Origin of the sequence: Mesorhizobium sp. NZP2077, assembly GCF_013170805.1 — a bacterium.
GTDB lineage: Bacteria > Pseudomonadota > Alphaproteobacteria > Rhizobiales > Rhizobiaceae > Mesorhizobium.
In genome coordinates this window covers 3,991,417-4,883,153 of record NZ_CP051293.1, presented here as the reverse complement: position 1 = coordinate 4,883,153, position 891,737 = coordinate 3,991,417, and the positions used below count along the sequence as shown (strand labels likewise).

Annotated in this window: 904 protein-coding genes, 13 tRNA genes, 25 pseudogenes and 1 riboswitch (2 of these 943 only partly in view); of the genes and pseudogenes, 461 read left to right on the top strand and 481 right to left on the bottom strand. The window is 62.1% G+C overall.

The features are described 5' to 3' along the window. From HGP13_RS24500 to HGP13_RS24455, 11 genes are all read right to left on the bottom strand, one after another. Nucleotides 1-252: the 5' portion of a hypothetical protein gene (locus HGP13_RS24500; protein ID WP_172229773.1), read on the bottom strand. Its footprint begins 66 nt before the window's first position; 252 of the gene's 318 nt are visible here — the first part of the coding sequence; it begins with the start codon at nucleotides 250-252; the stop codon falls past the left edge of the window. Continuing rightward, nucleotides 242-3,433 (bottom strand): hypothetical protein, encoded by a 3,192-nt coding sequence (locus tag HGP13_RS24495; RefSeq protein ID WP_172229770.1) that lies wholly within the window; start codon nucleotides 3,431-3,433, stop codon nucleotides 242-244. The genes HGP13_RS24500 and HGP13_RS24495 overlap by 11 nt, the downstream gene beginning before the upstream one ends. A gap of 395 nt (nucleotides 3,434-3,828) precedes the next feature. Continuing rightward, nucleotides 3,829-4,191 carry a hypothetical protein gene (locus HGP13_RS24490; protein ID WP_172229767.1) on the bottom strand — a complete coding sequence of 121 codons (363 nt, stop codon included), beginning with the start codon at nucleotides 4,189-4,191 and terminating at the stop codon, nucleotides 3,829-3,831. 144 nt (nucleotides 4,192-4,335) lie between these two features. After that, the gene (locus HGP13_RS24485; RefSeq protein ID WP_172229764.1) at nucleotides 4,336-5,286 is read right to left on the bottom strand and encodes a hypothetical protein; all 951 of its coding nucleotides are present in this window, start codon (nucleotides 5,284-5,286) and stop codon (nucleotides 4,336-4,338) included. A gap of 15 nt (nucleotides 5,287-5,301) precedes the next feature. Next, nucleotides 5,302-6,633, bottom strand: a complete 1,332-nt coding sequence (locus HGP13_RS24480) for a terminase family protein (protein WP_246707109.1) — start codon at nucleotides 6,631-6,633, stop codon at nucleotides 5,302-5,304. After that, entirely contained in the window at nucleotides 6,617-7,240 is a 624-nt protein-coding gene (locus HGP13_RS24475) for a hypothetical protein (RefSeq protein WP_172229762.1), read from the bottom strand. The genes HGP13_RS24480 and HGP13_RS24475 overlap by 17 nt, the downstream gene beginning before the upstream one ends. Before the next feature lie 337 nt (nucleotides 7,241-7,577). Next, the gene (locus HGP13_RS24470) at nucleotides 7,578-7,874 is read right to left on the bottom strand and encodes a DUF6074 family protein (RefSeq protein WP_172229760.1); all 297 of its coding nucleotides are present in this window, start codon (nucleotides 7,872-7,874) and stop codon (nucleotides 7,578-7,580) included. Nucleotides 7,875-8,007: 133 nt separating this feature from the next. After that, nucleotides 8,008-8,370: a hypothetical protein gene (locus HGP13_RS24465; RefSeq protein WP_172229758.1), complete on the bottom strand. Its 363-nt coding sequence runs from the start codon at nucleotides 8,368-8,370 to the stop codon at nucleotides 8,008-8,010. A gap of 101 nt (nucleotides 8,371-8,471) precedes the next feature. Further along, nucleotides 8,472-8,669: a hypothetical protein gene (locus HGP13_RS38045; RefSeq protein ID WP_246707108.1), complete on the bottom strand. Its 198-nt coding sequence runs from the start codon at nucleotides 8,667-8,669 to the stop codon at nucleotides 8,472-8,474. Next, on the bottom strand, nucleotides 8,666-8,863 hold the full coding sequence (locus tag HGP13_RS24460; protein WP_246707107.1) for a DNA-binding protein: 198 nt from the start codon (nucleotides 8,861-8,863) through the stop codon (nucleotides 8,666-8,668). Before HGP13_RS24460 ends, HGP13_RS38045 begins: the two co-directional genes overlap by 4 nt. A gap of 37 nt (nucleotides 8,864-8,900) precedes the next feature. After that, nucleotides 8,901-9,410 (bottom strand): hypothetical protein, encoded by a 510-nt coding sequence (locus tag HGP13_RS24455; protein WP_172229756.1) that lies wholly within the window; start codon nucleotides 9,408-9,410, stop codon nucleotides 8,901-8,903. Nucleotides 9,411-9,566: 156 nt separating this feature from the next. On the opposite strand from HGP13_RS24455, the gene HGP13_RS24450 reads away from it, so the two are divergent. Then, on the top strand, nucleotides 9,567-10,829 hold the full coding sequence (locus HGP13_RS24450; RefSeq protein ID WP_172229754.1) for a site-specific integrase: 1,263 nt from the start codon (nucleotides 9,567-9,569) through the stop codon (nucleotides 10,827-10,829). Between the two features lie 67 nt (nucleotides 10,830-10,896). Here HGP13_RS24450 and HGP13_RS24445 read toward each other — a convergent pair. Both HGP13_RS24445 and HGP13_RS24440 read right to left on the bottom strand, forming a co-directional pair. Continuing rightward, nucleotides 10,897-10,970 (bottom strand) — tRNA-Gln (locus HGP13_RS24445). A 179-nt stretch (nucleotides 10,971-11,149) separates the two neighbouring features. Continuing rightward, nucleotides 11,150-12,082, bottom strand: a complete 933-nt coding sequence (locus HGP13_RS24440) for a lysylphosphatidylglycerol synthase domain-containing protein (protein ID WP_172229752.1) — start codon at nucleotides 12,080-12,082, stop codon at nucleotides 11,150-11,152. 414 nt (nucleotides 12,083-12,496) lie between these two features. Between HGP13_RS24440 and HGP13_RS24435 the strand changes: the two genes are divergently transcribed. Together HGP13_RS24435 and HGP13_RS24430 are read left to right on the top strand one after the other, a co-directional pair. After that, nucleotides 12,497-13,861: a Ppx/GppA phosphatase family protein gene (locus HGP13_RS24435; protein ID WP_172229750.1), complete on the top strand. Its 1,365-nt coding sequence runs from the start codon at nucleotides 12,497-12,499 to the stop codon at nucleotides 13,859-13,861. 28 nt (nucleotides 13,862-13,889) lie between these two features. Beyond that, nucleotides 13,890-14,654, top strand: coding sequence for an RlmE family RNA methyltransferase (locus HGP13_RS24430; RefSeq protein WP_246707106.1), 765 nt, complete (start codon nucleotides 13,890-13,892; stop codon nucleotides 14,652-14,654). 54 nt (nucleotides 14,655-14,708) lie between these two features. On the opposite strand, the gene HGP13_RS24425 is transcribed toward HGP13_RS24430, so the two are convergent. Further along, nucleotides 14,709-16,130, bottom strand: coding sequence for an MFS transporter (locus tag HGP13_RS24425; RefSeq protein ID WP_172229748.1), 1,422 nt, complete (start codon nucleotides 16,128-16,130; stop codon nucleotides 14,709-14,711). A 288-nt stretch (nucleotides 16,131-16,418) separates the two neighbouring features. Here HGP13_RS24425 and guaB point away from each other — a divergent pair, with 288 nt between their 5' ends. The 3 genes from guaB to HGP13_RS24410 are packed head-to-tail and all read left to right on the top strand — an operon-like array spanning nucleotide 16,419 to nucleotide 18,940. After that, the gene (guaB, locus tag HGP13_RS24420; RefSeq protein WP_172229746.1) at nucleotides 16,419-17,921 is read left to right on the top strand and encodes an IMP dehydrogenase; all 1,503 of its coding nucleotides are present in this window, start codon (nucleotides 16,419-16,421) and stop codon (nucleotides 17,919-17,921) included. Next, nucleotides 17,872-18,495, top strand: coding sequence for a hypothetical protein (locus tag HGP13_RS24415; protein WP_246707105.1), 624 nt, complete (start codon nucleotides 17,872-17,874; stop codon nucleotides 18,493-18,495). The genes guaB and HGP13_RS24415 overlap by 50 nt, the downstream gene beginning before the upstream one ends. A gap of 25 nt (nucleotides 18,496-18,520) precedes the next feature. Continuing rightward, nucleotides 18,521-18,940, top strand: a complete 420-nt coding sequence (locus HGP13_RS24410; protein ID WP_172229743.1) for an MAPEG family protein — start codon at nucleotides 18,521-18,523, stop codon at nucleotides 18,938-18,940. A gap of 70 nt (nucleotides 18,941-19,010) precedes the next feature. On the opposite strand, the gene HGP13_RS24405 is transcribed toward HGP13_RS24410, so the two are convergent. From HGP13_RS24405 to HGP13_RS24390, 4 genes are all read right to left on the bottom strand, one after another. Continuing rightward, on the bottom strand, nucleotides 19,011-19,976 hold the full coding sequence (locus tag HGP13_RS24405; RefSeq protein ID WP_246707104.1) for an acyltransferase: 966 nt from the start codon (nucleotides 19,974-19,976) through the stop codon (nucleotides 19,011-19,013). A 14-nt stretch (nucleotides 19,977-19,990) separates the two neighbouring features. Further along, the gene (gene rnd / locus HGP13_RS24400) at nucleotides 19,991-21,142 is read right to left on the bottom strand and encodes a ribonuclease D (protein WP_172229741.1); all 1,152 of its coding nucleotides are present in this window, start codon (nucleotides 21,140-21,142) and stop codon (nucleotides 19,991-19,993) included. Nucleotides 21,143-21,217: 75 nt separating this feature from the next. Continuing rightward, the gene (locus HGP13_RS24395) at nucleotides 21,218-22,462 is read right to left on the bottom strand and encodes an MFS transporter (RefSeq protein ID WP_172229739.1); all 1,245 of its coding nucleotides are present in this window, start codon (nucleotides 22,460-22,462) and stop codon (nucleotides 21,218-21,220) included. A gap of 160 nt (nucleotides 22,463-22,622) precedes the next feature. Beyond that, complete coding sequence (locus tag HGP13_RS24390; protein ID WP_172229737.1) at nucleotides 22,623-23,855, bottom strand: MFS transporter; 1,233 nt, start codon at nucleotides 23,853-23,855, stop codon at nucleotides 22,623-22,625. Nucleotides 23,856-23,968: 113 nt separating this feature from the next. Between HGP13_RS24390 and HGP13_RS24385 the strand changes: the two genes are divergently transcribed. Together HGP13_RS24385 and aspS are read left to right on the top strand one after the other, a co-directional pair. Next, the gene (locus HGP13_RS24385; RefSeq protein ID WP_172229735.1) at nucleotides 23,969-24,727 is read left to right on the top strand and encodes a DeoR/GlpR family DNA-binding transcription regulator; all 759 of its coding nucleotides are present in this window, start codon (nucleotides 23,969-23,971) and stop codon (nucleotides 24,725-24,727) included. A gap of 138 nt (nucleotides 24,728-24,865) precedes the next feature. Further along, nucleotides 24,866-26,656, top strand: a complete 1,791-nt coding sequence (aspS, locus tag HGP13_RS24380) for an aspartate--tRNA ligase (RefSeq protein WP_172234828.1) — start codon at nucleotides 24,866-24,868, stop codon at nucleotides 26,654-26,656. A 118-nt stretch (nucleotides 26,657-26,774) separates the two neighbouring features. Here the strand turns inward: aspS and HGP13_RS24375 are convergent, their stop codons facing one another. Then, complete coding sequence (locus tag HGP13_RS24375) at nucleotides 26,775-27,965, bottom strand: hypothetical protein (RefSeq protein ID WP_172229733.1); 1,191 nt, start codon at nucleotides 27,963-27,965, stop codon at nucleotides 26,775-26,777. A gap of 337 nt (nucleotides 27,966-28,302) precedes the next feature. On the opposite strand from HGP13_RS24375, the gene parC reads away from it, so the two are divergent. Continuing rightward, complete coding sequence (gene parC / locus HGP13_RS24370) at nucleotides 28,303-30,555, top strand: DNA topoisomerase IV subunit A (protein WP_172229731.1); 2,253 nt, start codon at nucleotides 28,303-28,305, stop codon at nucleotides 30,553-30,555. 326 nt (nucleotides 30,556-30,881) lie between these two features. Next, a complete protein-coding gene (locus HGP13_RS24365) occupies nucleotides 30,882-32,096 on the top strand; it encodes an AI-2E family transporter (protein WP_172229729.1) in 1,215 nt (404 codons plus the stop codon). A gap of 162 nt (nucleotides 32,097-32,258) precedes the next feature. Here HGP13_RS24365 and HGP13_RS24360 read toward each other — a convergent pair whose 3' ends face one another. The 3 genes and pseudogenes from HGP13_RS24360 to HGP13_RS24350 form a co-directional block, all read right to left on the bottom strand. Next, nucleotides 32,259-33,155, bottom strand: a complete 897-nt coding sequence (locus tag HGP13_RS24360) for a DMT family transporter (protein ID WP_172229727.1) — start codon at nucleotides 33,153-33,155, stop codon at nucleotides 32,259-32,261. A gap of 128 nt (nucleotides 33,156-33,283) precedes the next feature. After that, complete coding sequence (locus tag HGP13_RS24355) at nucleotides 33,284-34,048, bottom strand: arginyltransferase (RefSeq protein WP_172229725.1); 765 nt, start codon at nucleotides 34,046-34,048, stop codon at nucleotides 33,284-33,286. Nucleotides 34,049-34,187: 139 nt separating this feature from the next. Then, nucleotides 34,188-34,659: pseudogene (locus HGP13_RS24350) on the bottom strand (RDD family protein). 216 nt (nucleotides 34,660-34,875) lie between these two features. Between HGP13_RS24350 and sthA the strand changes: the two are divergent. Continuing rightward, the gene (gene sthA / locus HGP13_RS24345; RefSeq protein ID WP_172229722.1) at nucleotides 34,876-36,264 is read left to right on the top strand and encodes a Si-specific NAD(P)(+) transhydrogenase; all 1,389 of its coding nucleotides are present in this window, start codon (nucleotides 34,876-34,878) and stop codon (nucleotides 36,262-36,264) included. 3 nt (nucleotides 36,265-36,267) lie between these two features. Here the strand turns inward: sthA and HGP13_RS38790 are convergent. Beyond that, a pseudogene (locus tag HGP13_RS38790) lies at nucleotides 36,268-36,465 on the bottom strand (hypothetical protein); the annotation flags it as partial. Nucleotides 36,466-36,623: 158 nt separating this feature from the next. Between HGP13_RS38790 and HGP13_RS24335 the strand changes: the two are divergent. Together HGP13_RS24335 and HGP13_RS24330 are read left to right on the top strand one after the other, a co-directional pair. Then, the gene (locus HGP13_RS24335) at nucleotides 36,624-37,265 is read left to right on the top strand and encodes a DUF47 domain-containing protein (protein ID WP_172229719.1); all 642 of its coding nucleotides are present in this window, start codon (nucleotides 36,624-36,626) and stop codon (nucleotides 37,263-37,265) included. A 3-nt stretch (nucleotides 37,266-37,268) separates the two neighbouring features. Next, nucleotides 37,269-38,273, top strand: coding sequence for an inorganic phosphate transporter (locus HGP13_RS24330; RefSeq protein WP_172229716.1), 1,005 nt, complete (start codon nucleotides 37,269-37,271; stop codon nucleotides 38,271-38,273). 37 nt (nucleotides 38,274-38,310) lie between these two features. Here HGP13_RS24330 and HGP13_RS24325 read toward each other — a convergent pair whose 3' ends face one another. Both HGP13_RS24325 and HGP13_RS24320 read right to left on the bottom strand, forming a co-directional pair. Next, a complete protein-coding gene (locus HGP13_RS24325; protein WP_246707103.1) occupies nucleotides 38,311-38,484 on the bottom strand; it encodes a hypothetical protein in 174 nt (57 codons plus the stop codon). Between the two features lie 237 nt (nucleotides 38,485-38,721). Then, on the bottom strand, nucleotides 38,722-39,390 hold the full coding sequence (locus HGP13_RS24320) for an alpha/beta hydrolase (protein WP_172229711.1): 669 nt from the start codon (nucleotides 39,388-39,390) through the stop codon (nucleotides 38,722-38,724). Nucleotides 39,391-39,591: 201 nt separating this feature from the next. Between HGP13_RS24320 and HGP13_RS24315 the strand changes: the two genes are divergently transcribed. Further along, nucleotides 39,592-40,854: an OpgC family protein gene (locus HGP13_RS24315; RefSeq protein WP_172229708.1), complete on the top strand. Its 1,263-nt coding sequence runs from the start codon at nucleotides 39,592-39,594 to the stop codon at nucleotides 40,852-40,854. Nucleotides 40,855-40,866: 12 nt separating this feature from the next. On the opposite strand, the gene HGP13_RS24310 is transcribed toward HGP13_RS24315, so the two are convergent. Continuing rightward, on the bottom strand, nucleotides 40,867-41,937 hold the full coding sequence (locus tag HGP13_RS24310) for a substrate-binding domain-containing protein (RefSeq protein ID WP_172229705.1): 1,071 nt from the start codon (nucleotides 41,935-41,937) through the stop codon (nucleotides 40,867-40,869). A gap of 362 nt (nucleotides 41,938-42,299) precedes the next feature. On the opposite strand from HGP13_RS24310, the gene HGP13_RS24305 reads away from it, so the two are divergent. Further along, entirely contained in the window at nucleotides 42,300-42,449 is a 150-nt protein-coding gene (locus HGP13_RS24305; protein ID WP_172229703.1) for a hypothetical protein, read from the top strand. Nucleotides 42,450-42,461: 12 nt separating this feature from the next. Here the strand turns inward: HGP13_RS24305 and HGP13_RS24300 are convergent, their stop codons facing one another. Both HGP13_RS24300 and HGP13_RS24295 read right to left on the bottom strand, forming a co-directional pair. Continuing rightward, nucleotides 42,462-42,827: a DUF423 domain-containing protein gene (locus tag HGP13_RS24300; protein WP_172229701.1), complete on the bottom strand. Its 366-nt coding sequence runs from the start codon at nucleotides 42,825-42,827 to the stop codon at nucleotides 42,462-42,464. A 36-nt stretch (nucleotides 42,828-42,863) separates the two neighbouring features. Beyond that, nucleotides 42,864-44,117, bottom strand: coding sequence for a multidrug efflux MFS transporter (locus HGP13_RS24295; RefSeq protein ID WP_172229699.1), 1,254 nt, complete (start codon nucleotides 44,115-44,117; stop codon nucleotides 42,864-42,866). Nucleotides 44,118-44,234: 117 nt separating this feature from the next. On the opposite strand from HGP13_RS24295, the gene HGP13_RS24290 reads away from it, so the two are divergent. Together HGP13_RS24290 and HGP13_RS24285 are read left to right on the top strand one after the other, a co-directional pair. Continuing rightward, nucleotides 44,235-44,900 carry a GntR family transcriptional regulator gene (locus HGP13_RS24290; protein WP_172234827.1) on the top strand — a complete coding sequence of 222 codons (666 nt, stop codon included), beginning with the start codon at nucleotides 44,235-44,237 and terminating at the stop codon, nucleotides 44,898-44,900. A 102-nt stretch (nucleotides 44,901-45,002) separates the two neighbouring features. Then, complete coding sequence (locus HGP13_RS24285) at nucleotides 45,003-45,263, top strand: DUF982 domain-containing protein (RefSeq protein WP_172229697.1); 261 nt, start codon at nucleotides 45,003-45,005, stop codon at nucleotides 45,261-45,263. Nucleotides 45,264-45,317: 54 nt separating this feature from the next. Here the strand turns inward: HGP13_RS24285 and HGP13_RS24280 are convergent, their stop codons facing one another. Next, nucleotides 45,318-45,464, bottom strand: a complete 147-nt coding sequence (locus HGP13_RS24280; protein ID WP_172229695.1) for a hypothetical protein — start codon at nucleotides 45,462-45,464, stop codon at nucleotides 45,318-45,320. A 196-nt stretch (nucleotides 45,465-45,660) separates the two neighbouring features. Between HGP13_RS24280 and HGP13_RS24275 the strand changes: the two genes are divergently transcribed. Further along, complete coding sequence (locus HGP13_RS24275; protein ID WP_172229693.1) at nucleotides 45,661-46,632, top strand: glycosyl transferase family 90; 972 nt, start codon at nucleotides 45,661-45,663, stop codon at nucleotides 46,630-46,632. Between the two features lie 67 nt (nucleotides 46,633-46,699). Here HGP13_RS24275 and HGP13_RS24270 read toward each other — a convergent pair whose 3' ends face one another. Beyond that, nucleotides 46,700-47,743, bottom strand: a complete 1,044-nt coding sequence (locus HGP13_RS24270; RefSeq protein WP_172229691.1) for an aldo/keto reductase — start codon at nucleotides 47,741-47,743, stop codon at nucleotides 46,700-46,702. Between the two features lie 281 nt (nucleotides 47,744-48,024). Between HGP13_RS24270 and ppk2 the strand changes: the two genes are divergently transcribed. Beyond that, complete coding sequence (gene ppk2, locus HGP13_RS24265) at nucleotides 48,025-48,945, top strand: polyphosphate kinase 2 (RefSeq protein WP_172229689.1); 921 nt, start codon at nucleotides 48,025-48,027, stop codon at nucleotides 48,943-48,945. Nucleotides 48,946-49,157: 212 nt separating this feature from the next. On the opposite strand, the gene HGP13_RS24260 is transcribed toward ppk2, so the two are convergent. The 3 genes from HGP13_RS24260 to phaZ form a co-directional block, all read right to left on the bottom strand. Next, a complete protein-coding gene (locus tag HGP13_RS24260; RefSeq protein WP_172229687.1) occupies nucleotides 49,158-49,805 on the bottom strand; it encodes a dihydrofolate reductase family protein in 648 nt (215 codons plus the stop codon). A gap of 184 nt (nucleotides 49,806-49,989) precedes the next feature. Beyond that, entirely contained in the window at nucleotides 49,990-50,532 is a 543-nt protein-coding gene (locus HGP13_RS24255) for a glyoxalase superfamily protein (RefSeq protein WP_172229684.1), read from the bottom strand. 258 nt (nucleotides 50,533-50,790) lie between these two features. Then, nucleotides 50,791-51,999 carry a polyhydroxyalkanoate depolymerase gene (gene phaZ, locus HGP13_RS24250; protein WP_172229681.1) on the bottom strand — a complete coding sequence of 403 codons (1,209 nt, stop codon included), beginning with the start codon at nucleotides 51,997-51,999 and terminating at the stop codon, nucleotides 50,791-50,793. A gap of 194 nt (nucleotides 52,000-52,193) precedes the next feature. On the opposite strand from phaZ, the gene HGP13_RS24245 reads away from it, so the two are divergent. Then, on the top strand, nucleotides 52,194-52,838 hold the full coding sequence (locus tag HGP13_RS24245; protein ID WP_246707465.1) for a glutathione S-transferase: 645 nt from the start codon (nucleotides 52,194-52,196) through the stop codon (nucleotides 52,836-52,838). Nucleotides 52,839-52,888: 50 nt separating this feature from the next. Here HGP13_RS24245 and hemB read toward each other — a convergent pair whose 3' ends face one another. Both hemB and HGP13_RS24235 read right to left on the bottom strand, forming a co-directional pair. After that, nucleotides 52,889-53,920, bottom strand: coding sequence for a porphobilinogen synthase (hemB, locus tag HGP13_RS24240; protein ID WP_172229675.1), 1,032 nt, complete (start codon nucleotides 53,918-53,920; stop codon nucleotides 52,889-52,891). 102 nt (nucleotides 53,921-54,022) lie between these two features. Then, on the bottom strand, nucleotides 54,023-54,859 hold the full coding sequence (locus HGP13_RS24235; protein ID WP_172229672.1) for a DUF2066 domain-containing protein: 837 nt from the start codon (nucleotides 54,857-54,859) through the stop codon (nucleotides 54,023-54,025). Between the two features lie 184 nt (nucleotides 54,860-55,043). Between HGP13_RS24235 and HGP13_RS24230 the strand changes: the two genes are divergently transcribed. From HGP13_RS24230 to HGP13_RS24215, 4 genes are all read left to right on the top strand, one after another. Beyond that, nucleotides 55,044-56,087, top strand: coding sequence for an enoyl-CoA hydratase/isomerase family protein (locus tag HGP13_RS24230; RefSeq protein ID WP_172229669.1), 1,044 nt, complete (start codon nucleotides 55,044-55,046; stop codon nucleotides 56,085-56,087). After that, complete coding sequence (locus HGP13_RS24225; RefSeq protein WP_115139495.1) at nucleotides 56,084-56,506, top strand: DUF6163 family protein; 423 nt, start codon at nucleotides 56,084-56,086, stop codon at nucleotides 56,504-56,506. The genes HGP13_RS24230 and HGP13_RS24225 overlap by 4 nt, the downstream gene beginning before the upstream one ends. A gap of 238 nt (nucleotides 56,507-56,744) precedes the next feature. After that, complete coding sequence (locus HGP13_RS24220; RefSeq protein WP_013896002.1) at nucleotides 56,745-57,260, top strand: winged helix DNA-binding protein; 516 nt, start codon at nucleotides 56,745-56,747, stop codon at nucleotides 57,258-57,260. Between the two features lie 369 nt (nucleotides 57,261-57,629). Further along, the gene (locus HGP13_RS24215) at nucleotides 57,630-58,886 is read left to right on the top strand and encodes a murein L,D-transpeptidase (RefSeq protein WP_172229666.1); all 1,257 of its coding nucleotides are present in this window, start codon (nucleotides 57,630-57,632) and stop codon (nucleotides 58,884-58,886) included. A 61-nt stretch (nucleotides 58,887-58,947) separates the two neighbouring features. On the opposite strand, the gene HGP13_RS38610 is transcribed toward HGP13_RS24215, so the two are convergent. Then, on the bottom strand, nucleotides 58,948-59,673 hold the full coding sequence (locus tag HGP13_RS38610; protein ID WP_172229663.1) for a helix-turn-helix transcriptional regulator: 726 nt from the start codon (nucleotides 59,671-59,673) through the stop codon (nucleotides 58,948-58,950). A 408-nt stretch (nucleotides 59,674-60,081) separates the two neighbouring features. Here HGP13_RS38610 and HGP13_RS24205 point away from each other — a divergent pair, with 408 nt between their 5' ends. The 17 genes from HGP13_RS24205 (at nucleotide 60,082) to HGP13_RS24125 (ending at nucleotide 76,374) form a co-directional block, all read left to right on the top strand. Next, nucleotides 60,082-61,725 (top strand): Na+/H+ antiporter, encoded by a 1,644-nt coding sequence (locus HGP13_RS24205; protein ID WP_172229661.1) that lies wholly within the window; start codon nucleotides 60,082-60,084, stop codon nucleotides 61,723-61,725. 193 nt (nucleotides 61,726-61,918) lie between these two features. Beyond that, the gene (glyA, locus tag HGP13_RS24200; RefSeq protein WP_172229659.1) at nucleotides 61,919-63,232 is read left to right on the top strand and encodes a serine hydroxymethyltransferase; all 1,314 of its coding nucleotides are present in this window, start codon (nucleotides 61,919-61,921) and stop codon (nucleotides 63,230-63,232) included. Between the two features lie 94 nt (nucleotides 63,233-63,326). Further along, a complete protein-coding gene (locus HGP13_RS24195; RefSeq protein ID WP_172234826.1) occupies nucleotides 63,327-63,905 on the top strand; it encodes a hypothetical protein in 579 nt (192 codons plus the stop codon). Nucleotides 63,906-63,937: 32 nt separating this feature from the next. Then, nucleotides 63,938-64,267, top strand: coding sequence for a GlpM family protein (locus HGP13_RS24190; RefSeq protein ID WP_172229657.1), 330 nt, complete (start codon nucleotides 63,938-63,940; stop codon nucleotides 64,265-64,267). Between the two features lie 79 nt (nucleotides 64,268-64,346). After that, complete coding sequence (gene nrdR / locus HGP13_RS24185; protein WP_172229655.1) at nucleotides 64,347-64,829, top strand: transcriptional regulator NrdR; 483 nt, start codon at nucleotides 64,347-64,349, stop codon at nucleotides 64,827-64,829. Between the two features lie 2 nt (nucleotides 64,830-64,831). Next, complete coding sequence (gene ribD / locus HGP13_RS24180) at nucleotides 64,832-65,962, top strand: bifunctional diaminohydroxyphosphoribosylaminopyrimidine deaminase/5-amino-6-(5-phosphoribosylamino)uracil reductase RibD (protein ID WP_172229654.1); 1,131 nt, start codon at nucleotides 64,832-64,834, stop codon at nucleotides 65,960-65,962. A gap of 68 nt (nucleotides 65,963-66,030) precedes the next feature. Continuing rightward, nucleotides 66,031-66,648, top strand: coding sequence for a riboflavin synthase (locus HGP13_RS24175; protein WP_172229653.1), 618 nt, complete (start codon nucleotides 66,031-66,033; stop codon nucleotides 66,646-66,648). 52 nt (nucleotides 66,649-66,700) lie between these two features. Beyond that, nucleotides 66,701-67,000 (top strand): DUF1778 domain-containing protein, encoded by a 300-nt coding sequence (locus HGP13_RS24170; protein ID WP_172229652.1) that lies wholly within the window; start codon nucleotides 66,701-66,703, stop codon nucleotides 66,998-67,000. 2 nt (nucleotides 67,001-67,002) lie between these two features. Next, nucleotides 67,003-67,515, top strand: coding sequence for a GNAT family N-acetyltransferase (locus HGP13_RS24165; protein WP_172229650.1), 513 nt, complete (start codon nucleotides 67,003-67,005; stop codon nucleotides 67,513-67,515). A 256-nt stretch (nucleotides 67,516-67,771) separates the two neighbouring features. Then, nucleotides 67,772-68,266, top strand: a complete 495-nt coding sequence (gene ribH / locus HGP13_RS24160; protein WP_172229648.1) for a 6,7-dimethyl-8-ribityllumazine synthase — start codon at nucleotides 67,772-67,774, stop codon at nucleotides 68,264-68,266. Next, the gene (gene nusB / locus HGP13_RS24155; protein WP_172229646.1) at nucleotides 68,263-68,763 is read left to right on the top strand and encodes a transcription antitermination factor NusB; all 501 of its coding nucleotides are present in this window, start codon (nucleotides 68,263-68,265) and stop codon (nucleotides 68,761-68,763) included. The genes ribH and nusB overlap by 4 nt, the downstream gene beginning before the upstream one ends. Further along, the gene (locus HGP13_RS24150) at nucleotides 68,760-69,977 is read left to right on the top strand and encodes an MFS transporter (protein WP_172229644.1); all 1,218 of its coding nucleotides are present in this window, start codon (nucleotides 68,760-68,762) and stop codon (nucleotides 69,975-69,977) included. Before nusB ends, HGP13_RS24150 begins: the two co-directional genes overlap by 4 nt. Before the next feature lie 181 nt (nucleotides 69,978-70,158). After that, nucleotides 70,159-71,070, top strand: coding sequence for an ABC transporter substrate-binding protein (locus tag HGP13_RS24145; protein WP_172229642.1), 912 nt, complete (start codon nucleotides 70,159-70,161; stop codon nucleotides 71,068-71,070). A gap of 55 nt (nucleotides 71,071-71,125) precedes the next feature. Continuing rightward, on the top strand, nucleotides 71,126-72,289 hold the full coding sequence (locus tag HGP13_RS24140) for an ABC transporter permease (protein ID WP_172229639.1): 1,164 nt from the start codon (nucleotides 71,126-71,128) through the stop codon (nucleotides 72,287-72,289). Continuing rightward, nucleotides 72,286-73,224, top strand: coding sequence for an ABC transporter ATP-binding protein (locus tag HGP13_RS24135; protein ID WP_172229636.1), 939 nt, complete (start codon nucleotides 72,286-72,288; stop codon nucleotides 73,222-73,224). Before HGP13_RS24140 ends, HGP13_RS24135 begins: the two co-directional genes overlap by 4 nt. After that, nucleotides 73,221-73,970, top strand: a complete 750-nt coding sequence (locus HGP13_RS24130) for an ABC transporter permease (protein WP_172229633.1) — start codon at nucleotides 73,221-73,223, stop codon at nucleotides 73,968-73,970. Before HGP13_RS24135 ends, HGP13_RS24130 begins: the two co-directional genes overlap by 4 nt. 262 nt (nucleotides 73,971-74,232) lie before the next feature. Continuing rightward, nucleotides 74,233-76,374 carry a sodium-translocating pyrophosphatase gene (locus HGP13_RS24125; protein ID WP_172229630.1) on the top strand — a complete coding sequence of 714 codons (2,142 nt, stop codon included), beginning with the start codon at nucleotides 74,233-74,235 and terminating at the stop codon, nucleotides 76,372-76,374. 68 nt (nucleotides 76,375-76,442) lie between these two features. Here HGP13_RS24125 and HGP13_RS24120 read toward each other — a convergent pair whose 3' ends face one another. Together HGP13_RS24120 and HGP13_RS24115 are read right to left on the bottom strand one after the other, a co-directional pair. Further along, entirely contained in the window at nucleotides 76,443-77,678 is a 1,236-nt protein-coding gene (locus tag HGP13_RS24120; RefSeq protein WP_172229627.1) for a hypothetical protein, read from the bottom strand. A 196-nt stretch (nucleotides 77,679-77,874) separates the two neighbouring features. Beyond that, nucleotides 77,875-78,390 carry an outer membrane protein assembly factor BamE gene (locus tag HGP13_RS24115; protein ID WP_172229624.1) on the bottom strand — a complete coding sequence of 172 codons (516 nt, stop codon included), beginning with the start codon at nucleotides 78,388-78,390 and terminating at the stop codon, nucleotides 77,875-77,877. Nucleotides 78,391-78,504: 114 nt separating this feature from the next. On the opposite strand from HGP13_RS24115, the gene HGP13_RS24110 reads away from it, so the two are divergent. The 7 genes from HGP13_RS24110 to HGP13_RS24080 all read left to right on the top strand — a co-directional run bounded on the left by HGP13_RS24110 (nucleotide 78,505) and on the right by HGP13_RS24080 (nucleotide 83,348). Beyond that, nucleotides 78,505-79,050, top strand: a complete 546-nt coding sequence (locus HGP13_RS24110; protein ID WP_172229621.1) for a ubiquinol-cytochrome C chaperone family protein — start codon at nucleotides 78,505-78,507, stop codon at nucleotides 79,048-79,050. Then, a complete protein-coding gene (locus HGP13_RS24105; protein ID WP_172229618.1) occupies nucleotides 79,050-79,598 on the top strand; it encodes a DUF177 domain-containing protein in 549 nt (182 codons plus the stop codon). Before HGP13_RS24110 ends, HGP13_RS24105 begins: the two co-directional genes overlap by 1 nt. Nucleotides 79,599-79,712: 114 nt before the next feature. Continuing rightward, a complete protein-coding gene (gene plsX / locus HGP13_RS24100; protein ID WP_172229615.1) occupies nucleotides 79,713-80,780 on the top strand; it encodes a phosphate acyltransferase PlsX in 1,068 nt (355 codons plus the stop codon). A 9-nt stretch (nucleotides 80,781-80,789) separates the two neighbouring features. Next, the gene (locus HGP13_RS24095; protein ID WP_172229612.1) at nucleotides 80,790-81,761 is read left to right on the top strand and encodes a beta-ketoacyl-ACP synthase III; all 972 of its coding nucleotides are present in this window, start codon (nucleotides 80,790-80,792) and stop codon (nucleotides 81,759-81,761) included. A 101-nt stretch (nucleotides 81,762-81,862) separates the two neighbouring features. After that, a complete protein-coding gene (locus HGP13_RS24090; protein WP_010915609.1) occupies nucleotides 81,863-82,186 on the top strand; it encodes an integration host factor subunit alpha in 324 nt (107 codons plus the stop codon). A 213-nt stretch (nucleotides 82,187-82,399) separates the two neighbouring features. Continuing rightward, nucleotides 82,400-82,939: a MerR family transcriptional regulator gene (locus HGP13_RS24085; protein WP_027042329.1), complete on the top strand. Its 540-nt coding sequence runs from the start codon at nucleotides 82,400-82,402 to the stop codon at nucleotides 82,937-82,939. 106 nt (nucleotides 82,940-83,045) lie between these two features. Then, nucleotides 83,046-83,348, top strand: coding sequence for a hypothetical protein (locus tag HGP13_RS24080; protein ID WP_172234825.1), 303 nt, complete (start codon nucleotides 83,046-83,048; stop codon nucleotides 83,346-83,348). Nucleotides 83,349-83,419: 71 nt separating this feature from the next. On the opposite strand, the gene HGP13_RS24075 is transcribed toward HGP13_RS24080, so the two are convergent. After that, nucleotides 83,420-84,301 carry an ATP-grasp fold amidoligase family protein gene (locus HGP13_RS24075; protein ID WP_172229609.1) on the bottom strand — a complete coding sequence of 294 codons (882 nt, stop codon included), beginning with the start codon at nucleotides 84,299-84,301 and terminating at the stop codon, nucleotides 83,420-83,422. A 345-nt stretch (nucleotides 84,302-84,646) separates the two neighbouring features. Further along, nucleotides 84,647-85,261, bottom strand: a complete 615-nt coding sequence (locus HGP13_RS24070) for a hypothetical protein (protein WP_172229606.1) — start codon at nucleotides 85,259-85,261, stop codon at nucleotides 84,647-84,649. Between the two features lie 273 nt (nucleotides 85,262-85,534). On the opposite strand from HGP13_RS24070, the gene HGP13_RS24065 reads away from it, so the two are divergent. Together HGP13_RS24065 and HGP13_RS24060 are read left to right on the top strand one after the other, a co-directional pair. Next, a complete protein-coding gene (locus tag HGP13_RS24065; protein ID WP_172229603.1) occupies nucleotides 85,535-85,819 on the top strand; it encodes a helix-turn-helix transcriptional regulator in 285 nt (94 codons plus the stop codon). Between the two features lie 184 nt (nucleotides 85,820-86,003). Continuing rightward, nucleotides 86,004-86,465, top strand: a complete 462-nt coding sequence (locus HGP13_RS24060) for a YbaK/EbsC family protein (RefSeq protein ID WP_172229600.1) — start codon at nucleotides 86,004-86,006, stop codon at nucleotides 86,463-86,465. Nucleotides 86,466-86,569: 104 nt separating this feature from the next. Here HGP13_RS24060 and HGP13_RS24055 read toward each other — a convergent pair. The 5 genes from HGP13_RS24055 to HGP13_RS24035 form a co-directional block, all read right to left on the bottom strand. Next, nucleotides 86,570-86,646, bottom strand: a tRNA-Pro gene (locus HGP13_RS24055). A gap of 54 nt (nucleotides 86,647-86,700) precedes the next feature. After that, nucleotides 86,701-87,960, bottom strand: coding sequence for an O-antigen ligase family protein (locus HGP13_RS24050; RefSeq protein WP_172229597.1), 1,260 nt, complete (start codon nucleotides 87,958-87,960; stop codon nucleotides 86,701-86,703). Next, a complete protein-coding gene (locus HGP13_RS24045; protein ID WP_172229594.1) occupies nucleotides 87,957-89,492 on the bottom strand; it encodes an undecaprenyl-phosphate glucose phosphotransferase in 1,536 nt (511 codons plus the stop codon). The genes HGP13_RS24050 and HGP13_RS24045 overlap by 4 nt, the downstream gene beginning before the upstream one ends. An 89-nt stretch (nucleotides 89,493-89,581) precedes the next feature. Beyond that, nucleotides 89,582-90,712, bottom strand: a complete 1,131-nt coding sequence (locus HGP13_RS24040; protein WP_172229592.1) for a glycosyltransferase family 4 protein — start codon at nucleotides 90,710-90,712, stop codon at nucleotides 89,582-89,584. A 10-nt stretch (nucleotides 90,713-90,722) separates the two neighbouring features. After that, complete coding sequence (locus HGP13_RS24035; protein ID WP_172229590.1) at nucleotides 90,723-91,286, bottom strand: polysaccharide biosynthesis/export family protein; 564 nt, start codon at nucleotides 91,284-91,286, stop codon at nucleotides 90,723-90,725. A 255-nt stretch (nucleotides 91,287-91,541) separates the two neighbouring features. On the opposite strand from HGP13_RS24035, the gene HGP13_RS24030 reads away from it, so the two are divergent. Beyond that, nucleotides 91,542-93,833 (top strand): Wzz/FepE/Etk N-terminal domain-containing protein, encoded by a 2,292-nt coding sequence (locus HGP13_RS24030; RefSeq protein ID WP_172229588.1) that lies wholly within the window; start codon nucleotides 91,542-91,544, stop codon nucleotides 93,831-93,833. 28 nt (nucleotides 93,834-93,861) lie between these two features. Here HGP13_RS24030 and HGP13_RS24025 read toward each other — a convergent pair whose 3' ends face one another. The 6 genes from HGP13_RS24025 to HGP13_RS24000 form a co-directional block, all read right to left on the bottom strand. Next, nucleotides 93,862-94,698, bottom strand: coding sequence for a GNAT family N-acetyltransferase (locus tag HGP13_RS24025; protein ID WP_172229586.1), 837 nt, complete (start codon nucleotides 94,696-94,698; stop codon nucleotides 93,862-93,864). Nucleotides 94,699-94,703: 5 nt separating this feature from the next. Then, a complete protein-coding gene (locus HGP13_RS24020) occupies nucleotides 94,704-95,450 on the bottom strand; it encodes an aspartate/glutamate racemase family protein (RefSeq protein WP_172234824.1) in 747 nt (248 codons plus the stop codon). Nucleotides 95,451-95,452: 2 nt separating this feature from the next. Continuing rightward, nucleotides 95,453-96,271, bottom strand: coding sequence for an ABC transporter permease (locus tag HGP13_RS24015; RefSeq protein WP_172229584.1), 819 nt, complete (start codon nucleotides 96,269-96,271; stop codon nucleotides 95,453-95,455). Between the two features lies 1 nt (nucleotide 96,272). Further along, nucleotides 96,273-97,184: an ABC transporter permease gene (locus tag HGP13_RS24010; RefSeq protein ID WP_172229582.1), complete on the bottom strand. Its 912-nt coding sequence runs from the start codon at nucleotides 97,182-97,184 to the stop codon at nucleotides 96,273-96,275. Between the two features lie 90 nt (nucleotides 97,185-97,274). Then, the gene (locus HGP13_RS24005) at nucleotides 97,275-98,564 is read right to left on the bottom strand and encodes a PotD/PotF family extracellular solute-binding protein (protein WP_172229580.1); all 1,290 of its coding nucleotides are present in this window, start codon (nucleotides 98,562-98,564) and stop codon (nucleotides 97,275-97,277) included. 34 nt (nucleotides 98,565-98,598) lie between these two features. Then, nucleotides 98,599-99,687, bottom strand: coding sequence for an ABC transporter ATP-binding protein (locus HGP13_RS24000; RefSeq protein WP_172229578.1), 1,089 nt, complete (start codon nucleotides 99,685-99,687; stop codon nucleotides 98,599-98,601). 263 nt (nucleotides 99,688-99,950) lie between these two features. On the opposite strand from HGP13_RS24000, the gene HGP13_RS23995 reads away from it, so the two are divergent. Further along, a complete protein-coding gene (locus HGP13_RS23995) occupies nucleotides 99,951-100,664 on the top strand; it encodes a GntR family transcriptional regulator (RefSeq protein WP_172229575.1) in 714 nt (237 codons plus the stop codon). 3 nt (nucleotides 100,665-100,667) lie between these two features. Here the strand turns inward: HGP13_RS23995 and HGP13_RS23990 are convergent, their stop codons facing one another. Next, complete coding sequence (locus HGP13_RS23990) at nucleotides 100,668-101,897, bottom strand: GNAT family N-acetyltransferase (protein ID WP_172229572.1); 1,230 nt, start codon at nucleotides 101,895-101,897, stop codon at nucleotides 100,668-100,670. Nucleotides 101,898-101,988: 91 nt separating this feature from the next. Between HGP13_RS23990 and HGP13_RS23985 the strand changes: the two genes are divergently transcribed. Beyond that, nucleotides 101,989-103,047: a polysaccharide deacetylase family protein gene (locus HGP13_RS23985; RefSeq protein WP_172229569.1), complete on the top strand. Its 1,059-nt coding sequence runs from the start codon at nucleotides 101,989-101,991 to the stop codon at nucleotides 103,045-103,047. An 18-nt stretch (nucleotides 103,048-103,065) separates the two neighbouring features. On the opposite strand, the gene HGP13_RS23980 is transcribed toward HGP13_RS23985, so the two are convergent. Then, a complete protein-coding gene (locus tag HGP13_RS23980) occupies nucleotides 103,066-103,281 on the bottom strand; it encodes a DUF2842 domain-containing protein (protein WP_027028569.1) in 216 nt (71 codons plus the stop codon). A gap of 152 nt (nucleotides 103,282-103,433) precedes the next feature. Here HGP13_RS23980 and HGP13_RS23975 point away from each other — a divergent pair, with 152 nt between their 5' ends. Continuing rightward, nucleotides 103,434-104,525 (top strand): COX15/CtaA family protein, encoded by a 1,092-nt coding sequence (locus tag HGP13_RS23975; protein ID WP_172229566.1) that lies wholly within the window; start codon nucleotides 103,434-103,436, stop codon nucleotides 104,523-104,525. A gap of 19 nt (nucleotides 104,526-104,544) precedes the next feature. Here the strand turns inward: HGP13_RS23975 and HGP13_RS23970 are convergent, their stop codons facing one another. From HGP13_RS23970 to speB (HGP13_RS23960), 3 genes are all read right to left on the bottom strand, one after another. After that, nucleotides 104,545-104,868 carry a hypothetical protein gene (locus tag HGP13_RS23970; RefSeq protein ID WP_172229564.1) on the bottom strand — a complete coding sequence of 108 codons (324 nt, stop codon included), beginning with the start codon at nucleotides 104,866-104,868 and terminating at the stop codon, nucleotides 104,545-104,547. 202 nt (nucleotides 104,869-105,070) lie between these two features. Continuing rightward, complete coding sequence (gene argC / locus HGP13_RS23965) at nucleotides 105,071-105,997, bottom strand: N-acetyl-gamma-glutamyl-phosphate reductase (RefSeq protein ID WP_172229562.1); 927 nt, start codon at nucleotides 105,995-105,997, stop codon at nucleotides 105,071-105,073. 30 nt (nucleotides 105,998-106,027) lie between these two features. Then, complete coding sequence (speB, locus tag HGP13_RS23960; RefSeq protein WP_172229561.1) at nucleotides 106,028-107,035, bottom strand: agmatinase; 1,008 nt, start codon at nucleotides 107,033-107,035, stop codon at nucleotides 106,028-106,030. 123 nt (nucleotides 107,036-107,158) lie between these two features. Between speB (HGP13_RS23960) and HGP13_RS23955 the strand changes: the two genes are divergently transcribed. The 3 genes from HGP13_RS23955 to HGP13_RS23945 all read left to right on the top strand — a co-directional run bounded on the left by HGP13_RS23955 (nucleotide 107,159) and on the right by HGP13_RS23945 (nucleotide 110,990). After that, a complete protein-coding gene (locus tag HGP13_RS23955; protein ID WP_172229560.1) occupies nucleotides 107,159-108,367 on the top strand; it encodes an acyltransferase in 1,209 nt (402 codons plus the stop codon). A 96-nt stretch (nucleotides 108,368-108,463) separates the two neighbouring features. Next, entirely contained in the window at nucleotides 108,464-109,522 is a 1,059-nt protein-coding gene (locus tag HGP13_RS23950) for a glycerophosphodiester phosphodiesterase family protein (protein WP_172229559.1), read from the top strand. 100 nt (nucleotides 109,523-109,622) lie between these two features. After that, a complete protein-coding gene (locus tag HGP13_RS23945) occupies nucleotides 109,623-110,990 on the top strand; it encodes an MFS transporter (RefSeq protein ID WP_246707101.1) in 1,368 nt (455 codons plus the stop codon). Nucleotides 110,991-111,090: 100 nt separating this feature from the next. Here HGP13_RS23945 and rpsI (HGP13_RS23940) read toward each other — a convergent pair. After that, nucleotides 111,091-111,168: pseudogene (gene rpsI, locus HGP13_RS23940) on the bottom strand (30S ribosomal protein S9); the annotation flags it as partial. 13 nt (nucleotides 111,169-111,181) lie between these two features. On the opposite strand from rpsI (HGP13_RS23940), the pseudogene HGP13_RS23935 reads away from it, so the two are divergent. Further along, nucleotides 111,182-111,475: pseudogene (locus tag HGP13_RS23935) on the top strand (hypothetical protein); the annotation flags it as partial. 13 nt (nucleotides 111,476-111,488) lie between these two features. On the opposite strand, the gene HGP13_RS23930 reads toward HGP13_RS23935, so the two are convergent. From HGP13_RS23930 to HGP13_RS23905, 6 genes and pseudogenes are all read right to left on the bottom strand, one after another. Next, a complete protein-coding gene (locus HGP13_RS23930) occupies nucleotides 111,489-112,277 on the bottom strand; it encodes a class I SAM-dependent methyltransferase (RefSeq protein ID WP_172229558.1) in 789 nt (262 codons plus the stop codon). Between the two features lie 428 nt (nucleotides 112,278-112,705). Beyond that, nucleotides 112,706-113,188, bottom strand: a complete 483-nt coding sequence (gene rpsI, locus HGP13_RS23925) for a 30S ribosomal protein S9 (RefSeq protein ID WP_027042360.1) — start codon at nucleotides 113,186-113,188, stop codon at nucleotides 112,706-112,708. A gap of 1 nt (nucleotide 113,189) precedes the next feature. Next, a complete protein-coding gene (gene rplM, locus HGP13_RS23920; protein WP_010915638.1) occupies nucleotides 113,190-113,654 on the bottom strand; it encodes a 50S ribosomal protein L13 in 465 nt (154 codons plus the stop codon). Between the two features lie 245 nt (nucleotides 113,655-113,899). Beyond that, nucleotides 113,900-114,298 (bottom strand): type II toxin-antitoxin system HicB family antitoxin, encoded by a 399-nt coding sequence (locus HGP13_RS23915; protein WP_172229557.1) that lies wholly within the window; start codon nucleotides 114,296-114,298, stop codon nucleotides 113,900-113,902. Nucleotides 114,299-114,321: 23 nt separating this feature from the next. Continuing rightward, nucleotides 114,322-114,509 (bottom strand): annotated as a pseudogene (locus tag HGP13_RS23910) (type II toxin-antitoxin system HicA family toxin). A gap of 47 nt (nucleotides 114,510-114,556) precedes the next feature. Continuing rightward, entirely contained in the window at nucleotides 114,557-115,006 is a 450-nt protein-coding gene (locus HGP13_RS23905; protein WP_172229556.1) for a PaaI family thioesterase, read from the bottom strand. Between the two features lie 155 nt (nucleotides 115,007-115,161). Between HGP13_RS23905 and HGP13_RS23900 the strand changes: the two genes are divergently transcribed. The 6 genes from HGP13_RS23900 (at nucleotide 115,162) to HGP13_RS23875 (ending at nucleotide 119,500) form a co-directional block, all read left to right on the top strand. Then, nucleotides 115,162-115,983, top strand: coding sequence for an enoyl-CoA hydratase (locus HGP13_RS23900; protein WP_172229555.1), 822 nt, complete (start codon nucleotides 115,162-115,164; stop codon nucleotides 115,981-115,983). A gap of 2 nt (nucleotides 115,984-115,985) precedes the next feature. Further along, on the top strand, nucleotides 115,986-116,408 hold the full coding sequence (locus tag HGP13_RS23895) for a VOC family protein (protein ID WP_172229554.1): 423 nt from the start codon (nucleotides 115,986-115,988) through the stop codon (nucleotides 116,406-116,408). Then, entirely contained in the window at nucleotides 116,408-117,193 is a 786-nt protein-coding gene (locus tag HGP13_RS23890) for an AAA family ATPase (protein WP_172229552.1), read from the top strand. The genes HGP13_RS23895 and HGP13_RS23890 overlap by 1 nt, the downstream gene beginning before the upstream one ends. Continuing rightward, the gene (locus tag HGP13_RS23885; RefSeq protein WP_172229550.1) at nucleotides 117,190-117,711 is read left to right on the top strand and encodes a CoA-binding protein; all 522 of its coding nucleotides are present in this window, start codon (nucleotides 117,190-117,192) and stop codon (nucleotides 117,709-117,711) included. The genes HGP13_RS23890 and HGP13_RS23885 overlap by 4 nt, the downstream gene beginning before the upstream one ends. A 157-nt stretch (nucleotides 117,712-117,868) precedes the next feature. After that, on the top strand, nucleotides 117,869-119,149 hold the full coding sequence (locus tag HGP13_RS23880) for an O-acetylhomoserine aminocarboxypropyltransferase (protein ID WP_172229548.1): 1,281 nt from the start codon (nucleotides 117,869-117,871) through the stop codon (nucleotides 119,147-119,149). A 6-nt stretch (nucleotides 119,150-119,155) separates the two neighbouring features. Further along, the gene (locus HGP13_RS23875; RefSeq protein WP_172229546.1) at nucleotides 119,156-119,500 is read left to right on the top strand and encodes a cupin domain-containing protein; all 345 of its coding nucleotides are present in this window, start codon (nucleotides 119,156-119,158) and stop codon (nucleotides 119,498-119,500) included. Here the strand turns inward: HGP13_RS23875 and HGP13_RS23870 are convergent, their stop codons facing one another. Next, nucleotides 119,501-120,568: a hypothetical protein gene (locus HGP13_RS23870; protein WP_172229544.1), complete on the bottom strand. Its 1,068-nt coding sequence runs from the start codon at nucleotides 120,566-120,568 to the stop codon at nucleotides 119,501-119,503. It lies immediately after the preceding gene. A gap of 25 nt (nucleotides 120,569-120,593) precedes the next feature. Beyond that, nucleotides 120,594-121,844, bottom strand: coding sequence for a cytochrome P450 (locus HGP13_RS23865; RefSeq protein WP_172229542.1), 1,251 nt, complete (start codon nucleotides 121,842-121,844; stop codon nucleotides 120,594-120,596). A 102-nt stretch (nucleotides 121,845-121,946) separates the two neighbouring features. Between HGP13_RS23865 and HGP13_RS23860 the strand changes: the two genes are divergently transcribed. After that, nucleotides 121,947-123,050, top strand: coding sequence for an FAD-dependent oxidoreductase (locus HGP13_RS23860; protein WP_172229540.1), 1,104 nt, complete (start codon nucleotides 121,947-121,949; stop codon nucleotides 123,048-123,050). 18 nt (nucleotides 123,051-123,068) lie between these two features. Here the strand turns inward: HGP13_RS23860 and HGP13_RS23855 are convergent, their stop codons facing one another. Beyond that, nucleotides 123,069-123,659: a hypothetical protein gene (locus tag HGP13_RS23855; RefSeq protein ID WP_172229538.1), complete on the bottom strand. Its 591-nt coding sequence runs from the start codon at nucleotides 123,657-123,659 to the stop codon at nucleotides 123,069-123,071. A 333-nt stretch (nucleotides 123,660-123,992) separates the two neighbouring features. Here HGP13_RS23855 and HGP13_RS23850 point away from each other — a divergent pair, with 333 nt between their 5' ends. The 4 genes from HGP13_RS23850 to HGP13_RS23835 all read left to right on the top strand — a co-directional run bounded on the left by HGP13_RS23850 (nucleotide 123,993) and on the right by HGP13_RS23835 (nucleotide 129,346). Then, the gene (locus HGP13_RS23850) at nucleotides 123,993-124,622 is read left to right on the top strand and encodes an ATP-dependent Clp protease proteolytic subunit (protein ID WP_135900786.1); all 630 of its coding nucleotides are present in this window, start codon (nucleotides 123,993-123,995) and stop codon (nucleotides 124,620-124,622) included. Nucleotides 124,623-124,917: 295 nt separating this feature from the next. Then, nucleotides 124,918-126,192 carry an ATP-dependent Clp protease ATP-binding subunit ClpX gene (clpX, locus tag HGP13_RS23845; RefSeq protein ID WP_023759839.1) on the top strand — a complete coding sequence of 425 codons (1,275 nt, stop codon included), beginning with the start codon at nucleotides 124,918-124,920 and terminating at the stop codon, nucleotides 126,190-126,192. Between the two features lie 273 nt (nucleotides 126,193-126,465). After that, a complete protein-coding gene (gene lon, locus HGP13_RS23840; protein WP_172229536.1) occupies nucleotides 126,466-128,877 on the top strand; it encodes an endopeptidase La in 2,412 nt (803 codons plus the stop codon). Nucleotides 128,878-129,073: 196 nt separating this feature from the next. Then, on the top strand, nucleotides 129,074-129,346 hold the full coding sequence (locus HGP13_RS23835; RefSeq protein WP_023798342.1) for an HU family DNA-binding protein: 273 nt from the start codon (nucleotides 129,074-129,076) through the stop codon (nucleotides 129,344-129,346). Between the two features lie 87 nt (nucleotides 129,347-129,433). On the opposite strand, the gene HGP13_RS23830 is transcribed toward HGP13_RS23835, so the two are convergent. Beyond that, nucleotides 129,434-130,456 carry an aldo/keto reductase gene (locus tag HGP13_RS23830; protein ID WP_172229534.1) on the bottom strand — a complete coding sequence of 341 codons (1,023 nt, stop codon included), beginning with the start codon at nucleotides 130,454-130,456 and terminating at the stop codon, nucleotides 129,434-129,436. A gap of 179 nt (nucleotides 130,457-130,635) precedes the next feature. On the opposite strand from HGP13_RS23830, the gene HGP13_RS23825 reads away from it, so the two are divergent. Continuing rightward, a complete protein-coding gene (locus HGP13_RS23825; RefSeq protein ID WP_172229531.1) occupies nucleotides 130,636-131,202 on the top strand; it encodes an SIS domain-containing protein in 567 nt (188 codons plus the stop codon). A 3-nt stretch (nucleotides 131,203-131,205) separates the two neighbouring features. After that, the gene (locus HGP13_RS23820) at nucleotides 131,206-131,949 is read left to right on the top strand and encodes a creatininase family protein (protein WP_172229529.1); all 744 of its coding nucleotides are present in this window, start codon (nucleotides 131,206-131,208) and stop codon (nucleotides 131,947-131,949) included. On the opposite strand, the gene HGP13_RS23815 is transcribed toward HGP13_RS23820, so the two are convergent. From HGP13_RS23815 to HGP13_RS23800, 4 genes are all read right to left on the bottom strand, one after another. Next, nucleotides 131,946-132,260, bottom strand: a complete 315-nt coding sequence (locus HGP13_RS23815) for a hypothetical protein (RefSeq protein ID WP_172229527.1) — start codon at nucleotides 132,258-132,260, stop codon at nucleotides 131,946-131,948. The genes HGP13_RS23820 and HGP13_RS23815 overlap by 4 nt on opposite strands. Before the next feature lie 2 nt (nucleotides 132,261-132,262). After that, nucleotides 132,263-133,180 carry a carbohydrate ABC transporter permease gene (locus HGP13_RS23810; protein WP_027028598.1) on the bottom strand — a complete coding sequence of 306 codons (918 nt, stop codon included), beginning with the start codon at nucleotides 133,178-133,180 and terminating at the stop codon, nucleotides 132,263-132,265. A gap of 11 nt (nucleotides 133,181-133,191) precedes the next feature. Further along, nucleotides 133,192-134,313 carry a sugar ABC transporter permease gene (locus tag HGP13_RS23805; RefSeq protein ID WP_172229525.1) on the bottom strand — a complete coding sequence of 374 codons (1,122 nt, stop codon included), beginning with the start codon at nucleotides 134,311-134,313 and terminating at the stop codon, nucleotides 133,192-133,194. 99 nt (nucleotides 134,314-134,412) lie between these two features. After that, a complete protein-coding gene (locus tag HGP13_RS23800) occupies nucleotides 134,413-136,080 on the bottom strand; it encodes a sugar ABC transporter substrate-binding protein (RefSeq protein ID WP_027042385.1) in 1,668 nt (555 codons plus the stop codon). 276 nt (nucleotides 136,081-136,356) lie between these two features. Here HGP13_RS23800 and ugpC (HGP13_RS23795) point away from each other — a divergent pair, with 276 nt between their 5' ends. From ugpC (HGP13_RS23795) to rbsK, 3 genes are read left to right on the top strand one after another with little or no spacing between them, the layout of a single operon-like run. After that, nucleotides 136,357-137,415 carry a sn-glycerol-3-phosphate ABC transporter ATP-binding protein UgpC gene (gene ugpC / locus HGP13_RS23795; RefSeq protein WP_172229523.1) on the top strand — a complete coding sequence of 353 codons (1,059 nt, stop codon included), beginning with the start codon at nucleotides 136,357-136,359 and terminating at the stop codon, nucleotides 137,413-137,415. A 57-nt stretch (nucleotides 137,416-137,472) separates the two neighbouring features. Then, complete coding sequence (locus tag HGP13_RS23790) at nucleotides 137,473-137,925, top strand: RbsD/FucU family protein (RefSeq protein WP_172229521.1); 453 nt, start codon at nucleotides 137,473-137,475, stop codon at nucleotides 137,923-137,925. Between the two features lie 4 nt (nucleotides 137,926-137,929). After that, a complete protein-coding gene (gene rbsK / locus HGP13_RS23785; protein ID WP_172229519.1) occupies nucleotides 137,930-138,859 on the top strand; it encodes a ribokinase in 930 nt (309 codons plus the stop codon). A gap of 174 nt (nucleotides 138,860-139,033) precedes the next feature. On the opposite strand, the gene HGP13_RS23780 is transcribed toward rbsK, so the two are convergent. Both HGP13_RS23780 and HGP13_RS23775 read right to left on the bottom strand, forming a co-directional pair. Beyond that, nucleotides 139,034-139,549, bottom strand: a complete 516-nt coding sequence (locus HGP13_RS23780) for a hypothetical protein (RefSeq protein WP_172229517.1) — start codon at nucleotides 139,547-139,549, stop codon at nucleotides 139,034-139,036. Between the two features lie 387 nt (nucleotides 139,550-139,936). Beyond that, nucleotides 139,937-140,013, bottom strand: a tRNA-Asp gene (locus HGP13_RS23775). Nucleotides 140,014-140,230: 217 nt separating this feature from the next. On the opposite strand from HGP13_RS23775, the gene HGP13_RS23770 reads away from it, so the two are divergent. Beyond that, nucleotides 140,231-140,306, top strand: a tRNA-Val gene (locus HGP13_RS23770). A 78-nt stretch (nucleotides 140,307-140,384) separates the two neighbouring features. Next, on the top strand, nucleotides 140,385-141,206 hold the full coding sequence (locus HGP13_RS23765) for a M15 family metallopeptidase (protein ID WP_172229515.1): 822 nt from the start codon (nucleotides 140,385-140,387) through the stop codon (nucleotides 141,204-141,206). Between the two features lie 83 nt (nucleotides 141,207-141,289). On the opposite strand, the gene HGP13_RS23760 is transcribed toward HGP13_RS23765, so the two are convergent. From HGP13_RS23760 to HGP13_RS23735, 6 genes are all read right to left on the bottom strand, one after another. Further along, on the bottom strand, nucleotides 141,290-141,511 hold the full coding sequence (locus tag HGP13_RS23760; protein WP_172229513.1) for a hypothetical protein: 222 nt from the start codon (nucleotides 141,509-141,511) through the stop codon (nucleotides 141,290-141,292). 163 nt (nucleotides 141,512-141,674) lie between these two features. Next, nucleotides 141,675-142,445: an SDR family oxidoreductase gene (locus HGP13_RS23755; protein ID WP_172229511.1), complete on the bottom strand. Its 771-nt coding sequence runs from the start codon at nucleotides 142,443-142,445 to the stop codon at nucleotides 141,675-141,677. Between the two features lie 30 nt (nucleotides 142,446-142,475). Beyond that, nucleotides 142,476-143,471 carry an ABC transporter permease gene (locus HGP13_RS23750; protein WP_172229509.1) on the bottom strand — a complete coding sequence of 332 codons (996 nt, stop codon included), beginning with the start codon at nucleotides 143,469-143,471 and terminating at the stop codon, nucleotides 142,476-142,478. A gap of 118 nt (nucleotides 143,472-143,589) precedes the next feature. Next, entirely contained in the window at nucleotides 143,590-144,630 is a 1,041-nt protein-coding gene (locus HGP13_RS23745) for a sugar ABC transporter substrate-binding protein (RefSeq protein ID WP_172229508.1), read from the bottom strand. Nucleotides 144,631-144,670: 40 nt separating this feature from the next. Then, entirely contained in the window at nucleotides 144,671-145,435 is a 765-nt protein-coding gene (locus HGP13_RS23740) for an ATP-binding cassette domain-containing protein (RefSeq protein ID WP_172229507.1), read from the bottom strand. Continuing rightward, complete coding sequence (locus HGP13_RS23735; protein WP_172229506.1) at nucleotides 145,432-146,598, bottom strand: ROK family transcriptional regulator; 1,167 nt, start codon at nucleotides 146,596-146,598, stop codon at nucleotides 145,432-145,434. The genes HGP13_RS23740 and HGP13_RS23735 overlap by 4 nt, the downstream gene beginning before the upstream one ends. A 219-nt stretch (nucleotides 146,599-146,817) precedes the next feature. Here HGP13_RS23735 and HGP13_RS23730 point away from each other — a divergent pair, with 219 nt between their 5' ends. Further along, nucleotides 146,818-147,996, top strand: coding sequence for a M24 family metallopeptidase (locus tag HGP13_RS23730; RefSeq protein WP_172229505.1), 1,179 nt, complete (start codon nucleotides 146,818-146,820; stop codon nucleotides 147,994-147,996). Further along, nucleotides 147,983-149,221, top strand: a complete 1,239-nt coding sequence (locus tag HGP13_RS23725; protein WP_172229504.1) for a M20 family metallopeptidase — start codon at nucleotides 147,983-147,985, stop codon at nucleotides 149,219-149,221. The genes HGP13_RS23730 and HGP13_RS23725 overlap by 14 nt, the downstream gene beginning before the upstream one ends. Before the next feature lie 61 nt (nucleotides 149,222-149,282). Here HGP13_RS23725 and HGP13_RS23720 read toward each other — a convergent pair whose 3' ends face one another. Then, complete coding sequence (locus tag HGP13_RS23720; RefSeq protein WP_172229503.1) at nucleotides 149,283-150,587, bottom strand: M23 family metallopeptidase; 1,305 nt, start codon at nucleotides 150,585-150,587, stop codon at nucleotides 149,283-149,285. Between the two features lie 307 nt (nucleotides 150,588-150,894). On the opposite strand from HGP13_RS23720, the gene HGP13_RS23715 reads away from it, so the two are divergent. Then, nucleotides 150,895-151,890, top strand: coding sequence for a sterol desaturase family protein (locus HGP13_RS23715; RefSeq protein ID WP_172234822.1), 996 nt, complete (start codon nucleotides 150,895-150,897; stop codon nucleotides 151,888-151,890). Further along, on the top strand, nucleotides 151,887-153,035 hold the full coding sequence (locus HGP13_RS23710) for a GNAT family N-acetyltransferase (RefSeq protein ID WP_172229502.1): 1,149 nt from the start codon (nucleotides 151,887-151,889) through the stop codon (nucleotides 153,033-153,035). The genes HGP13_RS23715 and HGP13_RS23710 overlap by 4 nt, the downstream gene beginning before the upstream one ends. Nucleotides 153,036-153,059: 24 nt before the next feature. Here the strand turns inward: HGP13_RS23710 and HGP13_RS23705 are convergent, their stop codons facing one another. Continuing rightward, complete coding sequence (locus HGP13_RS23705) at nucleotides 153,060-153,527, bottom strand: peroxiredoxin (protein WP_172229501.1); 468 nt, start codon at nucleotides 153,525-153,527, stop codon at nucleotides 153,060-153,062. 96 nt (nucleotides 153,528-153,623) lie between these two features. Here HGP13_RS23705 and HGP13_RS23700 point away from each other — a divergent pair, with 96 nt between their 5' ends. Further along, the gene (locus HGP13_RS23700) at nucleotides 153,624-157,004 is read left to right on the top strand and encodes a DUF3971 domain-containing protein (RefSeq protein ID WP_172229500.1); all 3,381 of its coding nucleotides are present in this window, start codon (nucleotides 153,624-153,626) and stop codon (nucleotides 157,002-157,004) included. Between the two features lie 6 nt (nucleotides 157,005-157,010). On the opposite strand, the gene tyrS is transcribed toward HGP13_RS23700, so the two are convergent. Continuing rightward, the gene (gene tyrS, locus HGP13_RS23695) at nucleotides 157,011-158,264 is read right to left on the bottom strand and encodes a tyrosine--tRNA ligase (protein ID WP_172229498.1); all 1,254 of its coding nucleotides are present in this window, start codon (nucleotides 158,262-158,264) and stop codon (nucleotides 157,011-157,013) included. A 425-nt stretch (nucleotides 158,265-158,689) separates the two neighbouring features. Between tyrS and HGP13_RS23690 the strand changes: the two genes are divergently transcribed. Genes HGP13_RS23690 through HGP13_RS23675 form a run of 4 tightly spaced genes read left to right on the top strand, consistent with a single transcriptional unit; the run spans nucleotide 158,690 to nucleotide 162,298 of the window. Beyond that, entirely contained in the window at nucleotides 158,690-159,424 is a 735-nt protein-coding gene (locus HGP13_RS23690) for a glycosyltransferase family 2 protein (RefSeq protein WP_172229496.1), read from the top strand. Further along, complete coding sequence (locus HGP13_RS23685; protein ID WP_027028626.1) at nucleotides 159,417-159,752, top strand: lipid-A-disaccharide synthase N-terminal domain-containing protein; 336 nt, start codon at nucleotides 159,417-159,419, stop codon at nucleotides 159,750-159,752. Before HGP13_RS23690 ends, HGP13_RS23685 begins: the two co-directional genes overlap by 8 nt. A gap of 35 nt (nucleotides 159,753-159,787) precedes the next feature. Further along, complete coding sequence (locus HGP13_RS23680; RefSeq protein ID WP_172229494.1) at nucleotides 159,788-161,437, top strand: glycosyltransferase family 39 protein; 1,650 nt, start codon at nucleotides 159,788-159,790, stop codon at nucleotides 161,435-161,437. A gap of 45 nt (nucleotides 161,438-161,482) precedes the next feature. Further along, entirely contained in the window at nucleotides 161,483-162,298 is an 816-nt protein-coding gene (locus HGP13_RS23675; RefSeq protein ID WP_172229492.1) for a phosphatase PAP2 family protein, read from the top strand. Nucleotides 162,299-162,309: 11 nt separating this feature from the next. Here HGP13_RS23675 and HGP13_RS23670 read toward each other — a convergent pair whose 3' ends face one another. Further along, the gene (locus tag HGP13_RS23670) at nucleotides 162,310-162,960 is read right to left on the bottom strand and encodes an FMN-binding negative transcriptional regulator (RefSeq protein ID WP_172229490.1); all 651 of its coding nucleotides are present in this window, start codon (nucleotides 162,958-162,960) and stop codon (nucleotides 162,310-162,312) included. A gap of 22 nt (nucleotides 162,961-162,982) precedes the next feature. Beyond that, entirely contained in the window at nucleotides 162,983-163,657 is a 675-nt protein-coding gene (locus tag HGP13_RS23665; RefSeq protein ID WP_013895905.1) for an alpha/beta hydrolase, read from the bottom strand. A gap of 238 nt (nucleotides 163,658-163,895) precedes the next feature. Between HGP13_RS23665 and HGP13_RS23660 the strand changes: the two genes are divergently transcribed. From HGP13_RS23660 to sufA, 8 genes are all read left to right on the top strand, one after another. Continuing rightward, a complete protein-coding gene (locus tag HGP13_RS23660) occupies nucleotides 163,896-165,074 on the top strand; it encodes a cysteine desulfurase family protein (protein ID WP_172234821.1) in 1,179 nt (392 codons plus the stop codon). 184 nt (nucleotides 165,075-165,258) lie between these two features. Next, entirely contained in the window at nucleotides 165,259-166,776 is a 1,518-nt protein-coding gene (gene sufB, locus HGP13_RS23655) for a Fe-S cluster assembly protein SufB (RefSeq protein ID WP_172229489.1), read from the top strand. Nucleotides 166,777-166,781: 5 nt separating this feature from the next. Beyond that, nucleotides 166,782-167,069, top strand: coding sequence for a hypothetical protein (locus tag HGP13_RS23650; RefSeq protein ID WP_172229488.1), 288 nt, complete (start codon nucleotides 166,782-166,784; stop codon nucleotides 167,067-167,069). Beyond that, on the top strand, nucleotides 167,062-167,817 hold the full coding sequence (gene sufC, locus HGP13_RS23645; protein WP_015318168.1) for a Fe-S cluster assembly ATPase SufC: 756 nt from the start codon (nucleotides 167,062-167,064) through the stop codon (nucleotides 167,815-167,817). The genes HGP13_RS23650 and sufC overlap by 8 nt, the downstream gene beginning before the upstream one ends. A 19-nt stretch (nucleotides 167,818-167,836) precedes the next feature. Continuing rightward, the gene (gene sufD, locus HGP13_RS23640) at nucleotides 167,837-169,105 is read left to right on the top strand and encodes a Fe-S cluster assembly protein SufD (RefSeq protein WP_172229487.1); all 1,269 of its coding nucleotides are present in this window, start codon (nucleotides 167,837-167,839) and stop codon (nucleotides 169,103-169,105) included. 4 nt (nucleotides 169,106-169,109) lie between these two features. Further along, nucleotides 169,110-170,354 carry a cysteine desulfurase gene (locus tag HGP13_RS23635; RefSeq protein WP_172234820.1) on the top strand — a complete coding sequence of 415 codons (1,245 nt, stop codon included), beginning with the start codon at nucleotides 169,110-169,112 and terminating at the stop codon, nucleotides 170,352-170,354. Nucleotides 170,355-170,359: 5 nt separating this feature from the next. After that, nucleotides 170,360-170,752 (top strand): SUF system Fe-S cluster assembly protein, encoded by a 393-nt coding sequence (locus tag HGP13_RS23630; RefSeq protein WP_172229486.1) that lies wholly within the window; start codon nucleotides 170,360-170,362, stop codon nucleotides 170,750-170,752. A 184-nt stretch (nucleotides 170,753-170,936) separates the two neighbouring features. After that, on the top strand, nucleotides 170,937-171,317 hold the full coding sequence (sufA, locus tag HGP13_RS23625) for a Fe-S cluster assembly scaffold SufA (RefSeq protein ID WP_013532156.1): 381 nt from the start codon (nucleotides 170,937-170,939) through the stop codon (nucleotides 171,315-171,317). Nucleotides 171,318-171,350: 33 nt separating this feature from the next. On the opposite strand, the gene HGP13_RS23620 is transcribed toward sufA, so the two are convergent. Beyond that, entirely contained in the window at nucleotides 171,351-171,848 is a 498-nt protein-coding gene (locus HGP13_RS23620; RefSeq protein WP_172229485.1) for a GFA family protein, read from the bottom strand. A gap of 88 nt (nucleotides 171,849-171,936) precedes the next feature. Between HGP13_RS23620 and HGP13_RS23615 the strand changes: the two genes are divergently transcribed. Then, the gene (locus HGP13_RS23615; protein WP_172229484.1) at nucleotides 171,937-172,260 is read left to right on the top strand and encodes a TfoX/Sxy family protein; all 324 of its coding nucleotides are present in this window, start codon (nucleotides 171,937-171,939) and stop codon (nucleotides 172,258-172,260) included. 179 nt (nucleotides 172,261-172,439) lie between these two features. Here HGP13_RS23615 and HGP13_RS23610 read toward each other — a convergent pair whose 3' ends face one another. Together HGP13_RS23610 and HGP13_RS23605 are read right to left on the bottom strand one after the other, a co-directional pair. Then, nucleotides 172,440-173,357 carry a pseudouridine-5'-phosphate glycosidase gene (locus tag HGP13_RS23610; protein WP_172229483.1) on the bottom strand — a complete coding sequence of 306 codons (918 nt, stop codon included), beginning with the start codon at nucleotides 173,355-173,357 and terminating at the stop codon, nucleotides 172,440-172,442. A 74-nt stretch (nucleotides 173,358-173,431) separates the two neighbouring features. Next, a complete protein-coding gene (locus HGP13_RS23605; RefSeq protein WP_172229481.1) occupies nucleotides 173,432-174,376 on the bottom strand; it encodes a carbohydrate kinase family protein in 945 nt (314 codons plus the stop codon). A 281-nt stretch (nucleotides 174,377-174,657) separates the two neighbouring features. Here HGP13_RS23605 and recA point away from each other — a divergent pair, with 281 nt between their 5' ends. From recA to HGP13_RS23585, 4 genes and pseudogenes are all read left to right on the top strand, one after another. After that, complete coding sequence (gene recA, locus HGP13_RS23600; RefSeq protein ID WP_013895892.1) at nucleotides 174,658-175,758, top strand: recombinase RecA; 1,101 nt, start codon at nucleotides 174,658-174,660, stop codon at nucleotides 175,756-175,758. Between the two features lie 259 nt (nucleotides 175,759-176,017). Further along, nucleotides 176,018-178,684 (top strand): alanine--tRNA ligase, encoded by a 2,667-nt coding sequence (alaS, locus tag HGP13_RS23595; RefSeq protein ID WP_172229479.1) that lies wholly within the window; start codon nucleotides 176,018-176,020, stop codon nucleotides 178,682-178,684. 10 nt (nucleotides 178,685-178,694) lie between these two features. Beyond that, a complete protein-coding gene (locus tag HGP13_RS23590) occupies nucleotides 178,695-179,990 on the top strand; it encodes an SDR family oxidoreductase (protein WP_172229477.1) in 1,296 nt (431 codons plus the stop codon). Beyond that, nucleotides 179,987-180,457, top strand: a pseudogene (locus HGP13_RS23585) (DUF2269 domain-containing protein); the annotation flags it as partial. The gene HGP13_RS23590 and the pseudogene HGP13_RS23585, both read left to right, overlap by 4 nt. Nucleotides 180,458-180,496: 39 nt before the next feature. Here the strand turns inward: HGP13_RS23585 and HGP13_RS23580 are convergent. From HGP13_RS23580 to HGP13_RS23570, 3 genes are read right to left on the bottom strand one after another with little or no spacing between them, the layout of a single operon-like run. Continuing rightward, on the bottom strand, nucleotides 180,497-181,123 hold the full coding sequence (locus HGP13_RS23580) for a glutathione S-transferase family protein (RefSeq protein ID WP_172229473.1): 627 nt from the start codon (nucleotides 181,121-181,123) through the stop codon (nucleotides 180,497-180,499). After that, nucleotides 181,120-181,869: a hypothetical protein gene (locus HGP13_RS23575; RefSeq protein WP_172229471.1), complete on the bottom strand. Its 750-nt coding sequence runs from the start codon at nucleotides 181,867-181,869 to the stop codon at nucleotides 181,120-181,122. Before HGP13_RS23575 ends, HGP13_RS23580 begins: the two co-directional genes overlap by 4 nt. Nucleotide 181,870: 1 nt before the next feature. Beyond that, nucleotides 181,871-183,082 (bottom strand): NADP-dependent isocitrate dehydrogenase, encoded by a 1,212-nt coding sequence (locus HGP13_RS23570; protein WP_027042427.1) that lies wholly within the window; start codon nucleotides 183,080-183,082, stop codon nucleotides 181,871-181,873. Between the two features lie 215 nt (nucleotides 183,083-183,297). Here HGP13_RS23570 and HGP13_RS23565 point away from each other — a divergent pair, with 215 nt between their 5' ends. Beyond that, nucleotides 183,298-184,218 (top strand): RNA methyltransferase, encoded by a 921-nt coding sequence (locus tag HGP13_RS23565; RefSeq protein ID WP_172229470.1) that lies wholly within the window; start codon nucleotides 183,298-183,300, stop codon nucleotides 184,216-184,218. Further along, a complete protein-coding gene (gene murI / locus HGP13_RS23560; RefSeq protein ID WP_172229468.1) occupies nucleotides 184,211-184,999 on the top strand; it encodes a glutamate racemase in 789 nt (262 codons plus the stop codon). Before HGP13_RS23565 ends, murI begins: the two co-directional genes overlap by 8 nt. Here the strand turns inward: murI and HGP13_RS23555 are convergent. Then, nucleotides 184,996-186,405, bottom strand: coding sequence for an RNB domain-containing ribonuclease (locus HGP13_RS23555; protein ID WP_172229466.1), 1,410 nt, complete (start codon nucleotides 186,403-186,405; stop codon nucleotides 184,996-184,998). The two genes, murI and HGP13_RS23555, sit on opposite strands and share 4 nt — an antisense overlap. A 153-nt stretch (nucleotides 186,406-186,558) precedes the next feature. On the opposite strand from HGP13_RS23555, the gene HGP13_RS23550 reads away from it, so the two are divergent. Continuing rightward, the gene (locus tag HGP13_RS23550) at nucleotides 186,559-186,741 is read left to right on the top strand and encodes a DUF3008 family protein (RefSeq protein ID WP_172229464.1); all 183 of its coding nucleotides are present in this window, start codon (nucleotides 186,559-186,561) and stop codon (nucleotides 186,739-186,741) included. Nucleotides 186,742-186,749: 8 nt separating this feature from the next. On the opposite strand, the gene HGP13_RS23545 is transcribed toward HGP13_RS23550, so the two are convergent. Both HGP13_RS23545 and HGP13_RS23540 read right to left on the bottom strand, forming a co-directional pair. Then, nucleotides 186,750-186,935 carry a hypothetical protein gene (locus HGP13_RS23545; RefSeq protein WP_172229462.1) on the bottom strand — a complete coding sequence of 62 codons (186 nt, stop codon included), beginning with the start codon at nucleotides 186,933-186,935 and terminating at the stop codon, nucleotides 186,750-186,752. 226 nt (nucleotides 186,936-187,161) lie between these two features. After that, nucleotides 187,162-187,359 (bottom strand): hypothetical protein, encoded by a 198-nt coding sequence (locus tag HGP13_RS23540; protein WP_172229460.1) that lies wholly within the window; start codon nucleotides 187,357-187,359, stop codon nucleotides 187,162-187,164. Nucleotides 187,360-187,733: 374 nt separating this feature from the next. On the opposite strand from HGP13_RS23540, the gene rpsD reads away from it, so the two are divergent. From rpsD to HGP13_RS23525, 3 genes are all read left to right on the top strand, one after another. Beyond that, nucleotides 187,734-188,351: a 30S ribosomal protein S4 gene (rpsD, locus tag HGP13_RS23535; RefSeq protein WP_027028657.1), complete on the top strand. Its 618-nt coding sequence runs from the start codon at nucleotides 187,734-187,736 to the stop codon at nucleotides 188,349-188,351. Nucleotides 188,352-188,491: 140 nt separating this feature from the next. Next, nucleotides 188,492-189,373, top strand: coding sequence for a tRNA 2-thiocytidine(32) synthetase TtcA (gene ttcA, locus HGP13_RS23530; protein WP_172229458.1), 882 nt, complete (start codon nucleotides 188,492-188,494; stop codon nucleotides 189,371-189,373). Further along, on the top strand, nucleotides 189,363-190,190 hold the full coding sequence (locus HGP13_RS23525) for an inositol monophosphatase family protein (protein WP_172229456.1): 828 nt from the start codon (nucleotides 189,363-189,365) through the stop codon (nucleotides 190,188-190,190). The genes ttcA and HGP13_RS23525 overlap by 11 nt, the downstream gene beginning before the upstream one ends. A 47-nt stretch (nucleotides 190,191-190,237) precedes the next feature. Here HGP13_RS23525 and HGP13_RS23520 read toward each other — a convergent pair whose 3' ends face one another. The 5 genes from HGP13_RS23520 to purL all read right to left on the bottom strand — a co-directional run bounded on the left by HGP13_RS23520 (nucleotide 190,238) and on the right by purL (nucleotide 195,243). Continuing rightward, the gene (locus tag HGP13_RS23520) at nucleotides 190,238-191,506 is read right to left on the bottom strand and encodes a multidrug effflux MFS transporter (protein WP_281410974.1); all 1,269 of its coding nucleotides are present in this window, start codon (nucleotides 191,504-191,506) and stop codon (nucleotides 190,238-190,240) included. A 144-nt stretch (nucleotides 191,507-191,650) separates the two neighbouring features. Further along, nucleotides 191,651-191,986 (bottom strand): Grx4 family monothiol glutaredoxin, encoded by a 336-nt coding sequence (gene grxD / locus HGP13_RS23515; RefSeq protein WP_095201472.1) that lies wholly within the window; start codon nucleotides 191,984-191,986, stop codon nucleotides 191,651-191,653. 153 nt (nucleotides 191,987-192,139) lie between these two features. Beyond that, complete coding sequence (locus HGP13_RS23510; RefSeq protein WP_010909092.1) at nucleotides 192,140-192,373, bottom strand: BolA family transcriptional regulator; 234 nt, start codon at nucleotides 192,371-192,373, stop codon at nucleotides 192,140-192,142. A 117-nt stretch (nucleotides 192,374-192,490) separates the two neighbouring features. Next, nucleotides 192,491-193,015 carry a hypothetical protein gene (locus HGP13_RS23505; protein ID WP_172229454.1) on the bottom strand — a complete coding sequence of 175 codons (525 nt, stop codon included), beginning with the start codon at nucleotides 193,013-193,015 and terminating at the stop codon, nucleotides 192,491-192,493. Next, nucleotides 193,012-195,243, bottom strand: coding sequence for a phosphoribosylformylglycinamidine synthase subunit PurL (gene purL / locus HGP13_RS23500; protein ID WP_172229452.1), 2,232 nt, complete (start codon nucleotides 195,241-195,243; stop codon nucleotides 193,012-193,014). Before purL ends, HGP13_RS23505 begins: the two co-directional genes overlap by 4 nt. On the opposite strand from purL, the gene HGP13_RS23495 reads away from it, so the two are divergent. After that, nucleotides 195,215-195,664, top strand: coding sequence for a hypothetical protein (locus tag HGP13_RS23495; RefSeq protein ID WP_172219742.1), 450 nt, complete (start codon nucleotides 195,215-195,217; stop codon nucleotides 195,662-195,664). The two genes, purL and HGP13_RS23495, sit on opposite strands and share 29 nt — an antisense overlap. A gap of 16 nt (nucleotides 195,665-195,680) precedes the next feature. Here the strand turns inward: HGP13_RS23495 and HGP13_RS23490 are convergent, their stop codons facing one another. Further along, nucleotides 195,681-197,093, bottom strand: coding sequence for a PLP-dependent aminotransferase family protein (locus HGP13_RS23490; RefSeq protein WP_172229450.1), 1,413 nt, complete (start codon nucleotides 197,091-197,093; stop codon nucleotides 195,681-195,683). 93 nt (nucleotides 197,094-197,186) lie between these two features. On the opposite strand from HGP13_RS23490, the gene HGP13_RS23485 reads away from it, so the two are divergent. Continuing rightward, nucleotides 197,187-197,438: a DUF1127 domain-containing protein gene (locus tag HGP13_RS23485; RefSeq protein ID WP_172229448.1), complete on the top strand. Its 252-nt coding sequence runs from the start codon at nucleotides 197,187-197,189 to the stop codon at nucleotides 197,436-197,438. A gap of 9 nt (nucleotides 197,439-197,447) precedes the next feature. Here the strand turns inward: HGP13_RS23485 and HGP13_RS23480 are convergent, their stop codons facing one another. From HGP13_RS23480 to purC, 7 genes are all read right to left on the bottom strand, one after another. Beyond that, nucleotides 197,448-198,089: a Pr6Pr family membrane protein gene (locus HGP13_RS23480; RefSeq protein WP_172229446.1), complete on the bottom strand. Its 642-nt coding sequence runs from the start codon at nucleotides 198,087-198,089 to the stop codon at nucleotides 197,448-197,450. A 2-nt stretch (nucleotides 198,090-198,091) separates the two neighbouring features. Then, the gene (locus HGP13_RS23475) at nucleotides 198,092-198,499 is read right to left on the bottom strand and encodes a hypothetical protein (protein WP_172229444.1); all 408 of its coding nucleotides are present in this window, start codon (nucleotides 198,497-198,499) and stop codon (nucleotides 198,092-198,094) included. Next, nucleotides 198,496-199,161 carry a glutathione S-transferase family protein gene (locus tag HGP13_RS23470; RefSeq protein ID WP_172229442.1) on the bottom strand — a complete coding sequence of 222 codons (666 nt, stop codon included), beginning with the start codon at nucleotides 199,159-199,161 and terminating at the stop codon, nucleotides 198,496-198,498. Before HGP13_RS23470 ends, HGP13_RS23475 begins: the two co-directional genes overlap by 4 nt. Before the next feature lie 70 nt (nucleotides 199,162-199,231). After that, complete coding sequence (purQ, locus tag HGP13_RS23465) at nucleotides 199,232-199,900, bottom strand: phosphoribosylformylglycinamidine synthase subunit PurQ (RefSeq protein WP_172229440.1); 669 nt, start codon at nucleotides 199,898-199,900, stop codon at nucleotides 199,232-199,234. Beyond that, a complete protein-coding gene (locus HGP13_RS23460; protein WP_172229438.1) occupies nucleotides 199,897-200,151 on the bottom strand; it encodes a hypothetical protein in 255 nt (84 codons plus the stop codon). Before HGP13_RS23460 ends, purQ begins: the two co-directional genes overlap by 4 nt. Before the next feature lie 18 nt (nucleotides 200,152-200,169). Continuing rightward, nucleotides 200,170-200,412: a phosphoribosylformylglycinamidine synthase subunit PurS gene (purS, locus tag HGP13_RS23455; protein WP_013895864.1), complete on the bottom strand. Its 243-nt coding sequence runs from the start codon at nucleotides 200,410-200,412 to the stop codon at nucleotides 200,170-200,172. 44 nt (nucleotides 200,413-200,456) lie between these two features. Beyond that, nucleotides 200,457-201,251 carry a phosphoribosylaminoimidazolesuccinocarboxamide synthase gene (gene purC / locus HGP13_RS23450; RefSeq protein ID WP_027028673.1) on the bottom strand — a complete coding sequence of 265 codons (795 nt, stop codon included), beginning with the start codon at nucleotides 201,249-201,251 and terminating at the stop codon, nucleotides 200,457-200,459. Between the two features lie 275 nt (nucleotides 201,252-201,526). On the opposite strand from purC, the gene HGP13_RS23445 reads away from it, so the two are divergent. Then, nucleotides 201,527-201,847, top strand: coding sequence for a DUF1476 domain-containing protein (locus HGP13_RS23445; protein WP_172229436.1), 321 nt, complete (start codon nucleotides 201,527-201,529; stop codon nucleotides 201,845-201,847). Nucleotides 201,848-202,011: 164 nt separating this feature from the next. Then, a complete protein-coding gene (locus HGP13_RS23440; protein ID WP_172229434.1) occupies nucleotides 202,012-202,785 on the top strand; it encodes an HpcH/HpaI aldolase/citrate lyase family protein in 774 nt (257 codons plus the stop codon). A 55-nt stretch (nucleotides 202,786-202,840) separates the two neighbouring features. On the opposite strand, the gene HGP13_RS23435 is transcribed toward HGP13_RS23440, so the two are convergent. Next, nucleotides 202,841-204,016 carry an acyltransferase gene (locus tag HGP13_RS23435; RefSeq protein ID WP_172229432.1) on the bottom strand — a complete coding sequence of 392 codons (1,176 nt, stop codon included), beginning with the start codon at nucleotides 204,014-204,016 and terminating at the stop codon, nucleotides 202,841-202,843. Between the two features lie 127 nt (nucleotides 204,017-204,143). Continuing rightward, nucleotides 204,144-204,692, bottom strand: a complete 549-nt coding sequence (locus HGP13_RS23430; RefSeq protein ID WP_172229430.1) for an alpha/beta hydrolase — start codon at nucleotides 204,690-204,692, stop codon at nucleotides 204,144-204,146. A gap of 242 nt (nucleotides 204,693-204,934) precedes the next feature. On the opposite strand from HGP13_RS23430, the gene HGP13_RS23425 reads away from it, so the two are divergent. Further along, nucleotides 204,935-205,747 carry a VOC family protein gene (locus tag HGP13_RS23425; protein ID WP_172229428.1) on the top strand — a complete coding sequence of 271 codons (813 nt, stop codon included), beginning with the start codon at nucleotides 204,935-204,937 and terminating at the stop codon, nucleotides 205,745-205,747. Between the two features lie 50 nt (nucleotides 205,748-205,797). Here the strand turns inward: HGP13_RS23425 and purB are convergent, their stop codons facing one another. The 3 genes from purB to HGP13_RS23410 all read right to left on the bottom strand — a co-directional run bounded on the left by purB (nucleotide 205,798) and on the right by HGP13_RS23410 (nucleotide 208,507). Continuing rightward, on the bottom strand, nucleotides 205,798-207,105 hold the full coding sequence (gene purB / locus HGP13_RS23420) for an adenylosuccinate lyase (RefSeq protein ID WP_172229426.1): 1,308 nt from the start codon (nucleotides 207,103-207,105) through the stop codon (nucleotides 205,798-205,800). A 158-nt stretch (nucleotides 207,106-207,263) separates the two neighbouring features. Continuing rightward, nucleotides 207,264-207,677 carry a hypothetical protein gene (locus tag HGP13_RS23415; RefSeq protein WP_246707464.1) on the bottom strand — a complete coding sequence of 138 codons (414 nt, stop codon included), beginning with the start codon at nucleotides 207,675-207,677 and terminating at the stop codon, nucleotides 207,264-207,266. Nucleotides 207,678-207,784: 107 nt separating this feature from the next. After that, complete coding sequence (locus tag HGP13_RS23410; protein WP_172229424.1) at nucleotides 207,785-208,507, bottom strand: DUF2259 domain-containing protein; 723 nt, start codon at nucleotides 208,505-208,507, stop codon at nucleotides 207,785-207,787. 134 nt (nucleotides 208,508-208,641) lie between these two features. Here HGP13_RS23410 and HGP13_RS23405 point away from each other — a divergent pair, with 134 nt between their 5' ends. Further along, entirely contained in the window at nucleotides 208,642-208,896 is a 255-nt protein-coding gene (locus HGP13_RS23405; protein WP_096445325.1) for a DUF2171 domain-containing protein, read from the top strand. Between the two features lie 15 nt (nucleotides 208,897-208,911). Here HGP13_RS23405 and HGP13_RS23400 read toward each other — a convergent pair whose 3' ends face one another. Both HGP13_RS23400 and HGP13_RS23395 read right to left on the bottom strand, forming a co-directional pair. After that, nucleotides 208,912-209,934: a P1 family peptidase gene (locus HGP13_RS23400; protein WP_172229422.1), complete on the bottom strand. Its 1,023-nt coding sequence runs from the start codon at nucleotides 209,932-209,934 to the stop codon at nucleotides 208,912-208,914. Beyond that, on the bottom strand, nucleotides 209,934-211,007 hold the full coding sequence (locus tag HGP13_RS23395; protein WP_172229420.1) for a branched-chain amino acid ABC transporter substrate-binding protein: 1,074 nt from the start codon (nucleotides 211,005-211,007) through the stop codon (nucleotides 209,934-209,936). The genes HGP13_RS23400 and HGP13_RS23395 overlap by 1 nt, the downstream gene beginning before the upstream one ends. Before the next feature lie 179 nt (nucleotides 211,008-211,186). On the opposite strand from HGP13_RS23395, the gene HGP13_RS23390 reads away from it, so the two are divergent. The 7 genes from HGP13_RS23390 to HGP13_RS23360 all read left to right on the top strand — a co-directional run bounded on the left by HGP13_RS23390 (nucleotide 211,187) and on the right by HGP13_RS23360 (nucleotide 217,641). Then, on the top strand, nucleotides 211,187-211,714 hold the full coding sequence (locus HGP13_RS23390) for a flavin reductase (RefSeq protein ID WP_172229418.1): 528 nt from the start codon (nucleotides 211,187-211,189) through the stop codon (nucleotides 211,712-211,714). Further along, nucleotides 211,711-212,640, top strand: coding sequence for a MoxR family ATPase (locus HGP13_RS23385; RefSeq protein WP_172229416.1), 930 nt, complete (start codon nucleotides 211,711-211,713; stop codon nucleotides 212,638-212,640). Before HGP13_RS23390 ends, HGP13_RS23385 begins: the two co-directional genes overlap by 4 nt. 4 nt (nucleotides 212,641-212,644) lie before the next feature. Further along, a complete protein-coding gene (locus tag HGP13_RS23380; protein ID WP_172234817.1) occupies nucleotides 212,645-213,910 on the top strand; it encodes a VWA domain-containing protein in 1,266 nt (421 codons plus the stop codon). Between the two features lie 45 nt (nucleotides 213,911-213,955). After that, nucleotides 213,956-214,294 carry an XdhC family protein gene (locus tag HGP13_RS23375; protein ID WP_172229414.1) on the top strand — a complete coding sequence of 113 codons (339 nt, stop codon included), beginning with the start codon at nucleotides 213,956-213,958 and terminating at the stop codon, nucleotides 214,292-214,294. Between the two features lie 6 nt (nucleotides 214,295-214,300). Further along, on the top strand, nucleotides 214,301-215,038 hold the full coding sequence (locus HGP13_RS23370; protein ID WP_172229412.1) for an XdhC family protein: 738 nt from the start codon (nucleotides 214,301-214,303) through the stop codon (nucleotides 215,036-215,038). A 66-nt stretch (nucleotides 215,039-215,104) separates the two neighbouring features. Further along, nucleotides 215,105-216,715, top strand: coding sequence for a molybdopterin-binding/glycosyltransferase family 2 protein (locus tag HGP13_RS23365; RefSeq protein WP_172229410.1), 1,611 nt, complete (start codon nucleotides 215,105-215,107; stop codon nucleotides 216,713-216,715). Between the two features lie 32 nt (nucleotides 216,716-216,747). Next, nucleotides 216,748-217,641 carry an alpha/beta hydrolase gene (locus HGP13_RS23360; RefSeq protein ID WP_172229408.1) on the top strand — a complete coding sequence of 298 codons (894 nt, stop codon included), beginning with the start codon at nucleotides 216,748-216,750 and terminating at the stop codon, nucleotides 217,639-217,641. 34 nt (nucleotides 217,642-217,675) lie between these two features. Here the strand turns inward: HGP13_RS23360 and HGP13_RS23355 are convergent, their stop codons facing one another. After that, a complete protein-coding gene (locus tag HGP13_RS23355) occupies nucleotides 217,676-218,728 on the bottom strand; it encodes a DUF1176 domain-containing protein (RefSeq protein ID WP_172229406.1) in 1,053 nt (350 codons plus the stop codon). Nucleotides 218,729-218,871: 143 nt separating this feature from the next. Here HGP13_RS23355 and HGP13_RS23350 point away from each other — a divergent pair, with 143 nt between their 5' ends. After that, the gene (locus HGP13_RS23350) at nucleotides 218,872-219,378 is read left to right on the top strand and encodes a DUF1993 family protein (protein ID WP_172229404.1); all 507 of its coding nucleotides are present in this window, start codon (nucleotides 218,872-218,874) and stop codon (nucleotides 219,376-219,378) included. A gap of 52 nt (nucleotides 219,379-219,430) precedes the next feature. Here the strand turns inward: HGP13_RS23350 and HGP13_RS23345 are convergent, their stop codons facing one another. Then, complete coding sequence (locus HGP13_RS23345; protein WP_172229402.1) at nucleotides 219,431-219,595, bottom strand: hypothetical protein; 165 nt, start codon at nucleotides 219,593-219,595, stop codon at nucleotides 219,431-219,433. Between the two features lie 395 nt (nucleotides 219,596-219,990). On the opposite strand from HGP13_RS23345, the gene HGP13_RS23340 reads away from it, so the two are divergent. From HGP13_RS23340 to HGP13_RS23330, 3 genes are all read left to right on the top strand, one after another. Next, on the top strand, nucleotides 219,991-220,452 hold the full coding sequence (locus HGP13_RS23340) for a hypothetical protein (RefSeq protein ID WP_172229400.1): 462 nt from the start codon (nucleotides 219,991-219,993) through the stop codon (nucleotides 220,450-220,452). 117 nt (nucleotides 220,453-220,569) lie between these two features. Further along, complete coding sequence (locus tag HGP13_RS23335; RefSeq protein WP_172229398.1) at nucleotides 220,570-221,637, top strand: aldo/keto reductase; 1,068 nt, start codon at nucleotides 220,570-220,572, stop codon at nucleotides 221,635-221,637. Nucleotides 221,638-221,682: 45 nt separating this feature from the next. Continuing rightward, a complete protein-coding gene (locus HGP13_RS23330; RefSeq protein ID WP_172229396.1) occupies nucleotides 221,683-222,948 on the top strand; it encodes a cysteine desulfurase-like protein in 1,266 nt (421 codons plus the stop codon). A gap of 9 nt (nucleotides 222,949-222,957) precedes the next feature. On the opposite strand, the gene HGP13_RS23325 is transcribed toward HGP13_RS23330, so the two are convergent. Genes HGP13_RS23325 through HGP13_RS23305 form a run of 5 tightly spaced genes read right to left on the bottom strand, consistent with a single transcriptional unit; the run spans nucleotide 222,958 to nucleotide 228,477 of the window. Continuing rightward, entirely contained in the window at nucleotides 222,958-223,986 is a 1,029-nt protein-coding gene (locus HGP13_RS23325; protein WP_172229394.1) for a histone deacetylase family protein, read from the bottom strand. Beyond that, nucleotides 223,983-224,501 (bottom strand): GNAT family N-acetyltransferase, encoded by a 519-nt coding sequence (locus tag HGP13_RS23320; protein ID WP_172229392.1) that lies wholly within the window; start codon nucleotides 224,499-224,501, stop codon nucleotides 223,983-223,985. Before HGP13_RS23320 ends, HGP13_RS23325 begins: the two co-directional genes overlap by 4 nt. A gap of 9 nt (nucleotides 224,502-224,510) precedes the next feature. After that, complete coding sequence (locus HGP13_RS23315) at nucleotides 224,511-225,440, bottom strand: 3-keto-5-aminohexanoate cleavage protein (RefSeq protein ID WP_172229390.1); 930 nt, start codon at nucleotides 225,438-225,440, stop codon at nucleotides 224,511-224,513. Between the two features lie 12 nt (nucleotides 225,441-225,452). Further along, nucleotides 225,453-226,832, bottom strand: coding sequence for an aspartate aminotransferase family protein (locus tag HGP13_RS23310; protein WP_172229388.1), 1,380 nt, complete (start codon nucleotides 226,830-226,832; stop codon nucleotides 225,453-225,455). Nucleotide 226,833: 1 nt separating this feature from the next. Then, a complete protein-coding gene (locus tag HGP13_RS23305; protein ID WP_172229386.1) occupies nucleotides 226,834-228,477 on the bottom strand; it encodes a N,N-dimethylformamidase beta subunit family domain-containing protein in 1,644 nt (547 codons plus the stop codon). A 155-nt stretch (nucleotides 228,478-228,632) separates the two neighbouring features. Between HGP13_RS23305 and HGP13_RS23300 the strand changes: the two genes are divergently transcribed. Continuing rightward, nucleotides 228,633-228,881 carry a ParB N-terminal domain-containing protein gene (locus HGP13_RS23300; RefSeq protein WP_172234816.1) on the top strand — a complete coding sequence of 83 codons (249 nt, stop codon included), beginning with the start codon at nucleotides 228,633-228,635 and terminating at the stop codon, nucleotides 228,879-228,881. A 62-nt stretch (nucleotides 228,882-228,943) separates the two neighbouring features. On the opposite strand, the gene HGP13_RS23295 is transcribed toward HGP13_RS23300, so the two are convergent. Then, a complete protein-coding gene (locus HGP13_RS23295; RefSeq protein ID WP_172229384.1) occupies nucleotides 228,944-229,972 on the bottom strand; it encodes an isopenicillin N synthase family oxygenase in 1,029 nt (342 codons plus the stop codon). A 112-nt stretch (nucleotides 229,973-230,084) separates the two neighbouring features. Between HGP13_RS23295 and HGP13_RS23290 the strand changes: the two genes are divergently transcribed. From HGP13_RS23290 to HGP13_RS23270, 5 genes are all read left to right on the top strand, one after another. Then, nucleotides 230,085-230,483 (top strand): GFA family protein, encoded by a 399-nt coding sequence (locus HGP13_RS23290; RefSeq protein ID WP_172229382.1) that lies wholly within the window; start codon nucleotides 230,085-230,087, stop codon nucleotides 230,481-230,483. A 151-nt stretch (nucleotides 230,484-230,634) separates the two neighbouring features. Beyond that, nucleotides 230,635-230,832: a hypothetical protein gene (locus tag HGP13_RS23285; RefSeq protein WP_172229380.1), complete on the top strand. Its 198-nt coding sequence runs from the start codon at nucleotides 230,635-230,637 to the stop codon at nucleotides 230,830-230,832. Between the two features lie 190 nt (nucleotides 230,833-231,022). Beyond that, nucleotides 231,023-231,895 carry an undecaprenyl-diphosphate phosphatase gene (locus tag HGP13_RS23280; protein WP_172229378.1) on the top strand — a complete coding sequence of 291 codons (873 nt, stop codon included), beginning with the start codon at nucleotides 231,023-231,025 and terminating at the stop codon, nucleotides 231,893-231,895. Between the two features lie 133 nt (nucleotides 231,896-232,028). Beyond that, complete coding sequence (locus HGP13_RS23275) at nucleotides 232,029-232,652, top strand: transglutaminase-like cysteine peptidase (RefSeq protein ID WP_172229376.1); 624 nt, start codon at nucleotides 232,029-232,031, stop codon at nucleotides 232,650-232,652. 119 nt (nucleotides 232,653-232,771) lie between these two features. Further along, on the top strand, nucleotides 232,772-233,563 hold the full coding sequence (locus tag HGP13_RS23270; RefSeq protein ID WP_172229374.1) for a phosphodiester glycosidase family protein: 792 nt from the start codon (nucleotides 232,772-232,774) through the stop codon (nucleotides 233,561-233,563). Here the strand turns inward: HGP13_RS23270 and HGP13_RS23265 are convergent. Together HGP13_RS23265 and HGP13_RS23260 are read right to left on the bottom strand one after the other, a co-directional pair. Further along, complete coding sequence (locus HGP13_RS23265) at nucleotides 233,547-234,182, bottom strand: DedA family protein (protein ID WP_172229372.1); 636 nt, start codon at nucleotides 234,180-234,182, stop codon at nucleotides 233,547-233,549. The two genes, HGP13_RS23270 and HGP13_RS23265, sit on opposite strands and share 17 nt — an antisense overlap. A 25-nt stretch (nucleotides 234,183-234,207) precedes the next feature. After that, nucleotides 234,208-235,125 (bottom strand): DUF1402 family protein, encoded by a 918-nt coding sequence (locus HGP13_RS23260; protein WP_246707463.1) that lies wholly within the window; start codon nucleotides 235,123-235,125, stop codon nucleotides 234,208-234,210. Nucleotides 235,126-235,426: 301 nt separating this feature from the next. Between HGP13_RS23260 and HGP13_RS23255 the strand changes: the two genes are divergently transcribed. Next, nucleotides 235,427-236,515: a GH25 family lysozyme gene (locus tag HGP13_RS23255; protein WP_172229368.1), complete on the top strand. Its 1,089-nt coding sequence runs from the start codon at nucleotides 235,427-235,429 to the stop codon at nucleotides 236,513-236,515. Nucleotides 236,516-236,541: 26 nt separating this feature from the next. On the opposite strand, the gene HGP13_RS23250 is transcribed toward HGP13_RS23255, so the two are convergent. The 3 genes from HGP13_RS23250 to HGP13_RS23240 form a co-directional block, all read right to left on the bottom strand. Beyond that, nucleotides 236,542-236,730: a hypothetical protein gene (locus tag HGP13_RS23250; protein WP_172229366.1), complete on the bottom strand. Its 189-nt coding sequence runs from the start codon at nucleotides 236,728-236,730 to the stop codon at nucleotides 236,542-236,544. Nucleotides 236,731-237,170: 440 nt separating this feature from the next. Beyond that, nucleotides 237,171-237,548 (bottom strand): VOC family protein, encoded by a 378-nt coding sequence (locus HGP13_RS23245; RefSeq protein ID WP_172229364.1) that lies wholly within the window; start codon nucleotides 237,546-237,548, stop codon nucleotides 237,171-237,173. A gap of 31 nt (nucleotides 237,549-237,579) precedes the next feature. Continuing rightward, on the bottom strand, nucleotides 237,580-238,491 hold the full coding sequence (locus tag HGP13_RS23240; RefSeq protein ID WP_172229362.1) for a LysR family transcriptional regulator: 912 nt from the start codon (nucleotides 238,489-238,491) through the stop codon (nucleotides 237,580-237,582). A 104-nt stretch (nucleotides 238,492-238,595) separates the two neighbouring features. On the opposite strand from HGP13_RS23240, the gene HGP13_RS23235 reads away from it, so the two are divergent. From HGP13_RS23235 to HGP13_RS23210, 6 genes are all read left to right on the top strand, one after another. Then, entirely contained in the window at nucleotides 238,596-238,757 is a 162-nt protein-coding gene (locus HGP13_RS23235; RefSeq protein ID WP_172229360.1) for a hypothetical protein, read from the top strand. A 37-nt stretch (nucleotides 238,758-238,794) separates the two neighbouring features. After that, complete coding sequence (locus HGP13_RS23230; protein ID WP_172229358.1) at nucleotides 238,795-239,403, top strand: class I SAM-dependent methyltransferase; 609 nt, start codon at nucleotides 238,795-238,797, stop codon at nucleotides 239,401-239,403. Between the two features lie 187 nt (nucleotides 239,404-239,590). Beyond that, nucleotides 239,591-239,959, top strand: coding sequence for a lysozyme inhibitor LprI family protein (locus tag HGP13_RS23225; RefSeq protein WP_246707099.1), 369 nt, complete (start codon nucleotides 239,591-239,593; stop codon nucleotides 239,957-239,959). A gap of 113 nt (nucleotides 239,960-240,072) precedes the next feature. Next, entirely contained in the window at nucleotides 240,073-241,038 is a 966-nt protein-coding gene (locus HGP13_RS23220; RefSeq protein ID WP_246707098.1) for a DUF3592 domain-containing protein, read from the top strand. 35 nt (nucleotides 241,039-241,073) lie between these two features. Then, nucleotides 241,074-241,595, top strand: a complete 522-nt coding sequence (locus HGP13_RS23215) for a hypothetical protein (RefSeq protein WP_172229354.1) — start codon at nucleotides 241,074-241,076, stop codon at nucleotides 241,593-241,595. Beyond that, complete coding sequence (locus HGP13_RS23210) at nucleotides 241,588-242,199, top strand: hypothetical protein (RefSeq protein WP_172229352.1); 612 nt, start codon at nucleotides 241,588-241,590, stop codon at nucleotides 242,197-242,199. Before HGP13_RS23215 ends, HGP13_RS23210 begins: the two co-directional genes overlap by 8 nt. A 3-nt stretch (nucleotides 242,200-242,202) precedes the next feature. Here the strand turns inward: HGP13_RS23210 and HGP13_RS23205 are convergent, their stop codons facing one another. The 3 genes and pseudogenes from HGP13_RS23205 to HGP13_RS23195 form a co-directional block, all read right to left on the bottom strand. Continuing rightward, nucleotides 242,203-242,724 carry a hypothetical protein gene (locus tag HGP13_RS23205; RefSeq protein ID WP_348647079.1) on the bottom strand — a complete coding sequence of 174 codons (522 nt, stop codon included), beginning with the start codon at nucleotides 242,722-242,724 and terminating at the stop codon, nucleotides 242,203-242,205. A gap of 138 nt (nucleotides 242,725-242,862) precedes the next feature. Then, nucleotides 242,863-244,179, bottom strand: a pseudogene (locus tag HGP13_RS23200) (IS701 family transposase). A gap of 59 nt (nucleotides 244,180-244,238) precedes the next feature. Continuing rightward, nucleotides 244,239-244,808: an AIPR family protein gene (locus tag HGP13_RS23195; protein WP_172229349.1), complete on the bottom strand. Its 570-nt coding sequence runs from the start codon at nucleotides 244,806-244,808 to the stop codon at nucleotides 244,239-244,241. Nucleotides 244,809-245,073: 265 nt separating this feature from the next. On the opposite strand from HGP13_RS23195, the gene HGP13_RS23190 reads away from it, so the two are divergent. Continuing rightward, nucleotides 245,074-246,189, top strand: a complete 1,116-nt coding sequence (locus tag HGP13_RS23190) for an IS110 family transposase (RefSeq protein ID WP_172224936.1) — start codon at nucleotides 245,074-245,076, stop codon at nucleotides 246,187-246,189. Nucleotides 246,190-246,483: 294 nt separating this feature from the next. Here HGP13_RS23190 and HGP13_RS23185 read toward each other — a convergent pair whose 3' ends face one another. From HGP13_RS23185 to HGP13_RS23150, 8 genes are all read right to left on the bottom strand, one after another. Beyond that, the gene (locus tag HGP13_RS23185) at nucleotides 246,484-247,575 is read right to left on the bottom strand and encodes an IS630 family transposase (RefSeq protein WP_172234664.1); all 1,092 of its coding nucleotides are present in this window, start codon (nucleotides 247,573-247,575) and stop codon (nucleotides 246,484-246,486) included. A 60-nt stretch (nucleotides 247,576-247,635) separates the two neighbouring features. Beyond that, nucleotides 247,636-248,022, bottom strand: coding sequence for a hypothetical protein (locus HGP13_RS23180; RefSeq protein ID WP_172229347.1), 387 nt, complete (start codon nucleotides 248,020-248,022; stop codon nucleotides 247,636-247,638). Between the two features lie 10 nt (nucleotides 248,023-248,032). Continuing rightward, a complete protein-coding gene (locus HGP13_RS23175) occupies nucleotides 248,033-251,809 on the bottom strand; it encodes a vitamin B12-dependent ribonucleotide reductase (protein ID WP_172229345.1) in 3,777 nt (1,258 codons plus the stop codon). A gap of 641 nt (nucleotides 251,810-252,450) precedes the next feature. After that, entirely contained in the window at nucleotides 252,451-252,762 is a 312-nt protein-coding gene (locus tag HGP13_RS23170; protein WP_172229343.1) for a PilZ domain-containing protein, read from the bottom strand. Nucleotides 252,763-252,870: 108 nt separating this feature from the next. Beyond that, nucleotides 252,871-253,359: an NUDIX hydrolase gene (locus HGP13_RS23165; protein WP_172229341.1), complete on the bottom strand. Its 489-nt coding sequence runs from the start codon at nucleotides 253,357-253,359 to the stop codon at nucleotides 252,871-252,873. 211 nt (nucleotides 253,360-253,570) lie between these two features. Next, nucleotides 253,571-254,071: a xanthine phosphoribosyltransferase gene (gene gpt / locus HGP13_RS23160; protein ID WP_172229339.1), complete on the bottom strand. Its 501-nt coding sequence runs from the start codon at nucleotides 254,069-254,071 to the stop codon at nucleotides 253,571-253,573. Nucleotides 254,072-254,187: 116 nt separating this feature from the next. Beyond that, nucleotides 254,188-255,021 carry a universal stress protein gene (locus HGP13_RS23155; RefSeq protein ID WP_172229337.1) on the bottom strand — a complete coding sequence of 278 codons (834 nt, stop codon included), beginning with the start codon at nucleotides 255,019-255,021 and terminating at the stop codon, nucleotides 254,188-254,190. 73 nt (nucleotides 255,022-255,094) lie between these two features. Beyond that, the gene (locus HGP13_RS23150) at nucleotides 255,095-255,838 is read right to left on the bottom strand and encodes a competence/damage-inducible protein A (protein ID WP_172229335.1); all 744 of its coding nucleotides are present in this window, start codon (nucleotides 255,836-255,838) and stop codon (nucleotides 255,095-255,097) included. Nucleotides 255,839-255,990: 152 nt separating this feature from the next. Here HGP13_RS23150 and HGP13_RS23145 point away from each other — a divergent pair, with 152 nt between their 5' ends. Further along, nucleotides 255,991-256,995 (top strand): alpha/beta fold hydrolase, encoded by a 1,005-nt coding sequence (locus HGP13_RS23145; RefSeq protein ID WP_172229333.1) that lies wholly within the window; start codon nucleotides 255,991-255,993, stop codon nucleotides 256,993-256,995. A gap of 415 nt (nucleotides 256,996-257,410) precedes the next feature. Here HGP13_RS23145 and HGP13_RS23140 read toward each other — a convergent pair whose 3' ends face one another. From HGP13_RS23140 to HGP13_RS23125, 4 genes are all read right to left on the bottom strand, one after another. Continuing rightward, nucleotides 257,411-257,650 (bottom strand): DUF2188 domain-containing protein, encoded by a 240-nt coding sequence (locus HGP13_RS23140; RefSeq protein WP_172229331.1) that lies wholly within the window; start codon nucleotides 257,648-257,650, stop codon nucleotides 257,411-257,413. 28 nt (nucleotides 257,651-257,678) lie between these two features. Next, nucleotides 257,679-257,957, bottom strand: coding sequence for a DUF982 domain-containing protein (locus HGP13_RS23135; RefSeq protein ID WP_019857850.1), 279 nt, complete (start codon nucleotides 257,955-257,957; stop codon nucleotides 257,679-257,681). Between the two features lie 123 nt (nucleotides 257,958-258,080). Continuing rightward, nucleotides 258,081-258,398, bottom strand: coding sequence for an SH3 domain-containing protein (locus tag HGP13_RS23130; protein ID WP_172229329.1), 318 nt, complete (start codon nucleotides 258,396-258,398; stop codon nucleotides 258,081-258,083). Between the two features lie 131 nt (nucleotides 258,399-258,529). After that, nucleotides 258,530-259,633 (bottom strand): NADH:flavin oxidoreductase/NADH oxidase, encoded by a 1,104-nt coding sequence (locus tag HGP13_RS23125; protein ID WP_172229327.1) that lies wholly within the window; start codon nucleotides 259,631-259,633, stop codon nucleotides 258,530-258,532. 162 nt (nucleotides 259,634-259,795) lie between these two features. Between HGP13_RS23125 and HGP13_RS23120 the strand changes: the two genes are divergently transcribed. Further along, nucleotides 259,796-260,374, top strand: coding sequence for an NUDIX domain-containing protein (locus tag HGP13_RS23120; RefSeq protein WP_172229325.1), 579 nt, complete (start codon nucleotides 259,796-259,798; stop codon nucleotides 260,372-260,374). A gap of 43 nt (nucleotides 260,375-260,417) precedes the next feature. Here HGP13_RS23120 and hutH read toward each other — a convergent pair whose 3' ends face one another. Further along, nucleotides 260,418-261,923 (bottom strand): histidine ammonia-lyase, encoded by a 1,506-nt coding sequence (gene hutH, locus HGP13_RS23115; protein ID WP_172234814.1) that lies wholly within the window; start codon nucleotides 261,921-261,923, stop codon nucleotides 260,418-260,420. A gap of 428 nt (nucleotides 261,924-262,351) precedes the next feature. Here hutH and HGP13_RS23110 point away from each other — a divergent pair, with 428 nt between their 5' ends. From HGP13_RS23110 to HGP13_RS23105, 3 genes and pseudogenes are all read left to right on the top strand, one after another. Continuing rightward, nucleotides 262,352-262,663: a hypothetical protein gene (locus tag HGP13_RS23110; protein ID WP_172229323.1), complete on the top strand. Its 312-nt coding sequence runs from the start codon at nucleotides 262,352-262,354 to the stop codon at nucleotides 262,661-262,663. An 82-nt stretch (nucleotides 262,664-262,745) separates the two neighbouring features. Continuing rightward, nucleotides 262,746-262,877, top strand: a pseudogene (locus tag HGP13_RS38035) (GDP-mannose pyrophosphatase); the annotation flags it as partial. A 1,129-nt stretch (nucleotides 262,878-264,006) separates the two neighbouring features. After that, nucleotides 264,007-264,231 carry a hypothetical protein gene (locus tag HGP13_RS23105; RefSeq protein WP_172229321.1) on the top strand — a complete coding sequence of 75 codons (225 nt, stop codon included), beginning with the start codon at nucleotides 264,007-264,009 and terminating at the stop codon, nucleotides 264,229-264,231. A gap of 49 nt (nucleotides 264,232-264,280) precedes the next feature. On the opposite strand, the gene HGP13_RS23100 is transcribed toward HGP13_RS23105, so the two are convergent. The 4 genes from HGP13_RS23100 to HGP13_RS23085 form a co-directional block, all read right to left on the bottom strand. Further along, entirely contained in the window at nucleotides 264,281-264,502 is a 222-nt protein-coding gene (locus HGP13_RS23100; RefSeq protein ID WP_172229319.1) for a hypothetical protein, read from the bottom strand. 345 nt (nucleotides 264,503-264,847) lie between these two features. After that, nucleotides 264,848-265,249 (bottom strand): ATP-binding protein, encoded by a 402-nt coding sequence (locus HGP13_RS23095; protein WP_172229317.1) that lies wholly within the window; start codon nucleotides 265,247-265,249, stop codon nucleotides 264,848-264,850. A gap of 178 nt (nucleotides 265,250-265,427) precedes the next feature. Then, a tRNA-Leu gene (locus tag HGP13_RS23090) sits at nucleotides 265,428-265,514 on the bottom strand. A 968-nt stretch (nucleotides 265,515-266,482) separates the two neighbouring features. Further along, complete coding sequence (locus HGP13_RS23085; RefSeq protein ID WP_172229315.1) at nucleotides 266,483-267,151, bottom strand: outer membrane protein; 669 nt, start codon at nucleotides 267,149-267,151, stop codon at nucleotides 266,483-266,485. A 193-nt stretch (nucleotides 267,152-267,344) separates the two neighbouring features. Between HGP13_RS23085 and HGP13_RS23080 the strand changes: the two genes are divergently transcribed. The 3 genes from HGP13_RS23080 to HGP13_RS23070 all read left to right on the top strand — a co-directional run bounded on the left by HGP13_RS23080 (nucleotide 267,345) and on the right by HGP13_RS23070 (nucleotide 270,290). Continuing rightward, nucleotides 267,345-267,719 carry a hypothetical protein gene (locus tag HGP13_RS23080; protein WP_172229313.1) on the top strand — a complete coding sequence of 125 codons (375 nt, stop codon included), beginning with the start codon at nucleotides 267,345-267,347 and terminating at the stop codon, nucleotides 267,717-267,719. A gap of 93 nt (nucleotides 267,720-267,812) precedes the next feature. Continuing rightward, entirely contained in the window at nucleotides 267,813-269,630 is a 1,818-nt protein-coding gene (gene ade / locus HGP13_RS23075) for an adenine deaminase (protein WP_172229311.1), read from the top strand. A gap of 54 nt (nucleotides 269,631-269,684) precedes the next feature. Beyond that, nucleotides 269,685-270,290 carry a TetR/AcrR family transcriptional regulator gene (locus tag HGP13_RS23070; RefSeq protein WP_172229309.1) on the top strand — a complete coding sequence of 202 codons (606 nt, stop codon included), beginning with the start codon at nucleotides 269,685-269,687 and terminating at the stop codon, nucleotides 270,288-270,290. 16 nt (nucleotides 270,291-270,306) lie between these two features. On the opposite strand, the gene HGP13_RS23065 is transcribed toward HGP13_RS23070, so the two are convergent. From HGP13_RS23065 to HGP13_RS23045, 5 genes are all read right to left on the bottom strand, one after another. Next, the gene (locus HGP13_RS23065; protein ID WP_172229307.1) at nucleotides 270,307-271,158 is read right to left on the bottom strand and encodes an NAD(P)H-binding protein; all 852 of its coding nucleotides are present in this window, start codon (nucleotides 271,156-271,158) and stop codon (nucleotides 270,307-270,309) included. A 223-nt stretch (nucleotides 271,159-271,381) separates the two neighbouring features. Continuing rightward, the gene (locus HGP13_RS23060) at nucleotides 271,382-272,032 is read right to left on the bottom strand and encodes an SGNH/GDSL hydrolase family protein (protein ID WP_210266320.1); all 651 of its coding nucleotides are present in this window, start codon (nucleotides 272,030-272,032) and stop codon (nucleotides 271,382-271,384) included. 407 nt (nucleotides 272,033-272,439) lie between these two features. Next, nucleotides 272,440-273,603: an alpha/beta hydrolase gene (locus HGP13_RS23055; protein ID WP_172229305.1), complete on the bottom strand. Its 1,164-nt coding sequence runs from the start codon at nucleotides 273,601-273,603 to the stop codon at nucleotides 272,440-272,442. Nucleotides 273,604-273,746: 143 nt separating this feature from the next. Beyond that, the gene (locus HGP13_RS23050; protein ID WP_172229303.1) at nucleotides 273,747-274,853 is read right to left on the bottom strand and encodes an alpha/beta hydrolase; all 1,107 of its coding nucleotides are present in this window, start codon (nucleotides 274,851-274,853) and stop codon (nucleotides 273,747-273,749) included. Nucleotides 274,854-274,921: 68 nt separating this feature from the next. After that, the gene (locus tag HGP13_RS23045; RefSeq protein WP_172229301.1) at nucleotides 274,922-276,325 is read right to left on the bottom strand and encodes an aminopeptidase P family N-terminal domain-containing protein; all 1,404 of its coding nucleotides are present in this window, start codon (nucleotides 276,323-276,325) and stop codon (nucleotides 274,922-274,924) included. A 201-nt stretch (nucleotides 276,326-276,526) separates the two neighbouring features. Between HGP13_RS23045 and ilvA the strand changes: the two genes are divergently transcribed. Continuing rightward, the gene (gene ilvA / locus HGP13_RS23040) at nucleotides 276,527-277,783 is read left to right on the top strand and encodes a threonine ammonia-lyase IlvA (protein WP_172229299.1); all 1,257 of its coding nucleotides are present in this window, start codon (nucleotides 276,527-276,529) and stop codon (nucleotides 277,781-277,783) included. Continuing rightward, entirely contained in the window at nucleotides 277,780-278,334 is a 555-nt protein-coding gene (locus HGP13_RS23035; protein WP_172229297.1) for a DUF1697 domain-containing protein, read from the top strand. Before ilvA ends, HGP13_RS23035 begins: the two co-directional genes overlap by 4 nt. A gap of 1 nt (nucleotide 278,335) precedes the next feature. On the opposite strand, the gene HGP13_RS23030 is transcribed toward HGP13_RS23035, so the two are convergent. Both HGP13_RS23030 and gloA read right to left on the bottom strand, forming a co-directional pair. After that, nucleotides 278,336-278,626, bottom strand: coding sequence for a DUF2218 domain-containing protein (locus tag HGP13_RS23030; protein WP_172229295.1), 291 nt, complete (start codon nucleotides 278,624-278,626; stop codon nucleotides 278,336-278,338). A 157-nt stretch (nucleotides 278,627-278,783) separates the two neighbouring features. Continuing rightward, nucleotides 278,784-279,224 (bottom strand): lactoylglutathione lyase, encoded by a 441-nt coding sequence (gloA, locus tag HGP13_RS23025; RefSeq protein ID WP_172229293.1) that lies wholly within the window; start codon nucleotides 279,222-279,224, stop codon nucleotides 278,784-278,786. A 216-nt stretch (nucleotides 279,225-279,440) separates the two neighbouring features. Here gloA and HGP13_RS23020 point away from each other — a divergent pair, with 216 nt between their 5' ends. The 4 genes from HGP13_RS23020 to HGP13_RS23005 are packed head-to-tail and all read left to right on the top strand — an operon-like array spanning nucleotide 279,441 to nucleotide 281,806. Further along, on the top strand, nucleotides 279,441-280,037 hold the full coding sequence (locus tag HGP13_RS23020; protein WP_172229291.1) for a cold-shock protein: 597 nt from the start codon (nucleotides 279,441-279,443) through the stop codon (nucleotides 280,035-280,037). Nucleotides 280,038-280,061: 24 nt separating this feature from the next. Then, nucleotides 280,062-280,625: a DUF192 domain-containing protein gene (locus HGP13_RS23015; RefSeq protein WP_172229289.1), complete on the top strand. Its 564-nt coding sequence runs from the start codon at nucleotides 280,062-280,064 to the stop codon at nucleotides 280,623-280,625. Nucleotides 280,626-280,645: 20 nt separating this feature from the next. Further along, nucleotides 280,646-281,413, top strand: a complete 768-nt coding sequence (locus tag HGP13_RS23010; RefSeq protein ID WP_172229287.1) for an alpha/beta hydrolase — start codon at nucleotides 280,646-280,648, stop codon at nucleotides 281,411-281,413. Between the two features lie 51 nt (nucleotides 281,414-281,464). Further along, on the top strand, nucleotides 281,465-281,806 hold the full coding sequence (locus tag HGP13_RS23005; protein WP_172229285.1) for a hypothetical protein: 342 nt from the start codon (nucleotides 281,465-281,467) through the stop codon (nucleotides 281,804-281,806). On the opposite strand, the gene speB (HGP13_RS23000) is transcribed toward HGP13_RS23005, so the two are convergent. Both speB (HGP13_RS23000) and HGP13_RS22995 read right to left on the bottom strand, forming a co-directional pair. Next, nucleotides 281,799-282,770, bottom strand: a complete 972-nt coding sequence (gene speB, locus HGP13_RS23000; RefSeq protein ID WP_172229283.1) for an agmatinase — start codon at nucleotides 282,768-282,770, stop codon at nucleotides 281,799-281,801. The two genes, HGP13_RS23005 and speB (HGP13_RS23000), sit on opposite strands and share 8 nt — an antisense overlap. 122 nt (nucleotides 282,771-282,892) lie before the next feature. Continuing rightward, the gene (locus HGP13_RS22995; protein WP_172229281.1) at nucleotides 282,893-283,498 is read right to left on the bottom strand and encodes a hypothetical protein; all 606 of its coding nucleotides are present in this window, start codon (nucleotides 283,496-283,498) and stop codon (nucleotides 282,893-282,895) included. A 146-nt stretch (nucleotides 283,499-283,644) separates the two neighbouring features. Here HGP13_RS22995 and cysE point away from each other — a divergent pair, with 146 nt between their 5' ends. Further along, the gene (cysE, locus tag HGP13_RS22990) at nucleotides 283,645-284,493 is read left to right on the top strand and encodes a serine O-acetyltransferase (protein ID WP_172229279.1); all 849 of its coding nucleotides are present in this window, start codon (nucleotides 283,645-283,647) and stop codon (nucleotides 284,491-284,493) included. Between the two features lie 155 nt (nucleotides 284,494-284,648). Then, nucleotides 284,649-284,852, top strand: a complete 204-nt coding sequence (locus HGP13_RS22985; RefSeq protein ID WP_006200852.1) for a DUF3126 family protein — start codon at nucleotides 284,649-284,651, stop codon at nucleotides 284,850-284,852. A 57-nt stretch (nucleotides 284,853-284,909) separates the two neighbouring features. On the opposite strand, the gene HGP13_RS22980 is transcribed toward HGP13_RS22985, so the two are convergent. Next, entirely contained in the window at nucleotides 284,910-285,641 is a 732-nt protein-coding gene (locus HGP13_RS22980) for a hypothetical protein (protein ID WP_172229276.1), read from the bottom strand. Nucleotides 285,642-285,758: 117 nt separating this feature from the next. Between HGP13_RS22980 and HGP13_RS22975 the strand changes: the two genes are divergently transcribed. Then, nucleotides 285,759-286,094: a hypothetical protein gene (locus HGP13_RS22975; RefSeq protein ID WP_172229274.1), complete on the top strand. Its 336-nt coding sequence runs from the start codon at nucleotides 285,759-285,761 to the stop codon at nucleotides 286,092-286,094. 19 nt (nucleotides 286,095-286,113) lie between these two features. After that, entirely contained in the window at nucleotides 286,114-286,641 is a 528-nt protein-coding gene (locus tag HGP13_RS22970; RefSeq protein WP_172229272.1) for a gamma carbonic anhydrase family protein, read from the top strand. Between the two features lie 38 nt (nucleotides 286,642-286,679). On the opposite strand, the gene HGP13_RS22965 is transcribed toward HGP13_RS22970, so the two are convergent. The 5 genes from HGP13_RS22965 to HGP13_RS22945 all read right to left on the bottom strand — a co-directional run bounded on the left by HGP13_RS22965 (nucleotide 286,680) and on the right by HGP13_RS22945 (nucleotide 290,522). Further along, nucleotides 286,680-287,240, bottom strand: a complete 561-nt coding sequence (locus HGP13_RS22965; protein ID WP_172229270.1) for an ankyrin repeat domain-containing protein — start codon at nucleotides 287,238-287,240, stop codon at nucleotides 286,680-286,682. A gap of 103 nt (nucleotides 287,241-287,343) precedes the next feature. Next, nucleotides 287,344-288,111 (bottom strand): NYN domain-containing protein, encoded by a 768-nt coding sequence (locus HGP13_RS22960; protein WP_172229268.1) that lies wholly within the window; start codon nucleotides 288,109-288,111, stop codon nucleotides 287,344-287,346. A 188-nt stretch (nucleotides 288,112-288,299) separates the two neighbouring features. Beyond that, complete coding sequence (locus tag HGP13_RS22955) at nucleotides 288,300-288,908, bottom strand: transglutaminase-like cysteine peptidase (RefSeq protein WP_172229266.1); 609 nt, start codon at nucleotides 288,906-288,908, stop codon at nucleotides 288,300-288,302. Between the two features lie 244 nt (nucleotides 288,909-289,152). Further along, nucleotides 289,153-289,770: a PilZ domain-containing protein gene (locus HGP13_RS22950; RefSeq protein WP_172229264.1), complete on the bottom strand. Its 618-nt coding sequence runs from the start codon at nucleotides 289,768-289,770 to the stop codon at nucleotides 289,153-289,155. Nucleotides 289,771-289,889: 119 nt separating this feature from the next. Further along, nucleotides 289,890-290,522 (bottom strand): PAS domain-containing protein, encoded by a 633-nt coding sequence (locus HGP13_RS22945; RefSeq protein WP_172229262.1) that lies wholly within the window; start codon nucleotides 290,520-290,522, stop codon nucleotides 289,890-289,892. Nucleotides 290,523-290,927: 405 nt separating this feature from the next. Here HGP13_RS22945 and HGP13_RS22940 point away from each other — a divergent pair, with 405 nt between their 5' ends. Together HGP13_RS22940 and HGP13_RS22935 are read left to right on the top strand one after the other, a co-directional pair. Continuing rightward, nucleotides 290,928-291,686 carry a rhomboid family intramembrane serine protease gene (locus HGP13_RS22940; protein WP_172229260.1) on the top strand — a complete coding sequence of 253 codons (759 nt, stop codon included), beginning with the start codon at nucleotides 290,928-290,930 and terminating at the stop codon, nucleotides 291,684-291,686. A gap of 88 nt (nucleotides 291,687-291,774) precedes the next feature. After that, nucleotides 291,775-292,206, top strand: a complete 432-nt coding sequence (locus HGP13_RS22935; protein WP_027051720.1) for a CBS domain-containing protein — start codon at nucleotides 291,775-291,777, stop codon at nucleotides 292,204-292,206. 46 nt (nucleotides 292,207-292,252) lie between these two features. Here HGP13_RS22935 and HGP13_RS22930 read toward each other — a convergent pair whose 3' ends face one another. Beyond that, entirely contained in the window at nucleotides 292,253-292,510 is a 258-nt protein-coding gene (locus HGP13_RS22930; RefSeq protein ID WP_172229258.1) for a YjhX family toxin, read from the bottom strand. A 281-nt stretch (nucleotides 292,511-292,791) separates the two neighbouring features. Between HGP13_RS22930 and gatB the strand changes: the two genes are divergently transcribed. The 3 genes from gatB to HGP13_RS22915 all read left to right on the top strand — a co-directional run bounded on the left by gatB (nucleotide 292,792) and on the right by HGP13_RS22915 (nucleotide 295,639). After that, nucleotides 292,792-294,291, top strand: a complete 1,500-nt coding sequence (gene gatB / locus HGP13_RS22925; protein ID WP_172229256.1) for an Asp-tRNA(Asn)/Glu-tRNA(Gln) amidotransferase subunit GatB — start codon at nucleotides 292,792-292,794, stop codon at nucleotides 294,289-294,291. A 4-nt stretch (nucleotides 294,292-294,295) separates the two neighbouring features. Next, nucleotides 294,296-294,787, top strand: a complete 492-nt coding sequence (locus tag HGP13_RS22920) for a GNAT family N-acetyltransferase (protein ID WP_172229254.1) — start codon at nucleotides 294,296-294,298, stop codon at nucleotides 294,785-294,787. A gap of 153 nt (nucleotides 294,788-294,940) precedes the next feature. Then, on the top strand, nucleotides 294,941-295,639 hold the full coding sequence (locus HGP13_RS22915) for an AIM24 family protein (protein WP_172229252.1): 699 nt from the start codon (nucleotides 294,941-294,943) through the stop codon (nucleotides 295,637-295,639). 65 nt (nucleotides 295,640-295,704) lie between these two features. On the opposite strand, the gene panC is transcribed toward HGP13_RS22915, so the two are convergent. Continuing rightward, nucleotides 295,705-296,556: a pantoate--beta-alanine ligase gene (gene panC / locus HGP13_RS22910; RefSeq protein ID WP_172229250.1), complete on the bottom strand. Its 852-nt coding sequence runs from the start codon at nucleotides 296,554-296,556 to the stop codon at nucleotides 295,705-295,707. Continuing rightward, the gene (gene panB / locus HGP13_RS22905; RefSeq protein WP_246707462.1) at nucleotides 296,553-297,401 is read right to left on the bottom strand and encodes a 3-methyl-2-oxobutanoate hydroxymethyltransferase; all 849 of its coding nucleotides are present in this window, start codon (nucleotides 297,399-297,401) and stop codon (nucleotides 296,553-296,555) included. Before panB ends, panC begins: the two co-directional genes overlap by 4 nt. Nucleotides 297,402-297,641: 240 nt before the next feature. Between panB and HGP13_RS22900 the strand changes: the two genes are divergently transcribed. From HGP13_RS22900 to HGP13_RS22890, 3 genes are all read left to right on the top strand, one after another. Beyond that, on the top strand, nucleotides 297,642-298,040 hold the full coding sequence (locus HGP13_RS22900) for an NADH:ubiquinone oxidoreductase subunit NDUFA12 (protein ID WP_172229246.1): 399 nt from the start codon (nucleotides 297,642-297,644) through the stop codon (nucleotides 298,038-298,040). A gap of 159 nt (nucleotides 298,041-298,199) precedes the next feature. Further along, nucleotides 298,200-298,796: a DUF2155 domain-containing protein gene (locus HGP13_RS22895; protein ID WP_172229244.1), complete on the top strand. Its 597-nt coding sequence runs from the start codon at nucleotides 298,200-298,202 to the stop codon at nucleotides 298,794-298,796. Between the two features lie 76 nt (nucleotides 298,797-298,872). After that, nucleotides 298,873-299,259: a hypothetical protein gene (locus tag HGP13_RS22890; protein ID WP_172229242.1), complete on the top strand. Its 387-nt coding sequence runs from the start codon at nucleotides 298,873-298,875 to the stop codon at nucleotides 299,257-299,259. A gap of 25 nt (nucleotides 299,260-299,284) precedes the next feature. Here HGP13_RS22890 and HGP13_RS22885 read toward each other — a convergent pair whose 3' ends face one another. From HGP13_RS22885 to HGP13_RS22855, 7 genes are all read right to left on the bottom strand, one after another. Continuing rightward, a complete protein-coding gene (locus HGP13_RS22885) occupies nucleotides 299,285-299,467 on the bottom strand; it encodes an RNA polymerase sigma factor region1.1 domain-containing protein (RefSeq protein ID WP_172229240.1) in 183 nt (60 codons plus the stop codon). 13 nt (nucleotides 299,468-299,480) lie between these two features. Beyond that, nucleotides 299,481-300,098, bottom strand: coding sequence for a leucyl/phenylalanyl-tRNA--protein transferase (aat, locus tag HGP13_RS22880; RefSeq protein WP_172229238.1), 618 nt, complete (start codon nucleotides 300,096-300,098; stop codon nucleotides 299,481-299,483). Between the two features lie 12 nt (nucleotides 300,099-300,110). Further along, nucleotides 300,111-301,454, bottom strand: coding sequence for an acetyl-CoA carboxylase biotin carboxylase subunit (gene accC, locus HGP13_RS22875; RefSeq protein ID WP_172229236.1), 1,344 nt, complete (start codon nucleotides 301,452-301,454; stop codon nucleotides 300,111-300,113). Between the two features lie 10 nt (nucleotides 301,455-301,464). Further along, complete coding sequence (gene accB / locus HGP13_RS22870; protein ID WP_172229234.1) at nucleotides 301,465-301,923, bottom strand: acetyl-CoA carboxylase biotin carboxyl carrier protein; 459 nt, start codon at nucleotides 301,921-301,923, stop codon at nucleotides 301,465-301,467. A gap of 26 nt (nucleotides 301,924-301,949) precedes the next feature. After that, a complete protein-coding gene (gene aroQ / locus HGP13_RS22865; RefSeq protein ID WP_019857903.1) occupies nucleotides 301,950-302,384 on the bottom strand; it encodes a type II 3-dehydroquinate dehydratase in 435 nt (144 codons plus the stop codon). A gap of 145 nt (nucleotides 302,385-302,529) precedes the next feature. Continuing rightward, complete coding sequence (locus tag HGP13_RS22860) at nucleotides 302,530-303,384, bottom strand: DsbA family protein (RefSeq protein WP_172229232.1); 855 nt, start codon at nucleotides 303,382-303,384, stop codon at nucleotides 302,530-302,532. Between the two features lie 64 nt (nucleotides 303,385-303,448). Further along, nucleotides 303,449-304,840, bottom strand: a complete 1,392-nt coding sequence (locus tag HGP13_RS22855; RefSeq protein WP_172229230.1) for a M48 family metallopeptidase — start codon at nucleotides 304,838-304,840, stop codon at nucleotides 303,449-303,451. Between the two features lie 144 nt (nucleotides 304,841-304,984). Here HGP13_RS22855 and HGP13_RS22850 point away from each other — a divergent pair, with 144 nt between their 5' ends. Further along, entirely contained in the window at nucleotides 304,985-306,133 is a 1,149-nt protein-coding gene (locus HGP13_RS22850; RefSeq protein WP_172229228.1) for an aminotransferase class I/II-fold pyridoxal phosphate-dependent enzyme, read from the top strand. A gap of 4 nt (nucleotides 306,134-306,137) precedes the next feature. Continuing rightward, entirely contained in the window at nucleotides 306,138-307,067 is a 930-nt protein-coding gene (locus tag HGP13_RS22845) for a glutaminase (protein ID WP_172229226.1), read from the top strand. Between the two features lie 99 nt (nucleotides 307,068-307,166). Here the strand turns inward: HGP13_RS22845 and HGP13_RS22840 are convergent, their stop codons facing one another. After that, entirely contained in the window at nucleotides 307,167-310,100 is a 2,934-nt protein-coding gene (locus tag HGP13_RS22840) for a ribonuclease E/G (RefSeq protein ID WP_172229224.1), read from the bottom strand. A 652-nt stretch (nucleotides 310,101-310,752) separates the two neighbouring features. Between HGP13_RS22840 and HGP13_RS22835 the strand changes: the two genes are divergently transcribed. From HGP13_RS22835 to HGP13_RS22805, 7 genes are all read left to right on the top strand, one after another. Continuing rightward, nucleotides 310,753-312,015, top strand: a complete 1,263-nt coding sequence (locus tag HGP13_RS22835; RefSeq protein ID WP_172229222.1) for an N-acetylmuramoyl-L-alanine amidase — start codon at nucleotides 310,753-310,755, stop codon at nucleotides 312,013-312,015. Nucleotides 312,016-312,228: 213 nt separating this feature from the next. Then, a complete protein-coding gene (locus HGP13_RS22830) occupies nucleotides 312,229-314,673 on the top strand; it encodes a penicillin-binding protein 1A (RefSeq protein WP_172229219.1) in 2,445 nt (814 codons plus the stop codon). Nucleotides 314,674-314,799: 126 nt separating this feature from the next. After that, nucleotides 314,800-315,931 (top strand): peptide chain release factor 2 gene (gene prfB / locus HGP13_RS22825; protein ID WP_172229217.1). Its coding sequence is split into 2 segments (ribosomal slippage): nucleotides 314,800-314,865 and nucleotides 314,867-315,931, totalling 1,131 coding nucleotides; the frame shifts between segments, so codons are not numbered across the junction. A 303-nt stretch (nucleotides 315,932-316,234) separates the two neighbouring features. Continuing rightward, the gene (locus HGP13_RS22820; protein ID WP_172229215.1) at nucleotides 316,235-316,612 is read left to right on the top strand and encodes a hypothetical protein; all 378 of its coding nucleotides are present in this window, start codon (nucleotides 316,235-316,237) and stop codon (nucleotides 316,610-316,612) included. Between the two features lie 107 nt (nucleotides 316,613-316,719). Further along, the gene (locus HGP13_RS22815; RefSeq protein WP_172234813.1) at nucleotides 316,720-317,088 is read left to right on the top strand and encodes a GFA family protein; all 369 of its coding nucleotides are present in this window, start codon (nucleotides 316,720-316,722) and stop codon (nucleotides 317,086-317,088) included. A gap of 151 nt (nucleotides 317,089-317,239) precedes the next feature. Continuing rightward, a complete protein-coding gene (locus tag HGP13_RS22810; RefSeq protein WP_172229213.1) occupies nucleotides 317,240-317,890 on the top strand; it encodes an OmpA family protein in 651 nt (216 codons plus the stop codon). 241 nt (nucleotides 317,891-318,131) lie between these two features. Further along, the gene (locus tag HGP13_RS22805) at nucleotides 318,132-318,737 is read left to right on the top strand and encodes a hypothetical protein (RefSeq protein WP_172229211.1); all 606 of its coding nucleotides are present in this window, start codon (nucleotides 318,132-318,134) and stop codon (nucleotides 318,735-318,737) included. 73 nt (nucleotides 318,738-318,810) lie between these two features. On the opposite strand, the gene HGP13_RS22800 is transcribed toward HGP13_RS22805, so the two are convergent. Together HGP13_RS22800 and HGP13_RS22795 are read right to left on the bottom strand one after the other, a co-directional pair. Beyond that, nucleotides 318,811-320,403: a DEAD/DEAH box helicase gene (locus tag HGP13_RS22800; protein ID WP_172229209.1), complete on the bottom strand. Its 1,593-nt coding sequence runs from the start codon at nucleotides 320,401-320,403 to the stop codon at nucleotides 318,811-318,813. A 192-nt stretch (nucleotides 320,404-320,595) separates the two neighbouring features. Next, entirely contained in the window at nucleotides 320,596-321,369 is a 774-nt protein-coding gene (locus tag HGP13_RS22795) for an NAD kinase (protein WP_172229207.1), read from the bottom strand. A 755-nt stretch (nucleotides 321,370-322,124) separates the two neighbouring features. Between HGP13_RS22795 and HGP13_RS22790 the strand changes: the two genes are divergently transcribed. Then, a complete protein-coding gene (locus tag HGP13_RS22790; RefSeq protein WP_172229205.1) occupies nucleotides 322,125-323,096 on the top strand; it encodes an NAD-dependent epimerase/dehydratase family protein in 972 nt (323 codons plus the stop codon). Nucleotides 323,097-323,111: 15 nt separating this feature from the next. Here HGP13_RS22790 and glf read toward each other — a convergent pair whose 3' ends face one another. Then, complete coding sequence (gene glf, locus HGP13_RS22785) at nucleotides 323,112-324,296, bottom strand: UDP-galactopyranose mutase (protein ID WP_172229203.1); 1,185 nt, start codon at nucleotides 324,294-324,296, stop codon at nucleotides 323,112-323,114. Nucleotides 324,297-324,630: 334 nt separating this feature from the next. On the opposite strand from glf, the gene HGP13_RS22780 reads away from it, so the two are divergent. Continuing rightward, on the top strand, nucleotides 324,631-325,557 hold the full coding sequence (locus HGP13_RS22780) for a hypothetical protein (RefSeq protein WP_172229201.1): 927 nt from the start codon (nucleotides 324,631-324,633) through the stop codon (nucleotides 325,555-325,557). An 8-nt stretch (nucleotides 325,558-325,565) separates the two neighbouring features. Here the strand turns inward: HGP13_RS22780 and HGP13_RS22775 are convergent, their stop codons facing one another. Genes HGP13_RS22775 through HGP13_RS22755 form a run of 5 tightly spaced genes read right to left on the bottom strand, consistent with a single transcriptional unit; the run spans nucleotide 325,566 to nucleotide 330,118 of the window. Next, nucleotides 325,566-326,327 (bottom strand): MBL fold metallo-hydrolase, encoded by a 762-nt coding sequence (locus HGP13_RS22775; protein WP_172229199.1) that lies wholly within the window; start codon nucleotides 326,325-326,327, stop codon nucleotides 325,566-325,568. A 1-nt stretch (nucleotide 326,328) separates the two neighbouring features. Further along, nucleotides 326,329-327,393: an ABC transporter ATP-binding protein gene (locus tag HGP13_RS22770; protein ID WP_172229197.1), complete on the bottom strand. Its 1,065-nt coding sequence runs from the start codon at nucleotides 327,391-327,393 to the stop codon at nucleotides 326,329-326,331. After that, a complete protein-coding gene (locus tag HGP13_RS22765) occupies nucleotides 327,390-328,172 on the bottom strand; it encodes an ABC transporter permease (protein WP_172229195.1) in 783 nt (260 codons plus the stop codon). The genes HGP13_RS22770 and HGP13_RS22765 overlap by 4 nt, the downstream gene beginning before the upstream one ends. A 1-nt stretch (nucleotide 328,173) precedes the next feature. Then, nucleotides 328,174-329,019: an ABC transporter permease gene (locus HGP13_RS22760; RefSeq protein WP_172229193.1), complete on the bottom strand. Its 846-nt coding sequence runs from the start codon at nucleotides 329,017-329,019 to the stop codon at nucleotides 328,174-328,176. Nucleotides 329,020-329,032: 13 nt separating this feature from the next. After that, nucleotides 329,033-330,118 carry a spermidine/putrescine ABC transporter substrate-binding protein gene (locus HGP13_RS22755; RefSeq protein WP_172229191.1) on the bottom strand — a complete coding sequence of 362 codons (1,086 nt, stop codon included), beginning with the start codon at nucleotides 330,116-330,118 and terminating at the stop codon, nucleotides 329,033-329,035. Nucleotides 330,119-330,209: 91 nt separating this feature from the next. Between HGP13_RS22755 and HGP13_RS22750 the strand changes: the two genes are divergently transcribed. Then, nucleotides 330,210-330,824 carry a TetR/AcrR family transcriptional regulator gene (locus HGP13_RS22750; protein WP_172229189.1) on the top strand — a complete coding sequence of 205 codons (615 nt, stop codon included), beginning with the start codon at nucleotides 330,210-330,212 and terminating at the stop codon, nucleotides 330,822-330,824. Between the two features lie 708 nt (nucleotides 330,825-331,532). Here HGP13_RS22750 and HGP13_RS22745 read toward each other — a convergent pair. Continuing rightward, nucleotides 331,533-331,712: a hypothetical protein gene (locus tag HGP13_RS22745; RefSeq protein ID WP_172229187.1), complete on the bottom strand. Its 180-nt coding sequence runs from the start codon at nucleotides 331,710-331,712 to the stop codon at nucleotides 331,533-331,535. A 215-nt stretch (nucleotides 331,713-331,927) separates the two neighbouring features. Between HGP13_RS22745 and HGP13_RS22740 the strand changes: the two genes are divergently transcribed. Further along, nucleotides 331,928-332,386 (top strand): hypothetical protein, encoded by a 459-nt coding sequence (locus tag HGP13_RS22740; RefSeq protein WP_172229185.1) that lies wholly within the window; start codon nucleotides 331,928-331,930, stop codon nucleotides 332,384-332,386. A 4-nt stretch (nucleotides 332,387-332,390) separates the two neighbouring features. On the opposite strand, the gene HGP13_RS22735 is transcribed toward HGP13_RS22740, so the two are convergent. Continuing rightward, nucleotides 332,391-332,633, bottom strand: a complete 243-nt coding sequence (locus tag HGP13_RS22735) for a hypothetical protein (RefSeq protein ID WP_172229183.1) — start codon at nucleotides 332,631-332,633, stop codon at nucleotides 332,391-332,393. A gap of 16 nt (nucleotides 332,634-332,649) precedes the next feature. Here HGP13_RS22735 and HGP13_RS22730 point away from each other — a divergent pair, with 16 nt between their 5' ends. Further along, nucleotides 332,650-333,936: a CHASE3 domain-containing protein gene (locus HGP13_RS22730; RefSeq protein ID WP_172229181.1), complete on the top strand. Its 1,287-nt coding sequence runs from the start codon at nucleotides 332,650-332,652 to the stop codon at nucleotides 333,934-333,936. A 100-nt stretch (nucleotides 333,937-334,036) separates the two neighbouring features. Continuing rightward, nucleotides 334,037-335,194 (top strand): sugar ABC transporter substrate-binding protein, encoded by a 1,158-nt coding sequence (locus tag HGP13_RS22725; RefSeq protein WP_246707096.1) that lies wholly within the window; start codon nucleotides 334,037-334,039, stop codon nucleotides 335,192-335,194. A gap of 75 nt (nucleotides 335,195-335,269) precedes the next feature. Here the strand turns inward: HGP13_RS22725 and HGP13_RS22720 are convergent. Further along, nucleotides 335,270-335,345 (bottom strand) — tRNA-Thr (locus tag HGP13_RS22720). Nucleotides 335,346-335,502: 157 nt separating this feature from the next. On the opposite strand from HGP13_RS22720, the gene HGP13_RS22715 reads away from it, so the two are divergent. From HGP13_RS22715 to HGP13_RS22705, 3 genes are all read left to right on the top strand, one after another. Then, complete coding sequence (locus tag HGP13_RS22715; protein ID WP_023768610.1) at nucleotides 335,503-335,670, top strand: hypothetical protein; 168 nt, start codon at nucleotides 335,503-335,505, stop codon at nucleotides 335,668-335,670. 193 nt (nucleotides 335,671-335,863) lie between these two features. After that, nucleotides 335,864-336,100 (top strand): hypothetical protein, encoded by a 237-nt coding sequence (locus HGP13_RS22710; protein ID WP_172229179.1) that lies wholly within the window; start codon nucleotides 335,864-335,866, stop codon nucleotides 336,098-336,100. A 220-nt stretch (nucleotides 336,101-336,320) separates the two neighbouring features. Beyond that, nucleotides 336,321-336,629 (top strand): BA14K family protein, encoded by a 309-nt coding sequence (locus HGP13_RS22705; protein WP_172229177.1) that lies wholly within the window; start codon nucleotides 336,321-336,323, stop codon nucleotides 336,627-336,629. Nucleotides 336,630-336,697: 68 nt separating this feature from the next. Here HGP13_RS22705 and HGP13_RS22700 read toward each other — a convergent pair whose 3' ends face one another. Further along, nucleotides 336,698-337,129 carry a hypothetical protein gene (locus HGP13_RS22700; protein WP_172229176.1) on the bottom strand — a complete coding sequence of 144 codons (432 nt, stop codon included), beginning with the start codon at nucleotides 337,127-337,129 and terminating at the stop codon, nucleotides 336,698-336,700. Between the two features lie 122 nt (nucleotides 337,130-337,251). Here HGP13_RS22700 and HGP13_RS22695 point away from each other — a divergent pair, with 122 nt between their 5' ends. After that, nucleotides 337,252-337,611, top strand: coding sequence for a hypothetical protein (locus HGP13_RS22695; protein ID WP_172229175.1), 360 nt, complete (start codon nucleotides 337,252-337,254; stop codon nucleotides 337,609-337,611). Here the strand turns inward: HGP13_RS22695 and bhcR are convergent, their stop codons facing one another. Continuing rightward, complete coding sequence (gene bhcR / locus HGP13_RS22690) at nucleotides 337,612-338,433, bottom strand: HTH-type transcriptional regulator BhcR (RefSeq protein ID WP_172229174.1); 822 nt, start codon at nucleotides 338,431-338,433, stop codon at nucleotides 337,612-337,614. It abuts the gene before it with no gap. Nucleotides 338,434-338,647: 214 nt separating this feature from the next. On the opposite strand from bhcR, the gene gcl reads away from it, so the two are divergent. The 3 genes from gcl to HGP13_RS22675 all read left to right on the top strand — a co-directional run bounded on the left by gcl (nucleotide 338,648) and on the right by HGP13_RS22675 (nucleotide 342,319). Next, a complete protein-coding gene (gcl, locus tag HGP13_RS22685; protein ID WP_172234811.1) occupies nucleotides 338,648-340,429 on the top strand; it encodes a glyoxylate carboligase in 1,782 nt (593 codons plus the stop codon). Between the two features lie 17 nt (nucleotides 340,430-340,446). Beyond that, nucleotides 340,447-341,244, top strand: coding sequence for a 2-oxo-tetronate isomerase (gene otnI / locus HGP13_RS22680; RefSeq protein ID WP_172229173.1), 798 nt, complete (start codon nucleotides 340,447-340,449; stop codon nucleotides 341,242-341,244). Between the two features lie 142 nt (nucleotides 341,245-341,386). After that, a complete protein-coding gene (locus HGP13_RS22675; RefSeq protein WP_281411003.1) occupies nucleotides 341,387-342,319 on the top strand; it encodes a 2-hydroxy-3-oxopropionate reductase in 933 nt (310 codons plus the stop codon). Between the two features lie 120 nt (nucleotides 342,320-342,439). On the opposite strand, the gene HGP13_RS22670 is transcribed toward HGP13_RS22675, so the two are convergent. Further along, nucleotides 342,440-343,288 carry an RNA methyltransferase gene (locus HGP13_RS22670; protein WP_172229171.1) on the bottom strand — a complete coding sequence of 283 codons (849 nt, stop codon included), beginning with the start codon at nucleotides 343,286-343,288 and terminating at the stop codon, nucleotides 342,440-342,442. A 198-nt stretch (nucleotides 343,289-343,486) separates the two neighbouring features. Here HGP13_RS22670 and HGP13_RS22665 point away from each other — a divergent pair. Further along, nucleotides 343,487-343,571: transfer RNA gene (locus HGP13_RS22665), tRNA-Tyr, on the top strand. An 89-nt stretch (nucleotides 343,572-343,660) separates the two neighbouring features. After that, nucleotides 343,661-343,734 (top strand) — tRNA-Gly (locus HGP13_RS22660). Between the two features lie 79 nt (nucleotides 343,735-343,813). Here HGP13_RS22660 and HGP13_RS22655 read toward each other — a convergent pair. Beyond that, entirely contained in the window at nucleotides 343,814-344,272 is a 459-nt protein-coding gene (locus tag HGP13_RS22655; RefSeq protein ID WP_172229170.1) for a YidB family protein, read from the bottom strand. A gap of 129 nt (nucleotides 344,273-344,401) precedes the next feature. Between HGP13_RS22655 and HGP13_RS22650 the strand changes: the two genes are divergently transcribed. Beyond that, nucleotides 344,402-344,659 carry a GlsB/YeaQ/YmgE family stress response membrane protein gene (locus tag HGP13_RS22650; protein ID WP_027028819.1) on the top strand — a complete coding sequence of 86 codons (258 nt, stop codon included), beginning with the start codon at nucleotides 344,402-344,404 and terminating at the stop codon, nucleotides 344,657-344,659. A gap of 143 nt (nucleotides 344,660-344,802) precedes the next feature. Here HGP13_RS22650 and HGP13_RS22645 read toward each other — a convergent pair whose 3' ends face one another. Continuing rightward, complete coding sequence (locus HGP13_RS22645; protein WP_172229168.1) at nucleotides 344,803-345,690, bottom strand: DMT family transporter; 888 nt, start codon at nucleotides 345,688-345,690, stop codon at nucleotides 344,803-344,805. Nucleotides 345,691-345,983: 293 nt separating this feature from the next. On the opposite strand from HGP13_RS22645, the gene tuf (HGP13_RS22640) reads away from it, so the two are divergent. From tuf (HGP13_RS22640) to HGP13_RS22570, 15 genes and pseudogenes are all read left to right on the top strand, one after another. Beyond that, nucleotides 345,984-347,159, top strand: coding sequence for an elongation factor Tu (gene tuf / locus HGP13_RS22640; protein ID WP_172229144.1), 1,176 nt, complete (start codon nucleotides 345,984-345,986; stop codon nucleotides 347,157-347,159). Nucleotides 347,160-347,383: 224 nt separating this feature from the next. After that, complete coding sequence (locus HGP13_RS22635; RefSeq protein WP_246707095.1) at nucleotides 347,384-348,985, top strand: hypothetical protein; 1,602 nt, start codon at nucleotides 347,384-347,386, stop codon at nucleotides 348,983-348,985. Nucleotides 348,986-349,060: 75 nt separating this feature from the next. Beyond that, on the top strand, nucleotides 349,061-349,543 hold the full coding sequence (locus HGP13_RS22630) for a group II truncated hemoglobin (protein ID WP_172229164.1): 483 nt from the start codon (nucleotides 349,061-349,063) through the stop codon (nucleotides 349,541-349,543). A gap of 90 nt (nucleotides 349,544-349,633) precedes the next feature. Continuing rightward, nucleotides 349,634-349,735 (top strand): annotated as a pseudogene (locus HGP13_RS38605) (hypothetical protein); the annotation flags it as partial. 80 nt (nucleotides 349,736-349,815) lie between these two features. Next, a tRNA-Trp gene (locus HGP13_RS22620) sits at nucleotides 349,816-349,891 on the top strand. A gap of 363 nt (nucleotides 349,892-350,254) precedes the next feature. Continuing rightward, nucleotides 350,255-350,458 carry a preprotein translocase subunit SecE gene (gene secE / locus HGP13_RS22615; RefSeq protein ID WP_027044964.1) on the top strand — a complete coding sequence of 68 codons (204 nt, stop codon included), beginning with the start codon at nucleotides 350,255-350,257 and terminating at the stop codon, nucleotides 350,456-350,458. A gap of 29 nt (nucleotides 350,459-350,487) precedes the next feature. Further along, on the top strand, nucleotides 350,488-351,015 hold the full coding sequence (gene nusG, locus HGP13_RS22610; RefSeq protein ID WP_010909261.1) for a transcription termination/antitermination protein NusG: 528 nt from the start codon (nucleotides 350,488-350,490) through the stop codon (nucleotides 351,013-351,015). Between the two features lie 187 nt (nucleotides 351,016-351,202). Further along, nucleotides 351,203-351,631, top strand: coding sequence for a 50S ribosomal protein L11 (rplK, locus tag HGP13_RS22605; RefSeq protein ID WP_013531410.1), 429 nt, complete (start codon nucleotides 351,203-351,205; stop codon nucleotides 351,629-351,631). Between the two features lie 4 nt (nucleotides 351,632-351,635). Beyond that, a complete protein-coding gene (gene rplA / locus HGP13_RS22600; RefSeq protein ID WP_172229162.1) occupies nucleotides 351,636-352,334 on the top strand; it encodes a 50S ribosomal protein L1 in 699 nt (232 codons plus the stop codon). 395 nt (nucleotides 352,335-352,729) lie between these two features. After that, the gene (gene rplJ, locus HGP13_RS22595; protein ID WP_172229160.1) at nucleotides 352,730-353,248 is read left to right on the top strand and encodes a 50S ribosomal protein L10; all 519 of its coding nucleotides are present in this window, start codon (nucleotides 352,730-352,732) and stop codon (nucleotides 353,246-353,248) included. 54 nt (nucleotides 353,249-353,302) lie between these two features. Continuing rightward, the gene (gene rplL, locus HGP13_RS22590) at nucleotides 353,303-353,680 is read left to right on the top strand and encodes a 50S ribosomal protein L7/L12 (RefSeq protein WP_008875658.1); all 378 of its coding nucleotides are present in this window, start codon (nucleotides 353,303-353,305) and stop codon (nucleotides 353,678-353,680) included. 262 nt (nucleotides 353,681-353,942) lie between these two features. After that, a complete protein-coding gene (rpoB, locus tag HGP13_RS22585; protein WP_172229158.1) occupies nucleotides 353,943-358,079 on the top strand; it encodes a DNA-directed RNA polymerase subunit beta in 4,137 nt (1,378 codons plus the stop codon). A 129-nt stretch (nucleotides 358,080-358,208) separates the two neighbouring features. Further along, complete coding sequence (rpoC, locus tag HGP13_RS22580; protein WP_172229156.1) at nucleotides 358,209-362,405, top strand: DNA-directed RNA polymerase subunit beta'; 4,197 nt, start codon at nucleotides 358,209-358,211, stop codon at nucleotides 362,403-362,405. 162 nt (nucleotides 362,406-362,567) lie between these two features. Continuing rightward, entirely contained in the window at nucleotides 362,568-363,233 is a 666-nt protein-coding gene (locus HGP13_RS22575; protein WP_172229154.1) for an O-methyltransferase, read from the top strand. 34 nt (nucleotides 363,234-363,267) lie between these two features. Next, nucleotides 363,268-363,639 (top strand): hypothetical protein, encoded by a 372-nt coding sequence (locus HGP13_RS22570; RefSeq protein ID WP_172229152.1) that lies wholly within the window; start codon nucleotides 363,268-363,270, stop codon nucleotides 363,637-363,639. A 12-nt stretch (nucleotides 363,640-363,651) separates the two neighbouring features. On the opposite strand, the gene HGP13_RS22565 is transcribed toward HGP13_RS22570, so the two are convergent. The 3 genes from HGP13_RS22565 to HGP13_RS22555 form a co-directional block, all read right to left on the bottom strand. Next, nucleotides 363,652-364,575, bottom strand: coding sequence for a Gfo/Idh/MocA family oxidoreductase (locus tag HGP13_RS22565; RefSeq protein ID WP_172234810.1), 924 nt, complete (start codon nucleotides 364,573-364,575; stop codon nucleotides 363,652-363,654). Nucleotides 364,576-364,680: 105 nt separating this feature from the next. Next, on the bottom strand, nucleotides 364,681-365,787 hold the full coding sequence (locus HGP13_RS22560) for a PLP-dependent cysteine synthase family protein (RefSeq protein ID WP_246707094.1): 1,107 nt from the start codon (nucleotides 365,785-365,787) through the stop codon (nucleotides 364,681-364,683). 16 nt (nucleotides 365,788-365,803) lie between these two features. After that, nucleotides 365,804-366,085: a transcriptional regulator gene (locus HGP13_RS22555; protein WP_172229148.1), complete on the bottom strand. Its 282-nt coding sequence runs from the start codon at nucleotides 366,083-366,085 to the stop codon at nucleotides 365,804-365,806. A gap of 502 nt (nucleotides 366,086-366,587) precedes the next feature. Between HGP13_RS22555 and rpsL the strand changes: the two genes are divergently transcribed. The 44 genes and pseudogenes from rpsL (at nucleotide 366,588) to HGP13_RS22335 (ending at nucleotide 400,731) form a co-directional block, all read left to right on the top strand. Then, on the top strand, nucleotides 366,588-366,959 hold the full coding sequence (rpsL, locus tag HGP13_RS22550; RefSeq protein ID WP_006333356.1) for a 30S ribosomal protein S12: 372 nt from the start codon (nucleotides 366,588-366,590) through the stop codon (nucleotides 366,957-366,959). A gap of 57 nt (nucleotides 366,960-367,016) precedes the next feature. Then, complete coding sequence (rpsG, locus tag HGP13_RS22545) at nucleotides 367,017-367,487, top strand: 30S ribosomal protein S7 (RefSeq protein ID WP_008875664.1); 471 nt, start codon at nucleotides 367,017-367,019, stop codon at nucleotides 367,485-367,487. Between the two features lie 29 nt (nucleotides 367,488-367,516). Further along, nucleotides 367,517-369,607, top strand: coding sequence for an elongation factor G (gene fusA / locus HGP13_RS22540; protein WP_172229146.1), 2,091 nt, complete (start codon nucleotides 367,517-367,519; stop codon nucleotides 369,605-369,607). 65 nt (nucleotides 369,608-369,672) lie between these two features. Beyond that, the gene (tuf, locus tag HGP13_RS22535; protein ID WP_172229144.1) at nucleotides 369,673-370,848 is read left to right on the top strand and encodes an elongation factor Tu; all 1,176 of its coding nucleotides are present in this window, start codon (nucleotides 369,673-369,675) and stop codon (nucleotides 370,846-370,848) included. A 69-nt stretch (nucleotides 370,849-370,917) separates the two neighbouring features. Further along, nucleotides 370,918-371,226 (top strand): 30S ribosomal protein S10, encoded by a 309-nt coding sequence (gene rpsJ / locus HGP13_RS22530; protein WP_010909272.1) that lies wholly within the window; start codon nucleotides 370,918-370,920, stop codon nucleotides 371,224-371,226. 61 nt (nucleotides 371,227-371,287) lie between these two features. Next, entirely contained in the window at nucleotides 371,288-372,001 is a 714-nt protein-coding gene (rplC, locus tag HGP13_RS22525) for a 50S ribosomal protein L3 (RefSeq protein WP_112395064.1), read from the top strand. After that, a complete protein-coding gene (rplD, locus tag HGP13_RS22520; RefSeq protein WP_015317984.1) occupies nucleotides 372,001-372,621 on the top strand; it encodes a 50S ribosomal protein L4 in 621 nt (206 codons plus the stop codon). Before rplC ends, rplD begins: the two co-directional genes overlap by 1 nt. Next, the gene (locus tag HGP13_RS22515; protein WP_010909275.1) at nucleotides 372,618-372,911 is read left to right on the top strand and encodes a 50S ribosomal protein L23; all 294 of its coding nucleotides are present in this window, start codon (nucleotides 372,618-372,620) and stop codon (nucleotides 372,909-372,911) included. The genes rplD and HGP13_RS22515 overlap by 4 nt, the downstream gene beginning before the upstream one ends. A gap of 22 nt (nucleotides 372,912-372,933) precedes the next feature. After that, the gene (gene rplB / locus HGP13_RS22510; RefSeq protein ID WP_172229142.1) at nucleotides 372,934-373,767 is read left to right on the top strand and encodes a 50S ribosomal protein L2; all 834 of its coding nucleotides are present in this window, start codon (nucleotides 372,934-372,936) and stop codon (nucleotides 373,765-373,767) included. A gap of 16 nt (nucleotides 373,768-373,783) precedes the next feature. Further along, nucleotides 373,784-374,062: a 30S ribosomal protein S19 gene (gene rpsS / locus HGP13_RS22505; protein ID WP_135904000.1), complete on the top strand. Its 279-nt coding sequence runs from the start codon at nucleotides 373,784-373,786 to the stop codon at nucleotides 374,060-374,062. 2 nt (nucleotides 374,063-374,064) lie between these two features. Continuing rightward, nucleotides 374,065-374,454, top strand: a complete 390-nt coding sequence (rplV, locus tag HGP13_RS22500; RefSeq protein WP_006205462.1) for a 50S ribosomal protein L22 — start codon at nucleotides 374,065-374,067, stop codon at nucleotides 374,452-374,454. Beyond that, nucleotides 374,454-375,179 (top strand): 30S ribosomal protein S3, encoded by a 726-nt coding sequence (gene rpsC / locus HGP13_RS22495; protein ID WP_023672753.1) that lies wholly within the window; start codon nucleotides 374,454-374,456, stop codon nucleotides 375,177-375,179. Before rplV ends, rpsC begins: the two co-directional genes overlap by 1 nt. A gap of 27 nt (nucleotides 375,180-375,206) precedes the next feature. Next, a complete protein-coding gene (gene rplP / locus HGP13_RS22490; RefSeq protein ID WP_013531427.1) occupies nucleotides 375,207-375,620 on the top strand; it encodes a 50S ribosomal protein L16 in 414 nt (137 codons plus the stop codon). Between the two features lie 12 nt (nucleotides 375,621-375,632). Continuing rightward, complete coding sequence (gene rpmC / locus HGP13_RS22485; protein ID WP_006205459.1) at nucleotides 375,633-375,833, top strand: 50S ribosomal protein L29; 201 nt, start codon at nucleotides 375,633-375,635, stop codon at nucleotides 375,831-375,833. Nucleotides 375,834-375,844: 11 nt separating this feature from the next. Continuing rightward, entirely contained in the window at nucleotides 375,845-376,084 is a 240-nt protein-coding gene (gene rpsQ, locus HGP13_RS22480; protein ID WP_010909280.1) for a 30S ribosomal protein S17, read from the top strand. Between the two features lie 72 nt (nucleotides 376,085-376,156). Next, nucleotides 376,157-376,525: a 50S ribosomal protein L14 gene (gene rplN, locus HGP13_RS22475; RefSeq protein ID WP_006205457.1), complete on the top strand. Its 369-nt coding sequence runs from the start codon at nucleotides 376,157-376,159 to the stop codon at nucleotides 376,523-376,525. A gap of 12 nt (nucleotides 376,526-376,537) precedes the next feature. Beyond that, on the top strand, nucleotides 376,538-376,852 hold the full coding sequence (gene rplX, locus HGP13_RS22470) for a 50S ribosomal protein L24 (RefSeq protein ID WP_006205456.1): 315 nt from the start codon (nucleotides 376,538-376,540) through the stop codon (nucleotides 376,850-376,852). Further along, nucleotides 376,845-377,423, top strand: a complete 579-nt coding sequence (gene rplE / locus HGP13_RS22465; RefSeq protein WP_172229140.1) for a 50S ribosomal protein L5 — start codon at nucleotides 376,845-376,847, stop codon at nucleotides 377,421-377,423. Before rplX ends, rplE begins: the two co-directional genes overlap by 8 nt. A gap of 27 nt (nucleotides 377,424-377,450) precedes the next feature. Next, a complete protein-coding gene (gene rpsN, locus HGP13_RS22460; RefSeq protein WP_013895695.1) occupies nucleotides 377,451-377,756 on the top strand; it encodes a 30S ribosomal protein S14 in 306 nt (101 codons plus the stop codon). 12 nt (nucleotides 377,757-377,768) lie between these two features. Continuing rightward, complete coding sequence (rpsH, locus tag HGP13_RS22455) at nucleotides 377,769-378,167, top strand: 30S ribosomal protein S8 (protein WP_006205453.1); 399 nt, start codon at nucleotides 377,769-377,771, stop codon at nucleotides 378,165-378,167. An 89-nt stretch (nucleotides 378,168-378,256) separates the two neighbouring features. After that, on the top strand, nucleotides 378,257-378,790 hold the full coding sequence (rplF, locus tag HGP13_RS22450; RefSeq protein ID WP_027028842.1) for a 50S ribosomal protein L6: 534 nt from the start codon (nucleotides 378,257-378,259) through the stop codon (nucleotides 378,788-378,790). A gap of 137 nt (nucleotides 378,791-378,927) precedes the next feature. Next, the gene (gene rplR, locus HGP13_RS22445) at nucleotides 378,928-379,287 is read left to right on the top strand and encodes a 50S ribosomal protein L18 (protein WP_172229138.1); all 360 of its coding nucleotides are present in this window, start codon (nucleotides 378,928-378,930) and stop codon (nucleotides 379,285-379,287) included. Nucleotides 379,288-379,422: 135 nt separating this feature from the next. Beyond that, nucleotides 379,423-379,986 carry a 30S ribosomal protein S5 gene (rpsE, locus tag HGP13_RS22440; RefSeq protein WP_032933400.1) on the top strand — a complete coding sequence of 188 codons (564 nt, stop codon included), beginning with the start codon at nucleotides 379,423-379,425 and terminating at the stop codon, nucleotides 379,984-379,986. A gap of 24 nt (nucleotides 379,987-380,010) precedes the next feature. Further along, nucleotides 380,011-380,208: a 50S ribosomal protein L30 gene (gene rpmD / locus HGP13_RS22435; RefSeq protein WP_172229136.1), complete on the top strand. Its 198-nt coding sequence runs from the start codon at nucleotides 380,011-380,013 to the stop codon at nucleotides 380,206-380,208. A 22-nt stretch (nucleotides 380,209-380,230) separates the two neighbouring features. Continuing rightward, nucleotides 380,231-380,704: a 50S ribosomal protein L15 gene (gene rplO / locus HGP13_RS22430; RefSeq protein WP_027044981.1), complete on the top strand. Its 474-nt coding sequence runs from the start codon at nucleotides 380,231-380,233 to the stop codon at nucleotides 380,702-380,704. Nucleotides 380,705-380,898: 194 nt separating this feature from the next. Continuing rightward, nucleotides 380,899-382,239 (top strand): preprotein translocase subunit SecY, encoded by a 1,341-nt coding sequence (gene secY / locus HGP13_RS22425; protein WP_015317976.1) that lies wholly within the window; start codon nucleotides 380,899-380,901, stop codon nucleotides 382,237-382,239. After that, nucleotides 382,236-382,832 carry an adenylate kinase gene (locus tag HGP13_RS22420; protein WP_172229134.1) on the top strand — a complete coding sequence of 199 codons (597 nt, stop codon included), beginning with the start codon at nucleotides 382,236-382,238 and terminating at the stop codon, nucleotides 382,830-382,832. Before secY ends, HGP13_RS22420 begins: the two co-directional genes overlap by 4 nt. 218 nt (nucleotides 382,833-383,050) lie before the next feature. Continuing rightward, a complete protein-coding gene (gene rpsM / locus HGP13_RS22415; RefSeq protein WP_006205445.1) occupies nucleotides 383,051-383,419 on the top strand; it encodes a 30S ribosomal protein S13 in 369 nt (122 codons plus the stop codon). Nucleotides 383,420-383,558: 139 nt separating this feature from the next. Continuing rightward, nucleotides 383,559-383,948, top strand: a complete 390-nt coding sequence (rpsK, locus tag HGP13_RS22410; RefSeq protein ID WP_006205444.1) for a 30S ribosomal protein S11 — start codon at nucleotides 383,559-383,561, stop codon at nucleotides 383,946-383,948. A gap of 102 nt (nucleotides 383,949-384,050) precedes the next feature. Continuing rightward, nucleotides 384,051-385,061, top strand: a complete 1,011-nt coding sequence (locus HGP13_RS22405; protein ID WP_006205443.1) for a DNA-directed RNA polymerase subunit alpha — start codon at nucleotides 384,051-384,053, stop codon at nucleotides 385,059-385,061. A 104-nt stretch (nucleotides 385,062-385,165) separates the two neighbouring features. Beyond that, entirely contained in the window at nucleotides 385,166-385,597 is a 432-nt protein-coding gene (rplQ, locus tag HGP13_RS22400) for a 50S ribosomal protein L17 (protein WP_172229132.1), read from the top strand. A 179-nt stretch (nucleotides 385,598-385,776) separates the two neighbouring features. After that, the gene (locus HGP13_RS22395; protein WP_172229130.1) at nucleotides 385,777-387,270 is read left to right on the top strand and encodes a DegQ family serine endoprotease; all 1,494 of its coding nucleotides are present in this window, start codon (nucleotides 385,777-385,779) and stop codon (nucleotides 387,268-387,270) included. A 41-nt stretch (nucleotides 387,271-387,311) separates the two neighbouring features. Then, entirely contained in the window at nucleotides 387,312-388,619 is a 1,308-nt protein-coding gene (locus tag HGP13_RS22390; RefSeq protein WP_172229128.1) for a replication-associated recombination protein A, read from the top strand. 5 nt (nucleotides 388,620-388,624) lie between these two features. Next, a complete protein-coding gene (locus HGP13_RS38025; RefSeq protein WP_246707093.1) occupies nucleotides 388,625-389,302 on the top strand; it encodes a DUF930 domain-containing protein in 678 nt (225 codons plus the stop codon). A 159-nt stretch (nucleotides 389,303-389,461) separates the two neighbouring features. Continuing rightward, nucleotides 389,462-390,292, top strand: a complete 831-nt coding sequence (locus HGP13_RS22380) for an aspartyl/asparaginyl beta-hydroxylase domain-containing protein (RefSeq protein ID WP_172229126.1) — start codon at nucleotides 389,462-389,464, stop codon at nucleotides 390,290-390,292. Between the two features lie 245 nt (nucleotides 390,293-390,537). After that, a complete protein-coding gene (locus HGP13_RS22375; protein ID WP_172229124.1) occupies nucleotides 390,538-392,193 on the top strand; it encodes a hypothetical protein in 1,656 nt (551 codons plus the stop codon). Between the two features lie 170 nt (nucleotides 392,194-392,363). After that, nucleotides 392,364-393,329 (top strand): annotated as a pseudogene (locus HGP13_RS22370) (helix-turn-helix domain-containing protein). Nucleotides 393,330-393,471: 142 nt separating this feature from the next. Next, nucleotides 393,472-394,989 carry an aldehyde dehydrogenase gene (gene adh, locus HGP13_RS22365; RefSeq protein ID WP_172229122.1) on the top strand — a complete coding sequence of 506 codons (1,518 nt, stop codon included), beginning with the start codon at nucleotides 393,472-393,474 and terminating at the stop codon, nucleotides 394,987-394,989. A 103-nt stretch (nucleotides 394,990-395,092) separates the two neighbouring features. Then, a complete protein-coding gene (locus tag HGP13_RS22360) occupies nucleotides 395,093-395,455 on the top strand; it encodes a DUF779 domain-containing protein (RefSeq protein ID WP_172234808.1) in 363 nt (120 codons plus the stop codon). Between the two features lie 41 nt (nucleotides 395,456-395,496). Continuing rightward, the gene (gene crcB / locus HGP13_RS22355; protein ID WP_172229120.1) at nucleotides 395,497-395,871 is read left to right on the top strand and encodes a fluoride efflux transporter CrcB; all 375 of its coding nucleotides are present in this window, start codon (nucleotides 395,497-395,499) and stop codon (nucleotides 395,869-395,871) included. 61 nt (nucleotides 395,872-395,932) lie between these two features. Continuing rightward, entirely contained in the window at nucleotides 395,933-396,913 is a 981-nt protein-coding gene (locus HGP13_RS22350; protein WP_115143208.1) for an RluA family pseudouridine synthase, read from the top strand. A 47-nt stretch (nucleotides 396,914-396,960) separates the two neighbouring features. Next, nucleotides 396,961-397,833, top strand: coding sequence for a DMT family transporter (locus tag HGP13_RS22345; RefSeq protein ID WP_172234807.1), 873 nt, complete (start codon nucleotides 396,961-396,963; stop codon nucleotides 397,831-397,833). 12 nt (nucleotides 397,834-397,845) lie between these two features. Further along, on the top strand, nucleotides 397,846-398,637 hold the full coding sequence (locus tag HGP13_RS22340; RefSeq protein ID WP_172229119.1) for an ATP12 family chaperone protein: 792 nt from the start codon (nucleotides 397,846-397,848) through the stop codon (nucleotides 398,635-398,637). A gap of 210 nt (nucleotides 398,638-398,847) precedes the next feature. Continuing rightward, nucleotides 398,848-400,731, top strand: a complete 1,884-nt coding sequence (locus tag HGP13_RS22335; RefSeq protein WP_172229118.1) for an MFS transporter — start codon at nucleotides 398,848-398,850, stop codon at nucleotides 400,729-400,731. Nucleotides 400,732-400,810: 79 nt separating this feature from the next. On the opposite strand, the gene HGP13_RS22330 is transcribed toward HGP13_RS22335, so the two are convergent. Continuing rightward, entirely contained in the window at nucleotides 400,811-401,002 is a 192-nt protein-coding gene (locus HGP13_RS22330) for a DUF2735 domain-containing protein (RefSeq protein ID WP_172229117.1), read from the bottom strand. Nucleotides 401,003-401,318: 316 nt separating this feature from the next. On the opposite strand from HGP13_RS22330, the gene HGP13_RS22325 reads away from it, so the two are divergent. Next, nucleotides 401,319-402,359 (top strand): glutamine synthetase beta-grasp domain-containing protein, encoded by a 1,041-nt coding sequence (locus tag HGP13_RS22325; protein ID WP_172229116.1) that lies wholly within the window; start codon nucleotides 401,319-401,321, stop codon nucleotides 402,357-402,359. A 115-nt stretch (nucleotides 402,360-402,474) separates the two neighbouring features. Here HGP13_RS22325 and HGP13_RS22320 read toward each other — a convergent pair whose 3' ends face one another. Beyond that, nucleotides 402,475-402,783 carry a hypothetical protein gene (locus tag HGP13_RS22320; RefSeq protein WP_172229115.1) on the bottom strand — a complete coding sequence of 103 codons (309 nt, stop codon included), beginning with the start codon at nucleotides 402,781-402,783 and terminating at the stop codon, nucleotides 402,475-402,477. Nucleotides 402,784-402,932: 149 nt separating this feature from the next. After that, entirely contained in the window at nucleotides 402,933-403,097 is a 165-nt protein-coding gene (locus tag HGP13_RS22315) for a P1 family peptidase (protein WP_210266319.1), read from the bottom strand. Nucleotides 403,098-403,126: 29 nt separating this feature from the next. Here HGP13_RS22315 and HGP13_RS22310 point away from each other — a divergent pair, with 29 nt between their 5' ends. Then, a complete protein-coding gene (locus tag HGP13_RS22310) occupies nucleotides 403,127-403,330 on the top strand; it encodes a hypothetical protein (RefSeq protein ID WP_172229114.1) in 204 nt (67 codons plus the stop codon). A gap of 675 nt (nucleotides 403,331-404,005) precedes the next feature. Here HGP13_RS22310 and glnA read toward each other — a convergent pair. After that, a complete protein-coding gene (glnA, locus tag HGP13_RS22305; protein ID WP_027045003.1) occupies nucleotides 404,006-405,415 on the bottom strand; it encodes a type I glutamate--ammonia ligase in 1,410 nt (469 codons plus the stop codon). A 61-nt stretch (nucleotides 405,416-405,476) separates the two neighbouring features. Beyond that, nucleotides 405,477-405,815, bottom strand: a complete 339-nt coding sequence (locus tag HGP13_RS22300; RefSeq protein WP_006205430.1) for a P-II family nitrogen regulator — start codon at nucleotides 405,813-405,815, stop codon at nucleotides 405,477-405,479. A 356-nt stretch (nucleotides 405,816-406,171) separates the two neighbouring features. On the opposite strand from HGP13_RS22300, the gene HGP13_RS22295 reads away from it, so the two are divergent. After that, a complete protein-coding gene (locus HGP13_RS22295) occupies nucleotides 406,172-407,701 on the top strand; it encodes an NAD(P)H-hydrate dehydratase (protein WP_172229113.1) in 1,530 nt (509 codons plus the stop codon). Nucleotides 407,702-407,736: 35 nt separating this feature from the next. Here HGP13_RS22295 and HGP13_RS22290 read toward each other — a convergent pair whose 3' ends face one another. After that, nucleotides 407,737-409,269 carry an acyl-CoA carboxylase subunit beta gene (locus tag HGP13_RS22290; protein ID WP_172229112.1) on the bottom strand — a complete coding sequence of 511 codons (1,533 nt, stop codon included), beginning with the start codon at nucleotides 409,267-409,269 and terminating at the stop codon, nucleotides 407,737-407,739. A gap of 411 nt (nucleotides 409,270-409,680) precedes the next feature. Between HGP13_RS22290 and HGP13_RS22285 the strand changes: the two genes are divergently transcribed. Then, nucleotides 409,681-411,105 carry a DEAD/DEAH box helicase gene (locus HGP13_RS22285; RefSeq protein WP_172229110.1) on the top strand — a complete coding sequence of 475 codons (1,425 nt, stop codon included), beginning with the start codon at nucleotides 409,681-409,683 and terminating at the stop codon, nucleotides 411,103-411,105. A 108-nt stretch (nucleotides 411,106-411,213) separates the two neighbouring features. Here the strand turns inward: HGP13_RS22285 and HGP13_RS22280 are convergent, their stop codons facing one another. Together HGP13_RS22280 and HGP13_RS22275 are read right to left on the bottom strand one after the other, a co-directional pair. Beyond that, nucleotides 411,214-412,188 (bottom strand): alpha/beta fold hydrolase, encoded by a 975-nt coding sequence (locus HGP13_RS22280; protein ID WP_172229108.1) that lies wholly within the window; start codon nucleotides 412,186-412,188, stop codon nucleotides 411,214-411,216. Between the two features lie 92 nt (nucleotides 412,189-412,280). Then, nucleotides 412,281-413,102, bottom strand: coding sequence for an SDR family oxidoreductase (locus tag HGP13_RS22275; RefSeq protein ID WP_172229106.1), 822 nt, complete (start codon nucleotides 413,100-413,102; stop codon nucleotides 412,281-412,283). A 226-nt stretch (nucleotides 413,103-413,328) separates the two neighbouring features. Between HGP13_RS22275 and HGP13_RS22270 the strand changes: the two genes are divergently transcribed. From HGP13_RS22270 to HGP13_RS22245, 6 genes are all read left to right on the top strand, one after another. Then, on the top strand, nucleotides 413,329-414,363 hold the full coding sequence (locus tag HGP13_RS22270) for a cysteine synthase A (RefSeq protein WP_172229104.1): 1,035 nt from the start codon (nucleotides 413,329-413,331) through the stop codon (nucleotides 414,361-414,363). Further along, the gene (locus HGP13_RS22265) at nucleotides 414,363-415,106 is read left to right on the top strand and encodes an alanyl-tRNA editing protein (RefSeq protein WP_172229102.1); all 744 of its coding nucleotides are present in this window, start codon (nucleotides 414,363-414,365) and stop codon (nucleotides 415,104-415,106) included. The genes HGP13_RS22270 and HGP13_RS22265 overlap by 1 nt, the downstream gene beginning before the upstream one ends. A 40-nt stretch (nucleotides 415,107-415,146) precedes the next feature. Beyond that, nucleotides 415,147-416,013 (top strand): 3-mercaptopyruvate sulfurtransferase, encoded by an 867-nt coding sequence (gene sseA / locus HGP13_RS22260; protein ID WP_172229100.1) that lies wholly within the window; start codon nucleotides 415,147-415,149, stop codon nucleotides 416,011-416,013. A gap of 5 nt (nucleotides 416,014-416,018) precedes the next feature. Further along, complete coding sequence (locus HGP13_RS22255) at nucleotides 416,019-416,582, top strand: GNAT family N-acetyltransferase (protein ID WP_172229098.1); 564 nt, start codon at nucleotides 416,019-416,021, stop codon at nucleotides 416,580-416,582. A 116-nt stretch (nucleotides 416,583-416,698) separates the two neighbouring features. Continuing rightward, entirely contained in the window at nucleotides 416,699-417,256 is a 558-nt protein-coding gene (locus tag HGP13_RS22250; RefSeq protein ID WP_172229096.1) for an OmpA family protein, read from the top strand. Between the two features lie 181 nt (nucleotides 417,257-417,437). Beyond that, nucleotides 417,438-417,905, top strand: a complete 468-nt coding sequence (locus tag HGP13_RS22245) for a DUF1203 domain-containing protein (RefSeq protein WP_172229094.1) — start codon at nucleotides 417,438-417,440, stop codon at nucleotides 417,903-417,905. Nucleotides 417,906-418,140: 235 nt separating this feature from the next. On the opposite strand, the gene HGP13_RS22240 is transcribed toward HGP13_RS22245, so the two are convergent. Continuing rightward, nucleotides 418,141-419,445 carry an outer membrane beta-barrel protein gene (locus HGP13_RS22240; protein ID WP_172229092.1) on the bottom strand — a complete coding sequence of 435 codons (1,305 nt, stop codon included), beginning with the start codon at nucleotides 419,443-419,445 and terminating at the stop codon, nucleotides 418,141-418,143. A 213-nt stretch (nucleotides 419,446-419,658) separates the two neighbouring features. Beyond that, on the bottom strand, nucleotides 419,659-420,774 hold the full coding sequence (gene ald, locus HGP13_RS22235; protein WP_027045017.1) for an alanine dehydrogenase: 1,116 nt from the start codon (nucleotides 420,772-420,774) through the stop codon (nucleotides 419,659-419,661). A 157-nt stretch (nucleotides 420,775-420,931) separates the two neighbouring features. Between ald and HGP13_RS22230 the strand changes: the two genes are divergently transcribed. Further along, nucleotides 420,932-421,405 (top strand): Lrp/AsnC family transcriptional regulator, encoded by a 474-nt coding sequence (locus HGP13_RS22230; RefSeq protein ID WP_013531467.1) that lies wholly within the window; start codon nucleotides 420,932-420,934, stop codon nucleotides 421,403-421,405. On the opposite strand, the gene HGP13_RS22225 is transcribed toward HGP13_RS22230, so the two are convergent. Then, nucleotides 421,402-421,815 carry a hypothetical protein gene (locus tag HGP13_RS22225; protein ID WP_172229090.1) on the bottom strand — a complete coding sequence of 138 codons (414 nt, stop codon included), beginning with the start codon at nucleotides 421,813-421,815 and terminating at the stop codon, nucleotides 421,402-421,404. The genes HGP13_RS22230 and HGP13_RS22225 overlap by 4 nt on opposite strands. Nucleotides 421,816-422,009: 194 nt before the next feature. Continuing rightward, entirely contained in the window at nucleotides 422,010-422,657 is a 648-nt protein-coding gene (locus HGP13_RS22220; RefSeq protein WP_172229088.1) for a 5-formyltetrahydrofolate cyclo-ligase, read from the bottom strand. Nucleotides 422,658-422,822: 165 nt separating this feature from the next. Here HGP13_RS22220 and HGP13_RS22215 point away from each other — a divergent pair, with 165 nt between their 5' ends. Together HGP13_RS22215 and HGP13_RS22210 are read left to right on the top strand one after the other, a co-directional pair. Then, complete coding sequence (locus tag HGP13_RS22215; RefSeq protein ID WP_172229086.1) at nucleotides 422,823-424,088, top strand: NAD(P)/FAD-dependent oxidoreductase; 1,266 nt, start codon at nucleotides 422,823-422,825, stop codon at nucleotides 424,086-424,088. A 148-nt stretch (nucleotides 424,089-424,236) separates the two neighbouring features. After that, entirely contained in the window at nucleotides 424,237-426,216 is a 1,980-nt protein-coding gene (locus HGP13_RS22210) for a bifunctional 2',3'-cyclic-nucleotide 2'-phosphodiesterase/3'-nucleotidase (protein WP_172229084.1), read from the top strand. 161 nt (nucleotides 426,217-426,377) lie between these two features. On the opposite strand, the gene HGP13_RS22205 is transcribed toward HGP13_RS22210, so the two are convergent. Then, complete coding sequence (locus HGP13_RS22205; RefSeq protein ID WP_172229082.1) at nucleotides 426,378-427,634, bottom strand: cyclopropane-fatty-acyl-phospholipid synthase family protein; 1,257 nt, start codon at nucleotides 427,632-427,634, stop codon at nucleotides 426,378-426,380. Between the two features lie 99 nt (nucleotides 427,635-427,733). Then, nucleotides 427,734-427,874, bottom strand: a pseudogene (locus HGP13_RS38785) (DUF1365 family protein); the annotation flags it as partial. Between the two features lie 91 nt (nucleotides 427,875-427,965). Between HGP13_RS38785 and HGP13_RS38600 the strand changes: the two are divergent. The 4 genes from HGP13_RS38600 to kdsA all read left to right on the top strand — a co-directional run bounded on the left by HGP13_RS38600 (nucleotide 427,966) and on the right by kdsA (nucleotide 430,422). Next, nucleotides 427,966-428,100 carry a hypothetical protein gene (locus HGP13_RS38600; protein WP_281410973.1) on the top strand — a complete coding sequence of 45 codons (135 nt, stop codon included), beginning with the start codon at nucleotides 427,966-427,968 and terminating at the stop codon, nucleotides 428,098-428,100. A gap of 168 nt (nucleotides 428,101-428,268) precedes the next feature. Beyond that, on the top strand, nucleotides 428,269-428,559 hold the full coding sequence (locus HGP13_RS22200; RefSeq protein ID WP_172229080.1) for a Dabb family protein: 291 nt from the start codon (nucleotides 428,269-428,271) through the stop codon (nucleotides 428,557-428,559). Between the two features lie 136 nt (nucleotides 428,560-428,695). Further along, nucleotides 428,696-429,580: a VOC family protein gene (locus HGP13_RS22195; protein WP_172229078.1), complete on the top strand. Its 885-nt coding sequence runs from the start codon at nucleotides 428,696-428,698 to the stop codon at nucleotides 429,578-429,580. After that, nucleotides 429,577-430,422 (top strand): 3-deoxy-8-phosphooctulonate synthase, encoded by an 846-nt coding sequence (gene kdsA, locus HGP13_RS22190; protein ID WP_172229076.1) that lies wholly within the window; start codon nucleotides 429,577-429,579, stop codon nucleotides 430,420-430,422. Before HGP13_RS22195 ends, kdsA begins: the two co-directional genes overlap by 4 nt. Nucleotides 430,423-430,454: 32 nt before the next feature. Here the strand turns inward: kdsA and HGP13_RS22185 are convergent, their stop codons facing one another. After that, entirely contained in the window at nucleotides 430,455-431,144 is a 690-nt protein-coding gene (locus HGP13_RS22185) for a hypothetical protein (protein ID WP_172229074.1), read from the bottom strand. A 144-nt stretch (nucleotides 431,145-431,288) separates the two neighbouring features. On the opposite strand from HGP13_RS22185, the gene HGP13_RS22180 reads away from it, so the two are divergent. Together HGP13_RS22180 and HGP13_RS22175 are read left to right on the top strand one after the other, a co-directional pair. Continuing rightward, nucleotides 431,289-431,492 carry a dodecin family protein gene (locus HGP13_RS22180; RefSeq protein ID WP_027045027.1) on the top strand — a complete coding sequence of 68 codons (204 nt, stop codon included), beginning with the start codon at nucleotides 431,289-431,291 and terminating at the stop codon, nucleotides 431,490-431,492. A gap of 83 nt (nucleotides 431,493-431,575) precedes the next feature. Continuing rightward, entirely contained in the window at nucleotides 431,576-431,941 is a 366-nt protein-coding gene (locus tag HGP13_RS22175; RefSeq protein ID WP_172229072.1) for a PRC-barrel domain-containing protein, read from the top strand. 61 nt (nucleotides 431,942-432,002) lie between these two features. Here HGP13_RS22175 and HGP13_RS38595 read toward each other — a convergent pair whose 3' ends face one another. Then, a complete protein-coding gene (locus HGP13_RS38595) occupies nucleotides 432,003-432,128 on the bottom strand; it encodes a hypothetical protein (protein ID WP_281410972.1) in 126 nt (41 codons plus the stop codon). 197 nt (nucleotides 432,129-432,325) lie between these two features. Between HGP13_RS38595 and eno the strand changes: the two genes are divergently transcribed. From eno to HGP13_RS22120, 11 genes are all read left to right on the top strand, one after another. Then, nucleotides 432,326-433,600, top strand: coding sequence for a phosphopyruvate hydratase (eno, locus tag HGP13_RS22170; protein ID WP_172229070.1), 1,275 nt, complete (start codon nucleotides 432,326-432,328; stop codon nucleotides 433,598-433,600). Between the two features lie 157 nt (nucleotides 433,601-433,757). After that, on the top strand, nucleotides 433,758-434,081 hold the full coding sequence (locus HGP13_RS22165) for a septum formation initiator family protein (RefSeq protein WP_172229068.1): 324 nt from the start codon (nucleotides 433,758-433,760) through the stop codon (nucleotides 434,079-434,081). A gap of 192 nt (nucleotides 434,082-434,273) precedes the next feature. Beyond that, on the top strand, nucleotides 434,274-435,311 hold the full coding sequence (gene pdhA, locus HGP13_RS22160) for a pyruvate dehydrogenase (acetyl-transferring) E1 component subunit alpha (RefSeq protein WP_172229066.1): 1,038 nt from the start codon (nucleotides 434,274-434,276) through the stop codon (nucleotides 435,309-435,311). Between the two features lie 14 nt (nucleotides 435,312-435,325). Next, complete coding sequence (locus HGP13_RS22155; protein WP_172229064.1) at nucleotides 435,326-436,723, top strand: pyruvate dehydrogenase complex E1 component subunit beta; 1,398 nt, start codon at nucleotides 435,326-435,328, stop codon at nucleotides 436,721-436,723. Nucleotides 436,724-437,057: 334 nt separating this feature from the next. Next, nucleotides 437,058-438,419 carry a pyruvate dehydrogenase complex dihydrolipoamide acetyltransferase gene (locus HGP13_RS22150; protein WP_172229062.1) on the top strand — a complete coding sequence of 454 codons (1,362 nt, stop codon included), beginning with the start codon at nucleotides 437,058-437,060 and terminating at the stop codon, nucleotides 438,417-438,419. Nucleotides 438,420-438,433: 14 nt separating this feature from the next. Then, a complete protein-coding gene (locus tag HGP13_RS22145) occupies nucleotides 438,434-438,847 on the top strand; it encodes a hypothetical protein (protein WP_172229060.1) in 414 nt (137 codons plus the stop codon). Nucleotides 438,848-438,851: 4 nt separating this feature from the next. Then, the gene (locus HGP13_RS22140) at nucleotides 438,852-439,490 is read left to right on the top strand and encodes an SGNH/GDSL hydrolase family protein (protein WP_172229058.1); all 639 of its coding nucleotides are present in this window, start codon (nucleotides 438,852-438,854) and stop codon (nucleotides 439,488-439,490) included. 15 nt (nucleotides 439,491-439,505) lie between these two features. Beyond that, nucleotides 439,506-440,951 (top strand): dihydrolipoyl dehydrogenase, encoded by a 1,446-nt coding sequence (gene lpdA, locus HGP13_RS22135; RefSeq protein WP_172229056.1) that lies wholly within the window; start codon nucleotides 439,506-439,508, stop codon nucleotides 440,949-440,951. Between the two features lie 99 nt (nucleotides 440,952-441,050). Beyond that, nucleotides 441,051-441,308, top strand: coding sequence for a GlsB/YeaQ/YmgE family stress response membrane protein (locus HGP13_RS22130; protein ID WP_027028909.1), 258 nt, complete (start codon nucleotides 441,051-441,053; stop codon nucleotides 441,306-441,308). A gap of 137 nt (nucleotides 441,309-441,445) precedes the next feature. Continuing rightward, nucleotides 441,446-442,411 carry a lipoyl synthase gene (gene lipA, locus HGP13_RS22125; RefSeq protein WP_172229054.1) on the top strand — a complete coding sequence of 322 codons (966 nt, stop codon included), beginning with the start codon at nucleotides 441,446-441,448 and terminating at the stop codon, nucleotides 442,409-442,411. 7 nt (nucleotides 442,412-442,418) lie between these two features. Beyond that, the gene (locus HGP13_RS22120; RefSeq protein WP_172229052.1) at nucleotides 442,419-442,877 is read left to right on the top strand and encodes a type II toxin-antitoxin system RatA family toxin; all 459 of its coding nucleotides are present in this window, start codon (nucleotides 442,419-442,421) and stop codon (nucleotides 442,875-442,877) included. Here the strand turns inward: HGP13_RS22120 and HGP13_RS22115 are convergent. Together HGP13_RS22115 and HGP13_RS22110 are read right to left on the bottom strand one after the other, a co-directional pair. Next, on the bottom strand, nucleotides 442,874-443,362 hold the full coding sequence (locus HGP13_RS22115; protein WP_172229050.1) for a CinA family protein: 489 nt from the start codon (nucleotides 443,360-443,362) through the stop codon (nucleotides 442,874-442,876). The genes HGP13_RS22120 and HGP13_RS22115 overlap by 4 nt on opposite strands. Continuing rightward, nucleotides 443,359-444,582 carry a bifunctional 2-C-methyl-D-erythritol 4-phosphate cytidylyltransferase/2-C-methyl-D-erythritol 2,4-cyclodiphosphate synthase gene (locus tag HGP13_RS22110; RefSeq protein WP_172229048.1) on the bottom strand — a complete coding sequence of 408 codons (1,224 nt, stop codon included), beginning with the start codon at nucleotides 444,580-444,582 and terminating at the stop codon, nucleotides 443,359-443,361. The genes HGP13_RS22115 and HGP13_RS22110 overlap by 4 nt, the downstream gene beginning before the upstream one ends. Before the next feature lie 231 nt (nucleotides 444,583-444,813). Here HGP13_RS22110 and dusB point away from each other — a divergent pair, with 231 nt between their 5' ends. From dusB to hflX, 8 genes are all read left to right on the top strand, one after another. Continuing rightward, on the top strand, nucleotides 444,814-445,842 hold the full coding sequence (gene dusB, locus HGP13_RS22105) for a tRNA dihydrouridine synthase DusB (protein WP_172229046.1): 1,029 nt from the start codon (nucleotides 444,814-444,816) through the stop codon (nucleotides 445,840-445,842). Then, nucleotides 445,839-446,981 carry a nitrogen regulation protein NR(II) gene (locus HGP13_RS22100; RefSeq protein WP_172229044.1) on the top strand — a complete coding sequence of 381 codons (1,143 nt, stop codon included), beginning with the start codon at nucleotides 445,839-445,841 and terminating at the stop codon, nucleotides 446,979-446,981. The genes dusB and HGP13_RS22100 overlap by 4 nt, the downstream gene beginning before the upstream one ends. Then, nucleotides 446,978-448,438, top strand: coding sequence for a nitrogen regulation protein NR(I) (gene ntrC / locus HGP13_RS22095; protein WP_027045043.1), 1,461 nt, complete (start codon nucleotides 446,978-446,980; stop codon nucleotides 448,436-448,438). Before HGP13_RS22100 ends, ntrC begins: the two co-directional genes overlap by 4 nt. Nucleotides 448,439-448,588: 150 nt before the next feature. Further along, entirely contained in the window at nucleotides 448,589-450,874 is a 2,286-nt protein-coding gene (locus HGP13_RS22090) for a PAS domain-containing sensor histidine kinase (RefSeq protein ID WP_172229042.1), read from the top strand. Beyond that, entirely contained in the window at nucleotides 450,864-452,225 is a 1,362-nt protein-coding gene (locus HGP13_RS22085; RefSeq protein WP_010909346.1) for a sigma-54 dependent transcriptional regulator, read from the top strand. Before HGP13_RS22090 ends, HGP13_RS22085 begins: the two co-directional genes overlap by 11 nt. A 96-nt stretch (nucleotides 452,226-452,321) precedes the next feature. After that, nucleotides 452,322-453,185: a D-amino-acid transaminase gene (locus HGP13_RS22080; RefSeq protein ID WP_172229040.1), complete on the top strand. Its 864-nt coding sequence runs from the start codon at nucleotides 452,322-452,324 to the stop codon at nucleotides 453,183-453,185. Between the two features lie 145 nt (nucleotides 453,186-453,330). Next, on the top strand, nucleotides 453,331-453,576 hold the full coding sequence (hfq, locus tag HGP13_RS22075; RefSeq protein WP_006202172.1) for an RNA chaperone Hfq: 246 nt from the start codon (nucleotides 453,331-453,333) through the stop codon (nucleotides 453,574-453,576). Continuing rightward, on the top strand, nucleotides 453,577-454,968 hold the full coding sequence (hflX, locus tag HGP13_RS22070; RefSeq protein ID WP_172229038.1) for a GTPase HflX: 1,392 nt from the start codon (nucleotides 453,577-453,579) through the stop codon (nucleotides 454,966-454,968). Nucleotides 454,969-454,974: 6 nt separating this feature from the next. Here hflX and mazG read toward each other — a convergent pair whose 3' ends face one another. Then, a complete protein-coding gene (gene mazG / locus HGP13_RS22065; protein ID WP_172229036.1) occupies nucleotides 454,975-455,799 on the bottom strand; it encodes a nucleoside triphosphate pyrophosphohydrolase in 825 nt (274 codons plus the stop codon). Between the two features lie 80 nt (nucleotides 455,800-455,879). Next, nucleotides 455,880-457,064 carry an amino acid aminotransferase gene (locus HGP13_RS22060; RefSeq protein ID WP_172229034.1) on the bottom strand — a complete coding sequence of 395 codons (1,185 nt, stop codon included), beginning with the start codon at nucleotides 457,062-457,064 and terminating at the stop codon, nucleotides 455,880-455,882. Nucleotides 457,065-457,243: 179 nt separating this feature from the next. On the opposite strand from HGP13_RS22060, the gene HGP13_RS22055 reads away from it, so the two are divergent. From HGP13_RS22055 to HGP13_RS22030, 6 genes are all read left to right on the top strand, one after another. Then, nucleotides 457,244-457,837, top strand: coding sequence for a histidine phosphatase family protein (locus HGP13_RS22055; RefSeq protein WP_172229032.1), 594 nt, complete (start codon nucleotides 457,244-457,246; stop codon nucleotides 457,835-457,837). A 120-nt stretch (nucleotides 457,838-457,957) separates the two neighbouring features. After that, entirely contained in the window at nucleotides 457,958-458,479 is a 522-nt protein-coding gene (locus HGP13_RS22050; protein WP_246707092.1) for a sigma-70 family RNA polymerase sigma factor, read from the top strand. After that, a complete protein-coding gene (locus HGP13_RS22045) occupies nucleotides 458,476-459,249 on the top strand; it encodes an anti-sigma factor (RefSeq protein WP_172229028.1) in 774 nt (257 codons plus the stop codon). The genes HGP13_RS22050 and HGP13_RS22045 overlap by 4 nt, the downstream gene beginning before the upstream one ends. Before the next feature lie 23 nt (nucleotides 459,250-459,272). Further along, entirely contained in the window at nucleotides 459,273-459,989 is a 717-nt protein-coding gene (locus HGP13_RS22040; protein WP_172229026.1) for a Bax inhibitor-1/YccA family protein, read from the top strand. Between the two features lie 170 nt (nucleotides 459,990-460,159). Beyond that, nucleotides 460,160-461,044: an aldose 1-epimerase family protein gene (locus tag HGP13_RS22035; RefSeq protein WP_172229024.1), complete on the top strand. Its 885-nt coding sequence runs from the start codon at nucleotides 460,160-460,162 to the stop codon at nucleotides 461,042-461,044. Nucleotides 461,045-461,087: 43 nt separating this feature from the next. Then, a complete protein-coding gene (locus HGP13_RS22030; RefSeq protein WP_172229022.1) occupies nucleotides 461,088-461,867 on the top strand; it encodes a pyrroline-5-carboxylate reductase in 780 nt (259 codons plus the stop codon). A 7-nt stretch (nucleotides 461,868-461,874) separates the two neighbouring features. Here HGP13_RS22030 and HGP13_RS22025 read toward each other — a convergent pair whose 3' ends face one another. Next, complete coding sequence (locus HGP13_RS22025) at nucleotides 461,875-462,780, bottom strand: agmatinase (protein ID WP_172229019.1); 906 nt, start codon at nucleotides 462,778-462,780, stop codon at nucleotides 461,875-461,877. A gap of 339 nt (nucleotides 462,781-463,119) precedes the next feature. On the opposite strand from HGP13_RS22025, the gene HGP13_RS22020 reads away from it, so the two are divergent. Then, nucleotides 463,120-463,779, top strand: a complete 660-nt coding sequence (locus HGP13_RS22020) for a GNAT family N-acetyltransferase (protein ID WP_246707091.1) — start codon at nucleotides 463,120-463,122, stop codon at nucleotides 463,777-463,779. A 10-nt stretch (nucleotides 463,780-463,789) separates the two neighbouring features. Here the strand turns inward: HGP13_RS22020 and HGP13_RS22015 are convergent, their stop codons facing one another. The 4 genes and pseudogenes from HGP13_RS22015 to HGP13_RS38780 form a co-directional block, all read right to left on the bottom strand. Further along, the gene (locus HGP13_RS22015) at nucleotides 463,790-464,611 is read right to left on the bottom strand and encodes an MBL fold metallo-hydrolase (protein ID WP_172229017.1); all 822 of its coding nucleotides are present in this window, start codon (nucleotides 464,609-464,611) and stop codon (nucleotides 463,790-463,792) included. 3 nt (nucleotides 464,612-464,614) lie between these two features. Further along, the gene (locus HGP13_RS22010; RefSeq protein WP_172229015.1) at nucleotides 464,615-465,409 is read right to left on the bottom strand and encodes a TatD family hydrolase; all 795 of its coding nucleotides are present in this window, start codon (nucleotides 465,407-465,409) and stop codon (nucleotides 464,615-464,617) included. Then, on the bottom strand, nucleotides 465,409-466,962 hold the full coding sequence (gene metG, locus HGP13_RS22005) for a methionine--tRNA ligase (protein WP_172229014.1): 1,554 nt from the start codon (nucleotides 466,960-466,962) through the stop codon (nucleotides 465,409-465,411). The genes HGP13_RS22010 and metG overlap by 1 nt, the downstream gene beginning before the upstream one ends. A gap of 84 nt (nucleotides 466,963-467,046) precedes the next feature. Further along, nucleotides 467,047-467,157, bottom strand: a pseudogene (locus HGP13_RS38780) (DNA polymerase III subunit delta'); the annotation flags it as partial. Between the two features lie 64 nt (nucleotides 467,158-467,221). Here HGP13_RS38780 and HGP13_RS22000 point away from each other — a divergent pair. Continuing rightward, a complete protein-coding gene (locus tag HGP13_RS22000; protein WP_172229013.1) occupies nucleotides 467,222-468,322 on the top strand; it encodes an aminotransferase class I/II-fold pyridoxal phosphate-dependent enzyme in 1,101 nt (366 codons plus the stop codon). After that, complete coding sequence (locus HGP13_RS21995) at nucleotides 468,319-469,188, top strand: hypothetical protein (protein WP_172229012.1); 870 nt, start codon at nucleotides 468,319-468,321, stop codon at nucleotides 469,186-469,188. Before HGP13_RS22000 ends, HGP13_RS21995 begins: the two co-directional genes overlap by 4 nt. A 40-nt stretch (nucleotides 469,189-469,228) precedes the next feature. Here the strand turns inward: HGP13_RS21995 and HGP13_RS21990 are convergent, their stop codons facing one another. The 4 genes from HGP13_RS21990 to HGP13_RS21975 form a co-directional block, all read right to left on the bottom strand. Next, nucleotides 469,229-470,278, bottom strand: coding sequence for a DNA polymerase III subunit delta' (locus HGP13_RS21990; RefSeq protein WP_172229011.1), 1,050 nt, complete (start codon nucleotides 470,276-470,278; stop codon nucleotides 469,229-469,231). Then, complete coding sequence (gene tmk / locus HGP13_RS21985) at nucleotides 470,275-470,949, bottom strand: dTMP kinase (RefSeq protein ID WP_172229010.1); 675 nt, start codon at nucleotides 470,947-470,949, stop codon at nucleotides 470,275-470,277. Before tmk ends, HGP13_RS21990 begins: the two co-directional genes overlap by 4 nt. A gap of 86 nt (nucleotides 470,950-471,035) precedes the next feature. Beyond that, nucleotides 471,036-472,202 carry a D-alanyl-D-alanine carboxypeptidase family protein gene (locus tag HGP13_RS21980; protein ID WP_172229009.1) on the bottom strand — a complete coding sequence of 389 codons (1,167 nt, stop codon included), beginning with the start codon at nucleotides 472,200-472,202 and terminating at the stop codon, nucleotides 471,036-471,038. A gap of 83 nt (nucleotides 472,203-472,285) precedes the next feature. Further along, nucleotides 472,286-473,503 carry a septal ring lytic transglycosylase RlpA family protein gene (locus HGP13_RS21975; RefSeq protein ID WP_172229008.1) on the bottom strand — a complete coding sequence of 406 codons (1,218 nt, stop codon included), beginning with the start codon at nucleotides 473,501-473,503 and terminating at the stop codon, nucleotides 472,286-472,288. A 299-nt stretch (nucleotides 473,504-473,802) separates the two neighbouring features. On the opposite strand from HGP13_RS21975, the gene HGP13_RS21970 reads away from it, so the two are divergent. The 3 genes from HGP13_RS21970 (at nucleotide 473,803) to HGP13_RS21960 (ending at nucleotide 474,506) form a co-directional block, all read left to right on the top strand. After that, a complete protein-coding gene (locus tag HGP13_RS21970) occupies nucleotides 473,803-473,961 on the top strand; it encodes a hypothetical protein (RefSeq protein ID WP_172229006.1) in 159 nt (52 codons plus the stop codon). A gap of 51 nt (nucleotides 473,962-474,012) precedes the next feature. Then, nucleotides 474,013-474,156 carry a hypothetical protein gene (locus tag HGP13_RS21965; RefSeq protein WP_172229004.1) on the top strand — a complete coding sequence of 48 codons (144 nt, stop codon included), beginning with the start codon at nucleotides 474,013-474,015 and terminating at the stop codon, nucleotides 474,154-474,156. Nucleotides 474,157-474,416: 260 nt separating this feature from the next. Continuing rightward, nucleotides 474,417-474,506, top strand: a tRNA-Ser gene (locus HGP13_RS21960). Between the two features lie 122 nt (nucleotides 474,507-474,628). Here the strand turns inward: HGP13_RS21960 and HGP13_RS21955 are convergent. The 4 genes from HGP13_RS21955 to HGP13_RS21940 form a co-directional block, all read right to left on the bottom strand. Then, nucleotides 474,629-475,108, bottom strand: coding sequence for a hypothetical protein (locus HGP13_RS21955; protein WP_172229002.1), 480 nt, complete (start codon nucleotides 475,106-475,108; stop codon nucleotides 474,629-474,631). An 85-nt stretch (nucleotides 475,109-475,193) separates the two neighbouring features. Continuing rightward, nucleotides 475,194-475,448, bottom strand: coding sequence for a hypothetical protein (locus tag HGP13_RS21950; protein WP_172229000.1), 255 nt, complete (start codon nucleotides 475,446-475,448; stop codon nucleotides 475,194-475,196). Then, nucleotides 475,445-476,248 (bottom strand): hypothetical protein, encoded by an 804-nt coding sequence (locus tag HGP13_RS21945; protein ID WP_172228997.1) that lies wholly within the window; start codon nucleotides 476,246-476,248, stop codon nucleotides 475,445-475,447. The genes HGP13_RS21950 and HGP13_RS21945 overlap by 4 nt, the downstream gene beginning before the upstream one ends. Next, complete coding sequence (locus HGP13_RS21940; RefSeq protein WP_172228995.1) at nucleotides 476,241-476,399, bottom strand: hypothetical protein; 159 nt, start codon at nucleotides 476,397-476,399, stop codon at nucleotides 476,241-476,243. The genes HGP13_RS21945 and HGP13_RS21940 overlap by 8 nt, the downstream gene beginning before the upstream one ends. 192 nt (nucleotides 476,400-476,591) lie before the next feature. Here HGP13_RS21940 and HGP13_RS21935 point away from each other — a divergent pair, with 192 nt between their 5' ends. Next, nucleotides 476,592-476,801: a helix-turn-helix transcriptional regulator gene (locus tag HGP13_RS21935; protein ID WP_172234806.1), complete on the top strand. Its 210-nt coding sequence runs from the start codon at nucleotides 476,592-476,594 to the stop codon at nucleotides 476,799-476,801. 638 nt (nucleotides 476,802-477,439) lie between these two features. On the opposite strand, the gene HGP13_RS21930 is transcribed toward HGP13_RS21935, so the two are convergent. The 22 genes from HGP13_RS21930 to HGP13_RS21825 all read right to left on the bottom strand — a co-directional run bounded on the left by HGP13_RS21930 (nucleotide 477,440) and on the right by HGP13_RS21825 (nucleotide 491,181). Next, entirely contained in the window at nucleotides 477,440-477,820 is a 381-nt protein-coding gene (locus HGP13_RS21930) for a hypothetical protein (RefSeq protein ID WP_172228993.1), read from the bottom strand. Further along, nucleotides 477,817-478,173: a hypothetical protein gene (locus HGP13_RS21925; RefSeq protein WP_172228991.1), complete on the bottom strand. Its 357-nt coding sequence runs from the start codon at nucleotides 478,171-478,173 to the stop codon at nucleotides 477,817-477,819. The genes HGP13_RS21930 and HGP13_RS21925 overlap by 4 nt, the downstream gene beginning before the upstream one ends. 14 nt (nucleotides 478,174-478,187) lie before the next feature. After that, complete coding sequence (locus HGP13_RS38020; RefSeq protein WP_246707089.1) at nucleotides 478,188-478,568, bottom strand: hypothetical protein; 381 nt, start codon at nucleotides 478,566-478,568, stop codon at nucleotides 478,188-478,190. Nucleotides 478,569-478,712: 144 nt separating this feature from the next. Next, nucleotides 478,713-479,003, bottom strand: coding sequence for a hypothetical protein (locus HGP13_RS21915; RefSeq protein WP_172228989.1), 291 nt, complete (start codon nucleotides 479,001-479,003; stop codon nucleotides 478,713-478,715). Nucleotides 479,004-479,322: 319 nt separating this feature from the next. Continuing rightward, a complete protein-coding gene (locus HGP13_RS21910) occupies nucleotides 479,323-479,685 on the bottom strand; it encodes a hypothetical protein (RefSeq protein WP_172228987.1) in 363 nt (120 codons plus the stop codon). A gap of 63 nt (nucleotides 479,686-479,748) precedes the next feature. Continuing rightward, a complete protein-coding gene (locus HGP13_RS21905; protein WP_246707461.1) occupies nucleotides 479,749-481,392 on the bottom strand; it encodes a hypothetical protein in 1,644 nt (547 codons plus the stop codon). Between the two features lie 212 nt (nucleotides 481,393-481,604). Continuing rightward, on the bottom strand, nucleotides 481,605-481,850 hold the full coding sequence (locus HGP13_RS21900; RefSeq protein ID WP_172228983.1) for a hypothetical protein: 246 nt from the start codon (nucleotides 481,848-481,850) through the stop codon (nucleotides 481,605-481,607). Beyond that, nucleotides 481,843-482,202 carry an HNH endonuclease gene (locus HGP13_RS21895; protein WP_172228981.1) on the bottom strand — a complete coding sequence of 120 codons (360 nt, stop codon included), beginning with the start codon at nucleotides 482,200-482,202 and terminating at the stop codon, nucleotides 481,843-481,845. The genes HGP13_RS21900 and HGP13_RS21895 overlap by 8 nt, the downstream gene beginning before the upstream one ends. Continuing rightward, nucleotides 482,199-483,731, bottom strand: a complete 1,533-nt coding sequence (locus HGP13_RS21890; RefSeq protein ID WP_172228979.1) for a terminase TerL endonuclease subunit — start codon at nucleotides 483,729-483,731, stop codon at nucleotides 482,199-482,201. Before HGP13_RS21890 ends, HGP13_RS21895 begins: the two co-directional genes overlap by 4 nt. Then, nucleotides 483,728-483,964 (bottom strand): hypothetical protein, encoded by a 237-nt coding sequence (locus HGP13_RS21885; protein ID WP_172228978.1) that lies wholly within the window; start codon nucleotides 483,962-483,964, stop codon nucleotides 483,728-483,730. Before HGP13_RS21885 ends, HGP13_RS21890 begins: the two co-directional genes overlap by 4 nt. Then, nucleotides 483,961-484,227, bottom strand: a complete 267-nt coding sequence (locus HGP13_RS38015) for a P27 family phage terminase small subunit (protein ID WP_246707088.1) — start codon at nucleotides 484,225-484,227, stop codon at nucleotides 483,961-483,963. Before HGP13_RS38015 ends, HGP13_RS21885 begins: the two co-directional genes overlap by 4 nt. A gap of 280 nt (nucleotides 484,228-484,507) precedes the next feature. Continuing rightward, the gene (locus HGP13_RS38010; RefSeq protein ID WP_246707087.1) at nucleotides 484,508-485,068 is read right to left on the bottom strand and encodes a hypothetical protein; all 561 of its coding nucleotides are present in this window, start codon (nucleotides 485,066-485,068) and stop codon (nucleotides 484,508-484,510) included. Continuing rightward, nucleotides 485,065-486,006, bottom strand: a complete 942-nt coding sequence (locus HGP13_RS21870) for a hypothetical protein (RefSeq protein WP_172228976.1) — start codon at nucleotides 486,004-486,006, stop codon at nucleotides 485,065-485,067. Before HGP13_RS21870 ends, HGP13_RS38010 begins: the two co-directional genes overlap by 4 nt. Next, a complete protein-coding gene (locus HGP13_RS21865) occupies nucleotides 486,003-486,677 on the bottom strand; it encodes an ATP-dependent Clp protease proteolytic subunit (RefSeq protein ID WP_172228975.1) in 675 nt (224 codons plus the stop codon). The genes HGP13_RS21870 and HGP13_RS21865 overlap by 4 nt, the downstream gene beginning before the upstream one ends. Continuing rightward, the gene (locus HGP13_RS37605; RefSeq protein WP_172287200.1) at nucleotides 486,674-487,216 is read right to left on the bottom strand and encodes a hypothetical protein; all 543 of its coding nucleotides are present in this window, start codon (nucleotides 487,214-487,216) and stop codon (nucleotides 486,674-486,676) included. Before HGP13_RS37605 ends, HGP13_RS21865 begins: the two co-directional genes overlap by 4 nt. A gap of 76 nt (nucleotides 487,217-487,292) precedes the next feature. Next, nucleotides 487,293-487,577, bottom strand: coding sequence for a hypothetical protein (locus HGP13_RS21855; RefSeq protein WP_172228973.1), 285 nt, complete (start codon nucleotides 487,575-487,577; stop codon nucleotides 487,293-487,295). Nucleotide 487,578: 1 nt separating this feature from the next. Then, nucleotides 487,579-488,214 carry a helix-turn-helix domain-containing protein gene (locus HGP13_RS21850; protein ID WP_172228972.1) on the bottom strand — a complete coding sequence of 212 codons (636 nt, stop codon included), beginning with the start codon at nucleotides 488,212-488,214 and terminating at the stop codon, nucleotides 487,579-487,581. Next, nucleotides 488,201-488,935, bottom strand: a complete 735-nt coding sequence (locus HGP13_RS21845; protein ID WP_172228970.1) for a DUF3102 domain-containing protein — start codon at nucleotides 488,933-488,935, stop codon at nucleotides 488,201-488,203. The genes HGP13_RS21850 and HGP13_RS21845 overlap by 14 nt, the downstream gene beginning before the upstream one ends. Continuing rightward, nucleotides 488,913-489,119 carry a hypothetical protein gene (locus HGP13_RS21840; protein ID WP_172228968.1) on the bottom strand — a complete coding sequence of 69 codons (207 nt, stop codon included), beginning with the start codon at nucleotides 489,117-489,119 and terminating at the stop codon, nucleotides 488,913-488,915. The genes HGP13_RS21845 and HGP13_RS21840 overlap by 23 nt, the downstream gene beginning before the upstream one ends. Continuing rightward, nucleotides 489,120-489,320 carry an AlpA family phage regulatory protein gene (locus tag HGP13_RS21835; protein ID WP_172228966.1) on the bottom strand — a complete coding sequence of 67 codons (201 nt, stop codon included), beginning with the start codon at nucleotides 489,318-489,320 and terminating at the stop codon, nucleotides 489,120-489,122. Between the two features lie 105 nt (nucleotides 489,321-489,425). Then, on the bottom strand, nucleotides 489,426-490,025 hold the full coding sequence (locus HGP13_RS21830; RefSeq protein ID WP_172228964.1) for a hypothetical protein: 600 nt from the start codon (nucleotides 490,023-490,025) through the stop codon (nucleotides 489,426-489,428). Beyond that, nucleotides 490,009-491,181: a site-specific integrase gene (locus HGP13_RS21825; protein ID WP_172228962.1), complete on the bottom strand. Its 1,173-nt coding sequence runs from the start codon at nucleotides 491,179-491,181 to the stop codon at nucleotides 490,009-490,011. The genes HGP13_RS21830 and HGP13_RS21825 overlap by 17 nt, the downstream gene beginning before the upstream one ends. Nucleotides 491,182-491,552: 371 nt before the next feature. Here HGP13_RS21825 and HGP13_RS21820 point away from each other — a divergent pair, with 371 nt between their 5' ends. Then, on the top strand, nucleotides 491,553-492,092 hold the full coding sequence (locus HGP13_RS21820; protein WP_172228960.1) for a J domain-containing protein: 540 nt from the start codon (nucleotides 491,553-491,555) through the stop codon (nucleotides 492,090-492,092). Between the two features lie 81 nt (nucleotides 492,093-492,173). On the opposite strand, the gene HGP13_RS21815 is transcribed toward HGP13_RS21820, so the two are convergent. After that, nucleotides 492,174-492,407 (bottom strand): hypothetical protein, encoded by a 234-nt coding sequence (locus HGP13_RS21815; RefSeq protein ID WP_172228958.1) that lies wholly within the window; start codon nucleotides 492,405-492,407, stop codon nucleotides 492,174-492,176. A 346-nt stretch (nucleotides 492,408-492,753) separates the two neighbouring features. On the opposite strand from HGP13_RS21815, the gene HGP13_RS21810 reads away from it, so the two are divergent. After that, nucleotides 492,754-493,554, top strand: a complete 801-nt coding sequence (locus tag HGP13_RS21810) for a sterol desaturase family protein (protein WP_172228956.1) — start codon at nucleotides 492,754-492,756, stop codon at nucleotides 493,552-493,554. Between the two features lie 68 nt (nucleotides 493,555-493,622). Here the strand turns inward: HGP13_RS21810 and HGP13_RS21805 are convergent, their stop codons facing one another. Further along, nucleotides 493,623-494,099, bottom strand: coding sequence for a plastocyanin/azurin family copper-binding protein (locus tag HGP13_RS21805; RefSeq protein WP_172228954.1), 477 nt, complete (start codon nucleotides 494,097-494,099; stop codon nucleotides 493,623-493,625). A gap of 279 nt (nucleotides 494,100-494,378) precedes the next feature. Here HGP13_RS21805 and HGP13_RS21800 point away from each other — a divergent pair, with 279 nt between their 5' ends. From HGP13_RS21800 to rimO, 6 genes are all read left to right on the top strand, one after another. Beyond that, the gene (locus tag HGP13_RS21800) at nucleotides 494,379-494,657 is read left to right on the top strand and encodes a PepSY domain-containing protein (protein ID WP_172228952.1); all 279 of its coding nucleotides are present in this window, start codon (nucleotides 494,379-494,381) and stop codon (nucleotides 494,655-494,657) included. Further along, nucleotides 494,635-495,231 (top strand): cytochrome b/b6 domain-containing protein, encoded by a 597-nt coding sequence (locus HGP13_RS21795; RefSeq protein ID WP_348647077.1) that lies wholly within the window; start codon nucleotides 494,635-494,637, stop codon nucleotides 495,229-495,231. Before HGP13_RS21800 ends, HGP13_RS21795 begins: the two co-directional genes overlap by 23 nt. Nucleotides 495,232-495,349: 118 nt before the next feature. Then, nucleotides 495,350-496,048 carry a DUF2161 domain-containing phosphodiesterase gene (locus HGP13_RS21790; protein WP_172228950.1) on the top strand — a complete coding sequence of 233 codons (699 nt, stop codon included), beginning with the start codon at nucleotides 495,350-495,352 and terminating at the stop codon, nucleotides 496,046-496,048. 56 nt (nucleotides 496,049-496,104) lie between these two features. Further along, nucleotides 496,105-496,512, top strand: coding sequence for a DUF930 domain-containing protein (locus HGP13_RS21785; RefSeq protein WP_172228948.1), 408 nt, complete (start codon nucleotides 496,105-496,107; stop codon nucleotides 496,510-496,512). Nucleotides 496,513-496,703: 191 nt separating this feature from the next. Next, a complete protein-coding gene (locus tag HGP13_RS21780) occupies nucleotides 496,704-497,390 on the top strand; it encodes a TerC family protein (protein WP_172228946.1) in 687 nt (228 codons plus the stop codon). A 165-nt stretch (nucleotides 497,391-497,555) separates the two neighbouring features. After that, nucleotides 497,556-498,869, top strand: a complete 1,314-nt coding sequence (gene rimO, locus HGP13_RS21775) for a 30S ribosomal protein S12 methylthiotransferase RimO (protein WP_172228944.1) — start codon at nucleotides 497,556-497,558, stop codon at nucleotides 498,867-498,869. Nucleotides 498,870-498,939: 70 nt separating this feature from the next. Here the strand turns inward: rimO and HGP13_RS21770 are convergent, their stop codons facing one another. The 8 genes from HGP13_RS21770 to HGP13_RS21735 form a co-directional block, all read right to left on the bottom strand. After that, complete coding sequence (locus HGP13_RS21770) at nucleotides 498,940-500,007, bottom strand: BMP family ABC transporter substrate-binding protein (protein ID WP_172228942.1); 1,068 nt, start codon at nucleotides 500,005-500,007, stop codon at nucleotides 498,940-498,942. Nucleotides 500,008-500,056: 49 nt separating this feature from the next. Then, nucleotides 500,057-500,977: an ABC transporter permease gene (locus tag HGP13_RS21765; protein ID WP_172228940.1), complete on the bottom strand. Its 921-nt coding sequence runs from the start codon at nucleotides 500,975-500,977 to the stop codon at nucleotides 500,057-500,059. Next, nucleotides 500,977-502,107 carry an ABC transporter permease gene (locus HGP13_RS21760; protein ID WP_172228939.1) on the bottom strand — a complete coding sequence of 377 codons (1,131 nt, stop codon included), beginning with the start codon at nucleotides 502,105-502,107 and terminating at the stop codon, nucleotides 500,977-500,979. The genes HGP13_RS21765 and HGP13_RS21760 overlap by 1 nt, the downstream gene beginning before the upstream one ends. Further along, nucleotides 502,104-503,681: an ABC transporter ATP-binding protein gene (locus HGP13_RS21755; RefSeq protein WP_172228938.1), complete on the bottom strand. Its 1,578-nt coding sequence runs from the start codon at nucleotides 503,679-503,681 to the stop codon at nucleotides 502,104-502,106. The genes HGP13_RS21760 and HGP13_RS21755 overlap by 4 nt, the downstream gene beginning before the upstream one ends. Nucleotides 503,682-503,814: 133 nt before the next feature. Next, nucleotides 503,815-504,792: a quinone oxidoreductase gene (locus HGP13_RS21750; RefSeq protein ID WP_172228937.1), complete on the bottom strand. Its 978-nt coding sequence runs from the start codon at nucleotides 504,790-504,792 to the stop codon at nucleotides 503,815-503,817. Between the two features lie 27 nt (nucleotides 504,793-504,819). Next, the gene (gene pcsA, locus HGP13_RS21745; RefSeq protein ID WP_172234803.1) at nucleotides 504,820-505,626 is read right to left on the bottom strand and encodes a phosphatidylcholine synthase; all 807 of its coding nucleotides are present in this window, start codon (nucleotides 505,624-505,626) and stop codon (nucleotides 504,820-504,822) included. Nucleotides 505,627-505,649: 23 nt separating this feature from the next. Further along, nucleotides 505,650-506,264, bottom strand: a complete 615-nt coding sequence (locus HGP13_RS21740; protein ID WP_172228936.1) for a DUF1326 domain-containing protein — start codon at nucleotides 506,262-506,264, stop codon at nucleotides 505,650-505,652. Nucleotides 506,265-506,278: 14 nt separating this feature from the next. Then, the gene (locus HGP13_RS21735; protein WP_172228935.1) at nucleotides 506,279-507,208 is read right to left on the bottom strand and encodes a DUF2182 domain-containing protein; all 930 of its coding nucleotides are present in this window, start codon (nucleotides 507,206-507,208) and stop codon (nucleotides 506,279-506,281) included. 70 nt (nucleotides 507,209-507,278) lie between these two features. Between HGP13_RS21735 and HGP13_RS21730 the strand changes: the two genes are divergently transcribed. After that, on the top strand, nucleotides 507,279-508,493 hold the full coding sequence (locus HGP13_RS21730; protein ID WP_172228934.1) for a UbiH/UbiF family hydroxylase: 1,215 nt from the start codon (nucleotides 507,279-507,281) through the stop codon (nucleotides 508,491-508,493). A gap of 148 nt (nucleotides 508,494-508,641) precedes the next feature. Then, on the top strand, nucleotides 508,642-508,965 hold the full coding sequence (gene hspQ / locus HGP13_RS21725) for a heat shock protein HspQ (RefSeq protein ID WP_027027770.1): 324 nt from the start codon (nucleotides 508,642-508,644) through the stop codon (nucleotides 508,963-508,965). A gap of 112 nt (nucleotides 508,966-509,077) precedes the next feature. On the opposite strand, the gene HGP13_RS21720 is transcribed toward hspQ, so the two are convergent. After that, on the bottom strand, nucleotides 509,078-509,707 hold the full coding sequence (locus tag HGP13_RS21720; protein ID WP_172228933.1) for an invasion associated locus B family protein: 630 nt from the start codon (nucleotides 509,705-509,707) through the stop codon (nucleotides 509,078-509,080). Between the two features lie 232 nt (nucleotides 509,708-509,939). Between HGP13_RS21720 and HGP13_RS21715 the strand changes: the two genes are divergently transcribed. Both HGP13_RS21715 and HGP13_RS21710 read left to right on the top strand, forming a co-directional pair. Next, nucleotides 509,940-511,760 (top strand): extracellular solute-binding protein, encoded by a 1,821-nt coding sequence (locus HGP13_RS21715; protein ID WP_172228932.1) that lies wholly within the window; start codon nucleotides 509,940-509,942, stop codon nucleotides 511,758-511,760. Between the two features lie 16 nt (nucleotides 511,761-511,776). Further along, nucleotides 511,777-512,466, top strand: a complete 690-nt coding sequence (locus tag HGP13_RS21710; protein WP_172228931.1) for a DsbA family protein — start codon at nucleotides 511,777-511,779, stop codon at nucleotides 512,464-512,466. 28 nt (nucleotides 512,467-512,494) lie between these two features. On the opposite strand, the gene HGP13_RS21705 is transcribed toward HGP13_RS21710, so the two are convergent. Continuing rightward, on the bottom strand, nucleotides 512,495-512,929 hold the full coding sequence (locus HGP13_RS21705; protein ID WP_172228930.1) for a hypothetical protein: 435 nt from the start codon (nucleotides 512,927-512,929) through the stop codon (nucleotides 512,495-512,497). 176 nt (nucleotides 512,930-513,105) lie between these two features. On the opposite strand from HGP13_RS21705, the gene HGP13_RS21700 reads away from it, so the two are divergent. The 3 genes and pseudogenes from HGP13_RS21700 to HGP13_RS21690 form a co-directional block, all read left to right on the top strand. Then, complete coding sequence (locus HGP13_RS21700; protein ID WP_172228928.1) at nucleotides 513,106-513,615, top strand: DUF6252 family protein; 510 nt, start codon at nucleotides 513,106-513,108, stop codon at nucleotides 513,613-513,615. 375 nt (nucleotides 513,616-513,990) lie between these two features. Next, nucleotides 513,991-515,883 (top strand): ABC transporter ATP-binding protein/permease, encoded by a 1,893-nt coding sequence (locus HGP13_RS21695; protein WP_172228926.1) that lies wholly within the window; start codon nucleotides 513,991-513,993, stop codon nucleotides 515,881-515,883. Between the two features lie 45 nt (nucleotides 515,884-515,928). After that, nucleotides 515,929-516,136: pseudogene (locus HGP13_RS21690) on the top strand (magnesium transporter); the annotation flags it as partial. A gap of 43 nt (nucleotides 516,137-516,179) precedes the next feature. Here HGP13_RS21690 and HGP13_RS21685 read toward each other — a convergent pair. From HGP13_RS21685 to rpiA, 4 genes are all read right to left on the bottom strand, one after another. After that, on the bottom strand, nucleotides 516,180-517,343 hold the full coding sequence (locus tag HGP13_RS21685; RefSeq protein ID WP_172228924.1) for a serine hydrolase domain-containing protein: 1,164 nt from the start codon (nucleotides 517,341-517,343) through the stop codon (nucleotides 516,180-516,182). A 29-nt stretch (nucleotides 517,344-517,372) separates the two neighbouring features. After that, entirely contained in the window at nucleotides 517,373-518,761 is a 1,389-nt protein-coding gene (gene gor, locus HGP13_RS21680; protein ID WP_172228922.1) for a glutathione-disulfide reductase, read from the bottom strand. Nucleotides 518,762-518,881: 120 nt separating this feature from the next. Continuing rightward, nucleotides 518,882-519,520 carry a DUF2059 domain-containing protein gene (locus tag HGP13_RS21675; RefSeq protein WP_172228920.1) on the bottom strand — a complete coding sequence of 213 codons (639 nt, stop codon included), beginning with the start codon at nucleotides 519,518-519,520 and terminating at the stop codon, nucleotides 518,882-518,884. Continuing rightward, complete coding sequence (gene rpiA, locus HGP13_RS21670; protein WP_172228918.1) at nucleotides 519,507-520,238, bottom strand: ribose-5-phosphate isomerase RpiA; 732 nt, start codon at nucleotides 520,236-520,238, stop codon at nucleotides 519,507-519,509. Before rpiA ends, HGP13_RS21675 begins: the two co-directional genes overlap by 14 nt. A gap of 226 nt (nucleotides 520,239-520,464) precedes the next feature. Here rpiA and HGP13_RS21665 point away from each other — a divergent pair, with 226 nt between their 5' ends. Both HGP13_RS21665 and HGP13_RS21660 read left to right on the top strand, forming a co-directional pair. Next, complete coding sequence (locus HGP13_RS21665; RefSeq protein ID WP_172228916.1) at nucleotides 520,465-521,151, top strand: phosphoglycolate phosphatase; 687 nt, start codon at nucleotides 520,465-520,467, stop codon at nucleotides 521,149-521,151. A gap of 138 nt (nucleotides 521,152-521,289) precedes the next feature. Beyond that, nucleotides 521,290-521,364, top strand: a tRNA-Val gene (locus tag HGP13_RS21660). Between the two features lie 36 nt (nucleotides 521,365-521,400). Here HGP13_RS21660 and HGP13_RS21655 read toward each other — a convergent pair. After that, nucleotides 521,401-521,673 carry a hypothetical protein gene (locus HGP13_RS21655; RefSeq protein WP_172228914.1) on the bottom strand — a complete coding sequence of 91 codons (273 nt, stop codon included), beginning with the start codon at nucleotides 521,671-521,673 and terminating at the stop codon, nucleotides 521,401-521,403. Nucleotides 521,674-521,856: 183 nt separating this feature from the next. Here HGP13_RS21655 and HGP13_RS21650 point away from each other — a divergent pair, with 183 nt between their 5' ends. From HGP13_RS21650 to HGP13_RS21640, 3 genes are all read left to right on the top strand, one after another. Further along, nucleotides 521,857-522,114: a PepSY domain-containing protein gene (locus HGP13_RS21650; protein WP_172228912.1), complete on the top strand. Its 258-nt coding sequence runs from the start codon at nucleotides 521,857-521,859 to the stop codon at nucleotides 522,112-522,114. A gap of 123 nt (nucleotides 522,115-522,237) precedes the next feature. Next, nucleotides 522,238-522,978 (top strand): lysozyme inhibitor LprI family protein, encoded by a 741-nt coding sequence (locus HGP13_RS21645; RefSeq protein WP_246707086.1) that lies wholly within the window; start codon nucleotides 522,238-522,240, stop codon nucleotides 522,976-522,978. Nucleotides 522,979-523,090: 112 nt separating this feature from the next. Further along, nucleotides 523,091-523,573 carry a hypothetical protein gene (locus tag HGP13_RS21640; protein ID WP_172228910.1) on the top strand — a complete coding sequence of 161 codons (483 nt, stop codon included), beginning with the start codon at nucleotides 523,091-523,093 and terminating at the stop codon, nucleotides 523,571-523,573. 53 nt (nucleotides 523,574-523,626) lie between these two features. On the opposite strand, the gene HGP13_RS21635 is transcribed toward HGP13_RS21640, so the two are convergent. Further along, nucleotides 523,627-525,507: a murein L,D-transpeptidase gene (locus tag HGP13_RS21635; RefSeq protein ID WP_172228908.1), complete on the bottom strand. Its 1,881-nt coding sequence runs from the start codon at nucleotides 525,505-525,507 to the stop codon at nucleotides 523,627-523,629. Nucleotides 525,508-525,805: 298 nt separating this feature from the next. Between HGP13_RS21635 and HGP13_RS21630 the strand changes: the two genes are divergently transcribed. Beyond that, nucleotides 525,806-526,201, top strand: coding sequence for a rhodanese-like domain-containing protein (locus HGP13_RS21630; protein WP_172228906.1), 396 nt, complete (start codon nucleotides 525,806-525,808; stop codon nucleotides 526,199-526,201). Between the two features lie 70 nt (nucleotides 526,202-526,271). On the opposite strand, the pseudogene HGP13_RS21625 reads toward HGP13_RS21630, so the two are convergent. Beyond that, nucleotides 526,272-527,182, bottom strand: a pseudogene (locus HGP13_RS21625) (alpha/beta fold hydrolase). Nucleotides 527,183-527,229: 47 nt separating this feature from the next. On the opposite strand from HGP13_RS21625, the gene HGP13_RS21620 reads away from it, so the two are divergent. After that, on the top strand, nucleotides 527,230-527,682 hold the full coding sequence (locus tag HGP13_RS21620; RefSeq protein ID WP_172228902.1) for a MarR family transcriptional regulator: 453 nt from the start codon (nucleotides 527,230-527,232) through the stop codon (nucleotides 527,680-527,682). Between the two features lie 24 nt (nucleotides 527,683-527,706). On the opposite strand, the gene HGP13_RS21615 is transcribed toward HGP13_RS21620, so the two are convergent. Both HGP13_RS21615 and HGP13_RS21610 read right to left on the bottom strand, forming a co-directional pair. After that, entirely contained in the window at nucleotides 527,707-528,318 is a 612-nt protein-coding gene (locus tag HGP13_RS21615; RefSeq protein WP_172228900.1) for a pyridoxamine 5'-phosphate oxidase family protein, read from the bottom strand. Nucleotides 528,319-528,389: 71 nt separating this feature from the next. Then, nucleotides 528,390-528,743: a DUF971 domain-containing protein gene (locus HGP13_RS21610; protein ID WP_172228898.1), complete on the bottom strand. Its 354-nt coding sequence runs from the start codon at nucleotides 528,741-528,743 to the stop codon at nucleotides 528,390-528,392. 196 nt (nucleotides 528,744-528,939) lie between these two features. On the opposite strand from HGP13_RS21610, the gene moaA reads away from it, so the two are divergent. The 13 genes from moaA (at nucleotide 528,940) to HGP13_RS21545 (ending at nucleotide 538,642) form a co-directional block, all read left to right on the top strand. Next, nucleotides 528,940-529,935: a GTP 3',8-cyclase MoaA gene (gene moaA / locus HGP13_RS21605; RefSeq protein WP_172228896.1), complete on the top strand. Its 996-nt coding sequence runs from the start codon at nucleotides 528,940-528,942 to the stop codon at nucleotides 529,933-529,935. A gap of 99 nt (nucleotides 529,936-530,034) precedes the next feature. Then, nucleotides 530,035-530,484, top strand: a complete 450-nt coding sequence (locus HGP13_RS21600; protein ID WP_246707085.1) for a hypothetical protein — start codon at nucleotides 530,035-530,037, stop codon at nucleotides 530,482-530,484. 119 nt (nucleotides 530,485-530,603) lie between these two features. Then, a complete protein-coding gene (locus tag HGP13_RS21595) occupies nucleotides 530,604-530,963 on the top strand; it encodes a hypothetical protein (protein WP_172228892.1) in 360 nt (119 codons plus the stop codon). Nucleotides 530,964-531,145: 182 nt separating this feature from the next. Continuing rightward, nucleotides 531,146-532,066, top strand: a complete 921-nt coding sequence (locus tag HGP13_RS21590; RefSeq protein ID WP_172228890.1) for a DMT family transporter — start codon at nucleotides 531,146-531,148, stop codon at nucleotides 532,064-532,066. A gap of 43 nt (nucleotides 532,067-532,109) precedes the next feature. Further along, the gene (gene mobA / locus HGP13_RS21585) at nucleotides 532,110-532,736 is read left to right on the top strand and encodes a molybdenum cofactor guanylyltransferase MobA (protein WP_172228888.1); all 627 of its coding nucleotides are present in this window, start codon (nucleotides 532,110-532,112) and stop codon (nucleotides 532,734-532,736) included. After that, nucleotides 532,733-533,242, top strand: a complete 510-nt coding sequence (gene mobB, locus HGP13_RS21580) for a molybdopterin-guanine dinucleotide biosynthesis protein B (protein ID WP_172228886.1) — start codon at nucleotides 532,733-532,735, stop codon at nucleotides 533,240-533,242. The genes mobA and mobB overlap by 4 nt, the downstream gene beginning before the upstream one ends. Nucleotides 533,243-533,401: 159 nt before the next feature. Beyond that, the gene (locus HGP13_RS21575; protein ID WP_172228884.1) at nucleotides 533,402-534,187 is read left to right on the top strand and encodes an ABC transporter substrate-binding protein; all 786 of its coding nucleotides are present in this window, start codon (nucleotides 533,402-533,404) and stop codon (nucleotides 534,185-534,187) included. An 81-nt stretch (nucleotides 534,188-534,268) separates the two neighbouring features. Continuing rightward, entirely contained in the window at nucleotides 534,269-534,988 is a 720-nt protein-coding gene (locus tag HGP13_RS21570) for an ABC transporter permease (RefSeq protein WP_096446000.1), read from the top strand. Beyond that, nucleotides 534,985-535,806, top strand: coding sequence for an ABC transporter permease (locus HGP13_RS21565; protein ID WP_172228882.1), 822 nt, complete (start codon nucleotides 534,985-534,987; stop codon nucleotides 535,804-535,806). Before HGP13_RS21570 ends, HGP13_RS21565 begins: the two co-directional genes overlap by 4 nt. 106 nt (nucleotides 535,807-535,912) lie before the next feature. Continuing rightward, nucleotides 535,913-536,782: an NAD(P)-dependent oxidoreductase gene (locus tag HGP13_RS21560; RefSeq protein WP_172228880.1), complete on the top strand. Its 870-nt coding sequence runs from the start codon at nucleotides 535,913-535,915 to the stop codon at nucleotides 536,780-536,782. Nucleotides 536,783-536,788: 6 nt separating this feature from the next. Beyond that, a complete protein-coding gene (locus HGP13_RS21555; protein WP_172228878.1) occupies nucleotides 536,789-537,493 on the top strand; it encodes a DNA alkylation repair protein in 705 nt (234 codons plus the stop codon). After that, entirely contained in the window at nucleotides 537,453-538,028 is a 576-nt protein-coding gene (locus HGP13_RS21550; protein ID WP_172228876.1) for a GNAT family N-acetyltransferase, read from the top strand. Before HGP13_RS21555 ends, HGP13_RS21550 begins: the two co-directional genes overlap by 41 nt. Nucleotides 538,029-538,072: 44 nt before the next feature. Next, nucleotides 538,073-538,642, top strand: a complete 570-nt coding sequence (locus HGP13_RS21545) for a DUF3299 domain-containing protein (RefSeq protein WP_172228874.1) — start codon at nucleotides 538,073-538,075, stop codon at nucleotides 538,640-538,642. A 39-nt stretch (nucleotides 538,643-538,681) separates the two neighbouring features. Here HGP13_RS21545 and HGP13_RS21540 read toward each other — a convergent pair whose 3' ends face one another. From HGP13_RS21540 to HGP13_RS21525, 4 genes are all read right to left on the bottom strand, one after another. Then, nucleotides 538,682-539,173, bottom strand: coding sequence for an Lrp/AsnC family transcriptional regulator (locus HGP13_RS21540; protein ID WP_006205209.1), 492 nt, complete (start codon nucleotides 539,171-539,173; stop codon nucleotides 538,682-538,684). Between the two features lie 108 nt (nucleotides 539,174-539,281). Next, entirely contained in the window at nucleotides 539,282-539,956 is a 675-nt protein-coding gene (locus HGP13_RS21535) for a uracil-DNA glycosylase family protein (RefSeq protein ID WP_172228872.1), read from the bottom strand. After that, complete coding sequence (locus HGP13_RS21530) at nucleotides 539,896-540,507, bottom strand: glutathione S-transferase (RefSeq protein ID WP_172228870.1); 612 nt, start codon at nucleotides 540,505-540,507, stop codon at nucleotides 539,896-539,898. The genes HGP13_RS21535 and HGP13_RS21530 overlap by 61 nt, the downstream gene beginning before the upstream one ends. A 35-nt stretch (nucleotides 540,508-540,542) precedes the next feature. Then, on the bottom strand, nucleotides 540,543-541,163 hold the full coding sequence (locus HGP13_RS21525) for a thermonuclease family protein (RefSeq protein ID WP_172228868.1): 621 nt from the start codon (nucleotides 541,161-541,163) through the stop codon (nucleotides 540,543-540,545). 76 nt (nucleotides 541,164-541,239) lie between these two features. Between HGP13_RS21525 and HGP13_RS21520 the strand changes: the two genes are divergently transcribed. Further along, complete coding sequence (locus HGP13_RS21520; RefSeq protein ID WP_172228866.1) at nucleotides 541,240-542,760, top strand: HAMP domain-containing sensor histidine kinase; 1,521 nt, start codon at nucleotides 541,240-541,242, stop codon at nucleotides 542,758-542,760. Nucleotides 542,761-542,791: 31 nt separating this feature from the next. On the opposite strand, the gene HGP13_RS21515 is transcribed toward HGP13_RS21520, so the two are convergent. Further along, nucleotides 542,792-543,790: a nicotinate-nucleotide--dimethylbenzimidazole phosphoribosyltransferase gene (locus HGP13_RS21515; protein ID WP_172228864.1), complete on the bottom strand. Its 999-nt coding sequence runs from the start codon at nucleotides 543,788-543,790 to the stop codon at nucleotides 542,792-542,794. Between the two features lie 197 nt (nucleotides 543,791-543,987). Between HGP13_RS21515 and HGP13_RS21510 the strand changes: the two genes are divergently transcribed. After that, on the top strand, nucleotides 543,988-544,218 hold the full coding sequence (locus HGP13_RS21510) for a DUF1289 domain-containing protein (RefSeq protein ID WP_172228862.1): 231 nt from the start codon (nucleotides 543,988-543,990) through the stop codon (nucleotides 544,216-544,218). A 106-nt stretch (nucleotides 544,219-544,324) separates the two neighbouring features. Then, nucleotides 544,325-545,032 carry a TIGR02281 family clan AA aspartic protease gene (locus tag HGP13_RS21505; protein WP_172228860.1) on the top strand — a complete coding sequence of 236 codons (708 nt, stop codon included), beginning with the start codon at nucleotides 544,325-544,327 and terminating at the stop codon, nucleotides 545,030-545,032. An 86-nt stretch (nucleotides 545,033-545,118) separates the two neighbouring features. Here the strand turns inward: HGP13_RS21505 and dusA are convergent, their stop codons facing one another. Next, entirely contained in the window at nucleotides 545,119-546,114 is a 996-nt protein-coding gene (gene dusA / locus HGP13_RS21500) for a tRNA dihydrouridine(20/20a) synthase DusA (RefSeq protein ID WP_172228858.1), read from the bottom strand. 116 nt (nucleotides 546,115-546,230) lie between these two features. Here dusA and HGP13_RS21495 point away from each other — a divergent pair, with 116 nt between their 5' ends. Next, a complete protein-coding gene (locus HGP13_RS21495; protein ID WP_172228856.1) occupies nucleotides 546,231-547,292 on the top strand; it encodes a site-specific integrase in 1,062 nt (353 codons plus the stop codon). Nucleotides 547,293-548,387: 1,095 nt separating this feature from the next. On the opposite strand, the gene HGP13_RS21490 is transcribed toward HGP13_RS21495, so the two are convergent. The 3 genes and pseudogenes from HGP13_RS21490 to HGP13_RS21480 form a co-directional block, all read right to left on the bottom strand. Beyond that, complete coding sequence (locus tag HGP13_RS21490; RefSeq protein ID WP_172224936.1) at nucleotides 548,388-549,503, bottom strand: IS110 family transposase; 1,116 nt, start codon at nucleotides 549,501-549,503, stop codon at nucleotides 548,388-548,390. A gap of 856 nt (nucleotides 549,504-550,359) precedes the next feature. Further along, nucleotides 550,360-551,389 (bottom strand): annotated as a pseudogene (locus HGP13_RS21485) (IS110 family transposase); the annotation flags it as partial. A gap of 63 nt (nucleotides 551,390-551,452) precedes the next feature. Continuing rightward, complete coding sequence (locus HGP13_RS21480) at nucleotides 551,453-551,737, bottom strand: hypothetical protein (RefSeq protein WP_210266318.1); 285 nt, start codon at nucleotides 551,735-551,737, stop codon at nucleotides 551,453-551,455. 450 nt (nucleotides 551,738-552,187) lie between these two features. Here HGP13_RS21480 and HGP13_RS21475 point away from each other — a divergent pair, with 450 nt between their 5' ends. Continuing rightward, nucleotides 552,188-552,592 (top strand): J domain-containing protein, encoded by a 405-nt coding sequence (locus tag HGP13_RS21475; RefSeq protein ID WP_246707084.1) that lies wholly within the window; start codon nucleotides 552,188-552,190, stop codon nucleotides 552,590-552,592. A gap of 327 nt (nucleotides 552,593-552,919) precedes the next feature. Here the strand turns inward: HGP13_RS21475 and HGP13_RS21470 are convergent, their stop codons facing one another. Then, nucleotides 552,920-553,096, bottom strand: coding sequence for a hypothetical protein (locus tag HGP13_RS21470; protein WP_172228854.1), 177 nt, complete (start codon nucleotides 553,094-553,096; stop codon nucleotides 552,920-552,922). Between the two features lie 1,719 nt (nucleotides 553,097-554,815). On the opposite strand from HGP13_RS21470, the gene HGP13_RS21465 reads away from it, so the two are divergent. Beyond that, entirely contained in the window at nucleotides 554,816-555,496 is a 681-nt protein-coding gene (locus HGP13_RS21465; protein WP_246707083.1) for an outer membrane protein, read from the top strand. Between the two features lie 763 nt (nucleotides 555,497-556,259). Here HGP13_RS21465 and HGP13_RS21460 read toward each other — a convergent pair. The 8 genes and pseudogenes from HGP13_RS21460 to HGP13_RS21425 form a co-directional block, all read right to left on the bottom strand. After that, a protein-coding gene (locus HGP13_RS21460) for an IS630 family transposase (RefSeq protein WP_172224417.1) occupies nucleotides 556,260-557,329 on the bottom strand; the annotation gives its coding sequence in 2 pieces (ribosomal slippage) (nucleotides 556,260-556,843 and nucleotides 556,843-557,329; 1,071 coding nt in all). A gap of 95 nt (nucleotides 557,330-557,424) precedes the next feature. After that, on the bottom strand, nucleotides 557,425-557,880 hold the full coding sequence (locus HGP13_RS21455) for a CatB-related O-acetyltransferase (RefSeq protein ID WP_281410971.1): 456 nt from the start codon (nucleotides 557,878-557,880) through the stop codon (nucleotides 557,425-557,427). A 291-nt stretch (nucleotides 557,881-558,171) separates the two neighbouring features. Beyond that, entirely contained in the window at nucleotides 558,172-558,324 is a 153-nt protein-coding gene (locus HGP13_RS21450; protein ID WP_172228850.1) for a hypothetical protein, read from the bottom strand. Between the two features lie 158 nt (nucleotides 558,325-558,482). Further along, nucleotides 558,483-558,767, bottom strand: a complete 285-nt coding sequence (locus tag HGP13_RS21445) for a hypothetical protein (protein ID WP_172228848.1) — start codon at nucleotides 558,765-558,767, stop codon at nucleotides 558,483-558,485. A 68-nt stretch (nucleotides 558,768-558,835) separates the two neighbouring features. Next, nucleotides 558,836-559,056 (bottom strand): annotated as a pseudogene (locus HGP13_RS21440) (hypothetical protein). Between the two features lie 97 nt (nucleotides 559,057-559,153). Further along, entirely contained in the window at nucleotides 559,154-559,771 is a 618-nt protein-coding gene (locus HGP13_RS21435) for a hypothetical protein (RefSeq protein ID WP_172228846.1), read from the bottom strand. Between the two features lie 194 nt (nucleotides 559,772-559,965). Then, nucleotides 559,966-560,115: a hypothetical protein gene (locus HGP13_RS21430; protein WP_172228844.1), complete on the bottom strand. Its 150-nt coding sequence runs from the start codon at nucleotides 560,113-560,115 to the stop codon at nucleotides 559,966-559,968. 433 nt (nucleotides 560,116-560,548) lie between these two features. Continuing rightward, complete coding sequence (locus tag HGP13_RS21425) at nucleotides 560,549-560,812, bottom strand: hypothetical protein (RefSeq protein WP_172228842.1); 264 nt, start codon at nucleotides 560,810-560,812, stop codon at nucleotides 560,549-560,551. A gap of 166 nt (nucleotides 560,813-560,978) precedes the next feature. Between HGP13_RS21425 and HGP13_RS21420 the strand changes: the two genes are divergently transcribed. Then, the gene (locus HGP13_RS21420) at nucleotides 560,979-561,308 is read left to right on the top strand and encodes a helix-turn-helix transcriptional regulator (protein ID WP_246707082.1); all 330 of its coding nucleotides are present in this window, start codon (nucleotides 560,979-560,981) and stop codon (nucleotides 561,306-561,308) included. A 615-nt stretch (nucleotides 561,309-561,923) separates the two neighbouring features. On the opposite strand, the gene HGP13_RS21415 is transcribed toward HGP13_RS21420, so the two are convergent. Next, entirely contained in the window at nucleotides 561,924-562,364 is a 441-nt protein-coding gene (locus HGP13_RS21415) for an Lrp/AsnC family transcriptional regulator (protein ID WP_091582685.1), read from the bottom strand. A 137-nt stretch (nucleotides 562,365-562,501) separates the two neighbouring features. Between HGP13_RS21415 and rocF the strand changes: the two genes are divergently transcribed. Beyond that, the gene (rocF, locus tag HGP13_RS21410; RefSeq protein ID WP_172228840.1) at nucleotides 562,502-563,434 is read left to right on the top strand and encodes an arginase; all 933 of its coding nucleotides are present in this window, start codon (nucleotides 562,502-562,504) and stop codon (nucleotides 563,432-563,434) included. A gap of 2 nt (nucleotides 563,435-563,436) precedes the next feature. Next, complete coding sequence (locus HGP13_RS21405) at nucleotides 563,437-564,492, top strand: ornithine cyclodeaminase (RefSeq protein ID WP_172228838.1); 1,056 nt, start codon at nucleotides 563,437-563,439, stop codon at nucleotides 564,490-564,492. A gap of 163 nt (nucleotides 564,493-564,655) precedes the next feature. Here HGP13_RS21405 and HGP13_RS21400 read toward each other — a convergent pair. After that, a pseudogene (locus tag HGP13_RS21400) lies at nucleotides 564,656-566,702 on the bottom strand (flotillin family protein). Between the two features lie 554 nt (nucleotides 566,703-567,256). Here HGP13_RS21400 and HGP13_RS21395 point away from each other — a divergent pair. Continuing rightward, entirely contained in the window at nucleotides 567,257-567,622 is a 366-nt protein-coding gene (locus HGP13_RS21395; protein WP_172228836.1) for a nuclear transport factor 2 family protein, read from the top strand. A 113-nt stretch (nucleotides 567,623-567,735) separates the two neighbouring features. Here the strand turns inward: HGP13_RS21395 and HGP13_RS21390 are convergent, their stop codons facing one another. From HGP13_RS21390 to HGP13_RS21355, 8 genes are all read right to left on the bottom strand, one after another. Further along, entirely contained in the window at nucleotides 567,736-568,038 is a 303-nt protein-coding gene (locus HGP13_RS21390) for a DUF982 domain-containing protein (RefSeq protein WP_172228834.1), read from the bottom strand. Between the two features lie 221 nt (nucleotides 568,039-568,259). Then, nucleotides 568,260-569,246 carry a dipeptide ABC transporter ATP-binding protein gene (locus tag HGP13_RS21385; RefSeq protein WP_172228832.1) on the bottom strand — a complete coding sequence of 329 codons (987 nt, stop codon included), beginning with the start codon at nucleotides 569,244-569,246 and terminating at the stop codon, nucleotides 568,260-568,262. An 8-nt stretch (nucleotides 569,247-569,254) separates the two neighbouring features. Further along, complete coding sequence (locus HGP13_RS21380) at nucleotides 569,255-570,214, bottom strand: ABC transporter ATP-binding protein (RefSeq protein WP_172228831.1); 960 nt, start codon at nucleotides 570,212-570,214, stop codon at nucleotides 569,255-569,257. Further along, nucleotides 570,211-571,182, bottom strand: a complete 972-nt coding sequence (locus HGP13_RS21375) for an ABC transporter permease (protein WP_172228830.1) — start codon at nucleotides 571,180-571,182, stop codon at nucleotides 570,211-570,213. The genes HGP13_RS21380 and HGP13_RS21375 overlap by 4 nt, the downstream gene beginning before the upstream one ends. Then, entirely contained in the window at nucleotides 571,182-572,198 is a 1,017-nt protein-coding gene (locus HGP13_RS21370; RefSeq protein ID WP_172228829.1) for an ABC transporter permease, read from the bottom strand. The genes HGP13_RS21375 and HGP13_RS21370 overlap by 1 nt, the downstream gene beginning before the upstream one ends. 22 nt (nucleotides 572,199-572,220) lie before the next feature. Continuing rightward, nucleotides 572,221-573,882, bottom strand: coding sequence for an ABC transporter substrate-binding protein (locus tag HGP13_RS21365; protein WP_172228828.1), 1,662 nt, complete (start codon nucleotides 573,880-573,882; stop codon nucleotides 572,221-572,223). Nucleotides 573,883-573,899: 17 nt separating this feature from the next. Next, nucleotides 573,900-574,802 carry a proline iminopeptidase-family hydrolase gene (locus HGP13_RS21360; RefSeq protein WP_172228827.1) on the bottom strand — a complete coding sequence of 301 codons (903 nt, stop codon included), beginning with the start codon at nucleotides 574,800-574,802 and terminating at the stop codon, nucleotides 573,900-573,902. Nucleotides 574,803-574,856: 54 nt separating this feature from the next. After that, complete coding sequence (locus HGP13_RS21355) at nucleotides 574,857-576,371, bottom strand: leucyl aminopeptidase (protein WP_172228826.1); 1,515 nt, start codon at nucleotides 576,369-576,371, stop codon at nucleotides 574,857-574,859. A gap of 258 nt (nucleotides 576,372-576,629) precedes the next feature. Here HGP13_RS21355 and HGP13_RS21350 point away from each other — a divergent pair, with 258 nt between their 5' ends. Both HGP13_RS21350 and HGP13_RS21345 read left to right on the top strand, forming a co-directional pair. After that, nucleotides 576,630-577,532 (top strand): LysR substrate-binding domain-containing protein, encoded by a 903-nt coding sequence (locus tag HGP13_RS21350; protein WP_172228825.1) that lies wholly within the window; start codon nucleotides 576,630-576,632, stop codon nucleotides 577,530-577,532. Between the two features lie 191 nt (nucleotides 577,533-577,723). Continuing rightward, nucleotides 577,724-579,181 (top strand): NCS1 family nucleobase:cation symporter-1, encoded by a 1,458-nt coding sequence (locus HGP13_RS21345; protein WP_172228824.1) that lies wholly within the window; start codon nucleotides 577,724-577,726, stop codon nucleotides 579,179-579,181. A 73-nt stretch (nucleotides 579,182-579,254) separates the two neighbouring features. On the opposite strand, the gene HGP13_RS21340 is transcribed toward HGP13_RS21345, so the two are convergent. The 5 genes from HGP13_RS21340 to tpiA form a co-directional block, all read right to left on the bottom strand. Beyond that, the gene (locus HGP13_RS21340; RefSeq protein WP_172228822.1) at nucleotides 579,255-579,794 is read right to left on the bottom strand and encodes a DUF1697 domain-containing protein; all 540 of its coding nucleotides are present in this window, start codon (nucleotides 579,792-579,794) and stop codon (nucleotides 579,255-579,257) included. A 23-nt stretch (nucleotides 579,795-579,817) separates the two neighbouring features. Further along, nucleotides 579,818-581,455 carry a CTP synthase gene (locus tag HGP13_RS21335; protein WP_281410970.1) on the bottom strand — a complete coding sequence of 546 codons (1,638 nt, stop codon included), beginning with the start codon at nucleotides 581,453-581,455 and terminating at the stop codon, nucleotides 579,818-579,820. Between the two features lie 273 nt (nucleotides 581,456-581,728). Then, nucleotides 581,729-582,856, bottom strand: coding sequence for a L,D-transpeptidase (locus HGP13_RS21330; protein WP_172228818.1), 1,128 nt, complete (start codon nucleotides 582,854-582,856; stop codon nucleotides 581,729-581,731). A gap of 212 nt (nucleotides 582,857-583,068) precedes the next feature. Then, nucleotides 583,069-583,545: a preprotein translocase subunit SecG gene (secG, locus tag HGP13_RS21325; RefSeq protein WP_172228816.1), complete on the bottom strand. Its 477-nt coding sequence runs from the start codon at nucleotides 583,543-583,545 to the stop codon at nucleotides 583,069-583,071. Between the two features lie 167 nt (nucleotides 583,546-583,712). After that, on the bottom strand, nucleotides 583,713-584,483 hold the full coding sequence (tpiA, locus tag HGP13_RS21320; RefSeq protein WP_172228814.1) for a triose-phosphate isomerase: 771 nt from the start codon (nucleotides 584,481-584,483) through the stop codon (nucleotides 583,713-583,715). A 143-nt stretch (nucleotides 584,484-584,626) separates the two neighbouring features. On the opposite strand from tpiA, the gene HGP13_RS21315 reads away from it, so the two are divergent. The 5 genes from HGP13_RS21315 to glp are packed head-to-tail and all read left to right on the top strand — an operon-like array spanning nucleotide 584,627 to nucleotide 590,032. Then, complete coding sequence (locus HGP13_RS21315) at nucleotides 584,627-586,519, top strand: SurA N-terminal domain-containing protein (protein ID WP_172228812.1); 1,893 nt, start codon at nucleotides 584,627-584,629, stop codon at nucleotides 586,517-586,519. Continuing rightward, nucleotides 586,516-587,526 (top strand): anthranilate phosphoribosyltransferase, encoded by a 1,011-nt coding sequence (gene trpD / locus HGP13_RS21310; RefSeq protein WP_172228810.1) that lies wholly within the window; start codon nucleotides 586,516-586,518, stop codon nucleotides 587,524-587,526. Before HGP13_RS21315 ends, trpD begins: the two co-directional genes overlap by 4 nt. A 3-nt stretch (nucleotides 587,527-587,529) precedes the next feature. After that, entirely contained in the window at nucleotides 587,530-588,342 is an 813-nt protein-coding gene (gene trpC, locus HGP13_RS21305; protein ID WP_172228808.1) for an indole-3-glycerol phosphate synthase TrpC, read from the top strand. Nucleotides 588,343-588,344: 2 nt separating this feature from the next. After that, nucleotides 588,345-588,827: a cyclic pyranopterin monophosphate synthase MoaC gene (gene moaC, locus HGP13_RS21300; RefSeq protein WP_172228806.1), complete on the top strand. Its 483-nt coding sequence runs from the start codon at nucleotides 588,345-588,347 to the stop codon at nucleotides 588,825-588,827. Next, a complete protein-coding gene (gene glp, locus HGP13_RS21295) occupies nucleotides 588,827-590,032 on the top strand; it encodes a gephyrin-like molybdotransferase Glp (protein ID WP_172228803.1) in 1,206 nt (401 codons plus the stop codon). Before moaC ends, glp begins: the two co-directional genes overlap by 1 nt. A gap of 44 nt (nucleotides 590,033-590,076) precedes the next feature. On the opposite strand, the gene HGP13_RS21290 is transcribed toward glp, so the two are convergent. After that, nucleotides 590,077-590,907, bottom strand: a complete 831-nt coding sequence (locus HGP13_RS21290) for an alpha/beta hydrolase (protein WP_172228801.1) — start codon at nucleotides 590,905-590,907, stop codon at nucleotides 590,077-590,079. Between the two features lie 317 nt (nucleotides 590,908-591,224). Between HGP13_RS21290 and HGP13_RS21285 the strand changes: the two genes are divergently transcribed. The 4 genes from HGP13_RS21285 to lexA all read left to right on the top strand — a co-directional run bounded on the left by HGP13_RS21285 (nucleotide 591,225) and on the right by lexA (nucleotide 596,116). Continuing rightward, nucleotides 591,225-592,850 (top strand): AMP-binding protein, encoded by a 1,626-nt coding sequence (locus tag HGP13_RS21285; RefSeq protein ID WP_172228799.1) that lies wholly within the window; start codon nucleotides 591,225-591,227, stop codon nucleotides 592,848-592,850. Next, nucleotides 592,847-593,683 carry a tryptophan 2,3-dioxygenase gene (gene kynA / locus HGP13_RS21280; protein ID WP_111546544.1) on the top strand — a complete coding sequence of 279 codons (837 nt, stop codon included), beginning with the start codon at nucleotides 592,847-592,849 and terminating at the stop codon, nucleotides 593,681-593,683. Before HGP13_RS21285 ends, kynA begins: the two co-directional genes overlap by 4 nt. 80 nt (nucleotides 593,684-593,763) lie before the next feature. Then, nucleotides 593,764-595,011 carry a kynureninase gene (kynU, locus tag HGP13_RS21275; protein WP_172228797.1) on the top strand — a complete coding sequence of 416 codons (1,248 nt, stop codon included), beginning with the start codon at nucleotides 593,764-593,766 and terminating at the stop codon, nucleotides 595,009-595,011. A gap of 364 nt (nucleotides 595,012-595,375) precedes the next feature. Continuing rightward, on the top strand, nucleotides 595,376-596,116 hold the full coding sequence (gene lexA / locus HGP13_RS21270) for a transcriptional repressor LexA (RefSeq protein WP_172228795.1): 741 nt from the start codon (nucleotides 595,376-595,378) through the stop codon (nucleotides 596,114-596,116). Here lexA and HGP13_RS21265 read toward each other — a convergent pair. After that, nucleotides 596,110-598,563 (bottom strand): ComEC/Rec2 family competence protein, encoded by a 2,454-nt coding sequence (locus HGP13_RS21265; protein WP_172228794.1) that lies wholly within the window; start codon nucleotides 598,561-598,563, stop codon nucleotides 596,110-596,112. The two genes, lexA and HGP13_RS21265, sit on opposite strands and share 7 nt — an antisense overlap. Nucleotides 598,564-598,665: 102 nt before the next feature. On the opposite strand from HGP13_RS21265, the gene gltX (HGP13_RS21260) reads away from it, so the two are divergent. Together gltX (HGP13_RS21260) and gltA are read left to right on the top strand one after the other, a co-directional pair. Next, on the top strand, nucleotides 598,666-600,090 hold the full coding sequence (gene gltX, locus HGP13_RS21260; RefSeq protein WP_172228793.1) for a glutamate--tRNA ligase: 1,425 nt from the start codon (nucleotides 598,666-598,668) through the stop codon (nucleotides 600,088-600,090). 183 nt (nucleotides 600,091-600,273) lie between these two features. Further along, nucleotides 600,274-601,602 (top strand): citrate synthase, encoded by a 1,329-nt coding sequence (gene gltA, locus HGP13_RS21255; RefSeq protein ID WP_095200166.1) that lies wholly within the window; start codon nucleotides 600,274-600,276, stop codon nucleotides 601,600-601,602. A 32-nt stretch (nucleotides 601,603-601,634) separates the two neighbouring features. On the opposite strand, the gene lpxB is transcribed toward gltA, so the two are convergent. The 13 genes and pseudogenes from lpxB to HGP13_RS21190 all read right to left on the bottom strand — a co-directional run. Beyond that, complete coding sequence (gene lpxB, locus HGP13_RS21250; protein ID WP_172228792.1) at nucleotides 601,635-602,807, bottom strand: lipid-A-disaccharide synthase; 1,173 nt, start codon at nucleotides 602,805-602,807, stop codon at nucleotides 601,635-601,637. Continuing rightward, nucleotides 602,800-603,699 (bottom strand): LpxI family protein, encoded by a 900-nt coding sequence (locus HGP13_RS21245; RefSeq protein WP_246707080.1) that lies wholly within the window; start codon nucleotides 603,697-603,699, stop codon nucleotides 602,800-602,802. Before HGP13_RS21245 ends, lpxB begins: the two co-directional genes overlap by 8 nt. Next, nucleotides 603,686-604,519, bottom strand: coding sequence for an acyl-ACP--UDP-N-acetylglucosamine O-acyltransferase (gene lpxA / locus HGP13_RS21240; RefSeq protein WP_172228790.1), 834 nt, complete (start codon nucleotides 604,517-604,519; stop codon nucleotides 603,686-603,688). Before lpxA ends, HGP13_RS21245 begins: the two co-directional genes overlap by 14 nt. Before the next feature lie 13 nt (nucleotides 604,520-604,532). Further along, entirely contained in the window at nucleotides 604,533-605,000 is a 468-nt protein-coding gene (gene fabZ, locus HGP13_RS21235) for a 3-hydroxyacyl-ACP dehydratase FabZ (protein ID WP_027051879.1), read from the bottom strand. Then, a complete protein-coding gene (gene lpxD / locus HGP13_RS21230; RefSeq protein ID WP_172228789.1) occupies nucleotides 604,993-606,048 on the bottom strand; it encodes a UDP-3-O-(3-hydroxymyristoyl)glucosamine N-acyltransferase in 1,056 nt (351 codons plus the stop codon). Before lpxD ends, fabZ begins: the two co-directional genes overlap by 8 nt. A 76-nt stretch (nucleotides 606,049-606,124) precedes the next feature. Further along, nucleotides 606,125-608,491 (bottom strand): outer membrane protein assembly factor BamA, encoded by a 2,367-nt coding sequence (bamA, locus tag HGP13_RS21225; RefSeq protein ID WP_172228788.1) that lies wholly within the window; start codon nucleotides 608,489-608,491, stop codon nucleotides 606,125-606,127. A gap of 217 nt (nucleotides 608,492-608,708) precedes the next feature. Further along, nucleotides 608,709-609,851: an RIP metalloprotease RseP gene (gene rseP / locus HGP13_RS21220; RefSeq protein WP_172228787.1), complete on the bottom strand. Its 1,143-nt coding sequence runs from the start codon at nucleotides 609,849-609,851 to the stop codon at nucleotides 608,709-608,711. 97 nt (nucleotides 609,852-609,948) lie between these two features. Continuing rightward, nucleotides 609,949-610,764, bottom strand: a complete 816-nt coding sequence (locus HGP13_RS21215; RefSeq protein ID WP_172228786.1) for a phosphatidate cytidylyltransferase — start codon at nucleotides 610,762-610,764, stop codon at nucleotides 609,949-609,951. Next, a complete protein-coding gene (locus HGP13_RS21210; RefSeq protein WP_172228784.1) occupies nucleotides 610,761-611,495 on the bottom strand; it encodes an isoprenyl transferase in 735 nt (244 codons plus the stop codon). Before HGP13_RS21210 ends, HGP13_RS21215 begins: the two co-directional genes overlap by 4 nt. Before the next feature lie 32 nt (nucleotides 611,496-611,527). Next, nucleotides 611,528-612,082, bottom strand: a complete 555-nt coding sequence (gene frr / locus HGP13_RS21205) for a ribosome recycling factor (RefSeq protein ID WP_111546531.1) — start codon at nucleotides 612,080-612,082, stop codon at nucleotides 611,528-611,530. Between the two features lie 110 nt (nucleotides 612,083-612,192). Then, entirely contained in the window at nucleotides 612,193-612,915 is a 723-nt protein-coding gene (gene pyrH, locus HGP13_RS21200; protein ID WP_172234798.1) for a UMP kinase, read from the bottom strand. Nucleotides 612,916-613,074: 159 nt separating this feature from the next. Continuing rightward, nucleotides 613,075-614,184, bottom strand: coding sequence for an aldo/keto reductase (locus tag HGP13_RS21195; protein WP_172228783.1), 1,110 nt, complete (start codon nucleotides 614,182-614,184; stop codon nucleotides 613,075-613,077). Nucleotides 614,185-614,236: 52 nt separating this feature from the next. Next, nucleotides 614,237-614,572, bottom strand: a pseudogene (locus tag HGP13_RS21190) (nuclear transport factor 2 family protein); the annotation flags it as partial. Between HGP13_RS21190 and HGP13_RS21185 the strand changes: the two are divergent. Next, nucleotides 614,453-615,292: a LysR substrate-binding domain-containing protein gene (locus HGP13_RS21185; RefSeq protein WP_246707460.1), complete on the top strand. Its 840-nt coding sequence runs from the start codon at nucleotides 614,453-614,455 to the stop codon at nucleotides 615,290-615,292. The pseudogene HGP13_RS21190 and the gene HGP13_RS21185 overlap by 120 nt on opposite strands. 13 nt (nucleotides 615,293-615,305) lie before the next feature. Here HGP13_RS21185 and tsf read toward each other — a convergent pair whose 3' ends face one another. The 5 genes from tsf to HGP13_RS21160 all read right to left on the bottom strand — a co-directional run bounded on the left by tsf (nucleotide 615,306) and on the right by HGP13_RS21160 (nucleotide 619,051). Further along, nucleotides 615,306-616,226, bottom strand: coding sequence for a translation elongation factor Ts (tsf, locus tag HGP13_RS21180; protein ID WP_172228782.1), 921 nt, complete (start codon nucleotides 616,224-616,226; stop codon nucleotides 615,306-615,308). Between the two features lie 110 nt (nucleotides 616,227-616,336). Then, nucleotides 616,337-617,119, bottom strand: coding sequence for a 30S ribosomal protein S2 (rpsB, locus tag HGP13_RS21175; RefSeq protein WP_023777441.1), 783 nt, complete (start codon nucleotides 617,117-617,119; stop codon nucleotides 616,337-616,339). 178 nt (nucleotides 617,120-617,297) lie between these two features. Further along, on the bottom strand, nucleotides 617,298-617,909 hold the full coding sequence (locus HGP13_RS21170; protein WP_172228781.1) for a LysE family translocator: 612 nt from the start codon (nucleotides 617,907-617,909) through the stop codon (nucleotides 617,298-617,300). After that, nucleotides 617,906-618,184 carry a DUF4031 domain-containing protein gene (locus HGP13_RS21165; RefSeq protein ID WP_027044556.1) on the bottom strand — a complete coding sequence of 93 codons (279 nt, stop codon included), beginning with the start codon at nucleotides 618,182-618,184 and terminating at the stop codon, nucleotides 617,906-617,908. The genes HGP13_RS21170 and HGP13_RS21165 overlap by 4 nt, the downstream gene beginning before the upstream one ends. A 36-nt stretch (nucleotides 618,185-618,220) precedes the next feature. Continuing rightward, nucleotides 618,221-619,051 carry a cell envelope integrity EipB family protein gene (locus HGP13_RS21160; protein ID WP_172228780.1) on the bottom strand — a complete coding sequence of 277 codons (831 nt, stop codon included), beginning with the start codon at nucleotides 619,049-619,051 and terminating at the stop codon, nucleotides 618,221-618,223. A 138-nt stretch (nucleotides 619,052-619,189) separates the two neighbouring features. Here HGP13_RS21160 and HGP13_RS21155 point away from each other — a divergent pair, with 138 nt between their 5' ends. The 5 genes from HGP13_RS21155 to HGP13_RS21135 all read left to right on the top strand — a co-directional run bounded on the left by HGP13_RS21155 (nucleotide 619,190) and on the right by HGP13_RS21135 (nucleotide 623,949). Further along, the gene (locus HGP13_RS21155; protein ID WP_172228779.1) at nucleotides 619,190-619,654 is read left to right on the top strand and encodes a RidA family protein; all 465 of its coding nucleotides are present in this window, start codon (nucleotides 619,190-619,192) and stop codon (nucleotides 619,652-619,654) included. 13 nt (nucleotides 619,655-619,667) lie between these two features. Beyond that, the gene (locus HGP13_RS21150) at nucleotides 619,668-620,396 is read left to right on the top strand and encodes a glycerophosphodiester phosphodiesterase (protein ID WP_172228778.1); all 729 of its coding nucleotides are present in this window, start codon (nucleotides 619,668-619,670) and stop codon (nucleotides 620,394-620,396) included. A gap of 55 nt (nucleotides 620,397-620,451) precedes the next feature. Beyond that, nucleotides 620,452-621,666, top strand: a complete 1,215-nt coding sequence (locus tag HGP13_RS21145; protein WP_172228777.1) for a GNAT family N-acetyltransferase — start codon at nucleotides 620,452-620,454, stop codon at nucleotides 621,664-621,666. A gap of 154 nt (nucleotides 621,667-621,820) precedes the next feature. Then, the gene (locus HGP13_RS21140) at nucleotides 621,821-623,440 is read left to right on the top strand and encodes a sulfatase-like hydrolase/transferase (RefSeq protein WP_172228776.1); all 1,620 of its coding nucleotides are present in this window, start codon (nucleotides 621,821-621,823) and stop codon (nucleotides 623,438-623,440) included. Nucleotides 623,441-623,517: 77 nt separating this feature from the next. Then, nucleotides 623,518-623,949 carry an HIT family protein gene (locus HGP13_RS21135; RefSeq protein ID WP_172228775.1) on the top strand — a complete coding sequence of 144 codons (432 nt, stop codon included), beginning with the start codon at nucleotides 623,518-623,520 and terminating at the stop codon, nucleotides 623,947-623,949. Nucleotides 623,950-623,960: 11 nt separating this feature from the next. Here HGP13_RS21135 and HGP13_RS21130 read toward each other — a convergent pair whose 3' ends face one another. From HGP13_RS21130 to HGP13_RS21115, 4 genes are all read right to left on the bottom strand, one after another. Further along, on the bottom strand, nucleotides 623,961-624,581 hold the full coding sequence (locus tag HGP13_RS21130; protein WP_172234797.1) for a chloramphenicol phosphotransferase: 621 nt from the start codon (nucleotides 624,579-624,581) through the stop codon (nucleotides 623,961-623,963). A 63-nt stretch (nucleotides 624,582-624,644) separates the two neighbouring features. Beyond that, nucleotides 624,645-627,116, bottom strand: a complete 2,472-nt coding sequence (gene clpA, locus HGP13_RS21125) for an ATP-dependent Clp protease ATP-binding subunit ClpA (protein WP_172228774.1) — start codon at nucleotides 627,114-627,116, stop codon at nucleotides 624,645-624,647. A gap of 6 nt (nucleotides 627,117-627,122) precedes the next feature. Continuing rightward, on the bottom strand, nucleotides 627,123-627,452 hold the full coding sequence (gene clpS, locus HGP13_RS21120) for an ATP-dependent Clp protease adapter ClpS (RefSeq protein ID WP_027029050.1): 330 nt from the start codon (nucleotides 627,450-627,452) through the stop codon (nucleotides 627,123-627,125). Nucleotides 627,453-627,749: 297 nt separating this feature from the next. Further along, complete coding sequence (locus tag HGP13_RS21115) at nucleotides 627,750-628,079, bottom strand: phasin family protein (RefSeq protein WP_172228772.1); 330 nt, start codon at nucleotides 628,077-628,079, stop codon at nucleotides 627,750-627,752. 286 nt (nucleotides 628,080-628,365) lie between these two features. Here HGP13_RS21115 and HGP13_RS21110 point away from each other — a divergent pair, with 286 nt between their 5' ends. Further along, complete coding sequence (locus HGP13_RS21110) at nucleotides 628,366-629,823, top strand: D-alanyl-D-alanine carboxypeptidase (protein ID WP_172228770.1); 1,458 nt, start codon at nucleotides 628,366-628,368, stop codon at nucleotides 629,821-629,823. Between the two features lie 46 nt (nucleotides 629,824-629,869). Here HGP13_RS21110 and HGP13_RS21105 read toward each other — a convergent pair whose 3' ends face one another. The 3 genes from HGP13_RS21105 to HGP13_RS21095 form a co-directional block, all read right to left on the bottom strand. Beyond that, nucleotides 629,870-630,571, bottom strand: coding sequence for a DnaJ domain-containing protein (locus HGP13_RS21105; RefSeq protein ID WP_172228768.1), 702 nt, complete (start codon nucleotides 630,569-630,571; stop codon nucleotides 629,870-629,872). Nucleotides 630,572-630,847: 276 nt separating this feature from the next. Beyond that, complete coding sequence (locus tag HGP13_RS21100) at nucleotides 630,848-631,285, bottom strand: DUF1489 family protein (protein ID WP_172228766.1); 438 nt, start codon at nucleotides 631,283-631,285, stop codon at nucleotides 630,848-630,850. Between the two features lie 77 nt (nucleotides 631,286-631,362). Continuing rightward, on the bottom strand, nucleotides 631,363-632,766 hold the full coding sequence (locus HGP13_RS21095; protein ID WP_172228764.1) for an L-serine ammonia-lyase: 1,404 nt from the start codon (nucleotides 632,764-632,766) through the stop codon (nucleotides 631,363-631,365). Between the two features lie 173 nt (nucleotides 632,767-632,939). On the opposite strand from HGP13_RS21095, the gene HGP13_RS21090 reads away from it, so the two are divergent. Beyond that, nucleotides 632,940-633,659: a DUF599 domain-containing protein gene (locus HGP13_RS21090; RefSeq protein WP_172228762.1), complete on the top strand. Its 720-nt coding sequence runs from the start codon at nucleotides 632,940-632,942 to the stop codon at nucleotides 633,657-633,659. On the opposite strand, the gene HGP13_RS21085 is transcribed toward HGP13_RS21090, so the two are convergent. From HGP13_RS21085 to HGP13_RS21060, 6 genes are all read right to left on the bottom strand, one after another. Then, nucleotides 633,632-634,429 carry a YdcF family protein gene (locus HGP13_RS21085; protein WP_172228760.1) on the bottom strand — a complete coding sequence of 266 codons (798 nt, stop codon included), beginning with the start codon at nucleotides 634,427-634,429 and terminating at the stop codon, nucleotides 633,632-633,634. The genes HGP13_RS21090 and HGP13_RS21085 overlap by 28 nt on opposite strands. A gap of 28 nt (nucleotides 634,430-634,457) precedes the next feature. After that, nucleotides 634,458-636,023 carry an amidase family protein gene (locus HGP13_RS21080; protein ID WP_172228758.1) on the bottom strand — a complete coding sequence of 522 codons (1,566 nt, stop codon included), beginning with the start codon at nucleotides 636,021-636,023 and terminating at the stop codon, nucleotides 634,458-634,460. Next, a complete protein-coding gene (locus HGP13_RS21075) occupies nucleotides 636,023-636,478 on the bottom strand; it encodes a GNAT family N-acetyltransferase (protein ID WP_172228756.1) in 456 nt (151 codons plus the stop codon). The genes HGP13_RS21080 and HGP13_RS21075 overlap by 1 nt, the downstream gene beginning before the upstream one ends. A 7-nt stretch (nucleotides 636,479-636,485) precedes the next feature. Further along, nucleotides 636,486-636,773: an Asp-tRNA(Asn)/Glu-tRNA(Gln) amidotransferase subunit GatC gene (gene gatC, locus HGP13_RS21070; RefSeq protein WP_027044576.1), complete on the bottom strand. Its 288-nt coding sequence runs from the start codon at nucleotides 636,771-636,773 to the stop codon at nucleotides 636,486-636,488. 159 nt (nucleotides 636,774-636,932) lie between these two features. Next, the gene (locus tag HGP13_RS21065) at nucleotides 636,933-637,349 is read right to left on the bottom strand and encodes a hypothetical protein (RefSeq protein WP_172228755.1); all 417 of its coding nucleotides are present in this window, start codon (nucleotides 637,347-637,349) and stop codon (nucleotides 636,933-636,935) included. A 24-nt stretch (nucleotides 637,350-637,373) separates the two neighbouring features. Beyond that, a complete protein-coding gene (locus HGP13_RS21060; protein WP_172228754.1) occupies nucleotides 637,374-638,081 on the bottom strand; it encodes a metal-dependent hydrolase in 708 nt (235 codons plus the stop codon). A 123-nt stretch (nucleotides 638,082-638,204) separates the two neighbouring features. Between HGP13_RS21060 and ruvX the strand changes: the two genes are divergently transcribed. Further along, on the top strand, nucleotides 638,205-638,711 hold the full coding sequence (ruvX, locus tag HGP13_RS21055) for a Holliday junction resolvase RuvX (protein ID WP_172228753.1): 507 nt from the start codon (nucleotides 638,205-638,207) through the stop codon (nucleotides 638,709-638,711). On the opposite strand, the gene HGP13_RS21050 is transcribed toward ruvX, so the two are convergent. From HGP13_RS21050 to HGP13_RS21040, 3 genes are all read right to left on the bottom strand, one after another. Then, the gene (locus HGP13_RS21050; RefSeq protein ID WP_172228752.1) at nucleotides 638,629-638,970 is read right to left on the bottom strand and encodes a DUF6105 family protein; all 342 of its coding nucleotides are present in this window, start codon (nucleotides 638,968-638,970) and stop codon (nucleotides 638,629-638,631) included. The genes ruvX and HGP13_RS21050 overlap by 83 nt on opposite strands. Beyond that, the gene (locus tag HGP13_RS21045; protein WP_172228751.1) at nucleotides 638,970-639,533 is read right to left on the bottom strand and encodes a hypothetical protein; all 564 of its coding nucleotides are present in this window, start codon (nucleotides 639,531-639,533) and stop codon (nucleotides 638,970-638,972) included. Before HGP13_RS21045 ends, HGP13_RS21050 begins: the two co-directional genes overlap by 1 nt. Before the next feature lie 156 nt (nucleotides 639,534-639,689). Further along, on the bottom strand, nucleotides 639,690-641,318 hold the full coding sequence (locus HGP13_RS21040; RefSeq protein WP_172228750.1) for a DNA alkylation response protein: 1,629 nt from the start codon (nucleotides 641,316-641,318) through the stop codon (nucleotides 639,690-639,692). 177 nt (nucleotides 641,319-641,495) lie between these two features. Here HGP13_RS21040 and HGP13_RS21035 point away from each other — a divergent pair, with 177 nt between their 5' ends. The 4 genes from HGP13_RS21035 to dprA all read left to right on the top strand — a co-directional run bounded on the left by HGP13_RS21035 (nucleotide 641,496) and on the right by dprA (nucleotide 645,537). Continuing rightward, on the top strand, nucleotides 641,496-642,476 hold the full coding sequence (locus HGP13_RS21035; RefSeq protein WP_172228749.1) for an aspartate carbamoyltransferase catalytic subunit: 981 nt from the start codon (nucleotides 641,496-641,498) through the stop codon (nucleotides 642,474-642,476). Continuing rightward, nucleotides 642,473-643,759, top strand: a complete 1,287-nt coding sequence (locus HGP13_RS21030) for a dihydroorotase (protein ID WP_172228748.1) — start codon at nucleotides 642,473-642,475, stop codon at nucleotides 643,757-643,759. The genes HGP13_RS21035 and HGP13_RS21030 overlap by 4 nt, the downstream gene beginning before the upstream one ends. Nucleotides 643,760-643,820: 61 nt before the next feature. Next, nucleotides 643,821-644,408, top strand: a complete 588-nt coding sequence (gene plsY / locus HGP13_RS21025; protein WP_172228747.1) for a glycerol-3-phosphate 1-O-acyltransferase PlsY — start codon at nucleotides 643,821-643,823, stop codon at nucleotides 644,406-644,408. Continuing rightward, a complete protein-coding gene (dprA, locus tag HGP13_RS21020; RefSeq protein ID WP_172228746.1) occupies nucleotides 644,371-645,537 on the top strand; it encodes a DNA-processing protein DprA in 1,167 nt (388 codons plus the stop codon). The genes plsY and dprA overlap by 38 nt, the downstream gene beginning before the upstream one ends. A 270-nt stretch (nucleotides 645,538-645,807) precedes the next feature. Here dprA and otsB read toward each other — a convergent pair whose 3' ends face one another. From otsB to HGP13_RS21000, 4 genes are all read right to left on the bottom strand, one after another. Continuing rightward, entirely contained in the window at nucleotides 645,808-646,590 is a 783-nt protein-coding gene (gene otsB / locus HGP13_RS21015; protein ID WP_172228745.1) for a trehalose-phosphatase, read from the bottom strand. Beyond that, the gene (locus HGP13_RS21010) at nucleotides 646,590-648,359 is read right to left on the bottom strand and encodes a trehalose-6-phosphate synthase (RefSeq protein WP_172228744.1); all 1,770 of its coding nucleotides are present in this window, start codon (nucleotides 648,357-648,359) and stop codon (nucleotides 646,590-646,592) included. The genes otsB and HGP13_RS21010 overlap by 1 nt, the downstream gene beginning before the upstream one ends. 106 nt (nucleotides 648,360-648,465) lie before the next feature. Continuing rightward, nucleotides 648,466-650,628: an amylo-alpha-1,6-glucosidase gene (locus HGP13_RS21005; protein WP_172234796.1), complete on the bottom strand. Its 2,163-nt coding sequence runs from the start codon at nucleotides 650,626-650,628 to the stop codon at nucleotides 648,466-648,468. Nucleotides 650,629-650,670: 42 nt separating this feature from the next. Then, nucleotides 650,671-651,732: a glycosyltransferase family 4 protein gene (locus tag HGP13_RS21000; RefSeq protein ID WP_172228743.1), complete on the bottom strand. Its 1,062-nt coding sequence runs from the start codon at nucleotides 651,730-651,732 to the stop codon at nucleotides 650,671-650,673. Between the two features lie 174 nt (nucleotides 651,733-651,906). Between HGP13_RS21000 and HGP13_RS20995 the strand changes: the two genes are divergently transcribed. Then, a complete protein-coding gene (locus HGP13_RS20995; protein ID WP_246707078.1) occupies nucleotides 651,907-652,422 on the top strand; it encodes a hypothetical protein in 516 nt (171 codons plus the stop codon). Nucleotides 652,423-652,446: 24 nt separating this feature from the next. On the opposite strand, the gene HGP13_RS20990 is transcribed toward HGP13_RS20995, so the two are convergent. Beyond that, a complete protein-coding gene (locus HGP13_RS20990) occupies nucleotides 652,447-653,166 on the bottom strand; it encodes a carbonic anhydrase (RefSeq protein WP_172228742.1) in 720 nt (239 codons plus the stop codon). 604 nt (nucleotides 653,167-653,770) lie between these two features. Here HGP13_RS20990 and HGP13_RS20985 point away from each other — a divergent pair. Further along, the gene (locus HGP13_RS20985) at nucleotides 653,771-654,328 is read left to right on the top strand and encodes a DUF4145 domain-containing protein (RefSeq protein WP_246707077.1); all 558 of its coding nucleotides are present in this window, start codon (nucleotides 653,771-653,773) and stop codon (nucleotides 654,326-654,328) included. Nucleotides 654,329-654,844: 516 nt separating this feature from the next. Here the strand turns inward: HGP13_RS20985 and HGP13_RS20980 are convergent. Then, nucleotides 654,845-656,166, bottom strand: a pseudogene (locus HGP13_RS20980) (IS701 family transposase). 314 nt (nucleotides 656,167-656,480) lie between these two features. On the opposite strand from HGP13_RS20980, the gene HGP13_RS20975 reads away from it, so the two are divergent. Together HGP13_RS20975 and HGP13_RS20970 are read left to right on the top strand one after the other, a co-directional pair. After that, nucleotides 656,481-657,596 carry an IS110 family transposase gene (locus tag HGP13_RS20975; RefSeq protein WP_172224936.1) on the top strand — a complete coding sequence of 372 codons (1,116 nt, stop codon included), beginning with the start codon at nucleotides 656,481-656,483 and terminating at the stop codon, nucleotides 657,594-657,596. A gap of 378 nt (nucleotides 657,597-657,974) precedes the next feature. After that, nucleotides 657,975-659,066 (top strand): IS630 family transposase, encoded by a 1,092-nt coding sequence (locus HGP13_RS20970; RefSeq protein WP_172234793.1) that lies wholly within the window; start codon nucleotides 657,975-657,977, stop codon nucleotides 659,064-659,066. Between the two features lie 294 nt (nucleotides 659,067-659,360). On the opposite strand, the gene HGP13_RS20965 is transcribed toward HGP13_RS20970, so the two are convergent. Then, the gene (locus HGP13_RS20965; RefSeq protein WP_172224936.1) at nucleotides 659,361-660,476 is read right to left on the bottom strand and encodes an IS110 family transposase; all 1,116 of its coding nucleotides are present in this window, start codon (nucleotides 660,474-660,476) and stop codon (nucleotides 659,361-659,363) included. 181 nt (nucleotides 660,477-660,657) lie between these two features. Between HGP13_RS20965 and HGP13_RS20960 the strand changes: the two genes are divergently transcribed. Then, nucleotides 660,658-661,421 (top strand): IS5 family transposase gene (locus tag HGP13_RS20960; protein WP_172220738.1). Its coding sequence is split into 2 segments (ribosomal slippage): nucleotides 660,658-660,997 and nucleotides 660,997-661,421, totalling 765 coding nucleotides; the frame shifts between segments, so codons are not numbered across the junction. Nucleotides 661,422-661,814: 393 nt separating this feature from the next. On the opposite strand, the gene HGP13_RS20955 is transcribed toward HGP13_RS20960, so the two are convergent. From HGP13_RS20955 to HGP13_RS20935, 5 genes are all read right to left on the bottom strand, one after another. Beyond that, complete coding sequence (locus HGP13_RS20955) at nucleotides 661,815-662,099, bottom strand: hypothetical protein (RefSeq protein ID WP_348647072.1); 285 nt, start codon at nucleotides 662,097-662,099, stop codon at nucleotides 661,815-661,817. Beyond that, on the bottom strand, nucleotides 662,051-663,727 hold the full coding sequence (locus tag HGP13_RS20950) for an IS66 family transposase (RefSeq protein WP_172223785.1): 1,677 nt from the start codon (nucleotides 663,725-663,727) through the stop codon (nucleotides 662,051-662,053). The genes HGP13_RS20955 and HGP13_RS20950 overlap by 49 nt, the downstream gene beginning before the upstream one ends. Nucleotides 663,728-663,781: 54 nt before the next feature. After that, nucleotides 663,782-664,147 (bottom strand): IS66 family insertion sequence element accessory protein TnpB, encoded by a 366-nt coding sequence (gene tnpB, locus HGP13_RS20945; RefSeq protein ID WP_172228741.1) that lies wholly within the window; start codon nucleotides 664,145-664,147, stop codon nucleotides 663,782-663,784. Then, entirely contained in the window at nucleotides 664,144-664,497 is a 354-nt protein-coding gene (locus HGP13_RS20940; RefSeq protein ID WP_172223789.1) for a transposase, read from the bottom strand. The genes tnpB and HGP13_RS20940 overlap by 4 nt, the downstream gene beginning before the upstream one ends. Before the next feature lie 777 nt (nucleotides 664,498-665,274). Next, nucleotides 665,275-665,350: transfer RNA gene (locus HGP13_RS20935), tRNA-Lys, on the bottom strand. A 303-nt stretch (nucleotides 665,351-665,653) separates the two neighbouring features. Here HGP13_RS20935 and HGP13_RS20930 point away from each other — a divergent pair. After that, nucleotides 665,654-666,157 carry a BA14K family protein gene (locus tag HGP13_RS20930; RefSeq protein WP_172228740.1) on the top strand — a complete coding sequence of 168 codons (504 nt, stop codon included), beginning with the start codon at nucleotides 665,654-665,656 and terminating at the stop codon, nucleotides 666,155-666,157. Between the two features lie 71 nt (nucleotides 666,158-666,228). Here the strand turns inward: HGP13_RS20930 and glpK are convergent, their stop codons facing one another. The 17 genes from glpK to HGP13_RS20845 form a co-directional block, all read right to left on the bottom strand. Then, complete coding sequence (gene glpK / locus HGP13_RS20925; RefSeq protein WP_172228739.1) at nucleotides 666,229-667,719, bottom strand: glycerol kinase GlpK; 1,491 nt, start codon at nucleotides 667,717-667,719, stop codon at nucleotides 666,229-666,231. Nucleotides 667,720-667,811: 92 nt separating this feature from the next. Beyond that, complete coding sequence (locus tag HGP13_RS20920; protein WP_172228738.1) at nucleotides 667,812-669,536, bottom strand: ABC transporter substrate-binding protein; 1,725 nt, start codon at nucleotides 669,534-669,536, stop codon at nucleotides 667,812-667,814. A 79-nt stretch (nucleotides 669,537-669,615) separates the two neighbouring features. Then, nucleotides 669,616-669,909, bottom strand: coding sequence for a DUF2160 domain-containing protein (locus HGP13_RS20915; protein ID WP_172228737.1), 294 nt, complete (start codon nucleotides 669,907-669,909; stop codon nucleotides 669,616-669,618). Nucleotides 669,910-669,970: 61 nt separating this feature from the next. Next, nucleotides 669,971-670,891 carry a carbohydrate ABC transporter permease gene (locus HGP13_RS20910; RefSeq protein WP_172228736.1) on the bottom strand — a complete coding sequence of 307 codons (921 nt, stop codon included), beginning with the start codon at nucleotides 670,889-670,891 and terminating at the stop codon, nucleotides 669,971-669,973. A gap of 1 nt (nucleotide 670,892) precedes the next feature. Continuing rightward, a complete protein-coding gene (locus tag HGP13_RS20905) occupies nucleotides 670,893-671,759 on the bottom strand; it encodes a sugar ABC transporter permease (protein WP_027044598.1) in 867 nt (288 codons plus the stop codon). After that, nucleotides 671,760-672,827, bottom strand: a complete 1,068-nt coding sequence (locus tag HGP13_RS20900) for an ABC transporter ATP-binding protein (RefSeq protein ID WP_172228735.1) — start codon at nucleotides 672,825-672,827, stop codon at nucleotides 671,760-671,762. 9 nt (nucleotides 672,828-672,836) lie between these two features. Further along, complete coding sequence (locus HGP13_RS20895) at nucleotides 672,837-673,916, bottom strand: ABC transporter ATP-binding protein (RefSeq protein ID WP_172228734.1); 1,080 nt, start codon at nucleotides 673,914-673,916, stop codon at nucleotides 672,837-672,839. Nucleotides 673,917-673,958: 42 nt separating this feature from the next. Next, on the bottom strand, nucleotides 673,959-675,485 hold the full coding sequence (glpD, locus tag HGP13_RS20890) for a glycerol-3-phosphate dehydrogenase (RefSeq protein WP_172228733.1): 1,527 nt from the start codon (nucleotides 675,483-675,485) through the stop codon (nucleotides 673,959-673,961). Between the two features lie 127 nt (nucleotides 675,486-675,612). Continuing rightward, nucleotides 675,613-676,380 carry a DeoR/GlpR family DNA-binding transcription regulator gene (locus HGP13_RS20885; RefSeq protein ID WP_172228732.1) on the bottom strand — a complete coding sequence of 256 codons (768 nt, stop codon included), beginning with the start codon at nucleotides 676,378-676,380 and terminating at the stop codon, nucleotides 675,613-675,615. 126 nt (nucleotides 676,381-676,506) lie between these two features. Next, nucleotides 676,507-676,911 (bottom strand): hypothetical protein, encoded by a 405-nt coding sequence (locus tag HGP13_RS20880; RefSeq protein ID WP_172228730.1) that lies wholly within the window; start codon nucleotides 676,909-676,911, stop codon nucleotides 676,507-676,509. Between the two features lie 51 nt (nucleotides 676,912-676,962). Next, a complete protein-coding gene (locus tag HGP13_RS20875; protein ID WP_172228728.1) occupies nucleotides 676,963-678,378 on the bottom strand; it encodes a pyridoxal-dependent decarboxylase in 1,416 nt (471 codons plus the stop codon). Between the two features lie 54 nt (nucleotides 678,379-678,432). Next, entirely contained in the window at nucleotides 678,433-679,164 is a 732-nt protein-coding gene (locus HGP13_RS20870) for a peptidase (protein ID WP_172228726.1), read from the bottom strand. A 31-nt stretch (nucleotides 679,165-679,195) separates the two neighbouring features. Then, nucleotides 679,196-679,990 carry a transglutaminase family protein gene (locus tag HGP13_RS20865; RefSeq protein WP_172228724.1) on the bottom strand — a complete coding sequence of 265 codons (795 nt, stop codon included), beginning with the start codon at nucleotides 679,988-679,990 and terminating at the stop codon, nucleotides 679,196-679,198. A gap of 85 nt (nucleotides 679,991-680,075) precedes the next feature. Next, complete coding sequence (locus HGP13_RS20860) at nucleotides 680,076-681,017, bottom strand: alpha-E domain-containing protein (protein ID WP_172228722.1); 942 nt, start codon at nucleotides 681,015-681,017, stop codon at nucleotides 680,076-680,078. A 21-nt stretch (nucleotides 681,018-681,038) separates the two neighbouring features. Further along, nucleotides 681,039-682,451 carry a circularly permuted type 2 ATP-grasp protein gene (locus HGP13_RS20855; RefSeq protein ID WP_172228720.1) on the bottom strand — a complete coding sequence of 471 codons (1,413 nt, stop codon included), beginning with the start codon at nucleotides 682,449-682,451 and terminating at the stop codon, nucleotides 681,039-681,041. Between the two features lie 170 nt (nucleotides 682,452-682,621). After that, on the bottom strand, nucleotides 682,622-682,858 hold the full coding sequence (locus HGP13_RS20850; RefSeq protein WP_010909609.1) for an Lrp/AsnC family transcriptional regulator: 237 nt from the start codon (nucleotides 682,856-682,858) through the stop codon (nucleotides 682,622-682,624). Between the two features lie 81 nt (nucleotides 682,859-682,939). After that, nucleotides 682,940-683,563: a DsbA family protein gene (locus HGP13_RS20845; RefSeq protein ID WP_246707076.1), complete on the bottom strand. Its 624-nt coding sequence runs from the start codon at nucleotides 683,561-683,563 to the stop codon at nucleotides 682,940-682,942. Between the two features lie 190 nt (nucleotides 683,564-683,753). Here HGP13_RS20845 and HGP13_RS20840 point away from each other — a divergent pair, with 190 nt between their 5' ends. Next, the gene (locus HGP13_RS20840; protein ID WP_172228718.1) at nucleotides 683,754-684,167 is read left to right on the top strand and encodes a DUF4864 domain-containing protein; all 414 of its coding nucleotides are present in this window, start codon (nucleotides 683,754-683,756) and stop codon (nucleotides 684,165-684,167) included. 4 nt (nucleotides 684,168-684,171) lie between these two features. Here the strand turns inward: HGP13_RS20840 and tgt are convergent, their stop codons facing one another. From tgt to coaD, 7 genes are all read right to left on the bottom strand, one after another. After that, on the bottom strand, nucleotides 684,172-685,302 hold the full coding sequence (gene tgt, locus HGP13_RS20835) for a tRNA guanosine(34) transglycosylase Tgt (protein WP_172228716.1): 1,131 nt from the start codon (nucleotides 685,300-685,302) through the stop codon (nucleotides 684,172-684,174). Next, nucleotides 685,295-685,564, bottom strand: a complete 270-nt coding sequence (locus tag HGP13_RS20830) for a hypothetical protein (RefSeq protein ID WP_172228714.1) — start codon at nucleotides 685,562-685,564, stop codon at nucleotides 685,295-685,297. The genes tgt and HGP13_RS20830 overlap by 8 nt, the downstream gene beginning before the upstream one ends. Beyond that, the gene (gene queA / locus HGP13_RS20825; protein ID WP_172228712.1) at nucleotides 685,554-686,642 is read right to left on the bottom strand and encodes a tRNA preQ1(34) S-adenosylmethionine ribosyltransferase-isomerase QueA; all 1,089 of its coding nucleotides are present in this window, start codon (nucleotides 686,640-686,642) and stop codon (nucleotides 685,554-685,556) included. The genes HGP13_RS20830 and queA overlap by 11 nt, the downstream gene beginning before the upstream one ends. Then, nucleotides 686,642-687,091 carry a DMT family transporter gene (locus HGP13_RS20820; protein ID WP_027044615.1) on the bottom strand — a complete coding sequence of 150 codons (450 nt, stop codon included), beginning with the start codon at nucleotides 687,089-687,091 and terminating at the stop codon, nucleotides 686,642-686,644. Before HGP13_RS20820 ends, queA begins: the two co-directional genes overlap by 1 nt. A gap of 12 nt (nucleotides 687,092-687,103) precedes the next feature. Next, on the bottom strand, nucleotides 687,104-687,616 hold the full coding sequence (locus tag HGP13_RS20815; RefSeq protein WP_027029099.1) for a peptidylprolyl isomerase: 513 nt from the start codon (nucleotides 687,614-687,616) through the stop codon (nucleotides 687,104-687,106). 40 nt (nucleotides 687,617-687,656) lie between these two features. Then, nucleotides 687,657-688,151, bottom strand: coding sequence for a peptidylprolyl isomerase (locus HGP13_RS20810; protein WP_246707459.1), 495 nt, complete (start codon nucleotides 688,149-688,151; stop codon nucleotides 687,657-687,659). 111 nt (nucleotides 688,152-688,262) lie between these two features. Then, nucleotides 688,263-688,763, bottom strand: coding sequence for a pantetheine-phosphate adenylyltransferase (coaD, locus tag HGP13_RS20805; protein WP_172228708.1), 501 nt, complete (start codon nucleotides 688,761-688,763; stop codon nucleotides 688,263-688,265). A 194-nt stretch (nucleotides 688,764-688,957) separates the two neighbouring features. On the opposite strand from coaD, the gene HGP13_RS20800 reads away from it, so the two are divergent. After that, the gene (locus HGP13_RS20800) at nucleotides 688,958-689,110 is read left to right on the top strand and encodes a hypothetical protein (RefSeq protein WP_172228706.1); all 153 of its coding nucleotides are present in this window, start codon (nucleotides 688,958-688,960) and stop codon (nucleotides 689,108-689,110) included. A gap of 69 nt (nucleotides 689,111-689,179) precedes the next feature. Here the strand turns inward: HGP13_RS20800 and gyrA are convergent, their stop codons facing one another. Beyond that, nucleotides 689,180-691,984: a DNA gyrase subunit A gene (gene gyrA / locus HGP13_RS20795; protein WP_172228704.1), complete on the bottom strand. Its 2,805-nt coding sequence runs from the start codon at nucleotides 691,982-691,984 to the stop codon at nucleotides 689,180-689,182. A 211-nt stretch (nucleotides 691,985-692,195) separates the two neighbouring features. Between gyrA and HGP13_RS20790 the strand changes: the two genes are divergently transcribed. After that, nucleotides 692,196-693,896 (top strand): SulP family inorganic anion transporter, encoded by a 1,701-nt coding sequence (locus tag HGP13_RS20790; protein ID WP_172228702.1) that lies wholly within the window; start codon nucleotides 692,196-692,198, stop codon nucleotides 693,894-693,896. Then, a complete protein-coding gene (locus tag HGP13_RS20785; RefSeq protein WP_172228700.1) occupies nucleotides 693,893-694,516 on the top strand; it encodes a ParB-like protein in 624 nt (207 codons plus the stop codon). Before HGP13_RS20790 ends, HGP13_RS20785 begins: the two co-directional genes overlap by 4 nt. Here the strand turns inward: HGP13_RS20785 and HGP13_RS20780 are convergent. Beyond that, nucleotides 694,480-695,150, bottom strand: a pseudogene (locus HGP13_RS20780) (helix-turn-helix domain-containing protein). The gene HGP13_RS20785 and the pseudogene HGP13_RS20780 sit on opposite strands and share 37 nt — an antisense overlap. Nucleotides 695,151-695,235: 85 nt before the next feature. Here HGP13_RS20780 and HGP13_RS20775 point away from each other — a divergent pair. The 3 genes from HGP13_RS20775 (at nucleotide 695,236) to HGP13_RS20765 (ending at nucleotide 696,906) form a co-directional block, all read left to right on the top strand. Further along, entirely contained in the window at nucleotides 695,236-695,763 is a 528-nt protein-coding gene (locus tag HGP13_RS20775) for a hypothetical protein (protein ID WP_172228698.1), read from the top strand. Nucleotides 695,764-695,795: 32 nt separating this feature from the next. Continuing rightward, nucleotides 695,796-696,173 carry a VOC family protein gene (locus HGP13_RS20770; RefSeq protein WP_172228696.1) on the top strand — a complete coding sequence of 126 codons (378 nt, stop codon included), beginning with the start codon at nucleotides 695,796-695,798 and terminating at the stop codon, nucleotides 696,171-696,173. A 103-nt stretch (nucleotides 696,174-696,276) separates the two neighbouring features. Next, nucleotides 696,277-696,906, top strand: coding sequence for a MarC family protein (locus HGP13_RS20765; protein ID WP_023670949.1), 630 nt, complete (start codon nucleotides 696,277-696,279; stop codon nucleotides 696,904-696,906). A gap of 18 nt (nucleotides 696,907-696,924) precedes the next feature. Here HGP13_RS20765 and HGP13_RS20760 read toward each other — a convergent pair whose 3' ends face one another. Together HGP13_RS20760 and HGP13_RS20755 are read right to left on the bottom strand one after the other, a co-directional pair. Continuing rightward, entirely contained in the window at nucleotides 696,925-697,350 is a 426-nt protein-coding gene (locus tag HGP13_RS20760; RefSeq protein WP_172228694.1) for an OsmC family protein, read from the bottom strand. Between the two features lie 131 nt (nucleotides 697,351-697,481). Next, the gene (locus HGP13_RS20755) at nucleotides 697,482-698,003 is read right to left on the bottom strand and encodes a single-stranded DNA-binding protein (RefSeq protein ID WP_172228692.1); all 522 of its coding nucleotides are present in this window, start codon (nucleotides 698,001-698,003) and stop codon (nucleotides 697,482-697,484) included. 227 nt (nucleotides 698,004-698,230) lie between these two features. Here HGP13_RS20755 and HGP13_RS20750 point away from each other — a divergent pair, with 227 nt between their 5' ends. From HGP13_RS20750 to HGP13_RS20710, 9 genes are all read left to right on the top strand, one after another. After that, on the top strand, nucleotides 698,231-698,545 hold the full coding sequence (locus HGP13_RS20750) for a metalloregulator ArsR/SmtB family transcription factor (protein ID WP_172228690.1): 315 nt from the start codon (nucleotides 698,231-698,233) through the stop codon (nucleotides 698,543-698,545). 32 nt (nucleotides 698,546-698,577) lie between these two features. Then, entirely contained in the window at nucleotides 698,578-699,054 is a 477-nt protein-coding gene (locus HGP13_RS20745) for an SRPBCC domain-containing protein (RefSeq protein WP_172228688.1), read from the top strand. A 22-nt stretch (nucleotides 699,055-699,076) separates the two neighbouring features. Beyond that, nucleotides 699,077-699,682 (top strand): ATP-dependent Clp protease proteolytic subunit, encoded by a 606-nt coding sequence (locus HGP13_RS20740; RefSeq protein ID WP_027044626.1) that lies wholly within the window; start codon nucleotides 699,077-699,079, stop codon nucleotides 699,680-699,682. 90 nt (nucleotides 699,683-699,772) lie between these two features. Beyond that, entirely contained in the window at nucleotides 699,773-700,072 is a 300-nt protein-coding gene (locus HGP13_RS20735) for a hypothetical protein (protein WP_172228686.1), read from the top strand. A gap of 697 nt (nucleotides 700,073-700,769) precedes the next feature. Then, nucleotides 700,770-703,691, top strand: coding sequence for an excinuclease ABC subunit UvrA (gene uvrA / locus HGP13_RS20730; protein ID WP_172228684.1), 2,922 nt, complete (start codon nucleotides 700,770-700,772; stop codon nucleotides 703,689-703,691). Nucleotides 703,692-703,726: 35 nt separating this feature from the next. Next, nucleotides 703,727-704,179 (top strand): GNAT family N-acetyltransferase, encoded by a 453-nt coding sequence (locus tag HGP13_RS20725; protein ID WP_172228682.1) that lies wholly within the window; start codon nucleotides 703,727-703,729, stop codon nucleotides 704,177-704,179. Next, on the top strand, nucleotides 704,180-704,794 hold the full coding sequence (locus HGP13_RS20720; protein WP_172228680.1) for a hypothetical protein: 615 nt from the start codon (nucleotides 704,180-704,182) through the stop codon (nucleotides 704,792-704,794). It abuts the gene before it with no gap. Nucleotides 704,795-704,868: 74 nt separating this feature from the next. After that, the gene (locus HGP13_RS20715; protein WP_172228678.1) at nucleotides 704,869-705,675 is read left to right on the top strand and encodes a DUF72 domain-containing protein; all 807 of its coding nucleotides are present in this window, start codon (nucleotides 704,869-704,871) and stop codon (nucleotides 705,673-705,675) included. A 182-nt stretch (nucleotides 705,676-705,857) separates the two neighbouring features. Beyond that, nucleotides 705,858-707,006, top strand: a complete 1,149-nt coding sequence (locus HGP13_RS20710; protein WP_172228676.1) for a GGDEF domain-containing protein — start codon at nucleotides 705,858-705,860, stop codon at nucleotides 707,004-707,006. A 70-nt stretch (nucleotides 707,007-707,076) separates the two neighbouring features. Here HGP13_RS20710 and HGP13_RS20705 read toward each other — a convergent pair whose 3' ends face one another. The 6 genes from HGP13_RS20705 to urtA all read right to left on the bottom strand — a co-directional run bounded on the left by HGP13_RS20705 (nucleotide 707,077) and on the right by urtA (nucleotide 713,277). Next, on the bottom strand, nucleotides 707,077-707,253 hold the full coding sequence (locus HGP13_RS20705) for a hypothetical protein (protein ID WP_013531844.1): 177 nt from the start codon (nucleotides 707,251-707,253) through the stop codon (nucleotides 707,077-707,079). Nucleotides 707,254-707,521: 268 nt separating this feature from the next. Then, entirely contained in the window at nucleotides 707,522-708,217 is a 696-nt protein-coding gene (gene urtE, locus HGP13_RS20700) for an urea ABC transporter ATP-binding subunit UrtE (RefSeq protein WP_013895283.1), read from the bottom strand. A gap of 71 nt (nucleotides 708,218-708,288) precedes the next feature. Next, nucleotides 708,289-709,035 carry an urea ABC transporter ATP-binding protein UrtD gene (urtD, locus tag HGP13_RS20695; protein ID WP_095200084.1) on the bottom strand — a complete coding sequence of 249 codons (747 nt, stop codon included), beginning with the start codon at nucleotides 709,033-709,035 and terminating at the stop codon, nucleotides 708,289-708,291. A 6-nt stretch (nucleotides 709,036-709,041) separates the two neighbouring features. Then, complete coding sequence (urtC, locus tag HGP13_RS20690) at nucleotides 709,042-710,277, bottom strand: urea ABC transporter permease subunit UrtC (protein WP_172228674.1); 1,236 nt, start codon at nucleotides 710,275-710,277, stop codon at nucleotides 709,042-709,044. Beyond that, nucleotides 710,274-711,890: an urea ABC transporter permease subunit UrtB gene (urtB, locus tag HGP13_RS20685; RefSeq protein WP_172228672.1), complete on the bottom strand. Its 1,617-nt coding sequence runs from the start codon at nucleotides 711,888-711,890 to the stop codon at nucleotides 710,274-710,276. Before urtB ends, urtC begins: the two co-directional genes overlap by 4 nt. 106 nt (nucleotides 711,891-711,996) lie before the next feature. Continuing rightward, nucleotides 711,997-713,277 (bottom strand): urea ABC transporter substrate-binding protein, encoded by a 1,281-nt coding sequence (gene urtA, locus HGP13_RS20680; protein ID WP_246707458.1) that lies wholly within the window; start codon nucleotides 713,275-713,277, stop codon nucleotides 711,997-711,999. Nucleotides 713,278-713,622: 345 nt separating this feature from the next. Between urtA and HGP13_RS20675 the strand changes: the two genes are divergently transcribed. Together HGP13_RS20675 and HGP13_RS20670 are read left to right on the top strand one after the other, a co-directional pair. Continuing rightward, nucleotides 713,623-714,030: a hypothetical protein gene (locus tag HGP13_RS20675; RefSeq protein WP_172228668.1), complete on the top strand. Its 408-nt coding sequence runs from the start codon at nucleotides 713,623-713,625 to the stop codon at nucleotides 714,028-714,030. Between the two features lie 131 nt (nucleotides 714,031-714,161). Then, complete coding sequence (locus HGP13_RS20670; RefSeq protein WP_172228666.1) at nucleotides 714,162-716,075, top strand: PhoX family phosphatase; 1,914 nt, start codon at nucleotides 714,162-714,164, stop codon at nucleotides 716,073-716,075. Nucleotides 716,076-716,133: 58 nt separating this feature from the next. Here the strand turns inward: HGP13_RS20670 and HGP13_RS20665 are convergent, their stop codons facing one another. After that, a complete protein-coding gene (locus HGP13_RS20665; protein WP_172228663.1) occupies nucleotides 716,134-716,847 on the bottom strand; it encodes a DeoD-type purine-nucleoside phosphorylase in 714 nt (237 codons plus the stop codon). Nucleotides 716,848-717,039: 192 nt separating this feature from the next. Next, nucleotides 717,040-719,616, bottom strand: coding sequence for a PAS domain-containing sensor histidine kinase (locus HGP13_RS20660; RefSeq protein WP_172228661.1), 2,577 nt, complete (start codon nucleotides 719,614-719,616; stop codon nucleotides 717,040-717,042). 318 nt (nucleotides 719,617-719,934) lie between these two features. On the opposite strand from HGP13_RS20660, the gene HGP13_RS20655 reads away from it, so the two are divergent. Then, a complete protein-coding gene (locus tag HGP13_RS20655) occupies nucleotides 719,935-720,693 on the top strand; it encodes a flagellar biosynthetic protein FliO (protein WP_172228659.1) in 759 nt (252 codons plus the stop codon). A gap of 163 nt (nucleotides 720,694-720,856) precedes the next feature. Here HGP13_RS20655 and dksA read toward each other — a convergent pair whose 3' ends face one another. Beyond that, on the bottom strand, nucleotides 720,857-721,273 hold the full coding sequence (gene dksA, locus HGP13_RS20650) for an RNA polymerase-binding protein DksA (protein WP_006202025.1): 417 nt from the start codon (nucleotides 721,271-721,273) through the stop codon (nucleotides 720,857-720,859). A 276-nt stretch (nucleotides 721,274-721,549) separates the two neighbouring features. On the opposite strand from dksA, the gene HGP13_RS20645 reads away from it, so the two are divergent. From HGP13_RS20645 to HGP13_RS20630, 4 genes are all read left to right on the top strand, one after another. Continuing rightward, a complete protein-coding gene (locus tag HGP13_RS20645; RefSeq protein WP_172228657.1) occupies nucleotides 721,550-722,053 on the top strand; it encodes a histidine phosphatase family protein in 504 nt (167 codons plus the stop codon). An 87-nt stretch (nucleotides 722,054-722,140) separates the two neighbouring features. Next, the gene (locus HGP13_RS20640) at nucleotides 722,141-723,616 is read left to right on the top strand and encodes a YcjX family protein (RefSeq protein ID WP_172228655.1); all 1,476 of its coding nucleotides are present in this window, start codon (nucleotides 722,141-722,143) and stop codon (nucleotides 723,614-723,616) included. Then, nucleotides 723,613-724,698, top strand: coding sequence for a YcjF family protein (locus HGP13_RS20635; protein ID WP_172228653.1), 1,086 nt, complete (start codon nucleotides 723,613-723,615; stop codon nucleotides 724,696-724,698). The genes HGP13_RS20640 and HGP13_RS20635 overlap by 4 nt, the downstream gene beginning before the upstream one ends. Before the next feature lie 123 nt (nucleotides 724,699-724,821). Further along, nucleotides 724,822-725,373 (top strand): hypothetical protein, encoded by a 552-nt coding sequence (locus HGP13_RS20630; RefSeq protein ID WP_172228651.1) that lies wholly within the window; start codon nucleotides 724,822-724,824, stop codon nucleotides 725,371-725,373. 87 nt (nucleotides 725,374-725,460) lie between these two features. On the opposite strand, the gene HGP13_RS20625 is transcribed toward HGP13_RS20630, so the two are convergent. Further along, complete coding sequence (locus HGP13_RS20625; protein WP_172228649.1) at nucleotides 725,461-725,727, bottom strand: hypothetical protein; 267 nt, start codon at nucleotides 725,725-725,727, stop codon at nucleotides 725,461-725,463. Between the two features lie 343 nt (nucleotides 725,728-726,070). On the opposite strand from HGP13_RS20625, the gene HGP13_RS20620 reads away from it, so the two are divergent. Together HGP13_RS20620 and HGP13_RS20615 are read left to right on the top strand one after the other, a co-directional pair. Beyond that, nucleotides 726,071-727,906: a monovalent cation:proton antiporter-2 (CPA2) family protein gene (locus HGP13_RS20620; RefSeq protein ID WP_172228647.1), complete on the top strand. Its 1,836-nt coding sequence runs from the start codon at nucleotides 726,071-726,073 to the stop codon at nucleotides 727,904-727,906. Nucleotides 727,907-727,920: 14 nt separating this feature from the next. Continuing rightward, nucleotides 727,921-728,466, top strand: a complete 546-nt coding sequence (locus HGP13_RS20615; RefSeq protein ID WP_172228645.1) for a DUF924 family protein — start codon at nucleotides 727,921-727,923, stop codon at nucleotides 728,464-728,466. 35 nt (nucleotides 728,467-728,501) lie between these two features. Here the strand turns inward: HGP13_RS20615 and folK are convergent, their stop codons facing one another. From folK to folP, 3 genes are read right to left on the bottom strand one after another with little or no spacing between them, the layout of a single operon-like run. Beyond that, a complete protein-coding gene (folK, locus tag HGP13_RS20610) occupies nucleotides 728,502-729,014 on the bottom strand; it encodes a 2-amino-4-hydroxy-6-hydroxymethyldihydropteridine diphosphokinase (RefSeq protein WP_172228643.1) in 513 nt (170 codons plus the stop codon). Beyond that, nucleotides 728,998-729,357, bottom strand: a complete 360-nt coding sequence (gene folB, locus HGP13_RS20605) for a dihydroneopterin aldolase (protein WP_172228641.1) — start codon at nucleotides 729,355-729,357, stop codon at nucleotides 728,998-729,000. The genes folK and folB overlap by 17 nt, the downstream gene beginning before the upstream one ends. A 3-nt stretch (nucleotides 729,358-729,360) precedes the next feature. Then, nucleotides 729,361-730,212 carry a dihydropteroate synthase gene (gene folP, locus HGP13_RS20600; protein WP_172228639.1) on the bottom strand — a complete coding sequence of 284 codons (852 nt, stop codon included), beginning with the start codon at nucleotides 730,210-730,212 and terminating at the stop codon, nucleotides 729,361-729,363. A gap of 99 nt (nucleotides 730,213-730,311) precedes the next feature. On the opposite strand from folP, the gene HGP13_RS20595 reads away from it, so the two are divergent. Both HGP13_RS20595 and HGP13_RS20590 read left to right on the top strand, forming a co-directional pair. Beyond that, the gene (locus HGP13_RS20595) at nucleotides 730,312-730,935 is read left to right on the top strand and encodes a DUF922 domain-containing Zn-dependent protease (protein ID WP_172228637.1); all 624 of its coding nucleotides are present in this window, start codon (nucleotides 730,312-730,314) and stop codon (nucleotides 730,933-730,935) included. A gap of 231 nt (nucleotides 730,936-731,166) precedes the next feature. Continuing rightward, nucleotides 731,167-732,810, top strand: coding sequence for an MDR family MFS transporter (locus HGP13_RS20590; RefSeq protein ID WP_246707075.1), 1,644 nt, complete (start codon nucleotides 731,167-731,169; stop codon nucleotides 732,808-732,810). On the opposite strand, the gene HGP13_RS20585 is transcribed toward HGP13_RS20590, so the two are convergent. The 3 genes from HGP13_RS20585 to HGP13_RS20575 all read right to left on the bottom strand — a co-directional run bounded on the left by HGP13_RS20585 (nucleotide 732,731) and on the right by HGP13_RS20575 (nucleotide 734,647). After that, on the bottom strand, nucleotides 732,731-733,762 hold the full coding sequence (locus HGP13_RS20585; protein ID WP_172228635.1) for an NAD(P)/FAD-dependent oxidoreductase: 1,032 nt from the start codon (nucleotides 733,760-733,762) through the stop codon (nucleotides 732,731-732,733). The two genes, HGP13_RS20590 and HGP13_RS20585, sit on opposite strands and share 80 nt — an antisense overlap. A gap of 98 nt (nucleotides 733,763-733,860) precedes the next feature. Further along, nucleotides 733,861-734,181, bottom strand: coding sequence for a 2Fe-2S iron-sulfur cluster-binding protein (locus HGP13_RS20580; RefSeq protein WP_027044661.1), 321 nt, complete (start codon nucleotides 734,179-734,181; stop codon nucleotides 733,861-733,863). 97 nt (nucleotides 734,182-734,278) lie between these two features. Further along, nucleotides 734,279-734,647 carry an Hpt domain-containing protein gene (locus HGP13_RS20575; RefSeq protein ID WP_172228633.1) on the bottom strand — a complete coding sequence of 123 codons (369 nt, stop codon included), beginning with the start codon at nucleotides 734,645-734,647 and terminating at the stop codon, nucleotides 734,279-734,281. Nucleotides 734,648-734,918: 271 nt separating this feature from the next. On the opposite strand from HGP13_RS20575, the gene HGP13_RS20570 reads away from it, so the two are divergent. The 3 genes and pseudogenes from HGP13_RS20570 (at nucleotide 734,919) to HGP13_RS20560 (ending at nucleotide 742,520) form a co-directional block, all read left to right on the top strand. Beyond that, nucleotides 734,919-741,614: a kinesin gene (locus HGP13_RS20570; RefSeq protein ID WP_172228631.1), complete on the top strand. Its 6,696-nt coding sequence runs from the start codon at nucleotides 734,919-734,921 to the stop codon at nucleotides 741,612-741,614. 142 nt (nucleotides 741,615-741,756) lie between these two features. Continuing rightward, nucleotides 741,757-742,128, top strand: coding sequence for an Imm1 family immunity protein (locus HGP13_RS38005; RefSeq protein WP_246707074.1), 372 nt, complete (start codon nucleotides 741,757-741,759; stop codon nucleotides 742,126-742,128). 42 nt (nucleotides 742,129-742,170) lie between these two features. Continuing rightward, nucleotides 742,171-742,520: pseudogene (locus HGP13_RS20560) on the top strand (hypothetical protein). Nucleotides 742,521-742,556: 36 nt separating this feature from the next. On the opposite strand, the gene HGP13_RS20555 reads toward HGP13_RS20560, so the two are convergent. The 4 genes from HGP13_RS20555 to HGP13_RS20540 are packed head-to-tail and all read right to left on the bottom strand — an operon-like array spanning nucleotide 742,557 to nucleotide 746,633. Continuing rightward, nucleotides 742,557-743,207 (bottom strand): ABC-type transport auxiliary lipoprotein family protein, encoded by a 651-nt coding sequence (locus tag HGP13_RS20555; RefSeq protein WP_172228629.1) that lies wholly within the window; start codon nucleotides 743,205-743,207, stop codon nucleotides 742,557-742,559. A 37-nt stretch (nucleotides 743,208-743,244) separates the two neighbouring features. Next, nucleotides 743,245-744,618: an MlaD family protein gene (locus HGP13_RS20550; protein ID WP_172228627.1), complete on the bottom strand. Its 1,374-nt coding sequence runs from the start codon at nucleotides 744,616-744,618 to the stop codon at nucleotides 743,245-743,247. A gap of 14 nt (nucleotides 744,619-744,632) precedes the next feature. Beyond that, the gene (locus tag HGP13_RS20545) at nucleotides 744,633-745,442 is read right to left on the bottom strand and encodes an ABC transporter ATP-binding protein (protein WP_172228625.1); all 810 of its coding nucleotides are present in this window, start codon (nucleotides 745,440-745,442) and stop codon (nucleotides 744,633-744,635) included. A gap of 3 nt (nucleotides 745,443-745,445) precedes the next feature. After that, nucleotides 745,446-746,633 (bottom strand): ABC transporter permease, encoded by a 1,188-nt coding sequence (locus HGP13_RS20540; RefSeq protein WP_172234790.1) that lies wholly within the window; start codon nucleotides 746,631-746,633, stop codon nucleotides 745,446-745,448. A gap of 76 nt (nucleotides 746,634-746,709) precedes the next feature. Here HGP13_RS20540 and dgcA point away from each other — a divergent pair, with 76 nt between their 5' ends. After that, entirely contained in the window at nucleotides 746,710-747,693 is a 984-nt protein-coding gene (gene dgcA / locus HGP13_RS20535) for an N-acetyl-D-Glu racemase DgcA (protein WP_172228623.1), read from the top strand. Here the strand turns inward: dgcA and HGP13_RS20530 are convergent. Together HGP13_RS20530 and HGP13_RS20525 are read right to left on the bottom strand one after the other, a co-directional pair. Continuing rightward, nucleotides 747,613-748,878 carry an MFS transporter gene (locus HGP13_RS20530; protein ID WP_172228621.1) on the bottom strand — a complete coding sequence of 422 codons (1,266 nt, stop codon included), beginning with the start codon at nucleotides 748,876-748,878 and terminating at the stop codon, nucleotides 747,613-747,615. The two genes, dgcA and HGP13_RS20530, sit on opposite strands and share 81 nt — an antisense overlap. 124 nt (nucleotides 748,879-749,002) lie before the next feature. Then, entirely contained in the window at nucleotides 749,003-749,818 is an 816-nt protein-coding gene (locus HGP13_RS20525; RefSeq protein WP_246707073.1) for a UDP-2,3-diacylglucosamine diphosphatase, read from the bottom strand. 119 nt (nucleotides 749,819-749,937) lie between these two features. Between HGP13_RS20525 and HGP13_RS20520 the strand changes: the two genes are divergently transcribed. The 3 genes from HGP13_RS20520 to HGP13_RS20510 all read left to right on the top strand — a co-directional run bounded on the left by HGP13_RS20520 (nucleotide 749,938) and on the right by HGP13_RS20510 (nucleotide 754,496). Then, nucleotides 749,938-750,717, top strand: a complete 780-nt coding sequence (locus tag HGP13_RS20520; RefSeq protein ID WP_172228619.1) for an SDR family oxidoreductase — start codon at nucleotides 749,938-749,940, stop codon at nucleotides 750,715-750,717. A 176-nt stretch (nucleotides 750,718-750,893) separates the two neighbouring features. Then, a complete protein-coding gene (locus HGP13_RS20515) occupies nucleotides 750,894-753,236 on the top strand; it encodes an NADP-dependent malic enzyme (RefSeq protein ID WP_172228617.1) in 2,343 nt (780 codons plus the stop codon). 57 nt (nucleotides 753,237-753,293) lie between these two features. Beyond that, nucleotides 753,294-754,496 carry a DUF2865 domain-containing protein gene (locus tag HGP13_RS20510; protein WP_172228615.1) on the top strand — a complete coding sequence of 401 codons (1,203 nt, stop codon included), beginning with the start codon at nucleotides 753,294-753,296 and terminating at the stop codon, nucleotides 754,494-754,496. Here HGP13_RS20510 and gltX (HGP13_RS20505) read toward each other — a convergent pair. The 6 genes from gltX (HGP13_RS20505) to HGP13_RS20480 all read right to left on the bottom strand — a co-directional run bounded on the left by gltX (HGP13_RS20505) (nucleotide 754,414) and on the right by HGP13_RS20480 (nucleotide 762,635). Further along, nucleotides 754,414-755,787 carry a glutamate--tRNA ligase gene (gltX, locus tag HGP13_RS20505; RefSeq protein ID WP_172228613.1) on the bottom strand — a complete coding sequence of 458 codons (1,374 nt, stop codon included), beginning with the start codon at nucleotides 755,785-755,787 and terminating at the stop codon, nucleotides 754,414-754,416. The two genes, HGP13_RS20510 and gltX (HGP13_RS20505), sit on opposite strands and share 83 nt — an antisense overlap. A gap of 148 nt (nucleotides 755,788-755,935) precedes the next feature. Beyond that, nucleotides 755,936-757,120 carry a hypothetical protein gene (locus tag HGP13_RS20500; RefSeq protein ID WP_172228611.1) on the bottom strand — a complete coding sequence of 395 codons (1,185 nt, stop codon included), beginning with the start codon at nucleotides 757,118-757,120 and terminating at the stop codon, nucleotides 755,936-755,938. A 352-nt stretch (nucleotides 757,121-757,472) separates the two neighbouring features. Further along, a complete protein-coding gene (locus HGP13_RS20495; protein ID WP_172228609.1) occupies nucleotides 757,473-759,278 on the bottom strand; it encodes an ABC transporter ATP-binding protein in 1,806 nt (601 codons plus the stop codon). 382 nt (nucleotides 759,279-759,660) lie between these two features. Next, nucleotides 759,661-760,110: an SPFH domain-containing protein gene (locus HGP13_RS20490; RefSeq protein ID WP_172228607.1), complete on the bottom strand. Its 450-nt coding sequence runs from the start codon at nucleotides 760,108-760,110 to the stop codon at nucleotides 759,661-759,663. Between the two features lie 35 nt (nucleotides 760,111-760,145). Continuing rightward, complete coding sequence (locus tag HGP13_RS20485) at nucleotides 760,146-761,822, bottom strand: NAD+ synthase (protein ID WP_172228605.1); 1,677 nt, start codon at nucleotides 761,820-761,822, stop codon at nucleotides 760,146-760,148. A gap of 96 nt (nucleotides 761,823-761,918) precedes the next feature. After that, complete coding sequence (locus HGP13_RS20480; protein WP_172228603.1) at nucleotides 761,919-762,635, bottom strand: DNA-3-methyladenine glycosylase I; 717 nt, start codon at nucleotides 762,633-762,635, stop codon at nucleotides 761,919-761,921. A gap of 89 nt (nucleotides 762,636-762,724) precedes the next feature. Between HGP13_RS20480 and HGP13_RS20475 the strand changes: the two genes are divergently transcribed. After that, complete coding sequence (locus HGP13_RS20475; RefSeq protein ID WP_172228601.1) at nucleotides 762,725-763,288, top strand: DUF1003 domain-containing protein; 564 nt, start codon at nucleotides 762,725-762,727, stop codon at nucleotides 763,286-763,288. Next, nucleotides 763,285-763,872: a DedA family protein gene (locus HGP13_RS20470; protein ID WP_172228599.1), complete on the top strand. Its 588-nt coding sequence runs from the start codon at nucleotides 763,285-763,287 to the stop codon at nucleotides 763,870-763,872. Before HGP13_RS20475 ends, HGP13_RS20470 begins: the two co-directional genes overlap by 4 nt. 3 nt (nucleotides 763,873-763,875) lie before the next feature. Here HGP13_RS20470 and HGP13_RS20465 read toward each other — a convergent pair whose 3' ends face one another. The 3 genes from HGP13_RS20465 to HGP13_RS20455 all read right to left on the bottom strand — a co-directional run bounded on the left by HGP13_RS20465 (nucleotide 763,876) and on the right by HGP13_RS20455 (nucleotide 765,358). Continuing rightward, a complete protein-coding gene (locus HGP13_RS20465) occupies nucleotides 763,876-764,463 on the bottom strand; it encodes a hemerythrin domain-containing protein (RefSeq protein ID WP_172228597.1) in 588 nt (195 codons plus the stop codon). Nucleotides 764,464-764,503: 40 nt separating this feature from the next. Then, nucleotides 764,504-764,863, bottom strand: coding sequence for a diacylglycerol kinase (locus HGP13_RS20460; protein ID WP_172228595.1), 360 nt, complete (start codon nucleotides 764,861-764,863; stop codon nucleotides 764,504-764,506). A 78-nt stretch (nucleotides 764,864-764,941) separates the two neighbouring features. After that, nucleotides 764,942-765,358 carry a GFA family protein gene (locus HGP13_RS20455; protein ID WP_172228593.1) on the bottom strand — a complete coding sequence of 139 codons (417 nt, stop codon included), beginning with the start codon at nucleotides 765,356-765,358 and terminating at the stop codon, nucleotides 764,942-764,944. A gap of 411 nt (nucleotides 765,359-765,769) precedes the next feature. Here HGP13_RS20455 and HGP13_RS20450 point away from each other — a divergent pair, with 411 nt between their 5' ends. Beyond that, on the top strand, nucleotides 765,770-766,840 hold the full coding sequence (locus HGP13_RS20450; RefSeq protein WP_172228591.1) for a diguanylate cyclase: 1,071 nt from the start codon (nucleotides 765,770-765,772) through the stop codon (nucleotides 766,838-766,840). Nucleotides 766,841-766,948: 108 nt separating this feature from the next. Here the strand turns inward: HGP13_RS20450 and HGP13_RS20445 are convergent, their stop codons facing one another. The 3 genes from HGP13_RS20445 to HGP13_RS20435 form a co-directional block, all read right to left on the bottom strand. After that, a complete protein-coding gene (locus HGP13_RS20445; protein ID WP_172228581.1) occupies nucleotides 766,949-768,322 on the bottom strand; it encodes a 3-deoxy-7-phosphoheptulonate synthase class II in 1,374 nt (457 codons plus the stop codon). Between the two features lie 135 nt (nucleotides 768,323-768,457). Then, nucleotides 768,458-771,955 (bottom strand): transcription-repair coupling factor, encoded by a 3,498-nt coding sequence (mfd, locus tag HGP13_RS20440; protein ID WP_172228579.1) that lies wholly within the window; start codon nucleotides 771,953-771,955, stop codon nucleotides 768,458-768,460. 71 nt (nucleotides 771,956-772,026) lie between these two features. Further along, nucleotides 772,027-772,314, bottom strand: a complete 288-nt coding sequence (locus HGP13_RS20435) for a succinate dehydrogenase assembly factor 2 (protein ID WP_172228577.1) — start codon at nucleotides 772,312-772,314, stop codon at nucleotides 772,027-772,029. A 92-nt stretch (nucleotides 772,315-772,406) separates the two neighbouring features. Between HGP13_RS20435 and recG the strand changes: the two genes are divergently transcribed. Further along, the gene (recG, locus tag HGP13_RS20430; protein ID WP_172228575.1) at nucleotides 772,407-774,515 is read left to right on the top strand and encodes an ATP-dependent DNA helicase RecG; all 2,109 of its coding nucleotides are present in this window, start codon (nucleotides 772,407-772,409) and stop codon (nucleotides 774,513-774,515) included. On the opposite strand, the gene HGP13_RS20425 is transcribed toward recG, so the two are convergent. Further along, the gene (locus HGP13_RS20425) at nucleotides 774,467-775,222 is read right to left on the bottom strand and encodes a DUF502 domain-containing protein (protein WP_172228573.1); all 756 of its coding nucleotides are present in this window, start codon (nucleotides 775,220-775,222) and stop codon (nucleotides 774,467-774,469) included. The genes recG and HGP13_RS20425 overlap by 49 nt on opposite strands. A gap of 93 nt (nucleotides 775,223-775,315) precedes the next feature. Then, the gene (gene glmS / locus HGP13_RS20420) at nucleotides 775,316-777,139 is read right to left on the bottom strand and encodes a glutamine--fructose-6-phosphate transaminase (isomerizing) (RefSeq protein WP_172228571.1); all 1,824 of its coding nucleotides are present in this window, start codon (nucleotides 777,137-777,139) and stop codon (nucleotides 775,316-775,318) included. A 209-nt stretch (nucleotides 777,140-777,348) separates the two neighbouring features. On the opposite strand from glmS, the gene HGP13_RS20415 reads away from it, so the two are divergent. Continuing rightward, complete coding sequence (locus HGP13_RS20415) at nucleotides 777,349-777,723, top strand: ADP-ribosylation/crystallin J1 (protein WP_172228569.1); 375 nt, start codon at nucleotides 777,349-777,351, stop codon at nucleotides 777,721-777,723. Nucleotides 777,724-777,726: 3 nt separating this feature from the next. On the opposite strand, the gene glmU is transcribed toward HGP13_RS20415, so the two are convergent. From glmU to HGP13_RS20400, 3 genes are all read right to left on the bottom strand, one after another. Beyond that, nucleotides 777,727-779,103 carry a bifunctional UDP-N-acetylglucosamine diphosphorylase/glucosamine-1-phosphate N-acetyltransferase GlmU gene (gene glmU, locus HGP13_RS20410; protein ID WP_172228567.1) on the bottom strand — a complete coding sequence of 459 codons (1,377 nt, stop codon included), beginning with the start codon at nucleotides 779,101-779,103 and terminating at the stop codon, nucleotides 777,727-777,729. 109 nt (nucleotides 779,104-779,212) lie between these two features. Further along, nucleotides 779,213-780,403, bottom strand: a complete 1,191-nt coding sequence (locus HGP13_RS20405; protein WP_172228565.1) for an MFS transporter — start codon at nucleotides 780,401-780,403, stop codon at nucleotides 779,213-779,215. 200 nt (nucleotides 780,404-780,603) lie between these two features. After that, nucleotides 780,604-781,350 (bottom strand): cytochrome c biogenesis CcdA family protein, encoded by a 747-nt coding sequence (locus HGP13_RS20400; RefSeq protein WP_172228563.1) that lies wholly within the window; start codon nucleotides 781,348-781,350, stop codon nucleotides 780,604-780,606. Nucleotides 781,351-781,528: 178 nt separating this feature from the next. Here HGP13_RS20400 and HGP13_RS20395 point away from each other — a divergent pair, with 178 nt between their 5' ends. The 8 genes from HGP13_RS20395 to rpmG all read left to right on the top strand — a co-directional run bounded on the left by HGP13_RS20395 (nucleotide 781,529) and on the right by rpmG (nucleotide 790,606). Next, the gene (locus tag HGP13_RS20395) at nucleotides 781,529-781,906 is read left to right on the top strand and encodes a hypothetical protein (RefSeq protein ID WP_172228561.1); all 378 of its coding nucleotides are present in this window, start codon (nucleotides 781,529-781,531) and stop codon (nucleotides 781,904-781,906) included. Between the two features lie 369 nt (nucleotides 781,907-782,275). Continuing rightward, nucleotides 782,276-784,897 carry a type I DNA topoisomerase gene (gene topA, locus HGP13_RS20390; RefSeq protein ID WP_172228559.1) on the top strand — a complete coding sequence of 874 codons (2,622 nt, stop codon included), beginning with the start codon at nucleotides 782,276-782,278 and terminating at the stop codon, nucleotides 784,895-784,897. A gap of 6 nt (nucleotides 784,898-784,903) precedes the next feature. Then, a complete protein-coding gene (rnr, locus tag HGP13_RS20385) occupies nucleotides 784,904-787,210 on the top strand; it encodes a ribonuclease R (RefSeq protein ID WP_172228557.1) in 2,307 nt (768 codons plus the stop codon). After that, nucleotides 787,210-787,662, top strand: coding sequence for a DUF983 domain-containing protein (locus tag HGP13_RS20380; RefSeq protein ID WP_172228555.1), 453 nt, complete (start codon nucleotides 787,210-787,212; stop codon nucleotides 787,660-787,662). Before rnr ends, HGP13_RS20380 begins: the two co-directional genes overlap by 1 nt. Nucleotides 787,663-787,735: 73 nt before the next feature. After that, nucleotides 787,736-788,476: an NUDIX hydrolase gene (locus HGP13_RS20375; RefSeq protein WP_172228553.1), complete on the top strand. Its 741-nt coding sequence runs from the start codon at nucleotides 787,736-787,738 to the stop codon at nucleotides 788,474-788,476. A 77-nt stretch (nucleotides 788,477-788,553) separates the two neighbouring features. Beyond that, entirely contained in the window at nucleotides 788,554-789,732 is a 1,179-nt protein-coding gene (locus tag HGP13_RS20370) for an MFS transporter (RefSeq protein ID WP_172228551.1), read from the top strand. A gap of 93 nt (nucleotides 789,733-789,825) precedes the next feature. Beyond that, a complete protein-coding gene (locus HGP13_RS20365) occupies nucleotides 789,826-790,284 on the top strand; it encodes a hypothetical protein (protein WP_172228549.1) in 459 nt (152 codons plus the stop codon). Nucleotides 790,285-790,438: 154 nt separating this feature from the next. Next, nucleotides 790,439-790,606 (top strand): 50S ribosomal protein L33, encoded by a 168-nt coding sequence (gene rpmG / locus HGP13_RS20360; RefSeq protein WP_006201775.1) that lies wholly within the window; start codon nucleotides 790,439-790,441, stop codon nucleotides 790,604-790,606. Between the two features lie 98 nt (nucleotides 790,607-790,704). On the opposite strand, the gene ugpC (HGP13_RS20355) is transcribed toward rpmG, so the two are convergent. The 7 genes from ugpC (HGP13_RS20355) to HGP13_RS20325 form a co-directional block, all read right to left on the bottom strand. Further along, a complete protein-coding gene (ugpC, locus tag HGP13_RS20355; RefSeq protein ID WP_172228547.1) occupies nucleotides 790,705-791,772 on the bottom strand; it encodes a sn-glycerol-3-phosphate ABC transporter ATP-binding protein UgpC in 1,068 nt (355 codons plus the stop codon). 4 nt (nucleotides 791,773-791,776) lie between these two features. Next, a complete protein-coding gene (locus tag HGP13_RS20350) occupies nucleotides 791,777-792,625 on the bottom strand; it encodes a carbohydrate ABC transporter permease (RefSeq protein ID WP_172228545.1) in 849 nt (282 codons plus the stop codon). After that, nucleotides 792,625-793,548 (bottom strand): sugar ABC transporter permease, encoded by a 924-nt coding sequence (locus HGP13_RS20345; RefSeq protein WP_172228543.1) that lies wholly within the window; start codon nucleotides 793,546-793,548, stop codon nucleotides 792,625-792,627. Before HGP13_RS20345 ends, HGP13_RS20350 begins: the two co-directional genes overlap by 1 nt. A 172-nt stretch (nucleotides 793,549-793,720) precedes the next feature. Then, on the bottom strand, nucleotides 793,721-794,998 hold the full coding sequence (locus HGP13_RS20340) for a sugar ABC transporter substrate-binding protein (protein WP_172228541.1): 1,278 nt from the start codon (nucleotides 794,996-794,998) through the stop codon (nucleotides 793,721-793,723). A 29-nt stretch (nucleotides 794,999-795,027) separates the two neighbouring features. Continuing rightward, nucleotides 795,028-796,215 (bottom strand): PLP-dependent transferase, encoded by a 1,188-nt coding sequence (locus HGP13_RS20335; protein WP_172228539.1) that lies wholly within the window; start codon nucleotides 796,213-796,215, stop codon nucleotides 795,028-795,030. Then, nucleotides 796,212-796,946 (bottom strand): FadR/GntR family transcriptional regulator, encoded by a 735-nt coding sequence (locus HGP13_RS20330; protein WP_172228537.1) that lies wholly within the window; start codon nucleotides 796,944-796,946, stop codon nucleotides 796,212-796,214. Before HGP13_RS20330 ends, HGP13_RS20335 begins: the two co-directional genes overlap by 4 nt. Before the next feature lie 138 nt (nucleotides 796,947-797,084). Next, nucleotides 797,085-797,780, bottom strand: a complete 696-nt coding sequence (locus tag HGP13_RS20325) for a DJ-1/PfpI family protein (protein ID WP_172228535.1) — start codon at nucleotides 797,778-797,780, stop codon at nucleotides 797,085-797,087. A gap of 89 nt (nucleotides 797,781-797,869) precedes the next feature. On the opposite strand from HGP13_RS20325, the gene HGP13_RS20320 reads away from it, so the two are divergent. After that, on the top strand, nucleotides 797,870-798,817 hold the full coding sequence (locus tag HGP13_RS20320; RefSeq protein WP_172228533.1) for a GlxA family transcriptional regulator: 948 nt from the start codon (nucleotides 797,870-797,872) through the stop codon (nucleotides 798,815-798,817). A 41-nt stretch (nucleotides 798,818-798,858) separates the two neighbouring features. Here HGP13_RS20320 and HGP13_RS20315 read toward each other — a convergent pair whose 3' ends face one another. From HGP13_RS20315 to HGP13_RS20305, 3 genes are all read right to left on the bottom strand, one after another. After that, nucleotides 798,859-800,355 carry an FAD-dependent monooxygenase gene (locus HGP13_RS20315; RefSeq protein ID WP_172228531.1) on the bottom strand — a complete coding sequence of 499 codons (1,497 nt, stop codon included), beginning with the start codon at nucleotides 800,353-800,355 and terminating at the stop codon, nucleotides 798,859-798,861. Nucleotides 800,356-800,892: 537 nt separating this feature from the next. After that, nucleotides 800,893-802,266 (bottom strand): PleD family two-component system response regulator, encoded by a 1,374-nt coding sequence (locus HGP13_RS20310; protein ID WP_172228529.1) that lies wholly within the window; start codon nucleotides 802,264-802,266, stop codon nucleotides 800,893-800,895. A 33-nt stretch (nucleotides 802,267-802,299) separates the two neighbouring features. Next, nucleotides 802,300-802,671 (bottom strand): response regulator, encoded by a 372-nt coding sequence (locus HGP13_RS20305; RefSeq protein ID WP_006334976.1) that lies wholly within the window; start codon nucleotides 802,669-802,671, stop codon nucleotides 802,300-802,302. A gap of 248 nt (nucleotides 802,672-802,919) precedes the next feature. On the opposite strand from HGP13_RS20305, the gene HGP13_RS20300 reads away from it, so the two are divergent. Together HGP13_RS20300 and HGP13_RS20295 are read left to right on the top strand one after the other, a co-directional pair. Beyond that, complete coding sequence (locus tag HGP13_RS20300; RefSeq protein WP_172228527.1) at nucleotides 802,920-803,219, top strand: DUF3572 domain-containing protein; 300 nt, start codon at nucleotides 802,920-802,922, stop codon at nucleotides 803,217-803,219. Further along, the gene (locus HGP13_RS20295) at nucleotides 803,216-803,869 is read left to right on the top strand and encodes a hypothetical protein (protein ID WP_172228525.1); all 654 of its coding nucleotides are present in this window, start codon (nucleotides 803,216-803,218) and stop codon (nucleotides 803,867-803,869) included. The genes HGP13_RS20300 and HGP13_RS20295 overlap by 4 nt, the downstream gene beginning before the upstream one ends. Nucleotides 803,870-803,878: 9 nt before the next feature. Here the strand turns inward: HGP13_RS20295 and HGP13_RS20290 are convergent, their stop codons facing one another. After that, nucleotides 803,879-805,441, bottom strand: coding sequence for a hypothetical protein (locus HGP13_RS20290; protein WP_210266381.1), 1,563 nt, complete (start codon nucleotides 805,439-805,441; stop codon nucleotides 803,879-803,881). 92 nt (nucleotides 805,442-805,533) lie between these two features. Further along, on the bottom strand, nucleotides 805,534-806,121 hold the full coding sequence (locus HGP13_RS20285) for a GNAT family N-acetyltransferase (protein WP_172228521.1): 588 nt from the start codon (nucleotides 806,119-806,121) through the stop codon (nucleotides 805,534-805,536). Nucleotides 806,122-806,187: 66 nt separating this feature from the next. On the opposite strand from HGP13_RS20285, the gene HGP13_RS20280 reads away from it, so the two are divergent. Next, entirely contained in the window at nucleotides 806,188-807,516 is a 1,329-nt protein-coding gene (locus HGP13_RS20280; protein WP_172228519.1) for a DNA polymerase IV, read from the top strand. 16 nt (nucleotides 807,517-807,532) lie between these two features. On the opposite strand, the gene HGP13_RS20275 is transcribed toward HGP13_RS20280, so the two are convergent. Continuing rightward, complete coding sequence (locus tag HGP13_RS20275) at nucleotides 807,533-808,039, bottom strand: hypothetical protein (RefSeq protein WP_172228517.1); 507 nt, start codon at nucleotides 808,037-808,039, stop codon at nucleotides 807,533-807,535. 184 nt (nucleotides 808,040-808,223) lie between these two features. On the opposite strand from HGP13_RS20275, the gene HGP13_RS20270 reads away from it, so the two are divergent. Then, nucleotides 808,224-809,105: a DMT family transporter gene (locus HGP13_RS20270; protein ID WP_172228515.1), complete on the top strand. Its 882-nt coding sequence runs from the start codon at nucleotides 808,224-808,226 to the stop codon at nucleotides 809,103-809,105. Between the two features lie 14 nt (nucleotides 809,106-809,119). Here HGP13_RS20270 and dnaE read toward each other — a convergent pair whose 3' ends face one another. Both dnaE and HGP13_RS20260 read right to left on the bottom strand, forming a co-directional pair. Then, nucleotides 809,120-812,647 carry a DNA polymerase III subunit alpha gene (dnaE, locus tag HGP13_RS20265; RefSeq protein WP_172228513.1) on the bottom strand — a complete coding sequence of 1,176 codons (3,528 nt, stop codon included), beginning with the start codon at nucleotides 812,645-812,647 and terminating at the stop codon, nucleotides 809,120-809,122. A gap of 287 nt (nucleotides 812,648-812,934) precedes the next feature. Continuing rightward, nucleotides 812,935-814,947, bottom strand: a complete 2,013-nt coding sequence (locus tag HGP13_RS20260; RefSeq protein WP_172228511.1) for an acetyl/propionyl/methylcrotonyl-CoA carboxylase subunit alpha — start codon at nucleotides 814,945-814,947, stop codon at nucleotides 812,935-812,937. A 199-nt stretch (nucleotides 814,948-815,146) separates the two neighbouring features. Here HGP13_RS20260 and HGP13_RS20255 point away from each other — a divergent pair, with 199 nt between their 5' ends. From HGP13_RS20255 to HGP13_RS20225, 7 genes are all read left to right on the top strand, one after another. Then, the gene (locus HGP13_RS20255) at nucleotides 815,147-816,274 is read left to right on the top strand and encodes an S-(hydroxymethyl)glutathione dehydrogenase/class III alcohol dehydrogenase (RefSeq protein ID WP_172228509.1); all 1,128 of its coding nucleotides are present in this window, start codon (nucleotides 815,147-815,149) and stop codon (nucleotides 816,272-816,274) included. Continuing rightward, the gene (locus tag HGP13_RS20250) at nucleotides 816,271-816,522 is read left to right on the top strand and encodes a hypothetical protein (protein WP_172228508.1); all 252 of its coding nucleotides are present in this window, start codon (nucleotides 816,271-816,273) and stop codon (nucleotides 816,520-816,522) included. The genes HGP13_RS20255 and HGP13_RS20250 overlap by 4 nt, the downstream gene beginning before the upstream one ends. A gap of 28 nt (nucleotides 816,523-816,550) precedes the next feature. Beyond that, the gene (gene gfa, locus HGP13_RS20245; protein WP_172228507.1) at nucleotides 816,551-817,120 is read left to right on the top strand and encodes an S-(hydroxymethyl)glutathione synthase; all 570 of its coding nucleotides are present in this window, start codon (nucleotides 816,551-816,553) and stop codon (nucleotides 817,118-817,120) included. Nucleotides 817,121-817,183: 63 nt separating this feature from the next. Then, on the top strand, nucleotides 817,184-817,651 hold the full coding sequence (locus HGP13_RS20240; RefSeq protein ID WP_172228506.1) for a YaiI/YqxD family protein: 468 nt from the start codon (nucleotides 817,184-817,186) through the stop codon (nucleotides 817,649-817,651). A 31-nt stretch (nucleotides 817,652-817,682) separates the two neighbouring features. Continuing rightward, nucleotides 817,683-818,345 carry a DUF1345 domain-containing protein gene (locus tag HGP13_RS20235; protein WP_172228505.1) on the top strand — a complete coding sequence of 221 codons (663 nt, stop codon included), beginning with the start codon at nucleotides 817,683-817,685 and terminating at the stop codon, nucleotides 818,343-818,345. Between the two features lie 97 nt (nucleotides 818,346-818,442). Next, on the top strand, nucleotides 818,443-819,324 hold the full coding sequence (locus HGP13_RS20230) for a cytochrome b/b6 domain-containing protein (RefSeq protein WP_172228504.1): 882 nt from the start codon (nucleotides 818,443-818,445) through the stop codon (nucleotides 819,322-819,324). A 1-nt stretch (nucleotide 819,325) separates the two neighbouring features. Continuing rightward, a complete protein-coding gene (locus tag HGP13_RS20225) occupies nucleotides 819,326-820,117 on the top strand; it encodes a molybdopterin-binding protein (protein ID WP_172228503.1) in 792 nt (263 codons plus the stop codon). A gap of 101 nt (nucleotides 820,118-820,218) precedes the next feature. Here the strand turns inward: HGP13_RS20225 and HGP13_RS20220 are convergent, their stop codons facing one another. After that, the gene (locus HGP13_RS20220) at nucleotides 820,219-820,647 is read right to left on the bottom strand and encodes a hypothetical protein (protein ID WP_172228502.1); all 429 of its coding nucleotides are present in this window, start codon (nucleotides 820,645-820,647) and stop codon (nucleotides 820,219-820,221) included. A 110-nt stretch (nucleotides 820,648-820,757) separates the two neighbouring features. Continuing rightward, the gene (locus HGP13_RS20215; protein WP_172228500.1) at nucleotides 820,758-821,759 is read right to left on the bottom strand and encodes a hypothetical protein; all 1,002 of its coding nucleotides are present in this window, start codon (nucleotides 821,757-821,759) and stop codon (nucleotides 820,758-820,760) included. A 196-nt stretch (nucleotides 821,760-821,955) separates the two neighbouring features. Then, a riboswitch (glycine riboswitch) is annotated at nucleotides 821,956-822,042 on the top strand. A gap of 149 nt (nucleotides 822,043-822,191) precedes the next feature. Here HGP13_RS20215 and gcvT point away from each other — a divergent pair. The 3 genes from gcvT to gcvP are packed head-to-tail and all read left to right on the top strand — an operon-like array spanning nucleotide 822,192 to nucleotide 826,492. Further along, nucleotides 822,192-823,289 (top strand): glycine cleavage system aminomethyltransferase GcvT, encoded by a 1,098-nt coding sequence (gene gcvT / locus HGP13_RS20210; protein WP_172228498.1) that lies wholly within the window; start codon nucleotides 822,192-822,194, stop codon nucleotides 823,287-823,289. A gap of 5 nt (nucleotides 823,290-823,294) precedes the next feature. Beyond that, nucleotides 823,295-823,663: a glycine cleavage system protein GcvH gene (gene gcvH / locus HGP13_RS20205; protein WP_172228497.1), complete on the top strand. Its 369-nt coding sequence runs from the start codon at nucleotides 823,295-823,297 to the stop codon at nucleotides 823,661-823,663. An 18-nt stretch (nucleotides 823,664-823,681) separates the two neighbouring features. After that, entirely contained in the window at nucleotides 823,682-826,492 is a 2,811-nt protein-coding gene (gene gcvP / locus HGP13_RS20200; RefSeq protein ID WP_172228496.1) for an aminomethyl-transferring glycine dehydrogenase, read from the top strand. A gap of 6 nt (nucleotides 826,493-826,498) precedes the next feature. Here the strand turns inward: gcvP and HGP13_RS20195 are convergent, their stop codons facing one another. The 3 genes from HGP13_RS20195 to HGP13_RS20185 all read right to left on the bottom strand — a co-directional run bounded on the left by HGP13_RS20195 (nucleotide 826,499) and on the right by HGP13_RS20185 (nucleotide 829,318). Then, a complete protein-coding gene (locus tag HGP13_RS20195; RefSeq protein WP_172228495.1) occupies nucleotides 826,499-827,674 on the bottom strand; it encodes a GGDEF domain-containing protein in 1,176 nt (391 codons plus the stop codon). Between the two features lie 168 nt (nucleotides 827,675-827,842). Then, nucleotides 827,843-828,316, bottom strand: a complete 474-nt coding sequence (locus tag HGP13_RS20190; protein ID WP_172228494.1) for a hypothetical protein — start codon at nucleotides 828,314-828,316, stop codon at nucleotides 827,843-827,845. 174 nt (nucleotides 828,317-828,490) lie between these two features. After that, the gene (locus HGP13_RS20185; protein WP_172228493.1) at nucleotides 828,491-829,318 is read right to left on the bottom strand and encodes a hypothetical protein; all 828 of its coding nucleotides are present in this window, start codon (nucleotides 829,316-829,318) and stop codon (nucleotides 828,491-828,493) included. Nucleotides 829,319-829,814: 496 nt separating this feature from the next. Here HGP13_RS20185 and HGP13_RS20180 point away from each other — a divergent pair, with 496 nt between their 5' ends. Both HGP13_RS20180 and HGP13_RS20175 read left to right on the top strand, forming a co-directional pair. Then, a complete protein-coding gene (locus HGP13_RS20180) occupies nucleotides 829,815-830,165 on the top strand; it encodes an acyltransferase family protein (protein ID WP_172228492.1) in 351 nt (116 codons plus the stop codon). A gap of 8 nt (nucleotides 830,166-830,173) precedes the next feature. Next, nucleotides 830,174-830,917 carry an acyltransferase gene (locus tag HGP13_RS20175; RefSeq protein WP_172228491.1) on the top strand — a complete coding sequence of 248 codons (744 nt, stop codon included), beginning with the start codon at nucleotides 830,174-830,176 and terminating at the stop codon, nucleotides 830,915-830,917. Between the two features lie 94 nt (nucleotides 830,918-831,011). On the opposite strand, the pseudogene HGP13_RS20170 reads toward HGP13_RS20175, so the two are convergent. The 7 genes and pseudogenes from HGP13_RS20170 to cpaB form a co-directional block, all read right to left on the bottom strand. Continuing rightward, nucleotides 831,012-831,981: pseudogene (locus tag HGP13_RS20170) on the bottom strand (type II secretion system F family protein). 1 nt (nucleotide 831,982) lies between these two features. Then, nucleotides 831,983-832,948 carry a type II secretion system F family protein gene (locus HGP13_RS20165; RefSeq protein WP_172228489.1) on the bottom strand — a complete coding sequence of 322 codons (966 nt, stop codon included), beginning with the start codon at nucleotides 832,946-832,948 and terminating at the stop codon, nucleotides 831,983-831,985. Nucleotides 832,949-832,953: 5 nt separating this feature from the next. Continuing rightward, on the bottom strand, nucleotides 832,954-834,375 hold the full coding sequence (locus tag HGP13_RS20160) for a CpaF family protein (RefSeq protein WP_172228487.1): 1,422 nt from the start codon (nucleotides 834,373-834,375) through the stop codon (nucleotides 832,954-832,956). Continuing rightward, a complete protein-coding gene (locus HGP13_RS20155; RefSeq protein ID WP_172228485.1) occupies nucleotides 834,372-835,586 on the bottom strand; it encodes a response regulator/pilus assembly protein in 1,215 nt (404 codons plus the stop codon). Before HGP13_RS20155 ends, HGP13_RS20160 begins: the two co-directional genes overlap by 4 nt. Nucleotides 835,587-835,622: 36 nt before the next feature. Continuing rightward, nucleotides 835,623-835,892 (bottom strand): hypothetical protein, encoded by a 270-nt coding sequence (locus tag HGP13_RS20150; protein ID WP_172228483.1) that lies wholly within the window; start codon nucleotides 835,890-835,892, stop codon nucleotides 835,623-835,625. A gap of 4 nt (nucleotides 835,893-835,896) precedes the next feature. Further along, nucleotides 835,897-837,342 carry a type II and III secretion system protein family protein gene (locus HGP13_RS20145; protein WP_172228481.1) on the bottom strand — a complete coding sequence of 482 codons (1,446 nt, stop codon included), beginning with the start codon at nucleotides 837,340-837,342 and terminating at the stop codon, nucleotides 835,897-835,899. A gap of 30 nt (nucleotides 837,343-837,372) precedes the next feature. After that, nucleotides 837,373-838,299, bottom strand: a complete 927-nt coding sequence (gene cpaB, locus HGP13_RS20140; RefSeq protein WP_246707072.1) for a Flp pilus assembly protein CpaB — start codon at nucleotides 838,297-838,299, stop codon at nucleotides 837,373-837,375. Between the two features lie 237 nt (nucleotides 838,300-838,536). On the opposite strand from cpaB, the gene parE reads away from it, so the two are divergent. Further along, nucleotides 838,537-840,594: a DNA topoisomerase IV subunit B gene (gene parE, locus HGP13_RS20135; RefSeq protein ID WP_172228479.1), complete on the top strand. Its 2,058-nt coding sequence runs from the start codon at nucleotides 838,537-838,539 to the stop codon at nucleotides 840,592-840,594. A gap of 43 nt (nucleotides 840,595-840,637) precedes the next feature. Continuing rightward, nucleotides 840,638-842,704, top strand: coding sequence for an FUSC family protein (locus tag HGP13_RS20130; RefSeq protein WP_172228477.1), 2,067 nt, complete (start codon nucleotides 840,638-840,640; stop codon nucleotides 842,702-842,704). On the opposite strand, the gene HGP13_RS20125 is transcribed toward HGP13_RS20130, so the two are convergent. After that, a complete protein-coding gene (locus HGP13_RS20125; protein WP_172228475.1) occupies nucleotides 842,701-843,825 on the bottom strand; it encodes a DUF2336 domain-containing protein in 1,125 nt (374 codons plus the stop codon). The two genes, HGP13_RS20130 and HGP13_RS20125, sit on opposite strands and share 4 nt — an antisense overlap. A gap of 153 nt (nucleotides 843,826-843,978) precedes the next feature. Between HGP13_RS20125 and HGP13_RS20120 the strand changes: the two genes are divergently transcribed. Then, nucleotides 843,979-844,431 carry a MaoC family dehydratase gene (locus tag HGP13_RS20120; RefSeq protein ID WP_027045910.1) on the top strand — a complete coding sequence of 151 codons (453 nt, stop codon included), beginning with the start codon at nucleotides 843,979-843,981 and terminating at the stop codon, nucleotides 844,429-844,431. Next, nucleotides 844,431-845,312: a CoA ester lyase gene (locus tag HGP13_RS20115; protein ID WP_172228473.1), complete on the top strand. Its 882-nt coding sequence runs from the start codon at nucleotides 844,431-844,433 to the stop codon at nucleotides 845,310-845,312. The genes HGP13_RS20120 and HGP13_RS20115 overlap by 1 nt, the downstream gene beginning before the upstream one ends. On the opposite strand, the gene HGP13_RS20110 is transcribed toward HGP13_RS20115, so the two are convergent. The 3 genes from HGP13_RS20110 to HGP13_RS20100 form a co-directional block, all read right to left on the bottom strand. Further along, entirely contained in the window at nucleotides 845,309-847,210 is a 1,902-nt protein-coding gene (locus tag HGP13_RS20110) for a hypothetical protein (protein ID WP_172228471.1), read from the bottom strand. The two genes, HGP13_RS20115 and HGP13_RS20110, sit on opposite strands and share 4 nt — an antisense overlap. 217 nt (nucleotides 847,211-847,427) lie before the next feature. Continuing rightward, entirely contained in the window at nucleotides 847,428-848,036 is a 609-nt protein-coding gene (locus tag HGP13_RS20105) for a flavin reductase family protein (RefSeq protein ID WP_172228469.1), read from the bottom strand. Between the two features lies 1 nt (nucleotide 848,037). Further along, entirely contained in the window at nucleotides 848,038-848,622 is a 585-nt protein-coding gene (locus tag HGP13_RS20100; protein ID WP_172228467.1) for a nitroreductase, read from the bottom strand. A gap of 156 nt (nucleotides 848,623-848,778) precedes the next feature. Between HGP13_RS20100 and HGP13_RS20095 the strand changes: the two genes are divergently transcribed. Then, nucleotides 848,779-849,741 carry a hypothetical protein gene (locus HGP13_RS20095; protein WP_172228465.1) on the top strand — a complete coding sequence of 321 codons (963 nt, stop codon included), beginning with the start codon at nucleotides 848,779-848,781 and terminating at the stop codon, nucleotides 849,739-849,741. Nucleotides 849,742-849,762: 21 nt separating this feature from the next. On the opposite strand, the gene HGP13_RS20090 is transcribed toward HGP13_RS20095, so the two are convergent. Beyond that, the gene (locus tag HGP13_RS20090; protein ID WP_172228463.1) at nucleotides 849,763-850,701 is read right to left on the bottom strand and encodes a GNAT family N-acetyltransferase; all 939 of its coding nucleotides are present in this window, start codon (nucleotides 850,699-850,701) and stop codon (nucleotides 849,763-849,765) included. Between the two features lie 82 nt (nucleotides 850,702-850,783). Next, on the bottom strand, nucleotides 850,784-852,760 hold the full coding sequence (thrS, locus tag HGP13_RS20085; RefSeq protein WP_172228461.1) for a threonine--tRNA ligase: 1,977 nt from the start codon (nucleotides 852,758-852,760) through the stop codon (nucleotides 850,784-850,786). A gap of 205 nt (nucleotides 852,761-852,965) precedes the next feature. On the opposite strand from thrS, the gene HGP13_RS20080 reads away from it, so the two are divergent. Next, on the top strand, nucleotides 852,966-853,802 hold the full coding sequence (locus HGP13_RS20080; RefSeq protein WP_172228459.1) for an SAM-dependent methyltransferase: 837 nt from the start codon (nucleotides 852,966-852,968) through the stop codon (nucleotides 853,800-853,802). A gap of 5 nt (nucleotides 853,803-853,807) precedes the next feature. On the opposite strand, the gene blaOXA is transcribed toward HGP13_RS20080, so the two are convergent. The 3 genes from blaOXA to HGP13_RS20065 all read right to left on the bottom strand — a co-directional run bounded on the left by blaOXA (nucleotide 853,808) and on the right by HGP13_RS20065 (nucleotide 855,403). Further along, a complete protein-coding gene (gene blaOXA / locus HGP13_RS20075) occupies nucleotides 853,808-854,635 on the bottom strand; it encodes a class D beta-lactamase (protein ID WP_172228457.1) in 828 nt (275 codons plus the stop codon). A gap of 149 nt (nucleotides 854,636-854,784) precedes the next feature. Continuing rightward, nucleotides 854,785-855,159: a membrane protein insertion efficiency factor YidD gene (gene yidD, locus HGP13_RS20070; RefSeq protein ID WP_172228455.1), complete on the bottom strand. Its 375-nt coding sequence runs from the start codon at nucleotides 855,157-855,159 to the stop codon at nucleotides 854,785-854,787. A 70-nt stretch (nucleotides 855,160-855,229) separates the two neighbouring features. After that, nucleotides 855,230-855,403 carry a hypothetical protein gene (locus HGP13_RS20065; protein WP_172228453.1) on the bottom strand — a complete coding sequence of 58 codons (174 nt, stop codon included), beginning with the start codon at nucleotides 855,401-855,403 and terminating at the stop codon, nucleotides 855,230-855,232. A gap of 92 nt (nucleotides 855,404-855,495) precedes the next feature. On the opposite strand from HGP13_RS20065, the gene HGP13_RS20060 reads away from it, so the two are divergent. Beyond that, nucleotides 855,496-856,413, top strand: a complete 918-nt coding sequence (locus HGP13_RS20060) for a LysR substrate-binding domain-containing protein (RefSeq protein ID WP_172228451.1) — start codon at nucleotides 855,496-855,498, stop codon at nucleotides 856,411-856,413. 24 nt (nucleotides 856,414-856,437) lie between these two features. On the opposite strand, the gene HGP13_RS20055 is transcribed toward HGP13_RS20060, so the two are convergent. Next, the gene (locus tag HGP13_RS20055) at nucleotides 856,438-856,902 is read right to left on the bottom strand and encodes a cell envelope integrity protein TolA (protein ID WP_172228449.1); all 465 of its coding nucleotides are present in this window, start codon (nucleotides 856,900-856,902) and stop codon (nucleotides 856,438-856,440) included. A gap of 23 nt (nucleotides 856,903-856,925) precedes the next feature. Next, the gene (locus HGP13_RS20050; protein WP_172228447.1) at nucleotides 856,926-857,372 is read right to left on the bottom strand and encodes an iron-sulfur cluster assembly scaffold protein; all 447 of its coding nucleotides are present in this window, start codon (nucleotides 857,370-857,372) and stop codon (nucleotides 856,926-856,928) included. A gap of 240 nt (nucleotides 857,373-857,612) precedes the next feature. Between HGP13_RS20050 and folE the strand changes: the two genes are divergently transcribed. The 3 genes from folE to HGP13_RS20035 all read left to right on the top strand — a co-directional run bounded on the left by folE (nucleotide 857,613) and on the right by HGP13_RS20035 (nucleotide 859,805). Continuing rightward, entirely contained in the window at nucleotides 857,613-858,245 is a 633-nt protein-coding gene (folE, locus tag HGP13_RS20045; protein WP_172228445.1) for a GTP cyclohydrolase I FolE, read from the top strand. A 42-nt stretch (nucleotides 858,246-858,287) separates the two neighbouring features. Next, nucleotides 858,288-858,749, top strand: coding sequence for a phosphoribosyl-AMP cyclohydrolase (hisI, locus tag HGP13_RS20040; RefSeq protein ID WP_172228443.1), 462 nt, complete (start codon nucleotides 858,288-858,290; stop codon nucleotides 858,747-858,749). A gap of 84 nt (nucleotides 858,750-858,833) precedes the next feature. Further along, nucleotides 858,834-859,805 carry a patatin family protein gene (locus HGP13_RS20035; RefSeq protein ID WP_172228441.1) on the top strand — a complete coding sequence of 324 codons (972 nt, stop codon included), beginning with the start codon at nucleotides 858,834-858,836 and terminating at the stop codon, nucleotides 859,803-859,805. A gap of 7 nt (nucleotides 859,806-859,812) precedes the next feature. On the opposite strand, the gene recJ is transcribed toward HGP13_RS20035, so the two are convergent. The 8 genes from recJ to HGP13_RS19995 form a co-directional block, all read right to left on the bottom strand. Continuing rightward, entirely contained in the window at nucleotides 859,813-861,594 is a 1,782-nt protein-coding gene (recJ, locus tag HGP13_RS20030; RefSeq protein ID WP_172228439.1) for a single-stranded-DNA-specific exonuclease RecJ, read from the bottom strand. Between the two features lie 154 nt (nucleotides 861,595-861,748). Continuing rightward, a complete protein-coding gene (locus tag HGP13_RS20025; RefSeq protein WP_172228437.1) occupies nucleotides 861,749-861,964 on the bottom strand; it encodes a DUF6434 domain-containing protein in 216 nt (71 codons plus the stop codon). Between the two features lie 73 nt (nucleotides 861,965-862,037). After that, nucleotides 862,038-863,021, bottom strand: coding sequence for a class II fructose-bisphosphatase (glpX, locus tag HGP13_RS20020; RefSeq protein WP_172228435.1), 984 nt, complete (start codon nucleotides 863,019-863,021; stop codon nucleotides 862,038-862,040). 204 nt (nucleotides 863,022-863,225) lie between these two features. Further along, entirely contained in the window at nucleotides 863,226-863,393 is a 168-nt protein-coding gene (locus HGP13_RS20015; protein WP_172228433.1) for a Thivi_2564 family membrane protein, read from the bottom strand. A 64-nt stretch (nucleotides 863,394-863,457) separates the two neighbouring features. Then, the gene (locus HGP13_RS20010) at nucleotides 863,458-863,817 is read right to left on the bottom strand and encodes a hypothetical protein (protein WP_172228431.1); all 360 of its coding nucleotides are present in this window, start codon (nucleotides 863,815-863,817) and stop codon (nucleotides 863,458-863,460) included. 126 nt (nucleotides 863,818-863,943) lie between these two features. Next, on the bottom strand, nucleotides 863,944-865,257 hold the full coding sequence (locus tag HGP13_RS20005) for a homoserine dehydrogenase (protein ID WP_172228429.1): 1,314 nt from the start codon (nucleotides 865,255-865,257) through the stop codon (nucleotides 863,944-863,946). Between the two features lie 37 nt (nucleotides 865,258-865,294). Continuing rightward, nucleotides 865,295-866,512, bottom strand: coding sequence for an LL-diaminopimelate aminotransferase (locus HGP13_RS20000; RefSeq protein WP_172228427.1), 1,218 nt, complete (start codon nucleotides 866,510-866,512; stop codon nucleotides 865,295-865,297). Nucleotides 866,513-866,557: 45 nt separating this feature from the next. Continuing rightward, a complete protein-coding gene (locus HGP13_RS19995) occupies nucleotides 866,558-866,950 on the bottom strand; it encodes a hypothetical protein (RefSeq protein WP_172228425.1) in 393 nt (130 codons plus the stop codon). A gap of 98 nt (nucleotides 866,951-867,048) precedes the next feature. Here HGP13_RS19995 and phaC point away from each other — a divergent pair, with 98 nt between their 5' ends. From phaC to HGP13_RS19975, 4 genes are all read left to right on the top strand, one after another. Continuing rightward, the gene (phaC, locus tag HGP13_RS19990) at nucleotides 867,049-868,884 is read left to right on the top strand and encodes a class I poly(R)-hydroxyalkanoic acid synthase (RefSeq protein WP_172228423.1); all 1,836 of its coding nucleotides are present in this window, start codon (nucleotides 867,049-867,051) and stop codon (nucleotides 868,882-868,884) included. Between the two features lie 216 nt (nucleotides 868,885-869,100). Next, entirely contained in the window at nucleotides 869,101-870,354 is a 1,254-nt protein-coding gene (locus tag HGP13_RS19985; protein ID WP_172228421.1) for a YcbK family protein, read from the top strand. A 310-nt stretch (nucleotides 870,355-870,664) separates the two neighbouring features. Next, nucleotides 870,665-870,739 (top strand) — tRNA-Glu (locus HGP13_RS19980). A gap of 125 nt (nucleotides 870,740-870,864) precedes the next feature. Next, entirely contained in the window at nucleotides 870,865-871,095 is a 231-nt protein-coding gene (locus tag HGP13_RS19975; RefSeq protein WP_172228419.1) for a hypothetical protein, read from the top strand. A 323-nt stretch (nucleotides 871,096-871,418) separates the two neighbouring features. Here the strand turns inward: HGP13_RS19975 and HGP13_RS19970 are convergent, their stop codons facing one another. Genes HGP13_RS19970 through HGP13_RS19960 form a run of 3 tightly spaced genes read right to left on the bottom strand, consistent with a single transcriptional unit; the run spans nucleotide 871,419 to nucleotide 872,498 of the window. Continuing rightward, on the bottom strand, nucleotides 871,419-871,601 hold the full coding sequence (locus HGP13_RS19970) for a hypothetical protein (RefSeq protein ID WP_172228417.1): 183 nt from the start codon (nucleotides 871,599-871,601) through the stop codon (nucleotides 871,419-871,421). Beyond that, nucleotides 871,598-871,852, bottom strand: a complete 255-nt coding sequence (locus tag HGP13_RS19965; protein WP_172228415.1) for a hypothetical protein — start codon at nucleotides 871,850-871,852, stop codon at nucleotides 871,598-871,600. Before HGP13_RS19965 ends, HGP13_RS19970 begins: the two co-directional genes overlap by 4 nt. Nucleotides 871,853-871,862: 10 nt before the next feature. Continuing rightward, nucleotides 871,863-872,498 carry a hypothetical protein gene (locus HGP13_RS19960; protein WP_172228413.1) on the bottom strand — a complete coding sequence of 212 codons (636 nt, stop codon included), beginning with the start codon at nucleotides 872,496-872,498 and terminating at the stop codon, nucleotides 871,863-871,865. A 59-nt stretch (nucleotides 872,499-872,557) separates the two neighbouring features. On the opposite strand from HGP13_RS19960, the gene HGP13_RS19955 reads away from it, so the two are divergent. The 3 genes from HGP13_RS19955 (at nucleotide 872,558) to HGP13_RS19945 (ending at nucleotide 873,769) form a co-directional block, all read left to right on the top strand. Next, nucleotides 872,558-872,809 (top strand): helix-turn-helix transcriptional regulator, encoded by a 252-nt coding sequence (locus HGP13_RS19955; protein WP_348647149.1) that lies wholly within the window; start codon nucleotides 872,558-872,560, stop codon nucleotides 872,807-872,809. Next, nucleotides 872,809-873,333 (top strand): hypothetical protein, encoded by a 525-nt coding sequence (locus tag HGP13_RS19950; protein WP_172228411.1) that lies wholly within the window; start codon nucleotides 872,809-872,811, stop codon nucleotides 873,331-873,333. The genes HGP13_RS19955 and HGP13_RS19950 overlap by 1 nt, the downstream gene beginning before the upstream one ends. Nucleotides 873,334-873,475: 142 nt before the next feature. Continuing rightward, entirely contained in the window at nucleotides 873,476-873,769 is a 294-nt protein-coding gene (locus HGP13_RS19945) for a hypothetical protein (protein ID WP_172228409.1), read from the top strand. Nucleotides 873,770-874,591: 822 nt separating this feature from the next. Here HGP13_RS19945 and HGP13_RS19940 read toward each other — a convergent pair. From HGP13_RS19940 to HGP13_RS19895, 10 genes and pseudogenes are all read right to left on the bottom strand, one after another. Next, the gene (locus HGP13_RS19940) at nucleotides 874,592-874,891 is read right to left on the bottom strand and encodes a hypothetical protein (RefSeq protein ID WP_172228407.1); all 300 of its coding nucleotides are present in this window, start codon (nucleotides 874,889-874,891) and stop codon (nucleotides 874,592-874,594) included. Nucleotides 874,892-874,963: 72 nt separating this feature from the next. Beyond that, nucleotides 874,964-875,827, bottom strand: a complete 864-nt coding sequence (locus tag HGP13_RS19935; protein WP_172228405.1) for an ATP-dependent DNA ligase — start codon at nucleotides 875,825-875,827, stop codon at nucleotides 874,964-874,966. A gap of 1,174 nt (nucleotides 875,828-877,001) precedes the next feature. Beyond that, nucleotides 877,002-877,196 (bottom strand): annotated as a pseudogene (locus HGP13_RS19930) (hypothetical protein); the annotation flags it as partial. A 495-nt stretch (nucleotides 877,197-877,691) separates the two neighbouring features. After that, nucleotides 877,692-878,369 (bottom strand): outer membrane protein, encoded by a 678-nt coding sequence (locus tag HGP13_RS19925; RefSeq protein ID WP_172228403.1) that lies wholly within the window; start codon nucleotides 878,367-878,369, stop codon nucleotides 877,692-877,694. A 44-nt stretch (nucleotides 878,370-878,413) separates the two neighbouring features. Beyond that, the gene (locus tag HGP13_RS19920) at nucleotides 878,414-878,998 is read right to left on the bottom strand and encodes a hypothetical protein (RefSeq protein WP_172228401.1); all 585 of its coding nucleotides are present in this window, start codon (nucleotides 878,996-878,998) and stop codon (nucleotides 878,414-878,416) included. 27 nt (nucleotides 878,999-879,025) lie between these two features. After that, entirely contained in the window at nucleotides 879,026-879,331 is a 306-nt protein-coding gene (locus HGP13_RS19915) for a hypothetical protein (RefSeq protein ID WP_095081959.1), read from the bottom strand. 124 nt (nucleotides 879,332-879,455) lie between these two features. Beyond that, entirely contained in the window at nucleotides 879,456-879,662 is a 207-nt protein-coding gene (locus HGP13_RS19910) for a LamG-like jellyroll fold domain-containing protein (protein ID WP_172228399.1), read from the bottom strand. A gap of 171 nt (nucleotides 879,663-879,833) precedes the next feature. After that, entirely contained in the window at nucleotides 879,834-880,157 is a 324-nt protein-coding gene (locus HGP13_RS19905) for an HK97 family phage prohead protease (RefSeq protein WP_172228397.1), read from the bottom strand. Nucleotides 880,158-881,282: 1,125 nt separating this feature from the next. Further along, complete coding sequence (locus tag HGP13_RS37600) at nucleotides 881,283-881,588, bottom strand: hypothetical protein (RefSeq protein ID WP_210266316.1); 306 nt, start codon at nucleotides 881,586-881,588, stop codon at nucleotides 881,283-881,285. Between the two features lie 566 nt (nucleotides 881,589-882,154). Then, nucleotides 882,155-882,418: a PilZ domain-containing protein gene (locus tag HGP13_RS19895; protein WP_172228395.1), complete on the bottom strand. Its 264-nt coding sequence runs from the start codon at nucleotides 882,416-882,418 to the stop codon at nucleotides 882,155-882,157. Between the two features lie 170 nt (nucleotides 882,419-882,588). Between HGP13_RS19895 and HGP13_RS38590 the strand changes: the two genes are divergently transcribed. Next, a complete protein-coding gene (locus HGP13_RS38590; RefSeq protein WP_281410969.1) occupies nucleotides 882,589-882,720 on the top strand; it encodes a hypothetical protein in 132 nt (43 codons plus the stop codon). A gap of 49 nt (nucleotides 882,721-882,769) precedes the next feature. On the opposite strand, the gene HGP13_RS19890 is transcribed toward HGP13_RS38590, so the two are convergent. Genes HGP13_RS19890 through HGP13_RS19880 form a run of 3 tightly spaced genes read right to left on the bottom strand, consistent with a single transcriptional unit; the run spans nucleotide 882,770 to nucleotide 884,846 of the window. Next, nucleotides 882,770-883,123 carry a TadE/TadG family type IV pilus assembly protein gene (locus HGP13_RS19890; protein WP_246707071.1) on the bottom strand — a complete coding sequence of 118 codons (354 nt, stop codon included), beginning with the start codon at nucleotides 883,121-883,123 and terminating at the stop codon, nucleotides 882,770-882,772. Between the two features lie 46 nt (nucleotides 883,124-883,169). Beyond that, entirely contained in the window at nucleotides 883,170-883,595 is a 426-nt protein-coding gene (locus HGP13_RS19885) for a TadE/TadG family type IV pilus assembly protein (RefSeq protein WP_246707070.1), read from the bottom strand. Nucleotides 883,596-883,616: 21 nt separating this feature from the next. After that, on the bottom strand, nucleotides 883,617-884,846 hold the full coding sequence (locus HGP13_RS19880) for a pilus assembly protein TadG-related protein (protein ID WP_172228389.1): 1,230 nt from the start codon (nucleotides 884,844-884,846) through the stop codon (nucleotides 883,617-883,619). Between the two features lie 631 nt (nucleotides 884,847-885,477). On the opposite strand from HGP13_RS19880, the gene HGP13_RS19875 reads away from it, so the two are divergent. Beyond that, complete coding sequence (locus tag HGP13_RS19875; protein WP_172228387.1) at nucleotides 885,478-885,990, top strand: hypothetical protein; 513 nt, start codon at nucleotides 885,478-885,480, stop codon at nucleotides 885,988-885,990. A gap of 296 nt (nucleotides 885,991-886,286) precedes the next feature. Here the strand turns inward: HGP13_RS19875 and HGP13_RS19865 are convergent, their stop codons facing one another. The 4 genes from HGP13_RS19865 to HGP13_RS19850 form a co-directional block, all read right to left on the bottom strand. Then, on the bottom strand, nucleotides 886,287-886,550 hold the full coding sequence (locus tag HGP13_RS19865) for a DUF6074 family protein (protein ID WP_172228385.1): 264 nt from the start codon (nucleotides 886,548-886,550) through the stop codon (nucleotides 886,287-886,289). A gap of 208 nt (nucleotides 886,551-886,758) precedes the next feature. Then, entirely contained in the window at nucleotides 886,759-887,055 is a 297-nt protein-coding gene (locus tag HGP13_RS19860; RefSeq protein ID WP_172228383.1) for a DUF982 domain-containing protein, read from the bottom strand. A gap of 180 nt (nucleotides 887,056-887,235) precedes the next feature. Further along, on the bottom strand, nucleotides 887,236-887,475 hold the full coding sequence (locus HGP13_RS19855) for a hypothetical protein (protein WP_246707069.1): 240 nt from the start codon (nucleotides 887,473-887,475) through the stop codon (nucleotides 887,236-887,238). 112 nt (nucleotides 887,476-887,587) lie between these two features. Further along, nucleotides 887,588-888,004 carry a hypothetical protein gene (locus HGP13_RS19850; RefSeq protein WP_172228379.1) on the bottom strand — a complete coding sequence of 139 codons (417 nt, stop codon included), beginning with the start codon at nucleotides 888,002-888,004 and terminating at the stop codon, nucleotides 887,588-887,590. Nucleotides 888,005-888,202: 198 nt separating this feature from the next. Here HGP13_RS19850 and map point away from each other — a divergent pair, with 198 nt between their 5' ends. The 5 genes and pseudogenes from map to HGP13_RS19825 all read left to right on the top strand — a co-directional run. Further along, the gene (gene map / locus HGP13_RS19845) at nucleotides 888,203-889,030 is read left to right on the top strand and encodes a type I methionyl aminopeptidase (RefSeq protein ID WP_172228377.1); all 828 of its coding nucleotides are present in this window, start codon (nucleotides 888,203-888,205) and stop codon (nucleotides 889,028-889,030) included. A gap of 56 nt (nucleotides 889,031-889,086) precedes the next feature. Further along, a pseudogene (locus tag HGP13_RS19840) lies at nucleotides 889,087-889,557 on the top strand (UPF0758 domain-containing protein); the annotation flags it as partial. 339 nt (nucleotides 889,558-889,896) lie between these two features. Further along, nucleotides 889,897-890,484 carry a hypothetical protein gene (locus tag HGP13_RS19835; protein WP_172228375.1) on the top strand — a complete coding sequence of 196 codons (588 nt, stop codon included), beginning with the start codon at nucleotides 889,897-889,899 and terminating at the stop codon, nucleotides 890,482-890,484. Nucleotides 890,485-890,710: 226 nt separating this feature from the next. Next, nucleotides 890,711-890,913: pseudogene (locus HGP13_RS19830) on the top strand (JAB domain-containing protein); the annotation flags it as partial. Nucleotides 890,914-891,045: 132 nt separating this feature from the next. Then, nucleotides 891,046-891,737, top strand: the 5' portion of a protein-coding gene (locus HGP13_RS19825; protein WP_172234785.1) for a site-specific integrase. Its footprint extends 550 nt past the window's final position; the window shows 692 of its 1,242 coding nt (coding positions 1-692); its start codon is at nucleotides 891,046-891,048; its stop codon lies beyond the right edge, outside the window.

Genomic DNA, 891,737 nt, shown 5'->3' with positions numbered 1-891,737 from the left:
CGTCGCGCCTGCGAACTGGATGACAAAATCTGACACCCATTCCCGGCACATCGTGAAGCGCTGAATGGTCCCGTCGGGCATATAGAACTGGAAGGCCAGGTATGCGCCGTCGTCTGAAGTCCCCAACCAATATCGCTTGATCAGCGCGTCCGGGAAGCTGCCGAATTGGGCCTTGAACTCCGCGCGGTTCTGCTCGACCAGGTGAGCGAACTCTGGCGGCGCCTTCCACCACTTTTCGGGATTATCGACCATTGACAGACCTCAGGCCATCGCGAACGGCGGCGGCAAGTTGCGTGCGCATGGCGGCTATGCTGTCCTTACTGACATTGGCGCCGCTTTGGATGGTGATCGGGATCGAGATGCTAATCGGGCGTCCGTCTGTGCCGCCGGCCGATCCCGTGCCGGTTGTTCCGGGCCGCACATCCGCGAACTGATCGGGCCGCGCGATGATGACCTTCTCGCCGGGGCTCTTGAAGAACTCGACCTTTTGGGTATCGCTGCTGTCGATACCGCCGGTGGAAAAGCCGATCGACTTGTTTAGTCTGGCGAGAGCGCTGTTGTAGGCAGCCGCATAGCCGGGAGAGTTTGGCGTGAGGCCCGCAAGTTCTGGATATTCCTGCCCACCCGGCAGGGTCTGATACCCGCCACCGGACGATGAACCGCCCCCGGAAGGTGTGCCGACCGATTTCTGGCCGCCATAGACGATGTTGTAAGCGATATCCTGCGGCGTGGCGGCGAGGCCGTTTGAACCATAGCCGATCTGGCCCGCGCCGACGATGCCGGCGGCATGGAAGTTCGCTTCGATCTGGGTCAGAACAGCGGCATATTGCTTCGCAAGCGTGTCCGTCGCGGCGTTGCCGGTGGAAGAGCCCGATGACGAACCAGACGAAAGCCCTGAACTGCTGGCAAGGCTTGTCGTCTTGATCTCGTCAAGCAGTTGGGCCGTCTTGCGCGTGTTCGCCTCGATATTCATCTGAAGCTGCCACATGCGGTCTTGATCGCGCGTGGCTACCTGTCCGGTGAAGCCGGATTGCGCATTGGCTAGGGCTGTTGACTGTGCATTAGGGATCACGGTGCCGGCGCCGGATGGAATGACAAACTCCGGACCATGCTCCCCGACCAGATAAGGCATCCCCGGCACGATTGGGCCGCCCGCGGCACGTGTACCACCAAAGCGGGTGACGTTGACGCCGCTGGTGCCAATGCTGCTGTCATATCCACCCGTGGCAGGAACCTGATAGGACTGCTGGGTCATGTCGGACTGGCCGCCGTAGCGGGTCACGCCAATGCCGCCAGTGCTGCCGACGTCGTAGACGGACTTAGTGCCTGAGCCGACTTGCTGGGTCACAACGGTGATGGTGACGGTTCGGTTCTGGATGGCCTGGATCGCAGCGTTGAGCTGATGCGCGGCGCCTTGATCGGCGACAAGCTGCTGATTTGTCCGCACCAGCGAGTCGACGAATGCGTTGACCTTGTCGACGGGGAAGCCATCACCGATCAGCGTCTGCCTGACCATATCGAGGCCCTGGAAGACCGAATTGACCGTGGCGTTGCCCGTCGCCATCGCATCGAAAAGTTTCTGGACAGTCGTGGTCGCGGTGGCGATCTCGGCGTTTGCGTCCTTGATATTGGCAACGTCGCCGAAGAAAGCGTCGATATTGTCCTTGCCCGCGGCTGTCGCGATTGCCTGCTTGAGGACGTCAACCTGTGTGGTCGTGCTCCGAAACTGCGCCTCGAGTTGCACCATGCCGGCGAGTTGGTTCTGGCGGGCGTCTTGTACGGCTGCGTCGACCTGCTGGAACATACCAAGGGTCGATTGAAGCTGGCCGTTTAGCTGATTTCCGAACTGGCCGGCGAGAGACCTGGTGACGCCGAATCCGCTGCCGCCGCCTGTGTTGATCGTGCCGAACAACTTGGCGATCGTGGCGTCGGCGCTGCCCGCGCTGCTGTTGACATCCTTGAAGCCGGCAGAGATTTCGAAGAGCGTGTGCTGCGCCTTCGCGTTATCCTGGACAATCTTGGTGATGCCGGTGTCCGCCGAGATCGACCGCTCCAGATCGGCGGCCTTTTTCGCAGCGTCCTCCAGCGATCTGGCGAATGAATGGGCCTCGTCGCTCAACTTCGGGTCGAGCTCGAGTCTTCCGATTTCGCTGTAGAGCGCCTGGGCGCTGATCGTGCCGTCGTGAACCCTGCCCGAAAGGGCCTCGAAAGCTTCAGAGCCGGCCTTGCCCGTGAGGCCGAATTCACCGCCGAGAGCATGCAGGTCGATACGCAGCGTGTTCAGATCGGCTGAAAGCGTCTTCCTCGCATCGGCTATCTGATTTTTCAGGTCGGCCGCCGCGATGGACTTCGGAATCTGGTTGGCTTGTTCCTCGTACTGTTTCGCCGCGACTGCCGCCTCGGGGTACGCCTTGGCGATATCGTCGATCAGCTTTTTATTGTTCTCCAGCACGGTGTTGACGTCGAGAACGCTACCCTTGATCCCGCTGAACGCCCTGATCGCGACCTCGGAACCGATGGAGATCGCCAGGAAGCCGAGCACAAACGGATTGAAAATCACGTTGCCCAGTGCACCGAGAGCTTTCATGCCGTTGCCCAAGGTCAGGACGCTGGCGCCGGTGCCGGCTAAGCGCTCATTCATGACGAGCAGCGAGCCGGGGATGCGGCTGAAGTTGCCGCGCAACACTTCGCTGCCCAAGACGGAAAATTCTCGGCTGACGCCGGCGCCAAGGCCGGCGGCTTCCGTCGCAGCAACTTTGGCCTGTGCGCCGACTTCCGATTCCGCAAGGCCCAGATCCCGGAATGCGAGAGCGGAATCCCTGGCCGATTTCGTCGTGGAGTTGATGAGGCCGAAGCTCTCATTGAGCGCCCGATTGAAGTTGGCACCCTCCTGTTGCGCGGAGAATGCCTGTATCTGCGCTTCTGTAAGGCCTCGGAACGCAGTCTGGGCTTCCAAGGCCGCCGCAGTCACAGCCGTTTCTGCCTCAGCCAGGCCGAGCATGCGTGGTGTGATCTTGCTCAAGTTGCCGCCCGTCGCCTCAAGCGCAGCAGCGAACTCCCGCGCCGAGATCGTGCCGGCGGCGAGCCCCGCATTACTGCCAGCGCCAAGGGTGCCCATTTCTGCATTAACGAGCTTCGCTGCGGTTGCGACACCGCCGAGTGCCGCCGTGGTTTCCCTGGTCGATGCCGCGACTTTCGACAGAACCGTACTTGCAGCCGTGCTGGTCGTGGTGAGCTTGGCCAGGAATGCATTCGTCTGCTCGACGCCGGCCGCGATCTTGGCAAGCCCTGCTGATACGCCAGTCCCATTTAACTGCGCGCTGATCCGCGCCTCGAAGGCGATGGCGCGCTGCTCGGCCTTGGCCAGCGCCGCCTCGAAGGCCGCGATGTTGCCCGTGATCTGGATAACGACGCTACCGGCTTCATCGGACATGGTGTTGGGCCTTCAATTGCTAGTGAGAAAGACGTTTATCGTTACTCGGGGTAGGTCGGAGTGGTGCTCGTGATGCTGTCGGGCGTCGGCGGCAGCTTCGTCGGCCATGCGTACGGAACTCCCATTTGCCCGTCATCCATGGGCTCGCCAGGAGGCGGCAACGGCGGGCACATCACATTCGGCTTGACCCGATCCCTCCAGGGAATCGCCTTCCACCAGCCCTTACCCATGGTTCACCTTTTCAAGATTGGAGTGTGGAAGCGGCCGAGCACTTTTCTCTTCACACCGATGCCCGGCCGCTTCTGGGTGGTTGGCTTCCCCGGCGAGAAAAAGCCAAGCCACACGCGCCACCAGGGAAGGAGAAACCAAAAACCCAGCGTCGCGAACCATGTTCTTCAGGCCGCCCGGTGTTCGGCGTAGAGCCGTCGGCCTTCCGGCGTATCCAGGACGGCGGTGTAGGCCTTGGCGTAGGGCTCGCTCGTTTCTGCCACGCGCTTTTTGGCCAAGTTGTCCAACTGCGATTCGGCCGTGCTCATTGCATGACCGCCCTTGGAGATCCTGGCCTCGGATGCCTTGGCGATCTTGGCAAGGAAGGCTTCGGATTGGCTTTCGGTCCGGTACTCGTCGAACAACTTGGGGTTGGCCAACCAGGCGGCAGCGCGCGCCTTTTCGATGGTGGCGTATTCCCCAGCGCCCAGCGAACGCTTGGCGATGTCCTCGACCTTCCGTTCCGCGGCTGTTTTGCCGTCGAAGTCCATGTGACGATCTCCTGTGTCGTTTTTCATGATGACCGATGAGCCGGAATCGATCTTCAAAAGCTCCTGCATGCGGCGTTTCGCGAACGCCTCGTTGAAATCCATAGCTGTCATGTCCCTGATCTCCTTTTCAGCGCTCGTGACCTTCTATGCCGCCGCCTGGGCAGACCCTGTCGGGCGCCCAACGATCTTGACGTCGTGGTCGGCCAATGGCGTGGCGTGGCCACCGCGATCGAACCGGGCGAAATCGCCCAAACCGGCCGCTGCAAGAGCCCGGTTCATCGTCATCGGCGACCCCAACTGGTTCGTCATGCTGGAACTGATGATGCCGGTCTTGCGAAGCTCGGTTGCCAGATCCCGACGCCGATGCAGGGCCGCAGCGGCCGCGGCAAGCGCCGTGTCGGCAATAGCCGATTGTTCGAGAAGCAACGCGGAGATGCGCGCGGCTTCAGACTGCCGATAGGCCCTGTCCTGGCCGGCGAGCACCGCCTCGGCATCCTTCAACCGCTGCTGGGCTTCGGCCAAGGCGCTGTCGAGCGATGCACGTTCGGAATTTTGCGTGCCGATCTCGCCATGCAGTTCATCGAGCCGGCGCCTGGCAGCGTCATCACCGGAATGTGCCTGCAATGCGATCGCGCTTCGCTCAGTGGCAAGGGCTTCCGAGTGCTGGGTGGCAGCCGTCCGTTTCGCCTCGATATCGGTGACGAGCACCTTTGCAGCCTTTACCGCTGCAATCGCCTCAGCGCCGTCCTGCGAGCCTTCAGCGAGCGTTGCGGTGCGCTGGGCCTGCTCACGGTCATTGCGGAGCTTGGTGCGCTTGGTCGACAGTTCCTTCAGCGCTGCGCTGGCGCCTTCGATCTTGCCGGCGAGAGCCTTGCGCTCGGTCTGCAACTCCCACAGCCGGCTGGCGTGTTCTTCGCGGGTTTCGCCTGGCTGTTTCGCCTCGGGCTTCATGTCGAGGGCGAGCTTTTTACCGGCCAGGCCCTCGACCTCGAGGGCGGCTTCAGCATAGGCCGCTTCGACCGTGGCGAACTCGTCAGCCGCGACCTTGGCCCCGTCGCGGGTGCCGATGATGAAAGATCTGAGCTTTGACAGCATGGGGGTTCTCCTTTTTCAGCCGCGGTATTCGAAGTCGCCGTCGTAGAATTGCGGACCTTCGTTCAGGGTGATGATTTCCATTACCGGTCCCGCGAAGCTGAGATTCATGTCGTGGCGCTCCTTCACCATCAGTTCGGTGAAGGCCCAGACCAGCGCGTCCAGCCTGTCAGGCGAGTAGCCAGCGCGCGCCCGGTCGAAGTCGCTGGCAAAGCTGGAAAGCTGGTCTTCAAGGGCCGGGAAGGCGCCGACGTGGGAAATCTTGCCTTGCTCGTACAGCGCGCTGACAGGTTCGGCCCGTACCGCCTTGCCGCGGCTGGCATGAACCAGCTTCACGGGCACGCGCGGATCGACCATGCGAAGCGTTGCTTCGACCATGTCGCCGCCCTGGTTTTTCTCGGCCACGACACGATCAGCGCGGTGCTTTTCGTACAAGTCGACCGCCTTCGTTGCCCATTCCTGGGGTGCATAGCGGCCCGAACCATCGTCGAGCACATAGCCGCGCCCATCCTGGCCCAAGCCGGCCACGATGATGCCGGTTTCGTCCGAACCTTCTTTGTTGCTGATCGCAGGGTCGACGGCGACCACGACGCGCATCAACTGCGGAGCGCTTTCCACGCGGTCGCGATCAAACCAGCTCCGTTGCCACAACGCGCCGGCAACGTCTTCGAGCATTTCCCCGTCAAGTTCCTGCCGGCCAAGTCGCGTGCCGCCGTAGCGGTCTTCTATGGCCTTCAGGAACGTAGGAGCGAGATTGCTGGCGTTGTCCTTGGTCTTTCCTCGGGTGATGACGACATCCTTGCCGGCCCGAGCAATGAGATCCTTCAAAAGCTTGCTCGGCTTCGGCGTCGTAGTCGCGATCGCTCGGGGCCGCGCACCAAGGCGCAAGCCGAATTGCAACTGATCCCAACAAGCTTGCGGATAGCGCCAGGCGCCGATCTCATCACACCAAGCCGCCTCGTGTTGTGGTCCTCTCAGTCGCTCCGGCTCGTCAGCCGAGTAGCAGGTTGCAACGGCACCGTTTGGCCATGTGAGCCTGCGAAGCGCGGGTTGATAGTCGGGCCTGTTCCAACTCGGCGCGGTTGCGATGATGCCGGATTCGCCCTCAACCATGACGTCGCGAACGTCGGCCGCCGTTGGCCCGACAAGAGCGAGGCGCGACACACCGGCGGCGATCTGCTCGTGAGACCACTCAGACCCACAGCGCGTTTTGCCAAAGCCCCTGCCGGCAATGACGAGCCACACCGCCCAATCACCATGAGGCGCGACCTGTTCAGGCCGGGCCTTCATCCGCCAGCTTTCGGCCAGCGATTTGGCAAGCGCGCTGGCGAGGCTAGGCTGCATGGGCATGGTAGCCCTCCGGCGGCAGCGTGAGCGTGTCTGGCGCCGGCATTGGCGTGGAAGCCTCAAGATCCTGCAGCGCAGCCACAACAGCGGCCATCGCCTCAGGATGCGGCTGCAGCGCCTTGATTAGCGCGGCCTGCACCAGAGCGAAGGCCGGTGAAGCCATGAAGTTGATTTGCGTGTTGTGGATGGTGCGAGGACCGAAGCCCTTGAGCTGGCCGGTGATCTCGCCGATCTGGCGCAAGCACAGCAGCGCCTTGCCGGACACAGCAGCCAAGCCGTGGCGATCGTTCGTTGCTGCGGCCAAGCGGACTTGCTGGAGCAATGCGCTGCGGATCAGGGCCAGGTAATCGAGCAACGAGATGCCCTCGGCTGCGGCCCGCTCTGCGGCTTCCTGCAGCGGCACGTCGGCCAGCATCATGGCCTTTTCGTCTTCGCTGACGTGCTCACGGCAATGCCGCCACACCGCATCGCGGCCACCGGAGCCAAGCGCGAACTTCTCAGCGATGCTGTCCAGCGACATGCCGGCCAGGCGAAGCATCTCGATCCGCATCCGCTCGGGATGCTTGCAGATCTGGCAGCGAGACGTTTTCAAGATCGCTTTGGAGCGCATGGGTTCCTGCCTGGTTGAAGCGCGACGCGGTTACAACGAATGCTTGCGAAAAACCGTCTGACTAGGATTGCATACCTATCATGGAATGCTGCGTCGGCGCAACATTCTCGCGACACGTTTCATATTTCGCATATTTATCAATGACTTGATGTATGACTAGCGGATATATAATCCGCGTATCGCAGACATCCTGAAGCGCTCAAGCACTTGCGACGAGAGCGGAAGCACCGTTGCGCGGGCGCTGACAGCCGGCCCCTCGCGCGCGGCGTTAGCGCTGACGGAAGACGCGGGGCCTGAGGCCCCACACCCCCGACCAACTTCGTTGGCCCTGTGAGTGTCAAGCTGCGGTGTCTGGTCCGCCCTGGTAAAGCAGGGAAGGATTGACGGTGCGAGCAACGGCTGCGGAATATCGACGGATTTCCAGATCGACTTTCCGGCATGGAATACCGACGGCGCGAAGCTCGGTCCGCAGCGCCTTGACATGGGCATTCCAGAACTTGCGCCCGGCGATGTAGTCGAGGGTGCCGAGCTGGTGCGCAGTTGCCCTGACCATCATGGCGCGGCGATCGACTGGGAATGCCACGACCTGGCCCGCGTCCTTCGGTGCTTGCTTGAAAAGGTCCAGTTGCGTCATGCGTCACCCGAGCAAGATGTGGCTGTATTAGCGGGACCACTGTGGCCCCACATGCGAGGGGATGCGAGCAAGGTCCACGCGGGACCACAGTGGTCCGGCAGACCATGGCCACCATGCGGGACCACTGTGGTCCTCACGGGTCTGCCTCCCGCATCGTTATTCCTGGCGCAAACGTCTTCGGTAGCGATAGGCGAAGGGTCCGAACTTCGTTGATCCCGCCGCCCGGGATCTTGTGCCGGCGCCGCGTTCCGATGAACAGACCAAGCCCCTCATAGAGGCCGATCTCACGGGAAATGGTCTTGATCGAGCAGCCGCCGCCCATCTTGGCAAATTCCAGATTGGTGCCACTGATGGTGCCCGTCTTCATGTTGAGATACTGGCGGACGAAGGCAAGCAGGCGAAAGCTGACATTCTCGGCGTGCACGATCTGCAGGGCACAATGGTGCCAGTCGGCGAAAGCGTCCTCGCATTCCTTGATGGTCTTTCCCCACGTCATGTGGATCGAGCCAGAAGTGCAGCGCGGGATCTTCTTTCGCTTGCCCGTCCACCGCGGATTTTTCACATCGGCGCCAGGGATGAAGGTCGACGGCTGCATGGTCACGCGGCGCGCGCTCTGATCAGTTGGGCCTCGCGAATGGCCGCGCATACCTCAACTGCTGAGAGCCCGAACATTTCCCGCATTGCTGGCACGAGCGGCGCCGGCCGCTGCCGTGGTGGAGTTGTGGCCAACCATTGCGCGGCCTGGTCGATCGCCGCGGTGTGGGAGTGCTCGGGCGCGGTGAGGGCGGCAGTCATGCTACATCCTCGCCGATGAAGAAAGCGCGCAACTTGCCACGCTCGGCCACCCACTTGGTGCCGACCTTCTTTGCCGGCAGCAGGCCAGCCTCAAGCATGTAGAATGTCTGCCTAGGCTTCTGGTTGATCTCTTTTCCGATGTTCTCGGCACCCCACACGAGGTCGATGCTTTGGGCTTCGTTGTCGTTGATCAAGTACGTTCTCCGTTCTTAAGATAGCAAAAAAGGGAGGCTATTTCTCTATTTTCGAGACGAAAGGGTTCACCAAAAACACCAGCACCGATGTGGGCACGACATCTTGAGCTACAAAACTGCCGCCCTTCGTTATCAGCGCTCCAAGATCTGCGTGGCGGTCCTGGAAATACTCGCTGGTGCCGACGTGATTGACGTCGATCAAGGCTATTTCGAATTCATGGCCAAAGCGCCGAAGCAGCATGTAGACCATGCTTTCATCTTGAATGGCTCTCTCAAGCAATTCCCAGCGCCAGGCTGCGGCACCTTCGTCGCGGATGGAGTCGGCAATTCCGATCAGAAAGCCGATGCTCATCTGGTAGTCGGCAAAGGGCTTCAGAAGACAAGCTATAAGGGCTTCCCGCCGGCTGAACCGCCGATGAGTGCCTGTGCCTGCGCGCTCGGTTTCGTCATCGGCTTTTATGGCGCCAGCCTCTGCCCATAGCTGGATAGTCCGACGCTTTGCGCCGACGATCCTGGTCAGATCAGCCAAGGTGTATTCGAGTTGCAAAACGGCGCTCCAATCAAGTACGCATTACGTACTCTGAATTTACGTTGGCTGTCAATGACGCGCATTAGCTGCCATCAATTGACAAGCGGATTGTTTGCGACATAATGCAACATGGTTCCGTTCATTACGGGCGGCTACGCAAAAGAGGTAAGTGTCATGTCAGTTCGCAAGCGCAAGTGGACAACGGCAAAGGGCGTCGAGAAGGAGGCCTGGGTCGTCGACTATGTGGACGGGCAGGGCACCCGTCGGCTCAAGACCTTCGACAAAAAGAAGGATGCCGACGCATGGGAGGCAAAGACCACGGTCTCGATAGACGAGGGGACACACGTCGCCGATCGCGCTACCGTCAGCGTGAAGGAGGCCGGCGTCTATTGGCTCGAGGATGGTACGGCCGCCGGGCTGGAGCGCACAACGCTCGACCAGCGCCGCCAGCACCTCAACGAGCATATCGAACCTTTTCTGGGCAATCTGCGCTTGTCGAAGCTCAGCATCCCCGTGGTGCGCCAGTTTCAGGATCGACTCCGCACCGAGGCGCACGGCACCAAGAACCAGGTTTGTAGCGCCGACATGATCAAGCGCGTCACCGTCAGCCTCGGCTCGCTTCTGGCCGATTCGCAAGAGCGCGGGCTCGTCGCTCGCAACGTCGTTCATGACATGTCGACACGGCGGAAGCGCAAGAAGAATGGCGACCGCAAGCCTAAGCTGAAGGTCGGCGTCGACATACCGTCACCGGCTGAGATCCGGCTCATTCTGGAGAATAGCAAGGGTTGGCATCGGCCGCTTATTATCACCGCCATCTTCACCGGGCTGCGCTCGTCTGAATTGCGCGGCCTGCGGTGGATCGATGTGGATCTGAAGGCGGGCGAGCTGCATGTGCGCCAGCGCGCCGACAAATACCACGCCAAGAAATATATCGACGAAGGCTATAACCCGATCGGCCTTCCTAAGTCTGAGGCCGGCGAAGATCGGACGATTCCGCTGGCGCCGATGGTCGTCAACACGCTGCGGGAGTGGAAGCTAAAATGCCCGAAGGGCCAGCTTGATCTGGTTTTCCCGAACGGCGAGGGAAACATCGAGTTTCACGCCAACATCGTGACACGGGGCTTGCACCCGCCGCAGATCGAGGCCGGCTTGACGGTTCCCGCGCTCGACGCGAGCGGTAAGCCTAAGCTCGACAAGAAGGGCGAGCCCGTCTTGGCCGCGAAGTACACCGGCCTGCATGCGCTTCGGCATTTCTATGCCAGTTGGCTGATCAATCCCAAGGAGGCCGGCGGGCAGGGGAAGGACATCAAGACGGTGCAGGCCCGCATGGGTCATTCCAGCATCGTGATGACGGCCGATACCTACGGCCATCTGTTCCCGAGCACCAACGATCAGGAGGCCTTGGCAGTGGCCGAAAAGGCATTGCTCGGAGCTTGACGCGACACAAACGCGACATGGAGGCTCGATGGTGGGATTCAGGTATCGCTAAGTGCTTGATTTTGTTTGGCTGGGGAACCTGGATTCGAACCAGGACTAACGGAGTCAGAGTCCGTGGGTCTACCGTTAACCTATTCCCCAGCAGGCGCAGTCATGGACCGCGCGGGCCGAACGGCTGAGCCGCTTGAGCGCTGCCTTGTAGCCGCCAGCGGAAAATAGTCAAGCCTGGTCTGCGGTTCAATCGTTACGTTTTGACGGCCGGTTTCAGACGCCGGGTTTCATATGGCGCGCTGGCACGAGCACAAAGCCCAGTCCGCGCCTCAGCTCTCGGTCCGGCTGAATTGCGAGCGTTCGAAGAACAGCACCACGCCGAGGCCCAGAATCAGCGGGATGATGAGATAAAACAGCCGGAACACCAGCAGCGCGGCCAGCACGCCGACCTGGTCCATGTCGGAAAGCCCGGCGAGGAACACCACCTCGAACACCCCAAGCCCGCCCGGCGCATGCGAGAGCTGGGCGACCGAGAAGGAAACGAGGAAGACGCCGAGCACGACGAAATAGCCGGGATTGTGCACCTCGGGCAGGGCGAAGAAGATGATCGCGGCGGCGGCAAGCAGTTCGATCGGGCCGATCAGCAGCTGCCGGGCGACGATCGGCAGCGCCGGATAATGCAGCTGAAAGCTGGCGATCTTCAGTGGCTTGAGATGCAGCGCGCTGCCGAAGATGTAAGCGCCGATGATGATCAGCATGGCAAGGCCGGCGGCGATCGCCAGCCCGTGATGCGGGGCGCCCGAGAAACGGTCGACGATTTGCGGCTCCAGCACCAGCACCAGACCGCCGGCCAGGAGACTGGACAGCACGAAGGTGATCCAACAGATCGCCACCAGCACGCCGACATCCGGGCCGGTCAGGCCTCTGGTGCCGTAGGCGCGGTAGCGGATGACGGCGCCGGAGAAAACCGAGCCGCCGATATTGTGCGACAGCGCGTAGGTGGTGAAGGAACACAGCGTCACGAACAGCCATGACACACGCTTGCCGATATGCAGCAGCGCGATATGGTCGTAGCCGGCAAGTGCTGCATAGGCGATGACGGAACTCAGCCCCGCCAGCACCCAGCCTCGCGCCGGAATGGCGGCAAGCCCGTCCCAGACATCGTCGATCGAGATGCCGCGCAGTTCGTGCCAAAGCAACAGCAGCGAGAAGATCACCGCGGCGAAGCCGACGACCGGCCAAAAATAGCGTCTCCAGTTCATTGCCTGACTGCCATGCGTTGCGTGTCCGCTTCCTTTTCTCTTGGTGGTGGGAGGCCGGCTCTCCGGATTCCTCCGTTCATTTCAGAAATGCCTCATTGAAGCCGGCTATTCAACCGCGAACACTTGTCGCGCCGGCCGCCGGCAAGGTCCGCCAGCACCGAAAGCGGCGTAAGGGCACCGGCAAGCAGTGAGGGCATCGGCTTCGACCGGACATTCCGACTGCGTTGCGCTACCAACCCAGCCTTGCGGGTACATTACGCAGCGCGCGAAAAGCCGGTTCACGCCCATCCGGCAAAATTCAGCATGCGGCTCTTGGTGATCGGGCACGGCACTGTTACTCTGGCACCAACTTGAAACATGCCAAAGCGCCTGCTGCGTCCTTCATCGGTTCGCGCGGCGCCGGAAGGAACGACAGTGGAAGACCGCGACACCGGCGCAGGCGCGTCGGAGGTGGGCGCGTCCAGCGCTTCCCCAGGGCCATCAGGCTCGGGGACAGCCGGTTGGCAGCAACGCCGTCCGACGGAGCCGCGCTCCGCCGACGGCCAGGCGGCCGACGCGACGCATCACCAGAAGGGCAAGCCCAAGAAGCGGCGCAAGCGAAGGCGCGGGCGCAAGGTTTTTGCGCGCGAAGAAGCTCATCCCCAGGACAATCGATCTCCGGTGCAAGGCAAAGGTGCTGGCCCGGCTTTGGAGCCGAAGCAGCCGGCGGCGCCGGCGATTTCGCCCGCCGCTCATACGCCTCGCCCCGAGCAGGGCGCCCGCCGGCCGCCGGTGCATGAGCTTCCCGTCTTCGCGGCCCTCGATCTCGGCACCAACAATTGCCGGCTGCTGGTCGCCGTTCCAACACGGCATGGCCAGTTCCGCGTCATCGATGCCTTTTCGCGCATCGTCAGGCTGGGCGAGGGGCTCACCGCCAGTGGACGGCTCGGTCAACCGGCGATGGATCGCGCCGTGGAGGCGCTGAAAATCTGCGGCGACAAATTGCGCAGTCGCAAGATCAGGAAAGCCAGGCTGATCGCCACGGAAGCCTGCCGTTCGGCCGAAAACGGCGTCGAATTTCTCGAACGCGTCGAGCGCGAGGCAGGCCTGAAGCTCGAGATCATCGACCGCCAGACCGAAGCGCGGCTGGCGGTTTCCGGCTGCGGCTCGCTGGTCGAGCGTGATACGCAAGGCGTCGTCCTGTTCGATATCGGCGGCGGCTCTTCCGAAATCGCGCTGATCGACCTCACCGGCCGCCGCTCGCCGCGGCTTGCCAACCATATCGTCTCGTGGACGTCGCTGCCGGTCGGCGTCGTCTCCTTGGCCGAGCGCTTTGGCGGCCGCACGGTGACGCGCGAGATCTTCACCGCTATGGTCGATGATGTCGCCGGCAGGCTGGCCACTTTCGATGGCCGCGACCGCCTGAGCCACCTGAAGGCCAGCCCGAATTTTCATCTGCTCGGCACGTCCGGCACGGTGACGACGCTGGCCGGCGTCCACCTCGATCTCGAACGTTACGACCGGCGTCGGGTTGACGGGCTGTGGATGGACCGCGACAGCGTCGACCGCATGGTCGAGAGGCTGGTCGGCTGGGATTTCCAGCAGCGCTGCGCCAACCCTTGCATCGGTGCGGACCGCGCCGATCTGGTGCTGGCCGGCTGTGCTATCCTCGAAGCGATCCGTGCGGTCTGGCCGTCGGAGCGACTGCGTGTCGCCGACCGTGGCCTGCGCGAAGGCATATTGAGCGAGCTGATGGCCGATGACGGCGTCTGGCGCAATGATGGGCGTGGCAGGGCGTAGAGATCATGCTCAAGCAAGAAATCAGGCAATGACCAAGAAACCGGAAAAACCAGGCTCGGCCAGCATTCGCGTGCTGAAGACGCGGATCAAGAAGAAGAGCGGCCTGAAGGAATCGTCGCGCCGCTGGCTGCAGCGCCACATCAACGATCCCTATGTCCAGCGCTCGAAGGCCGACGGCTATCGCTCGCGCGCGGCCTACAAGCTGATCGAGATCGACGACAAGCACCATTTGCTCAAACCCGGCATGAAGGTGATCGATCTGGGAGCCGCCCCCGGCGGTTGGTGTCAGGTCGCGGCCGCGCGCACGAAATCGACGGCGGAAAATCCGCATGTCATCGGCATCGATTATCTCGAAATGGATGCCGTGCCCGGCGCGCCGGTGCTGTTGATGGATTTCCTGGACGCGGATGCGCCGCGCAAACTAGCCGAGGCGCTGGGTGGTGACCCGGATGTCGTGTTGTCCGACATGGCCGCACCAACCACCGGCCACAAGCGGACCGACCATATCCGCACCATGCATCTGTGCGAGGTGGCGGCCGATTTCGCGCTGTCCGTCCTGAAGCCGGGCGGCCATTTCCTCGCCAAGACTTTTCAGGGCGGCGCGGAGAACGAGCTGCTCTCGATGCTCAAGAAGAATTTCCGCTCGGTGCACCACGTCAAGCCGCCGGCATCGAGGGATGAGTCGGTGGAGCTGTATCTGTTGGCCAAAGACTTTAAGGGGCGAGAGTCCGGTTCGCCGCCAGGCGGATCGGAACGTCCAGTGGACGAAGGACTCGAGCGCCCGGAGCGATAGCGAAGGGCCGGGGGATGCCGAAGACTGATCGGCCTACCTAGTGCGACGGCGGCCTCACTCCCCCGGCGATCTCGCCGGTTCCAGTGTCTTGGGCGTGGTCAGCCGGCCATGACCCGACACGGCGTTGCCGGCATCGGGCGCCAGCCGCATGAACGACAGCGATGCCGCCGCTGACACCGCCGCGACGATGAAGAAGGCGATATGGAAATCGCTCAGCGCCAGCGGGCCGCCATGGATCGAGGTCGAGACTTCCAGAATGCCGCCTGCGAGTGCCACACCGAGCGCGATCGAGAGCTGCTGGAACGCCGCGGTGATCGGCGTTGCCTTGCTGGTGTCTTCGGCCGACACCTCGGCATAGGACAGCGCGTTGACGCCGGTGAAGAACATCGAGCGGATGAAGCCACCGACCAGCAATATGGCGAGCATCAGGACGTAAGGCGTTTCGGGGGTGAAAAGGCCGTAGATGGCGATCGATGCGGCGGCGACCAGCGAGCCGCTGATCAGCACGCGGCGGAAGCCGGCAAGGCGAAAAATCAGTGCTGTCACGAACTTCATGCCGATGGCGCCGATCGCCGAGACGAAGGTGATCATGCCGGACTGGAACGGCGTCAGCCCGAAGCCGATCTGGAACATCAGCGGCAGCAGGAACGGCACCGCCCCGATGCCGATGCGAAACAGCGAGCCGCCAAGCACCGAGGAGCGGAACACCTGGTTGCGGAACAGTTCGAGCGCTAGCAGCGGATTTCTGGCGCGGCGGGCGTGCAGCAGGTAGAGCGCGCCCGACAGCAGCCCGACGGCCACGGTGATCAGCCCGGTCGCCGGCGGCAGATAGGGCAGGGAGACCACCGACAGGCCGAACACGACGCCGGATGCCGCGAGCCCGCTCAGCACGAAGCCGATGAAATCGAGCGGCGGCGTCTCCATCGATTCGGTTTCCGGCAGGAAGCGTGTGGCCAGCCAGATGCCGATCAGGCCGATCGGCACGTTGATCAGGAAGATCCAGTGCCAGGTGAAATAGGTGGTGATGAAGCCGCCGATCGGCGGGCCGACGAGCGGTCCGACCAGTGCGGGAACGGTCAGCCACGACATGGCCGCGACCAGTTCGCTCTTGGGCGTGGCGCGCACCAGAACCAGGCGCCCGACCGGTGTCATCATGGCGCCGCCAATGCCTTGCAGGAAGCGTGAAACCACGAAAGCAGGCAGCGAACCTGACAGGGCGCAAGCGATCGAACCAACGATGAAGACCGCGATCGCGGCACGAAAAATGTTCTTGGCGCCAAAACGGTCGGCCATCCAGCCGCTGATCGGAATGAAGATCGCCAGCGAGACGAGATAGGCGGTCAGCGCCAGCTTGAGCGCGATCGGGCTGGTATGGATGTCGATGGCGATCGCCGGCAGCGATGTCGCGATGACGGTCGAATCCATGTTTTCCATGAAAAGGGCGACCGCCAGGATGAGCGGGATGGTGCGGTTCAAGGAACGCGTCCAGACTTGAATGTTGCATTGCCGATTGCATGTCGGCCTTGGAGCGGGCGGTTACCATGCCTTCGGGTGGATGTCGCATTAATTTGCTGTCACTTTTGTGCGACTGGCAACCCTGGGTGGCATCTTTTCGGAAAAGGTCACCTTTCCGGGAGCGTGAAATCATCGGCTTTTCATCCGCGCCGCGACGTGTTACCAGCCAGCGCCAATCCTGAAAGGGAAGAACGAGTCGGCGCTGTCCATCCCGGTCCAGCGCTTTTTCCGCATTCTAAAGGGCTGGCCATGGCAAAAATCATCGAAACGTCCACCGGCGCACTTGCGCTGACCTTCGACGACGTGCTTTTGCAGCCGGGTCATTCCGAAGTCATGCCTGGCGAAACCGATGTCCGCACCCGCATTGCCGGCGACATCGATCTCAACGTTCCGATCCTCTCCGCCGCGATGGACACCGTCACCGAGGCGCGTCTTGCCATCGCCATGGCCCAGGCCGGCGGCATCGGCGTCATCCATCGCAATTTCTCCCCGGCCGAACAGGCCGAGCAGGTGCGGCAGGTCAAGAAATTCGAGTCCGGCATGGTGATCAATCCCGTCACCATCGGCCCGGACGCCACCCTTGCCGACGCGCTGTCGCTGATGCGCACCTATTCGATCTCGGGCATTCCGGTGGTCGAGAATGGCGGTACCGGCGGCCAGAAGATCGGTCGGCTGGTCGGCATCCTGACCAACCGCGACGTGCGCTTTGCCTCCGACCCGGCGCAGAAGGTCTACGAATTGATGACCCGTGAGAACCTGATCACGGTCAAGGAGAATGTCGACCAGGACGAGGCCAAGCGGCTTCTGCACCAGCACCGCATCGAAAAGCTCGTTGTTGTCGATAAGTCGGGCAATTGCGTCGGCCTGATCACGGTCAAGGATATCGAGAAGTCGCAGCTCAACCCGCACGCGACCAAGGACGCGCAGGGCCGCCTGCGCGCGGCTGCCGCCACCAGCGTCGGCGATGACGGCTTCGAGCGCGCCGAGCGTTTGATCGATGCCGGCGTCGACCTTCTGGTCATCGACACCGCGCACGGCCACTCGCAGCGCGTGCTGGACGCGGTCACGCGCGCCAAGAAACTGTCCAATTCGGTTCGCATCCTGGCCGGTAACGTCGCCACCGCAGAGGGTACGCAGGCGCTGATCGACGCCGGCGCCGACGCCGTCAAGGTCGGCATCGGCCCGGGTTCCATCTGCACCACCCGCATCGTCGCCGGCGTCGGCGTGCCGCAGCTCTCAGCCATCATGTCGGCGGTCGAGACGGCGCACAAATCGGGTGTGTCGGTGATTGCCGACGGCGGCATAAAATATTCAGGCGATCTCGCCAAGGCGCTCGCCGCAGGCGCCAGCGCCGCCATGATCGGCTCGCTGCTGGCCGGTACCGACGAGAGCCCGGGTGAGGTCTATCTGCACCAGGGCCGCTCGTTCAAGGCCTATCGTGGTATGGGTTCGGTCGGCGCCATGGCGCGCGGCTCGGCCGATCGCTACTTCCAGGCCGAGGTGCGCGACACGCTGAAACTGGTGCCGGAAGGCATTGAAGGCCAGGTTCCCTACAAAGGACCTGTGTCTGGCGTGCTGCATCAGCTTGCAGGCGGGCTAAAAGCCGCTATGGGTTATGTCGGTGGCCGCGACCTTGCCGATTTCCGTGAACGCGCCACCTTTGTGCGCATATCCAACGCCGGACTTCGTGAAAGCCACGCCCATGACGTCACGATTACCCGCGAAAGCCCGAACTATCCCGGCGGAGCCTGAACAATACGGGCTCGGGCGGAGCCTGACCGCGACGATCCTGCGGCTGTCGCGGCACGTCGGTGCGCTGTGTTTCCTGTCGGCGGCGGTTTTCATCGCCATGACGTTGCTGGAATTCTTCTATTTTCGTCAATTGAGCGGCGGCTTGCCGTCGCTCGATATGCGTTATCTCGGCTTCACGCCAGACGAAGGCATGGCCTGGCTGACGGCGCTCGGCCGGCGCGGCGGCGAGATCATCCTGGTCTGGCACTATCTGACTTTCGATCTCCTGTTCCCGGCGCTGCTGTCGCTGACATTGGTCAGCCTGATCCTGGCCGCCGGCCGGCGCTTGAAGAATTTCCGCGTGCTTCCCGGGCAGATGCAGTCGATCTTTGCGCTGGTGCTGGTGCTGCCCTACACGCTTGCCGACTATGCCCAGAACATCGCGGTGGCACGGCTTCTATCCGATTTCCTGTCGGCCAACCCGGATTCGCTGTCTTTGGCTTCCGCGCTGATCGTCACCAAATTCGCGCTTCTCGCCATCCCGCTGCTCGTCATCGCCGCTTTCTGGCTGATTGGCCAGAGACGTCAGGCTTGATGCCGGACACGGCAGGGGACATGTCATGAACCAGACCACGATCTTCTGGCCTGTTCTGGCGCAAGTTCTGCTGGTCTATATCGTTTACATCGTGATGGGCCGGCGCCGGTTCGTTGCGGTGAAGTCCGGCGAGGCCAAGGTCGGCCAGTTCAAGGCGCGTTCGACCGAGCCCGCATCCAGCGTCACCGTTGCCGCCAATCTCTGCAACCAGTTCGAACTGCCGGTGCTTTTCTACGTGCTGTGCCTGACGCTTCACGTCACCAACGGCGTCAACTATCTGACCCTGGCGCTGATGTGGATTTTCGTCCTGACGCGCTATTTCCATGCGTGGGTCCACCTGACCAGCAACAATCTGCGGCTTCGCAGCCGCTCTTTCTTCGCAGGTGCTGTGGTGCTGGCGCTGGCCTGGATCTGGTTCGCGCTGCATCTGCTTGGCGCGGTCTGAGACAGGCTACGCGGCGGTTGCCGTCCTCGACATCAAGCGTGCCGCACGGATTTCGATCCTACGTCGAAATCTATGCTCGACCGACCATGCGATGAACGCAGCCATGGCGACCACGATGCAGAACGCTATGCCGATCCGGAGATACGGGGAACCGATCCACGTAGCCAGCCATCGTATGAACGCGACACCGACATTCTGATGCAGAAGATACAGCGGATAGCTGATCAAGCCGATATAGCTGACGCTTCGCCAGATCTTGATATCGCGCAGCTGGACCCCGATGACACCAAGAATTGAAAGCGCGATGACCCAGGCACTGAATGCTGAGCCGCCCCACAGCTTGATGAACCAGGCACCCGGCCATCACGACCATCTGTACAGCCCGGGTCGATCGCCTCGCCGCGATGCCCATCAAAAAGAACAGGCTGTAGGGGAAGAAAAAATATGGCGTGGCGATGCCCTTGAAGGGATAGATCAAGGCCTGATGGTCTCTCCACAATCCTGAAAACTGCGCAATTGCGCCCAGAACGGTAAAGCCGGTGAAAACGGCGAGGACGCGATTTGGCCAGAGATAGAAGATGAGGCCGAACACAAAATAGAATTTTGCTTCCTCGAGCAGCGACCAGTAGGCGCCGTCGACAAGCGGCGTCGGAACAAAAAGGGTTACCCAGCTTGCGTTTTTCAGGCCATCGAGCGCTGAAACCTCTCTGCCTGGAAGACCCAAGGCCGCAACCACGACAAGCGTGATTGCGATACAGGCGATGAGCGCCGGCTCTAGCCGCGTAAATCTCTGCAGCCAGAACATCCACACGGTTCCAGCCCGCTCGGCTGTCATCGCGATGCAGTAGCCGCTGATAATAAAAAAGAGGAAGACACCAACCACCCCTTGCCACGGCAACTCCATCTGGTGATCGAACCGGATGTAGTCGGGAGGAAAGCGAGACGTATAGTGGAAGATCAGAACCAGCATCACGGCGATTGCACGCAAGGCGTCAATCGCCTCGTATCGCCGGTTCTCGTCCTGATCCGAACCCATCGGCCAGAAAGCCCCTACAGATCGAACACCGCAATCTTGCGTTTGTCGAACTTGATGCCGATCTCGCCGCGCACCAACTTCAGGGCCGCTTCGCCGAACACGGCGCGCCGCCAGCCCTGCAGCGCCGGCACATCGGCCTCCTCGCCTTCGGCCGCGATACGGTCGATGTCATCGCTGGAGGCCAGCACCTTCGAGGCCACGCCCTGTTTTTCGGCGACGATCCGCAGCAGCACTTTCAATAGCTCCGCCGCCGCGCTTGAACCTTCCGGCGGCTGAAAATTCTTCGGCAGCTTCGGCATCTCCTCCTTGGGCAAGGCAAGTGCGGTATTGACCGCGCCAAGCAGGGCCGTCGCCGTCGACGAGCGCTCCCAGCCTTTTGGCGTGGTGCGCAGCTTGGCAAGGGCCGCCGCATCGCGCGGTGCCTGCTGCGCCACTTCGTAGATCGCATCGTCCTTGAGCACGCGGCCGCGCGGCACGTCGCGTTCCCTGGCCTCGCGTTCACGCCATGCCGCCACGGTCTGGACGATCGCCAGTTCCTGCGGCTTGCGCAGCCGCATCTTCAGCCGCTTCCAGGCGTCTTCGGGGTGCGGATCGTAGGTCTCGCGCGAGGTCAGCACATCCATCTCTTCGTTCAGCCAATGGGCGCGGTTTTCCCGCTCCAGTTCAGCGCTGAGGTGCTGATAGACCTCGATCAGATGGGTGACATCGGCCAGCGCGTAGTCGAGCTGCTTGTCGGAAAGCGGCCGGTGGCGCCAGTCGGTGAAGCGCGACGATTTGTCGAGCCGCGCGCCGGTGATACGTTGCACGAGCTGGTCGTAGGAAACGCTATCGCCAAAGCCGCAGACCATCGCCGCGACCTGCGTATCGAACACCGGGTGCGGAACGAGATCGCCGAGATGGACGATGATTTCGATGTCCTGCCTTGCGGCATGGAAGACCTTGACCACCGCTTCATTGGCCATCAGCCTGAAGAAGGGCTTAAGGTTGATATCCGGCGACAGCGGATCGATCAGTGCCGTCACGCCAGGAGCGGCCATCTGGATCAGGCACAGGATCGGCCAGAAGGTCGTTTCGCGGATGAATTCGGTGTCGACGGTGACGAAATCCGACTTTTCGAAAGCGGCGAGAACGGTCTCGAGTTCTTTCTGGGTGGTGATGACGTGCATCAAATCGCTTTTGGCAGGAGTAAGGTCTTCCTAGATTTCAGCCGGGAAGGCTTTCGTCAAGCTTTGGCGCCTTCTTCATGAGCTTCCCGGGTCATCGGAATCGCCATTCCGTCTGGCCAGCCGCGCAAAAACCGTCGAGGTGCGCAGCAGCGCGATAAAGCGGCCGCGCTTGCCCGCCGGCACGCCCGACCTGGCCCGCATGCGGTAGAGGATGACGGTGATGAAGATCGCATAGACGGCGGCGCTGAACACGAACAGCGCGCTCGGCCCGAAATATTGCATCACTGTCGAGGCGGCGAACGGGCCGCCAATGGCACCGAAGGAGTAGAACAGCATCAGCGCCGCATTGATCAGCACGAACTCGCCCGTGTCGGCGCGGTCGTTGGAATGCGCCGCCGACAGCGAATAGAGCGGCATGGCGAAACAGCCAAAGATGAAGATGATGATGAAGTTGAGCAGCCGATTGCTGCCGGCGATGAACACCAGCGCCAGGGCTGAAAGCATCGCGCAACAGGTCGTTATCAACAGCACTCGGCGCCGGTCCCAGCGATCGGAGAGATAGCCGAGCGGATATTGGATGATGGCGCCGCCGAAGATGCCGACGCTGACGAAGGTCACGACGTCGGCAACCGACATGCCGATCTGCTCGGCATAGACCGGCGATAGCGTGCGAAACGCGCTGTTGGTGACGCCGACGGCGATGCAGCCGAAGCAGCCGAGCGGCGAAATCCGCCAGACGCGCGCCAGGTCGAGCTTGACGTCCTCCGGCGGCGTCGGGTTGGAGCGATCGCCGAGCGAAACCGGCACCAGCGACAGGGTGATCATGATCGACATGATGGCGAAGATGGTGAAGCCGCTGGCGCCGAAGACCGGGATCAGGAACTGGGCTGATGTCACCGAGCCGGTATCGACCATCCGGTAGATCGCCAGCACGCGGGCGCGGTCCTTGTTGGTGACGCCGGAATTCAGCCAGCTCTCGACGATGGTGAACAGCCCGGCGAAACAGAAGCCGCCGGCAAAGCGCACCGCGCACCACATCACCGGATCGGGGACCAGCACCAGGAGCAGAGTGCCGACCGAGGCGATCGCGGCAAGCGCTGAAAACACCCTGATATGGCCGACTGCCTTCATGATGCGGGTGATGGCCAGGCAGCCGAGCAGGAAGCCGGCAAAATAGAAGGTGCCCATCAGGCCGATGTCGGAAGCGGAAAACCCTTCCTGTGCGCCGCGCAGCGCAATCAGCGTGCTCTGCAGCCCATTGCCGCCGAGCAGGATGCCTGCGGCGAGCAGGAGCGGAATCAGCGGGCGAATGGAGGACATGGAGGAAGCAATCGCTTGGTCGACTATCCTTTTTGAACCATCGCCTCGGCCAATGCCAGCAACAATTCCAGGCGTTGCCCCAGGAAGCCGGCGGACCGCCATTTGGAAATCAGGACTGACGCGGCCGATACATCCTCGTCGACTTGATGAGGGACGCCATTCACCCTTCTGTTACCCGCGCCAGTATCTTGTCCCGCGCCGGTTCGAGCGGCTCACCCGCCGGAGCGGCGGGTTTGCCGGCGGCCGGCCGCCGGCCAAGCGATCCTGCCGTCAGCAGGCTCAGCAGGATGAAGGGGATGCCGATGCCAAAGGCCGAGCGGATGCCCCAATGGTCGGAGACGAAGCCGAGCAGCGGCGGGCCGAGCAGGAAGGCGACGAAGGAGATCTGCGACAGCGCCGCGACATTGATCGCCGCCGGTCGGTCGGTTCGCTGGGCGGCGGCCGAGATCGCCAGCGGGAAGAGGGCGCTGGTGCCAATCCCCAGAAGGGCAAAGCCCAGCATGGAGACAAACGGGGCGGGCGAGAAAAACACAATCAGCACGCCGGCCGCCATCATCACCAGCAGCACCCGCGCCACGCCGCTTGGCGAATGGCGGTCGACGAAACTGTCGGCGAAGAAGCGCGTGGTTGCCTGAGAAAAGGCAAACAGCGCCACGGTGAAGCCGGCGACGAAGGGGCCGGATTCGAACACTGTGCGCATATAGATCGCCGACCAGTCGATGCTGGCGCCTTCCATCAGCATGGCCGAGAGCGTGACGGCGACAAGGACGAGGATGGGTAGCGTCGGCCGCGCCAGCACGGGTGCCTTCTCGCTGGTGCCGGCGAAGCGGCTCGGCGCCGGTTGGTAGCCGCCGAGGCACAGCGCCATCGAGATCGTGACGATCGGTACGATCAGCGCCAGATGCAGTTGCGGCGATATGCCGAGATGCGCCAGTGCGGCACCGAAGAGGCCGGCGCCGAAAAAGCCCATGCTCCAGAACGAATGCGCGCGGTTCATGATGCGGCGCTTGACCAGGAATTCGGTCCGGTCGGCCTCGACATTGAGCATGATCTCGACGCTGCCAATCATCAGGCCGACTGGAAAGAGCATCAGGAAAAGCGCCAGGGGCCCCGGTGCGTGCACTGTGATGGCATAAGCAAGCGCCAGCAGCGGGATCAGGGCAAGCAGCGCGCGGCGGAAGCCGATGCGCTCGAGCAGCGGCGTCGCCAGCGTCAACGCCGTCAAGGTGCCGATCGGGGTTCCGATCAGGCTGAGGCCGAGCGTGCCGTCGCCAATGCCCATGGCGTGCTTGATGTCTGGCAGCCGCGGAAAAATGTTGCCCATGGCGAAGGAATAGATCGCGAAGCCGGCATAGACGCGGTGTTGCGGGGCAAGGTTGAGGCCAAAGCTCATCGCGGTGCTTTCAAAGGAACAGAGAGGCTGGCTTGTCCGGCAGCCTGATCAGTCACTCCTTGCATAAACGTGCAAAACATGCAAGAACGTGCAAAGAGAAATAGGATCAGGCAATGCTCACCGATCAACGGCACCAGCTTATCCGTGACCGCCTTGCGGCGGAGGGGAGTGTGCTGGCCGGCGAACTGGCGAGCCGCTTCGGTGTTTCCGAGGACACGGTGCGCCGCGACCTCAGGGAACTGGCGAAAGCCGGGCAATGTCGACGGGTCTATGGTGGCGCGGTTGCGGCCGCACCCTTTGCCGCGGCCCCCATCGGTCTGCGCGGCGGCCATGCGGTCGAGGAGAAGGCGCGGCTGGCAAGCACGGCCGTCGCGTTGCTCTCCAGTGGGCAGAGCCTGTTCATCGACGGCGGCAGCACCAACGCCGCCATTGCCAAGGCCATTCCGCGCGACCTTGAGCTGACCATCGCAACCAATTCGCTCGGTGTTGCCTCGGCGCTGTCCGACCATCCCCTGGTCGAACTGATCGTGCTCGGCGGAAGGTTTGTCCGCGACCTCGGCACCTGCGTCGGCGCCGACACGTTGGCCGCCATTGCGCAGCTTGGCGCCGATCTGTTCTTCCTTGGCTCGTGCGGTCTGGATGCCTCACGCGGTGTGACGGCATTTGATTCGGCCGAGGCCGAAGTCAAGCGGGCCATGGCCAGGAACAGCACCGGTATCGTCATCGCCGTAACCAACGACAAGCTCGCCACCGCGGCACCCTATCGCGTCGCCGGGGCCGAAGCGATCCGCCATCTGGTGGTCGAAAAGACCGCGCCGGCCGCGATCCTTGCCGATTTCGAACGCCAGGGCGCCGAAATCCACTTCGCCTGAACGCTCAGTGGCATGTTGGGCGTTGGGATAGTCCGCTTGCCTTGACAAATCCGGCCTCCCATGCGCTTTTCGCGCAAATTTTGGGCCGGGCTTTGATGCTTCGGCCGCAACCCAGCACCCCGGACTTTAGCAATGACCATGCACCGTTACCGCAGCCATACCTGTGCCCAGTTGAGAAAGAGCGATGTCGGCTCTTCCGTTCGCCTCTCGGGCTGGGTGCATCGCGTGCGCGACCATGGCGGCCTGCTGTTCATTGATCTGCGCGACAATTATGGCCTGACCCAAATCGTTGCCGATCCGGATTCTCCGGCCTTCAAGGTTGCCGAGACCGTGCGCGGCGAGTGGGTCATCCGTGTCGACGGCGAGGTCAAGGCGCGCTTGCCCGAGACCACGAACGCCAATTTGCCGACCGGTGAGATCGAGATATTCGCCCGCGAGATCGAGGTGCTGTCGGCGGCCAAGGAGTTGCCGTTGCCGGTGTTCGGAGAGCCGGACTATCCCGAAGATATCCGGCTGAAATACCGTTTCCTCGACCTGCGCCGAGAGACGCTGCACAAGAACATTATTGCTCGGACAAAAATCATCGCCGAAATGCGAAGGCGCATGGGCGAGGTCGGCTTCACTGAATTCTCGACGCCGATCCTGACGGCTTCGTCGCCGGAAGGCGCGCGCGACTTCCTGGTGCCGTCGCGCATCCATCCCGGCACCTTCTACGCGCTGCCGCAGGCTCCGCAGCAGTACAAGCAGCTGATCATGGTGTCGGGCTTCGACCGCTATTTCCAGATCGCGCCCTGCTTCCGCGACGAAGACCCGCGCGCCGACCGTCTGCCCGGCGAATTCTACCAGCTCGACCTGGAAATGAGCTTCGTCGAGCAGGACGATGTGCTGTCGACCATGGAACCGGTGATGCGGGGCGTGTTCGAGGCCTTCGCCAACGGCAAGCCGGTGACGCAGAAATTCCAGCGCATTCCCTATGATGTCGCCATGCGCAAATACGGTTCCGACAAGCCGGATCTGCGCAACCCGATCGAGATGCAGCCCGTCTCCGATCATTTTCGCGATTCCGGCTTCAAGGTCTTCGCCAACATCCTGGCCAACGACCCGAAGGCCGAGGTGTGGGGCATTCCGGCCAAGACCGGCGGCAGCCGTGCCTTCTGCGACCGCATGAATTCATGGGCGCAAGGTGAGGGCCAGCCGGGACTGGGCTACATCTTCTGGCGCAAGGAGGGCGACAAGCTCGAAGGCGCCGGCCCGCTCGCCAAGAACATCGGCGAAGAGCGCACCGAGGCGATCCGCCAGCAGCTCGGTCTTGCCGATGGCGACGCCGCCTTCTTCGTTGCCGGTGATCCGAAGAAGTTCGTTTCCTTTGCCGGTGCCGCGCGCACCCGCGCTGGCGAGGAATTGAACCTTATCGACCGCGAGCGCTTCGAGCTGTGCTGGATCGTCGACTTCCCGTTCTTCGAATGGAACGAGGAGGAGAAGAAGATCGACTTCGCCCACAACCCGTTCTCGATGCCGCAAGGCGGCATCGATGCGCTGAACGGCGAGGATCTGCTCGGCATCAAGGCGTTCCAGTACGATATGGTCTGCAACGGTTTCGAGATCGCCTCGGGCGGTATCCGCAACCATCTGCCCGAAACCATGGTCAAGGCGTTCGAAACGGTCGGGCTGGACCGCGCCACGGTCGAGGAGCGCTTTGGCGGCCTCTACCGCGCCTTCCAGTATGGCGCGCCGCCGCATGGCGGCATGGCAGCCGGCGTCGACCGCGTTGTCATGCTGCTGGTCGGCGCCAAGAACCTGCGCGAGATCACCATGTTCCCGATGAACCAGCAGGCCTACGACCTGTTGATGAACGCGCCGTCGGAAGCGAGCCCGCAACAGCTTCGCGAACTGGCGCTACGCGTTGCACCGACCAAGAAGGACGCTTGATCGCGAGCTTCGGGCGGTACTTTAAAAACCCGCCAGAGCCGATTCTTTCGGTTCCACAATCCAAAAAAATAGCCCGGCATCGCTGCCGGGCTATTTTCGTATCTTGAGGCCGCTTCGATCAGTCCTCGTTTGCCTTGACGCTGACGCCGAGCGTCTTCGGCAGGTCGAGTGGGTTGGACATGGCGCCTGCCATGATCAACGCGAACGGTACTGCTGCCGGCGGCTCGGCCGAGATTTCGATGCTCTTCGGATCGTCGAGGTATTTGCTGACCGCCGCCGTCACCTGAGCCGTCAGTTCCGGATTGTTGAGCTGCGCCATGCCGAAGGGCACGATCGCCTTGGCCTGGTTGGCGATGTCCTTGGCCGACATGCCTTGCTGCTTGCCGACATAGTCCAGCACCTTGCCGGTCAGCGAATCGTCGTCGAAGCGGATTGAGGCGCTGTTGAAGGAAAGCTGCTGCAACAAGCCGAGCATGGCCATGCCTTGCGCCGAATTGTCGGCGCCTTGCGGCTGCGCGGCCATCTTCTTCTGCATGTCCTGCAGCGACTTGACGAAGTCCATCGTGTAGCCGCCGAGGTCGAAGGTCATGCCGAGCGTGCCGGCGTTCTCGACCGAGATGTCGTATTTCGACAGCTCCATCTTGCCATCCGTCGGCTGCCAGGTGCCGGCTATCTCGAAATTGCCCGCGATGTTCTGGTAGCCGAGCGCGTCGATGACTTCCTTGGACTTGGGATCGTCGACCAGCGTCAGGTCGGCATTGAATTTTTCGGTGGTGCCGGTGAACTCCATCGCCTTGCCATCCGCGGGCGGTGTGATCTTGATGGCAAGCCCGTCCATCGAGAAGGCGGTCTTGTCGGCGACCTTGACCGTCATGTTCGAAAGTTCAGCGGATTTGTAGATCATCAGAGCGCCGAGCGGGCCGGTAGAGCCATCGGCCGGAACCGTCATGTCGTGGATGACGAAGGGGCTGAGATCGAGGGTGACGCCGTCCTTGCTGTGTTCGAAGGCCGAGGTCGAGACGGTGCCGATCTCAAAACCGCCATTGGCCGCGGTGACGTTCTCGAGCTTGACGTCGCCGATGGTGAGGGCTTCCTTTTCCGCCGCCGGCTTGATGGCAACGCCCTGCAGCACCATGCTGGTGTTGTCGCCGGTCACACCGGTCCAGGAGATGTCGACGCCCTGGGCAGCCAGCGCAGCCTTCAGACGGTCGGCAACCGCCGCGTCCTGGGCAAGGGCCGCATTCAGCGGCAATGTGAACAAGAAGGTCGAAAGAGCGAATTTCCGGAGAGTTGAGCGTTTGATTGTCATCGCAAGGTCCCTGAGAGTGTCCTGAAATTGTTTTTCAATTCTTCGCGCCATCACCATTCCGTGACGAACTGGACGGGAAAAAGGCAGGTCCCGGCACAATGGTCAAAAATCGCAGTGAAAGGCAAACCCGATCCGCACACTATTGGAGAATGCAGTGAATTTGGCATGAAGGCCGGGCCGTCGAGCGTTATCGTGTTTCGCAATAGAGGTGGCATGTAACAGATTGATGTTGGCCGGCAAGCTCGGCCTTGCTGTTTCCTGTTGCAGAATAGGCGTAAATCGACTTGTCCTGTGTGCGCCTCTTGCCGCGAATCACCCGCTCGGCTAGTCCCAGCCCATGGTAAAAAGGGTTTTGCCGCCTCAAGATGGCGGTGGCGATCACATCGAACCGGTCGATCTGAAGAAGGCGCTGGAAGAGCGCTATCTTGCCTATGCGCTGTCGACCATCATGCACCGGGCGCTGCCCGACGTTCGCGACGGACTGAAGCCGGTCCACCGCCGCATCATGCATGCCATGCGCCTGCTGCGCCTCAACCCCGACCAGGGCTTCGCCAAGTGCGCCCGTATCGTCGGCGAGGTGATGGGCAAGTTCCACCCGCATGGCGACCAGTCGATCTACGATGCGCTGGTGCGGTTGGCGCAGGATTTCTCGATGCGCTATCCCCTGGTCGACGGGCAGGGCAATTTCGGCAACATCGATGGCGATAACGCCGCCGCCATGCGCTACACCGAAGCGCGCATGACCGACGTGGCAACCGAACTGCTCGCCGGTATCACCGAGGATGCCGTCGACTACCGGCCGACCTACAATGAAGAGGACGAGGAGCCGGTGGTGCTCCCCGGCGCTTTCCCGAACCTGCTTGCCAACGGCTCGTCCGGTATCGCGGTCGGTATGGCGACATCGATCCCGCCGCACAACGCGGCCGAGCTCTGCGACGCGGCACTGCACCTGATCGAACACCGGGACGCGCCCGTGGCCAAGCTGATGGATTTCGTCCAGGGTCCGGATTTTCCGACCGGCGGCATCATCGTCGACAGCCGCGCCTCCATCCTCGAAGCCTACGAGACGGGTCGCGGCGGTTTTCGCGTGCGCTCGAAATGGATCCAGGAGGACCAGGGCAGGGGCACCTGGAGCATTGTAGTCACCGAGATCCCCTATGGCGTGCAGAAGGCGCGGCTGATCGAGAAGATTGCCGAGCTGTTGATCGCGCGCAAACTGCCGCTGCTCGAGGACATCAGGGACGAAAGTGCCGAGGATATCCGCGTCGTGCTGGTGCCGAAGAGCCGTTCTGTCGATCCCGGCATCCTGATGGAATCGCTGTTCAAGCTGACCGAGCTTGAAAGCCGTTTCCCGCTCAACATGAATGTGCTGTCGCGCGGCAAGGTGCCCAACGTTCTGTCACTGAAGGGCGTGCTGCAGGAATGGCTCGACCATCGCCGCGACGTGCTGATCCGCCGCTCGAAGCATCGCCTGGGCGAGATCGAAAGACGGCTGGAGATCCTTGCCGGCTACCTGATCGCCTATCTCAACATCGACGAGGTGATCAAGATCATCCGCGAGGAGGACGAGCCCAAGCAGGTGATGATGGCCCGCTGGTCGCTCACCGACACCCAGGCCGAAGCCATCCTCAACATGCGCCTGCGCGCTCTGCGCAAGCTGGAAGAATTCGAGATCCGCAAGGAATTCGACGGCCTCACCACCGAGAAGAAGCAGATCGAGGCGCTGCTGGCATCCGATGCCAAGCAGTGGGCGACGATCAAGTGGGAAGTCACCAGCATCCGCGACAAGTTCGGCCCCGAGACCGAGCTCGGCAAGCGCCGTACCCAGTTCGCCGATGCGCCCGAGCATGACCTGACCGATATCGCCCACGCCATGATCGAGCGCGAGCCGGTGACAGTCGTGGTTTCGGAAAAAGGCTGGCTGCGGGCGATGAAGGGGCATCTGGCCGATCTCTCGACGCTGACCTTCAAGGAAGGCGACAGCCTGAAGCTCGCCTTCCATGCACAGACCACCGACAAGGTGCTGGTCTTCACCACCGGAGGCAAGTTCTACACCATTGGCGCCGACCGGCTGCCGGGTGGGCGTGGCCATGGCGAGCCGATCCGCATCATCGTCGACATGGACAATGACCAGGACATAGTCACCGCCTTCGTTCACGATCCAAAGCGCAAGCTGCTGTTGGCCTCATATGACGCCAATGGCTTCATCGTGCCGGAGGAGGAAGTGGTCGCCAACACCCGCAAGGGCAAGCAGGTGATGAACGTCAAGGCGCCGGACGAGGCCAAGCGCTGCATCCCGGTCAGTGGCGATCACCTGGCCATCGTCGGCGAGAATCGGAAAATGCTCGTGTTCGCGCTCTCCGAAATCCCGGAGATGGGCCGCGGCAAGGGCGTTCGGCTGCAGAAATACAAGGATGGCGGCCTGCTCGATCTCAAGCCTTTCACCTTGGAGACAGGCCTGTCCTGGCAGGATTCGGCCGACCGCACCTTCACGAGATCGCGCGAGGAACTCGCCGAATGGATCGGCGCCCGGGCATCGGCCGGGCGTATGGTGCCAAAGGGTTTCCCGAGAACGGGGAAGTTTGGATAGCGGCTGATCTCCCCCTCGAGGGGGTGAGAGTCCGGTTTGCCGAAGGCAAATTGAAAGGTCCAGTGGACCTTTCAAAGGACTCGAACGCCCGAGGCCATAGCCGAGGGCAAGGCGTCAACTGAGAGAGCCCTGCCGGGTCCCCGCTGCTTTGCAGCGTCCCGGCGTTCGCCGGCCTTTCATCGTGCCACCGGCACGATGAATTCGGCTTCGGCGAACCGGCTGCTCACCCCCTCGAGGGGGGAGATATCCAACCGTTTGGAGTATCGTCACGATTGCTGCACTATATCAGTGCATAACGGCGAAGGGCGTTTGGGAGACACGGGCGTTTGAAGGAATCCAAAATCCAGAAACCGGAGCGCCACCAGCGCCTGTTCGGCCTGTCGACGCCACTGAGTTCAGCTGTCATTCCGCCGATTTCGGCGGCACGCTGGCTGCTGGTGCTGATCGTCGCCGCCGGCGTCTATTTCTTCCACGGCTTCCTGTTCCCGGTGCTGGCCGCGCTCGTCATCGCTTTCGCCAGCTGGCCGCTTTACCAGCGGCTGTTGGCTGGCGTCGGTGGCAACCGCACCATTGCCGCCACCTTGGCCATCCTGTTCATCCTTGCCTTCCTGGTGATACCGATCGCGCTGGCCGGCACCTACGCCATCAACGAGGTGCGCGAGTGGGTTGGCTGGGCGATCGAGACCAATCGGCATGGGGCCGTGACGCCGCACTGGATCGCCACCATGCCTGTCATAGGCGACTGGCTGAATGAGCAATGGACGACCAATTTTGGGCATCCTGGCGGCATTGGTGAACTGATCCAGTTGATCAGCGGCGCCAACATAGGCAGCATTTATCGCGGCGCCCTGGCCGCCGGCGGCAGTGCCTTTGGGCTGCTCCTGACGCTGCTGTTCATGATGATCGCCCTGTTCTTCGCCTATCGCGACGGCGAGCATTTTGCCGGCCAGGTCGACCGCCTCGGCGAGCGCATCTTGCCGACGAGATGGGAGCGGATTTCGCGTGTCGTGCCGGCGACCATTTCGTCGACGGTGACCGGCATGACCGTAATCGCCATCGGCGAGGGTTTGGTGCTGGGCATCGCCTACTGGCTGGCCGGCGTGCCGTCGCCGGTGACGCTTGGTGCCCTGACCGGCGTCATGGCGCTCATCCCCGGCGGCGCACCCCTGTCCTTCACCCTTGTCTCGATTTACCTCGCGGCCAGCGGCTCGCCCATGACCGGTCTGGCGCTGTTCCTGTGGGGTGCGGTCGAACTGTTCATCGTCGACAAGACACTGCGCCCGAAGCTCGTCGGCGGGCCGATAAAACTGCCGTTCCTGCCGACCTTTTTCGGCCTGATCGGCGGCGTCAAGACCATGGGGTTTCTCGGGCTGTTCATCGGCCCGGTGCTGATGGCGTTGCTGGTCGCCATATGGCGCGAGTGGCTGCGCGAGGTGGAACTGGTCGACGAGACGGCCGCCGGCTCGGCGGTCGAAATTGAAGCTGGTCCGCAGATTGAGATCCTGCCGGAACCCAGTTCGACGAAAAAAGCCAGCGCCTGATTCCGAAACGCAACTTGTGCTAGGCGTGTTGAGATTCAGGTCAGGCCGAGCCGAAAATGGTGGTTTCCGAGAACCGGAGCGGAGCGTACTTTTCGTACGTGAGCACCGGAAGCGCAGGAAGCTGCCATTTGCAGGCCGGCATCACCTGAATATCGATACGCCTTAGACCGGATGATGCACCGCGAGTTCGGGTCGGCGCTTGCGCCCGTCATGCAACTGCCAGAGCGAGTGGGCGACCAGCGTGACGATCAGGATCGCGCCACCGATCAGGCTGTTGCGGGTCGGTGCCTCGGCAAAGATCATCCACACCCAGACCGGCGCCAGCACGGTTTCGAGCAGGTAGAACATCGCCACTTCCGGCCCCGAAATGTATTTCGGCCCCGCGGCAAGGCAGAAGAACGAGATCGGCATGATGACGGCGCCGTTGAAGATGATCCACCAGGGTGCGTTCACGTGGAAGCCTTCGCCTGACACCATGAAGGCGGCCAGGGCCATCGGCAGAAGGACGCCGACCAGCGAGGTGAAACCCATGTCCTTGCCGCTGGCGCGCGAGATGGTGATGGCCACCGCGATAAAGAATGCCGAGCAAAGCGCCATGAGATCGCCGAACAGCTTGCCGGTGCCGACCGAGCCGCCGACGATGACCAGCACGCCGAGGATCATGATCGACATTGCGATGATCGTCACCAACTGCGGCCTTTCCCTCAGGAATAGCCAGGACAGCAGGCCCGCGAATACGGTGTTGAAGGCCAGGATGAACACCAGATCGGCGGTCGAGGTGTGATAGACGGCGGTGACGAAGGTGATCCCGGTCAGCCCATAGCAGATCGCCACGATCAGGCCGGACCAGCCGGGGACGAGTGGTGGGGCGTTTCGGCTCAACGCACGCCAGACCGACCAGATGACCATGCCCGCGACGAAGGTGGTGCCGGTGCGCAGCAGCATGATCGTCCATGCGCCACCGTCGGCCAGGCGGATCAACGGTATGTCGACAGTCAGCGTCAGTCCGCCGAGGGCGGTTATCAAGAGACCCTTCTGGTGATCAAGGTGAGAGGACATGCAGGAACTTTCGCAATGAAATGCAGGCTGGCGGCCGGCCGGTGCAATGGCGCACTTTCTCCAGCCAACCGGCTGAAAGACCAGCATCTCCTGCCTTGAAACAGTTTAAGCGCGGATCGTGGAAAAACTCAGCGTGAAACCGCTTCGTTGGTGTAGCGCTCCCAGCCCTTGGGGCCGAGATGCTCCTGCGGCATGAAGCGCATCTTATAATTCATCTTGCGCGAGCCGTTGACCCAGTAGCCGAGGTAGACATGGGGCAGTCCCATCGCCCTGGCGCGGGCGATGTGGTCGAGGATCATGAACGTGCCGAGCGAACGCTCCTCGAATTCGGGATTGAAGTAGGAATAGACCATCGACAGGCCGTCGGCCATCTTGTCGGTCAGCGCCACCGCGATCAGCTCGCCCTGACCCTTGCCGGTGATGAAGGTGTCGGGTCCACGCCGCCGGTATTCGATCACCTTGGTGTCGACATGGGTATCCTCGACCATCATGGCGTAGTCGAGCACCGTCATGTCGGACATGCCGCCGCGGCGGTGGCGGGCATCGAGATAGCCGCGGAACAGCGAATATTGTTCGGTCGAGGGCTCGGCATTGTGCATGGCGCCGACGAGGTCGGAATTATGCTGCAGCACGCGCTTCATGTTGCGGCTGGCGGTGAATTCCTGGGCGAGGATGCGCACCGAGACACAGGCGCGGCAGGTCTCGCAGGCCGGCCTGTAGGCGATGTTCTGCGAGCGCCTGAAGCCGCCTTGCGTCAACAGGTCGTTCATCTCCGACGCCTTGTCGCCGACCAGATGCGTGAACACCTTGCGCTCGAACTGGCCGTCGAGATAAGGGCACGGCGACGGCGCGGTCAGGAAGAACTGCGGCGACTGGGTCGGATGCTGCGTCATCGAGTTTTGGAAACACTCCTTCGAGTCGCTCTACCTTTGGCGCGGAAAGCGAAAAATTCAACAGGATTGTGAAGGCGCGGGCAAGCGAATGCCTTCACATTTTGCGCCGACGAGGCGGGAGAGCCCCGGGAAAACGCCTTCAACGGCCGCTGCGGCTGACCACCGTGCCGAGCAAAAGGTCGTGCAGCGTGCGCTTGCGGTCGGAGAACAAGGTCACCAGCAGGACCAGCGGCGACAGGATGACGTTGCCGGCCCAGAACAGCACGGTATGGACGACCGCGGTCAATCCGTCGATCGGCCGGCCGTCGAGACGATCGAGGCGGATGCCCATCACCTTCATGCCCGTTGTGGCCTGGTCGGCACTGCCCAGCGTGTTCCAGATGTAGAGGATGGCGACGGCCGGCACGAGGGCGCCGAACAGCATCCAGCCGAGGCCGAGGGTCAAAAGCCCGAGGAAGAACACCAGTATGGCGAAAGGAATGGTGAGCAGCGCGACGATGATATAGTCGAGCACGAAGGCCAGGATGCGCCTTGTGCGCACGCCTTCATAGGCCCTGGGCATCGTCAAGCCGGGTGTTGATGATTTCGCCGTCGAGAACGCGCGCGTTCATGTCATTTCCTCGTAACGAGGCCCGACATAGGGTGCGGGCCGCTCGACACTGAAATGGTGAAGGCCTGTGTCGGAATCAAGGTCGGGGTTTTCCCGGGCGCAAAGGCTCGAGCGACGCAGGACACAATCCGAATCGGTTGAATTTGCCGCGCGGATGGCATTAGCTTGTTGCGGCGCAACAAAGCGCTCCGGGACAGGGGCGAGGGGACGGGGAAATATGGACTACGACATGCTGGTCATCGGCAGCGGCCCGTCCGGCCGCCGCGCCGCGGTGCAGTCGGCCAAGCTCGGTAAATCAGTGCTGGTGGTCGATCGTGGCCGGCGTCTCGGCGGCGTCTCCGTGCACACCGGCACCATCCCCTCGAAAACGCTGCGCGAAACCGTGCTCAATCTCTCGGGCTGGCGCGAGCGCGGCTTTTACGGACGCGGCTACAGGGTCAAGCAGGACATTTCCGTCGGCGACCTTATCGAACGGCTGCACAAGACGCTCGATCATGAGGTCGAGGTGCTGCAGCACCAGTTCATGCGCAACACGGTCAAGAGCGCACGCGCCTCGGTAAAATTTCTCGGCCCCAACAAGGTCAGCCTGACAGCCGACAATGGCGATTACAGCGAGGTCGGATTCGCGAACGCGCTGATCGCGGTCGGAACCAGGCCGCATCGGCCGCGCGACGTGCCCTTCGACAAGACCCGCGTCTTCGACAGCGACGAGATGTTGGAGCTCGACCGCCTGCCGCGCACGCTGACGGTGATCGGTGGCGGCGTCATCGGCGTCGAATATGCCACGATCTTTTCCGCTCTTGACGTGCCGGTGACGCTGGTCGAACCGCGCAACACCATTCTCGATTTCGTCGACCGCGAGATCGTTGACGATTTCATCCACCAGATGCGCGATCGCGGCATGACGATTAGGCTGGGCAGCGCGGTGAAGGAAATCCGGTCCAAGCCTGAGACCGCCGAGGTGGAACTGGCCGACGGCCGCACCATCCGTTCCGAGGTCGTGCTCTACGCCGCCGGCCGCACCGGCAATGTCGGCAGCCTGGGTCTCGACGTGGTCGGCATCGAGGCGGACTCCCGGGGCCGAATCAAGGTCGACCCGCAAACCTTCCAGACCAGCGTGCCCAACATCTACGCGGCCGGCGATGTCATCGGCTTTCCGAGCCTTGCCTCGACCTCGATGGAGCAGGGCAGGGTGGCCGCCTGCCACGCCTTCGGCGTGCCGCTCCCGCCGCCGCCGGAAACTTTCCCCTATGGCATTTATGCCGTGCCGGAGATCTCCACGGTCGGCCAGTCCGAGGAACAGGTGCGTGAGAGCGGAGCCGCCTATGAGGTTGGCGTGGCGCGTTTTCGCGAGACCTCGCGTGGACACATCATGGGCGTCAATACTGGCGTCCTGAAGCTGCTGTTCTCGATCGAGACGCGCCGCCTGCTCGGCGCGCATATCGTCGGCGAGGGCGCCACCGAGCTCATTCACATCGGCCAGGCGGTGATCAATCTCGGCGGCACGGTCGACTTCTTCGTCAACAACACCTTCAACTATCCGACGCTGGCGGAAGCCTACAAGATCGCCGGGCTCGATGCCTGGAACCGGATGGGACGAGGGTAAGCCTCAACTCTCCATCTGGGCGAGCAGCGCCAGCATCACATCGGCTGAAGGCATCGGCAGCACCGCTTCGATCTCCGCCGGTCTCACCCCGGCGATGGCGTCGGCGTCACCCGCCACGGTGCCGAGCGGGCCGCGGAACCCGTGCTTCGACCAGGCGAGCTGCTGCAGCGTCGGGCTGGTCAGCGCCTCCAGCAGCCTGTCGACCGTCGCGGCCCTTCTTGCGCAAGGTCGGGGAAATTGTATTGCGTCTCAAGCCGCGTCGTCCGCATCCACATCTTTCAGCCGGCTTACTGTTTCCAGTGGCTCGCTGGGGCGTTATGTGAATGGATGGGTCGTGGAAGCGCGACGGGAGGTTGGACATGCTGGGCTGGTTCCGCAAGCTGCTGCCGCGCGAAGATCGTTTCTTCGACCTGTTCGAGCGCCATTCCCGCACCGTGGTCGGCGGCGCCGAGGCGCTGGAACAGCTTCTCCACGGCAAGGACATCGAGCGCTGGTGCCAGAAGATCGTCGATCTCGAGGACGAGGCCGATCATATTACCGCCGAAGTCCTGTTAGCGGTGCGGCGTTCCTTCATCACGCCTTTCGATCGCGGCGACATCAAGGACCTGATCCAATCGATGGATGACGCCATCGACATGATGCACAAGACCGTCAAGACGGTAAAACTGTTCGAAAAGAAGGAATTCGACCCGCTCATGCAGGAAATGGGCGGCGTCATCGTCGCCGCCGCCAAGCTGGTTGCCGAGGCGATCCCGCTGCTTGCCAAGGTCGGTACGCACACGGTGCGCCTCAACGCCATTGCCGAAGAGGTCATGCGCGTCGAAAGCCGGGCCGACGATCTGCACGAGCAAGGCCTGAAAGACCTGTTCAGGCGGCACGGCGGCAGCGACCCCATGGCCTATCTGATCGGCAGTGAGATCTATGGCCAGCTGGAGAAGGTGGTCGACCGTTTCGAGGACGTCGCCAATGAGATCAGCGGCATCGTCATCGAGAATGTTTAGGTGATGGAAGCCACCATTGCCTTTCCCGTGCTGATCGGCCTTGTCGCCGTGGCGCTGTTCTTCGATTTTCTCAACGGGTTGCACGATGCGGCGAATTCCATCGCCACCATCGTCTCCACCCGTGTGCTCACGCCACAATATGCAGTGCTGTGGGCGGCCTTCTTCAATTTCATCGCCTTCATGTTCTTCGGCCTGCATGTCGCCGAAACCGTGGGGAAAGGCATCGTCGACGTCAGCATCGTCACACCCGCGGTGATCTTTTCTGCCCTTGTCGGCGCTATTGTTTGGAACATCGTCACCTGGATTGCCGGCATTCCGTCGAGCAGCTCGCACGCGCTGATTGGGGGGCTGGTTGGCGCCGGTGTCGCCAAGGCCGGTTTCGGCGCCATCGTCTGGTCGGGCCTTGGCAAGACGGTTGCCGCGATCGTCGTGTCGCCGGCGACCGGTTTTGTCTTGGCGCTCGTCCTGATCCTGGTGGTTTCTTGGCTGTTCGTGCGCCAGACACCGTTCGCTGTCGACAGCACCTTCCGCGTCCTGCAGTTCTTTTCCGCCTCGCTCTATTCGCTTGGCCATGGCGGCAACGATGCGCAGAAGACCATGGGCATCATCGCAGTGCTGCTCTACTCGCAAGGCATGCTCGGCACGACTTTCTACGTGCCGCTCTGGGTCGTCCTCACCTGCCAGTCGGCGCTGGCGCTCGGCACGCTGTTCGGCGGCTGGCGCATCGTCCACACGATGGGTTCGAAAATCACCAGGCTCAATCCGATGCAAGGCTTCTGCGCCGAAACCGGCGGCGCCATCACGCTGTTCGCTGCCACTTGGCTCGGTGTCCCCGTTTCGACCACCCATACGATTACCGGCGCCATCATCGGCGTCGGTGCCGCCCGCCGTGTCTCGGCCGTACGCTGGGGCATCGCCGGGAACATCGTCATTGCCTGGATCGTCACTTTGCCGGCGACTGCCGCCATTTCGGCCCTCACCTATTTTGTCACGCGCCTGGGCGGCTGACTTCTCGCCAAAAGCCCGTTGTCGCCCAACCCAGCCCTTATCGGGTTTTTGCCAGAGTTCTGCTAGGCAACGGTTTCACGACGCGGGCCTCTTTGAGGGTTCTGAGTGCCTCCTCTTTGGTGAGGCCGAACTTGCGGGCAAAGTAGGCGGCTTCGATCGCCATCTCGCGATCTGCCAAGGATTCGATCCTCTGCTTTGCCTTCTTGCCCACGACAGGAATCATAGCACATTCTGCTAGATAGCTCCAATGAAGCTTGTCGAACGCGATGGCTCGTCAACCTTCATAGGGGCAGCGCGCCAGTGGCTTCTCGGCTTCCTTCTCCTCGATCAAGCGCAACGATGTCCTGCAATCTCCCAACGCTCTTCCGGCGACGTGCCGTAAACCTTGACCATGGCGCAGTCGATCTCGCCGCCGAATGCTTTAAGGCCGTCGCCGCGCGCTGAGCGGTCAATCCGCCTGTGCAATGGCCATTGGGCCTTCAAGCCATTGCCTGACAATCGCAGCGTCCGGATCACCGATTTCATGGCCTGATGGGATGATCCGCGCGTCGGTCTCGGCGTGGTGCCGGTTGAGCAGCATTACCAGCGCCGGCGCGAAGGGGCCGTAGGTTTCGTCGGCGGCGCCGGCGATGATCAGTGCTCGTGTTCCCGCAAGATCCGTCGCCGGCACGTCGTCGAGCACAGGCATTGGCCTGAGCAGTGCCGCCCTGCGGACGATTCCCGGATGGAGCAGCATCAGGCTGGAAACCAGATTGGCGCCGTTCGAATAGCCGAGAAAAGTTGCGCGGGTGTGATCGAGCCCATGGCGCTTGGCGGCTTCGTTGGCGAATACCGCGAAGGCAGCTGTTTCGGCCAGGATGCTCTTCTGTTCGAAGCGCGTCGGGGTGATTCGCTCGAACCAGCGGAAACCGTCTTCCTGGGGGATACGACCACGTGCCGCGACCAGCGTGGCACCAGGCGCGATCCGTCTGGCCAGCGGCACCAGAGTGGTCTCGTCGACACCCGATCCATGCAGCAGGAATAGACATTCACGGCTGTTTCCGCCGGCGTCGTGGATGCGATAGGGAAAGGCCAGATCCATAAGCAGCGGGCCGTTTTCGACGAGGACGCCAGTCATCTCGCATCCTCTTGATTATATGAGGTTCCGCTCAATTTGCCGGCTTCAAAACGCAATATTTTCATGCTCCGCGAAAGTTGATTGAACCAGGCGCATTCCAGCCCGTTTCTGCGCCGATATACTCCGCGTGGGAGGAATCGAAGCGGTGCGCCGGGGGTCGCATTGCTGGACATGAACAACCAGCTTTGAGGCCTTTTGTCGATGACTACCCCTGTTTTGCCGGATCGCAATTTGCGTATCCCGGATCGCGATTTGCGTATCCCCGGACCCGACACGCGTATCTCGGATCGCGATACGCGTATCTCGGATCGCGATACGCGTATCGATGTGCTGCGCGCGCTTGCGCTGCTAACCATTTTCATCGATCACGTGCCGGGCACGGCCTTTGAGGCCTTCACCTATAAGAATTTCGGCTTCTCGGATGCGGCCGAGGCATTCGTACTGATTTCCGGTATCTCGGTCGCGCTCGCCTATGGCACCAAGTTCCGGCCGGGTGGCCGGTTTCTCGCCACCTTGAAGATGTGGCGGCGGGCAGGCATGCTCTACGTCGCCCATATCGTCACGACCATGGTGGTGATCGCCTTGTTCTGCGCCGTGGCGGTGTTCGCCAGGCGTCCGGAACTGCTCAAGTTGATCAACGTCGAACCGCTGATGAAGAACACGCCGGAAGTGCTGGTCGGCATCGTCACGCTCGGCCATCAACTCGGCTACAACAACATCCTGCCGGTCTATGCCGCGCTGCTTTTGATGGCGCCGGCCTTCGTCTTGCTGATCAGCTACCGGCCCGTCGCGGCGCTTGTTGCGTCAGGTGCGCTGTGGCTCGTTGCCGGCATCTGGCAGATCGCCCCGCCCAACTATCCCGAGCCCGGCTTCTGGTTCCTGAACCCTCTGTCCTGGCAGTTCCTGTTCAACATCGGCCTGGCCAGCATGCTGCATGTCAGGCGCGGCGGTACCATTCCGGTCAAACGCTGGCTGGTCGGCGCGGCCGCGGCCTATGTGCTGACGGCGCTGGTCTGGGTGCACAGTCCGCTTTGGGGGCAGATAACCTGGTTCAAGCTGCCGGTGGTGATCGGCGGCTTCGACAAGACCTTCCTGTCGCTGCCGCGTCTGCTGCATATCCTGGCGGTCAGCTACCTCATCATCGCCTTGCCGGCGCTGTCGAACCTGTTCCGCAGCAGCCCGGACCATCCTCTGGCGATCCTAGGCAAGCGCTCGCTGCCGGTCTTCATCGCCGGCACGCTGATCGCTATGGTCGCGCAGGTGATGAAACTGATCAATCCGGGCGGGCTTGCCTATGACAGCCTGCTGCTAGCAGCCGGCATCGCCATGCAATTCGCACTAGCCTTCTATCTCGAATGGCTGTCGACCATCGGCGGCTCGGGGAAGGTTCGCACGACGCAAAAGGATGTCACGCCGGTCCGAGCGTATTTCGGCATCTCCGCCGTGGCCAGAGCCAATCGCTGAGAGGGGCGCGGCTCAGCCGTGCGGCGGAGCCGACGAGGCGCGTACGATCAGGTCTACCGGCAGCAACTGCCGGCTGACCTTGCCGTCGTTTTCCAGGATCGCCTTGACGGCAAGGCGGCCCATCTCGGCTATCGGCTGGGCGATCGTGGTCAGCGGCGGCTCGGATAAGGCGGACTCCGGAACACCGTCGAACCCGACGACGGAAACATCGTTGGGGACGTTGAGTTTGCGCGCGCTCAGCCATTCGAGCGTTACCAAGGCTATTTTGTCCGACATCGCCAGGATGGCCGTGGGCGGCTCCTTCGCCGCGAAGATGGTTTCGAGCCCGGCTTTCGCGGTGACCGCATCGTTGGCGGTCTCGTAGACGGGCACTTTGGATGTGTCGACGCCAATCCGCGAAAGCTCCTGAAGATAGCCGGTGAGGCGGTCGCGCGTTCCCGCGTAAGTCGCGGAGCGAACCTGCTCGGGTGAAACGAGACCTGTCCTGCCGTCGGCAAAAGGCAGTGCCAGAACGGCAAAGCGGCGATGTCCGAGATCGGTGAGATGGCGCGCCGCCAAGCTGGCACCGGCGATGTTGTCGACACCGATCGCCGCGACCGCCCCATCCTCGGAGTCCAGGTCGAGCGCCACGAAGGGCAGTTTGCGCTCACGTGCCAATTCCACCAGGCGCGATCCGCCTTCGACGCAGAATACGATGAAACCGTCGACCAGGGCGCTCTGGATGTTCCAGGCAAGCTGTTCGTTGTTGGCGGCCGAAACCAGGGAGATCCCGGCTCCCGTTGCGTCGCAGGCCTGCGAGATGCTCGCCATCATGACCCGGGCGAAGGGATCGTCGAAGAAATAGGAGAGGGGCTCGGCGGTAGCGACGCCGATGGCGTTGACCTTGCCGGCCCGCAGCAGGCGACCCTTGGGATCCGGCCCGCCATAACCCATCGCCTCGGCCGCCGCCTTGACCCGTTCGCGGACTTCCTCGCGAACGATCTCGGGGCGGCTGAAGACATTGGACGCGGTGCCGTGCGAAACTCCAGCCGCCTTGGCGATGTCGGCCAGCCGGACGGGTCTTGGATTGCCTGGTGACGCCATTGTGCGTGCCTCCTGACATGCATTTAGCACGTTCCGGATTTGCATCTAGCACTTTCGTTGGATCGATTCAAATTTCACTTGACCGGAGATGCTTGAAGGCCCATATTTGAATCGATCCAAGGTGCAGATTTATTCTGCCAGACGGCCCAGGGGAGGTGCGCCATGCATCCCGGCAATTGTCTGTTCGAAGATATCTATCGCAACGACCGGCGTATCGGGTCGGGCGCCAGCAGGCCCAGGCGCCGGGGCAGGAGCGGCCCATGGATTCGCGACCTTCGCTTCCTTGTAGAGCGAAAGCGGAGTTGATCGGCGCTATTTTTTGAATGCCGATTGGATCGATTCAATTCAAAGGAAGAAAGTCCATGCATCCCATCAAGCATCTGTTCGAGGACATCTATCGCAACTACTGGGGCATCGCGCCGGCCGCCGAGCGGCCGAAGGTGCGGCGCCTGACGAAGCCGGCCGCGCGCAATCGCGATCTTTGGGTTCGCACCGAACGTTCCCGGGATTGATCCCATTTGGCTTCAGAGGCGCGGGCGTACCAGGGCAGAGATTGCTATCCCCAGCCAGCCGGCGATGAGCAGGGTGCCTCCGATTGGCGCAGACATCGGAAACAGTCTCGATCCCAGGAAATCGCGGGCGAGAAGATCGCCCGCGAAAAGCAGGAGCCCGGCAAGCAGGACGACGCTCGCAATCCGCAGACAGCGATTCGCGCCAATGAGGCCCACAGCGAGGAAGACCGGCGCGTGCATCAACAGGAACGACGCGGCCGTGCCGGTGAAGGCGCCGCCGCGATGCGCCGCGGTCGCCGACAGCGCCACACCCGCCGCGCCGACCAAGCCGCCGGCAAGCACAAGGATACGGCTGGCAGTTGGTTCCGCGGATTTCATGTCGGCTAGCTCCCTCTTGCCGCGATGTGGAGCCTCTTAAGGCTCACTCGCTTCCAGCGCCATATGCCGTGTGCGCCGCGATTGGACAATCCAGTTGTAGACGGCGCCGCCAGCCATCAGCACCGATGTGGCGAGAAACACAGCCCGCATACCGAAGTGACCGCCGACGAAGCCACCGGTCAATGGTCCCGCAACCTGCCCGACATATTGCGCCGAGATCGCCAGGCCAAGCACATTGCCGCCGACGCCGTCCGGGATGTTGTGGCGGATGACGCTGGTGATGCAAGGCAGCAGTCCGCCGAGCGCCAGGCCCATCAGGAAACGCAGGCCGATCAGTTGCCAGCCATTGGTGACGAAGGCCTGCGGGATGAGCAGCAGGGCCGAGACGGCCGGCGCCCCGACGACGACGTTCCAATGGCCGACACGGTCGGCAAGCTTGCCGAGCCATGACGCCGACAGGATCGTGCCAAGGGCCGCCGCCGACATCACCACGCCGGCGACCATCGTTACCTGGCTCTGATCCTCGATGAGCTGCTGCACATAGACGGTGATGATCGGCTCGATCGACATGGTGGCGAAGGCGAGCAGCATGCCGGTTGTCAGCATGGCCACCACCGGGCGCTTGTCTGGAATCTGTGACCAGCCGCTCTTCGGCTTCACGCTTGACGCTGCCTTGGCCGCCTGTGGGCGCGGAGTCTCCTTGATCAGGAATGTCGTCGCCAGAAAGGCGAGGAAGATCATGCCCCCCGACAACAGGAAGGTGGTGCGGATGCCGATCAGTGGCGGCAGTGCGCCGCCGAGCAGGGGGCCGACCAGCGACCCCGCCGTTATCCCCGCCGACAGGACGCCCAGCGCCCAGCCCGAGTGGTCCTTCGGCGTCTGCATGGCGACCAATATTGTCGAACCCGAGGAATAGCCGCCGGCAAAGCCGATCAGCAGGCGCAGCAGCACCAATTGCCAGACGGTCTCGACCATGCCCGTCAGCGACATGCAGATCGCCATGCCGAAGCTGGCGCGCACCAGCATCACCTTGCGGCCGTAGCGGTCACCCAGCCGTCCCCACAACGGCGCGACCATGGCTGCTGCGAAGAAGGTGGCGCCATAGGCGATGCCCGACCACTGCACGATCGCCGCATGCCCCTGCGCACCAAGCTGTTCGACGTAGAGCGGCAGGAAAGGCAACAGCAGCGTCATGGCGATGAGCGTGCTGAACGAGCCCGCGAAACAGACGGCGAGATTGCGCCGCCAGTGGATGTTGTAGCCGCTTTGTTGCGTGTCTTCCTGTGCCATATCCTGCCTGCCCGACATCAGCGCTTGTTGCGGATACCATTTTGGGATACCAAACCGGTATCCGTCATGAACTCCAACCTAGGCGCTGTCAATGCGGCTTGGGAAAAGGGCAGCGCAATGTCGCAGATGCAGAATGTCGAAAGACAGTTGCGCGAGATGATCCTGGGGCTTGAGATCGGTCCGGGCGAGAAATTGACCGAGCGCTGGATCGAAGCCCGCTTCGGCGCTTCGCGTACGCCGGTCAGGGCAGCGCTGCTGCGGCTGGAGACCGAGGGGCTGGTCGGCAGGGATGGCCGCGGCTGGACGGTGTCGCCGATCAACCTCGCCGAGCTCCAGCAGATCGCGGTCTATCGCGAAGCGGTCGAGGTCGCGGCTTTGCGGCTGACATGCAAGCGCGCCGACGCGAACGCCATCGATGTCATCGAGGCGATGCTCGATTCCTGCGATGAAAACACTGCACGGGAGGAATGGCATCGCGTCGGCATGGATTTTCACATCGAGCTGGCGCGTCTGTCGGGCAACGAATTCCTGTTCAGGGCGGTGCGCGATGCCATGACGCGGCTGTCGCGCGCCCGCTGGCTGGAGGTGCGTGACGAAGCGGCCCTTGGTCGCGCCTGGGCCGAACACCGCGCCATTCTGGCCGCAGCACGTCTTGGCGAGGCCGATGAAGCGGCGCGCCGGCTTTCAGCCCATATCGTAGGCAGCCGCGACCGGCTGGTGACCTCGCTCGCCAACGATCGACGCGGTCTTCGTGCCAGGGGATTTGCCGTTGTGGCCGCTTAGCTGCCTATGCAGGCAGGGCACTCGCTGGGCAAAAGAGGCGGCGTCTGATGCGAACAGCACTTTCGGCCTCGCTTCGCGCATGCCGATGGCGTAAGAGCGGCGATGGAAAACAACCGATTTGAAACACCCGTGACCGTCAAGTCCGTGACGGTGGGAAGCACCCAGCTCTTGCGCACGGCGCGCGAGGCTTCCGACTACCTCCTCAACAGCTGGCCCGGCAAGCGCAGTCCCAAGCATCGCGCAGCGCTGCAGGCGTGCCATGACGCGCTGGCTGGCGACAAGCCCGCCATGAATGCCAGGCGCGCCTTTATCGCCGCGGCGCGTGAAGTGGACGTTTTTGTCAGTGACAAAGCGCCCGCCTGACGCAGGGCGACAATCCGGATTGAGGCAAGGCCCGCATGTGCGGGCCTTTTGCCGTCATTCCGCTGTTTCGGTTTCGACTTCGCCCTCGGGCTTCGAACGTTCGCGCGCGGCAACCTTGGCCGCCAGCTTTTCGGCCTTCTTCGCCGCTTTCTGGCGGTCGCGTTCCTTGCGTTCCTGATCGTAGTTTGGTGCTCGCGCCATATCGGCTCCTTTTCATCGCCTTGCGGCTCTGACCCTGCCTAAGAGCATTAGCCGTCAAACACAACAGCTGAAGCGACAGTACGTGGGCGCAACGTCGGAGATCCGCTGGGGCTTGCCAGACGGGCGCCATAATGATGTAGGAAACGCGGGGCGCCAGCGTGTCGAGAGCTGCTCGTTTGTTTTGATCAAGTGAACCATGGCCACAATTGCGCGGACGTCGGCAAGGGTTTTCTATTATGCGCGAAACTTTTCGCGTGATGTCATTCCGCAATCCTTGTTTCGGCGCAGACTGGCCGCTCGCCTTGAAAAGGCCAGGCTTTGTGATGAGGCCGCGCGCCGGCGGCTGAACTACTACAACAAGCTGCAGGACGGTTTCGCGCCTAGCGCCAATGCCGTGCCCATCAGCAAGCTGCCGTTCACGCCGACCATGTACTATTACGACCTGAAGGAATTCGCCCGCTACTTCGATCCCGGATTGCTTATCGACATCGAATTCGGCGACGTCAGGAATGTCCCGAAGGTGCCGACGATCGTCAAGGATCGGCCGATCCGTGATGACGATGAGAACGCGGTCATCATGAAGCTCGACAAGTTCCGTCACTTCCAGATGCCGGCTGACGCCATCTCTTTCGCCGACAAGCTGCCGGCCGTGGTCTGGCGCGGCGATCTGAACAATCCGATCAGGAAACGGTTTCTGAACGCGGTGCGCGACTTGCCGTTCTGTGATGCCGGCTCGCACAAGCCGAACGCGCCGGCCGAATACGCCAAGCCCTTTCTCAGCATCAGCCAGCACCAGCGCTACCGCTACATCGTCTCGCTTGAGGGCAATGACGTGGCGACCAACCTGAAATGGATATTGAATTCGAAGTCGCTCTGCCTGATGCCGCCGCCGACATATGAGACTTGGTTCGCGGAGCGGCAGCTCAAGGCCAATGTGCACTATGTGCCGCTCGAAGCTGATTTCTCCGACCTCGCCGACCATGTGGCCTATTTCGAACGGAACCCGGCAAAGGCAGAGCGCATCATCGCGGCCGCGAACGCCTATTGCCGGATATTCAACGACGAACAGACCGAACAGGCGATCTCGCTTCTGGTGCTCTACAAATATTTCGTGCTGAGCGGCCAGATCAAACCCGATGCCGAAGTCTGGCGCCACATTATGGGATGAGCAATTCCCGCGTCAAAAGGTGGAGACCGGCGAGCCTGGACCCGCCGGTCTCTCGTCAAATCTGTACCTATACGCCGCTTCGGTCAATCACGAGGTCGGCAGCACCAAAGCGAGCCTTCGCCGTCAATTGCTGGTGCCAATAGGGGTAGAGCAGGGGCGGGCGGCTGACCGCGTCGAGGCGCTGGCGTTCCTCCGGGCTGAGTTCCAGGCTTGCCGCCGCGAGATTATCCTTGAGCTGGACATCGTTGCGGGCGCCGATCACCAGCGAGGAGACGGCGGGGCGGCCGAGCAGCCAGGCAAGCGCCACCTGCGTCGCCGACACGCCGCGAGCCTTGCCGATCTCGACCAGCACATCGACGATCCGCCAGAGCCGGTCCTCGTCGCGGATCGGCGGCTCGGACCAGCCGGCGAGCTGCCGTGCGGTCGGGCTGTCGCGGCGGTATTTGCCGGACAGCAAGCCGCCGGCAAGCGGGCTCCAGACCAGCACGCCCAGCCCCTGGTCGACCGAAATCGGCAGCAGCTCGTATTCGGCCTCGCGTGCTTCCAGCGTGTAGTGGATCTGCTGGGTGACGAAGCGCTGCTCGTGACGGCTGTCGCTGATGGCGAGCCCCTTCATCACTTGCCAGCCGGACCAGTTGGAGCAGCCGATATAGCGCACCTTGCCCTGGCTGACCAAAGTGTCGAGCGCGGCGACCGTTTCCTCGACCGGGGTAAGGCCGTCCCACTGGTGGACGAAATAGATGTCGATGACGTCGGTCTTCAGCCGCTTCAGGCTCTTTTCGCATTCACGGATCAGATGGTGGCGCGACAGGCCTTCGTCGTTCGGCCCGCTGCCGATCCGCATGCGCGCCTTGGAGGCGATCAGCACATCGTTCTTGCGCTTGCCGCCGAGGGCCTCGCCGATGATCTCCTCCGACAGGCCGTTCGAATAGACATTGGCGGTGTCTATGAGGTTGATGCCGGCGTCGATGCACATGTCGATCATCCGCTTGGCTTCGCTAAGATCGCTGTTGCCGACCGCTGCGAACGGGCCTGCGCCGCCGAAGGTCATGGTGCCCAGGGTCAGTGTCGAAACCTTCAGGCCGGAACGGCCGAGAGTACGGTATTCCATGTCAGTCCTCGCGATTGTGTTGAATTGGGGCGCCGCGAAAGGGCAGCCCGGAATGCGACCAGGCATTTGTAGGACAATTCGGCCCGCTTGTCGCCATGCCAAGACGGCGGATCGGTCGTACCTAGCGGGATTGGCAGTGACGGCAATCGCGCTTGGGCTGCAATAAAACCGTCACCGCCGGCCTATATTGAATCGGCTAAGGTGTATTCCATTCCAGGCCTCGGGCCAGCAGTTTGGGGTGCCGGACATGAACCGACAGGCTTGCAAGCGGAGCGACCGATATGACCGAGCTAAGACAGAATTCTCCCGCAAAAGACTGGCTCGAAGCCGAGCTCGCCGACACTCTCGATGAAGATTATGAACTCGAATTGTCGGAGCCGGCGCTGTCGATGGAGATCGCCAAGATCTACAAAAACTCGCATCCGCCTTCGATCGACCGCATGCAGTATTTTCGCGACCTGATCAGCCTGCAGTCCGAATTGATCAAGCTGCAGTCCTGGGTCGCCTACCACAAAAAGAAGCTGGTGGTGATTTTCGAGGGCCGCGATTCCGCCGGCAAGGGCGGCGTCATCAAGCGCATCACCCAGCGCCTTAACCCGCGCATCGCTCGCGTCGTGGCACTTCCGGCGCCGACCGAACGCGAGAAGTCGCAATGGTATTTCCAGCGCTATGTCCCGCATTTGCCGGCTGGCGGCGAGATCGTGCTGTTCGACCGCTCCTGGTACAATCGCTCCGGCGTCGAGCGGGTGATGGGCTTTGCTTCGCACGACCAGGTCGAGGAATTTTTCCACGACGTGCCGGAGTTCGAGCGCATGCTGGTGCGCTCGGGCATCACTGTCGTGAAATACTGGTTCTCGATCACCGATGAGGAACAGCAGATGCGCTTCCTGATGCGCATCCATGACCCGATGAAGCAATGGAAGCTGTCGCCCATGGACCTGCAGTCGCGCGTGCGCTGGGAGCAATACACCAAGGCCAAGGAAGAAACCTTCGCCCGCACCAACATTCCCGAGGCGCCGTGGTTCATCGTCGAGGGCAACGACAAGAAGCGGGCGCGGCTGAACTGCATCGACCATCTGCTCAAGCAGATGCCGTATGAAGAGGTGCCGCACGAGGAGATCACACTGCCGGAGCGTGTTTTCAATCCCGAATACGAGCGCCAGACGCTGCCGCGCGAGCTTTACGTGCCGGAGAAGTATTGAGCACCTTTTCCTTCTCCCCGTTCACGGGGAGAAGGTGCCCGAAGGGTGGATGAGGGGCAGCGCCGACCTTGACAATTGAACGCGGCGGAAGCGATCCGCGGGCCTTGCAATTTGCTATTGGTGGTGCCGTCGGCAGCGCAAATCTTCCAAACGTCAGCGCCGCCCCTCATTGCCCTGCCGGGCATTTCTCCCCGTATACGGGGAGAAAGTGGCTACGTCCGCTTGATCACCACATGCGTGGCGAGCGCCGTCGCCACCTGCTCGCTGCATTGATAGCCAAGCTTCAGCATATCAATCCCGGCGAAAAGGTTCTCGCCCTTGCCAAGCAGCACCGGCGAGATCGCCAGATGCATCTCGTCGATGAGCTTTTCCTGCAAATACTGGCGGATCGTAGCGACGCCGCCGCCAACCCGCACATCCTTGCCACCAGCCGCCGCCTTCGCCTGCTCGAGCGCCGAATGGATGCCGTCGGTCACGAAATAAAAGGTCGTGCCGCCTTCCATCGTGATGGGTGCCCGCTCGTGGTGGGTCAGCACGAAAACCGGCACATGGTAAGGCGGGTTGTTGCCCCACCAGCCTTTCCAGCTGTCGTCAGGCCATTCGCCGCGGATCGGCCCGAACATGTTACGGCCAAGGATCCAGGCGCCGACATTCTCGAAGCTGCGCGCCGCGAACGCCTCGTTGATGTCGGTAGTACCGCCATCTTGTCCGAGCACCATCTCACGGAAGGTGCGGGTGTCGACAAACCACTTGTGCAAGGATTGCCCACCAACGCCGAGCGGATTTTGCAGATCCTGATTGGGGCCGGCGCCATAACCGTCGAGCGATAGGGTGAAAGCGTTGACACGAAGTTTGGACATGGAAGGCCTCCTAACCAATTATGTCTGCAATCGGCTTTCTTGTAGCAAACCGATTGCAATCCGCAAGCGGTGTTCCTCACGATGCAGACACGTCCTGACAACGTCGCCAAGTGACGTTCGGAATGTTTCGTAGCGATGCGCTGGGGTAGCCACTGGTGGTCGCCGAAGCAGACGCAATATCAGGCTACTCGCCGGTGAGTTCCATGAAGCGGATGTGGTTGCTGAACGGGTCGATGACCTCGACCGTCAGCCGCCCATCCTCCTGTTCCAGACCAGGCTTCATGTAGCGGTAGTCCTCGGCAGCAAGCTCTTTGTGAAAGTCGCGGATGCCTTTCATGTACACAACCATGTTGCCGCCCGGTGTCGCGTCGCCGGCATGTTCGGACAAATGCAGAACAAGGTTGCCGCGTGAGACCTGCGTATAAAGCGGGAAGTTGTCGCCGTAGCGGTGCTCCCAGTCCACGGCGAAGCCGAGGTAGCCGAGATAGAGTTCGTGCGCCTTGGCAACATCGAAGATGCGCACGATCGGTGCCGTCCGTTCGAAGACGATTGTCTCCTGCCTGGCGGGCTGCGCTTCGATTTTCGCCGAAAGAATATTCCAGGTCGCCAGTCCGAACTGGCGCGCGACGATCTCCAGCGCCTCGCTGTGGCTGATCGTCAGGTCGCGGGCGGCAAGCGCCTCCCGCATGGCTTTCGCCATGGTCTTGGCATCACGATAGGCAAGCATGTCCGTTTCCTCGGGTCACGGCGAAGTCTTCGTCAGTGCCCGCATTGCCGACGCCTTCGCCCGAGGGTGAAACGGGTCAGGAAGCATCCTCTGGAGGCGTTCGCCAAACCTCTTGGCGAGGTGCGGGCTGCCGGCCGCCTCCGGCCGTGCCGCCATCATAGCCGGGTCACGCTGATCTTGTCAGCGCAAAAAATTGGTGGGATTTGCGGTGTGTGGCACACTCTCGGTCGCAAGGGCCACGCGCCAAGGGGCGAAACGCTATTCCATCGACAGGATGAGATTGCGCACGACCGGATAGATTTCGCGCTCCCAGCGTTTGCCGTTGAAGACGCCATAATGGCCTACATTGGCCTGCAGGTGATGGCGTTTGAGATGCGGACGCAGTGACCGGCACAATTCATGCGCGGCCGACGTCTGTCCCAACGCGCAGATATCGTCGCGCCCGCCTTCGACGGTGAGCAGCGCAGTGTTGCGGATCGCGCCCGGGTCGACCAGGCTGCCACGGAAAGTATACGTCCCGGTGGCGATCTCTACCTTCTGGAACACCCGATCTATGGTTTCGATATAGAATTCCTCGGTGAGGTCGAGCACCGCCAGATACTCGTCGTAGAAGGTTTTGATCTTTTCGGCCTCGACGGTCTCGCCGGCGGCCAGATGGTCGTGCAGTTTGCGGTGTGCTTTCGTGTGCCGGTCGATGTTCATACCCATGAACGCGACAAGCTGGAGAAAGCCCGGATAGACCCGGCGTCCGCCGCCGGCGTGGCGCCAGGGCACACGCGAGATGACTGAATTCTGGAACCAGGACAGCGACTTGCTGACGGCGAATTCGTTGACCTTGGTAGGACTTTCGCGCGGATCGATCGGACCCGCCATGAGCGTCATCGAGCGTGGCGTCGCCGGATGCCCGTCCTCGGACATGATGGCGACGGCGGCAAGCGCCTGGACGCAGGGCTGGCAAACCGCCAGGATGTGCGCGCCCGGGCCGATCGCCTCCAGAAAGCGGATGATGTAGTCGACATAGTCGTCCACGCCGAAACGACCGGCGACAAGCGGCACGTCGCGGGCATTGGCCCAGTCTGTGATATAGACTTCCTGGTCGGCCAGAAGTGTCGTCACCGTGCCGCGCAGCAGGGTAGAGAAATGGCCCGACAAGGGGGCGATCACCATCACCCGCGGCTGGCGCGTATCCATATCCTTGGCGAAGCGCAAAAGCTTGCCGAATGGCAGGTCCAGCGCCGTTTCGACGCTGACGGGCACATCGCGATTGCCGATCCTGACGGATTTGATGTCGAAATCCGGCCGCGCATGGGTGAGCTTGAGACGGGCGATCATCTCCAGCCCGGCGGCCAGGCGCTGTTTCACGCTGTCGCATGAAACCATGCTGCTCATCGCCGAGCGCATCAGATCGGCAAAAAACCGCGACGGGGCGATGAGGTCGTCCTGTAGCTGGTAGGCCTGGTACAGCATCGAATACGTCCCATTCCCAGCGGTCATGTGGCAGTGCAAAAAAATCTAGTGCAAAATTTTGTGCATTGCGAGAGGATTGTTGCCGGCAAAAGGGCTCGGAGGGTCGATGGCATGACGAAGATGACATGAGTAAGCCAGCAACCAAGGTGTCCGGGACTAAGGTGCCTGCGCCTAAAAGGCCCGCGGCCAAGGCCATGTTGACGATCTCGTCGAAGAACTATTCGTCCTGGTCGCTGCGCGGCTGGCTGCTCTGCCGCATGGCCGGGCTGGAGTTCGAGGAAAAGCGCGTCGATATCGATGATGCCGGGCAACGGCAGGAATTGCTTTTGCTGTCGCCATCGGTTCTGGTGCCGCGTCTGACCCATGACGGGGTGACGGTGTGGGACACGCTGGCAATCGCCGAATACCTGGCCGAGACCATGCCGGGAGTAGGGCTCCTGCCGGCCGACCGCGTCGCTCGCGCCCATTGCCGCGCCGTGTCCGGCGAGATGCATTCGGGTTTTCACAATTTGCGCTCGGCGCTGCCGATGAGCCTGAAGGCAAGGCACAAGAGCTTCAAGATCTTTTCCGGCGCGCGCCCGGATGTGGAGCGGATCAAGACGATCTGGTCCGAATGCCTCGAGGCTTACGGCGGTCCCTGGCTGTTCGGCGCGTCGCCGACCGTGGCCGACGCGATGTACGCGCCTGTCTGTACCCGTTTCCGCACCTATGCGGTCGAACTCGAAGCGCCGCTCGCCGCCTATTGCGATACCATCTTCGCCTGGCCGCTGATGCAGGAATGGACGCAAGACGCATTGGCCGAGCCCGAGGACATCATCGAACTGGACGTGGAATTTTAAGGCCAGCCGGGCGTCGCCGAGCGGGGCCTCGCTGTGTAAGGGGCGCGCTGCTACCCTTTCAGCATCTGCGCCACTTCGGGCGCGAAATAGGTCAAGATGCCGTCGCAGCCGGCACGCTTGAAGGCGAGCAGCGATTCCAGCATCGCCTTTTCGCCATCGATCCAGCCATTGGCGCCTGCCGCCTTGATCATCGAATATTCGCCCGACACCTGGTAGGCGAAGGTCGGCATCTGGAATTCGTCCTTCAGCCTGCGGATGATGTCGAGATAGGGCAGGCCGGGCTTGACCATCAGCATGTCGGCGCCCTCGGCGATGTCCTGCTCGGCCTCGCGCACCGCCTCGTCCGAATTGGCGTGGTCGATGTAATAGGTCTTCTTGTCGCCCTTGAGCAGGCCGGCGGTGCCGACCGCCTCGCGATAGGGGCCGTAGAAGGCCGAGGCGAACTTGGTCGCATAGGACATGATCGCCACGTCCTGAAAGCCGTTGGCGTCGAGCGCGTCGCGGATGGCGCCGATGCGGCCGTCCATCATGTCGGACGGCGCGATGATGTCGGCGCCTGCCGCGGCCTGGATGACGGCCGCCGCCGCGACCTGTTCCACCGTTTCGTCGTTGACGATGATGCCGTCGCGCAGGATGCCGTCATGGCCATGGCTGGTGAACGGGTCGAGCGCGGCGTCAGTGATGATGCCGATTTCGGGCACCGCGTCCTTTATGGCGCGGGTGGCGCGGTTGATGATGTTTTCCGGGTCGAGGATGTGCGAGCCGGTCTGGTCGCGTAAGGCCAGTTCGACATTGGGGAAGGTGGCGAGGGCCGGAATGCCGAGCTTGGCCGCGCGTTCGGCCTCCTTGACGGCAAGATCGACCGACAGGCGGAAGACGCCGGGCATGGCGGCGATCGGTTCGCGCACATCCTTGCCCTCGACGACGAAGATCGGCCAGATCAAATCGTCGACCGAAAGCCGGTTCTCCTGCACCAGACGGCGTGACCAGTCGGCCTTGCGCATGCGGCGCAAGCGGCGGCTGCCGGTGATGTCGTCGACGCTGCGCGCGCCGGCTGGCTTGGTCGGGGTGAATCTGTTCATTGCCAAAACTCTCGGCCAAAACTCTCGTTCGGCGGCTTTTACCACGAGCCCTTGCCACTGACCAATGCGACACGATTGTGCCAGGCCGAAGCCGCCGCCTTATCAGGGCTGGCCATTGCCAGAAAGAATCTGTGCCGCGCCCTTGATTGCCACGCGGAACGCCTCGTCGAAGCTGACACCGCGTATTTGCCAGTCATAGGTTTTGCCATCAATCGCAAGCCACCAGTCTACTGTCCAGCCCAAGTCCTTGTCGCGCCACTGGATGTTGCCGAAAAGGAGTGGTCGGCCGCCAAGGGTTCTTGCATCGCCGCCCAGCAGTTCAGGCGAGGTGGCCATGGCCCTTACCTCCTCGAAAATGAAGCCACCCTTGGTGAGCGTAGCCTTGTCTGGAATGACGATCGACATCGCCATAGGCCGGGCAGCCGCCTCCAACGAGTCTCGCATATAGGGGCTTTCGTCCCCATCGCTCGCGAGTACGAATCCGCGCCCCGCGCGTTCCACCGCCAGGAGTATCGACAGCGTCGGTCGAGCGCCAAGCCAGGGCTTGCTGCCGAGCGAAGCCAGCAGCTTGTTGACCGTGGCAGGCTTGTAGAGACAGGTCAGGTCATGCGGCCGGTCGTGCGTGCCTTGCTCGTCATGGATCGGAATGCCCTCCATCCGATCGTGATAGCGGAACGAATCGACGAAGCTGCCGGCCTTGTCGCGCAGTTCAGCCATTTCGGGTCTCTCAAGCAGCCGCCGATCGCCTGAAACCCTGACCAGAACCCGGTCCAGGCAGTCCCTGAAGCCTATCTGGCGGTTCACCTCGCCCTGACCGGTGACGATGGTCTGCGACTGGTAGAGCTCGTCGAGCGTGACGGCGAATGCAGCGTGCGGCCCAAAAAAGGTGGCAATCACAAGCCCGACCGTCAAAAGCGCGGCACGAACAGATCCGGACATGGCCAGCGGTCCCCGAAGCCGTCTGCGCGCGCAATATCGACGCTTCGCCTGCAACGGCGGCGATCTTGTAGCACCGGCCACGGCCGTCCGCCAAGGTCGCGGGAACAGACTGCTGCCATTGACGCACCCATGCGCCGCCTTTAGCACTTCAGTCCCGCAGGCGCGGGGGAGGGATTCTCTGGCGATGGATTTTGGCGGCGGCGACGAGATCCGCTTCGAGCGGCTGGGCCGGGCCGGCGTCATCACACTGACGCGGCCGCAGGCGCTCAATGCCGTCACCCATCGCATGGTCAAGGCGCTGGACAAGGCCCTGCGTGCTTGGGAGCGCGACGACGGTGTGGATGTCGTCCTCGTCAAGGCCGAGGGCAGGGCATTTTCGGCCGGAGGCGACATCCTGCACATCTATGAGGCCGGCCGGGCCGGAAAGCCGCCGGTCGAGTTCTTTGCCGACGAGTACCGGCTGAACGCCCGCATCAACAGCTTCAAGAAGCCCTATGTGGCGCTCATCGACGGCATCGTCATGGGTGGCGGCGTCGGCATTTCCTTTCACGGCTCGCACCGGGTGATGACCGAGAATGCCCAGTTCGCCATGCCGGAGGTCGGCATAGGCTTTTTCCCGGATGTCGGCGCCAGCCATCTGCTGTCGGACCTTGGCGGCTCTTTCGGCATGTATCTGGCCTTGACCGGCAACCGCATCCGCTATGGCGACGCGCTGTGGTCGGGGCTGGCCACCCACGCCATCAAGGCCGAAGACCAGGCAAGCTTTCTTGATCGACTGGCGCTGACCGGCGATCCGGAATCGGTGCTGCCCGGTTTCTTCGTCCGGGCAAAGCGGGAGACCGACAGGCCGACGCTGGAAGCGATATCGCGCCATTTTGCCCAGCCATCGCTGCAGGATGTTGTGGACAGCCTGGACCGTGCATCGGGCACCGACGAATTCGCGGCAAAGACGCTGGCGACGATGCGCATGCGCTCGCCAACCAGCCTTCGCGTCGCCTGGCGGCAGATCAGCGCCGGGCAGACCTTGTCGATGGACGACTGCATGAAGATGGAATTCCGCATCCTCAACCGCATGCTTGCCGGCCACGATTTCTACGAAGGCATCCGTGCCGCCATCATCGACAAGGGATCGAAGCCGCAATGGCGGCCGGCAACGCTCGATGCGGTCGGCGAGGCGGATGTCGCGGCCTACTTCGCCCCGCTCGGCGAACGGGAACTTCCGGCATGAGCGAGGTGACGTCGAGACGCGTCGTGCTTCAACCCTCGACGGTCGAGGTGATCTTCGCCTGGTTCCAGCGTGTCATCGCGGGCTACTGCCTGCTGTTCGGCATCCTCTACTGGATCAAGCTGATCGGCTTCTATCCGGGCTCGCTCTGGCGCTTCGACCTGATGCCCGTACACTGGCAGGTGGCGGCGGTGATGCTCGCCGTGTTTTTCCCTTTCGCCGCGGCCGGGCTGTGGATGCTGGCCTCGTGGGGCCCGGTGATCTGGTTCATCTGCGCGGTCACCGAGACCGTGATGTATGCCGGCTTTCCCGAACTTTTCGGCCATCGGTTGCTGATTGTCGTCTCGCATGCGGCGGTGGCGCTGCTCTACATCGTCTTTCGCGTCGTCATCTGGCTCCAGAAACGCCCTGTCCGGCACTAAGCCGTTGAGGGCATTGGCGACTTGGCAAACGCCCGGATTGAACCCTGCGATAAGTGCCTAAGCCTTTAGGTTAATTATCCTTGCTCGGGTGACCGTTCGTTAAGCCTCTTTCGAAACCTCTTACCGGTAAGCTCTTGTTAGCCCTAGCGTTTAAGTCGAATTTTATGAGTATTCGATAGTGTCGCGATCAAGGTGAAAAACAAAAAATCACCAGGGCGACAAACGAGAGGCAAAGACAATGATCAATTCGCGTCCGGCGGCGAAGACCGCCAACGTATCCGACGATCGCCGCGAGGCTATCCGTTCCCTGTACATGGAATCGCTGCAGCTCGTCGAGCGGCTGCACCGCCGCCTGCTTGACGTCATCAAGGACGAATTCGACCGCAACGGCCGTTCCGACATCAACGCCATCCAGGCGCTGCTGCTGTTCAACATCGGCAATTCCGAGCTGACCGCCGGCGAGCTTCGCTCGCGTGGCTATTATCTCGGCTCGAACGTCTCCTACAATCTGAAGAAGCTGGTCGATCTCGGCTTCATCAACCACCAGCGCTCGCGTATCGACCGCCGTTCGGTCCGCGTCTCGCTGACGCCGAAGGGCAACGAGGTGGCTGATGTCGTCGCCGGTCTCTACGAGCGCCATGTCGGCTCGATCGAGCAGGTCGGCGGCATCAACACCGACGAGTTCAAGCAGATGAACCGCGCCTTGCAGCGGCTCGACCGCTTCTGGAACGACACCATCGCCTACCGGATGTAAGCCATCCCTATTGGATCTGGCCCACGCCATAGAAGCGCGGCCGACATAGCGACCTTCAGTCAGGGCCGGTGCCGAAAAGCACCGGTCTTTTCTTTTCGCCACGCCGGGCGGCCCAAATTGGGCGCAAGGCCACGTTGCCGCCATATTCCAATGGAACCGAGGGTGGCAGTGATGCTGTCGTCAAGACCATGCGTCCACCCGCAACCGTATCGCGCCTCGTGCGTTTCTAGCCAACGTGATACGGGCCATGGTTGGCTAATTGTTAAGATTGCCAATTTTAGAGTGCGGGCGAGATCGCCCGATGACCGACGCAGCAAGTGATCGAACCGCTACCTATGTATCGAACCGCTACCTATGTCTGGAACGTCCATGAGAACCAGCCGCCGTTTTTTCCTTTCCGGAGCCTCCGCGCTCGCCGCCGCCGCCATGGTGGCTGGCCGTGCGAACGCGCAGGATGTGATCGGGGATATCCTGAAATCCTCGGCCCGCGGCAATTGGGATGACCAGTTCGACGCCCGCGCCAGCGAAGGCGGCAAGGTGGCTTCGACGCTACCGATCTTCAGCCCGCAGACCGTTGCGTTCACGGAGCAGGCGGTCGCGCAATATCAGAACATCGTCGGGCAGGGTGGCTGGGTAGACGTTCCCGCGACCAAGAAACTGCAACTCGGCGTCGATGACCCGGATGTGGTGCCGCTGCGCAAGCGCCTGATGATTGCAGGCGACCTGTCGCAGAGCGCCGGCATTTCGACGGCCTTCGATTCCTATGTCGACTCGGCGGTCAAGCGCTTCCAGTTGCGCCATGGTCTGCCCGCTGACGGCTCTATGGGCAAATACACCTACGCCGCGATGAACGTTTCGGCGCAAATCCGGCTCGGCCAGTTGCAGACCAATCTGCAACGGTTGAAGGAGAAGGCCGGCACGCTCGGCAACCGCTATGTGCTGGTCGACATTCCGGCGGCGCAGGTCGAAGCTGTCGAGAATGACCGCGTCGTGCTTCGCCACACGGCTATCGTCGGCAAGATCGATCGCCAGACGCCGATCGTCAATTCCAAGATCAACGAGATCATCGTCAATCCGTACTGGAACGCGCCGGTCTCGATCGTGCGCAAGGACATCATTCCGTTGATGCGGAAGGATCCCAATTATCTCAAGAACAGCCACATCCGCCTGTTCGCGCCGGATGGCAGCGAAGTCGATCCGATGAACGTGGACTGGTCGACCGACGACGCCGCCAAGTACCGGTTCCGCCAGGATCCCGGTTCGGAAAACGCCATGGCGTCGGTCAAGATCAATTTCCCGAGCCCGGACGGCGTCTACATGCACGACACGCCGCAGCAGAGCCTGTTCGGCAAGATGATGCGCTTCGATTCCTCTGGCTGCGTGCGCGTCCAGAACGTGCGCGACCTCGTCACCTGGGTCCTGCGCGACACGCCCGGCTGGGATCGCCAGCATTTCGAGGCGGCGATCAAGACCGGCCAGAACACGCCGATCCAGGTCACCAACCCGGTGCCGGTGCACTTCCTCTATCTCTCGGCCTGGTCGACCGGACCCGGCGTCGTCCAGTTTCGCGACGACGTCTACGCGCTCGATGGCGCCAGCGAGTTGCAGATCACTTCTTCGCTCTAAGCATCTGATGATGCTAACGAAAGGCCGCTCAAAGGGCGGCCTTTTTTGTTTTGTGCGGGCGTTAAATCAGCCGCTGATTGACCAGCCGCGCCACCGCTTGTGCGCGATTGACGGCGCCAAGCTTGCGCCTGGCATTGTCGACATGGAAGCGCACCGTCGCTTCGGCAATGCCCAGAATGACCGAGATTTCCCAATCCGTCTTGCCTTCGGCGACCAACGCCAGGCTGTCGCGTTCGCGCACCGTCAGCCGGACGGCAGCGGCGGGCGGCGGCGTCGTCAGGCTCATCAGCCTTTCCGTCAGCACGAGGCCGGCCATCTGGATGGCAAAGCTCTCGTCTGCCGTGAAGTCACGTTCGTGAAAGCCGAGATGCAGCGAGGCTATGGCGCCGTCGGCGCCATAGGAGGTGGAGCATAGCGCGTCATTGATCCCGGCCTCGCCGAGCGCTTCCCAGTAAACGCCGAACTCAGCGCGGCCGCGCGGGGCAAAGTCGGAGAAGCGGTAGCGCGTGCGGCTTTCGCGGATCGCGCCCAGCAAAGGGTTGCACTCGAAGCAGACATAGTCGAATGCCGGGCTGCCCGGCCAGTCCGCCGGCGCCAGCCGCGTGATGAAGCCGCCGGCCGCCCAATGGCTGGCGGAGGTCAGCGTTGCTGACGGCCTTCGATAGAGGCGGGTCTGCAGATAGGAAGCGCCGAAGGTTTCCATCGCCGCGAAATAACCGGTGCTTGCGCCCTCGGCCGTCTTCGCCGCCAATGCCGGTTCGGCATGTGCCATGATCCGTGACAGCATCGATCGAACCCCCGCTCGTGAGCCGTAACGCAGCGTCGCACGGCCGAGTATGACCCGCAAGGCCGACAACTGGCGACAGCCGTCTGTCAACCCCGCGCTATCGGGAGGTTGATGCTGGACTATGCTCGCGTATCCACAAAAGCATCGGCGCTGGCTTCCGGCATTTCATGCCCGAGTGTTTTGGACATTGGCGCTCTGCATACGCACGTCGACCGCGGGGGCCGGCGTGTGGCCGGCCACCTGGTGCCTCCAGGCAGCCTTGCGCTGACTCCAGGTGCCGGCCTTTTTCCGACATCGGCGTCTTGCCGGCCACTCGGTCTTTTGTCCTCTCGGCCATCGCTTCGCCAGCGCTGTCTGGACCTGGCGCCGATGATTGCGCATGGTCCGGCAAACAGCCGGAATCGAGCCATGCAAACCGCCATCTTCATCCTCGTCGTGCTCGTCTTCGTCGCCGTTTCCGGCGCGCTGGTGCGGCTGGTGCGGGTGCCGCTGCCGGTCCTGCAGATCGCGATAGGCGCCGCGCTCGCCTGGCCGGTGCGCGGCATCCATGTCGAGATCGATCCGGAACTGTTCCTGCTGGTGTTCATTCCGCCACTGCTGTTCAGCGACGCTTTCGGCGCGCCCAAGCGCGAGCTGATGGCATTGCGTGGGCCGATCCTCGACCTTGCCATCGGCCTCGTCTTCTTCACCATCGTCGGCTTCGGCTATGCCTTGCACTGGCTGGTGCCGAGCATTCCGCTGGTGGTTGCCTTCGCGCTAGCGGCAGTGCTGTCGCCGACCGATGCGGTGGCAGTCTCCTCGATCGTCGACAGGAACGTCGTTCCGGCGCGGCTGATGCACATTCTGGAAGGCGAGTCGCTGCTCAACGATGCGTCGGGCCTGGTCATGTTCCGCTTTGCCGTGGCGGCGGCATTGACCGGCAGCTTTTCCTTTGCCGCCGCCTCGCTGAGTTTCCTCTATGCCGTGGCGGTCGGCATCCTGGCCGGCGTGGCGGCCTTGTTCGTCGCCGCCAAGGCGCTGCAACTCTTGAACCGCATTGGTGGCGTGCCGGCCGAGGCGCAGGTACTGATCACCATCCTGCTGCCCTTCGTCGCCTATCTCGGCGCCGAGCATTTCGGGGCCTCGGGCATCCTGGCGGCGGTGACCGCCGGCCTGCTGACCGGGAGCACCGGCATATTCCGCTTTCTCGGCGTCTCGGCGCGCATGCAGACGATCTCGCTGTGGACGACGTTTTCCTTCGTCTTCAACGGCGCGCTGTTCATCGTGCTCGGCCTGCAGCTTCCCGAAATCATCCGCAAGGTGCCGCCGGAACTCACGGGTCACTATCCGATCATCCAACCGGTGCTGACGGTGGTGGCGCTGACGGTCTGCCTGATCGCGCTCCGCTTCGTCTGGATCTGGATTGGCGACGTCACGGCGGGGATAGCGGCGAGGCTCGGCAAGCGCGAGGCCGAGCCGTTCGGCCTGCGTGTGCGGCTCGCCGGATCGGTGGCCGGCGTGCGCGGCGCGATCACGCTGGCCGGCATATTGTCGCTGCCGCTGGTCTTGCAGGACGGCTCGCCATTTCCGGCACGCGACCTGGTCATCTTCCTCGCCGCCGGCGTCATCATCTGCTCCCTGCTGATCGCCAGCCTTGCCTTGCCGGTGATTGCGCGCGGCCTGGTCGAGCCGGGCGAGGATGCAGGTGCTGCCGAGGAGCGCCGGGCGCGTGTCGGCGCTGCCAATGCGGCGATCGTCCGCATCGAGAGCATGGCGGGCAGCAGCGACGACGACGGCGAGGTGCCCGGCGCCAGACTTGTCGCCGCCGAAAACATCGTCGCCGGCTACCGGCGCCGCATCGCCACCTCCGACGAGGCCGATGAAGCCCGAGCCGAGGCGCGCGAGGCCGGGCGGGCGGAGCTCGAAATGCGACTTGCCGGCATCGAGGCCGAACGCACTGCGGTGCGCGCCATGCTTCAGCGCGGCGAGATCAACGATCACACGGCGCGAGCGTTGTTCACAGAGATCACCCTGACGGAGGCCCTTTTGAACGGCAGGCAGACGCGGAAATAGGACCGGCGATGCCCAGGGGCTGTGGATTTGCAGGCTCTGCCGCAAACCGGCCAGCAAATTTCGCGCTGCAAACGTGGCGGGTCGAAAACAACTGTGTTAATGGCGCGGCAATGCATGTCGCCCAAAGCTGTGCAGCGGTTTTGGGGCAACGATATGCATAAGCAAATTGCCCCCGAACCGAGGATTTCAGGCCATGGCAACAGCAGCGGCAGTGTCGAACAAATTCGAATCCTTCTTCGAAACCACGCTGGAAGACGCCGATCCGGAGATTTTCGGCGCCATCCGCAACGAACTCGGTCGCCAGCGCCACGAGATCGAGCTGATCGCTTCGGAGAACATCGTTTCTCGCGCGGTTCTCGAGGCGCAGGGATCGATCATGACCAACAAATATGCCGAGGGCTATCCGGGCAAGCGCTACTATGGCGGCTGCCAGTTCGTCGACGTGGCCGAGGAACTGGCCATCGAGCGGGCGAAGAAGCTGTTCGGCTGCAATTTCGCCAACGTCCAGCCGAATTCCGGCAGCCAGATGAACCAGGCGGTGTTCCTGGCGCTGCTGCAGCCCGGCGACACCTTCATGGGCCTCGACCTCAATTCCGGTGGCCATCTCACCCACGGCTCGCCGGTCAATATGAGCGGCAAGTGGTTCAAGGTCGTCTCCTATGGCGTGCGCAAGGAAGACCATCTGCTCGACATGGACGCGATCGAGAAGACCGCGCATGAGACCAAGCCGAAGCTGATCCTGGCCGGCGGCACCGCCTATTCGCGCATCTGGGACTGGAAGCGCTTTCGCGAGATCGCGGATGCGGTCGGCGCCTATCTGATGGTCGACATGGCCCACATCGCCGGCCTCGTCGCCGGCGGCGTGCATCCGTCGCCGCTGCCGCATGCACACGTGGTGACGACCACCACGCACAAGTCGCTGCGCGGCCCGCGCGGCGGCATGATCCTGTGCAATGACGAGGACATCGCCAAGAAGATGAACTCGGCCGTGTTCCCCGGCCTGCAAGGCGGCCCGCTGATGCATGTCATCGCCGCCAAGGCGGTGGCCTTCGGCGAAGCGCTGAAGCCGAGCTTCAAGGTCTATGCGGAGAGTGTGGCCGCCAACGCCAAGGCGCTGGCTTCGAGCCTCAAGGAGACGGGCCTCGACATCGTCTCCGGCGGCACCGACAACCATCTGATGCTGGTTGACCTGCGGCCGAAGAATGCCACCGGCAAGCGCGCCGAGGCAGCCCTTGGCCGCGCCAACATCACCTGCAACAAGAACGGCATCCCCTTCGATCCGGAAAAGCCCTTCGTCACCTCGGGCGTGCGCCTCGGCACGCCGGCCGGCACCACGCGCGGCTTCGGCCAGGCCGGGTTCCGCGAGATCGGCAAGCTGATCGCCGAAGTGCTGGATGGTCTCAAGGTCGCCAATTCAGACGAGGGCAATGCCGCGGTCGAAGCGGCGGTGAAAGCCAAGGTCGTGGCGCTGACCGATCGTTTTCCGCTCTATCCCTATCTCGGTTGACCATTCTCGATTGACCAGGCGCGAAGCGTCATCTTTTATTCGCCGGCACGGCGTCACCCCTGATCGGGTGACGCATGGAACTGGAGACTTAATGATGCGCAATTTTCGTCCCGCCTCACTCGGTGTCGGCGGCTGGCTGGCCGTTTGCGGGTCTGCCTTGGCGCAGACGCAGCCCGCCCCGGACACGCCTGCCACCAGCACCTTCGGCAAATGGACGACCATCGTCGATGTGCTCGACACCGGCCAGGATGCGAGCAAGACCTGTGCGGCTTCGACGGCGTTCTTCGATGCGAGCGGCAATTCGGGCACGCTGACCTTGTCGATCTCGACTGGCGATGCGCTGCCGCCTGATGCCTATCCGGCCATCATGCTTACCGTTGACAACAAGGAACTGCCGTCGGGCAAGAAGATCGCAGCGACGTTCGGCGATCCAGGCGTCAAGGTTTCGACGACAGTCTATTCCAACGATGCCGTCATCGGCCGCCCGAGCTGGACGGTCGACAATCAGGCCAAGACCAGTCTCGCCCTGCTGCGAGCCATGCGCCAGGTCATCTCGCTCGATGTGACTTTCGGCACGAACGTTGTCGCCAGCATCCCGATGGATGGTTTCACCAAGGCCTACCGCAGCCTCGGAACGTCCTGCGGCTTCCCGACCAAGGACGTCGCGCCGTGACGCTGACGGCCGGATCGGAATAGGGGGCGCGGATGGACATTGTCTGGAAGGGCGTGGTCGGCGGCCTGGTGACGGCGCTGATCGTCTGGGCGTCCAAGCGAGGCAATGTCTTGCCAGGGATACTGCCGCTGGCGCCGACCTTTGCCGTCATTGCCTTGCTCGCCGTGGGTGCCAAGGGAGATCCGAGCGGTTTTCGCGATGCCTGCCTTGCCGGGATGAAGACAATTCCCGCCTATCTTGCCTTCCTCGGCGCCTGCTGGTGGTTCATCGACAAGGTCGACTATCGCCTGGCTGTCGTCGGCGGCATCGCCGTCTGGCTGGTTGCCGCGCTGGCAATCTTCCTCGCGCCTCGCTATCTCTGAAGACACGGAACCGCTTCAATCCCGACCGGAAAGGCTCTAAGCCTTTCGCCCCACCAGATTCGCGAACCCAAGGCTTTTCATGCGCTGTCCCTATTGCCAGTCCGAAGATACGCAGGTGAAGGATTCGCGCCCCGCCGAGGACGGCGCGGCAATCCGCAGGCGGCGTGTCTGCCCCGATTGCGGCGGCCGTTTCACCACCTTCGAGCGCGTCCAGTTACGCGACCTCGTCGTGGTCAAGAAGTCAGGGCGAAAGGTGCCGTTCGACCGCGACAAGCTGCTGCGCTCGGTCGAGATCGCCGTGCGCAAGCGCAATGTCGATCCCGAGCGGATTGATCGCGCGGTGACCGGCATCGTGCGCCAGCTTGAAAGCTCCGGCGAGACCGAAGTGGCCTCCGGCGAGGTCGGCAAGCTGGTCATGGAAGCGCTGAAATCGCTCGACGACGTCGCCTATGTGCGCTTCGCCTCGGTCTACCGCAATTTCCGCGAGGCCAAGGACTTCCATGAGCTGCTGGGCGAACTGAAGGGCGACGAAGACAAGAGCAGTGAAGGGGAAGCGGGCTGAGCATGGCAGTATCGCAGCGTAGCGAGGCCGGACAGGCAGCCCTTGATCGCCGTTTCATGGCCGCGGCGCTGCGGCTGTCGCGCCGCAATGCCGGCAGGACCTCGACCAATCCTTCCGTGGGTACGGTGATCGTGCGCGACAACGGTGCTGGGCCGATGATCGTCGGCACCGGTGTCACCGCCGTCGGCGGCCGGCCGCATGCCGAAACCGAGGCGCTGGCCGAGGCCGGCGAACTCGCGCGGGGCGCCACGGCTTACGTCACTTTGGAACCTTGCGCTCATCACGGCCGCACCCCGCCTTGCGCCAACGCGCTGGTCAATGCCGGCATTGCGCGCGTCGTGGGGGCTGCCAGCGATCCCGATCCGCGCGTCTCTGGCAAGGGCTATGCCATCCTGCGCGCCGCCGGTGTCGAGGTCGTCGAGAAGGTTCTGGCGGGCGAAGCCGCCGAGCAGATGGCTGGTTATCTCATTCGGTCGCTCAGGAAGCGCCCGGAAGTGATTCTGAAGCTTGCGCTTTCCAGTGACGGCAAGATCGGCAGGGAAGGCGTCGGCCAGGTCGCTATTACAGGCGACATCGCCCGCCGCGAAGTCTACCTGATGCGGGCCGAGGCTGACGGCATCCTGATCGGCATCGGCACGGCGCTCGAGGATGATCCGGCGCTAACGGTCCGCTTGCCGGGCCTGGAGAACCGTTCGCCGGCACGCATCGTTCTCGACCGGCAGATCAGGCTGCCTGAGTCCTCGAAACTGGCCTCGGGCGTGGATCGCGTGCCGCTCTACGTCGCCGCTTGCCTGGAGGCCGATCCGCATCGGCGGGCCGCACTCGAACGCGCCGGCGTGCGCTTCATCGGCACCGAAACGCACGAAGGCGGAGTGGCGCTGCCGGAGTTGCTCGAGGATCTGGCGGCGCTCGGCATGGCAAGCGTGCTGGTCGAGGGCGGCGCCAAGGTGGCCAGCGCTTTCCTGGCCGATGGGCTGGTCGATCGTATCGTGCTGTTCCAGGGGCCGGAGGCGATCGGCGATGGCGGCATTGCATCGCCCATCGACGCCGACCATATCCCGGCAGGCTTTCGCAAGCTGCGCGAGATGCGCTTCGGCGAAGACAGCTACGCCGAGTGGGTAAGAGACCTCTAGACCATGATCCCGAAAAGTGGGACCCGGTTTTCGGACAAGGTCATGGTCAAAACGGGAAGATAGCATCGATGTTTACCGGAATTGTCACCGATATCGGCACCGTGGCGGCCGTCAAGCCGCTGAGCGAAGGCGTCGGCTTGCGCATCGACACCGCCTATGACCCCGGGACCATCGCCATTGGCGCCTCGATCTCCTGCGGCGGTGTGTGCCTGACGGTCACGGCTTTGCCCGACCATGGCTCTAACGCGCGCTGGTTCGAGGTCGAGGCCTGGGAAGAGGCCTTGCGGCTGACCACGGCCTCGATCTGGAAATCCGGCAGCAAGGTCAATCTCGAGCGGGCGCTGAAGATCGGCGACGAACTTGGCGGCCACATCGTTTCGGGCCATGTCGACGGCACCGCCGAGATCGTCGAGCGCAAGGACGAGGGCGATGCGGTGCGCTTCACGCTGGACGCGCCGCGCCATCTGGCGAAATTCATCGCGCCGAAAGGCTCCGTGGCGCTCGACGGCACCTCGCTTACCGTCAACAAGGTCGAGGGCACCCGCTTCGACGTGCTGCTGATCCACCACTCGCTGACCGTCACCACCTGGGGCGAGCGCAAGGCCGGCGACCGCGTCAATCTCGAGATCGACACCATGGCCCGCTACGCCGCGCGGCTGGCGGAGGCGGCGAAAGAGGGGCTTTGAGTCACTTGAATTTGCCGGCCATTGGCCGTACATTGCCTTCAGGAGAAAGACGATGACGGCACAAGCTCACCCAAGTCGAAGTCGTATCCGTGGCGAACGCCTGGAGGCCCGCATCACGGCCGATCAGAAGAGCCTTATTGAACATGCAGCCGCCTTGCAGGGTCGGACGGTGACGGATTTTGTGCTGACCAGTGTCCATGAAGCAGCCCGCCGGGCCATCGAGGAGCATCAGCGCCTCGACCTTTCCGTCCGCGATAGTCGCGCCTTCGTGGATGCTTTGATCAATCCGCAACCCGTGAATGATCGTCTGCGCGAGACGGTGCGCCGATACCGTCAAGCCACTGGTACCTGAAGGTGAGCAGTTCGGCCGAGGGTATTCTTCTGGTCGAAGTGCTTGGTGTGCAGCACGACAGGGCATCTTTCGAGAGCGGCGTAGAGGCGCTCGATCGATATCTTAGGGTTCAGGCCGGGCAGGACGCGCGCAAGAACGTAGCGGCACCCTTCATTCTTGTTTTGCCGGACGGAACTGTGGCCGGATATTACACGCTGTCCGCTGCCGCCGTGGCCGTCGGCGATTGGCCTGCCCAAACCGTTCGCAAGCTTCCCCGCTATCCACTCATTCCGGCCACGTTGCTGGGACGCCTCACTGTCGATCGGCGGTATAGGGGGCAGGGCTACGGCCGCTATCTCCTGGCTGACGCTCTGTCCCGTTGCGTCAAGAGCGAGATTGCTTCGTTCGCCGTTGTGGTCGATGCCAAGGATGAAAACGCGCGCGGTTTCTACCAACGCGAGAGTTTCCTGCCATTTCCGGATCAACCGATGAGGCTCTTCCGGCCGATGACCGACATCGCAAAGCTGTTCGAATGAGGAAGTGACTGTGACGGAAAGCACAAGCTCCAAAGAGAAGGAGCGGCTCACACGGGAAGCATTGGCCGATGTAGATGCCGGCCGCCGTATGGTGGATCATGAAGCCATTCTTGCCTGGGCTGAAAGCCTCGGCACAGACTGCCCGATCTCGGCGCCTTCCCCAAAGAGGGGATAGGCCTGACGCGCCTCCAGCAATCTTCCGCTTGCGATCAATCCGGCTTCGGCCTAAGTCACCGGCAACCCCCCGGAGACTTTTATGGCTGGTACATCCCAACACGGCAAAGCCTTCATTCGTCCGAAGGCGAAGGCGCATCTGCTCATTGTCGAAGCGCGCTTCCACGACGACCTTGCCGACGCGCTGCTCGACGGCGCCACAAGCGCGCTCGATGAAGCAGGCGCGACCTACGACGTCGTCACTGTTCCAGGTTCCCTCGAAATTCCCGCAGTGATCACCTTCGCGCTGGACGGCGCGGCCGAAGGCGGCACCAACTACGACGGCTTCGTCGCGCTCGGCACCGTCGTTCGCGGCGACACCTATCATTTCGACATCGTCGCCAATGAATCCAGCCGCGCGCTGATGGACCTGTCCGTGCAGGACTCGGTCTGCATCGGCAACGGCATCCTGACCACCGAGAACGACGCGCAGGCATGGACGCGGGCCAAGCGCTCGGAAGGCGACAAGGGCGGCTTTGCCGCGCGTGCGGCGCTGACCATGATTGCGCTCAAGGAACAATTGGGAGCGCGATCGTGAGCGAGCCCGCTTCGCCCGGACAGCCCCCGGTGCGCCACGCCAACAAGCGCGGCGCCGCCCGTCTGGCCGCCGTGCAGGCGCTTTATCAGATGGATGTCGCCGGCAGCGGCGTCTTCGAGATCACCGCCGAATATGAGGCGTTTCGCCTCGGCAAGGAAGTCGACGGCGCGCTCTACCGCGAGGCGGATGCCCAATGGTTCCGCGCCATCCTGACCGGCGTCGTCGAGAACCAGAAGACCATCGACCCGGTCATCCGCCAGGCTCTGACCGATGATTGGCCGCTGTCTCGGCTCGATTCGACGCTGCGCGCCATCATGCGCGCCGGCGTCTATGAGCTGATGAAACGCGAAGACGTGCCGGTGGCCGTCATCGTCTCTGAATATGTCGACATCGCCAAGGCCTTCTACGAAGAAGACGAACCGAAGCTGGTCAATGCCGTGCTCGACCGCGTGTCACGCCGGGTGCGCGGCGAGGGGCGCGGCAAGGACGCATCGTGACGGCCATCGCCGTCGAGGCGGGCAGGGATGGGCGGCGCACCGCTTTGATCCTCGCCGCCTCGCAGGCGATCATCGGCTCAGCGGCACCCATCGCCATCTCGATGGGCGCGCTGGCTGGGCAATACCTGCTGGGCGCCGACAAATCGCTGGCGACGGCGCCGATCACCGGCTTCAATATCGGCGTGGCGCTTGGCGCGCTGCCGGCCGCGGCCATCATCCGCAGACTAGGCCAGCGCAACGGCTTCATGACTGGAACCGTGGTCACCGCGCTTGGCGGCCTGGTCGCCACACTAGCGCTTTTCCACAGCAGTTTCTGGCTGTTTGCCTTCGCGCTGCTGGTGATCGGCATCGGTGGTGCCTTCGTCCAGCAGTTCCGCTTCGCCGCCGCCGACAATGCGCCGCCGGAGTTCAAGGCGCGCGCCATCTCCTTCGTGCTGGCCGGCGGCATAATCACCGCCATCCTTGGGCCGCAGATCGTCATCTTCACCCGTGAACTGTTCGCGCCGGTAATGTTTGCCGGCTCGTTCGCTTCCATCCTGCCGCTGGCCGCGGTTGGCGCCCTTATCCTGTCGTTTCTGCGCCTGCCGGCGAGGGCCGAGAGCAAGTTCGACATCGCCGAGGGCGATGCCAGACCGCTGTCCGAAATCGTCACCAAGCCGCGCTTCGTCGCCGCGTTGTGTTGTGCCGTCGGCAGCTATGCGCTGATGAGCTTCGTCATGACCGGCGCACCGCTGGCCATGGTCGGCTGCGGCCTGTCGGAGGACGATGCGACGCTGGGCATCTCCTGGCACGTCATGGCGATGTTCGCGCCGAGCTTCTTCACCGGCTCGCTGATCCATCGCTTCGGCGCCGAGCGCATTGTCGCCACCGGCCTGATCCTGCTCATCGGCTGCGCCATTGTCGCTTTGTCGGGTCTGGCGCTTTGGCAATTCTGGACGTCGCTGATCCTGCTCGGCCTTGGTTGGAATTTTGGCTTCATCGGCGCCACCGCCATGGTGGCGGCCAGCTACCGGCCCTCGGAAAAGGGCAAGGTGCAGGGTTTTCACGACTTCGTCCTGTTCGGCTCCGTCGCCTGCGCGTCTCTGCTGTCGGGCATGGTCTACAACGCCTGGGGCTGGCAGATGCTGAACTGGATGATCTTTCCGGTCGCCGTTCTGTGCTTCGTCGCACTCGTCGCGCTCAAGATGACCGCTCTGCGCAAGGCGAGCAACTGATCCTCGAACTGCTGTCGACTTGACATGATGCTGTCAGGATTGCTTCGGTTGAATTTGCAGATCTGAAACAAAATTATTGCGTCTGTACCTATTGTTATGAAACCGTATGCCCCGACTGGCCGTTGAAGCCATGCTCATATGCGGCCACCGCATTCCGGTTCACAGCAAGAGGTTTTCAAGAATGTTTTCAGTCAAGGTTTTCGCCGGCGCGGCATTGGCGCTGGCCATCACGGCGGCTTCCGCCAGTGCTCAGGTGGTTGTCTCCTCGAAGATCGATACCGAGGGTGGCGTGCTCGGCAACATCATCCAGCTCGTTCTCAACGCCAACAACATCAAGACCACTGACCGCATCCAGCTCGGTGGCACGCCGGTGGTGCGCAAGGCGATCACCGCCGGTGAGATCGACATCTATCCCGAATACACCGGCAACGCCGCCTTCTTCTTCGAGAAGGCCGATGACCCCGTGTGGAAGGATGCCGCCAAGGCCTATGAGACGGCCAAGAAGCTCGACTATGACGCCAACAAGATCGTCTGGCTGTCGCCGGCGCCGGCCAACAACACCTGGGCGATCGCGCTGCGCAAGGAAGTGACTGACGCCAACAAGCTCGCCACGCTTTCCGATTTCGGCAAATATGTCGCCGGCGGCGGCCAGGTGGTGCTGGCGGCCTCGGCCGAGTTCGTCAATTCGGCGGCGGCACTGCCGGCCTTCCAGACCACCTATGGCTTCAAGCTGAAGCCCGAGCAGCTGATCACGCTCTCCGGTGGCGACACGGCGGCGACCATCGCCGCTGCGGCCAACCAGACCAGCGGTGCCAACGCCGCCATGGTCTATGGCACCGACGGCGGCATTGCGCCGTCCGGCCTGGTCGTGCTCGAGGACGACAAGGGCGTGCAGCCGGTCTACCAGCCGACGCCGATCATCCGCGAATCCGTGCTCAAGGAACATCCTGAGATCGAGACGCTGCTGAAGCCGGTCTTCGCCAAGCTCGACCTCGTCACGTTGCAGGAACTGAACGGCCGCGTGCAGGTCGGCGGCGAGCCGGTCAAGGGCGTCGCCGAGGACTTTTTGAAGAAGAGCGGCTTTCTGAAGTAGGACGATTCCGGGCCCTGCTCGCGTGGCGCGCCGGAACGACCGACGGGGGGAGCGCGTGAATATCCGCTTCGACAAGCTCGGCGTGGTCATCGCGGTGATCGCGGCCTATGCGGCGTTCCTCGCCCCCTTTGCCACGTTTCGTGCCAACCGCATCGTTCCGGGGCAAGCGCGCTCGATTGTCGAAGCGCTGCCGGCAACCACAGGATGGTTGCTGCTCGCCATCATCGTCGCCGCAGCGCTCATAGCACTGTTCAGGACATCGCTGGTGCTGCGCCTCGCCGCCGGCGTCGTCGCGCTTGCAGCGCTGGCGCTGCTCATCGGCGTCGCCGGCACATTCTTGACGCCGGCCGGCAACACCTTCGCCAGGGTGTCGCCAGCCTCCGGTTTCTGGATCCTCATTTTTGCCTTTACGCTTTTGCTGGCCGATGTGCTGACAAGGCTGAACCTATCGCCCTTGGCGCGGGTTGGCGTGCTTGTCGTCGCTGCTTTGGCGATTGGCCTGCTTTTGATGTCGGGAAGCTGGGACAATCTGTCGATCCTGAAAGAGTATTTCAACCGCGCCGACAGTTTCTGGGCCGAAGGCTCCAAGCATGTGACGCTGGCGCTCGGTTCGCTGGCTGCCGCGGTCATCGTCGGCCTGCCGCTCGGCATCCTGTGCCACCGCGTCGAGAGGCTGCGCGCCGGCATGCTCAACGTACTCAACATCATCCAGACCATTCCCTCGATCGCGCTGTTCGGCCTGCTGATCGCGCCGCTCGGCTGGGTCGCCATCCACGTGCCGGGGGCTGCGGCACTGGGAATTCGAGGCATTGGTACCGCACCTGCCTTCGTCGCCCTGTTCCTCTATTCGCTGCTGCCGGTTGTGGCCAACACCGTGGTCGGCCTTGCCGGCGTGCCGCGTGCCGCCAATGACGCAGCGCGCGGCATGGGCATGACCGACCGTCAGCGCCTGTTCGGTGTCGAGTTTCCGCTGGCCTTCCCGGTGATCCTCACTGGCATCCGCATTGTGCTGGTGCAGAATATCGGTCTCGCCACCATCGCTGCCCTGATCGGTGGCGGCGGCTTCGGCGTGTTCGTGTTCCAGGGCGTCGGCCAGACGGCGATGGATCTGGTGCTGCTCGGCGCCGTGCCGACGGTCGCGCTCGCCTTCGCCGCCGCCATCATCCTCGACGCGGTGATCGAAATGACTGCCACAAAGCGCAGGGTTGAAACGGCATGATCGAGATCGAAGGCATTACCAAGGTTTATGACGCGACAACGGTGGTCGACGACGTATCGATGGTCATCGAGCCGCGCACGGTATGCGTCATTGTCGGCACATCCGGTTCGGGCAAGACGACGCTGCTGCGCATGATCAACCGGCTGGTCGAGCCGACATCAGGTATCATCAAGCTCGACGGTGCCGACAATCGTTCCGTGCCCGGTTATGAATTGCGCCGCAGCATCGGCTACGCCATCCAGGGCCATGGTCTGTTTCCGCATCGCACCGTGGCGCAGAACATCGCCACCGTGCCGGTGCTGCTCGGCTGGGACAAGGACCGCATCAAGGCGCGCGTCGATGAGCTGATGACGCTCTATCAGCTCGACCCCCAGGCTTACGGGCCGCGCTACCCGCACGAATTGTCCGGCGGCCAGCAGCAGCGCGTCGGCGTTGCCCGCGCGCTCGCCGCCGAGCCCAACGTGCTGTTGATGGACGAGCCGTTCGGCGCGCTCGACCCGATCATCCGCACCAAGGCGCAGGAAGACCTGCTGGCGATCCAGAAGCGCTTCGGCACCACCATCATCCTCGTCACCCATGACATGGAAGAGGCCGTGCATATGGGCGACAAGATCGCGGTGATGGATGCCGGCAAGCTCGTGCAAAACGCCAGACCCGCCGAGATCCTGGCGAACCCGGCCAGCAGCTTCGTCGAGACCCTGGTCGGCGCCAGCGAAAGACCATTCCGGCTGTTGTCGCTCGGGCAGGTGCGTGACGCGGTGGAGAATGGAACCGCTGAGGGCGAAGCGATCCCCGGCGATGCCAGCCAGCGCGACGCGTTGGCCGAACTGTTGTGGTCAGGCCGGCCGGCACTGCCGGTAAAAGGCGCCGACGGCGAACCGCTCGGCCGGGTCACGGTCGACGCGCTGGTCAAGCGCGCGGCGAGGCCGGCATGAAAGCCTGGCTGCCGGCGCTGCTGCGGCTTGCCCTTGCCGTGCTGCTCGTCGCCTTCCTCACCAACCCCGGCTGGTTCGAGCCGTTGCTGAAGCCGTTGACAGAAAACAATGCGCCGGTGATCTACAATCAGGGCAGCCTGCTGACCTTGACGCTGTTGCATCTGGGCACAGTGCTGATCGCCACTGTGGCTGCAACCATCGTTGCCGTCGCGCTTGCCATCCTGGTCACGAGGCCCGCTGGTGCGGAATTCTTGCCGCTGTCGCGTAGCCTGGTCAACATTGGCCAGACCTTTCCGCCCGTGGCGGTGCTGGCGCTCGCCGTGCCGGCTGTTGGCTTCGGCGAGAAACCAACGCTGATCGCGCTGTTTCTTTATGGCCTGCTGCCGATCTTCGAGAATACGCTGACCGGGCTGACGACGCTGCCGGCCAATGTGATGGAGGCTGCGCGCGGCGCCGGCATGACCGGCTGGCAAAGGCTTACCAAGGTAGAGTTGCCGCTCAGCGCACCGATCATCCTGGGCGGTATCCGGTTGTCGGTGGTGATCAGCCTGGCCACGGCCACCATCGGCTCGACGGTGGCCGCCAAGACGCTGGGCGAGGTGATCATCGCCGGCCTCTTGTCCAACAATCTCGCCTTCATCCTGCAGGGCGGCCTGATCGTGGCGGCCCTTGCCGTGCTGATCTATGACGGGCTGTCGGCGGTCGAGCGCTATGCGGCGCGGCGCATGGGACGCGAGGCGCAGTAGTGCTTGGGGAATCTGGCAGTCTAGTTGGTATGATCCCCTGCGTCATTTCAATCGATCTAAATCAAGGGCTATGCCGGCAGAGTCGCCGCGGCTTTTGTCTTTTGGGCGAAAGCCGGGCAAAAACCGAACAATATCTTGACGTTCCGAGCCCTGTTTCGCATACACCGATGCGAAGAGGTGGATTCCGTGCGCGGATTCCGGTCTTTGTCTCAACGGCCCAGGGAGGGGTTCTTTTGGGCCAGCAATCGAGGAAAATTCGGCAATGACCATACTTTACGCCGTCATCGCCTGCGGCTTGCTTTCTGTCCTTTACGCCATCTGGGCGACACGTTCGGTTCTCGCGGCCGATCAGGGCAATGCACGCATGCAGGAAATCTCCGCCGCTATCCGTGAAGGCGCGCAGGCTTATCTGGCGCGCCAGTACACCACCATCGCCATCGTCGGTGTGGTCGTTCTCGTGCTCGCCTGGTGGCTGCTTTCCATTACCGCCGCCATCGGCTTCCTGATCGGCGCCGTCCTGTCGGGCGCTGCCGGCTTCATCGGCATGCATGTTTCGGTGCGTGCCAATGTGCGCACCGCGCAGGCGGCCTCCAACAGCCTCGCCGCCGGTCTCGACATCGCCTTCAAGTCGGGCGCCATCACCGGCATGCTGGTTGCCGGCCTGGCACTGCTCGGCGTCTCGATCTACTTCCTCATCCTGACCGGCCCGATGGGCCTGCAGCCCAATGATCGCATCGTCATCGACTCGCTGGTCTCGCTCGGCTTCGGCGCCTCGCTGATCTCGATCTTTGCCCGTCTCGGCGGCGGCATCTTCACCAAGGGTGCCGACGTTGGCGGCGATCTGGTCGGCAAGGTCGAAGCCGGTATCCCGGAAGACGATCCGCGCAACCCGGCCACCATCGCCGACAATGTCGGCGACAATGTCGGCGACTGCGCCGGCATGGCCGCCGACCTGTTCGAAACCTATGCCGTGACGGTCGTCGCCACCATGGTACTCGGCGCCATCTTCTTCGGCGGTACCGCCGTTCTGCAGACTGCGATGCTCTATCCGCTCGCCATCTGCGGCGCCTGCATCCTGACCTCGATCGTCGGCACCTTCTTCGTCAAGCTCGGCTCGAACGGCTCGATCATGGGCGCGCTTTACAAAGGCCTGATCGTGACCGGCCTGCTGTCGATCGTCGGCCTTGCTGTCGCCACCTCCGCTACGGTCGGATGGGGTGAGGTTGGCACCGTTGCCGGCATGATCATCACCGGCAAGAACCTGTTCATCTGCGGCCTGGTCGGCCTCATTGTGACAGGGCTCATCGTGGTGATCACCGAGTACTATACCGGCACCGGCAAGCGTCCGGTGAACTCGATTGCCCAGGCTTCGGTGACCGGCCACGGCACCAACGTCATCCAGGGCCTCGCGGTCTCGCTGGAATCGACGGCGCTGCCGGCCATCGTCATCGTTGGGGGCATCATCTCGACCTACCAGCTCGCAGGTCTGTTCGGCACGGCGATCGCGGTGACGACGATGCTCGGCCTTGCCGGGATGATCGTTGCGCTCGACGCCTTCGGCCCGGTCACCGACAATGCCGGCGGCATTGCCGAAATGGCCGGCCTGCCCAAGGAAGTGCGCCACTCCACCGACGCACTCGACGCGGTCGGCAACACCACCAAGGCCGTGACCAAGGGCTATGCTATCGGCTCGGCCGGTCTCGGCGCGTTGGTGCTGTTCGCGGCCTACTCGAACGACCTGAAGTTCTTTGCCGCCAATGGCGACAAATATCCTTACTTCCAGGGCATGGGCGAGATCTCCTTCGATCTCTCCAACCCCTACGTCGTCGCCGGCCTGATCTTCGGCGGCCTGATCCCGTATCTGTTCGGCGGCATCGCCATGACGGCCGTCGGCCGCGCGGCGGGCGCCATCGTTGAGGAGGTGCGCAAGCAGTTCCGCGAGGATCCGGGCATCATGGCCGGTACCTCCAAGCCGAACTATGCGCGTGCGGTCGACCTTTTGACCAAGGCGGCGATCCGGGAAATGATCATCCCGTCGCTGCTGCCGGTACTGGCGCCGCTCGTCGTCTATTTCGGCGTGCTGTTGATCTCGGGGTCGAAGGCGTCAGCCTTCGCCGCCCTCGGCGCCTCGTTGCTCGGCGTCATCGTCAACGGCCTGTTCGTCGCCATCTCGATGACCTCGGGCGGCGGCGCCTGGGACAACGCGAAAAAGTCGTTCGAGGACGGTTTCGTCGACAAGGATGGCGTCAAGCACCTGAAGGGCTCCGAGGCGCACAAGGCTTCGGTGACCGGCGATACGGTCGGCGATCCCTACAAGGACACCGCCGGTCCGGCGGTCAACCCGGCGATCAAGATCACCAACATCGTGGCGCTCCTGCTGCTGGCCGTGCTCGCGCACGGCTGAGCCTGTCCGGCCTTAAAGCTGCACGTAAGATCAACCCGCGGGAGCAAATCCCGCGGTTTTTGCAGAAGTCACTCTTGCGGAACTTCAGTCCCTAGCAAATTAGGCTCCGGCAGCTGCAGTGCCGTCTGTTCGGTACCGAACATTTCTAAGACAAACCGATTATAGGTTCGCACGCAATTCTTGGCGCCATTGATCAAGGCCAGGGAGGTTGGGTCGCGGGGGGTGCAGGATGACGTCCCAATATCTAGCAGCTTAGCCTTGCGGCTCTCATCAAGCAGCGTGGGTTTCACGCTACCCTTGGGGAGAGCCGTCCGCAGATAGCTAACGACGCCCGTTATATCGATGGGGACATTGCCGATGGCTGCGTGGATGATGTCGATGCGGCTCGCCAGATCGAACTTGGCGGCTTCCGCAAACCGGTCTGTGGTCACTCCGCTGAGCGCGCGCATGAAATCCGTTTGCTCGAAGCGGGCCCCGACAGCGCCGCCTCCAAACGGCAATTGCCCGGATTCCCACCGCGCGATCTCGGGCCCTATCTCGCCGCCCGACACCCGGTAGGCGACAGCGATATTGTCGCCTTTCGGTCCGAAAAAGCGCTCGACGTCGCGCGCGTTCGCTCTACCGTCCCGTGTTAGAGTTGCCTCGCCGAGTAAGAAGTCTTCGCTGTCCGGCACAATACATACGTCGAAAATCCCCCTTTGCTGGATCCAGTAGCCGCTCAGTTGCAAATTCTTGGTTCGGCATTCGGGACCTTGCCCAAGCCTGAAAGCCTTCTTAACCCACAATCCCGGATCGGTCGGTGGCGCGCGTTCACCCCAAGGCGGAGTTACCTTCGGCCGCTGGCCGATAAATGCCACTCTGCCGACGAACCCATCGACAAGCAGTTGAGGGCAATTGGTCCTGTAACAATCCATGCCGAGATAGGCCATGGTCTCGATCTTGCCGATCGGGTGTTCGATCGTCCGTTTGAGGTAGGCTTCGTCCATTTGTGCCGCTGAAATAAGCATCAGGCCGTACCGGGCCGTAAAGAAAATCGCGATTGTCAGCGGATAGAATGCGACCGCGCCAAAAATCTGCGCACTGCCGCGCCGCCTCACTCCAAAGTAGGTCGTAGCCACAACAATCGGCAGGACGATGAAGACGGAAGCGGCGACTATCGGACCTAGGAAGATCACAAAAGTCCACGCGCCGGCTTCGCCGCCGACAGCGCCAAGCGGAATCGCCAGAACTGCAATCAAAATGCAAACGATGGTCAGGCTCTTGACGTAGCCCTTCACGAATTCGGCGAAGCTGCCCTTCGTCATATGTAGCTCTATCCATTGCGCGCGCCTTGTGAACGCGGCCGCGCTGCTCCTGCCGAGCGAGCACTACCGCAGGTTGTTTAAGCGTTGCTTATGGTCGGCCGCAAATTTGAAAACAAAAACCCGCAGGATCGCTCCCGCGGGTCTTTGGTCGCCTGAGATATTGCCGCTTTCCCCGTGGGGAAGCAGGGTCTGATGATCAGGGAGTGCCGCCGCCGGGGATGCCGGGCGCCAGCTTGCTGGCGCCGTTTATGATCTGGCTGAGGAAGTTCTGGTCCTTGCCGCCAGTCGGCGTGGTGCGCGAGATGAAGTCGAAAATCTTACCGTCCTTCAAGCCGTAATTGGCGATCTGGGTGACGCGGCCATCGGCGCCGAAATAGACCGCGAGCACCTTCTGGTCGACGAGCCTGGGCTTGGCGAAGGCGACATAGCGCTTGCGCGTTTGCGAAATGTAATAAAACGCCTCGTTGTCGAAAGTCGCCGTGGTCGACGGCGTGCCAAGAGCCAGAAGCACCTGCTCGCGGCTGGAGCCGACGGGCACCGAATCGACGGCTTGCTGGTCGTAGACATATCCTTGAGTGAGCGTCTCGCTCGGGCTGAGATCGCCGAACATCTTGTTGCTATGACATGCCGAGAGCGCCGATACGATAAGCAGCAGCGAGATCGCGCCGGCGGGCCTGGATGAGAAGGTCGACTTGAAATTCAGCGCGCGCAACAACAATTCTCCATTATATCGCCGCAACTTGCGCTGGGCCGCAAAACCGGTAAACCAGCTTGCTTGCCGATGCAACAAGGCCAATTCAACAAACGGTCCCCGGAGACCATCCCCATGTTCCAGCGCCTTTTTGGTCGCGAACGCCACGCCAACCGCGCCATCACGGACGCGCTTTACGCACAAATCGTGGCGGCGGCGCGGCAGAGTGTATTTTATTCCCACTGGAACGTGCCGGACACGCCGCTCGGCCGTTTCGAGATGGTTTCGCTGCATATGTTCCTGTTCCAGCATCGCTTACGTGGCGAGGGCGGTGTGGCGCAGGAGATCGCCCAGGTGCTGATCGACGAGTTCTTCCTCGACGTCGACCATTCGCTGCGGGAGCTGGGTATTGGTGACGTCGGCGTGCCCAAGCGTATGAAGAAACTGGCGAAGATGTTTTATGGTCGCACCGCCGCCTATGATGATGCGCTTGAAAGAAACGATCGCGACGGGCTGACCGCGGCTCTGGCCCGCAATGTCCGGCCCGATTCCGGCACCTGGCCGCAGGCGCCGCAATTGGCCGACTATGTCTCCGATGCCTGCCGGCAGTTGGCAGCGCAGCCGTCCGAATCAATCGTTTCCGGCAAGGCGGCGTTTCCGCTCGCCAAGGTGGGTGCTTGATGAAACATGCTGATCCGCAGAGCCCGGTTGGCTTTTTCGCGAATGTCGCCCGTCTGCCGCAGAAGGGTCTGCCCGTGGTGATCGAGGCCGACGCCGCCCAGCGCGCGGCGCTCGCCGAGGAACACGGGTTGATATCGGTCGAAGCCTACCGCGCGGAACTCCTTGTGGCCTCCTGGAAACGCAATGGCGTGAAGGTCAGCGGCCGTGTCGAGGCCGATATCACGCAGGCCTGCATCGTCACGCTCGATCCCGTCGCCGCGCATATCGATGAGCCATTCGAGGCGCTGCTGCTGCCCGAGGAGTCCAAGCTTGGACGGCAGGGATGCGACGGCGGCGGCGAGATACTGCTCGACGCGGATGGCCCTGACAGTCCCGAAACATTCTCCGGTGACATCATCGATGTCGGGGCGCTTGCCGAACAGTTCTTCGGACTGGCGATCGACCCCTATCCGCGCAAGTCGGGCGCGTCGCTCGATGCCGGCGGCGAGACCGAAGCGGCGGAGAATGAATTTCAGCAAAAACTGCGATCCTTGCTGGGAAAATCCTGAAAACCTCGCCCGCGATGGAAAAGTCGGTTGTGTGAAAAGCCAAAACCGCTATTTTCGCCGAACCTTCGCGACCACTAAAGCGACCTGCCGCCTAACCCGTGAGATGAATACCGCGTGATCAGGATTTCCATCGATGCCATGGGCGGCGATCACGGACCAGTCGTGGTCATTCCGGCGCTCATGACGGTCGCCACCCGCCGTCCCGACATCCGCTTCGTCATCTATGGGCGTGAGGAAGTCGTGCGTCCCGAACTGGCCAAGTTTCCCAAACTGGCCGAGGTGAGCGAATTCTTCCACTGCGAGATCGCGGTCAGGATGGACGACAAGCCGAGCCAGGCGCTGCGCCATGGCCGCTGGAAGTCGTCGATGTGGAAAGCCGTCGAAGCGGTCAAGTCGGGCGCCGCCGACGCCTGCATCTCGGCCGGCAACACCGGCGCGCTGATGGCGATGTCGAAATTCTGCCTGCGCACCATGGCCACCATCGATCGCCCGGCGATCGCGGCATTGTGGCCGACTTTGCGCGGCGAAAGCGTGGTTCTGGACGTCGGCGCCACCATTGGCGCCGATGCGCACCAGCTCATTGATTTTGCCATTCTCGGCACCGGCATGGCGCGCTCCGTCTTCGGCATCGCCCGGCCCACTGTCGGCCTCCTCAATGTCGGCGTCGAAGAGATCAAGGGCCAGGAAGAGGTCAAGGAAGCGGGACGCATGCTGCGCGAGGCCAATATGGCCTCGATGAACTATCATGGCTTCGTCGAAGGCGACGATATCGGCAAGGGCACGGTCGACGTGGTGGTGACGGAAGGCTTCGCCGGCAACATCGCGCTGAAGACGGCCGAAGGCACCGCGCGCCAGATCGCCGGGTATCTGCGCGCCGCGATGAGCCGCACGCTGATGGCCAAGATCGGCTATGTCTTCGCCAAGGGCGCCTTCGATCGCCTGCGCGAAAAGATGGATGTCGGCCGCTCCAATGGTGGTGTGTTCCTGGGGCTGAACGGCATCGTCGTCAAAAGCCACGGCGGTGCTGATTCGGACGGTTTCGCCGCCGCGATCGAACTCGGCTACGACATGGTGCGCAACAATCTGCTCGACCGCATTGAGGCCGACCTGGACCTGTTTCATGCGCGCAACCCGCATGCCCTGTCATCCCGGAAATCCGACGGTACCGACGCGAAGGAATAGGAAACAACTTTGATCAGATCAGTCGTGCGCGGCACGGGTGCCGCGCTGCCCCGCCGCATTATGAAGAATGCCGATTTCGAAGGCATGGTCGAGACCTCAGACGAGTGGATCGCCCAGCGCACCGGCATCCGCCAGCGTCATATCGCGGCCGACGACGAGACGACGGCTTCGCTGGGCGAGGCCGCGGCCCGGGCCGCCCTTGCCAATGCGGGGCTGACGCCTGACGATATCGACCTGATCGTGCTGGCGACGTCGACCCCCAACAACACATTCCCGGCCACCGCGGTCGAGATCCAGAACCGCCTCGGCATGCATCACGGTTTTGCCTTCGACATGCAGGCAGTGTGCTCGGGCTTCGTCTATGCGGTGACGACAGCCGATCTCTATATCCGCGGCGGCCTGGCCAAACGCGTGCTGGTGATCGGCTCGGAAACATTCTCGCGCATCCTCGACTGGAGCGACCGTTCGACCTGCGTGCTGTTCGGCGACGGCGCCGGTGCGCTGGTCCTGGAAGCAGGCGAGGGGGCCGGCACGATTGCCGATCACGGCGTTCTGGCCGCCAGCCTGCGCTCGGACGGCGCGCACAAGGACAAGCTTTTTGTCGACGGCGGACCATCCACGACAGGAACCGTCGGCCACCTCAGGATGGAAGGCCGCGAAGTCTTCAAGCATGCGGTCGGCATGATCACCGATGTCATCGAGGCGACCTTCTCGGCCGCCGGCATATCAGCCGACGATCTCGACTGGTTCGTGCCGCACCAGGCCAATAAACGAATTATTGACGCTTCGGCCAAGAAGCTCGGGATTGCAGAACAAAAGGTGGTGGTTACGGTCGATTTGCACGGTAACACCTCGGCTGCTTCCGTGCCGCTGGCGCTGTCGGTGGCCGTCGCCGACGGGCGCATCAAGAAGGGCGACCTCGTCCTCCTGGAAGCGATGGGCGGCGGCTTCACCTGGGGCGCCGTTCTGGTTCGCTGGTAAGTGCCGAACGGTCCGGTTTCGGTCCTTGACCTTGCCGGATCAATTACTTAGGCTCAGCCGTTGTTGTGCCGATTTTATGTTTGAACTGATGGGACGGTCGCATGGGGGGAAAGACACTTACGCGTGCCGACCTAGCGGAGGCTGTATACCGAAAGGTCGGTCTGTCGCGCACTGAATCCGCCGAACTCGTCGAAGCGGTGCTGGACGAAATCTGCGAAGCCATCGTGCGTGGCGAGACAGTCAAGCTGTCGTCCTTCGCGACATTCCACGTCCGCTCCAAGAATGAGCGCATCGGGCGCAATCCCAAGACCGGTGAAGAGGTGCCGATCCTGCCGCGCCGGGTGATGACTTTCAAGTCGTCGAACGTGTTGAAGAACCGTATCTTGCGTTCCCACCAGAACAGCAAGGCCAAGGGCGGCAAATAGCCTCCATTGTACGGTTGAAAACCGGCCCCGCCATGACGCCGGGCTTGAATATTGCTTCACAAACCGCTGAAATAAGGCTCGATTCGGCAGCATGGCCGGATTGGTGTTCAGCGTATGATCCATTCGGCACAAACGGAATGACTATCTCCTTCGTTGAGCCTGATCTCGTCTGAAGACCGTTCCGGATCACGCTCCAGCGTGAGGATTTCGCCCATGGACAAGAGCCCTGACGCCTTCCGCACCATCAGCGAGGTCGCTGAAGATCTCGACCTGCCGCAGCATGTGCTGCGCTTCTGGGAAACGCGCTTCAACCAGATCAAGCCGATGAAGCGCGGTGGCGGCCGTCGCTACTACCGGCCGCAGGATGTCGAGCTGATCAAGGGCATCCGCCACATGCTCTACGACCAGGGCTACACCATCAAGGGTGTGCAGAAGCTGCTGCGCGAGAACGGCAATCATTTCCTCGTCGCCATCGGCAATGGCGACATGGCGGCCGTCGAGGCGATCTCGCAGCGAAAGCAGGCCGACCAGGTGCCGCTGACACCGGCAGCGCAGCCGCGCGGTGGCGATGATGAGCTGGTTGGCCAGCCAAGGGTCAAGCCCAGCCGCCGCTTTTTCGGCTTGGGCAAGAGCGACGAGGAAGGTCCCGTTCAGCCGGACGCGTCGAAACTCTCGCGCGACAATCGCGCGCTGCTGCAGGAGGCGCTGTTCGACCTCTTGGAGTGCAAGCGCCTGCTTGACCAGGTGCGCTGACCGCCGCGCGAAGCGCTTTGAAGCATTGAGATCGGAACCCGCCGAGGGGTGAGGCGTTACGTTTCCTTCTGCAAGACTTTCCTGCGGCAAGACAAGGAAACGCATGATGGCATCATTCTCGACCCTTTCGGACATCGACCTCGAAAAGCAGGTCGCGGCCCTCTCGAGGGAACTGGCGACGCTGCGCAAAGCCGTTTCAAAGCGGGGTGGCGCTTACTATGAAGATGGGCGCGATGCCGCCCTCGATACATATTCGGATCTTGCCGGACGTCTGCGCGATGCAATGCCGGCAATCCGCAAGCAGGGCAGGGTGATGGAGAAATCTGCCCGTGACCATCCGGCTGCGGCCGCCGCGGTAGGCCTTGTGGTGCTCGGCCTGGTCGCGAGCCTGCTGTTCAGCAGGCGCTGACTACTAGCCCGGAACGAGTGATTTAGGGAAGAAAATGGCGGCTCGCCTTCGGGCGCGGCCGCCATTCCGATTCATGTCGGCGAGTACTGCTGTCGCTCCCGGCATCTGGCGCGAAGCGCGTCGGCATAGAGCCGCACGGCGCCCTTGTGCCGCCGCCGCAGGAAGGCGGACTGGTCGAGCCGCCAGAGCCGCTCGATTTCGCCGGCGAACGCCGGATTGGTGGTGGTGCCATAGCCGGCGCCGGGATAGACGACGATCTCGCCAGCGTAGAGACTATTGTCGGTGACCAGGAAGTCGACGCGGATGTAGTCGAGGTTGCCGGCAATGGCAGGGGCGATCGATATCGCCTGACGGACATAGTCGAGAAGCCGCGTATTGACGGGCACCGCCTGATCCTCGCGGGGATAGTCCGGATCGCGCCCGGGCAATGGATTGGCGTCCCGGTCTAAAAGCAGCGAACGCCCCGCTTCCTTATCCTCGACCCAGGCATGCGTTACCACACCGCCGCAAACATGCACTTTGATGTCGGTTGCGATCCTTGCGCCGGAAAGCGCCAGCCGCTCTTCCACGAAGACGGTGGGAACGACAGGCCAATAGGCCCATTCGCCATTGCGGCGGCCGTAGCGCTTTCTCAGCCAGTGCCTCGTCCTGGCGACGATGAGGCTGTGATTGGGGGCGCCATTGGCAACGAATATGTTCATCGCGCAGCCGTGGTTTGTCTTGACGATGACGTCGCCGGTCAGCAGGTCGAGAGGAATGTCAGCAGGGTCGCGCCCCGACCAGAGCGTCCTTGGCACGGTGATCCCGGGACAGGTTTCACGGATATGGGCCTTGGCCGCGAGCTTGTCGGTCAGCGTCACGAACAGCGGGTTGCGATCGAGGATCTTTCGCCAGAGCAAAAGCTCATGGTAGCGCACAGGCGCGGCTGGATTGGGCAAATAGCCCAGTTTCATGAAAAAGCGCGCCACAAGGGCAGGATGGCGAAGCGTGAGCCACAATCGCGCAACCGACAGGACAAGGCGGTCTGTCCGGGAAATATCGGTCTTGGCCGTCATCGGGGATATCTGGCCCTGTTCGAAAAAGCCTGGTCCGGCGCAGCGTACCGGTCGGCAGCATCCCCTTGCGTATCGCGATTTGGCTCCGCGTGAAAGAATTCGCTTATCGTCGCGGTATCAGGGGTGGCGCCGAGGATACTGGGCCAGCGGTGTCGTCAGGCGAAATTCGACAGGCTAAGGAAACCGGCTTCCCGACACCATCATTGCGAGAGCCGAAAAGCCGGCTCTTGTCGCCTGTTTTGGCTACATCGGCGGGATCACGCCATTGTTTCCCACCACGACGCGGCTGGAACTCAGCGTCCCGTCACCCTCACGCTGGGCATTAACGAAAACCGTTGCGCCTGGCTTGAGATCGGTCGGCGTCGCCGGGGCGAAGGTCACGACAGGCGTGCTGTCGGATATCGAAATCTTCTTGGTCTGGCCGTTATCGTAGGTCAGCGTCACGGTTCGCCCGTCTATGTCGGTGACGTCGGCCACGGTGCCGTTGGTCATGCGGCTGTTCGGCTGCAGGTCCCACGGACGATCGCCCTCGCCGGTGCCCTTCATGGCTGCGGGAAAGACCACCACTTCCACCGCGCCACTGCCGCCATCCGCCTTCGAGACGGAAGCGATGCCAAGGAAATCGCCTTGTTTAATGTCCCTTTCAGAGGCGCTGGCGACCCCGGAGATCTTCCAGCCGCTATTGAGCTTGATCGCGGAGGTGTCTCCCTGGCGGGTTTTGACGGTCAGCAGCGATGGCTCGAAACTGACCACCGTGCCGCGCACGCGCAGCGCGTCCGCCGCTTGAGCGCCGCTCACAACGGCAATGGAAAGGCTGGAGATCGTGCCGAGCACGGCCATGAATGTCTTGAAGTTCATTGCAGAGATCCTTCTGAGAACGGGCTGGCTGGAACCGGATGGTTTTCATGCCAGCGCATCAGAACAACGAACAGGTGGGCCGAAACCTCCGGGCAAACAGGTGCCGGGGTGTTCAAAAGAACTTGATGGCATGCGTGGACCGCCTCGCGGCCCCCGCTTCACGATAGCGTGACGGCCTTTGGCTCTTGGCAAATCGCTGGCGAGCGGCCATGTTCCTGCTCGTCTCAGGCAACACCCATTTTGATCAAACGCTTTCAGCCACCGGAGTTGCCAATGCCCAACAATGCAAGAAGCCATGCCCTCTACGAACCGTTAGCCAGTGAGATCGGGCACGATTACAGCACCCTCAGAGCAATGCGGGAAAGCCGCGGATACAGCGTCGAAGAGCTTTCCCTTACCTGTGGTCTCTCGGTCGGCGAGATTGAGGATATCGAGAACGGCCGGGCGGCCGATCTGTCGAAGCTGCGTCGTATTGCGTCCGCGCTTGGCATGCCCCAGGACGCTCTCATCGCTCCCGCCGCGCCGACGCCGGCCGCACAAGGCCGACCCCTGGCATAGGCCAGTACCAGGCATGCAAGAGAACCCGCCAAGGCCCGCTTGGCGGGTTTCTTGTTGATGCAGCGGCGTTCCCAAGCAGCCCGGGCTTGCCGATTTACAGATCGCGCGTGTTTATACCTGCGGCATACAAATCTGCGCCAATCGCGCCTGCCCTGCATCGGCTTTGAAACGTGGGTTTTCTGATATGAGCCTGGACTCTGTTCGTGCCTTCTTCGCCGCTCATGCGCCCGATATCGAGGTCATCGTCACGCAAGCAAGTTCGGCGACGGTGACGCTGGCGGCGGAAGCGCATGGCGTCCTGCCGGCGCAGATTGCCAAGACCATCTGCCTGCGCGTCGGCGAGGTCACCATGCTGGTCGTGACCAGCGGCATCGCCAGGCTGGACAATCGCAAGTTCAAGGACCAGTTCGGCGGCAAGCCGCGCATGCTGGACGCAGACGAAGTTGTCGCCGCCACCAGCCATCCGGTCGGCGGTGTCTGCCCCTTCGGCCTGCCATCGCCGCTGCCGGTCTATTGCGACGTCTCGCTGCGCGAATTCGACGAGGTGGTACCGGCTGCTGGAGCCACCAACGCAGCGGTGCGGATTGCACCGCAGCGCATGGCCGATCTTATCAGCGCTGAGTGGGTGGATGTGTGCCAGAGTTAGGGGCCGGTCCGATCTAGAGCTGGAACCAGCACGACAAGGGAAGGAGCGATACGAGGATCGGCCGATCTGGCTGAGGGACTTCGGGGGCAAGTCCTGCTTTAAAATGGTCGGAGTGGCCGGATTCGAACCGACGACCCCTTGACCCCCAGTCAAGTGCGCTACCGGGCTGCGCTACACTCCGGACCGGTCGCGATGTATCGTGATAACCCTGTTCGGGTCAACCGAAATTCGGCGTTTATCGCGCGATCGGCGACACGCCCGGGAATGCCGGCCGCAACAGCCGCTGATGGCGGTATTCCAGCGCGATGGCGCCCCAGATCAGGCCCAGCAGCAGATACATGTGGCGCCAGTGGTCGATGTCGATGAACGTGCCGAGCCCGATGTTGCCGATGAAGGCGACATAGGCGCACAGGAGATAGGGCTGCCATGGCCGGTCGCGCAGCAGGATGCGAAAACCGGCTGTGATGGTCCAGACGACGAGCGTCAGGAACGACACGAAGCCGAGCCAGCCATAATCCATCAGCATTTTCAGCCAGATGTCGTGCGTGTCCTCGCCGAACATCTTGCCGAAGACCAGCGGCCCGATGCCGAATGGACGCTCCATCGCCATCTGGAAGCCGATCGCATAGCGGGCGAAGCGGCCGAGGCGGGCGGTGTCATAGCTCTGTTCGAGGTGCGCGCGGTTGGAGAACATCTCCGACACCCCGGGCAATTGCAGGATGACGATGATGGCGATCGTCAGCAGTGACAGCGCGGCGATGGTCATGATCACCACACGCAGCCGGAACTTGCCGCTGGCGCTCTGCAGGAACAGGCAGCCGGTGAGCAGCACCGCCGAGACGGCGAACATGCCCCAGGCGCCGCGCGAGAAGGAGAAGAAGATGCCCAATGTGATGATCAGCAGCGGCACTGCCAGCAGCGGCATGCGCGAGACCGAACCGGTCAGGATCAGGTAGAGCAGATAGATGCCGGGCAGCACCAGGAACGGTCCGAAGACGTTCGGATCCTGGAAAGCGCCGGCGGCGCGGTCGTATTTGGTGAACATTTCGGCGCCGGGGAAGGCATGGAAATAGCCTGCTATGCCGAGCAGCGACGTCGCCACCGCCGAGACGACATAGGCATTGAAGATCAGCCGGTAGAGGCCTGGCTGCGTGGCTGTCACGGAGGCGAAGAACACCGCGCTGAAAGCGAGAAACAGCGATACGGAGAGATAGAGCGGCGTGAAGGCGAGGTCGGCCATCTGCGTCATCGAAATCATGCCGCCGATGTTCATCGTCACCAGCAGCACCAGCAAAGGCATGGCTGCACGCGAAATCCGCAGGCCGAACAGCGCCCAGATGGCGATCAGCCCGGCCATGTAGATTTCGTAGGGCGCCGGCTCGCTGATGACGAAGCCGGACAGAAGGATGCCGACCACCACCGCGGCGGAAGAAATCAGCGCGATCAGCTTGGCGTTGACCGCGCTCGCCGGCAGCTCATGGGAAATCGCGCTCAATAGGCGTTTTCCGTGTTGAGCAGCCGGATCGGCGTCAGGAACAGGATCCTGAGATCGAACAGCAACGACCAGTTCTCGATGTAGTAGAGGTCGTATTCCGTCCGCATGCGGATCTTCTCGTTGGTGTCCATCTCGCCGCGCCAGCCATTGATCTGTGCCCAGCCGGTGACGCCGGGCTTGACCTTGTGGCGGGCGAAATAGCCGTCGACGACCTCGTTGTAGAGAAGGTTGTGCGACTGCGCGGCGATCGCATGCGGGCGCGGGCCGATCAGCGACAACGAGCCCAGCAGTGAATTGACGAATTGTGGCAGTTCGTCGATCGACGTCTTGCGGATGAAGCGGCCGACGCGGGTGACGCGCGGATCGTTCTTGGTCACCGTCTGCTTGGCGGTCGGATCCGACCGGTCGGTGTACATCGAGCGGAACTTGTAGACCTCGATGATCTCGTTGTTGAAGCCGTGGCGCTTCTGCTTGAACAGCACCGGTCCCTTGCTGTCGAGCTTGATGGCGATCGCGGTCGCCAGCATCACCGGCGAGAAGACGATGATGCCGACCAGCGAGAAAATGATGTCGAAGGCGCGCTTGGCCACCGAATCCCAGTCGTTGATCGGCTTGTCGAAGATGTCGAGCATCGGCACCGAGCCGATGAAGGAATAGGCGCGCGGGCGGAACTGCAGCGCGTTGGAATGCGCCGAAAGCCGGATATCGACCGGCAGCACCCACAGCTTCTTCAACAGCTGCAGCACGCGCGTTTCGGCGGTCAGCGGCAGCGACACGATCAGCATGTCGATGCGGGCGATACGGGCGAACTCGATCAGTTCCGAAATGGTGCCGAGCTTGGGATAGCCGGCGACGATCGGCGGCGAGCGCTTGTCTGAGCGGTCATCGAAGATACCGCAGATGCGGATGTCGTTGTAGGGCTGTTTTTCGACCGAGCGGATCAGGACTTCCGCCGCCTTGCCGCCGCCGACAATGACGGCGCGCCGCTCCATGCGGCCATCGCGTGCCCACCGCCGGATCAGTCTCGACATCACCAGCCTGAGGCCGAAGAGGAGGACGAAACCGACGACGAACCAGGTGCCGAACAAAAGCCGCGAATAGTCTTCCGACATCTTCATGGCGAAGGCCGTCAGCGCCATCAGCGCGAAGGTGCCGGCCCAGACCAGCAGGATGCGGCCAAAATTGGCGATCGGCCGCATCAGGGAAACGACCTGGTAGCAGTCGGTGACATCGAGCAGCACCACGGCGAGGAACGACGAGGCGGCAATGGTCACCGGATATTGCCAGGCGAGATAGTTGAAGAAACCGACAAAGTAGAAATAGACGCAGAGCCCCGAAACGAACAGGATCGCGAACTCGACCATGCGCAGGACGCCGCTGACCATGATCGGCGACATCGTATCGCGCCGGTATTGCGACGCGACCTGCCGGGCAACGTCGTTCATGCCGCCGGGCACATCGCCCTCGGCTGGGCCGTCGAATTTACGCACCGCGTCAGGTGAAAAGCGGCGCGCTGGGTCGATCTCGTTCATGGGGCTTTCCGCAAGCTTCCCCTCGGTCAATAGCAAAAGATAGCTAAGAAACCCTTGAAACAACGCATGGCTTTGGAAAGGCCTGGGCGTTACCCGTCGAGCGCGGCGAAATAGGCCTTCTCGATTTCGGCGGCCATGACGTCGGCGCCGAAGCGCGCCCTGAGGCTGGTGCCGTCGGGCATGAGTTTGCTGTAGGCCGAGAGATCGGCCAGCGCCTCGCTCATCTTGCCGGCGAGTTCGGCCGGATCGGGCCGGATCAGGGCAGGGGAGCCGGAACCGAAAATTTCCGGTATGCCGCCGACAGCGGTTGCGATCATAGGTCTTGCCGCGGCAAGGGTCTCCAGCACGATATAGGGCATGGCTTCGGCGCGGGATGGAACGACCACCAGCGCGGCCAGCGCGAAGGCCTCCCTGGCCGGCATTGGCGGCAGGAAGCGGACATGGCCTTGCAGTCCCAGGCGCTCTACTTGCGCATGGTAGCGCGGCAGGTCGTCGCCGTCGCCGACCATCACCGCGCTCAGTGCCCGGCCGAGCCGGGGAGCGGCGGCTGCCAGGGCATCGATGAAGATGTCGGGCCCCTTCAGGTCCCGCATCATGCCGATATAGAGCAGATCCGCCGCGTCGGATGCGATGATCACCGGTTCGAATTCGGCGGCGCGCAGCCCGTTATAGACCAGAATGTTCGGGATCGGCGGCTCGCCGACCTTCCTGCGATAGGTCCGCCGCTCGTAGTCCGAGACGAACAGCAGGCAATCGGTGAAGCGTGCCATGGAGCGCTCCAGTGCGAAGAACAGCTTCCCCGTGGCTGTCGTTTCGTCATAGTGGAGGGAGCCGCCATGCGGCGAATAAAGGCGGGCTACGCGAGACCTTGATACCCGCAACAATGAGCCGAACAGACGGGCATAGGCGCCACCCTTGGCGCCGTGCCCGTGCAACACGTCCGGCCGCAATTCCTTGATGATCCTGTAGGTGCGCCGGGCCGAGGCGAAATCGCCCGGGCCGACATGGCGCTGCATTGGCGTGCGATGGATGCCGAGCGCCAGCATGTCCTTCATCTGCTCGAACAGGCGCTCCTCGAATTCGCCGCCGGTGGTCGAATCGCAGACGATCCCGACGACATGACCGGCAGCAACCTGTGCTTCCGTCAGGTCGCGCACATGCCGGAAAATTCCTCCGACGGGTGAACGAAAGCAGTGGACGATCCTGAGCTTGTCCGCCACGTGGTGTCTGTCAGAACAGGCGTTCGCGGACGTAGACGGTATCTCCGGGCAGCAGTGGATCGGATGTGACCACGCGGCCGGTCATCACCTTGCCATTGATGTCGCGGGTGATGTCGACGCTTTCCTGGTTGGCGCGCGGCGAGAAGCCGCCGGCAATGGCGATGGCCTTCTGCACGGTCAGGCCGGGCACATAGGAATATTGACCGGCAGCACCCACTTCGCCCATGACGAAGATCGGCCGATAGCGATCGATCTCGACCGAGACGTCGGGGTCGCGCAGATAGCCTTGCCGCAATTTGTCGGCGATCTCCTTTTCCATCTGCTGCGCGGTGTGGCCACGCGCCGGTATGGCGCCGACGAGCGGGAAGGAGAGGTAGCCGGACTGGTCGACACTGTAGGTGTTGGTCAGGCCGTCCTGCTCGAACACGGTGACGCGGATGCGGTCGCCGGCGCCGAGACGATAGGGTTGGTCAAGGACCTCGTGGAAGGCCGCCGGCGTCGGCCGGTAGCTGGAGCAGCCGGCGAGCATCGATACGGCAAGCAGAGCGCGCAACAGGGAAGCAGTGCTTTTCATGATCGGATACGTACCTTCGACTGGCCGCTGCGGCGTCGCAGCAAACATCTGGGATCGGGTCCGTTATCATCCTGTTAGGGTTAATGGCCGGTAAAGGAGCCGGTCGAGAGCGCTCGCGCAGCAGGGGTTTTGGTATTTTTATCGTTTTTCTTGCTGCTCGCCAGTAATCCCTAACAGAGTATTACCGCGATCTTAACGGCTGAGTTACCATAGTTGTTTACGGTGCATCCTGACCCAGTTTCGGAGTAGGGATGCATGTCCGTTCAGTCCGCGGCCGCAGATGTCGACGTTGACCTCAGGCAGCTCTTCGCCAGCCTGGCGAGGAACTGGCTGCGCATAGTGCTCTTCGTCCTGGTGGTGACGGGCCTGGCATTTGCCTTCGCATCATTCGCGACAAAGCATTACAAGGCCCAGACGCAGATCGAAATCGCCCCGCGCGAATCCGTCTACACCCGTCCGGCCGGCAGCAACAATGACGGCGACAAGCCGATCCTCGACGAGCAAGGCGTTGCCACGCAGGTCCAGATCATTTCGTCCAACGAAATCCTGAAGCAGGTGGCGGAGAAACTCGGCCTGTCGCGACTGCCTGAGTTCGACGAAGCGATCAACATGTCGTACCTGAGCCGCGTGCTGGTCCTGCTTGGGCTGAAGAACGACCCGACGGATGTTCCTCTCGACGAGCGTGTCCTGAAGAAGATGCGCGAGAAGCTCAACGTCTTTGGTGTTGAAAAGACCCGCATCATTGCCATTGAGTTCTCTTCAGAGGATCCCAAGTTCGCGGCCTCCATCCCTGATGCCATCGCCGCCGCCTATATTGCCGGGCAGGGCGCGGCCAAGAGCGAATCGAACACCGCCGCCGCGGACTTTCTGGCGCCCGAGATTGCCGACCTGTCGAAGCAGGTCAGGGATGCCGAGGCCAAGGTCGCGGCCTACCGCGGCCAGTCCGACCTGTTGATGGGCGGCAACAATGCGGTTCTTGCCACGCAGCAGCTGGCTGAGCTCTCGACTGAGTTGTCGCGGGTGCGGGCCAATCGCGCCGCGGCTGAAGGCACTGCCGACAGCGTGCGCAAGGCGCTGCAGAATGGCGGCTCGCTCGACTCACTGCCGGAGGTGCTGTCGTCCGACCTGATCCAGCGCTTGCGGGAGCGGCAGGCCGAGTTGCGCGCCAACATCGCCGATCTGTCGACGACCATGCTCGACAATCATCCGCGCGTTCGCGCCGCAAAGTCACAGCTGGCCGATCTCGACGCGCAGATCCGCAGCGAAGCCCAGAAGGTCATGAAGGGCCTGCTGATGCAGGCCGATGCCGCCAAGGCGCGCGAAAGCCAGCTCATCTCCGACGTCAATCAACTGAAGGCAGCTTCGGCGCAGGCCGGCAACGAGCAGGTCGGTCTCGACGCGCTGCAGCGCGATGCCGCCGCCAAGCGCCAGCAGCTCGAACTCTATTTGACCAACTACCGTGAGGCAGCTTCGCGTCAGGACCGCAACTATGTGCCGGTCGACGCGCGTGTCTCCTCGCCGGCTTCCGTTCCCTCAGAGCCGTATTTCCCCAAGGTCGGGCCGATCGTTGGCGCAGCTGCGGCGGCTTCGCTTCTGCTGACCGCGGTATCCACGCTGCTCAAGGAACTCTTCTCGGGCCGCGCCATGCGCCCGGCCACCGGCGCCCGTTTTGCGCCGATCGACGAAGTGGCGATGCCGGCAACTGCCCGCCAGGAGCCGGCCGCTCCCGTGGAGCCATCTGTCCGCGTTGAACCGGCTGTCGCCAGAGAAGTCGTCAATCGTGCCGACGAGGCGCCTTGGCCAGAAGCGGTCACTGAACCGGTCATGGAATCGGAGATGCTGCCGCGGCCTGTCGCCGCCGCCGAAGCTGTGGCCAAGGCTGAGCCTGTCGCGGAAGCCGAATCGGTCGCCGAGCCGGAGCCTGTCGTCGAGGTCCAGCGGCCACGTTCGGTGCTCGGCGAGATCGATATCGAGAAGGCCGCGGAAAAGCTAATCGCCAGCGGCGCTGCGCGCGCCATATTCGTGTCGCCCGAAGGCGACGAGGCAGCCGCATCGGCGATCCTGGTGGCGCGCGAGGTGTCCGACGCCGGCCTGCGCGTCCTGCTGCTCGACCTGACCGCTTCGGGCGCCGCCTCGCGGCCGATGCTGGACAGCGGGCTTTTCCCGGGCATCACCGATCTGCTCGCTTCGCAGGCGCAGTTCAGCGACGTGATCCATGCCGATCTTTATTCCGACTGCCACGTCATTCCCGTCGGCACCGCCGATCCAGTCCGCGCCATGCGCGCCGCCGACCGGCTGCCGATCATCATGCAGTCGCTGACCACCGCCTATGATCTGGTGGTGGTCGAATGCGGGCCGGCCGACGCGCAAGGCATCAGCCGCCTGGGCGGCGATGCCACCGAAGTGTTCTTGTCGATGCTCGAGCCGGACGACGAGGTGACGCAGGCGGCCGTGAAGCTGATCGAGAGCGGCTACCCCGACCTGACGCTGGTGACGCCGCTTGGCCACGAGCCACCGGGCACGCCGGGTCGGCGCTCCGCCGCCTGAAAAGAATCGCTGTTCAGCGGCGCGCGGCCTATCCCAGCTCCAGCGTCGTCACGCCGAATACCCTGTTGGCATCGAGCTCCGGGGGCAGGCCTTTGTACATGCGGGTGGTGCTGAAGGTCGTTGAGAAACCTGCTGCCTCGAGCGCTGCGATAAAATCCACCTGGTTGGCCGGGACATCGACGTTCAGGTCGCCACCTTCGCACGCGCTCGCCAGTTCCCCGAGCAATTCGAGTGCGGTCTGCGCGTCGTCGGCAAAGAGCGGGCCGATCTTGAAGCCGCTGCGGCAGGATCGCGCCACCGCATAGCCAGCCATCCCCTGCGCTGTTGCCGCTGCCAGGGCACGGTGCGGCGGCTGCAGCCATTGCTGCAGGAAAGAATGCCGGGGCGCGGGAAAACAAAGTGCGTCATACCAGGTGATGTCAGGCACCGGCTGCGCACTCACCGTACGAGGCCGCTCTGTATCGAAGGGCAGAGCCACAGGGCGTCCGCTATAACGGATGGTCTCGTAGACCGGCTGGAACCCCTTGCTCCGGTAGTTGGCCTGCTGCTCTTCGACGCCATCCAGGCCGATTGTGCGCCCGGCCAGCCTGTCCATGCCCGCGGTCCACACCGCCTTACCGTAGCCCTTGCCGCGCATGTCCGGACGGCAGATGTAGAGGCCGATGAAACCAAAATCGTGCCCATAGGCCACCGCCGAGATCGCGGCGACCATGTCGTCGCCGACAAAGGCACCGATGAAACCCTCCGGATCAGCTGCCTGGAACATCGCCGCGTCTTCAAGGCCGGGGTTCCAGCCCTCATCAGCCGCCCAGTCGATCAGGTCGGCCAACTCTCCCAGCGACAGCGTGCGGATGATCGGTTTCATGGTGCTTACTCCGCGGCGATAGCTCCGGGCGCGAATGATTTCAGCATACCAAGATAGGGCTTGGCCAGCGGACTGGCATAGGCGCCGCGCTTCGATGTCGACAGCCCGAGCGCAATCAGCGCTTCGGCCTGCTTGATCGCGGCGCCGACACCGTCGATGACAGGCAGTCCGAAATCCGCCTGCAACTGGTGGGCAAGGTCCGCCATGCCGGCGCAGCCAAGCACGATGGCCTCGGCACGATCCTCCTCCACGGCCCGCGCGATCTCGTCGCGCAGCTTGCCGATCGCTCCTGATGCGGGATCCTCGAGTGCCAACACCGGAATGTCGGCGGCCCGCACACGCGCCCGTCCCGACATGCCGTAGCGTTGCACCAGCCCTTCCACAGGCACGCGCGAGCGTTCGGTGGTGGTGACGACGGTGAAGCGCTGGGCGATGAAGGAGGCCATGCTGAGCGCGGCCTCGCAGATGCCGATGACGGGAATGGCGGCCATGGCACGCGCAGCGTCCAGCCCGGTATCGTCGAAGCAGGCGATGATGGCAGCTTGAACGCCGCGGCGTTCGCCGGCGGCGATCTCCATCAAAAGGCCCGGCACCGCCAGCGCTTCGTCATAATAGCCTTCGATCGAGGCTGGCCCCGTGGACGAAGTGACGGCGACGATCTCGGTCGAGACGCCGGCAACGCCGCGCGCGGCCACCGCGATCGTCTCGGTCATGCTCGCCGTCGTGTTTGGGTTCACCACAAGGATCTGCACGATCACGCTCTCGCCCGGCGGCGGCCGACATAGAGGATGGCGCCCAAAGTCGCCAGGATCACCAGGAAGGAAAACACGGTGGTCACCGTGCCCAGCGCGTAGAGCACCGGCGTCGTGACATTGGTGGTCATGCCATAGATCTCGAGCGGCAGCGTGTTGAAGGTTCCCGACGTCATCAGCGTGCGGGCGAACTCGTCATAGGACAGCGTGAAGCCGAACAGGCCGACGCCGATCAGGCTCGGCGTGATCATCGGCAGCACGACATGGGCAAAGGTCTGCCAGGACGAGGCGCCAAGATCGCGCGCGGCTTCCTCATAGGCCGGCGAGAAGCGGTTGAAGACGGCGAACATGATGAGCACGCCGAACGGCAAGGTCCAGGTCAGATGCGCGCCGAAGGCCGACGTATACCAGGCCGGGCGCAAGCCGACCTGCTGGAAGACCACGCCGATGCCCAGTGAAATGATGATCGAGGGCACGACGAGACTGGCGACCGCCAGATAGAACAGCGCGGTCGCGCCGCGAAATTTTTGCCGGAACGCAAGGCCGGCGAGCAGCGAGACCACGACGGTGACCACCATCACCATCAGGCCCAGCACCAGCGAACGCTTGAAGCTGCCGCCGAAATCGCCGACCGCCTGGCGCTCGAACAGATTGGCGAACCAGTGCAGCGACACGCCGTTGAGCGGGAAGGTGAGGCCGCCGGTCTCGCCCTGGAAGGAGAGGATCAGGATCGCCGACAGCGGGCCGTAGAGGAACAGCACGAACAGCGCGAAGAAGGCGGCGAGCACATAGAATTCGAGGGTGCGCTTTTCGTGGCTCACGTCAAAGCTCCCTGCGGATATCGACGATGCGCAGGATGCCGGCGACCATCAGCAGCACCAGCACTAGCAGCACCACGGCGTTGGCGGCGGCGGCAGGGTACTGCAGCAGCGACATCTGGTTCTTCATCATCAGCGCAACGGATGCGCTCTGGCCGCCCGACATCACCTGCACGGAGGAGAAATCGGCCATCACCAGCGTGACGACGAAGATGGTGCCGATCGCCATGCCGGGCTTGGCCAGTGGAATGATGACATTCCAAAGCACCTGCCAGCCGGAGGCACCGGCATCGCGCGCGGCCTCGACCAGCGAGCGGTCGATGCGCATCAGCGTGTTGAAGATCGGCGTCACCATGAACAGCGTGTAGAGATGCACCATGGCCAGCACGACGGCGAATTCGGAATAGAGCAGCCATTCGATCGGCTTTGGCACCAGCCCCAGATGCACCAGCGTCGAGTTGATCAGCCCGTTGCGGCCGAGCACCGGGATCCACGAGATCATGCGGATTATGTTGGAGGTCAGGAACGGCACGGTGCAGACTAGGAACAGCACCATCTGCATGGCCGTCGTGCGGATGTGGAAGGCGAGGAAATAGGCGACCCAGAAGCCGATAAACAAGGTCAGCGCCCAGACCATGGCCGCAAATTTGATGGTGTTGAGATAGGTCTTCCAGGTGACCCACGAACCCAGCACATCGGAATAGTTGGTGGTGAGAAAGTCAGGATACATGGCGGCGAAGTCGTAATCCCAGAAGGACACGACGACGATCATGATGATCGGCAGAAGCAGGAACGCGCCGAGGATCAGCGCCAGCGGTGCCGATTGCAGATAGGGCGTGACGGCACCGAGCGAGAATCGGCGGCGTCGGACTGGTTTCGCGGCGGTGATGGCGGGGCGTTCGAGCGCGACGGTCATCTAGGCTCTCGATTTTGGCGATGCGGCCTGAACCGCGTTACCCCTTCTCCCTGCAAGGGGAGAAGGGGTAGAGGAGGGGCGCTTGTTCCCTTACGCCGCGATGAACTCGTTCCAGCGCTTCACCATGTAGCGGTCCTCGTCCATCACCGAGTTCCAGCAGGCGACCTTGCCCATGCGCTCCTCGAACGAGCCGCCATCGCGCACGGCGCCGGCTTTTTCCATGACGGTGCCGTCCGGCGCCTTGATCTCGCCCTTGGCCGGCTTGCCCTCGATCCAGTAGCCCCACTCGTCCTCGGTCATGAACTTCTTGGCCGAGACCATGTTGGCCGAGTAGTAGCCTTGGCGATTGAGGTAGCCGCCGACCCAGCCCGACGTGTACCAGTTGATGTATTCATAGGCCGCGTCGAGCTCGGCGCCCTTGAGATGGGCGGCCAGGCCAAGACCGCCGCCCCAGGAGCGGTAGCCTTCCTTGAGCGGCTGGAAGCGGCAGGCAATGCCCTTGGAACGCACGGCGGCGACGGCCGGCGACCACATCGACTGGATGACCACTTCGCCCGACGCCATCAGGTTGACGCTATCGTCGAAGGACTTCCAGAAGGCGCGGAACTGGCCGGCCTGCTTGGCCTTGATCAGGAAGTCGATCGTCTTGTCGATCTCGTCCTTGGTCATGTTGCCCTTGTCGGCATATTTGATGTTGCCGGTGGCTTCCATGATCATGGCGGCGTCCATGATGCCGATGGAGGGGATGTTGAGGATCGCGGTCTTGCCCTTGAAGGCCGGGTCCATGATGTCGGCCCAGGTGGTGATGTCGCGGCCGACGAGGTCGGGGCGGATGCCCAGCGTGTCGGCATTGTAGATGGTCGGCACCATGGTGAACCAGTTGGTCGGCGCCTTGGCGAAGGTCTTGGAGTCCTGTGCCTCGACGAAGCCGACGGTGTGCGGCGCTGTGCCCTGGGCAATGACGCTGTCGGGGGTGAGTTTGCCGGTTTTGAACAGCGGCACCAACTCGTCGTAGTATTTCAGCTTGCTGACATCCATCGGCTGCAGCACCCCGGTGGGGAACACCTTCTTGCAGATCCAGTATTCGATATCGGCGATGTCGTAGCTGTCGGGCTGGGTCACGGCGCGCTGGGCGGCGGCGTCGGAATCGGTTGCCGTCATCTCCAGCGTGATGCCGAGGTCGGCCTTGCACTTGTCGGCAATGGCGTTGAGGTTCGACACGCCGGTGCCGAACTGGCGCAGCGTGATGTTGGACTGCGCCCAGATGGTCGGGAAGCCGGTGATGACGCCCGAGCCGGCGGCAAGGCCGACGGCCGCCGCACCCGTCTTGAGCAGCGAGCGGCGCGAAATGCCAGTCTTGGTTTGTACGGTGTCTGTCATGTCTATTCCCCTGTCTTGTTTTGCTTCGTTGGAGTCATGAATGAAGGCGGCCGAGGACGATGGCATCCTCGGCATCCCAGGCGAGCGGTACGGCGTCGCCGATGGCGACGGGTCTGGCGAAGAAGTCGGAATCGTCGACGATGACGGTGAAATCGTCGATGCCGGCGCCGGTGACCGAAAGTTTCACCGTGGCGCCGCGATATTCGATGTTGGCGACGATGCCGGTGAAGCCGAGCCCGGGCGAGGGCGCGTCGCCGATGCGCACATGGTCGGTGCGGATGGCGATGTCGATCGGCGCACCCGCCTCCTGGCCTTGCCCCGAGGCGGCGAGCGAGCCGCCGCCTTTGACGTCGAAGACGACCATGCCGTCGCGCGCGCCGGTGACCCGGCCGGAGATGACATTATGGTCGCCCATGAAGCGCGCGACGAAGGCCGTGGCCGGGCGCTCGAACACGTCGCGCGGCGGTGCCGCCTGTTCGATGCGGCCGTCATTCATCACCACGATCAGGTCCGCCAAGGCCATTGCCTCCTCCTGGCTGTGGGTGACGTGGACGAAGGTGATGCCGAGAGAGGTCTGCAATTTCTTCAGCTCGGCGCGCATGCGGATCTTCAGGAACGGGTCGAGCGCCGACAGCGGCTCGTCGAGCAGCAGCGCCTCGGGATCGGTGATCAGGGCGCGGGCCAGCGCGACGCGCTGCTGCTGGCCGCCGGAAAGCTGCGCGGGCCGGCGCGTCGCATAGGCCTCCATCTGCATCAGTTTCAGCATGTCGAGCGCCTTGGCCCGGCGCTTCTCCTTGTCGACGCCCTTCATCTTCAGGCTGAAGGCGACATTGTCGATAAGGTCGAGATGCGGGAAAAGCGCATAGGACTGGAACATCATCGCGGTGCCGCGCTTGGCCGGCGGCAGGTCGGTGACGACGGTGTTGCCGAGTCGGACGTCACCGGACGAGATGCTTTCGTGGCCGGCGATCATGCGCAGCGTCGAGGTCTTGCCGCAGCCGGAGGGGCCGAGCAGACAGCAATAAGTGCCCGCCGGTATCTTCAGGCTGATATCCTCGACGGCGGTCGTCGTTCCATAGACTTTCGAAACGGACACGATGTCGATCTCGGCGGCTTTGGACATTCAGGCTTCCCGGTTTGGTCGCATTAACCAATGCATCATGCGTGCCAATATCGGGGTGATGGGCCAAGCAGTTGAATTGTCTAAAGAATTAGAATTTCCGGCTGCTGCCTATCCGGAAGGCCGCCTTGAGCATTGCACAAATAATGAGCGATTGTGCGCGATCTGCACAAGAATCGTATGCAATCTTTTTTGGCTTCGTGTTCACTTTGCCTCTCGTGCGGGGAGGACGAGTCGCGTTAGAAGAGGGCGGGAACACCATCGCCATGAATATCGCCGATCAGATCTATTCCGCCGCCGACAGCGCCAATCAGGATCGCGCTCAAGCGATCCGCGACAATCTGCGCGACGCCATCGTCGACCGTCGGCTGGCGCCAGGCACCAAGCTGTCGGAAGGCGAGGTCGGCACGCTGTTTGACGTGTCGCGGACTGTCGCTCGCGCGGCCTTGCGGATGCTGTCCTTCGAAGGCCTGGTGCGCACCGAGCGCAACCGCGGCGCCTTCGTCGCCAACCCGTCGCCCGAGGTGGCCCGCCAGGTCTTCGCCTCGCGCCGGTTGATCGAACCCGGCATTGCCATTGCCGCCTGCGGGCGGGTCACATCAGCCGACATCGTCGCCTTCAAGGCGCAACTCGACGAGGAGGGCCGCTTCATCGCCGAGCGCGGTCCGACCGCGCGGCGTTCCGAAATCAAGGCGTCCGGCGATTTCCATCTGCTGCTCGCCTCCGTCGCCGGCAATGCCATCCTGCAGCGCTTCATGGAGGAGCTGGTTGCGCGCTCCTCGCTTGTCATTGCGCTTTACGGACGGTCCGGCGTGTCAGCCTGCGGGCACAGCGAGCACACGGAAATTGTCGGCGCGCTGGAGAGCAGCGATTGCGAGCGGGCAAGCCGCTTGATGCTGCACCACATCGATCACATCGAGGCCGATCTTGATCTGCGCGTCAGGGCCGGCCCGGCGCTTCGCGAAGCTCTCAATTTCTGACCGCTAGTTTTCGTCCTCGCCGGTTGTGGGTGCAGCCTGTCCGGCTGCCTTGCGGCGCAGCATCTTGGTCAGCTTCCAGATGGTCGGGCTGTTCTTGACGAAGGCCTTCAGCCGCGCGCCCTGTCGAAGCGTCTGCGCCAGGGCGCGGCCCTTCAGCGTCAGCGGCACCAGCACCTCGAAATGCCGGGTTTCGATATCGCACCACTGCCGCTTGTAGGGCTCGTCGCCGACGGAGAAATCATAGACGGCAAAGCCGTTCTCGCAGGCTTCCTGGATGTTGTCGAAGAACAGGAAATCGCCGGGACTGCTGTGCGCGAGATCGTCCTCGGCGATCGCGCCGAACTCACAGATCAGGCGCTTGCCCGAACGGCTCGACCCGGTGACGGCGCGCAGCTTGCCGGCAACCTCCAAGCCGTGCAACACGAAAGAGGGCGTGTCCTCGGCCAGAGCTTGCGCGAACAGCCCCCGGAAAAAGGCGCGTGTCTGATCGTCGCCGAAGACATTGGCAATGCCCATCTTGCGAAAGCGCTGCTCCTTCATCTCGAAGAAGGCGTCGAGCAACCTGTCCACCTCGTCCGGTGTGCGTGCCTCGATGCGCCGATGGCTGCCGACTGCCTCGAATTTCCTCGTCTGCGAACGATGCTTCTTGCGTTTGCGCTTGCCGCTGGCGCGCAGCAGCAGCGCATCGAAGCCACCCGCAAGGTCGACGGCCAGCGAAAGATTGGGACTGGCGAAATGGTCAAGCGATGCGAGCGGATTGGCGATGCCGTCGAGATCGGGCAGCAATCGTTCCAATGCGATGAGATCGATGTCGGGGCGGACTCTGGCGATGGCGGCAAACATCGAGCGGATGGCCGTGATGTCAGGCCTGGCCAGCCATTGCGGGTCGGCCGCTGCGAAATTGCCGTTGGCGTGGCGGCCGCCCATGAAACGGGCAATCCGGAACGGCCCCTGGCTTACGACCTCCAGCGCCAACGCGAAGACCGGCTTGCCTTCGAGAGAGAGCGTTGCGACGAGCAGATCGGGTTTGAGTTGCGCGGCCCAGTTCAGGCTCCATATCGCGCCCTGAGCCGGCGCATAGAGCGCGGAGCTGCAAAACCCTGCATAGGCCTTGAGCCCTTCGGCCGCGGCAACGGAAACCGACAGCTGCGCTGCATCCTTCGGCAGGGCACGCGGCGAAGCCTCGGTGGCCGCGAGCCGATTGCCGTCAAATGACGCCATTGCGTCAACCATACCTCAATCCTTAAGGCGTATTGATCCCGATTTGGGGGAGCGCTCAGGCGTGTTCCGTGCTTGGATCAGCCTAGGCGCAAAAGGTGAATGAATGATCGACGGTGGGGAGGCAATCCGGAAACTGGCGCTCAATTTCGCCCGCTATACCGGCCTCGCACCGCTCGCCAGGCCGTTTGTCGGCGGCATCGGCGCCATCCTGATGCTGCACCGCGTGACGGCGACACCGGAAAAGCCGAACAGCGTCAACCGTCATCTGAACATCGCGCCCAGTTTCCTCGACGCGGTGCTCGCCGACATGAAGGCGGACGGCTATGCCTTCGTGTCGATGGACGAGGCCGTGGAGCGCATCAAGGCAGGCGGCAAGGGCGGCCGCTTCGCCACCATCACCGCCGACGATGCCTATCGTGACAACATGACCGAGGCCCTGCCGGTGCTGGAAAAGCACGGCGCGCCGATCACCATCTATGTCGCGCCCGGCCTGATCGATGGCACCGCCGATCTGTGGTGGGATGTGGCCGAGGACATCGTCAATGCCTCCAATCGCCTGACCCTGGCAACCTCGAACGGTCCAACCGCGATCGATTGCGCGACCCCCGCCAGGAAAAATCAGGCGATAGCCCGGCTGCACGCCTACCTCACAACGGAGGTTCGCGAGGAAGATTTGCGGACCGTACTACGCGATCTGGCCGCCTCAAACGGCGTCGACGCGGACGCCTCGCGGCTGCGGACACTGATGAACTGGGATGAGATCCGCAGTGTTGCCGCTCATCCGCTGGTGACCATCGGCGCCCATACGATCAACCACAGCAATCTGAAGCGGCTTTCCGAGGCCGATGCGCGCCACGAGATCGGCGCTGTAAGGGACATGTTGCGTGCCGAGCTTGGCAGGGAGCCGCGCCATTTCGCCTATCCCTATGGCTATGCCAGCGCTGTCGGCTGCCGCGAAGTCGGCTTTGTCCGTGATGCCGGCTATGCCTCCGCCGTGACGACCCGCCATGGCGTGCTGCGCGCCGAACATGCCGGCTTCCTGCAGGCCTTGCCGCGCATTTCTATCAATGGCCGCTACCAGAACCTCGCCCATATCCGCACCATGCTGTCCGGTGTGACGACGCCGCTCGCCAATGCCGGCAAGATGGTGGTCACCATCTGACGAGTTGCCCGACGGAGCTTAGCGCTTCACCCGCGGCTCCAGCATCAGCCATTTGATGATGCCCATCGCCGGCAGCACCCAGAGCAGGCCGCTGAACAGGAAGAACAGGAATTGCACCAGCGCGCCTGACTCCGACAGCCGCGCCACCGCGAAGATCGATGCGACCAGCGCATAGATGATGACCAGTGCCACCAGCAGGAACATTCCGATCAGCTTTTTCAGGCGAATGGGCATGGCTCGGCCTCGTTGATGGCTATCGCTTAGGCCGAACACAAGACACGTGCAACCCGCGACATCAGGCGCGACGGCGTGCCGCGCTGCACGGTCTTGCCAGCACCGGTGCGATGGTTCACCAATCCGCCACCTCAACCGGACGGGACAAGATCATGGCTGCCATATCAGCCGCCGCGCCATACGTCGCCCGCGACCGCGACCTGCACAACCGCGCACTCGTGCGCGGCTGGCTCTATGTCGTGCTTCTGGTGCTGTTTGCGCTGGTGCTGGTCGGTGGCGCCACGCGGCTTACCGAGTCCGGTCTTTCCATCACCGAATGGCAGCCGATCCATGGCGTCATTCCGCCGCTGAACGATGCCGAGTGGCAAGAGGAATTCCAGCGCTACCAGCAGATCCCGCAATACACCGAGCTCAACAAGGGCATGAGCATCGAGGCGTTCAAGTCGATCTTCTGGTGGGAATGGGCGCACCGTCTGCTGGCGCGCAGCGTCGGCCTGGTTTTCGCCTTGCCGCTGCTGGTCTTCTGGGTAACGCGCCGCATCGAGCGCGGCCTTGGACCAAAGCTGGTCGGCATTCTGCTTCTCGGTGGCCTGCAGGGCGCCATCGGCTGGTGGATGGTGGCCTCCGGCCTGGTCGACCGGGTCTCCGTCAGCCAGTACCGGCTGGCGACGCATTTGACGCTGGCGGCGCTGATCTTCACCGCCACCATGGTCGTCGCCCGTGGGCTGGCGCCGCATTCCGAGCCGGCCGCCGATCGTTCGACACAGCGTATGGCCGGCTTAATCGTGCTACTGGCACTGATCCAGATCTATCTCGGCGGGCTGGTCGCCGGGCTTGATGCCGGTCTGAGCTACAACACCTGGCCGCTGATGGACGGCAAGATCATCCCCGGCGATCTGCTGATCCTCGAGCCGGCATGGCGCAATTTCTTCGAGAGCCCGAAGACGGTGCAGTTCGTCCACCGGCTCGGCGCCTATACGGTCTTCGCAGTCGCGCTCTGGCACATGATCGCCACGCGTCGGCGGCTGCCAGGCTCAACCCATGCCCGCCGCGCGACATTGCTGTTTGTGCTGGTGCTGGTGCAGGCCTCGATCGGCATCGGCACGCTGCTGATGCATGTGCCCCTGCATATGGCGCTCACCCATCAGGGGTTTGCACTGATCGTGCTGGGCTTCGCCGCCGCGCATTGGCGCGGCACTAAGGGCGCTTACCCCCTGCCGCACCAGATCTCGGTCAGGAGCTGATACCGAGCCGGTCGGCTGGTCACATCCAGAATTCGTTGGACTGCGTGGTTTTCTGGCCGTCGAATTCAGCCTGGCGCAATGCAGCGGCGGATGGTGCGGATTGGCCCTGATCGGCTTTGGCTGCCTTGGCGGCGTCGGCGGCCCGGAGTGCATCGAGCCTGGCCTGGGCCACGGCGATATCCTGCTGCAATTGCGCGGCCTGAACCTGATCCTTGATCGCCTTGGCCTGATCCTGCAGGTCCTGGATCTGCTTTTGGAGAGCGGCCTCCTGGTCTGCATTGCTCGAGGAACTGGACGAGGAATACTGGGTTGCCTGGGAGGAGCCCGAGATCGCGCTGACCATGACGAATCCTTGAGTAGGAGCCAGGACATCTCAGTAGTCCAACATGGTTAATAAGTGTTTACCAACACCCTCGCTTGATCAGAAACTCGCCCACACCGCCCGGATAGTCTCGGCGATCGACAGTAGATGCGGCTCGAAAACGTCTCGGCAATCAGTTCGGGCGCGCTGATCTTCCAGCGCGCTGGGAAGGCTGGGGCGTCCATCAGAGCCCGAGCATCAGGTCCATGTTCTGGACGGCGGCGCCGGAGGCACCCTTGCCGAGATTGTCGTAGACTGCCAGCAGCAGCGCTTGCGCGCGTTTGTCGTTGGCAAAGACATAGACCTTCATGCGGTTGGTGCCGTTGTAGATCTCGGGATCGATGTCCGGCATGCGCTCCAGATGCGCATAGGGCGCCACCTCGACCACGCCGCCCTTGATGGCGGCGAAATGGTCGGCAATGGCGGCATGAAGCTCCGCACCCGTCGGCACATGGTCGAGGCTGCCAAGCTGCAGCGGCACCACGGTGATCATCCCTTGCGCGAAATTGCCGACCGCAGGCTGCATGATCGGATCATGCGACAGCTTCGCATAGGCCCGCAGCTCCGGCACATGCTTGTGCTGCAGGGTGAGGCCATAGGGCAGGAACTCCGAGGCGTCCTCGCCCTTGGCGACATAATCCTCGATCATCGGGCGTCCGCCGCCCGAATAGCCCGAAATACCGTTGACGGTGATCGGGAAATCGGCAGGCAACAGCCCGGCGGTGACCAGCGGCCGCAGCGTTGCGATCGGTCCTTGCGGCCAGCAGCCGGGATTGGCGATGCGCTTGGCCGAGGCGATGGTCTTCGCCTGATCCTTGTCCATTTCGGCGAAGCCATAGGCCCAGCCTTCGGCGACGCGATGCGCGGTCGATGCATCGATGACCTTGGTGGTGTCGTTGGCGATCAGCGAAACACTCTCCTTCGCCGCATCGTCCGGCAGGCACAGGATCGCGACATCGGCGGCATTGAGGAATTCGGCGCGCGCCGCCGTTTCCTTGCGGCGCTCGGTGGGAATGGAAATGATCTCCAGGTCGCCACGCTCGGCAAGCAGCGCCCGGATTTGCAGGCCGGTGGTGCCGTGCTCGCCGTCGATGAAGATTTTCGGTTTCATGACCTGATCAAATTCCCTGATATTTCAACACTATATGCCGTGACCGTGATTCATCGCGGCACCATTGTTGTTGCCGTTGTTCATCTCTACCTGCCGTGCCTTTCGCTCCGCCAGCAGGCCGAGATACTGCATGGCCACCATCGAGCCGGCGATCGCCGTTATATCGGCGTGATCATAGGCCGGCGCAACCTCCACGACATCGGCGCCGACAATATCGATCTGGTTGAGCTGCCGCAGCGTCGACAGGATCTTCGCCGACGACGGTCCTCCGGCCACCGGCGTACCGGTTCCCGGTGCATAGGCCGGGTCGAGGCAGTCGATGTCGAAGGTCAGGTACGTCTTCTTGCCGCCGGTGCGGTCGACGATGGCATAAGCGATGTCGGACGCGCGCATCTCCTCGATTTCGTGGCCGTAGAGGATCTTGATGCCGAACGTGTCGGGCGCGTGCGTCCGGATGCCGATCTGGATCGACCGATCGGGATCGATGATGCCTTCCTTGACCGCGCGACCGACGAAGGATCCGTGGTCGATGCGCTTGCCGTCATCTTCCCACGTGTCCTGATGCGCGTCGAACTGCACCAAAGCGAGCGGCCCATGGATGGCGGCATGCGCCTTGAGCAGCGGCCAGGTGACAAAATGATCGCCGCCGAGCGTCAAAAGGAAAGCGCCTGACTTCAGGATCTTGGCCGCTTCGCGCTCGATCGTGCCGGGCGTCTTCTGATGATTGCCCGAATCCAGCAGGCAATCGCCATAGTCGACCACGGCGAGATGTTCGAACAGATCGCGCGAGAACGGGTATTGCGGGTCATTGTCGAGGATCGCCGAGGCGCGGCGTATAGCCTGCGGCCCGAAACGGGCGCCGGGCCGGTTGGTGACGGCGGCGTCGAAAGGAATGCCCCACACCACCGCATCGGCGCCCTTCACGTCCTTGGTGTATTTGCGCCGCATGAACGACAGCGCGCCGGAATAGGTCGGCTCAAGGGCACCGCCCGTTTTGGAGCGGGCGGTGAAGGCATGGTCGATGTTCTTGGTCGCCATTACTGGTCCTCGTTTTCATCGGGGTGCAACAACTACAGAACCGGCACGGAAGATGCCAGTCACAGCTTGGCGAGACGAAATCGCGCCGCCCGGGTGCCACGGCAAGACAGGATTTGTATCATCATGACGCAGGCCGCGTTTCTTAGTCCGTCCGATGCCATGGTGTCGACCCATGCCGGCACGATAGCAGGCGAGCGCTTCCAGGTTCTTGATTCGTGGCGCGGCATCTGCGCCCTGCTGGTGGCGCTGTTCCATTTCCCGACCGCTTCCCCGATTTCGCAGAGCAGATTCGTCGGTTCGTCCTACCTTTTCGTCGACTTCTTCTTCGTCCTTTCCGGCTTTGTCATCGCCAGCAGCTACGGCGACAGGCTGAACCAGCCTGACCAGGTCGCCCGCTTCGCCCTGGTGCGTTTCGGCCGCATCTATCCGCTGCATCTCTTCATGCTCGCCGCCTTTGCGGGTTTCGAACTGCTGCGCCTGATGCTGCCGCAACTGCACGGCACCGGCGCTGCCCCCTTCACCGGCGGTTTCGATCTGAAGAGTCTGCTCGCCAACCTGCTTCTGCTGCAAGGGATGGGTTTCGAGGATCATCTGACCTGGAATGCGCCGAGCTGGAGCATTTCGGCGGAGTTCTTCGCCTATCTCCTGTTCGCGGGCGTGGTCTTCATCGCCGGCGCGCGCGCCTGGGTTTGGTTCGTTGCCGCAGCCGTCACCGCGCCGCTGTTCCTGCTCGGCTTCTCCACGCATCATATGGATGTGTCCTACGATTTCGGCTTCATCCGCTGCCTCTACGGCTTTTCGCTCGGCGCCCTGCTGGCCTGGTTTCAGCATGATTCCATTGCAGGCGCGCGACACCTCCTCGCCAGGAACGGCCCACGGCTGAGCTGGACCCTTGCCGAAATTGTCATGGTGGCGGTGATCGTACTTTTTGTCTCAGTGGCTGGCAGCAATGATTTCGGCATCGCGGCACCCCTTGTGTTTGTGCTGGCGCTGTTTCTCTTCGCTCACGAGGGCGGCTGGATCAGTGCCTTGCTGCGGACGCCGTTCATGCTGACGCTTGGCGCGCTGTCCTATTCGATCTACATGGTCCACAGCTTCGTCCAGGCGCGCCTGATCAACGTTGCCGGGCTCGTCGAGCGCAAGCTCGGCCTCGGCCTTGTCGGCGACATCGTGCTGCGCGGCCAGCCGGTGACCGGCTTCGGCGCCGGCTGGGCCGGGACCGTGGCGATTGTGGTCATGCTCGTCGCCACCATTGCCGCGTCCTGGATCACCTGGCGCCTGGTCGAAATGCCTGCCATGGCGTGGTTCCGCAGGCTTTCCAAGCGCATCTGAAGGGCACTTTTCGCGAAAGCCGCTAGCCGGCTTCGTTCACCTCCCTGTCACGGGCATCGCCTATCCCGGCTTCGATCCGGCAAGGAGCGATTCTCGATGCGGACCGTCTGGCTGAGCCTTCTGTTTTCCACGGCCCTTGCGGCTGTCTCGGGTCAGGCCCTGGCCGGCGAAAGCCACGCCAGGCAGATCCTCGACCGCTTCGAGCATGCCAATCAATGGCGCGACCATGTCATGGTGGCCGCGCACCGGGCCGGCAGCATGCAGGCCGGCAAGACGCTCTATGCGGAAAACTCGCTTGCCGCCGTCGAAGGCTCGATCGCCATGGGCGCCGAGATCGTCGAGGTCGACATCAGGCGCTCGAAGGACAATGAATTCGTCGTCATGCATGACAGCTGGCTCGACCGCACCACGACCTGCAAGGGCGAGGTGGTGAAGTATACGCTGGCTGAACTGAAGGCCTGCAGGCTGGTGGTCGAGGGCACGCACGCCGTCACCGACGAGAGGGTCTCGACGCTGCGCGAGATGTTGCTGGCGACCAGGGACCGGATCCTCATCAATCTCGACAACAAGCTCGAAGTCGGCGACCTCCCGGGCATGATCGCCGTGGCGCGCGATCTCGGCATGGCCGACCAGGTCATCGTCAAGGAGAACCTCTGGAACCAGAACCGGATCACCACGGTCAAATCGGCCATGGCTGCCATCGGCGGCGGCTTCCAGTTCATGCCGATCATCGCCGACGACGCGGTGCATGATGCCGGTTTCGCCGAGACGGTCGACCACCCTTTTGCGCCGCGCGCCATCGAACTGATCAACTGGCGGGCGGGCGCCGAGACGCTGACCGCAACCGGCGGACCGCTGTTCAGCACGCGCATGCGCGCGGCGGCGGTGCGGGGCAACTGGCACATCTGGGCCGACACCTACGCCATCGTCAACAAGCCGGGCGGTTTTCTGGCCGGCGGTCGCGGCGACGAGCTGGCGGTGCAGGCCAGCCTGCCGCGCGAAGCCTGGGGTTTCTGGGTCGATCGTGGCGCCACCATCATCCAGACCGACGAACCGAAGGCGGCCATCGACTGGCTGGCAGCGAACGGCTATCGCGTGCCTTATGCCGAGACGAGCGAACGCGTTGAGCCCGCCGCGACCGCCAGCATCAATTGATTTGCCCGGGATCGGCGTCCCGGCTTAGTTGTCGCAGGCTGGCCTCTCCTGACGGAACGGTGTCAGTGACAAACCGTTAACCATGGGCATGCCCGACACCATGGTTTTCAAGCCCCGCGCCGCCTATGCCGCCACCGTCGCCGCGACCAGTCTTGGTTTCGTGGTGGTGCAACTCGATGTCTCCATCGTCAATGTCGCGCTGAACAGGATCGGCGCGGCGCTGTCGATGGGCATAGGCGGCCTGCAATGGGTCGTCGATGCCTACACGCTGGCCTTCGCCTCGCTGCTGCTCGCCGGCGGCGCGCTCGGCGACAGGATCGGCGCCCGCCGTGTGTTCGTCGGCGGCATGGCATTGTTCAGCATTGCGTCGCTGGTCTGCGGCCTGGCGCAGAGCCCTTGGGTGCTGATTGCGGCGCGCGCCGTGCAAGGCGCGGGCGCGGCCTTGCTGATGCCGTGTTCGCTGGCGCTGCTCAACCGCGCCCATGCGTCCGACAAGCCACGCCGGGCGCGCGCCGTCGGCTTGTGGACGGCGGCGGGCGGCATCGCGCTGTCGGCCGGGCCGGTGCTTGGCGGCTTCATGGTCGCGTCGCTCGGCTGGGCCAGCATTTTTCTGGTCAACCTGCCCATCGGCGCTCTCGCCATCTGGATGGCCTACCGGTTCCTGGAGGAAACGCCTCCCAAAGCCGAGAAGCCGCCGATCGACTGGGCCGGGCAGGGGCTTGTCGTGCTGACGCTGTTTTCGCTGACCGGCGCCTTCATCGAAACCGGATCGTCGGGCTGGATTTCCTTGCCGGTCATTGGCGGATTGATCCTGGCGGTGGTGGCTGGAAGCCTGTTCCTGTTGGTCGAGAGCCGGAGCAAGGCGCCAATGTTTCCGCTAAAGCTGTTTGCCAGCCGCATCCCGGCGGTGACGAGCCTCGTCGGATTGGCGGTCAACCTGACGCTCTACGGCACGATCTTCATGCTCAGCCTCTACTTCCAGAAGGAAGGGCATTTTTCGCCTGAAATGACCGGGCTCGCCTTCCTGCCCTTCATGGCGGCGGTCACGGTGTCGAATGTCGCCGCCGGACGCATCGCAGCAACCTATGGCTCACGCTTGCCGATGGCGATCGGCCTGCTTCTTGGTGCGGTCGGTTTCGGCCTGATGGCGCTGATCCAGGCCGATACGTCCTACCTGTCGCTGCTGTGGCGGCTGCTGTTCCTGCCGATCGGCATCGGTCTCGCCGTGCCCGCCATGACCACGGCGCTGTTGTCGTCCGTGCCGACGGCGATGTCGGGAACAGCCTCGGGCGTGCTCAATACAGTGCGCCAGTCGGGCGGAGCGATCGGCGTCGCGCTGTTCGGCTCCGCTTTGTCGCTGGGCACGATCCAGGGCATGCAGATTGCTTTCCTCGCCTCCGCGCTCGCGGCGGCGTTCGCGGCAGTCTGCGCCTTCCTGTTCATCCGCGACGCCGACCATTCCGCCTGATAGGGATGCGCCATACGAAAAGGCCGCCCGCAGGCGGCCTTTTCGATTGTCGAAAACTCCGGAGCGCTTGGCGCTTCGAGAGCTTGGCCCCAAGCGCTTCTTAGCGCTTCCAGAACTGGAACGAACGGCGGGCTTTCGCCTTGCCGTACTTCTTGCGCTCGACGACGCGGCTGTCGCGGTCAGGAAGCCGCCCCGGGCCGACTGATGCCGATGCATCAACGACGGCGCCCGCGGCCATGGACCGCACGGTCGCGCTCGGCCACACCGAATGCGACGTGGTGCGCGGCATCGGCGCGCCCTCGAACGTCAATCTCTCCAGTGACGGTGCCGGTCGGCGCGTCGCTGTGGTCACCTGGACGACCGGCCCGCGTGCGGGCATCTACACGTTCACGTCCGGCCGCCTGTCCTCGATCGAGGGCACGCCGGAAGCGCCGGTTGCACCGAAGCCGGCCAAGCCGAAGGCGAGGAAGAAAGCGGCGACGTAAGGCGCCGCACGCATTAAGCGGCCTTTCGCCCCTTGATCGCCGTCGACCAGGCGTGAACCGTGATCGCTCCCGTGGCGCTTGCCGGCAGTCTGTCCTTTAGCCGGCGTTTCAGCTCCGCGCTCTCCGCATCCGACAGCTTCCCGACGATTCCGCTCGGGCTGCTCACGACCATGGATAGCCAATAATCGTCGAAGTCAGCGAAGGTGCGTTCGACGACAAGCTCGCGCGTCTCGACATCGCGGATGCCGAGCTCCGCCCAAAGCGCCTTCAGCGCCGCGAAACGCGAGACCTCAGCGCTCGGCGGACGTGCGGCCGGTTTGCCCATCGCGTCCATCTCCTCCCACAAATGCTGCGTAGGGGTGCCGCCGCGCATGACGTCCCAGGTGTAGGACGCGACAATGCCGCCGGGCTTGGTGACGCGGAGCATTTCCGAGGCGCCCTTGCGCGGGTCGGGGACGAAGAACAGCACCAGCGCCATCACCGCGACGTCGAAGCGGTTGGCTTCGTAGGGAAGGGCCATCGCATCGCCAATCGACAGCTCGACCTGCTTTGCCGAGATTTTTTGCCGAGCAGTCGCAATCTGCGCGTCGGAGGGATCGATCGCGCAAACGGACGAAGGGGCGGACTTCGCTAGAATGAGCTCAGTGAACGCGCCGTTGCCGGCACCGACATCAACCCAGGCCCGTCCGGAGTCCGGCGCCAGCCAGTCGAGGAACAAAGCCCCGGCGGATCGGCTCCAGGGAGCCATGAAGCGCTCGTAAGCCGCGCCGTCGGTGAATTTGATCGGTTCGGGTGACGACATCTGAGATCTCCCCTAAGAATTACCTATCCAAATGTCCTTTGGACCGAAAAGGCCGGTCCCTGTTTCGTAGCATGGTGCCGCCGCCGCGCGCGACAGGCCGCAGCAAATTTGCTGAGCCTGACATTTTCCGGATGCGCAACACGGCTTGCATCTATGGAATGCCGCGCCCGGACGGTTACAGTGTTGTCATACGCTATTGGGGAGGGGGCATGAGGCGGCGCGAATTGCCGGGAAGCCGCCGATCGACTGGGCCGGGCAGGCGTTTGTCGTGCCGTTCGCGGCAGTCTGCGCATTCCTGTTCATCCGCGACGCAGATCATTCCGCCGGATAGGGATGCGCCATGTAAAAAGGCCGCCCGGAGGCGGCCTTTTCGATTGTCCGAAACTGCGAAGCGTTTGGCGCTTCGAGAACTTGGCCCCAAGCGCTCTTTAGCGCTTGGAAAACTGGAAGGAACGGCGGGCCTTCGCCTTGCCGTACTTCTTGCGCTCGACGACGCGGCTGTCGCGGGTCAGGAAGCCGCCCTTCTTGAGCACGGCGCGCAGCGCCGGCTCGTAGTAGGTCAGCGCCTTGGAGATGCCGTGACGAACCGCACCGGCCTGGCCGGAAAGGCCGCCGCCGACGACGGTGGCGACGATGTCGTACTGGCCGGCACGGTTGGAGGCGATGATCGGCTGGTTGAGGATCATCTGCAGGACCGGACGCGCGAAATAGGTCGCGAATTCCTTGTCGTTGACGACGATCTTGCCGGAACCCGGCTTCACCCAGACGCGCGCAATGGCGTTCTTGCGCTTGCCGGTGGCATAGGCGCGGCCCGACTTGTCGAGCTTCTGGACGTGGACGGGGGCTGCCGGCTGGGTATTGGTGTTGCCGGTGGCGGCGCCCAGTTCTGCGAGCGAGGAAAGCTCAGCCATCTTATGCGACCTTCTTGTTCTTGGAATTCAGCTTGGCCACGTCGAGGACTTCTGGCTGCTGGGCGACATGCGGATGCTCGGCGCCTGCATAGACACGCAGGTTCTTCATCTGGCGACGGCCGAGCGGACCACGCGGGACCATGCGCTCAACGGCCTTCTCGACGACACGCTCGGGGAAACGGCCCTCGAGCAGCTGGCGCGCGGTGCGCTCCTTGATGCCACCGGGGTGGCCGGTGTGCCAGTAATAGACCTTGTCGGTGAACTTCTTGCCGGTGAACACCACCTTGTCGGCATTGATGACGATGACGTTGTCGCCGTCGTCGACATGCGGGGTGAAGGTCGGCTTGTGCTTGCCGCGAAGATGATTGGCGATGACAGTGGCGAGACGACCAACGACGAGACCTTCGGCGTCGATCAGGATCCACTTCTTCACCACATCCGCAGGCTTCTGCGAAAAGGTTGTCATGTTTTCTGCTCTCGGTTCTGACCTTCAAAGCGAAGGCGTTTCTTGTTGCTTGGATTGGCGATGAGGCGCCAATTACAAAACGGCGGCCGTTGCGGGCCGCTGCTTCGTGAGGGCTTATAGGCGAGGGGAGTGACCGCGTCAAGGCGATTGAAAGGGCTGCCATCAAGAAAAATTCAACAAAAACAGACACTTGTGCAAAAGGTATTATTTTACCACATCGATCTGTGGCCGGCTCCCGGACAATCTCAATGCTTTGCTTCGATTTCCCTGCGAGCAGCGCTCGAAAGGAACGCCGATCGCGTAATACCACGCTCGCGTGCCGCGGCGTCGATCGCCCGCAAAACGCCGCGCTCGAAAGTTACGTTCGCCCTGACCACGGCGCTGTCATTGTCGATGAGCGGCACCGAGACCAGATAGCCGCCTTCGGCAAGCGCGTTGCGTATGTCGGGGAGGGCGACGATCGCTTCGTGGCTGGACGGTTCTGGAACGGGCATGTCCTCCGCCCACAATTGCAAAGCTTCAACTGCGTTGGGTACGATGTCTTCCGCAACGTCCGCAGCCGAAAAGCAGCCCGGAATGTCGGGAAAGCGGATACCGAACGCGCTGTCGGGATCTTTGTCGACCAAGGCGAAATAGTTCTTCATTATGATCTCCAGGACGCGTCAGCCTATCTGATCCAGCCAGCCTGCGTGGCGATCGCGCGAGCAGTACCGGTTGGCAAATCCTTCTCGGGATATGGAACGATCAACACGATCTCGCCCTTGCGAAATTTATGGTGCGAGCCACGCACGGAAATCAGCTCAAACCGTCCTCCTTGAGGCGCTTTACGATCTTGCGGCTGTCACGTTCGACCAAAAATCACCCATGCGCATATAAATACACATTGCCCAGAAGTCCAATCGTTATGGCCGCTTCGGCGGGATCGAATAGGTGCCTGTCGCATGCGCGATCGTGTGCCCGTCCGGGCCGGCGACGATGTCGATGTCGAACACCATCAGGCTCTTTCCCAGCTTCAGGATGCTGCAATGGCCGTCGATCGGGCCGGCCTCGGCCTTGCGGACGAAGTTGATATTGAGGTTGGTGGTGACCGAAAGCGCATCAGGGCCGGCATGGCTGAGCACGCAGACATAGCCGCCAATGTCGGCCAGCGTGAACAGGGCTGGGCCCGACACCGTTCCGCCGGGACGCAGATGCCGCTTATCGGCATTGAGCCGTACGATGCAGCCCCCGGAAAACACGTCGATCGCCTCATAGGCAGCGGAACTCTCGTTGAGTTGCGGAAACACAGTCGCCATCAGGGCATTGACTTGCGCTGCCGTCAGCACCGGCTTGAGGTTGGTCTGCGCGGGCATGTCGGTCTCTCGTTTTGCTCCCGGCCTGTATGAGCGCAGCGGAGTGTTTCTGGCAACACCTTCAATCCTCCTGGCGCAAGCGATGGGTGTTGGATGAAACCCGATCCGATATTAGATAGTCTGCCAGCCCGTGCGGAATCGTGGAGACCTTAGCCATGGCCGAAATCCTTGCCATCAAGCCTGCTGCAGTTGAAGGTCCGGTTGTCGCACAACTGGGCAAGGGCGTGCTGCGCCTGACGATCGCCAATCCACCCGCCAACGCTTTGTCGTTGGCGGTGATGGCGGCTCTGACGGCGGAACTAGAACGCGCCAAGGCCGACAAGGCTGTTCGAGTGATCGTGCTGTCGGCGGCGGGAAAAGTGTTCTGCGCCGGCCATGATCTCAAGGAGATGACCGCGCGGCGTGCCGATGCCGATCGCGGCAAGGCCTTCTTCGAAGAGACTTTTGCCGCTTGCGCCGCGCTGATGCAGGCGATCGTGCGCTATCCATTGCCGGTGATTGCCGAAGTCGACGGCCTGGCGACTGCCGCCGGGCTGCAATTGGTCGCGAGTTGCGACCTGGCGATCGCTTCGCATGAGGCGACCTTCTGTACGCCGGGCGTCAATATCGGCCTGTTCTGCTCGACGCCAATGGTGGCGCTGTCGCGCAACGTCTCGCGCAAGCAGGCGATGGAGATGCTCCTGACCGGCGAGACGATCGATGCGGCAACCGCCAAGGACTTCGGCCTGGTCAACCGTGTCGTGCCGCGCGAATACCTGAATCAGATCGTCACCAAATACGCGCAAACCATTGCTTCCAAATCATCCTTGGTGGTCAAGACCGGCAAGGAAGCATTTTACGCGCAGGCCGAAATGGGGCTGGCGGATGCCTATGCCTATACCGGCCGCATCATGGTCGAGAACATGCTGGCGCGCGATGCGGATGAGGGCATCGGCGCCTTCATCGGCAAGCGCAAGCCGGAATGGACTGACGAGTAATCGTGGAACCGCGCATCTCCATCATCACGATCGCGACGGACGATCTTGACCGTGCTGTGCGCTTCTACGAAGCGATGGGCCTGAAACGCCATGCCGGCATCACCGACGGTGTCGCTTTCTTCCAGATGGGCGGTGCCATTCTTGGCCTGTTTCCGCGCGCCAGCGCCGAGGAGGATGCGGGGCTCGCCTTCGCCAAGGCGCCGTCCGCCGTCTATCTCGCCTACAACACCCGCTCCGACGCCGAAGTCGATGAGGTGCTCGCCATGGCGGAAAAGGCCGGCGGCCGCATCGTCAAGCCGGCCGGTCGCGCCTTCTGGGGCGGCTGGTATGGCTATTTCGCCGACGCCGACGGCCATGTCTGGGAAGTGGCGCACAATCCGGCCTTTCCGATCGCGGAAGACGGCACGATTTCGCTGCCTGGGTGATGGCCTACCGCAAGCAGCTGACACGGCTCAAGGCGCCCTATCTCAAGCGTATCCTGCTCGATCCGGAGCGGGTGTCGGACTGGGAAAAATACCCCTGGAACCTGCCGCCGCTGTTTCGCGGCCGCGAATTCGAACTCGAATTCACCACGCCGATCACCATCATCGTCGGCGAAAACGGCACCGGTAAATCCACGCTTATCGAGGCGATTGGCGCGCTGGCCGGCTATGACGAGGCCGGCGGCGGCAAAGGCTACCGCCCGGTCGACCATTCCATCGCCATCGACAAGAGCGGCGCCGTACTGGCGAACGCGTTTAGGGGCCGCTGGCTGCCAAAAGTCACTGCCGGCTGGTTCTTTCGTGCCGAATCTTTCTATTCCGTTGCCCGCTACCTCGACCAGGCAGCGCTGGAAGATCCCTTCAAGCCACCGCCGCCGGACTTCCTGTCCTGGTCGCATGGCGAGGGGTTTATTCGCTTTTTCGAGGAACGCTGCCGCCGGCAAGGCATCTACATCCTCGACGAGCCCGAGAGCACGCTGTCGCCGTCGCGCCAGATCGAACTGCTGAAGATGCTGCGGCGCATGGACCAGTCGGGCACCGCGCAAGTGATCATGGCGACGCACTCGCCGCTGTTGATGGCTTGTCCCGGCGCGCGGCTGTTCCGGATCAGCCGGTTCGGGCTCGATCCCGCGGACTTTCGTGATACCGACCACTTCCGCATGTTGCGCGATTTCAGCAATGACCCGGATGGTTTTCTCGCCGAGGCGTTGTATGAGGACGAGGCATGAACCACGATAGTTACGACAACACCTACATCGGCGGCATCCTCAATTCGGTGAAGACCATCGCCATGGTCGGTGCGTCCGCCAATGACGTCAGGCCAAGCTATTTCGTATTGAAATATCTTTTGGCCAAGGGCTTTTCCGTGGTTCCGATCAATCCTGGCCAGGCCGGCAAGGAAATCCTCGGCCAGATGACCTATGCCAGCCTCGCCGATGTTCCCGGGCCGATCGATATGGTGGACATTTTTCGCGCCGCGACGGCAGTGCCCGGCGTTGTCGACGAGGTGTTACGGCTCGATCCCTTGCCGAAAGTCATCTGGATGCAGCTTGGCGTGCGCCATGACGACGCGGCCGCGCGTGCCGAGGCAGCCGGCATCAAGGTGGTGATGAACCGCTGCCCAAAGATCGAATATGGCAAACTGTCCGGCGAGATCGGCTGGACCGGTGTCAATTCCGGCGTCCTGTCGTCAAAGAAGCCGCTGATGCGCCAGGGTTTTCAGAGTTTTGGCGTGCGGCAGAAATAGCCAAGACGCAAAGGCGCAAAATTATTCTGCTAAATGCCGCATTATCCTGCGGTGAGAGCGAAGGATTGGCGCCGAAAGGTATTTTCTTCTTTACATTCATGCGCGGCCTTGGCCAAGAATGCCCGGCCAATTCGAGAAGGTTCAAAGGGAGGTTTCAGTGACCCGTTCGCCCGGTTTCAACACGCTCGCCGTCCATGCCGGCGCCAAGCCCGACCCGGCCACCGGCGCGCGCGCCACGCCGATCTATCAGACGACCTCCTTCGTCTTTGACGATGCCGATCACGCCGCCTCGCTGTTCGGGCTGAAGGCGTTCGGCAACATCTACACCCGTATCATGAACCCGACCCAGGCGGTGCTCGAAGAGCGCGTTGCGGCTCTCGAAGGCGGCACGGCTGCCCTTGCAGTCGCATCCGGCCACGCCGCGCAGGTGATCGTGTTCCACAATCTGATGCAGCCGGGCGACAATTTCGTCGCCGCCAACAAGCTCTATGGCGGCTCGATCAACCAGTTCGGCCACGCCTTCAAGAATTATGGCTGGGAGGTGCGCTGGGCTGACACCAACGACATCTCGACCTTCGAGAACCAGATCGATGACAAGACCAAGGCGATCTTCATCGAGAGCCTGGCCAATCCGGGCGGCACCTTTGTCGATATCGAAAAGATCGCCGACATCGCGCGTAAGCACGGATTGCCGCTGATCGTCGACAACACGCTGGCCTCGCCCTATTTGATTCGGCCGATCGAGCACGGCGCCGATATCGTCGTCCATTCGCTGACCAAATTCATCGGCGGTCACGGCAATTCGATCGGTGGTGCCATCGTTGATGGCGGCACCTTCGACTGGTCGAAATCGGGCAAATACCCGATGCTGTCGGAACCGCGCCCCGAATATGGCGGCTTGGTGCTTCACGAAACCTTCGGTAATTTCGCTTTCGCCATTGCCGCGCGCGTGCTCGGCCTGCGCGATCTTGGCCCGGCGATCTCGCCCTTCAACGCCTTCCTCATCCTGACTGGCCTCGAAACCTTGCCGCTGCGCATGCAGCGTCACTGCGACAACGCCGTGACGGTTGCCGCCTGGTTGTCCAACCATCCCAAGGTGTCCTCGGTGAACTATCCTGGCCTGCCAAGCGACAAGAACAATGCGCTGCAGAAGAAGTACTCGCCACTTGGCGCCGGCGCCGTGTTCACCTTCGCCCTCAAGGGCGGCTATGACGCCGGCGTCAAGTTCGTCGAGGCACTGGAACTGTTCTCGCATCTGGCCAATGTCGGTGACACCAAATCGCTGGTCATTCACCCCGCCTCGACCACGCATCGCCAGCTGTCCGACGAGCAGAAGGTCAAGGCTGGTGCAGGACCGGACACCGTGCGGCTTTCCATCGGCATCGAGGATGTCAACGACATCGTCGCAGACCTCGAACAGGCGCTCGCCAAGGTGTGATTGCTGATGACCGCGTTTCTTGCAGTCGATACCAAAGCCGTCGAACCGGAATCTGGCGCGCCGGCGCCGGATCGCCTGATCACGGGCGATCCGAAATTCCGCACCTGGAATGTCGAGGAGCGGGACGGCGGCCTTTATGCCGGCATCTGGGAATCGACTCCCGGCAAGTGGCGCATCGTCTACGACGAATGGGAGTTCTGCCATATCCTGTCCGGCGTTTCGGTGATCGCGGAGGACGGTGGGCAAGCGCGCACCGTCAAGTCCGGCGACAGTTTCGTGCTGAGGCCGGGCTTCAAGGGCAGCTGGGAAGTGCTTGAAACGACTCGCAAGGAGTATGTAATCAAGCTGTGATCACTTCGCCGGAAACTGGCTGAGGCACGCTTCCGACGCCTTGTCGTGGAAGGCCAGGACGTCGGCGTCCTGCGCCTCCACATCCACATCGGATATCTCATCGCGATAGTATCGCGTCAACAGGTCCAGTCCTTCCTGGGTGACACCTTGGGACGGCATTTCCCGGGCGAGACAGCCGCAAAGGCTGAGAGCGCGGTCCGGCGAGCCGACCTTGTGGTTGGTCAGGATGAAATCCTGGGTCGGGCAGGCGGCGATGAAGCCGTCGAAATCGAGCCTCTGCTGCGGCTGGTCGCCATGGTTGAAGTAAGCCGGTTGCCACTGGCTCTTGCCGCTGACGACGTCGCAACCGGTTGCGACATCGCTTGCCTGCGCCGTCGTGGCCTGCCAGGCCTTTTCCTTGCCGCCGCCGGAATACTCAAAATTTTCGCCCAGAGAGGCGGCATATTGGTCAAGCTCGGCTTGCGCGAAGCCGAGCGCCTGAAGCCGGTTGAGCTGGCATTGGCATTCGCCGGCAATCCGTTCGGCCTCGCCGGCTTCGGGCTGTTCGCTGGACTTGCTTTTTTGGCAGGCCGCGATGAAGACAGCTCCGTCGAGCGACGTGGCGGGGAAGGTCGATACATCCGCGTAGTGGTCGCCCGTCCAGCCGAACAGCCTTTGGTCGAGTTGCAGGTCGAAAAAGCCATTGCGCTTGAAAGCACCAAGCGCGACCTTGTCTGGAGGCGTCAGCCTCGCACCCGGAATGTCACCGAGAACCTCACGGTAGCTTTCGCCCTCCAGCACGAACAGGAAAAGCCCGCATTTCATGCCGTCGCAGGCGGGATCCGCGACGAAGGCGTAGATTTCCGACAGGCCGTCGAGGTTGAAGTCGGCCTCATACGCCCAAAACCTGTCCGCCGGCACAGCCGCGCCGGTCTGGCGTTCGAGCAGGCGGGCAGCCATGGCCCTGGCGACGGCATCGCTGTTTTCCCGCGGGATGTTTTCGGGCTGTTGCTGGGCACGCGCCGCCCCAAGGCAGGCGCATAAAAGTGCCAACGCGAACGCCGTCGCCGGTCTCGAAAACAGTTTCATCGCGTAGCCCCGGGCCCGCGGTCGTTCAGAAGCCGACGGCGAGCGTTTCCAGCCCATGGAAGTGGTAAGTGTCGCGGAAGCGGGGCTGTTCGGCAAGATGCAGTTGCGGGTGCCGTTCGAACAAAGTCTTCAGAGACACCTGCAGTTCGAGCCGCGCAAGCGGCGCGCCGATGCAGAAATGGATGCCGGCACCGAAGGACACGTTCTTCTGGTCGATCCGATCCGGCCGGAAGGCCTGCGGTTCGGCAAAGGCGCGCGGATCATGATTGGCCATGCCGAGCAAAAGCCCGATCGTCTGGCCCGGCTGCACGACGGTGCCGGGCGCAATTTCGATCTCCTGGTAGGCGTAGCGGGTGAACATGTGCAGCGGCGCGTCGAAGCGCAGGCATTCCTCGACCGTTGCCGCGGTCGCTTCCGCCGAGGTGAAGAAGCGTCGCGGATCGCCGTCTTGCGCCAGGATCGAGCGCACCGCGTTGCCGGTCTGGTGTACGGTCGCTTCATGGCCGGCATTGAGCAGCAGGATGGCCGAGGACACCATCTCATCCTCGGACAGTTTCTGGCCGTCCTCCTGCGCCGAAATCAGCAGCGACAGCAGGTCGTCGCCGGGGTTGTTGCGGCGCTCGGTGACGTAGCCACGCAGGAAATCGGCAAATTCGCTCGCGGCGCGATTGGCCGTCTCTTCGGTTTCACGCGTGCGGCCATGGATGTACATGGCGACCATCTGATGTGACCAGTCGAGCAGTTGCGGCCCCATCTCGACCGGCACGCCAAGCATTTCGGCGATGATGGTGATCGGCAAGGGCGCCGCGAAGGCGGGCAAAAGGTCGACGGGGCCGGTCGGATCAAAGCGGTCGATCAACTCGTTGGCGAGCACTTCGACACGCGGCCGCAGTCGTTCGACCTGGCGCGAGACGAAGGCACGGTTGACCAGTGTCCTCAGCCGCGTGTGCACCGGTGGTTCCAGCTCGAGCATGGAATTGGCTTCGATGCCGTCGAACGCCTTGAGATGGCTTCGGTCCCGACCGATGCCGCGACTGTCGGGAATGCCGGCCGGGTTCTGGCGGCCGAAGCGGCGGTCGCGCAGCAGCCGGTTGACATCGTCGAAGCCGCCAAAGCACCAGAAGCCGAATTCCTCCCAGTAAAACGCGTTCGAGATGCCATGCAGGAACGCATAAGCCTTGTACGGGTTGAGGAAGAATGCAGGCTCGTGCGGGTCGAGCCGCAGCTGGCGGGTGGCTGGATCAAAGGCGATGTAAGGGAGTGTCAATTTGGTCATGCCAGACCCATAGCGCGGCTTGCCAGCCCGTTTCCAGACCGTATGTTGGCGCGCGGTACCCACGAGTTGAGCAACGGGTGCGGCTGCGGAAGGTCTAAGCGGATGAATGTGATCGTTGTCGGCGCGGGTATTGCCGGTCTCTCCACGGCATGGTCGCTGGTCAAGGCGGGCCACAAAGTCTCGATCGTCGAACAGGGGCCGATTCCCAATCCGCTGGCGGCGTCGGGCGACCACCATCGCGTCATCCGCCGCGCCTATCGCGCCGGAAGCGGGTATGGCCGGCTGATCACCGAGGCCTATCAGGCCTGGGACGAGATGTGGGCCGATCTCGGCGAAAGCCACCTCGATGCGCGCGGGTTCGTCTGCATTTCGCGTGAGCCGGGCGACGAGGCAGCAGAGTACCGCGTGGGTCTGGAAGAGGGGAATTTCCCTTTTGAATTGCTGGAACCGGACGCAGCCGTGAAGCGCTGGCCGTTTTTGCAAGCCGGGTCGTTCCGCTATGCCTATTTTTCGACCGAAGGCGGCGCGCTGCATTGCCGCAAGATCGCCTCCGGCCTCGCAAAGTGGCTGCGCGCCAAAGGCGCTAACGTCTACGAGCACAGTAAGGTGACGGAGGTCGATGCCGAGGCCGGCCATATTGTGCTCGACAGTGGTGAAACCATGCAGGCCGATCGCATCGTCATCGCTGCCGGCGCCTGGGTGCTGAAACTGTTTCCGGAACTGGACGGTGAGCTGAAGACCTATCGGACCGCGCTTGCCTATGTCGAACCGCCGGCCGACTTGAAGGCGGCCTGGGAGGCGGCACCCGTCGTCCTCGATGTCGGCGGTGCTGTCGACGGCTACGTGATCCCGCCCTCCGGCGGCGCCGGCATGAAATTCGGGTCAGGTTTGCACAGGGTACCGACCAGCGACGCCGATTGGAACCGCGACCCGGTATCGGGCGAGGGCGAGGCGATCCGCAACCTGTTTTCGCCGCCGATCGCCCGCATCGAGGAGTATGAGGTGACCGAAGTGGTCACCTGCGCCTACACCTTCACCGCCGACGAGAAATTCATGGCGCACGAGAAGGGCAAGTGCCTGATCGTCTCGGCCTGCTCCGGCCACGGCTACAAATTCGGCGCTGCGGTCGGCAGGCGCGTTGCTGCGGCCGTCGGTGATGGCGATGTCGCTGGCCTGAAGCGATGGTTGCGGGCAGAGGTGGCCTGAGCGTCCGCCGAACCTGGATTAATCCTGGCAATGCCTGGGAATATGCACGCGCCGCCAGCCTGACGAGCCTTCCCTGACCACCACGCGCCGCGCGACGGTCTGGTAGGAGGCAGGGACATCGATAATACGCCTTTGTTCCGGCTGTATCAGCACTTCCTCGGCAATCCGGTCGTATTGCGCCGGAATGACGACACGTCTCGTCCGCGCCGGCTGGATCACCACCGTCTCGGCGACGCGTTCATAACGGGCCTTGTGCCAAGTCTTGCACAGCACCCGGCGGCCATGGATGACGCGCCACTCCCAGGAGTAGCCGCCGTCGTCGACTTGAACCGTGTGGTAGACGGTGCGGGTGATGGCGGGCACGACCTCGTAGCTCACCTGTGCCGGAACGGTCATCACCACGCGTTCGCGCGTGCCGTAGATGGGTGGGGTGTAGTCGACCTGCTGGCCGGGTGGGCTGACCATCACATCCTCATAGACCGTGTCGTAAACGGCCGGCGTTCGGACCGGTTCGTAGCATTCCACGGCGCGTCCGCCGGCCGCCGACTGTGAAATCGTGCCGAGCATGGTCAGCCCGGCAATGGCGAAGGATGCGCTTCTCCTGAACATGACACTCCCCCTGTTTGAACTGCAGGCACAAGTTCAACGTTGAATTGTAGGGGAAGCGGCCCCGGAGAAAAGCGGTTTCGGCGCATTTCGTTAAGTGACGCGGTTAAGAAACTGCTACGCTGCGGATCGGTACCTGCTGCCGCAGACCGGCGCAGGCGTCCGGCGACGTGAATCCTTGGCCGTAAAGCTTGATTCGACTTACCCAGATGGCTAGGACGGGTCGGCCTTGCACAAGGATGAGCCGGCATCCTATCTACGGAACAACGATCCAGTCCCGATTCTGCCCGATCTGCCGGCGGCGCCGGAATCCCACCGCGAGATAAGAGATATCTGATGAAGAACCCCGTCGAAACCTACATGAACCTCGTTCCGATGGTGGTCGAACAGACCAATCGCGGCGAGCGGGCCTACGACATTTTCTCGCGCCTCCTCAAGGAGCGCATCATTTTCATCACCGGTCCGGTCGAGGACGGCATGGCGACGCTGGTCTGCGCGCAGCTTTTGTTCCTCGAAGCCGAGAATCCGAAGAAGGAAATCAACCTCTACATCAATTCGCCGGGTGGCGTCGTCACCTCGGGCATGGCGATCTACGACACCATGCAGTTCATCAAGCCGGCCGTGTCGACGCTCTGCATCGGCCAGGCGGCCTCGATGGGCTCGCTGCTGCTGACCGCCGGCCATAAGGACATGCGCTTCGCCACGCCGAACGCCCGCATCATGGTCCACCAGCCGTCGGGCGGCTTCCAGGGCCAGGCCTCCGACATCGAGCGCCACGCCATGGATATCGTCAAGCTGAAGCGCCGTCTCAACGAGGTCTATGTCAAGCACACCGGCAAGACCTACGAGGAGATTGAACGCACGCTCGACCGCGACCATTTCATGACCGCCGACGAAGCCAAGGATTTCGGCCTCATCGACAAGGTCATTTCGTCGCGCGAGCCGGCGGAAGGCGCTGTGGCATAAGGGCTGGGTGGCAGTTGGATGGCACCATCACGCGCTTTTGGCGCGTCTTGCGGCATTTCGGCCACAATTGGCTGTTCCCTCGACGGTCGAGATTGCCTACGTTAAGGCTATGTTGATTTTCGACGGCTTAGCTTTGTGTAGGGTTGCTGCGAATCATTGCCACGTTTTCTGATTTGTGTTTCGTACGGAATACGTTGCGGGAGCCGGGACACTGGCGGCGGCGGATTCCCGCGATAGATAGAATATGCGCCCTTTCAGCCAGACCATCGGCGGGCGGCGATGAAAGGACAGGAAAATGAGCAAGGTCGGCAACAACAGCGGTGACTCGAAGAACACGCTTTATTGCTCGTTTTGCGGCAAAAGCCAGCATGAGGTGCGCAAGCTGATCGCCGGTCCGACGGTCTTCATCTGCGACGAATGCGTCGAACTCTGCATGGACATCATCCGCGAGGAGAACAAGACCTCGATGGTGAAGTCGCGCGAGGGCGTGCCGACACCGCAGGAGATCCTCAAGGTTCTCGACGACTATGTCATCGGCCAGCCCTACGCCAAGCGCGTGCTGTCGGTGGCGGTCCACAACCACTACAAGCGCCTGGCGCATGCCGGCAAGAACAACGATGTCGAGTTGGCCAAGTCCAACATCCTTTTGATCGGCCCGACCGGTTGCGGCAAGACGCTGCTTGCGCAGACGCTGGCCCGCATCATCGACGTGCCCTTCACCATGGCTGACGCAACGACGCTGACCGAAGCCGGCTATGTCGGCGAGGACGTCGAGAACATCATCCTGAAGCTGCTGCAGTCGGCCGACTACAATGTCGAACGCGCCCAGCGCGGCATCGTCTACATCGACGAGATCGACAAGATTTCGCGCAAGTCCGACAATCCCTCGATCACCCGCGACGTGTCGGGCGAGGGCGTGCAGCAGGCACTGCTGAAGATCATGGAAGGCACCGTCGCCTCCGTTCCGCCGCAGGGCGGCAGGAAACATCCGCAGCAGGAATTCCTGCAGGTCGACACCGCCAACATCCTGTTCATCTGCGGCGGCGCTTTCGCTGGGCTGGACAAGATCATCTCGGATCGCGGTAGAAAGACCTCGATCGGCTTCGGCGCCATCGTCGCTTCGCCGGAGGATCGTCGCACTGGCGATGTTTTCCGCCTGGTCGAGCCCGAGGATCTGCTGAAATTCGGCCTCATCCCCGAGTTCGTCGGCCGTCTGCCGGTGCTGGCGACGCTTGAGGACCTCGACGAGCCGGCGCTAATCCAGATCCTGACCGAGCCGAAGAACGCGCTGGTCAAGCAGTATCAGCGGCTGTTCGAGATGGAGAATGTCGACCTGACCTTCCACGAGAATGCGCTGTCGGCGATCGCCAAGCGCGCCATCGAACGCAAGACCGGGGCCCGCGGCCTGCGTTCGATCATGGAAGCGATCCTGCTCGACACCATGTTCGAACTGCCCGCGCTCGAAGGCGTGCGCGAAGTGGTGATTTCGGAGGAAGTGGTGACCGGCAGTGCCCGGCCGCTCTACATCTACTCCGAACAGAAGGAAAAGAAGGGCAATGTCAGCGCCTGACATGGCAACTGACCCCATATTTTTGTGGAACGGCGCCGTTGCGGCGCCGTTTTGCTGTGAGGGGCACCCGACCTCGTCGATGGAGTGGATTTGCAGGCGATGTTAACTCTTGATCTTTGCCCCGCGTGCATCCACCTAACACTGGAAGGCCGAGGTGCCGAATTCTGTGCTGTAAAACTCCCGTCACAAACGGTGGTAGGCGGAACGATCCCCGGTCGTTAATATAAGATTCGCGGTTGGCCTGATGGTGGCCGCGACATGAAAGGTTGGACAATGGCCAAAATATCCAAGGCTCCCAGCGACGGCGTCTTCGCAGTCCTCCCACTGCGCGACATCGTGGTGTTTCCGCACATGATCGTTCCGCTCTTTGTCGGGCGCGAAAAGTCGATCAAGGCGCTGGAAGAGGTGATGGGTCAGGAGAAGCAGATCCTGCTTGCCACCCAGATGAATGCCGCCGATGACGATCCCGAGCCCGATGCCATCTTCGACATCGGCACGCTCGCCAATGTGCTGCAATTGCTGAAGCTGCCCGACGGCACCGTCAAGGTTCTGGTCGAGGGCGCTTCGCGTGCGAAAATCGTCTCCTTCACCGACCGTCCCGACTTCCACGAAGCCCGCGCCACGGCGTTGGTCGAGCCGGAAGAGGAAGAGGTCGAGGTCGAGGCGTTGGCCCGCTCGGTCGTCACCGACTTCGAGAACTACGTCAAGCTGAACAAGAAGATCTCGCCCGAAGTGGTGGGCGCTGCCAGCCAGATCGACGACTATTCCAAGCTCGCCGATACGGTTGCCTCGCATCTCGCCATCAAGATTCCTGAAAAGCAGGAAATGCTGGCCACGCTCTCGGTCAAGGAGCGGCTGGAAAAGGCGATGGGCTTCATGGAAGCCGAAATCTCCGTCCTGCAGGTGGAGAAGCGCATCCGCTCGCGCGTCAAGCGCCAGATGGAGAAGACGCAGCGCGAATACTACCTCAACGAGCAGATGAAGGCGATCCAGAAGGAGCTCGGCGAAGGCGAGGACGGCCGCGACGAGGCAGCCGAGATCGAGGCGCGCATCAAGAAGACCAAGCTCTCCAAGGAGGCCCGCGAAAAGGCGGAAGCCGAGTTGAAGAAGCTCAGGACGATGTCGCCGATGTCGGCGGAATCGACCGTCGTGCGCAATTATCTCGACTGGCTGCTGTCGATCCCGTGGGGCAAGAACTCCAAGGTCAAGCAGGACCTGGCCTATGCCCAGAACGTGCTCGATACCGATCACTTCGGCCTCGACAAGGTCAAGGACCGCATCGTCGAGTACCTGGCCGTGCAGAGCCGTCAGAAGAAGCTGAAGGGGCCGATCCTGTGCCTCGTCGGCCCTCCCGGCGTCGGCAAGACCTCGCTCGGCAAGTCGATCGCCAAGGCGACCGGTCGCGAATTCATCCGCATGGCGCTGGGCGGCGTGCGTGACGAAGCCGAGATCCGTGGTCATCGGCGCACCTATATCGGCTCGATGCCCGGCAAGGTCATCCAGTCGATGAAAAAGGCGAAGAAGTCCAATCCGCTCTTCCTGCTCGACGAGATCGACAAGATGGGCCAGGACTTCCGCGGCGATCCGTCGTCGGCGCTGCTCGAGGTGCTCGATCCCGAGCAGAACTCGACGTTCATGGACCATTACCTCGAGGTCGAATACGACCTGTCGAGCGTGATGTTCGTGACGACGGCGAACACGCTGAACATCCCTGCGCCCTTGATGGACCGCATGGAGATCATCCGTATCGCCGGCTACACCGAGGACGAGAAGATCGAAATCGCCAAGCGGCACCTGATGCCGAAGGTGATCCGCGATCACGCGCTGCAGCCGAAGGAATTCTCCGTCGGCGAGGATGCGATCCGCGCCATCATCCAGACCTACACCCGTGAAGCGGGCGTCCGGAGTCTGGAGCGCGAGCTGATGAAGCTTGGGCGCAAGGCGGTGACCGAGATCCTGAAGACGAAGAAGAAGACGGTGAGCATCACGGCGGCGAACCTCGCCGATTACCTCGGTGTCCAGCGCTTCCGCTTCGGCCAGGTCGAGGCCGACGATCAGGTCGGTGTCGTCACCGGACTTGCCTGGACGGAAGTCGGCGGCGAGTTGCTGACGGTCGAAGGCGTCATGATGCCCGGCAAGGGTCGCATGACGGTGACCGGCAATCTGCGCGACGTGATGAAGGAATCGATTTCGGCGGCGGCCTCCTATGTCCGTTCGCGCGCCATCGATTTCGGCATCGAACCGCCGCTGTTCGACAAGCGCGACATCCACGTCCACTTGCCGGAAGGCGCCACGCCGAAGGACGGCCCGTCCGCGGGTGCTGCCATGGCGACAGCCATCGTGTCGGTGCTGACGGGTATTCCAGTCCGCGCCGATGTGGCGATGACCGGTGAGATAACGCTTCGCGGCCGCATCTTGCCGATCGGCGGCCTCAAGGAAAAGCTGCTCGCCGCTCTGCGCGGCGGCATCAAGAAGGTGCTGATCCCGGAAGACAATGCCAAGGATCTGGCGGAGATTCCGGACAATGTGAAGAATGGCATGGAGATCATTCCGGTCGCACGCGTCGGCGAGGTGTTGCGGCACGCGCTGGTGCGTATGCCGGAGCCGATCGAATGGGTCGAACCGGTCAATCCACCGGCCGCGACCGACAGCGTTGACGACGCTGGAAAGTCACTTGCGCATTAGTTTTTTCTAAGGTTGCACTGCACAAACAGAAAGCCGGGCCTCGCGCCCGGCTTTTTCATGTGAAAAACCCCGGATTTCCGGGCTTTTTCCGGTTTTTTCCTGCCTTTTCGACTTGGTTGCGGGAACGCTTCTTTCTAAAGTCCGTTTCCTGCCGGATGAGTCGTTAGTTCCGGTGTTCTCATGGAAGGGAATTTTTATGAACAAGAACGAACTGGTGTCCGCTGTCGCCGACGCCGCGAGCATTTCGAAGGGTGACGCGCAGTCGGCGGTCGATGCGGTATTTTCCGTGATCACCGGCGAACTGAAGAAGGGCGGCGATGTCCGGCTTGTCGGCTTTGGCAATTTCACCGTGTCAAAGCGTGCGGCCTCGACCGGTCGCAACCCGCAGACCGGGGCCGAAGTGCAGATCCCGGCACGCACCGTGCCGAAGTTTTCGGCCGGCAAGGGCCTCAAGGACGCAGTCAACTAAGCGCGTTTTTCTTTTTCAGAGACAGAAAAGCCGGGCTCGCCCGGCTTTTCATTTATTGGCTCGACGCCGACGCGAATGGTAGCCGCGCTATGCGGTCGGCGCATCCGCGCGCATCAAGCCTTCCTTCTTGAGATCGGCCCAAAGGGCTGCCGGCAGTTTCGCGTCGAGCAGCGCCCGGTTGCTTTCGACCTCCGCCGGTCGTTGGCCGCCAGGGATCACCGATACCACCGAAGGATGCTGCAGCGGGAACTGCAACGCAGCCTCGATCAGGCGCACGCTGTGGCGGGTGCAGACCGCCTCGATGCGTGCCACGCGGTCCAGCACGTCCTGCGGCGCCTCGGAATAGTTGTAGTAGGCACCGGGCTTCGGTCCCGTCGCCAGGATGCCGGAATTGTAGGGGCCGCCCAGCACGATGCCGATGCCGCGCTTCTGGCAGAGCGGCAGGAACGATGTCAGTGCCTCCTGTTCGAGCAGCGTGTAGCGCCCGGCAAGCAGGAACAGGTCGAAATCGCCGCGCTCGGCCAGCGTCTGGGCAACCTGCCATTCGTTGATGCCGCCGCCGAACGCCTTGATGACGCCCTGGTCGCGCAGCGACAGCAACCCGTAATAGCCCGAGCGCATGAATTCCTCGATGCGCTGGTCTGACGCCTGCTTGCTGCCGTGGGTGAAGATGTCGACATCGTGCACGAACAGGATGTCGATCCGGTCGACTCCGAGTCGCTCGAGCGAGGCTTCGAAGGAACGCATCAGGCCGTCATAGCTGTAGTCGTAGACTTCCCTACGCGACGGCGTGTCGAAGAACTTGCCGATGCCCGTGCGCTGCTCCGGCGGGCAGGCGCGCATCAGGCGGCCGACCTTGCTCGACAGCACATAGTCGTCGCGCTTCTTGCCGCGCAGGAACGGGTTGAGGCGTGTTTCCGACAGGCCGAGCCCATAGAGCGGCGCGGTGTCGTAGTAGCGGCAGCCGGTCGTCCAGGCGGCATCGAGCGTGGCATTGGCATCCGCGTCCGAAACGGCGCGGTAGAGATTGCCGAGCGGCGCCGTGCCGAAGCCGAGTTCCGTAAAGGTGATGCCGCCATTGCCGATGCGGTCGAAATGCCGTGTCTTCATGTCCTGCAGGTTTCCCGGGGTTAATCTGTCTGAGCTGATTTGTCTGACATGACACTATCATGCCTGTGATCAAGCAAAAGCGCCGCGCAGTGTTGGACACGCATTTTCGCGGTTGCTAGCATGAACGAAATCAAGCCGTTCGTGGAAAATCCCAGGACGATTTCGAGGATGTTTTTGCCGTGAGCGACCGAAGCGAAAATCTGTTCAAGACCGCGCTCAGCGAACTCGGCGCCGTGCTGGCGCGGGTGGATGAGGACCGCATCGACGCCGCCTGCAAGCTGCTGGCCGATGCCGGGCAGATCGTCGTCTATGGCTGCGGCCGCGAGGCCTTGCAGGTCAAGGGTTTCGCCATGCGGCTCTATCATCTCGGCCTGCCGGTCTCGGTGGTCGGCGACATGGCCACGCCGCCGCTGGGCCCAGGCGACGTCTTCCTGGCCAGTTCCGGACCGGGAGAAACTTCGACGGTGCTCACCTTGATGCGCATCGCGCGCGAAGCCGGCGCGACCAATCTGTTACTGACCGCTCAGGCCGAAGGTAGTGCGGCAAAACTGGCCGATTTCACGCTGCTCATCCCGGCGCAGACCATGGCCAATGACCAGGGGCCGCAAAAGACTTCGGTGCTGCCGATGGGCTCGGTGTTCGAAGGCGCGCTGTTCCTGCTGTTCGAGGTGATGGTGTTGAAGGTCAAATCGCTGACCGGTGCCTCGCCCGAAGCCATGCGCGCCCGCCACACCAACATGGAATAGACCATGCGCTATGAGCTGATGCTGCCGCACCAGATCCGCAAGGCGATCACCGAGAACTGGCCGGTCGCCCTGCCGCTCGGCGTGCTCGAATACCATGGCGAGCACATGGCCGTCGGCATGGACACGCTGGCCGTCATCAAGACGCTGGAACTGTTCGAGAAGGAGAGGGACGTCGTCATCCTGCCATCCTTCCACTACGGTGCGGCGAGCTACGCGGTGGCGGCGCCTGAAGGCACAGGCTCGGTGCAGGTCGGCGGCAATCAGTTGGCGCCGTTCGGCGAGGAGCTGTTCTACAGCCTGTTGCGCGTCGGCTTCCGCAACATCCACGCCATCATCCATCACCAGACGGAAAACTTCGCCGCCGGCATGCCGACCGACCTCGCCTTCAAGACCGCCGGCAGGCAGGCGATCTTCCGTTTCCTCGAGAAGCAGCGCGGCGAGGGCTGGTGGGGCTCTGAGACGATGGCCAACTATTATGCCGGACATGCCGCGGGGGAAAATTTCTTCAACTGGGTGCAGGTGCATCCGCTGATGCCCGCCGCCATGAACGGCAAGTATCCGTTCGACCATGCCGGCATCGGCGAGACGTCGCTGATGCTGGCGCTATGTCCGGAGGCCGTCGATGCCGCCCGCTTCGCCGACAACACAGGCTGGTACACGGCTGATGCCAAGGATGCCTCGGCGGAACTCGGTAAAAAGGGCGTCGCCATGATCCTGGACCACCTGCGCGCTATCCTGAAGGCTTAAGCCCGGTTTTTCTGCCGCTCCGCCCGGTACTCGGCGATCGATTTGTCCGGATCGCTTTTGGTGACCACGGCCCAGAGGAAGGTGCCGGCGCCGCCAAAGGCCAGGGTGACGTAGATCGCTATGCCGAGTGCAAAAAACCGTGTGTACAAGCCGATCAGCAGCATGATCACCCCGCCAAACAGCATGGCCACGACGAAACCGGCAACGACGGCGCGCCCCTGCCAGGCGATGGGCATGACGCCCTTGCCGTAGCGGTCGCGTCCGACATAACCGACCCGGATATTGCGTGCGAACCAATATGGGCCGGCCATGACTACTTCACGGCTCCCGCGGTCATGCCCATGATGAGATAGCGTTCCAGCGCGATGCCAATAACGGCCAGCGGCGCGATCGCGGCCGTGGCAAGCGCTGCCATCGACCACCAGTTGATGCCTTGTGAGCCGGTCTGGCTCGCTACCATGACGGGAATGGTCTTGGCGTCGGTCGAGGTCAGAAGCGCGGCGAAGAAATACTCGTTCCAGCACAGCACCATCGCGAGGATGAAGGCCGCGACCATGCCCGGCAGCGCGATCGGCATCACGATGCGGAAAAACGCGCCCCAGATCGACAGCCCATCGACGAGGGCTGCTTCCTCAAGCTCTACGGGGATCGAGTTGAACTGGTCGCGCATGATCCAGATGACGATCGGCAGCACCATCAGCGTATAGAGCAGGATCAGCCCGATGCGCGTGTCGAGCAGTCCAACCTCCCGGTAAAGCACCAGGAAGGGCAATGCCAGCACCACGGGCGGCAGGATCAACTGCGACAGGAAGAAGAACGAGATATCCTCGTTCTTGAACCAGGCGAAGTGATAGCGGTAGCGCGTGAGGCCGTAGGCGGCGAGGCTGCCGATGACGATGGCGAGGCTCGACGCCCCAACCGAGGTGATGACCGAATTCATGAAGCGCTTGAAGAACTCGTCACGCACCGTGGAGGTCTGGAAGATCGAGTCCGGCGAGAGGCCGAGCGAACGCCAGCCCTTCCAATCCGGCTGGAAGTCGATGAAGGGGATGAGATGGCCCTGCGTGACGTCGACCGCCGACTTGAACGAGGTCGTTATCGTCCAGTAGATCGGGAACAGGCAGATGAAGGCCCAGAAGACAAGCGCGCCGTAGATGAAGATACGGCTGGTGATGAAGCTCGCCGGCGAGCGGATTTCGGAGACGGTGTATTCGGTGGTTTGAACGCTCATGATCCCACCGCTCAGTTGACGTTGCGCACGAAGCGGTTGGCGAATTTCAAGAGCCAGGTCACGAACACGACGATGATGACCAGATAGGCCATCGCCAGCATGGTGCCGTAACCGACATTCGAGCGGTCGCGATATTCGCGGTAGATGAAACTGGAGACGGAATCGGTGGCGCCGCCAGGCCCGCCTGATGTCACCGTGATGATGATGTCGGCCAGCTTCAGCTTGAAGATGATGCGCAGGATGACCGCCGTCACCGACACCGGCAGCATCAGCGGGAAGGTGACCTGCCAGAAGGTTTGCCACGCATTGGCGCCGTCGACCCGTGCCGCTTCGAGGATCTCGCGTGACATCGCCTGCAGGCCGGCGAGCAGCATGATCATCATGAACGGGATGAAGGTCCAGGCATCCAGCACCATGATCGAGATGCGGGCGATGATCGGATCCGAGAAGAACGCCGGGTTTTCCCAGCCGAGATGGCGCGCCAGTGTGGCTGCCGGTCCGAAGCGATATTCCATCAGCGACTTGCCGACCATCCACGACACCGCCACGGGCGACAGCATCAGCGGCATCAGGAAGACGACGCGGAAGAACTTTCGCGCCCGGATCTGCGCGTTGAGCAGCAGCGCCAGGCCGAAGGCGATGACATACTCGACCAGCACGGCGAGCACGTAGAGAACCATGTTGAACAGCGCATTGCGATAGTAGGGATCGGCCAGCATCTGCCAGAAATTGTCGAGCCCGTTGAACCTGCGGCCGCTGAAGGAGGAAAGGTTCCAGTCGGTCAGCGCGATGTAGAAACCGAACAGCGTCGGGAAGATCACCATGGCGATCGTGAAGAGCAGCGCCGGCAGCAGGAACAGCGCGCGCTGGCCGTCCTCGCCACGCGTCAGCACCTGGCCGATGCCGATCGCCACGCCCCACAGCACATAGGCATAGACGACGGGACGCCAGGTCTCGAAGCCGATCGTGTCGACTTCGCTCTTGCAAAGGATCTGAACAAGGATCGTTGCCAGCAGGCCGAGCGTTGCAGCCGCCATCAGCGCCCAGCCGAGGCGTTTGCGGCCTGGCGGGATGAGGTCGGATGGGACGGCGTTTGCCGGCCAATCATTGGTGGGCAAAGTCTGGTCAGCCACGCGTCTCGTCCGTTTTGCAAAAGGCACTTCGCGACCGGCCACGCCGGTCAGGACGGGGTGCGGCGGCTCTCGTCGCCGGACCCCAGGTTCACGCTACGATCAGGCCAGGCCGAGCGAGGCCTTGTAGAGCTTGACTTGTTTTTCGCGGCCGATCTGGTCGGTGAGCTTTTCCCAGGCGGCGGCGATGGCATCGGCGCCTTCCTGTGCCTTCATCTTGCCGGCGAAGGTGTTGGCCAGAATATCCTCGGCGGCGGAATAGTACTGGAAGATGCCGGGGATGCGTGGCTCGATCGCCGCGTTCGGATGGTTGTAGGAATCGCCTTCCGACTTGAGGTAGGAAGTGATGAAGGCCTCGTCGTAGCCGGCCGCCACCCATTCCGGAATATCGAAGTGGGAGTTGCGGTAGGGCTGGAAGCCGGACGGATACATCGCCGTCCAGATCGACAGGTCCTTGCCGCCGAGATGGGCGGCGGCGGACCATGCCGCCTTCTTCTTCTTCTCGTCGGCGTCGACGCGGGCCATGACATAGACGCCCCAGCCGAGATAGGCGCAGTTCGGCGAATAGTTCGGCCCGCTGGCGAGCTTCTCCCAGGCGCCTGTCTTGGAATTGTAGACATCGTCCGAACCCGGCAGGATCGAGAAGCCGGTGACGTCGCCGATGACCGAGGAATCGTTGGTCTTGACGTTGGAGCCGATGTCGCCCCACCAGGGGATCATCGAACCGGTGCCAGCCAGGAACTGCTGGAAGCCGGTGGTGTTCGGATCGGCGTTGATCTGGTCAGCCGGTTCGGAGGGCAGCGCGTCGATCACGTCCTGGATGGCGCGCACCCAGGCCGGATTGTTGATGCGCGGCTTCATCGTATCGGCGTCGAACAGCCAGGCTTTGTCGTCGGGGTGCTTGGCGTAGGCCGTGGCGCGGCTGCCGAGGAAGTAGAAGCCGAACCCGCCCCAGGGCTTGGGCGCGTCAAGATAGCCATAGACGTCCTGGCCCTTGAATTTCTTGCCCTTGAGGAACTTGGTGACGGCCTGCACCTGCTGCCAGGTCTTCGGCACGCCCCATTCGCCGGCCCCGCCACCGTCCTTCCACTGCTTGGCAAGGTCGGCATCGGCAAACACGTCGGTGCGGTAGTTGAAATTGTGTGTGTCGCCATCGATGGTCACACGATACTGCTTGCCGTCCCAGGTACCGACCGGCGGCTTCAGATAATTGACCAGGTCGTCGAAATCGATCTGCTTCTTGACCCAGTCGGGCATCTCTGACGTCAGGCCCTTGCCGCAGACATCGCCTTCGAACGGCGCGCCCATCTCGATGATGTCGAAGTCGACGGTGCCGGTGGCGATCGACTGTTGCAGGCGGGCGTTGTAGTCGGCCTGCGCCAGGTCGATCCAACTGATCTTGGCGCCGGTATAGGCTTCCCACGGCTTCAGGAAGCCGCGGAACAGCACGTTGTGCAGGTTCTGGTTGTTGAGACCCATGAAGGTCAGCTCAACGCCGGCGAATTCGCCTTCCTTGACGTTGGCCTTGGTTGCCTCAAGGCAAAGCTCACCGACCTTCTGGAAGTCGGCGTCGGTTGGCTGACCCTTGCCGACACCGGGGATCTGCAGGATTTTCGTGCGCAGCTCGCTGGCGGCGGAGGCCGGACGCGTGAACGCGCCAAGCCCGGCGCCGGATGCGGCGGCGATGGCGGCCATGCTGGCCGCACCCTTCAATATGTCGCGCCGGGTGGCTCCCGCGCCGACCATTTTCTCGTAAAGACCGACTCTCATCTACCATTCCTCCCAGAACAAAGCCGTGAATTGATATGCCAATATTTCGGACGCCGAGACGTTGGCGGTTCTCCTCGATAAAACGGGGACGTGGGACCCCACCCTGCGTCGCCTGGAGTTCCGCTTTCCGGGTGAAAGGTCCGGCGTTCGGATTGGCAACTATCACTATTCGCACAACGGGATGCCGTGTCAACGAGAATGGATTTTTATCTATAAGAGACCGACTTGCCCTTGCCGTTGGCGTTGGCTAGCTTCACCGCAACGAGAGGGAGGACGATGGCTCAAGTCGCAATCAGCAAGGTGGCCAAGGCGTTTGGAACCGTCAAGGTTCTACATGAGGTCAGCGTCGACATCGCCGACGGACAGTTCGTGGTGCTGGTTGGCCCCTCGGGTTGCGGCAAGTCCACGCTGCTCAGAATGGTGGCCGGGCTGGAGACCGTTTCCGGCGGCACGATCGCCATCGGCGACCGCGTCGTCAATCATCTGCCGCCGGCCAAGCGCGACATCGCCATGGTATTCCAGAACTACGCGCTCTACCCGCACAAGACGGTGGAGCAGAACATGGCCTTTGCCCTCAAGCTGCGCAAAACCGATCCGGCCGAGGTCGCCGAGCGGGTCAAGCGCGCCGCCGACATCCTCGACCTCAATCCCTATCTGAAGCGCTATCCCCGGCAACTCTCCGGCGGCCAGCGCCAGCGCGTGGCGATGGGGCGCGCCATCGTGCGCAATCCACAGGTGTTCCTGTTCGACGAGCCACTCAGCAATCTCGACGCCAAGCTGCGCGTGCAGATGCGCACTGAGATCAAGGAACTGCACCAGCGCCTGAAGACCACCACGATCTACGTCACCCACGACCAGATCGAGGCGATGACCATGGCCGACAAGATCGTCGTCATGCGCGACGGCCGCATCGAGCAGGTCGGCGCGCCTTTGGAACTGTTCGACCGGCCAGCCAATTTGTTCGTCGCCGGCTTCATCGGTTCGCCTTCGATGAACCTGCTCAAGGGGGTCATGCGCAAGGGCGACAGGTTGGGCGTCGAGATTGCTGGCACGCTGTTCCCGATTGCCCCGAACAGCGCCGCGCAGGACGGGCAGGCCGTCGTCTATGGCGTGCGCCCGGAACATCTGGAGATCTATCCCGATGGTGTGGCGGCGAAGATTTCGGTGGTCGAGCCGACCGGCTCGGAAACGCTGGTGTTCCTGCGCTTCGGCGAGGGCGAGATGGTGGCACTGTTCCGTGAACGCCACGACTTCAAGCCCGGCGACACGCTGACCCTGAAGCCGAGGCTCGACCAGATCCATCTTTTCGACGCCGAGACCGGCAAGCGTCTCTAATCTCGGCGTCTCTGATCTCAACGTCTCTGATCTCAAACGGACTTCACGAGGACTATCATGCTCAAAGGCATAAATCCGCTGCTCAATGCCGACGTGCTGCAGGCATTGCGGGCGATGGGCCATGGCGATGACCTGATCATCGCCGACACCAATTTCCCGTCGGATTCGGTGGCGAAGCGGACCGTGCACGGCAAGCTGCTGCGCATCGACGCGTCGGCGGCGCAAGTGGTGAAGGCGGTGCTATCGCTTTATCCGCTGGATACGTTCGTCGACGATTCCGCGGCGCGCATGGAAATCGTCGGCAAGCCGGACGAGATTCCGCCGGTGCAGAAGGAAGTGCAAAAGGAGATCGACAAGGCCGAAGGCAAGGCCTGGCCGATGATTTCCGTCGAGCGCTACGCCTTCTACGAGCGCGCCAAGCAGGCCTATTGCGTCATCCAGACCGGTGAACGCCGCTTCTATGGCTGCTTCGCCTTCCGCAAGGGCGTCGTGCCGCCGGATGCGGAGTAGCAGCATGGCCACCAGCAAGCCTGTCATCGTATTGGGCGTCTTTGTCGCCGACACCGCCTATCGCGCCGATCGCCAACCGCGCATGGGCGAGACGATCCTCGGCAATTCGTTCAAGCTGGGTCCGGGCGGCAAAGGGTCGAACCAGGCCGTTGCCGCCGGCAAGCTCGGCGCCGACACCACCTTCCTGACCCGGCTTGGCGTCGATGCCTTCGCCGACATGGCCAAGCGGACCTGGCAGGATGCCGGTGTGAAGAGCGCCGTCATCGACACGCCTGACAGCTATACGGGTGCGGCCTACATCTTCGTCGAGGAGGGCAGCGGCAACAACGCCATCATCGTCAGTCCCGGTGCGGCCATGCTGATCTCGCCGGCCGATATCGAGGCCAACGCCGATCTGATCCGTGGCGCCGGCGTTTTTGTCACGCAGCTCGAACAGCCGATCGATGCCGCGATGCGGGCGCTGGAGATCGCGCGCGGAGCAGGGGTGACCACCATCCTCAACCCCGCTCCCGCGGCAAAGCTTCCCGACCGCATCTACACGCTCTGCGACTATCTCACGCCGAACGAGACCGAGGCCGAGGAATTGACCGGGATGAAAGTCTCCTCGGTCGATGACGCTCGCGCCGCCGCCGGCAAGCTGCTCGAAAAGGGCGTCGGCACGGTCATCGTCACGCTCGGCGACAAGGGCGCGTTGCTGCACACGAAGGACCGCTCCGAGCATATCCCCGCCATCAGCGCCGGGCCGGTCGTCGAGACCACCGGTGCGGGGGATGCTTTCAATGGCGGCTTCGCCGCAGCGCTGTCGCGCGGCGTGGAGCCGCTGCAGGCTGTACGCTTCGCCTGCGCCGTTGCCGGCATTTCGGTGACGCGCCCCGGCACGGCACCGTCGATGCCGACATTGCAGGAAGTCGAAGCACTGCTGGCGAAGGGCTGAGATAATTGAGGCTCGCGGGCCAACCGAGCCATCAGTCTGCTCCGGCCCTACTGCATCTCGCCCAAAATTGACCTCGGTTTGGCAGAACGGCATGCATCAAAACAAGGACCCAAAGCGCGTCGCATGAATCCGCTTCAACGCGACGCGCTTTTAGATGTCCCGCAGGCGATGGCCTTACTGCTTGATGTAGCAGCGTTTTTGTTGACCAGGCGCGGGATCGCCGAATGTATCGTTGTCGCATTGGACGCCATTGCGGAACACGTCCTGGGTGAACTGGCCGCGCGCCCCGTACCTCACCACCTTGCGGCCATCGAAGTCGCAGTATTCGCCTTCGTCGGCACAGGCCGCCCACCTCTCGCGGCGCGGCTCGTCGTAATTGTCATCCGACTGGTCCCGGTCGCGCAGGACGATGAAACACGACTTTGGCTTGTTCGGTGCGGGGTCGCCAAAAACGCGATTTGTGCAGGGTACGGCGTTTCGCTCGAAATAGCGCGAGGTTGTGCGGCCCCGGGCGCCGTAGACCACCTCGGCGGGAAACCGCAGCCGACAGATGCCGCCCTCACGCGCGCACAGTTGCAGCCGTTCGGCCGACGCGGTCGCCGGGAAAAGGGCGGTGGCCACCGTCGTTACGGCACCCAGGTAAACGAGCGTGAATATCGTGCGTAAAGGAATGTTTGGTGCGATTGACACTATAAGTCCTCCATACCGTTTCGGCAGCATACTGGTGCAGCTCCGCTACCTGCGAAATGAATCGAGCGCTTTGTGGGCAAATCCGCAAGCGCAATTCGCAAGATCAAACGCGGCTCAACCCAGGCTGAGTCGGTTCAGGATTTGCCTTTCAGCCTATTGGAGCGGCATCCCGTTTGCCACACCGCCACGCATGCATGACGGTTTTTTTGAAGGCGGCCGTGAGGACAGTCGGCCCCTTGCGATTGGCACGGAATGATCACCGTCTGCCAGGATACCAAGCCGCCGATAAGGCGCAAAAGCACCTCGACACTTCATTTCTGAAAGGGGACTTTGACAATTCATGTCGACATTTCCCTTGTGCCAAGGGCTTGAAACCCTTGAGAGAAATGGCGCGAGTGACGGGGCTCGAACCCGCGACCTCCGGCGTGACAGGCCGGCACTCTAACCAACTGAGCTACACCCGCGCATTGACGAGCACGTGTCAGCCGTGTTCGTCGTTGGGGCGCTGGATAAGGGGTTCGCCACCGGGTGTCAAGCGTACCAAACCATCATAACAGCAAACTGGAGAAGGTTTTTTGACAGCCGGCGTTTTGTTGACAAATCCGGCCCGCGAACACGGCGTCGCCTGTTCATTTGGCCTTGCGAAGCCGGTCTCGACCGCTTAAAGGTCCGCGCCGGAGCGGGCGATTAGCTCAGTTGGTAGAGCGCTTCGTTTACACCGAAGATGTCGGCGGTTCGAGCCCGTCATCGCCCACCATTCATTCACATGATCAGGCTATCGCCGCGTCAATGACGAGGCGTACTGTTGCCGTTGGCCCTTGCAGGAGACAGGACAATGGTTAGCAGCCCGGGACGCATGCTGCTGTTGGTGACGATCATGCTGGCGATCTCTGGCCAGGGGCGCTTGGCGCACGCGGCAGGTGCCGGCGACGGTGTAGACCAGCCGGTGGCCAAGGCGGCCCTGCTCAAGTCTTATCCCGGCCTTTTCACAATCTCCGGCAATATCCTGACCTGGACCGACGGCACCACGATGGTGTGGGACGACGGCAAGACGCGCGACGCCGACGCGCTGCTGGAGAGCCCCGACATCGAAGACATGTTTCGCTACGCTTATCCGACGGCAGCCGAGGGCGCGCTGGTCCCGGCGGAGGATTTCGATCCGGGCCGTATCCGCAACGAGGCCTTCTTCGAGAAGCTCTACGGGAAAAGCGCCGCAGAGGTGGGCAGGCACATCGCCAACGTTAAATGGCTGCCGAAACTCGGCAAGAAAACCGTGCAGGTCACTAGGGTTTTCGGCATCAACGACCGGCTGGGCAAGGTCTCTGACGCCCTGGAGGCGATGCCGCCGGATTTGAGCCGCTACGGACTGAAGCCTGGAGGCGGTTTTGTCTGGCGGCCGATCGCCGGCACAGACCGGTTGAGTGTCCACTCTTTCGGGGCAGCCTTCGACATCAATGTCGGCTGCTCCGACTATTGGTACAACAACAGAAACAAAGCCAACCCCAAGGCACACATTCCCTTCAAGAATCGCATTCCGCTCTCGATCGTCGAACTGTTCGAGAAAAACGGCTTCATCTGGGGCGGCCGCTGGTATCACTGTGACACCATGCATTTCGAATACCGGCCTGAATTGCTGTTGTACAAAAATTCCGGCTGATCAAGGCGTCGGCGGCAGTCAGCCGTGAGGCGCGTTTGGTCGGTCAAAAAATGCCGAAATTCGCCGATGCCGCCAAATGAGCGTCAATGGCAAAGGTCGAGACAGGGTCCGGCCGGCGGTCCAGCCGCATCACAAACCCTAAGCAGATCGGCATGGATGTTTTTGGTGTTCAACAGCTCAGCTGCTTCCGGGTAACCCTCGGCCAGCAACGCGGCAACAATCCCGGCTGGAGAGTTGTGGACGCCACCTTCCGCCAAAGCATGAGCCCGCTGGTAGATATGGCTTGTTCTGATGTCGTCGACCATTCGGAAACCCCTCGGTTGACTAGCACTGATAGACAACCCTTGAGGTGCGGATGCGTTCCATGCAACTTATGAGGGAATACTTGCCAACTGGTGCGCCGAGCGACGGCTTGTCCTTATTGCCTCTGGTCAGGAGGCGGCCGATCCAATGCCGTCGATGTAAAGATCACGGCGGTATCATCCGGAAATCCTTGCCCTCGGGCAGCAATTGCCCGCCGTCGACGACAATGGTCGTGCCGGTGATGTAGCTGGCATCGTCCGAGGCGAGGAACAGGAAGGCATTGGCGACGTCGCGTGGGCTGCCGAGCCGGCCGAGCGGGATGGAATCCTCCATGTTCTTGATATAGGCGGCGCCACGATGCTGCTGGATCGCTTCGGTCAGGATGTTGCCGGGCTCGACACCGTTGACGGTGATGCCGTAACCGGAGAATTCGAGAGCCGCCGAACGGATGAAGCCGTTGATGCCTGCCTTGGTCGCCGCGTAATGGCCGTGGCCGGGACTGGTGACATGCGGGCCGGTGATGGAGGAGGTGAACAGCATGCGTCCGTAGCGTTGCGCCTTCATCGGCACCAGTGCGGCGCGGGTAGCATTGAAGGTGCCGCGCAGATTGACGGCCATGACGCGGTCCCAATCATCGACGCTGGTGTTCTCGATCAACTGCCAGGGATAGATGCCGGCATTCTGCACGATGATGTCGAGCCGGCCGTGATGCTTCAGCGCCAATGCCACCGCGGCCTCGGCGTCGCGCATTTGCGAGATATCGGTGCGGATGAAAGCGGCGCCAAGTTCGTAGGCGGTCGCTTGCCCGGCCTCGACCTCGGTGTCGGCGAGCACCAGCCTTGCGCCTTCTTCGGCGAAGCGCAGTGCAATGCCCTTGCCGATGCCGCGCGCGCTGCCGATGATCAGCGCCACCTTGTCGTCCAGTCGTCCGGTCATGCCCGCCTTCCTGTCATGCGAGTCGTCCTGTCATGCGAGTCTTTGGCGAATGGTTTGCTTGAAGGCGTCGAGCAGCACGGCGGCCAGCACCAGCAGGCCATGGATGACCTGGGTGAAGTTGGCCGGCAGCCCCATCAGATTGATTGCCGTGTTGATGGCCGAGAGCAGCAGCACACCGGCATAGACGCCGGGCAGCGTACCGACGCCGCCCTTCAGGCTGACGCCGCCGATGACGACCGCGGCAAAGGCGTTGAACAGCAGGCCGACGCCGAGATTGGCGGTGGCGCCGGAGGTGCGGATCGCCAGCAGCCAGCCGGCGAGGCCTGCGATGGCGCCGGCCAGCACGAAGGCAATGATGAGGTTGCGGTTCACCCGGATGCCGGCACGGAAGGTCGCCGTCTCGTTGCCGCCGATCATCACGAGGTGGCGGCCAAACGGCGTCTTGGCCATGATCAGCGAGAAGACGATGAAACAGGCGATGGCGATCCAGGCAGTGAGCGGCAGGCCGATCAGCCGCTGTATGCCGAACCAGCGGATGGCAGGTGCCAGATCCTGCGCCGATCGGCCGCCCGAAATCACCAGCACCAGGCCGCGCACCCAGATGTAGGAGGCCAGCGTGATGATGAAGGCGCTCATCTTGACCTTGACCACCAGGTAGCCGTTGAAGGCGCCGATCAGGCCGCCCACGGCCAGCGCCAGCAGCAGCGACACCGGCACCATCAGCCATTCCGGATGCAACTGGACACCCATGCCGATGCCCGACGAGCAGAACAGGATGCCGACCGCCATGGCGCTGAGCGCCGCAACCGATTCGACCGACAGGTCCATGTGGCCGGCGATGATGACCAGCGCCAGGCCGATCGACATTACGCCGAGCACGCTCGAGGCCTCGATGATGTTGGCGAAGATGCCGAGCTGGAAATAGTTCGGGACGAAGATGGAGAAGACCACCAGCACGAACAGCAGCATGAACCAGACGAGGTTGTCGAGGACGAACTCCAGGGCATGGCGGGTGCGAGGGTTCATGGGCTGATCCGGCTGGCGCATATCCGAAATCATCTTTTGATTTTCGAAGTCATGCGCGGATTGGAATTGGAGGATCGGCTCCGGGCCGAGAGGGCCCGGAGCGTCTCAGGCGACGTGCCTATTCGACCGACGTGACGGTGTCCGTCGGCGGCTTCTGGTTGCCCCAGAAGGCCGGGTTGTCGACGTTTTCCTTGGTGATGGCAGCACCTGGGATCTTGATGTTCGGGCCCCAGGCTTCCTTGGTCACGGTCGATTTCAAACCAAGCACGTCATATTCGCCAGGCTTGATTTCCTGCTTCTTGACGACCTTGTCCATGAACATGGCGACGGCCGCGGCCTGCGCATAGAGCGGCTGTTCGACTTCGACGTTGAGCCAGCCCTTGCGGATCAGGTCGAGGCCGACCGGAGCGCCGTTCGAGCTCATCAGCATGACGTCGCCCGGCTTCTTGCCGGCAGCCTCGAGCGAGGCGACGGCGGCGACCGAGAGGTGAGCGGCATGGCTGAAGATCAGGTCGATGTCGGGGTTGGCCAGCATCTGGTCGGCAACGATGGTGCCGGCGTTGCTGGCTTCCCACTGCATGGCCGGAAGCGAGATGATCTTGACGTCCGGAAACGCCTTCATCTTCTCCTCAAAACCCTTCTGGATGTCGAGCGTGTAGGGATCGCCGGGATCGCCGAGCACTTGCAGCACCTTGCCCTTCACCGAGCCGTTCTTGGCCTTCAGCAGCTTTTCGGCCTGGTCGGCGGCGACATAGCCGATCTCGACCGTTCCGGCGACCGAAGTGAAATCGGAAGGAGTCGCGGTGATCTGGCGGTCGAATTCGACCACTGGAATGCCGGCGGCACGCGCCGCTTCGATCGACGGTTTCAGCGCGTTGAAGTCGACGGCAGCGAGGATGATAGCTGCCGGTTTGAGGGCGATGACGTCGTTCATCTGCGATTGCTGGGCGTCGGTCTTGTTGTCGGCGTTCAGCGTCTTCATTTCATAGCCGGTCTGCTTCAGGAACAGCTCCAGCGCGCTTACCGAGCCGGTCTGGAACTCGTCGAGCAGTGTCGGCACCAAATAATAGACGATACCCTTGGACTGCGCGAATGCCGGCGTGAGCGTGGCAAAGGCCAGTGCCAGGATACCGAAGACAGCAAGAAGTATTCGCTTCATGTCGTTGGCTCCCTGTTAAGCCGGACCCCTCTTTTGTCCCTCAGCCCGCCGGTCCGGCACCGGCAAGCGTCTCCCCGGTGATCATGTTGATCACCGCATCGGGACTTGTTTTGTTGCGTGCGACATCGCCCGCCACGACGCCTTGGCGGATCACCACGATCCGGTCGGCGACCTGAAAAGCCTGCTGCATGATGTGGGTGATGATGACGACGCCGATGCCCTGGCTCGCTACCTGGCGGATCATGTCGAGACCGCGCCGCGTCTGCTCGACGCCAAGGGCGGCGAACGGCTCGTCGAGCAGCACCAGCTTACCGCCCCAATGCACGAAACGGTTGAGCTCGATGGCCTGCCGCTGGCCGCCCGAGAGGTGCTCGACATTGGTGCGCAGCGACGGAATGCGGGTGCCGGCGCTGGCCAGCGCCTTTTCGACGACGGCCTCCATAGCGCGCTCGTCGAGCACTGGAACGCCAAGCACCTTCCTGGTGATCTCGCGGCCCATGAAGAAATTCGCCACCACGTCGACATTGGTGCACAGCGACAGGTCCTGGTAGACGGTTTCGATGCCCGCCGCCTTGGCCTCGGCAGGCGATCTCGCCAGAAACTCCTTGCCTTCGAACAGCATGCGGCCCGAGGTCGGCTCCAGTCCGCCCGATATGATCTTGACCAGCGTCGATTTGCCGGCGCCGTTGTCGCCGAGCAACGCCACCACCTCCCCTTTGCCGATCGAAAAGCTGATCCCCTTCAGCGCTTCGATGGCGCCATAGTTCTTGGTGACGTTGTCGAGCACCAGCAGCGGTTCGCTCATGCCGCAATCTCCTTGGCTGTCAGAAGATCGCGGCCGCGTTCGCGTTCGGCGGCGAACATCTGGCCGAAGCGCGGTGACAGCACTCCGGAAACCGCAAGCGCGGCGGCGCCGCGCAGCACGGAATGCTGCCCGCCGCGCGCGACCATGACCCGCGGCGTCACCCGGTCCTTGCGCGCCGAGACGGAGTTGTGCAGGCCGTCAGTCGACGCGGCCAGCCTTTCGAGCAGATCGGTGGACGCCAGCCCGCCGAGGATGATCGTTTCGGGGTCGAACAGGTTTTCGATGATGGCGATGGCATTGTGAAAGATCGGCGCGACTTCCGCGACCCAATCGGCCTCTGTGCCATTCCAGCGCCGGAGCGCCTCGAGCGAAAGGTATCGTTCGAGACAGCCGCTGTTGCCGCACGGACAAGGCTGACCGCCGGGAACGACAGGGATATGCCCGACCTCGCCGGCATTTCCCCATGCGCCGCGAAACACGCTGCCGTCATGAACCATGACGCCACCAAGGCCCACGCCGAAATAGAGGTAGTAGTATTCGGAAAACTGCACTCCGAGGCCGTAGAGACGCTCGCCCATGGCCGCAGCCGCCATGTCGTTTTCGAAGAAGGCCGGCAGTCCGGTTGAGGCGGCCAGCCGCTCGCGCAGCGCCACATCCTTCCAGCCGGTCATGGTGGTCGGGCCGACAAAACTCATGGATTCGACACCGAATGGTCCGGGCAGGGCGAGGCCAACCCCGAGAACCCGCCCGCCGGCCCGCAATCCGGTCAATTCAATCACCATTCCGCCGATCAGGTCGAAGGCATGGTCTGGTGTCGCGTTCGGCGCCTCGCGGTAAGTGCTCTCGATCACATCGCCGCTCAGATTGATCAGGGCGGCATTGATGCCGAGCGGAGTGATGTGGATGCCGACGGCATAACCGCCCTCGGGATTGATGCGCAGCGTCGCTGGTGGCAGGCCGCGCCCCTTGGGCTCTTCACGCACGGAGAGGATGTAGCCCTGCTCCTCCAACTCGCGGACGATCGTCGATACGGTCTGGACAGTGAGGCCGACGCGGCTGGCGATCTCGCCGCGGGCGATCGGTCCGTGCAGGCGGATGGACTCAAGCACGATGCGCCGGTTGTACGGCCGCCCGAATTCCTGATTGGTGCCCCGTAACGCCATACCTTGCGCCCCCAGTTGACATCAGGTTCGCATCAAAGATTTATTCAGTCAAATGGAATTCAAAAATAAAACGAAAGCCGCGTCCCGATCCCGGGAGAGCCGCAAGTCGCATCCGACCTAGGCCCTGTTCACGTGTCGAGCTTGGCTGATTGCCGCCATGGCGAAACCGCTTCAATGGTGAGCGAGCCTCGCAACCGTTGACCACAGCATGGAGTGGAGATGATCGAACTGCCGTTTGCCCGCGACGAATACCAGCAGCGGCTTCGAAAAATCCGCGCCGAGATGGCGAAGCGCGGTCTCGAGCTCCTTATCGTCAACGACGTTGCCAACCAGCATTACACCACCGGCTATGATGGTTGGTCGTTCTACACACCGCAGGTGGTGTTGGTGCCCATAGAGGAGATCGAGCCGGTCTGGATCGGGCGCGCTATGGATGCGGCTGGCGGTCTGCTGACGGCTTGGATGGAGCCAGAAAACGTGGTTGGCTTTCCGGAGGATCATGTTCAGCGGGCCGATCGTCACCCCATGGACTGGATCGCCAGCTGGATCGTCGCCAAGGGCTGGGGTACCAGACATATCGGCATCGAGCTCGAAGCCTATTATTTCTCGCCGAAAGCGCATGCCCGGCTTGTCGCCGGACTTCCCAATGCGAAATGGCACGATGCCGATCTCCTGGTGAACTGGATCCGTGCGGTCAAATCCGCGCCCGAGATCGCCTATTTGCGCAAGGCGTCGACCTTGGCCGAGGCCGCTGTTACGCGGGCCTTCGAGGTGATCGCGCCCGGTGTGCGCGAATGCGATGCCATCGCCACCATCCAGGCGGCGCAGATCGCCGGCAGCCCGGACTTCGCCGGTGACATCACGGCTCTTCCTCCGACGATCCTCGGCGGTGAGAATGCCTCGGCCCCGCACATCATGTGGAGCGACCGTCGGTTCGGAGACGACGAGACGATTGCGCTGGAACTCGCCGGCGTCTGCCGCCGCTATGCCGCCGGACTGGCAAGAACGATGCAGCTCGGCAAGACGCCGACGCGTGTCGCGGACACGGCAAAGGCAGTGATCGAGGGCATGGACGCGGTGCTCGATGCGGTGAGGCCGGGAACGACTGCCGAAGCGGTCGAGGGCGCATGGCGCAAGGTCATTCAGCGCTACGGACTGAAGAAAGAATCGCGCATCGGCTATTCCATCGGCGTCGCCTATCCGCCGGATTGGGGCGAACACACGATCAGCCTGCGGCCCGGCGACAAGACGGCGCTTCAGTCAGGCAATGTCGTTCATTCCATCCTCGGCATGTGGATGGACGGCTGGGGCATCGAGATCAGCGAGACCATTCTGGTGACCGAAACCGGCCATGAGACGCTGACCAAGTTCCCGCGAGAGATCCATGTCAAATCTTGAGGCTTCGGCCATGGCAGCTGGCGCTAAAGGTACCGGTGCAGTCGATATCGACGCCGGCATCCTCGACCGGATGATCGAGATCCGCCGCCATTTGCACCGCAATCCGGAACTGTCGAACCGCGAAGCCAACACGCAGAATTATCTCAGGCAGATGCTGACCGGCGAGGGGATATCGGACATTCGCGACGTCGCGGGTTTTGGCCTGGCCGTCGATATTGTCGGCACCGGCAAGCCGTCGAACCGAAAGATTGCCATTCGGGCCGACATCGATGCCTTGCCGATCGAGGAAGAGTCCGGTGTCGACTATGCGTCGACCAATCCCGGCGTGATGCATGCGTGCGGTCACGACGCCCACGCATCGATGGGCTTCGCGGTCGCCGCGCATCTCCATCGATCAAGGGCCGATTTTGGCGGAACCGTTCGCCTCATCTTCCAGCCGGCCGAGGAGGATTCGCCATCGGGCGGCAAACGTGTGGTGGAAGAGGGGCTGCTCGACGATATCGACGCCGCGATCTGCCTTCACGTCGATCCCTATACGCCATCCGGCAAGATCGCGGTCCGTTCGGGCCCCTACACGCTGGCGTGCGATACGTTCGATGCAATCGTCATCGGCGAAGCCGCGCACGCGGCAAAACCCTATGAGGGTGTCGATGCGATTGCCGTGGCCTGCTCCATGGTCGGCGAACTGCAGAAGATCGTCTCGCGCGAGATCGACCCTTACGACCCCTTGGTCATTTCAGTCACCGGCATCAATGGTGGCAACGCCTACAATGTCATCGCCGGCAAGGTCGCCTTGAAAGGCACCATCCGCAGCGGCAGCGACGCGACCCGCGAGCGGGCCTGGCGCCGCGTTCGCGAAATCCTGGAAGGCATGGCGGCAAGCCACGGCGCCCGTGTGGATATCGCCATCCACAAGGGTGAACCGGGGGTCGTCAACGACGGCGAGATGGCCGAGCTCATTGCCGCCAGCGGCAGGGCCTGTATCGGCGCCGACAATGTTCTCAACACGCCCGGATGGACGATCGCGGACGACTTTGGCTACTTCAGCGAGAAGCGTCCGTCGGTCTATTTTCGGCTCGGAATCCGCAACGAGGCGGTCGGATCGGTCTTTCCGCTCCACCATCCCAGGTTTCGTGTCGATGAGGCGGCCTTGAAAGTCGGTGCGGCCACGCTGGTTGCTGCGGCGACCAGATTTCTATCGGCGCAACCGGAAAATACCGACTGACGGGCGCAGGACGATCAACGCCGGAAACTGTCCGGCGGTCAACCGTCAGTGCCTGCGCGCCTCAGAGATACTGGGCGACCTTCTTGCCGACGGTGAGGAAGCGCAGGGGGTCGATCGCTTCGCCATTGTGGCGCACCTCATAATGCAGATGCGGGCCGGTCGAGCGGCCGCTGCTGCCGGTCTTGCCGATGACGGCGCCCGCACCCAGCTTCTCGCCCACGGTCACGTCGATCTCACTCAAATGTCCGTAGCGGGTTGCAAAACCATTGCCGTGGTCAACCTCCACCATGCGGCCATAGCCGCCATTCCAGCCAGCCTTGGTGACAACGCCGGGCGCCGTGACCTTTGCGTCCATGCCGATAGGCGCCCTGAAGTCCATGCCCGAATGCAGTGCCGCGGTGCCGAGGATGGGATCGGTGCGCACACCGAACGGGCTGGTGACGGAGTGGCCGGGAGCCGGGTTGGCGAGCGGCAACTGGCGGGCTTCTTTCTTGAGATGGTCAAGCGTATCCAGCGCCTCGTCCAGTTCCTTGACCTTGCTGTCGAACATCATCGAGCTGTCGAGCGGGATCAGCGGGCCGCCGACATCGCTTTCGTTCTTGCCGAAATCGCTGTCGACCGGCAGGCCCGCGGCCTGGAGCGCCTGGGTGATAGCGTCGGCGCTCTTATAGGCATTGTCCGCCAACGTGCTGATGCGGGTGAGCTGTTCGTTCTCGATGGATTTCAGCGACTGGTTGATCGACACGAACAGCCTGTCGGCGCGATCGGCAGCGGAATCGCTGGGCAGCGGATCGGTGCGCGTTGACCATAGGGAAAATGGCCTGGTATCGGCGGCGCCAAGGTCGGCGCTCAGGCTGGCGACCGCGTAGTTCTGCGCCGGCTGGCTGATGCTGCCGGTCACCTCGGCGTGCTTGTTCGGCTTGGCAGCCGCTGCCGGATCTTCGGTGGGAGTCGTTCCGACGTCATTCTCGGCGCGCTCGAGCAACGGGCCGAGACGGCCGTGACGCTGGCTGAGTTGTGTCTGGCGTTCAAGCAGTTCGCTGACCTTGGTTTCCATCAATTGCTGGTCGAGCAGCTGGCGGCTGGTGATGCGGTCTACCTGGGCACGAAGTGCCGAAATGCGGTCTTCGTAGGCCTGCTGCATCCGCGCCTGCCGCGCGGTGGTGGCGCCGATCAGGTCGTCGCGCAAAACGAGATAGGACGTGGCCATGAGGTAACCGATGGCAATGGCGGCGAGTGCTGAACCGATGAATGCCGCGAGCCATGGCCGGATCGTGAAATGCCTGATCTCGTTACCGCGGGCGATGATGACGGTGTGGGGCTCCTTGCGCCTGCCGAAGACTGCGGACTGACCGGTTGCGTTCACGGGACCAAGCTTTCGTTTACGACACCACGACTGCTTGATTACACATTATTAGGGTTAACAAAGGCTTGCCGGATCGATTGCGCGGCACCGAATGCACGTGGCGCGGGCAAGAGGTTGCATGAAAACGGCCATCGGCGGCATCGATCGTGCCGCCACGTCATTGGCGATGGGCACCAAGTTGCTGCCCGCAGAACGTCCTGTCGCTCGCGGCTCAAGGTCTAGGGTTCCTTAACTGTCTTCAATTGCTTTTAATTGACGGTTTTCGATTAAAAGCGTGCCTGGGGTGGGATTCATCATGGCAGCAGGAATGCTGAGCGATCTGGTTGGCAAGGTCCTCGACAAGCTGTCGGGCACCAGTCTTCTGGCGACCGGGCTCTTGCTGCTGACTGCCTTTGTCAGCGCGCTCGTGGCCTATTGGCGCACGGTCGAAGAGAAGAGCTGGAAGGAATTTTTCGAGTTCGTCATTCCGCACGAGGTCATCACGCATCCCTCGGCGAAGGCCGACCTGATGTTCTGGGTGACGAAGAAGGCGCTGATGCCCTTCCTCATGCTGCCCGCCGGAATTGTCTTCGTGTCGGCGGTGGGCTACGGCACCAATTGGCTGTTTTCGACACTGTTCCAGTTCCAGCCGCCGCTGATCGAGGGACCGGCAGGGCCGCTGACGGTGCTGATCTTCACCATCACCATGCTGCTGGCCTACGACATTTCCTATTATCTCTATCACGTTGCCCAGCATCGCTATCCCGTGCTTTGGGAATTGCACAAGGTGCATCACTCGGCCGAGGTGATGGTCGGGATCACCAAGGACCGGGTCCATCCGCTCGACGAACTGATGAATCGAGCCTGGGACGGCGTCATCGTCGGCTTCTGCTTCGGCGTCTGGTCGCTGATTTCGCTGAACCTCGTCGAACTGACCGTCTTTGGCGTCAACGTCTACGTCATGCGCAACATCCTGATGATGGATTTCGTCAGGCACACGCATTTCAAGATCTCGTTCGGCCTGCTCAACAATTTGATCCTGTGTCCTCATTGGCACCAGCTGCATCACAGCACCGATCCACGCCACTACGACAAGAATTTCGGCCTGCTGTTCTCGTTCTGGGACCGGCTCTTTGGAACATTGTGTGTGCCGAAGCCCGGAGAGGACTTCAAGTTCGGGTTGGTCGACCGCGACGTGCGCGACTACCAGTCGCTGGCCGGCCTCTATGTCATGCCGCTGAAGCGGATGTGGGGGCACATTGCCAAGCGCATACGGCCTGGAAAGCCAAGGGTCTCGCGATCATCGGAAGGGACACGGCCATGAACGCTCCCTTCGTGCTCGCCATCCCACGCACACGCACCTTCGAAGTCGTGACATCGGCGGCCCGCCTGGCCGAGATCGCACCAGCATGGTGCACGCTCTGGCAGCGAGCCGGCGGGCTTGTCTTCCAGCACCCCGCCTGGACCGCGGCCTGGTGGCTCACCACCCCGCATCAGCAGCGGCGAACGCTCAGGATCGGGCTTGCCTGGAATGGCGACAGGCTCGAGGGCGTGATCGCGCTCGCTACCTTCAAGCGCTCCGGCATCCGCATACTCGAATGGGCGGCGAAGGATCACAGCGACTATGGCGATGCGCTGGTTGCCCCCGACAGCGATCCGCTGGCGATCTCCCGCCTCTGGCAGTACATTTTTGATCAGGGCGGCTTCGACCTCATCTATCTCAACCGTCTGCTGCCGGATGCCGGTGTTCATGCCCTTCTGGACCCGGCCTCGCGCCATGGCACGGCGCTTCGGCCCAACCACCGCACTGAAATCAGCTACCGTGTCGCGGGTCCCTGGCAAAGCGGGGCGGAGTGGTTCGAGACGCTGTCCAAGAAGGCACGGCAGAACTACCGTCGTGGCCGCAAGTTCATGGAGGAAGGCGGCACATTGCGTTTCCGCTTGCTCGATGCGGACGAGCCGCGCGAGCCGGTGCTCGCACGGGTCGCGGCGCTAAAGCGCATCTGGCTCGTCAGGCATGGCCGCGTTTCGGACCTGTTCGACAAGGACTCGCCGGTTCTCGCCGCGCTTATTTCGGTGCTGGCAGAACTCGGGCTGTTGCGCATCTTCGTGCTGGAACTTGACGACACGATCGTCGCGGTCTCGATCAATTTCGAGCAGCACGGCACGATGATGGCTTTCATCACCACCTATGATCCCGAATACGAGCGCGCCTCGCCGGGTATGGTGCTGATGATGGACTATATCCAGTGGTCGCTCGACCGTGGCCTGGCCAAAGTCGATTTTCTCTGCGGCGGCGAGGATTTCAAGCGGCGCTTCGCCACACAATCCGTCACGCTGTCGTCGATGATCGGCGCGCGTGGCCTGCGCGGTCATCTTGCCGCGCTGGCCGATCGGGTGAGCCATGTTGCGAAGTCCTGGCGAGCGCGGCGGCCACCGAAGCCGAAGGCAGAAGCACCCGACGAGTAGGACGGTTCGTGTGGGTCTTCGCGCTTAAAGCGCGCGAACGGCCTCCAGGACCTCTTCCGCATGGCCCTTGACCCGGACCTTGCGCCAAATCCTGGCGATCCGCCCGTCACGGCCGATCAGGAATGTCGCCCGCTCGACGCCCATGTATTTGCGGCCATACATCGATTTCTCGACCCACAGATGGTAGGCCTCGATCACCTTGCGCTCCTCGTCGGCGGCGAGGTCGATGGTGAGGCTGTATTTCGATTTGAACTTGTCGTGCTTCTTGACGTTGTCGGGTGACAGACCGATCACGACGGCGCCGGCCTTCTCGAATTCGGGTTTCAGCTGTGAAAAGCTGATTGCCTCTTGCGTACAGCTCGTCGTGTCGTCCTGCGGATAGAAGTAGAGGACGACGGGTTTGCCGGACGAGGACGAAAGGCTTAGAGACCCACCCCCATCCCGGGGCAGGTCGAACTGCGGTGCGAGATCGCCCACGTCGAGGTCAGCCATATCGATGCCCTTGTTTGAGGTTACGCGCGAAGCCACACCGATATAGTGTCGACCGGGGATTCGTCCACGAGCGAATTTTGTACAACGGAAGATTGCGTGGATCAGGAGCAACCGCAGCACGAGAAGATCCGGTTCAGGCGTGACGAGATCACCGACCTGGGGACGTTGCCGTCCGCGTGCCGCGTTCCACCGCTCGGTCAGGCGTCGATCGGCCGCGGCTTTCGCATGCTTTCGCGCGTGTTTGCCGGCATGGTCGCGTTCATCCTGCTGGCCGCGGTCGTTGTCTATCTGGTCGGGGCATCCGGGATCGGCTCCGAGCGGCTTCGGGCCGAAGCCGAAACCGCAATCGAGAAACTCGCCGGCGTCGACGTCCATGTCGCGGTCGGGCCGGCGCGGATAACGCTCGACAGTTCGAGCTTCGTCGCGCTCCAGGTGAGTGATGTCAGCCTGAAGACATCTGATGACAAGCCGATGGCCGATGCCGGCCGCGTGCGCTTCGGCATGCGCCTGATACCGCTGCTTTGGGGAGAGGTGCGGCTGACCAGTGCCAGGATCTCGGATGCCCATATCGTTGTGGCGGCGATGCCCGCTGGCGGCGACTGGACGGCGCAATTGCGCAATGAGGACGGCCTCGTCGATCCGGAGAAACTGTCCGACGCGGTGTTCGGCAACATTCATCGCGCGCTGGACGCCGTGCGAGAAGATTCGCTGCGCCGGATCGAACTCAGCAATGTCGAATTCGTGCTGCCCGACACCGGGGCGATCAAACGGCTCAAGATCGCCGACGCTACCGTCGCACAGTCGGGGCCAGGCGGCATGGCGTTTTCCTCCGAGGCGGATGTCGATGGCAGAAAGGTCAGCGTTGCCGCCTCCGCCACCCGCGATATCGCGGCGCACCGCGTCACGGCGCTGAATGCAAGCATCGATCTGGCGGCTGCCGATAGCTCCACGACCGACGCCGGGAAGCTGGGGGCCGTCGCGCTGAAACTGACAGGATCGGAAGGAGCCGGCGCCACGGCATCACGGCTGACGGCCGCCCTGTCGTCGACAGGTTCCGTGCTCGATCTTGGTCCTCGCGGGCTGCTCCCGGCCGACGTCGATGTCGATGCCACGCTTATCGATGGCAGCAACAAGATCCAGGTGGACAAGCTGTTGCTGAAAACCGGCAGGTCTTCTTTCAATTTCGGCGGCTCGATAGGGCCAAAGCCCGCGACCGGGGCGGCAGGCGAAGAACCCTCCTATCGTTACGACCTGACCAGCGACGATTCGACCCTGGCGCCATCGGAATCGCCCGAGCCCGCGCTGACCTTCCTCGCGCGCATCGCCGGTGTCTATCAAATCAAGAGCCACAAATTGGTGGTCGAGCAGATCGCGGTTCGGTCCGACGCTCCCGGCGAGGTGCTCGGCACTGCGGCCGTCACGTTCGTTGACGGCAAGGCTCCTGGGATCAATCTGGCGCTCAACGTCCATGACATGCCGGTCTCGTACGTCAAGCAGCTGTGGCCGTGGTTTTCGGCGCGCAATGCGCGACTCTGGGTGCTGAACAACCTGTTCGGCGGCCGCGTCGTCGATGGCAATCTTCAGTTCCAGGTCGTGTCCGATCGCCTCGGCAACGGCGTGCCGCTTGCGGCCGACGAGGTGTTCGGCCGCTTCCAGATCGAAGGGGCGCGTTTTGACACTGCCGGCCGCATTCCGCCGATACGCGACGCGGTCGGCGTCGTCGCCTTCCACGGCAATGACGTCGATGTTTCGCTCTCCTCGGGCACCGTCTTCATGCCCAGCGGCCGTACCGTGGCGGCCAGCAACGGCACGCTGGCGGTCAAGGCGGCGAACCGCCCGCCGGTCATCGGCGCACTCGACATCGACGTCGAGGGGGAGGCGCCGGCTGTTGCGGAACTCGCCTCCTACGAACCGATCAATGCCATGCGCCATGTCGGCTTCCTGCCGGAGGATCTGTCCGGCAACGTTACCGGTCATGTCCGGGCTGACATTCCGTTGCAGTCCGGCGTCGACACCTCGAAACTCGACTGGCTGGTGTCGCTCGACTACACCGGCCTTTCGCTGGCCAAGCCGTTCGATGGCCAGACCGTGACCGATGCCGACGGCTCGATCACGGTTGATCCCGAAAAGGCATTGATTTCCGCCAAGGCATCGCTGAACGGCATTCCTGCCGAACTCGATCTTGTCGAGCCGCTGGCGGATGATGGGCCGCCGCGCAGCCGCAAGGTGGCGCTGGTGCTCGACGACAAGATCCGTGCCGCCGCCATGCCCGGCCTGACGCCGCTGCTGGGCGGAACGGTGAAGGTCGCGATCGACAAGAGCGGCAGCGGCAATCAGAACGTCTCGGCCGACCTGACCAATGCCAGGCTGGACATTCCCTGGGCTGGTTGGAGCAAGGGGGCAGGGGTTCCGGCCAACGTCACCTTCGTCATGACCAAGGCCGGCGACACCACGACGCTGTCCGATTTCAACCTCGACGGAAAGACATTCTCCATCGAGGGCGGCATCGTGCTGGTCAACGGCGCCCTGTCGTCGGCCAAGTTCAGCAAGGTCACGTTGAACCGGGGTGACGATGTCGCGATTTCGGTGAAGCGGTCGGGCAAGGGCTATGCGGTCGACATCAATGGCAACGCGCTCGACGCCCGTTCGCTCATCAAGCAGTTCACATCCGATGTGGACACCGCAACCAAGACGACCGGAACAGACAATATTTCCGTCAGCGCCGATGTCGAACAGCTCACCGGCTTCCACGACGAGCAACTGTCCAACCTGAAGCTCGATTACAGCGCTGCCGGTTCCAGGGTGAACGGACTGAAGGTTAGCGCCACGGCAAGTTCGGGCGCGGCCATCACCATCAGCAACACCACCGGCGGTGGCCAGCGCTCACTTAACGTGCAGTCCGCGGACGCCGGCGCCATATTGAGGTTCCTGAACGTCTACGAGCACATGGAAGGCGGCGCGATCACGCTAGCCTTGTCAGGAACCAGCGACGGGCCGATGAAGGGTAAGGTCGACACCAGCAATTTCTTCATCGTCAACGAACCGAAACTCGCCTCCATCGTCTCGACCACGCCGGCCGGCGACAACCGCAGCCTCAACCAGGCGGTCAAGGGCAATCTCGATACGTCGCGGGTGAAGTTCGAGCGCGGCTATGCGGAGATCGAGAAAGGCAGCGGCTACCTGAAGCTGACCAATGGCGTGCTGCGCGGTCCGCGCATCGGCACGACGTTCCAGGGCATCCTCTATGACCAGAACAACAATATGGACATGACCGGCACTTTCATGCCGGTCTATGGCCTCAACCGCATCTTCGGCGAACTGCCCATCGTCGGCGCGTTGCTCGGCAATGGCCGCGACCGCGGCCTGATCGGCGTCACCTACCGGCTCAGGGGCAATGCCAACAAGCCGGTGCTCGACGTCAACCCGCTCTCGGTGATCGCACCGGGCATATTCAGGTCGATCTTCGAGTACCGGTGAATGGCCTCACGCCGGCCGCACCAGGACGTGCTTTTTCTTGCCCAATGAAAGCTTCACCACGTTTTCCGGACTCAAATCCTGAAGCGTGACCATGCGGCGGTCGTCGCTGACCGACTGGTCGTTGATGCGCACCGCACCACCCTGGATGTGCCGCCGCGCCTCGCCGTTGGACGATGCCAGCCCGGCCGTGACCAGCAGCGACAGGATGCCGACGCCGGCCTCCAGCGCGGCCTTGTCGGCCTCGACGGTCGGCAATGTCTCGGCCAGCGCGCCTTCCTCGAAGGTCTTTCGCGCGGTTTCCTCGGCCTGGTTTGCCGCGTCTCGACCGTGGACGATCGCCGTCGTCTCCGTGGCCAGGATCTTCTTGGCCTCGTTGATCTCGGAGCCGCCGAGTGCGGCCAGCCGCGCGATCTCATCGAGGGGCAGGCGGGTGAATATCTTCAGGAAGCGCTCGACATCTGCGTCCTCGGTGTTGCGCCAGTACTGCCAGAAATCATAGGGCGAGAAGAGGTCGCCGTTGAGCCAGACCGCACCCTTTGCCGACTTGCCCATCTTGGCGCCGGAGGATGTCGTGAGCAACGGTGTGGTCAGGGCGTAAAGCTGCGGCGTGCCCATGCGATGGCCGAGATCGACGCCGTTGATGATGTTGCCCCACTGGTCCGACCCGCCCATCTGCAGGCGGCAGTTCTGGCGCCGGGCAAGTTCGACGAAATCGTAGCCCTGCAGGATCATGTAGTTGAATTCGAGGAACGACAGCGACTGCTCGCGGTCGAGCCGCAATTTGACACTGTCGAAGGTCAGCATGCGATTGACCGAAAAATGCCGGCCGACGTCGCGCAGGAACTCGACATAGTTGAGCTTCATCAACCAGTCGGCATTGTTGACCATGATGGCGTCGTTCGGGCCGTCGCCGAACCGCAGGATGCGGCCGAAGATGCGCTTGATGCCTTCGATGTTGGTGGCGATCGCTTCCGGCGTCAAAAGGCTGCGCTGGTCGTCGCGGAAGGACGGATCGCCGATCATCGACGTGCCGCCGCCCATCAGCGCGATCGGCCGGTGTCCGGTCTCCTGCAGCCAGTAGAGCATGGTCGCGGAGATCAAATTACCGATATGCAGGCTGGTGGCGGTGGCGTCATAGCCGACATAGGCGGTGACCGTTTCCTTGGCGAAAAGCTGGTCGAGGCCGGTCTCATCCGAAATCTGGTGGATGAAGCCGCGCTCGCTCATCGTGCGCAGGAAATCGGATTTGAAGCCAGGCATATTTTGTTTCCCGAAAACGTCCGGCCGGTCTGATGCGGCCTATATGAAGGCGCGCGTTTAGCATCCAAGCGCGATCAGCAAAAGTGGAATCCGGTTTTGCGGCGAATCGCGCTTCAATCAGCAACTCGCGATCAGCAAAAGTGGAATCCGGTTTTGCGGCGGATCGCGCTTCAATCAGCAACTCGCGATCAGCAAAAGTGGAATCCGGTTTTGCGATGGATTGCCATGCGCCAAGGGTCACAAGATATCAGGGTGATCACCCGTTGTTGAAACGATGCGACGAGCCGTCCCGCACCAATGCTTGCTTCATCGTTTCGGCTGGCGTAATGAGGCGCCGCGCCAAAGGTTCTTGCAGCCCACGACCTCGAGCGGCACCGCACGGCATCCATTTAATGCCCCATCCGACGACAGAGCCCCGACGCGACATGCCGGACGCATTGATATCCATCGTCATTCCTTGCAGGAACGAGGCGGCAAACCTGCCGCTGCTGATCGACGAGATCGAGGCGGCGATGGCCGGGCGCGACTTCGAACTGATCATCGTCAATGACGGCTCGACCGATGAGACCGCTGCGGTGCTGGCCGAGCAGACAGCACTTCGTCCGTTCCCGGTGCGGGAATTGCGGCACCAGAAGTCAGCCGGCCAAAGCCTCTCCGTGCGTTCGGGCGCATGGGCTGCGCGCGGCGGCATCGTCGCCACGATCGACGGTGATGGCCAGAACGATCCGCAATACATTCCGGTCCTGGTCGATGCCTTGCGGCAGGCCGGGCCCGATTTCGGCGCCGCCCAGGGGCAGCGCCTCAAGCGCCGCGACAGCAAGGTCAAGCAGCTCGCTTCGCGCTTTGCCAACTGGCTGAGAAACGCCATCCTGCATGACGAGACGCGCGATACCGGCTGCGGCCTGAAGGCCGTCCACACCGATATCCTGCGCAAATTGCCGTTCTTCGACGGCACGCATCGTTTCGTCCCGGCCCTGGTCATTCAGGAAGGATATCGCGTCGTGCATTGCGACGTCGTCGACCGCTCGCGCCGCCACGGCAAGTCGAATTACGGCATCTTCGACCGCGGCCTGCAGGGCGCGCTCGATCTCTGCGGTGTCTGGTGGCTGCGCCGCAGGCGCCGCAGAATGCCAAAAGTAGAGGAAATCAAGCGTGGTTAACGTGCTTCAGGAATTGGGAACCTGGCTTCACCAGGTTTTTGTCAAGCAATTCGACGCGTGGATCCTGCTGGGGTTCATCGCCCAATTCTTCTTCACCATGCGTTTCGTCGTGCAGTGGCTGGCATCTGAAAAGGCCAAGCGCAGCGTCGTGCCCGTCGCCTTCTGGTTCTTTTCCCTGTTCGGCGGCGGCCTGCTGCTGATCTATGCCATCGTGCGTCAGGATCCGGTGTTCATCGCCGGCCAGGCCATGGGCATGTTCATCTATGTCAGAAATCTCTGGCTGATCGCCAATGAGCGCAAGGCGGCGGCGATGACCAAGGTCGATTGAGCGGCCCGTCAAGAAATGATCAGAGAGGTTCAAAAATGGCGTTGAACAGGAACTACATCCTTCTCTTCCTGTTCAGCCTGGTGATGACGCTTTCGGGGTTGGCATCCTTGCCGCCGATCGACCGCGACGAGTCGCGCTTCGTCCAGGCCACCAAGCAGATGGCGGAAAGCGGCGACTATGTCGATATCCGCTTTCAGGACGCCTCGCGCTACCAGAAGCCGGTCGGTATCTACTGGCTGCAATCCGCCGCCGTGACCCTGAGCGGCAAGGGCGCCGAAGCACCCATCTGGGTCTACCGCACGATTTCGGCGCTCGGCATCGCCATCGCGGTGCTGGCGATCGCCTGGACGGGGACCAATCTTTTCGGCGCCAATGCCGGCATCGCCGCCGGCCTGGTGATGGCCGCCATCTTCGCCACGGCCTTCGAGGGCCGCGACGCCAAGACCGATGCGATGCTGCTGGCCTGCTGCGTGGCGGCGCAAGGCGCGCTGGCGCAGATCTATCTGGCATCGCGCCGCAACAAGGCGGTCGCCGGCCATCTCTGGTGGATTTTCTGGATCGCGCAAGGGGCGGCCATCCTGATCAAGGGGCCGATCGCGCCGCTTTTGTCAGCGCTGACCATCGCGGCGCTGTTCGCCTTCGAGCGCGATGGGCGCTGGCTGTCGAAGCTCAGAGTCGGACGTGGCCTCCTGCTTGTCGTGGTGATCGCGCTGCCCTGGCTTGCCGCTATCACCTGGAAAAGCCATGGCGCTTTCCTGCAGCAAGCCGTCGGCAAGGACATGCTCGGCAAGGTCGCGTCGGGCGAGGAATCGCACGGCCTGCCGCCCGGCTTCTACATGCTGACCTATTCGCTGTTCATGTGGCCGTTCGGGCTGATCGCGGTCGGCGCTGGCCTGCAGGCCCTCAACCGCCTGCGCGACGATGTCAGGCTGCGCTTCTGCCTCGCCTGGTACATCCCGTTCTGGCTGGTGTTCGAACTGATCCCGACCAAGCTGCCGCATTATGTCCTGCCGGCCTATCCCGGTATGGCGCTGCTGATCGGCTGGCTGCTGACGTTGCAGACGGAGGATGCCAATGCACCGCTCAAGCGCTGGCAAACCTGGTTGTGGTGGTCGACTGCCTTCGGTCTGGCCGTGGTCAGCCTCGGCCTCGCGGCGGTCTGTATCGGGGCGCCGATCTACATCACACACACCTTCTCCTGGTGGAGCATTCCGGCGGCTGCCGCCGCGCTCGGCACCGGCTATTTCGCTTTTTCCCGGCACTTGCAGGTGCCGCTGCCCCGCATCGGCGCCACCGCTGCCTGTGCCGGCATCACCTATGCCTTGCTGTTTGGCGTCATCGCCCCGTCGCTGAAGCCGATCTGGCTGAGCCCGGCGATCAAGCAGGCAGTGCTTGCCAACAAGCCTTGCGACACGACGGTGCTGGCCTCGGCGCGGTATCAGGAACCGAGCCTGGTATTCCTGGTCGGCACCAAGACGGTTCTGACCGATGTCGGCGGCGTGGCGGAACATCTGCTTGCCGATCCAGTTTGCGCGTTGGGGCTGGCGCCGATCGAGGATGAACAGAAAATGAATGGCATGCTGTCGGTGCGCGGCAAGTCGGCGAACCGTGTCGCCGAGATCGACGGCCTCAACTATTCGTCGGGAGACAAACTGTCGCTCGGCCTCTATCGTGTAGCCCCATGACGGCTCGCCGATGCACATGACGGCAACAATGGGGTCGAATTCCCAATGCTCGTGAAACCGCGCCCTTCCGTTTTCGCCACGCTGCTTGCGGTTGGGCGCCGTTCCTTCGACAATTTTCGCGAGACGTTGCAGATCGTACGGCGGCGCTTTGCCGTTCGTCCGGCGCGTTACCCCAACATCGCATGGCCGGTTTGGGGGCTGGTCTGGGTGTTGTTGACGGCGGCGGCGTTCGTCCGCCTGGATACGCCGGCAGGCGTGCTGCATGGCCAATGGTCGGGGGCCAGATTCGCTGAATTCCTGACCCAGTTCGCTCTCGGTGGCTGGTACCTGATCCCATCAGCGCTTTGGCTCGTCGTGGCCAATCTGACCGATTGGCGAAGCCTTTCACGGCGATCGCTGATGCTGGTCTACAACTGGACTTGCCTGGCTTTTCTGGTGCTGAGCGCCGTCGGCCTGTCAGGCTTGCTGGTCAATGTCCTGAAATATGCGATCGGCCGGGCCCGCCCGCTCTACTTCCAGGATTTTGGCGTGCTCGCCCTGCATCCCTTCGCCTTTGACGCGCGCTTCGCCGGTTTTCCCTCAGGCCATGCCACGACGATGGGGGCGATCTTCGGCGTTCTCCTGCTTTTGTTCCCGAGGCGTTGGTATATCGCCTTGGTGATCACCGCCTATTTCGCCTCGACCAGGGTTTTCGTCGGCGCGCACTATCCGAGCGACACCGTCGCCGGCTTCGGCCTCGGCTGCGCCTTCGCGCTCGCCTGCGGACAGGTCTTTGCCCGGCTCGGCTTCATCTTCCGTCCGACGCCGTCAGGCTTGCCGGTCCGCAAGGCATCGTTCCGGCTGATTGCTCCGGAAAGATAGGTCGAGCCTGATTAATTGCTGTCCAGGCCACCATAGGACCGCACCAGGCGGACCATGTCGGATGAATTGGCAGTCTCGCTTTCAAGACCTTGCGCGACGCCAACGCGATCGGCGACGGGACGGTTCTGGCTGACCTTCCACTTGCCGTGGATCTCGCTGATTTCAATCTCCAGTCCGATGATGCCCTTGATCTGTGACTGGATGAAGGGTGGCGGCGCGTCGGTCACCGCCCAGGGGGCCTCGCGGGGGCCCTCCTGCGATAGGGTCAGGTCGGCGATCTGCTGCGCCAGCCAATCCTGGTCGTCGATCACTTTTGCCGTGCCGCGCACCTGCACGATGGCATAGTTCCAGGTCGGCACCACTTTGCCGGTCTCACGCTTGGTCTCGTACCAGGAGGGCGTCACATAGGCGTCGGCGCCCTGGAAGACGACAAGCACGGGCGATGACGGGTTTTCCGCAATAAGCTTCCATTGCGGGTTGGCCTTGGCCATGTGCGCGCGCAGCCTGCCGTTCGGCGACGCCTGGGCGTCGAGCAGGAACGGGATGGCGTTGGCTTCCGGCCCGTCGGGGCCGTTCGAGATCAGCATGCCGAGCGGATGCGACCGGATCAGTCCGTGCAGGACATCCGGCCGCGTTTCCTGGAAATGGGGAGGCTCGTACATCGGCGCTGGCGCCTTTCCCTGCTTATCTCAACCGCTTCGGCCGCGGATCGGACAATTCGCCCGCCAGCCGGCGATCGAGATAGTCGGAGCACTCCTCGATCAGCAGATCGGCGTCGTTGGCGAAAAAGTGGTTGGCGCCGGGCAAGGTCTTCTGCGTGATGGTGATGCCCTTCTGCGTGTGCAGCTTGTCGACCAGGCCTTGCACATCCTTCGGCGGCGCCACCTTGTCGGCATCGCCATGGATGATCAGGCCTGATGACGGGCAGGGCGCCAGGAACGAGAAATCATAGGTGTTGGGCTGCGGCGCGATCGAGATGAAGCCTTCGATCTCGGGCCGGCGCATCAAAAGCTGCATGCCGATCCACGAGCCAAAGGAGTAACCGGCGACCCAGCAGCTCTTGGAATCCGGATGCAGCGACTGCACCCAGTCGAGGGCGGCCGCCGCATCCGACAATTCGCCGGTGCCGTGGTCGAATTCGCCCTGGCTGCGGCCGATGCCGCGGAAATTGAAGCGCAGCGTGGTGAAATCGCGCTTCTGGAACATATAGAAGAGGTCGTAGACGATCTTGTTGTTCATCGTGCCGCCGAATTGCGGATGCGGATGCAACACGATGGCAATCGGCGCGCTCTTTTCCTTGGAAGGCTGGTACCGTCCCTCCAGGCGACCGGCCGGACCGGTGAAAATGACCTCAGGCATGAAATACTCCACTTACTATACGAATGCGCGGCGCCCGGAACGTGTCGTCCTCTGGCCTTGACGCAGGGCGAGCGTCTTCTTAGAAGCTAGTTTAGAACTATTCAAAACTGAGTGGCCTGACGTCGAGCCCGGCCACCCGCGCCGCAAGCCGCGTAAATAGGACGGCTCGCCTTGGAATTTCAAGGAAATAACGCCATACGACAACCGAATGGCGTCTGACGGGATCAACTGGACGAAAATGGCCGCAAAACGCGCCTATCTCGACTATAATGCCAGTGCGCCGCTGCTCCCAGCGGCACGCGAGGCTATGGTCGCGGCGCTTGATGTGGCCGCCAACCCGTCGTCGGTCCATGCCGAAGGCCGCGCCGCGCGGCGCCTGATCGAGACGGCAAGGCGCGAGGTTGCGGCGCTGGTGAATGCCAGGCCCGATCATGTCGTGTTCACCTCCGGTGCGACCGAGGCTGCGTCGACGCTGCTTTCACCCGACTGGCAGATGGGGCGCGGCGGTGTGCGCATGAGCCGGCTTTACGTCTGCGCGGCCGATCATCCCTGCCTGCTGAATGGCGGACGCTTTCCGGCAGCGCAGGTGACGCGCATCGGTGTCGATGCCAATGGCATTGCCGACCTTGCTGCTCTGGCGGCGGCGCTTGCCGGTCACGACAAGGCCGATGGCCTGCCGCTGGTGGCGATCCATGCCGCCAACAACGAGACCGGCGTCATCCAGCCGATCGATCGGATCGCCGAGATCGTCAAGGCCGCGGGCGGCATTCTTGTCGTCGACGCGGTTCAGGCCGGGGGCCGCATTTCGATCGATATGTCAGCGGGTTACGCCGACTATTTGATTCTGTCTTCGCACAAGATCGGTGGCCCCAAGGGTGTCGGCGCCATCGTCGCCGCGCCCGACCTGATGATGCCGAAGCCTCTGATCAATGGCGGCGGCCAGGAAAAGGGCCATCGCGGTGGCACGGAAAATCTCGCCGCCATTGCCGGTTTCGGCGCCGCCGCACGCGAGGCGCTGGCGGAACTGCCGGCGATCGATGCGGTGCGCGAGCGCCGCGACGCGATCGAGGCCATCGTGAAAATGCTGGTGCCGGAGGCGGAAATCTTTGGAACCGGCGCGCCAAGGCTTGCCAACACGACATTCTTCGCTATTGCGGGCGTCAAAGCCGAAACCGCGCAGATTGCCTTTGATCTAGCCGGCGTGGCGCTTTCGGCCGGCTCCGCCTGTTCGTCTGGCAAGGTCGGACCGAGCCATGTGCTGAAGGCCATGGGCTACGGCGACAGTCTCGGCGCCTTGCGCGTGTCGATCGGTTCGGCGACGGGTGCCGAGGACATCGAGTTGTTCCGCACGGCGCTGGCGGGCATTGCCGCACGGCAAGCCGCCAGGGAAAAGGCGGGTAGAGAAGAAGCCGCGTAGCGGTTGACGATTTTGGGCCTTTCGGCCTGGTAGAGCCGTGCGTTTCATGCTGGCCGGTGAATTTCCGGTCGAGATGCACTATATGGAACTTACGCTGCCGCGAGCGCCGCAAAGGCATTTATTTCGGTGGTGCCATAGTTTGAAAACTGTCGGGCCTTGACCCCGGCGTGGATGGAGAACGCATATGCCTGCTGTGCAGGACACGATCGATCGGGTCCGAAAGATCGACGTCGACCAATACAAATACGGCTTCCAGACCGAAATCGCTGTCGACAAGGCCCCGAAGGGCCTGAGCGAAGACATCATCCGTTTCATTTCGGCCAAGAAGGACGAACCGTCCTGGATGCTGGAATGGCGCCTGGAAGCCTATCGGCGCTGGCTGACGCTGGAAGAGCCGACCTGGGCGCGCGTTCATTATCCGAAGATCGATTTCCAGGATATCTACTTCTACGCGGCGCCCAAGAGCACGCCCGGCCCGTCGTCGCTCAGCGACGTGGATCCCGAACTCTTGAAGGTCTACGAGAAGCTCGGCATTCCGCTGCGGGAACAGGAAATCCTCGCCGGCGTGCAGAAGACGGATGCCTCCGATCTCGAAGAGCCCAGTGACAACGTCTACAAGTCGGGCCGTGTCGCCGTCGATGCGGTGTTCGATTCCGTCTCCGTCGTCACCACCTTCAAGAAGGAGCTGGCGCAGGCGGGCGTCATCTTCTGCTCGATCTCGGAAGCCATCCGCGAGCATCCGGAGCTGGTGAAAAAGTATCTCGGCTCCGTGGTGCCGACCTCCGACAATTACTACGCGACGCTGAATTCGGCCGTCTTCACCGACGGCTCCTTCGTCTTCGTGCCCAAGGGCGTCCGCTGCCCGATGGAGTTGTCGACTTATTTCCGCATGAACGAGAAGAACACCGGCCAGTTCGAGCGTACGCTGATCATCGCCGAGGAGGGGGCTTACGTTTCCTATCTCGAAGGATGCACGGCGCCGCAGCGCGACGAGAACCAGCTGCATGCGGCGGTCGTGGAACTGGTGGCGCTCGACGATGCCGAGATCAAATATTCGACGGTGCAGAACTGGTACCCCGGCGACGCCGAGGGCAAGGGCGGCATCTACAATTTCGTCACCAAGCGCGGCGACTGCCGTGGCGACCGTTCGAAGATCTCGTGGACGCAGGTCGAAACCGGCTCGGCCATCACCTGGAAGTACCCGAGCTGCATCCTGCGCGGTGACGATTCCCAGGGCGAGTTCTATTCGATCGCCGTATCGAACGGTTATCAGCAGGTCGACAGCGGCACCAAGATGATCCATCTCGGCAAGAACACGTCGAGCCGCATCATCTCCAAGGGCATCGCCGCCGGCTTTTCGCAGAACACCTATCGCGGCCAGGTCTCGGCGCACCGCAAGGCGACCAACGCCCGCAACTTCACCAACTGTGACTCGCTTTTGATCGGCGACCAGTGCGGCGCGCACACGGTGCCTTACATGGAAGCCAAGAATTCGACGGCGCAGTTCGAGCATGAAGCGACAACGTCCAAGATTTCCGAGGACCAGAAATTCTACGTCATGCAGCGCGGCATTCCCGAAGAGGAAGCGATCGCGCTGATCGTCAACGGCTTCGTCAAGGATGTCATCCAGCAGCTACCGATGGAGTTTGCCGTCGAGGCGCAGAAGCTGATTGGCATCTCGCTGGAAGGCTCGGTGGGCTAGTGACCATGGCGACGCAGCGGCCGAAGGAGGACATCTGGTTTGCTGTCCGCTGGCGGTGGCTGTGGGCTGTACGCCGTGAGGGCAACATAGCCATGGCGAAATACGCCGGCGCGACTGTCGTCTCGGCGTTCGCCGGCGTCCTCTTGGCAGCCTTCGTCAACCTCTACGTCGGCATTGCCGTCTTCGCCATCGGCTTCGGCTTGTCCTTCTGGTGGTTCAAGGCGCTGCAGCGCAGCCACACCGACTATTCGATCACTTACGACGACTATTTCAGAGAAAAGAACAATGCTTGAGATCAAGAACCTGCACGCCCGCATCGTCGATGACGGCACCGAAATCATCCGCGGCCTGAACCTGACGGTGAAAGCCGGCGAGGTCGCCGCGATCATGGGCCCGAACGGCTCGGGCAAATCGACGCTGTCCTACATCCTCGCCGGCCGTGAGGACTATGAGGTGACCGAGGGCGACATCCTATACAACGGCCAGTCGATCCTCGAAATGGATCCGGCCGAGCGCGCTACGTCGGGCATCTTCCTCGCCTTCCAGTATCCGATGGAGATACCGGGCGTCGCGACCATGGAATTCCTGAAGGTGGCGATGAACGAGCAGCGCAAGGCGCGCGGCGAGGAGCCGTTGAAAATCCCGGAATTCCTGAAGCGGGTGAAAGAAGCCGCAGCCTCGCTCAGCATGGACATGGCGATGCTGAAGCGGCCGCTCAATGTCGGTTTCTCCGGCGGCGAGAAGAAGCGCGCCGAGATCCTGCAGATGAAGCTCCTGGAGCCGAAGCTGTGCGTGCTCGATGAGACCGATTCCGGCCTCGACATCGATGCGCTGAAGATCGTCTCCGACGGCGTCAACGCTTTGCGCGCGCCCGACCGGGCGTTCCTGGTCATCACCCACTACCAGCGCCTGCTCGAACACATCGTGCCCGATAGCGTGCACGTGCTCTACAAGGGCCAGGTCATCAAGTCCGGCGACAAATCGCTGGCGCTCGACCTCGAAGCCAACGGCTATGCCGGCGTGATCGGCGAAGCCGCGTGAGATGCCAGAGGCGAAGCTGATGAATATGCACACACAACCGCAGCGGACACCGGCCGAAACGGCGCTGATCGACGCGTTCGGCGACCGGCTGTCGCTGCTGCCGGGTGACGGCGCGGTGATGCTGAAGCGCGACGACGCCATCGAGGCGATCAAGCACGGCCTGCCGACGCGGCGCATCGAATCCTGGCACTATACGGACCTGCGCCGGCTGTTGAACACGGTGCCGGACTTCGACCCGGCCGCGGCGGCAAAAGCGGTTGCGCCGATTGTCGAAGGCTCCGCGGTGTTGGCGATCCTCAACGGCAAGTCCGACGCGAAGACGCCTGATATCGAAGGCGTTACCGTCCAGCGCCTGTCGGAAAAGCTGATTGATGGCAGCATCGCGCCAGGCCTCGATCCCTATGGCAGCGACGATGCCATCGGTGCGCTGAACACTGCCTTCGTTGCCGACGGCTATTTTGTCGACATCGCCGATGGCGCTGAACTCGAAAAGCCGATCGAACTGCAGAATTTGCAGGCCGGCGGCCAGACCCATGTGCGCCTGCCGGTGCGCGTCGGCGCGGGCGCCAAGGCGGTCATCGTCGAGCGTCAGGCAGGAGATGGCGCCGCTCTGGTCAGTTCCGTCAGCCAGCTCGTGCTCGGCGAGGGTGCCGAGGTGACGTGGCTGATCGTCCAGGAGCAGCCGGAGACGGCGACGCATCTGGCGCAGTTCAAGGCCCATATCGGCAAGAACGCGAAGCTGACGCTGTTCGTCATGAACGCCGGCGGCAGGCTGGTGCGCCAGGAGATCATGATCAGGACGACAGGCGAGGGCGCCGATTTCAAGCTGCGCGGCATCAACCTGCTAGCCGGCGACACCCACACCGACGTGACCATGGTGCTCGACCACGCCGTGCCGCATACGACGTCGACGGAGGTCATCCGCAATGTGGTGACGGGCAAGGCGCGCGGCGTCTTCCAGGGCCGGATCAACGTCCATCAGTACGCCCAGAAGACCAACGCCAAGATGGCCTGCAACACGCTGCTTTTGTCGGACGATGGCGAGTTCTCGACCAAGCCGGAGCTTGAAATCTTCGCCGATGACGTCATCTGCGGCCATGGCGCGACGGTCACCGAGATCGACCACGGCCATCTGTTCTACCTGATGGCGCGCGGCGTCGACGAGAAGAGCGCCCGCGGCCTCCTGGTCAAGGCGTTCGTTGCCGAGGTGATCGAGGAACTGGACGACGAAGTCATAGTCGAGGCGCTGGAAGCGAAGCTCGGCGACTGGTTTGTGACGCACGGGTGAAATGATGAACGCTCCAGGCAAGATTGGAGATTTCTACGACGTCGAGGCGATCCGTCGCGACTTCCCGATCCTGTCGCGCGAAGTCTACGGCAAGCCACTGGTCTATCTCGACAATGGCGCCTCGGCACAGAAGCCGCAGGTGGTGCTCGACACCATCCAGCACGCCTACAGCCAGGAATACGCCAACGTTCATCGTGGGCTGCATTTCCTGTCCAATGCCGCGACCGATGCCTATGAAAAGGCACGTGAGACGGTGCGCCGCTTCCTCAATGCGCCGAGCACCGACAACATCGTCTTCACCTCGAACACGACGGCGGCGATCAATACGGTTGCCTATGGCTATGGCATGCCCAATATCGGCGAGGGCGATGAGATCGTGCTGTCGATCATGGAGCACCACTCCAACATCGTGCCCTGGCATTTCATTCGCGAGCGCCAGGGCGCCAAGCTGGTCTGGGTGCCGGTCGACGATCTCGGCGTCTTCCACATTGAGGAATTCGAGAAGCGACTGACCGACCGCACCAAGCTCGTTGCCATCACCCAGATGTCGAATGCCCTGGGCACGGTGACGCCGATCAAGGAAATCGTGCGCATCGCCCATTCGCGCGGCATTCCTGTGCTCGTCGACGGCAGCCAGAGCGCCGTGCACATGCCGATCGACGTGCAGGATCTCGACTGCGACTTCTTTGTCTTCACCGGCCACAAGGTCTACGGCCCGTCGGGCATCGGCGTGCTCTACGGCAAGAAGGACATTCTCGCCGGCATGCGGCCCTTCATGGGCGGTGGCGAGATGATCGAGGAGGTGACGGAAGATATCGTCACCTACAACGAGCCGCCGCATCGCTTCGAGGCTGGCACGCCGCCGATCGTCCAGGCGATCGGGCTGGGTGCTGCCCTCGACTACATGGAAAAGATCGGCCGCGAGCGCATCGCCGCGCATGAGGAAGATCTCAAGACTTACGCGCATGAGCGGCTGCGCGCCATCAATTCGCTACGCATCTTCGGTGACGCGCCGGGCAAGGGCGCCATCATCTCCTTCGAACTGCAAGGCATTCATGCTCATGACGTGTCGATGGTGATAGACAGGCAGGGCGTTGCCGTGCGCGCGGGCACCCATTGTGCCCAGCCGCTGTTGAAACGCTTTGGCGTAACTTCCACATGCAGGGCATCGTTTGGCATGTATAATACCAGGGCCGAAGTCGACGCTTTGGCCGAGGCGCTTGAGAAAGCGCGCAAATTCTTCGGGTGACGATCATGGATGACGCTAGCCACACCACCGAGACCTTGCCGGAAACGGCTATCAATCCGCTGGTTTCCGCTTCGGCCATTCCCGCCGACGAACTGGCACGGCTGACCGACGACATCGTCTCGGCGCTGAAGACGGTCTATGACCCGGAAATCCCGGCCGACATCTACGAACTCGGCCTCATCTACAAGATCGACATCGAGGACAACCGCTCGGTCAAGATCGACATGACGCTGACAGCCCCTGGCTGCCCGGTGGCCGGCGAAATGCCCGGCTGGGTGGAGAATGCAGTTGGTGCCGTCGAAGGCGTCTCCGGCGTCGAGGTCAACATGACCTTCGACCCGCCCTGGTCCGCAGACCGCATGTCGGAAGAGGCGCAGGTCGCGGTGGGCTGGTACTAGTGCATGTCGCCCAAAGGTGACCTCGGTTTTGGGACAACGACATGCATAAAGCAAAAGCCTAAAGCGGGTCACGCTTTAGGCAGGCAGAGGCTGGCGCACTTGCGCCAGGGGTAAAACTTCACCATTTTAGGTGAGGAATCATTCGGCAGGCCTTGAACCTGCATGGAATGGAGAAGGAAAGAGAATGGGACGCTTCGCCGTCATCACGATGACCGAAAAGGCCGCCGACCGGGTGCGCGAGATCGTGGCTACCCGCGACAACGCGCATGGCATCCGCCTCGGCATCAAGAAGGGCGGCTGCGCCGGCATGGAATATACGGTCGATCTGGTGACCGAGCCCAACACCAAGGACGATCATATCGAGCGCGACGGCGCCCATGTCTATGTCGCGCCCGAGGCCGCGCTTTTCCTGTTCGGTACCGAGATGGATTTCGAGCAGACGACGCTGCGCACCGGCTTCACCTTCCACAACCCGAACCAGAGTTCCGCCTGTGGCTGCGGCGAATCCGTCGAACTGAAGCCGGCCGATCTCAAGGCGCTGGCAGAGGCACGCGCCTCGGCCTGATCTTCATTCGCCCCGTAAACGGGGCGAAGAACGCTACTCCACCCACATGCCCATCCGCTTGTGCCAGTCTGCGATCGATTCTTCCGGATAGACATCGAACACCTTGTCGCCCTTGCCGATAGCGGGCTCGACCCAGTTCGCCTTGTATTTCAGCATCAGATGCACCTTTTCAGGTGGTTTCGGCAGGTCGCTGTCCATCGCCGAGGCGAAGGGATGCACCAACTCCGGCCAGGTCGGGTCGTAGAGCCAGAGCGCCGATCCGCATTTGCGGCAGAAATTGCGATCGCCGGTCGAGACTTTGCAATGGGGATGCTCGTCGTCCTCGATCTCGGCGCGGTAGACGCCAAGGCTTCTCTTGCCAGTGACGTTCAGCGTCTCGTAGACGGCGCCGAGATTGATGGCGAAGCCGCCGCCGCCCTGTTGTTTGCGGCAGATCGAGCAGTAGCACAGCATGAACGGCACCGGCGTGTGGCTTTCCACCTCGAAACGCACTGCGTTGCAGCGGCAGGATCCCGTGAACAGAAGCGGCATGACAAAACTCCGACGGATTGGTCTCAACCTGTCAGCATGATGTTGGTTGCGCGATGACAATGTCAAATGCCGGTGACATGGTCGCGGCATGGACAATGAGCGCATCGCCGAACTGTTCGCCGGGCTAGGCCCGGTCAGCATCCGCAGGCTGTTCGGCGGCAAGGGCATCTATTTCGACGGCGTCATCGTCGCCATCGTGCTGCGCGGCGAATTGCTGCTAAAGGCCGACGAGCGAAGCGCGCCCGATTTCGACGCCGCCGGCTGCAAGCAATGGACCTATACCAGTACGCGGCATGGCAAGCTGGTCGCCATGCCCTATTGGAGCATTCCTGATAGCGCTTTTGACGATTCCGACGAGATGACGGTCTGGGCACGCCGCGCCTATGAGGCGGGGCGAAGGGCTGGGAAGTAGATTACCGTAAGCGCGAGGCCGCCCCCTCATCCAGCCGCTTCGCGGCCACCTTCTACCCGTGGGGGAGAAGAGGCTGGCATCGACGCCGGCTCCCTCCTCTCCTCTCGGGGAGAGGTCGGATTGCCCCGAATTGCTCTTTGCAATTCGGTTTTGGCAATCCGGGTGAGGGGGCTTTGCCCCTACAACGCCTTGGCGATCTCCGCCGCGAGCCGCGCATTGTTCTCGACCAGCGCGATGTTGGTCTTCAGGCTCCGGCCGCCGGTGAGTTCCAGTATCTTTCCCAGCAGGAACGGCGTCACCGCCTTGCCGGTCACGTTGAGGGCCTCGGCGGCCTTTTGCGCCGCCTCGATATAACCGGCCATCTCTTCTGCCGGGATTTCGTGGTTCTCGGGCACCGGGTTGGCGATCAGCATGCCGCCACCCAGGCCTAGCGCAGCCCGAGTCCGGAAGAAATGCGCGATCTCTTCCGGCGTGTGCAAGGTCAGCGGCGCGCGGAACGGCGACTGCCGCGACCAGAAGGCCGGCATCGTCTCGCAGCCATGGCCAATCACCGGCACGCCGCGGGTCTCCAGCACTTCGAGCGTCTTTTCGATATCAAGGATGGCCTTGGCGCCGGCCGAGACGACGATGACCGGTGTGCGCGCCAGTTCGTCGAGGTCGGCCGAGATATCAAAACTCTTTTCCGCGCCCTTGTGAACGCCGCCAATGCCACCGGTGGCGAACACCTTTATCCCGACCATGTGCGCCGCAATCATCGTGGCGGCGACTGTCGTGCCGCCGGTGCGGCCTTGCGCGACGGCAAAGCCGAGATCGGCGCGCGACAGCTTCATGGCGTCACCGGTCATGGCCAGCGATTCGCGCTCGCCGTCGGACAGGCCGATCTTAATGCGGCCGCCAACCACCGCGATCGTCGCCGGTACGGCGCCGCCGTCGCTGATGATCTTCTCGACATCGGCCGCCATCGCGCCATTGTCGGGGTAGGGCATGCCATGGGTGATGATGGTGCTTTCCAGCGCCACCACCGGCCGGCCAGCCGCCAGGGCCTGCGCCACCGGTGCGTGGATATCGATGAAGGGGCGGGCGGTCTCTGGGCTCATCTCAATCTCCAACCGGAGTGCGGCGCATCCGTCTGGATACGCAGCTTCACTCAGGCACTATGAATTTGCCGGTCTCATGCCACTTCCTGCGCCTCCGGCACAAGGGCCAGCGCTTCAGCGAAGCTTGCGGCGGTGAAATCGGGAACGGCGTCGGCGCTTTCGATCGCCAGCGTCGCTGCCGCGACGCCGTCGCGCAAGGCCTGGCGCAAAGGGATGCCGCGCAGCAAGGCCGCCATCGTTGCACCCGCCAGTGCGTCGCCGGCACCAGTGACATCGGCAACTCTTCTCGGCGGCGGCGGCAGGATCGAGAAGGCGCCTGCTTCGTCGAAACCCAGCACCGGTGCGCTGCCTGCCGTCACGATGCCGCTGGTCAGGCCGCTGCATCGCAATCCGTCGATGAGATCTCGCTCGGCGGCATCCGCATGGACGCCGGCCAGCGCCATGGCTTCTCGCCGGTTCATGAACAGCTGAGCCAACGCGCCGAGCACCGGTATCAGCCGGATTACCTTGGCCGGCGAAATGGCAATGGCGAATACGGGTTTGCCGGCGGCTAGCGAAACCAGCCGCTCCAGTGCCGCCGAAGGCAGATTGGCATCACACAGTATGGCATCGGCGGCAGCGATCGCCTCGCGGACCTTGGAGCGCCTCATCTGCTTGGGGAACGCCAGATCGTATAGCGCCATATCGGCAAAGCCGACGATCAGTTCACCCTCGCGGTCGATCAACGCGGTATAGCTCGGCGTCGTGCGGTCGAGGAACACCGCCGACAGATCAGCGATGCCTGCTTCCGCTATGGCGCGTGAAACCGTATCGCCCGCCGCATCGCCGCCCCGCATCGAAAGCAGTGAAGCGGAGGCGCCGCGCCGCACCGTGCTGCGCAGCGCGTTGAAGACGCCGCCGCCGACATCCTCGCGCATCGTGCCGGGATTGGACGCAGCCGGCACGTAAGCGCCGGACACCTGGCCACGCCGGTCGATATGGGCGCCGCCCACGGCCAGTATTTTCTTGGATTTCACCATGCCGGCGATATGACCTTTGTTATTCCAGTCGCACAAGCGCTAGGCTGTGCGACGGAGCTTCGCATGCAAGGCAGCGATTCGGCAGATCGAAACAAGGAAGCCGTCTGGCCTAATGCGCGGTGTATTGCTGTTCGACCTCTTGGTACGAAAAAAGAACAAATCCGGATATCATTTGTTTTTCAGATATTTGTTCCCTCTTGCCAAACGAGAACAAAAAAGGTACAAAATGGCAGGGATTACGGATTGTCCGGCCTTCATTGACGACCAAGGGGTGATGTATCATGGCTCAGAATTCTTTGCGGCTTGTAGAGGATAAGGCAGTGGACAAATCAAAGGCTCTGGATGCGGCGCTGTCGCAAATCGAGCGGGCTTTCGGCAAGGGCTCGATCATGCGGCTCGGCGCCAACGAGCAGGTCGTCGAGATCGAAACGGTGCCGACCGGCTCGCTCGGCCTCGACATCGCGCTTGGCGTCGGTGGCCTGCCGCGCGGCCGCATCATCGAAATCTACGGGCCGGAAAGCTCGGGCAAGACGACGCTGGCGCTGCACACCGTGGCCGAAGCCCAGAAGAAGGGCGGCATCTGCGCCTTCGTCGACGCCGAACATGCGCTCGATCCGGTCTATGCCCGCAAGCTTGGCGTCGACCTTGAAAACCTGCTGATCTCGCAGCCCGACACTGGCGAGCAGGCGCTGGAAATCTGCGACACGCTGGTGCGTTCCGGCGCCATCGACGTTCTGGTGGTCGATTCGGTGGCGGCGCTGACGCCGCGTGCCGAAATCGAAGGCGAGATGGGCGATTCGCTGCCGGGCCTGCAGGCCCGCTTGATGAGCCAGGCGCTGCGCAAGCTGACCGCCTCGATCTCGCGTTCCAACACCATGGTCATCTTCATCAACCAGATCCGCATGAAGATCGGCGTCATGTTCGGCTCGCCCGAAACCACCACCGGCGGCAATGCGCTGAAATTCTACGCGTCGGTTCGCCTCGACATCCGCCGCATCGGCTCGGTCAAGGACCGTGACGAGGTCGTCGGCAACCAGACCCGCGTCAAGGTGGTCAAGAACAAGTTGGCGCCGCCCTTCAAGGTGGTCGAGTTCGACATCATGTATGGCGAGGGCGTGTCCAAGACCGGCGAACTGGTCGATCTCGGCGTCAAGGCCGGCGTGGTCGAGAAGTCGGGCGCCTGGTTCTCCTACAATTCGCAGCGTCTTGGCCAGGGCCGCGAAAATGCAAAACTGTTCCTGCGCGACAATCCCGATACCGCACGCGAGATCGAACTGGCGCTCAGGCAGAATGCCGGGCTGATCGCCGAAAAGTTCCTCGAGAATGGTGGCTCTGAGGGCAATGGCGACGACGGTTTTGAGGACGAAGCCGGCGCGATGTAGGGCCATTGCCGGAGTTCGGCCATAATCCCTGTCTATGATCTGAGGCTTAAGTAACTGAGTTCTGTAGTATTGCGTTCAAAACCGCCGGCCTTCGCGCCGGCGGTTTTCGTTTTTGGGGGACGGCAAGCTCCTCAGTTGGCCCAATTCCGTGTTTCTGGACAGGCTGGGGCGTGCCCGCTAAAAGGCCAAATCTATTTCTGCAAAGCAGAGACCAGTTTCCGCCGGCCGCGCCGGCGGTTTTCGCGAAAAGGCAGCAGTCATGAGTGGCGTGAACGAGATCCGGTCGACCTTTCTCGACTATTTCCGCAAGGAGGGCCACGAGGTCGTGGCCTCGAGCCCGCTCGTGCCGCGCAACGATCCGACATTGATGTTCACCAATGCCGGCATGGTGCAGTTCAAGAACGTCTTCACCGGTTTGGAGAAGCGGTCCTATTCGCGTGCCACCACCGCCCAGAAGAGTGTCCGCGCCGGCGGCAAGCACAACGACCTCGACAATGTCGGTTACACCGCACGCCATCTGACCTTTTTCGAGATGCTCGGCAATTTCTCCTTTGGCGACTATTTCAAGGAGCGTGCCATCGAGCTTGCCTGGAACCTGATCACCAAGGAGTTCGGGCTGAACAAGGACAAGCTGCTGGTCACCGTCTACCATACGGACGACGAGGCGGCCGGCTTCTGGAAGAAGATCGCCGGCTTCTCGGACGATCGCATCATCCGCATCCCGACCTCGGACAATTTCTGGGCGATGGGCGACACCGGTCCTTGCGGGCCGTGCTCGGAAATCTTCATCGATCGTGGCGAGCACATCTGGGGTGGTCCTCCCGGCAGTCCCGAGGAAGACGGCGATCGCTTCCTCGAATTCTGGAACCTGGTGTTCATGCAATATGAACAGGTGACGAAGGAGGAGCGCGTCGACCTGCCGCGTCCGTCCATCGACACCGGCATGGGCCTGGAGCGCATGGCCTCCATCCTGCAAGGCGTGGAAAGCGTTTTCGAGACCGACCTGTTCCGGCATTTGATAGATGCGGCGTCCTCCGCGCTCGGGCGTGCTCCCGATGCGGAAACGGTGGCATCCTACCGCGTCATTGCCGATCATTTGCGCTCTTCCTCCTTCCTGGTTGCCGACGGCGTGCTGCCGTCGAACGAAGGCCGCGGCTATGTGCTGCGCCGCATCATGCGCCGCGCCATGCGCCACGCGCAGTTGCTCGGTGCGAACGAGCCGCTGATGTGGAAGCTGGTGCCGGCGCTGGTGCGCGAGATGGGCCAGGCCTATCCCGAACTGCTGCGCGGCGAACAGTTGATCACAGAGACGCTGAAGCTCGAGGAGACACGCTTCCGCAAGACGCTGGTGCGCGGCCTCGGCCTGCTCTCGGAGGCGACGGAGACGCTGCATGCCGGCGACATGCTGGACGGGGAGACGGCCTTCAAGCTCTACGACACCTACGGTTTCCCGCTCGACCTGACGCAAGACGCGCTGCGCCAGCGCAGCATCTCGGTCGATCTTGCCGGCTTCACCAATGCGATGGAGCAGCAGAAGGCCGAGGCTCGCAAGCACTGGGCGGGGTCAGGCGAGGCCGCCACCGAGACTGTCTGGTTCTCCGTGCGTGAAAAGGCCGGCGCCACCGAATTCCTTGGCTACGAGACTGAAGCTGCGGAAGGCCTCATCCAGGCGCTGGTCAAGGACGGCAAGACCGTCGACAGTGCCGGCAAGGGCGACGCCGTAGCCGTGGTCGTCAACCAGACGCCGTTCTATGGCGAGTCCGGCGGCCAGATGGGCGACACCGGTGTGATCTCTGGCGAAGGGTTTTCGATCGAGGTCTCCGACACGCAGAAGAAAGCCGATGGGCTGTTCGTGCATCTGGGCAAGGTGGCGAGCGGCACCGTCAAGACGGGCGCTGCCGTCGAGCTCAAGGTCAACCATGCGCGCCGCACCAGGCTGCGCGCCAACCACTCCGCGACGCATCTGATCCACGAGGCGCTGCGCGAAGTGCTGGGCACCCATGTCGCGCAGAAGGGCTCGCTGGTCGCACCGGAGCGGCTGCGCTTCGACATCTCGCACAACAAGCCGATCTCGGCCGAGGAGCTCGAAGAGGTCGAGCGCATGGCCAACGAGATCGTCGTGCAGAACAGCCCGGTGACCACGCGCCTGATGTCGGTCGACGATGCCATCGCCGAGGGCGCCATGGCGCTGTTCGGCGAGAAATATGGCGACGAGGTGCGCGTCGTGTCGATGGGCACCGGCTTGCATGGTGCCAAGGCCAATGGACCCTATTCGGTCGAGCTTTGCGGTGGCACCCATGTCAGGGCGACCGGCGATATCGGTCTGGTCCGCGTTGTCTCCGACAGCGCGGTCGCCGCCGGCGTGCGCCGCATCGAGGCGCTGACCGGCGAAGCCGCGCGCAAGCATCTCGACGAGCAGGACAGGCGCCTGAAGGCAGCGGCAGCCGTGCTGAAGATTTCGCCGGCCGACGTGCCGGCGCGTGTCGAGGCTTTGCTCGACGAACGCAAGAAGCTTGAGAAGGAACTGACGGAAGCCCGCAAGAAGCTGGCGCTGGGCGGCGGTGCCGCGGCCGGTGCGCCCTCTGAGAACGAGACGGTCGCGGGTGTCGGCTTCCTCGGCAAGGCGGTCTCAGGCGTCTCGCCGAAGGATCTGAAGCCGCTGGCCGACGCCGGCAAGACCTCGCTGGGGTCCGGTGTCGTCGTCTTCGTCGGCGCTGGCGAGGACAACAAGGCGAGCGTCGTCGTCGCCGTCACCGACGATCTGTTAAGCCGCTTCAGCGCCGTCGATCTGGTGCGCGTGGCCTCCGCAGCACTCGGCGGGCAGGGCGGTGGCGGCCGGCCCGATATGGCGCAGGCCGGCGGACCGGATGCGTCGAAGGCCAACGATGCGATTGCGGCGGTCAAGGCGGCACTCGAAGCCGCCTGAAAGCCACGACATGAATGTTCTTGTCCTCGGTGGCTATGGTTTGATCGGGGACGCCATCGTCGGACGTTTGCTTCGCGACGGTCATCATGTGGCCGGTCTCGGTCGCGATGTCAGGGATGCGCAGCGACGCCGGCCGGCGGTTCGCTGGATTGCGGCAGACATGTCGAAACTGCTCGCCGCTGAAGACTGGCTGCCGGTGGTTGCGGGCATGGACGCGGTCGTCAATGCGGCAGGCGCGCTGCAGGACGGCCCGCGTGACAGCCTCGACGCCATTCATCGCGGCTCGGTGGCAGCGCTGGTCGCGGCCTGCGAGCAGGCCGGTGTGCACCGCTTTGTGCAGATTTCGGCGATCGGCGCCGATCTCAGCTCACCAAATCCCTTCTTCAGCACCAAGGCGCAAGGCGACAAGGTCGTGACCAGCTCGTCGCTGGGGTGGACGATTCTGCGACCGGGCCTGGTGATCGCGCCGGCCGCTTATGGCGGGACCGCACTTTTGCGCGCCCTTGCGGCCTTTCCCGTTTTTGTCCCCGCCGTCATGGCGCGGCAGCCGATCCAGACGGTGGCGGTAACGGACGTTGCCGAGGCGGTCTTGCGCGCGGTTGCCGGATCTCTGCCGCCGCGCCTTGCGATCGATCTCGTTGAAACCGAGGCCCGACCGCTCGCTGATGTTCTCTCAGCCTTTCGGGCATGGCTTGGCCTGCCGCAGGCCCGGATCGTGCCGATGCCGGCCATTGTCGGCCGGCTTGCCGCCGTCATGGCCGACGGCCTTGGCCTGCTTGGCTGGCGATCGCCTTTGCGCAGCGCAGCCCTTGCCGCGCTGGCGCGTGGCGTGACCGGCAATGCCGGACCCTGGAACGATGTAAGCGGCCACCCGCTTCAGCCTCTGGAAGAGACGCTGGCCGCCATGCCCGCCCATGTCCAGGAGCGATGGTTCTCCCGCCTCTGGCTGCTGAAGCCGGTCGTGTTTGGCGTGCTCTCGCTGTTCTGGCTGATTTCCGGCATCGTCGGCCTGGCTCGACAGGATGCGGCAGCCGACATTCTGGTCTCTCATGGCCTGTCGCCCGCCCACGCGCTCGGACTGGTTCTTGCTGGAAGCATTGCGGACATCGTTGTCGGAGCCGCTGTTCTGGTGCGGCCCCACGTGCGCCTCGCGCTGACGGGAATGATTGCCATCACCTTGGCCTATCTCGGCGCGGCTACCGCGCTTGCGCCCGATCTGTGGGTCGATCCCCTGGGGGCAATGGTCAAGGCGGTACCCGCGCTTTGCCTTGTCCTGGTGGCCCTGGCGATTTTGGACGAGCGATGAGCATCTGGGCCGACACTTTGCGCTGGCTGCATATCGTCGGCGCCACGGTTCTGTTGGGCACTGGCGCCGGCATCGCCTTCTTCATGCTCATGGCGCAACGCACTGGCCGCGCTGATATCGTCGCTCATGTCGCGGGAACGGTCGTCATCGCCGACACCATTTTTACGGCGACCGCCGTCATCGTGCAGCCGATCACCGGCCTGCTGCTGGCGCGGGCCATAGGCTGGCCGCTGTCCGAAGGCTGGATCGTGCTGTCCCTGCTGCTCTATGTCGTGACCGGCCTGTTCTGGCTGCCGGTGGTCTGGATTCAGATTCGCATCCGCGGCCTGGTGCGGCAGGCGGCCATCGAAAACGCGCCGCTGCCTCCTGAGGAAAAGCGTCTGTTTCGCATCTGGTTTGTGTGCGGCCTTCCGGCTTTCGCCGCCGTCCTTGCCATTCTCTGGCTGATGGTCACCAGGCCGGAGATAGGGTTTTTGCCCTTCGCCTTGGCTCGTCTGCGGGGCTGCTCAATCTGCCTTTTCGGTCTTGGCAAAGCTCGGACGGGCCGCGATGCGGCCCCACCAGGCGTGGATCTCGGCAAATTGGGCCAGGCGCTTCTTGCCCTCAGCGACTTTTAGGAAATAGCCGATGATCGGTGCCGCATGCAGGTCGGCCAGCGTCAGTTGATCGCCGAGCAGCCACGGACCGGGAACCTTGAGCGAGGTTAGCACCCGCAGCACCGTTTCGGCCTGGCTCAGGCCGCCGGCGATCAGGGCCTCATCCGGCTCGGCCTTTTCAAGCCGCTCGACGGCAACGTCCCAGACCATGGCGCGGTAGCCATAGGCGTCGAGCATGCCTGTCATCTGGCCCATCCTGGCTCGGCCGCGCGCATCGGCGGGCTGCAACGCCGGGCCGTGGAAGGCTTCGTCGATATAGCGGGCAATCGCGTTCGTCTCGAAGAGCCGGAACCCGTCATGCTCGAAGGCCGGAATGCGGCCGAACGGGTGATGCTCCAGATACCAGGCCGGAATGCCTTCGGCGGCGAAGATATCGAGCGGCACGAGTTCGTACTCAACGCCTTTTTCCTCCAGAGCCAGCCGCGCGATGCGCACGTAAACGCTGTAGTCTGCGCCGTAGAGAGTTGGCCTGTTCAAGTTGTTTCCTCGCCGAGCTGAAGCCAAATACGCAAGTTCCCGACCGATTCGAAGCCGGCTGTACGCGCCGCCCGCAAAGCAGCACCGCGCTCATATCCCACGAGCGGAAGACCGTTGGCGTAGGCAAGGGCGGCATTCGCTGCATCTTGATAGACGGGTTCTGCGTCGTCACCTTTTGCAAAGACATTCGATAGGCCCATCGCCTCCGACGAGCGGTTCACGATGCAGCCGGCGTCAAAGCCAGCGGTGGTGGCACGCCCTAGCAATGCAACGTTTGGGTTATCGAGTATCGCCGGCGGGAACACCCGTCGGTCGGTTGGGTTGTCTGACGCCCATGCATCTTCCCAGGCATGGAGCGCGTCGGGATCACAGATGCGCCGCCATCCGGCAGGCCAGCCGCCGCCGGTCCTTCCGATCGCGCTGTCCGGATCGGTCCATATCCAGCTTGCGTCGAAAAGGACCTTGAACCCCATGTCGGCCAGGTCGAGACGACAAAATCCGTCCTTGACCGCAAAGGGACCGCGAAGCAACGAACTCAAGTGCTTGACTGCTTCGAGCTGAAGCTCGATCGCATCAGGATCCAGCGTTGTCATATTTGAATAGTATGGTGGAGCCGGCGTATCGCTCCACCACAGGAACAAGTTTCGGTGTTCCCTCAACCCATGAGCCCGAAACACCGCTTGGTAGAGATCGGCGTTGTTTGCCGCGCAGATGCGGACCTTGTCTGCCAAGGTCCGCACTTTCATGTCAGGCCATCGCCTTTTGCAAATTCTCGTCGATCTTGTCGAGGAAGCCGGTGGTCGACAGCCAGGGCTGGTCAGGACCGATCAAGAGCGACAGGTCCTTGGTCATGAAGCCGGATTCAACCGTCTGGATGCAGACCTTCTCCAGCGTGTCGGCAAACCGCTTCAATTCGGCATTGTCGTCGAGCTTGGCGCGGTGGGCGAGGCCGCGCGTCCAGGCGAAGATCGAGGCGATCGAATTGGTCGAGGTTTCCTCGCCCTTCTGGTGCTGGCGATAGTGGCGGGTGACGGTGCCGTGGGCTGCTTCCGCCTCGACGGTCTTGCCGTCCGGCGTCATCAGCACCGAAGTCATCAGGCCGAGCGAGCCAAAACCTTGCGCCACCGTGTCGGACTGCACGTCGCCGTCATAGTTCTTGCAGGCCCAGACATAGCCACCCGACCATTTCAGGGCGGAGGCCACCATGTCGTCGATCAGGCGATGCTCGTACCACAGCTTCTTCGCCTTGAACTCGGCCTCGAATTCAGCCTCGTAGACTTCCTGGAAAATGTCCTTGAAGCGGCCGTCATAGGCCTTGAGGATGGTGTTCTTGGTCGACAGATAGACCGGATAGTTGCGCAGCAGGCCGTAATTCAGCGAGGCGCGGGCGAATTCGCGGATCGACTCGTCGAGATTGTACATGGCCATGGCGACACCGGCGCCGGGTGCATCGTACACATCATGCTCGATGACCTGGCCGTCCTCGCCAACGAACTTGATCGTCAGCTTGCCCTTGCCCGGAAAGCGGAAATCGGTGGCGCGGTACTGGTCGCCGAAGGCGTGACGGCCGACGATGATCGGCTTGGTCCAGCCGGGCACCAGGCGTGGCACGTTCTTCATGATGATCGGCTCGCGGAAGATGGTGCCCCCAAGGATGTTGCGGATCGTGCCATTCGGCGACTTCCACATCTTCTTCAGCTTGAATTCTTCGACGCGCTGCTCGTCGGGGGTGATGGTCGCGCATTTGACGCCGACGCCGTATTTCTTGATGGCGTTGGCCGAATCGATCGTCACCTGGTCGTTGGTGGCGTCGCGGTGCTCGATGCCGAGGTCGTAATATTCGAGCTTCAGGTCGAGATAAGGGTGGATCAGCTTGTCCTTGATGAACTGCCAGATGATGCGGGTCATCTCGTCGCCGTCGAGTTCGACGACCGGGTTCGCCACCTTGATCTTCGCCATGAAAGAATGCCTCGTTGCTGGGATATGGGACGGCCTTGCCCGCGTGGGGTTCGGCCAGGGGATGCCGCCCGTATATCAAAGCGCTTTTGGCCGCGCAAACGGCGATCGGTCACGAATGTGGGGCCATGGCCGCCATCATTTGCCAAAGCTTCATTTTCGCGGCTGAATATGGCAGGGAACGCTGAAATGCCGCAAACAGCAGTTCATTGACAATCATGCCCGTCACCAAAGACCCCGATAGCAATGCACCCGCCGGTCCGGCGATCATCCTCGTCGAGCCGCAGCTTGGTGAGAACATCGGCATGGTCGCCCGCGCCATGGCCAATTTCGGCCTTTCGGAACTGCGCCTGGTCAACCCGCGCGACGGCTGGCCGAGCGAGAAGGCGCGCGCCGCCGCCAGCCGCGCCGACCATGTCATCGACGCCGTGAAGGTGTTCGACGATCTGGCCTCGGCGCTGGCCGACCTCAATTTCGTTTTCGCCACCACCGCCAGGCAGCGCGACGGCTTCAAATCCGTGCGCGGGCCGGTGGAGGCGGGCAGGGTGCTCCGCGCCCGTCATGGCATGGGGCAGCGCACCGGCATTCTGTTCGGCCGCGAGCGCTTCGGCCTCTACAATGACGAGGTCGGCCTTGCCGACGAGATCGTCACCTTCCCCGTCGACTCGGATTTCTCCTCGCTCAACATCGCCCAGGCTGCCTTGCTGATGTCCTATGAGTGGATGAAATCCGGTCTGGAGGACGAGACCAAGACCAATTTTTCTGGTCCGGAGATGAAGCCGGCCAGCAAGGAAGAGCTGCACGGCTTGTTCGCCTATCTCGAAGGCGCGCTCGAAGCGCGCGGCTATTTCCGGCCGGCGCCGAAGAAGCCGAAAATGGTCGACAATCTGCGCGCCGTGCTGACGCGCGCCGGCTTCGCCGAACCGGAGCTCAAAGTGCTGCGCGGCATTATTTCCTCGCTCGACAGGTTTTCCCCGGCGATGCCGCGTGGCGACGGCTCGCCGGGAGACGATCCAAGACGTTTGCCCGCGGCAGCTGCTCGTGCCCGCAAAGTGGATGCGGCTGGCCAGGTGCTTGACGCCAACGGCGACGATACCGACACGCCGCCGCTCGGTGGCAAGGGAACGGACAATGACTGAGCAGCCGATCCTGATGTTCGATTCCGGCGTCGGCGGGCTGACCGTGTTGCGCGAGGCGCGCGTGCTGATGCCGGACCGGCGCTTCATCTATGTCGCGGACGATGCGGCCTTTCCCTTCGGCGCCTGGGAAGAACCGGCACTGCGGACCCATATATTGGAGCTGTTCGCCAAGCTGCTCGACCGGTTTGAACCAGTCATGTCAGTCATCGCCTGCAACACCGCCTCGACGCTGGTGATCGACGCGCTGCGCGACGCCTTTCCCGGTCATCCCTTTGTCGGCACCGTGCCGGCGGTCAAGCCGGCGGCCGAGCGCACGCGTTCGGGCCTGGTCTCGGTGCTGGCAACGCCAGGCACGGTGAAGCGGCAATACACACGCGACCTGATCAGCAAATGGGCGCAGAAATGCCATGTCCGCCTGGTTGGCAGCGACAGGCTGGCGGGACTTGCCGAAGCCTATATGCGCGAGGGCTTTGTCGACGAGGAAGCCGTGCGTGCCGAGATCGCTCCTTGTTTCGTGGAACATGACGGGATGCGGACCGATATCGTCGTGCTGGCCTGCACGCACTATCCGTTCCTGGTCAACCGCATGCGCAAGACTGCGCCCTGGCCGGTAGACTGGATCGATCCGGCCGAGGCGATAGCCCGGCGCGCGCTTTCGCTCCTGCCGCCCGTCGATGGGCCGCTGCAGCAAGGCGAGCCCGATATCGCGGTCTTCACGTCAGGCAAGGCGGATTTCGCCGTCAGCCGGCTGATGCAGGGGTTTGGACTGGTCGTACGCTAGGCGGTGGCGGAAACGTCTGCCGCTCGAACAGGTTCAAAGACGATGCTGCGCTGATCCGGATCTGCCGAGACCAGCTTCAGCGTCACGCCATCACCCTGCTTCAGTCCAGGGGCCTTCACGGTGGCAACGACAGGCATGTTGGCAAGCTGGACGCGCACGCCGTGGTCGACGACGTCGGTCACAACGGCCTTGAACATCTCACCCTCGCGTCCCCTGAGCATGACCGCCTCGGCAAGGTCGATGGCCGCATGGTTGATCTGCGAAGAGCGGGCATCCGAACGTCCCATCACTTTCGGCAATCTGGTGAACGCGTTAGTGACGGCTTGCGGCACCGGCTGACCGTTGGCGATTGCCAGCGCGCAGCGCACGACATAGCGGTCGGCCAGTCGTCTGAGTGGAGCGGTTGAATGGGCGTAGGTTGCAGCCATCGCCTCATGCCACGGGATAACGCCCTCCTGATAGGGTTGATAGGACGCGCCGGAACTAGCATGGCGGATTTCCAGCATCAGCGCCGCCTGCTGCTTATTGGTCGGATCAAGGGTCCGCTGATAGTCGTGCAAGCTGGTCGAGGCAGGCCAGGACAGCCCGAGAGCCTGCGCCGCATTGCGCAGCCTTTGCACCTTGGAAGCGTCCGGCTCCGACATCACCCGAAACAACCCGGTATGGTGCGCAAACATGGCGTCGGCGATCGCCATGTTGGCAGCCAATGAAAGCGCGGCATTGTCTTGTTCTGATTGCAGCAGCGGTCTGAATGAAAGCTGGAATGTGCCGTCGGCCAGCCTTTCCACCTCTTGCTCGGGCGGGTCGACGCGCGACGCGCCACGACGTTCCTCGTTCATCGCCATGCGCCGCGCCATTTCGGCGAAGCCGGCGGGAACGTCGGAGGCCTTCACGCTGTCATAGGCGAGTTTGGCGCGGCTTTGAATGATTGCCCGCTCCGCGCCGTCCAATTTCACCGCACCGTCCTCAGCGACGCGAACGGTGAAGATAACGGCTGGACGCGGCCCATCCGGCAACAGGCTCGCCGCACCCTCGGCAAGTACCGGCGGGTAGAGCCCGGCCTTGCCGTCCGGCAGGTAAAACGTCTCGCCTCGCGTCCAGGCTTCGAGATCGATCGCGTCGCCGTCCTCGACGAACCAGGCCACGTCGGCAATGGCGTAGTGCAGCAGAAGATCACTGCCGCTCGCCTCGATCGAGAACGCCTGGTCAAGATCGGTGGAGCTTGCCGGATCAAGCGTGACGAAGGGCATGTCGGTTCGATTGGCATGCTGGTTCGGCACACGTTGGGCCGCCGTCTGCGCTGCGGCCATGACCTCAGCGGGAAATCCATCCGGCACGTGGAATTCGGTACGGATTTTCGCCAGGCCGGTGGAGAGAGCTTGTGAGGGGTCTGTCAGAGACTTCATTCTGCTGTCCTACACTGGCGCTCCGGACACGGGAAGGCTGCCAACGAACTCGCCAAAGCCGGCCGCCGGAATGGCAGGAGTCGGATGAGGAACCGGGCCGCTGGAACTGCCGCCGAAGCTCGGCGTTTCCCCTGACAGCAAAGGAGAAACGCCATGCCAGCCACCTCGAAAGCCCAGCAGCAAGCCGCCGGTGCCGCGCTCTCCGCCAAGCGCGGCGAGACGAAAAAGAGCGAACTCAAGGGCGCTTCACGCGAAATGTATGAATCGATGAGCGAGAAGCAACTGGAGGAATTCGCCGAGACCAAGCGCAAGGGCCTGCCGGAGAAGAAAACCTAGGGCGACCATCAATGATGGTGGAAGCAGCGCTTCACCCGCACCGTCACATTGTGGGGGCGGCCGTTGCGCCAGACCCGCCTGGTGACCGTCTCCCAATGGCAGTCCTTTTTCGCGCCGGCCACGGCCGACTCCGGTGAAAAAAGTAAGGTCGGGCCTGCAAGCAGCGCGACCAGAAGCAAGGTTGCGGTCTTCATAGGGCTTCTCCATTGCCTGACGGTAGATTTCTAGCGAATCGCGGCAATCATCCCCAATCACGAAGTCGGGAGCCCCAGCGGAAAGGCCTGCAGAATGAGTCGCGCCAAATTCGGCATCACTCACACTCGCGGCTGACAGCCCATACGAAAGGGCCAGCAATGGATTGCTGGCCCTCCTGGGGTTTTGGCATCTTCCAAGACAAGCTTGTTCCGGCTTGAGCCGGTTTCACCAGCTATGGCAGCGCCGTATCCGCTCGACGATCACCCTGCGGTGGCCATGCCGCCACACCACCCTCTTCTTCACGATGATGCGGCAAACCTGTTTATGGCCATGCCAATGGCGTGCCATGGCCGGTTCCGGCGCCACCGCCATCGAACCTGCAAGCACCGCAGCGCCCGCCAAGGTAAGGAAGAACTTCTTCATGCTAATCGGACTCCTCTAGCTCCAGTCCCTTCCTGGTGCCGTTGGCGCAAAACCTCCCGCCACATCCGGCATCGCTCAACGTCGAGGACGGTATATGGTTGCGCCACGCCGCGCCACTCACAAGCTTGACACCGGTTAAATCTCGGTTTAACCAGCCGCCCAACGCCGGGCAGCGATGTCCGGTGTTTGTTTTGTGAGCGCAAGACCGGTTGCCTTGGTTTCTGGTTTTGTTTGAACTGACGTGTCCCGTGGGTTTTCCGCCGCGTTGCGTGGGAAAACCCTGTCAGGTCTCGAAAACGGAGGCCAGAGGAGGGCGCGTTTCCTTCACCCGGACCATGAGGTGCCGGGTGTGTTGTTTTTGAAAAGGGAATGCGATGAGCAAGCGCGAATCCGCGAAGTACAAGATCGACCGCCGTCTCGGCGAAAATATCTGGGGCCGCCCGAAGTCCCCGGTCAACAAGCGTGAATACGGCCCCGGCCAGCACGGGCAGCGCCGCAAGGGCAAGCTTTCCGACTTCGGCCTGCAGCTGCGCGCCAAGCAGAAGCTGAAGGGTCACTATGGCGACGTTTCGGAAAAGCAGTTCCGCAAGGTCTATGAAGAGGCCGACCGCCGCAAGGGCGACACTTCGGAGAACCTGATCGGCCTGCTCGAGTCGCGTCTCGACGCGGTCGTCTACCGCTCCAAGTTCGTGCCGACCATTTTTGCTGCCCGTCAGTTCGTCAACCACGGCCACGTCAACGTCAACGGCAAGCGCGTCAACATCGGCTCGTACCGCTGCAAGCCGGGCGACGTCATCGAAGTGCGCGAAAAGTCGAAGCAGCTGGTCATCGTCCTGGAATCGGTCGGCCTCGCCGAGCGCGACGTGCCGGACTACATCGAAGCCGATCACAACAAGATGGTCGCGACCTTCTCGCGCATCCCCGGCCTGGCGGACGTTCCGTTCGCCGTGCAGATGGAACCGAACCTGGTCGTCGAATTCTATTCGCGCTAAGCGAACGCTTTTCTGCGATACCGGAAAGGCCGCCCTTCGAGGCGGCCTTTTTGTTTTACGCATCCGCTTTGCGGTTTCGATTCTCCGGCCGATGCGCTAATCCGGGCGGACGTCACATCCGGGGCCGCCGCGCCATTAACATGCTGCCAGACATCGAAACGCTAGAACCGGTCGCCGAGGGTGGTTTCCATCCGCTGTTCGCCGATGTGCCGTCCTCGGTCGAATTCAACAAGCTGCGCAAGCGGCTGCTGCGGCTGACCCGCCAGGCGACCGAGGATTTCTCGATGATCGTGCCCGGCCAACGCTGGCTGGTCGCGCTGTCGGGCGGCAAGGATTCCTACGGCCTGCTCGCCATCCTGCTGGACCTCAAATGGCGCGGGCTGCTGCCGGTCGAATTGCTGGCCTGCAATCTCGATCAGGGGCAGCCGAATTTCCCGAAGCACATCCTGCCCGACTATCTCAACGCCAACGGCATTCCCCACCGCATCGAGTACCAGGACACCTATTCGGTCGTCACCGACAAGCTGCCGCAGGGCAGTACCTATTGCTCGCTCTGCTCGCGGCTCCGGCGTGGCCATCTCTACCGTATCGCGCGCGAGGAGGGGTGCTCGGCCCTGGTTCTCGGCCATCACCGCGAGGACATTCTCGAAACCTTCTTCATGAACCTGTTCCATGGCGGCCGTCTCGCCGCCATGCCGCCAAAGCTGCTCAACGACGAAGGCGATGTCATGGTGCTGCGGCCGCTGAGCTATTGCGCCGAGACCGACCTCGAAAAATTCGCCGCCGCGATGCGGTTCCCGATCATCCCTTGCGACCTCTGCGGCAGCCAGGAAGGCCTCCAGCGCAACGCCATGAAGGCGATGCTGGACGACATCGAAAAGCGTATGCCCGGCCGCAAGGACACCATGATCCACGCTTTGTCCAACACCAGGCCGTCGCATCTGCTCGACAGGAAACTGTTCGATTTCGCCGCTCTCAACGAAACCCTCATACGCAGGCAAGATGCTCCCGATGACATTTGACGACAACGCGATCGACTGGCTGGCCAGCCTGCTGGCCGAGGCGGCAGACACCGAAATCATGCCCCGCTTTCGCCGGTTGGGCGATGGCGACATCAGACAGAAGACCTCCGCCGCCGATCTGGTGACGGAAGCCGATGTCAACGCCGAGCGGCTGATCACCGCCAGGCTGCGCCAGCACTATCCCTCGGCCATGGTTGTCGGCGAGGAAGCCTGTTCCGACGACCCGGCGCTGCTCGATGGTCTGGGCGACGCCGATCTGGCCTTCGTCATCGACCCGGTCGACGGCACCTTCAATTTCGCCTCCGGCGTGCCGCTGTTCGGCGTGATGCTTGGCGTCGTGGTCAAGGGCGAGACGGTCGCCGGCATCATCCACGATCCCGTCGGCAAGGACTGGCTGATCGGCGCCAAGGGCGCCGGCAGCCATATCCGCCATGCCCATGGCACCCTGGAGAAAGTACGGGTTGCCGTGGGCGCGCCGATCTCTGAGATGACCGGCGCGGTTTCCTGGCAATACATGGCCGAACCCGACCGCACGCGGCTGGCCTGCAACCAGACCAAGACGCTGTCGCAGTTCAACTACCGCTGCGTCGCCCACGAATACCGCTTGCTGGCGAGTGGCCATGGCCATTTCGTCGTCTACAACAAGCTGATGCCCTGGGATCATCTGGCCGGCGTGCTGATCCACGCCGAAGCCGGCGGCCACGCCGCGCGCTTCGACGGCACGGCCTATCTGCCGTCGCATGTCGGCGGTGGTCTGTTGGTCGCCCCCGACCGGGAAAGCTGGCAGGAGTTGCGCCGCGAACTGTGGGCTGCGTAGGATCAAATCCTGCGCCGACGTTCAAGCCGCTGGGCTTCAGGCCCAAATTAATGCAGGTCGGTGACATGTCCTGAAACGGGCGGGTTGTGCGGCTGGAACATCTTGCCGCGTTCGGCGATGAGGATCATCAGCAGCGCCGCGACCGAGACGCTGCAGAAGCCGGCGGCAAGCGGCGTCACCGTGCCGTTGAAGGCCTGGCCGATCAGCGTGCCGAGAATGCCGCCGAGAAACGTCTGCATGAAGCCCAGAATGGACGACGCCGTGCCGGCCAGTTGCCCGAGCGGCTCCATGGCCAATGCGTTGAAATTGGCGCCGAGCGCGCCGAAGGGAAGCATGGCGCTGGCGAAGAATGCAACAAACAGCCACAGCGGCATCTTCATTTCCAACGAAACAACCAGCCAGACAAGGCTGATGACCAGAAACAGCAACAATGCGCTCTGCGACAGGCGGCGCATGCCGATACGGCCGACAAGGCGTGAATTCAGAAAATTAGAGAAGGCGAGCACGCCCGCGACCCCGGCGAAGATGACCGGAAACATCTCGCCGACGTTGAATATGTCGACATAGATCTGCTGCGCCGAGGCGATGAAGCCGAACATGGCGGCAAAGACGAAGGTGCTGGCAAAGGCGTAGCAAAGCGCGATGCGGTTGGTGAGCACGATGCGGAAGCCACCGACGACGGAGGAGACCGTCAGGGGCCGGCGATATTCGGGACGCAGCGTTTCAGGCAGGCGCAGCAGTGACCACGCCGACACGATCAACGCGCCGACGGCCATGGTGACGAAGATATAGTGCCAGGTCGCGAACAGCATGATGAACTGGCCGATGCCGGGCGCGATGACCGGTATCGCCATGAACACCATGAAGATCAGCGACATGACTTCGGCCATGCGCCGGCCTTCGAATGTATCGCGCACGATCGAGACCGCGATGACGCGCGTGGCGGCCGCGCCAATGCCTTGCACGGCGCGGCATATCAGCAGCGTCTCAAAGCTTGGCGCGATGGCTGCGGCGGCAGCCGCTGCCACGTAGATGATCAGCCCGGCGACGAGCGGCGAGCGGCGGCCGAAACGGTCCGAGATCGGTCCGAAGAACAGCTGTCCGCCGCCAAAACCCAGAATGTAGGCGGTGATCACATATTGCCGGTGGTTTTCATTCTCGACACCCAGCGAAGCGCCGATCTGCTGCAGCGCCGGCAGCATGATGTCGATGGCCAGCGAATTCAGCGCCATCAGCGCCGCGCAGAGCGCAATGAACTCCCAGCGCGGAATAGGCAGTTTGATTGCCAATTGCGGCGCTGATGATTGCTGGTCCACGGCAAGTCCGATCTCTCAAGCAAAAATGCGCCAGCGGGCCGGCGCATTGGCTCGTCTTGGTCCCGACCTCAGGGACATAAAAATTGCCGAGGTGGGGCAGCCCCGGTGCTAAGTGCAGTCGTTACGACCTGCCCGAAACCGAAATCAGGCAGTGGCTTTGACGCTCACGCCCTTTTCGACGAGGAAGGTCTGCAACTCGCCGGCCTGGAACATCTCGCGGATAATGTCGCAGCCGCCGACGAACTCGCCCTTGACGTAGAGCTGGGGGATCGTCGGCCAGTTGGAATAGTCCTTGATGCCCTGGCGCAGCTCTGCAGAGTCGAGGACATTCACGCCTTTGTAGTCGGCGCCGATATAGTCGAGGATCTGGACGACCTGGCCGGAAAAACCGCACTGCGGGAAACCGGGCGTGCCTTTCATGAAAAGCACGACATCGTTGCCCTTCACTTCATTGTCGATGTAGTCGTTGATACCGCTCATGGAACATCCTTTCACGCCTGTGGGAGTCAGGCTCGAAGCATGTCCTTCAAATAAACCCATAGGTTGCCCGAAACAAGACATTAGCCGTGCCATGGGCGAAATGGCGCAAGAGATGGGCCGGCTTGGGCCAAGCGGGTGTCGGCTGGAACGGCCTCAGTCGGGAACGCTGGTCTGCAGGGCAAGCGCGTGCAGCACGCCGCCCATATTGCCCTTCAGCGCGTCATAGACCATCTGGTGCTGCTGGACGCGGCTTTTTCCGCGAAAGCTCTCGGCAACGACTTCGGCAGCATAGTGGTCGCCGTCGCCGGCGAGGTCGCGGATCGTCACCTTGGCGTCCGGAATGCCGTCCTTGATCAGTTTTTCGATGTCGTGGGCATCCATTGCCATGGCAGAATTCCTGTTTCGGGCGGGCGGCAACGCCCGTGCGATGAGAGTCGGGGTAAACCTAAAGCCTTTCCGGCCGCGATTGAAGCCGTTCCGCGCAGCACCCGGCGCGATTGTCGCCTACGACGCGCTGTGGTGCGGACGGACCGCATCGGCTGCGGGGTCGTCGTCGCGCATCGAGAAGCTACGGCCAAGGCTGAAGACCAGCACGTAAAGCGGGATGTTGACCGCCAGGTTGGCGATCGGCAGATAGCTGGTCATCTGCCAGACGGGTGAGAAGAACGGCTGGCCGTAACCATCGCAGGCCAGCGAAGAGCCGTACTCCCACAGGGCTCCCAGGACAGCCGCGACGGCAAAAAGCTTGATGCAGGTGACGACCCGGCCTGTCCTTGCGGGTTCCGGCAAAAGCCGGCTCCAAAGCACGAGGCAGACGATCGGAACCGCATAGATGAGGTTCTGCAGCACCAGCATGGGCAGCGTGCCAATGGCCGAAGCCAGGAACTGCTCACGCCTTTCCAACAGCGGGCAAACCTCGCTCGAGGTCGTCGACAGCAGGAAGAAGACGAACGGCCCTAGGAACCAGAAGAAGAACAGCGACGGCCAAAAGACGACTGCTAGCAGCGCCCGGACGGCCAGTCTGCTCAACTCGCCTGGTCCATGAAGCGGGGGAACCAGCCTTCATGGGCGGCGGTCAAGTCGCTGACCGGGATGGCCCTGGCGTCGCCGAGCTTCAGCGTGTTGCCACCGGTCGAGCCGATCCACGGCGCGAAGATGCCGAGTTCGCCCTGCTGCTTGCGGATGGCGTCCCATTCGTCGCCATGCGGATCGATCGACAGCGTCAGCAGATAGCGGCCCTGATCCTCGCCGAACCAGACCGGAATCGGATCGGTGCCGACAAGCCCGGGAACGGTCGCGCCGATGCCCGACGCCATCGCCATTTCGGCCAGCGCCACCGCGATGCCGCCATCGGAAACGTCATGCGCTGCGGTGACAATGCCGGACGCGATCAGCGAACGCACATGGTCGCCGACACGCTTCTCATGCGCGAGGTCGACCGGCGGTGACGGACCATCCGTGCGGCCATGGATGTCTCTGAAATAGACGGACTGGCCGAGATGCGTGCCCCAGGAGGCGAGCGCGCCAACCAGCAGGATCATCTGGCCCTCAGCCGCAAATCCGATGCGTACCATCTTCGACCAGTCGGCGATAAGGCCGACGCCGCCAATCGTCGGTGTCGGCAGGATGCCTTGGCCGTTGGTCTCGTTGTAGAGCGAGACATTGCCCGACACTATCGGGAAGCCGAGGGCGCGGCAGGCATCGCCAATGCCTTTCACCGCGCCGACCAGCTGGCCCATGATCTCCGGCCGTTCCGGATTGCCGAAATTGAGGTTGTCGGTGGCGGCCAGCGGCAGCGCACCGGTGGCGGTGAGATTGCGCCAGCATTCGGCCACCGCCTGCTTGCCGCCTTCATAGGGGTCGGCCTCGCAATAGCGCGGCGTCACGTCGGAGGAGAAGGCGAGCGCCTTGGTCGCATGGCCTTCCACCCGCACCACGCCGGCATCGCCGCCGGGAAGCTGCAGCGAATTGCCCTGGATCAGCGTGTCATACTGCTCCCAGACCCAGCGGCGCGACGACAGATCCGGGCCGCCGAGCAGTTTCAGCAGCGCATCGGCAACATCGGCCTGCGGGACGTCATTAGCGGCAAGCGGCGCCGGCTTCTTTGGCTCGATCCAGGGGCGGTCATATTCCGGCGCCTTGTCGCCGAGATCCTTGATCGGCAGATCGGCGACCTGGTCGCCCTGATGCAGCACGCGGAAGCGCAGGTCGTCAGTGGTCTTGCCGACAATGGCGAAGTCGAGGCCCCATTTATGGAAGATCGCCTCGGCTTCCTTTTCCTTCTCGGGGCGCAGCACCATCAGCATGCGCTCCTGGCTTTCCGACAGCATCATCTCGTAGGCGCTCATGCGCTCTTCACGTACCGGCACCTTGTCGAGATCGAGCTCGATGCCGAGGTCGCCCTTGGCGCCCATCTCGACCGCCGAACAGGTGAGGCCGGCCGCGCCCATGTCCTGGATGGCGATGACGGCGCCGGAGGCCATCAGTTCGAGGCAGGCTTCGAGCAGGCATTTTTCGGTGAAGGGATCGCCGACCTGCACGGTCGGTCGCTTTTCGTCGATCTTGTCGTCGAATTCGGCCGACGCCATGGTGGCGCCGCCGACGCCGTCGCGGCCGGTCTTGGCGCCGAGATAGACGACCGGCAGGCCGACGCCCTTGGCTTCCGACAGGAAGATGGCATTGGTCTTGGCGAGGCCCGCGGCAAAGGCGTTGACCAGGATGTTGCCGTTATAGCGGGCGTCGAAATTGACCTCGCCGCCGACCGTCGGCACACCGAAAGAGTTGCCGTAGCCGCCGACGCCGGAAACCACACCGGCGACGAGGTGCCTGGTCTTGGGGTGATCGGGAGCACCGAAGCGCAGCGCGTTCATCGCCGCGATCGGCCGCGCGCCCATGGTGAAGACGTCGCGTAAAATGCCGCCGACGCCGGTCGCCGCACCCTGGTAGGGCTCAATGAAGGAGGGGTGGTTGTGGCTTTCCATCTTGAAGACGACGCAGTCGCCATCGCCGATGTCGACCACGCCGGCATTCTCGCCCGGCCCCTGGATGACCTGTGGCCCGGTGGTGGGTAGCGTACGCAGCCACTTCTTCGAGGATTTGTAGGAACAGTGCTCGTTCCACATTGCCGAGAAGATGCCGAGTTCGGTAAAGCTCGGCTCGCGTCCGACGAGGTCGAGGATGCGCTGATATTCGTCGGGCTTCAGCCCGTGCGCGGCAATGAGTTCTGGGGTGATCGGCACGGAATTGGAAATGGTCATGGGCGGCAATTTATGTCCATGGAGCGGGGATTTTGAGTCCCCTCATATCGCAAGCTTTGCGGCCGATACACCCGTCGACCGCGGAAAAAAGACAGAAAGCAACAAGGTGATGCCGGGGCAGGCCCGCACCGGGGCTTTCCAGTCGCCCGTCAGGCCAGCGGTCATCGGCGAGATCACCTTGAGGAATGAAAAGCCGAAGGGGGAACGCTATGGCATCCAGGCCGTTGGGTCTGCGACCATTAAGGAGATCCGGACCATGGCTAGCAAGCAAGGTAAGAAAGACAATCGCCTCTCGGACAAAGAGGCCATGCATATTGCGGAGACCACCGACGTTTCGCCCGGGCAGGCCAAGGAACTGGCTGAAAAGCACGGCAAGGACAAGGCCAGGAAGGAAGCAGCCAACTTCAAGGCCGAAGGCTGAGCAAGGCCCAACTCTCTCAGGAGAAGCTGTCGTAGCCGGCGCGGCCCTCGTCGAGGAGCCGCCGCAGGACCCCAACACCGTCGGCGATATCCCCGCGCTGCCTTGGCTGCGAGATGCCGAAGCGGATGCCGTGAAAGACCTGTTCGGAGCGGCCGGCCTTGAACTCGTCCTCGTCGTCGATCAGCACGCCGTGTTCCAGGCAGGCATTCTTGAAGGTGCCGGAAAGCCATGGGTCGGGCAAAGTCAGCCAGACAAAGGGCACCTTGTCGTGTGACTTGAACGCAAAGCCAGCCAAGGTCTCGCGCACGATCGCGATGCGGGCGCTGATCTCAGTGATGCTGCGTTCGCGGATATCGCTGGCCTGACCGGAAAGCACCAGGCGGGCATTCACCTCCGCCAGCAGGAACGGCATGCCGCCGGTCATCATCTTGTGGGCGACACGGATACGGTGGCGATAGGCAGGCGGGCAGGAGAGCCAGCCGCCGCGCACGCCGGCCGCGACCGATTTCGACAGGCCGCTGGCGACGATGGTGCGTTCGGGGGCGAATTCGGCGAGCAGCGGTGTCGGGTCGTCGGTGAGGTTGCCGTAGAGGTCGTCCTCAATCAGGACGACATTGTATTCGCGCGCTATCGCGGCGATTGCCTTGCGGCGCGCCGCCGACAGCGTCACCAGCGTCGGATTCTTGGCCGTCGGCATGAGGAAGACCATGCTGGGATGCTTTTGCGCGCAGACGCGCTCGAAATCGGCCGGGTCGAGACCTTCCTCATCCGATGCCACCAGCGCCGTGCGCCGGCCGATCAACCCGGCACTGCGGGAGATCTGCGAATAGGTGAGGTGCTCGAAGGCGACATACTCGCCGGGCGTGGTGAGTGCGGCGATCGCCGCCATCACCGCGGCATGGGTGCCGAGCGTCGGAACGATGCTGTCGGCGGCCGGGCGGAAGGCGTTTCGCGACAGCCAGCGCGCGCCCGCATCATACCAGCGGCCCGGAAAATCGCGCGTATAGCTTGAAATTTCATGGGGATGATCCTGCGCGGTGCGCGACAGTACCTCCGCGACAATCAAGCCCTGACCGACATCGGGCGCTGCCGTGCTGTCGAAACGCAGCTTGTCCTGGGGTGCATCGACGGTACGCGTGCCTTCCACGCCGACGCCGGGTGCCCCCGGTTTCAAGCCGTCGGCGCGCTGGCCAAGCACATAGGTTCCCCGCCCGACCTCGCCGCTCACCAGCCCGCGCTCGCGCAGCAATTGGTAGGCCCGGCCGACCGTGCCGACGGTGGTGCCGATGTCGTAGGCGAGGTCGCGTTGTGGTGGCAGTTTTGTTCCGGCACCGATCACGCCCTGATCGATGCCGGCTTCAACGGAGTCGGCAAGGCGCTGATAGAGCGGCCCGGCGCCGGCGGTCAGATCTGGACGCCAATTTGTCATGGTGACAATTTTCTATATTGCACCAGAATGTGAGTCAATACATATCAATCGCGCACTAAAAAGGGTGCAATTGAGACATCTGGCAGAAAGAAAATGGATACAATCGCTACACTCCATCACTCAAGAACCGCGTTGCCAAGCGAGGCGCTGCGCCCGTCCGGCCAGCGCGGCTTTGTCGGCCGTCTGGTGCGCGTGGTTAAGTCGCTGGCACGATGGATCGACCATTTACTGGAGCGCCGGCGCGGCCGGCTCGCATTGCTGGAGATGACCGACGATCAGCTCAAGGATATCGGCCTCTCGCGCTGCGATGCCCACCGCGAGGGTATCAGACACTTCTGGGAATAGATGCCGATCCTAACGGACCCGCTTTGTCCCGCGATGGCCGATGCCGCGGTCGATAAAAACGGCAACGATGCAGATCACCAGGAACAGCGCGGTGATGGCCAGCGCCGCAATGGCGACACTGGCTACGCCGTTCCTGGCGACATCGAGGAAGGGGTAGGGCACCTCGCCGGCCAACGGCGCCCGCGCCAGCGCATAGGCCAGATAGGCGATTGGGTAGAGCACCCACCAGGATATGTCGCTCCATCGTGTCCTGCCGTCGGCGCCTGCTATCAGCCACCACAGCACGAACAGAACCGGCGTCACGTAGTGCAGCAGCACGTCGCAGAGCAGGAACAGGCCTTGCGGCTGCCAGAGTCGCGCCAGAACCGTGGCATAGACGATGAAGACCAGGGTGATCGAAACCGCAACACCCGCACGCATCCGCGGTCCGGCGAAGGCCGGCAGCCACGCATAGAAGCTGGGTGACAGCAGGGACGTGTAGACCAGCACGGCGCCAATGTTGGTCAGGATGGTGAAGAAGCTGAGCAGGAAGACGATCGAGCCGAGCAGGCTGCGGCCGGCTTCCATCGACGCCGGAATGCTGATGCAGAACTGCAGGAGAAGGCCAGCCAGACCTATGGCCAGACCCGCCACCTGCAGGAAGCGGCCCATGGTCAGGCGGTCGCGGCGCAGGCCGGATTGCCGGCCTGCCAGCGGGCAATATCCGAGCCGATGCGCGCGCCGAGGGGGTCGTTCATCAGGGGCCCGAAGGCGTCGACGCGGCTTGAATTGCCTTGCGCCTGCACGACCAGCAACGGTTTGCCGCCATAATGCTTGGCCGGCACCAGCAGGAAGCGCGGCGTGCCGCTGAACGAGTTCAACTCATTGGCCATCTGATATTGCTTGAAAGCCGGGTCCTTGCTGGCGATCCAGCATTTATGCGCCGCGATTGCCACCTGTTCCATGGCCAGCAGCGACGCGCTCTTGCCCGAGGGGACAGGCGTGCTTTTCGGAGTCGATTGGCACGACGCCAGGGCAAAGCCTGCCGCGGCGACGAGAACGATCGTCTTGCTCTTGATCAAGCGGCACCCATCTCGAGTTCGGACAGAAAGATTTTCAGGCCGTCTGTCATCTCGCCCCACACCCGCGACAGTGCCGGATGCTGCGATGCGATCTGCTCATAGGCGTCGAACTTGGGATAGGCGTCGAGCAGGTCGTGGCGGCCCGTCATGGCGCGGAAGTTGTTGAAAATGAACCGCGTCGGCGTCAGCCACGCATCGGCGAAACTGATGTCGTCGCCGAGCGCGAAGGGCCCCTGCGCCATGCGCGACTCGATCGCCGCCAGCCCGTGGTGCAGGCGCGTGAATTGGGCGTCGATCTCGGCATTGTTTCGCTTCTGGACGAAATGAAGCTCGAAAAGCTTCATCGTCGGCGTCAGCACGTCGAGATCGGTGATGCGGGCGAACATGCGCACCAGGGCGCGGTCCTTGGAATCGGGCGGCAGCAGCGCTGGCTCCGGAAACCGCTCCTCGAGATATTCGGCGATGACAACCGATTCGACGATGGTTTCGCCCGAGCCGGTGATCAGCACAGGGATCCGGTTCATCGGCGAAATGGCGCGAAACTCTTCCGGGATCGGAAACCCCGGCGGCGGCGCGATGATCTTGAGCGGCACGTCCTTGATATAGGCTAGCGCCCGAACGATCGACGAGTAGGGCGACAACGGCCGCGAATAGAGTTTCATGACCGTCTCTCTCCCCAGAGCAATGGACGTGATGTCCTTGTAAATTTTACTGCATTTGCGGCTGAAATCGTCAAGCGGCGATGCCGAGCGCGCCTTCGAAGAGGGCGCGACCGTCGCTGCCGCCATGGGCGGCTTCGATCAGGTTTTCAGGATGCGGCATTAGGCCAAGCACATTGCCTTGTGCGTTGATAATGCCGGCAATGTCGTTGATCGAGCCATTGGGGTTGGTCCCCTCGGCATAACGGAACACCACTTGGCCTTCGCCTTCGAGGCGGGCAAGCGTTTCGGCGTCGGCGAAGTAATTGCCGTCATGGTGCGCCACCGGCGAGCGGATGATCTGACCCGGCTGATAGCGGCGGGTGAACATGGTGTTGGCGTTGGTGATCTCGAGCTTGATCTGCCGGCAGACGAATTTCAGCGAGGTGTTGCGCATCAAGGCGCCAGGCAACAGCCCGGCCTCGACCAGGATCTGAAACCCGTTGCAGACGCCGATGATGGTCACGCCCTTGGCCGCCTTTTCAGCGACGGCCCGCATCACCGGCATGCGCGCGGCGATCGCGCCGCAGCGCAGATAGTCGCCGAAGGAGAAGCCACCCGGAATGGCGATCAGGTCGACATCCGGAATTTCGGTGTCGGTCTGCCAGACGGTGACCGGCGGTTTTCCCGAAATCTTGGTCAGCGCCGCGATCATGTCGCGGTCACGGTTGAGGCCAGGCAGGAGGACGACGGCTGATTTCATTTTGGTTCGTAAGGCCTCTGAGCTTCGGCTAGTTGACGCAGGTCGAGACGTCTGTCTATGCGTCCAAGGCACTCGTCCTGTCTGGCGAGGATGCCATAAACGTTGTGGATATCGCTTTGCATACCCACCATGTGACCCCGCATCACATTCAATTCCCGTTTCGTCTCGGAGACATCCTGACGAAGCTCACCGATTTCGTGATGCACGCGCTTCAGAAGCTCGGACATCAACTCATTCGTGACTTCCGACATAGTGCCTCCGACACAACCTCAGGTAAGTGTCACACTATAATTCTCAATCACCGTGTTCGCCAGCAGCTTGTCGCACATTGCTTTCAGATCGGCCTCAGCCTTGGCCTTGTCGCTTTCGGCCAGTTCGACGTCGAACACCTTGCCTTGCCGCACCGCGCCGACGCCATCAAAACCCAGGCCGGACAGCGCGTGTTCGATCGCCTTGCCTTGCGGGTCGAGGACGCCGTTCTTGAGGGTGACGGTAATGCGGGCCTTGATCACGCTGGACATGCTCCTGTTCTAAAGTATCTGATAGCAAGCCGCTATCAGTGCGGCTTGCCTTTGACGCCATCGGTCGAGGCGACAAGCACCGGACCGGTCGGGCGGGGCGGCTCATTCTCATTCATGATGCCGAGGCGGCGGGCGACTTCCTGGTAGGCTTCGACAAGGCCGCCCATGTCGCGGCGGAAACGGTCCTTGTCGAGCTTGTCCTGTGTCGCCACGTCCCACAAGCGGCACGAATCCGGTGAAATCTCGTCGGCGACGACAATGCGCATCATGTCGCCCTCGAACAGGCGGCCGCACTCGATCTTGAAGTCGACGAGCTGGATGCCGACGCCCATGAACAGGCCGGAGAGGAAGTCGTTGACGCGGATGGCCAGCGCCATGACGTCGTCGATCTCCTGCGGGCTTGCCCAGCCGAAGGCGGTGATATGCTCTTCCGACACCATCGGATCATCGAGCGCATCGGCCTTGTAATAGAATTCGATGATCGAGCGCGGCAGAACGGTGCCTTCCTCGATGCCGAGACGCTTGGACAGCGAACCGGCGGCGACGTTGCGCACCACCACTTCGAGCGGAATGATCTCGACTTCCTTGATCAGCTGCTCGCGCATGTTGAGCCGGCGGATGAAATGGGTCGGGATGCCCATGCGGTTCAAATGGTTGAAGATGTACTCGGAAATGCGGTTGTTGAGCACACCCTTGCCGTCGATGACCTCGTGCTTCTTCTTGTTGAACGCGGTTGCGTCGTCCTTGAAGAACTGGATCAGCGTACCCGGTTCCGGTCCCTCATAGAGGATCTTGGCCTTGCCTTCATAAATGCGGCGGCGATTTTTCATCTGATTTTTTCTCTGGATTTGCGGGCAGGCGGCAAGCGACCAGTTCCTGTCCGTCCGCCTAAATTAGTGCGGCGACGGCGGGGTTCAATGCCGGGTCTATCCCAATCACATCGTTTGCTCAATCGGCAAATCCTTCCAATCAACCGCTTTCGGGACTGAAATGCCGCAGCGCAGCATATGACGAAGCGTATTGACCGGCCCGCGACCTTTTGGTTTGTGCTTCGACAACACACATATCACTTGCCAACGAATCGGATTTGACCCGGAGGGACGCCATGAGCAGCATGAAAGACCGCGAAGAAGGCTTCGAGCGCAAATTTGCATTCGACGAGGAGCTTCGGTTCAAGGCCTCGGCGCGCCGCAACAAGGCGCTTGGCCTGTGGGCCGCCGAAAAGCTCGGAAAGTCGGGCGCTGACGCTGATGCCTACGCCAAGGAAGTCGTCGTTGCCGACATCGAGGAAGCCGGCGATCACGACGTGTTCCGCAAGATCCGCAAGGATTTCGATGCCGCCGGCGTCGAGCAGTCGGACCATCAGATCCGCCGCACCATGGACGAACTGATGGCGCAGGCGATCGAGCAGATCAAGAACACCTGATCCGAGCCGGAGCAGGTTCCGCAAAAGTGTCCCACGGTTTTGCGACAGAACCTGCGACAAAACAATGACTGGACCAATCGACCGCCCGGCCAAGCCGGGCGGTTTTTCTTTGCCTTTGCCGCAGTTTCCGGCTGAACTGGGGACGTTAACGAGGAAGAGATTAGATGTCCCTGAAGTCCCGCCTTGCTGCCGATGAAACGCTGATCACCGCCTGGTCGGGTGTGCCGGACGCACTGACCGTCGAGATCCTCGCCAAACAAGACTTCGATGCCATCACGCTCGACATGCAGCATGGCGGCCATCACGAAGACAGTGTGCTACGCGGTCTCGTGCCGGTGCTTGCCGCAAACAAGCCGGCGCTGGTGCGCATCCCGGTTGGCCGCTTCGACATGGCAAGCCGGGCGCTCGATTTCGGCGCCGAGGCAGTCATCGCGCCGATGGTGAATTCAGTGGCCGATGCAAAGCTGTTCGCTGCGGCGATGAAGTATCCACCGCTCGGCGAGCGTTCGTGGGGTCCGACCTACGCCTTTCCGCGCCATGGCAAGGGCGACTATGCCGAATGGCTGCGCGACACCAATCAGCGCACTATGGCCTTTGCCATGGTCGAGACGCGGGCCGCCCTCGACGCGCTCGACGGCATTCTCGACACACCGGGCATTGACGGAATTTTCTTGGGCCCATCGGATTTCTCGATCGCCTGGAGCAATGGTACGATCGTCAACTCGACGCTGGAAAGCATGATGGAGACGATAGCATCGGTCGCCGAGCGCACCCGCAAGGCGGGAAAACATGCCGCGATCTATGTCGTCGAACCAGCAATTGCCGGCCGTGTTGTGTCGATGGGCTACCGCCTGCTCGCCACCGGGTCCGAGCACGCGCTGATTTCGCTGGGGGCAAAAACGCTGCTGAAAGGCATCAAGGATTCGATTGAAGCCTGACCCGCCTCGTCACGGTCGGCAGGGATATCAGCCGATTGGCCGGGATCAGACGGGATCAAATATGAGCAGCATCGCGCGCCGTGGCCATCACGCTGCGGTGGCGGAACCTGCTAAACAGGCCAGCGATTAGAGCAACCCACCGGTTGTTGAATGCCATCAGCGGCAGCGCTGCCACGATCGAACCCAGCATAGCCGCGGTTGCACCCAGTGCAACCGAACCGCTGGTCAGAAGTACCCATGATCCAAGCGAGCCGATAACAGGAATATGCACCAGATAGAGTGGAAAAGATAAGTCGCCAAGGAAACGCGCCGCCTTGCCAGTCAACCATGATGGCGGCCTTTCCAGAGTGAGCACGGCATAGACGAGCATGAGACTGCCCAGCGTAGCGACATAGGCCTGTCGCCTGTAGTCGGAGAGCCCGTCGATCTCCAGGACGGCCAAGGGACGGTAAATACCAACGCCATTCCCCGCATAGCCCAGGATCACGAGCGAGACCGCTATTATGGCGATCCCTGACCACATGTTCGGACGAAATTTCCTGCCGAGCAGGAGATAGAGCGAGAGGCCGACTGGAAAGGCGACAAAAATGAAGTTCACCAGCAATGCTATGAAAACGCCGGTGAGCAGAACGAACCAGGAAAGCAGCGGTATGCGATCCTGGAAGGCGAAAATGGCCGGCGCAAGGGCAAACACCATGAGGCTGCCCCAGAATTCGAACCACATGGTCCATAGGCTGCCATCGTAATAATAGTCGCCAAAGATAAATGTCCGCCACGCGCCTTGATTGAAGGCATCCAAAAAGCTGGCTGTATCGGGTGACAACATCTTTGAAGCGGAGGCGAAATCCGTGAGCCAAGGCGACCCCGACAACGCGCCTGCGTCACGAAAAAAATACAGATCGAGCTTGAAGAGAAGGCAAGAGAAAACGACCGTGACGAGTACAGGGCCGGCCAGTCGCGGCAGCCGTTTGAGTGCCCCGACCAGCAGATCCCGCGGCTCACGGCTCTTATAATAGCGCTTCACCAGCACGAAGGATGAAAGCACGAAGAACAGAAACACGGCTGATTTGCCATTCAGCACGACGAAGAGGAGGCTCGTCTGCAAGGAATCGGCAGGGCCGTTTGCAAAAATGCCGCTCTGCGACGGGGCAAAGGCAAGCGTCACATGCCAGAACATCACAACTATTGAAGCGACGCCCCGCACGAATTCCAGTGAATCATCCTTGTTCAAGTCTATGCCTTTGCCTCACGACAGCATTGGCTTGCGCGACACATTGCTTGCTGCAAAGTCGGGCTGCTGGCCAGTGCTCCCGCAGCTATAGCCGCAAAACACTGCTTTCTGGTGAATGCTTGATTGGCTAGAGGTCGGTCAGGAACTTGGCGAAGGTCATGGACCCTTCAGGCCAGGGGCCGAAGCCTGAATCCTGGTTGAGATGGCCGGTCTCGCCGGCATCGATGAACAGCGATCCCCAGGCGCCGGCGATGTCCTCCGCGACATCGAAAGCGCAGAACGGGTCGTTGCGGCTGGCGGTTACGATCGACGGAAAAGGCAAGGGCTCGCGCGGATAGGGGCCGAAGGTCATCAGGTGCTTCGGCTTGAGCTTGGGGTTGGCGACATCGGGCGGTGCCACGAGGAAGGCTCCGGCGACCGGCTTCACGAATTGCGGAATGGCCTGCACGGCCGCCGCGACGCCGAGCGAGTGGGCGACGATGACCACCGGCCTCTCAGCCTCATTGACCGCTCTGGCCACGCTCGCCGTCCAGTCCTCGCGCACCGGCTTCGACCATTCCGCCTGCTCGACGCGCCGCGCAGTTGACAGTTTCGACTGCCAGCGGGTCTGCCAATGCTCAGGTCCGGAATTGGTGTAGCCCGGAACGATCAGGATATCTGCGTCTTTGACTTTCATGGCGCTGAGATAGCGAGCCCGATTGCCTCATGCAACCGTTGAAGGGCACGCTCCTGCTCGCAATGGTGAACACCATGTTCGCTTTTCGCTGTCTTGTGTGAACGATCGCAATAGACGATCTGTCGTCAGGAGAGAAACAGCCGTGGGGCCGGATTTTGGCGCTGACACGACGTACAATGATTGGCGGCGCCGGGCTCCTGGCTTTGGGAGCTTCATCAAGCGTTGCCGCAACGGAGACAATGATGAGCGAACTGCCATTTGCCGCCACCACGCCGGTGAGCGTTGCCCGCGTCGGCCTGAAGGCGCGCGATGTCGAAAGCCTGGCTGCCTATTACCGCAAGGTCGTTGGCCTGCAGGAGTTGAGCCGTGCCGATGGCGCGATCACGCTCGGCGCCGGCAGCCGTCCGCTGCTGGTCGTCGAGGCTGATCCTTCGGCCAAGCCAGACGATCCGCGCAGCGCCGGCCTGTTCCATACGGCTTTCCTGCTGCCTAGCCGCGCCGACCTCGGCCGCTGGATCAACCACGCCATATCAGACAAGATCACTATCGACGGTGCTTCGGACCATCTGGTGAGTGAGGCGCTGTACCTGACCGACCCTGAAGGCAATGGCATCGAGATCTATGCCGACCGCCGTCCGCAGGACTGGAAATGGAACGGCGACAAGATCGCCATGGCGACCGAGCGGCTGAATATTCCGTCCATTGTCGCCGAAGTGCCGGCTGGCGATGCCGGCTGGCAAGGCGCGCCGGAGAACAGCATCGTTGGCCACGTTCATCTGCGCGTCGGCAGGCCTGAAGAGGCCGAGACTTGGTGGAACAAGGAATTCGGCTTCGATACGGTGGCCAGATATGGCGGCCAGGCGGTGTTCCTGTCGTCCGGCGGCTACCATCACCACATCGGCGCCAATGCCTGGCAGAGCGCCAGTGCCGGCCGCCGCGACCCGAGCCGGTCGGGTCTGGCCTGGGTCGAGATGCGTTCGGACAATGTGGCCAGCGAAACCACGCGGGAAGACCCTTGGGGCACGATGATCAGGACTGTACCCGGCAAGGCGTGATCGGCTTTTGACGCGAGCTTCTTTCTCCCCGTAAACGGGGAGAAAGAAGCTCAGGCTTCCCCAAACACCCGCCTGAAAATCGTATCGACATGCTTGGTGTGATAACCCAGGTCGAATTTCTCGCGGATCTCGGCTTCCGGCAATGCCGCGGTCACTTCCTTGTCGGCCAGAAGTTCCTCAAGAAAATCAGCGCCTTGCTCCCACACCCTCATGGCGTTGCGCTGCACCAGCCGGTAGGAGTCCTCGCGTGACAGGCCGGCCTGCGTCAGCGCCAGCATAACGCGCTGCGAATGCACCAGGCCGCGGAACTTGTTCATGTTCTTCAGCATGTTCTCGGGATAGACGACCAGCTTGTCGATGACGCCGGTCAGCCGTGACAGCGCGAAATCAAGCGTCACGGTGGCGTCCGGGCCGATCATCCGCTCGACCGAGGAGTGCGAGATGTCGCGCTCGTGCCAGAGCGCCACGTCCTCCATCGCCGGCAGCGCCATGGAGCGCACCATGCGGGCAAGGCCGGTGAGGTTTTCCGTCAGCACCGGATTGCGCTTGTGCGGCATTGCAGACGAGCCTTTCTGGCCCGGCGAAAAATACTCTTCCGCTTCCAGCACCTCGGTGCGCTGCAAATGCCGGATCTCGGTCGCCAGCCGCTCCATCGACGAGGCGATGACGCCAAGCGTGGCAAAGAACATGGCATGGCGGTCGCGCGGGATGACCTGCGTCGACACCGGTTCCGGCTTCAGCCCGAGCTTTGCCGCGACATGCTCCTCGACATAGGGGTCGATGTTGGCGAAGGTGCCGACGGCCCCTGAAATCGCACAGGTGGCGATGTCTTCCCGCGCGTGCACCAGTCGCTCGCGGCAGCGCGTGAACTCGGCATAGGCCTGAGCCAGCTTGATGCCGAAGGTCGTCGGCTCGGCATGGATGCCGTGGCTGCGGCCGATGGTGACGGTATCCTTGTGCTCGAAGGCGCGGCGCTTGAGCGCGGCAAGCAGGCCGTCAATGTCGGCGAGCAGGATGTCGCTGGCGCGGGTGAGCTGGACGGCAAAGCAGGTGTCCAGAACATCCGAAGAGGTCATGCCCTGGTGGATGAAGCGCGCATCGGGTCCGACGAATTCGGCGAGATGGGTGAGGAAGGCGATCACGTCATGCTTGGTGACGCGCTCGATCTCGTCGATCTTCTCGACATCGAATTTCGCAGCATTGCCCTTTTCCCAGATGGTTTTCGCAGCCGCTTTCGGGATGACCCCGAGCTCGGCCAGCGCGTCGCAGGCATGGGCCTCGATTTCGAACCAGATGCGAAACCGGGTTTCGGGCGACCAGATGGCGACCATTTCCGGCCGGGAATAGCGAGGGATCATCGGTCAGTCCTGATGTATCTAGAGCAATTCCAGGAAAAGTGCGCAGCGGTTTTCCGTCCGGAATTGCGAAAAACAAGGAGTTAGAGCGGGTCGGCGGTTCTACCAAACGCTGAACCGCTCTGGGTTAGCCCGCGTCCTAACAGAGGCGGACAAAATGCTCAACGCCGCTGCCGTGCAAACCAGAGGCTGGCGGCAAACAAGGCGACGAAACCAAGCGGAAAATAGAGCCTGATGCCCAGCACCACGAACTGGTACAGCGCCACCGCCATCGTGAAGACAAGCTGAACTCCCCAGGTGAGGGTGAAGACGGGCGCATGCCATTCGGCATAGTAGGATCGGTATTGCAAGGCATAGAGCCCTGCCGTCAGCCCGATCGTCGCAGCGGCAAGGCACACCATTGCTGCCGCGAAGGCGACCTCCCGACCCCTTCCGAGCGAGACCAGCCGTGCCGCGAACAGGCCCACCGGAAAGGCCAGGGCGCCGCCGCCCGCAAACAGCAGCGATACCGTGCGGATTTTATCCGGCGTCACCCAACTATCCAGCAACAGGTTGACGAGCGCACTGGCGCCCATGGTGACGGCCCATAGCAAGGCGCCGAGAAGTGCCGTGCGCGGCGTCGGTATCGCGTTGTAGACGCGGCGAAGGGCACGATTGGCCCTTGCAGGTTGAGCAATAGGTGTCACAGGCGGCCGGTCACGGCGATCCAGCGGAAGTCCGGCCCCTCGAAACCGTATTGGCGCACGGCGATCAGCACCGCATAGGCGCTGAGGCTGTCCATGGAGAATGTCTGCACCGCACCGATGCGGTAGCCGTTTGGGCAGCCGCGGCTCTTGGGGATCGCCTTGTCTTCGTGCAGCAATTTGGTGGTGCCGCCATCCTGCGCCTCGATGCGCAGCAGCCGAAAGCCACTGATCTCGCCCTGGCTGTCGCAGCCTTCGGTGTGGTTCATGCCGAGTTCGTCGAGCCGGAATTCGAGCGGCTGGTCGACCGGAGAAAAGATCGGCCGTGGATTGACCACTATCCGGTGCGGATCGGCCGAAAGCTCGGTCACCGGGTTGAAACCGGCGGTGATGCCGCGGTTGGCGCTCAACTCGGCCTGGCTGACAATGGCCTCGCCCTTCTGCCGGGCCTGAAGGCGCGCTGCGTCCAGTTTGCCGTTTTCGTCGTCGAGCCGGACCCGGATCGGCGTGCCCTTGAGAAAGCTGTCATTGCTCGTGTCGATGTAGTAGCGGTTGGCATAGGGAAAGCCCGACCCGTCCTGGACGCCATACTCCTCGAAGGCGAAAACGCCACCGTCCTTGGTGAAGCCAAGGATCTCAAGCTCGGCGACATCGCCGGCATGGGCGATCGACGCGGCAAATTGCGCGGCCAGGGAAACGGCAAACAACAAAAGCATTCGCATCGGTTCTTCCTCCGGCAAGCCGCGATCGTTTCAATCCCTAGCACGGCCGAATCAAAACGTCGTGCGGGTCAAAAGCCGATGCATCCAATCGGGCCGTCATTTGTTATTGTCGGCAATCCCAATGGAGAACCACCATGACCGACACCAGCAAAATTCGTGAGCATATGGAAGTCGTCGGCGCCGATGGCGTGCATGTCGGCACTGTCGACAAGGTCGACGGCCAGCGCATCAAGCTGACCAAGGCCGACAGCGGCGAGGGCGCTCACAAGGGCCATCACCACTACATTCCTCTGGCACTGGTTGCCGAGGTCGATGGCAAGAAGGTGTGGCTGTCGGCGAATTCCGATGTCGCGGTGACGTTCGAGGAAGAAAAGTCCGATCCTGTCTGATAGGGCGATCCGCTCCTAGCGGCGCGATGACCAGACAGGAAACAGGTCGTTGTCGGCTGGCGTCGCGGCAAACACGCCGCGGCTGATGGCGCGCGCCATGGTGGCGCCGGCCGCGGCGTAAAGGTCGATTGCCGCATCGGCTTCGAGCCGGATGCCGCTCCTGCCGGTCGCCAATGCAAACACCAGATCACCGTCGGCCGGCGTGTGCGTCGGCCAGATGGCGCGCACGAAGCCGTCATGCGCCGACATCGCCAGGCGTTTTGCCGCGGCCTTGGTGAGCACTGCGTCCGTGGCAATAATGGCGATGGTGGTGTTGCCGCCGGTTTCCATCTGCCGGCCTGCTTGCTTGTTGCGGTATTTCAGTAGGATGTTCTTGGCATCGTCCGGCATCGGCGAGGGATAGCCGAGCCCGCCGAATTCATCGCCGATTTCGAACGGTGCCGCCCAGAAATGGCGTGTGCGGCTGACGGTCACCGAGCCGGTCGGATTGACGGCGGCCAGTGCACCGATGGTAACGCCACTGTCGAGCGGCGTTGAGGCCGACCCCAGGCCGCCCTTCAATCCTGCGGTCAGCGCACCGGTGCCGGCGCCAGCCGTGCCAATCTGGAAATCGGTGGCGGCGGATTGCGCTGCCTCATAGCCGAGGTCGCGGTAGGGAGGATATCGGCCCCAATCCTTGTCACCGCCATTGCGTAGGTCGAACAGGATCGCAGCCGGCACGATCGGCACGCGAAACCCGCCGACCTCCAGGCCGATGCCGCGCTCGCGCAGCGCCGCCTGCACGCCGGACGCAGCATCAAGGCCGAAAGCCGAACCGCCCGACAGCACCACGGCATGGATCGCCTCGACCGAATTGTGCGGTTCGAGCAGGTCCGTCTCGCGCGTTCCCGGCGCGCCGCCGAGGATCTGGACACCGGCCACCGCCGGTTCGTCGCACAGCACGGTCGTCACGCCCGACTTCAGCCTGGCGTCGAAAGCATTGCCGACGCGCAGACCGGCAACGTCGGTGATCAGGTTGCGCGGACCGGTGCGGAACATCAGTTGCTTTCCAGGGGCACGAAGCGCGTGCCGTCGAAGCGGAAGACGCGGTAGGGGCTCTGGCTGAGGTCACCTTTCGCATCGAAACGGACAGGCCCGATGGCGGTGGTGAAATCCTGCCCGGTCAGCGCCTCGGTCAGTGGCTTGCCCGAACTCTCGGACAAAGCCAACGCCGCCTTGGCGATCTCGACCGCCGCATAGGCAGGCAGCGTGTAGCCGTCCGGCACGATTTTCTGCGCGGAGAAGCTTTCCAGCACTTTTCGATCTGCGACATCAGCCCATTCGGGCGGCGCGATCAGCAGCGTGCCCGTTGCATAGGGCACGTCGCCGGGTGGTGTGCGCAGATTTTCGGCGCCGGCAAAGGTGATGCCGGCCTGGAGCTGCGCGGCATCGCGGCCCATGATGGCGATGTCGTCGCCGTCGCCGCCGGCAAAGACATGCGTGGCGCCGGCCTTTTTCAGCCGGCCGACCAAGCCGATCTGGTTGTCGAGCTGCGGTCGGAACGTGTCGACGAAGACAGGTTTCAGCGCTGCTTGCTCTGCCGCCGCGCGAAACGTCTCGGCCATTTCGCGGCCATAGATGGTGCCGTCGTCGATGATGGCGAACAGCTCGTTCTGCCACAGCCGGGTGAGGGCGGAGGCAACGGCGTTGCGCTCGTCGTCGCCGCGCGGCCCGAGGCGATAGACCGGCCAGCCGGTCTTGGCGCGGCGGTCCGTCAGGCTTTCGGTTCGCACGCCGACCGTGATGACCGGTATGTTGGCGTCCTTGAGGATCGGCATCGCCGCCTCGATGGCGTCGGTGCATAGAAAGCCCACCACGACATTGACTTTGGCCGCGGCGAAATCCCTGGCCGCCGCGGCACCACCCTCGGCGGTGCAGGCGTCATCCACGGTCTTGAGTTCGATGCCATCCGCTTGCGCCGCCACACTGGCGCCGGCCTCGACCTGCTTGCCGAGAATTGCCGATGGTCCGGACAAGGGCGCGGCGACGCCGACAAGCAGCGCCTGCGCGTTCGCGCTGTTGGCCACGAACAGCCAGACCAGCGCCGCTATTGTTCTCGTCCCAGGTCGCATTCGAGCGATGGATTCCTCCGAGCCGGCTTTACGCTTTGGCACTATTTGCTGCCAAGACCTAAAGGCTGCCCGGCCTTGGTGCAACACGCGAATTTGGGGATATGGGCCAAGCACTTCGCTTGTGGCGTGTCATGTGTGGCCATATATGTCAGGAAGATGCTGGCCATGGAAAATCTCCGGTGCTGAAGAAGAACGATATTGGACCGCAGTCCTATCGCGACGCGATGAGCCATTTTGCCGGCCACGTCCATGTGGTCACCACCGACGGGCTCGCGGGAAAGCGCGGCACGACGGTGATTGCCGCCTGTTCGGTATCGGACACGCCGCCGACCATTCTGGTCTGTCTCAACCGTGAAAATGCCAAGAATGAGCTGTTCGTGCAAAACGGCCGGTTTGCCCTGAACACGCTGGCCTCGCACCAGGAACCGCTGTCGATCGGCTTTTCCGGCATCACCGGCCTGTCGCTTGAAGAGCGTTTCGCGCTCGGCGAATGGGACGTGATCTCCACCGGCGCGCCGACGCTGAAGGGCGCGCTCGCGGTGTTCGACTGCGAACTGATCGACACCAAGGACCTGGCCACCCATCGTGTGCTTTTTGGCAAGGTGACAGGCTTGCGCATGGGCGATAATTTGCGGCCGCTGATCTACCACGCTCGCGGCTACCATGTCCTGGACAGCGGAGCGGCGGCGTTCACGGAGAAAGAATGACCGAGCTGAAACCGCGCCCCGTGCCGCGGACGATCGACGAGACGCTCGATCTTCTGACCGGCGCGGACTATGTGGCGGACCGGTCGCTGGCGACCGTGCTTTTCCTGTCGCTGCGCATGAACCGGCCTTTGTTTCTCGAGGGCGAAGCCGGCGTCGGCAAGACAGAGATCGCCAAGGTGTTGGCAGGGGCGCTTGGTCGGCGGCTGATCCGCCTGCAGTGCTATGAGGGGCTCGACGTCTCCTCGGCGGTCTACGAGTGGAACTACGCCGCGCAGATGATCGAGATCCGCATGGAGGAGGCGGCCGGCAAGGTCGACCGCTCCGCCATGGAGCGCAACGTCTTCTCCGAGAAGTATCTGATCCGCCGCCCGGTGCTCGATGCGCTGACCGGCAAGACGGGGGCCGCCCCTGTCTTCCTGATCGACGAGCTCGACCGCACCGACGAAGCCTTCGAAGCCTTCCTGCTGGAAATCCTGTCCGACTACCAGGTGACGGTGCCCGAACTCGGCACCATCAAGGCCGAAGAGCCGCCGATCGTCATCATCACCACCAACCGCACCCGCGAGATCCACGATGCGCTGAAGCGGCGCTGTCTCTACCACTGGGTCGATTATCCCAATGCCGAGCGCGAATTGGAGATCGTGCGCCGCAAGGTGCCGCAAGCCAACCAGCGGCTTTCGGCGGAGGTGGTTTCCTTCATCCAGAAGCTGCGCCAGATCGAGCTGTTCAAGGTGCCGGGCGTTGCCGAGACCATCGACTGGGCCGGCGCGCTGACCGAGCTCGACAAGGTGGCGCTCGATCCCGAAACCGTGTCCGATACGATCGGCGTGCTGTTGAAATACCAGGACGATATTGCCCGCATCGGCGCGGGCGAGGGCCGGCGCATCCTCGACGAGGTCAAGGCCGAGCTTGCGGCGGCGCAGTAGCGTGATGAAGGCGCCGGGTGCTTACCCCAAAGAGGCCGACCCCAGAGAGGCGACGCCGGACGGGCGCATCGCCGACAACATCGTTTATTTCGCCCGCACCTTGCGCAAGGCCGGCATGCGGGTCGGGCCGGCCTCGGTCAAGGATGCCATCGAGGCGGTGCTGGCCGCCGGCATCGGCTCGCGTGACGATTTCTACTGGACGCTGCACGCGGTGCTGGTGTCCAGGCATGAGGATCACCCGACCTTCGACGAAGCCTTCCGGCTGTTCTGGAAATCGCGCGAACTGATCGAGAAGATGCTGGCGATGTTTTCGCCGGTGGCGCCTGACGCCAGGGAGAAACAGAAGCCGCGCGCGGCCGAAAACCGCGTCAGCCAGGCGATGTTCGAAGGCCATCAGAAGAACCAGCCACCCCAGGAAGTCCCTGAGATCGAGGTCGATGCCCGCTTCACCTTCTCCGGCAACGAAGTACTGCGGGCTAAGGATTTTGCCCAGATGAATGCCGCCGAGATGGCCGATGCCAAGAAGGCCATCGCCGAGCTGCGATTGCCTTTCGACATGGTGCTGACCAGGCGCTTCAAGGCCGATGCGCATGGCCGCCGCATCGATCCGCGCGCCATGATGCGCTCGGCCGCGCGCACAGGTGGCGAACTGATCCTGCCGAAATTCCGCTCGCCCCGCGAAGTCCATCCGCCGCTGGTGGTGCTGGCCGACATTTCCGGCTCAATGAGCCAGTACACGCGCATTTTCCTGCATTTCCTGCATGCGCTGACGGAAAAGCGCCGCCGCGTGCACACCTTCGTCTTGGGCACCAGGCTGACCAACCTGACCCGGCAAATGCGCCACCGCGATCCCGATGCGGCCCTTGCCGACTGTTCGGCGGCGGTCAAGGACTGGTCGGGCGGCACGCGCATCGGCGACACGCTGGCCGAGTTCAACCTGGTATGGTCACGCCGCGTGCTCGGGCAGGGTGCGGTCGTGCTTCTGATCACCGACGGCCTGGAGCGCGACGATGTCGCCGGCCTGTCCGAGGAAATGGATCGGCTGCACAAATCCTGCCGGCGACTGATCTGGCTGAACCCGTTGCTGCGCTTCGACGGTTTTCAGGCGCGCGCCCGCGGCGTCAAGGCGATGCTGCCGCATGTCGATGAGTTCCGCTCGGTCCACAATCTCGACGCGCTCGCCGACCTCTGCGCCTCGCTCGACAAGAAGTCAGCGCAATCTGTCGATCCGCGGCGATGGATGGATGCTGGCGCGAAGCACGCCGCATAGCCATATGTTTATTCACCGGAAAAACAGACTCTGAGAGAAGCGATCATGGACGACAGCATCTATCTCGATGAGGCCCGCGACCCGCTGATTATCGCGGAAGGCTGGATGAAGGACGGCAAGGATGTCGCCATTGCCACTGTGGTCGAGACGTGGGGTTCGGCGCCGAGGCCGGTCGGCAGCCATCTGGTCATTGACGCCGAAGGCAATTTCCACGGTTCGGTCTCGGGCGGCTGCGTCGAGGGTGCGGTGGTAAGCGAGGCGGCCGACGTCATCGGCTCCGGCAAGGCCAGGATGCTGGAGTTCGGCGTCGCCGATGAGACCGCTTGGCAGGTCGGCCTGTCTTGCGGCGGCCGCATCAAGGTGTATGTCGAGCGGTTGGGCTGATCTCAGATGGATCCATATGCCTTAAAGACTTTGAATGCCGAACGACGTGCCCGCCGCGCGGCAATACTCGTCACCGATCTCGGTGATGGCCGCGACCGCATTGTTCGCGAGGGCGACCAGGTCGCCGGCGATCTTGGAGCCGCGATCGCTAAGGCATTTCGGTCGGGCAATTCCGGCTCCGTCGAAGCGGAAGGGCGGACCTTCTTTCTCAACGCGCATCTGCCGCAGCCACGCCTCGTGGTGATCGGCGCCGTCCATATCAGCCAGGCGCTGGCGCCGATGGCGAAAATCGCCGGCTACCCCCTCGAAATCATCGATCCGCGCACTGCCTTTGCGACACCGGATCGCTTTCCCGATGTAGCCCTGCATGCCGAGTGGCCGGAAGATGTTCTGACGCGCCAGCCGCTCGACAGCTACACCGCGCTTGCCGCCGTCACCCATGACCCCAAGATCGATGATTTCGCGCTGAAGGCAGCGCTCGACGCCAACTGCTTCTATGTCGGGGCGCTTGGCAGCCGCAAGACGCATGCAAAACGCGTCGAGCGCCTGCTGGCTTTGGGCGCCACCGCCGACCAGATCGCCCGCATCCACGCGCCGATCGGGCTCGACATCGGTGCCGCCAGCCCCGCCGAGATCGCCGTCGCCATTCTCGCGCAGACCATCTACGCCTTCCGATCGCGCGGCCTCGATGCCTCCGCATCGGCCCAAAGATCGGAATCGATTTTGGAGAAGCACGATGCGTAGATTCAAAACAGCAGAGCGTCCTTTGCGCGTCCAACTGGACGCGCGGCGCTTTGCGGGCGCGGTGGCGTGAAATTCGGTCCGATCCCGATTGAAGCGGCTGAAGGCGCGGTGCTGGCGCACGCCACCACCGCTGGCGAAAGGCGCTTTCGCAAAGCGCACAGGCTGAGCGCCGAAGACGTCTCCATACTCAAGCGGGCTGGCGTCTCGCAGGTTGTTGCGGCCGTGCTGGCCTCGGACGATCTCGGCGAGGACGCGGCGGCGCAACGAATTGCCGAGAGCATGACTTTCAGCGGCATCGAGGCGAGGCCCGCCGCCACCGGCCGCGTCAATCTCCACGCCAAGGCATCAGGTATCTTCACGGTCGACGCCGCTGTCATCGACGCCATCAACGCCGTCGACCCCGCCATCACCATTGCCACGCTGGCGCAGCATGCGCCGGTCGAGAAGGGTCAGATGGTGGCGACGGTGAAGATCATCCCGTTTGCGGTCGCCTCAACGTTGGTCGATACTGTGACGAAAATCTGCGCCGGCGGCGAGATATTTGCCGTCAACGCCTATCGACCGGTGCGTGTCGGTGTCATCCAGACGGTTCTGCCAGGCATCAAGCCCAGTGTGCTCGACAAGACGCTACGCGTCACCGAAGCAAGGCTGGCGCGTTCGGGCGGCCGGTTGACGGCGGAACGCCGCACGCCGCATGAGATCGCGCCCGTGGCGGAGGCCGCCGCCTCGCTGACGCGCGATAACGACATGGTGGTGATTTTTGGCGCTTCCGCGATGAGCGATTTCGCCGATGTCGTTCCGGCGGCGATCGAAATGGCGGGCGGGACTGTCATCCGTGCCGGCATGCCGGTCGATCCCGGCAATCTGCTGGTGCTCGGCACGCTTGCCGGCAAGCGCGTCATCGGCGCGCCGGGCTGCGCCCGCAGCCCCAAGGAAAACGGCTTCGACTGGGTGCTTGACCGCCTTATTGCGGGCCTCGACGTCACCGCGAAGGACATCGCCGGCATGGGGGTCGGCGGACTGCTGATGGAAATCCCGACACGGCCGCAGCCGCGCGAACCGCAGCCGGCCAAGAGCCGGCTCAAGGTCGCCATCGTGCTTCTGGCGGCTGGCCGGTCAAGCCGCATGGGCGGACCGAACAAGCTCATGGCGTTGTTCGACGGCAAGCCGCTGGTGCGCCGCACCGCCGAGCGCGCGCTCGGATCGAAGGCTTCGGGCACGATCGTCGTCACCGGTCATCAGCGCGAACGGGTGCACGCAGCTTTGTCGGGCCTCGACGTCACCTTCGCAGACAATCCGGATTTCGCCGATGGCCTGTCCACGTCGCTGAAGGCCGGTATTGCCTATCTGCCCGAAGACACGGCCGGCGTGTTGATTGTTCTGGGAGACATGCCTGGTGTTGTGTCGGACGATCTTGACCGGCTGATCGGTGCCTTCCGCAAGGCTGGAGGCAATTCGGTGGTCCGCGCTTCGCATGCGGGAAAACGCGGCAACCCGGTGCTCCTGCCACGCTCGCTGTTTGCGGCCATCGCTCATCTCGAAGGCGATACCGGCGCGCGCCACCTCGTCGAGGCCGAAGGGCTCGACGTCATCGATGTCGAGATCGGCGAGGGCGCGTCTGTCGATGTCGACACCCGCGAGGCGCTCGAAGGCGCCGGCGGCGTGCTGCAGGATTGACAAACCCGGGCCGAATTACGCAAGCCTGCGGTATGGCTTTTCGTTTCCTTTCTCCTCTCCACAGCTTTCTGATCGCAACATTTGTTCTTGGCGTTGCCGCCCACGCCGATGCGCTCGAACTGAAACCCTTCAAGGACGATCTCTTCGCCTATCCGGCAACTATCTCGTCCGACACCAACGGCGCCTATACGGTCATCGACTATCGCGAAATGCGCGACATCAACCAGCGCGACGAAGTGCCGGAAAAGCGCGTGCATGCGCAGTATACCGACACCAGCGTGCGCAAGGTGCAGCAGGATCTGATGCTGAAGACCGACGCTGGCGATGTCAGGCACGTCGCCGTCGGCAAGACGGAAGGTGCCGCCGTCATTGTGCTCTACCTGCACGGGCAGGGCGGCAGCCGCAAGCAGGGCGCCGACGACTTCACTTTCGGTGGCAATTTCAACCGCCTCAAGAACCTAATGGCCGACAATGGCGGGCTTTATCTCTCGCCGGACTTCCCCGATTTCGGCGACAAGGGCGCCGCACAGGTCGCGGCCTTGATCGATCACTACGCTGAACAGTCGCCCGGCGCGAAGATATTCGCCGCCTGCGGCTCGATGGGCGGTTCGCTGTGCTGGAAGCTCGCCGCCCGCAAGGACACTGGCGGCCGCATCAATGGGCTGCTGCTGCTCGGCTCACTTTGGGACGACAGCTTTTTGGCCAGCCCGGCCTTCAAACGGCGCGTGCCAGTGTTCTTCGGCCAGGGCAGCCATGACGTGGTCTTTCCCGTGGCGAACCAGGAAGCCTTCTTTCGCTCGATCCTCACCAAAACGAAGACATATCCGACCCGCTTCGTCCGCTTTGAGACCGGTACGCATGGCACGCCGATCCGCATGGTCGACTGGCGAGGCACGCTCAACTGGATGCTGTCGAAGGCGCCTTGATACAAAAGGACAAAGGCTTGAAGCGCATCGCGCTTCAGGGTGCGGTGTTGTAGTCGACAATCGTCTTCGGATTTTCTTCGCCATCATAGGACGCGTCGACGTCATACTGAACCAGCGAAAAATCACCGTTACGGAACAAATATGTGCCGGAGTCGGAGGCATCGCCGACGCCGCGCCATTTGTTGAAAGTGGTGATCGTATGGGCGTCCGCGTCATAGTCGGAGTTGGTGGCCCATCCCGTGGTGTGGAAGCCGATCACCGTCACGCTCAACAGCTTGCCGTCACTGTCGTTGTTTTCGTAGCGGATATCGGTCTCCGGTTCGGCGAACTGCAATTGCCGCACTTCCGACAATTCGTCGGCCATGTAGTAGACTGAACTTTCATTGTAGGCGGCGGCCGCACAGGAAAAATGAAACAGCCGCGTTTCCTTGTCCGGATCGCCGGGCTGCGCATTCTTGTCCTTGTCCTTGATCGAAAAGACCTCCGGCTCAGTGGCCAGAAGCTCCTTGTCGCACTGGTCGCCATAGGTCGCCAGGAAGGCCTTCTTGGCCTGCTCGAGTGTCGTATCCTTCTTTGGCGGCGGCGGACCATCGCCGCAGCTTGGCGGCACAGCCTTCTCGAAATCGACTGTTGAAGGTTTCAGCGCGCCTTTTTCGATGTGGATCGGATCGAAGGGCGGCGCTGCCTGCGCCTGGGCGTTCACCTGGCGCAGCGTATAGCAGCCGGCAAAGACTTTTTCACCGCCACTCTTGTCGGTGGCGCGAATGGCAACAGGGACGTTGTAGAAGATGCTGCCGGCGGCACCATCGTCTGAAATAGCACCGGTCGCGACCTCGACCTTGTCGGTACCGTCATACCCCTTAACGAAACTTTCGAAATCTTTGGCCGGCTTCGCATCACCATAATAACCCCAGGCCCGGGCGAATTCGTGCCGGTTGATGGCGCTGTAGAGCGAGCGGATGACCGCTTCGGCGCTCGACCGGTCGTCGACATAGGGCGCTTCGGGCGCATCGTCGGCGGCCAGCGCCGCTTGGCCGGATATGGCAAGGGAGAAAAGGGCAGTCGCTGCGAGAAGGACGCGTCTCATCGGGAATCTCCGCTCGATGACGGAAATTCTACCACAGCGATTGCGGCGGCGTGGTGACGCGGAGCCTACGGCGCTTGAAGAATCGTGCGGGGAGGCGCTACGTCCCCCTGCGCCGGCGTTCAGGCCGGACAGGGAGATTTGACGTGACCATATCGATGTATGAGGCATCCGTACCCGTGTTTTCAGCCAGGCTGAAAGCACTTTCCAGTGTGCTGGCGGCTGCCGAACAGAATGCGCTTGACCGCAAGATCGACCCGCAGGTGTTTTTGACGGCGCGGCTTGCACCCGACATGTTCGCTTTGGCCAGGCAGGTGCAGATCGCAACCGACCATGCCAAGGGCGCGCCCTCGCGGCTCGCCGGCCGAGAGGTGCCGAAATACGAGGACAATGAGGCAAGTTTTGCCGATCTTGAGGCGCGGATCGCCAAGACGCTCGCGCTACTGGCGACTTTTTCACCGGCAGATATCGACGGTTCCGACGACAAGGTGATCGAGTTGAAGCTTGGTGGCCGCGAAACTACGTTGGGCGGCATGCACTATCTGCTGCATGTGGCCATGCCCAATTTCTACTTCCACCTCACCACCGCCTACGACATCCTTCGCCACAATGGCGTGCCGTTGGGCAAGGCGACATTCCTGGGATCGCGTTGAGAAATCAGACTTTGAGATGTCCCGGATCGGTCCGGGACATCTCGCCAGCTGCTTAGCGAATGGACATCTCGCGGGCGATGCGCGGGAAATCGGCGGGCTTGATGCCGATATCGGCGCGGTCGGAATTGCTCATCGAATGAAGCAGCGCGAGCGCAGTTCGATATCTCAGATGCTCCTGCGGCCGCGGCCTGGCGAACATTTCAGTGAAGAAACCCATGATTCAGGCTCCTGGTTGGTCCTCCACGCCAGCCAATATAGGTGAATCGTGACAATTGTGCAGTGCAGCATTTGCATGCCTGCTATGTCCGGATGATTTTCATAGATTTTTTGCGGCCCAGTGAAACTTCTGCGCTGTACGGACCGTAGGCTTCAACGCTAGCACATGGCTAGTTTTTCCTCGCCACTCCTGGCGAATTTCCGGACTGCACGAAAGTGCGGTCCGGCTTTTTGTTGGAGAGGCATCGATGCTCGGACGGTAATCCTCGCAACGGCTAAATTCCTTAAGATCGGTGGCATGTATTTTTAACGAGCCGGTTCTATGCTCTGTAGCCTGGATAGTCGGGCAAGGGGGAGGCTGACATCGCTACCGGCGCCAAGCGCGATTTCGCGTCGTTGCTCGACGACCTCTTCGTTGCCTCCGACAAGGGCGACGGCATCGAGGGCGACGAGGCCGGCGCGCGTCCGTCCATTCCGTTTGACTATCTCTCGGTCGCCGACGAACTTCATTCCGGCCGCATCAAGGTATCCGCTGCCGAGTATCGCGAGGCAGGTACCGATCTAGCGAGCGAATTCGCCGCCTTGCTCGACCACGCCAAGCTGGCCCTGGCGGGCGAAGTGCCAAGGCCCGAGGAGAAACTTCCACCGATCGATCCTGTCTCGATCGCAGCCGAACTCGGCCTCAATCAGTCCAAGCAGATTGCCGACTTCAGTCGCATGCGCCGCAGCTTTGCTTTCACCAACCATCCCGATCGGGTCGCCCCGCATCTGCGCCAGCGCGCCGTGATCCGCATGCAGGTCGCCAACATGCTGATCGACGAGGCCAAGCGCCGCGCCGTGGCCGGCCCGCGCCGCTAGCTAAACGCGCTGGCTCACGCAAAAGTCGGCATGGTGAGGCTTGGAGAGCGCCTCCGCTTTCCTTATAGATGCGGCTTCCTCCCTGCGTAGCCGCGCACGCTTTCCCTCCGGAGTTCCATGCACAAACGCCGTCTCGGTCGGACCGATCTTCTTGTCACCCAGATCTGCCTTGGTTCGATGACCTGGGGCCAGCAGAACACCGAGGCCGAAGGCCACGCGCAGATGGACCTGGCTTTTTCGCGCGGCGTCAATTTCATCGACACCGCAGAACTCTACCCGATCCCGCCCAAGGCGGAGACACAGGGGCGGACGGAAAAGATCATCGGCAACTGGATGAAAGCCAAGGGCAACCGCGACAAGGTGATCCTTGCCTCCAAGGTCGTCGGCCGCACCGCCAACACCTGGTTTCGCGGCGACAGGCCGTCGCAACTGGTGCGCGCCGATGTTTTTGACGCCGTCGACAAATCGCTGGCCAAGCTCGGAACCGACTATCTCGACCTCTACCAGATCCACTGGCCGGAACGGGATATCCCCTGGGGCGCCAGCCCCGCGCGGATTGGCGCTGTGGCGCGCCGAGCCGATGCCGACGGCGCGCCGGCCAACGAAACGCCGATCGCCGAGACGCTTGGCGCCTTCGATGAGCTGGTGAAGGCAGGAAAGATCCGCCATTTCGGCCTGTCGAACGAGAGTTCCTGGGGTGTCATGCGGTTCCTTGCCGAGGCCGACAAGGGCGTCGGCCCGCGCGTCGCCTCGATCCAGAACGCCTACAATCTCGTCAACCGTACCTTCGAGGTGAACCTCGCCGAGGTCTGCGAGCGTGAACAGGTGTCGTTGCTGCCTTATTCGCCGCTGGCGCAAGGTTATCTGACCGGCAAATACGACCATGGCGCGCGCCCGCAGGGCTCGCGCTCGCAGCTGTTCAACCGCGGTCAGCGTTATGAGACGCCGAATGCCGCGGAGGCACAGCTCGAATACAACGAACTGGCGCGCTCGTTCGGCATGGAGCCGGCCCTGTTTGCCAACGCCTATGTTTCGAGCCGGCCCTTCGTCACCTCCAACATCGTCGGCGCGACGACCATTCCGCAGCTCGAAATGGCGTTGTCCTCGGTGGATGTCGTCTGGACCGAAGAGATGCAGAAGGCGGTGGACGCGATCCATCAGCGGGTCGGCAATCCCTGCCCCTGATCGGCGGGGATGGAATTATCAGGGAGTAACAGAGGGGTGGAGACGATGGTGGACTTTTCGATCGAGGCCGTGCGCGGAAAATTTCCGGCGCTTTCCCTGACCGACAAGGGCCGCCGCCGCATCTATCTCGACAATCCCGCCGGCACGCAGGTGCCGCAGGCGGTCGCCGACGCGGTGTCGCGCTGCCTGCTCACAACCAATGCCAATCTCGGCGGCTATTTCGAAACGACGATCGCCGCCCAGTCCGTCGTCGATGAGGCGCATCAGGCAATGGCCGATTTCCTTGGCGCGGCGAGCCCTGAGGAAATCATCATCGGCGCCAATATGACGACGCTGACCTACCACATGTCGCGCACGCTCGGCCGCACGCTGAAGCCTGGCGACGAGATCATCCTCACCCGCATGGACCACGAGGGCAATGTCTCGCCCTGGCTGCAACTCGCCGAGGATCTTGGTCTCGTCGTGCGCTGGCTGTCATTCGACGAAAAGAGCTGGCAGGTCGAGGAAGCGGCGCTCGCCGGTTTGCTGTGCGACAAGACACGGCTGGTCGCGTTGAACTATGCCTCGAACCTGACCGGTTCGATCAATCGCGTGAAGGCTTTGACTGCCATCGCAAAAAAGGTCGGCGCGCTGGTCTATGTCGACGCCGTCCAGTTCGCACCGCATGGCCTCATCGACGTGCAAGACCTCGGCTGCGATTTCCTGATCTGCTCGGCCTACAAATTCTTCGGCCCGCATATGGGCGTATTGTGGGGACGGCTGGATGTCATCGATGGCCTGAAACCCTACAAATGTCGCTGTTCGTCCAATGGTCTGCCTGAGCGGTTCGAGCTTGGCACGCCGCAGATCGAGCTGATGGCCGGCCTCACGGCGGCGGTCGACTATTTCGCCGAACTGGGCGCGGCGGGCGAGGGTGATTCAAGAAGGCAGAAGATCGCCAAGGCATTCGAAGTCGCCATCGCCTATGAAAATCCGTTGGCGCAAAGGCTGATCGACGGCCTGTCCGACATTTCAGGCCTGACCATCCATGGCATCACCGATCCGAAACGGCTTGGCGATCGCGTGCCGACGGTCTCGTTCACCGTCGATGGCATCGTTCCGGAGACGATCGTGCGGCAGATGAACGTCGAAAACATCTTCCTGTGGTCCGGCCACAACTACGCCTGGGAGATCGTCCACCAACTTGGCATTCCGGCCGAACAGGGCGTCGTGCGCATCGGTATCGCGCACTACAACACGGCGGCCGAGATCGACGAGACGCTGGAGAGCGTACACCGGGTCATTGCCCTGCTCAGGCAGCAGCGCTCCTAGGCGGGATCCTTACCGCGCCTTGCCGCCGAATCCGGTGAGGAAGGCGGTGAGGTTGTCGCCGAGTTCGTCACAGAGATAGCCGCCTTCCTGGACGATAACCGTCGGCAGGCCAAGCCGGGCAATCGCCTCGCCGATACGCGAGAAGCCTGGCGTGGTCACGGAAAGTCCGCCGAATGGATCGCCCTCGAAGGCGTCGAGGCCGAGCGCGACGACCAGCGCGTCCGGCGAGAAGGACCGGATACGCTGGAACGCCCCCTCGAGTGCTTCCAGAAACGCCGAGTCGGCAGATTTGCGTGCCAGCGGCAGGTTGAAGTTGTAACCAAGGCCCGGGCCCTCGCCACGCTCGTCGGCGTGACCCCAGAAAAATGGGTAAAAGCGCACCGGATCGGCATGCAGCGAGACGGTGAGCACATCGGGCCGCGCATAGAAAATGCCTTGCGTGCCATTGCCGTGGTGCAGGTCGACATCGAGGATCGCCACCCGCGCCGCCTGCTTGCGCAGCACCTGCGCTGCAACCGCCGAGTTGTTGATGAAGCAGAAGCCGCCGGCGACATCGGCAAAGGCGTGGTGGCCCGGCGGGCGGCACAGCGCATAGGCGGCCGGCGCGCCAGTCATCACCGTTTCGGCTGCTTCGACCGCGCTCCACGCGCTCCACAGGGCGCTCTGCCAGGTTTCGCCCGAGATCGGGCAGGCGGTGTCGGCCATATGGTAACCAGCCTGACCAACCGCCGAGGCCGGATAGGAGCCGTGGCGCGCGATCGGATGGATGTTGGGGATGACCTCGGCAGACGCGCCATCGATCCGCTGCCAGCGTTCGAAAATATGTTCGAGGAAGTCGAGATATTCGGGCGTATGCACCGCCGAAACCGGACCGAGGCCGTGATTGCGTGGCCGCTCGATCGTGCAGCCCGCAGATGATGCGCCGGCTAACAATCTTTCGACGCGCTCGGGTTCTTCCGGATTCGGCTGCGGTGCACCACTGGAAAGAAAGGCCTTGGGGTCATGGCGCTTCTGCTCCTGCGCATAAAAGGCTTTCATTCCTGCTCCCCATTCCCCAGCCCATCGGCGAAGGCAAAGAAAGCCTCGCCGATGATCTTCTGCGTCTGCTCGTAACTCGACCAAGCGATCCCAAGCCTCTCGTAAAAGGCCTTGGCGCCCTCATTGTCGGTGTCAACCGACAGCCTGAGATAGACGCCACCTTCCTTGCTGCATTCCGCAGCGACGCGCCGCAGCAGCCGCTCACCGATCTTGCGGCCACGGAACCGGTCCTCGACATAGAGGTCCTGCACATAGACCCCGGGCCGCCCCATCCAGGTCGAGAAGATCGGGAAATGCAGGCAAAGGCCGGCGAATTCGCCGGCCACCTCGGCGATCAGGGTGGAGAACGCCGGCTTTTCGCCAAAGCCATAGGTTCTGAGATCATCTGCCGTCGAGATGATTTCCTCGGGCGCACCGATATGGGTGCCGAGTTTCAGGATCGCCGCGTGGATAGTTTCGACGTCTTCGATCCCGCCGGGGCGGAGAAGGACGTCACTGGGTGCTGGATCGGTCACAGTCTTGCCTCAAAACGCCACCCGATCGCCGCCTTTCAGCGCCAGCATCTCACGCGCCTCGGCGGGCGTGGCAACCTCCAGCGACAGGCCATCGAGAATGCCACGGATGCGGCGCACCTGGTCGGCATTGGATTTCGCCAGTTGGCGGCCGTCATAGAGGCTGTCTTCCAGGCCGACACGGACATTGCCGCCCATCGCCGCGGCAATCGAGATCAGCGGCATCTGCTGGCGGCCGGCGGCCAGCACCGAGAACTGGTAGCTGTCGCCAAACAGCTTGTCGGCGATGCGCTTCATATGGATGAGATTGTCCGGATCGGCGCCGATGCCGCCCAGGATGCCGAGCACGAACTGGATGAACAGCGGCCCCGATACCAGCCCCCGGTCGCGGAAATGCGCCAGCGAATAGAGATGGCCGACATCGTAGCATTCGAATTCGAAGCGCGTACCGCAGCCCTTGCCTAGCCTTTCCAGCACGCCCTCCATGTCGGCAAAGGTGTTCTTGAAGATGGTGTCGCGGGTGGCTTCGAGCAGCTTCGGCTCCCACTCGTGTTGCCATTCGCGGGGCTTATCGAGCATCGGGAACAGCGCGAAATTCATCGAGCCCATGTTGAGCGAGCACATTTCGGGCTCGGCCCGCAAGGGCGCCGCCAGCCGCTGGTCCAGTGTCATCAGCGACGAACCGCCGGTGGTGATGTTAATCACCGCATCGGTCGCCTGCTTGATGCGCGGCAGGAACTGCATGTACACCTCCGGATCGGCGGTCGGCCGGCCGTCTTTGGGGTCCCGTGCGTGCAGATGCAGGATCGATGCGCCGGCTTCGGCGGCGGCGATCGCCTCAGTGGCGATCTGGTCCGGCGTCACCGGCAGATAGGGCGACATTGACGGCGTGTGCACCGAGCCGGTGACGGCACAGGTGATGATGACTTTTCTCGGCGCCACTTTTTTTGCCCCTCAGCCTTCGACCGGCAGGTCGAGTTCATCGGCCAGAACCTCCAGCGAGTCGCCGATGATGGAGATGATCTCGCCGACCTGTTCGCTGGTGACGATCATCGGCGGCGCGACCATGAAATTGTCGCCGTCGACGCCACCCTTGACCCTGCGGCCATAGATGATCAGCCCGCGCTCATAGGCAAGGTCGAGCAGCCGCTGCGTGGCTTTCTTGCTCTGGTCGATCGGCCGCAGCGTCTCGGGATCGGCAACCATCTCGGCACCGGTGAGCAGGCCCTTGCCGCGCACGTCGGCGATGAAGGGAAAGCGCTTCGCCAACCCCTTCAGTCCGTCCATCAGCACATCGCCCATGGCGGCGGCATTGGCGATCAGGTCGAGCCGGTCCATTTCGCCGAGCACGGCAAGGCCGGCGGCGCAGGCAAGCGGATTGCCGGCATAGGTGTGGCCATGCTGGAAGCCGCCGGAAGCGAGCAGCGGCTGCACCAGCCGCATTGGGGCGGCGAGTGCGCCAAGCGGCGCATAGCCCGAGCCCAGCCCTTTCGACAGCGCGACGATGTCGGGCTTGCAGTTCCAGTGATCGCCGCCAAGGAATTTGCCGGTGCGGCCGGCGCCGCTCATCACTTCGTCATGAATGAGCAGGATGCCGTAGCGGTCACATATCTCGCGGATGCGCGCATAATAGCTGTCCGGCGCCACCAGGGCGGCGGTGGCAGCACCTCCGATCGGCTCCATGATGAAGGCGACGACGCTCTCCGGCCCTTCAGCGAGGATCTTCTCCTCCAGCATGTCGGCGTAGCGAACGCCGCGTTGCTCCATCGAAAGATTGTCGCGGTCGCGCCAGGCGGCCGGCGCCGGCACCGTCGGCATCACCCGCATCATCGGCGTGAAAGTTTCGGCCAGCGCGTCGTCGCCGGTGATCGACAGCGAACCCAGCGTGCCACCATGATAGGAGGGAAAACGGGTGATCACCTTCCAGCGGCTGGCTTGGCCGGTAGCAACGGCCCATTGCCGTGCCAGCTTGATGCAGGATTCCGTCGCTTCCGAACCGCCCGAGACGAAGAAGATGCGGTCCATGCCTTCCGGCAGCTTGCCGGCCAGTTCGCGCGCCAGCTCTTCCGCAGGCTCGTTTTCGAAATGCAGGCGGTAGGCGAAGGTCGCGCGGTCCATCTGTCGCTTCATGGCGTCGAGCACATTGCGGTTGGAATGGCCGATATTGGCGACCATCGGCCCGCTCGATCCATCGATGAAGCGGCGGCCGTCCTGCGTCCACATATAGATGCCTTCGGCGCGGTCGATCAGCGGCCGGCGCAGGCTCGACAGGTAGAACAGATGCGATTCTCGCCGGGTCTCGATGTCTTGAGCGGCGGTCTGGGTTTTCGACATGTCAGGATTTTCCAAGGTAGCGATCAAGGACATTCTGGGTGACGCGTTCGACCATCGGGTCTTGTCTTAGCAGGCCGGCCACCCATTCGCAGCTTCCGGCATGGAACACCTCGCCCTTGCCGCGCGGGAAATTGACGATCATGCCATTGCCGCGTTTGACTTTTTCGAGATTGGCGTCGCTCGCCTCGCCGAACAGCGTTTCGGCAGTGAAGCGGCCATCCTCGTCGGTGAGGAACTGATCCTCGATCGGGATGTCGGCGCTTTCCTCCACCTGGCTGGCCATGCCCACGGCCAGAACCTGCAAGCCATCCGGCGCGCCGCTGTCTGATGTGGGGTAGGGCAGGCCGCCGCGGATCTCGAAGTCGAGCCCATCGACCTCATAGCCATAGACATGGCTGTCGGCGCCGAGCAGGTCGCCATAATAGATGCCGGTGCCGGCGAAGGCCCAGTGCTCCGGCCGGTAGACCGGAAAACCACGCACACCGCGCGGCGCGCAACCGCCCCAGCCGGCATAGACACCGCGCGTCGCGTTGAGCCCGAAGGTCGCCGAACCCGGCCGGCCGATTTCCGGTGCCTCCCAGGAATTGGTGGCGCGGGTGACGTCGCCGCCTTGGAGATAGGCAGGATCCTCGGCGCGGGCACGATATTTGTAGCAGACCTGACTGCGGCCTTCGTCTTCCAGCCGCGTCTGCCACATGAAATTGCCGGCAAAGCGCGCCGCATGGCCGCCCCGGGTCACATAGTTGTCGACCGCGTCGCGCATTTCCCAGGTCCAGTATTCATCATGGCCGACGAAGGCGGCGCAGTCATAGCCGTCGAGAATGTCGGGTGAGAAATGCAGGTCGTGCTGGCTCGCCAGGTCGACGGCGTAGCCGGCCCGTTCGGCGAAGCGGAAGAAGTGGCTGTCGTAGCTCGCCCAACCGGACGAGGCGTATTTCTTCGAATGGCCGGTTGCCAGCGCCCACTCCATATGGGGATAGCGCGGTATCGTCTTCGGCGGCACGGCGACTTCCAGCGGCACGCGCGGTGCGTCGTTCGGCAGTACGACGAAGCCACGGCACCATGGGCGCTGTGTCGACACGATGGGCGAGTACTGGTTGCGATCCGGCCCGGTAATGCCCTGATAGTGGTTGGAGCCGCCCCAGGTGTTGTAGGCAAGCCACGTCCCCGTCGCCGCCACCTGCAGCACGCGGCCAGGCTTCCTGCCGGACTGGGGGCTGACGATGAACAGATGGTGGCTGTGGATCGGCCTGCCGTCATGGCCGGCGGCAGTCAGCGTTACCCGATAGGCACCGGACGGCCAGTCGTTCTCGACACGGAATTCGAAGGCGGCTTCCCAGCCGCAACCCTCGGCGGAACATTGGTCTGAAGTGTCCTGCCAGGACGCCGCTATGCCCGATTTCTCGAACACTTTCGTCTCGGTGGCGCCGTCACGAACGATCGCCATGTTGAATGCTGGAGCCGTCGAACTGACATACAGCGCCACCGTCTCCCCGGCGCGGTAGGAAAAGCGGTCGCTGTAGCACCAGATCTCGCCGCGCTCGCCATCCATTCCCGGCCATTCATAGTAATGGCCGCGCACCGCGTGGCGGCGCTGCTCTGGCGTCAGTCCGAAATCGGGGAACTCGGTCGGCAGATGGTTCATGGACACCGGAAAAGGTCGAGGCGCGCCATTTCGGCGATCTGGAGGCCGAGCGTCAAATGGAAACGATCAGGCCAGCATTCGTTAGCCGCGCCCTTGGCCGCCTTCAGCAAACGGACTATCTCAGGGAAGGCGGCGTTTCCGCCATGGGGATAGGCATGCTCAGGGTCCAGAAGGTCAAGCTCGACGATATCTACGTTCCGACGGCGCGCAAGAAGACATTGCACCCCGAGACCGTGCGGAGCCTCGCCGAGGACATTCTGGAAAATGGCATGAAGACGCCGATCCAGGTCCGCCACGACGGCAAGCGCCACATACTGGTCGAGGGTCTGCATCGACTCGAGGCAGCAAAATGGCTCGGCGAGACCGAGATCGACGCCTATCTGGTGCAAGCCAAGCGCCACTGACGCAAGCCTTCGCGGCATTCCCCAACTCGCTGCCGTCTGCCGCGAGATGGCGGGCGTGTTGTTCAGGAAGCCCTGGCGCGACGGGGCTGCCTGAGATGCCTGATGCCGCTCATCTCGACGAAATTCGTCGCCGATTCCCAGAGGTAGTCGCCATAGAGAAACGGCTCGAAGGGCTCTGTGCCGCTTAGTGGCAAGGGCGCGATCTCGGCGTCGACACGCGGCTCGTAGAAAAACGGGATCGAAAACCGTGCCGTCTTCGGTGCAATCACCCGGTGCCGCGTCGCGCGGGCACGTCCGCCGGTCCAGCGTTCCAGCAACTGGCCGAAATTGACCGCCAGCGTGCCGTTGGCGGGCGGCACGTCGATCCATTCGCCGGCAAGGTTTTTTGCCTGCAAGCCTTCGACCCCGTCCAGTGCCAGCAATGTGACAAAACCGGAATCGGCATGCTCGCGGCCGATGATGGTGCGTATCTCGCCCTTGTGGACCACCGAGAAGTCAGGCCCGCTGATGTCGATGCGCGCATTGGCGTCGCGCAGGGGATAGCGGATCAGGCGCAGCGTCGAGATGCCATGCTCGAAATAGGAGTCGAAGATCGTTTCCGGCAGGCCAAGCCCGCGAGCGATCGACCGCATCAGCGCGTTGCCGACTGTCTCCATGGCGCGGTAGTAATCCGCCGCTGCCGCGCGCCAGCCGGGTAGGGTATCTTCGGCCGGCAAGGGGGTCGGCTCGCACAGCGGGTCGTCGGGTGCCGAAATGCGCGCCGTGTCAGCGAGATCCGGGCCGATGTCGATGCCTTCCTTGTAGGAAACGGCTGTCGGCTGCAGCGGGAACCAGCCGCGATAGACGTTTTTGTTGCTGCGGTCGAAATTCCAGCGCAGCAATTTCTGCTTCTCAGGTTGGGGAAGGGCGAAGATGCGCAGCAACTGCGCTCTGCCGTCCGGCGTCAGCCAGGCGTCGCCGGGAAAATCGCGGACCGCCATGAAGCCGATCCCCGAGGCGGCTGCCATGATGCTGACGTCAGCGCGGTCGCGGGCGGACGAGGGCGGCCTGAACAGATCAGCGATGCTGATGGTTTCAATGTCTCGCGTCATGGCTTCCTGCCGCATCACGGTAATCGATGATGTTGTATCAAAGCTTTTCAATTGACCCAATCCGTCCCGCCATTACCTTGGGCGCACATTCTCCTCGTCATGGATCACGGTGATGGCCAAACATCAGGGCGGGTGCCTGTGCGGAGCGGTGCGCTATAGCACCGACGCGGCGCCCATTAATGAACGCATCTGCCATTGCCGGCTTTGCCAGAAGGCAATCGGCGCTGCCTTCAACGCACGCGTGCTGTTTCGCATTGATGATGTGACCATCGAGGGGCCGCTGGCGAGCGTGAACACCTCGCCCGATCTCAAGCGCGGATTTTGCCCGAGCTGCGGCACGACGATGTTTTCGCGCCGCGATTCCGCTGGCGTCATAGGCATCACCACCGGCTCGCTTGACGATCCCTCGAGCTTCAAGCCGCAGATGCACATTTTCACCGCTTCGAAACAGCCCTGGGTGGTGCTCGATGACGGCTTGCCGCAACATGAAGGCGCTCCGCCGCCGGGCTAGGTCTTTCCCTCCTCCCACAAGGGGAGGAAGGAAGTGAAACCAGACCAAAAATTAATGCAAATCGTCACGCAATAGCCGGCAAAACGTCATTGGCGGGCCATCATTGTCTTCCTATCTATGCTGCGCGGGCCGGCATTCGAGGAGACGACGGATGAACGACAGCATCAGCACCCTGGACGAGCTTTTGAGCGATCCGATGGTCCTGCTTGTCATGGAGCGCGATCGCGTGCGCCCGGAACAGGTACGCATGCTGCTCGAACGGGCTCGCCGCCCTTCGGCCGAGGAGCCTCTAGTTCCGCCTGCGCATGTGATCGCCAGGACCTGCCAGAAACTCTGGCTGTGCCCATAACCGCTTTGCGGTTTTCCCCCCATGAGAGCTTAGGCCGGCCCGTTGGGCCGGTTTTGAACTGTGCGCATTCAGCGCGGCCACACCAGATTACAAATTCGTAAATTGATTATCCATTCGATGACGGTATGGCTTGCCCCGGACCGGCCGGTCCCTTCAGCGCAAGTTCGATCTCTCACACACGGAACCCGACATGGCTGACATCTGCACCCAGGGCGTAGACACCGGCTTTGTCGGCCTGGGATATGCCAAGGTCGCGTTTCTCGGCCTGGTGCAAGGCATCACCGAATTGCTGCCGATTTCCTCGACCGCCCATATGCGCATCGTGCCGGCGGTGCTCGGCTGGCAGGATCCGGGGTCTGCCTTCTCCGCCGCCATGCAGCTTGCTGCCCTTGCCGCCGTCATCAGTTATTTTTGGGGCGATGTCAGGGATCTTCTGTTCGGTTCGCTCGACGCTCTGACGCGGCGCGATTTCGCCGACCGGCATTTCCAGCTGGCGTCCTGGATCGTGCTGGCGACGATCCCGATCGTCATTGCCGGCGTCGCGCTGTCGGGCGTGCTCAACGCCTGCAATTCGCCGCTGCGCAGCCTGAGCGTGATCGGCTGGTCCTGTATCGCAATGGCGATCCTGCTGGCGCTCGCCGAGATTTTCGCCCGCCACAAGCGCACCATCGGCGAAGCGTCGCTGGCCGATGCGCTGCTTGTCGGCGTCGCCCAGATCGGCGCGCTGATCCCTGGCGTGTCGCGCTCGGGCTCGACTTTAACGGCCGCGCTGGGGCTCGGTTTCAAGCGGGCTGAGGCGGCGCGCTTCTCGTTCCTGCTGGGGCTGCCCGCGATCGCGCTGGCCGGTCTGAAGGAGCTGTGGGAACTGCACAAGGTTCATCTCGACGCCCATGGCTGGTCGGTTCTTGCCACCGGGCTGGTCGTCGCCTCGATCTCCGCCTTCTTCGCCATCTGGGGTCTGATGCGCGTGCTGGAACGTTTCTCGGCCTGGCCCTTCGTCATCTATCGCGGCCTGCTCGGCATCGTCCTGCTGCTCTGCGTGGCGATAGGATGGCTGGCTTGACCGGCCAGTGTTGCGCGCCGGCACCACTTGGATGCATGAGTCGATCCCTCGGAGATGTGATCAGCCGCGTTCATTGACTTCGGAAGATAACAGCCCTTAACATTCTGTTAACAAAACAGATGGGTGGGGCCGGATGGCATCCTCGATGGGTTGGCGCCGCAAGGCGAAGGGGCTGGGGCTGGCGTTTGCGCTGTCCGCTTGCTGTGCGGCGGGTTCAGCCTATGCCGCGCCCGTGTCCATGGTTGTCGGCGGCTCGACCTCCCAGCCGATCGGCCACTATGATTTTTGCAAGATCCATGTCGCCGAATGCGCGATCCGTTCGTCCAACAGCGAAGCGGAACACATGACCAGCAAGCTGCTGCACGATATCTCGGCCGTAAATCTCTCGGTCAACACGCGCGTCAAGCCGATGAGCGACATGGACAATTACGGCAAGGACGAGTGGTGGGCCTATCCGGACAACGGTTTTGGTGACTGTGAGGACTACGCTCTGGAAAAGCGGCGTGAGCTCAACAGCCTGGGCATCGCCGTTGCCAATCTGCTGATGACGGTGGTCCGCAAACCTGATGGCGAAGGTCATGCCGTGCTGACGGTGCGCACCGACAAGGGCGACTTCATCCTCGACAATCTGACCGACAAGGTCCGCCTCTGGAACCAGACCAGCTATCGCTACCTGAAACGGCAGGCGAGCGACAACACCGGGCACTGGGTTTCCATCCTTGGTGGCGACGAGCAGCTGGTCAGCTCAGTCAGATAGTCTCGTCGCCTGGCCGCGCCTGCCACATATCCTGATCCATGCTCCCGAACCGGCCTTCATAGCGCCGGTCGACGGTGCTATCCACGGCCGCTCGTTGGAACTGGCAATCGGATAGATGCATGGATTTTCTGACATTTCTCAACGCGGCGCCCTTGCTGCTGACGCTGGTCAAGGCTGCGCTGCCGCAGGCTGTCGCCACCACCATGGCATTCGGCCAATGGGTCGCATCGGTGCCGCCGTGCCGAGACTTCGCGTTCGAGGCGACAAACTATCTGGTCTGCGAGGTCGATCCGAAACTCTATTCGATCGAGCTGTTCTGGAAGGATCCTGCCGGCAAGCCTTTTCAGTCGCTGCACAATCTCGACAACGCCCAGCGCGCCGCCGGCCGCATCATGCTGTTTGCCATCAATGCCGGCATGTATCATCCCGACCTCAGGCCGGTCGGCCTCTATGTCGAGCGTGGTCAGGAAATGGCCGGTGTGAAGACGGGATCGGGAAGCGGCAATTTTTCGCTGCAGCCGAACGGCATCTTCTACATCAGCCAAGGCAAGGCGGCGGTTCGCACGACCAGGGACTTTGTCAGGAAGCGGCCATCTACCGACTATGCCACGCAATCTGGTCCGATGCTGGTGATCGATGGCCAGCTTCATCCGAAATTCCAGTCCGACGGCACGTCGCGCAAGTCCCGCGACGGGGTCGGGGTGCGCAAGGACGGTGTCGCGGTCTTTGCCATTTCGAACGGCACGGTGAATTTCCATGCATTCGCCCGCCTGTTCCGCGATGCGCTTGGCTGCGACAATGCGCTGTTTCTCGATGGCACGATATCGAGCCTGTTCGCGCCCGCGATCGGCCGCAATGACGACTACTGGAATCTGGGACCGATGATTGGGGTGTTCAGGAAGAGGGGTTAGGCTCGCGCTTGCCCCGAAGCTTGAGCGCGATCACCGCTATGATGATCAAGGCGACCACGGCGATCGCCGCTAGACCGAACAGGCTGGTCACATCGAGCTCGGGGAGGCTGCCGGCGCCCTTGGCCACCAGCCATCCCGGCGACAGCACGACCGGAGCCCAGATGATCGCCGACAGGATGTTGGCGATCTGGAAGCGGCGCCGGTGCATGCCCATCATGCCCGCGACCAGCGGCACGGTGGCGCGGACGGGGCCGAAGAAGCGGCCGACGAAGACCGCTGCGAAGCCATAGCGGTGAAAGAACAGCCGCGCTCGGGCGACCTCGCGGCGGTAACGGTTGAGCGGCCATTTATGGACGACACCGCGCCCCAGCCATTTGCCGAGGAAGTAGGAGATGGTGTCGCCGAGCGCCGCCCCGATCATCGCGGCCAGAAGAACGGGCAGAGGCTGCACGATGCCGGCCCCCACCAGGCCGCCGACGATAATGAGCACCGTGGTGCCGGGCAAGAGGATGCCGACCAGCACGAGCGACTCGCCAAAGGCAAGCAGCCCGACGACGAGGCCGGCCCACGCCTGATGGTTCTCGATGAAACAAACGCTCTGGTCGATGAACGACTGCACGCAGGCTCCCTGTTAAAAGCGTTGCTCAGCTGCCGCTGTCGAGCAGGCTCCTGAGTTCGTCGAGCTTGTCGTTGACGAGCCAGCCGTAATAATTTTCGACCGGCAGTTTGCGGCCCTTGCCGCCGGCGATGGCCGCGCGCAGGTCTGCCGCCCGCTGCCTGGGCTGACCGACATTGTAGAGCGTCGCCGTGATGCCCGGATTGCCTGAGATGTCGAAGCCCTTTTCCTTGTAGGCGTCGATGGCGTCGCGCACGATCGCGGCGATGTAGACGATGCTGCGGTCCGGATCCATGACATCGCGATAGATCGCCTGCGCATGATCCGGCGTGAGCTTGTCGTAGCCGCTCACCTTGTTGACCAAGTCGGTCACCTCGAGCGCGGTCAGCGGGCTGATCTGGCCGAGGCCGAATGTCTGGCCGGCGAAGAAGGGCTGGAAGAATGCCTGCTGGAAGGTCTGGGCATCGTAGGTGACGCCGTCGACCGTCTTGCCGCGGAAATGCTCGACCCACACCCTGTCGCGGCAACTCCACAGGGCAGCACTGTCCTTTGCCTCGGCGCAGGCCGCGAATTCCGGCCGCTGGACAAAGGTCTGCACCGGCACGCCCTTGTAGCGGAAGGCAAAGTCGAGGCCGGAATAGGACAGCGCCTTCACATAGTAGGTCTGGACCGAGCCGACGGCGGTCACATTGTAGGTATGTTCGCCGACCAGTGCGCCGACGATGTGGATGGGGTCGATATCGTAGGCGGCCGCCACCTGCTTGATATGCGACACCAGTTTCTTCTCGCGCTTCAGCAGCGCGATGATCTTCTCGTATTTTTCTGCGTAGGTGGTCTTGAAGGCGCGGGTTCGCGTCGCCGATGCATCCGGGATCGTCGGTTGCGTCTCGGAGCGATTGCCGGGAGGAACGACGACCAGTCCGCCGGCATGCGCTGTCCCGGCCATGAGCGCGCCGCCGCAGGCGAGGGCCGCGAGCAGGGGGACCAGGAGAAGCCGCTGCAACGCAATCATCAGGCGCCTTTTGGGAATCGTGAGAAATGCCGGCGGCAATCGCCGCCCCCTCGTCTCAACAGCCACATCATGGCGCTGTCAAGGCTTGGCCGGCCGTCGCCGGCGAATGTCTGAAACGGGTCACAGTCATGGTAAAAAACTGATTCAAACTTTATTGGTAATTTCTCGTTCATAACTGGCCTGGTTGTCCGTCGGCTGTCGCCTTCGGTCTGTTGTGTTTTGAGTACAGGTCCAGATGCGGTTACCAGGCGTCGTCAGTTTCGTGATCTCAGCGCTATGCCTTGCCGGCTGTTCGTCGACATCGGGCATGGACGCGCTAGACATGCAGAAGCCGTCGAACGAGACCACCAGCTCGGTGGTGCGGCCGAGCGCGCCGATCGCATCCGTCCCTGTGGCCAAGGCCCGAGCTCGCAAGCTGGCCGAGGCAGCGCCCGTGGACGAACCTGCTCGGCCTTTTGGCCTGGCGGAAGAAGAAACGGCGATGCTTACAACACCTGAGCTGCCCGACAGTCCTGAACTGCCCGACAGTGCCGAGCCGCCGGTCGAGCCGGCTGCGCTGGTGTCGCCGTCGAAGCTATTGAGCCGCAATTCGCCGCCCATGTTTGCCGGATCGATCATGCGCTACGGCTTTCGCGACGCCAAGCCGATCAATTTCGGCCGGTCATCGCCCAGGCATCTCGCCGTGCACGGGGTCGATGTCTCGCGCTGGCAAGGCGACGTCAACTGGGGCAAGCTGCGCGCCCAGGGCGCCAACTTCGCCTACATCAAGGCGACCGACGGCGGCGACCATCTCGACCCGATGTTTATGAAGAACTGGCGCAATGCCGATGCCGCCGGGCTGAAGCGCGGCGCCTATCATTTCTTCTACTGGTGCCGCACCGCCGGCGAGCAGGCCGACTGGTTCATCCGCAACGTGCCGAAGATGGATGGCGCGCTGCCGCCGGTTATCGACGTCGAGTGGAATGGCGACTCCTCGTGCCAGCGGCGCCCGTCACGCGAAAAGGTGCTGGAGAAGATGCAGGTGTTCATGGACAAGCTGGAGCGTCACTATGGCCAGCGTCCGATCATCTACACCTCGCCCGACTTCTATCGCGACAATCTCCAGGGCGCCTTCATGGACTACCCCTTCTGGGTGCGCGCGGTGGCAAGGCATCCGTCAAAGGTCTACCCCGACCGCAAATGGCTGTTCTGGCAGTATTCCGGCTCCGGCCTGTCGCATGGCGTGACCGGCCGCATCGACCTCAACGTCTTCCGCGGCGACGAGCGGCAATGGCGTGCCTGGGCCGGCGGCGGCGGCCGTCAGGTGATGGCGGACGCGGACTAGCCCTTAGCGTGGCTGCCGGCTGATCCTCACTGGAGCTGGCGGCTCCCGCCATTCCGCTCCTCGCTTAGCCGCAACCTCGCCCTCAAGCTCATGATCTCGGCAAGCGCCGCGTCGATCATGGTGAGTAGCGTCAGCGTATCGTGCTGGGTTGGATCGGCCCTGACATAGGCGAGCTGGTTCACGATGTCGTTGTCGTCGTCGGCTTCGTCGCTCATGGCCAGTTTCCGGTTGTTATCTTCCAGACGTTCTCATTCGATCCGATCCGCCGTCAAATTGCATCTGTATCACTTCGTCGTGTGGATGGCCGCCAGACGCCCATCCACCCGGTCCGATCGCCAGACCCTATCTTGCGTGACGGCGACGCGATTCGTCGTATGTGGCAAAGGCAAGAACCGCGGAAAATGACGAGAAACTGAGCAGCACTGCGGTGACAACCATGAGGTCGTAAGTCGACATGTTCGTTCTCCCTGGAAGATAGCCGAGGAGACAGCACTGGCGATGTATCTGCGTTGATCTGGATCAAACTGAGTTGTCTCTGCAAGCGCCCGCCCTGCGATCGCGTGGTTTAGTTGGAAGGCTGTGTTCGCGGGTGAGGAGGCGCATGTTTCCCCTTCGTCATTTACCTCTTCGTGCTGGGTTCCCTGCCTGGCTAGGATCAAGCCGAGGGCTCGTTGATCATCGCCTCGATGTTGTAGCCGTCGGGGTCGAGCACGAAGCAAGCGTAGTAATTCTGCGCATAGTCGGGGCGCGGGCCGGGTGCGCCATTGTCTTTGGCGCCTGCCTCTAGCGCTGCCCGATAGAACGCATCGACCTCCGCCTTACTGCCGACGCGGAACGCCACGTGCAGATGGGTGAGCGGCGGCGTCTCGCCGGTCCGCTGGATCTCGAACAGGCAGCCATTGCCGACATCGAAGGCCCAGAACACCGCTTCCTTGCCGAAGGACAGGCGATATCCAAGGGGCGCGAATGCGCGCTCATAGAAGAGCTTGCTCTTCTCCAGGTCACCCACTTCGATGGTTATGTGATCGATCATTCTGTCCTCCGTTGCGACTGCGCCTGTAAGCCTATGTCTGGCGCGCTTCCTGGTCTCGAATGTCGGCGGTCTGGGCAAGCACCCAATCCCTGAACACCTTGATCTTCGGGACGTTGCGGCGGCTTTCCAGATGCACCAGCCAATAGCCGTCACCATCGGACCCGACGATGTCGAAAGGCTTTATCAGCTGCCCCTTCGCCAACAGCGCGCTGTAGAGGTTTTGCGTGAGGATTGCAGCAGCCTGATCGGTCAGTGCCGCCATCGCGTCATAAGCCTGCCCGCCGAGTGCCGGGCCGGGGATGACACGAGCGGGATCGAAGGGCACGCCGGTCGCTTCGAACCAGATTTTCCACCAGGGATCGTCAGGGCCACATAGCGGCACCTTGTAAAGATCCTCGGGTTGGCGGATGCCGCCGACGCTCTCGGCCAGTTTTGGGCTGAGCATCGGCGTGTAGTCGGCCTTGAACAGATAGTGGGCGATCAGGTCAGGCCATTTGCCGGTGCCGGTCCGGATGCCGATATCCATGCCCTCGCGCCCGAAATCGACCAGCCGGGACGATGTGTCGACCTTCACCGCGAGGTCGGGATGCATCAGCTGGAATGTTCCAAGCCATACGGCCAGCCAGTTCGATGCAAATGTCGCCATGGTCGTCAGTGATAGCACGCCGCTCGCTCCACCCTTGGTGGCGACCCAGGCATCCGCCAGGGCCGAGAACGCGCCCGTTGCGTGCGGCGCCAATTGCTGCCCGGCTTCGGTCAAGGCGATCTGTCTTGTTTTTCTTATGAAAAGCGGCGTCCCGGCGCGTTCCTCCAGCACCTTGATCTGATAGCTGGCCGCCGACTGGGTCATGCCGAGCTCCTCGGCCGCCTTCGTGAAGCTGCCCAGCCTTGCTGCGGCCTCAAAGACGCGGATGGCCCCCAAGGGCGGCAGTTCCCAGCTCATGACGCATCAATCCTCCTGATGCATGCTACGCGACGTTCGATTGGAAGCCAAGGCCGCAACAAGGCATGATCCGGTTATCAACTCGAACCCGAAAGGACACGGCAATGACCCTCTACAACACGCTTCGTCGTCCGATGCTCGACCTCTTCACCGCGCCGTTCAGACCCCGCAGGCGCGGCCTGCTCGACCAGAGTTCGCTGTCGGATCATTTTCTGCGCGACATCGGCGTGCTCGACGGGCACGTACCTCCCGGCAGCCTCCGCTGAAGGCGCTTTGACCCACACGGATGCAAGGGAGGGGGAGATGGATGTGTTGTCGCAGGCTCTGGCCAAGAGCCGTCAAACGATCAGTGCCTATGAAGATTATGCGGAACGCTACGATGCCATCGTGCGGCATGTCCCCAACGAGAGAGAGCAGGCATCGCTGAAGCGCCTTGTGGCGATTGCCGGCACAGAGGGCCGGATTCTGGAAGTCGGGTCGGGAGCGGGCTACGATGCGGATTTTCGCGAGGGCCTGGGCGTCAAGGTTCGCCGCACCGACGCGACAAAGCGGTTTCTCGAGCTGCAGGCCGCGCGCGGCAAGCATGGTGAGCTTCTCGATCTCCTCACCGATGATCTCGGCGGCCCCTATGACGCCGTCCTGGCGCTCGCCGTCCTGATCCATGTGCCGCGCGACCAGACCGACCAGGTGCTTGCCAGGATAGAAGGGTCGCTGCGGCCAGGCGGCGCCTTTCTCGTATCGATGCGCAATGGCGACGGCGAGACATCAGGCGAGTATCATACGGTCTACTGGCGCAGGGACGATTTTGCGGCCCGTCTCGAAGCCGCCGGGCTGGTGCTTCTCAGGGACGATTTCAACCTCGGCCGCAACGACGAAGAATGGAACACCTTCCTGGCTGTAAGGCCGGCGTGATGCGCCGACGCCGACTTGCGCTCGGGCATATTGCCTCTAAATGGCAGGGATGATCTTGTGAGGCGCGGTTTTTACCGGTGCCTTGCGGCCATCTTCGGGGGCAAAAATGCGGAACACGCGGGTAGGGACATCTTTGCTCATCGGCGGGGCGCTGGCCTGTTTGTTGATAACGCTACCTTCGAAGCTGATGGCCTCGGGTCTGAAGGACCCGACGGCCGACACCCTCGACCGCTGCCTGAATGACCCGGCCAATGGCTCAACTGCTGGCCAAACCGAATGCGAGGCGGCGGCAACCGGCGACTATGATCGCCGCATGAATGCCGCCTATGCGACGCTGATGCACGAATTGCCCCGCGAGGCGGCACAGCAGCTACGCCTGTCGCAACGCGCATGGCTGGCCTTCCGCGACGCCGAGGCTAAGGCGCGGGACGCTCTCTATGAAACGAGGCAAGGCACAATGTACGTGCCCATGCAGGCTGCCGACGCGACCAATGTCATCCGGGATCGCGCACTCCTGCTGGAGGGGTATGTTCGCGTCATGGCGATCGATGAGTGACGGGCGGCTATTGATGCTTGGCCCGCCCGCCACCTCCCGACCTTGCGAATAAGCGAGACATTGCCACCGCGGTGCTGTCTAGTGCCGGGTTACTGCACTCCGGGGGGATCAGGGTGGAGCTCAAAATACTGCTTGTCGGCTTTGCCTGCGCTGTCGCCGGCGGGCTGTCGATCGTCACGTTCCTGAAATGGCGGGAGGTGAGGGCAGCCAGCCGCTGGTCGCCGACGCCGGGCAAGATCATCTCCTCGCGCGTCGAGGCGCGTGAGGTCCGAAGCTCTGGAGCCGGCTCGGACAGCACTGATTCCACCGAGATCAGGAATTTTCCGGCGATCACCTACGAGTACAAAGTGGGCGGCAAAACATTTCAAAGCTCGCACTACAGCGTGCAGGAGAACCTTGGCAACTTCGAAGTCGCAGAAACGCTTGCGCGCTTTCCCAGGGGCGCTGCGGTAACCGTGTTCTACAATCCGTCAGATCCCGCCAAAGCCGTGATCGAGCGCACCATGCCGGACGGCGCCTTCAAGTTCATGGTCCAGCTCTCGGCCGGGCTGGTGATCGGCGCGCTGGTTCTGGTGTTTTCCGTCGGCGGCCTGCTCGAGGCGATCCGGCCGCATCTGCCCAAGCCGCAGAATCTCGGTGCCGCGGCTCTGCTGCTGTTCATGGGCCTGATGATCCTGCGTATGGGCTTCGCCCAGAAGTCGCTTGCCGAGCAGGCGGCAAAATGGCCGGTCGCCGCCGGCCGCATTGAGTCTTCAGGTCTGCAGGCGCTGCGGAACTATAGCGGCTATCGACGCTGGCGCACCGTCTTCAAATCCCGCATCGTCTACAGCTATGGGGTCGCCGGTCAGCGCTACAGTTCTGACCGCGTCACCTTCGGCGCCACGGCCACGGCTTCGCTGCCCGGCCTCGTCAGCGGTCAGGCACGAAGCTATGCCGAGGGCAGCAAGGTCGACGTGCACTACGACCCCGCCAACCCCGCCTCGGCCGTGCTCGAATGCCGGGTGCGCGGGCTCTGGCTGCTGTGGATCTGTTCGGCGGGCTTTCTTGGTGGCGCGGCCTGGCTCGTCGGGCTTGTCTGAGTGCAGGTTTTTACGATGTTTTCTGGAGACATCCGATGATCATTCGCAGCCTGGCCTTTGTTGTCCTGGGTTTGCTCTGCTCCTTGCAGGTGGCGATCGCCAAGGAATGTCTGCTGAGCCACGCCACCTACCGTGAGCCGCGCTCGGGTGCGGTGATGCAATTCCGGCCGCTGGACAACGAACCGGCGGCGCTGACGGCGCAGGTGTTTTCGCTGAGCGTGCCCAACACCGACAAAAACCTGCCGGCCGACATCACCTGGACCAATGGCCGGAATTCGTTCCCGCTCGGCACCATCCGCCACACCTGCACCGACGACGACCGCGAAGCGGGCCTGCAAGATGGCAGCGGGCTGTGCAGGATATGGGATGGCCAGGTCTACGCCTTGACCGGCGGCGGCGCCGAGCAGCTGAATTCGCGCGAAGCGACACCAGCGCCGAAAGGGCTGCTCTTGCCCGATTTCGGCGTGGCTTTCACTGAATGGGCCGATTTCGCCAACGCCAATCCGGATCGCTCGGCCTGGGACGCCTTCACCTTGACAGGATGCAGCGATGACTAGCGCCAGGAGATCGATCCTCTGCGCCTTGCTTGCCTCCGCCGCGATATCCGCCGCGGCGCGCGCGGACGAGCCGGCGCCATCGCGCCCGCCGATCGACAAATGCGTCTGGGAAAAACTGGCCGACAAGACGATCGGCCTTGCCGCCTGGACACAGCGCTGCGATTTCGGCTTCCGCCAGATCCATTTCGAATTCGCCGGCAACGCGCTCGCCATCAAATACAGCGATGGCGGCGCGGCCGACCCTCTGGTTGAGGTGTTCGACATCAAGCCGGGCGAAATCGCCGAGGCTGCCGTGCGGCGGCTGTTCCTGGAAAAGACCGACAAGACGGTCATCGCCCGCTGCGTGGTCATGCCTTACACGGAGGGCACCTTGCCCGCCGGCGTCAAGCGTTACACATTCAGCCCCGACGCGGCCTATGCGAAAGAGTTGAAAGCGCTCGCCAATCCCGATGAGGTTCCCGAACCGCCCTGCGGTGACTGGGGCGAAATGCCTGACGGCATCCAGTATTTCGAGGTGCCGGCCGGTGAGGGGCGGAAGGTGTTGTTCGTGCGCATCGGCCAGGATGAGCCGTTGTTTGACGAGCAGACGCTGCGGGTGCAGTAGGCGCTACGCCGATCCTAAGTGTTGGAACAGCTCAATCTGAACAGGGTTGGCCTCATCCGGCTTGGAGCTATTGTCTATGATCTTCAGGATTTCCTCCCGAGATCTAGCCAAACGGAAGAGTCTATAGTTTGCAACTTTTTGATTCCGCTCGACAAAGGTCCTCAGGATGCTGCTTGCTTTCTCAATCAAGCTGATGGCTATTGTCGTCTCTGACAACGGAATGGAGGCTCGGCGCATCAGCTCACCAATGACGAAGAGTAAATGAAAATGGCCTTCGATCAGCCATGATTCCTCAAAGGAATTTCGAGTAACCGATGCCTGCCAGGCCAGGATTTCTTTTCTGCGGCGCTCGATCACGGAATAACATTCGTGTGCCGCGATAATTACCTCGGGCGTTACTGCATGAGGATTGAATGCCTCCTCATACAGATCGCCAAATATATCATTCGAGTTAGTTTTGCTCTTTGTCGGTTCGCCGCAAAGGTACGCCAGGACAAGCTGGCCTGCTCTCGCCGCATCGATCATCCTCATTCCTGGACGAGGTGCGTTCTCTCCACGCTTCCTAACATAGAAATAGTTGTGAGGCCTAAGACACTCGACCAGTTGGCGCTGTATGTTGTCGTTTGCTCTCAAGTCGCGATTTAGCACTACTTTGGCAGATTGTTAGCGGAGAGGGCTCTGCGGCAGTGGGGACAACGGATTGGGGGCGGCTGCGCTAGCGCGGTGAGGATGGCTTGCCTGACGGCGGGTAGGCTCGGTTGGGGCGGCGGGCCAACGATTCTTTTTTCCCCCTCCCGCTTGTTTGAGGCGGCGAGATTGCAGGAAGGCGTAGGCGATCATCGTCATCAGCGCGTGCCGGTGCAGGCCGGTCTATGAGCGCCCTTCGAAGTGGTCGAGGCCAAGTTCCTCCTTGAGCTGCTGATGCGCCTGTTCGCAGACCCAGCGCGCCTTGATGGCGCCTGCGATCTGCTTGAGCGGGGTGTCGGCGGGCAAGTTGGAGAGGTAGTATTTGCGCTCGCCGGTCGAGCGGTGCTCGCCGATCACCCAGACCTCCTCGCCGGGCAGATGCTGAGCGCCCATGTCGCGGATGCGCTGGGGTGGGCCATCTGCAACCCGGACACGGACAGCGGCGAAGCGCGCCGAGAGGCGGCCTTTGGTGCCACGCCGCCAACTGACCGCGCGCCATGGGGCTGTCTCCAGCATCGCCTTCGCGGTCATCGACTTCACATCGGGGATATGCCGCTGGCGCGGACGGCCGCGTCCGGCAACGGGAAAGATCATTGCCACGTCGGCGGGATAGACCTTCTGCTTGAACGGGATGCCGACGGCCCAGGTAAGGCCGCGCTCGGTGAGCGCCTGCCGGAAGGGGGCGCTCAAGCCATATCCGGCATCGGCGAGCACGCAGCCAAAGCGTAGGCCGGCTGCGCGAGCCCGGTCGATCTCGGCCAGCGCGATTTCGGGCTTGGTCCTGTAGGCACGATGGTCCTCGGGCACACCGGCACGGTCGAGCCGGGCGGGATCGGAAGTCCAGCTCTCGGGCAGAAACAGCCGCAGTCCCACCATGACCGGCACTTCGCTAGAGGCCAGCGTCAGCGACACCAGCGTCTGGCAGTTGGCGTTCTTACCAAGCGCCGAGGCATATTGCGGCGCGACGCCGACCGAGTGGCGCCCCTTCTTGGGGAGCGCTGTGTCGTCCACGATCAGCCATGCATCGTTCCCGCCAACTTGTCTGTCGGCCTCCGCAAGTAGCACCTTCTCCAGCGGCCCAGCATCCCACACGCCGCTCGCGATGAAGTGGTGCAGCTGGTCATAGTTGACGCCTGCGTCGCGCGCCGCCATCGGTTGGATGCTCTTGCGATCCCCAAGGCCAATCAGCCCAGCAATATAGGCCGGACACATCCGAGCACGCGTCTTGTGCCTCAACGCCGAGACGAACGGCTCAAGCCACTGCTCCAGATCGACTTGCCAATCCCTGTTCATGGCCGGCCCCTCCAACAGCCGACCTCTCATGAATCACGCAAAACCGCTCTTGGGAATCCTCAAACGCTCCCAGAACCAAAAAAATGCCAAAGTAGTGCTAGGATGCGGCTCTGCGTGTTGCTTGCGAGGGCAACCCGCTCGATAAATGTACTATCGTTTGTTTCGATAATTTTCACATGGACATAGCCATTGTCTAGGTCGGCCATGGTTCCGGTCGAAACCGCATGAATGACAGTCGCGGTTTGGCAGCCATTCACAATCTGAGGGTTTACCATCGTTATAGGGTGTCGGCCATTCGCTACTGAAACTATCTGTTCGCAAACGATTGTAAGACCGGAGTTCAAGAACCAAAAATCGCTCGCCTGCCCGGACAGCAATGTTTCGCGGATTTCCCGATTGACCTCATTATCGAGGCCGAGGAAATATCGAACGTTTTGCCAGATTAATCGCTCATCGAATGTTTCGTTTTCTGCGCTGAGAAACTGAGTCAGTTCCTTCAACGAGACCTTCAGCATGACAGCCCGCTTGTTGGCCTCTTTTACGCTGAACGCGGCATCATCTGACGGAATAATCTTCTTTTTGAACCGAGGCTTAGTGGCCTTTACGACACCATGAGATAGCTCGAACAATCCGTATTCGAACAGCGCAATTTCGTGACGGCTCAGAGCTTCAACTAGTCGGTTGTGAGCATCTTTTTGAAGGGTGGCTTGGTTTGAAAAGAGATGAACCGAAATCCGATAGCTCTCTTCCGCAAAGATATCCCATATTTCCCTAACTTTTGCAGCTAGTCCCTATGATTGCTGGGCCTGAGGGCGGCCCGTCATCCGATATGCAACGGTACGAGGGTTAAGCCGGCTGGCCGGCGCAGAGCCTCATGCATAGGAGACGGGCCATATGGACCATATCAGATTTGTCGGTTTGGATATTCACAAGGAACGGATCTCAGTCGCGGTGGCGGAGAGCGGACGCTCCGGCTCGGTGGAATATCTCGGCGAGATTGCCAATGATGCTGATACCATCAGCAAGCTGTGCGATCGTCTCAGGCGGTCCGGCAAGCCACTGGCGTTTTGTTATGAGGCCGGCCCGTGCGGCTATGGCGTTCATCGCCAACTCACGCGCCTCGGCCATCGGTGCGACGTGGTGGCGCCATCGCTGATTCCGCGGAAGCCTGGCGATCGGGTGAAGACGAACCGTCGCGACGCCACCATGCTCGCCCGCCTTCATCGGGCCGGAGAGTTGACCCCAGTCTGGGTGCCCGACGCCGATCATGAAGCCATGCGCGACCTGATCCGGTTGCGCAGCGTCGTGCGACAGGTGGTGACGCGAGCGCGCCAACATCTTCAAGGATTTCTGCTGCGTCACGGGCGCAAGCATGAGCGCGGGACGGCCTGGCGAAAGGCTTACCGGCGATGGCTTTCGACATTGGCCTTCGACCATCCCGCTCAGCAGATCGCATTTCAGGACTACGTCGATGCTGTCATGGATGCGGAACGGCGCCTGCAGCAGGTCGAGGAACAGATACTCAGCCTGCTCCCGGAATGGAACCAGCGCCCGGTCGTTGACGCCTTGCAGGCGATGCGCGGCATCGCGCTGATTAATGCCGTGGTGCTGGTCGCGGAGGTCGGTGACTTCACACGCTTCTCAAACCCACGCCAGCTCATGGCCTATTTTGGCCTGGTCCCCGGAGAACAATCGAGTGGTGAGACCGTCTGGCGCGGCGGCATCACCAAGACCGGCAACACTCATGCCCGGCGCGCGCTGGTCGAAGGCGCCTGGGCTTACCGGATGAGAGCGCGCATCGGCCGGCACAAGGTCGACCGGATCGAGGCGCTGCCGAAAGTCGTTCGCGATATCGGGTGGAAAGCGCAAGTTCGACTGTGCACCCGATATCGTCGGCTGAGCGCGCGCGGCAAGAATGCGAACGTCGTCAATGTCGCCATCGCACGCGAGATGGTGGGCTTCATCTGGTCGATCGCCTGCACGGTTCAATCCGCGCCAAAGACGGCGTGACCACTATTTGACAGACAGCCAGCAGAGGAGACCACAACACAGGATCAGCCTCGGCGCGATATGCGGCGCTGGAGGCGGGACAATGCCGGGGAGCCCTCGTCTCCACTATGAGCCTCGACGCTCGCCACCTAGACAGAGGCAGCCCCAAACGAAACCAGGTCATGCGGCCCGACCCGCGGATGAGAGATTGTTGACCGACGTTCAAGTCCCGCCTCTTGCACCTCATATCCGCCGTACAAGTGCCTCGACCGCCGATCCGGATCGGCGGGCCGCAGCTTATGTCAAAGGCCATTGTCAGCAATCATGAGAGTGGATTGATTCCAACGCTTGGTGCCCGCGTTTGACGGCTGCAATGATCTCATCGGGGTCTGCTTTCCAGACGAATGGCCGGGGTTCGTGATTGTGCTCAGTCATGAAGCGGTTGATTGCCGCCTGCAGATCGACGACGGAGTGGAAGACACCGTGTTTCAGTCTACGTCGTGTCAGTTTGGCGAAGAAGCCCTCGACAGCGTTGAGCCATGAACATGATGTTGGAACGAAGTGGAAGGTCCATCGCGGATGTCTTGCCAGCCAGGCGCGGACCTTCGGCTGCTTATGGGTCGCGTAGTTGTCGAGAATGACGTGGACTGCCTTATCCTTCGGCAGTTGCGCCTCAATCACGTTGAGGAAACGGATGAACTCCTGATGCCGGTGTCGCTGCATGTTGCGGCCGATCACCGAGCCGTCGAGAACATTGAGGGCAGCAAACAGGGTGGTGGTTCCGTGGCGCTTGTAATCATGGGTCATCGTGCCACCCCGCCCCTTCTTTAACGGAAGTCCTGGCTGGGTGCGGTCCAGCGCCTGGATCTGGCTCTTTTCATCGACGGAAAGAACAATGGCATGGGCCGGCGGCGAGACGTAGAGCCCAACGACATCGTGCAGTTTCTCGGCAAAGGCCTTGTCATTCGACAGTTTGAAGCTGCGCCAGCGGTGCGGTGCAAGACCATGCTCGTGCCATATCTTGACGACCGAAGAGGCCGCGATCCCCACCGCCTTTGCCATCGCGCGAACGGTCCAGTGTGTGGCCTCTTGCTTGGGCGTTTCCAGCGTCAGCGCGATCACCTGATCGACCAGTTCGGGATCGAGTGGCGCAATGCCTGGCGGGCGGCTCTTGTCGCGCAAAAGGCCATCCACGCCTTCGGCCATAAAACGCTCCTGCCATCGCCACACGCAGGTCTTCGATTTGCCGGTAGCCTGCATAATGGTCACGGTTCCCAAGCCGTCATCGCTCATCAGAATGATCTTCGCCCGCCACGCATGCTTCTGCGGCGAACCGTGCTTTGCCACGATGGCTTCGAGCTGGATCCTGTCGGCGGCAGTGACGTCAAATGTAATACCGGTGCGCATGCCCGATCGTCGCACATGCGAAAACAGATGGGAATCCAACATCGGACTCTTTTGTCTCGATCAATCCACTAGAGGGCCGTTGCATGTTTTAAGCATATCCTCGCGATTAAGAACGAGGTCTTCAACAAAAGAGATTATTTTATCAATTTCGTCGCCAGGGAAATTCTTCCGAGAATTTTTATATGAGACAACCGTCTTGCATGATCCGATATTTATTACACGATTGTCGTGGTCGATATAGACAATATCGATGCCGCGATCATCAAAGCCGTCAACGATATACTCATCGACCTCTGGTTGAGGTAACCCAAAGACAGTTTCTAGAGCAAGTCTAGTGAATGCATCGCTGCGCGAGACGCTGGCGCTCTCACGTTCCCGTATGCCGCTTTCAACGACGCCGAAATCTAGGATTGTCGGCGTCGTTGCATTTACGACTTTTGGGCTCAATCAAATCCCCTCAGCTGCACCCGCTCGTGGCGCCGCACGTATCGCACTTCTCGCAGGTCCCGTTCCGCACCATGGTGAAATTCTGGCACTCGGAGCAGGAATTGCCGGTGTAGCCTTGCAGCAGTGACCTGGCGCGGCGGTCGGCGGCGAGTTTCTTCGCTTCGGCCGCTTCATTGGCCGCGGCGTCGGTGAACAGTGCCGCCGTGGTGTCGGAAGCCGCGCCCGCCGCTTCCTCGAAGGCGATGTCTTCGGCCAGTTCCTTGGCGCGGTCCTCATAATCGCGCTTGTAGGCGACTGCTTCGTCGCTGGCGGGCTTCAACGCCAGCACGTTGGAGCCGGAGAAGGCGGTCGGCGCCGAGCGGGCAGGGGGGGTGGAGCCGGCAAAGCCCTTCGGCTCGTTGCCGATTGCCCTCGACACCAGCTTCACCGGCGAACCACGGGTCAGACCCTTGGAGACGGCGTCGGTCTTGCCTTCGCTGATGTTGCGGCCAAGTGCGGTGTTGGAAAAGTCCGACTGGTCGACATGGGCGAGGTCGTTGCGGCCGAGATAGGAGATCGCGAGTTCGCGGAATACGTAGTCGAGGATCGACGTCGCGCTCTTGATGGCGTCATTGCCCTGCACCATGCCCGCCGGCTCGAACTTGGTGAAGGTGAAGGCGTGCACATATTCGTCGAGCGGTACGCCGTATTGCAGGCCGAGCGAGATCGCGATGGCGAAGTTGTTGAGAAGGCCACGCAGTGTGGCACCCTCCTTGTTCATGTCGATGAAGATCTCGCCGAGGCGGCCATCATCATATTCGCCGGTGCGCAGGAAGATGGTGTTGCCACCGATCTTGGCCTTCTGCGTATAACCCTTGCGGCGGCCGGGCAGCTTTTCCTGCTCGCGCGACACGCGTTCGATGATGCGCTCGACGATCCGCTCGGTGATCTGCGCAGCACGCGCCGCAGCTGGGGCCGCGATCAGCTGCTCGACCGCATCGTCCTCATCCTCCTCGCCATCGGCGAGCAGCGAGGAATTCAGCGGCTGCGACAGCTTCGAGCCGTCGCGATAGAGCGCGTTGGCCTTCAGCGCCAGCTTCCACGACAGCATGTAGGCGCCCTTGGCGTCTTCCACCGTCGCATCGTTGGGCATGTTGATGGTCTTGGAGATGGCGCCGGAGATGAAGGGCTGTGCCGCCGCCATCATCTGGATGTGGCTGTTGATCGAAAGCGAACGCTTGCCGATCTTGCCGCAGGGGCTGGCGCAGTCGAACACGGCGAGGTGTTCGGCCTTGAGGAAGGGCGCGCCTTCCAGCGTCATCGCACCGCAGACATGGATGTTGGCGGCTTCGATGTCCTTCCGGGAGAAGCCCAGCGCCGGCAGGATCTCGAACGAGAAGTCGTTGAGCTGCTCGTCGGTGAAGCCGAAGGTCTCCTTCACCCAGTCGGCGCCGAGCGTCCACTGGTTGAAGACGAACTTGATGTCGAAGGCCGACTTCAGCGCGGCATTGAGCGCCGCGATCTTCTCGTCGGTGAAGCCTTTCGCCTTGAGCGAGCCGGGGTTGATTGCCGGCGCCTGGTTGAGATTGCCGTGGCCGACCGCATAGGCCTCGATCTCGGCGAGCTGGCTCTCGGAATAGCCGAGCGTGCGCAGCGCTTCCGGCACGGCGCGGTTGATGATCTTGAAGTAGCCGCCGCCGGCGAGCTTCTTGAACTTCACCAGCGCGAAGTCGGGCTCGATGCCGGTGGTGTCGCAATCCATGACCAGACCGATCGTGCCGGTCGGCGCGATGACGGTCGCCTGCGCATTGCGGTAGCCGTGCTCCTCGCCAAGCTCGATGGCGCGGTCCCAGGCGGCTTTCGCATGCTCGACAAGCGCCTGCTGCTTGAGGTCGGAGGCGACCAGCGGCACCGGGTTGACGGCGAGCTTCTCATAGCCCTGCTTCTCGCCATAGGCGGCACGGCGATGGTTGCGCATGACGCGCAGCATGTTCTGGGCGTTGCGGTCGTAGTCGGCGAAGGCGCCGAGCTCGGCGGCCATCTCGGCCGACGTGGCATAGGCCATGCCGGTCATGATCGCGGTAAGTGCTGCGCAGATGGCACGGCCCTCGTCCGAGTCATACGGTATGCCCGAGGTCATCAGCAGGCCGCCGATGTTGGCGTAGCCGAGGCCGAGCGTGCGGTATTCGTAGGACTGCTTGGCGATCTCCTTCGACGGGAACTGCGCCATCATGACCGAGATTTCGAGCACGATGGTCCACAGCCGCACCGTGTGCTCGTAGGCAGCGATATCGATCGTGCCGTCGGCATTGCGGTAAGGCAGCAGATTGATCGAGGCGAGGTTGCAGGCGGTGTCGTCGAGGAACATGTATTCCGAGCACGGGTTGGAGGCCCGGATCGCACCGGCAGAAGCGCAGGTGTGCCAGTCGTTCATCGTCGTGTTGAAGTGCAGGCCCGGGTCCGCCGATGCCCAGGCGGCGTAGCCGATCTTTTCCCAGAGATCCCGCGCCTTCAGCGTCTTCAGCACCTTGCCGTCCTTGCGGGCGGTCAGGTGCCAGTCGGCGTCCTGCTCGACGGCGCGCAGGAAATTGTCCTTCAGCGACACCGAATTGTTGGAGTTCTGGCCCGAAACCGTCAGGTAGGCGTCCGAATCCCAGTCGGTGTCGTAGGTCTTGAACGACATCGAGGTGTAGCCCTGCTTGGCGAACTGGATGACGCGGTAGATGTAGTTCTCCGGCACCGCGTCCTTCTTGGCCGCCTTGATCTCGCGCTTCAGCGCCGTGTTGATGGCCGGGTCGAAGCAATCGTCGCCATTGCCTTCGCAATTGACGCAGGCTTTCATGATCAGCTCAAGATGCTTCTTGACGATCTTGGAGCCGGTCACCAGCGAGGCGACCTTCTGCTCTTCATTGACCTTCCAGTCGATGAATTCCTCGATATCGGGATGGTCGGCGTCGACGATGACCATTTTCGCGGCGCGGCGCGTCGTGCCGCCCGACTTTATGGCGCCAGCGGCGCGGTCGCCGATCTTGAGGAAGCTCATCAGGCCGGACGAACGGCCGCCGCCGGACAGCTTTTCGCCTTCGCCGCGCAGCAGCGAGAAGTTCGAGCCGGTGCCGGATCCGTATTTGAACAGGCGCGCTTCACGCACCCACAGATCCATGATGCCGCCCTCGTTGACGAGGTCGTCCTGAACGCCCTGGATGAAGCAGGCATGCGGCTGCGGATGCTCGTAGGAGGATTTCGACTTGGTCAGCTTGCCGGTGAAGGGGTCGACATAGAAGTGACCCTGGCTCGGTCCGTCGATACCGTAGGCCCAGTGCAGGCCGGTGTTGAACCATTGCGGCGAATTCGGTGCGACGCGCTGGGTGGCCAGCATATAGGCAAGTTCATCGCGGAAAGCGCGCGCGTCTTCCTCCGACGTCTTGAAGTAGCCGCCCTTCCAGCCCCAGTAGGTCCAGGTGCCAGCCAGCCGGTCGAATACCTGGCGGGCATCGATCTCGGAGCCGTAGCGCTCCCCTTCCGGCAGCTTGGCAAGCTCGGCCTCGTCGGCGACGGAGCGCCACAGGAAGGAGGGGACGTCGTTCTCCTCGACCTTCTTCAGCCGCGCGGGCACACCGGCCTTGCGGAAATATTTCTGCGCCAGGATGTCGGCGGCCACCTGGGAGAACTGCGCCGGCACATCGATGTTGTCGAGACGGAACACCACCGAGCCATCCGGATTCTTGATCTCGGACAGGGCCTTGCGGAATTCGATCTCCGCATAAGCTGATTGGCCTGCCTTGGTGAAGCGACGCTCGATGCGCATTGGTCCGGTCCTTTTGTCTATATATAGCGCTTTTCCCCAGGGATTTCTGCCCCCAATGCGAAACGCGCATGTCCGCCGTCTGCCGGCGTTCGAAAACGGCCGGCTCTCCATTTCGCGATCTCCCCCCAGCACTTGTACCTGGGCTCCTTAGGAAGCCTCTGTCACAACGCGCCGGGGAACTCCGCGGGTCCCTCAAATCTGATTTTTTCGATTCCCTCACTCGAGGGAAATTCACACTATCTAGCGTCGAACCTACCTGCAAACACTAAATATAGTATTAACAGACAATTTATTCCAGTCCGACAATTCTCCCTTTCGTCGCCCCGCCACCCCACAATCCCAACGCTTCCGCCGGCCTCGTAAACAGGCGGAAATGCGGGCAAAAACGCACATAATCCGGGAAAAAGACCGGGCTCAGAACTTTCCGGTCGCACTCTCAACAGGAGCGCACGGCCTATAAAAGGCGACTCGTTTTGCGCCGTCAAGGATTCGTTTGCGTAGCTTTTGTGACCCCAACATCTTGTGTGTCACACATGTGGATAACGGGGATAGAAATGCGCCGCTGCGATTATCGTTTCGGGCGGCGGATTTGCGAGCAGCGGACGATCGGAGGCATCTGCCGGGAGCAATCCGGTCGGATATCAGCCGTAATGCAGCTTCGGCTTGGGCTCGGTGCCGGTGAACTGGACCCCGATCCGATCGTTGCGACGCCAGCGGACCTCGCAGCGATAGGCGACGCCATCGAGCGGTACATAAAGAAGGAAACGATCGGGAACCCGCGACTCCAGCGGAACTTTCAATTCGGCGCCGCCCGCATGCTGATTGCGCAGCGTAACGGCGACTTCCGAGTTTTGAATGCCGGTGATGACGGAACCGCCCTTGAGCACGCGTGGACGGTGCTCGCGCTTAGGGCCGTCGGGGTCTTGCTTAAGTGGGTCTACAAAGTTCGCCATCGGTCAATCGCCAGATTGGCCAATTCTTAGCGAAGAAAAATTAGCAAACCATTCATGCGCTACATCACATGGTTGTGAATCCGCCATAGAGCACGCGAAAGATGCAGCTTAGGAGAATCTGTGCGGGTCGGCGCAGAAATAGGCGATGATCTGGCAAAGGTCGGGTTCATTGACCATGCGCACCGCTTCGCTCGAATTGACCCATTTGCGGGTGCGGGCGCGCTTTTCCTTCCAGCGATCGGCGATCTTGTCGACTTCCAGCGGAAACACCAGCACCTCGCAAGGCACTTCTTCGCCGGAGCCCAGAACCTTGGCATAGAAATAACGGCCGGCTTCGAGATGGGAAATGTTTCCGCGCAACCCGGCTTCCTCGCCGGCCTCGCGCGCCGCCGCCTCGCAGAGTGGCTCCCTGGCCTCTGGCCAGCCTTTCGGCAACACCCAGCGGCCGGTATCACGGCTGGTGATCAGCATGATCTCGACGCCATTCCCGGTGTCGCGCCACGGCAGCGCGGCAACCTGCAGACGGCACGGCGCGGTGCCGAAGAGTCGCCGGACCCTTTCAGCCAGATGGTTGTGCGTCGTTGGCCTCGTCAACATCGGAGAAGCTAGCCCCAGCCTCCAGAATCATTTGCCGCCTCACGAATCTTACGGCTAATTATGACCAATAAAAGTAAAAACTTTGGTCAGGCTGGCTGATTTCCGCCAATCGAGATCGATTTCACAGGATATCTTGCCCCACAGATCCGTCCGCGGAAGCAAATATTGTCGTCGGTGGCGGCTTAACTGGAAAAATGCGGCCTGTTGCGAATCAGCCGGCGTGGTCGTCGGCGATCGGCTTCTGGTAGGTGAATCCCATGTCCCAGGGGAAATAGATCCAGGTGTCCTGGCTGACCTCGGTGACAAAAGTATCAACCAGCGGGCGGCCTTTCGGCTTGGCGTAGACGGTGGCGAAATGCGCCTTGGGCATCATCGCGCGCACGATGCCGGCGGTCTTGCCGGTGTCGGTCAGGTCGTCGATGATCAGCACGCCGGCGCCATCGTCTGCGAGCAGCGCGGGCGTGATTTCCTTCAGCACCTGCAACTGCCCCTGGCTGGTGTAGTCATGATAGGAGGCGACGCAGACCGTCTCGATGATGCGGATGCCAAGCTCGCGCGCAATGATCGCCGCGGGGACCAGTCCACCGCGGGTGATGCAGACGATCGCTCGCCATTGTCCCTTGTTGGCGCCGGAAAGCCGCCAGGAAAGCGCACGGGCGTCACGATGGAACTGGTCCCAGGAGACCGGGAAGGCTTTTTCGGGAAGGGACATTTTTCGCGCACTCCGCAGCACGCGAAGGCCGCGTGCACAAAAACAGGGGAATGCGCGCGGAATTAACTGGAAACCCTTGGACTTGGCAAGGGCGACCGGCTGCGATGGCTGTGGACTTATCGCGACAGGAAGGCCGCCACCTGCGTTGTGCGCAGCACCGTGCGCGTCACCCCGCCGAACAGCAGCTGGCGCAGCCAGGAGTGGCTGTAGGCACCAAGCACCAGGAGATCGGCGCCGGTCTCGGCGACCCGGTTCTGGATCATGTCGTCGACCGAGGTGCCCCCTGATTTCTGCACCGAGACACTGACATTGGCGCCATGGCGCGACAGGGCCGACGCGATTTCGGCACCGGCGGCTTCCGGGCTTTCGTCGAGCGTATCAGGCGGATCGATGACCAATATGTCGGTTTTCTCGGCCTCGATGATGAAGGGCAGGGCGTCGAAGGCGGCGCGCGCGGCTTCCTTGCTGCCGTTCCAGGCGAGCAGCACATGTTTGAATGTGGTGACCAGTGGGCCAGCACTCGGCACCACCAGCACCGGCCGGCCGGCGTCATAGACCAGCGTGTCGACATCGGCGCTCGGATCGCCGCCGGTATCGCGCTGGGCGGCGACAATGAGATCGGCGGCGCGCACGCTCGAAATGCCGGTCAGCGCGCTGTCGCCGGAGAAACTCTCCAGGCTGCGCCATTCGAAGGAAAGGCCGGAATCCTCGATGCGCCGGAGAAAGACGGCCTGCAGCTTGTCGGCGCGCTCCCGGTTCATGTCGGCCGACACCTGCAGGAATTCGGTATCCGGGAAGCCGGTCGCCGACGTGTAGGGCACCGGAAGCGCCTCGGCATGGATGCCGATCAGATGGCTCTCGTAGCGGCTGGCGAGCGGAATGGCGCAGTCGAGCACGCGTTCGGCGTCCTGCTCGTTCTGCAGAATGGCAACGATGGTCTTGAAGCGCATGATGATCCCTCAATCTGGCGAGCTTCGATCTCGCGTGCAGGGAAACGTTGGCGCGCCGCGCTTGGTTCCGGCCTCAACTCGCCTTGGCGGCGAAACCCGCCACCATTGTCTCGACATCGGCGCGCGCGGCCTCGAGCGCCTCCTGGCTGCGGGCGCGAACGACCAGTTCGGTCCAGAACTTGCCGTCGCCATACTTTGGATAGGAACCGATAATCGTGTCCGGATGCGCCTTTTGGATCTCACCCAGTGGCCCGCCGATAAGGCCTTCGCCGAACGGACAGTGCACCGTCGCCGACAGCATTTTCGTGCCGGTCTTCAGCGTCGGCACGACATTGTCGAGCATGGCCTGGAAGATCGAGGGCACGCCGGCCATGACGTGGACGTTGCCGATGCGGAAGCCGGGCGCCACGGACACCGGGTTGTCGATATGGTCGGCGCCACGCGGCATCCGCGCCATGCGCTTGCGCGCCTCGGTGTATTCGATGCCGCGCGCCGCATAGCTTTCGCCCAGCATGGCATAGGCCTTGGCATCGTATTCGCAGGGAACGCCGAACGCCTTGGCGATCGAATCGGCGGTGATGTCGTCATGGGTCGGGCCGATGCCGCCGGTGGTGAACACATAGGTATAACGCGCACGCACGGCATTCACCGCCGCAACGATCTCGTCTTCCTCGTCGGGAACGATGCGCACTTCCTTCAGGTCGATGCCGACAGCCGTCATGATGTCGGCGAGGTGGCCGATGTTCTTGTCCTTGGTGCGGCCGGACAGAATCTCATCGCCGATGACAAGCATGGCGGCTGTAACGATTTCAGGCATGGAGGGCTCCGGCAGGACGGGTCGCCTGAGATAGCGCGGCGCGTGGCTGTCGGCAATGCCGTCCGGGCGGCCAACATGGCACCCGTTTCGATGCCAGGTTGCAGCGCGACCGGATGCGGGTAAGCTCGAACTGGTTCTGGTCCGGGTGAACAATGCTGATATCGATCCTGTCGTGGCTGCTGGCCCTGTCGTTCCTGCTGGCGGTCCTGGGGATCGCCTGTCTGGTGTTGGCGACGCTGTGGATCGCGGCGAAGGCGCAAAGACTGGTGCCGCCGGTCGGAAAATTCGTCGAGATTGACGGCAGCCGCATCCACTATGTCGATGTAGGCGAGGGGCGGCCGATCGTTTTTATCCACGGGCTTGGCGCCCAGCTTCATCATTTCCGGCACACCTTGTTTGGCCAGTTCGCCCCCGGCTACCGGCTGATCGCGCTCGATCGTCCGGGATCGGGCTATTCGACGCGCGCGAACGGCGCCACGGGCCGGTTGCCCGAACAGGCAGCCCTGGTGCGCCGTTTCATCGAAAAATTGAGGCTGGAGAGGCCGCTGGTGGTGGGTCACTCGCTGGGTGGCGCCGTCACGCTGACCCTGGCCGTGGAGCATCCCGAGGTGATTGCGGGGATCGCCTTGCTGGCGCCGTTGACGCATCTGGAACCTGGCATGCGCGAAAAGACCGGCTTGCTCAACATTCCCTCACGCCTTTGGCGACGGGTCATGGCCTACACCGTGGCGATACCGCTGAGCCTGCGCTATGCGCGGCCGACGATGGAATTCATCTTCGCGCCGCAGGCTTTTCCCGTGGACTACATGGTCGACGGCGGTGGCTGGCTCGGGCTGCGGCCAGTCCATTTCCAGGCGACATCAGCCGATGTCGTGGCCATCGAACAGGATCTCGGCCGCATCGAGCAACGCTATGGCGAGATTGCCATGCCGGCCGGCATCCTGTTTGGAACCGCCGACCGCGTCATCGACATCCGCATCCATGGCGAGCCGATGCGTGGCAAGATCAAGGGGCTTGATTTCGAGCCTGTCGACGGCCTCGGCCATATGCCGCAGTTCGTCGAGCCCAAGCGGGTGATCGGTTTCATCGAGCGGGTTGCCGGCCGCGCCTTTCCATCACCCCAGCCTCACGACAATTTCAATGAACCAACCGGCTGACCGCCGGGTTTACCCCCTGTCGCACCTAAGGCGACCAAGACACGGCGTAATGCAATGTACAGGAATTTCTCGCAGCATCGGTTCTGATGATCGGGCTGGCAACGTCGGCGATGGCGCAACCGTAGGACGCATAATTCCAACCATTAAAAATGGTGGCCGTTCGGCAACGAAGAGTCCTCAGGCGTCGACCAGAACACGACTGGAAGCATCAATGGCGACCACTCGGGACTGGATACCCTTGGCAGTTCGGGCGCGGCCGACCCTTGTGCGTCGAACACTGCGGGTCCTGACGCGAATGCTCAGGGAAACGTGAACGACCAGTATTGTGGCAAATAATCGCTCGTAAGGGCTCGCAACTGGCAACGAGACGTCCCTCTCTTCATACGTCCGTGGCGTGCGGCCTTTGGCGATAAAGTCAGTCGGACACTTCGGTCTGCGGCCGGTCACGGCCATCCGCCAGTTCCTCATGCCATTTGCCCTCGGCATCCTCGTACTGGATACCGTCCGTCGCGCCTGCCACCTGCTGCTCGGCCGAAGCGATCTCGGCGGCGCGCAGCGCGTCCTGATGGGTGGGAAATGTCTCCGAGAAGGTCGAACCGACCTTGTAGGCCCAGCCGCCGTCATGCTCGACGATGTTGTAAGTCAGCTTCGCCATCAAAACCTCCGGTTGAAAGTCCGCCTGCTCAATGCAGCCGGTCGTCGGACAGCCTGTCGTCGGGCACCAGCACTTCCGATTCCCTGGCGGCCTCGATCAATGCCCGTCGCGCTTCCGCTGTCGAACGATAACCTTCCAGCACTTTGAGGCAAGTGTCGAGGGCATCACGATGACGCGGGCCGCGATTGAGCGGCCACACCGTCATCAGACACTCCGCCGCTTCCTGGGTACTGCGGATATGGCGATATTTGCCGACATGGCCAAGTTCGACCACGACCGGCGTTTCAAAAGGTTTGTTGTCCATCATGGCCGCAACGCAAAGCAGCCAATTTGGTTGCAAAAGTGGCCGTCAGCCTGCGCCCAAACGTCTCAGAGGCTGTTTTGGGAACGTCTGCTCCGGCGGCCATCTGGAGCTACTTTCAAAACAGCCTCAGTAGCCGCAATCGTTGCGTAGCCAGCGTGCATTGGCCCAGCCGGTCGTGCCGCCGATTTCGACCTGGTACCAGTTGCCGCGCCGGTCGAAGATTTCGGTGTGATCGCCGTTGAACAGCTGGCCGATCATCCGCGATGACGAGTTCGGCCGTGTCCGCACGGCGAGAAAGCCGCTGCCGGTGGCCAGATTGTAGCGGCCAGACAGGCCGTGTACCGTACCTTCGCAATATTGCGCGACGCTCGGCGTCGACGCACCGAGCCAAAACGCCGCGACGACCATAAGCATCGCAGCCGGCAAGACTGCCTTGAACGACATGATTTCCTCCCAAGCCCGGCCGCGCCCGCCGCAGCCTCACCCAACGTAACAGTTTGCGGCGAGAATTGAAGCGGGCTGTTGTAAAGGGCTGGACGGTATCGGGAGGCCCCGGTATCAAGAGGATGGTCCGATCAGCCCGCCGCCTTCATCCAGTGTTCCATCGTCGTCACCGAGCGGGCGAGCTGTGGTGCCGGATGGATCTTTTCGCTGAATGTGGCGGCCGCACGCCAGCCCCAGCGCGGATCGGCGAGGAAGGCGCGCGCCAGCGCCACCATGTCGGCGCGGCCCTCGGCGATAACAGCCTCGGCCTGCTTCGGATCGTCGATCAGGCCGACCGCGCGGGTCGGGATGCCGGCGCCCTTGCGCACGGCTTCCGCCAGGTGAACCTGATAGCCGGGGCCGGTGGGCAGTTTCTGCAACGGCGAATTGCCGCCGCTGGAGCAGCAGAGATAGCCGACGCCCTCCGCCTTCAGGGCCTTCGCCACTTCGATCGCATCCTCGACGTCGAAGCCGCCATCGACCCAGTCCTTCACCGACAGTCGCGCACCGAGCATCAGCTTTGGCACTGCCTTTCTCACCGCCCTGGCGATTTCGACGACAAGACCCATCCGGTTTTCCAGCGAGCCGCCCCAACGGTCCGTGCGCTGGTTGGACAGCGGCGACAGGAACTGGAAGATCAAATAGCCATGTGCTGCGTGCAATTCGATGAAGTCGAAGCCGGCGCGTTCGGCCCGCTTGGCGGCTTCGACGAAGCGCTCGATGAGCTGCAGGATCTCCTCGTCTTCCAGCGCATGCGGCACGTTCCAGCCGGTGTCATAGGCGATGGCCGAGGCCGAAACGGTCTGCCAGGGGTCCTCATTCGGCTGCAATGGTCCGCCGCCCTCCCAGGGCTTGCGGTTCGAGGCCTTGCGGCCGGCGTGCGCCAGCTGCGAGCCGAACTTCGTGCCGGGTGCGGCGACGCGTCGTGCCGCGTCCAGTGTGCGGCGCGCAGCGGCTTCGTTGTCGTCGGAATAAAGCCCGAGGCAACCATGCGTGATGCGCCCGCGCCGCTCGACATCGGTCATCTCCACCGTGACCATGCCGGCGCCGGACATGGCCAAGTTCATCCAGTGGTAAAGATGCCAGTCGCTAGCCGAGCCATCCTCCGCGGAATACTGACACATCGGCGCGACAGCGATGCGATTGTGGAAGGTGAGGCCGTCGAGCGTGATCGGCTGAAAAAGCGATGCGGTCATGAAAAGGGGCTCCGGGGAGGGGAACGCGTTATTTAGGCAATGGAAGTCGTGCATACCACACACGAGAGAGTGAAATGCCCGCTGGACCAATCGCTGCCCCAATTGCGCCAGCGCCGGTTCGAGGCTACGCCTGCGCTCGGCAGCAAATACCCGAGGTGTCCAATGGAAGATCGCATTCGCATCCGCTCGGAAGAGGTTCTTTCCGACGACTGGGCGGTGCTGAAAAAGACCGTCCTCGACTATCGCCGGCGTGACGGCCAGTGGGAGACGCAGATCCGCCAGACCTATGATCGCGGCGATGGCGCGGTGATCCTACCCTACGACCCCAGTCGCTCGACGGTGCTGATGGTGCGCCAGTTCCGCTATCCCGCCTACGTCACCGGCCACCGCGAGCCGCTGATCGAGGCCTGTGCCGGACTGCTCGACGAAAACGATCCGGAGACCGCCATCCGCAAGGAAGCCGAGGAAGAGCTCGGCTACCGACTGAACAAGATTGAGCGGCTGTTTTCGCCTTACATGAGCCCGGGCAGCGTCACCGAGCGGCTATGGTTCTTCGTTGCCCGCTATTCGCCCGCCGACCGCATCTCGGCCGGCGGCGGCGCGCCGGAAGAAGGCGAGGACATCGAGGTTCTGGAAATGCCGCTCGACGAAGCGCTGGCCGGCATCGCCGACGGCCGCATCGTCGATGCCAAGACCATTATCCTGATCCAGCATTTGAAGCTGAATCCGATGAAGGCCTGAGACCGCGAGCCTCAACGAGCAAGCGGCTCACATAATGGGCGGCTCACATAATGGGCTGCGGACAGGCCGGGACGTCCATTTCGCGGATGAAGGTGCGCAAGGCCTCCATGTCCCGGGACAGAGGCCGATCGTCGGAATAGTGGGCGATGTTTTCCCGGACCATTCGGTAGATGGCGTCGGTACCAGGCGCGCGGCCACCGCGCTTGGCCAGGAAGTCATGCGCCTGCGCGGCCGCCATGAGTTCGATTGCCAGGATGTATTCCGCGTTGTCGATCACCGCCAGCAGCTTGTTGGCGGCGACGGTTGGATGCGCGAGAAAATCCTCTTGCAGGCCTGATGTGACGCCGCCGTCGGTCGCCGCCGGGGCGGCCAGACGCCGATTGACGTTGCTGAGCGACGTGGCCGTGTATTGGGCGATCATGAAGCCGGAATTGGCTCCGTCCTCATCGGCAAGGAAGGCCGGCAAATTGTTCACAAGCGGATTGACGAGACGGTCGATCCGACGCTCGCTCATTCCGGCCACCTGCGCCAAGGCGATGGTCAGGCCGTCGGCCGCCTGCCCGAGGGCGGGCGCGACCGCATGCGCCTCTGAAACAACCTGAGGATCGTTCAAGGACCCGAATACGGCGGGATTGTCGGTGACAGCGGCCAATTCGCGGTCGACCAGCTCGGCAGACCGATCCAGCACCTCCCGGGCGGCGCCGTGGACGTGCGGCACGGCGCGAAGACTGAGTGCGTCCTGCGTGCGAGTGCCGTGGGCGAGCGCTATCAGTTCGCTGCCGTGAAGCCAGCCACGCAGCGAACTGCCCACGTCCTGAATGCCGGGTGAGGGCCTCATCGCCAGGATCGCCTCGCCAAAAGCCGGCAATTGCGCGCCGGCGGCTTCAAGCGTCAAAGCCGCCGCGGCGTCGGCCCATGCCAACAAACGTTCCGCCCGCCGCACGGCGATGCTTGTCAGGCCGGTTGCGCACGCGGTGCCGTTGACGAGGCTCAAGCCTTCCTTGGCGCCAAGCTCCAACGGTTCCAGGCCCATTTCAGCCAGGGCCTCGAGCCCGCTCATCGAGCGACCTGCCACGGTTGCGCTGCCTTCACCGATCAAGACCAGGGCGACGTGCGCGTTGTGCGTCAAATATCCGGCCGATCCCCGGGACGGCACGTCGGGAACGCAGTCGCGCTCGATAAAGGTGAGCAAATTACGGACGATCGCAGGGCTCACGCCCGAATGGCCATGCGCGAAATTCGCCACTTGCGCGGCAATGATGGCGCGCACACCGCGCCTCGGCACGAGGTCACCGACGCCGCACGCATGACTGCGAATGATATTGCGCGACAGTTTCTTGTGCAGGGCAGGCGCCACGATTTTGCTGGCCAATGCGCCGACCCCGGTATTGACGCCATAGGCGCGGATGCCCTTGTCGACGATGGCCGCCACGAGCTGGTGCGCAAAAGCGATCCTCGCCCAAGCCGCCTGGCCAAGCGCCAGAGATTCGCCTTCGCTCACGCGCGCAATATCGCGCCAGCTGGCGTTTCCATCTATCATTATTGTCATTGCCCGTTCCGAAATAGCTTTGCGAATGCGCAGGCACTGTTGGCTCGCTTGAAAGGCGGCGCAAGAACCTTGCTTCGGCGCTGTGCCGCCCAACCGCGATGCATATTGGCGATGGAATTGCCGACTGATGCGACTGTAGCGACGTCGTCCGGCAATAAAAGGCATGCCGCCCGCGATCCGGCGCTGGAAATCCAGCGCCTCGTTTGAAGGACAGGATCACTCGGTCCGCGCCGGCCTGGCTAGGCTCCGCCTCAGGCCTTGGCGCCGAGGCCGTTACGATCCCATGGAGGCCACGCTTCCGGAAATCATATATTAGCAATAAACAATATATTAATGGCTATAATGCAGCTTGGCAAAGGGATACCTCCCATCGACGTTCCGACACGCGCCTTGGAGCGCCGGACGTTTGACCAATGCGGAGCAAACGCATGAGTGTCGGAGCCGCTCTCGGACAATTGCTCCGGCTGATTCATCGCCGGGCCATGAAATTGGCGACGTTGCCGGAGGATGAAAGGGATCCTCATTACGATCACATCCGCCTGTCATGCTGCGCGGCCGCCGAGCACATTGGGCAAGAACCTGACCAGGCAGCCATCACGGCGAACGATATGGTTGAGTTTGTTCGCGCGCTGGTCGGGATCATTGAGATAGGCTCTCGGCCAGATCATGAGCGAAGCGCCGATCAGGGGTCGCCGGTACTGCATTCGGGCGGCCAAGAGAGGGGCACCACGCGCATTTAGCAAACAAGGAAGAACGCCCGCTTGGGGCAACGGAAACGACGCGGCTAACGCTGGTGCTGTACGACGTAGCTGCTGGTGATGGCGCCAGTTCCGCTATCCCGCCTACGTCACCGGCCATCGCGAGCCGCTGATCGAGGCCTGTGCCGGACTGCTCGACGAAAACGATCCGGAGACCGTCATTCCCAAGGAAGCCGAGGAAGAGCTCGGCTATCGGGCTGGCCACAGGCGGGCGCCAGGACGCGCGGCAGGCTTCGGTGGCTTAGGAGATTAGCGGAGGGCAAGAACGCGCGCCTCGGGACTTCCTGCGGCCCGACAGTCCCCGTTGGGGTGGGTTTGGTTGACCGTCGGGCCTAACCGGCTCGGGCAAGCCGGCTGGCGTGACCGTAACGTTAGCAAGTCTGCAACAAAACCCTGAGCGGCCGTTTTCCCCCGATTTGTGCCATTTCGGGACGGCGGCACTGGCACTCCTTTTGCGTCTGACAGCGCGCCGGTTGATCCCGGCCCTGATCGCGTACTCTGGTCAGGTTGTAGGCTCGCCGGGCTTGAGGTTGTTGGGGTCTTCGTCCGGCGAGCTTGCCATCCACATGCTTCCTAGATGCGAAAAGCCCCGGCGCTGGGTGAGGCGCCGGGGCCTTTAGTCACATGTACGAGCTACATTCCATGTCCCCATATGATGGTGCGCTAATCTGCTCAACAAACGGTAAGTTCGGCATGCAACTTGAAGCTGATCGGCAGCGAAACCGCGACAGGAAGCCGATCGTCGAATCACCAAACGGGGGACATAGGACGGCGGCCCAGCAGCTTGGTTGCTAGAGGGACTGGCAGCGGAAAGCCGCTGGGCCACGGGCGCGCGTCCGGCTGACTAATGTACGCATTTGCTAATATATTCGGGATTTATCAATATGAACGATGGAAGCAGCAAAAGGTGGAGCATAAGCCGGCCACAACCTAGATCGTCAGCGTCTTCGACAAGCCGCACTGGCGCACCATCCTGACCACCAAGGACCAGGCGGAGGCCCAGGCGCTCGAGCACGATGATCCAGGACGGAGTGAAGGCGCGGATCGAGGAGATCATGCCGAAGGCGAAGAAGCGCTGATGAAAATGGCCGGCGCCAGTTGGGGTGGGCTTTGGGGATGACGCCGGCCAAGCGGACATCAGGTCCGCCGCAAGCAGATGCTAATATACCGAAGGCGATCCCTGGATATGGTGTGATCGCGGAACTCTACATCTCGTTGTTGTCGATGATGCCGGCGCTTCGCCATGGGGGAGCGCCTACAACGGGCAGCGCACAACGAATGTGCGGCTTGCTCAACAGATCGTCCGAACGCTGCTGGTGATCTAAATGACCCGGTCCTACGAGAATCTGGACGACCTTCAAGGCGATCTCAGGAAGTTGTCGACCCTCATCAACGTCATCGAGCAAAAGGTTTTTGAGACCCCCGATATCGACGAAGTAGGCCACCTGCTCTGGATCGCACGAGACCTTGCCGAGCAGATTGTCACAAACTCGGAAGACGTGTGCTCGAGCCAAAACATCGTCAAGCAGAGCCGCCAAAAGGCGAACTGAAAATCCGCACCGTCCGGTATTTGGCCCGCTGCCTCACGGTGGCGGGCCATCACCATTTGATTGGGAAAAGACGGATTTCAATCGCCTGTTCGTTTGAAATCATGTCGCGAGCGCCGATGCGGTAATTAAAGGCAAGGTAGGCCATATTCGGCATGCGATCCCCGACGATCACCGGGCTACCGCTCTCAAAGGCCGCGTGGAATTCAAATTCCGCGATCTGACGCGTCGAGCCTGGATGAATGACGAACTCGGAGTCTCCGTAGGCTGTCACTTTATCAGCCTCGTTGATCAGAGGTTACGAATGGCAATCGGTCAGTGGCCCAGCCGAATTGGATTCCCGTCAAATCGCTAAGAGTAATTGACGGGAAAAAGGCCGTTACGGAGGAAACGTTGTCGAGCCACAGTCGGATTTTGTAGTAGCTGTCCGATCCTGATGACCTGAATTTATGAACGTCTGTTCTCAGCTTGAGATTTGGAACTGTCGTTCGGCGAAAAGCGTCCTCGATGTCGAAGTGCTCCATCGCATAGCTCCCGGAGCCAGAGCGCTTAAAATACTGCTTTAGATCAGCGGCTTCGCTGCGGTGCGGTCGTCGCTCAGAACGAGGCACATCTACAACTACATAGCCGAAGCTCTGATTCTCCTCGGACGCGAATCCGCCCACTCGGATACCGCCATTTTGGGCTGCAAAGGATCGCCTACAGCTGAATTCACAGCACTGAGTGCGGTTTTCCAATTGGGGAGCGGTTCTAGATCACAGGCACAGTCGACCCCATCAACATTCTTGCGGCATTCAACTCCAATGACCAGAACACCGCCGGCAGAGTTGCTGAAGGCCGAGAGAGCCTTGGCCAAGCTGTTTCGGCCATCCTTGGTAAGTTGGCCTTGCGGGGTAAAGGCCGCGCCTTGCTTGGCGACGGCCGGCGCTTTGAAATCAAGCCTCAGGCCCTCTTGCGTTTCGAGCAGAATTGCCTCTCGCAGGAACGCCTCCCTGCCAGAAACGATATCGTCGAATTCCATTATATGGCCCTCGTTCTGCCATCCTCGGCTACCCCCACGGCTACCCGCGTGGAATTTCTTCGGGTAGCCAGCGCCGACTCAATAATGCCAATTGCCTTTTAATTACAATGTGGTGCGGACGACGGGAATCGAACCCGTACGATCAGAGATCGAGGGATTTTAAGTCCCTTTTCGTGACTGGTGCGGGCGGCGGGGCTTGAACCCGCAAGCCATTGAAGGCGAAGGATTTTAAGTCCTTTGCGTTTACCAGTTTCGCCACGCCCGCTTTGTCACATCGTGACGATTTGGCACCGCATTGTCACACGGTTTGTCACACGTTTGAGCCGTTGATTAGCATGAGCCTCGGAGCCGCGCCACCTTCAAGGGCGGGAAGTCCGGACGCAATGGATGTCGGGGTCTCGGATCACCTGCCTCGAGCATGATCCATGCCGTGCCGTATACTTAGGAGGCGTCCTATCAATCGCATTTTCGCAGCAAGCCGCCCGTGGGCCTAGGCTTCCTTATTCGCCCTTTAGGTATTTCCAATGCATCTCTCGGCGTCTCTCGTGTTCTCTGCGATATACACGAAATCCACCTATAATGACCCACGCCAGGGCGCCACCAATCGCGCGAGGTATTCCATGATCAGACGGCAAGTGTCCAACCAGATACCCCACCAGATACGCAACCATCAACCCGACCAAAAACACGCCGAGCGACGCACCAACAAGCTCCAGTATATCAGACAGGATTGGGTGGTTTCGAAACATGGCCAGCCACCTGCCTGCGTTTCCTGCGACTTCGCGATTAATTCTGAGGGTACTAGACCCTAAAGTAAATTATCAACTTGTGCTGCGCCGGCCAAGTCACGTCTGCGTCAATGCTGCCCATGGATACTGCCCGCCGCCGAGGTCCTTTGGGTCTGTCGCCGCTTTTTAAGTCCCTTGCGTCTACCAATTCCGCCACGTCCGCAGGCCAGCCCTTTTCAGATGCCAGACACAGGCCGTCAAGTCGTGTTCTTGAGCTGTCTGAACACGCACCCCAGAGGAGAGGGCGCGGCGATACTGGTGCGATCGCGGAATTATCCGCGCCGCGCGCAGGGGATAGGGTGTTTGCACGGCGGACTTGATCCGCCGAGGCCGGCGTCTACCAGGCCCAACCCATTCCCCCGCCCACTGGGGGCGCCGGCCGCCCCTCTCACCGAAATTGTTGATCACCTGAGGGCCGTCGCTCGCCGATCGCCGTTGGCCGCGCTCAGAACTTGTAGCTGAGATTGACGCCGACGGTGTTCAGCTTCGTATCCTGGTCGCGGCCGACGAAACCGTTGGACCCGTCATAGTGTTCGGAGCCGAAATCGTAATAGCGATATTGGGCGCCGACGACGAACTTGTCGGTCAGCGCATAGTCGACGCCGGCACCCACGGTCCAGCCGACATTCGTGCGTGTCTCGGAGAATGCCGAGCCCGAGGCTTGCGACGTCTCGATACCGGCGAAGGCGACGCCGCCTATGCCATAGACCAGCACACGATCCATCGCATATCCGGCCTTGGCATTGACCGACCCGAACCACTTGATGTCGGTACCGACGACATTTCCGGGCCCGCCAAGTTCCGCCGTGCCGTTGATCGAGGAATAGTTGAGGTCGGCCTCGGCGCCAATCACCGCCTGGTCGAACTGCCATAGGCCGGCGACGTGCCCGCCGACGAAGCCGCCGTCAATGTCGGGCGAGACGGAAAACGGTCCACCGTCGGTTCCCGAAATATCGGACTGGCCCCAGCCATATCCCGCCTGCAGGCCGGCATAATATCCGGTCCAGTCGAAGCCGGGCGCGGTCATCGGAACATCGACTGTCGGGTCGGCTGCGAAAGCCGGCATGGACAGGACGGCAAGAAGACCGGCACTTGCGACCACAAGGCGATACATTCGAACTCCCCGGACAAAGCGTCGGAAAAATCCTTGGAGCCAACGTAGACCGATTTGCCACAAAACGGAATTCCATTTCTGGCTGCGGCCCGTGTGTTGCTCGCCGAGCCGCATCCCTTAAGGCGGCGGAAAGCCGGCATTGCCGGGCGAATGTCACCGTGCAAGATGGTCGTCTTGCAGGGAAAAAATCCTGATGAACAGCCTGGCTCGTCTCATCGCTGGAGTAGCCATCGTGCTGCTCGCCTGCGGCCTCGCCAGGGCCGAGTCATTGATGCTCGCCATTGCCAGGGCCGCGGTCGTATCCGATGCGGCGTCGGTACAGATGGTGCTCAACCTCACGATGACACCGGACAGCGCAAAGGCATTCGCCGACTTCACCACGGCGAATGTCGGCAAGGTGGTCGATCTCAGCGTCGACGGTGCCGTGGTGGCGTCGCCGCGCCTGGTCGAACCCATCCTCGGCGGCGAGGTCATGCTCAACGGCACCTTCGCGGCGGGCGAACTCCAGCGTCTCGCGGACCGGATTTCAGCCGGCGGTGCGAAAGTCACGGTCGAGGTAAAGGCCTAGCAGCCTTTGTGACGATTGGGCAGGCCTATCCGCTGTTTGACGCTGGTCAAAACCAGGCAGGCTTGGCACAGTCGCGCAAACAGGAGTCCCTTCATGGCAAAGAAGCCGGCGGCGCATGCGACGAAGCCAAAACCCTGGACCGAGATGGCGACGCATCTGGTCGACGTCGCCATGGGCCGCAAGCCCGCCGATCTCGTCATCCGCAACGGCCGCTGGGTGAATGTTCACTCGGGCGAGATCATCGCCGGCACCGACATCGCCATTGCCGGCGGCCGCTTCGCCTATTGCGGGCCGAATGCCAGCCACGCCATCGGCCAGGGCACAAAGGTGGTCGATGCCGGCGGGCGCTACCTGGTGCCTGGCCTCTGTGACGCGCACATGCATGTCGAGAGCGGCATGGTGACGGTGACCGAGTTCTGCCGCGCCGTCATTCCGCACGGCACCACCTCGATGTTTATCGATCCGCATGAGATCGCCAATGTGCTCGGCTTGTCGGGTGTGCGGCTGATGCATGACGAGGCGGTCGCGATGCCGATCAACGTGCATGTGCAGATGCCGTCCTGTGTGCCATCGGCCCCTGGCCTGGAACATGCCGGCGCCGAACTGACGGTTGCCGATGTCGCCGAAGCCATGACATGGGAAAACATCATCGGGCTCGGGGAAGTGATGAATTTCCCCGGTGTCGTCGCCAACGACCCGGTGATGTCGGGCGAGATCGCCGCGACAGTGAAGGCGGGCAAGACCGTTGGCGGCCACTATGCCTCGCGCGATCTTGGCCTGCCGTTCCATGGCTATGTCGCCGGCGGACCCGAGGACGATCACGAGGGCACGCGCGCCGAGGATGCTATTGCCCGCGTGCGCCAGGGCATGAAGGCAATGCTGCGACTGGGCTCGGCCTGGTACGACGTTGCCTCGCAGGTCAAGGCGGTGACCGAAGGCGGCATCGATCCGCGCAACTTCATCCTGTGCACCGACGACAGTCATTCCGGCACGCTGGTGCACGAAGGTCACATGGACCGGGTGGTGCGCCACGCCATCCAACAGGGACTGAAGCCGGTGACGGCGATCCAGATGGCGACGATCAACACAGCCCAGCATTTCAGGCTGGAACGCGAGATCGGTTCGATCTCGCCGGGGCGGTTGGCCGACCTGCTGATTGTCTCCGATCTCGCCGCAATGACCATCGATGAGGTCTATGCGCGCGGCGCCAGGCTGGCCAAGGGAGGCAAGCTCGACATCGACATTCCGGCCTATGACTACCCGAAGACGGCGAAGAACACCGTCAAGCTGGGCAAGAAGCTCAAGGCGGCAGATTTCGACATCGCGGCCCCCAAAGGCGCCAACGAGGTGCGGGTGCGGGTCATCGGCGTCATCGAGAACCAGGCGCCGACGCGGGCGTTGGAGGCGGATCTAGCCGTCGAGGACGGGCTGGTCGCCATGGATCGCCGCAACGATGTCTGCCAGATCGCGCTGGTCGAGCGGCACCGGGGCACCGGCGGCGTCACCAACGCCTTCGTCTCCGGCTTCGGCTATATGGGCGATTGCGCCATGGCCTCGAGTGTGGCGCATGACGCCCACCACATCATCTGCGTCGGCACCAACAAGCAGGACATGGCCCTGGCGGTCAACCGGCTGGGCGAAGTCGGCGGCGGCGTCGTGCTGTTTTCCAAGGGCAAGGAACTGGCGTTGGTCGAAATGCCGATCGCCGGCCTGATGTCGGACGAGCGCGCCGAGATCGTCGCCGCCAAGGCCGAAAAACTGACCGAAGCGATGCGCAAGATGGGGTGCTCCCTCAACAACGCCTATATGCAGCACTCCCTGCTGGCGCTGGTGGTCATTCCGGAACTGAGGATTTCCGACGTCGGGCTGATCGACGTGACGACATTCCAGAAGGTCGACCTCTTCGTCTAGGGTATGTCGATATTCAGGTGATGTCGGCCTGCGAACTACATACTGTGAGGCAGCATGACCACGGTCAAAAGAACCTTTAGGCGGCGCGAGCCGACACAGCAACGCTCGCGGCAGACCGTGGACTGCGTGCTCGAGGCGGTCCAACTTGTGGTGAAGCGTCACGGGACCCAGGCCATCACCACGAATCGCATCGCGGAGGCCGCCGGCGTTAGCGTCGGATCGCTCTATCAGTACTTCCCCGACAAGCGCGCAATCTTCACCGCCCTTCATGACCGACACGTCGACGATGTACGGCAGGTTATCGGGCAGACGACGGCTGCCTACGCCTCGGCTCCGCTGCAGGACTTCACAGGCGAACTCGTCCGAGGTCTGGTGAACGTGCACGTGGATGCTGCGGAACTGCACGAGATTGTTTCGTCCGCCGTTCCGGAAGGCGCTGTTGGCTTCAGGAACGCGCTGCATCACACCTTCGGGCGAGTGCTGTCACGCGCAGACGAAAGGCAATACAGCGTCGACGAGACGGAGCGAATGCTTTTTGTCCTTCCGCGCATGGTGGAATCCCTCGTGCACGGAGCGGTCCACCAGGCGCGCGCCCTCTCGCGTGATGTCGTCAGGAGCGAGGCGATCCGTACCGTACAGGTCTATGTGAATTCTTTTTAGGGCACCGCGCGAAACACTATTGAAACGACGCGGCGTTCTCGGCGGCCCACTGAGCGAACGGGATTGGTTCCCGCCCAGTCACTCGTTTTACCCCGTCCGTCACCGTGTCAAGTCGGCCCTCGCGCACCGCGCGCCAGATGTCCACAAGGGCATCGACGTAGGGGCCTTTCCCGGCCCATTCGACGGTGTCGGTGTACGCCTGCCGGTCGGATATTTCCTCGAAGCCGACAGGCTTGCCGATGGCTCTGCCTATCGTGGCCGCCATCTCCCCATAGGACAGCGCCTTGCGGCCAGTGATCACCAGTGCCTGGCCGTCGTGGTCGCGCGTGCTCAGGGCGGCCGTGGCGACGGCAGCGATGTCGTCTGGATGGATGAATGCGATCTTGCCCCCACCCGTAGACGAGCGCAGCACGCCCTCGCGGCGGATGGATTGCGACCAACCGAGCGCGTTGGACATGAATCCGGCCGCCTGAATGAACGTGAACGCCACCCCGCTTCTCCGAATGGCATCCTCGCCGCGTGCATGCCACGGACCGGTGCCTATCCCGGTTCGCACGTCCAGGGTAGAGAGCTTGACGATGTGTCGTACGCCTGCGTGGCGGGCAGCGAAGGAGACCGCGCGATCTCGCTTCTCGAGATCCGATCCATCAGTCAGGAGGAATATACCGTCAACCCCAGCCATCGCAGTATTTAGCGGGGAGCCTGGCTTTTCGAGGTCTCCGGTATGGATATCGACATGGTCGCCGAAAAGGGCCTTGGCCTTCTTCGCGCTGCGCACGAAAACGGACGGGCGCGCTCCGCAATCAACGAGGCGCTGGGTTACCCGAGAGCCGATGTTTCCCGTGGCGCCGATGATGAGATGTTTCACTGGAGCTTGCTCCAGCCACGGATCACCTCGAATGCCATTCGCCTCTGGCCCGCCAGAGTGAAATGCAGACCGTCGTCCATGAGCAGGTCGGAAGCAGGGGGACTTCCCAGCGTTGAGAAGGCGTCGATAACCGGTCCGTCGCCCTCGCGGACGATCTTGGCGACGCGCGCCAGGTCTTCGTTGCGGAACCGAACCCCGAACCTGGCCAGGCCCCGATGGGCCGCTACCTGCGCTTCATTGACCGCAGGCGGCGGCCCCGATGGGCCGCTACCTGCGCTTCATTGACCGCAGGCGGAGTAATCCAGATACAGTTCGCCGTGGTCTCTCCTGAAACGCGCTGCCGCAGTTCGGCAATGTTGCGCGCGGTCTCCTCATGATGAACGAGCGTCTTCGTGGGGTGCGGGCCTTGCGTGCGGGCGTCATTCGTACCGAAGAGGAAGAGTATCCAGTCGGGCCGGGAATTGATGACATTTGCGACCCGCACGAGACCGTGCGTGGTCGTCTCGCCTGCGACTGCGCTGATGGTCAACGAAATCCCGTGGGTGCCGCGACGCCTCGCCAGCATTTCCCTAAGGACTACCGCCCAAGATTGGGGATCGGACGTCAAGCTGTCGCCGAACGCCACTACCTTGTCCCCTTTCCTTAGCGGAAGACGATCCACCATCGATGCCGCGGCTGGGTCGGCAAGCAACGCGTCGGCTGCTTCCGAGGCCTCCTTTTGCATGCGGCAAAGTTCGGTCGCGTAGATCTCAACCGGCAGGCCGAGGAGCCCGGCATGAGCTTCCCTGGCGAGGCTGGCGCCTTTGGGCAGGGCGGCCAAGGTCGCCTCGGGCTGGATGACCTTCAAAAGCCAGCGCACTTGCTCGTCCGACATGGGTTTCACCTCGCAGTTGGGTCCGTTTGCAGAAGGCGAAAAAGTAGTTGCACCCCGGAAACGTCGCTACTCGCGTTGGCTGGTTCATTAAGTGGTTGTAATTGCTTTGAAATTTTGCGCCCTCCCAGAGCCTTCGTCAGATTCAAGGGCCGTCTGGGAAGCACCTTTCACGTTCGGCACCGAGCGTTCGCATTTGGCCGATATCGTTGATTTGGTCGGGTGGTGATCGGCCGTTGGCCGTGTGATTCCATCGTGCTGCAAAGCAAACACTTGCCGAGAGGCTCAATCACCCGGAAAACAGAGCCGTTCAGGATGCTTCAGGGCGATTAAGTACGCTCCGCTGCGGTTCTCGGAATCAGCCATCCCGGCTCGGCCTGGCCCGAATTTCTACATCCCTTGGCCGGCACTCACCCGCCGGTGACGATGGTCAGCACTTTCAACGGCGTGGTGATGACCACCTCGGCGACCGAGCCGACGGCCTTGCCGAGGCCCTGGCCGATATTGTTGAGCTGTGCCGGATCGGGTTCGTCCGAGGCCAGGCCAGCCGGCGTGCGCAGGCGGTTTCCGAGCAACTGCACCAGGATCGGATTGTCGGCGAATTTGGCGTGATTGAGGCCACCGTCGCCGCCCTTGGTCTTGGTCAGGTCGACCACCGAAACGCCGTAGCTGGCAAGGTCGGCGGCATTGCCATAGTCGCCGACACGCGGCTTGTCGCCGGAGATCAGGGAAGACAGTTTGAGCGCCCGGTCGTCACCTGAAAGCAGCACGGCAAACGGCTTGTCCGGCTTGCCGTAGCGGATCATCTGCTTCTTGAACACGTCGACATCGATGTCGGGCGAAGCCAGGATGACATAGCCGAGTTTACCGCCGAGATCGCGGTCGCCGGTGATGGCGAGTTGGCGCAGCGCCTCCATCGTCAACCAGGTTCCCATCGAATGGGCGATGATGTCGATGCTCTTGACCCGCGTCTTGGCGAGCATCCTGAGCGTCGCCTCGAGATCGTCACGCGCCGCGTTGGCACTGTCCTTGTCGTAGATGTAGCCCGTCGTCTTGGCGCTCGACGCCCAGGAAAACAGCACCGGCGTGCCCGGATATTTCGTGTCGTGGGCGATCTGCGTCAGCCGGTAGACACCGTCGTCGAAACCGTTGTTGAAGCCATGCACGAAAACCAGCGCGCGGTCGCCGCGCATGGCGATGTCGGCGCCGACCGCCTTGGCGAATTGCGGCGCGCCTTCGTAATAGGTGACGTCTTTGGCGGTGAAGTCCTTGGCCGGATTGCTGTTGGCGGAACCCTTGGCGCGCTCGATGGCGCCGACCTGATGGCTCGCCGGAACCGTGACATCGACCCGGGCGAAGCTGGTGGTCAGCGAACGATCGCCGTCGAACACCTGCCGCGGGTCCTTCGTCGCCTTCCGGCGGGTGGTGGCGACGAAGATCTCATGCGTGGCCGCGATGGCGGAAGCCGGCACCGCGACTGTCGTCTTGTTGAGCAGATCGTGCGTATTTCCAGCGCAGCCGGCGACCAGCAGCGCGAAAGTAATGGCGACGACACTCTTCACACGCACGGTCACGCGACGGCTCCCGTAAAGGGGGACGTCAAAAGCGCGACGTCACCAGTCATTCCGATAGAGCCAGAGACCGGCGCGGTCCAGTTCAAAGTGGCATGGTGCCTCGGCAATGGTGAACAGGCACGGCGAAATCCGCGGCAGCGCATCTACTGCCCGAGTTGGGTTATGCGGTCGGTCACGTCCCGGTCGCTGGCGAAGCCGTCGTCGTCGCGCAGCCGCTGTCCGATCATCTTCACCAGGGTCGGATTGTCGGCGAATTTCGTATGGTTGAAGCTGTCGCTGCCCTTGACCTTGGAAAGATCGACCACGGTCACGCCATAAGTGGCAAGATCGGCGGCATCCTTGTAATCGCCGACGCGTGGCCTCGAACCCGCGATCAGGCCGGACAGCCTCAGTGCGCGGTCGTCGTCGGACAGCAACAGGATGAATGGCTTGTCCGGCTTGCCGTAGCGCCGCATCTGGCTCTTGAACACGTCGACGTCGATGTCGGGCGAGGCCAGCACCACGTCGCCCAGCTTGCCGCCAAGGTCACGGTCGCCGCTGATGGCCATCTGGCGCAGCGTTTCCATGGTCACCCAGGTTCCCATCGAATGCGCCACAATGTCGATGCGCCGCGCGCCGGACTGCTGCAGCATGCGCAAGGTCACTTCGAGCTGGTCGCGGGCGGCGCTGGCACTTTCCTTGTCGTAGACATAGTCGGTGGTCCTGGCGCCCGAGGCCCAGGAAAACAGCACCGGCGTGCCCGGGTAGCCGGAATCGTGAACGATCTGCGTCAAGCGGTAGACGGCGTCGTCGAAGCCGGTATTGTAGCCATGCACGAAGACCATGACGCGGCCGCCACGCGCGGCGATATCGGCATTGAGCGCGCTGGAGAATTTCGGCTGCGTGTCGTAGCCGACGACCTCGGATGCCATGAAATATTTGGCCGGATCATTCGATTTGCCGCGCGAGCGCCGCTCGATCTGGCCGGTTTGGTGGAGCCCGGGAACGGTGACGTTGACGCGCGCGTAGTTCAGCGTGGCCGAACGCTCGCCATCGAAAACCTTGTTGGGATCGTCGGATTTCTTGCGCGTCGTGGCGATGAAGATCGAGTGGTTGCCGGCGATTTCCGTCACCGGCGCGGACATGACTGCGCTGCCAAGCAGTTCCTGGGTTTGCGGGCCGGCGCAGCCGGCAACGAGCAAGGCAAGGACAACCGAAAATATCTTCTTCAAAAGCACGTCTGAAATTCCAACTCCGGCCAAAAGGCCCATCCACCCCCGCGACACCTCCCGGACAGGGAGAGTGCGGCAGAACTAAGTCGTGTCCAGTCGAAATGTGGTCAGCGGCCGACTACAGCCATCGCACTGTTGCGCGAAAGCCAAAATGGCGGAAGAAACGCCGGGATGTTGGAGAAGGGCAGCACCTCGGGCTTGAGGCGGATGCCGAGCACATCGGCCATGAAGGCACGGCGCGCCTCGATACGGCTCCAAGCCTCGGGATGGCGCGCCGCAATCTCCTCGCGCAGTGCCGCGTCGGCGAGCGCGATGCCATCCTCGATATTGGTGGTGAAGTAGTCGCTGCCGGTCGCCGGAATGATGTCGACCTGCAACGCCATGCCGGATCGCAATTTGATGTCGGAGCCGGAAAACACCGGCGAATGCATCCACTCGTCGATATGGACGAGATGGCCGGGATTGAGGGAGACGCCAAAGAACGGGTCACCGATGCGGTCATGCACCGCCTTCCACAAAGCGCCGCCCGTCGTGCCGATGCCGATCGCTTCGTACCAGTCGACGACTGCGGCGAAATAGGGCGCGACCAGCTTTTCGACATAGTCGCGTATGGCAGGAGGCAACTCCGAGGCGCCCTCGGCCAGGAACCCGGCACGAGCATTGAGCGCGCCCTGGATGCCATAGGCCATGGTGACCGGGTCGCCACGGTTGATGACATCGAGGCGAGGGCTGGGCAGGCCATAGGCGGCGCGTTTTCCCGCCGACAGCATCGGGTGACAGCCATGCGGCAGGCCGTTCATGCCCATCAGTCGCGCCGCCTGAAGTTCGGTCATGCCGGGCTCGATACCTCGCAGGACATTGCGCAGCCCTTGCGAGGTGAAGGTCGCGGCAAACTCGAAGCTAGCCAGCTGGTCGGCCTCGTTGATGGCGCGCAGGCCGTCGCTGGGGTTCATCAAAAGATTGGCGGCATTCAAGACGGCGCCCTTGTCGCCGACGAAGGCGCGCAGCGTATCGGCAATAAAGGACGGCAGGTCGAGCGCCATCTCATCGAACCCGGCATCGCCGGTGCCAAAAGGCTTCCAGCCGATGGCGCCGATCCTCTGGCCGGGCTTCAGGCCGCAGCCGGCAAGGATGTCGGAAAGCGCGTCCGAGCGGTCGCGTGGCTGCGCCGGGAGCGAGAAGGTCTGGTAGAGCACGCGCTCGTAAGGCCCATCGCAGATTTCGGCATAGCCCCAGCCCTCATTGCCGACGAGAAGTCTTGGCGGCTTGCTGGGAACGACCACCAGTAAGGTCTCTTCGAAACGAGGATCGTAACCTGAGAGATAGGCGACATTGGCTGCGTGTTCGCGGTCGCCATAGACGGCGAAGGCATCGAAGCCGGCCTTGGCGCCGCGCGCGATTAGCGCCTTGATGCGCGCTTCATGGGTGGTCCGCGCAATCAGCGGCATCACCGTCGGTTCGCCGAATTCCGGCAGCGACATGGATTTCAGGCCGACCGACGCGACAGGCATGAACAAACGCTCCCAAGTACTTGCAAGGATTCTGCGAATGCCCTTTGCGGGAAGGGCATGGAGGCCGGACAATGGCGTTGCGGGGCCGGATATGCAATAGGCAGGATCGGCTGCGCGAGGTCAGGATGCAACAGACAGACACTGTGCGGCCAGGTTGATGACAGGGGTCCGCGCAGACATGCGGCACAAGGTGACTTTCCGATGACCAGTTTTTCCTCCCGCGTCGCCGTCGCCGCCGCGGCGATCCGCCAGATTTTTCCGGTAACGCCGCTGCAGGAAAACGACTATCTGTCGAAAAAGACCGGCGCGCGGGTGCTGCTGAAGCGCGAGGATTTGAGCCCGGTACGCTCCTACAAGATCCGCGGCGCCTTCAACTTCTTCCGCAAGGCGCTTGCTGCCGGCAATCAGGCCGAACTGTTCGTCTGCGCGTCGGCCGGCAACCATGCACAGGGTTTCGCCTTCGTCTGCCGCCATTTCGGCAAGAAGGGCGTGGTGTTCATGCCAGTGACGACGCCGCAGCAGAAGATCGACAAGACCCGGCTGTTCGGCGGCGAGTTCGTCGAGATCAAGCTGGTCGGCGACTTTTTCGACGACTGCTATCGCGCCGCCTTCGAATTCACCGAAAGCTCTGGCGCCCACATGGTGCCGCCCTTCGATCACAAGGACATCATCGAGGGACAGGCGACGGTCGCCTATGAGATCGCGGACCAGATACCGGGCGCACGCATGCCCGACATCATCATGCTGCCGGTCGGTGGTGGCGGGCTCGCCGCCGGCGTGACGCACTATTTCGCCGATCAGGGCCGGGAGGCGCGTTTCGTCTTTTGCGAGCCGGCCGGCGCGCCGAGCCTGCATGCCAGCCTCGCGGCAGGAAAACGGCTCAAGCTCGCCAAGGTCGACAACTTCGTCGATGGTGCTGCGGTCGCCGAGATCGGCCGCGAACCCTTGCGATATCTCAAGGAGTTTGCTGCCGACACGGTGCGGCTGATCCCGGAAAACCGGCTCTGCGCGACCATGATCGAGATGCTCAACGTCGAAGGCGTCGTGCTCGAGCCGGCCGGCGCCTTGGCCATCGACGCATTGAAGGATTTTTTCAGGAAGGAAATACGCGGCAAGACCATTGTCGCCGTGGTTTCAGGTGGCAATTTCGATTTCGAGCGCCTGCCTGATGTCAAGGAACGGGCGCTGCGCTACGAGGGCCTGAAGAAATACTTCATCATCCGCTTCCCGCAGCGGCCGGGCGCGCTGCGCGACTTCCTCGAAATGCTGGGTCCGGACGATGATATTGCGCGCTTTGAATATCTGAAGAAGTCGGCGCGCAATTTCGGCTCGGTTCTGATCGGCATCGAAACCAAGGACCGTCGCAATTTCGACCTGCTGAAGGCAAACTTCGAGGCCGAGGGCGTCCAGTATCAGGACATCACCGACAACGAGACATTGGCGGGTTTCATCATATGAGCGCAAAGGTGTTCATCGCCCTGTTTTCCGGCATCAATGTCGGCGGCAACCGCATCGTCAAGATGGCGGAGTTGCGCTCGTTCTTCGAGGATCTCGGCTTTTCCGATGTCGCCACCTATGTGCAGAGCGGCAATGTCGTATTCCGAGCCAACAAGGGCGACGCGGCCGCGCTGACCAAACAGGTCGAAGCGGCCTTCGAGAAGAAATGGGGTTTTCATTCGCGCATCATGGTGCGCGATCTCTCCTGGTTCGAACGGCTGGTGAGCGAAAATCCCTATCCGGAAGCGGCTGCCGACCACACCAAGCTCCATGCCTATGCGCTGGAGCGTGAGCCGACCGCCGATGAGGTGGCACGGCTGGCCGAAAAGTGCACCGGCCCCGAGCGCTTCGAGGTCAAGGGAGACGTGCTCTACCTCAGCGCGCCGGACGGACTCGGCAAATCAGTGTTTGCCAACCTCATTCCGCGTGTTCTGAAGGTGCCTGGCACCGCGCGCAACTGGCGCTCGGTGCTGGCGCTGCTGGAGATGGCCGGTCAGGCCGGCAAAGACTAGATTACGTCGCCGGCTTCCAGTCGAAGGTCAGTTCCTCGCGGAAGGCAAAACGCTTGATGTGATCGGCGACGACGCTTTCCAGGCGCTCGATCGACCCGGCTTCGTCGGTCGACACCGTGATGTGCAGCGTGCTTGCATCAGCGTCCATGACGGTGCGTCCCAGCGACGTCAGGTCGATGGTGCCATGGGTTGGATCGAACTCGACAGCAAATTTGTGCGCCCAGTGCTTGCACAGCTGCTGCAGATAGCGGCTGGCATGTTCGGTGGCGACATCGGCACGGCTGGTCGGCATAAGCGGATTCTCCAGAAGGGCAGGCGCCCATTGTTCGACGTAGCGCCAGGCTTGCCAACCTGGCGCTACGTCCGGGTAGATAGGTGCCTTCCTGAGAAACGGCAAAGGCGGCCGAGCAAATCCCACCCGGTATCCGGTCCGGTATGAGGTTTGAGGCCTACCAGCTTCCGGTGTTCGCCATCGAAGCCCAGGGTTCGGCCTTGGCTTTCGCCGGGCCTTTCTGCAGAAGCTCGATGGAGATGCCGTCCGGCGACTTGATGAAGGCCATGTTGCCGTCCCGCGGCGGCCGGTTGATGGTGACGCCGTTGTCCATCAGATGCTGGCAGGTGGCGTAGATGTCGTCGACCTCATAGGCGAGGTGGCCGAAATTGCGCCCGCCCTTGTAATCTTCCGGATCCCAGTTGTAGGTGAGTTCGACCAGCGGCGCCTTGTCGTTGATGCCGCTCTGTTCGTCTTCGGAGGCGGCGAGGAAGATCAGCGTGAAGCGGCCCTGCTCGTTTTCGTAGCGGCGGACCTCCTTCAGCCCGAGCTTGTTGCAGTAGAAATCGAGCGAGGCATCGACATCGGCGACGCGGACCATGGTGTGCAGATAGCGCATGTGTTTTCCTCGATTTGTTGGGTTGCGGCGCAACATAGGGTCGGCCCGCTCAAAGGGCAATCTCCCGCTCCCGGCGATGCCGGCAAAGAACAAATCCGGTATTCCCGCAATGAACCGTGAAAAAAGGCAGGGAAGGTCTTGCACACACCGGAAGCCGCGGTGTTAATCTGGTGTCAAGAATCAGTTGCGGTGTTCTTGAAAAAAGGGGGCATTCTTATGGGGGAAAAGGCCTCTTTGACGGGGCGGGCCGGAACCCTTGCCGACGCCTTCACGCGCGACGAAGGCGGCGATGCCGCCGACCTGACCGAAATTGCCGGCGCCATCAAGTGGTTCGATGTGGCCAAGGGCTACGGGTTCATCCTTCCCGACGACGGTGTTTCGGGCGATATCCTCCTCCATGTGACATGCCTTCGGCGGGACGGCTTCCAGACAGCGCTGGAAGGCGCGCGCGTGGTCTGCCTTGTCAAACAGGGCGATCGCGGGCTGCAGGCCTTCCGTGTGCTTTCGATGGATGTCACCACCGCCGTCCATCCCGCGGAAATGCAGGAACAGCGCACCCATGTCGCGGTGACGGCAGAGAGCGGGCTCGAACGCGCTTTGGTCAAGTGGTTCAACCGCACCAAGGGGTTCGGCTTCCTGACCCGCGGCGAGGGCACCGAGGACATTTTCGTCCATATGGAGACCTTGCGCCGCTATGGCATCACCGAGCTCCGGCCGGGGCAGGTTGTGCTTGTCCGTTTCGGGCGCGGTGACAAAGGCCTTATGGCCGCCGAAATTCACCCCGATATGGGCACCTTGCCGGTCTCGCACTAGGGCGATCCCGGCCGAGGATTTTGCATGTCTCACAGGAACTGGCTGACGGCGGGCGTCTTGTGCACCGTTGCTGCTGTCATCTTTGCCGCAGGCGCATTCTTCTATTTCCAGGTACCCAGCGCGGCCGATGGCCGGGCGATGATCCTGCCCGTAGACCCTGCGCCACTGGTCGCGGTGACGAAAAGCGGTGAACGATCCTTCTCGATCGAAGTCGCCGACACCGAAGCCGAGCGTGAGGCCGGCTTGATGTTTCGCGAGGAAATGGCCGGCGATCACGGCATGCTGTTTGTTTTCGAGCAAACACGCGACGTCGACTTCTGGATGAAGAACACGCCGATGCCGCTGGATCTGATCTTCGTCGGCCAGGACGGCAGGATCCGCGCGATCAAGCAAGGTGAGCCGCAATCCGAGGCGGTCATCTCACCTGGTGAGCCGGTCCGCTTCGTGCTCGAGCTGAAGGCCGGCACAGCCGCCCGGGAGGGCATCGCTGACGGCGACCTGTTGCGTCATCCGGCAATCAGCGGAGCATCCGGTCCCGGCATGCCGCCGTCCGACAAGGGCGACTCGCCGAACGTCAATTCCAACTGAGCAAGAAGGGTCACCTTCCGATGCAGTTTTTTTCCCATGACGGGTTCGATCTTGCCTTCCTTGACCGCCAGCCGGCGTCGGGTGGGGGCGATCCGGTGCTCATGATCCACGGCTTTGCCTCGAGCCATTATGTCAACTGGGTGTCGCCCGGCTGGTTCAAGACGCTCAACGATGCCGGCTATCGTGCCATCGCCTTCGACAATCGCGGCCATGGTTCCTCATCGAAGAGCTATGACGAGGCCGATTACACGCCAGCGAAAATGGCATCGGACGCCGCCGCACTGCTCGATCATCTCGGTATCGAACGCGCCCATGTCATGGGCTATTCGATGGGCGCGCGCATTGCGGCGTTCCTGGCCTTGTCCGATCCGGACAAGGTGGCGACGCTGGTCTTTGGCGGCCTCGGCATCGGCATGATCGACGGTGTCGGCGATTGGGATCCGATTGCCGCGGCCCTGCTTGCCGACGATCCGGCCGCCACCACCGATCCACGCGGTCGCTCTTTCCGCGCCTTCGCCGACCAGACCCGCAGCGATCGCCGGGCGCTCGCCGCCTGCATCGCTAAGTCGCGCGAGCTGCTAAGCGAAGACAATATTGCCCGCATTGCCCAGCCGACGCTGGTCGCGGTCGGCACCACGGACGACATTGGCGGCTCGCCGGACGAGCTCGCCGCCTTGATGCCGAACGCCAGGGCTTTCCACATCAAGGGCAGGGACCATATGCTGGCGGTGGGCGACAAGACCTTCAAGCAGCGCGTGCTGGAGTTTTATGCTGAATATCCGCTTTGAGCGGTGAGCCGGGGGGCAACAATGGCACAATGGGGAAGAAGCACGGCGGCCATGCCTGGCGCCGTGACTCGCGGCCAGTTCGGCAAGCGTTCGGTCACACTGGCATTGGCGGCCTTCACGGCGGGAGCGCTTGCCATCGCCATAATGGTGGCGATGCCGAGCGATACATCCCAGTCGGTCCAGAACGTCGCCACCGGGTTCTTCATGGCCGTGTTTCTATTGGCGGGGCCGCTGGCACACGTCACCGGGTTCGTCTTCGGCATCATGGCGCTGGCGCGTTCGAACGACAGTCGCTCACTCGGGCTGCTGGGCATTATCCTCAACGGGTTGTCGGTGGCGGCGGGGCTGGCCATCCTCGCGGCAATGGCGTCGACCATAGGCGCCTTTACCTGACGTTCCGCGCTCTCGCGACTTGAACCGACTTCGCCAGCACGCACAGCAGCTCGAACATCATCGTCGCGCCTGCCAGCGCCGTCATGCCGGCAAGATCGAATGGCGGCGCCACTTCCACGACATCGGCGCCGACAATGTTCAATCCGTCGAGCAGTCGGACCATTTCCTGCGCCTCGCGGGTGGTGAAGCCACCGAGCTCGGGCGTACCTGTTCCCGGCGCCATCGACGGATCGATGCAGTCGATGTCGAAGGTCACGTAGGTCCGTCCCGTTCCGGCGATGGCGCGCGCTTCTTCCATGACGCTGGCAGCACCCCGCCTGACGAACTCTTCCATGTAGATGATGCGAATGCCCTGGGCGACCGCCCAGTCATGCTCGCCGGGCTCGTAGATCGAGCCGCGAATGCCGATCTGCACGACACGCCCGGGGTCGAGCAGGCCCTCTTCGATGGCGCGGCGGAAGGGCGTGCCGTGCGTGTAGGGATTGTCGCCGAAATAGCGGTCATTGGTGTCGGAATGCGCATCGAAGTGGATCATGCCGACTGGACGATCCCTGGCGATGGCGCGCAGCACCGGCAGCGTTGTCAGATGGTCGCCGCCGGCGGACAGTGGAATGGCGCCTGCCGCCACGATATCAGCGATGCCGTCCTCGATGCGCTTCAATCCGTCCATCAGGTTGATCGGATTGACCGAGAGATCGCCGACATCGGCGACATTGGCGATGCTGAACGGTTCGGTCCCCGACACGTGGTGGACGCGCCGCATCAGGCTCGACTGGTTGCGGATCTCGCGCGGGCCGTGCCGCGCGCCGGCGCGGTTGGTCGTGCCGCCGTCCCACGGTATGCCGACCAGCGCGATGTCGAGCCCTTCGGCGCTCGCCACCGCCGGCAGCCGCATGAAGGTCGACAGCCCGGCAAAGCGGGGAACGGCCGAGGCGTCGACCGGTTGGAAGAAATTGCTGCTCATGATGTCGGCACCTCAGAAAAATTCACGTTTGACGATTTCGGCGATACGGCTCGCGCGCCCGTCGAGCAGCCAATGGCCTTTTGGGGCCACATGCAAGCGCGGTGAGGGTTCCCGGCGAAAAGTCACGAGGGCTTTTGTAGGCTCTCCAGCGATCGCGCCATGTTCAGCCTGGCCTGCGGCTCGAAGCGCTGGCGAAATTCCTCGGTGTGGAAGATGTGCGGGCGGGCCAGGAAATCCTTCAGCACGGCACCCCGTCCGGCACGCCACATCGGTTCCTCCACCCAGTCATATTCGCGGCGAACCGCGCGCTCATAGGCGTCGAACGCATCCGGTGCGGCACCCAGGATCGACAGGTCCATGTCAAGGAAGATGCTGGCGTCGCGTGTGGCCGCCGCGTCGTCGAACCGGGGCAGCTGGTGCGTGGCGGTGGCGAGGATCATCGCGCTGATGCGGCTCAGCCGCCCGGTATCGGTACGACCCGCGAGCTTCTTCTCGGCAAGGGCGGCGCTTCTGGCCTCATTGTCCTTGGCCTTGCTGTCGTAGATGGCATCGTGAAACCAGATCGCCGTTTCGACGGCTTCCGGATCGCCGAGCAGGGTTCGATAATCGCCGGCCAGCGCCAGCATCGCCTCGATATGGGTGAGGTTGTGGTAGTGGCGGTCTTCGGCCCGATAGAGCACTGACAACTCGGTTTTCAGAGCCGGGTCGATCAAGGGTTCGTTTTCCATGGCGGCTTGAATTCCTGCGAACCAAATCCATTTGACACAGCACTAAGGAAAATTGAGTTCAATCGTGCTATGATCTGGCTTATATGTGCGGCCAGACAGCAGGCAAGCACAACAGGCAAGCCAGCAGGACGCAGGACGAGACGTCGATGAACAGCATCAGCATTTCCCGCCACAGCGCGTTGCAGCCGGTCGATCCGATCTGGCGTTCGATCCGCGACGAGGCGATGGACGCGGTCAACCGCGATCCGCTTCTCGCCGCGTTCCTCTATTCGACGATTCTGAACCAGGAGAGCCTAGAAGAGGCTGTCATCCACCGGATCGCCGAGCGGCTTGCCCATCAGGATATCGGCTCCGATCTCATCCGTCAGACCTTCAAATCGATGCTGGCTGACGACAAGGACTGGCCGACAACCGTGCGCGTCGACATCCAGGCTTATTACGACCGCGACCCGGCCTGCGACCGCTTCATCATGCCGGTGCTGTATTTCAAGGGCTTTCACGCCATCCAGACCCATCGGCTGGCGCATTGGCTATGGAACCAGGGCCGCAAGGACTTCGCGCTCTATTTGCAGAGCCGCTCGTCCTCGGTCTTCCAGACCGACATCAATCCGGCCGCCCGCATCGGCAAGGGCATCTTCATCGATCACGCCACCGGCCTCGTCGTCGGCGAGACAGCGGTCATCGAGGACGATGTATCGATCCTGCACGGCGTGACGCTGGGCGGCACCGGCAAGGCCGGTGGCGACCGCCACCCCAAGATCCGCCGTGGCGTGCTGATCGGCGCGGGCGCCAAGATTCTCGGCAACATCGAAGTCGGTCATTGCTCAAAGATCGCGGCGGGCTCGGTGGTGTTGTCGCCAGTGCCGCACAACAAGACGGTTGCCGGCGTGCCGGCCCGCGTCGTCGGCGAGACCGGTTGCGACCAGCCTTCCCGCCAGATGGATCAGCTGCTGCCGTCGCAGTCGATGGACCAGGTGGTCAGCTTCGATATCTGATTCTTTCGCGCCGGCGCGCTGACCGGCGTTGCTGCGATTTTGCCCGGCGGCGCTGTCGCTTCCGGTGCAATACGGCCGGCTTGCCTTTACATCGCCATTGTCGACGTGCCAGAAGCGCCCTTCAAACCAGCAAGCCCGATGATCGGAGAAGACTGTTGAAGCCGGACGAAATCAGAAAGCTGGACGCCTATTTCAAGCGCGTCTTCCAGAACCCCAAGCTTGAGGTCAAGGCACGGCCGCGCAAGGAAGATTCGGCCGAGGTCTATGTCGGAGACGAGTTCCTCGGCATCGTCTTCAAGGACGAGGATGACGGCGACTACAATTTCTCGATGGCGATCCTCGACATCGATCTGGCCTGAGCCGCGGCAAGCCGATGGCAGGCCGCGCCGAGCGCGGCCGGCCTCGGCATCTATCAGTCAATGTCCGGGCTTCAGGATTCGCCCGGCTTCTGCAGTCATCGCCGCGTCGAGCGCCTGCCAGTCGCCAAGGAATTCCTTGGGGAAACGGTAGGTGAGGCTGAGATCGTCGCCGACATGGATGTCCCGCTCGCAGGGCGCCAGCGATTGACCGGCACTCGGCCCGCTCAGACAGCGGGCCACGAAAGGGTCCTTGCCCGCGCGCTTGCCGACCACCAGCACTTCGTTCAGATAGCCTGATGTCTCGTTGAAACTGTAGACCGTCGTGCCGCCAGGGCCCGGAATGCCGGGCTGGACGATCAGCGCGCTGTAGATCGGCGCGAACCGGCCGCTCATGTCGCGTGACATCATCTGCTGCTCGAAGGACAGGAAGATGATCTTCCTGTTGGCTTCCGAATGATTGAAATCGTCGCGGGCCGCCTCGCTGTAGCCGTCCATCTCGGGATAGCGCAGATAGAGGTCGAGACGCGAGGCAACGCCGTCGCGCCGTGCCTGGTCGAAACGGATGAAATTGGCCGGCACGGAAATCACATTCTTGCCGATCACTACCTGGCGCACCGTGGTGTCGTCCGTATACCCCGCCATCGCGATCGAATGGCCGAACCATTTCCCGCCAAGGCTGATCGCTGCCGACAGCAGAGCAAGTGCGGCAAAGGCGTAGAACACCCGCCTCATCAGCGAGGAATCGACCACGGTGAATTCAGCGCCGTCGGCGATCGCTGCCTGCTTCATCTCGGTCCTCCATCCCAACCGCCATTCCGGTGTCCCTCGGCGGCACACATCGCGCGGCACGGCTCTTGCAGCCTTGCTGAAACGACTGTGCGATTTCATGGTAAATGGAAGGTTAAGATGGCTCAGATGGAACTCTTCCTGTTCGCTTTTGCCGTCGGGCTGACGGTCTGCGGGCTGACGGGCTCGACGATGGAACTGGTGTCGGGCCGCAAGGTCGCCTTTGCCGAACCCTATGTGTCGCCCGCGCATGTGCTGCGCTCGCTTATGGCTACGGCTGGCGCCGGGCCGTTCATGCTGGTCAACGCTGCCCTCGATGCCCGGCACGAGAAACGTATTTCGACAGTGGCGCTCCTGTCATGCGGCTGCACGGCGATTGCCTGGTCCCTGGCGCTGGGCATCGTCGTCCTCGCCATTGCCTCATGGACGATCCGTCTCCTAGGGTCCGGCATCTGAGACGATTCGGAGACCGACAATGCCGCTTTATGCGATCGACGGAACGGAGCCCAGCTTCGCGGATGCGAACACAAACTGGATCGCACCCGATGCGACGCTGATCGGCAACGTGCAGGTCGGCCGCAATGCCGGTTTCTGGTTCGGCGTCGTCATTCGTGGCGACAACGAACCTGTCGTCATCGGCGCCGACACCAATGTGCAGGAACACACGGTTATGCACACAGATCCCGGCTTTCCGCTGACCATCGGCGAAGGCTGCACGATCGGCCACCGGGCCATACTGCATGGCTGCACTATCGGTGACAACAGCCTGATCGGCATGGGCGCCATCGTGCTGAACGGCGCCAGGATCGGTAAGAATTCGCTGGTTGGCGCCGGCGCGCTGGTGACCGAAGGCAAGGAGTTTCCGGACAATTCGCTGATCGTCGGCTCGCCGGCCAAGGCGATCCGGGTGCTGGACGACGCCGCCGTCGCCAGGCTGCGCGGTTCGGCCGCGCATTACGTCGCCAACGGCAAGCGCTTCAAGGCTGGGCTGACGAAGGTCTGAGGCCAACTTTGGCCAATCCGCGCGGTTTCAGCGCCCACTCATTGTCCGTGAGAGCCACGCCCGGCCATCACATCGCGCAACAATGACGCGCCAATTTCAAAGCCGGCAATGTCGGCTTCCTCGGCGGCTGTTGTATAGTGGTCGATGCGGGTTTTGAGCGCAGGATCAGCGCCCGCCGCCAAAAGCATGCGAATCGCGTCGGCGCTACGAATGGCCACCGAATAGTGAAGCGGCGTGCAGTCGTTCACGCCCCGCATGTTGGGATCGGCGCCAGCCTCGATCAAAAGATGGACGATTTCCAGTCGGTCAGCGCGGTCAGTGGACAGCGCCGCAATGATTGCCGGAAACCCGCCGTGATCCCCGTAGTTCGGATCCGAGCCCGCACCCAGCAAGGTCGAGATGAAGCTGACGGGGCTCCAATAGATCGCATATTCCAGCGGATGTCCGAGGCCGAGTTCAAACGGCATGCGCTCGTCGAACCAGCGGGGCGAACCGCCCAGGGCTTTGCCAAGGCCATCGAAGTCGCCGGCCTTGAAGGCATCGTCGATAGCCTTGAACAGGCGATGGCGCTCGCATCGATCTTCCGGGATTTCCAACATCGCCGTGATACAGGGGACGAAAGCAACGGCCGATAGTGCCTCGATCTGCTGATCGTGGAAAGGGAGGGTTTCGGATGCGCTTGGTGGCTGCGACCCCTGGACGTCAAGCGCCTACTGCTGAGCGGATTTGTTTTTTCCCTTTTTTGCCGGGCGTCGGCTTGATCCGTATCCGCATGGCTCCCCCTTTGGGAGCCTCGATTTCGAATTCGGCTGTGCTCCTCACCAGGTCACTTAGTTTGCTGAAACCATAGGTGCGAGGATCAAAATCGGAGAAGAGGTTCGAGAGCTGCTTTCCGAATGTGCCGAGCAGCACCCAACCATCTTCACTGTCCATTTGGCCGATGACTTTCTTGAGTATGGGCAGCGCGGCACTAGACGATCGAAGCGGCTTCGAGGCGGGCACGGTATCCGGGATGTTCGCCGGGCCACGCAGAAGGTTTTCAGTGTAGATGAACCGGCGGCAAGCCTGCCGAAAGCTCTCCGGGGTCTTCTGCTCTCCAAATCCGAACACATCGACACCCTGTTCGCGTATGCGTGCAGCAAGTCGGGTGAAATCACTGTCGGAAGAAACCAGGCAGAAACCGTCGAAACGGCCGCTATGGAGCAGATCCATCGCGTCGATCACCAGCGTGATATCGGAAGCATTCTTTCCGGTGGTATAGGCGAACTGTTGCTGCGGAATGATTGCGTGCTTCGCCAATATGTCTGCCCAGCCTTTGGACCGAGGGCTGGAGAAGTCGCCATATATCCGGCGTACGCTAGCCTCTCCGATCTTCGCGATCTCCTCGAACAGACCGTCGGCAATCTTGGCGGAGGTGTTGTCGGCGTCGATAAGAACCGCAAGACGTGGTGATCGAGCTTCGGTGGGCATAAGACCTCCTGCGGCTGATATCTTCTGGAGATATGGCGACGCGAGCACACACCATGCCATCGAAATTGGATCAATTTTAGCAGCTGCCGCCAGAAATGGCGGAGCCGGCCCGGGGACGGGGCCGGCTCCTTTGACCCGGTCGTTGGGGACGGGGAGGGTGGGGACTCGACCGGGTTTCTCGTCACGTCCTAGCGGACGCTGGCGACCGCATCGGAACGGCCGTCATTGATCGTTACCCAAACGCCGGAATTCTCCGTCGATTGACGCTTGAGATAGGTGTAGTCGGTGTCCGTCCAGGACAGCACCTTGGTTTCCAGATTGTCGAGAATGAACTCGCCGAGGCTGGTGCGCACGGTCAGCACGGCGTGGCCGTCGCCATTCGGCTGACGCGCAACCGTCATCAAGAGATCGCCCGCCGGCACGCCCGCGTCCATCAGTTCGCGGCGCTTCTCCAGCGCGTAATCCTCGCAGTCGCCATAGCCATTGTCGGGATAGGCCCAGTACTCCTCGACACCATAGTTTTCCATGTCGGTGCGCGGCTTGATACGGATGTTGACCGTATTGTTGATGTTGATGATCGTCGCCCAGAGCTTGCGGCTCAGGTCGACCGGCGCGCCCTTGGGCGTCCTCTCATTGCATTCGCCAGGAATGCGCTGGCAGAATTCATAATGGCCAACAGGCTGCGTGGTACGTCCGCCGGTGTGCATATAGGCCGGTCCCGCGGCATATGCTGATCCCCAAGCGGAAAGCTGCATCGCCATTGCCATCAGCAACAGCTTGCCCCTCGTTCTTTTCATTTTCTAGTCTCCCCGTTCGAAGGAGACATTGCCACGGCTGGATTTATTTGACGCAAAAGCGCGAAGCAGACTTTAAGTAAAACTCCAGTAGAATAAACGTAAAATTTGAATCATTTGAGTATTGAATTGTTTGGATTGCCGGAGTTCGGTGGGCGGGATGCGGACGGGTATCGATCGCTGTTGCCAGAAACAAAAAAACCGGCCACGAAGGGCCGGTTCGATTGGATGTCCTGTCCGGTCTCGCTCAGGCGCGCGGCGTGTTGAATTCGGAATCGAGCGTTTCGGGGCGCTGGATGACGGCGAATTCGATGGCGACGCCATCCTCGAAATGGCGAACGATCTGGCCGCGCATGGTGCCGAGCATGACCTGGACGCCGATCGCCGGCTTGACGTCGATCTCGACCGCCGCACCGGACAGCGACAGGTCGATGATCCGGCACTGGTACTGACGGCCGTCGGTGAGCTGCAGCACGCTGGTCGGATTGCGCGGCGCGACGCGCTCGTGGCGGCGGTCTTCGGGCAGGTCGAGCTCGTGCTTGTTGGCAAGCCAGGTCAACTGCGCCGCAAGCTTGTCCTTCTTGCGGTCGGATGCAATCACCGTCATGGCGAAACCGTCCTGCAAGGTCCGCGTGACGACGCCTTCGATGCGGCCGATATGGTCGATATAGGCGATGACTTTTTCGCCGGGCATGCCGATGCGGTCGGTGCGAAACGCAACGTTGCCGGGCGACATGTCGACAACCTGGCAAGGGTGCTCGGTGCGGTCTTCCAGCATGAATCGCCCGTATATCTTGACCCGGACGCGCTGAAAGTTACGCCTTTCAGCTTGGGACGGCGCGTAGTCGACCGCCGCTGACCTCATGACTGCCTACACCCCGTTTGGCATTCCCGCGCGTCGATGCGAAGGACTTCATCAAAGAAGTACAACAAAGCGGGTTAACAAAGGGGAAAAACGAGCCCGCCAGACCGTGCGATCATCAACTATTCCTCGCGCCCGCCGTCGAAGACGACGAGATGGCGGATGCGGCGCGCCCGGCCAAGCGCGGATATCGTATCGGGCGCCTCGAGTTCGGCTGGAACAAGCGAGGGAACGTCGATCGCCGGACGGTTGTTGATGAGCTCTTTCTCCGGATCGATGACACGGATCGAATCGATCATTGCGTCGGTGATCGGGTCGGCCCCCAGCCAGAACGGCTTTTCAACAGCGCTGACTACGCCGAGACAGCGCGGGTTTTCGATGCCACCGTCAAGCGGCAAGGCAAGCAATTCGAACTTGTTGGAGCGACCGTTGCGGCTGAAGCCCTCGAAGGTGATCAGCACGACGGATTTCTGGTCGAATACGCCGTGGATCAACTTCGAGACGAGCCGTTGATCCTTGTCGCGCCACAGCGAGGGAAAGGAGAACCCCTTGAGTTCGCGGCCATAGCAGGCACAGAGCCTGGTGCCGGCGAGGCGGAACACGGGTTGCCCGCGTGTGTCCTTTTCCAGGATGAACGTATCGGCCAGCAGCGACTTGATATCGGCCGGTTCGACTTCCGAGCGCTTCGGAGCAGGGCGTCCGTCACGCAGGCGATTCCAATAATGGAACAGCGTGATCGATCCGTTTTGTTTCATGGTATGCTGCTCCGCGCATTCTGTCGTCTGATGTCCCATCGGTGAACAGAAGGGCGCCCTCCGATGACTTACATGCGTTGCGGAGCAGGAAGCGTGCCAGCATCGTTAACACTTGTTCACGGGTCGGGGCCGTTAAGGTTAACAACTGGTTTACGTTGCGCCCGAGGGCGCCCCGTGGCACACCAAAACCACTCCAGAAGCGGTCGTTTCGCGACGATCGGCAGCACTTCAGTCAGAGTTTTAGGGGAGCAGGGGGCTCGACCGGCCGTTCAAGGGAAACCTTGGACGGCTTCTTTTTTGATTCGCGCTGGGGCGATTCGCCGTTTGCGGTTCCAATGACCGTGCTCTAGATGCTCGCTGGATCGAACCAGCCCAGATCGAACCAGCATCGAGTTGCCATTGCAGATGAGCGAACCGCAAGATCCTTCCGACGCCGAACAGGTCGAAAACATGCCGCCGCCAGCGCGCGAGCCGGTGTTCAATCTGCCGCCGATCATCCTGGCGGTGATCGGCATTTGCGCGGCCGTCTTCCTGCTGCAGCAATATGTGCTCACCGACGCACAGCAGATGACGCTGCTCTATGACGGAGCCTTCATCCCCGTCCTCTACACCGGACAATACGGCTTCGACTGGCTCCTGTTCACGCGGCCCTTCACCTATGCCTTCATGCATGGCGGTTTTGCCCATATTGCCATCAACATGGTCTGGCTGGCCGCCTTTGGCTCGCCTCTGGCCAATCGCCTCGGTGCATTCTGGTTCGCCTTGTTCTTCGCTTTCACCGGACTGGCTTCCGTCGCGCTCTTCTGGGCCATGCACCCATACGGTGAAGCGCCGCTGGTCGGCGCCTCCGGCGCCATATCGGGTATGATGGGGGCCGCGGCGCGTTTCGGTTTCCGCACCGACCGGTCGGCCGGCAAGGCGGCCTTCGCTGGTCCTGTGCTGCCGATCGCGATTGTCTTGCGTTTGCGCGGCGTCGTGATCTTCCTCGCCGTGTGGATGATCATCAACCTCGCCACCGGCTTGCTCGGCTTTGCCCCTGGAGTAGACGGACAAATCGCCTGGGAGGCCCATATTGGCGGCTTTGTCGCCGGCTTCTTTGGCCTGCGCTGGTTCGACAGGCGATGGCAGCCGCCCGAGTGGGAAACCCCCGACCGCCGCACTTGAAATGCAACCGATCACGGCGCACGATGTTCACTCTCATGTGAAAGCCGGTCAGGGCAGGAACCGGCAGGCAAAAGCAGAGGAGGACGCCATGACGGTTAAGGCAATTCTGGAAAGAAAAGGCCACGACGTGTTGACGCTCGGGCCGAACGAAAAGCTCAGCGAAGCCATCCGCATCTTGGCCGAACACAAGATCGGTGCGCTGGTCATCACAAACGGTGATCGCAAGATCGTCGGCATCCTGTCGGAACGCGACATCGTGCGGGTCGTCGCCAAGGAAGGCGGTGCCGCGCTCGATATAGCCGTGCGTTCGGCAATGACGCCGAAGGTGAAGATCTGCAATGAGAACCACACCGTCAACGAGGTCATGGAGATCATGACCAGGGGCCGGTTCCGCCATCTGCCGGTGGAAAAGGACGGCCTGCTCGATGGCATCGTCTCCATCGGCGACGTGGTCAAGCGACGCATCGAGGATGTCGAACGCGAGGCGGACGAGATCAGGGCCTACATCGCCACCGCCTGAGTGGTGAAGGAACCGCCGGCCGGAGACCCGACCGGCGGACCCATTTCTATCTGTTGTCGAGTTCGGAGCGGACGAGTTCGAGTCCGCGCCTGGTGATGCGGTAGGCACCGCCGCCCGACGACGAAACCGCCTTCTTGCGTTTCAGCTTTCGAAACAGATCGAGATCGACGCCGGGATGATGCCAGCCATCGCGGGTCAGGCATTTGACGGAGGCGATCCGTTTCTTTTGGTTCTTTTCGATTTCAATGCGTCCGCCCTGCGCAAGCAGGTGCAGGATGCGCTGTTCAGTGCGCGAAATATCCATTGGGAGAGTTTCCGGGAAAACAGAAAATACCGCCGCCGCGAAAGCTTCGCGGCACGGGGTTTCAGGTTTTCTGCCCTGCCTCGCTACGAGGTCAGGGCCTTACCGGGACTGAGCGTAAGTGGACATCCACTCTCCATTGGGATCGGCGTCCTATAGGCGAAAGCGGCTGAAAAGGCCAGTCCGTGGCTTTGCGCTTGTCTCTTTTGGCGGTTTGCACTAGCGAGAATGCACACCAGAATATGCATTCGCGCATACTCAGCACTTTCAATATGTAGGCCGTCATGTCCCTCATCGATACCCGCACGCCCGACGCAAAACGCCTGATCCCCGGCGCCACCGGCGACTGGGAAATCATCATCGGGCTCGAAGTGCACGCGCAGGTCATCTCGGAAGCAAAATTGTTCTCCGGCGCCTCGACCGCCTTCGGTGCGGCCCCCAATGCCAATGTCAGCCTGGTCGATGCGGCAATGCCGGGCATGCTGCCGGTCATCAACGAGGAATGCGTCAAGCAGGCGATCCGCACCGGCCTTGGCCTGAAGGCGCAGATCAACCACAAGTCGGTTTTCGACCGGAAGAACTATTTTTATCCCGACCTGCCGCAGGGCTACCAGATTTCGCAGTTCAAGCAGCCAATCGTCGGCGAGGGTACTGTGATTGTGTCGGTCGGCCCCGACCGTCAGGGTGAGTTCGAGGACATCGAGGTCGGCATTGAGCGGCTGCATCTGGAACAGGATGCCGGCAAGTCGATGCACGACCAGCATCCGACCATGTCCTATGTAGACCTCAACCGCTCCGGCGTGGCGCTGATGGAGATCGTCTCCAAGCCTGACTTGCGTTCCGGCGATGAGGCCAAGGCCTATGTCACCAAGCTGCGCACAATCATGCGCTATCTCGGCACTTGCGACGGCAACATGGATGAAGGCTCGCTGCGCGCCGACGTCAACGTCTCGGTACGCCGGCCCGGTGGCGAGTTCGGCACACGCTGCGAGATCAAGAACATGAACTCGATCCGCTTCATCGGCCAGGCGATCGACTATGAGGCGCGCCGTCAGATCGCCATCCTGGAGGACGGCGGCAAGATCGACCAGGAGACGCGGCTGTACGATGCCGTCAAGGGCGAGACGCGCTCCATGCGCTCGAAGGAAGAAGCTCACGACTACCGCTATTTCCCCGATCCCGACCTTCTGCCGCTGGAATTCGACCAGGCCTATGTCGATGCTTTGGCCACAGGACTGCCGGAACTGCCCGATGACAAGAAGGCGCGGCTGATCTCCTCGCTGGGTCTCTCGACCTACGACGCTTCGATCCTGGTGTCGGAAAAGTCGATCGCCGACTATTTCGAGAAGGTGGCCGCCGGCCGCGACGGCAAGCTCGCCGCCAACTGGGTCATCAACGATCTGCTCGGTCAATTGAACAAGGCTGGCAAGGATATTGAAAATGCTCCGATTTCGCCCGATCAGCTCGGCGCGGTCATCGACCTGATCAAGGATGGTACCATCTCCGGCAAGATCGCCAAGGACCTGTTCGAGATCGTCTGGAATGAAGGCGGCGATCCGCGCCAGTTGGTCGAAAGCCGTGGCTTGAAGCAGGTCACCGACACCGGCGCCATCGAAAAGGCGGTCGACGAGGTGATCGCGGCAAATCCAGACAAGGTCGAACAGGCGCGCGCCAAGCCGACCATGGCCGGTTGGTTCGTCGGCCAGGTGATGAAGGCGACCGGCGGCAAGGCCAATCCGCAGGCGGTCAACGACCTCGTCAAGGCCAAGCTCGGCATCGAGTAAGGCCATGTTCGTCCGCACTGCAGGCGAACGTGACCTTGATGCAATTCGAGCAGTACTGGTCGAAACCTGGCATGCGACCTATGACGCCATCTACGGCGCCGCCAAGGTCACCGAGATCACCGACGAATGGCATTCGATCGCCTCGCTGAAGGCGCGGCTGATCAAGCCGAACAGCGACTTCCTCGTCGCCGACGACGGCAAGCGTATTAGCGGCGTGGCTTTCGCCGAAGGCATCGACGGCGGCAAGACGGTTGTCCTGCGGCAGCTTTACGTGCTGCCCAGCCTGCAGGGGCGGGGCATCGGCGGCATGCTCCTCGACGAGATCATCGAAAGTTTTCCAGAGGCCAACGCCATCCGTCTGGAAGTGGAAGCGCGGAACACGCGCGCCATCGCCTTCTACGAAGCCAACGGCTTCGTGCGAACCGGCGCCGCCGGTGAGCACACCGCTGCCCCCGGCGAGCCAACCCTGGTCTATCGCCGGCCGCTTGCCGGCTGATCGCTTCGGCGCACCTGTCTGGATCACCTTCGCGCGAGCGGTGCGGCAAGGGGTCGTTTTCGTTTGACGGCCCAGGGGTCACACACCAAGCTGCTGCAGCTGACCGTGCGGAAGCCGGAATGGGCTGGCGCGCAAGGCGGCGAGGGGGAAACCATGCCAAGCTTGCCGGAACTGATGCCGACACAGGTGTCGGATGAAACCTTTGGTGGCGTCACCTACCACATAGCGGGCGAACTGGTGCCCGTGCTTTCGGTCGATGTGACGCAAATGCCCGTCTATTTCGAACACCACATCCTGTTGTGGAAGAACTCCACCATCACCATCGGCCTGAAATCGCTGAAAGGCGCGCTGAAACGCATGATGGCCGGCATGCAGATCTTCGTCACCGAGGCGTCGGGGGCGGGCATCATCGCCTTCAGCCGCGATGGACCTGGCCACATCGTGCCGATCCATCTCAGTCGCGGCGAGGAGATCCAGGTGCGCGAACACCAGTTTCTCGCCGCCACCGGCAATGTCGACTATACGTTCGAGCGCGTGCGTGGCCTGGCGACGATGCTGTTTGGCCAGAGCGGCTTCTTCATCGACCGTTTTCGCGGCGATAGCGGCGACGGCATCGTCTGGCTGCACGGCTACGGCAATGTGTTCGAGAAAACGCTTGCCGCCGGCGAGACCATCGACATCGAGCCGGGTGGCTGGCTGTTCAAGGATGTCTCGGTCAGGATGGAAACCAAGATCGACCGCCTGTCGAGCGGCTTCTTCGGCGCCAACATGAATTTTATCGTCAACCGCTTCACCGGCCCGGGCCGGGTCGGCATCCAGTCGATGTACCTGCATATGCCGACTGAGGAGTAAGCGCGTGCCGGAAATCTCGGATGGATGACGCGCCAGGGGACAAAGCGTGGCGTAGCCCAAGCCGCTCAGGCGACGGGAACTTCCACATTGTCGATCAGTCGCGTCTTGCCAAGCCAGGCAGCGGCGAGCAGGCGCCCCACGCGGTCGCGGCGCCAAGGCGCCAGCGTCAGGCTTTCGCGAGCCTCGACATAGTCGATTTTCTGGAAGCCGGCGGCGATCAGGGCGCGGCCGGCCTCACCGGTCGCGTCATCTTGGTGTGCGCCTGACGCCAGTGCCGCCGCCGCCTTGTGCAGGATCACGTTGAGCTGACGGGCAACCGCGAGTTCGGCTTCGCCGAGATAGGCGTTGCGAGACGACATGGCGAGGCCATGCGCGTCGCGTATGGTCGGTGCGCCGATGATCTCGACAGGCAGGTCAAGGTCGCGGCATAGCTGCCTGACGACGCAAAGCTGCTGGTAATCCTTCTCGCCAAAGACCGCATAGTCGGGCGTCGCCTGCAGAAAAAGCTTGGCCACCACGGTAGCGACGCCTTCGAAAAAGGTCGGGCGGAAGTCCGATTCGAGCCCGGCGGACGGCCCGCCGACCGAAATCCCCGTGGCAAAGCCGGCGGGATACATCGCGCCAACCGCCGGCGTGAAGGCAAGATCGGCGTTGACCGTCGCCAGCATATCCAGGTCGCGTGCGAGCTGGCGTGGGTACTTGTCGAGATCCTCGCTCGGCGCGAACTGCGTCGGGTTGACGAAGATCGACACCACGCAACGTTCGGCTTTTTCCCTGGCGATCCTGATCAGGGAGAGATGTCCCTCATGCAGAGCGCCCATGGTTGGCACCATGGCGACGCGCAGGCCATCGCGCCGCCAGTCCCGGATATCGGCACGAAGTGCGGCGACGCTATCGACGACCTCAGGCCGACTCATGCCTCATCTCCGCCATTGGTGCCCGAAAAGACTTTTGAGCCTGAAAATACATGGGCGGGGCCGGGGAAAGTCCGGCTTCGCACCTCCGATGCGTAGCGCTCGGCTGCGTGCGCGATCACGCCGCGCAGATCGGCGTATTCCTTGACGAATTTCGGCACGCGGTCGACGGTCAGCCCAACCATGTCGTCGATGACCAGGATCTGGCCATCGCAGTCGCCGCTGGCGCCGATGCCGATGGTCGGGATGGCGATGCGGCGTGTGATGTCGGCAGCGACCGCCTCGATGGTGCCCTCGATGACCACGGAGAACGCGCCGGCTTTTTCAACGGCGAACGCGTCGGCCATCAGCGCCGCGATAGCCTCGTCCGTGCGGCCCTTGATCTTGTAGCCGCCATCCTTCTCCACCGATTGCGGCAGCAGGCCGATATGGCCCATCACCGGAATGCCGGCGGCCACGATCGCCGCGATCTGACCGGCCATGTCGACGCCGCCTTCGAGCTTCACCGCCTGGCAGCCGCTCTCGCCAACGATGCGCCGCGCCGAGGTTACGGCCTGATCAGCCGAATCCTCATAGCTGCCGGCCGGCATGTCGACGACCACACAGGCCCTGGCCGAGCCGCGCATCACGGCTTGCCCATGTGCGATCATCATCTCGAGCGTGGCGCCAAGTGTCGTCTCATGGCCATGCAGCACCATGGCGACGCTGTCTCCGACCAACAGCAGGTCGACATGCGGATCGAGCAGGCGAGCGACCGGATAGGTGTAGGCCGTCAGGCAAACCAACGGGATACCGCTCTTGCGGCGGCGAATCAGCTCGGTGCCGATGCGAATGTCGGTGGTCGGCAATTTTGTGGCCAATCGTCACCTCCTTCGGCCCATGGCTGGATTGGATATCCGCATGGGCGCGCTGAGCTTTAGAAAGAGCCGAAAGGCTTGGCAAGCGTGCATCCTGCCGCCTCTCGGGATCACAGGCTTGTGTCGGGTGCCTGGCGCGCCATTTGCGCGCTCCCTGCGGCAAAACCCTTGCCTTCCCGAAGGCCTGACGCCATAAGCAGGAAGCAGCGCCGCCAGCGCGAGGGTTCTGAGATGAAGACTTTCCTGACGCAGTTTTTCACCTGGTGGAACAGCCAGACGCTGGGAACACGCCTGCACACCTGGCGGTACGGCAAGAGGGTCGGCCAGGACGAGGTCGGCAATGTCTATTACGAAGGCGGTATCGATTCGGAGGGCCGCACGCGGCGCTGGGTCATCTACCGCGACTATTCCGAAGCTTCGGCCATTCCGCCTGGCTGGCACGGCTGGATGCATCACCGTGTCGACGTCGCGCCGCCGAGCGAAGACTACAAGCCGCGGGAATGGCAGAAGTCGCATCAGCCCAATCTGACCGGCACGCCGGCGGCCTATCGCCCGAAAGGTTCGGTGCTGACCAATCAGCATCGCCCGCAGGTCACGGGTGACTATGACGCCTGGACGCCCGGGTCATAACGGCCCCTGGATGTAAGGGCGCCCCGACTTGTCACAGCACGAAGTGCAGGCCGGTCCTTTATCGCCACAATTGGTGTTTAGCTGCTTGCTGATCAGAAAACGGCGACTAGCCTTGGCGATCGACGGAATCACCCGGGCGCGAACCACCGGTACCCCTATATGAGCTTTTTCAACCTGATATCGACGGGCGGTCTGACGCTAGCCGCCAGCCTCGCCATCAGCACCGCCGCCTTTGCCGCTTCGCCCACACCGGCTGCACCCGCACCGGCGGCGTCAGCTGGATCGGATCGCATCACCAACCCGGTTGCCGAGTTCGCCGGCATCGACAAGATCACTGGCCGTATCATCACCTTCGACGTCTATATCGACGAGACGGTGCAGTTCGGTGCTTTGCAGGTGACGCCGCGCGTCTGCTATTCCCGGCCGCAGACAGAGGAGCCGAAGACCGATTCCTTCGTCGAGGTCGACGAGATCACGCTCGACCGCAAGATCCGCCGCATCTTCACCGGCTGGATGTTCGCCGAAAGCCCCGGGCTCAACGCCGTCGAACATGCCGTCTATGACGTCTGGCTGAAGGAATGCAAGCAGAAGTCGGATGTGCCGGCGCCAGACGCGACCAAAGCCGGCGCCACCAAGGCTGATGCTCCGAAGCCCGCCGCGACCAAAGCAGCCGCCGGCAAGCCGAAGCCCGCGGCCAGCCCGGATGTTGACCAGCCCGATCCCACGGTACCGGACGACACCACCGGCACCAACTGATCCCTCTTGGAACCGTCGTGGCCACCATACGTTGGGCCACTGACACCGCGCATCGATGCGCCCGGAGGATATTTCGATGTCAGACAGCAAGCGGATCACGGCGAGCAAGAAAGAGTTGCTCGAACTCGAAAAAGGGTTCTGGACAGGTGATGCGGCCTACTACGCGGCCAATGCCGACACGGAATGCTTGGTGGCCTTTCCGAAGATGGCACAGGCAATGGACAATGCGGACTTGGCCAAGACCGCAACCAAGCCCAACCGCTGGCGCGACCTGAAGATAGACCTCAAGGGGATAATCGAGCCCGGCAGCGACATCATCATGCTGACCTATGAGGCGCATGCGACGCGGGAGAATGGCGAGCCCTATGCGGCGCTGGTCAGCACCGGCTATGTCCATCGCGTCAACGGCTGGAAGATGATGTTCCATTCGCAGACGCCGCTGGAGACTGCAGCGAAGAGCTGATCATCTGGCTGGTCAGACGGATCGCTTACTCGGTGATGGATATACCGTGCTCGGAGAGAGCAGCCATTATGTCTTCGATCTCGGTGGAACTGAATTCCCGCTTGGGAAGCAGTTGGTCGAGCTGACCCATTGTGACGTCTCTGCCCTCTTCGATCAGCGCTTGAACAATTGGCTGCATATCCGCTCGAAGGTGGTTTTCGCTCGACATCGAAGCTCTCCAGTCACGGAAAGAAGACCGCTTCACCCTTCAACGCATCGGCGAGCATTTTCTCGTACTTGCCGCGTGGCACATCGACAGCGCCGAAGCGCTTGAGATGCTCGGTGGTGAACTGCGTATCAAGTAGAGCGAAGCCGCGTGCCTTCAAGCGCTCGACGAGATGCACGAGGCAGGTCTTCGATGCATCCGTCGCCTTGGAAAACATGCTTTCGCCGAAGAACACCCGTCCGAGCGACACGCCATAGAGGCCGCCGACCAACTTGTCCTCATGCCAAGCCTCTACTGAATGGCAATGGCCCATGCGATGTAGTCGCACATAGGCCTCGCGGATCGGCGCGTTGATCCAGGTCGAGCGGCGCTCCTCGCGTTTTTCGGCGCAGCCGTCGATCGTCGCCTCGAAATCGAAGTCGAAACGGATGTCGAACAGGTTTTTGCGGATCACCTTCCTCAAGCTTTTGGGCGTGTGGAAGCCGTCGAGCGGGATGATGCCGCGCGTCTCCGGCCGCACCCAGAACACTTCTGGGTCGCCGGCGCTTTCGGCCATCGGGAAGACGCCCGAGGCGTATGCCTTGAGCAGGAGGTCGGTGGGGATGCGATAGCCGGGCGCGTAGGGGCGGGTCATCGCGTCCCCGGACTACTCTTCCCCGGCCAGGTATTTTTCCAGCCAATGGATGTCATAGTCGCCATTGGCGATGTCGGCATTGCCGACCAGATCGCGAAACAGCGGCAACGTCGTCTTGATCCCGTCGACGACGAATTCATCCAGCGCCCGGCGCAGCCGCATCATGCATTCGACGCGGTTGCGCCCGTGCACGATCAGCTTGCCGATCAGGCTGTCGTAGTAGGGAGGGATCTTGTAGCCGGAATAGACGCCGGAATCGACGCGGATGCCGAGACCGCCTGGCGTGTGGAAATGCGTGATCGTGCCGGGCGAAGGGGTGAAGGTGCGCGGATCCTCGGCATTGATGCGGCATTCGATGGCGTGGCCATTGAACTTGATGTCTTCCTGCTTCACCGAGAGACCGCCGCCGGATGCGACGCGGATCTGCTCATGCACGAGATCGATGCCGGTGATCGCTTCCGTCACCGGATGCTCGACCTGCAGGCGCGTGTTCATCTCGATGAAATAGAACTCGCCATTCTCGTAGAGGAACTCGATCGTGCCGGCGCCGGAATAGCCGAGATCGGCAATGGCCTTGGCGCAGATACCGCCGATGCGGGCGCGTTCCTCGGCGTTGAGCGCCGGTGAGGGCGCCTCTTCCCAGACTTTTTGATGGCGGCGTTGCAGCGAACAGTCGCGCTCGCCGAAATGCACCCCGCGGCCGAAGCCGTCGCCGAACACCTGCACCTCGATGTGGCGCGGCTTTTCCAGGTATTTTTCGATATAGACGGCATCGTCGCCGAACGCCGCGCCGGCTTCCGTGCTCGCTGTCTGCAAGGCAATCTCAAGGTCAGCCTCGGTAAGGGCAACCTTCATGCCGCGCCCGCCACCGCCAGCCGATGCCTTGATGATCACGGGATAGCCGATCTCGGCGGCAATGCGCCTGGCTTCCTTTTGATCGGTGACGGCGCCGTCCGAGCCGGGCACCACCGGGATACCCAGGCGCTTGGCGGTGCGCTTGGCCTCGATCTTGTCGCCCATTATGCGGATATGGTCGCCGGACGGGCCGATGAAGGTGATGTTGTGCGCCGCCAATATGTCGGCGAACTTGGCGTTCTCGGACAGGAAGCCGTAGCCTGGGTGTACGGCGTCGGCGCCGGTGATCTCGCAGGCCGCGACGATCTGATGGATGTTGAGATAGCTGTCGCGCGACGGCGGCGGCCCGATGCAGACGCTTTCGTCGGCAAGACGTACATGCATGGCGTCGGCGTCGGCGGTCGAATGCACCACCACCGTCTGGATGCCGAGTTCCTTGCAGGCGCGCAGCACCCGAAGCGCGATTTCGCCGCGATTGGCGATGAGGATTTTTTGAAACATCCGGCCCGCTCTACTCGATCACGACGAGCGGCATGCCGTATTCGACCGGCGTCGCGTCCTCGAACAGAATCGCCGTCACCGTGCCGGCGCGCGGCGAGGGGATCTGGTTCATCGTCTTCATCGCCTCGATGATCAGCAGCGTCTGGCCTTCCTTGACCTTCTGGCCGACCTCGATGAACGCCTTGGCGTCGGGCGAGGGCGCCAGATAGGCGGTGCCGACCATCGGCGAGGTGACCGCGTTCTTCGACACATCGACAACAGCCGGCGCTGCCGCTGCAGCGGTTTGGGCGGCAGCTGGCGCATAGGTGGGTTGGGGCGCCGCAATCGCGTGGACGGCAGGCGCCTGCCGCGACACGCGCACCTTCAGGTCGCCCAGTTCAACCTCGATCTCGGTCAGGTTGGTGTCGTTCAGTATGCCCGCCAGGTCGCGGATCAGTTGCTGGTCAACACCGGTCTTCTTTATCGACATTTTCGAGCCTTCTGTTTGTTGGCCGGTCATAGGCGTGCGGCCAGCGCCTGCAGCGCCAGCGTGTAGCCGAGCGGCCCAAAGCCACAGATCATGCCGACGGCGACCGGCGCGACCATGGAGACGTGGCGGAATGATTCCCGCGCATGGATGTTGGAAAGGTGAACTTCTGCGACCGGCAGCGGCGCGACCGAACGGATGGCGTCATGGATCGCGATCGAGGTGTGGCTGTAGGCGCCTGGATTGATGACGATGCCGGCGGCCTTGTCGCCGGCTTCCTGGATCCAGTCGACAAGATCGCCCTCATGGTTCGACTGGCGGAAATCGATCTCGAGTCCAAGCGACGCGCCGGCCTGCTTGCAGTCGTCGGCAATCGCGGCAAGCGTCTTGCCGCCATAGATGCCCGGCTCGCGCTTGCCGAGCGCGTTGAGATTGGGACCGTTCAGGACGAAAACAGTTTTCAAAAAAGCCGACCTTTTCCGGCGCCGGTATCAAACCGGCGCGCTGGGCCTCTATACCGGGCATAGCCGTCCGCGAAAAGAGCGCAAGTGCGTTCTTTCACTGTCCACAACAGGCCGAAATGCACCCGTGAAGAAAACCCCCTCCTGGTCAAAGCGCGGCTTTCGCCGCCTCGATCTTGTTCGCCAGCACGTCCTGCCCGAGAGCTCCGAACACGACCTCGTTGCCGACGACGTAGGACGGGGTTCCGGTGATCGACAGCTTGTTGGCAAGATCGTAGGTCTTGGAGAAGGCCTCGGTGATCGACGGATCCTTCATCTTCTCGCGCAAAGTCGCTTCGTCGGCGCCGAGCGAAAGCGCGATCTTGATCGCCATTGCCTCGGTGGCGCGCCCCTGGCCGCCGAGCAAAGCATTGTGGAATTCGCCGTATTTTTCCGGCTTCATCATGTGGAAGGCCATCGAGACGACGCTCGCCTTCTGCGAATCCGGGCCGAGGATCGGGAATTCCTTGAGCACGAAGCGCAGATCCGGATCCGCCTTTGTCAGCGCCCGCATGTCCTCGATGGCGCGTTTGCAGAAGCCGCAATTGTAGTCGTAGAACTCGACGATGGTCACCTTGCCGTTCGGGTTGCCGACGACTCCATCGAAGGTAGAGTTGAAGATCTGGTCCTTGGCGTTCTTGATGACGCCAAGCGCGGCGAGCCGCTGCTCTTCCTTCTGCTTGGCCTCGAGCGCATCCTGCACTTCGAGCAGCACTTCCGGGTTCTTCAAGAGGTAGTCGCGGATGATCCCTTCGACCTCGGTGCGGTCGATCTTGGTATCGGCCGCCTTCGTGTCGGCCCCTGCCGTCTGGACAGGCTGAGCCGTCTGGACAGGCTGAGCCGTCTCGACAGGCTGCGTTGTGCCGGCCTTGGCAATCTGTGGGCTGCCGGCGACGAAACCGAAAGCCAGCATGGCAAGGGCTACAGCGATCCCCGTGGTGCTCAGCAGCAGTGCCTTTTTCATCGTTCTCGTTCCTTTTGCCTGTCTTTCGGTCTGGCTGTGTCGCAGCGCGTGGCCGGTAGGTTCACTAGATCTTGCTTGACGACTTGTAGTTTATGATGTCCTGGGCGCGTATCCAGCGCGGTTCGCCGCGTTTCAGCTCCTGCTGCGCCCGCATGGCGAAGATCTTAGCATCCTTGTAGTTGCCGGAATAGAAATGACCTTCGGCGGTGGCAAGCTCGGCGCCCGGTATGTCACCCAACTCGCCGTAAGCCTGCGCCAGGTAACGATACCCCTCGGAATTTTCCTTGTCGCGCCCAAGACCATTGTTGATCTGTACGACGGCCTTCTTCAGCGAGTCGGGCGTGCCGACCGCCATCAGCGCCTGGCCAAGCGAGACAGGCAGCAAACCGGACCGCACCGGATCGAGGCTGACCGCCTTGGCGTAGGCTTCGGCCGCGTCCTTGGGCTTGTTCGCCTTCATCAAGATGTCGCCGCGCAGCTCCTGGAAATAGGGGTTCTTGGGCTGCGCCTTGATCAGGGCGTTGGTCTTGGCGAGTGCGCCGGCGATGTCGCCGTAAAGGTAGGTCGACTGGGCGTCGCCATACTGCCCGGCGAGGCTGCCTCTCATTTTCTGCATCAGCCGGGCTGCAGCGGCCTGGCCTTCCATGTAGACGGCGATCTTCACCCGCATCATGTCATGGCGCTGCTGCAGCGTCGGCGGGTCGATCTTGTCGACGTTGGAGCTCTGCTGCACCAGCACTTCGAGATTGGCGATGCGCTCTTGCGGCATCGGGTGGCTGATCCGGTAAGGATCGATTTGCGCACCCGACAGAGACAGCGCGGTCTGGAACCGGCGGAACGTCTTCAGCATGCCCATGCCGGACTGGCCGGTGGCGTTGAGATAGGTGATGGCGGAGCGGTCGGCCGTTATCTCTTCGGTGCGCTGGTAGGCGAGGATACTGCGCTGTGCCATCTCGCCACCGCCGGCGGCTACGCCCACGCCGGCGCCGGCGAGGCCGCGGTTGCTGGTGGTCGCACCGGCGACGATGGCGCCGGCACCAAGCAAGGTCGAGATGATCGCCATCGTCTTGGCGCGCTCAAGCTGGTCACGCAGTTTCTGCTGGTGGCCGCCGGCGATATGGCCGGCCTCGTGCGCGATGACGCCGATGATCTCGTTGGGCGTTTCGGCCGTCATCAGCGCGCCGGTGTTGATGAACAGCCGGCGCCCGGTGACGAAAGCGTTGAAGCTGGAATCGTTGACCAGCACGATGTCTATGCCGTCATTCGCGAGCCCCGCCGCCTTGAAGATCGGCCGTGCGTAGTCGCGCACCAGAGCCTCGATCTCGGCATCGCGTACCACAGGCACGTTTTGGGCAAAGGCGGTGGCCGAACTCGTCACCGCAACCGTGATGCCAAGCGAAAGCGTCGTGAAAACACGCGCAATCCGGACAATCGTCGATCTGGGTCGGCTCAACATGATGTCCACTGGTAGACGAGCGGGCGAAAGATGAAAAGTCGGCGCCGGAAACTTCCTCAACTTGTGATCCTCACATCAATCGGGCATTTGTGCGGCGCATGTATTCGAGGGCATGGCGTGCCCAACCGTCGGGATAGGGATAAAATGGTCGTTTCGCTCTCACGTCGCGGCAATGTCGAGCCGTTCCACGCCATGGATGTGCTGGCCGAAGCGAACCGGCTGAAAGCCCAGGGCGTGCCGGTGATTTCCATGGCGGTCGGCCAGCCCTCCGATCCGGCGCCCCCACGGGTTCGCGCCGCCGCGGCCAAGGCCTTGGAGCACGGCCGCATTGGCTACACCGACACGCTGGGTCTGGCCGGTCTGCGCAAGGCGATCGCGGAGCATTACGCGGATCACTATCGGCTTGAAATCGAGCCCGGCCGGATCGCGGTGACCACGGGATCGTCTGCGGCCTTCAATCTCGCTTTCCTGGCGATGTTCGATCCGGGCGACCGCGTCGCCATCGCAGCACCCGGTTACCCTGCCTATCGTAACATCATGGCGGCGCTCGGCATCGATGTTGTCGAGATCGAGCTCGGCGACGCAGCCTATCTGCATAGCGGTCATCTGGAGACAGCGCATCGCGAGAAGCAGCTGAAGGGCGTCCTGTTTGCAAGTCCGGCCAATCCGACCGGCGCGGTCATACCGGCCGACGAGCTTTCGGCGCTGGTCAATACAGCGGAGACGCTGGGCATCGCCGTCATTTCCGACGAGATCTACCACCGGCTGGCCTATGGCGCCCCGGACACCACGGCACTCGCCTTCGGCAACAGCGTGACGGTGATCAACTCGTTCTCGAAATACTACTGCATGACCGGCTGGCGAATCGGCTGGATGGTGTTGCCGGAAGAGCTGGTGCGGCCAGTCGAACGCATTGCCCAGAGCCTCTACATCTCGACGCCGGAACTGTCGCAGATCGCCGCGATCGAGGCTTTTGCCGCGACCGAAGAGCTGGAAGCGGTCAAGGGCCGCTACGCCTGGAATCGCGAACTGCTGATGAAACGTCTGCCGGAACTCGGCTTTCCGCTGGCGGCGCCCATGGACGGCGCATTCTATGCCTTTTGCGATGTCGTCAGGCACACCAATGACAGCATGGCCTTTGCCCGCAAGATGCTGGCCGAGGCGCATGTTGCGGCGACGCCCGGCCGCGACTTCGACACCAAGGCGGGGCATCGCACCATGCGGTTTTCCTATGCCGGCAGCCATGACGACATGGTCGAGGCAATGGCGCGCATCGAACGCTGGTTGAGGTAGCACCATGCCGGAACTCGAGCTGGCGCTGGCCGAAGTCACCGCCGAAATGGCCGAGCGGAGCGATCGCGGCGATGTCGCGACCTATATTCCCCAACTGGGGAAGGTCGATCCAAGGAAATTCGGCATCGCTGCCGTCACCAATGACGGCCGCATGCTGATGGCCGGTGATGCCGATCAGGCGTTCTCGATCCAGAGCATTTCGAAGGTTTTTACGCTGACGCTGGCGCTCGGCAATGTCGGCGACGCGCTGTGGAAACGGGTAGGGCGCGAGCCTTCGGGCAATCCGTTCAACTCGATCGTCCAGCTCGAGCATGAGAACGGCATTCCGCGCAATCCGTTCATCAACGCCGGTGCCATTGTCATTTCCGACATTCTGCTTGCCGGCCACCAGCCGCGCGAGGCGATCGGTGAGATTCTGCGCTTCATCCAGTTCCTCGCCGACGACGAGACCATCATCATCGACCGCGAGGTCGCCGCCTCCGAACGGGCCACCGGCTATCGCAATTTCGCGCTCGCCAACTACATGAAATCCTTCGGCAATCTTCATCATGCGCCGGAACTGGCGCTCGGCGTCTATTTCCACCATTGCGCCATCGCCATGAGTTGCCGGCAGCTGGCGATGGCGGGCCGCTTCCTCGCCAATGGCGGCAAGAATCCAGCGACCGGGCATACCGTGGTGTCGGCCGAACGGGCGCGGCGCATCGGCGCCATGATGCTGACCTGCGGCCACTATGACGGCTCCGGCGATTTCGCCTTCCGTGTCGGCATTCCGGGAAAAAGCGGCGTCGGCGGTGGCATATTGGGCATCGTGCCGGGCGTCGCCTCGCTTGCCGTCTGGTCGCCGGGTCTCAACGCCAACGGCAATTCCAAACTGGGGTCGATCGCGCTGGAGAAGCTGGCCAGGATGATGAACTGGTCGATCTTCGCGCCATAATTTCGCGACCTGTTGCAACGCCAGATATGAAAAATCCCGCACCGTCTTTCGATCGGCGCGGGATTTCTTTCAAAAAATCACTTCAATCAGTTGAAAAGCCTAGAAAAAGCCCTTCCGCTGCCACCAGCCGGCGCGCTTCGGCTTTTCTTCGGTCTTGGCTTCCGGCTCGGTGGCGACGGTCGAGGAAACCACCGGCACGACAGGTGCATCGATGGCCGCCGGCTTGCGTCGTGACGGTCGGGCCTTTGCAGGCTCTTCCGCGACGGCAGCAGCCACTGTTTCCTCGGCAACAGCCACCGGAGCCTCGACCGGCGTTTCCGCGGCCGCTTCGACGACAGACGTTTCGGCGACGGCCTCGGCGGCTGCCTTCTTCGGCTTGGCTGCGCGACGCGGCTTCTTGGGCTTTTCGGTGCTCGGCACCTCTTCGCTCACAGCAGCCACAGGCTCTTCCGCCACGGCAACGGCCACCGGCTCGATCGAGGCAGGCTCGCTTTCGGAAGCATCAGCCTCGGAAGCCTCGGTCGTTTCGCCGGCACTTGCCTCGGTCTCGCCTTCGCCGTCTTCACGGCGATTGCGCTTGCCGCCACGCTTGCCACGCCGGCGCTTCTTGCCCTGGCTGTCATCCGAAGCCTGCGCCGCCTCGTCAGAGGCGCCGGCAGCGATCGGAGCGGCGTCGTCGGCTTCGCCGTCGTCATCGTCAGCCGAGCCGGCGAAATCGCCGGCCGGAGCGGAGACGGATGAGCCGTCCGCCGGGGCGCCATGTTCGCGATCGCGGTCCCTGCCGCCGCGACGTCTGCGACGCTTGCGGCGCTTGCGGTCGCGGCCTTCGCCGTCCTCGCCAACGGCAGGCCGCGGCTGCTGGTTTTGCTGCGGCTGCTGGCGCGGCTGCTCGGCCTGGACCGATACCTCTTCGTCTTCCTCGACGACGACAATCTCGTCCTCGGGCTCGTCCGGCTCGACATAGGCCGGAAAGCTACGCGCCTCGACAAAGCCTTCCGGCTTTTCGGCCAGAGCGCCGCGGAAGATCGCATAGTGCTGCGCGCCAACCGTATCATCGGCCTCGATGGTGATGGTCAGGCCGAAGCGGCTTTCGAGTTCCACCAGTGTGCCGCGCTTGTGGTTGAGCACGTAGAGCGCGGTCGCCGCCGGCGTCCGCACCGTGATGTGGCTGCGCGAATCCTTGAGCAGGAATTCCTCGATCGCCCGCACCACCATCAGCGCGACCGAAGAATCGGAGCGCACATGGCCGGTGCCGCCGCAATGCGGGCAGGGCTTCATGGTCGATTCCAGCACGCTGGCGCGGATGCGCTGACGTGACATCTCCATCAAGCCGAAATGCGAGATGCGGCCGACCTGGATACGGGCACGATCGTTCTTGAGGTGATCCTTCAGCCGCTTCTCGACGGAGCGGTTGTTGCGGTTCTCCTCCATGTCGATGAAGTCGATGACGATCAGGCCGGCCAGATCGCGAAGCCTCAGCTGACGCGCGACTTCCTCGGCCGCTTCCAGATTGGTGTGGAGTGCCGTGTCCTCGATCGAGTGCTCCTTGGTGGAGCGACCCGAATTGACGTCGATGGCGACCAGCGCCTCGGTCTGGTTGATGATGATGTAGCCGCCGCTCTTCAGCGTCACTTGCGGCTGCAGCATGCGGTCGAGCTGTGCCTCGATGCCGTTGCGCACGAAGATCGGCGTCGTGTCGCGGAACGGCTGAACCACTTTGGCGTGGCTCGGCATCAGCATGCGCATGAAGTCCTTGGCCTCGCGGTAGCCCTCTTCGCCGGAGACGAGAATCTCGTCGATATCCTTGTTGTAGAGGTCGCGCACCGAACGCTTGATCAGGCTGCCTTCCTCGTAGACGAGGGCAGGGGCGGTGGACTGGAGCGTGAGATTGCGCACGTTCTCCCAAAGCCGCATCAGATATTCGTAGTCGCGCTTGATCTCGGCCTTGGTGCGGCTCTCGCCGGCGGTGCGCAGGATAACGCCCATGCCTTGCGGCACTTCGAGATCGGCGACCACCTCCTTCAGGCGCTTGCGGTCGACCGCACTGGTGATCTTGCGCGAAATGCCGCCGCCGCGCGCCGTGTTCGGCATCAGCACCGAATAGCGGCCGGCAAGCGACAGATAGGTGGTCAGTGCCGCGCCCTTGTTGCCGCGCTCTTCCTTGACGACCTGAACCAGCAGGATCTGCCGGCGTTTGATCACTTCCTGAATCTTGTACTGGCGGCGCACCGGCTTGCGGCGGTTGCGCACTTCTTCCAGCGCATCCTCGGCGCCGACCGATTCGATCTCGTGGTCATCGGGATGCGAGGACTGTACTTCCTCCAGCATGCCGCGATCATTGTCGCCGGACGTTGCTTCAGTGCCCTGTTCCGTCTGCGAGACGGGTTCGGAAATCACATCGCCTTCGACCGCGGCGGCGATCGATGTCGGGCCGCCCTCGCGGGTTTCGGTTTCGTCCTGTTCGCCGGAACCTTCATCATGGCCGGACGCATCGGCATGCTCTGAATGTTCTGATGTATCGGCTGCGTGTTCGATGATCTCGGATGTGTGGGAGATCTCCTCGACAACGATGTCGCCGTTGTCGCTGCCTTCGCCTGCCTCGCCGGAGCCTTCGCCTGCTTCGCCCGCATCGCGCTTGTGCTCACCGCGGTCGCGGCTCTTGCCGCCACGCCGGCGCCCGCGCCGGCCGCGATCACGGCTCTGGCGATCATCGCCTTCGCCATCCTCGTCCTCTTCGTCTTCGGCCTCCTGCGCTTCGGCGCGCAGCAGGGCCTGACGGTCGGCGACCGGGATCTGGTAGTAGTCGGGGTGTATTTCACTGAAGGCGAGAAAACCGTGACGGTTGCCGCCATATTCGACAAAGGCCGCCTGAAGGGAGGGTTCGACGCGCGTTACGCGGGCGAGGTAGATGTTTCCTTTGAGCTGCTTCTTGTCCTGGGATTCAAAGTCGAATTCTTCGATACGGTTACCGCGTACGACGACAACGCGTGTTTCCTCCGGGTGGGAGGCGTCTATCAGCATTTTGTTGGGCATTATTTCGTTTCCTCCCGGCAGCCGTCAGCCGCAGCTTGCAAGGCAAAGCCCGCTGCTGCGTGTCTGGAGTGTGGGTGCCGGATGTCTGAATGTCCGCCGGACGGGGCCTGCGCGTCATGGCGGTGCCGCCCGCAGCCATACTGGCGCGGTTTGATGCGGACCTTTCCATGATTGCGCTTGAAGCCATCGTCACCAGCAGAACCTTTTGAACCAAAGCCCGGAAACCGGACCAGCTTGTTTGCTCATACAGAGCCGGCACGGGAACAAACCCGGCCGTTTTCCTCACGCAGGTGATTCCCCCGCCACGGGAGCACACCTGCGAAATTCGTCGCAATCACCTGAACCCTTTTCGCTTGAAGCGAAAGGAGCCGCCTTTTCATCTGACCCTGTAGCAGGAAGCTGCGGAGGAGGGCGGTTCCAGGATTGCAGTGATCCACTATCGCTTTTATGATTTGACGGGGTGGAAGGCAACCCCGATTTCCGATGCCGGCAAAAAGCAGTTCCGTAGCGTAAGCCTGGGTTCCAAACCTTGCATGAAAAGGCTTGGTTAACCTTCTCTGGATACCAATCGTTAATCGAGTTCGCGGCCTAACCGGCACTTCGACGAAACGAGAAGGCGCCTGGCGCCAAACCGGGAGCGACTGGAAGACAGATGGGACTGGCAGACTTCACAGACAAGGGATGTCGTGTCGGCAGCCGGATTCTGCGCGCCTTCTGTCTCTTGGTGCTGGTGGCGATTTCGCAGGTGCTTTCCCCTGTTACCAATGCCGCCGACGCGCCACTGGTGGCGAAAGGCTACAAGATGGCGGGCGATGCCACCAAGATGCGCATCGTCATGGATTTCGACCGCGAACCGGACATCAAGTGGTTCCTGTTGCGCGGACCCAATCGTCTGGTCATCGATCTGGCGAATACCAGGCTGGCCATCGACGCCAAGGATTTGAAGCCGCGCGGCCTGGTTAAGGGCGTGCGCCTGGGCGCACTCGGCGAGGGCGTTTCGCGGCTGATCCTGACCGGCAAGGGGCCGTTCGCCGTCGACAAGCTGGATGTGCTCAAGAATGAGGACGGAACCGGCTACCGCATTGCCATCGACATGTCGGCCGCCTCCGAACGGGAGTTCGACGCCGCCCTGGCCAACCAGGCGCTGACCACCGGTTCGACGGTTTCGACCGACAAGGGCGGGCGGGTCGGCACCGGGCCGGTCTCCAATCCGGGCCACCGCTTCACCGTCGTCATCGATCCCGGCCATGGCGGCGTCGACGGCGGCGCCGAGGGTCTGAACGGCACCATCGAGAAGAACGTTACGCTGGCCTTTGCCACGGAGCTGCGCGACAAGCTCGCCGCCATCGGCAAATACGATGTCTTCATGACGCGCGACACCGATGAATATCTGCGTCTGGACGACCGCGTGCGCATTGCCCGCCAGCACGAGGCCGACCTGCTGATTTCGATCCATGCCGACACAATCAGCGTCAAGGGCATCCGCGGCGCCACTGTCTACACAGTTTCCGACAAGGCGTCGGATCCCGAGGCGCAGGCGCTTGCCGACCGCGAAAATCTCTCCGACCAGTTCGCCGGCATGGTCATCAAGGACGATAACAAGGAAGTGACCGACATCCTTATCGACCTGATCCGCCGCGAGACGCACACATTTTCGATGAGTTTCGCCCACACTCTGGTCGGCCAGTTATCGACCAGCGTCGGTCTCATCAACAATCCGCAGCGTTCCGCCGGATTCAAGGTGCTGAAGGCGCCAGACGTGCCATCCGTGCTGGTCGAACTCGGTTATCTCTCGAATGCCAAGGACGAGGCGCAACTGCTCGACGCCGAATGGCGCGGCAAGGCCGCACAGAGCATCACCAACGCCGTCGCGCTGTTCGCTTCCGCCCGGGTCGGACCAGGAACCGGAGGCTGACATGTCTGGCGGCGCCTGCAACCAGGGGCAGCGTTGCCGGATGACAACACCCTGTGCCTTTATTCCAGGCAGCCGGTCACGAAATCAGCCCTTGCCGTATTTTGTCCACATGGTGGCGACATGGGTTTTCGATTACGGATTGGGACCGGCTCGAAAGCTTGCGTGGAAGGCGGCTTCGTTTAGGAAATTCCCGAACCAAGGACTGGAGCGGGTATGATTCGTCTCATTGGCTATTTCTTCGGCATCGGCACGACGCTGGCCCTTCTGGCTGCGGCGGGCGTTGCGCTTTACATCGGCCATGTAGCAAAGGATCTGCCTGACTACGAAGTGCTGGCCAAGTACGAGCCGCCTGTGACCACCCGTATCCATGCCTCGGATGGCTCTCTGATGGCGGAGTATGCGCGCGAACGGCGCCTGTATTTGCCGATCCAGGCCATTCCGGACCGCGTCAAGGCGGCTTTTCTGTCAGCCGAGGACAAGAATTTCTACAGCCATCCCGGTGTTGACATAACGGGCTTGGGCCGGGCGGTGCTCACTTACGTTTCCGGTGGACCGATGCAGGGTGGTTCGACGATCACCCAGCAGGTTGCCAAGAACTTCCTCCTCACCAACGAGCGCTCCCTGGAACGCAAGGTCAAGGAGGCCATCCTTTCGTTCCGCATCGAACAGGCCTATTCCAAGGATCGCATCCTTGAACTCTATCTCAACGAGATTTTCTTTGGCTTCAACGCCTATGGTGTCGCCGGCGCCGCACTGACCTATTTCGACAAATCGGTGAACGAACTGACCGTGGCCGAGGCCGCCTATCTGGCTTCGCTGCCGAAAGGTCCGGCCAACTACAACCCCTTCAAGCATGCCGATCGCGCGATCGAACGGCGCAACTGGGTCATCGGCCAGATGGTCGAGAACGGTTACGTGACCCCCGAAGAGGGTGCGAAGGCGAAGGCCGAGCCGCTTGGTGTCGCCCCACGCCGCACCGGCTCATATCTGTTCGCGGGCGAGTATTTCACCGAAGAGGTTCGTCGCCAGATCATCGCCCGCTATGGCGAGAATGCGCTCTATGAGGGCGGTCTTTCCATTCGCACGACCCTTGATCCAAAGGTTCAGCTTATAGCCCGTAAGGCGATGCAGAACGGTTTGATGAAATACGACACGCTGCGTGGCTATCGCGGACCGGTGACATCGATTGACGTGTCCGGCGACTGGGGCGTCCCGCTGGGCGCCGTCAAGGGGCTGGAAGACGTTCCCGAATGGTCGCTGGCCGTCGTGCTCGACTCCTCGGCCTCCGGCCTCTCGATTGGCCTCCAGCCCGCACGCCAGGCGTCGGGCGACATCGTCAAGGAGCGTGTCGAAGGCACCGTCAGCAAGGACGACATGGGCTTTGCCATGCGCCATCTGGTCGACGGCAAGACGGTCAAGGCCAAGTCGCCGGCCGACGTGCTGAAGCCGGGCGACGTCATCTTCGTGCAGAAGAACGAAGGTTCCGACAATACATACAGCCTGCGTCAGGTTCCCGAGGTGGAAGGTGGCCTGATCGCGATGGATCCGCACACAGGCCGCGTGCTGGCCATGGTCGGCGGCTTCTCCTATTCGCAGTCGGAGTTCAACCGCGCCACCCAGGCCATGCGCCAGCCGGGCTCCTCGTTCAAGCCGATCGTCTATTCGGCCGCGCTCGACAATGGCTATACGCCGGCCTCGGTGATCATGGACGGACCGATCACCATCCAGAGCGGCAACACGACCTGGACGCCGAAGAACTATGACGGCACCGTTGCCGGGCCGGCAACGCTGCGCTCCGGCATCGAGAAGTCGCGCAACCTGATGACGGTGCGGCTTGCCAACGACATGGGCATGAAGCTGGTCGTCGAATATGCCGAGCGCTTCGGCGTCTACGATCATCTGGCGCCGTATCTGCCGATGGCGCTGGGCTCCGGCGAGACCACCGTCATGCGCATGGTTTCGGCCTATTCGATCATGGCCAATGGCGGCAAATCGATCAAACCATCGCTGATCGACCGCATCCAGGATCGCTACGGCAAGACCGTGTTCAAGCAGGATGAGCGTGGCTGCGAAGGCTGCAACGCGCCTGAGTGGAAGAACCAGCCGGAGCCGGAACTGGTCGACACTTCCGAGCAGGTGCTCGATCCGATGACCGCCTACCAGATCACCTCGATGATGGAAGGAGTGGTGCAACGCGGTACCGGCGCCACCATCGGTGAACTCGGACGTCACATCGCCGGCAAGACCGGCACCACCAACGACGAGAAGGACGCCTGGTTCATCGGCTACACGCCGAACCTCGTGGTCGGTCTCTATATGGGCTATGACACGCCGCGCGGCCTTGGCCATGGCGCCACCGGCGGCGGTCTTGCCGCCCCGATCTTCAAGGATTTCATGCGTGTGGCGCTGGACGGCACGCCCAATGTCGACTTCAAGGTCCCAGACGGCATGAACCTGGTCGCCATCAATCGCAAGACCGGCATGCGTGCCGCGTCGGGCGATCCGGGCACCATCATCGAGGCCTTCAAGCCGGGTACTGGTCCCGCCGACAGCTACTGGGTGATCGGCATGGGCGCCGACGGCTCCAACGCGTCGGGCGGCCCACTGTCGCCGCAGGCCAACCAGGCCATCCAGGACGGCGGCGGCGGCCTCTACTGAGCGGTCCAATGCAGACTGCTGGGCTGGCCTCGGGGCCGGCCCATTTCGCTTTACACATGGCAGCGCCGTCCCTATGTATCGCGCCGACCGAAGTGTCACTTCAGCAACAGGACAAAATACCAGGCCATGCGCGCGGAAACGCAGAATATTGTCGACGAGATCAGGCAGGCGATAACCCTGCTGAGGAGGCATCTTTGACTGGGACCAGGCCATAAAGCGGCTTGAATACCTGAATGTCCGTGCCGAGGACGCCAGCCTCTGGAACGAACCGCTGGAAGCGCAGAAGCTGATGCGCGAACGCCAGGGCCTCGAGGAAGGCATTGCGGCGGTCAAAGGCATCACCCAGGCGCTTGAAGACAATATCGGCCTGATCCAGCTCGGCGAGGAAGAGGGCGACGAGGGCGTCATCGCCGAGGCCGAAGCAGCGATCCGCTCGATGCAGGGCGAGGCGAAGGCCCGCCAGGTCGAAACGCTGCTGTCGGGTGAAGCCGACGCGAACGACACCTATCTCGAAATCCACGCCGGCGCAGGCGGCACCGAAAGCCAGGACTGGGCTTCGATGCTGCTGCGCATGTACACGCGCTGGGCCGAGCGCCGCCGCTTCAAGGTCGAGGTGCTAGAGGTGCATGACGGCGAAGAAGCCGGCATCAAGTCCGCCACGCTCATGATCAAAGGGCACAATGCCTATGGCTGGCTGAAGACGGAATCCGGTGTCCACCGCCTGGTGCGCATCTCGCCCTATGACAGCAATGCGCGCCGGCACACCTCCTTCGCCAGCGTCTGGGTCTATCCGGTCATCGACGACACGATCGACATCGATGTTTCCGAATCGGACGTGCGCATCGACACTTATCGTTCGTCGGGTTCGGGCGGCCAGCACGTCAACACCACCGATTCGGCCGTGCGCATCACCCATATCGCTACCGGCATCGCGGTTGCCTGCCAGGCCGAACGGTCACAGCACAAGAACAAGGCCAAGGCCTGGGAGATGCTGCGCTCACGTCTCTACGAGGAAGAGCTGAAGAAGCGTGAGGCCATCGCCAACGCCACCGAAGCCTCAAAGAGCGATATCGGCTGGGGTCACCAGATCCGCTCCTACGTGCTGCAGCCCTACCAGCTGGTGAAGGATCTGCGCACCGGCGTCGAAAGCACCAGCCCGTCGAGCGTGCTCGATGGCGACCTCGACGATTTCATGGAGGCCTCGCTGTCGCAGCGCATCGAGGGCGGCGCCGGTGAGGCCGTGGCGGATCTGGACTAGCGCCGTCCGCCGCCAAACCTGAATTGTGACGGTTCGCACAGAACGAAGTGGCCATCACCGACGTCGACTGCCGTAGTTGTGAGGTCATCCGGTTGTTGCCTTGGGCGGGCGAGGAACTGGGTGCAGGCTGGTCACGCATCTATTTCTTGCGCCGACTCACATTTAGGCTCACCTTTGAGGCAGGAGGAGACAAAAGCATTTATGGCCGGTCGTGGCATATCTGCTGACGATTGGCCGCTGGGAAGACACGTTCCAGGAACGGGCAAGCGAAACGCTTGAACCTCGTTTGAAAGGAACGTTCCCATGTCTGCTGCCAGTTCCAGATCGGCCATCGCCGTTCCATCGGTTGGCCAGCTTGTCATTCCCTTTTGCGCGGCGTGCGTGATCGCGCTGCTGTCGGCGCCGGCCCTGGCGCATGACGCCAAGCCGACCGCGGCCAAGCCGCAAGGCTGGAGTTATCCGTTTGCCTGCTGTGCGAACTACGACTGTCACGAGGTTTCGCAAACATCGATCAGCGAGCGCCCGGAAGGCTATGTCATCAAGGACACCGGGGAGGTGGTGGCGTACAGCGACAGACGGGTCAAGGATTCGCCCGACGGAGAATTCCATTGGTGCGCGCATCAAGCCGGGCTCGATGCCGGCAAGACCATCTGCCTGTTCGTGCCGCCATCGTCCTACTGAATTTGCTGTCGGCAGCTCGGCGTAGAGCCTGCTGACGGGCAGTTGTCACGATCGCTTCTTTATGGTGCCCTGCCGCATGGGCGGCGGACAATGGAGAGGTGATGTTGATGACCATCAAGGCAAGCTGCCACTGCAGGGCGACGACGTTCGAGGTTTCAGAGGCACCGCACACGGTGACGCAGTGCACCTGTTCGTTCTGCTCGAAACGCGGCTCGCTCTGGGCCTATTACATCCCGTCGCAATTCAAGCTCACCAGCCCGCTGGAAAACGTTTCTGTCTATGAGTGGGGCTCGAAAACCGTAAAACACGGTTTTTGCGCCACTTGCGGCTGCGGCACCTTCACGCAAACGCCGGATTGGTCGACAGGCAAGCCGGATTTTGACAATCCCAAGATCAGCGTCAATTCGCGGCTGTTCGATGATTTCGATCTCGACGCAGTGGAAGTGGTGGTGATTGACGGCAAGAATCTCTGGTAGCCGGCCAAGGCGGCTGTCACCTGACTGACCCCGGGAAAAGCCGTGGTGGGCGCTTTTCCCGTTCCGCTTTTCGCCGCAATTCATGGTACAAGTCGAGGCAAGGGCTGATTTGGCGCCGTCGGAAAAGGCGCGACTTGGAGAGGGACCATCTATGAAGAAGACCGTGCTCGTCGTCGTGGCGACGGCTTTGCTCGTGAGCGCTTGCACCACCACCGATCCGTATACGGGCGACCAGAAGATTTCCAACACCGCCGCGGGTGCCGGTCTTGGTGCCCTGGCGGGCGCCAGCCTTGGTCTGCTTGCCGGCGGCAATGACCGCCGCAACGCGCTGATCGGCGCCGGCATCGGTGCGCTGGCCGGCGGCGCCATCGGCGCCACCATGGATCAGAACGAAGCTGAACTGCGCCGGCAGCTCGAGGGCACTGGCGTCAGCGTCACCCGTAGTGGCGACCAGATCATCCTCAATATGCCGTCTGACATCACCTTCAATGTCGATCAGGATGCGGTGAAGCCCGGCTTCTATCCGGTGCTGAACTCGGTTGCTCTGGTGCTGAAGAAGTTCAAGCAGACCACGGTCGACGTGTTCGGCCATACCGATTCGACCGGAGGCGAACAGCACAATTTCGATCTGTCGCAGCGCCGCGCGCTGGCGGTCGCTAACTATCTGTCCGGTCAGGGCGTCGATCAGCGCCGCTTCGCCGTCACCGGCTTCGGCAAGACGCGGCCGATCGCTTCCAATGCGACGGCCGCCGGCCGCGAGCAGAACCGCCGCGTCGAAATCCAGCTTTCACCGCTCACCTGAGGGTATCGATATGAAACGAAGACGGCCCCGCAAGGGGCCGTTTTTATTTGAGAGCGTCGATGCTCTTCAGATACGGCGCGCCAGAGCTTTAGTTGGTTCTCATAAACGACTTTCCCGCAGTCATCGAAAGGGATAGCATCGTCGCTGTTCCGGAGGGGATGAGGCGAGCACAACTGGCCGCGCAATCAGCATTTTCCGCCTCGGTCTTGCACGGCCAGATCAGAAAGTCTGGGAGGAATGCATGATGAGAACAGGCCTTGGGCGCTGCGGCGTCCTCGTTTTGACCGGTGTTGTAGGCGCATGGTTGGGGGTCGCTACGGCTTGGGCCGAGGACGCCAACAAAGCCGACATCGATGCCTTGAAAAAATCGCTCGCCAAATATGAAGACTACACCGCCGCCGTTCGCGACCTCTATCTCTCGACCGTCGGCTGCGTCTACTACAGCGGAGAAAAGATACCGGGCTCGATGGAATACCCGAAAGGCGCCATGGGCATCCATTTCGTCAACGTTCCAAGTGTCGGCCAGAAACTCGACCCGATGAAGCCCAACGTCCTGATCTACGAGCCGACCAAGAAAGGCCTGAAGTTGGTCGGCGTGGAATGGCTGGTGCCTCTGACCCCGGACGTCAAAGCGCCGCCGAAGCTGTTTGGCCAAACCTTCATGGGGCCGATGGAGGGACACTATCCGCTCATTCCGAGGGAGTTCGTCCACTACGATCTTCACGCCTGGCTGTTCAGGGACAATCCGAACGGCATGTTCAGTCCGACGAACCCGAACGTGAAATGCAACAAGGCCGACTTTCCGATGCTGGAGAAACCGACCAAGATGATGCCCGGGCCGATGTAACAGCCGAGCTGAGCCAGACGCTTACTGCGAAGGCAAGCCGGATCGGTGGCTTGCCTTCCAAAGCGGACTGAGATCAGACCTTGGCGACGATGCGCATGAAGGCCGGCATGTCATCGCCGAAGCCAACGGTGGTGTCGTTGTCTTCCTGGTGGCGGTGACGGGCAGGGCGGTTGCTGTCGCGCTGCGGCCTGGTATCGCCCCGTTCCGGTGCGCGCTGTTCGTTGCGATCGGAGGATTTGCGTTCGGTGTTTTCCGAACGGATCGCCTCCTTGCGCGCACGCCGTTCACCAATGTCGGCGACAGCCGTCTCAGCCACATCGGGCTGTTCCTGCTGTGCGACCACGGTCGAGGCGTCTTCCTCTCTGTGTTTGGCGCGACGTTCGCCGCCCTTCTTGCGCTCGCCCCTGTCCTTGCGATCGTCGTCCTTGCGGCCGGCACGGCGCGGCGCGCCTTTGCCACGGCGCGGAGCATCGTCCTCACCGCCTTCGCTGGCCACGACCGTCGACAGGTCACCGTCATGCCACTCGATCTTGTTGCCGATCAGCCGTTCGATGGCGTCGATGTATTTGGTGTCGGACTTGGTCGCGATGGTGAACGACTTGCCGGAGCGCCCGGCGCGGCCGGTGCGGCCGATGCGATGGACATAGTCCTCGGCATGGATCGGCACGTCATAGTTGAAGACGTGGCTGACATCGGGGATGTCGAGGCCGCGCGCGGCGACGTCCGAAGCCACGAGATAACGAAGCTTGCCGTCACGGAAATTGGCCAGCATCTGCATGCGGGCGCGCTGGTCCATGTCGCCGTGCAGGGCGCCGGCATCGAAATCATACTTCAGCAGCGAGCGGAACAGCTCCGACACTTCGACCTTGCGGTTGCAGAAGATGATGGCGTTCTTCAGCTCCGCGTCTTCGGCCTTGATGAGGTTGCGCAACGTTTCGCGCTTGTCCCATGGCTTCGATCCGGATTTCACCAGCCGCTGGATAATGTTGGTTGCGGCGGACGCAGCCTTCGAAACCTCGACGCGTACGGGCGCGTGCAGGAACTTTTCCGTCAGCTTGGTGATTTCCGGCGGCATGGTCGCCGAGAAGAACAGCGTCTGCCGGGTGAACGGGATCATTTCGCAGATGCGCTCGATATCGGGAATGAAGCCCATGTCGAGCATGCGGTCGGCCTCGTCGATGACGAGGATCTCGACGCCGTTAAGCAGAAGCTTGCCGCGTTCGCGGTGGTCGAGCAGACGGCCAGGCGTCGCGATCAGCACGTCGGCGCCACGCTCCAGCTTCTTGTCCTGCTCGTCGAACGACACGCCGCCGATCAAAAGCGCGATGTTGAGCTTGTGGTTCTTGCCGTATCTGATGAAGTTCTCTTCGACCTGTGCGGCGAGTTCGCGCGTCGGCTCCAGGATCAGCGTGCGCGGCATGCGGGCGCGTGCCCGGCCCTTTTCGAGGCGGGTCAGCATCGGCAACACAAAGGAAGCCGTCTTGCCGGTGCCGGTCTGGGCGATGCCCAGAATATCCTTGCCGAGCAAGGCATGCGGGATGGCACCAGCCTGGATCGGCGTCGGCTGCGTGTAGCCGGCATCGGTGACTGCGGAAAGGACCTTCGGCGACAGGCCGAGGTCTGCGAAGGTCAACGCTTCTTGAGCGGTCGTGGTGTCTGAGGACAAGTGTTGTTGTCTTTGGCTGGTTCGGGGAAGCGCAACGGCGTCTGTCGCGGCAAGCGCCACGCGCCTGCAAGATTGGTATTGCGATTAGGCGCAAGTCCGCGATTTGTCAACAGAAACGGGCGGGATTGGCGCGATTGTGAAGTTGTAACCTTAATCGCGATGCTTAATCCGACCGCCTGTCTGTGTGCCGGCTCAGTAGCGGAACTGTTCGGCAAGGATGCGCTCGTTCCAGGAATGATTGGGATCGAACAGCAATGTCGCCGTCGCCGTCGGCGATTCCCGCACCGTCACCGAAGTCACCGCCTTGACCTCGGTGTGATCGGCGGCGGCGTTCACCGGCCGTTTTTCCGGCTCCAGAATGTCGAAGCGCACGGTTGCCTTGTTGGAGAGCAAAGCGCCACGCCAACGGCGTGGGCGAAACGGGCTGACTGGGGTCAGCGCCAGCAGTGGTGCGTCGAGCGGCAGGATCGGGCCGTGTGCGGAGAGGTTGTAGGCGGTGGATCCGGCTGGCGTGGCGATCATGACGCCGTCGCAGCTCAGTTCCTCGAGCCGGATCTGTTCATCGACGCTGATGCGGATCTTGGCTGTCTGATAGGATTGGCGCCACAGCGCAACTTCGTTGATCGCCAGCGCCGAAACGGTTTCGCCTTCCGAGGTGACGGCCAGCATTTCCAGCGGGCGGATGGTTTCGGCGACCGCGGCCGCGATTCGCTCGGTGAGTCCCCCGGAACGATACTCATTCATCAGGAACCCGATGGTGCCACGGTTCATGCCGTAGACCTTCTTTCCCGTTCCCATCGTGTCGCGCAAGGTCTGCAGCAGGAAGCCGTCGCCGCCCAGGGCCACCACGACTGCGGCCTCCGCGATCGAACATTGGCCATAACGCGCCGACAGACTTTCCAGCGCCGCCATGGCGTCTGCTGTGTCGGACGAGACGAAGGCGATGCTGTTGGCGGCTGTGCTCATGGCTCCCCGATCGCGACCGATTGGCGGCGGGTCTGGTCGCGCCAGCGCCGGGGTAGCATGGTGCGGGCGGCTCTGCAAAGAGAGCCGTTGCGCCGGTGGGCAAAGCCATGCCGCGACGGCGTCGCCAGGACCGGCAGGTCGCGCTTCATGACAGGGCGCGAGTGAATGTGATGGTTAAGGCGGGGCTTAAACTCTCGTAAAGGCGGATCGATCATGTTAGCCGGGATGGATGGCGTGGGGGCGCCCGCAGCACCGCAGTATCCTTCGGGATGCCGAAGCACGCTGTGGCACATTTGATTTGTGCGTATCATCCCGGGACTATCCTGATGTCGGGGGCACGCACCAGCCAGACGAGGCCGACATATTGCCGGTAGCACGCCTGATCATCGTCTTTCTCATGCTGGGTAGCTTCGCGCTGGTCTTCGCCGAGCTTGTGCGCCAGTCGGAAGCAATGAGTAACAGACCGCTGCCCACGGCCTCACGCTGTGGCGATGCCACGGGAATGCCTTGCCCGCAAAGGGCACTGTAGGTCGCCAAAATCCGCGCACCCGTCCGCGCCATATATCCCGGTCACGGTTTCATCCTCGGGGGACTGGTCATCGGCTGGCGCAAGACAAGTTTGATCGTTGCAATTGCGGCATCGATGAAAGCACTGTTAGAAGACTTCCGGATCGGGATAGGACCTTGGTCCCATCGTCCCGCGAAACAAGCCATGCGGCGCGTTGACCGGTCGAGTTTTCTGAAGGGGAGTGCGCATGGCGCGCAGTGTGTTGGTTTCTGGGGGCTGCGGCTTCATTGGCTCCCATCTTGTCGATCGCCTGCTGCGGCGCGATGATCTGGAAACGCTTGTCGTCGTCGACAATCTGTGGACCGGATTGCGCGACAACATTGCCCATGTCGCGGATCCGCGTTTCAACCTGCGGATTGCCGATGCCGAAAGCTTCACGGCCACCCGGCATTTCGATGAGATCATCCATCTGGCGTCACCGGCTTCGCCCATATGGTACATGCGCGAGCCGGCGCGCACGATCAGGGCCAACATAGGCGGCGCGCTCAATCTTCTATCGTTGCTCAGGCCCGGCGGCCGCTTCTGTTTCGCCTCGACCTCGGAAGTCTATGGCGATCCCATGGTGTCGCCGCAACCGGAGAGCTACCGGGGATCCGTGGACTGCACCGGGCCAAGGGCTTCCTATGATGAAAGCAAGCGCTGTACCGAGGCGCTGCTGTTCGAAGAGCAACGCGTCAGCGGGCTCGATGTCCGCGTCGTCAGGTTGTTCAACACCTATGGGCCGCGAACGCGCATCGATGATGGCCGCGCTGTTTCGAATTTTGTCAGCCAGGCCCTGACCACGGGAATCCTGACCGTCTATGGCGACGGCTCGCAATCGCGCAGCTGGGGCTACGTCGACGATATCGTCGATGGGTTGGAGCGTTTCTTCTGGCGTGACAGCATCTCGCCCCGCGGCCCCTTGAACATCGGCAACAATCGCGAGGTCTCGGTTCTCGAGACCGCGAAATTCGTCAGTTCGCTTGTGCCGGGCAGCCGCATCGAACACCATGCGCCTGCCCCGCAGGATCCGACGAACCGGTGCCCGGACTTGACCTTGGCAAGACAGGTTCTTCCCGGATGGGAGGCAAAGACCAGCTACCAGGAAGGGATACGGCGCACCTTCGAATGGTTTCGCCGACAGATTTCGACTGACAGCAGATCGGCGGCGTCAGCCTGAGCCTGACCTCGACCGTCATAGCGACCGTGAAACTGAATCGAGCTTGCCGGTGAAGTAGGGTCCAAGCACGGTTTCGAAGGCCTTCAAGGCCGCGCCGATCGCCTGATGCATGTCGAGATACCGGTAGGTGCCCAGCCGTCCGCCCAGATGCAGGTTTTTCTCGGCGGCCGCCCGTTCGAGATAACGACGGTACACCGCCTGGTCCCGGCGCGTGTCGATCGGATAGTAGGGTTCGTCGTTGCGGCCGGCAAAACGGGAATACTCGCGGCCGATGAGTGTCTTGTCGCTCTTGTGCTGGCGTTCCGGATTGAAATGCCGGAACTCGACGACGCGGGTGTAGGGTACGGCCTCGTCGGCATAGTTCATGATCGCCGTGCCCTGATGATCCGGCGTGTCCATGACCTCGAGATCGATATCGATCGTCCGCCAGCCGAGCTCGCCCTCTGAGTAGTCGAAATAGCGGTCGATCGGACCGGTGTAGACGACCGGCAGGTCTTTCGGCAGCAAGGGTTTGATATCGAAGAAGTCGACGCCAAGCCGTGTTTCGATGAGTTCATGCGCGAGCATCTTTTCGAAGATCGCTGTATAGCCATCCACAGGTTGGCCCTGGAAACGATCGTTGAAATAGCCGTCCTCGAATGTATAGCGGACCGGCAGGCGCGCGATGATCTGTGCCGGCAGTTCGAGGGGGTCCGTTTGCCATTGCTTGGCGGTATAGCCCTTGATGAAAGCCTCGTAGAGTGGACGGCCGACGAGGGAAATCGCCTTCTCCTCGAGATTGGCCGGCGGGCCGTCGCCAAGCTCCGCCGCCTGCTCGGCGATCATGCCGCGCGCCTCATTGGGGCTGAACCGCTTGCCGAAGAACTGGCAGATCGTGGCGAGGTTGATTGGCAGCGGATAGACCTTGTCGCGATAGGTCGAAAACGCACGATGGCGATAGGCCGTGAAACCGGTGAAGGCGCGCAGATAATTCCAGACCTCCTCGTTGGATGTATGGAACAGATGCGGCCCGTAGCGATGGATCTCGACGCCGGTGGCGGGATCTCGTTCGGTATAGGCATTCCCGCCAATGTGTTGGCGCCGGTCGATCACCAGCACACGCCGGCCCAGTTGCGTGGCGATGCGCTCGGCGAGCGTCGCGCCATAAAAGCCTGCGCCGACAATCAGAATGTCGGCTTCGCTGAGCAGGTTCTTGTCCATTCGCGGATACAACGCCCTTATGGTTCGAGTATGATCTGAGCCAGGTCGATCGGCTTGGACCATTGCCTGCGCAGCAGATGCCAAAGTCGCCTCGTCAACTTATGCGCTTGGCGATAAGCCCTTCGGTCCAAAGCTGCCACGGCGAGCCCCTACACCAAAGCCGGATGAATGCGAAGGGCCACCAACGGGAGGTGCATTTTGTCTGGCATTGTCAGGCCGATGTCTTGCGCCGTGCTTTGCAACACACCGCGAATCTGGAAACGCTACATGATCGATTGTAGGCTCGCATGGTAGCAGGCTGGCCAAAAAACGCGACCATTGTGGGGGCGAACTCATGAAGCTGATTGTTGTGACCCCGGCAGGCCGCGAGAAGTACCTGCGCCTGCTCAGCCACCATGTTCTGAAAAGTCCCGAGGTGCACGAATGGCATCTGTGGGACAATTGCCGCAACGACGCCGACCGCGCCTATCTCCGGCGATTGGCAGCCAGCGATCCACGCTGCAAGATAAAGACGCTTCCAAACGCCGACGGCACCATCGACGTCATCGGCAGGTTCTTTCGCTTCTGTGACGACGCCGACGCTCTCTATCTGCGTCTCGACGACGACGTGGTTTTTCTGGAGGAGGGCTTCCTCCCCAGATTCAAGGCCCGGGCCATGGCGCAAAAGGGGGCGGCCCTCTGGTATGCACCGCTCATCATCAACAACGCGGTCTGCAACAGCCTAATCAAGGATCTTTCCAGGGTTCTGATCGACGGACCGCTTACCTGCCAGGCGATGTGTCCCTATTCCTGGGCACATGCGAGCTTTCCCGAGGCGCTTCATCCGGTGTTCATCGAGGCTGTGCGAACGAACCGGCTGGGTGATTTCCGCGTGCCTGACCGGGATGTCAGGCTGGGGCGCTTCTCGATCAACGCGATCGGGTTTTTCGGGTCGGATATCCTGGAAATCGGCGAACCTTTCTACCCGCCGGGAAATGACGAGGAAGAATGGCTGTCAGCGACCTTGCCGGCAAAGCTCGATCGGCCGGGCAGGGTTTTCGGCGATCTGGTCGCGGCGCATTTCAGCTTCTTCACACAGGAGCAGCGTCTGCTGCAGACCAGCATCCTTGACGACTACTATGCGCTCGCCGGCCTGCCGGCTCCGCTTTACGAGAAGCCGGTTGTCCGAACGAGATTGAAGGATCGTCTGAGGCCGTGGCGAAAGCCAAGGAATCGGGGGCCAGACTATCGGATTTCGCTTCCCGCAACGATTTCCGGCTGACGTCCAGTTCAGGGGCGCTGGCTCAGGTGGCAGCCGGCCTGGCGTTTCTGCGCAAGATACTCGTCGATCAATTGGCGATAGTGCACCTTGCCGAAGCTCGGGAAATGGCCGCCATGCACGATCGAGACATCGAGTTCGCGCATGGCGAGCAGCGTCTCGACATAGTCTGGGATCTCCGAATGGTAGACGTCGTCGATCAGCGGGCCGTCATAGATGATGTCGCCGGACAGCAAGAGGCCGGTCTTGTCCTCGTAGAGCGCGATGCCGCCGGGCGAATGGCCGGGTGTGTGGATCACCTCGAAGGCGCGGTCGCCGAGATCGACGACGTCGCCATGGTCGAGCAGGCGGTCGGCCGGGGCCGGCAGGATCCGGTAGCGGGACGACTCCCAACCTTGCGGCAATCGATCGAACATATCGTCGGTCGCATAGCGGTCGGCCACCGTCCATTCGTTGCGCGGATCAGCGAGGATTTTTGCTTCGGCGCGGTGCACGCAGCGGTCGGGAAATTCGTGATGGCAGCCGATGTGATCGAAATGCGTATGGCTGGCGACGCAGGTCAGCTTGCGTTCCGTGACCAGCGGCACATGTGTGCGCAAGCTGAAATGGCCGAGACCGCTGTCGAACAGGAGATCCCGGTCGCGCCCACGCACATGCCAGATGTTGCAGCGGAAGAACGGTTTTATCCACGGCTCGTGGATCAGCGTGACACCATCGGCCATGCGGATGGTCTCGTACCAGTCTGGTGCGTCGATGACCGGAAGGCTGCCCATTTCAGTCCGTCAAAACGATGATCTGGTCGGTATCGCACGAAACGGCCACAGTGTCGCCGGGCTGGACGGTGGCTGATGCCGGCAGCTTTGCAATGAACTGCAACGAGGGATCCGCGACTGAAACGGCAAGCACGCGTTTGAAACTGCCCTGGAAGACGACGTCGGTTACTTCCGCCATACCGAGACTTGCGGAGCCGGCAGCCCCGCCAAGGAGGAGATGCTCCGGCCGTATGGCCAGCGCAACAGCCGAGCCCGCAGGCAAGGCGCCGGGCACAAAAACCGCTCCGGCCGGCGTCTCTACCCTGCTCGTCCTGTCCTTGGCTTGCGTGACCTTGCCGGCAAGGATGGTGCTTTCGCCCATGAAGGTGGCCGAAAAACGCGTCGCCGGCCTGGCATAGACGCGCTCGGGCGGTCCTTCATCCTCGATGCGGCCGTCATTCATCACCACGCAGTGGTCGGCCAGCGCCATCGCTTCTTCCTGGTCGTGGGTGACATGGATGAAGGCGGTGCCGACGCGCTTCTGGATCGCCTTCAACTCGTCCTGCATCTGCCGGCGCAGTTTGAGGTCGAGCGCACCGAGCGGCTCGTCGAGCAGAAGCACTGCCGGTTCGATCACCAGCGCCCGCGCCAACGCCACGCGTTGCCGCTGGCCGCCCGAGAGCTGGTGCGGCTTCTTGTCGAAGGCGGTGGCCAGCCCAACCAACGCCAGAGCCTCGCGGGCCTTTGCCGCCCGTGTCGTTCCATCGACGCCCTGCATGCGCAGCCCAAAGCCGACATTGCCGCCGACGCTCATATGCGGAAACAGCGCATAGTCCTGGAACACAGTCGTCGTCGGGCGTTTTGCCGGCGGCACCGCGGTGCAGTCCTCGCCGCGGATGAACACCTTGCCTTCGCTGGGCGTGACGAAGCCGCCCAGTATGGACAGCAGTGTCGTCTTGCCGGAACCCGACGGCCCAAGCAGGATCGTGTAGCTGCCGGGCTCGATCTTGAGCGAGACGTTCTTCAGCACCGCCAGCTGCCCGAAACGGTGTGAGACAGCGCGGATATCGACCAGAGCAGCGGTCATGTCTTTCTCCGGCGCAGCAATGTCAGTTCGAACAGCACGACCAGCACGATGGAGACGGCGAAGACCAGCGAACCGATCGCGTTGGTTTTCGGGTTGAGGCCGGAGCGCAGCAGGTTCCAGATTTCCACCGGCAGCGTCGTGTCGAATCGGGTCAGCAGGAAAGAGATCACAAATTCGTCCCAGGAGAAGGTCATCGACAGGAAGAAGCCGGCGAAGATCGCCGGTGCCATGACCGGCACTGTGATCAAGAGCACCACCTTCCATTCCGGCGCACCCAGATCGCGCGCGGCGCGCTCGATGTTGATCTGGTGGTCGCCCATCTGGCTGTAGATGATGGCAAAGCAGAGCGGCAGGTTGATCACGACGTGGCCGATGCCGGCCGCAAGCAGCGATTTCGGCACGCCGGCCCAGTTGAACAGCACCAGCAGCCCCATGCCGATGATGAGATAGCTGACCGTCAGCGGCAGCGTGATCAAGCCGCGCAGCAGACCGGAGCCCGGCAGCACGAACCGTGCAAAGCCCCAGGCGCAGAGGAAGCCGAGCGTGACGGCGGTGGCTGACGAGATTGACGCCACCAACAGCGAATTGACCAGCGCCGAGGTCAGCCGCGTGTCGGAGAGCACCGCCTCGTACCAGCGCAGCGACGGGCCGGTGAAGGGCGGGATCGGAAACGACGTCGCCTGCAGCGAAAACAGCACCAGCACCACCACCGGCAGGAAGATGAAGCCGTAGACGGCAAGCGCGTAGAGCCAGGAAGCGATGCGGACAATGCTGCGCATCTCAGGCCCGCTCGATCTTCAGCCAGCGGGCGCAGGCGAGGTAGGCGATGGTGACCACCGCCATCAGGATGATCGACAGCGCCGAGGCCAGCGGAAAATCGCCGCGCCGGCCGATCTGCATCATCACCAGCTGCGGCATCAGAAGCTCGTTGTTGCCGCCGAGAATCTGCGGCGTGATGTAGTCGCCGATGCACAGCACGAAGGTCAGGAAGGCGCCGACCATGATGCCGGGCAAGGTCAACGGCAAAACGACATGCAGGAAGGTGCGCACCGGCCCGGCGCCGAGATCGGCGGCGGCTTTTCGATAGCTCGGACTGAGCTGCTTGAGGTTGGCGAAAATGGTCAGCGTCAGCAGCATGACGAAGAAATGCACGAAGCCGGTGACAGTGGCTAGCCGAGTATTGGCGAGCTGCAGCGGTTCGCTGATCAGGCCGGAACCGGTGAGCGCGCGGTTGATGACACCGTTCTGCGCCAGCACCAACAGCCAGGAGTACGAGCGCACGACATAGGACGTCCAGAACGGCAGCACGGCCAGCATCAGCGCCAGCCGCTGCCAGCGTTCCGGCACCTGTTCGGCAAGAATCCAGGCAAAGGGGTAGGCGAGCAGCACGGAGACCATGGTGACGATCGCGGTCACCTGCAACGAGTTCACCATCGCCTGCCAGTAGGAGGGGTTGGTGAAGAACTGGCTGTAGTTGCTAAGCGTGAAGCCGCCACCCTCATGTGCCGTGAGGCTCGAAAACCCCATGGCGATGAAGGGCAGCACGAAGAACAGCACCGTCCAGCCAAGCGCCGGCGTGACCAGCGCCCAGGGCAGGACACGTCCGCTGTTCCCGGTTGAACTCACCAGCGGCTACCGATCATTTCGCCTGCAGCATTTCGGTCCACATGTCCTGCATCTTCTTGTCGAGATCGGCATTCGGCGCCGGATAGGCCTGCGCGCGGGCCAGGAAGCCCGGCTGCTCGTCGAAACGCAGGACCTTCTTCTGGTCGTCGGTCAGTGCGGCCTTGGTGTTGGCGGGCATGCCCCAGTAGCAGGAGGAGGTGGCAAGCCGCGCCTGCCCTTCGGGGCTCATAATGTATTGGATGAACTTCAGCGCCAGATCCTTGTTCTTGGAATCCTTGAACATTGCGAGCGACTGCGACCAAAGCACCGCGCCCTCTTTCGGGATCGAGAAATCCAGCGCCGGGTTCTCTTTGGCCAGCCCCGCCGTCACCCATTCGCCGCCGCCGACCAGTATGTCGACCTCGCCGGTGGCGAGCGCGGTCTGGCTGGCGGTGACTTCGCCGACCAGCTTGGCGTTGGCCTTCATCTTGAGCAGCTCTTCCTTGAGGGCGGGAAGGTCGGCTTCGGTCAGCTCAGCCGTCTTCTTGCCGATGGCGAGCGCTGCCATGCCGATGACCGGCAGGTAATAGTCGTAGATGGCGACCTTGCCCTTGTACTTGTCTGATGTCAGCGACACCAGGGATTGCATGTCGGCCGGATCGACCTTGGTCTTGTTGAAGCCGATCGTGTTGTAGCCGAATTTTTCGGTGATGCCGTAGCGCTTGCCGCCGACCACGGTCGAGCCGTCCATCTTCACCTGCGGGAAGAGGTCGGCCAGCGGCAGCTTGTCTTCCGGCAGTGGCTCGAACAGGCCCTTTTCGACGCCTCGCGGCACGTCGATCGAGTCGATCACCATCACGTCCCAGTCGCCTGGCTGCGACTGATCGACGATCGCCATCCCAGCGCCCGTGCCTTCGAACTCCTTGACATTGACCTTGACGTTGTTGGCCTCCTCGAAAGGCTGCAGCAGCGCCGGGTCGGAATGGTCGCACCAGATCAGCGCGTTGAGATCGGCGGCCTCGGCGAGGCTGCCTGCACCAAGCAGCAGCGCCGTGGCGGCGCACGCCGCGTGCAGATGGCGCTTCAGGACGGAAAGCGAATTCCCGGATTTGACGGACATCGAGTGTTCTCCCTTGCCTTTGTGGCTTCTTGCAAAAAGTTGAACCAATTCTAAAATTGAGTCAATTCTGTTTTTGTGGCAAGAGGCTGATATGAGCGGATTGCGGGCGAGGCAAAAGGCGGACCGGCACAGGCGCATCATCGAGGCGGCGGCAGAGCTTTTTCGCGAGGCCGGCTATGAGGGCGCCAAGATCGAAACCATCGCCGCACAGGCGGAAGTGTCGATCGGCACGATCTACAATTACTATGAGAACAAGGGCGACATCCTCGGCGCCATCGTCTCGCTGGAGGTCAACGAGGTGCTCAACGCTGGGCGCGGCGTCGTCGCCAGACCGCCGGCCAATGTTGGCGATGCGCTGGACACGCTGATCGGCATCTATATCGAGCATTCGCTGCACTATCTCAGCAAGGAGATGTGGCGGCAGGCCATGGCGATCTCGACACAACTGCCCGACAGCCCGTTCGGCCAGGCCTACACCGCGCTCGACCGCTCACTCACCGAACAGATCCGCGCGCTGATCGCCCGGCTGCAGGAGCTTGGCCTGGTGCGGAGGGATATCGACGGCACGGCGCTCGGCGAACTGATCTTCAACAACATGAACATGATGTTCATCGAATTCGTTAAGCGAGACGAGGCGAAGATACCGGAACTGCGCGCGGCAATACGCCGGCAGAACCGGATATTGGTGGCGGCGATCGGGGTTTGAGGGGACTATTTCTTGACTTGATACCGTTTCTGTCCTGGCCGCGTGAAGCATATTCGCGCGAAAGGTGGGCCGTCGTGTCCGCTTCAGCGCTTACTCACATCGTTGTCATACCTTACCACCGCCAACGCGCATGCTAGAGGTTACGTCCATCCCACACGGTATATCTCCTCTGCTCGACGTTCCGGCGACTTGTTGGGCTGCTCGATTGCACCATTGGGGAGAACATAGCCTCCCTTGATATCAAGCCAGGCACTTCCGTTGTCTGGGAACTGCGGCACCAGACCATGCTCTGCGCCATGCCTTGACCGTTGAGGGATACGCAATTTTGGACCGCTTGTCCCCAATGCCGCAATCCAAGTTGGCGAAGTACCATCAACTTGCAACAGGCGTTCGCAGATCCAGATTTTTGACAGCCATGGTTCGAGTGATGCCAAGACAGTGGCTCGGCTTTCGGTTCGAGGTCCCAAGTCGATGTCCTGACGATGTCCCTTATGTGTTTCAACAGACAATGCTCTGCCTCTAATACCAGAGGCAGGAGCCCAAATTTCGATGACTGATTTCAGACAGGCAAGCAACCGTCTATTGTAAGCGTTCCCAACGTCCGGGCTTGCCCAAAACTGAGCACGGTAGCCTGTACGTGAACTGAAAAACCAATCGTACAGTGCCGGGGAAACAGGAAACTGAAACGTAACGCGAGGAGCATTCAAGTCATTTTTTTAAACCGTCGAAGCCGATGCGCACCTCGTTGAAAAGTGCGGCGCTTAGCGTGTTTGCGAGCGCCTCAATCAATGCCTCGGCTTGGCCGCAACCTGCCAACTCAATGGCCCGGTTTGGATCGTCGCGTGCGATCTCCTCAAATCCCCACTCGGCTTCGCTGGGTCTTGTCATGCTTCGCACCTCGAAAACGGACTGCGGTTGATCCATATCTCCTTAACAATGCCAGGATGCCAGAATGCCAAACCTTTGGGCATCCTCACAGTGAGCATATGACTACCAATCGGTGATTGGCGATTTGCCTGTGAGAAACCATTCGAAAGCCGGGCCATAGAGGCACCCAAGTTCAGTGCCTAGCTACGCGCATGGGATAGCGTGCAGGAGGGGCAATGCGCAGCTTTTTCGGGGTTCTCTTGGCATCTGGTGTGTTTTCCGCTCCAGCCTTTGGCGCTGACATTGAAGGGCCCATAAAGCAATTTGGCCTCATGGGAACGTGGTCGCCGGATTGCAGCAGGGAATTTTCTCAACCGAGGTTTGATAGAGTTACTTTTGCGGCACCGTTTGGCGCAGAGGTGAGGGCGACCATCCTGGACAAGCGCGACGGAGTGTTGATTACCACCGTCGACCAAATCACTGAATCGGCACTCGTTGCCAGCGACGAGATTGGGATAGGCCTCCACCCCGTAACGGTCACCCGATCAGATGGCAAAACGGCATCCCAACACGACTACGACAACATGCATCTTGTCTTTCAGAAGGTTGGAGCAAGGATCGAGGTGGTTCGGGTTCGGTTCGAAGGCCTGCCGGAAATCCAACGATCCGCTTTTTTTGAGAGATGCCCGAACTAGGACATTAGGCGGTAAGCGCCGCCGCCCCGTCGTTCTCCACCAGTTCGCGGTGCGGAAAGATGTTCGCGGGTGCCGGCTGATCGACGTCGGGTGTCGGCGCAAAATCAGCGCAGAGCAGCAAGTTTTGCGTGTGCGGCTTATTAGCTCTCACTACATGATGGCGCGGCCACCCAAAATCGGGCAGGAATGCCCGAATGCCAGTTTCCAGCCGCAAAATTGTCCGACTCACGTCCGCGTCCCTGCTCATCGGATTCGTAGCCCTTATGGCAATCGTCGCCACCAACTTCTGGCTGGGGCAGAGAGCTCAATCCTATTTCGACAATGCGATTGAGGCGCGCGACACGCGTATCGCGGCCGTCGAGTTGAGAAATGCGATGCAGACGGCCGAGGCGAGTGAGCGTGGCTTCGTCATCACCGGGAACGAGATTTATCTGGGTCCTTACCAGACCGCCAAGGCTCAGGCGCAGCGTCATCTGCAGGCTTTGCAGACCTTGCTGACATCCTATCCCAATTCGGAATCCACGCTGCAACGGCTGTCTGCGATCATAACCACCAAGTTTGACGAGTTCGATCAGACGATAGCTCTCAAGCGAGATCAGCGCGACGCCGAGATACTGGCGATATTCCGCACAAATAGAGGCAAGGCCCTGACCGACGAAGCCAATGTGTTCTTTTCGGGGATCATTGGACGAGCGGATGACAGGCTGACGTCGGGGGTCGCCGAACAGCGTGCCAACAGCGGATGGCTGCGGCTTGTTTCGGCAATCGGCGGGTTTGTCATCGTCGCCGTGGTTGGCGGAGCAGCCTATGGTGCTGCGCGATACACCAAAGAACTTCGCGTCACGCGCGACGAGGTCAACGCGCTCAACAGCGAGTTGGAGCAACGGGTCGCCACCCGTACCGAGGACCTGGCCAAGGCGCGCGATCGGGCCGAGGTGCTTTTGTCAGAGGTCAATCACCGCGTCGCCAACAGCCTGGCTCTGGTCTCGTCGCTGGTGAACCTGCAATCGAAGGCTGTCGGAGATCGCGCTTCCAAGGAAGCGCTCGCCGAAACCCAGGATCGCATCTTTGCGATTTCGCTCGTGCACAGGCGGCTCTACGGCTCATCCGACGTCCGTTCAGTTGCGTTGGACGAATATCTGAGCGGATTGCTCGATCATCTGCGAACGTCGATGCGCAGCCAGGTTCACGGTGTAAGCCTGTCTTACCACATCGAGCCGATTGAACTTGAAACGGATACCAGCATCAATCTCGGCGTGGTGATCACCGAACTGGTCACCAATGCCTTCAAATACGCCTATCCGGATGGTGTCGGAGAAGTCCGCGTCCGGCTCAGCAAGCTGCCACGCGAGCAAGCCGAACTGGTGGTCGAAGACGATGGGGTTGGAAAGACTGAAGGTACGCCGGCTAAAGGGACCGGCGTTGGCAGCAGAATCATCCATGCCATGTGCATCAGCCTAGGCGCCAAGATCGAGTATCGAACGCTTCAGCCCGGAACCGCCGCTCATTTGGTGTTTTCGACGAAACCACGGCGCTCTACCGCCGCATAGTAGACCGCGCCGTGGCGAGGTGGAAAAATCACTGCGGCAGCATTGCGCGTGCGATGTGATAGTCGTGGCGCCAACAGTTGACGCCGACGGGGGGGCAGACGTGTTTGATCATAAGAAGATTGCCCGCCGATGGCCAAGCGGGGCAGCCATAACTCTGCTTCTAATTACGACGATGAGCGGGACTTTCGCGAGTGCCCAGGCCGGCGCCCCTGGCATCACGCAGCGAACGGTATTCCCCGCCTTCGATCCACTCGCGCCCTCATGCAACGCCCCGGCTGGTCTCACAAAAGTGCTGGCCTATGTGCAGGAGAACGACCGCGACTTCCTGCAGGGGGTCGACCATGGCCTGTCCATGGCCGCAAGAGATCGGGGCTTGGAATATCGAAGAGTTCTGGTGGAAAATGATGTGGGAAAGGCGATAACCCAGGTTCAGTCTTTGGTGGCGGCAAAGGTTGGCGCCATGGTTGCCACGTCTCCGGATCCGGCGGCTTTCAGTCCCGCCCTTCAGCAGGCAATCTGGTCTGGTGCGTTTGTCGGCACGATCGTGCCTCCGCCGGCAACATTGCTGCTCAATGCTCCGCAATATCGAACTGGCAAGGTGCTGACCGACGCAGCGATCAATCACATAAAAACCAAGCTCAACGGGAAGGCCAAGGTCGTTCTGCTGACCCAGGACACGATGGAGTTTCTGGCGCCTCGGTTCGAGGCAATGCGCGCCGGCTTGAACGCCATGCCCGGCGTGACGATCGTGGCAGATATCGCGCCGAAGCCGGTTAGCAAGGAAGGCGGGTTCGCCACCATGCAAACCATCCTTCTTGCCAATCCGGACATCGACGTGGTGCTCGGCGGCGACGCGGTCGTGCTTGGTGCGCTGGAAGCGTTGCGTGCGGCGGGGAAAGATCGGCCCGACCAATTCCTCGGCGGAATTGACGGTGAGGCTGAAGCCGTTGCTGAAATCAGGAAGGGGGACAGTCCCTACAAGGCCAGTATCTCGTTATCCTCGCCCGTCTTCGGATATGCCATGGGAGAGTTTGCAGCCGACTGGCTCGAAGGCAAAAGCATCCCGCAGGCGATGGACATCCTTCCGATAGCGCTGACGAGCGCCAACCTTGCGCAGTATGAGGCCGACCTCAAGGACCCAGCCTCGGTTTATGCGGACGCGGCCCGACGGGACGCCTATCTGAAGATGTACGGGAACATCTGCTACGACAGCCGCGACAGATACGTGAACTTCCCTTGGTCGTCAGAGCAGAAGTAGCTGATAGGTGCTGGGCCTTATCCTCGCTGCTCGGCAGGCGAGTGAGTATCAGAAGCCGAACTGTCTCAAGGGAACTGGTGCCCCCGGACGGAATCGAACCGCCGACCTTCGGTTTACAAAACCGCTGCTCTACCAGCTGAGCTACAAGGGCACGGCGCTCCGGTTAGCATATTTGTTGCGCCAGTAAAGACAAAACTCCGTTTTCGGTTACTCCGGCGGTGGATGGTGCTGCGGATACGCATACTGAAATCCGCGGGCACGCTTCCTACATGATGGTGAGGTGCAATCGCTTCGGACTGGAGTGTCGCATGATCAGGCTTGTCATCATTCTCCCCATCGTCGTCATCGCCTGGATGCTGCTGGTGAAGCTCATCAGCGATGTGAAGAAGGCCAATGTCGACTGGACTGGCGTGACCACGATCATCGGCTTCATCGCGCTCGCCTTCTGGCTTCGCCATGTCACGGGCATGGGGTGAGAGAGCGAAATAGCGAATAGTCGGTAACGAGGGGCACTCTGGTGTCCCCTGCTTTTCGCTACTTGCCACTCGCTACTCGCTTTTCCTCCGGCTCAGCCGAAAATCTCCTCCACCTTTCGAACCTTTTGCCGCACTCCGCCGACTGATCTCCAGAGGCGAATGGTCGCCTCGGTCAAGGATCCAGGAGATCATCATGTTCAAGCGCACGCTCACTTCCGCTCTCGTAGCTATTTTCGTCGCCACCGGCGCGCTAGCCGCCACGGTTCAGACGTCGTCGGCCCATGGCATGCACCATCATCACCACCACGGTTATTACGAGGATTACTCGGACTATTCGGACTATCCGGACTATCCGGACTACTGGTGGCATCATCATCATCATCATCACCATCACCATCACCACCATCATCATCGCATCATCATCTACTGAACCTATCTGGCGACGCGATTGGAGAAGGGCGGCTTCGACCGCCCTTTTTCGCGTCTGCGTGTCGTCATGCGCGACCATCGTTGATGATTGGCGTCACATGCCACTTCGAATTGGCGATCACCATCTGCTCGAAAAAATATTCGAACCTTTTTCGTTGCCGCAGCGACAGATGATCAAGAGGCGGATGGATCGCCTCGGTAACCAAACCAAGGAGATCGTCATGTTCAAGCGCACACTCGTTTCCGGCCTCATCGCCTCCACCGTCGCCGCCACCGCATTGGTCGGCACCGTCCAGCCTTCGGCGGCTCATTCGCATCACCACGACCTCGGCATCGGCATCGCCGCCGGCGTCGGTGGCTTCGTCCTCGGCAGCCTGCTTGCCCAGCAGCAGCCGCCGCGCACCGTCTATGTCGACGAAGATGGCGGTTCCTGGCACGTCCGCCGCTGCCTCGACCGTTATTCGAGCTACGATCCGGACTCCGACACCTACATCGGCCATGACGGCTACAGCCACTACTGCCGGCTCTGAGAGGAGGACCATTTCCGCGACGGAAGAGGGGCTCGCGCGAGCCCCTCTTTCGTTCGTCCCACAGATAGTTACAGTTGCGTATTCAGGTCGGAATCGGAGATCGGCATTCCGGCAGCGCTGCAGGTCCTGGCGACGAGACGCCGCGTTTCCGAAGCACTGCCCATGGTGACGAGTTCGAAGCTGCTTCCCGAATCCGGGTAGATCTTGGCAATGAAGGCTTGGTCGCCGCCAGAGCCGCCGGGCGGATCCTTGCTGTTGACGAAGCCGCAGACCACAATCTCCTTGCGGCCGTTCAGCGTCCGCTCGCCGGCAAGCGTCCTGCCGAACCTGGCGGAGGCAGGATCGGGCAAGCGCTGACGAATGCCGGTGGTGACGATCTCCTCAAGCGCGAGCGAGAACGGAATAGGGTCGACGAGCTGGTCGCCGGCATCGGGTCGGGGTGTCGTCGCCACGCACCCGTAAAGTGAAGCGACAAGCAAAAGCTGAACCGTTGTTCTCATCCGCGCCCTTTCGCATGCATTCGAACGCCACGGCAAGGCGATCAAATCCGATCTGGCGGGCGCTATACAGCGATTTTCGCAGCGTCTAGTCTATCCCGAAGGCCCAGCTGAGGGAGGGTGGCTTGGACGAGCAGGACCCCGGGGAAGACCCGATCGAGACGGTTTTCCGCAACGGCACCGTCACCACTGTCGGCATCCTGCTGGCGTTTTCGCTGGGCTTCATCACCCATTGGGCCGCCAACCCGATCCCATGGCGGGCCTACCATCTTGTCGCTGTGCTGCCGATCCTGGCCGGCATTGCCCTACAGATGCGGGCGTTGGCGCTGCTGCTCGACATAAAATCCTTGCAGCGGCGCGTCTACGAACGCGCCAACCGCATCTTCATCGCCGGCCTCATCTTCACCGCCTGCGGCGTCGGCTTGGCGATATTGCTCGATTTCTTCGATATCGCGACGAAGAGCGCACTGCCCGGGGCCGGCTGATCAGCCGGCTTGCACGCCGCCGATCATCCTGGTCACCTCGGCCGCCGCATTGCGCACCATCGGCCCGATCTCCGCTAGCCGCTCCGGCGTCACCCGCACGGTCGGCCCCGACACCGAGACGCCGCCGATCGGTTCGCCGAACTCGTTGAAGATGGCAGCGGCCACGCAGCGCATGCCGGGGTGCCGTTCTTCGTCATCTACCGACCAGCCGCGCTGCTTGATGACAGCGAGATCGTGGGCAAGTGCAGGGATCTCGGACAGCGTCTTGTCGGTGAAGCGCTGCAGGCCGGCCTTGCGCAGTATGGTGCCGACGCGCTCCGGTTCGAGATGCGCCAATACCGCCTTGCCGATGCCGGACGCATGGAAAGGGCTGCGCGTGCCCGGCCGGAAGAAGGCGCGGATCGCCTGGTGCGTCTCGACCTGGCTGACGAACACCACGCAATCATCCTCGGCGACGCCGAGATTGGCGGTCTCGCCGGTTCGTTCCATCAGTTCCTGCATGACGATGCGGGCGCGGTCGACCAGCTTGCGGCGGCGCAGGAACGCCGCGCCCATACGGTAGGTCTCGACGCCGATCGACCACAACTGGTCTGACGTGTCGAACTCGACCATGCCGTGGTTTTGCAGCGTCGTCAGCATGCGATAGGCGGTGGAGGCGGCAAGGCCGCTATGTGCCGATACCTCGCTCAGCGACAGGCCGCTGCCCTCGGCGACAATAGCCAGGATGCGCAAGGCCCGGTCGAGCGATTGCACCGAATTGGCTTCGGCAGGCCCGTTGAAAGCGCGCGGACGACCGCGCTGGCGTTTCTCAGTGGTTTCCATGACGCCATTCTTGCCGATTTCACGGAACAAGCAATGAAAAAGTTTTTCATTCTCAGGAGTCAGAAAATTCCTGGAAAACCGAAAAGCGAATGAAATCAGGCTGTAGAAGCTATTTTCTAGAAATGAAAAAATATTCTGAAAAAATTGAAAAATAGCCGATTTGCTGACATCCTCGGGCCATCCAACAATGACAAACCCCGTGGAGGGCGAAGAAATGGCCAGGATGCGCGCTATCGATGCCGCGGTTCTCGTTCTCGAAAAGGAAGGCATTTCCTGCGCCTTCGGCGTGCCGGGCGCGGCGATCAATCCGCTCTATTCGGCGCTGAAGGCGAGGGGCACGATCCGCCATGTCCTTGCCCGCCACGTCGAGGGCGCCTCGCACATGGCCGAAGGCTACACCCGCGCCAAGGCGGGCAATATCGGCCTGTGCATCGGCACCTCCGGGCCGGCCGGCACCGACATGATCACAGGCCTTTACTCGGCGGCAGCCGATTCCATTCCGATCCTCTGCATCACCGGCCAGGCGCCGCGTGCCCGGCTGAACAAGGAGGATTTCCAGGCCGTCGACATCGCGGCCATCGCCGCACCTGTCGCCAAATGGGCGGTCACCGTCATGGAGCCTTATCTGGTGCCGATGGCGCTGCAGAAGGCATTTCATCTGATACGCTCATCGCGGCCCGGCCCGGTGTTGATCGACCTGCCGGTCGACGTCCAACTGGCCGAGATCGAGTTCGACATCGATGCCTACGAGCCGCTGACGCCGTTCAAGCCGGCGATGACCCGCGCCCAGGCCGAAAAGGCGCTGACCATGCTCAACGCGGCCGAAAAGCCGCTGATCGTCGCCGGCGGCGGCATCATCAATGCCGATGCCTCTGATTTGCTGATCGAATTCGCGGAAATCTCCGGCGTGCCAGTCATCCCGACGCTGATGGGCTGGGGCGCGATCCCCGACGATCATCGGCTGATGGCCGGCATGTGCGGGCTGCAGACCTCGCACCGCTATGGCAATGCGACGATGCTCGAGGCCGATTTCGTCTTCGGCATCGGCAACCGCTGGGCCAACCGCCACACCGGCTCCGTCGACGTCTACACCAAGGGCAAGAAGTTCATCCATGTCGACATCGAGCCCACTCAAATTGGCCGTGTCTTCGCGCCGGATCTCGGCGTCGTCTCGGATGCGGGTGCGGCACTGAAAATGCTGCTCGACGTCGCCACCGAGTGGAAGATGGCAGGCAAGCTGCGTGACTGGTCAGCCTGGGCGAAAGAATGCCAGGCCCGCAAGAAGACGATGAAGCGCAAGACGCATTTCGACCAGGTCCCGCTGAAGCCGCAGCGCGTCTACGAGGAGATGAACAAGGCGTTCGGCCGCGACGTCACCTATGTCACCACGATCGGCCTGTCGCAGATCGCCGGCGCGCAGTTCCTGCATGTCTACAAGCCACGCAACTGGATCAATTGCGGCCAGGCCGGCCCGCTCGGCTGGACCTTGCCGGCAGCACTCGGTGTTCGCGCCGCCGATCCCGACCGCACCATCGTGGCGCTGTCGGGTGACTATGATTTCCAGTTCATGATCGAGGAACTGGCGGTCGGCGCACAGCACAAGCTGCCCTACATCCACGTCGTCGTGAACAACGCCTATCTCGGCCTGATCCGCCAGGCGCAGCGCGGTTTTGCGATGGATTATGAGGTCAGCCTCGCCTTCGAGAACATCAACCGGTCAGGCGATCCCGAGGCCGGCTATGGCGTCGACCATGTCGCCGTTGCCGAGGCGATGGGCTGCAAGGCGGTCCGGGTGCGCAAGCCGGAAGAGTTCGCCAGCGCTTTCAAGCAGGCGCAGCGGCTGATGAAGGAGCACCGGGTTCCGGTCGTGCTCGAATTCATCCTGGAACGCGTCACCAACATCTCGATGGGCACCGAGATCGACAAGATCACCGAATTCGAGGACCTTGCCGAAAGCCATGAGGATGCGCCGACCGCGATCGTGATGCTCGACTGAGAAGAAGGATAAAAAGAATGCCGCGTTTTTCAGCCAATCTGTCGATGCTCTTTGGCGAGCATGATTTCCTCGACCGCTTCGACGCCGCTGCCCGCGCCGGCTTCAAGGGCGTCGAATATATCGGTCCCTACGACCATGCGCCCGAGGTGGTGGCCGCCAGGCTGAAGAAGAACGGCTTGACACAGGTGCTGTTCAACCTGCCGGCCGGCGACTGGGGCAAGGGCGAGCGCGGCATCGCCGTGCTGCCGGACCGCGTGCCGGAATTCCGCCAGGGCATCGCCAAGGCAATCAGCTACGCACAGGCGCTCGGCTGCAAGCAGGTCAATTGCCTGGCAGGCAACGCGCCCGCCGGCGCCGACCGCAAGGTGCTGGAGGATGTTTTCGCCGAAAATCTCGCCTTTGCGGCGGAGAAACTGGAGCAGGCCGGCATCCGGCTGCTGATCGAGCCGATCAACACCCGCGACATTCCAGGCTTCTTCCTGAATTACTCGGATCAGGCGTTGGCACTCATCGACCGGGTAGGATCGAAGAACCTGTTCCTGCAATACGACATCTACCACATGCAGATCATGGAGGGGGATCTCGCCCGTAAAATCGAGGCAAACCTCGGCCGCATCGCGCATATCCAGCTTGCGGACAATCCCGGCCGTCACGAGCCGGGAACGGGCGAGATCAACTATCCCTTCCTCTACAACCACATCGACCGCATCGGCTATTCCGGCTGGATCGGCGCGGAATACAAGCCCAAGGCGGGAACGGAGGCTGGCTTGGGATGGTTCCGGGACCTGGCCGGGCAGGGCAGCGCAGCGGCGTAGCAGCCAAGTCCCCCTCATCCGTCCCTTCGGGCCACCTTCTCCCCGGTGGGGAGAAGAGACGCGCACCAACGTCGGCAACCTCTTCTCCCCTCGGGGAGAAGAGGTTGCGTAGCGGCCGGATGAGGGGGCGTTTCACACAAGCATCAGGAGAACAACAATGGAAACCATCGGCTTCATCGGCCTCGGCATCATGGGCGCGCCGATGGCGGGGCACCTGCTGGCTGCCGGCCATAAGGTCATCGCCAGCGATCACCGCTCCACGCCCCCCGCCGATCTCGTCGCCAAAGGCCTGAAAACAGTCGCCGGCCATGCCGCTGTGGCCAAGGCCGCCGACATCATCATCACCATGGTGCCCGACACGCCGCAGGTCGCCGATGTGCTGTTCGGCGACAACGGTGTTGTCTCGGGCCTCTCCAAGGGCAAGCTGGTCATCGACATGAGCTCGATCTCGCCGATCGAGACCAAGACCTTCGCCAAGAAGATCAACGATCTCGGCTGCGATTACCTCGACGCGCCGGTTTCGGGCGGCGAGGTCGGCGCCAAGGCGGCATCCCTGACCATCATGGTCGGCGGCGAGGAAAAGCCGTTCGAGCGCGCCAAACCCGTGTTCGAGAAGATGGGCAAGAACATCACTCTGGTCGGGCCGAACGGTGTCGGCCAGACCACCAAGGTCGCCAACCAGATCGTCGTCGCGCTGACCATTGAAGCCATCGCCGAAGCACTTGTTTTTGCTTCGAAAGCCGGTGCCGACCCGGCCAAGGTCCGGCAGGCGCTGATGGGTGGGCTGGCCGCCTCGCGCATCCTCGAAGTGCATGGCGAGCGCATGGTCAAGCGCACCTTCGCGCCGGGCTTCCGCATTGAACTGCACCAGAAGGATCTCAATCTGGCGCTGGAGGGCGCGAAAGCGCTCGGCGTGTCGTTGCCAAACACCTCGACCACGCAGCAACTGTTTAATTCCTGCGCCGCCAATGGCGGCGCCAAGGAAGATCATTCGGCGCTGGTCAGGGCGCTGGAACGGATGGCGAATTTCGAGGTCGGCGGCGAGGCAACCGAAGCCCGAGGCAAAGCGGCATAGGTCGGGAGAGGGCGGCGCAACGTTCCCAAGCCGCCACCTCTTGTCCGTCGAAGAACGGGTTCCTGCACTGGTCGCGGGAACCCGTTTCTCGTTTACAGAAATAGTCCGCTGTTTCCGCTTTCAGCCGCGCTTGAGGAAGGCCCGTGCGGCATAGAGACTGATCGCCGCGGCGTTCGACACGTTGAGCGAACGGATGACGCCCGGCATGTCGAGCCGTGCCAGCGTCGTCACCGTCTCGCGCGTCTTCTGGCGCAAGCCCTTGCCTTCGGCCCCCAGCACCAGCGCGATCTTTTCTCCGGCAAAGCTCTTTTCGAGTTCGGCCGGGCCGTCCGAATCAAGCCCGATTGTGCGAAAGCCGGCCTCGTGCAGCTGCCCGAGCGCGTCGGCCAGGTTCTTCACCTCGATCTGGTCGATATGCTCCAGCGCGCCGGACGCGGACTTCGCCAGCACACCCGATTCCTGAGGGCTGTGGCGCGCGGTGGTGATCAGCGCGCCGGCGCCGAAAGCCACCGCCGAGCGCAGGATGGCGCCGACATTGTGCGGATCGGTGACCTGGTCGAGCACCAGCACCAGCTTGGCGTCGCCCAGCGCGTCGAGGCGCTTTGCTTTTAGCGGCTCCGCCTCGATCAGCACGCCCTGATGCACGGCGTCCGACCCGGTGACCTTGTCGATGTCCCTGGGTTCGACCAGTTCGGCCTTGAAAGGCAGTGCGGCGAGATCGGCTATCTCAAGGCGCTCGGCCGCATTGCGCGTCACCAGCATTTTCCGGATCTTGCGGCGCGGATTGTCGAGTGCCGCCCGCACCGTGTGCAGGCCATAAAGTCGCACCAGGCCGTCGGCTGCGTTTTCGCCCGGCGGCACGGGCTGGCGTGGCTTGAATGCCGGTGCGCCGCCGCTCTTCTCGTCGCGAAAGGCGCGGCGCAGATTGGCGTAATGGGTATCTTTCGGGGTGTTTGTCTTGTTGCTCATGGCCGGCTTCTATAGCTGTCTCCCGTTGCCAAGGATATGCCCTGTCGCCGCGGCCGGCGAACAACATCGAAAAACCCTTCCTGCGCGGTTGACACCCAATGGCCTTGCCGCCATAAGGCGCTTCGCTGGTTTCGGAGAAGACACAACTCGGGTCCGAATTGGCGCGAATGCCTCGTTGCATGGCTCCGGCGGCAGACTGGAGAGGTGCCCGAGTGGTTAAAGGGGACGGACTGTAAATCCGTTAGCTTAGCTTACGTTGGTTCGAATCCAACCCTCTCCACCACTGCCGGCCCGGAAGCCCTGAAACGAAAAAGCATCGGGCCGAAAAGTGCATGGCGCTTTTCGGGTGAATCCGATACTTCAGTACAAGGCGCGGGTATAGCTCAGTGGTAGAGCAGCAGCCTTCCAAGCTGAATATGCGGGTTCGATTCCCGCTACCCGCTCCAGATTTTCACCTCCACAATGGGCAGGCGCGGACGCTGCGCGACAACGCGCGCAGCGCTTCAGGGCATCAATGTGGCCGCGTCAGCTGTTGAACGCGGAAGCGACCTGATGCTGCTGTGGTACCTGGCCGTTCGGCGTCAGCTTGTCGACGATGCCGGGCAGGGCGGTGGACAACTGCTTGAGCAGTTCCCCCTCGTCCATTCCAGTGCGCTGCGCGATCTCGCGGATGACCTGCGGTCCAAGCGCGGCTCCGAGATCATTGGCGTTGATTGACTGGTTCTGCCCGGTGCCAACCCAGGAATCGGCGACATTGCCGTGGCCGGCGTCCTTGAGCTTGTCGAGCAGGCCGCCCAATCCGCCGAGCAAGCCGCCGTCGCTGGCGGTGGTCCCGGCAGGCGTTGGGTCGGCGGGTGCGGGTGCTTGATCCGGCTGTTCGGCGCTTCTGCCGCTCAGCATTTTTCCAACCAGCAGCGCGCCAAGCGCGATCATCAGCGGTTTGGTGATGTTGCCGCCGGGAACGGCGTTGTCAAAAAGTCCCATGGTGGATCCTCCATCTAGCCAAGCCCAACCCATCTCTGACAATGGCGCAATCGGGCGGAATTTCAAGCTGGCTTGTGGTTTTGACATTCATATGAAAATGTCGGGCCGGCGAGGGATGGAGAGGAAAAAATGGGTATCATCAGCTGGATTATTCTCGGCGCCATTGCCGGCTTCATCGGCAGCAAGATCGTCAACAAGACGGGCCAGGGCCTGCTCATGGATATCGTGCTCGGCATCGTCGGCGCCATCGTCGGCGGGGTGATCTGCAGCCAGATCTTTGGCGTGGGTGTCACCGGTCTCAACATCTCCAGCCTGATCGTCTCAGTGGTTGGCGCGATAGTTGTGCTGTGGGCTTACCACCAGTTCAGCGGACGCCGGACGCTTTAAGCGCCGATCGGATCGTCTGAAGTTTGAATTTCTGAGGCAAGACCAGCTTCGAGCCGGTATGCGCGGCAGAGCTTGCCTATGGCATCAACACCGCATCAGCCGCGGCGAAGAAGATCAGCGTTCCAGGCGCTCGGATGGCGAAGCTACGCGATGACGGTCAGCTTGCGCTTGCGCTGATCCAGCGACACGATGGTCAGCCCGCTGCCCACCACCAGCAGGATGCCGCAGACAGCCAGCGCGTTGGGGAACTGCCCGAACACCAGCAGGCCCGAAATCACCGCCCAGACGGTGAAGCAGTAGTAGAACGGCGCCACCGCACTGGTCGGTCCGATGCGATAGGCCATGAAGATGAAGAAATGGCCGAAGATCAGGAAAAACCCGGCGCCTGCCATCAGTAGCAGGTGGCGCGCCTCGGGCATGACCCAGCGCTCGGAAACCAGATGCGCAGCACCGGCGCCGATCAGTACCACCACCACGGCGGAAATCGCAACGATCATCCCCGGCACCTCTGCCGGCACACGCCGGCCGGCAAGATCGCGCGCGGCTGCCAGTGTGGCGTTGCCGAGCGCCAGCAGGGCGTAGACCGATATGCCTTGCATCGTCGGCTGCGCCACCATCAGCGCGCCGATGAAGCCGAGCCCGATCAGCGCCATGCGCTGGCCGCCGATGCGCTCGCCAAACAGGATCGAGGAGCCGACCAGCATCAGCAGCGGCGTGACTTGTCCCAGCGCCGTGGAATCGGCGATCTGCATGTTGGCGAGCGCCACGACGTAACAAAGGATCGCCGCCAGCTCGAGCAGGTTCCTGCGCAGCACGCGTCTGTCGAAGATCAGCGGGATCTGTTTGCCGTAGCCGAGCACGAACAACAGCGGGAAGCCCCAGAGCGTTGCCGCGACCCCGCGCAGGAACAGCACTTCGTAGGACGGCAGCCCTGCCGTCGCGAGTTTCATCATCGTGTCGTTGACCAGGTACGACCCGGTCGAGACGATCATGAACAGCGGGCCGCGGATCGAGGCAGGGATGAAATGCATGGGGTCAGGAGATCAGACCTCGGTGGCCGCCGCAATGGGCCATCAACTGGCCGTGATCCAGACAGGGATTGGCGGCAAGAGCAGTTGATGCAGGCCTCGATCGATCGGCCTGTCGCCCATTTCATTTCACCCATCGCCTTCCTATATCAGCGCCACATCCCCGCAATCGGATCCCAGGTTCAGACTGAGTGAGACGGCACCCGGCCAAAAGACGCTTGTGTTTTTTGGCCTTTGTCGCTAATCGCCCCGCATTCGACTGAACTGAAGGTCAAGGCCGTCCAAGGAAAGAGACTATGGCAAAAGGTAAATTCGAGCGTAACAAGCCTCATGTGAACATCGGCACGATTGGTCACGTTGACCATGGCAAGACGTCGCTGACGGCGGCGATCACGAAGTATTTTGGCGAGTACAAGCGCTACGACCAGATCGATGCGGCGCCCGAAGAGAAGGCCCGCGGCATCACCATCTCGACGGCTCACGTCGAATACGAGACGGCTGCCCGCCACTACGCTCACGTCGACTGCCCCGGCCACGCCGACTATGTGAAGAACATGATCACCGGTGCCGCGCAGATGGACGGCGCGATTCTGGTCGTGTCGGCCGCCGACGGCCCGATGCCGCAGACCCGCGAGCACATCCTGCTTGCCCGTCAGGTCGGCGTGCCGTCGATCGTGGTGTTCTTGAACAAGGTCGACCAGGTCGACGACGCCGAGCTGCTCGAACTGGTCGAGCTCGAGGTTCGCGAGCTTCTGTCGAAGAACGAGTTCCCCGGCGACGACATTCCGATCGTCAAGGGTTCGGCGCTTGCCGCTCTTGAAGATTCCAACAAGACGATCGGTGAAGACGCGATCCGCGAGCTGATGGCTGCGGTCGACGCCTACATCCCGACCCCGGTTCGTCCGCTCGACAAGCCGTTCCTGATGCCGATCGAAGACGTGTTCTCGATCTCGGGCCGTGGCACGGTCGTCACCGGCCGCGTCGAGCGCGGCGTGGTCAAGGTTGGCGAGGAACTCGAGATCATCGGCATCCGTCCGACGACCAAGACGACCTGCACGGGCGTTGAAATGTTCCGCAAGCTGCTCGATCAGGGCCAGGCTGGCGACAACATCGGCGCGCTGCTGCGCGGCGTTGATCGTGAAGGCGTCGAGCGCGGCCAGGTTCTGGCCAAGCCGGGCACGGTGAAGCCGCACAAGAAGTTCGTGGCTGAAGCCTACATCCTGACCAAGGACGAGGGTGGCCGTCACACGCCGTTCTTCACCAACTACCGTCCGCAGTTCTACTTCCGCACGACCGACGTGACCGGCATCGTGTCGCTGCCGGAAGGCACCGAGATGGTGATGCCCGGCGACAACATCACGGTCGATGTCGAGCTGATCGTGCCGATCGCCATGGAAGAGAAGCTGCGCTTCGCTATCCGTGAAGGCGGCCGCACCGTCGGTGCCGGCATCGTCGTCACCATCAAGGAATAATCGAGACCGGCATTGGCCGGATCGAGAAGAAAAGGGCGGTCTTCGGGCCGCCCTTTTTCGTTTTGCTGGCACTGCGCGACCTCGGAGCTGCGCCTGCCCTCAAAGCTGTTGCAAGCGCCATCGCGGCAACTAGTATGGGTTGCGTTGCGGGAGCTTGCCAAAGAGTGGTTCCAGGGCGCTGTTTCGATGGGAAGGCATGGTGGTTGCGGGCGCTGGTCCGTCTCATGCTATTGACCGCCATTGCGCTGTCTGTCCCCGCCGCGCTGGCGCAGGAGCAGTCGCTGGAGATCCCGTCGATGCGGTTTGCCGTCGTGCGCAGCAATGCGCCGGGTTGCGAGCCCAATTGTCCGGAATGGATATCGGCCGAAGGCACGATCGAGGCGGACACGCCGTCGCTGCTCAAGCGCACGCTCAAGGCGCTCAAGGGTCGGCAATTGCCGGTGGTCCTCAATTCCCCCGGCGGCAATGTCGATGCGGCGGTGACACTCGGCCAGATGATCCGCAAGAACAAGCTCGACGTCGCCGTCGGCACGACGGTGTTTTCCGGCTGCGAGCCGGAGATGAAGAATTGCAGGGATAACGAGGGCAAGGGCGCCGACTATTTCGGCATCGCCTATGACAGCGGCGCCATGTGCAATTCCGCCTGCCCGCTGATGTTTTCCGGCGGTGTACGCCGCGTCGTCGGGGATTTCGCCTATCTCGGCGTCCACCAGGTCACCACCACCTATAAGCGCGAGAAGCTGCTTTACCGGACCACATACCGGATCGTGAACGGCAAGAAGAAGATCCTCAGCACCAAGGTCGTCAGCCGCAAGAACGCAGGCAGCTACAAGACCTACGAAATGAGCAAGACGGTCGAGAAGAGGCTTTCGGCGTATTTGCAGGGGATGGGGATAGGCGAAGGCGTGTTCATCACGATGAAGAACACGCCGGCCAGCGAAATCCATCAGCTGGTTCTCGACAACATGCTCCGCATGAACCTCGTCACCTCGCTCGACACCGTCGAGCTTTTCACCGGCGGAACCATTTGCAAGGCAAATCCGATGCCGGCGAACTGCCGGGAGATACCAGCGGGCAAAGAGGCGACGCCGGCCAATCTCCCGACCGCCCAGGCAAAACCGGCCCCCGCTGCGCCGTCGGAGGCCCCGACGCCGAAGGAGGCGGACATGCGCTTCGTTCTTGTCCGTGGCAGCAATCCGCTCTGCAATCCCGACTGCCCGGAATGGATCTCGGCGGAAGGCACGATTACCGCGCAGACGCCGGAAAGACTTCGCCAGGCGCTCGATGCCATCGCCGGCCGGCGGTTGCCGATCGTCATCAGCTCGCAAGGAGGCGACGTCGAGGGCGCGCTTGCCGCCGGCAGGCTGATCCGCGAACGCAAGCTCGATGTCGTCGTCGCCCACACGGATTTCGTGGATTGCGATCCCTCGGCGGATTGCCTGGCAAAGGATGGCGTCCACATCGGGCTCACCACCGAAGCCGAGGGCGAATGTGCTTCGGCCTGTCCGATCATGCTTGCCGGTGGCGTCAGGCGCCTCATCGGCCCGGCCGTGCGTCTCAGCGTGAGTTCCGTTGGGCTTGGGGACAAGGTCAAGGCATATCTGGACGAGATGGCGATCGGACCCGGCCTGTTCGCCGCCATAGAGCTCTCCGCCTCCAAACGGCAGCTCTATCAACAGGCGATACTGAAATTCGGGCTGGTGACCGGGCCTCAGTCCGCCGACGAGCTGACAGGCGCAACAATATGCAGATCGGCTCCGAGGCCGGACAATTGCCGGGTCGTGCCGTCTGCCAACGCCGAAGCCGACATGCCGGCCAAACTGTAGCTGGCCATCGAGGCAGGTTGAGGCCGGTCGGGTCTTTTTGCTACCGTCAGTGGCGATCGAGGACAGGTGACCGCCATGCGCAAGGATGTTCCGACACTCTACGAATGGGCCGGCGGCAGCGACGCCCTGAACCGGCTGACACAGACCTTCTATGACAAGGTGGCAAAGGATCCGGTCGTCGGGCCGGTGTTCAAGACCATGTCGCCGGACCACCCCACACATGTCGCGGCCTTCATCGGCGAGGTGTTCGGCGGACCGAAAACCTACAGCGAAGAATTCGGCGGTCACCGCGAGATGGTCATGCATCATCTGGGCAAGCATTTGACGGAAGAGCAGCGCCGCCGCTGGATCAACCTGCTCGCCGACGCCGCCGATGCCGTCGGTCTGCCCGACGATCCCGAATTCCGCTCGGCCTTCATGGGCTATGTCGAATGGGGATCGCGGCTGGCCAAGATGAATTCCAATCTCGGCGAGACCTGCGATCCCGAAACCGAGCCGATGCCGGCCTGGGGCTGGGGCGTGCCTGGCGGGCCGTACACACCACCGGAAACAAAGTAGCTTCCAGCCACTCGCAGTGCAGAACTATGTCGGAAGATTTGAAGATCGTGCGCTAGCGCGAGTGGGACGGCATGCCTCGATGAGGGCAGGCGATATCTCTATGAATCGCGCGCCAGCGACTTCAAGCGCGAACTCGAGATCGACCGCGACAGGCTGGTCGTTGACTATCTCGATTTCTGGCAAAGGGGATGAAGGCGCGTTTGCATGCAAACCGCTCTTTACAGAGAGCGCGGAAGCTCTTAGGAAGCCCCTGCTGCGCCGAGGCGCGCGATACGGGCATAGCTCAGTTGGTAGAGCGGCGGTCTCCAAAACCGCAGGTCGTAGGTTCGAGCCCTGCTGCCCGTGCCATTTTCCAAGAATGGCCATTGGAAACGATATTTTGTGGGCTGCCTTTGAAAATCGGCGACCCGCTTGCCATATTAGGCCGATTGGGGCATAAGGGCGCCATAGCCGGGACGGAACGACTGGATGGTTCCGAGGCGGTGTTTGGTCATAAAGCGGACACTTGCCACTTGCGTGGATCAAGAATCGGTTTTATGTAGACAGAACAGACACGCGACGCGTGGAGCTGGGAAGCCGGCTTTACGCGTCTGATTTGCATGGGCGAAATGATTGCGCTGATTCGGCGCGATACTGGGCTCAGGCGGCACGTCCCGGCCAGCGGGATCATCCAGGAGACCCGGCCAACGGGTCTTGAAGACAGAGCGGCATATGGCTTCGAAAACCACAAATCCTTTCGTCTTTCTCCAGCAGGTTCGCTCGGAGACCGCCAAGGTAACTTGGCCGTCGCGGCGCGAAACGATGATCTCGACGGTGATGGTTCTGGCCTTCGCTGTGATTGCGATGATTTTTTTCTTTAGCGCCGATCAGTTGATGGGCTTCGCGATCGAACAGATTCTGGGCATTGGACGCTAAGTCCGGCGACTACGGAGAAGTCTTAAAAAATGGCTGCGCGCTGGTACATCGTCCACGCTTATTCGAACTTTGAAAAGAAGGTCGCCGAGGACATCGAGAACAAGGCCAAGCAGAAGGGCCTGTCCGCCGATATCGAGCAGATCGTGGTGCCGACCGAGAAGGTCGTCGAGGTTCGTCGTGGCCGCAAGGTCGATGCCGAGCGCAAGTTCTTCCCGGGCTACGTGCTCCTGAAGGCCAACCTGACCGATGCCGTGTTCTCGCTGGTGAAGAACACGCCGAAGGTCACCGGTTTCCTAGGCGACTCCAAGCCGGTGCCGATCACCGAGGCGGAAGCACAGCGCATTCTGAACCAGGTGCAGGAAGGCGTCGAGCGGCCGAAGCCCTCGGTCACTTTCGAGATCGGCGAAGCGATCCGTGTTTCGGACGGTCCTTTCGCGTCCTTCAACGGTTTCGTCCAGGAAGTGGACGAGGAGCGGGCGCGGCTCAAGGTGGAAGTTTCGATCTTCGGGCGCGCCGTGCCCGTCGATCTGGAATTCGGACAGGTCGAAAAGGGCTGATCCGAAATCCCGGATGTTGGGCCGGCGACGCCGGTTCGACGATCAGGGGAGGCGGCGCGGAGACGCGCGGCCTGAGAACGGTGGGAGGCGAACGCGGCTTTAGCCGGTCACGTGAACCGCACCACCAGGCTGCAACCGCCGGGTTTCCCAGCTAGTGGGGCCGGCATAGACAAAGGCAGGAAAAGAGATGGCTAAGAAAATTGCAGGCCAGCTCAAGCTCCAGGTCAAAGCGGGATCGGCCACGCCGTCTCCGCCGATCGGCCCGGCGCTTGGTCAGCGTGGCATCAACATCATGGAATTCTGCAAGGCGTTCAACGCGCAGACCCAGGAAATGGAAAAGGGATCGCCGGTTCCGGTCGTCATCACCTATTACCAGGACAAGTCGTTCACCTTCGTCATGAAGACGGCACCGGTGAGCTACTTCCTGAAGAAGGCGGCGAACCTCACGTCAGGTTCGAAGGAGCCGGGCAAGGTCAAGGCTGGCACCGTTTCGCGCGACAAGGTTCGCGAAATCGCCACTGCCAAGATGAAGGATCTGAACGCAAACGACGTCGAGGCGGCCATGCGCATGGTCGAGGGCTCCGCCCGCTCGATGGGTCTGGAAGTGGTGGGCTAAGATCATGGCAAAGATTGCAAAGCGTGTATCGAAGACCCGCGAAGGCATTGATCCCAACAAGGCTTATGCCCTGGGCGATGCGCTGAAGCTGCTCAAGGACCGTTCGTCGGTCAAGTTCGACGAGACCGTCGAAGTCGCGATGAACCTCGGCGTCGACCCGCGCCATGCCGACCAGATGGTCCGCGGCGTGGTGAATTTGCCGAACGGCACCGGCCGCTCGGTTCGCGTCGCCGTGTTCGCCCGTGGTGACAAGGCTGAAGAGGCCAAGGCCGCGGGCGCCGACATCGTCGGTGCCGAGGACCTGGTCGACATCGTCCAGAAGGGCACGATCGATTTCGATCGCTGCATCGCCACGCCGGACATGATGCCGCTGGTCGGCCGTCTCGGTAAGGTGCTCGGCCCGCGCGGCATGATGCCGAACCCGAAGGTCGGCACCGTCACCACCGACGTCGCCGCCGCCGTCAAGGCATCGAAGGGTGGTGCGGTCGAGTTCCGTGTCGAGAAGGCCGGCATCGTTCATGCCGGCGTCGGCAAGGTCTCGTTCGACGTCAAGGCGCTGGAAGAGAACATCCGGGCCTTCACTGACGCGGTGACCAAGGCAAAGCCGGCTGGCGCCAAGGGCAACTACGTCAAGAAGGTGTCGGTCACCTCGACGATGGGCCCGGGCCTCAAGCTCGACGTCTCGACGCTCGCAGCGTCCTGATTAAGACCATTTGGATCGGCCGCTGGAAGGCTGATCCGTGACTGAATTCCGGGCCTCGGATTTATCCTGGGCCCGGTGCCGGAAGTCGAAAGGCTTCCGGACATCCTGTCCGAGATTGCAGGCGGCCCAAAAGCCTTAATTCATGTGGGCCTGCATGAGACGGGTGAAGACCCGACAAAGGAGCAAGTGCTCCAATGAAAGGTTCGAACCGTGTTTGCCTTTTGTCTGCGCATCGTCGGCTTGGCCGGCGGTGTGGCGAAAGGGGGCAGGATCCTCGAGCGTCGTTCGGGAGATCCGTTACTGGATGGCCCGGCCGGCAAAAGGCAACCCGACGCCTGTCCTCGTCAATGGGAATGTTCCCGTTGAACGGGATAGGGGTCAACTGGAGATAGGCAGTGGACAGAGCGGAAAAACGCGAACTCGTCACGGGCCTGAATGATGCGTTTACGGGCGCAGGTTCAGTCGTAGTGGCCCACTATGCCGGTATCACCGTCGCGCAAATGAACGACCTTCGGTCGAAAATGCGCGCTGCCGGTGGCACCGTTAAAGTCGCGAAGAACCGTCTCGCCAAAATCGCTCTTCAGGGCACGGACTCCGCATCGATCATCGACCTGTTCAAGGGACAGACGCTGATTGCTTATTCGGAGGATCCGATTGCGGCGCCGAAGGTCGCGTCCGATTTCGCCAAGGGGAATGACAAGTTGATCATTCTCGGCGGCGCAATGGGCACCACCTCGCTCAATGCCGACGGTGTGAAGGCACTCGCCACACTTCCGTCGCTCGATGAGCTGCGCGCCAGGCTGGTTGGCATGATCGCCACGCCGGCAACCCGGATCGCCCAGATCGTCAATGCGCCAGCGGCTTCGGTCGCGCGCGTCATCGGCGCTTACGCCCGGAAGGACGAGGCGGCATGAGGCCGTTCCTCGCTATCACAAACACACGTTCGAACCTTATGAAGGAATACAACAATGGCTGATCTCGCAAAGATCGTAGACGACCTTTCGAAGCTGACCGTCCTCGAGGCGGCCGAGCTGTCGAAGCTTCTGGAAGAAAAGTGGGGCGTTTCGGCTGCTGCTCCGGTGGCGGTTGCCGCTGCTGGCGGCGCTGCTGCTGCCGCTGCTCCGGCCGAGGAAAAGACGGAATTCGACGTCGTCCTCACCGAAGCTGGCGCTCAGAAGATCAACGTCATCAAGGAAGTCCGCGCCATCACCGGTCTTGGCCTCAAGGAAGCCAAGGACCTGGTCGAAGCGGCTCCGAAGCCGGTCAAGGAAGGCGTTTCCAAGGCCGACGCTGACAAGTTCAAGGCCCAGCTGGAAGCAGCCGGCGCCAAGGTCGACCTGAAGTAAGCGTAAAGGCGGCGGGCGGCCTCGCGCCGTCCGCCACTCCCTTCGCCCGAAGGGAGGACGCGTAGCGCGAGATGTACGAGAACCTCTTTCCTGAGGGCCGCAACCGGCCTTCAGGAAACGGGTTTTCTCCCGTTTCAGCCGGCCGCCGCCAAGCAATTGGTTGGGCGGACGGAGAACAGACAGAGAGCCGCCGCCCAGGCGGCTCGGTATGCAAGGCGGGCCGCGGCGAGGCCCGTCCCGAGTTTAGAGCTAAGGAGCGACGATGGCCCAGACCCAGACTTTCAATGGCCGCAGACGCGTACGCAAGTTCTTCGGAAAGATTCCGGAAGTTGCGGAGATGCCGAACCTGATCGAGGTTCAGAAGGCATCCTATGACCAGTTCCTGATGGTGGACGAGCCCAAGGGCGGACGTCCGGACGAGGGACTTCAGGCTGTTTTCAAGTCGGTCTTCCCGATCTCCGATTTTTCCGGCTCCTCGATGCTGGAGTTCGTGAAGTACGAGTTCGAAGGACCGAAATTCGACGTTGACGAATGCCGTCAGCGCGACCTGACCTATGCCGCGCCGCTGAAGGTGACGCTGCGCCTCATCGTGTTCGATATCGACGAGGATACCGGCGCCAAGTCGATCAAGGACATCAAGGAGCAGGACGTCTACATGGGCGACATGCCGCTCATGACCTTGAACGGCACCTTCATCGTCAATGGCACCGAGCGCGTCATCGTCTCGCAGATGCACCGTTCGCCGGGTGTCTTCTTCGACCACGACAAGGGCAAGTCGCACTCGTCGGGCAAGCTTCTGTTTGCAGCGCGCGTCATTCCCTATCGCGGTTCTTGGCTCGACATCGAGTTCGATTCCAAGGACGTCGTGCACGCCCGCATCGACCGCCGCCGCAAGATTCCGGTGACGTCGCTGTTGATGGCGCTCGGCATGGACGGCGAAGAAATCCTGTCTACCTTCTACAACAAGATCACCTACAAGCGCGCCGGCGACCACTGGCGCATCCCGTTCAACGTCGAGCGTTTCCGCGGCCTCAAGGCTGTCGGCGATCTGGTCGACGCCGATACGGGCGAGATCGTTGTCGAAGCCGGCAAGAAGATCACGGCCCGTCAGGCCAGGGCGCTTGGCGAAAAGGGTCTCAAGGCGATCAAGGCGACCGACGAGGATCTGCTCGGCAATTACCTGGCCGAAGACATCGTCAACTACGCCACCGGCGAGATCTTTCTCGAAGCCGGCGACGAGATCGATGAAAAGACGCTGAAGGTGCTGCTTGGCACCGGCGAGAACGAGATCAAGGTTCTCGACATCGACCACGTCAATGTCGGCGCCTACATCAGAAACACGCTCAACGTCGACAAGAACGAGAGCCGCCAGGACGCGCTGTTCGACATCTATCGTGTCATGCGCCCCGGCGAGCCGCCGACGCTCGAGACCGCCGAAGCCATGTTCAACTCGCTGTTCTTCGACAGCGAGCGCTACGATCTGTCGGCCGTCGGCCGCGTCAAGATGAACATGCGCCTTGAGCTCAAGGCCGAGGACACCGTGCGCGTGCTGCGCAAGGACGACATCCTGGCCGTGGTCAAGACGCTGGTCGAGCTACGCGACGGCAAGGGCGAGATCGACGACATCGACAATCTCGGCAACCGCCGCGTGCGTTCTGTCGGCGAGCTGATGGAAAACCAGTACCGCGTCGGCCTGCTGCGCATGGAGCGCGCGATCAAGGAGCGTATGTCCTCGATCGAGATCGACACGGTGATGCCACAGGACCTGATCAACGCCAAGCCGGCGGCTGCCGCCGTGCGCGAGTTCTTCGGTTCCTCGCAGCTGTCGCAGTTCATGGACCAGACCAACCCGCTGTCGGAGATCACCCACAAGCGTCGCCTGTCGGCGCTTGGACCGGGCGGTCTGACCCGCGAGCGCGCCGGCTTCGAAGTGCGCGACGTGCACCCGACTCATTACGGCCGTATCTGCCCGATCGAGACGCCGGAAGGCCCGAATATCGGTCTGATCAACTCGCTGGCCACCTTCGCACGCGTCAACAAGTACGGCTTCATCGAGAGCCCGTACCGCAAGATCGTCGATGGCAAGCTGACCAATGACGTCGTTTATCTCTCGGCGATGGAAGAAGCCAAGCACCATGTCGCGCAGGCCAACGCCGAGCTCGACAAGAATGGCGGCTTCGTCGACGAGTTCGTCATTTGCCGCAGCGCCGGCGAAGTGATGATGGCGCCGCGCGAAAACGTCGACCTGATGGACGTGTCGCCCAAGCAGATGGTGTCGGTGGCCGCGGCCCTGATCCCGTTCCTGGAAAACGACGACGCCAACCGCGCTCTGATGGGTTCCAACATGCAGCGTCAGGCCGTGCCGCTGGTGCGCGCCGAGGCGCCGTTTGTCGGCACCGGCATGGAGCCGATCGTTGCCCGTGACTCGGGCGCCGCAATCGGCGCCCGCCGCGGCGGCATCGTCGACCAGGTGGATGCGACGCGTATCGTTATCCGCGCGACGGAAGATCTCGATCCGGGCAAGTCCGGCGTCGACATCTACCGGCTGATGAAGTTCCAGCGTTCGAACCAGAACACCTGCATCAACCAGCGTCCGCTGGTGCGTATGGGTGACCGGGTCAACAAGGGCGACATCATTGCCGACGGTCCGTCGACCGAGCTCGGTGATCTGGCGCTCGGCCGCAACGTGCTGGTCGCGTTCATGCCTTGGAACGGCTACAACTACGAGGACTCGATCCTGCTCTCCGAGCGCATCGTCGCCGACGACGTCTTCACCTCGATCCACATCGAGGAGTTCGAGGTCATGGCGCGCGATACCAAGCTCGGTCCGGAGGAAATCACGCGTGATATTCCGAACGTTTCGGAAGAAGCGCTGAAGAACCTCGACGAAGCCGGCATCGTCTATATCGGTGCGGAAGTTCAACCGGGCGACATCCTGGTCGGCAAGATCACGCCGAAGGGCGAAAGCCCGATGACGCCGGAAGAGAAGCTTCTGCGCGCCATCTTCGGCGAAAAGGCTTCCGACGTGCGCGACACATCGATGCGCATGCCTCCGGGCACCTTCGGCACCGTCGTCGAGGTGCGCGTGTTCAATCGCCACGGTGTGGAGAAGGACGAGCGCGCCATGGCGATCGAGCGCGAGGAGATCGAACGCCTCGCCAAGGACCGCGACGACGAGCAGGCCATTCTGGACCGCAACGTCTACGCGCGTCTTTCCGACGTGCTCGTCGGCAAGGAAGCGATCGCTGGACCGAAGGGCTTCAAGAAGGGCTCGACGCTGTCCAAGGATACGCTCGACGAGTATCCGCGTTCGCAGTGGTGGCAGTTTGCCGTGGAGAACGAAAAGCTCCAGAGCGAACTGGAAGCCCTGCGTGGCCAGTACGACGACTCCAAGAAGGCGCTCGAACAGCGCTTCATGGACAAGGTCGAGAAGGTCCAGCGCGGCGACGAAATGCCTCCGGGCGTCATGAAGATGGTCAAGGTCTTCGTGGCCGTGAAGCGCAAGATGCAGCCGGGCGACAAGATGGCCGGCCGTCACGGCAACAAGGGTGTCGTGTCGCGCATCGTTCCGGTCGAGGACATGCCTTTCCTCGAGGACGGCACGCATGCCGATATCGTGCTCAACCCGCTGGGTGTGCCGAGCCGCATGAATGTCGGCCAGATCCTGGAAACGCATCTGGGCTGGGCTTGCGCCGGCATGGGCAAGAAGATCGGCGAGCTGATCGACGCGTACAAGGTGGCGGGTGACATCAAGCCGCTGCGCAAGACGCTCGAGAGCTTTATTCCGGCGAATGACCGCAACGAGCCGGTCCGTGATTATGACGACGAGAGCATTGTTCGCCTCAGCGAGCAGATGCGCCGCGGCGTCTCGATCGCGACCCCGGTGTTCGACGGTGCGCACGAGGCTGACATCAACATCATGCTGGAGCAGGCGGGCCTGCACACATCAGGTCAGTCGCAGCTCTATGACGGACGCACGGGCGAGCCGTTCGATCGCAAGGTGACGATGGGCTACATCTACATGCTCAAGCTTCACCACCTGGTGGACGACAAGATCCACGCGCGTTCGATCGGTCCGTACTCGCTCGTCACCCAGCAGCCGCTGGGCGGCAAGGCGCAGTTCGGTGGCCAGCGCTTCGGCGAGATGGAGGTCTGGGCGCTGGAAGCCTATGGCGCCGCCTACACGCTGCAGGAAATGCTGACGGTGAAGTCGGACGACGTCGCCGGCCGCACCAAGGTCTACGAGGCGATCGTCCGCGGCGACGACACCTTCGAAGCCGGCATTCCGGAGAGCTTCAACGTGCTCGTCAAGGAAATGCGGTCTCTCGGCCTCAATGTCGAGCTGGAGAACACCAAGCTCGACGACAACCCTGTCCGGCTGCCAGACGCAGCTGAGTAAGGCTACTGCGCGCCGCACAAGTTGCGGCGCGCCAAACGAATTTCGACGGCCATTGGCCGACAAAGACGGCGGGCGTTTGGTCCGCGTTAGATGCAAGGGGTTTTCGAGGACCCCGAAAAGGAGAACGGCATGAACCAAGAGGTCATGAATCTCTTCAATCCGCAGGCGCCTGCGCAGGTGTTCGATTCCATCCGGATCTCACTGGCCAGCCCTGAGAAGATTCTGTCCTGGTCGTTCGGCGAGATCAAGAAGCCGGAGACCATCAACTACCGCACCTTCAAGCCCGAGCGTGACGGTCTGTTCTGCGCGCGCATTTTTGGCCCGATCAAGGACTATGAGTGCCTGTGCGGCAAGTACAAGCGCATGAAGTACAAGGGCGTCATCTGCGAGAAGTGCGGCGTCGAAGTCACGCTGTCGCGCGTCCGCCGCGAGCGCATGGGCCATATCGAGCTCGCCGCTCCCGTCGCCCATATCTGGTTCCTGAAGTCGCTGCCCTCGCGCATCGGCACGCTGCTCGACATGACCTTGAAGGACATCGAGCGCGTCCTCTACTTCGAGAACTACATCGTCACCGAGCCTGGCCTCACCGCGCTGAAGGAGCACCAGCTGCTCAGCGAGGAAGAGTACATGATCGCCGTCGACGAATATGGCGAGGATTCGTTCACCGCCATGATCGGCGCCGAGGCCATTCATGACCTTCTGGCCGGCATGGACCTGGAGAAGATCGCCGGCGACCTGCGTTCGGAACTGGCGTCGACCACGTCCGAGCTGAAGCAGAAGAAGTATCTGAAGCGGCTCAAGGTGGTCGAGAACTTCATGGAATCCGGCAATCGTCCGGAATGGATGATCATGAAGGTGGTTCCGGTGATCCCGCCGGACCTGCGCCCGCTGGTTCCTCTGGATGGTGGACGTTTCGCCACGTCCGACCTGAACGACCTCTATCGCCGCGTCATCAACCGCAACAACCGTCTGAAGCGGCTGATCGAACTGCGCGCTCCCGGCATCATCGTGCGCAATGAAAAGCGCATGCTGCAGGAAGCTGTCGATGCGTTGTTCGACAACGGCCGTCGCGGCCGCGTCATCACCGGCGCCAACAAGCGTCCGCTGAAGTCGTTGTCCGACATGCTCAAGGGCAAGCAGGGCCGGTTCCGCCAGAACCTGCTCGGCAAGCGCGTCGACTATTCCGGCCGCTCGGTCATCGTCACCGGTCCGGAGCTCAAGCTGCACCAGTGCGGTCTGCCGAAGAAGATGGCGCTCGAGCTGTTCAAGCCCTTCATCTACGCCCGTCTCGACGCCAAGGGTTACTCCTCGACTGTCAAGCAGGCGAAGAAGCTGGTCGAGAAGGAGCGTCCGGAAGTCTGGGATATTCTTGACGAGGTCATCCGCGAGCACCCGGTTCTCCTGAACCGCGCGCCGACGCTGCACCGCCTCGGCATCCAGGCGTTCGAGCCGATCCTGATCGAAGGCAAGGCGATCCAGCTGCATCCGCTGGTCTGCACGGCCTTCAACGCCGACTTCGACGGTGACCAGATGGCCGTTCACGTGCCGCTGTCCTTGGAAGCGCAGCTTGAAGCCCGCGTGCTGATGATGTCGACCAACAACATCCTGCACCCGGCTTCCGGCGCGCCGATCATCGTGCCGTCGCAGGACATGGTTCTCGGTCTCTACTATCTCTCGATCGTCAACCAGAACGAGCCGGGCGAGGGCATGGTGTTTGCCGACATGGGCGAACTCCAGCACGCGCTCGAGACCAAGGCGGTCACCCTGCACGCCAAGATCAAGGGTCGCTTCCGCACGGTCGACGCCGAAGGCAAGGTCGTGTCGAAGATCCATGACACCACGCCTGGCCGCATGATCATCGGCGAGCTTCTGCCGAAGAACGTCAATGTGCCCTATGAGACCGCCAACCAGGAGATGACCAAGAAGAACATCTCCAAGATGATCGACACCGTCTACCGCCATTGCGGTCAGAAGGAGACGGTCATTTTCTGCGATCGCATCATGGCACTCGGCTTCGCTCATGCCTGCCGCGCCGGCATTTCGTTCGGCAAGGACGACATGCTGATCCCGGACAGCAAGATCAAGCTGGTCTCCGACACCGAGGCTTTGGCCAAGGAATATGAGCAGCAGTACAATGACGGCCTGATCACACAGGGCGAGAAGTACAACAAGGTCGTCGACGCCTGGGCCAAGTGCTCCGAAAAGGTCGCCGACGAGATGATGGCCCGCATCAAGGCGGTCGAGTTCGAGGACAATGGCCGTCAGAAGCCGATGAACTCGATCTACATGATGTCGCACTCCGGTGCGCGTGGCTCGCCCACCCAGATGCGTCAGCTCGCCGGTATGCGCGGCCTGATGGCCAAGCCGTCGGGTGAAATCATCGAGACGCCGATCATCTCGAACTTCAAGGAAGGCCTGACCGTGCTCGAGTACTTCAACTCGACCCACGGCGCCCGCAAGGGTCTGGCCGACACCGCCTTGAAGACGGCGAACTCGGGTTACCTCACCCGTCGTCTGGTCGACGTGGCGCAGGACTGCATCGTCAACTCCGTGGATTGCGGCACCGACAAGGGCCTCACCATGCAGCCGATCGTCGATGCCGGTCAGGTGGTTGCTTCGGTCGGCCAGCGCGTGCTGGGCCGTACATCGCTCGACGACATTACCCATCCGGTGTCGGGCGAGGTTCTGGTCAAGGCCGGAACGCTCATGGACGAGCGTGACGTGGAAAAGATCGAAAAGGCCGGCGTCCAGTCGGTTCGCATCCGCTCGGCACTGACTTGCGAAGTCAGGATCGGCGTCTGCGCGGTCTGCTACGGTCGCGATCTGGCCCGCGGCACCCCGGTCAACCAGGGTGAAGCCGTCGGCGTCATCGCGGCACAGTCGATCGGCGAGCCGGGTACCCAGCTCACCATGCGTACCTTCCACATGGGCGGTACCGCGCAGGTGGTGGACTCTTCGTTCCTTGAAGCCTCCTATGAGGGCAAGGTCGAGATCCGCAACCGCAACGTGGTGCGCAACTCCGACGGCCAGCAGATGGTCATGGGCCGCAACATGGCGGTCCTGATCCTCGACGAAGCCGGCAAGGAACGCGCCACGCATCGTGTCACCTATGGTTCGCGTATCTTCGTGGACGATGGTGACAAGGTGAAGCGCGGCCAGCGCATCGCCGAGTGGGATCCCTATACCCGCCCGGTCCTCACCGAAATCGAGGGCAAGGTGTCGTATGAGGACCTGGTCGACGGCATTTCCGTTCAGGAAACGGCCGACGAATCGACCGGCATCACCAAGCGTGAGGTCATCGACTGGCGTTCGACGCCGCGCGGCAACGACCTGAAGCCGGCAATTGCCATTCAGGACGCCAAGGGCAAGGTCGGCAAGCTGTCGAAGGGTGGCGACGCCCGCTTCCTGCTCTCGGTCGAGGCCATTCTCTCGGTCGAGCCGGGTGCGCAGGTTCGTCCCGGCGACGTGCTGGCGCGTATCCCGATGGAAAGCGCCAAGACCAAGGACATCACCGGCGGTCTGCCGCGTGTTGCCGAACTGTTCGAGGCACGTCGTCCGAAGGATCACGCCATCATCGCCGAGATCGATGGCACGATCCGCTTTGGCCGCGACTACAAGAACAAGCGCCGCATCATCATCGAGCCGCATGACTCGACGCTTGAGCCGGTCGAGTACCTGATCCCGAAGGGCAAGCCGTTCCATCTCCAGGACGGCGACGTCATCGAGAAGGGCGACTACATCCTCGACGGCAATCCGGCGCCGCACGACATCCTGGCGATCAAGGGCGTGGAAGCACTTGCTTCCTACCTCGTCAACGAGATCCAGGAAGTCTACCGCCTGCAGGGCGTGTCGATCAACGACAAGCACATCGAGGTGATCGTTCGCCAGATGCTGCAGAAGGTCGAGATCACCGTGCAGGGCGACTCGACCTATATTCCGGGCGACCACGTCGACGTGATCGAACTGGAAGAGGTCAACGAGCGCCTGGTCGAGGACGGCAAGAAGCCGGCCGAAGGCCTGCCGGTGCTGCTCGGCATCACCAAGGCCTCGCTGCAGACGCCTTCCTTCATCTCGGCCGCCTCCTTCCAGGAGACGACCCGAGTGCTGACGGAAGCCGCGGTTGCCGGCAAGACCGACATGCTGCAGGGCTTGAAGGAAAACGTCATCGTCGGCCGGCTGATCCCGGCCGGTACCGGTGGCACGATGAGCCAGATCCGGCGCATCGCCACCTCGCGCGACGAACTGATCATCGACGAGCGCCGCAAGGCCTCCGGTGTGGAAATCGCCGAGCCGATGCTGGCCGATATGACAACCGCCGCGCAGTAAGCGCGGCGGCGAGAAATCTCAGGCAACAGGGCCGTCGGGGCAACCCGGCGGCCTTTTTGTTTGCTGTGGGTCTGGCTTTGGTGTTGAAGGCAGCATTCCGCCCTGCAATCCTAAGCGGCGCCCTTTCGCGTTTTGGCTTTCAACGGATCGGAGGATAAAACGATGAGCAAGAAGATTTGGGCTGCTGTCGACGACTACATCGTTGATGCCCTGTTCGGGGCAGATCCCGCCCTCGATGCCGTTCTGGCGGCCAACCGTGATCAAGGTTTGCCACCGATCGACGTCTCGCCGGCGCAGGGCAAGCTGCTTTCGCTGCTTGCGCGCATTCAGGGAGCGAAGAAGGTTCTCGAAGTCGGCACGCTGGGCGGCTACTCCACGATCTGGATGGCGCGCGCCTTGCCGGCGAACGGCAAGATCGTGACGCTTGAACTCGACCCGCACCACGCCAGAGTCGCGCAGTCGAATTTCGAACGGGCAGGTGTGTCGGAACAGGTGGACCTGCGAATTGGGCCTGCCCTCCAGTCGCTGGCGGCGCTAGGTGCCGAAAATGCCGGGCCGTTCGATCTCATCTTCATCGACGCCGACAAGCCGAACAACCCGAATTATCTGTCCTGGGCGATGCGGCTTTCGCGGCCGGGGACAGTGATCATCTGCGACAACGTCATCCGCGACGGCGCAGTGCTCGATGAGGGCGGCCATGACGCCAATGTCGTGGGCGCTCGGGCGGCGTTCTCGTTCATAGGCGCGGAAAAGCGACTGCATGGCACCGCCATCCAGACCGTCGGCGCCAAGGGCTATGACGGCTTTGCGATTGCGATCGTCGAGTGAGAACGCAAGCCGGATTTCGAAGGGTATTGGACAAATGAAGGAGACAGCTCTCTGGGACCTGATCAACGAGCGGCGGGAGCGCATGAGCTTTGCGCAGCGAAGGCTCTGGGACACGATCAGCATTGATCCGGAACAATGGATTCACCGGACCTCGGCTGGCGCTGATCTCCACATTTGGGTTGTAGCGCTGATCGGCCGAACTGTGATCTCATACAACGACCTTGAGCACGGTTTCGACCGCTCAAATTTCGTTAGGTATGGCGAGATCACGCAGCTTGGCTGGGGGCAATCCGATCTTGAGATCGCCGTCCAAGATGTGCTGAACGAGCTGGAATTCGGACGTCGTACCGCACCAAACGTTTCCGAACCTAAGCCAGAAACATATCCCGGCCAAGGTTCACGATAGCAACGCCTCGGTTCAATCGAAGAATGCCTCGACCACGTTGCGCTTGCCGAGCATGAAGGCATCGGCGACATGCTGCAGCGGAGCCAGATCGACGTCGGACACGCCGGCGCGCACGATCTCGGCGAAGCGGCGGTAGAGCTGGGGATATTCGGCTTCGGGCTCGTCATGAACCACCTTGCCGTCGATGGCGAGCTTGGCGCCGCCACCGGAAAGCACCATCTTGCCCTGGTCGGTATCGGCCAGGATGTCCCAGCTTTGCGGGCCGGTTTGCAGCCAGTCGAGGTCCATTGTCACCGGCAATCCATCAGACGTGCGGAAGGTGACTTGCGCCGCGACCGGGGCGGCGCGGTTTTCCGGAAAGTCGAGCACGGCCGAGGTGATGAACATCGCCGGCAGGATGTGGGTTGCGATCGACAGCGCGTTGATGCCGGGATCGAAGACGCCAAAACCGCCGGGCGCCCAGATCCAGTCCTGGTTGGGGTGCCAGCGACGGACGTCCTCTTTCCAGTTGATGGCGGCCGACTTGACCTTGGCCGAAGCCAGGAAGGCGCGCGCGGCCTCCACCGCCGGCGCGTAGCGCGAATGCCAGCTGGCGAAGAGTGAGACGCCGTTGACTGTTGCCAGTCTCTTCAGGTCCTCGACCTCGCTGACCGTGGCGCCGGGCGGCTTCTCCAGGAAGACATGCTTTTTCGCGATCAGCGCCGTGCGCGCCGCATCGTAGCGGAACTGCGGCGGCATGCAGAGCGACACGGCCTCGAGTTCGGGCACTGCGTCGAGCATAGCTTCGATGGTTGGGAAATTCGGAATGTTGTCGACCTTGCCGTGCCGGCTGGCGGCGGCGATGAGGCGATAGCTCCGGTCTTTCGCCAAAGCCGGCAGGTGCTGGTCGCGGACGATCTTGCCGACACCGACGATGCCGATCTTGATGGGGCCTATCTTGATGGGCTCGGACACGGTCGCTCCGTCTGTTTGGTGATGGTGAGCTTTCTAGCAGAACACTTGCCCCGGGCAAGCCGAGGCCGCCACATGGGAGCCGAAAGCTCAACCCCAGCTTTCCTCGAATTGCAGCGCCAGCTTTTCGCCCGCCAGAAAGGCTTCGATCGCCGGTTCGAAGGGCGAGGGGGCGAGGCCGTTGGCGGCCAGCCACTCGTTGGAATAATAGGTGTTGGCATAGCGGTCGCCGGAATCACAGATCAGCGTCACCAGCGAACCCGTCTTGCCATGCTCGATCATGCGCGCGGCCTGAAAACACATGGCGATGAAGTTGGTGCCGGTCGAGCCGCCGACTCGGCGGCCGAGTCGGCGCGACAACACCCGCATCGCCGCCAGCGACAACGCATCCGGTACCCTCAGCATGTGGTCGATCACGCCGGGCACGAAGGATGGCTCCATACGCGGCCGGCCGATGCCCTCGATTCGCGACGGCTGCTCGCAGCGGCAATCGCGATCATGCGTGGCAAAGCCGTCAAAGAAAGCCGAGCGCTCGACGTCCACGACCGACAGCCGGGTCGCATGCCGCTTGTAGCGCAGGTAGCGGCCGATCGTGGCCGTGGTGCCGCCGGTGCCGGCACTCATCACGATCCAGCTTGGGATCGGGTGCCTCTCCTCGCGCATCTGACCGAAGATGGAATCGGCGATATTGTTGTTGCCGCGCCAGTCGGTGGCCCGTTCGGCGTGGGTGAACTGATCCACGAAATGACCGCCGAGCCGCTCCGTGAGTTCGGCCGACTCAGCATAGATTCGCCTGCCGTCATCGATGAAATGACAGTTGCCGCCATAGTGTTCGATCGCGGCTATCTTCTCGCGCGACGTTGAACGCGGCATCACCGCATAGAACGGCACGCCGATCATGCGGGCGAAATAGGCTTCCGACACCGCCGTCGAACCGGATGACGCCTCGATCACAGGCGCTCCTTCGCGAATGAGGCCGTTGCACAGGCCATAGAGAAACAGGGAACGCGCCAGCCGGTGCTTCAGGCTGCCGGTCGGATGGGTGGATTCATCCTTGAGATAGAAGTCGATGCCAGCCAGCGCCGGCAGGTCGAGTTTCCAGAGGTGGGTGTCGGCCGAACGGTGCTGGTCGGCCTCGATCGCGGCGACCGCCCGGTCGGCCCAGGCCCGGGATGCAGGTTCCTTCGATCCAGCCATCATCAATGCCCTGGTTTCAGATAGGCACGTCGAAGGTGACGATCGACACTTCACCTTCGAGCGCGCCTTGGAAGGCGGAAAGATGCGGCTCCTCGTCGGGCACGCCGTCCATGTCGCCGATCTGGTCGAGTTCGGCCTCGGCGTAGCCCTCCGCCGCAAGCGATTCGAGCGCGCGGCGCACTGCCGAATCGTCGTCGGGCGCAACCAGCATGACATGCACGCCTTCGACTCTGCCGCCCTTCCTCTTCCATACCCGACCGGTGATGATGGTGACCGGGCGCTCCTCATTGTCGTTCACGGGCTGATTCCTGTTTTTTGCCAAAGAGAATGGGTGGGCGAGGGGATTTGGGCTACTCATGCGGACTTTTCGCATGAAGCATGGCTTTGCAACAGTCGAAAGCCATTCACTTTGCTAAAGGCTTGGCACTTTCTTCCTCGCGCTTGCAAAACGGCGAAAGAAAATTACATGCGGTTTTCGCATAGCTGCCAAGCCCCGGCTTCGATGCAATATTTGCCACTCCGGGGTTGACGGTTCGCGGGCTTACGAGTAGAAGCCGCCCAGTCAGAACCGATGTGAGGCTCTCCCTTCCGAAGCGACACGCTTTGGAGTTTGCCTCAAACAGGGTTCGTTTTACGAGCGAAAAGACATTTCCGGCGTGCATGAAGCGGCTTCCGCTTCCTCTGCCATTTGTTCGGGCAAGACCGCGAGGCGCGGTTTATGGCCCGAATTTGCGTATGGAAATGACGCTTTGAGCGGCCCTGACCGGGCGAGACACGGAATTGAGAGACAAGAGGGTTTAATGCCTACCGTCAACCAGCTGATCCGCAAGCCGCGCATTGCGCCGGTGAAGCGCAACAAGGTCCCGGCCATGCAGCAGAACCCGCAGAAGCGGGGCGTCTGCACGCGCGTCTATACAACGACGCCGAAGAAGCCGAACTCGGCGCTGCGCAAGGTGGCCAAGATCCGCCTGACCAATGGTTTTGAAGTGATCGGTTACATCCCCGGCGAAGGTCACAACCTTCAGGAACACTCCGTGGTCATGATCCGCGGCGGCCGCGTCAAGGATCTTCCGGGCGTTCGCTACCACATCATCCGCGGCGTGCTCGACACGCAGGGCGTGAAGAACCGCAAGCAGCGCCGTTCGAAGTACGGCGCCAAGCGTCCGAAGTAAGATTTTCCGGCCTTGTCGCTTTCCGGCGCAAGGCTACGAGATTGAGAGACAAGAACCATGTCCCGTCGTCACAGTGCAGAAAAGCGTGAGATCAACCCGGATCCGAAGTTCGGCGATCTGATCGTTACCAAGTTCATGAACGCCGTCATGTATGACGGCAAGAAGTCGGTCGCCGAGACCATCGTCTACGGCGCGCTCGACCAGGTTCAGTCGAAGACCAAGCAGGAGCCGGTCACCGTCTTCCATCAGGCGCTCGACAATGTCGCACCGCATGTGGAAGTGCGGTCGCGTCGCGTCGGCGGCGCCACCTACCAGGTTCCGGTCGACGTGCGCCCCGAGCGCCGTCAGGCGCTGGCCATTCGTTGGCTGATCGCTGCCGCCCGCAACCGCAACGAGACGACGATGGTCGACCGCCTGTCGGGCGAGCTGATGGACGCGGCCAACAACCGCGGCACCGCCGTCAAGAAGCGTGAAGACACCCACAAGATGGCTGAAGCCAACCGCGCTTTCGCGCACTACCGCTGGTAAAGCGCGAACGAGACTGAGAGGCAGCTACGATGGCCCGCGAATACAAAATCGAAGACTACCGCAATTTCGGTATCATGGCGCATATTGACGCCGGCAAGACGACGACCACCGAGCGCGTCCTCTATTACACGGGCAAGTCGCACAAGATCGGCGAAGTGCACGATGGCGCTGCCACCATGGATTGGATGGAGCAGGAGCAGGAGCGCGGCATCACCATTACGTCCGCCGCGACCACGACCTTCTGGAAGGGTCGTAGCGGCAAGATGTACCGCTTCAACATTATCGACACCCCCGGACACGTCGACTTCACCATTGAAGTCGAGCGTTCGCTGCGCGTTCTCGACGGCGCCATTGCGCTGCTCGATGCCAATGCCGGCGTCGAGCCGCAGACGGAAACCGTCTGGCGCCAGGCCGACAAGTACCGCGTTCCGCGCATGATCTTCTGCAACAAGATGGACAAGATCGGCGCCGACTTCTACCGCTCGGTCGAGATGATCGGCTCGCGCCTCGGTGCGCATGCCGTCGTCATGCAGCTGCCGATCGGCGCCGAGACCGAGTTCAAGGGCGTTGTCGACCTCGTCGAGATGAACGCGCTTGTCTGGCGCGACGAGACGCTGGGCGCTGCCTGGGACGTCGTCGAGATCCCGGCCGACCTTCAGGCTCGTGCCGAAGAATACCGCGAGAAGATGATCGAAGCCGCCGTCGAAATGGACGAGACGGCTCTCGAGAATTACCTCGAAGGCAAGATGCCGTCGAACGACGAGATCCGCGCGCTGATCCGCAAGGGCACCATCGCGGTCAAGTTCTACCCGATGTTCTGCGGCTCGGCCTTCAAGAACAAGGGCGTGCAGCCACTGCTCGACGCCGTCGTCGAATATCTGCCGTCGCCGGCCGATGTTCCCGCCATCAAGGGTGTCGATGCCAAGACCGACGCCGAGATCGAGCGTCACGCCGACGACAGCGAGCCGCTGTCGATGCTCGCCTTCAAGATCATGAACGACCCGTTCGTCGGTTCGCTCACCTTTGCCCGCATCTATTCGGGCAAGCTCACCAAGGGCATCTCGGTCGACAACACCGTCAAGGGCAAGAAGGAGCGCATTGGCCGCATGCTGCAGATGCATGCGAACTCGCGCGCCGACGTCGAAGAGGCTTTTGCCGGCGACATCGTCGCTCTGGCCGGCCTCAAGGACACGACCACCGGCGATACGCTCAGCGATCCGCTGCACCCGGTCATCCTGGAGCGCATGGAATTCCCGGATCCGGTCATCCAGATCGCCATCGAGCCGAAGACCAAGAACGACCAGGAAAAGATGGGCCTCGCCCTTCACCGCCTCGCCGCCGAGGATCCGTCCTTCCGCGTCAAGACCGATGAGGAATCCGGCCAAACCATCATTTCCGGTATGGGCGAGCTCCACCTCGACATCATCGTCGACCGCATGCGTCGCGAGTTCAAGGTCGAGGCCAATGTCGGCGCTCCGCAGGTGGCCTATCGCGAGACGATCACCCGCAAGCACGAGCAGGACTACACGCACAAGAAGCAGACCGGTGGTACCGGTCAGTTCGCTCGCGTCAAGATCGTCTTCGAGCCGAACCCGGAAAGCAGCGAGTTCGAGTTCGAGACCAAGATCGTCGGCGGCGCCGTGCCGAAGGAATACATCCCCGGTGTCGAGAAGGGCATCAACAGTGTCATGACCTCGGGTCCGTTCGCGGGCTTCCCGATGATCGGCGTCAAGGCAACCCTGATCGACGGCGCTTACCACGACGTGGACTCCAGCGTTCTGGCCTTCGAAATCGCCGGCCGCGCCTGCTTCCGTGAAGCCGCACCCAAGCTTGGCGTGCAGCTGCTCGAGCCGATCATGAAGGTCGAAGTCGTGACTCCGGAAGATTACGTCGGCAGCGTCATTGGTGACCTGAACGGCCGTCGTGGCCAGATCCAGGGCCAGGAAGCGCGTGGCGTGGCTGTCGTCATCAACGCGATGGTGCCGCTCGCCAACATGTTCAAGTACGTCGACAACCTGCGCTCGATGAGCCAGGGCCGCGCGGCCTACACGATGCAGTTCGATCACTACGAGCCTGTGCCGACCGCGGTCGCCCAGGAAGTTCAGAAGAAATACGCGTAACCGGAACGGGTTGCATCGGTAACTTAATTCAAGGCCCGTATGGGCGAGCAGATTGGAGACATCACATGGCAAAAGGTAAATTCGAGCGTAACAAGCCTCATGTGAACATCGGCACGATTGGTCACGTTGACCATGGCAAGACGTCGCTGACGGCGGCGATCACGAAGTATTTTGGCGAGTACAAGCGCTACGACCAGATCGATGCGGCGCCCGAAGAGAAGGCCCGCGGCATCACCATCTCGACGGCTCACGTCGAATACGAGACGGCTGCCCGCCACTACGCTCACGTCGACTGCCCCGGCCACGCCGACTATGTGAAGAACATGATCACCGGTGCCGCGCAGATGGACGGCGCGATTCTGGTCGTGTCGGCCGCCGACGGCCCGATGCCGCAGACCCGCGAGCACATCCTGCTTGCCCGTCAGGTCGGCGTGCCGTCGATCGTGGTGTTCTTGAACAAGGTCGACCAGGTCGACGACGCCGAGCTGCTCGAACTGGTCGAGCTCGAGGTTCGCGAGCTTCTGTCGAAGAACGAGTTCCCCGGCGACGACATTCCGATCGTCAAGGGTTCGGCGCTTGCCGCTCTTGAAGATTCCAACAAGACGATCGGTGAAGACGCGATCCGCGAGCTGATGGCTGCGGTCGACGCCTACATCCCGACCCCGGTTCGTCCGCTCGACAAGCCGTTCCTGATGCCGATCGAAGACGTGTTCTCGATCTCGGGCCGTGGCACGGTCGTCACCGGCCGCGTCGAGCGCGGCGTGGTCAAGGTTGGCGAGGAACTCGAGATCATCGGCATCCGTCCGACGACCAAGACGACCTGCACGGGCGTTGAAATGTTCCGCAAGCTGCTCGATCAGGGCCAGGCTGGCGACAACATCGGCGCGCTGCTGCGCGGCGTTGATCGTGAAGGCGTCGAGCGCGGCCAGGTTCTGGCCAAGCCGGGCACGGTGAAGCCGCACAAGAAGTTCGTGGCTGAAGCCTACATCCTGACCAAGGACGAGGGTGGCCGTCACACGCCGTTCTTCACCAACTACCGTCCGCAGTTCTACTTCCGCACGACCGACGTGACCGGCATCGTGTCGCTGCCGGAAGGCACCGAGATGGTGATGCCCGGCGACAACATCACGGTCGATGTCGAGCTGATCGTGCCGATCGCCATGGAAGAGAAGCTGCGCTTCGCTATCCGTGAAGGCGGCCGCACCGTCGGTGCCGGCATCGTCGTCACCATCAAAGAGTAATTTGGACTTAAACCGATCTGTCGCGGGCGCGGAAGTTGCCCGCGCCGCGCCAGAACAAGGAAGTGACGCATGAACGGACAGAATATCCGCATCCGCCTGAAGGCGTTTGATCACCGCGTGCTCGACGCCTCGACGAAGGAAATCGTGTCGACGGCCAAGCGCACCGGTGCCAACGTCCGCGGCCCCATTCCGCTGCCGACGCGGATCGAAAAGTTTACGGTCAACCGGTCGCCTCACGTCGACAAGAAGAGCCGCGAGCAGTTCGAGATGCGCACGCACAAGCGTCTGCTCGACATCGTCGATCCGACCCCGCAGACCGTCGATGCTTTGATGAAGCTCGATCTGGCCGCCGGCGTCGACGTCGAGATCAAGCTCTAAGGGAATGAGAGCGCGGTAAGGGGCGGTGCCCCTGGCCCGGAACTCTAAAGGAATTGAACCGATGCGTTCAGGTGTGATTGCAAAGAAGGTGGGAATGACCCGCATCTACAACGATGCCGGGGAACATGTTCCCGTCACCGTTCTCCAGATGGAGAACTGCCAGGTCGTGGCGCAGCGCACGCAGGAGAAGAATGGCTACACCGCCGTTCAGCTCGGCGTTGGCCTCGCCAAGGTGAAGAACACGTCGAAGGCGATGCGCGGCCATTTCGCGACCGCTTCCGTCGAGCCGAAGGCGAAGGTCGCCGAGTTTCGCGTCTCCGCCGACAACATGATCGATGTCGGCGCCGAGATCACCGTCGAGCACTTCGTCGCCGGCCAGAAGGTCGACGTGACGGGCACGACGATTGGTAAGGGTTTCCAGGGCGTCATCAAGCGCCACCACATGGGTGGTGGCCGCGCGACGCACGGTAACTCGGTTTCGCACCGTACGCACGGTTCGACCGGCCAGCGCCAGGACCCGGGCAAGGTGTTCAAGGGCAAGCATATGGCTGGCCACATGGGCGACACCCGCGTCACCACACAGAATGTCGAGATCGTTTCGACCGACGCCGATCGCGGCCTGATCCTGATCCGCGGTGCGGTTCCCGGATCGAAGGGCGCCTGGATCCTGGTCCGCGATGCGGCCAAGGTGGCACTGCCGGCCAATGCGCCGAAGCCTGCCGCGATCCGCGCCGTTGCCAAGAACGAGGCTCCGGCCGCAGAGGGAGCAGAATAATGGATCTCAAGATCACAACGCTCGGCGGTAAAGACGCCGGCAAGGTGGAACTCTCCGACGGGATTTTCGGCCTTGATCCGCGCGAGGACATCCTGCAGCGCGTCGTGCGCTGGCAGCTTGCCAAGAAGCAGCAGGGCACGCACAAGGCCAAGGGCCGCGCCGAAATCGCGCGCACCGGCGCCAAGATGTACAAGCAGAAGGGTACGGGCCGCGCCCGTCACCATTCGGCACGCGCTCCGCAGTTCCGCGGCGGCGGCAAGGCCCACGGCCCGGTCGTTCGCAGCCATGAGCATGAGCTGCCCAAGAAGGTTCGTGCGCTTGGCCTCAAGCATGCTCTCTCCGCCAAGGCCAAGAGCGCGTCGATCATCATCATCGACGAGCTGAAGCTGACCGAGGCCAAGACGAAGGCGCTGATCGCGAATTTCGCGACGCTGGGCCTGACCAACGCCCTGGTGATTGGCGGCGCCGAGCTTGACAAGAACTTCAAGCTGGCAGCCACCAACATCCCGAACATCGACGTGCTGCCCATCCAGGGCATCAACGTCTACGACATTCTGCGCCGCGGCACGCTGGTCCTTTCGAAGGCCGCCGTCGAGGCTCTCGAGGAGCGCTTTAAATGACCGACCTTCGTCATTACGACGTGATCGTCTCGCCGGCGATCACCGAAAAGTCGACCATGGCCTCCGAGCAGAACCAGGTCGTCTTCAACGTCGCCAAGAAGGCGTCGAAGCCGGAAATCAAGGCCGCCGTCGAAGCGCTGTTCGGCGTCAAGGTGATGGCCGTGAACACACTTGTCCGCAAGGGCAAGATCAAGCGCTTCCGCGGCACGATCGGCCGCCAGAGCGACGTCAAGAAGGCGATTGTGACGCTGGCCGACGGCCAGTCGATCGACGTCGCGACGGGTCTCTGAGCAAGGCCGCGAGGACAGAACAATGGCACTGAAAAAATTCAACCCGGTTACGCCGAGCACCCGCCAGCTGGTCATCGTCGACCGCTCGGGCCTCTACAAGGGCAAGCCCGTCAAGGGTTTGACCGAGGGCCTGACCAAGTCGGGCGGCCGCAACAATCACGGTCGTATCACCGCCCGTTTCATCGGTGGTGGCCACAAGCGTTCGTACCGCATCATCGACTTCAAGCGTCGCAAGTTCGACGTTGTCGGCACGGTCGAGCGTATCGAGTATGATCCGAACCGCACCGCCTTCATCGCGCTGATCAAGTATGATGATGGTGAGCTGTCCTACATCATTGCTCCGCAGCGTCTGGCTCCCGGCGACAAGATCGTGGCTGGCGAATCGGTCGACGTGAAGCCGGGCAACGCGATGCCGCTGGCCTCGATGCCGGTCGGCACCATCGTCCACAACATCGAGCTGAAGCCGGGCAAGGGCGCCCAGGTCGCCCGTTCGGCAGGCGGCTACGGCCAGCTGGTCGGTCGTGACCAGGGCATGGCGATCCTGCGCCTCAATTCGGGCGAGCAGCGTGTCGTTCACGGCTCCTGCATGGCCACTGTCGGTGCCGTGTCCAATCCGGACCACGGCAACATCAACGACGGCAAGGCCGGCCGCACGGTTTGGCGTGGCAAGCGTCCGCACAATCGCGGCGTGACCATGAACCCGGTTGACCACCCGCACGGCGGCGGCGAAGGCCGCACCTCCGGTGGTCGTCATCCGGTCAGCCCGTGGGGCAAGCCGACCAAGGGCAAGAAGACGCGGTCCAATAAGGCGACCGACAAGTTCATCCTGCGCTCGCGCCATCAGCGCAAGAGCTAAGAAGAGGTAACGCCAAGTGACTCGTTCTATTTGGAAAGGCCCCTTCATCGACGGCTACCTTCTCAAGAAGGTGGACAAGGTTCGTGAAGGTGGTCGCAATGAGGTGATCAAGATGTGGAGCCGTCGCTCCACCATCCTGCCGCAGTTCGTCGGCTTCACCTTCGGTGTCTATAACGGCCAGAAGCATGTTCCCGTTTCGGTGAACGAGGACATGGTCGGTCATAAGTTCGGTGAATTCGCTCCGACGCGGACCTATTTCGGTCACGGCGCGGATAAGAAGGCGAAGAGGAAATAATCATGGGCAAGGCCAAAGCTCCGCGCAGGCTTGCTGACAACGAAGCGCGCGCCGTATTGCGCACGATCCGTATCAGCCCGCAGAAGCTGAACCTCGTTGCCGCGCTGATCCGCGGCAAGAAGGTCGCGACAGCGCTTTCCGACCTCGAATTCTCGGCCAAGCGGATTTCCGGCACGGTCAAGAAGACTCTCGAGTCGGCGATTGCCAACGCGGAAAACAACCACGACCTGGATGTCGATGCGCTGATCGTGGCGGAAGCCTATGTCGGCAAGTCGATCGTCATGAAGCGGTTCCACGCTCGTGGCCGTGGTCGCGCCAGCCGTATCGAGAAGCCGTTCTCGCACCTCACGATCGTCGTTCGTGAAGTCGAAGAAAAAGGGGAGGCCGCATAATGGGCCAGAAAGTCAATCCGATCGGTCTTCGCCTCGGCATCAACCGCACCTGGGATTCGCGCTGGTTCGCGAACACGGGCGAGTACGGCAAGCTGCTGCATGAGGACATCAAGATCCGCAAGTATCTTGAGAAGGAACTCAAGCAGGCCGCGATCTCCAAGGTCGTGATCGAGCGTCCGCACAAGAAGTGCCGCGTCACCATCCACGCCGCGCGCCCGGGTCTGATCATCGGCAAGAAGGGCGCCGACATCGAGAAGCTTCGCAAGAAGCTGATGGAGATGACGAAGTCCGAGACGCATCTCAACATCGTTGAAGTGCGCAAGCCGGAAATCGACGCGACCCTGGTCGCCCAGTCGATCGCCCAGCAGCTCGAGCGTCGTATCGCGTTCCGCCGCGCCATGAAGCGCGCCGTTCAGTCGGCGATGCGCCTCGGTGCCGAAGGCATCCGCATCAACTGCGCCGGCCGTCTTGGCGGCGCCGAGATCGCGCGCATGGAATGGTATCGTGAAGGCCGCGTCCCGCTGCATACGCTGCGCGCCGATGTCGACTACGGCACGGCCGAAGCGCATACGGCTTACGGTATCTGCGGCGTCAAGGTCTGGGTATTCAAGGGCGAGATCCTCGAGCACGATCCGATGGCTTCGGAGCGTCGCGCGACCGAGGGTGATGCTGCGCATGGCGGTGGTGGTGATCGCGAACGCGGTCGTCGTCGCGAAAACGCCTGAGACATTTAGGAATTTGGAGTTAGAACGATGCTGCAGCCAAAGCGCACAAAGTTCCGCAAGCAGTTCAAGGGCCGTATCCATGGTACCGCAAAGGGCGGCACCAACCTGGATTTCGGTGGTTTCGGGCTGAAGGCGCTTGAGCCGAACCGCGTCACCGCACGTGAGATCGAGGCGGCTCGCCGCGCGATCACGCGTGAAATGAAGCGAGCCGGCCGCGTCTGGATCCGTATTTTCCCAGACGTGCCGGTCACCTCGAAGCCGACCGAAGTGCGCATGGGCAAGGGCAAGGGCGCGGTCGACTATTGGGCGGCGCGCGTCAAGCCGGGCCGCATCATGTTCGAGATCGACGGCGTCAATGAAGAAACCGCCCGTGAGGCGCTGCGTCTCGGCGCAGCCAAGCTCTCGGTCAAGACGCGCTTCGTACAGCGCATCGCAGAATAGGACGGGCTGATCATGAAAGCCGAAGACATCCGGACCAAGACCCAGGATCAGCTGACCGACGACCTGGCCAGCCTGAAGAAGGAGCAGTTCAACCTGCGCTTCCAGAAGGCCACCGGCCAGCTTGAGAAGACCGCGCGCGTGAGACAGGTCCGTAAGGACATTGCGCGCATCAAGACCATCGCTGCGGAAAAGTCCGCGGCTAAGAAGGCTTAAGGACGAAAACCATGCCAAAGCGCATTCTGCAGGGCACCGTCGTCAGCGACAAGAACGAGAAGACGGTTGTCGTCAAGGTCGAACGGCGCTTCACGCATCCCGTGATGAAGAAGACCGTGCGCATGACCAAGAAGTACAAGGCGCACGACGAGAACAACGCCCACAAGGTTGGCGATCAGGTGTTCATCCAGGAGTCGAAGCCGATTTCCAAGGATAAGCGCTGGATCGTCGTGTCTTCGGACCAGGCGTAAACAAACGAATTTTGGACAGACCGGGGAGGGGCTTCGAGCCTGTCCCGTTAGAAAAGAAGAAGGCGGCCAGTCATGATTCAGATGCAAACAAACCTCGACGTGGCGGATAATTCCGGCGCGCGTCGTGTCATGTGCATCAAGGTGCTGGGCGGCTCGAAGCGGAAATACGCTTCCGTGGGCGACATCATCGTGGTGTCCATCAAGGAAGCCATTCCGCGCGGCCGCGTTAAGAAGGGCGATGTGATGAAGGCGGTCGTGGTTCGCACGGCCAAGGACATCCGCCGCCCGGACGGCAGCGTGATCCGTTTCGACAAGAACGCGGCCGTTCTGGTCGACAACAAGAAAGAGCCGATCGGCACGCGTATCTTCGGACCGGTTCCGCGCGAACTCCGCGCCAAGAACCACATGAAGATCATCTCGCTCGCGCCTGAAGTGCTGTAAGGAGCCGGACCAATGCAAAAGATTAGAAAAGGCGACAAGGTCGTCGTGCTGGCCGGCAAGGACAAGGGCCGTTCGGGCGAAGTCCTGTCGGTTCAGCCGAAGGATGACACCGCGCTGGTGCGCGGCGTCAACATGATCCGTCGTCACCAGAAGCAGTCCCAGTCCCAAGAGGGCGGGATCATCACCAAGGAAGCGCCGATCCAGCTGTCGAACATCGCGCTGGCCGACCCCAAGGACGGCAAGCCGACCCGCGTCGGTTTCATCTTCCAGAAGGACGGCAAGAAGGTGCGCGTCGCCAAGCGCTCGGGAGAAGTCATCAATGGCTAAGTCTCAAACCAAGCAGGCGACTGCAACCAACACGCCGCGCCTCAAGCAGGTCTACAACGAGACCATCCGCAAGGCGCTGCAGGAGCAGTTCGGCTACGACAACGACATGCAGGTTCCGCGCCTCGACAAGATCGTGCTGAACATGGGTGTCGGCGAAGCGACCGCCGATTCCAAGAAGCCTTCGGTTGCGGCCGAAGACCTGGCGATGATCGCCGGCCAGAAGGCCGTCGTCACCCGCGCACGCAATTCGATCGCAGGCTTCAAGGTCCGCGAGAACATGCCGATCGGCGCCAAGGTCACGCTGCGCAAGGAACGTATGTACGAATTCCTCGACCGCCTCGTGAACATCGCACTGCCGCGCGTCCGCGACTTCCGCGGACTGAACCCCAAGAGCTTCGATGGCCGTGGCAACTACGCCATGGGCATCAAGGAGCACATCGTGTTCCCGGAGATCAACTACGACAAGGTTGATCAGATCTGGGGCATGGACGTCATCGTTTGTACGACTGCGAAGACGGACGACGAAGCCAGGGCATTGCTCAAGGCTTTCAACTTCCCCTTCCGCCAGTAACGGCAGCGAGAAAAGGAAAAATCTGAAATGGCAAAGACCAGCTCAGTCGAGAAGAACAACAGGCGCCGCAAGCTTGCCGACCAGTACGGTCCCAAGCGCGCAGCGCTCAAGGCGATCATCATGGATCAGTCCAAGCCGATGGAGGAGCGCTTCCGCGCTCAGCTCAAGCTTGCCGCCATGCCGCGCAACTCGGCCAAGATCCGCATCCGCAACCGCTGCGAAGTCACCGGCCGTCCGCGTGCCTACTATCGGAAGCTCAAAGTATCGCGCATCGCGCTTCGTGATCTCGGCAATAACGGCCAGATCCCGGGCCTGGTCAAGTCGAGCTGGTAAGGAGGACATAACATGTCATTGAGCGATCCTCTCGGCGATATGCTGACCCGCATCCGCAACGCCTACGGCCGCAAGAAGTCGAGTGTCTCGACACCGGCTTCGCGTCTGCGCACCCGCGTCCTCGACGTGCTGAAGGCTGAAGGCTATATCCGCGACTACAGCCAGACCGACTTCGACAACGGCAAGTCCGAAATCGAAATCGAGCTGAAGTATTTCGACGGTGCGCCGGTCGTGCGCGAAATCGCCCGCGTTTCGAAGCCGGGCCGCCGCGTTTACGTCTCGGCCAAGTCGATCCCGCACGTCGCCAACGGCCTCGGCATCGCCATCCTTTCGACGCCGAAGGGCGTGATGGCCGATCACGAAGCACGCGAACAGAACGTCGGTGGCGAGATTCTCTGCCAGATCTTCTGATCTGGGAGCTGACCCGCAAAGTGGAATCCGGTCTTCGGATCGTTCCGAAGACAGAGACCTGAAACAAGAGAAGTGACGAGGACAACAAAATGTCTCGTATTGGAAAGAAACCCGTTTCGCTGCCGCAGGGCGTGACCGCGACCGTCAACGGCCAGACCGTGACGGCGAAGGGCCCCAAGGGCGAGCTGAAGTTCGTGGTGAACGACGAAGTCCTGGTCAAGATGGAAGGCAGCGAGATCGCTGTCCAGCCGCGCGACCAGACCAAGACCGCTCGCTCCAAGTGGGGTATGTCGCGCACGCAGATCGTCAACATTCTGCAGGGCGTGAAGGACGGCTTCGAGAAGAAGCTCGAGATCACCGGCGTCGGCTATCGTGCGGCACTTCAGGGCAAGAACCTGCAGCTGGCACTTGGCTTCAGCCATGACGTCGTTTACGAGACGCCGGCAGGCATCACCATCACGGTGCCGAAGCCGACGGAAATCACCGTGACCGGCATCAACAAGCAGCAGGTTGGCCAGGTGGCTGCCGAGATCCGCGAATACCGCGGCCCCGAGCCCTACAAGGGCAAGGGCGTCCGTTACGCTGGCGAGAAGATCGTCCGCAAGGAAGGCAAGAAGAAGTAGTGAGCTTGGCCCCGAAGGTTGCAGACTTTTCGGAAAGGGCCAAGCCAAAGAAGTGCAACGCCGCGGGGAGCGGTCGCGGGAGGCTCTTTCGCCTACCGCATATGGCGGCCCCCGTCTTTTGAAGGCAAGGAACTATCATGGCTAGCAAAGAGTCCATCCAGCGCCGCGCGCAGCGCGTCCGCCGTCAGATCAAGAAGGTCGCCGGCGAGCGTCCGCGTCTCTCGGTTCACCGCACGTCGAAGAACATCTACGTTCAGGTCATCGACGACGCCAAGGGCCACACCATCGCCGCCGCTTCGACCCTCGAAAAGGACCTCAAGGGTTCGCTCAAGACCGGCGCCGACACGGCGGCCGCCGCTGCGATCGGCAAGCTGATCGCCGAGCGCGCCACCAAGGCCGGCGTCAAGGAAGTCGTCTTCGATCGCGGCGCCTACATCTATCACGGCCGCGTCAAGGCGCTGGCAGAAGCTGCTCGCGAAGGCGGTCTCAGCTTCTAAGCATGATCCCGAAAAGTTGCAGACTTTTCGGATAAAGATTATGCGAAGGAAAAAATAACTTTCGCCCCCGGTGACCCACAGAGGCGCCGGATCTCATCATCAACCGTGCTTCCGGAAAAAAACAAGGAACAGGATATGGCACAGGAACGTAGGGAAGGCGGCCGCGGCCGCGAGCGTGAAGAGCGCGATGACGGCATGGTGGACAAGCTCGTCCACATCAACCGCGTCGCCAAGGTCGTCAAGGGCGGCCGTCGCTTTGGTTTTGCAGCACTCGTCGTCGTCGGAGACCAGAAGGGCCGCGTTGGCTTCGGTCACGGCAAGGCGCGCGAAGTGCCGGAAGCGATCCGCAAGGCAACCGAATCGGCAAAGCGCGACATGATCTTCGTGCCGCTGCGCTCGGGCCGTACGCTGCATCACGACGTCGAGGGACGTTGGGGCGCTGGACGCGTTCTGCTGCGCGCTGCCAAGCAGGGTACCGGCATCATCGCTGGCGGCCCGATGCGCGCTGTCTTCGAGACGCTCGGCATGCATGACGTGGTCGCCAAGTCGATGGGTTCGTCGAACCCTTACAACATGGTTCGCGCCACTTTCGACGCGCTGAAGAGCCAGATGCATCCCAAGGATGTGGCTGCTGCGCGTGGCATCAAGTATTCGACCCTTCAGGCCCGCCGCGGCACCGCCGTTGCGGCTGAAGAATAGTCGATCTGACCAGGGATTTTGACCATGGCCAAGAAAGTAACCAAGACCATCACCGTTGAGCAGATCGGTTCGCCGATCCGCCGTCCGAAGGAACAGCGCGCGACGCTGGTCGGCCTCGGCCTCAACAAGATGCACAAGCAGCGCACGCTGGAAGATACGCCTTCCGTGCGCGGCATGATCGCCGCCGTTCAGCATCTCGTCCGCGTCGTGGACGAGGGCTGAGCCAAAGCGCAGGAGAACCCAGATGAAACTCAACGATCTGCGTGACAAGGACGGCGCGACGCACTCCAAGAAGCGTCTCGGCCGTGGCATCGGTTCCGGCTCCGGCAAGACCGCCGGTCGCGGCGTCAAGGGCCAGAAGGCGCGTTCCGGCGTCGCCATCAACGGCTTCGAGGGTGGCCAGATGCCGCTCTACCGGCGCCTGCCGAAGCGTGGCTTCAACAACATCTTCGCCAAGAGCTTCACCGTCGTGTCGCTGGCCCGTATCCAGGTCGCCATCGACGCCAAGAAGCTCGACGCCAAGGCAACCGTGACGGCTGAATCGCTCGTTGCCGCCGGCGTCATTCGCCGCGTCAAGGACGGCGTGCGCATCCTCTCGGATGGTGAGATCAAGGCAAAGCTCGCCTTTGACGTCGCCGGCGCCTCGAAGGCAGCGATCGAGAAGATCGAAAAGGCCGGCGGTTCGGTCAAGCTGCCGGAAAAGGCAGCTGCCGAGTAACGGCAATTTGAAGCGCGATCGGCAAGAATGGGATCCCGTTTTTGCTCACGATTGCGCTTTGATCTGCTCAATTAAGCGGCCGCGTCAACGCGGCCGCTTGCATGTTTAGAGCCCGGAGCTTATCTCGTGAGCTTCGGTGAAACGCACCGCCTGACCTCACGGGCCATCAAGCGTTACCAAGCGGAGAATCAGGCATGGCTTCGGCTGCTGAACAACTAGCCTCGAATCTGAATTTCTCGGCCTTCGCCAAGGCGGAGGATCTGAAGAAACGCATCTGGTTCACCATCGGCGCACTGCTCGTCTATCGTCTCGGCACCTACATTCCGCTTCCCGGCATCAACCCCGACGCTTTCGCCCAGGCCTTCTCCTCGCAGAGCAAGGGCGTGCTCGGCATGTTCAACATGTTCGCCGGCGGCGCCGTGCAGCGCATGGCGATCTTTGCGCTCGGCATCATGCCTTACATCTCCGCCTCCATCATCATGCAGCTGATGACCTCGGTCATCCCGTCGCTGGAAGCGCTGAAAAAGGAAGGCGAACAGGGCCGCAAGGTCATCAACCAGTACACGCGCTACGGCACCGTGCTGCTCGCACTTGTGCAGGCCTATGGCATTTCGGTGGGGCTGGAGAACGGCAACGGCATCGTCAGCGATCCCGGCATGTTCTTCCGCATCTCCACCGTCGTCACGCTGGTTGGCGGCACCATGTTCCTGATGTGGCTTGGTGAGCAGATCACCGCGCGCGGTATCGGCAACGGCATTTCGCTGATCATCTTCTCCGGCATCGTCGCCGGCCTGCCGCATGCCATTTCCGGCACGCTGGAGCTCGGCCGCACCGGCGCCCTGTCGACCGGCCTGATCCTGGCGATCATCGTTCTGGCCATCGTCGTCATCGCGCTCATCGTGTTCTTCGAGCGCGCCCAGCGCCGGTTGCTGATCCAGTATCCGAAGCGCCAGGTCGGCAACCGTATGTTCCAGGGCGATACCTCGCATTTGCCGCTGAAGCTCAACACGTCGGGCGTCATTCCGCCGATCTTCGCATCGTCGCTGCTCCTGCTGCCGGCCACCGTCGCCGGCTTCTCGCAGACCACCAACATGCCGGCCTGGGCGAGCACCATCCTGGCCTCGCTCGGCCACGGCCAGCCGCTCTACATGGCATTCTATGCGGCGATGATCGTGTTCTTCGCCTTCTTCTACACAGCGATTGTCTTCAACCCGAAGGACACCGCCGACCAGCTCAAGAAGCATTCGGGCTTCATCCCGGGCTATCGTCCGGGCGAGCGCACCGCCGATTACATCGATTACGTTCTCACCCGCATCACCGTCGTCGGCGCCATCTATCTGGTGCTGGTGTGCCTGCTGCCGGAGTTCCTGATCTCGGCGACTGGCGTACCATTCTACCTTGGTGGCACATCGCTTCTGATCGTGGTCAGTGTCACGCTCGATACGGTTGCGCAGATTCAGGGTCACCTGATCGCGCACCAGTATGAAGGCCTGATCAAGAAGTCGAAGCTGCGCGGGGGGAAGAAAGCCAGATGAGGTTGATTTTGCTTGGGCCGCCAGGGGCGGGCAAGGGGACACAAGCACAAAGACTGGTAGACAAATACGGCATACCCCAGCTTTCGACGGGCGACATGCTGCGTGCCGCCGTTCAGGCCGGGTCCGAAGTCGGCAAGCGTGCCAAGGCGGTGATGGATGCCGGTGAGCTGGTGTCCGACGCCATCGTCAACGCCATCGTCGCCGAGCGGATCGACCAGGCCGATTGCACCGGGGGCTTCATCCTCGACGGCTATCCGCGCACGCTGGTACAGGCCGATGCGGTTGATCAGATGCTCTCGGAGCGTGGCATCGGCCTCGACACGGTCATCGAACTGGTCGTCGACGACAGGGCCTTGGTCGGCCGCATCGTCAAGCGTGCCGAGGATGCCAAGGCGGCCGGCCAGCCGGTGCGCAAGGACGACAATCCCGCGGTGTTCGAGGAGCGCCTGCGCGAGTACTACAAGAAGACCGCTCCGCTGACCGGCTATTATTACGCCAAGGGCAGGCTCAAGACGGTCGACGGCATGGCCAGCATCGATGCGGTGACCGCCGAGATCGAAGCTGTGCTCGCAGCGGCCGCAAAGCAGCGGTAAGGGAATTTAAAGATTAAGCTTGACGGGGGCGGTTCGCTGCGGTATGGCGGCCCGTCTTCCTATCAGGTGCGCACTTTGCTTGTCCGCAAGGGCAAGGCAGTCGCTTTGAACTGGAAACTCCCGCAAGGGCCGGCCTCCACCGGACGCGGGGCAATCTGAACAACGCCGGGCCTGCCTTGTTTTGAAGGTCGGCCGGCCCACATGGAGAAGAGAAGAACATGGCTCGTATAGCCGGCGTCAACATTCCGACCAACAAGCGCGTCGTCATTGCGCTTCAGTACATTCACGGCATTGGCAAGAAGTTCGCCCAGGAGATCGTCGACAAGGTCGGCATCCCGGCCGAGCGCCGCGTCAACCAGCTGACCGACGCGGAAGTGCTGCAGATCCGCGAGACCATCGACCGCGACTACCAGGTCGAAGGCGACCTGCGCCGCGAAGTCTCGATGAACATCAAGCGCCTCATGGACCTCGGCTGCTACCGCGGCCTGCGTCACCGCCGCTCGCTGCCGGTTCGCGGCCAGCGCACGCACACCAATGCACGTACCCGCAAGGGCCCGGCCAAGTCGATCGCCGGCAAGAAGAAGTAATTTGGGGCGGTAAGGGAGTAGGGCAGTAAGGCAATAGGACCGGCAGACATACTGCCCTACTGCCATATTCCCCTACTGCCTTCTCCCTGGTGGAGCCGCTGGCATTACGGCGGTGTAGAGATCAACTGAAAGGACTATCATGGCCAAGGAAGCCGCTCGTGTTCGCCGTCGCGAACGCAAGAATATCTCGTCGGGCGTTGCCCACGTCAATTCGACCTTCAACAATACGATGATCACCATCACCGACGCGCAGGGCAATTCGATTGCCTGGTCGTCGGCCGGTGCCCAGGGCTTCAAGGGTTCGCGCAAGTCGACTCCGTTCGCCGCCCAGATGGCTGCCGAGGACGTTGCCAAGAAGGCCCAGGAACACGGCATGCGCATGCTCGAAGTCGAGGTCTGCGGACCTGGCTCGGGTCGTGAATCGGCTTTGCGCGCCCTGCAGGCGGCCGGCTTCACCATCACCTCGATCCGTGATGTGACGCCGATCCCGCACAATGGCTGCCGCCCGCGCAAGAAGCGCCGCGTCTAAGAAATTACCGAACGCCGCGTGAACGCTGAAAGGCGTTCCTCCGCGGTATTCCAGGTCGCCCGCCACGATTGGATGGTGGCGGGTCAACGGAAGGAAAGCATCATGATCCAGAAAAATTGGCAGGAACTGATCAAGCCGAACAAGATCGAGTTCTCGTCGAAGAAGAAGACTCTGACCACGCTCGTCGCCGAGCCGCTCGAGCGCGGCTTTGGCCTCACGCTCGGCAACGCGCTGCGCCGCGTGCTTCTGTCTTCGCTGCGCGGTGCGGCTGTCACTGCCGTGCAGATCGACGGCGTCCTGCATGAATTCTCGTCCATCGCAGGTGTACGCGAGGACGTGACCGACATCGTCTTGAACATCAAGGAAATCGCCATCCGTATGGAAGGCGACGGCCCCAAGCGCATGGTCGTTCGCAAGCAGGGCCCAGGTGCGGTTCTGGCCGGCGACATCCAGACGGTTGGCGACGTCGAGATCCTCAACCCCGACCACGTCATCTGCACGCTGGACGAAGGCGCTGAAATCCGCATGGAATTCACCGTCGACACAGGCAAGGGTTACGTGCCGGCCGAGCGCAACCGCGCCGAGGACGCGCCGATCGGCCTGATCCCGGTCGACAGCCTCTACTCGCCGGTCAAGAAGGTCTCCTACAAGGTCGAAAACACCCGCGAGGGCCAGGTTCTCGACTATGACAAGCTGACCATGACGATCGAGACCGACGGTTCGATCTCGGGCGAGGACGCGGTGGCTTTCGCCGCCCGCATCCTGCAGGACCAGCTCGGCCTGTTCGTCAACTTCGACGAGCCGCAGAAGGAAGTCGCTGCCGAAGCCGTCACCGAGCTCGCCTTCAACCCGGCGCTGCTCAAGAAGGTCGATGAACTCGAGCTTTCGGTGCGTTCGGCCAACTGCCTGAAGAACGACAACATCGTCTACATCGGCGATCTCATCCAGAAGACCGAAGCCGAGATGCTGCGCACCCCGAACTTCGGCCGCAAGTCGCTGAACGAGATCAAGGAAGTTCTGGCGGCGATGGGCCTGCACCTCGGTATGGAAGTGCCGGACTGGCCGCCGGAAAACATCGAAGACCTCGCCAAGCGTTACGAAGATCAATATTGAGCATGAATTCCAAGGATCGGCGGCATGGGCCGCTCGATCCGACGGTCATGCGGAAAACCATCAGAGGCCGCGGCCTCTTGAATAACTGAAGAAGGAAAAGAGCCATGCGCCACGGTTTCAAAGGCCGCCGCTTCGCTAGAAGCATTAGCCATCGCAAGTCGATGTTCGCCAACCTCGCCGTGTCGCTGCTCGAGCACGAGCAGATCGTCACCACGCTGCCGAAGGCCAAGGACCTGCGTCCGATCGTCGAGAAGCTAGTGACGCTCGGCAAGCGCGGCGACCTGCACGCCCGCCGTCAGGTCATTGCCCAGATCGGCAATGAAGGCGTCGTCAAGCGTCTGTTCGACACCATCGCGCCGCGCTACGCCAACCGCAATGGCGGCTATCTGCGCATCATGAAGGCGGGCTTCCGTCACGGCGACAATGCCGCAATGGCCGTCATCGAGTTCGTCGATCGCGACACCTCGGCCAAGGGCGCCGGCGATCGCGCCCGCATCGAAGCCGAAGGCAGCGAAGCGGACGCCGCAGCCGCATAAGGCTACTTCTTTCTGACTGAATTGAAGGGGCCTGCGGGCCCCTTTTTCTTATTCTGCGCGTCGAGGCGCGTCCACAACGGTCAGCCGACGAGAAAATAATCGGATTTCAGCGGCTTAGCCTTTGATTTTGCACAATCGTCGGGACAAATGCGCCCGAACTTGCCTTGGAGGATTCGCGAATGCGCGCCAAAAGACTGTCCCTCGTTCTGCTCTGCGCCTTCATGGTGTTCGCAGCCGCACCGGCAGTTCGGCAGGCGCTGGCCGAAGACGCAGCAAAGCCTGCCGATCCCGGCCTGTCGGACGTGCTGACTGACCTGTTGCATGGCGTTGAAGGCGAGAATTCCACCTCCGGTCCAGACAAGCGCGTGCCGTTCGGCCGCGAGGAGGTGCAGCTTTCGTTCGCGCCGCTGGTCAAGCAGACGGCGCCGGCCGTGGTCAACGTCTACGCCTCGCAGACGGCCAAGGTCACATCGCCTTTTGAAGGTGATCCGTTCTTCGAGGAATTTTTCGGCCGCGCCCAGCCGCGCGCGCAGTCTTCGCTCGGCTCGGGCGTACTCGTCGATCCGAGCGGTGTCATCGTCACCAATTACCACGTCATCAAGGATGCCGACGAGGTCAAGGTGGCGACCGCCGACGGGCGCGAATTCACCAGCAAGGTGATGCTCAAGGACGAGACGCTCGACCTTGCCGTGCTCAAGATCGAATCCGACAAGCCATTCCCGGTCATCGCCATCGGCGATTCCGACGCGCTCGAGGTCGGCGACCTGGTGCTGGCCATCGGCAACCCCTTCGGCGTCGGCCAGACCACCACCAGCGGCATCGTTTCGGCACTTGCCCGCAGCCATATCGGCGTTTCGGATTCGGGCTATTTCATCCAGACCGACGCGGCTATCAATCCCGGCAATTCCGGCGGCGCGCTGATCAACATGGGCGGCCAGCTGGTCGGCATCAACACCGCGATCTACAGCCGCAGCGGCGGCTCGATCGGCATCGGCTTTGCCATCCCCGCAAACATGGTGCGGGCTTTTGCCGATGCCGCCAAGGCAGGCCTCGATTTCTTCGAACGGCCCTATATCGGCGCCGAGTTCGAAGCGGTGACGCCGCAGATCGCCGAATCGCTCGGCATGGAAAAGCCGACCGGGGCGTTGGTCTCTTCCGTCGAAGCAACCGGACCGGCGGCCAAGGCTGGGCTGAAGGCGGGCGATGTCGTGCTGCAGATCAACGGCAAGCCCGTCGAGAGCATCGAGGCGCTGGACTATCGCATGGCGACGCTGTCGATCGGCACCAAGGCGAATTTCGCGATCCTGACCAAGGGCCAGCAAGCAGCCATGGACATCGCGCTGGAGCGCGCGCCGGAGGGTGCGAAAGCCTCGGAAGTGACGCTGCATGGCCGCAGCCCGTTTTCGGGCGCCAAGGTTGCCGAACTGTCACCGCGGCTGGCTCAGAAGCTTGGCCTGCGCACGGATCTCAAAGGCGTCACGGTGATCGACATCAACCGCGATTCGCCGGCCGCCGATTTCGGCTTCCAGCCGGGCGATATCGTGCGCGAGGTCAACGGCACCACCATCGACACCGCTGCAATGCTGGCGCAGGTAGCCCAGCAGGATACGCGCTGGTGGCGCTTTACCGTCGAGCGCGGCGGGCAGATACTGCGCCAGGTGTTGCGTTACTGAGTTCGATCTGAAGGGATCGCGCTCCAAACCAAAAGAAGTGCATGGCCGATCTGTTCAGCGTTGACGAACCGGAGAAGGCGCCGCCCGGGCGGCCGCTGGCCGACAGGCTGCGGCCGAAGAATCTTGACGAGGTCGTTGGCCAGGAGCATCTGACCGGCCCCGATGGCGCCCTGACCCGGCTGATCGGCTCAGGTTCGCTCGGTTCGATGATCTTCTGGGGGCCGCCGGGCACCGGCAAGACCACTGTGGCAAGGTTGCTCGCCGGCGAGACCAGCCTTGCCTTCGAGCAGATATCCGCGGTCTTTTCCGGCGTCGCCGACCTGAAGAAAGTCTTCGAGGCGGCCAAGCTGCGCCGCGCCAATGGCCGCCAGACCCTGCTTTTCGTCGACGAGATACATCGCTTCAACCGCGCCCAGCAGGATTCTTTCTTGCCTGTCATGGAGGATGGGACGGTCGTTCTGGTCGGCGCCACGACCGAAAACCCGTCCTTCGAACTCAACGCGGCCCTGTTGTCCCGCGCGCGCGTCATGGTTTTCCATTCGCTCGGCGAGGAGAGCATCGCCAAGCTGATGGTGCGGGCGGAGGAGACGGAGGGCAGGGCGCTGCCGCTCGATGACGAGGCGCGTACGATGCTCATTCGTATGAGCGATGGCGATGGACGCGCCTCGCTAACGCTGGCAGAGGAGGTCTGGCGTGCCGCCAAGCCCGGCGAGATCTTCGATCCGGAAGGGCTGCAGCGCATCGTCCAGCGCCGTGCACCGATCTACGACAAGGGCCAGGACGGCCACTACAATCTGATCTCTGCGCTGCACAAATCGGTGCGTGGCTCCGACCCTGATGCAGCACTCTACTATCTCGCGCGCATGTTCGACGCCGGCGAGGATCCGCTCTATCTCGGCCGCCGGCTGGTGCGCATGGCTATGGAGGACATCGGCCTTGCCGATCCACAAGCGCTGGTCGTCGCCAATGCCGCCAAGGATGCGTATGACTATCTGGGCTCGCCGGAGGGCGAGCTCGCCTTTGCCGAGGCCACCGTCTATCTCGCCACCGCGCCCAAATCCAATGCCGTCTACACCGCCTTCAAGGCGGCCACGCGCGCTGCCAAGGAGCATGGCTCGCTGCTGCCGCCAAAGCACATCCTCAACGCGCCGACCAAGCTGATGAAGGAAGAGGATTACGGCGCCGGCTATCGCTATGACCATGATGAGCCGGACGCCTTTTCGGGCCAGGACTATTTTCCCGAGAAGATGGGCCGCCAGACCTTCTACGATCCGCCTGAGCGTGGGTTCGAGCGCGATATCCGAAAGCGGCTCGACTATTGGGCAAAGCTGCGCAAAGAGCGGGAATAACTGGCTTGCGCGGCCCGGTGGTCGTCACGCTTCGAAGCGAGGCCTCGCCATGGGGGATTCACGCCTCGGTTGTTCTTCACACGCTGCTCGCAGCAACGCTGGCCTTGATGCCGTTGCCGAAGCCGCCGAAGCGGCTGGAAGAGGAACGGGTGTCGGTTGACATTCTGACGCCGCAGCAGTTCGAGGCGTCGACCAGACCGCCGCCAGTGCAAGCAGCGCCGCCGGCACCAGAGGCGCGAGCGCCGGTGCCCACACCATCGCCGAGTGCTGCCCAATCTCCACCGCCCAGCGCGCCGGCCATGATCCGGCCGACCGAAATGCTGTCGGCCAAGACGCTCGCCGATCCGCGCAGCCGGCAGGCGCGCGCCGATCTTGCGACCTTCGCTTCCGACGAGCGCATGGTGCAATTGTGCAATATCGAGGCCATGGACCAGATCCGGCGTTGGCGCGCGGACTTTCAGCCGGAACGCGTCGTGCCTTACGCAACGGCCGAGGAGAAGGTCCGCGGCACCATGATCGCCGCCGACGGCGCGGCTTTCCGCAGTCGCAAAAACTGGTATAATTTGAAGTTCAAATGCCAGCTCGCACACGACGGCGAAAGCGTCATCGGCTTTGAGTTCCTGGTCGGCGACCCCGTGGCCAGGGAGAAATGGGACGAGCTCGGTTTGCCAGCGGTGCATTGACCGAAGTCTGGCAAATTCCACCAGGCAGCTGCCAGGCCACGACGTCGTGGCGTTGTGCGGCGACCCAAAAAACCTTATCAAGGCGCACGGCCGGGCGGTGGTCGTTGCCGAGATTTGGCACACTCATTCGCAACAGGATCGCGCTCCGCGCGTGGAAAAATGACAAAAACTCTTCGCAAATCGCTTCGCAAATTCGCCATCGCCATCCCGCTTCTCGCCCTTGGCTTCTATTTCATCCCCATCCTGACGACGATCTTCATCGTTTGCGGCCTGATCGACGTGCTGCGCAACGACAGGAAGGATCTGTCGCTGTTTTCAGGCTACTTCCTCGGCAATGGCCTGTTCACCTGGCTTTTGTCGCCGTTCAACCTGGTGGTCGATCTGCTCTGCTACAGGAACCCCGGCGTCTGGAAGCTGCAGCAGTTTCCCGAGGACTATCAGCGCGAGGTCAATGAGGTCCTGGACATCTTCAAGGCGCGCAAGGACGAGATCATCGCCGACATCGACGCCAATTTCGGCGCCGGCCGGCGCGGCATGTATGTCTACCAGTGGTATGGCAAGCACAGGATCGACAACGTCGCCGAATTCAACAATGACTTCAAATACATCAAGACCATTGCCGTGTCGGTCTTCAGCAAGCGCGAATCGACCTCCTGGCACTTCGGTCCGCTGCGGCTCAGCCTGCGCATCCTCTACAATCTGGTGCCGGTGAAGTCGGAGATCTTCGTCGAATGCGGCAGCGTCAAGAACTACTGGTATGACAATCCGCTGTTCATTTTCGACGACACGCTGCTGCATCGCTCGGTCAACGAGTATGACGGTCGCCGCTACTGCGTGTTCATGGACATCATCAGGCCGTCCCCGGTTCCCAGGGTCATCGCCGGCATGCTCGCGGTTGTCTCGGTCAGCGTCGAACGCATCAATTCGATGTTCTACAAGAACTGGAAGATGATCGGCTCGACCAAGCCGAAGAAGGTCGAAACCACCTGAACAGAAACCCCGTCGACCGGCAGCGGTTCGCAAGTAAGCACCTCTGCCGGTTATCGCTGGGCCGCCCCATCTAGGCGTTCTCCATGCTCGCGCCTGGCGCGTTCGAGCAACGGCCCATTTGGGCTCTGAACAATTCATTATAAGAGTCTGTTCGCAAGATTCGCCGGAACGGCCCTTGGCGGCGTCAGGGGACGGCTCCGGTTTGGTCCCGACAATTCTGTCCCTTCTCTCCTTGACGGGTTCCAGTGACAAAGAACAAAATCTGCGGATTCTGGACGGGCACCTACCTATGCACCGTGTTGCTTGGGATCGCCCTCAGCGCCGCGTACGTAAATCTCGAAGAGTCCGCCTACTATTGGGACTTCGCGGCCTATTTCAACATGTTCAACCAGCAGGGCGCTCTCCTGGTCGAGAGCCCTTCCAAGTGGCTGAGCCAATTGAGCACCTCCATCGCGACGGAAGATTACGGCGTGGCGATCCTGGTGCCCCTGATGCCGTTTCACCTTGTTTTCGGCGGTTCAAGGCTTTCCTTCGTTGCCGCAATAGTCGCGGTTTACCTGGTCCCGGCGGTTCTTTTCATAGGCAGAATAAGCTATCAGGAAGCTGTGTCCGAGACGCCGTCCCGAAGTTGGATAGCCGTCTGGATCGCGGCCTTCCTGTATACGCCGTTCTGGGCGCCGACGCTTCGGGGAATGCCTGACGTTGCCGGTTGTCTCGCCCTGACCGCGGCAACCTATTTTCTCTGGAAATCCAGGTTCCTGACCCGCGAACCGGTGATAAGCGGAATATCCGTCGGCGCCTGCCTGTGGTTGGCGTTCATGCTGCGCCGCTGGTACGCCTATGCCGCAATAGGGATCACCGTTTCCGCGGCATTTTTCTGTCTGCTGCAGATCGCTAGGGACCGGGACTTTACCGCCTTGCGCAACGCGGTGTTGGGCGGCGTGTGCGCGATTTTCCTGATTGCCGCGACGGCGCTAAATTTCCAGCTGCCGTTGATCGCCAAGATTCTGCAAACCAGCTACGCCGTCCTTTACAGCGGATACAAGACGACCTTTGTCACCCAGCTCGGTGAAGTCGGATCCCGGCTCAGCTATCTGAACTGGGCGTTGATTGTAGTGGGCCTCTATATCTCGGTTTTGCGCGGCAACAGATTTTCCCTGTTCTGTGCCATGGCCTCGGTGTTCACCTTCTTGGCTTTCGGTCGGACGCAGGATCCGGAACGGCATCATTCGCTGCCGATATTTCTTTGGCTCTTCCCCGCCTATGCCCAGGCAATCGTTTCCCTCGTCTCCGTGCCAGGACTGAAATCGCGATGGTCGAGCGCCGCCATGGCCGTTGTCGCCGGATTTGCTTTTTTGGGCACGTTTTTTCCGGCCGGCCGTCAGCTGCTGTCCCCGGTTGGCTTTGTCTTCGCCGGGGAAGCCACGCTTCCACTTCGCCTCGACAATCTCCCCGAATACAGGCGCCTGATCCATGACCTCGTCGACAGGATGGAACCGAACGACCGCTTTTCGGTATTCGCGTCGGGTCCTGTGATGAGCGATGCGCTGTTGTTTGGCATGAACCGGGACCTGGTTGCCCATGTCGGATGGATGTGCCAGGTGGACAGTCGTGATCGGTTCCAGCCGGACGCATTGAAATCCAGATATGTTGTCGTGACCGACCACCCGGTTACCCATCTGCAACTGGGCGCGCAGATCTGCGTCACGATCCCGAACCGGTATATTCTTGAAGGGAAAGGCATCGGCGCCGCATATAAGCGTATTGCGGCATACCAGTTGTCCGACGGCGTTACCGGTTACCTCTATGAGCAGGTACGTCCGGTCAGCAAAGCGGAACTCGAAGCGCTTTACGCAGAGTTCAGGAAAAAATACCCCGGTTGGGCTACGCCTGAATGGTGACAATAATGTTGGCGGCGCTTGGGCGGGAGGCCGGGTCGGCCGCGTTCCATGGCTGCTGTTGGACCATTGTCTTATAGCGCCAGCAACCGCCGATCCCCTACATCTGATGCTGCGGATATATCTAGGCGGATATAACGCTGCTTGAGTTGGAAGCGCCTTGGGAGGATGAGGTGAGCGGACAGCCGGCCCATCATGCTGATATCGTCCAGGCCGCCATTGCCACCAGCGATGCCGCTCGATCGGCGTTGGTTGCCTCCTGGAGGCGCTCGCTCACGGTGCATGGGCTGGATCCTGGCCAACGACAGGCGCCTCGACGGCTGACCGAAGGCGAGTTCAGGCTGGCGCGGCAGCGGGTCGAGCAGTTGCTGCGGGCCGCGGATGCGAGTCTTGATCGTCTCTATCTTGCGGTCGGCGGCATTGGCTGTTGCGTCCTGCTCGCTGATCGCGACGGTGTCCCTGTCGAACGCCGCGGGGCTTCCGCCGATGACGGGACCTTCGACGAATGGGGCCTGTGGACCGGGACTGTATAGAGTGAGGACTCCGAGGGCACCAACGGCATCGGCACATGTTTGGCCGACCAGCGCGCGCTGACCATTCATCGTGACCAGCACTTCTTTTCGAGCAACACGCTGCTCAGTTGTACGACGGCGCCGATTTACGACCACGAGGGCAATCTGGCTGCCGCGCTCGATGTCTCGTCCTGCCGGTCGGATCTGACCGAAGGCTTTGTCGGCCTGATCGCCATGGCGGTCGGCGATGCCGCCCGCCGCATCGAGGCCGAGAATTTTCGGCTGTCTTTTCCCAATGCCCGCATTCTGCTTGCCTCGGCGGCCGAGCGCAGCGCCGGCGCGCTGATTGCGGTCAACGGCGATGATCTGGTCGTCGGCGCGACACGCTCGGCGCGGCAGACCCTCGGCATCACGCAACAGGCGCTGGCTCGGGGGCTGCCCGCCGCCGACATCCTCGGCGACGTCGCCGAGGCCGCGGAGGAACTCGAAGAGGCGGAGCGCGGAGTAATCCAGCGGGCGATCGCGCGCGCCGATGGCAACGTCTCCGCCGCCGCGCACAATCTCGGCATTTCCCGGGCTACGTTGCATCGCAAGCTGGCCCGCTTCGGTATCCGCCGGCCGCATTGAAGTTTCGGCGCCGAACCTGTCGCAATCCTGCGACAGTCGGCCTGGTGCGGATGACTTGCCCGGGCTGACAAAGCCTGATGGCATCCTCACTCTCCCTCGCAGCGCGGTACATCCCGTACCGCTGTTTCCTGGGAGGAAGACAATGAATAAGGTGGAATTTTCACGCACGGCCAAGGTTCCCTTCGCCAAGCGCTACGACAACTACATCGGCGGCAAATGGGTGGCGCCGCATTCAGGACGGTATTTCGATAACATCTCGCCGGTCAACGGGAAGCCGTTGGGCGAAATCGCGCGTTCGGATGCAAACGACATCGAGGCGGCCCTCGACGCCGCGCACAAGGCCAAAGACGCCTGGGGTAAGACCACCCCGGCTGCGCGCGCGTTGATGCTCAACCGTATCGCCGACCGCATGGAAGACAATCTTGACCTCCTGGCGCTCGCCGAGACCTGGGACAATGGCAAGCCGATCCGCGAGACGACTGCCGCCGATCTGCCGCTCGCCATCGACCATTTCCGCTATTTCGCCGGTGCTTTGCGCGCCCAGGAAGGCAGCCTGTCGCAAATCGACGATGACACCGTCGCCTATCATTTCCATGAGCCGCTTGGCGTCGTCGGCCAGATCATTCCCTGGAATTTCCCGCTGCTGATGGCGGTTTGGAAACTGGCGCCGGCCCTTGCCGCCGGCAACTGCGTGGTGCTGAAGCCGGCCGAACAGACGCCGGCCACCATCATGCTGTGGGCGGACCTCGTCGGCGATCTCTTGCCGGATGGCGTGCTCAACATCGTCAACGGCTTTGGCCTCGAAGCCGGCAAGCCGCTCGCCTCGTCGAACCGCATCGCCAAGATCGCCTTCACCGGCGAGACGACGACCGGTCGGCTGATCTCGCAATATGCCAGCCAGAACCTCATTCCGGTGACGCTCGAACTCGGTGGCAAGTCGCCCAACATCTTCTTCCAGGACGTGACATCGGAAGATGACGACTTCTTCGACAAGGCAATCGAAGGTTTCGTCATGTTCGCGCTCAACCAGGGCGAGGTCTGCACCTGCCCCAGCCGGGCGCTGGTGCATGAGAAGATCTACGACAAGTTCATGGATCGCGCCCTGAAGCGCGTTGCCGCCATTGTCCAGGGCGATCCCCTCGATCCGGCCACGATGATCGGTGCACAGGCGTCGGGCGAACAGCTGGAGAAGATCCTCAGCTATTTCGACATCGGCAGGCAGGAAGGCGCCGAGGTGCTGATCGGTGGCGAGCGGAACCATCTGCCGGGCGATCTGGCCGGCGGCTATTACGTCAAGCCGACCGTGTTCAAGGGCCACAACAAGATGCGCGTCTTCCAGGAGGAGATTTTCGGGCCGGTGGTCTCGGTGACGACCTTCAAGGACGACGACGAGGCGCTGTCGATCGCCAACGACACGCTCTACGGCCTCGGCGCCGGCATCTGGAGCCGCGACGCCAACCGCTGCTACCGCTTCGGCCGCGCCATCCAGGCCGGCCGTGTCTGGACCAACTGCTACCATGCCTATCCGGCGCACGCGGCGTTCGGCGGCTACAAGCAGTCGGGCATCGGCCGTGAGAACCACAAGATGATGCTCGACCACTATCAGCAGACCAAGAACATGCTGGTCAGCTACAGCCCGAAGAAGCTCGGCTTCTTCTGAGAGCCCTCCCAGGGCCGATGATCCTTCTCGGGGATAATGCGCCAACCAAGAAAGAGGCGTGGCTGATGGGCCACGCCTCGATCTCTTCGTGATGGAGGATGGCATGCCCGACAAGGTTTCCCTGGGAAAAGTCTCGGCCACGCCGGAGGCCAGAACGTTCCTGGCTGAAATCGTCGCCGATCATGGGCCGGTGCTGTTCCATCAGTCGGGTGGTTGCTGCGACGGCTCCTCGCCGATGTGCTATCCCCAGAACGATTTCATCGTCGGCGACAATGATGTCATGCTCGGCGAAATCGGCGAGACGCCGGTCTACATCAGTGCTTCACAATATGAGGTGTGGAAACACACCGACCTCATCATCGACGTGGTGCCGGGCAGGGGCGGCATGTTCTCGCTCGACAATGGTCGCGAGAGGCGGTTTCTGACGCGTTCAACTGTGTGTGCGATCCCAGCGCCGTCGGCGTGAGGGGATTGACGTCATCACCCTTGCACGGGCAGTAGACGAAGATGTTCAATCTGCTTCTCGTGGTCATCGGCGGCGGCATCGGCGCCGGCATCCGCCATCTCACCAACATCGGCGCGTTGCGCCTCGTCGGCTCCAACTACCCCTGGGGCACGATGGCGATCAACATTGTCGGGTCCTTTGCCATGGGCCTATTCATCGCCACCCTGGCGCGCCGTGGCGGATCGAACGAAGTCAGGCTGTTTGTCGCCACCGGCATTTTTGGTGGCTTCACCACGTTTTCCGCCTTTTCGCTCGATTTCGCGACACTGTGGGAGCGGGGAGCTACGCTGCCGGCGTTCGGATACGCGCTGGCGAGCGTCATTGGCGCCATCATCGCCCTGTTTCTGGGACTTTGGCTCGCAAGAAGCCTGCCTTAGTGCTATTGCCGCGCCAAGCGCAGGCCGAGCCCTGCTTTGGAACCGGATAAGCGAAGAAAAAATGGCAGGCGTTGAACAGATCACGGTGGAGGCCGGCGAGGCCGGCATGCGGCTCGATCGCTGGTTCAAGACCCATTTCCCGGGCCTTGGTTTTGGCCATCTGCAGAAGCTGCTGCGTTCCGGCCAGATCCGCGTCGATGGCGGTCGCGTCAAGGCCGACAGCCGTGTCGAGCCTGGTCAGGTGGTGCGTGTTCCGCCGCTCGAGGTCGACAAGAAGGGCGAGAGCGCGCTGACCGGCCATTCGATCCGCAACCAGGGCGATGCCGACGTCCTGGCGAAAATGCTGATCCATGAGGACCCGAAGGTTTTCGTCTTCAACAAACCGGCGGGCCTTGCGGTGCAGGGCGGCTCGGGCGTCACCCGCAATGTCGACGACATGCTGGAAGCCTGGCGCAACCAGAAGGGTGAGAAGCCGCGGCTGGTCCACCGGCTCGACCGCGACACGTCGGGCGTGCTGGTCGTCGCCCGCACGAGACTGGCAGCCATGAAGCTGTCGGAGGCGTTCCGCGCTCGCGAGACCAAGAAAACTTACTGGGCGCTGGTCAAAGGCGTACCGCCCAAGCGCGAGGACAAGATCTCGACCTGGCTGATCAAGGAGCCGACCGAGGACGGCGACCGCGTTCGGGTGGCAGCGCATGGTGAAAAAGGCGCCGACCACGCCGTGTCCTACTACCGCATCATCGAACAGGCGGCGCAGACCATGACCTGGCTGGAGATGGAACCCTATACGGGCCGAACCCACCAGCTTCGCGTCCATGCCGCCTATATCGGCTGCCCGATCATCGGCGACCCGAAATATTTCGAGGCCGACACCAACTGGGATTTCCCGGGTGGCATTCAAAACCGCCTGCATCTGCACGCGCGCCGCATCATCATTCCGCATCCCGACAAGGGCGTCATCGACGTCACCGCGCCGATGCCGCCGCATATGCGCCAGAGCTGGAACCTGATCGGCTTCGACGACGCCAGCGCGGAGGATTGATCTTGAGCGGCGCCACCGACGCGCTCGATCGGCGCGACACAGTCGACATGGCCGCCGCCGCCATCATCGTCGGCCTGACCTTTTCCTGGGGCCTGAACTACGTCGCCGCCAAGATCTCCTATGCCGGCTACGACCCTGTCTTCCTGTCGATCGCACGCTCGATCATCGGCGGCTTCTGCGTCTTCCTCTGGTGCCGCTGGCGTGGCATCGCGCTGTTCGCACGCGATGGCACGTTGCTGGCAGGCATCGCGGTTGGCGTGCTTTTCGGCGTCGAGTTCCTTTGCCTCTATGTCGGCCTGGAGCACACGACCGTTGCCCGCAACACGCTGCTGGTCAACTCCATGCCGTTCTGGATGCTGATTGGCGGTCACTTCCTGCTTGGCGAACAGATCACCATGCGCAAGTTCCTTGGCCTGCTGCTGGCCTTCGCCGGCCTTGCCGCCGTCTTTTCCGACAAGCTTGGCGGCGGCGGGGACATGCTGTTCGGCGATCTGCTCAGTCTCGGCTCCGGATTCTTCTGGGCTTTGACAAACATCCTCATCAAACGGTCGAAACTGGTTGAGGCGAGCGCCGAGAAGTTGTTGCTCTATCAACTTGCAGGCGCGGCGATCGTTGGCATATTGGTGCTGCCTCTCGCCGGTCCCCCGGTTCGCGATCCCTCGCTGTTGCCAACATTGGCGCTGCTTTTCCAGGCGATCTACATCGTCGCTTTCACCTATGTCCTGTGGTTTTGGCTGCTGCGCCGCTATCCGGCCTCCGGCCTGTCCAGCTTCACTTTCCTGTCGCCGGTTTTCGGCGTGCTGTGCGGTGCGATCATCTTGAACGAGCCGCTGACCATTCGCATTTTTCTGGCACTTGGCCTGATCGCAGCGGGCCTGATTATCGTCAACCGGCCGGCACGCAAGCTGACCCCGGTGTGAGAGAGATTTTTCATGCGTGACATCCTCAACGACCTCGAAGCGGGCAAGTACCTTTCCGATCCGGACCCGGTGCGTCGCGCGCAGATCCAGATGAAGACACCGCTGCCCAAGCGCTTCTACAAGACCGTCTCGGTTGCGCCGACAGAGGGCGGCTTTGCCGTGCATCTCGACGGCAGGCCGGTGCGCACGCCGGGCAAGGCGCTGCTGGCGCTGCCGACCGAAGCGGCAGCAGTGCTGGTTGCCGAGGAATTCGCTCAGCAGGGTGAGACGATCAATCCGGTGACGATGCCGGTGATGCGGCTGGTCAACACCGCCATTGACGGCGTCGCCAGCGATCCGCAAGTGGTGCTGGAAGACATACTGCGCTTTGCCTCATCGGACCTGCTCTGTTACCGCGCCGATGCGCCGCAAGGGCTGGTCGAGCGGCAGAACGAGCAGTGGGATCCGGTCATCGATTGGGCGCGCGCCACGCTTGGAGCCCGCTTCAACCTTGCCGAAGGGATCATTCATGTAGAGCAGCCGCGTGAGTCCATCGCCGTTCTGGGCAGTCATCTTGCTCAGCGCGCCGAGCCGCTGCGGCTGGCCGCCATCCACGTCATGACCTCGCTGACCGGTTCGGCGCTGCTGGCGCTGGCTGTCGATTTCGGCGAACTCGACGCGGAGGCCGCCTGGGCCGCCGGCCATGTCGACGAGGACTGGCAGATCGAGCAGTGGGGGCAGGACGCCGAAGCGGTAGCGCGCCGCGCCGCCCGTAGGCGCGATATGACGGCTGCGGTCAGCCTTCTCGAAGCGCTCAAGGGCTGACGGTCCCCGCCCGTTCGACCTCATCCCGCACCGCACCCATACCCCCGCACCGCACCTAATACCAAAGTCATAATCCCAAAGCAGCCCTGCCTTTGGCGGCCGCTTTCTGTCATGTCTTCGGTGATCGCTGCCCCTGAGTCCGTGTCCGGAGGAGAACGCGGACAGTGACGCGCAGCATCGAGGACAAGGGTCTCACGGGAGGACATATCCATGGCAATCGCTTCGACCGCCGGCGGAACAAGCCGCGGCATGACGCGGGAAGAGAAGAAGGTCATCTTCGCTTCCTCGCTCGGCACCGTTTTCGAATGGTACGATTTCTATCTCTACGGTTCGCTGGCTGCCTTCATCGGAGCCACCTTCTTCAGCCAGTATCCTGAAGCAACGCGTAATATCTTCGCGCTGCTGGCCTTCGCCGCGGGCTTCTTGGTGCGCCCATTCGGCGCGCTGGTATTTGGCCGCATCGGCGATCTCGTCGGCCGCAAATATACGTTTCTTGTCACCATCTTGATTATGGGCAGTTCGACATTCTTGGTCGGCCTGCTTCCAGGTTCCGCCACATGGGGCATCGCGGCCCCGGTTATCTTGGTCGGTCTGCGCATGCTGCAGGGCCTCGCGCTCGGCGGCGAGTATGGCGGTGCGGCAACTTATGTCGCGGAACATGCCCCCGACGATCGCCGTGGCTTCTACACCTCATGGATCCAAACAACGGCAACACTCGGCCTGTTCCTGTCGCTGATCATCATTCTCGGCGTTCAGGCGATGTTGAGCAAGGAAGACTTCGCCGCTTGGGGCTGGCGTATTCCGTTCCTCGTTTCGGTCATCCTGCTCGGCGTCTCGGTCTGGATCCGCATGACGCTGAGTGAATCGCCGACCTTCCAGCGCATGAAGGACGAGGGCAAGGGCTCCAAGGCTCCGCTTTCGGAAGCCTTCGGACAGTGGAAGAATGCCAAGATCGCCATCCTGGCCCTGCTTGGCCTGACCGCCGGCCAAGCCGTGGTCTGGTATTCCGGCCAGTTCTACGCGCTGTTCTTCCTGCAGAACGTGCTCAAGGTTGACCTGCAGACGGTCAACATCCTGATTGCGATCGCCTTGGCGTTGGGCTCCATCTTCTTTGTCGTGTTTGGCTGGCTCTCCGACAAGATCGGCCGCAAGCCGATCATCATGGCGGGGCTGGCTTTGGCAATCTTCACCTACTTCCCGCTGTTCAAGGCGTTGACCTGGGCAGCTAATCCCACTCTGGCCGCCGCGCAACAAAATACGCGTGCGACGGTTACTGTGGCGCCCGGCGACTGCAAATTCCAGTTCAACCCGGTCGGCACGGCGAAGTTCACCACGTCCTGCGACATTGCAACGTCATTCCTTGCCAAGAGCTCGGTGCCGTATGACATCGTCACCACAGCGGCGCCTGGTACTCCGGCCTCGGTAAAGGTTGGCGGTGAGACGGTCGAATCCTACGACGCCGTCGCTGCCGGCGATCAAGCCAAGGCCAAGGACGCTGCCTTCACCAAGGCGGTCAACATGGCACTCAAGGATGGCGGCTATCCGCTGAAGCGTGCCGCGTCCAAGGTCGCCGACCAGAAGCTCGATGCCTTCGTCGCGGCCAATCCCGAACTGAAGCTCGACCCAGCGGCCATCCGCGCCGGTGAGAAGGCGACGGTCCCGGCAGAGCAGGCCATCAAGGACAAGGTGCTGACGAAGGAGGAGGCCGGCGCTGCCACCGACGTGACCGTCTACAGCGTACCTGCGTCAGGCGCTTTCTCGATGTTTGCCGATCCTGCACAGGTCAACTGGGCAAAGGTCATCGGCATCCTGTTCATCCTGATCCTCTACGTGACCATGGTTTATGGGCCGATCGCTGCGATCCTGGTCGAGATGTTCCCGACCCGTATTCGCTATACAGGCATGTCGCTGCCCTATCACATAGGCAATGGTTGGTTCGGCGGTCTGCTTCCGGCGACCGTCTTCGCCTTGAGCGCTGCCAAGGGCGATATCTACTACGGCCTCTGGTATCCGATCGCGGTTGCGGCGATGACGCTGATCATCGGCGTCATCTTCGTCAAGGATACGCTGGGAACAGACCTGCACAAGGACTAGGCCGAAAGGCATCTAACAGAGAAAAACCCGGCGCGATCGATCGCGCCGGGTTTTTTTGTCTGAAACCAGAAGAAACAGATCAGCTCTTGCGCTGATTTTCTTCCTCAACGGCCGCTTCGTGATACCAGCCGTCAAAATCGGCGTGCGTATTACGGAACGACGCGATCTCTGCCGCGAATTTCGCCTTAACGCCTAAATTTGAGGCAGAGTTGCGCCCTGCCAGAGGGAACATCAGAATTTTTGCCGACGGACGGGAGTGGACGACTTCCATGAGCGGTCTCCTTTCTTCTTCTTGAGCTTTTCGAGTCAGCTTTCCCAGAAGATAGGTCCTGCGATTCATTTAGGCAATATGCCTACAAAAAGATCATCAAATGCCTAATATTTATGCATTATCTGCGTTTGATTGATATGGACCCAGTGGTGAGACGGCTGAGTAAATTCAGCGCAATATCGCGGCCATTTTGCCGCACCCGTCGACGTCCGAGTGGCACACGAATTGCATTTTATCAATCGGCAGCGCCGGCTGCCGACGGCAGACGCATGTCGACCCCGTCTGGTGTTCGGTGATCAAGCAACGAGAGGCTAGAATGACGAAATACAAGCTCGAGTATATTTGGCTCGATGGATACACCCCGGTCCCCAACCTTCGCGGTAAGACGCAGGTCAAGGAATTCGCCGAATTCCCGACGCTGGAAGAGCTGCCGCTGTGGGGCTTCGATGGTTCCTCAACCATGCAGGCCGAGGGCCACAGCTCCGACTGCGTGCTCAAGCCGGTCGCGGTCTATCCGGACCCGACCCGCACCAATGGCGTGCTGGTCATGTGCGAAGTCATGATGCCCGACGGCGTCACCCCGCACGCCTCCAACAAGCGCGCCACCATCCTCGATGACGAAGGTGCCTGGTTCGGCTTTGAGCAGGAGTATTTCTTCTACAAGGACGGCCGCCCGCTCGGCTTCCCGGAGACCGGCTATCCCGCACCGCAGGGTCCGTACTACACCGGCGTTGGCTACAAGAATGTCGGCGATGTCGCGCGCCAGATCGTCGAAGATCATCTCGACCTTTGCCTTGCCGCCGGCATCAACCATGAAGGCATCAACGCCGAGGTGGCCAAGGGCCAGTGGGAATTCCAGATCTTTGGCAAGGGCTCCAAGAAAGCCGCCGACCAGATGTGGATCGCCCGCTATCTGCTTCTGCGCCTCACCGAAAAATACCGCATCGACATCGAGTTCCACTGCAAGCCGCTCGGCGACACCGATTGGAACGGCTCGGGCATGCACGCCAACTTCTCGACCGCCTATATGCGCGAAGTCGGCGGCAAGGCGTATTTCGAATCGCTGATGGCGCAGTTCGACAAGAACCTGATGGACCACATCGCCGTCTACGGGCCGGACAACGACAAGCGTCTGACCGGCAAGCACGAGACCGCGCCGTGGAACAAGTTCAGCTATGGCATCGCCGACCGTGGTGCGTCGATCCGTGTGCCGCACTCCTTCATCAAGAATGACTACAAGGGTTATCTGGAAGACCGCCGCCCGAACTCGCAAGGCGACCCCTACCAGATCGCTTCGCAGATCCTGAAGACCATCTCGGAAGTTGCGACCGACGCGAAGGTATCGGCTGCCGCTTGATCGGATGCGGGGCTGACGGTCCCATGCCATCTGCCCACCGAACAAGAACCCCGGGAAGCCGGGGTTCTTTTTTTGCCGCAGGTCTGGTGAGCGCCGTTGACCTATTGAACTGCCGCTAGCGCGGCATCGACATCATTGCAGAAATCCAGACACCATTTTTGGCATAGTCCTGATCGATCCCCACCAGGCTCGCCTGTTCAAGCGTGCTCCTTGCCTTGGGGAGATTTCCACTGCGAAGGTAGCGGCCGGACTTCAGGAGCAGCGCGGCATCGCCGCGCCAATTGTCGAGGGCGCTCACGATATTGTCGAATGCCGCTTTGTCGGTTTGGCTAAGCTGTTGGAGGCTGCCGCCAAATGTGCCGGACGATTGCCCCATCACGAACAAGGCGACCAGTAGGGCGGCAATAACTCGCCTGGCGATCATCTGGCAATGCTCCATCTTTGCAACCCAGGATAGATGGATAGATTTATGACTGGGTGAATCCGGTCATGAAAATTGAAGAGATGACGGTGAGTGCTTTGTTGTCGGGCGGCAGCTTGCTGGTGTCGCCCCGGATCATAGCGTGCAAAGGGTCAGCCGGCGATCGCGTCGCGCACCTTCAGTGCGGCGACGACCATGGCATGGGGCAAGGCAGGGCTGCGGTTGCCGTCGCGGCCGGTCATGTCGCTGTTGGCGACGAGCGCGTTGAGCACTGCCTCCTCGGTCGCCTGCACGACGGCAGCATAGAAATCGTCCATGCGGCCCCACGCCTGGCGGACACTACCGCATGCCCTTGTTTCCGGTTCCGGCCATCCTTGCCTTCGTCGCGCTGGTCTATGTCGCGTACCAAAACCTGCTCGACGCCGCCTTCGGGCGGCCGAGCCTGATCGCGACGCTGCTGATCATGGCCGTGGCGGCGATCTACTATGTGCTGGTCCTGGCCAGGCGAACGGACTGGAACCCGCACGGCCCGGACGAGCTTGCCGGATAGACGTCACCGTCCGACGTTTTGTCCGTGCGAGAACCCCGGCCCTTGCCGGGGTTCTTTTTGGCATACCTGCCAGGCGGAGCGAATTCCCCCAAAAAAAGTCAGGTTGAAAAGGACCGGGCAAATTCGCTAGCCGGAGAGGCTTTTAGCTGACGCCGATTGCCGGCACGGGTGGCATGCTGTTCCGCGTTCCCTGAAAAAGCCCGGAAAACAGCCTGTTTCAGGTCGTCCGTACACCAATGATCAGTTATATAAGCCTCTGATCAAGCACTGAAATCGGCGTTCGACACCTCCGGCCGGCGGCGTTGACAGATTGCATCGCAGCATGCGTATTCGGGTCTTGGGGTTACGCCAAAGCGATGCTGTTCGAACGGGGCGGGGTTTCTTGAACGACGGCATTGGCGGGGGCGCCGGACGAGCGGGCATTGCAGCCTGAGGCAGTGTGCCGCTCGCTCCTGGCTTTTGATCACGGTTGAAAAGGCCAGCCGTCAGCCTTCATTTGCGGTTTCTGCCGGTGGCCATAGCCCAGCCAAGTCCTGCCATCAAACAATTCTCTAGAACCAAAAGAGCTTGCCCGCTGTTGCGTGGCTGGCCAAACGCGCAAAGCATTGGTGGGCAGCAAAAAGCCCTTGAAGGCGAAAACCCTTCAAGGGCTTTGCATGGTTATCCCAAAGGGTCTTAGACCGAATAGTACATGTCGTATTCGACCGGATGCGGGGTCATTTCGAAGCGCATCACCTCGGCCATCTTCAGCTCGATGTAGCTGTCGATCTGGTCGTCGTCGAAGACGCCGCCGGCTTTCAGGAAGCCGCGGTCCTTGTCGAGGCTCTGGAGCGCTTCACGCAGCGAGCCGCAGACGGTCGGGATCTTCTTCAGCTCCTTCGGCGGCAGGTCGTAGAGATCCTTGTCCATCGGCTGTCCCGGATGGATCTTGTTCTTGATGCCGTCGAGACCGGCCATCAGCAAGGCGGAGAAGGCGAGGTAGGGGTTCGCGCCCGGATCGGGGAAGCGAACCTCGACGCGCTTGGCCTTCGGCGACGAGCCGAACGGGATGCGGCAGGAGGCCGAGCGGTTGCGTGCCGAATAGGCGAGCAGCACCGGCGCTTCATAGCCGGGCACCAGACGCTTGTAGGAGTTGGTCAGCGGGTTGGTGAACGCGTTGACCGCCTTGGCGTGCTTGATGACGCCGCCAATGAAGAACAGGCAGTTCTCCGACAGTCCGGCATATTCATTGCCGGCGAAGGTCGGCTTGCCACCCTTCCAGATCGACATGTGGACGTGCATGCCCGAGCCGTTATCGCCGAAGATCGGCTTCGGCATGAAGGTTGCCGTCTTGCCATAGGCGTTGGCGACCTGGTGCACGACGTATTTGTAGATCAGCATCTTGTCGGCATTGCGCACCAGCGCGTCGAACTTGATGCCAAGCTCATGCTGGGCGGCAGCGACTTCGTGGTGATGCTTTTCGACGCGCACGCCCATTTCGGCGAGCACGGTCAGCATTTCCGAGCGCATGTCCTGCGCGCTGTCGATCGGCGGCACCGGGAAGTAGCCGCCCTTGACGCGCGGACGGTGGCCGAGGTTGCCGGTCTCGTAGTCGGTGTCGTCATTCGACGGCAGTTCGGTGGAGTCGAGCTTGAAGCCGGTGTTGTAGGGATCGGCCTTGTACTTGACGTCGTCGAACACGAAGAACTCGGCTTCCGGGCCGACATAGATGGTGTCGCCGATGCCTTCGGCCTTCATGTAGGCCTCGGCCTTCTTGGCCGTGCCGCGCGGATCGCGGTTGTAGGATTCGCCCGAAACCGGATCGAGGATGTCGCACAGGATGACCATGGTCGACTGCGCGAAGAACGGATCCATGTGAACCGTGTCGGGATCGGGCATCAGCACCATGTCGGACTCGTTGATGGCCTTCCAGCCGGCGATCGAGGAGCCGTCGAACATGACGCCATCGGCAAACATGTCTTCCTCGACCTCGACGACATCCATCGTCACGTGCTGCAGCTTGCCCTTCGGGTCGGTGAAGCGCAGGTCGACGAATTTCACGTCGTTGTCCTTGATCTGCTTCATGATGTCTTTGGCTGTCGTCATGTCATGTATCCCTAATTTGATGACGTTTTTTGATGGATGACGGTTCTTGGAGGATGGCTTGTCAGACGGCATCCATGCCGGTTTCGCCGGTACGGATGCGTACGACTTCCTCGATATTGGAGACGAAGATCTTGCCGTCGCCGATGCGGCCGGTCTGGGCCGCCTTGCGGATGGCTTCGATCGCGCCTTCGACGGCGTCGTCGCCGAGCACGACCTCGATTTTCACCTTCGGCAGGAAATCGACGACATATTCGGCGCCACGGTAGAGTTCGGTGTGACCCTTCTGGCGCCCGAAGCCCTTGGCCTCGGTGACGGTGATGCCTTGCAGTCCGGCCTCCTGAAGCGCTTCCTTCACTTCGTCCAGCTTGAATGGCTTGATGATCGCTTCGATCTTCTTCATGTAAAAAGTGGCCTCCACTGCCAAAAAAACGGGTTGTGAGCCCCCGCTTGCGCCTCCATCAAGCACGAACTGTGCCAATCCGAGGGATTCGAAGCGGTCTCATACGATTTCGAAGCCATGCCGCACCTGGATGCAAATTCGCGTCATTCAGTGCAACGGATGCGGCATGGGCTGCAAGAGCCTACACAGTGCCGTCATTTGCGTCCGCACAAAAACCAGGCAAGTTGCTCATGATGTGGGCAATCTTGCACCTGCGACGTGCATCCTGCGGTCTGGCGGCGGATCGCAACAACTCCTCCCCGTTTGCGTCGAGCCGAAAACTGGACAATGCTTGAACGAATGCAGATCGGCAATCCATGAGCAACGAACTTCTTTCTCCCGCCGAAATGAGCGAGGCGGATCGGCTGACGATTGCCGCCGGCCCGCTGAACGGTTTTGGCCTGATGCGGCGCGCCGGCGAGGCGGTCGCGGCCGAAGTTCTCAAGCACTATCCCTCAGCAACACATGTCCATGTGCTTTGCGGGCCGGGCAACAATGGCGGCGACGGGTATATCGTCGCCCGCATCCTGGCCGGCAACGGCATTGCCACGACAATCTGGGCGTCCGGTGCGCCGAGGCCGCAAAGCGACGCGGCGCTCGCTGCGGCGGAATGCCCGATCGAGCCGCGGCCGCTGTCCACCTTTGTAGCCGAACCCGGCTCGATCGTGATCGACGCACTTTACGGGGCAGGGTTGTCCAAGCCGCTGTCCGGCGATTCCGCCAAGGCGGTCGAAATTGTCACGGACCTGCATTTGCCCGTTGTCGCGGTCGATCTGCCTTCCGGCGTTTCAGGTGATAGCGGCAAAGTGCTGAGCAAGGCATTTACTTCAGATCTTACCGTCACCTTTGCACGCAAGAAGCCCGGCCATCTGCTTCTGCCCGGTCGCGAACGGTGCGGCGAGATCGTGCTTGCCGATATCGGCATCGGCGACGACATCATCGCACGGCTCCAGCCCCAGGCGTTCGAGAACAGGCCGGCGCATTGGCTGCGCGCTTTCCCGGTTCCGGCTGTCGATGCGCACAAATACAAGCGCGGCCATGTCGGCGTCTTTTCCGGTGGGCCGAGCGCCACCGGCGCGGCGCGGCTGTCGGCGCTGGCCGCGGCTCGAAGCGGGGCAGGGGCGGTGACCGTGCTGTCGCCGGGCAACGCCATGCAAGTCAATGCCGCCCATCTGACCTCGATCATGCTGCGCAAGACCGACGACGTCAGCGACGTCAGCGAATTTGTCGGCGAACGCCGGCCCTCGGCCTTCGTTCTCGGACCGGGCTTTGGCGTCGGCGAAAAAACACGGACCTTTGGGCTGGCACTCCTTGCCACCAGCCAACCGCAAGGTGCTGCCGCACGGGTCGATGGCCTCGTGTTCGACGCCGACGCCATCACCGCGTTTCGCGAGGCGCCGGATGCCTTGTTCGAAGCGGCGCGCGGGTCAAATGCACCGGCCTTGGTGATGACACCGCACGAAGGCGAGTTCGCCAGGCTGTTTCCAGACATTGCCGGTGATGACGCCTCCTCCAAGCTGGACAAGGCGCGCGCGGCGGCCAAACGTGCCAATGCCGTCATCGTCTACAAGGGCGCCGACACGGTGATTGCGGCTCCCGATGGCCGGGCGGCGATCAATTCCAACGGCGCACCATGGCTTGCCACAGCCGGCTCCGGCGACGTGCTGTCCGGCATCGCCGCCGGGTTGCTGGCGCAAGCCATGCCAGCGTTCGAAGCAGCCTGCGCGGCGGTGTGGATCCATGCCGAGACCGGCAGCCGGTTTGGGCCGGGGCTGATTGCCGAGGATCTGCCGCTGGCGCTGGTGCCGGTGCTGCGCGAACTGGTCGAAGCACGCGGCAGGCGCTGATCCACGGCGCTTACGGAACTCTGACTGCATCCCAATCACAGCGGAATGTTGTCGTGCTTCTTCCAAGGGTTCTGCATGTCCTTGTTGCGCAGCATCCTGAGTGCGCGCGCAATACGGCGGCGGGTCGAGTGCGGCATGATCACCTCGTCGACATAGCCGCGCTCGGCGGCGACGAAGGGTGACAGGAAGCGATCCTCGTAAGCCTTTGTATGGGCTGCGATCTTTTCCGCGTCGCCAATGTCCTTGCGGTAGATGATCTCGACCGCCCCCCTGGCGCCCATCACGGCGATCTGCGCCGTCGGCCAGGCATAGTTCATGTCGCCGCGCAGGTGTTTTGAGGCCATCACGTCATAGGCGCCGCCATAGGCTTTGCGGGTAATGACGGTGATCTTCGGCACGGTCGCCTCGGCATAGGCGAACAAAAGCTTGGCGCCATGCTTGATCAGCCCGCCATATTCCTGCGCCGTGCCGGGCAGGAAGCCGGGGACATCGACGAAGGTAACGATCGGGATGGAAAAACAGTCGCAGAAGCGCACGAAGCGCGCTGCCTTGCGGCTGGCGTCGGAATCGAGCACGCCGGCCAGCACCATCGGCTGGTTGGCGACGAAGCCGACAGTGCGGCCATCGACACGCCCGAAGCCGGTAACGATGTTCTTGGCAAAACTCTGCTGGATTTCGAAGAAGTCGCCTTCATCGGCGACCTTCAGGATCAATTCCTTGATGTCGTACGGCTTGTTGGCGTTGTCGGGGATCAGCCGGTCGAGCGACGGATCATGGTCGGTGACCGACTGATAGCATTCGATCTCGGGGATTTCCGACGTGTTCGACGCAGGCAGGAAATCGACCAGCCGGCGCATCTGTAGGAGCGCCTCGACATCATTGTCATAGGCGCCGTCGGCGATGGACGATTTGGTCGTGTGCACCGAGGCACCGCCAAGGCTCTCGGCCGTCACCGTCTCGTTGGTGACGGTCTTCACCACATCCGGCCCGGTGACGAACATGTAGGAGGTGTCGCGCACCATGAAGATGAAGTCGGTCATGGCAGGCGAATAGACGTCGCCGCCGGCGCACGGGCCCATGATCACGGAAATCTGAGGAATGACGCCGGAGGCCAGCACATTGCGCTGAAAAATCTCGGCATAGCCGCCAAGGGCCGCCACGCCTTCCTGGATGCGGGCGCCGCCGGCGTCGTAAATGCCGATGATCGGCGCGCGGTTGCGCAGCGCCATCTCCTGCACCTTGATGACCTTCTCGGCATGGGCCTCCGACAGCGAGCCGCCGAACACGGTGAAATCCTTGGCGAAGAGGTAGACGGGCCGGCCATTGACCGTGCCCCAGCCGGTGACGACACCATCGCCGGCGATCTTGGTTTTCTCCATGCCGAAATCGGTCGAGCGGTGCTCGACATACATGTCGAATTCTTCGAACGAGCCTTCATCGAGAAACACCTCGATGCGTTCACGCGCGGTGAGCTTGCCCTTCTTGTGCTGGGCATCGATGCGCGCCTGGCCGCCACCCATGCGGGCGATGTCGCGCCGGCGCTCGAGTTCCTTCAGCACGTCCTTCATCGCTTGGTCCCCAAAATAGCAGCTGCATTTGTGGTAATGATGCCTGCCGGGGAGCGCAAGCGTCGGCTTTTGGCCGGTTATTGCTGCACCGCAACATGACACCCCTTGCATTCCGGGGCGAACTCAGCCATATGCAGCCCATAGGCGCTTGGGCCGGGAGATTCCGGCCTTCTCGACAAATGAGACTGGTTGCGTCTGTTTTCCCTCTTTCCGGTCTATCGGTCCCTCTTTCCGGTACATCACAAAGTGGCGAAAAAGCCCCGTGGCATGACGCCTGCGGGCACGACAGCGCAGCCGAGTGGACGTTTACGTCCGCCCGCCCTGTCGTTTCATATCAAATTTTTCGACGGCAGGTTGCGCCCTGCCGCCAATGATGTTTGCGGCCACGGAGCCGCGTGAAAGAAGATTATTTTGACCAACGAAAACACTTTGCCCGGCAACGTCACTACGGAACTCACCGGTTTCGCAGCGCTGGGAATTACGGGTGCGCTGCTCAAGGCCACCCATAACGCCGGCTTCACCGAACCGAAGCCGATCCAGACGCAGGCGATCCCGCCGCAGCTGGAAGGCCGTGACATTTTCGGCATTGCGCAGACGGGCTCCGGCAAGACCGCGGCTTTTGCGTTGCCGATCCTGTCGAAGATCATCGCGCTCGGCACCAAGCGACGCGCCAAGACGGCCCGTGCGCTCATCCTGGCGCCGACGCGCGAACTCGCGGTACAGATCGAAGACACCATCAAGATCCTCGCAAAAGGCCAGCATGTCTCCACCGCACTGGTGTTGGGCGGCGTCTCGCGCTTCAGCCAGGTGAAGAAGGTTGCGCCCGGCGTCGACATCCTGATTGCAACGCCGGGCCGGTTGACGGACCTGGTGCGCGAGGGCGACCTCATTCTCTCCGACACCAAATGGCTGGTGCTGGACGAGGGCGATCGCATGCTCGACATGGGCTTCATCAACGACGTCAAGCGGATCGCCAAGGCGACCGCACCTGATCGCCAGACTGCGCTGTTCTCGGCCACCATGCCGGACGAGATCGCCGAACTGGCCAAGGGCCTGTTGAAGAACCCTGTGCGCATCGAAGTCTCGCCCCAGAGCACGGCGGCGGTCGAAATCTCGCAAGGCGTCGTCTTCGCCCGCACCAAGCAGAAGCGCCAGGTGCTGTCGACGATGCTCGCCGACGAGGCGATGAAGTCCGTCATCATCTTCTCGCGCACCAAGCATGGTGCCGACCGCGTGACCAAGGACCTCGAGCGCGATGGCTTCAAGGCCGCCGTCATTCACGGCAACAAGTCGCAAAATGCTCGTCAGAAGGCACTCAACGATTTCCGTGAGGGATCGGTGCGCATCCTGGTTGCGACCGATATCGCCGCACGCGGCATCGACGTCCCCGGCATCAGCCATGTCGTGAATTTCGATCTGCCCGACGAGGCCGAAAGCTACGTCCACCGCATCGGCCGTACCGGCCGCAACGGCATGGACGGCATTGCGATCACGCTTTGCGATCCTTCGGAAAGCAGCAAGCTGCGTCAGGTCGAGCGCATCATCCGCACCAAGCTGCCGATCGTTGCCGACCATCTCGGCAGCCCCGATCCTGTGCGCAATCCGGCGGAAAAGAACGAGCGCTTCGAGCCCGCCAATGATCGCAACGACCGTAACGGTCGTCGCGACGGCAGGCGTCCAGGCGGCGAGAACAAGGGCAACGGCTTCGGCAAGAAGCGTTTCGGCGACAAGCCGGCCTTTGCTGGCGAGCGCAAGCCGGAAGGCGGCAAGCCGGCCTTCAAAGGCAACAACAAGCGCCGCTTCGGCGGCAAGCGGCCTGCGGCGCGGGCTGCTTAAGCCAGACCGCGTTGTCATCAGCCAAGCCTTTGGGGCTGGCTGGTTGCCGTGATTGACAACAAGAGGGCGGCTGAAGCGATGCTTCGGTCGCCCCTTTTTGTTTGAGCCTTACTTCACCACGGCTTCGATCCAGACAGCGATCCTCTGCGCGAGGAAGGCCGTGGTCGACGGCGACAGGGCATCCCCGGCAATGACATGATTGTCTGGGTCGCCGGTGCTCTCGAGCGGCACCAACTCGTGCGCACCACCCCAGCGCCCTGCAATTTCGCGAGTGCGGTCTTCGCGCACCACCTTGTCCAAATCCGAAAAGATGAACAGGGCAGGGATGGTCGCCTTCTCCACTGGCGCGCCATAGGCAAGTTCCGTCAGCGCCTGCATCGGCATCGTCGCGGCGATCGGATATTTGGTGGTCCAGAATTTTTCGTGCAGTGCGTTGCGCGGCACGAAGCTGCGTTCCTTGCCGGCAACGAGTTCGGCGATCTGCTTGCCCCATGGCATGGTCAGGATCTCGGCGCCGGATGCCCTCACGCCGAAATTGGGCGAGATGAATGCAATCGCCACCACGCCATCCGAAGCGTCGGGTTGCGTTGCTTCCCATGCCGCCAGCGAGCCGCCGGTCGAGGTTGAGATGACAATGACCTTGTCGCCGATCGCCCGGCCGATGGCGAGCGCCTCCTCATAGTCGTTGATCCAGGCATTGACGCTGCCTTGCGTCATCGCCGCGCCGTCCTGCCCGTGACCGGTGAGGCGGGTGTAGAACAGGTTGGCGTCGAGCTGGTCGGCCACGTCGTCGGGCAGGGGGCGGACCTCGCCCTTCGAAGCCGAGAAGCCGTGGATATAGACGATCGACAGCGGTGTCTTGGCATGCACCATCTGGTTGGCCCAGACGATCTCCTTCTCCAGCCCGTCGCGGATGCCGGGAACGGCGGCTTCCACCTTTGCCACATAGGCCTGCGGATCGTCACCGATGACGGAAGGATCGAAACGGATCGTGGTGTCGATGGGAACGCGTGGACCCAACACGAAAGCGAGTGCAAGGACGACGATCAGGCCGAGCACAGCAAGCACGACACGTCGCCCCATCACAGACTCCACGCAACAACAACAAACTATGGCGGCGGCCATGAACAGGCAACGTCCCCTCAAGCGCGGAAACCACCAAATCCTGTGGGCATCTATTCGTTCGGCGGCTTACGCGCGTAATGCAGAGGTCGGGCCTTCCAACTGGTCATCAAGATGATCACCCATCGGGTGACGGGCCTCGGCAACAGGCTGAGAAATTTCAGCGGCCAGCTCGTGCGGTACGGAAAGGTGACTTCGAAGCCGCCGGATTTGATTGCCTTCACCATGCGGCGTGTCGCTCGGCTGACCGGCATCAGGCCTGGCATTGGCAGCATGTTCTTTTCGGTCAGCGGCGTGTCGACAAAACCGGGGTTTATCACCTGGACGCGGATGTTCATCTTGTCGAAATCGTACTTCAGCGACTCGGCCAGGATGTTGATCGCCGCCTTGGTGCCGCCATAGGCGGCCGTGGTCGGCCAGCCGAAATAGGCAGTGACAGATCCGACCAGCACGACATGGCCGCGCGCCCGCACGCGCATATATTCCACAACCGGCACCAGCCCGTTGATGATGCCGAAATAATTGACCTCGAAAGATTTGCGAAAGTCGCTGACGACGAGAGCTTCTCCAGGCGTGGAGATATAGTTTCCGGCGTTGAAGACGGCGAGCACGATGGGGCCGAGTTCCTTCTCGATCGCGGCGACCGTTCTTGCCATGCGCTGCTCGTCGGTCACGTCGCAGGGAAAAGCCGTAACGCTGCCCGGCATCTGCGCGGTCTCGACGATCAGCGTGTCGATCGGATCGTCGTCCAGCGCCGTCACCGCCACCGCATAGCCTTGAGACGCCAGGTCCCTGGCCAGCGAGCGGCCAATACCGCTCGAGCCGCCCGTGACCCAGGCGACGCCGTGTTTCGGATCGGCCCGATAGAGTGTCATGCTGCGCCCTGCCGAGTTTGTTGGTGCCTTGCTCTAGCGGTGAAGAAATCGAATGAAAAGAGTGCTTTTCGACGTTGGGTGTAAATGAACTGTAGGATATTCGTCCGGTCGCGAGGGCGTCCATGCACCGTGGTGCCGGAAATGCGACTGGACCAGACGAATTCTTGCCTTGAAACGGAAGCTTCGGGTTTCTAGGGTTTCGGCGTACGCACATAAGGAATCCTGAATGCCCCGTTCTGTGATCGACGCGATCGGCAACACGCCTCTGATCCGCCTCAACAAAGCGTCCGAAGAAACCGGCTGCGAGATACTGGGCAAGGCCGAGTTCATGAATCCGGGGCAATCGGTCAAGGATCGCGCCGGCCTGTTCATCATCCGCGACGCCGAACAGCGCGGCCTGCTGAAGCCGGGCGGCGTCATCGTGGAGGGGACGGCTGGCAATACCGGCATCGGGCTGACGCTGGTCGCCAAGGCGCTGGGCTACCGCACCGTCATCGTCATCCCCGATACGCAGAGCCAGGAAAAGAAGGACACGATCCGGTTGCTCGGCGCCGAGCTGATCGAGGTGCCGGCCGTGCCCTACAAGAACCCCAACAATTACGTGAAATTGTCGGGACGGCTGGCCGAGCAGATGGCGAGGAGTGAGCCGAGCGGCGCCATCTGGGCCAACCAGTTCGACAATGTCGCCAACCGCGACGGCCATATCCGCACGACAGCAGAGGAAATCTGGGCTCAGACCGGCGGCAAGGTCGACGGTTTCGTGTCGGCGGTGGGTTCCGGCGGCACGCTTGCCGGTGTCGCCATGGGGCTGAAGGCTAGGAGCAACAATGTGAAGATCGCGCTGGCTGATCCGCTGGGGGCCGCGCTCTACAGCTTCTACACCAGCGGCGAATTGAAGTCCGAGGGCAGTTCGATCACCGAAGGCATCGGGCAGGGGCGCATCACCGCCAATCTCGAAGGGTTCACACCGGACTTCTCCTTCCAGATCAGGGACGAGGACGCGCTGCCGATCGTCTTCGATCTGATCCAGGAAGAAGGCCTTTGCGTCGGCGGCTCGACCGGCATCAACATTGCCGGCGCGATCCGGCTGGCCAGGGAATTGGGGCCCGGCCACACCATCGTGACGATTCTTTGCGACTACGGCACACGCTATCAGTCGAAGCTGTTCAACCCGGAATTCCTGCGAGAGAAGAATCTGCCTGTGCCGGGCTGGATGGAACTGCAGAGCAAGATTTCGGTGCCTTTCGAAAAGGTTGCATAATGGCGCACAAGACCGAAGCGCCGTTTCGCGACGATGCTTATCTCCGCACCGCGGATGCGACGGTTGTTGCCGTCAATGATCGTGGCGGCATCATTCTCGACAGCACGATCTTCTACGCCACCTCGGGCGGTCAACCGGGAGACACCGGCTATCTCGAACGCGCCGATGGCAGCCGCATCGCTGTTGCCGCTACCATCACGGGTGAAACCAAGGACGAGATCATCCATGTGCCGGCGCCGGAACAGGCGGCCTTGGCGGTGGGCGAGAAGGTCAAACTCGCCATCGACTGGGAGCGCCGGCATCTCCTGATGCGCATGCACGCGGCTTGCCATCTGCTCACCGTCGTCTGCCCCTTCCCGATCACGGGAGCTTCGGTTTCCGAGGACGACAGCCGTGTCGATTTCGACATTCCCGATGCCAGCTTCTCGAAGGAGGAGGTCACGGCGAGCCTGATGGACCTGGTGCGGGCCGATCATCCGATTTTCACCAGGCTGATCAGCGACGAGGAACTCGCCGCGAACCCTGGCCTGGTGAAGTCCAAGAACGTCCGGCCGCCGGTCGGCAGCGGCAAGATCCGCCTGGTCTGCATCGGTGAGAATGGCGCGGTCGATAGCCAGCCCTGCGGTGGCACGCATGTGAAAAGCACCGGCGAAATCGGCGAAATCCATATCGGCAAGATCGAAAAGAAGGGCCGTGAAAACAGGCGCTTCCGCATCCGCTTCGGTCCGATGCCGGCGATTTGACACGCAACGCTTTGCTTTACCCGGGATGGAGAGACCCAGAATGGCCGAAGACAGTCCTTTTATCGTCGATGCCAACTGGCTGCAGGGGCGCCTGAGCGAGCCCGGGCTGACGATTGTAGACGCGTCCTGGTACTTGCCGGCGCAAAAGCGCGACGCGCGCGCCGAATACGAGGCCGCCCACATTCCCGGCGCCCGGTTCCTGGATCAGGATGCGGTTTCGGACCCCGACGCCGCTTTGCCGCACACGCTGCCATCACCTCAGCATTTTGCCCAATATGTCGGCGCGATGGGTGTTTCGGCCGACGACACCATTGTCGTTTACGACGGTCCGGGGTTCTTCTCGGCACCCCGGGCATGGTGGATGTTCCGCATCATGGGTGTCTTCCAGACCTATATTCTGGATGGCGGTTTCGATGGCTGGAAAGCGGCCGACCGGCCGGTAACTTACGAACTGACGAAGATCGCGCCGAGTGTGTTCCATGTCGATTTCGACGCCGGCCGCGTCGCCAGCCTCGCCGATATGCGCCGGATCGTCGATACCGGCGCCAGCCAGATTGCCGATGCCCGTGGACCTGGCCGCTTCACCGGTGCCGAGCCCGAGCCTCGTGCGGGAATCCGCTCCGGCCATATGCCGGGCGCGCGCAATGTGCCGTATTCCGCACTGTCGGAAAACGGCAAGCTGCAGTCGAACGACCGTTTGCGGAGGGTGATCGAGGAGGCCGGCATTGACCTGTCGAAGCCCGTCGTCACATCTTGCGGCTCAGGTGTCACCGCCGCGGTGATCACTCTAGCGCTGGAGACGCTTGGCCACACCGACAACAGGCTCTATGACGGCTCATGGACCGAGTGGGGCGGGCTCTCCGACACGCCTGTCGTGACCGGCCCCGATACGACCGGCAAGGAATGAACGCGATGGAAAACGGCGTGGTGCAGGACATTGAAGTCACGGTGACTTTTCTCGAAATGCATGCCCCTCCTGCCGTCTCGCCGCCCGTACCCTACAACCGCCAGGTCGCGCTGCTGAAGACCAAGGAAATTCCCTTGCATTTTTATCGCTATTTGATGGACCGGGTCGGGCGCAAATGGCACTGGGTGAATGTTCTCAGACTGAACGATGATGAGCTTTCGGCCGGCATCCACCGTGAGGATCGCGACATTAGGGTGCTTTATCTCGACGGCGCGCCAGCCGGCTTCTTCGATCTCAAGCCACATCTGCCTGATGAAGTCGAGCTCGCCTATTTCGGTATGATGGACCATGCCACCGGGCAAGGCATTGGCCGCTGGTTCCTGGGCTCGGCGATTTCAGCCGCCTGGTCGCATGGGCCGAAACGGGTGACGGTGCAGACCTGCACGCTGGACCATCCGGCGGCTTTGCCGCTCTACCAGAAGCTCGGTTTCAAGCCGGTCGCGCAGAAGAAAGAGGTCGTGCATCCGCTGCCTTTCGCCGAGCGCTCGGCCAGCGTCATGCGGCCCTGATTTCAGCCGGAAGCCGACACCAGCGCGAACCTGAGCCACTCGTTCATCGGCGCTTCAGCCTGTCTTTGGCATCTTGCCCACATCATCAATGCGGCAGAGGCCGAAGGAGAAAAGACATGCTGACACGCCGTACACTGGCCGCCGCGCTGATCGCGGCGATTGCCATGCCGAGCCTTGCCTCCGCCCAGGCGACGACCCCTTCGGCCGCGACGATCGAGCGCAAGCTCGAAGCCGCACCACGGGTGAAGTTGCGGCCAAACGAGCGCGTCACCATCCGCGAATTCAAGCGACGGCCGGATTTGCGCCGCATGGCGCGCTCGATCGATATCCAGTCGATCAACTTCGCCTTCGGCTCGGCCGCCATTTCCAGTTCGCAATACGACAAGATCGAGAATATCGCCGACGCGCTGCAGCGCATCCTGCGCCGCGATCCTGGTGCCCGTGTGCTGATCGAGGGGCATACCGATGCCGTCGGCTCCTTCCAGTCGAACCAGATCCTGTCCGAACAGCGCGCCGCCTCGTTAAAGCGCACGCTGGTGCGAGAATTCAGCGTGCCCGGCTATGCCTTGGAAACTGTTGGCTACGGCGAGCAGTTTCTGCTCGTGCCGACACAGAACGAAAACTGGCAGAATCGCCGGGTGACACTGCGGCGCTTCGACGATTTCATTCGTTGATTCGGAAGTCCGCCGGCATGTAATTAGCCGGCTTATTTCGCCGGTTTGCGTCGGTGCTTTTATCTATATGAGGGACTGATCACCGACATTGGATCGGTCCCTCGATCCCTTGTCAGGAATCGGGTGGGAAGCATTGGCCTGTGCGCATAGTTTCCGATCGACAAGACCGGAGGTTTTCACGATGACCATTCAGTTCAAGGCACTTCCCACCGAATCTGTGAGGGCTCTGCAGCGTGGTGGGCCCGATGCTTACGGCCACACGCCCGAGCGGAGGATCTCTGACGGCGACGGCATGCCTTGCCGGCATTGTCTGAGGAACATCGCAGCCGGCGACCCCTATCTCATTCTCGCCTATCGGCCGTTCCCGAACCTGCAGCCCTATGCGGAAACCGGGCCGATCTTCCTGCATGCCGAAGAATGCGAGCGCGCCGCCCGGAGCGAGATGCTTCCCGAGATCCTCGAAAGCCCGGACTACATCGTGCGCGGCTATGGAAGGGATGATCGCATCGTCTATGGCAGCGGCGGAGTCATCCCGACCGAGGCAATTACAGCGCGCGCCGAGACGCTGTTCGAACGCGTCGACATCGCCTACGTGCATGTCCGCTCGGCGCGCAACAACTGCTACCAGTGCCGGATTGAACGGGCCTGAACCGCAAAGGAATGCGGTCAGGAGGCCTGTCGTACTCCCGTCGCATAGATGCGATAGAAAGCCAGTGTCGATCGATTGGCCGACCGCGGATGAACCGGCGGCAATCTCGATATCGAGGAAGCGGGGCTTTGGCTCCGCTTTTTTGTTGCCGATTTTTCCCAGAGAAAGTCATCCAAGCAAAGAAAAAGCCCGCCGGCCAGGCCGACGGGCTTCGATTGTTTGCCTGGAGGGCTACTCAGTTAAACTTGTACTTCGCGCCGAGACGCACGGTATGGAAGGAAGACGTCGAGGTAATGGAGTCGTCAGGCAGCCCCAACTCCGACGAGAAATCCTTCTTGGCGAACTGCGAATAGCGATACTCGACACCGACGGTGACGTTGCTGGATATAGCCGTTTCCAGACCGCCGCCAACCGAGAAACCGCTGGAGCCCCAGTCGAGGATGTCGCCGATCGGGTCGGAAGCGTTCAGATCGAAATGCTGCCAGCTGTAGCCAGCCAATGCGTAGGCAAGCGTCGATTCGTTCATTTTCATGCCGACGCGGCCGAGCACGTCGAAACCGTAGTCGGTGTCCACATTGATCGATCCGCCGCCAAGGTCCAGTTTCGAGGTCATGCCGGAGTAGCGGGCGTCGACCATGACGCCTGCAACCCAGCTGCCGAAGTCTTGGTCGTAATCGACGTTTAGCTCACCAAACGCGCCTTCACCACCGAGGCCATTGAACTTGGCGCCGCCGAGGGGCGGGATTTCGATCTGGTGAACGGATGCACCGGCGCCCAAGCCGCCACCGATATAGAAGCCGGTCCAGTTGTACGCAGGGGCTTCAAAAGTAGCACCGCCGCCATTCTGGGCGCCAAAACGATAGTTGGCCGCAATCTGGAATGTATGCCGCGACGTATCGAGGTTGAGAAGGCCATCCGGCGCACCGATGAGGCCCGCCTCTGAGAGGAGATCCCCCTTGGTGCCGAAGCGCGTATAACGATACTCGGTCTTGATCGTCCAGTTGCTGTTGATGGCCGTTTCAATGCCGCCGCCGACGAAGTAGCCGCTCTGGTCCCAATCAAAGCCGAAGCCAGCATTGGTATCGAGTTTGTACTTCTGCCAGGAATAGCCGCCGAGCACGTAGCCCAGTGTATTCGGGGTAAACAGATAGCCGACGCGCAGGCCAGCGTCGAAACCGTATGTCTCCTGGATCGAGGCGTTGAACCCGGCGGCATCGATCTTGGTTTTGATATCGCCGACGTGGACGTCCAGCAATCCACCGAGCAGGAAGCGGGGCGACACCATGTAGTCGTAACCGGCGGTCAGTTCGCCGTAGACACCTTCACCGCCAATTCCGTTCAACGAGATCGGAATAAAGTCGCTGCTGAGTTTATGAACATTTGCACCGGCGCCAACACCGAAGCCGACATACAGCCCACTCCAGTTGAAACCGGATGCCTCGACTGGCTGTACCACATCAGCCGCATGAGCCGCAGACAGCAAAGCCACAGCAGAAACGGCGCCCAAAAGAAAAGACTTCGCAGAAACGCGAACAGACATTGCTCAAACCCCTAATCAATAAGCCCGCGATGTTCCTAGCAAGGAGTCGGACAGATTAGGAATGATAAATATGCAACAGTGTTAGGCAAACCAACACCTGCAACAGGCACTGATTTGCCCGATGGGCAGGCTTGACGCCGCAGATTGCCCAATAAAAAGCCCGCCGGAGCGAACCGGCGGGCAACAAAAGCAAGGTGACTATTTCTGGGTGTATTAAGCGGCCAGAACAGCTTTCGGCTCGACCAGCTCGTAGCCGAGTGCTTCGGCGACCGCCCGGTTGGTGATCTTGCCCTTATGGACATTGAGACCGTTGCGCAAATGATGGTCGTCGACCAGCGCCTTCAGGCCCTTGTCGGCGAGCTGCAGGCCGTAGTGGAGCGTTGCGTTGTTGAGGGCATGGGCCGAGGTGACCGGCACGGCGCCTGGCATGTTGGCGACGCAATAGTGGATGACGCCGTCGACTTCGTAGGTTGGCTCGGCGTGAGTCGTCGCATGCGAGGTCTCGAAGCAACCGCCCTGGTCGATGGCGACGTCGACCAGCACCGAGCCCTTCTTCATGCCGGAGAGCATTTCGCGGGTGACGAGCTTAGGTGCTGCGGCTCCCGGGATCAGCACCGCGCCGACGACGATGTCGGCCGAGAAGCATTCTTCCTCGAGCGCCTCGACGGTCGAGTAGCGGGTGTGGACGCGGCCGGCGAACAGGTCGTCGAGCTGGCGCAGACGCGGGATCGAGCGGTCGATGATGGTGACGTCGGCGCCGAGACCGGCGGCCATGCGAGCCGCATGCAGGCCGACGACACCGCCGCCGAGCACGGTGACCTTGCCGGGCAGCACGCCGGGCACGCCGCCCAGCAGCACGCCACGGCCGCCATTGGCCTTCTGCAGCGCCGTGGCGCCGGCCTGGATCGACAGGCGGCCGGCGACTTCCGACATCGGCGCGAGCAGCGGCAGGCCGCCACGGTCGTCGGTTACGGTCTCGTAGGCGATCGCGGTCACGCCCGAAGCGAGCAGGCCCTTGGTCTGCTCCGGATCCGGAGCCAGGTGAAGATAGGTGTACAGGATCTGGCCGTCACGCAGCTGCACCCACTCATTGGGCTGCGGCTCCTTGACCTTGACGATCATGTCCGACTTGGCGAACACGTCGGCGGCGGTCTTGGCGATGGTAGCGCCGGCGGCGCGATAGGCGTTGTCATCGGCGCCGATGCCGGCGCCGGCGCCGGTCTCGACCAGCACTTCGTGGCCGTGCGCGACGTATTCGCGGACCGCGCCTGGCGTGAGGCCGACACGATATTCGTGGTTCTTGATTTCCTTGGGGCAACCGACGCGCATTTTCTTCTCCTGATCCGGACCCTTTTGGGCTCACTCCCTGTATTGGTGAAGTGAACCATGAATCGGGTCGCAAGTGTTTGCGAATGCGCTTGCACGGACGGGCAGGTTTGGATAATCGTTGCGCGAAATAGCAGGATATTCGCAGGATTCACGAAAAATGCCGCTCGACAGGATCGATATCGCCATTCTCGAGGCTTTGCAGAAGGATGGCAGGATACCCAATGCGGCGCTCGCCGAGAAGGTTGGCCTGTCGCAGTCGGCCTGTTCGCGCCGGCTTGATAATCTGGAAAAATCCGGAACCATTCGCGGCTACCACGCCCGGCTTTCCAATGCGGCGCTCGGTCACCAGATGACGGCGATCGTGCACATATCGCTGTCGGGCCAGTTCGAGAAGACGCTGTCGGATTTCGAGGCGGCGATCAAGCGCTGCCCCAACGTGCTGTCCTGCCACTTGATGTCGGGCGAATACGACTACATCCTGCGCATCGCGGCAAAAGACCTGGTCGACTATGAGCGCATCCACAAGGAATGGCTGTCCGCGATGCCGCACGTGACAAAGATCAACTCGTCATTCGCCTTGCGTGAGATCGTTGATCGGACGGCCATGGGCATGAAGCCGGAAATGGCTTAACGCCAAAGGCAGACCCGGACGTCCTTGCCAACATAGCATGCGCCTTCGCGGCGAAGTGCTTCCCAACGTTCGTCACCGTGCGTTTCGTCAATTTCGGAGTTGCTATAGCCGGCCCAAACGTCACCGTCCTTGTAGATGACTGCCCAGTAATCCTTGGACATTTCACCAGCCCCGCTATGCGTATCAGGATAGTCAATACCTGCAAAAACTTGCCGGGGCCCCTGGATATTAAAATCGCCGCCCGCCTCGATTTGATAGGAACATTTTCCGGATATGCGGGTCTGACCGTCAACAACGAGCAGGCAACGGCCCCATTTGTAATCGCTCGGCAAACGATGCCGTGGTTGTGCGTGCGCAGGCGACAAGGAAAACGCGATGGCAAGGGCAGCCGCTATAGTTCGTCCGATCATCTTGTCCTCCGTTGCGAACCAGACAATCCAAGAGCGACCGAACTGTTGGATCCGCCCAGAGCGCATGTCAAAACGGTCCTCCGCAGCATGGTCCCCTTCGAGGGCAGATTATTTATCGACCAAGTCGGATTTTTGTCACGTGACATCTGCGCTGCTGCGCGCGGAAGTATGGATAATTTTCCGGACACAGGCTCTCAGGCTTCGGTGACGACCCGATCCATCGCAATGTCGTGCGGCTGCGGATAGATCGTGGCGATGCGCTGCAGTTCGTAGCCGACGCCGATGACCAGCGGCTTGAACGGCATTGCGGCCAGCGTGCGGTCGAAGAAGCCGCCGCCATAGCCTAGGCGATAGTTTGCCGGATCAATGCCGACGATCGGCGAGATGACGATGTCGGGCAGCACCGGATCGCCCTCGGCCGGGATCGGGATGTTCCAGATGCCTTTTTCCAACCGGTCGCCGGATTTGTAGGCACGGAAGATCAGCGGTTGCCCTTTCTCGACGACGATGGGCAGCGCCGTGCGGCCGCCGCGCTCATTGACGGATGCCATCCATGGCCGCAAATCCGGCTCACCGCGAAACGGCCAGTAGAGGCTCACCATGCGGCCGCTGATCTCGCCGATGATCGCGTCGAGCCCTTCGGTAATACGCTGGGACATTGCCGTTCTCGCGTCGGCCGAAACAGCGAGGCGAGCCGCGATCAGGCGTTCGCGCTCGGCCTTGCGCCAGCGCCGGACATCGGTCCAGTCGGAGAGCGCCCGGAATTCCGGATTGAGTTCGTGCATGAAGCAGGGCGGCGAGGCATACTGTCCCGGACCCTGGTCGTCATGATCTTTGGCCATGCTTTACCTCGTAAGCGTGTTTGACGACGCTATACCTCGCGTCACGATACGTCTTGTGCGTTCACGACATGGGACGGCGAGCCCCGGGCACTGTCCTTCTGTTGCTGCATTGCACAAAAAATACCTACATCTACGGTTGGCAATATTACCGGCAGGGTGAATGAGATGAACGAAGCCAGCCATCATGTCGTCGTTGTCGGCGCGGGGTTCGGCGGCCTCGAACTCACCCGCGGGCTGTCGGGCGCTCCGGTGCGCATCACCATGATCGACAAGCGCAACCATCATCTTTTCCAGCCGCTGCTCTACCAGGTGGCGACGACGGCGCTGGCGACCTCCGAGGTTGCCTGGCCGATCCGCCATCTTCTGCGCAAGCGCAAGGATGTGACGACGCTGCTGGCCAACGTCACCGGCGTCGACCGTGCCGGCAAACGCGTGTTGCTCGATGACGGCACCGCCGTCACCTACGACACGCTGGTGCTCGCCACCGGCGCCCGCCATGCCTATTTCGGCCACGATGAATGGGAGCCTTTCGCGCCAGGCTTGAAGACGCTTGAGGACGCCACCACCATCCGGCGGCGCATTCTCCTGGCCTTCGAGCAGGCCGAGCGGGAAACCGATCCCGCCAAGCGCCAGGCGCTGCTGACCATTGCGATCGTCGGCGGCGGGCCGACCGGCGTGGAACTGGCCGGCACCATCGTCGAGCTGGCGCACGACACGCTGCGCGGCGAGTTCCGCAACATCGACACGCGGCAAACGCGCGTGGTGTTGATTGAGGCCGGCGACCGCATCCTTGCCAATTTCGCGCCAAAACTTTCCGATTACGCCAGCAAGGCGCTCGAGCGGCTCGGCGTGACGGTCGAACTCGGCCGGGCCGTTACGCGCTGTGACGCCGAAGGTGTTGTGTTTGGCGACAAGCAGTTGGAGGCGAGAACGATCCTGTGGGCAGCCGGTGTTGCCGCTTCGCCCGCCGCCGAATGGCTGGGGGCGAAGGCGGACCGCGCGGGCAGGGTGCTCGTCGAGCCCGACCTCAGCGTGCCCGGCAGCCCCGAGATTTTTGTCATCGGCGACGACGCCCTTGTGTTGCGGCCCGATGGACGGCCGGTACCCGGCGTCGCGCCTTCCGCCAAGCAGGAGGGCCGCCATGTGGCGGCGACCATCAGGGCCAGGCTCGGCGGTGATAGCACCACGCGGCCATTTCACTACAAACATGCCGGCGATCTGGCGACGATCGGCAAACGCGCCGCCGCGATCGATCTCGGCTGGATGAAGCTTACGGGTTGGCTCGCCTGGTGGCTGTGGGGCATCGCGCACATCTATTTTCTGATCGGCTTCCGCAACCGGCTTGCGGTTTCCTTGAGCTGGCTATGGATCTACGTCACAGGTCAGCGCAGCGCCCGGCTGATCACCCAGGGCGACGACGACAAGACCTGACTTTTCTTCACTGTCGCCTTCATCCGCGCGTCATATGGCGCTGATCGACTGGCGCTCCGATGCGCGCGACTTCTTGAGTGGACTTGAGCCGGTTTCGGCGCCAAGTTCGCTGCGGGGCAGGGCGTCAGGTAGTCGAAGAGGAGAAAACATGTCGCAACTGCTCCACCCAGTCTCCCGCCGCGGTTTTCTCGCGGGTGCCGCAGCCACAGGGGCGCTGATCGTGCTTCATCCCTTCTCCGCCCGTGCGCAGGCCAACCAGGCGCATCTTCGCATCATGGAAACCACCGATATCCATGTGAATGTGCTGCCTTATGATTATTACGCCGACAAAGCCAACGACACGATGGGCCTGTCGCGCACGGCGTCCCTGATCGATGCGGTGCGCAAGGAAGCCGTCAATTCGATGCTGATCGACAATGGCGACCTGCTGCAGGGCAACCCGATGGGCGACTACATCGCCTACGAGAAGGGCCTGAAGGACGGCGATCTGCATCCGATCATGAAAGGCATGAACCTGCTCGGCTACGAGTGCTCGACGCTCGGCAACCATGAGTTCAACTACGGCCTGTCCTTCCTGGACAAGGTGCTGGCCGGCGCCGATTTTCCGTTCGTCTGCGCCAATCTGATCCGCGGCACCGCGCTTGCCGCCAACCCGCGCGACGACAAGCTCTATCTCAAGCCCTATGTGATCCTCGACAGGAAGATCAAGGACGGTTCGGGCGCCGAGCAGCCGATCAGGATCGGCATTATCGGTTTCGTCCCGCCGCAGATCATGGTCTGGGACCTCAAGAATCTCGAAGGCAACGTCAAGACGCGCGACATCGTCGAGGCGGCCAAGGCCTGGGTGCCGCAGATGAAGGAAGAGGGCGCCGACATCGTCATCGCGCTCTCCCATTCCGGCATCGATGTGAATGACGGTGACATGATGGAGAACGCTTCGTTCTTCGTCGCCGGCGTCGATGGCATCGATGCCGTGTTCGCCGGCCACCAGCATCTGGTGTTCCCCGGCAAGAAGGATTTCCAGTCGCTCGAAGGCGTCGATACGCAAAAAGGCACGCTGCAGGGCAAGCCCGCCGTCATGGGCGGCTTCTGGGGCTCGCATATGGGTCTGATAGACCTGATGCTGGAGCGTGACGGATCGAAATGGAAGGTCGTTTCCGCAACCTCCGAGGCGCGGCCGATCTTCGAGCGCGTCGACAACAAGAACAAGCCGACTGTTCCCGACGACAAGCGCATCATCGCCGCTCTCGAACAGGACCACCAGGCAACCCTGGCCTATGTGCGCCGTCCTGTCGGCAAGACTTCGGCGCCGCTCTATTCCTATTTCTCGCTGGTCGCCGACGATCCGTCGGTGCAGGTCGTCAGCCAGGCGCAGACCTGGTACTTGAAGGACATCCTCAAGAGCACGCAGTGGAAGGATGTGCCGCTGCTGTCGGCCGCGGCTCCCTTCAAGGCCGGTGGGCGCAACGGCGCCGACTACTACACCGACGTGCCGGCCGGCGACATCGCCATCAAGAACGTCGCCGACCTCTATCTTTACCCGAACACCGTGCGCGCTGTCGAAATCACCGGTGCGCAAGTCAAGGAATGGCTGGAAATGTCGGCCGGCATCTTCAACAGGATCGAGGTGGGGAAGGCCGACCAGGCGCTCATCAACACCGATTTCCCGTCCTACAATTTCGACGTCATCGACGGCGTCACCTACAAGATAGACCTGTCGCAGCCGCCGAAATACGATGCCAAGGGCGGCGTGGCGAATGCCGGCGCCAATCGTATCGTCGACTTGATGTTCGGCGGAAAGCCAATTGATCCCAATCAGAAATTCGTCGTTGCGACCAACAATTACCGGGCCGGCGGTGGCGGCAATTTCCCTGACATCAATGCCTCCAAGATCATCTACGAGGCGCCGGACACCAACCGCGACGTCATCGTTCGCTACATCGTCAGCCAGGGCACGATCAATCCGTCGGCCGACGACAACTGGTCGTTCGCCCCACTGCCAGGCACCAGCGTCGTGTTCGAGACAGGCGTCAGGGCAAAGGACTTCATTGCCGACGTGAAGTCGCTGAAGATCGAACCGGCGGGCGAGGGCGAAGCGGGGTTTGCTAGATATCGCATCCTGCTCTGATCCGGCCGTTGAGTATCGCGGCTTCAGTTGGTTGCAGGCATCACATTGGCATCAGGAAGTCGCGATCGAAAAGGGCCAGGCACGCCAACCGGCAATCGACCCGGTCGTCATCTCCAGCAGTGCTGACTTCCGATGGTAACGCGATCGAAGAGTGTGCCGACTTACGCCTTGTAGACCACCTGGCGCACATCGATGTAGCTGGCGCGGAAGCCGGCTTCGCAATAGTGCAGGTAAAACTCCCAGAGCTTCTTGAAGCGATCGTCGAAGCCGAGCGGCACGATCTTGTCCCACGATACCCAGAAGCGCTGCCGCCATTCGGCGAGCGTACGCGCATAGTCGTCGGGAAACACGCGCTCGCGTAGATGGGCAAGGCCGTGATCCTTGCCGAGCGCCTTCAGGATCGACGGTGTCGGCAGCATGCCGCCCGGAAAGACGTAGCGCTGGATGAAATCCGGCCTGGCGCGATAGGTGTCGTAGGCGGCCTCGTTGATGGTGATGATCTGCAGGCCTGCGGTGCCGCCGGGCCGCAGGCAGGCCTTCATCTTGCCGAAGAACACCGGCCAGTATTTCTCGCCGACCGCCTCGAACATCTCGATCGAAGCGATGCGATCGTAAGTCCCTGTTTCGTCGCGGTAATCCTGCAGCTTGATATCGACCTTGTCGGCAAGTCCGGCCTTGGCGATGCGTGCCTTGGCGAAATCGTGCTGTTCGCGGCTGATCGTCAGTCCCGTGACGCGGCAGCCGATTTCGCGTGCCGCGAATTCGGCGAAGCCGCCCCAACCGCAGCCGATTTCCAGCACATGGTCCTTCCTACCGATACCCGTATCCCTGGCCAGCGCCCGATATTTGGCGGCCTGGGCGCTTTCCAGGTCATTGGCGCCATTGGCGTAGAGCGCCGAGGAATAGGTCATGCTCGGGTCGAGCCACTCCTTGTAGAAGGCGTTGCCGAGATCGTAATGCGCCGAGATATTGCGCTTGGAGCCGGTGCGTGTGTTCTCGTTGAACCAGTGGCGGATGCGCTGGACGGTGTTGATAAGCCAGCTGGCGCCCCCGGCGACCCGTTCGCCGATCGCCGAATTGACCACGAACAATTCCAAGAAGCTGGTGACATCAGGGCTTTCCCAATCGCCGTCCATATAGGATTCGGCAACGCCGATCGTGCCGCCGGAAAAGGCGCGGCCTGGCAGGCGCCAGTTCTTGAGCACCAGTTCGGCGTCCGGGCCGGGCCCCTTGCCGCCGACGAGAACGGCGCGACCATCCGGCATCCTGACCTTGAGCGTACCGCGCGGCAGGTTCATCGCCGCCGACAGCACCATGCGCGCCTTGGCCGGCAGGCCTTTGACGATCTCGGCGAAATTGAACTCGTCGAGCCTGACCGCTTCGCCAGGCGCTACGCTATGATGTTCCCCGTCTGCCATTTCATGCCCCTGGATTTCCGTGGTGCCGGCGCAAATTGCTGAACCACGGTTTGTTGGATCATCCGCCAGGTTCGAACACCCTTGCCTGGTCCCGCTGGCTCACGGGTTCGGCGACGGGTGGGTCGAACGAAAGCGCGCGCCCGTTAACCGGAGCTTCCGCGCTTCCCAGCAAATGCCGGTCACAATCTTCCACGTCATGAGGGGGAACTTCAAGAGGCAAGCCGTTAGCTGGGCTGTGCCACGTGGCGTTCGGCATTTTTCGTCGAGTCGCTGCTGCCCAAAATCAAAAAACGTCTATGGTCGCAGTCGCGCTTGTGCGATAGCTTTAGCTATGCGTTATGTAATCGTCATTGCGGCAATCGCGTTCTTCCTGATCTGGGACGGCCTCTACAATCAGGGCCGGTATCTCGACATATCGGTTAGGGAGCTCTCCCATGCTGTGCGCTACGTCACCGGCAAGGCATAATATCCCCTTCCAGAGATAGCAGTCCGGCGCTTCTGCGAGGTGTTGGTCGCTGCGAGATGAGGTCCGGCCCCATCCGGGCGCGTCGCAAGGACGCGTGGCGCCATCAACGGTTGACGCGCGAGGACCGCCGTCACTAAAGACCCCGACATTCAGATCGAGGAGGCGGGATTGATCCGGCATATCGTTTTCTTCAGCGCGCGGCGCAAGGAGGATGTGGAGGCAGTACGCACCGGGCTGTTGGCACTCGGCAACATTCCTCATTCCAGTCTCTTCGAGGTTACTTTGAACACCAAGGTCGACCCGCTGTCGGATGAAGTTGACGTCGTCGTCTATGCCGAGTTCACCGACGACGCGGCGCTGGCCGCCTACAAGGCACATCCGCTCTATGCGCAGACCACAGCCAAGGTCAAACCATTGCGCGAATTGCGCTATTCAGCCGATGTCGAGGCTGAAGGTTGATCGACGTCGAATCGTGACGTCGTGACAATGGCCAGGACGGAATTCGCAGCATCCCCAAGCGAGACAGGCGCCGCTGGCGCTGATGATCGCAATCACGTCTTGAACCGTGTTGCGGAATGATGCACATCGCGCCTCAATGACCCGAACAACAGCAGCCGGCATTCATCTGCTCGATCATCTGGTGCTGCCGACGCAGAACCTCGATGTGGCGCGAACCCGGCTCGCTTCGCTGGGCTTCGTCGTCGCCCCGACCGGCATCCATCCCTTTGGAACGGAAAACTGCTGCGTTTTCCTCGCCGACGGCACGTATCTGGAGCCGCTCGCGATCGGCAATGAACAGGCCGCGATCAAGGCGGCTGCCGAGGGCAATGTCTTCGTCGCGCGCGACCGCCTCTATCGCGACAGCCGTGGCGAGGAGGGATTTTCCGCGGTCGTTCTCGGTACTGACAATGCCGACGCCGATCATGCGCGCTATGTCACGGCCGGCCTGTCGGCGGGAGACACGCTGAGCTTTTCACGCGCTTTCATGGATACGTCGGGCAAGAGCGATGTGGCGTCATTCAAGCTCGCCTTTGCCGCGACCGGCGGAGCAACCGACGCGTTCCTGTTTGCCTGCCAGCAGATCAACGCGCCGAAAGTGGACCGTACGGCTTTGCAGACCCACGCCAATGGCGCCACGGGCATTGTGGAGGTGGTGGCGGTCAGCGACCAGCCCGCCGAACAGATTAGGCTGATCTCGGTGGCGGCGAACGATCCTGCCGCCGACGGCGGGGTGTTTCTCCTGCCGAATGCAAGTTTGAGCGTGCTTGATCCCAAATCCTTCACCGCCCGCTTTGGCATTCCGGCCGGGTCAGCGACGAAACTTCGCTTCGCGGCGATCGTCTTTGCCGTCCGAAGCATCGATGTCACATCGCGGCTGCTTGCAGCCAATTCAATCCACCACGATATAGCGGGCAATGACATTGTCGTGCAGCCGGCATCCGGACAGGGCGCGGCTTTCATCTTCCGGGAGATCCCATGAGCAAGCCCCAAGCCCCCAATTCGACGGTAATGGTCGGCAACGTCGTTTTCGACAACAACGCGGCTTTGGCGCTGATCGCCGGCCCGTGCCAGTTCGAATCGCGCCAGCACGCCTTCGACATGGCCGGCGCGCTGAAGGAACTGACCGGCAAGCTCGGCATCGGCCTCGTCTACAAGACAAGCTACGACAAGGCCAACCGCACCTCGCTGTCGGCAACACGCGGCGCCGGCATGGACGCCGCACTTCCGGTCTTCGACGAACTGCGCAAGGAATTTTCGCTTCCCATTCTGACTGACGTCCACACCGAGGAACAATGCGCGATCGTCGCGCCGCATGTCGATGTGCTGCAGATTCCGGCCTTCCTGTCGCGCCAGACCGATATGCTGGTGGCTGCGGCGAAAACGGGCAAGGTCATCAACGTGAAGAAGGGGCAGTTCCTTGCCCCCTGGGACATGAAGAACGTGGTCGCCAAGATCACCGGGTCCGGAAACGCAAATGTGCTCACCACCGAGCGCGGCGCATCCTTCGGCTACAACACGCTGGTGTCCGACATGCGCGCGCTGCCGATCATGGCGGAAATCGGCGCGCCTGTGATCTTCGACGCCACGCATTCGGTGCAGCAGCCGGGCGGACAGGGCGGTTCCTCCGGTGGCGAGCGCCGCTTTGTCGAGACGCTGGCACGCGCTGCCGTTGCCGTCGGCGTTGCCGGCGTGTTCATCGAGACCCATCAGGATCCGGACAATTCGACGTCTTCAGATGGCCCGAACATGCTGCCGCTGAAGGATATGCCGGCTCTGATCGAGAGGCTGATGGCATTCGATCGCATCGCCAAGGGCCGCTAAAGCGTCCTGAGGAATGTTCAATCGGCTGCATGTCAGTTGTTCTGGCCTGACCGCCTCATGTCGATCGCGAACACCGCGTAATAATCGACGCCCGGCATCGGCGCCGTGACTGTCAGGATCCAGCGCACATTGCCATGCTGGCGCTCGTAAACCGGCGGGCCGTTCGAGGGCAGGGCATCGGCCGGGATTGCAAAGGCGAAGGGAATGCCCGCGCTCGACTGCACGGAACCACGCGGCACGACGAGCTTTTCCTCGTATCTGAGCTCTTCCTTGTAGGTCGATTTGTCACCAGCGGTCGTATTCACGGCCGGTCCGCCGACGCGGTAGGTTCTGATACATCGCAATTTGACGACGTAGTCACCGCAAGGAGCCAGATCGCGGCTCGACCGCAGCCGGCCTTCGAAGCGTCCGCCAGGTCTTGCCGGACCCGCCTCCAGCGTCGTTGCGCCGAATTTGCGCACGCGCAACGTGTCACGGATCGCCTTCAGCAATGCGTAGAGCCCGATGACGGCAAACACAACCGGGACGAAGACCAGTGGATTGAATTCGCGGTCGTTGACGTTGAAGTTGAACGGCAGCTCGAAATACCAGGGGATCAGGACGGCGATCAGCACCATGGCGCCAGCAAAGAAGTAGCCGCTGGACGCATTCGCGGCATTGGCATCAACCACAGGTGCCGGCGGCTGCGCCGCTGCTGGCTGCTGACTGCGCCTTCGGGCCATTACCGCCTCACAAAACGACCGGACGGTCCCTCAATGCCACGCTGGACGGCGGCATGACAATGGCCCCGATGGGGCCGCGCTTGTGGAAGGCATAGACCGGTTGTACGCTTGGCCGGCAAATGAGCGTTTTGGCAGGAGGAAGCCATGTCCGTCGCCCGCGTCACCGAAATCACCTCGTCGTCGAAGAAGAGCTTTCAGGACGCCATCGAAAAGGGAATCGCCCGCGCTTCGAAAACACTGAAGAACGTCGAAGGCGCCTGGATCCAGGATCAGAAGATCGTCGTCGAGGATGGCAAGATCGCGGCCTACCGCGTCAACATGAAGGTCACTTTCATCCTCGCGGAGTGATTGGCCGCCGCCGAAAAAGTCGGGAACTTTCGCCCGCGCCCCTCATTGTCAAAGCAGAGTTCAACGACAACGAGGAGCAGATCATGACAACTCACACGGGTCACACCGAAGCCATTGCCGCTTCGCGCGTCATCGGCACATCGGTCTACAACACCGAAGGCAAGAGCATCGGCAGCATCGAGGACATCATGCTCGACAAGACGTCGAACGGCATCATGTTCGCGGTGATCGGCTTTGGCGGCTTTCTCGGCATCGGCGAGAAATACCATGCCGTTCCCTGGGCAAGTCTCGACTATGATGAGCGCAAGGGCGGTTATGTCGTGCCCTTCTCGAAGGATCAGCTGAAGGCAGCGCCCGCCTATTCGATCAACGAACTGGCCGGCGCCGATGGCGAGACCGCGCGCGATGCCTCGTATGAGTACTACAAGGTCACGCCTTACTGGCATTGACGCAACCTCAATCGAAAAGGGCCTCGTTTCGACGAGGCCCTTTTCGCGTCAATGCCAACGTCTATTGGCTGGTGCTCAACGCCGGCAAAGGCGCGAAAGCCTTCGGTGGCGATTGTTGGGTGTCGCACGACGTCAGAAACGCCGCCGCGATCAGGAACAAACTCACGATACCGCTCAACTCGGACATGGCGAAACTCCTCCTGTTTCGCCCCGCGCATTGCAACCATAGCTCGAAATGCGCGTCTGACGGCATGACTTATGATGACAGAAATTTGCGCTTCGTGAATCGGGCTGGTGGCACTATTCGGCCATGCCGGATTGCCTTTTGCGTCGCTTTGGCTAAGACGGGCGCGACCTTTCGTCAGATCAATCGGGGACATCGCAATGACCGCCATCATCGACATTGTCGGACGTGAAATCCTGGACAGCCGTGGAAACCCGACCGTCGAGGTCGATGTTGTACTCGAAGACGGCTCGTTGGGCCGCGCCGCGGTGCCGTCGGGCGCCTCGACCGGCGCTCACGAAGCCGTCGAGCTTCGCGACGGCGGGGCCCGCTATCTCGGCAAGGGCGTGCTGAAGGCCGTAGAGGCGGTCAATGGCGAGCTGTTCGAGGCAATCGGCGGCATGGAGGCCGAAAACCAGATCCATATCGATCAGACGATGATCGAACTCGACGGCACGCCCAACAAGAGCCGGCTCGGCGCCAATGCCATTCTCGGCGTTTCGCTGGCGGTGGCCAAGGCCGCTGCCGACGCCGCCGGCCTGCCGCTCTATCGCTATGTCGGCGGCACCAAGGCGCATGTCCTGCCGGTGCCGATGATGAACATCATCAATGGCGGCGCTCATGCCGACAATCCGATCGACTTCCAGGAATTCATGATCCTGCCGGTTGGCGCGCCGACGCTGCGCGAAGCCGTGCGCTGGGGTTCGGAAATCTTCCATACGCTGCGCAAGAAGCTGAAGGATGCCGGCCACAACACCAATGTCGGCGACGAAGGCGGCTTTGCCCCGAACCTGAAGAGCGCACCGGTGGCGCTCGATTTCATCATGGAATCAATCGAAAAGGCCGGCTTCAAGCCGGGCGAGGAGATTGCGCTCGGCCTCGATTGCGCCGCGACCGAATTCTTCAAGGACGGCAACTACGTCTATGAAGGCGAGAAGAAGACGCGCGATCCCAAGGCCCAGGCCAAGTACCTCGCCAAGCTCGCGGCCGATTACCCGATCATCTCGATCGAGGACGGCCTTGCCGAGGACGACTGGGAAGGCTGGAAGTATCTCACCGACCTGATCGGCAAGAAGACCCAGCTGGTCGGCGACGACCTCTTCGTTACCAACACGGCGCGCCTGCGCGACGGCATCCGCATGGGCGTTGCCAATTCGATCCTGGTCAAGGTCAACCAGATCGGGTCGCTGACGGAAACGCTCGATGCCGTCGAGACCGCGCACAAGGCCGGCTACACCGCCGTCATGTCGCACCGCTCCGGCGAAACCGAGGATTCGACCATCGCCGATCTCGCCGTCGCCACCAATTGCGGGCAGATCAAGACCGGTTCGCTGTCGCGCTCGGACCGCATGGCCAAGTACAACCAGCTGATCCGCATCGAGGAAGAACTCGGCAAGCAGGCGCGTTACGCCGGCAAGTCGGTGATCAAGGGCTGATCCGAAATACCAAACTCGGATTGCGCGAAGGGCGGGAGCATTCCCGCCCTTTTTCATTTCGCTGATCGCCGGGCCGGTCTCCGTAACCGTCCGTTAAGCACAATCGGGTGAAAAAGGTTCCGGGTCGCTTGAGTTCGCGGCCATGGGGAATCGGGTCATGTGGACGCGTCAACACAAGCAGAGAAATACTGGCCGGTTGATCATCCCTTCGCTTTGCGTCCTGTTCCTGGCCTATTTCGGCTTCCATGCCTATCACGGCGAATTCGGCATCAATTCGAAATATCAGCTGGAAGCGCAGACGGTTGCGTTGCAGGCCCAGCTCGATGCCGTCAAGGCACGCCGGATGGAGCTTGAACGGCGCGTTCGGCTCATGCACGATGGCACGCTGGAGAAGGACATGCTCGACGAGCAGGCGCGCAAGGCGCTCAATCTGTCCCAGGCTGATGAAATCACCATCATGCTGCCGGCATCTACAAAGTAACCGGATTTCAGTTAATCGACAATATTTTCAATGATTTTAATTGCTTAGGCGCATGCCAGCTATGCAAATTCGTCATGGCGCAACGCTCTGACGCGTGTTAGCTTTGCATAAATCGGTGGGGAGAGCTGATCTTCCCAGGGCAGATTTCATCCTGCCCTAATGTCCGCAAAGAGACGCAACAGGGAGTGATGCATGGCCACCGCAGCCAGAAAAGCGCCTGCCAAATCGAAATCCGACGGCAAATCAGGGCTTTCCGCGCCCAAGCCTGCTGAATTCACCAAGGACGAAGAGCTTGCCGCCTACCGGCATATGCTGCTCATCCGCCGCTTCGAGGAAAAGGCCGGCCAGCTCTACGGCATGGGCTTCATCGGCGGCTTCTGCCATCTCTATATCGGCCAGGAAGCAGTCGTCACCGGCATGAAGATGGCGCTGATCGACGGCGACCAGATGATCACCGCCTATCGCGACCACGGCCACATGCTGGCCATGGAGCTTTCGCCACGTGGCGTCATGGCCGAGCTGACCGGACGCCGTGGCGGCCTGTCGCGGGGCAAGGGCGGCTCCATGCACATGTTCTCCAAGGAGAAGCATTTTTACGGTGGTCACGGCATTGTCGGCGCGCAGGTGTCGCTCGGCACGGGCTTGGCCTTCGCCAACCGCTACCGCGACAACAACAATGTCTCGCTGACCTATTTCGGCGATGGCGCGGCCAATCAGGGCCAGGTCTATGAAAGCTTCAACATGGCCTCGCTGTGGAAGCTGCCGGTGATCTACATCATCGAGAACAACCGCTACGCCATGGGCACCTCGGTGTCGCGCTCGTCGGCGGAAACCAATTTTTCGCATCGCGGCGCCTCGTTCAAGATTCCGGGCATCCAGGTCGACGGCATGGATGTGCGCGCCGTCAAGGCGGCCGGCGATCTGGCCACCGAGTGGTGCCGTGGCGGCAACGGGCCGATCATTCTTGAAATGCAGACCTATCGCTATCGCGGTCACTCCATGTCCGACCCGGCGAAATACCGCTCCAAGGAAGAAGTCCAGAAGATGCGCTCCGACCATGACCCGATTGAGCAGGTCAAGGCGCGGCTGATCGAGAAGAAGTGGGCGACCGAGGACGAGCTGAAGACCATCGACAAGGAGGTTCGCGACATCGTCGCCGACGCCGCCGAGTTTGCCCAGAACGATGCAGAGCCGGATCCGTCCGAGCTCTGGACCGATATCGTACTGTAAGGGAGGGCCAGGACATGCCGATCGAAATTCTCATGCCCGCCCTCTCGCCGACTATGGAAGAGGGCAATCTTTCCAAGTGGTTGAAGAACGAGGGCGACAAGGTCGTCGCCGGCGACGTCATCGCCGAAATCGAAACCGACAAGGCGACGATGGAAGTCGAAGCTGTCGATGAAGGCACGATTGGCAAGATCGTGGTGCCTGCCGGTACCGAAGGCGTCAAGGTCAACGCGGTGATCGCCATTCTGCTGCAGGACGGCGAAAGTGCCGCCGATGCCGGCAAGGCCGCGGCGCCCGCCAAGGCAGAAGCGCCGGCAAGGGCGGAAGCCCCGGCCGCTGCTGAAGAGGCCACTCCGGCGGCTAAGCCGGCTCCTGTCGCAGCTGCTCCAAAAACGGAAATCGCCGCCGACCCGGACATTCCGGCCGGCACCGAGATGGTCTCGACAACGGTGCGCGAAGCGCTGCGCGATGCCATGGCCGAGGAAATGCGCCGCGACGGCGATGTCTTCGTCATGGGCGAGGAGGTTGCCGAATACCAGGGCGCCTACAAGATCACCCAAGGCCTGCTGCAGGAATTCGGGCCGCGTCGTGTCGTCGACACGCCGATCACCGAGCATGGTTTTGCCGGCGTCGGCGTCGGCGCGGCGATGGCCGGCTTGAAGCCGATCGTCGAATTCATGACCTTCAACTTCGCCATGCAGGCGATCGACCAGATCATCAACTCGGCCGCCAAGACGCTCTATATGTCGGGCGGCCAGATGGGCGCGCCGATCGTGTTCCGCGGACCGAACGGGGCCGCGGCCCGCGTCGCCGCCCAGCACTCGCAGTGCTATGCCGCCTGGTACAGCCACATTCCTGGCCTGAAAGTGGTGATGCCGTATACGGCCGCCGACGCCAAGGGCCTGCTCAAGGCGGCGATCCGCGATCCGAACCCGGTCATCTTCCTGGAGAACGAAATCCTCTACGGCCAGTCCTTCGACGTGCCGAAGCTGGATGATTTCGTGCTGCCGATCGGCAAGGCGCGCATCCACAAGACGGGCAAGGACGTCACCATCGTCTCGTTCGGCATCGGCATGACCTACGCGGTCAAGGCGGAAGCGGAACTGCGCGGCATGGGCATCGACGCCGAGATCATCGACCTCAGGACCATCCGTCCGCTCGACCTCGACACCATCATCGCCTCGGTCAAGAAGACCAACCGGTTGGTCGTGGTCGAAGAAGGCTATCCGCAGAGCTCGGTCGGCGACCATATTGCCAACCAGGTCTCGCAGCGCGCTTTCGATTTCCTCGACGCGCCGGTCATCACCATTGCCGGCAAAGACGTGCCGATGCCTTATGCGGCAAACCTCGAAAAGCTGGCATTGCCGAATGTCGGCGAGGTCATCGAGGCGGTTAAGGCAGTCGCATATCGCTAACAGGCTTTTTGTGGGGGAGAGCAGAAATGGCCACGATGGCAGATGTCAGGGGAATAGCTTGGTCGCTGTATTGGCGGAGCTTTCTGTCCAGCATTGCGTGCGGATTTTTGGCTGGGGCGTTTTTCGGGTTCGTTGTTGGATTGACTGGTGGGGTTTTCGGAGTTCGCCTCGAAGTGATTCGAGCAATGAGCACGGTCGGTGGAGCCTGCCTCGGTCTCGCGGCCTCATTCCTCTGCCTCAATTTTTTCTTGGCAAGGTCGATTGGCATGGAATTCGGAGGCAAACGTCTGGAACTTGCCGTGGTTAGGCCGGCTGGCCTGTAGGGAGAGCAACTATGCCAATCAACATCACCATGCCGGCGCTGTCGCCCACGATGGAAGAGGGCAATCTGTCAAAGTGGCTGGTCAAGGAAGGCGACAAGGTTTCGCCGGGCGACGTGATCGCCGAGATCGAGACCGACAAGGCGACGATGGAAGTCGAGGCCGTCGATGAGGGCACGGTTGCCAAGCTCGTGGTTCCCGCCGGCACCGAAGGCGTCAAGGTCAATGCGCTGATCGCCGTGCTTGCCGCAGAGGGCGAGGATGCAGGCGCCGCCGCCAAAAGCGGTGGCGGTGCCGCGCCAGCGAAAGCCGAAGCGCCGAAGGCTGAGGCACCAAAGGCTGAGGCGAAGGCGGAACCTGCTGCTGCGGCCGCACCCAAGGCCGAGGCGGCTCCGGCCGCCAATGGTCATGCGGCTGGCGAGCGCACTTTTGCCTCGCCGCTGGCCCGCCGTATCGCCAAGGACGCCGGCGTCGATGTTTCCGCCGTGACCGGCACCGGCCCGCATGGCCGTGTGGTGAAGGCCGATGTCGATGCCGCGATAGCCGGCGGTGGCGCCAAGGCAGCACCTGCGGCCAAGGCTCCCGCCGGTGCGCCTGCCGCTGCTTCTGCCCCTGCCGTGAAGGCGATGTCGGATGATCAGGTGCTGAAGCTGTTCGAGCAAGGCTCCTACGACCTCGTCCCGCACGACAATATGCGCAAGACCATCGCGCGGCGCCTCGTCGAGGCCAAGACCACCATTCCGCATTTTTATCTCACGCTCGACTGCGAACTCGACGCACTTCTGGCGCTGCGCACGCAGATCAATGCGGCAGCTCCCGTCAAGAAGACCGACAAGGGTGAGGCTCCGGCCTACAAGCTCTCCGTCAACGACATGGTGATCAAGGCCATGGCCATGGCGCTGAAGGCGGTGCCGGATGCCAATGCCTCATGGACCGAAAGCGCCATGGTCAAGCACAAGCACGCCGATGTCGGCGTTGCCGTCTCGATCCCCGGCGGCCTGATCACGCCGATCATTCGGCATGCGGATGAAAAGACGCTGTCCACCATCTCCAACGAGATGAAGGATCTGGCCAGCCGTGCGCGCAGCCGCAAGCTGAAGCCGGAAGAATACCAGGGCGGCACCACGGCGGTGTCGAACCTCGGCATGTTCGGCATCAAGGACTTTGCCGCCGTGATCAACCCGCCGCATGCGACGATCCTTGCGGTCGGCGCCGGTGAAGAGCGGGCGGTGGTCAAGAATGGCGAGATCAAGATCGCGACCGTGATGTCGGTGACCTTGTCGACCGACCATCGCGCCGTTGACGGAGCACTCGGTGCCGAACTGCTGGTCGCCTTCAAGCGGCTGATTGAGAACCCGATGGGCATGCTGGTCTAGGAAAGGAAAAGGCTGTGCGGACATTCTTCACCAGCCTTTTCGCTTTCATCCTTTCCGGCTTTGCCGGCGGTCTGGTCGCGCAGTGGCTGGCTGTCGCCACCGACGATCAGGGAGCATACATCGTCGCCTTTGCAGTCTCGATGCTGGTGACGTTCGTCGTCACCTTTGTCTTCTTCATCGCTCAACTGATGAATGATCCCGTCATCGCAGTGGCCAGGACTGGCAAATGGACGCTGATTGTGTTTGCGGTGCTGCTTGTCCTGCTGGTCGCGTTGACGCTCTATAGCGACAGCAGTGCGGCAGTTGTCAGGAAAGACATGCCATTCATTGCGGGCCTTGGCTTGCCTGGGCTGGTGACCATCATCGTGCAGTTGCTTTTCGTGCGCTGGCGGGTGAAGCGCGGCGTAGCCGACACAAAGGCAGGTTGAACGCATGAAGACGGTGCTTTGCTACGGCGATTCGCTGACTTGGGGACACGACCCGGAGACCTTGGGTCGACACGACTATGAAGACCGGTGGCCAACCACGCTGGCGGCAGCGCTCGGACCGGGCTTCCACGTCGTTGCAGAGGGACTGGGCGGTCGCACCACGGCCTATGACGACTTCCTGTCGGCCGCGGACCGAAATGGCGCGCGGATATTGCCGACAATCCTGAGCACGCACTCGCCGATCGATCTGATCGTCATCATGCTTGGCTCGAACGACATGAAGCCGTCGATTCATGGCAGCGCGGTCATCGCGTCCTGTGGCATGCGGCGCCTCGTTGAGATCGTGCGAGGGCACGCCTATCCGTTCGGCGATGTCATCCCCAGGATTGTTCTGGTTGCGCCGCCGCATATCGTGGAAACCCGCAAGGCGGACTACGCCGAAATGTTGGGAACGGGCGCAATCGAGTCGCCCAAGCTCGCCGGCTTTTATCAAACAGCCGCCGACGAGATGGGCTGCGGCTTTTTTGATGCCGCGAGCGTCGCCAAATGTACACCGCTCGATGGCGTCCATCTCGATGCCGAAAACACGCGCAACATCGGCAAGGCGTTAGCGCCTGTCGTGCGCGGCATGCTGGAATTGTGAATCAAGGAGAGAACCGTGGCTGAGAACTACGACGTCATCATCATCGGCTCCGGCCCCGGCGGCTACGTCACGGCGGTGCGTTCCGCCCAGCTCGGCTTCAAGACGGCGATCGTCGAGCGCGAGCATCTCGGCGGCATCTGCCTTAACTGGGGCTGCATACCGACCAAGGCGCTGCTGCGCTCGGCCGAGATCATGCATTATTCTGATCATCTGAAGGATTATGGCCTAAAGCTCGACGGCAAGGTCAGTGTCGATACGGCGGCCGTGGTCGACCGTTCGCGAAAAGTCTCGCTGCGGTTGAATGGCGGCGTTGCCTTCCTCATGAAGAAGAACAAGGTCGACGTCATCTGGGGCGAGGCCAAGCTGTCCAAGCCCGGCGAGATCGTCGTCTCCAAGACAGCCAAGAAGCCGATGGAACCGCAGCCGCCGGTGCCGAAGGTCGTCAAGGGCGAGGGCACCTACACCGCCAAGCACATCATCCTGGCGACCGGTGCCCGGCCGCGCGCGCTGCCCGGTATCGAACCGGACGGCAAGTTGATCTGGACCTATTTCGAGGCGATGGTTCCGCCGGCGATGCCGAAGTCGCTGCTGGTGATGGGGTCCGGCGCCATCGGCATCGAATTCGCCTCCTTCTACCGAACCATGGGCGCTGACGTGACGGTCGTCGAGCTGTTGCCGGCGGTGATGCCGGTCGAGGATGCCGAAGTCTCGAAATTCGCGCAGAAGCAGTTCGAGAAGCAAGGCATGAAGATCATTCTCGAAGCCAAGGTGACCAAGGTCGAGAAGGGTGCCAACTCGGTCACCGCGCATGTCGAGATGAAGGACGGCAAGGTCGACAAGATCACCGCCGACCGCATGATCTCGGCTGTCGGCGTGCAGGGCAACATCGAGGGCCTCGGGCTGGAAGCACTTGGCGTGAAGACCGACCGCGGCTGCGTCGTCGTCGACGGTTACGGCAAGACGAACGTACCCGGCATCTACGCCATCGGCGATGTCGCCGGCCCGCCAATGCTGGCCCACAAGGCCGAGCATGAGGGCGTCGTGTGCATCGAAAAGATCGCCAGCTTTCCCGGCGTGCACGCCATCGACAAGCTCAAGATCCCCGGTTGCACCTATTGCAACCCGCAGGTCGCCTCCGTCGGTCTGACGGAAGCCAAGGCCAAGGCCGAGGGCAAGGATATCCGCGTCGGCCGCTTCCAGTTCGCCGCCAACGGCAAGGCGATCGCGCTTGGCGAGGACCAGGGCTTCATCAAGACCATCTTCGACAAGAAGACCGGTCAGCTGCTCGGCGCCCATATGGTCGGTGCCGAGGTGACCGAACTGATCCAGGGCTTTGTCGTGGCGATGAACCTGGAGACTACGGAAGAAGAGTTGATGCACACCATCTTCCCGCATCCGACGCTGTCGGAGATGATGAAGGAAAGCGTGCTCGACGCCTATGGCCGGGCGTTGAACGCATGATAGATTCGCCGCAAGAGACTCAGCCGCGGAAGCCCTGGGAACTCGACGGCAACGGTGGTCGTTTCCGGATGCATTTTTACGCGCGCAAGGAGAAGGCATATGCACTTGAACGGCGTGGGCTGGATCGCAGCCATCATCATCGGCGGCCTGGCAGGCTGGTTCGCCGAAATGGTCATGAAGAGCAACACCGGCATTTTCATGAACATTATCATGGGCATCGTTGGCGCGGTGGTGTTGAACGCCATCCTGCAGGCGCTCAATATCGGCGTGTTTGGCGTCGGCTGGACCGCCTATCTGATCACCGGCTTCATCGGTGCCTGCCTACTGATCTTTGTCGGTCGCCTGGTGCGCCGCTAGTCGATATCGTTGCCGGCTATGCGAAAACGGTTGTAGCGGCATGCGCCGCTGCAGCCTTTTTCTTTGGACCGAAAAGTCCTAGATGACGTAAAAGTGACGATCGCCGACGGGCGGTCGCAAGAAAAGCCAGGGTTCAGATGGTCACTGTCCTCGACACGATCGCCAACGCGCCGCGGCTGCGGCACCCGGAGAAGGCGCACAAGCCTGACCAGGAAGTGTTGCGCAAGCCGGACTGGATTCGCGTCAAGGCGCCGGTCTCGAAGGGCTATGCCGAGACACGCGAAATCGTGAAATCCCACAAGCTGGTGACGGTTTGTGAGGAGGCCGGCTGCCCCAATATCGGCGAGTGCTGGGAGAAGAAGCACGCTACCTTCATGATCATGGGCGAGATCTGCACGCGCGCTTGCGCCTTCTGCAATGTCGCCACCGGCATTCCGACCGCGCTCGACGCCGATGAGCCGGCCCGCGTCGCGAATGCCGTCAAGCAGATGGGCCTGACCCACGTCGTCATCACCTCGGTCGACCGCGACGATCTCGCCGATGGCGGCGCACAGCATTTCGCCGAAGTCATTCGGGCGATCCGCGCGGCAACGCCACTGACCACGATCGAAATCCTGACGCCCGACTTTTTGCGCAAGGACGGCGCGCTGGAGATCGTCGTGGCGGCCAAGCCCGACGTCTTCAACCACAATCTCGAAACCGTGCCGTCGAACTATCTGAAGGTCCGGCCGGGCGCCCGCTATTTCCACTCGATCCGGCTGTTGCAGCGGGTCAAGGAACTCGACCCGTCGATCTTCACCAAGTCCGGCATCATGGTCGGCCTGGGCGAGGAGCGGAATGAGATCCTGCAGCTGATGGACGATCTGCGGTCTGCCAATGTCGACTTCATGACCATCGGCCAATATCTGCAGCCGTCGAAGAAGCACCATCCGGTGATCCGCTTCGTCACCCCCGAAGAGTTCAAGTCCTTCGAGACGATCGGCCGGACCAAGGGTTTCCTGCTTGTGGCATCGAGCCCGCTGACGCGCTCGTCGCACCATGCCGGCGACGATTTCGCCCGGCTGCGTGCAGCGCGGGAAGCGCAACTCCAGAAGTCGCTCTAGCCGCTTCATGCCGAAATTCGAAGCCACCCGCAGCGTTACCCATACGCCGCAGCAGATGTTTGCATTGGTCGCCGATGTCGAGGCCTATCCGCAATTCCTGCCGCTTTGCGAAGCGCTGACGGTGCGCTCGCGCAAGGAGCGTGACGGTCGCACCGTTCTGCTGGCTGACATGAGTATCGGCTACAAGGCGATCCGCGAGACCTTCACGACACAGGTGCTGCTGAAGCCCGACGAGAACGCGATCGACGTGAAGTATATCGACGGCCCGTTCAAATATCTGAGCAATGTCTGGCGTTTCGAACCCGATGGCGCCGGCTGCGCCGTCCGCTTCTTCATCGACTACGAGTTCAAGAGCCGTATCCTGGGCGCGCTGATGGGCACCATGTTCGACCGTGCCTTCCGCATGTTCGCCGAGGCTTTCGAGAAGCGTGCCGACGTCATCTATGGTGTCGCACCGCAGGCCTAATTCTGGCTGAGCGCTTGCAGGCCCAGCTTCAGCGCGTGTCTCACCGTCACGTGGCGGATGAATTCGCGGCCCTTGTGGCCGAACTGCTGGCGCTCGGCGACAACCGGCTGGCCGGCCAGGGCAAGGCCGAACCAGACGAGACCGACCGGCTTGTCGGCCGAACCGCCGCCTGGACCGGCAATGCCGGTTACGGCAAGAGAAAGACTCGCGCGCGAATGCGCCAGCGCGCCGGCCGCCATCTCCAGCACCGTTTCGCGCGACACAGCGCCATGCGCGTCAAGCGTTGAGGCGGAAACGCCGAGCATCTCCATCTTGGCTTCGTTGGAATAGGTGATGAAGCCGCGGTCGACCACGGCGGAGGAGCCGGCAATGTCGGTGAGCGCCGCGATGATCAGGCCGCCGGTGCAGCTTTCCGCTGTCGCCAGCATGATGCCACGTTGTTGGCAGGCCAGCAGCAGGGAGTTTGCGAGCTCGGCGTTGCTCATTCCGGCACCTCGCCTGGAAACACCACGCTGGCGGTGGCGATCGCCGCAATACCTTCCTCGCGGCCGACGAAGCCGAGCTTCTCGTTGGTTGTCGCCTTGATCGAGATGCGGTCGGCGGAAATGCCCAGCATTTGTGAGAGGGCTGATGTCATTGCCTCGCGGTGAGGGCCAACGCGCGGCGCCTCGCAGATCAGCGTAATGTCGGCGTTGGCGATGCGCCCGCCGCGCCCGCGCACCACCTTGGCCGCGTGTTCGACGAAAATCCGCGATGCTGCACCCTTCCATTGCGGATCGGACGGCGGAAAATGCGTGCCGATGTCACCGGCGCCGCAGGTCGCCAGCAGCGCGTCGGTCAAAGCATGCAGGCCGACATCGGCGTCGGAATGGCCCGACAGTTTCTTGTCATGCGGAATGGCGACGCCGCACAGGGTGACATGATCGCCAGGCTCGAAGGCGTGGACATCGTAGCCGTTGCCCGTGCGGATGTCGGGGAAGTGTGTGCGTTCGCTGGAAAGCCGCTGGTGCGCCATGGCGATATCCCGTGCCCAGGTGAGTTTGACGTTGTCCGGCGAGCCGGGAACCAACTTGACCGGAATATGCGCCCATTCGGCGATGGCCGCGTCGTCGGTGAAGTCCAGCCTGCCCAGTTGATGAGCCTTGTCGTGTGCGGCAAGGATCGGCCCGTAGGGGAAACCTTGCGGTGTTTGCGCCGCGTGGAGCCCGCTGCGGGAAACGGTTTCCGCGACCACGCCGGCGGCCGATTCGCGCTTCAGCGTGTCGGCGACGGGCAGGGCGGGCAACGCTCCCTCGTTCTCGCCGATGGCGGCGATGGTGCGGTCGATCAACTCCGCGTCGACGAACGGCCGGACGGCATCGTGAATCAGAACCCGGCCCGGCGCGTAGGCCTTCAGCGCCAGCAGCCCGAGCCGGACGGACTCCTGCCTGGTCGGTCCGCCAATGACCGCGGTGACACGCTGGGCCTGGGTGCCAGTCGCTTGCCGGAACAATTCGTGGTCGTCGGCGTGGATGGCGACGACGATCTGGCCGGTTCGCGGATGGGCAAGAAACATCTCCAGCGTATGCGCGATGACAGCGCGCCCACCGATGTTCTGGTACTGCTTGGGCCCGTTGGCCTGCCCGGCACGAGCGCCGCGGCCGGCGGCGACGATCACCACCGCAACCTCACCCGTCGCGCTCGAGTTTTCACTTCCGTCAGTCATGGCGATTGGCTTAGCGCACGATCCCCAAAAGTGTAATTGGTTTTCCGAAAAGATCATGCGTCAAATATGAATTCCAAAGCGCCGTGAGGGACGCGCTAGGCCCTGGTCGCTGCAGAAGCCGAAGGCCGGCATTTTCCCAATTGCGCCTTAATGTGGCGTCATTCCGCGTTGCACATTGCGGCCGGTATGGCTAGAGAATGTGCAACGAATGGACGTGCTTGGTTTTTGTGCATGGTTAACTCAGCCAAATTGGCCGCGCCTCTCGACGTCGGCGGCGTGGAAATCCGCAATCGCGTGTTCCTCGCGCCGATGTCGGGTATTACCGACGAGCCTTTCCGCAAGCGCGCCCATGCGCATGGCGCTGGCTTGGTCGTGTCCGAAATGGTGGCAAGCGGCGAACTCGCCAAGGGCAGGGCCGGCTTCGATCTGCGCATACGCCATTCCGGCCTGCCCGTCCATATGGTGCAGCTAGCCGGCCGCGAGGCGGCGCACATGGCCGAAGGCGCGCGCATCGCCGCCGGCGAGGGCGCCGACATTATCGATATCAACATGGGCTGCCCGGCCAAGAAGGTCACCGGTGGGTATGCCGGCTCGGCATTGATGCTGGACCTCGATCATGCGCTGTCGCTGATCGACGCCGTGGTTGGCGCGGTCAAGGTGCCGGTGACGGTCAAGATGCGGCTCGGCTGGGACGAAGGCGCGCTCAACGCGCCAATCCTCGCACGCCGCGCCGAGCAGGCGGGCGTCAGGATGGTAACGGTACACGGTCGCACACGCTGCCAGTTCTATCAGGGCAAGGCGGACTGGCGCGCGATAGCCCGCGTCAAGAACGCCGTATCCATCCCTGTCGTTGCCAATGGCGATGTCTGTTCCCGGGCCGAGGCAGCCGCCATTCTCGACCAATCCGGCGCCGATGCGGTTATGGTCGGCCGCGCGCACTACGGCGCGCCCTGGATCGCTGGTGGCATAGCTGCCGCTGCGGCAGGCGAAGCGGCGACCAATGTGCCGCAGAATCCCGCCGCATTGGCCGACTATGTCGTCGCCCACTACGAGGACATGCTGGCGTTCTACGGCGTCGAGAGCGGCTTGCGCCAGGCGCGCAAGCATCTGGGCTGGTATCTCGATCGCCATGCCGTTGGCGCCGCCGACGACGACCGAAAGGCGATCCTGACCACGTTCGAACCGGCCCGCGTCATTGCCTTGCTGCGCAATGTGTTCTCGCGCGATCCGCGATCCTTGAACCTGCGGAGTGCGGCATGAACGCCAACGTCACCCAGGGCACCGATATGGCAGAGGCCGCCCATATCGTGCTCAACACCATCCGCCGTCCGGTGATCATGGTTGATACGGATGGGTTCATCACCTACGCCAATGCCGATGCCGAGGACTTCTTCCGCTCCAGCGCGAATATGCTCGCGCGGAACACCCTGTCCAAGCTGATCCCCTTCGGCAGCCCGCTGCTGACGCTGGTCGATCAAGTGCGCGAGCGCCGGGCTCCGGTCAACGAATATCGCGTCGATGTGTCGTCGCCACGCCTCGGCATCGAGAAGGTCGTCGATCTCTATGTCGCGCCGGTGCCGGAATTCCCGGGCTCCGTCGTCGTGATGTTCCAGGAGCGGTCGATGGCTGACAAGATCGACCGGCAGATGACGCATCGCGGTGCGGCGCGTTCGGTGACCGGCCTGGCGGCCATGCTCGCCCACGAGATCAAGAACCCGCTCTCCGGCATACGTGGCGCCGCGCAGCTGCTCGAACTGTCCGCCTCCGACGAAGACCGTGCGCTGACCCGGCTGATCACCGACGAGACGGATCGCATCGTCTCGCTGGTCGATCGAATGGAGGTGTTTTCCGACGAGCGGCCGATCGATCGCTATCCCGTCAACATCCATGTTGTGCTTGACCATGTAAAGGCGATCGCCAAGAACGGTTTTGCGAAGAAAATCAGGATATTGGAAGACTATGATCCATCATTGCCTCCGGTATTCGCCAATCGCGACCAACTGATCCAGGTGTTCCTCAACCTGGTCAAGAACGCCGCCGAGGCGATCGGCAGCGATCCGCAGGGCGAAATCGTGCTGTCGACCGCCTTTCGGCCGGGCATTCGCGTTTCGGTGCCGGGAACGCAGGATCGCGTGTCGCTGCCGCTGGAGTTCTGCGTGCGCGACAATGGCTCCGGCGTCTCGGAGGATATCCTGCCGATCCTGTTCGATCCCTTCATCACCACCAAGCCGAACGGCTCGGGGCTGGGGCTGGCGCTCGTCGCCAAGATCGTCGGCGAACACGGCGGCATCATCGAATGCGACTCGACCCCGCGCGGAACCACCTTCCGCATCCTGATGCCGGCCTGGAAGGAAACGCCGTTCGGCGCTGAAGAAGACGGTGAAGGAGACCGCAAATGACGGTTCGCGGCAATATTCTCGTCGCCGATGACGATGCGGCGATCCGCACGGTGCTCAATCAGGCGCTCTCGCGCGTCGGCCATGAGGTGCGCGTCACGTCCAACGCCTCGACCCTTTGGCGCTGGGTGGCAGCGGGCGAGGGTGATCTCGTCATCACCGATGTGGTGATGCCGGACGAGAACGCCTTCGACATGCTGCCGCGCATCAAGAAGGCGCGGCCGGAACTGCCCGTCATCGTCATGAGCGCCCAGAACACATTCATGACGGCGATCCGCGCATCCGAGACCGGCGCCTACGAATATCTGCCGAAGCCGTTCGACCTGACCGAACTCCTCAACATCGTCAACCGCGCACTGTCGGAGCCGCGCCGGCCGAAGATCGATGCGCGGCCGGAAGAACAGCCCGACGCGATGCCGCTGGTCGGCCGCTCGGCGGCCATGCAGGACATTTACCGCATGCTGGCGCGCATGATGCAGACTGATCTGACGGTGATGATTTCAGGCGAATCCGGCACCGGCAAGGAGCTGGTGGCGCGCGCGCTGCACGAATATGGCCGCCGTCGCGGCGGTCCGTTCGTTGCCATCAACATGGCGGCAATCCCACGTGACCTCATCGAATCGGAACTGTTCGGGCATGAGAAGGGCGCCTTCACCGGTGCCCAGAACCGTTCCACCGGCCGTTTCGAGCAGGCCGAGGGCGGTACGCTGTTCCTTGACGAGATCGGCGACATGCCGATGGAGGCGCAGACGCGCCTGCTGCGTGTCCTGCAGCAGGGCGAATACACGACGGTCGGTGGCCGCACGCCGATCAAGACCGACGTGCGCATCGTCGCCGCCACCAACAAGGATCTGCGCACGCTGATCAACCAGGGACTGTTCCGCGAGGATCTGTTCTATCGCCTCAACGTCGTGCCGCTCAGGCTCCCGGCATTGCGCGAGCGTTCCGAGGACGTGCCCGATCTCGTGCGCCACTTCTTCAAGCTCGGCGAAATGGAAGGGCTGCAGACCAAGCGCATCTCGTCCGGCGGCATCGAACTGATGAAGCGATATCCGTGGCCAGGCAATGTGCGCGAACTGGAAAACCTCGTGCGCCGGCTTGCCGCGCTCTATTCGCAGGACGAAATTTCCGCCGAGATCATCGAGGCGGAGCTCAAGACCGGCGAGCGCCCCGTGGTCCCCGGCGGCGGCAACCTCATTCCCGACGACCTCTCGATCGGCCAGGCGGTCGAGCATTTCCTGCAGCGCTATTTCGCTTCGTTTGCCGGCGAATTGCCGCCGGCCGGGCTCTACCAGCGCATTCTGTCCGAAGTCGAATATCCGCTGGTTCTGGCCTCGATGACGGCAACCCGCGGCAACCAGATCAAGGCCGCGGAACTGCTGGGGCTAAACCGCAACACGCTGCGCAAGAAGATTCGCGAACTGGGCGTCAATGTCTACAAATCATCGCGGCCGGGCTGAGCGCTGATCCGGCGTCGATTCTTTTCAGAAGACTGAGCGTCTTTTCGGTGGACTGACCGGCGAAAGATTGCTGCCATTGTCACACTTGTTGCATAATCGCCACAATGCGTTGCATAGATCGGATGCAATCATTGGCTCCCAGACGGCGACATGGCTCCGCAGGCACCTGTACTCAACCAACCGCTTTTCAGTGAACCCGGCGCCCGCGACGGGCGCCGCCTGCTGGCGCTGCCCGGCGTCGTGGCAGTCGTCGGCGCGCTGGTCATGGCGGCCATTTCGTTCACCATCCTGGTCGGCGCGACACCGATCGCGCCTGACGCCAGGACGACCTGGGCGCTGATCGCGCTCAACGCCGCCTTCGTGCTTTTCCTCAGCGCGCTGGTTGGGCGCGAGGTGCATCGCATTGTCATGGCGCGCCGGCATGGCAAGGCGGCCTCGCGGCTGCATGTGCGCATCGTCGCCATGTTCGCGCTGGTTGCCGCCATTCCCGCCATCATGGTCGCGATCATCGCCTCGATCACGCTCGATATCGGCCTCGATCGCTGGTTCGAGATCCGCACCAAGACGATCGTCAACTCCTCGTTGTCGATCGCCGATGCCTATGTCCAGGAAAACGCCCGCAATCTGCAGGGCACGACGCTGTCGATGGCCTATGATCTCGATGCGTCGCGCACGCTCTACGGCCTTGATCGCACAGGCTTTCTCGACCTCATGAACAAGGAGGCGGTGGGCCGGTCTCTGGCCCATGCGGCGCTGATCAAGCCGGACGGCTCGTTCGTCATGAGCGCCCAGACCGATGCCGATTTCTCTATGCCGGAACCGCCGGAAGGCTCGGTCAGCAGCGCCACCGACGGCAAACCGGTGCTGATCGAGCCGCGCACCCGCAACATCATGGGCGCCATCGTCAAACTGCGCGAGATCGAGGGCCTCTACCTCTACACCATCCGCCTTGTCGATCCCGAGGTAATCAAGGCACGGCAGATCGTCAGGTCCAACACCGACGAATACCGCAACCTCGAAGACAACAGGCGCACTTCGCAAGTCGCCTTCGCGCTGCCCTATCTGTCGCTGACCCTGATCATCATCCTGTCGGCGATCTGGACCGGCATTGCCGTCGCCGATCGTCTCGTGCGGCCGATTCGCCAGCTCATCGGTGCCGCAGACGAGGTGGCGACCGGCAATCTCGACGTCGCGGTCCCAGTCAGGCCTTCCGACGGCGATGTCGCCTCGCTCGGCGACACCTTCAACAAGATGCTGCTGGAACTGAAATCGCAACGCAACGAGATCTTGTCGGCAAAGGACCTGATCGACGAGCGGCGGCGCTTTTCCGAAGCCGTGCTCGCCGGCGTCACCGCCGGCGTCATCGGCGTCGATCCCTACGGCATCGTCACCATCGTCAACCGTTCGGCCGAATCGATGCTCGCCATCTCCGCCAGTGCCGCACTCGGGCAGAACCTTTCCGCCATTCTGCCGCATGTCGGCCGTGTCTTCGAGATCGGCCGCCAGTCGGGCAAGCCGGTCTACCGCGAGCAGGTGACATTCTTCCGCGCCGGCACCGAACGCACTTTCAACGTGCAGATCACCATCGAGGCGGGCGACGATGGCTCGGAGGAGAAATCCTACGTCGTGACGGTCGATGACATCACCGATCTGGTTCAGGCCCAGCGTTCTTCCGCCTGGGCCGATGTGGCGCGCCGTATCGCCCACGAAATCAAGAATCCGCTGACGCCGATTCAGCTTTCGGCCGAGCGCATCAAGCGACGCTTCGGCAAGGTCATCACCGAGGACCGCGAGATTTTCGATCAGTGTACCGACACAATCATCCGGCAGGTCGAGGACATCGGCCGCATGGTCGACGAATTCTCCGCCTTCGCGCGGATGCCGAAGCCCGAGATGAAGGCCATCGATCTGCGCGAATCCTTGCGCGAGGCCTCATTCCTGGTCGAAGTCAGTCGCGCCGACATTGCGTTCGAACGCGTGTTCGGCTCCGAGCCGCTCAAGGGCACGTTCGATAGCCGCCTGATGGCGCAGGCATTTGGCAATATCATCAAGAATGCAGCCGAAGCGATCGACGGACTGGAACAGAAGGACGGTTCGCACGGCATAATCCGGATTCAAGCCGGGCGCCAGAATGGTGCGATTCGCATCGACGTCATCGACAATGGCAAAGGCCTGCCGCGGGAGAATCGCCAACGGTTGCTCGAGCCCTATATGACCACACGCGAGAAGGGCACCGGACTTGGTCTCGCTATCGTCAAGAAGATCGTGGAGGACCATGGTGGCAGGCTGGAACTTCATGATGCCCCTGCGGATTTCCATGGCGGGCGTGGCGCGATGATCAGCATCATCCTGCCGCCCGCGGTTGCCACGCCGCTGCGCGGTGAAGCCAAGACGGAACACGAAAGAGAAACTGAAAAGGTCGGTAATGGCGTCTGATATTCTCATCGTCGATGACGAGGAAGACATCCGTGAACTCGTCGCGGGCATCCTGAGCGATGAAGGTCACGAAACCCGTACGGCATTCGATGCCGACAGTGCGCTCGCTGCTATAGCTGATCGTGCGCCGAGGTTGATTTTCCTCGACATCTGGCTGCAGGGCTCGCGGCTGGACGGCTTGGCGCTGCTCGACGAAATCAAGACCATGCATCCCACCTTGCCGGTGGTGATGATCTCCGGCCACGGCAACATCGAGACGGCGGTCTCGGCCATCCGTCGTGGCGCCTATGATTTCATCGAAAAGCCGTTCAAGGCCGACAGGCTGATCCTCATTGCCGAGCGTGCGCTCGAAACCTCGAAATTGCGGCGCGAGGTTTCCGACCTCAAACAGCGCAGCGGCGAGACCTTCGACCTGATCGGCATGTCGTCGGCGATGAGCCAGTTGCGCCAGACCATCGAGCGTGTCGCGCCGACCAACAGCCGTGTCATGATCATCGGCCCGTCCGGATCCGGCAAGGAACTGGCGGCGCGCGCCATCCACACGCTGTCGGCGCGCAAAGGCGCGCCGTTCGTGACGCTGAGCGCAGCCAACATCACGCCGGAACGCATGGAGATCGAGCTGTTCGGCACCGAATCGAACGGCGTCGAGCGCAAGGTCGGTGCGCTGGAAGAAGCCCATCGCGGCATCCTCTACATCGACGAAGTGGCCGATATGCCGCGCGAGACACAGAACAAGATCCTGCGCGTGCTGGTCGAACAGCAGTTCGAGCGGGTAGGGGGCACCAAGCGCGTCAAGGTCGATGTCCGCATCATCTCCTCGACCTCGCAGAACCTGGAAGCCATGATCGCCGACGGCCGTTTCCGCGAGGATCTCTACCACCGCCTGGCGGTGGTTCCGGTGATGGTGCCGGGGCTGGCCGAGCGGCGTGAGGACATTCCCTACCTCGTCGACAACTTCATGAAGCAGATCGCCCGCCAGGCCGGCATCAAGCCGCGCCGCATCGGCGACGACGCGCTGGCCGTGCTGCAGGCGCACAACTGGCCGGGCAACGTCCGCCAGCTGCGTAACAATGTCGAGCGCCTGATGATCCTGGCGCGCGGCGACGACGTCGATGCGCCGATCACCGCCGACCTGCTGCCGTCCGAAATCGGCGATGTCATGCCGCGCACGCCGAACCAGTCCGACCAGCACATCATGGCGCTGCCGTTGCGCGAGGCGCGTGAACAGTTCGAGAAGGACTATCTGATCGCCCAGATCAACCGCTTTGGCGGCAACATCTCGAAAACCGCCGAGTTCATCGGCATGGAGCGTTCTGCTTTGCACCGCAAGCTGAAGTCGCTGGGCGTCTGACGCAGACAAAGTCAGCCTGGCCGTGGCCTATGCAATTATCGGTTACGGTAGCGGCGGAATCGCATAAGAAAGCCGGGACTTTTCTGAGGGACCACTATGCCGCGCATTGCCTATGTGAACGGGCGCTACGTCGTCCACGCGGACGCTTCCGTGCATATCGAGGACCGCGGTTATCAATTTGCCGACGGTGTCTATGAGGTCTGCGAGGTGGCGCGAGGCTTCATCGTCGACATGCCGCGCCATCTTGCCCGGCTGAACCGCTCGCTGACCGAATTGTCGATCGCCTGGCCGGTCGCGCGCAACGTGCTGCCGCTCATCCTGCGCGAAGTGGTCAACCGCAACCATGTCGTCAACGGTCTGGTCTATGTCCAGGTGACGCGAGGCGTCGCCAGCCGCGAGTTTGTTTTTCCGTCGGCGGACACCAAGCCGTCCTTGGTGGTCACCGCCAGGAAGGCCGATCCAGCGGCTGGAGCAAAGCGGGCCGAGACCGGCATCGCGGTCATCACCGTGCCCGAGAACCGCTGGGACCGGGTCGACATCAAGACCGTCGGACTGCTGCCCAATGTGCTGGCCAAGCAGAAGGCCAAGGAAGCCGGCGCCCAGGAGGCGTGGTTCGTCGACACCGACGGCAACGTCAAGGAAGGCGGCTCGTCCAACGCCTGGATCGTCACCAGGGACGGCGTCCTGGTCACCAGGCCGGCCGATCATGGCATCCTGCGCGGCATCACCCGCACGACCATGTTCGAGGTTGCGGCGAAGCTCGGCCTGAAGATCGAAGAGCGCGGTTTTTCCGTCGCCGAGGCCAAGGCGGCGCGCGAGGCATTCATCAGCTCCGCAACGACAATTGCCATGCCAGTCGTGGCCATTGACGGCGATCCGGTGGCCAACGGCCACCCCGGCTCTGTGACACTTTCGTTGCGGCAGGCATTTTTTGACATTGCGGAAAAAAGTCCAGCCTGATAACCGCTCAGGTGGAATGAACATCAATATATCTCGTTCTGCTTGTCGTTACTGACGACAAGACGGTGTTTGCACGCTTGACATGTGCCCGACAATTTGGCGCATTGGCTTGCAAACCGAAGGGGATCGGCGAAAGACAAGAACAATGGCGGAACGATCGCAAAACCTTCAGGACCTGTTCCTGAATTCAGTTCGCAAGAGCAAGAACCCGCTCACCATCTTCCTCATCAACGGCGTGAAGCTGACCGGCGTGGTCACTTCGTTCGACAATTTCTGTGTCTTGCTGCGCCGCGACGGTCACTCCCAGCTCGTCTACAAGCACGCCATTTCCACGATCATGCCGAGCCAGCCGGTTCAGATGTTCGATGGCGAGGAAAGCCAAGGCGCCTGATTGGCACGTGAGAAGGACGCGGACGCTACGGTTCGCGGAAAACCAGCGCATCATCCCGGGACGGAAGCCAAGGGTCCGACCCGGGCTGTCGTTATTGTGCCTGTGCTTACCCGCCAGCCACGCGGCGACGACGATACAAACCGCCCGCGGCTGACTCGATCGGCTGACGCGCGCCGCGACGAGGCCGTAGGCCTTGCCCGCGCCATCAACCTTGATCCGATCCATACGGCGGTGGTGACCGTCAACGATCCGCGTCCGGCGACTTTGCTCGGCAGCGGCAAGGTCGAAGAGTTCGCCGAGATCGTCAAGGAAGGGCACGCGAAACTGGTCATCGTCGACCATCCGCTGACCCCGGTGCAGCAGCGCAATCTCGAAAAGGAATTGAACGCCAAGGTGCTCGACCGCACCGGGCTGATCCTCGAGATATTCGGCGAGCGCGCCCGCACCAAGGAAGGCACGCTGCAGGTCGAGCTCGCCCATCTCAACTACCAGAAGGGCCGCCTTGTCCGCAGCTGGACCCACCTCGAGCGTCAGCGCGGCGGCGCCGGCTTCCTCGGCGGCCCCGGCGAAACCCAGATCGAATCCGACCGGCGGCAATTGCAGGAAAAGATCATCAAGCTGAAGCACGAGCTGGAAACGGTTCGCCGCACCCGCGACCTGCATCGCGCCAAGCGCAAGAAGGTGCCGTTCCCGGTGGTGGCGATCGTCGGCTACACCAATGCCGGCAAGTCGACGCTGTTCAACCGGCTGACCGGAGCAGATGTGTTGGCGCAGGACATGCTGTTTGCCACGCTCGACCCGACTTTGCGCCGCGTGCGCCTGCCACATGGCACGCCGATCATCCTGTCCGACACGGTCGGTTTCATCTCCGACCTGCCGACGCATCTGATCGCCGCTTTTCGCGCGACTCTGGAAGAGGTGGTCGAAGCCGATCTCGTCCTCCATCTGCGCGACATTTCCGATCCCGATACGGCAGCGCAGGCCGAGGATGTCGAGCGCATCCTGGCCGACCTCGGCGTCGACGCCGGTGATACCAAGCGGGTGATCGAAGTCTGGAACAAGGTCGATCTGCTGGACGAGGGCAACAGGAGCCGGCTGCTCGCAGATGCCGCCGACGGCAGCAAGGGTCCGCCGATCGCCGTATCGGCGGTGACCGGCGAGGGTATCGATGCGCTGAAGGCGATCATCGAGACGCGCATGGCGGGCGAGCTTGAGAACCTGACGGTGACGATCGAGCCGGCACAGTTCGGCCTTGTCGACTGGCTTTATCGCAATGGCGATGTCGTTTCGCGCGCCGACAATGACGACGGCAGCGCCACCATCTCGCTCAAGGCGACGCAAAGCGCCCGCGAAGAGATCGAAAGCCGATTGCGCAGGAAAAACCAGGGGTAACGCAGGTTACTTCGCCGTTTTCGCCTCCTGCCACAGCGCTTCCATTTCGGCCAAGGTGGCATTCTCCAGCGTATTGCCGGACTTCTCCAGGGCCTGCTCGACATAGTGGAAGCGTGAGCGGAATTTTTCGTTGGTGCCGCTCAACGCGGCTTCCGAATCGAGTTTTAGGTGACGGCCGAGGTTGACGACAGCGAACAGCATGTCGCCGAATTCGTCCTTGATCGACGCCGTGTCGCCTTTGGCCAGCGCCTCGCGCAATTCGCCGATCTCTTCCTCGATCTTGTCGAGGATGGGCGCCGCCTCGCTCCAGTCGAAGCCGACGCGCGCAGCCTTCTCCTGAAGTTTGAGCGCTCGCGTCAGCGCAGGCAGGGCAACCGGAACACTGTCCAGAAACCCCTTGCCGTTGTCTTCGGGGTCGAGGCCGCGTGCCAGCCGACCGCTTCGCTTCTCGGCCTTCTCCTGCGCCTTGATCTTTTCCCACATGCCCTTGGCCATGCCGGCGCTGCGGGCTTCTTCGTCGCCGAAGACATGTGGATGGCGGCGGATCATCTTTGTGGTGATGGCCTGGACCACATCCGGGAAGGCAAATTCACCGGCTTCCTCAGCCATCTGCGCGTGATAGACGACCTGCAGCAGGAGGTCGCCCAACTCGTCACGGAGATCATCGAGATCGCCGCGTGCGATGGCGTCCGCCACCTCATAGGCTTCCTCGATCGTATAGGGCGCGATAGTCGAGAAATCCTGCTCGATGTCCCAGGGGCAGCCGGTCTTGGGCGCACGCAGCGCTGCCATGATCTCGATCAGGCGCGAAATGTCTTTCGATGGCGTCATGCGGCGGATGCTAGCCTGCGGCCTGACGCGCGGCCAACACTGTCAGCCGGCGAGGGCGCCTTGTCCACAGCTGAGCCGCTTTAGTCGAGTACGGAGACGATCGCCTTGGCGAGGTCGTCCATCCCATCCTCAGGCAGTCCAGCGACGTTGATGCGGCTGTCGCCGACCATGTAGACGCCATGTTCGGCACGCAACCGTTCGACCTGCGCTTCAGTGAGGCCCAGCCGCGAGAACATGCCGCGATGGCTGGCGACGAAGTCGAAGCGGTCGGAGTTGGACTGCCGGCGCAGCGCCTCGGCGAACTGGACACGGAGCCTCAGCATCCGCAGGCGCATCTCCTCCAGCTCGGCTTCCCAGTCGGCACGCAAAGTAGCGTCTTCCAGCACGATGCGCACCGCCGCGGCACCGTGGTCTGGCGGCATCGAATACATGGCGCGCGCCGCCGACAGCATCTGGCTCATCGCCACATCGGCCTGTGCGCCGTCCCTGGCCAGGACCATCGCCGCACCGACACGGTCACGGTAGACGGCGAAATTCTTCGAGCAGCTCGAAGCAACAACCATCTCCGGAACTTTCGCCGCCAGCAGCCGCAGGCCGAGGGCGTCGGCCTCGAGGCCATCGCCAAAGCCCTGATAGGCGATGTCGACGAACGGCAGCAGGCCGCGCTCGACGACCAGATCGGTGACGGCCTCCCATTGCGCCGCGTCCAGATTGGCGCCTGTCGGGTTGTGGCAGCAGCCATGCAGCAGCACCACGTCACCGCTCTCTGCCGTGCGCAACGCCGCCAGCATGTCGTCGAAACGAACGGCTCCCGAGGCAGCATCGAAATAAGGATATTCGCGGATCTGCAGGCCGGCGGCGCGCATCACCGGCATATGGTTCGGCCAGGTCGGGTCCGATAGCCAGATGGTGGCGTCCGAACGCGTTCGCTTGAGCAGCTCCGCCACCAGCCGCAACGCACCGGAGCCGCCAGGCGCCTGTGCCGCCCGGATGCGCGTCATGTCTGCACCGGGGCCGAAGGCGAGCTTGGCCATCACCGCGTTGAAGCCGGTATCGCCGGCCAGCCCAAGATAGGTCTTGGTGTCCTGGCTGGTCAGCAGCCGCTTTTCGGCCTCGCGCACGGCGCGCATGACCGGCGTCTTGCCGTCACGATCCTTGTAGACGCCGACGCCGAGGTCGACTTTGTTGGGGCGCGGATCGGCGCGATAGAGGCCGATCAGGGCCAGGATCTTGTCGGCGGGAGCTGGCTGCAGGTCTTCAAACATCGTTATGGTTCCGTTGGCGCGGCGGAGTGATACGCAAATCGAACGTGATGCACCAGCGCTTTTAGTTGTGCAAAACAGAAGGCTGCGCCCAAGGGTGTGGCCTTTCGATCGAAACGATAGCCGCCATTCTTATCGCAGCGCATGCGCCGCTTCGAAAGCGGCTTAGGGATGACTGCTTCATGCTGGTACGGCTGACGATGATCTGCAACGGCGCCACGGCCGCGACCCGGAAAGGTGCATTCCCGTCGGATGAGCCGTTGGAGCCGCGATCGCTGACGCAGGCGAAGGCGATGCGCGGGATGCTGCGCCGCGCCGACCGCGTGTGGACAGCGCCAGCACTTCGCGCCCGCCAGACCGCCGAGTCGCTGGCGCTGCAGGCATCGGTCGAGCCGCTTCTGGCGGACCAGGATCATGGAGGCTGGGCTGGCAGGAGCTTTGAGCAGGTCCAGGCGGAACAGCCCGAAGACATAGTTGCCTGGCTCACAGACCCCAATGCGGCGACGCACGGCGGCGAGTCGTTGGCCGACGTTGCTCGCCGGGCCTCCGACTTGATGGACCGGTTGATGGCCGAGCGTGGCCACACGATCGCGCTGACCCATGCCAGCGTCATCCGCACCGCGATCGCGCATGTTCTCGGTGCTCCGCTTGCCGCTTGCTGGAAGATCGACATCGAGCCGCTCAGCATCACCGATTTTCGCAGCGACGGCCGCAGGTGGGTGTTGCGCGCCTGCGGTGTAACGACGCCCAAACCGGCAAAACCACTTCGCCCCTGAGGGCCAGGCTGGGGGAGGGTGCTGGCAAACACGACCCTTCGGTAACCCCGCCACAAGAAAAATGGCACGGCTCGGGATTAAAATCCCCACATGCTCCGTAAACAGGACATGAAACGGTCGATGCCACGCTTTGACATCATAGGACAGCTCGGATCGCTGCGGCGCTACGCACAGTCGCTGACGCGCGACAATGCGGACGCCGAGGATCTCGTGCATGACGCGCTGGTGCGCGCCTATGAGAAGCGCGGCACCTTCCGCTCGGGTGGAAACCTGCGGGCCTGGCTGCTGTCGATCGTCCACAACGCGTTTGTCGACCGCATGCGCTCGCGCCGCTCGGAAGCGGCGCGCATCGAACAGGCCGGATACCTCGCCGATGCCAGCACGCCGGCGCCGCAGGAGCATACTGTGCGCCTGGCGCAGGTGCGGGATGCCTTTTTCAACCTCCCGGAAGAACAGCGCTCGGCACTGCATCTGGTCGCCATCGAAGGGCTTTCCTATCAACAGGCGGCCAATGCCACCGGCGTGCCGCTGGGCACACTGATGTCGCGCATCGGCAGGGCGCGCGCTGCCTTGCGCCAGATGGAGGACGCCGCCCCGGGACGTCGCAAGAATTATTTGAGAATCGTGGGAGGTGAGCAATGACCGCTCTTGTCGACCCCGTGACCGACGCCGACCTCGACGCCTATGTCGACGACCAGCTGGATGTCACCCGCCGCATCGAGGTTGAAGCATTCCTGTCGACACGTCCGGAGGCTGCCGCGCGCGTGATGTCGGATCTGCGGACCCGGGATGAACTGCGCGTGGCGCTTGCCGGCTCCAAGGGCGTGGCGCGGCCGGCGACCGCTGACGCTGCGCGGCGGCTGGAGAGGGGGTTTGTCCGCGGCCGTATCTTCGGTGTTTTGCAGCGCGCCGCGGCCGTTACCGCCTTCATTGCCGCCGGCTGGCTGGCGAACGGCGTCATCGGGCCGATGTCGGTGACCAAGGTCATCGCTTCGCCGCAGCCGCCCGCCTATGTCGAGGAGGCGGTGCGGGCACACAGGACGACGCTGGTGCGCGAAACTATGCCCTCGCAGCCGGAAGCGCCCAACTACAATGCCGGCGAGATCCGCGCCGCGACCGCGATCGTTATGCCGTCGCTGCCCAAGGACTGGAAGGTGCGCGACGTGCAGATCTATCCGTCGCGCTTCGGCCCGAGTGTCGAGATGGCTGTCGACACCAAGGATATGGGCCTGGTGTCGCTGTTTGCCATCCGGCCGGGAACCTTCAACGTGGTCAAGCCGACCGTCGCGCCCTCGGGCGATATTTCCTCGGCCTATTTCCAGATCGGCGAGGTCGCCTATGCGGTGGTCGCGATGAGCGGGGTTCATGACCTCGACCGCGCCGCCGAGACGCTCGCCAAAACGCTTTACTGACCGATTTGCAAAGGAGACTGAAAATGAACACGCCCAATCTGGGTTATCGCGTCGGCGCCGGCGCACAGGCCGGAGCCGTCTTCGACGAGGGCCTGCGCCAGCATATGCTGCGCGTCTACAACTATATGGGCCTTGGCCTCGTGGTCACCGGCCTGGTCGCTTTGATGGTGTCGTCGACGCCGGCGCTCTATGTGCCGATCTTCTCCAGCCCGCTGAAATATGTGGTGATGCTGGCGCCGCTCGCCTTTGTCCTGCTGTTTTCGTTCAAGATGCAGACCATGTCGGCGGCGAGCGCCCAGATGATGTTCTGGGCCTTCTGTGCGGTGATGGGCTTGTCGCTCGCCTCCGTGTTCCTGGTCTTCACCGGAACCAGCATCGCGCGCACCTTCTTCATCGCCGCCGCCATGTTCGGCGCCACCAGCCTCTATGGCTACACGACCAAGCGCGACCTGACACAGTTATCGTCGTTCCTGATCATGGGCCTGATCGGCGTGGTGATCGCCAGCATTGTCAACATCTTCCTCGGTTCGACCGCCCTGCAGTTCGCCATTTCGGTGATCGGCATCGCCGTCTTCATCGGCCTGACCGCCTGGGATACGCAGACGATCAAGGAACAGTACGCCGAGAATTTCGATGCGGAATCGCGTCAGAAGCTGGCCGTTTTCGGCGCCTTCTCGCTCTATCTGAACTTCATCAACATCTTTCAGCTGTTGCTGAATTTCACCGGCGAGCGCGAATAACGACTGTCCGCTGTGGGCAAGGGCGAGTATATCGTCCTTGATGCGGAGAGGTGGCCGGAGGAGAGATCCTCCGGCCACAATTCATTCCAGCAACACCCGGCTACACCTTGAGTCCCCAAGAGCTTTTGCTAGTCTGCCCGCCGAACCAGCATCCAACACAGCGAGGACATGTGGCACAGGACAGCCAGACGCTTCATGGCGACGGCATTTCGGCTGTTATCACAGTGCAGGGCGCCGAACTTGTCTCGCTGCAGGATACGCACGGATTCGAGTACTTGTGGCAAGCCGGGCCAGAGTGGCGGCGACATTCGCCGGTGCTGTTTCCGATCGTCGGCCGGCTGAAAGGCGATAAATTGCGCCATCGCGGCCAAGCCTATCCTATGACGCAGCACGGCTTCGCGCGCGACAAGCTGTTCACCTGGGCGGAGAGGGGGCCTCGATCCTGCACGCTGGTTCTCACCGACGATGCCGATACCCGTACGCACTACCCCTTCGCTTTTCGCCTTGCCATCACCTACACGCTGGACCGCCAGCAGCTTGGCGTGGCCCTGGAGGTCACCAACACGGGCGACGAGCTGTTGCCGGCCTCGGTCGGTGCGCATCCGGCATTCAACTGGCCGTTGCAGCCGGAATTGTCCAAGGAGGCCTATCGGCTGATTTTTGCCGACGATGAGCAGGCGCCGATCCGTCGGCTGAAGGATGGCCTTCTGCTCGCCGAGACGCGGTCGACGCCGATCGAAGGCAGGACGCTCGCATTGTCCGAGCAGCTGTTCGATGACGACGCCGTCATTCTGGATCGGCCCGCCAGCTCCAGCGTGCGCTACGCCGCCGACCATGGTCCGGCCATCGAAATGTCATGGCAGGGGGCAGAGGAGTTGGGCATTTGGTCCAAGCCGGGCGGTGCGCCGTTCCTGTGCATCGAGCCCTGGCACGGCGTGGCAAGCCCGGCCGATTTCGACGGCGAATTCACGGACAAGCCTGGCGTGATGCTGATCGAACCCGGCGCGAAGCGTTCGCTGAACTACCGGATCAGCCTGGAGCAGGTGCCGCGGTGACCAGCGGACGACGAGCCGGAAAATCAACGTCGTGGGACTTCAAATGAAACTTGGCTTCATCGGCACGGGCGCGCTTGCTTCAGCCATTGTCACGGGGCTCAAATCGCTCGAGGGCGATCCGGTCTCGGTGGTGTTGTCGCCTCGCAACGAAGAGATCGCATCGGATCTCGCTTCCCGCTATCCGAATGTGGATGCTGCCGTCGACAATCAGGCGGTGCTCGATGCATGCGACACCGTCATGCTGGCGGTGCGGCCGCAGATTGCCCACCAGGTGCTGCCCGAATTGCGGTTTCGGCGCGACCATCATCTCATCAGCCTGATCGCCACGCTGTCGCGCGAGGAAATTGTCGGCCTGACCGCGCCCGCGAGCCACGTGACAAAAGCGCTGCCCATGCCGATGATCGCCCAGCGGCTGGGGGTGACGATCATTTATCCGCCTGATCCGGAGGTGACCCCATTGCTGGCCGGACTGGGGAAGGTGATCGAGGTCGAGAGTTCGAGCGAGTTCGATGCGTTGAGTGTCGTGACTGCGACCTATGCCACCTACTTCAAATATCTCGATACGATCCACCGCTGGCTCAAAGCGCATGGCGTGCCGGATACCAAGGGGCGCGACTATATCGCGGCGCTCTTCACGGCGCTTGGACACGCTCCGGAGACGGCGCCCGATGCGGACTTCACGCATCTGGCGCAGGATTATGCGACCCGCGGCGGCATCAATGAGCAGGTCCTGAACGAGCTCACGGCCCGCAACGTCTTCGATGCGCTGGCGGAAAGCCTGGACAGCGTGCATCAGCGCATTTCAGCGGCTGGCGCGACCTAGCCGGGTTTCAAACCTGCCGGACGATGGTGCCGATCACATTGACGAGAAGGCGCGCGGCGGTGAGGGCCGACAGGCCGTCTATGTCGGCGGGCGGATAGAGTTCGACAAGGTCGAATCCTACGATTCTGGCCCGCTTGCCGAGGCCGGCGATCAGGTCGATCGCCTGCGTGTAGGTGAGGCCGCCCGGCGTACGCGCCGCCACGCCCGGCATGATGCCGGGATCAAGGCTGTCGCAGTCGAAGGTGACGACGACCCGCGCGCCTTCCGGAATATGCCTGAGCGCCGCTTCCACGCCTTGAGCATGCACCTCGCGCGCGGTCACGAAACGGCTGCCATAGTGTTGCGCCGCTTCGATTTCAGCGAGGCGCGCGCTGCCGACGCTGCGCAGGCCGACCTGCACCATGCCGGCGACATGCGGCATCTCGCTCGCCCGCCGCATCGGGCTCGAATAGCCGTAGCGTTTGCCATGCACCTCGTCGCGCCAATCGATATGGGCATCGATCTGCAGGATCCAGATCGGTCCGTGGTCGGCAAAGCCGGCAAGGAACGGGATGACGACGGAATCGTCACCGCCAAGCAGGATCGGGATGGCCGGCAAAGCCAAGACCTCGCGCGTCTTCGCCTCGACCCGGGCGCGGTTGCCGGCATTGTCGTGCAGGGTGGTCGAGATGTCGCCGGCGTCGACGCAGCAGACCGGCTTGCCATCGAACAACGGGCCGCCGAGATCGAAGTCCCAGTGTTCGACGAGCGAGGCATCATCCTGGCTGGCTGCGCGGATGGCCTCGGCCGCCAAGGCATAGCCGCTGCTGTCCTTGCCGGGATAGGTGCTGCCATGGCCGGCTCCGAAGATCACTGCGCGAAGCCTGCGGCTATCGGCAAGGCGATCGGGAAGGTCGAGAAACGATGCGCTCATTCTTGATGGTCCTGATGATATGGACAGGGAGGTTATCGCGTCACACGGCCGGCCGCAAAGTAGGTCGCCATCCGGGTCTCCAGACTGCACACCCGAAAGTCGCATAAGATAGATTATGGAACTAACGTATTCGCCAGCAGCTGGAAATTACTGCTGCTTTTCATAGGCTTGAGACGCTCGATGTCTGTTGCCTCATGTGGATTGCCAACGCTACGCTGCGTCGATGACGGCAGCAAAGCGTGAGATCGAATCGGCGATCGAGGTGTTCGTACATGGCTACAGCACCGACAAAAGCCGCACCTTTCCTTACGAGGTCAGCCGCGTCGGGCCATTGTGGCGATGCGCGATGCGCCGCGCAAGAATGCTCGCGACTACCGTGGCGAGGAATGGGTCGTCCATGACGTCGCTGCCCAGGAAGCCGATGCGATTGTGCGGCAGCATGCGCGACCGGGTTTCGCTATCTCCGTCGTGATCGCAAACGACGAACCGGATGGGCCGACGCGAACCGCATACAAGGCTCTCGGCTACCGGCTGCTGCGGACGGAGGGTTTTTTCGTCCAGCCATTACGTCAGATTTCAAGCCCGCCGGCGGCCGTCTCGCCGGCGGTCGTCTCGATTGAGCGTGTCCAGACAGTCGAACGGGCGGCGCAGCTGGCCGCGATTATCCGCAGGCGGCCGATCGCGGCCGATCTGCTCGGCGACGACGCGCCGTTCCGCCAATATGTGGCGGTCGATGGCGACGAGATTGTCGGGCGTGTGCGCAGCATTGACGCCGTGGGCGCCACCTGGTGCGCGGCCATGTATGTCGAGCCATCGCACCGGCGTCGCGGCATCGGCCAGGCGCTGATGTCCAGAATGCTGCAGGACGACCAGGCTCGTGGAGCGCGATGCTCTATGCTGTTGGCGACGCATGCCGGAGCGCTGCTTTATCCCCGCATGGGCTATGAGCGGATTGGAACGCTGCTGATATTCGGGCCAAAGAAACGAACGGTACAATGAACCGGCGTGTTTATCGCGCTGATTCAAAGGGGATTTCAATCACCATGCCGTCATAGGCTGGGACCACCTTATCAGGCGTCTCGGCCATCACGGTCGCATAGTCGAGCGGCACGTGCATATGGGTCAGCACGGCATTACTCGGCGCCAGCTTCTCGATCCAGCCGAGCGCCTCGCCGAGCGACAGATGGCTGGGATGGGTGTTGTACTGCAGCGCGTCGATGACCAGCATCTCCAGGCCGCGCAGCCGCTCGGCAGTGGCGTCGGGAAAGCCGCTGATATCAGGGCAATAGGCCAGGCCGCCGATGCGGAAACCGAGTGAGATGATGTCGCCATGCAACTGCGGCAGTGGCTCTAGGGTGAGGGCACCCCCCTCGCCTTCGATCACCACGGACTTTGCGTGGTCGATGATATGGGCCAGCACGATCGGCGGATAAGAGCTGCCCGGCGGCGTCTCGAAGCAATAGCCGAACGCCTGCCGCAGGCGCAGCATCGTCGGTTGGTCGGCATGGATGTCGATCAGGTGGCGCTGCTCGAGCACATAGCCGCGCAGATCGTCGATGCCGTGGATATGGTCGGCATGCGGGTGCGTATAGACGACCGCATCGATGCGTTTGACCGAAGCGAGCAGCATCTGCTCGCGGAAATCCGGCCCGGTGTCGATGACCACGGTGGTACGGCGGCCGTCGGCGGCAATCCGTTCGACCAGTGCTGCCGTGCGCATGCGCCGGTTCCTCGGATTGGTCGGGTCGCAATTGCCCCAGTCGCCGGTGATGCGCGGCGTACCTGGCGACGAGCCGCAGCCGAGAATGGTGAGGCGCAGCCGGTCGGTCATCGTTCAGGCGCTCTGCTCGGCAGGCCGCGGCATCTTGCCGAACAGCCGGAAGAAATTGTTCGTCGTCAGATCGGCGACCTCAGCCTCGCTGACGCCAATCGTTTCCGCCAGCACTCGTGCCGTGTGCGCGACATAGGCCGGCTCATTGCGCTTGCCGCGAAACGGTATCGGCGCCAGATAGGGTGCGTCTGTTTCGACGAGCAGCCGGTCATGCGGCACGTCGGCGGCGATGGCGCGCAATTCGGCCGAATTCTTGAAGGTCAGGATGCCCGAGAACGAGACATAGCCGCCGAGCGCGACGCCCACCTCGGCCAGCCGGCGTCCGGAGGAGAAACAATGCAGGATGAAAGGGAAGGCGCCCTTCCCTGTTTCGTCCTCGAGAATACCTGCCATGTCGTCATCGGCGTCGCGCGAATGGATGACGAGCGGCAGGCCGGTCTCGCGAGCCGCGGCAATATGATTGCGAAAGCCCTGCGCCTGCGCATCGCGCGGCGCCTTGTCGTAGAAATAATCGAGCCCGGCTTCACCGATCGCCACCACCTTCGGATGAGCCGATAGACGGACAAGCTCGGCAGTCGTGACGTCGAGTTCTTCCGCGGCATTGTGCGGATGGGTGCCGACCGAGCAATACACCTCGTCGAAAGTCTCTGCGATTTCAAGTATTTGCTGAAAGCGCTTCACACGGGTCGAGATCGTCACCATGCGGCCGATACCGGCCGCTTTGGCGCGGGCGACAATGGCCGCCCGCTCCTCGGCGAAATCTGGGAAATCCAGATGGCAGTGGCTGTCGACAAGCATCAGGCGTTCGCGTCCGGCTGTTCGACATAACGCGGAAACACGCCCTCTGGCACGGGCAAGGCGACGCCCGGCACAAGCGCATAGTCGGCGTGGACATGCTCGAAGTTACGCGTGTCCGCAGGCACCGCCAGCAGGTCGAGCAGCTTCGTGGCCGACCCCGGAACAAAGGGCTGGCACAGCAGCGCGATACGGCGCACGAGTTCGGCGGTCGTCCATAGCACCGTTTCCATGCGTTCCGGATCGGTCTTCTTCAGCGCCCATGGTGCCTGTCCAGCGAAGTATCGATCGGCTTCCGCCACCACATCGAAGATCGCCGCGAGCGCCAGATGAATGCCTTGCCCGGCCATCGCCTTGCGCGCGGTGGCGAGAGCCGCCACGGCCTGATCCAGGATGGCACCGTCGGCTTCCGTCAAATCGCCGCGCTTCGGCACTACGCCGCCGCAGTTTTTGGCGATCATCGACAGCGAGCGCTGCGCCAGATTGCCGAGGCCGTTGGCGAGATCGGCGTTGGTGCGGTTGACGATCGCTTCATGGCTGTAGCTGCCGTCCTGGCCGAACGGCACTTCGCGCAGGAAGAAGTAGCGCACCTGGTCGAGACCGTAATGCTCGACCATGGTGAACGGGTCGATGACGTTGCCCACCGATTTCGACATCTTCTCACCACGGTTGAACAGGAAGCCGTGGCCGAAAACGCGCTTCGGCAGCGGGATGCCGGCCGACATCAGGAAGGCCGGCCAGTACACCGCATGGAAGCGGACAATGTCCTTGCCGATGATATGCGCATCGGCCGGCCAGAAACGCCATTTCTCATCATTTTCATCGGGATAGCCGACGCCGGTGATGTAGTTTGTCAGGGCGTCAACCCAGACATACATCACATGCTTGTCGTCGCCAGGAACCGGCACGCCCCAGTCGAAGGTGGTGCGCGAGATCGACAGGTCCTTCAGCCCCGATTTGACGAAGCTCATCACCTCATTGCGGCGCTCGGCCGGGCCGATGAAGTCGGGCTGGCTCTCATAAAGCGCGATGAGCTTGTCCTGGTAAGCCGAGAGGCGGAAAAAATAGCTCTCTTCCTCGACCCATTCGACAGGCGTTCCCTGCGGCCCGTAGCGGATATTGTCGGGACGGACCTCCGTCTCCTCCTCGCCGTAATAGGCTTCGTCGCGTACCGAGTACCAGCCGGCATAACCGCCCTTGTAGATGTCGCCATTGGCGTCCATCGCCTTCCAGATCGCCTGCGAGGCCGCGTAATGCCGCTCTTCGGTGGTGCGGATGAAATCGTCATTGGAGGCGTTGAGCGCGGTCGCCATGCGCTTGAAATCGGCCGAGTTGCGATCGGCCAGTTCGCGCGCCGAAATGCCTTCGCGCTTCGCCGTCTGCAGCATCTTGATGCCGTGCTCATCGGTGCCGGTGAGGAAGAAGACCTGCTTGCCGTCGAGTCGCTGAAAGCGCGCGAGAGCGTCGGTGGCGATCAGTTCGTAGGCATGGCCGATATGCGGCTTGCCGTTCGGATAGGAAATCGCGGTCGTGATGTAGAATGTGTCGCGTGACATGAATGAACCATCATGAATGTCTGAATGGAAGCCGTGGCGGTGGATATCGCATCGGAATGGCATTTGCCATCCCGGTGGGGACCGTCACATTCGCATTGCAGAATTCAGGCGGTCGATCATGGTCAAGGCGTGCTGCTTCTTGTCGAGACTGTAGGTGTCGGCCTCGGATATAGCGTCCAGCGCCTCATGCCAAGTCCCGACCGTTGCAAAGGCAGGTCGCCATCCGTAGTTTCGCGGCGGTACAAAAAGGCAGACCGGCATGGCCACGACTACGCAATATGATCCGCGACAGATCCTTGATGCGCGCTTGCGTCAGGCCGGCGCCAGCAAAACCGTTTACGCCCTCGTCACGCCCGAGATCGAAACAGTAAAGGCCGAGCTGCTCGGCAGCAGCGGGGGGAACGGCCCCGATCCGGTCCGCGCAGCCTATCTCGATCAGTTTCGCCATGCCTGGACCGGGAAGCAGAACGCACTGCACAGGCGGTTCTTCGACACTTGGCTCGGCTGGGCAAAGCCGATGGCGCCCCTGGACCCGGCTGCCTTTCCATTCAGCTATCCCACATCAGGCGCAAGCGAGCCGCTTTTTCATCTGATTGCCGACTACGGCAACCGCGCACGCGTCGAGGGGTTTTCGCCTCGGCTTGTGATCTTTCGCGGCGAATATGAGGGCTACAAAGCGTATGCGGAAGCCTGTGGCGTTGCGGTGGTGGAATATGAACGCCACGCCTGGCGCGATGTCGCCGATACCGTCAATCCCCGGGATCTACTCTGTCTCAGCCAGCCCTCGGCCATCGATGGCATGGTGTGGCCGCAGGCCAATGAATTTCTGCGTCGCCTGAGCCAGCGCGCGAACCCGGCCCAGCTCGTCCTCGATTTGACCTATGTCGGGGCGACCGGCGAACCGCCGGCGGAGACGATCCTCGCCGACGCGCCTTGCGTGAGCGCCGTGGTGATCAGCCTGTCCAAACCGTTCGGCGCCTATTACGACCGCATCGGCGGGGTGTTCTGCCGATCGGAGAATCTCGGCTTGTTTGGCAATCAATGGTTCAAGAACCTGACATCGCTGCAATTGGGAATACGGCTGATGGAGCGGTTCGACGTCTTCGCCATGGCGCGCCGCTACGCGAGCATTCAAGGCAGCGTCGCCGAACATGCCGGCCAGGCGCTCGGCCTTGCCTTGACGCCCGCGGACGTCTTCATCCTTGCCCAGGCCGCGGCGGGAGCGCAAAACGATCCCGATCTGGCCTCCTATCTGACGCGTGCCCCTGGGGCAGTCGATGCCCGGCCACGCTTGTGCCTGACGCCAGGCATGGCGGAGCGGATCGGCATGGCCAATCCGAATTCCGAGACGCTGTCATGAAGAATTTGATCCTGCTCGTCACGAGCGATGACATCCATGCCCACTGCCTGGCGCACTGGAAAACGGAAGCATTCCGATCCTCGCATCGCCAAGGCGGTTATGTCCACGGCATCGTCGATCAATATGCCCGCCTGCCCCGCTTCAGCTGCGAAACCACCAACGACCGCCTGGAGCGCGCGCATTTCTGCACATGGTGGGGGCTGACCATGCGCCGGGATGACTATGCGTCCCCGGCTATCGAAGACCTCTACGTCCTGCATGAAATCTGGCACGCCGCGCATATGCCCTTTATCCCAGGCATCGGATTCGAGGCTTTCCACGGCAAGATGGAACGCAACGAACTCGAAGCCAGCGTGGCGTCCGAACTGCTGGTCTATTTCAAGATCGATGGGCTGAGGGAAAGCGCCTTTCCCCATCCCATCTACGCGGACCGGTTTCTGAACGATCCGGCGATGCGGCTTTTATGGCGTGAGAATGAAGTCGTCGCCACCAACACATTGCTCGAAGCGCGCCGCAACGTCATGTATTCCAAACCCGAAGGCGACATGGACCTAAGCGAGCGGTGGATTCGCAAATTCACCATGCAGAATCGGCAATGGTCGATCGTCTGGGCCGACCGCTACCTCGACATCGAGGATCATATGCACCGGTTCCAGCAGATGGCTCTCGGCGGCGACAGGAAGGCAGCCGCCGACTTTCACGCCGACTGGATCGAAGCCGAAGCCGCTACGGACACGGTGGACCACGTACCTTTCCGCGACCAGGCGCTGCTCTTCGCCACCATCTATTGGGCTAATCGCGCGAAATACGATGCCGCGCTCGCGGTCCAGCGAAAAAACCAGTCCGACAATACGACCCTTGCCTGAAAGCAGGCCGCCTACGTCGAAAGCTTCGCCGAAAGACTGTTCACATCGCGGACTTCACGCGATCGATCATGGTCAAGGCATGCTGTTTCTTGTCGAGATTGTAGGTCTCTGTCTCGGAAATCGCGTCCAACGCCTCATGCCAGGTGTCGGAGAGCGTTTTGGCCCGCGCGAGGTCACCGGCGAGCGCAGCCCGGCTTGCCCCATCCGACAAAAGGTCGAGTGCCCGGCGGTTGAGAATATCGAACTGGATCGCCTGGTCGCGGCCGGCGACGGCTTCCGCGAGCCGATAGGCGCCTCCGATGTCGCTCTTTCCCTTCGCCACCAGCGCATCGAGCGTCTCGGCGATCTCAAGCCCGCCATATTGCGTCAAAAGGATCGCGTTGCGCGCGCTGCCCCCTGCCCGTTCGACCAGCGCCGCCCGTGCGGCCGGATCACCCGGTGGCGGCGGTTCGGCGGTCTGCAGCACCGCCAGTAAATCGTCGGCGTCGAGCGGCGCCAGGCGTATCACCTGGCAGCGCGAGCGGATCGTCGGCAGTAGACTGCCCGGCGCGTGGACGATGAGGATGAACAGCGTTCGCGCCGGCGGCTCCTCAAGGTTCTTCAGCAAGGCATTGGCGGCATTGGCATTCATGTCGTCGGCGGGATCGACGATGACTACCCGGTAGCTGCCGTCATGCGAGGTCATCGACAGGAAGCGGCTAACCCTGCGGATCTCGTCGACGGTGACGACCGTCTTGAAGCTCTTGGTCTTGTCGTTCATCGGACGCGTCAGATGCAGCACACCCGGATGCGCCCCGGTCGCGATCTGGCGAGACAGCGGCGAGGCCGGATCGGGAACGGCAAGGCTTTCCGGCGCCTGCGCGAAGGCCGGGTGCTTCAGCAGGTGATGCGCCAGATGGAAGGCCAGCGTCGCCTTGCCGATACCGACAGGTCCGGCAAAGATCAGCGCATGCGGCAGCTTTCCCGACCTATAGGCGGCGGCAAGCATCTCGGCCGCCTGCCGGTGCCCGACCAGACGGGGCGTTTCGGACGGTTCGGGCACGCCGTCCAGCGTGTCATGCTGTTCCGGCGCTATGCGTTCGAAGATCATACCGGTGCGGCCTGCCTGTTGCGGGCGGTTGCCCTCGCCTCCAGAGCCGCGAACACGGCCGCGGTGACGACGTGCTCAACCGTATCGGGATCGGCGGACGCGTCGATGACGATGCAGCGTCCCGGCTCAGCCGCGGCGATCGCCAGGAAGGCCTCGCGACGGGCCTGATGGATGGCAAGTGTTTCCTTCTCGAAGCGATCCGCGTCGGCATCGCTGCCGCGCCGCAGCGTCGCGCGCCTGAGTCCTTCGGCCGGATCGATATCGAAGATCAGCGTCATGTCGGGCATCATGCCGTTGATGGCGACCTGTTCCAGCGCATCCATGAAGGCCGGGTCGATCCCGCCGGTGACGCCCTGGTAGACGCGCGAGGAATCCAGGAAACGGTCGCATAGCACGATCGAGCCGTGCTCGACCGCCGGCCGGATGACCTGCTCTACATGGTCGGAACGGGCAGCGGCGAAGAGCAGCGCTTCCATCTTCGGCCCGAATGGCTCGGCCGCCCCTGAAAGCAGCACATGCCTGACCGCCTCGGCGCCCGGCGAGCCGCCCGGTTCGCGCGTGAGCACGACGTCATACTTCTTGGCGCGCATCTTCCTCGCCAGCCGCTCGATCTGCGTTGACTTACCTGCGCCTTCCCCGCCTTCGAAGGTGATGAAAAATCCGCGCGCCAATCGAAAGGGCCTTTGTCCAGGTTGGAGTGGATTGATTGTTGCGCTCTAGATAGTCCGCGTTCGGGAAAACGTCCATGCCGTCGGTGCTATCGCAGCCAGCCGATCGCCAGTTCCTTGACCGCATCGAGTGCGCGTTGCGGCAGTGTTCCTACACCGATCGACTCGGCGGCGAAAAGCGGTGTCTCCTGGCTCAGCGTGTCGCCGATCCAGACGCGCAGCGCGCCCACCGGCTGGCCCTCCTCCACGGGTGCTGCAACCGGGCCGGTGTAAACGATTTTGGCCGTCATCTTGTCGCGGTTGGTGATCGGCAGGAAGATGTCGATCGGCCCTTTTGCCTTCAGCGTCACGCCGGATTTCGCGCCGCCAAAAACCTGGGCCTCGCCCACCACCTCGTCCTTGGCAAAGATCTCGGTTTTTTGGAAGGAGCGGACCCCCCAGTCGAGCAATTTGCGCGCCTCTTCGGCACGTTCCTTGTCGTTGGCCAGCCCGCTCATGGCCGCGATTACCCGCGTGCCGTCGTGGCTGACCGAAGCGACGATGCCGAAGCCGGCCGCCTCGCTCGCGCCGACGGCTAGACCATCGACGCCGAAATCCATGGCCAGCAGCGGATTGCGGTTCCTCTGCGAGATCTTGTTCCAGGTGAAATCCTTCAGGCCGTAATAGCGATAGAAATCCGGGTAATCGCGCCACAGATGGAGGGCCAGCTGCGCCAGTTCGCGCACCGTCGTCTGCTGGCCGTCTGCCGGCAGGCCGGTCGAATTGACGAAGGTCGATGTTTTCAGGCCGATCTGGCGGGCCCGCTCCGTCATTTGCGCGGCAAAATTTTCCTCGGATCCAGACATACCTTCTGCGATGATGATGCAGCCGTCATTGGCCGCCTGCACAGTCACGCCCTGGATCAGGTCCTCGAGTCGGATCGCCGATTTGAGCTTGGCAAACATCGTCGATGTTCCCGACGGCGCGCCGCCCTTGCGCCAGGCGTTTTCGCTGACCACGAACGTGTCGTCGAGTTTGAGGCGCCCTGATTTGATGGCGTTGAAAACCACTTCCATGGTCATCAACTTGGCCATCGAGGCCGGCGGGATCGGCTTGTCGGCGTCTTTCGAAAACAGCACCGTGCCGGTGTCGGCATCGATCATGAACGCCTGTGTGGCCTTGGTCTCGAAAAGCTGCGCATGGGCTGGAACGAGGCAAAGCAGCAGCAAAGCCAGCCCCAGGAAGCCGGCAAATGGCGGAAAGGCGCGCAACTGCATGAAATCTCGACCCGTTTGCCGGTTTTGGCACAGCCAAGCTATCAGGGTTTTTTCCGCCGGATCAACCGCGCGGGCAAAATAGATCAGTTGCGCACAGCCAAGGCGTCCGGCGCGCCGTGCGACCATGCGGCCTGCAGCAGATCATCCACGCCGCCATGACCGTTGGGATAGAGATTGACCGCGTACCAGTCATTGCCGTCGAGATCGGAACGCTGGATCTCTGTTCTGCCAAAAGGTTGAAGTGCGGCGGCCACGCGCTTGGCTTCGGCGGCATCGTCGAACGTTCCGGCTGCGACATAGTCGGCGCTAGAGGGCGAGGCCTGCGGGTTGGACTTCTTCCACGACCGCAGGATGTCGGCGGGCGCCATGCCGCTGTCGTCGAGTGCGGCAAAGACGTCGGCGCGCTTTATGCGCTCATCCGCATAGGACAGCGAGGCCACGGCGAATGGCGACTGCGGCGGCAGGCCTATCTCGGGACGCTCCGGTACGATCGGTCCGAAATCGGGCAGCACCAGATCGCCGAAAGCCGGCGCCTGAGCTGACAGGGCGAACGCCTCGCCGGAATTCGTCAACTGACCGGGGAACGGCACGGCGGCGGCGCCCACCGGCACGCTTGGCGACGGTCCGTTCATTGCCACCATGACACCGGTTGGCAAGCCATCCGACGGATCCGGAATCCTGTTGCCTGGGTGGTAGGACGCCATCAGATACTGGTCGTCGTCGCCATCGAGCGGTGCGCGACCGACATATTCCACCTTGACCTTCGCGGTGCCGACCTTGGCGTAGTCGAGCATCTGCGCGGCGCGCTCCGAGACGTCGATGATGCGGTTCTCATGATACGGTCCCCGGTCGTTGACGCGCACGATGACCGAACTGCCGGTTTCGAGGTTGGTGACACGGGCGTAGCTCGGCAGCGGCATGGTCGGATGCGCGGCCGTCAGATGCGACATGTCGTAGACTTCGCCATTGGCGGTCAGCCGGCCATGGAAAGCGTCGCCGTACCACGAGGCCAGGCCGACCTTGGCGTAGTGCCGATCTTCCTTGGGGTAATACCACTTGCCGCGCACCTGGTAGGGTTTGCCGAGCTGGTCGCGACCGCCGCCACGCCGCATGAATTGGACGCGCGGGCTTGCCTTCACGCCATATTCGGTTTCGGCGAAGTATTCCTTCGAGCGAGGCTTGGGATTGACCATCCCCTTCGGCTCAGGCTGCGACGCGCAAGCCGCCAGCAAGGCTGCCGACGCAGCAAGCAGCGTGAGCGTGGAAGCGCGACGAAGACGCGGGCGCGTCGTAGCCTGCATTTTTCCTGAAATCCCCTACAGTCTCAATCAAGACGCCGTGGTTTGAACAGCAGAGGAGCCAAAGCACTCACTCGACAACACCAACGGCGCCCTGAACCCCGATCCTTTGTGCGCAGGAATTGTTTATCACGATATTAACCGATTGTGGCCGGAACCGGGCAAGATTGTGACGGCGCCCTGCTGCGCCGGGTGCGCTGCGTCGCATATATTAGCAATCGCTTGAATTTTCCCCAAATCAAGATCATTCTTAGCAATGGGTGTGGTCCGCCGTTCGTCAAGCGTTGAAGGGGTTTAGCGTCATGGAATTCGCAAGCTGCTATGATCAGAGCGCGAGCATTTTTGCGTCAACGATGTTCCTGAACATCACAGCGTTTTTCTTAATTATGGCCGCATTTGCCGTTGCACGGCTGGTCACAATATCCGGCGAAGGTTCGGTCGACCGGCTTCAGACCGCATAAAACCTTGGGCACATGGCCGGGATGATCGCGATCAAGGACTGGACTTGCGGCATGAGTGACGAACTCGGCCGTGTTGTGCTGACGATCAACCCGACAGAGGGTGAGCCGATCGTCGTTCTGATGACAATTTTTCAGGCGGCAAAAATAGCCCAGGAACTGCGAACGCCGAAATTCATCCCCTTTTCCCCTGTGTGACACGTTTGAACGTTCCCCGCCTCATCGTCGAGCGGGTGCCACCTCGGAGGATCGCTCCACCTCCCCACGGCTTCCGTAAATTGAGTCCCGCACTTGCCCGGTCAACAGGAAGGCGCCGCAGCGGTGGTTGACGCGGCCCTCAATGCCGCTTTACAGAAATGAACAGCGAACCGGTCGGGAACTCCTTCGGTGCCAATCCGGTGCCAACAGATGAAAACCCGTCGGAAGCGCACTGTACCAAGTGATTGAAAAATCACGACGGAGGGATGGCCGAGCGGTTTAAGGCACCGGTCTTGAAAACCGGCGTGGGCGCAAGTTCACCGTGGGTTCGAATCCCACTCCCTCCGCCACAACCTAAGCAAAATCAATCACTTAGGCACCATTTTGCCGTCTTGCCATAACCGTTGACCTAAATGAAAAAGCCCGCCACCGTGAGGCAGCGGGCCAAAGCTGGCGCGGAGAAACTTGATTTTCAGACCTCGTCCTTGACCTGTTCCCAGACTTCCTGGGCGCCTTCTACGAACCAGATCAGTTGGTTGAGAGTCGGTCGCTTGTCCTCGGAGCCTGTCAACATCTCGCACATTTCTGCTATCTGCATGCCGTCGATATCAAGCTCGTCGTAGTAGGCCACGCACATGGCCCGCAGAAGTTCGTTTGGTTCGTCGTATTGGTCGACGTCGATCTCGCCGTAGCGAGCGAGTTCGTCATACTGTGCCCGCTCGCTTGCCCACTCGCGCCCGTCTTTTGTCCATTCCGGGCGCTGCTGCTCCTCGATCTTCTCCTTCGATGCGCGGAGCCGTTCAATCACTGCTGTCATGTCACTGCCTCCTTTGAGGGTTGAGTTGATCTGCATTTCAAATGCTCGCTGGGCGATGCCGGACCAATTATCGGTTGGCCGGGTGTCCATGCGCTCTTTCAGTTCGTCCGGCAGGTATATGCTCATCTTTGCCATTCGCGCCTCCTTTATGCGTATATGTATTGCATATGCGCATAGTGGTGTCAAATGGCGAAATGTGCGCATCCTAGTGCTTTAGAATTTAGAGACCCTGCCCTCCCGATATGAAGCCGGGGCCGTCGTAATCCCCGTGATCGTCCTCGCGCTCGTCTATCGCTTCCCGCTCGTCGTCGCCTTCGCGATCGTCCATGGTGCGCTGATCAAAGCCAGCGTGGTATGGCTCAAGGTTCTCGTCGCCATCGATCTCGTCGAGCAACGACAGCAGGTTCTCGATCGTCGTTTCGATGCGCAGGCGAAGGGTCGGCGTCATGCCGATGAACAGGGTCTGGCGATTCATGACGCACCCGCCTTCCCGGCTACACGGGCGATGTCGTCCATAATGAAGTTGAAGTCTTCCCCGTCGTACTCCCACACCCGATGAACCCGCACCTTGGAGGCAAGGTCTTCAAGCGTCATGGCGGGATGGCGAAGGAGCGCGTTGGCCACGTCCGAAGTACGGTGCGTGGCCTTCATGTATGCTCTATCGAGCTTGCCGTAACCCGTCTTGCGGCGAGCAGCAGCGTCGGCTTTGTTATACGCGCGCATTGCCTCGGCATGTTCGACGCTGGCGCGGTTAGGCGGTAGCTTTGCAAGGTCAGCGACAGTGGTGCTGCGAAGCCTGTCGGCTTCCTCGGGCGTCATTTCACCCATGACGGGCCGACTCCCCTTGATCTCCATATAGCGCAGCTCTGCCGCATTCAGCGCCGGCTCTATGGCCCGGAGCGCTGCCCATTCGGCGTGGAATGCGGCTTCGAGTTCGGCCACTCGGGCAGAAGGTGAAGGCGACCGATCAAGGCTTTCGAACGCGACGGGATGCTTGCGCTGGCTGTAGGGGTAGACGTGAGCCTTCCAGATATCCGGGACGCCATCAACTCCGAGGTCGACCATCCAGTCGTCCATGGCCCGCGCCAGGGCCCAGGCCAAGTTGTTGACGCGGGTGACCGGCGCCTCATTGACGACCACCGCAGCGGCTGCGTTGCGAGGCGCAACCATTGCGGCGATGGTGGCAGCTAGGCCCGACCCGGTGACGGCCAAGGCCTTCCGGCGGTTGAAATTGGGCATGCCTTCGGCGGCTGCCGTAAGCTGGATCTCATCCATGGAAGTCCTCCTCGATGTTGTCGATTACGCGGGCGCCAGCGTCGTGCAGGACGTTGGACGTCTTCAGGAGTAGGTAGGCGAGGCTACCGCGCGCCAGGCGCGTGCGTAAGGCCGCTGCGCTCAGCAGCATGGCTATTGCGGCGTAGGTCATGACGGCCTCCGCTGGACGAGCAGGATCCGGCCGGAAAATCGCCCGATGATCGGCATTACCTCGGCAGCGGGCATAGCTTCGCCGGCCGCCGGAACACAGGTGTTCGGCATTGGATTTCTCCAGTTGGTTGTGATACTTACACTTGTGAAATTAGCACAAGGGACATGAGTTGTGAAGCCTGCACAAGTGAGGATGGCGAGAGCGGCGTTGAACTGGTCCCTTGCCGACCTTTCCAAGGCGGCTGGAGTTCACCGCAATACGATCTCGAATTTCGAGACAGGCAAATACGGCGGCTCGGAAGACGCATTGGCGGCGATCGAGCGCGCCCTCGAAGCGGCTGGCGTCGAGTTCATCCCCGAGAATGGCGGCGGCGCCGGGGTCAGGCTGAGGCGCGCGCGATGAACTGGCGTCGTGGGTTGATCAGGATTTGGATCCTGTCATCAGCGGTGTGGATTGGATATATAGTTTGGCGGCTGTACAGTAGCTGCTTTGAGATGCTTGACCTCAACGGCGTTAGAACGGGCCAGGAGTTATGCTCTGCAGAGGCATGGCCGCACGAAGGTCCGAACCGCGTCGCCGATATACTTGATTTTGAGTTCGCCCACTGGCTTGGATGGGTCAGTCAAGCTCTGCTGCCGCCATTGGCGGTTTTTCTCTTTGCCATATTGGTGCGATGGGCACTGAACGGCTTCAGGCGCCAAACTTCTAACTAGGACAAGACACCCCCTCTTGGTGTCACCGAGACCGATGGAGGCGCCGATAGGTAAGGCACTTGCCTTCCATGGCAAAGCGAAAGTTACTTCGAAGGTAACTTCCGGCTGCCCGGTTTCTTGGCCACGGATTGCTGTCTGAGCACCGCGTAACAGACCACGCCGAGTGAAACGAGAAATAGGCCGAACGTCGGCACTTCGAAGTAAAGCGCCCAAGCTGGCGGCACGATCACGTCCTCAACCCGAAAGAGTAGCAGGGAAAGAAAAGCCCCAGCCCCACCACGCACTATACCCTTGGCCTTCGCGGCCAAGGCCATAGTGGTCACTTCCTTAATTGTTGGAAGGGCCACGAGACGCCAACTCCAGCCATTGCGCGAGGGCGGTCATGCATATCAAAAACAGACAGGCGGCTGCGGTGGTCAGCGGAACGGCGGCGACAAAGAAGCCGGCAACCAAAAGGGAAAGTGCGGCCACCCCCGTAAGCAAGGCGACAAAAAATCGAAACCTTACTTTTTGAAACGTCGCGTCGTCCATATCGGATGATATTTGGGGAACGCGTCTCATAGGTCTTTTAGGAGCTGAAACAGATCCAGAAAAGACCACACTTTTGGGGGCGGCAGCGTCCGGTGTTTCATAGCGGTAGGACTCGCTGGAGCGGATTTCCGGTCGAGACTCAAACTCCGCCGGAAATGTGGCGGTGTCGAGGGTCATAGTTCGTCTTCCAGAACAATTTCAGGGTGCGCCTTGAGAAAATTCCCAAGATGGCCTTTCAGCCATTGGTGGAGTGATAGCGCCGTTGCGAAATCAAGGTATAGGGTGTCCTGTACAATTCTAACCATGCCGTCTCTGCCCTCTCGACTATCGCCGACCTCCGGTCCCAACGAGCCTTCAGAGGAAAGTTCAAACGTAATGGCGGTAGGGATCGGAGGCCGCTCCGCAAAAACCGACAAGTGCAGGTCACCGGTCACCGGGTTGATACCCCCGAAAACACCGTTAACATGTATGTCCCTGGCGAGTGGTGATTTAATGTAGTGAAATTTGATGGCTTTAGGTTGATCAGCCATTGCACCCCCGACGCCTAGGATTGCCCCTTCCTATGCTTGGCCGGAGATTTACCAGAATCGCTGCTTTTGTCTACAGTGTCTGTCGTGCTGGTCTTTTCGCGCGGCTTCGGCGTGATCGTCTCGACCCGCACCTTGCCGCCGATCTCCTTGGCCATATCGAAGGCCGCCTGTTCGTCCTTGGTGGTCAGCAACTCAGCGGCCGCAGCAGCCTCAAGCTGGTGGGCATGTTCCGTCGCGATTTTGAGCAGAGTTGCAGCCGTTTCCTGGGGCGTCCAACCTTGCGCCTCTGACGTAGTCACCAGGGCCGCGAATGCGGCTTCTAATGCGACTTCACAGTTCACCTCACGATCTGGGCTTCCCTCTGGTAAGATCGGTGGTTCAACAGATTGGGACATGTCTGGCTATTTTCTCCTAGGATGAAGAGCCCGCGCCACTCGGGGAGGCGCGGGCCGATCGGAGGGCCGATCTTCGGCAGGCAATGGAGCGCACCACCTGCCGCACGCATCAATCTTTAGAGATGGCTAACGTTCCGTCGATCGTTACCTTTGATCGAAGGTCGGTTTCCAGTCGCGGTTTCGTCGGGCGTTGATGCCCTCGTAATCAGGAACGACGGTGAAGAACACAGGGCGCCGATCGCGGCCGGCGACCTTGCAATCCGAGCACGCAAAGAGCCCCACGAGATCCCAGTGCATGGCACCATGATCCGGTCCCAGCTTGTCGATCAGCGCTTGAATATCGACCTGGGCTGATTTGCTGCAGACAGGATGCCCGCAATGCACATAGACGGTTTCACGGGCGGCAAGGGTTTCAGCGAGGGTCTTTTGGGGCATGGCGATCTCCGTTGAAGGGTCGCCGCAAGGGAGAGGATTATATTCCTGATATCGATCTGGATGGCAATAGGCTTGGCGCGGCATCAAAGAGTTTGGCGACCAAACGGTTCGCGGCGGCTCTCCACCAGCGCCCGTCGGTCATCGCGCCCACAATACGGTCAGCACGATTGCTGCGGCCAGAAAACAAATTGCTAGGTCTATGCCCTTTATAAGCAAGATGCTGCGCCATCCCATTCGCCCCTGGCCCCTCTTTTGGTCAAAGCTCATATTAGCTCGCCGCGGAGAAGCCCGCCAGCGGGCGTTCTTGGCCAGCCGTTGTCTACGCGCCGAAAGCCTTTCCCGTGCTCTGGCGCCTTGCTGTGGCCTGCAGGAAGCGCGCATTCGACCTGGCCCGGAATAGATCGACCTCGGCTTGCACCTTCGCCTCTCGGGCCAGGCGGTATACTTCAGGGAGCGGCTGCCAGTCGGCCGGCTTCACCTTCATCGTCCACTTCGCGTGGCGGAAACCCCAATGTTCGATGCCGACGAGATCTGAGCCGTCAAACCAGCACGTCACATTCAATTTGGCGAAATGCAATTCTCGAGCCGCCCACCAAATCTTGTCGATGGCGCCGTCGGGCGGGCCTTCTTTCCACGGCGTGAAGCCTTTACCAGGACGCTCGATAAGGTCGTGGTCTTGCAAGGGCGCACCTCATGCTGGAAGTGCGCCGATATTGCATAAGCCGCCGGTTATCGGCAAGCCTCCCTATGCGCTCGCTTGTGCTCTGACAAGTTCGTTGAACATGTCGCGGGCGCGCTGCTTAGCCGTATCCGCGCTCTCATTGGCTGAAGCGACATAGTTCAGCGTGATCGAGGTGCCTGGTTGCTGGACATTGACGGATGTGTTGAACGAGCCATCACTCGTCGTCGGAGCGAGATGGATTGTCGGGACTTTGCCTGCGTATGAAGTCATGCCCGGAATGAACACCTGGTCGTGGGTCAAAAACCCGTTGCCGGCTGCGGAGTTATCGGCCGTGTCGGTCTTCGAAACTAGCAACTGCAAAATGGAGCCAGACAACTGACCGAACGTCGCCGCGGTGACATCGCTGAGCTTGTTGATGGTGATGTTCTGCTGGGCCGAATAGCCGCCGATATCGCTGCTCAGACTTTGCAGATAGGACTTGGTGTTCCTGTCAAGCGTCGAGACGTTGTCGGCTGTTTGCTGGGTATTGCCGGCGGTGGCCTTTGCATTCGGGTCTGGCGCGCCATAAGACCGAACGTTGACGCCGCTGCCATTGACGTTCGTCTGTTCATTGTACTGTTGCGCCGGCAGCGTGATCTTATTGGGATCGCCACCATAGCGCGTCACCGTTGGAAGTGCGCCGCCGGAACCTCCTTGCATGGCCGCCAGTGCATCCATTGAAGCGTTTTCAGCCTCGCGGAATGCTTGGGCGAAATTGGCACTTATTGCATTTGCCGCAGAACTGCCCGCGCCCTGGACCTCCGCCAGCTTGGCTTTCAGATCGTTGAGGCTGGTGGTGGCGTCGGCAATCTCGATGTGGACATCGGCACCGGCGGCGGCCTGCGCCTGCAACTCGACCAGTTTCTTTTCCAGAAAGTCGATGCCGGACGTGAGGGCTGAGGTATCTGGGGCCGAAAATTTCATCCCATTGACGACGTCGTCGGCAAGGCTGCCAGGGATGATCGACAGGCCCGTGATCTGTGACAGCAAATCCCTGAATTTTGCCAGACTGGGGTTGTCAGCGAACTCGGTCATGGCCTTCGAGATGCCATTTATCTCTTTGGACAGGTTCGCAAAATCATTGGTGGCCGCAACAATTGCTGGTGCAGCATTGATCAGCGCCTCGCCGATGTTGTGGTTTATGACGGCGCCCAGAACCTTCAGCTTTTCGTCGAGCTCGCCGGCCTTCGCCAAGAGTTCGTCCGGGATGATGATCCCTAGCCCTTGCGCGGTCTTCTTGAACTTCTCGATCGAGGCTCGGCCCTGATCGAGCAAGCGAGACATCTCCACGCCGCCCTTGCCGAAGACGATTGTCGAAAGCGCGGCCTTTTGCGATGCGTCGCTGGTCCTGGCCATGGCATCGGCGACAAGCTTGAGGCGCTCTTCCTGATCTTTTGTATTGATGATGCTCTGCAGCAGTTGCGGGTTCAGGGTTTTCAGGCCGCTGTAGAGCGATCCAGTGCCGTGAGCGGCAAGACCGGCGTTCTTGGCGAAGATGTCGAGCGATGAGTTCAGGCTTTCCTGGTCGATATCGGCCTGCCTGGCTGCGAAGCCGAGCGCCTGGTAAGTGTCGGTGTTCAGCCCAGATGTCTTCGCATTCTTGGAAATCGCGTCATATTCGCTGACCGTTTCTTTCAGCTTATCGAAGGCGGCTTCCAGCGAAAACACCGCCGCCAAGCCGGTCCCCGCCGCGAGACTGAGCCCAAATTCCTTGAACTTGTCGCCGGCAAGAGCCGTCCTTTCCTCTACCGCGGCAATGCTCTTGCGCATCCGGGCGGACTGCTGCTCGACCGTGGTCGCGCTGGCAGTGAAGCCAGACGCGAACTTGCTCGCGTTCGTCGAAAGATCGATGCTGATCGAGCCAACCGTCGCAACCATGTTCAGGCACTCCCCTGAGTTTCAATAGCTTCGACCTCGGCCGTCAGCTGCGCGCCATGGGCAGCCAGAAAGGCACCCATCGCTGTTTCAGTTTCTTCAAGGGCCTCGAGTCCGGATCCCGTGATCAGGAAGGCCGCTTCGATGCCGGCGATGATCAGGTTGCGGGCGATCGCAAGCTGTTGCTCACGGCGTGCCGCGTCGGCCGCTTCCGCGCGCTCGGTCCAGTAGGTTTGCGGTTTCTTAATCATTGCTTGACGCTCCCGGCTTGCGATTGGCAGGATGGGACGGATCGACCGGCCAGCCGTCGACGCCGATCTCGTTGGAGAAACCGCGCTTCTCTTCGGACTGGATTGGACCGTCGTGGCAGGGCTGGCAGACGGACTGAAAAGGTCCGCCGTAGAAGTTGGTTTTCTTCGTCTCTGGGTCGACGTGGTGGCAGACCGTGGCGCGCTCGACGCGGCCGCGCTGCAGGCATGGTTGGCATAGCGGGTGCTTGTTCAGCTGTCCGGTGCGAATCGCCTGCCAATACGCGGTCTTGTAGAGCTTCCGATAAGCTTCGGCTTCGGGACTGCGGCGGTCTTTCCTGGCCATGGCGATCACCCGACAAACAACATTTGATACGTCGGCTTGGGCGCCTCTTTGTGGGTGCCTGCGACGCTCATGGCCATAGCGAGAGCAACCATGCCGTCGATGCGACCGTGCGACTTGGACTTCGACAGCTTTCTATTACCGGCCGGGTCCGTCTGCACCGTGGCGTTGGCCGCGCACATGCCTAGAACGGGATGGTTGCCGTGAGCGATCTTGCCGTTGAGGATGGCGCTTTCCAATTCGCGCAGCGCCGGCGACATGGACTGGAAGCCCTGTCCCATCTGCTCGAAAACGGCGTTGTCGCCTTCTAGCTGTGCCTCGGTGAAGCCGACCTTTGCCAGGTAGGGCTTGAGGTGCCGCCAGTTCCAACGGTCAAAGGCGATCTTTCGAACGTCGAGGTGGTCGAAGATGGCCGCCAGCGCCTTGGCGACATACTCATAGTCGACTGTCGGGCCGGGCGTCGGCGTAAGGAACCCTTCCTTCGCCCACACGTCATAAGGCACCCGATCATGGCGGGCTTTCTCGCGTAGGCTTGCACCAGGCAGCCAGAACGTCGGTTTGACGTTCCAGACGTCATCGAAGGGCGCGACCAACACCAGGGCCGTGAGATCGTTCACTTCCGACAGGTCGAGGCCGCCATAGACCGGCCGGCCCTTGAAATCCGCGGCGACCGGGCCGCCGCATTCCTGCCATGCGCCGCGCGAGACAAACGGGCTGCTCGCCTCGACGCGCTGGTTTAGCGTGTAGTTTCTGAACAAGGGTTCCTGGGACGATAGGCGCCGGGCGTTCTCGGCTTGCTTACGCACCTCGTCAGCGTTCAGGAAGTCGCCGAAGGCCGGGTTCGCCTGAAGCAGCGCCTCATCGGAAAACGGATCGATCGACATGTCGGCCGAATAGAGGCTGATCACGGTATGGGGATCATGCCCGGCGAGCGCGTCGTCGATCAGGATCGAGAGCAGATCCGAGTCGTTCGGCGCCTGGGTCGAGATGATCACGCTCATCGGCGCTTCATGGGCGCCCATTGCATTTTCGACGGCGTTGTAAAGTTCGGAAACCGGGCCGCGCACCTGACCAAGCTCGTCATGAACGGCAAAGATCGGGGATTGTCCGTGTGCCGTCGAGGCCTCGGCCGAGAGCGCCTTGTAGAGCGTTCCCAAGGTCGGCGCGTGCAGCTGCTTGACGGTATCGCGGATGACGATCGCCGCGTCCAAACTTGGACTGAAGCGCACCATCTTCGCAGCGAGACCGAACAGCACAGCCGCCTGTTCCTTCGATTGCGCCGTGCTCGGAAGCTGGGTGTTCGGGATCGCCTCCGGGCCGCACGTATGCAGCAGCAGCAGACAGCCGGCCAGCGATGTTTTGCCGTTCTTCTTTCCAAACGAAATGATCGCCAGGCGCGTGCCATGCGGATTATCGTAGATCTTGCGGAGATCGTCCTTCTGCCAAGGCCGCAACCGTACGGGCTTGCCAATGTCCTTGCCTTCGGGAACCCGACAGAAATCCTCAATCCACCTGATATTTCGCTCGGCCCGGCTGATCATGATAGGTCCTCGAGTTGCTGGCGGACTTCCCAGGATGCCGACCACGCCTGGCTCCAGGCAGTGCCATCGTGGCGCGCCCAGTCAGGCGCGAGAGGCCCGTCGACGTCCAATGGGTTCGGCTCCCATGGCTTCAGGTCCAGCGCCTGACCGAGAGCAAGCCGATCGCCTGCGCGGAAGGCTTCCACGGCGTGGTCGCTGAAGCCGGTTCGTACCTTGGAGATGCGGCGCTTCATCGATTGCTCCGAATGGCCGGCGCGCGCGGCGCTTCCTTGGGTCCTTCCGCGTCAAGGTCGAGTTCCCGCATCGCCCGCATGAAGGCGGTGCGCGCATCGCGCTCGACCGACACTTCCGGCCGCACCTTCACGTTGCCGCGCGCATCCTTGAAGCTGAGGCCATGCCGCGCGATGGCGCGCCTCGCTTGCTCTTTGCGGTCCCACGACTCGGCCGCAGCGATCAAAACCTTGATGTGCCAGCTTTCGAGCTCGAACTCGGCCACGATGGCCTCGAACCACTTGCGTGTCTGTGGTGACAGGTGCGACGGCGCCGGCGGCACTTTCGGTGCTGGCCTGGTCGCCACAGGGTTCGGGCTGGCTGGCGTCTCGGAGACGATGGCCGAATGTGCCGATGATTTTGGACCGCGAGCACCCATTTTCAGCCGCCCCTACGCGCACACGGAAGAAACCGGAGGACCAGAACGCGCAAGAGAGCGTCGGGAGTCGGTCCGCTGTGTTGTCCGGCAAGGTCGGAATGTCCCCCCCAAGGGTTCGAGATCGCGCTCACAGCCGCACCCACTTTGTCGGATCAGCGGCGGCGCGCCATTCGTCGTCGATGATGTTCTCTTCGTCGATCGCCATCGGTAGCGCGGCAAAGGACTGAGTGAAGCATTGGTCATCGCTGGTGTAGCCGTACAGCGCGACGCTCTTGCCATCCTCGGCCAACACGACATCGACCTGATCAAGGACTGGCGCCTTGGCCTTGGCTTCCTTCGCCGCTCTGTCTGCGACGTGCCACCGCATGATGGCGCCGACGAGCATCGTCGTCTCCGCTGCCGTCGGCGCGCGCTTGAAGTGGTTCACGAACAGGCCCGCGCATCTCTTGCTGACCTGGGCAAGCTCGGCCGACACGGTGGTGTTGTCGTTCGCTGCCTTGGTCGTTGGGCTGGTGATGCTGGCCAGGGTGTCCAGCCGCCATTGATGCAGGACGAGGTAGTACGCGTCCAGCTTCGGGCAGGACAAACTCTCAGTGTCCACGCCCTCGGCCTGCAGTTCAACGGCATACGCCCGCAGCGCCTTGCGCATGGCGTCACGCAGGGTCTGGTCTGCTTCGTCGAGGGTCATGGCCTTGCGTCCTTCCCGTCTCTGCCGCGCTTGGTCATGAGCGTCCAGCTCGCCGGATTGTCTGCGCCAGGCTGCAGACCAGTCGATGTGATGTTCGAATGCCAGGAAGAGCCGCCGTAGCTGACTATGTCGCCGGGCGAATATTTGATCGTTTTGTTCCAGACGCCTGCATATTTCAGCGTGGGCCGGGCTTCCAAAGCCTCGATGCGGGCAAGCAGGTCGATCTGTTCCGACTCGCCTTCGATCTTTTCGAATTCCTCGATGCGGCCGTCGGTGCCGTGCTTCAAAACCTTGGTCACCGACCGCTGCAAGGGTTTGGCGTTGCCGCGCTGCTCGGAGACGGGACGGCTCTCGATCTCGGCGAGGCGCGTCTCCAGGGACAGGCAGCGATGCGAGAGCCACAGGAAGCTGGCCCTATCCGCTCCCATCATGTTGCACAGGAAGTCTAGCCCCACCTTTAAATCCGGGGGGAAGCCTTGTTTCCTAAAGCCTTCCGCAAAATTCGCAGACCAGTATTCGACGGAACGCCCGTATTCCTTGAAGAACACCTCATCCTTGTCGGCCTTGCTGCCCGTCCTGAGGACGTCAGCAGGATACTTCGGGACGCCGGCCTTTAGAGCCTGCTCGTTTATCTCCCAAGCGCGGTGTTGAACCGGCGCGGCGGCGGGAGCAGCCGGTTGCTTTGGCTCGATCCAGATTCCCGCCATGCGCTCGGCACGCTCGGCCTGGAGTTTCGTCCGGCGATCTATGGCAGCACGCATAGCCTTCCCGACGGCGCGCCACCGATCATCGTCGAGCTTCTGCTCAGCATCTTTCTCGTCCACCGCCAGTAGCTTGATCGCAGCGTCGAGTTCATCGATTTCCCGGTTGACCTTGCTCAGGCCGGCCTGGTGCGGGTCGCCGATAACGACTGGCTTTGAGGCTGCTGGCTTTTTCATAGCGGCATCTCAATGGCGTGAATGAGCTTGTTCGCCAGGCACCATTGAAGCGACTGCCGCTCGTCCTTTGCTGCCTCGATCGCCAATGCGGCGAGGTCGGCGCCACTGCGATCGGCGATGACGTTGAGGTACAAGCTGTCAGTCTGCCGCAGCCGGCGGGCTGCCTCGATGTGCCTGTACATCGTCCAACGATCGCGCGGGTCGGGAAGGTCAGCGGTCAAGTGAAGCATAAATTCTGTAGTCGATGATGCGACGCGGCGATCGCATCCCATCGCCACCAGCACACCGGCACTCATGCACCGCCGGCCGAGCTTGGCGTGCGTCATGCCAGGATGCCACCGGATGCTGCGGTGGATCCTGACAGCGGCATCGTAATCACCGCCTTGGCTGTCGATATGGACGCGGATTGCCGGCGAGAGCCGAGCCGCTTCCAACTGGTCGTGCACGCTCAAGGCCATGACGTCATCGATGTCGCCAACGATGTGAATTTCCGCCACATCAACGACGGACATATTCGCACTGTCGCGATCAATTTCAGCCTTGGCTCGAACTTCACCCATCAGCCACTCGGCCGGCTGCAGGGCGCCGCTTTTCCGTACCAGCGCAGCCGGCAGGAATTCGCCAACTTGCTGCTCAAGCGCGGCGATGCGGGAGAGGAGATCGTCGGTCAAAGTCTTGCCCCGATCATTTTGCGAACGGCACTGAAAGCCACCGTTTCAATCAACCGCTTGGCGGCCGCTGCATCTTTGACGAGGCCGGGCATCTCGACGTGGCGCTCGCGTGCTTCGGCGCCGAGCGAAGCGGCGATGTCGAGCAACTCGAGTGTTAAGTCGAGGTGGACGGTGATCGCGGCACCTAGACCTTCGATGTCGCCGGCAAGGTTTTCGCGGACGTGGTCGACATAGGCGGTCTTCTGTCGATCGAACTCGCCGGCTGCTGCTTGATCGCGGCCTTGGGCGGCGGCAATCTCGGCGTTGAGGCTTTCCAGCATGCTGCGAAAGGTTTCGGCAGGGATCCGTGCCGTGGTCGGGCTGTCGACCTCTGCCTGGAGCTTCATCGTTTCGCGGCGCTCGACCAGGGAACGCAGTTCCGCCGTTGCATGGCGCGCCTCCCGTTCGGCTGCGAGAAATTCTGAGCTAGGCCGGGGAAGCTTCAACGCGCTCGTAAAATATGACACGTCGTGCGCAGCAGGTTTGAAAATCGCTAGCAATTGAGCGCTCCGGCGAGAGGAAATTTCCTGTGCGCCGAATCTACATCAGGGCGGCTAGCCGTAACCGAAAACGGAGTTACGCATAATTTTTCTCGAATTTTCGGCACATAAGGCTGAACGCTTCGCGCAGTTTATCGGGATCGTGCTCGTCCTGTGGATTTAGAATTTCAGCCTCGATCAAGGCAGTGCGCATGGCGCTGCCGATCAGCTCTTGAGCGGTAATTGCGTCCACGCGGCCAACCTGGTGTTTGAAGTGCGCATTGCGACAGTTCACGCCGCAAAACTTCGCATCGGACCTCTTGCCCTCAAGGCTGCCGCTGCACTGCTGGCAGACGCGGCCGGCGGGGTTGCCGCGCTCCATCTCAGCCAGCCCTCGTTGCGGCCGAATAGGCGTTGATAGGGGTCGCGCGTGTAGACGCTGAATCTTCCTCGTTCAGTGCCGTCTTTTCACTGATCTCTTCTGTTCCATCCTTATAAGGCGGTCTATCGTGGACCGGTGTGGAGCGGTCTATCGTAGACCGGTTGGAGCGGTCTGCCGTAGACCGGTCTAACTGCTGCTGTTGCTTGCGTGCCTTCCCGTCCCGAAGCTGTCTCGGCATTGCTCGGAGCGGCTGTTGTGATTCCTCAAGTTGCTCGTAGGCCCAAAACATTTCGAGCTTGTAGGCGAGTCCGCGCTTCTGCCTGGTGATCTTCGACTGTTCCACGTCGTCGAGTTGCGAGATCCTGCAGTAGCTGATCGCCCCCGAGCCCTTGAGCGCTCGAACACCCTTTCGAACCTGGCCGGAGTCGGCAACGCCGGCATACTGCGCAAGCGTCTGTTGCGACGGCCATGCAATGTTTCCATCGTTCGCGTGCTGCATGAGCACGTTGGCGATGCGAAGCTGTAGGGGGGAGTGTTTATGCCAATGAGACAGCCCAACGGCGATCGACCAGTCGAACTTGTTCAAGTCGACCAGTTCCTTCTCCCACGGCAGGCGCTTGCGATCAGGCTTGGCCACCGGCGCCACCAGCAAGCGAAGCGACCTCGGCCTCGATGTCCTCTAACGTCTTGTCGGCGTTCGCCTCAATGAACGCGCGCCAGGCGTCCCTATGAGCGCCGGAAGGCTGTTTCATTTTGAAAAATGCGCGATACCGCTCGCCGCGATCGCCCAGCCACTCTGATGGCGTTTTCCAGTTCTGCCGAGCCAGCCAATGACAGTGGCTCTCGGCGGCTCCAAGCGATAAGCCGTCTCGGACGGCCATGATCATGTAAAGCGCCCATTCCCGCAGATCGTCCTTGGACTTCTCCGTGAAGGGGTCTGGGTAGGAGAGGGTGATCACCTCGGCGGCGGCCTTGATGCCCAAAAACGAAACCATTTCGGATTTGAGGCCGAGCTTGGCGATCTTCATATAAAATTGCGCCGACCGTTCGGATATGTGGCAGTGCCCTTTCAGCCAGGGCAACCACTCGCCGTGCTTGACCAGCGACTTCGCCTCGATGAGCGCGTGGCCGGCTTCGATAGCCCGCTCTGCGGCAGTCTTGGCAGCGTCGAGCGCTCCGATATGCGCCTCGGCAATCTGTGCGGCGAGTACCGGCAGCCGATTTGATAGCGATGGTTTCCCTTGAAAATCAGCGCGGTTACCGCTAACTTCAAGGGTATCGACTGCCTGCCCAACTGCTTCGCGAGACCCGCCCTGGCCGGCGGGTTTTCGTTGATTAGGAGGTGCGGTGGTTGTCATTGGCAACACCTCCCGCTCGAATAGAATTGGCCAGCCTAAGCGCGGCACAGGCGCCCTGAGCGTCGAGTGGGTAGCGGCTGCGGATTTCCACGACTGCAGGCCGCGGGCGCTGTGCCTTCGGCGTCTCGATGAGGAAGCGAGCGGCTTCCTGGACGACGAGATCGGGATCGAGATCGAAGCTCATCTATGCGGTCTCCGGCTGGCGCGCCGCGATGCGACCACGAACCCATGCATCGACTTCGGCACGGACAAAGGCGATGCGCTTCTCGCCGAGTTGGACTGCAGGCGGAAAAGCGCCTTCACGACGCATGATGTTGATGGCGCCGCGAGACAGCGAAGTCATCGCGGAAACCTGCTTGATACTGATGAGGGGATGCTCGTCCATGATGCCGTTCCTTTCGGTAGGAACGGCAATGCTGAAAATGCCGCTCCGGTTAACGGCTCTTCATGTGCGGCATAGTCAGGTCGTAAATCAAAGGTCCGAATTACGCTATTTTCTGTGAGCTCGCTTTTTTTCTGCCGGGATTGCGGAGATTTGGGCGAGATCCACGAAAACGGTCGCCTCGAAATCCTCCGCCGGGATCGACTTGAAATACTCCAAGTAGTGATCGTAACCCGCCCTTCGGACGGTCCCCTTCTCCCTCTCGTCGATCGTCCTTTTACGAAACGCTAGGATCATCTCGTGGTCAAAGCCGGTCAGCTTTGCCACATGTTTGGCAGCGTCGCTGATCGTGCGCAGGTGTAGAATTTTGTATTGAGATATTGCCGCTGAAGCGAAGGTCTTTGGCCACAATTGCGCTTCTGGCAGTGACGCGCTGGACTCTCGAAACTCTGGGGCTCGAAGATCCGTGATGCGGAGCCAGAACGGCATGGTCATCCACGGTGGTATCGCTGTCTGAGAAAGATAACGGCAAACCGCCTGGAGAGCCTTTATCTCGTCGCCATTGGCGTCTTGTAGTTCCATGCCAAGTTGAACGTGGCGATCGTACAACCGCAGCGCCTCCACTACCCGGTCGGCCAAGGCGGTTTCGTCGGCTTCGCTTAGTTCGCCCGCAGCGGCGCGCCTGAGGATTTCACCGTGATCCGTCAAGGTAAGCCTCCCAAGCCGTCATCAACTCCCGCCGCTTCTCCAGCGCCGTTGCGCGCCTGTAGGCTGCCTCTGTCTTATCCCGGAGGGCGTGAGCGAGTGCAGCCTCGGCAACGTCACGCTCGAACGCCGTGCAGTCGCCGCACCAATCGCGGAACGAGCTGCGGAGCCCGTGCAGCGTCGCCTTCTTATCCGGCGATGCCAGCCTAAGCGCCTTCGTCATCGCGGTGTCAGATATGGGCCGGTCCTCGATTCCTCCCCCGAAGACCAGCGGCGATGTGGACCGTTGGCGCATGATTTCTACAATGGCGAGCGCCCGGTCGGTGAGCGGCACCACATGTTCTTTCCCGGCCTTCATGCGATCGGCCGGTATGGTCCAGGTCTTTGCCTTGACGTCGATCTCGGGGAACGTGGCGCCGCGCGTCTCGCCGGAGCGCGAGGCAGTCAGTGCAAGAAACTCGACCGCCCGCGCCGCGGTGCCTGTGGATTGGCGAAGCTTTCTGATCATCGCGGGTGTTTCGGCATACGCCAACGCCGCATGGTGGCCTCGGGAAAGCGTCTTCTGCTTCGGCATCACCTTGTCCAGCAGACCACGCCAGCGAGCCGGGTTGGTCGCTGTGCGCCACTCATGGGCGATGGCGTAGTCGATGACAGCCTGTATGCGTGACCGGAGCCTGTCGGCCGTCTCAGGCCTCTCTGTCCAATGGGGCAAGAGACATTCCTTCACGTCCCCGAGCACGATGTCGGCGACCGGCATTTCGTGAAGCGGCTTGGCATATTCGCGGAGCGTCATTTCCCACTGAGCTTTGTGCTTCATGTTCTTCCAGTCGCCGGCCTTGGCCTTCAGCAACTCATCCATGCAGTGCTCGAATGTGATGACGCGCGGCGGCTTGCTGGTCGCGCGCAATTCCTCGCCTCGGGCAAGCTTCTGTCGAAATATGTCGGCCTTCTCCCGGGCCAGAGCGACAGACACCGGTGCCGTCCCCTGCCCGTATCCGCCCAGGCCGAGTTCAGCCCGCTTGCCGGCGCGCTTGTAAATGAAAAACCACTGCTTCGATCCGCCCTTGCGGACACGCAGGAAAAGCCCGTCGCCGTCGCTGTATATGCCCGCCTTGTCGAGCTTCTTCAGGCCTGCTTCAGATAGCTTGTGCCTAGACATTTCATGTCCCGTTGCCATAACCGCATACGTGACATTATTGATTTTATTGCTGTTTACAATGGGTTATGAGCCATAAAAGCGGCAGAAACGGCGGAACGGCGGGCACTCCCTCCGCCATACGGCTCCAGCGTACAAAAAATACGGCCATCGTAAGGCAACTGGCCTATGCAGTGCGGCGGTATCTGTCGACCCACACTTCTGTCCATTGAGCGCTATTGGTCCTCCCAGCAGACAGAAGCCGGCCATCAGACCAAAGTCTTGGCTGCCGCAAGAAATGGTCCGACGTAACTGCTTTGGTTCCGAGCTTGTCCACTGGATGTTCATTATTTTAGCCGATACGAATATATGATTGCGTTGGAGGGAGCGCCGCGATGTTCGTTGACTACTACGAAGTTCTGGAAGTTAGCCCGAACGCCAACTCCGAAACGTTGGAACGGGTGTTTCGTTATTTCGCCATGCGTTACCATCCCGACAATCAGGCCACCGGCGATGAATCCCGCTTCAGCGAAATCGTGGAGGCTCACAATACGCTCAAGGATCCTGTCAAACGTGCGCAATACGACATCCAGTACAGGGACCATGCGGGTCTGCGTCGGGAACTGGCCGACGAAGCCGCAAACCCCAAAGGCATGGAGCGTGACGTCGTAATTCAAGCAAAACTGCTGGCACTTCTCTATGTAAAACGCAGACAAGACGTCAACAATCCTGGCATTGGAGACGTAGAGCTTGAACGATTGTCAGGCTGCCCGCGAGAGCACCTTGAGTTTCATCTCTGGTATCTCAAGGCAAAAGGTTGGATAGCAAGGATCGAGAACGGGACGATCGCGATAACTGTTGAGGGTGTCGACCGCGCCAATTCCGAACAGCGTCGCGACCCGACCACCAAACTCCTGGACCATACAGCTTCTTGAACCGCGCACTCGATCGTGGCGGTCGGCAACCGTGGTGGCGCGGCGGTGACGAGCCCGCGCAACGCCAGGCGATTGCCTCAATCAATCGGATCTCTGACTACGCTCCGCGATAGCAAATGCCTGCAGGTTCTTGGCCTTGCCGATGTCCTGATCCGCATTTGCGATGATTGAAAAGAAGGCCGCTCTCGCTATGTCCTTCTTCGAAGCTTTAGGGTGCGCTTTCTGGGCTGCCTTGACAAGCTGCTTGGGAGACATGTCGGGCGTGACGATCCTCATGAGGGTGTCGCCGATCGCAATCATTTCACTTGTGTCCATGACGGGGGTGTCCTGCGCTGATCGTAGAGCCACAATAGCAAGGACAATTCGCGACTGCCAAGCAAGACGGCATCTGAAATAGAAAACCCCGCCGGCAGGGAACCGGAGGGGTTGGTCTTGGGAGGACGCGCGGCACGCGCTGCGTTCGTCGACCGCACATCGCTGAGATATCGCCCGGTTGCGACACCGATGTGACAGGCCGGTGAGCGTCTCGATCACATCCCGGGTCGCGACCGTGACCACGTGGGACCGGCATCAAGCCTTTGGAAAGGAGAAATGTGGTTCTGTCCGAAAGCTGAAGCGCGAGCGGGTGCTGGCCAACGGCAAAGGCAACAGAGGCGGGCAAATGGATATATTTGGCATCAAGGCGCTGTTGATCTCCGCGTTGATCTTCATTCCGTTCGAACATCTGTTCCACGAACGGCCCCAGAAGACCCTCCGCAAGGGCCTGGGTGTCGATCTGATCTATGTGCTGTTCAACGGCCTCATCATAAAAGTGGTCATCGTTCTGATCGCGGCCAACACCCTCGATGCCGCTTCAATCCTGGTCCCGCAATCAATGGCGCACGCCGTCGGCAGCCAGCCCATCTGGCTGCAGGTCGCGGAAATCATCTTGATCACCGATATCGGCGTCTACTGGACGCACCGGGCCTTCCACGAAATCCCCGCGCTTTGGAAATTCCACGCCGTTCACCACGGCATCGAGGAGCTGGACTGGCTCGGCGCCTTCCACTCCCACCCGGTCGACGCAATCCTCACAAAGGCGATATCGCTGACGCCGATCTTTTTCCTCGGCTTCTCCGAAGCCTCGATCGCCGTCTTTTCGTCACTCTATTTTGGACACACGCTGCTTGTTCATTCAAACCTGCGGATTCCGTTCGGCCCCTTGAAGTGGCTGATCGCCAGCCCGCAGTTCCATCGTTGGCACCATGCCAACCAGCGCGAAGCCTATGACAAGAACTTCGCCGGGCAGCTGCCTGTCCTCGACATGGTGTTCGGCACCTACAATGCCACCGGCAACAAGGTTCCGGAAAAATATGGCGTCGATGATCCGATCCCGGCCAGTTACTTCGGCCAAGTCAGCTATCCGCTCCTGCCCCGTGAGAATCGAACCGTCCAGCGCCGAGCACCGAAGCCTGACGGCTGACATCGGCGGGTGTGAACAAAAAAAAGCCCGCCGCCCCTGATTGGCGCGGCGGGTAACTCAATCACCGCCTACTTGACCAGGATGGTCGCCCACATTCCGTTCATGAAGTGGCCGGGAATATTGCAAAAGACGGCATAGTTGCCGGGCTTGAGGTCGAGCGTCAGAGATCCGGTCTTGCCGGGGTCAAGTTCGGAGACTTCACCGAGATGGCCTGCCGCATCCTCGTTGACGCGGTTTTCATTCGGCACGTAGGGCAGCGTCGTCTTTTTGGGGTCGCTCACCGGCACCACGATCATCTCGTGGACCGTGTCCTTGGAGCTGTTCTGAACCTCGAAGGAGATTTTACCCGCGGATACGACTGTCTGATCCAGTTTGATCCTCATGGTGGCCATGCTCATGTTAGCCGGCATGCCCATCCCCATTTTCGAGTTGGGGCTCGCGACGCCTTCCTTGTCCCAAAGCTTGACGTGTACGATCGAGGTGGCGAAGGCGGGTGCCGATACGGCTAGCAGGACGAGGACCAGTCCGGTCTTGAGAGGCTGCATGTTCGAGAAGCTCCTGATCGTTTGCGGCGACCCGCAAGCGGTGGTTGGGGAATGATTCTTGGTCGCGGCGTCGGGCTAGAACAGCCAGGCTGACAAGAAGCTGACAGTGGAGGTATGGCCGGTACCACCCGGTCGCGGCACGGATGCTGCTGTCAGCCAGTTGTCAGGTTGAATTGGTTATGCCGAACCCCTGACGGTTATGCGCCGTCCGACAGGAACTGATCGACATCCCACCCACAGGCGCGACATCCGCGCCCAACCATTCCGAATGGAGCAATCATGTATCGCACTCTTCTTCTAGCCGCCCTCGCCGGCGTCATTGCAGGGCCGGCATTTGCCGCCGGCGGCAGCTGCAGCACCGCCCCAAAATCGCAGTTCAAGCCCAAGGCAACACTCGAGGCGCAATTGACCGGCGAAGGCCTCACTGTCCGCCAGATCAAGGTCGAGAAGGGCTGCTACGAAGTTTACGCGGTCGACAAGGCCGGTAAGAAGGTGAACCTGGCCTACAATGCCGAGACCCTTGAAAAGCTCGACAATGCCGAAGCCGGCGAAAACTGATCCGAGCGGTTCGGCAGTCATGGACGCGCACCGATCGCCAGAAATGGTGCGCGTCTGGGACCGGGTCGTACGCAGCTTCCACTGGGCGCTGGTTCTGAGCTTCGTCATCGCCTGGCTCACCTCGCATTCTTCCGAGATCATTCATCACTGGGCTGGCTATGCCGCTGCCGCCCTCGTCGCGATGCGGCTCTTGTGGGGATTCGTGGGCACGCCCTACGCGCGGTTCGCCCAATTCGTGCGCGGTCCGGCGACGGTGCTGCGCTATCTCTTGGCAATAGTCAGCGGTCGTGAGGCCCGCTATATCGGCCACAATCCTGCCGGCGCCGCGATGGTAATCGTGCTGATTGGAACAATGGGGTCGACCGCACTCACCGGCTGGTTGATGACAACGGACGCCTATTTCGGCGTAACGTGGGTCGAAGCGGCGCACAGCCTGGCGGCGCACAGCCTGCTCGTGCTGGTCCTTTTCCATCTGGGCGGCGTCGCGCTGGCCAGCTTTCGCCATCGCGAAAACCTGGTCCGGGCCATGATAACCGGGCGAAAACGTAAGGCCGAACCGGCCGATATCGCCTAATCGTCCGCCTATCGATCGCGGTGTTGCCCGATTCGCGGGGCATCGACCAGCTCGACAGATGGCTTTGGGCGGTCGCGGGCAGAAGGTTTTTTGCGCCGAATCGGCTAAGCCTTGAGGGATGAACGAGACCTCACTCTATGCGCCGGTGAAGCGGTTTCTCGAAAGTCTCGACTTCGTCGTGAAGGGGGAGATTGGCGGCTGCGACATCGTCGCGCTGCGCGAGGGCGAGCCGCCGGTGGTCGTCATCTGCGAATTGAAGCTGCAGTTCAATCTCGAACTCGTGCTGCAAGCCGTCGACCGTGCCGCCGCTTGCGACGAGGTCTGGCTGGCGGCGCGCATGTCGGCACGTGGCAAGGGGCGCGAAAGCGACGCCCGGTTCCGCAATCTCTGCCGTCGGCTTGGCTTCGGCGTGCTTGGCGTGACAGCCAGTGATAAGGTCGAAGTGCTTGTCAGTCCCGCCGCGCCGGAGCCGCGCAAGAACGCACGGCGGCGCTCCCGTCTTGTCGATGAGCATCAGCGTCGCCGCGGCGATCCCGTCGCCGGCGGTGGATCGCGCAATCCGATCATGACCGCCTACCGCCAAAGCGCCCTCACCTGCGCCGCCGCGATGGTTGACGGACCCAGGCGACCGCGCGATCTGAAGGCCTTGACGCCGATCGCGCCGAAAATCCTGCAGCATAATGTCTATGGCTGGTTCGCGCGCGTCGATCGCGGCCTTTACGACCTCACCGATGCCGGCCGCGCCTCGCTGGTTCGTTGGCCGCAGGCCCCGAATGACGACGTCCGACACGAGATTTTGATTGCGCAGACCGCCTGAATGCGGGCGCTTACCGAGCACGAAGCGCCCCTCTTGGTTGATTTTTCAGACAAAATATGCTGCTAGTCCCGCCCATGAAGACACTCTGCATGATGGCCATTGCGTCCCTGACGCTGGCTTTTCCGGCCAGCGCAATGGACAACGCCTTGCGCAACGGCCTGATGAAACTTGATCCGCAAACACGCCTCGAGCAGCGCTGCGATGCCGAAGTCCTGGACCAGATCACGCACGATGACCGCAAGTTCAAGGCCGACCGTGTCGTCGCCTACGCCTTCGCCACGCCCGAGATGAGCGCCGATGCGATCAGGAGCCCTGGTGCGGCGTTCCGCAGCAAGGGACAATGGTATCGGCTGAAATTCAAATGCCAGACCGGTCCGGACCATATGGAGGTCCTGCAGCTGCGCTACCGGATCGGCGACGAAATTCCGGAAGCCGACTGGGCGAAGTACAATCTCTACGACTAGTTTTCCACACTCGCAGCGGCGCAAGCGTTTCGAGCTGCGAGAACTGAAAATCCCCCGGTAATCCCACTGTAACAAAAGTGGTTTCCCAACGTTGTCCGATGCGGCGTCTTGACGCCAACGGACCATGCCTTTAGGCCCGTTTGGATAGTCAACGACGAACACTTGGCGAACAGGCAAGGGCTTGCAGGTCTATGGAAATATTCACTGCCGCGGGCTTATCGGCTCTTCTTCAGGTCATAGCCATCGACCTTGCGCTTGCTGGCGACAATGCCATCGTCATCGGCCTCGCCGCGGCCGGCCTGCCAGCCGCTCAGCGCAAGCAGGCCATTCTCGTCGGCATCGCGGCGGCCACCGTTCTTCGCATTTTCTTCGCCCTGATCACGCAATGGCTGCTGACCATTGGCCCCATCCTGCTTCTCGCCGGCGGCCTGCTGCTGCTGTGGGTCTGCTGGAAGATGTGGCGCGAACTGCGTGTCAGTCATGAACAGGAGCGCGACGCGACCGAATCTCTGTCGAATGGTGATTTCGACAAGGACGGAGTCATCGGTGGCAAAGGGCCGCGCAAGACCTTCTCGCAGGCTGCCTGGCAGATCGTCATCGCCGACGTTTCGATGTCGCTCGACAACGTTCTTGCCGTAGCGGGAGCGGCGATGAACCATCCGACGGTCCTGATTGTCGGACTGGCCCTGTCGATTGCCTTGATGGGCTTTGCTGCCTCGTTCGTCGCGCGCCTCCTGCACAAATATCGCTGGATCGCCTATCTCGGCCTGGCGATTATTCTCTACGTTGCGGTGAAAATGCTGCTGGACGGTGCGGTACTGCAGTACCCCGATCACTTCGCTTTCCTGGCGCCCTGGTTGGGGTCGGGCGGGCATTGAGACGTGGTCGGCGTCGCGCTGGCGCCGGTCTTGTTTGCTTGATTGCTGAACCCGTGCTATTGCGCCGCCCAAATTGAGCTCCTGCGGGAGCCATGCAAACCGTCATATGTTGAGACTGCGGACCGGATCGGTGTTCCGGCTTCGAGTCCATTGGAAACTTGCCCTATGTCCGCCCCTCGCGTCAGTTTCGTCAGCCTTGGATGCCCTAAGGCGCTCGTGGATTCCGAGCGCATCATCACGCGCCTGCGCGCCGAAGGCTATGAGATCGCCCGCAAGCATGACGGCGCCGATCTCGTCGTCGTCAACACCTGCGGCTTTCTCGATTCCGCCCGCGACGAGTCGCTCAATGCCATCGGCTCCGCGCTTTCGGAAAACGGCAGGGTCATCGTCACCGGCTGCCTGGGCGCTGAGCCGGATGTGATCCGCGAGAAGCATCCCAACGTGCTGGCGATCACCGGGCCACAGGCCTATGAGAGCGTGATGGCCGCCGTGCATGAGGCAGCTCCGCCCTCGCACGATCCCTATATCGACCTACTGCCGCCGCAGGGCGTCAAGCTGACGCCGCGCCACTATGCCTATCTCAAGATCTCGGAAGGCTGCAACAACCGCTGCACCTTCTGCATCATCCCCGCCCTGCGTGGCGATCTCGTTTCGCGGCCGGCGGCCGATGTGCTGCGCGAAGCCGAGAAACTGGCCAAGGCCGGCGTCAAGGAGCTGCTCGTCATCTCGCAGGACACCAGCGCCTACGGGATCGACATCAAGTACCAGACGTCCATGTTCGGCGATCGCGAAGTGCGCGCGAAATTCCTCGATCTCTCGGAGGAACTGGGCAAGCTCGGCATCTGGGTGCGCATGCACTATGTCTACCCCTACCCGCATGTCGCCGATGTCATCCCGCTGATGGCCGACGGCAAGATCCTTCCCTATCTGGACATCCCGTTCCAGCATGCGTCGCCGCAGGTGCTGAAGAACATGCGCCGCCCGGCGCACGGCGAAAAGACGCTGGAACGCATCCGCGGCTGGCGGGATGTCTGCCCGGATCTCGCCATCCGCTCGACCTTCATCGTCGGCTTTCCCGGCGAGACGGACGACGATTTCGAAATGCTGCTCGACTGGCTGGACGAGGCCAAGATCGACCGTGCCGGCTGCTTCAAATATGAGCCGGTCAAGGGCGCCCGTTCCAACGACCTCGGTCTCGAACACGTGCCGCAGGAAATCAAGGAGGCACGCTGGCACCGCTTCATGCAGCGCCAGCAGAAGATTTCGGCGACGCAGCTGGCCAGGAAGGTCGGCAAGCGCCTGCCGGTACTGATCGACGATGCGCACGGCACCTCGGCGAAGGGTCGCACCAAATACGATGCGCCCGAGATCGACGGCTCGGTCCACATCCAGTCGCGCCGTCCGCTGCGCCAAGGCGACATCGTCACCGTCAAGATCGACCGTGCCGATGCCTATGACCTCTACGGTTCGGCTGTCTGAGCCTTTGTTCGGTTTCTCCAGACAATGAAAAGGGCGCCTCGCGGCGCCCTTTCCTATTCGGGTGCGCCGCTTATTGCGGCAGCTTGTCGTCGACGCCCTTCACATAGAAGTTCATGCCGAGCAGCGTGCCGTCGTCGGCGACTTCGCCGTCCTTCAGCCACGCCGAGCCGTCCTGCTTGGCGATCGGTCCGGTGAAGGGGTTCCAGCCGCCGGCGATCTTCTTCGAGGTTGCCTCGGCCATCGCCTTCACGTCGTCGGGCATGTTGGTGAAGGGCGCGAGCTTGACCGCGCCGTCCTTGATGCCGAGCCAGACATTGTCCGGCTTCCAGGTGCCGTCCAGCGCTGCCTGGACCCGGCTTGTGTAATAGGGACCCCATTCGTCGGTGAGCGAGGTCAGCTGCGCGTTCGGCGCGAACTTGATCATGTCGGACGACTGGCCGAAGCCGTGCAGCTTGCGCTCCTCGGCCACCTGCAAGGCAGCGGTCGAATCGGTGTGCTGGACGATGATGTCGGCGCCCTGGTCGAACAGCGCCTTGGCAGCGTCGGCTTCCTTGCCCGGATCGAACCACGAATTGACCCAGACGATCTTGGCCTTGAAATTCGGGTTGATCGACTGCGCGCCGAGCATGAAGGAGTTGATGCCCATCACCACTTCCGGGATCGGGAAGGAGACGATGTAGCCGGCAACGCCGGCCTTCGATTCCTTGGCGGCGATCTGGCCGAGCACGTAGCGGCCTTCATAGAAGCGCGCATTGTAGATGCCGAGATTGTCGCCGGTCTTGTAGCCAGTGGCGTGCTCGAACATCACCTTGGGGAACTTCTTGGCGACCTTTACTTCGGCGTCCATGAAGCCGAACGATGTGCCGAAGATCAGCTTGCAGCCTTCGCGCGCCAGGCGCTCGAAAGCACGGTCGGCATCGGGGCCTTCCGAGACGTTCTCCAGATAGGCGGTCTCCACCTTGTCGCCGAGCGCCTTCTCGACCTCGAGCCGGCCCTGGTCGTGCTGGTAGGAATAGCCGAAATCGCCGATCGGGCCGGTATAGACCCAGCAGGCCTTCAACTTGTCGGCAGCCTCTGCGGACGCGGCCAGCGACAAAGCCGCTGTTGTCGTCATCAGGGCAATAAGCAGTTTTTTCATTGTGTTACCTCTCTGTGTTAAGCCTCGGAGCTTCCCGTCTTTTTTATTGTCAACGATCCGGAACGAATGGCTGCCCCAGGGATGCCGGCGTGTTCATCATCGTCAGACGCTTGTTGCGCGAGATTAGAACGAGAACCACGACAGTTGCCAGATAGGGCAGAGAAGAAAGCATCTGCGAGGGCACCGGAATGCCAAAAGCCTGTGCATGAAGCTGGCCGATCCACACCGCACCGAAGATGTAGGCGCCGGCTAGCACCCGCCAAGGCCGCCACGACGCGAACACAACCAGCGCCAGTGCGATCCAGCCACGGCCCGCGGTCATGTTCTCGACCCATTGCGGCGTGTAGACGAGCGACAGGTGGCCGCCGGCCAGACCGGCGCAAGCGCCGCCGAAGATGACTGAGAGATAACGGTAGCGGATGACCTTGATACCGAGCGCGTGCGCCGATGTGTGACTGTCGCCGATCGAACGCAGCGTAAGGCCGGTGCGTGTCTTGAACAGGAACCACATGACGGAGGCGGTCAGCGCGATCGAGATGTAGAAGATCGGATCCTGGCCGAACAGCAGCTTGCCCACGACCGGGATTGAGCTAAGGCCGGGAATGTCGAGATTGGGCAGCCTGACACCGGGCTGACCGACAAAGCTCGTGCCGATCATGCCGGAGAGGCCGAGGCCGAGCAGCGTCAGCGACAGGCCGGTCGCCACCTGGTTGGTGGCCAGCGACAGCGTCATGACGGCAAACAGCAGCGAGAACAGCGCGCCCATGACGATTGCCGCCAAAAGGCCGATCCACGGCGAGCCGGTCAGATAGCCGGCGCCGAAGCCGCCGACCGCGCCCATGATCATCATGCCTTCGACGCCGAGATTGAGCACGCCGGAGCGTTCGACCACCAGTTCGCCGATCGCCGCGATCAACAGCGGGGTCGCTGCCGTGGCGATGGTCAGGAGGATGTTGACGGTGATGTCCATCAGCGGGCTTCCTTCAACTTGGGCGCGGCTTCGAGCTTCGCCGCGCCTTCTTGTTTCGTCAGCGCCAGGCCGATCACGCGGATGCGGTAGTGGATGAGCGTGTCGCAGCCGAGCACAAAGAACAAAAGCATGCCCTGAAACACCCTCGCCACCTTGTCGGAGATGCCGAGTGCGCTTTGCACCGCCTCGCCGCCGAGATAGGTCAGCGCCAGCACCAGACCCGCCGCGATGATGCCAAGCGGATTGAGGCGCCCAAGGAACGCCACGATGATGGCGGTGAAGCCGTAGCCGGGCGAGATCACCGGCTGCAGCTGCCCGATGGCGCCCGAGACTTCGGAGATGCCGGCAAGTCCGGCCAGTGCGCCAGACAGCAGGAAGGCGAAGAACACCATGCGGTTGAGGCCGAAGCCGGCGAAGCGCCCTGCCCGTGGGCTCGAGCCCAGCACGCGGACCTCGAAGCCCTTGAGCATGCGGCTCATCAGGATCCAGACCAGGACCGCGGCAACCAGCGCAAAGACGAAACCCCAGTTGGCGCGTCCGGCGTCAGGCATCAGTTCCGGCAGCACGGCCGAGTCACCGAACTGGATTGTCTGCGGGAAACCATGGCCCTGCGGATCGCGCCACGGGCCGCGCACCAGCCAGTCGAGGAAGAGTTGGGCGACATAGACCAGCATCAGGCTGGTCAGGATCTCGTTGGTATTGAACCGGGTTTTCAGAAACGCGGGGATCGCCGCATAGGCCGCACCGCCGACCATGCCGAGCAGAAGCATCAGCGGCAGCACCAGCGGGCCTTCGAATTGCGGAAACAGCACCGGAATGGCGGAGCCGAAGATGGCGCCGAAGACGAACTGGCCCTCGGCGCCGATGTTCCAGATGTTGGCCTTGTAGCAGACCGACAGGCCGACGGCGATCAGGACCAGCGGCGCCGCCTTGATCGCCAGCTCATGCAGCTGCCAGACCTGGCTGATCGGCTCGATGAAATAGATCCGGAACGCCGTAAGCGGATTGACGCCGAGCAGCGCGAACAGAACCGCGCCGGCAATGATGGTCAGCGCGAAGGCGATGAACGGCGACAGGGCCGAAAACAGTACGGAGCGCTGCGGGCGTTTGACGAGTTCGAGGCGCATCATGCCGTCTCCAGCGTGTGTTCGGCGTGGCCGGGCTCGGCGCCGCCCATCAGCAGACCGACCTTCTCGAAGGTTGCCTCGGCGATCGGCATCGGCTTGGAAAGCTCGCCATTGTGCATGACCGCGATCGAGTCCGAGATTTCGAACAGCTCGTCGAGATCCTGGCTGATCACCAGCACCGCCGATCCGCTGCGCGACAGTTCGATCAGCGCCTGCCGGATATGGGCGGCGGCACCGGCATCGACGCCCCAGGTCGGCTGGTTGACCACCATGACGCTCGGGCGGCGGTCAAGTTCGCGGCCGACGATGAATTTCTGCAGATTGCCGCCCGAAAGCGCTGCCGCTTCAGGATCCGGCGCACTCTTGCGCACGTCCATTGCCTCGATGATGCGTTGCGAGGCGGCGTAGACAGCGCCGCTCTTGACCATTCCACCAGCACCGACAAAGGCCTTGCCGTCGGTGGCATGGCGCGAGAGCAGCAGGTTTTCCGAGAGCTTCATGCGCGGCGCGGCACCATGACCGAGGCGCTCCTCCGGCACGAAGGCGGCACCCAGCAGGCGCCGTCCGGTGATGGTGAGGCCGCCCGCATCCTTGCCCCGGATGCGCACCGAGGCGGCATCCTGCTGCAACACTTCGCCGGAGACGGATTCGAAGAACTCGCCCTGGCCGTTGCCGGCGACACCGGCAATGCCGATCACCTCGCCGGCGCGGACATTGAGGTTGATGGTCTTCAGCGGAATGGAGAACGGCGTCGCCGGCTTGCGGCTGAGGTCGCGGATTTCGAGCAGCGCCTGCGCGGTTTCGATCCCCTCGACCGGTGCACGCACCACGGCCTGCACCTCGTTGCCGACCATCATGCGGGCGAGCGAGGCAGCAGTCTCCTCGCGCGGGTTGCAGTGACCGACCACCTTGCCGTGACGCAGCACGGTGGCGCGGTCGCAGATGCGTTTGACCTCTTCGAGCCGGTGCGAAATGTAGAGGATCGACTTGCCTTCCGCGCGCAGCCGCTCCAGCGTCTCGAACAGCTTGTCGGCCTCCTGCGGCGTCAGCACCGAGGTCGGCTCGTCCAGGATGATGAGCTGCGGCGTCTGCAGCAGGCAGCGGATGATCTCGATGCGCTGGCGCTCGCCGACCGACAGGTCGCCGACCAGCGTGTCCGGATCGAGCGGCAGGCCGTAGCTGTAGGAAAGCGCCCTCGCCTTGGCGGCAATGCTGCTGATCGGCGCGCCGTCATCGAGCGACAGCGCGATGTTCTCGGCCGCGGTCAGCGCCTCGAACAACGAAAAATGCTGGAACACCATGCCGATGCCGAGCTTCTTGGCAGCACCCGGGCTGGCGATCCGCACCGCCTGGCCGTTCCAGAAAATCTCGCCGGAATTGGGCTCCAGCGAGCCGAACAGCATCTTGACCAGCGTCGACTTGCCGGCGCCATTCTCGCCGAGCAGTGCGTGGATTTCACCCTTGGCGATGTTGAGGTCGATATGATCGCACGCCGTCAGCGTGCCAAATATCTTGGTCAGGCCACGAACCTCAAGCAGGTTCGCCCCGTCATGATCTGCACTCACAGTGCCTCCCATCTGGTTTGCCAGATATGTTCTGTGTTCCCGCAAGCATGGTAGGCGCCGCCGGCTCTCAACGGAAAGCGGCACGCGTCTTGAAAGAGCTTCAAGAATTTCAGCGGAAATTCAAGGGATAGCAAGCCTGGCGGGACTAAGGGATGAGAATGGTCGCCCCTGTTGTCCTGCGACCCTCAAGGTCGGCATGCGCTTTGCCCGCATCCTTCAGCGCATAGCGCTGGTTGATCTGGATCTTGACGGCGCCGCTGAGCACCACCTCGAACAGTGCGGCCGCGGAGGCATCGAGGTCCTCGCGTTTTGCATTGTAGACGAACAGCGTCGGTCTGGTCGCGAACAAGGAACCCTTCTGGGCCAGCAGCGACATCGAGAATGGTGGGATCGGTCCCGAGGACTGGCCGAAGCTGACGAACATGCCGAGCGGCTTCAGGCAGTCGAGCGAGGCCGGAAAGGTGTCGTTGCCCACCGAATCGTAAACGACGTCGCATTTTTTGCCGCCGGTGATTGCGGCAACGCCGGCGACGAAATCCTGCTCCTTGTAGTTGATGACATGGTCGAAGCCGTGCGCCTTGGCGAGCTCGATCTTGTCGGTCGAACTTGCCGTGCCGATGACGGTTGCGCCGAGATGTTTTGCCCATTGGCCGAGAATGAGGCCGACGCCGCCGGCCGCAGCATGGAACAGGATCGTGTCGCCGGCCTTCACCTTGAAGGTGCGGCGCAAGAGATATTCGGCCGTCATGCCTTTCAACATCATCGCGGCTGCCTGTTCGTCACTGATGCCTTCGGGAATCTTCACCACACGGTCGGCGGCGATGACGCGTTGCTCGGCATAGGCGCCGACATTCGTCGAATAGGCGATCCGGTCGCCAGGTTTCAGCCAGTCGACACCCTCACCGACCTCTTGCACCACGCCGGCGGCTTCGCTGCCGGGAATGAGCGGAAAACCGCCGGGCGGCGGATAGAGCCCTGAGCGATGATAGACATCGATGAAGTTGAGGCCGATGGCCGTATGCTTGACCAGGATCTGCCCCGAACCCGGCTGGCCGGGATCGGTGTCCTCATAGGTCAGAACTTCCGGGCCGCCATGGGCGTGGATGCGGATCGCTTTGGACATGGATTGGCTTCCTATGGGAGTGGCTGATCAAGCCTTCTTGGCACCGAGATTTGGAAAGAACTGCATGATGCCACCGATAGAGGCGAGGTAGAGCCCGCTGATGGTGATGCCGATCTTGATGAAAGTGCTGACCTGTTCGCCCAGCACGCCGATCTGATCATAGAAGGCGGCCAGAGCCGCCTGCGCAAGCGCAAGCGCGCCGAAGGCGCACCACAAAAGCGTCATTGTCAGATTGATGCGCCGTAGGCGCACCACCCGCACCGGATGAATGAAATTGATCGGGACGAACGTCAGAACACCGGCCACCACCACCACCGCGAACGAGACCCATTGTCCCGGCTCGATGACGAACAGCGTGAACACCACCATGTTCCAGACAACCGGGAATCCCTTGAAGAAATTCTCCTTCGTCTTCATGCCGGTGTCGGCATAATAGATCGCACTGGAGACGACGATGATCGCCGCCGACAGGAACGACAGGCCCTCGCCCATGAATCCGCGCTGGTAGAGCGCGAAGGCCGGGATCAGCACATAGGTCACATAGTCGATGATGTTGTCGAGGAGTTCGCCCGACCAGGTCGGCAGGATCTCCTTGACCTCGAGCTTCCTGGCGATCGGCCCGTCGATACCGTCGACGAACAGCGCCAGTCCAAGCCACCAGAACATCGCCGTCCAGCGTTCCTCGCTCGCCGCCACCAGTGACAGGAAGGCAAGGAACGACCCTGACGCCGTCAGCAGATGAACGGAGAACGCCCTCGCCTGCGGCCAGGTGACCTTCTTCTTCGGTCGCGGAATCCGATCGGTGAGCTTCTTGGCGGCTTTCCTTGCCGCCAAATTCCTGGCTGTTGTGTTCTTGCTCACGGGCCCCGCCAATCCAGCTTGCAGATTTCGGCCGAGCGGCCAGCAAAATTCCAGTTGCGGCCAAAGGCCCGCATCTTGCTTTTGTCGGACCTCGCCACGATGATCTCCGGCGCGATCCAGTATTCCGAATTCGTGATCACCGTATCCTTCTCGCGATCCTTGCCCGCGATTGGCGTAACGGCCCCGTCGATGATCTTCGGTATCTGGAAGATACGCGTCTTGTCCCGCGTCTCATAGGTGATCGGCACCTGTTCGACACCCAGGAATTTTCCGACCAGGATCGACAGCAGCGACGTGGTCCCGCCCGCCTTGCCGGTGAAGATCTTCGTCAATGCCTTGACCGCGTAGACCGAGGCACGTTTGTCGGCGAAGAGACCAGCGGTCCAGTTGCCGCGGCTCATATAACCGGGGATTTCCATGATCAGCCCAAGGTTGAGGCCGGAGAGGTCAACCTCGCCGAAATGACCGGCGTCGATACGGAAACCCGCCCAGGTCTGGCAATAGCCCTCGGTCGGAGGGTGACTGCCGAGCGACAGCACACAAGGGCAAAAAACCGTGCAATTGCAGGAGAGTACAAGCTCTCCTTTCATTGCCCAGCCCTGATCTGTCATTGAATTCCCCCCACTCACAGCGAGACTACTAGCAGCGCGCCTGCCCAGACAAGCAGTATCGCACCGGCCAGCCGGGTTGGAAGACTTCCCGTCGTCTGTTTTTCAATCAGGGTGAACACGCCGATCAGCGCCATCCAGAAGATGTTCATCACGCCGACGGCAAACATCACCAGCATCAGCGCCCAGCAGCAGCCGAGGCACCATATGCCTTGCGCGACGCCAAGCCGGAACACGGGGATCGGTTTGGCACTCCAGTTCGAAAACAGGATCGAGAACGGGTTGCGACATTTTTTCAGGCAAGCCTCCTTGAGGCCGCTGAACTGGTAGAGGCCTGCAACCAGCAATGCGAGAGCGCCGGCAATGCCAAGCACCGGATCGTAGATTTCGCCGGGCGCGGTGAAAGTGTGCACGCCCAACGTCAGTGCCGAAAACAGCATCGAGGCGGCGAGCCAGACCCCGAGATAGCCGGCAACCAGCACCAGCGGATGGACGACCGGCTCGCCCTTGATCCGCGCCGTATCGGCGATCTCGCAATAGGTACGGATCATTGGCGCCGCGGACGGCAGCATCGCGGCGATCGCCATCAGGAACCACATCAGGACAAGTGCCAGGGCGCGCAACCCGATGCCTGCGTCCAGCGGCGCCGGCGACAGGCAGATCGCGAAGAACCGCTCCAGGAAGTCGGGCAACGGCATCTGTGGCAGGCCGTGCAGCAGAGTGTCGCCAGGGGCACTGCCCCGGGCTTCGGCACCGCGAATCGCCATCGCGGCGAGCGACAACCAGGCGAGCCCGATGCCGGCGCCGACGACGACATTGACCGCCAAGCGCGGGTTGCGCGCAATATCAGCCGTGGCGCGGCCGGCGCGGTCGAGATGGCTGAAATCGTCCTGGTGGCCGGTCATGACACCCGAATGGGCCGAATCGCCGCGTTGATCAAGCCGCATGATCTGACCTATATGCTCCTTGACTGGCAGGTCTGGTGGCCGCCTCGCATCGCAAGCCGAAAGCCGATCCTTGGAGCATCAGGAAACAGCGTCGATACTGATTGCCGGCACGGGACCGGCAGGGCTGATCGCGGCGCTCGCTTTCGCCGATGCCGGCTTCCCGGTGACGCTTGTCGGGCCTGAGGCGTCGGCCCCCGATGGCCGCACCACGGCGCTGATGAACCCTGCCCTGAAAGTGCTTGAGCGGCTTGATGTCCTCGAAGACATCAAGCCCAAGGCCGCCCCCTTGAAAATCATGCGCATCGTCGATGCGACCAGCCGGCTGATCCGCAGCCCCGTTGTCACCTTCCGCGCCAGCGAGATCGACGAGGACCAGTTCGGGCTGAACCTGCCCAACAGCGTCTTTGGCCCGGCGCTTGCCGGCAAGGTGGCCGCGCATTCCGGGATCGAATGGCTGAGGTCAATGGTCAAGACCTGGCGTCTCGATGCCGACAAGGCTTATGCAACGCTCGCCGACGGCGGTGAGGTTGGCGCGCCGTTGGCGGTCGCCGCCGATGGGCGCCTGTCGCCTGCGCGCGAGGCGGCGGGCATTTCGACCGCCGCGCGCTCCTATCCTCAGGCGGCGCTCGTGCTCAATTTCGGCCATAGAAGCGAGCATGCCTTCACCTCGACCGAATTCCACACCGAGACCGGTCCGTTCACGCAGGTTCCGTTGCCCGGCAATCGCTCAAGCCTCGTCTGGGTGGTCAAGCCCGAGACAGCCAAGGAGCTTGCCGCACTGGATGATGCAGCGCTCTCGCTGCGGGTCGAGCAGCAGATGCAGTCGATGCTGGGCCGAGTGACGGTAGAACCGGGCCGCCAGATCTATCCGCTTTCGACCGTGACGCCCTTGCGCTTTGCACATCGGCGGGTGGCGCTTGTCGGCGAAGCCGCGCATGTATTCCCGCCGATCGGCGCGCAGGGCCTCAACCTTGGCATCAGGGATATTGACGATCTGGTTGGAATTGCTGACGACAATCGTGGCGATCCCGGCGCGGCCAACGCCCTTGCCGCCTACGATTTCAAACGCCGCCCCGACATCCTGGCGCGCAGCAGCGCAGTCAATCTGCTCAACATGTCGCTGCTCTCCGATATGCTGCCGGCGCAGATGGCACGCGGCGCTGGTCTTAGCGTACTCGGTGGCTTTGCACCGCTGCGCGCCTTCTTCATGCGCGAAGGGCTTCGTCCCGGCAGTGGTTTTGCAGCACTCGCCGGCGGCCTGCGAAAACCGATGCGGCGGCAGTAGCGATCTTGCGGACTTATCGCGGCATCGCGACGTCAATCAAAAACCTTTGCGCCGCATTCTGCGTAGCTTGAGGACGCTCAAACGCTTCGGGATTGAATTGACTCGGAGTCTGCGCCAAATAAAGTCAAGGAATTCAGTGGTGAGTACGATGAAAACGGCCAAATTCGCGATCGGACAGGTGGTTCGCCACCGGCTGTTTCCGTTTCGAGGCATCATTTTCGACGTCGACCCGCAATTCGCCAACACCGACGAATGGTACGAAGCCATCCCTGCCGACGTGCGGCCGCGCAAGGATCAGCCATTCTACCATCTGCTCGCCGAGAATTCGGAAACCGAATACATCGCCTATGTGTCGGAGCAGAACCTGCTCGAGGATCAGTCGGGCGAGCCGGTGCGCCACCCGCAGATCAAGGAGATGTTCGACAAGAAGCCGGACGGACGCTACGAGCCGAAACGGCAGTCCAGGCACTGACGTTCCGGCATTCCGGCCATTCGTCAGGAGATCCAGGCCATGGCCTGGATTGAAAAAAGCGGGGCATGACCCCGCTTTTTCTTTGGCTTCGGTGTTGGCCCGATGCCGATGATCAGTTGGCGGTCTTGGCCTTGTCCTGCTCGTCCTTGAGCTTCTTGGCGAAGTCCTGGTTGTTCTTGGCGACGAAGTCCTGGAGCTTCTTCTGCCGATCCTCGATGTCCGACTGCTGCAGCGGCGCGCCGTCATAGGCGCCGCTGAAGCCCTGCAGGGCGATCTTGATCGGGTTGGCCTGGTTCTGGAAATTGATCGAGGTCAGAGTGATCCCCTGACCTTTCTTGAACGCGGCGACGAGCTGGTCGGTCAGCGGCACTTCGGCCACGCAACGATCCGGGAAGCAGATGACATAGTCGAGCTTCTGCGCCTTGCCGGTGTCGATCTGCAGGCCGATGCCGGGAGGCACGAGGCGGCCAGTCGGGACCGTCACCTGGAACACCTTGCGGTTCACCTTGCCCTTGAGTTCGATCAGGCTCACACCGGTGACGAGCTGGCCGTTACCGGCAGTGACGATGTTCTGGACGTTGCAGATGTCGACGTCTTCCTGCTTGGTGCAGGCCTTGAACCAGCCCTGTGGGATCTGCGGCTGCTGCTGTGCGGAAGCAGAAGGTAGTCCTGCGCAGAGAAAGCCGACCACGCCCGCGGCCATGACCGAAAGGCGGTACGCATTGCTGTTCAGGCTCGTCATATCGTGCACTTCCTCTCAAATGATCCCGGAACCGGCTTCTCTGCGCCGTGTGGTCCAGCTACCTGTTGCCGAAATGAGGCAACAGGATGACTTCGGACGGCGTGTTACACTGCAAGCGGTGCCGAATCCAGCCCGCCTCCTGTAATTCTTGATGACACCATTGGCCGGCTCGCAGCTGCCTCATGCTAGGGTGCGCATCGAATCATCAAGTCGACCTGTTAAGGAGACGGTCATGGGCCGCGTTCTTGTTTGGCTGATCACCGCGACATCTCTTTTCACCCTCTCGCCGCGGCCGGCCATGTCGGAACCGAAGCATGCTATTGCCATGCAGGGCGAGCCAGCACTGCCGCCTGACTATACCCACTTCGACTACGTCAATCCCGACGCGCCGAAGGGCGGTAACATTACCTATTGCGTCGTCGGCAGCTTCGACAACCTCAACCCGTTCATCCTGAAAAGCCTGCGCACGACGGCGCGCGGCATGATGGATCTGAACTACGGCAACCTCGTTTTCGAGCCGTTGATGCAGCGCAACAACGACGAGGCCTTCAGTCTCTATGGCTTGCTCGCAGATAGCGTCGACATGGATCCCCAGCGCAAGTCGATCGAATTCCATCTCAACCCCACCGCAAAATGGTCAGACGGCGAACCGGTGACGCCGGAGGATGTGCTGTTCACTTACGATGTCTTTACCGACAAGGGCCGCCCGCCCTACAACGCACGCATGAGCCTGATCGCCAAGCTTGAAAAGACCGGTGATCACAGCGTGCGCTTCACATTCAACGAGAAGGCCAATCGTGAAACGCCCCTGATTATCGCGCTGACGCCGATCCTGCCGAAACATGCCTTCAACAAGGAGACTTTCGACAAGACAACGCTGAAGCCGCTGATTGGCAGTGGACCTTACACCATTGCCCAGGTGGCGCCTGGCCAGCGCATCGTGTTCAAGCGCAACCCCGATTATTGGGGCAAGGATGTCCCGGCCAAGCGCGGCTTCGACAATTACGACCAGATCACCATCGAATATTTCCTCAACGCCAACGCCAAGCTCGAGGCCTTCAAGAAAGGCCTCTGCGCCATCGACGACGACAGCGATCCGGTCAAGCGTGAGCGCGATCTCGATTTCCCGGCCTTCCACAGGGGTGACGTGGTCGCCGAAACCTTCGACACCGGCATTCCGCCCGTCGTGACCGGTTTCCTGTTCAACACGAGGCTGCAGAAGTTCGGCAATCCGGTGGTTCGGCGCGCGCTCGGCATGCTCTACGATTTCGAATGGGCCAACAAGAACCTGTTCGGCGGCAAGTACACGCGTACGATGAGTTATTGGCAGAACTCCGAGCTTTCCGCGCTCGGCCATCCGGCCGACGACAGGGAGAAGGCGTTGCTCGCCCCCTACCCCGGCCGTGTGCCGCCTGACGTCATGGACGGCACCTGGACACCGCCGGTAACCGACGGTTCGGGCCAGGACCGCAAGGTGTTGAAGACAGCTTTCGATCTCCTGAAAAGCATCGGTTACCATGTCCAGGACGGTACGATGCTCGATCCCGACGGCAAACCTTTCGGATTCGAGATCTTGACTGCTTCGCAGGATGAGGAGCGCCTGGCCGGCATCTATCAGCGCACATTGGAGAAGATCGGCATCAACGTCAGCATCCGTAGCCTCGACGGCGACCAGATCCAGTCACGCAAGCAGCGCTTCGATTTCGAGGCTCTGATCGGATCCAGCGGCTTCAACAATTCCCTGTCGCCAGGCTTCGAACAGCTCGGACGCTGGAGCTCCGAGGCGGCCAAGGCCGAAGGCTCGTTCAATCTCGCCGGCGTTGCCGATCCGGCGGTCGATGCGGCGATCGAAGCGATGCTGCGCGCCCAATCGAAGGAGGACTATGTCGCCGCCGTTCGCGTTCTCGACCGGCTGCTGATCTCGGGCTACTACATGGTGCCGACGCAGTACAACACGCAGCAGTGGCTTGCTTACTGGAATTATCTGGAACATCCGAGGAAGACGCCCATATTCGGATATCAGCTGCCGACATGGTGGCGCAAACCGAACTGACAGCCCGGAGATCGAGATGAGCGAAGCGAACGCGATAACCGTCGATGTGGTGTCGGACGTCGTCTGCCCCTGGTGTTTCATTGGCCAGAAGCGGCTGGACAAGGCAGTCGCCGCGGTCGCCGCGGTCGGCGATGTCGATGTGCATATACGCTGGCGGCCGTTCCAGCTCGATCCGACCATTCAGCCGCAAGGCAAGGACCGCCGCGAGTACATGCTGGCCAAGTTCGGCAGCGAGGAGCGCATCCGCGAGATCCATGCCCGTATCGAACCGCTTGGCGAAGCCGAGGGCATTTCCTTTGCCTTCGACGCCATCAAGGTGGCGCCTAACACGCTGGATGCGCATCGGCTGATCCGCTGGGCGGGTGCCGCCGGCGAAGCCGTGCAGAACAGACTGGTCCGTCGCCTGTTCCAGTTGAATTTCGAGCAGGGCGTCAACATCGGCGACCATGCCGTGCTGGTCGAAGCCGCCCGTGAGGCCGGCATGGATGCGTCCGTGGCCGCGACGCTCCTGCCGACCGATGCCGATGTCGAAGCGGTGCGCACCGAGATCGCCACGGCGGCGCGCATGGGCATATCAGGCGTGCCGTGCTTTCTCATCGAAGGCAAATACGCAGTCATGGGTGCGCAAGACGCCGACACGCTGGCCGATGCGATCCGCCAGGTGGCCGCGGCCAAGGCACGCGGCGAGTTGGACAAGGTCGGCTGAGCGCCGCCGCTTCCGCGGGCGCTGCAGCCTATTGCACCGTCACCTTGGCTTTGCTGACGAAGAACCCGTGACCATTGCTGCCGGTGCAGGTCAGCCCCTTGGTCGACGACTGGCAAGTGAACGGCCCCTGGCTCCAGCTGTTCCCGTAGTCGAGCTTGTCTCCATCACTGCAACAGCTCTGTTCACCGGGGTTCTTGATTAGGGTGGCCGGGCCTTTTGGGCCGAGGATTACGGTCACGTAGCTTGGTTCAATCCGGGAGCAGCTCAGTTCCGGACCGCCGTCCTGTGGTGAATAGGTGCTGGTGCCGCCTTTCGGCGTGTAGATACAGCCGATGTTACCAGAGGGAGCATTGAACTCGACTTGCCCTTGCGAACTTGCCGGAAAGGATTGTCCGCCGGCATGCGCCAGAGGCAGCCACGCGAAAAGCAACAGGATTGCGGGTGCGGCTTCGCGTGCAAGCATTGGGAACCTTCCTTGTAAGAGAACCTGATATGCATTGGTGCCGACAGCCCCGGACTAGGTTCAACCTCATCTACGTATTTTGTCAAACGGCACCCTTCGCATGACGATCTGGTGAATCGCCGGCAGTCAAGCTCTGCGCTAGTGTCCCCAGCATGGTTGATCGATGGGGGACGTTCATGGTCACAATGCTCACAGGACTTGGCCGCGTTTCATTCTTGCTGCTTTGCCTCACGGTTCTGGCCGGCCCGCAGTTCATATCGGCCGCAAACGCCGGGGACGCCGCCATGACCGCCAGTTTCGACGGCAAGCCGTGGACGGCATCCTTCGCGCAAGGCACGACGCTGGAGATGGCAGGCAAACCGGTGCTGAACCTGTCGGGGACCCAACAGGGCTCGCCGACGATGACATTCAATTCGATGCTGGTGCTGAAAACGCCAGGCGACTATGTCGGCACCTACCCGTTCGGCGGCGGATTTCCCGCCAATGGCGCCAACTTCAACATCCTCGATTCCGGCGCCATGGTCGGGCACGTCAGGTTCAAGAGCGGCGAAGTGGTGATCGAAACGTACGACCCTGCCGCAAAGACCATTTCAGGTCATTTCTCCGCCTCCGGCAAGGACGATGATGGCAAGGAAGCAGACATCAAGGACGGTCGATTTTCGGGAGTTTTGGTTAGCCCGCAATGAAAATTCCGCCCACCCGGCACGCCAGAATGAGTCACAAAATCGTGTGGGAGCCTTCCCTGGGGGAAGGTAGAAGCGTCTTACAAATTGCTTGGTAACCTTCTGACATCGTTGCGGTAAATCACGGTTTCGCCGGCTTCCGCGCACCCCCCCGGAAAGGCCGTTCTGTTGCCTTGCCGACACGGCCCGGCACTTCAATCCCGCAGGCCCCCTAGAAAAATTAATGGAAAATGATCAATTGGTGTTACCATCCGTTACAAAACAAGAAAAGGTTTGGGCGGGATCGTGATTCGGATCGGCAAACGATCGCAGGAGTCAGTATCGGATAGACTACACCGCGGCGCCGCACGGCCGTCGCATTTGACGCCGGTATCCTCGATGCGCAGTTTCTGGGGGCTAATGAAGGCCTACTGGTTGTCTGACCACTGGAAGGAAGCCTGGACGCTCACCGTCGTCATCGCGCTGCTGACGGCGCTTTCCAGCAAGGCCGGCGTGTGGTTTGCCGTGGCATTGGGCGAGTTGGGCAATTCGATCGCCTTCTTCCACGATGCCGCCAACACCAACCCGCTGCAGGCAATTCTGACCAACGCCGGCATATTGGTTGTGCTGGTCGTGCTTAAGGATGCCGGCTTTACCGGCGTGCGCGGTCTTGTCTCTGCAACCTTGCACCGAAAATGGCGTGGTTGGCTGAACAGCCAGTTCAACCAGGCTCTGCTCGACGGCAATCATACGCATTTCCATGCCCAGCACGGTTCGGCGGCCGGCGGTATCGTGGCGCCCGACAACATCGACCAGCGCATCCAGGAATCGATCAAGGACATGACCGGCGGGGCGATCGGTCTCGCCATGGGCGTTCTGGGTGTCGCGACGTCGCTCTATTTTATCGGCGAAAATCTGATTGGATCCTCTGTCGAGGTCAAAGGGCTGGAGTTCCTCGGCGCTTATGGCAGCGCAGTGCTGGCCTTCCTCGCCGTCGCCATTTACGTGCCGCTGAACACCTGGATTGCGGTCAAGCTTGGGCGCCTGCTCGAGCGGCTGAATATCCGCATGCAGCAGGCCGAGGGCAGCTACCGCAGTGAACTGACGACGTTCCTGCGCCGCAGCTTCCATGTCGCCGCCTCGCACGGCGAGGGCGTACAAAAATCGATGCACGACCGGCTCTATGTCGACATCGATCGCACGTGGGGCAGGCTCAATGTCGTCAACAACAGTTACACGTCGTTCGAGCTGATCTACAACTTCATCGGCGCCCGGATCGTCGCCTATGGTCCCGGTCTCGTGTCGTTCATCCACAATCGCCTGGACTACAAAGGCTATATAACCGGCTCTGAAATGGTCGCCCAGCTGATCAGCCAGTGCTCGTGGTTCATCCACGTCATGCCGGCCATCGCGACGCTACGCGCCAACAGCCAGCGTGTCACCGAACTGGCGAATGCGATCGAGGATGTTCAGCATCCGCAGGAGTTCTACAGCAAGACCGGCCGTTCCGACTTCCACTATGCCAGCCAGAACCCGGTCTTCGGCCTGACCATCCAGAAGCTCGAACTGGCGCATCAGGGCGAGGACGCCACGCCCTTCCTCAGTACCGCCAATTTGCGCTTCCGGCGCGGCGAGTGGACTTTCCTGAAGGGCGAATCCGGTTGCGGCAAGACTTCGCTGATCAAGGCGATCAACGGCCTCTGGCCCTACGGCCACGGCACCATCGTCTTCCCTGACGAGGTGAAGAGTTTTTATGCCGCTCAGGAGGTCAAGCTCCCGCAGGTGTCGCTGAAACAGCTGGTCTGCCTGCCGGGCTCCGAACATGATCATGGCGATGCCCAGGTCGCGTCCGCGCTGCACAAGGCTGGTCTCGGCGACTTCATCGAACAAATGGCCAATGAAAGCCGCGAGGGCAAAAGCTGGGATCAGGTCCTGTCGGGTGGCCAGAAGCAGAAGCTGGTGGTGGCCCGCATCATTCTGCAGCAGCCGGGACTGCTGTTCCTCGATGAAGCGACCGGTGCGCTCGACCCTGAGGGCAAGATTGCCTTCCATCAGGCGATCAAGGACAACTGCCCCGATGTCACGGTGATCAGCGTCATGCACGAAGCGGTGGCGCCGCGATCGGCTGCCGGTACCGAGTTCTACCACTCGATCGTCTTGATCGCCGACGGCGTCGCCACCAAGAAGCCTCTGGTTCCGACGCTGCCTGTCGAACTCACCACGATCCTGGCGCAGCCACGGCCGGTAGAGGACAAATGGCTGCGTTTCTCGCGTCGGCTGAAGCAGAAATAACGGTGATTTCACCGCGACTTGCCGGGTAGAACGGCAGTCGGCGATCTGATCGCCAGGACCGTCGGCGCGGCACTGGTCGGCATCGTCAACCTTTGGCTCCCTGTCAGGGTCTATGCTGCCATTTGCCCTGAAGCGCATCGGCTTCGACCCGGCCAGCGCATCGGCGCCGTTTGTTGCCACACTGGTCGATGTCACCGGGCTGGTGATCTATTTCTCGGTGGCGCTGGTGATCCTGCGCGGCACGCTGCTGTAGCAGCGTCAACGGTCTCCGCCGCTGGCCATGGCCGGCGGCCGTCCTAGGCCTGCCTGCCATAGATGGCGTCGCGGAGTGCATCGGGGAAGGCGCCGGTCATGCCGGCGATGGCCGTGTTTGTCAGCGCCAACATCGTCAGCTCCAATGCCGGATCCACGAACCACGAATGACCGTAAACGCCACCCCAGCGCCATGTGCCGGCACTTTGAGGCGTCGACGCGGAGATCGGGTCACGAAGGACGGCAAATCCGAGCCCCCAGCCCCAGCCAGGCATGGTGGTTTCCAGCCTTGGTATCGCATCAGTGGTCATCGCCGCGGCCGTCTCGGGGCGGATGACCGGCGCGCCGCCCGAACGCAACGCCTCGAGCAGCTTGAGGACATCGCCGGCGGTGCCGTTCATGCCGGTTCCGCCCGAGGCGAAGGAAGCGGGATCGAAGACACGCCCGGGCGAGAATGAGATGGCGCCGTTGCCGAACGGCACGCGATGATGCGCGCCCATCGAGATAGCCCTGCCGGGTCCGTCGGCGTAAGGCGTCACCAGCCGGGATCGATCGCGTACGGCAAAGGCCGCGTCATGCATGCCGAGCGGTTGGACAACCAGGCGATCGACCAATTCCGGCAAGGAGGCACCAGTGGCTCTCGCCATCGCTTCCCCCAGAACATCCATCGCCACCGAGTAGCTCCATCCCGTTCCCGGGACATAGGACAGCGGCACCGACGCGATGCGCTCGAGATTCTCGGCCATGGAGAGGCCGGGCTGGTCGAGACCGTCGGAAACATCCGCGCGATGATAAGACCCATCCGCCGCCTGACGAAAACCATAGTCCAGCCCCGCAGTATGCGTCAGCAACTGGCGGATGGTGATGACGGGTTCGCTCCCATCTGCCAGTTTCGGCTGGAATTCCGGGATGAATTTTGTCACGGGATCATCGAGGCGGATGACGCCGGCTTCGACAAGGGCAAGTGCGGCTGTTGCGACGACGGGTTTAGTCACCGACGCAAGCCGGAAGATCGCGTCCGTCGCCATCGGTTTGTTCGTTTCGCGGTCGGCGAGGCCGGCGGCGCGCCTATAAAGGACTTCACCGTGCCGGGCGACAAGGATCACCGCGCCGACGACGCGTCCCTCCTCGATCGCCCTGTCGACGACCTGATTGACACGTCCGCCAAAGCCACGATCAAGCGCTGCGGCGCCGGCGGTCACGGACATTGATGCTCCCCTCTGCGGCAGGCGAAAGGTCAGACGCGCACGCCGTCTCTCACCCGATATGTCGGCTTGTACATGGTGACGAGTTCCTCCGCCGCGGTCGGGTGCACGGCCATGGTGCGGTCGAAGTCATCCTTGGTCAGTCCGGCCTTCAGCGGAATGCCGAGCAGCTGCGCCATTTCGCCGGCATCCGGCCCCAATATGTGTGCGCCGAGCACTTTGCGGGACGCGCCATCGACCACCAGCTTGATCAGCATCTTCTCGTCGCGGCCCGACAGCGTATGCCGCATCGGCCGGAAGCTGGCGCGGTAGATCTCGATATCGGCGAAACGCTTCACGGCTTCGTCTTCCGACAGGCCAACCGTACCGATTTCCGGTTGTGAGAAGACCGCGGTCGCGATCGTCTCGTGGTCCGGCGCGGTCGGGTTATCCTTGAATGCCGTCTCGATGAAGCACATCGCTTCATGGATCGCCACCGGCGTCAGCTGCACGCGGTTAGTGACGTCGCCGATCGCCCAGATGTTGTCGATGTTGGTGCGGGAATAATCGTCGACCTTGATCGCGCCGGCCGCGCTCATCTCGATGCCGATGCCTTCCAGGCCCATATTCTCGGTGTTGGGGATGCGCCCGATGGCCAGCATGACCTGGTCCACTGTCAGCGTCTGGCCACTGGAAAGAAGGGCGTCGAGCCGGCCGTCCGGCCGCTTGCGCACCCCCTCGGACACCGAATGGCAAAGTATCTTGATGCCTTTCTTCTCCATGGTCTCGTGTAGCGTACGACGCAGATCCATGTCGAAGCGGCTGAGGATCTCCTTGCCGCGATAGACCAGCGTGGTGTCGACGCCAAGGCCGTGGAAGATGTTGGCGAACTCGACCGCGATATAGCCGCCGCCCTCGATCATGATCGCCTTCGGCAGCTCCTTGAGGTCGAAAGCCTCATTGGAGAAAATGCAGTATTCATGGCCGGGCAGCGCTGGATGCGCCGCCGGCCGGCCGCCGGTCGCGATCAGGATCTGGTCGGCGGTAACGGTGCGGTCCTCGGCCAGAAGATGGATCACGTGCGGGTCGACGATCATAGCCCGCGAATGGAAGGTCTCGCCACCGGCGCCCTCGACATTTTTCTTGTAGATCGCCTCCAGCCGGCTGATTTCACGATCCTTGTTGGCGACCAGTGTGCGCCAGTCGAAACTGGCTTCCGGCACCGTCCAGCCATAGCCGGCAGCGTCTGCGAAATGCTCCGGAAATTGCGAGGCGTAAACATAGAGCTTCTTCGGCACGCAGCCGCGGATGACGCAGGTGCCGCCAAAACGGTATTCCTCGGCGATACCGACGCGCTTGCCGAGTGCCGCGGCGACGCGCGCCGCCCTCACCCCGCCCGAGCCGCCGCCGATGACGAAGAGATCGTAGTCATAATCGGCCATGACGCGGCTCCTTGAATGTCGGAAAATGAGAGTGACAGGTAGGCCGCCAAGGGCCAAAAGAAAAGCCCGGGCGAGCCGGGCTTCACAGATGGCCGCAAGGCCGGATTTGAAAACGCAGGATCAGTTCTGCGTGCCGTCGGCGGGAGCCGAACCGTCGGCGGGTGCGGCGCCATCGGCCGGAGCCGCGCCATCAGCCGGAGCTGAATTGTCGGCCGGAGCGGCGTCCTCGGCGGGCGCAGCCGGAGCAGGCGCCGCAGCCTTGGCGGCGGCCGCCAGCGTTTGGCCGACCTGCTGGGCGAGATCTCGGGCGACGCCATTTTGCCAGATGTCGGCTGCCTTGACCAATTCACGCGTCACAGTCGGACCGCTGTCAAGCAGCTTCTTGCCAGCGTCGGAGCTGTAGAAAGTTGCGATGTCATTGAGGTCCTTCTCTGAAAACACCTTCGCATAGGCAAGGGCTGCTTCCTTTTCGAGATCGGCGCGGCGCGAGGCCAGCGCCAGCGCCTTCTCATTGACGGTCTTGCTGATCAGCTCCTGCATGTCCGGGTTCTTCTGGATGAGCTGCGATTCGAGCGCGGCCGCCGCCTGCGGCAGGATGCCGTCGAACGGGTCGGTCGCATGGATCGCCGCGACCGCCGCCCGCGCCGCCTTCAGGTGCGAATCGGTGACGTCCTGCGAAAACGCCGGCGACGACAAGGCGAAAACGGCCGAAGCCGCCAGAACGACGCAAAGGCCGCGAACCCGGTTATGCAACATCATGATCGGTAGAACTCCCTGGTTTTCGGGCGGCATGGACGGTTTGGATACCGTCGCCGCCGGCGATGATGGCCGCTGACGCCAGCCCGATGAAAAGACCATGCTCGACCACGCCCGGAATGGCATGGAGAGCATTCGAAAGCGCTCTTGTATCCGGAATGCGGCCAAAAGATGCATCGAGGATAAAATGGCCGCCGTCTGTAACAAAAGCCTGGCCTCCCGTCATCCTCAATGTAATCGGACCGGAAAGGCCGAGATTTGCAGCCGCCGCGGCTATCGCGATCTCGGTGGCGCGCAGGCCGAACTGGTTGACTTCGATCGGCAGCGGAAAACGCCCGAGCGTCTCGACCATCTTCGACCGGTCGGCAATGACGATCATGCGTTGCGAGGCCGCGGCCACGATCTTCTCGCGCAGCAGCGCGCCGCCGCCGCCCTTGATCAGGGTCAGTTCCGGATCGACTTCATCGGCGCCGTCGACGGTGAGATCGAGCTCGGGCGTTTCCTCCAGCGTCGACAGTGGCACGCCAAGCTCGCGGCACAGTACTGCGGTGCGCTCCGAGGTCGGCACACCGATGACAGTCATGCCGGTGGCGACCTTGTCGGCCAACAGGCGCACGAACTCTTCCGCCGTGGTGCCGGTGCCGATGCCGAGCCGCATGCCGTCACTGACATGGGCAAGGGCGGCCCGCGCGGCCTCGACCTTCAACTGTCTTGCATCCATGCCGCTTGCTGCCCCGGAACCTAATGCATGTCGCCCAAATGTGACCTCGGTTTTGGGAAAACGACATGCATGAAACTGAGTGGTCCGGGCTCCTAGCATTTTTGCCGGCCGGGTCAAAGCCTTTGACCGTGGTCAAAGCCCTTGGGCCGCCATCCACCGCTCTGCTTGCCTTGACGCGCCGCAGCCGCTATCGCCTGCCGATGCACAAACCTGCGCAGGATGGATCATGACCGGCCCGATCATCGTGTTCGACCTCGACGGAACGCTTGTTGACACGGCGCCGGACCTGCTCGACAGCCTCAACCACAGCCTTGCCGCCAGCGAACTCCAGGCCGTCGACGAAGCCGGCTTCAAGCGCTTCGTCGGCCATGGCGGCCGGGTGATGATAGAGCGGGCGCACGCCGCCCAGCAGCGCTTGCTCGATGTCGACGAACATGACCGGCTGCTAAAACTGTTCCTCGATCACTACACCGACAACATTCCCGGCAAATCCCGTCCCTACCCCGGCGTCACCGAGGCGATCGCACGCTTCGAGAAGGCGGGCTATCTCCTGGCTATCTGCACCAACAAATACGAGGCCAACTCGCTGGCGTTGATCGAAGCGCTCGGCCTGACCAGGCATTTCGCCGCGATCGCCGGCCAGGACACGTTCGCGTTCCGCAAGCCCGATCCGCGCCACCTGATAGAAACCATCAAACGGGCCGGCGGCGATCCGCACCGCGCGCTGATGGTCGGCGATTCGCAAACCGACATCGACACCGCCAAGGCTGCCGGCATTCCCGTCGTCGCCGTCGATTTCGGCTACACCGACCGCCATGTCCGTGAATTCGAGCCCTCGGCGGTGATTTCGCATTTCGACGCGCTGACGCTGGATCTGGCGGAGAAGCTGATCAACGCCGCCGCAGGATACTGATCGGACGCGGCCGGCGTCCCGCCGGAAACAGACTCGAAAGTGCGGCAATCCGGTCCTCGGAAGAACGCCAGACAGCGCCTTGACTCAACCGGCCTGCCTCCCTTATATCGCGGCTCGCTTGGCCTTCGGGCAACGAGCGGGCGATTAGCTCAGCGGGAGAGCACACCCTTCACACGGGTGGGGTCGCAGGTTCAATCCCTGCATCGCCCACCATCTACCTTCCTGAAAATGCACTCAAGGCCAGCACCGCTAGCAACTACAACTCGCCCCTTCCCCACCAAAATTCTTCTGGGCGAAATTCAGCGCGCTGCTGTAGCTCGTATAGCTCTGGAACTGGCAGACGTCGGAGCCGTTCCGCACCTTCATCTGGTCGAGATCCCAGAACGACACTTCGATGTGGTCGTTCGCGCAGTAGACCGTGTATTTTTCAGGTTCCAGCGCCCTGGCTTTCTGCACGGGCATGGAAACGGCCGGGATGGAAAGCACTGACAGTGCAAGCATGACGACATGACGCGTGCGCATATGGACCCCCAAGTGAACCGCCAGCAATATGGCAACGAATAGTGAAGCGGCGCATCGTGGTTTTTTGGCGGATTTTTTCTTCCGGGCATCTGCAAATCGATGGACTGAATGGTCCCGCATTTCAGATACCGAACAAACCGGAGCACCAACGAGTTTCTGTCGACCGAAACTTGAGGGAAAGCCATGTCCAGAGTTCTGCTGGTGACCAGCGTCGCCGTTCTTATCGCCGCGGGGCCGGCCTTTGCCGCGGATGAAGCGCCTCTGCCGCCGCCCAATGCCAAGAAGCTGTCGGAGATCCTCGCCAAGGTCGAGCAGCGCGACGGCTTTCGCTATGTGAAAGAGGTCGACTGGGACAAAGACGCCTACACCGTCACCTACTACACCTCGGACAAGGCGAAGGTCGAGATCACCTATGATCCGGTGACAGCCGAGCCAAAATAGACGCCTCGGCGGACATTTCACCGGACGCTTCGATCGCTAGCCGGCCCCGCCGCAAAATGTCCATCCTTGGAGTATGATATGCATGTCAGGCGCGGGGCAGCGCCTGTTGGCTTGGGGGCCGTCATGCGATTTTCCGTTCGAACCGATGTCATGCTGGTGCTTGCTACCATTTTGGCCGGCAGCATCCTTGGAGCCGCGCCGGCGCGGGCCGAGGGGCCGTCCTTCGACTGCGCCAAGGCAAGCCTGCCGGCGGAGAAGGCTATCTGCGCAGATCCGCAGCTGTCGGCCATCGATCTGCTGGTTGCCAAGGCCTACAAGGATTTCGAGCCGGCATTCGGCGGCGACAAGCGCAAGATTGCCCGCGGGCTGATTGCCGACCGCAACGCCTGCAAGGGCGATACGGCCTGCATCGTCAGCGCGCTCAACAACGCTTTGCAGACCTATGGCAATGCGCCTTCATGGGTGCAGGATTATAACATCGCGCTGATCGGCAAGAAGGCGCTGGATGCCGCTGCGCGCAACCCCGACAACCGCGATCAGCCCCTGCCCTCGGCCGTCGGGCAATGTGCGACCACGCATATCAAGACGCTGACCACGCGGCTTGGAGACGACCCGCTGGAAACGGCCCCGCCTGAGGGCGGCAGCGCAGCCACCTTCACCAATGGCGGCGGGTCTGTCTCCTATGATCGCGAGCCTGGCCTCGTCGCCTCGAAGGTCGGCGAACCCGTCGAGATGTGCCTGATCGCCATTCCCAGGGATTGCCCCAAAGACGACGACCGCGGCCGAGTTTTTTACGCCCTCGACCTGGTCGCCAAGGGCAGTTGGGCCCTGCCGGATTCGGAACATCTGTGTGGCGGCGCCTGATCAGACTGCTTCGTGATCCACGAAAGCCGCCAAAGCAGCCCGCTTGTGCCTCCCCTTGCGTCAGCCGTGCTTTGATGGCTGACTGGACTGGTTGAGTGCGCCGGACGGGGGTATGGGCATGGCGACGGCAAAACACGTGATTAAACGTATATTGATGATGTTAGCCGGCTATCTTGTGGCCGTGCTGGTCGGACTGATCGCCGTGGTGGCAATCTACGCCACGCTCAGTGCCCTGCCCAACGCGCCTGAGTATTTCGGCTTTGCCGTCGTCACGCCGCTCGCGGCGCTGGTGGTGCCACCACTCGGCATGTTCATATACTTCGTGACAATCGTCATAACGGGATTGCAGACCCTGATCTTCGCGCTGATTGCCGAATTCTTTTCGTTGCGCAATGTCCTGCTGCACATGCTCTTTGGCGCGGCGGCTGCGGCCGGCGGCTTCTTCCTGATCTGGCCTACTCCGACCGAGGACATGAATCCGGAGCGCTGGGCCGACATCGGCATCATCGCTGCTGCCGGCCTTGTTGCAGGGCTCATCTACTGGCTGATTGCCGGTCGGGACGCCGGTTTCCGGCGTCCTCTGTCGGAACGATAAAAAGCAGTTCAACGATCGGACGTTGAACCGCTCCAGATGCGAAAATGCTGCGCTCAGCTCGACGGCGAACGAACCGCCTCGGTGGCGTCCAGGGCCTGCTTCAGCCGCGAATCGCGGTCGTAGACGTCGTTGAAATACTCGACCTTGCCGGACATGTCGGGCCATGCGGTGAAATAGGCGACATAGACCGGGATCTTGCGCGTCACGTCCTCGGTCGAATGTCCGTGCTTCAGCTTCTCGGCGATATAGTCGACCGAGGTGCCAAGCACGGCCGCCGCCATGCCGCGCGGATCCTGCAGGCGCACGCAGCCATGGCTGAGCGCCCGCATATCCTGCTTGAAGAACGATTTCTGCGGCGTGTCGTGCATGTAGATCGCGTGCTTGTTGGGGAACAGGATCTTCAACTCGCCCAGCGCATTGGCCTCGCTCGGCTGCTGGCGCACATTGTAGGGAATGTTGGCGCCATAAGCGCCCCAGTTGACCGCCGACGACGGAATGCGCTTGCCGCGCGCATCCGTCACCTCGTAGCCGGCCCGGTCAAGATAGCCGGGATCGCTGCGCAACCTGGGCAGCATCTCGTTGACGATGATCGACTGCGGCACGCCCCAATAGGGATGGAAGTCGACCTGCTTGATCTGGTCGTAGAAGAAAGCCGTCTGGTTGGTGACCCGGCCGACGACGGCGCGCGTCTTCAACTGCTCCTGGCCATTGTCGATGTAGCTGGCGGTGAACGCCGGCTGGTTGATGAAGACGCGCGGGCTGCCGAGATCGGAAGGCAGCCAACGCAGTTCCTCCAGCGCCACCTGCACCTTGAGCAGCCTGTCGGCCTTCGACGTGCCGGCCAGCAAGGCAACGGTGCGCGGACCGATGACGCCGTCGCCCTTCATGCCTTCCTTCACCTGCACCGCCTTGATCAGCGGAACCAGTTCGGGGACGTAGACCTCGCTGGTCGCCAGCCGCGACAGCATCTCGCCATAGGTGCCGCCCATGTCGTCATCGAGACTGCGTGCGATCAGCGTCAGCAGCTTCGGCAGTTCCGGGCTGGTTTCGCCCGGCTTCAGCAGCAGCTTGGGATCGACGACGATCTCGTTTTCGGCGCTCGCCTGCAGCGATTCCAACTCAACGCGCAGCGCCTGGTATTCAGCATTCTGCGGATGGCGCGATTCGAGATAGGTGCGCACTTCCTGCGTATGCGCCAATGTCTTCAGCACGCCCACCAGGTCGATCGGCTTTGCCGGGAAATCATAGTAACCGGTCATCCGGTTGGGATCGACGCGGCCGTTCTGGGCATCACGGGCATAGCGCAGCACCCGGGCCGACAGCGCCATCTCGAAGCGGACGAACTCTTTCACTTGCGCATTGGTGTCGGACGACGACGCGCTGGTGGCGGGCACTTCGACCGTATAGTCGGCGGGCGTCAGGCCATAGCTCGCTGCCTCGCCAAGCACGCGCACCGCGTCCTGCGCGCGGCTGTTGGGGCTGGTTCCGTTCACCCAGATGAAATCCGGATTGGCCGAGTAGTAGGCGATCAATGCCTTGGCGATGTCGGGTTCCGCGTAGAGTTCATAGTCGCTGAGACCGGCAATGGCGTCATGGAAAGCAGCCCCTGTTGCCGACGGAACGAACGCGGCGTCCTGCGCCGTCGCTGGCTGCGGTGCCGTGGACAGCGTCGAGAAGTCGACGCGCACCAGCTTGTCGGCCTTGTAGGTGTAGTAGGACGGGCCGCTGATCTTCACACCGCCGCCACCGGCCGGGGCTTTGGGTCTGTGCTTCGGTGGAGGAGGCGGAAACTCGCCCTCCGGCTGGTGCTTGATGCCGCCGCCGAACAGCATGTCGAACAGCCCTTGCGCGCCTGCCTGGGGCGCGCCCAGGGCGAGCGTTACCGCGATCGCCATCAGCGGCATTGCGGTTGCATTTTTACCGAGGAATTTCATGGATCACCCGCTCCGGTCGCAACCGGTTCCCGTTCCGCACGCTAGACGTCTCGCTCACCGCATGGCGGATGTAAGGCGTGACTATACCGATTCATACCGATTTCGTTAAGCTTTCATAAATTTCGGCAAGCCTGTTGCAGAACGGTTTCACAACATCGTGACGGCTGCCGTGGATGCATGGCCGCGGCAACGACTGCCTGCCGGACAATGGCCTACTGGTGCGGCGTGACAAACGCCGGCCGTTGTGCTCGAAATTCGACCTGCCGCAAACCAAGTGGCGGCCGGGAGGGACGAGAGGGTGAAAAAGGGGTATCGCGAACTGCTGGACGAAGCCAACGCCGAGATCGAAGTGGTTTCACCGGAGGAAGCGTCCGGATTGCTCGACGACGAAGGTACAATCTTCGTCGACCTGCGCGATCCGCGCGAGGTGGAGCGCGACGGGAAAATCCCCGGCGCCAAACATGTCACCCGCGGCATGCTGGAATTCTGGATCGATCCCGAAAGTCCGTATCACAAGCCGTTCTTTGCCTCGGGCAAGAGTTTTGTTTTCTTCTGCGCCGGCGGCTGGCGCTCAGCGCTGGCCACCAAGACGGCGCAGGATATGGGACTTGCGCCGGTCAAGCACATCCTTGGCGGCTACACCGCCTGGAAGGCGGCCGGACTGCCCGTCGAGCCCGGCGAGAAGAAGAAATAGCCCCATGCATGTCGCTCAAAAGTGGTCCCGGTTTTTGAGACAATGACATGCATAGAACGAGGATTGCGGCTCAATGCAGCAATGACGGCTCGCGGTGTCCGCTACGAAGGCAACGGCGCGTTCGACCACACCCTTGTCGGCAAGAATGCGGCGATGGCCGAGCCCATCGGCCCAGTGCAGCCGCACATGATCGCCAGCGCCAGCGTAGCGTTTCGCGTGCTCGGCCGGCACTTCGCGATCATCCGGCGCGTGGATGACCAGGGTCGGCACGGGCGCCTGGGCAAGCTGGCGGTCGCCGGTGAATTCATGCAGCGGCCGGCCGGACAGATGTTCGACACGGTCCGCCATGGCGACTTGCGAGCGCGGCCCGACATTGAGCATGCGGCTGAAGTCCGCGAAGATCGCCGGCAAGGAGCTCGGTGCTGCGATCAGCACAAGGCGCCTGGCGGCCAGCGGCGGGATGTTCTTGACCGAACCGGCGATGGCATTGGCGGCAACGGCGCCACCGAAGGAATGTCCAACCGCTGCCACGAACGGACCGAACCATTCGCCGGCGACCCGTATGGCCTCGACCGCATTGACGATGTTCAGGTGTCGGCCATGCGAATGGCCATGGCCCGGCAGGTCAAGGGAAACGACCCTGTAGCCGGCCGCACGATAGCCCTCGATCAAGGCGCGCATATATTCGGTGCGCGAACGCCAGCCATGGACGACAAGCACGGTGCCGGCAGCCGCCCTGCCCGACTCCGGCCGGAATTCGTGCACCATGACGCAGCCGGTCTTGGTCTTCAGCCGATGATGGCGCGCCTCGGTCATGAACTCCGCGGCGCGGCCGATGGCGCGGCGCTCACCGTCGGTCAGCGCCTTGGTGCTCGGCGTACGGCAGAACAGTTCGAAAGCCGCGCGCCCGCTGATGCGTGGCGCAATATGTTCGGCCGCACCAAATACGCTCCGGATGACCTTCAGCCCGATTGATGCCATAGTGAGAATCCATCCATACGTTCAAGCATGAACATAATAGTTCAAAGATGAACAATAAACAAGAGTTACCTTGGGACAACCCGCGTTTTCGCAACTGGGTCGCGGTGGCGCGCGCCTGCCATGTGCTGGAGCGCACGCTGGCGGTGAAACTCGCGCCGCTGGACCTGAAGCCGGCGCAGCTCGACGTGCTGATGAACCTCTATCGCCATCCCGGCATGTCGCAGCACGACCTTGCCCGCAAGCTGCTCGTCGGCCGCTCCAACATCACCATGCTGTTGCCGCAGTTGGAGGTGCGTGGCCTGCTGCGCCGCGATGGCGATGAGAAGGACAAGCGCATCCTGCGGCTCACCTTGACCGAAGCCGGCGAGGCGCTGCTGATGCAGGCGCTGAAAGTGCATATGGCGCTGATCGAGAAAGCGATGAGCCAGTCGACGCCGGAACAATGCGACATGATCGGCGAACAGATGCGCAAGATCTATGAGGTGCTGAAGGAGGCGTAAGCGCCGTTTCGGCCAGGCGTCCGCTCACCACATCGTCTTCTTCGCCCGCTCCGGCCATTCCTTGTCGTAGGTTTCGCCGTCGATGTTTTTTCGGCTGGTGATTTCCAGGATTTTTCCAGGCGTCGGCAGCGATTTCGGATCGACATGTTTGGCCGGATTCCAAAGTTCCGACCGCACGATGGCCCGAGCGCACTGGAAGTAGACTGAATCGATATCGATGACGGTCACCGAGCGCGCCACCTTGCCGTCGACCATGAAGGACGCGCAAAGTTCGGCATCGGTGGTGATATGGGCTCGCCCGTTGATGCGCAGCGTCGTGCCGGAGCCCGGCACCAGGAACAAGAGGCCGACACGCGGATCCCTGATGATGTTCCGTAGCGAATCGGCGCGATTGTTGCCGCGCCGGTCCGGCATCATCAGCGTCTTGGGATCAACGATGCGCACGAAGCCGGCGAGATCGCCGCGCGGCGAACAATCCAGTCCCTCCGGGCCGCTGGTGGCCAGCGCGACAAAGGGCGAGGCTTCGATGAAGGCGGCATATTCGGGAATGACGTGGTCGAGTTCCTTGACCAGTGAGGCTTCGCCTGGCACGCCATAGAGTGCCTCAAGCTGTTCGACCGTGGTGATGAGCGACATCGTTTCGTCTCCGAACCTTTGCCGGCGCTACTCCACATCGATGACGTTTTGACGACAGCGACGGCATGAGTTTAGCGGTCTCGGCTCAATCCCTTTTCCGCAAGCTCCGCCAGATAGGCTTTCCAGCGCTCATCTCTCTCGTGGCCGAGCGTGTGCAAATAGTTCCAGGTGAAAATGCCGGTGTCGTGAAAATCGTCGAAGGTGATGCGCACCGCATAGTTGCCGACCGGCTCGATCTTCAGGATGGCTACATTGCGCTTGCCGGGAACCGTCACCCGCTGCTCAGGCGAATGACCCTGCACCTCGGCCGATGGCGAGGCAACGCGCAACAGCTCGGCCGGCAGTTCGAACGGGTGGTGATTGGGAAAGGTGACCGACAGCAGTTTGCGGTCCTTGGAGACCCTGAGTTCTTTTGGTGCGGTCATGCTGCTTGATCCCGTATCGATTGCCCTTCCCTACGCCGCTTCGCCGAATGGGAAAAGTCCTGATGAGCGGACCGACATACCGTGTCGGCTCCGGGATGTTACCAAAGACCGAGAAGCGGTATCTTGAATGGCGGGCTGGATCGTATCACATAGCTGTATATAACGACGCCGGTAACGGTTACGGAAACGCTCGAATATGAACATGATCGACCCCTTCGGTCGCACGATCAGCTATCTCAGAGTGTCGGTCACCGACCGCTGCGATTTCCGCTGCACCTATTGCATGGCCGAGGACATGACCTTCCTGCCGAAGAAGGACCTGTTGTCGCTGGAAGAGCTGGACCGGCTCTGCACCGTCTTCATCGAAAAGGGCGTCAAAAGGCTGCGCCTCACCGGTGGTGAGCCGCTGGTGCGCAAGAACATCATGCATCTGGTGCGTCAGATCTCGCGTCACCTCGACAGCGGCGCGCTGGAAGAGCTGACGCTGACAACCAACGGCTCGCAACTGTCGCGCTTCGCCGTGGAGCTTGCCGATTGCGGCGTCAAGCGCATCAACGTTTCGCTCGACACACTCGATGCCGACAAGTTCCACAAAATCACCCGCTGGGGCCATCTGGACAAGGTCATACAAGGCATCGATGCCGCGCAGGCGGCCGGGCTGAAGGTCAAGCTCAACGCGGTGGCGCTGAAGGATTTCAACGACGCCGAACTGCCCGACATGATGCGCTGGGCGCATGGCCGCGGCATGGACCTGACCGTCATCGAAACCATGCCGATGGGCGAGATCGACGCCGACCGCACCGACCAGTATCTGCCGCTGTCGCTGCTGCGCGCTTCGCTGGAGCGCCAGTTCACGCTGAACGACATTCCCTTCAAGACCGGCGGCCCGGCCCGCTACGTCCACGTCGCCGAGACCGGCGGAAAGCTCGGCTTCATCACGCCGATGACGCATAATTTCTGCGAGAGCTGCAACCGCGTCCGGCTGACATGCACCGGCACGCTCTATATGTGCCTCGGCCAGGAAGATGCGGCGGACCTGCGCTCGCCCTTGCGCGCATCCGAAGGCAACGAACTGGTCGCCGACGCGATCGACGAGGCCATCGGCCGCAAGCCAAAAGGCCATGACTTCATCATCGACCGCCGCACCAGCCGCCCATCGGTGTCACGGCATATGAGCGTCACTGGCGGCTGATTTTTTCTCCGATTTGGTGCAAGATTGTCTTTGGTGACAAGCCAAGGGGGCATCATGCTGTGTCTTTATCGAGTCGGCTTATCGTCGCTGACAACAGCGATGTCCTTGGCGACCATTATCACAACAGCGGCAATCGCCAAGCCGTTCACCTATGTCAACGCGCGCTTCGGCACCGTATGCACCTTCCCGGACCAAATTTTCAGCAAGCGCATGCCTGAGCCGGAGAATGGCGATGGCCTACAGTGGCTTAGCGCCGATGGCGCCAGCGTCGCCTGTTACGGCAGCTACAACGCCGGCGACGCTACGCCCGAGAGCGTCGTGGAAGAGGAAAAAGCGAGCACCGAGCCGGGTCACAAGGTCACCTACAGCAAGACGGGCAGGAACTGGGCTGTGCTGTCGGGTACCAAGGGCGACAAAATCTTCTATGAGCGATGCGTGTTCGGAAAGGAGGACGTCATCCACACCGTCTGGATCGAATATCCAGCATCGTTCAAGTCGAAATATGACCCGCTGGTCGGAGCTATCGCCGGCAGCCTCAAGGGGCCATGAGCATTTTCGGTCACATCCCAGAAAAAGTCTGATCCGCAGACGGTTGCCCGATTTACCGACAGCATGTTCCGGCCTAGCTTTCCCCGTAGCGGAATCGTCGCTCACAGGGGGAATAAATCATGCGCAAACTCATTCTTTCTCTTGCATTGCTTGGCCTCACGGCCCTGCCCGCGGCAGCCCAGTCGATCGGTGGCACCTACACCGTCGCCGGCACCAACTTCGACGGATCGAAATATGATGGCGAAGCCACGATCACGCTGACCAGCGGGACGACCTGCGCGATCCACTGGGAGACCGGCGGTTCTGCGTCTGACGGCATCTGCATGCGCAATGACGATGCGTTCTCCGCCGGCTATGTCATGGGCAAGGATATCGGCCTCGTCGTCTACAAGGTCGAGGATGACGGGTCGCTGCATGGCCTGTGGACCATCGCCGGCAAGGAAGGCAATGGCACCGAGATACTGACGCCGAAGAAATAGACACCGCCGCGCCTGTACAGCTTCCGGGAGGCAAAGCCGCCTCTCGGCCGGAGGCGTGCCGAATCCGGGACGTGATTTCAGGCAGGCAATGACGGATGCCGCGGTCCTGGCCCAGCCCTTTGCCGTTGCTGTTTCGTGGTGGGCTGTTACAGGCTTGCTTGCCTAAGCAACCGGTAGATGTCTTGCCCCTTTCTCCAAATCTTCGCGGCGCATTGTTCATGATGGTGGCGATGGTTGGCTTCACGCTCAACGACGCCATCACCAAATATTCTTCGCAGTCGATGAACATGGCGCAGGTCATGCTGATCAGAGGGGCATTTGCCTCGCTCTTCGTCGGCCTGCTGGCCTGGCAACGTGGCGCGCTTTTGCGGCCGCGCCAGATGCTGCAGCCGCTGGTGGCAATCCGCGTCCTGGGTGAAGCAGGCGGCACCGTGTCATTTCTCGTGGCGCTTGCCCATTTGCCGATCGGCAGTGTGTCAGCCGTTCTTCAGGCGCTGCCGCTGGCGGTGACCATGGGTGCCGCGCTGTTTTTCGGCGAAACGGTCGGCTGGCGGCGCTGGCTGGCAATCGCCGCCGGTTTTGCCGGCGTGATGGTCATCGTCCGGCCGGGCTTCGACGGCTTCAGCCTATATTCCCTTTGGGCGTTGGCCAGCGTTGCCTGCTGCACCGTGCGCGATCTCGCCACCAAGCGCATCCCCCAAACCATTCCGACGATGCTGGTCTCGACCGCCACCGCACTGGCAATGACCATCGTCGGCGCGTTGCTGCTGTCACCGATGGGCGGTTGGGCGCCGATGACCGGCAACAGCACGGCGCTGCTGGCGCTGGCGGCCGTGCTCGTGCTCATCGGCTATCAGTTCATCATCATGGCGATGCGCTCGGGCGAAATCTCCTTCATCGCGCCGTTCCGCTACACCGCACTCCTCTGGTCCATCCTGCTTGGCCTGTTGGTCTTCGGCGACATACCGGACATGCCAATGATTGTCGGCGCAACAATCGTCGTATGCTCGGGTCTCTATGCGCTCTATCGCGAGCGGGTGGTCGGTCGGCGGAGGATTGTCGCCGAAACGACCGGGCCGGCCATGGCGCCGGATGGAATCTAGCCAGGTCTTGTGATTTCCGGCGGCTGGCGTACAGGCTCGATGCATGAGACGAGATATTGCAGGGATCGTCCTGGCCGGAGGCCAGTCGAGGCGGATGGGAGGCGGCGACAAGAGCCTGTTGCCGCTTGGCGGCGGCAGCGTACTTGACCAGGTCCTGTCGCGCTTTGGGCCGCAGATCGAAACCTTGGTGCTGAGCGCCAATGGCGACCCGGCACGCTTTGCCCGTTTCGGACTGCCTGTGCTTGCCGACACGGTCGAAGGCTTTGCCGGACCGCTTGCCGGCATTCTGACCGGCCTCGAATGGGCCGCAGCGGGCACACCTTGCAAGGCGATCGTCACCGCTGCTGGCGACACGCCTTTCCTGCCGCTTGATCTGGTCCACCGTCTGGCGGCCGCTGCCGGCGAACATCCCGGTTCGATCGCGGTCGCCTCTTCGGCCGGCAGGCTCCACCCGACCTTTGCGCTGTGGTCGACCGATTGTCGCGACGCCCTGCGGCATTTCCTGCTCGATGAGGATAACAGGCGGGTGTCGACCTTCATCGAGCGCCACGGCCATGTCGAGGTGCAATTTCCGGCCCTGCAATCCGTCGCGCTCGATCCTTTCTTCAACATCAATGTGCCGGACGATCTTGCCGAGGCCGGACGCCTGTTGCAGAGCATGGCATCATGAATGGACGCGTCTTCGGCATCACCGGCTGGAAAAACTCCGGCAAGACCACTCTGACCGAAAAGCTGGTCGCCGAGCTTGTGCGGCGCGGCTGGAAGGTCTCGACGGTCAAGCATGCCCATCATGATTTCGACATCGACAAGCCCGGCGCCGACAGCTTCCGCCATCGGCAGGCCGGCGCCACCGAGGTGGCGATCGTATCCGGCAATCGCTGGGCGCTGATGCACGAATTGCGCGGCGAGGATGAGCCGCCGCTGGAGGGCATCCTCTCGCGACTCGCCCCATGCGATATCGTGCTGGTCGAAGGCTACAAGCGCGAATCCCACCGCAAGATCGAAACGCGGCGGCTGAAGGCGAAAGACCGGGCGCCGCTTTCAACTGATGATCCCAATATTGTCGCCATCGCCGCGGATTTCGCCGTCACGGACGAGAGCCTGCCGGTATTCGACCTCGACGACCTAAAATCGATAGTCGACTTCATCGAGCGCACCACCGGCCTCGTTGCTTGAGATGTAACCTAACGGCAGAACCCCATTACCGATTTCGGTGGTTTTGCAGTTGCTTTTTTCTTGGAAAGAGTGGGAATATCACCTCAGCGGGCGGTCAAAAAGCACCGCCCCACAGAGCCGTTTCGGAACGACGGCCGGGACCATAAAGAGAGGACTATCATGCGTATTGCACTGCGTATCGCGCTCGCCGCATCGGCTGCGCTGCTGACGCTCGGCGTAGCCCAGGCCCAGGAAAAGACCCTGCGGATCGGCACCGAAGGCGCCTACCCCCCTTTCAACAACCTGACCTCCGACGGCAAGCTCGTCGGCTTCGACATCGACATCGCCCAGGCGCTTTGCGATCAGATGAAGGTCAAGTGCACCTTCGTCGCCCAAGATTGGGACGGCATCATTCCGGCACTTCAGGCCGGCAAGTTCGACGCCATCGTCGCTTCGATGTCGATCACGCCGGAGCGTAAGGAGAAGGTCGACTTCTCGCACAAATACTACAACACCCCGTCGGCGCTCGCCGTGCCCAAAGACTCGACGCTGAAGGGCGTGACCAAGGCCGATCTCGCCGGCAAGACCATCGGTGTCGCCACCACGACCACCCATTTCAACTATGCCTCGAAGACCTATACCGACAGCACCGTGAAGGGTTATCCGAGCAGCCCCGAGGAGCAGGCAGATCTTGCCAATGGTCGTCTCGACGCCATCGAGGACGATGTTGTCGTGCTGCAGCAGTGGCTGGACTCGCCTGATGGCGCCTGCTGCAAGATTCTCGGCCAGCCGTCGCCGCAACCGGTCGATATCTTCGGGCCGGGCGCCGGCATTGCCGTGCGCAAGGGCGAGACCGACCTGGTCAACAAGCTCAATGAGGCCATCGACGCCATCCGCGCCAATGGAAAATACAAGGAAATCAACGACAAGTACTTCAAGTTTGACGTTTACGGCGCCGAGTCCTGATAGACAAGATCAAGACGGCGGGGAGAATTCCCCGCCGTCTTTCTAATCGTCTCGGAAATGCCGTGGAGATAAGATCCGTCAATGCCAGCCCAAAGCATCTGGACACTTCTCAGTTGGGGACCTGATGGCTGGAGTGACGATATTGCCTATGGCGTCATTGTAACGGTTCTGCTTGCGCTGGCGACGCTTCCCATCGGTTTGACGATCGGCTTTTTCATTGCGCTGGGCAAGCAATCCGAAGAGCCCTCGCTGCGCCTCGCCGCCAATATCTACACCACGGTCTTTCGCGGCCTGCCGGAACTGGTGACGCTCTTCCTATTCTTCTTCGGCATGCCGATCCTGCTGCAGCACCTCATCCGATATTTCCGCCCCGATGCGACCATCGACGTCAACAGCTTCGTCGCCGGGATGATCGTGCTCGCGCTGATCTTTTCGTCCTATGCCAGCGAGGTTTTCCTCTCGGCCTTCCGGGCCATCCCGAAAGGCCAATATGAGGGTGGTTATGCCATCGGTCTTTCCTACGCGCAGACGATGCGCCTGGTGATCCTGCCGCAGCTGCTGCGCATTGCGTTTCCCGGTCTCGAGAATTGCTGGCTCAGCCTGTTGAAGGACACCTCACTGGTGTCGGTCGTCGGTCTCGCGGAGACCCTGCGCAACGCCGGCGTGGCCGCGCGCGTGACCAAGCATTCGTTCCTGTTCTACGGCGTGGCGGCCTTGGTCTTTCTTGCTCTGGCCATCGTGTCATCCTTCGCCACCAGCGCCATTTTGCGCTCGCTCGGCAAGCGGGAGGCACAACGATGAGCGCCACGGCCACCCTGGTCGAACGGCCGCCTCCCCGAGCCCGCGGCTGGCCGCAAAGGCGCATCGTCGGCTACGCGCTGGTCTGCCTGTGGATAGCCTTCGGCCTCGGTATCGTCGCCTACCTCTTCTTTGCCTGGAACGCACCCTTCTTCGCCAAATATGCGCCGGCCTATCTGCGAGGACTTGGCGTCACCCTGTCGCTGGTCGCAATTTCGATGGTGCTTGGCGCCGTTATGTCCTTGCCTGTCGCTTACGGGCGCATGTCCAGGAACCGGATCCTGTCCGGCCTTGCCTATTGCTACGTCTATTTCTTCCGGGGCACGCCGCTGCTGGTCCAGACATTTCTGGTCTATTACGGCTTGGGGTCGTTCCGACCGGAACTCCAGATGATCGGGCTCTGGGATTTTTTCAAGGACGCCTTCAACTGCGGCGTCTTCGCCTTTGCGCTCAACACCGCCGCCTACCAGGCCGAGATCCTGCGCGGCGCCATCGAAAGCGTGCACAGGGGTCAATGGGAAGGCGCTGCCTCGCTCGGCCTGCACAAACTGCAGACACTGCGCAAGATCATCCTGCCACAAGCCCTGATCGTCGCCTTGCGACCCTACGGCAATGAGCTGATCCTGATGGTCAAGGCTTCGGCGATCGTCGCCATCATCACCGTCTACGATCTGATGGGCAACGCAAAACTCGCCTTCGCCAATTCCTTCGACATCCAGGCCTATATCTGGGTCGCCCTGGTATACCTCGTGATGGTCGAGTTGTTGCGCCATGCGATCGAATGGATCGAGCGCCGGATCACCATTCACCTGAAACGCTGACCCGTTCTCGGCTGTACCAGTCGATCGGACCACAGACGTCTTGACGAAATGAGCGCAGGGCCTAGAGCTTGGGCAGCGATTTCGTTTCCGTCTGAAGGGCAAGTTCATGGCATCTGTGGCGTTTCTCGGTCTTGGCGTTATGGGCTACCCCATGGCCGCACATCTCGCGAACAAGGGTGGCCACGACGTCACCGTCTACAACCGCACCAAGGCCAAGGCCGAGCAATGGGTCGGCCAGCATGGCGGCAGCTTTGCCGTGACCCCGGCGCAAGCCGCTGAAGGCAAGGATTTTGTCTTTTCCTGTGTCGGCAATGACGATGATCTGCGCTCGGTGACGACAGGTCCGGAAGGCGCCTTCAAATCGATGAAGAAAGGTTCGGTCTTCATCGACAACACCACTGCCTCAGCAGAAGTCGCGCGCGAACTGGCCGCCGCCGCGCAAGCCGGCGGATTTTCATTTCTCGATGCGCCGGTCTCCGGTGGCCAGGCCGGCGCCGAGAACGGCGTGCTGACCGTCATGGTCGGCGGCGACCAGGATGCTTTCGACAAGGCGAGCCCGGTCATCGACGCCTATGCCCGCATGGTCGGCCTGATGGGATCGGCGGGCGCCGGTCAGCTGACCAAGATGATCAACCAGATCTGCATCGCCGGACTGGTGCAGGGACTGTCGGAAGGCATCCATTTCGGCAAGCAGGCCGGGCTCGACATCCAGAAGGTGATCGAGGTGATTTCCAAGGGTGCGGCCGGGTCCTGGCAGATGGAGAACCGGCACAAGACGATGAATGCCGGCAAATATGATTTCGGCTTCGCCGTCGACTGGATGCGCAAGGACCTCGGCATCTGCCTGACTGAAGCCGACCGCAACGGTGCCAAGCTGCCGGTGACAGCACTTGTCGATCAGTTCTACAAGGACGTGCAGGCAATGGGCGGCAAGCGCTGGGACACGTCCTCGCTGCTGGCGCGGCTGGAGAAGTAGACGACCATGTCCCTGCTCGCTCCAGGCTGGACGGCGCAGGACATCGTCGCGCATCTGCGCTCGATAGGCACTGCGGAAAATCGCGCCGGCATGGCGCGGTTTGGCATCAACACCGCGACCGCGCTCGGCGTCGGCAATACGGATTTGCGGCCATTGGCGCGCAAGCTGAAGCGCAGCCATGAGCGGTCCCTGGCGCTGTGGGCCAGCGGCATTCGCGAAGCGCGGCTGATGGCGGCTTTCACCGGTGAGCCGAAGAAGATCACCATCGAAGAATGCCGCCGCTGGGCCGGCGATTTCGATTCCTGGGAAATCGTCGACACCGTCTCTGATCTGTTCGTCGATACGCCGTTTTGGCGCACGTTGATCGAGGAGTTCGCGGCCGACGAGCGTGAGTTCGTTCGCCGCACAGCCTTTGCCATGCTGGCATGGGCAGCCGTGCATTTGAAAAAGGAACCGGATGCAACGTTCTTGTCCTATTTGCCTTTGATCGAAGTCCATGCCGGCGATAGTCGCAACTTCGTCAGGAAAGCGGTCAACTGGGCGCTACGGCAGATCGGCAAGCGATCAATGAGCCTGCACGCCCCTGCCCTGATTCTGGCGCAGAAGCTTGCCGGCTCCCCGGACAAGACCGCGCGCTGGATCGGCAAGGACGCCGTGAAGGAACTGTCGGATGCCAAAACGCTCGAACGCCTCGCCGCCAGAAAAGTTTGATGTTGCCAATATTCGTTTCACCGAGGTGACGCGGGCAACGCGCGGCAATTTCGAGACTTTGTTCGAGCAGCCGGGTGCGCCAAAATACTGCTGGTGCATGGCCTGGCGGCACCCCGGCCGCGAGCACATCCAGAACGATGAGAAGAAACACCGGATGATGGCGCTCGTCGATGCCGGCACGCCGGTCGGCATCCTCGCCCACATCGACGGCAAGACCGTTGGCTGGTGTTCGGTCGCGCCACGCGAGACCTATCGGAAGCTTTCAAAACAGCAGGACGATAGCGAGACATGCGTGTGGTCTATCGTCTGCTTCTATGTGCCTAGGGTGTTGCGCGGCGGCGGCCTTGCTTCGGCGTTGCTCGATGCGGCCATCGACCATGCCTTCGCCAAGGGCGCGCGCATCATAGAGGCCTATCCGGTCGATGAAGCATCGCCGAGCTACCGTTTCATGGCTTTCGCGACATGTTTGCGGCGCGGATTCAAAGAGACCGGCAACGCCGGTTCTCGCCGACATGTGATGCGGCTCGAGCATTGACGCCATTGGCCTAGGCGTCTTTACTCGCGGCAAAGGAAGCGGCCATGAGCATCCATCTGAAATCAATCGTGGCGTTAGCGGCCGCCCTGTCTCTCTCTGCTGTAGCCGGCGCCTCAGCCGAGACCATGCACATTTTCTGGAAGGATTTGCGCCCGGCGACCCAGGCCGTTGCCGAAGACGCCGGCCTGCCGATGATCGCGGCAAAATTGCCCGATCATGGCGAGACGCTGTCTGTCGATTTGCAGGATAAGACCATACAATTAGCCGGCTACGCATTGCCGGTCGACCGCGACGGCGACCTCGTCTATCAGTTCCTGCTGGTGTCATGGACCGGTGCGTGCAGCCACATGCCGACGCCACCGCCCAACCAGATCGTGCTGGTCACACCTGCCCATCCCTACAAGATGTCGCAAGCATACCAGTCGGTCGCTGTCACCGGCGCCCTGAAGCCGGATATGGAAAAGAGCCAGCTGTTCATTCTCGACGGCGTCAGCGTCATCCAGTCCGGCTATACCGTGCGCAAGGCCGATGTAGTCCGTGTCGACACCGTGCCGGATACCGTTACGCTGCCGGTGAACTCGCCCTGGAGTTTCCTCAACAAGAAGAAGAATTGAGGCAATTCCAGGCCAAAACAAGCGATCTAGGACCAGTGCTCAGGCCGCGTTGGCGCCCGATTCCTTGTCCAGCACCATGTAGTCGAGCGGGATTTCGGTCGTGTACTTGATCTGCTCCATGGCGAAGGACGACGATACGTCACGGATCTCGATCTTGGCGATCAGCCGCTTGTAGAAGGCGTCGTAGGCGGCGATGTCGGGTACCACGACGCGCAGCAGGTAGTCGACGTCGCCGCTCATGCGGTAGAACTCGACCACCTCTGGAAACTCCTGGATGACCTCGGAAAACCGCCGCAGCCACTCATGGCTGTGCGAGTTGGTGCGGATCGAGACGAAGACGGTGACCCGCACATTGACCTTCTCATGGTCGAGAATGGCGACGCGCCGCTTGATGACGCCCTCCTCCTCGAGCTTCTGGATGCGGCGCCAGCAGGGCGTGGTCGACAGGCCGACTTTCTTGGCGACATCGGCCACCGCGAGCGTCGCGTCCTCCTGCAAGAGGCGTAGGATCTTTCGGTCAAGGCGGTCCATTAGAGGCTCCTGGTGGAATAGTTTGGCTATATTCCCTCTTATTCGAGGCTTTCACAAGAAAGAAATTCTGCCAATCGCCATGAAAGCGAGTGATTTCTTGCTTAATGCCTAGCCGATGCGATAGCGGATTTCCGAGCGCAGGAAAGGCAGCAAATCCATTTCAAACCACGGATTCTGCTTCAACCAGCCGCTGTTGCGCCAGGACGGATGCGGCAGCGGCAGCACTTTCGGACCGATGGAATTCCCCCAGATGGCGCGCCAGTCCATCACCGTTTCCGTCAGCGAGGCGCGGCGCGCGGCGCCCATATGCCAGGACTGCGCATAGATGCCGATCGTCAGCACCAGGTCGACCGCAGGCATCAAGGCCATCAAGGGCGCGCGCCAGGCCGGCGCGCATTCGCGCCTTGGCGGCAGGTCGCCGCCCTTGGCATCCTGGCCGGGAAAGCAGAAGCCCATCGGCACGATGGCAAATTTCTCGATGTCGTAGAATTCGTCGCTGGTTACACCCAGCCAGTTGCGCAGGCGGTCGCCCGAAGCATCGGTGAACGGCATGCCCGACAGGTGCACCTTGGTTCCCGGCGCTTGGCTCGCAATGAGAATGCGCGCGCTGGACGAGGGCCGCAGCACCGGTCGCGGCTCATGCGGCAGTGGCTTGCCGACAGGATTTTCGATGCAGATGCGACAGGCCCGAACCTTTGCTGCAAAACAGTCCAGTTCCATACTCAAGCGGCGGCACTCGGCCGGCTGGAGACCTCCTGATGCCAGCGCAACACATGGGTGCATTCCTCCGGCACCTTGATGCGCGCCGGCTTCATGAAGTCGACCGCGATCAGGCCGGTGATATCGGCAATCGAATAGCTGTCACCGGCGACGAATTCGCGGCTCGCCAGCTCGTCGTCGAGGATTTTCAGGAATGCGACCGCCTTCGGCTTGTTGGCCTCGCCCCATTCGGGGATCTGCGGGATTTCCCATTCCTTCATGGCCGGATGGATGTGGCGAAAGGCCTGAGCGACGCAACTGAGCAGGTTGAACTCCATCCGCCTCTGCCACATCTCGACCTGCGCCTTGCCGAGCGCGCCACGCCCGAACAGGGCCGGCTCGGGGTGCAACTCCTCGAAATAGCGGCAGATGGCGACAGATTCGGTGATGATGGTGCCGTCGTCAAGCTCCAGCACTGGCAGGCGTTGCAAAGGATTGCGCGAGCTGACCGTTTCGCCCTTATGCTCGAAAGCGCCCATGTCGATGGACACCAGCGGAACCGTGATCCCCTTCTCGGCAAGGAAAACGCGAACCCGCCGCGGGTTAGGTGCCCGGCCACCGTCAAAAAGCTTCATTTCCATCCTCCTTTTCCCGTCCCGGCCGACGCGCTTCACCAGAAGCGAAAAATCTCCCGCACGGCGTCGCCGATCGATGCCAGCGTGCCGTGTTTTCGCTCCACCACCTCGCCGTGATGACTGTCGCGCCAGTCCTGCGGCTGGTCGAACGTGCCTGCCCAGACACCGACCTTTGCCGCGCGGGCGGTCGCTTCCTCACTTTCGTAGTCGCCGAAGGCAACGGCCCAGCCCGCTTCGACCTGGGCGCGGTTGAGATCCGTGCCACCGGCCTTGCAGTCGCCAAGCAGCCGGCCATAGCGATCCCGCTGCCAGCCGCTGCAGGTGACGGGCCTGCCGGCGATCAGGCGCACCAGCGACTGGCGCGCAAGCGTGCCGCAGGCATATTCGGCGCCGTCTTTGCGGCAGGTCTGGGTGTATTCCGGGGCGTCGATGCCGCGCATGCGGATGCGCTCTGTGCCGAGTGTGATGGAATCGCCGTCATTGATGATGGCAGCACCCTGCGTCTGGCGCGTTTCCACCCGATCGAGGCGCGCCGCCAGCAGGATCAGCAGCCCCAGAATGATTGTCGTAAGCCCATAATCCAGAAGCCGCCGCCACTGGCTCCTGGGCGCCGCCACGTACCGCCGGCGCGATTTCGGCGACCAGGAACGGCTCATATGGCAAACGGTTGGTTAATCATTCGAACGTAGCTTAACACCTTGAAACCGCTGCCCGTATAAATTGAAGTTTTTGATGCCCTTGCAACGCTCGAACACAGCGGACAAGTTCATTGTGGACCGCAGGAAACGGCATCGCAACAGCGATGTCGCGCGCGCGGTGCGCAAGACGCGCGACCGTCTTTCGCAGCAGGCCGGCAATCTCGATTTCGACCGCGAACTGCTGAAACTCCACGCGCGCGCCATGACAAGCGGCGCCGTAGTCATCCCATTGCTCGTCCTGGCGATCGCAGCAGTCGGCCGGCTCGCCGGCGTCGGCAACGAGATCGGACTCTGGGCGCTGTTCACGCTCACCTCCTATACGATCGTCGTCTTCATGGCGCGGCGCATCGAGCGTACGGAAGCTTCCGAGCTCAACCCCTTGCAAGCGCAACGGGAATTCCTGGCCGGCCATTTCCTTTGCGGCCTCGGCTGGGCCTGGTTCGTCTGGCTGGGCTGCGGCGCCTGCGAGGTCGACCAGTTCCAGGTGATCAAGGCGGTCGTGCTGCTGTTTGCCATGGCCGGGACCGCTCTGATGGCCTCATCGCTCAGCGGCGCGCTGCTGGCGACCTTTGCCGTGCCGGTGGCGCTCTATGCCTATGTCGGCACCAGGCTGTGGATGCCGGTCGAGGCGATCATGGCCGGGCTGCTTGTCTTGTCGCTGCCTTTCTTCGCCTATGTCGCCCGCCACATCAACCGCTCCTCGCTGATGCTGTTGTCGTTCCGCTCCGAAAAGGACGCGCTGATCGCCGAACTCGAGACGGCGAAATCGATGTCGGACGAGGCACGGCGACGGGCGGAGGATGCCAATCTGGCCAAGTCGCGGTTCCTGGCTTCGATGAGCCATGAATTGCGCACGCCGCTCAACGCCATTCTCGGATTTTCCGAAGTGATGGCGAACGAGGTGCTGGGGCCGATGAGCAATCCCACCTATCGCGACTACGCCCACGATGTGCATGATTCCGGCCAGCATCTGCTCGACCTGATCAACGAGATCCTCGACCTGTCGCGCATCGAGGCCGGCCGCTACCAGCTCAACGAGGAGCCGGTGATGTTGCTCAACATCGTCGAGGACTGCTGCCATATGATGGAACTGAGGGCGCGCAACAAGGATATCCGCGTCATCCAGGATTTCGAACCAACATTGCCGCGGCTGTTCGCCGACGAGCGCGCGGTGCGCCAGATCACGCTCAACCTCTTGTCGAACGCGATAAAATTTACAGCCACCGGCGGCGAAGTCCGTGTCCGCGTCGGCTGGACGGCGGGCGGCGGGCAATACATCTCGGTCAAGGACAACGGTCCAGGCATTCCCCAGGACGAGATCCCGATTGTGCTTTCGGCCTTTGGCCAGGGCTCGATCGCCATCAAAAGTGCCGAACAAGGCACCGGGCTTGGCCTGCCGATCGTGCAAGGCCTGCTCGCCATGCATGGCGGCGAGTTCGAACTTCATTCCAAGCTGCGCGAAGGCACCGAGGCGATCGCCATCTTCCCGCTGAGCCGGGTGATGGAAGAGCTGCCGGCATTGCCGACGGCGGCAGTGGCGGTACGGCGGCGCTGACGGCTCTCGTCAGCGCCGGTATGCCTCGTGCCTAGCCCCGAACGGCCGCCGCCATGCCTGAACTGGTCAGCGCCGCCGCCTTGACCAAGCCAGCGCCAAGGGCTGCCCCGGCCCCTTCGCCATGGCTCATGCCGAGGTCGACCAGTGGACGCAGGGCGAGCAGCTCGGCAGCCTTGGCGTGCGCGGGCTCCGGCGACAGGCTGGCGAGAAGACAATGGTCTAGCGCTGCGGGGTTCGCGACATAAAGCACCGCCGCGGCGGCCGTTGCCGCAAAGCCGTCGAGCAACACCGGGATTTTCTGCATCCGCGCGGCGAGGATGGCGCCTGCTATCGCCGCGAACTCGCGGCCGCCGACGCGACGCAGCACCTCCAACGGGTCGTCGAGATGGCCATGGTGAAAGGCCAGCGCCGCATCGACCACCTCAGCCTTGCGCGCCTGCATCGGCGCTTCGGCGCCCGATCCCGGGCCAACCCAGTCGGCACCCCTGCCCCCGAACAGCGCGGCAAGCAGCGCGGCGGCGACAGTGGAATTGCCGACGCCGAGATCGCCGAGGCAAAGCAAATCGGTGCCGCCGGCGATCGCTTCCATGCCAAAGGCCATGGTGGCAGCGCATCCGCGTTCATCGAGCGCGGCGTCATCGGTGATGTCGCCGGTCGGAATGTGCAGGGCAAGATCGAACACTTTCAACCCGAGATCGTTGGCGATGCAGATCTGGTTGATGGCCGCACCGCCGGCCGCGCAAAGCTCGACCGCATTGGCGGTCGCCGCCACGGGGCGCGGCGAAATGCCGTGCCTGACTACACCGTGGTTGCCGGCAAAAACAGCCATGAGCGGCCGTGTCACAGCGGGCGGAGCCCTGCCGCTCCATGCGGCAAGCCACGCGGCGATGTCCTCGATGCGGCCGAGCGAATGCGCCGGCTTGTCGGCTTTGCCAAACAGTGTGCGCACGCGCGCTTCGGCTTTGAGGTCGGCTACCGGCAGATTGTCGAGCAGGTTGCGAAAATCGTCGAAAGGCAGAGCGCTGGTCATGTCGTGAGCAATCATTCCTTGAGTTGGCGAGCGGCATAGCCGCGTTGCGTGATCGGCACAACCTCTCCCAAACATCCGCCTTGATTGCCGCAAAGATGGCCTGGAAGGGCGCGATCGCGAGGGCTTGCATTGGCTTTGCCGTTGCACCATGTGGAGGTGAACGAGCGGATTCCGCACGGATCCCTCGAGAGAAAGTCATGACGGCCATCGAATCTCCCTGCATCCTTGTCTGTTCCATCGACATGAAAACCGGCTTCTGCTTCGGTTGCGGCCGCACGCGCGAGGAAATCGGCGCCTGGATGGGGATGACGCCGGAAACCCGCCGAAATGTGATGGCCGAATTGGCGGCCCGGCTGGAAACGGTCGAGCGCCGGCCGCGTCGGGAAACACGCCGCAGCCGCATGGCGCGCGAACGCGACGCGCTCTAGACGTCACCCTTTCACGGAAACGGCGGACCGCTCTAACTCATTGTTTTAACGCAATTCCGGACGAAGAACGTTTCGCACTTCCTGGAATTTCTCTAGCGAGGCACGGATGAGCAGCCGGATGTTCTGGATTTTGATGGCGGTGATCGGCGTGGGAGCAGTGCTGCTTATGCTCAACGATTCCGCCGGCAGCACGCTCGGCGTCGAGAATTACGATTTCGGCCGGCTGATCTGGCTTGGCGCCTTCGGCGCCCTCATCGGCGCCGGCCTGCTGCGCTCGGGCCGCCCGTTCGGCGCCATGGCCCGCAATCTCGGCGCCTGGGCGGCGATCGTGCTCGCACTGATCGCCGGCTACCAGTATCGCTACGAACTGCAGGACGTGGCCAGCCGGGTGACCGCGGGCCTCGTTCCCGGCAGCCCCCTGGCGCTTGGCGTCGAAGACGGCCACGCCACGGTGACGCTCGACAAGGCCGACAATGGCCATTTCGAAGCGCGCATCCTGGTCAATGGCAATCCGGTTCGGGCTATTGTCGACACCGGCGCGACCAGCACCGTGCTGACATCGGAAGACGCGCAGGCCGCAGGCTTCAACCCGGCGGTGCTCAACTACACAATACCGGTTTCGACCGCCAACGGCATGGCGCGCGCCGCGGCGGTCAAAACCGACGCAGTGGCGATCGGCGGCATCGTGCGCAAGGACATGTCGGTGATGGTCGCAGCCCCCGGCATGCTCAGCCAAAGCCTGCTCGGCATGAACTTCATCGGCTCGCTTTCAGGCTTCGATGTGCGCGGCGACCGGATGATCCTCAGGGACTGAGCAATTCCAGGAAAAGTGTGAGCGGTTTTCCCCGGGAAAGCGCGTAGCGCTTTCCCTAGGGAATTGCTTCAAAACAAAAGTCTAGATCAGGCCGCTTCGGCCGCCCCTCCACCGAATTCGACAGCCGCGAAAGCCGTCCTCAGCACGTCAGGCCCGGCACCGGGCCGGTTTGCGTCGGTCGACAGGATCTGACGGTAGCGGCGCGCACCGGGCAGCCCGTGGAACAGCCCGACCATATGGCGGGTGACATGGCCGAGCCGCCCACCCTGCTCGATATGGCGTGCCGCATAGCCGGCCATCGCATCGATCAGCGCGGCGAAATCGAACGCCTCGGACTTCGCGCCGTAGAAGGCGTCCACGCCGGCCAGGATGCCTGGTGTATGGTAGGCCGCGCGGCCAAGCATGGCGCCGTCGACATGATCAAGATGCCCCCGCGCCTCCTCAAGCGACTGAATGCCGCCATTGATGCCGATGAATTCGTTCGACTTTTTGGCCTTCAGCCGATAGACCCTGTCGTAGTCGAGCGGCGGGATGTCGCGGTTTTCCTTGGGGCTGAGTCCCTCCAGCCACGCCTTGCGCGCATGCACCCACAAGGCGTCGGCGCCGGCCTTGAAAACCCCGTCCGCCAGCGCATCGAGCGCCGGTTCCGGATCCTGTTCGTCGACACCGATGCGGCATTTGACCGTGACGGGGATTGTCACCGCAGCCTTCATCGCCGCGACACACTCGGCGACGAGGTCAGGCACTTTCATCAGGCAGGCGCCGAACGTGCCCGACTGGACGCGGTCGGACGGGCAGCCAACATTGAGGTTGATCTCGTCATAGCCGAAGGCTTCGCCAATGCGCGCCGCTTCGGCAAGTTTTGCCGGATCCGAGCCGCCTAGCTGCAGCGCGACCGGATGTTCCACCACATCGAAACCGAGCAGCCTCTCGCGCGCGCCATGAATGACAGCGTCGGCCACCACCATTTCGGTATAAAGCAACGCATGGCTCGTCAGCTGGCGATGGAAGAACCGGCAATGCCGGTCCGTCCAGTCCATCATGGGTGCCACGGCCACTCTATGATCTTGATTTTTCAGCATTTTTTCTTTAAACATCAAATCGTTAGAACCTGCCGAGTGCACACGAATTTTCGCCAGAATACGACCCTTTTCGCCACGTTTCGATCTCTCACTGCACACGGAGCGCACACGAAGAAATGGCCACATACACAAAGCTCTCGTCCGGTTCCTGGCGTGTCCAAGTCCGTCGCAAAGGTCGCTACGTCAGCGAGACCTTCCTTCGCCGCGACGACGCACGGCGCTGGGCAACCGAAACCGAGCGCCAGGTCGATCGCGGTGAGACGCCGACCAAGTCCCGTATAGCGCGCCTGAAAACTTTCGGCGCACTCATCGACCTTCATATCGACGACATGTGCGATGTAGGCAAGTCCCCTCGCCGCTCCAAGGCCGCAGCCCTCGATATGCTCCAAAGACATCTGGGGACGTGCAACATCGCAGCCCTCGATCGCGAACGGCTCATTCATTTTGGTCGCGAACGGGCCGCCCAAGGCGCGGGACCGATGACTCTCGGTATCGACATAGGCTTTATAAAACTCATTCTGGCTCACGCCGCTGCGGTGCACGGGCTGCCCGTCAAGGTCGAACCCGTTGATCTCGCGCGTATCGCCCTAAAGAGGCTTGGCCTCATTGGGAAAGGCCATCAGCGTGACAGGCGGCCTACCCAGGATGAGCTCGACAGACTGATCGCTCACTTCGATTCAAATCCTCGTCTGATGGCGCCAGTTAGCCAGATCATACGTTTCGCCGTCGCAACCGCGATGCGCCAGGAGGAAATCTGCAAGGCACGTTGGTCCGATTTGGAAACTCGCACGCGGATGCTTCTCATCCGTGACCGGAAAGACCCGCGCAACAAGAGCGGCAACAATCAGCGTATACCGCTGTTCGCAGCGACCGGTTACGACGCGTGGACCATTGTTGAGGAGCAGCGCGCCAAGCGAAGCAACGACGATGATCGAATTTTCCCATTCAATCACAGGTCAGTCGGCACCGCCTTCCGCAGAGGATGCTCGGACCTGGGCATCCACGACCTTCATTTTCATGACTTGCGTCACGAAGGAACGAGCCGCCTTTTTGAAGCTGGGTTCACAATTGAACAGGTAGCGCTGGTCACAGGGCACAAGGACTGGAAGATGTTGCGGCGCTATACGCACCTCAAGCCAGAAATGCTCCACACTATCCACGCGGCAAAGGTCGCATAGTTGACGCGAGTGGCGGTGTCAGTCCGAAATCTCGAGCAGAGTTGACCGCCTCGCCGCGCGCCTCGATCTCTAAAAGATACCCGGCCTTGGCCAGGCGATCCCCTTCCCCAACCGCAGCATAGCTGCAGATGGCGAGTAGCGCCCTCTCCTCCTCCCGGCCGGCTCTGGCCGAGTCGCGCCTGCCACCGCCTATTTCGTGCAGGGCTTCGCCGAACGACGCGTATGCTGCCTTGTGCACGTCAATCAGCGTTCGCAGTTTACTGGACGGTTCCGGGTTTTGGCACGGCGGCTCTGTACCAAGTGCAGGTGCCGCAACCGTCGAGGCGACGACTGCGCTGCCGGAGCGGAAGAGCAAGGCGCGGCGGTTGATCCTGGACGTAACGAACTCTCCATTTGCTTCGAGGGCGATCGAAACGGTGAGCTACCCCCATCAGACCGTAACACGCCGGTTTGCGCATTCGTGTCAGTGTGGAAGGTCCCATGTCAGCTGGGTCGGCTGGGCGATGCGCCCGCATCTCCGACAGGATGCCGCGCCCCACAGGCCGCGATGGAAGTGCTTGGATCGTCGGCAGGCTTGTCACGGCAGAGGTGCTTCCCTAGAGGCCGTGAAGCCATGCGTCCGCAATGCAGCGGGGAGCGCCAGCCGATAGCCGCGCTCGGCCGCCACCCTACGGCCGACGCTGGCGATGTCGGCTGTGACCGAGCCGCGACGACGGCCATCCGCGCCGACCGCCGATCGCGAGGTCCGCAAGCCAGATCGACGAGATTTTGACGTTGCGAATCCACTCTCATGATTGCTGACAATGGCCTTTGACATAAGCTGCGGCCCGCCGATCCGGATCGGCGGTCGAGGCACTTGTACGGCGGATATGAGGTGCAAGAGGCGGGACTTGAACGTCGGTCAACAATCTCTCATCCGCGGGTCGGGCCGCATGACCTGGTTTCGTTTGGGGCTGCCTCTGTCTAGGTGGCGAGCGTCGAGGCTCATAGTGGAGACGAGGGCTCCCCGGCATTGTCCCGCCTCCAGCGCCGCATATCGCGCCGAGGCTGATCCTGTGTTGTGGTCTCCTCTGCTGGCTGTCTGTCAAATAGTGGTCACGCCGTCTTTGGCGCGGATTGAACCGTGCAGGCGATCGACCAGATGAAGCCCACCATCTCGCGTGCGATGGCGACATTGACGACGTTCGCATTCTTGCCGCGCGCGCTCAGCCGACGATATCGGGTGCACAGTCGAACTTGCGCTTTCCACCCGATATCGCGAACGACTTTCGGCAGCGCCTCGATCCGGTCGACCTTGTGCCGGCCGATGCGCGCTCTCATCCGGTAAGCCCAGGCGCCTTCGACCAGCGCGCGCCGGGCATGAGTGTTGCCGGTCTTGGTGATGCCGCCGCGCCAGACGGTCTCACCACTCGATTGTTCTCCGGGGACCAGGCCAAAATAGGCCATGAGCTGGCGTGGGTTTGAGAAGCGTGTGAAGTCACCGACCTCCGCGACCAGCACCACGGCATTAATCAGCGCGATGCCGCGCATCGCCTGCAAGGCGTCAACGACCGGGCGCTGGTTCCATTCCGGGAGCAGGCTGAGTATCTGTTCCTCGACCTGCTGCAGGCGCCGTTCCGCATCCATGACAGCATCGACGTAGTCCTGAAATGCGATCTGCTGAGCGGGATGGTCGAAGGCCAATGTCGAAAGCCATCGCCGGTAAGCCTTTCGCCAGGCCGTCCCGCGCTCATGCTTGCGCCCGTGACGCAGCAGAAATCCTTGAAGATGTTGGCGCGCTCGCGTCACCACCTGTCGCACGACGCTGCGCAACCGGATCAGGTCGCGCATGGCTTCATGATCGGCGTCGGGCACCCAGACTGGGGTCAACTCTCCGGCCCGATGAAGGCGGGCGAGCATGGTGGCGTCGCGACGGTTCGTCTTCACCCGATCGCCAGGCTTCCGCGGAATCAGCGATGGCGCCACCACGTCGCACCGATGGCCGAGGCGCGTGAGTTGGCGATGAACGCCATAGCCGCACGGGCCGGCCTCATAACAAAACGCCAGTGGCTTGCCGGACCGCCTGAGACGATCGCACAGCTTGCTGATGGTATCAGCATCATTGGCAATCTCGCCGAGATATTCCACCGAGCCGGAGCGTCCGCTCTCCGCCACCGCGACTGAGATCCGTTCCTTGTGAATATCCAAACCGACAAATCTGATATGGTCCATATGGCCCGTCTCCTATGCATGAGGCTCTGCGCCGGCCAGCCGGCTTAACCCTCGTACCGTTGCATATCGGATGACGGGCCGCCCTCAGGCCCAGCAATCATAGGGACTAGGTCACCTGCCAGTCGACCATAGGTCACCGAAGGACCCGCGTCCCTTCCGAGAACTGCTTCTTTCTGTCGAGCGTCTCGCTGCCGTCTCAGACCACGCCCCCTTCCCGGCCCCACTCTCCATAAGCGCCGACCGAGGCGCCGCACATCGCACTAAGCTACGGACGAATAACGAAAATCGACAATCTTGGGAGGTGCAGGGGAAGCCCGCACCTCGCGAAAATCCTAGATAACCCACTGAAACAACACGACCGATCCAAGCCGCACCTCGCTCCCTTTTATCTCGCCGTCTTAATCGGTCGTATTTTGCGAGACTTTATTCCATCGTCGTTCCTCTTCCAATCTACGATAATACACTATTCTATGCTCTACACCAAGATCCCGTACTCTTGCGTTGAGTTCCGATGCGCCGTGCAGTCTTCCGCGCTCTGCGACGGGGTAGCAGCGCTGCTTATTTGCAGCACCGGAACCGTCGTGGCGCACTTTTCCATCGGAGTGACGGAGCAGCGTCACAGGCAATCCGGCGCGGTCCGGCCGTCTCATCGTCGGCGCGGCCGCAGGCGAGATAACGTGCGTTCCGTCGTTCCTGGTCTGCATCGGTTCTCATCCGCCGGGGCATCTCCTTGTGTGGCGTCCGTCAGCGTGCGAGCACCATGCGTTTCAACCGCCGTCGCGCCGCTCATCGATGCGCTCCGAGCAGCTTGCGGTCCTTGACATGGGCGCGCTGCGCGGCCGTCGGCCTCGCCCGCAGCCGGATCGCCGACATAGAACGTGCCGTCCATCCAGATCGCATGCATGATCACCGCCAGCTTGCGCGCCACCGCAACACAAGCCTTGCGGTGGCAGGAGCGTTTGGCGAGCTCCTGGCCCCAACTCTTGACCTTGTCCCTACCCTTGAAGCGCGTCATCAAACCTGACGCCGCCTCGTAGAGCGCGCGCCGCACGTCCGCGTCACCGGCCTTGGAGATCCGTCCCTGAATGTCGATCGTTGAGCCGGACTGCCAGCGCCGCGACGTCAGCCCGAAGTAGGCGGCGACGTCGCGCGAGCGGCGAAAGCGCGACGGATCGTCGATCGCCGTCATGAACGAGAGCGCCGTCACCGGGCCGACGCCGGGGATCGCCATGAAAGCGTCGACACAGCTCGCCGGGCGCCACCATTTTCACGACGAGATCGTGCAGCCGGCAGTACTGTTTCCATAGCGCCGCGCGCGCCGACAGCATGGCGTCCATCAGTTCGGCCGACAGCGGATCGTCGGCCACAGCCTGGCGAACCGCCTGCTCGAAAGCGCCGCGTCCGACCTTGCCGAGGCGAATGCCGAATGACTTCAGCGAGTGCCAGATGGCGTTCTCCAGGTCGAGAAACTTGGCCTTCAGATTGCGCCGGTGGGTCAGCAGAAGCTTCGTCCGGTGGCAGCTCTCCGACTTGATCTAGGCCTGGCGGAACCAGCCGGTGCGCATGATGTGGGCGATGCCGAGCGCATCGGCCTTGTCGGTCTTGTTGCGCTGCGCCGACAGCGCGGCGCGCACGTGCTGCGTCTCCAGGCAGATCGCCGGCAGGCCAAGTTTCTTGAGTTCCGGCTGCAGCCAAGGCGACAGCGAGCCGGCCTCGTGCCCGACACGCCGCAGTCGCGCGAGAAACGGCTTCAGCACCGCAAACAGTGCCTCGGGATCGGCCATCACCGCCGCCTCCAGATGCACCGCGCCCTGATCGTCGACGACGCAAACCGCCGCCTCAAATCTGGCCTTGCAGCGCGGTCTGTCGCTACAGGCACAGGGCAATGCTGGGCATGGCCGCGCCTGCCGTGCTGATGGCCGCGCTAGGTGCGTTACTGCTTCTCTAAACTAAAACCCGACGACAATCCATGGGTTGGTCTCGTATCCGAGGCGCGGCTTTTCCGGCGTTGCTCCATCCGGCAATTTGGCCGTCCCAGTCAAACTGCAGTCCAGCTCCGGCACCGGCTTCTTGGCCGAATGCTTGGTAGAGCAAAGTTCCGCAGCATTACTGACCACCACCTTTTTCTCCTTGGCCACAGCGACACCGGTCGCAGCGATTACGATCGCCGCGCAAAAAGTTGCCACTCTCATCGTACTTCCCCACGGTTGCGCATCCCCAAGATGCTGCAGCATGACGTAACGTCACCTGTATATTAGTGCAAGCGAATATTGCAGCCACTAGCGGATACGTGATCGCACCATACCGACGCGCCCGCGAATCCATCATGCATGAGGCGCGGCGGACCTGACGGTTCGTCTGGCCGGTGTCGGGTTGTTCTCCAAGGCGTGGCGCCGGCCTCGTAAAACTCAACGATCCTATAGGCGCTACCCCGATCACACAGGGAACCAATCCCGTCCATCACGAGTTTCTAATATGGAGGCAGATTCTCCGGGAAGCGACCGTCCGCTATAGAGAGCCCGTCGCGTGGGGGTACGCGGCGGGCTTTTTGTACTAAGACCAAAGTCTGGCGTGCCGCAGGCAAAGGTCTGACGTTACCGCTTTGGTTCCGTTCCTGTCCATTGGACGTTCCATTACTTTACCCCTCTGATGAATATACTGTTGTCCCAGCGGGGAGCGCAGCAATGTTCATTGATTACTACGAATTTCTGGAAGTCAGCCCTAACGCCAATTCGGAAACGATCGAGCGGGTGTTTAGGATTTTTGCCATGCGCTACCATCCAGACAATCAACAGACGGTCAATGAAGCCCGCTTCAGTAAAATTGTAGAGGCACACAACGTTCTAAAGGATCCAGTCAAGCGCGCGCAGTATGACATCTTGTACCGGGAGCACGCGGGGCTACGCCTTCAATTGGCCGATGAAGCGAGCGATGTCAGGGGAGCCGACAAGGATGCCGTGGTCCAGGCCAAACTGCTTGGGCTCCTTTGCGTGAAGCGCAGGCAGGACGTGAGCAATCCCGGAATTGGCGACGTAGAGATCGAACGCTTGTTAGGCTGTCGACGGGAACATCTCGAATTCCACTTGTGATACATGAAAGCGAAGGGATGGATATCCAGGATCGAGAACGGAACGATCGCAATTACCGTCGAGGGGGTCGACCGCGCCAACTCCGAACCGCGCCGTGATCTGGCTATTCGGCTCCTAGATCATGCGGCGAAGCAATAAGCGACCATAGTCAGGCGAAACCACTGTAAGTATAGCCCGCCGCCCCATTCACGGCAGCGGCGGACCGTCCCTAGGGATTAACGGGACTTGCTGGGGTGTTGGTTTGCCCCTGCTGAGATAACGCAATGCAATCGCGGTGCCAGGTATTCTGACCCATAATGATGCACAGGCTTGCGGCGCTTCGAGTCCTCAGCGCTCCTTCGGCTTTGGCGTGGTCTCTGCGACACGCACCTTGTCGCCGATCTCCTTGGCCATATCGAGAGCCGCCTGCTTGTCCTTGGTGGTCAGCACCGTGCGCCAGTGCGGTTGCTCGAAAACGCTGACGATGTAGGTGATGGTTCTTGCGAGCTCAGGTTCGGCTGGCATATTTCACCTTGCCCCACTGGCTGCATTGAGGACACAAAGGGCGGAGGTAGGCCAACTTGTCGCCGGGAATATTTCCGGAATTGGTGATCGTCAGGCTGCCGCCACTGAAACCCTCCAAGCTGCAGGATTCCCAGGGGCCGCTAAAGGGCAGGTCGTCTTCTCGTAGTTTCAAATACCCGGTGCAACCGCATTCGCAAACCAGCTTTTCCCGCAAAACAATTGAGAGCACTTAAGGACTGCCTTCCCCGATGCGGCAACTTGATATGCCGGATGGCCGGTGCGGTTTGGGCTCTTGTTGGGGGCATCGGACCACACCGGCCACTGCGGGAAGCGTTCGACTGTCCCCCGCGCTGCCAAAACTATGGGCATATTAGTAACTACGCAACTAAGCCTATCGGCTGGACTAAGACTGAAGTCCTACCCAGCCGTAGGAGCCGTGCTCTTGCGCCTCCGGTCTCCAGTTTTGCCCCCATATTGGGACACCTTAGTTTGGTGCGGCAATTGCACCTGGAGCTTAGTTGTGGCGGGAGGGCGCTGCTTCCTATTTGCGAAGCAACAGGGCGAGGTAGGCTATGCGGATCCTAGTGGGACCTGCGAAACGAGAAGGCGTTTCTCGAACGATTTTCCATAGACCGTTGGGCGATGGCGAGGTCAGATTCGAAACGGATGGGGCGGTCATCCTTTCGATAAATGCCGGCGGTATCTATTCAGATGGTTCGCAATACAGATACCAAAACGAGTTTACGCTTGATGAACTAGAGGCGTTTGCGAGCCGGCGGGCGGCCCGTAGACAATGAGCTCGTAACTCGTATACATGACGCTCCTCCAGCATGACGTAACGGAAAGACTCAGCTATGTCTGAGGTGCGGCGGACCTGAAAGGGACCGTCCGGCCGGCGTCATTCGGGCAACCTCCCTGCGAGGGCGCCGGCTTTTTTACCTACGCGTCTTCCGCTTCAGCGTGAACTCCTCGACCCGCGCCTTAGCTGCATCCTGCACCATCCCCCTGCTCAAGCGCTAAGGCCTTCGCTCTTGTACCTGTCGTCAGGTCGCCAGTGCTGCTTGTCGAATACGCTCACGACGTAGGTCATGGCCGTCGCGTCCTCCACCTTTTGCTGCTTCCATCGTTCATTTTGATAAATCCCGATTATATCAGCAATGGCGTATACATTTTCTAGCCGGACGCGCGCCCGTCCTCAAGGCCACTACCGGTCAGGCCCAGCGGCCTTCCGCTGCCAGTCCCTCTTGCAACCAAAGCTGCTGGGCCACCCACCTAAGTCCCGCGTGGTGGTTCGAACGTCCGCTTCCAGTCGTGATTTCGCTGGCGACCAACTTCAAGTTGCATGCTGAACTTACCGTTTGTTGAGCAGATTGGCGCACTGTCATATGCGGACATGGAATGTAGCTCGTACATAACTAAAAGCCCCGGCGCCTCACCCCGCGCCGGGGCTTTGTTTTTGATGTCGGCAAGCTCGATGGTGCTACCCACCCGTAAGGGGACGCACCGGTCCTGTAGCGTTCCAGCGGATGAACTCGACTTCCTTCCCGGTGACGTCCCGCACGGCGGAGGGGCTATTTTGCTGACGACCTTCTGCATGTCGCATCGGCGGCAACGTCTCCGGCGTCCGGCCTAAAAGCAGACGCTTGTTGCAGAATTGCCATATCGGTCTCCCTACCCCATTGCTAAACAGCTTCGAGGGTTTTTGCTGGGGATTGATTAATGCGCCTGATTTCCATTCTGCTGGCCGGATTGGTTTCGCTCGTTGCCGGTTCTGCCATAGCCGCCGACGCCGTAGCGACCGATCCGGTCACTACGGTCAATTGGTCGGGCGCATATATCGGCGCAGTTGCTGGGTATGGCTGGGGGTCACAAACCTACAATTATGTCCCGGCGACCTTGTCGGTCGACTTTGATGCAAACGGTTTTGTCGGCGGCCTGACTGGTGGATACAACTGGCAGAACGACCGCTTCGTGCTTGGCGTGGAAGGTGACATCTCCTACGCGAATATCAGAGGCGATGTATTGGAGCCACCTGTCGGCGCCCCCTGCTACATTGAAGGCTGCTCCGCCAAGGTGAGTTGGTTCGGCACCGGTCGCGCCCGCTTGGGATATGCCTTTGAGAATCTACTTCCCTATGTCACAGGCGGCTTTGCCGTGGGACGCGTGAAGGGATCGGCCGATCTCGGCGCATGCGGTGGTGGTGCCACCTGCGGCTATAGCGACACTCGCTGGGGTTGGTCGGCTGGCGCCGGCGTCGAGTGGGCGATGAACCAGCACCTTTCCCTCAAGGCAGAATACCTGCATGTGGATTTGGGGAAACCAGACTTCGAAGTCGTTAGTACCACCTCCGATGCCATCAAGTTAGATACGGTCCGTGTCGGCATAAACTACCACTTCTAGTACTTACGAGGCCGCTTCGGAGTGATTTCCTCGACTCGCGCCTTGCCGCCGATCTCCTTGGCCATATCGAACGCTTTCTGCTTGTCCTTGGTCGTCAAGTGCAGTGCGGCTTCTCGTACACGCTGACCCGCACCTCTCTGGCGGAGAAGAGCGCCGCCCGAGCGGAGGCCCGATCTCGGCACGATGGAGGGCACCGGCCGCTTTTGCAGATCAGCCTCACACTGCACATCAACACTCCGGGCTTAGGCAAATGAGCGTGTGTGCAGGCCTCACCAGCGGGCCGTTTCGGCTGGCCGCCGCCCTTATCGTCGAAGCCTGCCGCGCGAGTCCTGGAAGCTAGCTCGTCTGTTGCGAATTCCGGAACACGAATGGGCAAAACACGTCAAAGGGTTGATCAGCGATTTAACCTACCATGAAGACCCTGACGAAACCTCATAAGGCGGATCATCAGTCGCTAGGCTACGAAAGGCCGGCATGGTTTATGGCTTAACAACACCGACAACGTGAGGGAGCCGCCAAGCCTCCTATTGGGCGAGGAGCCTCAGGAGTAGCGCTCGGTTGACAGGGTCAATTTCCGTTTCAAGCTTCCTTTGGAAGTGCCTGATATTCGCTCGGTGTATGAACTGAGCTTCGCATCAAGCTCTCAGGCTTTGCCACGGGCGAGCGCTCCCCAAAGCCACCCAACTCCCAACTGGCGCCGGCTAACTTCATCAGTGCTTCACTCTCGGCGCGATCTATCTGGCCACGCCCCTTATACCAAGAGTCATGGGGTTTGACCGACATGGGCCCATTGGCGCATCCCGATTGATGTGATGGTCTCGGAATCTGCGAGGAGTTTCTGCCAGGCGTCGCAGGCCGCATCGATGATATCGTCATAGCTGTCGAAGACACGGTTGGAGAGCCAGTTCTGGCGCATATACTGCCAGACGTTCTCGACCGGGTTCAGCTCCGGCGCGCGCGACGGCAGGAAGATCGGGGTGATGTTGTCCGGTATGCTGAGGTTTGCGGTGGTGTGCCATCCGGCGCGATCCATGACGAGTACGGCATGGGCGCCCTTTTCGACATGGCGGCTGATCTCGTTGATATGGAGTTGCATGGCCTCGGTATCGGCAAACGGCAGTGCGAGAGCCGCCCCGGTACCACGTGCTGGGCAGATGGCGCCGAACAGGTAGGCGCTCTTGTAGCGCTGGTCGGCCGGCTGTCGCGGCCGCGTGCCGCGTCTGGCCCACTGCCGTACAATCCCGTTCTTCTGGCCGATCCTTGCTTCGTCCTGGAACCAGATCTCCACCTTCGTGCGCGGCGGCAAGTCGCAAAGATGCGCCTTCAGCGTGCGAGGCCAGTTTTTTTGAATTCCTCGATGATATGGGCATCCTGCGCCGGATGACGCGGTCGCACACTCATGTGGGAGAAGCCGAGCTTGTGCAGCAGCTTCCCGACATAGCGCGCGTCATAATCAATGCCGAAGCGGTCCTTGATGGCTTTCTTCAGGTCGATCCGCCGCCAGCGAACGACGCCATCGACGGCACGATCCGGGCCCTTCTCCACAAGCGCGGCCAGTTCGGCCTGCTGCTCATGCGACAGCCGGGACGCTGGTCCCGGTGCCCATTGGTCCACAAGACCATCGGGGCCGGCCGTGTTGAACCGATGCACCCAGTCGCGTAGCGTCTGGCGATCCATCCCGCCGATCCGGGCCGCATCGGCCCGGCTCATGCCGTCCAGAACCGCTGCGATCGACAACAGCCGGCTGCTCTGGCGCACATCCTTTGAGTTCCGGGCAAGACGGCGAAGCTCCCCCGCCGAAAAGTTCGTCCGCAACTTCACCGCTGATCCCATCGCCGAATCTCCTTCGGCAATAGGGAATCACGGCGCGCAAATCGGCCAAAATCACAAAAGAGTCAGCAGCCAAGACCGTTGGTATTAGAGATACGTCACGCCGCTGGTTCAGCCCGGCTTTGCTCGCGCACAGTCCCCGTTGATTGCTGCGTTACGGCGTCTAGGAAATGTTTTGCATCCATCGTCGTCAAAATCGAGGCGCGTTCGCCGATCAGGCGATCGCTCCAGTTCCACCATTCCAATGCCTGCAAGCGCCCAATGACATCAGGCGCGAACCGGTAGCGGATGACGCGAGCTGGATTGCCGACCGCGACGGCGTAAGGGGGAATGTCCCTGGTGACGATGCTGCCAGCACCGATGACCGCTCCGTTCCCGATCGTGACGCCGCCTAGGATGATACAGCGAGCACCAAACCATACGTCATGGCTGACCGTGGTAGGTCCTTTGCTAGAAGCCTCAGCGCCATTACGGATCTTCCCGTCAACGACTCGAAGCGGATAGCTGGTGGCTGTGTTGGTGCGATGTTCGGGCCGCGCCGAGAAAGAGCACACCCGGGCCAACCGAGCAGAAAGAACCTATTCGTATTGGCGATTTCTCATGCGCACCCCAAAAGGAGTTCTTCACGAGCCCGTAGGCATGACGACCGATCTCGACACCGGGCAGCGGCGGCAGAGGATGCTTCTTCAGCCCCAGTTTTATGCGAAGCCCTCTGAGCAGTCCCACCGGCTTTCCTCCCAGAAATTCCTTGTCATATGAGCCTGGCAAGCATTAAGCGACTTACGGATTCGCAAGGGCATTGGAGCGGCCTAAAAGCATTTGCCGTTATCATTGCTAGGTGTCTGCTAACGCTTCACCTTCTGCCTGATCCCCACCTTGTCGCCGATCTCCTTCGCCATATCGAACGCCTTCTGCTTGTCCTTGGTGGTCAGCACGGTGCGCCAGTGCGGCTTCTCGAAGACGCTGACGACGTAGGTTGTGGCCGGCTTGTGCTCCACCTTTTGCTGCTTCCATCGTTCGTATTGATAAGTCCCGATTGTATTAGCATAGGCGCATATATTCGCTAGCCCTCGGCGCCGTTCTCACAAACAGCCTGTCGGTTAGGCCCGGTTCCTATTCACATCCCAATCTATAGGCGCCGGGCCGCATTAGCCTTTTAGGTATTGAAAGTCGGCTTCCAGTCGCGGTTCCGCTCTCTCTGCTGGCCTTCGTAGTCGGGAATGAAGGTGAAGAACACCGGGCGCCGATCGCGGCCGGCGGCCTTGCAATTCGAGCAACCGAAGAGCCCGACGAGATCCTGATGCATTGAGCCATGCCCAGGTCCGAGCCTATCAATGAGCGCCTTAATATCGAGCTTGGTCATGCAGCACATGGGATGGCTGCAGTTGACGTGGACGCTTTCGCGGGCTGCAAGGGTATCAGCGAGGGTTTTTTGAGGCATGGCGATCTCCCTTGAAGGACCGCCGCAACAGAGGATCATATTCCTCGCCTCGATCTCGATGGCAAGAGCTATTCAGGCAGGCCAGGCTCGTAATGCACAATAGCGTCGAGGATCGTGCGATAGAGGCGTCCACCTCTTCGTCGATCTCGCCCCGCCTGATGCCGAGTGCCTTGGCGTCCGCGATCAGCTTGTGCGTGAGTTCCTCAACAGAGATGTCATCAGCGTTCGTCGTCTCGGGGACGTTGTTGGCCAGCCATCGATGCAAGAAGTTGATTCCGCGTGCGGTCATGTCGCGAATAAGCTGCGCCTGCTTATTAGGTTCCATAAGCCCGTTGACGCGCGTTCAGCTTGGCCGCTGTTCTCAGCGCGGCTCGCTGAGGTCCTCATCAATCGGGCAGGTAGCCGCCGATGCATATCTTGAGCGGCGGGGATCGCTTCCGGCCCCTTATTGCGCAAAACTTAGCGATGGCGGCCCTGGCGTCATTCAGTCGCAACTGCGCTGTGGTGAACTGGTTCTCGAGCTCGGGCATTCGAACGACGGTATCCTCAATGAACCGGATCGCGGGGGCGCAAGCCAGATACTCGCCTCGCAAATGGTCCGCTGCATCACGCTCAGCGCTGGCAAGCATCCCAGGGCTAAATCTGTCCTGGGATTTAGCCGCTTCCTCAAGGCCGACGCCCACAACTTTGGTGTATGATTTTGCGGGGAAGCAGTATCGGTCGATCGCTTCCGCATAAGCCCATGCTCGGATGAACGGCATCTCGATCCATTGTTCCTTGATGCCCTCAACAGCCCCCTCAAGTGTCCAGTTCTCGCGAGTAATGAATACAGGCGTAGTCGTGTTGTCGATAGGCTCTGCCGTGTTTTCGAAAGCCATCGCCCCGTCAGCGGTGGACCAGATCACCAAGACAGCAATCGCCCGTTTCAGTCGAATTTCCATCGGACGTTCTTTATCGGCCAATCGGCGCAAGAGAATGGCCGAAGGTGAGCGAGCGACCGACATTAGGCCTCGCCCAGCGCGCGTTTCCCGCTGGCCGCTGTCCTATGCCGCCGAAGCGTGCCGCGGCCTCCATGAACGAACGCGCATGAGACCGTGCCCGGTCTCCGGTTGGCAGGACGCATATTATTAGCAACAGTTAAAATTCAAGCGTTTCGAATCCGACGGCGTTAGCTTTCGCCTGCTAACATTTGGTCAGTTCACCAACGCGACACGGAAAGATGCGTGGCCCAGGTTTGATCAGAGAATTGCGGCTGGTCGATGCTCAACAAGTTCGAGAGCGAATCGTATTGCTCGAAGGCGAACTGATAAACGCCGCCAATCAATCCAACGCGAAATGGAAACTTCATGACATCGCTCACGAACTACGGGCAACTAAAGACAGACTGAAGCTTCTCGAGGAGTGCATCAGTCATCTCCCAGGCCGCCACTGATAAGTAAGTGGGCGGCCGCGCCGGCCCTGTCGTCACCAGCTTGGTTTCGAATGGCAAGCTCGCCGGACGGGCCGCAAGAAGCCCGCTAGCGCGCGTTTTCCCGCCTGCCGCTGTCCTACAGGGCCGACCGTGCTCATGCAAACCACCCAAACGTAAGGCTGACCATCACCACCGCGACCAGGATAGAAACTGGGACCGCGACGAACAGCCCAGCTTCCAAAATCTGTGTTTTTTTGTCTCTGAACATTAGGCGCGCCTCATGCTTCTTTGAATGCTAGAAGCCGCCACCCTGATTCGGTTCCCAGGCTCTCTCAGAGCCCCCGCCAGCGCGCGTTTCGGGCTAGCGGCGCTATTCAGCCAGCGCCGGCGTAGGGCGCCCATCTGACAGCTTGATCAACCTCGCCCTATGCTCTGCCTGCTTGGCACGGAAGCGCTCCAGTGCGGCCGCCTGCTCCTCCTCGCGTGCCTTTTGATACACCTCGGGCAATGGTTGCCAGTCTTTCGGCTTTTTTTCATCGTCCACTTCGGCTGGCGATAACCCCAGTGTTCGATCGCGACGAGATCCGAGCCGTCGAACCAGCACGACACGTTCAGCTTGGCGAAATTCAGGCATCGCTCGCCCATCAGACCTTATCAATTTCGAGGTCGACCGGGCCTTCCTTCCTGGGCGTCCCAGCCACGCCCAGGCCGTTCGATAAGCTCGTCTTGCAACGGCGCACCTCACGCTTAAGGGCTGGATAATGCATAAGCCGCGGCTTACCGGCAAGGCGTGCCTTTAGATGTTTGCAGAAGATCAAGGGAACATTTTAGCCATATTGAATGTTCGTGGTCCTATGGACAGCCGAAACCTACTCTCTGCAGATCAAGCAAGGGCAGCGCGAGCCTTACTGAACTGGTCGCGAGTTCGCCTTGCGGCAAAGGCCAATCTCAGCGAAATGACGATCGCCGTTCTTGAGAATGGCTTGAGGAAACCGCGTCCCCACAACATCGCGGCCATCCGCCAAGCGTTTGAGGACGCAGGAATTGTCTTCGCCGTCGAAGGGACTCCATCGCTTGCCCGCTCTGACGGTGATAGCGGTCTCGTGACCGACGATAGAATCTGGCGCTAGGCAAGGGCAGAACGAAGCCGGCCCCAGACAGTTTTGCCGCCGCCTAGGGCGGGCTGTTGGAAGCTGAATGGAGGCAGCCTCCACGCCTTGGCTCCCGGCGAACATCCGCATCGGAACGGTCAAAATCTCGGCAGAAGAGCGTCCGAAAACGGGCTTTCGGCGGCTTCTTCGCGGGAACGAAAAAAGAAGAGAAGCAGAACTTTCGTGTGCTTGTTTTGCACACAATATCCAGTAACTAGCTGATTATGCTTATTTATTTTCCCCATCCATCATCGGGGCTATGGCGAGCGTTGCTTCCAACATGTCGTTCCGGCTGCCTTCCCAGGCAAAATCGTTGAGATCGGCCAAGGCGAGACCGTCGCGGCCCTATTTAACTTATCTGTTGCTTCTTTCAACTGTCGGGTCTTACCGGATGCTGCCCATGGTTGGCTTCTGAGCCACGTCTCCGCGCCTGCTGGATCAAGCAGGCGCCCAATTTTCACGTTGTTCCGTGCCAGAATGTCTCTCACGCCCTGTCAAAATGGCGCCGGGTGAACCGTCTTTGGTGCAGCGGGGCTATTTTAGCTGATGGTAGAGCGGCGACTAGGCCATCGATCCTTCTGCTGGTCGCAAGAGCTAGGTCAGTCGTGCTCGCGTCGTGCGTGGCGTCGCCAGCAGTAGACTGGTTTCGCTGCCCGTTATGCCGGCTATGAGTCGGATGCGGCGCAGCACGGCATCGAAATCTGTCAGCGAGGCCGTGCCGAGTTCAACCACCAGGTCCCAGCGGCCATTGGTGGTATGGATGGTCGAGACTTCAGGGAATCCGCCCAATGCGCGGACCACGCGGTCGGCGGCATGGCCCTCAATCTCGATCAGCATGATACCGCGGATACGCTGATCGACCGCGTCGGCCCGCAGCACCACAGTGTAGCCGATGATCTCACCGGACCGCTCGAGCCGCTCCATACGTGCCCTGACCGTGGCACGCGAGACACCGAGATCGACGGCGAGATCCGACACGCTGCGCCGCGCATCATGCCGGAGCAAGGTCACGAGCCGTTCGTCCAGGGCATCCATGATCGGTTACCATTTTGATGAATTTCGCTGCCACTACGATAAACAATGCTTTTCGAATTGCCAATTCTACCCGTTCAGATCGCCAGCTCGCCATGGTCCCCTTACGGTGATTCGAAATTGGGCCGCGGGAAAAACAAATGCGTTGCAAAATCGTCGGGGCGCCTGTGCAGGACGGCGCCGGCAGAATGGGATGCGAAATGGGGCCGAGCGCACTGCGGACCGCCGGACTGGCTGAGGTGCTGTCCAGCCTCGGCCACGCTGTCGAGGATATGGGCGCCGTTCAGCCGCTTCCAGCAAGGCGCCTTGTGCATGGCAATCTGGCGCTGAAGGCCCTGCCCGAGATATCGGCCTGGACATCCGCCATTGCCGCGGCCGCCTATGCGGCGAGCGAGGATGCCATGCCGATCTTTCTCGGCGGCGACCATTCGATCTCGGCCGGGACCGTGTCGGGCCTCGCCCGCCGCGCCGCAGAGGCCGGTCGCCCACTGTTCGTGCTGTGGCTCGACGCGCATCCGGACTTCCACACGCTCGACACCACCGCCAGCGGCAATCTGCACGGTGTTCCGCTCGCCTACGCCAGCGGCCAGCCAGGTTTCCATGGCTATTTTCCGGATCTTCCGGCAGCGGTCGATCCCAAGCGTATCTGCACCATGGGCTTGCGCAGTGTCGACCCGGCCGAGCGCAGTGCGCTCAACCAGGCGGGCGTGACCGTGCACGACATGCGCGCCATAGACGAGCATGGCATCGTGCCGTTGCTGCGCGCCTTCCTGGCGCGTGTGTCGGAGGAAGACGGGCTGCTGCATGTCAGTCTCGACGTCGACTTCCTCGACCCGTCAATTGCGCCGGCAGTCGGCACAACGGTCCCCGGCGGCGCAACGTTCCGCGAGGCGCATCTGGTGATGGAGATGCTGTCCGACAGCGGTCTCGTCTCCAGCCTGGACCTGGTCGAGTTGAACCCCTTTCTGGACGAGCGCGGCCGCACCGCGACGCTGATGGTCGACCTGACGGCGAGCCTGATGGGGCGCCGCATCATGGACCGTCCGACCCGCAGCCATTCCGGGAGCTTTTGACCATGACCACAGCCAAGCTGAACATCGTCCCCTTCGTCAGCGTAGACCGCATGATGAAGCTGGTGATTGCCATCGGCATCGAGCGCTTCCTGACCGAGCTCGCCGCCTACGTCGAGGAAGACTTCCGTCGCTGGGAGCTTTTCGACAAGACGCCACGCATCGCATCGCATAGCCATGACGGTGTCATCGAGCTGATGCCGACCAGCGATGGGCGCCTCTACGGCTTCAAATATGTCAACGGCCATCCAAAGAACATGCGCCAGGGTTTGCAGACGGTGACCGCCTTCGGCGTGCTCGCCGATGTTGGCAGCGGCTACCCGATGCTGCTCACCGAGATGACCATCCTGACGGCGCTGCGCACCGCAGCCACTTCAGCTGTCGCGGCCAAGTATCTGGCACCGCGCGGCGCCCGCACCATGGCCATCATCGGCAATGGCGCGCAGTCGGAATTCCAGGCGATCGCCTTCAAGGCGCTGACCGGCGTCGATCGGATCAGGCTCTACGACATCGACCGCTCAGCCTCGATGAAATGCGCCAAGAACCTGGCTGGCATGGGATTTGACATCACCATCTGCGCAACCGGGCAGGAAGCGGTTGAAGGTGCCGGGATCATCACGACCGTTACCGCCGACAAGCAGTGCGCCACCATTCTCACCGACAACATGGTCGGCTCCGGCGTCCACATCAACGCCGTTGGCGGCGATTGCCCCGGCAAGACCGAACTCCACAAGGACATCCTGCTGCGCTCCGATATCTTCGTCGAATTCCCGCCACAGACACGTATCGAGGGTGAGATCCAGCAGTTGGATCCCGACTATCCGGTGACAGAACTCTGGCAAGTGATCGCTGCCAAGGCGCACGGCCGCCGAGACGCCAAGCAGATCACGCTGTTCGACTCGGTCGGCTTCGCCATCGAGGATTTTTCCGCGCTGCGCTATGTGCGCGACCAGTTGCAGGTGACCGGCCTTTATGAAGAACTTGACCTTCTGGCTGACCCTGACGAGCCACGCGATCTGTTCGGCATGTTGCTGAGGGCCGCCATGCAGCCGGCCGCCTGAGGGAACTATCTGTAGGACGGCACCTGTCTGGCGAACGACAGATCGCGGCCCCTCGCAGGATGGGATGGAGTAGCCGAGGGGTGTCTTGAGCCACGGCCCGCGCCTCGCCGCGGTATGTTTCAGCAGAGCGCAAAATGGGCCGGTACAACCGGCCCATCCCTAGTCATTCCTCCTCAACGGGTGCGGGGATATCATCCGGCAGGTTTTGCGGTCCAACCCGATCTGCGACGAGCATCGAAAGCATCATCTCGACAAGGCCGTTGGCGGCCCCCTTCTCGCCCCCGGTCGCGCCGATCTGGATCTGCGGCACGAGCGGTATCCTGCCATTTTCGACCGCCTCGGCGAAGCGCATGAGAACCTGCGAGTTGAGCTGATAGTCCGGGCCGCCGAAGGCCGCGACCTTCTTTTCGGTGGCCTCGGCCTTCCGCCAGACCGATGGCGCGCACCCGCTCGGCATCCGCAAAGCCGGTGGCTTTGATGCGTTCGGCGTCGGCAAGCGCGATAGCCTTGATCATGTCGGCCTCGCCCTGGCCGCCGAGGCGCACCTTCTCGGCCTCTGCCTTGGCAGTGACCTGAATGGTTTCCGCCTGCTGGCGGGTGCGGGCGAGTTGCGCCTTGCCCTCGTTCTCACTGATCTCGATGGTAAGTGCCGACGTCGTGATCTTGGCTTGCTGTTCGGCGAGCGCCTCCTTCTCACGCAACGTGCGTTCCTGAATGGCCGCCTTCTCCTGCAATTTATAAGTCTCGACCTTTTCGACCGCGATCTGGCGCTCGCGCAGCTGGATCAGGATCTGCTCGATGCTGTTCTGGCCGTTGGCGGCACGGGGCGTACCAATCAACACTTCCTGCAGCTCGAGGCTGTAGGAATTGAACTTTTCGCGCATCTCCTCGCCCGATTTGCGCTGGATATCGCTACGCTCCTGCAAAAGCTGGATCAGCGTCTTTGTCTGGGCGATATTCTTGAAGTAAGCAGAAACCATCGGATCGAGCGTTTGTTCGACCAGCCGTTTGATGTCACCGAAACGCTGCACCACGAGCGGCGCCTTCATGTAGTCGATGTGCACGACGACGGAGAGCGGCAGCACAGGCTCGAACGCATCCTTGGTGATCAACGACACTTCAGACAGGTTCTCGTCCAGCCTGTGTTCGCCGAACTGCTCCTTCGTCCATTTGAGCACGAAGTTGGTGGTCGGCACGGTGATGATCTTGCCGGCATAGGTATTGAACGCATACTTGCCTGGCAGCAGCGGCGTCGACCAGACACCGCGTGCGCCGATTTCGACCAGCTCGCCGTGACGGTATGCCTGCCCGGATATATCCGTGCCGTGGCGGCCGTTATAGGAGACGACGACACCCACGGTGCCAACGTCAATGATCGTCTTCTCGACCAGTTCGACGGTCGCGAAAATGCGATTGAGGAAGTAGCTACCGTCGGCCAGCACCTGCAACTGCCGGCCACGGTAACCACCGGCATTGAGAAACTTCTCCGGGTCCTGAAAATTGTTGTGGAAGTTCGGATTGCTCGGATCGTTGGCGACGGTCGGCGCGATGATCTCGCCGTCCGGCAGGGCCGGACCGTCATGGATGGTGACGATACCGATCATGTCCTCGGCATTGTGGATGACGACCGGCTCAAAGCCGCCGCGCTCCGAGATCATGCTGGACATATTGGCAAAAAGGCTTTGTTCCGACGCGCTCAGATTGACGGCATAGATCGACTGGGCAGTGAGCACGATGAATTGCGCGAGATTGATGGCATAGGTGCCTTCGCGCAGGATCTTGCGTTGCGGTCCTTTCTGTCCGCCTTTTTCGAGAAAGCCGCGCACATCCTGGAAATCATCGGCGTCGGTGTTGGAAGCAAGTGTCTGCGTCGGAGGCAACGGCTTGCCGTCACGGGCAAAGACATAGCCGATCTGACCCTGCGGGATGGTCACGAGGTTGGCGCGATGCATCGAATATTGGAACGGCATGAAGAAATGCACGCCACCGCGCACTACTTCCGGCTGGTAGCCCGCCTCACGGTTGAGCGCGATGAAGCCGTTGCTGACGGAGCCGCGAAAACTCCATAGCTTTTCCAGGATGCCGAGCCTGTCGTTCGGGATGTAGCGGACCACGCCGCTCCACCGGAACAGGATTGCCAGCACGACGACTGTTACGGCTACCTCGATCACCGTCCATTTGATCGGCTCGAGATATTGTAAGGCTTCCATTCTTCTCTCCTATGGGCGCGCGGGGTCGTTCACTCGCCGGCCGCCCGGTTGGTGTTGATTCATAAAGCGGGGAGATCGCGCACCGATACGCTCGACGCACTAAGAGCGTGTCAAACGCTTGGGCTGCTCATTGGATGGGAAAATGACCGCGCGTCCCGAGTCCCCAGTGAGGGGTGGCGTGGCCGTGAGCGATGTCACATCGGTCTTGCCTTGATAGACATAACGGCAGATCACGTAGGGACCGCGCCAACAGGTTTAAATACTATGCGGAAAATATATAGATGACGCCTGTCGACACCCACCGTTTCGAAGTTCAAGACGACACGGAGGCATGTTTTCACCGGGCCTTTCCGATGCCCTTGCCAGTCCGTTGCGGATGGTGGGATGGGCGCGAACCGGAGCGCCCCTTGGCGAGCGACGCTGTCGGCGACGCTTTTCGATATCCGTCCGATCGAATTTCTCCAATTGCTCGCTGAACCAAACGATGCCTCGACCTGATACGGGCATGCCGGAGCCCGTTGCGATAAGCTCCGTCCAACACTGGAGCTGTCACCATGAACGATCCCAGCGCAGCAGAGCCCGCCTACGACCCGCAGCAGCTGGAATCCATGCTGATAGCGAGACAGCATGCGGGCGATGTCGATGGCATGGTCGCTCTGTTCGAACCTGATGCGGTGATCGACTGTGGCGGCGGACATTTTCTGCGCGGGCGTGAAGCCATCCGCGCCTACTATGCCGAGATTGTCGCGTCCGCACGGAAGTTTGCGATCGGCGAACAGCGGCCGGCGCTTATTTGTGGTGACCTCGCGCTCACCTCGACCCGGTTTCCTGACGGCGACATCACCAGCGAGGTTGCCCGACGGCAGAGCGACGGCTCCTGGCTTTGGGTGATCGATCGCTATTCCGTCGCTTGGGGTTAAGGCATTTGCCCCGGGCCAAGCATTTGCGCAGGCCGGCGCTGCCACCGCAGGCGCGTCGAAAGTCCACTGCGACCACTACGGACGCAGTCCTGGCGTTCAGCAATCCGTTGCGGCTAGGGCCGCAGCGCGTATACGCCCGCGACGGTTTCGCCGGCGGCCGGCAAGGCCATGTCGTCGTCCAGAAGCCGCGTGATCCGGGCAAAGCCGGTGAAAGCCTTCCTGGCTTCCTCCGCCGACATCTGTCCCGACAAAGCGGCCGAGCAGCAATTCAGCGCGCACTGATACACTGGCCCACGTCGTCCCGTCGGCCATTTACGCAAGAAAACCATCGCCTCGGCGACACTATCCACTTCTTCTACAGGATGCCCCTGCCCGCGCGAAATCCGCACGGGTGCAAAGAAATGCAGGTAGTCCATTGTTTCCTCCCGGTCGATCGCGATGCCGCTCGATCGAACCCAATGAAACGCGCTGTCAGGCGGTTGGTTCCACCCAGAAAACAGAATCTTTGAAAAATCTTTTGGTCAATGGATGCCGGCTGGAGCGATTCACCGTTTCACGGAAACGGCGAACCGCTCTATCTCTTTGTTTCGACGCAATTCCTGACGGAAAACTGTTTCACACTTTTCCTGGAATTGCTCTAAACCGTCGGGAAATGGCAGGCTACTTTGCGGCCGGGTCGATATTCCCTCAGTTCCGGCCGCTCCGTGCGGCAGCGCTCAACCGCGATCGGGCATCGGGGGTGGAAACGGCAGCCGGATGGCGGTTTCCGCGGGCTCGGCACGTCACCGGTCAGGATGATGCGCTTGCGCGTCCCGCTGGGCGTCGTCTCGACGACCGGAACCGCCGAGATCAGCGCCTGGCTGTAAGGGTGGGCTGGCGCCGCGAACACCTCTTCAGCCGGCCCTTCCTCGACGATCGAACCGAGATACATGACCGCGATGCGGGTCGACACCTGACGCACCACCGACAGGTCGTGGGCGATGAAGATGTAGGTGAGGTTCAGCTTCTCCTGCAGATCGGCAAGCAGGTTGACGATCTGCGCCTGCACCGAGACGTCGAGCGCCGAGACCGGTTCGTCCAACACGACGAGATCCGGGTTGAGGGCAATTGCCCGCGCAATGCCGACGCGCTGGCGCTGGCCGCCTGAGAATTCATGGGGATAACGCATGACATGGTCCGGCAGCAGCCCGACGAGGTCGAACAGTTCGGCGACGCGCGCGGTGATCTCGCGGGACGAGAGCTTGCCATGGATGCGCAGCGGCTCGGCCACCAGATCGCCGACACGCCGGCGCGGATTGAGCGAGGCTGACGGATCCTGGAACACCATTTGCAGGCGGCGCCGCAGCGGCCTGAGTTCGGACAGCGATTTCGAGGTGATGTCCTCGCCTTCGAACAGCAGCTCACCGTCAGTTATGTCGTAAAGCCTCACCAGGCAGCGCGCTAATGTGGACTTGCCGCATCCGGATTCGCCGACCAGCCCGACGGTCTCGCCGCGCCGCACGGTGAGCGAAACATTGTCGACCGCATGCACGGTTCGCTTGCCCTCGGCGGAAAATCGGCTGCCGATCGAAAACCGCTTTCCCAGCGAGCGCGTCTCGAGGATCGGACGATCTTTGTCGGTCATCGGTCCGCTCATGCCTGTGCCACCCGGTAGCATGCCGCTGCATGCGTGCCGATGCCGAGGTCGGGCTTGCCGGTCACGCAGGGTTCGTATTGAACGGGACAACGCGGACCGAAGGCGCAGCCTTGCGGCAAGCGCAGCAGCGACGGCGGCGAGCCGGGTATGGCCGGCAGGCGGCGCGGTTTTTCGCCAGTCAGCGGCGGGATCGAACCGAGCAGCGCACGCGTATAGGGATGTCGCGGGTCGGAAAACAGCTCCATGCGGCTGCCGCGTTCCACCACGCGGCCGGCATACATGACCATCACCCGGTCGGCGAGTTCGGAGACGACGCCCATATCATGCGTGATGAAGACCACCGCCGATTTGTGCGTCGCACGCAGCTTGCGAACGAGGTCGAGAATGCCGGCCTGCACCGTGACGTCGAGCGCCGTGGTCGGCTCGTCCGCCACCAGCAGCGCCGGATTGCACGACAAAGCCATGGCGATCACCGCGCGCTGCCGCATGCCGCCGGAAAGCTGGTGCGGATAGCGTGACATCGCCTCGTGCGGGTTTGGAAAATTCACCTCGGCCAGCAATTCTTCGACGCGCTCCATCGCCTTGGCCTTGCTGATATTTTGGTGCGCGCGGATCTGCTCGGCGATCTGCCAGCCGATCGTGTAGACCGGCGTCAGCGCCGTCATCGGATCCTGGAAGATCATCGCGATCTCATTGCCGCGCAGCCGCCTCAGCTCGCGCGGTGGTAATCCGACAAGCTCACGGCTTTTGTAGCGGATCGAGCCTTCGATGACCGCGTTGGGATCGGTGATGAGGCCCATCACGGCCAGCAGCGACACCGTCTTGCCGGAACCGGATTCGCCCACGACACCGAGGATCTCGCTCTCCTCGAGGTCGAAGGAGACGCCGTCGATGGCCCGCACCAGGCCGCCATCGGTGCGGAAGGATACTTTGAGGTCGCGCACCGACAGTATCATGATGTCCTCAAGCGCGGATCGAGCAGGATGTAGACGAAATCGACGACCGCATTGGCGACCACCACGAACATGGACGCATACATCACCGTTGCCATGATCATCGGCAGATCAAGGTTCTGCAGCGCGTCATAAGTGAGCTTGCCGATGCCGTTCAACCCGAACACCACCTCGGTCAAAAGGGCAGAGCCCCCCACCAGGGCGCCGAAGTCGAGGCCGAACAAGGTGACAAAGGCGATGAGCGACGTGCGCAAGGCATGGCGCAGCAGGATGCGGGTCTCCGACAGGCCCTTGGCTCGGGCCGTGCGGATAAAGTCTTCCTGCATGGATTCGATGATCGCCGCGCGCAACACGCGTCCATAGATGCCGATATAGAGAATAGCCAGCGTGATCCACGGTATGACCAGTGTCAGGAACCAGCCTTTGGGATCGTCGGAGAAATTCTTGTAACCGAGCGGCGGCACCCAGGAGAACGCCCAGCTGTCGTGGTAGCGGCTTTGGGTGATCAGGTTCATCACCTCGCCCAGCCAGTAGACCGGCATGGAAATGCCGAGCAGCCCCAGCGCCATCAGAAGCTTGTCCAGCCAGCTGCCGCGGGTGGCGGCGGCAACGATGCCGATGATGATGGAGACGACCACCCACAGGATCGCCGCCCCGAACACCAGCGACAGCGTGACGGGAATGGAATCCATCACCGCAGGCACCACCTTCCAGCCACGGTTGACGAAGGAGGTCAGGTCGCCGGTGACGAAGATCTTCTCCATCATCTTCACATATTGCACGTAGAGCGGCCGGTCGAAGCCAAAACTGTGGCGCACCGCCTCCAACACTTCGGGCGACGCATTGCGGCCGGCGATGCGCGCCGCCGGGTCGGCGCCCGGCGTCGCGAAAAAGATCAGGAAGACGATGACCGAGATGCCGAACATGACGAACAGCATCTGACCGAAACGGCGCAGGATGGCGTAAAACATCAGTCGCGCCCCAGCCGAACCTTGGAGCGCGGGTCGAGCGCGTCGCGCAGGCCGTCGCCGAAGACATTGAGCGCCATGACGGAAACCGCGATCGCCAGGCCCGGCACCAGCGCCACCAGCGGCCTGGTGTAAAGCAGCGCCTGCCCGTCCTGGATGATGGTGCCCCAGCTCGCGGCCGGCGGCTGCACGCCGATCGACAGGAAGGAAAGTGCCGATTCCGTCAGCATGTTCAGCGCCATCATCAGCGGCACGAAGACGATGAGCGTGGTGGTGATGTTGGGCAGGATATCGCGCCACAGGATGCGCCATCCCGGCACGCCCAGATTGATCGCGGCGAATACGAACTCGCTGTGACGCAGCGATAGCACCTGTCCGCGTATCGGGCGCGCCACATAGGGCACGTAGACGATGCCGATGATGATGACCGGCAGCCAGAGGCTGCCGGACTCGATCTCGATCGGACCGATCCTGATGCCTTGCGCGATGGTGACGATGGAGAGCGAAATCGCCAGCAGGTAGATCGGAAATGCCCAAAGCACATCCAGCAAGCGCGACAGCACCGTATCGGTGATGCCGCCGAAATAGCCGGCGATCAATCCCGCCGCCGTGCCGATGAGCAGGGTGAAGATGGTGGCTGCTCCGGAGATCAGCAGCGAGCTCAGCCCGCCATAGAGCATCCTGGCCATGACATCGCGCCCCTGGCTGTCGGCGCCAAGGAAATAGTTGCCGAGCCGCCAGGTCGGACCGAGCGGCGTGTAGCCAAGCCCGAGCCCCTCGGTGGACTGCTCCATTACGGGAACGTCGGCGCCGTCGATCTGAATGACGGCGTCGAGCGTCGAGGCGAACGGGTCCACGCCGGCCCATTTCGCGTAGAAGGGCGCGCTGAGGCAGGCAAGGACGATGAGGAGGAACACGGCCAAGGATGCCATGGCAGCCCTGTCCGTTGCCAGCTTCGCAAAGGCGACGGCCCAAGGCCCTCGCGTCTTGCGCGGCAAGGCGACAGCTTGGTTCGACACGGACGTGTCCCTCTGCAGCTCGTTACTGTACCCAGGACTGGGTGATCATCCAGTTGAACTGCCGGTTGAACTTGAAATTGCCGACCCGTTTGCTGACGAAGTCAAGCCTCTTCGGCGTGAAGAGGCCGACGGCCGGCGCCTTGTCCGTGATTTGCCTGTCGATTTCGGCCCACATCTTGTCGGCGGCTGTTTGGTCGGTCACGCCGAGGTCCAGCGCCTTTTGCATCTTGGCGTCGATATCCTTGTCGCAGAAGCCGGCGATGTTGATCGAAGCATCCGAACCTTCACGGAAGGAGGCGCAGCTGAACAGGATGTTCAGGAAGTCTGACGCCGCCGGATAGTCCTTGTACCACTGGGTGACGGACATCTGCACCTTGTTGTTGGTGTTCTGGATATAGGTGAACTGGATGTTGGACGAGATCGGCTTGACATCGGCGACATAGCCGATGGTGGTCAACACGCTCTGCAGATAGACGCCGATCGAGCGCGAAATGGCGGTGTCCTCGACGATGATCGTCACCTTCTGGCCCTTGGTGCCGGATTCTTCGACGAGTTGCTTAGCCTTGTCGAGATCCGGCGCCGACCATTTGGCTCCGGGGTTCTTGGTGAAGGGGCAATAGTCCTCATGCCCGGGGAAATCCGGCGGCAGAACCTGGCAGACCGGCGAAGCCAGCACCTTGCCGCCGAACAGCTTGACCAGCGTGTTGCGATCGATCGCATAGGCAACGGCCTGGCGCGCCTTTTCGTTGTCGAACGGCGCGAGACGGTTGTTCAGCGGCGCGTACCACCACGCCGAAAGCGGCGAGATGTGCAGCTGGTCCATGGACTTGCTGCCGAGTTCGCCCAAACGGTCGCTCGGCAGCGCATCGAACATCCAGTCGGCTTCGCCGTTCTGGATCGCCGTGACGGCTGCTTCCTCGGACAGGCCGAAATCATATTGTACGACATCCGGGTAACCGTCCGGCTGCGCCTCCTCGCTCCACTGCTTGAAATTGGGGTTGCGCGACACCGTCATGCCCTTGTTGGGATCGAAGGCGGAGATCATGTAAGCGCCGGTGCTGGGAATGGGCTTGGAGCCCATGTCTTCGGCGGGCGTGTCCGCCGGCAGCACCACGGCGTGCGGCAAGGCAAGCTTGTAGAGGATCTCGGCATCAGGCTTGGTGAGATTGAGAGTGATGGTGCCGGCGGCTTCATCGCCGACAACACCGCCATCCAGCGTGCAGCTCTTGGCGTCGGCCAGGCATTTGTCGGCGCCGACGATGCCGGCATAGAAGGTGCCGGAGGTCGGTCCGGAGATCTTGAAGATGCGCTGGAAGGAGGCGACAACGTCCTTCACGCCAACATCCCCGCCGCTGGAGAATTTTATGCCCTTGCGCAGCTTGAAGGTGAAGGTCTTGCCGTCATTGCTGACCTGCGGCAGCGCCTCGGCGAGATCGGGAACGATGGTGAAGCCGTCCATGCCCTCTGCCTTGCGGAAGGCCACCAGGCCGTCATAGATCGGCTGGTACATCTGCCAGCCCTGGTCGGTGTAGTTGATGTGCGGATCGAGCGTTCCCGCCGCCGAGCGGGCCAGAAGGCGGGTGGTGCCGCCTCGGTGCTCCTTGAGGTATTCGGCCTGTGCCGGGGCCAGCCATGTGCCGGCCAGCAATGCAGCGGCTGATGCCGCCAGAAGCAGTTTCTTCATGTTTTATTCCCCTTTTCTCAGTTGTCGTTGTCGTCCAAGAAGTCTCCCACCACCTGCATGCACGCTTCTTGCTCCTCGACATGCGGCATGTGGCTGGAATGCTCGAATATCTCCCAGTGCGATCCTTTGATGCCGTCCTTGAACGGCTGCACGGTCGCTGGCGTGGCCTCGTCATAGCGACCTGATATGATCAATGTCGGAACATCGATGGCCGGCAGGCGCTCGACGATGCTCCAGTTCTTCAGGGTTCCGATGACGTGGAACTCGTTCGGCCCGTTCATCACATGATAAACGGTCGGATTGCGTGCGATCTGGGCGAAGGTCTCCGTCACTTCGGGCGGGAAAGGCACGCGGCAGACGTGCCGTTCGTAGAACCGCATCGTCGCTTCCTGGTAGGCCGGATCGTCCGTCGTGCCGGCCTGCTCGTGGCGGGTCAGCGTCTCCTGCACATCCACGGGCAGGTCGGCGCGCAGCCGGTTGGCTTCTTCGACCCACAGCTTCATCGAAGCCGGCGAGTTGGCGATGGTCAGCGACTTCAGGCCCTTCGGTCGCGTGACCCCATATTCGGCGCCCAGCATGCCGCCCCAGCTTTGGCCCAGCACGTGGAAACCCGCGCGGATGCCGAGATGATCGACGAGGTTTTCAAGCTCGTCGATGAAGAGTTTGGGCGTCCAGAAATCGGCACCCATCTGCGGCAACAAAGTGGAATTGCCGCAGCCCAACTGGTCGTAGTGGATGACGGCGCGACCCCGTCGGGCGAGAAGCTTGTAGGCATCGACATAGTTGTAGGCAGCACCCGGCCCGCCATGCAGGATCACCACCGGGGCCTTGTCGGCATCGAGGTCGCCGGAGATGCGATACCAGGTCTCGTAGCTGCCGAAAGCGGCCCGCCTTTCCCTGCCAATGATCTCAGCCGACATCCCGATTTCCCATCCCGTTTGAACACATCTCGTTGTTGTCCGTACAGCCGCCGCTTAGTTGAACCTTCGGCTGGCCTGCACCCACTCTTCCAGCATCTGCACGCCGAAGGCCGTGGCGCCTTGCCTGCCGAGCGGCCGATCGGCGTCGGCCAGTTCCTTGCCGGCGATGTCGAGATGCACCCAGGGGCGGTCTTCGGTGAAATGGCGCAGGAACGCCGCCGCATAGGGAGCGTCGCCATCCTCCATGTCCTTGGCGTGATGCCGGAGATCGGCGAACGGCGATTGCAGCCCCTCATCGTAGGCGCGGTCGAGCGGCAGCCGCCAGAACCGCTCGCCGACCGTTTCGCCGGCAGCGATCATCTGCGACGCGATGGCATCGTCGGTGCTGAACAGGCCAGCGAATATCGATCCGAGGCCGCGCGTCACCGAATAGGTCAGCGTCGCCAGATCGACGATCACCGACGGATTGAAGCGCGTCGCCGCATAATGCAGGCAGTCGGTCAGAAGCAGGCGTCCTTCGGCATCCGTGTCGAACACTTCCACGGTCTGACCAGAGGCCGTCGTGATGATATCGCGCGGCTTGAGCGCGGTACCCGACGGCATGTTCTCGGCGATGCCGAGAACACCGACGGCATGCACCGGGCTGCCTTGCCGGGCGAGCGCGATCAGCAGGCCGACGACAGCCGCCGCACCGCCCATATCGGCCTTCATGTCGAACATCTGCTCGCGACGCTTGATGCAGAGGCCGCCGGAATCGAAACAGACGCCCTTGCCGACGAAGGCGAGCGGTTGAGAAGGAGCGCCCTTGCCGCGATAGCGCAGGACAGCGACCCGTGGCGGCCGCGCCGAGCCGGCGCCAACCGCCAGCAGCGCGTTCATGCCGAGCTCTTTCAGTTGCGTGGCATCGAGTATTTCGACGTCGATGCCGGCTTCGCGCAGCGGCTCCAGATGATCGTGGAAATTGTCAGGATGGAGATGGTTCGGCGGCAAATTGACCAGCGTGCGCGCATATTCGACGCCGTCCGCAATGGCATTGATCCGCGCCAGCGCCAGGGCCAGATCCGCACCGCTTGCCCCGATCAGTTGCACGCGCAAAGTCCGATCCGAGCCCGCCCCCTGGCGCCGGTTGCGCATGTCGAAACGATAGCGCCGCAGCCGCATGCCCAGCGCGACGCGGGCCAGAATTTCGGCTGCAGGCAGGTCGATACCGGCGATGGGGTCGAGGGCAAGCGTGGCCGCGCATTCGCATTTGCCTTCCAGATGCGCGGCAAGCAAACCGCCGGCGCGCGCCAGTGACAGGGCGTTTACGGCCTCGGCTTTGCCCAGGGCCAGGATGATCACGCGCCGAGCCGATACGGCCTGCGGAGCTATGAGATCGATGCAGGCGCCAGACTCCGCCAGAACGGTCGGCTCGGAGCAGGCACGGGACAGAATGCCGCCCATTTCAGCGTCCAGTGCCGCCGCCCGGGGGCCGAAGCCTGTCTGGGCAGTCTGCAAGATCACGACGACAGAGGTTTCCGCGGAAATCTCGTCCGCCGCTTCAAAGACCGGCACTGGCGATTGAGGCATAGATTGGCATTCTCCCATTTGCTGAAGACTCCGGCCTCGCAGCATGCATTGTGCGCAAAGCTTCGCCTGCCAATGGCGGAGACCGGTTGGGCTGGTCTCTGCCGTTGGTGGAATGGTGCCGGAGGCCCAAATAATTGTTTTCAGGTGGCGACTTGGTCGCTCTTGCCTCTTGGGTATCCCCGAACAGGGCGAGCGATCAAACGCCAATTTTGCCCAAGTCGATTGACAAAAACTCAATCGACAATTCATGATCGACCAATGGCTCTACCCTCACTTAACGGCATGCGCGCCTTCGAGGCCGCCGCACGTCTCGGCAGCGTCAAGGATGCAGCCGAGGAATTGCACCTGACGCCCTCCGCCATCAGCCGCCACATCCGTGCACTTGAAAGAAATCTCGGCCAGGATCTGTTCGAGCGCGGCTTTCGCCAGATAACGCCGACCATCCGGGGCTCTTACTATGCGCGCAGCCTCTCCGAAGCGTTCGAGGCCATCTGGCGCGCCACCGACGATGTCAGCCTCGCCGATGGTCCGACCCACAGCAGGACCCAACGCGTCAGGGTCTTGTGCGTGCCGGCCGTTCTGAACCTTTGGCTGGCGGACCGGCTACCGAACTTTCGCCGGCTGCATCCGGCGGTGGAGCTGGAAATCTCGACGTCAGGCAAGCGCGCCAACTTCGATTTGGCCATTGTCGACGAGTTCGTCTACAAGGCCGGCCCGGCCTTGACGCTGCTGATCCCGCTGGTTCTGACGCCGGTCTGCGCGCCCTCGCTGCTCGAGGGACCGGTGCCGCTGCGATCGCCCGCCGATCTGGTCAACCACCATCTGATCCATGAATGCGAGAGCATGAGATGGAAGCGTTGGCTGGAGCAGGAAGGCGTTGTGGACACGACGCCGAAATCCAGCACAACGCTGGATGACTGCACGCTGATCATGCGCGAGGCGATCAATGGCGCCGGAATAGCGCTTGCCGACACGATGATGGCACAGGATTTTCTGCAGCAAGGCAAACTTGTCGCCCCGTTTCCTGCCCGCCACACCTATCCGGCCGGCATCTACCTGCACCAGCGCCGCAGCATCGGCAACAAGCCGGGCACCGGCCTGTTTCAGGACTGGCTGTTGTCCGAAGTCGAGGACCACAAGCGCGTAATGGCTATCGCCTAGACGGTTGCAATCCGAATCACGGCCCCGTTCAACAGCGGCCCACCATTGCGCCCCCTCGATAATCGCGGTTCGCATTGAATATCTTTAAGGCCAAAGCCGGCAAATGGATCGGTTGCCGGTTCCCCAGCGTCAGGCTTAACCTGCACGGCCATCGCGTGGAGGCGCGCGGCAATCAAGGGGAGGACATTGCAGTGACCATAGAAGGCGCATCGCCTGACCTGTACAACGAGGATCTCGCTCCGGCCAAGGTTCGAAACTGGGGACCGTTTTCGATCTTCAACGTCTGGACGTCGGACGTCCACAGCCTGTGGGGCTACTATCTCGCCGCCAGCCTGTTCCTGTTCTGCGGCGGCTTCGTCAATTTCATCATTGCCATCGGCATCGGCTCGCTGATCATCTACGCGCTGATGAACATGGTCGGCTATGCCGGCGTGAAGACCGGCGTGCCCTATCCCGTGCTCGCCCGCGCTTCCTTCGGCATCTGGGGCGCCAACATACCGGCACTGGTGCGCGCCATCGTCGCCTGCTTCTGGTATGGTGCACAGACGGCCGCCGCCTCCGGCGCCATCGTCGCGCTGCTGATCCGCTCGCAATGGTTCGCCGATTTCAACGCCAACACGCATTTCCTCGGCCATTCCGGCCTGGAAGTGATCTGCTTCGTCGTCATCTGGGCGCTGCAGCTGCTGATCATCCAGAAGGGCATGGAAACGGTGCGCCGCTTCCAGGACTGGGCGGGGCCGGCGGTCTGGGTGATGATGCTGCTCCTGGCTATCTATCTCTGCGTCAAATCCGGGACCTTCGCCTTTACCAGCGACATTCCGATGGACGTGCTCCTGGACAAGACCAAGGATGCCGGCGTGCCGGGCACGCCGGGCTCGTGGACCGCGCTGTTTGCGGTGGCCGCGATCTGGGTGACCTATTTCTCGGCGCTCTATCTCAACTTCTGTGATTTCGCCCGCTATGCGCCCGACCAGGCGTCGCTGCGCAAAGGCAACATCTGGGGTCTGCCGGTCAACCTGATCCTGTTTTCGATGGTCGCCGGCGTCACCACCATTGCCGCCTACGACGTCTATCATGAGGTGCTGCTGCACCCCGACCAGATCTCGGCCAAGTTCGACAGCTGGTTCTTGGCGGCGCTCGCTGCCTTGACGTTCGCGGTCGCAACGCTGGGCATCAACGTCGTCGCCAACTTCGTCTCGCCGGCCTTCGATTTCTCCAACGTCTTCCCGCGCCAGATCGACTTCAAGAAGGGCGGCTACATCGCGGCCGTGATCGCGCTGCTTCTATACCCCTTCGCGCCGTGGGATGGTGGTGCCGCGCATTTCGTCAACATCATCGGCGCGACGATGGGACCGATCTTCGGCGTCATGATGGTCGACTACTATCTGATCCGCAAAAGCGAGGTCGATGTCGAGGCGCTGTATCGCGAGGATGGCGAGTTCCGGTTCCAAGGGGGCTGGCACGTCAATGCCTTCATCGCCGCCGGCATCGGCGCCATCTTCTCGTCGATCCTGCCGAACTTCACCAACTGGCTGCCGTCCTGGTGGGGCGTCTATGGCTGGTTCTTCGGCGTCGCCATCGCCGGCGTCATCTACTACGTGCTGCGCACCGCCGCCGTGGGTGCGGGCGCCAGGACGGCGAAGGCCTAAACAAAGGCCGTAGGGCAGTAAGTGAGTAGGGAAATACTGCCCTACTGCCCTACTGCCCTACTGCCCTACTGCCCTACTGCCCTACCATCTCGGCCAGCTTGCGCACTGTGTTCCAGTTGCGCGACGTGCCGATGCCCATGCGCTTGTGGTTGGCGGCGGCAAGCAGGCGCGAGCTTGGCCTTTCGCGCGAAAACACGAGCCATATGTCACCGCCGACCACGAGCACCTTCTCGTCCTCGGCGGCATAGGCCTGAAGTCCCGATAGGGCATCGTCGGCCGCAGCTTCGCGCATCACACGCACAGCCACCTGGTCGCCCGCTTCAGCTGAATCGGCCGGAAACGGATTGCCGGCGGCAAGTTTCAGCCAGCCCTCGGCAGTGCGCACGATGATGTCGACATGGCGGCCGAAGGTTTTTTCGAAGGCCGTTTCCAGCCGCTGTTCCAGCTTGCCGATGTCGGTTTTCCGCGCGTCGAAGACGAGGTTGCCGGTCGCCACCAGCGTGCGAACATTCCTCAGGCCGAGGCCTTCAGCCATCGCCTTGAGGTCCGACATGACGACCCGGCGCCCCTCGCCCAGGATGATGCTGTAGAGGAGCGCGACATAGGTCTGCATGAGAGGCCTCGCCTGGCGGGTGCCTAGACCAGGCGCGACTGCTCGACCGCTGCCTCGATGAAGCTGGCGAACAGCGGATGCGGATCGAGCGGCCGGCTCTTCAGCTCGGGGTGATACTGCACGCCGATGAACCAGGGATGGTCGGGATATTCGACCGTCTCCGGCAGCACGCCGTCAGGCGACATGCCTGCAAACACCAGGCCGCAATCCTCGAGCCGCTCCTTGTAGTCGATATTGACCTCGTAGCGGTGGCGGTGGCGCTCGGAAATCTGCGTGTCGCCATAGATGTCGGCGATCTTCGAGCCCTTGGCGAGCTCGGCCTGATAGGCGCCGAGCCGCATCGTGCCGCCGAGATCGCCGGTCTCGCGGCGCTTCTCCAGCATGTTGCCTTTCAGCCATTCCGTCATCAGCCCGACGACCGGCTCCTGGGTCGGGCCGAACTCGGTCGAAGACGCGTGCTCGACGCCGGCCAGCGACCGTGCCGCCTCGATACAGGCCATCTGCATGCCGAAGCAGATGCCGAAATACGGCACCTTGCGCTCACGCGCGAACTTCGCCGCCAGGATCTTGCCTTCGGAGCCACGCTCGCCAAAACCGCCCGGAACCAGGATGCCGTGCACCTTCTCCAGCCAAGGCGTCGGATCCTCCTTTTCGAAGATCTCCGATTCGATCCAGTCGAGTTTGACCTTGACATGGTTGGCCAGGCCGCCATGCGACAGCGCCTCGGTTAGCGATTTGTAGGCATCCTTGAGGCCGGTATATTTGCCGACGATGGCGATGGTCACCTCGCCTTCCGGATTGTGGATGCGGTCCGAGACCTTCTGCCATGGCTCCATACGCGGCTTCGGCGCCGGGTCGATACCGAAGGCGGCCAACACTTCCGAATCAAGCCCTTCCTTGTGGTAGGCCATCGGCACGTCGTAGATGTGCGGCACGTCGAGCGCCTGGATGACGGCGCTTTCCCGGACATTGCAGAACAGCGACAGCTTTCTGCGCTCTTCCTTGGGGATGGCGCGGTCAGCGCGGACCAGCAGGATGTCGGGTGCGATGCCGATGCCGCGCAGTTCCTTGACCGAGTGCTGGGTCGGCTTGGTCTTCAGTTCGCCCGCCGTCGGGATGTAGGGCATCAAGGTCAGATGCACGTAGACGGCGTTGTTGCGCGGCAGATCATTGCCGAGCTGGCGGATCGCCTCGAGGAACGGCATCGCCTCGATGTCACCGACCGTGCCGCCGATCTCACACAGCACGAAATCATAGTCGTCATTGCCGTTGAGGACGAAATTCTTGATCTCGTCGGTGACGTGCGGGATGACCTGCACGGTTGCGCCGAGATAATCGCCGCGCCGCTCGCGCTCGATGATGTTCTTGTAGATGCGGCCGGTGGTGATGTTGTCTTGCTGGTTGGCCGAGCGGCCGGTGAAGCGCTCGTAATGGCCAAGATCGAGATCGGTCTCGGCACCGTCATCGGTAACGAACACCTCGCCATGCTGGTAAGGCGACATCGTGCCGGGATCTACATTGAGGTAAGGGTCGAGTTTTTTGATGCGTGCGCGATAGCCTCGCGCCTGCAGGAGGGCCCCAAGGGCCGCTGCGGCAATGCCTTTTCCAAGTGAGGAAACCACGCCGCCTGTGATGAATACATATCGCGCCATGGGAGTCATCGCTTAACGCGGCCGGATTGATTCCGCCAGAGAAAAAACCGCCGCGAAGGCTTTTTCCCAAGAAGGCGCTTGGACCAGGATCCCGAAAAGTGGAATCCGGTTTTCTCGGACAAACGGTTGCCCGTTTGTCCAGGATCACGACCGAACAGGCTTGATCGTGAACGGACAAACGGTTTCCGTTTGTCTAGAGATCACGACCGAAGAGGCTTGATCGTGAACGGGCAAAACAAAAGGGCCGGCTGAGCCGGCCCTTTCGGCATGATGATGAAAACGTCAAATGATGACGACTTTGGTGCCGACCCTGACGCGGCTGTAGAGGTCTATGACGTGCTCGTTCATCATGCGGAAGCAGCCATTGGAGGCACTGGTGCCGATCGACTGCGGCGCGATGGTGCCGTGGATGCGCAGATGCGTGTCCTTCTTGCCGTCATAGAGATAGATGGCGCGTGCGCCGAGCGGGTTCTGGCCACCGCCGGGCATGCCGTCCTTGTACTGGGCGTAGTGCTTGGGTTCTCGCTTCTGCATGTCGAGCGTCGGGATCCAGCGCGGCCATTCCTGCTTGTCGCCGACGGCAACCGTACCCTTGAACTGCAGGCCCTCACGGCCGACCGCGATGGCGTAGCGACGCGCGGTGGTCGATGATTCGACGAGATAGAGGCGCCGCGCACTGGTGTCGATGACGATGGTGCCGGCATCGTAGCCGGTGAATTCCACGTCCTGAGGGACGAATTCCGGCTTCACCTTGAACGGCTTCCTGGCGTTCTTCTGGGCGAGTGCCTGGTCGAGCGCGCGCGTCTCGGGCAGATAGCTGATCGATGAGCCGGATGAGGTCCCACCAAACAGGCCGGCGAACAGACCGCCACTCGACTGCTTCTGGCCGCCGATGACCTCGCTGCGCAGTTCGCCATTGTTGCCGGTCAAGGCAACGTTCATCGCCTCGGCCGGGAGCGGCTCGGCCGACTGGATCGGCGTGATCGGTGCAATCGGCTCGATGACCTTGGTGGTCTTCTTGGCCGGCTTGGCCTCGGCCACTTCGGTTGCCTGCGCTTTCTGGCCCCTGCTGGCCAGGAATGCCTGCCGGTCCGCTTCGGCCTTGGCCTTAGCAGCTTCGCGCATCGCCAGCTTCCTGGCTTCGAGTGCCTTGGCCTTGGCGTCCTCCTTGTCGGCAACGATCTTGGCTTCGATCTTCTTGATCTGGGCGAGATCGTCCGGTGTCGGGTTTTTCTTCTTCTTGAGAAGCCTCAACTGCGCCGCATCACTTTTGGTGGCTGCGACAGGGATTGCATCGGTTCTGTCGACCGACTGATTGGCGACCATATTGGCCGGCACGCCGGCGAAAGCCGGGGAACTGAGGCCGAGTGCGGCGCAAAGTCCCAGGAAAATGAAGCTGCGAAGCTGCATGGCGAAGATCCGATCGTTCAATGCTTGTTGCCCACGGCGTCGCCCGGCATCCCCCAAGGACACCGAAAATGCCGCGTGCAATCTATAGTCGAATAAGCGCGGATGCCTCAAGCGTGGGACCGCGCTACTGAGCGTCGAATCTTCGTGATCGCGCAGCATTTGCCGCGACTGTGTTCAAACGATCACAGGTCGCGGTTTAGACCAGGTGGAGGTTACTGGTTCGGGACCTGCGGTGCGGCCGGCGCGGTGTTGGTGGTGCCGTTGCTTGCCGGCGGCGTCGCACCAGAGGCGGGCGCGGTGGCCGGAGCGGCCGGCGCAGGCGTCGTTGCCGCGCCATTGCCCGACGGCAGCGTCGGCGTGGTGGTGCCCGCGGGCGCCGGGGTCGTCGTGCCAGGCAGCTGGTTGAGCACGCCCTTACCGGCGCCGTCTGAAGTCGCGGGAACGCGGTCGAGAATGTCGATCGGCTTCTCACCATAGCGGGCAATGATCGACAAGGTCAGCGACGTGACGAAGAAAGCCGCCGCCAGGATCGCCGTCGCCCGCGTCAACGCGTTGGCGGCGCCACGCGCCGTCATGAAGCCCGATCCACCTCCAATGCCAAGGCCACCGCCTTCGGAGCGTTGCAGCAGCACCACGCCGACGAGGGCGAGCACGACCATGAGATGGATGACGATCAGTACGGTTTGCATAGTTTATCCTGGCAAGGCCTTGCCCGGTCGCGGACACGACCGGTGAATTGGAGGCGGCTCAATACAATGCTTTCACGGCATTTCCAAGCCCGTGGCCGGAATATGGGAAGCAACGCGCCCTTTGCAACGAATTTGGACCGGATGAGCCGCGTCCATCGTCGCGGATATCAGCCTGAAATGCTGCGATAGGCTTCGGCGATACCGAGGAAATCGGCTGCTTTCAGGCTGGCGCCGCCGACCAGCGCGCCGTCGACATTCCTGACGCCCAGCAGTTCCACCGCGTTGGACGGCTTGACCGAGCCGCCATAGAGAATGCGCACTTTGGCAGCGATGGCGCCGAGCTTTTCCGCCAGCTTTTCACGGATATGCGCATGCGCTTCGGCCACATCGGCGGCGGTCGGCGTCAGGCCGGTGCCGATCGCCCATACCGGCTCATAGGCAATGATGGTGTTGGATGGCGTGGCACTCGGCGGCACCGAACCGGCGACCTGGCGCGACAGCACGTCGAGCGTGGCGCCCGCTTCACGCTGTTGTTGCGTCTCGCCGATGCAAACGATGGCCACCAGCCCGGCTCGCCATGCGGCGTCGGCCTTGGCCTGGACCGTCGCATCGTCCTCGCCACGTTGTTCGCGGCATTCGGAATGGCCGACAATGACGTGGCTGGCGCCGGCGTCCTTCAGCATCTCGGCCGAGATGCAGCCGGTGTAGGCGCCGCTCTCCTTGGTATGGCAGTCCTCGCCGCCGGCATGGACCGGCGTGCGCGACAGAATCTCCGCCGCATGGGAAAGCAGCGTCGCGGGAACGCAGACCAGTGCCTCGGTCTCCGCGTCGAGCCCGCTCATGAAGCCGTTGCCGATCATCCTGAGCTCGTTCAGCGAGGTGCTGGTGCCGTTCATTTTCCAGTTGCCGGCGACAAGCGGGCGAATTCCTGGCGTCATGGTCTGCTTCTCCGGGCAATATCAAGCTCTGGCCCTCACTACCAAAATCAGGCCACAAAGCAATCGACAGTGGGCCGGAAGGGCGCTATTGCGCTTGTTTCAAACTCGGCGCATCCGAAAATGCGCATAAATCGGAAGTAACGATGCTTGGTATATTGAGAAGCGCGGCGGGTACCTGGGTCGCGAAGACATTGCTTTCGCTGTTGGTGGTCAGTTTCGCCGCCTGGGGCATCTCCGGACGCCTGATGGGCGGCTTTGCCGGCCACGATTCGGTGATAATAGCGGGTGGCACCAAGGTATCGATCAATGAATACCGCCTCGCCTACGATCGCCAACTGGCTGTCATGTCGCAGCAGTTCGGCCAGCGCCTCACCCATGAGCAGGCAAAGGCGCTCGGTATCGACAACACGGTCCTGTCGCAGCTCGTCTCCGGTGCCGTTCTCGACGAACAGGCGCGCAAGCTTGGTCTCGGCCTGTCCAAGGATCGGCTGGCCGAGCTGACGCGTGAGGATCCGGCGTTCAAGGGCCCAGGCGGCCAGTTCGACAGAAGAACATTCGAGTACATGCTGCGCCAGGTCGGCATGCGGCCCGAGGATTACCTGAAGAACCGCGCCCAGGTGGCGGTGCGCCAGCAGATCGTCGAGGCGGTCTCGGACGGCCTCAAGGCTCCGGACACTTTCTTCAAGGCGGTCGCGCTCTATCGCGGCGAGGATCGCACCGTCGATTACCTGCCATTGCCAAAGACGCTCGTCGAACCGATCGAGGCCCCGAGCGACAGCGTGCTTCAGGCCTATTTCGAGGCCAACAAGAAAACCTACGCAGCACCTGAGTACCGCAAATTCTCCTATGTCCGCCTCGAGCCGGTGGACATCATGGATCCGACCGCCGTCACCGAACAACAGGTGAGCGACGACTACAACAAGAACAAGGGCCGCTACACCACGCCTGAAATGCGCACCATCGAGCAGCTTGTGTTCAAGACGCCGGATGCGGCCAAGGCGGCGTTCGATTCGCTCAAGGCCGGCGCCACCTTCGAAAAGCTGGTGACCGCCGAAGGCAAGACCCCGGCCGACACGCTGCTTGGCACGCTCGCCAAGGACAAGATTGCCGATAAGGCGGTTGCCGATGCCGCTTTCGCGCTCAACGCCAATGAAGTCAGCCAGGTCGTTCAGGGCACCTTCGGTCCGGTGCTGCTGCGCGTCACCGAGATCAAGCCCGAAGTGGTGAAGCCGCTCGCTGAGGTCTCCGACCAGATCCGCAAGGACCTGGCGTTGGGCGAGGCAAGCCGCATCCTTCTGGATGTGCACGACAATTACGAAGACACCCGCGCCTCCGGCAGTTCGCTGGCCGATGCGGCCGCCAAGCTGAAGCTGAAGGACATCACCCTCGACGCCATCGATCGCAGTGGCCTCAGGCCGGATGGCTCCATCGTCAAGGACCTGCCGGAATCGCCGGAGCTGATCAAGGCGGTCTTTGACGCAGAACCCAACACCGAAAATGAAGCGCTGACCACGGCCGACAACGGCTTCATCTTCTATGAGGTTGCTTCGATCACGCCGGCTCGCGACCGCACACTGGATGAAGTCCGCCAGAAAGTCGTCGCCGACTGGACGGCGGCGGAGACTACCAAGCGGCTCGCCGCCAAGGCGATCGAACTCGAAAAGCGGCTCAAGGCCGGCGCCACGCTCGACGTCATCGCCGGTGAGCTCAAGCTGGAGAAGCAGACCAAGCGCGGCCTGAAGCGCGAAGCCGACGATGCCGATTTCGGCAAGGAAGGTGCTGCCGTGATGTTCGGCGTCGGCGAAGGCGGCACCGGGCTGATCCCCTCGCCCACCGGCGACGGGCAGATCCTGTTCAAGGTCGCCGAAGTGTTCGAGCCCGCCGGTGCCGACGCCAGCTCGGTGCCGGAGGACGCGCAGAAATCCTTCACCTCCGGCATGTCGGACGATCTTCTCGACCAATTGGTGGCGCAGTTGCAGACGCAGTACGACGTCCGCGTCGATCAGGCCGCCGTTGCCCAAGCCTCGACAAGATGAGCGCGCTGAAAACCCATATCGCCAAGGTCGCGGCCGGCACCGCGCTTTCCTTCGAGGAAGCGCGTGAGGCCTTCGACATCATCATGTCGGGCGACGCGACCCCCGGGCAGATCGGCGGCTTCCTGATGGCGCTGCGCGTGCGCGGCGAGACGGTGAGCGAGATTTCAGGCGCTGTCGCCACGATGCGGGCCAAGATGCTTCGCGTCGACGCGCCCGCCGGCGCGATCGATATCGTCGGCACCGGGGGCGACAATTCCCACAGCGTCAACATTTCGACGGGGTCGGCCTTCGTCATCGCCGGCAGCGGCGTACCAGTCGCCAAGCACGGCAATCGCGGCCTGTCCTCGCTGACAGGTGCCGCCGATGTCCTGATTGCGCTAGGTGTCAAGATCGACATTCCGCCGGAAACGATCGGTCGCTGCATCCACGAAGCCGGCGTCGGCTTCATGTTCGCGCCCGCGCACCACCCGGCGATGAAACATGTCGGCCCGACCCGCGTCGAACTCGGCACCCGCACCATCTTCAACCTGCTCGGGCCGCTTTCCAATCCAGCCGGGGTCACGCGGCAGATGGTCGGCGTGTTCCTGCCGGAATGGATCATGCCGGTGGCCGAGACATTGAAGGCGCTGGGCACAGAACATGCATGGGTCGTTCATGGCGACGGCTATGACGAGATCACCACCACCGGCGAGACCCATGTCGCCGAACTGGTTGGCGGCGAGATCCGCAGCTTCACGCTGACCCCGGAAGAGGTCGGACTGAAGCGCCATGCCAAGGACGAGCTGCGCGGCGGTGACGCCGCCTACAACGCCAAGGCGCTGCGCGATATGCTGGGCGGCGCTGCCGGCGCCTATCGCGACACCGTGCTGATGAATGCCGGCGCGGGACTGGTGGTGGCGGGCAAGGTGACGACGCTTGGCGACGGCATCGCGCTCGCCGCGCAAGCCATCGACAGCGGCCGGGCGCTGCAGGTGCTCGATCATCTGGTCGAAATTTCAAACGGGTGAACCGTGTCTGACATTCTGCGCAAGATCGAGGCCTACAAGCGCGACGAGATCGCGGCTGCCAAGGCGCGCGTGCCGCTGGCCGAGATCAAGGCGCGGGTGAAGGACGCCGACGCACCGCGCGGCTTTCTCGCCGCACTCGAGGCAAAACGCAGGTCGGGCAACTTCGCCCTGATCGCCGAAATCAAGAAGGCAAGCCCTTCCAAAGGGTTGATCCGCGCCGATTTCGATCCGCCGGCATTGGCGCAGGCCTATGAGAAGGGCGGCGCCGCCTGTCTTTCGGTGTTGACCGATGCGCCATCCTTCCAGGGCGCGCCGGAGTTTCTCACCAAGGCTCGCGCAGCCGTTGCCCTGCCCGCACTGCGCAAGGACTTTCTGTTCGATCCCTACCAGGTCTATGAGGCGCGCGCCTGGGGCGCTGACGCCATCCTGATCATCATGGCCAGCGTCGACGACGCCTTGGCGAGCGAATTGGAAGCGACGGCATTCGAACTCGGCATGGACGCGTTGATCGAGGTGCATGACGAGGCCGAGACGCTGCGCGCGGTAAAACTATCATCGCAGCTGATCGGCATCAACAACCGCAATCTGAGAACGTTCGAAACCAGCCTTAGAACTTCGGAACGGCTGGCGCCGATGGTGCCGGGCGGCCGCCTGCTGGTCAGCGAGAGCGGTATTTTCACCCATGACGACTGCCTCAGGATGCAGAAGACCGGCATCGGCACCTTCCTTGTCGGCGAGAGCCTGATGCGGCAAGAGGATGTCACCGCGGCCACGCGCCTGCTTTTGACCGGCAAGGCAACAGCCGAGGCGGCCTGACGATGACATCAGCCCTCACCCATCTCGGCACGCAGGGCGAGGCCAACATGGTCGATGTCGGCGACAAGGAAGAGACGACGCGCACGGCGATCGCCGAGGGTTTCGTTTTGATGCAGCCCGAGACCTTGAAGACCATTCTCGCCGGCAATGCCAAAAAAGGTGACGTGCTCGGTACCGCGCGCATCGCCGGCATCATGGCGGCGAAGAAGACGCATGAGCTGATTCCGCTCTGCCATCCACTGCTCCTCACCAAGGTTTCCGTCGACATCGAACCCGACCATGCGCTGCCGGGCCTGAAAGTCACCGCGCTGGCACGTGTCACCGGCCAGACCGGCGTCGAGATGGAAGCGCTGACCGCAGCGTCGGTCGCCTGCCTGACCATCTACGATATGGCCAAAGCCGTGGACCGCGCCATGGTCATCTCCGGCATCCGGCTGGTCGAAAAGACCGGCGGCAAGTCGGGCGACTACAAGGCTGACGCCTGATGACACTGGTTCCGGTCGCGGAGGCGCTCGAACGCCTGCTGGACGGTGCAGCACCTCTGGCCGGCGAAAGCGTTTCTCTGTTCGAAGCGGTCGATCGTGTGCTGGCGCAGCCTGTCGTGGCGCTGCGCACCCAGCCACCCTTCAATGCCTCGGCCATGGACGGCTATGCCACCCGCGCAGCCGATGTCGCGTCGGCGCCGTCGCGACTTTCGGTGATCGGCATGGCGCCTGCCGGGCGCGGCTTTGATGGCTTCGTCGGCGAGCGCCAGGCGGTGCGCATCTTCACCGGCGCGCCGCTACCTGAAGGCGCCGACACCATCGTCATCCAGGAAAACGTCCGGGATCTCGGCGGCGGCAATATCGAAGTGGTCGAGCCGACGGCGGAGTGGCGCAACATCCGCCGCATCGGTCTCGACTTTTCCAAAGGCGACGTCTTGCTGGAGAAAGGCCGCTTGCTCGACCCGGCAGCGCTTTCACTGGCGGCATCGGCCAACCATCCCGCGGTCACTGTGGTCAGGCGGCCGCTGGTCGCCATCATCGCCACCGGCGACGAGTTGTTGCCGCCGGGCAGCGAACTCGGGCCTGACCAGATCATCTCGTCCAACGCCTATGGCGTAGCCGCAGCCGCGCAATCGGTCGGTGGCCGCGCACTCGATCTCGGCATTGCCGCCGATCGCAAGGACGCCATCGCCGCCTTGGTGAAGAAGGCGGTCGCCGCCGGTGCGGATGTCATCGTCACGCTTGGCGGCGCCTCGGTCGGCGATCACGACCTGATCCATGACGTGCTGACCGGCGAAGGCATGACGCTCGGCTTCTGGAAGATCGCCATGCGCCCCGGCAAGCCGCTGATGTTCGGCCGCCTCGGCGACATCAGGTGCATCGGCCTGCCCGGCAACCCGGTGGCGAGCCTCGTGTGCTCGCAATTGTTCCTGAAGCCGCTTCTGGCAAGGCTCGGCGGCCGCAATCATCGTCAGGACATCCGTCAGGCACGGCTGGGCGCCGCAATGCCGCCCAATGACCTTCGCCAGGATTATGTGCGGGCCGTGGTCAGGGAAGACGATGGCGGGCTGGTGGCGACGCCGTTCAGCATCCAGGATTCCTCGATGCTGAGGATGCTGGCCGACGCCAACGGGCTGATCGTGCGGCCCCCGTTTGGCCGTGCTTCCGCTGCCGGAGATTCCTGCAGCGTTCTGATGCTGCGCTGAAGCGCCGCCATAAGTCACTGATAATATGTAAAAAACGATCTCGGTTATTCCGAGATCAAGGTTCGTGTCAGTGGATGCGCCGGATCGGCGAGCCCATCGACAATGTCGTAGTGATGCCGGTCGGGTTCGACCACAGCGCTGGTGGCAGCACCTAGGCCGGTCCAGATGTTGGCCAGCAACGCATTCTGGCGCAGGAACTCCGAGCGCTCACCACCACCGACCCAGCAGGTGATGCGAACGCCATCCATGGGGCGCAGCAGCGCCGGGCTTTCCGCCAAGGCTTCGGCCTCATCGATTGCCAATGCCGCATTGTGCCCGGTGAACATAAGTGGACGCAGGTCATGTAGGCCTGAAATCGAAATGACATGGCGTATGCGCTTTGCCACATCGGCAGTCAGAGGCGTTGAGGTGGTCACCATACGGCTGGCGAGATGGCCGCCGGCCGAATGCCCGGTGAGCATCAGCGGCCCGTCAACCATGGCCGACGCCTTGCCGATTGCGGCGCCGATTTCGCCGACGATGCCGGCGATGCGGATGTCCGGGCACAGCGTGTAGGACGGCATCGCCACGGCAAAGCCACTACCGACCGCGCCCTTGGCGAGGTGCGACCAGCCGCTCTTGTCGGACTCCAGCCAGTAACCGCCGTGGATGAACACGACGAGCCCCTTGGGCGCGGCATCGGGCAGGAAAAGATCGAAGCGATTGCGCGGCCGGTCGCCATAGGCGATGTCCAGCCGTGCCCGGCCTTCTGCCGACAACGCGTCACGAAAGGCTTGCGCCGGTTCCGTCCAGGCAGCCGGCCACCGCTCGCTGCCGGCAATATTGGCGCCGTTGGCGTAGGCATTGTCCCAATCGGCAATGCGATGGTCGAGCATCGGCACCCTCCCCCGAAGCGCATCGTTTTCCATGCTAGCAATGGCCGCCATCATGCCACGCGTCAATGCTCCAGGCAAAAACATTTTAGGCTTGAAACAAATTTCGACTGGTGCGATCCTGCCTGACGTACAGCTGACAATGGGAGGTCTGCTGTGCTGTCCCGAAACCTGCGGACGTTCATCCTTTCAGGGTGGCCTCGTCGTACAGGTATAGCTGGCTGCACGAAGCCTCTCGCGAGAAAGACGGAAACTTCAGATCCACCACCTCGGACAGGTGCTTCGCGCACTGGCCGGGCAGCAAATGGGACAGCGGCTACATGCTTGGGCCTTCAGCGCATATCGACACGTTCACGCGCGATCACCTGCCGCCGCCGGATCAATGGCCGGATTTCCTGCTCGACGGTTTCGATTATCCCGAACATCTCAATGCCGGCGTCGAATTGACCGACAGGCTGGTCGAGAAGGGCCTCGGCGACCACACCGCGCTGATCGGCAATGGCCGCCGCCGCACCTACAAGGAACTGTCCGACTGGACGAACAGGCTGGCGCACGCGCTGGTCGAGAATTACGGCGTCAAACCGGGCAACCGGGTGCTGATCCGCTCCGCCAACAACCCCGCAATGGTTGCCTGCTGGCTGGCCGCCACCAAGGTCGGCGCCGTCGTCGTCAACACCATGCCGATGCTGCGCGCCGGCGAGCTCACCAAGATCGTCGACAAGGCCGAAATAACGATCGCGCTTTGCGACACCAGGCTGATGGATGAGATGACCGCTTGCGCCAAGGACAGTGCGTTCCTGAAGCAGGTCATCGGCTTCGACGGCACCGCCAACCATGATGCCGAACTCGATCGCGCCGCCCTCGACAAGCCGGTCACCTTCACCGCGGTCAACACCGGCCGCGACGATGTCGCCCTGCTTGGCTTCACCTCCGGCACGACAGGCGTGCCGAAGGCGACGATGCATTTCCACCGCGATCTGTTGATCATCGCCGACGCCTATGCCCGTGAGATCCTCCAGGTGACGCCCGACGATATCTTCGTCGGCTCGCCGCCGCTGGCCTTCACCTTCGGCCTAGGCGGCCTCGCCATCTTCCCCTTGCGCTACGGCGCGGCGGCGACGCTGCTCGAACAGGCGACGCCGCCCAACATGATCCACATCATCGAGACCTATAAGGCGACCGTCTCCTTCACCGCGCCGACCGCCTACCGCGCCATGCTGAAGGCCATGGATGAAGGTGCCGATTTGTCATCGCTGCGCGTCGCCGTCTCGGCCGGCGAGACATTGCCGGCTCCGGTCTTCGAGGAGTGGACGAAAAAGACCGGCAAGCCGATCCTCGACGGCATCGGCGCCACCGAAATGCTGCACATCTTCATTTCCAACCGTTTTGGCGACATGAAGCCTGCATCGACCGGCAAGCCTGTGGGCGGTTATGAGGCGCGCATCGTCGACGCTGCGATGCGCGAGGTACCGCGTGGCGAGACCGGACGGTTGGCGGTGCGCGGCCCGACCGGCTGCCGCTACATGGCCGACGACCGGCAGAAGGAGTATGTGCGCGACGGCTGGAACCTCACCGGCGACACATTTACCCAGGACGAGGATGGTTTCTTCCATTTCGGCGCGCGCTCCGACGACATGATCGTCAGCGCCGGCTACAACATTGCCGGTCCGGAGGTCGAGGCAGCACTGCTCTCGCATCCCGATGTCGCCGAATGTGCTGTCATTGGCGCAGAGGATGGCGAACGCGGCCAGATCGTCGAGGCGCATGTCGTGCTGGCGCAGGGCGTGGCGCCGGATGCGTTGACCATCAAGCGCCTGCAGGACCACGTCAAGGCGACGATCGCGCCCTACAAATATCCGCGCTCGGTCAAATTCATCGCCGCCCTGCCCAAGACCCAGACCGGCAAGATCCAGCGCTTCCGGCTGCGCACGGAGAAAATCAATTGAGCGAGCCCTACGATCCGGCGTCCGAAGGCGCCCAGATGTCGTTCAAGGAGCGCATGTCCTACAGCGACTATCTGCACCTGGAAAAAGTCCTGGAGGCACAGACGCCGCTGTCGTCGGCGCATGACGAGATGCTGTTCATCATCCAGCACCAGACCTCGGAACTCTGGATGAAGCTCGCTTTGCATGAGATCGGTGCTGCCATTCGTTCCATTCGCGCCGACCGGCTTGAGCCGAGCTTCAAGATGCTGTCGCGCGTCGCCCGCATCTTTGAGCAGCTGAACAACGCGTGGGACGTGCTGCGCACGATGACACCCAGCGAATACACCGAATTCCGCGACGCGCTCGGCCAATCCTCCGGATTCCAGTCCTGGCAGTACCGCGCCATCGAATTCATGGCCGGCAACCGCAACCTCGCCATGCTCGGGCCGCACAAGCACCGGCCGGACCTCAGCGGCAAGCTGGAGGCGATCCTGGCCGAGCCGTCGCTCTACGATGAAGCGCTGCTGCTATTGGCGCGCAACGGGTTCGACATCGGCGCCGATGCCAGGCGCACGGACTGGCGTGAGACGCGCACCGAAAATGAAGCGGTCCTGGTCGCCTGGCAGACCGTCTACCGCGACCCGCAGCGCTACTGGATGTTCTATGAGCTGGCCGAGAAGCTGGTCGACTTCGAGGACTATTTCCGCCGCTGGCGCTTCAACCACGTCACCACGGTCGAACGCATCATCGGCCTCAAGCGCGGCACCGGCGGCACGTCAGGCGCGTCCTATCTGAAGAAGATGCTCGAGGTCGTGCTGTTTCCCGAACTGTGGACGGTTCGCACCCGGCTCTGACATCAAACTGATAACAGCCATACAGAGGGCACGCGCTTGTGGCGGGAAACCCTTCGCGAACAACCGAGGACTGACAGACCATGAGTGGAATTCCTGATCTCGCTGGAATCGAAGCGATGGATGCCAAGGATCCGCTGCGCCTCATGCGCGATCGTTTCATTCTGCCGGAGGGGGTGATCTATCTCGACGGCAATTCACTCGGGGCGGCGTCGCACGCCGTTTTCGGCGAGCTGCAGCAGGCGGCAACCCAGGAATGGGCCCAGGATCTCATCCGAGCCTGGAATACAGCCGGATGGTTCGAGATGCCGATAGAACTCGGCGACCACCTTGGGCGTCTGATAGGAGCCGCGGCTGGCCAGACCGTCGTCTGCGATACGACGTCGATCAATATCTACAAGGTGTTGCACGCGGCGCTGGAGATGCGGCCCGGTCGGTCGGTGATCGTCGCCGAGGGTGACAGTTTTCCCACCGACCTGTACATCGCCGAAGGGGTGGCCTCTACCCGCGATGGCGCCCTGCTGCGCCTCACGGGCGTCGACGCTCCAACCATCGAAGAGCTGATCGACGAAAGCGTTGCGGTGGTGCTGGTCAATCACGTCAACTATAAATCGGGTGAACTGCGCGACATGGCGGCGCTGACGCGCAAGGCTCATGCGGCCGGAACGCTAATCATCTGGGACCTATGCCACACAGCAGGCGCTCTGCCAGTCGAGCTCGACCATGCAAATGCCGATTTCGCCATCGGCTGCACCTACAAATACCTTAACGGCGGTCCGGGCTCACCGGCCTTCATCTATGCCGCGCAGCGTCACCACGGCGATATCCGCCAACCGCTCAGCGGCTGGTGGGGGCATGCACGGCCCTTTGCCTTCGAACGGGGTTATGTTGCCGGCACCGGCATCCGCCGCTTTTTGTGCGGCACGCAGCCGGTCCTGTCTATGCGGGCGCTTAAAGGTGCGCTTGCCATCTGGAGCGACGTCGACATGGCGGCATTGCGAAAGAAGAGCGTCGCGTTGACCGAACTGTTCATCCAACTCGTCGAAGCCAAGTGCGGCGCCTATGGTCTGACATTGGAAAGCACCCGCGATGCGACCAAGCGCGGCAGCCAAGTGTCGTTCCTTCACGATCATGGCTATCAGGTGATGCGGGCGCTGATCGAGCGCGGGGTGATCGGTGACTTTCGCGCGCCGTCTACCATCCGTTTCGGCTTCACGCCGCTCTATGTCGGCTACAAGGACGTATGGCAGGCAGTTGAGGTGCTGGAAGACATTCTGCGCACGGACGCGTGGAAGGATCAGCGTTTCGCTGTGAAGGAAGCCGTTACCTGACGCAGCCATACAACGGCAATGGGGGGACCGAAAGTTGGCATTTTGGTTTCGTTTCGTTCACCCCGACAGACGACTGGCAATGCGGCGAATGTACCCCGGCGAGGTGCGTCTGCGACCAATTCCAACCACTTGCCGAAGAATGAGCCAGCACCATTAACCATAACAATTTCAACGCGCACCGGGGCGCGTTAGCGGCAGGCAGGCGTCGAACACGGCCCGCTGCCAGCGCCAAATAACTTCAGCCGCCTTAACAAATTCACTAAACTTTAAACGGTTGCGGAACACAACTGGAACAGATAGTGTTTGTTCTGGGTTTGTTTTTCGATTCTGGTTCAGACCTTTTGTTCAAGCCTTGGGGGCTGCCATGCTGACGCGCAAGCAACATGAACTCTTGATGTTCATTCATGAACGGCTGAAGGAAAGCGGCATTCCGCCCTCCTTCGACGAGATGAAGGAAGCGCTCGATCTCGCCTCCAAGTCAGGAATCCATCGCCTGATCACGGCGCTGGAGGAACGCGGTTTCATCCGCCGGCTGCCCAACCGGGCTCGGGCATTGGAGGTGCTGCGGCTACCCGATTCGATCGCGCCCGGCCTCAACGCGGCAAAGAAATTCTCGCCAAGCGTCATCCAGGGCAGTCTTGGTCAGGGCGGCCTTGGCCGCCAACTCAAGCCTGCAACGCCGTCGCGTTTGCCCGCGGCCGGCAATGACGACGACGCGGTTTCCGCGGTGTCGATCCCGGTGATGGGGCGTATCGCCGCCGGTGTGCCGATCGATGCCATCCAGCATCAGACGCATTCGATCTCGGTGCCGCCGGACATGATCATGGGCGGCGAGCATTATGCGCTGGAGGTCAAGGGCGACTCGATGATCGAGGCCGGCATCTTCGATGGCGACACCGTCATCATCCGCAATGCCGATACCGCCCAGCCCGGCGAGATCATCGTGGCGCTGGTGGATGAAGAGGAAGCGACGCTGAAGCGGTTTCGCCGCAAGGGCGCCTCGATCGCGCTTGAAGCCGCCAATCCGGCCTACGAGACGCGCATCTTCGGGCCGGACAGGGTCAAGGTGCAAGGCAAGCTCGTCGGGCTGATCCGGCGCTACTGAGCAGGAGCGGCAGGCTTTTCGGGTTTGCGCCAGGGCGCCAGCCCCCTCGCCTCGCGTGAATATTTGCGCTGCGCATGCCAGGGCCGATACGGCCCGTCCACCGCGAAGCTGATAATTGGAGGACCTGTCGCTGATTGGCGGTCGAAGAAGACGGCAGCACTGCCCTTGCGGGCGAGCTGCCGTTTGGTGACGACGAGAACCAGCGAGTTGTGGCAGGAATCATATCCCGTCGCGTCATTGACGACGATCAGGTCTGCGAAACCGCAGGCCTTCCAGGTGTCCTTGCGGTCTTCGACATGCGCGATGATCGCGCCGGACGGGTGCCGGGCGAGACAAACGCCGTCCGTGCAATAGAATGGCGCTCCCGGTGGCAGATTGACGGCATCGGCAATGTCGAATAGCCCATCCGCCTTGCTGAACATCTCCGGCACGACGATGGTTTCGGATGTCAGCGCGCGTTTCCAATTGTCGACGGTGAACTCGTTCGGGCGAGCCCGGCTGACCGCGAGTTCGCCGCCGCCGATCGGCAGGGCGACCAGCCGCGCGTCCTCAGAGATCAGCACATCCGGTGTGCGCGTATCCGACACCGTCAGCAGACCGGCAAGCGCGAATGGCAGTGCTGCGAGCCGCAGCCATGTCGTCGCCATCGTCGCGATGACCAGGGCGACGGTCACCAGCAGGACGGATTGCTGCGAAATGAGCCCGACCGCGTCGACCGGCGAGCGTTCCGATATCCACGCCGAGATGGCGATCATTGCCGTCAGGCCCTTGCCCATCAGGTAGAGGGCTGGCGCATCCAATCCGAACGGCATCAGCAACGCGCTGGCAACGGCCAGGAACATCACCGCTGACACGATCGGCATGACGGCCAGATTGGCGAACAGGCTGAGCGGCGACACCCGCTGGAAATGCCAGATGGCAAATAGCGCCGTGGCGCTGCCGGCGATGATCGAAGTCATGGCCAAGCCACCCGTCGCCAGCAGGAATCGTCGCGTGAGAACGCTTGGCAGGGACCGCTTTGGCGGTGGCGGTCTTGCCTTTCCCGCACGGTGATCCGCCCAGCCGGCGTAGGCGCCGACCAGTGCGGCCGTTGCGGCAAACGACATCTGGAAGCTCGGGCCGACCACCTCATGCGGCGAAACCACGATGACGGCGATCGCCGAGATCGCCAGATTGCGCATGGTCAGCGCCGCGCGATCGAACAGGACGGCAATCAGCATCACCGCCAGCATGATGAAGCTGCGCTCGGCGGCAACGACGACGCCGGAAATGACGAGATAGGCGGCGATCGAGACAAGTGCCGCGGCAGCCGCGTATTTCTTCACCGGCCGCCGCGCGGAAAAATCCGGAAACAGCGCGAAGGCGCCGCGCAGCAGACCCATGATGGTGCCGGCGACCAGCGCCATATGCAGCCCGGAAATCGAGATGATGTGATAGATGCCGGTGCGCCGCATCGCTTCGTTGATTTCGTCGGGGATGCCCGCTCGGACACCAACAATGAGCGCTGCCGCGATCTCACCTTCAGCACCGCCGACCGTGGCCCTGATGTGGTCGGCGATGGCTTCACGGGCATTTTCTATCCCGGAGGAAAGGCGGGCCGACAGCGGCATCTCACCGTCATCAGCGGAGACGACTGTTGGATTGCCGAGGAAGAACCCGCTGCCGCCGATGCCGGCGAAATAGCTGTCGAAGGAGAAATCATAGCTGTCCGGCCGCACCGGGCCAGTCGGCGGCAACAGTTTGGCGTAGCCGGTGACCAGGGAGCCGGCAGTCATTTCCGCCGGGATGCTTCGCGCCGAAAGCCGGACCCTTTCCGGCGCATAGCGCAGTTTCGGGCGAGCGGTCGAGGTCACGTCGATGGTCAGACGGATGCGGCCAGTCTCCATCTGCTCCAGTGAGACGACGCGGCCGGTCAGTTGCGTCGAGATTTCCGAGCCCAGCATCTGCGTGCCTACTCGCCATGTCTCGACCTTGGCGGCGAGCAGGCCAAGCGCGCACAACAATGCCGCCATGAAGCCCAGATGGGTTTTCGGCCAGGAGCGCGAAACAAGCGCGCAGTTCGCCACCAGCACGACGACCGCGACAGGCTTTGCGAAATCAGGCTCCACTGCCAGCGAATAATAGCCGATCGCCCCGGCGGCCAGACACACCGGCACCAGCAAGAAGGCGATGCCCCGGTCAAGCTCCAGCTCCGCCGCGATGGCCACGCTGTGGCGCAGACGAGGCAGTGAAATCCGGCCCAGTTGCCGGCGCACACGCACAATCCTGCCTGTTTCGATGGGCGGAGTTGGCGCTGGAACATTCGCCGGCAAAGCTGGCTTACTGGAGCCCGGCACAAGTGGCGACGGCGGCGGTGGGGTCGCCAGAGGCGTCGCAAACAGGGATCGTTCGCTGACGCCGGCAACAGCGTCCTCGCCCTGATCCAAGCCCCGGCCTCGTCTAGCCATCGGGTCTGCCCCTTGCACCCCTGACGCCCTATGCTACATGAACGCGCAACGCGCGAAAGTCCGCGCAGCCGCACCCCGCTTCAGATGGTTTCCGAGAGTTCCATGTCCGACAAGGTCGTCACCCGTTTTGCTCCCTCGCCCACCGGCTATCTGCACATCGGCGGCGCGCGCACGGCGCTGTTCAACTGGCTGTACGCCAAGCACACCGGCGGCACGATGGTGCTGCGCATCGAGGATACCGACCGCGAACGCTTCAACGAGGCGGCTACCCAGGCCATTCTGGACGGGCTGACCTGGCTTGGGCTCACCTGGGACGGGGAGGCCATATCGCAGTTCGAGCGCGCCCCGCGCCACCGCGAGGTCGCCGAGGAACTCGTGCGCCTGGGCAAGGCCTACTACAGCTACGAGACGCCTGCCGAGTTGGAGGCCATACGCGAGGCGGCCCGAGCCAAGGGTCTGCCGCCGCGTTACAACGGCCAGTGGCGCGATCGCGATCCATCCGAGGCACCGCCCGGCGTCAAGGGCGCCATCCGCGTCAAGGCGCCCACCGAAGGCGAAACGGTCGTGCACGATCGCGTCCAGGGCGAGGTACGCTTCCCCAACAAGGATCTCGACGATTTCATCATCCTGCGTTCGGACGGCAACCCGACCTACATGCATGCCGTCGTCGTCGACGACCACGACATGGGTGTCACCCACATCATCCGCGGCGACGACCACCTGACCAACGCCGCCCGCCAGACCGTGATCTACAACGCCATGGGCTGGGATGTGCCGTCGATGTCGCACATCCCGCTGATCCATGGCGCCGACGGTGCCAAGCTGTCGAAGCGCCATGGCGCGCTCGGCGTCGAGGCCTATCGCGCCATGGGCTACCTGCCGGAGGCATTGCTCAACTATCTGGCGCGCCTCGGCTGGAGCCATGGCGATGACGAGATAATGTCGATCAAGGACATGATCTCCTGGTTCGACATCGGCGACGTCAACAAGGGCGCGGCCCGCTTCGACTTCGCCAAGCTGGAGGCGATCAACGGCGCGCATATGCGCCGCATGGCCGATGCCGAACTGTTCGACATCTTCATCGCCACCTTGCCCTACCTCAAGGGTGGCCCGGCGATCGCCGCGCGCCTCGACGACAGGAGCAAGGCGCAGTTGCTGGCAGCCCTTCCGGGCCTGAAGGAGCGCGCCAAGACGCTGGTCGAGCTTGTCGACGGCGCCGCTTTCCTGTTTGCCACGCGCCCTCTCCCGATCGACGACAAGGCGGCACTCCTGCTCAATGACGATGCCCGCAAGATCCTGCGTGGCGCTCACCAAGCTTTGAACGCGCTTGCAAATGGCTGGACGGCTGCCGCGGCAGAAGCCGCGATCCGCGACTATGCGCTGGCGGGAGGCCACAAGCTTGGCGCAGTGGCCCAGCCGTTGCGGGCCGCGCTGACCGGCAAAAGCACCTCGCCGGGCGTATTCGACGTGCTTGCCGTGCTTGGGCGCGAGGAAAGCCTGGCGCGCATAGCGGATCAAATCGATTAGGAGCAAACTGGCCCAAGAAGATTGGCATTGAAAGGCGCGTTTCGCAGTGCAACATTAGGCTCTGGCCCAATCTGGCACGCACCTCCTAAAATGCGGTGGCGAATGCGCGCATTGCGGTGATTTCGACGTGTCGCTCTGCAGAATTTGCCTTTGCCGGCATGAGGAAACAAGAAGGAGTTTGCAATGACCGAAGCTGCGAAGAAACTGGATGTGGGCGGCGCGAACCAAGAGGCTATCGCAACGCTTGAATTCGCCGGCAAGACCCATGAATTCAAGGTGCGAAGCGGCTCCGTTGGACCCGACGTCATCGACATCGCCTCGCTCTACAGCACGACCGGCGCCTTCACCTACGATCCCGGCTTCACCTCGACCGCAAGCTGCGAGTCCGAAATCACCTTCATCGACGGCGATGCCGGTATTCTTCTCCACCGCGGCTATCCGATCGACCAGCTGGCCGAACATGGCGACTTCCTGGAAGTCTGCTATCTCCTGCTCTATGGCGAACTGCCGACCAAGGCGCAGAAGGACGACTTCGACTATCGCGTGACGCGCCACACAATGGTGCACGAGCAGATGTCGCGGTTCTTCACCGGCTTCCGCCGCGATGCGCACCCGATGGCGGTGATGTGCGGCGTGGTCGGCGCGCTATCGGCCTTCTATCACGACTCCACCGACATTTCCGATCCTTACCAGCGCATGGTTGCTTCCATGCGGCTGATCGCCAAGATGCCGACGATCGCGGCCATGGCCTACAAGTACCACATCGGCCAGCCCTTCATTTACCCCAAGAACGATCTCGGTTTCGCGGCAAACTTCCTGCATATGTGCTTTGCCGTGCCGTGCGAGGAGTACAAGATCAACCCGGTGCTGGCGCGCGCCATGGAGCGCATCTTCATCCTGCATGCCGATCACGAGCAGAACGCCTCGACCTCAACGGTTCGTCTCGCCGGCTCCTCGGGCGCCAACCCGTTCGCCTGCATCGCCGCCGGCATCGCTTGCCTGTGGGGCCCGGCCCATGGCGGCGCCAATGAAGCCGCGCTCAACATGCTGGGCGAGATCGGCCATGTCGATCACATCCCGGAGTTCATCGCCCGCGCCAAGGATAAGAACGATCCGTTCCGGCTGATGGGCTTTGGCCACCGCGTCTATAAGAACTACGATCCGCGTGCGAAAATCATGCAGAAGACGGCGCACGAGGTGCTGGGCGAGCTCGGCATCAAGGACGATCCGTTGCTCGACATCGCGATGGAGCTGGAAAAGATCGCGCTGACCGATCCCTATTTCATCGAGAAGAAGCTCTATCCGAATGTCGACTTCTACTCCGGCATCACGCTGAAGGCGTTGGGCTTCCCCACCACCATGTTCACCGTGCTGTTCGCGGTCGCCCGCACCGTCGGCTGGATCGCGCAGTGGAAGGAGATGATCGAGGATCCGCGCCAGAAGATCGGCCGCCCGCGCCAGCTCTACACCGGTGCTCCCGAGCGTGACTACGTGCCGATCGCCAAGCGCTGATCAAAGCTGTCATGACCTAAAAAAGGCGCCTTTCAGGGCGCCTTTTTTATATGTCGAAGCACAATGCCCGCCGCGATCTCGCCCGACGGTTTGTCCGTCGCCATGCGCCGCGCGATCTCGGCAAACCCGTCTTTCTGCCAGGCGCGCATGCCGGTGTCGGCGAACAGCGCTTCCAACTGGCGCGCCAGATTGTTCGGCTTGACGTACTCGTTGTAGAACTCCGGGATCAAAGCGCGATCCGAGATCAGGTTGGGCAGCAGCGCCGACCAGACGGAAACGAAATATGGCGCAACGGCACGTGCGATGGGATCGAGCCTGTAGCACGAGACCATCGGCACGCCGGCCAACGCCAGTTCCAGCGACACGGTTCCCGACGCGATCAGCGCGGCATCGGCCTTGCCGAAAGCCTGCCATTTGCGTTGGGGATCAACGATAATCTCGGGTTTTTCATCCCAACGGTTGACCGAGGATTTGACGAGGTCGGCGACATGCGGAACCGTCGGCAGCAACAGCCGCAGACGATGCCCGCGCGCGCGCAGCATCGACACGGTCTCTCCGAACGTATCGACGAGCCGCCGCACCTCGCTGCGCCGCGAGCCGGGCAGGACAAGCAATGTCTTGATGCGGTCCTGGGCAAGATCGCGCGGCAGATCCTGCGCCTTCCCGGCAGCAAGCACACCCGCATCATGCGTCAGGCGATGCCCGACATAGGTGCCGGGCGGGCCGCCCAGCCGCTCGAGTTCCTTCACCTCGAACGGCAGGATGCAAAGGAGATGGTCGACATAGGGCTTCATCGCCAGCGCCCTGCCCGGCCGCCAGGCCCAGACGCTGGGGCAGACATAGTGGATGATCGGTATCGACGGATTGGCCGCACGCACCTTCTTGGCGACGCGCAAGGAGAAGTCCGGGCTGTCGATGGTGACCAGGCAATCCGGCTTTTCCTCAGCGATGGTTTTGGCCAGCTGGCCGATCCGCCTGAAAAGGCGCGGCAGATCGCGCAGGACGGCGCTGAAACCCATCAGCGCGATCTCGCCGGCATCAAAGGGCGACACCAGGCCCAATTCCCCAAGATGCCGGCCGCCGAGGCCGACGAGCCGCACCTCGCGGCCGGTTGCCTGGCGGAGTGAACGCACGATGTCGGCGCCAAGCAGATCGCCTGATTCTTCACCGGCAACGATCGCGATTTTCAGCGCTTTGTCAGCCATACGCAGGCTCCGCCGCGGCCAGGCCGACGATGAACAGACCAAGCTCATTGGCGCGCGCCAGGGTTGTTGGACCTTCAAGGATCAGCGAGCGTCCCGCTTCGACGGCAATGCCGGCGAGCCCGGCCGCATGCGCCGATTCCACCGTCTGCGGTCCTATGGACGGAAGGTCCGCGCGCAGTTCCTGACCGGGCTTGGCGCATTTGACCAGCACGCCGCGGGTCTTGCCTGCGATACGGCCGTGGCCTCGCAACAGTTTTGCGCGGTCGAGCAATCCTGCAGTCCCCTCGATGCCTTCCAGCGCGATGACGCGGCCGCCCACCGCTATAGCTGCCTGGCCGATATCCAGCGCCCCGATGGCCTTCGCCGCAGCGAGTCCGGCTTCGATGTCGCGCCGATCCGAATCCCTAGGCGCTGCTTTCGTCAACACGCCTTCGGCAGCAGCAAGGGTCGGAACGATTTCGTGGGCCCCTACGACCTTTATTCCACGCGCCTCCAAGGCTCGCGCTACGACCTTGAGCAGGCCGTCATCGCCGCGTGCGAGTGCCATGACGACAACCGGTATGACCGCGAGCAGGCTCAAACAGGGGCGAAGACGCGTCAGCCTTGGCCGGCGCTTGATTTCGCCGGCGAGCACCAGATGGGTAACCCGGTGGCGTTTGAGGAGGGGAACAAGCGAGCCGATTGCCTCCAAGGCAAGGGTCTCATGCTCATACAGGCACAATTCCGGCAGACGGTCGGCTTCGCCTTCCATGAGGATGATGAAGGGCGCATAACCCTGCCCGGCCGAGCCGGCCGCGACTTCGACCGGAAGACTGCCGCCGCCGGCGATGATGCCGACCCTGGCATCAGGCGGGAGATCAAGACCAGCAGAAGCTGTCTCAGTCTTCATCATCGGTATCATCGCCATCGCCGCCCTTGAGCGATGGCACTGCATAGTGTCGCTTGCCGCGACTGCTGATGAAATCGATGATCTTCATGGCGGTCGGCGAAGAGGCGAACTCGGCCTTGGCGAATTCGATGTTCTCGCCAACGGTGCGGGAACGGTCGAAAATCGTCCTGTAAGCTTTGCGCAAGAGATAGATTTCGGAACGCGGCAGACCGGCGCGCTTGAGGCCGATGATGTTCAAGCCGCGCAAGCTGGCGCGGTTGCCGACGGCGATGGCGTAGGGAATGACATCACCAACAAAAGCCGAGCACCCGCCGAGAAAGGCGTTGTCGCCGACACGCACGAATTGATGCACGGCGCTGAGGCCGCCGATATAGACATTGTCGCCGATCTCGCAGTGCCCGCCCAGCGTCGCGCCATTGGCGAAGGTGGCATTCTTGCCGACAACGCAATCATGGGCGATGTGGGCATAGGCCAGGAAATTGCCGTTATCACCCACCGTCGTCTCGCCACGGCTGGTGTCGGTGCCGACATGCATGGTGACGCCTTCGCGGATGGTGCAGTTGGCGCCGATGACCAGCGTGGTGCGACCGCCCTTATGCTTGGTGTTCTGCGGCGGCGCGCCCAGTGTCGCCATCGGATAGACCTTGGTCGAGGCTCCTATGGTGGTCGCGCCCAAGACGGAGACATGGCTGACCAGTTCGACACCATCGCTGACCACGGCATCGGCGCTGATATGGCAGAACGGCCCTATGCGCACGCCCTGGCCGACTTGAGCGCCCTCTTCCAAGATGGAGGAAGGATGGATTAAAGTCTTGATTTTCATAAGCACTCGATCGTCAGTCGCCGGTGACCATCATGGCTGAAATCTCGGCCTCGGCCGCCTTGGTGCCATCGACCAGGGCTTCGCAGGCGAATTTGAGCAGGTTGCCGCGCTTCTTGATTTTCTTGACATGGATCTTCAACTGGTCGCCGGGAACGACCGGTTTGCGGAATTTGGCGTTGTCAATGGTCAGGAAATAGACCAGAGACGGTTTCGACGCCCCAAGGCTGCGGATGCAAATGGCGCCTGCCGTCTGCGCCATGGCCTCGACGATCAGCACGCCCGGCATCACCGGCTGTTCTGGGAAATGTCCCTGAAAATGCGGTTCATTGATGGTGACGTTCTTGATGCCGACCGCGGAATTGTCACCATCGATGTCGACGATGCGATCGATCATCAGGAAGGGATAACGGTGCGGCAGAAGCTTCATCAGCCCCATTATGTCAACCGCTTCCAGCGTCGCCGCCGCCACCATATCAGCCATTGTCCTTGCCCTGCTTGCGTGCCCTGGCCATCGTGCGCAACATGGCTATCTCTCGCATAGCTTCCGCCATCGGCTGTGCCGGATAACCGCCCCAGATCTCGCCGGCGGGAACATTGCTCATAAACCCACTTCTGGCGGCAAGCTTGGCTCCTGAGCCGATGGTCAAGTGATCGGCAAGCCCGACACCGCCGCCCATGGTGACATTGTCGCCCACGACCACGGAACCGGAAATACCCGAAAGCCCGGCTACTATGCAATTGCGACCGATGCGGACGTTATGGGCGATCTGCACGAGATTGTCGATCTTGGTGCCCTGACCGATGATGGTATCGGACATGGCGCCGCGATCGACCGTGGAATTCGAGCCGATCTCGACATCGTCCTGGATGACAACCCGACCGATCTGGGGAACGCGTTCCGGCCCCTTGGCGCCGCCCACAAAGCCGAAGCCGTCCTGGCCGATCCTGGCGCCACCATGGATGATGACCCTATTGCCGATCAGCGCATACTGGATACTCGCGCCAGGGCCGACATAGCCGTCACGGCCGATCTGGCAGGACTGTCCAATGACCGCGTTGGGCGCAATGACTGTGCCGCTACCGATCGAGGCGCCTGGCCCGATGACCACGCCCGCCTCGATGATGGCGCCGGCTTCGATATGCGCGGTCGGATCGACATGGGCATGCGGCGATACACCGGTTTCACCAGTCATTGATCCCGGCGTGGCGGCTGTGGGAAACAACAGTCGACCGACCAGCGCGAACGCCTGTTGCGGACGCGGATGGATCAAAACGGCGATGTCAGCCGGTGCCTTGTTGGCGAATTCTGCCGTGCACAGGACCGCGGCCGCCCGCAATGACGGCATCAGCGCCGAATTACGCCTGCCGTCGACGAAGACGAGTGCATCGGCACCGCCTTCGCTGGCCGGTGCCAGCGCCGAGATCGAAACGTCGGATTGGCCGGAATCGACAAGCACCGAGCCGGTCAGATTCGCGACTTCGGCCGCCGTATACCGGCGTGATGGCGCGAAGAACACCGGATCGGTCATTCCAGAAGCTATATCCAGCTAAGTCGGAACATTTTCTCCCGGACCCAATAAATCCGGGAGCATCGTTGGCCGCCGATCAGAAGCGGGTCGAAATGCCGAAGTTGAATTCCTGCACTTTGTCGGTCGCTTCCTTCCTGACCGGGATCGCGTAATCGATGCGGATCGGGCCGAACGGCGAAGCCCACATCAGGCCGACACCAACCGATGCACGCAGCTTCAAGTCCGTCGAGGTCTGACTGACTGAAGTGACATTGCTGCCATAAAGCGTTGCGGCATCGGCAAACACTGCGCCTCGCAACCCAAAGCTCTCCGGAACGACCGGCAACGGGAACTGACCTTCCGCCGAAGCGTTGAAGTAGGTCGTGCCACCGAGATGGTCACCTGTCGTAGCGTCCGCAGGGCCAATGCCGCCATAGGCAAAGCCACGGATCATGCGATCGCTGCTCTGGAACTGATCGAAGATACGCAGACCGTCGCTGCCGTAACCCTCGACATGACCGGCGCCGCCCGAGATGAGGCCGACAAGGTCAAGCTGCTCGGAAAGCGTCTGGTAAACACTTCCGCGCCCCGTGATCTTCACGAACTTTGCATCGCCACCGAGACCGGCCACTTCGACCGTAGTGTTGGCATAGATGCCCTCGTGAGGGTTCTTCATGTCGTCGATAGTATTGTAGGTAAGCCCCAGGCTGACCGAAGATTTGATCCAAGGACTTTGAGCGATGCCATCCAAGATGGCGGTCGAAATCGTGCAGGTACCGTCGGGGTTAGCCGGAGTGGTCGTACCGCAACTGCTATCAACCGAATACTTCTCTTGCGATATATTGTACGCCAGCTGAGTCGTGATGCTGTTGGTGATCGGCAGGCCGAAGCGCACCGTCGCACCCGTGGTATCGCTGTCGTAGTTGCTGTCGTACTGCCTCGTCGACTTGTAGATGTCGAAGCCGGCCGCGATGCGCCGACCGAGGAAATACGGCTCGGTGAAAGAGATAGCGTAGTCGCGCGAATTCTTGCCGCCACCCGCCGACAGCTTGATGTACTGGCCACGGCCGAGGAAATTGCGCTCGGTGATCGAACCTTCGACGGACGGACCCGACGTGTCGCCACCGGTCGAATAGCCGGCACCGATCGAGAATTCACCTGTCGACTTCTCGACCACGTCGACCACCAGAACGACTTGGTCTGGCTGCGAACCGGGGACCGTCGAGATGTCGACTTTCTCAAAATAATTCAGGTCTTCCAAGCGCTTCTTCGCGCGCTGGATGAGCACTTGGTTGAATGCATCGCCTTCGCTGACATCGAATTCGCGGCGGATAACATAGTCGCGCGTACGGTCATTCCCGCGGATCTCGATGCGCTCGATATAGGCCTTGGTGCCCTGGTCGACCGTATAGACCACCGAAATCGTATGGTTCTCGAAGTTGCGGTCGCCGCGCGGCGTCACCTGAGCGAAGGCGTAACCGGAACCGGCCACCTTCTCGGTCAGCGCGATGATGGAGTCTTCGACCTTCTTTGCGTTGTAGACGTCGCCCTTTTGGGTCTCGACCACAGATTCCAGCGACTTGGAGTCAACTTCCGGGATCGTGCTCTCGACGCTGATATCGCCGAAATTGTAACGCTCGCCTTCCTGAACAGTGATGGTGACCGTATATTTGTTCGTCGCATTGTCGAGCTCGCCGACGGCGGACACCACCTGGAAATCGGCGTAGCCGTGATTGTAGTAGAAGCGGCGCAGCAGCTCCTGGTCGGCGCGCAGCTTGTCCTCGTCATAAACGTCATCGCGCAGGATGAACGAAACCCAGGACGAGCGCTTGGTGTTGATCACATCCGACAGGCGGCGGCTCGAATAGGCGCTGTTACCGACAAAATTGATTGCCGCGATCTGCGTGCGGTCGCCTTCGGTAATCTTGAAAACCACATTCACGCGGTTGTCGCCGAGGTCCATGATCTGCGCGGTCACGCCAGCATCGTCTCGGCCGATGCGCCTGTAGGCGGCCTTGACCGCCTCGACGTCGGAATCGAGCGTTGCCTGGGAGAACGTGCCGCGCGGCTTCAGCTGAACGGCCGCCTGAAGCGCATCGTCCTTGAGCTTCTTGTTGCCCTGGAACAGCACCTGGTTGACGACCTTGTATTCGGCAACCTTGACCACCAGCGTCGAGCCGACCTGGTTGATCTGGACGTCCGAGAACAGGCCGGTGCCGAACAACGCCTTGACGGCCGCGTCGATGTCGGAACTGGAGAAGGCCTTGCCCGGCTTGATGGTGATGTAGTTGCGGATGGTTTCGGCGTCGACACGCTGGTTGCCGCTCACCTCCACCCTGCTGACGACAGCGGCTTCAGCCGCCGATGTGGCAACGAATTGCACTGCGAACGCACCTGGTACGACCAAAGCCGCGGACAGTGCCGCCGCGGACGCGGCGTTCAGAAACTTGGATGCTGCCTTCATCGGGCTTAATAACCTTTTCTCGTAGTCCCCACGGCGAGAAAACCGGACGTGCGGTAATTTCCCCTACCGTATTAACCGGATTTTCCCTACACGCAAGGCTTCTGGTTAATTTGTATTTACTTAACCCTGGTGCGTGGCTTTCGCGTCACTCATATCCCCGTGCATGGTAAACGGCGTCTCAACATCAACCATGCCCAGGCCAAATTTCTTCATGATTTCAGCACCCAAACAGATCGTTCCAGAACACGAATCCCATGAAGCACAAGACCAGAAGCAGACCGGCCCGATAGGCCATTTCCATCATCCGTTCCGACACCGGCCGGCGTATGACGGCCTCCACCCCGTAGAACAACAGATGACCGCCGTCGAGGGGGGGAATCGGCAAAAGGTTTAGAAAGCCGATGCCCACGGACAGCAGCGCGACGAGCTGCACCAGCCATTCGAAACCCAGTTTGGCCGCCTTGCCGGCCATGTCGGCGATCTTAACGGGGCCGCCCAACTGGCACTTGTCCTCGCGCCCGACGGCGAAACGCTGCAAGAACTGGCCGGTGCGCGAGATGACGTGGCCTGTTTCCTCAACCGCCGCAGCAACGGCCCCGACCGGTGTGTAGGTGACGAGACGAGGCTGGCCGAGTTCCTTGTTGTTGACGACGCCGATCACGGCGACCTTGACCTTGTTGCCGAGCGCGTCTTGCTGCTCCATCAGTCGCGGGGTCGCGGTCACCGTGACTTCCTTGCCATCGCGCAGCATGACAAAGGTGATCGTATCGCCGGCGCGGCCCGAGACCAGCCGCTGTACATCGCCAAAGGTTTCCACCTTGGCGCCGTCGACGCTGACGAATCGGTCGCCGGGCAGGATGCCCGCCTTTGCCGCCGGACTGTCTGCCGTAACTTCCGCCACCATGGGCTCAGCGACATAACGACCATAGGTGGAAAACAGGACGGCAAAGACGACGATCGCTAGCAGGAAATTGAACAGAGGCCCTGCCGCCACCGTCGCCGCGCGCTTCCAGATCGCCTGGGTATGGAAGGCAACCTTGCGCTCATCGTCGGTCAGCGTTTCCAGCTCATCCGACGTGGGCTGGCTTGAGGTGGCATTCATATCGCCGACAAACTTGACATAGCCGCCAAGCGGTATGGCGCAGAGCTTCCAACGCGTGCCATGGCTGTCGTTGAAGCCGATGAGTTCGGGACCGAAACCGATCGAGAAGGCCTTGACACCGATGCCGCACCAGCGGCCGACGAGGTAGTGGCCCATTTCGTGTACGAACACCACCACGGTCAGCACGAAGAGGAACGGCACGAGTGTGCCGAGAAGCAAGCCGTCCGTGCTGAAAATCGCGTGAAGAATCCCGTTCAACTCATGCCCTCAAATTCTTCCGCTGCCGCGCCGTGACTGTGACATCAATCCAGGCGAATCCAAGGCGTGCCCACATCAGATGGTGGAACGACATCATTCAAATCGGAAACAGCCCCTGTGCCGGATGATCGGCGCCCGCCGAAATCCAGCCAATGACGTATAGGGCGAGCGCCGCCGCGACAAGCCCATCGACGCGGTCCATGACGCCGCCATGGCCGGGAATGAGCACGCCCGAATCCTTGCGGCCATGCCGCCGTTTGACCCAGGATTCGAACAGGTCGCCGGCCTGGGCGACGATTGAAAGCACAAACGCCACAAGGCCAAGCAAGGCCAGATTGCCGGCGCCGGCAGCGGCCGCCAGCATAACCCCGGCGACAACGCCACCGACAGCGCCGCCGAGCGCGCCACTGCGCGTCTTGCCCGGCGAAATCGATGGCGCCAGTTTGGGGCCGCCGACGGCTCGCCCGACGAAATAGGCAAAAATGTCGGTCGCCCAGACGACCGCGAACAGGAACAGGATGGCGATGAGGCCCGAATGGTCGCCATCGCGCAGCAGGGCAAGCGACAGGCCGGAAACGCTGGCGTAGGCAAGACCGCTCGCCTCCCACTGTCCGGTCTTGCGAACCCGGGCAGCTATCGCCGTTGCGGCAATCAGAATCAAGACAAGCAACAGCAGCCAGAAGGCAGGAAGCCCGGCAATCAAGGCGCCAATGAAAACGACGACCAGCGCCTCGGGCAGGAAGCCCAGCCCATTGGCAGCAGCCGGCCGCGACATGCGTGTCCACTCATAGAAGATCATCGCCGACATGGCTGCGCACAGCAGCCTGAAAGGCAGGCCGCCAAGCCAGGTCAGGCCAAGGGCGATGACAGCAAGCACGACCGCTGAAATGACGCGGAGCTGAAGGTTGCTCATCCCGCGGCCGGTCGCGAAGCGACGTCTTGCGGGCCCAACGCGCCAAAGCGGCGCTCGCGGCCGGCAAATTCGCGCAGGGCTTCGGCGAGGTGCTCGCGGTTGAAGTCCGGCCAATAGCAAGGCAGGAAGACCAGCTCGCTATAGGCAGCCTGCCACAAGAGGAAGTTGGACAGGCGAAGCTCGCCGCTGGTGCGTATGACCAGCTCCGGATCGGGAATGCCTTGCGTGTCGAGACTGCCGGCAAAGCTTTCCGCTGATATCGATTCGGGGTCGATTTCGCCGCGCGCCACGGCCGCGGCAAGTTTGCGCGCCGTGCGAACGATCTCGTCGCGCCCGCCATAGTTGAAGGCGATGACCAGCGTCAGCGCTTCGTTGCGGGCGGTGAGCGATTCGGCCTCGTCGAGCAGCCCGCGGATGTCAGCCTGCAGCCCTGCCCTGTCGCCGATGATCCTGACCCGCACGCCGCTCTGGTGCAGTTCGGCGAGGTCACGGCGGATGAACAGCTTCAACAGCCCCATCAGATCGCTGACTTCGGACTTCGGCCGCGACCAGTTTTCCGACGAGAAAGCGTAGACGGTCAGGAAGGAGATGCCGAGATCCGGTGCCGCGCGCACCGTCTTGCGCAGGGCCTCGACGCCGGCGCGATGACCGGCAAGCCTCGGCATGCCGCGCGCTTTGGCCCAGCGTCCATTTCCATCCATGATGATCGCGACATGCGCGGGCGTTGTCATGATCTCGCTTTCGGGTCAGCCGGCGGCCAACCCTAAACCTGCATGATCTCAGCTTCCTTGTCGGAAAGCAGATGATCGATGGTGCTGATCGTTTCGTCGGTAAGCTTCTGGACCTGGTCGGAACGCTTGCGTTGATCGTCCTCGCTGATGTCGCCATCCTTCTCCGCCTTCTTCAGGAAGTCCATGCCGTCGCGGCGCACATGGCGCGCGGCGACACGAGCGTTCTCGGCGTAGCCATGCGAGATCTTGACCAGTTCCTTGCGGCGTTGCTCGTTGAGTTCAGGCAGTGGGATCCGGAGATTGGTGCCGTCGACGATCGGGTTGAAACCCAGATTGGATTCGCGGATGGCGCGGTCGACGGCCCCAACCATCGACTTGTCCCAGACCGACACCGAGATCATCCGCGGTTCCGGCACCGAGACGTTGGCCACCTGGTTGATCGGCATGGAGGTGCCATAGGCCTGCACCTGGATCGCATCGAGCAGATTGCTGGAGGCGCGACCGGTCCGCAGCGAAGCCAGATCATGCTTGAACGCGGCGATTGCCCCATCCATGCGCCGCTTGAGATCGTCGTACTCACCACTCATCTTAGTCTCCTCGACCCGTCTGACGCGGGTTCACTGCTTTGGGGCAAGCCCCATCTTCGAGCCTGATTTTCGAAAGCCGGTTTCCCGTCTTTTCGGGATCAGACCCCGGATCAATCGTCCGCGACGACCGTGCAGCGGCCGCCGCCCCTCAGAATATCGCCGAAACCACCCTGTTCGTGGATCGAATAGACGATTATCGGAATGTTGTTTTCGCGCGCAAGTGCAATCGCAGCCGTATCCATGATGGAAAGGCCGCGTTTTATGACTTCACCATGGCTGATGCGCTCGAAACGGGTCGCGTTCGGGTCCTTCTTCGGGTCGGCCGAGTAGACGCCATCGACCTGCGTGCCCTTGAACAGCGCATCCGCGCCGATTTCAGCCGCGCGAAGCGCTGCGGCCGAATCAGTGGTGAAGAACGGATTGCCGGTGCCGCCGGCAAAGATCACCACCTTGCCCTGGTTCATGTAAGCGTCTGCCTGGCGCTGCGAAAAGCTTTCGCACAGCTCAGGCATGGCGATCGCGGACAGTACGACGGCGTCGACGCCGATCTTGTTCAGAGAGGTGCGCAGCGCCAGCGAGTTGATGACCGTGGCAAGCATGCCCATGTGGTCGCCGGTGACGCGGTCTCCGCCCTTGGAGGCGACTGCCACGCCGCGGAAGATATTGCCGCCACCGATAACGACGCCGACCTCGATGCCCAGCGCACGGGCCTCGGCGATGTCGGCGGCGATGCGATCCACGACCGAGACGTCGATGCCAAAATGCTGTTCGCCCATCAACGCTTCGCCCGACGCTTTCAACAAGACACGTCGGTAGAGGGGCTTCACCGTCATCTGGTCCTCGTCATTTTGCATGTGGTCGCGCCTGGGCCGGCCGCCCTCGCGCAGGCGCCGCGCCCGAACATTGGCACGATGCCGAGTTCCGATACACGAAGGGCGCCGCGATGTCACGCGGCGCCCAACCGGCAATTGACGGCAATCCTGCCCGATCGATCAGTTCGTGGACACGCTGGCCGCTACGCCCTCGACAAGCACCGGCAATGGATAGCCTGAGGGCTTGTCGCCGGTTGCAGCACCGCCCGTGACACGCGCCTGTATCTGTTGCCCGAAATAGGAATAGGGGAACGGCGCAGGGGTTCCGCTGACCTCCTCAAGCCGGTCGCGAAGCCCTGCCGGGATCTCGAAGTCCAGCGCGCCAAGATTGTCCTTAATCTGGCTGAGCGCCGTCGCACCGAGGATGACGGTGGCAATCCCCGGCTGCGTCGCCACCCAGTTGAGCGCGACCTGCGGCATGCTGCGGCCAAGTTCGGATGCGACTTTCTCGAGTTCGGCCACGATGGCCCAGTTGCGCTCCGTGAACTTCTGGAAGCCCGGATGCGTCGAATTGCGGAATCCGTCGAGCCGGCCCGCATGTCCGGCCTGGGCCGGTCGATACTTGCCGCTGAGCAGACCGCTGGCCAGCGGGCTCCAGACCATGATGCCGGCGCCGTGGCGCGTGCCGAATGGCACGAACTCGTTCTCGATCGCGCGTTCGGCCAGGGAGTATTCGAGCTGCAAGGCCGAAACCGGCTCATATCCGCGCAGTTCGGCGATCGCCTGTGCCCGCCCCGCATACCAGGCCGGCACATCGGACAGGCCGACATGGCGCACCTTGCCCATCCGCACCAGGTCATCCAGCGTGCGCATGACCTCTTCGGCCGGCGTAAGCTGGTCCCACACATGCATGAGATAGAGATCGATATAGTCGGTACCCAACCGCTTCAGCGAAGCATCGACCGCCCGCATGATGTTCTTGCGGCCATTGCCGCCGGCATTCGGATTGCCGGGATGCATGTTCATGGAGAACTTGCTGGCGATCACCGCGCTGTCACGTAAGCCCCGCTCGGCGATGAATTCGCCAAGCCAGGCTTCGGCCGTGCCGCCGGTGTATAGGTCCGCCGTGTCGAAGAAATTGCCGCCTGCCTCGACATAGGCGTCGAACATCGCGCGGGCTGTATCCCTGTCGGCTCCCCAGCCCCATTCCTTGCCGAAAGTCATCGTGCCCAGCGCCAGCCGGCTGACCCTGAGGCCGCTGTTGCCGAGAGTGTAATAGGTCATGGCCATGATCGCTTCCAATGCTTGATGGTGAATGCCGCGGCGTCACCGGCCCAGAGCGTCACTGGCCAGGGGTTGCCTTGACCCAACGGTTGCCGCGCTCATGCGTCTTGCGGAACACAAAGCCGTCGACCTTCCAGCCGGCGGAGGAGCGCGTCAGGTGATGCTCATAGGTGCCCCAGACTTCCCAGAGCGGATCGCCATTGCCCTCCATCCGGTTCCAGGCATAGCCGTTCGACCGGACAGTCGCCCTGTCCGCCTCCAGAACGACCTGGTGATTTGTGCGCAGGTGCAGGCTCGTCTTGCTGCCCTTGAGGTTGCCGGCCCAGGCGCCGATCAGATCGTCGGAGGCAATGTTGCCCGCAGGTTGTCCGGACAGGCTGCTGAAATCGGCGGTAACCCGATCCGCGAAATAGCTGCCCGCCAGGACCGCATCCGCGCCATCAAGGGCCAGCCCTCTGGCCTACTCAGGCTCAATGTTCCCAACCTCGCCATTCCCCTGGCCGTGACGCCCATGGTCGCGGCAATGGCGGAACGCTATCCGGATGTTACAATTGAATTGCTGACGGACCAGGGGCTGATCGACATTGTCGGCGAGGGTTTCGATGCCGGCATCCGGCTGGGCGAGATGATTGCACAAGACATGGTCACGGTCCGGCTGACGCCGCCGTTCAAGGCGGTCATCGTCGCCTCTCCCGCCTATATCGGGCGGCATGGCCATCCGCGCAGCGTCGCCGATCTCGCCGACCACAATTGCATCGGCTACCGGCTGGTTCGCTCGGGTGCGCTCTATCGTTGGGATCTGACCGAAGACGGCAAGGATGTCGTTGTGGAGGCGAAGGGCACGGTCATCGTCACGGATTCACTGGCCGCGATCGACCTGGCGCTTGCAGGCGTCGGCCTTGCCTACATGTTTGAGCCGCTGGCGCGGGCGGATCTTGCAGCCGGCCGCCTTGTGCAGGTTCTGCCGCAATCGGCCATCGAGGAACCTGGCCTGTTCCTCTACTTTCCACGCCGGGCGGCGATGGCGCCGAAACTGCGGGCCTTTATCGACACCGCACAAGAAATCGGCCGGGCATCCCTGCGGACATCCGGCCGAAAAACGCTGTCGGAATAAAGCGGTAGGAAGCTTACTTCTTGACCGCCGCCGCGACTTCCGCCGCGAAATCGGTCTCTTCCTTCTCGATGCCTTCGCCGAGCGCGAAGCGCAAATAGGCGGTGATCTTGGCCGGTGCGCCGATCTCCTTCTCGGCATCCTTCAGCGCCTTCTCGACGGTGATGTCGGGATTGAGCACGAAGGCCTGCTTCAAGAGCACGACTTCCTCGTAGAACTTGCGCAGACGGCCCTCGACCATCTTCTCGATGATCGCTTCCGGCTTGCCCGACTGGCGTGCCTGGTCGGAGAAGATCGCCTTCTCGCGCTCAACGGCTGCTGGATCGATCTGCTCGGCGGTCAGAGCCAGGGGGTTGGTGGCGGCGACATGCATGGCGACCTGGCGGCCAAAGGCGTTGGCGGCATGCTCGTTGCCCGTGGTCTCGATCGCGACCAGCACGCCGAGCTTGCCAAGGCCGTCTGCGACCGCGTTGTGGACATAGGTCGCGACAGCGCCGTGCGGAACGGTCAGCTTGGCGGAGCGGCGGAAGCCCAGATTCTCGCCAATCGTGCCGACCGCGTCCTTGATGGTGTCGGTGACCGACTTGTCCGAACCCGGATACTTTGCAGCAGCGACAGCCTCCGTGCTGCCATAGGCGAGCGCGACCTTGGCGACGTTGGCGACGATTTCCTGGAACGCGGCATTGCGGGCAACGAAATCGGTCTCGGAATTGACCTCGACGACGGCAGCCTCGCGCACGCCATTGTCGACACCGATCAGGCCTTCAGCCGCGGTGCGGCCGGCCTTCTTGTCGGCCTTCGAAATACCCTTCTTGCGCAGCCAGTCGACGGCTTCTTCCATGTTGCCGTTGGTCTCGGTCAACGCCGCCTTGCAGTCCATCATGCCCGCGCCGGTCAAGTCGCGGAGTTCTTTGACCTGTGCAGCCGAAATGCTCATTGTCGCCTCTTTGTCTAGAATGCACCGACGCACCATCGGTGTTCGATGGTGCGTCTGTTTAGCGTGCCAAAATATGAGAAAGATGAAGGCCGCAAACCGGCCTTCGATTATCAAGCCTCGGGGGCTTCCGATGCCGGAGCCGGATCGAGCGCCGGTTCGACCGGAGCTTCAACCGAAGCGCCGATGTCGACGCCGAGCGCGCCCTGCTGACGGGCGATGCCGTCGATCGCAGCCTTGGCGATCAGGTCGCAATAGAGCTGGATGGCGCGGGCCGCGTCGTCATTGCCAGGGATCGGGAAATCGATCTTGTCCGGGTCGCAGTTCGAATCGATGATGGCGACGACCGGAATGCCGAGACGCTTGGCCTCGAGGATGGCGATCGCTTCCTTGTTGGTGTCGATCACGAACATCAGGTCGGGCGTCGAGCCCATGTCCTTGATGCCGCCGAGCGCCTTGTCGAGCTTCTCGCGCTCGCGGTCGAGGTTCAGGCGTTCCTTCTTGGTGAGGCCCTGGGCCTCGCCGGCCAGCATCTCGTCGAGCTTGCGCAGGCGCTGGATCGAGTTCGAGATCGTCTTCCAGTTGGTCAGCATGCCGCCGAGCCAACGCGAATTGACGTAGTACTGAGCCGAACGCTGCGCCGCATCGGCGACGATGTCTGACGCCTGGCGCTTGGTGCCGACGAACAGCACGCGGCCGCCCTTGGCGACGGTATCGGAAACCTGCTTCAGCGCCTGGTGCAGCAAAGGCACCGTCTGCGAGAGGTCGATGATGTGGATGTTGTTGCGGGCGCCATAGATGTAGGGCGCCATCTTCGGGTTCCAGCGGTGGGTCTGGTGGCCGAAGTGAATGCCAGCTTCCAAAAGCTGGCGCATGCTGAAATCAGGCAGAGCCATTCTTTATTTTCCTTTCCGGTTAGCCTCCACGGACACAGGCATTTTCGGACGAAGTCCTCTAACGCCACCGGAGGTTTCAGCCGGATTTCTCCCGGGCAGACACCAAAGTCCGTGTGTGGAATGAGGGGGCATATAGAGGGGAAGTGCGAGAAACGCAAGCACCGCGGCGCTTTACCGCTCAGCGTGCGGCAATCAGCGATCCGGTGCCGATCATGGCGCTGCCGGCAAACCGGTTCATCAGCCGCATGCGCTTCGGCGTCCTGAACCAGCCCGAAGCCCGGCCCGCAAGTGCTGCATAGACACCCATTGTGACGATATTAACGCTGATGACGGTGGCCACCACCAACAGGCCATCGACAAACGTCAGCGTATCGAGGTTGAGGATCAGAGGCATGATCGAGGCATGGAACAGGATCGCCTTGGGGTTTCCCAGTGCGATGGACGCGCCAAGAAAGAAGGACCGGGACAATCTCGCATCGGCCGTCCGCGGCTCGTTCGATTGCGTAGCCGAGGTCCGCCACATCCTGATGCCCAGAAAAATCAGATAGGCAGCACCGGCATATTTCAGCAGGAGAAATATCCATTCGAAGGTCTGGGCCAGTGCCACCAGCCCGAGCAACGCCAGAGTGACCAGCACGGCATCGCCGGCGGCAACCCCGACGCCGGCCATGAAGGCACGAACGAACCCGCGCGACACGCCATTGGTGATGACCGCGAACATCGCGGGCCCCGGCGTGGCGGACGCGAGCGTGACGGCGGCGCAATAGGCCAGAAATGCCGTTGGGGTCATCGCTTGGCCTTTCCGTTGGGCACCCGCACGCGCCGGAAGATCGCGACGATCTCCTCGCGGCTGCATTCGATGGCGCCGAGCCGCACCGCGCGGTCGCGCTCGAAGCCGGTTATGTCATAATGCGGAGCGGATGTCTTGGGAGGACCCTGGTATGATGAACGCTTGACGCCGAGCGCGGCGGCGAAACGATGCAACTCGTCGGTGTCGTCGGCCATCAGGTGGCACCAGCGATGGCCGGCCCACTTCCAGATCGCCGCGTCGACATAGACTGCCATCAAGCCCGCCGCGGTCAGCTCAATTGCGCAACGCTGCTATTTCGATACCGGGCAGGGCTTTGTCTGGTCGAACAGCGACAGGTTGACCAGTTTGCCAGTCATCGAGAAGTCGCCATAGTCCATGGTGAGATCGCGGGTGATGCCGTTCTCGTGCAGCTTGAAGCTGATCCGGTACTCCGGCACCTCTTCGCCGTTCTGGGCGCTGTCGTCGAAATAGGCGATGTCGACCGGCCAGTATTTGTCGGTGGCGAGCTTGGCCAGCGCCGGAGCCTCCGGATCGGCCTTGTCGGCTTCGGTCTTCTTGCCGACGACGACGGTGGTCGTCATCACCTTGTTGGCGTCTTCCGAGCCGTCGAACAGGTTCGTCTGGTAGAAATTCTCGCCTCTCTCGGCCTTGCCGATCAACTCGACCAGATGCTGGGTCGGAAACTGGGTGGCGGCGAGTTCCAGGCTGTTCTTCTCGGGCTTGTCGATATTGACCTTGAGCCCTTTCGTGTCTTTCGTGGCGATGCCCTTGACCTCCTTGTCGAGGTTCTGGTCGACGAAGGATTTGGTCACGAAGGAAAAGGTCTTGCCTTCGGCATCTTCGAAAGTCGTCGTCTGCTGGTCGGTCAGTCGCGTATTGTCGTTGGTGACGATCTGGGTCACGAAACGGAATTTCACCGTATAGCCTTCGCAGGCCGAGCCGTTGAATTCGTAGACCATGCGACCGGATATGCCTGTTATGCCGGAGCGGTCGGAGGCCTTGTTGAGGGTGAGGTCATACACGGCGCGATGGGCCTGCAGCGCCGGCACGGCGAAAGCGGGGACTATCGGCAAAACCGCCGACAACAGGACGGCGTGGAATGCAAGGCGCGCTGCGCGCATGAGGTACTCCGATCGTCGCGGCTGATGGCAGGCCGCAGGGAAAGATGGTCCAGCATAAAAAAAGTCGTGGCGGAAGCGAGGCAAAAATAGCAATTTCGGCCCCGCCAGCGCGGCGCCTTCCAGCAATAGGGAAAAGCAATGAGTGAAACAATCGAAAAGCGGCTAAGTGATCTCGGCGCGACGCTTCCTGCGGCCGCCGCACCCGCCGCCAACTACGTGCCCTATTGCAGGTCAGGCAATCTGCTGTTCACCGCCGGGCAATTGCCGCTCAAGGACGGCAAGCTGCAGGCGAGCGGCCTGCTTGGCCGCGATGTCGATACCGCTACCGGCAAGGACGCGGCAAAATACTGCGCGATCAACATTCTGGCGCAGGCCAAGGCAGCACTCGGCGATCTCGAGAAGATCCGCCGCCTGGTGAAGATCACCGTCTTCGTCGCCTCGGCTACGGACTTTGTCGAACAGCATCTGGTTGCCAACGGCGCCTCCGATTTCCTGGTCGCTGTCCTTGGCGAGCGTGGCAAGCATGCCCGCTCCGCCGTCGGCACCGCCTCCCTGCCGCTTAATGCCGCAGTGGAAATCGAAGCGATCTTCGAAGTCGAATGAGCGAAGGCCTGACATGACCGACCTCTCCTGGCTAACTGCCCGGCCCGTTGCCCATCGCGGCTTTCACGACATGAACAAGACGCGATGGGAAAACACGCTGTCCGCCTTCACTGCGGCGGCCGAGCGGGGTTACGCCATCGAATGCGACGTGCATCTGTCGTCGGACGGCGTTCCCATCATCATCCATGATGACGACCTGAAAAGGCTGACCGGACAGGACGGCTTCGTCTGGCAGCGCAGCGCGGCTGAACTGACCGCGCTCAAGGTTGGCGGTACATCCGACCGCTTGCCCACCCTGCAGGAGGCGCTCGACCTCGTCGATGGCCGCGTGCCCATGGTCGTCGAACTGAAAGGGCTTCCCGGCCGTGACGAAGGCCTGGTGGCGCGCGTCGGCAAGATGCTCAAGCGCTACAAGGGCAAGGCGGCGATCATGTCGTTCGATCACTGGCTGATCCGCGATTTCCCGAAACATGCGCCCGGCATTCCCGCTGGCTTGACCGCCTACGGCAAGGACCTCAAGCTGATCGAAGCGCATTTTTCCATGCTGGCGCACGAACTCTCCTTCACTTCCTACGCCGCCGGCGACCTGCCGAACCCGTTCGTCAGCTTCGTGCGTGAAAAGCTCAAAATGCCTGTCATCACCTGGACGGTGCATGACCAGCCCGCGATTGACCTGACCTTCAAATATGCCGATCAGATGACATTCGAGGGGTTCGAACCCGATCTGGTCAAAGTCGCCTGAGTGGGGTGTCTGAAACGTGACTTGTAGCGGCCCGGATGGAGCTTAAATAAGCCTGATGGATCAGGGCGATGATGGCGACGGACAAACGGCAAATGCGGACTATTCGATCCGCATCGCCGCGGGCATCGGCGCATTCACCTGCGACGAGTGGAACGGCTTTGCCGGCACCAGGCGCGGCGATGCGGAAAATGGCTACAACCCGCTCGTTTCATTTGCTTTTTTAAGTGCACTGGAAGATTCCGGCTGCGCCGTGCGGCGCACCGGCTGGCAGGGACATCACCTGCGGCTGGAGACCGCGCAAGGCAGGCTTCTGGGTGCTGTTCCCTGCTATCTCAAATCGCACAGCCAGGGCGAATATGTGTTCGATCACGGCTGGTCGGACGCCTTCGAGCGCGCCGGCGGCCGCTATTACCCGAAACTGCAATGCGCTGTGCCGTTCACGCCGGTCACCGGCCCTCGCCTCCTGGTCACCCAAGGCGAGGATACGGATGCGGTGAAGGCCGGGCTTGCCGCCGGCCTAAAGATGGTGACCGACAAGCTCGGCGTATCCTCGGCGCATGTCACCTTCGCGCAGGAAAGCGACGTCGCAACGCTGGAGGCCGCGGGCTTCCTACATCGCACCGACCAGCAATTCCACTTCTTCAACGAAGGCTTTTCGACCTATGACGACTTTCTCGCCACGCTTGCCTCGCGCAAGCGCAAGGCGATGAAGAAGGAACGGCGCGAGGCGCTCGCCCCGGGCATCACCATCGACTGGCTGACCGGCAAGGACCTGACCGAGAAGGCCTGGGATGATTTCTTCGCCTTCTACATGGATACCGGCAGCCGCAAATGGGGCCGTCCGTATCTGAACCGGCAGTTCTTCTCGCTGATCGGCGAACGCATGGCGGATGACATTCTGCTGGTGATGGCCAAACGCAACGGGCACTACGTGGCCGGCGCCATCAATTTCATCGGCTCCGACGCGCTCTATGGCCGCAACTGGGGCTGCATCGAGGATCACCCCTTCCTGCATTTCGAGGTCTGCTACCACCAGGCTATCGACTTCGCCATCGAACGCAAGCTGAAGGTGGTCGAGGCGGGTGCGCAAGGTGAGCACAAGCTGGCGCGAGGCTACCGACCGGTGACCATGCATTCCGCCCACTACATTTCGCACCCCGGCCTGCGCAATGCCGTGGCCGATTACCTCAAGCGCGAGCGGCGCGAGGTGGAGCGGATGGGCGATTATCTGGAAGAGCATACCCCGTTTCGCAAGGATCTCGAGGAATAGCGGGCTTCTGTCGCGTGCCTGCTGACGCTGTTTACCGTCCACCCGGAATCCGCTAAGCCATGCCCTGGGCACATGGGTGCGCAAGCGCCCTAGGGGGAACATGCAGGGTTTGGCATCTCTGGGTGTCGGGCAATGGTTTGGTGCGGCGGGGCTCGTGGCTGCGCCGACGTTGGTTGCCTGGCTGGAAGGCAAGCACACGTCCTGGCCTCTCGGCTTCGCGACCTTTTTTCTCCTTTTCGGCCTCACGCATCTGCTGTTTCCGGGCAATATCGTCGCCTTGTGGGCGGCGGTGATGCTGACGGCGATCATCGGCATCGTTTCCAAGCTGAAGCATCGCTATCTCGGCTTCAATTTCCTTGCCGGCGACATCTATCATCTCGCAACAAGCAGTTTTCGCGGCGTGCTGGCCGACCATGCGCGTATGACGATCCCTGCCCTCGCGGCCATGATCACCATCGTCCTGGGGATCATTGTCCTGGCACAGATGCTCGCCGAACCGGCGATACCGCTCCCGCAGCGCCTTAGCGTGTTCAGCGCGGCTGCCATTGTCTATCTGTGTGTCTTCTGGGCAAGCGGCGGCCCCAAGCGGTTTCGCTTCCGCCATCTGACCGACGGCCGGTTCCACCTTTCCGCATTTGTCGCCTCATGGCTCGGCGCGGGGCCGTCGCGTCGTCCGGCTTTCGTCGACATCGATCCGGAGCCGTTGCCGCTCTTGCCGCCGGTGCCGGCAAGCCGACCGGCGCACGAACGACCGCCACACATCATCATGATCCTGCACGAATCGACATTCGACCCGAGGCGGCTCGGCATAGCGATAGATGACGCGTCCAAGCGCTTCTTCACACTGCCGGACGCTTTGTCCGGCGCGCTGCATGTCGACGTCTTCGGCGGCAGCACGCTGCAGACCGAGTTTTCGGTGCTGACGGGCCTCTCCTCGCTCTCGTTCGGCAATGACAGCCGCTACGTCTATCACCTTCTGAGCGGACGCGTGCGGCACACGCTTCCTTCCACGCTGAGCGGCATCGGCTACAACGTGTCCCATATCAGCTGCGACCGGCCTTCCTTCGTCAATTGTGGACGGTTCTACCAATCGATCGGGTTTGACGAGGTCGGCTATGCCGAAACCTTGCCGCCACCGTTCGACGCCGAACGCTGGAGGCGGGAGAATCACGACGAACAGCTCTACGACCACGCGCTCGACCAACTTTCGAGCCGCGTCGCCGCCGGCAGACCGTGCTTCCTTTCGATCGCGACCCTGATGAACCATGGCGACCACCGCCGCCGTATCTTTCCAATCGAGCGTCATGCGGAGCTCCGCCGCGAGACCATCGCGGCAACCGGCATTCCCTCCTATGGCGAATATGCCGTGCGGCTGGCCGAGAGCGTCGCAGCCTATGTAGCCTTTCGCAGACGGCTCGAAATCCTGTTGAACGGCCAACCGGCGATCATCGTGCGCTATGGCGACCACCAGCCGTCCTTCACCACAGCGCTTACCGGGCTGCGGCCTTCCGACCCGGCGCTGCGCCAGACATTTTATGGCATCGAGGCCGTCAACTGCAGGCTGCCGGACGATGTTGCGGCTCCGCCGGTCCTCGATTGCGCTTTCCTGTCGACGCTGACCTTGCTGGCCGCCAGGCTTCCGCTCGATCCGGTGTTCGCCACGCGGGCCGCCTTGTTGAACGACTGCGCCGCCCCTTATTTCGATAGTACGTCACCGCGCAAAAGACGCTTCCATCGCGCGCTTGTCGAAGCTGGCATGGTCGATCTCGCCTGATCGCCGGCCACATCGTCTTGCCGCTCCGATAGAGCTTCGCTACACGAGACGGCGAGGCACAATCCGGAGTGTTCGCCATGGCTGAAGCCGCCTATGACACCGACAACATCTTCGCCAAGATTCTGCGTGGACAAATCCCCTCGCACCGCGTTTACGAAGACGACGCCGTCGTTGCCTTCATGGATGTGATGCCGCAGGGACCGGGCCACATCCTGGTAGTGCCAAAGGCGCCGTCGCGCAATCTGCTCGATGCCGATCCGTCGACCTTCGGCCCGCTTTTCACGGTCGTCCAGAAAGTGGCGCTTGCCGTGACGAAGGCGCTCAGTGCCGACGGCGTCACCATCCTGCAGTTCAACGAGCCGGCCTCCGGGCAGACCGTCTATCACCTGCATGTCCATGTCATCCCGCGCTTCGACGGCGTGCCGCTGAAGCCGCATAGCGGTGGGATGGAGAAACCCGAAGTGTTGGCCGGGAACGCCGAAAAAATACGCGCGGCGCTCGGAAGCTGACCCGCACCTCGTTAGGCGGCGACTTGAGCCAGCCGTTCGATCGCCCTTGGCTGCACGCCGTCTCGCAGGCGCTGACGGATCGCATCCACGCACTGTTCTGGGCTGAGGACCGAGGTGTCGACCTCGAGATCGTATAGGCCCGGCTGGTGCACCGCCTCCTGCCACAGGCGCACTGGCAAAGGCACGGGATCGTCTGAAGAGCCGGTGACATAGCCCTTGCCCGCCTCGCTGGCGGCTCGTCTTTCCATAATGATTTCAATCGGACAGCGCACGCCGACAAGCAGTGCCGGCAGGCCGGCGAGACCGCGCGCGCAGTCGGCGAGACAATCGAGGGGCTTCGAATAGGCGTCGTGATGGCCGACATCGGTCACGACGTTCAGGCCCAGCCGGCTGTGCGCCGCGATCGATTCGTAGAGGGCTGCGTACAAACGCGGCACAAAAACTTCGAGGTCCGGGCGTTCGCCGCCAGGGCGCAACCCTATTCCCGGGCGAAGTTGCGGCGGCGTGATCTGTTCATAGCTGTCGACGCCCAGGTTCATCCATGCGCCATCGAAGCTTTCCTGGATGGCTCGGGCGATGCTCGACTTTCCCGACCGCGGCGCGCCGTTGAGGATGATGATCTGGCCTGGCATAGCCACCCCATTGTCCAAATGAAAAAAGCCCCGTTGCCGGGGCTTCTTTCGAGTGAGTGCCCATCAGCCCTTGCGGGGCAGTTGCGGGACCAGGCTGCGCTTGCCGCCGTCCTTGCCCTTGGGCTCCGGCTTCTGCGCCACGAGCTTCTTTGCGACAGGCTTCTTGGACACCACGGCCTTGGGCGGCTGCGGCGCGTCTTCCGGTTCTTCCTTCTTCGGCTTCACCGGCGCTTCGTCGGCCAGCGATTCGAGCTTCAGGCCGGTCTCGCCGGTCTCCTTCTTCTCGACGGTGACGCGCACCGTGCCGCCCTTCTTGAGCTTGCCGAACAGCACTTCATCGGCCAGCGGCTTCTTGATGTGCTCCTGGATCACACGGCCGAGCGGCCGCGCGCCCATGCGCTCGTCATAGCCCTTGTCGGCGAGCCAGGCGATCGCATCCGGCGATAGGTCGAAGGTGACGCCACGCTCGGAGAGCTGCGCCTCGAGCTGCATGACGAACTTCTGCACCACCTGATGGATGACCGGGACCGGCAGCGAACCGAACGGGATGATCGCATCGAGACGGTTGCGGAACTCCGGCGTGAACAACCGGTTGATCGCCTCGACATCGTCGCCTTCGCGCTTTGTCGAACCGAAACCGATCGCCGCGCGCTGCGCATCGGATGCGCCCGCATTGGTGGTCATGATCAGGATGACATTGCGGAAGTCGATCTGCTTGCCGTTGTGGTCGGTGAGCTTGCCATGGTCCATCACCTGCAACAGAATGTTGAACAGGTCCGGATGTGCCTTCTCGACCTCGTCCAGCAACAGCACGCAGTGCGGATGCTGGTCGACACCGTCGGTCAACAGGCCGCCCTGATCGAAGCCGACATAGCCGGGAGGCGCACCGATCAACCGCGAAACGGTGTGGCGTTCCATATATTCCGACATGTCGAAGCGGATCAGCTCGACGCCAAGCGAGGCAGCCAATTGCTTGGCGACTTCAGTCTTGCCGACGCCGGTCGGGCCTGAGAACAGGTAAGAGCCGATCGGCTTTTCCGGCTCGCGCAGACCGGCACGGGCCAGCTTGATGGCAGAGGTCAGCGCAGTGATGGCGGTGTCCTGGCCATAGACGACGCGCTTCAGCTCGATATCGAGGCCCTGCAGCACCTTCTCGTCATCGGCCGAAACCGTCTTCGGCGGAATGCGCGCCATGGTGGCGATCGTGGCTTCTATCTCCTTGATGCCAATGGTCTTCTTGCGCTTGGCTTCCGGCACCAGCATCTGCGAGGCGCCGGTCTCGTCGATCACGTCGATCGCCTTGTCCGGCAGCTTGCGGTCGTTGATGTAGCGCGCCGACAGTTCCACCGAAGCCTTGATCGCCTCGTTGGTGAACTTCACCTTGTGGAATTCCTCATAATAGGGCTTGAGGCCCTTCATGATCTCGATGGCGTCCTCGATGGTCGGCTCGTTGACGTCGATCTTCTGGAAGCGCCGCACCAGAGCGCGGTCCTTCTCGAAGAACTGGCGGAATTCCTTGTAGGTGGTCGAGCCGATGCAGCGGATCGCACCAGACGACAAAGCCGGCTTCAACAGGTTCGACGCGTCCATGGCGCCGCCTGACGTGGCACCCGCACCAATCACGGTGTGGATCTCGTCGATGAACAGAACAGCGCCCGGATAATCCTCGAGTTCCTTGACGACCTGCTTCAGTCGCTCCTCGAAATCGCCGCGGTAGCGCGTGCCGGCCAGCAGCGTGCCCATGTCGAGCGCGAAGATGGTGGCGTTGTGCAGCACTTCGGGAACATCGCCCTCGACGATGCGCTTGGCGAGACCCTCGGCGATCGCCGTCTTGCCGACGCCGGGATCACCGACATAGAGCGGGTTGTTCTTGGAGCGGCGGCACAGCACCTGGATGGTGCGGTTGATCTCCGACTCACGGCCGATCAGCGGATCGATCTTACCGGCCTTGGCCTTGTTGTTGAGGTTGACGCAATAAGCTGTCAGCGCGTCCTGCTGCTGCTTCTTCTTGCCGCCTTCCTCCTGTGGCTCGGCGCCGTTCTGGCCGCCCTGCTCGTCATCGGCGCCGCGCGGCGAGCGCGTTTCCGATGCGCCGGGGCGCTTGGCGATGCCGTGCGAGATGTAGTTGACCGCGTCGTAGCGGGTCATCTGCTGTTCCTGCAGGAAATAGGCGGCATGGCTCTCGCGCTCGGCGAAGATGGCGACGAGCACGTTGGCGCCCGAAACTTCCTCGCGGCCCGACGACTGCACATGGATCACCGCGCGCTGGATGACGCGCTGGAAGCCGGCGGTCGGCTTGGAATCCTCGTCGTAGCCGGTGACCAGATTGTCGAGCTCGGTGTCGATATAGGTGAGAACAGTGTGCTTCAGCTCGTCGAGATCGACGTTGCAGGCGCGCATGACGGCGGCCGCCTCGGTGTCGTCGATCAACGCGAGCAGCAGGTGTTCAAGGGTTGCGTATTCGTGGTGCCGCTCATTGGCGAGCGTCAGCGCCTGGTGAAGCGCCTTTTCCAGGCCTTGGGAGAAAGCCGGCATGTTACCTCACTTCTTCTCCATCACGCATTGCAGCGGATGCTGATTCTGTCGGGCGAAATCCATGACCTGAGACACTTTGGTCTCGGCCACCTCGAATGTATAGACCCCGCACTCGCCCACCCCATGATTGTGAACATGAAGCATGATGCGTGTGGCGGCTTCGCGATCCTTCTGGAAAAAACGCTCCAGCACGTGAACCACGAACTCCATCGGAGTGTAGTCGTCGTTGAGGATGAGGACCCGGTAAAGGCTGGGCTTCTTGGTTTTGGTTTTGGTGCGCGTGATGACGGCTGTCCCGCGGCCGGCCTCATTGCCGTCGCCGCCGCCGTTTGCCATCCGCGCCACTTGTCTCGTGGCAGTCAAACCGATCGTCACGTAATCCTGCCTCTTTCGAATCCCCATGCGAGTTCGACATGTAGGTGTTCGATGGACGATTTTAAGCCCTTCTGGTTAGCTGACAATATGGCTAGGTGCCCAAACTTGGCTGATTTTCGCAATCGTGAAGCGCTACGCGGCCGCAAACCCGAAATTGACATGAAAAAACCCGGCCACGCTTCCGCGACCGGGTTTTGTCCACGCCCCAAGAGGCCGGATTTTGATTTGTCAGGCGAAGATCATTTCGCCTAGGCGAAATTACTTCGCCTTGGCAACGATCGATTCGAACGGCTTGTAGGCTTCCTTGGCGAGTTCGGCATAGAGGTCGCCGATCTTGGTGGCCTCGGCGACGAACGCCTCGTAGGACTGCTTGGCGTAGTCGGACTGAATCTCGATCGCCTTGTCCAGCGACTTGGCCGAAAACAGCTTCTCGACTGCGGCGCTGCCGGCTTCGAAGCTCTTCTTGGTGTACTCACCGGCCTCGGTGGCGATCGCCTGAGCGCCCTTGGACAGCGAAGCGAAGCTCTTCAAACCGGTGTCGGCGAAGTCCTTGCCGTATTTGCTGAAGTCCTCATAGGTCTGGGTCATTTCACGATTCCCTTGACGGTTGAGGCGTCCTTCTTCAGGGGCGCCCTTGTGCAACGCACCGTAATATATTGTGCGCCGCACAAAAGTCAATATTTCGTCGGCGCGCGGAGGCCGCCTGCGCAGGCAATGGCTAAAAATCAAATAAAGCTCGTTTCAAGCCCGAAGAAAATGGTGAACGCGGCGGTTACCATAAACGGATTGGTAACGCTGCCCCGCTAGCTTGGCTGGAAGTGAGGCAGGACCCTTTGCCGCCTCCAACGCAACGAAGAATTCAAGGGAAATATCAGTGCGTCAGGCGTTGTTGGGCATCGTTTCCAAATCCACCTCCCCCCTCAAAGCGATCATGGTCCTCGCCTTGGCGTTGACCTTCGTTTGCGCCGACGTTGCCTCGTCGCTGGCAGCGCGGCCGGCGGCCATTGTCGTGGACGCCAAGACCGGCAAGGTGCTGTACTCCGCGGATGCCAACGGCAGGCGCTATCCGGCGTCGCTGACCAAGATGATGACGCTTTATCTGACCTTCGAAGCGATGGCGAAAGGCAAGATCAGCAGGAATTCGCAGGTCGTGTTTTCGGCCCATGCCTCCGCCGAGGCGCCGACGAAACTCGGCGTCAAACCGGGCGGCTCGGTCTCGGTCGAGACCGCGATCCTGTCGATCGTCACCAAGTCGGCCAACGACTCGGCCACCGCGCTCGGTGAAATGCTCGGCGGCGATGAACCCACTTTCGCCCGCATGATGACCGCCAAGGCGCGGCAGCTCGGCATGAACGGCACCGTCTTCCGCAACGCCAACGGCCTGCCCGACCCCGGCCAGTTCACCACCGCGCGCGACATGGCCACGCTCGGCATCGCGCTCAGGGAGCATTTTCCCCAGTACTACGGCTATTTCTCGCAGCGCTCCTTTCTCTATGGTCGCCAGCGCATCAACGGCCATAACCGGCTGCTTGGACGCATCAAGGGCGTCGACGGCATCAAGACCGGTTACACCCGCGCCTCGGGCTTCAATCTCGTCTCGTCGGTTAATGACGGCAACCGCCGCCTTGTCGCCGTTGTCATGGGCGGCACCTCGGGCGGCAGCCGCGACAACCAGATGGCGAACCTGATCAACACCTACATGCCGAGGGCCTCGACCCGCGGCGGTGGCGATCTGGTTGCCAAGGCTGACAGCAGCAGCAATCCGATCAAGGCGCTTGCCAAGGTTCTCCTGCCCAAGCACGACGCGCCGACCCCGGACGACAAGCCGGTGGCCGTCGCCAGCGCCGATGACACAGCAGTCGCCGAAGACGCGACTGTTGCGCAGGGTGATGATCAAGGTGATGATGAAGAGAGTGCCGAGGCCGAAGCACCCAAGCTGGTTGTCCCGGCAAAGAAGGTGAAGACCGTCATCGTCGCTGCGCCGAAGGTCGCCACCGCACAGGTCGTGGCTGCCTATGCCGAGCCGACGCCGCCGGCTGTCGAGCCGACGCCAACTGTCGATCCGGTCAACACCGCGTCGGTGCCGTCGGGCTGGACCATCCAGGTTGCCTCTTCGCCGAAGCAGGCGGAAGCCCAGGCTTTTCTCGACAAGACCACCAAGCAGGCGCCCAAGCTGCTGGCCGATGCTTCAGGCTTCACCGTCGCCTTCGACAAGGATGGGGTCACCTATTACCGCGCCCGCTTCGGCGGCTTCGGTTCGAAGGACGCCGCCTGGAAGGCCTGTACCGCTTTGAAGAAGAAGAAAATCGAGTGCTACGCCGTCCAGCAGTAGGACGGCGTGGAAGCGATCTCCCGGAAATTTTTTGCGTCGAAGGAGACTAGTTGTGATTGGAGAGCAAGACGTCCTTGGCTTCGTTGATTCGCGCCGCCAGGAAAGACGTGCCGCCGATATCGGGGTGCAGGCGCTGCATCAGGCGGCGGTGCGCCTTGCGGACATCCGCCGCGGCGGCCCCCGCTTCAAGACCAAGGATCTTGTAGGCCTCCTGCTTAGTCATGGCGCCCGGACCTGGCGCAACACCCAGCCCTTCGCCACCGTTCGTCTCAGTGTTTTTGCGCCAGACGGGAAATCTGCCGTCAAGATACGTCTCTAGCAGCTGGCGGCTCTCCGCATCGCCGGAGAGTTCGCGGTAGAGACGCTGCAACTCCGCAAGGCCCATCGCGCCAAGCATCTTGCCGTCATGGCGGCCGGCCAGAACCAGCCCTTCGAGGCCGCCCGTATTGTGATCGAGTTCCATTTCGAGCGCTGCCGTCCGCACCGTTGAGCGTTTTCCCGGCGCCAAGCCGACATCAGGCTGGTTCGTACGCGTGGCGAAATACCAGCCGATTGCCACGAACAGCATGACGCCGCCGATTCCGCTTCGCCCGACCAGCAGCACGGCGCCACCCACCAGCGCCAGCAGGATCGGCCCCAGAGTTCTGGTTGTGCTCGCGAGGCTGGCCGGATCGGCGCGAAGAAATGCCGTGGCTGCGATCAGCAGCACCAGCAGCAATGCGACCAGGACGATAATTGCGCCTAACATTTCCCACCGCCCTGCGGATTCCCTGCCCGTCTGGACAGCCGCTTCATTTCATCAAACACTTTTTCTGCGCCGTAATCATGGCCTTCGCTTGGACAGCAAGATGTCCGCCATGCGAGCTGGCTCCGCCAACGCCGCGATTCCCAGTCGAGTTCGACAGCTTTCATCGCGCATGAATTTCAAGATGCGGCGTTGCCTCGCTGCTTGCAAGTCCAGTGCGAAGCCAGATGGAGGGCCAGGAAAACCGAGCCGGAACAGACAACGCTGTTGCGCGATAGTCTACAGCAACCCCAGATCGGCAAGCTCGCGCCTGAGTTTCGGCGGCATCTCGACCAGCCCGGCCTTGCCCTTGCCGAGGTCGAGGGGCGCTTCCGACGGCTTCAGGTAGCGCCAGCCCTGAAAGGCCCGGCGTGGCTGCCAGTCGGTGCGCACGACCTGCGGATCGAGCATCAGATGGCAGCGGCCGATGCCTTCGTCGTCGGTGAACGGCCGGATCTCGGTGACGAGCTGGCGGCATTGCACGCTACCCTTGATCACCCAGTAGAGCGAACCGCCATCGGTGATCTCGGCGCCACGTGTCGGCACCATGCGGGTGGTGTGCCAGTGTTCGGCCGGTTCGCCGGCGCGGCGCCGTTCGTCGAGACGGAACTCGATCCATTCCTCGAGATCCTCGACGCTGTCGCAGCCGACGCACAGTTTTAAGAGATTGAGAGCCATCCGCTAAGGTTAGTCCGGAGCGCCGGGACGTCAACGGCCTGACGGACTTCTCCACAGCGCCGGTTTAGGCCAGTCCCTCAGCACTCCACGACATTGACGGCGAGCCCGCCAAGACTGGTTTCCTTGTACTTCTCGTTCATGTCGAGGCCGGTCTGGCGCATGGTCTCGATCGCCGCGTCGAGCGGTACGAAGTGGACGCCGTCGCCTTTGATCGCCAGTGACGCGGCCGTCACCGCCTTGACCGCGCCGAGTGCATTGCGCTCGATGCACGGCACCTGGACCAGCCCGCCGACCGGATCGCAGGTCATGCCGAGATGGTGTTCGAGCGCGATTTCGGCAGCATTCTCGACCTGCATGGGCGTGCCGCCCATGACGGCGCACAATCCGGCTGCGGCCATTGCCGAAGCGGAACCGACCTCGCCCTGGCAGCCAACCTCGGCGCCCGAGATCGAGGCATTGGTCTTGATGATGCCGCCGACGGCGGCGGCCGTCAGCAGGAAGTCGCGGATGCTCGGCTGGTCGGCCTCGGGATGGAAATGCAGCCAGTAGCGCAGCACCGCCGGCAGCGTGCCGGCTGCCCCATTGGTCGGCGCGGTGACGACGCGGCCGCCGGCCGCATTCTCCTCATTGACGGCCATGGCGTAGATCGACAGCCAGTCATTGGCGAGCAACGGATTGGGTTTGTTCTGCTGCCACTGTTCCTGCAGCTTGTCGTGCAGCATGCGCGCACGGCGCCTCACCTTCAGGCCGCCCGGCATGATGCCGTCCTGCGACAGGCCGCGATCGATGCAGCTCTTCATCGCACCCCAGATGGCGTCGAGGCCGGAGTCGAGCTCCTCGCGCGACATCTGCATTTCCTCGTTGACGCGCTTCATCTCGGCAATGGAAAGACCGCTCTTGCTCGCCATCTTCAACATCTCGACGGCGTTCTTGAAGGGATACGGCACTTTCTTGCCTTCGGTCGTCACCGACCCCTTGGCCTTCATCCGCTGCAGCTCTTCTTCCGAAACCACGAAGCCGCCGCCGATCGAATAGTAGATGCGCTTGAGCAGTAGGCGGTCGCTGGCATCGTAGGCATAGAACGCCATGCCGTTTGCGTGACCCGTGAGCGGCGTCTTGCGGTCGAGCACCAGATCAGCGGCCGGGTCAAATCGATAGGATGGATGGCCGGGCGGCGAAAGGCGCTTTTCAGCAGCGATGCGGCCAGCAATCCCATCGGCCTGATCCGGGTCGACCGTCTGCGGTGTCAGGCCGGCTAGACCAAGCACCACCGCGCGGTCCGAGCCATGGCCAATGCCGGTATAGGCGAGCGACCCGTGCAGGCTGGCGCCGACGCGATCCACCGCGACACCGGCCGGCCGCGGCCAATCGCCATTGAGGATCTCGTCCAGGAAGCGGGCGGCGGCCGTCATCGGCCCCATCGTGTGCGAGCTGGAGGGGCCGATGCCGATCTTGAACAGGTCGAAAACCGAAAGGAACACGTTGTCTCCTGGAGTCGCGTCGGGGACTACATATAGGAATTCCCCGGATGTTTCCGCTCTTTTGGCAATCGCGGCGCAGCACCTGCCGACCTTGTTTGCTCCGGCAGCGACATTGCTGCCGTTCGCGGTAGCCGGCATCGAAGCGACCGCGCTGGATGTGGTAAATTCAGCCCATGGGTGATTCCTCCTATCTGTCTACGGCCGATCTCGGGGCGTTGGCCCTCTTCCTGATGGCGTGGCTGCTGCACACGCTCGCTTCCGACGGCAGGCTGGTCAGCCGCGTGTCGCTGACGACGGCGATGAATGCGCAGCGCGGGGCCTGGATGCGCACCATGGCCGAGCGCGAGATCCGCATCGTCGACACCGCCATCATGAGCGGCCTGCAGCAGGGAACCGCCTTCTTCGCTTCGAGTTCGCTGATCGCGCTTGGCGGCTGCTTTGCCTTGCTCGGTGCGTCCGACCGGGTGCTTGAAGTGCTGAGCAATCTGCCGCTCGGCGGGGCGCCGTCACGCCCGGCCTTTCAGATCAAGGTGCTGGGACTGGTGCTGATCCTGGCCTTTTCCTTCTTCAAATTCGGCTGGGCCTACCGGCTGTTCAACTATTGCTCGATCCTGATCGGCGCCGTGCCGATCCCGCACGGCGAAGCCTCGCGCAATCCGGTCACGCAAACGGCGGTGTGGCGCGCGACGCAGATGAACATGCTGGCCGGCAAGCATTTCAACTCGGGCCTGCGCGGTGTGTTTTTCTCGATCGGCTATCTCGGCTGGTTCGTCGATCCCCTGGTCTTCGTGCTGTCGACGCTTCTGCTGCTGGCCGTGCTGGTGCGGCGCCAGTTCTTCTCGGCGGCGCGGCGCGCCGTCATCGGTCAGCCGCCAGGTGCTGGAAAAGGCTGATCGATGCGGCCCGAAAGCCAATAGGCGAAAAGCCCGATCCATTCGCGGATCGCCATGGTCGTATTCTCCAGTGAATCGGCCGCATTGTCACGAAACAAGCCGACACCTTCCTTGCCCGAGGTGCGATAGTCGACCGGCCATGGGACGGTTGGAAACCCAGCCTTGTCGAACAGCGCCTTGGCCCGCGGCATATGGAAGGCGGAGGTCACCAGCAGCCAGGTCTCGCCCGGCTTCGGGTCGACAAGTTGGCGGCTGAAGACCGCATTTTCGTAGGTGTTGCGGGACTTGTCCTCGAGGACAAGACGATCGGCCGATACACCGAGCGGGACGAGCAGGCGGGGTGCGGTGTCGGCGTCGCCCTCGCCATCAAGGAAAAGCGAGCCGTTTCCGCCTGATACGACCACTTTGGCCTGCGGGAAGCGCCGGGCGAGGATTGCGGTCTCGACCATGCGGTCGCCGCCGCTGCTCAATTCATAGCCGCCGCGGACCAAATTGATCCCGCCCTCGAACCCGCCGCCGAGCACGACAATGCCGTCGACCTTTTGCGGCAGCGGCGGGCGGGGAAAGCGTTCTTCAAGTGGGTTGAGCATCATGGCGCCGAGCGAGGTCCAGGCGGATAGCGCAAGGATCAGAAACGCCAGCACGCTGCCAGTGACGGCCAGCCGCCGCCGGCCGACCATGCCGGCGATCAGCCCTGCCAGAAGCAGGAAGATCGTCAGGTTAAGCGGCTGGATGAAGAACCAGAAGACCTTGGAAAGATAGTAGAACATTGCTCACCCTTTCAGACGAGCGATACCACTACCACCACTTGTCCGGCTGAAATGTACCGGCCGCCTGCTCGATGACGGCGGCGGTCTGGAACAGCGTTTCTTCCTCGAACGGCCTGCCGATCAACTGCAGGCCAAGCGGCAACCCTTTGGGGTCGAGGCCGGCAGGCACCGCGATGCCCGGCAGGCCTGCCATGTTCACGGTGACCGTGAAAATGTCGTTGAGATACATCTTGACCGGATCGGCGGCCATGTCCTCGTCGGCGATGCCGAAGGCGGCGGACGGCGTCGCCGGGGTCAGGATGACATCGACGCCGGCGGCAAAGACATTCTCGAAGTCGCGCTTGATCAGGTTGCGTACCTTCTGCGCCTGCAGATAATAGGCGTCGTAGTAGCCGGCCGACAGCACATAGGTGCCGATCATGATGCGGCGCTTGACCTCGCGGCCGAAGCCGGCGGCGCGGGTCTTCTCATACATGTCGACGATATCCTTGCCCGGCACACGCAAGCCGTAGCGGACGCCGTCATAGCGAGCGAGGTTGGAGGAAGCTTCCGCCGGCGCCACGATGTAGTAGGCCGGCAGCGCGTATTTTGTGTGCGGCAAGGAGATATCGACGATGTCGGCGCCGGCATCCCTGAGCCAGACAATGCCCTTCTGCCACAGCGCCTCGATCTCTTCGGGCATGCCGTCGACGCGATATTCCTTGGGAATGCCGACCTTCATACCCTTGATCGGCTTGCCGATCGCCGCCTCATAGTCCGGCACCGGCCAGTCGACGGAAGTGGTGTCCTTCGGATCGACCGAGGCCATGGATTTGAGCATGATCGCGGCGTCGCGCACGTCACGCGCGATCGGGCCGGCCTGGTCGAGCGACGAGGCGAAGGCAACGATGCCCCAGCGCGAGCAGCGGCCATAGGTCGGCTTGATGCCGACGGTGCCGGTGAAAGCGGCCGGCTGGCGGATCGAGCCGCCGGTATCGGTCGCTGTCGCGCCGGCGCACAGGAAGGCCGAGACGGCGGTGGCCGAGCCGCCGGAAGAACCGCCCGGCACCAGCTGTGCATTGTCCAGGCTGCGCTGTGTCCTGGTGCCGCCGGACGAGACGAAGCCGCCGTCGCCCTGATGCGTCGTTGGCATCACCACCGTGTCGAGGCGCGAGCGGCGCCACGGGTTGATGACCGGGCCGTAATAGGACGTTTCGTTGGACGAGCCCATGGCGAACTCATCCATGTTGAGCTTGCCCAGCATCACAGCGCCGTCCGACCACAAATTAGCGGTGACGGTCGATTCGTAGCGCGGCTTGAAGCCGTCGAGCACATGGCTGCAGGCCTGGGTATGGACGCCTTCGGTGCCGAACAGGTCCTTGATCCCCAGCGGAATGCCTTCCAGCGCCCCGCCCTCGCCCTTGATCAGCCTGGCGTCGGACGCCTTGGCCATGTCGCGCGCTCTGTCGCCGGTCACCGCGACATAGGCATTGAGCGCCGGATTGGCGCGGTCGATCGCCGCGAGATAGGCCTCGGTGATCTCGGTCGCGGTGATTTCCTTGCCGCGCAGCTTGGCGCGGGCCTGCGAAATCGTCAGCTGGGTCAGGTCGCTCATCAAAGGCTCTTTTCGTAAAAAACCGACCACTCGGAATCGGGATAATCCAGCACCGGTCCACAGCGCGAGAACCCGGCACGTTCATAGACGGCCCAGGCGGCAGGATGACGATCGCCCGTCTCCAGCACCAGCCGCTTCAGCCCTTCCTGCCTCGCCAGCGCCTCGACCCGCTCGACGATGCTGGCGCCGATCTTGCGACCGCGATGCGAAGGCCGCGTATACATGCGCTTGACCTCGCCAATGGCATCGTCGTGGCGCTTCAGCGCACCACAACCGATAGCGATGCCATTGTCGCGGGCGATGAAAACGGTCGTGTCCTGGCCTGCCATCTGCTCGACCGTCAGGTGGTAACAATGCTCCGGCGGCGTCAGTTCCAGCAAGGTCTCGTTGAGTTCCTTCACCAGGCCGCGCACGTCGTCCTGCAGCGGCGTCTCGATGGCGATCTCGATTGCCATCGGCGCCTTACTCCACGACCTTCGGCACGAGGAAGAAATTCTCTTCGGTCGCCGGTGCGTTGGCAACGATGTCGGCCGCCTTGTTGCCGTCGGTGACGACGTCCTGGCGTTTCTTCATCTCCATCGGCGTCACCGAGGTCATCGGCTCGACACCGGACACATCGACCTCGTTCAACTGCTCGACAAAGCCCAGTATGGCGTTCAGCTCGCCGGTCATGCGTTCGGCATCTTCCTCGCTCACCGCAATGCGGGCGAGACGCGCGACGCGCTTCACTGTCTTGACATCAACGGACATGTATTTGCCTCGGGAAAACCAGTTCGGGCTATAGCGGCGCCGCGCGTACTTCGCAACATGCATCGTGGTACGCAGCCGTGCCGACCCGGTCCTTCGGGCGGCGCAGCGGGTTGGGCAACTCGAATAATCGCCTCTTCGACCTGACGCGCTGCATCTTCGTCATGGCAAGGCAACGCCCTCGCACAGATAGTAGCTGCCGCTGTTGCCGCTCGCCTCGCTTTCGTCATCGATCGGCCGAACCGATACGAGATCGACCTGCGTCGGGTTCATTTGCGTCACCGAGAGGACATCCGGAAAGACATAGCCCGGCTCCTGGCAGATCGCCGTCACCGCCCAGCTCGGCGAGCGTATCGCCTTACTGATCTGGACGAACTCGCAATTGTATTCAACGCCTTGCAGGCCATGCGCCGACAACACGATGTTGCCTGCGTCAATCAGCGTCTGCAGCGTATCCTTTTTGGCCTGCGCACAAAGCTCCTCGGACTGCAGGTAGACGCCTTCGATAAAGTCATCGGCGGCGAGCGCGGGCGACGCCGCGGCAAACATCGAAATAAAAAGAGTTTGCCGCAACGCCATGGTTTTGTTCCGCTTTAGCTGCTTCTAGATCGTAATCGTCTCACCAATCCCAGGCAATGCCACCTCAACACCCGATCCTTCCAGGCCGGCCTCGAATTTCCCGGCCGTCGGATCGATCATCGGAAACGTGCCGAAATGGCAAGGCACGACCGTGTCGAACTTGAAGAAGCGGCGGCAGGCAAGTGCCGCCACCGCACCGCCCATGGTGAAGCGGTCGCCGATCGGCACGATGCCGATCTTCGGCTCATGCAGTTCGTTGATCAGCGCCATATCGGAAAAAATGTCGGTATCGCCCATGTGGTAGAGCGTCTTGTCTTCCGGGAAATGCAAAACCAGCCCGCCCGGATTGCCGAGATAGACGTTCTTGCCGCCGTCTTCGCCAAACGAGGAGGAGTGCAGCGCCTGGACGAAAGTGGTGGTGAAGCCGCCGCAATCGACCGTGCCGCCGATGTTGCCGGGATTGATCTTGCTGCCGTCGGCGCCCTTGCCGACCAGATACATGCAGATCTCGAAATTGGCGACCAGCTGGGCGCCGCTCTTGCCGAGCACTTCCAGTGCGCCGCTGATATGGTCGTTGTGTCCGTGCGTCAGCAGAACATGCGTGATCCCTTCGGCCGGCCCCTCCCAGCCACCCGTCCAGGACGGATTGCCGATCAGATAGGGGTCGATGAGGATCTTGGCGTCGCCGGTTTCGATACGGAAGGCCGAATGGCCGTACCAGGTCAGTTTCATGAATGCATTCCTCGATTTTTGTCGGGCCAGAGGATAGAACGCCGATGGTCCCGAGATCAAAGGGTTACTGTGTCCGTTGCGCGTTTGACAAAACACGTGGTGGTGAGAGGCGAAGGACGGCCATTGAGTATTATCACGATCGAGGAATTGCCAGCGCGGCTCGCCGGCGGCAAGACACTGGCGGGGCTCGATCTCGGCGACAAGACGATCGGCGTCGCGGTTTCCGACCGGGGATTCTCCTTTGCTCACCCACGCCCGGTCATCATGCGGCGGAAATTCTCGCTGGACGCCGCCGTGCTTCTGGCTCTGCTGGCGAAGGAGAATGCCGGCGCGGTGGTGATCGGGCTGCCGATCAACATGGATGGGTCGGAAGGTCCGCGCGCGCAGAAGTCACGCGCCTTCGTGCGCAACATGGCGCAGCTGAGCGACCTGCCCTTCGTGTTCTGGGATGAGCGGCTGTCGACGGTAGCGGCCGAGAGGACACTGATCGAGATGGATTTCTCGCGCGCCAAACGCGCCGGCAAGATCGATTCGGCGGCGGCGGCCTTTATTCTGCAGGGAGTTTTGGACCGGCTTCAGTCGCTCGCTGCATCCGCTCGAAGGGAACCGGACCCTCCCAGCGCTGTTTAAGCCAGCCGGCGATTTCGCGGCGACGGCGGAACGCCCACAGCGCCATCAGCAGAAATCCATCGAAGATGCAGGTCTTCGCCACCAAGCCGGGGATGATCGTTGGATCGACGCCTAGCATCTGGCCATAGAGCTGGAAGAAGAAGTCATGCATCTGCCGGCTGAGCATCACATAACCGAAATTCATGTCATTTGCCGACAGATAGAACCAGCCCCAGAACAGCGCCATCGGAGCCGCCCAAAATGCGAAGATATAACGCATCAGCCGCCTCCCTTCGCTCTAGGACCGGTCCGTTTGGGGCCGGTCCGGCCCGATATCAGGGAGAGCAGTGAATTGTGAGCCGCCGCCTTCGCCATGTTGTGCGCCGTGGCGTGGAAAGCGGCGTCGTCCGATACCGCCGCCGAGCGCCGCTCGGCAAGCATCGCGACGTAGGAGGCGAGAAGCGCGGCGAGTTGCACCGCGACGACCATAAAGAGCCCGTTGATGCCCTGCGCGGCGCCACCGATCAGGATCATCGACAGCACACCGGAAGCGGAAATGAAGGCGATACGAACGACGCTGTCGGCGCCGGGGCCGGTCGCATCGTTGATCAGGGAATCGACAAAGGCCCAGAAGAACAGCACCGAGACGACCAGCAAGGCGGTGGCCAGCGGCGCGACCACGACGATGTTTTCCAGATTGACGAAGCGGGCGCTCTCGACGGTGACGCCGAGCACGCCGAGGGCTGCCGTGACACCGCGGTTGCCATCGATGCAGATCAGCGCCAGCAGGGCAAAGACAATTGCCCAGTGCACAGACAGAAAGGAGGTCAGTACGTGTCGCATCGTGGTTCCTGCTTCGGCAGGAATGACACTGGGCTTTGCCGCCCGCCGCTGCAACGGAAACCATTTGTTAAGGTTAACGGCGATCCACAGGGCACGCCACGATGCCCTCGGATGCGTGCAACTGATCGAAGAAGCCAGCGGCGCGCCGCTCCCGACTCAGTTCACCGGCGGATAGAGCGTGTCGATGATCATGCGCGCGTCGTGGCGCGCATCGAGCATGCCATAGGTGTTGCGCCACTGGCCGGCCAGGCGCGTTTCGACGAAAGCATCGGCAATGCGCCCTGCCCCCAGCCGGCGAAGCTCCGCCGCCGCCGCCGACAGTGCCAACTGTTCGGTCAGCAGACGTGCCGAGCCCTCATCGGTCGAAGCCACCTGCATTGCCGCCTTCAGCACACCGATCGTGCCGAGCCCGCCAGCGCCGAGGTCACGGTCGATCCCGGCTAGCACCTCTTCGAACAGGCCAGGCGCGCGGCCGAGCACGCGCAGCACATCGAGCGCCATGACATTGCCCGACCCTTCCCAGATCGCGTTGACCGGAGCTTCGCGATAGTAGCGGGCGAGTGGCGCCTCCTCGACATAACCATTGCCGCCGAGACACTCCATCGCCTCGTAGAGCAGCGGCGGCGAGATCTTGCAGACCCAGTATTTGACGACCGGCGTCATGGCGCGGGCAAACGCGGCCTCGCCGCGATCGCTTGCCGCCTCGTCGAAGGAACGCGCCAGCCGGAACGACAGCGCCGTGGCGGCGGCGACGTCGAGCGCCATGTCGGCCAGCACGCGCTGCATCAGCGGCTGCTCGATCAGCGTTGAGCCGAACACCTGGCGATGGCGGGCGTGATGAACGGCCTCGGCCAGGCCGGCGCGCATGATCGCCGAAGACGCCACCGCGCAGTCGAGCCGGGTCAAGGTGACCATGTCCATGATCGTCTTCACGCCGGCGCCGGGCTCGCCGACCATCTCGCCGATGGCGTTGACGAATTCCACCTCGGAGGAAGCGTTGGAGCGGTTGCCGAGCTTGTCCTTCAGCCGCTGGAAGCGGAAGCCGTTGCCCGACCCGTCGCCGAGAATGCGCGGCACGAGGAAGCACGACAGCCCCTCCGGCGCCTGTCCAAGCACCAGGAAGGCGTCGGACATCGGCGCCGACATGAACCATTTGTGTCCGGTCAGGCGATAGAACCCGCTGCCGGCGCGTTCCGCCCTTGTCACATTGGCGCGCACATCCGTGCCGCCCTGTTTCTCGGTCATGCCCATGCCGAGCGTCAGCCCCGCCTTTTCGACCGGCGGCTTCTGGCTCTGGTCATATTTGCGCGTCGTCACGCGCGGCGCCCATTCGCGAAACAGTTTCGGGCTGGCCATCAATGCCGCCAGCGAGGCACTGGTCATGGTGATGGGGCAGAGATGCCCGGTCTCGAGCTCAGCGGTCAGGTAGAAACGAGCGGCGCGCACCTGATGCCGGCGGCCGATCTCGGCGTCACCATTTTCCCAGACAGAAGAATGCAGCCCGTACGCCACCGAACGGCGCATCAAGGCGTGATAGGCGGGATGGAATTCGACCAGGTCGAGGCGCCGTCCCTGGCGATCGTGCGTCCTGAGCTTCGGCGTCTCGACATTGGCGAGGCGCGCCAGCTCCTGCGCCTCATGCGTCAGGACGAAACGGCCGAGACCGTCGAGATCCTTGCGCACCGGATCGGAAAAACGCTCGGCAAGCTGGATCAGCAACGGATCGCCTCGCCAGGCATTGCCGCCCGTCAGCGGCGGCGGCTGGTTCGTTACGTCGTCGGTCACGCCCAATCCTTCAATCGATAGAAAGGCCTTTATCGTGCGAAAGCCACGAATCCGAGGCCATCGGCTAGATATAGCCAAGCGTTGCCGCGCGCGCGACGAAAATACCGGGGAGAACGGCGCCAATCCAAAGCTGGTGCTTGCAGGCGCAAAATCCGCACCCTATAGCACCCCCTTGAGATGACCGACGCTTCGTCCCTGCCACTCTACCCTCACCGCCATCTTCTGGGCATCAGCGATCTTTCGCCCGCCGATATCGAGCTTTTGCTCGACAGGGCGGATCGCGCGGTCGCGATTTCGCGGCAGTCAGAGAAGAAGACCTCGACGCTGCGCGGCCGCACCCAGATCAACTTGTTCTACGAAGCCTCGACCCGGACGCAATCCTCGTTCGAGCTGGCTGGAAAGCGGCTCGGCGCCGACGTCATGAACATGTCGGTGGCAAGTTCCTCGGTAAAAAAGGGCGAGACGCTCATCGACACGGCGATGACGCTGAACGCCATGCGGCCCGACATATTGATCATCCGCCACCAGTCGGCGGGTGCCGCAGCCCTTCTGGCCCAAAAGGTCGGCTGCTCGGTCGTCAATGCCGGCGACGGTGCGCATGAACACCCGACACAGGCGCTGCTCGACGCGCTGACCATCCGCCGCGCCAAGGGCCCACTGTCGAAGCTGATCGTGGCGATCTGCGGCGACATACTGCATTCGCGCGTGGCGCGCTCCAACATCATGCTGCTCAACGCGCTCGGCGCACAGGTTCGGGTCGTCGCGCCCTCGACGTTGCTGCCCTCGGGCATCGAGAGGATGGGCGTCGTCGTCACGCGCTCGATGGCCGAAGGCCTGAAAGACGCCGACGTGGTGATGATGCTGCGCCTGCAGCGCGAGCGGATGGAAGGCGCCTTCGTGCCTTCGGTGCGCGAATATTTCCGCTATTTCGGCCTCGACGCCGAAAAGCTGAAGGCCGCCAAGGACGACGCCATGGTGATGCATCCTGGCCCGATGAACCGCGGCGTCGAGATTGCCTCGGAAATCGCCGACGGCCCGCAGAGCGTCATCCAGGAGCAGGTGGAAATGGGCGTCGCCGTGCGCATGGCGGTGATGGAAGCGCTGCTCGACCCGCGTCGCAATCAAGAGGGCCGCAATCAAGAGGGCCGCGGCACATGAGCATTACGGTCTTTGAACGCGCCCGCATCGTCGACCCCTCGCGCGGTATCGACGAAGTCGGCTCGGTCATTGTCGATGGCCGCAAGATTGTTGCCGCCGGCAAGGCGGCACTGAACCAAGGCACGCCCGAGGGCGCCATAACAATCGATTGTGCCGGCAAGGCGATCATTCCCGGCATCATCGATGGCCGCGTCTTCATCGGCGAACCGGGCGGCGAGCATCGCGAGACCATCGCCTCGGCGAGTGTCGCGGCGGCGGCCGGCGGCGTCACCTCCGTCGTCATGATGCCCGATACCGACCCGGTGATCGACAATGTGGCGCTGGTCGAGTTCGTGCTGCGTACCGCCAAGGACACGGCGATCGTCAACATCTTCCCGGCGGCGGCGATCACTAAGGGCCTCGACGGTCGCGAGATGACCGAATTCGGCCTGCTGCGTGAGGCCGGCGCCGTCGCCTTCACCGATGGCCGCCACACCATCTCAAGCGCGCTGGTGATGCGCCGCGCGCTGACCTACGCCCGCGACTTCGGCGCCACCATCGTGCATGAAACGCAGGATGCCGACCTCGGCTCGTCCGGCGTCATGAACGAGGGCCTGTACGCCAGCTGGCTCGGCCTTTCCGGCATTCCGCGCGAAGCCGAATCGATCCCGCTGGAGCGCGATCTGGCTTTGGCCCGGCTGACGCGCGGCTCCTACCATGCGGCTAAAATCTCGACGGCGATGGCGGCAAACGCCGTGACGCGCGCGAAAGCCGATGGCGCTGCCGTTACTTCAGGCGTGTCGATCCACAATCTGTCGCTCAATGAAAACGATGTCGGCGAATACCGCACCTTCTTCCGCCTGACGCCGCCGTTGCGCGCGGAGGAAGACCGGCTGGCGATGATCGAGGCGGTCAGGGACGGCACCGTCGATATCATCGTCTCCTCGCATGATCCGCAGGATGTGGACACCAAGCGCCTGCCCTTCGCCGATGCTGCCGCCGGTGCCATCGGGCTGGAGACGCTGCTGGGTGCCGCCTTGCGGCTTTACCATAATGGCGATGTGCCGCTGCTGCGGCTGATCGAGACCTTATCCACCGCGCCGGCAAAACTGTTCGGCTTGCCCGGCGGCACGCTGAAGCCGGGTGCCGTCGCCGATCTCGCGCTCGTCGACCTCGACGAACCCTGGATCGTCAGCGAAAGCGGCATTCGCTCGCGCTCGAAAAACACCTGTTTCGAAGGCGCGCGCCTGCAAGGCAAGGTCTTGCAAACGCTGGTGGCGGGCCGCACAGTATTCTCGGCCTAGGAGCACATCCTGGCGCCACCTGAAGCCGCTACAGCCGGCGATGGGAAGTGTGGGGGAAACAATGACTTATGGCGTTATCCTGGCGCTGGTATTCGGCTACCTCTTAGGCTCGATTCCCTTCGGGCTGCTGCTCACCCGGGCAGCCGGCCTTGGCGATGTGCGCAAGATCGGCTCGGGCAATATCGGCGCCACCAACGTGCTGCGCACCGGCAATAAGGGCCTTGCTGCGGCGACGCTGCTGCTCGACGCGCTGAAGGGCACCGCCGCCGTCCTGATTGCTGGCCATTTCGCACCGGAAACGGCGGTCTGGGCCGGCCTCGGCGCCTTTCTTGGTCATCTCTTTCCTGTCTGGCTTGGCTTCAAGGGCGGCAAGGGTGTCGCTACCTATCTCGGCGTGCTGATCGGCCTTGCCTGGCAGGTGGCGCTGATCTTCGCCACTGTCTGGCTGGTGATGGCGTTCCTCTTGCGCTTCTCCTCGCTGGCAGCGCTGACAGCGGCCGTCGTCGTGCCGATAGCCCTCTATTTCATGAGCACACCGCAGATTGCCGCCCTGTTCGTGGTGATGAGCATTATCGTCTTCATCAAACACAGGGCGAACATTTCGCGGCTGCTTGCCGGCACCGAGGGCAAGATCGGAGCCAAGGGATGAGCGAGCCAGCCCCGGGCCGCGCCTCAGCGACCGGCAGCGGCTGAGCTGGTTGCGGCTGATCCGCACCCAGAATGTCGGCCCAGCCTCCTTTCGTGATCTGATCAATCGCTTCGGATCCGCTGAGGTCGCGCTCGAAATCCTGCCGGAACTGATGATATCGGGCGGCGCCAGCCGGATCGCCCGCATTCCGTCGATCGCTGAAGCCGAGGCCGAACTCGAGGCAGCCCGCAAGGCTGGCGCGCGTTTTGTCGGCATCGGCGAGCCAGACTACCCGCCGCTTTTGCGCAGCATGGATAATCCGCCACCGCTGCTGGCGGTGAAGGGCAATGCCGCTGTGTTCCGGCTGCCGGGCGTTGCCATCGTCGGCGCCCGCAACGCATCGCTGGCCGGCATCAAGATGGCGCGCATGTTGGCGACCGATCTGGGCGGCGACGGCTATGGCATCGTCTCCGGCCTGGCGCGCGGCATCGACACGGCGGCGCACCAAGGCAGCCTGGCAACCGGCACGATCGGCGTGCTGGCCGGAGGCCTCGACCTGCCCTACCCGCCCGAAACAGCCGGCCTGTGCGCGGAAATCGCCGAGCGCGGCGCCATCATTTCGGAAATGCCGTTCGGCTGGCAGCCGCGCGCCCAGGATTTTCCACGCCGCAACCGTCTGGTCGCGGGTGCGGCGCTCGGGCTAGTGGTGGTCGAGGCCGCGCAGCGCTCGGGCTCACTGATCAGCGCCAGGCTTGCGGGCGAAATGGGCCGGCTGGTCTTTGCCGTGCCGGGGTCGCCACTTGATCCACGCGCGGCCGGGACCAACGGCCTGCTCAAGGACGGCGCCACGCTGGTTACCGAGGCATCGGATATTTCCAGGGCGATCGCGCCGCTGACCGGCATGCGGGCGCCTGATATGCCGCCGTTTGAGGACGCGCCCGACTTTGCGGCCACGCCGCCGCCCGGCGAGGGCGACCGCGCCAAGGTCATCGAGGCGCTCGGCCCAACGCCGGTGTCGGTCGACGAAATCATCCGCCACACCGGCCTGCACCCGGCCCAGGTCTTCATGATCCTTTTGGAACTCGACCTCGCCGGCCGGCTCGAACGCCATGCCGGCGGCAATGTCTCGCTGGTTTTCGGGAACGGGTGAGCGCGACCGTCAATGGCGATTGCGGCCCTTCTTCCCGACGGTCTCGGCATAATCCGTTGTGTTGGCTCCAACAGATCGTTCTCGACAGCCTTGCGCCAGACTGCATCGGCGTCTTCGGGACGCAACGGCTCAGCTGCCGTCTCGGCATCACCGCTTTGCGGCTCGGCGCGCCGTTGCAGCCAGGCGGGCAATGTTTCCCGGATGAAGCTGGTCAGTTGGGTCATTCGCACGCTCCTTCCATGCGCGTGAACGGCTTCAGTGCAATCCGGTTCATTTGGCCATTGCGGCTGGCGTGGCCGCAGTCTCGCGTCTGCTCATCCCGTCCAGCCAGGCAAAGGCCGCATCCACGCCGGCCAGCGCAAAAGGTGCCGCTGTCGATCCATGCGGCTTTATGCGAACCGAGATGCCGTCCAATTCGTTGACGACCTCGAACCCGTTCTCGTCTGACGTGTCGTCACCGAGGAACACCGGTCGCCGTCCCCTGAAAGCCGGAATTTGCATGAAGCGTCGGATGGCGGCTCCCTTCGCTGCTTCCAGCGGCATCAATTCCACACCGGCATTTCCGGCCAAGACCCGATACCCCGCGGGCAATTTGTCCAAGGCCTGTTCGACCAGTTCCGTCGCGCGCTGCAGCAAGTGCGGTGCCGCGCGTGTATGAATGGCCAGGATTGGTCCCTTGCGTTCGATGTAGACGTCCGCATTGTCCAGTTCCGTCGCGATTTCGTTGGCAAGCGCTACAATGTCGGCCGGTTCGACGGCGGCTTCGACCGGACCGTCGCGTGCCAGCCTGTGCTCGAGGCCATAGAGCCCGGCGGCGCGCAATCTGAGGGGCTGGAAGAGATGGTCGACGGCAGCGATCGACCGTCCCGTGATGAACGCCAATGCTCCATCCAATTGCGCTTCGAGACGTTCCAACAGCGTGCGCAACTCCTCACTGACAACCACTGCATCGGGATGCGCGGCATGTTCGAGAAGCGTCCCATCGATATCGAGGAACAGGCTCCATGGCCCTAGCGGGACGACGGGTTCCGGCAGATTTGGCAATATCGACATCACAGTGCCGCCACCCGTCTGCGATCAAGCAGCGATATCACATTGGCTGGGGCTGCTGGAGCAGCACCCACGGCACGATCGACTGCATCACGCTTGCGCAGGCGCGCAGCATCGAGAAGCATGCTGCCCGCCCACCGATAGACATTGTTTTCGCGCACGATCTCGCGCATGCGTCGCATGCGCTGGCGTTGCTCCTCCTCGGACATGGTCAAGGCCTGCAGCAAGGCGTCGCCCATCATCGCCGCGTCATAGGGATTGACGATCAGGGCTTCCAGCAGCTCCTTGGAGGCGCCGGCGAACATGCTGAGCAGCAGCACACCCTGTTCATCCTCGCGCGCCGCGACGAACTCCTTGGCGACCAGGTTCATGCCGTCATGCAGGCTGGTGACCATGCAGACGTCGGCGGCGCGGTAGATTTCGTAGACCTCAAGCTGCGAGTGATGTTCCGTCACCATCAGCACTGGCGTATAGCCTTCGCGGCCATAGCGCTGGTTGAGATCCTCGGCATGGCGCAGGCACTCCTCGTACAATTGTTGATAGGCAGGCAGAGTACCGCGGCTGGGCGCCGCGATCTGCAGGAACGCCACCTTGCCGATCCATTCCGGGTGAAGCGTCAGCAGTTCGTCGAGCGCGTTGAAGCGATCGAGGATGCCCTTGGTGTAGTCCAGACGTTCAACGCCGACGCACAGCTTGACATGTTCGGCCAGGCCGAATTTCTCGCGCACCTGCCGACGGCATTGCGCGACGTCTGGCAGTTTGTCCAGATGCGGTGGCGACCACTCGATTGAAATTGGATAGGCGTGAACCAGGCTGATCTCGCCACCATAGGAAATGGCCGAATCCTCGCGCTCGATCCTGCTTTCCAGGAAACGGTCGACGCTGTCGATGAAGTTGTTGCAATGGAATTGGGTGTGAAAGCCGACAATGGAACTGCCGAGCAGGCCGTCGAGAATCTTCTCGCGCCACGGGCAGATGCTGAACACTTCCGAATTCGGCCATGGGATGTGCCAGAAGGTGATGATGATCGCCTCCGGCAGGCGCTCCCGGATCATGCGCGGCAGCAACGCGAAATGGTAATCCTGGACCAGCACGATCGGCCGCTCGTTGCGGGCTTCCGCGACAACGGTGTCGGCGAATTTGCGGTTGACCGCCTCATAGGCTTCCCAATCCGAGGCGCGGAATATCGGCCGGGTGAAGGCGATATGGCATAGCGGCCAGAGGCCTTCATTGGCAAAGCCGAGATAATAGCCTTGCTGCTCTTCCTCACTCAACCAGACGCGGCGCAGCGTATAGGAAGGATTGTCCGGCGGCACCTCGATGCGGTCGTTCTTGTCGACCACAAGCGCGTCGGCCGAACCGCCGCCATAGGCGATCCACGTGCCTGCACAAGCTCGCGTGATCGGCTCCAGCGCCGAGACAAGCCCGCTGGCGGGTACAACCAGCTGGATGTCGTCGCCCTCGCGGTTATGGATATACGGCTCACGATTGGAGACGACGATTACCTGGGCGTCGGGAAGTTCCGTTGCCAGGATATGACGCAGCGTTTCGGGCGACCATTGCACCAGCGAGGCGACAGCTGACTTCCCGTCCTTGTCGAATTCCGGCAATGGGCCACGAGCCGGTTCAACCTCCACAGTGGCCAACCTGCTGCCCTTGCGCGCCCCCAACATCATCGTCACGAGCACAATGGCCAGGACGCCGACAGCCGCAAGGGTGAAGAGCCACAATGCGAATAGAGGAACCACGAGGTACGAACTGTTGTCGGGCATTTAAACAGAGACCTTTCAATGGGATACCGAAGCGGCTCAATCTGCTGGGAGTTCCGGCGCCCATAGTGGTGGTCCAACGCCCGTGACGCGGGATGGTTCCGATTTTTCAGCTCCTGACCACGAGCGGCACCAGCCCCTCATGCGGCTCCGCAAGGAAGGCGCCGACACGATCTCCTACCCGCTGGAATGTCAGATCGACTGCCGCTTGCCCTACCGAAAGATGCCGAATGACGAGGCTGTCGATGCCGATCGGCAGGCGTGGCCGGGTCACATGGATCTCGCCTGCCCAGCCATCGATTTGCAGGCCGAGACAGGATTGCATGAGCATGAAGGCCGAGCCCGCGGACCAAGCCTGCGGCAGGCAAGCCACCGGATAGGCAATCGGTGCTTCGCCGGCCGCGCGCGTGAAGCCACAAAACAGTTCGGGCAGACGCATGTTGAAATGGACGGCGGATTCGAAGGTTCCGCTCATCAGCCGCACCACGCTGTCGCGCCTGCCGTACCGCGCCAGTCCCGCCGCGCAGATCGCGGTGTCGTGCGGCCAGATGGACCCGTTGTGATAGGACATCGGATTGAAGAAGATCGCATCGTCCGCCAGCGTTCTCAGCCCCCAGCCGGAATGGAACGAGGCCGACAGCAACTGGTCGGCAACCATGCGCGCGCGATCCGGGCTGGGTAGGCCGACGTAAAGCAGGTGACCGGCGTTGGAAGTGCGCACCATGCAGGGCTGACCGTCGCCATCCAGAGCCAGCGCATAGTAGCCGAGGTCCTCGATCCAGAAATGGCGCTCGACCTGTTGGCGAAGTGTGTCGGCGCGTATTTCCCAACTCTCCGCCCGCTCCGTTTCGCCGCGCAGCCGTGCCAGTTTCGCCAATCCCTGGAATGCCGCGAAGACGTAGCCCTGCACCTCGACCAGCGCGATCGGCCCCTTCGGAATGCGGCCATCGGCGTGAAAGACGGAATCGAAACTGTCCTTCCATCCCTGATTGGCAAGGCCGGATTCTGCCGCGCGCTGGTAGGTGAGAAAACCCGTCGAACGGCTCGCCGTTTCGATCCACTCGGCCGCGGCGCACAGTGATGGCCACAGGGTATCGATGAAACCTATGTCCCCCGTGCGGTCCGCATAAGAGCAGGCAAGATGAATATAGAGCGGCGTCGTGTCGACACCGCCATAGTAGCGGCCGAATGGCAACTCGCTCAGCGCCACCATCTCGCCCTTGCGGGTCTCGTGCATGATCTTGCCGGGTTCGGAATCGCTGAAAGGCGAGGTCTCGGTCGCCTGGTGCTGGGCGAGAAACGCCAGGACGCCTCGCGCCAGCCCAGGATTGAGCCACAGCATCTGTAAGGCTGAAATCACGCCATCTCGGCCGAAGGCCGTGGAGAACCAGGGGATGCCGGCATAGGGATACGGCCCGGTCGCCAGTTCCGTCGTGAGCAGCGCGACATCGGCGCGAGCCCGCGCCATCCAGTCGTTGAAAACGCGGCCCGAACTGTGCAGCGTCGCGCCATGCCGGCGTTTGGCGCGCATGCCGAAACGGGCACGGGCAGCGGCAGCGCGAAACCGATGGCTTTCGGGGCGATCGTCCGTGGCGTTGCCCACCTCCACGTAAAGCGTCTGGCTGCTGCGCTTGGTGACGGCGATGACGAAATCCGCCTGCTCGGAGGTCAGTTGATTAGGCGTCTGTGAAAATGAAATCGCCGATGTCCGCACCACCTTGTCCAGGCCTTCGTAGCGAAGCACGACCGCAACCCCCGCAATCTCGGCCGTATGGGCGGTTCCGCGCTTCGCGCGGGTCGAGCCCCGGACCTCGAACATATCGCGGAAATCGGCGCCAAAGCGCAGTGACAGCAGGATCGTCGAGTGCTCCCGGCTGTAGTTGGAGAGCGTTATGCGCTCATACAGCCTTTCCTCCCACAGAAGCCGGACGCGCTCGATATGGATGGCGCCTTGCGGAATCTGGCGGCCAGCAGCGCTCTCGATCGGCAGATTGGTCAAATTGGCGGTGAAGAGGACGTTGTCCTGGCTCAGCGACGCGCCAAGCAACGACGTCGACCGCCCACCGACGGTGAGACGAAATTCAGAGAGCACACGCGTGTCGTCGCGGAAGAACCCGTCCCCAGCGCCGCGTATATCGCCATAGGCGTCTGCAACGACAAAGCAGTCGCCATGCTTGAGGGCAAACAGCCTGTGCGGCTCCCGTGGCGCGGTTTCGTCCAAGGAGGCTAGGGCGATTGCAGGATCAAGCGTGCGCTCGTCGAGTTGGGTGATGGTCAATAGGCCTGTCCCTGTTCATTTCCGGAAGGAGTACCGCTACGAGGCCTTTACGCGACCGCCGGTGTCGACCAGTTCTGCATAGGCGGCGGCATAGTCCTGGGCCATCCTGCGGGCTGAAAAGCGCCGCTCGAACACCGCCCTGACACGTCGCCGGTCGAGCTGCAGGAGAGCCGGCATGGAGGCAACGGCGTCCTCTATGGTTTCGACGACGAAACCGGTCACGCCGTGGTCGACGATCTCCGGCATGGCGCCGCAACTCCAGGCCATGACAGGTGTCCCGCAGGCCATCGCCTCGATCACGGCAAGGCCGAATGGCTCCGGCCAATCGATCGGGAAAAGCAGAGCGGCGGCGTTTCCGAGAAACGCCGTCTTCTGCTGCTCATTGATCTCGCCGACATATTCGATCTGGTCGCCATCGATCATCGGCTGGACGACTTCCTCGAAATAGGCGCGATCGTCATCACCGATCTTGGCCGCGAGCTTGAGCTTCAAGCCGGTGCGGCGAGCGATCTCGATCGCCCGATCCGGGCGCTTGTCGCGCGACATCCTGCCGAGAAAGGCAAGATAGCCGCCATCCGAACCTGCCTCGAAATCGGGTTCGTAGAGATCGACCGGCAGGCCGTGGTGGATTGTCGCCAGCCAGTTCGCGGATGAGAATCGCGCCCGCTGGCTGCGCGATATCGAAATCATCGGGAAGCGTGGGAACCGATCATAGGCTTGTGCGAGGTCCGCGTAGTCCAGCCTGCCATGCGGCGTCGTCACCGTACGCTGCGGCATGTCGCGGAAAAACGGGAAATGCAGGAAATGGCTGAGATGGAAGTGAATGACATCGAAATCGTCAGCCCTTTTGCTGACCTCATCGAGCATCGACAGATGCGCCGCGATCTCCGATTTCAACGGACGGGGATCAAGACGAAGCGCCCGCTCACGGCACGGCACGAGCTTGGCGGAGGTCTTGGTGTCGCCGCTGGCGAACAGCGTCACGTCATGGCCGAGGTCGACGAGAGCCTCGGTCAGGTAGGAGATTATGCGCTCGGTCCCACCATAGAGCCTTGGCGGCACGGATTCGTACAATGGTGCTACGTGGGCGATCTTCATGGCCCGGCCTTCCCTCAATGAGCTGGTCATGGAGCGAAATGCTTCAGCCGCAGGATCGTTCCGGCCTCATTGGCAGATGCGCCGAATGATCGAGGAGCGTTTGATGTCCGACCTGGCTGCCCTATTTCCTGTGGGTTGCCGAATTTGCACGCGCGGCAGCCCAAGGAGGCCCAGGTGCTGGAACCGAAGGATGCAGAAGAACCCAGGGATATTGCAGCCCGACGCCTGGGCATGATCATCGAACAATATGTGGAGGCCAGGAAACGGCGTTATGGCTTCGTTTCGACGGACCAGGCGGCCAGGGTAATCCGCAGGATCCTGAAACCCACGGATCCAGCCCTCTCAGACCGAAAGCTCGACGATATGGTCGCCGCCCTCGCCGTCAAGAACGGCCTGGCAGTCGTCTTCGATCGCGGTGTCAGAGCACCGGCCGATATCGCCGACGCCGGCCTGAACAGAAAGGAACCGACCATGCGAGCACCAACGGAGACCCCGGATGTTGCCGGCGCGGTGGATGCCATTCTGGGTGCCCAGCCCGCGCCGCTTTCCCAAATCACCCCACTTTCAATGAGCGCGGTGATCTCGCTGCTGCGCGAACGGACCGGCACCAAACGGTCGGACGCGGATCTGGAAGGCCTGATCGCCAAGAAGGCCGCCGTTCTGGGCGTGCATTTGTCGCGGAACGGCTGAAGGATCGACGCGCGTCGGGCGTCGTTATTCGATGTAGGTCACGGTACCGGTTTGAAGGTCATAGATCGCCGCGACGATCTTCAGCCTTCCCGCCTTGGTGAGACCGGCCAACAGTTTGCTCGAAGCGGTCAGGCGCATAGCCGTTCTCCGCGCGCTCTCCTTGGCGGTGTTGTCGACGAAATCGCCCGGTTGGCTGCGCACTGCTATCGCCGCAGGCAGGATCGGCTCGATCATCGGGCCGATCGCGCCGGGATAGGTCGCGTTCTTGGTGACCACGTCGCACGCAGCCTTGACGGCGCCGCAACTTGTGTGCGCGAGGACGACAATCAAGGGTGAGCCGAGCACCGCCGCGCCGTATTCGACCGTGCCGAGCGTCGCGGTGTCGACGAGGTTGCCGGCATTCCGGGCGACGAACAGTTCTCCAACACCGTGGCCGCCGAAGATCAGCTCCGGCGGAACGCGACTGTCGGCGCAACTGATGATCGTGGCCCAGGGCGCCTGGTGTGCGGCGACAGCGTTCCGTTGCGCGGCAAGGTCGATCGAGCAAAGTTCCGGGTGGCTGATATAGCGTTCATTGCCAGATTTCAGCGCAGCGAGTGATTCATCGAGGGTCAGCGGCGTTGCCGCGCCCTCGGCCGCGCGCGCCGGCCACGACGCTCCACCAAGACCGAACGCCAGGAGTCCCGCGCCGACTTTGAGGAAATCCCTCCGCCCAAGCCCTTCACCGTCGCAGTTGCTGCACACTGTTTGGCTCCGTCGCTGAGATTTGAGACTGCTCCACGACAAACATGCGCCTTCTCTAATATAGAGGCAAGGAATTACCGAGCGGGAGATCACGCCGACGGGAAGAAAGAGCGCTGACGGTCAACAATGCCGTGCGCCGTGGCCCGAAACACTCCGCGAGCGGAAATGCGAGGAGCCCGGCGTCCAGCATCATTTCTGCGGGCATGCCGGCTGCTGGGGGTTCTCCAAACCGAAGCAGACGCCACATTGGTTCTGCTTCGAGCACCGATCCGAGGGTGAGCGATTACTCTAAGGGAGTTTCGGTATGACGCGCATCGAACTCGCAAAAGAGCAAGAGAGCGCATCGGACGGCATCGCAGATATCGGCCGCGTCGATCTGGTAAGGCAACGCCTCGATTTACAGCGGACAACACAATAGCTTCTTTTGCGAAATCCTCGCCGCATGGTAGTGCACAAATTTAGTCGTCGTTGGGGGATGCACTCTTGTATTTGAAGACCACCGGACATTTTACGCTATCTGATCCGCCGTCAATCAACGTGCGATGTCCAGCTTGCAGGCACGTAGGGAGTTTCCAATGTTGGCCTGAGTGACGTAGACAGTCCCGTGGTAGAAAAGCAGACTAACGGACGGTATCAGCCGATCGGCACTAAGACGTTTGGAATTCGGGTCTGTCCAAACACTGAATGCAATTCCGTGCTGTTTTTTGCGCGGCAGAGGCCGGGTGGCGACTCAGTGACTTTCCCACCCGAGGTGATCGATTTCGACGCCAGCAACTTGCCGCAGCGTATCCTGGAGTCGATAGAAGAGGCCGTTAAATGTCACGCTTCCGGCTGTTATCGAGCATCCGCGCTCATGGTGAGGCGCACTCTTGAGGAGTTGTGCGAGGGTAGAAAGGCATTTGGGTCAAACTTGAAGGTCAGGATAGCCGCGTTGAGCGCAGTGGCGATAATTCCAACTGAATTGTTGAATGCAGCGGATGAATTGCGTATTTTGGGAAATGATGCGGCCCACATTGAAGCTAAGGATTACGACAAGATCGGAGAGGAAGAGGCAGAGCTCGCGATTGAACTTGCGAAAGAGCTTCTGAAGGCGGTCTATCAGTACAACTCGCTTCTAACGCGCCTGACGGCCCTGAAGAAAGGCAAGTCTACGCCTCCCTGAAATCCTGCAACGACTCACCTATTTACCAGCTTTCCGGTTTGTGGTTGGGAATGTCTGTCGCTTGGGAGGGCGGGAGCAATATGGGCCTTTTTTACTGGGTCTTCGGCCGCGCGACGGGGCCTCGAATAGTCCGCCCGCTTATATCCGACATCGCGGTTCCGATAGCTGGCGATGACGGCATGCCCGCCACCAAAAACCAGATCGGTGCGATCGAACGCCTTGTCTGTGAGCCGCCCCTTGGCGATCGTACCTATCAGCAGGCGGCGGCAATAATGTCGGCGCGATCCTACTCTAAGTTTGTCATGGATGACGCCTTGTCCAAGCCGGGTATCGGTCATCCAAGGCGGCCAGTTTATCTCGCGTTACAGGCTAATTTAATAGCCTTCATTGTCCGCGACCCGGAGGCTCGGTCATATGTATGCGGGTGGAGCGATAAGAATTTCGAAAGCGGGCAGGAAAGACCCCCGTCCAAAAATGTCCATTGGCAACAGGCGCTAGCACTACTTTGGCAGATTGTTAGCGGAGAGGGCTCTGCGGCAGTGGGGACAACGGATTGGGGGCGGCTGCGCTAGCGCGGTGAGGATGGCTTGCCTGACGGCGGGTAGGCTCGGTTGGGGCGGCGGGCCAACGATTCTTTTTTCCCCCTCCCGCTTGTTTGAGGCGGCGAGATTGCAGGAAGGCGTAGGCGATCATCGTCATCAGCGCGTGCCGGTGCAGGCCGGTCCATGAGCGCCCTTCGAAGTGGTCGAGGCCAAGTTCCTCCTTGAGCTGCTGATGCGCCTGTTCGCAGACCCAGCGCGCCTTGATGGCGCCTGCGATCTGCTTGAGCGGGGTGTCGGCGGGCAAGTTGGAGAGGTAGTATTTGCGCTCGCCGGTCGAGCGGTGCTCGCCGATCACCCAGACCTCCTCGCCGGGCAGATGCTGAGCGCCCATGTCGCGGATGCGCTGGGGTGGGCCATCTGCAACCCGGACACGGACAGCGGCGAAGCGCGCCGAGAGGCGGCCTTTGGTGCCACGCCGCCAACTGACCGCGCGCCATGGGGCTGTCTCCAGCATCGCCTTCGCGGTCATCGACTTCACATCGGGGATATGCCGCTGGCGCGGACGGCCGCGTCCGGCAACGGGAAAGATCATTGCCACGTCGGCGGGATAGACCTTCTGCTTGAACGGGATACCGACGGCCCAGGTAAGGCCGCGCTCGGTGAGCGCCTGCCGGAAGGGGGGGGGGCGCTCAAGCCATATCCGGCATCGGCGAGCACGCAGCCAAAGCGTAGGCCGGCTGCGCGAGCCCGGTCGATCTCGGCCAGCGCGATTTCGGGCTTGGTCCTGTAGGCACGATGGTCCTCGGGCACACCGGCACGGTCGAGCCGGGCGGGATCGGAAGTCCAGCTCTCGGGCAGAAACAGCCGCAGTCCCACCATGACCGGCACTTCGCTAGAGGCCAGCGTCAGCGACACCAGCGTCTGGCAGTTGGCGTTCTTACCAAGCGCCGAGGCATATTGCGGCGCGACGCCGACCGAGTGGCGCCCCTTCTTGGGGAGCGCTGTGTCGTCCACGATCAGCCATGCATCGTTCCCGCCAACTTGTCTGTCGGCCTCCGCAAGTAGCACCTTCTCCAGCGGCCCAGCATCCCACACGCCGCTCGCGATGAAGTGGTGCAGCTGGTCATAGTTGACGCCTGCGTCGCGCGCCGCCATCGGTTGGATGCTCTTGCGATCCCCAAGGCCAATCAGCCCAGCAATATAGGCCGGACACATCCGCGCACGCGTCTTGTGCCTCAACGCCGAGACGAACGGCTCAAGCCACTGCTCCAGATCGACTTGCCAATCCCTGTTCATGGCCGGCCCCTCCAACAGCCGACCTCTCATGAATCACGCAAAACCGCTCTTGGGAATCCTCAAACGCTCCCAGAACCAAAAAAATGCCAAAGTAATGCTAGCGTTTATACACCGGTAATTGCCAAATTCTAGCCGCTTCCCCACTATGCGCGTTGCGCGGCGATCTGAAGAGAAATGCTGATCACGTTTTGGCTTTCAACGTTCCTAGTCCCTATGATTGCTGGGCCTGAGGGCGGCCCGTCATCCGATATGCAACGGTACGAGGGTTAAGCCGGCTGGCCGGCGCAGAGCCTCATGCATAGGAGACGGGCCATATGGACCATATCAGATTTGTCGGTTTGGATATTCACAAGGAACGGATCTCAGTCGCGGTGGCGGAGAGCGGACGCTCCGGCTCGGTGGAATATCTCGGCGAGATTGCCAATGATGCTGATACCATCAGCAAGCTGTGCGATCGTCTCAGGCGGTCCGGCAAGCCACTGGCGTTTTGTTATGAGGCCGGCCCGTGCGGCTATGGCGTTCATCGCCAACTCACGCGCCTCGGCCATCGGTGCGACGTGGTGGCGCCATCGCTGATTCCGCGGAAGCCTGGCGATCGGGTGAAGACGAACCGTCGCGACGCCACCATGCTCGCCCGCCTTCATCGGGCCGGAGAGTTGACCCCAGTCTGGGTGCCCGACGCCGATCATGAAGCCATGCGCGACCTGATCCGGTTGCGCAGCGTCGTGCGACAGGTGGTGACGCGAGCGCGCCAACATCTTCAAGGATTTCTGCTGCGTCACGGGCGCAAGCATGAGCGCGGGACGGCCTGGCGAAAGGCTTACCGGCGATGGCTTTCGACATTGGCCTTCGACCATCCCGCTCAGCAGATCGCATTTCAGGACTACGTCGATGCTGTCATGGATGCGGAACGGCGCCTGCAGCAGGTCGAGGAACAGATACTCAGCCTGCTCCCGGAATGGAACCAGCGCCCGGTCGTTGACGCCTTGCAGGCGATGCGCGGCATCGCGCTGATTAATGCCGTGGTGCTGGTCGCGGAGGTCGGTGACTTCACACGCTTCTCAAACCCACGCCAGCTCATGGCCTATTTTGGCCTGGTCCCCGGAGAACAATCGAGTGGTGAGACCGTCTGGCGCGGCGGCATCACCAAGACCGGCAACACTCATGCCCGGCGCGCGCTGGTCGAAGGCGCCTGGGCTTACCGGATGAGAGCGCGCATCGGCCGGCACAAGGTCGACCGGATCGAGGCGCTGCCGAAAGTCGTTCGCGATATCGGGTGGAAAGCGCAAGTTCGACTGTGCACCCGATATCGTCGGCTGAGCGCGCGCGGCAAGAATGCGAACGTCGTCAATGTCGCCATCGCACGCGAGATGGTGGGCTTCATCTGGTCGATCGCCTGCACGGTTCAATCCGCGCCAAAGACGGCGTGACCACTATTTGACAGACAGCCAGCAGAGGAGACCACAACACAGGATCAGCCTCGGCGCGATATGCGGCGCTGGAGGCGGGACAATGCCGGGGAGCCCTCGTCTCCACTATGAGCCTCGACGCTCGCCACCTAGACAGAGGCAGCCCCAAACGAAACCAGGTCATGCGGCCCGACCCGCGGATGAGAGATTGTTGACCGACGTTCAAGTCCCGCCTCTTGCACCTCATATCCGCCGTACAAGTGCCTCGACCGCCGCTCCGGATCGGCGGGCCGCAGCTTATGTCAAAGGCCATTGTCAGCAATCATGAGAGTGGATTGATCGAGACAAAAGAGTCCGATGTTGGATTCCCATCTGTTTTCGCATGTGCGACGATCGGGCATGCGCACCGGTATTGCATTTGACGTCACTGCCGCCGACAGGATCCAGCTCGAAGCCATCGTGGCAAAGCACGGTTCGCCGCAGAAGCATGCGTGGCGGGCGAAGATCATTCTGATGAGCGATGACGGCTTGGGAACCGTGACCATTATGCAGGCTACCGGCAAATCGAAGACCTGCGTGTGGCGATGGCAGGAGCGTTTTATGGCCGAAGGCGTGGATGGCCTTTTGCGCGACAAGAGCCGCCCGCCAGGCATTGCGCCACTCGATCCCGAACTGGTCGATCAGGTGATCGCGCTGACGCTGGAAACGCCCAAGCAAGAGGCCACACACTGGACCGTTCGCGCGATGGCAAAGGCGGTGGGGATCGCGGCCTCTTCGGTCGTCAAGATATGGCACGAGCATGGTCTTGCACCGCACCGCTGGCGCAGCTTCAAACTGTCGAATGACAAGGCCTTTGCCGAGAAACTGCACGATGTCGTTGGGCTCTACGTCTCGCCGCCGGCCCATGCCATTGTTCTTTCCGTCGATGAAAAGAGCCAGATCCAGGCGCTGGACCGCACCCAGCCAGGACTTCCGTTAAAGAAGGGGCGGGGTGGCACGATGACCCATGATTACAAGCGCCACGGAACCACCACCCTGTTTGCTGCCCTCAATGTTCTCGACGGCTCGGTGATCGGCCGCAACATGCAGCGACACCGGCATCAGGAGTTCATCCGTTTCCTCAACGTGATTGAGGCGCAACTGCCGAAGGATAAGGCAGTCCACGTCATTCTCGACAACTACGCGACCCATAAGCAGCCGAAGGTCCGCGCCTGGCTGGCAAGACATCCGCGATGGACCTTCCACTTCGTTCCAACATCATGTTCATGGCTCAACGCTGTCGAGGGCTTCTTCGCCAAACTGACACGACGTAGACTGAAACACGGTGTCTTCCACTCCGTCGTCGATCTGCAGGCGGCAATCAACCGCTTCATGACTGAGCACAATCACGAACCCCGGCCATTCGTCTGGAAAGCAGACCCCGATGAGATCATTGCAGCCGTCAAACGCGGGCACCAAGCGTTGGAATCAATCCACTCTCATGATTGCTGACAATGGCCTTTGACATAAGCTGCGGCCCGCCGATCCGGATCGGCGGTCGAGGCACTTGTACGGCGGATATGAGGTGCAAGAGGCGGGACTTGAACGTCGGTCAACAATCTCTCATCCGCGGGTCGGGCCGCATGACCTGGTTTCGTTTGGGGCTGCCTCTGTCTAGGTGGCGAGCGTCGAGGCTCATAGTGGAGACGAGGGCTCCCCGGCATTGTCCCGCCTCCAGCGCCGCATATCGCGCCGAGGCTGATCCTGTGTTGTGGTCTCCTCTGCTGGCTGTCTGTCAAATAGTGGTCACGCCGTCTTTGGCGCGGATTGAACCGTGCAGGCGATCGACCAGATGAAGCCCACCATCTCGCGTGCGATGGCGACATTGACGACGTTCGCATTCTTGCCGCGCGCGCTCAGCCGACGATATCGGGTGCACAGTCGAACTTGCGCTTTCCACCCGATATCGCGAACGACTTTCGGCAGCGCCTCGATCCGGTCGACCTTGTGCCGGCCGATGCGCGCTCTCATCCGGTAAGCCCAGGCGCCTTCGACCAGCGCGCGCCGGGCATGAGTGTTGCCGGTCTTGGTGATGCCGCCGCGCCAGACGGTCTCACCACTCGATTGTTCTCCGGGGACCAGGCCAAAATAGGCCATGAGCTGGCGTGGGTTTGAGAAGCGTGTGAAGTCACCGACCTCCGCGACCAGCACCACGGCATTAATCAGCGCGATGCCGCGCATCGCCTGCAAGGCGTCAACGACCGGGCGCTGGTTCCATTCCGGGAGCAGGCTGAGTATCTGTTCCTCGACCTGCTGCAGGCGCCGTTCCGCATCCATGACAGCATCGACGTAGTCCTGAAATGCGATCTGCTGAGCGGGATGGTCGAAGGCCAATGTCGAAAGCCATCGCCGGTAAGCCTTTCGCCAGGCCGTCCCGCGCTCATGCTTGCGCCCGTGACGCAGCAGAAATCCTTGAAGATGTTGGCGCGCTCGCGTCACCACCTGTCGCACGACGCTGCGCAACCGGATCAGGTCGCGCATGGCTTCATGATCGGCGTCGGGCACCCAGACTGGGGTCAACTCTCCGGCCCGATGAAGGCGGGCGAGCATGGTGGCGTCGCGACGGTTCGTCTTCACCCGATCGCCAGGCTTCCGCGGAATCAGCGATGGCGCCACCACGTCGCACCGATGGCCGAGGCGCGTGAGTTGGCGATGAACGCCATAGCCGCACGGGCCGGCCTCATAACAAAACGCCAGTGGCTTGCCGGACCGCCTGAGACGATCGCACAGCTTGCTGATGGTATCAGCATCATTGGCAATCTCGCCGAGATATTCCACCGAGCCGGAGCGTCCGCTCTCCGCCACCGCGACTGAGATCCGTTCCTTGTGAATATCCAAACCGACAAATCTGATATGGTCCATATGGCCCGTCTCCTATGCATGAGGCTCTGCGCCGGCCAGCCGGCTTAACCCTCGTACCGTTGCATATCGGATGACGGGCCGCCCTCAGGCCCAGCAATCATAGGGACTAGCTAGGGTCAGGACCTATTAATTTGTTGAATTGATTTCTGTTGGGTGATTCAAGGTGGCAGGAGGTGCCGCCTTGAGTGATTTGCTGATGTTGACCCCGGAGCAGATGCGCCGGATCGAGCCCTATTTTCCTTTGTCGCATGGTGTGCCGCGTGTAGATGACCGCCGGGTGCTGAGCGGCATCCTGTTCGTGATCCGCAATGGCCTTCGCTGGCGAGATGTCCCTTCTGACTACGGTCCGCACAAGACCATCTACAACCGCTTCATCCGCTGGAGTCGGCTGGGTGTGTTCAATCGCATCCTGGCGGAACTGGCCGCGCAGGGCGGCGAAACGGACAATCTGATGATCGATGCCACCCATCTCAAAGCGCATCGCACTGCCGCCAGCCTCCTTAAAAAGGGGCTCTATCCCGATGTATCGGACGCAGCCGAGGTGGACTGACCACCAAGCTGCAAGTGGTCTGTGACGGCAAGGGACGCCCGCGGCTGCTGCATCTGAGCGAAGGGCAGGCCAATGATCACAAGACTGCTGCGGCAGTGATCGAGGATTTGCCCGCCGCCAACGCCCTGCTGGCCGATCGGGCCTACAGTTCAGCGGCCTTCCGTCAGGCGCTCGTCGAGCGCGGTATCACGCCATGCATCCCGCCCCATGCCAAGCATCGTATTCAGCACAGCTACGATCCTGTCCTATACCGACAACGCCACAGGATCGAGAACATGTTCGCACGCCTCAAAGACTGGCGACGCATCCACACCAGGTACGACCGATGTGCTCACACTTTCCTGTCGGCGATCGCCTTCGCTGCAGCCTTCATCTTCTGGATCAATGAGTCCTGACCCTAGTTATTTCGGCGCCGCGCAGGCAGAGCACTTGCAGGCGGTCAGAGCCTGTAACCGGCCCATAATCAGGGAGCCATCTGTGGTGACACAGATTCGCAGGATGCGGGGTGAGAATTCGCCTGACATCAGCAATGACATTCGGCGTGTGGCCCACCTTGGATACATGAACATATTCAGATACCGGGCCGGCAAGGGGCGTGAAGTCTTCCCAGACCCGCTACGCCCGAATCTGTGGGGGACTGAGACGTTAGGCGGCGATTGGAAGGGGCGACTCCTGGTTGTGTTGAAAGAGTTTGCGCCGCTCCACGATTTGGAGGAGCGTACCCGTCCGGTGAAGACCGCAGACGTGCGTATCCGGCGGCTTGAGCACCTGAGCACCGTGGTGCTGGGTCAAGCTTTCGATGGGGAGACGCGATGATATTCTTCGAGGAGGAGTTTGACTTCCTCGATGCCTTCATCGGTGAAGGCCAAGATCCCGTCGTCATCGTTGGCGCCGTACACCCAGATGACGCCGTCCTCGGGCTCGAGACCGAGGGTCAGGTCCTGGATGAGCGCTTCGCTGACTCCGAGGTCCCTGGCGACACGTTCGACGGTGTAGACGTGATGCACCTTATTGCGCTGCATGATCAGGCCGCCGCTGGTTGGGTCCGCAATTTTGCAGATCTCCAATTCCATGGCAGCAAATCATCGATCCGCTGTGCTGGGTGGGCTGCGATGCGCGCCAGGATATCGGCGAGCCAGGCCTGAGGGTCGACGTCATTCAACTTGGCGCTGACGATCAGGCTGTAGAGAACGGCAGCGCGCTGTCCGCCGCGATCGGAACCGCAGAACAGCCAGGACTTTCTGCCGAGAGCGATGCCGCGCAGGGCTCGCTCGGCTGCATTGTTGGATAGGCAAATCCGCCCATCGTCGAGGAACCGGGTGAAGGACGACCAGCGACGCAGCATGTAGTTGAAGGCCTTGGTCAGATCGTGTCCGCGCGAGAGCTTGTCGCGCGTCTCGATCATCCAGCGCTCGAGCTCGGTGACCAGCGGCGCGCTCCGCTCTTTGCGCACGGCGTGGCGTTGGCCTGGCGACAGGCCGTTGATCGCGCGCTCGATATCGAACAGGGCATCGATGCGCTTCACGGCTTCAACCGCTAGCGGATAGACCAGGTTGGGCTTCTCGCCGTGCGCCTTCTTGCGCGCCGCCGCTTCGATATCGGCCAGCTCGAACACTTTGCGCCGGCTGTGGGCCCAGCAGCTGGCTTCCAGAATAGGCGCCGGCTGACGGCCCGTCGCATAGAGATCACCATAACCGCCATAGGCGTCGGCCTGCAGAATGCCGCTCCAGCCGGCGAGATGCGCCTCGGGATGTTCGCCTCGGCGATCGCGGGAATAGTAGAACACCACCGCCGGCGGATCGGCGCCGCCGAACGGCCGGTCATCGCGCACATAGGTCCATAATCGGCCGGTATCGGTCTTGCCCTTGGCCAGGACCGGCACCGTCGTGTCGTCGCCGTGCAGACGTGAAGCGGCCAGCACATGGGCTTCGAGCCGCTTGAACAGCGGCATCAGCACCGCGGCGCCGGCGCCGACCTGGTCGGCGAGCGTCGACAGGCTGAGCGGCACGCCTTCGCGGGCATAGCGTTCAGCCTGGCGGTTGAGCGGCTGATGCTGGCCGAACTTCTCGAACAGGATCATCGCCAGCAGGCCGGGGCCAGCCCAGCCGCGCGGGGTGGCGTGGAACGGCGCCGGTGCCTGGCTGATCGCCTCACAGTCGCGGCAGGTGAACTTCTCCCGCACGTGTTGGATCACCTTCCATTGCCGCGGCACCACCTCCAGCGTCTCGGTGATATCCTCACCCAGCCTGCGCAGCCGATGACCGCCGCAGCAGTGGCAAGCGGTCGGCGCCGGCTCAACCACGCGTTCGCGCGGCAGATGCTCTGGAAATGGCTGGCGCGCCGGTCGTTTGCGCACATAAGGTGCCACCTCAGTGGTCCGGGCCGCCGCCTGTTCGGCGGCGATCTCGTCTTCCGTCGCCGTGCTCTCGAGTTCCTCGAAGGTGAGCTCCATCTGGTCGTGCAGGCGGGCTGAGCGTTCAGAACTCTGACCATGCAGCGCCCGCTGCAACTTGCGGATCGTCAGACCCTGATGTGCGATCAGCGCCGCATCATCCGATGCCTTGGCCCTGGCGACCGCCAGTTCGGCCTCGATCAGCGTAGCGCGCGCGGTCTCGTCTTCGGCTCTGGCCAGCGCCGCGGTCAGCGCTGCTCTCAGCGCACCGATATCGTCCGGAACAGCATCCAGGGCGGTGGCAACCATGTCCTGGAGTGAATCATAAAACGCGTCCGCTGACTCGCGGAAAATGGCGCAAACTCAAAGAAAAAACTCAGCCCGCGCGCTGGGGGGGGGGCGGAACGTGTGGCGCGGGTTGCGCCAATCGATCCCATCGAGCATGTAGGCGAGCTGCGCCGGTGATATGGAAACCGTGCCGTCCGCCGGCGACGGCCATAGGAACCGGCCCTTTTCGAGCCGTTTTGCATACAGCGACATGCCGAGCCCATCATGCCAGATAATCTTGATCAGATTGCCGCTGCGGCCTCGGAAGACATAAAGATCCCCGGCATGCGGATCCCGGCCCAACGTCTCCTGGACCTGCAGAGCGAGGCCTTGCATTCCGCGGCGCATATCGGTCCGGCCGACCGCCAACCAGATCCGCACCTGGCTCGGAACCGGGATCATGAAACGCCCAGCGCCTTCACCATCGCCGCCGCGAGTGTCGGCGGTGTGGTCAGCGGAATCCGCAGCCGCACCTTGCCGGCGATCTCCAGCTCGATCACCGCTGGGGCCGCCGCCGGCACCGAAGCGGCGACAGGCTCATCGGGAACCACGACAACTTCCGCAAAGCCTGTCTCGCGGGCTCTCAGCGTTCGGCGCCACTTATAGATCAGGCTGGTCGCGACATCGTACTGACGCGCTACCGCTGCCACCGTGGCCCCGGGCGCGAATGCCGCGGCCAGTATCCGGAACTGATCCTCTTCACGCCAACGACGACGACGCTCCGGTCCGGTCAATAACGTCACATGGCTCATGCTGTGCTGCTAACTTCGCTCGTAAGGACGACCTTAAGAGCGCAGCCTCGCTACCGTGCCATGCTCGCGCAAGGCGGCCTTCGCCGGAGGCGTACGGAGGAGCGAACGGACGGAAGACCGCTATATAGCCACCGACCGGACTTCCAGACGAACAATAACCTAGTCGGCTTGCTCCGGGAGGCCGCCAACGTTCGGCTGAATATTGACTCCCTTTTCAATCGGGACTGCGGCCTGCTTATTGCGAGTGCGAATTTTTTACTGCCCATTGAAGGCGAGCGAAGTGGCACAAGGGTTCCAGATGTCGTGCTCGCCAAGAGTTGGCCGGCGCTGCAATTTACGGTTCAAAAGATGCGTAACCTGACCGACATTGCGCTTTGCGGCGTTGAGGCGTTTCGCACGTTTGAGGCCAACGGTGGCCTCCAAGGCGATCGTCTTACTATTCAGACAGCTAGGCGCCCTGTCCAATGGCGCAAATATCGCGTCCACTGTACCACCCACACACAGCCGACAGCTATCAACGCTCGAAAGGATAGTCGTCATCCGCACTGGAGTGGAAGGGAGATTGCTCGTAGGGATTGGAAGGCCATCTTACGGGCGGCCTTTGGCCGGGACGAAGCCCCAGGCCCTGAGCCTTCAGGCGCGCAATGAGGCAGTTCTGGCGGGCTGCCGAGGCTAGTCCTGTTGGTCAGCTCGTAAGCGATACCAGCCTCTGTAAGCGTCCGGTCCAGTTCGAAGGCAATTTGGCGCATAGTCGGCGAATGCGGAATTGATGTTTTTTGGTGAGCGCGATGGGATTCGAACCCATGACCTACTGATTAAAAGTCAGTTGCTCTACCGGCTGAGCTACGCGCTCCCGCGGGCTTGAAAGGCCGCCCTCGAAATTGCGCGGAACATAGGGAGAGTGGCTCAACCGGTCAACCGGAAAAAGCGGATCGACGAGCCAAGCTTTTCCGGCATCGTCGACTTGCCCAAACGGCCACTTCGATGAAGCGATGTACAAGCGCCGCAGGGGCATTGGCTGGGCACTTTGCAGTGCCGGTGTCAGGCAAGAGAAACATTACAGATCAGCAACTTGGTGTTTTGCGAGGAACCATCCTGTGTATCGCTCGTTGTCTCGCCACAAGGGACGTCAATCACCCTTTCGAAGGAGAAGACAATGAACAAGATCGTAACGGGTATACTGGCGACCACCCTGTCAGTTTCGTTCGCCGCTGCCGCCGCTATGCCGGCCAATGCAGGTCAGATGTTTGTGCCCCAGGCGGCATCGGCGTCGAGCGATGTACAAACGGTCGACTACCAGCCGTGGATGAAGAATCGCCACTTCCGCCGCAATTTCAGCAACCGCAATTTCAGCAATCGCAATTTCGGCAATCGCGACTTTGCGCGAAACAATGATGGCGGCGGCTATTGGAACGGACATCGCGGCTATCGCGATTACCACCGCGGTTATCGCCGTCACGGCGACTATTGGTTCCCGCTGGCAGCATTCGCGACTGGTGCCTTGATCACCGGTGCAATCATCAACAACGAGAACAGCCGCGTCTACGAAGGCAACTCGCACGTGCAGTGGTGCTATGACCACTACCGCAGCTATCGCTCTTCGGACAACACGTACCAGCCGAATTACGGCCCGCGGCGGGTATGCCGTTCGCCCTACTGATCCAAGGATGAGTATGAGTAGCAGGTAAGTGTGAGTAGAAGACCCGCGTCGGAAATGGCGCGGGCCTTTTCTTATGCGCTCAGGGTCCTGCGCACAGCATCGCGCCAGCCTGCCAGCTTGGCGGATCGCGTGGAGACATCCATCTCCGGCTTGAACCGCCGCTCGAGCGCCCAGCTCTTAGCAAACTCCTTCGCCTTCGGCCACACCCCGGCTTTCGAGCCGGCGAGCCAGGCCGCACCCAGCGCGGTCGTCTCGAGGATGGTCGGGCGGTCGACCGGCGCATCGAGAATGTCGGCCAATCGCTGCATGGTCCAGTCCGACGCCACCATGCCGCCATCGACCCGGAGAACCGTTTTGGCCGAAGTGCCCTTCCAGTCCTTGCGCATGGCGTCGAGCAGGTCGCGGGTCTGGTAAGCGACGGATTCGAGCGCGGCGCGCGCGAATTCCGCCGGACCGGAATTGCGGGTCAGTCCGAAGATGGCGCCGCGCGCGTCGGCGTCCCAATGCGGGGCGCCCAGTCCGACAAAGGCCGGCACCAGATAGACGTTTTGCGTCGGGTCGGCCTCGGCAGCCAGTTTGCCGCTCTGCTCGGCCTTGCCGATCACCTTGATGCCGTCGCGCAGCCATTGCACGGCTGCACCCGCAATGAAGATCGAGCCTTCCAGCGCATAGGTCGTCTTGCCGTTCAGCCGATAGGCGATGGTGGTCAAGAGCCGGTACTTCGAACGCACCAGATCGCTGCCGGTGTTGAGCAGCGCAAAGCAGCCGGTGCCGTAGGTGGATTTCATCATGCCGGGCTCAAAGCAGGCCTGGCCGATGGTCGCGGCATGCTGGTCGCCGGCGACGCCGAGGATTTTTATCTCGGCGCCAAACAGATTTTTCTCGGTCACGCCATAATCATCGGCGCAGTCTTTGACGTCCGGCAGCATTTTTGCCGGGATGTTGAGAATCGCCAAAAGCTCGTCGTCCCAGGCGTTTTTCTCGATGTTGTAGACCAGCGTGCGCGAGGCATTGGTGGCATCGGTGGCGTGGACCTCGCCGCCGGTCAGCCGCCAGATCAAAAAGCTGTCGATGGTGCCGGCCAGCAATTCGCCTTTGTCGGCGCGTTTCCTGGCGCCCTTCACCTTGTCGAGCATCCAGGCGATCTTGGTGCCCGAGAAATAGGGATCGAGCAGCAAGCCGGTCTTGCGCGTGAATTTCTTCTCCAGCCCCTGCTTCTTCAGTTTCTGGCACAGCGGCGCGGTGCGCCGGTCCTGCCAGACGATGGCGTTGTGGATCGGCTTGCCCGTCGTCCTGTCCCAGATGACGACGGTTTCGCGCTGGTTGGTGATGCCGATCGCCGCGACATCCGAGGCGGTACGGCCAGCAGCCTTCAATGCGGCCTTCACGGTCGTCACGACGCTTGCCCAGATCTCTTCCGGATCGTGCTCGACCCAGCCGGAGGCCGGATAGTGCTGGGTGAATTCCTTCTGCCCGCTGCCAGCGACTTTCATCTGGCCGTCGAACAGGATCGCCCGGGTTGATGTCGTTCCCTGGTCGATCGCCAGCACAAAACCGTTCATTCCCGCGTCCTCCACCTGGATACAAAGAAGGGAGACGGCAACGCGCCGCCTCCCCCAATTTCACACGAGCGCTAACGCCCGCATAGGCAGTCTTACTTCTGCCAGCTCTTCACCAGTTCGTCGTAGTTGATGGTGATCGGCTTGTCCTTTTCCTGCTCGAGCTTCAGCTGAGGCGCGAGATTACCGGCCTTGACCGCGTCGGCGTTCCAGTAGGCAAGGTCATGCTCTTCGGCCATCTTCGGGCCGATGTCGCCCTGGACACCGGATTTCTCGATACGGGCCATGACTTTTTCCTGATCGGCGCAGAGCGAATCCATGGCTTCCTGCGGTGTCTTGGCACCCGAGGATGCGTCACCGATGTTCTGCCACCAGAGCTGCGCCAACTTCGGATAGTCCGGCACGTTGGTGCCGGTCGGAGTCCACTGCACACGGGCCGGTGAGCGATAGAACTCGATCAGACCGCCGAGCTTCGGCGCGCGTTCGGTGAAGCTCTTGTCATGGATGGTGGAGTCGCGAATGAAGGTCAGGCCAACCTGGCTCTTCTTCACGTCAACGGTCTTCGAGGTGACGAACTGCGCATAGAGCCAAGCGGCCTTGGCGCGGTCGGTCGGCGTCGACTTCATCAGCGTCCAGGAACCGACGTCCTGATAGCCGAGCTTCATGCCGTCCTTCCAGTAGGAGCCGTGCGGCGACGGCGCCATGCGCCACTTCGGTGTACCGTCGTCGTTCATGACCGGCAGGCCGGGCTTGACCATGTCGGCGGTGAACGCGGTGTACCAGAAGATCTGCTGGGCAACATTGCCCTGCGACGGCACGGGGCCGGATTCAGAGAAGGTCATGCCCTGGGCTTCCGGCGGCGCATAGGCTTTCAGCCAATCGAGATACTTCTGGATGGCATAGACCGATGCTGGTCCATTGGTGTCGCCGCCACGCGCGGTGCACGAGCCGACAGGCCGCGAATTGGCGTCGACCTTGATGCCCCATTCGTCGACCGGCAGGCCGTTCGGCAGGCCCTTGTCGCCATTGCCGGCCATCGACAGCCACGCGTCGGTGAACCGCCAGCCGAGCGACGGATCCTTCTTGCCGTAGTCCATGTGGCCATAGACCTTCTTGCCGTTGACATCGCGGCCGGTGAAGAACGCGGCGATGTCCTCATAGGCCGACCAGTTGACCGGCACGCCGAGATCGTAGCCGTACTTGGCCTTGAAGTCGGCCTTGTTCTTCTCGTCGTTGAACCAGTCGTAACGGAACCAGTAGAGGTTCGCGAACTGCTGGTCGGGCAGCTGGTAGAGCTTCTTGTCCGGCGCGGTGGTGAACTTGGTGCCGATGAAGTCGTTGACGTCGAGCATCGGATCGGTAACGTCCTTGCCTTCGCCCGCCATCCAGTCGGTCAGGTTGCGCACCTGCTGGTAGCGCCAGTGCGTGCCGATCAGGTCGGAATCGTTGACCCAGCCGTCATAGATGTTCTGCCCGGTCTGCATCTGGGTCTGGATCTTTTCGACGACGTCGCCTTCCTGGATGACGTCATGCGTGACCTTGATGCCGGTGATGGCGGTAAAGGCCGGTGCCAGCACCTCTGACTCATACTTGTGGGTCGTCAGGGTTTCCGAGACGACCTTGATGTCCATGCCGGCAAAGGGCTTGGCCGCGTCGATAAACCACTGCATTTGCTTTTCCTGGTCGGCGCGGGAAAGCGTCGACACGCCGCCTATCTCCTTGTCCAGAAAGGCTTTTGCCTCATCCATCCCGGCATAGGCATTGCCTACGCCCAGCACCAGGACAAGGGCCGTTGTTGATGTTAAAAATTGCCGTCGCATGTGTTTCCTCCACTGTTTCAGGTTTCAAGTGCGATCTGGAGCGGTCGCCGGCACGCGGCCGCTCCAACAGTTTCCCCCTCTATACGTAACGGAACACGCCGATGGCGTAGACCACGGAGAGAGCGAGAGCCCACCAGAGGCTCGGTCCGACAAGACCCAGCCAAGCGAGATGGATAAAAGCGCTGCCGAGCAGCGATAGGAACAGGCGGTCGCCGCGCGTCGTCTCGAAGCGCAGCACGCCGACGCGCGGATTGCCGCCCGGCGAGGCGTATTCCCAGGCGCCCATGCCGACCAGCAGCAGGGCGATGACGCCAAAAAAAGCGGCCGTCGGCCAGGTCCATGCCATCCAGGAGAAGTCGAAGTTCACGATCATATCCTCCCCAGGGCGAAGCCCTCAAAGATGGTGCTGCGGACGAACTCTTGCGTTCGTTTCATCACACCCTCCCCAGGGCGAAGCCCTTGGCGATGTAGTTGCGCACGAACCAGATGACGAGCGCGCCGGGGATCAGCGTCAAAACGCCGGCGGCGGCGAGCAGCCCCCAATCCATGCCGGAGGCCGAGACAGTGCGGGTCATGGTTGCGGCGATCGGCTTGGCATCGGTCGTGGTCAGCGTACGGGCGATCAGCAGTTCCACCCATGAGAACATGAAGCAGAAGAAGCAGGCGACGCCGATGCCGCTGGCAATCAGGGGCATGAAGATTTTCAGGAAGAAGCGCGGGAACGAATAACCGTCGATATAGGCGGTCTCGTCGATCTCCTTTGGTACGCCCGACATGAAGCCTTCGAGGATCCACACCGCCAGCGGCACGTTGAACAGACAGTGGGCGAGCGCCACCGCAATGTGTGTGTCGATCAGGCCGAAGGCCGAATAGAGCTGGAAGAACGGCAGCGCGAACACCGCCGGCGGCGCCATGCGGTTGGTCAAAAGCCAGAAGAATAGATGCTTATCGCCAAGGAAGCGGTAGCGTGAGAAGGCGTAAGCCGCCGGCAGCGCCACCGACACCGAAATCACCATGTTCATGACCACATAGGTGATCGAATTTATATAGCCGGAATACCAGACCTTCTCGGTGAAGATGGTGACGTAGTTGGCGATCGTCGGTGCGTGCGGGTAGAGCGTCAGCGAGTTGACGATCTCCGCATTGGTCTTGAAGCTCATGTTGATGAGCCAGTAGATCGGCAACAGCAGCACGAAGATGTAGAGCGTCGGCACGATCCACCACCAGCGCGATTCCTCGCCGCGCCGGCGCATGCGCTTGTCGAGGTCGCTCTGCGACAGCGAACTGGCCAGGCCTCCCGATGCAGCCGTTGCGTTCATCGCATTCCGCTCGCTTCGTTCATTGGCGCCAGCCATCTCAGCGCTCCGCGTCGTAGTTGGTCATCACGGTGTAGAACACCCACGACAACAACAGGATAATGAGGAAGTAGACCAGCGACATCGCGGCCGCCGGACCAAGGTCGAACTGGCCGAGCGCGGTCTTGACGAGGTCGATCGACAGGAACGTCGTCGAATTGCCGGGCCCGCCGCCGGTAACGACGAAGGGTTCGGTGTAGATCATGAAACTGTCCATGAAGCGCAACAGCACCGCGATCAAAAGCACGCGCTGCATCTTTGGCAGCTGGATGTAGCGGAACACCGCCCAGCGCGAGGCGCCGTCGATCTTGGCTGCCTGGTAGAAGGCATCCGGGATCGAGACCAGGCCGGCATAGCAGAGCAGCACGACGAGGCTGGTCCAGTGCCAGACATCCATGACAATGATCGTTACCCAGGCATCGAACGGATCCTGCACGTAATTGTAGTCGATGCCGATCGCATTGAGATAATAGCCAAGCAACCCGATGTCGTTGCGCCCGAACACCTGCCAGATGGTGCCGACGACGTTCCACGGGATCAGCAGCGGCAGCGACATCAGCACCAGGCAGACCGGCACGCCCCAGCCTTTTTTCGGCATGTTGAGCGCGATGAAGATGCCGAGCGGCACCTCGATCGCCAGGATGATGAAGGAAAAGATCAGGTTGCGGACCATCGCTTCCCAGAAGCGGCTCGACGACAGCAGTTCCTCGAACCATTCGGTGCCGGCCCAGGTGAAGACATTGTTGCCGAACGTGTCCTGCACCGAATAGTTGACGACCGTCATCAGCGGGATGACGGCGGTGAAGGCCACCAGCACCAGCACCGGCAGCACGAGGAACCAGGCCTTGTTGTTCCAGGTCTTGTCCATCTATGCCCCCATCTCGACACGCCAGGAATCGGCATAGATGTTGATGCCGGCCGGATCGAACCGCACCTTTGGTTCGGCCGGCACGGTCTCGTCCTCGCCGATCACCGCGGCGATGTCTCGACCTTCCAGCTTGGCGCGCACCACCTTGTGGCGGCCGACATCCTCGACCTTGCTGATCGAAATGGCCATGCCCTCGCGGCCCAGCCGCACATATTCGGGACGGATACCAAGCTCGACGGCGCTGCCGTCCGCCTTCGGTACGCCTGGCAACTCGATCTGTTGCGACCCGAGCGTTGCCGTCCTGCCTTCGATCGCCACCGGCATGACGTTCATGCCGGGCGAACCGATGAAATAGCCGACGAAGGTATGGCGCGGCCGTTCGAACAGTTCCGCCGGCGTGCCGATCTGCACGATGCCGCCATCGTACATGACCACGACCTGGTCAGCGAAGGTCAGCGCCTCGGTCTGGTCGTGCGTGACATAGACCATGGTGTAGCCGAAGCGGCGATGGAGCTGCTTCAATTGCGAACGCAGCACCCATTTCATGTGCGGGTCGATGACGGTCAGCGGCTCGTCGAACAGGATGGCGTTGACGTCGGAGCGCACCAGCCCGCGGCCGAGCGAGATCTTCTGCTTCTGGTCGGCGGTCAGGCCCCTCGCCTTCTTCCTCGCCCAGGACGCCAGGTCGATCATCTCCAGCGTCTCGCGCACCTTGCGGTCGACATCGGCTTCAGGCACGCCGCGATTGCGCAGCGGGAAGGCCAGATTGTCGTAGACGGTCATGGTGTCGTAGATGACCGGGAACTGGAATACCTGGGCGATGTTGCGCTCCTGCGTCGACAGGTTGGTGACGTCCCTGCCGTTGAAGAGCAACTGGCCGTGCGAGGGATGCAGCAGCCCCGAAATGATGTTGAGCAGCGTGGTCTTGCCGCAGCCGGACGGCCCGAGCAACGCGTAGGCGCCGCCATCCTCGAAGGTGTGATGTACTTCCCTGAGGGCGAAATCCGCATCCTTCTGCGGGTTCGGCAGGTAGGAATGCCTGACATGGTTGACGTCGATGCGCGCCATATCGCCCTCCTATGCCGCCAGCTTCGGTGCGGTCACGGCGCGGCCGTGCTCGTCGAAGACCATGATGTGACGCGGATCGATGAACACCTCGACCACTTCGTCTATCTCGAGATCGCGGATGCCATGGGTCAACATCACCCAGCGCACATCGGCGAAGTCGAGATGGATGAAGCTCTCGGACCCGGTGATCTCGGTGATGGTGACCTTGGCCCGCACCGGCACAGCCAAGGCGTTGGGCCGTTCGAGCGACAGATGATGCGGCTGAAAACCGATCGTGTAGTTGCCGTCTGCAATGCCGACAAGTTCGGAAGGCACCGGCAGCTTGACCCCGCCTTCGAGCAGGAAGTCGGCGCCCTTCTTGGCCAGCACGATGGTGTTGAGCGGCGGATCGGCGAAGGTCCTCGCAGTCACCAGGTCGACTGGCTTGCGGAAGACGTCGATGGTCGGCCCGAACTGGGTGATGCGGCCTTCCGACAGCGTCGCCGTGTTGCCGCCGAGAAGCAGAGCCTCGTGAGGCTCTGTGGTCGCGTAGACAAAGATGGTGCCGGCGGCAGCAAAAATCCTTGGCAATTCGGCCCGCAATTCCTCGCGCAGCTTGTAGTCGAGATTGGCCAATGGTTCGTCGAGCAGAACCAAGCTGGCATTCTTGACGATGGCGCGCGCCAGCGCGGTGCGCTGCTGCTGGCCGCCCGATAGGCTGAGTGGCGTGCGGTCGAGATACGGCGTCAGCTTGAGCAACCCCGCGGCTTCGCGCACCTGGCTGTCGATCTTGGCTTGCTCGACGCCGGCCACCCTGAGCGGCGAGGCGATGTTCTCATAGACGGTCATTGCCGGATAGTTGATGAACTGCTGGTAGACCATGGCGATCTTGCGCTTCTGCACCGGCGTGCCGGTAACGTTCTGGCCATCGAACCAGACCGAGCCGGAGGTCGGCACATCGAGGCCGGCCATCAGCCGCATCAGGCTGGTCTTGCCGGAAAGCGTCGGCCCGAGCAGAACGTTGAGCGAGCCGTGCTGCAGCGTCAGCGACACGTCGCGTATATGCTCGACCGCACCGACCGTTTTGGTGACGTTCCTCAGTTCAAGCACGACGCCTCCTCCCAGGCTTTCTGCATCAGCTCAAGACCCTCTTCATTCGGCGGCCGCGACATGCCGCCGGCTTATGCCGTGCATGAATTCATCGAGTGCCGCGACCTGCTCGCGGCTGAGATGCAGGCCGCGCTTGGTCCGCCGCCACAGCACATCCTCTGATGTCACGGCCCATTCATTTTCAACGAGATAGCGCACTTCGGCCTCGTAGAGATCGCCACCGAAATTACGGCCGAGCTCGGCATTCGACTTGGCAAGGCCAAGCAGAGCCTGAGCGCGGGTCCCGTAAAGCCGCGTCAGCCGCCGGGCGAGGCGCGCATCGAGGAACGGATAGGCCGTTTTCAGCTTCGCCACTTGCGCGTCGAAACCCGTGGCCGGGAAATCACCGCCGGGCAGCGGCGCATCTGATGTCCACGGCTTGCCGCGCTTGCCGAGAAAACCCTCGATCTTTTCCAGCATCGATTCCGACAGCCGGCGATAGGTCGTGATCTTGCCGCCAAAGGCATTGACGATCGGGGCGGCGCCCTCGCCGCCATCGGCCTTCAGCACATAGTCGCGCGTCGCTTCCTGCGCCTTGGAGGCGCCGTCGTCATAGAGCGGACGCACGGCCGAATAGGTCCAGACGATGTCGGAACGCTTGACGGCTACCGCGAAATATTCGCTGGCAGCGGCACAGAGATAGTCGATCTCGGTGTCGCTGATCTTCACATCGTGCGGATCGCCGGGATAATCCTGGTCGGTCGTGCCGATCAGCGTGAACTCTTCCTCGTAGGGAATGGCGAAGATGATGCGGCCGTCTTTGTTCTGGAAGAAATAGGCGCGCGGATCGTCGAACTTCTTGGCGATGACGATGTGGCTGCCCTGCACCAGGCGGACATTGTGCACATCGTTCAGGCCGACGACGCCGGAAAGCACATGATCGACCCACGGTCCTGCGGCATTGACCAGCAGCCGGGCCTTGATCTCTTCGGCCTCGCCGCTCTGCAGGTTCTCGATCTTGATTGTCCAAAGGCCGTTTTCGCGGCGCGCACCGACGACCTTGGTGCGGGTCCGGATGGTTGCACCGCGGTCAGCGGCATCGCGTGCATTAAGCGCCACCAGCCGCGCGTCATTGACCCAGCCGTCCGAATATTCGAAAGCCTTTTTGAACAAGGGTTTCAAAGGCTTGCCCGCCGGGTCGCTTGCCATGTCGAGCGTCCTGGTCGCAGGCAGCAATTTGCGCCCGCCAATGTGGTCGTAAAGGAAGAGACCGAGCCGGATCAGCCAGGCCGGACGCAGGCCCTTGGCATAGGGCAGAACGAAGCGCATCGGCCAGATGATATGCGGCGCGTTCTTCCACAAGACCTCGCGCTCCATAAGCGCCTCGCGCACCAGGCGGAATTCATAGAACTCGAGATAGCGCAAGCCGCCATGAATCAGTTTGGTGGAACCAGAGGAGGTTCCGCTGGCCAGATCGTTCATCTCAGCCAGAAAAACCGAAAAGCCGCGCCCAACGGCATCGCGGGCAATACCGCAGCCATTGATACCGCCACCGATGACGAAAATGTCATGGATCGGGGGTGCGTCCACAGAAATCCTCCCGCGATTTCGCATTGCAGCATTTTTAGGTTTTACGAAACCGTATTGGGATTATTTCGAAATGAGAACGAATGTCAAACGAAATATCACAGGCCTGTGATGATAGCACCAAGGGCGCCTAGCCGAGCGATGTCTCGATCAGTTGAACCTCGGCTTCCTCGCAGATCTTGCGCACCGAGGGGATGTCGCAGCGGTCGGTGATGAAGGTGTTGACCTGCGACAGATGGCCGATGCGCACCGGCGCCGTGCGCTCGAATTTGGTCTGGTCGGAAACCAGGATGACGTGCCTGGCATTGGCGATGATCGCCTGCGCCACCTTCACCTCACGAAAATCGAAATCGAGCAAGGCGCCGTCATGGTCGATGGCAGAGGCGCCGATAACGGCGTAGTCGACCTTGAATTGCCTGATGAAGTCGACCGCCGCCTCGCCGACGACACCGCCATCCGAACCGCGCACAACCCCGCCCGCAATCACCACCTCGATCGAGGGATATATGCGCATCCTGTTGGCAACATTGATATTATTGGTGATGACCATGAGGCCATTGTGGTCGAGCAACGCCTTGCTGACCGCTTCCGTCGTGGTGCCGATGTTGATGAACAGCGAGGCGTTGTCGGGGATCAGCCTTGCCGCCGCACGGCCGATTGCTTCCTTCTCGTCCGCCGCGATCTTGCGCCTGGCCTCATACTCCATGTTCTCGATGCCGGAGGGGAACAATGCCCCGCCATGGATGCGCGAAAGCAGCCGCTGGTCGCAGAGGTCGTTGAGATCCTTGCGAATGGTCTGCGGCGTCACATTGAAATGCGTGGCCAGATCGTCGACCAGCACGCGGCCATGGTCCTTGGCCATCTGGATGATCTCGGCATGGCGTGGCGACAGATACATAGAGCGACCTCCCGTTTTCGTTTTTCTTGCTTGTAGCTGAAAACGAAAGAGATGGGAAGGTATAAGCCGGCTAATGGAATTCGCTGTTTCCAACGGCAAACCGCCGCGCAATGCCGACTTGGCGTGTCAAACCTGTTCGACGGCTTTTCGGAAAACGGACACTGCCTTGCCGGCCGAACGTATCATCAGGAACGTGCCGGACCAGTAGCCCGTGATTCGCCAAGCGCCCTCGATCTCGGTGGCATCACCATTCAGAACACCATCATATTCGATCGCATGTGCGTTCCGTTTGACGTTGTCATATGTCTTCACGAAAGTGACGATGCTCCCTGCGCGATCTCCCAGTATCGTCGCGTAAACTATCGAACCGTCCAGCGAAGGCGCGGGTTCGTGAACTGCGCCTGTGAGCCTTGTAGCAGTCCCGATCAGCGTCGCGACAAAAGAGACCGGTTCCAGGTCACGCGGATAAAAATATCGCCCGTGCCAGATGCCCGCCAGGCTTTCTGTTGTTTTCCCACCCTTCGCGCTCACATGGCCCTCTAAGCAGTGCGGTGACCCGCTGTGTATTCGCATGCTTTGTTGTCAGGCGACAATTGACCTTGCGCATTCGCAAATCACTTCGAAGGCTGCATCGACATCTTGCGCCGTTGCTTCAAACTGGCCGACCTGGAAGCGGATCGCCACCTTGCCATCGACCCGCGTCTGCGTCAGGTAGATGCGGCCATCGTCGTTGATCGCATTGACCAGCCGCAGATTGTGCGCGTCGGCATCGGCGCTTGAGGCCGCCTTGTGCCGGAACGAAAACAGCGACAGCATCGGTTCGCTGACAATGTCGAAATCCGGCTCCCCGGCCAGCCGTGTAGCAAGGCCCTCGCTCCAGGCGACATGGTTGCGGATCATCGCGCGCAGGTTTTCCATTCCGTGGGCGCGCAGCAGGAACCACAGTTTCAGGGCCCGGAAACGCCGGCCGAGTGGGACCGACCATTCGGAATAGTTGATGATGCCGTCGCGGCCATGCGTCTTTAGGAATTCCGGTTTTATCGCCAGGGTGCGAACCAGGTCCTCCGGCTGGCGCAGGAACTGGATCGAGCAATCGAACTGGGCGCCCAACCACTTGTGCGGATTGAAGACGATCGAATCCGCACGTTCGGCGCCGTTCCAGAAATGCCGGAATTCCGGACAGATCATCGCCGATCCGGCCCAGGCGGCATCGACATGCAGATAGAGCCCATGCCGCTTCGCCACCGCGGCAACGGCGGCGACGTCATCGGTGCCGCCAGTACTCGTGCCGCCGACGCTGGCGATAATTCCCGCGGGCAGCATGCCGGCTTCCCGGTCGGCGACGATCGCCGCCTCAAGCGCTGCCGTGTCCATGGCGCGAAAACGGCCGGCGACCGGGATGCGCACGAGATTGTCCTCGCCTATGCCCGAGACCCAGATCGCCCGGTCGATCGAGGTGTGCACCTGATCCGACGAATAGATGCGCAACCGGCCCTGCGCGGCCAGGCCCTTCTTGTTGCCTTGCCAATCCAGCGCCCGCTCGCGCATGGTCAGCACGGCGGCCAGTGTCGCCGACGAGGCCGAATCCTGGATCACGCCGGAGAACCCTTCCGGCAGACCGAGCGCCTGGCGCATCCAGTCGACGGTGCGGGTCTCGAGTTCCGTCGCCGCCGGCGATGTCTGCCACAGCATGCATTGCGCGGCCATCGCCGAAACCAGATATTCCGCCACCACCGACACTGGTGCGGCGTTCGCGGGAAAATAAGCAAAGAAGCGTGGATGCTGCCAATGGGTCATGCCCGGCACGATCTTCTCCTCGAAATCGGCGAAGATCCTGTCCATTGGCTCGGCATCTTCGGGTGGCGAAACCTCGATGCTCCTGAAAATATCGCCGGGCTCGACCAGCGGCCGCACCGGCCGTTCGCGCAAATTGGCGCGGTAGTCGGTGCCCCAGTCGGCGGCGCGCCGCGACCACTGCCGGAAATCATCATTGTCCATCGAGTCCTCCCGACATGATCGCCTCGCCGGCGCCCTCGATCTGTCAGGCGCGTTCTATCCGGGAAAGTCCGGCAGGCTGGCGAAGGCCGTCTTCAGCGCATTCGACCAGCCGTCCGAGATCGTGCGGTAATACTGGTCGTCTTGGCCGATCCGCTTCTTCAGGCCAACCTTGAAAGCGTCCTTCTCCAGGAACAGCAGGTCGAGCGGCAGGCCGACCGACAGGTTCGATTTCAGCGTCGAATCGAACGACACAAGAAGCAGCTTCACCGTCTCGGCAAGGCTCATCGTGCGCTCATAGGCGCGGATGATGATCGGCTTGCCATATTTTGTCTCGCCGATCTGGAAGAACGGCGTGTCGTCGGTCGATTCGATGAAGTTTCCCTCGGGATAGATCATGAACAGCCGCGGCGGGCTGCCCTTGATCTGCCCGCCCAGGATGAAGGAGGCATTGAAATAGGAATCGGCCTTCTCGCCGGCGGGCGAAGAGTGCGCGATCACTTCCTTGACCGTGTCGCCGACCAGCCGCACCGTCTGATACATCGACGGCGTTTCGAGCAATGTCGCGCGGCGATCGGCCACCGCCTTGGTGCGCTCTTCGAGCAGGCTGACCACGGCCTGCGTCGTCGCCAGATTGCCCGCCGACATCAGCACGATGACGCGCTCGCCGGGCTCCTCCCAGACATGCATCTTCTTGAAGGTCGAGATCGAATCCATACCGGCATTGGTGCGCGTGTCCGACATGAACACGAGCCCGCGATCGATCTTGAGCCCGACGCAATAGGTCATGGAATCTCTTCTGGCAGCAATCCTTGCCGGATTACTGCTCTACCGTGACGGTGACCGCAAGCTGTTCTTCCGCCTGTCCCAGTCGAATTCCCGACACCGGCGTGGCATCACGGTAGTCCCGGCCCGTTGCCACCTTTACATAACGTTCGTCAGGAGAAATGCCGTTTGCCGCGTCGAAGGCAACCCAGCCCAGTCCATAAACATAAGCTTCGGCCCAGGCATGGCTTGCCGCCTGCTCTACCGTCGCATCCAGCATCAGATAGCCGCTGACGTAACGGGCTGGAAAGCCCATGCAGCGCGCCGCGGCGGCAAAGATGTGGGTGTGATCCTGGCAGACACCGGTTTTCAGCGCCAAGGCCACCTCGGCCGGCGTCGCGGCATTGGTGGTGCCGGGAGTATAGATGACGCGCTCGCCGATCACAGCCATCAGCCGGTGAAGCCGTTCGATATCGGTTCCGCTACCGACTGAACCGGCGAGTTCCCGAATACCGCTGCCGATCGTCGTCAGCGGCGTTTCATGGCTGTACAGCCAGAGCGGTGTAAAGCCCTGATGCGGGCCGGAGACGCCCGCGGTGTCGCGCGTCACCACTTCGCCTGCTGCCTCGACCGTGATGAAGTCGCGCTCGCCCTCGACGCTCAACAGCCTTGTGTCGTTGCCGAAATGGTCGACAAAGCGGACCTCTTCGCGTGCGCCTTCGATCGTCAGCGCCCAGGACAAGACGGTCTGCGTCGACCCGCTGACCGGAAGCAGCCGCAGCCGCTGCAGCAGATACTGCACCGGCGCGTCGTAGCGATACTCGGTCCGGTGGGTGATCTTGAGCCGCATGTCTATTTTCCGTTTGTGAGCATGATCTCGCCCGAACACCGGAGCCCACTTTTCGCTGACGCGGTCCTTCGGTTCGGGATCATGCTCAATTGAACCGGTAATCTTGCGCGATCTCGTCGCCGAGCTTGGTGTTGTCGCGAATGAAATTGGCCAGGAATTCGTGCAGCCCGGCGTCGAATATGTCCTTGATCGACCCTGCCCTTAGCATTGCCTGCGTTTTTTCCGCCGTCGCGTGGCAGGCATGGCGTTCGCCGTAATCGTCGCTGAGGAATTTCAGGTGTTCGGAAAGGAAGCGATAACAGAAGGTCAGCGAACGCGGCATGCGGACATTGAGGATCAGGTAGTCCGCAATGTTGGTCGGCTTGTAGTCGGCGTCGTAGACCCAGCGATAGGAGCGATGCGCCGACACCGAGCGCAGGATCGATTCCCACTGATAGTTGTCGAGCGTCGAGCCGACCCAGGAGATCGACGGCAACAGCACGTAGTATTTCACGTCGAGGATGCGCGCCGTATTGTCGGCGCGCTCGACATAGGTGCCGAGCTGCGAGAAGTCGAAGATCTCGTTGCGCAGCATGGTGCCGTAGAACGAGCCGCGGATCAGCGCCGTCTCGCGCTTGATCGCGTCAAGCACGCTTGGCAGGTCGCGTTCGTCGATCGGCCTGGCCAGCATCCGCTTGAGTGACATCCAGGCTTCGTTGATGCTTTCCCAGGTCTCGCGCGTCAGCGCGGTGCGCACCATGCGGGCATTGTTGCGGGCCGTCTCGATCGAAGACATCGTGCTCGACGGGTTCGATGTATCGCGCAGCAGAAAGTCGGAGACGTTGGCGGCCGTGTATTCCGAATGCTTCTGCTTGAAGGTGACATCGGAGCCGGCGCTGAGCAGCACCGAATTCCATTCTTCAGAAGCGCTCTGGGTGCGGGTCAGCGCCATGCGCAGCCCGGCATCGACCAGCCGCGCCATGTTTTCGGCCCGCTCGATATAGCGGTTCATCCAGTAAAGCCCGTTGGCGGTCCGGCCTAAAAGCATTCAAAACCCTTCAAATGAAAATCAATCATCCAGCACCCATGTGTCCTTGGTGCCGCCACCTTGCGAGGAGTTGACGACTAGCGAGCCTTCCTTCAGCGCCACGCGCGTCAGGCCGCCAGGCACGATCTGGATGCGGTCGGAAACCAGAACATAGGGTCGGAGGTCGACGTGGCGCGGCGCCAGTCCCTTTTCCGTCAAGATCGGGCAGGTCGACAGCGCCAGCGTCGGCTGGGCGATATAGTTCGAAGGCTTGGCCGCCAGCTTCTTGGCGAACGCCTCGCATTCCTTTTTGGTCGCTGCCGGGCCGACCAGCATGCCGTAACCGCCGGAACCATGCACTTCCTTGATCACCAGCTCATGAATGTGCTCGAGCACATATTTCAAACTGTCCGGCTCCGAGCAGCGCCAGGTCGGGATGTTGCCGAGGATCGCCTTGCGGCCGGTGTAGAATTCGATGATCTCCGGCATATAGGAATAGATCGCCTTGTCGTCGGCGATGCCGGTGCCCGGCGCGTTGGCGATGGTGATGTTGCCGGCCCGGTAGACATCCATGATGCCAGGTATGCCAAGGGCTGAATCCGGCCGGAAGGTCAGCGGGTCGAGGAAGGAATCATCCACCCGGCGGTAAAGCACATCAATCTGCTTGTAGCCTTCGGTCGTGCGCATCGCGACATGGCCGTCGACAACGCGCAGATCCTGGCCCTCGACCAGTTGCACGCCCATCTGGTCGGCAAGGAAAGCGTGTTCGAAATAGGCGGAGTTGAAACTGCCGGGGGTCAGCACCGCGATGGTCGGCGCGCCCTTGGTGCTCTGCGGCCGCACCGCCGCCAGCGACTGGCGCAGCAGCTGCGGGTAGTTCTCGACCGGCCGCACCTTGATCTTCTGGAACAGCTCGGGGAACAGCTGCATCATCGTTTCGCGGTTCTCCAGCATGTAGGAGACACCGGACGGTGTGCGCGCATTGTCCTCCAGCACGTAAAACTCGTCCTCGCTGATGCGGACGATATCGACGCCGATAATGTGGGTGTAGACGCCAGCAGGCGGCCGCACGCCGATCATTTCCGGCAGGAAGGCCTCGTTCTTGGCGATCAATTCCCTGGGAACGCGGCCGGCGCGCAGGATTTCCTGGCGGTGATAAATATCGTCGAGAAAAGCGTTCAGCGCCTGCACGCGCTGCTCGATGCCTTGCGTCAGGCGCCGCCACTCATTGCCTGAAATGATGCGTGGAACGATGTCAAACGGGATCAGCCGTTCGGACGCCTCCTGCTCGCCATAGACGGCGAAGGTGATGCCGGTCTTGCGGAAGACGCGTTCGGCGTCCTGCATCTTCTCGGTAAGCCTGGCTGGATCCTGCTCCTTCAGCCAGCGATCATAAGCCGAATACGGTCTTCTCAATCCGGAGACTTCCGGAAGCATTTCATCGAACGCAGCCAATCGCATACTCCCCTGTGACGCCATTTCACTGGCGTCGCCGGAGAAAATCAAGCGCAATCGGTGATTTGGGAGATCCGGACGATCAGTATGTTGCGCCTGCCTAAAATTGAGGCAGTCGAAATATGACCTTGATCAGGCTTTGCCTCGTGCCCGGGCAGATGCATTTCTCGCTAGAAGGCGCGGAAGGTGACGACCGTGAAGGTGTCCTTGATTCCGGGGAGAATCTGTACCTTCTCGTTGACGAAATGGCCGACGTCTTCCTCGTCATCGACATAGAATTTGGCGAGCAGGTCGTAATTGCCGGCGGTGGAGTAGATTTCCGAGGCAATCTCGGCGTCGGCAAGCGCGCTGGCAACCTCATAGGATTTGCCGAGCTCGCATTTGATCTGCACGAAAAACGCCTTCATGGCTTCGTCCCGCTAAACGTCCAAGTCCAAGCGGCCCTTCTGGCAGACTGGAGGCGGCCTTTCAAGCGCTGGAATCCGCACTTAGCCGGCGCGGGCCCTGGCCACGGCCTCGCGCAGGTCCGCAACCGGCATGCCGCGCTTGAACAGTCTGCCGCCGATCACCAGCGCCGGTGTGCCCTGCAGCCTGAAGGCTGTTGCCTGGGCATCGTTGCGCGACAGCAAGGCATCGATCTCCGGCTGACGGGCAGCGAGACCGGTACGCGCGCCGGCAACATCGACACCGATCGCACCGAGAATAGCGTCGGTGCGATGCGCGGAAAGCCCACGTTCGTTGGCCATCAGCGCATCGACGGCGGCGGAATAATATGGGCCGGCCGACAATGCCATCCGCGCCGCGTCACGCGAGACGTCACCGAAGATCGGCCAGTCCTTCATCACCAGCCGGATGCCGTGATCCTCGGCCATCAGCTTCTTCAATTCGATAAAGACGAGCTTGCACACAGGGCACTGGTAGTCGACGAATTCGGCAATGGTCACATCCCCCTTGGGATTGCCAAGTGCCGGTATCGCCGGATCGAAGGCCACTTCCGTGACCGTCGGCGCGATCCTTGCCCAGGCCGGCAGCGGTGCCAGAGCCGCAAGGCTGGCGGCACCTCTGAGCAAAAGGCGCCGGCTGACAGGCTGCGCGAACATCATTTGTTCCATGGGTTGCTCGCTCTCTCCCCCGGGTTCACGATGAGCGCCCCGCCTTAAAGGAAGTTTAAGCATAGGAATCCGCCTCGGCGAGACGAATATTCTCGGCCGCTGAAACCGTGGAGCGCCGTCACGCGTATGTTAGAATGTGTCGTGGAACAGTCTTTCCGGAGGCATCTTCGAGGGTCAGTGGAGACAGGTCATGCGCCGCGCCTTTTTCGCATTCGCGTTCGTCATGCTCGCATACTCGGCCTTTGCCGGCGATGCCGAGGTCAAGGCTGGCCAGGCGGTCATCGACGGTCAGTTGAAGGCCCTCATCGCCAATGACGGCGCCAAGGCCTACAGCTTCGCTGCCCCGAACGTGAAGCAGATATTCCCGACCGTCGACGCGTTCATGAACATGGTGACCAATGGTTACCCGCCGGTGCGCAAGCCACAGTCCTATTCTTTCGGCAAGGTCGAGCAGACAGGCCCGGGCTCGATTATCCAGCAAGTGCTGATCGTCGGTCCCGACGGCAAGGATTATGAGGCGGTCTATACGCTGCAGCAGCAGCCCGACGGCACATTCCAGATCACCGGCTGCAGCTTGCGCGCGTCGAACTCGCTCAGCACTTGAGGTCTTACTGCACCGGGATGTCGCCCCTCGCCCAGCCTTCTGATATCTCAGCCCCACGCACCTCGAAGGTTTGGGTCTCGATCGCAGCGCGAATGTCCTGCATAAGCTTTTGATAATACGAAAGATTGTTCCAGGTCAGCAGCATCGCTCCAAGCGCCTCTTGCGAACGCACCAGATGGTGCAGATAGGCGCGCGAATAATCCCGAGCCGCCGGGCAGTCGCTTTCCTCGTCCAGCGGGCGCCGATCGTCGGCGTGACGAGCGTTGCGCAGGTTGACCTTGCCGCGCCTGGTGTAGGCCAGGCCGTGCCGGCCGGCCCGCGTCGGCATCACGCAGTCGAACATGTCGATGCCGCGCGCCACCGACTTCAGGATATCGTCGGGCGTGCCGACGCCCATGAGATAGCGCGGCTTGTCGGCAGGCAGTTCCGGACAGGTGATCTCGAGCATTTCGAGCATTACCGCTTGCGGCTCGCCGACGGCCAGCCCACCGACCGCATAGCCCTTCAGCTCCATCGCGCTCAGCGCCTGCGCCGAGCGCACCCTGAGCGCCGCGTTGTCGCCGCCCTGCACGATGCCGAACATCGCCTTGCCCTGCTGGTCGCCAAACGCCGTCTTGCAGCGCTCGGCCCAGCGCAGCGACAGTTCCATGGCGCGCTCGATCTCCTTCAGCTCGGCCGGCAGCGCCGTGCATTCGTCAAGCTGCATCTGGATGTCGGAATCGAGCAGGCCCTGGATCTCGATCGAGCGCTCCGGCGACATTTCGTAGGCGGCGCCGTCGATATGCGAGCGGAAGGTGACGCCTTTTTCGGTCAGTTTCCTCAGCTTCGACAGCGACATCACCTGAAAACCGCCGCTGTCGGTCAGGATCGGATGCGGCCAGCGGGCGAATTCATGCAGGCCGCCGAGCCGCGCCACACGCTCGGCGCCGGGTCGCAGCATCAGGTGGTAGGTGTTGCCCAGGATGATGTCGGCGCCGACGCCGCGCACCTGGTCCATGTACATCGCCTTGACGGTGCCGCCGGTGCCGACCGGCATGAAGGCGGGCGTCCGGATTTCGCCACGCGGCATGTCGATCACGCCGCGCCGTGCCTTGCCGTCGGTCGCCAGAACCTTGAAGCTGAACGGCTTAGTCATTGAATTCCTTGTCATGGACCGGCGCGCCTAGCGCCTGATTGTCGAGCGACTGGCGGTATTGCACGCAGCCGCGCATGAATTTGGGCCAGGGCGGCACGGCGATCGATGGCTGGGTCTTCTCCGGCAGCAGATCCCACAGATCGGGATGATGCCAGCACAGATCATGGCCTGACGTGTCGCGATGCGCACGAATGCCGGCGCGCAGCTTTTTAACTTCCGCAATCAGGCTTTCACGATCAAGGGTTTGCAGATCATCGTCCATCGCTCATCTCCGCTCGGAAAAGCAGGCTTGCGTCCCCATAGGAGTAAAACCTGTAGCGGTTGTCGATGGCATGTGCATAGGCCGCACGCATCGTGTCGAGGCCGCTGAAGGCCGAAACCAGCATGAACAGGGTCGAGCGCGGCAGGTGGAAATTGGTCATCAGCATGTCGGCGGTGCGGAAGCGGTAGCCGGGCGTGATAAAGATGTCGGTCGGGCCGGACCAAGCGGGCACCGTACCGTCCTCGCGCGCCGCACTCTCCAGCAGGCGCAGCGAGGTCGTGCCGACAGCAATGATGCGCCCGCCCCTCGCCTTGGCCACGTTCAGCGCGTTGGCTGTTGCCTCGCTGATCGAACCGATCTCGGCATGCATCTTGTGGTCGGCGGTGTCGTCAGCCTTGACCGGCAGGAACGTGCCGGCGCCGACATGCAAGGTGACGAAGTGGCGCTCGACACCCCTGGCGTCGAGAGCCGCAAAAAGCTCCGGCGTAAAATGCAGACCAGCTGTGGGTGCGGCAACGGCGCCCTCCTCCCTTGCATAGATGGTCTGGTAATCGGCCCGGTCGCGCTCGTCATCGTCGCGCTTCGAGGCGATATAGGGCGGCAGCGGAATATGGCCGACCGCGTGCAGCGCCTCATCGAGGAAAGGGCCCGACAGGTCGAAGCCAAGCAGTGCCTCCCCGCCCTCGCCCTTCTCGATCACCGTGGCGTCGAGTTGGCCGAGGAAGCAGGAATTGCCGTCATGGCCAAAGTGGATGCGGTCGCCGGCGGCGATGCGCTTGCCTGGTCGCATGAAGGCCAGCCAACGGTCCGGCGCCACGCGCATGTGCAGCGTCGCTTCGACCTGCGCCTGTGCTTCGCCGCGCCGCCGGATGCCTTTCAACTGCGCCGGAATGACCTTGGTGTCGTTGAAAACCAGCACGTCGCCGGCTTTGAGCAGGGATGGCAGGTCGCCAACCCTGCGGTCGTCAAGCGCCTTGCCCGGTTTGACCACGAGCATCTTGGCGCTGTCGCGCGGCTCTTCCGGGCGAAGCGCGATGCGCTCCTCCGGCAGGTCGAAATCAAAGAGATCGACGCGCATCAGTAGAGCCGGACGAGCAGCGCTCCGGCCAAGAGCAGCACCGCGCCGGCAACGCGGCCGAGCGAGATTTCGCGGACCGCGACGCCGAGGAAGCCGATGCGGTCGATGAGCATGCCGGCCAGAAGCTGGCCGGCCACCAGGAACGCCATCAGCGCGGCGGCGCCGATGCGCGGCGTCAGGATTGTGGAGAGCGTGACATAGAAGCCGCCGAGCATGCCGCCGGCGACGAACAGCCAGGGCGCCGGCGCCTTCCAGTCGAGCGTGATGCCTTGCAGCTTCACCACCGTCACGGAGATGATGCCGAGCACAACCGCGCCCGACAGAAACGAAAACGCAGCCGCCGCGACCGGGAGACCCAGGCCGCGCGCCAGCTGCGAATTGATCGGTGCCTGAATGGCAATGAAGGCGCCGGACAGGATGCCGAGAAGCGACCAGACGACGCCCATCATTGTCGTTCTACCTTACTTGACGTCAGCCGCGACCTTCAGCGACACGATCTTGTCGGGATCGACCACCGGCTCGCCGCGCTTGATCTTGTCGACATTGTCCATGCCTTCGATGACCTGGCCCCACACCGTATACTGGCGGTTGAGGAAGGCGGCATCGTCGAAGCAGATGAAGAACTGCGAATTGGCCGAGTTCGGATTCTGCGAACGGGCCATCGAGCACGTGCCGCGGCCGTGGTTGGCATTGGAGAACTCGGCTTTCAGGTCAGGCTTTTCCGAGCCGCCCATGCCCGCGCGGGAAGGCGCAAAGGTCGGCTTGCTCGAATTGCCGAACTTGACGTCGCCGGTCTGCGCCATGAAGCCGTCGATGACGCGGTGGAAGACCACGCCGTCATAGGCGCCTTCCCTGGCCAGTTCCTTGATGCGGGCGACATGGCCGGGGGCCAAATCGGGGAAAAGTTCGATGACCACCTTGCCCTTGGTCGTTTCCAGGATGAGCGCGTTCTCGCGGTCCTTGATCTCAGCCATTTTAGATATCCTTTTGAGAAAACAGAATTATTTGACAATTTTACTTGTCTGCGGCGATGCGCACTTTGATCATCCGGTCGGGGTCGGAGACCGTACCGTTGTCCGCCTCGTCGCCCTTCTTGATCTTGTCGACCAGATCCATGCCGCTGACGACATTGCCGACGATGGTGTACTGGCCGTCGAGCGGCGGCGCCGGCGCGAACATGATGAAGAACTGCGAGTTGGCGGAGTTCGGATCCTGCGAGCGGGCCATGCCGACCACGCCGCGCTTGTAATGCTCGGTCTGCGAGAATTCGGCCGGCAGGTCAGGCAGGTCGGAACCGCCGGTGCCGACGGCCTGGGCGTTGAAACCCTTCTTCATATTGCCGAACTTGACGTCGCCAGTCTGCGCCATGAAACCGTCGATGACGCGGTGGAACGCGACATTGTCATAGGCATGGTCACGCACCAGTTTCTTGATCTGAGCGACATGCTTGGGCGCCAGATCGGGCCGCAAAGCGATGGTGACGTCACCATCCTTGAGCGTGATGATCATGGTGTTTTCCGGATCGGCCGCATAGGCCGAGACCGATGCGGTCACGAGACCGGCAAGCACGACGAGGAACGAGGCAAGCTTTTTCAGCTGCATAAAAGGTCTCCGAAATTTCTATTTCGCGAATTTGGCGGTGAGCGCGCCGGCAACAGCGGCCGGCACGAAGGGGCGGATGTCGCCTCCCATCGAAGCTATCTGGCGCACAAGTGTGGCGGTAATGGTGCGTACCGAAGGGCTGGCGGGCAGAAACACCGTCTGCAGCTCAGGCGCCATGGTCTCGTTCATGCCGGCCATCTGCATTTCGTAATCGAGATCGGTGCCGTCGCGCAGGCCACGGATCATGATCGAGGCGCCTTGTTTCCTGGCGGCATCGATCACCAGCCCATCGAAGGCAACGACCCTGATGCGGGCGCCATCGCGGCCGAATTCGGCTTTCGTGGCAGCTTCAATGAGTTGCACCCGCTCCTCGAAGGAGAACAGCGGATTTTTGCCGGGATGAATGCCGATCGCGGCATAAACGATGTCGGCAACCGCAAGCGACGCCTTCAGCACATCGAGATGGCCGTTGGTCAGCGGGTCGAAGGAGCCGGCATAGAGGGCGATGCGTTCAGTCATGGCAGGTGCTTCTAGCGAGCCTCTCTCGCAAAGGCAAATCCGATCGGCGACAAGGCCATGAACCTTTTCCGGCACATGAACGACAGATGAACACGCTGATCACGAAGCCTTCACGCAGCGTTCACTAGGTTGCCCCTTAATAAGATGAAACCAAAATCCCATCTATCCGTTGAAAGGCGCAGGAGAACACGCAAATGCTGATCTACATGCTCGCCACCGCAATGACCGTCGCCATGCTGATCGCCACCGTATTTGGGCTGCATCAGGAGGCGCAACGCGTCCGCGTCAGGGCAACCACCAAGCGCTTGGAAGGCTTCGGCCCCCGCAAGCCGTATCGTCACTACTAAAGTTCGTCCAAACTTGCTGCTGCGCCGGCCAAAGGGCCGGCGTTGCTATGTCAAAACCTGGTCTAGGACTTACTCAACGCCGTCCGGACCAGTGTCAGATGCCGGAGCAGACTCAGCGCCACTCTCGACGATCTCTTCGCTTTCCTCGTCAGCTTGCGGCTCCGAGATCCGCTCGACCGACACCACCTTCTCACCTTCAGCCGTGTTGAAGATGGTCACGCCCTTGGTGGCGCGGCTGGCGAAGCGGATGCCGTTGACCGGCACCCGGATGACCGTGCCGCCGTCCGACACCAGCATGATCTGATCGTCATTGCCGACCGGGAAGGTCGCCACCAGCCGACCGATCTCCGCCACTTTCGACACGTCGGTGGCGCGAATGCCCTTCCCGCCGCGTCCGGTCAGGCGGAAGTCATAGGACGACGAGCGCTTGCCGTAGCCAAATTCCGTCACCGTCAGCACGTACTGCTCGTGTGCCTTGAGGAATTCGTAGCGTTCGTCGGAAAGCTCCGTCTCCTCGCCGACCTCTTCATTGGTCAGCGCGATCTCTTCCTCTTCGCCGGCAGCGATGCCGGCGGCAGCCCGCCGTTCGGCCGCTGCTCGCTTGAGATAGGCGGCGCGTTCGGCCGGCGGCGCGTCGACATGCTCGATCACCGACATCGAGATGATGCGGTCGGTCTCGGCCATGGTGATGCCGCGCACGCCGACCGAGTTGCGGCTCTGGAAGACGCGCACGTCGCCGACGGAGAAGCGGATGCACTGGCCGGAACTGGCGGTCAGAAGCACGTCGTCATTGTCGGTGCAGGTCTCGACGCCGAGGATCTCGTCGCCCTCCTCCTCCAGCTTCATGGCGATCTTGCCATTGCGGTTGACCTGGACGAAGTCGGAAAGCTTGTTGCGGCGCACGGTGCCGCGCGTGGTGGCGAACATCACGTCGAGTTCGCCCCAACTCGTCTCGTCCTCTGGCAACGGCATGATGGTGGTGATGCGCTCGCCCTGCTCCAGCGGCAGCATGTTGATCAGCGCCTTGCCGCGTGACTGCGGATTGCCGATCGGCAGCCGCCAGACCTTTTCCTTGTAGACGATGCCGCGAGAGGAGAAGAACAGCACCGGCGTGTGGGTATTGGCCACGAACAGCCTGGTGACAAAATCCTCTTCCTTGGTCGACATGCCGGAGCGGCCCTTGCCGCCGCGGCGCTGCGCCCGGTAGAGCGACAGCGGCACGCGCTTGATGTAGCCGGAATGGCTCACCGTCACGACCATGTCCTCGCGCTGGATCAGGTCTTCGTCTTCCATGTCCGCGCCACCGTCGGTGAGCTCGGTGCGGCGTGGCGTGCCGAACTCGTCGCGCACGGCGGCGAGCTCGTCCTTGACGATCTGCTGGACGCGCGCGCGCGACGACAGGATGTCGAGGTAGTCCTTGATCTCGTCGCCGATCGTGTTCAACTCGTCGGCGATTTCGTCACGGCCGAGCGCGGTCAGGCGCTGCAGGCGCAGTTCGAGGATGGCGCGCGCCTGTTCCTCGGAGAGATTGTAGGTGCCGTCCTCGTTGATGCGGTGGCGCGGGTCGTCGATCAAAAGGATCAGCGATTCGACATCGCCGGACGGCCAGCGCCGTTCCATCAGTTGCTCGCGCGCCGTCTGCGGGTCCGGCGCGGTGCGGATCAGCTTGATGACCTCGTCGATGTTGGCGACGGCGATGGCGAGGCCCACCAGCACATGGGCGCGGTCGCGCGCCTTGCGCAGCAGGAATTTCGTCCGCCTTGTAATGACCTCCTCGCGGAAGGAGACGAACGCCTTCAGCATGTCGGTCAGGTTCATCACTTCCGGCTTGCCGCCGTTCAGCGCCACCATATTGGCGCCAAACGAGGTCTGCAGCGGCGTGAAGCGGTAAAGCTGGTTGAGGATGACGTCGGCGACGGCGTCGCGCTTCAGCTCGATGACGACGCGATAACCCTGACGGTCACTTTCGTCACGGATGTCGGAAATGCCCTCGATGCGCTTGTCGCGCACCAGTTCGGCCATCTTCTCGATCATCGACGACTTGTTCACCTGATAGGGAACCTCGGTGATGATGATCGATTCACGGTCATTGCCGCGCTGTTCGATGTTGACCTTGCCGCGCATGACGATCGAGCCGCGGCCGGTCGAATAGGCGCTGTAGATGCCGGAACGGCCAAGCACGATGCCGCCGGTCGGGAAATCGGGACCCGGAATGATCTCCATCAGCGCCGGCAGGTCGATCGCCGGATTGTCGATGATGGCAATGGCGCCGTTGCAGACTTCGCCCAGATTGTGCGGTGGGATGTTGGTGGCCATGCCGACGGCGATGCCGCCGGAGCCATTGACCAGCAGATTGGGGAAGCGCGCCGGCAGGACCTTCGGTTCGGTGTCCGAGGCATCATAAGTGTCCTGGAAATCGACGGTGTCCTTGTCGATATCCTCCAGAAGCTCATGCGCAACCTTGGTCAGCCGCGATTCGGTGTAGCGCATTGCCGCCGGCGGATCGCCGTCGATCGAGCCGAAATTGCCTTGCCCGTCGATCAGCGGCACGCGCAGCGACCAGTCCTGCGCCATGCGCACCAAGGCGTCATAAATCGAGGCATCGCCATGCGGATGGTATTTGCCCATCACATCGGCGACCGGACGCGCCGACTTCACATATTTGCGGTTCCAGTGGTAGCCGCTCTCATGCGCCGCATAGAGAATGCGGCGATGCACCGGCTTGAGGCCATCGCGCACATCGGGCAGCGCACGGCTGACGATCACGCTCATGGCGTAAGAGAGATAGGAACTCTGCATCTCCTCGATGATGGAGATCGGCTCGATGCCGGTGGGGCCGCCGTCGGCGCCGCGCGGTGTCTTTTGGTCGGTCAAATTGGATCACAATCTAATCAGGAATCACTGACCGCTTATATAGGAAGCACGGGCGAAACTCCAATGTTCGCGGCACTTTTCCAGTGTCATTTTTGGTGGTAATTTCAAAAGGATACCGCAGATTGCGACGATATGGCCATCACGCTTTTCGCCGCCACCAAGGCAAAAGCCGGCAATGGACCAAATTCCCCAAGGAAAAGCAGCAGGCACCGTGAATTGGAGCCGTTGGCTGCCATTGCAGGCGCTGAGTGGCTGGCAGCCACGCGATCTCAATGGCGATCTGATCGCGGGTCTGACACTGGCGGCGATCGCCATTCCCGAGCAGATGGCAACGGCCCGGCTCGGCGGCTTTGCTCCCGAGGTTGGGTTCTTCGCTTTTGTTGCCGGTTCGGTGGCGTTTGCCCTCTTTGGCGCCAATCGTCACCTCTCGGCCGGCGCGGATTCGACCATCACACCGCTCTTCGCCGGCAGCCTGGCGCTGCTTGCCACATCCGGCTCGCCGCACTATCTGGCGCTGGCGGCCATGCTGGCATTGATGGTCGGGGTGATCGTGACCCTGAGCGGTGCCTTTCGCCTTGGCTGGATCGCCGATCTCCTGTCGGTGCCGGTCACGACAGGGTTTCTGGCCGGCATCGCCGTCCACATCATCGTTTCACAAATGCCCGGACTGCTTGGGCTGCCTGCCGAGAGCGGCGAAACCTTGCGGCGCATCACTGAGATCGCCGGCAGTCTCCATCTCACCAATCCCTTGAGCCTCGGGCTCGGCCTTGGCGTGTTCGCGATCGTGTTCGGCTCGGAACGGATCAGCGCCCGCATTCCCGGGGCGTTGATCGGCATGGTGCTCGCCACTACAGCGGTGGCCTTGTTCGGCCTCAAGGATCGCGGCGTCGAAGTGCTCGGCGCCCTGCCCAACGGCCTGCCGCAACCGGGCCTGCCGTTTGCCAGCCTGAGCGATGTGCAGGCGCTGGTGCCACTGGCGTTGCTGATCGCCATAGTCGTCATGGTGCAGACGGCGGCGACCTCGCGGTCCTTCGTGCCGCAGCAAGGCGACCCCGACGTCAATCGCGATTTCGTCGGCGTCGGCGCCGGCAGCATCGCGGCCGGCCTGTTCGGCGCCTTTGCCGTCAATGCCAGCCCGCCGCGCACCGCAATCGTCTCCCAGTCGGGCGGCCGCTCACAACTGTCGGGTCTCGTTGCCGCGGCCATCGTGCTGGCGCTCGGTGCCTTTGGCGGCGGTCTGCTCGCCAATGTTCCGCAGGCCGCTCTTGCCGGCGTTCTGATGTTCGTTGCCCAGCATATCCTGCGCTGGAAAGTGTTCGCCAATGTCTATCGGCAGGCGCCGGTCGAATTCATGTTGATCCTGATCACCATGGCGGCGATCGTCGTGCTGCCCATTCAGAGCGGCGTGGCGGTCGGCATCGGACTGTCGCTGTTGCACGGGATCTGGAGCGCGACCCGCACGCTTCCGATCGAGCTTGAACAGGTGCCGGGAACTTCCGTCTGGTGGCCACCGGGTAGGCCAAGTGCCGGTGAGCAGCTCTCGGGCGTGCTGGTCGCGGCCTTCCAGGCGCCGCTGTCCTTCGTCAACGCCGACCGCTTCAAGCGCGGCCTTTGCGATCTTGTCGATGCCCGCAACGAAACCGTGAAACTGGTCGTGCTGGAGGCCAGCAACATCGTCGAGATCGATTACACCGCCGCGCAAGCCCTGATCGACACCATCAAGCATTGCCGCAAGACCGGCGCGGTCTTTGCCATTGCGCGGCTGGAATCAGTGCGCGCCCAGGCGGCACTCGCGCGGTTCGGCATTGCTGAACTGGTCGGCACGCAGCACATATTCCACAGCGTCGACGCGGCGATCAAATCACTTGGTCCGGTGAAACAGCAGCAGCAAGAACAGGATGGAGTGCCATGATTGACCCCCGAGAACCCATTGTCACGCCGGTTCCCGTCGAGGACCTTCGGCCGACGCAGATAACGGTCGGCATGAGAGAAGTTGCGTTGAAGCGCCAGATGATCCGCGCGCAGGACGCCAGGAAGAAGACCGGGACTTTTCTCGGCAAACACATGGTTCCGGTGGTGTTGGGTCCCAAAAATCGCAACTACGTCACCGATCACCATCACCTCGCTCGCGCCCTGCTCGAGGAAGGCGTCAAGGACGTGCTTGTGACCGTGATCAGCGACCTGTCCGCGCTCGACAAGGACGCGTTTCTTTTCGTGCTCGATAACAGAGGCTGGATGCACCCGTTCGATGAGAACGGCCGGCGCCGCGATTACTCGGCAATTCCGAAGACAATCGGCGAGCTGATCGATGATCCCTACCGGAGCATGGCGGGCGAACTGCGCCGGCAAGGCGGCTTTGCCAAGGACACGACGCCGTTCAGCGAATTCATCTGGGCGGATTTTTTGCGCCGGCGCATCGACCGCGATGCGGTGACGAAGAACTTCGACAAGGCGATGAAGGATGCCTTGACGCTCGCCAAGGGCAAGGACGCGGACTATCTTCCGGGCTGGTGCGGACCGACCTCGGATTGAACTTGCCTCCGTCGAGGCACGCGCGCGCCGGAATTGCTTGATCGGCGGGCGCGATAATCGCGTGGCGTCTCGCCCATCACGCGTCGAAACCGGCGGTTGAACGTCGACAGGTCGTTGAAACCGGCGTCGAAGGCGATCGCCGCGGTCCGCGCCTGGCAGGTGTGGCGCCGGCAACCGTGGCCACGGCGGCAGCGGCAATGCGCAGGGAAAGTTCCTCGAAGGCATCCTTGTCGGCCATTTCACGCGCGGCTTCCGCCTCGGCCAGCAGAGATGCCAGCGCCGGCAAGGGCGGCAGGCGCGGGGCCTCGAAGGCGAGCGTCGTGGCGCCCGGCACGCCGGCGACGATCCGTTCCATATAGGCCGGTCCGAAATGGAACGAGAGGCAACGGTCGCCGCTGCCATGTTCGTGCCCGCATTCATAGCAGGTGCCGGAATTGCCAAGCAGAAGCGCGCCCGGCGCCAGCATCGCCGTGCCTTGTTGCGCACGGTAGCGGAACGTGCCGCTTGTCACTGCCGCGACGCAGAAATCCTGATGATCTTCCTCGAACGGCCGGTCGCCCACGCCGGCCGTGCAGACCACATCCGCCACCTGCCAGCCGGGTCCGGATGCGAGAGTGCGGATCGTCGCTGTCATGGCCGAAATATAGCAATTTTTCCCAAGCCCAGAACCCCGTCGGCGCCTACTCCTCCCGGTCTCCTGACAGAAAGAGACCGCCGCCATGTCCGACCCCTTTGCCGAAGCCCTGCACAGTCCCTGCCCGATCGACGGACTTGCCGAAAAACTGAACCTTTACGGCCGCTTCGTCGGCGCCTGGACTTTCAACGCCTCGCGCTACCTCGAGGATGGCACCGTGCTGACCGGGCATGGCGAGGTGAATTTCGGCTGGGTGCTGGAAGGCCGCGCCATCCAGGACGTGTGGATCCTGCCCGCGCGGGCCGCCGGTGCCCAGCCTTCCCTCGGCAAATGGACGTTCTACGGAACGACGCTGCGGGTCTATGATCCCGGCGCGGACGCCTGGCACATCTTCTGGAGCGATCCGCGCAACCAGTACTTCAGCCGCCAACTCGGCCGTGCCGAGGGCGACACCATCGTGCAGGTCGGCGCAGACGGCACCGGCTCGTCGGTGCGCTGGAGTTTCTCGCGGATCACCGAGAACTCCTTCCGCTGGCTCGGCGAGCGCTCGCACGACGGCGCGGACTGGCACCTCGAAGTCGAATTCCTGGCGCGACGAACGATAGCAGCCTGACCCAACAACCCTTTGTAACAATGGAGAAAGCCATGTTCGATCATATCTCGATCGGCGTCCGCGACGCCAACGCCTCGAAGCGCTTCTATGACGCGGCGCTGAAGCCGCTCGGCTATACTTGCCTCAGCCAGTCGCCGGGCTCATTGGGTTACGGCGCCCAGAGCGTCGCGCTATGGGTCAACGAGGCGGCGCGGCCGGTGCCGGCGGACGAAAAATCCGGCCTGCATTCCTGCTTCACCGCGCCGACACGGGACAGCGTCGACGCGTTACATGCCGGCGCCATGCGCGAAGGCGGCAGCGACAATGGCGCGCCGGGCCTGCGCGCCGCCTATGATGAGAATTATTACGCGGCCTTTGTCCTCGACCCGGATGGTTATCGCCTCGAGGCTTATTGCAGCGCTGCCGACTGACGTGACGAAGCTCCGCAGTTTCGCAGTCCTGACAGTTCCCACCGACCGGGCTTTGCTCTACCAATATCGGGGCGCGGGCTCGGCCCGGCGGGAGGGGTCAGCGATGCCGAGTTTCGACAGCCTATTCAATGCCTTCGTCACCATTCTCGTGACCATCGATCCGCCTGGCCTGGCGCCGTTGTTCCTCGCCGTGACACGCGGCATGAACCGCGAAGAGCGCCAGCAGGTTTCGGTGCGCGCTTCGATCATCGGCTTCCTGGTGATGGCGCTGTTCGCGGTCGCCGGCGCCTCGATCCTGTCGGTGTTCGGCATCACGCTGCCGGCCTTCCGCGTCGCCGGCGGCTTTCTGCTGTTCTTCATCGCCTTCGAAATGGTCTTCGAGCGCCGCCAGGACCGCAAGGAGAAGATCGGCGACGTCGCCATCACCAAGGACATGATCCACAACATCGCCGCCTTCCCGCTGGCGATCCCGCTGATCGCCGGTCCCGGCGCGATTTCGGCGACGGTGCTGCTCTCCGGTTCGTTTCAAGGTTTTGCCGCACAGGCCGCACTGGTCGGCATCATCTTCGTCTGCCTCGCTATCACTTATCTGGTGTTCGTGCTGTCGGAACGCATCGACCGCATCCTTGGCCAGACCGGCCGCTCAATCCTGACCCGCCTGCTCGGCGTCATCCTGGCCGCACTGGCCGTGCAGTTCGTCGCGGATGGCATCAAGGCATTGATGGCCGGGTGAACGGCAGCCCCTACTGCCCTACTTCGCCGTCGTGTCGATCACTTCAAAGTCGTGTGTGATCGTTGCCGTTTTGGCCATCATGGCGGAAGCCGAGCAGTATTTTTCGATCGAAAGATTGATCGCGCGTTGAACCTTGTCCGACGACAGCGCCCTGCCCTTGACGATGAAATGCATATGGATGCGCGTGAACACCTTTGGGTCAGTCGCGGCCCGGTCGGCATCGAGTTCGACCACGCAGTCCTCGACCGCCTCGCGGCCCTTTTCGAGGATATGCACGACATCATAAGCCGAACAGCCGCCAGTGCCGATCAGCACCAGTTCCATCGGGCTCGGCCCCGGCGTCTTGCCTTCCGGTCCGGACGCGGTTCCCAGCACCACTTTGTGGCCGCTGCCGGACTCGCCAACGAAGGTGCGCTCTTCGACCCACTTGACCCGTGCCTTCATCGAACTCGTCCTTTCGTCCCTTGATCGCGCATGCTGTCTGGCCAAATCAACAATGCAAAACCCCGAAAGTCCATGCAGGACTCTCGGGGTGTATCGATCGCGCGACATCAGCCGCCTGGTGTTGCTTTCGATCAGAACGGGATTTCGTCGTCCAGCTCGCGCGACGAACCGCCGCCACCGCCGCCCCTGGGAGCGCCGCCGCCACGGTTGAAGCTCTCGCTCGGGCTCGACTGGCCGAAATCGGAACCGCGGCTGCTGCCGCCACCGGAATAGCTGCCGACCTGGCCGCCCTCACCCTGGCCGCGCGCGTCGAGCATCTGCAGCTCGCCGCGGAATTTCTGCAGCACGACTTCCGTCGTGTACTTGTCGGCACCGGTCTGGTCCTGCCATTTGCGCGTCTGCAGCTGGCCCTCGACATACACCTTCATGCCCTTCTTCAGATACTGCTCGGCCACCTTGGCGATGCCCTCATTGAAGATGACGACATTGTGCCACTCGGTCTTTTCCTTGCGCTCGCCCGAATTCTTGTCGCGCCAGCTTTCCGACGTGGCGATGCGGATGTTGACGACCGGCTCGCCCGAGTTCAGGCGACGGATTTCAGGGTCCGCGCCGAGATTGCCGACCAGAATGACCTTGTTGACGCTACCCGCCATGATTTTTCTCCGCGCTCATCCGAAAACAAAATTTTGTCGCAGCACCTTACAGGCTACCGACGTCAGCCGCTTGCCAAGGCTGGCTTTTCCCACAACGTTTTTGTTCCCTTTTCGTTCCTATATGCACTGCCGCTGATTGTCAAGGAATGGCAGCAATGCCCGTGACCATCATATGGGTTTCAAAACAGCGCTTGCCAAATCGATAAGTATCAACTTATGCTTTTGCCATGATCGAAGCCGAGATTTTCCGCGCCCTGGCCGACCCGACGCGCCGCGCCGTCTTCGAGCGTCTCGCCGCAGCTGAGATGAGCGTGTCGGAATTGCGCAACGGCCTGACGGTTTCGCAGCCGGCGGTGTCGCAGCACCTGGCGGTGCTGCGTGGCGCCGGCCTGGTGGTCGAGCGGCGGGCCGGCCGCAACGCCTACTATCGCGCCGACCCGCAAGGGCTTGCCCCCTTGCTCTCCTGGATCGAACGCTACCGGACCTTCTGGCCGGAGCGCATCGAAAGGCTGAAGACGGTTTTGAAGGACATGGATCAATGAAGGATTTGGGATCAGCGAAGGACGCGGGATCAATGAACGCTAAAGAACAAAGCGAAATTGCCGCCGATGCGCTCGAGTTCGAATACGATCTCGCCGAGCCGCCCGAGAAAGTGTGGCGGGCGCTGACCGTGCCGGAACTGCTCGCGGCCTGGATGATGCCGAACGACATCAAACCACAGACCGGCAGCAATTTTACCTTTGCCGGCCCGGACACGGCGATCGAATGCGAAATCCTCGAAGCCGAGGCGGAGCACCTGCTGCGCTATTCCTGGCGCGAGCAGCCACGCGATGCCACGCGGCAGGATCCGCTCGACAGTATCGTCACCTTCACACTCGCCCGCACCGTTTCCGGCGGCACGCATTTGCGCATTGTCCATGACGGCTTTGCCCGCAAGGCGATGCCTGCTGTCGCCATGGCGGGCGCCGGCTGCCGGCTTCCGCTCGGCTTGCGCGGAGCCGGAACGCCTATCGCCGCCAACACGCCGCACCTTCTGCTGCGCGCGGCATAAATACGGAAATCGGAGACGAAAAATGAGCGGTATTGCCAGTCTGGTGCCGATGGTGATCGAGCAATCGAGCCGCGGCGAACGTGCCTTCGACATTTTCTCGCGGTTGTTGCGCGAGCGCATCGTCTTCATCAACGGCGAGATCAACGACGATGTCTCAGCACTTGTCTGCGCGCAGCTTTTGTCGCTCGAGTCCGACAATCCCGACAAGGAAATCTCGCTCTACATCAACTCGCCGGGCGGCGTGGTGACCAGCGGCTTCGCCATATACGACACGATGCAATATATCAGCTGCCCGGTATCGACCGTGTGCATGGGCTTTGCCGCCTCGATGGGGTCGTTCCTGCTGATGGCCGGCACGGCGGGGCGCCGCATTGCGCTGCCGAACGCCACCATCCTGCTGCACCAGCCGCTCGGCGGCTTCCAGGGCCAGGCCTCGGACATCCAGCGTCATGCCGAGCGCATCGGCAAGACCAAACGGCATATGGCCGAACTCTATGCCCAGCATTGCGGCCGCAGCTATGAAGAGGTCGAACGCACGCTCGACCGCGACCATTTCATGACGGCGCGGGAGGCGCAGGCATGGGGCATTGTCGACCACGTCTTCGATACGCGCAAGAAGGCGGCATGAAAGCCAGGGCCGGATCGGGCACCTGCCCGCTGTCGAAGATTTGACGATACCGGTCTGGCCGCATCGGCGGCACGTCCCTATAATCCCGGGATGACCGACACTCATTCGCCCAGAACATCGCATCGCATCATCGCCGCCGCCGCGCTTACTTTTGCCAGCCTTTTGAGCAGCACGGCACTTGCCGACGACAGTTCAGCGCAGCCGCAGAAAGGCGCCCTGCCCGGCGTGACCGGCGACTACCGCATCGCCAAGCCCGCCCCCGTGCCAGAGCCCGACGACGCACTTCCCAGCAACGGCAACGGCACGTTCAAGATCGGCGATACCGATGTCAGGATTTCCGGCAGCATAAGGGTCGATGTCGCCACGGGCGGATTCAAGCCACGGAAATAAGTTGCCGCCGCCGCGGACAACTCAGCCATCCCCACAAGAACAGCCCCGCCGTGCCTTTGGGCAAACGGACGGGGCTTTTCTGGATCTCAAATCCAGTTTTTGCCGGGAGTGTACTGCCGGCGTTTGATTTCGGATGCTTCGCGGCGTCAGCCGACGATCCGACTAGCAGTCTCTGATTTTTGGGGGATACGGCAAGTCACGGTTTGTCGGGTGGCGCAAACGCTAAACCCTGGCACTTATGCCTGCCGCAGCTCCAACGAGATGTGGAGCCCTTGGGGACTATCCGGTGGCGTCATGCTCCGCTCCTGTGTCCGTTGCGACATTGTCGTCGCGAAGCGCAAATCGCTAATGCCTGCGGCGTCTCGCAGGCCGCCTTGGGGCGGCGAGGCCATCGAAAGACGGCCGGCTTCACTTGACCGTTAGAGACTGCTCCTGTGAGCCGGCCACGTCAACCATCAATAGCCGGTTACCGAAAATTGTGATCGCCGGGAGGTTACGTTCAGGTCAGTTTTTGCACTGCTTTGTCAGGAGCGTGTTCGGCCTTTGTTCTTTTCGCTTGCCCCTTCGCGCGAAAGGCGGTTAAACGACTTCTGTCGGGAATTGTGGCCTCGACGTGGCGGCAAAAACACCTACATAGGGGATGGCCGGGAAAATCCCGCCAATCCCACGAATTCCAGATCTGAGGCGGCGACCGGCGATGGCCGACCATAAATTCCTTTCCATTCGCGGGGCGCGCGAACACAATCTGAAGAACGTCGATCTCGACCTGCCGCGTGACAGCCTGATCGTCATGACCGGCCTGTCGGGCTCCGGCAAATCGTCGCTCGCCTTCGACACCATCTACGCCGAGGGCCAGCGCCGCTATGTCGAGAGCCTGTCGGCCTATGCCCGGCAATTCCTCGAAATGATGCAGAAGCCCGACGTCGACCAGATCGACGGGCTGTCGCCTGCCATCTCCATCGAGCAGAAGACCACGTCGAAGAACCCGCGCTCGACGGTCGGCACCGTCACCGAGATCTACGACTATATGCGCCTGCTGTTCGCGCGTGTTGGCATCCCCTATTCGCCGGCCACCGGCCTGCCGATCGAGAGCCAGACGGTCAGCCAGATGGTCGACCGCGTGCTGGCGGTCGAGGAAGGCACCCGCCTGTTCCTGCTCGCGCCGATCGTGCGCGGCCGCAAGGGCGAATACCGCAAGGAGCTGCTGGAACTGCAGAAGAAGGGTTTTCAGCGCGTCAAGGTCGACGGCGTCTTCTATGAGATCGCAGACGTTCCGGCGCTCGATAAAAAATACAAGCACGATATCGACGTCGTCGTCGACCGCATCGTCGTGCGCGGCGATCTGGCCACGCGTCTTGCCGACTCTATCGAAACTGCGCTGAAGCTCGCCGAGGGGCTAGCGGTGGCCGAGTTTGCCGACAAGCCGCTCGATTCCAGCCAGACCGGCGAGGATTCGGTCAACAAGTCGAAGAACGAGACGCATGAGCGCATCCTGTTCTCCGAAAAATTCGCCTGTCCGGTCTCCGGCTTCACCATTCCCGAAATCGAGCCGCGGCTGTTCTCGTTCAACAACCCGTTCGGCGCTTGCCCGACCTGCGACGGTCTCGGCAGTCAGCGCGCCATCGACCCCAATCTCGTCGTGCCCGACGAGAACGTGTCGCTGCGCGACGGCGCCGTCAGCCCATGGGCGAAATCGACCTCGCCCTATTACGTGCAGACGCTCGAGGCATTGGGCAAGGCTTACAACTTCAAGCTCGGCGACAAGTTCAAGGATCTGAGCACGGAAGCCCAGGACGCGATCCTGCGCGGCACTGGCGAGCGCGAAGTCACCTTCCAGTATGATGACGGGCTGCGCTCCTACAAGACGACCAAGACCTTCGAAGGCGTCATTCCCAATCTCGAGCGGCGCTGGAAAGAGACCGAATCCGCCTGGATGCGCGAGGAGATCGAGCGCTTCATGTCGGCGACGCCTTGCCCGGTCTGCAAGGGCTACCGGCTGAAGCCTGAAGCGTTGGCGGTGAAGATTGCCGGCAAGCATATCGGCGAAGTCACCGAGCTTTCGATCCGCAAGGCCGACCAGTGGTTCACGGACCTGCCGCCACATCTCAACGACCAGCAGAACGAGATCGCGGTGCGCGTGCTCAAGGAAATCCGCGAGCGCCTGCGCTTCCTCAACGATGTCGGGCTCGACTATCTGACCCTGTCGCGCAATTCCGGCACGCTGTCGGGCGGCGAAAGCCAGCGCATCCGGCTAGCCTCGCAGATCGGTTCGGGCCTGACCGGCGTGCTTTATGTGCTGGACGAGCCGTCGATCGGTCTGCATCAGCGCGACAATGCGCGTCTGCTCGACACGCTGAAGCACCTGCGCGACATCGGCAACACGGTGATCGTCGTCGAACACGATGAGGACGCCATCCTGCACGCCGACTATGTCGTCGACATGGGTCCGGCCGCAGGCATCCATGGCGGCGAGATCATCGCCCAGGGTACGCCGCAGCAAGTGATGGCCAATCCCAATTCGATCACCGGCAAGTATCTGTCGGGCGCGCTCGAAGTGGCAACGCCCGGCGTGCGGCGGGAGGCGAAAAAGAACCGGCGCCTGAAGATCGTCGGCGCGCGCGGCAACAATCTGAAGAACGTCACCGCCGAAATTCCGCTCGGCACCTTCACCGCCGTCACCGGTGTGTCGGGCGGCGGCAAGTCGACCTTCCTGATCGAGACGCTGTTCAAGGCGGCCTCGCGTCGCATTATGGGGTCGCGCGAGCATCCCGCCGAGCATGACCGCATCGAAGGCCTGGAATTCCTCGACAAGGTCATCGACATCGACCAGTCGCCGATCGGCCGTACGCCACGGTCGAACCCTGCCACCTATACCGGCGCCTTCACGCCGATCCGCGACTGGTTCGCCGGCCTGCCGGAAGCCAAGGCGCGCGGCTACCAGCCGGGCCGCTTCTCCTTCAACGTCAAGGGCGGCCGCTGCGAGGCCTGCCAGGGCGACGGCGTCATCAAGATCGAGATGCACTTCCTGCCCGACGTCTACGTCACCTGCGACGTCTGCCACGGCAAGCGCTACAACAGAGAGACGCTCGACGTGCAGTTCAAGGGCAAGTCGATCGCCGACGTGCTCGACATGACGGTCGAGGAAGGCGTCGACTTCTTCGCCGCCGTGCCCGGTGTGCGCGACAAGCTCGACACGCTGAAGCAGGTTGGCCTCGGCTACATCCATATCGGCCAGCAGGCGACGACGCTTTCGGGCGGCGAGGCGCAGCGCATCAAGCTGGCCAAGGAATTGTCGCGCAAGGCGACCGGCAAGACGCTCTACATCCTCGACGAGCCGACCACCGGCCTGCATTTCCACGACGTCGCCAAACTATTGGAAGTGCTGCACGAACTGGTCGACCAGGGCAACACGGTGGTGGTTATCGAGCACAATCTCGAAGTGATCAAGACCGCCGACTGGGTTCTCGACCTCGGCCCCGAAGGGGGTGACGGCGGCGGCGAGCTGGTCGCCCAGGGCACGCCGGAAGCGATCGTGCGCGAGAAGCGCAGCTACACTGGCCAGTTCCTCAAGGAATTGCTGGAGCGGCGCCCCGGAGGCAAACGCGAAGCGGCGGAGTGATGGCCGAACCGGTTCGCGCCTGGGGAGACTTTGAAATGACCATCCAAAGAGCGGTTGCCGGCGATCTGCAAACCGTTGTCTCGCTGACTGCGGCAGCCTATGCGCCTTACACTGCTTTGTTGGACGCGCCGCCGATCCCGGTGACTGAGGACTACGCGCCTCGCATCGCGCGCGGCGAGGTCTGGCTGCTGGAGAGCGGCGATAAACTGGCTGGAGCGCTTACGTTGGAGCGGCACGAGGATTACGCGATGATCTTCTCCGTCGCGGTGTCGCCCGCCTTCCAGGGCAAGGGTTTTGGCACAAAGCTGCTCAATCACGCGGATCAGCAGACTCGGCTGTGGGGCCTGTCGGAGATTCGGCTCTGCACCAATGCGAAGATGGAACGGAACATCGCGCTCTATCTTGCTTACGGCTATCGCGAAACGGGTCGCCGGCCCAATCCCTACCGGCCAGGATGGGTGCTCGTCGACATGGCGAAGGCGATGTGAATGCTGGCCGGAAGCGCTATCGAAAATAAACTGACCTTGGCTGGCGTGGTCCGCTCGTCGCATGCTTATGGCGCCGACTATTTGTCCGAGTTCCAGCGCATCCTGCTGCAACATGTGAAGCCTGACACGCGCGCCTATCTGGAGTGGGGCACGGGCCACACGACGCTGGCTATCCTTGAGATGAGGGACCGACTGGCCATCGACAATCTCTTTTCGATCGAGGACAGCCAGCCGTTCCTCGATCAACTTCTGCCGCAGCTGCCGCAGTGGAGCGGTTTCCATCCGATCTGCCTGGACCTGCGGGGTCCGATGTTTGGCGACCGCGATCCGGAGCTCAACTATTCCACCTGGCCGCTGAGCCTGAAGCGCAAATTCGATTTTATCTTCATCGACGGCCGGCGCCGCATGGAATGCGCGTTCATGGCGACGCTGCTTTGTCATGCCGAGACGATCGTGATGCTGCACGACTATCGCCGCGCACGCTATCAGCCGATCAAGGCTCTGTACGACATCGTCGAGGACGGAAATCAGTTTCGCGTCATGCGGCTGCGGAAGGACCTTTACCCCTCCGGGACGCCGACAATCTTTCCCCCGGATCGGTCACCACCCACTTGACCGAAATTGCCGGTCGCGGATCGTTTTTTACCAACGCAAGCCCCTCATGACAAAACACTTTGGAGGAGAAGTCCATGAGCAAATCGGGAACAATCCGCTCCGGCATGGGCGGCTGGACCTTCGAGCCCTGGGACACGTCCTTCTATCCGGACAAACTGTCGAAGGCCAAGCAGCTGCAATATGCCAGCCGGCAGGTGCCGAGCATCGAGGTCAACGGCACCTACTATTCCAGCTTCAAGGAGCCGACCTTCGTCAAATGGGCCAGCGAAGCGCCGGACGGTTTCGTTTATTCGCTGAAAGGCAACCGCTTCGTCACCAACCGCCGCGTGCTGGGCGAAGCCGGCGAATCGATAGCTCGCTTCCTCGGCTCCGGTGTTGCCGCACTTGGCGACAAGCTCGGGCCGATCCTGTGGCAGTTTGCGCCGACGAAAAAATTCGATCCGGACGATTTCGAAGCCTTTTTGAAACTGCTGCCGGAAAAGCAGGATGGCGTCGCGCTGCGCCATGCACTCGAAGTCCGCAACGACAGTTTCATCGTGCCGGAATTCGCAGCGCTTGCCCGCAAGTACAAGGCGGCGATCGTCTATGCCGACCATGCCAAATATCCTGATATCGCCGATGTCACCGGTGACTTCGTCTATGCACGGCTGCAGACGGGTTCCGACGACAATCCCGATTGCTACACGCCAAAGGGCCTCGACGAATGGGCGGCGCGGGTAAAAACATGGGCTGAGGGCAAGCAGCCGCGCGATTTGCGGCGCGCCGATCCCGCCACGGACGCACCGGTGCAACCACGCGACGTCTTCGTCTACTTCATAACCGAGGGCAAGGTGCGTGCCCCCTTCGGCGCGATGGCGCTGATGAAACGGGTAGCCGACTGACAACCATCCGCAGCGGTCCGGCTACATGCTGAAAGCGCATCATCTATGCGTTTTGCGCGTAGCAAAGCGCCTATGCGTAGCATCTTCGCCTCCATCGTAACCTTATCGACACTTCCTTGCCGCATGAATGCGACGATGCCAAGCCGCAGAGCTGGAGTCGCCGCCGGCAGGGAAAGAGGGGCATGTCGCTCGACTACACTTCACTTCTGCTGGCTGTCGGTTTCTCCGCCGCTTGCCTGAGCCTGACATTGTTCGGCATGTGGTTGACCGCCCGCTCGGAAAAGTTCCTGCTGACATGGGCGGTCAGCCTAGTGTTCGTGGTTGGCGATATCTTTGTCTATGACGCCTATATCGATATGCCCGGGCGCGTGCTCGGCATAGCCACGCTCGCTTTGTTGCTGCTCGGTTTCTCGACCATGCTGGGTGCGGCCTACCAGTTCAGAACGGGCGGCTCGCCGCTGCCGCGGGCACTGTGGGGCTGCGTTTCGCTGGCGATAGCGCTGCCTGCCATGGCTCTGGGTTATGACGGCCTCGGCTTCATGTTCGAGAACCTGTTCGCCGCCCTGCTCCTGGTCGCGACAGCGCTCGAATACTGGAAAGGCCGCGACGAAGCCCCTGCCCTGACGATCGGCCTCACCGCACTCTATGCAGCCACGGCCACGTCCTTCGCGCTCTGTGCCATGGTTCTTATTGAGGACGGAAAGCTGGTTCTCGGCCATGCGCCCAGCAACTGGGCCGAGGAATTGAGCCTCATCGTCGTCATCGCAAGCATGACGGGTATCGGCGCCCTGTCGCTTGCGCTCAACCAGGGGCGCCTGGCCAGGCACCACCGCCGCAATGCTTTGACCGATCCCCTGACCGGCCTGCTCAACCGGCGTGCGCTGTTCGACCTGCATGGCCATGTCCCCGTCGGCGCCTTTACCGCCGTGATCGTCTTCGACCTCGACAATTTCAAAGCCATCAACGACGAATTCGGCCACGCGGCGGGCGACGAGGTGCTGAAGGTGTTTGCTGGGGAACTCGCCGGCAATCTTCGCCAGACCGACGTTGCCGCACGCATGGGCGGCGAGGAATTCGCGCTGGTGCTGAAGCGCACCCTGCCGGAGACGGTCGAGGAAGCGGCCGAGCGCATCCGGGCCGCCTTCGCGACGCGCCTGATCGAAACCGAGACGGGATCCCTGACCTGCACGGTCAGTGCCGGGTTTGCGTTCGGCAGCAAAGACGGCATCAGCTTCGACAAGGTGCTCAGCGCCGCCGACAGGGCGCTCTACGACGCAAAGCGCGGCGGCCGCAACCGCGTCACCGCTTCTCCATTCCGGCGCGCGAGCTGATCGCACGCTACGACACGAATAAAATCAAAGGCCTTAAGCGCGTCACCCGACGCGCTTAAGCGAAGGCGGCTTATGCCGCCATGACGATTTCATTGAAAGTATCGAGATCGACGTAGAACACCTTGGTGATCTCCTCGATCAGGTCGTCGTAGTCGCAGCCCTGTGATCTCAGGATGTTGATGGCGGCGATGATGTCGACGCGTTCGGTAAGCCGCCGCTTCTGGTAGTCCTCGACGTAACGTTCCATGGCTGTCCCTTAGCCTGTGTGCCCAAACGCGTTGAACGACAGAGATCGCAGAGGGGGAAGCTAGGAAGCCTTGCTTGCGTGGAACTTGCCCGGCCTTCGCCGCGCCCTCGATCTGCGATAACCAGACTGATACGGAAGCGGCCGACTCACAAAGCCAACAAAAGACTAGCATGCAGCCTCTGGTGCACCAGAGATGCAGATCGCCGGATGGAAGAAATATTGGACTTGCCAAAGATTTTGGATTGTCAGTCGAAATCCAGCACCGATTCTAGACGGTAAGGAACTTTCGCACATCAGCGCGATCTAAATCTTCCGCCGGGCCAGTATGGACGATCTGGCCCCGGTCCATGATGTTGACCTCATCGGCGAGTTCGCGGCAGAAGTCGAGATACTGTTCGACCAGCAGCACCGCAATGCCGGCCTGGTCGCGCAGGTAACGGATGGCGCGACCGATGTCCTTGATGATCGATGGCTGGATGCCTTCCGTCGGCTCATCGAGGACCAGCAGCTTCGGCCGCATGACCAGTGCCCTGCCGATGGCCAGTTGCTGCTGCTGACCGCCGGAAAGATCGCCGCCACGGCGGCCGAGCATCTGCTTCAGCACCGGAAACAGTTCGAAGACATGCGCCGGCACGTTGCGGTCGGCACGCTTCAACGGGGCAAAACCCGATTCCAGGTTTTCGCGCACCGTGAGCAGGGGAAAGATCTCCCTGCCCTGCGGTACGAAAGCGATGCCCGACCGGGCGCGGTCATACGCCGCGCTCCGGTCGAGCGCCTTCCCCTCGAAGGCAACGCTTCCGCTCGTCAGCCGGTGGTGGCCGACGATCGATCTCATCAAACTGGTCTTGCCGACGCCGTTGCGGCCGAGCACGCAAGTGATCTTGCCGGCGCCCGCCTTCAGCGAAACGCCACGCAGCGCCTGGGCGGCACCGTAATGGAGCGTGGCGTTTGAAACTTCGAGCATGTCTCAGCGCCTTTTCCAGAATCGGAGAAACGACAGATCGAAGCGATGGAATTGAACTCGCCAAACCATGCTCATCTCCCCAGATAGACTTCGACGACGCGCTCGTCGGCCGAAACGAAATCGAGTGTGCCTTCCGACAGCACCGAGCCCTCGTGCAGGCAGGTCACCTTGACGCCGAGTTCGCGCACGAAATGCATGTCGTGCTCGACGACGATGACCGAATGGTCGCGCGCAATGTCCTTGAGCAGCCGCGCGGTCTCCTCGGTCTCGGCATCGGTCATACCGGCCACCGGCTCGTCGACCAAAAGCAGCTTTGGATCCTGCGCCAACAGCATGCCGATCTCCAGCCACTGTTTCTGGCCGTGGCTGAGATTGGCCGCCAGCTCATGGCGCTTGTCGCCCAGCCGGATGATGCCGAGAATGTCGTCGATCTGCCGCGCCTCGGCGGCCGAGCGGCGATGAAAGAGCGCCGGGAAGATCGAACGCGGGCCTTTCAGTGCCAACATCAGGTTTTCTTCGATCGTGTGGCTTTCGAAGACCGTCGGCTTCTGGAATTTGCGACCGATGCCCATCATGGCAATCTCGGCCTCGTCATGCCTGGTGAGATCGACCTGGCCGTCGAAGAACACTTCGCCCTCGTCGGGCCGCGTCTTGCCGGTGACGATGTCCATCATCGTCGTCTTTCCGGCGCCATTGGGGCCGATGATGGCGCGCATCTCACCCTTGTCGAGCACCAGCGACAGATTGTTGATGGCGCGAAAGCCGTCGAAGGAGACCGAGACGCCGTCGAGATAGAGGATGGTGTTCGATTTGCTCATGGTCGCCTACTCCGCCGCCTGCGGCTCAGGGTCGGACCAGGACCATTCGCCTGGATTTCTCGCCGGCGAGCGAGCGGGCTTCGAGGTCGCGGTCGCCAGGGCAACCTCGGTGCCGGCTTCTTCAGCGGCAGAGGCTGCGCGCAACGCCTTCGCATTGCCGCGCCAGCTATCCCACATACCGATGATGCCCTTCGGCAAAAGCAGCGTGACGGCGACGAACAGTCCGCCGAGCGCGAACAGCCAGAGCTCCGGCAGCACGCCGGTGAACCAGGATTTGCCGGCATTGACCAGCAGCGCGCCGATGATAGGCCCGACGATGGTGCCGCGCCCGCCGACGGCCGCCCAGATCACCACCTCGATCGAATTGGACGGCTCGAACTCACCGGGATTGATGATGCCGACCTGCGGCACATAGAGCGCACCGGCAATGCCGGCCATGACGGCCGATACGGTGAAGGCGAACAGCTTTACGTTCTCCGCCCGCCAGCCGAGGAAGCGCGTGCGGCTCTCGGCGTCGCGCACCGCCATCAAGAGCTTGCCGTATTTGGAGCCGACGATCGCCCAGGTGATGAACACGGCGAGCGCGAGCATCACCGCGCTCGCGGCAAACAGCGCCGAACGCGTCGCGTCGGCCTGTACGTTGAAGCCCAGAATATCCTTGAAATCGGTCAGGCCATTGTTGCCGCCGAAGCCCATGTCGTTGCGGAAGAAGGCAAGCAGCAGCGCATAGGTCATCGCCTGGGTGATGATGGAGAGATAGACGCCGGTGACGCGGCTGCGGAAGGCGAACCAGCCGAAGACGAAGGCGAGCAGGCCGGGCACCGCAAGCACCATGAGACCGGCGAACCAGAAATGGTCGAAGCCGTACCAGAACCAGGGCAATTCCTTGTAGTTCAGGAAGACCATGAAGTCAGGCAGGATCGGGTTACCATAGACGCCGCGCGAGCCGATCTGGCGCATCAGATACATGCCCATCGCGTAGCCGCCGAGCGCGAAGAAGGCGCCGTGGCCAAGCGAAAGGATGCCGCAATAGCCCCAGACCAGGTCGAGCGCGAGCGCCAGCAACGCATAGCAGAGATACTTGCCGGTCAGCGCCACGATATAGGACGGGATGTAGAACGCGCTCGCCGGCGACACCGCCAGGTTGAGCAGCGGCACGACGATGGCCACCGCCAGCAGGACGAAGATGGTGATGGCGATGCGGTGGTCCGCGCCGGCGGCAAAGAAGCGTCCGGCAATCATGCTTCCACCGCCCTGCCCTTGAGCGCGAACAGGCCGCGCGGGCGTTTCTGGATGAACAGGATGATCAGCACCAGCACGACGATCTTGCCGAGCACGGCGCCGGCATAGGGCTCGAGGAACTTGTTGACGATGCCGAGCGAAAAGGCGCCGACCAGCGTGCCCCAGAGATTGCCGACACCACCGAAGACCACGACCATGAAGCTGTCGATGATGTAGCCGCGGCCGAGATTGGGCGAGACGTTGTCGATCTGGCTGAGCGCCACGCCGGCGATGCCGGCAATGCCGGATCCGAGCGCGAAAGTCAGCGCGTCGACCCATGGCGTCCTGATGCCCATCGAGGCCGCCATGCGCCGGTTGGCGGTGACGGCACGCATCTGCAAGCCCCAGGGCGTGCGCTTCATGACGTAGAGCAGCAGGCCGAAGACGGTGAGCGCGAAGACCAGGATCCACAGACGGTTCCAGGTGATGGCGAGCTGACCAACGTTGAACGACCCTGACATCCACGAGGGGTTGCCGACCTCCTGGTTGGTCGGCCCGAAGATCGAGCGCACCGCCTGCTGCAGGATCAGCGACACGCCCCAGGTCGCCAGAAGCGTCTCCAGCGGCCGGCCGTAGAGGAAGCGGATGACGCCGCGCTCGATGATCAGGCCAACCAGCGCCGAGACCAGAAAGGCAAGCGGCAGCGCGATCACCAGCGACCAGTCGAACAGGCCGGGAAAGGACGTGCGGATCACCTGCTGGACGACGAAGGTGGTGTAGGCGCCAAGCATGACCATCTCGCCGTGCGCCATGTTGATGACGCCCATGACGCCGAAGGTGATGGCGAGCCCGATCGCCGCGAGCAGCAGCACCGAGCCCAGCGAGATGCCGTACCAGATGTTCTGACCTACATCCCAGAAAGCCAGCGTCGAGTTGATGCTGGCGATCGCGGCCGTCGCCGCTTCCTTCACGGCTCCCGAGGCATTGGCCTCGACCGAAGTGAGCAGCGAAACCGCGTCGCGGTCGCCGCGCGCGCCGACCAGTGCGATGGCCGCCAGCTTGTCTGCATCAGGCCGGTCGGAGACAAGAACCGAGGCGGCGCGGGCCTGTTCGAGCAGGGCCTTGACGCTCGCCACGCTTTCACTGGCGATCGCTGCGTCGAGCGGTCCGATATTTGTGGCGTCCGGCGTCTTGAACATGGTGTCGGCGGCGGCGATGCGGACAGTCGGATCCTTCGAACCGAGCGTCAATGTGCCCAATGCATCTCGGATGGCGCGGCGCAAGGTGTTGTTGACGCTGATCTGGGTGATGTCGTCCTGGGAGGCCTCGCCCGCTGCCTCGCCGCTCAGCGGATCGAAAAGCTGGACGTTCTCGTCGCCTTCCTTGCCGACAAACACCATCGAGTCGGCGGTACGAACGTAAAGATTGCCATCCGCCAATGCAGCAAGCGGACGTTCGACTGCCGGATCGCCTGTGGCCGTCAACTCTTGAACTACAGCTCCCGTCTCGGAAAAGTCGGTTACTGTCGCGAATTTGGCAATGATGGCACGCAGATCGGCTTCCGCAGCGCCCGAAGACGACAGCGTCGTCAGCAGGAACAAGAGCGTCAGGCCCATCGCGTGGAAGATCTTCATCGGTTTTTGGTGACCCTTGAACGTTGAAGTGGGCGTCCGGACGGTGGAGGAACCGTCCGGACGCGCGCGGTCTTGGACATGGACCCGGAGGTCCAGCCCGGGAGGATCAGTTCGTGCCCTTGCCGCCGCACTTGCCGGTTTTGACGTTGAAGTTGCCGCAGCTGAGCGGCGCGCGCCAATCGGAGATCAGGTCCTTGGAATCCGGCAGGTAGTCGGACCATTCGTCGCCCATCACAAGGCCCGGCGTCTTCGAAACCGTTTGGAACTGGCCATTGGCCTGGATTTCGCCGATCAGGACAGGCTTGGTGATGTGGTGGTTCGGCATCATCGTCGAATAGCCGCCGGTAAGGTTCGGCACCGAAACGCCGATCATGGCATCGATGACCTTGTCCGGATCGGTGGTGCCGGCCTTCTCAACCGCCTTCACCCACATGTTGAAGCCGATATAGTGGGCTTCCATCGGGTCGTTGGTGGTGCGCTTGTTGTTCTTGATGAACTTGTGCCAGTCGGAGATGAACTTCTTGTTCTCAGGCGTGTTGACGCTCTCGAAATAGTTCCAGGCGGCGAGATGGCCGACCAGCGGCTTGGTGTCGAGACCGGCCAGTTCTTCCTCGCCGACCGAGAAGGCCATGACCGGGATGTCCTCAGCCTTGATGCCCTGGTTGCCGAGTTCCTTGTAGAACGGCACATTGGCATCGCCGTTGACGGTCGAGACGACAGCGGTCTTCTTGCCGGCCGAACCGAATTTCTTGATCGCCGAGACTTCCGTCTGCCAGTCCGAGAAACCGAACGGCGTATAGTTGGTCATGATGTCCTCGGCCGCGACGCCCTTGGATTTCAGATAGGCTTCGAGAATCTTGTTGGTGGTGCGCGGATAGACGTAGTCGGTGCCTTCCAGCACCCAACGCTTCACCGAGCCGCCATCCTTGCTCATCAGATAGTCGACGGCCGGAATGGCCTGCTGGTTCGGAGCCGCACCGGTGTAGAAGACGTTGCGCTCGCTTTCCTCGCCCTCATACTGGACGGGATAGAACAGGATGTTGTCGAGTTCGGAGAACACCGGCAGCACCGATTTGCGCGACACCGACGTCCAGCAGCCGAACACAGCCGCAACTTTGTCCTTCGAAATCAGCTCGCGCGCCTTCTCGGCGAACAGCGGCCAGTTGGAAGCCGGATCGACGACGACGGCCTCGAGCTTCTTGCCGAGCAGGCCGCCCTTGGCGTTCTGTTGCTCGATGAGCATCAGCATCGCGTCCTTCAGCGTCGTCTCCGAAATCGCCATAGTCCCCGACAGCGAATGGAGAATGCCGACCTTGATCGTGTCCTCGGCCGCCCTGGCGGGAGCCGACATCAACAGACCGGCGGCAACAACGCTCGCCGAAAACATTTTTGTTATTGTCGAGAAATTACCCCTCATACGGAAGACTCCCAAGCTGGTTGATTGCACCACGACAATACAATGCAACCCCCATGCCAACCGCTGCGGGGACGTTGAAAAGTGGAAAATAACCAAACGTTATCAGCCCGTTATTATATTAGATCGAACAAACCAAAGAGAGCCGGTTAAAAAATGGTTGAGGGAAATTTGCGCAGCGCACAAGGCATCTGCCTAATTTTCGCCCAATTTTACCAAACGCCTAGATTTTGGCCTCAACGCGCCGGGTCGCGGACGACAAAATGTTGCGGCGAGGCGCAAAAATAGGGCAAGCTCGCTCCTTAACCGAGCAACGTCATGGCATCCCTGATTTCACGCATTTTGATCGGCATAGTGTTTCTGGCGACTGCGACCGGCGCAGCACGGGCCGACTTCAGTGACGGCAAGATGCCCGATGGCACCTATCACTGCGAAGTCTACCTGCTCGGCATGTTCATCAACCTCGGCGACATCACCATCAAGGGAAATGTCTATACGGGCCCCGTCACTTTCGGGACCGTCCAACAGGGCTATAATTACCAGATGGACGCAAACGGCGTGATCTCCTGGCTGGGGCCGCTCGGCGGCTACACCGCCGGCGGCAACGCGCTGTCGATGACCCAGGCAACGCTGGACGGCCAGAGCCCGCCCTCCTTCGACATCATCATGAAGCAGCCCGACGGCGCCTTCACCGCCTCGACCTGTACCAAGGGAGCCAATCAGTAGGCCTTTCCCTGGCAACGGCGCCGCCTCCATGCAGCCACAAGCCGTGTCCGCCTTCTCATGTCATCTGGATGTTGCCGAAACTGGATAGGGCAGCGTTGCGCCGTCACCCATCCACATCGAGAGGCAGACACATGGCCGACTTCCCGTCTTCATCCTCCCCTGTCATTCGCGATATCATCGCCGAGCGCGTCTCGCGCCGGACCCTCCTGAAAGGCAGCCTTGCTTCCGGTGCGTTGATCGCCGGCGGCAGCTTTGTCGGCTCGTTGTTTGCCGGCGAAACACATGCGGCTGCGGCACTTTCCACGCTCGGTTTTCCCGAGCTGAAGCGCGTCTATGACAAGACCCACGCCGCCGCGGAAGGTTACGAAACAACTGTTGTCGCACGCTGGGGCGATCCGCTTGTCGCCGGCCTGCCGGTTTTCGACGGTAACACGGTTCCAGCCGCCGAACAGGAAAAGCGCTTCGGCTACAACTGCGATTACATCGCCTTCCTGCCGTTGCCCAAGGGTTCGGTGAACTCCGACCATGGCCTGCTTTGCGTCAATAACGAATACATCTCGCCCAACGTGATGTTCCCCGGCATGACCGAAGACAACGCCGGCAAGACGATGAGCAAGGAACAGGTCGATCTCGGCCTGGCGGCGATGGGTCATTCGATCGTTGAAATCATGTTCAAGGACGGCAAGTGGCAAACGGTCGAGGACAGCCCGCTCAACCGCCGCATCACCGCCACCACCGAAATGACGGTTTCCGGACCGGTGGCAGGCCATGCGCTGCTCAAGACGTCCACCGACGCGACCGGCACAAAAGTGCTCGGCACCAGCTACAATTGCAGCGGCGGCTTCACCCCCTGGGGCACCGTGCTGACCTGCGAGGAAGGCGTTTCCGACCTGTTCGGCGGCGACCCGAAAAAGGCGCCGGCCGCTGACATTCTCGACCGCTACGGCTTCGACGGCTCCGACATCTATGGCCGTGGCCGTTTCCATGACCGCTTCAACATCGACAAGGAGCCGAACGAGCCGAACCGCTTCGACTGGGTCGTCGAGATCGACCCTTATGATCCCCACTCAAAGCCGGTGAAGCGCACGGCCCTTGGCCGCATGTCGCACGAGGCCTCGACCGTCGTCCTCAACAAGGACGGCCGCATCGTCGTCTACATGGGCGACGACGACTATTTCGAATACATGTACCGCTACGTCTCGAACAAGGCCTACGACAAGGCGAATCCGGCTTCCAGCAGCGGCCTTCTGGACGATGGCGTGCTATCGGTCGCCCGTTACGATGCCGATGGCTCGATGACCTGGCTGCCGCTGGTTCACGGCCAAGGCAAGCTCACCGCCGAGAACGGCTTTGCCGACCAGGCCGAAGTGCTGTTGAAGACGCGCCTTGCCGCGGATGCCCTCGGCGCGACCCCGATGGACCGGCCGGAGGACATCGAGACCAATCCGGTCACCGGCCGCGTCTACGCCGTCATGACCAAAAACAAGAAGCGCGACGAATCCAAGGTCAATCCGGCCAACACGCGGCCCGAAAACCTCTGGGGCCACATAGTCGAGCTGATCCCGCCCGGCGGCCGAGGCGCTGACGCCGACCACACCGCCGAGAAATATGCATGGGACCTGTTCGTGCTCTGCGGCAATCCCAAGGACGCGAAAGTCGGCGCCACCTTCCATCCCGACACGTCGGACAATGGCTGGTTCGTCTGCCCCGACAACATCACCTTCGATCCGGCCGGACGGCTGTGGGTGGCGACCGACGGCGCTAATGATTTCGACCTTCCGGACGGCGTCTATGGCGTCGACACGGAAGGTCCGGCGCGTGGCCTGCCAAAGCTGCTGTTCACCTGCCCGCATGGCGCGGAAGCGACCGGCCCTTGCTTCACGCCGGATGGCACGACGCTGTTCCTTTCGGTCCAGCATCCCTCGGAGGATGCCGAAACGCTCGACAAGGCACAGTCGTTGTGGCCGGATTTCAAGGACGGCCAGCCGCCGCGGCCATCGGTCGTCGCCATCCGCCGCAAGGACGGCCAGCCGGTTGGGGCCTGAGACTGCGAGGCCCGAACGACGCGGAACCCTGTAGGGTCCCGCGCCGGCGGGAAGCGGCCTAGCGCCCTTCCCTAGCGATTTCGAGCGCCAGCCGGCTCATATCGGCGAAAAGCGCCTGGCGTTCGGAATAGTCGGCCTGTTCGCCGGTAACCAGATTGTCGACGACGGTCAGCAGCGACAAGGCCCTTGCGCCGAAATGCGCCGAGATGCGGTAGAGCGCACTGGTTTCCATGTCCACGGCCAGCGCCCCGAGCGCCCTTGCTTCGGCATAGCGGGTGCGCGCTTCAGGATGGTAAAATATGTCGGTGCAGGCTGTCAGCCCGGCGTGGTGGTCGATGCCGAGTTCGGCCGCCTTGGCCAAGGCGCAAGCAAGCAGCGCCGGATCCGGGCCGGTATCAGCTCCGTAAAGGCCAAAGACCTGACCGCTCTCCGTGTTTTCCGGCCGTGCCATTTGCGAGATCACCAGGCTGCGCAGCTTTACCTCGTCGCTGAGGCCGCCGCAGGTGCCGGTGCGGATCAGTGTTCTGACGCCATAATAGTCAAGCAACTCATGGACATAGATCAGGAACGATGAAACGCCGATACCCGTCGACTGAATGCTGATGGGCCGGCCGCGAAACAGGCCGGTAAAGCCCAGAGCACCGCGTCGGCGATTGACGCGGCGCGGCGCTTCCAGAAATGTCTTCGCCATCCATTCCGCACGCTGCGGATCACCCGGCAACAGCACTGTCTCGGCGTAGTCGCCCTTGTCTGCCTCGATGTGTGGCGTCAACCGCTGCTCCCCCAAGCCCGCTTGCCGTTTCATCCACAATCATGGCGCTGTCACGGCGTTGTGCAAGACCGGTCACTGGGGCGCGCAGAATCAATGCATGTCGCCCAAAAGTGAGCGCGGTTTTGGGAAAACGACATGCATAAAAACAAGACCTAAAGCGCGGCGCATGAATCCGTTTCGACGCGACGCGCTTTAGGACTCAAGCACGTCCTTGACGATCGTCGCCAGTTGCTTGAGCGAGAACGGCTTCGGCAGGAAGCCGAAATGCGCGTCGGCCGGCAGGTTCCTGGCGAATGCATCCTCGGCATAGCCGGACACGAAGACGAACTTGATGTCCGGCTGGCGCTTGCGCAATTCGCCAAGCAGGGTCGGCCCGTCCATTTCCGGCATCACCACGTCGGAAACGACGATGTCGACCTTGCCGCCCAAGGCTTCGAACACTTCCAGCGCCTCGACGCCGGAGGATGCCTCGTGCACGGTGTAGCCGCGCGAAATCAGGGCTCGCATGCCGCCCATGCGCACGGCATCCTCGTCCTCGACCAGCAGCACCGTGGCTGACCCGGACAGGTCCTTGGTGCTGTCGACTGGTTTGACTGGTGCTGCGCTTGGCGCTTCCCCGGGGTCGGCCGCCGTCTTCGCTTCCGCGATGTGGCGCGGCAGGAAGATGCGGAAGGTCGATCCCTTGCCGACCTCGGAATCGCAGAAAATGAAGCCGCCGGTTTGCTTGATGATGCCGTAGACCATGGACAGGCCAAGGCCGGTGCCCTTGCCGACCTCCTTGGTAGTGAAGAACGGCTCGAAGATCTTCTTCAGCACATCGGGCGCGATGCCGCTGCCGGTGTCCTCGGCTTCGACCACGACATAGGCGGCCGCGGTGAGTTCGCGATAAGGGAAGGTCTTGCATTCCTCGGCGGTGACGTTGCGGGTGCGCACGGTAAGATCGCCGCCGGCAGGCATCGCGTCGCGCGCATTGACCGCCAGATTGACCACCACCTGCTCGAACTGGCCGATATCGACCTTCACCGGCCACAGGTCGCGGCCGTGGTCGATCCTCAGCTTGATGTCGTTGCCGACCAGGCGGGCCAGCAGCATCCTGAGATCGGCGAGCACGTCGGTCAGGTTCAGCACTTCCGGCCGCAGCGTCTGCTTGCGCGAGAAGGCCAGCAACTGCCTGACCAGCGAGGCCGCCCGGTTGGCATTCTGCTTGATGTTCATGATGTCGGGGAAAGACGGGTCCGACGGCCGGTGATTGGTCAAAAGCAGGTCCGAAGCCATGATGATGGCGGTCAGCACATTGTTGAAGTCATGGGCGATGCCACCGGCGAGTTGCCCGACCGCCTGCATCTTCTGGCTTTGCGCCATCTGCCCTTCGAGCGCCTTCTGCTCGGTCGTGTCGACGGCGTAGACGATGGCCGATTCCTCGGCACCCTCGCCGCCGGTGCCATCGGCGACGGCATTGACGTAGAATCGGATGTGCCGCTCTTCGTTACCGGGCAGCACGGTGTCGATCGGCTCGATGTCGGCCTGCCGCTGCCGGGCTTTTTCGAATGCGGCGGCAAAAGCCGGCCGCTCGCGCTCATGGATCACCGTATCGAGCCGCACGCGGCGATCCACGGCGTCCCGGTCGACGACCGAGGAAAACAGCGACAGGAACGGCGCGTTGGTGCGCAGGATGCGCCCGCTGGCATCGACACCCGCGATCGCCATCGGCGTTGAGTTGAAGAAGCGGGTGAAGCGTACTTCCGAAGCGCGCAGATCGGCCGAAGCATCCTCGCCCTGGGTGCGGTTGAGCACGATCGTGCGCGTCGGGCCGCCGACACCTTCGCGGCTGGCCGAAACGCGATGCATGAAGCGCACCGGCAGCGCCTCTCCCGTCATCGTCGTCAGGTCGAGATCGATGACCGCGTTGCGCGTCGTGCCGGGATCGGCCTTGACCGAGCGCACCAACGCCATGCCGTCGCCGGCAACGATATCAGGCAAGGTTACGGCGCCGGGCGTGAAGCTGGCGAGATCGATGCCCAGCCATTCCGCCAGCGTGGCGTTGATGTAGGTGACCCGCCCGTCCTGGTCGGCCGAAAAGAAGCCGGCTGGGGCATGGTCGAGATGATCGATGGCCTTCTGCAGGTCGAGGAAGAAACGCTCCTGCTCCGCCCGTTCCTGCGAAATGTCGGAGAGTTGCCAGGCCAGCATCGGCAATCGCTGGCCCGGAACGCTGAACGTGCGGGCACGCGCCCTGTACCAGCGGGCGCCCGGGTCGGCGCCGGGTCGGATCGACTGCGCCAGCCGAAATTCGCCGTCGCCCGGCTGGCCGTCACGCAGGCCGGATGCCAGCCGGTAAATGGTCACCGAGGCCTCGGGAACATCCGAAAGCAGCCCTTCGACCGTCTTGAGGTCGGCGGCCGAGGAGGCTCCAGTCATGTCTGCATAGGCCCGATTGGCGTAGACGACGCGGCCCTTGGTGTCCGTCACCAGCAGGCCCTGTGCCATCGAATCGACGAAAGCCTTGGACAGTTCATCGCCGGTCGAGCGCGGCGTCACCTGTACGAAGCCGATCGCGGTCGCGAACAGGAAGCCAACGCCGATCATCGCCAGCACGCCCAGCATGCCGAGCAGGAACGGGTCGCCGAGGCGCTCGCGGAACAGGCCGAAGATGATCGCGGCGCCCGTCAGAACGACGATGAAGATGATGAGCCGGGTGACCGCGCCCGGTCGCGTGTTCTGGTCGACGATCGGTACCGGATAGAAATCGCCGCGCGCTTCCTTGGCCATATGCCCCCTGCTCGTGAAGTCCGACGTTCCGACACCCGCCCCTAATGCATGTCGCCCAAAAGTGAGTTCGGTTTTGGGAAAATGACATGCATGAAAACAAGGACCTGAAGCGCGTCGCATGAATCGGCGTCAGCGCGACGCGCTTTAGCCGGTTGAATCACATTCTCCTGGTCCGGAAAAGGCCCGGGCGGCAAATGTCAGATAAAAATGATGCCGGCCGTGTTTCAAGCTGTTCACGATGCGTGAAAGGCAACTTGCGGTAGCCAGTCGCAACGGTCTAGTGTCGCGTCACTTTCCAAAACCGATCAGGGGAAACCAATGCAGTGGCTGGATAGCGTGGCGGGCCCTGGTTATGCGGCGGCACTCCTGTGGACCTTCGCGGCGCTGATCTTGTTGGTCATCGTGCTTGTCATCATCAGGCTCGTGCGCAACCTGACCTTCGGCACGTTTGTCGCGGGTGGCCGGAACCGCAAGACGCGGCTCGCCGTCATGGACGCCACCGCCGTCGACAGCCATCGCCGGCTGGTATTGGTGCGCCGCGACGACATCGAGCACCTGCTTCTGATTGGCGGCCCGACCGACGTCGTCGTCGAGCGCGACATCCGTCTTGCCGCCCCGCGCCGTCCGGCGCTGACGGGAGATGGCGGCCTGCAGCCTGTCCCGGCCACCGCGGCCCCGGCGGCCAAACCGCGGCCGCCTCAGCCGGCTCACGCACCGGCACGACCGGCACCGGTGCCGCAACCGATGACCGCGGCCGCGCCGCCTGCCCGCCCGCGCCCGGCAGCGCCGCCACCGGCCCCGGCGCCCGCACCAAAACCGGTGACGCAGGCCTATCAATCGACCAATGTTACGCCGCTGCCTGCCTACGGCTCCGCCAACGCCAATGCCATCAGGCACGCGCCACCACCGCCGCCAAGGCAGGACAGCATCGACGAAACGTTGATGAAGGACCTCGAATTTTCGCTCGACCAGCCCCGCTCCGGCGGTCCGGTGGGCAAACCGGCAGCCAAGGCGCCGCAGTCGCTCGACGATGAGATGACCAAGCTGCTGGGCGAACTCTCAAGCCAGAAGAGATGATTGGCGCCTGAGGCGCCCCGCCCGGCCGGTAATCTGGCCGAGATTTGCTTTCGTTTGCTGCAATCGATTTGTCACGCACCAACAAAAATGGCCGGGAAACCCGGCCATTTTTTGATAACAATTTCATTACAACTGGCCTGAGATCAGGCCCAGAAGCAATACGTCAGTCGTCGCGATAGACTTTTTCGCGGCGCTCGTGCCGTTCCTGCGCTTCGATCGACAAGGTGGCGATCGGACGCGCGTCAAGCCGCTTCAGCGCGATCGGCTCGCCGGTTTCCTCGCAGTAGCCGTAAGTGCCTTCATCGATGCGCTGGAGCGCCGAATCGATCTTTGAAATGAGTTTCCGCTGACGATCGCGGGCCCTGAGCTCGATGGCGCGGTCTGTTTCCGAAGAGGCGCGGTCGGCGAGGTCGGGGTGGTTGGCGTTTTCCTGCTGCAGGATTTCGAGAGTTTCGCGCGCTTCGCGCAATATGTCATTTTTCCAGGTAACAAGCTTCAGGCGGAAGTAGGATTTCTGCCGTTCGTTCATGAACGGCTCGTCTTCGGAGGGTACGTAATCGGCGGTAACGATGTCGTTCATTCGACTCACCCAAACTGCCCCAAATTTCGCGCCTATATATTCGCCGCCCGACGCCTGCACAAGCGCAATCGGCCACCGACTCACGCAATTGTTAATGTGCCCTGGCGGCACGCGCTCGAACGGCATGCCGCTGATTCGATGGCGAAAGTGCCGCAACCCTTTGCCACGTAGTGTTATGCGCAATTGCTCGCCCGCAAGAACATGGACCATTGTGCGCAATGCCCTTCTCGTGGCTAATCGCAATCCCGCTTCGGCATCGGCATCATTGGAGGTTGGGTGAGCAGGCTCTATCTGTTGCGACACGCCAAGGCCGGCTGGGCGCTGCCCGGCATGCGTGATTTCGATCGCCCGCTCGACCCATCCGGCCGCGCCGACGCCGAGATCATGGGCACCGCCATGCGCTCACGTGGCTATGTCCCCGACCTGACATTGTGCTCCAACGCTAGGCGCGCCAAGGAAACGCTCGAAGGCCTGGCCGGCCAGACCGATACCGGCAAGGTGCTGTTTCTCGACACGCTCTACAGCGAAGACGCCGCCGGCTATCTGCGCCTTATCCGGGAGCATGGCGGGCCGGGTTCACTGCTGGTCATCGGCCACAACCCGATGACGGAGGACCTTGCCATGGCGGTCTCGGGCGATGGCGACGAGACGGCGCGTGCGCTGCTCAATCACGGTTTCCCGACCTCAGGCCTGGCGGTGGTTCGTTTTCTGGACGAATTGGCGAAAGCAAGCCAGGAAGCGGGTTATCTCGAAGCGTTTCTGACACCGGCCGATCTCTAGCATCGATTAGATGCCAATTTCCGGCGCCATTTCAAAGCCGGGTTCCAACGCCTATATCGGACGGACGCAAGCCCGAGAGATCACATTTTGGCATCATCGCTGACCACCTTCACCGACGAGGCAAGAATTGCCCTCGATACGCTGTCGGGACGCGCCACCGGGCTTTTTTCGCCGTCGATGCGGTTGGGTGTCACGGGTCTTTCACGCGCGGGCAAGACGGTGTTCATCTCCGCGCTGGTCCACAATCTGATCCATGGCGGACGCCCGCCGCTGTTTGAGGCGCAGAAATCCGGGCGGATCGCGCGCGCCTTCCTCGAAGAACAGCCTGACGACGCCGTGCCGCGCTTCCAGTACGAGGATCACATCGCCGCATTGGTCAACGACCGCGTCTGGCCCGATTCGACACGCGCCATCTCGGAACTGCGGCTGACCATCGAATACGAAGCGGCTTCCGGCTGGAGCCGCATGTTCTCCTCCGGCAAACTGTCGGTCGATATCGTCGACTACCCCGGTGAATGGCTGCTCGACCTGCCGCTGCTCGGCAAATCCTTCGCCGATTTTTCACGTGAGGCCATCGAGATGGCCACTTTGCCGGTGCGCGAGGATCTTTCGCGGGCCTGGCGAGCGATTTCGGCCGAGATCGATCCGAATGCCGACGCCGACGAGATGACCGCACGGCGCTTGGCCGAAAGTTTCGCCGCCTATCTCAAGGCCTGCAAGCTCGACGAACGCGCGCTTTCGACCCTGCCGCCCGGTCGCTTCCTGATGCCAGGCGACCTCGAAGGCTCGCCCGCGCTGACCTTCGCGCCGCTGGCCGGCCTCGACAGGCGTCCGCGCCCGGGATCGCTGCACGCCATGATGGAGAGGCGCTACGAAGCCTACAAGACGCATGTCGTGAAGCCCTTCTTCCGCGAACACATCACGCGTTTGGACCGCCAGATCGTGCTGATCGATGCCATGCAGGCACTGAACGCCGGCCCCGGCGCCATGGCCGACCTCGAGCGCGCCGTGACCGAGATTCTGAGCTGTTTCCGCCCTGGCCGGGGCAGCTTCCTCACCGACCTCTTCTCGCGGCGCATCGACCGCATCCTGATCGCAGCGACCAAGGCCGATCACCTGCATCACGAAAGCCATGACCGGTTGCAGGCGATCGTGCGGCGGCTGGCCGACCGTGCCGTGGCGCGGGCGAATTTCACCGGCGCCGATGTCGACGTGGTCGCCATGGCGGCGGTGCGGGCGACCCGCGAAGGCACGGTCAAGCAGGGCCGCGAGACATTGCCCGTCATCATCGGCACGCCGATCTCCGGCGAGCGGATCAACGGCGAGACGTTCGACGGAAAGACCGAAACAGCCATATTCCCCGGTGACTTGCCGGAAAAGATTGATGCGGTATTCGATACTTCGGGTCCCGATCACCGGCAGGATTCCGAGGACCCGGCAATCCGCTTTGTCCGGTTCCGTCCGCCAAAACTCGAACGCACGGCCGAAGGCGTTACGCTGTCTTTGCCGCATATCCGGCTCGACCGTGCCCTGCAGTTCCTGATCGGAGACCATCTGGCATGATCGCGCCCCGTAAGCCGGCGGCATTCCGCATCGAGCCGGAAGCCGCGCCAACGCAAGAGACGTCAAAGACGCGGCAGGCCGACCCCACGCGCAAACCCCGCGCGATGAAGACCGATGTCGCGCTGGTCATGCCGGCCGAGGTCGACGTCTTCGACGAGCCAGACATCATTGCCGCCGAACCGCCGCCGGCGATCGCCCCCCGAAAACGCTCGCTGTTCGGCAGCATCTTCTTTGGCGCGATCGGCGTGCTGGTTTCGCTGGCCGTCGGCCTGTGGACCGACCAGTTGATCCGCGATCTCTTCGCCCGCGCCGAATGGCTGGGCTGGCTGGCCGCCGGCATGGCGGTGATCGCCGTATTGGCGCTCCTGGTGATCCTGATCCGCGAATTCCTGGCCATCGCCCGTCTCGCCGAAGTCGAAAAGCTGCAAAAACGCGCGCTCGATGCCATCGCGCGCGACGATCCCAAGGCCGCACGATCGGTGGTCGACGAGCTTTCGGCTTTCGTCGCGGCCAAGCCCGAGACCGCGGCCGGCCGGCGCGCACTGGCCGAACTGCGCGGCGAAATCATCGACGGCGGCAATCTGGTGCGTCTGGCCGAAGCGGAAATTCTTGGCCCCCTCGATGCCAGGGCAAAGGTGATGATTCTCGAGGCCGCCAAACGTGTCTCGCTGGTGACGGCGGTCAGCCCGCGTGCGCTCGTCGACGTCGCCTATGTCGTGTTCGAGGCCGGGCGCCTCATTCGCCGCCTCTCGGAACTCTATGGCGGACGGCCGGGAACGCTGGGTTTCTTCCGCCTGGCGCGCAGCGTGCTGGCGCATCTGGCGGTCACCGGCTCGATCGCCATCGGCGACAGTTTCGTCCAGCAGATCGTCGGCCATGGGCTGGCCGCACGGCTTTCAGCCAAGCTTGGCGAGGGCGTCGTCAACGGCATGATGACGGCGCGCATCGGCATCGCGGCGATGGAAACGACGCGTCCCTTACCCTTCAGCGCCGCCAAGCGCCCGGGACTGGGCGATTTCCTCTCGGCACTGACATCGTTTGCCACGAAGAAGGACACCGAGACATCAGGCCCCGGCAGATAGCGTTTTGCTCTTCGGGACGGTGAACGGATCGCGGTTTCGAGGCCCCGCAGTGACGAAGCATTAACCAATCTTCTTCATGGTCAAACCGGTTCCAAACAGCATCTTTGTTGCCGGGTGTCGTCGATGAAAAGCGTAATTCTGTCCAGCGTCTTGCCCCTGGCTGTCGCGATCACAGCAGTCGTCGGTGTCGCCTCGGGGGCTTCTGCTACAGAACCGGACAAGCAGTTCTTCCAGTCGGCCGAAGGCAAATGGGTCGGCCCAGGCGAAATCGTCGCCGGCAAGTACAAGGGCACGAAATTCAACTGCAGCTTCACCGGCTCCACGCCGGACGGCAAGATGGGCATGACGCTGGACGGCGGCTGCCGGGTCGGCATGTTCACCCAGCCGATGTCGGCCAAGATCGAGCGCAAGGGCCGCGACTACAAGGGTTCCTTCATGGGCGGCGCTGCCGGTTCCGGCCTCGACATCATCGGCGGCAACGTTGTCGACGCCCGAAAGGTGGTCTTCACCATCAACCGCAACCAGTTGCGCGGCGTCATGCAGGCCCGCATTCCCGACGACAATTCGATGACCGTGACCGTTGCCGTGCGTGTCCAGGACCAGCTGGTGCCGGTCATCGGCATGAGCCTGAAGCGCGTCGATGCGGTCGAAGTCGGCTCCATCGCTCCGAACTGAGCGCGTATGGCGCCCTAGCACATCCCCCAAAAACAAAGAGGCGGCAGCCCATCGCCACCGCCCCCTTGAACCAGTCGAATCAGGCGCTTAGCCCTTGATGGCAGCCGTCACCTCGTCATACGCCTTGCAGGCGTCGGCAAGGGTCGTGGCGCCCTGGTACTTGGTTGTCACCGCCTGGACCTTGGCGGTCAGGTCAGCCGCCTTGGACGGATCCTTGGTGATCGCTTCCTGCAGCGCGGCAGCCATGTCCTGCGCCTTCTTGGTCGCGATCTCGGTCGTGCATTCCGGCGCCTTCGAACAGGCCGAACCGGCGAGCACCGCCAGGCCGACGGCAACAAACAAAAACTTCTTCATGTCAGTCATCTCCTCAAAAGGGCGCGACTTGATCGTCGCTCACCCTCCAATGGCCGTAGCCGAGCGTCCTTAGCCTTCGATTGTGGCAACAAGCAACGCGCGCATGGCGTAAACTTGTGTAACGCGCCTGCAATATTGGTCCGGCCCGGATTCAGGCTGTTCGATTCGCGCCGAAGCCCCTATCCTCCCGGCCAGGCGCGAGACCTGAAAATCGGAATCGATTTTCGGATCGGATCATGCGCAAAATCAAAGTGCTACGGCGTCCCAGCGCATCCCCAGATCCGCGCATCGCCATGGTTTTGACCGCACTGGCCGCGGTCCTCGAACGAACGGAACGGTGGGAATGGCGGTAGAAACATCAGGCAGCGATCTCATTCAAGTGGTGGCGCTGCTTGCCGCGGGTGTCGTCGCCGTCCCTATCTTCAAGCGCATGGGCCTCGGCTCGATCCTCGGCTATCTGGCCGCCGGCGTGGTGATCGGCCCGTTCGGCATCGGCGTCTTCTCCGAATCGGGAGCCATCCTCCATGTCGCCGAACTCGGCGTCGTCATGTTCCTGTTCATCATCGGACTGGAAATGCAGCCATCGCGGCTCTGGGGCCTGCGTCGCGAAATCTTCGGGCTCGGCGCGCTACAAGTAGGCGTCTGCGCGGTCTTGTTGACCGGTGTGGGAATGGCCGGCGGTTTTCCGATCTCGCAATCCTTCGTCGCCGGCGCCGGTTTCGTCCTGACCTCGACGGCGATCGTCATGCAGCTTCTCGAGGAACGCGGCGAAATCGCCTCGCCGAAAGGCCAGCGCATCGTCTCGATCCTGCTGCTGGAAGATCTGGCCATCGTGCCGCTGCTGGCCCTGATCGCGTTCCTGGCGCCAGGCGGCGCCGACACCAGCCTGTCGGAAAGGCTGACCGAGGTCGGCATCGGCCTTGCCGCGATCGTCGGACTGGTGCTGGCCGGCCGCTATCTGCTCAACCCCTTCTTCCGCATCCTGGCGGATGCCCGTGCCCGTGAGGTGATGACGGCCGCGGCACTTCTGGTCGTGCTCGGATCGGCGCTCGCCATGCAGCTAAGCGGCCTGTCGATGGCGATGGGCGCGTTCCTGGCCGGCGTTCTTCTGTCCGAATCGACCTTCCGCCATCAGCTCGAAGCCGACATCGAGCCGTTCCGCGGCATCCTGCTCGGCCTGTTCTTCCTGGCGGTCGGCATGTCGCTCGACCTGCATGTGGTGGCCGCGAACTCGAAGCTGATCGCCATCTACGTCGTCGCCTACATGGTGATGAAGGCGTTTGGCATCTACATCGTCGCCCGCATCCTCAAAACAGGCCATCGCGAGGCGCTGGAACGCGCGGTCTTCATGGCGCAAGGCGGCGAATTCGCCTTCGTCCTCTACTCCGCCGCCGCTGCCGTGGGCATCATCGACAGCAACGCCAACGCGACGCTGACGGCAATCGTCATCATCTCCATGGTGCTGACGCCGCTGGCTATTATCGCCATGCGGTATATCACGCCGCGCGACGAGCAGTCGCTCGACAGGGTCGATGTCGCCGACGGCCTGACCGGCAGTGTGCTGGTCATCGGCTTCGGCCGCTTCGGCCAGATCGCCAGCCAGCCGCTGCTGCTGCGCGGCATCGACGTCTCGATCATCGACAACGATGTCGAGATGATCCAGGCGGCGGCCGATTTCGGCTTCAAGGTCTATTATGGCGACGGCACGCGACTCGACATCCTGCGCGCCGCGGGCGCTGGCCAGGCGCGCGCCGTGCTGATCTGCGTCGACAAGGCCGATGCTGCCGTTCGCATCGCCGAACTCGTCAAGGCTGAGTTTCCCTTGCTGACCGTGCTGGCGCGCGCCTTCGATCGCGGCACCGCTCTGCAACTCATCCGCACCGGCGTCGACTATCAGCTGCGCGAGACCTTCGAATCGGCTCTGGTTTTTGGCGGCTCGGCCCTGGAATCGCTTGGCGTTGATCCTGAAGACGTGGCTGAAACGATCGAGGATGTCAGGCGCCGCGACAACGACCGGTTCGAAACCCAGCTCGCCGAAGGCATCCGCGCCGGCCAACGCTTCTTGCGAGGCAATATTGGCACGCCGATTCCGACACCGCTCTCCACGCCGCGCCGCCCCGGTCAGGCCCTCAACGAGGAGACGGCCGGCGTTCTGCACAAACCCGAAACTGCCGATTGAACAGGGAGACATGCATGGAATTGGACAGCCGGGCCCTGTCGGTCACTAAATTCTGGCGTGACGCCGGCGAGGATGCATGGTTCGAGAAGAACGAGGCTTTCGATGCCGATTTCCGCGACCGCTTTCTCGACCTGCACTATGCCGCCGCGCGGCGCGAATGCGACGCCTGGTCCGGCCATGCCGAAGGCTCGCTGGCGCTGATGATCCTGCTCGACCAGTTTCCGCGCAATTGCTTTCGCGGCACCGGCCATATGTACGCGACCGACCCGCTGGCGAGGCATTTCGCTGAAAAAGCGGTCACGGCGGGGCATGACCTGGCGCTGGAACCGGAAGTCCGCGTGTTCCTGTATTTGCCGTTTGAGCACGCGGAAAACCTTGCCGATCAGGACATTTCGGTCGAACTGCACACCGCCAAGGCCGAGTTCAACCTGAAATACGCACTGGAGCATCGCGATATCGTCCGGCGCTTCGGCCGATTTCCGCATCGCAACAAAATGCTTGGCCGCGAGACGACACCGCAGGAGCAGGCGTTTCTCGACGAAGGCGGATTCTCCGGCTGATCGCTACGACGACCGGCGGCCACCTAACGAAAAGCTCAGGTCAGCCACCAATCCCGACCGGACGTCAGACGTTCGATGCCTGATGTCTCGACCGTAGCCAATCGCTCCGACACGCTTCGCCCGGCGACGGCAAGGTCCGGCGCGATCTCGGCCAGCGGCGCCAGCACGAAGGCGCGCTCCAGCATGCGCGGATGCGGCACTTCCAGCCCGGTCTCATGGATGACGCGCTCGCCGAACACCAGAATGTCGATATCGATCAGGCGCGGCCCCCAGCGCTCCTCGCGCACCCGCTTCAGCTTGCGCTCGGCATCGAGGCAAAGGTCGAGCAGCGCCCGCGGCGAGAGCAGCGTCGACAATTCGGCGGCCGCGTTGAGGAAATCCGGCTGGTCGAGCTTGCCCCAGGGCGGCGTGCGGTAGAGCGAGGAGACGGCGGTGACGCGCGTGTCGGCATCGGCGTCGAGAATGCGTAGCGCCGCCGCCATCGAGGCCGCCGGATCGCCCAGATTGCCGCCAAGGCTGAGGTAGACGGTGTTATTCGGGCCAGACAACGGTCACCTCGACATAATCGAGCACGCCGGGCACCGGCGCGTTCGGCTTGCGCACGGTGATTTCGGCCCTCCTGATCTGCGGAAACCGCTCCGTCAGCGCCTTTGCCACCTCCATCGCCAGGGCCTCGATCAGGAAGCGCCGCTCGCCGGTGATGATCTTCTCGATCACCGTGAAGGCAATGCCGTAGTTGACGGTCTCTCCGATGGCGTCGTCGACAAGCGCGCGTCCGGGTTCGACTGACAGCACCGCGTCGACGTAGAAACGCTGGCCGAGCGCCTCTTCCTCGTCGAGCACGCCATGCCGGGCAAAGAAGGCGCAGTTCTTCAGGCGGATGACATACATGGCTCAGCGTCCTGGTGCGGCGGTTTCACGGGCCAGCATAGCATCCGCCACGGCCAGCGCGTCCACGTTGATTGCGACATCATGGACGCGAAACAGATGCGCGCCCTTGAGCCTGAGAATGACGCTGGTCGCCGCCGTCCCGACAGCCCGGTCGGCCGCATCACGGCCGGTGACCGTGCCGATGAAGCGTTTTCGCGAGGTGCCTGCCATCAGCGGAAAGCCAAGCGCATGAAGCTCGGAGAACCGCGCCATCAGATCGAGATTTTCCTGCGCCGTCTCCTTGGCGAAGCCGAAGCCGGGATCGAGCACGATGCGATCGTCCGCAATGCCGTTGCGACGCGCGATCTCCAACGATTTTTCCAGGAACGCAAACTGGTCGGCGATCACGTCTGGCAGCTTCTCACGGTCCCGCCCGGTATGCATGATGATGAGCCCGGCGCCGGTTTCGGCCGCGACCCGCGCAATGTCGGGCTCGCGCTGCAGGCCCCAGACATCGTTGACGATATGCGCGCCGGCAGCCACGGCCAGCCGCGCGGTCTCAGTACGATAGGTGTCGACTGAAATCAGCACCTCATTGGCGCTCGCCAGCGCCTCGATCACCGGCAGGATGCGCGCCTGTTCCTCGCTGGCCGATATGGCGGCACCACCCGGCCGGGTCGATTCTCCGCCGATATCGATAATCCGGGCCCCTTCCCCGATCATGCGACGCGCCTGGGCCAGCGCCGTTTCGGGCGCATCAAACAGGCCGCCGTCGGAAAAACTGTCGGGGGTGACGTTGAGGATGCCGACGACCACGGCCTTGCCGCCAAGCTCGACATGGCGTCCATGCGCCAGCTGCCATCGCCTCGCCGTCATTGCATATCAACCATAGGCTCATCAACGATGTGTGATCCGCAAAGGATCAATTCCGTTGCGCCGGCAACGGCCGTAAAGCAAGGTGGTTGAAGAGGCAATATGATGAAACGATCCCTGCTTTGCGCGCTGCTACTTGCCGTGACCCCCGTCCCGGCGAGCGCGGCCAATCTGGTGAAAACATACAGCTATTTTTCCATTGGCGGCAGCACGCTCGAAGACATCGAGAACCAGCTCTCCAAACATGGACCGCAGGTCAAAAGCACGGGCTCGCGCCACCCCGGCGCCACCCAGATGGCCTTCACCACCCGTATCAGCTACGCAAAAGAGGCTGGCTCCTGCCGGATCGCCGACGCGGCAGTGACCGTCAAGGTCAAGGTGATCCTTCCGGAATGGCGCCGCCCGCGCAAGGCGGACCCCGATGTGAAGCTATTTTGGGATACGCTGGCTGCCGACATCAAGCGCCACGAAGAACGCCATGTCGAGATCGCCAAGAACTATGGCCGCCAGTTGGAAGACGCGCTGAAGGCGACCTATCCGCAGAAGGATTGCGGCGCGGCCAAGGCCAAGGCGGCCGAGATCACCGCCGCTGTCCTCGCCAGCCACGACCGCGCCCAGGTGCAGTTCGATCGCGTCGAAAGCGTCAATTTCGAAAGCCGTATCCTGCGGCTCATGCGCTATCGCATCCAGCGCATCGAGAATGGCCAGTTGCCGCCACCGGCCTGAATTTCGGCGGCGCAGCTGATGGCGCCAACGCAGGCCAACCACCCCGAAGCGTAGTGCCAGCTTCGAAAAATTTTCGAGTAGAGGTCGAAATCGGCTTATACGGAACGACATATGACGGGGTTGGCAGGGCACAACCTTCGAGGCACGAGCACCACGACCGATCGCGCGGCGGATGCACCAGGCAAGCCCAATCGGTGACCGGATGGCGCGCAAAGCACATGGACAAAGACTATGGACCAGCCTGTCGACAAGCAGACCATGGCGGCTGCGGCCACACCACTGACCGAAAGCGAGAAGAACGCCATCATCGGCGGCGTTCTCCTGTCGATGCTGCTGGCAGCACTTGACCAGACCATCGTCGCGCCTGCCATGCCGACCATCGGGCGCTCACTTGGCCATGCCGAATACCTGCCGTGGATCGTCACCGGCTATCTTTTGACCGCAACCGCCGTGGCGCCGCTCTACGGCAAGATTTCCGATGTCTATGGCCGTCGGCCGACCGTCTATGCGGCAATCCTTATCTTTCTCGCCGGATCGCTGGTCAGCGCAGTGGCACCCAACATGTTCGTGCTTGTCCTGGGACGTGCGATCCAGGGCGCTGGTGGCGGTGGCCTTTTTGCCCTGACGCAGACGGTGGTCGGGGATCTTGTTCCGCCGCGCGAGCGGGCGCGCTATGCGGCATGGTTCTCCGGCACCTGGGCCGTCGCCAGCGTCGCCGGGCCGCTGCTGGGCGGCACCTTCGCGCAACATCTGCACTGGTCGTTGATCTTCTGGATCAATATCCCGCTGGGCTTCCTTGCGATGGCGATCATCAATAAGCCACTCAAGAAGCTGCCGATCGCCGCCAAGAACCACAGCATCGATAGTCTTGGCGCGTTGCTTCTCATTGTGGCCACGGCCCTGCTGCTGCTGGCGCTGAACTGGGGCGGCAGCGCCTACCCCTGGTTATCCCCGAAAGTCATTGGCGTCCTGGCCTGCTCCGCCCTTTTCTGGAGCGCCTTTGCCCTGCGCTTGATGCGAGCCGCCGAACCGCTCATCTCGCTCGAGGTGCTGGGCAATCCGATCGTCCTGGCCGGCACACTGTCGATGTTCCTGTTCCAGGCCTCCAGCGTCGGCGTTGCCGTCTACCTGCCTGTCTATCTGCAGTCGATCCTTGGCCTGACGGCCAGCCAGTCGGGCATTGCGATGCTTGGCCTTCTGCTAGGAACCGTGGGCGGCGCCGCTTCCAGCGGTCGCCTGATACCGCGCTTCACCCATTACAAGCGCATCGCGATGACCGGCGTCATCTTCGCCTCCCTGTCCATGGGCCTGCTGGCCTTTGTCGCCGGCCATGCATCGCTGCTTGTCGTCGAAGTGCTGACCATCTGCATCGGATTGGGAACCGGGACGACATTTCCCGTAACCACCGTCTCTGTGCAGAACGCCGTCGATCGCATGCACCTTGGCGTAGCAACGGGCGTGCTGACCTTCCTGCGTTCGCTGGGCAGTGCCTTGGGTGTCGCGATGCTTGGCGCCGTCGCTCTGGGCTTTGGGTTGCCACTGGCCGGCGAAGGCGTGCAGATGGCTGGACATGTCGCATCCGTCCAACCCTTCATGATGATCTTTCTCGTCGCGGCCGCCACTTTGGTGCTGGGACTCATCACGCTGACGCTGATGCCCGAGAAAGAGCTCCGCGGTCATGTCGACAATCCGGCGCCGATCCTGGCGGATAAGGAGCATTCCAGGAAAAGTGTAAAACGGCTTTCCCGGGAAAAGCGCATGGCGCTTTCCCTTGGAAATTGCGTCAGAAAAAGCTCTAGCCGGAGACGCCGAGCTTCTTCTGCAGGCTTGTCGACGAGGTCGTGTACTGGAACACGATGCGTTCGCCGGGGCTGATGATGCGTTTGGCGGCCTGCGCCATCAGCGCCACCTCGTGAAAGCCCGACAGGATCAGCTTCAGCTTGCCTGGATACCAGTTGATGTCACCGACCGCGAAAATGCCGGGCACCGACGTCTGGAACTTCTCGGTGTCGACCGGGATCAGGTTCTCGTGGAGATTGAGCCCCCATTCCGCGATCGGCCCGAGCTTCATGGTCAGACCAAAGAACGGCAGCATGCGCGTGCATGGCACTTCGATATCGCCGTCCGGACCGCCCTTGATGGTGGCCGATGACAGCTGGCCGTCGGCGCCGGTCAGCCCGGTCACCTGGCCGACCTTGAAGCCCAACTGCTTCATCTCCTGCATGGCGTACATCTTGTTGACGCTGTCGGGCGCGGCGCGGAATTCAGGGCGCCGATGGACCAGCGTCAGGCTCTTTGCCACCGGCTGCAGGTTCAGCGTCCAGTCGAGCGCCGAGTCGCCGCCGCCGACGATGACGAGGTCGTGGCCGCGAAAATCCTCTATCCGGCGCACCGAATAGAAGACGCTCTTGCCTTCATAGGGCTCGATGCCCGGGATCGGCGGCCGCTTCGGCTGGAACGAGCCGCCGCCGGCGGCGATCACCACCACCTTGGCCTCGAACACCTCGTTCTCGTCGGTGGTGACGCGAAAGCTGCCGTCCTCAAGCTTTTCAAGGCTGGAAACCATGCGATTGTAGGTGAAGTCAGGCTTGAACGGGTGGATCTGCTCGAGCAGCTTGTCGACCAGCCCTTGCGCCGAGATCGAAGGCCAGCCGGGAATGTCGTAGATCGGCTTTTCCGGATAGAGTTCGGCGCATTGGCCGCCGGGCCGGTCGAGGATATCGATCAGGTGGCACTTCATGTCGAACAGGCCGAGTTCGAACACGGCGAACAGGCCGACAGGCCCTGCCCCGACAATGAGGACGTCCGTCTTGATTGTTTCGGTCATGCGATGTGCCCCCTTGGGAATGGGACGAGACTGCATGAGCCGTGGCCTGCTGCCAAGCAGCAAGTATCAAAGAAATTGGAACGTGGGCCGAAGGCGCCTTAGCCCTGCCGTTCCGGCACCCGCACCACCAGGCCATCGAGCGCGTCGCGCACCTTGATCTGGCAGGACAGCCGCGAGTTCGGCTGGACGTCGTAGGCGAAGTCCAGCATGTCCTCTTCCATCGCCTCCGGTTCGCCGACTTCCGCCGTCCACGCCTCGTCGACATAGACATGGCAGGTCGCGCAGGCGCAGGCGCCGCCGCACTCCGCCTCGATCCCCGGCACGGCGTTGCGGATGGCGTTTTCCATGACCGTCGAGCCGTTTTCGGCGTCCATGTCGAAATGTGTGCCGTCATGGGCGATGAAGGTCAGCTTGGTCATTTGTCACCTGAGAGTTTCCGCCGAGATAATCACTCCGGCAGACAAGTCAACTGCCGCGCGAAAGCGCCGCTCCGTGACGTTTTTCCACAAACCAGGGTCAGCGATTGATGGCGGCGATGAAATCGCGCACTTCGTCGATCAGCTTGCCAAGCCGCTTGAGGGTCTGGTTGTCTTCCGGTCGCCGCTCGATCTCGGTGGCGCAATCGGCGATGGCGAAGGCGCCGACGCCGCGAGCCGACCCTTTCAATCCATGCGCCAGCAGGAGCCTATCCTTGATGTCGGCATCGACTATTTTGTCGCGCACCGACAGCGCCTGTTGTACAAACAGCGCCAGCACTTCCTGCTCAAGGGCGCGGTCGCCCATCGTTTGCCGGGCAAGGTGTGCCAAATCGACCGGTCGGGACTGCCTGGTTCCCGATACGTCGCCCCCGGGCATTGAGAAGGCAATGCCGCTTTCGCCACGCATGAACTCGAACTCCGTTTCTTCGGTCGCCTGGAAAACTAGGCGAATCCAATGGACAACGGGTTAATGCATGGCCGGGAAAAATGTTGCGAAAGCGGCGCCCAAATCACGCTTCCGTTAACCTTATATTTAAAGTTTTACGTATCCCGCGGAATGCATGTTTTCTTTATCCCCCTGTGTCATTACGATACGAGGGTCCATTTTCAGCCTCCTGCGCGGGGGTACGACAAAGACAATTATAAGCCCGCGGCAGCTAGTACAGGGTAGCGAAGGCATGGCGAAGAAACCAACGACGACGACGAGAACGCTCGACAGCGACGTGGCCAGGGAACTGGAAAAAGCGCTCGATCTCGACCTCAGCAGCGATGTCGGTAGCGGCGACCTCGATATCGCGGCTTCGATGGAAGATCTGGAAGCGCAGATATCCCAGGCCGCTGACGAACTGGCACGCGAGGGGCGCAACCAGAAGCCGGCACCCGCCACCAATCAGGGTCCCGTTGCCAATCAGGCCGCAAAGCCCGCGCCAAAGGCCAAGCCCGCCGAGCTGCGTCCCGTTGAGACACGCAATGGCAATGGCACGCAGCAGACCGGCTTTGCGCCGGCCAATGACGATCGTCAGAAGGACTACAAGACGCTTCTGCACAGCCTCAACAGGCGTGCCTCCAACACCGTCTACTGGATCATTGCCTTTGTCTCGCTCGCCTGGATCGCGGGCGCCGGCGGGTTGGCCAACCTGCTGTTCGGACCGAGCATCTGGCGGATCCGCACACTCGACCAGTTCCTGGCCCGTCCCGAACTGATTGGCCTCGCCATCGCAGCGATCGTGCCGATCATCCTGTTCTGGGCCTTCGCGGCCATGATTCGCCGTGCCCAGGACATGCGCATTGCCGCTCAGTCGATGACTGAGGTGGCCTTCCGCCTGACCGAGCCGGAAAACATGGCGCAGGATCGCGTCATGATGATCGGCCAGGCCGTTCGCCGCGAGGTGGCGGCCATGGGCGAAGGCATCGAACGCACGCTTGCCCGCGCCGTGGAACTGGAAACGCTGGTCCACAGCGAAGTCAACCAGATCGAACGCTCTTATTCGGAAAACGAAACCCGCATCCGTTCGCTCGTCGACGGGCTCGGCAGCGAGCGCGAGGCGGTCGTCACCCATGCGGAGCGCGTCCGCGCCTCGATTTCGGGTGCGCATGAGACGCTCCGGGACGAAATCGGCGCTGCCAGCGACATCATCCGCGACTCGATCCTCAACGCATCGACCAAGCTGTCGATGACGATCACCAATTCCGGCGATACGCTGATCGACCGCATCAACGAAAGCTCGATGTCGATCTTCGATTCCGTGGAAGGCCGGCTTGATAACATCACCGACAGGCTTTCGACCTCCGGCGAGGCCTTCGCCAGCCTGCTCGACACGCGCATTGCCAAGCTGACGGATACGACGGACGGCCTGACCCGGTCGCTGACCGATCTGCTCGACGATCGCACCACCGGCATGGTGTCGCTGCTTGGCGGCGCCGCGCGCACGCTCAATTCGGAATTCGAAGCCAGCCTCAACGGCATCGAGCGCACGCTGGCCGAACGCGGCCAGGCGCTCATCAGCGAGTTCCAGACCCGCGCCGAGGCTCTGGACACCGGCACCCAGAAGCTCAACGCCGCGCTCGAGGCCCGCGCCCGCCAGATCAATGAAACGCTGGTCGAGCGCGCCCGCGAAATCGCCCACACCTTCGCCGAGAGCAAGGACACGCTGGCCGCGATGATCGATCAGGGCAAGACCCAGATCGGCGCCGACATGGCCGACATCGTCACCTCGACATCGAGCATGCTCGAGGCCCGCGCCAGCGACTTCGCCGGTCGCATGGAGGCGGCGCGTCATGTCGTCTCGCGTTCCTTCGACAGCGACATCCAGCGGCTTGCCGACGCCCGTGTCGGCATCGAGGAAGCCGTCGAAAACCACAGCCGCAAACTGTCCGAAAGCCGTGAGCGCATGGCCGCCGCCATGCAGGCTGACCTGGCGAAATTCGCCGAGGGTCGCGCGGGCATCGATGCCGCGGTGACCAACCAGGTGCAGAAGCTGGCCGAAGGCCGCACCCTCATCGCGCGCGCCCTCGAAGAGGATCTGCGCAAGGTCAACGAATCGCGCGCTGCCATCGACGCGTCGCTCGGCAGCCATCTGGAAAGGCTGGAAGAAGGCCGCAACCGGCTCTCGCTCGCTCTCAACGAAGACTCCGGAAAACTCGTGCAAGCCCGTACGATCATTGATGAAATGGTCGCCGGTCACGTTGGGAAACTCGCCGAAGGCCGCAACATCCTGTCGCGCGCGCTGGAAGCAGACCTCGGCAAACTGTCCGACAGCCGCGCCAGCATCGATGGTCTGGTCGCCGGCCAGGTCGAGAAGATCGCCGAGGGCCGAGCGGTGCTCGCCCAGGCCTTGGAAAACGACATCGCCGGCATCAAGAGCCTGATCGAGGCGCATTCGACAAAGCTGGTGGAAGACCGCAGCCATCTCGGCCGCTCGCTCGAGAACGACCTCTCGGGCATCAGAGGCCTGCTCGACGATCATTCGGGACGGCTTGCCAATGACCGCAGCCTGCTGTCGCAGACGCTCGAAGCCGACCTTGCCAAGCTGGCCGAAAGCCGCTCGAGCATCGACGGCCTCGTCGCCGGCCAGGTCGAGAAGCTGGCCGAGGGCCGCGACATTCTAAAGCGCGCCCTGGAATCGGACCTCAACACCATCAAGGGCGTCATCTCGAGCCAGTCTGAAAGGCTGGCGGAGGACCGCGGACAGCTTTCGCGGGTCTTGGAAGCCGACCTGCAGAATGTGAACAGCGTCATCGCCGACCACATGAACAGGCTGGTCCAGGATCGTTCGACCTTGTCGAAGGCCCTCGAGGACGACCTCGCCAAGCTGGCCGACAGCCGTTCCAGCATCGACGGTCTGGTCGCCGGTCAGGTCGAAAAACTGTCGGAAGGCCGCGACATTCTGCGGCGTGCCCTCGAATCCGATCTGAATACAATCAAAGGCACGATTGCCGACCAGTCGCAGAAACTGGTCGACGACCGCGCACAGTTCGCCCGTGCGCTCGAAGCAGATCTTGAAAGCGTCAATAGCCTCGTCAACAGCCACTCCGAACGGATTGTTCAGGACCGCTCGACCCTGTCGAAAGCGTTGGAAGTCGACCTCGAAAACGTCAGCGGGCTGGTGAACACCCACGCCGACAGGCTCGTCCAGGATCGTTCGGCACTGTCCAGGGCGTTGGAAGACGACCTCGCCAAACTGGCGGAGAGCCGCTCGGGTATCGACGGGCTTGTTTCAGGCCAGGTCGAGAAGCTGGCCGAAGGCCGCGATATCCTCAAGCGTGCGCTGGAGGCCGATCTCAACACGATCAGGGGTACGGTTGCAGACCAATCACAGAAACTGGTCGATGACCGCGCGCAGTTCGCGCGAGCTCTGGAAGCCGACCTTGAGAGCGTCAGTGGCCTGGTGAACAGCCACGCCGAAAGGCTCGTCCAGGATCGTTCTTCTCTGTCGAGAGCCCTCGAGGACGATATTGCCAAGCTGGCCGAAAGCCGCTCCAGCATCGACGGCCTGGTCGCCGGCCAGGTCGAGAAGCTGGCCGAAGGCCGCGACGTTCTCAAACGCGCCCTTGAAGCCGATCTCGCCAAGCTGGCCGATAGCCGCTCCAGCATCGACGGTCTGGTCGCCGGCCAGGTCGAGAAGCTCGCGGAAGGCCGCGACATTCTCAAGCGCGCGCTGGAATCGGACCTCAACACCATCAGGGGTGTCATATCCAGCCAGTCGGAAAAGCTGGTGGAAGATCGCGGGCAGCTTTCGCGGGTGCTGGAGGCCGACCTGCAGAAGCTTACCGAAAGCCGCGGCGAGATCGACGGTATCATCGCCGGCCATGTCGGCAAGCTGGCCGAAGGCCGCAACATGCTCACCCGCGCGCTGGAAGACGATCTTGGCAAGCTTGCCGAGACCCGCAAGGACGTCGACCGCTCGCTGTCCGGCCACATCGACCAGATCGCCGCCCGCAGCACCGACATTTCGGCCGCGATCGCCGCCGATGTGAACAAGATCGAGCAGGCGTTCAGCCGTCAGACCGGCATCATCGAGGAACGCGCCGGAACCATGGAGCGCGCACTCTCGACCGGCGTCGACAACGTCCGCAGCGTGCTCGAGAAGAGCGCGGTCTTCGTTGCCGGCGCCTTGCGCGAAAAGGTCCTGGAGGTCACCAGCACGCTGCATGAGCAGGCCGGTGCGGCCTTCAGCGACGCCGACCGCAAGATCGCCGAGCGCGCCGAGCAGACGTCCGCCGCCCTGCTTGCACGGGCCGAAGACATCGCCCGCACGTTCGAGGAGGCCGATCGTCGCCTCCACGCCCGTGCGGAAGATACATCGAACGCCTTGCTGGCCCGTGCCGACGACACGTCCAGCTCGCTGCTGGCCCGTGCCCATGAAACCGCCGACCAGCTGGCCGCCCGCGCCGGCGAAATCGCCGGCACCTTCGACCTTGCGGACCAGAAGCTCGCCGCCCGCGCCCAGGCAACCACCAACCAGTTGGCCACCCGGGCTCAGGATACCGCGGATCATCTGGCCGCCCGTGCAAACGAGATTGCCGGCGCCTTTGACGCGGCCGACCAGAAACTGGTTGCCCGCGCGGTCGAGACGGCACAGTCGCTGGCCGCCCGCGCCGGTGACATCCTGCGCAACTTCGAAAGCGCCGACCAGCGGCTCGGCGTGCGCATCGGCGAATCGGCCGAAGCGCTCGCCGCCCGCGCGTCGGATCTTGGCCGCATCTTCGATGCCGCCGACCAGCAACTGGTTTCACGCATCGCGGAAGGCTCGGACGCTCTGTCCAACCGTGCTTCGGAAATCGGCCGCATCTTCGACGATGCCGACCAGCGCCTGGTCTCGCGCATCGCCGACAGCACGTCGACGATCGGCGAGCATGCGCAGACCATCGTCGGTGCTTTCGCCAGCACCGAGCAGAGGGTTGCCGACCGTGCGCGCCAGACCGGCCAGGAGATGGCCGTGCATGCCCGCGAAATCGAGCAGGCGCTTGCCGGCGCCGACGAGCGTCTTGCATCGAGCGCGGCGGCCGCGGCCGCCCGTGTCGAGGAGCAGATCGCCAGCGTCGAGAACCGGCTGGCCTACACCACGGAGACAATGGGCCAGAGGCTCAACGAGCAGGTGTCGACCGCCGAGGCGCAGCTCGTTTCGCGTGCCAATGTGATCGCCGAGACCTTCACCGCGGTTGGCCAGCATATCGGCCAGAGCACCAACGATGCCGCCAAGACAATCGGCACCAACACCCGCGAACTCAACACCATGCTCGCGGCGCGGTCGGCCGAAATGTCCAAAATCCTCGACGAAACCGCGCGACCTTTGGTCGAGCGCTTCGCCCAGGGTGGCTCGGAACTGCAAAAGAGCATGGAAGAGGTCACCGAACGCGCCACCGAGAAGCTGCGCAGCGAGAATGCTGCCCTTGTCAACGCGCTCGCCAGCCGCACCGCCGAGACCTTGTCGGCGGTCGAAGGCGCCCGTTCGTCGCTGTCCGACAGTGTTGCCGATCTCATCGGCCGCATGACCAAGTCCAGCTCGCAGCTCGGTCAGCTGATCGAGCAGGCCGCGGTCAACCTCGGCCAGGTCGACGAACGCCTGAGCGGCAGCACGCAGAGCTTCGCGGCGACCACCGAAAAGGCGGCGCAGACCTTCGCCAGCTCGGCGCGTCTGGTTGATTCGAACACCACAAGGCTGACGGAACTGTCATCGTCGACCTTGCGCGAAGTGGCCTCGATCGCCACGAAGTTCGATGAACACAGCCGCCTGCTGGCCAGTGCCTCGGACCTGTTGAGCTCCGCCCAGAGCAACCTCGAGCACACGCTGGAAAGGCAGTCGTCGCTCGAAGACCTCGCCGTCGGCCTGGTCAAGAAGTCGGAAGATCTCGAAAGGGTCATGCGCTCGTTCGAAAACCTCGTCGGCCAGACGCTGCAGAACGCCGAAGGCAAGACGATGGAGTCGGCCGACAAGATCCGCAACGCCATCACCGACGTCGTCGATTCGGCGACCAAGCGCTTCGCCGATGCCACCGACGAGATGCGGCGCACCGCGAGCTCGATCAAGAGCGAACTCGACCTCACCCGCGCCGAGCTCAAGAAAGGCGTCATCGAGATGCCGGAAGAGGCAAAGGAATCGACCTCTGCCATCCGCCGCGCCGTCTCCGAGCAGATCAACGCCCTGAAGGAGCTTTCGGACATCGTTGCGAAGTCCGGCCGTGGCGGCGGCGATAGCGCGGAGCCACGCAATCTGCGCCCGGCGCCGCAGGCGCCGGCGGCACGTCCCGCAGAGCCGCCGCGCCGTGCGCCGGCGCCGCAGCAGCCGGAGCTTCGCACACCCCAGGCGCCACTGGGCGGCACCGCGTTGCGCGGTACGCTCGATCTCGAGCGTCCGGCCGAGGCGGCACCGCGCCAGCGTCCTGACGCCAACGCCCGCACGCCGCAAGGCGGCTGGGTGCGTGACCTGCTGACCGCGGCGTCGAACGATGCGGAGCTCAGGCCGGCAGCACCGCCTTCGGCGCCTGCTGAAGCACCGCGCGCGGCCCCTGCCCAGCGTTCGCCGCTGCATGTCGTGGAATCGCTGAACTCGCTCTCCGTCGACATCGCACGGGCCATCGACCACGATGCTTCGATCGAGTTGTGGAACCGCTATCGGCGCGGCGAGCGGGACGTCTTCACGCGCCGGCTCTACACGCTGAAGGGCCAGCAGACGTTCGACGAAATCCGCCGCAAGTATCAAGGCGAGGCTGAATTCCGCGCCGCCGTCGACCGGTATTGCGACGACTTCGAGAAGCTGCTCAAGGACGTCTCGCGCAACGACCGCGACAACATCATGGCGCAGACCTACCTGACGTCGGACACCGGCAAGGTCTACACCATGCTGGCCCACGCCAGCGGCCGTCTGCACTAAGCTTCAGTGGCCGGGCGGCCACCGAGATTCGCTTGCGGAGACCTCTGCGTTTCCGCAAGCGGGGTGCCAAAAATGCCGATTTCTCTGTCGGCTTTGACCACATCTAGAGAGTGCCATCACCTTCTTGAGGCGAGCCTACGCGGTGAAAGTCACATTCAAGGGAATAACTCAGCCATACGAGACCTTCGAAGAATTCGCCCCAGTCCTTGGTCACTTCGACCTGGAGCGGCAGTTCGAATTATGGATCTCGGCCCCGGGTGGCCAGTCTCTCTCTATGCTGAGGAATGGCGACAACGCCTGGCTGATGTATTTGCGCTTCGATGGAGACAGCGGTTCGGTGACACAAGGAACCCAAACCAAGGATGGGACCTGCGTTTACACGCTGGCGAATGGTCAGGTTGACGAATATCCGCTGTCGTGGTGCATCCCGATCAAGCAGTGCTACGAGGCGATAGCATACTTCTTCCTCAACAACGGTGGCCAATACAAGTCGGTGGCATGGCAGGACACGTGACGAACGCGACCCCGCGATCCGCTAGATAGAAGGGTACCGGCCGTGAAGACGGCGATCATATTCGACTGCGAGTTTCTCTGCCTTGAGGGTTCGCAACGCCGATTCTGGTGCGCGGCCCACGATCCCGACCCTGACATCGCGCAGATCGGCGCGGTCAGCCTTCCATCCCGGCCACCCGGTTTGACAAAGCCGTAAAGCTGCTGATCGCGGCTGGGATGCCGATCGAGGATTTGGCGAGGACGCCGAGCAGCAAGCTCGCGGACTACTATGGCGTCGAACACCCGCCGCTGCAGGGACACGACGCACTCGACGACGCGCTGTCCGTAACTTACACCTTGCAGCACCTGCTGAAGGCCGGAAAGCTGCGGCCTGATGTCTTCGACCGCTTGTAGCTTGAAAGAGCTTGGCGGGTTTCAGTGCACTGAAACTCAGATCACCGAATCGGTCCAGCGAACGATCTGCTTGGCGGCATCCCCAAACGCGCTGTCGAGCCCGCTGACATAGGCAGGGTTGCCACTGCCCGAAACGGGTGCGGAAGCCGTAAAGCTCTTGGATGCGCGCACCTCGCCGTTGCGGTCGTTGAGGATGCGCACGAACAGGTCGACCTCGGCGTGTTCGCCGCCTTCGACACGCACCTCGAAGGACCGGATCTCGACGATCACCTGGTAGTCGATCGCCAGGCCCTCGCCCGGCTTGCCGACACCGGCAAAGCTGCCCGAGCGCTGGAAGGTCTCGGCCAGCCGCGCCTGCACGATCAGCGGCAGGCGGTCGGCCCACTGCGCACCCTTCAGATACTGGATCGAGCGGTCGGAAGGCTTGATGACGATGTTCTGGCTGTCCAGCGCCTTGAGCGCCGAAGGCTGGGCGATCAGGATTTGCTTGCGGCTATGGCCATGAGCGTCAACCGACGGCGCCGACAGCTCGAATGTGTCGAGCGGCGCAGGCTTGCCGCCCAGTACCGCACAGCCGGCAAGCGATAGCGCAAGCAGCGCCACAGCCGGTGTCAATCCACCCGTTCTCACCCACACCGACTTCACGCGCGATCCCCGTTGTCCCCGGATCGTAAGATCAACCCGCATCCGCAGCTCATGTTCTTGGGGCGCGCCGATGCCGAAGTCAACGCCGAGCCCTGCCATCGAATTGCCGAACCTCGCCGTCGCCACCCGAAAGAATGCGTTGCGGATTGCGGCTGAGATCCGTGACCGCCTCCTCGATGCGGCTTATCGAGCGGCGGCTGTCCTGTACCAGCGCCTCTACGTTCGACAGCCCCTGGCCCGAGAAGCGCGCCAGATTGTCGGTGATGACACCAAGCCGCGCATTCAGCGTATCGGCGACCTGCTTGAACGACTTCAGCGTATCCCTGGCGTCGGCCATCACGCCATCGGCCTGTCCCGACCCGAGCAAGGTATCGACCTTGGCGAGGATGCCGTCGACACGCACCGAGGCGTCGTTGAGCCGCTGCGCCAGTTGCTTGGCGTCCTTGATCGTCTGGTCGATGTCGTCGGCCCGGTTGGCGAACTTGTTGGTCACGACGGCGATGTCGGCGGCCGCCTTGTCGGCGCTTTCACTCGCCTTCTGGATGTTGGCGAGAGCTGTGCGCACCTGGGCCGGGTCGATGCCGTCGAGCACGCCATCGACCTTGGCCAGCGTGCCTTGTGTCTGCTTGGCGAAATCATTGACGGATCCGACCGCGGTGTCGACATTCTTGATCACGCCGTCGAACTGCTGCGATGTCTCCTTGAGATTCGCGGTCACTGTATCGACATTGGCAACGATGCTCTTGATCTTGTCCTTGTCGACAGCATTGAGAATCCCTTCGGCGGCCTTCAGCGTGCCGTCCAGCTTGCCTGAAACGCCCTTCAGTTCGTCGGATAGCGCACTGACAGCGGACAGGAACTTGTCGATGCCGTCGGCATTCTTGGCCAGCGCATCGGAAAATGTCTGCGCGTTCTGGACGGTCTGCGTCAGCGGCCCGCGAACATCCTTGGTGAACCCTTCGAGCTCCGAAAGCACCTTGTCGGCGCGAGTGAAGATGTTCTGCGCCGTCTGCAGCAGGTTGGTCACGGCCGAGGGGTTGGCGACGATCTCGGCAACCTTGCCTTCCTTCTCGGCCTGGTCGAGAAGCTTGATTTCCTTGGGATCGGCCCCCTTGAGTTCGATATTGGCCTGGCCGGTAAGGTTGGCAAGGCCGAGATCGGCCTGCGTCGACTTGGTGATCGGTGTCAGCCGGTCGACTTCGGTGTCGGCGATAGCGACCGTCGGATTGTCGAGGTCAAGATAGACACGTTTGACCACACCGACCTTGACGCCGTTGAACAGCACCAGACTGCCGGGGCCAAGGCCGGAAGCCGAACCCGGAATGCGCACGCGCAGCAGCGTGGTCTCGCCCCTGTCGCCGATCGCGGCGGTCCAATAGACGAAGGCAAACGCCGCCAGGATCGCAACCAGCGTAAAAATGCCGACAATGACGTAGTTGGCTCTGGTTTCCATTGTCCCACTTATGGCTATGCGCGCGCCGCAAGATCAAGTTGCCGGGCGCGTTTTCCGCGGAAATAGGATTTCACCCACGGTTCCTCGCTCTTCAGCATGTCGTCGATAGTGCCTTCGACCAATACCTTCTTCTTGCCCAGCACCGCCACATGGTCGCAAGCGGTAAAGAGCGTATCGAGGTCGTGCGTCACCATATAGACGGTCAGGTCCATGGTATCGCGCAGCTTGACCACCAGTTCGTCGAACTCCGCCGCGCTGATCGGATCGAGTCCGGACGTCGGCTCGTCGAGAAAGACGATGTCCGGGTCGAGCGCCAAAGCGCGAGCCAGTGCCGCGCGCTTGATCATGCCGCCGGAGAGTTCGGAGGGAAATTTCTGCGCCGCGTCCGGCGGCAGCCCGACCAGCTCGATCTTCAGCAGCGCCAGCTCGTCCATCAGCTTTTTCGGCAGGTCGAGATATTCGCGCATCGGCACCTGCACATTTTCCTGCACGGTCAGGGCCGAAAACAGCGCACCATGCTGGAACAGCACGCCAAGCCGCATGTCGACGCGAAGACGTTCGATGTCGCTCGCTTTATCGACATCGACGCCGAACAACTTGATCGTTCCAGATTGTTTGTGCAGCAGGCCAAGGATGGTGCGCAAAAGCACCGATTTGCCGGCACCCGAGGCGCCGACAAAGCCCAGAATCTCGCCCCGTCTGATATCGAGCGAAAGTTTGTCTAGGATCAGCTTTCCGTCGATAGCAACGGTGACGTCGCGCACCGAAAGGACGATTTCGCTCTCGTCCACTTCCTTCATTTTGATGCCATTGCCCTTCGCCATCTGTCAGAACGCGATCGCTGCGTAGAAGATGGCGAAAAGCCCATCCAGGATGATGACGACGAAGATCGACTTCACCACCGAGGCTGTCACGTGCAGGCCGAGCGATTCGGCGCTGCCGCCGACCTTCATACCTTCGACCGAAGCGATCGTGCCGATGATCATGGCCATGAACGGCGCCTTGATCAGGCCGGCGAAAATGGTGCTGAGGTCGATGGCGACGCGCAGCCGGTCAATAAACGCCGCTGGTGTGATGCCGGAATAAAGCCAGGCGGCGGCCATACCGCCGCCAAGTGCCGCGAAATTGGCGATGATGGTCAGGCAAGGCAACGCGATGACAAGCGCGACCAGCCGCGGAAACACCAGAACGCCGATCGGGTTGAGGCCGATAACCTTCAGCGCGTCGACCTCCTCGCGCATCTTCATCGAGCCGATCTCGGCGGTGATCGCGCTGCCGGAGCGGCCGGCGATCATGATTGCCGTCATCAGCACGCCGAGTTCGCGCAGGATCAGCACGCCAACCAGGTCGACGACAAGGAGATCGGCACCGAAATAGCTGAGCTGGTAGGCTCCCTGCTGGGCAACGATGGCGCCGACAATCGCCGACATCAGCACCACAACAGGAATGGCGCCGACGCCCATGCGATCGATCTGGTTGAAGATCGCCGCCGGGTTGACGGCATGGCCGCGGCCGAGCTTCATTTGCGCGCCACGGATGGTGGCGCCCAGAATATTCATCGACGCGAGGAAATCATCGCGCATCTCGTAGACCCGCCGGCCAACCGCCTCCAGGGCGCGAATGACGATGTTGGGCGGCCGCGCCGGTGCGGATTCGGGCTCGCGCCGGACAGCCTCGCTGACCGCATCGAGCAGGATGGAAGCGATCTCGCTTTGGCCTTGCAGCCGGACCTCGACGTTCTTCTTCTCGAAAGCGCTGACCAGCCGGTCGATCAGCCAGGCACCGGCGGTATCGATCTTCTCGATTTTCGAAAGATCGAGCGACAAGGTTTTGAAACCGCTTCGTTTCTCGATTTTGCGCATATCGGCGTCGATCAGCGCCACGGTCCGTGTCGTCCAGATTCCGGAGAACGCGCAGCCGAGAACGCCGCCCTCCTCGCCGACCGCCACGTGTGGTTGGTGGTCAGCCTCCGAGGCGGTCGTACCGCTTGCGTCGCGCTTGCCGATGGTCAACATGGCGTCCTGTTTAGCCTGACGGGTCTGACCTGTCGATTTGCCGACCACGCTTGTCGCATAGCCGGAGCAGAAAAATATGGCGCGTGTCATTTCGGTTGAGGCCGAGCGTTTTCCCATCGCCGGCACCTTCACCATTTCGCGCGGCTCCAAGACCGAGGCCGAAGTCATCACCTGCACGATCGGCGAAAACGGGCATGTCGGTCGCGGCGAATGCGTTCCCTACAAGCGCTATGGCGAGACCATGGAAGGCGTGCACGCCGCGATCGAGGCAATGCGCGACCGGATCGCCGGCGGCATCGACCGGACCGCCCTGCTCGACGCAATGCCGGCGGGAGCCGCCCGCAACGCCGTCGATTGTGCGCTGTGGGACCTTGACGCCAAGATCAGCGGCAACCCGGCGGCAAACGCAATCTGGCCGGCCCCGCTGCGTCGGCTCGAAACCGCCTACACACTGTCGCTCGGTGAACCCGAGGCGATGGCGGCACAAGCCCGTGCCAATGCAGGCCGGCCACTGCTGAAGGTCAAGATCGGCGGCGACAACGACATCGCCCGCATCCAGGCGGTGAGACAGGCCGCGCCTCGGTGCCGAATCATCCTTGATGCCAATGAGGGCTGGACCGACGACAACATCGTCGCAAACCTCGCCTTCGCCGCGGAGCAAGGCATTGCGCTCATCGAACAGCCGCTGCCGGCAGGCCAAGACAAAATCCTGCGTCACATCGCGCATCCGGTGCCGATCTGCGCCGACGAAAGCGTGCATGAGGCGAAGGACCTGGAAACGCTTGTCGGCCTCTACGATGCCGTCAACATCAAGCTGGACAAGTCGGGGGGCCTCACGGCGGCGCTCGTGCTGCGTGACCGCGCCCGCGAACTGGGTTTCGGCGTCATGGTCGGCTGCATGGTCGGCACATCGCTGGCGATGGCGCCTGCGGTCCTGCTCGCCCAGGACGCCGATTTCGTCGACCTTGACGGTCCGCTGCTACTTGCCCGCGACCGCGTGCCCGGCCTCGTCTACCAGGGTTCGCTCGTCTCCCCCCCGGACCGGGCGCTTTGGGGCTGAGCGCGCGGCGAGCCCGATCAGCACGAGGCCGACGATCGCGATCGGGATCATCACCAGGAAACCATCGACGCCGAGACGGTCATAGAGCGGGCCGGAACCCAGCGTAACGGCGGCCATGAAGAAGCCGTTGAAGAAATAGGCGATGCCTTGCGCAGCACCCGTGCGCTCTTCGGAGACGGTTTCGGCGATCATTCTCTGCAGGCCTATGAGCACCATTGCGACAGACACCGAATGCAGCGACTGCACGGCGAAGAAGCCGGGGATGCCAAGGCCGAGCGGCCATACCAATGGAAAGATGATCCAGCGCACGATCGACCCGACGCCGGCGATCACCATCACCCTGACGACGGACACGGAGGCGAAAATGCGATTGAAAAACAAGAACATGCAGACTTCCGACACGACGCCCCAGGCCCATAGAAGGCCAACGACGGAGTCGCCGATGCCGATCGATTTCCAGTAGATGGAAACGAAACCGTAGAGGAAGGCGTGACTGGCGGTGATGATGCCGACGCCAAAGGTGAAATAAAGAAAATAAGCGTTGAACAGGCTCGGCGCCGCGTGCTGGATTTTCGCCGCCGACAGCGGCGAGGCTTTTCGCGGCCTCCCCATGCGCGGCGCGAGCAGCCCTGCGACGAGTGCCGCGCCAAGGGCAAGGAAAATGATCACTGGAACGGCCTGGGGACCGGTGGCCGCCAGGATGAAGCCGCCCGCCACATTGGCGCAGAGATAGCAGATCGACCCCCATTTGCGCATGCTTGCGTAGTTCGAGCCGAAGCGACGCACACCCGAAAGCGCCAGCGAATCGGCGATCGGCGATTGTGGCGTCCAGACAATGGTCAGCGCCAGCGACACCGCCAGCACCATCGCGTAGGTCGGGGTGAGGAAATAACCCGCCGAGAGCAATAGCGAGGCTGCCACCAGCGCGACATAGACATTGGCGCGGTCCCTCGCCCGATCGGCGAGCGTCGTCAGCAGCGGCGTCGCCACCACCCGCAGGAACATCGGCGCCGCCAGGATGACCGCGATCTGCTCGGCGTGAAACCCCTTGGCCTGCAGCCAGAGCGGGAAATAGGGCAGATGCGTGCCGAGCGATATGAACAGCGTGCCGAAAATCAGGCTCATGCGCAGTTCGAAATAGCGCGGCTTGACGAGCTGTTCTGGTGAAAGCGGCGGCAGTGACATGAATCGATCCAATTACGCCGCGTATGATCGACCGGCGATGGTGATCGATCCCATAACATGGCGGAAAATCAGACGAAACCGGCTGGACCAATCGATCAACGCTAATAACGTCGCGACTTTCGCGTCAGGCCGCCTGCCCGACCCGATCTTCGATGAGCATGGGGATGAAAGGCTCGTCTAGCGATTCCGGCAGCACCTGCGCCCAGGTCAGGATTTCCATCCGGCCATCGAAGTGCTCGACCACAGCCGTGCAGCTTTCCACCCAGTCGCCGGTGTTGATATAGCGCACGTCATCGAAATTCTCGATCGCGGCATGGTGGATATGGCCGCAGATGACACCATCGACATGCGAGCGGCGGGCTTCCTCGGTCAGCACGGTCTGGAACGAGCCGATGAAGTTGACCGCCTTCTTGACCTTGACCTTGGCCCAGGACGAGAACGACCAGTAAGGCAGGCCGAGCCATTGGCGCAGCCGCGTCACCACGCGGTTGACGATCATCGCCGCGTCATAGGCGTGATCGCCGAGATAGGCGAGCCAGCGCTGATTGTGGACGACGGTGTCGAACTGGTCGCCATGGATGACGAGCATGCGCTTGCCGTCGGCCGTCTCATGGATGGCGCGGTCGGCGACGACGATGCCGCCGAAATGCACGCCCTGGAACTGGCGGGCGAATTCGTCGTGGTTGCCGGCGACATAGGTGATGCTTGCGCCCTTGCGTGCTTTACGCAGCAATTTCTGCACGACGTCATTGTGGCTCTGCGGCCAGTGCCAGCTGCGCCGCAACCGCCAGCCGTCGACGATGTCACCGACCAGATAGATGATATCGGCGTCGTGGTAGCGCAGGAAATCGATCAGGAACTCGGCCTTCGCCGCCTTCGAGCCGAGATGGACGTCGGAAATGAACATGCTGCGGAAAGTGCGGGGCTCTTGGCCTGACATCGCGATTTCACCCTTGCTTTCGAGCAGCCTATGCCCCGATTCATGCAACAACCGTATGACGGTTGCGATTGGTCCAGCCTAAGGACTAGCTTGCCGGGCAAATCACAGGAGAAATCGTCATGGATCTCGGTATCAGCGGAAAGAAGGCCATCGTCTGCGCTTCGAGCAAGGGTCTTGGCAAAGGCTGCGCGATGGCGCTGGCCGAGGCCGGCTGCGACGTCGTCGTCAACGGCCGCAATGCCGAACTGGTCGCCAAAACCGCCGCGGAGCTGCGTCAGCGCTATGGCGTGACGGTGACGGAAGTCGTCGGCGACATTTCGAAGTCCGAGGTGCAGAAGGCGCTGCTCGCCGCCTGTCCCGAACCGGACATCCTGGTCAACAACAATGGCGGTCCGCCGCTTCGCGATTTCCGCGAACTCGACCGTGCCAAGATCCTTGAAGGCGTCACCCAGAACATGGTGACGCCGATTGAACTGGTGCAGGCCGTTCTCGACGGCATGGCCAAGCGCGGCTTCGGCCGCATCGTCAACATCACCTCGCTGTCGGTTTATGTCCCCATCCCCGGCCTCGACCTGTCGTCGGGAGCGCGCGCCGGCCTGACCTCGTTCCTCGCCGGCGTGGCGCGAACGGTGATCGACCGCAACGTCACCATCAACAGTCTCTTGCCGGGCAAGCTCGACACCGACCGTCTGCGCGGCCCGCATAAGGCCGGCACCGTCGAGAACCCCGCCGCGGCTGCGGCGCGCAAGACCCGAATCAGTGCCGATGTGCCGGCCAAGCGGCTCGGCACGCCGGAGGAATTTGGCCAGATCTGCGCCTTCCTCTGCTCGGTCCATGCCGGCTACCTGACCGGGCAGAACATCCCGGTCGACGGTGGTCTCTACGTCAGCGCCTTCTGATCGAAAGGCGGACGAAACGGCAGGAATCATCTGGCATGAAACAACCGTAAGCATCTGACATCTAGAGATTTTCGACGCGCCGTCGTTTAAAGCTACCGGCGCGTCAATTAGCGTCGCGAAAAACCTTGGCCGCATGCTAAAAGGACTCTCGAAACAGGTTTCGAGGGAGCGGCCGCATGGAAGGCGAGAACAAGAAAACGGCACGTTCGGACCTCGACGAAGCCGCCCTCTACTTCCACAAGTACCCGACGCCGGGAAAGCTCGAAATCCAGGCGACCAAGCCGCTCGGCAACCAGCGCGATCTGGCGCTTGCCTATTCGCCCGGCGTCGCCGCCCCTTGCCTCGAAATCCGCGACAATCCGGCAACCGCGGCCGACTATACGGCGCGCGCCAACCTCGTCGGCGTCGTCTCCAATGGCTCGGCCGTGCTCGGCCTCGGCAATATCGGCCCGCTGGCCTCCAAGCCGGTGATGGAAGGCAAGGCCGTGCTGTTCAAGAAGTTCGCCGGCATCGACGTCTTCGACATCGAGATCGACGCGCCTGGGATCGAGCGCATGGTCGAGACGATCTCGGCGCTGGAGCCGACCTTCGGCGGCATCAACCTTGAGGACATCAAGGCGCCTGAGTGTTTCGAGGTCGAGGAACAGCTCAAGGCGCGTATGAAGATACCGGTGTTTCACGACGACCAGCATGGCACCGCCATCATCGTCGCCGCCGCCGTGCTCAACGGGCTGGAATTCGCCGGCAAGACCATTTCGGATATTAAGGTCGTCACTTCCGGCGCGGGCGCGGCCGCCCTTGCCTGCCTCAACCTTCTGGTCTCGCTTGGCGTACGCGTCGAAAACATCTGGGTCACCGACCGTTTTGGCGTTGCCTACAAGGGCCGCGTCGACGAGATGGACCGCTGGAAAGACCCCTACGTGAAAGACACCGAGGCGCGCACGTTGGCCGATGTCATCCCCGGCGCCGATGTCTTCCTCGGCCTCTCGGCGGCAGGCGTGCTGAAGCCCGAACTGCTGCAGCACATGGCGCCAAAACCGTTGATCCTGGCGCTGGCCAATCCCAATCCAGAGATCATGCCGGAAGAGGCGCGCGCCGCCCGCCCAGATGCGATGATCTGCACGGGACGGTCCGATTTTCCCAATCAGGTCAACAACGTCCTGTGCTTCCCCTACATCTTCCGCGGCGCGCTCGATTGTGGCGCCAGCGCCATCAACGAAGAGATGAAGATGGCTGCCGTGCGCGCCATCGCCGCCCTCGCCCGCGAAGAGCCGTCGGACGTGGCTGCGCGCGCCTATTCGGGCGAGACGCCGATCTTCGGACCCGAATTCCTGATCCCCTCGCCCTTCGATCCCAGGCTTATCCTGCGCATCGCGCCGGCCGTCGCCAAGGCAGCCTGCGACACCGGTGTGGCGACGCGGCCGATCACCGACTTCGCCGCCTATATCGACAAGCTTAACCGTTTTGTCTTCCGCTCCGGCCTGGTGATGAAGCCGGTGTTCTCATCCGCAAAAGCGTCGAGCGCCAAGCGCGTCATCTACGCCGATGGCGAGGATGAGCGCGTGCTGCGCGCCGCCCAGGTGGTGCTCGAGGAAGGCATTGCCGAGCCAATCCTCATCGGCCGTCCGCATGTCATCGAGGTCAGGCTGAAGCGCTATGGCTTGCGAATCAAGCCGGGCGTCGATTTCGGCCTGATCAACCCGGAGGACGATCCGCGCTACCGCCACTATGTCGACCTTTTGATCGAACTCGCCGGCCGGCGCGGCGTGACGACGGAAGCCGCACGCACCATGGTGCGCACCGACAACACCGTGATCGCGGCACTGGCGCTGAAGCGCGGCGATGCCGACGCCATGGTCTGCGGCCTCGAAGGACGCTTCGAGCGGCATCTGCGGAATGTGACCCTTATCATTGGCCCTCGCGCCGGCATCAAGGACCATGACCTGTCGACGCTGTCGATGTTGATTTCGCAGCGCGGCATCATCTTCCTCACCGACACGCATGTCTCCGTCGACCCGACAGCCGAGGAAATCGCCGAGATGACCGTGCTGGCGGCTGAGGAAATCCAGCGCTTCGGCATCGAGCCGAAGGCTGCCCTTTTGTCGCATTCGGATTTTGGCTCGCGCGATTCGCCAAGCGCGCTCAAGATGCGGCAGGCGGCGGCGATCCTGGCGCGCATCGCGCCGGAGCTGCAGTGCGACGGCGAAATGCATGCAGATTCGGCGCTGTCGGAGCACCTGCGCCAGCGCGTCTATCCGCATTCGCGGCTGAAGGGCGAAGCCAATTTGCTGGTGTTCCCGAACCTCGATTCGGCCAACATCACGCTGACGGCGTTGCGCGCCATGATGGATGCGCTGCATGTCGGGCCAATCCTGCTCGGCACCGACATGCCGGCACATATACTGACGCCCTCGGTCACCTCGCGCGGTGTCGTCAACATGACGGCGCTGGCCGTGGTCGAGGCAGCGCACAAGGCGCAGTCGGTGGTCAATCTGGGCGGAACACAGGTTTCGCAGTAAACTGCGGTTAACCGCGAACACGTTAGCCTCGCGGACGAACAGGCGGGATTGAGGCAGATGACAAGCGGAGGGTTGAAGCGGGCGCATGCTGCCATGCTGCTTGGTCTCCTGCTGTCCGGCGCCACCATCACCGAGTCTCAGGCTGCCTCACGCGTCTGCCTTCAGCTGGAGGCCGATCTTGCCGCGGCTTCGCGCGGCGGTAGCGGTGGCCCGGCAATGGTCCGGAAATACGACGCCGCGATCGACCGGCAACGCGAACAGATCTCGAAGGCCCGCGACCAGGCGAGCAACTCCAGTTGCGGGTTTTCGCTGTTTTCCCGCAACATCAATCGATGCGCCGGACTCAACGCCACCATCGACCGCATGAACGCCAATCTCGACAGTCTGCAGGCCAAGCGCGCCCAGCTCGCCGGTGGCGGATCACGTCGCGACCGTGGCCGCATCCTGGCCGCGCTCGATGCCAATGGCTGCCGCGACGACACTGCGCCACGCCGCGCACCAGTGCAGGAAGCAGACCGTGGCGAAGAAGACGGCAACGCAAACCTGTTCGACCAGCTTTTCGGCAACGGCAGCCAGCCGAGCGACACACTTGACCAGCCGGAGGAGCCCGGCGGGGAACGCAATGTCCGCCGCGTCCTGAACCTGCCCGGCATTCCGGACTTTCCGGGCACCGGCGGCGAGTTCCACACCAGCTGCGTGCGCACCTGCGACGGCTATTTCTTTCCGATGTCGAACGCAGCCTCGGTCGGCGACTTCGAGCGCGATCAGAAGAATTGCGAATCGAGCTGCCCCGGCACCGAGATGCAGGTCTTCTATTCGCGCGGCATGGACGACGATTCGGCCGCGATGACGTCATCGGTTACCGGCAAGCCTTACAGCGAATTGCCGACCGCCTATCTCTACAAGCAATCCAACATGTCGCGGCCGCCGGCCTGCGGCTGCAACGCCGCGCAGAACTTCCAGATCATTGGCGGTAACCCGCCAAACCGGCAGCAGTCGCAGCCGGAAACGGACGCAGCACCCTTCGTTCCCATGCCGGCCTCGAAGCCCGATCCGGGCGCCGACCCGGAAACGCTGGCCAATAGGGACGGCGGGCTCGACCGCGAGGCCATCAAGCGGCTTTCCGCCAAGCCGGTGACGTCGCCCGTGTCGGCCCTGCCGCCGGAACAGCGCAAGGTCAGGGTCGTCGGGCCAACGTTCCTTCCCGACCCATCAGCGGCAATAAATCTGCAAGCTCCGGCCCCGAAGGCAGTCCAGTAAGCGCAAGCCTGAGGGGCATGAACAGCCCTTTGCCCTTGCGGCCGGTCGCTTCCCTGATCTTGCCGGTCCAATCCTTCCAGACCGTGCCGTTCCATGGCTCTTCAGGCAGCAGATCGAACGCATGTCCGAGGAACCCACGATCATCATCGGAGAACTCCGGTCTGTCCTGCGGGCCCTCGCGCAGGATCCGCCACCAGCCCACCGCGTCGGCAAGCCGGTCGAGATTGCCGCGCACCGCCAGCCAGAACGGCTCGGCCTGTTCGCCGGAGATGCCTAGCACCATCAGCCTGTCCCGTGCCTCGTCGAACGGCATATGGTGCAGCAGCACGCGGTTGAGCACGAACAGTTCGTCCGGATCGAACTTAGCCGATGATTTCGAGGTCGCGGCGGGGTCGAAATGGCCGGCGAGTTCGGTCAGATCATGCGCGGCCGCGACGTTCTCCGAGGTGCCAACCAGCACGGCCAGCGAAGCAACGGCCATCGGCTCGATGCCATCCTCGCGCAGGCTCTCGATGGAGAGCGCGCCGGTGCGCTTCGACAGCCCCTCGCCCGAGACGGTGGTCAAAAGATTGTGGTGGCCGAAGACCGGCGCCTCAGCGCCCAGCGCTTTGAACAGCACGATCTGCACGCCGGTGTTGGTGACATGGTCGTCACCACGGATGACGTGGCTGACGCCCATCTCGATGTCATCGACGACCGACGGCAGCGTGTAGAGATAGGTGCCGTCCTCGCGCACCAGGACCGGATCCGAGAGCGAAGCGAGATCGACCGTTTCCTCGCCGCGCACCAGATCGTTCCAGTGGACCTCGGTGCGCTCCGGCTGCTGCGGATCGCCCGAGAAATTGGGCAACAGGAAGCGCCAGTGCGGCCGGCGCCCGTCAGCCTGGTATTCGGCGACCTGCTCTCGCGTCAGCGTCAACGCCTCGCGGCCATAGACCGGTGGCAGGCCGCGCGTACGGCGCACTTTTCGCCGGAGATCGAGTTCCTCCGGGGTTTCGTAACAGGCATAGAGAACGCCCTCCGCCTTCAGCCGCTCGACTTCCGCGTCGTAGACCTCGAAGCGCCGCGACTGATACTCGGTTGCATCGGGAAAAATGCCCAGCCAATGCAGGTCGTAGAGGATGGCGTCGGCGAATTCCTGCTTAGAGCGGGCGATGTCGGTATCGTCGAAGCGCTGGATGAAGCGGCCCTTGTTGTTAAGCGCAAACAGCCAGTTGAACAGAGCGGTGCGCGCATTGCCGATATGGATACGGCCGGTCGGTGATGGGGCGAAACGAACGGTAACTGTCATGAGCGGGGCGTACCGGATGCTTTTGTGATTGACAAGACGCGCCCCCGCGCCGGTCGGCACACATAGAACATGACGCAGGCAATGAAAAGACCAAGGGACAAGCCAGGCGCGTGGCCCTTGTCCGATCAGATCAGACCGTTGAAGGCGATCAGTGGCCGAAGTCGTCGGAACTGAGGCGAGTCCAGCGGTCGCCGATCAACCCGCCGATGAAGATGTCGCCCGCGCGGACCGCTTGCGTTACCTCGGGGATGCGCGAGCGCACCATCGTCCCCCCGGCATAGCGGAAGAAGACATTCTTGTAGCTGAAGAGCTCCGGCATGAATCGGATCTGCGTCTGCCCGATGATGCCTGCACAGCCCATATTCCACGCTTCCGCCATCAGGCTATCCAGCGTTGCGCCCCAGTGAGATCCGGAGGCCTGCATTTGCAACAGGTTCGCGATGCCGCCGGCTTGACCGTAGAAAGCATAGCAACCGAGCATTTTACCGGCTTCGTCGTAGGTCCCGCGAAAATGAAGGGGGCCGTCGGCCCGCTTCTCGGCCGCCAGTGCGAGCAGCCGTGGCAGCTCGTCATCCTGCCAACGCGGCCGAAGCGAGTAATCGGACGTAAGCGTCGGCAACCGCTCCGCAAATTGCGCGGCATCCATCGACTCGCGATGGACCCGGTGTGACGAGGAATGCTGGACGGGCGGCTCGAACCTTTTTCTCGTAAAGGGATCGAATACCTTGGCGCAAGGATCGAACACGAAACGGGACAGGCCCGGCCATTTACCACGCATCACGGCGGAGGCCACCGCTGCAGGGCGGAAAATGCGGGTCCATCCCAGACAATGCGCCGGCAGGAGCTGGTATTTCATCGGACGCGCGAAGGCCAGTGAGACCCGGTTGGCCGAATCGGTGAGGTACAGATCGAATTCGCCTTGATGCACGGCGCGCAGCAATTGCGGTCCAGCAGAGCCGTGATCGGTGCCGGAGTCGGCCATGAGCGGACCGATGATCGCCGCATTCAAGACCGCGCTGTTGAGCTCATAGCGGGCTTTCAGAACGCCGAGGAAGCCACCCAGATCGCCCTGCGGGTTGATCTGGACGAGAGCGCTGCTCGCACCGGGCTGGGCGGCTGGGTCGAGATAGATCCTTCTCATATACTCGGCCGTCTCCGCGATCGCACGGTCGAGGAGGTGACGCCGCCGCCGCCGGCGAAATTTCGTTAGGAAGAGTGCGGCGACGCGCTCGAGGTCCTCGGCTGCAAGCGGCCGAACCGAGCCGTGGTGAGACTCTTGCACCGCCGGCGCAGCCACCTTTTTCACACCGGTAATTTCAGAAACAAGATGCATCGTGGAGCCTATGGAGGTCTATGCCGCAGGGCGAAATCCTGCGCTGAATCAATCGGATCCCAGCATCTGCATCGACCGTCTCTGGGTTGCTTGGAGTAAATGTATACCAATCAATGGTTGAAACAACGTATCTCGCTCGGTATCGTAAACAGGCGTCTCGAGATTCAGTATCTGGAAAAGAATTCGATACCGCCTGGCGTCGTGGATTTGCTCACCAGCAAACGCTGAGCGACAGGGATTTCGGACATCACACGCCCCGCCGATGCGCTCACGAGAGGTTCGTCTCCGCTCCGCCCGACGTGATAGCGCCTGATAGAGGTGGCCTCCGCCCGAAGCCGGAGGCCACCTCAGGTCAGATGACCAGCCCCTTGGTCAGCTCGAGCGCCTGGCGCTCGAACAGGCGGCGGTAGATGCCGCCCTTCAGCCGGATCAGCTCGTCATGCGAGCCCTCCTCGACGATGTTCCCGCGGTCGAAGACCAACAACCGGTCGAGCGCCCGCACCGTCGACAGCCGGTGCGCGATCACCAGCGTCGTGCGGCCGACCATCAGCCGTTCCATCGCCTGCTGGATCAGCACCTCCGATTCCGAATCGAGGCTCGATGTCGCCTCGTCCAGGATCAGGATGCGCGCATCGGCCAGGAAAGCGCGCGCGATCGCCACACGCTGACGCTCGCCGCCCGACAGTTTCACACCGCGTTCACCAACCAGCGTGCCATAACCCTTCGGCAGGCTGGTGATGAAGTCGTGCGCACTCGCCAGCTTCGCGGCGTGTTCGATCTCCGCCTGCGTCGCGCTCGGCCTGGCATAGGCGATGTTCTCGGCCAGCGACCGATGGAACAGGATCGGCTCCTGCTGGACGATGGCGATCTGCCCGCGCAGCGACGCTTGCGCGACCTGCGAGATGTCCTGGCCGTCGATCAGGATCTTGCCCGCATTCACGTCATAGAGCCGCTGGATGAGCTTGACGAAAGTCGTCTTGCCCGACCCGGAGTGGCCGACGAGCCCGACCCGTTCTCCCGGCGCGATATCGACCGAAAAGTCGCGATAGAGCGGCGACCGGTGATTGCCGTAATGGAAGGTGACGTTGTCGAAGTTGATGGCCCCTTGCGTGATCCGGATCGGCTTGGCGCCGGGCCGGTCCTCGATGCCGAGCGGTTCGGACTGGAAATCGACCAGTTCCTCCATGTCGTTGATCGAACGCTGCAAATTGCGGATATGCGTGCCGATATCCCTGAGATAGCCCTGCAGCACGAAGAACGAGGTCAGCACAAAGGCGACGTCGCCGGCGCTCGCCTGCCCCCACGACCACAGCAGCAGCGCCAGGCCGATCACCGCGGCGCGCATGACCAGCAGCAACGCCCCTTGCGTGGTGCCGTTGATGGTGCCGCGCACCCAGGTGCGCCGCGTGCGCGCCCGCCATTTGGCGACCACCTTGGCAAGGCGGTGCTCCTCGCGCTCCTCGGCGCCAAAGCCCTTGACCACGGCATTGCAGCTCACCGCGTCGGCGAGCGAACCGCCGAGGCGCGTGTCCCAGGTGTTGGCGAGCCTTGCCGCCGGCGCGACATAGCCAAGCGACAGCATCGCCGTCACCATGATGAACAGTACCGAACCGGCGGCCACGACCACCCCCATCAGCGGCCAGAACCAGCCGAGCAGCAGCGTCGAGCCGACGAGCATGACGACCGACGGCAAAAGCGCAATCAGGATGGTGTCGTTGAGCAGGTCGAGCGCCCACATGCCGCGCGTCACCTTGCGCACGGTCGAGCCGGCAAACGAGTTGGCGTGCCAGTCGGTGGAAAACCGCTGGACGCGATGGAAGGCGTCGGCGGCAATGTCGGCCATCATCTTCAGCGTCAGCTCGACGATCCCCATGAACGCCAGGTTGCGCAGCACGAGGCCGGTCAGGGCTAGCGCCAAAAGGATGAAGAACGCCGTCATCGCGGCATTCCAGGCGACGGCGTCCGCGCCGGCGCTGCTGGCGACGGCGTCAACCAGCCGGCCGGAATAGAGCGGCGTCAAAACGTCGGCCAGCGTCGACAGCAGGAAACCACCCATGATCAGTGAAAGCCGCCAGGGCTGACGCCGCCAATGGGTGAGCGTGAAACCAAGAACGCTGCGAAAGGCGCTTGCGCGCAAATCGATCTTGAAACGAGCCATGATGTCATTCGGGCGCACACGAGCCCGATCCCAGTAAGGTCGAAAATTGAAGAAGCCGCGCAAGGGGCGAAGCAGTGCCCAGAAGCGGAGTGGCATATTTTGGCGTCACGCCCGTAATCGGGCGGCGACCGGCATCGGCATAAGCCTGTGCTCAAACCGGCCCCGAGGCGAAGGATGGACCTTCGCGGAGCACCGGTAGAGACCTAAGCTTCGCGGCCCCGCATTACCATTTCAAATACTGCCATTCGGACCTCCCGCAAATGAATCGCGGAACGGTCCTTATAGAGACGGCCTCATGCGCCGCCAAGACGGGCTCACGCCAAAAAACATATCTGGTGCAACCACTGCGATTATTTTGCAACAACGGGCGCGGCAGGCTCGACTACGGCACGACGAGATAGGCCTTCTGATCGGCAATCGCGATCGTCACGAGCTTGGTCACCTCCGCGAGCGCCTGTTCCAGCGTCATGCTCGACACCACTGCCCGCGCCCGGCTCTGGATGGCAAGCACGAGGCGTTCGGCGATCTTCTCGCGGCCGTCGCCGGCAACGTCGGACTTGCTGAGCCTGGCGCTGAAGTCAAAACCTTCCGCCGCCTTGACCGGATCGACGATGCGGTAGCTGACCGACCCCTGGATCGCTAGATCCTGGAAGTTGGCGGTTGTTTCGGTGAAGATGAACGGGTTGTCGAGCGACGTCACCGGCACCATGGCGATGGTCGTGCCCAATGTGCCGTACCAGAAGCTGATGCCGCGCCCCTGCTCCCGGACCTTGCCGTTCTTGAAGCGGACGATGTGGTATTCAGGCGTTCCCTTGAAATAACTGATGAACATGCACGCCCCCCAAGACTCTCAAAATAACCCGCTCACTATCCGCGATCCCTGAAACGGTTGGTGATGGGATAGCGGCGGTCGCGGCCAAAGTTCTTCCGGGTGATCTTCACGCCCGGCGCTGCCTGCCGGCGCTTGTACTCGGCGATGTAGAGCAGATGCTCGATGCGCGTCACCGTCGCCCGGTCATGGCCGCGTGCGACGATGTCGTCGACGCCCATCTCGTTCTCGACCAGGCATTCGAGGATGTCGTCCAGCACCGGATAGGGCGGCAGCGAATCCTGGTCGGTCTGGTTTTCGCGCAATTCGGCCGACGGCGCCTTGTCGATGATGTTCTTCGGGATCACCTCGCCCGAAGGCCCGAGCGCGCCCGGCGGCACATGGCTGTTGCGCCAGCGCGACAGCGCATAGACCTGCATCTTGTAGAGGTCCTTGATCGGATTGAAGCCGCCATTCATGTCGCCATAGAGCGTGGCATAGCCGACCGACATTTCGCTCTTGTTGCCTGTCGTGACCACCATCGAGCCGAACTTGTTGGAGATCGCCATCAGGATGGTGCCGCGCGCGCGGCTCTGTAGGTTTTCCTCGGTGATGCCTTCCTTGGTGCCTTCGAAAAGCTGCGTCAGCGCATGCATAAAACCTTCAACAGGCTCGAAGATCGGCACGATGTCATAGCGGCAGCCGAGCGCGCGGGCGCAGTCCTCGGCGTCCTTGAGCGAATCCTTCGAGGTGTAGCGGTAGGGCATCATGACAGCGCGCAGCCGCTCCTCGCCGAGCGCGTCGACGGCAAGGGCCGCGCAGATCGCCGAATCGATGCCGCCGGACAGGCCGAGCACGACATTCTTGAAGCCGTTCTTGTTGACGTAGTCGCGCAGGCCCAGCATGCAGGCGCGATAGTCGGCCTCCTCCCGCTCGGGGATTTTCGACATCGGCCCTTCCGAGCAGGCCCAACCATCATCCTCTCGTTTCCAGGTGGTGACGTCGACCGCGTCCTCGAACTGGCTCATCTGGAAAGCCAAGGTCCTGTCGGCGCCGATGGCGAACGACGCGCCGTCGAAGATCAGCTCGTCCTGGCCGCCAAGCTGGTTGGCGTAGATCATCGGCAGGCCGCACTCGATGACCTGCTTGATGACGACCTGATGGCGCATGTCGATCTTGGCGCGATAATAGGGCGAACCGTTGGGCACCAGCAGGATTTCGGCACCGCTCTCGGCCAGCGTCTCGCAGACCGCAACATCGCCCCAGATGTCCTCGCAGATCGGGATGCCCAGCCGCACGCCGCGGAAGTTCACCGGTCCCTGCAGTTCCGGCCCAGGCTGGAAGACGCGCTTTTCATCGAATTCGCCATAGTTCGGCAAATCGAGCTTGTAGCGCTCAGCCAGGATCTTGCCGCCATCGGCGACGATGATCGAATTGTGCGTGCCGCTCTTGCGCTTCAGCGGCGTGCCGATAATGACCCCCGGCCCGCCATCCGCGGTATCCGCAGCAAAGTCCTGAGCCGCCTTTTCGCAGGCTTTCAGGAAGGCCGGCTTCAACACCAGATCCTCCGGCGGATAACCGGCAAGGAAAAGCTCGGTGTAAAGCACGAGATCGGCGCCCTGCCGCGCGGCATCCGCCCTCGCCCCGCGCGCCTTGGCGAGATTGCCGGCGACGTCGCCGACAGTCGGATTGAGCTGGGCGATTGCGATGCGCAGGATGTCGAGCTTCTTGGTCATGCCTGCCGGTTTAGCGCGGCAAAATTCGCCCGGCAATGGCGTTCGTTTGGACCAATTCGGGCCGAATGATTTGGGTCATCGTGTCCAGGCCGACGATCAGTCGTCGCCCATATATTCGCGCAGCGACTGCGGCGAATGGTTCTCGCCAATCGACATCGCCAGGATACGAGAGATGTGCCGGCGCGGCAGCCTCGTGTCCGCCACCCATTGGTTAATCTGGGCCTGGATCTTGTCGAGGTCCTTCTTCGAGGTCGGGCTTTCGGCGATGTCGAGGCCTGCATCGCGAAGGGCTGCCGCCATGTCGGCCGAAATCACGAAGGCATCCCAGCCCAGCCAGCGCAGGAAATACTGGCCGGTGTTGCCGCCCAGCCGACTGCCATGCTTGCCGAGATAGGCCATCAGTCCGACCTGGTCGTCGGCTGGCCAGTTGGCGAGGAATTCGCCAAAGCCGCCATGCTCCTTAGAGACGCGTTCGACGAAAGCAGCGTTGTCGCGCACGGATCTGATCTTCTGCGGGTTGCGCACAATGCGCTGGTCGGAAGCCAGATCGTGCCAGAAATCATCAGGCTGGAACAACAGCCGCTTCGGCTCGAAGCGCAGAAACGCCTCCTCGAAACCAGGCCATTTCTGTTCGATGACGCGCCAGACGAAACCGGCGGCAAAGACCCGCTCGGCCATGGTCGATAGTATGCGATCGTCCGGGATGTCGGCCACTGCTGCGTTGTCAGGCACCGGCCCCAGCAGTGTCAAAAGCTCCGCCTCGCCGCCCTTGCGTTTTGCCGCGCGCAGACGAATTTTCTTGAAATCGGCCATCGGTCCCTCGCTGTCAGCTTAAATGTAACACTTCCCGTGCGGGCCGGCAGCCTCTACGTCTTATGATAAGGCAAGCGCTGGAGACGGCCATGAACAAGACAATCGATGAGCTGGCGAACCGCTGGCTCAAGCGGCGGCCGGACGGCCTGAGCGTGCTCGAAAGCCGGGTGCTGCAATCAACCCTCGAACGCACCACGATCACTCGCGACACCAACAAGGCCGTCGCCTTTCACCAGACCTTCGGCGACCGGCTCGCCGACTCGATCGCCCGCATCGGCGGCTCATGGTCGTTCATCGTGACCTTCCTCGTCTTTCTGGTCCTGTGGACATCAGGCAATGTCTGGCTCCTGTCGCGCGATGCCTTCGATCCCTACCCGTTCATCTTCCTCAACCTTGTGTTGTCGATGGTCGCTGCCCTGCAGGCGCCGGTGATCATGATGGCGCAGAATCGCCAGACCGAGCGCGACCGCATCGATGCCGCCCACGATTATGAGGTCAATCTGAAGGCCGAGATCGAGATCATGGCACTGCACGAAAAGCTGGATGAACTGCGCCACGGCCAGATCATCGGCATGCGCGATGAAATCGTGCAGCTGACCGAGATGGTCAAACGGATCGATGACAGGCTGTCCCAACAGCAGTCCGCTTCATGACCGAAGGCATCCATCATTTCATCGAACAATACGGGCTGCTTGCCGTCTTCCTGGGTTGCATTGCCGAGGGTGAAAGCATCGCTATCCTTGGCGGCTTCTTCGCCCACCAGCATGTCTTCGTGCTGTGGCAGACCTTTGTCGCGGCCGCCCTCGGCGCTTTCCTCGGCGATACGTTCTTCTTCATCCTGGGCAGAAGTTTCGCCGATCATCGCTATGTCGTCAGGTTGCGCAGGCGGCCTGGCTTTCGCCGCGCCTATCGCCTGCTCAACACCCATCCCAACATCTTCGTGCTGTCGAACCGCTACGTCTACGGCATGCGCCTGGTCGGCGGCATCGCGGCCGGCCTTTCGACCATACCGATGCCGCGCTTCATCATCCTCAACGCCATTTCATCGGTGATCTGGGCCGTGCTGTTCAGCTCGATCGGCTACGTTTTCGGTCTGGGCGCCGAGCACTTCGTCGGCCAGGCCTTGCTGCGCCACGAGCGGTTGCTGATCGGGCTCGGCATCGGCCTGACGGTGGCGATCCTTGCCTGGCTCATCGCTCGCCACATCGCCAAGCGGGAGCGCACCAAGGAGAGCTGATCGTCAATCTACGCCGAGAGCTTGATCCCCCCGCTCTAGGATCAGCGGGATGATCAGATCTTCCTCGTCGGCAAGATGCCGGGTCAGCATGGCGATCAGACGGCTGTTTTCGTCGGCATAGGCATCCGCCGCGAAGCGCTGCTTGTCCTCGCTCTCCTGAAGCGTCTTGATAAAGGCATTGGCCGCCTCGGCATTGCGCTCCAATCCTTCATGGATGGTGTGGTGGTCGGCGTCGAGAATCTCGAAACCACGCTTCAGCCGTGTCTCTGCCCTGGCGAAGACCGGAAAGTAATGATGGTCCTCGACATTGTGGTGGCCGTCGAGATTGCCGAGAAAATGATTGAGGCGCGGGGCGAACCATTGCGCGAAGCCAGGCGCTGTCAGCCTGCCCTCGCGATAATCGCCGATGCCCTTGGTCAGCATGCCGCCGAGTTCGCGGAACATGTCGTGCCGCTGCAGCCACATGTTGGCGACACCGTGGACGTTGGCGTGGCCCTGCCAATTTTCACGCGGGTATCTTTCGACCAGCCAGCGCAAATCGTCCGGCAGGCCTTTGCGTTCGAGAAGCAGAAGATTCGTGGCTTCGGACATGACGGTTTCCTTTAGTTACCGTCATATAAGAATGGCGACGCTAGATCGGTAGTCCGGTGATCCGCTCGATGAGCGCGATGCCCCAGACACCGGCGACGATGACCACCGAGATCAGCACCGCCAGCGAACCGCAATCCTTGGCCAGCTGGATGTCCATATTGAACTCGCGGCTGAAGGCATCGCAGGCCGCCTCGATGCCGGTGTTCAGCACCTCGACCATGATCAGCAGCAGCACCGCGCCGATCAGCAGCGCATAGCCACGCCACGACACCGAAACGAACCACCCGGCCGGCAAGGCAAGCGCAAGGAGCATCAGCTCCTGCTGGAATGCCTTCTCGCTGGCGGCCAGCTTGCGAAACGCCCGCACCGAATTGTTAAAAGCATCGATCAGCCGCTGCATGCCCAAACCTCTTTCCGAGTTACCGGCACGAGATAAAGCAACGGCCCGATCAAGGGAATAAGGCGTCTTGTCCAAAATTCATTCAGCGACCGCTATCGAAGGCGTCGACTTTTCAAACTGCGGCAGCCCGTCGTCGATCGAATAATAGTCGCCCTTGTCGCCGACGAAGATATGGCAGTCGCCCTTGAGACCGGTCGGCCTGTCGAACGATCCCGCCATGACCGAAATGTAGCCTTGATCCCTTGGCTTCCAGAAAAGCACCGAGCCGCATGCCTTGCAGAAGCCGCGCCGGGCGAAAGCCGATGCTTCATACCAGGTGACACTATCGGTGCCTTCGATCTCGATGTCGGCGTCGGCAACATTGGTCGCGGCATAAAAATGCCCGCTTTGCTTCCTGCATTGCGAGCAATGACAGTAGACCACACCCCGTAGCGCTCCACTTGTCCGGAACCGGACCGCTCCGCACAGGCATGATCCCTGGTGACAGTCGCTCATTTGGCGCTCCCTAAAGAAACCTCGTCCAGCATCGTTGCAAGGATTCCAGCTTTGCGGTGGTTACGCGCAAGCAAATACGACATCGACTGCCGTCAGCAATTCGAAATCGGATTTCATGTCCGCAGCACGCCGCGCGAATTTCGATCTCAAGATCCCAAATTGGCGCATTATCCCGCTATAGTGGTGAAAAATTTATCCTCTTTCAGCCACAGGTAGCAAAAACCTACGGAAGCTGCGCGGATTAAGGAAACTTTAGCGCCGCCGCATTTATGATCTCTGCAAGTGAAGGTCGCGGGTGGGGACGCGTCTCTTCGCAAGATGTTCTGGACTGTCGGGTCGCGCTCCCCAGGTCGGCGATCGATGGAACCCGCAAATTCTGTGCCGGGATCCGAGGGGAAGAGTGAACCAGACATGCAGCCGGCAGCAGCCCCAACCGACAAGAATACTGATATTGCTTCGGCAGTCGTCGCCACCATGCGTCAACTGGGCGTGCTCGGCCTGCCACGCAACTACGAGATCTTCTACGAGGCATTGAGCGGCACCAACCGCGAACTCAGCCTCGCCGTCCTTGCTCTAAGCAATCGGCCGACACAGGACGAGCTCGATAAGATCGGGCGCGCCTTCTTCGCCCAGAACCATGGTCCGAGCATCGTTGAACATGCGCGCGACGTTATCGCCAGGGAGCTCGAGGAAGTCGCAGCGCTGTTGCGAAGCGAACGCAGCCACATCGAAAAATACGGCAGGATCCTGGATGAAACATCGAGCGGCCTGAGCAATCGCAGCCTGCTCTCGCAGGATCTTCTGCAGAAGATCGCCAACGCCATGTCGATCGCCACCAATTCGACGATTGATCACGGCAGGCAGATAGCCTCCACGCTCAGCGACAAGACGGCCGAACTGGAGAGCGTCAAGTCGAAGCTCGAGGAATACAAGCGGTTGGCCGACACCGATCCTTTGACCCAGATCTGGAACCGTCGCGCCTTCGACAAGCAAATCACCAATATCTACACCAGCAACAAGGGTATCCTGTTCAACGCCTTGATCCTTGCCGACATCGATCGGTTCAAGGATATCAATGACCGCTACGGCCATCCTGTCGGCGACAAAATCATCCAGATCATCGCCGAGATTTTCCAGACCAGCATTCGCGGCGACATGTTTGTGGCCCGCACGGGCGGCGAGGAATTCGCACTGATCATCGAAGGCGCCAGCGAAGACGCCACCTACGAGATCGCGGAGCGCATTCGCGCCCTGATTGAGCAGACGCCCTTCACCAGCAGCCAGACCGGCATGAATTACGGCACCGTGACGGTGTCGATGGGCATCTGCATGGCATCCGAGGCCGAAGGGCCCGAAGACCTCTACACCAAGGCCGACCGGGCGCTCTACCGCTCGAAGGTGAGCGGCCGCAACCGCGTCACCAAACATTCGACGATGGCCGGCCGCGCCGGAAAGAGCTGGCTGCTCTACAAGAAGGACTGACGTCTTCGACTTGCCCACCGGCTGGCCCGGCGAGCCATGGGATGAACGAAGAAAGGCGCGGGATTTCTCCTGCGCCTTTTCCTTATTAACCCATCGGATTGGCCAAGATCAGCCGTTCACAGCCTGCTTGTGCTGCACCGGATGGCTTTTCTTCAAGAGATCGGACACCAGGAAGGCCAGTTCGATCGCCTGGTCGGCATTGAGGCGCGGGTCGCAATGGGTGTGGTAGCGGTCCTGCAATTCCTCGGCCGTGATGGCGCGGGCGCCACCGGTGCATTCGGTGACGTTCTTGCCGGTCATCTCGACATGGATGCCGCCAGGATGCGTGCCTTCGGCGCGGTGCACCTCGAAGAAGGTCTGCACCTCCTTCAGGATGCGGTCGAACGGCCGCGTCTTGTAGCCGGCGGCCTCGATGGTGTTGCCATGCATCGGATCCGACGACCACACCACGCTGCGTCCTTCCTTCTGCACCGCGCGCACCAGCTTAGGCAGGTGGTCGGCGACCTTGTCCGAACCAAATCGGGCGATCAGCGTCAGCCGGCCGGGCTCATTCTCGGGATTGAGAAGGTCGATCAGTTCCAGCAAGCCGTCCGGCGTCAGAGACGGGCCGCATTTCAGGCCGAGCGGGTTCTTGATGCCGCGGCAATATTCGACATGGGCATGGTCGGGCTGGCGGGTCCGGTCGCCGATCCAGATCATGTGGCCTGAGGTGGCATACCAGTCGCCCGAGGTCGAATCGACGCGGGTCAGCGCCTCCTCATAGCCGAGCAGCAGCGCCTCATGGCTGGTGTAGAAATCGGTCTCGCGCAGCGCATAGTTGGTTTCCGAGGTGATGCCGACGGCCTTCATGAAGTCCATCGTCTCGGTGATGCGGTTGGCCAACGACTCGTATTTTTCGCCTTGCGGGCTGTCGGACACGAAGCCGAGCATCCAGCGATGCACGTTCTCCAGGCTGGCATAGCCGCCCTGAGCGAAGGCGCGCAGAAGGTTGAGCGTCGCCGCCGACTGGCGGTAGGCCATTTCCTGGCGGGCGGGGTCGGGAATACGCGATTTGGCATCGAATTCGATACCGTTGATGATGTCGCCGCGGTAGCTCGGCAGCGTCACCCCGCCCTTGGTCTCGTTGTCGGACGAGCGCGGCTTGGCGAACTGGCCGGCGACGCGGCCGACCTTCACCACCGGCTGTGCGCCGGCAAAGGTCAGCACGACCGACATCTGCAGGAAGACTCGGAAAAAGTCGCGGATGTTGTCGGCGCCATGTTCGGCGAAGCTTTCGGCGCAATCGCCGCCCTGGAGCAGGAAGGCGTCGCCATTTGCGACAGCCGCGAGCTGCTTCTTCAGCTTGCGCGCTTCACCGGCAAAAACCAGCGGTGGGAAGGTGGCGAGCTGGGCCTCCGTGTTCTTGAGCGCCGCAAGGTCCGGATAAGCGGGAACCTGCTTGATCGGCTTTGCTCTCCACGAATTCGGCGACCATTTCGTCATCGCTGCACCCAACGCTCTTTCCGGCGAGCACCCTCGCCCGCCTTTCCCGCCCCTATATGGGGTGGCGGCTCCATACACGAAGCCGATTTCCTATTCTAGACCGGAATTTCAGCGCTGGCGAATGATCGCCGGCGGCTAAGCCGCCTTCTCCACCAAGCGCGCCAGCTGTGTCATCACCACTGCGGAGCCCGCCAGCCGCTTGTCCGGCGTCGGCCAGTCGCGTGTGAAGACAACGCTGTGGTCTGGCCGGATCTTGGCCAGCGAGCCCTGCTCGCCAATGAACTTGACCAGACCGACGGGGTTGGAGAACTCGCGCTTGCGGAAGTGGATGACGACGCCCTTCGGCCCGGCATCGAGCTTCTCGACATTGGCCTTGCGGCAGAGCGCCTTGATGAAGACGATCTTCAGGAGATGCTTCACCTCATCCGGCAGCGGTCCGAAACGGTCGATCAGCTCGGCGCCGAACGCGTCGATCTCCTCGGTGTTTTCGAGATCGCCGAGACGGCGGTAGAGCGCCAGCCTGAGCTGCAGGTCCGGCACATAGCTTTCCGGGATCATCACCGCCGTGCCGACGGCGATCTGCGGCGACCAGCCGCCATCCTGGACCTCGCCGGAATCCTTCACCTCGGCGACGGCCTCTTCGAGCATTTGCTGGTAGAGTTCGAAGCCGACTTCCTTGATATGGCCTGACTGCTCTTCGCCGAGAAGATTGCCGGCGCCACGGATGTCGAGATCGTGGCTGGCGAGCTGGAAGCCAGCGCCCAGCGTATCCAATGACTGCAACACCTTCAGCCTGCGCTCAGCGGTGTCGGTCAGCTTGCGGTTGGCCGGCAGCGTGAACAGCGCATAGGCGCGCACCTTCGAACGCCCAACGCGGCCGCGCAGCTGGTAGAGCTGCGACAGGCCGAACATGTCGGCGCGGTGGATGATCAGCGTATTGGCGGTCGGAATGTCGAGACCGGATTCGACGATGGTGGTCGACAGAAGCACATCGTACTGGCCGTCATAGAAGGCATTCATGATGTCGTCGAGTTCGCCCGGCGGCATCTGGCCGTGAGCAACCGCCACCTTCAGTTCAGGCACGGATTCCTTCAGGAAATCATGGATTTCCGCCAAGTCGCTGATGCGCGGAACGACATAGAAGGAATGGCCGCCGCGATAGCGCTCGCGCAACAGCGTCTCGCGAATGACAAGCGGATCGAAAGGCGAGATGAAGGTGCGCACCGCCATGCGGTCGACCGGCGGCGTGGCGATCAGCGACAGTTCGCGCACGCCCGTCAGCGCCAGCTGCAGCGTGCGCGGGATCGGCGTCGCCGACAGCGTCAGCACATGGACATCAGTCTTCAGGTCCTTCAACCGTTCCTTATGCTTGACGCCAAAATGCTGCTCCTCGTCGATGATCAGCAGGCCGAGATTCTTGAACGAGATCGCGGAGCCGAGCAGAGCATGGGTGCCGATGACAATGTCGACCTGGCCTTCGGCGATACCCTTCTTGGTTTCGGCCAGCTCCTTGGCGCCGACCAGCCGCGAGGCCTGGGCGACGCGGATCGGCAAGCCGGAAAAGCGCTGCGAAAACGTCTTGAAATGCTGGCGCGACAACAGCGTCGTCGGCACCACCACGGCGACCTGGAACCCTTCCATCGCCGCGATGAACGCGGCGCGCAGCGCCACCTCGGTCTTGCCGAAGCCGACATCGCCGCAGATCAGCCGGTCCATCGGCTTGCCGGCGCCAAGATCGTCGCGCACCGAGTCGATCGCGCTCTGCTGGTCGTCGGTCTCCTCATAGGGGAAACGAGCCGAGAATTCGTCATAGAGGCCTTCGGCCGGCACCAGCGCCGGTGCTGACCGCATCTGCCGTTCCGCGGCAATGCGGATCAGCTGCCCGGCCATGTCGAGCAGGCGCTTCTTCAGTTTCGCCTTGCGTGACTGCCAGGCGCCGCCGCCAAGCTTGTCCAGCGTCGCCTCGGCGGAATCGGAGCCGTAACGCGACAGAAGTTCGATATTTTCCACCGGCAGGAACAGCCGGTCGTCGCCGGCATAATGAATTTCAAGGCAATCATGCGGCGCACCGACCGCCTCGATGGTGCGCAGGCCGATGAAACGGCCAATGCCGTGGTCGGCATGGACAACGATATCGCCGGCCGACAGAGCCGAGGCTTCGGCAATGAAGTCGGAGGCCCGCTTCTTGCGCTTCGAACGCCGGTTCAGCCGGTCGCCCAAAATATCCTGTTCGGCGACGACGACCAGCTTTTCGGTCTCGAAGCCGGATTCGAGCGGCAGCACTGCAAGAGCCGCCTGCCCCGGCTCGAGCTGTTCGGCTTCCGCAAGTGTTTCGACCTGCTTGAGATTGCCGAGATGATGCTCGGCGAGGATCTGGCCGAGCCGGTCGAGCGATCCTTCGGTCCAGCCGGCGATGACGACACGGCGTCGTGCGGCACGCTCATCGGCGATGTGCCTGACGACGACATCGAAGACATTGACGTTGGGGTCGGCGCGCTCCTCGACGAAGCTTCGGCCATGGCGCGAGCCAGCGTGGTAGATCTTTTTCGCGCCGGCATCGGGCGCATCGAAGGGCGTGAAGTCGATCGCTTCGCGCGGCCCGAGCGAGGCGATCAGGTTTTCCGGCGAGAGGTAAAGCAGGTCCGGCGCCACCGGCTTGTAGGGCACGGCATCCTTCAATGCGGCGTCGGCCTGCTTTTTGCGCGCTTCATAGTGGTCGAGGATCAGCGTGTGGCGTTCGGCCAGCGCCTCATGCGCCAGATGGTCAAAGATCACAGGTGTGTCAGGCAGATAGTCGAAGACAGTCTCCAGCCGTTCATAGAAGAACGGCAGCCAGTGCTCCATGCCGGCGAAGCGCCGGCCCTCGCTGACCGCCGCATAGAGCCCGTCGTCGCGCTGGGGTGCGCCAAAGGCTTCGATATAGGAGCGGCGGAAGCGGCTTATGGTTTCGGGCGTCAGCGCCACTTCGCTCATCGCCTGCAAGGCCATCGACTTGCGCTGGCCTGTCGTGCGCTGCGTGGCGGCATCGAAGACACGGATCGATTCCAGCGTGTCGCCGAAGAAATCGAGCCTCAGCGCTTCGGTCCAACCGGGGGCGAAGAGGTCGAGAATGCCGCCGCGCACCGCGAATTCACCGACGCCGCGCACAGTCGGCACGCGCTCGAAGCCTGATGTTTCCAGCAGCGACACCAGCGCATTCATGTCGATCTGGTTGCCTGGCCTGGCATGGAACGTCTGCGCCTCGACCAGGTCGGCCGGCGGGATGCGCTGCAGCAGCGCATTGGCGGTGGTGAGGATGACGGCGCGATGCGGCATCTTCGCCAGCGCGATCATGGCGGTCAGCGCATCGAGGCGCTTGGCGGCAGCGTCGGAGCCGGGCGAGACGCGATCGTAGGGCAGGCAGTCCCAGGCCGGCAGCTCCAGGACCGGCAGGCTGGGCGCGGCGAAAGCCAGCGCCTCGATGATCACCGGCAGGCGTTGGCCGTCGCGCGCCACGAACAGCACCGGCTTGTCAGGCGCGATCTCTAGGGCGGCCTGCACCAGCGCAAACGCTTCATAGCCATCGGCGACACCGTCGACGATGAACTGGCCGGCGCGGCCTTTCGGCAGACCAATGGTGGGAATGAGGCTCATCAAATCACGGTCTTGGTTGTCGCAATTCCCGTGGGAAAACCGCTTCGCACTTTTCCTGGAAATGCTTCTGTTCAGAATGTCATGGTCCGGCGCGACGCCAGGATCTTTTGCAGGACGGCACAATCGATATCCGCCGGCACGGCACGTTCGCCGGTGATCAGGGGGAGGAATTCGGTGTCGGGAATGTCGAGAAGCCCTTCATATTGGTCGATTTCCTCGGCGGTCAAGGCACCGATCTCGGCGTCGGCGAAGGTGCCGAGGATGAGATCCATCTCGCGCATGCCGCGGTGCCAGGAGCGGAACAAGAGCTTGCGGCGGCGGGTATCCAGCCCCTCGCTTGATCGTTTCGTTCCGGTCATTGTGCCGCATCCTCACTTGCTGCGGGGCATATAGCGTGGATAGAAGGGGCTGTCAGCCTTGCGCTGCGGCCATCGCGACATAAGCTGACATCATGCGTCCTTCCATCCTCGATCCGCTGTTTGTTCCGATCACTTCGCTTGCCGGCGTCGGGCCGAAGGTCGGCACGCTGATCGAGAAAGTTGTCACGGCTGATCTTGGTGACCGCGCGGCCCGCGCCGGCGATCTTCTGTTCGTGCTGCCGCACACCGTCATCGACCGCCGCAACCGGCCAGGCATCGCGCTCGCGGCCGAAGGCGCGATCGTCACGCTCGAGGTGCGCATCGATCGTCACCAGCCGCCACCGCGCGGCAACCGGTCTGTGCCATACCGGGTCTACGCCCATGACGACACCGGCGAAATCGGCCTGACCTTTTTCCATGCGCATGCCGCCTATCTCGAAAAGGCAATGCCTGTGGGCGAGCATGTCGTGGTCTCTGGCCGCATGGAATGGTTCAACGGCCGCCCGACCATGGTCCACCCCGACCATATCGCGCTGGCCAGCGAAGCCGAAAACCTGCCGCTGGTCGAACCGGTCTATCCCCTGACCGCCGGGCTGTCCGGCAAGGTGCTGCGCCGGGCGATCGGCCAGGCGCTCGCCCGCGTGCCTGAATTCCCCGAATGGCAGGACGGCGCCTTCATGCGCCGGCACACTTTTCCCAGCTTTGGCGATGCGCTCGCCCGCATCCACAATCCTGCCGACCCGATCGACGTCTCCGTCGACGGTGCCGCGTGGCGGCGCCTTGCCTATGACGAGTTGCTGGCGGGCCAGGTCTCGCTGGCGCTGGTGCGGTCAAAGATCCGCCGCCTGTCCGGCCGTCCCCTAGTCGGCGACGGCAGCATCGTCGAGAAACTGCGCGCCGCCCTTCCCTATTCGCTGACATCAAGTCAGGAATTCGCGCTCGCCGAAATCAATGCCGACCTGGCCGACCCTGAGCGCATGCTGCGGCTGCTGCAAGGCGATGTCGGTTCTGGCAAGACTGTCGTCGCGCTGCTCGCCATGGCACGCGCTGTCGAGGCAGGAGGCCAGGCAGCGTTGATGGCACCGACCGAAATCCTGGCCCGCCAGCATCTGGCGACGATAGCCCCCCTTGCTGCCAAGGTCGGGTTGCACATCGCCATCCTCACCGGTCGCGAGAAAGGCCGTGAACGCACCGAAACACTGGCTGGCCTGGCCAGCGGCGAGATCGACATCGTCGTCGGCACCCACGCACTGTTCCAGGAGACGGTGACCTTCCACGATCTGGTCTTCGCCGCGATCGACGAGCAGCATCGTTTCGGCGTGCACCAGCGGCTGGCCATCACCGCCAAGGGCGACGCGCCAGACATGCTGGTGATGACGGCGACACCCATCCCGCGCACGCTGGTGCTGACCGCCTTTGGTGACATGGACGTGTCGAAACTGACGGAAAAACCCGCCGGCCGCCAGCCGATCCGCACCGTCACACTACCACTTGAGCGGCTCGACGAACTGGTTGGCCGGATGGAGGACGCCGTCGCCGGTGGCCAGAAGATCTACTGGATCTGTCCGCTGGTCGAGGAATCCGAAGAGATCAAGCTGATGTCGGCCGAGGATCGCTTCGCTTCGCTGAAGCCGCTGTTCGGCGACCGCATCGGCCTTGTCCATGGCCGTATGAAGGGCGCGGAGAAGGACGAGGCGATGCGCGCCTTCAAGGAGGGCGAAACCCGCATCCTGATCGCCACCACGGTCATCGAGGTTGGCGTCGACGTCCCCGACGCCACCGTCATGGTCATCGAGCATGCCGAACGCTTTGGCCTCGCCCAATTGCACCAGCTGCGCGGGCGCGTGGGGCGCGGCGACAAGCCATCCTCCTGCGTGCTGCTTTACAAGGACCCGCTCGGCGAGACCGCAAAACGCCGGCTGTCGGTGATGCGCGAGACCGAGGACGGTTTTCTGATCGCCGAGGAAGACCTGAAACTGCGCGGCGAAGGCGAGCTTTTGGGCACCCGCCAGTCCGGCACACCGGGTTTCCAGGTGGCGCGCATCGAGGCGCATGCGGACCTGCTTGAGGCCGCCCGCGATGATGCCAGGCTAATCCTGTCGCGCGATCCGGAGCTGCAATCCGACCGCGGCGGGGCGCTGCGTCTGTTGCTCTACTTGTTCGGCCGCGACGAGGCCGTGCGGCTTTTGCGCGCCGGCTGAGCCAGGGCGCCAATCGACGGGTTGGCGAGCATTCCCTCGATCGGCTCACCATTCACGACAACCATTTGCTTGACCTCGGGCGCCACCAATCCGGCCGAGACAATCAGCTTGGCACCGTCCTCGATCGTCATGTCGAGCAGCACGATGTCCGACTTCGGCACGTACATGAGAAAGCCGGTGGTCGGATTCGGCGTGCAAGGCATGAAGACGGCAATCAGCGGATCGCCGTCCTGATCAAGCTTCTGGTTAATCTCGGTCTCCTTCTCGCTGGCGACGAAGACCAGCGACCAGACGCCCTTGCGCGGATACTCGACCAGCCCGACCTGGCGGAACATGTCCCCCTTATTCGACAGCACGGTCTCGAAAATCTGCTTCAGCGAGCCATAGATGCCGCGCACCAGCGGCATGCGGCCAAGCAGGCGCTCGCCGAAACCGACAATGGCGCGGCCGACAATGTTGGCGGTGAGAAAACCGATCAGTGTGATCAGGATCAGCGCGACGATCAGCCCGAACCCCGGAACGGGAAACGGCAGATAGGTGTCGGGGCTGTAACGCGCCGGAATATAAGGCTTTACCCAGGAATCGACCCAGCCGATGAACGACCAGGCGATATAGGCGGTGATCGCCAGCGGCGCGCAGACGACGAAGCCCGTGAGGAAATAGTTCCTCAGCCGGGTCATGCCGGAGGTCTTGGGAGCATCGGACATGGTTCACCGGGGGCGCGAGTTGCACCGCAACATTAGTGAACCGCAGCCCGGTTTGGAACTGCGAAGTTTTTAAAGGCGCCTGTTTGAAGCGCCCTACTCCACCGTCACCGACTTCGCCAGATTGCGCGGTTGATCGACGTCGGTGCCCATGAACACGGCGGCGAAATAGGCGAGCATCTGGATCGGCAGCGCATAGATGATCGGCGAGATTATTTCCGGCACGTCCGGCAGGATGATCGTCTCCATCGTCTTCACGCTCACCTGCGCCGCGCCCTTGCTGTCGGTGATCAGGATGATCTTGCCGCCGCGCGCCGCCACTTCCTGCATGTTGGATACGGTTTTCTCGAAAATCCGGTCATGCGGCGCAATGACGATGACCGGCATGTTCTCGTCGATCAGCGCGATCGGCCCGTGCTTCAACTCGCCCGCCGCATAGCCTTCTGCGTGGATATAGGAGATTTCCTTGAGCTTCAGCGCGCCTTCCATGGCCAGCGGGAAATTGGTGTCGCGGCCGAGATAGAGCACGTCCTTGTAGCGCGAGAGTTCGCGCGCGATGCGTTCGATCTGCTCTTCGAGCTTGAGCACCTGGTTGGCATAGCGCGGCGCTTCCGAAAGCGCGCGCACCAGGGTCTTTTCCTGCTCTTTCGAAATCGTGCCGCGCGCCACGCCGGCGCGCACCGCAAGCGACGCCAGGACGGAAAGCTGGCAGGTAAAAGCCTTGGTCGAGGCGACGCCGATCTCGGGGCCGGCGAGCGTCGGCAGCACCACGTCGGACTCGCGTGCCATGGTCGATTCGCGCACGTTGACGATGGCGCCGATCTTCATGCCGGCCTTGCGGCAGTAACGGAGCGAAGCCAGCGTATCGGCGGTCTCGCCCGATTGCGAGATGAAGAAGGCGGCATCTTCAGCCGACAGCGGCATCTCGCGATAGCGAAACTCCGAGGCGACATCGATGTCGACCGGTAGCCGCGCATAGCGCTCGAACCAGTATTTGCCGATCAGGCCGGCGAGATAGGCGGTGCCGCAGGCAGAAATCGCCAGCCGGCCGATCTTGGCGAAGTCGAATGGCAGATCGAGCGGCTTCGAAACGCCGGAGACGAAATCCACATAATGGGCCAGCGTGTGCGAGATCACCTCGGGCTGCTCATGGATTTCCTTCTCCATGAAATGGCGCCGGTTGCCCTTGTCGACCATGAAACTGGTCGACAGCGACTGCTGGCGCTTGCGCTCGACCTTTTTGCCGTCAATGTCGAAGATGGTGACGCCTTCGCGGCGCACCACCGCCCAGTCGCCATCTTCCAGATAGGTGATCGAATTGGTGAACGGCGCCAGCGCAATGGCATCGGAGCCCAGGAACATCTCGCCATCGCCATGGCCGACGGCGAGTGGCGGGCCGTTGCGGGCGCCGACGATCAGGTCCTCGTCGCCCTTGAACATGATCGCCAGCGCAAAGGCGCCTTCCAGCCGCTTCAGCGCCTGGTGCGCGGCCTCGACCGGCTTCAGGCCCTTGGCAAGTTCGCGCGCCACCAGATGCGCGACAACTTCGGTATCGGTCTGCGACGAGAAGGAGTAGCCGTCGCGGATCAGCTCGTCGCGCAGCTCGGCGAAATTCTCGATGATGCCGTTGTGGACGATGGCGACGCCGTCGGAAAAATGTGGATGCGCATTGGTCTCGTTGGGCACGCCATGCGTCGCCCAGCGCGTGTGGCCGATGCCGATCGTGCCCTCGAGCGGGTCTTCCTTGAGACGGCGCTCGAGGTTGATCAACTTGCCTTCGGCGCGTCTGCGGCCAAGCTGTCCCTTTTCGATCGTGGCGACGCCGGCTGAGTCATAGCCGCGATATTCGAGCCGCTTCAGTGCATCGACGATGAGCGGCGCAACCTGCGAATGACCGACGATTCCAACGATACCGCACATGCAGACAGTCCCCGATTCCCCATGCAAAACCAGCGCTTATTTAGGGATGGCCGGCCCGCCGTCAAAGTCACATTGCATTTCGTCCGGTGTAACGGACGGATGCGCACGCATGCACCATGCCAGACCGCACTTGCAATCCCGTTACTGCAATTGTTCCGTTTTTCGGCGATCCTATTCCCGTTCCGGCAATATTTGGCTAAGCTTCGGCCATGAATGAAGCCCCGCCCACCATTACACTCTGGCGCCCGGTCGGACCTCAGGAGCTAAAACTCATCGAGGCGTCCGACATGCGGACGTTTCCGCCACGCCTGCCCGAGCAGCCCATCTTCTATCCGGTTGTGTCGGAAGCCTATGCCGTGCAGATCGCGTGTGACTGGAATGTGCCGGCCAGCGGCGCGGGTTTCGTGACCCGGTTTGCCGTGCCGAAAAGCTTTCTCGACCGCTACAGGGTCGAGCATGCCGGCAGCAAGGCGCATCTGGAATATTGGATACCCGCCGAGGACCTCGACGATTTCAACAAGGCCATCGTCGGCAAGATCGAGGTGACCGCCACTTTCGGTCGGTATACGGCGGCGGCCGGCTGACCGTTAGTGGTCGGCGCCAGCGGCCTTCTTCTTGGCCGCCGCGGCCGAGGCTAAGCGCTCGCGCAATTCCTTGCCCTTGCCCGGGATCGTCTTCTGGCGGGCGCGGCCGAAGGCCAGCGCATCGTCAGGCACGCTTTCGGTGATGACGCTGCCGGACGCGATGTAGCCGCCCTTGCCGATCGACACCGGCGCCACCAGCGAGGAGTTGGAGCCGACAAAGGCGCCCTCGCCGATGTCGGTGAAGAATTTCGAGTAGCCGTCATAGTTGCAGGTGATGGTGCCGGCGCCGATATTGGCACCCGCGCCAACGCGGGCATCGCCGATATACGTCAAATGGTTGACCTTGGCGCCCTCCTCGATGACAGCCTGCTTGACCTCGCAGAAATTGCCGACTTTTGCCTTGTTCTTCAGATCGGCGCCCGGCCGCAGCCGCGCGTATGGCCCTACATCGCAATTCGACGCAATGGTAGCGCCTTCGATATGGCTGAAGGCATGGATCTTGGCGCCATTGGCGATCTTCACGCCCGGACCGAACCAGACATTCGGCTCGACGATGGTGTCGGCGCCGATTTCGGTGTCATGCGAGAAATACACGGTTTCCGGTGCTATCAATGTCACGCCCAACAGCATCGCCTCGTGCCGGCGGCGCTGCTGCCAGATGCCCTCGGCCTGCGCCAGTTCGGCGCGGTTGTTGATGCCGAGCGCGCTTTCGAAGCTGGCTTCGGTGGCCACGACATCGAGCCCCTGCGCGCTGGCGATCTCGACGATGTCGGTCAGATAATACTCGCCCTTGGCATTCTTGTTGCCGACCGCGTCGAGCAGCTTCAGCGCGTGGGCGCCGGCCACCGCCATCATGCCGGCATTGCAGAAGCCGATTTTTTTCTCCTCTTCGGAGCAGTCCTTTTCCTCGCGGATGGCAATCAGCTTGCCATCCTTTTCGATCAGCCGGCCATAACCGGTTGGGTTGGGCGGCCGAAAGCCGATCACAACGACAGCCGCACCTTCCGCTAGCCTCAACCGCGCCACCGTCAGAGCATCCGCGTCGATCAGCGGCGTGTCGCCGAACATCACGAGAACGTCGTCGTAACCCTTTGATATTGCTGCGCGAGCAGCAAGAACCGCATGCGCGGTACCGAGCCGCTTCTCCTGCACGAAAGTCTCGGCCTTCGGCGCGAATTTTGCGGCGGCCTTGCGCATCTCATCCGCACCATGCCCGATCACCAACGCCTGACCGCTGGCGCCGGCCGCTTCCGCTGCCTTCACCACATGAGCGACCATCGGCAACCCCGCGATCTGGTGCAACACTTTCGGCAACGCGCTCTTCATGCGCGTGCCTTCGCCGGCGGCGAGAATGACGGACAGGCAGGATCTCTGGCTCATGGAAGGACAACCATATCAAAGAGTTGGGAATCAAAGCAGGATAGCAGCGGCGGCATGCTGCACCAATGCGGTTAAATTCCGGTGAGATGGCGGAGCGACTGACCCTTGATCAGCGGGTTTGTCGGATGGGCTCGTTGATTTTGGTGATGCTCCACAGCATGAGCGCCGAGGCAACGAATACAGCGGACGAAACGAAAGCGTTGGCCGTGAAGTCAGTGCGGAATCCGTAGAGCCAAGCGCTTGCCAGCCCGCCTATCGAAGCACCTGTCTGGTAAACGGCATTGAGCATGGCGTTCAGGCTGCCGCGTTGCGATGCCGGTATAAGAAGCATGGCGCCGCCAAGAATTAGAGCCAGCATCAGGTCCCTGCCGAACGCGAAGATGCCATAAGCGAGTGCCTGAATGACGGGATGCCCGGTTCCGAACGGGATGGCCAGAACAACGATCGCTATTCCAAGCGAGGCGGCGGCACAGAGTGCCAAGGGGTGGCGGACGAACCCCGTGAGCCATCCGGAGAGGAATGCGCCAAGCAACCCCCCTGTCTCACCGAGAAATAGCATGGTGCCGATCGTACCGGCGCCCTCTCCGACAAGGCCATGCTGCACAAGCCAGCTCGGATAAAGCCCGAGAAAGACGTACATTCCAGCGGACCAGCAAAAATAAGAGAGCAGCAAAAGCCGAGTGCCTGCATCCAGCGAAAGCGACCACAGGCGCTCGCGATATGTCCTCACGGAAATCGGATCGCTCGACAGGGCCTCCGGCCTGGTCGGCGGCAGGGTTGATGTCATGGCCGCCAGCGCCAAGCAGATCACGGCTAGAAGCAGCAACGGGAGCCGCCAAGTCAACAAGCCGCCCAGTACGACCCCCATCGATATCGAGAACAGGAAGGCGACGGGTGCAGCCGTGGTGACGTAGCCGGTAATGCGAGACCTGTCTTGCGTTGGAATGTAGTCTGCTATGGCCGCGAAAATAGACGCGCCGATCATTGGCATGAACAGGCCGGTCGCCGCTCGGCCGAGAGCGATAGAAGTCGCGCCATGCACTGTGGCGGTCAAAAGCAGGATCGCGCCACATCCAACAGCTCCCATGACGATGAAACGCTTGCGCCCATATCGATCGATGAGTGGCCCCAATACGAGATTACTGATCAGCGCGACGATGGGAAACGCAATCAACACCCTCCCCGCCTCCGAGGAAGACAGGCCGACATCGCGTGCGATGAAAGGAAGGAGGGGGATCATCATCGCGATGTTGAAATTGATGATGAAGAAAGCCACCCACAGGACCACTATGACGAACATGCATTCTCCGCTCAGGATCAGACGGAAAGCCAATGACCGAGGGTGGCTTCCGTCAGGAGCTCTCGCAATTTCTGAAGACATGCAACCGGCATGGTGCATCTCGTGCTGTGGGCACAGTGGGTTTTGGACCACGACATGCACAAAAGCAAAGACTTAAGTGCCGAAATCGGTTTCAACGCGACGCGCTTTGGCCGGAACGTCTACCCCAGCCGTCCCAGCACCGGGAAATTCTCCAGCAGCCAATACGACACCGTCTGCACGCCGCCGGTGAGAAAAAACACGCCGGCGACCACCAGCAGCGCGCCGATGGCCTTTTCGACCCGGCCGAGATGGACGCGGAATTTGCCGAGGAAGCGCATGAAAGCGCCGGAAAACAGCGCCGCGATGAGGAATGGAATGCCCAGCCCGAGCGAATAGGCGGCGAGCAGCAGCGCGCCCTCGCCCACGGTTTCGCGACCGCCGGCCAGCGTCAGGATCGGTCCCAGCACCGGGCCGATGCACGGCGTCCAGCCGAAGGCGAAGGCGAGCCCCATGACATAGGCGGCGATGGCACTTGCAGGCTTGCCCTGCGACTGGAAGCGCGCCTCGCGCGACAACAACGGAATGCGCAATATGCCGAGGAAATTCAGGCCCATCAGGATGATCAGCACACCGGCGGCCATCGCCAGCGGCTCCTGCCAGACCCGCAGCAACCGGCCGATGGTCGAGGCGCCGGCGCCGAGTGCGACGAACACGCTCGAGAAGCCGAGCACGAATGCAATAGAAGAATAGAGCAGTGCGCCGCGCGTACCTTCGCGGGCCGTCACGCCCGCATTGCCGCGAAAATCATCGACCGAAACGCCGGCCATGTAGCAGAGATAGGGTGGCACCAGCGGCAACACGCAAGGCGACAGGAACGAGATGGCCCCCGCCCCGATCGCGCTGACATAGCCGATGTCCAATGCCATTCCCAAGCTCCGACTGTTTGGCGACGATATAGCGACGCCTGGGCATGTCTGCCAATCACCATTGTGTGGAAAGTCATCGCCGCATGCGCGCGTCGGGGACGAAAGCACCTGCGTTGGACGTTGATACAAAGAGGCCGCGATTTTCCGCGCGTCTCCATTATCAGCCAGGGAGATTTCCATGAAAACCATAACCATAGGGCTGGCAGCACTTCTGCTCAGCACCGCCGCTTCCTTCGCCGCCGACGCGTGGAAGGAGGCCGAGGTCAATGGCACCAAGATCTACACCGACGCCATGGGCATGACGCTCTACACCTATGACAAGGACGAGAAGGGCAAGACCAACTGCTACGACAAGTGCGCCACCAACTGGCCGCCGCTGAAGGCCGAGGCCGGCGCCAAGGCGGACGACGAATGGAGCGTTGTCGACCGCACCGACGGCACCAAGATGTGGGCCTATGACGGCAAGCCGGTCTACACCTTCATCAAGGACAAGAAGGCCGGCGATGTGACCGGCGATGGCGTTGCCGGCGTCTGGCACATCGTCAAGGCCAACTAGTCCTCGATACCGTTGCCCGCCCGCTGGCGGGTCAAAAACTGGTCGCCGGGCATCTTTCCATGCCGCCGGCGGCCAGCGTCAGGCAGCCTGAAACGGCGTCGTCCCGATGTTGTCCGCAGCCGGCTTTTCCTCGACTCGGCGGAAAAATGAATCGGCCTGTTTCGGCTGGCTTGGGACCGCCATCTCTCCAAGCCGAAATCTGTGATTTTCTCTATACACTCTAAGAGTGTATTGCTGCGGAGAGCCCTGCAATTTGGGCGCTTCCCCTTGACCGGATGCAAAAGCGCGGCCATGTGAGCGACAAATAGAACGAGATTTCGTCGCGCGCAGCGGAATTCTTCTGCCGCACCACAGCTGATATGAGACCTCATGGACGTCGTCGTCGTCGAATCGCCGGCCAAGGCGAAGACAATCAACAAATACCTCGGCAGGAACTACAAGGTTCTGGCTTCGTTCGGCCATGTCCGTGATTTGCCGGCCAAGGACGGCTCGGTGCGTCCGGACGAGGATTTTGCCATGTCCTGGGCGGTCGACACCGCGTCAGGCAAGCGCCTCGCCGACATCGCCAAGGCCGTCAAGGACGCCGACGGCCTGATCCTCGCCACCGATCCGGATCGCGAAGGCGAAGCGATCTCCTGGCACGTGCTGGAAGTGCTGAAGCAGAAGCGCGTGCTGAAGGACAAGTCGGTCAGCCGTGTCGTTTTCAACGCCATCACCAAGTCGTCGGTGCTGGAAGCCATGGCCAATCCGCGCCAGATCGATGCGCCGCTCGTCGATGCCTATCTCGCCCGCCGGGCGCTCGACTATCTCGTCGGCTTCACGCTGTCGCCGGTGCTGTGGCGCAAACTGCCGGGCGCCCGTTCCGCCGGCCGCGTCCAGTCGGTGGCGCTGCGCCTGGTCTGCGACCGTGAGTCCGAGATCGAGCGCTTCATCCGCGAGGAATATTGGCAGATTGCCGCTCTGCTGGGCACGCCGCGCAACGACACTTTCGAGGCGCGGTTGACCGCGTTCGAGCGCAAGAAGCTGCAAAAGCTCGACATTGCCAACAAGGCGCAGGCCGACGACATCAAGGCGATGCTTGAAGGCGCGACCTTCAAGGCGCTGTCCGTCGAAGCCAAGCCGACCAAGCGCAATCCGGGCCCGCCCTTCACCACCTCGACGCTGCAGCAGGCCGCCTCATCCGGCCTCGGCTTCTCCGCCACCCGCACCATGCAGGTGGCGCAGCGTCTCTATGAAGGCATGGAGATCGGCGGCGAAACGACCGGCCTGATCACCTATATGCGAACCGACGGCGTGCAGATGGCGCCGGAGGCGATCGACGCTGCCCGCGACGCCATCGCCAAGGAATTCGGCCCGAAATACCTGCCGGAAAAGCCGCGCCAATACACAGCCAAGGCCAAGAACGCCCAGGAAGCGCACGAAGCGATCCGCCCGACGGATTTCATGCGCACCCCGGCATCGGTCCGGCAATATCTCGATTCCGACCAGATGCGGCTCTATGAGTTGATCTGGAAGCGCGCCATCGCCAGCCAGATGCAGCCGGCCGAAATCGAGCGCACCACCGTCGAGATCGAGGCGGTCAACGGCGCCCGTACCGCCGAGCTTCGCGCTGTCGGTTCGGTCGTTCGCTTCGACGGCTTCATCGCCGCCTACACCGACCAGAAGGAAGACGACGCGGAAGACGAGGAAAACCGTCGTCTCCCGGAGATCCGTGCCGGCGAGCAGCTTGCCCGCCAGGCGATCAACGCCACCCAGCACACGACCGAGCCGCCGCCGCGCTATTCCGAGGCGACGCTGATCAAGAAGCTGGAAGAGCTCGGCATCGGCCGCCCGTCGACCTACACCGCAATCCTGAAGACGCTCGAAGACCGCGACTACGTCACGATCGACAAGCGCCGACTGGTGCCGCAGGCCAAGGGCCGGCTGTTGTCGGCCTTCCTCGAAAGCTTCTTCGAGCGCTATGTCGAATACGACTTCACCGCATCGCTCGAGGAAAAGCTCGACGAGATCTCCGACGGCAAGCTCGCCTGGAAAGACGTGCTGCGCGATTTCTGGAAGGATTTTTCCGGCGCTGTCGCCGACATCAAGGAACTTCGCGTCACCGACGTACTCGACGCGCTGAACGAGGAACTGGCGCCGCTGGTGTTCCCCACTAGGGAAGACGGCTCCAACCCCCGCATCTGCCCGAAATGCGGCACCGGCAATCTGTCGCTGAAGCTCGGCAAGTTCGGCGCCTTCGTCGGCTGCTCGAACTATCCGGAATGCTCCTTCACCCGCCAGCTCGGCGACGCTGCCAACCCCAATGGCGAGAATGGCGGCGGCGAGGACGGCACCAAGGTGCTCGGCAAGGATCCTTACACGGCGGAGGAAATCACGCTGCGCTCGGGCCGCTTCGGGCCCTACCTCCAGCGCGGCGACGGCAAGGAAGCCAAGCGCTCGAGCCTGCCCAAGGGTTGGACGCCGGAGTCGATCGACCACGAAAAGGCGCTGGCGTTGCTGGCGCTGCCGCGCGATATCGGCAAGCATCCGGAAACTTCCAAGATGATCTCGGCCGGGCTCGGCCGCTATGGTCCGTTCGTGCTGCACGATGGCACCTACGCCAATCTCGACAGCATCGAGGATGTGTTCTCGATCGGCCTCAACCGCGCCGTCACGGTGATTGCCGAGAAGCAGTCCAAGGGCAAGGGCGGCCGCAACGGCGGCACCGCAGCTGCGCTGAAGGAACTTGGCGACCATCCCGACGGCGGCGGCAAGATCGTCGTGCGCGACGGCAAATACGGGCCTTATGTCAATTTCGGCAAGGTCAACGCCACCCTGCCCAAGGGCAAGGATCCGCAAACGGTGACCATCGAGGACGCGCTGGCGCTGATTGCCGAGAAGGAAGCCAAGGGCGGCGGCGGCAAGAAGCCGTTCCGCAAAGCAGCAGCAGCCAAGGCGCCTGCAGCGAAGAAGACAGCCGCCAAGAAGCCGGCTGCGAAGAAAAAAGGGTAGGACGGCGTGGCGCGCAGGATCACCGGTAGGAGCCACGGCGATCCACGCACCGCCGACACGAGAGCCAAGGTCAAGGACGACTACAGGCCCTCGCGCGACGAAATCCTGCGCTATATCGCCGAGAATCCCGATCGGGCGGGCAAACGCGACATCGCCAAGGCGTTCGCGCTGCGCGGTGACGACCGCATCTGGCTGAAGGACATTCTGCGCGACCTGCAGGACGAAGGCGTGCTCACCAAGGAACGCAAGCGGCTGGCCCGCGTCGGCGCCCTGCCCCATGTCGCCGTGCTCGATATTTTTGGCCGTGACGGCGACGGCATCTTGCTGGCGCATCCGGCCGAGTCGGTCGGCACGGGCGAACCGCCCGTGGTCTCGATCCGTGTGTCACGCAGTGGCAACGGCCCGGCGCCCGGCATTGGCGACCGCGTGCTGGCCAAGACCTTCCCGACCGATGACCCGACCGGCCCCGCCTATACCGGCCGGGTTATGAAGATCTTCGAGAAGCGCACCGATGCCGTTCTCGGCGTCTTCCGCGTGCTGCAGGACGGCACCTTTCGCATCGAGCCGGTCGAGCGCCGTCAACCGGAGCTGATCGTCGACAAGGAATTCCAGAACGGCGCCAAGAGCGGCGACCTGGTCGAAGTCGAGCCCGCACGCTCCTCCCGCTATGGGTTGCCGCGCGCCAAGGTGCTCAACGTGCTGGGCTCGCTGACCAGCGAAAAGGCGGTCTCGATGATCGCCATCCATGCGCACGACATTCCGCACATCTTCCCAGCCGACGTCATCGCCGAATCCGAAGCCGTCAAGCCGGCAACGATGGATCACCGCGAGGACTGGCGCGACCTGCCGCTGGTCACCATCGATCCGGCCGACGCCAAGGACCATGACGACGCCGTCTTCGCCACGCCCGATCTCGACGAAAAGAACCCCGGCGGCGTGATCGCCACCGTCGCCATCGCCGATGTCGCCGCCTATGTGCGCTATGGCACGGCCCTCGACCGCGAAGCCTTGAAGCGCGGCAATTCGGTCTATTTCCCCGATCGCGTCGTGCCGATGCTGCCCGAGCGCATCTCCAACGACCTCTGTTCGTTGCGTGAGGGCCAGGATCGCCCGGCGCTGGCTGTGCGCATGACCTTCTCCGCCGATGGCCACAAAATCCGGCATTCTTTCCACCGCGTGATGATGAAATCCGCGGCGAAGCTCGCCTACCCGCAGGCGCAGGCGGCCATCGACGGTGTGCCCGACGACAAGACCGGCCCGATCCTCGACACGGTGCTGAAGCCGCTATGGGACGCCTATGCGATCCTGAAACGCGGACGCGACGGCCGCCAGCCGCTGGAACTTGACCTGCCGGAGCGCAAGATCCTGCTCAAGCCGGACGGCACGGTCGATCGCGTCATCGTGCCGGAACGGCTCGACGCCCATAAGCTGATCGAAGAATTCATGATCCAGGCCAATGTCGCCGCCGCCGAGACGCTGGAGGCGAAGAAGCAGGCGCTGGTCTACCGCGTCCACGACGCGCCATCGCTCGCCAAGCAGGAATCGCTGCGCGAATTCCTGCAGACGCTCGGCCTGTCGCTGGCGCGCGGTGCGCAGATGCGGCCCAGCCAGTTCAACGGCATTCTCGAACGCGTGCGTGGCGCCGACAACGAGGCGCTTGTCAACGAGGTGGTGCTGCGCTCGCAGAGCCAGGCCGAATACTCACCCAAGAACATCGGCCATTTCGGCCTCAACCTGAAGCGCTACGGGCATTTCACCTCGCCGATCCGCCGCTACGCCGACCTGATCGTGCACCGTGGGCTTATCGCCGCGCTCGGCCTCGGTCCGGGCGGTCTGACGCAGGATGAAGAGGCGCGGCTCGAAGACGTCGCGGTACTGATCTCCGGCACGGAACGGCGCGCCATGGCAGCCGAGCGCGATACGGTCGACCGGCTGATTGCCGCCTATCTCGCCGAGCGCATCGACGACCGCTTCGACGCCCGCATCTCCGGCGTCACCAAATCAGGACTATTTGTCCAATTGCCGCAGTTTGGCGCAGATGGCTTCATCCCGGTGTCAACTCTGGGCGGCGATTACTATATATACGACGAAACGGCTCGCTCCCTGTTCGGAGAACGCTCGGGCAAAGGCTACCAGCTCGCGGACCGCGTCGAGGTCCGGCTCATCGAGGTGGCTCCAATGGCCGGCGCGATGCGCTTTGAGATGTTGACCGACCCGAAGCCCCTGCCAGGCTCCAGCAAGTCGTTCCACAAGGCTAAGGGCCGCGCCCGTGCGTCGCAATCGCGACCGGGTTCGCGCGGCAGGAGACGATGATGCAAAATGAATTAGGGATACAAGAACAGGTCTTCGGCGGCGAACATCACACGGGCCGGGTTGCCCGCCCGCTGTGGACGGCTATGAAGCGCGGTTTCCTGGGCCGCTGCCCGAATTGCGGTGAAGGCAAGCTGTTCCGCGGCTTCACCAAGACCGTCGAGACCTGCAGCGTCTGCGGCGAGGAGATCCATCACCATCGCGCCGACGACCTGCCGGCCTATCTGGTCATCGTCATCGTCGGTCACATCGTTCTCGGCGCCTTCATGGGCGTGGAAGCGACGTCGACGCTCTCCACCTGGCAGCACATCGCCATCTGGGTGCCGCTGACCATTATTTTGTCGGTTGCGCTGCTGCAGCCTGTCAAAGGCGCCGTCATCGGACTGCAATGGGCGTTCTATATGCACGGATTCGGTGGCGAGAAGGATGGGACCGAGTCCCACCACGGCGCCTGAAGCGCCGCCGGCGCAACATACCGACCGTGAAAGGCCACTTTCGTTTGCAAGAAGTTTCCGCTAGGTCCAGCGCATGGAAGCAATGACCAAGGCGGATGTCGACAAGCTCGACAAGGGTCTTGCCGCGCATAGCGGCCGGCGCCTGCGTCCGCGTGACGCCGCGACCTTGATTCTTCTCGACCGCAAGGGCGACGAGGTGCTGGTGCTGATGGGCCGCCGTCACGCTGGCCACGCCTTCATGCCTGGAAAATTCGTTTTTCCCGGTGGCCGCACCGATCCGGCGGACAGTCGCATCGCGACCGCCACCGCATTGCATCGCGACGAGGAAGCAAAGCTGCTTGCCGGCCCCGGCCGCACCAGTGCCGCGCGAGCCCGGGCCGTCGCCTTGTCGGCAATTCGCGAGACCTATGAGGAAGCCGGGCTGCTGATCGGCCAGAAAGCCGCCTTTGCGACCGACAAGCGTGACTGGCAAGGTTTTGTCGAGCACGGCGTGAGACCTTCACTTGAGACGCTGCGTTTCATCGCGCGCGCCATCACCCCGCCCAACCGGGTGCGCCGCTTCGACACACGTTTCTTCAGCGCCTGGCGCAACGATGTCGCCGTCGAACTGCCTGATGGCGGCCCGACCAACGAACTCGAGGAACTGGTCTGGCTGCCGCTTGCCAAGGCCAGGAAAGCCGACATACCCGACATCACCCGAATGATCCTGGACGAGCTGGAAAAGCGCCTTGCCCATGATCCGCTGTTGCGTCCTGGCGGTCCTGTCCCCTTCTACCGGCTTGTCCGCAACCGCTTCACCCGCGAACTTCTGTAGGCAATCCCAGGAAAAGTGTGACGCGGTTTTCCACCCGGAATTGCCTAAGATCAAAGAGACAGAGTATTCAGCATCCCATGACGGTCGATACCCAACCACAGGGCGACGAACGCGTACACTGGCTGCCGATGGTGGCGGCGATCTCGTCGATCAGCGTCGTCGGCATCGCCATTGGCCTCGGCATGCCGCTGCTCAGCGTCATCCTGGAAACGCGTGGCCACTCGGCTTCGATGATCGGCCTCAACACGGCCGTCGCCGGCCTGGCTTCGATCGCCGGCGCGCCGCTCGCCACGCCGCTCGCCATGCGCTTTGGCGTCGCCTGGACCATGATCGCGATGATTGCCACGGGCGCCCTGGCCTTCGTCGGCTTCCATTTCGCGCCCGACTTCTGGATGTGGTTTCCGCTGCGCATCGTGCTGCATATAGCGCTGACGGTGCTGTTCATCCTATCGGAATTCTGGATCAGCACGTCGGCTCCGCCGCACCGGCGCGGCCTTGTCCTTGGCATCTACGCCACCGTCCTGTCGCTGGGTTTTGCTGCAGGGCCGTGGTTGTTCGCCCATCTTGGCAGTTCCGGCTTCAGGCCGTTCGGCGTCATCATCGGGCTGGTGACACTGGCCGCGATACCGGTGCTGGCGGCACGCAACGAAAGCCCGAGCATCGCCTCCGACGGCGAAACCAGCAATTTCCTGCGCTACATCTGGCTGGTGCCTTCGGCGACCGCCGCCGTGCTGGTCTTCGGTGCGGTTGAGACCGGCGGTTTCGCGCTGTTTCCCATCTACGGCAACCGCATCGGCTATTCCGAAGCCGACGCGGCATTGCTGCTGACCATGATCGGTCTCGGCAATGTGCTGCTGCAAATCCCGATCGGTATGATCAGCGACCGCGTCTCGGATCGCCGCTATCTTCTGCTCGCCTGCGCCACCGTCGGCCTTGCCGGCACGGTGTTCATGCCCTTCTTCGCCCAGAATTGGCACCTGATGGCCGCCCTTCTGTTCGTCTGGGGCGGCGTGGTCGCCGCCATGTACACCATCGGCCTTGCCCATCTCGGCTCGCAGCTTTCCGGCCATGAACTGGCATCCGCCAACGCCGCCTTCGTGCTCTGCTACGGTGTCGGCATGGTGCTTGGCCCGCAGGCGATCGGTATCGGCATGGATGCGTTCGGTCCGTCCGGTTTCGGCTGGTCGCTCGGCCTGTTCTTCGCCGCCTATATGACGCTGGTCGGCATCAGGCTCGTCCGCAAGATTCTCCTTTGAGTCCTTCGACGCAGCGCCCGCTGCTGACAGAACCGTGTCAGGAGCGCTGGGTTAAAAGAGTGTCCCAAAACATCGGAAGTTGAGGACACTCCCATGATCGACAGCGGCTTTGAAACCACATCACTGCGAATGACGCTCCTGCTGCTTGTGACCTTCCAGGCCCCGGCCGCGGATGTCGACCGCATCATGGACGCGGTGGTTGCGATCGCTCCGCTGGTGATGGGCAGATATGACCGCAACGCCTATCAGTCGGCGCACGGCATCGAGCGCTACAGGCCGCTTGAAGGGGCTGCGGCCGGTGCCGAGACCGAATTGCGCCGCTGCCCGGGCACGGTCGAGGTTTCCTTCGAACTGCCCGACGATCAGGCGCTGGCTGCCCGAGTCGTCGAGGCGATTTTCCAGGCCCATTCCTATCAGGAGCCGGTGATCCGCATCCAGCCGATCCTCGCCAGCCGCTCCAAAGGGCTGGACGACCGCGCCAATCCGAATCGCTGGTGGAACACCACCGGAGACTGGAAGAAGGTTGCGGTATCAGAGGTGGAAAACGCCTGATTTGCGCGTAATGGGCAAGCTGGCCGGGTCACTTCCAATTCGCTGGGCTTGACTTTCCAGGCACGTTCTTTATGTGTCGCGCCAAGTTTCCCGCGTCCGGGTGTTTTCCCGTGCTCCAGCGGCCAAAACCCCACGAACATAACGGACTGAGATCATGGCCAAAGCCGCAAACATCAAGATCAAGCTTCTGTCGACCGCCGACACCGGTTTCTTCTACGTGACCAGCAAGAACAGCCGTACCAAGACCGACAAGCTGTCGTTCCGCAAGTACGACCCGGTCGCCAAGAAGCACGTCGAATTCAAGGAAACCAAGATCAAGTAATCTGGGTTTTCCCTCTGGAATGCAAAACGCCGCCCAATGGGCGGCGTTTTTGTTTGTATCACAGGCTGACGCGTTCCCTCATCCCGGGCTGCGTCTTCTCAGCCGATTCGATCGCCGCTTTTCGGATCGAACAGATGCAGCGACGCCGGATCGGCCGCCAGCCGCACGGTGTCGCCGGGCTTCACCCCAGCGCGGCCCATGGCAAAGACACAGAGCTGCTGGTTGGCCAGTTTGACATAGAACTGCGTCGACAGGCCGAGCGGCTCCACCACCCCCACCTCACCTTGCAGCGCACCGTCATCGGCCAGCCTGATATGTTCAGGCCGCAGGCCGACGGTGATGGCATCGCCGTCCTGCAGCGGCAGGCCGTCCGGCAGTTTCAACGCCTGACCATCGGCAAGCACGGCCTCCGGAGTGGCACCCTTGCGAACCGTCGCCGGCAAAAAGTTCATGCCTGGTGAGCCGATGAAACCGGCAACGAACATATTGGCCGGCCGGTCGTAGAGGTCGAGCGGCGCGCCGACCTGCTGGATCAACCCGTCATGCATGACGACGATGCGGTCGGCCATGGTCATAGCCTCGATCTGGTCGTGGGTGACATAGACCGAGGTGGTCTTCAATTGCTGGTGCAGTGCCTTGATCTCGGCGCGCATATGCACGCGCAGCTTGGCGTCAAGGTTGGACAACGGCTCGTCGAACAGGAAGACTTTTGGATCGCGCACGATGGCGCGACCCATGGCGACGCGCTGGCGCTGGCCGCCGGACAGTTGCCGCGGCAGGCGTTGCAGGAACGTGTCCAAGCCCAGCCGCTTGGCCGCACCATCCACCCTGGCGTCGATTGTCGTCTTCTCAGCCTTCTTCAACAGCAGGCTGAAGCCCATGTTCTTCGACACGTCCATATGCGGATAGAGCGCGTAGGATTGGAACACCATGGCGATGTCGCGGTCCTTGGGCGCCACGTCATTGACCAGCCGCTCGCCGATACGGATCTCGCCGCCGGAAGCCTCCTCCAGCCCGGCGATCATGCGCAGCAGTGTCGATTTCCCGCAGCCAGACGGACCGACCAGGACGACGAATTCGCCGTCGGCGATTTCAAGGTCGACCGCGTGCAGGACGCGGACGGCGCCATAATCCTTGCGGACCTTATCGAGCGTAACAGAAGCCATCGATCTATCCTTTGACGGCACCGGCGGTCAGGCCGGTGACGAGATAGCGTTGCAGGAAGGCGAAGAAGATGCACACCGGGATCAGCGCCAGGATCGACGCCGCCATCATCTGCCCCCAGTCGACGGCAAATTTGCCGATGAAGGTGAGCAAGCCGACGGCAAAAGTCTTCTGGTCGTCACTGGAAATCAGCATCAGCGCGAACAGGAGCTCGCTCCAGGCGGCGGTGAAGACGAAACCTAATGTCGCCCCCATGCCGGGCAGCGTCAGCGGCACGATCACCTTGCGCATCGCCTGCGCGCGGGTGCAGCCGTCGATCATCGCCGCCTCTTCCAGATCCTTCGGGATGCCGTCGAAGAAGGACTGCATCAGGAAGGTGGCGAAGGCGGTGTTGAAGGCGGTGTAGATGATGATCAGCCCGGTGAGGCTGTTGATCAGGCCGATCTGCCCCATGACGCGGTAGATCGGCGGAATGACCATCACCAGCGGAAACGTCTGGGTCAAAAGCAGCATCAGCGCCAGTGCCGCCTTGCCGCGAAAAGTGAAGCGCGACATGGCGTAGCCAGCAAGCGTGGCGATAATCGTCACCAATGCCGCCGTCGACACCGAGACGATGACGCTGTTGAGGAAATAGCGCGGGAAATCGGTGGCTTCGAGCACGGTGACGAAGTTCTGCAACGTCATGTGCGACGGCCAGAAGGTGATGCCTTCGGAATAGAGAAGCGGCTCCGGCGTGACCGAAATCTTCAGCGTCCAGTAGATCGGAAACAGGGCGAAGATCAGGTAGACACCGATTGCCGCGTAGAGGCCGGCACCGCCGATGAACCGTTGTGAAGCAGAACGTCCCGCGATCATCAGACGTGCCTCACGAGTGAGCGGCGGATGGCGATCAGCGCGATCGCATAGGCGATGAGCAGGACGAGCAGCAGCACGGCGACCGCCGAGGCATAGCCCTTGTCCAGCGATTTGAAGGCGCTGACATAGATGTAGACCGGCACCGTGTTGGTCGAGCCGGCCGGTCCGCCCTCGGTCATGACAAAGATCAGGTCGGCGAAGGTGGCGATCCAGATCGTGCGCAGCATCACGGTGATGGCAATGGTCGGCGCCAGGAACGGCAGCGTCACCTTGGTGAAGCGCTGCCAGGGCGAAGCACCGTCGATCGCCGCCGCTTCATGCAATTCCGATGGAATGGATTTCAGCGCCGCCAGAAGCGTGATGGCGAAGAACGGAATGCCGAACCAGACATTGGCAATAATCGGCCCCCACATCGCCGTGGCAGGATCGGACAGCACATTGGTCGGCTCGGCTTTCAGCCCCAGCGCGAACAGCCAGTGCGGCAACGGCCCGACGATCGGGTTGAACAGCCAGGCCCAGGTCAGGCCCGACAGGAAGGACGGCACCGCCCAGGGCAGGAACACCAGCGCCTGCACCACCTTGCGGCCCCAGAACGGCTTGTCGAGCAGCAGCGCCAGGCCAAGGCCGAGAAAGAACTGGAAGAACAGGCTGGCGACGGTCCACCACAGCGTGTTGACCAGCGCCTGCCCCAGCACCTGATCCGAAAACATCGCCTGGTACTGGCCGAGCCCGACATATTCCGACTTGAAGGCCGAGAACTTGCGGAACGAGTAGCTGATGCCGATGACCAGCGGCACCAGAAGCACCACGACCAGCAGGATGATCGCCGGGCTGAGATAGAGCCAAGGCTCGAAATTTGCGTAGGAGAGCCGCTTCTTTCGCGGCTGGCCTGCGGATCGTATTTCGGACACGGCATAAGTCATTGGCTGTGGATCGGCTCCATGGCGTCGGGGATAGCGGCCTTCTCCCCGTTCACGGGGAGAAGATGCCGGCAGGCAGATGAGGGGCAGCGCGAGCCTTGGGGTGCTGGCGCCGCCCCTCATCCGGCCCTTTCGGGCCACCTTCTCCCCGTGAACGGGGAGAAGGGAAGAAAAACTACTTCTTGTTCTTCGCCAGCCAGTCCTGCTGTTCCTTGGTCAGGAACGTAGCCCATGCGTCGGCCGCCTCCTTGGCCGTCTTCTGGCCGAGCAGCACTTCCTGGAAATTCTTGATCGCCACCTGGTCGACGAAATTGCCGAGGTTTTCCAGGTGTGTGGGCGGTGTCACCATTTCATATTTGGAGGTGTCGCTAAGCTCGGTGAACCAGCCCTTGAACTGCTCGGTCTTGAAATGGGCGTCCTGGTCCGCACCCTTGTGGATCGGGACGACGCCGACTTCCTTGGCCCATTCCAGATTGTCCTTCGGCGACAGCAGCGTCGCCATCAGCTTCCAGGCGTCGTCCTTGTGCTGCGAGTTGGCGAACATCGCCCAGCCGGCATAGCCAAGCGTCGGGTAGGATTTGCCACTCGGCCCGACCGGCATCGGCGCCACGGCAAAGTCGTCGGCGCTCATCTTGTCGGCGATGCCGAGCAGTGCGTCCGGATCCTGGTTGAGCATGGCGCAGGTGCCGGAATAGAAGCCGGTGACGGTCTCGTTGAAGCCCCAGCTCACGGCATCCTTCGGCGCCAGGCCGTCCTTGTACATGTCGGCCAGCATCTGCAGGCCCTTGACCGACCCTTCGTCATTGATGGTCGAGGTGCCGTCCTCATTGAAATAGCCGCCCTTGCCGGCGGCAATGTTCATGAACATGTGCATGCCGTTGAAGGCGCCGGGGCCGCCGCGCAGGCAGTAGCCGTATTTGCCTGGGATGGCGGAGATTTTCTTGGAGTCGGCGACGAACTCGTCGAGCGTGGCCGGCGGGCCGTCGAGGCCGGCTTGCTTGAACAGCTTCTTGTTCCAGAACAGCGCATTCACGTAGTAGCCGTAAGGGATCATGAACTGGGTGTTGTTGACCGTCGAGCCGAACTGCTTGGCGCGGTCGCCCAGCGTCTTGGCGTCGTCCCATTTGGCCATATAGGGGCCAAGATCCTCGAGCTGGGCATTGTTGGCATAGAGGCCCATCCAGCGTTCCGGCATCTCGACCACGTCGGGTGTATCGCCCGCCTGCACCATGGTCAGGAACTTTTCGAAGGCCTGGCCCCAGGGCAGCGAGATCAGCTCGACCTTGACGCCGGGATTGGCGGCCTCGAACTCGGCGATCTGTTTTTTCAGGAATTCCGTGCGCGGCGGGCTGGTGATGACTTCGACCATTTTCAGGGTCGAATCGGCCAGCGCACTCCCGGCGGAAATCGCCAGTCCCGCAACGGTGGCAAGCATGACGGTCAGTTTTTTCATGTTCAAGACTCCCATTTTGAACCCGCTTGTTATTTTCTGGCTTTTTCGAAGGCCTGGGCCACATCGGCCCAGAGGTCTTCGACACTTTCCAATCCGACATTGAAGCGGATGGTTCGGGGGCTGACGCCGAAGCGCGCCATCGAATTCAGTCCCGGCGTCTGCTCCAGCGACGCCTTGGCCGGTACGACAAGGCTTTCATGCCCGCCCCAGCTGACGCCGATGCGGAAATATTTCAGCGCGTCGACGAAGACGGGGATGTCGATGTCATCCGTCACCTCGAAGGAGAACAGCCCGGCATAGCCGGCAAGCGTCGCCTTGCCCGGATGGTTCGAATAGACGGGATGGTTGACGCGCTCGACATTGGCATGCGCCTTCAGCCGTTCGGCGATGGTCAGCCCGCTCTTCATGTGGTGCGGCAGGCGCAGCGGCAGCGTGCGCAGGCCGCGCAGCAGCAGCCAGGCCTCGAATGGCGACAGCTTGCCGCCGAGGTAGGAATAGGTCTGCTCGTTGATGTGCTTGATGTGCGCGGCTGAGCCCGCCACCACGCCGGCGACCGTATCGCTGTGGCCGCCGAGATATTTCGAGGCCGAATGCAGCACCAGGTCGACGCCATGCGAGATTGGCTTCTGGAACACCGGTGAGGCCCATGAATTGTCGATCGTGGTGATGATACCCTGCTCTTTCGCCAACCGGGTCAGATGGGCGATATCCTGCAGCTCGAACATCATCGAGGTCGGGCTTTCCAGATAAAGCAGCTTGGCGCCGGGAAGTGCTGCCGCCACCGCATCCGGATCGGAACCGTCGACATAGTCGACCTTGATGTTGAGCCGCGGCAACAACCGCTCGAACAGCCGGTAGGCATCGCCGTAGCAGTTGCGTACCGCCACGATGCGCTCGCCCGCGCCGACGAAGGCGAGCACCGTGGCGCTGATCGCCGCCATGCCGCTGGAAAAGCCGCGCGCGGCCTCGGCGCCCTCGAGTGCGGCGACGCGCGCCTCGAACTCCATCACAGTTGGATTGTCGCCGCGCGAATAGATCGGCTGCTTTCGTTTGCCGGCAAAGGTGTCGGCCATTTCGGCATAATTGGCGAAAGTGAACAGCGAGGTCTGGTAGATCGGCGGCACCACCGCACCGCCGGGAAACGGCTCGTCATGCGCCAGAAGCGTCGCCGCCTCGGCAAGGTAGTCGTAGTCGAAAGCGGTTGGATGCTCGTTCATGTCTGGCTCGAAAGTTTGAGTTTGGCCGCACCACGCTTCAGATCGTCCTCGACGGTGGCGATCAGCTTGAGCGCCTCGGCGCGGGCGCCTTGCGGGTCGCGAGCGATGATGCGTTCGTACATGGTGCGGTGGTAGGGAAAGCTGGCATGACCGAAATCGCGCACGCCCAGCGGATGCTCCCAGAAGCGGTGGAACAGCTCGTGCATGGCGGCGATGATCTGCTCGAACAGCGGATTGCCGGAGACGCGGTAGATCGCCTGGTGGAACTCCCAGTCCTCTTCCGACGACATGCCGTCGCGGGTACGAAAAGCCTGCTCCATGATGTCGAGCTTGCGCTCGATCTCGGCAATGTCAGCCGGGCTGGCGCGCTCGGCGCAAAGCGCCGCTGCTTCCGCTTCCAGCGCACGACGGATTTCCAACGTATGCATCAAGCTAGTGAAGTCGTTGCCACCCGCCAGCGTCAGCGGCATGTGCAGCATGTCGGGTGACACAGCCGCCTTGAGGTAGGTGCCGCTGCCTTGCCGGCGCTCAACCAGCCCAAGCCCTTCCCACCGGGTCAGCGCCTCGCGCACCGTGTTGCGGCTGACCTTCAGCCGCTCGGCCAGGATACGCTCCGTCGGAAGCCGCTCGCCGGGCTGCAGGGATTCGGCCCGGACAAAGCCCACCAACGCCTTCAGCACGGCGTCATCGCGCGCCGTCGTCTGAATGGGCGGCAGGCTGTTCTGGTCCACAAATCCTCCCCGAAGCACAAAAGTGGTCCAATGGTCCAACCAATTCTGCACAGACGGAGGGACCTGTCAACAGCCGAAACGAGGACGGGCCGAACGGCGCGCCATGGCGCCGTTCGGCCCGTCAGTTCAAGCTTGGCTTTACGCCGGCGTGACGGTTGCGCGCGTGGCTCGCCAGCGCGCGAACATGTTCTCGCGAACCTGCCTCGAACCCGCGAGCCGCTTCTTTGCCTCCGCCAGCACGGGAGGCGAAGCCTGTGCGGGTGTGCCCGATTGGAACGGAGGAGCCGGGGCATATTCGAGCGAGAGTTGCACCGTTTCGGCCTCGGCCTGACCGAGAAGCCTGGCGACCAAGGCGAGACCGAAATCGATCCCCGAAGTGACACCGCCGGCGGTTATCACGTTTCCGTCCTCGACAATTCGCTCGTCTACGGGAATGGCGCCGAACTCGGCGAGGAAATCATGCGCGTACCAATGCGTCGTCGCCCGCTTGCCCTTGAGCAGGCCGGCGGCACCGAGCACCAGGGCGCCGCTGCATACCGAGGTGATATAGCGTGCCTGCGCAGCGCGCTCCCGCACGAAATCGAGGACGGCCTGGTCCTCCAGCAGCGGGTTGACGCCGCCTCCACCGGGAATGCACAGCACATCGAGCGGCGGGCAATCGTCGAAGGTCGCCGTTGGGTTGAGCGACAGCCGGGTCGACGACATCACCGGATTGCGATCCTTCCAGATCAATTCCACATCGGCGCCTTTTGCCGACGCCAGGACTTCGTAAGGGCCGGTGAGGTCGAGCTGCTGAACATTGGGGAAGACGAGGATGCCGAAACGAAGGGTCATGGAACTCTCCATAGGGTTGACTCCAGCCAATCTAAGGCATCATGTTTTGGCACGATCGCCAATCACCCCTCGTTTCAAGCCAAATCGCCATGCGCCGCATCGAAATTCTTGCCTATCCCGACATCCAGCTCCTCGATGTCAGCGGACCGCTTCAAGTCTTCGCCAGCGCCAACGACTTCAGGATGCAAGCCGGCGAGCCAAATCCCTACGAGGTCGCGGTCGTCGCTGCCTCGCCGCGGATCAGAACATCGGCCGGTCTCGTGCTGGAGGCAGCGGCGCTGCCGGTGCTCGGGCTGGAGATCGACACGCTGATCGTGCCTGGCGGATGGGGCGTCAACGCGGCCTGCGAGGATCCCGAACTCGTCCAATGGATCATCGGCCGCTCGCGCGACGCCACGCGAACAGCTTCCGTGTGCAGCGGCGCCATGCTTCTGGCGACGGCAGGACTGCTCGACGGCCGGCGTGCGGTTACCCACTGGGGACGCTGCGCCGAGTTCGCGCGGCGCTTTCCAGCGGTCCGCCTCGAACCCGACCCGATCTTCATCCGTGACGGCAATGTCTGGACGTCGGCAGGCGTGACGGCGGGCATAGATCTCGCCCTTTCGTTCGTCGAAGCCGACCTTGGCCGGCGCGTGGCGCTTGCGGTGGCGCGCGAGTTGGTGGTCTTCCTGAAACGACCCGGTGGCCAGGCGCAGTTCAGCCAGACGCTGAAGCTGCAGCAAGGCGACGAACGCTTCGAGCGGCTGCATGGCTGGATCCAGGACAATCTCGACGGGGACCTTTCGCTGCCGCACCTGGCCGAGCGCGCCAATATGAGCCCGCGCAGCTTCTCCAGGCACTATCGGGAGGCAACGGGCCGCACACCTGCGCGCGCGATCGAGGAGATCCGGATCGAGGCGGCGCGACGGATGCTGGAACGGGGCCAGGCCGTCAACCAGACGGCCCGCCGCTGCGGCTTCGGATCGGAAGAGACGATGCGGCGCGGCTTTCTACGTGTCCTCGGCACAAACCCGCGTGATTATCGCGAACGCTTCTGACGCAAAGGCCTGCGGCACTATTCCTGGTCTAAAGCGTCTCGCTAAGTCGTGGCGGGCGGTCCGAACCAAATGGTCAGCGCGTCAGCCAGCCCCTCCCGGGTTCCAGTCCCAACCCAGGCCACATAGCCATCGGGCCGGATCAAGACGGCGTCGGGCGCGGCGACCGTCCCGAGCACCGGAAGCTCCCAGGCATCGGCATACAAAGCTTCGATCCGCCGAACCCGGTCCACCCAAGGCGCAATGTCCAGCCTGCCAGGTTCACCGAGATTGAGAAGCACCGGCCAGGCATCGTGAAGCAGGGAAAAGAGCCGCACCGGGCCGCCGGCGGTGATCAGGTCGAGGTCGGGCATGCGCCGACCAAGCAACGGGTGGCCCACGCCGAGATCGTAGTGGATATCCAGACCGGACATCTCCGCGGCGATCCGTTTGCGCGGATCTTCCATGCCAAGCAGTTCGGCAAAGATGTCGTTCAATGCTTTGGTGCTGGCATCCATGCGACGAAGCGCAACCTGCGCCATCGCGTTGCGCAGGACGCGGGCGGCGATCGGATGACGCTCGGCGTGATAGCTGTCGAGCAGGCTTTCCGGTGATATCCGCTTGACCACCTGGGCCAGCTTCCATCCCAGATTGACCGCGTCCTGCACGCCAATGTTGAGCCCCTGCCCGCCCATCGGTGGATGGATATGGGCGGCGTCGCCGGCCAACAGGACGCGCCTGTCGCGGTAAGCGGCAGCCTGGCGCGTTGTGTCCGTGAACCGAGAGATCCAGGTCGGGCTGTGGACCCCGAAATCGGTACAGTAGACCGCGACCAGCGCCTCGCTGAGATCGCGGAGCGTCGGTTCGCCGCCGATGGTCAGTTGCCGCTCGGTCAGCACGACAGCCACCCGGCCGCCTCCCTCGATCTTGCCTATCGCATGAATTCCGTAGGCATCGCTGCGAAAGCCCAAGGCCGGCTCCCTGGACATTTCGACCTCGGCGATCATCCAACTCATCGTCGGATCCTGTCCCGCAAACTCGATGCCCGCCGCCTTGCGGATAGTGCTGCGTCCTCCGTCGCAGCCGACTAGGTATTGCGCCCTCAACCACAGGCCATCGGACAGCTCCACATCGACGCCGTCATCATCCTGCGCGAAGGCAGTGACGTCCTGTCCGCGGTAGATCTGCACCTCCAACTCGCTGATCCAGTCGGCCAATATCCGCTCGATATGGTTTTGCCGCAGCGCCAGCAGATAGTTGTGCCGCGTCGGAAAATCTCCGATGTCCAACCGGATCATGTGGAAGCCAACGGTCGGGAAGCGCTGCCCCTGGGAGAGAAACCGGTCGGCAATTCCGCGTTGATCGAGCACCTCGATGGTGCGTGCGTGCAGGCCACCCGCACGCAAGCCGATCAGCTGCTGGTTCGGCCGCCGCTCGACGATGGCGACATCGATACCGGCCAAAGCGAGTTCGCCGGCCAGCATCAGCCCGGTCGGACCGGCCCCGACTATGACCACAGCATGATCCCGATGGAATCCGTCTGCCGGCGACACAACACCCATTCTCATCTCCCGTTTCCGCTCGCTCGGGCCGCGGTTCTACGAGAACAGGCAGGGCTTGCCGCAAGCCGCTTGTGCGCCATATGTATGAAATGGAGAGAGGTGCTCTCCTCGCCCCGGATGAACGACCGCCAAAGATGTTCGCAGTCGGGCGGAGTCGGGCGGCCGAAATTGAAGCCGCCCTGATCCAGGGGGCGTTGTTCAGATTTTCCCGCGTAAGAAAAAAGCCCCTTTCGGGGCTTTTACGGAGGCTTGAAACAAAGGGGGCCGGTCGGCGTTTGGCAGCGGTACGAGGAGGCCACTATGTGCCAGCGCCGGCCGGCCGACCCCACGGACCCAGGAGATGCGGCGGACCTGAGCATCATGGGGTATTTCTAGGATCGAGCCGGCTATCTATCCTCGTGCCGGCTTCTTCTTGGCCTGCACATTTGCGCAAGAGCTTATGAAAATCAACAGTTTCTTAACCAAGGCTCGCGAATCGCTTGGATTAAGGTAAATAGCTAACCTTGTTGGATTGACCGGAAAATCGGTCGCTGACGCCTACGCCGCTTTGGCAACCACGCGGTTGCGGCCGCCGCTCTTGGCTTCGTAAAGCGCGAGATCGGCGCGCTTCATCAGCGCCGCCACCGTATCCACACCTTTCAGCACCGACGACACGCCAACGCTGACGGTGACCTCGATCGCCTTGCCATCGGTACCGATGGCAAAGGGCTGCTGGGCGATTTCGGCGCGGATGCGTTCGGCCACTTTTTCGGCCACCGCACCATCAGTGTCCGGCATCACCACCACGAACTCCTCGCCGCCGAACCGGCAGGCAAGGTCGATACCCCTGACATTCTTGCGCAGCCGCCGGGCGAATTCCCGCAGCACCTCGTCGCCGCCATCATGGCCGTGCGCGTCATTAATCGACTTGAAGCGGTCGAGATCGGTGATCATCACCGACAGCGGCCGGCGCCGCGCCACGGCGCGGTCGAACAGCGTCTGCAGATGGCTGTCGAGATAACGGCGGTTGTGCAGCCCGGTCAGGCCGTCCGTCACCGCCATCTCGATGGTCTGGGTGACGCTAGCTCGTAATTGGTCGTTGTAGCGCTTGCGGCGCACCTGCGTGCGCAGCCGTGCTGTGAGTTCCTGCTGGTCGATCGGCCGCATCAGATAGTCGTTGATGCCGAGTTCGAGGCCACGGATGATGCGCTCCTCCTCGCCCTCATCCGCCAAAAGGATGATCGGCACGAAACGGGTGCGGTCGAGCGAGCGCAACTGCGAGCAGAGCCTGAGCGGATCGAAATCGGCAAAGGCCGTCGAGATCATCACGCATTCATAGGATGTCTCGGCTGCCTGGAAAAACCCGGCATGCGGATCGCTGTTGACGTCAAGATCGGCGCGATCGCGCAACATCTTCTGGATCCGCTCGACCGAGGACTTGCGCTCATCGATCAAAAGCACCTTCGGCGTCGTGTCCTCGGACGCGAAATTGCGGCTGAGCAGCTCTTCGATGCCGATGTTGCGCGTCGTCGAGGCGCGCAACCTGAGTTCGTCGGTGAGAGACTTCAACCGGACCAGGCTCTTGACGCGCGTCATCAGCTGCAGGTCGTTGACCGGCTTGGTCAGGAAATCGTCGGCGCCGGCCTCAAGCCCGCGCACGCGGTCGGACACCTGATCGAGCGCGGTGATCATCACCACCGGGATGTGCGACGTTGCCGGATCGCTCTTCAGCCTGCGGCAGACCTCGAACCCGTCCATGTCGGGCATCATCACGTCGAGCAGCACGACATCGACCTTGCCGTTCTCGCAGGTCTCGATCGCATCAGGCCCGTTGGTGGCGGTCAGCACCTCGAAATATTCGGCCAGCAGCCGAACCTCCAGCAACCTCACATTGGCAGGGATGTCGTCGACGACGAGGATCCGCGCAGTCATTTCACAAGGCTCCGGCTCGGCTGGAATGGCACATCAGGCATCGCCCAGGTAGGATTTGATGGTTTCGATGAAACGCGGCACCGAGATCGGCTTGGAAATATAGGCCTCGCAGCCGCCCTGGCGGATGCGTTCCTCGTCGCCCTTCATGGCGAAGGCGGTCACCGCGATGACCGGAATGACGTGCAGATCGTCATCTTCCTTCAGCCATTTGGTCACTTCCAGCCCCGACACCTCGGGCAGCTGGATGTCCATCAAGATGAGATCGGGCCGGTGCTGACGCGCCAGATCGAGCGCCTCTAGACCATTGCGGGTGCGCACCGTTTCGTAGCCGCTCGCTTCTATGAGGTCCCGAAAGAGCTTCATATTGAGCTCATTGTCCTCGACGATCATGACCTTCTTAGGCATCGACATCCCGTTCCGGCCGTCCTTCCGATCGAAGGTGGCCGTCATGCGCCCCTGGTTGAACGCACCAAACCCTGCTTCACTATACGGCAATATGATTGACGAAACGGAAACCCTCGGGCTGCAAAGCAGCGCGAATTCCACCTCGCTTTCCTGCGCGTCCATACGGCGCGCCGTGTTGTAAAAGGCTTGCCGCAAGCAATTCTTGCCATTACTGCGGAATAGACTCATTCCACATACCGAAGGTAGTGATGGCAAACGCGACGTCAATGCGCGAAGAGGCGGAAACCCTTGCCGTGAAGGCGCTGGGTTTCGTCGCCTCGGATCCGGAGCTGTTGCCGCGCTTTCTGGCGATCACCGGAATAGAGGCGCATTCGATCCGCAGGGCCGCCGGCGAGCCGGGTTTCCTGGCCGGCGTGCTGCAGTTCATTCTCGCCCACGAGCCGACGCTGATGCGTTTTGCCGAGGAGACCGGCACGCCGCCGGCGGCGGTCGGCAAGGCGTTGCGCGCCCTGCCGCTCGGCGACGACAACCATGAGCATTCCATATGAGCGATGATCCAGAGACCGCGCGCCAGATCGAGGAACTGGCCGACGACGACCGGCCGTTGCTGGTGCTCGACGTCGACGACGTCGTGCTCGAATTCATCCGCCCCTTCCCGCATTTCCTCAAGTCGCGCGGCTATGGCCTGACGCTAGCGTCCTTCCGGCTGACCGGCAACATTGCCGAAACGGCCAGCGGCCGGCTGATCGAACAGCCCGAAGTCGCGGCCCTTCTGGGCGATTTCTTCGACGCGCAAGCCGATTGGCAAAGCATCACCGACGGCGCCGCGGAAGCCTTGGCAAGGCTTGGCGGCCGCGCGGAAATCATACTGCTGACGGCTATGCCGCACCGGCATCGCGCCGTGCGCCGTGCCCATCTCGATGCGCTGGGTCTGAACTATCCACTGCTGACCACCGAGATGGCCAAGGGACCGGCCGTGGCCAGGCTGCGCGGCAAGAGCGGCCGGCCGGTGGTCTTCGTCGACGATCAGCCGCACAATCTGGCGTCGGTACGGGGATCGGTCGCCGACGCCAATCTTTTCCACCTGATGGCCGACAATTCGCTGCGCGCGTTCCTGCCCTCGGTCCCGGACGATGTCATCGTCGTCCAGGACTGGCATGAAGCCGCGCCGAAGATCGTAGGCGCGCTGGGGCTCTAGGTTAAATCCTCAGGGATTGAGTTTCGCACCGGCCCCGCCATTATCGCCGCCGCCACCATTGGCGCCACCGCCATTGTCGGCGCCGCCGCTATCGTCCGCGCCGCCACCGTCGTCGACGCTGTCGTCTGCCGCCGGATCGGCGGGCTTCAGCATGACGCCATTGACGGTGACCGAGCCGTCGGCCTTCGTGCTGACAGCCCATTCCAGCCGGCCGTCCGGCAGCGTCTTGGCAAAACCCTTGGCCATGAGCGCGACAGGCACGTACTGACCCAACTCCGGCTCCGCCTTCGCCGCGTCCTGCAGATGCGCCATGATCTTGTCGAAGCCGGCGACATCGACCGTGAGATTGGCGTCGGGCTTCTCACCGAAGCTTGTCATCTCACCTTCCAGCGCGATCTCCATATCCTTGTTCTTCACGGTGCTGTGGCCGACGATGACCTTCGGCGCTTTGGCCAGGAAGTCGGCTTTGAGCTGGTCGCCGAACTCGGGCGACAGCGGCGGCTTCTTATTGAGATCAAGGGCTTCGATCGCCTTCTTCGCCATGCTGTCGAGATCGATATTGGCACCGCCGAAATTGAGGTCGATATCGGTGGGCAGCAACGCCACGCTCCAGCTCGGCAAGAGCTGCTGCGGCACGGTCAGCCCCGACGCCTTGATGCCGTAGGTGATCCTGCCGTTCTGGGAAACGCCGTCGCTGCCGAACACGGTGCTGAGCTGCGTCGCTCCGAAAGTGCCGATCGGGCTGTCGACGGCGAAATCCTTGAAGCCATAGGTGCCGTCGATGCGCTCCCACACCGGAAGCGCGGCGAGCAGCAGCGACTTCAGCTGTGCCTGATTTGCCTTCAGCATCTGCTCGTCCTCATTGGCCACGGCAAATGCCAGGAGGTCGAGCAGCGGCCTCGTCTGCACGCCCTTGCCACTGGCTTCCACCGACAATTCCGGCGACTTGATGGTGACCGGGAAATTCAGCCCGCTCTCAGGATCATTCAATTTTATCGTTTCGGCGAAATTCGAAATCTTCTGCGCCGTGGTGAAATCGACGCCGCCATTGGCAGCCTTGGTGGCGGCGATGGTCGCCGTGCCGGCGCCCGTGCTGGCCTCCGCCTGCTGCTTGGCATCTTTCGATGCCATCGTCATGCCGGCCAACGAACTGGCGCCGCTGATGAAGGCCGCCAGATTGGGGTCATAAACGCCGGAACCCTTGCCGTCCTTGACCGAGAACTGCATGCTTTGCAGCCCCTCGGGTCCGTTGAACTCGAACGATCCGCTTTGCGAAAAATCCATCGAGACATCCCAGGTGCCGTCGCTGCGCGGCTTGACCAGCAAAGCGTAGGGCGCGAAGTCGAGTTTCACCTTTCCCTCTGCGGGAAAGGTCGCGGCAAGCGCCTGGAGATCGAACGCGATCTTGTAGGCGTTGCCTTCGACCGAAACCTTCAGAATGCCCTTGTCGAGCGCCTGTTTGCCGACATAGCGGGACAGGTCGTCGGACAATTGCTTCGCCCCCTGGCTGTCGACGGTCTGGCCGAAAGCGGGCGCGCAGAATAGCAGCGCGGTAAAGGCAGTTGGCAACATACGGTTCACGGCAATTCTCCGTTGGTCAAAACGCAAAAATCGATCGGTACTTCTGGTAGGGAAATACCATCACAACTGCAAGATGATGACAGTCAGGCAATCGGCTCCAGCACCAGCCGCATCAGCGGTCGGCCCGCCTTGCGTTCGACAAGCCGCTCGAAACCGGCCTTCTCGAACACCCCCGACGAGCCGACGAACAGGCCGATCGAGCGCGAATCGCGCGACAGGTCGATCGGGCAGGCCTCGACCAGCCGCGCCCCGTTGCTGCGGGCGAAATCGATGCCGCCTTCGACGAGGCGATGCGTGATGCCTTTGCCGCGCGCCTTGGCGCGGATGAAAAAGCACGAGATCGCCCAGACGGCCGGATCGGAAGCGTCGCCGGGATCGATCGGCGCCGAGCCCCTGCCCTTGTTGTTCCATTCGGGCACGTCGGCGCGCGGCCCGATCTGCATCCAGCCAACCGCCTTGCCATCCTCGAAGGCCAGCAGGCCGGGTGGCGGGCCGGCTTTGATGCGCGCCTTGATATGGTCCTTGTTGCGCTCGCGGCTGCTCTCGCGCCGCGCCGCCGGTGCCAGCCGGAAATGCGTGCACCAGCAGCCGTAGCAAGCACCCTGCTTGCCAAACAGGTCCTCGAATTCAGGCCAGAACTCAGGCGCCAGCGGCACTATGGTCGTGCTCATGCGGTTCTCCCCAGGCCAAGCTTGTCGCTGGCTCTGCACTGTCGTACCATTGCTTTTGTTCTCTTTATGTTCGCAGCGATGGCGACCCCTGTCAACAATCCCGATCACGGTTTTTGCCGCGACTGCCTGACGTTTCAGCGCGGTGAAACGCGCCGCTGCGAGCGCTGCGGCAGCCCTCGCCTTGCCCGCCATCCCGAACTTTACCGGCTGCATCTGGCCCACATCGATTGCGACGCCTTTTACGCGGCGATCGAAAAGCGCGACAACCCGGCGCTCAAGGACAAGCCGCTGATCATCGGCGGCGGCAAGCGCGGGGTTGTCTCCACCGCATGTTATATCGCCCGCATCCGCGGCGTGCGCTCGGCCATGCCGATGTTCAAGGCGCTCGAGGCCTGCCCCGAGGCGGTCGTGATCCCGCCCAACATGGAAAAATACGTACGTGTCGGCCGCGAGGTGCGCGCCATGATGCAGGCGCTGACGCCGCTGGTCGAGCCGCTGTCGATCGACGAGGCGTTTCTCGACCTCGCCGGCACCGAGCGGCTGCACGGCCAGCCCCCGGCCGTGGTGCTGGCGCGCTTTGCGCTGGCCGTCGAAAAGGAGATCGGCATCACCGTTTCAGCCGGCCTCTCCTATTGCAAATTCCTCGCCAAGATCGCGTCGGACTTCCGCAAGCCGCGCGGTTTTTCGGTCATCGGCGAGGCCGAGGCTGTCGGCTTCCTGGCGGTGCAGCCGGTGACCATGATCTGGGGTGTCGGCAAGGCGTTCAACGCCACGCTGGAGCGCGACGGCATCCGCACCATCGGCCAGCTTCAGAAGATGGAGCGTGGCGACCTGATGCGCCGCTATGGCACGATGGGTGACCGGCTCTACCGGCTGTCGCGCGGTGAGGACGTTCGCCGCGTCGACCCCGACCAGGACGCCAAGAGCGTATCGGCCGAAACCACCTTCGACACCGATATCGCGTCGCTGGACGAACTGGTCGCGGTGCTCAGGGGCCTTTCGGAAAAGGTCTCGGCGCGGCTGAAGAAGTCAGGCATTGCCGGACGCACCGTGGTGCTGAAGCTGAAGACCCAGGATTTCAAGCTGCGCACGCGCAACCGCCAGCTCGGCGACCCGACCCGGCTCGCGGACCGCATCTTTCAGACAGGGGTGGAGCTTTTGCGCAAGGAAACGGACGGAACGAAATTTCGCTTGCTCGGCATCGGCGTCAGCGACCTCTCGGACGACGACAAGGCCGACCCGCCGGATCTGGTCGATGTCCAATCGCGCAAGCGCGCCATGGCCGAAGGCGCCATCGATGCGCTGCGCGACAAGTTCGGCCGCAAGGCGGTGGAAACCGGCTATACGTTCGGCAGGGGTCGCGATGCCCATCCGCCGGAGCCGGTGGAAGACTGATCTGGATACGGATCTGTCAGGTGCGCGTCAGATCGATCTTGCTCGTCACCACGCTCTTGCCGGTTTTCGGATCGGTATCGATGACCGTCAGCCGGATGCCGTTCTCGCCTCGCTTCTCCACCGTCATCCGTGCCTTGCGATCGCCATTGACCTCCTGAGCCCAGCGGATGCCAAGATTGATCGCGTTGCCCGAACGGCTGCCGTTGAGCTGTGCCGGTCCGGTGCGGGACCCGACATAGATACCGCTGTATTTCGCGCCTGTGACCTTCAGATTGGCGCTGATGGCGCGCGACACGACGACGAGACCGCGGCAATTGCCATCCAGCGAGAGCGAGGTTGAGGTCGCATTCGACTTGAAGCTGCAGGAAACACTGACATTCGGCACATCCGTGGTCACCTGGACCGTGCCCTTGCCTGCGAAATTACCCTTGAACGACTGGAGAAACTTGGTCTCGTCGGCATGAGCTGCGCCCGCGGCGATCACCAGGCAGCCAGCGAGCGCGACTTGCGCGAATGGTCTCATGAAACTCTCCTTGTCGATCTTGGAAGGCAGGTTTGCAGAGCACGGACAAAATATCGGGACTAAACGCCCGTGGCCGTATCAGGTTCCGCCAGCACCATAACCGTTTCGCAGGCTGGCCGACTGGCCCAGAAGAATACATCAGCTAACGATTGCGGCAGAAGCCCCGGCCTGCGAGATAACGGCCATGGCACCCACCCCCTCGATCCCCAAGGCCGCGTTCTGGATGGCTCTGTCGATTACCTCGTTTCTGGGGATGTCGGTCGCCGGTCGCGCCACCACAGCCGAACTCAACGTCTTCCAGGTGCTGGAATTGCGCTCGGTGATCGGCTTGCTCATCCTTTTGCCGCTGGTGCTGACGAGCGGCGGCTTTGCCGCGATGCTAACCCAGCGTCCCCTCGCCCATATTGCCCGCAACGTCGTGCACTACACCGGCCAGGCGGCATGGCTCTACGCCTTGACGCTGATTCCGCTGGCGGTGCTGATCTCGATCGAATTCACCACGCCGATCTGGACGGCAATCCTGGCGGTGACGTTTCTGGGCGAGAGGCTGAGTCGCCCAAAGCTGGCGGCAGTGGTGCTTGGCCTGATTGGCGTCGTGGTCATCGTGCGCCCCGGCGTTGGCTCGATTGATCCGGGACATCTCGTCGTGCTGGGCGCCGCGGTCTGCTTTGGCATCTCGTTGGTGCTGGTAAAGTCGTTGACGCGGACGGACAGCGTTGTACGCATCATCTTCTGGATGCTGACCATCCAGTCTGCGGTCGGCCTGATCCCCGCGCTCTACGTATGGCGCACCCCGTCGCTCGAACTCTGGCCCTGGATCCTGCTGATCGCCTTCACCGGCATGTCGTCGCATTTCTGCATGGCCCGCGCGCTCACCTATGCCGAGGCGACCGTCATTTCGCCGATGGATTTTCTGCGTGTGCCCCTGTCGGCGCTGGTCGGTTGGCTGCTTTATCACGAGCAGATCGACGCCTTCACCGCTGGTGGCGCACTGCTCATCCTGATGGGCAATCTGCTCAACCTGCAGCGCAAGCCGGTACAGCCGGCTGAAGTGGCGGCGTCATAACGCCGGGTATGTAATCACACCAATTCCACTTCGACCACGCCAGGCACCGCACGCATCGCCGAGGCGATCTGTGGCGAGACGCGGTAGCCGCCCTGCAAGGCGATCTCGACCTCGCCCTGCGCCTCTTCCTTGAGAACGATAATGCTCACCTGGCTTTCACCGCGCTGGGTGAGCTGGGATTGGATGATCGAGGCAGGCCCATCGTTCCTGACGAAAATGCGCAGCGCCTTCTGGATGCGGCTTGCCTCATCCTCCAGCGATTGTACGGAGTTGATCCGCAGATTGACGCCCTCGGGCCTGTCCTCCGCCGCGACGGTGATGACGACGGAGCGGCCGGCTTCGAGGAGGTCGCGGTACTGGGCCAATGCTTCGGAAAACAGCACAGCCTCGTACTGGCCGGAGGTGTCGGAAAAGGCCACCACGCCCATCTTGTTGCCGGTGCGCGTCTTGCGCTCCTGCTTGCTGGTCACCGTGCCGGCCAGGCGGCCGGCGGCAGCGCCACGCTTGACGGCGGCCGAGAACTCCGCCCAGTTCTGCACCCGCATCTTCTGCAACGCCGCCTTGTATTCATCGAGCGGATGGGCCGAGAGATAGAAGCCGACGACCTGGAATTCGCGGTGCAGCCGGTCGGCGGCGAGCCAGGGATCCGTCGCCGGCAGATTGAGCGCCTGCGACTGAGCGCCGAGCGAAGCACCGAAAATATCGGCCTGGCCGGAAACGGCATTCTGCTGGGCGAGCGAAGCCAGGCCCATCATCCGCTCGACGCCGGCCAGCATCTGGGCGCGGTCGTGGCCGAAACAATCAAGCGCGCCGGCCATGATCAGGCTTTCGAAGACACGCTTGCCGACGATCTTCGGGTCAACCCGCTCGCAGAAATCGGCGAGATTCTTGAACGGCTTTTCGCCGCGCACGGCGACGATGTGCTCGACCGCCGCGTCGCCAACGCCCTTGAGCGCCGCCATCGAATAATAGATGCGGTTCTCGCCGACCTCGAACGGCCGGAAACTCGTCATCACCGACGGCGCCAGAACCTCGATGCCGAGGCGCAGCGCATCCTGACGGAAGTCGGCGAGCTTGTCGGTGTTGCCCATATCGAGCGTCATCGATGCCGCCAGGAACTCGACCGGATAGTGCGCCTTGAGATAGGCGGTCTGGTAGGAAACCACGGCGTAGGCGGCGGCATGCGATTTGTTGAAACCATAGTCGGCGAACTTGGCCAGCAGGTCGAAAATGAAGTCGGCTTGCGGCTTGCTGACGCCGCGCTCGACAGCACCGGTGACGAAGCGCTCGCGCTGCTTGTCCATCTCGGCGCGGATCTTCTTGCCCATGGCGCGGCGCAGAAGGTCGGCTTCGCCGAGCGAATAGCCGGACAGTTCCTGCGCGATCTGCATCACCTGTTCCTGGTAGACGATGACGCCTTGCGTCTCCTTCACCAGATGGTCGATCCTGGGGTGGATCGACGCCATCTCCTCCTCGCCATGCTTTCTGGCGTTGTAGGTAGGGATGTTCTCCATCGGTCCCGGCCGATAGAGCGCCACCAGCGCGATGATGTCTTCGATGCAGTCGGGCCGCATGCCGATCAGCGCCTTGCGCATGCCGGCACTTTCCACCTGGAACACGCCGACCACCTCGCCGCGCGACAGCATTGCGTAGGTATCGGGATCGTCGAGCGGGATCGTCGCCAGATCGATGTCGGTGCCGCGGCGGCGGATCAGTTTTACCGCCGTCTCCAGCACGGTCAGCGTCTTCAGGCCGAGGAAGTCGAACTTCACCAGCCCGGCCTGCTCGACATATTTCATGTTGAACTGGGTGACCGGCATGTCAGAGCGCGGATCGCGGTACATAGGCACCAGCTCCGACAAAGGCCGGTCGCCGATGACGATGCCAGCGGCGTGTGTCGAGGCGTGGCGATAGAGGCCTTCCAGCTTCTGGGCCATGTCAAGCAGCGTCTGGACGATCGGCTCCTTCTCGGCCTCTTCGGCAAAGCGCGGCTCGTTGGCGATGGCATCCGCAAGCTTGACCGGATTGGCCGGGTTCTGCGGCACCATCTTCGACAGCTTGTCGACCTGACCATACGGCATCTGCAGCACGCGGCCGACGTCGCGCAGCACGGCGCGCGCCTGCAGCGTACCAAAGGTGATGATCTGTCCGACCTGGTCGCGGCCGTATTTCTGCTGGACGTAGCGGATCACCTCTTCGCGGCGATCCTGGCAGAAGTCGATGTCGAAGTCGGGCATCGACACGCGGTCAGGGTTGAGGAAGCGCTCGAACAGCAGCGAGAAACGCAGCGGATCGATGTCGGTGATCGTCGTCGAATAGGCGACCAACGATCCGGCGCCCGAACCACGGCCCGGTCCGACCGGAATGCCTTGCGCCTTGGCCCATTTGATGAAGTCGGCAACGATCAGGAAGTAGCCGGGGAATTTCATCTTCTCGATGATGCCGAGCTCGAATTCGAGCCGGTCGCGATATTTCTCGACCGTATAGCCCGGCGTCGGTCCGTGCAAAGCGAGCCGCGCATCGAGCCCCTCACGCGCCTGGCGGGCGAGTTCGGCTGCCTCGGCCTTTTCGGCTGCGTCCTTGTCGGATGCATCGCCGCCGGTGAAGCGCGGCAGGATCGGGCTGCGGGTCTTTGGATAGTAGGAACAGCGCAGCGCGATCTCGACCGTGTTGTCGATCGCTTCCGGCAGGTCGGCGAACAGCTTTGCCATATCGGCCTGGCTGCGCAGGAAATTGTCCGGCGACAGCCGGCGTCTGTTATCGACGGCAACGACGGTGCCCTCGGCAATGGCGATCAGCGCGTCATGCGCCTCATAGTCGTCGCGCGAGGAGAAAAAGGCCTCATTGGTGGCAACGAGCGGAAGGTCGTGCGCATAGGCGAGATCGATCGTCTGATGTTCGATGACCCGGTCGTAGCCCGCAACGCGATCCAGTTCGACGTAAAGCCGGTCGCCAAACAGCGCCTTGAGCGTCAAAAGCCGCACCTCGGCCAGATCGCGGCGATCCTCCTTCAAGGCGTTGCCGATCGGGCCGCGCGGTCCGCCGCTAAGGCAGATCAGCCCATCGCTCTGTCCAGTCAGCGTCTTGGTGGTCAGGTGCACCGCCTCGCCGGGAGGTGTTTCCAGGTAGACGCCGCTGACAAGCCGGACCAGATTGGAGTAGCCGGCTTCCGTCGCGGCGAGCAGAACGACCGGTCGCATCTCCGGGCCTTGCCGCCGGCGGTCGCGCTGGCCGTCGCTGTTTTCGCCAGAAAAAGCGAGCGCGATCTGGCAGCCGATGATCGGCTGGATGCCGTCCTTGACTGCCTTCTGCGCGAACTCGAGCGCGCCGAACAGATTGTTGGTGTCGGTGACGGCGATCGCAGGCGCTTCGTCTTTCACGGCGTGGCCGACGATCTTGCTGAGCTGAAGCGCGCCCTCGAGCAGCGAATAGGCCGAATGCACGCGCAGATGGACGAACGGCCGCGCCGGCACCTCCGGCCGCGCGGCAGCAATTGCTGCTTCGCGCTTCAGGGGATCGCGTGGAAGTCTGTCATCCGCCATGGTTTCTCGCGCTGCCTAAGGCTCTGAGTCGATGGAGATGTATTGTCCGGGACCGGGCGATACCAGTCCAGCACAAACGACTGCTGACCACAGGCTTCCATTGCCTGCTCACCCACCCAGAGATTGTTTCGAAATTCGCTCTGGCGAGTCATATGGTGGTGATTTCGAGAACCGGAGCGCAGCGGACGTTTGGGTCCGTGAGCTCAGTTCTACTGCGAACGCAGTAGAACGGGGAAGCGCAGAAAACGCCATCAGATGGCCGCCAGAGTAGAATTTCCAAACAATCTCTAGGCGAATTCCATGATCACCGCGTCCACCGCCAGGCTGTCACCCGGCTTGGCGTTGAGCTTCGACACTACGAGATCGCGCTCAGCCCGCAGCACGTTTTCCATCTTCATCGCCTCGACCACGGCCAAAGTCTCACCGGCCTTGACCTCCTGGCCTTCGGTAACGGCGATCGACACGACAAGGCCGGGCATCGGGCAGAGCAGCAGGTTTGACGTGTCCGGCGCCACCTTTTCCGGCATCAGCCGTTCCAACTCAGCGGTGCGCGGCAGCATGGCGCGGGCGGTCACCGACATGCCTTTCCAGGCGATTCGAAGACCGTTGGCGACTTGCCGGATCTGGGCGGCAACGGAGCGCTTGCCGACCGTGCCGCGCCAGATCAGGTCGCCCGGCCGCCAGTCGGATGAGACGGTCAGCGCCTTGCCGCCGTCGATCGACAGGTCGATCTCCATCGGAATGGAAATCATGCCTTCGAGGATGGAGGCCTGGAGATAGTCTTCGCCGATCTTCACCACCCAATCGCGCTTGAGCGCCCCCGAATGCGGCGCCAGCCGCCCGCCAAGCCGGTCAAGCCTGTCGCGGCGCAGCAGTTCCACCGCTGTGGCGATTGACGCCAGAACGGCCTTTTCCTCGCTGTTGGGTACGATCGGCGCGAAGCCGTCGGGATACTCCTCGGCGATGAATGCCGTCGATATCTGTCCTTCCCGCCAGCGCGGATGCTGCATCAGCGCCGCCAGGAACGGGATGTTGTGCTCGATGCCGTCGACGACAAAGCTATCGAGAGCTTCCGACATGGCATCTATCGCTTCGATGCGCGTCGGCGCCCAGGTGCACAGCTTGGCGAGCATCGGGTCGTAGAACATCGAAATCTCGGAGCCTTCGGTGACGCCGGTGTCGTTGCGGATGACGACATCGCCGAATTGCCCTTCCTCCGGCGGCCGGTAGCGCGTCAGCCGGCCGATCGACGGCAGGAAATTGCGATAGGGATCCTCGGCATAGAGCCGGCTTTCGACCGCCCAGCCGTTCAGCTTGACGTCGCTTTGCTTCAGGCCAAGCTTTTCGCCGGCGGCGACGCGGATCATCTGTTCGACAAGATCGATGCCGGTGACGAGCTCCGTCACCGGGTGCTCGACCTGCAATCGTGTATTCATTTCAAGGAAATAGAAGTTCTTGTCCTTGTCGACGATGAACTCGACCGTGCCGGCGCTCTGATAATCGACGGCCCTCGCCAGCGCCACGGACTGCTCGCCCATGGCCTTGCGCGTCTTGGCATCGAGGAATGACGACGGTGCCTCTTCCGCGACCTTCTGGTTCCGGCGCTGGATCGAGCATTCGCGCTCGCCGAGATAGAGCGCTGTGCCATGCGCGTCGGCCAGCACCTGGATCTCGATATGGCGCGGATCGACGACGAATTTTTCGATGAACACGCGGTCGTCGCCAAACGAGCTCTTGGCCTCCGAGCGCGCTCGGTCGAAACCGTCGCGCACTTCCGACTGGTTCCAGGCAATGCGCATGCCCTTGCCGCCGCCGCCGGCCGAGGCCTTTATCATCACGGGATAGCCGATCTCGCCGGCGATCTTTTCGGCATGATCGGCATTCTCAATGACGCCAAGCCAACCCGGAACCGTCGACACCTTGGCCGCGTTGGCGAACTTCTTCGATTCGATCTTGTCGCCCATTGCCCTGATCGCCTTGGGCTTCGGGCCGATGAAGACGATGCCTTCCGCTTCCAGCGCTTCACAGAAGGCGGCGCGCTCGGACAGGAAGCCATAACCGGGATGCACGGCCTGCGCCCCGGTTTCCTTGCAGGCGGCGATGATCTTCTCGGGCAGCAGATAACTCTGCGCGGCGGGCGAAGGCCCGATATGCACCGCCTCGTCGGCCATCTCGACATGCACGGCATCGCGATCAGCATCGGAATAGACCGCGACCGTGGCAATCCCCATCTTGCGCGCCGTCTTGATGACGCGACAGGCGATCTCGCCGCGATTCGCGATCAGGATTTTCGTGAACATGCTGAGGTCATTCCCCTCCGGTCGGTCGTTCCTTTTATGGCCTGTGCTTGCGGGGTCAAGCCGACCATGCAAATCACTGCCTTTCAATCGATTTGCGATTCCAATTCTTCGCTGTGGTCCAGTCTCGGCACCAGCTTCCAGTTGATCGTGTCGATAAAACCTGAAACCTTGGAAAAAAAATCGCATTGGAGGACGCCTGATGAAAACCCGCGCCGCTGTCGCTGTCGCCGCCGGAAAGCCGTTGGAGATCATGGAAGTCGACCTCGACGGTCCGCGCGAGGGCGAGGTGCTCGTCGAGATCAAGGCGACCGGTATCTGCCACACCGACGAGTTCACCCTGTCGGGCGCCGATCCGGAAGGCCTGTTTCCGGCCATCCTCGGCCATGAAGGCGCCGGCGTGGTGGTCGATGTCGGTAAAGGCGTCACCTCGGTCAAGAAGGGCGACCACGTCATCCCGCTCTACACGCCGGAATGCCGGCAGTGCCCGTCCTGCCTGTCCAGGAAGACCAATCTGTGCACGGCGATCCGCGCCACACAGGGCCAGGGCCTGATGCCTGATGGTTCCTCGCGCTTCTCGATCGGCAAGGACAATATCTTCCACTATATGGGCTGCTCGACCTTCTCCAATTTCACCGTGCTGCCCGAGATCGCGCTGGCTAAGGTCAACCCAAACGCCCCCTTCGACAAGATCTGCTACATCGGCTGCGGCGTCACCACCGGCATCGGTGCGGTCATCAACACCGCCAAGGTCGAGCAAGGCGCCACTGCCGTCGTCTTCGGCCTCGGCGGCATCGGCCTCAACGTCATCCAAGGCTTGAAGCTTGCCGGCGCCGACATGATCATCGGCGTTGATCTCAACAACGACAAGAAGGAATGGGGCGAGCGGTTCGGCATGACGCATTTCGTCAATCCGAAGGAGATCGACGGCGACATCGTCCCTCACCTCGTCAACATGACCAAGCGCGGCGCCGACCAGATCGGCGGCGCCGACTACACGTTCGACTGCACCGGCAACACCAAGGTGATGCGCCAGGCGCTGGAGGCTTCGCATCGCGGCTGGGGCAAGTCGGTGATCATCGGCGTTGCGGGTGCTGGCCAGGAGATTTCGACCAGGCCGTTCCAGCTGGTCACCGGGCGCACCTGGATGGGCACCGCCTTCGGCGGCGCGCGCGGCCGCACCGACGTGCCAAAAATCGTCGACTGGTACATGGACGGCAAGATCCAGATCGATCCGATGATCACCCACACGCTGAAGCTCGAGGACATCAACAAGGGGTTCGACCTCATGCATGAGGGCAAGTCGATCCGAAGCGTCGTCGTCTATTGAAGGAAGTTCGAATTCGGTTCGTAGAACCTGAGAAGTCGACGATCCATCGAATACCCAACTTTGGCGAGGATCTTTGGCGTAGCTTTCGCGAAGAAAAGGGCGTCACGATCAATCTGGAGGAGATCGATCGGGCGCAAGGTGAGATCGCTTACCTCGTGCATAGCTCGTTCCCAAGGAGGAGTCTGACCGAAGTGCATCGCCTGTTGAAGGTGCACTTCATGGAAAATGAGGTGGTCGTCGAGACCTAGTCGAGATGACAAAACAGGGAGGAAGACAATGCCTGAAAAACTGCATCCGAAAATCGACAATGGCCTGCCCAAGGAGAGCGCGAGCTTTGCTGGCGGCACGCTGGTCTGCGCCTGCACCAGCAAGCCGGTCAAGGTGAAGGTCAAGGGGCAGATCGCCCACAACCACGCTTGCGGCTGCACCAAATGCTGGAAGCCGCAAGGCGCCATATTCTCGGTGGTTGCCGTGGCTGGCACCGGCGACGTCACCGTCACCGAGAACGGCGACAAGCTGAAAGTGGTCGACCCGTCAGCGCTCATCCAGCGCCATGCCTGCACCGGTTGCGGCGTCCACATGCACGGTCCGGTCGAGCGCGACCATCCGTTCAAGGGCTTGTCCTTCATCCACCCGGAGCGCTTCGTCGAGGACGGCTGGTCGCCGCCGGGCTTCACCGCCTTCGTCTCGTCGATCATCGAATCCGGTGTTGATCCGAAGCGGATGGACGGCATCCGGGCGCAATTGAAGTCAATCGGGCTGGAACCCTATGACTGCCTCAACCCCGGCCTGATGGATTATATCGCCACCTGGACGGCGAAGAAGTCAGGCGCCTTGCCGGCCTGAGCGCCGTGTGATTTCAGGCAGGGGCCGGACACGTTTCCGGCCCCTGTCCGTTTCGGAGAGACAATGCCCGCACCTGCCATCTACGTCGATGCCGACGCCTGCCCCGTCAAGGCCGAGGTCGAAAAAGTCGCCGAGCGTCTTGGCGTCGTCGTCACCTATGTCTCGAACGGCGGCTTGCGGCCATCGCGCGATCCGATGATCCGCAATGTCGTCGTCTCCAAGGGCGCCGACGCCGCCGACGACTGGATTGTTGAGAACGCAAAAACCAACGACATCGTGATCACCGCCGACATTCCGCTTGCCGCCCGCGCGGTGGCGCTCGGCGCGCACGTGCTTGGGCCCACGGGGCGGCCATTCACGCCCGAAACCATCGGCATGGCGGTGGCCATGCGCGACCTCAAGCAGCATCTGCGCGAGACCGGCGAAAGCAAGGGCTACAATGCCAGCTTCGCACCGCAGGACCGTTCGCGGTTCCTCGGCGAACTCGACCGCATCTTGCGGCGCGCACTGAAATCCGCCACACCCAGCTAGAAACCGAGCGCCATCCAGGGTGGAAACAGCCATGGCCGAGAATGCCGTGCAACGCCACATGCTGTTCGCAATGTCGGCCTGCTTCGGGGCTGTGGTGCTTGTTGTGGCGTTGCTGCTGCACGCCCCGCTCGCCTATTCGATCGGCGCCAACGCATTTTTCGCCGCTTACGTGATTCTTGTTGTCAGCCAGATGCCGACATTCACCGGCAAATATCTGAGCAAGAACGCGCGCTCCACCGACCTGCCGGTGCTGGTCATCTTCGCGGTGACGCTTGTTGTCGTCGGCGTTGCCGTTGTCTCGTTGTTCCTGCTGATCAATCAGAAAGACAAGGGCAATCCCGTCGGACTCGGCTTCGCGCTGCTGTCGATCCCGCTCGGCTGGTTCACCATCCATGCCATGGCAGCGCTGCATTATGCCCATGTCTACTGGATGGACGGCGACGAGGTCGACACCAAAACCAAGAAGAAAATCCCGGTCGGCGGATTGCTGTTTCCAGGCGACAAGCGGCCGGAAGGCTGGGATTTCCTCTATTTTTCGGCCGTCATCGGCATGACGGCGCAGACCGCCGACACCAACATCTCGACCACGCATATGCGTTGTGTCGTGCTTGTCCATTCGATCCTGTCGTTCTTCTTCAACACGGTCATCGTCGCCGCCGCCGTCAATCTCGCCGTCAGCCTGGGCGGTCCATAATAAATCCGTGATCGGATGAAACATCGGTTTGGATCGCGACGTATCAGGAGGACAATGAACGCGCAGGTCACGCCGCGAGGCCGGGAGACGAAACAAAATGGAATCGGTTGCCAGAAGCCAATCCGAAATTGGACCGGGCGTTCCCAATTCGAATGACGAAACGCTGATCTACCGGCAGTCGCGCTGGACGCGGCTGACGCATTGGATCTGGGCTATCTCGTTGTTTTTCATGCTGCTTTCCGGCCTGCAGATCTTCAACGCCCGGCCGCAGCTCTATATCGGCAAGCAATCCGGTTTCGGCTACAACAACACGATCTTCGAGATCGGCGCCGAAAACACCAACGCCGGTCCGCGCGGTTACACCGAAATCTTCGGACACCGCTTCGACACGACGGGCGTGCTTGGCTGGTCGGGTCCGGCCGGCAACGAGACGGCGCGCGGTTTTCCGTCCTGGGCGACCATCCCTTCCTACTATGATCTCGGCACCGCCCGCGTCGTGCATTTCTTCTTCGCCTGGATCCTGACGACGACCTTGATCGTCTGGCTGGTCGCCAGCCTGATCAACGGCCATATCAGGCGCGATCTGGCCCCGCGCCTCGATGACCTCAAGCGGCTGCCGCGGGACATTATCGACCACGCCAAGCTGAAGTTCCACCACACACGCGAATACAACACGCTGCAGAAGATGGCTTATGGCGGAGTGCTGTTCGTGCTGTTGCCGCTGATGATCATCACCGGCCTTGCAATGTCGCCCAGCATGAATTCTGTGCTGCCGTTCCTCAACGATCTGCTCGGCGGCCGGCAGACGGCGCGCACCATCCATTTCACCGTCATGCTGTTGCTCGTCGGCTTCTTCATCATCCACATCCTGATGATCCTGGCCGCCGGCCCCATCAACGAACTGCGCTCGATTATCACCGGCTGGTATCGCACCGATCCTCCCGCGCATGACGACAAGACGACCAAGAGGAGTGCATGACATGGCGAAATTCGAAATCAGCCGCCGGAAATTCCTGACCGCAGCCAGCCTCGGCGCGTCCGGCATCATGCTGTCGGGCTGCGACGCCTTCGACAGCCAGCTCAGCATCGGCAGCGGCCTGCGCAGTTTCCTCGAAAACGCCAATGGCCTGACACATCGCGCGCAACGCCTGCTTGCCGGTCGCGACGCGTTGGCGCCGGAATTCACCGAGGCCGATATCCGCCAGCCGCAGCGGCCGAACGGCGTCACCGCGCCCGACGATGACACCTACAAGGGCCTGCTTGCCAACAATTTTGCCGACTGGCGGCTGGAAGTCTCAGGCCTGGTCGAAAAGCCGCTGTCGCTGACCCGCGAGCAGCTTCAGAACATGCCAAGCCGGACCCAGATAACCCGTCACGACTGCGTCGAAGGCTGGAGCTGCATCGCCAAATGGACCGGCACGCCGCTGTCGCTGCTGCTCGACCAGGCCGTGGTCAAGCCGCAGGCGCGCTACGTCATGTTCCATTGCCTCGACACGATCGACCGCAGCCTGTCCGGCGACATCAAATATTACGGCACGATCGACCTGATCGACGCCCGCCACCCGCAGACGATCCTGGCCTATGGCCTGAACGGCAAGCCGTTGCCGGTCGAAAACGGCGCACCACTACGCGTCCGCGTCGAGCGCCAGCTCGGCTACAAGATGCCAAAGTATCTCTACAAGATCGAACTGGTCGACGGCTTCGCCAATGTCGGCGGTGGTCGCGGCGGCTATTGGGAAGACAGTGGCTATGACTGGTATGGCGGCATCTAGCCTCGCCACAAAATGATGATCGGCCCGCGGGGGCCACGGGCCGATCACGACCGCCTGCTATGATTGAGCCCCCTGGCCCCGATTGAGCCCCCTGGCCCCGCTCAATAGCCGGCGTAGATCCACTGGCAGTTGTTGTAGGAATCGCAACTGTAGTACCAGTAGCCATCGCTGCGCGCCGTTTCGCCGTTCGACGTCGCCATGCTGGCGACGGCATCGGCCTTCTTGGCATCGGCGCCCATTTCCTTGGCCATTTTGGCCATCTTGCCGGTGTCCATCAGCGTCGGCTTGCCGTCCTTCATCTTGGCACCCTGCTCGGCCACCGGGCCGGCCTCGGCCAGCATTCTGGCAGCGACGAGCATCGCCTCGCCGTCCTTGTCGGCCTTGGCGATGTTGGCCAGCGCCACGGCTGTTTCGACCTTCGTGCGCGCGTCAGCCTGTTGTTGCGGCGTCATCCCGCCGGCAAAGGCCAGCGTTGTCGAGCCAAGGCCAGCGACAAAGGCAATCGCAAGCATCTTACGAAGCATGGTCATGTGTTGTTCTCCCCTGAGAGTGGACGTCCCCGCCCGACACTAGAGGAGTTTCATGGCCGACGAACCCTATCGAAACCGAGAGGGGGTGCCGCGAGGCGGACGCTTGTTCTTCAGGCGACCTTGTCGAGCAGCGGCCTAAGCGCCGGATGTATCTCTGGCGAGGCATGCTTGATCAGGGTCAGCAGCGCGCGCTCGTTCTCGTGGAGAGGCCTGTCCACGCCGATTTGTCCGACCAGCCATTTGGCTTCGCCGGCATCGATCGTTTCGGCACGGCGGGCCAAGGCTTCTGCCGCCCTGTTCTTGGCTTCCCACTCGGCCTCGATGTCGTCCGGAGACCGGTAGGCCCCGATGATGCCGGCAAGGCCGCCGGAGACCATGCGGCTGAAGAAGCCGCCGATTTCCGGATCGGCATGTTCGAGGAAGGTCTCCTGGCGCAACGCCACGTCGCGGGTCGGCCCTTCATAGCCGGCCGAGCACATGACGAAATTGGCGATCGCCTTGACGAACAGATCGTTCCAGGACGGATCGTTCTTGGCCTGGGCGGTCTGTTCGTTGATCCGGAACAGCACTTCGGCCTCGCCCCGTGTGATGGCGATGTTGCCGTCGCCGCCATGGGCGTGGAGGATGCGGCGCAGCAGCTCGACTTCCGCCTTGGCGATCAGTCCGGGCACCAGCGCGCCACCCAGCATCAGCGGCCCCTTGCCGTCGATGACGGCATGGGCGACCTGCTCCAGCGCATAGACGCAAAGCTTGCTCGGCGACGATCTTGCTTCTTCCAGCACATGGACCAGCAATTCGAGTTCAGTGCGGCTGTCGACCATGCCGTCGCGCGAGATGGTGCGGACCAGCCAGTCGGCATTGTCCTGCGAGATATAGCCGGACGGTTTTTCCTGATGGACGATGTAGTCGGTCACCGCCTCGACGAAGAACGGCGCCCAATCCGCGCACTTGTCCTTGGCCGTCTGGTCGAGCGCAAACAGGGCCTCGGCCTCGCCTCGGGTCACCACGCCGTCGGCGAACACGTCGCGGCGCAGCATCACCACATCTTCCGGGGCAATACGATTCTTCGAGGTCAGCCCCGCCACCGGCGCGCTCATGATCAATTCGCCCATTGTCGTCCCCGTCCGCCCCAAAGCGTTATATCGGCCTGTTCTATCAGCAGTGTCTTGAAAAACCGGCAAACGGCGTGGTTAGCGAAGGCTTGCCTGACTCCGTTTCGGCACGACGCACCTTTGATGTCGCTGGGAGGTGACAAGGTGTCGCCGACGGGCTATGGATGTCGCGTCGAGGACTTGAGGTTTTGAGTCCTACCTGTTTGCGGGAGAGAGCAGCGAGAGCTGCCGCCGAAGGGGAAATCGCCCGAAATCTCTCAGGCAAAAGAACCGTAGACGGGAAAGACACTCTGGAAAGTCGGGGCTTGCCCCCGCGCCGAAGGTGTAAGCGCCGCTGACAGAGTTCCGGCCGCGCGAGTCTCTCAGGCTTCAGACAGAGGGGCACGGACTGGTCGCCATCAGCGGCCGATTGCGTGCGACTCTGGAGATGACATGACGGGCGACGACAGCAAACACCTTCCCCTGGAAGATATCCACGCAGCCGCCGGAGCGCGCTTTGGCGCCTTTGCCGGCTGGTCGATGCCGCTGACCTATCCGGCCGGCGTCATGAAGGAACATCTGCACACCCGCGAACACGCTGGCCTCTTCGACATCTCGCATATGAAGCTGTTCGAAGTCAGCGGGCCGCAAGCGGTTGCGCTGCTCAACCGCGCCTGTCCGCTGGACGCTGGCGCGCTCGAAATCTCGCAATCCAAACTGTCCTTCTTCCTCAATGAGCATGCCGGCATCCTCGACGACCTGATCGTCACCCGCCTCGGCGATATCAGGTTCATGGTGGTCGCCAATGCCGGCAACGCCGTCGCCGACGAAAAGCATCTGCGTGCGCTTGCCGCTGATTTCGATGTCAAGGTCGAGCCACTCGACCGCGTTTTCCTGGCGATCCAGGGTCCGGAAGCCTGGGCGGCACTCTCCCGCGCCGGCATCGAGACCGGCTCGCTACTGTTCATGCACGGCGTCGAGCCGCAAAAAAACTGGTTCATGAGCCGGTCGGGCTATACCGGCGAGGACGGTTTCGAGATCGGCCTGCCGGAGGCCGCCGCGCGGGATTTGGTCACGAAGCTACTCAAGGATGAACGCGTGCTCTGGATCGGCCTCGCCGCGCGCGACAGCTTGCGGCTGGAGGCCGGGCTCTGCCTGCATGGCCAGGACATCACACCGGAGACCGACCCGGCCAGCGCCGGCTTGATGTGGGCGATCCCCAAGGAAGTGCGAGCGACCGGTTCTTTCATCGGCGCCGATGTGCTGCGCAAGGTTGCGCAAGGGCCGTGGTGGAAGCGCGTCGGGCTTAAGCCGGAAGGCCGCCAGCCGGTGCGCGCCGGTACTGCCCTGTTCGACGCCGACGGCAATCCCGCCGGCCATGTCACATCGGGTGGCTTTGGTCCCTCGGCCGGCCATCCGGTCGCCATGGGCTATGTCGCCGCAGCGCGGGCAAAGCCCGGCACACGGGTGTTCGCCGATGTGCGCGGCACGAAAATCCCCGTCGATATCAGTTCCCTGCCCTTCACCCCTCATCGCTACCGCAAAGGATGAATTCAATGGCAACGACCTATTTCACATCAGATCACGAATGGCTCCGCGTCGAGGGCGGCATCGCCACCGTCGGCATCACCGACTACGCGCAGGAGCAGCTCGGCGATCTCGTTTTCGTCGAGCTGCCCGAGATCGGCAAGAAGCTGAGCAAGGGCGATACGGCCGTCGTGGTCGAATCCGTCAAGGCGGCCTCGGATGTCTATGCGCCGGTCGATGGCGAGATCACCGAAGCCAATGGCACGCTGTCCTCCGACCCGTCGCTGGTCAACTCGGCCGCAACCGGCGCCGGCTGGCTGTGGAAGATGAAGCTTGCAGATGAAAGCCAGCTCGCCGGCCTCATGGATGAGGCCGCCTACAAAGCCCATATCGCCTGATAACAGGACTTAAAAACGATGAGCGCAGCACTTACCCCTTTCTCGGCCCGCCATATCGGTCCTGATGTCAGCGATGTCAGAGCCATGCTTGCGGTGATCGGCGTTCCCTCGGTCGAGACGTTGATCAGCCAGGCCGTACCGCAATCGATTCGCCTCGACGTGCCGCTGGTCCTGCCCGCGGCGGCCAGCGAAGCCGAAGCACTGGCCGAATTGTCGGCGATCATGGCTGGAAATACCGTGCTGAAGAGCTTCATCGGCGCCGGCTATCACGGCGTCCATGTGCCGCCGGTCATCCAGCGCAATCTGTTCGAGAATCCGGCCTGGTACACAGCCTACACGCCCTATCAGGCCGAGATCAGCCAGGGCCGTCTGGAAATGCTGTTCAACTTCCAGACGCTGGTCACCGAACTGACCGGACTGCCGGTGGCTTCGGCCTCTCTGCTCGATGAGGCAACCGCGGTCGCCGAAGCGGTCGGTATCGCGTTGCGCCACCACCGCGACAAGCGCACCAAGGTAGCGCTTGCCGGCACGCCGCATCCGCAGACGCTGGATGTCGTGCGCACCCGCGCCGAACCGCTCGGCATCGAGATCGACGGCGAAACAATCGACGACAACACGGCCGCTTTGCTCGTTTCCTGGCCCGACACCTTTGGCGTCTATGGCGACCACAAGGCCGCGATCGACAAGGCCCGCGCCACCGGCGCCATCGTCGTCTTCATCGCCGACCCACTTGGCCTGACGCTGACCGATGCCCCGGCGAAACTCGGCGCCGACATCGCCGTCGGTCCGATGCAGCGCTTTGGCGTGCCGATGGGCTTTGGCGGCCCGCATGCCGCCTATTGCGCCGTTTCCGACAGGCTGACGCGCCTCATGCCCGGCCGGCTGGTCGGCCAGTCCACCGACAGCAAGGGGCGTCCCGGCTACCGCCTGGCCTTGCAGACGCGCGAACAGCATATCCGCCGCGACAAGGCTACCTCCAACATCTGCACCGCGCAGGCGCTGCTCGCCAATATGGCCACCGCCTATGCCATCTGGCACGGCCCCGCCGGGCTGCAGGCGATCGCCGCCCGCATCCACGCCCTGGCCACTCGTCTGGCAAGCGGCCTGAAAGCGGCGGGCGTTTCGGTGCTCGGCGCCAGCCGCTTCGACACGGTGACGGTGGAGGCGAAAGGCAAGGCGGCTTCGATCGCGGCTGCTGCCGAAAAGACAGGCCGGCTGTTGCGCGTCCTCGACGCCGACCATGTCGGCATCAGCTTTGACGAGACCTCGACCGACGCCGACCTCGACGCGATCGCGGCCCTGTTCGGCGCCAAGGCCGAGTCTTCAGCCGACCGCACAATACCCGGCAAGCCGCGTGGAAAAGAGTTTCTGACCCAGCCGGTCTTCCATGAGAACAAGTCGGAAACCGACATGATGCGCTTGCTGCGCCGGCTGGCCGACAAGGATCTGGCGCTCGACCGCTCAATGATCCCGCTCGGATCCTGCACCATGAAGCTCAACGCAGCGGCTGAAATGATGCCGGTGAGCTGGCCAAGCATCGCCAACCTGCACCCCTTCGCACCATCGGCGCACTCGGCCGGTTACCGTGCCATGATCGGCGAGCTTGAAGGCTGGCTTTCGGAAATCACCGGCTTCGACGCGGTCAGCCTGCAGCCCAACGCCGGTAGCCAGGGCGAATATGCCGGCCTGCTCGCCATCCGCGCCTATCACCGCGCGCGCGGTGAAGGCCACCGCACCGTCTGCCTGATCCCCTCCTCCGCGCATGGCACCAATCCGGCAAGTGCTGCAATGGCCGGCATGAGCGTTGTCGTCGTGCGCTGCCTGGAGGACGGCAATATCGACATGGACGATATGCGGGCCAAGGCCAACGAGCATTCGAAGAACCTTGCCGCGTTGATGTTCACCTATCCCTCGACGCACGGCGTCTACGAGGAAGGCGCGCGCCACCTCTGCGCCCTCATCCATGAACATGGCGGCCAGGTCTATTTCGACGGCGCCAACCTCAACGCGCTGGTCGCGCTGGCCCGCCCCGCCGATATCGGCGCCGATGTCTGCCACATGAACCTGCACAAGACCTTCTGCATCCCGCATGGCGGCGGCGGCCCCGGCGTCGGCCCGATCGGCGTCAAGGCGCACCTGAAACCCTATCTGCCGGGACATGTCACCGAGGGCTCGGCGCATGCCGTCTCCGCAGCCCCGTTCGGCAGCGCTTCCATCCTGCCTATCACCTGGATGTACATCCGCATGATGGGTGCGGCTGGCCTGAAGCAGGCAACGGAGACCGCCGTCATCTCGGCCAACTATGTGGCGACACGGCTCGCGCCGCACTTCCCGCTGCTCTACAAGGGCCGGAGCGGTCGCATTGCGCATGAATGCATCCTCGACACTCGCGTGCTCAAGGAAAGCGCCGGCATCAGTGTCGATGACATCGCCAAGCGCCTGATCGACTACGGCTTCCACGCGCCGACCATGTCGTTTCCGGTCGCCGGCACGCTGATGGTCGAGCCGACCGAATCCGAACCCAAGCGCGAACTGGATCGCTTCTGCGAGGCGATGATTGCCATCGCCGGCGAGGCAGCCAAGGTGGCGAAGGGCGAGTGGCCTTTGGCCGACAATCCGCTGGTCAACGCACCGCACACCGCCGCCGAGGCGCTGGCCGGCCAATGGACCCACCCCTACTCGCGCCTGGAAGCAGCCTATCCCGCCGGCGACGCCGACACGGCGGCAAAGTACTGGCCGCCCGTGTCGCGCATCGACAATGTTGCCGGCGACCGCAACCTGGTCTGCTCCTGCCCGCCGCTGTCGGACTATCTGGGTGCGGCGGAGTAGCCCGCTCTATGCTGAGCGCAAGGCCGGCTTGACCGGTTCGGCCTTGCCCATCCTTTTATGACTGATGACGCAATTTCGGCCGGCGCGCTTGGCCGCGTAGAGTGCTGCGTCCGCCTCGGCCAGCACCTCATCGAGGCTGCTGCCGTCGGCGCCGCCAAAGCCGATGCCGCCGCTGACCGTGCTGCGCAACGGACCGAGCGGGGTGGCAACGATATCGGTGCCGAAGGCGACGCCGATCTTGCTGGCGAGATCATGCGCCCGCTCTTCCGTCATCCGCGACATGACGATGGCGAACTCCTCGCCACCCAGGCGAAAGGCGTCGACGCCCGTCCTGGCATATTTCCTGATGACGGCTGCGAAGCGGCACAGGACCTGGTCTCCGACGGGGTGACCGTAGACGTCGTTCGTCCTCTTGAAGTGATCGAGGTCGAACATGACGACCGCCATGAAGGGACCGAAGGGCCGCTCGCCATAGAGCGACGTCAACCCGCGACGGTTCATCAGGCCGGTCAGTGGATCGGTCATCGTCTCGGCCTTCAGCTCGATCTGCGCCTGCAGATGGTGCAGCGACAGCGTCAAGGCGCCGAGACCCGTCATGCAGGCCACCGCCACGACGGAATTCAGACGTTCGGCCCAGTTGTCGGGCGCCGCGCCAAGCGTCCATTGCCCCTTGGCCATCAGTACCAAGCCGCAAAGGGCGAACGACACAGCACAGCTGCCGCTCAGGAACGAAACCACCAGCAGGATCCGGCGATCGTGGCTGCCATTGACCCAGAACATGGCTCCGATCGTCGACAGCAGCACGGTCACCGTCGTGTAGGTGACCACGAAGCCGATACCGTCAAGGCCGACGAAGGTCACCGCCGCGCAGACAGCCATGGCGGCAAGTGTCGGCACGACCGCGCGCCTGTAGTCCGGTACGCCGAGATACTGCATGGCCGAAATGCAGAGGATCAGGAAGCCCAGGCTGAGTAGCGCCAGCGCGATCTGGCAAAGCAGCGGATCAGGCTCCTTAGTGTAGCGCCAGAACAGGATCACATGCGCGACAAGCACGAGAATGCCGCACGCCACCGTCAGCACGAAACGCGCCCGCGGCGCGGTGAACCAGATCGCGAACATGGTGACGGCCAGGCAAGTACCCGACAGCGCGGCTGCGAGCAGGAGCGAACTGAAATCCAGCATATCGGGCGGGGGCCTCTCGAACGTCGGCGGTTACGCCGCATTCTAGGTCGGCGGCAGCCCTCGGACATGGTTTTCAGCCGATCTTTCGACCCAAGCTGAGGTTAGGGTTTACAAAAGGTCGACACCATCTGTGTGGAAATCGCACCCATGGCCGGTGCGAGGACGGCATCAACCCTTGTTGAGCAAGGCGAGGTTGGCGTTGACGACCGTGGGGTCGGCCATGCCGGCCTTCGCCTCGAGCAGCAGCGCCCTGGCCTTTTTCTTGTTGCCGCGCAGCAGTTGCGAATAGCCCATATTGTTGACGATCTGCGGTTTGCGGCCGGCGACCTTCAAGAGCTGGCCGTAGGCGCGGTCGGCAAAGTCGAAGCGGCCGAGCTCGTCATAGGAGGCGGCGAGCCCCATCCAGGCCTCCGCATTGTCGGCCTTCAACTCGACCGCCTTGCGGAAATGCTGTTCGGCCAGACCATAATTGGCGTCGCGAAACTGCGCCTTGCCTTGCGCCAGATCAGAGGTGTCGACGGTCTTTGCCGTCGGCGGAATGGCCGTGGTCTTGGTCGTGTCGACGTTGTTGTTCGTCGTGCACCCGGTGATTATCAAGACGGCAGCCATCGTGGCCGCCGCCGCAAATTGTGTCTGACGCATGCCCTGCCCCGTCGCCCGATTTGTCGGGTCGTTCTTCAGGAAGTCACGGTACAGAAGAGCGATTAAACTTCGGTGCCGAAATGCAGCTAAGATTTGGTTTCCGCAATACCGGCCATTAACCACCGGGCCGTGAGAGACGGTCTGCGACACCTCAAGCAGACGCAAGCGCCACTCTCACGGCGTGTCCAGGACCTTGAGCGCGGCCGGGACCGGATAGTGGCTGCCGTCATAGCGTAGCCGGTAGGTCCGGCTCACCGACTTGCCGGGATGCGACTGGCACTCGCCCTCCTTGTCGGGAGCTGGCTCGTCGGTATCCTTCCGCTCGACCGCGATGATGTCATGATAGCCGCGATGGATCGTCGGGCTCATCGCCAGGCTGACCTGGCTGGAATGAAAGGACCCCGCGCAGCTGGTGTCGCCTTCGCCGCCATGGCCGGCGACGACAAGGCCGTCGAGCACCGCGTGCAGCGCATTGCCTGATATGGCGTAGAGCCGCAGGTCGGTTTCGCTGAAGGGATTGGGCTGCGAATGGTTTGCCATGTCGATGCGCAGACCGAAGGCGGTGACGCCGGGGGCCAGCCCATAACGGCCGGTATCGAATTCGATGCCGCGGATGGCGATGGCATCGTCGTTCATCAACCCGGGCTGGAGCAGGCGCTGGCGCACCTGCAGGGTCTTCCTGTCGACGACCAGAAGCTCGATATCGCCAAAATGTTCGCCATCGCTGGACCGGGCGCTGTCAATCAGCGGTACGGCGGCCAGCAGCAGGTCGTCATGGGCAGGCCAGACTTTGCAGACCAGGCCCGGCGTAAGGTCCTGAGGGACCGCGAGCGGGATGCTGGCATTCGGTTCGAGCGTGAACGAGTCACCGTCGGCGCTTTTCTGAACCTTGGGATAGGCCCGCCGCAGCAGCGCGGCAGCATCGCCGCAATCGTCGGCCATGGCCCAGGCGGGCAACAGGCCGGCGGCGGCGAGAGCGACGGCACACAACACTATTCGCATGGGGTTCTCACGTCGCAGGGCCGCGTTCGGGCAGGATGATGGTTGTCGGCCCCCGCTCTGCGTTTGTCGACTCGCATTTGCTGACGAATGTCAGTGAGATTCCTCACTCAAGCGTCGCGTAGGAAGCATTTTCATTATCGGGTTGGCATCTGATAAGGCCCATCCTGGTTTCCTGCTGCCGCTGCATTAATGGCTAGCAAACGTGTTTGCGCAGTATAATTAAAAATGTACTTTAGATTACGCGTATATAAGCTTCAAAGATTTCTCATTTAAAACAATTCTGTAGGACTTTGGTTCAGTCACAAATAAGAAAGTTCTCCGTTGGCCACGATGGGGCGCATTAATTCATCTAATATGACCGAGAGATACCCCTCTCATCTCCAAGCAAACGTAAGATGTTAGTATCGACTTTGTGCTAACTGCTTGCTGTGACGTGTGACCTGTTTGGTTCACTGCTGGCAGCTTTCCGTCGTTGGGGCGGCTCGGGTTTTGGCTCATGTCCTCTTCGAGACACAACATCGACGAACTTAGAACCGACCAACAGGACGGTCTGAGATTCTTGGCTTTTGCGATGGTGTTCTTTTTCCATTTCCAGGCACCGTCCAGATACACCGCCCTTGTCATGGTTCAGAGACGGGGATGGGTCGGGGTCGAAATATTCTTTGCCCTGTCCAGTTTCCTGCTCTTCCGGCTGCTCGAGCAGGAGCAGGCCAGAACAGGACGAATTTCCATTTCCCAATTCTTCATACGTAGGCTGTTGCGGATCTATCCGCTGATGGTGCTCTTTCCGCTTGCCATGCTGCTTGTTATGGCGCGAAGAACACGGCTGCCTATGAATGGCTTCTGAGCCTGGCCTTGTTTGTCGGCAACTACGTTGCCTGGTTTCCGGATAATTGGTCTTCGATCGCGTACACATACCAGCTCTGGTCGCTGCCCTATGAATTCCAGATCTATCTGTTTCTGCCGCTTCTGTTCCTCCTGTATGTGAGCATCGGCAAGCGCGCCCTTGCCGCCAGCCTGCTCTGCATCCTGCCATTGTGCCTGCTTGGACGGGTGGCTTTCGCCTTGAGCGGAGCGTCAATTCCAGCGGTCTATTTGACGCCGTTCCTGAGGCCTGAATCGACGATCGCTGGAATCCTCGTCGCCATTGGCCTGACCAGAAGACTGCCGATGCCGCTGGTTGCGGCTGCGTTCCTGTTGAGCGGGATTGGCCTGGTTTTCCTTCCCTATATACACACGCCAGTCGGATCGGTTCTGGTCTTCATCCCGGCGGGGCTTTTGGCCGGCTCGCTGCTTCATATCGCGCTGTATGCGCAAAACGTCGCTCGCCTGCTTCGCTGGCCGCCGCTGTCCTATCTCGGAACGATTTCCTTCGGCCTTTACGTTTTCCATGCCTGGTCATTCGATCAGGGCAAGGCCTTGCTGCAGCTGGCCCACATTCCGGAAAACTACCCTACAACCTGCGCGGCGGGCCTGGCGCATTGTGTTCTGGCGGCAACGTTGAGCTACCGCATCCTGGAGCAACCGTTGCTTCGGCTGAAGCCGCGTTACATCAGTCAAATGCCAAAAGCTGATCAAGCGGGCAGCGGTAAGCCGTAGTCTCTCGGCACCACGTGACGGCAGCGATCATCGACTGACCTTGTTCGATCTGGTCGAGACATATGTCGTCGCGTTCGATGCCTGCAGCTGAACATCAATGAAACTGGCCGTTCGTCATTTTGACGATGATCGGGATGACCGCGATCATCAGCACCACCGGCAGGATGCACACCGTCACCGGTATCGACATCTTGGCCGGCAAGGCGTGTGCTTTTTCCTCGGCCAGCGACATGCGCTTGTGGCGCATTTCGTCGGAGAAGACGCGCAGCGCTCCCGACAGGCTGGTGCCGAGTTCCTTCGACTGCTGCAACAGCGTGGCGAAGGAACGGACCTCGTCCAGGCTGAGGCGCTCGGCGAGCGCCTTCAGCGCATCGTCGAGGCTGCGCCCGGCCCGCAGTTCCAGCGACACCAGCTGCAGGTTCTGGCTGAGTGCTGGATAGGTCTTGGCGAGTTCCTTCGAAACGCGCTCGATGCCGGCCTCCATGCTCATGCCCGCGTCCGAGCAGACGATCATCAGATCCATGAAGTCGGGAAAGCCGTTGCGGTATTCGCGCATCTTCTCCCGCACCATCTGGGTCAGCACCAGGCCGGGCAGGAAATAGCCGGCCACGCCCGACAGGATGACGAACGCCCAGCGGCTGGCCATCGTCGCTTCGGCGCTGGCCAGCCACTGGTTGAGGACAAAGGCGCCGATCGCACCGCCGACCAGCGCCGAGAAGCGGATGATGAAGAACGTGCCGACGGCGCGCGGCTCCATATAGCCGGCCTGGATCAGCTTCATGCGCAACCGGGCGACATTTTCCGGATCGCTCTTGGCGTAGAATTCCTGCGCCCGCTTCACCGCCTTCTCGCGCACGACGCCCGCGTTCTTCTTCTGCAGCGGCTCGGGTTTCGCGGTCACGGCACTTTGGTCGACCTTGAGCCGGCGCTTGACGTCGTTGCGGTCGCCCTTCGCCGCCACCATCGGCCAGGCCCGCGACGCTGCCCAGGGCCAGCAGCAGGATGGCCACCGGTATCAAGGAGGTCGGTGCAAGCGAGGCGAGGAATTCGATGAAGCCTTGCATGTCAGAACCTGAAATTCGACATTTTGAACATCATCAGATTGCCCAGCATCAGCCAGGTGATCGACCCGCCGATCAGATACCAGGTTTTCGGCTCGCCCCAGACATCGCGGTAGAAGCCCGGCATCAGCGCCATGATGGCGGCAAACAGCAGCGCCGGTATCGCCGTCAGGATGTAGGCCGACATGCGGCCTTCGGTCGAGATGGCGCGCACCTTGCGGCGCAACTTGCCGCGCTCGCGGATCGTCAGCGCCAAACCGTCGAGGATCTCGCGCAGATTGCCGCCCGAACTGGACTGGATCGAGACGGCGGTGATGAACAGCGGCAGGTCCTCATGGCCGACCCTGTCGAACAGCGAATTCAACGCCGAGACCAGATCGGAACCATAGGTCACCTCATCGGCGATGACGCCGAATTCGGTGCCGATCGGATCGGGCATCTCGCGCGACACCATGGCGATGGCCACCGGCACCGGGTGACCGGCCTTGAGGCCGCGTGTGATCAGCTCCAATGCCTCGGGCAGTTGCATGCCGAAGCGCTTGAGCCGGCGCTTGCGCTTGAAGCGCATCACCATCACCGGCACCAGCGGCATCAGCACGGCGAACAGCAGAAGCCCCATCAGCAGCGGCAAGCCATACCAGATGGCGACCAGGGTCATGGCCATCGCCACACCCGAGGTGATCATCAGGAATTTCGGCAGCGGCATGATCATGCCCGACTGCGTGCGCAGCGCGCGGAACCGGTCCGGCGAGAACAGCGAAGTGCCGGCGTCGAGCCCGCGCTCCTTGCGCAGCTGGATCAGCACCTGCTCCTGGCTGATCTTGTTTTCCTGCAGCTTCATGCGCCGGTTGATGGCGGTGCGCTTGTCGCTGCGGCCGGCATAGAGGAGATAACAGGCCTCGGCGATCATGATACCGGTGAGTGCTGCTCCGGCATAGACGACATAGATTGCACTCAGCCCGTCGAACACCTGGCCTACTCCTGCGGCCGGCCGGGTTCGAAATAGCGTCCGGGAAACTCGATGCCCATGGCGCGTAGATCTTCCAGGAAGCGCGGCCGGATGCCGGTCGCCTCGAAATAGCCGAGAATGCCGCCGTCGGCATCCATGCCGGTACGCACGAAGCGGAAGATCTCCTGCATCTGGATGACGTCGCCTTCCATGCCGGTCACCTCGGCGACGCTCGTCACCTTGCGCTTGCCGTCGGAAAGCCGGGTCAGCTGGACGATGATGTCGATGGCGCTGGCGATCTGGCTGCGGATCGACTGCACCGTCATCGGCATGCCGGTCATGCCCAGCATCTGTTCGAGGCGTGAAATGGCGTCGCGCGGCGTGTTGGCGTGGATGGTCGCCATCGACCCTTCATGGCCGGTGTTCATCGCCTGCAGCATGTCGAAAGCCTCCTCGCCGCGGCACTCGCCGAGGATGACGCGGTCGGGGCGCATGCGCAGCGCGTTCTTGACGAGATCGCGCTGCTTCAGTTCGCCATGACCCTCGATGTTGGCGGGGCGCGTTTCCATGCGCGCGACATGCGGCTGCTGCAGCTGCAGCTCGGCCGCGTCCTCGATGGTGATCAAGCGCTCGTCTTCGGGAATGAAGGCCGACAGCGCGTTGAGCATCGTCGTCTTTCCGGTGCCGGTGCCGCCCGAGATGATCGTCGTCTTGCGGGCATGAACCGCCGCCGCCAGCACTTCGGCCATGTTCTGGGTGATGGCGCCGAATTCGACCAGTCTGTGCAGGCCGAGCTTGTTCTTGGAAAATTTACGGATCGACACCAGCGGCCCGTCGACGGCCACCGGCCGGATGGCCGCGTTGAAGCGCGAGCCGTCCAGCATGCGCGCATCGACCATCGGCTGCGATTCATCGACCCGGCGGCCGACCGCGGCGACGATCTTGTTGACGATTCTGAGCAGATGCGCCTCATCCTTGAACGGGATATGGACCTTCTGCAGCTTGCCCTTCTTTTCGATAAAACAGTTCTCGTGACCGTTGATCAGGATATCGTTGATGTCGGGATCCTTGAGCAACGGCTCCAGCGGACCGAGCCCGACCATCTCGTCGACGATGTCGTCGACCAGCGCCTCGAGTTCGACGGTGTTGATCGCCATCCGCTCCTGGCGGGTTTTTTCCGAAACGAAATCATGGACTTGCCGGCGCATCTCCTCCTTCGGCAAACGCTCCAGCGCGACGAGATTGATTTCCTCGAGCAGCATCCGGTGAATGCGCACGCGCGCATCGAGCACCTTGTTGGCGCTCTTTGCCGGTGCGATATCCGGCTTTACCGCCAAAGCCTTTCGGTTGGTCGGGATGACGACGGCATGATGCGCCACCGGGGTCGAGTCCGCCGGGCGCTGCGGGCGCGCATCGCGATTCTGCAGGGTGGAAAAACGACTGGTCATCCGGCCTTCCTCTTCAGCAGACCCTTGCCGAAGCTGAACAGCGACTTCGACTTGACCGCGGTTGCGACCGCCTCTTCCGGAAGGATGATCTTCTTCAAATCGTTGATGACATTGGCGTTCGGGTCGATCTCGTGCAGCGGTACGCCGCGATCGACCGCCTCGCGCACCAGCCGGTAGTTGTTGGCGATGCCGCCGACGAAATGCTCGCCGAGGATTTCCTGGACGTCCGCCTGCTTGATGCCGTTGTCGAACATCTTCTGCTCGAAGCGGTTGACGATGACGTTCGGCTTCACTTCCTTGCCGGCGGTCTCGTAGACCGCCTGGATCAGCCTCTGCGTGTGGCGCAGGCACGGCACCGTCATCTCGGCGACGATATAGAGCTTGTTGGAACCGAGCAGCACGGTCTCCGTCCAGGGAAACCAGGTGCGCGGCATGTCGATGACGACATTGTCGAAATAGGCCGAGACGAGATCCAGCATGCGCACCACGACATCGGTCTTGAACGAGCGCATCTCCGAAGGATGCGTCGGCGCCGCCAGCACGCAAAGGCCGCTGGCATGCTTGGACAGCATGACGTCGAGCAGTTGACGGTCGAGGCGTTCGGGCTGGTTCTCGATCTCGGTGATGTCGAAACGTGGCTCGAGGTCGAGATATTCGGCGCAGGCACCCTGCTGGAAATTGAGGTCGACGACGCAGGTCGAGGCGCCGCGCGTCACCGAGTGATGCAGTTGGAAGGCGGTCTGCAGCGCCAGCGTCGTGGTGCCGACGCCGCCGGCGGCCGGCATGAAGGTGTAGATCTGCGACTCGGTGTTTTCCTCACGCCCCGGCCCTTGCAGCGCCCGCACGACCGAGCGCACCAGATCGGCCGTGGTGATCGGCTTGACCAGGAAGTCCGCGACCTTGAGCTGCACCAGGATGCGCACGGCGGCGGCGTTGAACTCCTGGGTGACCACGATCACGGGCGCCTTGCCCTCCAGCCGGCGCATGATGCGCTGCAGCGACTCGACCTCCTCCAGCTTCGCCGCGTCCATGTCGACGATGATGGCACCGAAATCGGTCTCCTGGATCTCACCACGCAACTCCGTGACGTTCTTCTCCACCGCCGAGAGCTGGATGATCTCGGAGGCGGCGAATGCGGTCCGCGTGTCCTGCACGAAGGTCCTGTCCGTCGATACGAGCAGGATCTTCTTGGTCTTGATGCCGTTTGCCATTTTTTGTCAGCCTGTGGGCTCGATCGCCCTTTGGGGTCAGTTGGCCGTGGTCGTCTGCGATGCCTTCGAAGCGGCGGCCTGATCGGGCGTGATTGGTCCGGCGTCGCCACGCTTGGCAGGTACGAGAAGCCTCGTATTCTGGACGCCGTATTTCCACGGATCGACCATCTGCATGACGGTGTTGGCGGCCTGCGCGTTGCCCGGGCCGATCGTCACCCCTTCGCTGCGTGTGTAATCGTCGCTGGTGCAGCCACCGGCCAAACCGGCAAGAAGCAAGGCGATGCTCGATCTCAAGATCAGTCGCATGGCTTCAGTCCTTCGGCAGGTCGAGGAAATGCCCGACCGTGGTGGCGGGGGCGGTCCGTGCGGCGTTGCCATCGGCCATCGCCAGCGCGCGACCGGTGTCCGACGCCTTCACTTCCTCGGTGTTGTTGAGGAAATAGTCGACATTGCTGGCCGGCTGCGAACCATCTGTCGGCACGGCCATTTTCTTCGACGGATCGACCGGCTTGACCAGATAGGGCGTGACGAGGATGACCAGGTCGGTTTCGCGCCGCTGGTAGGATTTCGACGAGAACAGCGATCCGAGCACCGGCATCTTGCCGAGGCCGGGAATGCGCGACGTGGTGATGTCGTTTTGCGACTGCAGCAGTCCTGCGATCATGAAGCTCTGGCCGTTCTTCAGGTCGACCGAGGTCTTGGCACGGCGCACGGTGAATCCCGGCACCGAGATGTTGCCGATGTTGTAGGACGCCGACGCATCGATCGATGAGACTTCCGGCGCGATGTCGAGGCTGACCAGCCCGTCCTTGAGCACTGTCGGCGTGAAGTCCAGGCTGACGCCATATTTCTTGTAGCTAACGGAGATCTTGCCATTGTCCTCCGAAACCGGGATCGGGAATTCGCCGCCGGCGAGGAAGCTCGCGGTCTCGCCGGAGCGGGCGATCAGGTTGGGCTCGGCCAGCATGCGGGCAAGGCCGCGCTCCTCCAGCGCCTTGACGGCGACGTCGATCGAGAGGCCATTGGACAGCAGCCGGCCGATGATCTCGCCGGTTCCGGCCGCCGCGACGGTGCCTGGATCGATGGTGACATCGCGCCCGCCAAAGCCATAGGCGAAATTGGCGCTGTATTTTGCACCCAGATCCTGACCCGCCTGCCGGTTGATCTCGACAAAGCGGACATTGAGCTGGACCTGCTGCGACGACGAGATGTTGACCGAATTGATCACATCTTCCTTGCCGGAAAAACGCGTCGCGATCTGGTTCGCCTTCTCGGCGGCGACCGCGTCATCGGCCTCGCCCGACAGCACGACACGGCCATTGGCCGAACCGACCTTGATCTTGGCGTCCGGCACGCTGGCGCGGATCGTGCTGGCCAGTTGATCCGTGTCGAGTGTCACCTCGATGTCCACGGTGCCGACAAGCTGCTTTTTCTCGTCGAACAGGGCTATGCCGGTGGTGCCGAGATTGTTGCCCAGCACATAAAAGGATTTGTCGGTCAGTGGATTGACGTTGGCGATCTCCGGATCGCCGATGACGATCTGGTAGAAGGCGGCACTCGTTATGATCGTCTTCGGCTTGCCCTTGGCGACCTTGATCGACGCATTCTTGGTCGCCGAGACATAGACGATGTCATTATCCGCCTTGGCCGCCCCGGACAGAGCGAGAATGCCGCTCGCAGCCAGTGCAACCGCCATCGCCAGGGTGCGCCCGAAGCGCAACCGGCCCGTCATTCGATATTGGGTACGCATCAACATTGCCCTGTCCCGTCCGGTCCCCACCGGCCTTCACTTCTGGTCGCGCGCAGGAACCTGGTATTCCTCGGCCTTCGTGCCGCGCGTCACGATGACCGTCTTGAATTTCGGCTTCTCCGGCTCCTTTGTCATCGCATCGAACAGCGAGCCGGCCGCTGCCTGAGCCTTGGCCGCCACCGATCCGCCGAACGAAGAGATGGTGGTGACGCCGTTCTTGCCGTCGCCGCCTTCGCTGGCGGAGCGCAGCGACAGCGACAACGTGCCGACGGTGCGGGCAAGCGCCACTTTCTGCGCGCCCTCGGTCGTGACCTCGATGGTCACGGAATTGGTCACCTGAGGCGTCGTCTGGCGCACGTCGGCACCCTGGCCGACACTCAGCACCTTGGCATCGGCGACGACGATTTCGGAGGTGATGGTCGAACCGGCCGCACCTTGCGCGTTCTTGGCCACTTCCTGGATTTCGCCGGCATCGCGCGTCAGCACGACATCGACGCGGTCACCCGGCGTGACAAAGCCGCCGACACCGGCGATCTCGTCGGTGCGGATGGTGACCGCCCGCATTCCGGGCGTCATCATGTTGGAGAGCGTCGCGCGGCCGTTCGGCCCCGACAGCTTGGTCAGCAGCACCGGTTCGTTGACATCGATCGGCGACAGCACGACGCGGCTGCCTTCGCCCAGCAACCCATCGATGGTGGGAAAGGCACCTTGCGGGAGGGAATCCTGCGGCCACGGGATTTCACTGAGCTTGGCGCGGTCGAGTTCCATGCCGTAGCGCAACGGCGCGTTGGCCACCACGATGGTCTTGAACTCGATCCTGGGCGCGGCGGGAGCGGGTATCGACGCCGTTTTCTCACCGGCATCAGCCTTGGCCTGGCTCTTGACCCAGAAATCCGCGGCAAAGATCGAGATCGCGCCGAAAACGGCGGCGATGCCGATCATCGTTATGGCCTTGCCCCTCACGCCGAAACCCCTGATGCCCGTCGTTTCTTGTTATGTTGGGCTCACGCTAGGCTGGTTTGTTAAAGAATCAGGAATGCGCAACGCCTGCATCAGACCTATTTCCGCCCGCTTGGTTATCGAATGGTTTTAGGATAAGACGGGTCAAATCCCCGAACGTAACAGGAACCTCCGTCGCTTGGCGCCGCAAAGCGTGGCAGTATCGGCGGGTGATTCGCAGCATCGGACCCGATGGCAGGCATGGACGACAACAACGATCTCTTCGGCAATATGGACAAGCAGCCGCAGCCGGTTCGCACACCCGCGCGCCCGGCGGATCCGCTGGTGCAGGCGGCGGCTAGGCGTCCGGCCGCGACCAAGGATGGCAGCGAGGGTTATAGTGCCGCCGACATCGAGGTGCTTGAGGGCCTGGAGCCGGTGCGTCGCCGGCCTGGCATGTATATTGGCGGCACCGACGACAAGGCGATGCACCATCTGTTCGCCGAGGTCATCGACAATTCGATGGACGAGGCGGTCGCCGGCCATGCCACCTTCATCGATGTCGAGCTGTCGGCCGACGGCTATCTCGCCGTCACCGACAATGGTCGCGGCATTCCAGTCGACCCGCATCCGAAATTCAAGAAGCCGGCGCTCGAAGTCATCATGACGACGCTACATTCGGGCGGCAAGTTCGACTCCAAGGTCTACGAAACCTCGGGCGGCTTGCATGGCGTCGGTGTGTCCGTCGTCAACGCGCTGTCGGATCATCTCGAGGTCGAAGTCGCGCGTGGCCGCCAGCTCTATCGCCAGCGCTTTTCGCGCGGCGTCCCGGTGACCGGCCTGGAGCACCTCGGTGAGGTCCACAACCGGCGCGGAACCAAAATCCGCTTCCATCCCGACGAGCAGATTTTCGGCAAGGGCGCGGCCTTCGAACCGGCGCGGCTCTACCGTATGACGCGCTCGAAGGCCTATCTGTTCGGCGGCGTCGAAATCCGCTGGACCTGCGATCCCTCGCTGATAAGGGAAAAGGACCAGACGCCGGCCAAGGCGGAATTCCATTTCCCCGGCGGCCTCAAGGACTATCTCAAGGCATCGCTCGGCGACGACTTCCAGGTGACGCGCGAAATCTTTGCCGGCAAGAGCGAAAAACAAGGCGGCCATGGCTCGCTCGAATGGGCGGTGACCTGGTTCGGCGGCGACGGCTTCATCAATTCCTACTGCAACACCATCCCGACCGGCGAAGGCGGCACGCATGAAGCCGGCTTCCGCAACGTGCTGACGCGCGGACTTCGCGCCTATGCCGATCTCGTCGGCAACAAGCGCGCCTCGATCGTCACCTCGGAAGACGTCATGATCTCGGCGGCGGGCATGCTGTCGGTGTTCATCCGCGAGCCGGAATTCGTCGGCCAGACCAAGGACAGGCTGGCGACGATCGAGGCCATTCGCATCGTCGAGACCGCGATCCGCGATCCGTTCGACCATTGGCTGGCCGACAATCCACAGGAAGCCTCGAAGCTGCTTGAATGGGTGATCGCGCGCGCCGACGAGCGGGTGCGCCGGCGGCAGGAAAAGGAAGTGTCGCGCAAGAGCGCGGTGCGCAAATTGCGCTTGCCGGGCAAGCTCGCCGACTGCACGCAGAACGCCGCGGCCGGCGCCGAACTCTTCATCGTCGAAGGTGACTCGGCCGGCGGCTCAGCCAAACAGGCGCGTGACCGGGCCAGCCAGGCCGTATTGCCGCTGCGCGGCAAAATCCTCAACGTCGCCAGTGCCGGTAATGACAAGCTGGCCGCCAACCAGCAGATATCGGATCTGATCCAGGCGCTCGGCTGCGGCACACGCTCAAAGTACCGCGACGAGGATTTGCGCTATGACCGCGTGATCATCATGACCGACGCCGACGTCGACGGCGCCCACATTGCCTCGCTGCTGATCACCTTCTTCTACCAGGAGATGCCGGCGCTGGTGCGTGGCGGCCATCTCTATCTGGCGGTGCCGCCGCTTTACTCGATCCGGCAAGGCGGCAAGGTGGCCTACGCCCGCGACGATGCACACAAGGACGAGCTTTTGCGCACCGAGTTCACCGGGCGCGGCAAGGTCGAGCTTGGGCGTTTCAAGGGCCTGGGCGAAATGATGGCCGCGCAGCTCAAGGAAACCACGATGGATCCGAGGAAGCGCACGCTGCTCAGGGTCGATGTGAACGAAATCGATTCAACCACCAAGGACAGGGTCGATGAGCTGATGGGCACCAAGCCGGAAGCTCGCTTCCGCTTTATCCAGGAACGCGCCGAATTCGCAGCGACGGAAGTGCTGGATATCTAGTCGTTCGCCGGTCCATAACAGGCTCAGTTGCGGAGACGAGCATGTGACCTGGGTGCGGCTGAAGACCTATTTCGAGACGAGTTTGGCCGGGCTGACACAGCCGACGCGCTCGGACTGGATTTTCGCCCTGCGCACCGTTTCGGCCGGCCTGATCGCGCTGCTGGCCGCTTACGCGCTGAAGCTCGACCACCCGCAATGGGCGATGATGACGGTGTTCATCGTTGCCCAGCCCGTCGCCGGCATGGTGCTGGCGAAGGGCTTCTACCGCTTGCTCGGCACGCTGGCCGGCGGCATCGCGGCGATCGGCATCACCACGGTATTCGGCACCAACCCATGGGTGCTGGTGACCGTGCTTGCCGTCTGGATCGGCATTTGCACCTTCGTCTCGTCACTGCTGCGCAATCCCGAAGCCTATGGTGCTGCCCTTGCCGGCTACACCGCGATGATCATCGGCCTGCCGGCCTTCGGACAACCACATCTCGTCGTCGACCTCGCGGTCGCGCGCTGCGCGGAAATCGTGCTCGGCATTGTCTGCGCCGGCCTGACCAGCCGGCTGATCCTGCCAAAACTGGCCAGCGACGCCATCATCTCGCGGCTGAAACGGTGCATTCTCGATCTCGCCACCTACGCCGCGGGCGCCTTCTCGGGAGGTGATACCGCGACACTTTCCGCACTGCATCGTAAACTCGTCGCGGACATCCAGACACTGGGCGAAATGCGCGCTTATGCCAGACTGGAAGCGCCGAGTTTCGCGCCGCGCGCCCACCCGGTGCGGCGCACTATTGGACAATTGCTCTCGGCCCTGTCGGCGGCACGCGCGCTGCATTCGCATGCTGCCCCGAAAAACGCCGCACTCATCCCGGTGCGCTCGGAATTGCATACCCTTGTCAGTGAACTGGCGGACAAGCCAGGCGCGCTGGAAGATACTGCACCATGGGTGACACGGCTCGACGCGATCTCGGCCAAGGCCCGGCAAATTCCCGATGCCTCGGTCGACCAGGGCGACGACAGGGTCGGCACCATCACCCGTCTCACCATCGCCGCCGATTTCGCCGAGGCCTTCAAGCAGGTGCTGCGCGGTCTCGACGCCTTGCGCGCTCCCGTCACGCGCCCGGTTCGCGGCAGCAGGCAGCCTGCTCTGGTGGTTCACCGCGACTACCCCGGCGCATCGCGCAATGCCGTGCGCGCCGCCCTTGCCACCTTGCTGGTCGCGGCCTTCTGGTTGACGACGAAATGGTCCGAGGCAGCGGGCACCGTCATTCTCGTTGCCGTCGTATCCAGCCTTTTCGCCTCTCGCCCCGATCCGGTGCAGGTGTCCTGGGGCTTCTTCAAGGGAACGCTGCTGGCCTTGCCCTTTGCCTTTCTCGTCGGCCAGATCGCGATGCCTGCCCTGCCCGGCTTCGGCTGGTTCGTCCTGTTTGTCGTGCCGATCCTGGTGCCAACGGCGCTGGGCATGGCCAATCCGCGCTATGTCGGCGTGGCCACGGCCTTTGCCATCAACTTCCTCGCTTTCCTCAGCCCGCATCAGGCGATGACCTACGATCCCGGCCCGTTCTTCGCCGGCTCCGCGTCGGTGCTAGTCGGTATTCTGCTGGCGATCGGCGTCTTCATCTTGGTGCTGCCCGCCGATCCGTGGCTCGCGGCCAATCGCATCGTGCGCGCCATGCGCGAGGATCTGGCGCGGCTTTGCCTGCATGAGCGCGTGCCGAGGCGTTCAGCCTTCGAGAGCCTCGCCTATGATCGGGTCAACCAGCTGATGCCGCTGGTACAGAATTCCGGCAGGAAGGGCGACGCGGTTCTGGGCGGCGGCGTCGCCGCCGTCACGGTCGGCCTGGAGATTCTGCGGCTGCGAGGTGCTGGCCAAAACCACGCTATCCCATCCGAAGCCGCACTTTCGATCGCCAACTTCCTGAGAGGGCTGGCGCGCGAATTGCTGTTCCGCGCCCCCGGCGATCCGCAGACGGCGACCGTCGCCGTCGCCCGGCAATATGCGGCTGGCATCGCTGAGCGAAATGCCCCTGGCGACCTGCTGCAGGTCGCGGCATCGTTGCGCATCATTGCCGCGGCGATGGAGGATTTTCCGGATTTTTTCGCCAGGGATAAGGACTAGGCGGCTGCGATCGCCAGCGCATGACCGCGCGCGTTCTCGCGCAGCGCGTCGAGATGGATCGACTTGATCAGCGCGGCGAGATCGCCTTCGGCTGATTGCCCGCCGACCTCTTTCAGCATCAGCCAGCTGACCTCCTGTACACCGGCAACGCGCTTGCCGTTGGCCACCTCCCGCCAGATTTTCAGCGCGCGCAGGATGATTGCGTGGGTTCCGGCGGCAAGACCGGCGCTACGAAACAGCGCCTGCAAGGCGACATCGTGCCCACCGGCCAGCAGCGCCCTCACCCTTTGTTCGGACTGCTGGCTGAGCGCCACCAGCGCCGACCCGAAGAAATCGACCTTGCCATGGGCGATGGTGCGGATGAGGAAACTGGCGGTGAGATCGCCGCGCAGGCGCAAATGTTCGATCAGTGCGGAATGTTCTTCCTGGCGCGTACCCTCGATCAGCGTCACCGAGGCCTTGACGCAGGCATCGCGCATGACGCGGTCGGCACGCGCGGCGCCCATCAACGCCATGACCAGCGGTGATGTCTTCAAGGTCTCGCCAAGCTTGATAAGCAGCATGTGCCGGCATTCGGCAGGCAGCCTGATATCCGATATCAGCGCCTCGCGCACCAGAGGCAGATGCCCATGGCGTTCGGCCATGCGGCGGAAGCTGAGCGATGCGATATCGGCGCCGCTGTTGGCGAGCAGAACGGCGCAGGCTTCAGCCTCGCCTATTTCGGCGATGGCCGCCGACAGCGCCATCGAGACAAGCGGACGGTCGGCGATCAGCTTCTGCGTGGCCTTCTGGCTCGACGCCACGCGGTTGATCAGGTCGGCATCGGTGAGCAGCGGTGAGCGCGCCAGCACGACACCGGCGACTTCGGGCTGGTCGGCGGCCAGTGCACTGATGATCTGCAGCGGCGCGTGGTGGCTCATGGAGAGCGCCTCGGCCATTGCCAATCGAACTTTCGACGAGGCATCGTCGAGCAGCAGCGTCAGCGCCGCCTCGGCGGCGCAGCGATCCTCGAACGGCAATTCGGAATTCACATAGGCCCGGGCCAGCGCGTTGGCCGCGGCGGCGCGCTCGGACACTCTTGCCGTGTAGATCCATTTCAGGAAATGCGAAACAACAACCATGCCCGTCTGCTTACGCCCCTAGCCGGAAGGTTTCCGGCCCCGCTGAGGACGGTAGGCAGAAATGGTTTACGAACGGTTCACCATGTTCATTAACTGGCTTGCGAGCGCTGGATGCAGCGCCTATCAACCGTCAATCAGCGCAGGAGACTGAAAATGGCCGGGCTATATCTCGAGGAGTTCGTCGTCGGCCATGTCTTCCAACACACGCTGCGCAAGACCGTCACCGAGAGCGACAACATGCTGTTTTCGGTGATGACGCTGAACCCGCAGCCGCTGCATATCGACTTCGATTTCGCCGCCAAGAGCGAGTGGGGCAAGCCGCTGGTCAACTCGCTGTTCACGCTCGGTCTGATGATCGGCATTTCGGTCAACGACATCACCGTCGGCACGACCGTCGCCAATCTGGGCATGAAGGAGACCGTGTTTCCTCATCCGGTCTTCCACGGCGACACCATCCGCGTCGAGACCACGGTCATCTCGGTGCGCGAGTCCAAGTCGAAGCCCGATCGCGGCATCGTCGAATTCGAGCACCGCGCCTACAACCAGAATGGCGACCTCGTCGCCAAATGCACCAGGCAAGCGATGATGCTGAAAAAGGCCGCCTGATGCGCTCGCTGCTGTTCGTTCCCGGCGATTCCGAGCGCAAGCTGGAAAAGGGATTTGGCGCCGGCGCCGATACGGTGATCGTCGATCTCGAGGATTCCGTGGCGCCGCAGAACAAGGTGCTGGCGCGCGAAATCGCGGCGCGCTTCATCGCCGAACGCAGGGGGCAAGCCGGCTCGGCGATCTACATCAGGGTCAACGATCTCTCGACCGGGTTGACGGACGACGATCTTGCAGCGCTCGTCCCGGTGAAGCCGGACGGCATCATGCTGCCCAAGTCGAACAGCGGCCAGGATGTGCAGCAGCTCTCGGCAAAGCTCAGGGTTCGAGAAGCGGAGAACGGCCTGCCTGACGGTGCGATCAAAATCCTGCCGATCATCACCGAAACCCCGATGGGTGTGCTCGCGGCCGCGACCTATGCCGGCGCCAGCGCGCGGCTCGCCGGCCTCACATGGGGCGCGGAAGACCTCTCGGCGGCGATCGGCGCACGCTCAGCCCGCGACGAGCACGGCCGCTATACCGACGTGTTCCGCCATGCTCGCCTGATGACCATCCTTGCGGCCGGTGCCGCGGAGGTCGATGCGATCGACACCGTGTTCCCGAACTTTCGTGACATGACGGCCTTCACCACTGAATGCACCGAGGCCGAGCGGGACGGCTTCACCGGCAAGATGGCGATCCACCCCGATCAGGTGCCCGTCATCAACGCCGCCTTCACTCCTTCGGCGGAGGCTGTGAAACACTCCCAGGCAATCGTCGACGCATTCCAGGCAGCCGGAAATCCAGGCGTCGTCGGCATCGACGGCAAGATGTTCGACCGCCCGCATCTGCGGCTGGCCGAACGGCTGCTGGCAAGGGCCAAGGCGGCAGGGGTTTCCGCTTAATCCCGCGCCAGCACGATGATCCGGTCCTCCGGCAGATAGGCCAGCGCTTCCGACTTCAGCGGATTGACGGTGACGCCGCCTAGCGCCCGTTGGTCGGTGTCTCCGGCGCGGATGCGGCGGTATCCTATGGCGATCTCGCCACGCAGCCGCGCCGATTCGGCGATCGTCCAGAAGGTCAAGGGCTGGTCGATGGCGACATAGTCGGCGACCGGGCGCATGTAGATTTCGGAGCCTTGCTCGTCGAGCAAATCGTCGAAGATCGCGGCGAGATACTGGTTCTCCGACGCCTGCGCCAGCATCAGACTGACGAGCCTGTTGCTGACGACGAAATCATCGGCCTTGGTCACCGCGGCAAGCTCGCGGTTGCGCACGTCGATCATCTCGCTGACGATCGAGATGTGCAGGCCCGCATCATCGGCGATCTTGCGCAGATGCAGCAGCGTCACCAGTGTGCGCGTATCGGCCGGCTGCGCTGCCATGGTTTCGCTGTAGCCGAGGACGAGCACGTGGTCATAGGAAGGCACGTCCAGGCTTACGAGTGCCGCGCTGCTCGACGTGTCGGTGATGCGGCAGGTAACCGATAGATTGTCGCCGGCGACCGGCAGTGCGGCAACTTCCTGCTCGAGGCCGGGTGTGTCGGCGGCGATGGTCAGGATCGAACCAGGCGCGACATAGCGCGACAGTTCATAGGCGATGATCGGGCCGCGCCGGTTCCAACCGAGGATCAGCGTACGCTCCGGCTTCGCCTCGACAGGCCGCGGCCCGCGGATCGCCGCTGCATCGACCTTGGCTCCAGTGCTTCCGAGCTTAATCGCGGCATCGTCTTCGGCGATGATGATGGCGCGCATGTCCTTGCCGATTACCAGCTCCGACGACGGGTTGAGATTGACGCGCCCCTTTTGGTCGCAAAGCCCGATCAGTGCGCAATGCTCATACGCCATCACCGCCTCGCCGAAGGTCTTGCCGGTGAGATCCGGCTGCGCGGTCGTATAGATTTCACAGCCGTCGAAATCGAGCAGCTCCGAATAGACGCCGCTCAGGCCCGATTGCCGGCTCGAATGCACGACGATGCGCGAGATCAGCTGGTCGGCCAGCACTAGCTGCACCTCGACCCCGCCGACGACGCGGGCAACCTCGGCATTCTTGCCATCGCGGATCTCGGCGGCGATGTTGTAGGGGTCGGTGCGCCGGTTCGGATCGTTGACCAGCGCCAGCACCGTCTTGATGACCTGCGAATCCGGATCGTCGCCGCCCGGCGACAGCACGACGACCGACCGCGAGGTCTGCGGATTGACGATGGCCAGATCATAGAGATCGGTCGGATCGCCACTGCGGCAGATGATGCGCGTGTTGCCCAGCTTGCCCACCTTGTTCGCGATCTCGTCCTCCATCTCGACCTTGTCCATATTGGCCATGACGACGATGCGCGGACGACGGCGGCTGGCATTGGCAATGACGAGTTCGGAGATGACGTCGAAGATCGACGGCGACCAGTTGAGGATGATGGTGTGATCGGCCTCCAGCACGCGCGACCGGCCCTTGCGCAATTCATCGAGCTTGCCGTCTACGCCGGCGCTGAGCACGCCGATGAGAGCCGACACGACGAAGATGCCGGCAAGCGTGACGACCAGCATGACGAGACGGAAGGCCCAGCCGGTATCGCCGCCCATCGTGCCGGAATCGAGCGTGCGCATCAGCGATTCCCAGAACGCTTCGAAAAAGTTCAGTGGCTCGCCGCCCTCCGGCGCGATGCGCGTTACCGCAAGGAAAGCCGCCGCGGCGATGATGATCAGCAGGGAAACGACGGCAAGCCAGCCGATCAGCGCGATTGGGCCGGCGGCCATGCTCTTGTCGAAGCCGTAGCGCAGCCGGGTTCCCAGCGAGTCTCGTTTCTTCATGCCGCCGGTGCCCCCGCACTATCCCCAAGGTCGATGCGCCAACGCAACGCCGAAGTCGCTCTCTTAGCCTGTGTTCAGGTGAAGGGGAATCGCTTTTCGCGTGTTCACGGCTAGGAATGGATCTCTCTGCCGCACTCTCTCTGCCGCACTCTCTCTGCCGCACTCTCTCTGCCGCACAATCGCGCACGCCGGGCGGTTGACGGGGCCAAGCTGGAGCCTACTCCTTGCCCCAGCGTGGCCGGCGCATCGAAAAGACCTCACTGACGCTGGCATAGTCCATGTAGCCGAGACGGGCGACATTGCCGGCCTTGGTGATGTCGAACAGGCCGTCTTTCAGGAAGGCATCGTCGATGTGGACGCCGACCACTTCGCCGGCGACGACGACGGCGCTCGTCGCCGTTCCGTCCAGCGCCTTCGGGCGAAACACCTCCGTCACCCGGCATTCCAGCGCGGCGGGCGCTGCCGCCACGCGCGGCGGCCTGACGAGACGCGAAGGCGCCATGGCGAGATCGGCATAGACGAACTCGTTGACGCCGCGCGGCGCATTGACGGAGGTGTAATTCATCTTCTCCGCAAGATCGCGACCGACCAGATTGGCAACGAACTCGCCGGTCTCCTGGGCGAAGGAGGCGCTGTCCTTCTCGCCCTCCGAGGAGAACCAGACGATGAACGGCCGCGTCGAAACGGCGTTGAAGAACGAGTATGGCGCGAGATTGATCTCGCCGGTCTTGTTCAGCGTCGATATCCAGCCGATCGGGCGCGGCGCTACGATCGCCTTCGATGGGTCATGCGGCAGCCCGTGCCCCTTGCATGGCTCGTAGAACATTTTAGCCCGCCCAGGGCCCTGAGTAATCGGCATAGAGCTTTGTCGGATCGGGCCGTGGCCGCTCCGGCGCCGGGCCGGCATAAGTGCCGATATGGATGAAGCCGACGACGCGCTCCTGCGGCGCCAGTCCGAGGATCGCCCTGCCCTCCGGCACGTCGGAATACCAGTTGCTGATCATGTTGGTGCCATAGCCCAGCGCATTGGCGGCAATCATCAGGTTCATCGCCGCCATGCCGCCGGACAGGAACATTTCCCATTGCGGAATCTTGGGGTTCTCCTTCGGCACCGACACCACACCGATCACCAGCGGCGCACGCGAAAAGCGCGCCAGTTCCTGGTTGCGGCGGCCTTCCGGCAGCGGTCCCTCGCGCTGTTCGGCAAGCATCGCCAATTGTCTGCCGATCTCGACGCGGACATCGCCGCGATAGAGGATGAAGCGCCACGGCTCAAGCCGGCCGTGGTCGGGCACGCGCGTGGCGGCGGCGATCATCACGGCTATATTGGCGTCGCTCGGCGCCGGCTCCTTGAGCTCCGGAATCGGTGCTGAATTTCGGGTCAGCAGGAAGTCGATGATCGGCGACGCCATGGGCGCAAGTCTCCTGAAACACTCTGTTTTGAGCTGAAGCGCACCATCGGGAATTCGGGCGGCTCGGGCAAAAGGCGCGCAAGCGCCGGGCTGAAGAGTCACGGATCGGACTCTTAAGCCTTGAAATTGCCACCGCCATGGGCTTCAACGCAAGGCATGTTTGAGGGGCGACTGCGTCTTTTCCTGGTCTGGCTCTGCGCCGCGCTGTTCCTGCTGCCGGTCTCCATGGCTGTTGCGCAGGAAAAGGACGGCGTCGGCGACCTGAAACTTCCCGGAATTTCGAGCTATGCGGCGCCGAAGAGCGAAACCCCGCTGGCACTTGGCGGCGGTGGCGCCATCACTTTGTCGGCCCAGCTGACCGACAAGGGCGCAGACATCACCCGCGGCCTCGTCTGGCGTGTCTTCAAGCCCGAAGCCGTCAACGGCAAATTGCCGATGGTCGCCTCCGCGCATGGCGGCAGCGCCGTCTTCCAGCTCGAACCCGGCAGCTATCTGGTTCATGCCTCCTACGGTCGCGCCGGCGCCACCAAGCGCATCACCGTCGGCAAGGAAGCCAAGCGGGAGAGCCTGGTGCTGGATGCTGGCGGTTTGAAGCTGGACGCGGTTCTCTCAGGCGGCGTGCGCATTCCGCCGAAAAAACTGCGCTTTTCGATCTATGAAGGCACCGCCGAGGCCAATGGCGACCGCGCGCTGATCATTCCCGATGTCGAGCCCAACAGTGTCGTGCGGCTCAATGCCGGCATCTACCATGTCGTCTCGACCTACGGCGCGGTCAATGCGGTCATCCGCTCCGACATCCGCGTCGAGGCCGGCAAGCTGACCGAAGCCACTGTCGAGCATCACGCCGCCGAGATCACCATGAAGCTGGTGCGCGAAGCCGGTGGCGAAGCCATCGCCGACACGTCGTGGTCGCTGCTCAACGAATCCGGCGATCCGATCAAGGAAACCGTCGGCGCCTTCGCCTCGATGGTGCTCGCCGAGGGTGACTACACCATCATCGCCAAGAACCGCGATCGCATCTACCAGAAGGATTTCACCGTCGTGGCCGGACAGAACCAGGAAATCGAGGTTCTGGCCACCGAAGCCGCGGCCATGGACCCCGAAGAAGGCGCGGATTAGAGCAGTTCACCGTTCGAGCCTTCAGGCGGCCAGCTTTGTCCGCGCCGGCAGGAAGGGAATGCGGCGGCGCGGCAGCTGCGGCGCCAGATCGAACACACTGCGGTAAAGCCGGTTGAGCAATGCCTTGCGGTCGCGCAGCGGCTCCAGTTCGTTCCAGCTCAGCACATCGCCGACGCGCACGTCGATCGCCTTGCCGGACAGCCGAGCGAATTCGTGGATGAGCATCGAAAGCCGAAGTGTCAGCGAGGCCTTGCCAACGAATTTGGCCACGCGGCCATCGCGCTCGGCCATGTTCATCGGTCCGCTGATCAGATGGAACAGCCTGCCATTCTGTCCGGAAAAATGCATCGGAATGATCGATGCCTTGGCATCCTGGACCAGGCGTGCCGGAAACATCTTCCATGGCAGGTCGCGCGCCCGGCCAAAGCCTTTCGGCGCGGTGGCGACGCCACCGGCGGGAAACACCACGATGGTGACACCCTCCTTCAGCAGCCGCACCGCCTCATGGCGCACGGCCATATTGTTCTTCATCGCTTCCTTGGTCTCGGAAAAATCGATTGGCAGCGAATAGGGCTCCATCTCGCGGATCTTGAGGAGATCCTTGTGGATCATCACCCGGAACGGCCGCCCGAGTTGCTCCACCAGCGACAGCACGGCAATGCCGTCGCCGATGCCGAACGGATGGTTGGCCACAATCACCAGCGGTGTCTCCGGCAATGATGCGGGCGGCCATTGGTCGGCTGTGCGTATCCGCACGTCGATCAGGTCGAGCATGCGGCTGAACACGCGCTCACCTGATGGCACCACCTGGCGGCGCCAGAAATCATAGAGCGCGGCATACCGGTCGCGCCCCGACAGGCCTTCAATGGAATGGATGACCCAGCGCGTTAGCACCGGTTGGTGCGGATTGGCGTAGGAAAGTTCGGGAAATGGTTTTTCGCGCAATTTCAGCTTGAGCATAGCGATTCGTTACAAGATCGGCGTGACAGGGATATGAAATGGCGGTGGATCGCTCCACCGCCATTCCTTGGGACTATGCGGATCAGACAGCGCGTTTGCGCCTGCGGTCCGGCGTCACCGCTTCTTCAGTCAGTTGCGCGATCGCCTCGGCAAGGCCAAGCGATTCCTGATCGCGCGAGCCGAGCCGGCGCATGTTGACCGTCTGTTCCTCCGCCTCGCGTTTGCCGCAGACGAGGATGATCGGCACCTTCGCCAGCGAGTGCTCACGGACCTTGTAGTTGATCTTCTCGTTGCGCAGATCGGCTTCCGCCAACAACCCGGCAGCCTTCAGCTTTGCCACCACTTCGGTCGCATAGCTATCCGCCTCGGAGGTGATCGTCGCCACCACCACCTGCAGCGGCGCAAACCACAGCGGGAAATGGCCGGAATAGTTCTCGATCAGGATGCCGAGGAAACGCTCCATCGAACCGCAGATAGCGCGGTGGACCATGACAGGCTGCTTCTTCTCCGAGTCCGAGCCGATATAGAAGGCGCCAAACCGTTCCGGCAGGTTGAAGTCGACCTGCGTCGTGCCGCACTGCCATTCGCGGCCGATGGCATCCTTCAGCACATATTCGAACTTCGGCCCGTAGAATGCGCCCTCGCCCGGATTGATCGACGTCTTGATCCGGTTGCCCGACCTTGTCCTGATCGTCTCCAGGACATTGCCCATGATCGCCTCGGCATGATCCCAAGCCTCATCGGTGCCGACCCGCTTGTCAGGCCGTGTCGACAGCTTGACGCTGACCTCTTCAAAACCGAAATCGGCATAGGTCGACAGGATCAAATCGTTGATGCGCAGGCATTCCGCCGCCAGTTGCTCCTCAGTGCAGAAGATGTGCGCGTCGTCCTGCGTGAAGCCGCGCACGCGCATCAGTCCGTGCAGTGCGCCCGATGGTTCGTAGCGGTGCACATTGCCGAATTCTGCAAGTTTTACGGGTAGATCGCGATAAGACTTCAACCCATGCTTGAAAATCTGCACGTGGCCCGGGCAGTTCATCGGCTTCAGCGCAAAGACACGGTCGTCGTCGGTATCGTCGCCGGCGACTGTCACCTTGAACATGGCGTCGCGATACCAGCCCCAGTGGCCTGACGTTTCCCACAGGCTCTTGTCCAGCACCTGCGGCGCGTTGACCTCCTGATAGCCCTGCTCGTCAAGGCGGCGGCGCATGTAATTGACCAGGTTCTGGAACATCTTCCAGCCCTTGGCGTGCCAGAAGACGACGCCCGGCCCCTCTTCCTGGAAATGGAACAGGTCCATCTCGCGGCCGACCTTGCGGTGGTCGCGCTTCTCGGCCTCCTCCAACATCGTCTGGTAGACCTCGAGCTGCGCCTGGTCGGCCCAGGCCGTGCCGTAAATGCGCGTCAGCATCGGGTTGTTGGAATCGCCACGCCAATAAGCGCCAGCCACTTTCATCAGCTTGAAGGCGTTGCCGATCTGGCCGGTCGAGGCCATGTGCGGGCCACGGCAGAGATCGAACCAGTCGCCCTGCGCGTAGATCTTGAGATCCTGCTCCTCGGGAATGGCGTCGATCAGCTCCAGCTTGTAGCGCTCGCCCTTGTCGGCGAACACCTTCTTGGCCCTATCGCGCGACCAGACCTCCTTGGTGAACGGCTTGTTGCGCGCGATGATCTCGCGCATCTTCTTCTCGATCACCGGAAAGTCGTCCGGAGTGAAAGGCTCGTTGCGGGCGAAGTCGTAATAGAATCCGTTCTCGATCACCGGCCCGATCGTCACCTGCGTCCCCGGCCATATCTCCTGCACGGCTTCCGCCAGCACGTGCGCGGTGTCATGACGGATAAGCTCTAGAGCGCGCACATCGTCGCGGGTGATGATCTCGACCTTGCCGGACTTGCCGAGCGGGTCGCTGAGATCGCGCACGGTGCCGTCGATGGCGTAGGCGACGGCCTTTTTGGCCAGCGACTTCGAGATCGATTCTGCAAGGCCCGCACCGGTCATCGCCGCGTCGTAGTCGCGGACGGAGCCATCGGGAAATGTCAGGGAAACGGAATTCAGCATTTGGTTCTCCTATCCAGTCCCGCAAACGAGCGCGGGTGGTCGTGGGGGGCCGGATGCGTCCGGCAAGCCGGCGGGTTTTAGAGGCAGTGCCGCGTCAGGTAAAGAGCGCTGATTGGCCCAGCCGTCAGGAAATGTCGCCAGAGATGTCGCAGGTCCGTCGCCCAGGGGCTTGCGAACATCTCCGCAATCGTCTGGAATTGTCGATATGGAACACGCAACACCCAGCCGAACCGCCCTTGGCGTCGCACGCATGAGAGCCCTGCATCAGTTTTCACCGCAGGCGGGGCTGTTTCGCGATCCCTACGCAATCGCGATTCTGGGTGAAGCCGCGCCCACGGCACAGGAGCTTGAGCAGGAAGACGAGCGCCGCCGGCGCATGCGCCTATTCGTCACCGCGCGCGCCCGCTTTGCCGAGGACTGGCTGGCGGCGGCGGTCCGTCGCGGCATCCGGCAGCTCGTCGTGCTTGGCGCCGGCCTCGATACGTTTTCACTGCGCAATCCGTATCCGGATCTCAGCGTGTTCGAAGTCGACCACCCGGCAACGCAAGCCTGGAAACGCAAATGCATTGCCGATAGCGGGCTTGCCGAGCCACCCGCCACCAGATTCGTGCCAGTCGATTTCGAGCGGCAAAGCCTGTCCGCGGAACTGGCCGCGGCCGGTTTGCAGTCGACCGAGCCCAGCTTCTTCATGTGGCTGGGGGTTGTGCCCTACCTGACGAAAGAAGCGATCTTCAAAACGCTGTCCTGGATTGCCGGCATCCCCGGCTCGGAGGTCGCGTTCGACTACAGCGAACCGGCTGAGAACCGCGATGCGGCGGGACAGGCTGCGCTGGCCTTCCATGCGGCGCGCGTCGCTTCTGTCGGGGAGCCATGGATCAGCTTCTTTGTTCCGACAGAGCTGGCGGAATCCCTGATCGAGCTCGGCTTCGACGAGATCGAAGATATCGAGAGCGGCGATATCGCCGCCCGCTTTTCCGGAGCACCGAGGGGAATGACGAGCAATTCCGGCGGCCACATCATCCGTGCCCGCCGAAGCGTCTGACCAATCTATTTCATCAGCAGCGGCAGGTCCTTCAGAAACCCGGAGCGTGTGCTCCAGCCCTTAGGCACATCGGCACGCTTGGTGTCGACGATCAGCCGAGCGAAGACGATCTGCTGACCATCCTTTTTCGCCCAGCCGACGAACCAGCCGAGCGAGCGCTTGTCCCTGATCTTGTCGGCATCGTTGGCCAGCCTTGTGCTGCCGGTCTTGCCTTGCACCGTCCAGCCTCGGGCCTTGAATGTCGGGATGATGGCTGACGTCATGTCGTAGGCCTTGGCCGAGACCGGCAGTTTGCGGGCCAGCAGCTTGCGCAGGAAATCGACCTGTTCGACCGGCGTGATCTTGAGCGAGGAATTCACCCAGGAATGGGTCAGGCCGTCATCCTTGCCGGGGTTGCCGGAGACGTCGTTGTTGCCGTAGTCGAGTCTAGAGACGTAGCCGGCAAACTTTTCACCACCGAGCCGGCGCGTGATCTCGCGGGAATACCAGATAATCGAATCCCGTTCCCAGATCACCGGATCGACGGTTTTCTGATCCCGTTTCACCGCATTGAATTCGGGTTTGTAGTCCCAGGTCGGCGTGTGCTCGTCGCTCAGGATCCCGGCATCATAGCCGATCAGCGAGAGCGGGACCTTGAACGTCGAGGCCGGGCTGAACCGCTGGTCGCAAATGCCGTCCTGATAGAGCGTCTTGCCGCTCGCCGCATCGGCGATCAACGTGCACTGCACATCCCCAAGCGGCGCCGACTGCGCGCGCATCGGGAACCCCAGCAACCAGGCGAGCAGGAACAGGATTCCGGCCAGGATAAAGGGAAGACGGTCGATGTTACGCATTGATGCTCGCTCCAGAAGGGGTGTTCGCGAGCGGGCTTAGCGAGGTCTCTTGTCTCGATTTTGTCTCAAATGCGCAGTCTTTGTGCAGGCTTGCGTTAACCCTACCGGATCGTAAACGCGCACTGGCGCCCGAGGCGTAACCGGCGCAATCATGCCTTCGTTTCGGCGCCCTTGCGGCCGATCCGCCAGTACCGCCACGGCATGAACCAGACATAACGGTCAGCCAGCACTTCCGGTACAAGGTCAACGCCGTGCGTGCCGAACGGCCCGCAGCGCAGCACGCGGAAAAATCCCATCCAGCCGCCCGCCCACAGGCCATGGCGGGCGATCGCCTCATGCGCGTATTCCGAACAGGTCGGCAAATGCCGGCAGGAATTGCCGACAAAGCCGGACAGCGTCAGCTGGTAAAGGCGCACGAACGACGTGCCGAGGAGACGGCCAGGCGTCTTGCGCCAGGGGCCGGGCCAGTTGCGGCCGCGCCCCGGCGGTCTTGCACTATGGGCATGCCCATGCGGGTCGTGCACCGCATTCTCCGTATCGCGTTCTTCACCGCGATAGATGTGAGCTTAGTCAGGGGAACGCAATCCCTCCGCCTTATCCGCCGTGTTGCCATGGGTGGGAGCGGCGAAACGGCTGCCGGTCAACCGGAGGCGCCCAGCGGCCGGGGCTGGCCGGCTCCTCGCTGCGCTGTGCATGGTGCCTATCGTCACGCCATTGAAACGTTGCGATCCGCATGACATCGCCGAAAATGTTCAGGAACTGGATCATGGCGGTCTCCTTTGACACGGATTAGAGCGCCGCTGGCCTTGGCCTTCAAACGAGTATAATTTCCACTTCGGATAACCCTGGATTATGCGAAAATGAAGCGCGGACGCCTGCCATTGACGGCATTGAGGAGCTTTGAGGCGGCCGGCCGGCATCTGAGCTTCAGCCGAGCGGCCGAGGAGCTTTTCGTCTCGCAGGCGGCGATCAGCCGGCAGATCCGCGAGCTCGAAACCTTTCTGCGTCAGCCCTTGTTCGAACGTCATCATCGCCGCGTTGAACTGACGGATGCGGGCCGCCGGTTGCTCGCCCAATTGGTCAGGAGTTTCGACGACATCGACAGACTGCTTTCGGAATTGGTCGCTGTCCCCGCGCAGTCCGTGGTTCGTGTCAGCGTCGAACCGTCGCTTGCCTCCGTCTGGCTGGTGCCCCGGCTCAACCGGTTTCGCCAATTGCGGCCCGACATCGACGTCTCGCTCGAAGTCGACCCCAGGCTGATCGAATTCCGCAGCGATCAGCCTGAGCTTGCCCTACGCTTCAGCGCCCATGCCATCTCCTGGCCTCGCAGTCAGGCCGAGCGGCTTGCCTCGACCGTCGATTCACCGGTTCTATCGCCAGCGCTGCTCGCCTCGGGCCCTCCCCTTGAAAAGCCGATCGACCTCGCCAGCTACACACTTTTGCACGAGGAAAATCGCCAGGGATGGGCACGCTGGTTCGAAGCGGCCGGCGTGCCAGCAGATGCCGTGCCCGCGCGGGGTCCCATGCTGGCCGACGCATCGCTTTCGAAACAGGCCGCCCTTCTCGGGCATGGCGTTGCACTCGGCGATCTCCTGCAGATCGGTGGGGAAGTCGCAGCCGGCGCGCTGATCAAGCCATTCGATATCGACGTTGCATCCGGCGCCTACTGGTTGGTGGCCAGGAGCTTGAAGCATCTTTCCGAGCCAGCCGCGGCTTTCGTAGACTGGCTGAGAAGCGAATTTGCCGAAAGCAGACGAACCCTGGAGGCAACGGCGTGAACCGGTTGCCCAGCCTGGCTCCAGCTATTTTGCCTTCTTGTTTTTTTCCAGAAATTTGTCGATGTCGTTCGCATCCACCTTCGAAGGCCCAGCCGGCGGGGCTTCTGCCGGGTTGAATGTGAGGACGACATCGCGCCAGAGATCATAGTGGGCCGCGTAGGGTATCAGCCCGGGAAATGGCGCGCAGCGCGTAATTGCCCGTATGGCGGCCTCGGCAACCTTGTCCGGCGGCGGTGTCACGGGGCTGATAATTTTTGGCGGGCCGGCGAGCGATCCGTCCTTGTTCAGGCTGATCTGAACACGTGCAACGCTTGTGGTATTTGCAGGGATGTTCCAACAGACCTGGATAGCCTTCATGAGATAGTCGCCGATATCGCGTTGGACCGCCACGTCCGCCCAGCTCGTGCCGCCGCTCGACACGAGTGTGCCGGCAAGGCTCCAGACGAACACCAGGCCATGGAAAGAACGGTGTCGCGAGCGGCCACGCATCGTGAGAACGTGAAATGGCAAGGTCAGGCCGCTTCTTCCGCGCGCTTCTTTTCGATCTGGCCGATGGCGTCGACCACGGCGTCGAAGGTCAGCATGGTCGAGGCATGGCGCGCCTTGTAATCGCGCACCGGCTCCAGGTACTTCAGATCGGCGAAGCGGCCTTCCGGCGGCGCGCCATTTTCCTTCAGCATCTTCAGCATGATGTCGCGCACCGCGCGCAATTCCTCGGCACTCGCGCCGACGACATGCTGCGCCATGATTGAGGACGACGCCTGGCCGAGCGCACAGGCCTTCACATCATGGGCGAACTCCGTGACAACGCCGTCCTCCATCTTGAGGTCGACGGTAACGGTCGAACCGCACAGCTTGGAATGCGCTTTTGCGGTCGCATCCGGATGATCGAGCCGGCCGATGCGGGCGATGTTTCCGGCAAAACCGAGAATTTTCGCATTGTACACGTCGTTGATCATTATTTTCCAATCCGTCGCCGCCAAGCGAACAGCGATTGCCGCTGCTGCGTCTTCCTTTCGCTCGTTACGATCTTATATAATGCGGGCAGTCCGGTAACGACAAGGCGATGAGCGCCGCTGTCCTGGCCGGGAAGTTCACGCCGCTTACGGGGCTGGAAACGGGGCAAGTTTCCGACACCGAAAGGTCGTGGTCCGTTCAACTCGTTCCTCCTTGGAGAGGAACTACGGGAGACGCCTTTTATGGATGCCGTCATCAAGAAACTCATGCCCCAGTCCGCCTATATGGAAAAGCCGGTCACCGACCGGCCGAGCGAAGCCGAAGTCGAGGCTGCCGTGCGCACGTTGTTGCGCTGGACCGGCGACAATCCGGACCGCGAGGGGCTGATCGACACGCCCAAGCGCGTCGCCAAGGCCTACCGCGAAATGTTCGGCGGCTACGACATGTGCCCGGCGGAGGAACTCGGCCGCACCTTCGAGGAGGTCGCCGGCTACGACGATCTCGTCATCGTCAAGGACATCACATTCCATTCGCATTGCGAGCACCACATGGTGCCGATCATCGGCAAGGCGCATGTCGGCTATCTGCCGGATGGCAAGGTCGTCGGCCTGTCGAAGATCGCGCGCGTCGTCGATATCTTTGCCCATCGCCTGCAGACGCAGGAGGCGCTCACCGCGCAGATCGCCGGCGTCATCCAGGACGTGCTCAACCCGCGTGGCGTCGCCGTCATGATCGAGGCCGAGCACATGTGCATGGCGATGCGCGGCATCCGCAAGCAGGGTTCCACCACGCTCACCTCCACCTTCACCGGCGTCTTCAAGGATACGCCGGAGGAACAGGTTCGTTTTGTCACCATGGTGCGCGGCGGGGCGTAAGCCCCTCGCCGGCGTCACGGTCAACAGGAAAATAGACCGGCGATGTCGGCACTGGAATTTCCCAAAGCTTCGTCAGACAAGAAGGCCCTGGAGGAAGGCGTGGTGTTCTCACCGCGCTTAGACGCCGCTGGCCTCGTCACCGTCGTCGTCACCGATGCCGAAGACGGCATGCTGTTGATGGTCGCGCATATGAATGCGCAGGCCCTGGCGTTGACGCTGGAAACCGGTATCGCCCATTACTGGTCGCGCTCGCGCAATGCGCTTTGGAAAAAGGGCGAAACCTCGGGCAATTTCCAGCACGTCGTCGAGATGCGCACCGACTGCGACCAGGACGCATTGTGGCTGCGTGTGAAAGTGTTGGGCCACGACGCAACCTGTCACACCGGCCGGCGTTCATGCTTTTATCGGACGGTGGGGCTGGTTGACGGCAAGGCGACGCTTGCCGACGATGGCAGCAAGCCGCTGTTCGATGCGGAAACCACGTATCGGAAACCATCGTCTTGAACCTTCTGTCTCACACCAACCACACAGATTCATCATTTCGATACGGCCCGTCCGTATATTAGCCTTGGGACAAGGGAGATCGTGATGCTCGAGTGGGCGTCATTGCGTAACAGACCGGATGTAAGAGAGGCCAACGGCCCCGCTTCGTCCGGCGGCGCGTCCGAGCCAAAACCGGCAAAGAAAACAGGCATTTCGCTCGCCCTTGGCGGTGGTTGCGCCCGAGGCTGGGCCCATATCGGCGTGCTGCGCGCGCTCGATGAAGCCAGCATTGAAGTTTCGATGATCGCCGGCACCTCGATCGGCGCGCTGGTCGGCGGTTGTTATCTCGCCGGCAAACTGGATGAGCTGGAAGAGTTCGCCCGCAGCCTGACCAAGCGGCGCATCTTCGGTCTGCTCGACCTCAATCTGCGCGGCAGTGGCCTGTTCGGTGGCATGAAGCTCGATGCACGACTGCGCGAGCATATGGCCGGTATCCGTTTCGAGGATCTGCCCAAGCCGTTCGTCGCCGTCACATCCGAAATTCGCACCGGCCACGAAATCTGGCTGTCGAGCGGCTCGCTGATCACGGCCATGCGCGCCTCCTATGCACTGCCTGGCGTGTTCGAGCCCGTGAACTGCAACGGCCGTGTGCTGGTCGACGGCGCCCTGGTCAATCCGGTGCCGGTATCGGTCTGCCGCGCCTACGAGCAGCCGCTCGTCGTTGCGGTCAACCTCCACTATGACCTGTTCGGCCGCGCCGCCGTGATCAAGCACAGCGCCGGCGAACTGGTGGTCGAAAAGGACGCGCCGCGTGCGGGTCAATTGGACTCGCAGCACCAGTCGCATCAGACGCGCCTCGGCATCACCGGCGTCATGGTCGAAGCCTTCAACATCATCCAGGATCGCATCTCGCGCGCCAGGCTGGCCGGCGATCCGCCCGACATGTCGCTGCAGCCGAAGCTCAGCCATATCGGCCTCACCGAGTTCCATCGCGCCGACGAGGCGATCCAGCTCGGCTACCAGGCGACGATGGCGCAGATCGGCGAACTCAGCCGGCTCCAGACCGTTTTGGCCTGATCAAACCTCATGCCCGTGCCGCATCGACGATGCGAAATTGCACCGTGCGGTTGCCATTCCAGTAGTTGCCCGACAGCGAGCCGGCAACATGTACGGTCTTGCCCCGGTTCTTGAACAGGAATTCGCCAAGTGCGGTGTCGACGGCGCGAAAGGCAATCGCCTGGATGCGGCCACCGCTGTCCGACTGCAATTCGCAGCGGATATGGTTGGTGCCGACCGGTCGGGCGTCGGCCAGCCGATGGCGCGGCAGCACGAAGACCGGCGCGACGTGGCCGGCGCCGAAGGGGCCTGCCTTTTCCAGCGCATCGAGCAGGCTGAGCGTCGCGCCTTCGGCGGCAAGCGCACCGTCGATTGCCAGGCTTTCCTCGTCCTGCAGCCGAAACACGTCGGCAGCCGCCCGTTGCTCGAAGAACGCCCTGAGTTCGCCGAGCTTTGCGCGCTCCACGGTGATGCCGGCCGCCATGCCATGGCCGCCGCCCTTGACGATCAGCCCGGCATCGGCGGCTTCACGCACCAATCGGCCGAGATCGAAACCCGACACCGAACGGCCCGAACCGGTACCGATGCCCAAAGAGTTGAACGCGATGGCGAAAGCTGGCCGACGTGCATGATCCTTCAGTCTCGAGGCGAGCAGGCCGACAATGCCGGGATGCCAATTGTTGCTGGCGGTGACGACGATCGCCGGTCCGTTGCCGCCGGCGAGTTCGGCATCGGCCTCGGCGCGCGCCGCGGCCAGCATCTCCTGCTCCATCTGTTGCCGTTCCTGGTTCAGCCGGTCAAGCGTCTCGGCGATGGTCCGCGCCTCGACCGGATCGTCCGTCGCAAGCAGCCGGCTGCCAAGGGCCGCATCACCGATGCGCCCGCCAGCATTGATGCGCGGACCGATCAGATAGGCGAGATGGAAGGTGCTGATCGGCTCGCCAATGCGCGAAATTCGAGCCAAAGCGGCCAGCCCTTCATTCTTCTGCTGGCGCGCCACTTGCAGCCCTTTGACGACAAAGGCGCGGTTGACGCCGGTGAGCGGCACCACGTCGCAAACGGTGGCAAGCGCTACGAGATCAAGCAGCGAAAGCAGGTCGGGCGGCGCGACGTCGCTCAGGCCACGCAGGATCTTTGCGGTCTGCACCAGGGCGAGGAAGACGACACCGGCGGCACCGAGATGGCCCTGCCCGGAAAGATCGTCGTCACGGTTCGGATTGACGACGGCAATTGCCGCCGGCAAGGCGCCGCCGACTTGATGGTGATCGAGCACCACGACATCGGCGCCGGCTTCATTGGCCGCTTCGACGGAAACGGCACTGTTGGTCCCGCAATCGACGGTGACGATCAGCGACGCGCCACGCGAGACGAGCTCGCGCATGGCATCGGGGTTGGGGCCGTAACCCTCGAAAATTCGATCCGGGATATAGATTTCCGACGGTATGGAGAAATGCGCCAGAAACCGCTTCAGCAAGGCCGACGAGGCGGCGCCGTCGACATCGTAGTCGCCGAAGATCGCCACCTTCTCCCTCGCCATCACTGCAGCCGCGATGCGGGTGGCGGCTTTGTCCATGTCGGTGAGCGAGGCCGGATTCGGCAACAGGTCGCGTATCGTCGGATCGAGGAAGCGCTCGGTTTCATCGGTTGTAACGCCACGTCCGGCAAGCACGCGCGCGACGATGTCGGGCACGCCGTGGCCCTGCGCAATGGCAAGCGCAACCATGTCCTGCCGTTCGGTCAGCCGATGCTCCCAGGAGAGACCGGTCGCCGACTGCCTGACATCGAGGAAGAGGCGCTTGTCCCCCATCATGCGCTTTGCCAATTCATGGTTGGCCGCAGGATAATGCATGTCGCCCAAAGCTGCGCATCGGTTTTGAGATAACGAGATGCACAAACAACGGCCTGAAGCCGGGCAAAGCCAAGCGGTTCGCGGCGGGTGGCATCGCGGGAAAATTCAAGAAAAACTACACTTTCCGCTTTTCAGCCTGGAGCCGGATCGCTGCATCCCCCATCGTCTTTTCCCGACCGTCCTTGAGCCAGGCCATGAAACATCGATCGAATCTGAAGGTATCGCCGCATTCGCGGGTGAGAAAGCGGCGCACATTCTGGGTGTTACGATAGGATTTCGTGATGGGCGTGGCACGCGAAATCGGATCCGCGTGCCAGTCGAACGCATTCATCGTCAATCCTTGCGCGGCCAGGGTTCAGATGCAGCCAAGCGCTAGCAACTGCGGCGTGGCTTCGCAAGCAGGTCTAGAACTTATCCATATCCTGGTGCCGGGCCTTGATCTCCCGCACGGTCCGTGACGACGAGCGCAACACGATCGTGTGCGTGGTGATATAGGTGCGGCCGAACTTGACGCCGGCCAGCATATTGCCGTCGGTGACGCCGGTGGCGGCGAACAGTACGTCACCGCGCGCCATGTCTTCCGCATGATAGATCCGCTTCGGATTGGAAATGCCCATCTTCGCCGCGCGTGCGACGTTTTCCGGCGTGTCGAGGATCAGCCGGCCCTGCATCTGACCGCTGGTGCAGCGCAGCGCGGCTGCCGCCAGCACGCCTTCCGGCGCGCCGCCGGTGCCGAGATAGATATCGATGCCGGTTTCTTCCGGGTCGGTGGTGTGGATGACGCCGGCGACGTCGCCGTCGCCGATCAGCCGGATGGCGGCACCCGTGGCGCGCACGGCCTCGATCAGCTTGGCATGCCGCGGCCGGTCGAGGATGCAGGTGGTGATATCGGTTACCGCGACGCCCTTGGCCCGCGCCAGGCTTGCAATGTTCTCGGCCGGCGAGGCATCGATGTCGATGACGCCGTCGGCATAGCCCGGACCAATGGCGATCTTGTCCATATAGACGTCGGGTGCGAAAAGCAGGCTGCCCTTCTCGGCGATCGCGATGACGGCCAGCGCGTTGGGCAGGTTCTTGGCGCAGATCGTCGTGCCCTCGAGCGGATCGAGCGCGATATCGACGGCGGGTCCTTTGCCGGTGCCGACCTCCTCGCCGATATAGAGCATCGGCGCCTCGTCGCGCTCGCCTTCGCCGATCACCACCGTGCCCTTGATGGCAAGGCGGTTGAGCTCCTGGCGCATGGCGTCGACCGCGACCTGGTCGGCCGCCTTCTCGTCGCCGCGCCCGCGCAGCCTGGCGGCAGCGACAGCGGCCCGTTCGGTGACGCGCACCAGTTCCATGGTGAGTATCCGGTCAAGACCGGCGACAATGTTCTGGGCCACATTCATTTTCGGGAAATCCTCGTTCGCACGTCGCCTCCCGCCGGAGGCGCGCCTGTTTTGTCAAACGAGCATGACAACGGCAAGACCTGCCGAATGTTTTATCGAAAGGTCAGCAATATCAATCGATTGAAGCGCATTTCCGACACGATTGCGGCCCGGTCGGCAACGACCGGGCCACTTTGAAGACGCCCAAATTGTGGGTCTCGCGATCTAGAAAACAGCAAGGTATTTGAGCAGCGAAATGATGCCGATGATGATGACGATAACCTGCACGATCTGTCGCATCTTGGCGTCGAGCGGCAGGCGCTGCACTAGGTAGAGAACGAGAATGATGACGAGAAATGTGATCAGAATGCCGATCAACATGGATGAAGCCATGATGCCCTCCTGGAAATGATCTCTTGAAACGGGAGCCGGCAACGCCGGCTCAAGGCCGGCGCGCTCAATACCAGCGGCGCGACGTGTCGTTGTTCAACGACTGGCCAACGGCAATGCCGGCCAGGAAACCGAGCAGGCCGATGACCCCGACCACGGCGGTCGTCGTGCCCGGATTGTCGCGGGCGACGTCCGAAACCGCCTGAGCCTGGCTGCGCAGCTGCTGTGCCGTCCGCGATGCACGCGCCGACGCCGTCTCGTAGAAATCCGAAGCCTGTTCACTGGCGTCATCGAGCATTTCCGCGCCCCGTGCCGAAATGCTCTTGTTGATCTTGGTGATCTCCTTGCGCAGTTCAGCGATCTGTTTTTCCAGCGTCTTCTGGATATCGTCGATATTGGGCAGGTCGGACTTGTTGGTATCGGCCATGAAGCGGCTCCCTTGGTTGCTGACCAAGAGAACGGCGCCGCAACGATTTCGTTCCGGTCTATTCGCGGCTGGTAGCCAATCGGATCGACCGGGAGGTCGGTGTGGGATTCCTCCCCCGAGGACGAGCTACCCTGCCCGCTCGATGCGAATGACCTGCGGCTTGTCGGTCAGGTGACCGTCCTTGGTGATGCCGTCGACTGCCTTGCGCACGGCGGCCTCGGTGGTCTCGTGGGTCACGAGGATCACCGTCTTCTGCGCCGCCGCCTCGCCGCTGATCGCATGCTGGACGATCGATTCCAGCGAAATATCGTTGTCGGCCATGCGCTTGGCGATCGCGGCAAAGACGCCGATGCGATCATGCACGGTCAGCCGGATGAAGTAGCCGCCGGCATGGCTGCGCATCTGCGCCTTCTTGTAGGGCCGCAACTCCTTGGCCGGCCGGCCGAAGACCGGGCCATGCTGGAAGCCGGGCCGGCTCTTGGCGATATCGGCGACGTCGCCGATGACGGCCGAGGCGGTGGCGTTGCCGCCGGCGCCGGGGCCGGAGAGCAGCAATTCGCCAAGGATGTCGGTCTCGATCGCCACCGCATTGGTGACGCCATGCACCTGCGCGATGACGGAGGCCGTCGGCACCATGGTTGGGTGCACACGCTGCTCGATACCGCTTTCAGTGCGCTGGGCGACGCCAAGCAGCTTGATCCGGTAGCCGAGATCGCCGGCCGCGCGAATGTCGGCCTGGGTGATGTTGGAAATGCCTTCCATGTAGATGTCGTTGGCGGCGATCTTGGTGCCGAAGGCAAGGCTGGTCAGGATCGACAGCTTGTGCGCGGTGTCGTGGCCCTCGATGTCGAAGGTCGGGTCCGCCTCGGCGTAGCCCAACCGCTGCGCATCCTTCAGGCAGGCATCAAACGAGATGCCCTCGGCCTCCATGCGGGTCAGGATGTAGTTGCAGGTGCCGTTGAGAATACCGAACACGCGGGTGACCGAGTTGCCGGCCATGGCCTCGCGCATCGTCTTGATGACAGGAATGCCGCCAGCCACCGCCGCCTCGTAGTTGAGCAGTACGCCCTTCTTTTCGGCGATCTCGGCCAGCGCCACGCCATGCTTGGCGAGCAGCGCCTTGTTGGCGGTGACGACATGGCGGCCGGCTTCGAGCGCCGCCTTCACCGACAGGCGCGCCGGCCCTTCGTCGCCGCCGATCAGTTCGATAAACACGTCGATGTCGGCGCTCTGCGCCATCTTGACCGGATCGTCGAACCATTTTGCCGAACTGACATCGACGCCACGGTCGCGCTTCGGGTCGCGCGCCGAAACCGCTGACACGACAATGTCGCGCCCGCATTGCCGGGTCAGCTCAGCCGCCTTGTCGCGCAGCACGCGCGCCACCGACGCACCGACCGTGCCAAGACCGGCAATTCCAACACGCAATGCTTCAGCCATGGAAGGCGACGTCCCTCAAATCAGATCGAATTTTTGCTTACCGGTGGGCGGACAGCGGCACCACATTGTTGGGCTGCTTGGCGCTGGTCGCCAGGAAGCGCTTGATGTTGCGCGCCGCCTGGCGGATCCGGTGCTCATTCTCCACCAGCGCCACGCGCACGAAATCATCGCCGTGTTCGCCGAAGCCGACACCGGGCGCCACCGCCACGTCGGCGTGCTCGATGAGCAGCTTGGAGAATTCGAGCGAGCCGAGATGCTTGAACGGCTCGGGGATCGGCGCCCAGGCGAACATCGAGGCCGCAGGGGCCGGAATGGTCCAGCCGGCACGGCCAAAGGCATCGACCATCACGTCGCGGCGCTTATGGTAGATGTCGCGCACCTCGGCGATATCGGCGCCGTCGCCATTGAGCGCATGGGCCGCCGCCACCTGGATCGGCGTGAAGGCGCCGTAGTCGAGATAGGACTTCACCCGGGTCAGCGCAGAGATCAGCCGCTCATTGCCGACCGCAAAGCCCATGCGCCAGCCGGGCATGGAGAAGGTCTTCGACATCGAGGTGAACTCGACGCAGACATCGATGGCGCCCGGCACCTGCAACACCGAAGGCGGCGGATTGCCGTCGAAATAGATCTCGGAATAGGCAAGGTCGGACAGGATGATGATGTCGTTCTTCTTCGCGAAGGCCACCACGTCCTTGTAGAAATCGAGCGAAGCGACCAGCGCCGTCGGGTTCGACGGATAGTTGAGGATCAGCGCCAGCGGCTTCGGGATCGAGTGACGAACACCGCGCTCAAGCGCTGGAATGAAACCATCGTCAGGCTCGACCTGCAGCGAGCGGATGACGCCGCCCGACATGATGAAGCCGAAGGCGTGGATCGGATAGGTCGGGTTCGGGCACAGGATGACGTCGCCGGGCGCGGTGATCGCCTGCGCCATGTTGGCGAAGCCTTCCTTCGAGCCAAGCGTGGCCACCACTTGCGTGTCGGGGTTGAGCTTCACGCCGAAGCGTCTGCTATAGTAAGCGGCCTGGGCGCGGCGCAGGCCCGGAATGCCGCGCGAGGAGGAATAGCGATGCGTGCGCGGATCGCGGACCACTTCGCACAATTTGTCGACGATGGCCTTGGGCGTCGGCAGATCCGGATTGCCCATGCCGAGGTCGATGATGTCGGCGCCGCGCGAACGGGCGCTGGCCTTGAGCCGGTTGACCTGCTCGAAAACGTAGGGCGGAAGCCGGCGGACCTTGTGAAACTCTTCCATGGCAGTTCCAGACAGCAAAAGGAGTGTTGGGCGCGCGCTATATACTCATTTGCAGGTAGGGTCGAGGGCGGGGTCGCATTTGCCTTCGATCTGCTTCAGCGTCTGCGGACCATGCTTCTTGGCCAAATCCGTCAATGCCGCCTGATTGCTGGCGGCGCCACCACCGCTTTTGGCCCCCTGCCCATTCTCGGCGGCCTTGAGTTCGGCGAGCTTGGCGTTCGTCTCGGCTGGCGTGAACTGTTTATTCGCCACTTTCGGCGGGATGTTCAGGTTCGGAAACGTGCCGGTATCCTTCGGGCCTGCATTGTCGGCCATGGGCACCGGACCGCTGCTGTTCGTGCTCGAACACCCGGCGATCCCCAACAGGACGATCGCCGCGCCTATGCGGCAAAAGCGTGCGGCGCCAAAAAAAACAGTCTCGCCAATATTAATCGTCATATTGTTTCCTTGGCAGCCGATGTAGAGCCAGATTGGACCCTGTCGGATGTCCCATGTTAATATGTCAAGAAAACGCTTCGGGAGGAACCCCGCGAACCATGTCCAAAAAACCCGATTCGGGCAAAACGGAAGATGCCGAGCCTTCGACCGTCGAGCAATATCTGGTTAAGGACCCGGAACGTTTCGCGTTGAATATGGCGCGCATGGTCGAGCAGGCCGGCAAGGCGGCGTCCGCCTGGGCCGAACCGCGCGAACGCGGCGAAGTGCGCGACCACGTCGCCGAGCCGGTCGTCGACATGGTCAAGACCTTCTCCAAGCTCAGCGAATACTGGCTCGCCGACCCACAGCGCGCACTCGAAGCGCAGACGCGGCTGTTCGCCGGCTACATGACCGTGTGGGCGAACGCCATCCAGCGTGTCAGTCCCAACGCCGAGGGCCCCGACGATGCCGTCAAGCCGGAACGCGGCGACAAGCGCTTCCAGGACCCTGAATGGGGCCGCAACGCCTTCTTCGATTTCCTCAAGCAGGCCTATCTCGTCACCTCGCGCTGGGCGTCCGAACTGGTCGATCACGCCGAAGGTCTGGACGAGCACACCCGCCACAAGGCGAGCTTCTACGTCAAGCAGGTGTCCAATGCCATCTCGCCGTCGAATTTCATCCTGACCAATCCGGAACTGTTTCGCGAAACCGTCGCTTCGAACGGCGAGAACCTGGTGCGCGGCATGAAGATGCTGGCCGAGGACATCGCCGCCGGCAAGGGCGACCTGAAAATGCGCCAGGCGGACTATTCGCCCTTCGAGATCGGCAGGAACATCGCCACCACGCCCGGCAAGGTGGTCGGCCGCAGCGATGTCGCCGAGATCATCCAGTATGATCCCACCACCGAGACGGTGCTGAAACGCCCGCTGCTGATTTGCCCGCCCTGGATCAACAAGTTCTACATACTCGACCTCAACCCGCAGAAATCCTTCATCCGCTGGGCCATCGAGCAAGGCCACACGGTCTTCGTCATCTCCTGGGTCAATCCGGATGAACGCCACGGCGCCAAGGGTTGGGAGGCCTATATCCGCGAGGGCCTGCAATACGGCCTCGACACGATCGAGAGGGCCACCGGCGAACGCGACGTCAACGCGATCGGTTATTGTGTCGGCGGCACGCTTTTGGCGGCGGCACTGGCGCTGATGGCGCAGGAGGGCGACGACCGCATCAAGTCGGCGACCTTCTTCACCACGCAAGTCGACTTCACCTATGCCGGTGACCTGAAAGTGTTCGTCGACGAGGACCAGGTCGCGGCGGTGGAAAAGTCTATGAACGAAAAGGGCTATCTCGACGGCACCAAGATGGCGACCGCCTTCAACATGTTGCGCTCCGGCGACCTGATCTGGCCCTATGTCATCAACAACTACATGCGCGGCAAGGATCCCCTGCCCTTCGACCTGCTCTACTGGAACGCCGATTCGACCCGCATGGCTGCGGCCAACCATTCTTTCTACCTGCGCAACTGCTACCTCGATAACACGCTTTCGCAGGGCACGATGGATCTCGCCGGCCACACGGTCTCGTTGGGCGACATCACCATCCCGGTCTACAACCTCGCCTCGAAGGAAGATCACATCGCGCCGGCGCTGTCCGTCTTCCTCGGTTCGAAATATTTCGGCGGCAAGGTCGACTATGTGATGGCGGGATCCGGCCATATCGCGGGCGTCGTCAATCCGCCTGCATCCAACAAATACCAGTACTGGACCGGCGGCACGCCAACAGGCGATTTCAACCAGTGGATAGCCAGCGCAACCGACCATCCCTGCTCCTGGTGGCCGCACTGGCAAAGCTGGATCGAGGCCAAGGACAACACCCGCGTGCCGGCCCGCAAACCGGGCAAGCATATGAAAACCTTGGGCGATGCTCCCGGCAACTATGTCAAGGTGCGTGTGTAACGGACTGTAATGTCTGGTGAGTTGACGGCCCGGTAAAAGCGGGCGAAATGGTGTCGTCAACCATCAAGCAGCCGTAATTCGGCAATCACTGCAAAAATACTTCCAGGCTTGCTGATTTGACACAGGTCTCGTTTCCGGATCGGAGACAAAGGTCACCTCGACGCAGACATCGTAGGGCTGCGGCAAGGAGATACCGACCGGACATCGAGGGGGAATTTGACTTTGAAATCAGCAGGATGGAGCCTCGCAAAGGGAGAACGCCGCGCCATCGTGGCAGCGCTCTGCTCCGTGCTCCTGGCCTCCTGCACTTCGGCCGGCGACCCGACAATGTCGGTCGGAATGCCCGGCTACAATGCCTCTGCCTCGAACATCAATGCGGCCGCCACCGGCAAGCCGGTCGCCACCGCCGATTCGACATCACAGACGACGACCACGCAAACGACCGTGATGAGCGAAGGCGACACGGCGCTACCCGAAAAGGTCGCCTACGTACCTGTGGCCAAGCCGCAAGCCGCCTTCCCGCTTTCAACGCCGGCCGGCGTTGAAACGATCGCGGGACAAACGCCGCAGGCCTTGCAGCAGCCGGCCCAGACGGCGCAGCAGGCCGACGCGGTCGGCCAGAAGATCGCCGCCGCCGATGCCGCCGTGACGACGCCGAAGCCGGCCTCGGCGCCGGTGATGAACAATCCGGTCTATGTGACCGCTGGCGAGGCGCCGCAAGCCGACGCGCCGAAGAAAAAGGGCTTTCTGGCCTCGATGTTTGGCGCCACACCCGCTTCGGCGACGCCAGCGCCCCTGATCAACACCAGGTCGGGCGAACAGCCGGCCGCGCAAGCCAAGCCGGCAGCGGCGGCAAAGCCGATCATCACTCTGGCCTCGGCCGATTCCACGGCAAAGCCGATACAGTTGGCCTCGACCGGCGACGAAGCCGGTCACATCACGGGCGGTGATGCCCTGCCCGGCGTGCGCCAGACGGCGCTGTTCGAGATCAAGCGCAAATCCGGCCTCGACGACGAAAGTGACGTCGACCTCAATGAGGACGAGGGTCCAATCGGCGGCTCCTATCAGGTCGCCTCCGCCGCCGGCATGGCCCGGCTCGCGCCCAACGGGCTGCTCAAGCAGAACGAGACCGTCGACGTCGCCTGCCTGAAACCATCGCTGGTGCGCGTGCTGAAGACGATCGAAGGCCATTACGGTCGCAAGATGGTGGTGACGTCAGGCTATCGCGACCCGGCCCGCAACCGCCGCGCCAACGGCGCCAAGAATTCGCTGCACATGTACTGCGCCGCCGCCGACATCCAGGTGCCCGGCGTCTCCAAATGGGAGCTGGCGAGCTACATCAGGACCATGCCCGGCCGCGGCGGCGTCGGCACCTACTGCCACACCGAATCGGTCCACGTCGACGTCGGCCCCGAGCGCGACTGGAACTGGCGCTGCCGCCGGCGCAGCGGCGGTGGAGACGACGGCTAGTAACGTCCACGGGCGGAGCAGGAGCGAAGCCCCGTCGCGAAGACCCGAGGATGCCGGGAGTCGACTTAGGAATGCAACTGAGCAGAATTCTGCACCCATGGTGACGCGTTAAAGTCGCGGGTCTGCGCCGCGTCGCTTCGCTCCTTGCTCCGCCCTAGAATGACGAAGCGATGGGGTGCCTCCGCGAATGATCAAGCCATGCGGTCGTGATGAAGCCTCTGATTCCAAAGCCCGCAAAAAAGTTGTCCAAGGCGACAACTGACGGGTTGCCGGTTGCGCACAACGTCAGTATAAGCCGCTTCGTCTGAGCGCGCCCATCGTCTAGCGGTTAGGACACCGCCCTTTCACGGCGGTAACAGGGGTTCGATTCCCCTTGGGCGTACCAGATATTTCAAGCACTTAGCTGCAGACCTCTCTTCTCTGTCCAATTTTTGGCCAATATTCATCTAGCTTTTGTCGAGTCGAGAGATTCCTGTCACACTCCGCTCGCCAATGCGGCGGGAGGGGAAAATGCGAAAGGTGCTTCTTGGGCTGGCCGCTGCGGCACTCGCCGGCTGTTCAAACAGCGAGCCCCGATATCAGGTTTCACATGGCTCGATCGCTGCCTACATGAATCCTGGCCAATCGCAGCCAACGACCCTCTTACTTGATCGACAGACCGCTCAGACATGGTTCTTGGTGCGCGATGCCACCGGTGGAGTTACCTGGCTGCCCCTGGGCAAGCCGGACATGCTCAAATGAGCCGCATTATCGGGACGTTTGTCGCAACGACGGCTTTGATCGTTTCTTCGTTGCCCGCACTCACGGCGGACATGTGTTCAATGTCGCAGGATGAGGCACACGCTTCGGCCCGACAAGCGATTTGAGACAATGCCCTACACGACCCGCCTCCGATACGTCGCTCAAGCCCTTTACAAGGCGGCAGAGCAGAACTGCGAGCAATTCGATTATGTGCAGGCAAAGGCCACACTCGACGCGAGGCTGGAGGAAATTGGAGGCCAGTGATACATAGCAAAGGGCTCGTCACCATCGGCAGCGGGCCAAATTTCCCTACGTCGGGAATTTCACGGTCCCTTGGCTTCGCCCGCCATCTTCTCCGCCAGATCGCGGGCAATCCGCAGCATGGAGTCGACCGCTTGGTCGCGGTTGTGGTCGACGTTGCCGAAAACACGATCACAGATGACGTCGAGCAGATCGTGCAGGTGCTTCGCATCCGCCCGCAGATCATCGAGGGTCGGGGCGTTCATTTCGCACCCGCCGGCGTCAGCGCTTTGATCAACTGGACCTGATCAAAGTCATCCCATTCGATGAACGTCCTGGACGATGCCATGAACTCGCCCTTGCGCGCGGCTTCAGCCATGTTTGTCGGCTGATGATCGAACAGGGCTTGGCGCGTCTTGGTGACGAGTGCGCTGGCCCGCGCCTCGGCCGACGACTTCGGGTTATCGCCGGGCATGGCATCATATGCCGCCAGAGCCCCCACATGCGCGGCGATCAAGGCGCCGAGTTCACCAGCAATGGGCAAGCCGCCTTCGCCGCGTTCGTTGTTCCCAGGCCTGGTAGTAAGCTTTCTTCAGTTTGTGGGAAATCGACTCTGCCTGGCCGGCGACGAAGAAAAGCCGAGCCGCCTCCGAGCCGGTGACGATGACTTTGTCGTTGTCGTCGGGCCGATTGCTGAAAATCTCGCACATGTCCATGAGGACATCTATCATGTTGTCAGCATCACAGATCAGGGGCTCCAGATCAGTGAATTGGATCTTCTCTCCGGCCGGGTTGGTGGCGGCGCTCATGACTGCACCGCGCGATTGTGCTGCACAATGAGGGCGAAGCCGAACGAATGATCGACAGTAACCCGCCCACTCCCCGCCGTGCATACCTTCCATTGCTGCGGAAAGCTCCCTGGCAAGGCGCGTGACGCGCTCGCAGGGCGTTTCGACGGGTTCGTTGGCTATTAGCGCGGCGCTTCCAAAATCCGGGAACACCTTCGGCGGCGTGGCGACGGCAAACGCTGCTGTTGCGGCTCCCATGGCTGGAACTGCGGCGATAGCACTAAGCAGGGCGCGGCGTGAAAACCGGCCGATGATCGGCATTACCTCGGCAGCGGGCATAGCTTCGCCGGCCGCCGGAACTGTGAGTTTCGGCATGGTGGTTTGCTCCTGTGTCATATAAAAAAGTTGACGTACACAGATTGCTATTACTCGATATGGTCGATTCCATGATCAACCCTCCGCAGTCCAGAGCCGGCCGAGCCTTACTAAATTGGACGCAAACTCAGCTTGCCGAAGCTTCCCGCACAAGCGTTTCGACTATCCGGGATTTCGAGTCCGGCAAGCGAGCGCCAATGCCAAATAACTTGGAGGCGATTCGCCGCGCCCTCGAATCGGCCGGCGTCGAGTTCATCCCCGAGAATGGCGGAGGCGCCGGCGTGAGGCTGAAAAAGAGTGGCGGTGGCTAATGCCGGCGCTCTCAAAGCTTGATGCCGCGCGTCGCCAATTATTGGCGGCGATCCACATCCACTGGTACCTCGACGAGCCGTTGGCCGTCTACACCCTCGCTGCAAACTCCTGGGAAGTAGCGGACGCCTTGATCAACCATCAGGGTGGCAAACTTCGAATGATCGACCAGTTCGTTGCCGCCCATGGTAGGCCAGCAAAGGACTTTCGTGATCAACTAAATGGCCCGCGGAACTTCCTAAAACACGCCGATCGCGACCCGGACGCTTTACTGGCCAGCATCTCGGAAGAGGACTGCGACAGCACCGTCGGCGTAGCCTGCCTTGACTATATGGTCGCGTCCGGCCGAAGCCCGTACATTCTTGGTCTATTCATGACATGGTACGCTGCCATCTACCCGGCTAAGACAGGCGATTTCTTGCGCCACGAAGCCGAAACCGTTTTTCCGGGGCTCGCAGCTATGTCTAGGAAAGATCAGTACGCCGCAGCACGAGCTCGGCCACAAAATGGGGCAAGTCGCCGTTGATGGCAAACGCCAAGAATGAACTCACCGACAACTCTCGATGGACCAAGTTGCGAGACGCGCTCGGCTAGCTTCCGCGATCACACCATATGCAGGGATCGCCTTCGGTATATTAGCATCTGCTTGCGGCGGACCTGATGTCCGCTTGGCCGGCGTCATCCCAAGCCCACCCAGCTCCCAACTGGCACCGGCCATTTTCATCCACGCCACTTCGGGCGATTCTGTAGACCGACGCCACGACAAGGCGCATAGTTCGCTCATGTCGCAGCCTCAACGCACCGATCTAGCGAACGACAATGGCGAACCAGAAGATCACCTGGCGGCGGCGACTGCTGCCCTTTTCGCTTCGCTCAAGGATCTAGACGCTTCCATTGAAGTGCTTGCCAGCAAGATCAAGGCGCCTGCAGAGGGAGCGTCGCAACTGTGGCCTACACGGTGATTTGGTACGGGAAACAGGGCATCTTGGAGAAGTCTCCATTTGATGCCGAGAAAGCTGCGAGGGACCACGTCCTTGCAACGTTTCCCGATGGAAAGCGGGATGACGGTATCGTAGCGGTGGAAGTACGCAAAGAAGACGGCACTGTCGTATTCAGTCGAGCAGGCGGCAGCTAAATCTCAGCGGATTGGCTTCGGCGTGATCCCCTCGACCCGCACCTTGTCGCCGATCTCATAGGCGCGACGGGGGGACGTGTATCATTTTAATACAATCCCCAATTGGTGGACTCATGCGATGGATCGGCAGCTAGTGTCTCGGTCAGGGAGGGAGGCCTCGAACTGGGAGGAACGATGTTGCCTGTGCAAAAAGAAGACTATCGAGCTAACAGAGCCGACTATGTGATTGCCGCGATGCACGGCCGAACGACGTCTGATGACATTCGCAATGAGATACTGGCAAGAAAAGAAAAGTCCCTGTGGCTAAGAGATCATCGGCGATCCGCCAGATTGGTCGCAAATCCCTGTGAAAGTTTGCCAGCACCGAGAGACAGCAGAACCACCTCGTAAGAGACGCTGCCGGTGCCCGAAAGCCAACGGGCAAGTCTGCGGTACACAAACACAGCCGCAGGAATTGGAACCTTAATGCGGCATGGTGAACGAGGGGTTAAAGGAGCCGCACTTAACAACCAGTACGATTGGGAAGCCCGCGCCACTTGCGGGAGGCGCGGGCTGATCGGGGCCGGTGAAAATCCCGATCTTCGGTAACGATGAGGTGTGAAGCATCGCGTGCCGCAAGCAAAATTAGTTAGAGAGTGCTAATGTTCCGTCAAGCCGGTTTGGTGCGGTCGAAAGTCGGCTTCCAGTCGCGATTGCGCTCCCCCTGCTGGCCCTCGTAGTCAGGAATGAAGGTGAAGAAGACCGGGCGCCGATCGCGGCCAGCGGCCTTGCAATGGGAGCAGGCGAAGATCCTCACCAGATCGTCGTGCATGGAACCATGATCAGGGCCAAGCCTGTCGATGAGCGTCTGGACGTCGAGCTTGGTCGACTTGCAACATGCAGGGTGCCCGCAATGCACATAGACGGTTTCACGGGCGGCAAGGGTTTCGGCGAGGGTCTTTTGAGGCATGGCGATCTCCGTTGAAGGATCGCCGCAACGGGAGGATTATATTCCTGAGATCGATAGTGGCCGCAAGCGCTTCTATTGCTTATCCCGGAAATCCAGCAGCTTCGCGTGCCGCAGCTTATCCTCGCCCTTGAGGAACCGCACGCGGCCGACGAGACCGGGTTTCAGCCATTCGGCCTTGTCGTTCTTGACCCCTATCGGGACAGGTCCACCGACCTTTCCCTGCACGCGGTCCCAGAGGCGCTGGCGCATGTCAGCCTTGAAGGTGACGAAGGCGCCGCCGGCATAAAGGCCCTTGTCGGCCAAGAGCACCATCGCTGGCTTGCCGGCCTCGCGCTGCACGCCGATGATGTCCATTTCCTTTTCGCTGTAGCACTTGATCTTGCGCCAGTTCATCGTTGGCCCGCTGCGATAGGTGCTGTCCTTGCGCTTCGAGACCATGCCCTCCAGCCCTGCATTCTCGACCAGGCGATAGACGGCGTCGCCGGTGCCTGGCATCGCTTTGCTGAACTGAATGCGGCCGACGAGCGCGATCATCTCCTGTAGGATCTCGCGACGGTCATCCACAGGCAAGTTCCGCAAATCATGCCCGTTCAGGTGCAGGAGATCGAATGCCACCAAATACAGATCACGCGACGGCTTACGGTTGGTTATGGCTGATTGCAGAGCGCGGAAGTCGGACAGGCCGGCCTCGTTGACCGTGATCGCCTCGCCATCGATGATGAAGTTCTGAGCCTCGATCGCCTCCGCCTCTTCGGCGAGATGGATATAGCGGCTCGTCCAGTCATAGCCGTTCTTGGTGATCAGCCGAATACCATCTTCATCCTTGATAAGCTGCGTCCGGTAGCCATCGAACTTGATCTCATGCAGCCATTCACCGCCCTGTGGCGGCGTGTCGACCAGATCCGGTTCCATGGGCTTGATGAACTTCAGACGCATGCACTGACCTGCATAATGCGGGTCAATTAGCGCACGCTAAAACAGTTCCGGAACATTTTAGACGAATTGAAGTTCGATCTGACGCCACGGTCTTGCAATTGCCCCCAAAGAGAGCCGCCAGCGCGAGGGGCGTGGGCTATCGATTGGGGCGGTCCGTCGACATAGCGTCAAAAACCAGCAAGCACCCCGCTAAAGACGCTGCCCCGACTAGCAGTTCGTCTGCGGTCAATCCGAGAAAATGGGCGAAATCAAAAGCCAACACCGCTGCCATGCTCGCTACCTATGATGGAGTCCGGAACTCATCGCTCAGGTAGAACCGTTAGAGTGCGCTAATGTTCCGATCTGCACCTCTGAGGAGACTGCCACACGCGTTTACCGCGTTGTCAGATCAGACTTTGCCCGGATTGTGGCCCGATCTCTCTCGGAGTACAATAATTGTAGGGCTGGGAGAAAAATCAAATGTCTACTTTTTGGATGGGTGGCACGGCTGTCGTCGTCTTTGCGTTCATCGCGATCGTTGCTTTGGATTACTTGAGCAACAGACAAAAGCGGGACACCACCCAGCCGTGAGCCGATGCGCTCGTACGCTTCCGACAGTCGGCTAGCGAGCAAACTTGCGCGGCCACGTTCATCGCATCCACGAAACAGCTAGCAGACAGCGATCGGCTTCTTGGCGGTAATCCAAGAACTCACTCTCTTCTTGCAGTGTGCGTTCGCACATTTCACCCTGTGTAAAGACCAACCCCAGTAGCTTTCCACTTTCCTTCGCGCTGAATTGCTTGGCCAACAATTTCTTGTAGTGCACCAGCATGTCTGCCGGGACTGCGAAGCCACGCCGAAAGTCTGCGGCGGCTTTCTGGGTGCGGGTGATGCCCAACTGGCTGGCCGTAGCTTTAACAGAAGCCACGCTACAGTTAAGCATTGCGGCTATAACTTTCGGGCTATCGTTGTTTGCATAGCCTTCCTTTATTACCATCCGCCGTTCTGTCGTTCGAATTCGCTGACGAGCGGCGCTTCTATCCATCTGATTTCTCCGAACTTTCCCGGAGAGAACAACAGCCGTGGATGCAGGCTGTTCCGCACCACGGCTTGGATAAGACCAATGCGTTTTGCCGATCAGACTTAAGTCCGATCTCGGTAGCAAGCCTATACGGGCAAGCCAGGGTCGTAGGCAAACAATCGCGTCCAGGATCGTCCGATACAGGCTGTCGACCTCCTCGTCGATCTCGTTCCGCTTGGTGCCGATCGCCTTGGCGTCCGCAATCAGCTTGTGCGTGAGTTCGTCAACGGAGATGACATCCGCTTTCGTCGTCTCGGTGACGTTATTGGCCAGCCATCGATGCAAGAAGTTGATTCCGCGTGCGGTCATGCCGCGAATAAGCTCGAGCTGTCGCTTAGGTTCCGGCATACGAGTTGCCGCCTGCGGGGGCGAAGCCTTTAGCGCGATGCTTCAATCTATGAAAGCGAGGCTCTGCCTGTTGGCGATGGTAGCGACGATCGGCAACTAGAGCCGACAATGCTCCTACCAAACGGGAAACCTTTGATGGATGCCTCAACGCTGGTATCGAGAAGGATTTGTGTGAACCGGCGGACTTGGTGGCTCGTGCGATATTGTTCGAATGCAAGTCTCAACCCTACGACGTGATCATATCCGTGCCTTCGATGCCTCCGCCCTTGGAAAACATCACAATGGCGAAGAGAAACCGCAAGGATAAGATCGAGGAGGTTTTGAGCCGCTTGCTGGAGTACCGACTGCAACATCCATGCAAAGGAAACTAAAACCGAGCCCTTTTAGCGCTTCGGTCTCGGCACGAACTCCTCAATCCGCGCCTTCACTCCGTCCTGGATCATCGCGCGGACTATCTCAGAACTTGTAGTTAATTCTGGCCACAACAGTGTTCTCGGTCTCGCGAGCGCTAAGCACGAAGGCCGGGCCTGCTAAGCTGCTGGCGCCATTTTTCGAGCCAAAATCGTAATAGTTCCATTCGACGCCAGCGGTCCAATGGTCACTGAAAGCATATTCAACGCCGAGGCCAGCAGTCCAACCAACCCGAGACCCACCCCCAAAAGACTGCAGCAAAAGCTGCGTCTCTGCAAACTTGTACTTGCTGAACGCAACGCCGCCATCGCCATAGATAAGCACCCGATCGATTGCGTACCCAAGGCGTCCGCGCACCGAACCCAGATAGTCCTGCTTGGTTTGGCAGACCGACCCTGGCGTAGCCGGACATTGACTATCACCCTTTACAGTAGAGCCTGCGAAGTCGCCCTCGATGCCAATGACGAATTGGTTGATCTGGTAGTTGTAACCGATCTGTCCGCCGTACACGGCTCCGGACCCGTTTGTATTGAAGGGAACGAAGCTCCCCGGAGGGATTGCCGGCGACCACCGGCTGTCATTCCAGGCGCCTCCAACTTGTGCGCCGATATAGAAGCCGGTCCATGAGTACGGCATCGCGGCGACGGGCTCAACGAGGTCGGCCGCCAGAACTGGAGAAGAGGCTGCCAAAAACGCAACGGAACAGATGAGCGCGAGTTTCATGCCTTCGTCTCCAAAATCATTAACTTCTAGCTTTGCGCATTTTCTCACGAAGAGTCTGCGCTACTTTTGCAACAGGGCGGAATATTCCACGATTGAAAGTCGGCTTCCGGTCGCGGTCCATGCGTCTCCTGGCGCCTCGCGGTGGCCTCAATACAGCGCTTCTCGACGCGCTCCCCGAATAGGTCGAGCTCGGCCTTCTTCTGTGCCTCACGGGCCTTGCGATAGGCCTCCGGTAGCGGTTGCCAGTCGGCCGGCTTCTGCCTCATGCACCACTTCTCGCCGCGGAAACCCCAATGCTCGATCGCGACGAGATCCGAGCCATCGAACCAGCATGATACGTTCAGCTTGGCGAAATGCAGAACTCGAGCCGCCCACCAGACCTTATCAATTTCGAGGTCGACGGGACCTTCCTTCCACGGCGTCCAGCCCTTGCCAGGCCGCTCACAAGTTCGTGATCCTGCATGGTTCGCTTTAGCCTGTCTCGTTTCGGGACGAAAAATGCTGGCATCGGATTTGCATTGCATAGATTGCCGGTGTTCCTCCCACCAGCCCTGATCGCGGGGATCAGGAAGTAAACCTTCGCCGGGCTTGAGGAATTGGGGTTCCTCGCCCGGCGAGTTTTCTTTCAATGCTGTGGCGCGGCACGCCCTGGCCGGCTACCTTGCCACGAAGAGATTGCTCGCAATGCATTTATGGACCGGGCAATAATCTGTGTCGGTCGTCGGCACACCTGCGCCAGTAGCCACCTCGCCAGGACCGCATTGCTTCTGCCCGCTGACATAGAGGTCGTAGCGCGTCAGGCTGAGGTTGAATATGGAGCGGTAGCGAATGACGGTGGTGCCGTCCTGCTTCAGTAGTGCCTGAACTTCGGCGCAACTCAGGCCGGCGATATCCCTGCGCTCTTGCGCTTGAGCCTGCACCACGAGGAAGAGTAACGGAATTGCAATCGCGATCGGTTTCATGGCGCCCACCAGCGTTTTCGCCCGACCGATGGTGTAGACTTGACCAACCGATATGAAAAGCCCTCTGCCTTTGGCCTCGCCAAGCGGACAGGGTGAAGGCGAGGAGTGGCATGATGCCTGCGCCTTAGCTCCTCGGGAAGGCCGCTGTCGGCGCCGTGAAACCGCTATCCGAAGCATAACGGGCCACGCCTTTGGTGATGCGGACCTCATCAATCCAGCCGTTGAAATTGAAGCCAGATGTGTTGCCGTCGGCGCCGATGCTGAGAACCGCTCCTGAAGGATTGATGGTGCGGTGGGTGGACGAGGCCACCATCGTGCCGTTCAGGTACATCCTGTACTTGGTCCCGTCGCGTCAGGATCGGCGGCACCCAGACATAGGCGGCCGGAAGCCGGCACTTTCCCCACACTGCGTCGTCTGAAGCGTCGGGACAGGCGACGCCGTGCCGGTGCCGCCAACGTGAAGGATCCCGACGCCGACTTGCAGATCATGAAGGCCCGCCATTTATTGACAAGCCCCAATCAGATCGCCGCGGAATTCGGTGATCAGCGCCGCCGGGTCGAGGGGCAGCTCGCACAGCGAGATTTCATCGATGCGATTGACCTCCGTCAGGATTCGTATCCCGCAACGCATTTCATCCCAGGCGGCACCCTTCGGGCCGAGCGAGAGACCGGTCAAATCGCCCTCGCGGTAGAGCGCAATCGCCTCCTGGGCGCGCGGGTTATTCCATAGGCGGCCGGTGACGAACAGGCCGCGGCCGTGGTCGGCGATCGCGATCCATTCCCGATTTCGGGCCCCTCGTGGTTGGGCAACATCTTCGGCTTGCAACCGCGCTTCAGGAGGTCACGGAAGGCGCCAGCCGCTACGATGTAGCGACCGCTCAAGACGCCGAAGTTCGAGGCGTACCCCGCGACCATCATGCGGCCGCGATCCGGTTTTCACATGCACGGACTAAAGAAACTCCGGTTTCGACATCCACGCACTGGAAAAACTCTGAAAAAATAGCCTGTGGCGCATAAACGCAAATGGGCAAGAAGCCTTGTGCTGCAAGGGCTCCCTCGGGGGGACCAGTCGACCAAAAAGCCGCCATTGGCCTTTCAGTGAATATGGCTAGACAGCGCTAGACGGTTTAGAAGCCCTTTCACAGCGGTAACAGGGGTTCGATTCCCCTTGGGCGTACCAGATATTTCAAATCAGTTGAGAAGTGGCCTCCGGTGCATCGCAGACGGGCGGCCTAGCTCTGTGGTTTGTTGCAAACATGTCGACCCCTTTGCCAAAGCCTGACCGACTGCGCCTTACCTGATCGACAAAGCCTTGAGTGCGAGACAAAGCTCATACCCATCGCCGCCAAAAAAGCGATACGCTACTTCCTTGTCACATACGGCTGATGTGGTCGCAGACCGTCCGCGCAGCGAACACGGATAGTCCTGCTTCGTCTCGCAGGTTGTAGTCGAAATTTCCGCACCTGGGATACCAATGACGACCTGATTGATGTGATAGTTTGTGGCCGATCTGGCCGCCGAATACGCCTCCGGAACCGTTTGCATTAAAGGGAACAAAGCCTGGTGAAGAGACAGGCGACTAACGGTAACCCGAGAGACTGTCGGGCCTCTTCATCTTTGATCGAATGTCGGCTTCGAGTCGCGGTGTCGAGCGTGCAGCCCGTTTTTGTAAATCCGCGCGAGCACATCGCGAGCAGACTCGGCGCGCTCGCGTGTGCAGCCGATCAGTATTTTCCCGCCCAAGTTTGCCGGCTCGCCGGTGACTTCATCCCAAACCGTCCAGTCGCCTGTCGGCTCAAGAAGGCAACTGAACCTACCTGGGCTTTCTTCCATTGCTCCATCCCTCAATATGGGTGGAGCGTTTCATTATATTAGCAATTGCGCAAGTAACGATTGGCGATAGATCACTACCTCCTTCAGTCAAGGTTAATTTGCGAAATAGTGAGAAAGCCTAGCGCTTCTTCACGCTCCCGATGTGGGTTGTAACTGCCTTGTCGGTCATCTCTGGCTCTGGTGAGCATGTGAAAAGCTCGCGCTCTCGGCCAAAGGCGCGCACTTCTACCGGGAAGCAGGGGACTGGTTGGTGTTGCCTGACGTCGCCTTTCAAACCCTGCGCAGCTTTAATCACGGCCTTGCGGCTGTTACCGTGTTTTATGATTAACTCCCAAGCCAGGTCCGGCGTCAAACCGTTCTCTGTGGCGAAATATTCGACCTGATGGTCGTGAATAGCATCCTGCCTGCGCTTATCGCTGGCCATTTGAGCCTCCGCGCTGCCCAGTTTGGGCTACGAGCGCCACTTTGGGTGAAGCGAGCCGCTCCAGCCATAGCGGGTCAGTCGATTTGGGATCGCCCCCCGCATCGCCCAAGCTAAATGCATATTAGCAATAGCTCAACTACGACTGAAGTCCCTAAATCCCTCGACCGAACGCAGGTTTCCAGGCGCGATTGCGCTTCGCCTGGAGGCCTTCGTAGTCAGGGCTGCATGTGAAGAACACCGGACGCCGGCGAGGGTCTTTTGGGGCATGGCGATCTCCGTTGAACGGCGGTGGCAACGTGAATCTGCAGGAGGACTCATGCGTGTCTGCTCACGCCAGCGCAGAACGCAACTCCATTAGAGCAGGCTAGAGTCTGCCGTCTATGAACTTTGGCATAGGTAGAAAGGGGCGAACCAGGAGGCGAAACGCGATGCAGCCAAGCGTCTGCGAATTCATCCCAATAAGTGGCACCACTCGCTCCTTGCCGTCCTTGCGAGCCTGGGCGCCATGCATCCAGGCGTGGTTGATGCGCTCCTAGTCCTCTTGGCCACATCCATTGTCAGCATCCTCAATAAATCTGCACGCCGAGCCGCTCGTTCTTTCTCCACCGCACCACGGCACGATATTCGACACCATCTGCACGGACGTGCAGGACGAATCGTTCAGGAACAACCACGCCCGGGTCCACTCGCAGCTCCGCACCATGGGCATGCTGATTTCTGACGGAACAGGCGATTTTCACATCCCCGGTAATGATGGCACCATCCTTTAGAACAGCCGTCCGGAGATGTGAGCGTCGTTCGATTGGTGGATCATCGGGGTTGCCACTCATTCTATCATTCCTCCCCCAAAAACCTGCAGCGAAGTGCATAAACTAGCCCACAGCAACAGCGATTCAATTAGCATGCACTAAAATAGTTCCGGAACTTTTACTGCGACGCGAGGGTCGATCGGCAATGACGAAGCTGTCAGACCTTGGACCGCCCATTCCGGGCAAGCTGCATGGACCTCATCCGCGAAAAGGGTCATTTCTACAACTGCCCGAACTGCGGCCAGAAGGTCGATCAGCGCGACTTACGGCAAATCCTCGGGCATGAAGAGCAGCGGCCGGGACGCTCGGTGAGTTCGACCTAAAATGACCGACGAGGCCGCCGGTGAAAGCGCGGGCGTGAGACTCGCGAGCCTAACCGCCGACCAGCGGCACGGTAACGGTGGTCGCGTAATTGATCGGGAAAGCGCTGAAATAAGGGAAGTCGATAACGAAGGCGTAGGTGGCGGTCAGATGCGCCATGCGGAACCCGCCGCTCGCCGGATCGATGGCGATCGTCACGTTCACGTCCTTCAAACCCAAGGCCTGCAATTTCTGCGTGGCGATTGATTGGATGTCGGCCTGGGTCAGCGTGTTCTGAAGCTGCAGCGAGCGTGATGACGTCTCAAGCGTATAACGAACGCTGGACACGGAGTGCATCGACCAGCCCAGGGCGAAGATCCCGAACAGCAGTATCATGAGGAACGGCGCAATCAGGGCGAACTCCAACCCAGCCCCACCCGACCGATCCCGCCTGAAGGCGCTTGCCCCAGACCTAGCGGACACGGATCACCTCCAGATGGCCGATGATGCTGGGGGCAGAAAAGACACCGAAGGTGAAGGGCGGTGTCCAGGTCGCGGATGCCTGGATCTGGACAAAGACCGATGGCACCTTCGGCCCACTGCACAGGGTGGAAGCGTCGACCACGGTCGCCCCGCACATGTAGATCCGGCTTAACGTGACCTGGCCATCCGCCGGCCGCTTCTCCCAGCTCGACATGGCAACCGCCTGAGTCGCCGTATCGCTGGTCGATCCTTCCATGACCAGGTTCGCGGCGGTCTTGACTCCGGCCCGCATCGACAGCGAGTTCGTCATATAGGACCAACCGTCGACGATGCCGAGCAGCGCCACACACAGGAAAGGCAAGACCAACGCAAACTCGACCGCGGCAACGCCTGCATCATCGTTCAGGATCGGCATCGATGGGCGTTCCACGAAAGGTTACTCGACCAGTTCGACGGACTGCGCGGCCGGAATGTTGCGCATCCCAAGGCTCGTGCAATCCTGATTGATGGTTGAGTTGCCGGACCATTGGATCAAATTCGCGACGACCTGGGTGCACCCGTTTACACCGGAGAAATTGCCGAGATAGTTGACCTGCTGCCTGGGGAAATAGAGCGCCCCCGTCAGCAGCGAATCCGCCGTGCCGTTGAAGGTGCTCTGTCCACCAGTGCTGGTCCTGTCTCCATACATCAGCACGCCGGAATAGGTGCCGGACGTCGGCGCGCTCAAAGAGACGGTGGCGTTGCCGTTCATCGAGACGCGCGAAGCACCGGCGAGATAAATAGTGACGCCGTCTCCAGTGACATTGGCGTTCGCATTGACTTTGAAATCGCCGCTCTGGATGACATAGACGCCAGGCTGCATCGTGACTGTGCCGCTAAGGCTGAGCCCATTGCAGTAGGTGCCGGGTTTCAGCGGCGACTTGTTGGCGTTCTGGCAGGGGTTCGACGCCGCCGGTGCCTGGACGTCTGCAAATGGATCGGCGGCGGGCAGCGCCTGCGTGATCGGGGCCGCGCAAACGGTCGTGACGGGATTGCTGAGAGAAACACCGCCCCCTGATATCAGGCAATCAACCTGGAGGCCTGCCGAGCCCTGAAGCTTGATAGCATCCGAGGCGATCGAATTGGCCATGACCGAGCAGCCAATGAGCTTCACGCTGGTGTTGCCCGAAAACAGCGCGGCCTGCGAAGCGGACGGATCGAGCGCGAGCACGCAAGCCTTCGAGGCATCGGAAATAAGAGCCACCGCCCTCGCCTGCTCGGGAACCTGGCCTTGCGTGAAGATCGAGGTGAAGATCCGGTCGAGCTTCTGGCCGACGATGACCTCGACCGCCTTCTTCGCCGTGTTGGGTCCGGACGCCGGCGGAGTGTTGACAACGATCGTGCCCGAGCCAAGCCCGTTCGTCGCCGCTGACTGGGTCGCTGCCGCAACGATCGTCGGCGTGTCGGAACCCGAGATTTTCTCCAGCGCGCCGGCATAGGCAGCGGCATCCGCCGTCGCCTGCAGTTTCAGGCTGTTGTAATACCAGTAGGAGGTTTCCACACCGAAGCCGGCGGCGCCGACAACGATCGGCAGGCTGAGGGCGAAGATGGTGGCAACATTTGCCCTGGTACTCCGGCGTATACCGGTCGCCATGACCCGAATTAGGGTGAAGCAATTGAAAGCCATAGCTTAAATTAGAAAGCACGCATATATGAAGGAACGGCTAAAAAGTTCCGTTCATTTGTGAATTGGCTTCAAACAGCCGGCCCCTGGCTGACCGGTGCGCGAGACGAACAAAGTCTCAAGCGGCCGGGCGGCGCCCCCGGCAATGTGTGGCAACCTTCCGCCCGCGAAAGCCTTGGAGCTACATGTTGCTGGCCGGACGTACCGGAGGCGACGGGCGATGCACCGGCCTGTGTCGCGGCCCACGTGGAGTGTCCGGCAAGGATGCGCGGATCGGTTTAACGGACACGGACAGCGCATCCGCACGGCGCTTCAGCACCTTGGCTGACATCGTCGCAACGATATCCCGTATATCCATGGGCGCTCCTCCCGAGCAGCCCCCGCCACCACTTGATTAGCAACGAAGCAACCTCTCCGCATTTAACCTTGACATATCGAAGCGGCGCGATGCCGCTCGATTGCCGGCCTCATCGGGTTCGGTGTTCCATTGGCGATCGCCCCGGTCAGGCAGGACGTTGGTCCGAGATATCGGCGACATAAGTCTTATATGTCGCTTTCATCGGTTCTCCCTGGCCAATTCAGGAATAATCCAGCGACTGGCCACGTTGCCTTCAAGTTAGCAAGGAGGACCATCATGCCAAAATTGACTTCAACCCAGTTTATCCGTTTTGCATTGCGTGCCTCGACAGCGTTGGCTTTGACGTCAGCCCCATATCAAATAAACCTTCACGCCGTGGCCAAGATCGGCCCTGCCGCAGCCTACGCGAAGGGGGAAGGTAGCGGCGGCGGTGGTGGCGGAGAGGGCCATGGCGGCAGCTCGGGTTCTGGCGGCAATTCCGGCTCCGGCGGAGGAGATGGCGGCAAGTCCGGCTCCGATGGCGGAGGAGATGACGGCGGCAATTCCGGGTCCAGCGGTCATGACAATGGGGCGGGCGACAACCATGACGCCAACGATGACGGCCACGATGTCAACCCGACGACCGGCGATAAGGTCGAAGTGGACGGCGACAAGGTGGAGGTCACTCATCCCGATGGAACCAAGGAGGAGGTCGAGAACGGCAAGTTCGAGATGAAGGATGCAACGGGCCGTACCATCATCGTGCGCCCTGCCACTCCTGACGATATAGCCCGTCTGCGGGGCGCATAAGCCCAAATAGGTTGAGGCGGGGCTGGTTCATCAACAGACCCCGCCTCTTCAATGTCTCGCTTCGCGGATCAGTTCCCGCGTTCCTACCAGTTCACCCTGAACCCGACATTGCCACCATACGTCTGCACCTTGTCAGCGAACTTGCCATCAAAAGTGGCGAACACCGAGGTGTTGGAACTCCAGTTCAGCTTGACGCCGGCGTTGACGGCGACCGCGTCTTCAGCGGCTGCGGCGCCCTGAACGACGAAGGAGTAGCCGGGCGCTGCCTGGAAGCCTGGTTCGACCGAGCGGTTGCTTCAGGCAGAAAGAACTGGAACCGCCTCGGCCGTCAGTCCACTCGAAAGCTCTCTTTGTACGGCCAGGAAAAACCTGCGTACTTCTTCACTGGCTGTTGCTCTGTCTCTTCCTGACCCGACAACGAGGTCAAGCAACTCGGCTGCTTTAGCCCTCCAGAACGAGGCTGCGGGTTCGCCATGCAGATGGTCGAGCTTGGCTGCAACTTCTCTGACCAGGAATAGCTGACGGTCGATTGGGAATGCACGAACTTTTTCTGGGGACATCTTCCGAACCATGAGACTGACGCAACGAATCAAACATTGCCGAACAAGCAATGGCGTAGCCTCTGATGTGGAAACGGAAGCTTAACGCCGCCGTCTATGCGTCGTCATGGAAGGACACGCATGCCATGATCCGCACACGAGATCATCACGCGTTCAAGCAAAGTTGGTTGAGAGGCGGAGTTGGTCGATTGGACAGGCGAAGCAGTCGTCAGGCCTGCAGCGCCCTCGCCTCGCTGCCACGCTTGCGCGGCGCCATCATGTCGCTGGCCATCAGTCCGGTGACACGGCAGAACGCCATGAACGCGCGGCAGGCATCCTCGGTCTTGACCACGTCCACCGTGGCGCCAAAGCAGGCATTGAAGGCTCTTTGATACACCGGTCCCTGCCGGCGTGCCGGCCAGTCCTGGAGAAAATCCAGCGCCTGCTCGACGCTGTAAATCTCCTCGACGGGCAAGCCGGGGCCTTGCGCAATGCGCACCGGCACCTCGAATTGCAATCTGTCCATCAGACATCTCCCGAACTGGCGTCGCCCAAGCAACGCCGTTCGTCGTCAAAAGTTGCTTTGACCCGTTTGTGCCACGCAAATGTGTCGTCACTGCGGAAGCGGTGATTTTCGCTGCAAATGGTTGAGGAAAGCCTGCCGGTGCGAGGTAATCCGGCAGACCTTTCCAAGTAGCCAGCGCGACTACTGATTGGCCGGGTCAGTCTCCGCCTCGAAGGCCATGCGCACCACGGTCAGCAGAACATAGGCCGACGGCAAGGCGAAGATGGCGCCAAGGACGAGCGCTCCGGCTCCCGACAGATAGAGCGTCTCGGCGATCGCCCAGTAGACGGTTCCGACGCAGATGAAGGCCTGAACCGAGAGAAATGAAGCGGCCGAGGCCGCACGCGACAGGCTTTTGAATGTCTTGATACGTTGTTGCATTGCAATCATCCGGAAATGACGCGCCGCGCCACCGATGCGCGGCTCTCGGCCGCCGCACGGGTTGCGACGCGAATGGCTTGAACTAGAAGGTGAACGTGCGGTCCTGGACCGCTCAGGCCTGCGTGGACGGCGGCGCACGTGGCTGGTTGGTGCTCGCGCCAGGGGCGGAGACCGTGCCGGATCCGGCAAAAGTCACCGCCGGCGACATCGGAGCGAGTCGAAGGAGAACAGCTTGCGGAACCGGCAAGGCCGGATGGCCGCCGGCGAACTTGGCCAGCACCAGCCGCGCAGCGCGAACCTCCAGTGCCTGGGCCTTGTTGGTGACGCGCAGCAGCGCCGCCACCTCGCCCGAGCGCTCCAGGCCGACGCCGACGCCTCCCTGGGCAGGGTCCGCGAAGGCGGGCAGATCGGGCCGGCCGAGGAACAGCATCGCCAGCAGCACCAGGCCCATCAGACATGAGCAGGCTGCCGTCAGCGGCGCTTCAAGCGATCGGACGCGCTTGGGAAACGGAGGCGATCTCCAAGACATACCCCGCCCTAGCGCACGATGGCCGGAAAGGAAAGCAACCATGCAAAACCGACAAGAGATCGCCCCAGCGAGACGAATATCCGGGCGGCTCAGGCTGCATCACGCAGTTCCTCCTTGAACCTTTTGCCTCCAAATGCCAAATCTGGTGGGATTTTCACGCCAGCACTCCTGCAGCGCGCCACCTCTCATACGGACAAAATGGTCACCTATCTCGACGCCGCGACGGCCCCTCTTCGAAACACCGGCCAGATCCGCCTCTATGGCGAGGACGGTTTTGCCGGCATGCGCAAGGCATGCGACCTTACCGCGCGTTGCCTGGACGAGTTGGTGCCGATGGTTGCGCCCGGCGTCACCACGGACACTATCGACCGTTTCGTCTTCGAGTTCGGCATGGATCACGGCGCACTGCCGGCGACGCTCAACTATCGCGGCTACACGAAATCGTCCTGCACCTCGATCAACCACGTCGTCTGTCACGGCATTCCCGACAACAAGCCGCTGAAGGATGGCGATATCGTCAACATCGACGTCACCTACATCCTCGATGGCTGGCACGGCGATTCCTCGCGCATGTATCCGGTCGGCACGATCAAGCGCGCGGCCGAGCGGCTGCTAGAGGTCACCCATGAATGCCTGATGCGCGGCATCGCGGCCGTCAGGCCGGGTGCCCGCACCGGCGCCATTGGCGCCGCCATCCAGACTTTTGCGGAGGCGGAACGCTGCTCGGTGGTGCGTGATTTCTGCGGCCACGGCGTCGGCCAGCTCTTCCACGACGCTCCGAATATCCTGCACTATGGCAGCGCCAATGAAGGCGTCGAGATGCGGCCAGGCATGATCTTCACCATCGAGCCGATGATCAACCTCGGCCGACCGCATGTGAAAGTGCTGTCGGATGGCTGGACGGCGGTGACGCGCGACCGTTCGCTGTCGGCGCAGTACGAGCACACGATCGGCGTGACCGACACCGGCTGCGAGATTTTCACGCTCTCGCCCAACAACCTCGACCGTCCCGGCCTGCCGGCCTAGTATTTGACACGCCGGGCGACTGCTTTGCCCGACTGATTGGCCGGATGCGGGGGCAGATGGGGAAAGCCAGCGACGACGACGAGCGGAGTTTCTTTTCCGAGGTGCCGGTCCGGCCAGCGGCGAAGGCCAAGCCGGCTCCAGCCGAAAAACCTGGTTATCTCGGCCATCGCGACCGCTTGCGTGAGCGCTTTGCCTCGGCGGGTCCAGACGCCCTGCCCGACCATGAACTTCTGGAGCTCTTGCTGTTCCGGCTGATCCCGCGCGCCGACACCAAGCCGGCCGCCAAGGCGCTGCTGGCACGCTTCGGCACGCTGGCCGAAGTGCTTGGCGCGCCCGTCAACCTGCTGCAGGAGGTCAAGGGCATCGGCCCGGCTGTGGCGTTCGCCCTGAAGGTTGTCGCTGCGACGGCGCAGCGCATGGCGCGTGGCGAGGTCCATGGCCGCGAGGACCTTTCATCCTGGACGCAGCTTCTCGCTTATTGCCGCTCGGCCATGGCCTTCGAGGCGCGCGAGCAGTTCCGCGGTCTTATGTAGCAAACGCACCAATCGCGTCGAGCCGCCTCCGAAGGAGGGAGCCTTGAGCTAGGCGGCGCGCCGTGTGGGCGCGAGCGGCGTTGGCCGCGGTCTTAGGTTGTCTCGTTTGGACCGGACCGGCTGACGCGCAAGCGAGGTTTGTTGCCGTCTCGCCTAATCCAATAATTCAGAATGAGATGCTTAACGTCCTTGCTGACGACCGGCTTGTATTGCAAGTGGCAATTCAGGTTGCAACTCAGCCCATGCTGCCGTTCGAAGCTATCGAACATGTTTAGCGGTATCGTCTGGTCAATGACAACCACCTCGTCACCCGGGTGCAACGTCGGCTGCCCGATGAAGCTGCATATCAAACGTCACTGGGACGCTTTTGGCTTGGCTCATATCCTCTGGCGGGTCGCCAAGAACCGTTTCGCTCAATCGTATGGCATGCCCGACATTCATAGCCGGAGTTTGCCCGCCATTTCGGATCACCAGTTTGATGGTAACGCCGGTAATTTCGGCAGTTTTAGGGTTGAAAACAAAGTCGGCGAGGATCGTCTTCACAAGCAGATAGGCACGCAGTTGCGCTTCATTGGCGTCACGGGCGATTTGGTTGGCTTCTCTCGCCTGCTCAACCGCAGCGGTGTTTGCGGTGAGAGTCCGCCAAATAAAGAAGATACCGATGACCGTGAAGACGACGCCAGCCCACGAAGCCGCATGCATTCCTGTGGTGTCTTCAGCGACCGACTGCTGGGCTGCGAGATCACACCAGTCAGGCTGGGCTTTCTGGCCGTTGTCGGCTGGCTGGGCTTCTGGTTTGCCGGTAGAGGAATGGATACTGGCGGCCGCAAAGGGGCTGTCTGGATACTGCTGGGCGCAACGCTGTGCGTAGTAGGAACTTTGATGTTTGCTGGTGCTGTAAGCGACGGATCGCCCTTGTAGCCGAGGATCAACAGCACCGCGTCTATGTGCTGTAGCTGGTGAGCCAGATCCGCGCCTTTGAACCGGATTGCGCCGGATATCTCGGATCGCTTCGCCATCAGCGTGTTGATGGCGTGTTCGTATCGGGTGGAGCGGACGATAGGGGCAACTCTTGGCATCCCCGGATTTTATGGGAACCCACCCTTTAGGTCGTGCGAGAAGTTGGTGCGTTTGCTACATAAGACCGCAGTTCCGCATCCTGTTCCTTGACAAGAAGAACGGCTGATCGCCGACGAGGTGCAACAGACCGGCACTGTCGACCATACGCCCGTCTATCCCCGGGAAGTGGTCAAGCGGGCACTCGAACTCTCGGCCACCGCGATCATCCTGATCCACAACCATCCATTTCGCCCTCCAAACGTCACGAACAATCCCGCTCAATCACATTGAATCATTGATCTTTTTTGGTCTTGCGTACAGGGGGCAGTTTTTGGCATATTGGAGGCGGTTTTCGGCGACCGAACGCCTTACCGTCACCAATTAGCGGGCCCATACCGCCCCCAAATCTGCACGAGTCCAGCCATGCCCAGCCTCACTGACGGAGCCATTCGGCGAGCAATCAAACAGGTCGAGAAGTCAGGCAAGCAGGCGGACCTCGCCGATGGCGAAGGTCGCGGCACGGGTCGGCTGGTGCTGGTTTTGAAGGCCATGCCGACGCGAGTGACAGCAGAGTGGATGGCCCAGCAGTGGAGCGACGGCAAACGGACGAAAAAGAAGATCGGTTCCTATCCATCGACCTCTCTGGCTGGAGCGCGCGAACTCTTCCAGCGCGACTTCGCCAATCTCATCCAGAAAGGCCGAAGCATCAAGATCGCCACGGATACCCGGCCCGGGACCGTCGGCGATCTCTTCGAGGCCTATGTCGAGAACCTCAGGGAGAACGGCAAGTCCTCCTGGAAGGAAGCCGAGAAGGGACTAAACAAGGTTGCCGACACACTCGGGCGCAATCGGCTAGCGCGCGAGATCGAACCCGATGAAGTGGCCAACGTCATCCGCCCTATCTACGAGCGCGGTGCCCGGGTCATGGCGGATCACGTCCGAAGCTATGTCCGTTCCGCCTACAGCTGGGGCATGAAGTCCGAGCATGACTATCGGAACAGTTCCCCTCGCCGCTTCCGGCTTGCCTATAATCCGGCGGCGGGCATCCCGACCGAACCAAAGAATGTCGGCACCCGCTGGCTGGATGAGGACGAATATGTGCGGCTCTATCGCTG

Bases quoted from the DNA above. Each gene is read 5' to 3' on its own strand.
- HGP13_RS24495 (WP_172229770.1), bottom strand. From the start codon at position 3,433: ATGTCCGATGAAGCCGGTAGCGTCGTTATCCAGATCACGGGCAACATC.
- HGP13_RS24490 (WP_172229767.1), bottom strand. From the start codon at position 4,191: ATGGACTTCGACGGCAAAACAGCCGCGGAACGGAAGGTCGAGGACATC.
- HGP13_RS24485 (WP_172229764.1), bottom strand. From the start codon at position 5,286: ATGCTGTCAAAGCTCAGATCTTTCATCATCGGCACCCGCGACGGGGCC.
- HGP13_RS24480 (WP_246707109.1), bottom strand. From the start codon at position 6,633: ATGCCCATGCAGCCTAGCCTCGCCAGCGCGCTTGCCAAATCGCTGGCC.
- HGP13_RS24475 (WP_172229762.1), bottom strand. From the start codon at position 7,240: ATGCGCTCCAAAGCGATCTTGAAAACGTCTCGCTGCCAGATCTGCAAG.
- HGP13_RS24470 (WP_172229760.1), bottom strand. From the start codon at position 7,874: ATGACGCAACTGGACCTTTTCAAGCAAGCACCGAAGGACGCGGGCCAG.
- HGP13_RS24465 (WP_172229758.1), bottom strand. From the start codon at position 8,370: ATGACGTGGGGAAAGACCATCAAGGAATGCGAGGACGCTTTCGCCGAC.
- HGP13_RS38045 (WP_246707108.1), bottom strand. From the start codon at position 8,669: ATGACTGCCGCCCTCACCGCGCCCGAGCACTCCCACACCGCGGCGATC.
- HGP13_RS24450 (WP_172229754.1), top strand. From the start codon at position 9,567: ATGTCAGTTCGCAAGCGCAAGTGGACAACGGCAAAGGGCGTCGAGAAG.
- HGP13_RS24440 (WP_172229752.1), bottom strand. From the start codon at position 12,082: ATGAACTGGAGACGCTATTTTTGGCCGGTCGTCGGCTTCGCCGCGGTG.
- HGP13_RS24430 (WP_246707106.1), top strand. From the start codon at position 13,890: ATGACCAAGAAACCGGAAAAACCAGGCTCGGCCAGCATTCGCGTGCTG.
- guaB (WP_172229746.1), top strand. From the start codon at position 16,419: ATGGCAAAAATCATCGAAACGTCCACCGGCGCACTTGCGCTGACCTTC.
- HGP13_RS24415 (WP_246707105.1), top strand. From the start codon at position 17,872: ATGACGTCACGATTACCCGCGAAAGCCCGAACTATCCCGGCGGAGCCT.
- HGP13_RS24410 (WP_172229743.1), top strand. From the start codon at position 18,521: ATGAACCAGACCACGATCTTCTGGCCTGTTCTGGCGCAAGTTCTGCTG.
- HGP13_RS24405 (WP_246707104.1), bottom strand. From the start codon at position 19,976: ATGGGTTCGGATCAGGACGAGAACCGGCGATACGAGGCGATTGACGCC.
- rnd (WP_172229741.1), bottom strand. From the start codon at position 21,142: ATGCACGTCATCACCACCCAGAAAGAACTCGAGACCGTTCTCGCCGCT.
- HGP13_RS24395 (WP_172229739.1), bottom strand. From the start codon at position 22,462: ATGTCCTCCATTCGCCCGCTGATTCCGCTCCTGCTCGCCGCAGGCATC.
- HGP13_RS24390 (WP_172229737.1), bottom strand. From the start codon at position 23,855: ATGAGCTTTGGCCTCAACCTTGCCCCGCAACACCGCGTCTATGCCGGC.
- HGP13_RS24385 (WP_172229735.1), top strand. From the start codon at position 23,969: ATGCTCACCGATCAACGGCACCAGCTTATCCGTGACCGCCTTGCGGCG.
- aspS (WP_172234828.1), top strand. From the start codon at position 24,866: ATGCACCGTTACCGCAGCCATACCTGTGCCCAGTTGAGAAAGAGCGAT.
- HGP13_RS24375 (WP_172229733.1), bottom strand. From the start codon at position 27,965: ATGACAATCAAACGCTCAACTCTCCGGAAATTCGCTCTTTCGACCTTC.
- parC (WP_172229731.1), top strand. From the start codon at position 28,303: ATGGTAAAAAGGGTTTTGCCGCCTCAAGATGGCGGTGGCGATCACATC.
- HGP13_RS24360 (WP_172229727.1), bottom strand. From the start codon at position 33,155: ATGTCCTCTCACCTTGATCACCAGAAGGGTCTCTTGATAACCGCCCTC.
- HGP13_RS24355 (WP_172229725.1), bottom strand. From the start codon at position 34,048: ATGACGCAGCATCCGACCCAGTCGCCGCAGTTCTTCCTGACCGCGCCG.
- sthA (WP_172229722.1), top strand. From the start codon at position 34,876: ATGGACTACGACATGCTGGTCATCGGCAGCGGCCCGTCCGGCCGCCGC.
- HGP13_RS24335 (WP_172229719.1), top strand. From the start codon at position 36,624: ATGCTGGGCTGGTTCCGCAAGCTGCTGCCGCGCGAAGATCGTTTCTTC.
- HGP13_RS24330 (WP_172229716.1), top strand. From the start codon at position 37,269: ATGGAAGCCACCATTGCCTTTCCCGTGCTGATCGGCCTTGTCGCCGTG.
- HGP13_RS24320 (WP_172229711.1), bottom strand. From the start codon at position 39,390: ATGACTGGCGTCCTCGTCGAAAACGGCCCGCTGCTTATGGATCTGGCC.
- HGP13_RS24315 (WP_172229708.1), top strand. From the start codon at position 39,592: ATGACTACCCCTGTTTTGCCGGATCGCAATTTGCGTATCCCGGATCGC.
- HGP13_RS24310 (WP_172229705.1), bottom strand. From the start codon at position 41,937: ATGGCGTCACCAGGCAATCCAAGACCCGTCCGGCTGGCCGACATCGCC.
- HGP13_RS24305 (WP_172229703.1), top strand. From the start codon at position 42,300: ATGCATCCCATCAAGCATCTGTTCGAGGACATCTATCGCAACTACTGG.
- HGP13_RS24300 (WP_172229701.1), bottom strand. From the start codon at position 42,827: ATGAAATCCGCGGAACCAACTGCCAGCCGTATCCTTGTGCTTGCCGGC.
- HGP13_RS24295 (WP_172229699.1), bottom strand. From the start codon at position 44,117: ATGGCACAGGAAGACACGCAACAAAGCGGCTACAACATCCACTGGCGG.
- HGP13_RS24290 (WP_172234827.1), top strand. From the start codon at position 44,235: ATGTCGCAGATGCAGAATGTCGAAAGACAGTTGCGCGAGATGATCCTG.
- HGP13_RS24285 (WP_172229697.1), top strand. From the start codon at position 45,003: ATGGAAAACAACCGATTTGAAACACCCGTGACCGTCAAGTCCGTGACG.
- HGP13_RS24280 (WP_172229695.1), bottom strand. From the start codon at position 45,464: ATGGCGCGAGCACCAAACTACGATCAGGAACGCAAGGAACGCGACCGC.
- HGP13_RS24275 (WP_172229693.1), top strand. From the start codon at position 45,661: ATGGCCACAATTGCGCGGACGTCGGCAAGGGTTTTCTATTATGCGCGA.
- HGP13_RS24270 (WP_172229691.1), bottom strand. From the start codon at position 47,743: ATGGAATACCGTACTCTCGGCCGTTCCGGCCTGAAGGTTTCGACACTG.
- ppk2 (WP_172229689.1), top strand. From the start codon at position 48,025: ATGACCGAGCTAAGACAGAATTCTCCCGCAAAAGACTGGCTCGAAGCC.
- HGP13_RS24260 (WP_172229687.1), bottom strand. From the start codon at position 49,805: ATGTCCAAACTTCGTGTCAACGCTTTCACCCTATCGCTCGACGGTTAT.
- HGP13_RS24255 (WP_172229684.1), bottom strand. From the start codon at position 50,532: ATGCTTGCCTATCGTGATGCCAAGACCATGGCGAAAGCCATGCGGGAG.
- phaZ (WP_172229681.1), bottom strand. From the start codon at position 51,999: ATGCTGTACCAGGCCTACCAGCTACAGGACGACCTCATCGCCCCGTCG.
- HGP13_RS24245 (WP_246707465.1), top strand. From the start codon at position 52,194: ATGTTGACGATCTCGTCGAAGAACTATTCGTCCTGGTCGCTGCGCGGC.
- hemB (WP_172229675.1), bottom strand. From the start codon at position 53,920: ATGAACAGATTCACCCCGACCAAGCCAGCCGGCGCGCGCAGCGTCGAC.
- HGP13_RS24235 (WP_172229672.1), bottom strand. From the start codon at position 54,859: ATGTCCGGATCTGTTCGTGCCGCGCTTTTGACGGTCGGGCTTGTGATT.
- HGP13_RS24230 (WP_172229669.1), top strand. From the start codon at position 55,044: ATGGATTTTGGCGGCGGCGACGAGATCCGCTTCGAGCGGCTGGGCCGG.
- HGP13_RS24225 (WP_115139495.1), top strand. From the start codon at position 56,084: ATGAGCGAGGTGACGTCGAGACGCGTCGTGCTTCAACCCTCGACGGTC.
- HGP13_RS24220 (WP_013896002.1), top strand. From the start codon at position 56,745: ATGATCAATTCGCGTCCGGCGGCGAAGACCGCCAACGTATCCGACGAT.
- HGP13_RS24215 (WP_172229666.1), top strand. From the start codon at position 57,630: ATGAGAACCAGCCGCCGTTTTTTCCTTTCCGGAGCCTCCGCGCTCGCC.
- HGP13_RS38610 (WP_172229663.1), bottom strand. From the start codon at position 59,673: ATGCTGTCACGGATCATGGCACATGCCGAACCGGCATTGGCGGCGAAG.
- HGP13_RS24205 (WP_172229661.1), top strand. From the start codon at position 60,082: ATGCAAACCGCCATCTTCATCCTCGTCGTGCTCGTCTTCGTCGCCGTT.
- glyA (WP_172229659.1), top strand. From the start codon at position 61,919: ATGGCAACAGCAGCGGCAGTGTCGAACAAATTCGAATCCTTCTTCGAA.
- HGP13_RS24195 (WP_172234826.1), top strand. From the start codon at position 63,327: ATGCGCAATTTTCGTCCCGCCTCACTCGGTGTCGGCGGCTGGCTGGCC.
- HGP13_RS24190 (WP_172229657.1), top strand. From the start codon at position 63,938: ATGGACATTGTCTGGAAGGGCGTGGTCGGCGGCCTGGTGACGGCGCTG.
- nrdR (WP_172229655.1), top strand. From the start codon at position 64,347: ATGCGCTGTCCCTATTGCCAGTCCGAAGATACGCAGGTGAAGGATTCG.
- ribD (WP_172229654.1), top strand. From the start codon at position 64,832: ATGGCAGTATCGCAGCGTAGCGAGGCCGGACAGGCAGCCCTTGATCGC.
- HGP13_RS24175 (WP_172229653.1), top strand. From the start codon at position 66,031: ATGTTTACCGGAATTGTCACCGATATCGGCACCGTGGCGGCCGTCAAG.
- HGP13_RS24170 (WP_172229652.1), top strand. From the start codon at position 66,701: ATGACGGCACAAGCTCACCCAAGTCGAAGTCGTATCCGTGGCGAACGC.
- ribH (WP_172229648.1), top strand. From the start codon at position 67,772: ATGGCTGGTACATCCCAACACGGCAAAGCCTTCATTCGTCCGAAGGCG.
- HGP13_RS24145 (WP_172229642.1), top strand. From the start codon at position 70,159: ATGTTTTCAGTCAAGGTTTTCGCCGGCGCGGCATTGGCGCTGGCCATC.
- HGP13_RS24135 (WP_172229636.1), top strand. From the start codon at position 72,286: ATGATCGAGATCGAAGGCATTACCAAGGTTTATGACGCGACAACGGTG.
- HGP13_RS24130 (WP_172229633.1), top strand. From the start codon at position 73,221: ATGAAAGCCTGGCTGCCGGCGCTGCTGCGGCTTGCCCTTGCCGTGCTG.
- HGP13_RS24125 (WP_172229630.1), top strand. From the start codon at position 74,233: ATGACCATACTTTACGCCGTCATCGCCTGCGGCTTGCTTTCTGTCCTT.
- HGP13_RS24120 (WP_172229627.1), bottom strand. From the start codon at position 77,678: ATGACGAAGGGCAGCTTCGCCGAATTCGTGAAGGGCTACGTCAAGAGC.
- HGP13_RS24110 (WP_172229621.1), top strand. From the start codon at position 78,505: ATGTTCCAGCGCCTTTTTGGTCGCGAACGCCACGCCAACCGCGCCATC.
- HGP13_RS24105 (WP_172229618.1), top strand. From the start codon at position 79,050: ATGAAACATGCTGATCCGCAGAGCCCGGTTGGCTTTTTCGCGAATGTC.
- HGP13_RS24090 (WP_010915609.1), top strand. From the start codon at position 81,863: ATGGGGGGAAAGACACTTACGCGTGCCGACCTAGCGGAGGCTGTATAC.
- HGP13_RS24085 (WP_027042329.1), top strand. From the start codon at position 82,400: ATGGACAAGAGCCCTGACGCCTTCCGCACCATCAGCGAGGTCGCTGAA.
- HGP13_RS24080 (WP_172234825.1), top strand. From the start codon at position 83,046: ATGGCATCATTCTCGACCCTTTCGGACATCGACCTCGAAAAGCAGGTC.
- HGP13_RS24075 (WP_172229609.1), bottom strand. From the start codon at position 84,301: ATGAAACTGGGCTATTTGCCCAATCCAGCCGCGCCTGTGCGCTACCAT.
- HGP13_RS24070 (WP_172229606.1), bottom strand. From the start codon at position 85,261: ATGAACTTCAAGACATTCATGGCCGTGCTCGGCACGATCTCCAGCCTT.
- HGP13_RS24065 (WP_172229603.1), top strand. From the start codon at position 85,535: ATGCCCAACAATGCAAGAAGCCATGCCCTCTACGAACCGTTAGCCAGT.
- HGP13_RS24060 (WP_172229600.1), top strand. From the start codon at position 86,004: ATGAGCCTGGACTCTGTTCGTGCCTTCTTCGCCGCTCATGCGCCCGAT.
- HGP13_RS24045 (WP_172229594.1), bottom strand. From the start codon at position 89,492: ATGAACGAGATCGACCCAGCGCGCCGCTTTTCACCTGACGCGGTGCGT.
- HGP13_RS24035 (WP_172229590.1), bottom strand. From the start codon at position 91,286: ATGAAAAGCACTGCTTCCCTGTTGCGCGCTCTGCTTGCCGTATCGATG.
- HGP13_RS24030 (WP_172229588.1), top strand. From the start codon at position 91,542: ATGTCCGTTCAGTCCGCGGCCGCAGATGTCGACGTTGACCTCAGGCAG.
- HGP13_RS24025 (WP_172229586.1), bottom strand. From the start codon at position 94,698: ATGAAACCGATCATCCGCACGCTGTCGCTGGGAGAGTTGGCCGACCTG.
- HGP13_RS24010 (WP_172229582.1), bottom strand. From the start codon at position 97,184: ATGACCGTCGCGCTCGAACGCCCCGCCATCACCGCCGCGAAACCAGTC.
- HGP13_RS24005 (WP_172229580.1), bottom strand. From the start codon at position 98,564: ATGACAGACACCGTACAAACCAAGACTGGCATTTCGCGCCGCTCGCTG.
- HGP13_RS24000 (WP_172229578.1), bottom strand. From the start codon at position 99,687: ATGTCCAAAGCCGCCGAGATCGACATCGTGTCCGTTTCGAAAGTCTAT.
- HGP13_RS23995 (WP_172229575.1), top strand. From the start codon at position 99,951: ATGAATATCGCCGATCAGATCTATTCCGCCGCCGACAGCGCCAATCAG.
- HGP13_RS23990 (WP_172229572.1), bottom strand. From the start codon at position 101,897: ATGGTTGACGCAATGGCGTCATTTGACGGCAATCGGCTCGCGGCCACC.
- HGP13_RS23985 (WP_172229569.1), top strand. From the start codon at position 101,989: ATGATCGACGGTGGGGAGGCAATCCGGAAACTGGCGCTCAATTTCGCC.
- HGP13_RS23980 (WP_027028569.1), bottom strand. From the start codon at position 103,281: ATGCCCATTCGCCTGAAAAAGCTGATCGGAATGTTCCTGCTGGTGGCA.
- HGP13_RS23975 (WP_172229566.1), top strand. From the start codon at position 103,434: ATGGCTGCCATATCAGCCGCCGCGCCATACGTCGCCCGCGACCGCGAC.
- HGP13_RS23970 (WP_172229564.1), bottom strand. From the start codon at position 104,868: ATGGTCAGCGCGATCTCGGGCTCCTCCCAGGCAACCCAGTATTCCTCG.
- argC (WP_172229562.1), bottom strand. From the start codon at position 105,997: ATGAAACCGAAAATCTTCATCGACGGCGAGCACGGCACCACCGGCCTG.
- speB (WP_172229561.1), bottom strand. From the start codon at position 107,035: ATGGCGACCAAGAACATCGACCATGCCTTCACCGCCCGCTCCAAAACG.
- HGP13_RS23955 (WP_172229560.1), top strand. From the start codon at position 107,159: ATGACGCAGGCCGCGTTTCTTAGTCCGTCCGATGCCATGGTGTCGACC.
- HGP13_RS23950 (WP_172229559.1), top strand. From the start codon at position 108,464: ATGCGGACCGTCTGGCTGAGCCTTCTGTTTTCCACGGCCCTTGCGGCT.
- HGP13_RS23945 (WP_246707101.1), top strand. From the start codon at position 109,623: ATGGTTTTCAAGCCCCGCGCCGCCTATGCCGCCACCGTCGCCGCGACC.
- HGP13_RS23930 (WP_172229558.1), bottom strand. From the start codon at position 112,277: ATGTCGTCACCCGAACCGATCAAATTCACCGACGGCGCGGCTTACGAG.
- rpsI (WP_027042360.1), bottom strand. From the start codon at position 113,188: ATGGCTGAGCTTTCCTCGCTCGCAGAACTGGGCGCCGCCACCGGCAAC.
- rplM (WP_010915638.1), bottom strand. From the start codon at position 113,654: ATGACAACCTTTTCGCAGAAGCCTGCGGATGTGGTGAAGAAGTGGATC.
- HGP13_RS23915 (WP_172229557.1), bottom strand. From the start codon at position 114,298: ATGAAGAACTATTTCGCCTTGGTCGACAAAGATCCCGACAGCGCGTTC.
- HGP13_RS23905 (WP_172229556.1), bottom strand. From the start codon at position 115,006: ATGCCCGCGCAGACCAACCTCAAGCCGGTGCTGACGGCAGCGCAAGTC.
- HGP13_RS23900 (WP_172229555.1), top strand. From the start codon at position 115,162: ATGGCCGAAATCCTTGCCATCAAGCCTGCTGCAGTTGAAGGTCCGGTT.
- HGP13_RS23890 (WP_172229552.1), top strand. From the start codon at position 116,408: ATGGCCTACCGCAAGCAGCTGACACGGCTCAAGGCGCCCTATCTCAAG.
- HGP13_RS23885 (WP_172229550.1), top strand. From the start codon at position 117,190: ATGAACCACGATAGTTACGACAACACCTACATCGGCGGCATCCTCAAT.
- HGP13_RS23875 (WP_172229546.1), top strand. From the start codon at position 119,156: ATGACCGCGTTTCTTGCAGTCGATACCAAAGCCGTCGAACCGGAATCT.
- HGP13_RS23870 (WP_172229544.1), bottom strand. From the start codon at position 120,568: ATGAAACTGTTTTCGAGACCGGCGACGGCGTTCGCGTTGGCACTTTTA.
- HGP13_RS23865 (WP_172229542.1), bottom strand. From the start codon at position 121,844: ATGACCAAATTGACACTCCCTTACATCGCCTTTGATCCAGCCACCCGC.
- HGP13_RS23860 (WP_172229540.1), top strand. From the start codon at position 121,947: ATGAATGTGATCGTTGTCGGCGCGGGTATTGCCGGTCTCTCCACGGCA.
- HGP13_RS23855 (WP_172229538.1), bottom strand. From the start codon at position 123,659: ATGTTCAGGAGAAGCGCATCCTTCGCCATTGCCGGGCTGACCATGCTC.
- HGP13_RS23850 (WP_135900786.1), top strand. From the start codon at position 123,993: ATGAAGAACCCCGTCGAAACCTACATGAACCTCGTTCCGATGGTGGTC.
- clpX (WP_023759839.1), top strand. From the start codon at position 124,918: ATGAGCAAGGTCGGCAACAACAGCGGTGACTCGAAGAACACGCTTTAT.
- lon (WP_172229536.1), top strand. From the start codon at position 126,466: ATGGCCAAAATATCCAAGGCTCCCAGCGACGGCGTCTTCGCAGTCCTC.
- HGP13_RS23835 (WP_023798342.1), top strand. From the start codon at position 129,074: ATGAACAAGAACGAACTGGTGTCCGCTGTCGCCGACGCCGCGAGCATT.
- HGP13_RS23830 (WP_172229534.1), bottom strand. From the start codon at position 130,456: ATGAAGACACGGCATTTCGACCGCATCGGCAATGGCGGCATCACCTTT.
- HGP13_RS23820 (WP_172229529.1), top strand. From the start codon at position 131,206: ATGCGCTATGAGCTGATGCTGCCGCACCAGATCCGCAAGGCGATCACC.
- HGP13_RS23815 (WP_172229527.1), bottom strand. From the start codon at position 132,260: ATGGCCGGCCCATATTGGTTCGCACGCAATATCCGGGTCGGTTATGTC.
- HGP13_RS23810 (WP_027028598.1), bottom strand. From the start codon at position 133,180: ATGAGCGTTCAAACCACCGAATACACCGTCTCCGAAATCCGCTCGCCG.
- HGP13_RS23800 (WP_027042385.1), bottom strand. From the start codon at position 136,080: ATGAGAGTCGGTCTTTACGAGAAAATGGTCGGCGCGGGAGCCACCCGG.
- ugpC (WP_172229523.1), top strand. From the start codon at position 136,357: ATGGCTCAAGTCGCAATCAGCAAGGTGGCCAAGGCGTTTGGAACCGTC.
- HGP13_RS23790 (WP_172229521.1), top strand. From the start codon at position 137,473: ATGCTCAAAGGCATAAATCCGCTGCTCAATGCCGACGTGCTGCAGGCA.
- rbsK (WP_172229519.1), top strand. From the start codon at position 137,930: ATGGCCACCAGCAAGCCTGTCATCGTATTGGGCGTCTTTGTCGCCGAC.
- HGP13_RS23765 (WP_172229515.1), top strand. From the start codon at position 140,385: ATGGTTAGCAGCCCGGGACGCATGCTGCTGTTGGTGACGATCATGCTG.
- HGP13_RS23760 (WP_172229513.1), bottom strand. From the start codon at position 141,511: ATGGTCGACGACATCAGAACAAGCCATATCTACCAGCGGGCTCATGCT.
- HGP13_RS23755 (WP_172229511.1), bottom strand. From the start codon at position 142,445: ATGACCGGACGACTGGACGACAAGGTGGCGCTGATCATCGGCAGCGCG.
- HGP13_RS23750 (WP_172229509.1), bottom strand. From the start codon at position 143,471: ATGAACCCTCGCACCCGCCATGCCCTGGAGTTCGTCCTCGACAACCTC.
- HGP13_RS23745 (WP_172229508.1), bottom strand. From the start codon at position 144,630: ATGAAGCGAATACTTCTTGCTGTCTTCGGTATCCTGGCACTGGCCTTT.
- HGP13_RS23740 (WP_172229507.1), bottom strand. From the start codon at position 145,435: ATGAGCGAACCGCTGCTGGTGCTCGACAACGTCACCAAGAACTATGGC.
- HGP13_RS23735 (WP_172229506.1), bottom strand. From the start codon at position 146,598: ATGGCGTTACGGGGCACCAATCAGGAATTCGGGCGGCCGTACAACCGG.
- HGP13_RS23730 (WP_172229505.1), top strand. From the start codon at position 146,818: ATGATCGAACTGCCGTTTGCCCGCGACGAATACCAGCAGCGGCTTCGA.
- HGP13_RS23725 (WP_172229504.1), top strand. From the start codon at position 147,983: ATGTCAAATCTTGAGGCTTCGGCCATGGCAGCTGGCGCTAAAGGTACC.
- HGP13_RS23715 (WP_172234822.1), top strand. From the start codon at position 150,895: ATGCTGAGCGATCTGGTTGGCAAGGTCCTCGACAAGCTGTCGGGCACC.
- HGP13_RS23710 (WP_172229502.1), top strand. From the start codon at position 151,887: ATGAACGCTCCCTTCGTGCTCGCCATCCCACGCACACGCACCTTCGAA.
- HGP13_RS23705 (WP_172229501.1), bottom strand. From the start codon at position 153,527: ATGGCTGACCTCGACGTGGGCGATCTCGCACCGCAGTTCGACCTGCCC.
- tyrS (WP_172229498.1), bottom strand. From the start codon at position 158,264: ATGCCTGGCTTCAAATCCGATTTCCTGCGCACGATGAGCGAGCGCGGC.
- HGP13_RS23690 (WP_172229496.1), top strand. From the start codon at position 158,690: ATGCCGGACGCATTGATATCCATCGTCATTCCTTGCAGGAACGAGGCG.
- HGP13_RS23680 (WP_172229494.1), top strand. From the start codon at position 159,788: ATGGCGTTGAACAGGAACTACATCCTTCTCTTCCTGTTCAGCCTGGTG.
- HGP13_RS23675 (WP_172229492.1), top strand. From the start codon at position 161,483: ATGCTCGTGAAACCGCGCCCTTCCGTTTTCGCCACGCTGCTTGCGGTT.
- HGP13_RS23670 (WP_172229490.1), bottom strand. From the start codon at position 162,960: ATGTACGAGCCTCCCCATTTCCAGGAAACGCGGCCGGATGTCCTGCAC.
- HGP13_RS23665 (WP_013895905.1), bottom strand. From the start codon at position 163,657: ATGCCTGAGGTCATTTTCACCGGTCCGGCCGGTCGCCTGGAGGGACGG.
- HGP13_RS23660 (WP_172234821.1), top strand. From the start codon at position 163,896: ATGGCCGCAAAACGCGCCTATCTCGACTATAATGCCAGTGCGCCGCTG.
- sufB (WP_172229489.1), top strand. From the start codon at position 165,259: ATGCCTGCTGTGCAGGACACGATCGATCGGGTCCGAAAGATCGACGTC.
- HGP13_RS23650 (WP_172229488.1), top strand. From the start codon at position 166,782: ATGGCGACGCAGCGGCCGAAGGAGGACATCTGGTTTGCTGTCCGCTGG.
- sufC (WP_015318168.1), top strand. From the start codon at position 167,062: ATGCTTGAGATCAAGAACCTGCACGCCCGCATCGTCGATGACGGCACC.
- sufD (WP_172229487.1), top strand. From the start codon at position 167,837: ATGAATATGCACACACAACCGCAGCGGACACCGGCCGAAACGGCGCTG.
- HGP13_RS23635 (WP_172234820.1), top strand. From the start codon at position 169,110: ATGAACGCTCCAGGCAAGATTGGAGATTTCTACGACGTCGAGGCGATC.
- HGP13_RS23630 (WP_172229486.1), top strand. From the start codon at position 170,360: ATGGATGACGCTAGCCACACCACCGAGACCTTGCCGGAAACGGCTATC.
- sufA (WP_013532156.1), top strand. From the start codon at position 170,937: ATGGGACGCTTCGCCGTCATCACGATGACCGAAAAGGCCGCCGACCGG.
- HGP13_RS23620 (WP_172229485.1), bottom strand. From the start codon at position 171,848: ATGCCGCTTCTGTTCACGGGATCCTGCCGCTGCAACGCAGTGCGTTTC.
- HGP13_RS23615 (WP_172229484.1), top strand. From the start codon at position 171,937: ATGGACAATGAGCGCATCGCCGAACTGTTCGCCGGGCTAGGCCCGGTC.
- HGP13_RS23610 (WP_172229483.1), bottom strand. From the start codon at position 173,357: ATGAGCCCAGAGACCGCCCGCCCCTTCATCGATATCCACGCACCGGTG.
- HGP13_RS23605 (WP_172229481.1), bottom strand. From the start codon at position 174,376: ATGGTGAAATCCAAGAAAATACTGGCCGTGGGCGGCGCCCATATCGAC.
- recA (WP_013895892.1), top strand. From the start codon at position 174,658: ATGGCTCAGAATTCTTTGCGGCTTGTAGAGGATAAGGCAGTGGACAAA.
- alaS (WP_172229479.1), top strand. From the start codon at position 176,018: ATGAGTGGCGTGAACGAGATCCGGTCGACCTTTCTCGACTATTTCCGC.
- HGP13_RS23590 (WP_172229477.1), top strand. From the start codon at position 178,695: ATGAATGTTCTTGTCCTCGGTGGCTATGGTTTGATCGGGGACGCCATC.
- HGP13_RS23575 (WP_172229471.1), bottom strand. From the start codon at position 181,869: ATGAAAGTGCGGACCTTGGCAGACAAGGTCCGCATCTGCGCGGCAAAC.
- HGP13_RS23570 (WP_027042427.1), bottom strand. From the start codon at position 183,082: ATGGCGAAGATCAAGGTGGCGAACCCGGTCGTCGAACTCGACGGCGAC.
- HGP13_RS23565 (WP_172229470.1), top strand. From the start codon at position 183,298: ATGCCCGTCACCAAAGACCCCGATAGCAATGCACCCGCCGGTCCGGCG.
- murI (WP_172229468.1), top strand. From the start codon at position 184,211: ATGACTGAGCAGCCGATCCTGATGTTCGATTCCGGCGTCGGCGGGCTG.
- HGP13_RS23555 (WP_172229466.1), bottom strand. From the start codon at position 186,405: ATGAAGTCTCTGACAGACCCCTCACAAGCTCTCTCCACCGGCCTGGCG.
- HGP13_RS23550 (WP_172229464.1), top strand. From the start codon at position 186,559: ATGCCAGCCACCTCGAAAGCCCAGCAGCAAGCCGCCGGTGCCGCGCTC.
- HGP13_RS23545 (WP_172229462.1), bottom strand. From the start codon at position 186,935: ATGAAGACCGCAACCTTGCTTCTGGTCGCGCTGCTTGCAGGCCCGACC.
- HGP13_RS23540 (WP_172229460.1), bottom strand. From the start codon at position 187,359: ATGAAGAAGTTCTTCCTTACCTTGGCGGGCGCTGCGGTGCTTGCAGGT.
- rpsD (WP_027028657.1), top strand. From the start codon at position 187,734: ATGAGCAAGCGCGAATCCGCGAAGTACAAGATCGACCGCCGTCTCGGC.
- ttcA (WP_172229458.1), top strand. From the start codon at position 188,492: ATGCTGCCAGACATCGAAACGCTAGAACCGGTCGCCGAGGGTGGTTTC.
- HGP13_RS23525 (WP_172229456.1), top strand. From the start codon at position 189,363: ATGACATTTGACGACAACGCGATCGACTGGCTGGCCAGCCTGCTGGCC.
- grxD (WP_095201472.1), bottom strand. From the start codon at position 191,986: ATGAGCGGTATCAACGACTACATCGACAATGAAGTGAAGGGCAACGAT.
- HGP13_RS23510 (WP_010909092.1), bottom strand. From the start codon at position 192,373: ATGGCAATGGATGCCCACGACATCGAAAAACTGATCAAGGACGGCATT.
- purL (WP_172229452.1), bottom strand. From the start codon at position 195,243: ATGACCATTTCCAATTCCGTGCCGATCACCCCAGAACTCATTGCCGCG.
- HGP13_RS23490 (WP_172229450.1), bottom strand. From the start codon at position 197,093: ATGACAAATTGGCGTCCAGATCTGACCGCCGGCGCCGGGCCGCTCTAT.
- HGP13_RS23485 (WP_172229448.1), top strand. From the start codon at position 197,187: ATGGATACAATCGCTACACTCCATCACTCAAGAACCGCGTTGCCAAGC.
- HGP13_RS23480 (WP_172229446.1), bottom strand. From the start codon at position 198,089: ATGGGCCGCTTCCTGCAGGTGGCGGGTCTGGCCATAGGTCTGGCTGGC.
- HGP13_RS23470 (WP_172229442.1), bottom strand. From the start codon at position 199,161: ATGAAACTCTATTCGCGGCCGTTGTCGCCCTACTCGTCGATCGTTCGG.
- purQ (WP_172229440.1), bottom strand. From the start codon at position 199,900: ATGAAATCAGCCGTCGTCCTCCTGCCTGGCCTCAACCGTGACCGCGAC.
- HGP13_RS23460 (WP_172229438.1), bottom strand. From the start codon at position 200,151: ATGTCGGAAGTCACGAATGAGTTGATGTCCGAGCTTCTGAAGCGCGTG.
- purC (WP_027028673.1), bottom strand. From the start codon at position 201,251: ATGAAAAATCGCCGCCGCATTTATGAAGGCAAGGCCAAGATCCTCTAT.
- HGP13_RS23445 (WP_172229436.1), top strand. From the start codon at position 201,527: ATGAGCAGCATGAAAGACCGCGAAGAAGGCTTCGAGCGCAAATTTGCA.
- HGP13_RS23440 (WP_172229434.1), top strand. From the start codon at position 202,012: ATGTCCCTGAAGTCCCGCCTTGCTGCCGATGAAACGCTGATCACCGCC.
- HGP13_RS23430 (WP_172229430.1), bottom strand. From the start codon at position 204,692: ATGAAAGTCAAAGACGCAGATATCCTGATCGTTCCGGGCTACACCAAT.
- HGP13_RS23425 (WP_172229428.1), top strand. From the start codon at position 204,935: ATGAGCGAACTGCCATTTGCCGCCACCACGCCGGTGAGCGTTGCCCGC.
- purB (WP_172229426.1), bottom strand. From the start codon at position 207,105: ATGATCCCTCGCTATTCCCGGCCGGAAATGGTCGCCATCTGGTCGCCC.
- HGP13_RS23415 (WP_246707464.1), bottom strand. From the start codon at position 207,677: ATGGGCGCCAGTGCGCTCGTCAACCTGTTGCTGGATAGTTGGGTGACG.
- HGP13_RS23410 (WP_172229424.1), bottom strand. From the start codon at position 208,507: ATGCGAATGCTTTTGTTGTTTGCCGTTTCCCTGGCCGCGCAATTTGCC.
- HGP13_RS23405 (WP_096445325.1), top strand. From the start codon at position 208,642: ATGACCGACACCAGCAAAATTCGTGAGCATATGGAAGTCGTCGGCGCC.
- HGP13_RS23400 (WP_172229422.1), bottom strand. From the start codon at position 209,934: ATGTTCCGCACCGGTCCGCGCAACCTGATCACCGACGTTGCCGGTCTG.
- HGP13_RS23395 (WP_172229420.1), bottom strand. From the start codon at position 211,007: ATGCGACCTGGGACGAGAACAATAGCGGCGCTGGTCTGGCTGTTCGTG.
- HGP13_RS23385 (WP_172229416.1), top strand. From the start codon at position 211,711: ATGACCGAGCTGAAACCGCGCCCCGTGCCGCGGACGATCGACGAGACG.
- HGP13_RS23380 (WP_172234817.1), top strand. From the start codon at position 212,645: ATGAAGGCGCCGGGTGCTTACCCCAAAGAGGCCGACCCCAGAGAGGCG.
- HGP13_RS23375 (WP_172229414.1), top strand. From the start codon at position 213,956: ATGGACGACAGCATCTATCTCGATGAGGCCCGCGACCCGCTGATTATC.
- HGP13_RS23370 (WP_172229412.1), top strand. From the start codon at position 214,301: ATGGATCCATATGCCTTAAAGACTTTGAATGCCGAACGACGTGCCCGC.
- HGP13_RS23360 (WP_172229408.1), top strand. From the start codon at position 216,748: ATGGCTTTTCGTTTCCTTTCTCCTCTCCACAGCTTTCTGATCGCAACA.
- HGP13_RS23355 (WP_172229406.1), bottom strand. From the start codon at position 218,728: ATGAGACGCGTCCTTCTCGCAGCGACTGCCCTTTTCTCCCTTGCCATA.
- HGP13_RS23345 (WP_172229402.1), bottom strand. From the start codon at position 219,595: ATGGGTTTCTTCACTGAAATGTTCGCCAGGCCGCGGCCGCAGGAGCAT.
- HGP13_RS23335 (WP_172229398.1), top strand. From the start codon at position 220,570: ATGCACAAACGCCGTCTCGGTCGGACCGATCTTCTTGTCACCCAGATC.
- HGP13_RS23330 (WP_172229396.1), top strand. From the start codon at position 221,683: ATGGTGGACTTTTCGATCGAGGCCGTGCGCGGAAAATTTCCGGCGCTT.
- HGP13_RS23325 (WP_172229394.1), bottom strand. From the start codon at position 223,986: ATGAAAGCCTTTTATGCGCAGGAGCAGAAGCGCCATGACCCCAAGGCC.
- HGP13_RS23310 (WP_172229388.1), bottom strand. From the start codon at position 226,832: ATGTCGAAAACCCAGACCGCCGCTCAAGACATCGAGACCCGGCGAGAA.
- HGP13_RS23305 (WP_172229386.1), bottom strand. From the start codon at position 228,477: ATGAACCATCTGCCGACCGAGTTCCCCGATTTCGGACTGACGCCAGAG.
- HGP13_RS23300 (WP_172234816.1), top strand. From the start codon at position 228,633: ATGCTCAGGGTCCAGAAGGTCAAGCTCGACGATATCTACGTTCCGACG.
- HGP13_RS23295 (WP_172229384.1), bottom strand. From the start codon at position 229,972: ATGACGCGAGACATTGAAACCATCAGCATCGCTGATCTGTTCAGGCCG.
- HGP13_RS23290 (WP_172229382.1), top strand. From the start codon at position 230,085: ATGGCCAAACATCAGGGCGGGTGCCTGTGCGGAGCGGTGCGCTATAGC.
- HGP13_RS23285 (WP_172229380.1), top strand. From the start codon at position 230,635: ATGAACGACAGCATCAGCACCCTGGACGAGCTTTTGAGCGATCCGATG.
- HGP13_RS23280 (WP_172229378.1), top strand. From the start codon at position 231,023: ATGGCTGACATCTGCACCCAGGGCGTAGACACCGGCTTTGTCGGCCTG.
- HGP13_RS23275 (WP_172229376.1), top strand. From the start codon at position 232,029: ATGGCATCCTCGATGGGTTGGCGCCGCAAGGCGAAGGGGCTGGGGCTG.
- HGP13_RS23270 (WP_172229374.1), top strand. From the start codon at position 232,772: ATGGATTTTCTGACATTTCTCAACGCGGCGCCCTTGCTGCTGACGCTG.
- HGP13_RS23260 (WP_246707463.1), bottom strand. From the start codon at position 235,125: ATGGCCGGGACAGCGCATGCCGGCGGACTGGTCGTCGTTCCTCCCGGC.
- HGP13_RS23255 (WP_172229368.1), top strand. From the start codon at position 235,427: ATGCGGTTACCAGGCGTCGTCAGTTTCGTGATCTCAGCGCTATGCCTT.
- HGP13_RS23250 (WP_172229366.1), bottom strand. From the start codon at position 236,730: ATGAGCGACGAAGCCGACGACGACAACGACATCGTGAACCAGCTCGCC.
- HGP13_RS23245 (WP_172229364.1), bottom strand. From the start codon at position 237,548: ATGATCGATCACATAACCATCGAAGTGGGTGACCTGGAGAAGAGCAAG.
- HGP13_RS23240 (WP_172229362.1), bottom strand. From the start codon at position 238,491: ATGAGCTGGGAACTGCCGCCCTTGGGGGCCATCCGCGTCTTTGAGGCC.
- HGP13_RS23235 (WP_172229360.1), top strand. From the start codon at position 238,596: ATGACCCTCTACAACACGCTTCGTCGTCCGATGCTCGACCTCTTCACC.
- HGP13_RS23230 (WP_172229358.1), top strand. From the start codon at position 238,795: ATGGATGTGTTGTCGCAGGCTCTGGCCAAGAGCCGTCAAACGATCAGT.
- HGP13_RS23225 (WP_246707099.1), top strand. From the start codon at position 239,591: ATGGCCTCGGGTCTGAAGGACCCGACGGCCGACACCCTCGACCGCTGC.
- HGP13_RS23215 (WP_172229354.1), top strand. From the start codon at position 241,074: ATGATCATTCGCAGCCTGGCCTTTGTTGTCCTGGGTTTGCTCTGCTCC.
- HGP13_RS23210 (WP_172229352.1), top strand. From the start codon at position 241,588: ATGACTAGCGCCAGGAGATCGATCCTCTGCGCCTTGCTTGCCTCCGCC.
- HGP13_RS23205 (WP_348647079.1), bottom strand. From the start codon at position 242,724: ATGATCGATGCGGCGAGAGCAGGCCAGCTTGTCCTGGCGTACCTTTGC.
- HGP13_RS23190 (WP_172224936.1), top strand. From the start codon at position 245,074: ATGGACCATATCAGATTTGTCGGTTTGGATATTCACAAGGAACGGATC.
- HGP13_RS23185 (WP_172234664.1), bottom strand. From the start codon at position 247,575: ATGCGCACCGGTATTACATTTGACGTCACTGCCGCCGACAGGATCCAG.
- HGP13_RS23175 (WP_172229345.1), bottom strand. From the start codon at position 251,809: ATGCGCATCGAGCGTCGCTTCACCAAGGCAGGCCAATCAGCTTATGCG.
- HGP13_RS23170 (WP_172229343.1), bottom strand. From the start codon at position 252,762: ATGGCGAACTTTGTAGACCCACTTAAGCAAGACCCCGACGGCCCTAAG.
- HGP13_RS23165 (WP_172229341.1), bottom strand. From the start codon at position 253,359: ATGTTGACGAGGCCAACGACGCACAACCATCTGGCTGAAAGGGTCCGG.
- gpt (WP_172229339.1), bottom strand. From the start codon at position 254,071: ATGTCCCTTCCCGAAAAAGCCTTCCCGGTCTCCTGGGACCAGTTCCAT.
- HGP13_RS23155 (WP_172229337.1), bottom strand. From the start codon at position 255,021: ATGCGCTTCAAGACCATCGTTGCCATTCTGCAGAACGAGCAGGACGCC.
- HGP13_RS23150 (WP_172229335.1), bottom strand. From the start codon at position 255,838: ATGCCTGAAATCGTTACAGCCGCCATGCTTGTCATCGGCGATGAGATT.
- HGP13_RS23145 (WP_172229333.1), top strand. From the start codon at position 255,991: ATGCTGATATCGATCCTGTCGTGGCTGCTGGCCCTGTCGTTCCTGCTG.
- HGP13_RS23140 (WP_172229331.1), bottom strand. From the start codon at position 257,650: ATGGCGAAGCTGACTTACAACATCGTCGAGCATGACGGCGGCTGGGCC.
- HGP13_RS23135 (WP_019857850.1), bottom strand. From the start codon at position 257,957: ATGATGGACAACAAACCTTTTGAAACGCCGGTCGTGGTCGAACTTGGC.
- HGP13_RS23130 (WP_172229329.1), bottom strand. From the start codon at position 258,398: ATGTCGTTCAAGGCAGTCTTGCCGGCTGCGATGCTTATGGTCGTCGCG.
- HGP13_RS23125 (WP_172229327.1), bottom strand. From the start codon at position 259,633: ATGACCGCATCGCTTTTTCAGCCGATCACGCTCGACGGCCTCACCTTC.
- HGP13_RS23120 (WP_172229325.1), top strand. From the start codon at position 259,796: ATGGAAGATCGCATTCGCATCCGCTCGGAAGAGGTTCTTTCCGACGAC.
- hutH (WP_172234814.1), bottom strand. From the start codon at position 261,923: ATGACAATAATGATAGATGGAAACGCCAGCTGGCGCGATATTGCGCGC.
- HGP13_RS23110 (WP_172229323.1), top strand. From the start codon at position 262,352: ATGAGTGTCGGAGCCGCTCTCGGACAATTGCTCCGGCTGATTCATCGC.
- HGP13_RS23105 (WP_172229321.1), top strand. From the start codon at position 264,007: ATGACCCGGTCCTACGAGAATCTGGACGACCTTCAAGGCGATCTCAGG.
- HGP13_RS23095 (WP_172229317.1), bottom strand. From the start codon at position 265,249: ATGGAATTCGACGATATCGTTTCTGGCAGGGAGGCGTTCCTGCGAGAG.
- HGP13_RS23085 (WP_172229315.1), bottom strand. From the start codon at position 267,151: ATGTATCGCCTTGTGGTCGCAAGTGCCGGTCTTCTTGCCGTCCTGTCC.
- HGP13_RS23080 (WP_172229313.1), top strand. From the start codon at position 267,345: ATGAACAGCCTGGCTCGTCTCATCGCTGGAGTAGCCATCGTGCTGCTC.
- ade (WP_172229311.1), top strand. From the start codon at position 267,813: ATGGCAAAGAAGCCGGCGGCGCATGCGACGAAGCCAAAACCCTGGACC.
- HGP13_RS23070 (WP_172229309.1), top strand. From the start codon at position 269,685: ATGACCACGGTCAAAAGAACCTTTAGGCGGCGCGAGCCGACACAGCAA.
- HGP13_RS23060 (WP_210266320.1), bottom strand. From the start codon at position 272,032: ATGTCGGACGAGCAAGTGCGCTGGCTTTTGAAGGTCATCCAGCCCGAG.
- HGP13_RS23050 (WP_172229303.1), bottom strand. From the start codon at position 274,853: ATGGGCCTTTTGGCCGGAGTTGGAATTTCAGACGTGCTTTTGAAGAAG.
- HGP13_RS23045 (WP_172229301.1), bottom strand. From the start codon at position 276,325: ATGCCTGTCGCGTCGGTCGGCCTGAAATCCATGTCGCTGCCGGAATTC.
- ilvA (WP_172229299.1), top strand. From the start codon at position 276,527: ATGACCAGTTTTTCCTCCCGCGTCGCCGTCGCCGCCGCGGCGATCCGC.
- HGP13_RS23035 (WP_172229297.1), top strand. From the start codon at position 277,780: ATGAGCGCAAAGGTGTTCATCGCCCTGTTTTCCGGCATCAATGTCGGC.
- HGP13_RS23030 (WP_172229295.1), bottom strand. From the start codon at position 278,626: ATGCCGACCAGCCGTGCCGATGTCGCCACCGAACATGCCAGCCGCTAT.
- gloA (WP_172229293.1), bottom strand. From the start codon at position 279,224: ATGCGCTATCTGCACACCATGGTCCGCGTCGCCGATGTCGATGCCTCG.
- HGP13_RS23020 (WP_172229291.1), top strand. From the start codon at position 279,441: ATGGGGGAAAAGGCCTCTTTGACGGGGCGGGCCGGAACCCTTGCCGAC.
- HGP13_RS23015 (WP_172229289.1), top strand. From the start codon at position 280,062: ATGTCTCACAGGAACTGGCTGACGGCGGGCGTCTTGTGCACCGTTGCT.
- HGP13_RS23010 (WP_172229287.1), top strand. From the start codon at position 280,646: ATGCAGTTTTTTTCCCATGACGGGTTCGATCTTGCCTTCCTTGACCGC.
- HGP13_RS23005 (WP_172229285.1), top strand. From the start codon at position 281,465: ATGCCTGGCGCCGTGACTCGCGGCCAGTTCGGCAAGCGTTCGGTCACA.
- speB (WP_172229283.1), bottom strand. From the start codon at position 282,770: ATGAGCAGCAATTTCTTCCAACCGGTCGACGCCTCGGCCGTTCCCCGC.
- HGP13_RS22995 (WP_172229281.1), bottom strand. From the start codon at position 283,498: ATGGAAAACGAACCCTTGATCGACCCGGCTCTGAAAACCGAGTTGTCA.
- cysE (WP_172229279.1), top strand. From the start codon at position 283,645: ATGAACAGCATCAGCATTTCCCGCCACAGCGCGTTGCAGCCGGTCGAT.
- HGP13_RS22980 (WP_172229276.1), bottom strand. From the start codon at position 285,641: ATGAAGCAGGCAGCGATCGCCGACGGCGCTGAATTCACCGTGGTCGAT.
- HGP13_RS22975 (WP_172229274.1), top strand. From the start codon at position 285,759: ATGGCTCAGATGGAACTCTTCCTGTTCGCTTTTGCCGTCGGGCTGACG.
- HGP13_RS22970 (WP_172229272.1), top strand. From the start codon at position 286,114: ATGCCGCTTTATGCGATCGACGGAACGGAGCCCAGCTTCGCGGATGCG.
- HGP13_RS22965 (WP_172229270.1), bottom strand. From the start codon at position 287,240: ATGTTGGAAATCCCGGAAGATCGATGCGAGCGCCATCGCCTGTTCAAG.
- HGP13_RS22960 (WP_172229268.1), bottom strand. From the start codon at position 288,111: ATGCCCACCGAAGCTCGATCACCACGTCTTGCGGTTCTTATCGACGCC.
- HGP13_RS22955 (WP_172229266.1), bottom strand. From the start codon at position 288,908: ATGAAAAGAACGAGGGGCAAGCTGTTGCTGATGGCAATGGCGATGCAG.
- HGP13_RS22950 (WP_172229264.1), bottom strand. From the start codon at position 289,770: ATGAGGTCAGCGGCGGTCGACTACGCGCCGTCCCAAGCTGAAAGGCGT.
- HGP13_RS22945 (WP_172229262.1), bottom strand. From the start codon at position 290,522: ATGAAACAAAACGGATCGATCACGCTGTTCCATTATTGGAATCGCCTG.
- HGP13_RS22940 (WP_172229260.1), top strand. From the start codon at position 290,928: ATGAGCGAACCGCAAGATCCTTCCGACGCCGAACAGGTCGAAAACATG.
- HGP13_RS22935 (WP_027051720.1), top strand. From the start codon at position 291,775: ATGACGGTTAAGGCAATTCTGGAAAGAAAAGGCCACGACGTGTTGACG.
- HGP13_RS22930 (WP_172229258.1), bottom strand. From the start codon at position 292,510: ATGGATATTTCGCGCACTGAACAGCGCATCCTGCACCTGCTTGCGCAG.
- gatB (WP_172229256.1), top strand. From the start codon at position 292,792: ATGTCCCTCATCGATACCCGCACGCCCGACGCAAAACGCCTGATCCCC.
- HGP13_RS22920 (WP_172229254.1), top strand. From the start codon at position 294,296: ATGTTCGTCCGCACTGCAGGCGAACGTGACCTTGATGCAATTCGAGCA.
- HGP13_RS22915 (WP_172229252.1), top strand. From the start codon at position 294,941: ATGCCAAGCTTGCCGGAACTGATGCCGACACAGGTGTCGGATGAAACC.
- panC (WP_172229250.1), bottom strand. From the start codon at position 296,556: ATGAGTCGGCCTGAGGTCGTCGATAGCGTCGCCGCACTTCGTGCCGAT.
- HGP13_RS22900 (WP_172229246.1), top strand. From the start codon at position 297,642: ATGAAGACTTTCCTGACGCAGTTTTTCACCTGGTGGAACAGCCAGACG.
- HGP13_RS22895 (WP_172229244.1), top strand. From the start codon at position 298,200: ATGAGCTTTTTCAACCTGATATCGACGGGCGGTCTGACGCTAGCCGCC.
- HGP13_RS22890 (WP_172229242.1), top strand. From the start codon at position 298,873: ATGTCAGACAGCAAGCGGATCACGGCGAGCAAGAAAGAGTTGCTCGAA.
- HGP13_RS22885 (WP_172229240.1), bottom strand. From the start codon at position 299,467: ATGTCGAGCGAAAACCACCTTCGAGCGGATATGCAGCCAATTGTTCAA.
- aat (WP_172229238.1), bottom strand. From the start codon at position 300,098: ATGACCCGCCCCTACGCGCCCGGCTATCGCATCCCCACCGACCTCCTG.
- accC (WP_172229236.1), bottom strand. From the start codon at position 301,454: ATGTTTCAAAAAATCCTCATCGCCAATCGCGGCGAAATCGCGCTTCGG.
- accB (WP_172229234.1), bottom strand. From the start codon at position 301,923: ATGTCGATAAAGAAGACCGGTGTTGACCAGCAACTGATCCGCGACCTG.
- HGP13_RS22860 (WP_172229232.1), bottom strand. From the start codon at position 303,384: ATGAAAAAGGCACTGCTGCTGAGCACCACGGGGATCGCTGTAGCCCTT.
- HGP13_RS22855 (WP_172229230.1), bottom strand. From the start codon at position 304,840: ATGTTGAGCCGACCCAGATCGACGATTGTCCGGATTGCGCGTGTTTTC.
- HGP13_RS22850 (WP_172229228.1), top strand. From the start codon at position 304,985: ATGGTCGTTTCGCTCTCACGTCGCGGCAATGTCGAGCCGTTCCACGCC.
- HGP13_RS22845 (WP_172229226.1), top strand. From the start codon at position 306,138: ATGCCGGAACTCGAGCTGGCGCTGGCCGAAGTCACCGCCGAAATGGCC.
- HGP13_RS22840 (WP_172229224.1), bottom strand. From the start codon at position 310,100: ATGCCCAACAAAATGCTGATAGACGCCTCCCACCCGGAGGAAACACGC.
- HGP13_RS22835 (WP_172229222.1), top strand. From the start codon at position 310,753: ATGGGACTGGCAGACTTCACAGACAAGGGATGTCGTGTCGGCAGCCGG.
- HGP13_RS22830 (WP_172229219.1), top strand. From the start codon at position 312,229: ATGATTCGTCTCATTGGCTATTTCTTCGGCATCGGCACGACGCTGGCC.
- HGP13_RS22820 (WP_172229215.1), top strand. From the start codon at position 316,235: ATGTCTGCTGCCAGTTCCAGATCGGCCATCGCCGTTCCATCGGTTGGC.
- HGP13_RS22815 (WP_172234813.1), top strand. From the start codon at position 316,720: ATGACCATCAAGGCAAGCTGCCACTGCAGGGCGACGACGTTCGAGGTT.
- HGP13_RS22810 (WP_172229213.1), top strand. From the start codon at position 317,240: ATGAAGAAGACCGTGCTCGTCGTCGTGGCGACGGCTTTGCTCGTGAGC.
- HGP13_RS22805 (WP_172229211.1), top strand. From the start codon at position 318,132: ATGATGAGAACAGGCCTTGGGCGCTGCGGCGTCCTCGTTTTGACCGGT.
- HGP13_RS22795 (WP_172229207.1), bottom strand. From the start codon at position 321,369: ATGAGCACAGCCGCCAACAGCATCGCCTTCGTCTCGTCCGACACAGCA.
- HGP13_RS22790 (WP_172229205.1), top strand. From the start codon at position 322,125: ATGGCGCGCAGTGTGTTGGTTTCTGGGGGCTGCGGCTTCATTGGCTCC.
- glf (WP_172229203.1), bottom strand. From the start codon at position 324,296: ATGGACAAGAACCTGCTCAGCGAAGCCGACATTCTGATTGTCGGCGCA.
- HGP13_RS22780 (WP_172229201.1), top strand. From the start codon at position 324,631: ATGAAGCTGATTGTTGTGACCCCGGCAGGCCGCGAGAAGTACCTGCGC.
- HGP13_RS22775 (WP_172229199.1), bottom strand. From the start codon at position 326,327: ATGGGCAGCCTTCCGGTCATCGACGCACCAGACTGGTACGAGACCATC.
- HGP13_RS22770 (WP_172229197.1), bottom strand. From the start codon at position 327,393: ATGACCGCTGCTCTGGTCGATATCCGCGCTGTCTCACACCGTTTCGGG.
- HGP13_RS22765 (WP_172229195.1), bottom strand. From the start codon at position 328,172: ATGCGCAGCATTGTCCGCATCGCTTCCTGGCTCTACGCGCTTGCCGTC.
- HGP13_RS22755 (WP_172229191.1), bottom strand. From the start codon at position 330,118: ATGTCCGTCAAATCCGGGAATTCGCTTTCCGTCCTGAAGCGCCATCTG.
- HGP13_RS22750 (WP_172229189.1), top strand. From the start codon at position 330,210: ATGAGCGGATTGCGGGCGAGGCAAAAGGCGGACCGGCACAGGCGCATC.
- HGP13_RS22745 (WP_172229187.1), bottom strand. From the start codon at position 331,712: ATGACAAGACCCAGCGAAGCCGAGTGGGGATTTGAGGAGATCGCACGC.
- HGP13_RS22740 (WP_172229185.1), top strand. From the start codon at position 331,928: ATGCGCAGCTTTTTCGGGGTTCTCTTGGCATCTGGTGTGTTTTCCGCT.
- HGP13_RS22735 (WP_172229183.1), bottom strand. From the start codon at position 332,633: ATGAGCAGGGACGCGGACGTGAGTCGGACAATTTTGCGGCTGGAAACT.
- HGP13_RS22730 (WP_172229181.1), top strand. From the start codon at position 332,650: ATGGCAATCGTCGCCACCAACTTCTGGCTGGGGCAGAGAGCTCAATCC.
- HGP13_RS22715 (WP_023768610.1), top strand. From the start codon at position 335,503: ATGATCAGGCTTGTCATCATTCTCCCCATCGTCGTCATCGCCTGGATG.
- HGP13_RS22710 (WP_172229179.1), top strand. From the start codon at position 335,864: ATGTTCAAGCGCACGCTCACTTCCGCTCTCGTAGCTATTTTCGTCGCC.
- HGP13_RS22705 (WP_172229177.1), top strand. From the start codon at position 336,321: ATGTTCAAGCGCACACTCGTTTCCGGCCTCATCGCCTCCACCGTCGCC.
- HGP13_RS22700 (WP_172229176.1), bottom strand. From the start codon at position 337,129: ATGAGAACAACGGTTCAGCTTTTGCTTGTCGCTTCACTTTACGGGTGC.
- bhcR (WP_172229174.1), bottom strand. From the start codon at position 338,433: ATGGAAACCACTGAGAAACGCCAGCGCGGTCGTCCGCGCGCTTTCAAC.
- gcl (WP_172234811.1), top strand. From the start codon at position 338,648: ATGGCCAGGATGCGCGCTATCGATGCCGCGGTTCTCGTTCTCGAAAAG.
- otnI (WP_172229173.1), top strand. From the start codon at position 340,447: ATGCCGCGTTTTTCAGCCAATCTGTCGATGCTCTTTGGCGAGCATGAT.
- HGP13_RS22670 (WP_172229171.1), bottom strand. From the start codon at position 343,288: ATGAGCAACAAGACAAACACCCCGAAAGATACCCATTACGCCAATCTG.
- HGP13_RS22655 (WP_172229170.1), bottom strand. From the start codon at position 344,272: ATGGGACTTTTTGACAACGCCGTTCCCGGCGGCAACATCACCAAACCG.
- HGP13_RS22650 (WP_027028819.1), top strand. From the start codon at position 344,402: ATGGGTATCATCAGCTGGATTATTCTCGGCGCCATTGCCGGCTTCATC.
- HGP13_RS22645 (WP_172229168.1), bottom strand. From the start codon at position 345,690: ATGCATTTCATCCCTGCCTCGATCCGCGGCCCGCTGTTCATGATCGTC.
- tuf (WP_172229144.1), top strand. From the start codon at position 345,984: ATGGCAAAAGGTAAATTCGAGCGTAACAAGCCTCATGTGAACATCGGC.
- HGP13_RS22635 (WP_246707095.1), top strand. From the start codon at position 347,384: ATGCTATTGACCGCCATTGCGCTGTCTGTCCCCGCCGCGCTGGCGCAG.
- HGP13_RS22630 (WP_172229164.1), top strand. From the start codon at position 349,061: ATGCGCAAGGATGTTCCGACACTCTACGAATGGGCCGGCGGCAGCGAC.
- secE (WP_027044964.1), top strand. From the start codon at position 350,255: ATGGCTTCGAAAACCACAAATCCTTTCGTCTTTCTCCAGCAGGTTCGC.
- nusG (WP_010909261.1), top strand. From the start codon at position 350,488: ATGGCTGCGCGCTGGTACATCGTCCACGCTTATTCGAACTTTGAAAAG.
- rplK (WP_013531410.1), top strand. From the start codon at position 351,203: ATGGCTAAGAAAATTGCAGGCCAGCTCAAGCTCCAGGTCAAAGCGGGA.
- rplA (WP_172229162.1), top strand. From the start codon at position 351,636: ATGGCAAAGATTGCAAAGCGTGTATCGAAGACCCGCGAAGGCATTGAT.
- rplL (WP_008875658.1), top strand. From the start codon at position 353,303: ATGGCTGATCTCGCAAAGATCGTAGACGACCTTTCGAAGCTGACCGTC.
- rpoB (WP_172229158.1), top strand. From the start codon at position 353,943: ATGGCCCAGACCCAGACTTTCAATGGCCGCAGACGCGTACGCAAGTTC.
- rpoC (WP_172229156.1), top strand. From the start codon at position 358,209: ATGAACCAAGAGGTCATGAATCTCTTCAATCCGCAGGCGCCTGCGCAG.
- HGP13_RS22575 (WP_172229154.1), top strand. From the start codon at position 362,568: ATGAGCAAGAAGATTTGGGCTGCTGTCGACGACTACATCGTTGATGCC.
- HGP13_RS22570 (WP_172229152.1), top strand. From the start codon at position 363,268: ATGAAGGAGACAGCTCTCTGGGACCTGATCAACGAGCGGCGGGAGCGC.
- HGP13_RS22560 (WP_246707094.1), bottom strand. From the start codon at position 365,787: ATGGCTGGATCGAAGGAACCTGCATCCCGGGCCTGGGCCGACCGGGCG.
- rpsL (WP_006333356.1), top strand. From the start codon at position 366,588: ATGCCTACCGTCAACCAGCTGATCCGCAAGCCGCGCATTGCGCCGGTG.
- rpsG (WP_008875664.1), top strand. From the start codon at position 367,017: ATGTCCCGTCGTCACAGTGCAGAAAAGCGTGAGATCAACCCGGATCCG.
- fusA (WP_172229146.1), top strand. From the start codon at position 367,517: ATGGCCCGCGAATACAAAATCGAAGACTACCGCAATTTCGGTATCATG.
- tuf (WP_172229144.1), top strand. From the start codon at position 369,673: ATGGCAAAAGGTAAATTCGAGCGTAACAAGCCTCATGTGAACATCGGC.
- rpsJ (WP_010909272.1), top strand. From the start codon at position 370,918: ATGAACGGACAGAATATCCGCATCCGCCTGAAGGCGTTTGATCACCGC.
- rplC (WP_112395064.1), top strand. From the start codon at position 371,288: ATGCGTTCAGGTGTGATTGCAAAGAAGGTGGGAATGACCCGCATCTAC.
- rplD (WP_015317984.1), top strand. From the start codon at position 372,001: ATGGATCTCAAGATCACAACGCTCGGCGGTAAAGACGCCGGCAAGGTG.
- HGP13_RS22515 (WP_010909275.1), top strand. From the start codon at position 372,618: ATGACCGACCTTCGTCATTACGACGTGATCGTCTCGCCGGCGATCACC.
- rplB (WP_172229142.1), top strand. From the start codon at position 372,934: ATGGCACTGAAAAAATTCAACCCGGTTACGCCGAGCACCCGCCAGCTG.
- rplV (WP_006205462.1), top strand. From the start codon at position 374,065: ATGGGCAAGGCCAAAGCTCCGCGCAGGCTTGCTGACAACGAAGCGCGC.
- rpsC (WP_023672753.1), top strand. From the start codon at position 374,454: ATGGGCCAGAAAGTCAATCCGATCGGTCTTCGCCTCGGCATCAACCGC.
- rplP (WP_013531427.1), top strand. From the start codon at position 375,207: ATGCTGCAGCCAAAGCGCACAAAGTTCCGCAAGCAGTTCAAGGGCCGT.
- rpmC (WP_006205459.1), top strand. From the start codon at position 375,633: ATGAAAGCCGAAGACATCCGGACCAAGACCCAGGATCAGCTGACCGAC.
- rpsQ (WP_010909280.1), top strand. From the start codon at position 375,845: ATGCCAAAGCGCATTCTGCAGGGCACCGTCGTCAGCGACAAGAACGAG.
- rplN (WP_006205457.1), top strand. From the start codon at position 376,157: ATGATTCAGATGCAAACAAACCTCGACGTGGCGGATAATTCCGGCGCG.
- rplX (WP_006205456.1), top strand. From the start codon at position 376,538: ATGCAAAAGATTAGAAAAGGCGACAAGGTCGTCGTGCTGGCCGGCAAG.
- rplE (WP_172229140.1), top strand. From the start codon at position 376,845: ATGGCTAAGTCTCAAACCAAGCAGGCGACTGCAACCAACACGCCGCGC.
- rpsN (WP_013895695.1), top strand. From the start codon at position 377,451: ATGGCAAAGACCAGCTCAGTCGAGAAGAACAACAGGCGCCGCAAGCTT.
- rpsH (WP_006205453.1), top strand. From the start codon at position 377,769: ATGTCATTGAGCGATCCTCTCGGCGATATGCTGACCCGCATCCGCAAC.
- rplF (WP_027028842.1), top strand. From the start codon at position 378,257: ATGTCTCGTATTGGAAAGAAACCCGTTTCGCTGCCGCAGGGCGTGACC.
- rplR (WP_172229138.1), top strand. From the start codon at position 378,928: ATGGCTAGCAAAGAGTCCATCCAGCGCCGCGCGCAGCGCGTCCGCCGT.
- rpsE (WP_032933400.1), top strand. From the start codon at position 379,423: ATGGCACAGGAACGTAGGGAAGGCGGCCGCGGCCGCGAGCGTGAAGAG.
- rpmD (WP_172229136.1), top strand. From the start codon at position 380,011: ATGGCCAAGAAAGTAACCAAGACCATCACCGTTGAGCAGATCGGTTCG.
- rplO (WP_027044981.1), top strand. From the start codon at position 380,231: ATGAAACTCAACGATCTGCGTGACAAGGACGGCGCGACGCACTCCAAG.
- secY (WP_015317976.1), top strand. From the start codon at position 380,899: ATGGCTTCGGCTGCTGAACAACTAGCCTCGAATCTGAATTTCTCGGCC.
- HGP13_RS22420 (WP_172229134.1), top strand. From the start codon at position 382,236: ATGAGGTTGATTTTGCTTGGGCCGCCAGGGGCGGGCAAGGGGACACAA.
- rpsM (WP_006205445.1), top strand. From the start codon at position 383,051: ATGGCTCGTATAGCCGGCGTCAACATTCCGACCAACAAGCGCGTCGTC.
- rpsK (WP_006205444.1), top strand. From the start codon at position 383,559: ATGGCCAAGGAAGCCGCTCGTGTTCGCCGTCGCGAACGCAAGAATATC.
- HGP13_RS22405 (WP_006205443.1), top strand. From the start codon at position 384,051: ATGATCCAGAAAAATTGGCAGGAACTGATCAAGCCGAACAAGATCGAG.
- rplQ (WP_172229132.1), top strand. From the start codon at position 385,166: ATGCGCCACGGTTTCAAAGGCCGCCGCTTCGCTAGAAGCATTAGCCAT.
- HGP13_RS22395 (WP_172229130.1), top strand. From the start codon at position 385,777: ATGCGCGCCAAAAGACTGTCCCTCGTTCTGCTCTGCGCCTTCATGGTG.
- HGP13_RS22390 (WP_172229128.1), top strand. From the start codon at position 387,312: ATGGCCGATCTGTTCAGCGTTGACGAACCGGAGAAGGCGCCGCCCGGG.
- HGP13_RS22380 (WP_172229126.1), top strand. From the start codon at position 389,462: ATGACAAAAACTCTTCGCAAATCGCTTCGCAAATTCGCCATCGCCATC.
- adh (WP_172229122.1), top strand. From the start codon at position 393,472: ATGAATAAGGTGGAATTTTCACGCACGGCCAAGGTTCCCTTCGCCAAG.
- HGP13_RS22360 (WP_172234808.1), top strand. From the start codon at position 395,093: ATGCCCGACAAGGTTTCCCTGGGAAAAGTCTCGGCCACGCCGGAGGCC.
- crcB (WP_172229120.1), top strand. From the start codon at position 395,497: ATGTTCAATCTGCTTCTCGTGGTCATCGGCGGCGGCATCGGCGCCGGC.
- HGP13_RS22350 (WP_115143208.1), top strand. From the start codon at position 395,933: ATGGCAGGCGTTGAACAGATCACGGTGGAGGCCGGCGAGGCCGGCATG.
- HGP13_RS22345 (WP_172234807.1), top strand. From the start codon at position 396,961: ATGGCCGCCGCCGCCATCATCGTCGGCCTGACCTTTTCCTGGGGCCTG.
- HGP13_RS22340 (WP_172229119.1), top strand. From the start codon at position 397,846: ATGCGTGACATCCTCAACGACCTCGAAGCGGGCAAGTACCTTTCCGAT.
- HGP13_RS22335 (WP_172229118.1), top strand. From the start codon at position 398,848: ATGGCAATCGCTTCGACCGCCGGCGGAACAAGCCGCGGCATGACGCGG.
- HGP13_RS22330 (WP_172229117.1), bottom strand. From the start codon at position 401,002: ATGGAAGTCGTCCACTCCCGTCCGTCGGCAAAAATTCTGATGTTCCCT.
- HGP13_RS22325 (WP_172229116.1), top strand. From the start codon at position 401,319: ATGACGAAATACAAGCTCGAGTATATTTGGCTCGATGGATACACCCCG.
- HGP13_RS22320 (WP_172229115.1), bottom strand. From the start codon at position 402,783: ATGATCGCCAGGCGAGTTATTGCCGCCCTACTGGTCGCCTTGTTCGTG.
- HGP13_RS22315 (WP_210266319.1), bottom strand. From the start codon at position 403,097: ATGGACGATTTCTATGCTGCCGTCGTGCAGGCGACCGAGGAGGCAGTG.
- HGP13_RS22310 (WP_172229114.1), top strand. From the start codon at position 403,127: ATGCCCTTGTTTCCGGTTCCGGCCATCCTTGCCTTCGTCGCGCTGGTC.
- glnA (WP_027045003.1), bottom strand. From the start codon at position 405,415: ATGACGACAGCCAAAGACATCATGAAGCAGATCAAGGACAACGACGTG.
- HGP13_RS22300 (WP_006205430.1), bottom strand. From the start codon at position 405,815: ATGAAGAAGATCGAAGCGATCATCAAGCCATTCAAGCTGGACGAAGTG.
- HGP13_RS22295 (WP_172229113.1), top strand. From the start codon at position 406,172: ATGAGCAACGAACTTCTTTCTCCCGCCGAAATGAGCGAGGCGGATCGG.
- HGP13_RS22290 (WP_172229112.1), bottom strand. From the start codon at position 409,269: ATGAAGGACGTGCTGAAGGAACTCGAGCGCCGGCGCGACATCGCCCGC.
- HGP13_RS22280 (WP_172229108.1), bottom strand. From the start codon at position 412,188: ATGGGGCGACGTGTCGTGCTTGCTGTGCTCGGCCTGATCGTCGTCCTT.
- HGP13_RS22275 (WP_172229106.1), bottom strand. From the start codon at position 413,102: ATGACACTCTATCGGGCCGATCCGAAACACGGCGTCGCCTGGGTCACG.
- HGP13_RS22270 (WP_172229104.1), top strand. From the start codon at position 413,329: ATGCCCCGTTCTGTGATCGACGCGATCGGCAACACGCCTCTGATCCGC.
- HGP13_RS22265 (WP_172229102.1), top strand. From the start codon at position 414,363: ATGGCGCACAAGACCGAAGCGCCGTTTCGCGACGATGCTTATCTCCGC.
- sseA (WP_172229100.1), top strand. From the start codon at position 415,147: ATGGCCGAAGACAGTCCTTTTATCGTCGATGCCAACTGGCTGCAGGGG.
- HGP13_RS22255 (WP_172229098.1), top strand. From the start codon at position 416,019: ATGGAAAACGGCGTGGTGCAGGACATTGAAGTCACGGTGACTTTTCTC.
- HGP13_RS22250 (WP_172229096.1), top strand. From the start codon at position 416,699: ATGCTGACACGCCGTACACTGGCCGCCGCGCTGATCGCGGCGATTGCC.
- HGP13_RS22245 (WP_172229094.1), top strand. From the start codon at position 417,438: ATGACCATTCAGTTCAAGGCACTTCCCACCGAATCTGTGAGGGCTCTG.
- HGP13_RS22240 (WP_172229092.1), bottom strand. From the start codon at position 419,445: ATGTCTGTTCGCGTTTCTGCGAAGTCTTTTCTTTTGGGCGCCGTTTCT.
- ald (WP_027045017.1), bottom strand. From the start codon at position 420,774: ATGCGCGTCGGTTGCCCCAAGGAAATCAAGAACCACGAATATCGTGTC.
- HGP13_RS22230 (WP_013531467.1), top strand. From the start codon at position 420,932: ATGCCGCTCGACAGGATCGATATCGCCATTCTCGAGGCTTTGCAGAAG.
- HGP13_RS22225 (WP_172229090.1), bottom strand. From the start codon at position 421,815: ATGATCGGACGAACTATAGCGGCTGCCCTTGCCATCGCGTTTTCCTTG.
- HGP13_RS22220 (WP_172229088.1), bottom strand. From the start codon at position 422,657: ATGGCCAAAGATCATGACGACCAGGGTCCGGGACAGTATGCCTCGCCG.
- HGP13_RS22215 (WP_172229086.1), top strand. From the start codon at position 422,823: ATGAACGAAGCCAGCCATCATGTCGTCGTTGTCGGCGCGGGGTTCGGC.
- HGP13_RS22210 (WP_172229084.1), top strand. From the start codon at position 424,237: ATGTCGCAACTGCTCCACCCAGTCTCCCGCCGCGGTTTTCTCGCGGGT.
- HGP13_RS22205 (WP_172229082.1), bottom strand. From the start codon at position 427,634: ATGGCAGACGGGGAACATCATAGCGTAGCGCCTGGCGAAGCGGTCAGG.
- HGP13_RS38600 (WP_281410973.1), top strand. From the start codon at position 427,966: ATGCGTTATGTAATCGTCATTGCGGCAATCGCGTTCTTCCTGATCTGG.
- HGP13_RS22195 (WP_172229078.1), top strand. From the start codon at position 428,696: ATGACCCGAACAACAGCAGCCGGCATTCATCTGCTCGATCATCTGGTG.
- kdsA (WP_172229076.1), top strand. From the start codon at position 429,577: ATGAGCAAGCCCCAAGCCCCCAATTCGACGGTAATGGTCGGCAACGTC.
- HGP13_RS22185 (WP_172229074.1), bottom strand. From the start codon at position 431,144: ATGGCCCGAAGGCGCAGTCAGCAGCCAGCAGCGGCGCAGCCGCCGGCA.
- HGP13_RS22180 (WP_027045027.1), top strand. From the start codon at position 431,289: ATGTCCGTCGCCCGCGTCACCGAAATCACCTCGTCGTCGAAGAAGAGC.
- HGP13_RS22175 (WP_172229072.1), top strand. From the start codon at position 431,576: ATGACAACTCACACGGGTCACACCGAAGCCATTGCCGCTTCGCGCGTC.
- HGP13_RS38595 (WP_281410972.1), bottom strand. From the start codon at position 432,128: ATGTCCGAGTTGAGCGGTATCGTGAGTTTGTTCCTGATCGCGGCGGCG.
- eno (WP_172229070.1), top strand. From the start codon at position 432,326: ATGACCGCCATCATCGACATTGTCGGACGTGAAATCCTGGACAGCCGT.
- HGP13_RS22165 (WP_172229068.1), top strand. From the start codon at position 433,758: ATGTGGACGCGTCAACACAAGCAGAGAAATACTGGCCGGTTGATCATC.
- pdhA (WP_172229066.1), top strand. From the start codon at position 434,274: ATGGCCACCGCAGCCAGAAAAGCGCCTGCCAAATCGAAATCCGACGGC.
- HGP13_RS22155 (WP_172229064.1), top strand. From the start codon at position 435,326: ATGCCGATCGAAATTCTCATGCCCGCCCTCTCGCCGACTATGGAAGAG.
- HGP13_RS22150 (WP_172229062.1), top strand. From the start codon at position 437,058: ATGCCAATCAACATCACCATGCCGGCGCTGTCGCCCACGATGGAAGAG.
- HGP13_RS22140 (WP_172229058.1), top strand. From the start codon at position 438,852: ATGAAGACGGTGCTTTGCTACGGCGATTCGCTGACTTGGGGACACGAC.
- HGP13_RS22130 (WP_027028909.1), top strand. From the start codon at position 441,051: ATGCACTTGAACGGCGTGGGCTGGATCGCAGCCATCATCATCGGCGGC.
- lipA (WP_172229054.1), top strand. From the start codon at position 441,446: ATGGTCACTGTCCTCGACACGATCGCCAACGCGCCGCGGCTGCGGCAC.
- HGP13_RS22120 (WP_172229052.1), top strand. From the start codon at position 442,419: ATGCCGAAATTCGAAGCCACCCGCAGCGTTACCCATACGCCGCAGCAG.
- HGP13_RS22115 (WP_172229050.1), bottom strand. From the start codon at position 443,362: ATGAGCAACGCCGAGCTCGCAAACTCCCTGCTGCTGGCCTGCCAACAA.
- HGP13_RS22110 (WP_172229048.1), bottom strand. From the start codon at position 444,582: ATGACTGACGGAAGTGAAAACTCGAGCGCGACGGGTGAGGTTGCGGTG.
- dusB (WP_172229046.1), top strand. From the start codon at position 444,814: ATGGTTAACTCAGCCAAATTGGCCGCGCCTCTCGACGTCGGCGGCGTG.
- HGP13_RS22100 (WP_172229044.1), top strand. From the start codon at position 445,839: ATGAACGCCAACGTCACCCAGGGCACCGATATGGCAGAGGCCGCCCAT.
- ntrC (WP_027045043.1), top strand. From the start codon at position 446,978: ATGACGGTTCGCGGCAATATTCTCGTCGCCGATGACGATGCGGCGATC.
- HGP13_RS22090 (WP_172229042.1), top strand. From the start codon at position 448,589: ATGGCTCCGCAGGCACCTGTACTCAACCAACCGCTTTTCAGTGAACCC.
- HGP13_RS22085 (WP_010909346.1), top strand. From the start codon at position 450,864: ATGGCGTCTGATATTCTCATCGTCGATGACGAGGAAGACATCCGTGAA.
- HGP13_RS22080 (WP_172229040.1), top strand. From the start codon at position 452,322: ATGCCGCGCATTGCCTATGTGAACGGGCGCTACGTCGTCCACGCGGAC.
- hfq (WP_006202172.1), top strand. From the start codon at position 453,331: ATGGCGGAACGATCGCAAAACCTTCAGGACCTGTTCCTGAATTCAGTT.
- mazG (WP_172229036.1), bottom strand. From the start codon at position 455,799: ATGACGCCATCGAAAGACATTTCGCGCCTGATCGAGATCATGGCAGCG.
- HGP13_RS22060 (WP_172229034.1), bottom strand. From the start codon at position 457,064: ATGTTTGAAGACCTGCAGCCAGCTCCCGCCGACAAGATCCTGGCCCTG.
- HGP13_RS22055 (WP_172229032.1), top strand. From the start codon at position 457,244: ATGCTGGTACGGCTGACGATGATCTGCAACGGCGCCACGGCCGCGACC.
- HGP13_RS22050 (WP_246707092.1), top strand. From the start codon at position 457,958: ATGCCACGCTTTGACATCATAGGACAGCTCGGATCGCTGCGGCGCTAC.
- HGP13_RS22045 (WP_172229028.1), top strand. From the start codon at position 458,476: ATGACCGCTCTTGTCGACCCCGTGACCGACGCCGACCTCGACGCCTAT.
- HGP13_RS22040 (WP_172229026.1), top strand. From the start codon at position 459,273: ATGAACACGCCCAATCTGGGTTATCGCGTCGGCGCCGGCGCACAGGCC.
- HGP13_RS22030 (WP_172229022.1), top strand. From the start codon at position 461,088: ATGAAACTTGGCTTCATCGGCACGGGCGCGCTTGCTTCAGCCATTGTC.
- HGP13_RS22025 (WP_172229019.1), bottom strand. From the start codon at position 462,780: ATGAGCGCATCGTTTCTCGACCTTCCCGATCGCCTTGCCGATAGCCGC.
- HGP13_RS22020 (WP_246707091.1), top strand. From the start codon at position 463,120: ATGCGCGATGCGCCGCGCAAGAATGCTCGCGACTACCGTGGCGAGGAA.
- HGP13_RS22015 (WP_172229017.1), bottom strand. From the start codon at position 464,611: ATGACCGACCGGCTGCGCCTCACCATTCTCGGCTGCGGCTCGTCGCCA.
- HGP13_RS22010 (WP_172229015.1), bottom strand. From the start codon at position 465,409: ATGCTTGTCGACAGCCACTGCCATCTGGATTTCCCAGATTTCGCCGAG.
- metG (WP_172229014.1), bottom strand. From the start codon at position 466,962: ATGTCACGCGACACATTCTACATCACGACCGCGATTTCCTATCCGAAC.
- HGP13_RS22000 (WP_172229013.1), top strand. From the start codon at position 467,222: ATGGCCACGACTACGCAATATGATCCGCGACAGATCCTTGATGCGCGC.
- HGP13_RS21995 (WP_172229012.1), top strand. From the start codon at position 468,319: ATGAAGAATTTGATCCTGCTCGTCACGAGCGATGACATCCATGCCCAC.
- HGP13_RS21990 (WP_172229011.1), bottom strand. From the start codon at position 470,278: ATGATCTTCGAACGCATAGCGCCGGAACAGCATGACACGCTGGACGGC.
- HGP13_RS21980 (WP_172229009.1), bottom strand. From the start codon at position 472,202: ATGCAGTTGCGCGCCTTTCCGCCATTTGCCGGCTTCCTGGGGCTGGCT.
- HGP13_RS21975 (WP_172229008.1), bottom strand. From the start codon at position 473,503: ATGCAGGCTACGACGCGCCCGCGTCTTCGTCGCGCTTCCACGCTCACG.
- HGP13_RS21970 (WP_172229006.1), top strand. From the start codon at position 473,803: ATGGAATTCGCAAGCTGCTATGATCAGAGCGCGAGCATTTTTGCGTCA.
- HGP13_RS21965 (WP_172229004.1), top strand. From the start codon at position 474,013: ATGAGTGACGAACTCGGCCGTGTTGTGCTGACGATCAACCCGACAGAG.
- HGP13_RS21955 (WP_172229002.1), bottom strand. From the start codon at position 475,108: ATGGCAAAGATGAGCATATACCTGCCGGACGAACTGAAAGAGCGCATG.
- HGP13_RS21950 (WP_172229000.1), bottom strand. From the start codon at position 475,448: ATGAATCGCCAGACCCTGTTCATCGGCATGACGCCGACCCTTCGCCTG.
- HGP13_RS21945 (WP_172228997.1), bottom strand. From the start codon at position 476,248: ATGGATGAGATCCAGCTTACGGCAGCCGCCGAAGGCATGCCCAATTTC.
- HGP13_RS21940 (WP_172228995.1), bottom strand. From the start codon at position 476,399: ATGACCTACGCCGCAATAGCCATGCTGCTGAGCGCAGCGGCCTTACGC.
- HGP13_RS21935 (WP_172234806.1), top strand. From the start codon at position 476,592: ATGGCGAGAGCGGCGTTGAACTGGTCCCTTGCCGACCTTTCCAAGGCG.
- HGP13_RS21930 (WP_172228993.1), bottom strand. From the start codon at position 477,820: ATGACCCTCGACACCGCCACATTTCCGGCGGAGTTTGAGTCTCGACCG.
- HGP13_RS21925 (WP_172228991.1), bottom strand. From the start codon at position 478,173: ATGGCTGATCAACCTAAAGCCATCAAATTTCACTACATTAAATCACCA.
- HGP13_RS38020 (WP_246707089.1), bottom strand. From the start codon at position 478,568: ATGTCCCAATCTGTTGAACCACCGATCTTACCAGAGGGAAGCCCAGAT.
- HGP13_RS21915 (WP_172228989.1), bottom strand. From the start codon at position 479,003: ATGCCCCAAAAGACCCTCGCTGAAACCCTTGCCGCCCGTGAAACCGTC.
- HGP13_RS21900 (WP_172228983.1), bottom strand. From the start codon at position 481,850: ATGATTAAGAAACCGCAAACCTACTGGACCGAGCGCGCGGAAGCGGCC.
- HGP13_RS21890 (WP_172228979.1), bottom strand. From the start codon at position 483,731: ATGATCAGCCGGGCCGAGCGAAATATCAGGTGGATTGAGGATTTCTGT.
- HGP13_RS21885 (WP_172228978.1), bottom strand. From the start codon at position 483,964: ATGAAGCGCCGCATCTCCAAGGTACGAACCGGCTTCAGCGACCACGCC.
- HGP13_RS38010 (WP_246707087.1), bottom strand. From the start codon at position 485,068: ATGACCCTCGACGAAGCAGACCAGACCCTGCGTGACGCCATGCGCAAG.
- HGP13_RS21870 (WP_172228976.1), bottom strand. From the start codon at position 486,006: ATGAAAAAGCCAGCAGCCTCAAAGCCAGTCGTTATCGGCGACCCGCAC.
- HGP13_RS21855 (WP_172228973.1), bottom strand. From the start codon at position 487,577: ATGGAGCGCGGCAACCCCGCCGGCCGCGTCTGCCAGCAGTGCAGCGGC.
- HGP13_RS21845 (WP_172228970.1), bottom strand. From the start codon at position 488,935: ATGACAACCACCGCACCTCCTAATCAACGAAAACCCGCCGGCCAGGGC.
- HGP13_RS21840 (WP_172228968.1), bottom strand. From the start codon at position 489,119: ATGAGCTTCGATCTCGATCCCGATCTCGTCGTCCAGGAAGCCGCTCGC.
- HGP13_RS21835 (WP_172228966.1), bottom strand. From the start codon at position 489,320: ATGGACGAGCATCCCCTCATCAGTATCAAGCAGGTTTCCGCGATGACT.
- HGP13_RS21825 (WP_172228962.1), bottom strand. From the start codon at position 491,181: ATGTCTAGGCACAAGCTATCTGAAGCAGGCCTGAAGAAGCTCGACAAG.
- HGP13_RS21820 (WP_172228960.1), top strand. From the start codon at position 491,553: ATGTTCGTTGACTACTACGAAGTTCTGGAAGTTAGCCCGAACGCCAAC.
- HGP13_RS21815 (WP_172228958.1), bottom strand. From the start codon at position 492,407: ATGGACACAAGTGAAATGATTGCGATCGGCGACACCCTCATGAGGATC.
- HGP13_RS21810 (WP_172228956.1), top strand. From the start codon at position 492,754: ATGGATATATTTGGCATCAAGGCGCTGTTGATCTCCGCGTTGATCTTC.
- HGP13_RS21805 (WP_172228954.1), bottom strand. From the start codon at position 494,099: ATGCAGCCTCTCAAGACCGGACTGGTCCTCGTCCTGCTAGCCGTATCG.
- HGP13_RS21800 (WP_172228952.1), top strand. From the start codon at position 494,379: ATGTATCGCACTCTTCTTCTAGCCGCCCTCGCCGGCGTCATTGCAGGG.
- HGP13_RS21795 (WP_348647077.1), top strand. From the start codon at position 494,635: ATGCCGAAGCCGGCGAAAACTGATCCGAGCGGTTCGGCAGTCATGGAC.
- HGP13_RS21790 (WP_172228950.1), top strand. From the start codon at position 495,350: ATGAACGAGACCTCACTCTATGCGCCGGTGAAGCGGTTTCTCGAAAGT.
- HGP13_RS21785 (WP_172228948.1), top strand. From the start codon at position 496,105: ATGCTGCTAGTCCCGCCCATGAAGACACTCTGCATGATGGCCATTGCG.
- HGP13_RS21780 (WP_172228946.1), top strand. From the start codon at position 496,704: ATGGAAATATTCACTGCCGCGGGCTTATCGGCTCTTCTTCAGGTCATA.
- rimO (WP_172228944.1), top strand. From the start codon at position 497,556: ATGTCCGCCCCTCGCGTCAGTTTCGTCAGCCTTGGATGCCCTAAGGCG.
- HGP13_RS21770 (WP_172228942.1), bottom strand. From the start codon at position 500,007: ATGAAAAAACTGCTTATTGCCCTGATGACGACAACAGCGGCTTTGTCG.
- HGP13_RS21765 (WP_172228940.1), bottom strand. From the start codon at position 500,977: ATGGACATCACCGTCAACATCCTCCTGACCATCGCCACGGCAGCGACC.
- HGP13_RS21760 (WP_172228939.1), bottom strand. From the start codon at position 502,107: ATGATGCGCCTCGAACTCGTCAAACGCCCGCAGCGCTCCGTACTGTTT.
- HGP13_RS21755 (WP_172228938.1), bottom strand. From the start codon at position 503,681: ATGGGAGGCACTGTGAGTGCAGATCATGACGGGGCGAACCTGCTTGAG.
- HGP13_RS21750 (WP_172228937.1), bottom strand. From the start codon at position 504,792: ATGTCCAAAGCGATCCGCATCCACGCCCATGGCGGCCCGGAAGTTCTG.
- HGP13_RS21740 (WP_172228936.1), bottom strand. From the start codon at position 506,264: ATGACAGATCAGGGCTGGGCAATGAAAGGAGAGCTTGTACTCTCCTGC.
- HGP13_RS21735 (WP_172228935.1), bottom strand. From the start codon at position 507,208: ATGCGGCTTGATCAACGCGGCGATTCGGCCCATTCGGGTGTCATGACC.
- hspQ (WP_027027770.1), top strand. From the start codon at position 508,642: ATGAAAACGGCCAAATTCGCGATCGGACAGGTGGTTCGCCACCGGCTG.
- HGP13_RS21720 (WP_172228933.1), bottom strand. From the start codon at position 509,707: ATGACGAGCCTGAACAGCAATGCGTACCGCCTTTCGGTCATGGCCGCG.
- HGP13_RS21715 (WP_172228932.1), top strand. From the start codon at position 509,940: ATGGGCCGCGTTCTTGTTTGGCTGATCACCGCGACATCTCTTTTCACC.
- HGP13_RS21710 (WP_172228931.1), top strand. From the start codon at position 511,777: ATGAGCGAAGCGAACGCGATAACCGTCGATGTGGTGTCGGACGTCGTC.
- HGP13_RS21705 (WP_172228930.1), bottom strand. From the start codon at position 512,929: ATGCTTGCACGCGAAGCCGCACCCGCAATCCTGTTGCTTTTCGCGTGG.
- HGP13_RS21700 (WP_172228928.1), top strand. From the start codon at position 513,106: ATGGTCACAATGCTCACAGGACTTGGCCGCGTTTCATTCTTGCTGCTT.
- HGP13_RS21695 (WP_172228926.1), top strand. From the start codon at position 513,991: ATGCGCAGTTTCTGGGGGCTAATGAAGGCCTACTGGTTGTCTGACCAC.
- HGP13_RS21685 (WP_172228924.1), bottom strand. From the start codon at position 517,343: ATGTCCGTGACCGCCGGCGCCGCAGCGCTTGATCGTGGCTTTGGCGGA.
- gor (WP_172228922.1), bottom strand. From the start codon at position 518,761: ATGGCCGATTATGACTACGATCTCTTCGTCATCGGCGGCGGCTCGGGC.
- HGP13_RS21675 (WP_172228920.1), bottom strand. From the start codon at position 519,520: ATGATGTTGCATAACCGGGTTCGCGGCCTTTGCGTCGTTCTGGCGGCT.
- rpiA (WP_172228918.1), bottom strand. From the start codon at position 520,238: ATGGATGCAAGACAGTTGAAGGTCGAGGCCGCGCGGGCCGCCCTTGCC.
- HGP13_RS21665 (WP_172228916.1), top strand. From the start codon at position 520,465: ATGACCGGCCCGATCATCGTGTTCGACCTCGACGGAACGCTTGTTGAC.
- HGP13_RS21655 (WP_172228914.1), bottom strand. From the start codon at position 521,673: ATGCGCACGCGTCATGTCGTCATGCTTGCACTGTCAGTGCTTTCCATC.
- HGP13_RS21650 (WP_172228912.1), top strand. From the start codon at position 521,857: ATGTCCAGAGTTCTGCTGGTGACCAGCGTCGCCGTTCTTATCGCCGCG.
- HGP13_RS21645 (WP_246707086.1), top strand. From the start codon at position 522,238: ATGCGATTTTCCGTTCGAACCGATGTCATGCTGGTGCTTGCTACCATT.
- HGP13_RS21640 (WP_172228910.1), top strand. From the start codon at position 523,091: ATGGGCATGGCGACGGCAAAACACGTGATTAAACGTATATTGATGATG.
- HGP13_RS21635 (WP_172228908.1), bottom strand. From the start codon at position 525,507: ATGAAATTCCTCGGTAAAAATGCAACCGCAATGCCGCTGATGGCGATC.
- HGP13_RS21620 (WP_172228902.1), top strand. From the start codon at position 527,230: ATGAACAATAAACAAGAGTTACCTTGGGACAACCCGCGTTTTCGCAAC.
- HGP13_RS21615 (WP_172228900.1), bottom strand. From the start codon at position 528,318: ATGTCGCTCATCACCACGGTCGAACAGCTTGAGGCACTCTATGGCGTG.
- HGP13_RS21610 (WP_172228898.1), bottom strand. From the start codon at position 528,743: ATGACCGCACCAAAAGAACTCAGGGTCTCCAAGGACCGCAAACTGCTG.
- moaA (WP_172228896.1), top strand. From the start codon at position 528,940: ATGAACATGATCGACCCCTTCGGTCGCACGATCAGCTATCTCAGAGTG.
- HGP13_RS21600 (WP_246707085.1), top strand. From the start codon at position 530,035: ATGTCCTTGGCGACCATTATCACAACAGCGGCAATCGCCAAGCCGTTC.
- HGP13_RS21595 (WP_172228892.1), top strand. From the start codon at position 530,604: ATGCGCAAACTCATTCTTTCTCTTGCATTGCTTGGCCTCACGGCCCTG.
- mobA (WP_172228888.1), top strand. From the start codon at position 532,110: ATGAGACGAGATATTGCAGGGATCGTCCTGGCCGGAGGCCAGTCGAGG.
- mobB (WP_172228886.1), top strand. From the start codon at position 532,733: ATGAATGGACGCGTCTTCGGCATCACCGGCTGGAAAAACTCCGGCAAG.
- HGP13_RS21575 (WP_172228884.1), top strand. From the start codon at position 533,402: ATGCGTATTGCACTGCGTATCGCGCTCGCCGCATCGGCTGCGCTGCTG.
- HGP13_RS21570 (WP_096446000.1), top strand. From the start codon at position 534,269: ATGCCAGCCCAAAGCATCTGGACACTTCTCAGTTGGGGACCTGATGGC.
- HGP13_RS21565 (WP_172228882.1), top strand. From the start codon at position 534,985: ATGAGCGCCACGGCCACCCTGGTCGAACGGCCGCCTCCCCGAGCCCGC.
- HGP13_RS21560 (WP_172228880.1), top strand. From the start codon at position 535,913: ATGGCATCTGTGGCGTTTCTCGGTCTTGGCGTTATGGGCTACCCCATG.
- HGP13_RS21555 (WP_172228878.1), top strand. From the start codon at position 536,789: ATGTCCCTGCTCGCTCCAGGCTGGACGGCGCAGGACATCGTCGCGCAT.
- HGP13_RS21550 (WP_172228876.1), top strand. From the start codon at position 537,453: ATGCCAAAACGCTCGAACGCCTCGCCGCCAGAAAAGTTTGATGTTGCC.
- HGP13_RS21545 (WP_172228874.1), top strand. From the start codon at position 538,073: ATGAGCATCCATCTGAAATCAATCGTGGCGTTAGCGGCCGCCCTGTCT.
- HGP13_RS21540 (WP_006205209.1), bottom strand. From the start codon at position 539,173: ATGGACCGCCTTGACCGAAAGATCCTACGCCTCTTGCAGGAGGACGCG.
- HGP13_RS21535 (WP_172228872.1), bottom strand. From the start codon at position 539,956: ATGCACCCATGTGTTGCGCTGGCATCAGGAGGTCTCCAGCCGGCCGAG.
- HGP13_RS21530 (WP_172228870.1), bottom strand. From the start codon at position 540,507: ATGAAGCTTTTTGACGGTGGCCGGGCACCTAACCCGCGGCGGGTTCGC.
- HGP13_RS21525 (WP_172228868.1), bottom strand. From the start codon at position 541,163: ATGAGCCGTTCCTGGTCGCCGAAATCGCGCCGGCGGTACGTGGCGGCG.
- HGP13_RS21520 (WP_172228866.1), top strand. From the start codon at position 541,240: ATGCCCTTGCAACGCTCGAACACAGCGGACAAGTTCATTGTGGACCGC.
- HGP13_RS21515 (WP_172228864.1), bottom strand. From the start codon at position 543,790: ATGACCAGCGCTCTGCCTTTCGACGATTTTCGCAACCTGCTCGACAAT.
- HGP13_RS21510 (WP_172228862.1), top strand. From the start codon at position 543,988: ATGACGGCCATCGAATCTCCCTGCATCCTTGTCTGTTCCATCGACATG.
- HGP13_RS21505 (WP_172228860.1), top strand. From the start codon at position 544,325: ATGAGCAGCCGGATGTTCTGGATTTTGATGGCGGTGATCGGCGTGGGA.
- dusA (WP_172228858.1), bottom strand. From the start codon at position 546,114: ATGCTGAAAAATCAAGATCATAGAGTGGCCGTGGCACCCATGATGGAC.
- HGP13_RS21495 (WP_172228856.1), top strand. From the start codon at position 546,231: ATGGCCACATACACAAAGCTCTCGTCCGGTTCCTGGCGTGTCCAAGTC.
- HGP13_RS21490 (WP_172224936.1), bottom strand. From the start codon at position 549,503: ATGGACCATATCAGATTTGTCGGTTTGGATATTCACAAGGAACGGATC.
- HGP13_RS21480 (WP_210266318.1), bottom strand. From the start codon at position 551,737: ATGCTGCAGCATCTTGGGGATGCGCAACCGTGGGGAAGTACGATGAGA.
- HGP13_RS21475 (WP_246707084.1), top strand. From the start codon at position 552,188: ATGTTCATTGATTACTACGAATTTCTGGAAGTCAGCCCTAACGCCAAT.
- HGP13_RS21470 (WP_172228854.1), bottom strand. From the start codon at position 553,096: ATGCCAGCCGAACCTGAGCTCGCAAGAACCATCACCTACATCGTCAGC.
- HGP13_RS21465 (WP_246707083.1), top strand. From the start codon at position 554,816: ATGCGCCTGATTTCCATTCTGCTGGCCGGATTGGTTTCGCTCGTTGCC.
- HGP13_RS21445 (WP_172228848.1), bottom strand. From the start codon at position 558,767: ATGCCTCAAAAAACCCTCGCTGATACCCTTGCAGCCCGCGAAAGCGTC.
- HGP13_RS21435 (WP_172228846.1), bottom strand. From the start codon at position 559,771: ATGTCGGTCGCTCGCTCACCTTCGGCCATTCTCTTGCGCCGATTGGCC.
- HGP13_RS21430 (WP_172228844.1), bottom strand. From the start codon at position 560,115: ATGAAGTTTCCATTTCGCGTTGGATTGATTGGCGGCGTTTATCAGTTC.
- HGP13_RS21425 (WP_172228842.1), bottom strand. From the start codon at position 560,812: ATGCCTGAATTTCGCCAAGCTGAACGTGTCGTGCTGGTTCGACGGCTC.
- HGP13_RS21420 (WP_246707082.1), top strand. From the start codon at position 560,979: ATGTTTGCAGAAGATCAAGGGAACATTTTAGCCATATTGAATGTTCGT.
- HGP13_RS21415 (WP_091582685.1), bottom strand. From the start codon at position 562,364: ATGGATGCCCTGGACGAACGGCTCGTGACCTTGCTCCGGCATGATGCG.
- rocF (WP_172228840.1), top strand. From the start codon at position 562,502: ATGCGTTGCAAAATCGTCGGGGCGCCTGTGCAGGACGGCGCCGGCAGA.
- HGP13_RS21405 (WP_172228838.1), top strand. From the start codon at position 563,437: ATGACCACAGCCAAGCTGAACATCGTCCCCTTCGTCAGCGTAGACCGC.
- HGP13_RS21395 (WP_172228836.1), top strand. From the start codon at position 567,257: ATGAACGATCCCAGCGCAGCAGAGCCCGCCTACGACCCGCAGCAGCTG.
- HGP13_RS21390 (WP_172228834.1), bottom strand. From the start codon at position 568,038: ATGGACTACCTGCATTTCTTTGCACCCGTGCGGATTTCGCGCGGGCAG.
- HGP13_RS21385 (WP_172228832.1), bottom strand. From the start codon at position 569,246: ATGACCGACAAAGATCGTCCGATCCTCGAGACGCGCTCGCTGGGAAAG.
- HGP13_RS21380 (WP_172228831.1), bottom strand. From the start codon at position 570,214: ATGATACTGTCGGTGCGCGACCTCAAAGTATCCTTCCGCACCGATGGC.
- HGP13_RS21375 (WP_172228830.1), bottom strand. From the start codon at position 571,182: ATGTTTTACGCCATCCTGCGCCGTTTCGGTCAGATGCTGTTCGTCATG.
- HGP13_RS21365 (WP_172228828.1), bottom strand. From the start codon at position 573,882: ATGAAGAAACTGCTTCTGGCGGCATCAGCCGCTGCATTGCTGGCCGGC.
- HGP13_RS21360 (WP_172228827.1), bottom strand. From the start codon at position 574,802: ATGTCGGCTGAGATCATTGGCAGGGAAAGGCGGGCCGCTTTCGGCAGC.
- HGP13_RS21355 (WP_172228826.1), bottom strand. From the start codon at position 576,371: ATGCCTCAATCGCCAGTGCCGGTCTTTGAAGCGGCGGACGAGATTTCC.
- HGP13_RS21350 (WP_172228825.1), top strand. From the start codon at position 576,630: ATGGCTCTACCCTCACTTAACGGCATGCGCGCCTTCGAGGCCGCCGCA.
- HGP13_RS21340 (WP_172228822.1), bottom strand. From the start codon at position 579,794: ATGCAGACCTATGTCGCGCTCCTCTACAGCATCATCCTGGGCGAGGGG.
- HGP13_RS21335 (WP_281410970.1), bottom strand. From the start codon at position 581,455: ATGACTCCCATGGCGCGATATGTATTCATCACAGGCGGCGTGGTTTCC.
- HGP13_RS21330 (WP_172228818.1), bottom strand. From the start codon at position 582,856: ATGCAGCTTCGCAGCTTCATTTTCCTGGGACTTTGCGCCGCACTCGGC.
- secG (WP_172228816.1), bottom strand. From the start codon at position 583,545: ATGCAAACCGTACTGATCGTCATCCATCTCATGGTCGTGCTCGCCCTC.
- tpiA (WP_172228814.1), bottom strand. From the start codon at position 584,483: ATGACGCCAGGAATTCGCCCGCTTGTCGCCGGCAACTGGAAAATGAAC.
- HGP13_RS21315 (WP_172228812.1), top strand. From the start codon at position 584,627: ATGCTTGGTATATTGAGAAGCGCGGCGGGTACCTGGGTCGCGAAGACA.
- trpD (WP_172228810.1), top strand. From the start codon at position 586,516: ATGAGCGCGCTGAAAACCCATATCGCCAAGGTCGCGGCCGGCACCGCG.
- moaC (WP_172228806.1), top strand. From the start codon at position 588,345: ATGACATCAGCCCTCACCCATCTCGGCACGCAGGGCGAGGCCAACATG.
- glp (WP_172228803.1), top strand. From the start codon at position 588,827: ATGACACTGGTTCCGGTCGCGGAGGCGCTCGAACGCCTGCTGGACGGT.
- HGP13_RS21290 (WP_172228801.1), bottom strand. From the start codon at position 590,907: ATGCTCGACCATCGCATTGCCGATTGGGACAATGCCTACGCCAACGGC.
- HGP13_RS21285 (WP_172228799.1), top strand. From the start codon at position 591,225: ATGCTTGGGCCTTCAGCGCATATCGACACGTTCACGCGCGATCACCTG.
- kynU (WP_172228797.1), top strand. From the start codon at position 593,764: ATGAGTGGAATTCCTGATCTCGCTGGAATCGAAGCGATGGATGCCAAG.
- lexA (WP_172228795.1), top strand. From the start codon at position 595,376: ATGCTGACGCGCAAGCAACATGAACTCTTGATGTTCATTCATGAACGG.
- HGP13_RS21265 (WP_172228794.1), bottom strand. From the start codon at position 598,563: ATGGCTAGACGAGGCCGGGGCTTGGATCAGGGCGAGGACGCTGTTGCC.
- gltX (WP_172228793.1), top strand. From the start codon at position 598,666: ATGTCCGACAAGGTCGTCACCCGTTTTGCTCCCTCGCCCACCGGCTAT.
- gltA (WP_095200166.1), top strand. From the start codon at position 600,274: ATGACCGAAGCTGCGAAGAAACTGGATGTGGGCGGCGCGAACCAAGAG.
- lpxB (WP_172228792.1), bottom strand. From the start codon at position 602,807: ATGGCTGACAAAGCGCTGAAAATCGCGATCGTTGCCGGTGAAGAATCA.
- HGP13_RS21245 (WP_246707080.1), bottom strand. From the start codon at position 603,699: ATGATGAAGACTGAGACAGCTTCTGCTGGTCTTGATCTCCCGCCTGAT.
- lpxA (WP_172228790.1), bottom strand. From the start codon at position 604,519: ATGAAAATCAAGACTTTAATCCATCCTTCCTCCATCTTGGAAGAGGGC.
- fabZ (WP_027051879.1), bottom strand. From the start codon at position 605,000: ATGGCTGATATGGTGGCGGCGGCGACGCTGGAAGCGGTTGACATAATG.
- lpxD (WP_172228789.1), bottom strand. From the start codon at position 606,048: ATGACCGATCCGGTGTTCTTCGCGCCATCACGCCGGTATACGGCGGCC.
- bamA (WP_172228788.1), bottom strand. From the start codon at position 608,491: ATGAAGGCAGCATCCAAGTTTCTGAACGCCGCGTCCGCGGCGGCACTG.
- HGP13_RS21215 (WP_172228786.1), bottom strand. From the start codon at position 610,764: ATGAGCAACCTTCAGCTCCGCGTCATTTCAGCGGTCGTGCTTGCTGTC.
- HGP13_RS21210 (WP_172228784.1), bottom strand. From the start codon at position 611,495: ATGACAACGCCCGCGCATGTCGCGATCATCATGGATGGAAATGGACGC.
- frr (WP_111546531.1), bottom strand. From the start codon at position 612,082: ATGAGTGGTGAGTACGACGATCTCAAGCGGCGCATGGATGGGGCAATC.
- pyrH (WP_172234798.1), bottom strand. From the start codon at position 612,915: ATGACGGTGAAGCCCCTCTACCGACGTGTCTTGTTGAAAGCGTCGGGC.
- HGP13_RS21195 (WP_172228783.1), bottom strand. From the start codon at position 614,184: ATGGCCATGACCTATTACACTCTCGGCAACAGCGGCCTCAGGGTCAGC.
- tsf (WP_172228782.1), bottom strand. From the start codon at position 616,226: ATGAGCATTTCGGCTGCACAGGTCAAAGAACTCCGCGACTTGACCGGC.
- rpsB (WP_023777441.1), bottom strand. From the start codon at position 617,119: ATGGCTCTGCCTGATTTCAGCATGCGCCAGCTTTTGGAAGCTGGCATT.
- HGP13_RS21170 (WP_172228781.1), bottom strand. From the start codon at position 617,909: ATGACCCCAACGGCATTTCTGGCCTATTGCGCCGCCGTCACGCTCGCG.
- HGP13_RS21165 (WP_027044556.1), bottom strand. From the start codon at position 618,184: ATGGCAGTCTATGTCGACGCGGCGATCTGGAAGTGGGCCGGCCATCGC.
- HGP13_RS21160 (WP_172228780.1), bottom strand. From the start codon at position 619,051: ATGCGCGCAGCGCGCCTTGCATTCCACGCCGTCCTGTTGTCGGCGGTT.
- HGP13_RS21155 (WP_172228779.1), top strand. From the start codon at position 619,190: ATGAGTGAAACAATCGAAAAGCGGCTAAGTGATCTCGGCGCGACGCTT.
- HGP13_RS21150 (WP_172228778.1), top strand. From the start codon at position 619,668: ATGACCGACCTCTCCTGGCTAACTGCCCGGCCCGTTGCCCATCGCGGC.
- HGP13_RS21145 (WP_172228777.1), top strand. From the start codon at position 620,452: ATGGATCAGGGCGATGATGGCGACGGACAAACGGCAAATGCGGACTAT.
- HGP13_RS21135 (WP_172228775.1), top strand. From the start codon at position 623,518: ATGGCTGAAGCCGCCTATGACACCGACAACATCTTCGCCAAGATTCTG.
- HGP13_RS21130 (WP_172234797.1), bottom strand. From the start codon at position 624,581: ATGCCAGGCCAGATCATCATCCTCAACGGCGCGCCGCGGTCGGGAAAG.
- clpA (WP_172228774.1), bottom strand. From the start codon at position 627,116: ATGCCGGCTTTCTCCCAAGGCCTGGAAAAGGCGCTTCACCAGGCGCTG.
- clpS (WP_027029050.1), bottom strand. From the start codon at position 627,452: ATGGCAAACGGCGGCGGCGACGGCAATGAGGCCGGCCGCGGGACAGCC.
- HGP13_RS21115 (WP_172228772.1), bottom strand. From the start codon at position 628,079: ATGACCCAGACCTATGAGGACTTCAGCAAATACGGCAAGGACTTCGCC.
- HGP13_RS21105 (WP_172228768.1), bottom strand. From the start codon at position 630,571: ATGTTAGGCGCAATTATCGTCCTGGTCGCATTGCTGCTGGTGCTGCTG.
- HGP13_RS21100 (WP_172228766.1), bottom strand. From the start codon at position 631,285: ATGGCTCTCAATCTCTTAAAACTGTGCGTCGGCTGCGACAGCGTCGAG.
- HGP13_RS21090 (WP_172228762.1), top strand. From the start codon at position 632,940: ATGGGTGATTCCTCCTATCTGTCTACGGCCGATCTCGGGGCGTTGGCC.
- HGP13_RS21085 (WP_172228760.1), bottom strand. From the start codon at position 634,429: ATGTTCTACTATCTTTCCAAGGTCTTCTGGTTCTTCATCCAGCCGCTT.
- HGP13_RS21080 (WP_172228758.1), bottom strand. From the start codon at position 636,023: ATGAGCGACCTGACCCAGCTGACGATTTCGCAGGCCCGCGCCAAGCTG.
- HGP13_RS21075 (WP_172228756.1), bottom strand. From the start codon at position 636,478: ATGGCAATCGAGATCGCCATCGAGACGCCGCTGCAGGACGACGTGCGC.
- gatC (WP_027044576.1), bottom strand. From the start codon at position 636,773: ATGTCCGTTGATGTCAAGACAGTGAAGCGCGTCGCGCGTCTCGCCCGC.
- HGP13_RS21065 (WP_172228755.1), bottom strand. From the start codon at position 637,349: ATGGCGTTGCGGCAAACTCTTTTTATTTCGATGTTTGCCGCGGCGTCG.
- HGP13_RS21060 (WP_172228754.1), bottom strand. From the start codon at position 638,081: ATGAAACTGACCTGGTACGGCCATTCGGCCTTCCGTATCGAAACCGGC.
- HGP13_RS21050 (WP_172228752.1), bottom strand. From the start codon at position 638,970: ATGCGTTATATCTTCGCATTTTGGGCGGCTCCGATGGCGCTGTTCTGG.
- HGP13_RS21045 (WP_172228751.1), bottom strand. From the start codon at position 639,533: ATGCGACACGTACTGACCTCCTTTCTGTCTGTGCACTGGGCAATTGTC.
- HGP13_RS21035 (WP_172228749.1), top strand. From the start codon at position 641,496: ATGACCGACGCTTCGTCCCTGCCACTCTACCCTCACCGCCATCTTCTG.
- HGP13_RS21030 (WP_172228748.1), top strand. From the start codon at position 642,473: ATGAGCATTACGGTCTTTGAACGCGCCCGCATCGTCGACCCCTCGCGC.
- plsY (WP_172228747.1), top strand. From the start codon at position 643,821: ATGACTTATGGCGTTATCCTGGCGCTGGTATTCGGCTACCTCTTAGGC.
- otsB (WP_172228745.1), bottom strand. From the start codon at position 646,590: ATGTCGATATTGCCAAATCTGCCGGAACCCGTCGTCCCGCTAGGGCCA.
- HGP13_RS21010 (WP_172228744.1), bottom strand. From the start codon at position 648,359: ATGCCCGACAACAGTTCGTACCTCGTGGTTCCTCTATTCGCATTGTGG.
- HGP13_RS21000 (WP_172228743.1), bottom strand. From the start codon at position 651,732: ATGAAGATCGCCCACGTAGCACCATTGTACGAATCCGTGCCGCCAAGG.
- HGP13_RS20975 (WP_172224936.1), top strand. From the start codon at position 656,481: ATGGACCATATCAGATTTGTCGGTTTGGATATTCACAAGGAACGGATC.
- HGP13_RS20970 (WP_172234793.1), top strand. From the start codon at position 657,975: ATGCGCACCGGTATTGCATTTGACGTCACTGCCGCCGACAGGATCCAG.
- HGP13_RS20965 (WP_172224936.1), bottom strand. From the start codon at position 660,476: ATGGACCATATCAGATTTGTCGGTTTGGATATTCACAAGGAACGGATC.
- HGP13_RS20955 (WP_348647072.1), bottom strand. From the start codon at position 662,099: ATGGAATTGGAGATCTGCAAAATTGCGGACCCAACCAGCGGCGGCCTG.
- HGP13_RS20950 (WP_172223785.1), bottom strand. From the start codon at position 663,727: ATGGTTGCCACCGCCCTGGATGCTGTTCCGGACGATATCGGTGCGCTG.
- tnpB (WP_172228741.1), bottom strand. From the start codon at position 664,147: ATGATCCCGGTTCCGAGCCAGGTGCGGATCTGGTTGGCGGTCGGCCGG.
- HGP13_RS20940 (WP_172223789.1), bottom strand. From the start codon at position 664,497: ATGAGCCATGTGACGTTATTGACCGGACCGGAGCGTCGTCGTCGTTGG.
- HGP13_RS20930 (WP_172228740.1), top strand. From the start codon at position 665,654: ATGAACAAGATCGTAACGGGTATACTGGCGACCACCCTGTCAGTTTCG.
- glpK (WP_172228739.1), bottom strand. From the start codon at position 667,719: ATGAACGGTTTTGTGCTGGCGATCGACCAGGGAACGACATCAACCCGG.
- HGP13_RS20920 (WP_172228738.1), bottom strand. From the start codon at position 669,536: ATGCGACGGCAATTTTTAACATCAACAACGGCCCTTGTCCTGGTGCTG.
- HGP13_RS20915 (WP_172228737.1), bottom strand. From the start codon at position 669,909: ATGATCGTGAACTTCGACTTCTCCTGGATGGCATGGACCTGGCCGACG.
- HGP13_RS20910 (WP_172228736.1), bottom strand. From the start codon at position 670,891: ATGGCTGGCGCCAATGAACGAAGCGAGCGGAATGCGATGAACGCAACG.
- HGP13_RS20905 (WP_027044598.1), bottom strand. From the start codon at position 671,759: ATGGACAAGACCTGGAACAACAAGGCCTGGTTCCTCGTGCTGCCGGTG.
- HGP13_RS20900 (WP_172228735.1), bottom strand. From the start codon at position 672,827: ATGGCGCGCATCGACGTCAACCATGTCAGGCATTCCTACCTGCCGAAC.
- HGP13_RS20885 (WP_172228732.1), bottom strand. From the start codon at position 676,380: ATGTATCTGTCGCCACGCCATGCCGAGATCATCCAGATGGCCAAGGAC.
- HGP13_RS20875 (WP_172228728.1), bottom strand. From the start codon at position 678,378: ATGGACAATGATGATTTCCGGCAGTGGTCGCGGCGCGCCGCCGACTGG.
- HGP13_RS20870 (WP_172228726.1), bottom strand. From the start codon at position 679,164: ATGACCTATTGCGTCGGGCTCAAGATCGATCGCGGGCTCGTGTTCATG.
- HGP13_RS20865 (WP_172228724.1), bottom strand. From the start codon at position 679,990: ATGCGGCTCAAGATCACCCACCGGACCGAGTATCGCTACGACGCGCCG.
- HGP13_RS20860 (WP_172228722.1), bottom strand. From the start codon at position 681,017: ATGCTTTTAGGCCGGACCGCCAACGGGCTTTACTGGATGAACCGCTAT.
- HGP13_RS20850 (WP_010909609.1), bottom strand. From the start codon at position 682,858: ATGAAGGCGTTTTTCGTGCAGATCAAATGCGAGCTCGGCAAATCCTAT.
- HGP13_RS20845 (WP_246707076.1), bottom strand. From the start codon at position 683,563: ATGGAACAAATGATGTTCGCGCAGCCTGTCAGCCGGCGCCTTTTGCTC.
- HGP13_RS20840 (WP_172228718.1), top strand. From the start codon at position 683,754: ATGCGCCGCGCCTTTTTCGCATTCGCGTTCGTCATGCTCGCATACTCG.
- tgt (WP_172228716.1), bottom strand. From the start codon at position 685,302: ATGACTAAGCCGTTCAGCTTCAAGGTTCTGGCGACCGACGGCAAGGCA.
- HGP13_RS20830 (WP_172228714.1), bottom strand. From the start codon at position 685,564: ATGGACGATGATCTGCAAACCCTTGATCGTGAAAGCCTGATTGCGGAA.
- queA (WP_172228712.1), bottom strand. From the start codon at position 686,642: ATGCGCGTCGATCTCTTTGATTTCGACCTGCCGGAGGAGCGCATCGCG.
- HGP13_RS20820 (WP_027044615.1), bottom strand. From the start codon at position 687,091: ATGATGGGCGTCGTCTGGTCGCTTCTCGGCATCCTGTCCGGCGCCTTC.
- HGP13_RS20815 (WP_027029099.1), bottom strand. From the start codon at position 687,616: ATGGCTGAGATCAAGGACCGCGAGAACGCGCTCATCCTGGAAACGACC.
- HGP13_RS20810 (WP_246707459.1), bottom strand. From the start codon at position 688,151: ATGATCATCACGCTCAAGGATGGTGACGTCACCATCGCTTTGCGGCCC.
- coaD (WP_172228708.1), bottom strand. From the start codon at position 688,763: ATGACTGAACGCATCGCCCTCTATGCCGGCTCCTTCGACCCGCTGACC.
- HGP13_RS20800 (WP_172228706.1), top strand. From the start codon at position 688,958: ATGCTGATCTACATGCTCGCCACCGCAATGACCGTCGCCATGCTGATC.
- HGP13_RS20785 (WP_172228700.1), top strand. From the start codon at position 693,893: ATGATTGACCCCCGAGAACCCATTGTCACGCCGGTTCCCGTCGAGGAC.
- HGP13_RS20775 (WP_172228698.1), top strand. From the start codon at position 695,236: ATGTCCGACCCCTTTGCCGAAGCCCTGCACAGTCCCTGCCCGATCGAC.
- HGP13_RS20770 (WP_172228696.1), top strand. From the start codon at position 695,796: ATGTTCGATCATATCTCGATCGGCGTCCGCGACGCCAACGCCTCGAAG.
- HGP13_RS20765 (WP_023670949.1), top strand. From the start codon at position 696,277: ATGCCGAGTTTCGACAGCCTATTCAATGCCTTCGTCACCATTCTCGTG.
- HGP13_RS20760 (WP_172228694.1), bottom strand. From the start codon at position 697,350: ATGAAGGCACGGGTCAAGTGGGTCGAAGAGCGCACCTTCGTTGGCGAG.
- HGP13_RS20755 (WP_172228692.1), bottom strand. From the start codon at position 698,003: ATGGCGGGTAGCGTCAACAAGGTCATTCTGGTCGGCAATCTCGGCGCG.
- HGP13_RS20750 (WP_172228690.1), top strand. From the start codon at position 698,231: ATGATCGAAGCCGAGATTTTCCGCGCCCTGGCCGACCCGACGCGCCGC.
- HGP13_RS20745 (WP_172228688.1), top strand. From the start codon at position 698,578: ATGAACGCTAAAGAACAAAGCGAAATTGCCGCCGATGCGCTCGAGTTC.
- HGP13_RS20740 (WP_027044626.1), top strand. From the start codon at position 699,077: ATGAGCGGTATTGCCAGTCTGGTGCCGATGGTGATCGAGCAATCGAGC.
- HGP13_RS20735 (WP_172228686.1), top strand. From the start codon at position 699,773: ATGACCGACACTCATTCGCCCAGAACATCGCATCGCATCATCGCCGCC.
- uvrA (WP_172228684.1), top strand. From the start codon at position 700,770: ATGGCCGACCATAAATTCCTTTCCATTCGCGGGGCGCGCGAACACAAT.
- HGP13_RS20725 (WP_172228682.1), top strand. From the start codon at position 703,727: ATGACCATCCAAAGAGCGGTTGCCGGCGATCTGCAAACCGTTGTCTCG.
- HGP13_RS20720 (WP_172228680.1), top strand. From the start codon at position 704,180: ATGCTGGCCGGAAGCGCTATCGAAAATAAACTGACCTTGGCTGGCGTG.
- HGP13_RS20715 (WP_172228678.1), top strand. From the start codon at position 704,869: ATGAGCAAATCGGGAACAATCCGCTCCGGCATGGGCGGCTGGACCTTC.
- HGP13_RS20710 (WP_172228676.1), top strand. From the start codon at position 705,858: ATGTCGCTCGACTACACTTCACTTCTGCTGGCTGTCGGTTTCTCCGCC.
- HGP13_RS20705 (WP_013531844.1), bottom strand. From the start codon at position 707,253: ATGGAACGTTACGTCGAGGACTACCAGAAGCGGCGGCTTACCGAACGC.
- urtE (WP_013895283.1), bottom strand. From the start codon at position 708,217: ATGCTCGAAGTTTCAAACGCCACGCTCCATTACGGTGCCGCCCAGGCG.
- urtD (WP_095200084.1), bottom strand. From the start codon at position 709,035: ATGAGCAAATCGAACACCATCCTCTATCTCGACGGCGTCTCGGTCTCC.
- urtC (WP_172228674.1), bottom strand. From the start codon at position 710,277: ATGATTGCCGGACGCTTCTTTGCCGCCGGCGCGGACCACCGCATCGCC.
- urtB (WP_172228672.1), bottom strand. From the start codon at position 711,890: ATGAAGATCTTCCACGCGATGGGCCTGACGCTCTTGTTCCTGCTGACG.
- urtA (WP_246707458.1), bottom strand. From the start codon at position 713,277: ATGTTTTCGGCGAGCGTTGTTGCCGCCGGTCTGTTGATGTCGGCTCCC.
- HGP13_RS20675 (WP_172228668.1), top strand. From the start codon at position 713,623: ATGGCATCCCTGATTTCACGCATTTTGATCGGCATAGTGTTTCTGGCG.
- HGP13_RS20670 (WP_172228666.1), top strand. From the start codon at position 714,162: ATGGCCGACTTCCCGTCTTCATCCTCCCCTGTCATTCGCGATATCATC.
- HGP13_RS20660 (WP_172228661.1), bottom strand. From the start codon at position 719,616: ATGGCCAAGGAAGCGCGCGGCGATTTCTATCCGGTACCGATCGTCGAC.
- HGP13_RS20655 (WP_172228659.1), top strand. From the start codon at position 719,935: ATGCAGTGGCTGGATAGCGTGGCGGGCCCTGGTTATGCGGCGGCACTC.
- dksA (WP_006202025.1), bottom strand. From the start codon at position 721,273: ATGAACGACATCGTTACCGCCGATTACGTACCCTCCGAAGACGAGCCG.
- HGP13_RS20635 (WP_172228653.1), top strand. From the start codon at position 723,613: ATGATCGCGCCCCGTAAGCCGGCGGCATTCCGCATCGAGCCGGAAGCC.
- HGP13_RS20630 (WP_172228651.1), top strand. From the start codon at position 724,822: ATGAAAAGCGTAATTCTGTCCAGCGTCTTGCCCCTGGCTGTCGCGATC.
- HGP13_RS20625 (WP_172228649.1), bottom strand. From the start codon at position 725,727: ATGAAGAAGTTTTTGTTTGTTGCCGTCGGCCTGGCGGTGCTCGCCGGT.
- HGP13_RS20620 (WP_172228647.1), top strand. From the start codon at position 726,071: ATGGCGGTAGAAACATCAGGCAGCGATCTCATTCAAGTGGTGGCGCTG.
- HGP13_RS20615 (WP_172228645.1), top strand. From the start codon at position 727,921: ATGGAATTGGACAGCCGGGCCCTGTCGGTCACTAAATTCTGGCGTGAC.
- folB (WP_172228641.1), bottom strand. From the start codon at position 729,357: ATGTATGTCATCCGCCTGAAGAACTGCGCCTTCTTTGCCCGGCATGGC.
- folP (WP_172228639.1), bottom strand. From the start codon at position 730,212: ATGACGGCGAGGCGATGGCAGCTGGCGCATGGACGCCATGTCGAGCTT.
- HGP13_RS20595 (WP_172228637.1), top strand. From the start codon at position 730,312: ATGATGAAACGATCCCTGCTTTGCGCGCTGCTACTTGCCGTGACCCCC.
- HGP13_RS20590 (WP_246707075.1), top strand. From the start codon at position 731,167: ATGGACCAGCCTGTCGACAAGCAGACCATGGCGGCTGCGGCCACACCA.
- HGP13_RS20585 (WP_172228635.1), bottom strand. From the start codon at position 733,762: ATGACCGAAACAATCAAGACGGACGTCCTCATTGTCGGGGCAGGGCCT.
- HGP13_RS20580 (WP_027044661.1), bottom strand. From the start codon at position 734,181: ATGACCAAGCTGACCTTCATCGCCCATGACGGCACACATTTCGACATG.
- HGP13_RS20575 (WP_172228633.1), bottom strand. From the start codon at position 734,647: ATGCGTGGCGAAAGCGGCATTGCCTTCTCAATGCCCGGGGGCGACGTA.
- HGP13_RS20570 (WP_172228631.1), top strand. From the start codon at position 734,919: ATGGCGAAGAAACCAACGACGACGACGAGAACGCTCGACAGCGACGTG.
- HGP13_RS20555 (WP_172228629.1), bottom strand. From the start codon at position 743,207: ATGCGGGTTGATCTTACGATCCGGGGACAACGGGGATCGCGCGTGAAG.
- HGP13_RS20550 (WP_172228627.1), bottom strand. From the start codon at position 744,618: ATGGAAACCAGAGCCAACTACGTCATTGTCGGCATTTTTACGCTGGTT.
- HGP13_RS20545 (WP_172228625.1), bottom strand. From the start codon at position 745,442: ATGGCGAAGGGCAATGGCATCAAAATGAAGGAAGTGGACGAGAGCGAA.
- HGP13_RS20540 (WP_172234790.1), bottom strand. From the start codon at position 746,633: ATGTTGACCATCGGCAAGCGCGACGCAAGCGGTACGACCGCCTCGGAG.
- dgcA (WP_172228623.1), top strand. From the start codon at position 746,710: ATGGCGCGTGTCATTTCGGTTGAGGCCGAGCGTTTTCCCATCGCCGGC.
- HGP13_RS20530 (WP_172228621.1), bottom strand. From the start codon at position 748,878: ATGTCACTGCCGCCGCTTTCACCAGAACAGCTCGTCAAGCCGCGCTAT.
- HGP13_RS20525 (WP_246707073.1), bottom strand. From the start codon at position 749,818: ATGTCAGGCCAAGAGCCCCGCACTTTCCGCAGCATGTTCATTTCCGAC.
- HGP13_RS20520 (WP_172228619.1), top strand. From the start codon at position 749,938: ATGGATCTCGGTATCAGCGGAAAGAAGGCCATCGTCTGCGCTTCGAGC.
- HGP13_RS20515 (WP_172228617.1), top strand. From the start codon at position 750,894: ATGGAAGGCGAGAACAAGAAAACGGCACGTTCGGACCTCGACGAAGCC.
- HGP13_RS20510 (WP_172228615.1), top strand. From the start codon at position 753,294: ATGACAAGCGGAGGGTTGAAGCGGGCGCATGCTGCCATGCTGCTTGGT.
- gltX (WP_172228613.1), bottom strand. From the start codon at position 755,787: ATGACAGTTACCGTTCGTTTCGCCCCATCACCGACCGGCCGTATCCAT.
- HGP13_RS20500 (WP_172228611.1), bottom strand. From the start codon at position 757,120: ATGCATCTTGTTTCTGAAATTACCGGTGTGAAAAAGGTGGCTGCGCCG.
- HGP13_RS20495 (WP_172228609.1), bottom strand. From the start codon at position 759,278: ATGGCTCGTTTCAAGATCGATTTGCGCGCAAGCGCCTTTCGCAGCGTT.
- HGP13_RS20490 (WP_172228607.1), bottom strand. From the start codon at position 760,110: ATGTTCATCAGTTATTTCAAGGGAACGCCTGAATACCACATCGTCCGC.
- HGP13_RS20485 (WP_172228605.1), bottom strand. From the start codon at position 761,822: ATGACCAAGAAGCTCGACATCCTGCGCATCGCAATCGCCCAGCTCAAT.
- HGP13_RS20480 (WP_172228603.1), bottom strand. From the start codon at position 762,635: ATGGCCGATTTCAAGAAAATTCGTCTGCGCGCGGCAAAACGCAAGGGC.
- HGP13_RS20475 (WP_172228601.1), top strand. From the start codon at position 762,725: ATGAACAAGACAATCGATGAGCTGGCGAACCGCTGGCTCAAGCGGCGG.
- HGP13_RS20470 (WP_172228599.1), top strand. From the start codon at position 763,285: ATGACCGAAGGCATCCATCATTTCATCGAACAATACGGGCTGCTTGCC.
- HGP13_RS20465 (WP_172228597.1), bottom strand. From the start codon at position 764,463: ATGTCCGAAGCCACGAATCTTCTGCTTCTCGAACGCAAAGGCCTGCCG.
- HGP13_RS20460 (WP_172228595.1), bottom strand. From the start codon at position 764,863: ATGCAGCGGCTGATCGATGCTTTTAACAATTCGGTGCGGGCGTTTCGC.
- HGP13_RS20455 (WP_172228593.1), bottom strand. From the start codon at position 765,358: ATGAGCGACTGTCACCAGGGATCATGCCTGTGCGGAGCGGTCCGGTTC.
- HGP13_RS20450 (WP_172228591.1), top strand. From the start codon at position 765,770: ATGCAGCCGGCAGCAGCCCCAACCGACAAGAATACTGATATTGCTTCG.
- HGP13_RS20445 (WP_172228581.1), bottom strand. From the start codon at position 768,322: ATGACGAAATGGTCGCCGAATTCGTGGAGAGCAAAGCCGATCAAGCAG.
- mfd (WP_172228579.1), bottom strand. From the start codon at position 771,955: ATGAGCCTCATTCCCACCATTGGTCTGCCGAAAGGCCGCGCCGGCCAG.
- HGP13_RS20435 (WP_172228577.1), bottom strand. From the start codon at position 772,314: ATGACCGGAACGAAACGATCAAGCGAGGGGCTGGATACCCGCCGCCGC.
- recG (WP_172228575.1), top strand. From the start codon at position 772,407: ATGCGTCCTTCCATCCTCGATCCGCTGTTTGTTCCGATCACTTCGCTT.
- HGP13_RS20425 (WP_172228573.1), bottom strand. From the start codon at position 775,222: ATGTCCGATGCTCCCAAGACCTCCGGCATGACCCGGCTGAGGAACTAT.
- glmS (WP_172228571.1), bottom strand. From the start codon at position 777,139: ATGTGCGGTATCGTTGGAATCGTCGGTCATTCGCAGGTTGCGCCGCTC.
- HGP13_RS20415 (WP_172228569.1), top strand. From the start codon at position 777,349: ATGAATGAAGCCCCGCCCACCATTACACTCTGGCGCCCGGTCGGACCT.
- glmU (WP_172228567.1), bottom strand. From the start codon at position 779,103: ATGAGCCAGAGATCCTGCCTGTCCGTCATTCTCGCCGCCGGCGAAGGC.
- HGP13_RS20405 (WP_172228565.1), bottom strand. From the start codon at position 780,403: ATGTTCGTCATAGTGGTCCTGTGGGTGGCTTTCTTCATCATCAATTTC.
- HGP13_RS20400 (WP_172228563.1), bottom strand. From the start codon at position 781,350: ATGGCATTGGACATCGGCTATGTCAGCGCGATCGGGGCGGGGGCCATC.
- HGP13_RS20395 (WP_172228561.1), top strand. From the start codon at position 781,529: ATGAAAACCATAACCATAGGGCTGGCAGCACTTCTGCTCAGCACCGCC.
- topA (WP_172228559.1), top strand. From the start codon at position 782,276: ATGGACGTCGTCGTCGTCGAATCGCCGGCCAAGGCGAAGACAATCAAC.
- HGP13_RS20380 (WP_172228555.1), top strand. From the start codon at position 787,210: ATGCAAAATGAATTAGGGATACAAGAACAGGTCTTCGGCGGCGAACAT.
- HGP13_RS20375 (WP_172228553.1), top strand. From the start codon at position 787,736: ATGGAAGCAATGACCAAGGCGGATGTCGACAAGCTCGACAAGGGTCTT.
- HGP13_RS20370 (WP_172228551.1), top strand. From the start codon at position 788,554: ATGACGGTCGATACCCAACCACAGGGCGACGAACGCGTACACTGGCTG.
- HGP13_RS20365 (WP_172228549.1), top strand. From the start codon at position 789,826: ATGATCGACAGCGGCTTTGAAACCACATCACTGCGAATGACGCTCCTG.
- rpmG (WP_006201775.1), top strand. From the start codon at position 790,439: ATGGCCAAAGCCGCAAACATCAAGATCAAGCTTCTGTCGACCGCCGAC.
- ugpC (WP_172228547.1), bottom strand. From the start codon at position 791,772: ATGGCTTCTGTTACGCTCGATAAGGTCCGCAAGGATTATGGCGCCGTC.
- HGP13_RS20350 (WP_172228545.1), bottom strand. From the start codon at position 792,625: ATGATCGCGGGACGTTCTGCTTCACAACGGTTCATCGGCGGTGCCGGC.
- HGP13_RS20345 (WP_172228543.1), bottom strand. From the start codon at position 793,548: ATGACTTATGCCGTGTCCGAAATACGATCCGCAGGCCAGCCGCGAAAG.
- HGP13_RS20340 (WP_172228541.1), bottom strand. From the start codon at position 794,998: ATGAAAAAACTGACCGTCATGCTTGCCACCGTTGCGGGACTGGCGATT.
- HGP13_RS20335 (WP_172228539.1), bottom strand. From the start codon at position 796,215: ATGAACGAGCATCCAACCGCTTTCGACTACGACTACCTTGCCGAGGCG.
- HGP13_RS20325 (WP_172228535.1), bottom strand. From the start codon at position 797,780: ATGACCCTTCGTTTCGGCATCCTCGTCTTCCCCAATGTTCAGCAGCTC.
- HGP13_RS20320 (WP_172228533.1), top strand. From the start codon at position 797,870: ATGCGCCGCATCGAAATTCTTGCCTATCCCGACATCCAGCTCCTCGAT.
- HGP13_RS20315 (WP_172228531.1), bottom strand. From the start codon at position 800,355: ATGGGTGTTGTGTCGCCGGCAGACGGATTCCATCGGGATCATGCTGTG.
- HGP13_RS20310 (WP_172228529.1), bottom strand. From the start codon at position 802,266: ATGACTGCGCGGATCCTCGTCGTCGACGACATCCCTGCCAATGTGAGG.
- HGP13_RS20305 (WP_006334976.1), bottom strand. From the start codon at position 802,671: ATGCCTAAGAAGGTCATGATCGTCGAGGACAATGAGCTCAATATGAAG.
- HGP13_RS20300 (WP_172228527.1), top strand. From the start codon at position 802,920: ATGGCAAACGCGACGTCAATGCGCGAAGAGGCGGAAACCCTTGCCGTG.
- HGP13_RS20295 (WP_172228525.1), top strand. From the start codon at position 803,216: ATGAGCGATGATCCAGAGACCGCGCGCCAGATCGAGGAACTGGCCGAC.
- HGP13_RS20290 (WP_210266381.1), bottom strand. From the start codon at position 805,441: ATGTTGCCAACTGCCTTTACCGCGCTGCTATTCTGCGCGCCCGCTTTC.
- HGP13_RS20285 (WP_172228521.1), bottom strand. From the start codon at position 806,121: ATGAGCACGACCATAGTGCCGCTGGCGCCTGAGTTCTGGCCTGAATTC.
- HGP13_RS20280 (WP_172228519.1), top strand. From the start codon at position 806,188: ATGTTCGCAGCGATGGCGACCCCTGTCAACAATCCCGATCACGGTTTT.
- HGP13_RS20275 (WP_172228517.1), bottom strand. From the start codon at position 808,039: ATGAGACCATTCGCGCAAGTCGCGCTCGCTGGCTGCCTGGTGATCGCC.
- HGP13_RS20270 (WP_172228515.1), top strand. From the start codon at position 808,224: ATGGCACCCACCCCCTCGATCCCCAAGGCCGCGTTCTGGATGGCTCTG.
- dnaE (WP_172228513.1), bottom strand. From the start codon at position 812,647: ATGGCGGATGACAGACTTCCACGCGATCCCCTGAAGCGCGAAGCAGCA.
- HGP13_RS20260 (WP_172228511.1), bottom strand. From the start codon at position 814,947: ATGTTCACGAAAATCCTGATCGCGAATCGCGGCGAGATCGCCTGTCGC.
- HGP13_RS20255 (WP_172228509.1), top strand. From the start codon at position 815,147: ATGAAAACCCGCGCCGCTGTCGCTGTCGCCGCCGGAAAGCCGTTGGAG.
- gfa (WP_172228507.1), top strand. From the start codon at position 816,551: ATGCCTGAAAAACTGCATCCGAAAATCGACAATGGCCTGCCCAAGGAG.
- HGP13_RS20240 (WP_172228506.1), top strand. From the start codon at position 817,184: ATGCCCGCACCTGCCATCTACGTCGATGCCGACGCCTGCCCCGTCAAG.
- HGP13_RS20235 (WP_172228505.1), top strand. From the start codon at position 817,683: ATGGCCGAGAATGCCGTGCAACGCCACATGCTGTTCGCAATGTCGGCC.
- HGP13_RS20230 (WP_172228504.1), top strand. From the start codon at position 818,443: ATGGAATCGGTTGCCAGAAGCCAATCCGAAATTGGACCGGGCGTTCCC.
- HGP13_RS20225 (WP_172228503.1), top strand. From the start codon at position 819,326: ATGGCGAAATTCGAAATCAGCCGCCGGAAATTCCTGACCGCAGCCAGC.
- HGP13_RS20220 (WP_172228502.1), bottom strand. From the start codon at position 820,647: ATGACCATGCTTCGTAAGATGCTTGCGATTGCCTTTGTCGCTGGCCTT.
- HGP13_RS20215 (WP_172228500.1), bottom strand. From the start codon at position 821,759: ATGGGCGAATTGATCATGAGCGCGCCGGTGGCGGGGCTGACCTCGAAG.
- gcvT (WP_172228498.1), top strand. From the start codon at position 822,192: ATGACGGGCGACGACAGCAAACACCTTCCCCTGGAAGATATCCACGCA.
- gcvH (WP_172228497.1), top strand. From the start codon at position 823,295: ATGGCAACGACCTATTTCACATCAGATCACGAATGGCTCCGCGTCGAG.
- gcvP (WP_172228496.1), top strand. From the start codon at position 823,682: ATGAGCGCAGCACTTACCCCTTTCTCGGCCCGCCATATCGGTCCTGAT.
- HGP13_RS20195 (WP_172228495.1), bottom strand. From the start codon at position 827,674: ATGCTGGATTTCAGTTCGCTCCTGCTCGCAGCCGCGCTGTCGGGTACT.
- HGP13_RS20190 (WP_172228494.1), bottom strand. From the start codon at position 828,316: ATGCGTCAGACACAATTTGCGGCGGCGGCCACGATGGCTGCCGTCTTG.
- HGP13_RS20185 (WP_172228493.1), bottom strand. From the start codon at position 829,318: ATGCGAATAGTGTTGTGTGCCGTCGCTCTCGCCGCCGCCGGCCTGTTG.
- HGP13_RS20180 (WP_172228492.1), top strand. From the start codon at position 829,815: ATGTCCTCTTCGAGACACAACATCGACGAACTTAGAACCGACCAACAG.
- HGP13_RS20160 (WP_172228487.1), bottom strand. From the start codon at position 834,375: ATGACCAGTCGTTTTTCCACCCTGCAGAATCGCGATGCGCGCCCGCAG.
- HGP13_RS20155 (WP_172228485.1), bottom strand. From the start codon at position 835,586: ATGGCAAACGGCATCAAGACCAAGAAGATCCTGCTCGTATCGACGGAC.
- HGP13_RS20150 (WP_172228483.1), bottom strand. From the start codon at position 835,892: ATGCGACTGATCTTGAGATCGAGCATCGCCTTGCTTCTTGCCGGTTTG.
- HGP13_RS20145 (WP_172228481.1), bottom strand. From the start codon at position 837,342: ATGTTGATGCGTACCCAATATCGAATGACGGGCCGGTTGCGCTTCGGG.
- parE (WP_172228479.1), top strand. From the start codon at position 838,537: ATGGACGACAACAACGATCTCTTCGGCAATATGGACAAGCAGCCGCAG.
- HGP13_RS20125 (WP_172228475.1), bottom strand. From the start codon at position 843,825: ATGGTTGTTGTTTCGCATTTCCTGAAATGGATCTACACGGCAAGAGTG.
- HGP13_RS20120 (WP_027045910.1), top strand. From the start codon at position 843,979: ATGGCCGGGCTATATCTCGAGGAGTTCGTCGTCGGCCATGTCTTCCAA.
- HGP13_RS20115 (WP_172228473.1), top strand. From the start codon at position 844,431: ATGCGCTCGCTGCTGTTCGTTCCCGGCGATTCCGAGCGCAAGCTGGAA.
- HGP13_RS20110 (WP_172228471.1), bottom strand. From the start codon at position 847,210: ATGAAGAAACGAGACTCGCTGGGAACCCGGCTGCGCTACGGCTTCGAC.
- HGP13_RS20105 (WP_172228469.1), bottom strand. From the start codon at position 848,036: ATGTTCTACGAGCCATGCAAGGGGCACGGGCTGCCGCATGACCCATCG.
- HGP13_RS20100 (WP_172228467.1), bottom strand. From the start codon at position 848,622: ATGGCGTCGCCGATCATCGACTTCCTGCTGACCCGAAATTCAGCACCG.
- HGP13_RS20095 (WP_172228465.1), top strand. From the start codon at position 848,779: ATGTTTGAGGGGCGACTGCGTCTTTTCCTGGTCTGGCTCTGCGCCGCG.
- HGP13_RS20090 (WP_172228463.1), bottom strand. From the start codon at position 850,701: ATGCTCAAGCTGAAATTGCGCGAAAAACCATTTCCCGAACTTTCCTAC.
- thrS (WP_172228461.1), bottom strand. From the start codon at position 852,760: ATGCTGAATTCCGTTTCCCTGACATTTCCCGATGGCTCCGTCCGCGAC.
- HGP13_RS20080 (WP_172228459.1), top strand. From the start codon at position 852,966: ATGGAACACGCAACACCCAGCCGAACCGCCCTTGGCGTCGCACGCATG.
- blaOXA (WP_172228457.1), bottom strand. From the start codon at position 854,635: ATGCGTAACATCGACCGTCTTCCCTTTATCCTGGCCGGAATCCTGTTC.
- HGP13_RS20065 (WP_172228453.1), bottom strand. From the start codon at position 855,403: ATGATCCAGTTCCTGAACATTTTCGGCGATGTCATGCGGATCGCAACG.
- HGP13_RS20060 (WP_172228451.1), top strand. From the start codon at position 855,496: ATGAAGCGCGGACGCCTGCCATTGACGGCATTGAGGAGCTTTGAGGCG.
- HGP13_RS20055 (WP_172228449.1), bottom strand. From the start codon at position 856,902: ATGCGTGGCCGCTCGCGACACCGTTCTTTCCATGGCCTGGTGTTCGTC.
- HGP13_RS20050 (WP_172228447.1), bottom strand. From the start codon at position 857,372: ATGATCAACGACGTGTACAATGCGAAAATTCTCGGTTTTGCCGGAAAC.
- folE (WP_172228445.1), top strand. From the start codon at position 857,613: ATGGATGCCGTCATCAAGAAACTCATGCCCCAGTCCGCCTATATGGAA.
- hisI (WP_172228443.1), top strand. From the start codon at position 858,288: ATGTCGGCACTGGAATTTCCCAAAGCTTCGTCAGACAAGAAGGCCCTG.
- HGP13_RS20035 (WP_172228441.1), top strand. From the start codon at position 858,834: ATGCTCGAGTGGGCGTCATTGCGTAACAGACCGGATGTAAGAGAGGCC.
- recJ (WP_172228439.1), bottom strand. From the start codon at position 861,594: ATGATGGGGGACAAGCGCCTCTTCCTCGATGTCAGGCAGTCGGCGACC.
- HGP13_RS20025 (WP_172228437.1), bottom strand. From the start codon at position 861,964: ATGAATGCGTTCGACTGGCACGCGGATCCGATTTCGCGTGCCACGCCC.
- glpX (WP_172228435.1), bottom strand. From the start codon at position 863,021: ATGAATGTGGCCCAGAACATTGTCGCCGGTCTTGACCGGATACTCACC.
- HGP13_RS20015 (WP_172228433.1), bottom strand. From the start codon at position 863,393: ATGGCTTCATCCATGTTGATCGGCATTCTGATCACATTTCTCGTCATC.
- HGP13_RS20010 (WP_172228431.1), bottom strand. From the start codon at position 863,817: ATGGCCGATACCAACAAGTCCGACCTGCCCAATATCGACGATATCCAG.
- HGP13_RS20005 (WP_172228429.1), bottom strand. From the start codon at position 865,257: ATGGCTGAAGCATTGCGTGTTGGAATTGCCGGTCTTGGCACGGTCGGT.
- HGP13_RS20000 (WP_172228427.1), bottom strand. From the start codon at position 866,512: ATGGAAGAGTTTCACAAGGTCCGCCGGCTTCCGCCCTACGTTTTCGAG.
- HGP13_RS19995 (WP_172228425.1), bottom strand. From the start codon at position 866,950: ATGACGATTAATATTGGCGAGACTGTTTTTTTTGGCGCCGCACGCTTT.
- phaC (WP_172228423.1), top strand. From the start codon at position 867,049: ATGTCCAAAAAACCCGATTCGGGCAAAACGGAAGATGCCGAGCCTTCG.
- HGP13_RS19975 (WP_172228419.1), top strand. From the start codon at position 870,865: ATGCGAAAGGTGCTTCTTGGGCTGGCCGCTGCGGCACTCGCCGGCTGT.
- HGP13_RS19970 (WP_172228417.1), bottom strand. From the start codon at position 871,601: ATGAACGCCCCGACCCTCGATGATCTGCGGGCGGATGCGAAGCACCTG.
- HGP13_RS19960 (WP_172228413.1), bottom strand. From the start codon at position 872,498: ATGCCGAAACTCACAGTTCCGGCGGCCGGCGAAGCTATGCCCGCTGCC.
- HGP13_RS19955 (WP_348647149.1), top strand. From the start codon at position 872,558: ATGGTCGATTCCATGATCAACCCTCCGCAGTCCAGAGCCGGCCGAGCC.
- HGP13_RS19950 (WP_172228411.1), top strand. From the start codon at position 872,809: ATGCCGGCGCTCTCAAAGCTTGATGCCGCGCGTCGCCAATTATTGGCG.
- HGP13_RS19940 (WP_172228407.1), bottom strand. From the start codon at position 874,891: ATGCCTCAAAAGACCCTCGCCGAAACCCTTGCCGCCCGTGAAACCGTC.
- HGP13_RS19935 (WP_172228405.1), bottom strand. From the start codon at position 875,827: ATGCGTCTGAAGTTCATCAAGCCCATGGAACCGGATCTGGTCGACACG.
- HGP13_RS19925 (WP_172228403.1), bottom strand. From the start codon at position 878,369: ATGAAACTCGCGCTCATCTGTTCCGTTGCGTTTTTGGCAGCCTCTTCT.
- HGP13_RS19915 (WP_095081959.1), bottom strand. From the start codon at position 879,331: ATGAAACCGATCGCGATTGCAATTCCGTTACTCTTCCTCGTGGTGCAG.
- HGP13_RS19910 (WP_172228399.1), bottom strand. From the start codon at position 879,662: ATGTACCTGAACGGCACGATGGTGGCCTCGTCCACCCACCGCACCATC.
- HGP13_RS37600 (WP_210266316.1), bottom strand. From the start codon at position 881,588: ATGGCCAGCGATAAGCGCAGGCAGGATGCTATTCACGACCATCAGGTC.
- HGP13_RS19895 (WP_172228395.1), bottom strand. From the start codon at position 882,418: ATGAGTGGCAACCCCGATGATCCACCAATCGAACGACGCTCACATCTC.
- HGP13_RS38590 (WP_281410969.1), top strand. From the start codon at position 882,589: ATGGACCTCATCCGCGAAAAGGGTCATTTCTACAACTGCCCGAACTGC.
- HGP13_RS19885 (WP_246707070.1), bottom strand. From the start codon at position 883,595: ATGCCGATCCTGAACGATGATGCAGGCGTTGCCGCGGTCGAGTTTGCG.
- HGP13_RS19880 (WP_172228389.1), bottom strand. From the start codon at position 884,846: ATGGCTTTCAATTGCTTCACCCTAATTCGGGTCATGGCGACCGGTATA.
- HGP13_RS19875 (WP_172228387.1), top strand. From the start codon at position 885,478: ATGCCAAAATTGACTTCAACCCAGTTTATCCGTTTTGCATTGCGTGCC.
- HGP13_RS19865 (WP_172228385.1), bottom strand. From the start codon at position 886,550: ATGTCCCCAGAAAAAGTTCGTGCATTCCCAATCGACCGTCAGCTATTC.
- HGP13_RS19860 (WP_172228383.1), bottom strand. From the start codon at position 887,055: ATGGACAGATTGCAATTCGAGGTGCCGGTGCGCATTGCGCAAGGCCCC.
- HGP13_RS19855 (WP_246707069.1), bottom strand. From the start codon at position 887,475: ATGCAACAACGTATCAAGACATTCAAAAGCCTGTCGCGTGCGGCCTCG.
- HGP13_RS19850 (WP_172228379.1), bottom strand. From the start codon at position 888,004: ATGTCTTGGAGATCGCCTCCGTTTCCCAAGCGCGTCCGATCGCTTGAA.
- map (WP_172228377.1), top strand. From the start codon at position 888,203: ATGGTCACCTATCTCGACGCCGCGACGGCCCCTCTTCGAAACACCGGC.
- HGP13_RS19835 (WP_172228375.1), top strand. From the start codon at position 889,897: ATGAAGCTGCATATCAAACGTCACTGGGACGCTTTTGGCTTGGCTCAT.